The sequence below is a fragment of the Corynebacterium sp. PCR 32 genome (assembly GCF_037464985.1).
GTDB lineage: Bacteria > Actinomycetota > Actinomycetes > Mycobacteriales > Mycobacteriaceae > Corynebacterium > Corynebacterium kroppenstedtii_D.
This window is the reverse complement of sequence record NZ_JBAHVL010000001.1, coordinates 173,015-897,985: the sequence shown is the minus strand read 5'-3', so window position 1 is coordinate 897,985 and position 724,971 is coordinate 173,015. Positions and strand designations below refer to the sequence as shown.

609 protein-coding genes, 18 tRNA genes, 1 other RNA gene and 6 pseudogenes (1 of these 634 running past the window's edge) are annotated in these 724,971 nt (G+C 54.5%); 212 read left to right on the top strand and 422 right to left on the bottom strand.

Annotated elements, in window-relative coordinates; all coding sequences use genetic code 11:
• Positions 1–298: 298 nt before the first annotated feature.
• From V5S80_RS03860 to der, 18 genes are all read left to right on the top strand, one after another.
• Positions 299–1,210, top strand: a complete 912-nt coding sequence (locus V5S80_RS03860; protein ID WP_395169380.1) for a tetratricopeptide repeat protein — start codon at positions 299–301, stop codon at positions 1,208–1,210.
• A 48-nt stretch (positions 1,211–1,258) separates the two neighbouring features.
• Complete coding sequence (locus tag V5S80_RS03855) at positions 1,259–2,311, top strand: HAD-IIA family hydrolase (protein ID WP_395169379.1); 1,053 nt, start codon at positions 1,259–1,261, stop codon at positions 2,309–2,311.
• Positions 2,302–2,508 carry a hypothetical protein gene (locus V5S80_RS03850; protein ID WP_395169378.1) on the top strand — a complete coding sequence of 69 codons (207 nt, stop codon included), beginning with the start codon at positions 2,302–2,304 and terminating at the stop codon, positions 2,506–2,508. Before V5S80_RS03855 ends, V5S80_RS03850 begins: the two co-directional genes overlap by 10 nt.
• Positions 2,501–3,331: a TlyA family RNA methyltransferase gene (locus tag V5S80_RS03845; RefSeq protein WP_395169377.1), complete on the top strand. Its 831-nt coding sequence runs from the start codon at positions 2,501–2,503 to the stop codon at positions 3,329–3,331. Before V5S80_RS03850 ends, V5S80_RS03845 begins: the two co-directional genes overlap by 8 nt.
• Positions 3,328–4,287 carry an NAD kinase gene (locus V5S80_RS03840; protein ID WP_395169376.1) on the top strand — a complete coding sequence of 320 codons (960 nt, stop codon included), beginning with the start codon at positions 3,328–3,330 and terminating at the stop codon, positions 4,285–4,287. Before V5S80_RS03845 ends, V5S80_RS03840 begins: the two co-directional genes overlap by 4 nt.
• Before the next feature lie 104 nt (positions 4,288–4,391).
• Entirely contained in the window at positions 4,392–6,107 is a 1,716-nt protein-coding gene (gene recN / locus V5S80_RS03835; RefSeq protein WP_395169375.1) for a DNA repair protein RecN, read from the top strand.
• Between the two features lie 129 nt (positions 6,108–6,236).
• A complete protein-coding gene (steA, locus tag V5S80_RS03830) occupies positions 6,237–7,430 on the top strand; it encodes a putative cytokinetic ring protein SteA (RefSeq protein WP_395169374.1) in 1,194 nt (397 codons plus the stop codon).
• 28 nt (positions 7,431–7,458) lie between these two features.
• Entirely contained in the window at positions 7,459–8,427 is a 969-nt protein-coding gene (locus tag V5S80_RS03825; RefSeq protein ID WP_395169373.1) for a copper transporter, read from the top strand.
• Positions 8,428–8,554: 127 nt separating this feature from the next.
• On the top strand, positions 8,555–10,219 hold the full coding sequence (locus V5S80_RS03820; RefSeq protein ID WP_395169372.1) for a CTP synthase: 1,665 nt from the start codon (positions 8,555–8,557) through the stop codon (positions 10,217–10,219).
• Positions 10,220–10,367: 148 nt separating this feature from the next.
• The gene (locus V5S80_RS03815; RefSeq protein ID WP_395169464.1) at positions 10,368–11,030 is read left to right on the top strand and encodes an NUDIX domain-containing protein; all 663 of its coding nucleotides are present in this window, start codon (positions 10,368–10,370) and stop codon (positions 11,028–11,030) included.
• A 111-nt stretch (positions 11,031–11,141) separates the two neighbouring features.
• Entirely contained in the window at positions 11,142–12,074 is a 933-nt protein-coding gene (locus V5S80_RS03810; protein ID WP_395169371.1) for a site-specific tyrosine recombinase XerD, read from the top strand.
• 265 nt (positions 12,075–12,339) lie between these two features.
• Positions 12,340–13,197, top strand: a complete 858-nt coding sequence (locus tag V5S80_RS03805; RefSeq protein WP_395169463.1) for a ParA family protein — start codon at positions 12,340–12,342, stop codon at positions 13,195–13,197.
• Between the two features lie 20 nt (positions 13,198–13,217).
• Positions 13,218–14,030, top strand: a complete 813-nt coding sequence (locus V5S80_RS03800; RefSeq protein ID WP_395169370.1) for a segregation and condensation protein A — start codon at positions 13,218–13,220, stop codon at positions 14,028–14,030.
• 43 nt (positions 14,031–14,073) lie between these two features.
• Complete coding sequence (gene scpB, locus V5S80_RS03795) at positions 14,074–14,676, top strand: SMC-Scp complex subunit ScpB (protein ID WP_395169369.1); 603 nt, start codon at positions 14,074–14,076, stop codon at positions 14,674–14,676.
• 78 nt (positions 14,677–14,754) lie between these two features.
• Positions 14,755–16,044, top strand: coding sequence for an adenosylmethionine--8-amino-7-oxononanoate transaminase (bioA, locus tag V5S80_RS03790; RefSeq protein ID WP_395169462.1), 1,290 nt, complete (start codon positions 14,755–14,757; stop codon positions 16,042–16,044).
• 102 nt (positions 16,045–16,146) lie between these two features.
• The gene (gene bioD, locus V5S80_RS03785) at positions 16,147–16,860 is read left to right on the top strand and encodes a dethiobiotin synthase (RefSeq protein ID WP_395169368.1); all 714 of its coding nucleotides are present in this window, start codon (positions 16,147–16,149) and stop codon (positions 16,858–16,860) included.
• A 133-nt stretch (positions 16,861–16,993) separates the two neighbouring features.
• Positions 16,994–17,830: a pseudouridine synthase gene (locus V5S80_RS03780; protein WP_395169367.1), complete on the top strand. Its 837-nt coding sequence runs from the start codon at positions 16,994–16,996 to the stop codon at positions 17,828–17,830.
• Between the two features lie 95 nt (positions 17,831–17,925).
• Entirely contained in the window at positions 17,926–20,289 is a 2,364-nt protein-coding gene (gene der / locus V5S80_RS03775; RefSeq protein ID WP_395169366.1) for a bifunctional cytidylate kinase/GTPase Der, read from the top strand.
• A 56-nt stretch (positions 20,290–20,345) separates the two neighbouring features.
• Here the strand turns inward: der and V5S80_RS03770 are convergent, their stop codons facing one another.
• From V5S80_RS03770 to rraA, 3 genes are all read right to left on the bottom strand, one after another.
• Positions 20,346–21,260 carry a class I SAM-dependent methyltransferase gene (locus V5S80_RS03770; RefSeq protein ID WP_395169365.1) on the bottom strand — a complete coding sequence of 305 codons (915 nt, stop codon included), beginning with the start codon at positions 21,258–21,260 and terminating at the stop codon, positions 20,346–20,348.
• 38 nt (positions 21,261–21,298) lie between these two features.
• A tRNA-Pro gene (locus V5S80_RS03765) sits at positions 21,299–21,372 on the bottom strand.
• Between the two features lie 57 nt (positions 21,373–21,429).
• A complete protein-coding gene (rraA, locus tag V5S80_RS03760) occupies positions 21,430–21,966 on the bottom strand; it encodes a ribonuclease E activity regulator RraA (protein WP_395169364.1) in 537 nt (178 codons plus the stop codon).
• 154 nt (positions 21,967–22,120) lie between these two features.
• Here rraA and secA2 point away from each other — a divergent pair, with 154 nt between their 5' ends.
• The 6 genes from secA2 to V5S80_RS03730 all read left to right on the top strand — a co-directional run bounded on the left by secA2 (position 22,121) and on the right by V5S80_RS03730 (position 28,306).
• Entirely contained in the window at positions 22,121–24,370 is a 2,250-nt protein-coding gene (secA2, locus tag V5S80_RS03755; protein ID WP_395169363.1) for an accessory Sec system translocase SecA2, read from the top strand.
• A 106-nt stretch (positions 24,371–24,476) separates the two neighbouring features.
• Positions 24,477–25,334, top strand: coding sequence for a CDP-alcohol phosphatidyltransferase family protein (locus V5S80_RS03750; RefSeq protein ID WP_395169362.1), 858 nt, complete (start codon positions 24,477–24,479; stop codon positions 25,332–25,334).
• A gap of 281 nt (positions 25,335–25,615) precedes the next feature.
• Entirely contained in the window at positions 25,616–26,047 is a 432-nt protein-coding gene (gene odhI, locus V5S80_RS03745) for an oxoglutarate dehydrogenase inhibitor Odhl (protein ID WP_395169361.1), read from the top strand.
• 5 nt (positions 26,048–26,052) lie between these two features.
• Positions 26,053–26,766: a MerR family transcriptional regulator gene (locus tag V5S80_RS03740; RefSeq protein ID WP_395169360.1), complete on the top strand. Its 714-nt coding sequence runs from the start codon at positions 26,053–26,055 to the stop codon at positions 26,764–26,766.
• 50 nt (positions 26,767–26,816) lie between these two features.
• Entirely contained in the window at positions 26,817–27,464 is a 648-nt protein-coding gene (locus V5S80_RS03735; protein WP_395169359.1) for a bifunctional nuclease family protein, read from the top strand.
• A 242-nt stretch (positions 27,465–27,706) separates the two neighbouring features.
• Positions 27,707–28,306: a MerR family transcriptional regulator gene (locus V5S80_RS03730; RefSeq protein ID WP_395169461.1), complete on the top strand. Its 600-nt coding sequence runs from the start codon at positions 27,707–27,709 to the stop codon at positions 28,304–28,306.
• Positions 28,307–28,328: 22 nt separating this feature from the next.
• Here the strand turns inward: V5S80_RS03730 and V5S80_RS03725 are convergent, their stop codons facing one another.
• From V5S80_RS03725 to gndA, 5 genes are all read right to left on the bottom strand, one after another.
• Positions 28,329–29,996, bottom strand: coding sequence for a vWA domain-containing protein (locus tag V5S80_RS03725; protein WP_395169358.1), 1,668 nt, complete (start codon positions 29,994–29,996; stop codon positions 28,329–28,331).
• Between the two features lie 9 nt (positions 29,997–30,005).
• A complete protein-coding gene (locus V5S80_RS03720) occupies positions 30,006–30,953 on the bottom strand; it encodes a 3-methyladenine DNA glycosylase (protein ID WP_395169357.1) in 948 nt (315 codons plus the stop codon).
• Between the two features lie 51 nt (positions 30,954–31,004).
• On the bottom strand, positions 31,005–32,072 hold the full coding sequence (locus V5S80_RS03715) for a hemolysin family protein (RefSeq protein ID WP_395169356.1): 1,068 nt from the start codon (positions 32,070–32,072) through the stop codon (positions 31,005–31,007).
• Positions 32,069–33,466 carry a hemolysin family protein gene (locus V5S80_RS03710; RefSeq protein ID WP_395169355.1) on the bottom strand — a complete coding sequence of 466 codons (1,398 nt, stop codon included), beginning with the start codon at positions 33,464–33,466 and terminating at the stop codon, positions 32,069–32,071. Before V5S80_RS03710 ends, V5S80_RS03715 begins: the two co-directional genes overlap by 4 nt.
• A 72-nt stretch (positions 33,467–33,538) precedes the next feature.
• Positions 33,539–35,002, bottom strand: a complete 1,464-nt coding sequence (gndA, locus tag V5S80_RS03705) for an NADP-dependent phosphogluconate dehydrogenase (RefSeq protein ID WP_395169354.1) — start codon at positions 35,000–35,002, stop codon at positions 33,539–33,541.
• A 67-nt stretch (positions 35,003–35,069) separates the two neighbouring features.
• Here gndA and V5S80_RS03700 point away from each other — a divergent pair, with 67 nt between their 5' ends.
• Positions 35,070–35,624, top strand: a complete 555-nt coding sequence (locus V5S80_RS03700) for a PaaI family thioesterase (protein WP_395169353.1) — start codon at positions 35,070–35,072, stop codon at positions 35,622–35,624.
• Here the strand turns inward: V5S80_RS03700 and V5S80_RS03695 are convergent.
• A complete protein-coding gene (locus V5S80_RS03695) occupies positions 35,590–37,026 on the bottom strand; it encodes an NAD(P)/FAD-dependent oxidoreductase (protein ID WP_395169352.1) in 1,437 nt (478 codons plus the stop codon). The two genes, V5S80_RS03700 and V5S80_RS03695, sit on opposite strands and share 35 nt — an antisense overlap.
• A 329-nt stretch (positions 37,027–37,355) precedes the next feature.
• Here V5S80_RS03695 and V5S80_RS03690 point away from each other — a divergent pair, with 329 nt between their 5' ends.
• A complete protein-coding gene (locus tag V5S80_RS03690) occupies positions 37,356–38,699 on the top strand; it encodes a class I SAM-dependent methyltransferase (RefSeq protein WP_395169351.1) in 1,344 nt (447 codons plus the stop codon).
• On the opposite strand, the gene V5S80_RS03685 is transcribed toward V5S80_RS03690, so the two are convergent.
• Positions 38,668–39,366: a DedA family protein gene (locus V5S80_RS03685; RefSeq protein WP_395169350.1), complete on the bottom strand. Its 699-nt coding sequence runs from the start codon at positions 39,364–39,366 to the stop codon at positions 38,668–38,670. The two genes, V5S80_RS03690 and V5S80_RS03685, sit on opposite strands and share 32 nt — an antisense overlap.
• A gap of 207 nt (positions 39,367–39,573) precedes the next feature.
• Positions 39,574–40,098, bottom strand: coding sequence for a phosphoribosyltransferase (locus tag V5S80_RS03680; RefSeq protein ID WP_395169349.1), 525 nt, complete (start codon positions 40,096–40,098; stop codon positions 39,574–39,576).
• Here V5S80_RS03680 and V5S80_RS03675 point away from each other — a divergent pair.
• From V5S80_RS03675 to V5S80_RS03665, 3 genes are all read left to right on the top strand, one after another.
• Complete coding sequence (locus V5S80_RS03675; RefSeq protein WP_395169348.1) at positions 40,089–40,247, top strand: hypothetical protein; 159 nt, start codon at positions 40,089–40,091, stop codon at positions 40,245–40,247. The two genes, V5S80_RS03680 and V5S80_RS03675, sit on opposite strands and share 10 nt — an antisense overlap.
• A gap of 120 nt (positions 40,248–40,367) precedes the next feature.
• Complete coding sequence (locus V5S80_RS03670) at positions 40,368–41,753, top strand: TrkH family potassium uptake protein (protein WP_395169347.1); 1,386 nt, start codon at positions 40,368–40,370, stop codon at positions 41,751–41,753.
• Between the two features lie 108 nt (positions 41,754–41,861).
• A complete protein-coding gene (locus tag V5S80_RS03665) occupies positions 41,862–42,545 on the top strand; it encodes a potassium channel family protein (RefSeq protein WP_395169346.1) in 684 nt (227 codons plus the stop codon).
• 370 nt (positions 42,546–42,915) lie between these two features.
• Here the strand turns inward: V5S80_RS03665 and V5S80_RS03660 are convergent, their stop codons facing one another.
• On the bottom strand, positions 42,916–43,410 hold the full coding sequence (locus V5S80_RS03660) for a MarR family winged helix-turn-helix transcriptional regulator (RefSeq protein WP_395169345.1): 495 nt from the start codon (positions 43,408–43,410) through the stop codon (positions 42,916–42,918).
• A gap of 366 nt (positions 43,411–43,776) precedes the next feature.
• Between V5S80_RS03660 and V5S80_RS03655 the strand changes: the two genes are divergently transcribed.
• Positions 43,777–45,867, top strand: coding sequence for an MMPL family transporter (locus V5S80_RS03655; RefSeq protein WP_395169344.1), 2,091 nt, complete (start codon positions 43,777–43,779; stop codon positions 45,865–45,867).
• Between the two features lie 26 nt (positions 45,868–45,893).
• Here the strand turns inward: V5S80_RS03655 and V5S80_RS03650 are convergent, their stop codons facing one another.
• The 3 genes from V5S80_RS03650 to V5S80_RS03640 all read right to left on the bottom strand — a co-directional run bounded on the left by V5S80_RS03650 (position 45,894) and on the right by V5S80_RS03640 (position 47,199).
• Positions 45,894–46,079: a hypothetical protein gene (locus V5S80_RS03650; protein ID WP_395169343.1), complete on the bottom strand. Its 186-nt coding sequence runs from the start codon at positions 46,077–46,079 to the stop codon at positions 45,894–45,896.
• A complete protein-coding gene (locus V5S80_RS03645; RefSeq protein WP_395169342.1) occupies positions 46,079–46,762 on the bottom strand; it encodes a YceI family protein in 684 nt (227 codons plus the stop codon). The genes V5S80_RS03650 and V5S80_RS03645 overlap by 1 nt, the downstream gene beginning before the upstream one ends.
• A gap of 74 nt (positions 46,763–46,836) precedes the next feature.
• Positions 46,837–47,199 carry a hypothetical protein gene (locus tag V5S80_RS03640; RefSeq protein WP_395169341.1) on the bottom strand — a complete coding sequence of 121 codons (363 nt, stop codon included), beginning with the start codon at positions 47,197–47,199 and terminating at the stop codon, positions 46,837–46,839.
• A 181-nt stretch (positions 47,200–47,380) separates the two neighbouring features.
• Between V5S80_RS03640 and V5S80_RS03635 the strand changes: the two genes are divergently transcribed.
• A complete protein-coding gene (locus V5S80_RS03635; protein WP_395169340.1) occupies positions 47,381–47,770 on the top strand; it encodes an RNA polymerase-binding protein RbpA in 390 nt (129 codons plus the stop codon).
• Positions 47,771–47,843: 73 nt separating this feature from the next.
• On the opposite strand, the gene V5S80_RS03630 is transcribed toward V5S80_RS03635, so the two are convergent.
• From V5S80_RS03630 to V5S80_RS03575, 12 genes are all read right to left on the bottom strand, one after another.
• Entirely contained in the window at positions 47,844–48,662 is an 819-nt protein-coding gene (locus tag V5S80_RS03630; protein WP_395169339.1) for a polyprenol monophosphomannose synthase, read from the bottom strand.
• A 22-nt stretch (positions 48,663–48,684) separates the two neighbouring features.
• Positions 48,685–50,436, bottom strand: a complete 1,752-nt coding sequence (gene lnt / locus V5S80_RS03625; protein WP_395169338.1) for an apolipoprotein N-acyltransferase — start codon at positions 50,434–50,436, stop codon at positions 48,685–48,687.
• Between the two features lie 39 nt (positions 50,437–50,475).
• On the bottom strand, positions 50,476–51,621 hold the full coding sequence (locus V5S80_RS03620) for a M24 family metallopeptidase (RefSeq protein ID WP_395169337.1): 1,146 nt from the start codon (positions 51,619–51,621) through the stop codon (positions 50,476–50,478).
• Between the two features lie 36 nt (positions 51,622–51,657).
• A complete protein-coding gene (locus tag V5S80_RS03615; RefSeq protein WP_395169336.1) occupies positions 51,658–54,483 on the bottom strand; it encodes a DEAD/DEAH box helicase in 2,826 nt (941 codons plus the stop codon).
• A 2-nt stretch (positions 54,484–54,485) separates the two neighbouring features.
• Complete coding sequence (tatC, locus tag V5S80_RS03610) at positions 54,486–55,742, bottom strand: twin-arginine translocase subunit TatC (RefSeq protein WP_395169335.1); 1,257 nt, start codon at positions 55,740–55,742, stop codon at positions 54,486–54,488.
• A 39-nt stretch (positions 55,743–55,781) separates the two neighbouring features.
• On the bottom strand, positions 55,782–56,057 hold the full coding sequence (gene tatA / locus V5S80_RS03605) for a Sec-independent protein translocase subunit TatA (protein WP_395169334.1): 276 nt from the start codon (positions 56,055–56,057) through the stop codon (positions 55,782–55,784).
• Between the two features lie 85 nt (positions 56,058–56,142).
• On the bottom strand, positions 56,143–58,038 hold the full coding sequence (locus tag V5S80_RS03600) for a WYL domain-containing protein (RefSeq protein ID WP_395169333.1): 1,896 nt from the start codon (positions 58,036–58,038) through the stop codon (positions 56,143–56,145).
• 18 nt (positions 58,039–58,056) lie between these two features.
• Positions 58,057–59,457 (bottom strand): Pup--protein ligase, encoded by a 1,401-nt coding sequence (gene pafA, locus V5S80_RS03595; RefSeq protein ID WP_395169460.1) that lies wholly within the window; start codon positions 59,455–59,457, stop codon positions 58,057–58,059.
• A 32-nt stretch (positions 59,458–59,489) separates the two neighbouring features.
• Complete coding sequence (locus tag V5S80_RS03590; RefSeq protein WP_395169332.1) at positions 59,490–59,678, bottom strand: ubiquitin-like protein Pup; 189 nt, start codon at positions 59,676–59,678, stop codon at positions 59,490–59,492.
• A 75-nt stretch (positions 59,679–59,753) separates the two neighbouring features.
• Positions 59,754–61,307, bottom strand: a complete 1,554-nt coding sequence (gene dop, locus V5S80_RS03585) for a depupylase/deamidase Dop (RefSeq protein WP_395169459.1) — start codon at positions 61,305–61,307, stop codon at positions 59,754–59,756.
• Positions 61,307–62,950 (bottom strand): proteasome ATPase, encoded by a 1,644-nt coding sequence (gene arc, locus V5S80_RS03580; protein ID WP_395169331.1) that lies wholly within the window; start codon positions 62,948–62,950, stop codon positions 61,307–61,309. Before arc ends, dop begins: the two co-directional genes overlap by 1 nt.
• A gap of 112 nt (positions 62,951–63,062) precedes the next feature.
• On the bottom strand, positions 63,063–63,899 hold the full coding sequence (locus V5S80_RS03575) for a tRNA (adenine-N1)-methyltransferase (RefSeq protein WP_395169330.1): 837 nt from the start codon (positions 63,897–63,899) through the stop codon (positions 63,063–63,065).
• A 127-nt stretch (positions 63,900–64,026) separates the two neighbouring features.
• Here V5S80_RS03575 and V5S80_RS03570 point away from each other — a divergent pair, with 127 nt between their 5' ends.
• Positions 64,027–64,851, top strand: coding sequence for a RecB family exonuclease (locus V5S80_RS03570; RefSeq protein ID WP_395169329.1), 825 nt, complete (start codon positions 64,027–64,029; stop codon positions 64,849–64,851).
• A gap of 22 nt (positions 64,852–64,873) precedes the next feature.
• Here the strand turns inward: V5S80_RS03570 and hisG are convergent, their stop codons facing one another.
• From hisG to V5S80_RS03545, 5 genes and pseudogenes are all read right to left on the bottom strand, one after another.
• Positions 64,874–65,728 carry an ATP phosphoribosyltransferase gene (hisG, locus tag V5S80_RS03565; protein ID WP_395169328.1) on the bottom strand — a complete coding sequence of 285 codons (855 nt, stop codon included), beginning with the start codon at positions 65,726–65,728 and terminating at the stop codon, positions 64,874–64,876.
• 11 nt (positions 65,729–65,739) lie between these two features.
• On the bottom strand, positions 65,740–66,003 hold the full coding sequence (locus tag V5S80_RS03560) for a phosphoribosyl-ATP diphosphatase (RefSeq protein ID WP_395169327.1): 264 nt from the start codon (positions 66,001–66,003) through the stop codon (positions 65,740–65,742).
• Between the two features lie 41 nt (positions 66,004–66,044).
• A complete protein-coding gene (locus V5S80_RS03555) occupies positions 66,045–66,734 on the bottom strand; it encodes an HAD family hydrolase (protein ID WP_395169326.1) in 690 nt (229 codons plus the stop codon).
• 400 nt (positions 66,735–67,134) lie between these two features.
• Positions 67,135–68,319 (bottom strand): annotated as a pseudogene (gene mshC / locus V5S80_RS03550) (cysteine--1-D-myo-inosityl 2-amino-2-deoxy-alpha-D-glucopyranoside ligase); the annotation flags it as partial.
• 34 nt (positions 68,320–68,353) lie between these two features.
• Positions 68,354–69,181 (bottom strand): undecaprenyl-diphosphate phosphatase, encoded by an 828-nt coding sequence (locus V5S80_RS03545; RefSeq protein ID WP_395169458.1) that lies wholly within the window; start codon positions 69,179–69,181, stop codon positions 68,354–68,356.
• 420 nt (positions 69,182–69,601) lie between these two features.
• Between V5S80_RS03545 and V5S80_RS03540 the strand changes: the two genes are divergently transcribed.
• Positions 69,602–70,783 (top strand): YncE family protein, encoded by a 1,182-nt coding sequence (locus V5S80_RS03540; protein ID WP_395169325.1) that lies wholly within the window; start codon positions 69,602–69,604, stop codon positions 70,781–70,783.
• A gap of 32 nt (positions 70,784–70,815) precedes the next feature.
• Positions 70,816–71,952: a quinone-dependent dihydroorotate dehydrogenase gene (locus V5S80_RS03535; RefSeq protein ID WP_395169457.1), complete on the top strand. Its 1,137-nt coding sequence runs from the start codon at positions 70,816–70,818 to the stop codon at positions 71,950–71,952.
• Between the two features lie 65 nt (positions 71,953–72,017).
• Here V5S80_RS03535 and V5S80_RS03530 read toward each other — a convergent pair whose 3' ends face one another.
• Positions 72,018–72,620, bottom strand: coding sequence for a YbhB/YbcL family Raf kinase inhibitor-like protein (locus V5S80_RS03530; protein WP_395169324.1), 603 nt, complete (start codon positions 72,618–72,620; stop codon positions 72,018–72,020).
• A 236-nt stretch (positions 72,621–72,856) separates the two neighbouring features.
• On the opposite strand from V5S80_RS03530, the gene V5S80_RS03525 reads away from it, so the two are divergent.
• The 3 genes from V5S80_RS03525 (at position 72,857) to V5S80_RS03515 (ending at position 74,540) form a co-directional block, all read left to right on the top strand.
• Positions 72,857–72,942 (top strand) — tRNA-Leu (locus tag V5S80_RS03525).
• Between the two features lie 235 nt (positions 72,943–73,177).
• A complete protein-coding gene (locus V5S80_RS03520) occupies positions 73,178–73,921 on the top strand; it encodes a TVP38/TMEM64 family protein (protein ID WP_395169323.1) in 744 nt (247 codons plus the stop codon).
• Between the two features lie 52 nt (positions 73,922–73,973).
• Positions 73,974–74,540, top strand: a complete 567-nt coding sequence (locus V5S80_RS03515; RefSeq protein ID WP_395169456.1) for a MarR family transcriptional regulator — start codon at positions 73,974–73,976, stop codon at positions 74,538–74,540.
• On the opposite strand, the gene V5S80_RS03510 is transcribed toward V5S80_RS03515, so the two are convergent.
• The 3 genes from V5S80_RS03510 to V5S80_RS03500 all read right to left on the bottom strand — a co-directional run bounded on the left by V5S80_RS03510 (position 74,541) and on the right by V5S80_RS03500 (position 77,119).
• Positions 74,541–75,773, bottom strand: coding sequence for an SPFH domain-containing protein (locus V5S80_RS03510; RefSeq protein ID WP_395169322.1), 1,233 nt, complete (start codon positions 75,771–75,773; stop codon positions 74,541–74,543).
• A complete protein-coding gene (locus V5S80_RS03505; RefSeq protein WP_395169321.1) occupies positions 75,770–76,210 on the bottom strand; it encodes an NfeD family protein in 441 nt (146 codons plus the stop codon). Before V5S80_RS03505 ends, V5S80_RS03510 begins: the two co-directional genes overlap by 4 nt.
• A gap of 81 nt (positions 76,211–76,291) precedes the next feature.
• The gene (locus V5S80_RS03500; protein ID WP_395169320.1) at positions 76,292–77,119 is read right to left on the bottom strand and encodes a DUF3097 domain-containing protein; all 828 of its coding nucleotides are present in this window, start codon (positions 77,117–77,119) and stop codon (positions 76,292–76,294) included.
• 149 nt (positions 77,120–77,268) lie between these two features.
• Here V5S80_RS03500 and V5S80_RS03495 point away from each other — a divergent pair, with 149 nt between their 5' ends.
• Positions 77,269–78,045, top strand: a complete 777-nt coding sequence (locus V5S80_RS03495; protein ID WP_395169319.1) for a hypothetical protein — start codon at positions 77,269–77,271, stop codon at positions 78,043–78,045.
• A 19-nt stretch (positions 78,046–78,064) separates the two neighbouring features.
• Here the strand turns inward: V5S80_RS03495 and V5S80_RS03490 are convergent, their stop codons facing one another.
• The 3 genes from V5S80_RS03490 to V5S80_RS03480 all read right to left on the bottom strand — a co-directional run bounded on the left by V5S80_RS03490 (position 78,065) and on the right by V5S80_RS03480 (position 81,832).
• Positions 78,065–79,150, bottom strand: coding sequence for a ferrochelatase (locus tag V5S80_RS03490; RefSeq protein WP_395169455.1), 1,086 nt, complete (start codon positions 79,148–79,150; stop codon positions 78,065–78,067).
• 249 nt (positions 79,151–79,399) lie between these two features.
• On the bottom strand, positions 79,400–81,541 hold the full coding sequence (locus V5S80_RS03485; protein WP_395169318.1) for an NlpC/P60 family protein: 2,142 nt from the start codon (positions 81,539–81,541) through the stop codon (positions 79,400–79,402).
• Positions 81,542–81,691: 150 nt separating this feature from the next.
• The gene (locus tag V5S80_RS03480) at positions 81,692–81,832 is read right to left on the bottom strand and encodes a hypothetical protein (RefSeq protein ID WP_395169317.1); all 141 of its coding nucleotides are present in this window, start codon (positions 81,830–81,832) and stop codon (positions 81,692–81,694) included.
• A gap of 467 nt (positions 81,833–82,299) precedes the next feature.
• On the opposite strand from V5S80_RS03480, the gene acnA reads away from it, so the two are divergent.
• From acnA to V5S80_RS03455, 5 genes are all read left to right on the top strand, one after another.
• Positions 82,300–85,092 (top strand): aconitate hydratase AcnA, encoded by a 2,793-nt coding sequence (acnA, locus tag V5S80_RS03475; RefSeq protein WP_395169316.1) that lies wholly within the window; start codon positions 82,300–82,302, stop codon positions 85,090–85,092.
• A 30-nt stretch (positions 85,093–85,122) separates the two neighbouring features.
• On the top strand, positions 85,123–85,683 hold the full coding sequence (locus V5S80_RS03470) for a TetR/AcrR family transcriptional regulator (protein ID WP_395169315.1): 561 nt from the start codon (positions 85,123–85,125) through the stop codon (positions 85,681–85,683).
• 188 nt (positions 85,684–85,871) lie between these two features.
• Entirely contained in the window at positions 85,872–86,141 is a 270-nt protein-coding gene (locus V5S80_RS03465) for an ACT domain-containing protein (protein ID WP_395169314.1), read from the top strand.
• 12 nt (positions 86,142–86,153) lie between these two features.
• Positions 86,154–87,512, top strand: coding sequence for a PFL family protein (locus V5S80_RS03460; RefSeq protein WP_395169313.1), 1,359 nt, complete (start codon positions 86,154–86,156; stop codon positions 87,510–87,512).
• A gap of 68 nt (positions 87,513–87,580) precedes the next feature.
• The gene (locus tag V5S80_RS03455; protein ID WP_395169312.1) at positions 87,581–88,321 is read left to right on the top strand and encodes a glutamine amidotransferase; all 741 of its coding nucleotides are present in this window, start codon (positions 87,581–87,583) and stop codon (positions 88,319–88,321) included.
• 23 nt (positions 88,322–88,344) lie between these two features.
• On the opposite strand, the gene V5S80_RS03450 is transcribed toward V5S80_RS03455, so the two are convergent.
• On the bottom strand, positions 88,345–89,973 hold the full coding sequence (locus tag V5S80_RS03450; protein ID WP_395169311.1) for an ABC-F family ATP-binding cassette domain-containing protein: 1,629 nt from the start codon (positions 89,971–89,973) through the stop codon (positions 88,345–88,347).
• A gap of 134 nt (positions 89,974–90,107) precedes the next feature.
• Here V5S80_RS03450 and V5S80_RS03445 point away from each other — a divergent pair, with 134 nt between their 5' ends.
• Positions 90,108–91,427 carry a lycopene cyclase family protein gene (locus V5S80_RS03445; protein ID WP_395169310.1) on the top strand — a complete coding sequence of 440 codons (1,320 nt, stop codon included), beginning with the start codon at positions 90,108–90,110 and terminating at the stop codon, positions 91,425–91,427.
• Positions 91,428–91,458: 31 nt separating this feature from the next.
• On the opposite strand, the gene V5S80_RS03440 is transcribed toward V5S80_RS03445, so the two are convergent.
• The 7 genes from V5S80_RS03440 to V5S80_RS03410 form a co-directional block, all read right to left on the bottom strand.
• Complete coding sequence (locus V5S80_RS03440) at positions 91,459–91,917, bottom strand: metal-sulfur cluster assembly factor (RefSeq protein ID WP_395169309.1); 459 nt, start codon at positions 91,915–91,917, stop codon at positions 91,459–91,461.
• Positions 91,918–91,951: 34 nt separating this feature from the next.
• Positions 91,952–92,446: a Fe-S cluster assembly sulfur transfer protein SufU gene (sufU, locus tag V5S80_RS03435; protein ID WP_395169308.1), complete on the bottom strand. Its 495-nt coding sequence runs from the start codon at positions 92,444–92,446 to the stop codon at positions 91,952–91,954.
• Positions 92,443–93,714: a cysteine desulfurase gene (locus V5S80_RS03430; protein ID WP_395169307.1), complete on the bottom strand. Its 1,272-nt coding sequence runs from the start codon at positions 93,712–93,714 to the stop codon at positions 92,443–92,445. The genes sufU and V5S80_RS03430 overlap by 4 nt, the downstream gene beginning before the upstream one ends.
• 116 nt (positions 93,715–93,830) lie before the next feature.
• On the bottom strand, positions 93,831–94,589 hold the full coding sequence (gene sufC / locus V5S80_RS03425; RefSeq protein WP_395169306.1) for a Fe-S cluster assembly ATPase SufC: 759 nt from the start codon (positions 94,587–94,589) through the stop codon (positions 93,831–93,833).
• 54 nt (positions 94,590–94,643) lie between these two features.
• Positions 94,644–95,906 (bottom strand): SufB/SufD family protein, encoded by a 1,263-nt coding sequence (locus V5S80_RS03420; RefSeq protein WP_395169305.1) that lies wholly within the window; start codon positions 95,904–95,906, stop codon positions 94,644–94,646.
• Positions 95,907–97,361 carry a Fe-S cluster assembly protein SufB gene (gene sufB / locus V5S80_RS03415; RefSeq protein WP_395169304.1) on the bottom strand — a complete coding sequence of 485 codons (1,455 nt, stop codon included), beginning with the start codon at positions 97,359–97,361 and terminating at the stop codon, positions 95,907–95,909.
• 79 nt (positions 97,362–97,440) lie between these two features.
• Positions 97,441–98,175 carry a helix-turn-helix transcriptional regulator gene (locus tag V5S80_RS03410; RefSeq protein ID WP_395169303.1) on the bottom strand — a complete coding sequence of 245 codons (735 nt, stop codon included), beginning with the start codon at positions 98,173–98,175 and terminating at the stop codon, positions 97,441–97,443.
• Between the two features lie 421 nt (positions 98,176–98,596).
• Here V5S80_RS03410 and mptB point away from each other — a divergent pair, with 421 nt between their 5' ends.
• The 4 genes from mptB (at position 98,597) to V5S80_RS03390 (ending at position 103,495) form a co-directional block, all read left to right on the top strand.
• Entirely contained in the window at positions 98,597–100,393 is a 1,797-nt protein-coding gene (gene mptB / locus V5S80_RS03405) for a polyprenol phosphomannose-dependent alpha 1,6 mannosyltransferase MptB (protein ID WP_395169302.1), read from the top strand.
• Between the two features lie 109 nt (positions 100,394–100,502).
• Complete coding sequence (locus V5S80_RS03400) at positions 100,503–101,483, top strand: ABC transporter ATP-binding protein (RefSeq protein WP_395169301.1); 981 nt, start codon at positions 100,503–100,505, stop codon at positions 101,481–101,483.
• Complete coding sequence (locus V5S80_RS03395; protein WP_395169300.1) at positions 101,484–102,302, top strand: ABC transporter permease; 819 nt, start codon at positions 101,484–101,486, stop codon at positions 102,300–102,302.
• Positions 102,303–102,427: 125 nt separating this feature from the next.
• Complete coding sequence (locus V5S80_RS03390; protein ID WP_395169299.1) at positions 102,428–103,495, top strand: heme A synthase; 1,068 nt, start codon at positions 102,428–102,430, stop codon at positions 103,493–103,495.
• A gap of 209 nt (positions 103,496–103,704) precedes the next feature.
• On the opposite strand, the gene V5S80_RS03385 is transcribed toward V5S80_RS03390, so the two are convergent.
• Complete coding sequence (locus V5S80_RS03385) at positions 103,705–104,673, bottom strand: heme o synthase (RefSeq protein WP_395169298.1); 969 nt, start codon at positions 104,671–104,673, stop codon at positions 103,705–103,707.
• A 385-nt stretch (positions 104,674–105,058) separates the two neighbouring features.
• Between V5S80_RS03385 and tkt the strand changes: the two genes are divergently transcribed.
• The 5 genes from tkt (at position 105,059) to pgl (ending at position 112,372) form a co-directional block, all read left to right on the top strand.
• The gene (gene tkt, locus V5S80_RS03380; RefSeq protein ID WP_395169454.1) at positions 105,059–107,176 is read left to right on the top strand and encodes a transketolase; all 2,118 of its coding nucleotides are present in this window, start codon (positions 105,059–105,061) and stop codon (positions 107,174–107,176) included.
• Positions 107,177–107,328: 152 nt separating this feature from the next.
• Complete coding sequence (gene tal, locus V5S80_RS03375) at positions 107,329–108,501, top strand: transaldolase (protein WP_395169453.1); 1,173 nt, start codon at positions 107,329–107,331, stop codon at positions 108,499–108,501.
• A gap of 237 nt (positions 108,502–108,738) precedes the next feature.
• On the top strand, positions 108,739–110,304 hold the full coding sequence (gene zwf / locus V5S80_RS03370) for a glucose-6-phosphate dehydrogenase (protein ID WP_395169452.1): 1,566 nt from the start codon (positions 108,739–108,741) through the stop codon (positions 110,302–110,304).
• A gap of 102 nt (positions 110,305–110,406) precedes the next feature.
• Complete coding sequence (locus tag V5S80_RS03365) at positions 110,407–111,546, top strand: glucose-6-phosphate dehydrogenase assembly protein OpcA (RefSeq protein WP_395169297.1); 1,140 nt, start codon at positions 110,407–110,409, stop codon at positions 111,544–111,546.
• Entirely contained in the window at positions 111,533–112,372 is an 840-nt protein-coding gene (gene pgl / locus V5S80_RS03360) for a 6-phosphogluconolactonase (protein ID WP_395169296.1), read from the top strand. Before V5S80_RS03365 ends, pgl begins: the two co-directional genes overlap by 14 nt.
• 29 nt (positions 112,373–112,401) lie before the next feature.
• Here pgl and secG read toward each other — a convergent pair whose 3' ends face one another.
• The gene (secG, locus tag V5S80_RS03355) at positions 112,402–112,635 is read right to left on the bottom strand and encodes a preprotein translocase subunit SecG (protein ID WP_395169295.1); all 234 of its coding nucleotides are present in this window, start codon (positions 112,633–112,635) and stop codon (positions 112,402–112,404) included.
• Between the two features lie 157 nt (positions 112,636–112,792).
• Here secG and V5S80_RS03350 point away from each other — a divergent pair, with 157 nt between their 5' ends.
• Positions 112,793–113,788 (top strand): hypothetical protein, encoded by a 996-nt coding sequence (locus tag V5S80_RS03350; protein ID WP_395169294.1) that lies wholly within the window; start codon positions 112,793–112,795, stop codon positions 113,786–113,788.
• 68 nt (positions 113,789–113,856) lie between these two features.
• Here V5S80_RS03350 and tpiA read toward each other — a convergent pair whose 3' ends face one another.
• From tpiA to pyrR, 26 genes and pseudogenes are all read right to left on the bottom strand, one after another.
• Entirely contained in the window at positions 113,857–114,639 is a 783-nt protein-coding gene (gene tpiA / locus V5S80_RS03345) for a triose-phosphate isomerase (RefSeq protein WP_395169293.1), read from the bottom strand.
• 69 nt (positions 114,640–114,708) lie between these two features.
• The gene (locus V5S80_RS03340; RefSeq protein ID WP_395169292.1) at positions 114,709–115,920 is read right to left on the bottom strand and encodes a phosphoglycerate kinase; all 1,212 of its coding nucleotides are present in this window, start codon (positions 115,918–115,920) and stop codon (positions 114,709–114,711) included.
• A gap of 100 nt (positions 115,921–116,020) precedes the next feature.
• Complete coding sequence (gene gap / locus V5S80_RS03335) at positions 116,021–117,025, bottom strand: type I glyceraldehyde-3-phosphate dehydrogenase (protein WP_395169291.1); 1,005 nt, start codon at positions 117,023–117,025, stop codon at positions 116,021–116,023.
• Between the two features lie 243 nt (positions 117,026–117,268).
• A complete protein-coding gene (gene whiA / locus V5S80_RS03330) occupies positions 117,269–118,267 on the bottom strand; it encodes a DNA-binding protein WhiA (RefSeq protein ID WP_395169290.1) in 999 nt (332 codons plus the stop codon).
• Position 118,268: 1 nt separating this feature from the next.
• Positions 118,269–119,243: a uridine diphosphate-N-acetylglucosamine-binding protein YvcK gene (yvcK, locus tag V5S80_RS03325; protein WP_395169451.1), complete on the bottom strand. Its 975-nt coding sequence runs from the start codon at positions 119,241–119,243 to the stop codon at positions 118,269–118,271.
• Between the two features lie 175 nt (positions 119,244–119,418).
• Positions 119,419–120,372 (bottom strand): RNase adapter RapZ, encoded by a 954-nt coding sequence (gene rapZ, locus V5S80_RS03320; protein ID WP_395169289.1) that lies wholly within the window; start codon positions 120,370–120,372, stop codon positions 119,419–119,421.
• A 26-nt stretch (positions 120,373–120,398) separates the two neighbouring features.
• A complete protein-coding gene (uvrC, locus tag V5S80_RS03315) occupies positions 120,399–122,492 on the bottom strand; it encodes an excinuclease ABC subunit UvrC (protein WP_395169288.1) in 2,094 nt (697 codons plus the stop codon).
• 3 nt (positions 122,493–122,495) lie between these two features.
• Positions 122,496–123,059, bottom strand: coding sequence for a PH domain-containing protein (locus tag V5S80_RS03310; RefSeq protein ID WP_395169450.1), 564 nt, complete (start codon positions 123,057–123,059; stop codon positions 122,496–122,498).
• 40 nt (positions 123,060–123,099) lie between these two features.
• On the bottom strand, positions 123,100–123,579 hold the full coding sequence (ribH, locus tag V5S80_RS03305) for a 6,7-dimethyl-8-ribityllumazine synthase (protein WP_395169287.1): 480 nt from the start codon (positions 123,577–123,579) through the stop codon (positions 123,100–123,102).
• 48 nt (positions 123,580–123,627) lie between these two features.
• Positions 123,628–124,884, bottom strand: coding sequence for a bifunctional 3,4-dihydroxy-2-butanone-4-phosphate synthase/GTP cyclohydrolase II (locus tag V5S80_RS03300; protein WP_395169449.1), 1,257 nt, complete (start codon positions 124,882–124,884; stop codon positions 123,628–123,630).
• Positions 124,885–124,968: 84 nt separating this feature from the next.
• A complete protein-coding gene (locus V5S80_RS03295; RefSeq protein ID WP_395169286.1) occupies positions 124,969–125,679 on the bottom strand; it encodes a riboflavin synthase in 711 nt (236 codons plus the stop codon).
• 44 nt (positions 125,680–125,723) lie between these two features.
• A complete protein-coding gene (gene ribD, locus V5S80_RS03290) occupies positions 125,724–126,722 on the bottom strand; it encodes a bifunctional diaminohydroxyphosphoribosylaminopyrimidine deaminase/5-amino-6-(5-phosphoribosylamino)uracil reductase RibD (protein ID WP_395169448.1) in 999 nt (332 codons plus the stop codon).
• A gap of 71 nt (positions 126,723–126,793) precedes the next feature.
• Positions 126,794–127,600, bottom strand: a complete 807-nt coding sequence (locus V5S80_RS03285) for a ribulose-phosphate 3-epimerase (RefSeq protein ID WP_395169285.1) — start codon at positions 127,598–127,600, stop codon at positions 126,794–126,796.
• 9 nt (positions 127,601–127,609) lie between these two features.
• Entirely contained in the window at positions 127,610–129,175 is a 1,566-nt protein-coding gene (locus V5S80_RS03280) for an RsmB/NOP family class I SAM-dependent RNA methyltransferase (RefSeq protein WP_395169284.1), read from the bottom strand.
• Positions 129,172–130,200: a methionyl-tRNA formyltransferase gene (gene fmt, locus V5S80_RS03275; RefSeq protein ID WP_395169447.1), complete on the bottom strand. Its 1,029-nt coding sequence runs from the start codon at positions 130,198–130,200 to the stop codon at positions 129,172–129,174. Before fmt ends, V5S80_RS03280 begins: the two co-directional genes overlap by 4 nt.
• A 55-nt stretch (positions 130,201–130,255) precedes the next feature.
• Positions 130,256–132,340 carry a primosomal protein N' gene (locus V5S80_RS03270; RefSeq protein WP_395169283.1) on the bottom strand — a complete coding sequence of 695 codons (2,085 nt, stop codon included), beginning with the start codon at positions 132,338–132,340 and terminating at the stop codon, positions 130,256–130,258.
• Between the two features lie 120 nt (positions 132,341–132,460).
• Entirely contained in the window at positions 132,461–133,663 is a 1,203-nt protein-coding gene (gene metK / locus V5S80_RS03265) for a methionine adenosyltransferase (protein WP_395169282.1), read from the bottom strand.
• 243 nt (positions 133,664–133,906) lie between these two features.
• Complete coding sequence (coaBC, locus tag V5S80_RS03260; protein ID WP_395169281.1) at positions 133,907–135,181, bottom strand: bifunctional phosphopantothenoylcysteine decarboxylase/phosphopantothenate--cysteine ligase CoaBC; 1,275 nt, start codon at positions 135,179–135,181, stop codon at positions 133,907–133,909.
• Positions 135,182–135,339: 158 nt separating this feature from the next.
• Positions 135,340–135,627 carry a DNA-directed RNA polymerase subunit omega gene (rpoZ, locus tag V5S80_RS03255; RefSeq protein WP_395169280.1) on the bottom strand — a complete coding sequence of 96 codons (288 nt, stop codon included), beginning with the start codon at positions 135,625–135,627 and terminating at the stop codon, positions 135,340–135,342.
• The gene (gene gmk, locus V5S80_RS03250) at positions 135,624–136,199 is read right to left on the bottom strand and encodes a guanylate kinase (protein WP_395169279.1); all 576 of its coding nucleotides are present in this window, start codon (positions 136,197–136,199) and stop codon (positions 135,624–135,626) included. The genes rpoZ and gmk overlap by 4 nt, the downstream gene beginning before the upstream one ends.
• Before the next feature lie 3 nt (positions 136,200–136,202).
• Positions 136,203–136,529, bottom strand: coding sequence for an integration host factor, actinobacterial type (mihF, locus tag V5S80_RS03245; RefSeq protein WP_395169278.1), 327 nt, complete (start codon positions 136,527–136,529; stop codon positions 136,203–136,205).
• Positions 136,530–136,732: 203 nt separating this feature from the next.
• The gene (pyrF, locus tag V5S80_RS03240) at positions 136,733–137,671 is read right to left on the bottom strand and encodes an orotidine-5'-phosphate decarboxylase (protein WP_395169446.1); all 939 of its coding nucleotides are present in this window, start codon (positions 137,669–137,671) and stop codon (positions 136,733–136,735) included.
• A 140-nt stretch (positions 137,672–137,811) separates the two neighbouring features.
• A complete protein-coding gene (gene carB / locus V5S80_RS03235) occupies positions 137,812–141,288 on the bottom strand; it encodes a carbamoyl-phosphate synthase large subunit (protein WP_395169277.1) in 3,477 nt (1,158 codons plus the stop codon).
• Complete coding sequence (gene carA / locus V5S80_RS03230; protein WP_395169445.1) at positions 141,289–142,533, bottom strand: glutamine-hydrolyzing carbamoyl-phosphate synthase small subunit; 1,245 nt, start codon at positions 142,531–142,533, stop codon at positions 141,289–141,291. It abuts the gene before it with no gap.
• A gap of 5 nt (positions 142,534–142,538) precedes the next feature.
• Positions 142,539–142,837, bottom strand: a pseudogene (gene pyrC, locus V5S80_RS03225) (dihydroorotase); the annotation flags it as partial.
• Positions 142,838–143,087: 250 nt separating this feature from the next.
• Positions 143,088–143,741, bottom strand: a complete 654-nt coding sequence (gene pyrR / locus V5S80_RS03220; protein ID WP_395169276.1) for a bifunctional pyr operon transcriptional regulator/uracil phosphoribosyltransferase PyrR — start codon at positions 143,739–143,741, stop codon at positions 143,088–143,090.
• Between the two features lie 274 nt (positions 143,742–144,015).
• On the opposite strand from pyrR, the gene V5S80_RS03215 reads away from it, so the two are divergent.
• On the top strand, positions 144,016–145,302 hold the full coding sequence (locus V5S80_RS03215; RefSeq protein WP_395169275.1) for a phosphatase PAP2 family protein: 1,287 nt from the start codon (positions 144,016–144,018) through the stop codon (positions 145,300–145,302).
• 741 nt (positions 145,303–146,043) lie between these two features.
• Here V5S80_RS03215 and nusB read toward each other — a convergent pair.
• From nusB to V5S80_RS03110, 21 genes are all read right to left on the bottom strand, one after another.
• Positions 146,044–146,499 (bottom strand): transcription antitermination factor NusB, encoded by a 456-nt coding sequence (nusB, locus tag V5S80_RS03210; protein WP_395169444.1) that lies wholly within the window; start codon positions 146,497–146,499, stop codon positions 146,044–146,046.
• A gap of 140 nt (positions 146,500–146,639) precedes the next feature.
• Positions 146,640–147,203: an elongation factor P gene (gene efp / locus V5S80_RS03205; RefSeq protein ID WP_395169274.1), complete on the bottom strand. Its 564-nt coding sequence runs from the start codon at positions 147,201–147,203 to the stop codon at positions 146,640–146,642.
• Between the two features lie 165 nt (positions 147,204–147,368).
• Positions 147,369–148,430, bottom strand: a complete 1,062-nt coding sequence (locus V5S80_RS03200) for an aminopeptidase P family protein (protein WP_395169273.1) — start codon at positions 148,428–148,430, stop codon at positions 147,369–147,371.
• A 66-nt stretch (positions 148,431–148,496) separates the two neighbouring features.
• The gene (gene aroQ, locus V5S80_RS03195) at positions 148,497–149,003 is read right to left on the bottom strand and encodes a type II 3-dehydroquinate dehydratase (RefSeq protein ID WP_395169272.1); all 507 of its coding nucleotides are present in this window, start codon (positions 149,001–149,003) and stop codon (positions 148,497–148,499) included.
• Positions 149,004–149,055: 52 nt separating this feature from the next.
• On the bottom strand, positions 149,056–150,198 hold the full coding sequence (gene aroB / locus V5S80_RS03190; RefSeq protein ID WP_395169271.1) for a 3-dehydroquinate synthase: 1,143 nt from the start codon (positions 150,196–150,198) through the stop codon (positions 149,056–149,058).
• On the bottom strand, positions 150,195–150,773 hold the full coding sequence (locus V5S80_RS03185) for a shikimate kinase (RefSeq protein WP_395169270.1): 579 nt from the start codon (positions 150,771–150,773) through the stop codon (positions 150,195–150,197). Before V5S80_RS03185 ends, aroB begins: the two co-directional genes overlap by 4 nt.
• Positions 150,774–151,994 (bottom strand): chorismate synthase, encoded by a 1,221-nt coding sequence (aroC, locus tag V5S80_RS03180; protein ID WP_395169269.1) that lies wholly within the window; start codon positions 151,992–151,994, stop codon positions 150,774–150,776.
• 154 nt (positions 151,995–152,148) lie between these two features.
• A complete protein-coding gene (locus tag V5S80_RS03175; RefSeq protein ID WP_395169268.1) occupies positions 152,149–152,415 on the bottom strand; it encodes a hypothetical protein in 267 nt (88 codons plus the stop codon).
• Positions 152,416–152,794: 379 nt separating this feature from the next.
• On the bottom strand, positions 152,795–153,796 hold the full coding sequence (locus tag V5S80_RS03170) for a shikimate dehydrogenase (protein ID WP_395169267.1): 1,002 nt from the start codon (positions 153,794–153,796) through the stop codon (positions 152,795–152,797).
• A complete protein-coding gene (gene mltG / locus V5S80_RS03165) occupies positions 153,741–154,907 on the bottom strand; it encodes an endolytic transglycosylase MltG (RefSeq protein WP_395169266.1) in 1,167 nt (388 codons plus the stop codon). The genes V5S80_RS03170 and mltG overlap by 56 nt, the downstream gene beginning before the upstream one ends.
• A gap of 151 nt (positions 154,908–155,058) precedes the next feature.
• Positions 155,059–155,571: a Holliday junction resolvase RuvX gene (ruvX, locus tag V5S80_RS03160; RefSeq protein WP_395169265.1), complete on the bottom strand. Its 513-nt coding sequence runs from the start codon at positions 155,569–155,571 to the stop codon at positions 155,059–155,061.
• Positions 155,572–155,575: 4 nt separating this feature from the next.
• The gene (alaS, locus tag V5S80_RS03155; protein WP_395169264.1) at positions 155,576–158,236 is read right to left on the bottom strand and encodes an alanine--tRNA ligase; all 2,661 of its coding nucleotides are present in this window, start codon (positions 158,234–158,236) and stop codon (positions 155,576–155,578) included.
• A 293-nt stretch (positions 158,237–158,529) separates the two neighbouring features.
• Positions 158,530–159,465, bottom strand: a complete 936-nt coding sequence (locus V5S80_RS03150) for a glycine betaine ABC transporter substrate-binding protein (protein WP_395169263.1) — start codon at positions 159,463–159,465, stop codon at positions 158,530–158,532.
• A 128-nt stretch (positions 159,466–159,593) separates the two neighbouring features.
• Positions 159,594–160,271: an ABC transporter permease gene (locus V5S80_RS03145; RefSeq protein ID WP_395169262.1), complete on the bottom strand. Its 678-nt coding sequence runs from the start codon at positions 160,269–160,271 to the stop codon at positions 159,594–159,596.
• 127 nt (positions 160,272–160,398) lie between these two features.
• Positions 160,399–161,652: an ABC transporter ATP-binding protein gene (locus tag V5S80_RS03140; protein ID WP_395169261.1), complete on the bottom strand. Its 1,254-nt coding sequence runs from the start codon at positions 161,650–161,652 to the stop codon at positions 160,399–160,401.
• 2 nt (positions 161,653–161,654) lie between these two features.
• The gene (locus V5S80_RS03135; protein ID WP_395169260.1) at positions 161,655–162,296 is read right to left on the bottom strand and encodes an ABC transporter permease; all 642 of its coding nucleotides are present in this window, start codon (positions 162,294–162,296) and stop codon (positions 161,655–161,657) included.
• A 125-nt stretch (positions 162,297–162,421) separates the two neighbouring features.
• On the bottom strand, positions 162,422–163,801 hold the full coding sequence (locus V5S80_RS03130) for a replication-associated recombination protein A (protein WP_395169259.1): 1,380 nt from the start codon (positions 163,799–163,801) through the stop codon (positions 162,422–162,424).
• A 3-nt stretch (positions 163,802–163,804) separates the two neighbouring features.
• Complete coding sequence (locus V5S80_RS03125; protein WP_395169258.1) at positions 163,805–165,082, bottom strand: phosphotransferase family protein; 1,278 nt, start codon at positions 165,080–165,082, stop codon at positions 163,805–163,807.
• A gap of 84 nt (positions 165,083–165,166) precedes the next feature.
• Positions 165,167–166,960: an aspartate--tRNA ligase gene (aspS, locus tag V5S80_RS03120; RefSeq protein ID WP_395169257.1), complete on the bottom strand. Its 1,794-nt coding sequence runs from the start codon at positions 166,958–166,960 to the stop codon at positions 165,167–165,169.
• A gap of 270 nt (positions 166,961–167,230) precedes the next feature.
• Positions 167,231–168,535 (bottom strand): histidine--tRNA ligase, encoded by a 1,305-nt coding sequence (gene hisS, locus V5S80_RS03115; RefSeq protein WP_395169256.1) that lies wholly within the window; start codon positions 168,533–168,535, stop codon positions 167,231–167,233.
• 72 nt (positions 168,536–168,607) lie between these two features.
• Positions 168,608–169,372, bottom strand: coding sequence for an MBL fold metallo-hydrolase (locus V5S80_RS03110; RefSeq protein ID WP_395169255.1), 765 nt, complete (start codon positions 169,370–169,372; stop codon positions 168,608–168,610).
• 132 nt (positions 169,373–169,504) lie between these two features.
• Here V5S80_RS03110 and V5S80_RS03105 point away from each other — a divergent pair, with 132 nt between their 5' ends.
• Positions 169,505–170,368 carry a peptidylprolyl isomerase gene (locus V5S80_RS03105; protein WP_395169254.1) on the top strand — a complete coding sequence of 288 codons (864 nt, stop codon included), beginning with the start codon at positions 169,505–169,507 and terminating at the stop codon, positions 170,366–170,368.
• A gap of 60 nt (positions 170,369–170,428) precedes the next feature.
• On the opposite strand, the gene V5S80_RS03100 is transcribed toward V5S80_RS03105, so the two are convergent.
• Complete coding sequence (locus tag V5S80_RS03100; RefSeq protein ID WP_395169253.1) at positions 170,429–171,094, bottom strand: MBL fold metallo-hydrolase; 666 nt, start codon at positions 171,092–171,094, stop codon at positions 170,429–170,431.
• Positions 171,095–171,098: 4 nt separating this feature from the next.
• Positions 171,099–172,235: an S-(hydroxymethyl)mycothiol dehydrogenase gene (locus tag V5S80_RS03095; protein ID WP_395169252.1), complete on the bottom strand. Its 1,137-nt coding sequence runs from the start codon at positions 172,233–172,235 to the stop codon at positions 171,099–171,101.
• Between the two features lie 202 nt (positions 172,236–172,437).
• Between V5S80_RS03095 and V5S80_RS03090 the strand changes: the two genes are divergently transcribed.
• Positions 172,438–173,247: an Fpg/Nei family DNA glycosylase gene (locus V5S80_RS03090; RefSeq protein WP_395169251.1), complete on the top strand. Its 810-nt coding sequence runs from the start codon at positions 172,438–172,440 to the stop codon at positions 173,245–173,247.
• Between the two features lie 53 nt (positions 173,248–173,300).
• On the opposite strand, the gene V5S80_RS03085 is transcribed toward V5S80_RS03090, so the two are convergent.
• From V5S80_RS03085 to V5S80_RS02985, 21 genes are all read right to left on the bottom strand, one after another.
• Positions 173,301–175,469 carry a RelA/SpoT family protein gene (locus tag V5S80_RS03085; RefSeq protein WP_395169250.1) on the bottom strand — a complete coding sequence of 723 codons (2,169 nt, stop codon included), beginning with the start codon at positions 175,467–175,469 and terminating at the stop codon, positions 173,301–173,303.
• 94 nt (positions 175,470–175,563) lie between these two features.
• Positions 175,564–176,115, bottom strand: a complete 552-nt coding sequence (locus V5S80_RS03080) for an adenine phosphoribosyltransferase (RefSeq protein WP_395169249.1) — start codon at positions 176,113–176,115, stop codon at positions 175,564–175,566.
• Between the two features lie 125 nt (positions 176,116–176,240).
• Positions 176,241–177,470, bottom strand: coding sequence for a protein translocase subunit SecF (secF, locus tag V5S80_RS03075; RefSeq protein WP_395169248.1), 1,230 nt, complete (start codon positions 177,468–177,470; stop codon positions 176,241–176,243).
• The gene (gene secD, locus V5S80_RS03070) at positions 177,470–179,446 is read right to left on the bottom strand and encodes a protein translocase subunit SecD (protein ID WP_395169247.1); all 1,977 of its coding nucleotides are present in this window, start codon (positions 179,444–179,446) and stop codon (positions 177,470–177,472) included. The genes secF and secD overlap by 1 nt, the downstream gene beginning before the upstream one ends.
• Before the next feature lie 216 nt (positions 179,447–179,662).
• Positions 179,663–180,019, bottom strand: coding sequence for a preprotein translocase subunit YajC (gene yajC / locus V5S80_RS03065; protein WP_395169246.1), 357 nt, complete (start codon positions 180,017–180,019; stop codon positions 179,663–179,665).
• Positions 180,020–180,155: 136 nt separating this feature from the next.
• A complete protein-coding gene (gene ruvB / locus V5S80_RS03060; protein ID WP_395169443.1) occupies positions 180,156–181,175 on the bottom strand; it encodes a Holliday junction branch migration DNA helicase RuvB in 1,020 nt (339 codons plus the stop codon).
• Between the two features lie 105 nt (positions 181,176–181,280).
• A complete protein-coding gene (gene ruvA, locus V5S80_RS03055) occupies positions 181,281–181,904 on the bottom strand; it encodes a Holliday junction branch migration protein RuvA (RefSeq protein WP_395169245.1) in 624 nt (207 codons plus the stop codon).
• Positions 181,905–181,963: 59 nt separating this feature from the next.
• The gene (gene ruvC / locus V5S80_RS03050) at positions 181,964–182,491 is read right to left on the bottom strand and encodes a crossover junction endodeoxyribonuclease RuvC (RefSeq protein ID WP_395169442.1); all 528 of its coding nucleotides are present in this window, start codon (positions 182,489–182,491) and stop codon (positions 181,964–181,966) included.
• Positions 182,492–182,605: 114 nt separating this feature from the next.
• The gene (locus tag V5S80_RS03045) at positions 182,606–183,358 is read right to left on the bottom strand and encodes a YebC/PmpR family DNA-binding transcriptional regulator (RefSeq protein ID WP_395169244.1); all 753 of its coding nucleotides are present in this window, start codon (positions 183,356–183,358) and stop codon (positions 182,606–182,608) included.
• A gap of 125 nt (positions 183,359–183,483) precedes the next feature.
• Entirely contained in the window at positions 183,484–184,119 is a 636-nt protein-coding gene (pdxT, locus tag V5S80_RS03040) for a pyridoxal 5'-phosphate synthase glutaminase subunit PdxT (protein ID WP_395169243.1), read from the bottom strand.
• A gap of 5 nt (positions 184,120–184,124) precedes the next feature.
• Complete coding sequence (gene pdxS / locus V5S80_RS03035; RefSeq protein WP_395169242.1) at positions 184,125–185,048, bottom strand: pyridoxal 5'-phosphate synthase lyase subunit PdxS; 924 nt, start codon at positions 185,046–185,048, stop codon at positions 184,125–184,127.
• 140 nt (positions 185,049–185,188) lie between these two features.
• The gene (locus V5S80_RS03030) at positions 185,189–185,689 is read right to left on the bottom strand and encodes an NUDIX hydrolase (protein ID WP_395169241.1); all 501 of its coding nucleotides are present in this window, start codon (positions 185,687–185,689) and stop codon (positions 185,189–185,191) included.
• Positions 185,686–186,828: a glycosyltransferase family 4 protein gene (locus V5S80_RS03025; protein ID WP_395169240.1), complete on the bottom strand. Its 1,143-nt coding sequence runs from the start codon at positions 186,826–186,828 to the stop codon at positions 185,686–185,688. The genes V5S80_RS03030 and V5S80_RS03025 overlap by 4 nt, the downstream gene beginning before the upstream one ends.
• 15 nt (positions 186,829–186,843) lie before the next feature.
• A complete protein-coding gene (locus V5S80_RS03020; protein ID WP_395169239.1) occupies positions 186,844–187,740 on the bottom strand; it encodes a phosphatidylinositol mannoside acyltransferase in 897 nt (298 codons plus the stop codon).
• Positions 187,741–187,749: 9 nt separating this feature from the next.
• On the bottom strand, positions 187,750–188,403 hold the full coding sequence (pgsA, locus tag V5S80_RS03015; RefSeq protein ID WP_395169238.1) for a phosphatidylinositol phosphate synthase: 654 nt from the start codon (positions 188,401–188,403) through the stop codon (positions 187,750–187,752).
• A 12-nt stretch (positions 188,404–188,415) separates the two neighbouring features.
• Entirely contained in the window at positions 188,416–189,045 is a 630-nt protein-coding gene (locus V5S80_RS03010; RefSeq protein WP_395169237.1) for an HIT family protein, read from the bottom strand.
• Entirely contained in the window at positions 189,032–191,104 is a 2,073-nt protein-coding gene (gene thrS / locus V5S80_RS03005; RefSeq protein ID WP_395169236.1) for a threonine--tRNA ligase, read from the bottom strand. Before thrS ends, V5S80_RS03010 begins: the two co-directional genes overlap by 14 nt.
• Before the next feature lie 163 nt (positions 191,105–191,267).
• Positions 191,268–192,518: a Dyp-type peroxidase gene (locus V5S80_RS03000; protein ID WP_395169441.1), complete on the bottom strand. Its 1,251-nt coding sequence runs from the start codon at positions 192,516–192,518 to the stop codon at positions 191,268–191,270.
• Positions 192,519–192,724: 206 nt separating this feature from the next.
• Positions 192,725–193,309 (bottom strand): copper chaperone PCu(A)C, encoded by a 585-nt coding sequence (locus tag V5S80_RS02995; protein ID WP_395169235.1) that lies wholly within the window; start codon positions 193,307–193,309, stop codon positions 192,725–192,727.
• Positions 193,310–193,461: 152 nt separating this feature from the next.
• Positions 193,462–194,034 (bottom strand): copper resistance protein CopC, encoded by a 573-nt coding sequence (locus V5S80_RS02990; RefSeq protein ID WP_395169234.1) that lies wholly within the window; start codon positions 194,032–194,034, stop codon positions 193,462–193,464.
• Between the two features lie 444 nt (positions 194,035–194,478).
• Positions 194,479–194,550: transfer RNA gene (locus V5S80_RS02985), tRNA-Val, on the bottom strand.
• A 302-nt stretch (positions 194,551–194,852) separates the two neighbouring features.
• Between V5S80_RS02985 and V5S80_RS02980 the strand changes: the two genes are divergently transcribed.
• The 5 genes from V5S80_RS02980 to msrB all read left to right on the top strand — a co-directional run bounded on the left by V5S80_RS02980 (position 194,853) and on the right by msrB (position 195,939).
• A tRNA-Gly gene (locus V5S80_RS02980) sits at positions 194,853–194,928 on the top strand.
• Between the two features lie 80 nt (positions 194,929–195,008).
• Positions 195,009–195,080: transfer RNA gene (locus V5S80_RS02975), tRNA-Val, on the top strand.
• 54 nt (positions 195,081–195,134) lie between these two features.
• Positions 195,135–195,210, top strand: a tRNA-Gly gene (locus V5S80_RS02970).
• A 91-nt stretch (positions 195,211–195,301) separates the two neighbouring features.
• Positions 195,302–195,375 (top strand) — tRNA-Cys (locus V5S80_RS02965).
• 105 nt (positions 195,376–195,480) lie between these two features.
• Entirely contained in the window at positions 195,481–195,939 is a 459-nt protein-coding gene (gene msrB / locus V5S80_RS02960) for a peptide-methionine (R)-S-oxide reductase MsrB (RefSeq protein ID WP_395169233.1), read from the top strand.
• 26 nt (positions 195,940–195,965) lie between these two features.
• Here the strand turns inward: msrB and hemQ are convergent, their stop codons facing one another.
• From hemQ to hemE, 3 genes are read right to left on the bottom strand one after another with little or no spacing between them, the layout of a single operon-like run.
• Complete coding sequence (gene hemQ / locus V5S80_RS02955) at positions 195,966–196,745, bottom strand: hydrogen peroxide-dependent heme synthase (protein ID WP_395169232.1); 780 nt, start codon at positions 196,743–196,745, stop codon at positions 195,966–195,968.
• A 49-nt stretch (positions 196,746–196,794) separates the two neighbouring features.
• Positions 196,795–198,351 (bottom strand): FAD-dependent oxidoreductase, encoded by a 1,557-nt coding sequence (locus V5S80_RS02950; RefSeq protein WP_395169231.1) that lies wholly within the window; start codon positions 198,349–198,351, stop codon positions 196,795–196,797.
• Positions 198,348–199,463, bottom strand: a complete 1,116-nt coding sequence (gene hemE / locus V5S80_RS02945; protein WP_395169440.1) for a uroporphyrinogen decarboxylase — start codon at positions 199,461–199,463, stop codon at positions 198,348–198,350. The genes V5S80_RS02950 and hemE overlap by 4 nt, the downstream gene beginning before the upstream one ends.
• A 381-nt stretch (positions 199,464–199,844) precedes the next feature.
• Between hemE and V5S80_RS02940 the strand changes: the two genes are divergently transcribed.
• Positions 199,845–200,507 carry a DUF3000 domain-containing protein gene (locus tag V5S80_RS02940; RefSeq protein WP_395169230.1) on the top strand — a complete coding sequence of 221 codons (663 nt, stop codon included), beginning with the start codon at positions 199,845–199,847 and terminating at the stop codon, positions 200,505–200,507.
• Positions 200,508–200,537: 30 nt separating this feature from the next.
• Positions 200,538–201,992, top strand: a complete 1,455-nt coding sequence (locus tag V5S80_RS02935; RefSeq protein ID WP_395169229.1) for an HRDC domain-containing protein — start codon at positions 200,538–200,540, stop codon at positions 201,990–201,992.
• Here V5S80_RS02935 and V5S80_RS02930 read toward each other — a convergent pair.
• From V5S80_RS02930 to dut, 4 genes are all read right to left on the bottom strand, one after another.
• Positions 201,987–203,333, bottom strand: a complete 1,347-nt coding sequence (locus V5S80_RS02930; RefSeq protein WP_395169228.1) for a class I SAM-dependent RNA methyltransferase — start codon at positions 203,331–203,333, stop codon at positions 201,987–201,989. The genes V5S80_RS02935 and V5S80_RS02930 overlap by 6 nt on opposite strands.
• Positions 203,334–203,346: 13 nt before the next feature.
• The gene (locus tag V5S80_RS02925; protein ID WP_395169439.1) at positions 203,347–204,057 is read right to left on the bottom strand and encodes a DUF3159 domain-containing protein; all 711 of its coding nucleotides are present in this window, start codon (positions 204,055–204,057) and stop codon (positions 203,347–203,349) included.
• Entirely contained in the window at positions 204,044–204,937 is an 894-nt protein-coding gene (locus V5S80_RS02920; protein WP_395169227.1) for a DUF3710 domain-containing protein, read from the bottom strand. Before V5S80_RS02920 ends, V5S80_RS02925 begins: the two co-directional genes overlap by 14 nt.
• Before the next feature lie 86 nt (positions 204,938–205,023).
• Positions 205,024–205,476: a dUTP diphosphatase gene (dut, locus tag V5S80_RS02915; RefSeq protein ID WP_395169226.1), complete on the bottom strand. Its 453-nt coding sequence runs from the start codon at positions 205,474–205,476 to the stop codon at positions 205,024–205,026.
• A 70-nt stretch (positions 205,477–205,546) separates the two neighbouring features.
• Between dut and V5S80_RS02910 the strand changes: the two genes are divergently transcribed.
• On the top strand, positions 205,547–206,056 hold the full coding sequence (locus V5S80_RS02910) for a DUF3093 domain-containing protein (RefSeq protein ID WP_395169225.1): 510 nt from the start codon (positions 205,547–205,549) through the stop codon (positions 206,054–206,056).
• A gap of 64 nt (positions 206,057–206,120) precedes the next feature.
• On the opposite strand, the gene V5S80_RS02905 is transcribed toward V5S80_RS02910, so the two are convergent.
• Both V5S80_RS02905 and V5S80_RS02900 read right to left on the bottom strand, forming a co-directional pair.
• Positions 206,121–206,417: a DUF4193 domain-containing protein gene (locus V5S80_RS02905; protein WP_395169224.1), complete on the bottom strand. Its 297-nt coding sequence runs from the start codon at positions 206,415–206,417 to the stop codon at positions 206,121–206,123.
• A 162-nt stretch (positions 206,418–206,579) separates the two neighbouring features.
• Positions 206,580–207,536 (bottom strand): inositol monophosphatase family protein, encoded by a 957-nt coding sequence (locus V5S80_RS02900; RefSeq protein ID WP_395169223.1) that lies wholly within the window; start codon positions 207,534–207,536, stop codon positions 206,580–206,582.
• A gap of 137 nt (positions 207,537–207,673) precedes the next feature.
• Between V5S80_RS02900 and ppgK the strand changes: the two genes are divergently transcribed.
• Positions 207,674–208,429 carry a polyphosphate--glucose phosphotransferase gene (ppgK, locus tag V5S80_RS02895; protein WP_395169222.1) on the top strand — a complete coding sequence of 252 codons (756 nt, stop codon included), beginning with the start codon at positions 207,674–207,676 and terminating at the stop codon, positions 208,427–208,429.
• Positions 208,430–208,902: 473 nt separating this feature from the next.
• Complete coding sequence (locus V5S80_RS02890; RefSeq protein ID WP_395169221.1) at positions 208,903–210,606, top strand: RNA polymerase sigma factor; 1,704 nt, start codon at positions 208,903–208,905, stop codon at positions 210,604–210,606.
• A 148-nt stretch (positions 210,607–210,754) separates the two neighbouring features.
• Here the strand turns inward: V5S80_RS02890 and V5S80_RS02885 are convergent, their stop codons facing one another.
• Together V5S80_RS02885 and V5S80_RS02880 are read right to left on the bottom strand one after the other, a co-directional pair.
• Positions 210,755–212,485 (bottom strand): DEAD/DEAH box helicase, encoded by a 1,731-nt coding sequence (locus tag V5S80_RS02885; RefSeq protein WP_395169220.1) that lies wholly within the window; start codon positions 212,483–212,485, stop codon positions 210,755–210,757.
• Entirely contained in the window at positions 212,482–212,721 is a 240-nt protein-coding gene (locus V5S80_RS02880) for a DUF3039 domain-containing protein (RefSeq protein ID WP_395169219.1), read from the bottom strand. Before V5S80_RS02880 ends, V5S80_RS02885 begins: the two co-directional genes overlap by 4 nt.
• 145 nt (positions 212,722–212,866) lie before the next feature.
• Here V5S80_RS02880 and V5S80_RS02875 point away from each other — a divergent pair, with 145 nt between their 5' ends.
• The 4 genes from V5S80_RS02875 (at position 212,867) to V5S80_RS02860 (ending at position 217,206) form a co-directional block, all read left to right on the top strand.
• Positions 212,867–213,373, top strand: coding sequence for a DUF3099 domain-containing protein (locus V5S80_RS02875; RefSeq protein WP_395169218.1), 507 nt, complete (start codon positions 212,867–212,869; stop codon positions 213,371–213,373).
• Positions 213,374–213,422: 49 nt separating this feature from the next.
• Positions 213,423–215,063, top strand: a complete 1,641-nt coding sequence (locus V5S80_RS02870) for a methyltransferase (RefSeq protein WP_395169217.1) — start codon at positions 213,423–213,425, stop codon at positions 215,061–215,063.
• A 312-nt stretch (positions 215,064–215,375) separates the two neighbouring features.
• Positions 215,376–216,359, top strand: coding sequence for a sigma-70 family RNA polymerase sigma factor (locus V5S80_RS02865; RefSeq protein WP_395169216.1), 984 nt, complete (start codon positions 215,376–215,378; stop codon positions 216,357–216,359).
• A gap of 169 nt (positions 216,360–216,528) precedes the next feature.
• A complete protein-coding gene (locus tag V5S80_RS02860; RefSeq protein WP_395169215.1) occupies positions 216,529–217,206 on the top strand; it encodes an iron dependent repressor, metal binding and dimerization domain protein in 678 nt (225 codons plus the stop codon).
• 98 nt (positions 217,207–217,304) lie between these two features.
• On the opposite strand, the gene V5S80_RS02855 is transcribed toward V5S80_RS02860, so the two are convergent.
• Positions 217,305–217,880: a neocarzinostatin apoprotein domain-containing protein gene (locus V5S80_RS02855; RefSeq protein ID WP_395169214.1), complete on the bottom strand. Its 576-nt coding sequence runs from the start codon at positions 217,878–217,880 to the stop codon at positions 217,305–217,307.
• A gap of 346 nt (positions 217,881–218,226) precedes the next feature.
• Between V5S80_RS02855 and V5S80_RS02850 the strand changes: the two genes are divergently transcribed.
• From V5S80_RS02850 to V5S80_RS02840, 3 genes are read left to right on the top strand one after another with little or no spacing between them, the layout of a single operon-like run.
• Positions 218,227–219,303 (top strand): hemin ABC transporter substrate-binding protein, encoded by a 1,077-nt coding sequence (locus V5S80_RS02850; protein ID WP_395169213.1) that lies wholly within the window; start codon positions 218,227–218,229, stop codon positions 219,301–219,303.
• A 2-nt stretch (positions 219,304–219,305) separates the two neighbouring features.
• On the top strand, positions 219,306–220,397 hold the full coding sequence (locus V5S80_RS02845; protein ID WP_395169212.1) for a FecCD family ABC transporter permease: 1,092 nt from the start codon (positions 219,306–219,308) through the stop codon (positions 220,395–220,397).
• A 36-nt stretch (positions 220,398–220,433) separates the two neighbouring features.
• Entirely contained in the window at positions 220,434–221,201 is a 768-nt protein-coding gene (locus tag V5S80_RS02840) for a heme ABC transporter ATP-binding protein (RefSeq protein WP_395169211.1), read from the top strand.
• Positions 221,202–221,256: 55 nt separating this feature from the next.
• Here the strand turns inward: V5S80_RS02840 and V5S80_RS02835 are convergent, their stop codons facing one another.
• Positions 221,257–223,035: a neocarzinostatin apoprotein domain-containing protein gene (locus tag V5S80_RS02835; protein WP_395169210.1), complete on the bottom strand. Its 1,779-nt coding sequence runs from the start codon at positions 223,033–223,035 to the stop codon at positions 221,257–221,259.
• A gap of 2 nt (positions 223,036–223,037) precedes the next feature.
• On the opposite strand from V5S80_RS02835, the gene V5S80_RS02830 reads away from it, so the two are divergent.
• The 4 genes from V5S80_RS02830 (at position 223,038) to V5S80_RS02815 (ending at position 228,553) form a co-directional block, all read left to right on the top strand.
• On the top strand, positions 223,038–223,307 hold the full coding sequence (locus V5S80_RS02830) for a hypothetical protein (RefSeq protein WP_395169209.1): 270 nt from the start codon (positions 223,038–223,040) through the stop codon (positions 223,305–223,307).
• A 210-nt stretch (positions 223,308–223,517) separates the two neighbouring features.
• Positions 223,518–224,507, top strand: coding sequence for a UDP-glucose 4-epimerase GalE (gene galE / locus V5S80_RS02825; RefSeq protein ID WP_395169208.1), 990 nt, complete (start codon positions 223,518–223,520; stop codon positions 224,505–224,507).
• A gap of 422 nt (positions 224,508–224,929) precedes the next feature.
• Positions 224,930–225,991: a PAC2 family protein gene (locus V5S80_RS02820; RefSeq protein WP_395169207.1), complete on the top strand. Its 1,062-nt coding sequence runs from the start codon at positions 224,930–224,932 to the stop codon at positions 225,989–225,991.
• A 9-nt stretch (positions 225,992–226,000) separates the two neighbouring features.
• Positions 226,001–228,553, top strand: coding sequence for a DEAD/DEAH box helicase (locus V5S80_RS02815; protein WP_395169206.1), 2,553 nt, complete (start codon positions 226,001–226,003; stop codon positions 228,551–228,553).
• A gap of 78 nt (positions 228,554–228,631) precedes the next feature.
• On the opposite strand, the gene V5S80_RS02810 is transcribed toward V5S80_RS02815, so the two are convergent.
• Positions 228,632–229,597 (bottom strand): hydrogen peroxide-inducible genes activator, encoded by a 966-nt coding sequence (locus tag V5S80_RS02810; protein WP_395169205.1) that lies wholly within the window; start codon positions 229,595–229,597, stop codon positions 228,632–228,634.
• A 114-nt stretch (positions 229,598–229,711) separates the two neighbouring features.
• On the opposite strand from V5S80_RS02810, the gene V5S80_RS02805 reads away from it, so the two are divergent.
• The 6 genes from V5S80_RS02805 to hrpA all read left to right on the top strand — a co-directional run bounded on the left by V5S80_RS02805 (position 229,712) and on the right by hrpA (position 240,266).
• Positions 229,712–230,308: a peroxiredoxin gene (locus V5S80_RS02805; protein ID WP_395169204.1), complete on the top strand. Its 597-nt coding sequence runs from the start codon at positions 229,712–229,714 to the stop codon at positions 230,306–230,308.
• Positions 230,309–230,317: 9 nt separating this feature from the next.
• The gene (locus V5S80_RS02800) at positions 230,318–230,842 is read left to right on the top strand and encodes a carboxymuconolactone decarboxylase family protein (RefSeq protein ID WP_395169203.1); all 525 of its coding nucleotides are present in this window, start codon (positions 230,318–230,320) and stop codon (positions 230,840–230,842) included.
• A gap of 212 nt (positions 230,843–231,054) precedes the next feature.
• On the top strand, positions 231,055–232,737 hold the full coding sequence (locus tag V5S80_RS02795) for an ABC transporter ATP-binding protein (RefSeq protein WP_395169202.1): 1,683 nt from the start codon (positions 231,055–231,057) through the stop codon (positions 232,735–232,737).
• A gap of 4 nt (positions 232,738–232,741) precedes the next feature.
• Positions 232,742–234,250: an ABC transporter substrate-binding protein gene (locus V5S80_RS02790; protein WP_395169201.1), complete on the top strand. Its 1,509-nt coding sequence runs from the start codon at positions 232,742–232,744 to the stop codon at positions 234,248–234,250.
• Positions 234,243–236,006 (top strand): ABC transporter permease subunit, encoded by a 1,764-nt coding sequence (locus V5S80_RS02785; RefSeq protein WP_395169200.1) that lies wholly within the window; start codon positions 234,243–234,245, stop codon positions 236,004–236,006. The genes V5S80_RS02790 and V5S80_RS02785 overlap by 8 nt, the downstream gene beginning before the upstream one ends.
• A gap of 57 nt (positions 236,007–236,063) precedes the next feature.
• Complete coding sequence (gene hrpA, locus V5S80_RS02780) at positions 236,064–240,266, top strand: ATP-dependent RNA helicase HrpA (RefSeq protein WP_395169199.1); 4,203 nt, start codon at positions 236,064–236,066, stop codon at positions 240,264–240,266.
• Positions 240,267–240,323: 57 nt separating this feature from the next.
• Here the strand turns inward: hrpA and nrdR are convergent, their stop codons facing one another.
• Positions 240,324–240,782, bottom strand: coding sequence for a transcriptional regulator NrdR (gene nrdR, locus V5S80_RS02775; protein WP_395169198.1), 459 nt, complete (start codon positions 240,780–240,782; stop codon positions 240,324–240,326).
• An 847-nt stretch (positions 240,783–241,629) separates the two neighbouring features.
• Between nrdR and lexA the strand changes: the two genes are divergently transcribed.
• A complete protein-coding gene (lexA, locus tag V5S80_RS02770; RefSeq protein ID WP_395169438.1) occupies positions 241,630–242,364 on the top strand; it encodes a transcriptional repressor LexA in 735 nt (244 codons plus the stop codon).
• 89 nt (positions 242,365–242,453) lie between these two features.
• On the opposite strand, the gene ptsP is transcribed toward lexA, so the two are convergent.
• Positions 242,454–244,136: a phosphoenolpyruvate--protein phosphotransferase gene (ptsP, locus tag V5S80_RS02765; protein WP_395169197.1), complete on the bottom strand. Its 1,683-nt coding sequence runs from the start codon at positions 244,134–244,136 to the stop codon at positions 242,454–242,456.
• Positions 244,137–244,457: 321 nt separating this feature from the next.
• Between ptsP and V5S80_RS02760 the strand changes: the two genes are divergently transcribed.
• From V5S80_RS02760 to V5S80_RS02745, 4 genes are all read left to right on the top strand, one after another.
• The gene (locus tag V5S80_RS02760) at positions 244,458–245,237 is read left to right on the top strand and encodes a DeoR/GlpR family DNA-binding transcription regulator (protein ID WP_395169196.1); all 780 of its coding nucleotides are present in this window, start codon (positions 244,458–244,460) and stop codon (positions 245,235–245,237) included.
• Positions 245,238–245,315: 78 nt separating this feature from the next.
• Positions 245,316–246,470 (top strand): 1-phosphofructokinase family hexose kinase, encoded by a 1,155-nt coding sequence (locus V5S80_RS02755; RefSeq protein ID WP_395169195.1) that lies wholly within the window; start codon positions 245,316–245,318, stop codon positions 246,468–246,470.
• Positions 246,467–248,623 (top strand): fructose-specific PTS transporter subunit EIIC, encoded by a 2,157-nt coding sequence (locus tag V5S80_RS02750; protein WP_395169194.1) that lies wholly within the window; start codon positions 246,467–246,469, stop codon positions 248,621–248,623. The genes V5S80_RS02755 and V5S80_RS02750 overlap by 4 nt, the downstream gene beginning before the upstream one ends.
• A 95-nt stretch (positions 248,624–248,718) precedes the next feature.
• The gene (locus V5S80_RS02745) at positions 248,719–248,988 is read left to right on the top strand and encodes an HPr family phosphocarrier protein (RefSeq protein WP_395169193.1); all 270 of its coding nucleotides are present in this window, start codon (positions 248,719–248,721) and stop codon (positions 248,986–248,988) included.
• A gap of 177 nt (positions 248,989–249,165) precedes the next feature.
• Here V5S80_RS02745 and V5S80_RS02740 read toward each other — a convergent pair whose 3' ends face one another.
• The gene (locus V5S80_RS02740; protein WP_395169192.1) at positions 249,166–250,479 is read right to left on the bottom strand and encodes a uracil-xanthine permease family protein; all 1,314 of its coding nucleotides are present in this window, start codon (positions 250,477–250,479) and stop codon (positions 249,166–249,168) included.
• 62 nt (positions 250,480–250,541) lie between these two features.
• Positions 250,542–252,065, bottom strand: coding sequence for a GTPase HflX (gene hflX / locus V5S80_RS02735; protein WP_395169191.1), 1,524 nt, complete (start codon positions 252,063–252,065; stop codon positions 250,542–250,544).
• A gap of 243 nt (positions 252,066–252,308) precedes the next feature.
• Between hflX and V5S80_RS02730 the strand changes: the two genes are divergently transcribed.
• Together V5S80_RS02730 and V5S80_RS02725 are read left to right on the top strand one after the other, a co-directional pair.
• Entirely contained in the window at positions 252,309–253,118 is an 810-nt protein-coding gene (locus V5S80_RS02730; protein WP_395169190.1) for a hypothetical protein, read from the top strand.
• 101 nt (positions 253,119–253,219) lie between these two features.
• Positions 253,220–253,801, top strand: a complete 582-nt coding sequence (locus tag V5S80_RS02725) for a hypothetical protein (protein ID WP_395169189.1) — start codon at positions 253,220–253,222, stop codon at positions 253,799–253,801.
• Here V5S80_RS02725 and dapF read toward each other — a convergent pair.
• The gene (gene dapF / locus V5S80_RS02720) at positions 253,798–254,748 is read right to left on the bottom strand and encodes a diaminopimelate epimerase (RefSeq protein ID WP_395169437.1); all 951 of its coding nucleotides are present in this window, start codon (positions 254,746–254,748) and stop codon (positions 253,798–253,800) included. The genes V5S80_RS02725 and dapF overlap by 4 nt on opposite strands.
• 229 nt (positions 254,749–254,977) lie before the next feature.
• Positions 254,978–255,931: a tRNA (adenosine(37)-N6)-dimethylallyltransferase MiaA gene (gene miaA, locus V5S80_RS02715; RefSeq protein ID WP_395169188.1), complete on the bottom strand. Its 954-nt coding sequence runs from the start codon at positions 255,929–255,931 to the stop codon at positions 254,978–254,980.
• A gap of 139 nt (positions 255,932–256,070) precedes the next feature.
• On the opposite strand from miaA, the gene V5S80_RS02710 reads away from it, so the two are divergent.
• Positions 256,071–257,393 carry a DUF349 domain-containing protein gene (locus V5S80_RS02710; RefSeq protein ID WP_395169187.1) on the top strand — a complete coding sequence of 441 codons (1,323 nt, stop codon included), beginning with the start codon at positions 256,071–256,073 and terminating at the stop codon, positions 257,391–257,393.
• Positions 257,394–257,425: 32 nt separating this feature from the next.
• Here V5S80_RS02710 and V5S80_RS02705 read toward each other — a convergent pair whose 3' ends face one another.
• Positions 257,426–258,211: a hypothetical protein gene (locus tag V5S80_RS02705; RefSeq protein ID WP_395169186.1), complete on the bottom strand. Its 786-nt coding sequence runs from the start codon at positions 258,209–258,211 to the stop codon at positions 257,426–257,428.
• Positions 258,212–258,265: 54 nt separating this feature from the next.
• Complete coding sequence (miaB, locus tag V5S80_RS02700) at positions 258,266–259,858, bottom strand: tRNA (N6-isopentenyl adenosine(37)-C2)-methylthiotransferase MiaB (RefSeq protein ID WP_395169436.1); 1,593 nt, start codon at positions 259,856–259,858, stop codon at positions 258,266–258,268.
• A gap of 358 nt (positions 259,859–260,216) precedes the next feature.
• On the opposite strand from miaB, the gene V5S80_RS02695 reads away from it, so the two are divergent.
• Genes V5S80_RS02695 through V5S80_RS02680 form a run of 4 tightly spaced genes read left to right on the top strand, consistent with a single transcriptional unit; the run spans position 260,217 to position 263,548 of the window.
• The gene (locus tag V5S80_RS02695) at positions 260,217–260,945 is read left to right on the top strand and encodes an amino acid ABC transporter ATP-binding protein (RefSeq protein WP_395169435.1); all 729 of its coding nucleotides are present in this window, start codon (positions 260,217–260,219) and stop codon (positions 260,943–260,945) included.
• A gap of 12 nt (positions 260,946–260,957) precedes the next feature.
• Complete coding sequence (locus V5S80_RS02690; RefSeq protein ID WP_395169185.1) at positions 260,958–261,911, top strand: glutamate ABC transporter substrate-binding protein; 954 nt, start codon at positions 260,958–260,960, stop codon at positions 261,909–261,911.
• A gap of 9 nt (positions 261,912–261,920) precedes the next feature.
• Positions 261,921–262,610 carry an amino acid ABC transporter permease gene (locus V5S80_RS02685; RefSeq protein WP_395169184.1) on the top strand — a complete coding sequence of 230 codons (690 nt, stop codon included), beginning with the start codon at positions 261,921–261,923 and terminating at the stop codon, positions 262,608–262,610.
• Complete coding sequence (locus V5S80_RS02680) at positions 262,610–263,548, top strand: amino acid ABC transporter permease (RefSeq protein ID WP_395169183.1); 939 nt, start codon at positions 262,610–262,612, stop codon at positions 263,546–263,548. The genes V5S80_RS02685 and V5S80_RS02680 overlap by 1 nt, the downstream gene beginning before the upstream one ends.
• A 21-nt stretch (positions 263,549–263,569) precedes the next feature.
• Here V5S80_RS02680 and V5S80_RS02675 read toward each other — a convergent pair whose 3' ends face one another.
• Both V5S80_RS02675 and recA read right to left on the bottom strand, forming a co-directional pair.
• On the bottom strand, positions 263,570–264,211 hold the full coding sequence (locus V5S80_RS02675; RefSeq protein WP_395169182.1) for a regulatory protein RecX: 642 nt from the start codon (positions 264,209–264,211) through the stop codon (positions 263,570–263,572).
• A 45-nt stretch (positions 264,212–264,256) separates the two neighbouring features.
• Positions 264,257–265,396, bottom strand: coding sequence for a recombinase RecA (gene recA / locus V5S80_RS02670; protein ID WP_395169434.1), 1,140 nt, complete (start codon positions 265,394–265,396; stop codon positions 264,257–264,259).
• Positions 265,397–265,705: 309 nt separating this feature from the next.
• Between recA and V5S80_RS02665 the strand changes: the two genes are divergently transcribed.
• The 3 genes from V5S80_RS02665 to V5S80_RS02655 all read left to right on the top strand — a co-directional run bounded on the left by V5S80_RS02665 (position 265,706) and on the right by V5S80_RS02655 (position 267,864).
• Positions 265,706–266,353, top strand: coding sequence for a biotin transporter BioY (locus V5S80_RS02665; protein WP_395169181.1), 648 nt, complete (start codon positions 265,706–265,708; stop codon positions 266,351–266,353).
• A 129-nt stretch (positions 266,354–266,482) separates the two neighbouring features.
• Positions 266,483–267,148, top strand: a complete 666-nt coding sequence (locus V5S80_RS02660) for an energy-coupling factor ABC transporter ATP-binding protein (protein ID WP_395169433.1) — start codon at positions 266,483–266,485, stop codon at positions 267,146–267,148.
• Positions 267,149–267,255: 107 nt separating this feature from the next.
• Complete coding sequence (locus V5S80_RS02655; RefSeq protein WP_395169180.1) at positions 267,256–267,864, top strand: energy-coupling factor transporter transmembrane component T family protein; 609 nt, start codon at positions 267,256–267,258, stop codon at positions 267,862–267,864.
• A gap of 10 nt (positions 267,865–267,874) precedes the next feature.
• On the opposite strand, the gene V5S80_RS02650 is transcribed toward V5S80_RS02655, so the two are convergent.
• The 13 genes from V5S80_RS02650 to V5S80_RS02590 form a co-directional block, all read right to left on the bottom strand.
• Positions 267,875–268,735: a PspA/IM30 family protein gene (locus V5S80_RS02650; RefSeq protein ID WP_395169179.1), complete on the bottom strand. Its 861-nt coding sequence runs from the start codon at positions 268,733–268,735 to the stop codon at positions 267,875–267,877.
• Between the two features lie 72 nt (positions 268,736–268,807).
• Positions 268,808–269,143, bottom strand: a complete 336-nt coding sequence (locus V5S80_RS02645) for a helix-turn-helix domain-containing protein (protein ID WP_395169432.1) — start codon at positions 269,141–269,143, stop codon at positions 268,808–268,810.
• 125 nt (positions 269,144–269,268) lie between these two features.
• Positions 269,269–269,868: a nicotinamide-nucleotide amidohydrolase family protein gene (locus V5S80_RS02640; RefSeq protein ID WP_395169178.1), complete on the bottom strand. Its 600-nt coding sequence runs from the start codon at positions 269,866–269,868 to the stop codon at positions 269,269–269,271.
• A complete protein-coding gene (gene pgsA, locus V5S80_RS02635; RefSeq protein WP_395169431.1) occupies positions 269,868–270,479 on the bottom strand; it encodes a CDP-diacylglycerol--glycerol-3-phosphate 3-phosphatidyltransferase in 612 nt (203 codons plus the stop codon). Before pgsA (V5S80_RS02635) ends, V5S80_RS02640 begins: the two co-directional genes overlap by 1 nt.
• Before the next feature lie 150 nt (positions 270,480–270,629).
• Positions 270,630–271,652: a TerC/Alx family metal homeostasis membrane protein gene (locus tag V5S80_RS02630; protein ID WP_395169177.1), complete on the bottom strand. Its 1,023-nt coding sequence runs from the start codon at positions 271,650–271,652 to the stop codon at positions 270,630–270,632.
• Positions 271,653–271,989: 337 nt separating this feature from the next.
• A complete protein-coding gene (locus V5S80_RS02625) occupies positions 271,990–275,256 on the bottom strand; it encodes a DNA translocase FtsK 4TM domain-containing protein (protein ID WP_395169176.1) in 3,267 nt (1,088 codons plus the stop codon).
• Positions 275,257–275,399: 143 nt separating this feature from the next.
• Positions 275,400–277,514: a ribonuclease J gene (locus tag V5S80_RS02620; RefSeq protein WP_395169175.1), complete on the bottom strand. Its 2,115-nt coding sequence runs from the start codon at positions 277,512–277,514 to the stop codon at positions 275,400–275,402.
• Positions 277,514–278,419, bottom strand: coding sequence for a 4-hydroxy-tetrahydrodipicolinate synthase (gene dapA / locus V5S80_RS02615; RefSeq protein ID WP_395169174.1), 906 nt, complete (start codon positions 278,417–278,419; stop codon positions 277,514–277,516). The genes V5S80_RS02620 and dapA overlap by 1 nt, the downstream gene beginning before the upstream one ends.
• Before the next feature lie 38 nt (positions 278,420–278,457).
• Positions 278,458–279,228 carry an FAD-dependent thymidylate synthase gene (thyX, locus tag V5S80_RS02610; RefSeq protein WP_395169173.1) on the bottom strand — a complete coding sequence of 257 codons (771 nt, stop codon included), beginning with the start codon at positions 279,226–279,228 and terminating at the stop codon, positions 278,458–278,460.
• Positions 279,229–279,981 (bottom strand): 4-hydroxy-tetrahydrodipicolinate reductase, encoded by a 753-nt coding sequence (dapB, locus tag V5S80_RS02605; protein WP_395169430.1) that lies wholly within the window; start codon positions 279,979–279,981, stop codon positions 279,229–279,231.
• 375 nt (positions 279,982–280,356) lie between these two features.
• Positions 280,357–282,639 (bottom strand): polyribonucleotide nucleotidyltransferase, encoded by a 2,283-nt coding sequence (locus tag V5S80_RS02600; protein WP_395169172.1) that lies wholly within the window; start codon positions 282,637–282,639, stop codon positions 280,357–280,359.
• Positions 282,640–282,972: 333 nt separating this feature from the next.
• The gene (gene rpsO / locus V5S80_RS02595) at positions 282,973–283,242 is read right to left on the bottom strand and encodes a 30S ribosomal protein S15 (RefSeq protein ID WP_395169171.1); all 270 of its coding nucleotides are present in this window, start codon (positions 283,240–283,242) and stop codon (positions 282,973–282,975) included.
• A gap of 276 nt (positions 283,243–283,518) precedes the next feature.
• Positions 283,519–284,490, bottom strand: coding sequence for a bifunctional riboflavin kinase/FAD synthetase (locus tag V5S80_RS02590; protein WP_395169170.1), 972 nt, complete (start codon positions 284,488–284,490; stop codon positions 283,519–283,521).
• Positions 284,491–284,743: 253 nt separating this feature from the next.
• Here V5S80_RS02590 and V5S80_RS02585 point away from each other — a divergent pair, with 253 nt between their 5' ends.
• Entirely contained in the window at positions 284,744–285,784 is a 1,041-nt protein-coding gene (locus V5S80_RS02585; RefSeq protein ID WP_395169429.1) for a tRNA pseudouridine synthase B, read from the top strand.
• A 69-nt stretch (positions 285,785–285,853) separates the two neighbouring features.
• On the opposite strand, the gene V5S80_RS02580 is transcribed toward V5S80_RS02585, so the two are convergent.
• The 8 genes from V5S80_RS02580 to rimP form a co-directional block, all read right to left on the bottom strand.
• Positions 285,854–286,738, bottom strand: a complete 885-nt coding sequence (locus tag V5S80_RS02580) for a 4'-phosphopantetheinyl transferase (RefSeq protein WP_395169169.1) — start codon at positions 286,736–286,738, stop codon at positions 285,854–285,856.
• On the bottom strand, positions 286,735–288,099 hold the full coding sequence (locus V5S80_RS02575; RefSeq protein ID WP_395169168.1) for an MATE family efflux transporter: 1,365 nt from the start codon (positions 288,097–288,099) through the stop codon (positions 286,735–286,737). The genes V5S80_RS02580 and V5S80_RS02575 overlap by 4 nt, the downstream gene beginning before the upstream one ends.
• Positions 288,096–289,148, bottom strand: coding sequence for a bifunctional oligoribonuclease/PAP phosphatase NrnA (locus tag V5S80_RS02570; protein ID WP_395169167.1), 1,053 nt, complete (start codon positions 289,146–289,148; stop codon positions 288,096–288,098). The genes V5S80_RS02575 and V5S80_RS02570 overlap by 4 nt, the downstream gene beginning before the upstream one ends.
• Positions 289,135–289,605, bottom strand: coding sequence for a 30S ribosome-binding factor RbfA (gene rbfA, locus V5S80_RS02565; RefSeq protein ID WP_395169166.1), 471 nt, complete (start codon positions 289,603–289,605; stop codon positions 289,135–289,137). The genes V5S80_RS02570 and rbfA overlap by 14 nt, the downstream gene beginning before the upstream one ends.
• 124 nt (positions 289,606–289,729) lie before the next feature.
• Positions 289,730–292,861, bottom strand: coding sequence for a translation initiation factor IF-2 (infB, locus tag V5S80_RS02560; protein WP_395169165.1), 3,132 nt, complete (start codon positions 292,859–292,861; stop codon positions 289,730–289,732).
• A 220-nt stretch (positions 292,862–293,081) separates the two neighbouring features.
• On the bottom strand, positions 293,082–293,384 hold the full coding sequence (locus tag V5S80_RS02555; RefSeq protein WP_395169428.1) for a YlxR family protein: 303 nt from the start codon (positions 293,382–293,384) through the stop codon (positions 293,082–293,084).
• A 268-nt stretch (positions 293,385–293,652) separates the two neighbouring features.
• Positions 293,653–294,639, bottom strand: coding sequence for a transcription termination factor NusA (gene nusA / locus V5S80_RS02550; RefSeq protein ID WP_395169164.1), 987 nt, complete (start codon positions 294,637–294,639; stop codon positions 293,653–293,655).
• A 112-nt stretch (positions 294,640–294,751) separates the two neighbouring features.
• Positions 294,752–295,294 (bottom strand): ribosome maturation factor RimP, encoded by a 543-nt coding sequence (gene rimP / locus V5S80_RS02545; RefSeq protein WP_395169163.1) that lies wholly within the window; start codon positions 295,292–295,294, stop codon positions 294,752–294,754.
• Positions 295,295–295,367: 73 nt separating this feature from the next.
• Here rimP and V5S80_RS02540 point away from each other — a divergent pair, with 73 nt between their 5' ends.
• Positions 295,368–296,513 (top strand): DUF4439 domain-containing protein, encoded by a 1,146-nt coding sequence (locus V5S80_RS02540; RefSeq protein ID WP_395169162.1) that lies wholly within the window; start codon positions 295,368–295,370, stop codon positions 296,511–296,513.
• A gap of 76 nt (positions 296,514–296,589) precedes the next feature.
• On the opposite strand, the gene V5S80_RS02535 is transcribed toward V5S80_RS02540, so the two are convergent.
• Positions 296,590–298,374 carry a proline--tRNA ligase gene (locus V5S80_RS02535; protein ID WP_395169161.1) on the bottom strand — a complete coding sequence of 595 codons (1,785 nt, stop codon included), beginning with the start codon at positions 298,372–298,374 and terminating at the stop codon, positions 296,590–296,592.
• A 382-nt stretch (positions 298,375–298,756) separates the two neighbouring features.
• Here V5S80_RS02535 and V5S80_RS02530 point away from each other — a divergent pair, with 382 nt between their 5' ends.
• Both V5S80_RS02530 and V5S80_RS02525 read left to right on the top strand, forming a co-directional pair.
• On the top strand, positions 298,757–299,845 hold the full coding sequence (locus V5S80_RS02530; RefSeq protein ID WP_395169160.1) for an inositol-3-phosphate synthase: 1,089 nt from the start codon (positions 298,757–298,759) through the stop codon (positions 299,843–299,845).
• A 9-nt stretch (positions 299,846–299,854) separates the two neighbouring features.
• Positions 299,855–300,784 carry a YaaA family protein gene (locus tag V5S80_RS02525; protein WP_395169159.1) on the top strand — a complete coding sequence of 310 codons (930 nt, stop codon included), beginning with the start codon at positions 299,855–299,857 and terminating at the stop codon, positions 300,782–300,784.
• Positions 300,785–300,804: 20 nt separating this feature from the next.
• Here V5S80_RS02525 and cobA read toward each other — a convergent pair whose 3' ends face one another.
• Both cobA and mqo read right to left on the bottom strand, forming a co-directional pair.
• Positions 300,805–301,599, bottom strand: coding sequence for a uroporphyrinogen-III C-methyltransferase (gene cobA / locus V5S80_RS02520; RefSeq protein WP_395169158.1), 795 nt, complete (start codon positions 301,597–301,599; stop codon positions 300,805–300,807).
• Positions 301,600–301,656: 57 nt separating this feature from the next.
• Complete coding sequence (gene mqo, locus V5S80_RS02515) at positions 301,657–303,162, bottom strand: malate dehydrogenase (quinone) (RefSeq protein ID WP_395169157.1); 1,506 nt, start codon at positions 303,160–303,162, stop codon at positions 301,657–301,659.
• A gap of 360 nt (positions 303,163–303,522) precedes the next feature.
• Between mqo and mtr the strand changes: the two genes are divergently transcribed.
• Both mtr and V5S80_RS02505 read left to right on the top strand, forming a co-directional pair.
• The gene (mtr, locus tag V5S80_RS02510) at positions 303,523–305,094 is read left to right on the top strand and encodes a mycothione reductase (protein ID WP_395169156.1); all 1,572 of its coding nucleotides are present in this window, start codon (positions 303,523–303,525) and stop codon (positions 305,092–305,094) included.
• Positions 305,095–305,205: 111 nt separating this feature from the next.
• On the top strand, positions 305,206–306,609 hold the full coding sequence (locus V5S80_RS02505; RefSeq protein ID WP_395169155.1) for an MFS transporter: 1,404 nt from the start codon (positions 305,206–305,208) through the stop codon (positions 306,607–306,609).
• Positions 306,610–306,737: 128 nt separating this feature from the next.
• Here V5S80_RS02505 and map read toward each other — a convergent pair whose 3' ends face one another.
• Both map and V5S80_RS02495 read right to left on the bottom strand, forming a co-directional pair.
• A complete protein-coding gene (map, locus tag V5S80_RS02500) occupies positions 306,738–307,637 on the bottom strand; it encodes a type I methionyl aminopeptidase (RefSeq protein ID WP_395169427.1) in 900 nt (299 codons plus the stop codon).
• 265 nt (positions 307,638–307,902) lie between these two features.
• The gene (locus tag V5S80_RS02495) at positions 307,903–309,192 is read right to left on the bottom strand and encodes a M50 family metallopeptidase (RefSeq protein ID WP_395169426.1); all 1,290 of its coding nucleotides are present in this window, start codon (positions 309,190–309,192) and stop codon (positions 307,903–307,905) included.
• Positions 309,193–309,455: 263 nt separating this feature from the next.
• Between V5S80_RS02495 and V5S80_RS02490 the strand changes: the two genes are divergently transcribed.
• The gene (locus V5S80_RS02490; protein WP_395169154.1) at positions 309,456–309,872 is read left to right on the top strand and encodes a DUF2631 domain-containing protein; all 417 of its coding nucleotides are present in this window, start codon (positions 309,456–309,458) and stop codon (positions 309,870–309,872) included.
• An 84-nt stretch (positions 309,873–309,956) separates the two neighbouring features.
• Here the strand turns inward: V5S80_RS02490 and rlmN are convergent, their stop codons facing one another.
• Positions 309,957–311,141, bottom strand: coding sequence for a 23S rRNA (adenine(2503)-C(2))-methyltransferase RlmN (rlmN, locus tag V5S80_RS02485; RefSeq protein ID WP_395169153.1), 1,185 nt, complete (start codon positions 311,139–311,141; stop codon positions 309,957–309,959).
• A gap of 117 nt (positions 311,142–311,258) precedes the next feature.
• On the opposite strand from rlmN, the gene V5S80_RS02480 reads away from it, so the two are divergent.
• Positions 311,259–311,834, top strand: coding sequence for a lipopolysaccharide assembly LapA domain-containing protein (locus V5S80_RS02480; protein WP_395169152.1), 576 nt, complete (start codon positions 311,259–311,261; stop codon positions 311,832–311,834).
• A gap of 3 nt (positions 311,835–311,837) precedes the next feature.
• On the opposite strand, the gene V5S80_RS02475 is transcribed toward V5S80_RS02480, so the two are convergent.
• The 5 genes from V5S80_RS02475 to rpsB all read right to left on the bottom strand — a co-directional run bounded on the left by V5S80_RS02475 (position 311,838) and on the right by rpsB (position 316,379).
• Complete coding sequence (locus tag V5S80_RS02475) at positions 311,838–312,716, bottom strand: phosphatidate cytidylyltransferase (protein ID WP_395169151.1); 879 nt, start codon at positions 312,714–312,716, stop codon at positions 311,838–311,840.
• A gap of 218 nt (positions 312,717–312,934) precedes the next feature.
• Complete coding sequence (frr, locus tag V5S80_RS02470) at positions 312,935–313,492, bottom strand: ribosome recycling factor (protein ID WP_395169150.1); 558 nt, start codon at positions 313,490–313,492, stop codon at positions 312,935–312,937.
• A 69-nt stretch (positions 313,493–313,561) separates the two neighbouring features.
• On the bottom strand, positions 313,562–314,326 hold the full coding sequence (gene pyrH / locus V5S80_RS02465) for a UMP kinase (protein WP_395169149.1): 765 nt from the start codon (positions 314,324–314,326) through the stop codon (positions 313,562–313,564).
• A 333-nt stretch (positions 314,327–314,659) separates the two neighbouring features.
• The gene (gene tsf / locus V5S80_RS02460) at positions 314,660–315,487 is read right to left on the bottom strand and encodes a translation elongation factor Ts (RefSeq protein ID WP_395169148.1); all 828 of its coding nucleotides are present in this window, start codon (positions 315,485–315,487) and stop codon (positions 314,660–314,662) included.
• Between the two features lie 34 nt (positions 315,488–315,521).
• Positions 315,522–316,379, bottom strand: a complete 858-nt coding sequence (gene rpsB / locus V5S80_RS02455; RefSeq protein WP_395169147.1) for a 30S ribosomal protein S2 — start codon at positions 316,377–316,379, stop codon at positions 315,522–315,524.
• An 846-nt stretch (positions 316,380–317,225) separates the two neighbouring features.
• On the opposite strand from rpsB, the gene V5S80_RS02450 reads away from it, so the two are divergent.
• Positions 317,226–317,804 (top strand): M23 family metallopeptidase, encoded by a 579-nt coding sequence (locus V5S80_RS02450; protein WP_395169146.1) that lies wholly within the window; start codon positions 317,226–317,228, stop codon positions 317,802–317,804.
• Positions 317,805–317,820: 16 nt separating this feature from the next.
• Here V5S80_RS02450 and V5S80_RS02445 read toward each other — a convergent pair whose 3' ends face one another.
• The 8 genes from V5S80_RS02445 to rplS all read right to left on the bottom strand — a co-directional run bounded on the left by V5S80_RS02445 (position 317,821) and on the right by rplS (position 325,315).
• Positions 317,821–318,834 (bottom strand): tyrosine recombinase XerC, encoded by a 1,014-nt coding sequence (locus tag V5S80_RS02445; protein WP_395169145.1) that lies wholly within the window; start codon positions 318,832–318,834, stop codon positions 317,821–317,823.
• A gap of 56 nt (positions 318,835–318,890) precedes the next feature.
• Entirely contained in the window at positions 318,891–320,147 is a 1,257-nt protein-coding gene (gene dprA / locus V5S80_RS02440; protein WP_395169144.1) for a DNA-processing protein DprA, read from the bottom strand.
• The gene (locus tag V5S80_RS02435) at positions 320,137–321,759 is read right to left on the bottom strand and encodes a YifB family Mg chelatase-like AAA ATPase (protein ID WP_395169143.1); all 1,623 of its coding nucleotides are present in this window, start codon (positions 321,757–321,759) and stop codon (positions 320,137–320,139) included. Before V5S80_RS02435 ends, dprA begins: the two co-directional genes overlap by 11 nt.
• Positions 321,759–322,229, bottom strand: a complete 471-nt coding sequence (locus tag V5S80_RS02430) for a YraN family protein (RefSeq protein WP_395169425.1) — start codon at positions 322,227–322,229, stop codon at positions 321,759–321,761. Before V5S80_RS02430 ends, V5S80_RS02435 begins: the two co-directional genes overlap by 1 nt.
• A gap of 239 nt (positions 322,230–322,468) precedes the next feature.
• On the bottom strand, positions 322,469–322,774 hold the full coding sequence (locus V5S80_RS02425) for a DUF2469 domain-containing protein (RefSeq protein WP_395169142.1): 306 nt from the start codon (positions 322,772–322,774) through the stop codon (positions 322,469–322,471).
• A gap of 73 nt (positions 322,775–322,847) precedes the next feature.
• The gene (locus V5S80_RS02420) at positions 322,848–323,534 is read right to left on the bottom strand and encodes a ribonuclease HII (protein ID WP_395169424.1); all 687 of its coding nucleotides are present in this window, start codon (positions 323,532–323,534) and stop codon (positions 322,848–322,850) included.
• 84 nt (positions 323,535–323,618) lie between these two features.
• On the bottom strand, positions 323,619–324,407 hold the full coding sequence (gene lepB / locus V5S80_RS02415; RefSeq protein WP_395169423.1) for a signal peptidase I: 789 nt from the start codon (positions 324,405–324,407) through the stop codon (positions 323,619–323,621).
• 566 nt (positions 324,408–324,973) lie between these two features.
• Entirely contained in the window at positions 324,974–325,315 is a 342-nt protein-coding gene (rplS, locus tag V5S80_RS02410) for a 50S ribosomal protein L19 (RefSeq protein WP_395169141.1), read from the bottom strand.
• Between the two features lie 363 nt (positions 325,316–325,678).
• Between rplS and V5S80_RS02405 the strand changes: the two genes are divergently transcribed.
• Positions 325,679–327,118 (top strand): MFS transporter, encoded by a 1,440-nt coding sequence (locus V5S80_RS02405; protein WP_395169140.1) that lies wholly within the window; start codon positions 325,679–325,681, stop codon positions 327,116–327,118.
• An 81-nt stretch (positions 327,119–327,199) separates the two neighbouring features.
• Here the strand turns inward: V5S80_RS02405 and V5S80_RS02400 are convergent, their stop codons facing one another.
• From V5S80_RS02400 to V5S80_RS02370, 7 genes are all read right to left on the bottom strand, one after another.
• Positions 327,200–329,578, bottom strand: a complete 2,379-nt coding sequence (locus tag V5S80_RS02400; RefSeq protein WP_395169139.1) for a Tex family protein — start codon at positions 329,576–329,578, stop codon at positions 327,200–327,202.
• Positions 329,553–330,431, bottom strand: a complete 879-nt coding sequence (trmD, locus tag V5S80_RS02395) for a tRNA (guanosine(37)-N1)-methyltransferase TrmD (RefSeq protein ID WP_395169138.1) — start codon at positions 330,429–330,431, stop codon at positions 329,553–329,555. The genes V5S80_RS02400 and trmD overlap by 26 nt, the downstream gene beginning before the upstream one ends.
• A gap of 78 nt (positions 330,432–330,509) precedes the next feature.
• On the bottom strand, positions 330,510–331,184 hold the full coding sequence (locus V5S80_RS02390) for a ribosome maturation factor RimM (RefSeq protein WP_395169137.1): 675 nt from the start codon (positions 331,182–331,184) through the stop codon (positions 330,510–330,512).
• Between the two features lie 40 nt (positions 331,185–331,224).
• Positions 331,225–331,497: a KH domain-containing protein gene (locus tag V5S80_RS02385; protein ID WP_395169136.1), complete on the bottom strand. Its 273-nt coding sequence runs from the start codon at positions 331,495–331,497 to the stop codon at positions 331,225–331,227.
• 217 nt (positions 331,498–331,714) lie between these two features.
• Positions 331,715–332,176, bottom strand: coding sequence for a 30S ribosomal protein S16 (gene rpsP / locus V5S80_RS02380; protein WP_395169422.1), 462 nt, complete (start codon positions 332,174–332,176; stop codon positions 331,715–331,717).
• 280 nt (positions 332,177–332,456) lie between these two features.
• On the bottom strand, positions 332,457–334,079 hold the full coding sequence (ffh, locus tag V5S80_RS02375; RefSeq protein ID WP_395169135.1) for a signal recognition particle protein: 1,623 nt from the start codon (positions 334,077–334,079) through the stop codon (positions 332,457–332,459).
• A 266-nt stretch (positions 334,080–334,345) separates the two neighbouring features.
• Positions 334,346–336,283, bottom strand: coding sequence for an acyltransferase family protein (locus tag V5S80_RS02370; protein ID WP_395169134.1), 1,938 nt, complete (start codon positions 336,281–336,283; stop codon positions 334,346–334,348).
• On the opposite strand from V5S80_RS02370, the gene V5S80_RS02365 reads away from it, so the two are divergent.
• Positions 336,274–336,900, top strand: coding sequence for a hypothetical protein (locus V5S80_RS02365; protein ID WP_395169133.1), 627 nt, complete (start codon positions 336,274–336,276; stop codon positions 336,898–336,900). The genes V5S80_RS02370 and V5S80_RS02365 overlap by 10 nt on opposite strands.
• Before the next feature lie 102 nt (positions 336,901–337,002).
• On the opposite strand, the gene V5S80_RS02360 is transcribed toward V5S80_RS02365, so the two are convergent.
• From V5S80_RS02360 to V5S80_RS02275, 18 genes are all read right to left on the bottom strand, one after another.
• Positions 337,003–339,183, bottom strand: coding sequence for a [protein-PII] uridylyltransferase (locus V5S80_RS02360; protein WP_395169132.1), 2,181 nt, complete (start codon positions 339,181–339,183; stop codon positions 337,003–337,005).
• 79 nt (positions 339,184–339,262) lie between these two features.
• A complete protein-coding gene (locus V5S80_RS02355; protein ID WP_395169131.1) occupies positions 339,263–339,601 on the bottom strand; it encodes a P-II family nitrogen regulator in 339 nt (112 codons plus the stop codon).
• Positions 339,602–339,661: 60 nt separating this feature from the next.
• The gene (locus tag V5S80_RS02350) at positions 339,662–341,020 is read right to left on the bottom strand and encodes an ammonium transporter (RefSeq protein ID WP_395169130.1); all 1,359 of its coding nucleotides are present in this window, start codon (positions 341,018–341,020) and stop codon (positions 339,662–339,664) included.
• A 401-nt stretch (positions 341,021–341,421) separates the two neighbouring features.
• A complete protein-coding gene (locus V5S80_RS02345) occupies positions 341,422–342,324 on the bottom strand; it encodes a GDSL-type esterase/lipase family protein (protein ID WP_395169129.1) in 903 nt (300 codons plus the stop codon).
• A gap of 276 nt (positions 342,325–342,600) precedes the next feature.
• Complete coding sequence (ftsY, locus tag V5S80_RS02340; RefSeq protein WP_395169128.1) at positions 342,601–344,367, bottom strand: signal recognition particle-docking protein FtsY; 1,767 nt, start codon at positions 344,365–344,367, stop codon at positions 342,601–342,603.
• Between the two features lie 62 nt (positions 344,368–344,429).
• The gene (locus tag V5S80_RS02335) at positions 344,430–348,041 is read right to left on the bottom strand and encodes a hypothetical protein (RefSeq protein WP_395169127.1); all 3,612 of its coding nucleotides are present in this window, start codon (positions 348,039–348,041) and stop codon (positions 344,430–344,432) included.
• 67 nt (positions 348,042–348,108) lie between these two features.
• Complete coding sequence (gene smc, locus V5S80_RS02330; protein WP_395169126.1) at positions 348,109–351,642, bottom strand: chromosome segregation protein SMC; 3,534 nt, start codon at positions 351,640–351,642, stop codon at positions 348,109–348,111.
• Positions 351,643–351,676: 34 nt separating this feature from the next.
• On the bottom strand, positions 351,677–351,991 hold the full coding sequence (locus V5S80_RS02325) for an acylphosphatase (protein ID WP_395169421.1): 315 nt from the start codon (positions 351,989–351,991) through the stop codon (positions 351,677–351,679).
• Between the two features lie 88 nt (positions 351,992–352,079).
• Positions 352,080–353,609, bottom strand: a complete 1,530-nt coding sequence (locus tag V5S80_RS02320) for an alanine/glycine:cation symporter family protein (protein ID WP_395169125.1) — start codon at positions 353,607–353,609, stop codon at positions 352,080–352,082.
• Positions 353,610–353,736: 127 nt separating this feature from the next.
• Positions 353,737–354,480, bottom strand: coding sequence for a ribonuclease III (gene rnc / locus V5S80_RS02315; RefSeq protein WP_395169124.1), 744 nt, complete (start codon positions 354,478–354,480; stop codon positions 353,737–353,739).
• A 94-nt stretch (positions 354,481–354,574) separates the two neighbouring features.
• Positions 354,575–355,174 carry a YceD family protein gene (locus tag V5S80_RS02310; RefSeq protein WP_395169123.1) on the bottom strand — a complete coding sequence of 200 codons (600 nt, stop codon included), beginning with the start codon at positions 355,172–355,174 and terminating at the stop codon, positions 354,575–354,577.
• Positions 355,175–355,213: 39 nt separating this feature from the next.
• The gene (locus tag V5S80_RS02305) at positions 355,214–355,972 is read right to left on the bottom strand and encodes a DivIVA domain-containing protein (RefSeq protein WP_395169122.1); all 759 of its coding nucleotides are present in this window, start codon (positions 355,970–355,972) and stop codon (positions 355,214–355,216) included.
• A gap of 129 nt (positions 355,973–356,101) precedes the next feature.
• A complete protein-coding gene (gene coaD, locus V5S80_RS02300; protein WP_395169121.1) occupies positions 356,102–356,578 on the bottom strand; it encodes a pantetheine-phosphate adenylyltransferase in 477 nt (158 codons plus the stop codon).
• Positions 356,579–356,682: 104 nt separating this feature from the next.
• The gene (gene rsmD, locus V5S80_RS02295; RefSeq protein WP_395169120.1) at positions 356,683–357,261 is read right to left on the bottom strand and encodes a 16S rRNA (guanine(966)-N(2))-methyltransferase RsmD; all 579 of its coding nucleotides are present in this window, start codon (positions 357,259–357,261) and stop codon (positions 356,683–356,685) included.
• A gap of 290 nt (positions 357,262–357,551) precedes the next feature.
• Complete coding sequence (locus tag V5S80_RS02290; protein ID WP_395169119.1) at positions 357,552–359,726, bottom strand: ATP-dependent DNA helicase RecG; 2,175 nt, start codon at positions 359,724–359,726, stop codon at positions 357,552–357,554.
• 112 nt (positions 359,727–359,838) lie between these two features.
• Entirely contained in the window at positions 359,839–361,617 is a 1,779-nt protein-coding gene (locus tag V5S80_RS02285) for a DAK2 domain-containing protein (protein WP_395169118.1), read from the bottom strand.
• Positions 361,602–362,276, bottom strand: a complete 675-nt coding sequence (locus tag V5S80_RS02280) for a uracil-DNA glycosylase (protein ID WP_395169117.1) — start codon at positions 362,274–362,276, stop codon at positions 361,602–361,604. The genes V5S80_RS02285 and V5S80_RS02280 overlap by 16 nt, the downstream gene beginning before the upstream one ends.
• A gap of 77 nt (positions 362,277–362,353) precedes the next feature.
• Positions 362,354–363,322, bottom strand: a complete 969-nt coding sequence (locus V5S80_RS02275) for a thiamine-phosphate kinase (RefSeq protein ID WP_395169116.1) — start codon at positions 363,320–363,322, stop codon at positions 362,354–362,356.
• 192 nt (positions 363,323–363,514) lie between these two features.
• On the opposite strand from V5S80_RS02275, the gene V5S80_RS02270 reads away from it, so the two are divergent.
• Positions 363,515–364,582, top strand: a complete 1,068-nt coding sequence (locus V5S80_RS02270; protein WP_395169115.1) for a DUF3515 domain-containing protein — start codon at positions 363,515–363,517, stop codon at positions 364,580–364,582.
• A 36-nt stretch (positions 364,583–364,618) separates the two neighbouring features.
• Here V5S80_RS02270 and V5S80_RS02265 read toward each other — a convergent pair whose 3' ends face one another.
• Both V5S80_RS02265 and V5S80_RS02260 read right to left on the bottom strand, forming a co-directional pair.
• Complete coding sequence (locus V5S80_RS02265) at positions 364,619–365,695, bottom strand: D-alanine--D-alanine ligase family protein (RefSeq protein WP_395169420.1); 1,077 nt, start codon at positions 365,693–365,695, stop codon at positions 364,619–364,621.
• A 146-nt stretch (positions 365,696–365,841) separates the two neighbouring features.
• Positions 365,842–366,840 (bottom strand): NAD(P)H-dependent glycerol-3-phosphate dehydrogenase, encoded by a 999-nt coding sequence (locus V5S80_RS02260; RefSeq protein ID WP_395169419.1) that lies wholly within the window; start codon positions 366,838–366,840, stop codon positions 365,842–365,844.
• A 220-nt stretch (positions 366,841–367,060) separates the two neighbouring features.
• On the opposite strand from V5S80_RS02260, the gene V5S80_RS02255 reads away from it, so the two are divergent.
• Complete coding sequence (locus V5S80_RS02255) at positions 367,061–368,149, top strand: NUDIX domain-containing protein (protein ID WP_395169114.1); 1,089 nt, start codon at positions 367,061–367,063, stop codon at positions 368,147–368,149.
• A gap of 102 nt (positions 368,150–368,251) precedes the next feature.
• Here V5S80_RS02255 and leuD read toward each other — a convergent pair.
• Positions 368,252–368,845, bottom strand: a pseudogene (gene leuD, locus V5S80_RS02250) (3-isopropylmalate dehydratase small subunit); the annotation flags it as partial.
• 26 nt (positions 368,846–368,871) lie between these two features.
• Positions 368,872–370,290, bottom strand: a complete 1,419-nt coding sequence (leuC, locus tag V5S80_RS02245) for a 3-isopropylmalate dehydratase large subunit (protein ID WP_395169418.1) — start codon at positions 370,288–370,290, stop codon at positions 368,872–368,874.
• Between the two features lie 193 nt (positions 370,291–370,483).
• Here leuC and V5S80_RS02240 point away from each other — a divergent pair, with 193 nt between their 5' ends.
• Positions 370,484–371,236, top strand: coding sequence for an IclR family transcriptional regulator (locus V5S80_RS02240; RefSeq protein WP_395169113.1), 753 nt, complete (start codon positions 370,484–370,486; stop codon positions 371,234–371,236).
• Positions 371,237–371,248: 12 nt separating this feature from the next.
• Here the strand turns inward: V5S80_RS02240 and V5S80_RS02235 are convergent, their stop codons facing one another.
• Together V5S80_RS02235 and V5S80_RS02230 are read right to left on the bottom strand one after the other, a co-directional pair.
• Positions 371,249–372,493, bottom strand: coding sequence for an Nramp family divalent metal transporter (locus V5S80_RS02235; RefSeq protein WP_395169112.1), 1,245 nt, complete (start codon positions 372,491–372,493; stop codon positions 371,249–371,251).
• A gap of 102 nt (positions 372,494–372,595) precedes the next feature.
• Positions 372,596–373,462: a diacylglycerol/lipid kinase family protein gene (locus V5S80_RS02230; protein WP_395169111.1), complete on the bottom strand. Its 867-nt coding sequence runs from the start codon at positions 373,460–373,462 to the stop codon at positions 372,596–372,598.
• A 159-nt stretch (positions 373,463–373,621) separates the two neighbouring features.
• On the opposite strand from V5S80_RS02230, the gene V5S80_RS02225 reads away from it, so the two are divergent.
• On the top strand, positions 373,622–374,878 hold the full coding sequence (locus tag V5S80_RS02225; protein WP_395169110.1) for a hypothetical protein: 1,257 nt from the start codon (positions 373,622–373,624) through the stop codon (positions 374,876–374,878).
• A gap of 177 nt (positions 374,879–375,055) precedes the next feature.
• Here the strand turns inward: V5S80_RS02225 and V5S80_RS02220 are convergent, their stop codons facing one another.
• The 4 genes from V5S80_RS02220 to gltX form a co-directional block, all read right to left on the bottom strand.
• Positions 375,056–375,433, bottom strand: coding sequence for a hypothetical protein (locus V5S80_RS02220; RefSeq protein ID WP_395169109.1), 378 nt, complete (start codon positions 375,431–375,433; stop codon positions 375,056–375,058).
• 242 nt (positions 375,434–375,675) lie between these two features.
• A tRNA-Glu gene (locus V5S80_RS02215) sits at positions 375,676–375,748 on the bottom strand.
• A 23-nt stretch (positions 375,749–375,771) separates the two neighbouring features.
• Positions 375,772–375,843, bottom strand: a tRNA-Gln gene (locus V5S80_RS02210).
• Between the two features lie 129 nt (positions 375,844–375,972).
• Positions 375,973–377,463 (bottom strand): glutamate--tRNA ligase, encoded by a 1,491-nt coding sequence (gene gltX, locus V5S80_RS02205; RefSeq protein WP_395169108.1) that lies wholly within the window; start codon positions 377,461–377,463, stop codon positions 375,973–375,975.
• 162 nt (positions 377,464–377,625) lie between these two features.
• On the opposite strand from gltX, the gene V5S80_RS02200 reads away from it, so the two are divergent.
• Positions 377,626–378,774 carry an isochorismate synthase MenF gene (locus tag V5S80_RS02200; RefSeq protein WP_395169107.1) on the top strand — a complete coding sequence of 383 codons (1,149 nt, stop codon included), beginning with the start codon at positions 377,626–377,628 and terminating at the stop codon, positions 378,772–378,774.
• Here the strand turns inward: V5S80_RS02200 and V5S80_RS02195 are convergent.
• The 3 genes from V5S80_RS02195 to V5S80_RS02185 form a co-directional block, all read right to left on the bottom strand.
• Positions 378,771–379,565 (bottom strand): fumarylacetoacetate hydrolase family protein, encoded by a 795-nt coding sequence (locus tag V5S80_RS02195; RefSeq protein WP_395169106.1) that lies wholly within the window; start codon positions 379,563–379,565, stop codon positions 378,771–378,773. The genes V5S80_RS02200 and V5S80_RS02195 overlap by 4 nt on opposite strands.
• 71 nt (positions 379,566–379,636) lie before the next feature.
• Positions 379,637–380,407: an exonuclease domain-containing protein gene (locus V5S80_RS02190; RefSeq protein WP_395169105.1), complete on the bottom strand. Its 771-nt coding sequence runs from the start codon at positions 380,405–380,407 to the stop codon at positions 379,637–379,639.
• Complete coding sequence (locus V5S80_RS02185) at positions 380,407–382,317, bottom strand: DUF294 nucleotidyltransferase-like domain-containing protein (RefSeq protein ID WP_395169104.1); 1,911 nt, start codon at positions 382,315–382,317, stop codon at positions 380,407–380,409. Before V5S80_RS02185 ends, V5S80_RS02190 begins: the two co-directional genes overlap by 1 nt.
• A gap of 102 nt (positions 382,318–382,419) precedes the next feature.
• Here V5S80_RS02185 and V5S80_RS02180 point away from each other — a divergent pair, with 102 nt between their 5' ends.
• On the top strand, positions 382,420–383,841 hold the full coding sequence (locus V5S80_RS02180) for an MFS transporter (RefSeq protein WP_395169103.1): 1,422 nt from the start codon (positions 382,420–382,422) through the stop codon (positions 383,839–383,841).
• Positions 383,842–383,851: 10 nt separating this feature from the next.
• On the opposite strand, the gene V5S80_RS02175 is transcribed toward V5S80_RS02180, so the two are convergent.
• The 6 genes from V5S80_RS02175 to V5S80_RS02150 form a co-directional block, all read right to left on the bottom strand.
• The gene (locus tag V5S80_RS02175; protein WP_395169102.1) at positions 383,852–384,880 is read right to left on the bottom strand and encodes a 3-isopropylmalate dehydrogenase; all 1,029 of its coding nucleotides are present in this window, start codon (positions 384,878–384,880) and stop codon (positions 383,852–383,854) included.
• Between the two features lie 41 nt (positions 384,881–384,921).
• Positions 384,922–386,046 carry a GTP-binding protein gene (locus tag V5S80_RS02170; RefSeq protein WP_395169417.1) on the bottom strand — a complete coding sequence of 375 codons (1,125 nt, stop codon included), beginning with the start codon at positions 386,044–386,046 and terminating at the stop codon, positions 384,922–384,924.
• A gap of 251 nt (positions 386,047–386,297) precedes the next feature.
• Entirely contained in the window at positions 386,298–387,938 is a 1,641-nt protein-coding gene (gene serA, locus V5S80_RS02165; protein WP_395169101.1) for a phosphoglycerate dehydrogenase, read from the bottom strand.
• Between the two features lie 93 nt (positions 387,939–388,031).
• Positions 388,032–389,045 carry a ketol-acid reductoisomerase gene (ilvC, locus tag V5S80_RS02160; RefSeq protein WP_395169100.1) on the bottom strand — a complete coding sequence of 338 codons (1,014 nt, stop codon included), beginning with the start codon at positions 389,043–389,045 and terminating at the stop codon, positions 388,032–388,034.
• Between the two features lie 54 nt (positions 389,046–389,099).
• Positions 389,100–389,597: an acetolactate synthase small subunit gene (ilvN, locus tag V5S80_RS02155; RefSeq protein WP_395169099.1), complete on the bottom strand. Its 498-nt coding sequence runs from the start codon at positions 389,595–389,597 to the stop codon at positions 389,100–389,102.
• Positions 389,598–389,600: 3 nt separating this feature from the next.
• The gene (locus tag V5S80_RS02150; RefSeq protein ID WP_395169098.1) at positions 389,601–391,553 is read right to left on the bottom strand and encodes an acetolactate synthase large subunit; all 1,953 of its coding nucleotides are present in this window, start codon (positions 391,551–391,553) and stop codon (positions 389,601–389,603) included.
• A 363-nt stretch (positions 391,554–391,916) separates the two neighbouring features.
• Here V5S80_RS02150 and V5S80_RS02145 point away from each other — a divergent pair, with 363 nt between their 5' ends.
• From V5S80_RS02145 to ilvD, 3 genes are read left to right on the top strand one after another with little or no spacing between them, the layout of a single operon-like run.
• Positions 391,917–393,800, top strand: a complete 1,884-nt coding sequence (locus V5S80_RS02145) for a mechanosensitive ion channel family protein (RefSeq protein ID WP_395169097.1) — start codon at positions 391,917–391,919, stop codon at positions 393,798–393,800.
• Positions 393,797–394,495 (top strand): PH domain-containing protein, encoded by a 699-nt coding sequence (locus V5S80_RS02140; protein WP_395169096.1) that lies wholly within the window; start codon positions 393,797–393,799, stop codon positions 394,493–394,495. The genes V5S80_RS02145 and V5S80_RS02140 overlap by 4 nt, the downstream gene beginning before the upstream one ends.
• A gap of 58 nt (positions 394,496–394,553) precedes the next feature.
• A complete protein-coding gene (gene ilvD, locus V5S80_RS02135; RefSeq protein ID WP_395169095.1) occupies positions 394,554–396,404 on the top strand; it encodes a dihydroxy-acid dehydratase in 1,851 nt (616 codons plus the stop codon).
• 151 nt (positions 396,405–396,555) lie between these two features.
• Here ilvD and V5S80_RS02130 read toward each other — a convergent pair whose 3' ends face one another.
• From V5S80_RS02130 to gatC, 10 genes are all read right to left on the bottom strand, one after another.
• On the bottom strand, positions 396,556–398,082 hold the full coding sequence (locus tag V5S80_RS02130) for a DoxX family protein (protein ID WP_395169094.1): 1,527 nt from the start codon (positions 398,080–398,082) through the stop codon (positions 396,556–396,558).
• 41 nt (positions 398,083–398,123) lie between these two features.
• Positions 398,124–399,434: a hypothetical protein gene (locus tag V5S80_RS02125; protein ID WP_395169093.1), complete on the bottom strand. Its 1,311-nt coding sequence runs from the start codon at positions 399,432–399,434 to the stop codon at positions 398,124–398,126.
• A 142-nt stretch (positions 399,435–399,576) separates the two neighbouring features.
• Positions 399,577–400,878 carry a hypothetical protein gene (locus tag V5S80_RS02120; RefSeq protein ID WP_395169092.1) on the bottom strand — a complete coding sequence of 434 codons (1,302 nt, stop codon included), beginning with the start codon at positions 400,876–400,878 and terminating at the stop codon, positions 399,577–399,579.
• An 84-nt stretch (positions 400,879–400,962) separates the two neighbouring features.
• A complete protein-coding gene (gatB, locus tag V5S80_RS02115; protein WP_395169091.1) occupies positions 400,963–402,519 on the bottom strand; it encodes an Asp-tRNA(Asn)/Glu-tRNA(Gln) amidotransferase subunit GatB in 1,557 nt (518 codons plus the stop codon).
• 122 nt (positions 402,520–402,641) lie between these two features.
• A complete protein-coding gene (locus V5S80_RS02110) occupies positions 402,642–403,865 on the bottom strand; it encodes a hypothetical protein (RefSeq protein ID WP_395169090.1) in 1,224 nt (407 codons plus the stop codon).
• Between the two features lie 154 nt (positions 403,866–404,019).
• Positions 404,020–405,051, bottom strand: a complete 1,032-nt coding sequence (locus V5S80_RS02105) for a 6-phosphofructokinase (RefSeq protein WP_395169089.1) — start codon at positions 405,049–405,051, stop codon at positions 404,020–404,022.
• 48 nt (positions 405,052–405,099) lie between these two features.
• The gene (locus tag V5S80_RS02100; protein WP_395169088.1) at positions 405,100–406,551 is read right to left on the bottom strand and encodes an MFS transporter; all 1,452 of its coding nucleotides are present in this window, start codon (positions 406,549–406,551) and stop codon (positions 405,100–405,102) included.
• An 85-nt stretch (positions 406,552–406,636) separates the two neighbouring features.
• A complete protein-coding gene (locus tag V5S80_RS02095; protein ID WP_395169087.1) occupies positions 406,637–407,275 on the bottom strand; it encodes an NUDIX domain-containing protein in 639 nt (212 codons plus the stop codon).
• A gap of 10 nt (positions 407,276–407,285) precedes the next feature.
• The gene (gene gatA / locus V5S80_RS02090; protein ID WP_395169086.1) at positions 407,286–408,797 is read right to left on the bottom strand and encodes an Asp-tRNA(Asn)/Glu-tRNA(Gln) amidotransferase subunit GatA; all 1,512 of its coding nucleotides are present in this window, start codon (positions 408,795–408,797) and stop codon (positions 407,286–407,288) included.
• Positions 408,798–408,800: 3 nt separating this feature from the next.
• Positions 408,801–409,094: an Asp-tRNA(Asn)/Glu-tRNA(Gln) amidotransferase subunit GatC gene (gene gatC / locus V5S80_RS02085; RefSeq protein WP_395169085.1), complete on the bottom strand. Its 294-nt coding sequence runs from the start codon at positions 409,092–409,094 to the stop codon at positions 408,801–408,803.
• Positions 409,095–409,318: 224 nt separating this feature from the next.
• Here gatC and V5S80_RS02080 point away from each other — a divergent pair, with 224 nt between their 5' ends.
• Positions 409,319–410,023 (top strand): amino acid-binding ACT domain protein, encoded by a 705-nt coding sequence (locus V5S80_RS02080; protein WP_395169084.1) that lies wholly within the window; start codon positions 409,319–409,321, stop codon positions 410,021–410,023.
• Here the strand turns inward: V5S80_RS02080 and ilvA are convergent.
• Together ilvA and ligA are read right to left on the bottom strand one after the other, a co-directional pair.
• Entirely contained in the window at positions 410,005–411,588 is a 1,584-nt protein-coding gene (ilvA, locus tag V5S80_RS02075; protein WP_395169083.1) for a threonine ammonia-lyase, biosynthetic, read from the bottom strand. The two genes, V5S80_RS02080 and ilvA, sit on opposite strands and share 19 nt — an antisense overlap.
• A gap of 4 nt (positions 411,589–411,592) precedes the next feature.
• Positions 411,593–413,668, bottom strand: coding sequence for an NAD-dependent DNA ligase LigA (gene ligA, locus V5S80_RS02070; RefSeq protein ID WP_395169082.1), 2,076 nt, complete (start codon positions 413,666–413,668; stop codon positions 411,593–411,595).
• An 89-nt stretch (positions 413,669–413,757) separates the two neighbouring features.
• On the opposite strand from ligA, the gene V5S80_RS02065 reads away from it, so the two are divergent.
• Together V5S80_RS02065 and V5S80_RS02060 are read left to right on the top strand one after the other, a co-directional pair.
• Positions 413,758–414,510 carry a 3'-5' exonuclease gene (locus V5S80_RS02065; protein ID WP_395169081.1) on the top strand — a complete coding sequence of 251 codons (753 nt, stop codon included), beginning with the start codon at positions 413,758–413,760 and terminating at the stop codon, positions 414,508–414,510.
• A gap of 59 nt (positions 414,511–414,569) precedes the next feature.
• Positions 414,570–415,349, top strand: coding sequence for a TetR/AcrR family transcriptional regulator (locus V5S80_RS02060; protein ID WP_395169080.1), 780 nt, complete (start codon positions 414,570–414,572; stop codon positions 415,347–415,349).
• A 4-nt stretch (positions 415,350–415,353) separates the two neighbouring features.
• On the opposite strand, the gene V5S80_RS02055 is transcribed toward V5S80_RS02060, so the two are convergent.
• The 27 genes from V5S80_RS02055 to V5S80_RS01925 form a co-directional block, all read right to left on the bottom strand.
• Positions 415,354–416,493 (bottom strand): hypothetical protein, encoded by a 1,140-nt coding sequence (locus V5S80_RS02055; RefSeq protein ID WP_395169079.1) that lies wholly within the window; start codon positions 416,491–416,493, stop codon positions 415,354–415,356.
• A gap of 31 nt (positions 416,494–416,524) precedes the next feature.
• The gene (gene mnmA / locus V5S80_RS02050; protein ID WP_395169078.1) at positions 416,525–417,643 is read right to left on the bottom strand and encodes a tRNA 2-thiouridine(34) synthase MnmA; all 1,119 of its coding nucleotides are present in this window, start codon (positions 417,641–417,643) and stop codon (positions 416,525–416,527) included.
• Positions 417,644–417,714: 71 nt separating this feature from the next.
• Positions 417,715–418,884, bottom strand: a complete 1,170-nt coding sequence (locus V5S80_RS02045; RefSeq protein WP_395169416.1) for a cysteine desulfurase family protein — start codon at positions 418,882–418,884, stop codon at positions 417,715–417,717.
• A 138-nt stretch (positions 418,885–419,022) separates the two neighbouring features.
• Entirely contained in the window at positions 419,023–419,973 is a 951-nt protein-coding gene (locus V5S80_RS02040; protein WP_395169077.1) for an electron transfer flavoprotein subunit alpha/FixB family protein, read from the bottom strand.
• A 90-nt stretch (positions 419,974–420,063) separates the two neighbouring features.
• Positions 420,064–420,852 (bottom strand): electron transfer flavoprotein subunit beta/FixA family protein, encoded by a 789-nt coding sequence (locus V5S80_RS02035; RefSeq protein WP_395169076.1) that lies wholly within the window; start codon positions 420,850–420,852, stop codon positions 420,064–420,066.
• Positions 420,853–421,075: 223 nt separating this feature from the next.
• Positions 421,076–422,737: a hypothetical protein gene (locus V5S80_RS02030; RefSeq protein WP_395169075.1), complete on the bottom strand. Its 1,662-nt coding sequence runs from the start codon at positions 422,735–422,737 to the stop codon at positions 421,076–421,078.
• 2 nt (positions 422,738–422,739) lie between these two features.
• Positions 422,740–423,564, bottom strand: coding sequence for an NUDIX hydrolase (locus tag V5S80_RS02025; protein ID WP_395169074.1), 825 nt, complete (start codon positions 423,562–423,564; stop codon positions 422,740–422,742).
• Between the two features lie 102 nt (positions 423,565–423,666).
• Entirely contained in the window at positions 423,667–424,494 is an 828-nt protein-coding gene (locus tag V5S80_RS02020; RefSeq protein WP_395169415.1) for an ABC transporter ATP-binding protein, read from the bottom strand.
• 207 nt (positions 424,495–424,701) lie between these two features.
• A complete protein-coding gene (locus V5S80_RS02015; protein WP_395169073.1) occupies positions 424,702–425,652 on the bottom strand; it encodes a tetratricopeptide repeat protein in 951 nt (316 codons plus the stop codon).
• 55 nt (positions 425,653–425,707) lie between these two features.
• Entirely contained in the window at positions 425,708–426,013 is a 306-nt protein-coding gene (locus tag V5S80_RS02010) for an MTH1187 family thiamine-binding protein (RefSeq protein ID WP_395169072.1), read from the bottom strand.
• An 82-nt stretch (positions 426,014–426,095) separates the two neighbouring features.
• Positions 426,096–426,851, bottom strand: a complete 756-nt coding sequence (nucS, locus tag V5S80_RS02005) for an endonuclease NucS (protein ID WP_395169071.1) — start codon at positions 426,849–426,851, stop codon at positions 426,096–426,098.
• 109 nt (positions 426,852–426,960) lie between these two features.
• The gene (locus V5S80_RS02000; protein ID WP_395169070.1) at positions 426,961–427,530 is read right to left on the bottom strand and encodes a DUF2550 family protein; all 570 of its coding nucleotides are present in this window, start codon (positions 427,528–427,530) and stop codon (positions 426,961–426,963) included.
• 141 nt (positions 427,531–427,671) lie between these two features.
• Positions 427,672–428,049, bottom strand: a complete 378-nt coding sequence (locus V5S80_RS01995; RefSeq protein ID WP_395169069.1) for a F0F1 ATP synthase subunit epsilon — start codon at positions 428,047–428,049, stop codon at positions 427,672–427,674.
• 12 nt (positions 428,050–428,061) lie between these two features.
• Positions 428,062–429,498 carry a F0F1 ATP synthase subunit beta gene (atpD, locus tag V5S80_RS01990; protein WP_395169068.1) on the bottom strand — a complete coding sequence of 479 codons (1,437 nt, stop codon included), beginning with the start codon at positions 429,496–429,498 and terminating at the stop codon, positions 428,062–428,064.
• 3 nt (positions 429,499–429,501) lie between these two features.
• Positions 429,502–430,485 (bottom strand): F0F1 ATP synthase subunit gamma, encoded by a 984-nt coding sequence (locus V5S80_RS01985; protein WP_395169067.1) that lies wholly within the window; start codon positions 430,483–430,485, stop codon positions 429,502–429,504.
• Positions 430,486–430,534: 49 nt separating this feature from the next.
• The gene (gene atpA / locus V5S80_RS01980) at positions 430,535–432,211 is read right to left on the bottom strand and encodes a F0F1 ATP synthase subunit alpha (protein ID WP_395169066.1); all 1,677 of its coding nucleotides are present in this window, start codon (positions 432,209–432,211) and stop codon (positions 430,535–430,537) included.
• Between the two features lie 62 nt (positions 432,212–432,273).
• Complete coding sequence (locus V5S80_RS01975) at positions 432,274–433,089, bottom strand: F0F1 ATP synthase subunit delta (RefSeq protein WP_395169065.1); 816 nt, start codon at positions 433,087–433,089, stop codon at positions 432,274–432,276.
• 5 nt (positions 433,090–433,094) lie between these two features.
• Complete coding sequence (locus V5S80_RS01970; RefSeq protein WP_395169064.1) at positions 433,095–433,652, bottom strand: F0F1 ATP synthase subunit B; 558 nt, start codon at positions 433,650–433,652, stop codon at positions 433,095–433,097.
• A 52-nt stretch (positions 433,653–433,704) separates the two neighbouring features.
• On the bottom strand, positions 433,705–433,941 hold the full coding sequence (locus tag V5S80_RS01965) for an ATP synthase F0 subunit C (RefSeq protein WP_395169063.1): 237 nt from the start codon (positions 433,939–433,941) through the stop codon (positions 433,705–433,707).
• Positions 433,942–434,021: 80 nt separating this feature from the next.
• On the bottom strand, positions 434,022–434,876 hold the full coding sequence (gene atpB, locus V5S80_RS01960; protein WP_395169062.1) for a F0F1 ATP synthase subunit A: 855 nt from the start codon (positions 434,874–434,876) through the stop codon (positions 434,022–434,024).
• Between the two features lie 269 nt (positions 434,877–435,145).
• On the bottom strand, positions 435,146–435,718 hold the full coding sequence (locus tag V5S80_RS01955) for a hypothetical protein (RefSeq protein ID WP_395169061.1): 573 nt from the start codon (positions 435,716–435,718) through the stop codon (positions 435,146–435,148).
• The gene (locus V5S80_RS01950; RefSeq protein WP_395169060.1) at positions 435,715–436,893 is read right to left on the bottom strand and encodes a glycosyltransferase family 4 protein; all 1,179 of its coding nucleotides are present in this window, start codon (positions 436,891–436,893) and stop codon (positions 435,715–435,717) included. Before V5S80_RS01950 ends, V5S80_RS01955 begins: the two co-directional genes overlap by 4 nt.
• Before the next feature lie 67 nt (positions 436,894–436,960).
• Entirely contained in the window at positions 436,961–437,617 is a 657-nt protein-coding gene (locus V5S80_RS01945) for an L-threonylcarbamoyladenylate synthase (protein WP_395169059.1), read from the bottom strand.
• A gap of 8 nt (positions 437,618–437,625) precedes the next feature.
• Complete coding sequence (locus tag V5S80_RS01940; RefSeq protein WP_395169058.1) at positions 437,626–438,732, bottom strand: N5-glutamine methyltransferase family protein; 1,107 nt, start codon at positions 438,730–438,732, stop codon at positions 437,626–437,628.
• Positions 438,729–439,802, bottom strand: coding sequence for a peptide chain release factor 1 (gene prfA / locus V5S80_RS01935; RefSeq protein WP_395169057.1), 1,074 nt, complete (start codon positions 439,800–439,802; stop codon positions 438,729–438,731). Before prfA ends, V5S80_RS01940 begins: the two co-directional genes overlap by 4 nt.
• 189 nt (positions 439,803–439,991) lie before the next feature.
• Positions 439,992–441,893, bottom strand: a complete 1,902-nt coding sequence (rho, locus tag V5S80_RS01930; protein WP_395169414.1) for a transcription termination factor Rho — start codon at positions 441,891–441,893, stop codon at positions 439,992–439,994.
• A gap of 409 nt (positions 441,894–442,302) precedes the next feature.
• Complete coding sequence (locus tag V5S80_RS01925; RefSeq protein ID WP_395169056.1) at positions 442,303–442,491, bottom strand: hypothetical protein; 189 nt, start codon at positions 442,489–442,491, stop codon at positions 442,303–442,305.
• Positions 442,492–442,582: 91 nt separating this feature from the next.
• Between V5S80_RS01925 and V5S80_RS01920 the strand changes: the two genes are divergently transcribed.
• A complete protein-coding gene (locus tag V5S80_RS01920; RefSeq protein WP_395169055.1) occupies positions 442,583–444,343 on the top strand; it encodes a long-chain fatty-acid--CoA ligase in 1,761 nt (586 codons plus the stop codon).
• 29 nt (positions 444,344–444,372) lie between these two features.
• On the opposite strand, the gene thrB is transcribed toward V5S80_RS01920, so the two are convergent.
• The 4 genes from thrB to V5S80_RS01900 form a co-directional block, all read right to left on the bottom strand.
• Positions 444,373–445,305 carry a homoserine kinase gene (gene thrB, locus V5S80_RS01915; protein WP_395169054.1) on the bottom strand — a complete coding sequence of 311 codons (933 nt, stop codon included), beginning with the start codon at positions 445,303–445,305 and terminating at the stop codon, positions 444,373–444,375.
• Positions 445,306–446,640, bottom strand: coding sequence for a homoserine dehydrogenase (locus V5S80_RS01910; protein ID WP_395169053.1), 1,335 nt, complete (start codon positions 446,638–446,640; stop codon positions 445,306–445,308).
• A 149-nt stretch (positions 446,641–446,789) separates the two neighbouring features.
• Positions 446,790–448,307: a diaminopimelate decarboxylase family protein gene (locus V5S80_RS01905; protein ID WP_395169052.1), complete on the bottom strand. Its 1,518-nt coding sequence runs from the start codon at positions 448,305–448,307 to the stop codon at positions 446,790–446,792.
• Positions 448,308–448,315: 8 nt separating this feature from the next.
• The gene (locus tag V5S80_RS01900; protein ID WP_395169051.1) at positions 448,316–449,791 is read right to left on the bottom strand and encodes a DALR anticodon-binding domain-containing protein; all 1,476 of its coding nucleotides are present in this window, start codon (positions 449,789–449,791) and stop codon (positions 448,316–448,318) included.
• A 375-nt stretch (positions 449,792–450,166) separates the two neighbouring features.
• On the opposite strand from V5S80_RS01900, the gene V5S80_RS01895 reads away from it, so the two are divergent.
• From V5S80_RS01895 to V5S80_RS01880, 4 genes are all read left to right on the top strand, one after another.
• Positions 450,167–450,952, top strand: coding sequence for a (Fe-S)-binding protein (locus V5S80_RS01895; RefSeq protein ID WP_395169050.1), 786 nt, complete (start codon positions 450,167–450,169; stop codon positions 450,950–450,952).
• On the top strand, positions 450,949–452,541 hold the full coding sequence (locus V5S80_RS01890) for a LutB/LldF family L-lactate oxidation iron-sulfur protein (RefSeq protein WP_395169049.1): 1,593 nt from the start codon (positions 450,949–450,951) through the stop codon (positions 452,539–452,541). The genes V5S80_RS01895 and V5S80_RS01890 overlap by 4 nt, the downstream gene beginning before the upstream one ends.
• Positions 452,542–452,543: 2 nt before the next feature.
• A complete protein-coding gene (locus V5S80_RS01885) occupies positions 452,544–453,191 on the top strand; it encodes a lactate utilization protein C (protein ID WP_395169048.1) in 648 nt (215 codons plus the stop codon).
• 161 nt (positions 453,192–453,352) lie between these two features.
• Positions 453,353–453,425, top strand: a tRNA-Arg gene (locus V5S80_RS01880).
• Between the two features lie 129 nt (positions 453,426–453,554).
• Here the strand turns inward: V5S80_RS01880 and V5S80_RS01875 are convergent.
• Both V5S80_RS01875 and V5S80_RS01870 read right to left on the bottom strand, forming a co-directional pair.
• Positions 453,555–454,862 carry an anaerobic C4-dicarboxylate transporter gene (locus V5S80_RS01875; RefSeq protein ID WP_395169413.1) on the bottom strand — a complete coding sequence of 436 codons (1,308 nt, stop codon included), beginning with the start codon at positions 454,860–454,862 and terminating at the stop codon, positions 453,555–453,557.
• A gap of 334 nt (positions 454,863–455,196) precedes the next feature.
• The gene (locus tag V5S80_RS01870) at positions 455,197–456,777 is read right to left on the bottom strand and encodes a cytochrome b/b6 domain-containing protein (protein ID WP_395169047.1); all 1,581 of its coding nucleotides are present in this window, start codon (positions 456,775–456,777) and stop codon (positions 455,197–455,199) included.
• A gap of 457 nt (positions 456,778–457,234) precedes the next feature.
• On the opposite strand from V5S80_RS01870, the gene V5S80_RS01865 reads away from it, so the two are divergent.
• Positions 457,235–457,441: a DUF2188 domain-containing protein gene (locus V5S80_RS01865; protein WP_395169046.1), complete on the top strand. Its 207-nt coding sequence runs from the start codon at positions 457,235–457,237 to the stop codon at positions 457,439–457,441.
• Between the two features lie 77 nt (positions 457,442–457,518).
• Here V5S80_RS01865 and V5S80_RS01860 read toward each other — a convergent pair whose 3' ends face one another.
• The 5 genes from V5S80_RS01860 to V5S80_RS01840 all read right to left on the bottom strand — a co-directional run bounded on the left by V5S80_RS01860 (position 457,519) and on the right by V5S80_RS01840 (position 466,416).
• The gene (locus tag V5S80_RS01860) at positions 457,519–458,277 is read right to left on the bottom strand and encodes an HAD-IIA family hydrolase (RefSeq protein WP_395169412.1); all 759 of its coding nucleotides are present in this window, start codon (positions 458,275–458,277) and stop codon (positions 457,519–457,521) included.
• A gap of 78 nt (positions 458,278–458,355) precedes the next feature.
• On the bottom strand, positions 458,356–461,019 hold the full coding sequence (locus V5S80_RS01855) for an AAA family ATPase (RefSeq protein ID WP_395169045.1): 2,664 nt from the start codon (positions 461,017–461,019) through the stop codon (positions 458,356–458,358).
• Positions 461,020–461,036: 17 nt separating this feature from the next.
• Entirely contained in the window at positions 461,037–462,263 is a 1,227-nt protein-coding gene (locus V5S80_RS01850) for an exonuclease SbcCD subunit D (protein ID WP_395169044.1), read from the bottom strand.
• A gap of 2 nt (positions 462,264–462,265) precedes the next feature.
• Positions 462,266–463,288, bottom strand: a complete 1,023-nt coding sequence (locus V5S80_RS01845) for a hypothetical protein (protein WP_395169043.1) — start codon at positions 463,286–463,288, stop codon at positions 462,266–462,268.
• Positions 463,285–466,416 carry a DEAD/DEAH box helicase gene (locus V5S80_RS01840; RefSeq protein ID WP_395169042.1) on the bottom strand — a complete coding sequence of 1,044 codons (3,132 nt, stop codon included), beginning with the start codon at positions 466,414–466,416 and terminating at the stop codon, positions 463,285–463,287. The genes V5S80_RS01845 and V5S80_RS01840 overlap by 4 nt, the downstream gene beginning before the upstream one ends.
• 327 nt (positions 466,417–466,743) lie before the next feature.
• On the opposite strand from V5S80_RS01840, the gene putP reads away from it, so the two are divergent.
• The 3 genes from putP to V5S80_RS01825 all read left to right on the top strand — a co-directional run bounded on the left by putP (position 466,744) and on the right by V5S80_RS01825 (position 469,730).
• Positions 466,744–468,339, top strand: coding sequence for a sodium/proline symporter PutP (gene putP / locus V5S80_RS01835; protein ID WP_395169041.1), 1,596 nt, complete (start codon positions 466,744–466,746; stop codon positions 468,337–468,339).
• Between the two features lie 124 nt (positions 468,340–468,463).
• Entirely contained in the window at positions 468,464–469,144 is a 681-nt protein-coding gene (locus V5S80_RS01830; protein ID WP_395169040.1) for a DUF1524 domain-containing protein, read from the top strand.
• 103 nt (positions 469,145–469,247) lie between these two features.
• On the top strand, positions 469,248–469,730 hold the full coding sequence (locus V5S80_RS01825) for a DUF2269 domain-containing protein (protein WP_395169039.1): 483 nt from the start codon (positions 469,248–469,250) through the stop codon (positions 469,728–469,730).
• A 79-nt stretch (positions 469,731–469,809) separates the two neighbouring features.
• Here V5S80_RS01825 and V5S80_RS01820 read toward each other — a convergent pair whose 3' ends face one another.
• The gene (locus V5S80_RS01820; RefSeq protein WP_395169038.1) at positions 469,810–472,059 is read right to left on the bottom strand and encodes a DEAD/DEAH box helicase; all 2,250 of its coding nucleotides are present in this window, start codon (positions 472,057–472,059) and stop codon (positions 469,810–469,812) included.
• A gap of 956 nt (positions 472,060–473,015) precedes the next feature.
• Between V5S80_RS01820 and V5S80_RS01815 the strand changes: the two genes are divergently transcribed.
• Complete coding sequence (locus V5S80_RS01815) at positions 473,016–473,558, top strand: hypothetical protein (RefSeq protein WP_395169037.1); 543 nt, start codon at positions 473,016–473,018, stop codon at positions 473,556–473,558.
• Positions 473,559–473,599: 41 nt separating this feature from the next.
• Here the strand turns inward: V5S80_RS01815 and V5S80_RS01810 are convergent, their stop codons facing one another.
• On the bottom strand, positions 473,600–474,274 hold the full coding sequence (locus V5S80_RS01810) for a hypothetical protein (RefSeq protein ID WP_395169036.1): 675 nt from the start codon (positions 474,272–474,274) through the stop codon (positions 473,600–473,602).
• Between V5S80_RS01810 and V5S80_RS01805 the strand changes: the two genes are divergently transcribed.
• Together V5S80_RS01805 and V5S80_RS01800 are read left to right on the top strand one after the other, a co-directional pair.
• Positions 474,273–474,464, top strand: a complete 192-nt coding sequence (locus V5S80_RS01805; protein WP_395169035.1) for a hypothetical protein — start codon at positions 474,273–474,275, stop codon at positions 474,462–474,464. The genes V5S80_RS01810 and V5S80_RS01805 overlap by 2 nt on opposite strands.
• Positions 474,465–474,660: 196 nt before the next feature.
• Entirely contained in the window at positions 474,661–475,086 is a 426-nt protein-coding gene (locus V5S80_RS01800; protein WP_395169034.1) for a Fur family transcriptional regulator, read from the top strand.
• A gap of 87 nt (positions 475,087–475,173) precedes the next feature.
• On the opposite strand, the gene V5S80_RS01795 is transcribed toward V5S80_RS01800, so the two are convergent.
• From V5S80_RS01795 to V5S80_RS01730, 14 genes are all read right to left on the bottom strand, one after another.
• Complete coding sequence (locus tag V5S80_RS01795) at positions 475,174–476,292, bottom strand: VIT1/CCC1 transporter family protein (protein WP_395169033.1); 1,119 nt, start codon at positions 476,290–476,292, stop codon at positions 475,174–475,176.
• 72 nt (positions 476,293–476,364) lie between these two features.
• A complete protein-coding gene (locus V5S80_RS01790; protein WP_395169032.1) occupies positions 476,365–477,117 on the bottom strand; it encodes an isoprenyl transferase in 753 nt (250 codons plus the stop codon).
• A 47-nt stretch (positions 477,118–477,164) separates the two neighbouring features.
• A complete protein-coding gene (recO, locus tag V5S80_RS01785; RefSeq protein WP_395169031.1) occupies positions 477,165–477,989 on the bottom strand; it encodes a DNA repair protein RecO in 825 nt (274 codons plus the stop codon).
• Between the two features lie 7 nt (positions 477,990–477,996).
• Positions 477,997–478,929, bottom strand: a complete 933-nt coding sequence (gene era, locus V5S80_RS01780; protein WP_395169030.1) for a GTPase Era — start codon at positions 478,927–478,929, stop codon at positions 477,997–477,999.
• 58 nt (positions 478,930–478,987) lie between these two features.
• Entirely contained in the window at positions 478,988–480,352 is a 1,365-nt protein-coding gene (locus tag V5S80_RS01775; RefSeq protein ID WP_395169029.1) for a hemolysin family protein, read from the bottom strand.
• A 21-nt stretch (positions 480,353–480,373) separates the two neighbouring features.
• The gene (gene ybeY / locus V5S80_RS01770; RefSeq protein WP_395169028.1) at positions 480,374–480,976 is read right to left on the bottom strand and encodes an rRNA maturation RNase YbeY; all 603 of its coding nucleotides are present in this window, start codon (positions 480,974–480,976) and stop codon (positions 480,374–480,376) included.
• Entirely contained in the window at positions 480,973–482,079 is a 1,107-nt protein-coding gene (locus V5S80_RS01765; protein ID WP_395169411.1) for a PhoH family protein, read from the bottom strand. The genes ybeY and V5S80_RS01765 overlap by 4 nt, the downstream gene beginning before the upstream one ends.
• A 130-nt stretch (positions 482,080–482,209) precedes the next feature.
• Positions 482,210–483,058 carry a 16S rRNA (uracil(1498)-N(3))-methyltransferase gene (locus V5S80_RS01760; protein WP_395169027.1) on the bottom strand — a complete coding sequence of 283 codons (849 nt, stop codon included), beginning with the start codon at positions 483,056–483,058 and terminating at the stop codon, positions 482,210–482,212.
• 5 nt (positions 483,059–483,063) lie between these two features.
• Positions 483,064–484,209, bottom strand: a complete 1,146-nt coding sequence (gene dnaJ / locus V5S80_RS01755; protein ID WP_395169026.1) for a molecular chaperone DnaJ — start codon at positions 484,207–484,209, stop codon at positions 483,064–483,066.
• Positions 484,210–484,366: 157 nt separating this feature from the next.
• The gene (gene hrcA / locus V5S80_RS01750) at positions 484,367–485,392 is read right to left on the bottom strand and encodes a heat-inducible transcriptional repressor HrcA (protein WP_395169410.1); all 1,026 of its coding nucleotides are present in this window, start codon (positions 485,390–485,392) and stop codon (positions 484,367–484,369) included.
• 63 nt (positions 485,393–485,455) lie between these two features.
• On the bottom strand, positions 485,456–486,694 hold the full coding sequence (gene hemW / locus V5S80_RS01745) for a radical SAM family heme chaperone HemW (protein ID WP_395169025.1): 1,239 nt from the start codon (positions 486,692–486,694) through the stop codon (positions 485,456–485,458).
• Positions 486,684–487,397: a hypothetical protein gene (locus tag V5S80_RS01740; RefSeq protein WP_395169024.1), complete on the bottom strand. Its 714-nt coding sequence runs from the start codon at positions 487,395–487,397 to the stop codon at positions 486,684–486,686. The genes hemW and V5S80_RS01740 overlap by 11 nt, the downstream gene beginning before the upstream one ends.
• 172 nt (positions 487,398–487,569) lie before the next feature.
• On the bottom strand, positions 487,570–489,402 hold the full coding sequence (locus V5S80_RS01735) for an AMP-dependent synthetase/ligase (RefSeq protein ID WP_395169409.1): 1,833 nt from the start codon (positions 489,400–489,402) through the stop codon (positions 487,570–487,572).
• 346 nt (positions 489,403–489,748) lie between these two features.
• Complete coding sequence (locus tag V5S80_RS01730; RefSeq protein WP_395169023.1) at positions 489,749–490,054, bottom strand: hypothetical protein; 306 nt, start codon at positions 490,052–490,054, stop codon at positions 489,749–489,751.
• 221 nt (positions 490,055–490,275) lie between these two features.
• Here V5S80_RS01730 and V5S80_RS01725 point away from each other — a divergent pair, with 221 nt between their 5' ends.
• The 6 genes from V5S80_RS01725 to V5S80_RS01700 all read left to right on the top strand — a co-directional run bounded on the left by V5S80_RS01725 (position 490,276) and on the right by V5S80_RS01700 (position 498,973).
• The gene (locus V5S80_RS01725) at positions 490,276–491,325 is read left to right on the top strand and encodes a phytoene/squalene synthase family protein (protein ID WP_395169022.1); all 1,050 of its coding nucleotides are present in this window, start codon (positions 490,276–490,278) and stop codon (positions 491,323–491,325) included.
• A 66-nt stretch (positions 491,326–491,391) separates the two neighbouring features.
• Positions 491,392–492,657 (top strand): MalY/PatB family protein, encoded by a 1,266-nt coding sequence (locus V5S80_RS01720; protein WP_395169021.1) that lies wholly within the window; start codon positions 491,392–491,394, stop codon positions 492,655–492,657.
• 2 nt (positions 492,658–492,659) lie between these two features.
• Positions 492,660–494,243, top strand: a complete 1,584-nt coding sequence (locus tag V5S80_RS01715) for an ABC transporter substrate-binding protein (RefSeq protein ID WP_395169020.1) — start codon at positions 492,660–492,662, stop codon at positions 494,241–494,243.
• A complete protein-coding gene (locus V5S80_RS01710) occupies positions 494,243–495,205 on the top strand; it encodes an ABC transporter permease (RefSeq protein WP_395169019.1) in 963 nt (320 codons plus the stop codon). The genes V5S80_RS01715 and V5S80_RS01710 overlap by 1 nt, the downstream gene beginning before the upstream one ends.
• The gene (locus tag V5S80_RS01705) at positions 495,198–497,897 is read left to right on the top strand and encodes a dipeptide ABC transporter ATP-binding protein (RefSeq protein ID WP_395169018.1); all 2,700 of its coding nucleotides are present in this window, start codon (positions 495,198–495,200) and stop codon (positions 497,895–497,897) included. The genes V5S80_RS01710 and V5S80_RS01705 overlap by 8 nt, the downstream gene beginning before the upstream one ends.
• 44 nt (positions 497,898–497,941) lie before the next feature.
• Positions 497,942–498,973: a hypothetical protein gene (locus V5S80_RS01700; protein WP_395169017.1), complete on the top strand. Its 1,032-nt coding sequence runs from the start codon at positions 497,942–497,944 to the stop codon at positions 498,971–498,973.
• Here the strand turns inward: V5S80_RS01700 and V5S80_RS01695 are convergent.
• Positions 498,963–499,886 (bottom strand): 3-hydroxybutyryl-CoA dehydrogenase, encoded by a 924-nt coding sequence (locus V5S80_RS01695; protein WP_395169016.1) that lies wholly within the window; start codon positions 499,884–499,886, stop codon positions 498,963–498,965. The two genes, V5S80_RS01700 and V5S80_RS01695, sit on opposite strands and share 11 nt — an antisense overlap.
• Before the next feature lie 201 nt (positions 499,887–500,087).
• Complete coding sequence (locus V5S80_RS01690; protein ID WP_395169015.1) at positions 500,088–500,855, bottom strand: hypothetical protein; 768 nt, start codon at positions 500,853–500,855, stop codon at positions 500,088–500,090.
• Positions 500,856–500,967: 112 nt separating this feature from the next.
• Between V5S80_RS01690 and V5S80_RS01685 the strand changes: the two genes are divergently transcribed.
• Entirely contained in the window at positions 500,968–501,864 is an 897-nt protein-coding gene (locus tag V5S80_RS01685) for an HNH endonuclease family protein (RefSeq protein ID WP_395169014.1), read from the top strand.
• A gap of 13 nt (positions 501,865–501,877) precedes the next feature.
• Here the strand turns inward: V5S80_RS01685 and lepA are convergent, their stop codons facing one another.
• Positions 501,878–503,725, bottom strand: coding sequence for a translation elongation factor 4 (gene lepA / locus V5S80_RS01680; RefSeq protein WP_395169013.1), 1,848 nt, complete (start codon positions 503,723–503,725; stop codon positions 501,878–501,880).
• A 91-nt stretch (positions 503,726–503,816) separates the two neighbouring features.
• Here lepA and V5S80_RS01675 point away from each other — a divergent pair, with 91 nt between their 5' ends.
• The gene (locus V5S80_RS01675; RefSeq protein WP_395169012.1) at positions 503,817–504,518 is read left to right on the top strand and encodes a type II toxin-antitoxin system PemK/MazF family toxin; all 702 of its coding nucleotides are present in this window, start codon (positions 503,817–503,819) and stop codon (positions 504,516–504,518) included.
• Positions 504,519–504,751: 233 nt separating this feature from the next.
• Positions 504,752–505,015 (top strand): 30S ribosomal protein S20, encoded by a 264-nt coding sequence (gene rpsT, locus V5S80_RS01670; RefSeq protein WP_395169011.1) that lies wholly within the window; start codon positions 504,752–504,754, stop codon positions 505,013–505,015.
• Between the two features lie 63 nt (positions 505,016–505,078).
• Here rpsT and holA read toward each other — a convergent pair whose 3' ends face one another.
• The 10 genes from holA to obgE form a co-directional block, all read right to left on the bottom strand.
• Positions 505,079–506,089 (bottom strand): DNA polymerase III subunit delta, encoded by a 1,011-nt coding sequence (holA, locus tag V5S80_RS01665; RefSeq protein WP_395169010.1) that lies wholly within the window; start codon positions 506,087–506,089, stop codon positions 505,079–505,081.
• Between the two features lie 40 nt (positions 506,090–506,129).
• Positions 506,130–508,364 carry a ComEC/Rec2 family competence protein gene (locus V5S80_RS01660; RefSeq protein ID WP_395169009.1) on the bottom strand — a complete coding sequence of 745 codons (2,235 nt, stop codon included), beginning with the start codon at positions 508,362–508,364 and terminating at the stop codon, positions 506,130–506,132.
• 202 nt (positions 508,365–508,566) lie between these two features.
• A complete protein-coding gene (locus V5S80_RS01655; protein WP_395169008.1) occupies positions 508,567–509,673 on the bottom strand; it encodes a helix-hairpin-helix domain-containing protein in 1,107 nt (368 codons plus the stop codon).
• Positions 509,674–509,752: 79 nt separating this feature from the next.
• The gene (locus V5S80_RS01650) at positions 509,753–510,637 is read right to left on the bottom strand and encodes a DegV family protein (protein ID WP_395169007.1); all 885 of its coding nucleotides are present in this window, start codon (positions 510,635–510,637) and stop codon (positions 509,753–509,755) included.
• A gap of 83 nt (positions 510,638–510,720) precedes the next feature.
• A complete protein-coding gene (locus tag V5S80_RS01645) occupies positions 510,721–511,533 on the bottom strand; it encodes a histidine phosphatase family protein (RefSeq protein WP_395169006.1) in 813 nt (270 codons plus the stop codon).
• A 9-nt stretch (positions 511,534–511,542) separates the two neighbouring features.
• On the bottom strand, positions 511,543–512,010 hold the full coding sequence (rsfS, locus tag V5S80_RS01640; RefSeq protein ID WP_395169005.1) for a ribosome silencing factor: 468 nt from the start codon (positions 512,008–512,010) through the stop codon (positions 511,543–511,545).
• A 167-nt stretch (positions 512,011–512,177) separates the two neighbouring features.
• The gene (gene nadD / locus V5S80_RS01635; RefSeq protein WP_395169408.1) at positions 512,178–512,867 is read right to left on the bottom strand and encodes a nicotinate-nucleotide adenylyltransferase; all 690 of its coding nucleotides are present in this window, start codon (positions 512,865–512,867) and stop codon (positions 512,178–512,180) included.
• 13 nt (positions 512,868–512,880) lie between these two features.
• Positions 512,881–514,188 carry a glutamate-5-semialdehyde dehydrogenase gene (locus V5S80_RS01630; protein WP_395169004.1) on the bottom strand — a complete coding sequence of 436 codons (1,308 nt, stop codon included), beginning with the start codon at positions 514,186–514,188 and terminating at the stop codon, positions 512,881–512,883.
• Positions 514,189–514,268: 80 nt separating this feature from the next.
• The gene (gene proB, locus V5S80_RS01625; RefSeq protein ID WP_395169003.1) at positions 514,269–515,486 is read right to left on the bottom strand and encodes a glutamate 5-kinase; all 1,218 of its coding nucleotides are present in this window, start codon (positions 515,484–515,486) and stop codon (positions 514,269–514,271) included.
• A gap of 324 nt (positions 515,487–515,810) precedes the next feature.
• The gene (gene obgE / locus V5S80_RS01620; protein WP_395169002.1) at positions 515,811–517,349 is read right to left on the bottom strand and encodes a GTPase ObgE; all 1,539 of its coding nucleotides are present in this window, start codon (positions 517,347–517,349) and stop codon (positions 515,811–515,813) included.
• Here obgE and V5S80_RS01615 point away from each other — a divergent pair.
• Positions 517,348–517,485 (top strand): hypothetical protein, encoded by a 138-nt coding sequence (locus V5S80_RS01615; RefSeq protein WP_395169001.1) that lies wholly within the window; start codon positions 517,348–517,350, stop codon positions 517,483–517,485. The two genes, obgE and V5S80_RS01615, sit on opposite strands and share 2 nt — an antisense overlap.
• Here V5S80_RS01615 and V5S80_RS01610 read toward each other — a convergent pair.
• The 11 genes from V5S80_RS01610 to V5S80_RS01560 form a co-directional block, all read right to left on the bottom strand.
• Positions 517,463–518,857: an amino acid permease gene (locus tag V5S80_RS01610; protein ID WP_395169407.1), complete on the bottom strand. Its 1,395-nt coding sequence runs from the start codon at positions 518,855–518,857 to the stop codon at positions 517,463–517,465. The genes V5S80_RS01615 and V5S80_RS01610 overlap by 23 nt on opposite strands.
• A gap of 340 nt (positions 518,858–519,197) precedes the next feature.
• A complete protein-coding gene (gene rpmA, locus V5S80_RS01605; protein ID WP_395169000.1) occupies positions 519,198–519,473 on the bottom strand; it encodes a 50S ribosomal protein L27 in 276 nt (91 codons plus the stop codon).
• A gap of 71 nt (positions 519,474–519,544) precedes the next feature.
• Positions 519,545–519,847 (bottom strand): 50S ribosomal protein L21, encoded by a 303-nt coding sequence (gene rplU, locus V5S80_RS01600; protein ID WP_395168999.1) that lies wholly within the window; start codon positions 519,845–519,847, stop codon positions 519,545–519,547.
• A 274-nt stretch (positions 519,848–520,121) separates the two neighbouring features.
• Positions 520,122–523,424 carry a translation initiation factor IF-2 N-terminal domain-containing protein gene (locus V5S80_RS01595; protein WP_395168998.1) on the bottom strand — a complete coding sequence of 1,101 codons (3,303 nt, stop codon included), beginning with the start codon at positions 523,422–523,424 and terminating at the stop codon, positions 520,122–520,124.
• 630 nt (positions 523,425–524,054) lie between these two features.
• Positions 524,055–524,465: a nucleoside-diphosphate kinase gene (gene ndk / locus V5S80_RS01590; protein ID WP_395168997.1), complete on the bottom strand. Its 411-nt coding sequence runs from the start codon at positions 524,463–524,465 to the stop codon at positions 524,055–524,057.
• 141 nt (positions 524,466–524,606) lie between these two features.
• Positions 524,607–525,428 carry an amino acid ABC transporter ATP-binding protein gene (locus V5S80_RS01585; RefSeq protein ID WP_395168996.1) on the bottom strand — a complete coding sequence of 274 codons (822 nt, stop codon included), beginning with the start codon at positions 525,426–525,428 and terminating at the stop codon, positions 524,607–524,609.
• Positions 525,425–526,357 (bottom strand): amino acid ABC transporter permease, encoded by a 933-nt coding sequence (locus V5S80_RS01580; RefSeq protein WP_395168995.1) that lies wholly within the window; start codon positions 526,355–526,357, stop codon positions 525,425–525,427. Before V5S80_RS01580 ends, V5S80_RS01585 begins: the two co-directional genes overlap by 4 nt.
• A gap of 163 nt (positions 526,358–526,520) precedes the next feature.
• Complete coding sequence (locus V5S80_RS01575) at positions 526,521–526,979, bottom strand: DUF4233 domain-containing protein (protein WP_395169406.1); 459 nt, start codon at positions 526,977–526,979, stop codon at positions 526,521–526,523.
• 23 nt (positions 526,980–527,002) lie between these two features.
• Positions 527,003–528,520: a bifunctional folylpolyglutamate synthase/dihydrofolate synthase gene (locus V5S80_RS01570; RefSeq protein WP_395169405.1), complete on the bottom strand. Its 1,518-nt coding sequence runs from the start codon at positions 528,518–528,520 to the stop codon at positions 527,003–527,005.
• Positions 528,521–528,803: 283 nt separating this feature from the next.
• On the bottom strand, positions 528,804–531,575 hold the full coding sequence (locus V5S80_RS01565) for a valine--tRNA ligase (protein WP_395168994.1): 2,772 nt from the start codon (positions 531,573–531,575) through the stop codon (positions 528,804–528,806).
• 121 nt (positions 531,576–531,696) lie between these two features.
• A complete protein-coding gene (locus V5S80_RS01560; RefSeq protein ID WP_395168993.1) occupies positions 531,697–532,692 on the bottom strand; it encodes a malate dehydrogenase in 996 nt (331 codons plus the stop codon).
• A gap of 678 nt (positions 532,693–533,370) precedes the next feature.
• Here V5S80_RS01560 and V5S80_RS01555 point away from each other — a divergent pair.
• Entirely contained in the window at positions 533,371–534,252 is an 882-nt protein-coding gene (locus V5S80_RS01555; RefSeq protein ID WP_395168992.1) for a TetR family transcriptional regulator, read from the top strand.
• 97 nt (positions 534,253–534,349) lie between these two features.
• On the opposite strand, the gene clpX is transcribed toward V5S80_RS01555, so the two are convergent.
• The 6 genes from clpX to V5S80_RS01525 form a co-directional block, all read right to left on the bottom strand.
• On the bottom strand, positions 534,350–535,618 hold the full coding sequence (clpX, locus tag V5S80_RS01550; protein WP_395168991.1) for an ATP-dependent Clp protease ATP-binding subunit ClpX: 1,269 nt from the start codon (positions 535,616–535,618) through the stop codon (positions 534,350–534,352).
• Positions 535,619–535,794: 176 nt separating this feature from the next.
• Positions 535,795–536,415, bottom strand: coding sequence for an ATP-dependent Clp protease proteolytic subunit (locus V5S80_RS01545; RefSeq protein ID WP_395168990.1), 621 nt, complete (start codon positions 536,413–536,415; stop codon positions 535,795–535,797).
• A 65-nt stretch (positions 536,416–536,480) separates the two neighbouring features.
• A complete protein-coding gene (locus V5S80_RS01540; protein ID WP_395169404.1) occupies positions 536,481–537,059 on the bottom strand; it encodes an ATP-dependent Clp protease proteolytic subunit in 579 nt (192 codons plus the stop codon).
• Positions 537,060–537,297: 238 nt separating this feature from the next.
• Positions 537,298–538,785 (bottom strand): trigger factor, encoded by a 1,488-nt coding sequence (tig, locus tag V5S80_RS01535; protein WP_395168989.1) that lies wholly within the window; start codon positions 538,783–538,785, stop codon positions 537,298–537,300.
• A gap of 107 nt (positions 538,786–538,892) precedes the next feature.
• Positions 538,893–538,966, bottom strand: a tRNA-Pro gene (locus V5S80_RS01530).
• A 390-nt stretch (positions 538,967–539,356) separates the two neighbouring features.
• A tRNA-Gly gene (locus V5S80_RS01525) sits at positions 539,357–539,431 on the bottom strand.
• Between the two features lie 1,020 nt (positions 539,432–540,451).
• Here V5S80_RS01525 and V5S80_RS01520 point away from each other — a divergent pair.
• Entirely contained in the window at positions 540,452–540,688 is a 237-nt protein-coding gene (locus V5S80_RS01520; RefSeq protein WP_395168988.1) for a helix-turn-helix transcriptional regulator, read from the top strand.
• A 204-nt stretch (positions 540,689–540,892) separates the two neighbouring features.
• On the opposite strand, the gene V5S80_RS01515 is transcribed toward V5S80_RS01520, so the two are convergent.
• Together V5S80_RS01515 and V5S80_RS01510 are read right to left on the bottom strand one after the other, a co-directional pair.
• Positions 540,893–541,369 carry a ribose-5-phosphate isomerase gene (locus V5S80_RS01515; protein ID WP_395168987.1) on the bottom strand — a complete coding sequence of 159 codons (477 nt, stop codon included), beginning with the start codon at positions 541,367–541,369 and terminating at the stop codon, positions 540,893–540,895.
• A gap of 4 nt (positions 541,370–541,373) precedes the next feature.
• On the bottom strand, positions 541,374–542,015 hold the full coding sequence (locus V5S80_RS01510; protein WP_395168986.1) for a DsbA family protein: 642 nt from the start codon (positions 542,013–542,015) through the stop codon (positions 541,374–541,376).
• Between the two features lie 167 nt (positions 542,016–542,182).
• On the opposite strand from V5S80_RS01510, the gene pepN reads away from it, so the two are divergent.
• Entirely contained in the window at positions 542,183–544,903 is a 2,721-nt protein-coding gene (gene pepN / locus V5S80_RS01505; RefSeq protein WP_395168985.1) for an aminopeptidase N, read from the top strand.
• Between the two features lie 35 nt (positions 544,904–544,938).
• Here the strand turns inward: pepN and V5S80_RS01500 are convergent, their stop codons facing one another.
• The 6 genes from V5S80_RS01500 to V5S80_RS01475 all read right to left on the bottom strand — a co-directional run bounded on the left by V5S80_RS01500 (position 544,939) and on the right by V5S80_RS01475 (position 551,804).
• On the bottom strand, positions 544,939–545,727 hold the full coding sequence (locus V5S80_RS01500; protein ID WP_395168984.1) for a hypothetical protein: 789 nt from the start codon (positions 545,725–545,727) through the stop codon (positions 544,939–544,941).
• 26 nt (positions 545,728–545,753) lie between these two features.
• Positions 545,754–546,266 (bottom strand): acyl-CoA thioesterase, encoded by a 513-nt coding sequence (locus tag V5S80_RS01495; RefSeq protein WP_395168983.1) that lies wholly within the window; start codon positions 546,264–546,266, stop codon positions 545,754–545,756.
• Between the two features lie 23 nt (positions 546,267–546,289).
• Positions 546,290–547,960, bottom strand: a complete 1,671-nt coding sequence (gene ettA, locus V5S80_RS01490) for an energy-dependent translational throttle protein EttA (protein WP_395168982.1) — start codon at positions 547,958–547,960, stop codon at positions 546,290–546,292.
• A 197-nt stretch (positions 547,961–548,157) separates the two neighbouring features.
• Positions 548,158–548,778, bottom strand: a complete 621-nt coding sequence (locus V5S80_RS01485; protein WP_395168981.1) for a single-stranded DNA-binding protein — start codon at positions 548,776–548,778, stop codon at positions 548,158–548,160.
• 219 nt (positions 548,779–548,997) lie between these two features.
• A complete protein-coding gene (locus V5S80_RS01480) occupies positions 548,998–549,525 on the bottom strand; it encodes a Dps family protein (protein WP_395168980.1) in 528 nt (175 codons plus the stop codon).
• A gap of 134 nt (positions 549,526–549,659) precedes the next feature.
• On the bottom strand, positions 549,660–551,804 hold the full coding sequence (locus V5S80_RS01475) for a bifunctional copper resistance protein CopD/cytochrome c oxidase assembly protein (protein WP_395168979.1): 2,145 nt from the start codon (positions 551,802–551,804) through the stop codon (positions 549,660–549,662).
• 131 nt (positions 551,805–551,935) lie between these two features.
• On the opposite strand from V5S80_RS01475, the gene V5S80_RS01470 reads away from it, so the two are divergent.
• Positions 551,936–552,009, top strand: a tRNA-Arg gene (locus V5S80_RS01470).
• 78 nt (positions 552,010–552,087) lie between these two features.
• Complete coding sequence (locus tag V5S80_RS01465; RefSeq protein ID WP_395168978.1) at positions 552,088–553,023, top strand: sugar-binding transcriptional regulator; 936 nt, start codon at positions 552,088–552,090, stop codon at positions 553,021–553,023.
• A gap of 50 nt (positions 553,024–553,073) precedes the next feature.
• On the opposite strand, the gene V5S80_RS01460 is transcribed toward V5S80_RS01465, so the two are convergent.
• Positions 553,074–554,288, bottom strand: coding sequence for a NupC/NupG family nucleoside CNT transporter (locus V5S80_RS01460; RefSeq protein WP_395168977.1), 1,215 nt, complete (start codon positions 554,286–554,288; stop codon positions 553,074–553,076).
• Between the two features lie 2 nt (positions 554,289–554,290).
• On the bottom strand, positions 554,291–554,734 hold the full coding sequence (locus V5S80_RS01455; protein ID WP_395168976.1) for a cytidine deaminase: 444 nt from the start codon (positions 554,732–554,734) through the stop codon (positions 554,291–554,293).
• 232 nt (positions 554,735–554,966) lie between these two features.
• On the opposite strand from V5S80_RS01455, the gene V5S80_RS01450 reads away from it, so the two are divergent.
• The 3 genes and pseudogenes from V5S80_RS01450 (at position 554,967) to V5S80_RS01440 (ending at position 558,943) form a co-directional block, all read left to right on the top strand.
• Positions 554,967–556,262 (top strand): thymidine phosphorylase, encoded by a 1,296-nt coding sequence (locus tag V5S80_RS01450; RefSeq protein ID WP_395168975.1) that lies wholly within the window; start codon positions 554,967–554,969, stop codon positions 556,260–556,262.
• A gap of 38 nt (positions 556,263–556,300) precedes the next feature.
• A pseudogene (gene deoC, locus V5S80_RS01445) lies at positions 556,301–556,966 on the top strand (deoxyribose-phosphate aldolase); the annotation flags it as partial.
• A 162-nt stretch (positions 556,967–557,128) separates the two neighbouring features.
• Positions 557,129–558,943, top strand: a complete 1,815-nt coding sequence (locus tag V5S80_RS01440; protein ID WP_395169403.1) for a phospho-sugar mutase — start codon at positions 557,129–557,131, stop codon at positions 558,941–558,943.
• Positions 558,944–559,053: 110 nt separating this feature from the next.
• Here the strand turns inward: V5S80_RS01440 and V5S80_RS01435 are convergent.
• Positions 559,054–559,126, bottom strand: a tRNA-Lys gene (locus V5S80_RS01435).
• A 474-nt stretch (positions 559,127–559,600) separates the two neighbouring features.
• Between V5S80_RS01435 and V5S80_RS01430 the strand changes: the two genes are divergently transcribed.
• A complete protein-coding gene (locus V5S80_RS01430; protein WP_395168974.1) occupies positions 559,601–560,773 on the top strand; it encodes an Ig-like domain-containing protein in 1,173 nt (390 codons plus the stop codon).
• A 114-nt stretch (positions 560,774–560,887) separates the two neighbouring features.
• Here V5S80_RS01430 and V5S80_RS01425 read toward each other — a convergent pair whose 3' ends face one another.
• Positions 560,888–561,757, bottom strand: a complete 870-nt coding sequence (locus V5S80_RS01425; protein WP_395169402.1) for an HAD-IIB family hydrolase — start codon at positions 561,755–561,757, stop codon at positions 560,888–560,890.
• 221 nt (positions 561,758–561,978) lie between these two features.
• Between V5S80_RS01425 and orn the strand changes: the two genes are divergently transcribed.
• Together orn and V5S80_RS01415 are read left to right on the top strand one after the other, a co-directional pair.
• Positions 561,979–562,644: an oligoribonuclease gene (orn, locus tag V5S80_RS01420; protein WP_395169401.1), complete on the top strand. Its 666-nt coding sequence runs from the start codon at positions 561,979–561,981 to the stop codon at positions 562,642–562,644.
• 91 nt (positions 562,645–562,735) lie between these two features.
• Positions 562,736–562,811: transfer RNA gene (locus tag V5S80_RS01415), tRNA-His, on the top strand.
• 130 nt (positions 562,812–562,941) lie between these two features.
• Here the strand turns inward: V5S80_RS01415 and V5S80_RS01410 are convergent.
• Positions 562,942–563,226 carry a DUF3618 domain-containing protein gene (locus tag V5S80_RS01410; RefSeq protein WP_395168973.1) on the bottom strand — a complete coding sequence of 95 codons (285 nt, stop codon included), beginning with the start codon at positions 563,224–563,226 and terminating at the stop codon, positions 562,942–562,944.
• A gap of 213 nt (positions 563,227–563,439) precedes the next feature.
• On the opposite strand from V5S80_RS01410, the gene bcp reads away from it, so the two are divergent.
• The 7 genes and pseudogenes from bcp (at position 563,440) to V5S80_RS01375 (ending at position 569,896) form a co-directional block, all read left to right on the top strand.
• A complete protein-coding gene (bcp, locus tag V5S80_RS01405; RefSeq protein WP_395168972.1) occupies positions 563,440–563,970 on the top strand; it encodes a thioredoxin-dependent thiol peroxidase in 531 nt (176 codons plus the stop codon).
• A 568-nt stretch (positions 563,971–564,538) separates the two neighbouring features.
• The gene (locus V5S80_RS01400; RefSeq protein WP_395168971.1) at positions 564,539–565,624 is read left to right on the top strand and encodes a DUF4272 domain-containing protein; all 1,086 of its coding nucleotides are present in this window, start codon (positions 564,539–564,541) and stop codon (positions 565,622–565,624) included.
• A gap of 440 nt (positions 565,625–566,064) precedes the next feature.
• Positions 566,065–567,111, top strand: a complete 1,047-nt coding sequence (locus tag V5S80_RS01395) for a glycosyl hydrolase (protein ID WP_395168970.1) — start codon at positions 566,065–566,067, stop codon at positions 567,109–567,111.
• A gap of 581 nt (positions 567,112–567,692) precedes the next feature.
• The gene (locus V5S80_RS01390) at positions 567,693–568,169 is read left to right on the top strand and encodes an esterase/lipase family protein (RefSeq protein WP_395168969.1); all 477 of its coding nucleotides are present in this window, start codon (positions 567,693–567,695) and stop codon (positions 568,167–568,169) included.
• A gap of 15 nt (positions 568,170–568,184) precedes the next feature.
• A pseudogene (locus V5S80_RS01385) lies at positions 568,185–568,271 on the top strand (alpha/beta fold hydrolase); the annotation flags it as partial.
• 81 nt (positions 568,272–568,352) lie between these two features.
• Positions 568,353–568,685, top strand: a complete 333-nt coding sequence (locus V5S80_RS01380; protein WP_395168968.1) for a hypothetical protein — start codon at positions 568,353–568,355, stop codon at positions 568,683–568,685.
• Between the two features lie 335 nt (positions 568,686–569,020).
• Positions 569,021–569,896, top strand: a complete 876-nt coding sequence (locus V5S80_RS01375) for an esterase/lipase family protein (RefSeq protein WP_395168967.1) — start codon at positions 569,021–569,023, stop codon at positions 569,894–569,896.
• A 106-nt stretch (positions 569,897–570,002) separates the two neighbouring features.
• Here the strand turns inward: V5S80_RS01375 and V5S80_RS01370 are convergent.
• Positions 570,003–570,084, bottom strand: a tRNA-Leu gene (locus V5S80_RS01370).
• Positions 570,085–570,196: 112 nt separating this feature from the next.
• On the opposite strand from V5S80_RS01370, the gene V5S80_RS01365 reads away from it, so the two are divergent.
• Together V5S80_RS01365 and V5S80_RS01360 are read left to right on the top strand one after the other, a co-directional pair.
• Entirely contained in the window at positions 570,197–570,709 is a 513-nt protein-coding gene (locus V5S80_RS01365) for a hypothetical protein (protein WP_395168966.1), read from the top strand.
• A gap of 20 nt (positions 570,710–570,729) precedes the next feature.
• Positions 570,730–571,146 (top strand): DUF3817 domain-containing protein, encoded by a 417-nt coding sequence (locus tag V5S80_RS01360; protein WP_395168965.1) that lies wholly within the window; start codon positions 570,730–570,732, stop codon positions 571,144–571,146.
• Between the two features lie 108 nt (positions 571,147–571,254).
• Here the strand turns inward: V5S80_RS01360 and V5S80_RS01355 are convergent, their stop codons facing one another.
• The 6 genes from V5S80_RS01355 to clpS form a co-directional block, all read right to left on the bottom strand.
• Positions 571,255–571,977 carry a non-canonical purine NTP pyrophosphatase gene (locus tag V5S80_RS01355; RefSeq protein ID WP_395168964.1) on the bottom strand — a complete coding sequence of 241 codons (723 nt, stop codon included), beginning with the start codon at positions 571,975–571,977 and terminating at the stop codon, positions 571,255–571,257.
• 7 nt (positions 571,978–571,984) lie between these two features.
• Positions 571,985–572,746: a ribonuclease PH gene (gene rph, locus V5S80_RS01350; RefSeq protein WP_395168963.1), complete on the bottom strand. Its 762-nt coding sequence runs from the start codon at positions 572,744–572,746 to the stop codon at positions 571,985–571,987.
• A gap of 36 nt (positions 572,747–572,782) precedes the next feature.
• Complete coding sequence (locus tag V5S80_RS01345; protein ID WP_395168962.1) at positions 572,783–573,553, bottom strand: MBL fold metallo-hydrolase; 771 nt, start codon at positions 573,551–573,553, stop codon at positions 572,783–572,785.
• 108 nt (positions 573,554–573,661) lie between these two features.
• Complete coding sequence (gene murI, locus V5S80_RS01340; protein ID WP_395168961.1) at positions 573,662–574,528, bottom strand: glutamate racemase; 867 nt, start codon at positions 574,526–574,528, stop codon at positions 573,662–573,664.
• A complete protein-coding gene (locus tag V5S80_RS01335; RefSeq protein WP_395168960.1) occupies positions 574,525–575,070 on the bottom strand; it encodes a DUF2017 domain-containing protein in 546 nt (181 codons plus the stop codon). Before V5S80_RS01335 ends, murI begins: the two co-directional genes overlap by 4 nt.
• 68 nt (positions 575,071–575,138) lie before the next feature.
• The gene (gene clpS, locus V5S80_RS01330; RefSeq protein ID WP_395168959.1) at positions 575,139–575,438 is read right to left on the bottom strand and encodes an ATP-dependent Clp protease adapter ClpS; all 300 of its coding nucleotides are present in this window, start codon (positions 575,436–575,438) and stop codon (positions 575,139–575,141) included.
• A gap of 164 nt (positions 575,439–575,602) precedes the next feature.
• Between clpS and V5S80_RS01325 the strand changes: the two genes are divergently transcribed.
• Together V5S80_RS01325 and V5S80_RS01320 are read left to right on the top strand one after the other, a co-directional pair.
• Positions 575,603–576,931 (top strand): nicotinate phosphoribosyltransferase, encoded by a 1,329-nt coding sequence (locus tag V5S80_RS01325; protein WP_395168958.1) that lies wholly within the window; start codon positions 575,603–575,605, stop codon positions 576,929–576,931.
• Between the two features lie 111 nt (positions 576,932–577,042).
• Positions 577,043–578,962 carry an ATP-dependent DNA helicase gene (locus V5S80_RS01320; protein ID WP_395169400.1) on the top strand — a complete coding sequence of 640 codons (1,920 nt, stop codon included), beginning with the start codon at positions 577,043–577,045 and terminating at the stop codon, positions 578,960–578,962.
• A gap of 16 nt (positions 578,963–578,978) precedes the next feature.
• On the opposite strand, the gene V5S80_RS01315 is transcribed toward V5S80_RS01320, so the two are convergent.
• The 4 genes from V5S80_RS01315 to nrdF form a co-directional block, all read right to left on the bottom strand.
• The gene (locus tag V5S80_RS01315; RefSeq protein ID WP_395168957.1) at positions 578,979–579,809 is read right to left on the bottom strand and encodes a peptidyl-tRNA hydrolase; all 831 of its coding nucleotides are present in this window, start codon (positions 579,807–579,809) and stop codon (positions 578,979–578,981) included.
• Positions 579,802–581,058, bottom strand: coding sequence for a phosphoserine phosphatase SerB (gene serB / locus V5S80_RS01310; RefSeq protein ID WP_395168956.1), 1,257 nt, complete (start codon positions 581,056–581,058; stop codon positions 579,802–579,804). Before serB ends, V5S80_RS01315 begins: the two co-directional genes overlap by 8 nt.
• Positions 581,059–581,237: 179 nt before the next feature.
• Positions 581,238–582,935 carry a cytochrome c oxidase subunit I gene (gene ctaD, locus V5S80_RS01305; protein WP_395168955.1) on the bottom strand — a complete coding sequence of 566 codons (1,698 nt, stop codon included), beginning with the start codon at positions 582,933–582,935 and terminating at the stop codon, positions 581,238–581,240.
• A gap of 342 nt (positions 582,936–583,277) precedes the next feature.
• Positions 583,278–584,288: a class 1b ribonucleoside-diphosphate reductase subunit beta gene (nrdF, locus tag V5S80_RS01300; RefSeq protein WP_395168954.1), complete on the bottom strand. Its 1,011-nt coding sequence runs from the start codon at positions 584,286–584,288 to the stop codon at positions 583,278–583,280.
• 469 nt (positions 584,289–584,757) lie between these two features.
• Here nrdF and V5S80_RS01295 point away from each other — a divergent pair, with 469 nt between their 5' ends.
• A complete protein-coding gene (locus V5S80_RS01295) occupies positions 584,758–585,246 on the top strand; it encodes a ferritin (RefSeq protein WP_395168953.1) in 489 nt (162 codons plus the stop codon).
• A gap of 70 nt (positions 585,247–585,316) precedes the next feature.
• Here the strand turns inward: V5S80_RS01295 and nrdE are convergent, their stop codons facing one another.
• The 4 genes from nrdE to ykgO all read right to left on the bottom strand — a co-directional run bounded on the left by nrdE (position 585,317) and on the right by ykgO (position 589,079).
• Positions 585,317–587,449 (bottom strand): class 1b ribonucleoside-diphosphate reductase subunit alpha, encoded by a 2,133-nt coding sequence (gene nrdE / locus V5S80_RS01290; protein ID WP_395169399.1) that lies wholly within the window; start codon positions 587,447–587,449, stop codon positions 585,317–585,319.
• Between the two features lie 212 nt (positions 587,450–587,661).
• Positions 587,662–588,093 carry a class Ib ribonucleoside-diphosphate reductase assembly flavoprotein NrdI gene (gene nrdI / locus V5S80_RS01285; RefSeq protein ID WP_395168952.1) on the bottom strand — a complete coding sequence of 144 codons (432 nt, stop codon included), beginning with the start codon at positions 588,091–588,093 and terminating at the stop codon, positions 587,662–587,664.
• A 157-nt stretch (positions 588,094–588,250) separates the two neighbouring features.
• Positions 588,251–588,484, bottom strand: coding sequence for a glutaredoxin-like protein NrdH (gene nrdH / locus V5S80_RS01280; RefSeq protein ID WP_395168951.1), 234 nt, complete (start codon positions 588,482–588,484; stop codon positions 588,251–588,253).
• A 472-nt stretch (positions 588,485–588,956) separates the two neighbouring features.
• Positions 588,957–589,079, bottom strand: coding sequence for a type B 50S ribosomal protein L36 (ykgO, locus tag V5S80_RS01275; RefSeq protein WP_012732041.1), 123 nt, complete (start codon positions 589,077–589,079; stop codon positions 588,957–588,959).
• A gap of 299 nt (positions 589,080–589,378) precedes the next feature.
• Here ykgO and nadE point away from each other — a divergent pair, with 299 nt between their 5' ends.
• Positions 589,379–590,215 carry an ammonia-dependent NAD(+) synthetase gene (nadE, locus tag V5S80_RS01270; protein ID WP_395168950.1) on the top strand — a complete coding sequence of 279 codons (837 nt, stop codon included), beginning with the start codon at positions 589,379–589,381 and terminating at the stop codon, positions 590,213–590,215.
• Position 590,216: 1 nt separating this feature from the next.
• Here the strand turns inward: nadE and V5S80_RS01265 are convergent, their stop codons facing one another.
• From V5S80_RS01265 to V5S80_RS01255, 3 genes are all read right to left on the bottom strand, one after another.
• Complete coding sequence (locus V5S80_RS01265) at positions 590,217–590,669, bottom strand: pyridoxamine 5'-phosphate oxidase family protein (protein ID WP_395168949.1); 453 nt, start codon at positions 590,667–590,669, stop codon at positions 590,217–590,219.
• Positions 590,670–590,764: 95 nt separating this feature from the next.
• Positions 590,765–591,415 (bottom strand): CE1759 family FMN reductase, encoded by a 651-nt coding sequence (locus V5S80_RS01260; RefSeq protein WP_395168948.1) that lies wholly within the window; start codon positions 591,413–591,415, stop codon positions 590,765–590,767.
• Positions 591,416–591,477: 62 nt separating this feature from the next.
• Positions 591,478–592,605 (bottom strand): LLM class flavin-dependent oxidoreductase, encoded by a 1,128-nt coding sequence (locus tag V5S80_RS01255; RefSeq protein WP_395169398.1) that lies wholly within the window; start codon positions 592,603–592,605, stop codon positions 591,478–591,480.
• 157 nt (positions 592,606–592,762) lie between these two features.
• Between V5S80_RS01255 and V5S80_RS01250 the strand changes: the two genes are divergently transcribed.
• Positions 592,763–592,835: transfer RNA gene (locus V5S80_RS01250), tRNA-Ala, on the top strand.
• Positions 592,836–592,894: 59 nt separating this feature from the next.
• Here V5S80_RS01250 and pgm read toward each other — a convergent pair.
• The 3 genes from pgm to V5S80_RS01235 form a co-directional block, all read right to left on the bottom strand.
• Positions 592,895–594,523, bottom strand: a complete 1,629-nt coding sequence (pgm, locus tag V5S80_RS01245) for a phosphoglucomutase (alpha-D-glucose-1,6-bisphosphate-dependent) (RefSeq protein WP_395168947.1) — start codon at positions 594,521–594,523, stop codon at positions 592,895–592,897.
• Between the two features lie 153 nt (positions 594,524–594,676).
• Positions 594,677–595,450 (bottom strand): thioredoxin domain-containing protein, encoded by a 774-nt coding sequence (locus V5S80_RS01240; protein ID WP_395168946.1) that lies wholly within the window; start codon positions 595,448–595,450, stop codon positions 594,677–594,679.
• 97 nt (positions 595,451–595,547) lie between these two features.
• The gene (locus V5S80_RS01235; RefSeq protein WP_395169397.1) at positions 595,548–595,988 is read right to left on the bottom strand and encodes a MauE/DoxX family redox-associated membrane protein; all 441 of its coding nucleotides are present in this window, start codon (positions 595,986–595,988) and stop codon (positions 595,548–595,550) included.
• 327 nt (positions 595,989–596,315) lie between these two features.
• On the opposite strand from V5S80_RS01235, the gene V5S80_RS01230 reads away from it, so the two are divergent.
• Positions 596,316–597,077 carry an HdeD family acid-resistance protein gene (locus V5S80_RS01230; protein ID WP_395168945.1) on the top strand — a complete coding sequence of 254 codons (762 nt, stop codon included), beginning with the start codon at positions 596,316–596,318 and terminating at the stop codon, positions 597,075–597,077.
• Positions 597,078–597,126: 49 nt separating this feature from the next.
• On the opposite strand, the gene V5S80_RS01225 is transcribed toward V5S80_RS01230, so the two are convergent.
• Together V5S80_RS01225 and ssrA are read right to left on the bottom strand one after the other, a co-directional pair.
• Positions 597,127–598,572, bottom strand: coding sequence for a glycosyltransferase 87 family protein (locus V5S80_RS01225; protein ID WP_395168944.1), 1,446 nt, complete (start codon positions 598,570–598,572; stop codon positions 597,127–597,129).
• Positions 598,573–598,717: 145 nt separating this feature from the next.
• Positions 598,718–599,100, bottom strand: a transfer-messenger RNA (tmRNA) gene (ssrA, locus tag V5S80_RS01220).
• 127 nt (positions 599,101–599,227) lie between these two features.
• Here ssrA and V5S80_RS01215 point away from each other — a divergent pair.
• Positions 599,228–600,211: an NADP-dependent oxidoreductase gene (locus V5S80_RS01215; RefSeq protein WP_395168943.1), complete on the top strand. Its 984-nt coding sequence runs from the start codon at positions 599,228–599,230 to the stop codon at positions 600,209–600,211.
• 6 nt (positions 600,212–600,217) lie between these two features.
• Here V5S80_RS01215 and V5S80_RS01210 read toward each other — a convergent pair whose 3' ends face one another.
• From V5S80_RS01210 to prfB, 5 genes are all read right to left on the bottom strand, one after another.
• Positions 600,218–601,453, bottom strand: a complete 1,236-nt coding sequence (locus tag V5S80_RS01210; RefSeq protein ID WP_395168942.1) for a hypothetical protein — start codon at positions 601,451–601,453, stop codon at positions 600,218–600,220.
• Between the two features lie 171 nt (positions 601,454–601,624).
• Positions 601,625–602,173: an SsrA-binding protein SmpB gene (smpB, locus tag V5S80_RS01205; RefSeq protein WP_395168941.1), complete on the bottom strand. Its 549-nt coding sequence runs from the start codon at positions 602,171–602,173 to the stop codon at positions 601,625–601,627.
• 179 nt (positions 602,174–602,352) lie between these two features.
• Positions 602,353–603,255, bottom strand: a complete 903-nt coding sequence (gene ftsX, locus V5S80_RS01200; RefSeq protein ID WP_395168940.1) for a permease-like cell division protein FtsX — start codon at positions 603,253–603,255, stop codon at positions 602,353–602,355.
• An 11-nt stretch (positions 603,256–603,266) separates the two neighbouring features.
• A complete protein-coding gene (ftsE, locus tag V5S80_RS01195; protein ID WP_395168939.1) occupies positions 603,267–603,956 on the bottom strand; it encodes a cell division ATP-binding protein FtsE in 690 nt (229 codons plus the stop codon).
• Positions 603,957–604,024: 68 nt separating this feature from the next.
• The gene (gene prfB / locus V5S80_RS01190) at positions 604,025–605,164 is read right to left on the bottom strand and encodes a peptide chain release factor 2 (protein ID WP_395168938.1); all 1,140 of its coding nucleotides are present in this window, start codon (positions 605,162–605,164) and stop codon (positions 604,025–604,027) included.
• Positions 605,165–605,239: 75 nt separating this feature from the next.
• Here prfB and V5S80_RS01185 point away from each other — a divergent pair.
• Together V5S80_RS01185 and hisN are read left to right on the top strand one after the other, a co-directional pair.
• Positions 605,240–606,118: pseudogene (locus V5S80_RS01185) on the top strand (inositol monophosphatase family protein); the annotation flags it as partial.
• 147 nt (positions 606,119–606,265) lie between these two features.
• Positions 606,266–607,051, top strand: coding sequence for a histidinol-phosphatase (hisN, locus tag V5S80_RS01180; protein ID WP_395169396.1), 786 nt, complete (start codon positions 606,266–606,268; stop codon positions 607,049–607,051).
• Here hisN and V5S80_RS01175 read toward each other — a convergent pair.
• On the bottom strand, positions 607,043–607,813 hold the full coding sequence (locus V5S80_RS01175; protein ID WP_395168937.1) for a trypsin: 771 nt from the start codon (positions 607,811–607,813) through the stop codon (positions 607,043–607,045). The two genes, hisN and V5S80_RS01175, sit on opposite strands and share 9 nt — an antisense overlap.
• A gap of 241 nt (positions 607,814–608,054) precedes the next feature.
• Between V5S80_RS01175 and V5S80_RS01170 the strand changes: the two genes are divergently transcribed.
• The 6 genes from V5S80_RS01170 to nrdG all read left to right on the top strand — a co-directional run bounded on the left by V5S80_RS01170 (position 608,055) and on the right by nrdG (position 615,808).
• Positions 608,055–610,517 (top strand): acyltransferase family protein, encoded by a 2,463-nt coding sequence (locus V5S80_RS01170; RefSeq protein WP_395168936.1) that lies wholly within the window; start codon positions 608,055–608,057, stop codon positions 610,515–610,517.
• 402 nt (positions 610,518–610,919) lie between these two features.
• Entirely contained in the window at positions 610,920–611,513 is a 594-nt protein-coding gene (locus V5S80_RS01165; RefSeq protein WP_395168935.1) for a hypothetical protein, read from the top strand.
• Between the two features lie 37 nt (positions 611,514–611,550).
• The gene (locus V5S80_RS01160; RefSeq protein WP_395168934.1) at positions 611,551–612,222 is read left to right on the top strand and encodes a hypothetical protein; all 672 of its coding nucleotides are present in this window, start codon (positions 611,551–611,553) and stop codon (positions 612,220–612,222) included.
• A 9-nt stretch (positions 612,223–612,231) separates the two neighbouring features.
• Positions 612,232–612,822: a hypothetical protein gene (locus V5S80_RS01155; protein WP_395168933.1), complete on the top strand. Its 591-nt coding sequence runs from the start codon at positions 612,232–612,234 to the stop codon at positions 612,820–612,822.
• A 438-nt stretch (positions 612,823–613,260) separates the two neighbouring features.
• Positions 613,261–615,234: an anaerobic ribonucleoside-triphosphate reductase gene (gene nrdD, locus V5S80_RS01150; RefSeq protein ID WP_395168932.1), complete on the top strand. Its 1,974-nt coding sequence runs from the start codon at positions 613,261–613,263 to the stop codon at positions 615,232–615,234.
• Positions 615,218–615,808, top strand: coding sequence for an anaerobic ribonucleoside-triphosphate reductase activating protein (gene nrdG, locus V5S80_RS01145; RefSeq protein WP_395168931.1), 591 nt, complete (start codon positions 615,218–615,220; stop codon positions 615,806–615,808). The genes nrdD and nrdG overlap by 17 nt, the downstream gene beginning before the upstream one ends.
• 79 nt (positions 615,809–615,887) lie before the next feature.
• Here the strand turns inward: nrdG and V5S80_RS01140 are convergent, their stop codons facing one another.
• Together V5S80_RS01140 and V5S80_RS01135 are read right to left on the bottom strand one after the other, a co-directional pair.
• Positions 615,888–617,660, bottom strand: a complete 1,773-nt coding sequence (locus V5S80_RS01140) for a hypothetical protein (protein ID WP_395168930.1) — start codon at positions 617,658–617,660, stop codon at positions 615,888–615,890.
• 3 nt (positions 617,661–617,663) lie between these two features.
• A complete protein-coding gene (locus V5S80_RS01135; RefSeq protein ID WP_395168929.1) occupies positions 617,664–618,359 on the bottom strand; it encodes a hypothetical protein in 696 nt (231 codons plus the stop codon).
• 338 nt (positions 618,360–618,697) lie between these two features.
• On the opposite strand from V5S80_RS01135, the gene V5S80_RS01130 reads away from it, so the two are divergent.
• Positions 618,698–618,913 carry a hypothetical protein gene (locus V5S80_RS01130; RefSeq protein WP_395168928.1) on the top strand — a complete coding sequence of 72 codons (216 nt, stop codon included), beginning with the start codon at positions 618,698–618,700 and terminating at the stop codon, positions 618,911–618,913.
• Positions 618,914–619,280: 367 nt separating this feature from the next.
• Here the strand turns inward: V5S80_RS01130 and V5S80_RS01125 are convergent, their stop codons facing one another.
• From V5S80_RS01125 to V5S80_RS01110, 4 genes are all read right to left on the bottom strand, one after another.
• On the bottom strand, positions 619,281–620,351 hold the full coding sequence (locus V5S80_RS01125; RefSeq protein ID WP_395168927.1) for a restriction endonuclease subunit S: 1,071 nt from the start codon (positions 620,349–620,351) through the stop codon (positions 619,281–619,283).
• A gap of 2 nt (positions 620,352–620,353) precedes the next feature.
• On the bottom strand, positions 620,354–622,417 hold the full coding sequence (locus V5S80_RS01120) for a class I SAM-dependent DNA methyltransferase (protein WP_395168926.1): 2,064 nt from the start codon (positions 622,415–622,417) through the stop codon (positions 620,354–620,356).
• A 279-nt stretch (positions 622,418–622,696) separates the two neighbouring features.
• Positions 622,697–622,773 (bottom strand) — tRNA-Met (locus tag V5S80_RS01115).
• 120 nt (positions 622,774–622,893) lie between these two features.
• Positions 622,894–625,899 (bottom strand): UPF0182 family protein, encoded by a 3,006-nt coding sequence (locus tag V5S80_RS01110; RefSeq protein WP_395168925.1) that lies wholly within the window; start codon positions 625,897–625,899, stop codon positions 622,894–622,896.
• Between the two features lie 277 nt (positions 625,900–626,176).
• On the opposite strand from V5S80_RS01110, the gene V5S80_RS01105 reads away from it, so the two are divergent.
• Positions 626,177–626,701, top strand: coding sequence for a PPA1309 family protein (locus V5S80_RS01105; RefSeq protein WP_395169395.1), 525 nt, complete (start codon positions 626,177–626,179; stop codon positions 626,699–626,701).
• Positions 626,702–626,742: 41 nt separating this feature from the next.
• Here V5S80_RS01105 and V5S80_RS01100 read toward each other — a convergent pair whose 3' ends face one another.
• From V5S80_RS01100 to V5S80_RS01090, 3 genes are all read right to left on the bottom strand, one after another.
• Positions 626,743–629,184 (bottom strand): YhgE/Pip family protein, encoded by a 2,442-nt coding sequence (locus V5S80_RS01100; RefSeq protein ID WP_395168924.1) that lies wholly within the window; start codon positions 629,182–629,184, stop codon positions 626,743–626,745.
• Positions 629,181–630,098: an ABC transporter ATP-binding protein gene (locus V5S80_RS01095; protein WP_395168923.1), complete on the bottom strand. Its 918-nt coding sequence runs from the start codon at positions 630,096–630,098 to the stop codon at positions 629,181–629,183. The genes V5S80_RS01100 and V5S80_RS01095 overlap by 4 nt, the downstream gene beginning before the upstream one ends.
• Positions 630,099–630,182: 84 nt before the next feature.
• Complete coding sequence (locus V5S80_RS01090; protein WP_395168922.1) at positions 630,183–631,223, bottom strand: PDZ domain-containing protein; 1,041 nt, start codon at positions 631,221–631,223, stop codon at positions 630,183–630,185.
• A 97-nt stretch (positions 631,224–631,320) separates the two neighbouring features.
• Here V5S80_RS01090 and V5S80_RS01085 point away from each other — a divergent pair, with 97 nt between their 5' ends.
• Entirely contained in the window at positions 631,321–632,946 is a 1,626-nt protein-coding gene (locus V5S80_RS01085) for a zinc-dependent metalloprotease (RefSeq protein ID WP_395168921.1), read from the top strand.
• Between the two features lie 41 nt (positions 632,947–632,987).
• On the opposite strand, the gene V5S80_RS01080 is transcribed toward V5S80_RS01085, so the two are convergent.
• On the bottom strand, positions 632,988–633,548 hold the full coding sequence (locus V5S80_RS01080; RefSeq protein ID WP_395168920.1) for a M48 family metallopeptidase: 561 nt from the start codon (positions 633,546–633,548) through the stop codon (positions 632,988–632,990).
• 108 nt (positions 633,549–633,656) lie between these two features.
• On the opposite strand from V5S80_RS01080, the gene V5S80_RS01075 reads away from it, so the two are divergent.
• Positions 633,657–634,589, top strand: coding sequence for a hypothetical protein (locus V5S80_RS01075; RefSeq protein WP_395168919.1), 933 nt, complete (start codon positions 633,657–633,659; stop codon positions 634,587–634,589).
• 23 nt (positions 634,590–634,612) lie between these two features.
• Here V5S80_RS01075 and V5S80_RS01070 read toward each other — a convergent pair whose 3' ends face one another.
• The 6 genes from V5S80_RS01070 to V5S80_RS01045 all read right to left on the bottom strand — a co-directional run bounded on the left by V5S80_RS01070 (position 634,613) and on the right by V5S80_RS01045 (position 646,495).
• Positions 634,613–636,739 carry an ATP-dependent DNA helicase UvrD2 gene (locus V5S80_RS01070; RefSeq protein WP_395168918.1) on the bottom strand — a complete coding sequence of 709 codons (2,127 nt, stop codon included), beginning with the start codon at positions 636,737–636,739 and terminating at the stop codon, positions 634,613–634,615.
• An 81-nt stretch (positions 636,740–636,820) separates the two neighbouring features.
• Entirely contained in the window at positions 636,821–637,951 is a 1,131-nt protein-coding gene (locus tag V5S80_RS01065) for a potassium channel family protein (protein WP_395168917.1), read from the bottom strand.
• 91 nt (positions 637,952–638,042) lie between these two features.
• Positions 638,043–641,642: a UvrD-helicase domain-containing protein gene (locus tag V5S80_RS01060; RefSeq protein WP_395168916.1), complete on the bottom strand. Its 3,600-nt coding sequence runs from the start codon at positions 641,640–641,642 to the stop codon at positions 638,043–638,045.
• Between the two features lie 102 nt (positions 641,643–641,744).
• Positions 641,745–645,299 carry a PD-(D/E)XK nuclease family protein gene (locus V5S80_RS01055; protein WP_395168915.1) on the bottom strand — a complete coding sequence of 1,185 codons (3,555 nt, stop codon included), beginning with the start codon at positions 645,297–645,299 and terminating at the stop codon, positions 641,745–641,747.
• 15 nt (positions 645,300–645,314) lie between these two features.
• The gene (locus V5S80_RS01050) at positions 645,315–646,238 is read right to left on the bottom strand and encodes a TIGR02569 family protein (protein ID WP_395168914.1); all 924 of its coding nucleotides are present in this window, start codon (positions 646,236–646,238) and stop codon (positions 645,315–645,317) included.
• 11 nt (positions 646,239–646,249) lie between these two features.
• A complete protein-coding gene (locus V5S80_RS01045; protein ID WP_395168913.1) occupies positions 646,250–646,495 on the bottom strand; it encodes a DUF3107 domain-containing protein in 246 nt (81 codons plus the stop codon).
• Positions 646,496–646,584: 89 nt separating this feature from the next.
• On the opposite strand from V5S80_RS01045, the gene V5S80_RS01040 reads away from it, so the two are divergent.
• Together V5S80_RS01040 and V5S80_RS01035 are read left to right on the top strand one after the other, a co-directional pair.
• Positions 646,585–648,147, top strand: a complete 1,563-nt coding sequence (locus V5S80_RS01040; protein ID WP_395168912.1) for a DEAD/DEAH box helicase — start codon at positions 646,585–646,587, stop codon at positions 648,145–648,147.
• A 31-nt stretch (positions 648,148–648,178) separates the two neighbouring features.
• On the top strand, positions 648,179–649,471 hold the full coding sequence (locus V5S80_RS01035; RefSeq protein ID WP_395168911.1) for a PQQ-binding-like beta-propeller repeat protein: 1,293 nt from the start codon (positions 648,179–648,181) through the stop codon (positions 649,469–649,471).
• Here V5S80_RS01035 and V5S80_RS01030 read toward each other — a convergent pair.
• Complete coding sequence (locus tag V5S80_RS01030) at positions 649,468–650,016, bottom strand: hypothetical protein (RefSeq protein WP_395168910.1); 549 nt, start codon at positions 650,014–650,016, stop codon at positions 649,468–649,470. The two genes, V5S80_RS01035 and V5S80_RS01030, sit on opposite strands and share 4 nt — an antisense overlap.
• A 567-nt stretch (positions 650,017–650,583) precedes the next feature.
• Here V5S80_RS01030 and V5S80_RS01025 point away from each other — a divergent pair.
• Positions 650,584–650,844: a WhiB family transcriptional regulator gene (locus V5S80_RS01025; RefSeq protein WP_395168909.1), complete on the top strand. Its 261-nt coding sequence runs from the start codon at positions 650,584–650,586 to the stop codon at positions 650,842–650,844.
• A gap of 206 nt (positions 650,845–651,050) precedes the next feature.
• Positions 651,051–651,125 (top strand): 50S ribosomal protein bL37, encoded by a 75-nt coding sequence (locus V5S80_RS01020; protein WP_012732104.1) that lies wholly within the window; start codon positions 651,051–651,053, stop codon positions 651,123–651,125.
• Between the two features lie 168 nt (positions 651,126–651,293).
• Here V5S80_RS01020 and V5S80_RS01015 read toward each other — a convergent pair whose 3' ends face one another.
• Complete coding sequence (locus V5S80_RS01015; protein WP_395168908.1) at positions 651,294–651,614, bottom strand: hypothetical protein; 321 nt, start codon at positions 651,612–651,614, stop codon at positions 651,294–651,296.
• 65 nt (positions 651,615–651,679) lie between these two features.
• Positions 651,680–652,288, bottom strand: coding sequence for a sigma-70 family RNA polymerase sigma factor (locus V5S80_RS01010; protein ID WP_395168907.1), 609 nt, complete (start codon positions 652,286–652,288; stop codon positions 651,680–651,682).
• A 163-nt stretch (positions 652,289–652,451) separates the two neighbouring features.
• Between V5S80_RS01010 and aroA the strand changes: the two genes are divergently transcribed.
• The 3 genes from aroA to V5S80_RS00995 are packed head-to-tail and all read left to right on the top strand — an operon-like array spanning position 652,452 to position 656,360.
• On the top strand, positions 652,452–653,960 hold the full coding sequence (gene aroA, locus V5S80_RS01005) for a 3-phosphoshikimate 1-carboxyvinyltransferase (protein WP_395168906.1): 1,509 nt from the start codon (positions 652,452–652,454) through the stop codon (positions 653,958–653,960).
• Positions 653,957–655,009 (top strand): ribosome small subunit-dependent GTPase A, encoded by a 1,053-nt coding sequence (gene rsgA, locus V5S80_RS01000; RefSeq protein ID WP_395168905.1) that lies wholly within the window; start codon positions 653,957–653,959, stop codon positions 655,007–655,009. Before aroA ends, rsgA begins: the two co-directional genes overlap by 4 nt.
• Positions 654,999–656,360, top strand: coding sequence for a chloride channel protein (locus tag V5S80_RS00995; protein ID WP_395168904.1), 1,362 nt, complete (start codon positions 654,999–655,001; stop codon positions 656,358–656,360). The genes rsgA and V5S80_RS00995 overlap by 11 nt, the downstream gene beginning before the upstream one ends.
• Before the next feature lie 19 nt (positions 656,361–656,379).
• Here the strand turns inward: V5S80_RS00995 and V5S80_RS00990 are convergent, their stop codons facing one another.
• The 9 genes from V5S80_RS00990 to mtrA all read right to left on the bottom strand — a co-directional run bounded on the left by V5S80_RS00990 (position 656,380) and on the right by mtrA (position 667,508).
• Entirely contained in the window at positions 656,380–656,910 is a 531-nt protein-coding gene (locus tag V5S80_RS00990) for a DUF6912 family protein (RefSeq protein WP_395168903.1), read from the bottom strand.
• Complete coding sequence (locus V5S80_RS00985) at positions 656,897–657,307, bottom strand: HAD family hydrolase (RefSeq protein WP_395168902.1); 411 nt, start codon at positions 657,305–657,307, stop codon at positions 656,897–656,899. The genes V5S80_RS00990 and V5S80_RS00985 overlap by 14 nt, the downstream gene beginning before the upstream one ends.
• 277 nt (positions 657,308–657,584) lie before the next feature.
• A complete protein-coding gene (locus V5S80_RS00980) occupies positions 657,585–657,932 on the bottom strand; it encodes a hypothetical protein (RefSeq protein ID WP_395168901.1) in 348 nt (115 codons plus the stop codon).
• A gap of 133 nt (positions 657,933–658,065) precedes the next feature.
• Positions 658,066–660,804 (bottom strand): preprotein translocase subunit SecA, encoded by a 2,739-nt coding sequence (gene secA / locus V5S80_RS00975; protein WP_395169394.1) that lies wholly within the window; start codon positions 660,802–660,804, stop codon positions 658,066–658,068.
• Positions 660,805–661,057: 253 nt separating this feature from the next.
• The gene (gene hpf / locus V5S80_RS00970) at positions 661,058–661,750 is read right to left on the bottom strand and encodes a ribosome hibernation-promoting factor, HPF/YfiA family (RefSeq protein WP_395168900.1); all 693 of its coding nucleotides are present in this window, start codon (positions 661,748–661,750) and stop codon (positions 661,058–661,060) included.
• Between the two features lie 245 nt (positions 661,751–661,995).
• Positions 661,996–662,568, bottom strand: a complete 573-nt coding sequence (locus V5S80_RS00965; RefSeq protein ID WP_395168899.1) for a ComF family protein — start codon at positions 662,566–662,568, stop codon at positions 661,996–661,998.
• 248 nt (positions 662,569–662,816) lie between these two features.
• A complete protein-coding gene (gene lpqB, locus V5S80_RS00960; protein ID WP_395168898.1) occupies positions 662,817–664,742 on the bottom strand; it encodes an MtrAB system accessory lipoprotein LpqB in 1,926 nt (641 codons plus the stop codon).
• Complete coding sequence (gene mtrB / locus V5S80_RS00955) at positions 664,742–666,841, bottom strand: MtrAB system histidine kinase MtrB (protein WP_395168897.1); 2,100 nt, start codon at positions 666,839–666,841, stop codon at positions 664,742–664,744. The genes lpqB and mtrB overlap by 1 nt, the downstream gene beginning before the upstream one ends.
• Positions 666,834–667,508 carry an MtrAB system response regulator MtrA gene (mtrA, locus tag V5S80_RS00950; protein WP_395168896.1) on the bottom strand — a complete coding sequence of 225 codons (675 nt, stop codon included), beginning with the start codon at positions 667,506–667,508 and terminating at the stop codon, positions 666,834–666,836. Before mtrA ends, mtrB begins: the two co-directional genes overlap by 8 nt.
• Positions 667,509–667,563: 55 nt before the next feature.
• Here mtrA and V5S80_RS00945 point away from each other — a divergent pair, with 55 nt between their 5' ends.
• A complete protein-coding gene (locus V5S80_RS00945) occupies positions 667,564–669,759 on the top strand; it encodes a 6-carboxyhexanoate--CoA ligase (protein ID WP_395168895.1) in 2,196 nt (731 codons plus the stop codon).
• A 56-nt stretch (positions 669,760–669,815) separates the two neighbouring features.
• Here the strand turns inward: V5S80_RS00945 and V5S80_RS00940 are convergent, their stop codons facing one another.
• Genes V5S80_RS00940 through V5S80_RS00930 form a run of 3 tightly spaced genes read right to left on the bottom strand, consistent with a single transcriptional unit; the run spans position 669,816 to position 671,873 of the window.
• Positions 669,816–670,475 carry a dTMP kinase gene (locus V5S80_RS00940; protein ID WP_395168894.1) on the bottom strand — a complete coding sequence of 220 codons (660 nt, stop codon included), beginning with the start codon at positions 670,473–670,475 and terminating at the stop codon, positions 669,816–669,818.
• A 46-nt stretch (positions 670,476–670,521) separates the two neighbouring features.
• Positions 670,522–671,409 carry a 5'-methylthioadenosine/S-adenosylhomocysteine nucleosidase gene (gene mtnN, locus V5S80_RS00935; protein WP_395168893.1) on the bottom strand — a complete coding sequence of 296 codons (888 nt, stop codon included), beginning with the start codon at positions 671,407–671,409 and terminating at the stop codon, positions 670,522–670,524.
• Positions 671,406–671,873, bottom strand: a complete 468-nt coding sequence (locus V5S80_RS00930) for an S-ribosylhomocysteine lyase (RefSeq protein ID WP_395168892.1) — start codon at positions 671,871–671,873, stop codon at positions 671,406–671,408. Before V5S80_RS00930 ends, mtnN begins: the two co-directional genes overlap by 4 nt.
• A 335-nt stretch (positions 671,874–672,208) precedes the next feature.
• Here V5S80_RS00930 and V5S80_RS00925 point away from each other — a divergent pair, with 335 nt between their 5' ends.
• Positions 672,209–673,375: a hypothetical protein gene (locus V5S80_RS00925; protein WP_395168891.1), complete on the top strand. Its 1,167-nt coding sequence runs from the start codon at positions 672,209–672,211 to the stop codon at positions 673,373–673,375.
• Between the two features lie 102 nt (positions 673,376–673,477).
• Here V5S80_RS00925 and manA read toward each other — a convergent pair whose 3' ends face one another.
• The 4 genes from manA to V5S80_RS00905 form a co-directional block, all read right to left on the bottom strand.
• Positions 673,478–674,809, bottom strand: coding sequence for a mannose-6-phosphate isomerase, class I (gene manA / locus V5S80_RS00920; protein ID WP_395168890.1), 1,332 nt, complete (start codon positions 674,807–674,809; stop codon positions 673,478–673,480).
• Between the two features lie 90 nt (positions 674,810–674,899).
• Positions 674,900–676,072 (bottom strand): hypothetical protein, encoded by a 1,173-nt coding sequence (locus V5S80_RS00915; protein WP_395168889.1) that lies wholly within the window; start codon positions 676,070–676,072, stop codon positions 674,900–674,902.
• A gap of 10 nt (positions 676,073–676,082) precedes the next feature.
• Positions 676,083–677,462, bottom strand: a complete 1,380-nt coding sequence (locus V5S80_RS00910) for a phosphomannomutase/phosphoglucomutase (RefSeq protein ID WP_395168888.1) — start codon at positions 677,460–677,462, stop codon at positions 676,083–676,085.
• Positions 677,463–677,522: 60 nt separating this feature from the next.
• Complete coding sequence (locus V5S80_RS00905) at positions 677,523–678,473, bottom strand: DUF3499 family protein (protein WP_395168887.1); 951 nt, start codon at positions 678,471–678,473, stop codon at positions 677,523–677,525.
• An 86-nt stretch (positions 678,474–678,559) separates the two neighbouring features.
• Here V5S80_RS00905 and V5S80_RS00900 point away from each other — a divergent pair, with 86 nt between their 5' ends.
• Positions 678,560–679,012: a metallopeptidase family protein gene (locus V5S80_RS00900; protein WP_395168886.1), complete on the top strand. Its 453-nt coding sequence runs from the start codon at positions 678,560–678,562 to the stop codon at positions 679,010–679,012.
• Positions 679,013–679,053: 41 nt separating this feature from the next.
• Here V5S80_RS00900 and V5S80_RS00895 read toward each other — a convergent pair whose 3' ends face one another.
• From V5S80_RS00895 to V5S80_RS00880, 4 genes are all read right to left on the bottom strand, one after another.
• Positions 679,054–679,365 (bottom strand): WhiB family transcriptional regulator, encoded by a 312-nt coding sequence (locus tag V5S80_RS00895; protein ID WP_395169393.1) that lies wholly within the window; start codon positions 679,363–679,365, stop codon positions 679,054–679,056.
• A gap of 600 nt (positions 679,366–679,965) precedes the next feature.
• Positions 679,966–681,120 carry a sugar phosphate nucleotidyltransferase gene (locus V5S80_RS00890; RefSeq protein WP_395168885.1) on the bottom strand — a complete coding sequence of 385 codons (1,155 nt, stop codon included), beginning with the start codon at positions 681,118–681,120 and terminating at the stop codon, positions 679,966–679,968.
• 203 nt (positions 681,121–681,323) lie between these two features.
• The gene (locus V5S80_RS00885; protein WP_395168884.1) at positions 681,324–682,211 is read right to left on the bottom strand and encodes a glycosyltransferase family 2 protein; all 888 of its coding nucleotides are present in this window, start codon (positions 682,209–682,211) and stop codon (positions 681,324–681,326) included.
• Between the two features lie 84 nt (positions 682,212–682,295).
• Positions 682,296–683,294: an SDR family oxidoreductase gene (locus V5S80_RS00880; protein ID WP_395168883.1), complete on the bottom strand. Its 999-nt coding sequence runs from the start codon at positions 683,292–683,294 to the stop codon at positions 682,296–682,298.
• A gap of 209 nt (positions 683,295–683,503) precedes the next feature.
• Between V5S80_RS00880 and V5S80_RS00875 the strand changes: the two genes are divergently transcribed.
• Positions 683,504–685,480 (top strand): LCP family protein, encoded by a 1,977-nt coding sequence (locus tag V5S80_RS00875; protein ID WP_395168882.1) that lies wholly within the window; start codon positions 683,504–683,506, stop codon positions 685,478–685,480.
• Positions 685,481–685,504: 24 nt separating this feature from the next.
• A complete protein-coding gene (locus V5S80_RS00870; RefSeq protein WP_395168881.1) occupies positions 685,505–686,383 on the top strand; it encodes a TIGR03089 family protein in 879 nt (292 codons plus the stop codon).
• Between the two features lie 74 nt (positions 686,384–686,457).
• On the opposite strand, the gene V5S80_RS00865 is transcribed toward V5S80_RS00870, so the two are convergent.
• From V5S80_RS00865 to V5S80_RS00840, 6 genes are all read right to left on the bottom strand, one after another.
• Positions 686,458–687,018 carry a DoxX family protein gene (locus V5S80_RS00865; RefSeq protein WP_395168880.1) on the bottom strand — a complete coding sequence of 187 codons (561 nt, stop codon included), beginning with the start codon at positions 687,016–687,018 and terminating at the stop codon, positions 686,458–686,460.
• A gap of 155 nt (positions 687,019–687,173) precedes the next feature.
• Positions 687,174–688,226, bottom strand: a complete 1,053-nt coding sequence (locus V5S80_RS00860) for a YdcF family protein (protein ID WP_395168879.1) — start codon at positions 688,224–688,226, stop codon at positions 687,174–687,176.
• Between the two features lie 7 nt (positions 688,227–688,233).
• Complete coding sequence (purE, locus tag V5S80_RS00855; RefSeq protein ID WP_395168878.1) at positions 688,234–688,818, bottom strand: 5-(carboxyamino)imidazole ribonucleotide mutase; 585 nt, start codon at positions 688,816–688,818, stop codon at positions 688,234–688,236.
• Positions 688,819–688,872: 54 nt separating this feature from the next.
• Positions 688,873–690,147: a 5-(carboxyamino)imidazole ribonucleotide synthase gene (locus V5S80_RS00850; protein WP_395169392.1), complete on the bottom strand. Its 1,275-nt coding sequence runs from the start codon at positions 690,145–690,147 to the stop codon at positions 688,873–688,875.
• 124 nt (positions 690,148–690,271) lie between these two features.
• Positions 690,272–690,952, bottom strand: a complete 681-nt coding sequence (locus V5S80_RS00845; protein ID WP_395168877.1) for a hypothetical protein — start codon at positions 690,950–690,952, stop codon at positions 690,272–690,274.
• A 111-nt stretch (positions 690,953–691,063) separates the two neighbouring features.
• Entirely contained in the window at positions 691,064–691,942 is an 879-nt protein-coding gene (locus V5S80_RS00840; protein ID WP_395168876.1) for a biotin--[acetyl-CoA-carboxylase] ligase, read from the bottom strand.
• Between the two features lie 65 nt (positions 691,943–692,007).
• Between V5S80_RS00840 and V5S80_RS00835 the strand changes: the two genes are divergently transcribed.
• From V5S80_RS00835 to V5S80_RS00805, 7 genes are all read left to right on the top strand, one after another.
• Positions 692,008–693,633: an acyl-CoA carboxylase subunit beta gene (locus V5S80_RS00835; protein ID WP_395168875.1), complete on the top strand. Its 1,626-nt coding sequence runs from the start codon at positions 692,008–692,010 to the stop codon at positions 693,631–693,633.
• A gap of 52 nt (positions 693,634–693,685) precedes the next feature.
• Positions 693,686–693,916: an acyl-CoA carboxylase subunit epsilon gene (locus V5S80_RS00830; protein WP_395168874.1), complete on the top strand. Its 231-nt coding sequence runs from the start codon at positions 693,686–693,688 to the stop codon at positions 693,914–693,916.
• 56 nt (positions 693,917–693,972) lie between these two features.
• The gene (locus V5S80_RS00825) at positions 693,973–694,656 is read left to right on the top strand and encodes a nucleoside triphosphate pyrophosphatase (protein WP_395168873.1); all 684 of its coding nucleotides are present in this window, start codon (positions 693,973–693,975) and stop codon (positions 694,654–694,656) included.
• Positions 694,657–694,783: 127 nt separating this feature from the next.
• A complete protein-coding gene (locus V5S80_RS00820; RefSeq protein WP_395168872.1) occupies positions 694,784–696,613 on the top strand; it encodes an ABC transporter ATP-binding protein in 1,830 nt (609 codons plus the stop codon).
• On the top strand, positions 696,610–698,394 hold the full coding sequence (locus V5S80_RS00815) for an ABC transporter ATP-binding protein (RefSeq protein ID WP_395168871.1): 1,785 nt from the start codon (positions 696,610–696,612) through the stop codon (positions 698,392–698,394). Before V5S80_RS00820 ends, V5S80_RS00815 begins: the two co-directional genes overlap by 4 nt.
• A complete protein-coding gene (locus V5S80_RS00810; RefSeq protein ID WP_395168870.1) occupies positions 698,391–699,098 on the top strand; it encodes a TetR/AcrR family transcriptional regulator in 708 nt (235 codons plus the stop codon). The genes V5S80_RS00815 and V5S80_RS00810 overlap by 4 nt, the downstream gene beginning before the upstream one ends.
• 9 nt (positions 699,099–699,107) lie before the next feature.
• Entirely contained in the window at positions 699,108–699,557 is a 450-nt protein-coding gene (locus V5S80_RS00805; protein ID WP_395168869.1) for a DUF3151 domain-containing protein, read from the top strand.
• A 97-nt stretch (positions 699,558–699,654) separates the two neighbouring features.
• Here V5S80_RS00805 and V5S80_RS00800 read toward each other — a convergent pair whose 3' ends face one another.
• Positions 699,655–700,719: a Cj0069 family protein gene (locus tag V5S80_RS00800; protein WP_395168868.1), complete on the bottom strand. Its 1,065-nt coding sequence runs from the start codon at positions 700,717–700,719 to the stop codon at positions 699,655–699,657.
• Between the two features lie 337 nt (positions 700,720–701,056).
• On the opposite strand from V5S80_RS00800, the gene V5S80_RS00795 reads away from it, so the two are divergent.
• The 4 genes from V5S80_RS00795 (at position 701,057) to V5S80_RS00780 (ending at position 706,189) form a co-directional block, all read left to right on the top strand.
• The gene (locus V5S80_RS00795; RefSeq protein ID WP_395168867.1) at positions 701,057–701,926 is read left to right on the top strand and encodes a sulfurtransferase; all 870 of its coding nucleotides are present in this window, start codon (positions 701,057–701,059) and stop codon (positions 701,924–701,926) included.
• 280 nt (positions 701,927–702,206) lie between these two features.
• Positions 702,207–704,042, top strand: a complete 1,836-nt coding sequence (locus V5S80_RS00790) for an acetyl/propionyl/methylcrotonyl-CoA carboxylase subunit alpha (RefSeq protein ID WP_395168866.1) — start codon at positions 702,207–702,209, stop codon at positions 704,040–704,042.
• A gap of 36 nt (positions 704,043–704,078) precedes the next feature.
• Positions 704,079–705,536 carry a nucleobase:cation symporter-2 family protein gene (locus tag V5S80_RS00785; RefSeq protein WP_395168865.1) on the top strand — a complete coding sequence of 486 codons (1,458 nt, stop codon included), beginning with the start codon at positions 704,079–704,081 and terminating at the stop codon, positions 705,534–705,536.
• A 104-nt stretch (positions 705,537–705,640) separates the two neighbouring features.
• A complete protein-coding gene (locus tag V5S80_RS00780; protein WP_395168864.1) occupies positions 705,641–706,189 on the top strand; it encodes a hypothetical protein in 549 nt (182 codons plus the stop codon).
• Here V5S80_RS00780 and V5S80_RS00775 read toward each other — a convergent pair.
• Positions 706,186–707,592 (bottom strand): NAD(P)H-quinone dehydrogenase, encoded by a 1,407-nt coding sequence (locus V5S80_RS00775; RefSeq protein ID WP_395168863.1) that lies wholly within the window; start codon positions 707,590–707,592, stop codon positions 706,186–706,188. The two genes, V5S80_RS00780 and V5S80_RS00775, sit on opposite strands and share 4 nt — an antisense overlap.
• A gap of 282 nt (positions 707,593–707,874) precedes the next feature.
• Complete coding sequence (gene upp / locus V5S80_RS00770; protein ID WP_395168862.1) at positions 707,875–708,513, bottom strand: uracil phosphoribosyltransferase; 639 nt, start codon at positions 708,511–708,513, stop codon at positions 707,875–707,877.
• A gap of 93 nt (positions 708,514–708,606) precedes the next feature.
• Here upp and V5S80_RS00765 point away from each other — a divergent pair, with 93 nt between their 5' ends.
• The 3 genes from V5S80_RS00765 to V5S80_RS00755 all read left to right on the top strand — a co-directional run bounded on the left by V5S80_RS00765 (position 708,607) and on the right by V5S80_RS00755 (position 711,515).
• The gene (locus tag V5S80_RS00765) at positions 708,607–708,969 is read left to right on the top strand and encodes a hypothetical protein (RefSeq protein ID WP_395168861.1); all 363 of its coding nucleotides are present in this window, start codon (positions 708,607–708,609) and stop codon (positions 708,967–708,969) included.
• Between the two features lie 3 nt (positions 708,970–708,972).
• The gene (locus V5S80_RS00760) at positions 708,973–710,154 is read left to right on the top strand and encodes a C40 family peptidase (RefSeq protein WP_395168860.1); all 1,182 of its coding nucleotides are present in this window, start codon (positions 708,973–708,975) and stop codon (positions 710,152–710,154) included.
• A 68-nt stretch (positions 710,155–710,222) separates the two neighbouring features.
• Entirely contained in the window at positions 710,223–711,515 is a 1,293-nt protein-coding gene (locus V5S80_RS00755) for a hypothetical protein (protein ID WP_395168859.1), read from the top strand.
• 25 nt (positions 711,516–711,540) lie between these two features.
• Here the strand turns inward: V5S80_RS00755 and V5S80_RS00750 are convergent, their stop codons facing one another.
• The 5 genes from V5S80_RS00750 to V5S80_RS00730 form a co-directional block, all read right to left on the bottom strand.
• Positions 711,541–712,365 (bottom strand): ATP-binding cassette domain-containing protein, encoded by an 825-nt coding sequence (locus V5S80_RS00750; protein ID WP_395168858.1) that lies wholly within the window; start codon positions 712,363–712,365, stop codon positions 711,541–711,543.
• Entirely contained in the window at positions 712,362–713,417 is a 1,056-nt protein-coding gene (locus V5S80_RS00745) for an ABC transporter permease (protein ID WP_395168857.1), read from the bottom strand. The genes V5S80_RS00750 and V5S80_RS00745 overlap by 4 nt, the downstream gene beginning before the upstream one ends.
• Positions 713,414–714,358: a substrate-binding domain-containing protein gene (locus tag V5S80_RS00740; RefSeq protein ID WP_395169391.1), complete on the bottom strand. Its 945-nt coding sequence runs from the start codon at positions 714,356–714,358 to the stop codon at positions 713,414–713,416. Before V5S80_RS00740 ends, V5S80_RS00745 begins: the two co-directional genes overlap by 4 nt.
• Positions 714,359–714,566: 208 nt before the next feature.
• Positions 714,567–715,247 carry a phosphoribosylglycinamide formyltransferase gene (gene purN, locus V5S80_RS00735; protein ID WP_395168856.1) on the bottom strand — a complete coding sequence of 227 codons (681 nt, stop codon included), beginning with the start codon at positions 715,245–715,247 and terminating at the stop codon, positions 714,567–714,569.
• Positions 715,247–716,581, bottom strand: a complete 1,335-nt coding sequence (locus V5S80_RS00730; RefSeq protein WP_395168855.1) for an adenosine deaminase — start codon at positions 716,579–716,581, stop codon at positions 715,247–715,249. Before V5S80_RS00730 ends, purN begins: the two co-directional genes overlap by 1 nt.
• Before the next feature lie 214 nt (positions 716,582–716,795).
• Here V5S80_RS00730 and V5S80_RS00725 point away from each other — a divergent pair, with 214 nt between their 5' ends.
• The gene (locus V5S80_RS00725) at positions 716,796–717,710 is read left to right on the top strand and encodes a hypothetical protein (protein WP_395168854.1); all 915 of its coding nucleotides are present in this window, start codon (positions 716,796–716,798) and stop codon (positions 717,708–717,710) included.
• A gap of 162 nt (positions 717,711–717,872) precedes the next feature.
• On the opposite strand, the gene V5S80_RS00720 is transcribed toward V5S80_RS00725, so the two are convergent.
• The 4 genes from V5S80_RS00720 to V5S80_RS00705 form a co-directional block, all read right to left on the bottom strand.
• Positions 717,873–718,988, bottom strand: coding sequence for a YhjD/YihY/BrkB family envelope integrity protein (locus V5S80_RS00720; RefSeq protein ID WP_395168853.1), 1,116 nt, complete (start codon positions 718,986–718,988; stop codon positions 717,873–717,875).
• 63 nt (positions 718,989–719,051) lie between these two features.
• Positions 719,052–720,125, bottom strand: coding sequence for a tryptophan--tRNA ligase (trpS, locus tag V5S80_RS00715; RefSeq protein ID WP_395168852.1), 1,074 nt, complete (start codon positions 720,123–720,125; stop codon positions 719,052–719,054).
• Positions 720,126–720,179: 54 nt separating this feature from the next.
• Positions 720,180–721,265 (bottom strand): exodeoxyribonuclease III, encoded by a 1,086-nt coding sequence (locus tag V5S80_RS00710; protein WP_395168851.1) that lies wholly within the window; start codon positions 721,263–721,265, stop codon positions 720,180–720,182.
• Between the two features lie 25 nt (positions 721,266–721,290).
• Positions 721,291–722,472 (bottom strand): MFS transporter, encoded by a 1,182-nt coding sequence (locus V5S80_RS00705; RefSeq protein WP_395169390.1) that lies wholly within the window; start codon positions 722,470–722,472, stop codon positions 721,291–721,293.
• Positions 722,473–723,220: 748 nt separating this feature from the next.
• On the opposite strand from V5S80_RS00705, the gene V5S80_RS00700 reads away from it, so the two are divergent.
• Both V5S80_RS00700 and V5S80_RS00695 read left to right on the top strand, forming a co-directional pair.
• Entirely contained in the window at positions 723,221–723,871 is a 651-nt protein-coding gene (locus V5S80_RS00700; RefSeq protein WP_395168850.1) for a DNA-3-methyladenine glycosylase, read from the top strand.
• A 293-nt stretch (positions 723,872–724,164) separates the two neighbouring features.
• Positions 724,165–724,971 carry the 5' portion of an NADP-dependent isocitrate dehydrogenase gene (locus V5S80_RS00695; RefSeq protein ID WP_395168849.1) on the top strand. Its footprint extends 1,410 nt past the window's final position, so the window shows 807 of its 2,217 coding nt (coding positions 1–807); the start codon lies at positions 724,165–724,167; the stop codon falls past the right edge of the window.

Genomic DNA, 724,971 nt, shown 5'->3' with positions numbered 1-724,971 from the left:
TGTTGTGTGCGCCATGCACCCCCCTTTTTTTTGTGTGTGTGGGTGCCCCGGGGGTGCGGGCGACACCACAGTTACACTTGTCGCGCAACTGTAAAACAGATAGCGTAGAACAATACACGTACAAACGCTGGGGGCTGGTAGTTACAAAGTCGCGAATCCTATATCCGCGGATACGTGGTGATTCTGCTATCATCTTGTCGGCTGCTTGTTCTTGCATAGACTCTTTAATTAGTTAAGAATCGAGAGGCAGCTATTAATCAATATTGTTATTTATATATAGTGAGAAGTGATCGATAGCATGAGGGATTCCCAGTCGGGTGGGAGGTCAAGCCGTAAGTTCGATGGGCAACGAGCTCCCGGCTTCAAAAAAGGCGCGCCTCAACGCTCTAAAGAGACACGTTCTGGTGGTCAACAAGGCGGTCAAAGGGCAGAATTCCGCAAACAGAGCACAGGGGGCGGTCGACCTGGACGCAAGTCGAAGTTCGCCTCAGGACGCTCTGGTCCCACACAACATGGTTATCGAGAGGAACGGTCGAAACGCCACGCGAATGAACCCACGTTACCCCCCGATATTTCGGAACGTGATTTAGATCCGAGTGTCCGTCAAGATCTCCGCAGCCTTTCAAAGCAGAACGCTGAGGTCGTTGCCAAACATATGGTCGCCAGCGCCTTAGCGATGGACGAAGACCCAACTCTTGCCCTGAAGCATGCTCGCGCTGCCAAGGACCGTGCAGGCCGTGTGTCTATTGCGCGCGAAACGTGCGGAATCGCCGCCTATCATGCAGGAGAGTGGAAGGAAGCCCTGTCCGAACTACGAGCAGCGCGTCGAATCTCAGGTGGCCCAGGTTTACTAGCGGTCATGGCTGATTGCGAACGTGGGTTGGGTAATCCCGAAAAGGCGATTTCTTTAGCAACCTCGGAGCAAATTGAGAAGCTGGATTCGAGTTCAGCAGAAGAACTGGCAATTGTCGTCGCCGGGGCCCGACGAGACCTAAAACAGTATGATGCTGCGGTTGCTGGACTCGAACAGGAAAACCTTGACGAAAACAGGGATGATGAAGAAGCGCCTCGCCTTTTCTACGCATACGCGGATTCACTTGCGGCCGCAGGTCGTATTGAAGAGGCAAAAGCTTGGTTTCAAAAAACCATTGATCATGACCCTGATGAACTCCTTGACGCAAACGACAGGCTCCTTGAACTCGAGAACTAGTAACGAAGTATCGTCCACGTGGGCGGTGGTTTTCAGTTAGGAATTGACATGACCAACCTGAAAGATAGGTCAGAGTCTGCATCGGGCGATCGTCTCATTGATCGTGCTGATGCTTTGTTTCTTGACTTAGACGGAACCGTGTATCACGGCATGCGACCCATTCCAGAGGCTGTAGCTACCCTCAAACAGGTATATCCGTATGTTGGTTTCAAATATATAACCAACAACGCCTCACGCTCATCTGATACGGTGGCCAACGTCCTCCGTGAGATGGGACTCCCTGCATCACCAGGGGATATTCTGACTTCCGCAGAGGCTGGGATCAGCCTGCTTACAAAGAAAGTGCCAGAGGGGTCAGCAATCCTCGTGTTGGGCTCTTCCGCATTAAAGGAACTAGCCGTCAAAGCAGGTTTTGTCGTTGTCGAATCCGCGGACGATTTCCCCGTCGCTGTCATCCAAGGTCACGCCCCCACGACTGGATGGGCGCAAATGTCAGAGGCAGCGCTTGCCATTAATAACGGCGCAATGTACATCGCAACGAATATGGACACAACACTTCCTACTGAGCGAGGGCTTACCGTCGGCAATGGTTCAATGATCGCGGCGGTTACCTCAGCTACCAGCGTGATACCACTTTCAGCAGGAAAGCCTTCAGGCGATATGTTTACGCAAGCCGCCTCAGAACTGAATTCAGTACGGCCATTAGCCGTGGGCGATCGGCTTAACACTGACATTGCTGGAGGGGTAGCAGCGGGCATGTCGACTCTGATGGTGATGACGGGGGTGTCGGGACACCACGATCTTCTTGTAGCTGAGCCATCAGAACGCCCAACATATATTGCGGAAGATATGACCGCTCTTTTCAGGCCAGCTGTGCAATCAACTCCAGAGCCCAAGCCTGGTTGGAGAATTCACCTGACCCCCGAGGGGGTTCTAACGCTGTCCTCTATTGATAACTCCCACACGCCCAGTAATAAAGGACGTTCTCACGACGCGTTGCTTGGCGCTCTGGCTGTTGTGTGGAGGAAAGGCGCCCCGCCTGTCACGACAGTAACGGCTACTGATGAACATGCACAGAATGTGATTGATACATGGCGGTAACACCAGGAGACGTCGAACGCCGTAGACAGAAGCGCACAGGTGAAGCAAGTAAAACGCCGGAGGAGTTAAATGCCCAGTTGTCTGCGCAATTATATGACATCTTGGACGGGGACCCCTCTGACTTGGCAACGGAGACAGACCGCCTAGAAAAGGCTCATAACCTGCTCTCTAGCGTGTTGGAGGACACCCGTGGCTAAAAAGCCTGCTCGGCGTCGGCTCGACGCTGAACTAGTGAAGCGAAAAATTGCGCGCTCGCGTGACCAGGCCGTTGAGATGATTCGAGGTGGACGCGTCGTCGTTAATGGCCTTATAGCGGTGAAACCTGCGACGATGGTCGCCTCTGAAGCTTCTATCAAAGTCGACAAAAACCTCGATGATGATTGGGCTTCACGTGGCGCCCATAAACTCCTTGGGGCCTTGGACGCTTTCGAGCCCCAGGGATTATCAATTAAAGCACGAAAAATACTGGATGCCGGAGCCTCCACCGGGGGTTTTACTGATGTATGCCTGAAACGTGGTGCTTGCGAAGTTGTCGCCGTTGATGTCGGATATGGGCAGTTGCTCTGGCGTTTGCAAGACGACACCAGAGTGCGTGTCCTGGACAGGACAAATGTTCGCAATCTCACGCCACAACTAACAAACGGGCTCTGCGACGTCATGGTGGGAGATTTATCGTTTATCTCCCTGAAATTGGTCCTCCCAGCCGTAGTAGCATGTATGGATGCGGGCGCAGATCTACTTCCAATGGTTAAACCACAGTTTGAGGTCGGTAAAGATCGACTAGGACAGGGCGGTGTGGTTCGCTCTGCCCAGCTCCGAATCGAAACAACGACGGAGATTGCTCACTATGCCCAAGGTCTCGGACTGTCGCTCCGTGGTGTAGTCGCCTCACCACTGCCAGGTCCTAGCGGTAACGTCGAATACTTTCTCTGGCTCATTAACGATGGCGGGGCGCAGTCAGTAGAACTCAGTAAACTTGAATCGATGGTGACAGCCGCAGTGCAGGAAGGACCCCAATGAAAGAAAAGAAACGGGAAATTCTGCTTGTAGCCAACACAGGTCGAGACTCTAATTTGGCAGCAGCCGCGGAAGCAGCGGAGTATCTGCATGTCGCAGGACTGACAGTGTGGGTTCTGGCGAGTGAGTCTTCAGATCCCATTACCAAGCATCCAGTTCTCGGAACCTTTCCGATTTTTCGGGCAGGCGAGGTTGACACCGATCATATTGAGTTAGTACTCGTGCTTGGCGGGGATGGAACGTTCTTGCGTGCGGCAGATATCGCCCATGCTGCCGATCTTCCGGTTCTCGGCATTAACCTTGGTCATGTTGGTTTCCTAGCTGAGTGGGAGCAGGAATCTCTTCCTGAAGCTCTGCAGCTTGTGATCAATCATAGCTGGCGTGTCGAGGACCGCATGACTCTATCAGTGAGCGTTCACGGCCCTGATGGTCGTAGTCTCGGTCGCGGATGGGCTCTCAATGAGGTCGCCATTGAGAATGTGGATAGACAAGGCGTCCTCGATGCCGTGTTGGAGATTGATCAGCGTCCGGTGAGCTCATTTGGATGTGATGGCGTGTTGGTCTCAACACCAACAGGATCAACCGCATATTCATTCTCGGCGGGCGGCCCCGTATTATGGCCTTCCCTCGACGCAATCCTTGTCGTCCCAAACAATGCCCATGCGCTTTTTGCTCGCCCTCTTGTTGTGAGCCCGTTTTCTGAGGTTGCGGTTGAAACTAATCCTTCCACTCAATCGGCAACCGCGAATTTGGACGGAATCAGGCGGATTCCTATTCCTCCAGGATCTAGGGTTGAGGTTCGGCGGGGCGATCAACCCGTCAGGTGGGTTAGACTGGATGCAGCTCCATTTACCGACCGCTTGGTATCGAAATTCCGGTTGCCGGTGTCTGGGTGGCGGGGACCAAAAAACAATCCGCACCACGATAGGTTGTCGGGTGTAATTCGAAATTCATACTAAATGCTCTCGGTACAACCATTGTTTGGCAGCAATGATGGCAGCGGTGGACGGGATATGGTGCATGCACTGCCGGGCGGTCGTGTACGTGGGAAAGGAGAAGCGTAGTGCTGGTTGAACTTAGCATTGAGAATCTAGGTGTTCTTCCACGTGCTACTGCGTCGTGGTCTCCAGGCCTTACCGTTCTCACTGGTGAAACCGGAGCAGGAAAGACCTTTTTGTTGTCTGGCCTCAAACTGATTCAAGGGACGCGTGCTGAATCATCGCGAGTACGTGAGGGACAGTCTCGGGCTTTCGTTGAGGGAATCTTTGATTTTTCTGAACTCGAAGATGCTGATCGCGCTGCGATTAAGGCTGCAATCGATGATGTGGGCGGCGACATCGAGAATGAAGAGGTTGTGGTCTCCAGGTCAGTGTCGTCGAAAGGACGCTCGCGTGCTCACGTTGGGGGTCGGACCGTCACCGCAGGCCGTTTAGCAGAACTTGTTGATAATTTATTAGTTATCCACGGTCAGAATGATCAATTGCACTTACTATCGAGCGATCAACAACGTGATGCACTCGATTCAATTGACCCCGAGATCGCGCGCATAAAAGCTGACTATCAAGTTTATCGTGATCATTGGCGGTCGGTGACAAGAGAACTTACTCGACGACAGGAGCATCGTCGGGAGATGGCCCAGGAAGAAGACCGACTCCGATTCGCTCTCGACGAGATTGATGCTGTTAATCCATCTCCGCATGAGGATGATCTGCTCATCGAGAAGATTAAGCGGTTGCAGGATGTTGATTCGCTCAGAGACTCTGCAAGCAGGGCGTTTCAGATGCTCACCTCAGATGACGTGGACGATGTATCGTCAGCAACAGATCTATTAGGACAAGCGCAGTCAGCATTATCAGTGAGTCCAGACCCTCAGCTTTCCCGGCTAGGGGCTCAAATTCAAAGCGCAGCGGAACAACTCGCGGAGGTTTCGTCCGATTTAGCCAGGTACTTGGGAGACCTTTCTTCCGACCCCGGTGAACTTGACGCTGCACTTCAACGCCAGGCAAAACTCAATGATCTGACCAGGAAATACGCGTCAACTATCGATGGTGTACTCCAGTGGCGAGACCAAGCATGTGAGCGACTTGAAGGGCTCGATACCTCGACAGAAACAATTGAAAAATTAGCTCAGCAAGCTGAAGAAGCAGGGATTAAAACACGCCAGTGTGCCGACAAATTGACTGCTGCGCGGCGTCGCGCTGCGGTGAAGCTTGAATCAGCAGTTACTGAGGAAATGCGTGGTCTCGCGATGCCTACCTCGTCTTTAGACATCGCGGTGACAACAGGGACCATTTTTCGGAAGGACGGGACTGATGAGGTTGAATTTCGCCTTCGCTCGTTTGATGGAGGGGAACCTCGGCCGCTCATTCAAGCTGCATCTGGCGGTGAATTATCTCGTATAATGCTTGCGCTCGAAGTAGTCTTATCCGCTGAACGCCGTGGGACAACCATCGTTTTCGACGAAGTTGATGCTGGAGTAGGGGGACGCGCAGGAGTTGAGATCGGTCGTCGACTCATGAGATTGTCACGGCGGTGTCAAGTGATTGTCGTCACCCATTTACCACAGGTTGCTGCGTTTGCCGATCAACATCTGGTAGTCACGAAAACGATTGATACGTCGATAGCAGCAACATCGGGTGTCAAGAACCTCACGACCGATGAACGGGTTGAAGAACTCGCTCGAATGCTGGCGGGCCTGGATCATACCGATACTGGTCGTGCGCACGCTACAGAACTCCTAGCCACAGCAGCGCGCGAACGTGCTGCGGAGTCTGTGTAATCGGAATTCTGACCGCATGCAGCGGGGAACAGTACTATCGCTCTGTAACTTCAGTAACAGTAGTTCGGTGCATCAATAGGATTGCCTGGTCGGCGCGCCTCTGTGCATCAAAGCATGTAATCAGGAAAGATGGCCCCCATGAAACTGTTCTCTCGGTCGCAATCGGATCTGCCAGGGTTGACTGCCACAGTTCGAGATATCGCACATTCCTCGAAAGAGCTGCGTAAGATCAGTGAAGGAGACATCGTTGTTCTCGACGGACCTGACATCCCTCGAGGTTTGGCACAGCATGCCATCGATAAGCATGTCTCAGCCGTTGTGACGGAAGTGTCGACGGCGCAAGGGGGCATTCCACGTTTTGGCCCCCAGATGCTTGTCGATGCAGGTATTATCTTCGTCGACGGCATTGGTGCCGAAGGTCGGAGGGCATTACGCACCGGCAAAACCTATCGTCTCGCTGATGGTGTCTTTTACAAAGGTGAGGATGAGGTCGCTAGAGGCCAAGAGGTCACAATTGAGCAGGCTATCACGGTTTTTGAAGAGTCCCGGGAGCAGCTTGGCGACCATATGGAGGCGCTGTCTGGGAATGTTACCGAGTTTGTACGCTCAGAGTCGCCGCTATTTATTGACGGGTTAGGAATTCCTGAAGTCAATGTACCTATCGAAGACCGAAAAGTCATCGTGGTAAGCCCATCGAACAAGTTGGAGACACAGCTCAAAGAATTGCGGTCGTTTATCCGCGAATACGATCCTCTGTTCATTGGTGTGGAAAGTGCAGCTGATCTCTTGCTCGAAAAGGGATATAAGCCAGCGATCATTGTGGGAGACCCGGAACTTATTAACGATCGCGCTCTACGGTCGGGAGCAACAGTAGTTTTACCAGCTGATCCAGATGGCCATGCTGCGGGGCTGGAGCGAATTCAAGATCTCGGAATCGGAGCGATGACGTTCCCGGCGGCTACTGATTCCGCGGCGGATTTGGCGTTGTTGATTGCGAGCTACCATGGAGCGTCACTCGTAGTTAATTGCGGAGAAACTTTTGACGTTGAGATGCTCTTTGACGAGAACAAACGCGATGCGGCTCCCTCTGCGCTCCTCACTCGAGCACGTGTAGGTACGCGGTTGGTAGATGCATCGGCGGTTAACGAACTATATGTGGTGCGGTCCTCAGGGCTAGGCTGGCTGTGGGCTGTAATCGCTATCGTCATTGCGATTATTACTGTGATCCTTATTGCGGGGCTGTCAGGTAACGATTCATTTATCAACAACCTGATAGATACGTGGAACAGCCTCGCGGTTAGCGTTCAGGATCTTTTTAAATAGGCAGTCTCTACAGCCATAGGAGCACAGTTTGTCTTACAATCGATCAGGTATTGCCGTAGCGGGCATTGCGAGCGGGATAGCGTTAGGCACCGTGTTTGGCGTGTATGTATTGGGGCCTCATTCTGGTGCCAGTAGTCAGATCACCCGGCATAATGTTGATACCGAGCGGAAAGTTGACTCGGTGACCGCTGAGCGAAATCAAGCTAATAAGAACGTGCAAGCAGCTGATCAATTAGGTATTTCACTCGCACCTGAAGCTGTGTCGGGGCGACTACAAGACAAAGGTGTCTTAATTATTACGACGCCTGACACCAACAAGGACGATGTCAATGCTGTAAAAGCTCTCATTGAGCCGTCAGGCGGTCATCTTGCTGGAACTATCGGTCTTAAAGACGCGTTTATTAAACGTGGTGGGGGTGACGATTTAAAGTCGATTGCTGCAACGACATTGCCGGCAGGAGTCCAACTCTCGGAACATAACTCATCACCCGGAAGACACATTGGTCAGCTTATGGGCGGAACCTTTTTAAAGAAAACCAGGAGTGGTGATCTCACTAGCAAAGAGCAGTCTACCGGTACGGAGCGCAAGATTGTGAGTGATGCGTTAACCCAAGGGGATTTTATTACTGCTGAAGGCCTCGATCAGTCGGCCGATGTTGCAATTCTCGTTACCGGTGATTCTGATGGTAAAGATGGTAATCGCGACTACGTTGCCGGGTTAATTCATGATTTCGCATATGGGCTGAAGGACAATGGAACAGGTGTCGTTGTTGCTTCTCGTTCCGGGGCTGCTCAGCGTGATGGAGTTGTCGACCGTCTCCGGAAGTCGTCATCGAAGGGTAGTCGAGGAGATTCGGGCAAGGCTGTCTCTACTGTTGATGATATCGACCACTTCACGGGGCAGGTAAGTGCAGTTCGTGCAGCCGCCGATGAAATTGCTGGTAAACAGGGTTCATATGGCACGATGGATGGGGCCAAAGCTACTATCGCTGAGTAGTGTTTCTGGGCTATCCTGGGCTGATATTGCAGCTAATCTGGTGTGAAATGACGATGGCGAAGCTTTCGTGTTATGCTGAAATCCCGAGATTGATTATCACTCCACTAGCGATCCTCGGGAGAACATAGTGTCGCAATCGCGCGCCGAGCATGTTACCAAATTTATCTTCGTCACCGGCGGTGTTGCCTCGTCGTTGGGTAAGGGGCTAACAGCTTCTTCTTTAGGGCAACTGTTAACGGCCCGCGGCTTTAAAGTCACCATGCAAAAACTGGATCCTTACTTGAACGTAGATCCGGGCACAATGAATCCTTTTCAGCATGGAGAAGTTTTTGTTACTGATGATGGTGCAGAAACTGATTTGGACTTGGGGCACTATGAACGTTTCTTAAACCGTGATTTGTCTGGGAACGCGAATGTAACCACTGGACAGGTATATTCTGAGGTTATAGCTAAGGAACGGCGCGGTGAATATCTCGGGGATACTGTTCAGGTGATTCCTCACATCACCGACGAGATCAAGCATCGTATCTTGGCTATGGACCGGCCAGACGACAATGGTGTACGTCCTGACATTGTTATTACAGAGATTGGCGGCACGGTTGGAGATATTGAATCGCAGCCCTTCCTTGAAGCTGCCCGTCAGATCCGTCATGACGTGGGCCGAGAAAATATTTTCTTTATTCATGTTTCGCTTGTGCCGTATCTAGCTCCGTCGGGTGAGCTAAAAACGAAGCCAACACAGCATTCTGTTGCGGCACTGCGTTCCATTGGGATTGTTCCTGATGCACTCGTCTTGCGTTGTGATCGGGAGGTCCCAGATCCGTTGAAGGCAAAGATTGCTTTGATGTGTGACGTTGATCAGGAAGGCGTCATTTCCTGTGCGGATGCTGACTCTATTTACGATATTCCCAAGGTTCTGCATCGTGAACACCTTGATGCATTTTTGATTCGTCGTCTAGGGCTCCCCTTCCGTGACGTTGATTGGGAGGAATGGGATTCTTTGCTCCGCAAGGTGCACGAGCCCGCGTATGAGCTTACCGTGGCGCTGGTCGGTAAGTACGTTGACCTACCTGACGCTTATCTGAGTGTCACCGAAGCTATTCGTGCTGGTGGTTTTGCTAATAACACCCGTGTTCGCGTGAAGTGGGTGCCCTCTGATGGATGTCAGACTGAAGATGGGGCAAAAGAGGAATTAAGGGACGTCGATGCGATCGTCGTACCAGGTGGTTTCGGTATACGCGGAATTGAAGGCAAGATTGGCGCTGTCAGATACGCTCGTACCTATAGGGTTCCCTTCTTGGGTCTATGCCTTGGACTCCAGTGTGTCGTTATTGAAGCCGCGCGTGCCGCAGGGATCGCAGATGCCTCATCAACTGAATTTGATCCCGCGACAGCAGAACCAGTGATCTCGACGATGGCTGAGCAGATGGCCGCTGTGTCGGGAGAAGCGGATCTCGGTGGCACCATGCGATTGGGTGCATATCCCGCTGTGCTCGAAGAAGGATCTGTGGTAGCTGCTGCTTACCAGACCCGAAATGTATCGGAGCGCCACCGTCACCGCTATGAAGTGAACAACGCCTATCGTAGACGGATCACGGAAGGCTCTGGTTTGAAATTCTCGGGTACGTCGCCAGATGGAAAACTCGTGGAATTTGTTGAGTACTCCGATCATCCATACATGGTTGCTACACAGGCACATCCGGAATACAAGTCACGGCCAACGAAGGCACACCCATTGTTCACAGGTCTTGTTAAAGCGGGATTGGTCTACAAGAACGACAGAATGAACTAGTCTGGCCTCCTGGTCTCAACGCGCGCCCCTGCGCCATAAAAACAATAGCCGAGAAGGGGTAGTCACGAATCCTTCATTGAACAGCCCAGACTATCGCTCTGGAGTTGGATACGATGTCTCTGACGACCAGAGCGCGCCAGGTTCGTATGTGTTTACCGTCGAAGACTCGACCTATCTGCTCGACGAACCGATTATTGCCGTACGGCAGGATACTCTGTCAATGCCCGGCGGTGCGTCGGCGCGGCGTGAAATTGTGGAGCATTTTGGTGCAGTGGCGGTCGTCGCCTATGACGGACTCCGGATCAAACTGATTCACCAATATCGCCACAGTGTTGGTCGACGTCTATGGGAACTTCCTGCGGGGTTATTGGATTCAGCTGGAGAAAGCCCCCTTGATGCTGCGATTCGTGAGTTACAGGAAGAAGTGGGGTTGTCTGCGAGAAGGTGGGATTTACTTGCTGATGTTGTTTCCTCGCCAGGGTTTTGTGAAGAAGCAGTTCGCGTGTATCTCGCCCGTGACCTGACTGAAGTTGATCGTCCTGAACCTGAGGATGAAGAGGCTGATCTTCGATCAACCTGGGTCGATCTCGCCAGCGCTGTTGACCAGGTGATGGATGGTTCAATTTGTAATTCCATCGCGGTATCAGGGATCCTGATTGCTGCTCAGGTTATAAACAATGGTTGCTCTCCACGCCGCGTTGATGAACCCTATGAATTACGTCCGCATCGATTAGCTGAGCGCCGTGAAAAACAACTCCGTGAAGCGGGGGAACCCATCGATGATCTGAAGGTAAGAGTAACCGGGGTGTGATCAGACCTTCCCTGCTGGGATCCTCAGAGCGAATTTTATACTCAAGGAGAAACCTATTTCTTTTACAGGTGCTATGGGAGACACTCCCCAGCGGTCTGGAGGTCCAACAATATGGAACATAACCCTGTTCGCGCTGACCAACTAGTATCGGCGTATTTGGATCATCTTGCCGTTGAAAAGAATGCTAGTCCGCATACTCTGTCAAACTATCGCCGGGACCTGAATAAATACGTGTCCTGGATGAAGTTGCGTAATCTTACTATCGATCGTGTCGATGAAAACGAAGTGGAACAGTTTATTGCTGATCTACGACAGGGGGACCCTACCTTAGGCTGGTCGCCGTTAGCGGCGTCGTCGGCAGCACGTGCAACTGTAACTGTACGTTCACTCCATCGATTTGCCCATGAAGAAGGCGCCCTAGTTAGTGATGTTACTGTCGGAGTATCTGTTCCTCGACCCGCGCAAACCTTGCCCCACGCTCTAACTGTCGAACAAGTGGCTCGTCTCATCGATTCATGCCCAATACCTGAGTCACACAATCCGATCGCACTCCGCGACCGTGCTCTCGTTGAGTTGTTATATGGCACCGGTGTGCGGATTAGTGAAGCGCTTAGCCTTGATATTGATTCGATTGATCGGGGACACTCGTTTGTTCGTGTCATGGGGAAGGGGAGAAAAGAACGCCTGGTACCGATCGGGGCTCCCGCGCTACATGCTATTGATGCCTGGCTAGTGCAGGGGCGGCCATCTATGGTCAAAAAAAGTGATAAGGCGTTGTTCTTGAATAACCGTGGTAATCGCTTAGGGCGGCAATCTGCGTGGAAATTCCTTCATTCAGCAGCAGAGCGTTGTGGGCTAGGCGATGCCGTTGGTCCCCACACTCTACGACATTCGTATGCGACTCATCTTCTCCAGGGGGGAGCGGATATTCGGGTTGTTCAGGAATTGTTAGGACATGCGAGTGTGACGACGACTCAAATCTACACAGCGGTGTCTATAGAAAATCTTCGGGAGGTCTATGCCACGTCGCATCCTCGTGCGTGACTGTTGATGTAGATGTGCCTAGCCTTGACCGGTACTCTAAGCACATTGTCGGTTGTTGATTGGTTTTCTCGCTGTTCTAGTCGAACAGATTCTCAACATGTGCTTGAATAAAGTCAAGCTTTTAAACCTGACTTGCGCGGTGTAACTCCTTTGTATTGTAGAGTGAAAAGTGAATTACAGTGATGAGTTTCATCGTTTGAGGGTTCCGGAGGAAGGATTGACTGTGGCTGGATCTTCTCCATTCGAGTCGGATAAAGGTGATCGTATCTTTGACGACTCGAAAACTAAGCTGGGGTTAACTGGCCGGCCTCGGCGTCAGATTCCAGCACCTCCAGATCTTAAAAGACACGGCCCAGCCACTATCGTTTCGATGTGTAACCAAAAAGGTGGTGTCGGGAAGACGACGTCCACTATTAATGTGGGCGCGGCGTTAGCTGAGTACGGTCGCCGTGTCTTACTTGTTGACCTTGATCCTCAGGGGGCATTGTCGGCTGGTCTTGGCATCCCTCATGATGAATTAGATCTCACGGTCTTTAACTTGTTGGTTGACCCCTCGACGTCGGTCCTTGAAACTATTCATCGTACCGCGGTTCCAGGATTGGACCTTGTTCCGGCGAACATTGATTTATCGGCGGCTGAGATTCAATTGGTCAATGAGGTGGGGCGTGAGCAGTGTTTGGGACGTGCCCTTCGCCCAGTGATGGGGGAGTACGACTACATCATTATTGATTGCCAACCTTCACTAGGGCTATTGACTGTGAATGCTTTGTCCTGTTCGCAAGGTGTCATCATTCCAATGGAATGTGAGTATTTTTCGTTACGTGGTTTAGCTTTGCTTACCGACACAGTGGAAAAGGTTCGGGATCGACTTAATTTCAATCTTGATATTATTGGAATCCTTGTGACTATGTTTGATCGTCGAACTCTCCATGCGCGTGAAGTTATGGAGCGAGTCATTGAAGTCTTTGGTGATCAGGTATTTGATTCTGTAATTACTCGGACTGTGCGTTTTCCCGAGACATCAGTAGCTGGAGAGCCCATTACCACCTGGGCGCCCACATCAGAGGCTGCCGAACAATATCGGGGAGTGGCTAGTGAGATGGTAGAGCGGCTAAACCAGTGATAGAACAGGGCTCTGACGACATGACCTACGGTGAGGGAGTCCAAGAAGAGATTACGGGGTTCCGTGTAGCCTTAGCGAATTTTGAGGGTCCTTTTGACCTTCTTTTACAGCTTATTCACAGTCACAAGCTGGATGTTACGGAGGTTGCCCTTGCACAGGTTACAGATGAGTTTGTCAGCTATACCCGCAGTTTGAGTAAGTCAGAGAACCTTGACGAAATTACTGAGTTTCTTGTTATTGCCGCTACCTTGTTAGATCTGAAAACAGCCCGCCTTTTGCCTCGGGGAGAAGTTGAGAGCGAAGAAGACCTTGCGCTGTTGGAGTCCCAAGATCTCCTCTTTGCACGGTTGCTTCAATATCGAGCATATAAAGAAATCGCTGAAGAGCTGCGATTGCGTCATGCGAATGCTGCTCGGCGCTATCCCCGTGCAGTGGGGCTTGAAGATTCCTTCGCGGGACTTCTGCCTCCAATCCGGATAGAACACACTCCACATTCATTTGCAGAAATGGCCGCAGCTGTTTTTCGGCCTCGCCCTCCAGAATCGGTGAGCACTTCGCATGTCCATTCGGTAGCTGTATCAGTGCCAGAGCAGGCGGGCCGCATCCTTTCGATGCTTCGAGCTGTTGGAGCGCAGTCCTGGCGCTCATTTGAGCAATTGACATCAGACTGCACCGTATCAATGCAGGTCGTTGGACGGTTTTTAGCGTTGTTAGAGTTATTTAAAGCTCATGCTACTGACATCGAGCAGAACGAACCATTAGGGGAAATGTTTGTGGCCTGGACTGGTCTAGATGTTGATCCGGCAGTGGTTGCCGCAGCGAATTGGGAATAGTAGCGCCAATGTGGCATCTGTCAAAATATGCGTGGAGTGGAGAGTGAATATAGTGGGTTCAGCGGAGTTTAATATCCGATCGACTGTGAGTCTGGCGAAGATCTCTGCTCTCCGTGCTGCTGTGGAATCTATCCTGTTGGTTCTCGATGATCCTGCTTCGGCCTCTGACATAGCTCGGGCTGTGGGGGCGACCGAGGAAGAAACTCTCGCCATCATTGAAGAGTGGAAAGCTGAGTTAGATCAGAGGGGCAGCGGCATCGATTTACGCGACGTTGGTGGTGGCTGGAGGCTATATACCCGAGCGGAACATGCTCCAGCAGTCGAGGCGTTTCTGTTGGATGGGACCCAATCGAAGCTGTCACGAGCAGCCTTGGAAACCTTAGCAGTTGTCGCGTACCGCCAGCCTGTAACGCGTTCTCAGGTTGCCGCCGTCCGTGGTGTCAACTGTGATGGGGTCATACGGACACTTACGCTTCGGGGGTTGGTGAAAGAGGTCGGGCATGATGAGACCTCGGGTGCTCATTTATATGAAACTACCGAGCTGTTTTTGGAAACAATGGGGCTATCAGATGTATCTGAACTCCCAGACCTGGCACCGTTATTGCCAGATGTTGACTCGATTGATGAGCTCGATACACCCTACTAAACGCCGTTCAGTAGGGTGGCGAGAGTGGAAGATCCTGTTTCTTTTGATCAGAAATACATTTGGCATCCGTATAGTCCAATGCCAGCAACGGTGCCACCGATCCCCGTGAAGTCCGCTGAAGGTACCCGCCTGTACCTGGAGAATGGGCTAAGCATCATTGACGGCATGAGTTCCTGGTGGACCGTTGCACATGGGCACCGCCATCCTCATCTTGTTGAAGCAGCCTGCAAACAAATTAACCAGATGCCCCATGTTATGTTCGGGGGGCTTACCCATCAGCCGGCAGTGGAATTAGCCGAATGGTTGATATCGCGCTCCCCTGAGGGGCTTGATCTCGTTTTTTATTCAGATTCTGGGTCAGTATCAGTGGAAGTGGCTATGAAGATGGCACTTCAATACCAACGGGGAAACGGGCACCCAGAGCGTCATAGGTTGGTTACCTGGCGCCGTGGCTATCATGGGGATACTCAGGGCCCCATGAGCGTATGTGACCCCGACAACGGCATGCATTCTTTCTGGCAAGGCACCCTCGTGAAACAGATTTTTGCTCCAGCACCTCCTACTGATCCGAGCTGCGATATCACGGCCATTAACAGATCTGGTGACAAAACAGAAAGCAGTGACAGCAGCGACGCCCACTCTACGCTTGACGATATCGATACGTACTTAGGGGAATTTGAGTCATATATCGACGACACTGTCGCTGCAGTGCTCGTCGAACCCATTGTGCAAGGCGCCGGGGGAATGCGCTTTCACCATTCCGCACTACTCACTGGTCTTCGACGCTTATGCGATAAGCACGACATTCTCCTTATTGTTGATGAAATTGCCACCGGTTTTGGCCGTACCGGGAGCCTGTTTGCCTGTGACTTAGCTGCCGTAACTCCAGACATCATGTGTATTGGCAAGGCTCTAACCGGCGGGATGATGAGTTTCGCCGCAACCTTAACGACTCGTCGCATTGGTACGATGATTTCGACACCACAGGGCGGGGGCGCGCTCATGCACGGCCCCACGTATATGGGAAACCCACTGGCATGCGCCGTTGCACGGGCAGCAGGAGACCTGATTGACAACGGCTATTGGCGATTAGCTGTCCCACGCATCGAGCAAGAACTGCGTATTGGGTTAGCGCCGTTAGTAGATGATCCGGCCGTGGCCTCACTTCGCGCCATGGGAGCTATTGGCGTTGTAGAAACTGTCAGGCCGATTGACATGTGTAGCGCCACCCAGGTGGCTGTTGAATCAGGAGTGTGGCTCCGCCCCTTTGGAAAATTAGTGTACTGCATGCCTCCGTTTACCTCGTCAAGTGAAGATATCACAGCGATCTGTCGGGCTATCAGGAATATCGTTGACGAATCAACATAGACGTGGTGTGGTGTGACTCTACGGACAGGACGATAACACGCATATGAGACAGAGAAAGGGTTAAGAATTGATCAGTCACCTCGCGGGGAAGTGTTGTCGACAATGAGTATTGTGATTGTGACCGGAACCGGAACTGATGTGGGGAAAACCGTCGTCACCGGTGCGATTGGTGTGGTGCTCGAGCAGGCAGGGTATAAGCCTTTTATCGTAAAGGCAATGCAGACCGGTGAGGCCGAAGGGCATGGAGATGCGTGCCGTATGACGGAGCTCACTGGGATCACAAACGCAGTAACGCTCTACCGATTTCCGGAGCCACTAGCCCCGGCAACCGCTGCGCGCCGGGCAGCTATGCAGTGTCCGGATCTTGCTACCGTTGCTGAGGAAATTAGGGCTTACGATGAGGCCGGACGTGTTGTCCTCGTCGAAGGCGCTGGGGGTCTTCTTGTCCGTATGGGGGAGGATTGGACCATTGCTGATTTAGGCCGTGAGCTCAACGCTCGACTCCTCATTGTGTGTTCAACCGGTCTCGGAAGCCTGAATGACGCTGCATTAACAGTTGAGGTTGCGAAGAGTCGGGGTCTGAGTGTTATTGGTCTCATTGGTGGGTCCTTTCCAGTGAATCCAGACGTGGCCACACAATGTAATCGGGTTGATTTGCCAGCGGTTACTGGTTGCGATGTACTGGGGTATATACCGGAAGGGGCAGGGTCGTGGCCGCAGCAACAGTTTGTACAGAAAGCACAAGAGTTTTTCGTTCCTGACATTATCGATCGAGTCGTTCACCTTGAGAGGAAAATGTTCTCAGTTCCTAGATGATCCAAGAAAAGTGACAGATTTGCTCACGCCATATATGCTGCGTGGGCAGTATTTGATATCTGAAACGTCGCGATAGAAGTTTTAACTTCGCACGCTCATAATTTTTTATACGCAATACGGAAAGGTCTACCTCGTGGTTTCTACCGCTCGCCGTGACGGCACACCGGAATATGTACCAAAAGCTAAACCAGCTCGACGTCAGCATGTAAAGAATCCTCCATCGGAACATCGTTCAGGTGAAGGCATTCGTCTTCAAAAAGTCTTGGCATCTGCAGGGGTTGCATCCCGGAGAATGTCGGAAAAGCTTATCGATGAAGGTCGTGTTGAGGTTAATGGAAGCATCGTTACTCGGCAGGGTGTCCGGGTAGACCCGGGTCATGACGTAATTCGGGTTGACGGAAGTCGGGTCGTTGTCAATGAATCGATGCAGTATTTTGCGTTAAATAAGCCGCGGGGTGTCCAGTCGACCATGCATGATGACATGGATCGCCCCTGTGTTGGAGACATTGTTGGAGAAAAGGTTGATGCTGGTCAAAGGCTTTTCCACGTAGGTCGCCTGGACGCAGCTACGCAGGGGCTGCTTCTCTTGACGAATGATGGTGAATTGGCCAACCGACTGATTCATCCGAAGTATGGAATCAAAAAGACATACTTGGCCACTGTTCTTGGTGAGGTTGATAAACAGATTCTTCGCCGTCTTACGCAAGGGGTTGACCTTGATGACGGTATCGCCCGCGCTGATGATGCTGAGATCATCGATGTGTGGCAAGGACGGTCCATTGTGAAAGTTGTGCTGCATGAAGGACGTAAGCACATTGTCCGCCGGATGCTGAAGACTGCAGGTTTTCCCGTCCAAGAGCTAGTTCGAACCAAAATTCACACGGTACAGCTAGGAGAGCAGACTCCCGGCTCCATTCGGGCATTGAACCGCTCGGAGCTCACGAGTTTGTTCAACGCTGTTGATATGTAGTTTCGGTTACCGTACTGCCCCTGTACCCAGTGCCGTGCGCTCTGATGTGATTACTGTGGCTGATATCCAGGGCAAATAATAATAGGAGTTTAGCGATGTCAACTACTTACGCATCGGATCACTCAGCAATTACCAACACCCCGGAAGGCGGCTTGATAGTTGCGGTAGATGGGCCGTCTGGAACAGGCAAATCCACTGTCTGCCGGGCTGTAGCTACGAAACTAAATGCCTCGTACCTGGATACCGGTGCGATGTATCGTGTGGCTACCCTTCATGTGCTCAACGCCGGTATCGATCCTACTGACAGTGAGGCTGTCATTGAAGCGACCTCTGACCTGCCCTTGGTGATCAGCGATGATCCACACTCGACTGAAGTTACCCTCGACGGGGTAAACGTTGCCGATGATATTCGCACGGCGCGTGTGACAAATGCAGTCTCAGCGCTGGCCGCTATCCCGGAAGTTCGTCACAACCTTGTGGAGTTACAGTATTCGATGGCCTATGCCGCTGGGCGTTGTGTGGTTGAAGGGCGCGATATCGGCACCGTCGTATTAACTCAGGCACCGTGCAAAATCTTCATGACTGCAGATGCTGAGGTACGTGCACAACGACGGTACGACCAGGATCGCGCGGCAGGACGTCATGTGTCCTTCAATCAAGTTCTCAACGATGTGCAAGAGCGAGATCGAAAAGATTCTTCGCGGGCAGATTCCCCCCTCAAACCAGCTAACGATGCTGTCATCATTGATACGAGCCACAAAAGTATCGATGAGGTTGTCGACGACATAATCGAGATTGTTCGACAGTCCGCTGGAGACACCATGTTGGGCGCCAATGATGATTCATCTGGGATTAACTCACCAACTGTTTCGAACAATCAACCTGATGAGGACCCCACCCTGGAGGAACTCGTATTCACCACGACAGAAGGGCATATTCTCGGCGGTGAGTCAGTCATCGACAGTGAAGTTGCCGACCATCGTGACTCATTGGCTGACGCCAACACGGGCGATGTCAGCCCGGATATCACAACGGTGAGTAAGGATGATATCAGCACCCTCCTCGTTACCTCCGATGACAACACCGACTGGCAGTCCGTCGAAGAAGCATTCGGAGTTTTTGACGACACTGGAAATCAATCAGAAGCACTCTGCACCGTTGCTATCTTAGGCCGACCCAACGTAGGAAAATCCACTCTAGTCAATCGTTTCATTGGCCGACGCGAGGCCGTCGTCGAAGACTTCCCTGGCGTCACGCGCGACCGTATTTCCTACATCGGAGAATGGAATGGGCGTCGCTTCTGGGTGCAAGACACAGGCGGGTGGGACCCCGATGCCAAAGGCATGCATGCCGCCATCGCACGACAAGCTGAAAGCGCCATGAAAACTGCCGACGTCATCGTTTTCGTTGTCGATACCCAAGTTGGAATCACGGCATCTGACGAAATGTTGGCTCGAAAGCTTCACCGAGCTGACCAACCTGTCATACTGGTCGCCAACAAATTCGATTCTCCTACACAGTATGGAGATCTTGCAGAGTTCTGGGCACTTGGACTCGACAACCCCTACCCAGTTTCCGCCAAACACGGTCATGGTGCCGCTGATGTCCTTGACGAAGTACTCAGAGTTTTTCCCGATCGTCCACGCCAGGAATCCATCACGGCTGGCCCGCGCCGAGCCGCCCTTGTCGGTAAACCGAACGTCGGAAAGTCGAGTTTGTTGAATAAGATGACGGGGGAGGACCGTGCCGTCGTCGATGATGTCGCGGGTACAACTGTTGATCCCGTGGACTCGCTTGTCGAACTTGACCAAAAAACATGGACTTTTGTCGACACTGCCGGAATTCGGAAGAAAACGAAAACCGCATCAGGCCACGAATACTATGCTGGCCTCCGTACACGAGGCGCCATCGATGCCGCCGAAGTTGTCGTGTTCCTTGTCGATGCCTCTGAGCCTGTCACCGAGCAGGATCAGCGAGTTCTGCGGATGATTCTTGATTCTGGTCGTGCGCTCGTCGTGGCTTATAATAAATGGGATCTCGTTGATGAAGATCGACGCGACATGCTTGACCGTGAGATTGAGCTTCAATTAGCGCATATCCCCTGGGCCCGGCGCGTCAATATTTCAGCCAAGACTGGCCGGGCGATTCACAAGCTTGAGCCTGCCATGATCGAGGCTCTTGAGAGCTGGGATGGTCGTGTCCCCACGGGGCAGTTGAATACGTGGTTACGTGCTGTGATTGCACAGACACCCCCTCCGATGAGGGGAGGGCGGCTGCCTCGTGTGCTCTTTGCGACGCAGGCGTCAACACGACCACCCGTGATTGTGTTGTTCACAACTGGATTCCTCGAACACGGGTATCGGCGGTTCCTCGAGCGGAAATTCCGTGAGACATTCGGTTTTATGGGGTCGCCAGTGCGAATTGCCGTTCGCGTTCGAGAGAAAAGGACCCGGAAATAACTCCTCGCGTCACGCTGAAAACTCGCTAGTCGAGGCGCCTGTCCCTGCAGTTCACCTTAGTGAGAAGAGTGGCGGCGCATAATGAACGCGTCCGTCCTGTAAGGAAGTTTGATTGTCTGATCCTCAGGCAGTGCGAGATGTTCGCAGAGATACCATCGCAGATTATGATCGACGCGCTCACGTATAGCAGGCTTCGCCTGCAACCAATAGGAGCGGGTATGGGCCAGTTCGATGATGTTGCTTGGTGTGATGTCCTGGGTGAACGTCCCACGCCAGCTATCAAAAATAATCCATGGTTCAACCACCTCGGGAACAAAACCAGGACGCAAGATATCACCAGAATGCATGATGCGTGCGAGTCTATGGACCCAGGGGATTTTCACATCAAGTGTATTCCAAACGAGGAGCCAGACCCCCTCGTCAACCAAAATTCTGTCTAGCTCACGACAGGCATCGTATGTGTCCACCCAGTGCCATGTTTGTGCACACGTCGCTGCGATAAGGGAAGCGTCTTTGAGTCCAGTTGATTCTGCCCGCGACTGGATAATTGGAACACCCGGTAGCCTCTGTGCACATGATGATGCCATGTCGGGGGATGGATCTGCCGCAATGATAGCGCCGGGGAGCCATGCCTCAAGGTCGACCGTCAGAGAGCCCGGCCCGGCACCGATGTCGAGTATTCGTGGATGTGAACTGTGACAGCTGCTTTCGATCCTGTTGACGTGTCGGGCGAGAAGGTCGATAACCTCGCGAGGATACCCAGGGCGTACCGAGCCATACTGGCTAACCTGGGAACGAAAAGATGCCGCTGCTTCCTGTCTGTCGGCGCTCGACGCAAACACCGGACGGTTACGGTGAGAACGAGCAGGGATGCACTGGCCAGGGAAATACGCTGGCCTAACTGGCGTGACAGCATTGCGAATATCTTTAGAGGGGTCGGAATAACTGCTCTCGTTAACCTCTGAAGACACAAGTGAACCCTCAACAAAAAGGAGCAAGGATAACTTTGTCGGACTGACAGGATTTGAACCTGCGACCCCTTGACCCCCAGTCAAGTGCGCTACCAAACTGCGCCACAGTCCGATCGCCCTGAAAAGGCAACCACTGCAGCATACCGCAGTGGATAGTGACCACAAAAAATTAATGTTGACGTGGATCGATGCGCTCTTCAGTGACAACAATTCCGTCGGAGTCACACGTCACATAGTGTCCTGGAATAAAATCAACCCCGCCAAAGCTCACGATAATATCCTTCGCCCCATCGCCAGTCTTAGACGCCTTTCGCGGGTTTGTTCCCAAAGCTTTCACACCAAAATTCATCTCGCCGATCTCAGCCGAATCCCGAATGGCGCCATAAACGATGATGCCTGACCAGCCGTGATCGCGGCCAAGTGCAGCAACATTATCGCCCACCAACGCGGTATGGCAGCTTCCGTTACCGTCGATGACGAGAACACCGCCCGGATTGTCCGTGCTCAGCACCGACTTAAGAAGCGCATTGTCCTCGAAGCACTTGACGGTCGAAATCGAACCTTCAAAGTTAACGATTCCGCCGTAGTTTCCGAACTGTACATCGCAAGACCGAACATCCGGACCAATGATGTCGACAAGATCAGCCGTGGGAATAAAACTCGTTGCGCCCAGTTCTCCTCTGGTGATGTGTTGTTTATCAGTCATACCCAGCAGATTAACCTGAACCGTTTCACCCCCGGGCGGTTTCCATGAAATACCGCCACCGCACCATCCCGTCCATCTGGGCTACGCTGGATAGCCGGTTCGGTCTCACCAGCCACAATTCATCCGTCATATCTCCATGCAACAAGGACGCCCCATGCCCATATGGTTTCGGAAACTCACCGGGTCACGCAGGAAAAGCACAGCTGACATCTCCCATGCCACCGAACTCCGGGACTGGACAGCAACGCTCGATGCCACCGAACTCCGGGATTCCTTTGATACTGCGCTACGAGGCAACGACAATGGCACCCTCTTCGCTATCCTTCGTGAAGCCTCTGCCCGAACCATCGGACTTACCCCATTTGATTGTCAACTTCGTGGCGCTTATGAACTCCTCAACGGGAAGGTCATACAGATGGCCACAGGTGAGGGAAAAACTCTTGTTGGCGCTCTTGCTGCGATCATTTACGCCCGCCGCGGACAGAAAACTCACTGCATCACGGTCAATTCCTATCTTGCAGGACGAGACGCTCACTGGATGAGACCATTATTCGCCTTTTTTGATGTCACTGTCGGTGCCATACACGAACATATGACCTCTGACGAACGCCGCAAAACCTACACCAATGATGTGGTTTTCGGATCGATCAATGAAATAGGGTTCGACCTTCTTCGTGATCACCTCATCACACGCCGCCAAGATCAAGTCCAGACCTCACCCGACGTTGCCATCGTTGACGAAGCTGACTCTGTCATGGTCGATGAAGCCCTCGTTCCACTCGTACTAGCCGGCAACGCGCCCGGCCACGCTCCCACAGGGCGTATTAGCGAAATTGTCCGTCAACTCACCAAAGATGAAGACTACGCCATCGATGACGATCAACGTAACGTCTTCCTTACAGACAAAGGGGCCCATATCGTAGAACGACGCCTTGGTATTGCCTCGCTCTATGACCCAGAAAACATAGGAACCACTCTTGTTCAGGTCAACGTTGCGCTCCACGCCAAAGAACTTCTTATCAGAGATGTCCACTACATTGTTCGCGATGGCAAAGTCGCCCTTGTTGACAATTCCAAAGGTCGCATTGCGGATCTCCAACGATGGCCCGATGGGCTCCAATCTGCTGTTGAAGCCAAAGAAGGACTCGATGTCACTGATGGTGGTCGTGTGCTTGACACAATCACTATCCAGGCGCTTCTCGGCCGCTATACCACCCTGTGCGGGATGACAGGTACTGCAACTGCGGCGGCAGAACAGCTCCGCCCGTTCTACGGCCTTGACGTGGCCATTATTGAACCCAATGTGCCTTGTATTCGTGATGATGAACCAGATCGGATTTTTACGACCGACGATGGTCGCCGCCGAGCTCTGGTTGAACACATCCAGCACCTCCAACAGGTAGGGCGCCCAGTCCTGGTCGGAACACACAACGTAGCCGAATCTGAGGGGATCGAACATGCGCTCCACGCCATTGGCGTTGACTGTGTCGTCCTCAATGCGAAAAATGACCAAAAGGAAGCTCGCATCATTGCTGATGCCGGCCTTCCTGGGCGCGTTACTGTTTCCACTCAAATGGCTGGTCGTGGCACCGACATTAAACTCGGTGGCAGCGACGAAAAGCACCGTGACGATGTCGTACGTGCTGGTGGGCTTGCCGTCGTCGGATATGGCCGCCACCGCAGCGTTCGTCTTGATGATCAACTTCGAGGGCGGGCTGGACGTCAAGGAGATCCGGGTTCCAGCGTGTTCTTTGTTTCTCTCGAGGATGACGTTGTTGCTATCGGGGGAGCGGGTGAATCCATTACCGCTGCACCAGATAATAATGGTCAGATCACCCAAAAGAAGGCATATTCTTTCATTGACCATTGTCAGCGGGTCACTGAAGGACAGATGCTTCAGATCCACGCTAATACGTGGAAGTACAACAAGCTTATCAATGATCAGCGTGTCATCATTGACGAACGACGTAGGAATATTCTGGACACTGATCAAGCTCTGAATGAACTCCAACGACGAACGTACCGTGAGCTCACGGTGCCATATGATACCCAAGTACAAGCAGCGCGGGATGTTGAACTTTTTCATCTCGATGAGCACTGGGCACGACATCTAGAATATCTCGATGACATCCGGGAATCTATTCACCTTCGTGCTCTTGCTCGGGAAAATCCTGTGGATGAATTTCATCGTATGTCGATTGCTGCGTTTAAAAGGCTTGCTTCGGCTGCTGTCGATGATGCCTCTGAAACATGGAGGCAAGCCAAAATCGATAATAGTGGTGTGGACCTCGGTGAGCGTGGATTACGTCGACCAAGTTCCACCTGGACCTACATGGTTAATGACAATCCTTTGTCCGGAAACCATGGGTCCGTGGTTGGATCAGTTATTAATATGTTCCGATAGGCTTACTTCAAACAACGAGATGTTATAGCCCGAGGCGCACAGCAGGGAAGGGGTGCTCAACGAGCGCCCCACCGTGCTGCTATGAACCGGCGAGAGGAGAGAACTGGTGACCCATGATGACCATCGTGATGACACTCGCACCTCTCGTTGTTGTGAAAAAATAGTCGGGAGTAAGCGCAGGCCGCGCCGCGGAGTGCTGTTAGCCAGCACACGGAGTACCCCAGTCGGCAAAGTCTCTCATGAAACGCGCCTTCGTGTGGAAGCGCGTATGGACAAGATGCTCCCAACGCCCGATGGACATACAGCTCGCGCAGTGCCGCCCGGGATGGAGCCGCCGGGGATGCGTGAACAAGTGACTGTTCATCCAGCTGGGTATTCACGTATTCTGACCGTTCCCAATATCATTAGTCTTGTACGAATTCTTTTGGTCCCGATTTACGCTTGGCTACTTATCGGGCCAGGTGAATATGGGTGGGCGCTTGCAGTCGTGGCGATCTCCTCATGTACTGATTGGCTTGACGGAAAAATCGCGAGGATCTGGGGACTGACAACACGGATTGGACAATATCTTGATCCGGTTGCTGATCGTCTATTCGTTATCGTCACTCCTATTTGTTTTGCGATTGTGGGACTGCTCAGCTGGTGGTGGGTAGCTGTCCTGTTTGCGCGTGACCTTGTCCTTTTTCCGACCATGCTTATCTATCGGAACCGAGGAATCAGGCCAAAAGTTATGTATCTCGGTAAAGCTGCGACCTTTGCCTTGATGTGGGCTTTTCCGCTTTATTTAGCTTCTGTTGCTGCGTGGTCTTTTTCCCATTTCTTTGCCCCCTGGTCTCGAGCGCTTTTCCTATGGGGAACAGTGTTGTATCTCTGGACCGGGGCGCTCTATCTATACCGAGGAGTACTCGTTGCGCGACGATTTCCCGTTATTCGGGGCCGAAAGCGAGAGGCTATTCGCCCATGACAATCCAGAGCTTGGGGGTAATCCTTACCCGCGTTACGCACATGGCTTCACCCTATCGATTAGGCTAGAGGAGTGAATATAGATGTCCTTTGCCATACGGGAGGGGCATAGGTGACTACCATGGGTACTAAATGTTTGTCCCCAGGGGAAGCGGTTGTCAGCTCTAGGCATGTGGCAGTCAGTCGATATGAGCGTTTAGCTATGATCTCCAAGTGGGATCGTCAGTCGTGGAGATTGATGGCTGGCTTGGACCGTTGGTCGAGTGTAAGGAGACGGAATCGATGAGTGACAATAGCGATTTTTCAGAGTCCTCGGTGGAAACTACCTCGGTATTTCGAGCTGACCTTTTAAAGGAGATGGAATCTGGCGCGTCAGATTCTTCAGCTCCCGGTGTTGATGGTTTGCCAGAGGGCTCTGCGTTGCTTGTCGTGAAGCGTGGACCCAATGCGGGATCGCGCTTCCTTCTTGATCAGCCGACGACAACTGCAGGTCGTCATCCTGATAGTGATATTTTCCTTGACGATGTGACGGTGTCGCGACGTCATGCTGAGTTCCGCAAGAATGGTAACCAGTTTGAGGTTGTCGATGTTGGATCCTTGAACGGCACATACGTGAACCGCGAGCCCAAGAACTCGTCAGAGCTTTCCAACGGTGACGAAATTCAAATTGGAAAGTTTCGTCTCGTCTTCCTTAACGGCCAGAAAGATTCTTAACAACAGTGTCAGCGCTACCGAAAACCAGTCCGCTGCCGGACGTGCATCGCAGCCGGCCGTCCACGCTGTCGATTGGAGCCGTCCTCAAACAGCTTCGCCGCGAGTTCCCCGATGTGACGGTCTCTAAGCTTCGTTTTTGGGAGTCTGAAGGCCTTATCTCGCCGGCGCGTACAGATAAGGGCTATCGCCGCTACTCGCCAGCTGACGTTCAGCGTTTGCGGTATATCCTGACTACGCAGCGCGATAACTATTTACCGTTAAAAGTGATTAAGCAGCGGCTTGATGCTATGGACGAGGGTAACGTCACCCCCGTCACGGGGTTGATTTCGGCTGAGGAATTCAAACAGGAAAGTACCTGTCTATCGCATTCGGACGTCTGTGCAGCTGCTGAAATCGATGACACGTTTCTTACGCAGTTAGCAAAGGCGGGCATTGTTAACGCTGATCGATCAGGGCTCTACTGTCAAGATGATGTTGCCATTGCCCGGACAGCGCATCAGCTAGTGTCATTTGGCCTTGATGAGCGTCATCTCAAGACATTGCGAGCAACAGCTCAGAGATATGCTGGGTTGATCACTCAGGCGAGTAGCCCCCTTGAACATGCGCATAGTAGCGATGCCAAAGTGCGGTCTGAAGAAACCGCTCGCGAGCTTTCCGCGTTGATTGTAAGTTTGCAGGCGGCGTTCATTAAAGCGTCGTTACGAGGTGAATATGATTAGCTACCAGCGTTGTTGACGAGTCGGTGCATACATGGAGGCTGCGTATAACCATGGTTGAAATTGAGTACTTAGGTTTGTTTCTCCTCGGTCCTGCCCAAGATCCGGCGATGATTTTTCTGTGGCCTCAGCGGCGACGTGTGATGACGGTTTTTGTTGGGGTAGCTTCAGCGGCGATGCTATCGAGCAAGGACATCGGGGCCGAACCCCGGCGTCCGACTTCGACCGGTGTGATCGCTGATGTGCTGGAGGCAAACGATGATGCGATAGTGAATATTTCCATCGACGCCATTAACCATGGGACGTTCTATGCGACAATCCACTGTGAGTCAGGGAATAGTTTTGACATTCGAAGCTCCGATGCGGTCGACCTTGCTCTCGTGGAGGACATCACTATTTATGCAGAGGAGTCAATCGTCAAAGCTTGGTCCGTGCCCCTCACAAACGAAGTGATCTCAACTCTTGAAACGTCGAATCGGACGTTATCGGGACGGATAGAATCAAGTTTGTCATTGCTCAATGAGATGATGAAAGACGATGCTCAGGTGAACAGTGGAGGGGCGAATCACCCAGAAGAGCTGGGTGACCTTGCAGTAGGTGACTCTGACTTTGAAGAGCTTATGGGCCATCTTGGGATCAGTGAGGATGATCTCACTGAAGGGGGTGGGGACGATTCCCAGGGAGCTTCTGAATCTGAATAGGTGTTTCGATATTCTTTAGTGCTAGAATTCCTGAGTTGTCTGGCGTCGACCGAGGCTCCGAGAGTGGCTAAGTGACTATTGTTAACCATCGTGGTCTAAGTTAGGAATGTGGCTCGATTGTCGTAAGTGAAAAATGCGTCAACGTGTTGCGTGTCGTGTTGACTCCTACCAATATCGACCTAGTCTAGACGTCATCGAACTACATGAGTGTGAGATTCCCGCCTCATGCTCAACACACAACCATAGAAAGTGAGCCGGCAGTGAACCATGAACAGGTACCCGTCCAAGGCGCACTCTTTGACGTGATCGACTCTGAAAACAAAGTCGGCTACCGTGTTCCCATAGCTTGCCAAGTAGCGGGAATTACCTATCGCCAGCTTGATTACTGGGCGCGGACAAAGCTTGTTCAGCCATCCATCAGATCTGCCCACGGATCTGGAACGCAAAGGTTGTACTCTTTCCGCGACATCCTTGTGCTCAAGATTGTCAAAGGTTTGCTGGATACGGGTATTTCGCTGCAAAACATACGTCGTGCTGTGGAGAAACTGAGTAATCTCGGGGTGGATGATCTTTCCACCATTACGCTTGTTTCTGATGGAACGACTGTGTACGAATGCCGCTCCAATGAAGAAGTCTTTGATTTGCTCACTGGAGGCCAGGGGGTATTTGGGATTGGAGTCCCCAGCATTGTCAAGGAACTTGCTGGAACAATTTCAGACTTCCCAGCAGAAAAGGTAATTCATGTCGCAAGCCCAGGCTCGGACCATGGAGAAGAAAAACATTGCGGAAGAGTTGTCGGACTTGATGAGCTAGCAGAGCGGCGACGCCGTAAAACCAGTTAGCTTTCAAAACACGGCTGATCGTTTATCCTGCCACAGAGGCCATGAGAGCGTGGGGAAATGCGCTATCAGCGACATCGGGAATCATGTGGTAGCTCCCGTGGGTGAGTTGACTGATTTCACGTAACCATGGATCCACGTTTTCTCCTACAGCAAGAACATCAACTTGCACCGGAGACTTTCTCGTAATTATCTCTGCTTGTAGGCGAGCGTTTGCTAGGTCGAGGGAGTGCCCACTATCGGTGGAATCGGTGACAATGACCACGCGTGTGGGGGCGGGGCCGCTCATAGAGGCGTTCAGTATTGCTGCTACAACGGATTCATAAAGGTACGGATCACCTCCGATCGTGAGCTGTTGAGCCATCGACGCACTCCGTGTTCCATGATCTCCGATACTGAGGTCGACGTAGTCCCGATATGGTTGCAGCCGGTCGCGAGGTGACGAAAAGCTCCATAATGATGTGACTCGTCCCCGTCTTCCCGCTTCGCTGAGACTATGGATACTTTCACGCTGAATCACGTCGAATTTCTTACGCATCGATTCTGAGGTGTCGACCAGTAACAATGTCGACGCAGAGGCAGGGGGTGGGGACATGGTTGCCAGTGGCGCCGTCGTTGAGCCTGTCGATATCGGGTCCTGAGAACTCGTGCTTTGCGAATGGGTTTCGGAAGCGATTCTACTCGTCGTCGTAGCGACTCCGGGAGACTGCCTGCTGAGCTGAGTGGTGGAGTTAGCGATGGTGGGTAGGGGGAGCTTGCTAGCGACCTCATTCGACGCAGCATCGGCAAGTTCCTTCGTGTTCCCGGGCATCTCATGGGTCGGCACCTCGCTGGCGGATCGCGCCATCGAATGAGAGCGAGCGAACTCAGCAAAGTCTGCCGCTGCTCGTGCTTGGTATTCGGTGATACGAGGGCTAGATGTCATGGTCAGCAGTGGAAAATCAACGGTAATGTTATCTAAGGGGGAGAAGGTGGTATTAGAGCTGCCCAGCGGTTGTGGGGCTGCAACCGATGAACCTCCTATTTCGTTCGACATCGACGCCACGGCATCGCTTAGTGTCGTTGGGGAAAGCATTGCCGCAACGTCGTGAGCTGACGAGGCACGCTTGTGCTGCTCCATATTGGATGGATGGTCCTTAGCGTATTGTGCGCTCGCTGCATATGCTGCCCATGTGGAATCATGCGGATAGCTCGGTGGTGTAGGAACTTTCATGCCAGGCCCTTTTTTGGGCGCAAGAAATCCTAGTTGTTGGCGATCAAGGAGAACGGAAGCATCGATCTCAGCATCACTGTCCTCCACCACAATGCCACCCGGTTTCTCTGGTGACGATCCTGGAGGTGTGCCTGCAGGGATCCACGCCGCAGGGAGATCTCCCTGCGGCTTATGGAAGAGTGCGACCGCTTGCGCAGTGTTAGCGTACGTAATTTTAGGATTAATACAGGAATCATGGGTGGACGGGTGTGATTGTGAATAGTGAGACGTTAACTCTTCAGCTGTTTTATGAGCAGCAGGGTCGACAAGGATATTGAGTGTTGTTGTCCGATCGCAGCGTGCAGTGCTCGAGGTGTTTTTCTGGCTGGCGATGACCACCGATAATCCTGCCAGGAGGCTGAGTATGATGACAATGACAATGGACACCCATACCCACCGCGCGAAGCGAATGGGTTGTGTTCCCGATCGATGGTTCGCCATGAAATAATGTTACAACGTTACATGCGAGGTGCGAATGATACTGAGGAGTTTATTTCTCACATAGTGGGCTCGTTGATGAAACTCACGTTGAGCAGAAACATAGTGGGCTTTCCCTTGCGGGGTTTCGATGGGGACAGGTGTAAAACCCCACGCCGTGAGATCATATGGTGACGCCCGCATATCGAGTTTCCGAATATCGCATGCTAGGCGGAAAGTATCAAGCCATAATTCACCTGGTACGAGAGTCTCTAGCTTCGTAGCCCACTTATAGAGATCCATGTTTGCATGTAAACATCCACCTTGTTCACATAGAGGTTGCGTCTCGCGGCGGGGATGAAACTGATTGCGCGGCCCCGCACTGGGTGTGAAAAAGCGATAGGCATCATAGTGAGTACACCTAATCGAATGCGTCTCGACCACATCATTTGTTCCTGCTACACCTAGTCGTAAGGGTTCGGGATGTCGAGGCTTCCCCTTGTATACCATCGCCCATTCATGAAGCCCAAAACAATCAAAGTGTGGTGGCTTAGCCAGTGTCCTAGCGAGAATATTTTCGACGTAGGATAGTGTTTTTCCCCGTCGACCCCATAATTGTGCAGTATCGAGGGTAGTGATCGTATGACCGTGAAGCTCACCAGCTGTGAGATTACTGTTGTCGAACGCAGCTGAGGGAATATCCTCTACACCGACGGGAGCAAAGTACTTAATCGACGGGGCATCAAGGAGATAAACACCCTGCCCAGGTGACCAACGGCTAAGTTTTCCCGGCGTGACGGGGTAGTAGTGGAAAATAAAGTCCCAAACTGGGTGTCTCTCATGTCGCGACGAACGCTCGCGGTGAGTTTTCGTGAGCACGTGTACAGTTGCTCGATGAGCATCCCATCGCTTCTTCCACTGATCTGGTAACAGAATGGTGGGGCCGCTAGCCGACGCCCCCGTCGGTATGTCGGATGTCACATTACTCCTGCTGGATGACAAATTGGTTTTCATTGACATTTTTCTTGGCTGTCATGCGTCGTAATCATCGTGTGTACTGTCCCGCACGGTGCCGACATATTCCTCGATGAGGTCTTCAAGAGTGACAATTCCGTATTGATGCCCGCCATCGACGACTTGTGCGATATGTCGGGAGCGTCCACGCATATGCCGTAGAGCTTGGTCTATGGGGGTTGACGGTGCGAAGGTCATCAACGGTCGGATTTCGTTGCGAGCCAATACAGTTGTTGGATCAGCGGTAGGGGAGATTTCACGATCTAAGATATCTTTGACGTGGATGTAACCCAAATAGGTTCCGTCTCTGCCCGTGACGGGAAACCGTGAGAAGCCCGTGTCAGCAACGGCATCTTCGACATCGCCCATTAACGGCCCTGTGCCTCGTAGGGGCACTGTCCGAACTGCGTCGGCGGGTATGAGGACTTCGTCAATATGACGACGAGGGGACATCAGAGCTTTGTTGAGACGGGAGTGCTCTTCAGCATCGATTAGGCCTTCTTGTCGTGAGTCAGTGATCATGCGTGCTAACTCAGAGGAACTAACTGTGGAATCAAGCTCATCTTTCTGTTCGATATTGAATGCTGCGAGCGTGATGCGTGCTACCCAGTTGAAGAAAAGGATGATTGGTCGGGTGACTTTCACGAACATCACATGGAAGGGAATGAGCCACATAGCAACGTTCTCTGGGCCTGCGAGTGCGATGTTCTTCGGGACCATCTCTCCTAAGATAATATGCAGGATCGACACCATCAGAAGGGCAAGCGCGAATCCGAGTGGATGTATCAATTCCTCGGGCACACCGACCAGGTTAACTGGGGTCTCGATCACACGAGAGACCGTTGGTTCACCGACCTTACCGAGCAGCAGGCTCGCTAACGTAACGCCGAATTGGGCGCCAGCCAGGTTCATTGACAAGTTCTCAGCAGCGTTAATGACTACCTGTGCCCGTGTATCGCCAGATTCCAAGATTGATTCCAAGCGGTCTTTACGAGACGAAATCAATGCGAACTCTGCTGCTACAAATGAAGCATTCAGAGCGATAAGGAGAAGAGTGAACAGGATTTCCCCCACGGCACTGATCATTGTTCATCACCCCGTGGGGACCACCGATTATTCTCCGTCGTTGCCATAGTGCTCGCTGTCTCCGGGCCGATGGGTGTTAACAGAACCCGATCGACCCGCCGGCCATCCATGGAGATCACACGCGCTGACCACGACAAGGGATTATTTTCGACGACATTCGTATCCAGATCTGGCAACACCACAATGTCGCCTTCAACCGGGATGCGTTTAAGGTTGGTCATCACCACACCACCCAGCGTCTCATATGGCCCGTCAGGTGCCTTATAGCCCAAGCGGGCTTCCAACTCATCGATCCGCACAAGCCCTGAACAATCCCACGATGTGCCAGATTGTCGTATTTCGGTCTCATTTTCAGTGTCGTCGTGCTCGTCAAATACAGCTCCGAGGATCTCTTCGACCATATCCTCAATGGTGACGATCCCACTAGTACCCCCGTATTCATCGGCGACCATCGCCATTTCGCACCCTGATTGGCGGACGATTTTGAGCACGCTATCACAATCAAGGCTGGCAGGTACGACAGGAGCTGGTTCGGCGAGGTCGATGACGAACGTTGAATCGCGTCGTGCTGTTGGGACAGTGAAGGCGGTTTTAACGTGAATCACGCCGAGAGTGTTATCAAGATCACCGTCAGTGATAGGAAAGCGAGAATGACCAGTGTCCATGGCGAGCATAAGTAAGTCGGTCATCGACGCATCTTTATCAAGTGTCTCGACCTTTGCGCGTGGGGTCATAATCTCGTCAGCGGAGACGTCGCCAAACTTAAGTGATCGATCAATGAGGATAGCTTGATTCTTGGACATCCCCCCATGGAGGGCGGAATTCCTCACCAGGGCACCAAGCTCCTGAGGGGATCGCGCCGATGCCAGTTCATCTGCGGGGTCGATACCCAACTTCGTGACTAGCCGGTTGGCCGACCAATTCAGGCCCCTGATAAACGGAGAGAAAATCCGGTTGAAATAAATGACGGGACGAATAGTAAATTTCGCAGCCCTCATCGGGTTGGTAATGGCCACATTCTTCGGGACAAGCTCGCCGTACACCATGGACAAGAGTGCGGCAACCACCATGGCGAGAATCAGTGCGATGGACTGTGCCGTTGACGGCAAAACCCCAGCCACATCAATGAGCGGAGTGAGGAACCGTGAGAGAACCGGCTCGGCAAGATATCCAGTAGCTAGCGTCGTCAGCGTAATACCAAGCTGAGCACCAGAAAGGTGGAAGGAAAGATGCTTGTGCACCTTTCCCACCATCATCCCCATGGGAGACGTGTCTTCCTGAATAGTGGAGCTTTCTAAGCCAGTCAATGCGAATTCCACCGCCACGAACAACCCTGTGCCCGCGGTCAGGCCTATGAAACCTATGATGCCCAGAATGCTTAATACAATGTCCATAGTTGCTAGCAAGTGTACGTCAAGCGACTGACAGAAATAGCCGTAGCAGAGGTACAGAAGAAGCCTTAGCAGCTATACCTCAACTTCTGACCGATCACCAGACCACAAGGTATGGAAGGATCCTTCCTTATCAACCCGTCGGTAGGTGTGCGCACCGAAAAAGTCGCGTTGCCCTTGAATCAGGGTTGCCGGCAACCTCTGTGCACGGAGAGAATCGTAGTACGACAATGAGGAGGCGAAAACGGGGATGGGTAGACCCATCTCGGTCGCAGCGACGACGACGCGACGCCAGGAATCCACCAGATTAGCCATTTCATTAGTGAAGTAAGAATCCAGCAAGAGAAGCTCCAGGTCCGGGTTCGCTTCATAAGCGTCACGAATCCGATTGAGGAATTTCGCGCGAATAATACACCCGCCACGCCAGATTGTGGCTAACACACGAGGATCAACATCCCAATCGTGATCGGACGAACCGGCTTTAATTTCGTCAAAGCCTTGAGCATAAGCAACCATCTTCGACGCATAAAGGGCACGGCGAACATCATCGATGAAACTGTCCCGATCCGCAGCGGATACCGGCTTCCGACATGAACCGCTCGGAAGATGCCCCTGTGCTGCAGCGCGCTGAGAGAACGCACCCGACAAGGCACGAGCAAAGACAGCTTCCCCAATTCCAGTGACGGGGATGCCGAGGTCAAGCGCCGCCTTAACTGTCCAGCGACCAGTCCCTTTTTGCCCCGCACTATCGACGATGACATCGATGAGGGGCTGGCCGGTCTCAGCATCGACTTGGGCGAGAACCTCAGCGGTAATCTCTACCAAGTATGAGTCGAGATCGCCTCTATTCCAGCGTCGGAAGACATCGGCGATGTCGGCCGGTTCCATCCCCGCTCCGTAGCGGAGAAGGTGGTAAGCCTCCCCGATAACCTGCATATCTGCGTACTCAATACCGTTGTGAACCATCTTTACAAAGTGCCCCGCACCATCGGGGCCGATGTGTGCACAACAAGGAACTCCGTCGACCTGCGCGGCGATGGACTCGAGCAGAGGCCCCAGAGACTTATACGATTCCTCGGGGCCACCAGGCATAATCGATGGACCATTCAGAGCACCTTCTTCACCGCCAGAAATACCCGCCCCGACGAAATGCAATCCACGCGCAGCAATCTCCCGTTCACGCCGGATCGTGTCTGCATAGAGCGAATTGCCACCATCGATAATGATGTCACCTTCCTCCATGGCATCGGCTAGTTGTGAGATGACGGCATCCGTAGCCGCGCCAGCCTGCACCATAATGAGGGCGCGCCGGGGGCGTTCAAGGGATGCGACGAATTCGTCGATGGTCGACGATGGAATGAATGATCCGGCTGTTCCGAAAGTTGACATGAACGCGTCGGTCTTTTCATGGGAACGGTTGTAGACGGCCACGGTGTGTCCGTGCGATGCGAAATTGCGGGCGATATTCGAGCCCATCACTGCAAGGCCGACGACTCCGATATTGGCTAGGTTTTCTTTTGCTGAGGGGGTGTCACTCATGTTCACTGAGTGTAGCGTGTCCTCTTTTCGACGTCTGCGGGTACACGTAACAGTAGGATGAGTCCTTATGAGTTTTGTTGAGAAATTCGAGATTTCCACTCGGCGTCAGCTGACCGATGACGAGTTAGCTGAGCTCAACAGTGGGCTTGCCTATGGTGATAGTGACGGTATCGGGGCTAGGGGTGCGGACGGTAGATTTTCTCACAGTGCTGAGGGTGCTGTGATTCCGCGAGGCTTAGATCGAACGCTCGGTATGGTTTTTACCTCGGTTGGTCCTAAAAGAGTTGAGGGGCGGATCGTCATTGATGACCGTCATCTACAGCCGTGGGGCGTCACCAACGGAGGCGTCTACTGTGCCATCGGTGAGTCGATTGCGTCGATTGCTGGGTTTATTGCTGCTGGAGGGGAAGCAACCGTGATGGGTGTGAATAACAACACGGATTTCTTCCGCCCGTCACGGCCAGGTGATGTTTTGCGTGCTATTGCCCGGCCTGTCAACCTCGGCCGGACTTTTCAGGTATGGGAAGTCCTGATTGCAAACGAAGAAACTGAGAAGCTCGTTGCGCGGACGAATCTTCGAACGTCAGTTATTTACCCGTCTTCCACTTCTCGGCAGGGTTAGAATTTCCCAGTTTCCGGGTTTCTCTGACTTCCGCTGCATCCGGCAATTCGATGGCCAACTTGTCAAGGCCGTTGCGCGCATAGAGCTGTTGCTGTGTGGTGTCCAAGTGCCAGCGTTTGCGGGAAATGGAGTTGAGGCCCCAACTGACCATGGACACCAGGCGATTTCGGAAGCCTACGATGAACGCGAGGTGAACAATGAGCCAGGTGGCCCACCCAAAGAAACCCGCGAACTTGACTTTATTTAACTTGACGACGGCTTGGAATCGAGACACTGTTGCCATCGAACCTTTATCGAAGTATTCGAAGGAGGGGCGTTCCTCGGGAGATCGGCCGCGGGCTTCTTGAGCGATTTGCTCAGCAACGTATTTGCCGCCCTGAATTGCCACTTGTGCGACACCCGGAAGGCTATTAAAGGACATCATATCGCCGACGACGAATACATCTCGATTGTCGCCGACAGTTAGATCAGAATTGACTGGGACTCGTCCTGCCCTGTCGACTTCAATTCCACTCTGCTGTGCGATGATTTTTCCGAGGGGAGAGGCAGCAACACCGGCAGACCAAATCTTGCACGATGCTTCGATCGTCGTTTCCTCGCCAGATTCGAGATTTTTGTAGGTGAGGCCGCGTTTGTTCACGTCAGTCACTACGGAGCCGAGGATAATTTCAACACCCATGTGTCGCAGCTGGTTTGCTGCTTTTCTTCCTAGTTTCTTTCCGAATGGTGGCAGAACCTGCGGTGCTCCGTCAATAAGTACGATGCGAGCATCGGCGGGATCAAAGTTGGAGTATTCCCCAGTTAGCGTGCGGTTGGCCATTTCTGCAACTTGCCCAGCGAGCTCGACGCCCGTCGGGCCAGCGCCGACGATGGCGAAGGTGAGGAGACGATCACGTTCACGCTGATCAGTGGTCATCTCAGCGCGTTCGAATGCGCTAATGATTCGCGAGCGAATTTCTAGGGCATCGTCGATGCTTTTCATTCCCGGCGCGTACTTGGCGAACTGGTCATTTCCGAAGTAGGACTGTGCTGCGCCGGCTGCCACGATCAGAGAGTCATAATTAAAGACCAACTCGTGGCCATCTTGCGATGCAGTAACGGTCTTATTTGCGGTGTCGACGGTTTGTACCTCGCCGCGGGCGACATGGATATTTGAGTCAGCGTGGAAAATCTGCCGGATGGACGAGGCGATTTCGCCTGGTGAAAGGATACCGGTTGCTACCTGGTATAGCAGGGGCTGAAAGACATGGGTGTTGCTTCGATCGATAATGGTGACGTCGACGTTCTCGTTGGCAAGTCTCTTTGCGGCGAAAATACCTCCGAATCCAGCGCCGATGATAACGACGTGGTGTCGAGAATTGCGAGTGGTAAGAGGGTTGAGTTTCGTTGTGTCGGAGGTCATCGGGTCTCCTTTAGTGGTTATGTCATGGCCTGTGTGACCACGAAATCTATGACGGCGTATCAGTGTATGTCGGATCACATGTATATAACCACTCACACTATAGTGGCCGTCCTGTGTGTGGTAGTTGGCCAGGATGGTCGTCAAACTAATTAATGGTTGATGTGCAACTTCCGTCTACTTTTGTGGTTTATGTGGCGTGGGGTGACCAGCTAGATCAACATCTGCGGTAGTTTTAATGGCGATAAGCATCGTGGTTATGAGGCTCACATACCGGCACCAACTAGGGGTTACGGTCTGCGCCAAGGAGTCGGGAAGGAGATCCTGCTGACGTGAAAAACCAAGGCCATATCGACCCCGCAATCTGGCCAAATCTCGTCCGTGAGCCGTCCGCTCCAATGATGGGAATCCGAGTTGGCGCCGTTCATAATCGACTTGAAGAATTCCTCGAGTCGGTAAACATTGCTGTCCCAGGCACCTCCATGGGGATAGGTGATATCGAGCCCGAACCGATACTTGATTACGATGCAGAAGCTGTATTTTCGTCAGAGCCAATGCGGATGTCAGTCTATGACCCCAATGTCTTAAACCGCATGGTTGAGTCTGGATTGCTTGGTCTCGGTGAGGGGTATATCGCAGGAGAATGGGATGCGATGCCCCTCGCGGATGTCTTGGCAACACTCCTTGACCATGACACTGAATCAGGATGGGGGAGAGCTCTGTCTCGATGGTCTCGTCGGGCGGTTGCTGGAGTCCCCCGCGCAGGGGAGCTTCCCCTCGACCTTGTCGACCTGTGCACTGGCTCGTCCCAAACGTGGGGAAGCCCCTTATTCGCTACCAGTTCACGAACCTCAGTCACGAAGACGCTGAACTGGAAGAATAAAAACACGATCGTCGATGTTACGACGTATGAAACACCACAATCAGTGACATACGATGATATTGAATCGGCACAATACCGACGAGTTAACCACATGTTAGATGAATGTCGTGTTGGGCCAGGTTCGCGCGTACTTGAGTTTCCGGCGACGAGCGCAACGCTAGCTGTTATTGCTGCGCGGCGGGGGGCCACGGTGGATGTTCTCACATCAGACCCCAGTTACGCGGCTGGGATACAGCGAATTATCAAGCAAGAAAAGCTTGCTGGCGCTGTTCACATCGAAACCATCCGAGGCCCGATTCCGAGTCCACGACAATGGTCCGGCCTCTATGACGCCATTATGTCTGTTGAACGCATGGAAACCATGGGTACAGATGGACTCGGATTATTTTTACGAGCGATCGATAGAATGCTTGCTCCTGGGGGACGGGCATGTATTCAAAGTGTTATTGATACTGGGCTATCTGAGAATTCTCTTCAAGCATTAGGTCTGGTACGTGGCTATGTATGGCCGGGATTGGAGTACTCGACTGTGGATAGCATTCGTGATGCATTAATGAGGCACACTGAATTGGTGGAGAGAGCTGAGGCTCATTGTGGTGATCACCTACGGGTTACACTGCCATTGTGGCGGCGAGAATTCGCAATTAATCGGGACGCGGCAGCTGCCGCGGGATTCGACCGGGTATACCGACGTTTATGGACGTACGTTTTGGGGCTACAGGAAGCTTTATTTATGCGCGGCGAACTCGATGTGGTTCAGTTTATTCTTCTGAAGCCGAGCCGGAACGGGTAGGTGAGTGTGACGGTCGGACGTCGGGATCCTCGGGGGCGGCATCACGGTGGGTATTGCTGCTCCGGCTGTCATGGCGTTTTTGCCACGCGAGGTGAGTGGCTTTGAACGCGATCGGTATCACCACAGATAGTATTCCGAGGATAATAAACCAGTGAACATATTTCTCGATAAGGGGTATTCCACCTAGCCAATATCCAATCGCAATAACTCCGGCGCCCCATACAGTACTACCGATAATAGACCAGAGGGTGAACGTTCGGTGTCTCATGCCAGAAATACCGGCAACGACAGGAGTGAGGGTACGGACCACTCCAATAAAGCGAGCGAACATGACAGTCGGAGCACCAAATCGGTCAAAAAAATGATTTGTGCGGTCAAGGGCGTGTGGGCCCATCCATCTCATCACCTTAGATTCAAGAATCCGAGGGCCAACTTTCCGTCCGAAATAGAATCCGACCTGGTCGCCTACAATCGCTGCGATGGGAACGCCAAGTAAGAGCTGCCAAAGAGGCGCGAAAGGATGAGGCTGAGCTGCTAAAATACCGGCGGTAAACAGGAGTGTATCGCCAGGAAAAATGAAGCCGATCAGCATTCCGGTCTCCATAAAGATAATGACGAGGACGCCAATAAAGCCGAAAGTTCCAATCAGCATATTGACGTCAAACATGCTTGATACCCCATCCCAATCATTTCAGCGTGTCCGTGTCTATAGAGGGAGCGCCCGTGTTACTTTAGCCCTCAAGGGCTCTAGGCTACTCTATGTTGCTTTCGTTATGTATTGGAACTGCTGGGCCTTGGTGTCTGCCGGCCATATTATCTGCTGTGAGCAGGGATAATTGTGCCGATGGTAACCTCGCCCCCTTCATCGTATTGCTTATTTGTCGTGGGGTTCGACGGGGGGAAGTGTGGACCAGGGAAAATTAATCCATTTATCGGTGTATTTCCACACGTAGTTAGCCTTAATGACAGATTGCGGTTTTTCGTAGATGACGGCCGTACGAGACTCCTGGACGGTTTCTTTGCAGAATTCCTGGACGAGCTCCAATGTCTTGCCAGTATCTGCCACGTCATCGGCGATCAGGACTTTCATCCCCGTGAGATCAACGGCATCCGGTGTTGGGGGGAGCATGATGGGGGTATCAAGGCGTTCGTTGATACCAGTGTAGAACTCAACATTGATGACAGAGACATTCTTAATTCCCATGGCGTACCCCAGAGCGCCACCAATGAGTAAACCACCCCGGGCAATCGATAAGATGAGGTCAGGCTGGTAGTCGTCGATAATAGCTTGTGCGAGTTCGCGCATGGCGCGACCAAAACCTTCATAGGAGAGTTCTTCGCGGATACCTTCGGTAGCACCGTCGATGACGGAGCGCGTGTTGTGTTCTGATGAGTTCATTGACGACGACATATGTCCTTGTCCTGAGGTCACGGAAAATGATGAGCGCCAGCACCGGTGCTGTGAATGATGTTGGCATTGGCCAAAGGCCTGTCGTTGATTGTAAAACAGACCAAGGTGTGAATGAGAACGACAAGCTGTATGGCTAGGTTTCACCTATGGATATGATTCCAAACAGAGAAAAGAGACTCTCGTAGAATGGAATTTCTTAGGGTGGTTACGGAGATTCAGTTCGCACTGAGTAGGGCACCGGCCTATTATTCCTTGTCGTGGTAAAGAGAAGGATGGGTAGGCGCCCCCTTAATCCCACCCAACTAGTGTCTGTTGGGTTTTTTGGTCTCATCATCACCGGTGGTGTAGCACTGATGATGCCGTTTTCTAGTGCACAACATACGGTCACTAACCCAGTAGCCGCGCTATTCACGTCCACCTCAGCCGTATCATTAACAGGGTTGAATGTGGTTGATACTGGGGCCCACTGGAGTATTGTCGGTAAAGTCATTATCGCCACGCTTATCCAGCTCAGTGGACTGGGTATCATGAGTCTGACTTCCCTCGCTGGGATGGTGCTTACAGGTCGTCTGGGGCTGAGGTCGCGAATGAATGCGGCTGCCGAAGGCCGCACGTTGTCTATCGGAGATGTGCGGTCAACTCTATTTGCAACCCTTGCCTTCACCACATTGGTAGAAGGAATTGTCACACTGATGCTGGCATCCAGGTTTGCACACCGGTACGGAATGACTACTGGGCATGCGCTCGGGGAAGGGCTTTTTCATGCGATTTCGTCGTTCAATAATGCTGGGTTTGGGCTTCGGAAAGATAACCTCGTTTCCTATGCAACGGATGCATGGATTCTGCTCCCGCTGGCAGGATCGATCATTATTGGCGGCCTTGGTTTTCCTGTCCTTCGAGAGCTTGCCACGCGGACCCGTATTCGCGTATCCCGTGGGTGGGGTTGGGCAGATCGGGATAGGCAACTTGGCCACCTCAGTGTCACGTCTCAGCTGACCCTCATTGGTACTGCCGTGTTGCTCATTGGTGGTTGGATCGCGGTGAGCGTTCTTGAGTGGGATAAGGCAATGGCAGGCATGTCGGCAGGCGACAAGATATTATCCGCTTTTTTCCAGTCTGTGACTCCCCGTACTGCGGGTTTTAACTCGTTGGATTATGGAACCTTTCACCCGTCGACGCTTTTTATTACCGATATCATGATGTTTGTTGGGGGTGGCTCCGCTGGAACTGCTGGAGGTATCAAAATCCCTACGTTACTCGTCCTCGTGGCGGCAATGATCGCGGAGTTTCGTGGCGAGAGTGATACTGTCATTGGGCACCGTAAGATTTCATACTCGGTGGTGCGGCAAGCCATGACGGTTTTTGCATTGGGTATCATGCTTGTTGTTATTGGTGTCATGTCGTTGATGCTGATTGAGAACAATGTCACTGGCTCGCAGATCTTGTTCGAAGTCACCTCAGCGTTTGGCACAGTTGGTTTGTCGACGGGGATTACTCAGTCTCTAGCTGTTCCGTCGCAGATTATTCTGTGTTTCATCATGTATTTGGGTCGTATTGGTCCGATCACGTTGGTGACAGCTTTGGCTGGCCAAGATAACGCGCGACGATTTTCTTATCCTGAGGAACGGCCGTTTATTGGTTAAATTATCTTGTCAGAGGGGCAAAGTGCTGTGGGGTAGTGATGAGGTATGACTGTCGCATTCAGTCACCATAATTTAGCGAAACAAAAAGTAAGGAAAAAAATTTAGATAATGCACATCTTTTCATCAACTCCGCGCGCAAAGATGAATCTCGCTCCAGTAGCGATTGTTGGCCTGGGGCGGTTTGGTTCCGCAATGGCACGCGAACTCACAGAGCACGGCGTCGAGGTTATGGGGATAGACCGTCGTCAGCGGACTGTTCAGGACGTGGCTGACATTGTTACCAATACTGCAGTTGCCGATTCCACGGACATTGAAGCGTTACGGCAACTGGGGATAGACCAAGTGGGTCGTGCGGTTGTGGCTATCGGATCCAACCTTGAGGCATCAATCTTGACTGCTTCGAACCTAATGGAGCTTGGGGTGAAAGATGTGTGGGCAAAAGCGGACTCGAAGGCTCATGGGCGAATATTGACCCAACTGGGAGTCCATCACGTCGTTCGCCCGGAGGCAGATACTGGACGACGCGTTGCACACATGTTGGGAGGTCATGTTCAGGAGTTTGTCCAGTTTGACAAGGGTTACAGCATGATTATGACCAAGCCAAACAAAGTTTTGCTTGGTCATCCATTAGATAACCGTCGGATGTGGGAAAACTTCAAAGTGCACGTTGTTGCTGTGCGGAGTGACGGCGGGCAATGGGTTCCTGCGACTGATGGCCGTGAGCTTGACGCCACTGATCAATTGATCGTCGCTGGTAGCCCTGATCGGATCGAAACATTCGCCCGGAAATAGGGTTGGGTATCATCAGTTCTGACTGACGCTAGCCCCGGGAAATCATTCTAGCGTTTATATTGCAGCATAGCTTGGCGCTTGTAACTGGCAGGAAGGTCAGGAGAGTAGGGCCTTGGGAGAGGTTGAGCGCGAGCGGCTAGTGATGACGATCCCGGAGGTGGACAGACACTGGTAAAGTGACATAATGTAGATTATCGGCTAATTAATTATGGGTGTTACCTAGACACATACAGAGCCTTCAGCCCTATTCTGTCACAGTGACGTAATAGAGCTGTATTTCTACACAGCATCTCTGCGTGTCTCTAAGGTTTTCTTCCCCCTTTTTCTGGAACGTGGCTAGATATAGCTGGGCGGCGAAAACAAGGTCTGGCTATACGTTCTTGAGATGTGGAAATCGCAGGCGTAAGGCCTCGCGAAGGGCTGGATCGCTTACTAACTTGGTAAGTATTCGGATAGTCGGCTCAACCTCGTCAATGCTGTCAAAATGTGTCATTAAGGAATCAAGGAAACGGTTGGTAAATTCTGCTTCTACTGCATGAATGTCCTGCATTTTTGCTTGTCCCGCTTGGGTTAGACTGTGGAGGGTTGCTCGCTTATCCTCCTCGGGACGGGAACGAATCGTCAACCCTTTCCTTGCTAATGCGGCAAGGATCCGGCTTGGGCTTCCCGATTCGCATAGCATGTGTCGGCCAACATCCTGTGTGGTCATTGGGCCATAGCTATCTAGGATCTCCATCGCCTCCGCCTGTGGCGGTGTTAGCTCTATAGTGCGAAGGATACCTGCGAGATGCCGGTTACCTTGCCGTTGAAGTGCAAGGATGGTGTATCGGAGTTCTTGTGCCGATGTGGTGACGTTATTGTTCATAGATTCCTTTGCTTGTAGTGATGTTGGCGACAGGCTTGAGGCACGATTGGTAACGTCTTTATGTGACAAGGATATGTCTTTTTGATGTGGGAGTGCGGTCCTCCCCTTTCTTGTTGAATGTCACAAAATGTGTGTCAAAGCATGAAAACCTGGTTCTCAGCGGGGGGTCCGGCGCGTTAATTAGGATCGGCCGGATGAGTTGTGCGCCTTCTATGTTTGCGACCTGACAATATGCAAATTGTTAAATCATCATCTCCGTCATGTTTAAAAAGATGTTGTGTCATGCATGTTGGATCATGTATGTTGGTGAATGTGATAACTGGGTTCCATTCTGGTGGCCTACACAAATGAACTGAGGAGAAAAATATGAGGCTGCTGACGATCGTACAACAGCACCCTCGCAAGATTGTGGCGATGTGGACGCTGTTCTTCATCATCACCGGGGTGTTGGCCACTCAGCTAACAGGCGCAGTCAAAGCGGGTGGATTTATTGATTCTCACGGAAGTTCGGCGACAACGCAGAAACTCGCTCACCATGCATTGGGAGATCCAGAGAATCAGCTCACCGTGTCTCTCACCAGCGACAACCCGATCAAACCGATGATTGTCGAAAAAGTATCGAGCGCTGTGTCGGCGATAGACCACGTCTCCGAGGTTATCGATGGGCGCACAGCTCCGTCTCTCTCCTCGAATTCTGGTCGGACGCACGTGCTGCAGGTTAATCTCGGAGCGGACAACACCACTACTCAGAACAGCGTTCCTCACCTTCGTCAAACCGTGAAAAATGCACTCACCGGGACAGGCGTTGATAGCCACGTCACGGGTGCCGCAGCTCTCGACTATGACCTCAACATACAGTCCCAGAAGGATGCCTTGCACGGCGAGCTTATCGCTTTTCCGCTTCTGATTATTATTCTGTTATTGGTGTACCGGGCTATTGGGCCAGTCCTCATTACCTTGGCAACAGCCACAGTCTGCCTAGCTGGCACACAGGGTATTGGAACAATTATTGCACGCAACGTCGATACCTCGAACTTCTACACCACAGCCGGCTCGTTGATCGGCCTCGCGGTATCGGTTGACTATTGTCTCTTCATTCTTTCTCGATACAAAGAAGGGCTCACTCGCGGTCAGAAACCAGCAGAATCTTTTCGCTTCGCGGTGTCCACCACCGGTCACGCAATCCGGTATGGAGGACTGTGCGTCGTCGCTGGACTAAGTGCATTGTTTTGGGCTCGAAACATGGTATTTGGCTCGATTGCCGGTGCAGGTATTGTTGTCACTCTTATTGCGATTGCAGCAGTATCAACCCTTGTCCCAGCTCTAGTCGCCGTACTCGGGGATAAAGTCTTTTTCGGTAAACTGCCGGACTTTGCAACGATCGATCAACCTACAGATGACAACGATACTGTCGATGATTCTCACAGCGAACCAGAAGTACATCGCCGGCCGATAGCAGTTGTCCTCGCTCTCGCCATCCCACTGGCTATCGCGGCAATACCTCTTGCCTCTCTACGATTGCAGGTGCCGGTAGCGGCGGCATCTATTCTTCCCGTGACTGCAGATTCTCGCGCTGGTATCGAGGCCGTTAGCAATGAACTTGATTCCCGGGAGTTGTTTCCCACGAGCGTCATTGTTGAGGATGATCCTGATCCATCCGAACTGACTCGCCGTTTGGCGGAAGTGTCGACTGTACAGACAATGGTGACTAAAAAATCCGTTGAAGCCAGCCGGTCCAGGATGGGAATGAGTGGAAAATTCAATGGGCACACGTATACGCGAATAGTTCTCATCGCCGCCGGAGCTCCTGACAGTGATGATGCTCATCACATGGTTACCGATGTAAAGAACGTCGTGCGCCAGTGGACGGAGACCTCAGGGACGAATGTCTACGTTACCGGAGCTACCGTGAGCGGAAGTGAATTTGATGACTTGGTGACAACATCCATCCCGTGGGTCATTGGGATCGTGGTCATCATGAGCCTCGCTCTGCTCGGATGGACTTTCCACTCGTGGATGCTTCCGATATTAGCTGTTCTACTCAATGCGCTCGTCGTTGCTTCTGCTATAGGGATGTTATCGATGGGATGGACGTCGATTACTGGCGATGCGATCAATAGCGTCACTCCCCTTGTCGTCTTCGCAATCGTGTTTGGGCTCAGCATGGATTACATGGTGCTTATGGCATCACGGATGAAGGAAGAATGGCATGCAGGACGAAGCCATCGAGCTGCAATTTCCGTAGGAATGAGAAAAACATCAGGGCTTGTGATGTCCGCAGCTGTCATCATGATTGGTGTGTTTCTGTCTTTTACGATTGCAAAGATCAGTATTGTTCAGGAGCTGGGCATTGGACTGGCTATCGCGGTCGCTCTCGACGCGCTTATTGTCCGCCCATTCCTACTGCCAGCGATCCTCGCACTCATTGGACATCGAGTGTGGGGAATGGCGAGGTGATCGTGGTACATCACTTGGCATTGTCCTTATACATCACGTTCGGCTTGGCTCTTTGACCGATATACCTGACGCAACTGAACAATAGTGAGCACAAAAAGAACCACGAAGACAACAAGGATGATCCAAAGTTTTTGGATGACTCCAATAACGATAAGAACCGCCAAAATCGCCAGTCGGAAAAACCGGGTCCAGATCAGTGTGTTGTTGCTCACTATTGCTTCTCCATCGTTAGAAGCAGATTAATTTCGCCCTGCTCATCGATCTTGGCAGCAACGAACTGCGGAGACTCGATGTGATAATCATGACGGCTAATCGGGATGGTGCTAGAAACAATAAGCTTCTTTCCAGTACGGAGAGCTTTCAACGTCACAGTGATATCTTTCTTAACCCCATGGATCTCCAAAGTTCCCGGCGCCGTAACGTCGCCAGCGTGACCGTCGCTCGGTAGCGTAGACACATCGACAGGCCCCCTGAGTGTAAAAACAGCGCGTGGGTATTTGTCTGTTTCCAGAATTGTTCGACGCACGTTGATATCACGCTTCTCCACATCGCTGGAGATAGATTTCACGTCGGTGGTTGCCGCCCCAGCTGTCAACGTCTGGTCTGAGACTGTAAAAGAGCCGGTCACCCTCCTTGTCGATCCACTTGTTTCCTTCGACTTGCCCGGCAAAATCTCGTGGAACGTATACCCAGCGGACGTCGCGTTCTTTCCGGATCCGGTAACAACCTTCCACGTGCCATCGATCTCAGTGCTCGCCGCCTTGGCGTTGCCATCGCTAAGAGATTCCGTCTTAGTCCCTCGGTCAGTAGCCGCTTTATACAAGACAGGCCCAACAGATGCTAAAACAATGGTGACAATCGCAATGACAACCAATGTGATCCACGGCTTTTTCATAGAGGCTATCGTACTAGCTGGCCGCGTGTTTCATAGATTGACCCGAACACATAGTGACATAACCTGGCTTGTCCTCATTCGCTAGATTTTTCGACGCTTAACCGGATAGATTCAATCTCGCGCGCCAAGGCCGCCAATTCTTCAGTCATCACCAACAGGTCTGCGTTTCCCGCCCCCTCATGAACTGCTGTATTGATGTCCTCTGCCGCGCATCGTAACTCAAAGAGTGAATCGAAGAGGTATTGCGCTTTCTCACCTCGCAGAACGAGATCGGACTCAGAAATACCGATGCCACCGTGTCCATGGCGCTGCTCATACGCTCGTTGCCGGCAGGATTGTGAACAGTACTTGGGCTTTCTCCCCCGTCCAGCATAATCAAGTGGATGTCCACACCACTGACAGCGAACCTCCTGCATTACCTGTTGTTCTTTCATCATGGTCCCTGTATGTCGACAGTGCATAGCAAATGTGGAACAGAACTAGGTGTTCCGCCGTTGTGTAGAATGAGACGGTTATAATAAAAAGGCTGATCGCTTTAGACTCTAGTGCGCTAGACGCACTCGACATAAAGTTTTCTCCCTGTACGTATATATGATGACGTAAGGACTGATTCCCCGCATGGCAGACCGTGTTCTCCGTGGCAGTCGAATGGGCGCCGTTTCCTACGAGACGGATCGCGACCATGATCTAGCCCCTCGACAACTTGTTAAATACCGCACTGATGACGGAAAAGTGTGGGAAGTTCCTTTCGCTGATGATGCCGAGATTCCCGGTGAATGGCCATGTCAAAATGGAAAAATTGGCGAACTCGTCGAGGGTGAAGGTACCGAGGCGAAACCAGTCAAACCGCCACGTACCCACTGGGACATGCTCCGTGAACGGCGCAGCATCGATGAACTGGAAAAACTTCTGGACGAGCGGCTGGATATGCTTAAACAGCGTCGCCGCGCAGCTGCCAAGATGATGAAAGAACAAAAAGAAGCCGAAGAAAAAGCACAAGGAAACTAACACTAACCCGGCTCCCTATAACACCATGTCGCTGGTAGGGAGCCGGGTTATTCCTTACCCCGAGGTGGTCGTTTTACGAACGGAATCGCCTCTTTTGTTTTTCAATGAACTCTTTCACCTCGTGTCCAATCAAACGCTTTGACGAAGTGAAGAGGTCTTTAGCCTGCTGAGATCGGTAATCCAATCCCCACTTTGTCACCTCAAGTAGAGAATCTTTTACGAAATTACCTGAGAGTTTCGACTCCCCCAATTCACGTTCGGTAAACGTGATCGGCACCTCACGAACATCAAACCCCTTCTCAAGAACCCGCCAAGCCAGGTCAGTCTGGAAAATATAGCCAGCGTTGGAGAGCTCATCGAGATCGATAGCATCGAGTACAGCGCGCCGATACGCCCTATATCCAGCCGTAATATCGCGGATACCAGCACCTAACACGATATTGATGTACGCGTTTCCCCCACGAGATAAGAACTGACGTGACGCTGGCCAATTTACCGTCTTTCCACCTGCAACATAGCGCGAGCCAATCGTCAGATCAGCACCATCATTGACAGAATCAAGGAGAAGATGAAGTTGCTCAGGGGCATGAGAGCCATCGGCATCCATCTCACAGATGACGTCATAACCGTGGCTTAGTCCCCATCGGAAACCAGCCACATATGCTGCGCACAATCCTTCCTTGCCCTTGCGGTGGAGAACGTAGATGTGGGAATCATCAGCCGCCATCTGATCGGCGAGGTCACCAGTGCCGTCGGGACTATTATCATCAACCACCAAAATATTGACGCGATCAGGCTCTGCTTTACGTAACCGGCCCACAATAAGCGGCAAATTGTCCTTTTCATTATACGTCGGGATGATGACCAACGTGTTGTCGCTCGGATGAGTCAACGGTGATCCTCTCTGTTGATAGCTACTTCGACTTTACCCGTTTCGCCAACCGTAGTGACACAGAGGCACCCAGTAAAAGGCCAACCCCGAGGCCACACATCGTCCACTCCACGACCGGTGCAGAATATGACGCTACCGTGCGTGTCGCTCGGAGAGGGAGCTGAGCATGAAGAATCCCCTCTGTGAACATCTGCGTACGCTCAGACACCTGTCCATTAGGCCGAATAATGGCGGAGATACCAGAAGTGGCAGCCACTACAGTGGCACGGTCATATTCGACAGAGCGCAACCTACTCATCGCCAATTGTTGATACGACATGTCCGTAAAACCGAACGTCGCATTATTCGTTGGAACAGAGAAAATCTGAGCCCCACCTTTTATAGCGTGCTGAAACGCTTCGTCAAAGGCAACCTCGTAACACGTTTCCACCCCAACTGACACGAGAGAATTCGTTGTCCCCGAACGAACATGGACAACACCGTTATCGTCTCCAGGAGTAAAATCCCCTACCATATCGACATAGGCCGAAAAGTGTCGAAAAAAGCTTCTCCAGGGCATGTACTCACCAAAAGGCTGCAAATAGACTTTATCGTGCCTCTCCCCTGGCCCCGTGTCAGGATCCCACACCACAACAGTATTGCGTTGCTGACCATGTGGATACGTCAGGGTACCTAAAATAATTGGAGCTCCCACAGCCTGAGCTGCCTTCTGGATCTCATCCTCAGCCAGGGAGTCGATAAAAGGGTCCACGTCTGAGGAATTCTCTGGCCACACGACAAAATCCGGCTTGGGTGAAACATGGTCCCCAATTCGCCGTGCCAGAGCCAACGTCGCATCACGGTGATTTGCTAACACCGCACGCTGCTGCTCATTAAACGTCAACCCTAGACGTGGAACGTTGCCTTGAATGACCGCCACAGTGACCTCGGTTTCTGACGACTGCGTCATCGCTTTACCAGAGCGCCGACTCATCGTCGGCGCCGCAAACGAGTCAATTCGTTCAGCCGACGGCTGAGGACCAGCATGTATCTGCGTCCATGCCGCTCCCGCGATCCCTGGAATAACAAGGATGATTGCCAATCCCGGAACCCACAAGCGCCGAACAAGGAGGGAAAAACCAATCCCCATCACGACGGTTGCGACAGTAACGAGTGCAGGGCCACCAAACCGGGCAAAAGACAACAATGGGCCAGATACCTGTCCCCATGCCAACCGAGTCCACGCGAACCCACCAAAAGGCCAGTGTGATCGTGCATATTCGATAGCTAAATACCACAGCGGAACTCCGATAACACTGAATAGCAACTCATATGCTGTCAATCTGCTGTTTTTTCGTCCACCCGTGCGCGCTGCACATAGTAGAAATACAGCGCCTGCGCCAAACAACAACGAATAAAGCGCCTCCACAATGCTGAGTGCAATCCACGGGACTGATCCCACATACTCCCCAACCCATGGGAGATAGAAAAGGTAGGTGACCAGGGCTTGAGTGAAAGCGATAAACGCACCCAGCCATGGGCCCGGGGCTGACGACCGAGAACCCCACGGCTGAAGAGCAACTATGACAAGTGCTATCCCGACAGGGGCAGCAAACCACAGACCATTGGGCTCGTACGAGGCATAAATACAGAGCCCGGCAAAAGCAGTCAGTACAAACCGTACCCCTACATAAAAGATCCGGTTACTGTATGTATGCTGGGTCGCCCTTCGGACATCGAACTTACGTGCTGCTTTCTTCCGCCGATGCGCAGAACGTTGACGCTGAGCTGGCATGGCATCAAGACTACTATTAGCACATCTGATTCCAGCGCATTACCTTATGCGGACAAGACCATGTGGTTGGTTGTTGACTGAGATAGCACCATTATTCGTCAAAATGAGAATGTCTTCGATGCGAGCGCCCCACTCCCCCCCAAAATAAATACCAGGTTCGATAGAAAACGCCATTCCAGGTTCGAGAATCAGTTCATTTCCCTTCATGATGAACGGCTCCTCGTGAGTAGACAATCCGATACCATGGCCGGTGCGGTGGATGAACTGATCACCATACCCAGCGTCGGTAATAATATTTCTGGCAACCGCATCAATCTGCGCCGCAGACACACCGGGCCTCGCCGCGGATACCGCCGCCTCCTGCGCCTGGTGAAGCACGTCATAGACTTCCTGCTGCTTCTCAGTCGGTCCGCCGACGACGTACGTGCGGGTACAGTCCGAATGGTAGCCGTTGAGTGTTCCCCCGATGTCGACGACCACCACATCACCCGAAGAAATGACCCGATCAGAGTAGTCATGATGGGGATTTGCACCGTTGGGGCCAGATCCCACAATGATGAAATCGACAGCATCATGGTCCTGAAGAATGAGCTGCTTAATGTCTTGGGCCACCTGACGTTCAGTACGCCCCTCACGGAGCAAAGCCGGTACAGCCGCGTGAACGCGGTCGATGGCATGTCCAGCCGCAGTCAGTTGCTCAATCTCGTAGGGATCTTTCCGCATAAAAAGTTCGCGGAGTACCGGCCCTGCGAGGATCCAGCGGTAACCATGGTCCTGGAGAGGAAGCAAATGGTCCGACGTCACTGTGGACCCGACGCCAACCGTCCCTGAGAGAACGTTCCCCTCAGCCATACTGGTCGGAGCCGAGCGAAGAACATTTACGACCAGGTCATACGGGTTCTGACCATCGATCCAATAATTAACCGTCATATCAGCACGGGACACATAGCTATCCTCGACCTCACCGCGTTCCACAGCCGGCGTAATTAGGACCGATCGGTCTTCCGTGATGACCAAGGCTGTTAAACGCTCGTGAGAAAACAACGGAGTACCAATGAAATACTCCAGCTCTACCCCAGCTCCAAAAACAAGTCCTACCAGGCCATTGTCCTTGACCAAACGACGGGCACGCCGAAGGCGATCCGAAAAAGCCACATCACGACCATGAATACTGCTCTGTGTCATGGCTACGAGACTACTAGCAGACGCACATGACCACTTCTAACTACCCATAGCGACGACACCCCGACGCATTGCCTCGACTGCTTGACGGGCATGAGCACGAATATCATCGGAATATCCAGCAGACTTAATTTGGTTAAGCACATCAATGACCTGTCGACAGGAGCGCACAAAATCACCAGGTGTCAACGACGCACCATTCGCCGCAGCAGCTTGAATACAGTACGACAACGGGGCACCAGCAGTCCACTGATGCATTGCCGTCGCCAACTCCCCCTCCACTGGGCGCGTCAGAGGAAGACCGTGACGCTCCTCATCAGAAACAACCTCCTCCCACAGGCGCTCAGTATTCTCCATCGCCTTCGCTAATCGCTCCGTTGGAACATCGACATCCCCAGGAACAGACTTGCGATTATCAAAGACACACGTGCTCACGACACCAGCGAGCTCTGCCGGATCAAGGTCATCCCAAATCCTCCTCCGCAAACATTGAGCAATAAGCAGATCCGATTCATTATGGATCCGTGCTAGGCGGAGCCCCTCCTCAGTGAGTAACAGATCATCAGCAGCCCCCCCCTCTGCTAACTCCACCACCTCGATCGGCGGGTCAACATAACCAATCTCACGCAGCAGAGCGATCCTCCTGTCAAACGTTGAGACCAGCGTCTCCGCATCACGAGCGCGCACAACCGAATCTGACCGGGAATCCCGCAAACAATCATCCTGCGCTTTCACCCACTGCTCATAACTGCGCACAAGATTTTCCCGATCATCCCACGTGTGCACTGGATGAGCACGCAACTCTTTCCTCAACGACGTAATAAGCGGACTCTTCTTCACCCGAGCTCGTGGTTTCAACGACCGCGGCCGATCAAAATCATGCCTCCGGAACTCAGAACGAATAAAAGAACGTGCACGTTTCGGACGACGCGACACATCCTGTGGAAGCCGCATCCGTCCCACTTTCATCGGGACATTACCCAACTCATCCGCATGAAGATAGCCAGCGCGCCCATCTTCAGTAATCACCATTGGTTCGGGATCACGATCATCCCTGTCGCGACGATATCGACTACGATCACGCTTCCCACGCCGCCCACGATAGTCACCACGGCCTCCTCGGCCAGGTGACTCTTCTGCTGCGCTGGGAGTACGAACGCACACCGCCAACGCAGGGTTACGGCCTTCAGGAAGGGCAATCACATCCCCCACAGCCACCGACCGAAGGAATCGAGAAATCTCCTTCAATCGCTCCTTGCGGTTGTCAGCCTGAAGTTTCTTTTCTTCGCTCGACAAGTCGTGACGAATAGTGACATAGTCCGCCAGCTTATTTTCTGATCGATGACCCAGGAGCTCTCGAAGATCCTCATGGCGTGATTCAACCTGCCGACGGCGAACGCGCTGCTTATGAGCATCAGCAACGACGTCCTCGTTCGCCAAAAACTGGGCAAATGATCGCTCAAGAAGCGCATGAGATTTCGTCACACCCAATGTATTCAGCAAGTTCACCGACATGTTGTAGCCCGGACGGAACGTCGATACCAACGGATATGTCCGCGTCGACGCCAACTCAGCGACAGCTTGTGGATCCAATGACGGTTGCCACAACACCACGGCATTACCCAACACATCAATACCACGCCGGCCAGCACGACCAGTCAGCTGAGTGTATTGAGCTGGAGTGAGATCCACATGGGCTTCCCCATTAAACTTCACCAATGATTCCAACACGACAGTCCGTGCAGGCATATTAATCCCTAGTGCCAACGTCTCCGTCGCAAAAACGACTTTGAGCAGACCTTGCACGAAGAGTTTTTCCACCACATGCCGAAACGCTGGGAGCATCCCCGCATGATGCGCAGCAATCCCACGCGACAAATTAGTGCGCCATCGACGAAACCCCATAAGATCCAGATCCTCGTGAGGGATATCCGCAGTATCTGCGTCGACAATCGCAAGAATCTCACGAGCCTCATCCCGCGTCGTAAGCTGAACTCGGGCCGAGTAGCACTGTGCTAACGCACCCTCGCAACCGGCTCGAGAGAAGATGAAGATAATGGCAGGCAGCATTGATGCAGCCTGTAACTGTCCAATAACAACAGGACGATGAGGCCGTTTCCGACGCCCATTACTGCGAAGCTCGGCACGACCGCACTTCGACACCAACTCCGGGTTAATCTCAGGTGGTTCACCATCTGATAACGAAGAATCATTCGACAAAAATAGCGGGACAATAGAGTTCCCGATCAACATATACTGGTGGAGAGGAACCGGACGGTGTTCCCACAGAATAATGTCTGTGTCCCCTCGGACTGTCCTGATCCATTCTCCGAACTGCTCGATATTAGAGACAGTGGCAGACAACGCCACAATGGAAACAGCGTCATCCAAATTCAGGATAACTTCTTCCCATACTGGCCCACGTTCCGGATCGGCAAGATAATGCACCTCGTCCATGACAACATGCGACAAATTATCCAAAGAATCTGCGTCAGCATAGATCATATTGCGCAACACTTCAGTGGTCATGACAATCACATCAGCATCGCGGTTGACGGAAATATCACCAGTCATCAGCCCCACGCGGTCATCGCCATACCTCGCGCGTAAATCGTTGTATTTCTGATTCGAGAGCGCCTTAATAGGCGTCGTATAGAAGCATCGCTTTCCCAGCTCCAAAGCCAGGAAGACCGCGAACTCCCCCACAATCGTTTTCCCCGAGCCCGTCGGCGCGCTGACAAGCACCCCCCGACCTCGTTCGATGGCATGGCAACCATCGATTTGGAACTGGTCAAGTGAAAAATCCTGGCAGTCAGAAAAACGGTGAAAGATGGGAAAATCGTTATACGCTGAGTGAGAAGGCATCATTATAGGACATCGTCGAAATCACGGGATTGAATGGTGTCATTGCCGGTCTGATGGGCTACGTGGTCAGAATCATCATTCCATGAGCGTGTTCTCCGGCGGAGCGCTGCGGCCGGCGGAGCTGTCTGCGACCTCTGGAGCCCAGTGGCAGCGTCCGTCAGGCCCCGATCACTCGCTGGCGTCGGTTCCGACAAGGGTAACGAGCGCGGAGGGGCATCTGGCGGTGAAATAGGGGCAGGTGGAGGTATGGGACCCGAAGCTCCCACTGGACGAGAAACGCCTTCCCCACCCGTGCTGTGCTCGACCTCGTCGTAGATAGATTCTGCGACCGGAACCAATGACGGAGCAGCCGCCAATGGTGAGGCTTCATCATCGCTGAGCCCCTCCCACTCAGAGACATGCCGAGCACGTCGGCGATCATGGAACCGAGTAAACTGCAGCGCTAGTTCCATGAGAACAACGAGCGTAAGGGCAAGAACCATCATAGAGATGGGATCCTGCCCAGGCGTAGCAATAGCGGCGAAAATGAAGATAAGGACAATTAAGATTCGTCGTTTGTCCTTGAGATGCTCATAGTGCACTACACCGGCGAGGTTCAACATAGCCGTAAAGAGAGGAACTTCGAAACTTAAACCGAAGACCACGATAAGCGTAATGACGAAATTGAAGTACTTCTCACCGGTCAAGGCGGAAATCTGGGTACTATCACCCAAATGCAACAGCATGTCCAGGCCCATGGGTAAAACCAGATATGCGGCAATCACACCGCCGACAAACAGTAATCCTGCGATTGCGCCGACGGACAACGTCCATCGCCGTTCGTTTTTGAGGAGACCCGGCGTAATAAAACCCCATACTTCGATTAGCCACAGTGGGCAGGCCAACACTACTCCTGCTAGCGTGCCCATCTTCATGCGTAGCATGAACATTTCAAACGGGCTGGTCGCGATAAGTCGACATTCGTGGTCTGCGGAAAAGGAAGCCCGAGCTGATGGAGGCAACGAACAGTATGGTGCTTTTAAAATTTCGCCGAGACTCGGCACTCGTGGAAAATGGATAGCCCCCACGGACCAGGCTGAAATTCCATGCTCGTACCACAAGAAACCAATAATCGTCGTTAAAGAAATCGCAGCGAGTGCCCGCAACAAGCGTGTACGGAGTTCGCGCAGGTGGTCAACGATGGACATGGTTCCATCAGGGTTTTTCTTTGACGCGCGAGGCATGCCTCTGCTGTTGCGTATCGACGGTGATTGAGTCACGAGCGCCTGGTCCTCTCGGAGGGTTTTAGTAGAGAGGCTCTAGGCACGGTCTTTCTTCTCGTCTGTGGATTCCACCGCAAAAGAGGTCTGGTCACCACCACCTTGTTGCGAAGAAGTAATCTCATTGGTCTTTGTCGATGCTGCGGAGTGCGCATTACCGTCCGTACCGTCGTTCTTCATTTCTGATACCTCAGACTTGAAAATCCGCATGGAGCGGCCAACCGAGCGTGCGGCATCAGGAAGCTTTTTCCACCCGAAGAGAAGAAGGATGACAACTGCGATGAGAACGAGCTCAGGAAACCCTAGGTTAGCCATGAAGTACACCTTACGACGCTGCGGTGAACAATACTGAAGCCACCCCAGCGTGTCGCCTACTTAGTGGGGAGTGACTGATCGGTGCTTAACGATACCGAAGTATCTCAGCTTCTGCACAGCGAGCGATCGATTCTCGTAGCTCTGGGGGCTCGAGCGGGATAGCAGCTCCGCCATGTCTGAGCAAGAAATCGTGAATCCACCTATCCCGGCCGGGTATGTCGACAATCAGACCACCCTTGAAATTAGTGACAGGCCATACTTGTTCATAGTCAACAATCCACCGGACTGACGGCGCCAACCACACTCGTGCCCAATGTGTACTTTCTTGAAAACCGAAGGGATCGCGAGGATTAATAGACGTGCACAGCCGGTCCCTTTCCTTGGAAAGTAACGATGACGGGCCCTGAGGTTGTACCGATCGGATCCGGTCGATACGAAAATGTCGGATATTCTCCCTCGAGAACGGATTGTCATCATCGCTGTGTCTCGCTGACTCTCCTCCATCCTGGGGCGCGGGCAGCGACAGTGCACGGAGGTAACTCACCCCGTCGACAACGACGATCATGAGAGGATCAACGTTTCGTGCGTTGGTATCATCGTCTCCGAGAAAGTCACCATAGACAAGAGCAAGCGTTGTTGTCGTCATGATCGCGTCAGCGACGGTACTAACGAGTGCATGATTCCCACCTTGGGTCGAACGAGCGATGGCATCAGCATGATGGCCTGCCATCTTCCGAAGCTTATATTCAGCCCGACGAATCGTGTCAGAATCAACAATGCCAGAAATTGAGTCGATGGTTCCCAGTGCCATAAGAATGGCACTAGCCTCTTCCATAGTAAGCCCAACAGGAGCCGTGAGACCTTGATCCGCCCAGAGAAAAATGTGGCGAGGATCTGCATCGATATCGATTAAATCCCCACCTGCCAAACCTGGAAGGCCACAGAATGTCAACGTGGTGATGTCATTTTTCAGTTGCCTCGGCGACATAGCCAGGTCATGAGCAGCCTCGAATAGAGTCACACCAGAGTGTTGCCGAAGATAGGGAACAATGGTGAAGAGCCGCAATAGTTCGGTGTGGTGTTGGTGTGAAACGCTCGGTATATCACATTCATCGACAGAATGGTCCGTATCCTCAAGCTTCGGCATGGATGTGGGAAGAATCCATGTGGAGGAATCGGTAATCCCAGCTCTCAGGGAGTCTAAACGACTCCTGACCGAGGAACGAGTCTCATGCGCAATGGTCTCCCGGTTCACAACGGAGCTCACGAGTTCCTTGAGGTCCGTGTTAACACGGTGGGCGATATGGCTGGCTGCGACACCTGTGTCGTCAATGGAGTTAATCCGCGCTAATCGAAAACTCCGCGGCTCGTTGCGTTCGAGGTCAAAACAGGTAAGGTACCATCGCCCGTTGTGAGGGACGAGGGCCCAAGGCTCGACGGTGCGTTGGACCGGTTCGTCTTCGACCGACGGATAGTAGAGAAACTGGACAACAGTGCCAGTAGTGATGGCATGAAGAACCGTAGAGAAATCCGGTCCGGTGAGGTCCGTACCGTCCGGAACTCCGTGAACGGGTGCTACTGTACCAAGAGACCCTGCTGCGGAAAGCTTTACCCATGCTCGTTGCCCTAACACGGCGAGGTCCCCTGAGAGGGCGAACTTGCTTGCGAGAGCGATAACCTCCATTTCCTCGCGTGTGAAATGGACATCAATGGTGTGAGAGAAATCTATAAGGTATCCATCCTCCACGGCAGTGATGACGAAGCCGAGGTCACGTAGTTGGGCGATATCGCGGGTGAGCTTTCGCAACCGTGATTCTTCTGGAACATCCCCGTAGCCACTGACATGCTCAATGATCCACCTCCCTCTCAGAGGCCGGGTGGAGTCTTTCAACGCGAGTACAAGGTTAATGAGACGCTCGTAGGTAGTTCGGGTGGAATGGGTCGGGGTATCACGACGGGTATGATGTGCGGATGGCGTCATGCGGAATCCCCCTTTGCATTACTGGTTGAGAATGGTCAGAATTAGTTCTTCTGCTCGAGGATCGTGGGCGGTGAATGGGTCGGTCAACGCAATATCACGAGGTCCTGGCCGGTTGACCTTCAAGCGTGTCCAATCGACTGAGACATCAGCATCATATTCATGAGCGAGGCGGAGAAAATCACCTCGTATTTTTGCGCGTGTGGTGTGTGGCGGGGTATTAACGGCCTCAGCGATTACGGTCGAATCAGCCTCAGGCAGCCAGCGTGATACGCGACCGTTTCGTTCGAGAGTCCGGAAGATCCCCTTTCCTGGGCGAATATCATGATACGCAAAGTCAATTTGCTGAAGCTTCGGGTGGCATAGATCCCAGCCGAATTTGTCTTGATAGCGGTCGATGATGTCCTTCTTGATGGCCCAATCAATATCAGTAACAATCTGCGTCGTGTCTCCCGCATCAATGGCCGTGAGGACCTTTTTCCACATCGTGACGACACGCTGCATCTCGGCATTCGATGTACCGCGATGATCGCCTGGGCGCTCGTGCAGCCACCGTTGTGCGCTTTCGAGAAATGCACACTGAACCTGGAGCGCACAGCTGACACGACCAGATCGAAGGACGATGGGCGCCCGCCCAGTGAGATCGTAGCTAATGTCGCGAATAGCCTGCGGAGGATTCGCAATCTCCCACGTGTCGAATGTATAGCCCGCCTCCAGCATTTCAAGAACAAGAAGAGCAGATCCAACCTTGAGCGCGGCCGTGGTCTCGGACATGGACGTATCCCCGACGATGACATGCAGGCGTCGGTAGAGCTCAGAATCTGCATGCGGTTCGTCTCGGGTGTTAATAATCGGACGTGACCGTGTCGTCGCAGATGACACTCCTTCCCACACATGGTTGGCACGCTGGCTCAACTGATAGCTTGGCCCTGAGTCATTGTGTGCTCCCCGTGATTGAGGGCCCACAATATGCCCGGCGCCGCAGATCAATTGACGGGTGATGAGAAACGGGATGAACTCCTGGCCCAATTGTTGAAGAGGCATCTGTCGGCCAACAAGGTAGTTTTCGTGGCATCCGTAGGAATTACCGAGTGAATCGGTATTGTTCTTAAATAGATGAATACTGCCGTCGATGTGTTGTTCGACGAGAACCTGCTCTGCTTGGTCAGCGAGACGATTGAGAGTGGCCTCCCCAGCGCGGTCGTAGATCAACAATTGGCTGAGGTTATCGCATTCGGGCGTGGCGTATTCTGGGTGTGATCCCACGTCAAGATAGAGGCGTCCGCCGTTATGTGTGTAGATATTTGAACTGCGGAAGCGCTCGATGATTGGGTGAAAGAGCTGCCGGGCAATATCGTCGGGCGCGACAGATTGTATTCCATCATGGGTGCATGTGATTCCGAATTCGGTTTCGATTCCCATGATGCGGCGGGTGAAAACCGTGTTATCAGTGCTCACTGGCCGCCCTTTTGAACGTAGGAACGAACAAATTCTTCTGCGTTGGATTCTAGGAGGCCGTCAATTTCGTCGAGGAGGTCGTCGGTTCCTTGGCTGTTGATTTGCGATTGGCCAGTGGTGTGTTCCTCGTCAGTGGTGAGGTCGTTGCCATGTGTGGTGCCGTAAGTGTGTGTTGTTTTTTCCATTGTGGGGAGCTCTCTTTTAGGGGTTGAGGTGCGTGGTGTTGTCTCTATTGCTTCACTGTATCGCGTGTACATGTGTCACAGGGGTGTAACTTCGCATATGCCGGAGGCTGAAAGGAAGCGTGTGACATCGTTGATATCCCGTGCGCCCTCGGTGATGTCGTAGGTGGCATCGGCAGCGGTGGCAGTCAATGAGCTGAGATCGATGCGTTGTGGTTGGGATGTTCCGACAATGAGGTTGTCCCAGTTTGCGGCAAGGATGTCATGGGGAAAGCGCGTGATGAGACGACCTCGTAGCCATGCGCGCGTGTTGGTTGGTGGTGTGTCTATAGCTGCGTCGATATCTTCTGGATCGACGAGGGTTTGCATCCTTCCCCGGCGGACGAGAGCGTGGTAAAGCCCTTTGCTGGGATCGCAGTCACTGTATTGCAAGTCAATAAGCGATAGCCGCGGGTCGTCCCACTGCCCTGTTCCGCGCTGTCTGAATCCGTCGAGTAGGGCATATTTCGCGGTCCAGTCGAGACGGTCGGCGGTTATGTGAGGATCGGATGACAAGTCTGTGAGGATGTCCTCCCACACAGTGAGTACTTTCTTATCGACATCACTCAGACTGATCAGTCCGTGGTGGGCAGCGTCCACGACTCGGTCGTGGTAGATACGTTGAATGTCGATGGCGGTCCACTGCGTTTTGCGGTCTGCTCCGCGTAGCACTGCTGTACATGTGAGGTCGCGTGAGACGCGGTGGAGGTCATCTACTGGAGACTCGAGCTCGAGATCAGAAAAATCGATTCCTGCTTCGATAGCGTCGAGGACCAGCGCCGTTGTGCCCAGCTTGAGGAACTGCGCATACTCTGACAAGTTGGCGTCCCCAATAATAACGTGAAGACGTCGCCATTCGTCAGCCTTAGCATGGGGCTCATCACGAGTATTGATGATTCCGCGGTTGAGGGTCGTCTCCAGTGAGACCGTGGTTTCTATGTAATCAGCGCGCTGTGAGATTTGGAAACCAGCATTCTCGCTGTGCTGGCCTAGGCCGACGCGGCCAGCGCCGGTCATGATTTGTCGAGTCACGAAAAAGGGAATCAGGCCCTGTTCAATGGCGGTCATATCGGTGTCGCGACGGTACAGATAGTTTTCGTGAGTGCCGTATGAGGCGCCTTTGCCATCAACGTTATTCTTATAGATTTTGAGATCCCAATGCTCCCCCTCGTGGCCAATCCCAGCCTGGGTAGCGGCTTGGGCAGCGCGGCTCATAATGATGTCCCCAGCTTTATCCCAGATCACTGCAGAGAGAGCATCGGTTACTTCTGGTGACGAATATTCGGGATGAGCATGGTCGACATAAAAACGTGCGCCATTGCCCACGATGATGTTTGCCGCCCCCATTGCGTTCGGGTCTAACACCGGTGCGTGATGAGCGGCATATCGGCGAAGATCGAAACCACGCGCATCGCGAAGCGGGGATTCAGGCTCATAATCCCAGCGTGTTCGGTCCGAGCCGAGTCCGAGTTTATCGGCATACGCCATGACCGCAGCTGTCGAGGTTGTAATTGGACTCATACTGGGGTTCGAAGGGCAGGAAATGCCGAATTCGGTCTCTGTTCCCATTATCCGAGGCTGGTGATGAAGCATCATTCTCTCCCCTCGTCCACGTCAGCCACCACCTGCTTGGCATGGATGGGGGCTGACGCGTGTCGTGCCACCGTGACGTTTGTGACGCGCTGGCCAGACCGACCAGAAATTCGCGCCCACTCATCTGGATTGGCGGTATTGGGTAAGTCATCATTTTCAATGAACTCTTGGTCAACCGCAGTACGAACATCATCGAGCGAAATGCCGTGGCTATCGGGGTTGCCCGATGCTAGTGCTCTTTTCAATGCATTCTTTTTCGCGCGATCTACGATATTCGCAATCATTGCCCCAGAGGCGAAATCGCGATAATAAAGTGTTTCATGACTCCCATCCATGAAGGTCAGCACGACAAATTCGTTCTCTGGATTATCGGAGTACATCCTACTAGTCAGCTCGTCGATAAGTGCCGCTACCGCAGAATGGCGATCGCCGGTGTGCTCCACCAATGATGGGTCCAAGGGCAACGTGTCCACAATGTACAACGCGGCAATTTCTCGAGCAGACACCTCATCCGGACGCTCAACCCGTATCTTCACATCCAATCGGCCCGGGCGAAGAATCGCCGGATCAATCATTTCTTCTCGGTTTGAGGCCCCGATGATAATAACGTTTCGAAGGTCCTCGACGCCGTCAATCTCCGCGAGAAGCTGCGGCACAACAGTATTTTCTAAGTCAGACGAGATTCCAGAGCCACGTGTACGGAAAATTGCGTCCATTTCATCGAAAAACACGATGACCGGTCGGGGGCCCTCTGCAATCGATCGAGCGCGTTCAAAAATCTGGCGAATTTGGCGCTCAGTCTCACCCACGAACTTATTCAGTAGCTCCGGGCCCTTGATATTTAAGAAGTAACTCTCACCGCCACTACCCATTTTCTGTGCTAATGAGTGAGCGACCGCTTTTGCGATCAGTGTCTTACCGCACCCAGGAGGCCCGTACAGTAACACCCCCTTGGGTGGGTGAAGGTCAAACTTGCGGTATAGATCGGGATGCGTGAATGGTAGTTCGACTGCATCATGAATCATCTCAATCTGATGATGAAGGCCACCGATGTCCTCATAAGACACCTGAGGAACTTCTTCCAAAATGAGGTTCTCGACATCTGCCTTCGGAATGGACTCGAAGGCATAGCCTGCCCGGTAATCTACTAACACCTGATCGCCGATACCGACACCGTTATGTGACCACAATGCAGAGAGTGGACCAGCCATCTTCAGAACACGCAGCTCGCCCATCGTGTCAGCAACGACCACTCGTGAATCCTCGGGTAAAAATTCTTTGACAACAGCGATATCACCGAAATCACGACAACCACAATGCTCGACGACCTCCTGTCCCTCCCCTAGTCGAACTAGCGATCCCGGTGTCAATTGTGACGTGTCTACTCCGGGGGAGACAACTAACCGCATCCGCCGATTAGACGTAAAGACTTCGGCGGTGTGACCACCCGGGTTAAGTTTGAGGAGGGTCCCGTACGTACTGGGGGGATCTGATAGGGCCCTGATCTGCTCATTGAGAGCATCTAATTTATCGCGTGACGCCTTAAGCATCTCGACGAGCTTGGCGTTGCGAGTACCTAAAGTACGGTTAGCTAATTGTAATTCCTTGAGTGAGGGCGAGACATGGGGAGAAGGCGTTGTCATAACCCCATCCTACAAAGCCGAACATCCTCCGAAACCGTGTCTGCGCTAAGAAGACTGACCTGGCATCTCAGTACAGTCCTCGGACCACGTAGTCGCCGTACTTTACCGTTGGCTACTTTTGCACGCGCCGCTTCGGCTTGGGCGGAACAGTCCCATCAGCCAAACGACGGGCACACACCAAGAAGGCAGTATGCGCATTCATCCGATGCTCCGGGCGTGTAGCTAACCCATCGACCTTCCACTCACGTACCAATGACTCCCAGGCGCGAGGCTCAGTGAAGCATCCCTGAGCACGTAGCCCTTCCATAACTTTCATTAGCTGCGGAACTGTCGCCACATACCCGATAAACACGCCACCGGGCAGGAGAAGATTTTTACACGTCTCCAAACACTCCCACGGCTCCAACATGTCCAAAATAATCCGATCAACAGGGCCATCGAGATCATCAATGGTGACATCGCGAATGTCACCCAGCCGAGGCTTCCAATTAGCCGGAGCAGACCCCATGAAATCAGACACATTTGACAAGGCATACGTCAAATGATCGTCACGAATTTCATAGGAAAAAACCGTCCCCCGGTCCCCCACAGCACGAAGAAGTGATAACGTTAACGCTCCTGATCCAGCGCCCGCCTCGAGCACCCGCGCGCCGGGAAAAATATCGCCCTCAATGACGATCTGAGCAGCGTCTTTAGGATAAATTACTTGCGCACCACGAGGCATGGAGAGGACATAGTCCACCATGAGATGACGGAAACACAGGTATTGGCCTCCCTCAGTCGACACAACGACAGTGCCTTCGTCATTGCCGATGATGTCATCGTGGTCAATGGCACCCATATGAGTAAAGAACTTCGCCCCTTCAGCCAAGTCAATAGTGAAGTGACGACGCTTAGCGTCGGTCAGTTGAACACGATCGCCAGGCCGAAAGACGCCCGAGTAAGCCATTGAACAAGCTCCTTGAGGAAAAGAAAACAACAAAAATGGTAAGCCACCTGGGCAGAGAGCCAGGCTGCACCTAAGACAGTGTAGGGGCTGCAGGGCCGCCATGTGGCATGCGCTATGGTCATGATTTATGAGTGCTCGACGACGCATGGCCTTATCGCCTTCCCGAGCAGGAGACTATAACCAATGTCCCCTCCTATATCGGTATCGTGCCATTGATCGACTCTCCGAGCCGAAAACACTTGCTCAAGTGAAAGGGACATTAGTTCACGCCGTGCTCGAAAACATGCATGGCCAACCACGATCTGAGCGTACCTACCCCAACGCCACCAAGATGCTTAAACCACACTGGGCGATGATGGTCGATAAGGATCCTGAACTGAACAAACTAGTCCCTGACGACGATCTCTTCGCATTTTTGGTCGAATGCAGAACGCTCTTGAAGGGGTATTTCGCCATGGAAAACCCCGAGAATTTCGATGCCGATGAATGCGAAATGCCTGTGGACACCACACTGCCTAATGGAGTCCCCGTACGAGGATTCATCGATCGTGTTGACATTGCCCCCACCGGGGAAGTTCGCGTCGTGGACTACAAAACAGGAAAGAAGCCCATTCCCCGTTTCAACCAGCAAGCAATGTTCCAGATGCGATTCTATGCACTCGTATATTGGCGATTATTCAATATTATCCCAACGCAGCTGAGATTAATGTATCTCAAAGTAATGGATTCGATGTACCTGGCGCCATCCCAAATGGAACTAGAGTACTTTGAACGCGACATTGGAGACCTATGGTCGAAAATCGAGCGGGACGGCAAAACGGGGAGGTTCCGCCCCCGGGAGTCCAAACTCTGCGATTGGTGCTCATTTCAGTCGCTCTGCCCCGCCAAAGGTGGAACGGAACTGCCCTACCCTGGGTGGCCGGATGACGCCCTCAATACTTCCACAAAGTAGTCGTTCTCCACCAGTAACGTTCTCACCGGGTCAGTCGCGCAATCCGTATATCCGTCGCAAGGATCGCCTCAGCACCTAACGCAGATAACTCGTCCATTAACCGGTTAGCAGAGCTGCGCGGCACCATAGCACGAACAGCGACCCAGCCATCATCGGCAAGCGGAGACACGGTAGGGGCAGACAACCCAGGCGTCAGTCTGGTCGCATCGGAAAGAAGGCTCTGAGGGCAGTTGTAATCAATCATGAGGTAGTTCTTCGCATGAAGAATCCCCTCGATACGGCGGAGTAAAATTTGATGTTCGTCCGACACAGGCTGATCATGACGACCGACAATGATAGCCTCCGACGTGCAGATCACATCCCCAAACGGCTCCAGCCCTTGCTGTCGGAGAGTACGACCAGTCGACACCACATCAGCAATGACATCTGCCACTCCAAGACGAATTGAAATCTCCACCGCACCATCAAGACGAATCACATCAGCATCACAACCCCGCTTCCTCAAATCCGTCTCGACCAGGCTCGGATAACTCGTCGCAATCCGCTTTCCATCCAGCTTCTCCACAGACCACATCTCGCCCTGCGGAGCTGCATAACGGAATGTTGATGCTCCAAAACCAAGAGCAAGAAGCTCATTGACACCGGTTGCTGCAGAATCCGCGGCTAAATCCCGCCCTGTGATCCCTAAATCGAGGTGCCCCTTCGCCACGTAAATAGCAATATCCTTGGGGCGAAGGAAGAAAAACTCCACATCATTCTGCTCATCCCACGATGTTAAATCTTTTGAATCCCTGCGCATCCTATATCCAGCTTCAGCCAGGATATGAGTAGCTGCTTCTGAGAGAGAACCTTTATTAGGCACAGCGACGCGAAGCATAGGACGGCCTCCTATAGGTGACGGTAAATATCGGCTAGTGACAGTTGCCGCTTAGCAGCGACGACCTGTAGCCAATACAACAGTTGACTGATCTCCTCGGCGAGCTCATCGTTAGACTGGTATTCAGCAGCTAACCACACCTCGCCGGCTTCCTCCACGATTTTCTTACCGATGAAATGGATACCCCGATCCAACGCGTCGACCGTCCTGGAGCCTTCGGGACGACGTTCAGCCCGCACAGTGATCTCAGCAAAAAGGTCATCAAAGCTTTTCACAAGGCCCATCCTTCCACACAGCAAAGTGCGGTGTGTCCATTTTATACTTCATTCCATAGGTCTCTAAAGTCATCAACAGTCCACGGTGCTTCATCACGCGCAGCAAAACTATCGACGCCGCGAAGCTCGTTGAGCGTGAGAATCCCGCTCGGTAATGTCAGATCAGGTTCGACCGGAACACCAACCACACGACATCCAGCAGTACGCGCGGCCACCATTCCCGCTGGAGAGTCTTCCACCACAAGCACATCGTCAGGCTGAACGTTCAAAAGCTCACACGCGCGAACATAGGCTTCAGGATGAGGCTTGCCCTGTGGAACCTCGTCCCCGGCGACTGTTACGTCGAACACATCTTCACCGATCACAGGTAAGCAGCAAGTGACCAAAACCCGCGCGGTATTTGTCACTAATGCTTGCGGAACACCTGCGGCGTGCACGTCGGCGAGGATACGCGGAAAACCAGGACGAAAATCGAAACCATTGGATAATATTTCACCCATACGGGCAAAAAACCACCTTTTCCACGTGCCGATCAACGCAGGCGTCGGAGTCTGACCCGCGTATGTCAGGCATCGAGAAATCGTGTTGTCTGCAGTCCCACCAACTGTGGTAGCTCGTTGTTCTGGTGTAAGGTCAATGCCCATCAAACGCGCCATTTCGTAGGTAGCGACTCCCCATCGTGGTTCGGTATCAACCAAAGTTCCGTCCATATCCCAAGCAATCGCGCGCATGAAATACAGTGTACGGAGCTCGTTAAAGTTTGACTCCAAGCAGGGCATCGACACCTCCTGCGACAAGCGCTGCCGCAGGTGAGAGATGAGCATACAGGTCGACAGGATCATTTCCGCGCTGATGAGCTGCCGGTAGCATATCAACAGTCAGCTCACCTGAAGCATGTAAATGGGAACCACACCGTTGGGTACCTGCTGTAGCAGATGCCAGCTCCACTGATGCAGCGTCAGCGACACTGTCTTTCCCGTCATCCACGATCGTTATCTTCCCTTGTGCTGCGCCAAGCTCCCTATCGTGTATCGGTGCTGCGCATGGCACAGGGACCGACAGGGATTCATAGGCATTCTTCCCATCAACGCCGGGGGTATTCCAAATTTCTTCCTTATCAACAAAGATGTTCGCCCATGCGTCGATAAGATCCAGGGCCGTCGGCGTATCGAGGTCAGTTGCGAGAGCCTGACGGATATCGGTGATAAGGCGACGTGCTCGCGCCTCAGTATCAGCATCGTTGTGACCATTGGCAATGGTAACTGCCGAGCGCCAGAAGGCGAGCCGTCGAGACCCTGCAGCTAGCAGTGCATCAGACCAATTGCGTTGCACGCGATAATGGCCAGCATACAAAGCCAACCGTATCGACGACGGATCAGTGCCAGCACTACATAATCGTGAGACGAAGACAAGATTGCCCAATGACTTACTCATCTTCACCCCACCGAGCGCAATGAGACCAGTATGCATGTAATGATCCGCCATACGTTCAATGCCGCATGCCGCCTCAATATGAGCGGCTGAGTATTCATGGTGCGGGAAAATAAGATCGAAACCCCCGCCTTGAACGTCAAAAGGCGTACCTAAATAGCGGGCGGCGATAGCAGCGCATTCAATATGCCACCCCGGGCGACCGCGTCCAAATGGAGAATCCCACGCTGGTTCTCCCGGACGCTCTGCGCGCCACAACAGGGAGTCCAGTGGATGACGCTTACCAGACCGGTCAGGATCGCCACCACGCTCCGCGAAAAACTTCTCCATCGTCCGGGCGTCGTAATGCGACTCGTACCCGAACTGCCGTGTCGCCGTCCGGTCCGCATAGACATCTGGATAGGTTGGATCATCAACCACATAGGCAGATCCGTTATCTAGCAGAGTGCTCACCATCGAAATGACCTCTGGGATAGACTCCACTGCGCCAATATACGAGGTCGGTGGAATAACCCCGAGATTCACCATGTCTTGGCGGAACAAATTGGTTTGGGATTCACCAAGCTCTCTCCAATCGACACCGTCACGATGTGCCCGCTCAAAGAGGGGATCATCAACATCGGTGACGTTCTGCACGAAATTCAGCCGATGGCCATTAGCGAGTAATTGCCTGTTTAACACATCAAACGCGACGTAAGTCGCAGCATGCCCCAAGTGTGTTGAGTCATACGGTGTAATTCCACAGACATATACCGTGGCCTCGTCAGCCGGGACCAGTGGTGTGACGTCGCTCGATGCTGTATCCCACATGTGGAGAGGAACAGGCTGGACCTCTCCTAGAAGAGAGCGCATATCAGCAACAAGGGGTTTCTGCCAAGACTGCATAAGCCTTAGTCTACGGACCCGCGACGACGTCGTCTTAAGTAGCTGCCATAACCCCTGTACTGAGAAGAAGCATTACAATGAGCCCGACCGGAATTCGATACATTGCAAACCACGCGAACGAATTGTTTGCAACAAATTTCAGCAACCAGGCGATAGACACATAACCCAGTGCGAACGCGATCACTGTACCCACTAAGAGCTGCGGGCCCGACGCAATCTGGCCGTCAGTCGGATGGAAAGCATCCGGCAGAGAGAACAGCCCAGAAGCTAAAACCGCTGGAATAGCAAGCAAAAACGAAAAACGTGTTGCAGTCTCACGATCCTGATTCAAGAAAAGACCCGCAGAGACCGTGCCGCCCGAGCGTGACACACCGGGGATCAATGCAAGACACTGCGCACAGCCCATAATGACAGCATCCCGCAGGGACAAGTCTTTCTCAGCACGCGTATGTCGTCCAACCCTTTCAGCCCAAATAAACACGAATGAGAACAGAATGAGAACCGTGGCCGTGATCCACAAGTTACGGAAGTTATCGCGGATAAAGTCTTTGAGGATATATCCCACAATTCCCACGGGAAGGGTACCCACAATGACCATCCAGCCCATACGATAGTCATCACCCCGGCGTGATTTATCTGCTATACCCGCGAACCAGCCGGTGATAATGCGCCAAATATCTTTCGCAAAAAACACCAGTACGGCGGCTTCTGTACCCAGTTGAACAACAGCGGTGAATGACGCTCCAGCGTCATGGTTCCACAACAATTGGGACACAATCCGAAGGTGTCCGGAGGACGATACTGGTAAAAACTCCGTCAACCCCTGGATAATGGACAATATAATGGTTTGAAGCCACGTCATGTGGGTGTCGTTCCCGGCACTGGCCAGATGAGTAATCGTCTGGGTATGTTCAGCAACAGTTGCTCGGGTGGAGTGGGCTGCACTCGACAGCCACAACGGTGGAGACTGCGTCACGAAATGCACAGCATTGTGTGCTCGTTCCGCAATAGACGCGAGCGCGCCACCAGTCAGGTGGCTGTGAAAGACGTGTGCGAGAGCATCGCGGGCAACCCCGGCCGCAGATGTCAGTGCCGAATCGGCCATAGAAACTACCTGTCGTGTAGCCCGGACGATTAGTCCGGAGGTGGATAGAGACACGGCAAGTAGGCTAGCAACTTTATAGACTCGCCGTTTACTCTCCAGCGTAGCGGCCCGGCCAGTGGCCAGTGTTGTCTGTTCTTGTGCTGTTGTTGCTTCCTGCGCTGTAGTAGCGTTACGGGAGTGATGTCTGACGGTAGTACTGGACCAACGATGTGTATTTCTCCCCCGCAGATGCGCCGCACCGTAGGGCTCGTCGGCGTCCGCGCCGTGAGTGTCGCCCTCCTCGGCGGTCTTAGTATTGCAGTGCTGGCCGCTTGCTCACACAATGACGATCATGCGACATCATCCAAAGCGGAGGATGTGTCCCCTACATCAGTGCCAAGCACGTCGATGCCAGCTGGTTCTACACGTGAACTTGCACTTCCGGGACCGGGAGTCACGGATTTAGTGGTGAGTGGTCAATCCGAGGCTCCATCAATTGCAGGGCTATCGGGGGGGAAAATGGTTGTAGGGTCAGTGTCAGCCTGGACTGATGGCACTCCCACGGTTGTTGATCTTGCTGACAACTGTCAAGATCTTTCGCGCGCTGCAGACGGTGGCTATTCCGTCGCCTGTCAGGACCATGTGCTTGTTTTTGATGAGCATGGAATAAAAACTCGCGACATCCATCTTGACGGGACCGCAACGACAGCAGTTGTGACAAAGGACGTCGCTAGTGTGACTCTTGCTGGAGAGAAAAAAGTGAAGTATTTCTCCCTCAAAGACACCGATCAAGGCGGAGAGACGACTGTCCCTATCGGTGAGGGGGCAGCACAGTCCTTACTTGTCGATCCTGACGCATCGTCAGGAAAAACCAAAGAAATGGCGGCTATCTTTGATAAAAAGCAGTCGAGTTTAACAGGTGTCTACCCAGGAGAGAATAAACAAGGTTCATCGCTCCGGATCGGTCAAGGTGCGGGAAAAATTGCCGGGGGACAAAATGGCGTTGTTGTGGCATCGTCAACGGCATTGGATTCACTGGAAGTTTTTACCGCCGATGATATTTTGCGCAAGCATCAAACAATCCACACTGATTCAACCCCGTGGGGTGTAGCGTGGGACGCTGCAACACGCACTGTATGGGTGACATCGACCGGTAAGAATACCGTCACTGGTTATGACATCTCCTCCGGAGTGCCCATCAAAGTAGCCACGATGTCGACGATTGCTGATGCTCAGTCCGTCGTCGTTGATAGTGATGGTGGTTTGTTGATAGCCTCACCGCAGTCGTTAATTGTGCAGCATGTGCCGAAAGAACAGATTGATAAGGCGCGCAGTGACGCTTCACATAAATCCAGCTATGCCGTGAAGAAGGAATCGTAATGCCGCCATTAACCAACGATAGTCGTATCGATATGGACCTCAACGAGTGCAGGCGCTCTCACCCCATTCGGAGCGCGATCTATTCTTTGGCATTGCAGGGGATGTTCCGGCTAGAGCCGGAGACAATTCACGCTTTAATGACGAGGGCGTTCAGTCTTTTACAGCGCATGCCGATAGTACATCGCGCAGTGGAGAAAACATGGGCAGTCCACGAGGACGTGTTGGAACAAAACGTTTTCGGGGTGCGATTTCCTCGTCCATTGGGCTTGGCTGCCGGGTTTGATAAGAGCGCGACATCGCCGGATGTGTGGGCCCCATTAGGGTTTGGTTTCGTCGAGTTAGGCACAGTGACAGCGGATGGGCAACCTGGCAATCCACAGCCTCGACTATTCAGGCTGCAACGCGATCACGCGATCCTCAACCGCATGGGATTTAACAATGAGGGCGCAGTAGCGTGCGCGCGGAGGATTTCTCGGCGTCGAAGCTCTGATGTGATCGCGGTTAACCTCGGTAAAACCAAAAAGACTCAGATCGAGGAGGCTCCCGAGGATTATCGTTTGTCTGCTCGATTGCTGGGGCATCATGCAGATTTTGTTGTGATTAATGTGTCGAGTCCGAATACCCCAGGCTTGCGTGATTTGCAAGCTGTGGACTCACTGGAGCCGATTGTTGATGCGGTGGTTGATGAGGTCGATGGTGTTCCTGTCTTGGTGAAAATCGCTCCTGATCTGTGTGATGACGACATCCGTGCAGTCGCAGATCTGGCGAGAGCGAAGGGCTTAGCAGGGCTCGTCGCGACAAACACAACGATTTCTCGTGACTTTTTAGCAACCCCGTCGTCGGTAGTAGATGCAATGGGACCTGGTGGTGTATCTGGGCGGCCAGTGGCGGCTCGTTCGGTGGAGGTTCTTCGTTTACTGCGCAAACATGTGGGTGATTCGTTGGTGCTTGTGTCGGTGGGCGGTATTGAGACTCCCCAGCAGGCCTGGGAGCGTATTGGGGCAGGTGCGAGCCTCCTTGAGGGTTACACCGGTTTTATTTATGGAGGCCCGGATTGGATTCGTGATATTCACCGTGGTTTAGCTGATCAGGTACGTCGCCACGGCTTGGCATCGATTACTGAGGCTGTCGGCAAGGAGCTCCCTTGGCTTCCGGCCTCGCACGATTGAGCTTTCGGAAATGAGCGGGGGTTAGTAGGGGCGTGACCAGATAACCATCGTTGTGGACGCAACTTTTAGTTTTCGGCCCATCCCCAAATGATAGAGCGGGCGATCGTGTGGAAGTTGAGGTTGAAGCCGAGGATCGTAGGTGTGGCATCGTCGGGTATATCAAGCTTTTCAACATCGACGGCGTGTACAGCATAGAGGTAGCGGTGGGGACCGTGTCCTTGGGGTGGGTTTGCGCCGTAGTATCCACGTGTCCCAGAGTCGCCTTTGAGGGTGAGCGCTCCCGTGGGAAGAAGGGATGTTTGTTCCGATCCGGCGTTCTCTGGGAGTTCCTTGAGTTTTGCCGGAAGATTGAATACAGCCCAGTGCCAGTAGCCAGAAACTGTGGGGGCATCGGGGTCGTAGACCGTGATTGCGAGTGATTTGGTTCCGGTGGGCAGATCAGACCAGGCGAGGTGTGGGGAAACCGCATCAGCGCCTTGTAGTTTGCCTGGCAGTTCATCACCGGATGTGAAGGTGGCGCTCCTGAGGGGGAACGTAGGGACATCTGGCAAATATGCGTATGGGTCGGCTGCAGCGAAACGTGGATCGACGTAACTGGGCGTACTGGTAGCGGTGGAGCCGGATGTCGGGTCTTGTGCGTTCCCCGTGGGGTGATGTGAATGAGTCATAGTCCCAGTATGCCTGGATATCGGCTGTCTTGCAGTGAGGTTCTCCTCGTTGAAATTGTGTCGATCACTACTAATGATGGGCGCCGGAAGCGTGATCGTCGTTATCTTACGTCCTTCGGTGGAACCGGGTCAGATTGCCTTCTATAGTGGCAAACCCTGACCTGCAGATTTGTCTACGAGGTATATCACGGCTAGAGTGTCTCTTCGTGCTCAGCTGATTGCTGGTTCTTCACCTCGTCCGGGTGGCGGAATGGCAGACGCGCTAGCTTGAGGTGCTAGTGCCCTATTAACGGGCGTGGGGGTTCAAGTCCCCCTCCGGACACATTATGAACCCCGGATTCTCATCATTGATTGAGAATCCGGGGTTTTCTCATTTCAGTACCTATGGTCCTCATGCACATCGTGTCCATGTTCTGCGACCGCCCAGTCCGCTAGGCTGGTGACCTATTTCCGTGCCCTATCCACGTGGAGGTAGGCTTGCTCACGCTATGAAACGAGCCGACACCGTAAAAACCCAGGCTTCAGAACAAAATCACGTATCTGGACGTTGTGATGTCGTGATAACAGGTATAGGTGCGGCGGTACGTCTGCTCACATCTGTCGCTGCGGCGGTCAGCGGCGGTTTCCGACGGTGGCTGCACTGGAAACTACTCCATCAGATAGGGAGTATCGCTGTCCTCGTACTTGTCCCCGTTACCTTATTTATAGTTCCTCTCCCCTCGGTGAATGCCTTTCGACGTTGGTCAGCAGAAGCTGGATGGTGGTTTCCCCTTGCCTTCTCAGCCCTCTATATCCTTGTTACCCAATTTCCGATCCCCCGGACCGTGTTTACCCTCAGCTGTGGTGTGCTCTTTGGTCCACTCGTCGGGATTGGTGTCGCACTCGTCTCGACGGGCTGTTCGGCTCTTGTGTCGTTAACAGTGATCCGATACCTAGGCCGTGACTGGGTTCAATCGCGTCTCACCTACCCTGCCGTGCATCGAGTTAATGCCCACCTGCAACGCCGTGGTTGGCTTGCAGTGGGATCTTTGCGGATGATCGCAGCTGTTCCTTTTTCAGTGTTGAATTACCTATGTGCGGTGTCCTCGATAAGAGCGCTCCCGTTTACTCTCGCTACGGTGGTGGGCTCGGCACCAGGGACTATCGCTACAGTGCTAATTGGTGATGCAGCGACTGGGCATGCCAACCTGAGAACCGTCATTATCAGCGTTGTGCTCTTTACCATCGGACTAGCGGGGTTGATTCTGGACCTGGTGAAATCGAAAGAAAGAGCGACATCGCACCAGAAAATGACAAGGTAGTATCCTTGACTCTATGACATCGGCTCAGAAGCGCGGGACATCGACTTCTCCCCTGTTCGCAGTGCATGCCCGGTTCCGTGGACGCACAATGAGACGTGCGGACTACGTCAAAAATAGTGCAGAGGCAATGAAGCAACTGCCAGGAGTTCTTACATCACAGGTTGAAGGTGTTGAGGATATTTCCTTGCTAACTCGCGATCCAGAGTCTGAAGCACAAGTGGTCATGGCTTTTCTCTCTGCTGGTGATTGGGCCCTTGGAATCGGTATTGGCGGCCATGACCCAGCGGTCGTTGCTCGTGGGTGCACAGGTAAGCGGGGCGGTACAGTAGGGGCTGCAATAGCGACGATTTCTCATGATTCATCAATGTCGAGCACAGAACTTGCCTCAGATATCTCAGCAGCCTTTTCTCTCATCGGCCACGTCCTTACGCGTCGGACACAAGAAGGACGGGAAGCGACCGCACTCATGCGCCAAGGGTATACACAAAATGATGCGGCGACTGAGCTAGGAATCTCGAAGCAAGCAATGTCACAGCGGCTTGTTGCAGCGGGATGGCAGGCTGAACAGGCAGGATGGGACCTTGCCGTCCACCTACTCACCCGAGCAGAAAGACTGTAGCTACTCGTCCTTCTGCTGTTCTGCGTCGTGGACGCTGACGCCATCGCTCATGATGCTGTCACGGGGTGCAGCCTCATCGTTTTCACTGAGCTTTCGCGCAGTGCTGCGCTTAGCGGCCAACGCACTCTCGAGGGGGTTGTCGACCGTCTTATTCGCCACTGCATTAGCTTCGGCGACAGCTTGTGCGATTTCCGGTGCAGACTGCGTGGCGAACCAATCGTCATCGTCGTCAGTAGCAGCCTCTGCCTTAGTCTCCTCATTAACCTCAGGCGCCTCGTACCGGAACACACCGTCGGCATCCTTATCGGAAAACTGCTTTGTGAACATTTCCAGCGCATCGCCGAACTGTGATGGGATTAGCCACATCTTATTTGCGGAACCTTCAGCCATCTCAGGGAGTTTCTGGAGATATTGGAAAGCCAACACATCGGGAGTGACTTGTGATGTTTTAATCGCCGCATTGATTTTACGGATGGACCGAGCCTCACCTTGAGCACGCAAATACTGCGCGGCACGTTGCCCTTCAGCACGAAGAATTTCAGCGTGCCGCTCAGCCTCTGCCTGCAAAATTGCTGCATGTTTTTCACCCTCAGCGGCTAAGATGCGCGCTTGCTTCTCGCCCTCTGCCGTCTTGATATCTGCCTCGCGCTGACCTTCTGCAGTCAGAATCATGGCACGCTTCTCGCGGTCAGCCTTCATCTGTTTCTCCATCGACTGTTGGATCGATGGAGGCGGATCAATGGCTTTCAGCTCGACTCGACTAATACGCAGTCCCCATTTTGCTGTGGCATTATCGAGTTCGCCGCGAAGACGACGGTTAATCACTTCGCGTGACGTCAGTGTTTCTTCCAGCGTCATCCCTCCGACGACGTCACGAAGCGTAGCGGTGGTGGTTTGTTCTACACCAGTGAGATAGTTATCAACCCCATAAATCGAATGCATCGGATCATTAATTTGAAACGTGACGACGGTATCGATCGCGACGGTGAGGTTGTCCTGTGTGATCACAGCCTGGGGTGGAAAACTAACGACACGTTCACGAGTATCCACACGGGATCGAACGCGGTCAATGAATGGAATGAGAAAAGTAATTCCGCCTTCGACGGTCTTCGTGTACCGCCCTAATCGCTCGATTACTGCTGCTGTCCCTTGCGGAACCACTTTTATTGACTTCATCATGATCAGCACAATGATCGCGATGATGACCGCGATCACGATAGCACCAGAATTCATGAATTAGCCCTCCTTTCTATGACAAAAGCTGTATTGCCTTCAATATGGCTGATGACCACGTACTCCCCCGTCTCGAATATGTCACCGTTGAAGGAACTTCGCGCAGACCATAAGCTACCATCGATCTTAACTATGCCTGAGGAACCCGAAATTCGTTCAATTGTTTCACCAGTTGTTCCGACTAATGCCTGAGGAGAAAAATCGGCTGTTTCTGTCTTCTCGACCAGACGACGTTTGAAGAAAGGCCGGGCAATAAACAACAGCGCTAATGAGACGAGCGCAAACACGGCGACTGAAAGCCACAACGGTGCGTGGAGGAGAGAGACTCCAGCCGCAGCAAGAGCACCGCCTGAAAGCATGATCAAAGCGAAATCGCCACCGAGAAGCTCCAGGGAAGCCAGGACCACTGCACCGACAAACCACGCTAAGGCATTCACGATATCTAGCCTACCGAATGGCTATTTTCGGGTTTGACACGCGTCGGGGAAGTCTCTCACCGCAGACATTGCCCAGTGCTATTAGGGGCCTACAGTCACGAAATCCACGAGTCGTTCTACGGCGCCAATGAGTGTTGAATCAATATCACGGAAGGAATTCACACTGTTATATACCCGGTTCCAGCCTTCTTTCGGGTCCGACCAGCCAAGCCGCTGACACACGCCGGTCTTCCAGTCTTCTCCGTAGGGAATGTCAGGCCAGGCCCGAATTCCAACTGATGACGGTTTGACGGCGGCCCAAATGTCGATAAAAGGATGGCCAGTGACCATAACGTTCTGACCAAGATCTTCTACGATCCGAGACTCTTTTGAGCCGTCGACAAGGTGATCGGCAAGGATCCCGATACGTCGTTCGGGGGTGGGATGAAAGTCCGCTACCCGTTCGGGCGCATTGTCAAGACCTTCGAGATATTCGACAACTATTCCTTCGACGCGAAGATCATGGCCCCAAATGCGTTCAACGATTGCTGCGTCATGAACTCCTTCGACCCAGATTCGTGAGGGGGCGGCTACCTTAGCCCGCAGATTATCCACGCGCCGTGATCCGGAAGCACTCTGGTGCTGGCGAGGTTCCTTGGGAGGAATATAGCGGACCACGCTCACGGGTTTTCCTTCATAGAGGAAGGCACCTTCACGCAGTTTGAATAAGCGTGTGCGACGCTCTCGATCCTCTAAGCGAATGAAATCACCATCGTATGTTCGCTCAAACCCTACAATTGCTCCAACGTAGCCAGTACCGAGATCTTCCACGACAATGCCTGGTTGAGCAGGGATTTCGGGGTATTTTCGGGGTATGGAACGTGCGTGACCAGCAAAAATATCCCCTGAATAGCGGTCATCAGAACTCATAACTAGCAGTCTACCGACGGAAACTGCACTGCTAGTGAGAAGGATTGTCTATCACCAGCCACCTGCGCCACTATCATCTCTATGAGGTCTTACCCTACTGTGCAGTTGTCACATCATGATGGCATGAACAGGTGCTATGGTATCACGCCATGGGTGTGTCAACAGTTCGGAACCTGCAACGGGAATGGGCCCGGATTCATCGCCTAGCAGCATGGACCGCTTTCTGGCTCGTCGGAGAAGCATCCACTGATGACACCATTGATGCATGGCACAATCTTTATCCGCTTCCGAGAAATGAGATGGTTTCCTTTCTTGGTCGTCTCCGAGGAAGTGTATCGGAGTGCGTGAATCATTCTTCTGATGATCCTCTCGTGCGTATTGTTCTTGCTGATGCTGGCGATCCTCCGCCGATGCCTGAGCATCCTGATGCCCAGACTGCGATTTTTAACGCTGGGGCCGGGCTTATCATGTCATCTGGTCATCCCGATTCCCGGGTGCTAGTGGTCCCGGCTCGAACCGATGGGGCCCCTCGTTTAACGATGACCCCTATTGGCGCTGAGGCCATGGGACCACCTGCTATGTCTATCGGTGAGGCTGATTTGGCTCTGTCTGAGGCGACAAGGACGGCGGCGTCGATGGTTTCTTCCATGCATGCAGGAACTCCCCACCTCCTGGATGTGCGGCGTCGTGTAGGAACCGTGAAGGATTTTTATGACGTTGCCGAGTTTCCGGCGAGCTTTAATGTGAGAGCAGAGAAACTGGCGTCCCGGGCCGACTATCTTTCAGCAATAGTAGATACAGTTCGTTCCATACCTACTGGTACAACGTGGGATACACACATCCTTCCGTTGCTCACGGTGATTCGACACGCTCGGACAGCATCGATGGACTATGCGGTTCGCGAACTGTGCCGAGAAGTCAAGTAGACTGCCTTGTGTACCAGAATTACCTGTGTACTCGATGAGTATTGGGATATTCTGTCGGCTTCTCACGATACGGGGCCCCATTGAGTGTGTACCCTTGCTGAGGTTCGGTACCTAGTCGGGTTGGCTCGCGGCCTTCCATGTATTCATCGATTAAGTCGATGATCATTCGTGTAAAACGCTTTGTGGGGCCAACGGTGGCGGCACGTTCGATGACCATAGTGAAGTCTCGCGCTTCGTGTGCAAGCTCTGTATCAAGGTCCCATATAACTTCAACGTGGTCGGAGACGAAACCGATGGGTGATACGACTGCGGCAGGTATCCCGCGGTCGTGGAGTGCCGAAATATGATCGACGATATCCGGTTCTAACCATGGAATCTGCGGAGGGCCAGATCGCGATTGCCAGACGACGTCGTAATCTGCGTCTGTGATGCCTAACCTGGATGCGGTTAGCCGCGCGGACTCGTGGATTTGCCGTGAATACAGATAGTCGCCATCATCCGGATTTCCGGACTCTTTATCCGCGGACAGCGGGATGGAATGTGCGGTGAAAACGATACGACAGTGCTCTCTCCTGTCAGATGGGATCCTATTGAGGGCGTCCTGAATGGCTTCTGCCTCGGCGTCGATAAACTCCGGGTGGTCGTGAAACTGGCGAAGTCTCGTCAGATCTGGCGGTGTGATCCCACGGTGATGGCAATGTTCGCGCGCCTTTTCGATATCTTCATCATATTGACGGCAGCCAGAGTACCCCGCCCACGCGGAGGTGATAAATACGAGGGCGTGGCGTACGCCATCGGCGGCCATTTTTTCGATGGTGTCGTTCCATAAGGGGTGCCAATTGCGATTTGCGAAGTAAATGGGGAGATCGCGATGCTGCCGGTGGAGTTCTTCTTCAAGGTGCTGAATAATCTCGCGATTTAATTCATTGAGGGGGCTTATGCCATTGAAATGCTGGTAGTGCTTCTCAACGGCATCGAGTCGTTCGGATGGGATCCCGCGGCCCCTGGTGACGTTTTCCAAGAAGGGGCGAACGTCCCTAGGGCCCTCTGGTCCACCAAACGAGGCGACGACGATAGCGTCGACAGGACGGTTCGTGACTAGCAAACCGCCATGTTGACTACCATCTGCCGGGGTTGTCGTTGATCGATCATCCTCGTTGCCATCAGATGCCGAGCATCGAATAGTCGAGGCGCCTTGTCCTGCCACGTCGTCAGCCTTAATTTCTTAGTAGACAATAGTCATAAAAGACACACGCAATGCTTTGGTGTGGTCACGATACGATCGCGTCGTGATGATTTCTTGGTAGGCGAAAGTCACCTTAGCGTCACGTGTGGAGTGTAGACCTAGACTAGTTTATGAGATTAACCGAACCACGTTTGGTGTCATACCACCATATCGAACTGGGCTGATCTTGACGACAGATCCGGATTCTGGGGCTTCAATCATCTGGTCATTACCTAAGTAGATAGCGACGTGCTGGCTTGCGCTGGGGCCATAGAAAATCAAGTCACCGCGCTTCATCTGTGACGCTGGAACATGAGTTCCTGATTGATATTGGGACCCTGTGTAATGAGGCAACTTAAAGCCAGCAACGTAGAATGCGTAGAGAACCAACCCGGAGCAGTCGAACCCAGTATGAGCGTAGTCACCAAATTGGTCAGCGATACCGCCGTCTCTAATGCCGACGGTTGGTCCGAAGTAGTTTCCACCACCCCAGGAGTACCGCACACCCAGTTGCGACTGAGCTCGAGCAATAACTGCGTTGATTCGACTTTGAGCCGAACCACTGGTTGCGCTTTGGTCAGTGTCACCACTGTTGTTTGTTCCAGTTGCCGAACTGTTCGTTGTGGCGCCACCTCCCACGGAGGTCGCTATCGAAGCTTGATCGGTACCATCGGTCACACGATTCAATGCATCGGAATTGTTTTTCAGGCCGTTGACCAATTGTGACGTGGTCGACACCGCCCCATACTCCGGGTCTGAGCTATCGGCGCTGGAATCACCGCTGTTTGTGTTTTTCTCGGTCGAATTATCAGTGTCATCGTTCGTTGAACCATTGGCCTGGCTACTGATCGAACTATTGCCTTCAGGGGTGGGGTTCGTGTTTGGACTACTGCTCGGTTTATTGTTGATCTGATCCCATGCGTGGCGGGCAGCTTGTTGTCCACTTTGAACTGCGGCGGTGACGGGATCATCGCCATGTTGTGATGCCTTGAGTCCGGCTGCCAGTGCTGCTAACCCACTTGATGTTAGACCGATGAGCGCTTTGTCGGCATCGTTAGATGAGGCATCGGATGCCGAGCCGAGTAACTGGCGAAGTTTTTCGGTTAACTCTTCAACCCGCTTAACAGCTTCCGATGCAATGGTGGCAAGGTTCGCTGCGAGTTCCCGCGCCTGATCGGCAGTAGGGTCACCCTTGTCTTCCTTGTCCTTGGCATCTTTCGCGGCAGCGAGAGCACTATCGGCTTTCTTCTTTGCGTCAGCGGCCGCGGTAGCCCGTTCCTTGTCGGCATCATCGGCAGCGGCATAGTCAACTCCATGGTCGCCTTTGTCCTCATGAGATGGTGTAGGCGAGGTGTGCTCTGAATCGGACGTGACGGGTGCCTGGCTATCGGGTGCCGTTGGAGTTGACTGCCCGGTGGAGTTGCTATTGGTGGGATTTCCCCCAGCAGATGTTGGATCGTTAGGCGTGGAGGCGTTAGGCGGCTGTGGTCCACCATTTTCAGATTCGGAGGAAGCCAGCGGTGTGGCTGAGTCTGCCGGTGAAGCACCCTTATTCCCTTTTACCTCATCGAGCCGTGACTGGATCTCATTCTTTCGCGCTTCAGCTTCTGTAATGGCTTTGTGAAGATCTGCAGCCTTTCTTGATGCTGTCTGAATTGCTTCAAGAGCTTTATCTTTAGACTTTTTCGCGTCATCACGCTTGGCTGTTGCTTCAGCAAGGAGTTTACGTAGTGAGGATTCCTCATTGGCAGCCTGAGTACGGACCTTATCGAGCTGGGAAACGACCTTGCGCTGTTTGTCAGCCTCGGTACGTAAATACGATGCGCGGTCGAGAGTACTCGCGACCGCATCCTTTCCTGCCGCTATCGTCACCGCATTAGAATCTTGACCCTGGGTGTACTGAGAACGTGAGAGGGAATTGAGTTTGTTTTGGGCAGCTTCGACATCCTTTTGTGACTTATCCAAGCGTGCGCGCGCCTCGACGACTTTCCTCTGAGCATCGTTTGCGCCTGTGGTGGCTTCGTCAAGCTCAAAGACCGTCTTGTTTGCCTCTTGACGAATACCGCCTTGCTCGTTCTGTAGGTCGGTCAGCTTTTTTTGCGCTTGGGATAGATCATTGGCGAGCGATGCAACGGAATTGGGATTGTTGTGAGGGGCCGCGATGGCATGGGGAGCAGAGGTCACCCCTAGTCCAGTGCACAGCAAAACAGCGGCGAGCCGGGTATGTGCGTGTCGCGGACGGGTCGTCCGGAAGGCCCTGCGGTCTACCACGCCATTTCTCCTTTGATCGAAAACAATCCTTGTTTTGCCATGCGTGCGAGCTTTAGTCGAGGGGCTATGCCCTTGCTCCTGGGTTAAAAACATCGAGCGTGAGGATAGTGTGTGATGCCCCTGTCAAGTGTTCACCTTTGACCGTGGATGCTAGCCGTATCTGTGGAGGACATTATCCGTTAGTGTCGAGTTTTCCGCATCGCCCGGACATACTTCCCCGCATGTCCGGGCGATGCGGATCTTCATGTAGAAAATTCCAGCCTCAGGGTTGACTACTGAATCTCGATGCATAGCTCTATTCTTTTACAATGCCACCGTAGAACACTTACACCACTGGGGAAACTCTAATCACACAAAAAACAAGTTTCACACCCTGACCTGACAGTCATGCAGGGGTAGGACCTGGGAAAATTGTCAACCTATCACAAGGTGTGATTTACAACACAAACTTAGTTATATCGGCGTGTCGTCTTGAATATCGAGTGTCTGTCGCGAAAAAAGTAGCCGTTAATACGTGGGGGTAAAAGGTGCGGTCAATTCGCTCACAGTACGGGTGTACTGTTAAAATTCGTGCTGCAATATGCGAGAGAACTCCCCATGCTGTGGGGCCCTGAGAACGGGGTTTGGGGTATTGGACACGACCAACCCTGATGCTGACACAATGGATCACGAGGAATCATGACGTTCCGTAGCTTCTTGGCATATTGCTGAGGTCTACAACCCCTGACAGAACAGAAAGAAGAGGACTGGAGCTCGCTGTGACAGAAAGTAAGAACTCCTTCAATGCCAAGTCGACACTGACAGTCGGTGATACGTCGTACACCTATTATCGTCTGTCTGCTGTGCCCGGTATGGAAAAGTTGCCATACTCCCTTAAGGTCTTGGGGGAAAACCTCCTCCGAAATGAGGATGGCAAGAATACGACCGCTGACCATATCTCGGCGATTGCTAATTGGGATCCTAGTGCTGAACCCGATACGGAGATTCAGTTCACCCCAGCACGTGTTCTTATGCAGGACTTTACGGGCGTCGCCTGTATTGTCGATCTTGCAACCATTCGTGACGCTGTGGTTACCCTTGGTGGCAAAGCGGAATCTGTTAACCCCCTCAATCCAGCTGAAATGGTAATCGACCACTCAGTGATTATTGAAGCATTTGGATCTGAGGATGCTATTGAGAAGAATGTTGAGATCGAGTATCAGCGTAACGATGAACGGTACAAGTTCTTACGTTGGGGCACTGGTGCTTTTGATAACTTCCGGGTTGTTCCTCCGGGAACGGGCATCGTCCACCAGGTCAACATCGAATATCTGGCTCGGGTCGTGTTTGACCGGGATGGCCTGGCCTATCCTGACACCTGCATCGGCACCGACTCTCACACGACGATGGAGAATGGTCTAGGAATTCTTGGTTGGGGTGTTGGTGGCATTGAGGCCGAGGCTGCCATGCTTGGGCAGCCAGTCTCTATGTTGGTTCCGCGTGTGGTGGGATTCAAACTCACGGGTGAGATTCCGGCAGGCGTTACTGCGACTGACGTCGTGCTGACCATTACCGATATGCTTCGCCAACACGGTGTTGTGGGCAAGTTTGTCGAATTCTATGGCCAGGGCGTGTCCTCCGTGCCCCTTGCGAACCGTGCCACCATTGGTAATATGTCGCCGGAATTCGGTTCGACAGCCGCTATTTTCCCTATCGATGATGAAACAATCAAGTATTTACGCTTGACTGGACGTTCGGAGGAAAAATGTGCGTTGGTTGAGGCCTACGCTAAAGAACAAGGCATGTGGCTTGACGAGAATACGCGTGAGGCCGAATACTCTGAATACCTCGAGCTTGACCTATCGACTGTCGTGGCCTCAATTGCTGGCCCCAAACGCCCGCAGGATCGCATTCAGCTCACTGATTCCAAGGCCCAGTTCCGCAAGGACCTTCACAACTACAGTGATGGCGAGGTCAAAGATATTATCGAGGCTGATGCGCCGTCGAAGGAAGACGTCGCCGACTATAATGAGTCTCGAGAAGGCCGCGGGGAGTCAGCGGCTGAAGGCGCTGACGGCCGTCCGTCCTCTCCGATCGTTGTAAAATCCCCGGCCGGTGGCGAATACACCCTTGATCACGGCATGGTTGCCATCGCGTCGATCACCTCGTGTACCAACACCTCAAACCCGTCCGTCATGGTGGGTGCTGGGCTCCTTGCACGCAAGGCTACTGAGAAGGGCTTGCGTGCGAAACCGTGGGTGAAGACCATTTGCGCTCCCGGTTCTCAGGTTGTCAATGGGTACTTCGAACGTGCAGATCTCTGGAAAGACCTGGAAGCATTGGGCTTCTATCTCTCTGGCTTTGGCTGTGCTACCTGTATCGGTAACTCAGGCCCTTTGCCTGCTGAGATCTCACAGGCTATTAACCAGGCTGACCTTGCTGCCACAGCTGTTCTGTCGGGTAACCGCAACTTCGAAGGCCGAATCTCCCCTGACGTTAAGATGAACTATCTTGCGTCACCGATCCTTGTTATTGCGTACGCCATCGCCGGAACGATGGACTTTGATTTCGATGAGCAGCCGCTCGGTCAGGACCAGGACGGTAATGATGTCTATCTCAAGGACATCTGGCCCTCCACCGAAGAAATTGAATCCACCATTGAAGCCAGCATTTCCCGGGAGATGTACGAATCCGACTACCAAGATGTCTTCGCTGGAGACGAGCGCTGGCAAAACCTCGATACCCCGGATGGTGAAACCTTCGCGTGGAACGATGAGTCTTCCTACATTCGGCGCGCACCATACTTCGACGGGATGTCCGTCGAACCCGATCCGGTCGAAGACGTCAAGGGAGCACGAGTCCTTGCCTTGCTCGGTGATTCGGTAACGACTGACCACATCTCGCCAGCATCGGCAATTAAACCCGGCACTCCAGCAGCGCAGTACCTGGATTCTATGGGCGTGGCTCGTAAGGATTACAATTCCTTGGGGTCTCGTCGTGGTAACCACGAGGTCATGGTGCGCGGTACTTTCGCCAATATCCGGCTACAGAATCAGCTTCTTGATGGCGTGTCCGGTGGTTATACCCGTGATTTCACCCAAGAAGGTGGCCCGCAGTCATTCATCTATGATGCTGCTCTGAACTACGAAAAAGAGAACACACCTCTCGTCGTATTGGGTGGTAAAGAATATGGCACAGGCTCCTCTCGTGACTGGGCAGCCAAAGGCACTCTCCTGCTGGGTGTCAAGGCTGTCATTGCCGAGTCTTTCGAGCGTATTCACCGCTCCAACCTGATCGGAATGGGTGTTGTCCCGCTCCAGTTCCCTCAGGGTGAGTCGTGGAAGTCGTTGGGGCTCGACGGAACCGAATCCTACGACATTGAGGGAATCGAAGAACTAAACAAGGGCATCACCCCGAAGACCGTGAAGGTGACTGCGACGAAAGAAAACGGTGAAACCGTGGACTTCGACGCCGTGGTTCGCATCGACACACCGGGTGAGGCGGACTACTACCGCAATGGGGGCATCCTTCAGTATGTCCTGCGTCGGATGATGAAGGACGAAGAGTCCTAAGGCCCCTGCCTTTGTGAGCCGGTATTTACCATGCCGAAAGTCAGCGACATCGACCTTGAACGGAGAAGGTCACGCATCCTCGACGCCGCTCGTACCTGTTTCGCCGAATTTGGCTACGAAGGTGCAACGGTACGGCGGCTTGAGGAAGCGACGGGGCGTACCCGTGGGGCTATTTTTCACCACTTCGGTGATAAGCAAGGGCTTTTCTTCGAGCTTGCGCGCGAAGATGCTATTCACATGGCTGATATCGCTGCCTCTCACGGTCTTATCGATGTTATGCGAAGCATCATCGATAATCCTGATGGATATCAGTGGGCGTTGACTCAGCTCGAGGTCGTGCGGCTTATCCGCACTGATCCGTCGTTTCGGTGTCGCTGGAATAGTGAACATAAACGAATCGACGACGCGGTACGGACGAGGATTGCGCAACAGATTGAGGATGGCGTGATGCGGACAGATGTGAGCCCTGAGGTTATCTGTTCGCTGCTGACCGTCGTGTTCGACGGGGTTCTCTCAGCTGTTGGGGCTGGTGAGACGCCATCTGAGCTACTTCTTGCGCTTGGACTACTTGAGGATAGTCTGCGTAAGTGATCTGCCGGCGGGTGGTTGCTACCTGAGGACAATTTGGCATCACGTCGCTATCGTATGCCCCAGTGGCACCCAGTTCCCGGCATACCGCCCTCGAAGACGTGTTGTGAGTAACGCGTCGCGTGTTCACAACAGAAGAGCTCATCGCCGTATTTGTTTCATGATCTCTAGCGCCCGCTATTCTGTATGTCATGATCGCAATCATGACCGTTACTGGCCTGGATCACACCGGAATCATCGCTGCGGTATCCACACGCCTTGCTGAAGTAGACGCCAATATCACCAATGTTTCGCAAACGATTATGGGTGAATACTTCACCATGATTGTGCAGGTAGAATTCGACGAGAATTCTCAAAGTCTCAGTGCGCTCCAAGAAGCTTTGAAACCTGTTGAAAAGGAACAAAAGCTTAAGATACGGCTTCAATCAGAGGCTATTTTCCGTGCCATGCATGAACTATAGGTTGGTGATGACATGGATACCAAACATAACATCTTAGAAACTATCTCGATGATCGAGGAGCAACGCCTTGATATTCGGACTGTGACGATGGGGATTAATATCCTCCACTGTGCGGATTCCGAAATCCATCAGGCTGCTACCCAGGTTTACGATACTATTACGACGCGAGCAGAACGTTTAGTGTCGGTAGCCGAGAAGATTTCTCGTGAACTCGGGATCCCCATTGTTAACAAGCGCGTGTCGGTGACGCCGGTGTCGTTACTTGCGGCGGCATCTGGGTGCCTGGATCCTACTCCCCTTGCCCATGCTCTGGATAGAGCTGCAACAGCCACCGGCATTGACTTCATCGGTGGATATTCTGCCCTTGTTGAAAAAGGAATGACCAGGTTCGATAAAGCGCTTATCGACTCGATTCCCGACGCCTTGGCATCTACCGGGTTGGTATGTTCATCAGTGAACATTGGCTCATCACGTGCTGGACTCAATATGGATGCAGTTGCACGAATGGGTGACGTTATCGTTGAATCCTCACAGGCAGAAACAGAAAACACCGTGTTGGGGCCCGCAAAATTGGTCGTTTTTTCTAATGCTGTCGGTGATAATCCCTTCATGGCAGGAGCATTCCATGGCGTAGAGGAGCCTGACTGTGTGGTCAGTGTCGGCGTATCTGGGCCAGGGGTGATACAGCGTGCCTTAGCGAAGGCGCCTGATGCGTCGTTCGATGAGATGGCAGAAGTCATTAAAAAGTCCGCATTTAAGGTGACTCGTATGGGGCAGCTTGTCGGTACATTAGCTGCCGATCGTCTCGGCGAGCGTTTCGGGATCGTTGATCTCTCGCTCGCCCCTACCGCCGAGATCGGAGATTCTGTTGCCCACATTCTTGAGGGCATGGGACTTGATGTTGTCGGGACTCACGGGACAACCGCTGCTCTCGCATTGCTAAATGATGCAGTGAAGAAAGGTGGGATGATGGCGTGCTCTCGTGTGGGAGGGTTATCGGGTTCCTTCATTCCTGTCAGTGAGGATGCTGGGATGATTAACGCGGCCCGCAATGGGTCGATCACTCTAGACAAGCTTGAAGCAATGACCGCGATTTGCTCAGTGGGGCTAGATATGGTTGCTGTACCTGGAGATACTCCCCCAGAAACGATTGCTGGGATGATTGCCGATGAAGCTGCTATCGGGATGATGAATCATAAGACCACCGCAGTACGGGTTATTCCTGTTCCTGGGAAGGCTGTTGGCCAGGATGTAGATTTTGGAGGCCTTCTGGGTCGTGCTCCGATCATGCCTGTCCATCGGGCATCGTCCAGAGCGTTTATTCGCCGTGGTGGGCAGCTCCCCGCCCCAGTCCATGGGCTGAGAAACTGACGGGAGGTTTCTCTGTCGGCCGAGGCTGGGGTTTACACTCCAGCCAAATCTAGACTAAGCTGTCTGTTATGAATTTTGTGCTGTACTCGCCTCGACACGGAGCAGAAGTCGCCGCAAGTGAACTATATGACTTCATGAGCGCCAGCAACCTCCACCTCCACGAGCTTGAGCAGCGAATTCTAGACGGACACTCGGCCCGACTTGGCGACCTCCATAATGTCGACGGAATTTTTGTCGGCGGTTCGCCCTACACAGTGACAAATCCACACAAAGACAGCGGACAAAAACACGTCGAACAGCTTCTCCGTGCCCTCACAGGGGCCCAAATCCCCATCATCAACATCTGTTTTGGGGCTCACGTCCTCGCCGACAGCCACGGTGGAACCCTCGCACGTCTTCACCCCGAAAACTCAGGGCCAACAACGGTACACCTCACACACGCCGCTGCAAACGATCCCCTATGCCGCTCGCTTCCAACAACATTCAAGGCCTTCACGGGACACACAGAAAACATCGAAGTTCTCCCCCAGGCCGCGACTCTCCTCGCCTATGGTGAGGCCTGCCCCGTTCAAATCTTCCGGATCAGTGAGATCCACTGGGCAACACAATTCCATGCCGAAATGGACGCACCCGGACTCCACAGGCGCATGGAGTTCTATAAAAACTACGGCTATTTTGGCCTCGACGAATATGCTTCAATCGTTGACACTGCCGCGAAAATTGATGTCTCGCCTGCACGGCAACTCCTCGCTAATTTCGTTGACTTTTGCCGAACTCGTTCACGGCAACTCTCCCATTGTGTTACCTAGCCCCACCACGTGTGACGGTTGCCCTAAGTGAGCTCGACGATCTCCATGTACTCGTCGTTCCACATGTCCTCGTCACCATCAGGAAGAACAATGACACGCTCAGGGTTAAGGGCCTTCACCGCGCCGGGATCGTGAGTTACCAACACCACCGCACCCTGGTATGTCCGCAACGCTGCGAGGACCTGTTCGCGAGAAACCGGATCGAGATTGTTTGTCGGCTCATCTAACAGCAACACATTTGCGCGTGAAGCAACAAGCGCAGCAAGCGCAAGGCGGGTTTGCTCACCACCAGACAGCGTCCCCGCCGGTTGCTGAAGCTGATCACCAGAAAACATGAACGCCCCAAGGAGCCCACGAAGATCCTGTTCACCAGAATCAGGACACGACTGAACTGTATTTTCCCATACCGTTGCGTCGGGGTCGATAGTGTCATGTTCCTGCGCAAAATATCCGATTTTCAGCCCGTGGCCAGTAACGATTCCGCCTTCGCCGTCAGTTCGTTCGACACCTGCAAGAAGCTTGAGCAACGTTGTTTTCCCCGCGCCGTTATATCCCAAGATAACGACACGTGAACCCTTATCAATGGCCATATCAACACCGGCGAAAACTTCCAACGAACCGTACATCTTCGTCAATCCATGGGCATGGAGCGGAGTTTTACCACATGGAGCCGGCACGGGGAACGTAATATGTGCGACTCTATCTGACACTCGAACCTCATCGAGCCCGCTCACGAGCTTATCCGCACGAGCAAGCATTTGCTTCGCAGCAGCTGCTTTTGTCGCCTTCGCGCCGAAGCGAGCAGCTTGAGCCCGTAGCGTAGCTGCCTTTTTTTCAGCGTTCGCCTTCTCCCGTCGCCGGCGAGTCTCATCAGTGGCTCGTGCCTGCTGGTACTTCTTCCACCCCATGTTGTACACATCAGCTTCAGCACGCGTAGCATCGAGGAACCACACTTTGTTACACACAGCCTCAAGAAGGCTAACGTCGTGAGAAATCACGATCAACCCACCCTCATGATTACATAAAAACCCGCGCAGCCATGTGATGGAGTCCGAATCCAGGTGATTGGTCGGTTCGTCTAACAACAACGTGGTATCCGACTTACCGCTGCCCGTCGACGCCGCGAAAAGAATGTGCGCTAATTCCACGCGCCGTCGTTGTCCACCAGACAGAGTCCTGAGTGACTGATCCAAAATACGACCTGGAAGCCCGAGAGCATCACAAATTCGTGCGGCTTCAGCGTCTGCTTCGTACCCGCCCAGCGCATGATAACGCTCCTCCAAACGCGAAAACTTACGGATCGCAGCGTCACGACGAGCCTCACTACCGGTCTCCATAATCTCCTGCTGTCGATCCATCGACGATCGAATTTGATCAAGTCCACGTGCTGACAGCACACGGTCCCTTGCAGACTGCTCTAGATCGCCTTCCATGGAATCCTGAGGAAGATAACCAATATCACCTGATCGAGTAACAATCCCACCGTAAGGCTGTGTCTGCCCCGCCAATATGCGCATCGTCGTCGTTTTGCCGGCACCGTTGCGTCCCACAAGACCAACGCGGTCCCCCTGTTGAACCCGCAAATGGTGCCCGGGCGCAGTCAAGAGTGTGCGTGCGCCGACACGAACATCAAGGTCTTCGGTAGTAATCATAAGCGGGCAGTATATCGCGTCGCTATGGTTATTTTCATACCGAGTGTCATCGTCACTGTGAAACCGGTTCCTAGACGGCGAGAAACATCCATCACCGGCGACATTCCTACCACCCCTGACGATACAGTAAGAGTATGCATTGTTCAGTCATCGGTCTAGGCCCAGCGGGAACTGCAGCAGCTGCTGCTGCACGCCGTGCCGGCCATTCGGTCGACTGCTGGGACCCCGACGGGCCACAATATCCATCAACGATGGGCGCGTGGGAACATCAAATACCGCAGTGGTTGCGTGATCACCCTCGCCCATACCTTTCTTGTACTCAACCACGAGTATGCGGTGATGGCTGGGAAACAACACTGTCGGACACGTACGTCATTCTCAACCCACAAGCACTACGCGACCAGCTACCAACAGATGATGACGAATCACTTCACATGCGGCGCCGACACCACGACCCTCATCATGATGATGCCGATCTAATCGTTGACACAACCCCACCGACAAGCGGATTTGTTCCCGTAAAACAGCTGGCTGTCGGCCTTGTTCTTCCAGAAGGGGTCATCCCCACTGAGCATCGACACGCAGTACTGATGGATATGCGAACTCTCCCGCCCATCCGGACCCCGGACCATCGCCACGAATTCGATGGCGTCACAAGAATGAACCCCCATTCGTCTTCCCCTAGTCATCGAATGACATTTAATTACCGGATGCCCACCGGCGAAGACCGATGGCTCATTGAGGAAACGATCGTCGCCACAACATGCCGAGGGTCTAAGACCTCACCAGAATCTGAGCACTCACAGCTAAAATACCTTGAGATTTCCTTGCGAAGGAGGCTCGTCCAGCTCGGAATTGATCCTGACACCGCGTACCGATGTGCATACCACAAAGAGGTGGTCAGCTTCTCATTAGCACCGAGACGTCGGCAGTGGCCTCATTCGACGCGCCGGAGCACAAGGGCTGGTGTTCGTTTTCCCTGGGGTGCTAGTGCTGGGCTCATGCACGCCGCAACAGGTTACAGCATTGGAATGGCATTAAGCGATGCAAACAAGGAGATAGAGTGGGCAGCTCGATGGAGTCAACGTCCACTGATCACGCGAAATCTTTCAGGAATCCGACACGGCCCACCCCGCGGTTGGCTGACTGGATGGCTCCAACGACGTGGCTTGGCAGCGACCTTACAATTTCAACCCGACGAAATGCGCCTATTTTATCGCGCATTTTTCGCTTTGCCACAGCCGAACATTCGCTCATATCTCACTGCATCACGGGGATGTGACGTTCTCCGCGCAATGGTGGGCGTGGTTGCTTGGCTCGTCTCCTTTCATACACAGACCACTAGACTGCGCCAGACGCAGCCGGAGACCACACGGCGATACCAACGCTCGTTGGTTCACCGCACATTCTTATCCCTGCTGCGCGGGAGTACTGCACGTCTTCCCCGTCGATAAAAAGGGCAGCTATCCCACCATTGATGGTGTGTCAGACGGCGAAACCAAGAGCACGAAGTTGCTCTCGTCCCTCATCGGTGATCATCTGCGGCCCCCACGGTGGAGTCCACACCCAGTCGATACGCATTTTTTCAGCGATGCCCCGGCCAATCACAGCATCCGCCGACTGATCTTCAAGCACATCAGTCAACGGGCAGGCCGGTGACGTTAATGTCATGTAGATCACCACATTGCTCTCGTCATCAACCCAAATATGATACACCAAGCCCAGGTCAACAACGTTGATGCCAAGCTCGGGATCGAGCACATCGTATAAACTTTCGTGGACCGCATTAGCAATTTTTTGTTGCTCATCGCTCATAGGCGGGAGATCCGGAACGCCTGGAATGGAACCATTCATACCGGTCCCGGGGCCAGTTACCGATCCAGCATCATCAAAAGAACTGCCAGACTCGGATTCTGTCGTGGCAGCGGTGTCTTCCTGTGTCATCGGAACTCCTTCGTGAGACAGTCGAACGTGAAAGCTAGGAAATCGACGTCGATGAATTAAGCTGTGCAGCAGCTTTAACATGTCCTAATGCGGTCATCGCTTCGGTTGCCGCTGCTTGGAGGGCTTTCCACCCCAACAATGCACACTTCACACGAGCTGGATACTGAGAAACTCCAGCAAAAGCGACCCCATCCCCGATCAAATCCTCATCTCCATCGACCGAGCCACGCGAGGTCACCATGTGCTCAAATGCAGCGAGTTTGTAGGAAACGTCGATAACTCTCTGGCCGACCAACTCCTCAGCCATCACTGACGTCGAGGCTTGGCTGATGGAGCACCCTGCCGCATCGTAGGAAATATCCTTAATGGTAGACCCATCATCAGACAAGTGAACCCGAAGCGTAATCTCATCTCCACATGACGTATTGACGTGGTGAACCTCCGCGTCGAAAGGTTCTCGCAAACCTGCATACTGCGGATTCTTATAGTGGTCCAGGATCACCTCCTGGTACATCGATTCGAGTTTCATCGCGTCACCCCAAAGAAACGTTGTGCCCGGCAGATCGACTCGACCAGCTTATCGACCTCGTCGAGTGTGTTGTAAATATAGAACGATGCTCGTGTTGATGCGTGCACACCCAATTTCCGATGAATAGGCCAAGCACAGTGATGTCCGGAACGAACAGCGATACCGTCATCATCCAGAACCTGGCTGAGATCATGCGGATGAACCCCATCCAAGGTGAAACTGATCGAACTACCGCGACACTCAGCAACCCTAGGGCCAATGATCCGTAGCCCCTCAATATCACGGAGCTTCTCTAATGCATACTCAGTGAGTTCACGCTCATGTGTCGTGACAGCATCCATTCCGATCGTTTGGAGAAACTCGACGGCAGCGCCAAGCCCGACAACCTGGCTGGTCATCTGTGTACCCGCCTCAAAACGCTGTGGCGGATCACAGTACTCGGAGCGGTCCATGTGAACGGTCGTAATCATAGAACCACCGGTCAGAAATGGGGGCATGCGCTCAAGAATCTCCGCTTTTCCATACAGCACACCCACACCATTCGGACCAAGCATCTTATGGCCTGAAAAAGCAGAAAAATCGACATCAAGAGCATGGAAGTCTACTGCTTGGTGCGGTACAGATTGACAGGCATCGAGGACCGTCAATGCTCCAACTTTATGCGCGCGAGACACAAGTTCATCGATATCCGGCTGTGCCCCCGTTACATTCGACTGATGAGTAAACGCGACGACTTTTGTCCGGTCACTCAAAGTCAGTGAATCCAGATCAACTCTTCCGTCCTCAGTTGCGGCATACCACTTCAGATTCGCACCAGTACGACGACACAATTCCTGCCACGGCACCAAATTGGCATGGTGCTCAATTTCGGTGACAACAACGTCGTCACCCTCGTTAACTTGAAAATCTCCCGCGCGATCATCACCAAGCATGTAAGCAACTGCATTGAGAGCCTCTGTAGCGTTTTTCGTAAACACAATTTCTGGCTCATCAACACCAACAAAATGCGCAATCTTTACCCGCGCGCTTTCGTAGGCATCGGTGGCTTCCTCAGCGAGCTGATATGAACCACGGTGAACAGGGGCATTGATGTGAGTAAGGAAATGGAATTCCTCGCGGAGTACACATTCGGGGCGCTGTGAAGTGGCGCCCGAGTCGAGAAAGATAAGTGGTTTTTCGTCACGAACCTTTCGACTCAGAATAGGGAACTCGGCGCGCACTGCGTCAACGTTTAACTTTCCGCACTGGGTGAGCTCTGGAATCTCCACGGTCAGTGACCTCCCTCCTGCAAACGTTATCCTGTCGCTTCAACTCTATGGTGAACACCCCAAACGGTGCAGGTGATGCCACCGTTCATCTTTCAGTCGTTATTTGGTATCCAGGTCTATGCGACGAAATCGTCGTAGCCCTCATCTTCAAGCTTGTCGGCGAGCTCGGGGCCACCAGTCGTGACGATACGGCCATTCGCGAAAACGTGAACAAAATCAGGGCGAACATAGTTCAGAATTCGCTTGTAATGGGTAATCAACATAATTCCGCCGTCGTTATTCTCCTTGTAATCATTGATTCCCTGGGACACGATGCGGAGCGCATCGACATCTAAGCCAGAGTCTGTTTCGTCGAGAATAGCGAATTTAGGTTTGAGTAAAGCCAGTTGAAGAATCTCGTGACGTTTCTTTTCACCGCCGGAAAATCCCTCATTTACGGACCGCTCGGAGAAGGAGGAATCAATTTTTAGTTCCTTCTGAGCCTCTTTGACCTCTTTGACCCACTCACGCAGGCGCGGAGATTCACCTCGAACGGCGGTCGCCGAGGTACGCAAGAAGTTAGCCATTGAGACTCCGGGAACTTCGACAGGGTATTGCATGGCCAAAAAAAGTCCTGCCCGTGCTCGTTCATCGACATCCATATCGAGAATGTTTTTGCCGTCTAGAAGTACTTCACCACCAGTGGCTTCGTAACGTGGATGTCCAGCGATGGTATATGACAGGGTTGATTTGCCAGACCCATTGGGCCCCATGATGGCATGGGTTTCACCTGACTTAATAGTGAGGTTAACCCCCTTCAGGATTTGCTTGGGTTGTTCTCCGGGTTCGGTAGGTTTCACTACTGCTTCGAGGTTGCGGATGTCGAGGGTGCTCATGGTTCTCCTTATTTCTTTATATCTGTGATGCGCAGGAAAGACGTCGCGATGTGACTAACTCGGGGAATTCAGTTCGTCAAGCTTGACGCTGTCGAGCTCGTCCGCCACGCGCTTTTCAAGTTCTTCGCGTACGGCGGCGATGGGAATTTGTGAGATGACTTCTGTGAAGAACCCATGCACGATGAGACGTCGTGCAACGGGTTTGGGGATCCCGCGGCTCATGAGGTAATAGAGCTGCTCATCATCAAAACGTCCGACTGTCGCCGCGTGACCTGCACCGATGATCTCACCAGTGGCGATTTCGAGGTTTGGCACTGCGTCTGCTCGGGCGCCCTCAGAGAGTACAAGATTCATACTTTTCTCATACGTATCGGTGTTATCGGCTTGCGCGCGGATGAGTACGTCACCGACCCACGCGGCTCGAGTTTCAGGACGATCCGAGCTTGGGTTGCCTTGAAGAGCCCCTTTATACATGACGTTAGAGCGACAATTTGCTTCAGCATGATCGACGAGAAGCCGCTGTTCAAAATATTGCCCGTCGTCGGCAAAATAGACCCCGGACAATTCACAGTCACCACCCGGTGCTGTAAAGACCGCATGACAGATATTGCGGACAACGGATCCACCAAAGGCGCTGTATCCATGGCGTACGACAGCGTCGCGATCTAACCGGATGCGCTCATTGGCGAGGTGGACAGCATCGTCACCCATGTCATCAATGATAGCGACATTGAGATGCGCTCCCGCCCCAAGGGAATAACCGTGGAAGTCGGCATAGTTCCCGTGTCCTTCGAAACGGAGCACCAGGTTCGCTTCGGCATGTGCTCCGACGAGAATAGCGACCGCGCCGAACGATGTGGTGTCGGGGCCAGTGCCCGTGAAAGTCAGAGTGATATTTTCATCTACGATAGTGCCAGCATCAATGGTAAGGACCGTTCCACGCCGGAGACTACTGAACACCTGGGCACCCACACGGTCGACAGGTGCCCCCGCAGAACGAAGACGGTCGTCATCAGCGGGGACGTGCTCAACTCGGACACCGGTTGTTCCATCGGGGATCACTACCGTGACTGGTGATGGCTCTTTCTCGTGAACGAATGAACCATCATGGAGCCCATTGAGACGACGAAGTGGGGTAAAACGCCAGTCTTCATCACGACCACGAGGAACCGCGAAGTCCCCAACGTTAAATGATGTGAAGAGATCGCCCTTGGTTTTTGCTTCGGTCGTGTTGGTGGCGTTGGCGTCAAACGCTCCAGATTCTTTAGCTTTGTCTGTGGCAGCGTTGACATCGTCGGCTTTGAGTACGTCAGTCATCTATCCCACGGATCCTTCCATCTGCAATTCAATGAGGCGGTTGAGTTCGAGCGCATATTCCATGGGGAGTTCTTTCGCGACAGGCTCGATGAAGCCGCGAACGATCATTGCCATTGCGTCGTCTTCAGCGAGGCCACGGCTCATGAGATAAAAGAGCTGGTCTTCTGACACTTTCGACACAGTTGCTTCGTGCCCTAGTGACACGTGATCATTTCGAATGTCGTTGTAAGGATAAGTGTCCGATCGCGAAATTGTGTCGACGAGAAGCGCGTCGCATTCCACGTTCGCTGTGGAGTGATGAGCGGTGGGGTTGACTTTGACGAGGCCCCGGTAGGCTGCGCGGCCACCACCACGCGCGACCGACTTGGACACAATATTGGAGCTCGTATATGGAGCCATATGAACCATTTTGGCTCCGGTGTCTTGGTACTGGCCTTCACCGGCCATGGCGACGGAGAGAACCTCGCCGCGGGCGTGTGGGCCGGTCATCCACACTGCGGGATATTTCATGGTGACTTTGGATCCGATATTGCCATCGATCCATTCCATTGTGGCCCCTTCTTCGCACTTCGTGCGCTTCGTGACCAAGTTATAGACATTATTGGACCAGTTTTGGATGGTGGTGTAGCGGCAGCGGCCACCTTTTTTGACGATGATCTCGACCACGGCCGAGTGGAGTGAATCCGTTTTATAAATAGGTGCGGTACAGCCCTCGACGTAGTGGACATAGGCATCCTCGTCAACGATGATCAATGTTCGTTCAAACTGCCCCATGTTTTCCGTGTTAATGCGGAAATAGGCCTGGAGTGGAATGTCGACATGGACGCCTCGAGGAACATAAATGAAGGACCCACCTGACCACACTGCTGTATTCAACGCGGCAAACTTATTGTCTCCGGCGGGGATAACCGTCCCAAAATATTCCTTGAATAACTCAGGATAGTCCTTCAATGCCGTGTCGGTATCGACGAAAATAACACCCTGTTTCTCCAGGTCTTGGCGGATCTGATGGTAAACGACTTCGGACTCGTATTGTGCTGCAACCCCGGCAACTAGGCGCTCTTTTTCAGCTTCGGGAATACCGATGCGATCATACGTATTCTTGATATCTTCGGGAAGATCATCCCACGTTGTAGCTTGCCGTTCTGTCGACCGAACGAAGTATTTAATCTGATCGAAATCAATCCCAGATAAATCAGCTCCCCAGGTGGGGACAGGTTTCTTATGGAACGTTGACAGCGCCTTAAGACGATTCTTTAACATCCATTCCGGCTCGCTTTTCTTCGCAGAAATGTCCTTGACGACATCGTCGTCAAGCCCACGTCGTGCGGAGGCTCCAGCGACGTCGCTATCATGCCACCCGTAGTTATATCCTCCACCAATGGACTCAATGATTTCTTCATCACTCTGGGGTGATGTGGGTGGCCCTGCGGGAGCTGTCGATGTTTGGGTCATGAGCGGTGACTCCTCTTAAATTGCGTGTGATGATGGTCGAGTTTTTCCGGAAGTGAAAAATTTAAGCCAGATCATGGACTCACAAGGGGGCTGACACGGTGGGATGGCGTTCATCGCCATTCTTCCTGTCATGGTGTCGATCGTGGACGGGCCCCAACGGGATATGAGTTGTGCATACTCCATTTCCATCGACAATGGTGGCCAAGGGTTGTGTATGGTGGCCCAACACATCACGAACTGCCTCATGCTCGGCGGCACACATTTCAGGGAAATGCTCGGCGACCCCCTGGATAGGGCAATGGTGACGGCAAATTTGGATCCCCCCACCGGCCTTATTCACCGTTGCGGCGTAACCATATTTGCTAAGAGCCTCAGCAACTTTGGTGACCACCATCTCGACGGTGTCTGGATCGGTGGGATCACAAGGCGTGTCGTCGATTTCAGCGTCGCGAAGGATGCTTGTCATCCGTTGTTGCGCGAAGTGGTTCACCGCGTTGGGCCCACCTGCTTCGCGGAGCGCTTCGAGGGCAAGAACAGCGACTCGGTCATAGTCGTAGCCAAAGTTCCCCCTCCCCTTATCTGTTAAACGGAAGGTTCGCGCGGGCCGGCCACGGCCACGGGGGGGTCCCCCTGTGGCGGGTGCTTCTTCTGCCAGTCCATCGGTCACTAAATTGTCGACATGACGCCGAACTCCTGCAGTCGTTAAATTTAACTCCTTGCTGAGCTCCGAGGCACTCATTGTTCCCTTATGAAGGAGGAGAGACATGATACGCTCACGCGTTTGGCCCTCTGGCCCGGGGGCGTTGCCTCTCATAAGTCTTCCTCTCTCTCGGTGTGATGTGGCCCATCCGGGCAGAGCTCGTCACTGCTTCACCCGGTGTGTTAAGTCCACCATCGTTTGTGTTTCACGTCGTCACACGTGAAATGTCAGGGGCGCAGGCACCTACGTCCAGGTTGTTCCCCATCATGTGTATAACGTGGAGTGTTCCCACCAGCGCTATTACACTTTACACAACACTAGTGTATCGGAATTCTATTCCAATACAGAGGGTATGGATTCGGCTATACACACTCGTGCTGAAGCCGACGTCGCACCCTACGATGGCGGTAGCGGTGCGTATGGGTGGGTAGGGTGTCCCCGGCCCTTTGACTACACTCAACCTGATGAAGTTTCCCCGAGTCTGGTTGTGACGATGGGGAGATAAGGAGTTGACACGTCAAGTGTGGAGGTGTGGATGGCCACTCGCGGGATGTCGATATTTCGTCGCCTTGTTGACGGCAGCCGTCGTGAGCTGACCTCAGTGGTACCCGATTTCGGGGTTGCTGGATCACGATCGGCGGAAGCATTTCACGGTGATCCTCTCACGCAGAAAATTTCACGCGATCTCGACCTGGCTGACATCCGACGTTGTGCACTTCTTCGCTGGTTGGGAACCGTGGGCTCTGTCCTGATTATGATCGGTGGTTGGGGTGCAGGAGCAATGCCTGTTGTTAACAACACATTGTGGCGTTTTCCCGTTGCCAACTTGATGGGTCGAATGTTGTTGACTTCGACGGTGATGGTGTTCGTCGGGATCGGATTCCTCGTTTTAGCGTGGGCGCTCATGGGGTACCTTGCCCTCGCCACTCCTCGTCGGCAAGGACATGGTTGGGCTGATGCACCGGCGATGGTTCGAACTTTTGTTGCCTGGGTTATTCCGCTTGCGTTTACTGCGCCCCTTTTTACTCAGGATATTTATTCCTATATTGCGCAAGGGGCTATCGCCAGTCGAGGCCTAAATCCGTATTATGGTGGGCCAGTAGATCTTTTGGGGGTCGCAGATCCTCTTGCTCGGTCAGTTCCTTTGGTATGGTCCCACTCCCCTTCCCCATATGGGCCGGTTGCGATTATGGGCGGTCACGTCATCTCGTGGCTCACCAACGAGAACGTTATGGCTGCGGTTTTTCTCTATAGGCTCGTCTCCATCGCTGGCTTAGGACTGTGCGCATGGGCGGTGACCAAACTTGCTCACCGCTGTGGCGTGGAAGCGTCGGCGGCGCTGTGGCTAGGGGTGGTGAACCCGCTTTCACTTCTTCATCTTGTCGGCGGTATCCACAATGAATCAATGATGCTCGGACTATTGATGGTCGGCATGGAATGGTGTTTCCGAGCTTTCGACCGTCCGGTGAAAAACGCAGCATTGTTGTCACCCATCACTGGGCGGCGTGCGTTGTACTTCATTGGTGGTGTAGGGGCTATTTGCTGTGCGATTATGGTCAAAGTGACGAGTGTGGTGGCCCTCGGTTTTGTGTGGGTTGCGCTAGTTCGTTACCTCCGGCGAAAACATGCATGGCTGTCCGCAACAGTTATTATGGCGTCTCTTTTGGCATTCTTCGTTATTGGGTTGTCTTTCGTGTCTGGGCTGGGGCTCCACTGGCTAGCCGTTCAGGGCGGGGCGGCCGACATCGTCAGCTGGATGTCGATCACGACACTCCTGGGGATTTTCGCTGCGTTCGTAGGGAACATGCTTGGCTTGGGGGATCATACTGGAGCGACGACCGCATTCGTTCATGGAGTGGGATTGATTGTTGCTGCACTATGGATGGTTCGCATGCTTCTGGCGACATATCGTGGTCGCCTCCACCCGATTGGTGGTTATGGGGTCGGGATGCTGGTGCTTGTCCTTCTGTTCCCTGTGGTCCATCCCTGGTACGCATTGTGGGCGATCATTCCTCTTGCAGCGTGGGCTAACCAGCCACTATTTCGGAATACCGCGGTTATCTACTCGATAATCCTTAGCTTCTTCGTCCTGCCACGTGGGCTAAAGCTACCAGCATGGAGTGTGGCTCAGACATATATTATTGCTGCAGCGAGCTTCGTGGTTCTGGTGGGACTAGGATGTCTCGCTCTAAAATTAATGAAAATTCGCCCACCAGGAGTCTCATTGGAGGGTATCAATGCCGGAAAGATATTGGTTGAGGGCGAACATAGCGGTAGGGGAAGTCGTCTAGTGACCGGCGATACTGACACCAACCACCCCATCATTTCCTAGGTTTATGGTGTGGTTTCGGTGACATCGTCGACATCTAATCTCATCGACCTAACCTGGTACTTCACGGTCGGTCTGTCGACGTAGTTTCGTCGCGCTACACTTTTATCCTGTGACTCGCTCGAAAAATTCACCTGGTGATGCGCTAGTCCTTGATTCTGTTGTTCGGACCTTCAAATCTAGACGCGCTGTTGACGGCATCAGTTTCTCTGTTCGCCGGGGCGAAGTCTTTGCTCTCCTAGGGCCGAATGGTGCAGGTAAAACAACCACGATTGAAATGTGTGAGGGGTTTCAGGTTCCTGATTCCGGTTCGATCAGTCTTTTAGGGCTAGACCCCTCCACACACGCAGATGAGATTCGGTCACGAATCGGAATCATGCTTCAGGATGGTGGCTCCTACCCAGGCGTACGAGTCAAAGAGATGCTGTCCCTGTTGGCGAGCTACAGCCAGAACCCCTTGAATGTCCCTTGGCTATTGGACGTTGTCGGGTTGACTGACCACGCTAAAACGTCATATCGACGACTAAGTGGTGGACAGAAACAACGGCTGTCGTTAGCGTGCGCGTTGGTTGGGCGTCCCGACATGGTGTTCTTAGACGAGCCAACAGCTGGGCTGGATGCACAGTCACGGCTCGCCGTATGGGACTTGATCACCTCCTTGCGCCGGGATGGTGTGACTGTCCTCCTAACGACACACATGATGGATGAGGCGGAGTCTTTAGCAGATACGGTGTTAATCCTTGATCACGGACGTGTTGTCGCTGAGGGGACGACCCAAGAATTGACCAATATTGAGGATGCTCGTATTTCTTTAGAGACCTCGAGCTCCCTAGACTTATCGGCAGCGAATAAGTTTCTCGCACACGATGCAGTGGCCGGATCAGACGGTACTACCCCGGGCTTCGCACCGCTGCGAGTATCAGCTGTGCGGCCACAGCACTACCGGGTCGATGGGCCCGCCAGCCCTCAGTCGGTTAGCGCGATAGCCGCTGCTGCTCATGCTCAGGGAGTCTTGATCACTGACCTGTCGGTGGATCACCGGAGCCTTGAGGACGTCTTTTTGGACATCACCGGACGAGAGATGAGGCCCTAAATGGTGACCCACAATGGAGAAGAACAATCGACGACTCAGTGTACCGACGAATCACGTTTTACACCGGGGACATTTGTGCCGAAACCGCAACGGGCATCAACAATGAAGCTTGTATCCGCACAGGCGAAGATGGAAACTCTTCTGTTTTTGAGACATGGGGAGCAGCAGTTGTTGTCAATGGTGATTCCGATTGCGATGTTGGTTGGTTTCACGGTGATGCCTTTTATGGATTTTGACGATCCGATTGCTCGGCTATTTCCGATGGTTTTAGCTGTCGCTGTGATGTCGGCCGGTTTTACGGGCCAAGCGATTGCTGTGGTCTTTGATCGTCGATATGGCGCATTGAAACGGATGGGGGCGTCAGCTCTGCCTAAGTGGGCCATTATTGCTGGCAAAGCGTGTGCTGTCGTTACTGTTGTGCTACTACAAACCCTGATCCTAGGGATGATTGCGGTGGCACTGGGATGGTCGACGACCTTCTTGGGAATTGTGTTGGGGGTTGTTTTTCTTACTGTCGGTGCCGTGGCGTTTACGGCGTTAGGGCTGTTGTTGGGGGGAACACTTCACTCAGAGATTGTGTTAGCCCTGGGGAATCTCCTGTGGTTCGCATTGATGGGAGCTGCTGCTGTTGTTGCCATGGAGCCAGGGATGCGCGAGGGTATTCATGCATTGCTGATGCTTTTTCCTTCAGTGGCGTTGGCTCAGGGCTTGATTGATGCGTTCCATGGGAGTTTTAATCTCTTTGCTCTCGTTGTCATCGTGATATGGGCTTTTCTTGGTGGTTTTTCTGCAAGTAAGCTTTTTCGGTTCACCGCATAGGGATGTTGGTTCCTGTGAGAGGGGTAGTTTAGTTCCTGAGGTTGCGCAGGTGAGATGCATAGCGTGAACAACTCCACGTGTGGGGAATCGTGATCCCCTACGCGGGGGCTGTAGTCTGGATCTTTGTGAGTGCAATTCAGGCTAATGATCCTCGGAGTGACGCACCGACGCAGGTAGGTCTCAAATCTTGCAATGATGTGGTTGCTATTCCGCCTACTACTAATGGGTTCGTCCGAGGCTGTTACGCTTTCGCTCGTTTCTCCCGATTCCCTGTCTGTCCTAGTGCTCGTCAACGTCTGTGTGCGTTGGCATTGCTGATTGCTCAGATCGGTATTACTTTGACAGGCTCGATTGTTCGTGTGACAGCGTCTGGTTTGGGGTGTCCAACCTGGCCAGAGTGTCAGCCCGGGTCGTTGGTGCCAGTGTCTGGATCGATCCCCTGGGTTCATCAACTTATCGAGTTTGGTAACCGTACGCTGACTTTTGTACTGACCGTCTTTGTCCTTCTGGCTTTCCTAGCGGTTTCGCGGGCTCAGCGGCGTTCGGAAATTATCGTCTTGGCATTTATCCAAGGCATCGGCGTCATCGTTCAGGCGATTATCGGTGGTATTTCGGTTCATCTCGATCTTGCGTGGTGGATGGTTGCTCTTCACTTTTTGCCATCAATGGTTCTCATATGGCTAGCTGCCCTGCTATGGGTTCGTATTGATGAACCTGATGACGGTTGTGCGCGGGTAATGTACCCGCAGCCGCTTCGTTGGTTAGCTCTCATGTCTGCCATATCCATGGGAATTACCCTGATTTCAGGGACAATGGTTACTGGGGCTGGTCCTCATGCAGGAGATTCTGAGGTTCCTGCGGATTCCCGCCTGCAGATTCCTCTTGACCTCATGGCACATATGCATGCGCACGCGATGTATCTCTATTTGGGGTTGGTTGCTGGTCTGCTCTTCGGCCTTCTCACGGTTCGTGCCGATCGAGCGATCATGAAAACAACGCAGTTACTGGTAGCGTCGATCATTGTTCAAGCTTGCGTAGGGATCGTCCAGTATTGGTTGGGGGTTCCGCGCTGGACCGTTCCTGTACACGTGGTAGGGTCTGGCGTGATTTGTGCGGTCACAGGGGTGCTCTGGGCTCAAGGAAAACAACGCACGCAGGATGACCGTGATCGCGACGAGTTGATGGTGCCCTAGTTTCTGAAGCACGGTGGGTGGCTATATTCTCCAGTGTCTCCCCTAGTCCCTACTGACCGCTGCTACCTTGTACTCCTTAAAGAACGTGCTCATTCAACGGCGATGATGTCAATCTCGCGTTGAGCTCAGCATAGTGCAGTATTTTTCCGCACAGCCGGATGTTTAGTGTGGTACGTGAATTGTTCCTCCTGGTCCACAACATAGTCCGGCTAGAACCCGACCATGTTGTGCAGCGGTTGGAGGTTGATGACGGCATCAATGGAAAGTCCAACGAATAGCAATGACAGGTAGTTGTTGGACAGAATAAATAGTTTGATTGGTTTGACTGGCTTGCCGGTGGATATTCGCTGGTAGAGGATGGTGGCACTGATGATGAACCAGATTCCTGATCCGATCACCGCGAGAGTGTAGAACCATCCCGATGCAAAAATGAGGGTTAAAGAGGTGAGAACCGTCAGCCAGGTATAGAGCAAGATCTGTTTCGCTACTTGGGACCGGGTTTTGACTACCGGCATCATCGGAACCCCTGCACCCCGATAGTCTTCTTCATATCGCATTCCTAATGCCCACGTATGGGGTGGAGTCCAGAAGAAAATAATCATGAATAATGCGATGGCCTGTGACCATCCAGCTACCGAATGGCTGTTCGTGTTGTCAGCGATGACAGCCCACCCGACAATAACCGGCATACAGCCAGCGGCCCCACCCCAGATGACGTTCTGCCATGTTTTTCGCTTGAGCCATTTCGTGTAGACGAAAATATAGAACAGGATGGTAGCCATCACGAAGATCGCGGCCAACAGTGAATGACACAGGAAAGTGAGAAATAAAAAGCTCAGGACAGTCATCGCGACAGCAAAAATCTTAGCTTCTGTCAGGGTCAACCGCCCATCCACTAAGGGGCGATTTTGCGTCCTTTTCATGACCTTGTCGATATCGCTATCGACGATCATGTTGAAGGAATTTGCTGCAGCGGCTCCCATCCACCCCCCAACGAGGGTTAATAAAATCAACCAGAGGTGCACTGTGCCACGATCTGCTTGAAGCATGGCAGGAATCGTGGCGACGAGGAGAAGCTCAATCACCCGTGGCTTCGTCAGTGCCACATACGCCTTTATCTTCTCCACTTGCCTCTTTTTCCTCCGCGTCCACTGATAGTCGTTGTTGACTAGCCACAATGGGTGATCAGTGCTATCTAAATCGTGCTATTACGCCCCCATTATGGACATGATGGGGACAGTCATCGACTTATTTTAACAATCGCACCGTGATTCGTTGATTTGCCACAAAAACTATGACGTGAGTGGAAGAATTCCAGTACACCCGTAGGGTCATGGTCGTGCTGGTGACGCTGTTTAGACCCCCAGATTCGGGGCCCCGGAGCGCCGGGCTCTGCTGTGATCAATGAGGCGGTTTCTATTGCTTGCTCTGCCATAGACCACGCGGAAACTTCAGCCTAAACTAGGGCTCATTTCCTCGAGAGAATGTCCTCACATACGCGTGGCGTCGGCGGTGGTAATGCAGAAAGGTAATCAGAAGGTGATTGACAAGACTTCCCCAGTTATGAAGCGGTACGCGCAAGCGAAGGAACTGGTCCCGGCCCACCTTCGTGCAGCTGTCCAACCGGGTTTTCCTCACGACTGGGAAGAAATCGATTCCCGATCAGTCGATACGGTGCGTATCCTCGCCGCTGATGCGGTCCAGAAGGCAAAGTCCGGTCACCCTGGTACTGCCATGAGTCTGGCTCCGCTGGCTTACACCTTGTTCCAACGAATCATGCGACATGATCCTGCGCATCCCGACTGGGTTGGTCGTGATCGTTTCGTTCTGTCGTGTGGACACAGTTCAATGACGATTTATGCGCAGCTATTCTTAGGCGGGTTTGGTCTAGAAAGAGAAGATATCCAGCAGCTTCGTACGTGGGGATCCTTGACGCCGGGCCACCCTGAGTACGGGCATACCAAAGGTGTTGAAATTACTACAGGTCCACTGGGCCAAGGTCTGGCTTCCGCTGTTGGTATGGCGATGGCGGCCCGACGTGAGCGGGGGCTTTTTGATCCTGAGGCTCCTGCGGGCGATTCTCCGTTTGACCACTATGTCTATGTCATTGCCTCTGATGGTGATCTTGAGGAGGGGGTGACAGCTGAGGCTTGTTCCCTCGCTGGTACGCAGAAGCTTGGAAATATGATTGCGTTGTGGGATGACAATCGTATTTCGATCGAGAATGATACTGCGATCGCCTTCGACGAGGATGTGTGTGCTCGTTTTGAGTCTTACGGATGGCAGGTTCTTTGTGTTGAGTCTGGAGAGGATGTCCAGGCTCTTGAGGCTGCGATTACGTTGGCTCAGCGGGATACGGATCGTCCGACGTTGATTCGTGTTCGTACTGTGATTGGTTACCCTGCGCCAACCAAGATGAATTCAGGGGCGGTCCATGGTGCGGCCCTGGGTAACGATGAAGTCGCGGGAGTGAAGCGAATCTTAGGGTTTGATCCTGAACAATCGTTTGAGGTGCCCGATGATGTTCTTACACATACGCGGGCGCTTTGCGATCGTGGAGCAACGGCTCATGCCGAATGGTTGAAAGGTTTTGATCGGTGGGCTGACCAGAATCCTGAGCGGAAAGCTCTTTTTGATCGACTCATGGCGCGAGAGCTTCCGGAGGGGTGGGATGCGGATCTTCCAGTATGGGATGCGGACGATTCTGGTGTTGCAACGAGAAAAGCATCGGAGGCAGTCATTCAGGCATTGGGTGCTGCATTGCCTGAACTATGGGGTGGGTCTGCGGATTTAGCGGGATCGAATAATACGACAATTAAAGATGCGGATTCGTTTGGCCCTCCCTCGATTTCGACGGATTCGTGGACTGCTCACCCCTATGGTCGTGTGCTTCATTTTGGTATTCGTGAGCATGCGATGGGATCGATTCTAAACGGCATTGCTCTTCATGGTCCGACGCGCCCGTATGGAGGCACGTTTTTGGTGTTCTCTGACTATATGCGTCCTGCTGTTCGTTTGGCCGCGTTGATGAAAACAGACGTGTATTACGTCTGGACACATGATTCGATCGGCCTCGGCGAAGACGGTCCTACACATCAGCCGGTGGAACATCTCGCGTCACTTCGGGCGATTCCTAATTTGGCAGTGTTCCGCCCTGCTGATGCTAATGAGACTGCAGCGTCATGGCGGGCTGCGATTGATTCGCCGGCTGGACCTAAGGCGTTCGCACTATCACGTCAAAACGTGCCAGTCCTAGCAGGAACGAAGGAACTTGCGCGGGATGGTGTTCGTCGAGGGGCGTACGTCTTAGTGCGTGAGACGGTCGAGGCGCCGAAGGTCATCATCATGGCATCGGGGTCTGAAGTTCAGCTGGCCGTCGTTGCGGCAAAGAGTTTGGACACTCTGGGGATTCCTGCGCGTGTGGTATCTGTTCCGTGTATGGATTGGTTCTTGGGACAGGATCAGTCATATCAGGATGAGGTTCTCCCCCCCGGTGTGAGTGCTCGTGTATCCGTGGAAGCCGGAATCGCGATGCCGTGGCATCAGCTTGTGGGGTCGCGAGGCAGGACGATCAGTCTTGAGCACTTTGGCGCGTCAGCTTCCGCTGGTGAGTTGTTTGACAAGTTTGGATTTACAGTCGACGCCATCGTTGACGCTGCAAAATCTGTCGTAGAGAAGTAACACTATTTACCTTGTGCATGATGTTGACATTCTGAAAGGAACCGATCGTGACCATCGACAATGTTTCAGCTAGCCACCCCATCGTAAAACATGACTTAGGGGGTTCTGATCTTGAACTGTCTGAGTACAACGCGGTCGCGCCTGCAACGTATGTGCCGTCTGCAGCCAATGCGAATGTTCGTCAGCTTGTCCAGGCGGGGACGTCTGTGTGGTTGGATGATCTCTCTCGTGATCGTCTGGTGTCGGGGAACTTGGCTGACCTTATATCATGGTCAGGGGTCGTAGGTGTGACGACGAATCCTGCAATTTTCTCGAAAGCAATGACCAGCGGTACCTCCTATGATGAGCAACTCGCCCACTTGAGGGCGCAGGGTGTTTCAGCGTCAGACGCGGTATTTACGATGGCTATCGATGATGTTCGTGATGCTTGTGACGCGTTGATGGACCTCTATGAGACCTCTGGAGGCCAAGATGGTCGGGTGTCGATTGAGGTTGATCCTCGCTATGCACATGACCCGGAGAAGACAGTGCAGCAAGCGCAAGACCTGTGGGATCGCGTGGGCAAGCCCAATGCGATGATCAAGATTCCTGCCACCAAACAGGGGTTATCTGCGATCACAGATAGTCTCGCTCGCGGGATCAGCGTGAATGTGACCCTCATATTTTCTGTAGAGCGCTACAAGGAAGTCATCGTTGCCTTTATCGATGGACTTGAGCGTGCGCGCTCGGAAGGTCGTGACCTCTCAGCGATCCACTCTGTGGCTAGCTTCTTCGTCTCTCGCGTTGACGGCGCCGTTGACATCAAATTAGCCGAGATTATCGCTGATCCTTCGACTGATTTTGATTTGCTGAAAGGGATGGCGGGGATTCACAATGCTCAGCTGGCGTATGAGGCGTTTCAGTTGGCCTTCGGACTACGAGGACCCGATGGAGCATCATCTGAAAGCGACAACCTCTGTACTGTCGCTGAGCGTTGGCGTCATCTTGCCGAGGCGGGGGCGCATGTGCAACGACCACTGTGGGCGTCGACAAGTGTAAAGAATTCGGACTATACCCCGACGCTGTATACCACTGAGTTGGCCGGCCCCCTCACAGTTAACACGATGCCGGAAAGTACTCTGGAGGCGCTCCAATCGGATGGCGGCGTTCATGGTGATGCTCTCACCGGACGAGGAGATGTTGCTCGCGCCTACTTCCACAAGCTTGAGTCACTGGGGATCAATTTCGCTGACGTGGTGAATGTGCTTGAGGATGATGGCGTCGCTAAATTTGTGGAGAGCTGGAATGAACTGATTGCCAACATCGATTCGCGCCTAGCCAGCTAACAACTCGGCGCACAAGCTATAGCAATGGAAGTAGCCCCGCACGTTGCCTCATGGTGGGGACAACGGACAACATGATGAGAAAGGCATGGACATACGACCGTGAATGATCAGCACGCGGCCACCCCGTCACAGCAGCTCGCCTATACACCAGGGGATGTTTGTGGCCATGAGGTAGACCATGGCCATGCCGAAGGTCATCAGGAACCTTCACCACAAGAGCAACTTAACCGAGTCACCGTGGGGGCGAATGAGAATCCACTAGTCAAGGATGGGGTTCCTGCTGACTGGGATAATCCTCTGCGTGATCCACATGATAAGCGACTGCCACGGATCGCGGGGCCCTGTGGTCTTGTTATCTTTGGTGTTACTGGTGATCTTGCGCGCAAGAAACTGCTTCCTGCGATCTATGATCTTGCCAATCGTGGCCTGTTACCAGCTGGTTTTAGTCTGGTGGGGTATGGTCGCCGTGACTGGACCAAAGAAGATTTCGTGATGAAAGTCTATGACGACATCCGTGCAGGCTCTCGAACGCCTTTTAGGCGTTCAGTATGGGAACGCCTTGCCGAGGGGCTTACTTTCGTCAAAGGAAACTTTGATGACGACGAGTGCTTCGATAACTTAGCTGCTACCCTGGCTCAGATTGATCGAACTCGGGGTACTGCTGGAAATTGGGCGTTTTATCTTTCTGTGCCTCCGGACTACTTTCCTAACGTGTGTCACCAGCTTCAACGGTCTGGACTTGCTAAGGACAGTGCCGACGGGTGGCGGCGTGTCGTCATTGAGAAGCCATTCGGGCATGATGAAGAATCTGCTCGTGAGCTCAACCGTATTGTTAATAGTGTTTTTCCGGAACGGTCAGTGTTCCGCATTGACCACTATCTTGGTAAAGAAACCGTTCAAAATATTATGGCTTTGCGGTTTGCTAACCAGCTCTTTGAGCCATTGTGGAGCGCATCATTTATTGATCACGTCCAAATCACGATGGCGGAAGATATAGGCCTTGGCGGGCGTGCTGGCTACTATGATGGCATCGGCGCTGCCCGCGACGTCATTCAAAACCACCTCATTCAACTCCTTGCGCTCATCGCAATGGAAGAGCCTCTCGCGTTGACACCACGTGACTTGCAGACGGAAAAGGTGAAAGTTCTTCGAGCAACGAGCGCTGTACCACCATTTTCTAAGACGACAGCCCGTGGACAATACACGGCTGGATGGCAGGGATCTGAATTCGTCGGCGGTCTTCGAGATGAAGAAGGATTTGCCAAAGATTCAAAAACTGAAACCTATGCGGCCTGCACATTGGAGATCAATTCTCGACGCTGGGCCGGTGTACCGTTCTACTTGCGCACCGGGAAACGCCTCGGCCGGCGGGTTACGGAGATCGCTCTCGTCTTCAAAGACGCCCCTTATCTCCCCTTTGGCGATGATGAAACGACCGCGCTTGGTGCCAACGCAGTTGTCATTCGTGTGCAGCCAGATGAGGGTGTACTTATGCGTTTTGGGTCGAAGGTGCCCGGTTCAGCGATGGAAGTCCGCGACGTTAACATGGACTTTTCTTACTCTGAAGCCTTTACCGAAGAGTCGCCGGAGGCATACGAACGTTTGATCCTCGACGCGTTGTTGGATGAGGCAAGCCTCTTCCCCACCAATGAAGAAGTCGAGCTTTCCTGGAAGATTCTCGACCCTGTTGTGAAGTATTGGGCTGAGCGTGGACGTCCCGATGACTATCCTGCTGGCACATGGGGGCCCGAGAGTGCTGATCGCATGCTGTCGCGTACAGGTCGCTCTTGGCGGCGGCCATAGAACGTAAAACAATCCATGACATTTGTGACGCCATTGAGGCTTCACTTTCTGACTCCATGAGCGAATCCACCATCCGACACCCCGGAGAGACAGGACCACCGCGTGATTATTACCCTTCCGAATACAACCACTCGTGATATTTCAAAACGCCTGGTAACCATGCGTGAATCTGGTGGTGAAGTGACTACTGGGCGCGTGTTGACGCTCATCATTGTTGCTTCTATTACCGATGATTGTGAATCGTTCATCACGGCTGCGAATGAAGCCTCACAGGAACATCCGTGCCGCATACTCGTTTTATTGACCGATGACGTTTCTGCCTGTTTAGACGAGTCCGCTCCTGATTTTCACTTAGCCTCCGACAATAACCTTGCAGACTACGATGATCTTGAAGATTCTCTTAATCCCAGGCCATCCACTGCTTGTGCACAAACATCTGTGAAGGGGAGTTTCTCAACAGATGGTCGAGTTGACGCGGAAATTCGTACCGGTGGTGACGCGGGCGCTGCTGAAGTCGTTGTCATGAAACTCTATGGCTCCGTCAGCCACCATCTCGCGAGCGTCGTCATGCCTATTTTGCTTCCGGACACCCCAATTGTCGTGTGGTGGCCAGCATGGCACCCGCCCGTACCTTCAGCTGATCCGATTGGCCGTCTCGCTAACCGACGAATCACAGATTCCTTATCATCCGGTCTACAGGACGGCATTTTTTCCTGCCGATCTACCTATGCACCCGGTGATTCTGACCTCGCATGGTCACGGATTACACACTGGCGTGGTGTATTGGCATCAGCACTCGATCAACCTCCGTTTGACCCGATCCACGCGGTGACGATCGCTGGTCCTGCCGATGACCCCAGCGTCGATATCGCCGGTGGTTGGCTGGCTGATCGTTTCGGCATGAACGTTACTCGGGAGTCCACCGATTCGCCTCAAATTCCGTTGGACTCCGAGGGGCGACCTACCATCGGCGTGGAGAGTGTGACCCTCCATCGCAGCAGCGGCAACCTCATTCTTCGTACATTCAGTGCACATACGCTCATGATCACCCAGGAAGGATCAGGTCGTGAAAGTCGCGTTGCTCTGACACGACGAGGAACAGCGGACTGTCTCGCGGAAGAGCTACGCCACCTTGACCCCGATATTGTTTATGCCAAAGCTCTTCGGGGGCTTGCTCGAGTTCACCGGGTTGATGCTTGTGACCCTAACCAATTCCATGAGGCGGTCGATGATGAAAAATAGTAACGACACACCAACTGTTCGTATTGTCCCCTGCGCTAGTCAGGATGAAGTAGCGTTACGAGCAGCTCGCGATGTTGAAAACATCATCGCGCGTATCCACGAGGGACGTGATGGGTCCAATGGCCTTGTCGGAGTGACACCTGACGGTTACGCACGCCTTGTCGTGACAGGTGGTAGTACCGGTATCGCTGTTCTTCAGCAACTCTTTACGGATAGCAACGCTGGTAACGCGGGTATTGACTGGAATCGTGTTCACATTTTCTTCGGCGATGAGCGTTGGGTGCCTGATGAGCATTCAGAGCGGAACGACAGACAAGCTACCGATGCTCTACTTGGGCGTATTGATATCCCAGAGAAAAATATCCATCGATTTCTTGCCCCAGGACCAGATACCGTCTATGGGGAAACAGAAGGACCCTGCAGCGGAAACGTTGATATGACGGTACTTAGTCAAGCGGCTGCGTCGTATGCCCGGGCTATCAGCGAATACGCTCCTGATGGCTTCGATATCCATCTCCTAGGTATGGGGCCCGAAGGGCACATCAACTCCCTATTCCCCTACACCCCAGAACTTGCGAGCAGTGATAGTGTGGTGGCCATCACTGACTGTCCGAAACCACCGCCAAGCCGTCTCTCTCTCACTCTCAGAGCTCTGAATACGTCGCACCGTGTATGGTTCGTCGTTGCAGGCGAAGCAAAGGCCGAGGCAGTGACGCACGCAGTATCAGGAGAGGATCCCCAACAGTGGCCGGCCGCAGCCGCCCGCGGCGTTCACGATACTGCTATATACGGCGATGCTGCAGCGCTATCTACGCTGCAGCATTAGGGTTAAACTGTGAAAGAGGCCGCGTGCGACTATCCGTAGGCCTGAAGCAAATTCAGTCCAATGATCGCAGCCAACCAGATAATTGCACACACAATGGTGATGCGGTCAAGATTTTTCTCAGCCACTGTTGACCCTGAGAGGTTTGACTGCATTCCACCGCCGAAGAGGCTGGATAGTCCGCCACCCTTACCTTTGTGTAGAAGGACGAACAGCCCCATGAACAGGCTGAACACGACCAAAACGATTTGGAACGCGAGTTGCATTGGTGTAGGTGCTCCAATCAGGAAGTAACGTCACCGGTCCGTTAATAACCACACCAGTGTAACGTACCCGCACTGAGGATTGTAGGTGGACATCCTCGACACGTCAGTGAATCACTTCGACATTCGTTCTCACGTGAGAGAAGGCATAATAGGGAACGTGAGAACTCGAGCTCGTTTACTCGCTTACATTGATCACTTCTATGCTGCTGTTCAGGGGTGTGGAGCAACACTACATACCTTATTGGATGGACTCATTCGCCGACTTCGTTTACAACGGCTTATCAGCGCAGTTCCACTTATTCCTCCTGGGCTACGCGCCGCGCTGGGCTCTCTTGTCCCCCTCGCACCGTCAGATCTTCCCGAACGGCTCCCCCATGTTCACGCGCACAATGACAGTTCCCACCGGTTTCCTCTTCGTGAGGCACTGCTTCGGGGCTTTGGCTCGATTGAAGCAGATGCCACCCTGTACCGGGGTCGCTTCCTTCTCGGGCACAGTGTTCTCGAAAAACGACGACGGCTCGATTTAGAAAAAGACTACATTGAACCGCTCGCCCGGATGGCACGGGTCGGTCCCCTCTTTCCTCCTCCTGCGTCTGATTCGTCTAATGCCCTATCCACTACTACCCATGAGGACACTGTCTATCTTCATGTTGACATTAAGTCAGCTGGACTGCCCGCACTGAAGAAGCTTGAGTCTATCGCTGCTCGTTATGAGGACGTACTTAGCACGTGGAATGGGGAAAGGTTTATTCCACGTCAGATCACTCTTATCGCGACAGGAAACAGCCTTCGAGCAGCCGATGAATGGTGGAGACAACCGTCTACCAAGGACCACCACCGGCGGGTATTCCTTGATGGTCGCCCTGAGGATCTCGATGTGTGTCCACCAACGTGGCTGATGCCCCTGGTCAGCACTAATTTCACTCAGCTATCTGCATGGCGTGGTTTCCGTACAATTGCTAGAACTGAAGAAGCTGCTGTTCGTGATTTCGTGTCCAACGTTCACAGTCAACGCCGACAGGCCCGACTGTGGGGAATCCCAACCTGGCCCCATGCCCACCATGCTCGAGTAAGCCGATGGCTCCTAGGCGCTGGTCTCGACTGGGTGAGTATCGATAACCTACGGGGAGCGCACCGGCTTATTCACTCCTAGGACACGTGATCTATGTCCGTGACCCCCAGGTAGATGGCTACTAGGAGGTGTGAGGATAACTAGGCGTTTTAAGAAATTCCACCCGCAGCCAGAGCGGAGAGTTTAGCAAAGTCCTCTCCATTGAGAGAGGCGCCGCCTACGAGCCCTCCATCGATATCTTCCTCGGCAATGAGCTCAGAGACATTACTCGTCTTCATCGAACCACCGTAGAGGATGCGAATGGAGGCAGCGGTCTCGTGATCAGTCAGGTCAGCTAAAGCGCCGCGGATTGCGTGGCAGACTTCCTGGGCGTCTGATGCTGACGCGGTCTTTCCCGTTCCAATCGCCCAGATCGGTTCATAGGCGATAACAGTTGTAGCGATTTCTCCCGCGCTCAAACCGGCAAGAGATTCCTTCACCTGGTCGACGACGAAAGAAACATGATTGCCCGCGTCGCGAACATCGAGGGATTCCCCAACGCACACAATGGGAACCATTCCAGCCTCCAGAGTCTTTTTGGCCTTCGCTGCGACAACTTTATTGGTTTCAGAATGGTAGTCGCGGCGCTCTGAGTGGCCGACGACGACCCAGGAGCACCCCAACTTTGACAACATCGATGCAGAAATTTCACCCGTGTACGCACCAGAATCATGGGTGGAAATATCCTGTGCGCCATAAGTGATCTGGAGTTTGTCTCCATCGACCAATGTCTGTACAGAACGGATATCAGTGAAAGGTGGAATGACCGCGACATCAACGTTGTCGTAGTACTCTTTGGGCAGTGCAAAAGCTAGCTTTTGCACGACGGAAATGGCCTCAAGATGATTGAGGTTCATCTTCCAGTTACCAGCAATCAGCGGCTTACGAGCCATGAGAAATCCTTTCGTGAAAAAGGTGGGTCCCTGCGCTGACACGAGATCAACCCAGGGGTAAACGAGAGTCTATCGGTCAAGGATAGCTATGCCCGGGAGAGTCTTTCCCTCGATGAGCTCGAGTGAGGCGCCACCACCAGTTGAGATGTGGGAGAACGCTTCGTCTGCAAAACCAAGGTTGCGAACTGCTGATGCGGAATCACCTCCACCAATCACAGAGAACGCACCATTCTTCGTTGCTTCTGCGATAGCTGTGGCGAGGCCTTTGGTTCCGTGAGAGAAAGCCTCGAATTCGAAGACACCAACGGGCCCATTCCAGAAGATTGTTGAACAGCCATGGAGTCGCTCGGCAAAGACTGTCGTCGACTCCGCGCCAGTATCCAGGCCCATCCAGCCATCTTCAATCTCGTCACTGGCGACGGTTGTGTTCTCAGTATTTGCATCGAATTCTCGGCCAACGACGATGTCAGTCGGGAGAACGATCTTGTCAGAGTATTCAGCGAGCAGGGATGCGCACTCGTCAATCATGGATTCCTCGAGCAGGGAATTCCCGACGCCATACCCCTTGGCTTTGAGGAAGGTGTAGCACATTCCACCACCAATGATCAGGGTGTCCACCTTCGGCGCTAGAGCTTTAATAACCCCGAGTTTGTCCGATACCTTTGACCCGCCCAAGCACACGGCGTAGGGGTGTTCTGGATGATCTGTGCACTTGGAGAGCTGGTCAAGTTCTTTTTCAACGAGGTAGCCAACGTAGGATGGGAGTTTTTTCGCCACATCGTAGACTGACGCTTGCTTTCGGTGGACAACTCCGAAGCCGTCTGACACAAACGCACCATTATCGCCCGTGAGTGCAGCAAGTTCAGAAGCGAGTTCTTCTCGCTGATCATCATCTTTGCTTTTCTCACGTGGATCGAAGCGAACATTTTCGAGGAGAAGGACATCGCCGTCGTTGAGACCATTAGCACGTTCATGAGCATCTTCACCCGATACGTCGGATGCTAGCGCAACGTACTGGTCGAGTCGCTTGGAGAGCGCCTCAGCGACTGGCCCCAAGGAGAACTGGGTATCCTCCGGTGATGTCGGACGACCCAAGTGAGCAGCGACAATTACGCGTGCTCCTGCATCAACCAGCGTTTTAATAGTGGGAATAGATGCATCAATGCGTCCAGGATCGGTAATGGCTTTATTTTTCAACGGAACATTGAGATCCGCACGGACAAGGACGTGGCGCCCCTCGACACCATCTTTGAGTAAATCCGCAAGCTTTTGTACTGCCATAACAACTCCTCGAGTATGTGTATTGAGATATAAAAGGGCGGGCCGACGGCGTGCCGTGGCACTGCCCCCGGCCCGCAAAGTCACTCGGGCGAGTGGAGGATTAGAGACGCTGTCCGATGTATTCGGCCATGTGGACGAGCTGGTTGGAGTAACCCCATTCGTTGTCATACCAGGAAATAACTTTCACCTGGTTGCCCAGAACGCGAGTCATCCCAGCATCGAAGATTGAACCGTGTGGGTTGTGTTGAATGTCGGTGGACACCAGCGGTTCTTCGGAGTACTCGAGAACAGCACTGAGTTTTTCATCCTCAGCGGCCTTCTTCATCGCGGCGTTAACCTCGTCGACAGTGACATTTTTCTTCGGAATGAAAGTAAGGTCAACAAGAGAACCAGTTGGCACCGGAACGCGCATAGCGAAGCCATCGAGCTTGCCATTCAGCTCAGGAAGAACCAAGCCGACAGCCTTAGCAGCGCCGGTTGTTGTCGGGACGATGTTCAGCGCAGCGGCGCGAGCACGGCGCAAGTCCTTGTGAGGTGCGTCATGCAGGCGCTGATCACCAGTGTAAGCGTGAACGGTCGTCATCAATCCGGATTCAATACCGAACGCATCGTCCAAAGCCTGTGCCAGAGGTGCCAAGCAGTTAGTGGTGCATGATGCGTTGGAGATGACAGCCATATCATCGGTATACGTGTCATGGTTGACGCCAAAGACGAAGGTACCGTCAACGTCTTTACCCGGAGCGGAGATGAGGACCTTCTTAGCGCCCGCCTCAATGTGAGCTTTCGCGTCGTCACCCTTGGTGAAAAAGCCAGTGGATTCGATAACGATATCAGCACCGAGCTGACCCCAGTTGAGATTCTTCGGGTCCCGTTCAGCGGAAATCGCGATACGGTGGCCATCAACGGTGATGGACTCATCGTCGTACTCAATCTTGGCATCGAGTGGCCCCATGATGGAGTCATGCTTCAGAAGCAAAGATAGGGTACGGTTATCGGTCAGGTCATTGATGCCAACAACCTCGATATCGGCACCCTGCTCGCGGATAGCGCGGTAGAAGTTGCGGCCAATTCGACCAAAACCATTAATACCGACACGAACGGTCACGGTAGTTCTCCTTAAGCTCTATAGCTGTTTAGGTTAAGGACGTAATCAGGTGGACGATCGTCCTCCGGCTTTTCCATCCCTACGGTCACCACTTTACAGTTCAATTGAGATTCATGCAGCAGTCGGTACAGAATGAGACAAACACCACTTATGTATAAACGGGCACAATAACCCACAATACGGGCATAACTATGTGTGGTGGACACGATGTCAAAAGCTTAACACCTCATCACCACTCCCTATTTATTCATCATCGTCAAAAAGGTCACTCGTGACAGCAGAAAACGTATCAGGAACATCAAGCTCAGTCGCCTTCTTATCCGCTAATGACAGCAATCGCCTAATACGCCCAGCAATCGCATCCTTACTAATGGGGGGATCGGCAAGCTCACCAAGCTCCTCAAGTGAGGAATGCCGATGTTCCATCCGAAGACGACCAGCATCTGCAAGATGGTCGGGAATGTCATCACCAAGAATCTCCGTCGCACGGCGCACACGCGCAGCAGCCGCAACCGCGGCCCGAGCAGACCTCCGCAAATTAGCATCATCGAAGTTTGCCAACCGATTCGTCGACGATTGTGCCTCCCGACGCTTGCGCTGCTCATTCCATTCACTACGGGTCTTGTCTGCACCCATACGCCCCAACAACAGATCGATAGCATCGCCATCACGAATCTGAACACGCTCCGTACCACGGAGTTCACGATTTTTTGCCGGAATATCCAAACGACGAGCACACCCGATGAGCCCAATAGCAGCGGCACTCTGTGGAGCGACAACCTCAAGCGCTGACGACCGTCCCGGTTCTGTTACCGATCCACGAGCCAAGAATGACCCACGCCACGCAGCAACACAATCAAGAAGTGAGCCGTGCACTATCCGTGGTGGGAGCCCCCGAACCGGGCGGCCCGCCCTATCCAGAAGACCAAGCCGTCGCGCAACCTCTAAGCCTTCACCATTCCCACACCACTGGACACGAAACACAGACGATGATGAATCATCCTCAACCGACGCACAGATGTCATACAAATCAACAACATGCTGCCGTACGCGCTCCGCAATCTGAAAAGAGTCGACCTCGACCGAAACCACCAGCGCTTGAGGCGAACGACCAAGGACGTCGCCCCCCAAACGAAGCTTGCCAGCGAAACGTACCATCGCGCCAACCTCCGACCGCTTTTCCTCCGCAGTCGGTACTGTCATAGCCGCAATTTCGGCTTTGATATTGGTTGTTAACCCCACGCTACTGAGCACTCCTTTCCGATGCCTGTCCTGCCGCCACGTACACCTCGGAAATCACTTGCGCCAATTTCCGCGGAGAGTGCGTGCTCAACCAACGCCCCTGCTCATCGTCGCGTCGAACATCCCCAACCCTCAAGTCTGCACCAAAATTAGCGGCAGCCCGGCACAGATGCGTGCGCTCCCCCGACCCCATCGCTGAGTGCTCGTCAACGATCACAGTATCGACGGGAAGATCCTGACAGTGCTGCTGCAACATATGAAGATGCCGTTCGACAGTAAATCCTGGCGTTTCTCCTGGCTCAGCCACTAAATTAACGACCACAATCTTATGAGCATTCGTTTCTTGAAGAGCCTTTACGATGTCTGGAACTAAAATATGAGGAACAACCGAGGAGAACCACGACCCCGGTCCCACAGTGACAACATCCGCATTCACGATCGCCTCGACAACGTGTGGACTACAGGGCGGATTCTCCGGGATCAATTTCACGCGACGAACCTGCCCCGGCGTCGTTGCAACAGCAACCTGCCCACGTACCGGGGTGACAATCCGCGGATCATTATCTAAACCAGCTACTTCAGCCTCAATATCCAATGGCTCAACGCTCATCGGAAGAACCCTCCCGCGGATACGCATAAGCCGTGCAACCTCAGCTAAAGCGGCGACCTCATCCCCCACAACGTCAATCAACCCCTGGATAAGGAGATTGCCCACAGCATGGCCAGCTAAAGCCCCACGGCCACCGAAACGATGCTGAAGGACGTTCTCCCACAAACGGCCCTCATCATCGTCAGCAGCCAACGCAGCCAAAGCCATGCGCAAGTCACCAGGCGGAATCGAATTGAACTCCTTGCGTAGCCGACCGGACGACCCCCCATCATCTGCCACCGTAACAATTGCTGATACATCATCCGACAGCATCCGCGCAGCGCGAAGCGTCGAAAAAAGCCCGTGCCCTCCACCTAGGCACGCCATCTTCCCAATGCGGGCCACATGATTACCCTCACCCGCGCTGCCATGATCAGAGGAGGCCGTGCCATTCGACGCATGAGGAAAACCGATATTCATACACACTCAATTCCACTAACGATTGCTTCAACGAGACACTCAGTATCACCCAACGGATACACTAGGCCCACCTGAGCGGGGGTTAGTCACGGTCGAAATCACGATGGGTCACGGTAACCTCATCCCCCTGCGTACGCAGTCGACGGGCAATCTCCTCAGTGACCGCAACGCTACGATGATGCCCACCAGTACACCCAATAGCCACTGTCGTGAAGTTCTTTCCCTCATTTTTGTACCCCTCCTGCATGACACTAAACATGTCCAAAAATGAAGAAATAAACCGATCGACATTGTCATGGCTGAGAACATAATCAGCAACCTCGTGGTCAGTACCACGGAACTCCCGCAAGTGGGGAACCCAATACGGATTGGGAAGAAAGCGAACATCGATGACAAGGTCAGCATCCTTCGGGATCCCGTGTTTAAAACCAAAAGACTGAAGAGTGATGTGCTGCACATTGGAATCAAGAGCATCAAAACAACGCTCGATGTCACGACGCAAATCATGAATCGAAAAGTTCGTCGTGTCAATAACAATGTCAGCCTGATCCCGGATATCCTCCAACACACCACGTTCACGAGAAATACCCATCTGGAGAGTACCTGTCCCCTGCAGAGGATGCTTCCTGCGAACAGTATCGAAACGCTTAATGAGCGTTTCATCATCAGCATCCAGGAACATCACAATCGGACGTCTGCCATCTTCTTCCAACGACGACAACACGTCCCCGAGCGAACCCGCAAAAGCACGAGAGCGAACATCCGTAACGATAGCCAGGCGCTCAATAGGAGAGTCAGGAGAAAACGAGAGCTCAACCATGCGCATGATCAACTCAGGCGGGAGATTATCGGCAACATACCAGCCCATTTCTTCCAGCACATTTGCTGTCGACTGGCGGCCACCACCCGACATACCAGTAATCAACACGAGTGAATTCTCGGCGACATGATGCAGGGCGTGATCCTCGGAAGAAATACCACCAGCAGGAGTGATATCCGGTGAAGCTATGCTCGACGAGCGCGGAGAGTCAGGCATACCCACCACTCTACTTGTTTTGCTCCCTATTTTTTCGGACTACGAACTGTTTGCTCATCATCCGACAGAATCGCGTCCTCATCCGAAACCGGGTGCAAGCCTTTATACACCTGAGCAGCTAACGTCGGACCGATGCCCGGAGCAGCGGTCAACTCCTCCACAGATGCTCCTTTTATCCGCGCAACACTGCCAAACGTCCTCAATAGATCGGCTTTACGCTTCTCCCCTAATCCAGTAATTGCATCCAACGCAGACTGGCGTAAACGACCACTACGCTTCGACCGCTGATACGTGATGGCCACCCGATGAGCCTCATCACGGATATTCTGGATGAGATATAACCCTTGAGACCTCCGGGGTAAAATCACCGGGAACTCCTCCCCTGGCAACCACACCTCTTCCAAACGCTTAGCTATCCCGCACACAGTCACATCGGAAATTCCCAATTCATCCAACACCTCTTGCGCAGCATTAACTTGTGGCGCACCACCATCAACCACAAACAACTGCGGCGAATAAGCAAAACGTCGAACGGCTGCGGGATCCGCTAAATCCACATTGGCATCACCCTCAGACGGTGCGAACCGCCTATCCTCACTAGCCAGCGCACCCGCAACAACCCCATCTTCTGGGACCTCCGTGGAACCTGTTGTATAACGCAAGAACCGACGACGAACCACCTCTTTGATACTGGCAACATCGTCAGAATGACCACCCCCCGCCGCCTCCTTGATCGCATACCGGCGATAATCTGACTTCTTTGGCGCTCCATCTTCGAACACGACCAAGGACGCTACAACGTCTGTTCCCTGGAGATGGGAAATATCAGTACACTCAATGCGAAGAGGCGGCTCAGGCATCTCAAGGCTTTCTTGTAACGCTTCAATCGCTGCACTTCGCGCCGTAAGATCGCCCGTTCGACGTAATTTATGCTGATGTAGCGACTCTGCCGCATTTCGAACAACGGTATCCATTAGCGCTCGCTTATCCCCACGCTGAGGGACACGAACATCAACATATCCCCCACGCAGCCCCGCAAGATACTCCCCGATCTCGTCGACGTCATCGGGCTCGTCCATGACAAGGACCTCGCGCGGCACAGGCTGACCCGCATCACCGCAAAACTGTGCCCCTTCACTAGCACGGGTATCCTCAGCAGTTTCTCGAGCCCGCTCGACCTCATCACCGTAGTACTGCAGCAAAAACTCGTGTATCAGAGCGCCAAGCGACTCCTCCGAGTCACCGCTACGTTCCACCACCCACGCTCGCTGACCATGGATACGGCCACGGCGTACATTAAAGATTTGGACTGCGGCCTCCAACTCATCAGCCGATACGCCGATGACGTCGGCATCGGTGTCCTCAGGGAGAACAATAGCCTGCTTTTCCGTCACCGCCTGAATCGCTTCAATGTCATCACGAAGGCTCGCTGCCTTCTCAAAATTAAGGTCAGCTGCCGCCTCTTCCATCTCAGAAGTTAATTTCTTAATAATCGGACGGGAATGTCCAGCAAACACAGAGCACAGACCTGCGACCAATTCACGGTGATCACCTTCAGAGATGCGCCCAATGCACGGTGCAGAGCATTTATCGATATACCCCAAGAGACACGGACGACCCAAAAGCTCGTGACGGTGAAAAACCCCCTTCGAACACGTCCGAACAGGAAATACACGCGTGAGCGATTCCAGTGATTCCCGAACCGCCCACACCTTGGGGAAAGGCCCAAAATACCTGATTCCATGCCGACGTTGCCCACGATACACCCATGCCCGCGGAATACGTTCTCGCTGGGAAACCGCCAGCATCGGATAGCTTTTGTCATCACGGAAAACAACATTATATCGCGGGCTAAACCGCTTAATCCATGTGTATTCCAGGTTGAGCGCCTCATCTTCTGAGGCAACAACCGTCCACCGAACCTGAGACGCAGCGAACACCATCTGACGAGTGCGCGGGTGGAGCTGTTCTGGTGCCTGAAAATAATTAGAAAGACGAGCGCGAAGATTTTTCGCTTTTCCCACGTACAAGACACGATCTTCTGGATCGCGAAAAGTATACACCCCGGGACCTGTGGGGATAGACCCGGTCGCGGGGCGATATATGGCGGGATTGGCCACCGGCTAGTCCTCCGGAAGGTAGGTATCTTCAAGTAAACGGAAACTGTTAACGGCGTCGACAACCCTACTACCGTCAGCAGCTTGAAATGCCCACATAGATACGAATTCGAAATCAGGCAGTTCTAAACGCGCTGACCGTGAATTCTTCGGAAAACTCAGCCCGTGGATAATATCCCAGGCATAAAACTGTGGGCTCAGGAAATTACGCACCTCGACGCCATGCTTATTGACCCGAACACGCGGACGTAAACCAAGTAACCAGACCCCGGAAAATACGAGGCCGATGCCAATAAAGGACCATTGATCCACAGTCGTGACCGCCGCGCCAGTGTAGCCAAGTCGAACGACCAACGCCATGAAGATATGAATCCCCATGATGACGACAACACCGACCCAACTCCACTGCTTCAGTTTGGTAGACGTCACTACGAGTTCCCAGGGTGCGGTGCTCGTGGTAGGCGTGCCATATGCAAGATAACTCCCAGGCATCTTCGTTTCGCTCACACCGTTACTCACGGCACCGAGCCTACCTTTTTTCTCCCTTGTTACCGAATTACCACCCGGCATCGACACTTGGCCTTTCCTGGGAAAACCCAGTGACACCCCTCTACTCCGACGCTATCTTCCTGAGGGTTTGAGCAGTATGAATGGCGGCAAACATCGCGTCAGCCCCCTTATTCTCGTGTGCAGTAGGACCACCAGCCCTATCGACGGCCTGAGCATGAGTATTGCAGGTCAATACACCGTTCCCGATGGCCGTGCCAGTATCTAAAGCAAGCTTTGTCAGACCGTAGGTAACCCCATTGCACACATGTTCAAAATGAGGAGTTCCACCCTCAATAACGCAACCGAGAGCAACGACCGCATCGTATGCTTCTGCAGCACGTTTCGCCACAACAGGGATCTCTAACGCACCAACCACGGGGATGACGGTGACATCGGCACCAGCGGTCTCCCCAACCTGTCGAGCCTGAAAGGCTAATTGTTCTGTCACATCTCGATTCCACTCAGAGACAACAATCGCGACGCGGAGGCCACGTGCAGATCCAGGCTCAACAGTGACACTGGGGGTTCCTTCGCCACTCATGAAAACTCCTTAAACTATGACAAATGAAAGGACGACGTACGTAATTAATTAGGATTGATGCCCCGCGGTATGAGCCGCCTCCCACGCACTCAAACTCGGCAGATTATGCCCCATCTTGTCACGCTTAGTACGAAGATAGTTGAGATTTTCAGGATAGACACCAACCTCAATACTCCGACGCCCACTAATCGTTAAACCATGCCCTTTCAGCCCCGCGTGCTTCGTGGGATTATTCGACAGCAAGATCATAGACTGGACTCCGAGATCAGAAAGTATGGCAGATCCTGTCCCATATTCACGGGCATCTGCTGGTTTACCCAATTCAATGTTGGCATCGACAGTGTCATAGCCATCGTCTTGAAGTTTGTAGGCCTCCAGCTTACTTATCAAGCCAATACCTCGACCTTCGTGACCGCGCATATACAGGACGACTCCCCGACCTTCTTTATATACGTCCTTCATCGCGTGGTGAAGCTGGTCGCCGCAATCACAGCGTCGCGATCCAAAAACATCTCCGGTGAGACATTCCGAGTGCACTCGAACCAGGACGTCCTTTCCCTCGTTATCAGAGGGATCGCCGACGACAAGAGCAACATGTTCGAGTCCATCGATGACGTTTCTATAGCCGATAGCGGTAAATTGTCCGTAGGTTGTCGGAAGCGCTGTTTCTACTATGCGTTCGACAAGTCGTTCAGTACTTCGACGATATGCAATGAGCTGGTCGATAGAGATCATCCTCAGCGAATGTTCGTCAGCGAAGCGACGAAGCTCAGGTCCACGAGCCATTGTGGTTGGATTCTCTTCACTCACAATCTCGCATAGTGCGCCGGCAGGATGACGCTGCGCTAAGCGAGCGAGATCAACTGCGGCCTCCGTGTGCCCAGCGCGTACGAGGACCCCTCCTGCACGCGCCCGAAGGGGAACAACATGGCCTGGCCGGGTGAAATCGTGAGGCATTGACCGCGGAGAGGCCAACAAACGGATGGTGTGGGCGCGATCGGTGGCAGAAATACCAGTGGTGCAGCCTTCCGTTGAGTCCACAGTGACCGTGTATGCCGTGCCCTTTTTATCTTGGTTTCGGGTGACCATTGGTGGCAGATCACAACGATCTGCATCCTCATCAGTCATGCCAACACAGATATATCCGGAAGAATATCGAACCATAAAAGCGAGCGACTCAGGGGTTACGAGGTCGGCGGCAATGATCATATCGCCTTCGTTTTCGCGGTCCTCATCATCGACAACAATGACCGGTTTGCCTACAGCAATGTCAGCGATGGCATCGTCGACATTGTCCAGGCGGATACGCCCTCGGTACGCAGGTACATCCTCTGGATGGGGGTCTGCTAACGAATCTGGAAGATCGTGTGCGTGCGTAGTCACCGCAATTTATCCCTTCGTCTGCTCAGTGGCGTGGGCCGTCGACATAGCTAGATAGTTACTGACAGTGGCATTGCGTTCGATGTACTTAGCCAGAATGTCGACCTCGATGTTGACGAGATCACCTACCGTGAGGGCGCCGAGGATAGTCTTCCGCATGGTGGTGGGAATTAATGAGACCTCAAACCACTGCTCTAGATCACCAGGGGCAGCCACAGCCGAGACAGTCAGTGACGTGCCACTGACGGCGATAGATCCCTTTTCAACGACGTAGCGGGCCAATTCTGACGGGAGAGTGAAACGAAATACTTCCCAGTTGTCGTGGGAGGTACGCCCAAGCAGGCGTGCCGTACCATCAACGTGACCTTGAACGATATGACCGCCAAGTCGGTCAGACGGTGCCAGAGCTCGCTCAAGATTGACTTGATCACCTAAACGGAGAGCACCTATGGTCGTCCGATCAAGAGTCTCTCCCATCACCTCTAACACCACTGCTGTTCCCGTGTGGCCGGCATCAGTCAGGCATACACCGTTGACAGCAAGAGAATCTCCTGGGTTGAGGGTATCCGTAATGCCAGGTGCGTCGATCGTGATTGTGACGAATTCTGGAGTTGCCGAGAACTCGGTTGACCTCGACGGCGTGTGAGATTGTGACGGTGTACCCATATCTGGGTCAATAGCTGTGACGGTTCCACGAGCTTCAACGATGCCAGTAAACACGATTATTATTCTATCTTTCTCTTCGAGGTGCGTCCCGGAGTGGTTCACACCAGTTCAGCCTGACGAGAGGCCTCAATGAGGACATCCGGACCTAGCTGCGTGATTCGATCAATGGCAAAGTTACGCTTGTCAGTCAGGGTTGACACACGTGGAATATGTACTACCGGCTCCCCTGATCCGAGAATGGTCGGTGCAACGTACCATTGAATGCAATCGACGACATCTGTATCAACAGCAGCCGATGCGAGCGTTGGCCCACCTTCTATGAGAAGATCGACATATCCTTGCTCCGTCAACTCTTCAATGACCTGCGGAAGCCTATGAGAATCAATCTGCTGAAACCGTGAATGCGCACGGATATTTGCCGTCGTAGGAACCACCCGAGACCCGAGCACCACATGATCCGGCTGCTTTGCATACAATTCACCGTTGGGCTGCCGCGCCGTCAGCCGAGGGTTATCTGAAAGGACAGTGCCCGTGCCAACGATCAGTGCATCACGGGTAGCACGGTCACGATGCACATGATGACGAGCCTCAACCGAGGTAATCCACTGTGATGTCCCATCGGGTGCCGCCACGCGTCCGTCGAGAGTGACCGCCGTTTTTATAGTGACCATCGCTCGCCCAGTAACCGTTCGATGCAGCCAGGCGCGGAGGGCGCCACGACGCACATCATCCGCGTGGAACCCCCCAACGACATTTACACCAGCGTCGACCAGTACCTCATGACCACCAGCGGCTACTGGATGAGGATCAGCTACCGCGTACACCACAGTGGAAATCCCCGCCTCAAGAAGAACACTAGTGCACGGGCCAGTTCGACCCGTATGCGCACACGGCTCCAATGTCACGACAGCCGTTGCGCCACAAGCAGCATCGCCCGCATCACGCACCGCCATTACCTCAGCATGCGCACCACCCGCCGGTTGCGTGAATCCCTCACCGACGATGCGCCCAACGGAGTCGACAATGACTGCACCTACAGGAGGATTCGGGCTCGTCATACCTTTAGCCATCCACCCTAGCGTGGCAGCACGCTCCATCGCTCGCGAGAGCACACAGGAAGAATGACCGCCAATGACCTCAGCGTCGGAACTCCACGTCGAACTTTCCATTAGCCCTGATGTCCTCGGCGTCGTGCACCATAACCACTGAGAGCACGGTGCCGAAGATCATCAACCGCCGCATTCGGTGAATCAGCACCATAAATAGCTGAACCCGCGACGAAAACATCCACCCCAGCTTGTGCTGCCTGGCCAATCGTTTGTGGTGAAATACCGCCATCAATCTCAATGAGACATCGATCTCCTTGACTCGGTCGAGGACACCCATCCACCGAACCATCACGGTGGGGAATGGTGGCTGTGCGCTGAGGCGCCCCCCACATGTCGTCCACCCGCGCCCGCAAAGTGCGAACCTTATCTAAGACACCAGGCATGAAATCCTGGCCTCCAAACCCGGGCTCAACCGACATCACGAGCACCATGTCGAACTCCTCAAGGTGGTCACATACTTCATCCACCGGTGTCGCTGGTGTGACACTCACTGCGGCCCGCGTCCCTAAGCCACGCAACGTCCGCGCCAACCCCACCGCCGCATCGATAGAACCCACCGCTTCGAGATGAAACGTGACCGAATGAAATACTGAATACTCTGGAGCCCACCGCACAGGATCATCAACCATGAGGTGACAGTCAAGGGGAAGATGCGTCTGCCTTGCCACGGCTTTCGCGATAGGAAGTCCGAAACTGAGGTTGGGAACAAAATGCCCATCCATGACGTCAACATGAACCCAATCAGCGTGCGACACTGCCTCAAGATCCCTACCGAGATAAGCAAAATTCGCGGAGAGGATCGATGGCGCAATGAGAGGAGAAGCCTGCGACAACGTTGTAGAAACCGTTTTCCTTCCTGACGTCATGAAACCATGCTACCGTTCTAGATGAGGGGTCCGACGGAAAATCTGAACGAACATAGCATCAGTTCCATGGCGATGAGGCCACATCTGAACCGCATTATTCCGTGCACGACAGTCCTGCATCCCACACATGTAGTCGACGGTATCCAACGGCTCGAGCGGACAATTCTTGTCCGCCCATTCGACAATCGCGAGAGTCTCGTCCGGATGAGGGGAACAGGTCGAATACACCACGACCCCACCGGGACGAGTAAGCTCAGCTCCAGCCGCAAGGAGTTCTCGCTGTAGCACAGTAAGGTCCGCAATATCACTAGGCGACTTTCGCCACCGTGCCTCAGGACGTCGACGCAATGCACCAAGGCCCGAACAGGGAGCATCAACCAGTGTGCGGTCATACCCTGAATCAAGTCCAGATCGCCGTCCATCGACAGTGTGAACAGTGACAGGCAGACCAGCACTCGTCTTGCTGACCAAACGTGCCCGATGTGCTGCAGGCTCCACAGCATCGACATGGGCCCCCTCCATGCGAGCAAGACACGCCATCAACGCAGTTTTCCCGCCAGGGCCTGCACAAAGATCGAGCCAACGCCCAGCTGATTCCCCCTCAAGCGGTGCTTCGGCAACAGCACGGGCAATAAGCTGTGAACCCTCATCCTGAACAGCCGCCATCCCCTCTCGAACAGCTGGAATCGCACCAGGGTCACCCTCATCAAGCACGACGCCATAAGGCGAATACACTGTCTGATCACCACCCGTGACAAGCGCCAGTTCCTCCGCTGTTATTTCTCCAGGACGAGCGACAAGATGTACACGTGGACGAGCATCATCAGCAATCAACGCGTCAGATAACTCACTGATCGCAGACTCCCCGAGTGCATCGCGGAACACATTCACGATCCACTCGGGATGAGCGGTCGCCAGTGCCACCCGTGCTAGCGGATCACCATTCCCTGCCAGATAATCGATCCATTCTGATTCTGTCCGACGCGCGGCGGAACGCAACACCGCGTTGACAAAGCCTTTGACACGGCCTTTACTGATTTCTTCACACAACCCCACCGACGTATCCACCGCCGCATGAGCTCCGACGCGCGTCCGTAAAAGCTGGTACGTTCCCAAACGAAGAACCGCAAGGACCGCAGGATCAACCTCATCAACTGGACGACTCGAGCACTCATCAATAACCGCATCCAATAGTCCTTGAGCACGAAGGGCTCCATACGTCAGTTCGGTGGCGAATGCCGCGTCACGTCCGGACAACGTATGTTCCGTCATGAGCGACGGAAGGATAATATTTCCAAACGCACCATCCGTCGCCACCCGAAAGAGCGCATCCCACGCGACAAAACGTGGCACATCCCGAGAGAGACGCCGGCCAGTGGGCGCCGTCTTTGATGACTGTGAATGTCCGCGTCCAGTCGCCCCTCGACTCTGGCGGTGGTGTCGATCATGGCCACGGCGATGGCCATCCCGCCGTGTGTGCTCTGAACCGTCATGTGATGGTGGTTTCCCTGGCGTCGTCGCCCGAGAACGTAGATGACGAGCTGATTCACTACGGGAACGAAACCCTCCGCTCATTGAAAACATGTCCCTTCATGTGGTGTGTTGCAGTGTGATTCGACTGGCGCCGAACCTGGCAATGTCATTGGATCTGCACGGAAATCCTGGTATCCATTAGAGAGATGCGCACCTCTCACCCACGCCCCCGCCTCCATGAGCTTCTTACCTGGTGCCTGGACCACGCTCAGCTGAACGGGATAGTCGCCTGTTCCAACCCAGACACGGTTTTTTTTCCACGCAATCTCACCCGGTACGAGTGACAAAGACGCCTCTACAGAATCAGCTGGTTGTGTTACCGGTCGGATTGCCCCCACACGGATGCGGTCGCTGCCGAGGACTGTCCACGCACCTGGATCAGGCGTGACCGCCCTGATCATCCTATCGACCACTGAGACAGGTTGGCTCCAATCAATTCGAGTGTCATCGGCTGAAATCTTCCTCGCGTAGGTCGCCCGATCGTCATTCTGTGGCGTCGTATGTGCTCTCCCATCACCGATGTCGTCGAGAGTTTTCACGAGCACAGCGGCGCCCTTTAAGGCAAGCCGATCCATGAGCGACCCAGCAGTGTCGTTATCGCCAATGGGGAAAGATACCGACGTGAACACATCACCGGTGTCCAATCCCTCCTCAATCTGGAAAACACTAACACCAGTTTCTTGATCGCCTGCTTCAATGGCGCGTTGGACAGGCGCTGCCCCCCGCCACCGGGGAAGCCGAGAAAAGTGAAGATTGATCCACCCCCATCGTGGCAAGGACAGCAGTGCAGCAGGTACTAACGCACCATAGGCAACGACCGGAATGCAGTCTGGTTCATAGTCAGCCAGAGCATCGACAACGGAGTGATCGGTCAACGTCGACGCCTTGATAACGGGAATACCGCGGCTCTCAGCAAGCTCAGCGACAGGGCTAGGATACAGCCGCCGGCCACGCCCACGCGGGGCATCAGGACGGGTTAACACGGCAACGACATCGTGATCAGAATCGATCAATGCCTGCAAAGCCGTCACAGCTGGTGACGGGGTTCCCGCGAAAATAACGCGCATTAAATTTTTCACTCCAACGTTAGTGCTGTCATCGACTCCTGTGAAAGGACACAGTCTAGCCGATATGGATCGGGTCCACGATGACGCGGACAGCGGTATCCATCTGATTCACGGCAGCCTTAATACGTGCTGTTCGAAGCGCTGAACCCAACGCAGCCGGCCCGTGTGAGGAACTCGATGAGATCAACAGCCTTAGGCATTCATGGGCGAGCGTATGTGGGGGCGGGTCTATACCCGGCGGCAAAGGTACCGGCCCGAGAAACCTCGACCCCGGCGGCGCGTCGATGAGCTGTCGAAACCGGGAAATACTCTCTTTAGTCCCATCAATTGCTGCCATGTGAACCACCGGCGAAAAACCAGCGTCACGACGATGCTCCAATTCCACATGAGCAGCGCCAACTGGATCCCAACGAATCAAAGATTGAACGACGGAAATCTGCGGATCAGCGACGACCACGACTTCTCCGCCGGAACTATGCGGCTCAACTAAAGCTGCTACGTGCATCCACGAATTAAGTGCTTCTTCATGAGCACGAACATCTTCGCGTTTCAGTTCTGCCCACGTATCGAGGATCACTGCAGCGCCAAACAGGCCACAACCGCGTATAGGAGCGGAACCCGGGGTTGCGATGACCAAAGAGGGGCCTTTCGGGATGGTCTCGAGCATGTTGTCACCTGTGCTGACCGTCACGGGAATACCGGGAAACGATCGGCCTAACTCCTCAGCGGTGCGGTCTGCGCCAATAATAACCGCGCGTATTCTCGTTGCACCGCATTGATTGCAGCGAAAAGAAGGCTCCGATCTACCGCACCACCGACAGGTGGGAAAAGCCGCATCAGATATTCGTTCATTATCGTGTGGTTCCTGCTCATAGGGCGAATCGTGACCGGCGAAGCCCAACGGTCCGTTACACAACCGGCAACGCGCAGGTTCGCCACAATGCTGACATGCCAATGTCGGCACGTAGCCTTTACGCGGCACGTGGATCAGTGAAGGACGACCACGTTCATGGCTAGCCCGTATGGCTTCGAACGCCACGTGTGGGATCCGGGCTTGTCGGGCAGCAGGATCTTTCGCCAGCTCATAATCGGAATCTCCCAGGGCCCGTACCCGTGGCATGCCAGCGCGAATAGTTTCCCGCAGCGCGACAAGATCATGGGCCCATCCGGATTCGACGAGCAGTTGTGCTTCCGCTGTCCGTGCATAATTTCCTAAAACTATGGCAGACTTCTCCGCGCTCGCGCGTAAGGTCAAAACTTCACGTGCATGCGTGTACGGGGCATACAGGTCGACGAGGTTATCGTTTCCGTCATCAAGGAGAACAATAAGAGAAAGATTTTTGACGGGTGCGAACGATGCTCCCCGTGTACCGATGATGACCCGGTGGACGCCATGGAGAATATCGATAAACCGACGGTAGCGGGCATGAGGGCCCAAGCTCGACGTCAACTGCGTCCACTGCCGCGCAGTAAGCACGCGTTTCATCGCATTGGAAATGTGATCAACGGTGCGTTGGTCGGGGACAATAATGAGAACGCCGCCGCCAGTGAACGCCGTTTCTGCTGCCAGACGTGCGATCGTGACGGGCCAGTCGTCGCCTGGAGCGATCTGCCACACCGCGCGGGGTGCATCGCCCCGCTTAACGGCGTTGACAAATGATTCTCCAAACCGATACCGTGACCAAAATTCACCTGCAGTTTCACCGGTGGTCGGTCCGTTCAACTCACCTGACCAGGGGTCATCGCCCCCTTCGATGGCAGCCAACGCCGCTTTCTCGGCGGCAGCATGACGTGGCGGAATAGCGGCACGAATGATTTCTGCCCGCATGCCTCCATAACGCTGGGCGAGAGTCGAGACTAAAGCCCGGAAACTCTCTGGCCCCACCACCTCAGGGCTGATGACCCGGGTGAGCCATGACAATCGGCCAGCGTAATCAGATTTCTCATGCCTTGACAGCACCAGGGCATCGACGATGCGACCAGAAAAATTGACACGTACCATGACCCCAGGCTTGACATCCCTATCCACCGAAGAATCGACAAGATAGTCGAACCCACGGTCTAGGTGTACCACCTTTAAGAGTGGAAGCACCCGAGCGACAGGAAGCTCGGGTGCTTGGGTACGGGACGAGGCAGACATGTTTTATATAGTAATGGAGACCACCATGCGTCGAATTCCCCATGGAACTACACAGCCATGCTGGTAGGTGCCACCGAGAACTAGATTCCTCCCACCTACGTGGCCTCGCATTTCACTCCATCACAGGGAAATAGCAGCTTTGAGATCCTTGACCCGATTTAATCGCTCCCATGGCAAGTCAAGATCTGACCTACCAAAGTGCCCATACGCAGCTGTTTGCGCATAGATAGGGCGTTTAAGGTCCAATTCGCGGATAATTGCCGCCGGTCGCAAGTCAAATACCTTGTTCACGGCTTCCTGGATCATCGAAATCGGTACTTTCTCCGTGCCAAAGGTCTCCACATACAGGCCCACCGGATTAGCGCGACCAATGGCATAAGCAACTTGCACTTCACAACGGTCAGCCAGGTGAGCAGCAACAATATTCTTCGCAACCCACCTCATCGCATATGCGGCAGAACGATCAACCTTGCTTGGATCTTTACCAGAGAAAGCGCCGCCACCATGACGAGCCATGCCGCCATAGGTATCGACAATAATCTTGCGACCGGTGAGCCCCGCGTCGCCCATGGGCCCGCCAACGACGAAGGAACCGGAAGGGTTCACCAACACTGTGAGGTCGTCGTCGACAAGATCAGATACTCCGGCGTCCTCAATAACAGGCGCAATGACATTGCTTCGTAGTTGATTCTCCAACCACTGGCGGGACACCCCTGGATCATGCTGCGTGGAAATAACGATAGTGTCGATACGGACTGGAGAGTTGTCGTCATCGTAGGCGAGCGTGACCTGTGTTTTCCCGTCGGGGCGGAGATGGGGAACGATGTTTTCCTTCCGGACCACCGTTAAACGACGAGCGAGACGATGTGCGAGGGCAATGGGTAAGGGCATATATTCTGGGGTTTCGTTGGTAGCAAACCCAAACATGAGACCTTGATCGCCTGCACCAGCACGATCATCATCCTCAACATCGGCACCTTCGCGCACCTCAAGAGCAGTATCAACACCTGCGCCAATTTCTAACGACTGTTCGCCGATTGACACGGACACTCCGCACGTTGCTCCGTCAAATCCCATATCTGAAGAAAGAAAACCAATATTACGGAGCGTTTGACGGACCAAGTTGGGGATCTCCACGTATCCGCGACAGCGTACTTCCCCGACAACATGAACCTGGCCAGTGGTAACGACCGTTTCGACAGCGACGTGACTGTCAGGATCTACGGCCAGCATCGCATCCAAGATTGAGTCGGAGATGGCGTCGCAAATCTTATCTGGATGTCCCTCAGTCACAGACTCACTGGTGAATAGTCGTTGAGTCACGGTTCCTTCTTCCTTGATGGGCGGGTAATGACACGTATTGTATTGAGTTCAGAAGCGTGAAATCGGCAGCCCGTCACCGTGAATGACGGCACAGCTACCGCGACGGCTACGTTCACACGAGGTAATGTCCGTACGGCTGATGTCATGCTCAGGATCGCAATGGCCATGGTGGTGGCCATGTCGGTAGCGGGACGGGCCAAAGTCCGGCCCCATTATAGACTAAGCAGTCTACGGGTGTGTAGCTCAGCGACCCCTAGCCTCAAAATCCACGACCGCATCCCACACAGAATCCGCCAGCCCACACTTCGATGTCGTCGGAATGTCATAAATCCTGCCATCCTGCGACAAAACCCAACCCGTATTCGTATCACGCCCAAAAACCTTTCCCCCAGCGACATCATTGCAGACAAGAAGCTCACAGTTCTTATCCTTCAACTTCATCTCGCTATGCTCCAACGGAGTATGGTCAGGATCGCCCGTCTCCGCCGCGAACCCCACCACGATACTCGGCTTACAGTCTGCACCCGCCCCGCCATCCTGGGTGTGCGCTGACCTTTGCTGACGGCGAGACACAACACTTTTCAAGATATCGGGATTTTCAACCATGGAGAGTGTCATGAGTGAATTCCCATCACTATCTGCTGCGGATTTCTTCATTTTCCAGCTCTTTTCTTCCGCAGGACGGTAGTCAGCAACCGCCGCGGCGCACACAACGATATCCACCTCCATCTCCCGCCGCTCAACCTCTGCATACATATCACGAGCGGACTCGACGCGAACAACTTCAGCGCCCAATGGAGTAGGAAGCTCGTGAGTAGCACCCGCGACAACAATGACCTCAGCCCCCCGGGCTGCCGCAATCTCAGCAAGGGCAAAACCCTGCTTTCCTGACGAACGATTGCCGATAAAACGCACAGGGTCAACACTTTCGTGAGTTCCTCCCGCGGTGATGAGGACACGACGCCCCTCTAAATCTCGCGGAAAAGGAGATCGACGCCTGGCCACAGTAAGCGATAGATTAACTACCTGATCAGGGTCAGCGAAACGTCCAGGCCCACTATCGGGCCCAGTCAACCGTCCATGCGCAGGATCAATGACAGTCACACCCCGTCCCCGAAGGGTAGCAACATTATCTTGGGTTGCCGGGTGTGTCCACATCTCAGTATGCATGGCGGGAAACACGACAATAGGGCATCTGGCCATCAGTGCAGATGCCGTTAAAAGGTCATCAGACCGCCCATGTGCGAGGCGAGCGATGATATCCGCGGTCGCGGGCGCAACAATAAATAATTCAGCATCCTGTCCTGTACGAACATGACGCACCTCGGGAACACCATCAAAAACAGACGATGATACGCTGTGGCCCGATAAGGCTTCCCAGGTTGCGCGGCCAACAAACTCTAATGATGAATCTGTTGGAATAACCTGAACATCGTGTCCCTGCTCTTTCAAGCGGCGGACGACCTGGCACGACTTAAATGCGGCAATTCCCCCCGAGACCCCAAGAACGATCTTCACTGCTTCCTCACTTCTAGTAGCGCTACAGAAAAACCGCTGACCACGCCATCGGCGGCGTGATCAGCGGCACCCAACGTCGATACTATGAGCGTAAGTGGAAGGGCACGCGGCGATCACAGCACCGTCGTATCCAATCCATTAACCCTTCTAGTATGTCTTTAACCCTCAGTATGGTCGAGAAGACCGTCATTGATCTCGCGCAGGGCGATCGACAGTGGTTTCTCACCAGGCTCGGGGGTCACAAGGGGGCCGACGAACTCAAACACGGAGTCATCAACACTCTTGAAATAGTCATTAATCTGCCGAGCTCGCTTAGCAGCGAAAATAACAAGGGCGTATTTCGACGACACCTTGCCTAGAAGCTCATCAATCGGGGGATTGGTGATGCCCACCGGCGGATCAAAAACGTTGTCGTCACTGGCAGAAGCCAAATTTGGTGTAGTCACGATGTCCTTTCGGCCGTGAGTAGTGCAGCAATAGCGTGAACAGCATTGTCCAGGGAATCATTCACCACGATGTGGTCAAATTCATCTTTAGCAGCCAACTCTTCACGAGCGGTGCTGAGGCGCCGTTCAACCACCTCAGGGGGCTCCGTTCCTCGGCCAGTAAGGCGATGGACGAGAACCTCCCACGAGGGTGGCATGAGGAAAACAGTGTGAGCGTTCGGAAGAACGTTCTTCACATTTCGAGCGCCCTCAAGATCAACCTCGACGAGAACCGGGCGGTTACTTTCCAGAGCACTTCGCACAGGTCCCGCCGGAGTGCCAGACCGCTGAAGACCACCATGGATTTCAGCCCATTCCAGCATATCTCCGGCTTCCACATGACGAGTGAAGTCGTCATCGGACACAAACAAATAGTCCACGCCATCTTCCTCGCCAGGACGAGGGGCTCGTGTCGTCATAGACACGCTGAAGTACAAATCGGGCACCGTTTGACGCAGACCACGAACCACAGTGGATTTACCTACGGCGCTGGGCCCAGCGAGGACCACGAGATTGCCACGATTTGTTGCCAAGGCCTATTTCTCCGGATCGAAGCCAAAGCGCTCCAACAGAGCGCGACGCTGACGCTCACCAAGGCCACGCAGACGGCGAGTCGGGGCGATCTCCAACTCCTTCATGATTTCTTGAGCCTTGACCTTACCCACCTTCGGCAATGCCTCAAGCAATGCCGAGACCTTCATCTTACCGAGAATCTCGTCCTGATCAGCCTTCTTCAAGACAACCTGAAGGTTGGTATCGCCTTTCTTCAGCTTTTCCTTAAGCTCTGCGCGTGCCTTGCGTGCTTGAGCAGCCTTTTCGAGTGCAGCAGCACGTTGTTCTGGCGTCAACTGGGGAAGGGCCACGGTTCCTCCATAATGTCAATCGGTGAATATCTTACTTACTCATGTTCGGGTTCCAGTGTGGATCACGGGGTGATCGCATAATTGTCTCCAGGTGCGTCGAAGCACCCGAACGGCTTCATAATGTGAGCCTGGCAAACAGCACCACAGACTATAGACGCTGACCAGGTTAAAGTTAAGTTTGCCCCTGGTTGAGACAACGCGAGTCATTCTAACACCATTCCAGGGTAATCCAGGGCATTCGCCTCCACAGCTTTGTGCAATGAACCCATATCTGGACCACACTGCAAAATCGACCTCGATATGTTGGGGAATGCTAGTGGTTCGATGTGTGTCGTTAAACAACGAACATCATCGGCGGTAGCACCCTGAGCACCCACCCCGGGAAGTAAAACTGGACCACGAAGTGACGATAGATCCGGAGCCTTGCGACTATTCTCAACCTTCCCAGCACCGCGACCTAACGTTGCTCCGACAACCACCCCCACATACCCAAAACGGGCATCAGTTCCTTCTATAACCGCGACATTTCGCGCGGCACACTCGTTAACAATGTGTTGTGAAACACTCAGGTCACTACCGACATCCTGAGACCCACAATGGTCCTGACATCGAGACCGCTCATCATATTCTCGATCTGTCGCCGAGACTCCCGCTGACTGCACAACCGTCGCCTCAGGATTCGAGGTCGCAGCGAGAACATAGACACCCTGACCTTGTTGCCTGGCAAGACGTAGAACAGGTTCTAGGGAGCCAAAACCGGTATACGGAGTCACTGTGACTGCATCACATCGTAACGGTGATGAGTCTGCCAACCACGCATCGGCGTAGGCGGCCATCGTGGATCCGATGTCCCCCCGTTTCGCGTCAGCAAGAACAAGCGCCCCACTTTCACGTAGAGCGGTGATAGCTTTCTCAAGGACTGCAAATCCCCGAGAACCAAAAGCCTCAAAGAACGCGACCTGAGGCTTAACCAGCGCCACTGATGGGCCAAACACCTCCACACACCGCATAGTGAACTGCTCGAGTCCATCAACGGTCACCGGCAAACCCCACCGCGTAAGGAGCCCAGGATGCGGATCAATACCAACACATAAGCGGGACCGCTGCACACCAGCAGCGGCAAGACGATCCCCAAATGACATTCGCCCCGCAGCGATAGGCTGCTGCTGGTCGAATGGTGACGGTGTGTGCGACATGTCTCCGGAACCCGGAACATTCATGATTTATCCTTCCACCAAGACGGTCTAACACTCAACGGATCATGACCATACGACCGTGATTATTACGAATGGAGATCTTGAATGGCCTCGACCAAAAGCGCCCCATTCGTGCTGTACATCACGCCGTGGCCGCTACCGTGCGGAGATGCATCAACTGCGTCCGGACTGTTCTCTCGTTGCGGCTCCGAACCCATCCCTGTCGCGTCATGGACGGCCTCAATCGCTTGCACAGCCGCAACTGCAGCTTGAACCGTGGTGACACACGGAATTTCCGCATTTAAGGCTGCAGCGCGAATTTCATATCCGTCGTGGCGAGCGCCGGAGCTCCCTGCAGGGGTATTAATAATCAGGTCCACCTGACCATCAAGGATAAGATCCACGATTGACCGACGCCCATTCTTATCTAGATGGATGGTTCCCACGTCAAGATGATCAACGCTGGGATTGTCTACATGGATCTGCGATTGCTTCGCAACAACCTCACACGGGATCCCATGCCGGCGCAGCATGCCAGCTGTCCCTTCCGTGGCTAGAAGTGAAAACCCGAGCGTAGCGAGCCGTTGAATAGGAAACACCATCGTCCTTTTGTCACTGTTCGCAACTGAGACAAAGACTGTTCCCGACATTGGTAGACGACCGTAGGCCCCTGCTTGCGACTTAGCATATGCCGCGCCAAATGCACGATCGAGCCCCATTACTTCACCCGTCGATTTCATCTCCGGCGACAGGAGTGAGTCTAGAAGGGAACCATCGGGACGACGGAACCGCCGGAAGGGCAGCACAGCTTCCTTGACAGCAATCGGTGCATCGACCGGGAGGGATCCGCCATCGTAATCAGAAGGAATCATGCCCTCTGCTCTCAACTCGTCAATCGAAGCGCCGATCGAAATCCGTGCTGCTGCCTTGGCTAACGGAACACCCGTCGCTTTCGAAACAAATGGCACTGTCCGCGAGGCGCGAGGATTAGCCTCAATGACGTAGAGCACGTCATCTTTCAAAGCAAACTGAATGTTCATGAGTCCACGAACACCAATCTCAAAAGCCAAGGCAGCCGTAGATCGACGGACATTCTCGATGTCCTCTGCTCCCAATGTCATGGGAGGGATAGCGCACGCTGAGTCACCCGAATGAATCCCGGCTTCCTCAATATGCTCCATCACGCCGGCCACATAAACCTCACAACCGTCACAAAGCGCGTCGACGTCGATTTCAATAGCATTATCCAAAAACCGATCCACCAGCACAGGATGGTCATCGGTGATCTCGGTCGCCCGGGAAATATAGTCTGCTAACGAGTCATCGTCATAAACGATTTCCATCCCACGTCCGCCCAAAACATAAGAAGGACGAACCAACACTGGATACCCAATAGACGATGCGACAGTACGGGCTTCCTCTAGGTTGGTGGCTGTCCCAAACGTCGGTGCGGGCAGCCCCGCCCGAGTGAGCACTCCCCCAAATTCACCCCGATCTTCAGCCAAGTCGATCGCTTCAGGAGTCGTTCCGATAACAGGTACTCCGGCGTCTTTCAGACGCTCTGCGAGCTTCAACGGGGTTTGCCCGCCGAGCTGACAAATAACCCCCGTTACCCGACCAGACTCCGACTCAGCGTGGTAGACCTCCATAACGTCCTCGAACGTCAAGGGTTCGAAATATAAGCGGTCAGCAGTGTCGTAGTCGGTCGATACCGTTTCGGGATTACAGTTGACCATCACCGTTTCATACCCAATGCGTGATAGTTCTAGCGCCGCGTGGACACAGGAATAATCGAACTCGATGCCCTGGCCGATCCGGTTTGGTCCGGAACCGAGGATGAGGATCTTTTCCTTGTTTTTTTGAGGAGTCACCTCAGTTTCTGCACCAGGATCGAGTTCATAGGCACTGTAATGATATGGGGTTTTCGCCTCGAACTCCGCCGCACACGTGTCAACAGTTTTGAACACCGGTCGAATACCAAGTGACCAGCGCAATGTTCGAACACCATCTTCTCCGGCGAGTTCGGGGCGAACACTTGCGATTTGGGTGTCGGAAAGACCAAGGTACTTGGCCTCGCGGAGGAGGTCTTCACTTAATACCGGTGCTAACTCAAGCTTGCGCCGGAAATGGACAAGCTGCTCGATTTCCGCGATGAACCACGGATCAATCTCCGATGCCTCGTGAACCTCGTCAACGCTGGCACCCAAGCGGAGTGCAAGCTCAACGAGGTACAACCGTCCTTCTTTTGGTACACGGAGCATCTCGAGAACACCAGCTTTGTCTTCCGCAGACTCGCCAGCGAGATGTTCATCTGAGCAGGTCCAGAAACCAGTTTCCTTGTTTTCAAGGGAACGAAGTACCTTGTTGAGGCCAGCAATGTAGTTGCGTCCCAGTGCCATAGCTTCGCCGACTGATTTCATTGACGTCGTCAGGGTGTCGTCACAACCAGGAAACTTTTCAAAGGCAAAGCGTGGGGCTTTGACCACGACGTAATCGAGCGTTGGTTCGAATGCAGCGGGAGTAACACCAGTGATGTCGTTACGAATCTCATCCAAGGTGTACCCAATAGCCAACTTGGCAGCGATTTTAGCGATCGGAAACCCAGTAGCTTTCGACGCCAACGCCGACGACCGGGATACCCGAGGATTCATTTCAATGGTGACAATGCGGCCGTTGTCAGGGTTGACCGCAAACTGAATATTGCAGCCACCCGTATCGACACCGACTTCGCGGAGAATAGCGATGGCTTGGTTGCGCATAGCCTGAAATTCACGGTCAGTCAGGGTTAACGCTGGCGCTACCGTGACCGAATCTCCAGTGTGAACACCAACGGCGTCGACATTCTCGATCGAACACACGATAACAACGTTGTCGTTGCCATCCCGCATAAGTTCAAGTTCGTATTCTTTCCATCCGAGGATAGATTCTTCGATGAGGACGTTCGCCTCGGGCGATGCTGCAAGTCCACCGCCAGCGATACGATCGATATCGTCGTAGGTGTAGGCAAGTCCAGACCCCAGGCCCCCCATGGTGAATGAGGGGCGGACAACGACAGGGAGCCCCAACTCCCTCACGGTGTCGTGGACTTCATCCATATTGTGGCATACACGCGACCGGGCTGATTCGCCACCAACTTTCTCAACGATGTCCTTGAACTTTTGGCGATCCTCTCCCCTCTCGATGGCGTCAATATCAGCGCCAATGAGTTCAACCTTGTGCTTGTCGAGGATTCCCCGACGGTGAAGTTGGATCGCGGCATTGAGTGCAGTTTGTCCACCGAGTGTGGCAAGGACTGCATCGACAGGGTGGCCTTCAGCAGCCTCCTTATCAAAGATTTTCTCAATATATTCAGGGTCAATCGGCTCAATGTAGGTGTGGTCCGCGAACTCGGGATCCGTCATGATCGTGGCGGGATTCGAGTTGATAAGTGTGACACGGAGTCCTTCTTGTCGAAGGACCCGGCAAGCTTGAGTCCCGGAGTAGTCAAACTCACAAGCTTGTCCAATGACGATAGGGCCAGATCCAATGACCAGGACGTGGTTAAGGTGAGGGCGGCGGGGCATTTACTTGGTCTTCCCTTCTTGCATCAAGGTGACAAACTGGTCAAATAGTGGATTGGCATCATGAGGCCCAGCAGCAGCCTCAGGGTGATATTGCACGGAGAATGCCCGTCCGTCGTCGAGGGCAACGCCTTCAACGACATTGTCGTTAGGGCAGATATAGGTCACATGTGCAGGTCCGAATGGAGTATCGAAACTTGCTGACAGCTCACCAGCGTTGATGGTGTTTGGTGTGTCATGAGAATGATGCGGAGGGAGTAGCGCAAATCCGTGGTTTTGGGCGGTGATGGACACCTGGCCGGTTTCGACGTCAATAACAGGTACGTTGATACCGCGATGCCCAAATTTAAGTTTGTAGGTTTCGAGCCCCAGAGCCCGACCGAAAATCTGATTACCGAAACAAATGCCGAAGAACGGAATCTTTGCTGCAAGGACCTGTCGGACGATGTCAACCATCTCGTCGGCGGTGGATGGGTCACCTGGGCCATTTGAGATGAAAACCCCATCAGGATTGTATTTTTGGATCTCCTCGAAAGGCGTATTTGCGGGGACAACGACGGTTGTGATGCCACGTTGTGCGAAGTTTCGGGGAGTATTTGTTTTGATGCCCATGTCATAGGCAACGACTGTGAGACCGGAGCCCTTGGTTGTGGAGACCTCCGGCTCCACAACGTAGGGTTCGGTGGTACTCACATCCTCGGAGAGGGTGCGGCCAGCCATGCGAGGTACATCGTTGACGATTGCTACCAAGTCGTCGACTGGCGCAGTGGCATCCCTGCCCGTGAAGATCCCCGCGTTGAGGGAACCTTTATCACGCAAGTGGCGGACCAACGCACGGGTATCAACATTTTTGATACCGACAATTCCTTGGGCAATCATCTCCTCCTCTAGTGACCGTTGACTTCGCCAGTTTGAGGGACGCGCGGAAAGGTCTCGGATAATCACACCGGAGACCCATATAGTGGAGTCGGAGGATTCGTTGTCCTCGTCGTTCCATCCGGTGTTTCCAATGTGAGGTGCGGTAGCGCATACTAACTGCCGGCAATATGACGGATCCGTCATGGTTTCCTGGTATCCAGTCATGCCGGTGGTGAATACGGCTTCACCCAATGCCCGGCCGATGGCACCGAATGCTGTTCCGCGAAAGACCCGACCGTCAGCGAGGACAAGAGCTGCAGGAGTGTGGTTGGTAACAGCTCTGCGCTCCAGGGGCGAAACACTCAGATGTGGTGTTGGTGTCGAAGGGATACTCACTAGTGAACCTTTCTGTCCAAGGGCTGGGAGGCTTCACCGTTGATACAGGTGATATGGCCGCGGAGGATGGTGGTGGTGACTTTCACGTGGAATTCCATGCCTTCGTAGGGCGTATTGCTGGCCTTCGAAGCGAATTCCTCTCCCTGGCTATCCATCGATGGTTGGGATCGATCGTGGTGAGATTCGCGGGTTCACCGACAGCGATGGGGCGCCCGTGTCCAGGGAGTCGAACGATTTCCGCTGGCCGTTCGGACATCACTCTGGCGACGAAACGCCAATCTTCTAGTCCGTTTTCCACTGTGTTGTCGGGTGCGCTTATAGTCGGATTGATCTCAGTGATGAGACCATCAGTAATAAGGACAGAGGTGGAGTCTCCCTCACCATAGGGACGCACACCTGTAAGGAGGGTTGATCCGGCCGCAGGGGGAGCCTGGACACGAGTATGCGGCCACAGTTGAGCACTCACGGTGTGGCTCCTTCGCTGTGGGCTTGTTCAGGTTCGTATGGCGTGAGTGCAGGCATAGTTGCCATACAGTGGACGGGGGTTCTCACCTTTTTTCCCCCTGCACATGCTCATTGTCGGCAGGTTTTTCTTCACCTGATGTGGATAGAACTGATGGAGGTGCCCCACACAGAACGACACTGTCGCAACCATCAGTTTCGGTGAGTGTCACAATGACGTCTTCTGTGCGTGAGGTAGGAATATTTTTTCCCACGTAATCGGCGCGGATGGGAAGTTCTCGGTGTCCTCGGTCCACGAGGACGGCAAGTTGTACAGCGCTTGGGCGTCCGATGTCGCGTAATGCGTCGAGTGCTGAGCGTACACTCCGACCGGAGTAGAGAACGTCATCGACGAGAATCACTATTTTTCCTTCTACTCCCCCGTCTGGAATAGACGTGCGTTGTACGGGGCGGTGAGGTTTCTGACGGAGATCATCACGGTAGAGAGTAATGTCTAACGACCCAGTAGCTACCGGTACTCCGGCAAACTCCTCAATGAGGTGAGCTAACCGCTTAGCGAGAGGAACGCCCCCGCGAGGAATTCCTAATAGGATGATGTGCTTGCTGCCTTTGGCATCAAGCCCGGTTTCTTCGATTATTTGGTGCGCGATGCGTGCAACAGTACGTCCGACGTCGTCAGAGGAAAGAATCTGTGTCTCTCTCGGTATGACTGTCGGTGAAGTTGTACGTGCTGTATTCATCGTGACCTCCTTCCCTGCCTCTCGGTGCAGTCCGTTAAAGGATGTCACTCCTGCTGATGTGAAATTGTTGTTACCGCCCGAATATGCTACCACGGTAACAAACAACGCGCAGGTGACGCGTTTACGGCCATGGTGGATCGGGTCATTTGTATTTGCGCATATGAACTGCGTTTCTGGATTAGAATTAGTCGATCCGAGTACCCTCGAAACGTTATCTTTCGTTGGTCGACTTTGCTCAGCATCGTCACCCTTTACCAGTAAGGATGTCAGGACTATGGCAGAAAGAGAACGTCGTCATAGCGTTCCCTCTGTAGAGCCCGCATATGAGGCTGAGCTAGCTGCATCTCCGCGTCCCTCGGGTGTAGAACCCAAGCAATTCCGTCCCCTTCTTCCACCATTTCGGCGTATGTCATCGCAACAACTGCGGGTTACTCGTCGGGTTGCGGTGGCGGTGTGGGCTGTTGCTCTTAGTATGTGGGTCGTTTTTTGTGGTTGGCCCTTTGGGCGCTTATCTCTTTTTATTGTGTTGACCACAGGGCTGGCTGCGCTGTCGATCGGGCGTCGTCACGTGTATCAATTGGTTGTGGACTGGAGTCCATTTTTCTTGTTTCTCGTGGCCTATGATGCAACACGCACGTGGTCTCTGCGGGTGGGGTTACCGGTTCACTGGCATTTAGCGCCAGATATCGACAAAGCAATGTTCGGGGTTGTTCCCACCGTATGGTTACAGGAGCACATTCGCTATGAGAAAGCTCCCTGGTGGGAACTTATTTTGGCGATCGTATACATCTCCTACTTCGTGACGCCATATATTACTGCCTTTTGTGCATGGCTTCGGTCGCGTGCTGATTTTGCTCGATTTGCTGCCGGGATGTTGACTGTCTCGTTTATCGGACTGATTGGTTATGTCTTTGTTCCTGCTGCGCCTCCGTGGGCAGCCGGACGGTGCACCCCCGAGGATGTTAGCGATGGTCCTCGCAGTGTTCGGTGTATGTACGTCGATGATCATGCGGGAGAGCATTCTGTGCTTGGGGCTGTTCATGCAAAGCATGATGATACCCACCCGTGGGTTGAACGCCTCAGTGCACGAGGGTGGGAACAACTCAACCATCTCAGTCTTACAAGGGCTGTCGCCCATGCGGAGGGGTCGGATCGCAATACGGACACTAAGCCTGTCGCCAGTGGTGGTTCGACGCATAGGTCGTCTGATTCGTCACCAAGAGAACAGTCCTCAGGTATTGGTGCTCTCATTGAGCGTGGACAGAAGGAATCAAATCTTGTTGCCGCAATTCCTTCTCTCCACGCAGCGCTGACGATGTACTTAGCGTCCTATATGTTCGCGCGCAGGTCTACTAAGGCCGGCATTGTCGGTCTCATCTATGCTTTCACGATGGCTTTTAGTCTAGTCTTTTTTGCGGAGCACTATGTTTTCGACATTCTCTTAGGGTGGGCGGTTGCTATTGCCGTGCCCTTCATTGGGCTCGCTGTAGAAAAGTGGTGGACGCGACATGAGTTGACTCAACGGTTTTCGTGGAATCGTCGGGCTCGGCCACTATCATAAAGCCATCCAAAGTTCAGGCTCATACCCTCTGTGGGGTGTACTCGTCCGTCCGAGATGCTGCGTGTTCATAGCCTGCTGTGAGAGTTTCTGTGCACAAAGCGGACAAGCTACCGTGGAGGGAGTGCAAACGGAGCCACAGCGCGGGATGTCATCCGCCCCCACCGGCCCTCGGCGTACGTTTGTGATCACAATTCCCTATCGACCCAGATAGGGCCCCTCCTGTGACCGCAACGCGCTGTCGGGCCGGGATCCACATTGGTTGACACCACGTCTACCGCTCCTGTTGCCCCCTTGGTGAGCATGGCCCGGAATAGTGGGTAGACGCTGGCTGGCTGTGGCTCCGTCGGCATGAATAGGTTATATGAACGATGGTTAATTTCTACAGCCAGGTTTTACAATAACTTCCAATAGACCCTTCGGTCTGTTATTGCATTATTTTAGTGCCATTTTTCTAAAAATAAGGTGAACCTATTCAGTTTGACCTAAAACCGCAGCTCTGCGCCGTTATTAATCTGTAATAGAGTTGTTATATTGCTTCTCGTAGAAATGCCCGTCCGGTCATTGAGCATAAAAACAGACTAAAAAATCACCCCGTTTTGGGGTTGATCCAGGCAGAGTAAGGACCCTAACCGCATATAAAAAGCTCCACCGATGTTGACCGGTGGAGCTGAGTTCGACCCGGCGCACAGAGGATCGAACACACAGAGCCAATTACAACGCCATCCCTACGTCGTTGCTCACTCACGACTCATTGGTCGAACGTGCGCGTTGCACCTCCGTCGCAATATCATCGAGAACAGCATTGATATACGCCGGAGCAACATCCGTTGAATAATCAGATGCCAATTCGATCCCCTCAGACACTGCTACCTTCGGAGGAACCTCATCATTATGAAGCAATTCCCATGTTGAAACCCTCATGACCGCACGGTCAACGGCGGGAATACGATCAAGCCGCCATGTCGACGACAGATGGGACGCAATCGCAGAATCAATACCATCTAAATTTTCCGCGACACCTGAAACAATGGTGGCCGTATAGTCAGCTACCGGTAGAACACCAGATTCTGGATCACATGCGAGCCTTCGTCGTTGCTCGACGACCGCGACTGGATCTTGATCCCGAAACTCGGCCTCAAACAACACGTCGACCGCTCGACGGCGAGCCTTATATCTCGACCCGTGACGCTTGTACACATGTCGGGACGATGTTGCCGATCCTTTGCCTTGGCGTCGAGCTTGATCCGTGTCGTGTGTATTTCCGTCCCCTCCACCAGGCGAGGTCGAGAGCTCCGAGCGAGACCTGCCAGCGTATTCCTCTGCCACGGTGACATCCCTTAGTTGTTCACGCGTGACAGGTATGAACCATCACGCGTGTCGATTTTGAGGACATTGCCAGTCTCAATGAAGAGAGGAACTTGCACTTCTGCACCTGTTTCCAAGGTTGCCGGCTTCGTGCCACCTGTTGACCTATCGCCCTGCAGACCTGGGTCAGTATGTTTCACCGTGAGCTCCACTGACACAGGAAGCTCAACAAACAGAGGCTGATCCTGATAGAAAGATACCTGAACAGGCATATTTTCTAGTAAGAAACGTGCGCCGTCACCCATCAGGTCTGGGGACAACGGAATTTGCTCGTAATTCTTGTCATCCATCACCACAAAATCGGTGCCATCATTGTATAGATACGTCATATCGCGCCGGTCGACCGTCGCAGTCTCAACCTTGACACCCGCGTTAAACGTTTTATCGATAACCTTCCCAGAGACAACGTCCTTGAGCTTGGTACGTACGAAAGCTGGCCCCTTTCCAGGTTTGACATGCTGAAACTCAACAATTTGTTGAAGTTTGTTGTCAATTTTGAGGACTAGCCCATTTTTGAAGTCGGCCGTAGTTGCCACTGAAAACTCCTCATCCTTCAGGACACGCCATGATCCTGAGATATTGATTTCACATAACCTTGGTACTTTGCGGGAGTAGGTGAGCGATACGCCTGCGTCACCGCCCATCACATCATCGTCACGACGACACCAACCCTACGAAGACCGAGTACTTGGTATACCCTACTAGACGATCGCCAGCTCAGTGCTGCTGGTGTTGACGGGCCGCGAACCCTGATCCGTGACCACCAGTGTGTTCTCAATACGCGCCCCGGACACTCCAGGCACATAGATACCTGGCTCAATCGTGAGCGTCTGACCGGCTGTGATTATGGCTGATGGATCAGTTCGCGGGGCAGCATACGGTCGCTCATGCACGTCGAGACCGACACCATGTCCAGTCGAGTGAACGAAATATTCACCGTACCCCATATCTTCAATAATATCCCGGCACACTTTGTCAATGGTGAATAAATGCGCACCCGGCTTTAATGCCTCACAACCAGCTTGGAAGGAGCGATAAACAGTATCTGCGATTTCACGCTGCTTTTCTGGCGGTTCACCGACCGAGACCAATCGTGTTTGATCCGAGGCATATCCATCGAGATAGACGCCAAAATCGATAGTCACCAAGCCCTTCACGATCCGATCAGTACTTGCACTATGGTGCGGCTTTGCCGCATTGACCCCCGACGCAACGATGGTCTCAAAAGATATGCCATCAGCACCGAACATCCTCATACGATATTCAAGTTCAGCAGCCACGACGTTTTCAGGCACACCCTCGGCGATCACACCGTCGTCGAGGAGCGACAACCATGCTTTATCAGCGACAGCAGCGGCAGCATCGAGCGCAGCAACCTCCGAAACATCCTTCGTGAGACGGAGCTCCTCAATGAGATCATGAGTAACCACATAATTCTCGAGCCTCTGGGCAACACCAAGTCCAATACTCGCCTCGATACCAATCTCCCCTGTGTACGCCTCACGGACAGCACGCACAGCATCACGTTCAATCACTACGTCGACACCGGGGGCTTCGTCTACGACCTGTGTAGTGTACCGCCCATCGGTGCCCAGAAGCCCGCGGCCATCAACGGTGAGTAACAACGCAGCGTTTGACCCACTAAAACCGGTAAGATACCTAACATTTTTCAAGTTTGTGACTAAAAGAGCTGGAACACCAGCAGCATCAAGCGCCGCACGCGCTGCCTCTCTTCGTTCAGCGAAAAGCTTGTCACGATTCATCAGTTGATTCCTCCTGAATGACGGATGAGCGCAGGAACTGCGTAGAGAGAACTATCGCACAACAACCTATTCTGTCGCACTAATCCGCCCATCCCGCGCAAGATAATCCAATGCGTACGCATAACCGCGAACCCCACATCCTACGATAACCCCACACGCAATCGGGCTGAGATAGGAGTGGTGCCGAAACTCCTCACGTGAATGCACATTGGAAATATGGACTTCCACAAAACCAGCACCGCAAGCGATTTCGGCGAGCGCATCACGCAGCGCAACCGAGGTATGCGCCCACCCACCAGGATTAATAACAACAGCCTCACCATTATCAGCAGCCTGGTGAATGCGCTCGATCATCTCACCCTCTGAGTTCGACTGATAAAAACTCAGCTCAACGCCAAGGCGCTCAGCGCTCTCTTCAAGCATGACGCGGACGTCATCAAGCGAGGAGGACCCGTAAAATTCTGGTTGCCGCTTCCCGAGACGATCCAGATTCGGACCATTAGCTATCAACACCCGCCAGGTCGACCTTGTCGCAGGCTCCCGGGCATGACTACTCCGCTCATTACTGGTCATAACGCATCACCCACCTCGTACAACATTCGACACGGGACAACAACATCGATATTTATACGCGTTCCGTCTGATTCATACGCACAAAAGCATCCTGAAGACTGTCATAGCTCGGGCCATTCAGCCGAATCGGTCGAGGCTTCACAACGGAATCACGATCATCTAGCACAACGAAACGGATATCTCCATTACGATTCTTTTTATCCATCCGCATTCCGTCGATCAGAAGATCCAACGACGTCGCATCATACCTCGTGGGAAGACCTAGCGACCGCAGAATCCTCCGATGACGTGTCACCGTCGTCTCACAAACATGGCCAGTGACAAACGCTAACTCCGCTTCAAAACACATACCGACAGCAACAGCATGACCATGTGGCCATGTAAAATTCTCTGCCCTCTCAACCGCGTGGCCGAAAGTATGGCCATAGTTTAGAACCTCACGCAAACCCGTCTCTGTCAGGTCTTGAGATACTACCGACGCTTTCACCGCGATACTCCGGCGGATTAATTCGGGCAAATCCTTGTGAACATCCAGGCATCGAGCAGGATCACGCTCATAGAGAGCCACAATATCTGGATCACCGATAAAACCAGTCTTCACAATTTCCGCGCTCCCAGCGACGACCATCTCAGCAGGGAGATCCTCAATAAAATTGAGGTCCACATACACAGCTGATGGCTCATGGAAAGATCCCACCAAATTCTTTCCGGCCGGCAGATTTATTCCGGTTTTCCCGCCTACCGCTGCATCAACCATACCCAACACCGTCGTCGGCACCTGAATCACGTCGATACCACGCATCCACGTTGCAGCAATAAAACCACCAACGTCGGTCGCAGCACCGCCACCCACGCTGATAATCGCGTCACTTCTAGTTACCCCATGACGAGCACATTCATCCCAACATCGGGCAACGACATCACAAGTTTTTCCACGCTCAGCATCGTCAATCTCCACAAGGAATGACGAAATATCACGGGAAGCCAACGTATCGGCTATCCGGCGGGCGGTCACAGCAACCGTTGGCTGATGAATAATTCCCACCGTCGAATACGAATCAGCAGCCGCACCTAATGCTCCGACCAGATCGTGTCCGATAATGACATCATACGGCCTAGCACCGTTGACCGAGATCATCCACGGACCCGCGTCAGTGGGCGGACCACCCACGTCATGAGACGTATCTAGGTTCACAAAAACTCCTCCACTGTCGCCGCTGTTTCATCATCAGCAGCATCGGGGATCATTGATCCCCGAGACTCACTGGCCTCAAGATAATTCAAAATCGCTCCGACAACCTTTTGAGGGCTACGCCGATCACTCCGAATACGCAGTGTCGCAACCTCCTCATACAACGGTCGACGCTGGCGTTCAAGCTCCCGATACTTCTGTTCAGGATCATCGGAGTACAACACAGGCCGTGTCTCAGAACCACAAGTGCGTCGACATCCTTCCTCAGCAGAGACATCCAAGAACACAACCTCATGCCCAACAAGACGACGACGAGTCGCAGCCGACAACACCGCTCCACCACCCAAGGCGACAATTCCACTGGTCATTAAGGCGTCAGCGATGACGTCTTCTTCAGTAACCCTGAACTGATCCTCACCCAGATGATCAAAAATACGGCCGCAAGGAACCCCTCCCCAACGCTGCTCAATCAGTTCATCTGAATCAACCAAGTCAAGACCAAGAGCACGACTCAGCCGACGTCCAATCGTGGATTTCCCCGCACCAGGCAGGCCAATCAGTACAACCCGTGGTCTCATTCAGTCTCCTAACCCAGAGTCAAAGCGCAAACGTTGGTTGACCTGATCGAGATAACTGTCAATATTCCTTCTCGTTTCCGCGATACTGTCACCCCCAAACTTATCCAACACAGCCTGAGCTAACACGAGGGCGACCATTGCCTCAGCGACAACACCAGCGGCAGGAACAGCACACACATCGGAACGTTGATGAATTGCCGACGCCGCCTCACCAGTTGCCATATCGACCGTGGACAGTGCTCGCGGCACCGTCGAAATCGGCTTCATCGCTGCCTTGATCCTCAGCGGCTCTCCATTAGTCATACCGCCTTCCAGACCGCCAGCCCGATTGGTGAGGCGCCCGACGCTCCCATCACGACGAACTATTTCATCATGGGCCTGTGATCCACGACGACGAGCTTCAGCGAACCCATCGCCAATTTCCACTCCCTTGATCGCTTGAATACTCATCAGGGCGCTGGCCAAGCGCGCATCGAGTCGTGTTTCTGCAGAAACATGGGACCCCAACCCAATCGGAAGACCATCGACAATAACCTCGACAATTCCCCCCAAGGTGTCACCAGACTTCTTCGCGGCTTTAATTTCTTTAATCATTGATTCTTCAGCATGAGTAGTCGACGCACGAACCGGCGATTGATCGATCCGCGAAAGATCATCAAAACTCGGTAGAGATGCATCATCAACATCAGATGCGCCAATACTCACCACATGACTAAATACCTCCACACCGAGGGTGACACGAAGAAACGACCGGGCCACAGTAGCGATAGCCACGCGCGCCGCCGTTTCCCGTGCCGACGCACGCTCTAAAATGTTCCGGGCATCCCGCGCTCCGTATTTCACCATTCCAGCAAAATCAGCGTGCCCAGGACGTGGCCGCGTTAATTGAGCGCCACGCCCCGAATTCATCGCAGCAACCACATCAGGATCATCCATGTCAATAGGATCCTGAGCCATGACAGTTGTCCACTTTGGCCACTCAGTATTACCCACCACAATTGTAATGGGACTTCCCAAGGTTTGACCGTGACGAATACCAGTGAGAAGCGTGACATTATCTCGCTCAAACGTCATTCGTGCGCCTCTCCCATATCCGAGGCGACGACGCGCTAAATGATCGGCGACGTCCTGTGTTGAAATTGGGACGCCAGCAACCATATTTTCCATCGTGGAGACTATCGCTTCACCATGCGATTCTCCGGCCGTGCTCCAACGCAACATATCGTCATTCTTCCACGCAGTAGGCCTGTAAAGCTATCGAAAGACTAAATTGGTATTTACCGTTGTCGACGCCAGATGGCTGCCTCACAATACCACCGGTTATGACACACCTTGTGACATTTTCTCTTCCCCCGTTGGCGGCTCTGCAACCGCCCTACATCATGACAGTCAGCCCAGCGAGTACCGTCCCAGCCATCATCGCTGGCGTATGTGCGGCTTCGGATATTCCCCGTCGATACACGTTATACACCCCGCCAACAACCGACATGACATTTGCGTATCCCATAGCAAGCACGACAGCCCCCACACCCCATGGAGCCAACCATGCGCCGCACGCTATGCCGACGATAATATCAGCGCCCCCAAGACCCGGGTGTTGTGCCAAGGCCACAGCCCCTACACCCGCGATGAATGCATACATGAAAGGCCAGATAGACGCGCACCATAGCACGTGTATCCAGTGCTGAAACAGTAGTGACTCCCCCACAACCGCAACCGAAGAACCTAACGCGGTCAACTGCCACGGGATACGGTGACTCTGACAATCGAGACGCACGATCCAGACGGCCCACACGACACAACACCCGATGAAAGCTACGATGCCACAGCGATAGCAAGAGAAGATCAAATGAGGCCCCTGCAATGCGGACCATAACGCAGCAATATTACGAAGCATAGTCCGCGATTTCACCACAAACGTTAAAAAGCGATGATCGTAGTAGTCCCTATCGGTACGGTCAGTGTGGATAACTCGATGCTGTGGACGAAACAATAACCTCGGCGCGCCACGGTTGCAGCGCCTAGTGAATGCTAGAAAGCCGTCCGACGGGAACACCGGCGGCAGACTCAAGAGCACGGCGCATATCCAATGACGGTGCTTCCCGTCCCGTGAACTGCTCAAACTGGCTGAGAGCTTGGTAGAAAAGCATGGTGATACCACCGACACAGGGAGTACCCACCTCGAGACAACGAGAGATTAATGGAGTCGGCCACGGAGCATAAATAACGTCACACACCGCTGACGCGCGTGAAAACAACCCGATATACGGTTCGGCCGCCAACGACGGCACTGTCGAGATCAGGAGCTCAGCATCAGCGCATGCCCAACCCGAATCCTCAAACGTCGTCCACGACAACGCAATGCCTAGCGCCATAGCCAAGGGACGTAACTGTTCCGCACGTGAGGATCGAGCAACGATAATAACCTCCTGGCACCCCACGTGAGCAAGTGCCCACAGCGCCGCCCGGGCAGTCCCGCCATTTCCCACAACAACAGCTGAACGAACCCGCCGATGAGAGCGGTCTACCTCACTACACGCTCGTGCTCCACCATCCAGCAGTTCACCAATCGATCCGAGTAACCCCACACCATCAGTGTTGTCAGCTCGCCACTGCGTTACCCCAAGCGAATCATCAGACCCAACTAACACATCTGGCCTGCCGGAAATACGTATGAGAGTGTTAGCCGACCCAATAAGCCGAGCGCGGTCGGTGACTTCCGTAGCGTAGGTGAGAGCTTCACCCTTCCCAGGCATGGTGACCGACAGTCCCACATAGTTCGTGCTCAAAGAGCGAACGAGGCGTGAGAGTTGCCCTTCGGGGCAGCGAATACGGCCATAGCTCCACTCCTCAAGTCCCACCGCGGCAAAACCACTCTCGTGGAGTATAGGCGACAGCGAATGCTCAACTGGGTCTCCGAGTACAGCAGCACGATAGCCACCGGACTGCGTCAGCTCCGACAACGCCTTAGCGGCCACTGTCGAGAACTCCGCTTTCTTGAGCCTTCTTGATGGCCTTTTCATGGTCAGCGAACCCGTGACTAAAAACGGTTGTCCCATCCTTATCAACCGTAACGAAGTACAACCAATCGCCGTCAGCGGGCTTCTCCATAGCGTGAACTGCAGTAAGTGAAGGAGAAGCGATCGGGGTTGCGGGGAGCCCATCCGATGCGTACGTGTTCCACGGAGTCTTCTTCTCACGGTCTTCATTTGTCGTTGCAACTTCTTGCTCGTCAAGACCGTAGTTGACAGTTGAATCAAATTCCAGCCTCATCGGCTTGTCGAGACGATTCTTAATAACCCGAGCAACTTTTGCGAAATCAGGTTGCGGAGCTTCTCGTTCGACGAGTGATGCTGCCGTCAGCAGTTGATATTCAGTTAAACCAACAGATTTGGCAGCTGACGACAAACCTGTCCCCTCATACGCGGCGGTACCATCAGCCACCAGAGATTTAAGTATGGCTGTGGGTGAGGCTGTGGGATTAAAGATGTGAATGCCCGGATTGATCAGGCCTTCTAGACGCTTAGCGTCACTACCGCGAGCAGACACCGCTTTCGATGCCCATGATGGCACACCCAGGTCAGACAAATTACCTTCCGCTGCTGCTTTTTCAAGGTCTTCCGCTGACATACACGTACCTCCCGCTGACACGCATGCCTGTTTGGCAACTAACGAAAAAATACCTGGTCGCGATTGTCCACCGACCACATGGACATCATGCAACGTCATTCCTGTTGGGATATCCACGACACCACGACGAGCATCATCAGACATGAGCGCATCGATCGCAGCGTGTGACGACATCTTTTGATGAAGAACATAGTAACCTTGTTGCAGGTTACCGAGGTCGCCTTTTGTTTCGGCTGCCTTCATGAGGACACGCCGGGAGACAACAATCTTCTTCTCGACCAACGTTGAGGACAGGGAGGAAATAGTATCCCCCTCCTCAACCTTGACTAAGGTTATTTTTCCGTTTCCATTACCAGAAAAACCATTTTCGTCCCCCGCGACAGTGTGATACACAACGTACGCGATAGTACCAGCCAGTAATACTGCCAATGCGACTGTCACGGCAATAACGTTTTGTCTATGTCTCGCAAAGCTATGGCGACGGCGTACTCGGGATGATGGCACAAATTCTCCTAGTTCCGGCAACGGGACTGAAAACTACAGGAAAGGAAGATACAGGAAGGAAAGGAAGATTGTAACCACTCCACTTAAGCAGAGGAACTAGATGGATTCAACTACCGAAACCTCCAATAGCTGAGTGAAATACGTCGGCCAATCATGATTCTCCCCCACAATATCGACGACGCTGGTCTAACCATGTCTGAAGTATCTCAACCGCGGCAGCTTGATCAATAACAGAACGGCCTTCCTTCATGCTTATTCCCGCTTGATGTAGAGCAGACTGCGCCATCACCGTCGTCATACGCTCGTCGACATAGCGTATGGGTGTATCCACACCCTCACTTTGTAGCCGACGACGTACACGAAAAGCAACGTCTTGAGCGTGCTTGACTGACGATCCGGAGGACCCATCCAGCATCCTCGGTAATCCGACGATGATCTCAACGACGGAGTATTCTCGGGCAACCCGAAGAATGGAGTCGATATCGTCTCCGTCAGGTCCACGTCGCTTCGTGACCCGGGGAACAGTCGACACCGGCGTTGCAAGGATCCCATCAGGGTCACTGATCGCGACCCCAATACGAACAGTACCCACATCGAGCCCTAGCCGACGGCCGCGCCCCGGATCATCCTCGCCTGGCCGATCTGGAACAACGTCCTTCGCCAACGAACTATCCTCGCGTCTTCATAAACTCAAAAACTTCGTCGAGTGCACCGGGAATACCCGTTGCATCATTTCCCGAACCCTGGGCCATATCCGGCTTTCCACCCCCACGTCCACCGACGGAGTGTCCGATAACTTTCACAAGTGCGTTCGCGTTAACTCCGCGTCTGGTTGCTACATCATTCGCGGCAACGACAAAGGGAACTTTGCTATCTATTGAACTGATCAGGACCACACACGCAGCGTCAGCACCCAACCGATTCGTGAGGTCGTGCGCCATCATACGTAGATCTTTTGCCTCTACGTTGGAAATGTGCTCAGCAACAACACGAACTCCATTGACAAGTTGAGCATTCGCGACGAATTCCTGGGCCTTTAACTGAAGGTGCTGCTGATGGGCTCGCGCTACTGCACGCTCAGCGTCATGAAGGCGTGCCGCCAATTGGTCAACACGGTCAGGAACGTCAGAAGCAGGAGCCTTCAGCGACGAGGCGACCGTACTGAGCGTCGTACGCTGCTGAGCCAAATAACGGAAGGAATCCATACCCGTATATGCCTCGATGCGACGCGCTCCCGATCCCACAGATGAATCACCCAATACCGCAATCGGACCAATCTGAGACGAATGGTCAACATGGGTACCACCACAAAGCTCCATGGAAAATGGCCCGCCGATTTCCACGACACGAACCTGATCACCATAGTTTTGTCCGAAGAGGGCCATCGCCCCCATCTTCTTTGCCTCATCGAGAGACATTTCAACAGTATTGACCGCGTAATCTGAATCTACCGCTGAATTAGCAATGTTTTGGATATCGTTCACCTGCTCCTCGGTGAGAGGACGGTTGAAGTTGAAATCAAAGCGTAGGTAACCAGGCTTATTCATCGATCCAGCCTGAACAGCTGTTGGCCCCAATACATGGCGTAACGCAGCATGGATCACGTGCGTACCCGAATGAGCTTGACGGGCGGCATGGCGCCACGTGCGGTCAACTGCGCTATTCACAGTCATACCTACGGCCACTTCACCGCCAGTGACAACTGCTTTATGAACCCACAGCTTTTTACCGATCTTTTGAACATCATTCACGACCAACTGGGCACTAGCAGCTGATAACGTTCCATGATCAGCCATCTGGCCGCCCGACTCTGCATAGAACGGAGTGCGATCAAGAATAACGTCGACGTGGTCTCCCTCAGATGCTTTATCGACGAGTTGACCGGCGGCCACCAACCCCAGAACAGTGCCTTCATCGTCAAGCGAGTCGTAACCAGTAAACGTCGTCGGATAATTATCCACGAACGGCCGGTACACAGATAAATCAGCATGGCCATGCTTTTTCGCCTGGCTATCAGCTTTGGCGCGAGCTTTCTGATCCTGCATATGGCGATCGAACGCGTCACGGTCCAAGGCTAACCCGTGCTCGTGAGCCATCTCAGCAGTCAGATCGACGGGAAAACCGTGCGTATCATGCAGCACAAATGCGTCTTCACCGGAAAACGTCGATTCACCGCGATCCTTAATATCCTTCGCGATCGTCGAAAAGAGTTTTTCTCCAGACTCCAACGTCGCCAGAAATGCCTTTTCCTCAGCAACAGCAGTTGAACGAATACGCTCCCAGTTCTCCTCGATTTCGGGATATGACGGTGTCATGGTGGTGCGGACCGTCTCCATGAAACGCTCCATGGTTTCCTGCGAAGCACCAAGAAGCCGGGCAGACCGAACAATTCGTCGCAACAGACGCCGCAAAATATAGCCGCGCCCTTCGTTACTGGGGGCGACGCCATCGAGAATCAACATCAGAGCTGTACGACAATGATCGGCAATGACCCGGAACCGAACATCATCAGTATGCTCTTTGCCGTAGGTGGTACCACTCACATCTTCCGCAACGTCAATGACTGGCCGAAGAAGGTCAGTTTCATAAACGTTATCGACACCCTGAAGGATGCACGCCACCCGTTCAATACCCAAACCGGTATCAATATTTTTTTTCGGGAGGGATCCCAGAATCTCAAAATCCTCTTTGCCAATTCCCTCGCCACGTTCCTTTTCCATGAAGACGAGGTTCCAGATCTCGATATACCGAGTGTCGTCAACAACCGGACCCCCCTCTTTGCCAAATTCCGGCCCACGGTCATAGTAGATCTCGGAACTCGGCCCACATGGCCCGGGGATTCCCATTGACCAGTAGTTATCAGCCATTCCTAAACGTTGAATACGCTCGCGCGGAATCCCGATTTTCTCGTGCCATATATCGCCGGCCTCGTCATCATCCTGAAAGATAGTCACCCACAGTCGATCAGGGTCCAGGCCGAACCCGCCATTATCAACTGAGTTGGTCAGCAGGCTCCACGCATGGCTAATAGCTCCTTCTTTAAAGTAGTTACCAAAGGAGAAATTACCTGCCATCTGGAAAAACGTGTTATGCCGTGTCGTCATGCCGACTTCGTCGATATCCAAGGTGCGCACGCACTTTTGAATAGAGGTGGCGGTGTCAAATGGCGGCGTCTGCTGACCCAAGAAATACGGTTTAAAAGGAACCATCCCTGCGTTTACAAACAGTAGATTCGGATCATCAAGGATCAGCGACGCGCTAGGAACAGACGTATGCCCAGCTTTAACAAAATGTTCCGTGAACCGTTCCCTGATCTCGTGTGTATACACGAACGAACCTCGCTTTTTACATGGTGAATCCCCCACACGCTATCGGTAACCTCGTCATCCACATCATGAACGCCCAGTAACGACACTACGTAGACAAGCAAAGCCCGGCAGATGCGGAGCTGGCATTAACAAAAATGGTCGGTAAACACTGTACCGTCTAGCACACACAGTACCGCGTGGAGCAACAAATATAACAACAGGTGTCAACGACCACGAGCCTTCATTGGTCCAGGGCGACGCCCACCCCCACCCCGCTGATGAGGTCACGAGCACCTTATCCACACACGGACTGACTACCTCACAAAGCCTTGATCGCGGAGCCAATCCCACGCAACATCAGAAGGATCCTCCCCATCCACATCGACCTTGCCATTCAAATTACGAAGAACATCATTGGTGAGTTTCTGCGAAACTGGGCCAAATATTCCTTTGACCTGGGGGTACTTTTTATACACCTCTGTCCGAAACACCGGCGAAACATTGTATTTCGGGAAGAAATGCTGGTCATCCTCCAGCGTTCGTAAACGTAGAGCTGTGATGCGACCATCCGTCGTAAAGACTTCACCAAAGTTGCAACTCCCGTGGGCGGTCGCCGAATAAATCGCACCAGTATCCATCAGGGAGAGATTAGACTCGCTGACTCTGGGAATCCCATATTTCGTGAGTAGCGGCTGGAAACCATCATTCCTGTTCGCGAACTCCGACTCGAGACAAAATGTTCGCTCTGACGGTGGAATATTTTTCAACTGGGATATCGTTGTGATGCCTAGTCGCTGTGCTTTATCGTCCCGTATTGCTAACCCATATGTGTTGTTCATGGGCGCCGGGGGTAGCCACGTCAACCCATTCCTCTTATCGGCATCCCGAACCGCCACATATTGTTGATAACTATCGTCGATGGGATTATCGTGGCCTAAATATGAAATCCAACCACTCCCAGTGTAATCCCACAACAGCTGAATGTTTCCGTTCATCATCGCAGAACGGGCACTGTTTGAGCCGGGGATACTGGTCAGATCGTCGACATGCGCTCCCGCAGACCTCAGAAGGATGACTGCGATTTTTCCTAGCACAATTTGTTCCGTGAAATTTTTCGATCCGACGGCGATACGAGCACCCTTAACAGACTGTCCTGTTAATGATCCTGACAGGCGACCGCTGTGAGTAAACCCACCAGAGGTCCCTAGTCCACACGCAACCACTGACCCACAGAGAAAAATGGACAGCATGGCAGAAATGCATCGTTGCGTGGGTTTCCACCCTGACCGACAACAAATATGACTACACGCAGACCACTTACTTGTGAGGCAATGGTGTTTCGGTGATCTACGGAGCTTTCTACCACACTCCTTAGTGCTCAAGAGACCCTCCGTGGTGAGATAATGATACCCATTACGCGAGCAATCCAATCGACAAAAAGAGCTAACAACGCTACGAGGACTGCACCAGACACCAACACACGGTAGCGAAACAATACAATTCCGGACTGTATCAAGGACCCTAAGCCACCAGCGTCGATAAATGTAGCGAAGGCTCCGACACCGACCAGTAAAACCAAAGCTGTGCGGATGCCATTCATAATGACCGACGATGCGAGTGGCATCTCGATGCGGCACAGAACTTGCCAGGGGGTCATACCCATCCCCCGCCCGCTTTCAATCAACTGGATATCGACACCTTTCAACCCAGTGATGGTGTTCGCCAAGACCGGCAAGAATGCGTAGAGCGACAGTGCGAGGATCGCTACCGGAGTGCCAAAGCCCAGCCACATGGCAAGCAACACAATCACACCAATGACAGGTGCTGACTGGCCTGCGTTACCGACTACAGTGACAAAAGGTATTAACCAAGTCATCCAACGCCGCGTGAGAATGATTCCCAACGGTATCCCCGCTGCGAGAACAATCGCCGCTGATACGACGACGATAAAGAGGTGCTCGATGGCTCGCTCGGCGATGACCTGCCACGCTAATTGGCGAAGCTCAACTTCACTAAGGTCGGCAGTACACCGCCAAATCAACCACGCCCCCAACACGACCACAATGACGACCGGGGTTCCACAGACGAGAAGTCTGTCCTCTCTCGTTAGACCAAAATTGCTCAGTCTATTCCACCCATAGCCCCGTGGATGGCGGCTCACTAGGTCTGGAGTGTTTCCATGACTAACCATCAACATCACGGTCCTTGGTCGACTCCCTCAAGATAGACCCAGTATCACGGGTAGGTCTCGTTTGCTGATGAACATACTGATTGATCTGCGCATAGTTAATGGTTCCAACATATCGGCCTCGGTCGGTTACTATCGTCCCGCCATGACTCGACGACAGCATGGAATCTAGAGCATTGTTAAGCGTGGAATGAACATCAACAACAGTGTGAAGTTCGCCAGTCGGCAACGGAACGTCGTCACATCGAACTAGGCTCGTGAGATAAACCCAATCTTTGGGCCTGTCGTGCTCATCAAGGATGACAACTGAATCATCTGCAGCTCGTCTGACCCGATCGATGACAACATCAACGCGCTCGCCGATGCGACATGTTTGTGGTTGGTCGAGGTGAACATCCGACACCTTCAGTAACGCTAATTGCTTTAAGTGTGATCCAGTCCCGACGAAGTTGGCAACGAAATCGCTCGCCGGTGATGCCAAAATATTTTGAGGTGTGTCATATTGCTCAACAACTCCTCCGACATTAAAGATGACGATTTTGTCCCCTAACTTGATGGCCTCATCAATATCATGCGATACACAGATAATCGTCTTGTGGAGCTCTTTCTGAATCGACAAGAGCTCGTCTTGCAACCGATTTCTCGTGATTGGATCAACAGCTCCGAACGGTTCATCCATAAGGACAACAGGTGGATCAGCAGCTAAACCACGAGCAACCCCCACCCGCTGCTGTTGACCCCCGGACAGCTCTCCCGGGTAGCGATCGCGATATATTGCGGGGTCAAGACCGACCATCTCAAGGAGCTCGTCCGACCTCCTGACGATATCATCCTTTTTCCACTTCAGAAGACCGGGAACAAGGCCTACATTGTCTCTTACCGTCAAATGCGGGAGCAGACTTCCGCCCTGAATAACGTAACCAACCTTCCGACGAAGCTCGGTGGCATTTCTCTGTGTAATGTCGTCGCCATCAATAAAAATACGACCGGATGTTGGCTCGATGAGGCGATTGATCATCTTCAGGGACGTCGTTTTCCCGCACCCTGAGGGGCCGACAAATACCACGGTCTCCCCCGCATGAATCGTGAGGTTGAGACACGACACCGCAGGAGACCGTTGCCCCGGAAATCTCTTCTCTACCTGATCAAAAATAATATTGACACCCGAGGCATGGGACTCATGAGATGACGACTGAAAGTCCCACTGGACAGCTGCATTGTGGGACCACGGTGAATTGAATGGCAGCATGATTACCTTCTCAAGCCTCGTGGTGTTGTTAACCAGCCAAATCCGATCAGAATAAGGTCAACGGCAAGTGCAACGACGATGACCCCGACGGTGCCAACGACGGCATAGTTGACGGCATTCGCACCACCGATCTGACTAAGACCGGTGTAAATGTACGACCCAAGCCCTGGGCCCAATACGTATGCAGCGATAGCGGCAACCCCCATCGACATTTGTGCAGACACACGAATCCCTGTCATGATGACCGGCCAGGCGAGAGGCAACTTGACACGCATGAGGACCCCAAGGGTGCTCATCCCCTGGCCTCGTGCAGCTTCGACCAACGTTGGGCTCACCCCCTCCAACCCGACCACAGCATTCCGAAGAATGGGCAAAACAGCATAAAAGCACACGACGACAACAGATGGTAGCGTCCCTATTCCCACGAGAGGGATCAAAAGGCCTAATAGAGCGAACGACGGAATAGTGAGCCCAACGGCAGTAACAGCACTCGCAATGGGGGCTAACGATGGACATGATATGACAATCACTGCCATCACCAGAGCGATAGCAGAAGCAAGAATCAGCGATTGAAGAACAAGACTTCCATGTTGATAGCACCTAAAGAGAATGTCCTGCCACCGGGCGACAATGAATTCCTGCATGCTATGGTCAGCTCCTCAACGACCACGTCCTCACCATGGCCACCACTAGATAAAAAGTAAGTGGTGACTAGAGTATGTCGCATACCCAGATTCTGCAGGGTTTCAAATAAAAAGGAGGGAAGGTGTCACGACTTACCTCTAACAATTCGATTGATGACATCAAGCCGTGCTTGCATTCCCCGTTCATGACCGTGTTCAGTGGGAACATAATACTTAGCGTTCATTACGTCATCCGGTGGATATTGCTGAGTAACCACACCCCGTGGATCATCGTGAGGATACGCATACCCGATAGCGCTACCAACCCTAGCAGCACCCTCATAGTGACCATCCCTCAAATGTGCAGGAACCGATCCACCTTTCCCTTCACGAACATCCTTAATAGCTGCATCAATCGCAGTAATTACTGCATTAGATTTGGCAGCCGTCGCAAGATGAATGGTCGCTTGGGCCAATGTAATGCGCGCCTCAGGCATCCCGACCATTGATACTGCATGCAGTGCCGCAACCGCACTGTGTAAAGCCGTTGGATCGGCCATACCAATATCTTCACTCGCGAGAATGACAAGCCGCCGCGCGATAAAGCGCGGATCCTCCCCTGCCTCCACCATCCTGGCTAAATAGTGCACTGCAGCATCAACATCAGATCCACGAATCGATTTAATGAACGCACTAATCACGTCAAAATGTTGATCACCGTCACGATCATATTTCACAACAGCTCGGTCAATATTGCTGGTGATGATCGCAGTTGTAATAGTCTCACCGTCATTCAACGACTGCGCGGACGCCTCCACATACGTCAGGGCCCGACGAGCATCGCCTCCAGCCATGGCAACGATCGCGTTGACAGCGTCATCATCGATGGAAATACGGTCAGCAAGTCCGTCCGCCGATGAGACTGCTCGACGGATGACGGTACGGATCGCCTGATCATTAAGAGGCTGAAGGCGAACAAGCAATGATCGCGATAGAAGTGGGCCGACAACCGCGAAGCTAGGGTTCTCAGTTGTCGCAGCGACCAGTAGCACTGTTCGATTCTCGACCGCCGCTAAAAGCGCATCTTGCTGTGTTTTCGAAAAACGATGAACTTCATCGATGAACAAGACGGTCTGGGTACCTTCAATAAGCGCCTGCTGGGCTTCTCTCACGACACCACGGATTTCCTTCACCCCGGAATTCAGAGCAGAAAGAACGCGGAAACGTCGACCTGTAGCCGCCGAGACTAAGGAGGCAATAGTCGTCTTTCCCGTGCCTGGAGGCCCAAAAAGAATGACTGAGGACTCTCCCGCTCCCTCAATGAGTCGACGCAACGGTGAACCAGGGCCCAATACCGGTTCTTGGCCGACGACATCATCTAGACTTCGTGGCCGCATTCGGACCGCTAATGGCGCCGATGAACCCGGATGAAAATAGTCGTCAGATGACTGCGATGGTGGTGCCGGGGCCATTGAGGATTCTCCAAATAGTCCAGCCTGAGATGACGTTGTGTCGTCCTCCTTCATCGATTAGGTTCCTGACCGCTCTAGGTTGCGGACGGCCGAACAAACATCGTTGGCAAATGCTGATACAGCAGGAAAACGGGGATCGTTTCCGCGGTCTGCGAGTGCAGCGAGGGCTTCAAAAGTTTGAATAATATCGCGGCGGATAACCAATTGATCGTGTGTTCGTGATCGACCTTCGAAAATTTGCTCTCCCCACGCTAACTCAATAGGGCTACACGAGGTCGTACTGGTAGAGGTCTCGCCATGACGGGCATGACTTTCGTGTTCCTGAGCCTCGCGTCGAGTAGACACCAGGACATTGTCGATGAGTGCTGATAGTCCCCCGGCTTCCACAATGGCAAGTGACAGTAGCGCCCAACCAACGAGAGCTGTCACAATCCGAGCCCGTAAGCGTTCATCATCAAGAACATTCGGCCACATTTCGCTTACTTCGTGTCGCCACGCATTGATAAATTTCCGACTTAAATCACCGCTGAGAGCTGATCCTTCCGCGTACTGAGGAAAACCAGCAATAACGCATGCAACGTCAAATGTCACATCTCGAAATCCTGCCCACTCGAAATCGAGATACGTAATGCGTTGCTTACCACAGAGAATGTTGTCGGGTGATAAGTCAAAGGGGGTAAACGCCCGATGCTGTCCCGAGGCCAACCGCCGCGCTGAGTCCGTCGCGAAATCGGCAACCTCTGGAGACACATCAACACCTAGCTCGCGCACCATCGTCAGCCCGTAGCCAATCGCATCAGCAAGTACGCGTCCACGGGCTACGACTAATTCGCGTCCGATTTTTGCACGCGACATCATCCGTCGAAGCAAGATAGCGAAATCATCCTCCGCCCCAGCCGTCGCACGATGCATACGCCCCAGCGATGTGCCCAAAGACCGAACGAGCTTGGCTTTATCATCATCGGAACAGGTGTTCCAAACGTCGATAAGGTTGTCAGCAGAGCCTGCATCAGTGGTAACTAGAAGCCTTTTATCAATGTCATATGCCAGCATGACGGGCCCTGGCCGGGACTCGTTAGCAAGCGTGTTGGTGAATTGATAGGCAACAATCTCACGAATAAGTGCAGGGTCGGGGCCATTCAACGCCTCGGGCGGAAGCTGTTTAATGATGACCGTTCGTTCATGCACAAACGGGTTGGTAGCAACACGTGCGCGTACGACTAACGCAGCTCCAGACCCTCCCAGGACTTCAGGATCTGAAAGATGGGGTTGGCCACCAAGCCTATTGCCCAGAAGATCAGAGGCTGCTCGGATGGCCGCATCGGTGGATAGCACGGTGTGCCACTACTCCTTAAGAGTCCTCGGAATGCCCACATCCCGCGTGGTACATTCCGACAATTCGCGTGTCCCCACAGGGAATCACTTCTTCGTTTCTTTCTGTTTGGGTTTCGCATCGATGCCAGCCTCTTTACGCTGTTCAGGCGTAATTGGGGCTGGTGCCTCTGTCAATGGGTCTATTCCGCCGCCAGACTTCGGGAATGCAATGACATCACGGATTGAGTCGAAACCTCCCAAGAGAGAGACAATGCGATCCCATCCGAAAGCAATACCACCGTGCGGAGGAGCACCAAACTTCATTGCTTCAAGGAGAAACCCGAATTTCTCCTGGGCTTCCTCATCGGAAAGGCCCATCACGTTAAATACACGCTGCTGAATATCGGGACGATGAATACGAATCGATCCGCCGCCAATCTCATTGCCATTGCACACAATGTCGTAGGCATACGAGAGTGCAGTACCTGGATCAGTATCAAAGGAATCTATGCACTCAGGTTTTGGTGAGGTGAAAGCATGGTGAACTGCAGTCCATGCAGAATGACCAAGGGCAACATCACCGTCAGCTGTCGCATCAGCGGCAGGCTCAAAAAGTGGGGCATCAACAACCCAGGTGAACGCCCACTCTCCGTCTTTGATGAGACCAAGCTTGCGCGCAACCTCGCCACGTGCTGCTCCCAGTAAAGCCCGAGATGCCTTCACGTCCCCCGCTGCGAAGAAAATACAATCCCCGGGCTTGGCGCCGACGTGGTCGGCAATAGTGTCACGTTCTGTATCTGTGATGTTTTTGGCAACCGGGCCAGAGAGTTCACCATCGTCACCGACAAGAATATAGGCCAACCCTTTTGCGCCACGCTGTTTGGCCCATTCCTGCCAGGCATCGAGTTGTCGGCGCGGCTGGGAGGCGCCGCCTTCCATCACAATTGCTCCTACGTAAGGACTCTGGAAGACACGGAACGTGGTCTTAGCAAAGAACTCGGTACATTCTACGATTTTGATATCGAAGCGAAGATCTGGTTTATCTGACCCGTAATACCTCATGGCGTCGGCGTAGGTCATGCGTGGAATCGGCGTCGAGATCTCATAACCGATTTCTTTCCACACAGCGGTCAAGATTTCTTCCGCAACGGCAATAACATCGTCCTGGTCAACGAAACTCATCTCTACATCGAGCTGAGTGAATTCGGGTTGACGGTCTGCCCTGAAGTCTTCATCGCGGTAACACCGCGCGATCTGGAAGTACCGCTCCATACCACCGATCATCAGAAGTTGCTTAAATAGCTGAGGCGACTGTGGGAGTGCGTAAAATGAGCCCGGCCGTAAGCGTGCGGGCACTAGAAAATCACGAGCACCTTCCGGTGTCGACCGAGTTAAAGTCGGTGTTTCGATCTCATGAAAATTGTGCTTATGAAGGACCGACCTTGCGGCATTGTTGACACGGGAGCGAAGAACCAATGCTTCATGCTGAGTCTTCCTGCGAAGGTCCAAGTAACGATACTTGAGACGGGTTTCTTCGCCGACATCGCCAGATGAGGATTGATCATCGATCTGGAATGGCAAAGTTTCAGACGTATTTAGAATAGTTAATTCAGTGACATTGAGCTCAACCGCTCCAGACTCCAAGTTAGGATTTTCGGAGCCTTCGGGTCGGGCATCGACAACACCAGTGACTTGAATACAGTATTCACTGCGAAGATGGTGGGCTTGTGTAGCAACGCCAGTATCCCGGAATACCACCTGTGCCAGCCCAGACCGATCTCGCAAATCGATGAAAATCACGCCACCATGATCACGGCGACGAGCAACCCAGCCGCTAACTGTCACGGTCTGGCCTACGTGGTGAGAACGAAGTTCACCGGCAAGGTGTGTGCGATGCACGGGGCAGTCCTTCCAAAAACGTTATGAGAGGGTTATCACTAGGGTGAGTCGGTAGCACCTATATAGCACCCCTGGCTATGCAGAGGTCACGGCTATAGAGCGTCACTGGCACACTCGACCGGTGAGTTTACCCGATGACGAAACTCCTTCGGGGGGTCGCCTCACTGTTGTCAGCTTCTCTCATAGGCCAGAGAACAATCCTCGTGCTACTACCCGTCCATCTAATCCGAGTTCTCGTGGTATCTCAATGGCTGGAGTTCATATCGCAACTCAATTCTGGATTGCCTCCTGTGATGGTGACGCCAACCGTCTGTGGACTTCGTCAACGAATGTATCCAGGGAAATAGTGGTTTGTTCACCTGTCTGTAAGTCTTTTAACTGTATGGCGGATCCTGCGAGCTCATCGTCGCCGAGAACAACAGCAAAACGTGCTCCTGCGCGGTCGGCAGCCTTCATCGACCCTTTGAGACTACGCCGACCGTATGCCATGTCTGCACGCACTCCAGACTGTCGAAGAGCGTCGATGATGCTGGGCATACGCCGACAGGCTTCGCCTCCCATAGGCACGCCATATATATCGACCCTGGTGCCATCAGTGACGGTTTTCTTCTCGGTTTCCAGCGCGAGGAGTGCACGTTCAACACCAAGGCCGAATCCCACACCCGAGAGATCACGACCACCAAGTTCAGCCATCAGACCGTCATACCGCCCACCACCGCCAATCCCGGATTGGGCGCCAAGATCATCATGAACAAACTCAAAACAGGTCTTTGTGTAGTAGTCCAACCCGCGTACCATTCGCGGATTGATTGTGTAAGGAATGGACAAATCGTCCAAAAGCCCAGTGACTGTGTCAAAATGCTCACGAGCGTCACCGGAAAGATAATCAAGCATGAGAGGGGCATCTGCCGTCATGTCTTTGACCTCCGGGCGCTTATCATCAAGGATGCGGAGAGGATTGATTTCCACTCGGCGTTGCGTTTCTTCATCGAGCGGTAATGATCGCAAGAACGTTTGCAACGCCTCCTTATAGGCAGGCCGGCAGGTAGAGTCACCGAGCGAGGTCAATTCCAACCGGAATCCACTGAGGCCAATCCTGGCAAAGCTGCGGTAGGCAAGTGCGATGACTTCCACATCCAACGCTGGATCGTCGGCACCAATCGCTTCGACACCAACCTGTTGGAACTGACGATAACGTCCAGCTTGTGGTCGCTCATACCGAAAACACGGCCCAGCGTACGCAAGCTTTACAGGAAGCTGGCCACGATCGAGCCCGTGCTCGATCACAGCCCGCATGACGCCTGCCGTTCCTTCAGGGCGCAGGGTAACAGAGCGACCACCACGATCTTCGAAGGTATACATCTCCTTCGTGACGACGTCACTCGACTCTCCTACTCCCCGAGCAAATAGCGACGTATCCTCAAAGATGGGAAGCTCGACCGGCTCATATCCTGCTGTTGTTGCACAATGCTGAAACGTCGAACGAACAGCGTCGAATTCGTGCGAGTTGGGTGGCACATAATCAGGCACACCTTTAGGACCAGTGAACTTACGGGGCTTTGAGGAAGTACTCACGAGTTCACACTATAGCGAAGACCCCACAGTGATCGTCGGCCTGGCGAACCCCAGCAAAAGTAAAGACACAGCCTAGATAGCACGAAGAAATGGATTGGTAGCCAGTTCAGTTCCGATAGTTGTGGCAGGTCCATGTCCGGGACGAACCTCTGTTGAACGTGGAAGGTGCTTGACGACATCGGCCAAAGTGGACGTCATCGAGTATGGATCTGAACCGGGCAAGTCCACACGGCCCACCCCTCCCCGGAAGAGGACATCGCCGCTGAAACATGTCTCGCCAAGGAGGAACATAGTCGACCCCGGTGAATGTCCCGGTGCACCAATGACAGTAAGGGTGCCAACGGCGGTGTCAAGAGCAACCCGTTGACCTATTGCGACTTGAGGGAACGCCGCATGGTTTGGATCCGTTGCAACACCATCGTTGACGCCTGGACGACCCTTATTGTGACCATTATTAACGAAGGAGGGGTCCGACCACGGGATCGTGTAATGTTCGATTCGATTCGGCTGCTCCATAGCGTCGTGGTCCAGGACTTGATCGATCATACGAAAGAGCCCAGAGGTATCTTTCAGCATAAAATGATCAGCCGGATGGAGCCATACCGGCACCGAAAATTGATTAGCAATGACACCAGCATCACGACTGTGATCAAGGTGTCCATGTGTGAGAAATACACCCTTCACCGTGAGGTCATGATCGTCGACGTATGAGAAAACAGGCTGGTGGGCGCCATGCCCCGGATCAATCACAATCGCGTCGCTACCGCGAGAACAAAGATAGCAATTGGTACTTAATGCGCCGACAGTGAACATGGTGATGGTGACGTCGTTACTCATTAGTCCATGGTAGGCATAGTAGGATGTCGGAGCGGGAAACAGTCACCGCTAACCACGTGCATTCTTCTCATGTGCAACGACGGTTCTGCACCCGTGACCATCATTCACGAGCCTGATAGAAAGTGATTCCTAGTGAGCACCAACAAGCAAAGGCGCGAGGAAGCCTTTTCCGCCCTGGAGAAAGAGCTGAAGAAGCGTAACCGCGTAGAGAAAGCACGCCCACTGGGGGTTGTCGCCGCTACTGTGGTCATCCTTGTAGCGGTAGCTGGGGGCATTTACTGGGCTGCGACCTCCGGGGGTGACAATAAAAATAATACAGCGGCATCAAGCGATACCAGCACGGCTGAACCACAAAAGCTAAAAGACCTTCCATCGATGGTCAAAGCCAATTACGGCACATCAGTGACATGTGACTACACCAAGGTTAATCAACCCGACGCACGACCTGCTGAGCTGCCTGGCCATGACAAAATTTCGGCACAAGGAACCGTTAAAGTCACCTTGCACACAAACAGAGGTGATATTCCAGTCACAATGGATCGTTCGCAGTCCCCGTGCACTGTTAATGCCATTGAAGCTCTTGCTAAACAGGGCTACTACAACAACACTGTTTGTCATCGTTTGACCACTGATGGAATCTTCGTCCTTCAATGCGGTGACCCATCAGGTTCGGGTAAGGGCGGTCCGGGCTTTTCGTTCAAGGACGAATATCCAACGAACTCAGTGGCTGACGCTGACAAGAACCAAACGTTCCGCTACAAGCGTGGGACTCTAGCTATGGCTAACTCTGGCGAGAATACCAACGGCTCGCAGTTCTTCTTGGTCTATAAAGATTCACCACTACCGCCTAAGTACAACGTCTTCGGGTCAATCTCTGACGACGGGCTTAAGACCATCGATGGCATTGCAGCTAAGGGCGCGACAGAACCTCAAGGAGATGGGGGCAACACGGCGCCGAAAGAAGAAGTCAAAATCTCGAAGGCCGCCGTCAGTTAGGCCCTGCGAGCCGACACTCACCGTGGTTACTGAGGTCAAAGGTGTGGCTTGTTCCTGACCTCAGTAACCACGGTCAATCCACTCCTCGATGTGCGGAGCTTCCTCACCAATCGACGTCGCGTCACCGTGGCCGGTATACACTTCAGTGCTACCTGGCAGCGTCAAGATACGCGTCGTGAGAGATTCAATAATTGTTGGGAATGACGACCACGACCGGCCTGTCGCGCCTGGACCACCTGCGAACAACGTGTCGCCGGAGAAAAGAACTGCAGCTTCCGGCAAATAAAAACAGCAGGACCCGGGTGAATGTCCCGGCGTGTTAATGACCGAGAGTCTGGTGTCAGCAATCGTAAAGGTTTGCCCATCGGAGAGGTCGTCGTGGGTGACATGAGGATGGGTATCGTCCCATAACATCTGATCACCAGGATGAAGGAAGATACGCGTGTCCAACGTGGTTGCTAGTGCTGGCGCCACGGTGATGTGGTCATTATGTGCGTGAGTACACATAATCCCCTTGACCTCACGTCCATTGACCGCATCGATAATTGGTTCTGCTGAATGTGCCGCGTCGATAACGATGCATTCAGACTCATCACCGATTACCCAAACATTGTTATCGACTTCCCATTCCCCGCCATCGAGCGTGAATGTTCCGTGTGTTACCACGCGGCTAATCTTCAGCCCAGTGACACTCGTACCCTCGGTTGTGAGTCTCCATGTATCCATCGCGTTATACCACCATCACAGATCGCAGGACGTTTCCGTTCTTCATTGTTTCAAAACCATCCTCAACCTCAGACATGCCAATACGTTCGGTGACGAACTTGTCTAAAGGGAACTTTCCCTGCTGAAAAAGAGTCACATATCTCGGGAAGTCGCGTTCAGGCAGACAATCGCCATACCAGGATGGTTTGATCGCTCCCCCGTGAGAAAAAAGATCTACAAACGGCAGTTCGAGCGTCATGTCCGGTGTCGGAACACCAACGAGGATGACGCGCCCCGCAAGATCGCGCATGTAGAACGCTTGAGTAAAAGTTTGCGGACTACCGACTGCATCTATTGCAACATCGACTCCGAAGCCATTAGTTAATGCTTTCACAGCGTTGACAACTGGCTGATTTTCAGGAGAAATATCATCCTCATCGCGAGAGGCGGTCAAGGTGCTTGGGTTAATCGTGTGCGTTGCCCCGAATTCCTTGGCCGTTGTCAGTTTGCCATCAGAAAGATCAATGGCGATCACCGTGGTGGCGCCGGCGAGCACGGCGCCAGCTATAGCAGCCATGCCGACGCCGCCTGCGCCGATGACTGCGACCGACTCCCCTGCTTTGATCTCCCCAGTATTCACAGCAGCGCCAAGGCCGGCCATCACTCCACATCCCAGTAAGCCTGCTGCCGCTGGATCAACATCGGGATCAACCTTTGTGCACTGCTTTTCGTGGACTAAGGTCTTTTCGGCGAAGGCACCGATTCCTAGCGCTGGTGTTACTTTAGTGCCATTTGTCAAGGTCATCGGCTTGGAGGCATTAAATGTGTTAAAACACAGGTGTTGTTCTCCACGTTGACACGCGCGGCACTCACCACATACTGCGCGCCAGTTGAGAACCACAGTATCTCCCTCAGCGACGTGAGTGACTCTGGGGCCGATATGGTCCACAACGGCGGTTGCTTCGTGGCCAAGTAAAAATGGATAGTCGTCGGTGATGCCACCATCACGGTACGCCATGTCGGTGTGGCACAGTCCACATGTTTTGATGGCTACAATGACGTCGTTGTCGCCTGGCTCTGGGATAACAATGTCTGTAACCTCGACGGGTGCTTTCTTTCGCCGGGAGATAACACCTTTTACTGTTTGTGATGCTGTTGTCATGAATACAACCCTTTCTCGTTAACGAACCAACGTTGAGTGTAATGAAGACTCGCATACTCTGCTGTGGTAAGAAAAAGTATGGATTTGTCTGTGTTTTTGTTTGATCTTACAAATGTGACTGAGGTTGGGAAAGACACATTAATATGAATCGTTGTCATTAACTATCGTTAGAACACGCACCTATCCATGAAGGAAACGCAGAGTGCCAGAAGGTCATGTTATTCATCGACTCGCATCAACCCTCAACAGCGAGTTTGCCGGCCACGATGTTGATGTCAGCTCACCACAAGGGCGGTTTACCACAGAAGCTGCTCAGATAAACCACACGACACTGACGCAGGCCGTGGCTTATGGCAAACATTTATTCATTGACTTCGGAGCCCATCAGCCGGCGCACATCATCTATATCCATCTTGGTCTTATTGGTAGTCTCCGATTTTCTGATCTCGCCATACCAACCGGCCAGGTGCGACTACGCATCGCCACATCATCACGTGCAGCCGATTTACGTGGGCCACAATGGTGCAAACTTATTACCGACGACGAAAAGGACAGTGTCATTGACAAGCTCGGCGCTGATCCGCTGGCGCCACGGGCCGATCCTAAGCCTAGTTTTACCCGAGTGAAACGTTCGTCGAAACCAATTAGCACCATCCTGATGGATCAGCACATATTTGCCGGAGTGGGCAATATTTACCGAGCAGAGACACTATTTAGACTAGGTCTTAATCCACAACGTCGGGGTAAAGATCTCACTAACGATGAACTTGAGGCAATCTGGGATGATCTCGTTGCCACCATGACCCGTGGTGTGCAGGTCGGACGAATCGACACCGTGCGACCAGAGCATATGCCAGAAGCGATGAACCGCGAGCCTCGCGTCGACGCCCACGGTGGCGAAGTGTATGTGTACCGACGTGCAGGCCTCGCCTGCTACGTCTGTGGCACTCTCATTGAGGAAAAGAAGATCGACGGGCGAAACCTATTTTGGTGTCCCACGTGTCAGGCTTGAAAAGCTGGCAAAGAGATCCTGTACTGGTGTGAAATACCCGCGGAGCACTCCTACTAGCCGCCTGAAGTCACGCGAAACACGTCAAAGACGCCTTCAATGTTCCTCAACTGCGTCATGAGGTATCCCAATTGCTTAATGTCAGAGACTTCAAAAGTGAACCGAACCACTGCAACTCGATCCTCAGCGGTATGAGAATTCGTGGCCAGGATAGCAACGTTCTGGTCTGATACCGCCCGCGTCACATCAGACAGAAGACCCTGACGGTCAAGCCCTTCGATTTGAAGTGTCACCGTAAACACAGCTCCACTACGCTCAGCTGCCCACGACACTGAAATGAGACGCTCAGGTTCCTCCCGCAACTTCGGCGCATTGGTGCAATCGGTCCGGTGAACGCTTACGCCGCCTCCCCGGGTCACGAAACCAAAGATATCGTCACCCGGTACTGGTGTACAGCACCTCGCCAATTTCGCCATGTAATCGGCATTACCGTCAACAAGCACTCCGGCAGAATCTGCACGTGCATTTTTCTTTGACCGAAGCTGTGATAACGGGGTACGGGCCGCTAACGCGTTTTCTGCTTCCTCTTGTCCACCGAACTGTTCCATCAATAAGTTGACGACACGTCCAGCAGGGATGTTGTTGTGTCCGATCGCTGTGTAGAGCTGATCAACCGAGCCAAAACTTAACTGCCCAGCAATAGCCTGCATGGATTCCGGTGTAAACAGCCGATGGAGCGGGAGCCCTCCACGTTGGATTTCCGCAGCGAGAGCATCTCGGCCCGCCTCGAGCGCTACTTCTCGTCGTTCCTTAGCGAACCATTGACGGATTTTGGTCTTCGCCCGGGGTGAAACAACAAACGATTCCCAATCCTTCGACGGCCCAGCTTCTGGATCTTTCGAGGTGAAGACCTCAACCCGATCCCCCGTGTGTAGTGTTGACTCGAGAGCTATTAGCTTACCGTTCACTTTCGCACCGATACACCGGTGCCCAACTTCGGTGTGTACAGCATACGCGAAATCAACGGGCGTCGATCCCGACGGCAATGTAATAGCATCGCCTTTCGGGGTGAACGCGAAAATCTGGTTCGCGGATAGATCAAACCGTAGATTTTCCATGAACTCGTTTGGATCGGCAGATTCACGTTGCCAATCGAGGAGCTGGCGCATCCACGCCATCTGATCAAGTTCTTTTGCAGAGCCTTTGTTACTCCCTTTTGTCTCCTTATATCTCCAGTGCGCTGCAATACCGAACTCAGCGTTGTAATGCATCTCATGAGTACGAATTTGTATCTCAAGTGGCTTGTTATCGGGGCCAATCACCGTGGTGTGGAGGGATTCATACACGCCATACCGCGGCGTCGAAATATAGTCCTTAAATCGGCCCGGCATGGGCTGGTAGAGCGTATGTACTGCACCAAGGGCCGCGTAGCATTCCTGTATGGAATCAACAAGCACACGAACCCCAACCAGGTCAAAGATCTCATCGAAGTCACGTCCCCGAACGATCATTTTCTGGTAGATCGACCAGTAATGTTTTGGTCGGCCGACGACCTCCGTGCTGATGTGGTAGTCCTTGAGTCGTGCCTGCAATTCCGTGGATACTCGAGCGATATACTGGTCCCGCTTTGGTGCGCGGTTAGCGACCAATCGCACGACTTCTTGATATTTTTTTGGATACAGAATAGCGAATGAGAGATCTTCGAGTTCCCACTTCACCGTTGCCATACCTAAGCGATGAGCCAAGGGGGCGATGACTTCAAGTGTTTGGCGGGCTTTCTTGCCTTGCTTTTCAGGTGGGAGGAAACGCATCGTCCGCATGTTGTGTAGACGGTCAGCAACCTTAATTACCAAAACGCCAGGATCATCCGCCATCGCGACAATCATCTTTCTGATTGTCTCAGCTTCGGCTGCCGAACCTAGAGCAACTTTATCGAGTTTTGTCACACCGTCGACAAGGTGAGCAACCTCCGGGCCAAAATCATGCTCCAATTCATCGAGAGTGTACTCGGTATCTTCTACCGTATCGTGGAGCAATGCTGCGATGATAGTGGTTGTGTCCATGCCAATTTCAGCACAGATAGTCGCCACGGCAAGAGGATGCGTGATATAGGGTTCACCCGATTTCCTGAACACGCCATCATGAAGTTGTGCGGCTGTCTCATACGCACGGTTGATCAGGAAAACGTTGGCTTTGGGGTGAACTTTACGATGGATCGTTAGCATTGGTTCAAGGACTGGATTGTACCTAGCACGATTCTGGCCTGTGAGGCTGCGTGCCAGGCGTGCGCTCACCGAGCCTACGCGTGAAGGCGACCGGTCACTCACTATGCTCTCCCACAACAGTGAGTGGGAGATCCGCTAACCGTTTACGACCTCCCAAGGCTTGAACTTCGAGGACAACGGCCAACCCAGCGACAGTAGCGCCGGCATCGTCAAGTAGTTCACGAGACGCACACAGCGTTCCTCCTGTCGCAAGCACGTCATCGATAAGGACGACATTCTTGCCTCGGAGATCGATGCCGTCCCGAGGAATTTCCAGTGCAGACTCTCCGTATTCAAGGTTGTAGCTGCGGTGGAAAACTGGTGGCGGTAATTTACCTTCCTTACGGACAGCAAGAATACCAAGTCCCAACCGGTATGCCACCGCAGAACCCAGAAGGAAACCACGAGCATCCAACCCACCGATAATATCGGCATCGTATCGCTCGGCAGCTTCAGCTAGCTCGTCAACAATCAAACGAAATGCCTGAGCGTCCGCCAACACCGGAGTCAGGTCTTCAAAGACAACATTTTGGGCGGGGAATCCTGGCACTCGCCGAATGAGGTCCGTCACTGCATCGGCTGCGGATGGGTACTCACTGTGAGTCATCTATTTTGGTCTTTCTTCGATCAATCCACGTTCCACAGACCCCAGTAATTGAGGCGTTAGGAACAAGGTTACTCACAGCACACTAACCGACAACAGGAAACCCCGCCCATTGTCGGTGGAGAACTCTAGTCCTCGTCGTATCCGTGGGAACTATGGTGCCGGCGAACATCGGGACGCCACGATGCCCCGCCAGATTCAAAGCTGTGGAAATCGTCAGCTCGAAAATTCCGATCGGACTGTTGATAGGTGGTACGGGTTCCTCTACCCCGCGACGGGCGGCCTGAGCGAGTTGTACTCGCGGCCTCATCGCAAAGATCAGTGTCATCCGACGGAGATAAAACCTCATCATGGTCCACTGATCCCTGACGACGTGCGGCTTCAACACGCTTGGTGTGCTCAGCATATTTCTTCTGACGTGCCTTTAACGACACCAGAATAGGTGTAGCGAGGAAGATTGACGAGAATGTACCTTCGACGACACCAATTAACTGCACCAGTGAGAGGTCTTTAAGCGTGCCGACACCCAACAGCCATACTGCCACAATCATCAGCGCACCGATGGGAAGGATTGAGAACAGTGACGTGGAGATGGACCTCATCATGGTCTGATTCACGGCTAGGTTGGCTTGTTCAGGATACGTTGACGTCATAGTCGTCGTAAGACCCGCAGTATTTTCGTGAACTTTATCGAATACGACCACGGTATCGTAGAGCGAGTACGACAGCACAGTGAGCAAACCGATCACGGAGGCTGGAGAGACTTCAAATCCAACGATTGAGTAGAGTCCCAACACCACGATGGCATCAATACCAAGGGCGATGATCGCTGAAATAGCCATATCACGTTCAAACCGAACCGTGATGTAAAGGAAGATCAACGCGAGGAAGACAACTAGCGCTAAAACCATACGGTGAGTAACCGTCGACCCCCACGAATTACTTACGGTGGAATCGCCGATCGAATCGGGTGTCACCTTCCCTGTCGCATCCTTGGGATGATACTTCGAGAATAGCGCCTCCCGCGCTTGTGATATCTCCTTATCATTGAGATGTTTCGACTCAATTTCGACGTTCCGCGCATCGCCAGAGCCAATAATTTGAACGTGCTGCGCTTCCACACCTGTTGCATCATGGAAAGTACCCGCTACTTCCGTCGTGGAGACCGCACCAGCCGGCATCGTGATTTTGGTACCACCCTCAAAATCAATGCCGAGGGTGAAACCACGGACAATGATAGAGATCAGGCAGATTGCCAAGATCACTCCGTAGATTCCATACCAGCGTCGTCGATGAGAGACGAAATCGATTCCACCTTCGCCGGTATAAATACGCTCGAAGAAGGGCCTCTTACTCATTATTTCTCCTCCTTCGAAGTATTAGCGGCGTGTGAGTCGCCAGACTGTGGTTCATCGGATGCTGGGAGGCTGTCGGCGAGTTTGATGTGCTGTCGACGTGGGGCCTGGTTTTCCCCCTCATTCTCGGCGCGCTCAACATCATAGGGAAGTTTGATGCCTGCAGCTCGACGCCTCTGCGCAACCCGCATGACTGCTCCAAGGCCATTAACAGATGGCTTCGAGAAGAACGGCTGACGTGACGCAACGATGATCAATGGAGCAGAAACGAGGAACACAACGAATAAATCAAAGATCGTTGTGAGTCCAAGGGTGAATGCAAAGCCTTTCACATCACCGACGGCCAAAATATAGAGGACAACCGCAGCAATCAACGAGACCAAGTTACCGGACAAAATCGTCCGACGTGCGCGTTCCCATGCCTTGGGAACCGCCGATCTAAACGTTCGTCCGTCCCGGATTTCATCTTTAATACGTTCAAAGTACACGACGAATGAATCGGCAGTTGTTCCAATACCGATGATTAAGCCCGCGATCCCTGCAAGGTCAAGGCTGTAACCGACCCAGCGACCCAACAACACCAGGCTGCCGTAGATCAGAAGGGAGGCCAGCAGCAGGGAGAAGATCGTCACGATACCGAGGCCACGGTAATAAGCTAAGGCGTAGAGCGCGACCAAAATCAAGCCGATTCCACCAGCAATAAGACCTGCTTTCAGAGAAGCAAACCCGAGGGTCGCAGGAATGGTGGTTGCTGTTCCGCCCTTCTCACCATTCTCTCCGGCAAAGCTGATCGGCAATGCACCATACTTCAGGTTGTTTGCCAAGTCTTTAGCTTCAGCCTCTGAGAACTTGCCAGTGATTTGCGTCGTTGAACCTGCAGGTGTGGGAGATTGAATTGTCGGGGCCGAAATCACTTCTGAATCGAGAGTGATAGCTACCTGCTGCCCCTGGTATTTCTTTGTCACTTCGGCCCATGTATCGCCGCCTTTGTCTTTATTGGACGACTTGAATTTGAAGGTGATGGCCATTTGACCGCTGGTGGAATCAAAACCGCCGTTGATCGGAGAATCGGTATCAATTTCCTGACCTGTTAAGCGCTTAGGGTCTTTTTTGTCCTCTTCACCGACCAATGCAGGTGATGGTGCAAGTAGATGAACCTGTTTTTCCTGGTCACAGGTCACTAATGGTTTCGATGGATCATCTTGGCCCGCTAACGGATCTGATCCGTTGCATTTTAAGAGAGACCCTGCTGCCTGTAAGGATGTTGGATCGTCGGACTGACGATCTTTGAGCAGCATCGCAGAATTCTTCTCGCGAAGCTTATTTTCTTCAATCGAGTTAGCCGGCTTCGTTGCTGGTTGTGCCGTAATTTTCATGGACTCGGGTACAGCAAACAGTGGCTGCCCCTGCCCTTGAGCGGCGCTATTGGCTTGCTCTAATTGTTTTTTGAGCTGGTCAAGAGTTTTCTGAGCGTCGTTTGGTGCAAGCACATCGGCTTCGACCCACCGATTCGCCATATCAACAACCGTCTGCGCTAACTTGCCACGGTCGGCACCTTGCAAAGCAGCTTGGTCGTTGAGGACTGGCCTGAACAACAATTGGGAAGTTTGGCCCAAATTTCGCGCTTGCGCAGAATCGTCCCCTGGGACCGTGATAACCAGGGTATTTCCGTCGGTTTGAACGGTTGCGCCAGAGACACCCATACCGTTGACGCGGTTTTCTAGGATCTTCCGTGCCTGCTCAAGCTGGTCATTAGATGGTTGGGATCCCTGTGGGACCAACGTCACTCGGGTACCACCTTGAAGATCGATACCCAATTTGGGGTTCGGCTTCTTGTTTCCAGTGAGAAACACGAGAAGATAAACCGCCACAAGAAAAATGACGAAGAGACCGATAGCACGATACGGCCACCGGGTTTTCGTCACACGCGCTCTGTTCTTCCGGGCTGCCAAAAGAGTCTCCCGTCCTATGAAGGTCATATTTGCCTCATACAGGCCTATCAAACTTCACAAAGTTTACTCTGTGAGCTGTTGCTGTGAACGTCATGCCCCGAGTGTTTCTTATGAGCCCACCCTCGGACCATCATGAGGCAAAAACTATTGAGTTTGGTACACGGAGGCGAAGTGTACCCGTGTCGTCAGTATCCGAATACCTAAGCGGTAGCTACGGTGACGGTACCCGGGTCTTACATCAATTCAGTGATCTCTCGACGACGTATTGAGTGTGGAGCTTGCATCTCCTCCCTCGTCTTGCGCAACAATATCCGCAGAATCGTTGGGGTCCTCTGAGGATACTTCGTGCTTTAATACAGGCCCAATAATGCCTTTCACGGACCACTCAACCACAATCCCAGGTGCGATGTTGAGGTCCAGCACGTCCCCATGCACCGCGACAACAACCCCGTGTAATCCCCCGGCAGTTTCAACAGCCATACCTGGCTTCAACTGTGACCGAAACTCATGGATACGCTTCATACTTTTGTTCTGCCGAACAATTTGCATGATGGGCAAGGCTAAGAAAAGGATGAGGACGATTATCCAAGGACCATTCATGGCCACCATCTTGGCATAAAAAGCGGAGATGAAGTCAACTCAGTCATTTCTGTAGTCCTTAACCCTCCCCTATTAGATCAACACGTCGACACGGACCGATATGACGCGTACCTCGACGATGATCGTGCTCTTGTGTTCAGGAAAGAGCGCCAATGGTTCCTTCTGGAGCATCCAGCCCCTGGTGTTCCCACGCAGCCGCCGTTGCGATACGACCGCGTGGCGTCCGGGCAATCATGCCAGCCCGAATAAGGTACGGTTCGCACACTTCCTCAACAGTCGTGGGTTCCTCACCAACCGCAAGAGCTAAAGTCGATATACCGACAGGACCGCCGCCGTGTCCCCGTACTAGTGCGTCAAGAACTCCTCGATCGAGGCGGTCAAGTCCTTTTTCATCAACATCAAAAACGAGGAGGGCTGCTCTGGCGGATTCTAATGTAATTACCCCACCCGAGTGGACATCGGCGTAGTCCCTGACACGTCGCAGTAAGCGGTTGGCGATACGTGGGGTGCCCCGACTACGGGAAGCAATCTCTCGCGATGCCTCGTCATGAATAGCTATGTTGAGTAAACGTGCAGCACGTGTCACGACTTTCGTCAGATCATCTGTGGAATAGAATTCCATCTGTGCAGTGAAGCCAAAGCGGTCACGCAATGGACCTGTCAACATTCCTGCCCGGGTTGTTGCCCCCACCAGGGTAAATTGAGGAAGATCTAGAGGAATGCTCGTTGCGCCTGGACCTTTACCAACAATAACGTCGATACGGAAATCTTCCATCGCCATGTACAGCATTTCTTCTGCGGGTCGTGCCATGCGGTGAATCTCGTCAATGAAAAGAACGTCGCCGTCCATAAGGTTTGACAGCATAGCGGCGAGATCACCGGTTTTTTCCAGTGCGGGCCCAGACGTCATGCGTAGAGACGTCCCCATTTCCTGGGCAATAATCATGGCCATCGTTGTTTTACCTAAACCGGGTGGGCCTGCTAGCAAAATGTGATCAGGTGCTACCCCGCGAGACTGAGCGCCAGAGAGAACCAGTGTAAGTTGCTTCCGAACCTTAGGTTGGCCAATAAACTCATCCAAACTGCGTGGTCGCAGAGAAAATTCCTGGTCTCCATCGCCACACTGTTCAGTTGGATCAACAGCCCGATGTTCCATGGCGTTACCGTGTGGATGTCCCCCCACGAACGTACTATTCGACTGCGGTGCGCCGATATTATTTCCTGGAAGTCGGAACTCAGTCTTTTCGATATTTCCCATCGGCTAAGCCCTCTCCGACGATAAGGCCTGCAGCGCGCGTTTCAATATAGTCGACACCGATCCCCCACTCTTGGCAGCAGAGCGCGCCGAACTCTCGGCGTCCTTTTCTGGGAATCCGAGTTCCACAAGGGCCTGGACTACAGTGCCTATACTGCCATCTTGAGAGGCTGCCGTAGCCTGTCCGCTGGCGGCATGTGTACCGTCGTCGGCCGTGCCTGAGACAGCGAACTTAGCCACTTTCGACTTTAAGTCGACGATGATCCGCTCAGCAGTTCGTTTGCCGATACCCTTCACCATCTTTAACGCAGCATCATCGCCCGTTGCGATGATACGCGCAAAATCACTGGGATTGTAGATGGAACAAATCGCCAGTGCTGAAGTGGGCCCCACACCAGATACTGTTCGAAGCAGGGTGAACATTGTGCGAGAATCGTCGGATTCAAAAGCATAAAGGTCGATACCATCGTCACGGATATTCATCGTGACAAGGATTCGGGCCATCTCCCCCTGTCTTAATCTTCCCAACAGTGACGGTGTAGCAGTAGCTCGATATCCGACACCAGAGCACTCGATGACAACATGATTGAGTCCGACATGTAGTACCTCGCCGTGCAATGAATCGATCACGGAGACCTCTTTTCTCTACTCAGGACTATCACATCCCGCCTATGTACAGCGACGTGACATTACCGATGTCGTGAAGCTCGCCACCCTGGGTTCTCTCCGCCAGTTAATTCCAGCATGGGAGCACGCCAGCAATGACAGATGGCGAGTGCCAATGCGTCTGCAGCATCAGCCGGCCGCGGAGGTTCAGCCAAACCTAAGAGACGGGTGACCATCGCGGTTACCTGCTTCTTATCTGCACGTCCATTGCCTGACACAGCTTTTTTCACCTCGCTCGGCGTGTACATGTACACCGGAATGTCTCTCCGTGCTGCACAGACGATGATCACGCCTACTGCATGTGCCGTCTGCATCACGGTTGAGACAACCCCGCGTTCAAATACACGTTCGATAGCAAGCATATCCGGGCAATACTCATCCATCCACTCGTCAATCTTCGCGGAAATATCAAGAAGACGAGTCGAGAGGTCATCAGACGCATCTGTTCTGATCACGCCCACCGCTACAGGGAACACAGACCGCCCTCGCCCGGCTTGCACAGTAGAAATTCCACATCGAGTTAACCCTGGGTCGACGCCCATCACCCGCATTCCCTGCAAAGAACGCGAGCCCACGGTGTGTTGTTGGCCGCCGGCAGACTGGTGTCCAGGTCCGTCAGCTGCCGGGCTCTGGACAGACTTCTCCATAAGGATCGGACCTCAGCGCTAGCTATCGAGCTCAGCAAGGACCTCATCTGAGAGGTCCATATTGGTGTAGACGTTCTGGACGTCATCAGAATCTTCAAGCGCGTCAATAAGAGTGAAAATTTTCCGCGCACCACCAGCATCAAGTGCAACTGTCACATCTGCTCGGTAATCTGGTTCAGCCGAGTCGTAGTCTAACCCAGCGTCTTTGAGTGCATCACGAATAGCGGAAAAATCCCCTGCCGAGCAAACGACCTCGAAATTTTCCCCCACATCATTAACCTCTTCAGCACCTGCATCAAGCACGGCTAACAAAATTTCATCTTCAGTATTACCCTCCTTGGGAAGCAGGACAACACCTTTACGGTTGAACATGTAGGCGACGGAACCAGCATCCGCCATATTTCCACCATTTTTGTTCATTGCCGTGCGAACATCGGTTGCGGCACGGTTACGGTTATCGGTCAAGCATTCGATGAGAATGGCAACGCCGCCATTGCCATACCCCTCGTAGGTGACGGTCTCCCAGTCTGCACCACCAGCTTCTTCACCCGAACCACGCTTACGTGCACGTTCGATGTTGTCGTTCGGCACTGACGCTTTCTTAGCTTTCTTGATCATGTCGTCAAGCGTCGGATTTGCAGAGGGATCCCCACCGCCTGTGCGAGCGGCGACTTCAATATTCTTAATTAGCTTAGCAAATTCTTTCCCACGTTTGGCGTCATTCGCAGCCTTCTTATGTTTGGTGGTTGCCCATTTAGAGTGCCCACTCATACTCGTTGTACTCCCTCAGTTGTTAAGATAAATTCAAACCCTGCGAGGTCATGATCGACACCATAGTAATACTCCTCCGAGTAATGACACGAGGCGGCACCGATACTAGCCACTCCTTGTCTGACCTACACCATCGACTCCATCACCATGGACACAAAATAGTCATGAACGCGGCTATCATCGGTGACTTCAGGATGAAATGACGTCGCGAGTACATGACCAGCGCCATTACCAGACCGAACTGCGACTACAGCTCCCGCATGCGGCCCCTGTGGGACACGAGCAAGAACAGCAGTGTCCGGGCCTACCGATTCAACCCACGGTGCACGAATAAACACTGCATGGACCGGATCGTCAATCCCGTCAAAATCAAGGTCAGTCTCAAAAGAATCAACTTGGCGGCCAAAAGCGTTCCGTTGGACAGTAATATCTAGGGCAGACAAGCAGTGCGCGTCTGGGCGAGTGCCCCTAACGTCACTGGCCAATAAGATCATTCCTGCACACGTCCCAAACGTTGGGGTTCCATCGTTAATCTTCCTCATCAAGGGATCTAACAGCCCACCAAGCTCGAGAAGCTTAGACATTGTCGTGGACTCTCCCCCAGGAAGTATCAGGCCGTCAAGATTTTCAAGATGTGAAGCTCTCCGGACCAGACGAGATGCCACCCCAAGACAGTCAAGCGTTCGCTGATGCTCAGTCACTCCACCCTGGACAGCAAGAATGCCGATTAACGGTCGACGTGCGTGTCCGCTCGTATCCATCCCCCTTACCAACCGCGCTCTGCCAAACGATGAGGCTTCGGAATGTCATCGACATTGATACCCACCATCGCTTCGCCTAGACCACGGGATACATTGGCAACGGTCTCAGGGTCGTCGAAATTCTGCGTAGCCTGCACGATTGCGCGAGCACGATGCTCAGGGTTACCGGATTTGAAAATACCTGAACCAACGAACACCCCTTCGGCCCCCAATTGCATCATCATGGCGGCGTCAGCGGGAGTAGCGATCCCACCCGCAGTAAAGAGAACAACTGGGAGAGAACCACGCATAGCAACGTCCCGCACCAACTCATACGGAGCCTGAAGTTCTTTCGCAGCAACATATAATTCGTCAGGTGCCATCGACCTCAGTTTATTGATTGACGCGCGGATGGTTCGCATATGTGTCACAGCATTCGACACATCACCTGTTCCTGCCTCCCCTTTCGAGCGAATCATGGCAGCACCTTCATTGATACGGCGGAGTGCCTCACCAAGGTTCGTCGCGCCACAAACAAACGGAACAGTGAAATCGAACTTGTCGATGTGATGAGAGTAGTCCGCAGGGGTCAATACCTCTGATTCGTCAATGAAATCGACGCCGAGCGACTGTAAAATCTGTGCTTCAACAAAGTGGCCGATACGAGCTTTCGCCATGACAGGGATGGAAACAGCATTAATGATTCCTTCTATCATGTCGGGATCTGACATCCGGGAAACGCCACCTTCAGCCCGGATATCAGCAGGTACACGCTCCAATGCCATGACAGCTGTCGCGCCTGCATCCTCAGCAATTTTTGCTTGCTCCGGAGTCACGACATCCATGATGACTCCGCCTTTGAGCATCTCTGCTAAGCCTCGCTTCACCCTGGCTGTTCCTTGAGAACCGCCCGTTGTCTGTCGTCCGTTACCGTTCGCGCTATCACTCATTCGGATGTTCTTCTCCTTAAGATATGGACTGGGCTGTCTAAGTTCTGTCGAAAGATTAGTCTACTTACTTGCCATGACGGCTGGAAAACCTTCATCTATTCATAGAATTTGTACGCCATAGGCGACTCTTTCCACCACAGCTACAACGTCGGAATGCCAGATTCGATCCCGGCACCTTCAAAGTACTCGGGTGGTGCCGCATGCCCGCCGAGGTGAAATACTCTCACCAAAGGACGCAAACGGAGTGTCCGCGTGTCAGACACGGCATCGTTATAAAACCTCATTGCTAGTTCCACTCGAGTTTGAGCATCCGCAAGTGCTCTAGCCCCATTAGCGGTACCTGATCCATCGTTAACCTTGCGAATCTGTGCGGCAAACGCGTTCTCAGCAAGTGCACGATCCGTTGTATTCGAGCTGTCGAAAAGGATACGTTCCGTCGCTTCCGCCTCGTTGACCAACTCTGGCCACAACACCGAAACTATTGCGGCTCGCCGGCCGAGCGCGGCATCGAGACTTAAGGCCGCCTCATCAGTACGAATATTCAACCGGTGCAAGCGGGTCGCAATGAACGATGCCCACATCACAGTCACAGTCATGACCAAAACAACGACCAGAAGGACGACCACCCATATCGGTGTCATAACTCGTTTCTCCCCCGAGAAAGCCCTAAGACAGTTTCATATACTCGTTCCACTTCCGTGGCGACATAATCCCAATCGAACTGCCGTGATCGCTCACGACCACGGCGGGCGAATTTAAGCCGCTTGTCACTGTCAGCAAATAACTCTCTGACAGCAACCACAAGAGCATCAGTGTCCCCCGGCGGAAATAAATAGCCAGCGTCGCCATCTGCACACACTGCGCGGAACGCGGGAATATCACTGGCCACCACCGCTGCGCCTGCAGCCATGGCCTCCACGAGAACGATACCAAAGCTCTCACCACCGAGATGTGGAGCGACATAGATATCTGAGGCCTTAAAGGCTCTCGCTTTGGCCCCATGAGAGAGTCTCCCGAGAATGGTGATCGAATCTTTCACATGCGCCACCCGTCGAGAAAGAGCAGTAGTATCACCTGTACCCACCACAACTAGTTCAATATTCGGGACAACTTGAGAGATGCGGGGCATAGCTTCAATCAACACATCAAGCCCCTTACGCGGCTCATCGAAACGACCCAAAAAGATTATGCGGGGTCGGTTCGGATCAAGGCGCGAAACCGGATCATCAGAACTCGACCACGGCTCCGCGGATGAGAAAAATCGGGTGTCGACCCCATTAGGAATAAGAACTGGATCTCCGCCCAGTTGTTCGACCTGCCAACGACGTGCCATCTCTGACACCGCAATTCCAGCGCGAACCCGCTCCAGCATTGGCGTCAATACCGGGATGAATGTTGCTAGCGCACGAGACTTCTCAGCAGAAGCATGGTATGTGGCAACGACAGGAACTTTGGCACGCTGTAGTGCCATCATCGACACACTGGGGGCGTTAGGCTCGTGGATATGAACAAGATCAAATTCGTGGCCGCCCAGCCACCTACGCACAGCCTGAAAAGCAGAGGGTGTGAAACCTAATCGTGCAACGGAACCATTGTATGGAACCGGGATGGAGAGACCAGCACGGACCACAAAATCAGGAACCTGTGTATGCGGCGACGCGGGAGCGAGCAGGCTTACATGATGCCCACGACGAATTAACTGAGCTGATAATTCAACAGCATGCGCTTGTACACCACCAGGATCATCCATCGAGTATGGGCACACCATCCCAATTCGCACTCGCCCTCCAGCCTCTTAGTCGTCATACCAGATGCGTTGGAGCATATGCCAATCGACGGGGTGCTCCGAAATGTTCCTCTCAAAAATCATAGCGAGGTCCTGGACCACGTCGGCCACCGGTCGCGTAGTATCCAGCGGCTCGCTGATGCTGTGTCCCCAGCCGTTCGGGGTAAACCAGCAATGCACGCCGTGCAACGCGGCACCGGTTTCTTGGGCTAAACGTGCAGCTCCCACCGGCATTGTCGTCGGGGACCCAAAAAAATTCACCTTGACTCCATGATGGGAAAGATCACGGTCGCCAAGTAGTGCCACGATTCCACCCGACTCAACGGTAGTTCGAAGCTCATCCATGGGCTTATGCTCACCACCAGTGAGTGGAAACACGGTAAAACCGAGCTCTTGTCGATATTTCAGAAACGCATCAAAGAGTTTCTCTGGGCTCAGACGCTCTGCTACTGTTGAAAACGTCCCATAACGCTGAGCGAGCCAAAGCCCTGCCATATCCCAGTTTCCACTATGCGGTAGTGCAAGGATGACACCACAGCCACGTTCATAGGAATCATGTAAAAAATCGACTCCTTGAATTCCAGATTCAAGTTCCTGGATCAATGATGAGCGTAAAGATGCCCTCGTCATCGAGGGTAGACGGAACGCTTCCATCCAATAGCGAGCGTACGACCGCATGGCTTGTTGCACGACATCATCAAGGTCTTTTTCGTCTGTTATGCCAGTCACTCGTGCAAGATTATCCCGCAAACGTGCTGGCCGTTTCCCCCGATGAGAAAATAGATCAGCACCTAAGGTGAATAAGCCCCGCGCGATAGGAGCCGGGATCCTCGTGACACCTTTCCACGCTAACAGGTAGCACTGTGCAATAATTCTTTCGCGTGACCACATGAAAGGCTGAATCACATCGTATCCTTACATGACCGGGGATTCGTTCGCACCATGAGGTGCTGCCACTATCTCGTTTGCATTTGGTGACTTGCTGGCCATGAGCATGCGCTGAACCACCGTCACTGCGGACCCAACAGCGAGAACCCAAAGCGCAATACTCAACACATGCGGAACGCCCAAGCCCTCGAGGCCCAGTCCAGTCAAGCCGATAATGAGCCGTTCCGGACGTTCCACCAATCCCCCAACAATCTCAAGACCTCCCGCCTCGGCGCGCGCCTTAACGTAAGAGATGACTTGGCTGGTGACGAGTACAATTAACGCAGCTACCAGTTGATGCCTTTCTCCCTGTTGGGCTGAGACTATCCACCACACAATGGCGGCAAATACAGCCCCGTCAGTAATTCGGTCACAACTCGCATCAAGTGTCGCACCGAAAGTAGTTCCCCCACCACACAGACGCGCCATTGTGCCGTCGACCATATCGACAGCAGTAACAAGGCCAATAATGATAGCTGCAGCAAATAAGTGCCCTGTTGGAATGAAATACAAAGCCGCAGCACACGCACCCAGGGTGCCCAGGGTGGTCACAGTGTTCGGTGATATTCCCGCCTTGACGAGCATTCGAGCTACCGGCTCGATGACGACGGCGGCCGGTTTTCGGCCATGAACACCAAGCATATTTCTCCCTAATTATGACTCTGCAGCCGGCTGCCCAGTAGATGATTGGTCAGCAGAACCTGCTGCGCCCATGTCGGTACGCTCATCATGGTGTTCATGAGGAACCTCTAACGACAACCACGCCTCCGCCAACAGTTCTCGTGTGTCACGGAGAAGTTGCGGTAGAACCTTAGTACCACCAATAACAGTCATAAAATTAGCATCTCCCGTCCACCGGGGCACTATATGAACATGGAGATGGTCAGCAATTGATCCGCCAGAAGCTTTTCCGACATTCATTCCCACATTGACAGCATGAGGATGAGAGACGGCTTTCAAAGAGCGAATAGCCTTTTTCACAAAAACCATCAGTTCCGCTGACTCAGCATCTGTCAAGTCTTCCACATTTGCGACACGGCGATACGGGACGACCAGCATGTGCCCTGAATTGTAGGGAAAAAGATTGAGAAGACAATAGACGGTGTCGCCGCGAGCGACAATGAGCCCTTCTTCGTCGGACCCCTGAGGAATCTTTTCGAAAGGATCACTACTGTCCCGATGTTCATCGGCGATATAGGACATCCGATAAGGTGCCCACAGTCGAGTTAATCGATCGGGTTTACCAGCACCAGCGTCAACAAAAGTATCGTTATCCGTGGACACGGGCTTCGATCAACTCCTTCGTCGGCTGGCTATTGTTCTGCTCGGTAACCCATCTAGCAATAACATCGACCGCCTGATCAACAGGAACACCGTTGACCTGGGAGCCATCGAGGAAGCGGAAGCTCACAGCGCCCGCGTCCATATCGCGTCCACCGACTAGGAGCATAAACGGTACTTTGCGCGTAGTGTGGTTACGGATCTTCTTCTGCATACGGTCATCCGAGGTATCGACCTCAGCACGGACACCACGAGCACAAAGTTTATTGATGACCCCACTTAAGTACGGGGAAAACTCATCCGCAACTGGAATTCCCACCACTTGATGAGGAGCCAACCACACTGGAAAAGCACCGGCGTAATGCTCAAGGAGCACACCAAAGAATCGTTCAATGGATCCAAACAACGCACGATGAATCATGATAGGACGCTTCTTGGACCCGTCTGAGGCAGTGTATTCCAATTCGAATCGCTCAGGTAAGTTGAAGTCCAACTGAACAGTGGACATCTGCCAGCTACGTCCGATTGCGTCACGAGCTTGGACCGAGATCTTCGGCCCGTAGAAGGCTGCACCAGCCGGATCCGGAACAAGGTCAAGACCAGACTTATCTGCTACCCGTTGAAGAATTTCCGTCGACCTCTCCCAGACGGCATCGGAACCGACGAATTTGTTCGGGTCCTTCGTGGAAAGTTCAAGATAGAAGTCGTCCAACCCATAATCCCTCAGCAGCGAAATGATGAAGTCAAGGACTGTGGTGAGCTCAGCTTCAAGTTGATCTTCCGTGCAGTAGATGTGAGCATCATCCTGTGTAAACCCGCGGGCACGAGTCAAACCGTGGATAACCCCCGACTTTTCATAGCGGTATACCGTCCCAAATTCGAACAATCGAAGAGGTAATTCACGATATGAACGCCCCCGTGACGCGTAAATCAGGTTATGCATGGGGCAATTCATTGGCTTGGCATAGTAATTCTGAGGCGGTTTCGTCACGTTACCGTCGGCGTCACGTTCCTCATCCAGCTGCATCGGAGGGAACATACCGTCTTTATAGAAATCAAGGTGACCAGACTTGTGGAACAAATCACCCTTGGTCAAGTGTGGAGTGTAGACAAATGAGTAGCCTGCCTCGATGTGCCGACGACGTGAATGCTGCTCCATTTCATTTCGAATAATGCCGCCGTCAGGGTGAAACACCGGAAAACCTGACCCAATCTCATCCGGGAAACTAAAGAGGTTCAGCTCAGAACCTAGGCGACGATGATCACGACGTTCTGCGGCCTCGAGTCGCTCCTGATAATCCTGCAGTGCCTCTTTTGATTCGAAGGCCGTGCCATAGATCCTCTGCATACCGTCGTTACTCTGATCACCGCGCCAGTAGGCCGCAGAGCTGCGCTGGAGAGCAAACGCCGCGATGTATTTCGTCGTGGGTACGTGAGGACCACGGCATAGATCAAACCACTCCACCTCACCAGTGCGAGGATTCACGTTATTGTAAGCTGTCAGCTCGCCCGCAGTATCAACATCGGCGTCGGCGTCAAGAACAGTGCCTGCTGACTTATCATCGATAAGTTCCAATTTGTAGGGTTCATCGTGCAAAGCTTCACGGGCATCATCGAGAGATTGCCATACCACACGTTCGAACCGTTGGCCTGATTTAACAATCTTCTTCATACGCTTTTCAATGCGTTTCAAATCCTCAGGTGTAAACGCATGGTCAGTACCAAAGTCGTAATAAAAACCATCCGCAATCGCCGGACCGATACCGAGCTTAGTACCTGGGAACTCCATTTGGACCGCCTGGGCCAACACATGCGTACAGCTGTGGCGAATAACTGTACGCCCTTCATCACTACCGGCGACAACAGTCGAAACCTGCACGTCCTCAGCCGGAACGAATGAAAGATCGCGAATGATGCCGTCACTGCCCTTGACGCAGACCACGGCTTCAGGCCCTTTAGTAGGAAGGCCAAGTGATTTCATCGCAACACCGGCAGGCGTGCCCGCAGGCACATGAAAGGATACTGACGAGGCGCTTTGTTCGGGCGCCGATAGTGCAGACATTGATTGCACTCCTTAGTGCTGACGTGGCTATCACATACCTGGTGACAGCCGGGGACGGATCCAAACTCTACCGCATAGTGGATCAGCACTGGTACCGCTGCTAGGCATCCGTCAACACGCCGAGCAATGTACTGAACGTCGTCGAGCTACTGCGATAAGGACCTCATGTGAAAAGATCATCAGCCCAATAGTTCTCTTCGCCTGCGGTACCGTGTGGAACAGCGTAAACAGCCGAGCCGATATGAGTAACCCACTCATTGAGACGATCCGACTGATCTAACCTTTTTTGAATAGCGGTGAATTGGGTATCAGGATTGTGCTGGAAACAGCAGAAAATAAGCCCGGCGTCAGAAATGGGAGAATGGGGGCCGGGCACTGGAAGGCTGTAGTTAAAAGCGCGGCGCAAAATTCGCTCGTGAGCATTGTTCCCGTGATAATGCGCCCGTGCGATGTGGGAATCTGGATCGATGACGGGCAACCCGGCGCTATCTGTCTTTTCGAAGTCAGGGGCGTCACGCTCTGTTTGTCCAGTCAATGGAGCTCCGGAATCGAGTTTCCGACCAAATACAACTTCCCTAGATTCCCGATCTAGGATGTCCCATCTATCAAGGTCAAAAGATATTCGACGTAGTACCATCGCGGTGCCACCTGTGAGCCACGCTGGACCATCGTTGATCCACACAATGTCGGAGAGATCGTTATCTGTTCGTGGGTTGACGGTCCCATCGAGAACACCAAACAGGTTGCGAGGTGTGGACCCTGTGGCTTGTACCCCCGCTGCATACAGAAAGCCTTGTTGCTCCCACATAGGCTGTGTGTATCGCTGGCCTGCACGAAGGATAAACCGTCGAGCATGAGCTAACGTCGTAGGATCATCTGAACATATCTGGAGCGCTAGATCTGTTTGTCCCCAGGCGTCATCCAGGCGATCACGGTCAAAATGCGGAATATCATGGAGCCACGGTGGAATCTCCATATACATATGTAATTTTTCAAGTAATGGTCGTCCAATCCCGATAGTCACCGTTAAATTCGCAGGCCGAGAGACCATCTCAGGTTCAAGCTCGGCCAGCGGCGGCTGCCCTTGGGTCAGGTTCCGCGCGGTCGACGTCCACACTTCCATGAGCCGCTGGACCTTGTGTTTGTCGATGTCCTCGACGCAATTAATGCCGACCACGTTGATATACGTCTGAGTCGGGGTATCGATACCTGCTTGGTGTATCCCGTCAAATGGAACTGTTTGGTCAGCGCGGCCACGGGCTCGGACGTCCGTGCCTACCGATCTTGTGGCATGGTGCTCGGGCCTAGCGAATTTCTCTAGTGCCCTCCCACTATTGCCGCATGCAGCTATCCCGTGAGCCCCTAGGGTAAATCCGACTCCTAGTCCGCCACTAAGGAAAAAACGACGGCCCACCTTGTGCTGGAATAAGTCGTGGTGAGCCGCACCGATGGGCCTGGTGGCCTCGTCATTTTGCTCTGGAACTGGCCGTGTGTCGTTGGCATGATAGTTTGGTTGTCCCGGCCCATGGGGATGAAGGGGGTTGAGATGTGGACCGTCTAAAGGGTGTTGAGACAACGACGTCATCTTCTTCTACAAATAGTTGAGAGGGCCCTAAATACTTAATGATTACTATGTTCGTTTGAATGACTGTCACTGGGCCTTAGTGAATCTGACATAGTAGCCGGCGTGGGTGAGGCGTTATTACCATCATAGTCCTCTTCACCCGATGGTTGTTCCCTGACGGGCACGGTTACTTTACTCACAGAGCCATCTTTGAATTTCAACTCAAGGATAACGTGGTCTCCAGCCGCCAGTTCATCATGGTTACCCATGATCATGATGTGTTCGCCGCCCGGTTTTAATTCGAAACTGCCATTCGCGGGAAGCGTAAAGCCTCCTTTCTTCTCGCTCATCTTCCCGTCTACGACAGCGTGAAGTTGAAAGTGGCCTCTGAGATCGACTGATGATACTGATTCGAGGTTCTTTTCCTTGTCGGTGTGATTCGTTAACGTGCCGAATACCGCAGTCATGTCTTTGTTAGGAGTTTTTGACTTCACGTAGCCATGGTCAACAGTGACATCGGTATCGGTTAAGTGCTCCGAGGGGCTCTGTGCTTGCGACGTGTCTGTGACTGATGATGTATCGGCAGCTTTATTCGAGTCTTCGTTGAAAGAACAGGAGGCAAGTCCGAATGATAACACCATTATCGAAACCCCAGTCAGATATTGTCTCATCAGTGCCGTCGTCATGTGGTGCACTCTCCTCACAAAATATCTCTGGGCCCACTAGCGTTTCCGCATAGTGGAGGTGCATTTCGCAGGAACTGTTTGAGGTTGTACTAGGTAGTAATTTACCACTACTGACGGTCCTGGCAGCCTGACTGGCTCAGTCGCCGCAGTGTGAAAACGAGCACTCCAATAATCACGCTGACAAGCGCAACCGCCCCCCACAGGACAGCTGACCCGATCCCTGAGGATGGTGTGGAGTGCTGGATATGACGCGCCTGGTCGCTACTCGGTGGGTGTCCAGGCATCCCCGTTTCGCTTGCTTTCTGGGAGACGGGTTGCTTAGCCTGAGATTGCCCTTGTTGAGAGCCAGCTCTATATGTAAAAGATGTTGATCCTCGAGTGGAGTGTCCATCTGAACTCGTGATCTGGAACCCGACGACATAGTTACCATCGGTAGCGTCAATATCCCTCGGGATTGTAAATGAGATCACGTGTCCTGAAATGGTAGGTGATCCTTTGGCGATGATTTTCCCTGACAACGTATTTGACACTGCGAGCGTGGTGAAATTGTCTTGTGGTTTGCCCGACATCGTCAGACGTATTTCATCCGGGAATGTCGACACAGTTGATCCATCTTCCGGGACCGACGAGACGACACTGTCATGTGCCTGAGCCTGTGGAGGAACACCTGTTATGCCCATGGCAAAGAGACCAATGGTGACGAGAAAGCTTCTCGATCGTCGTCTTCTGAGCATTAGTGTATTGGTCATCCCAACACTCCCACAAGCGCATACATCGAATGATTCTGGTCTATCGTGTCATAGGAATCATCAATGTTCTGCACACCACGCCGGATACCCCCACCGAATTGCTCGACAACGAAGCCAACGGCGCTGACGTGTGCTTACCGTTTTGATTGAGATTGCCGTCCCTGCACTGTCGGCGACGTAATGTGGGGACACTACCAGTGGTGGAAACTCATCAAAGCATCCGTGGGGACTATCGCGATGATGCGCGATTTCTCATCCATACCTGCGCTTTGCAGAAATAGACACATCGACAGTTAAATGGAACATCGCGAGATAAGCGCACAGTGAACCATCTACATGCAAAATCCCGGGCCATCAATACAACCCGGGACATCGTGGTCTCAGCTGGGATCGAACCAGCGACCTTTCCGGTGTGAACGGAACGCTCTTCCACTGAGCCATGAGACCGACAAAGCAGAAATCTAGCACGATAGCGTGCGGTAACCAAAAGCGCTGAAGATAGAGCGTGTAATCGCCGTCGAGACAGGGACTCTCCCTTATGGAAACGAAGCATGTGTCGCGCGTGACCCCAATCGGCGGCCCATTATCCTTAAATTCGCTCACCAGTTAAGGTCCCGTTCAGTAATACCCAAGTTTAGTTGAAGCGAACCACCTGGCCGCCCTTTCCTGCGGATTTGTACATCATGTATTGATCCGGCTAATCTTTCTCACGTGCTTGGGGCCAAATGTTTGGTTCAACGACACACGATGCGGATGTAGCGCAGTTGGTAGCGCATAACCTTGCCAAGGTTAGGGTCGCGGGTTCGAGTCCCGTCATCCGCTCCACTGGAATTATATTTCAGTTCCGGTCGGTGTATTATTCAACACTGAGTTTCGTGGAAATTCATGTTGATTTCACCGAATATGCGCGTTTAGCTCAGCGGGAGAGCGCTTCCCTGACACGGAAGAGGTCACTGGTTCGATCCCAGTATCGCGCACAGCCCATCGCAACAGAGGTGTACATATTTCACGGCTGCTGTGTGGTAGGTTTCGCGGATGTAGCGCAGTTGGTAGCGCATAACCTTGCCAAGGTTAGGGTCGCGGGTTCGAGTCCCGTCATCCGCTCCATGCATGAGATCTTGAAAGGGCAGTTAACTGCCCTTTTGTGTTATTGTGCATCATGATAATCGAGACATCTCACCACGTCTCATTGTCATATGGTGGAATGGCCGAGTGGTGAGGCAACGGTCTGCAAAACCGTGTACACGGGTTCGATTCCCGTTTCCACCTCCAATTTTTCACGGTCTTCGATACCTCCACGCAGAACAATTCCCGTGTGATTAATGGTCTTGAGGAGAGGTCGTAAAATACTTGTTTCTACCTACTTGGGAAGGAACTATGATGACACTGACCGATAAGAACTCCGCCAGCCAGTTTCCCGAATCCGTTGAGAATTTACGGAACCTCACCGACGACGAGTGGCGCGCCCGGCTCACAGCCGCCGAATACAGCGTGCTCCGGCAGGCAGGCACCGAGGCCCCTTTCACTGGGAAATACACCGATACTGAAACTGACGGCGTGTATCGGTGTCGTGGATGTGGTGCGGAACTTTTTCGCTCACGTGAAAAGTTCAATAGCCACTGCGGATGGCCATCATTTTTCTCTCCCCTCGCAGGGAACAGAATTATCGAGGTACCCGACAAGAGCCATGGAATGGACAGAATCGAAGTTCGATGTGCCCAATGCGACAGTCACCTCGGGCATGTATTCGAAGGTGAGGGCTATGACACCCCTACGGACCTGCGTTATTGCATCAATAGCGTCAGCCTTACCCTCGAACCTACCACCCACGAGTAACCACCAAGCGGGCAAAAGAACGCAAGCTACGGTATTACATTAGTGATTTCTGCGATATCATCGACGCGCCGTCCAGTAAAGAACGGGGTCTCTTCACGAACGTGCAACCGCGCCTCGGTATAGCGCATGTGATGCATAAGATCGACGATACGGTCAAGATCGGGACCTTCGAAAGCTAAGATCCACTCATAATCGCCTAAAGAGAATGCGGGAACAGTGTTTGCGCGAACATCCGGATAGTCGCGCCCCATCTTCCCGTGTTCCGCGAGAATTCGTCGACGATCTGCGGGATCCATAACATACCATTCATAAGAACGAACGAATGGATACACAGAAATCCACCGCTGTGGCTCTTCTCCTGCGATGAATGATGGAACATGGGACTTATTGAATTCCGACGGCCGGTGAAGTGCCGCTTGCGACCATACGCCTGTGCACGCACCCCCGAGCATCGTCGTGCGTAAGAAACGATTATAGGCGTCTTGAAGGTCTTCCATTTTCTCCGCGTGCCACCAGATCATGATGTCAGCTTCCGCGCGAATACCGGACACATTGTAGATTCCACGGATGGTCAAGTCACTGTTGTCAAAAGACGCCATAAAATCTCGCATCTGCTGGGCAACAGAATCGCGGTCAGCTCCCAAGGCCCCGGGAGTAACTTTGAAGACAGACCACATTGCATACCGAATAGTCGCGTTAAGTTCCTTATAGTTGAGTCGCTGTGTACGCTCCGGTGCGCCATGCCGAGTTGGTTGACTTGTGATTGTGTTGTTGTCCCCAGCACTATTACTCTGCTCGTTTGACATCGTGATCTCTGCTTTCTTTTGTCGTTAATTGGTGTTCCGAGGATGGGTGTTATCCGATTTGAGCCATTACTTTTCTGGCGGCCTCACGAGCTTGAACAATACAGTCGGGCACTCCTACTCCACGCCACGTCGCTCCCGCCATCTCAAGCCCCGCAATATGTTCGATCTCACGTGTGGCCACCGAGATGAGAGCATCGTGCCCGACTCCGAACCGTGGCAATCCTCCCCACCACCGTTGAAGAATCGCTTCTTCAACGTGAAAGCGGCTCCCAGTAATCGCTTCAAGATCCTCAAGAGCGTACGTCACCAGAATGTTTTTATCTTCATGGACTAAGGAATCATCGCTCCAGTGACCAAACGATGCTCGGATAAACGTTCCCACCTGGTCTGCCACATGAGGCCATTTTCGCGATGAAAATGTAAAGGCCTTCGCGTGCAGACCCGCGTCCGGGGAAATAAGAATCCCTGTTCGTTCTGGAAGGCCGTGATCGGTCGACAACCTCAGCCCGAGAACAACACTTGAAGCAAGGCCAACCGACCCAATAATATCAGAAGCTACCGGTGCAACCTCCGCGAGCTGGCGTCCGGCAGCGTCGGCTGGTGTCGAAATGATCACTGCATCGAATTCTTCACATCGCCCTGGAGAATCGCCCTCGAGGTTGTTCCCCCCCATACTTCCTTCAAGGTAAACGCCAGAATTTTCGTGGCTAATTGGCGCGTGTCCACAATCGCGTGGCGGCGCAGATCCAACGACAAGGCTGAAACGATGAGTGCCGTTGGACCGCGATACAGATAAAATAGGAGAGTTCAGCTGAATATTCGCCGATGTCTTATCTACAAGAGCATTGATCACATCTCGGTATCCTCCGACAAATGATGCAAATACCGGTGGTTTTTTCACGAGTATGTCGGACGAATCCGCGTCTGCAGGTCCGCCAGCAACGCGCGCCTCGCGGCTGCCCCCGCGATAGCGTAATACACGAGCGGCTGCCCCTGTGAGCGTCACGGGTTCCCCGTCGGAAACGAGATCATCCATTGCAGCAGCCAAATCAGGAATCGTTGCTCTGAGTCCAAGGTCATCAGCGCGCGTCGAATACACACCACCGAGAAGCGGTGACACCACATGGTCGACGACTTGTTGTCCCATCCGTGCTCCGACCAGACTTCCAATTAAGGCGTCTTCCCCCTCATTCCACGGGATGGGATATGCCTTCCCCTCCGCGTCGATGCGGTCACATGTTTCTGCATCAACAAGACCGTTTACAGAAGAACTATGTGAAGGAATCCCCATCACCGTTTGTGATGGAACGGAGTGAAGAATTCCATCACCGGTCCACAAACCCGAAGTCAAGTTAGAGGGATACCGAATTCGATCGTGTAAGCCCAAGGATGTGAAAAACTCAGTCGCATCGGTGCGGTACGCGAGGTACGCTTCCGCTCCCACATCAATACTGCCAGCGTCAATATCAACCGTTTTCAGCTTCCCGCCAAGCCGATGCGATGCTTCAAAAATAACGACATCGGCGTTGGGATCCTGCTGACCAACCTCATAAGCAGCAACAAGCCCCGAGAGACCGCCGCCGACAATCGCTATTCGATTACTCACCAGGAATGCACCTTTTCGACAATGTGAGAAATAATTTCCGGATCAGTATCAGGAAGAACACCGTGGCCTAGGTTCACGATATGCCCCGAGATTTTTCCCCCAGAGATAAGCTGATCTGTTGTTGTTAAAAGTCGATCAATTTCCCTATCGACAGCTTTGTCCCCGGCAAAAAGCAAAGCTGGGTCGAGATTGCCCTGAAGCGCAAGGGGTTTACACTGCCGAGCAGTATCCTTTGCGATAACCGCTGTTGTCACTCGTTCTGCAGCGATCGTCATATCAACTCTCCAGTCAACACCGACGACATCTGGGCCTGTCCCCGCCATGGAACCAAGGAGTTCGCCCGACGTCACGCCAAAGTGGATGCGAGGAATGGGATGACGACCACCATGAGATGAGCGTTCGCGAACGAAGGTAAAGATTTCACTAGAATATGGTGCCACGAATTCCTCGTAGTCGCGCGCCCGAAGGTAGCCCGCCCATGAATCGAACAGCTGCATAGCGTCAATACCAGCGTCAATCTGAACTCCTAGGAAGACTTTGACGTATTCCGTGAGTATTCGCATGAGTGCATGCCACGACTCAGGGTCGGCATATATCATCGCTTTTGTTTTTTGGTGGGTTTTCGAGGGTCCTCCCTCGATTAAATACGATGCCATCGTAAAAGGGGCCCCAGCAAATCCGATCAAGGCCTGGTCATCGCGCAGCTCGTCAATAATATTCCGTATCGCCTCACCAATCGACGACAGAGCACTGGGCTCGAGCTCGGGGAGGGAATCGATCTCGCGACGAGAACGAATAGGCATATCCACCACAGGGCCGCGACCAGCCGCAATATCGATATCGATTCCAGCGGCTTTCAGAGGAATGATAATGTCCGAAAAGAAAATGGCGGCATCGACGTTGTGCCTCCGGACCGGCTGCAAAGTAATCTCTGCAGCGATATCGGGGGTAAAACATGCATCCAACATCCCAATCTTTTCACGGACCCTGCGGTATTCCGGAAGCGACCGCCCTGCTTGCCTCATAAACCAGACCGGGCGGTGCGCGGGCTGAACACCAAAAGCAGCATCGAGTAGCGGTGACTGCGTCAGCTGTCGACGGGGCGAAGTCATAGCCGAACAATCGCGAGCATCCGTCGTCTTGTTATGCATATTGTCCATAGTGCCAGCTTCCAGGCTGGCACGAACACTCACAAGATGCTCTCCTATCATGCCTACCCCATCGTCGCAAACATTCGCCTGGTACCTCTATTTTCGCAATCCCCCCGTCGTCAAATATTTTTAGCGACACAATAGCTTGTCCACGATGCTCGACCACAATTCTGTAGACCACCCAGGCAAGGTGTGTCTCTGATCTGATCCGCTTTATACCTGTGGGTGAAATCGCTCAGGTCATCGACCAGAAGTCACTCGGCATCAGCTGAGGCCGATCACGCCTATGATACCGGCGCGCCTTCTCCAATAAAGCTGCACAGAACGGTACCGTGCCCAACTGTGAGCATTCATCAGCCATCACACGACGGTAGTTATGCTTCTCACCATTCAGAAGCTGCTGCCCGACACGAAGCGTCGGCAGTCGACGGTACAGGTGCGTCCACTGATGAGCCCCAGAGCTTCCGACAAGCAGTAGCATCGATGTATGACGCGACCTTGCGCGACGACATTTCCATGGGACCGATTCGACCTCCCCAGCGTTTGGCCCCATTCAGTTATGCGGTGGGATTGGAAGTAGATCGTGAGCATGCATGCATGATCCCGCGAGATACGGACGGGGATGCTTTTGGTCGTCTGATTGTTCTCCACGACCCCCGGGGTGATGAAGGCTGGTCACATGCGCTCCGTCTCGTCGCATATATTCAAGCCGATATGGATCCGGAGGTAGCATCGGATCCTCTCCTCCCTGACGTCGCTTGGCAATGGCTTTCTGAGGGGCTCGCGGGTAAAGGAGCTCGATATTCACAACTTGGTGGTACCGTAACGTCAACATCGTCGGCTCGATACGGCGACATAGGTGGCCCTGGAAAGGCTTACCAAGTTGAGGTGCGCGCCTCCTGGACCGCTCAAGACTCTGCTCTGACGTCTCATGTGGAGGCATTTGCCCATGTACTGGCCTCTGTAGCCGGGCTTCCGCCGGAGGGCGTCACTCAACTGGGCTGATAGGCCCCACAAGGACAACTCGGTTATATTGTGATCCGAACTGAGTGGCGGGACCGAACCTCGGTGCCAATACGCCGCATTAACGACGGTGGTGATGCATTGATGCAGTATGACGACAGGCCCCACGATAGTAGTGATCTGATCAGCGACGAGTTGGGCTGCTGCGACTGGTACTTGAGATCGACAGCGAGACCTCTCCCCTCTTTTCCATTGCTGCCGGAGTCGACGTCGACACCGGTATCGGCACCGTCATGTGGGGTTCCACCATTACTTACCACCCGCGAACATCTGCATGAAGCTGCCAGTGTTCTAAAGAAAGGACAGGGACCGGTTGCTATCGATACCGAACGCGCGTCGGCGTATCGATACGATGACCGAGCCTTCCTCCTCCAGGTGAAACGAGCAGGTAGTGGGCTATTCCTTATTGATGCCGAAGCCTGTCGACCGCATATGAAACTCTTAGCGCCGGTATTAAACCCGCTCACATGGATTATACATTCCGCGCGAACCGATCTGCCTGCACTTTTTGATATTGGCCTCATTCCTCGGTGTTTATTTGACACTGAAATGGGGGGAAGGATTGCAGGGCTAGAGCGAGTGAACCTCGCCGACATGGTGAATGGATTTGTTGGGTATCGGTTGGCGAAAGGATATGGAAAGGAAGACTGGTCTCGTCGTCCACTTCCCCCTGACTGGTTAAATTACGCAGCCCTGGACGTAGAGTATCTCCTGGATCTGTTCACCGCACTATCCGGCCTTCTCGCCGAGTTGGAGCGTTTTTCCTGGTGGAAAGAAGAGTGTGCATTCATTCGCTCGTCCACATTAGCTGGCTCCCCATCAATCTCGCCGTCATCACGGATCAAAGGCCTCCACCTCTTATCCACTGCGGCACAACGAACCCTCGCGGCCGCCCTGTGGAATGAACGAGACCGCCGCGCACGGAGTACAGACCGCTCCCCCCATCGCATCTTGTCAAATACCACCCTTATTGCCATCGCCCGAAAAGATCCCGCCACTATTCAAGAATTGACCCAGACCGCGCATTTTCAATCGCTCCGCCAAGCACGCCCATGGTGGGAGACCATTCACCGTGCTCGACAATCCACAACCCCTCCATCTATCCAGCTCACGGAGTTGCCACAACACTTAGGACAAAACAAAAGCCGCGCTAGCGGTGCACACAGAACCATAGCGACCTACGATGGAGGACGTCGTTTTCCCCAGACCTCGCGCGGGGACTATGCTCAACGTCTGTACTCACTGTGCTCACAGGCTATCAAGACGACTACTAAGCACACAGGAATCACTCATGACGTCGTCATTTCACCACACGTAGTTCGGCTCATGGCGTGGCATTTTTCATGCGCATCGCGCTGTGATGCTGCAGACATCGATGAATTCTTTGCTCAATCTGGTGTCCGCCGGTGGCAGCGGCGGATCGCGACTCCCGTGTGTGCAGATGCGCTGTCCACGTGGGGATTATGATGTTTTTGACAATGCCGCAATGATTTCCATGTGGTGGGTCCCCGGAAACGCATCGATGACCCTTATTGAGGAGATCTCATAGCCATGAGACAGCCACTCAGCATAGTCACGGGCCCCCGTCGCTGGATCGCAAGCAATATGCACAACCGATCGAGGATTAGCAGCAGCAATTTGTTGGATGACTTTTTTACCTGCACCTTTTCGTGGAGGATCGAGGACAACAAGGTCAACCCCACCCTGATTATTTCGTCGTAACACGGACCAGGATCGATCAACCCGCGAGGTAACAAATCTGATAGACGGGAGTCTAAACGGCCTCTCACTCAAGGTCTGTAGGCTACGGCGCCCCCATGTGCGTGCACTTTTATCAACTTCAACGGAATCCACGGGGCCCCGTGTTTTCCCAGCCAAAATGTCGGCAAAGAGTCCCACCCCGCCATAGAGATCCCAGGCAACGCCGCCGTGAACCTCCGGCAAGAGCTCGTGAACAAGTTCTCGATATCGGCCTGCCGCGGCACGGTGAGGCTGCCAAAAGCCTGTCGCAGGCAGAAGGAAGGTCCGGTCATCAGCGGATACGGTCATAGTTTTTCCGCCAGTCAGCTTCGAGCGAGCTACACCAGGCACCCGCTCCACACAGTGGTCCCCGCCTTCGATGATATACGCATGCCCTCGACGCCCTCGAGGAGAATGTGAGAATTGTCTAACACCGCGGCCGTCGTGAGGGTGTGATGTTAGCGTGCCACCTACTTCCACGATATGTCGAACTCCGTCGGAATCCATGGCAAGGATCACCTCTGCACCAGGGGTGAAACACATCGTCTCTATTCCATCCATAAGCCCTGGTACCGCTTGGCTACATGTCGTACCTGTGACAATGTGGTGGCTCCGGCGTGCGCGAAGTCCTGCCCTGCCCGATTCATCAACGGCAAGCCGCATCCGGGTGCGCCACCCTCGAAACGGCGATAGTGCCTCATACGTTGGGGTGACATCTATATGGCCGATTCGCCGCATTTGATCAACGACGATACCCGCTTTCGCTGCGGCAGCCTTCTCTGGAGCAACATTTAAAAAGTCGCAACATCCAGCACCTTCCTCCGCAGCCAAGCATGAAACAGCCTGGTCTGCCCGAAGAGTCGATTCCTGTCCGACCGCCGTAGCGACCCCACGCCACAACGATGTCGAACTTCGTTCCGAGTCAAGCTCAACAACGACGTGACGATCTCCTACCACTGCCCCGTCAACAAAGACGACCTGACTGTTGACACGGCCAATCCCTTCGCCACCGTGAGCAAAGTCAGTGATATCAACTGTGACCTGCGAAGGAATATCAGATTGTGTCACCCAATTACCTCAATCAATCGTGTGCTTCAACCGCAGTATGTTCTTCGACGGTACTGCCAACCGCCGGTCTTCTATCCTCAAGGTTGTCCTGCGCTGCATCCGCACGACGAACCGCCCAGACCGTAACCACCATGACGAGGATAGTCAGGGGCCACCCCATCACAATTCGTGCAATGGCCAGAGCATTCGTGGTTGAAGACTCATACAAATGGTTTTGAACGAGAAACCGCAGGTCAAAAACGAAAGACCAGGCAAGTGTCGCCACAAGAAAATAACGACGTTCTGTCCTATTTTCTCGCCATCGCACACCCCGGCCGTTTACCCCACGCCACAATATTCCGACAGCCGGCCACCCGACGATACACGAGATCAGAAAGAGTGTACCAACGACTGCGGAATACCAGATTCCGTAGAGGAAATAGCCTTTGGCCGAGCCCACGTACCAGGCAATAGCTGCTGCAATGAGAACCCCGATGACACCAGAGACTGCCGGCTGAATATTCTCGCGCCGCACAAGCCGCCAGCAAAAGACGAGAAGGGATACTCCGAATGCAGACACTAACGCCGGTGTCAAACCCCACCATGAATTCACTGGTACGAGTACAAGAACCGGCACGGTCGAGGACACAATTCCGGATACGCCCCCAAGTTGGTCGAGAAAGGTGGGTTCATCATCTGATGACGGCGTCGCGTGTGCTTCCAAGTGGTGGTCAGTGTTTGCCATCATCTTCTTCACTGTCGAGCTCATCCATTGCAGATTCCATCCGAGCTGATGCTTCACCAGCCACACGACGGTGTCCTGCATTGTCGTGCGAATGGTCGGCCACGGCAGGTGGATGCTCATGGTGTTGTTCGTCGGGCACTGGGTCTACTTCGGCTGCACGTTGGGCTATAGCTTTATGGAGTTCCTGGACCATATCCTCGGGTAACGCAACTGGAAGGGTCTCGCCTGCCGGAATAGGCCCATCTCCTCTCTTCACGACAGTTCGAGACACGATTCCTCGTGTCATCGCTACCAACTCGTCGTGTGACTCCGCAGGCCCTACTGCAGTCAGGCGCAGCATCCACCCTGGACCATCGACACCAATCATGTGCATAATCCCGTGAGGTCCTGTACCTATAATTTCAATCCCCCAGGGTCCAGACTCGCGCGATGCGTGAAGACCATCTGACGCGATTTGGTGTTCGATATCACTTAATTGTTCGTCCCACAATCCACCAGAACGGGGGGCAGCAAAAGCCACAGGGGTAACGCGACCGTACGGGCTTGCGAGATGAACAGCACGCGGCCCCTCCGGACTAACCTCAACTTGAATCTCCGCTTCATGAGGAATGGGGACAAGTAGCGAGCCCAGATCGATATCGCCCTTGGCAAAGTCGCTGAAATCAAATCTGTTAAGATCCTTGCGCCGTGAGTCGAAAGGGCCGGAATCCCCTTCCATAGCATCACATGCTGAGCCTAACCTAGGCTCTGATGCGGCAAACTCTTGTGGTGACGTAAATTCGTCGACATAGTACTCATCACGATCACCACCAGGACCTGGCTGGTCATCTATGTCATCTTTATCGAAATAATGCTGATTCTTCTTTTCAAATGGCCACATAGGAACAACTCCTTACCGAGACGATATATACCCATTTCCTGCGCTACGTGCGTAATGCCGAGTTTGCCTCGATCCTAGAGCACTGACTACGAGTCAGATACGCCTACTCCAGTTGAACCGTAACCACCTGAACCCCGCTCGGTCTCATCGAGATCATCGACCTCAATAACGTCATCGAGGAGCACTTCTTGGACGACCAGCTGTGCAATCCTATCCCCTCGCGAGATGATGATCGGTTCGTGTGGATCAAGGTTGATGAGACATACCTTAATCTCCCCGCGATAGTCGGCATCGATAGTTCCAGGTGTATTAACTATAGAAAGGCCTCTCTTCAGAGCTAATCCGGAACGTGGATGGATAAGGCCAACGGTTCCCACCGATAGTCTCAGGGCGATGCCTGTCCCTACTAACTGTCGTTCACCGGGCTGAAGGACAATGTCCTCTGCGGACATTAAGTCGATCCCAGCGTCACTGGAATGGGCACGTCGAGGGAGTTCTAGGCCCTTGTCTAAACGTTTAATACATATCTTCGATGTCATGGTCACACTTGTAGCCTAGTGGAGTGGTAAGTCCGAAAGGGAAACCATCGGCACGCTAAGATAGAGGACCGTGAACGAACAGCGTGAAACTCCCGCACAGGAAACTACCCACAGTGGCGATGTTCTGTACCGAGAGCGTCAGTGGATCCCTTTTTACTGGTGGGTTGCTGTTCTAGGTGGTGTTGTGCTGTTATCCTACGAGTTAGGGCTCAATCGAGCGTGGTATTGGACAGCAAGCGGGGCCATCATTTTTGGTGCTGTGGCACTATGGTCCCTTCTCTCCTTATCGGGCACTGTAATCCGGGTGGAAAAAGCCGTCGATGGGGAGCGATGGTTGTATGCAGGCCCAGCGAAACTTCCTGCATCAGCTGTTGATCGAACGCTTGCCGTTCCTGCTACTGCGAAGAGTGCCGCAATGGGACGACAGTTGGATCCCGAAGCGTACATCATATCTCACTCATGGGTGCCAGGAATGGTCATGCTAGTTCTCGACGATCCGCAGGACCCAACTCCATATTGGCTCATTAGCAGCAAAGATCCTGATGCACTCTTAAAAGCGCTTGGTCGCCCGATCTACTAGACAGAGTCGATACTCAACTCACCCCACGGGGCCGTCGAGTCGACCTCCGTAGAGTGAGTGATAGCTACGCGCAGTCCCGGCACACCATGGAGCCGTCATTGTCGGTATATGCCAACCGATTTCGATGTTGAACGAGATAACACACGTCACACGTGAACTCATCCGACTTCTTCGGGACAACATCCACGGAGAGTTCTTCATTGGAGTAATCCAAATCAGGAAGATCAATGGGTTCGACAATGTCTCCATCGTCAGTGTCGTCCACTGGTCCTTTCTCACCCTCTGATGCCTGAAGTCCTTCAAGCGAGTCTGTATCAAAATCTTGCTTGTCGCCGCGCGGGGCGTCATAGTCTTTGGCCATATCAAGCGACCTCCGAAATCATGAAATAGCCGGTCGGACGGGGACTTTAGACCAATTTTTTACCGTTGTCACGTCTTCCATCCGGGCGTGGCATTTTTCCGGCGACTGATTGCTAAAGTCCCAGTTCACAGATATGTTGCGCAGACCGATATAAAATGGTTGTCATTCGGCTGGAATCGGTTCAAGACCCCCTGCGCGTGCCAACCCTTCTCGGAGAGGACCAAAGAGATCCGGATGGGCTGCAATCAAGAGTTCCCCTTCACGTCCAGAGCTCGTCCTGGCCGGTGTGTCAACACGAACTCCGGCTTCACGAGCGATCAATGCACCAGCCGCATAGTCCCACAGGTTTAGTCCATGCTCATAGTGAGCATCGACTCTCCCGGCCGCAACATGGCACAAATCCAACGCTGCTGACCCCATTCTCCGAATATCACGCACAGTCTCGAGCATCGCGCTCACTACAGTCCCCTGGATGTGACGCCGCGAGGCTGTATATCCGAATCCAGTGGATACAAGCGCATTCGATAGATCACACCCACGCGCAACGGAGAGCCGAATATCCGAGCCAACCGCCCGGGGCTCAGTGATGTCATGACGCAGCGCCCCATGACGAAGAAAAGAGCCGACCCCCCGTGATGCGAAATAGGTTGCATCATGAGCAACATCAACAACCACGGCAGCGACTGTTTCTCCGTTTACTTGAGCAGCTAAACTCACCGAATAACAGGGGATACCATACAGAAAATTGACGGTCCCGTCGATCGGATCGACGACCCACACGGTTCCTTCCTCAGGGAGGTCACCGCCGGATTCCTCACCGACGATAGCGTCGTTAGGGCGAACCGTCGAGATAAGGCGACGAACAAGGCTCTCTGTAGACTTGTCAACCTCGGTCACCGGATCATTGTCCGACGACTTTGTTCCAATGGGCGCCAGTGTACCCGCTCTTCTTTCTCGTTCTTCGCGAACATGTCGCCCAGCAGCCATCGCAACAGAGAGCGCGATATTGAGCTCCGAATTAGCTTCATCGGTGAGGGTTGATGGGTTTGATACGTTGGGGTTTGCCAACGCAGACTCGTCAGCTGACGAATACTGATTGTATGGTGAAACAGAAGTCATAATCTCAACGGTAACTATTCTCAACCATCACCGCAGACAGTTACGCTGATTCAGCACAACGCAGGGTATCGCAGTGGCCATGATGCCCCAGACGTGGCAGTAATTTTCTTATCACAGGATCAGCTACTATCAAAGCTATGGATAATTATGGGTTTGGTATTGATATCGGCGGGAGTGGGGTAAAAGGCGCCGTTGTCAACCTAGATAATGGTGAATTTGTTTCCGAACGAATCAAGGTCGTGACTCCACAGCCATCAACACCAGATGCTGTTGCCGAAACATGTCGACTCATCGTGGATCAGGCACAATGGACCGGTCCTGTTGGAATTACCATTCCGGCAATTGTGAAACAACAGCGGGCACAGAGCGCAGCAAATATCCATAAGTCCTGGATCGGCACCGACGTATCTGACCTTTTTCATCGGTACCTTGGCCCATATCGGGATATTGTTGTTCTCAATGATGCCGACGCTGCCGGCATGGCAGAGGTCGCCTACGGTCATTCCCTTGCTCATCATGGTTCAGTGATCTTCCTAACCTTTGGAACAGGTATTGGTTCTGCCTTGCTCATCAACGGTGAATTATTTCCCAACAGTGAGTTAGGCCACCTTGAAATTAACGGAAAAGAAGCTGAGCGGCGAGCATCCTCTGCCGTTAAAGATCGGAAAGGCTTGTCCTACAAAGAATGGGCACAACGGGTTGATGCCGTACTTAAAGAATATGAGAAACTATTTTCACCAACTGCTTTCATTGCTGGTGGTGGGATATCGCGGCGACATGAAAAGTGGATTCCGCGGTTAACCTGCGAAACGACGGTCATCCCCGCGAAACTCCTTAACCGAGCTGGAATCGTGGGTGCCGCGATGGCAGCGCGTGATCATATTTGCCCGTAAAACAACACCGATCCCCGTCTCTACGCGAGCCGGTCAACGTTCAGTGAAGCAGATAGGTTATACTGGGCGGTCGATCGAGCTAGTTGTGCACATTTCGTCGATCCAGCCACACCATCTTCACTAAACCCCAGCGTACGTGCCGGGGAGGATGGTGTCCTCTCGGAAGATAGCTTTACCCAGCGGGTGCGTAATACACGTCCCGGGGATAATGGGTGTAGTTGTCTGACTGGCTGGATAGCTCACGGTTGTGAACAACAGTAGTCGAAATCGTCATCGATCAGGAAGGGCCGTGTGGACGTTACCGAGCAATCCCGAGTAGCTGTACTGACATCAACCGGGACATCGCAACATGTGGGGAAGTCCATTTCCTACACAACCCCAAGCCCCGATCAAGCTCAGGAAATAGCCGTGGTTGACCAGCGGTTCAGTGACGATGGAGGGGCCAAGCGATAGTGGAGACTGCGAAAACAAGCATGACTGAATCACCGAAGAAGGCTGTAGCAAAAAAGGCGACGACCAAAAAGACCGCCACCAAGAAAGCTGCAGCTAAGAAAACAGCTGCGAAGAAAGCCACAACCAGGAAAGCAGCCTCAAAGAAAGCTACAACTCAGGGATCATCGACATCGCCTGCTCCCCTGGCCGACACATCAACACCTCAACAGACATCGCCAGCAGCTTTCAAAGAGGAGAGCACTCCTACGAGGTCGCGGGCGACCTCAGCGGCGAAGCGAACCACGGTTAAAAAGGCAGCGACAAAGAAGGCAACCGCAAAGAAAACCACAAAGTCTGCTGCCAAGAAGTCAGCAGCGAAGCGGAAAGCCTCTGCGGTCACGGTCACACACGATGCAGCTGACCTTGCCATGTCGGAGGATCTGGCAGTTGTTGACCAAGAGAAATACAACACCCCAGATGTTGACGATAGCGTCCTCGACGAGAACCACGATGATCTTGGGTTGGACGATATTGATGATGGCGACGATATTGATATGGAACCTCCAGGGCTCGACGAGGACTTGGATGACGTCGACCACGATGAACTCGATGATGACGATGACTTGAGCGGTGATGACTTAGGTGACAGTGATCTCGATGAAGATGATCTTGAAGACGACCTAGACGGCGATCAAGCTAGCTCCCCTATTAAACGGATTGATGAGTCATCTACTGAGGACAGTGAAGATGACAATGGCAAGTTCGTGTGGGATGAAGACGAGTCTGCAGCTCTTCGCCAAGCCCGGAAAGATGCCGAACTCACAGCATCTGCAGACTCCGTTCGTGCTTATCTTAAGCAGATTGGTAAAGTCGCTCTTCTGAATGCTGAGCAAGAGGTTTCTCTTGCCCAACGTATTGAAGCCGGTTTATACGCCACGCATAAGCTTGATGAGATTAAGGCCAGTGGTGCCAAATTAAGCCCTGCACAATCGCGAGATCTACGTTCGATTGCCCGTGATGGCCGAAAGGCGAAAAACCACCTCCTCGAAGCGAATCTTCGTCTGGTTGTCTCGTTGGCGAAGCGTTACACCGGCCGTGGTATGGCTTTCCTGGACCTCATTCAGGAAGGCAACTTAGGTCTCATTCGTGCCGTCGAAAAATTCGATTACACCAAGGGATATAAGTTTTCGACTTACGCTACATGGTGGATCCGTCAGGCTATTACGCGTGCGATGGCAGATCAAGCGCGAACGATTCGCATTCCTGTTCACATGGTGGAGGTCATCAATAAACTCGGTCGCATCCAACGCGAACTTCTTCAAGATCTAGGTCGCGAGCCTACTCCGGAGGAATTAGCTCGGGAGATGGATATTACTGAAGACAAAGTGCTGGAGATCCAGCAATATGCTCGTGAACCCATATCGTTGGATCAGACCATTGGCGACGAGGGCGACAGTCAACTTGGTGATTTCATCGAAGATTCTGAAGCAGTTGTTGCTGTGGATGCGGTGTCCTTTACGCTGTTACAAGATCAGCTTCAAGATGTATTAAAGACGCTCACCGAACGCGAGGCTGGCGTGGTTCGCCTTCGCTTTGGGCTCACTGATGGCATGCCACGAACGCTCGATGAGATCGGACAAGTCTATGGTGTAACTCGAGAGCGTATACGACAGATAGAGTCGAAGACAATGTCAAAGCTGCGCCACCCGTCACGTTCCCAGGTCCTCCGCGATTATCTCGACTAGCTCGCCACCGTGTGGAATGACTGCATGTGTATCTCCATTGATGCTGACAACAGCTAGTGATCAACGCTGCAGCTACGTTGTTGGCCAACAACGTAGCTGCGCTGCTGTTGGCTGACGATCCGTCACATAAGGCGAACCTACCTCTCACTCACCAATTACGCAGGTAGTTAATTCTGCTTCGTAACTGTTCAGCCGTACACAGCGCGGTTTGTGGACCTCCACATGCTTGACGCACCTCATTATGTACCCGCCCATGAGGACGGCCAGTTCGCGCCGCGGCAATAGAGACCAGGGCGTTGAGTTCTTTCCGCAACCGCGAAAGGTCATCAATCACACCGCGGCTCTGCTGTGTATTGTCAGCATCGAGGTTGTCCCCCTCGTCCCTACGCGGGTCATGAAACCGCCGTCGAGCTTCTTCGACCTTTCTCTTGTCGCGCTCACGAGCCTTGAGCTGCTCCTGTTGGTGGTTCTGCAAAAGCTGCCTCATCTGGTCAGCGTTGAGTAGCCCCGGAAGGCCCAGATATTCGGCTTCCTCGTCGGACCCAGAAAGCGTACCAGTGCCGTACGACGAGCCGTCATAAATCACATGATCAAGCTCAGCCTCAGCGCCAAGTGACTCATATTTCTTCACGTCCTCAGGTTCTGACTCTGTCTTATTCGCCTGTGCTACAAGTTCATCGTCCCAACCATCATTGGACCGGTGCGGTTTGCCTAAAACATGGTTGCGTTCAGCCTCCATTTGGGATGCCAGGTCCAACAAAATAGGAATTGAGGGAAGGAAGATCGACGCGGTCTCGCCCGGCACCCGTGAGCGAACAAATCGTCCAATAGCCTGAGCAAAGAAGAGTGGGGTCGACGACGAGGTCGCATAGACGCCAACGGCGAGTCGAGGGACGTCAACCCCCTCGGACACCATGCGGACAGCGATGAGCCATCGGTCAGTGGATTGAGAAAATTTTTCGATTTTCCGTGATGATCCTGGCTCATCAGAGAGGACAACGGTAGCAGGCTCGCCTGAGAGGCGTTCGAGGATCGTCGCATACGCGCGTGCTGTCTTAGTATCGGTCGCGATAACAAGCCCACCGGCGTCAGGGATTACACGTCGATATTCTTTGAGGCGGATATCCGCTGCACGAAGAACGGCTGGGATCCATTGCCCTTGCGGATCCAGTGCCGTCTTCCAAGCCTTTGCCGTATGTTCAGCGCTCAAAGGTTCACCAAGCCGGGCTGCAAACTCCTCCCCTGCACTATCTCTCCAGCGGGCTTCCCCTGAGTACGCCAAGAAAACAACGGGCCGAACTACCCCGTCGCGAAGCGCATGGGAATATCCGTACGTGTAGTCCGCACACGAGACTTGGTGTCCTTCACCGTCTTCGGTGTACCTCACAAATGGGATCGGTGCATCATCGGAACGGAACGGTGTTCCCGTGAGCTCAAGGCGCCTGGTTGAATCAGAGTATGCGTAACGGATGCCATCACCCCAGCTCTTTGCATCGCCGCCATGGTGAATCTCATCCATGATGACGAGGGATCGCTTCCTCGTTGCCAAGGAGTGGTGTTTAAACGGGTGCATCGATACTTGGGCATATGTGACCGCCATTCCGTCGAACATGGGGTTAAGGGTGCCGGCTGAATTCGTAAAGTTGGACTCGAGTGCAATGTCCATTCGTGCAGCAGCTTCTGCCCACTGGTGTTTGAGGTGTTCGGTCGGAACAACAACGATAATTCGCTCGACAGCGCGCGTATCCAGTAGACGTCGAGCGAGAGTTAAAGCAAAGGTAGTTTTCCCTGCTCCTGGTGTTGCTACTGCCAAAAAGTCTTCAGGATGGGTATCGAAGTACTGCGAGAGCGCGGCTTGCTGCCATTCTCGAAGTTTCACCGGCGGCGCAGCCCCCGATAGATGCGTTCACAGTCAGGGCAGACAGGCGAACCCGGTTTGGCTTGCTTGGTGACTGGAAATGTTTCACCGCAGAGCGCCACGACAAAATTACCGTTCACAGCGGATTCCACTATCTGATTCTTTTTCACATAGTGGAAGTACTTTGGGGTATCCGAATCCGTTGTTTGGTCTTCAGTTTTGGTGCGTTCAATCGTCGTTGTCTGCGATAATGCCACGGTTCAATCATGCCTTACGAGTCGAGTGAGGTGGGAAATCCGCAGGCATCTGAAATGCTGCCTGCGAAGCCAGATTGCCGGTTGAGAAGTATCTACATTACCGCGTTGTCGTCGCGAACGCAGTTTAGGGGCTACGGTGGAGAGCATGTTTCACCGACGCAAAAACGTCGCTCTCATTACCGACGCTAAGCGTTCGCCGGTCGAGGACTGGCGCCGACGGCGGCGTGAGTATGCTATTTTGCAAGGCCTACGTATTCCATTTCTGCTGTTCGCCGCCGTCGCGTTTATGGTGTTGCATAATGTGATCCTCGCGGCGGTGTTCACAGTTATTTCGGTTCCTCTTCCGTGGATTGCGGTGGTCGTCGCTAATGCTGTGGGGGAAACACAGGATCCTCGCCAACCGCGGGTCTATAAGCCAGCTGCCAACAGAGATGCGTATTATGCTTTTCATGGTGCGCTCGATGGTGAGAGGGCAAAGCAACTGATCTCCCACCCGGATGACAATGGAGAAGAGGGCCTGAGTGGCTCAGCCTCGATCACCATTGATGATAGTTCCTATGACAGTGGCCTGGGCCTGACCGACAGCGACCGTCCCAGGGGCGTGCCGGATGATTCCGCCGGTTCTGGCGCTGACGGATCCCGTGGTGATTGATGTACCCAGGCCACGAGAGCACAATGAGTTTTCGCCTACTATGGCAATCGTGTATACCCGGAATTGTTCTGTCCCTGACGCTTCTCTTCCCGATGTCTCAGCATTGCCCCGATGTGCCATAACACTTGCTCAACGGTTACGTGAACTTGGCTATTCATCATCGGGACTACGAGCTGTCCTTCGTGAGGATGGGCTGGCGGCTCTCGATCGTCATGAGCCTGCTGCTGTTGCTTTTGCGTGTGATCGTGCTCTGCAGGCAGCGGCCGATGAGAATGATCGCCGTTTGGCTTGGACGGTACGGTTGCTTATTCTTCGGGAACCGCATCCTCGTGAGGTGTTTGTCGATATTTTCGGCGATAGTTTTGTTAACGCGGCGATATCTGGTGGGACCCTTGTGTGCGTGCAGGGGCCCGAACCTGGGCTCTATCGGGTAGCTATTGATATTCGTCCCCTTCGGGCTAGTGCCATCGACCACCGTGACTATTTGGTTTTTAGTGATGCTGACGCCTCGATGGTTGATCATATGCCAGGGACTGACCATGTGTTGGGTGTTGGGGCGGCGTCGCTGTCGCTTCTTCAGGCGACAGGTGTTTCTCGGGTCGGTTCAGTGTTGGATTTGGGAACGGGCTGTGGTGTTCAGATGTTGGGCCAGCTAGGGCGATCATGTTCTGTCCTGGCGACAGATGTAAGCTCACGCGCGATCCTCTTCGCCCGAGCAACTTATGCTGCTGCTCAGGTCTTTTCAGAGGTGGACACAACTGCTGATGTTGAGTTTGTCGAAGGATCATGGTTCGAGCCGGTGGGTGCCCGTACGTTCGATCGTATTGTCGCCAATCCACCGTTCGTTGTTGGCCCGCCAGCGCTGCGGCATGTATATCGTGATTCTGGCATGGACCTCGACGGTGCAACCGCGAAGCTGGTAAGTGAGATCCCTGAGCACTTGTCGCAGGGTGGACACGCGTTCATTGTGGGTGCGTGGGTTCATTCAGAGTCTGAGCCGTGGCAGGCGCGTGTGGCATCGTGGTTCCCGGATCACGGCTACCGGGCATGGGTATTAGAGCGTGATTGCGTCGATCCTTTGCACTACGTCGGCACGTGGATCAAGGATGAGTCGCTAGATCCGCGAAGCGAGGCTGGACAGGCTCAGTCGCGTGCGTGGATCGAGTATCTTGATGATGCTGGTGTGTCTGGAATTGGGTTTGGCTTTATCGCGATGACTCGCATCGACTCCGAACGTCCCTCAGAGGTGGTGTGCGAGGAATTTACGCAACCGTATACCGATGCGCTTGGACCTGAGATTGAGGAATATTTTCGACGGTGTGCGTGGCTGGATGCGCACACATCGGATGAGATTATGAGTAGTAGATTCCGTGTACGTTCGGGGCTGGCAGTGGACAAGGTGTCCATAGCGAGGTCTGATCACGGGGAGGAATTCACCGCCGAGACTTTTGCTGATGTAGTCACCCGCATGACCAGGACAGATGGCCCGCGTTTTTCTCATGACATTGATGATCGTGTGTTACGTATCTTCCGGGGGTTGCACCCTACCGGGCTTAGTGCGCGTGATGTGTGTGAGATTGCGGAGTTGGCGGAGCCCTCAGTGAGCGATGAGCCTCTTGCTGATCAGTTTCTTCCGGTCCTTGTGGATGCTATTCGTCACGGGCTTGTCCTTCCCGCTGATTTTGAATGAGATCAGGCAGATATATGTGTCACACTGTGAGCACCTATGAGGCAGCCATTTTCCCTGCTCAAGGACGATACTTTCCGTATTTTACCCCCATGTGAGGGTGTTTGCGACGCCGAACGTCATACGAATTGCTAAACATGGAACCTTTTCACATCCCGGCGCGTTGGGATACATGAATGCGATCGTAACAGCTTCATTCCATGGTCACGTGTCAGGCGGCGATTGACGATACAACGCGTCGACGCAGAGAACGTGGCCGTGGGGCTTCCGATCGCACCACAATCGCGACACCGAGCGCAGTTAAGGAGCCAGCACATGGACGAAGCGCAGATCAGTACCGCTTTGACTGAAGCGAATGATGACCCTGGCCGACGGGCTAACAACAATGAAAATCCTTCAGCTGATTTGGTCCGCGTCTACCTTAATGGGATTGGTCGCACCGCACTTCTTAATGCAGAAGACGAGGTTGAGCTCTCACAAAGGATTGAAGCTGGGCTTTACGCTCAGTATCTTCTCGATTCGGGTGGGCAGTTCTCCCGGACACATATGAGAGATCTCAAAGCTATCGCCAGAGATGGGCGAGCGGCCCGCGCTCACTTACTCGAAGCTAACCTTCGACTCGTCGTATCGTTGGCTAAACGCTACACGGGGCGTGGAATGCCCCTTCTTGATCTCATTCAAGAGGGCAACTTAGGCCTTATCCGTGCCGTCGAGAAATTCGATTACACCAAGGGATTTAAGTTTTCGACGTACGCGACGTGGTGGATTCGGCAGGCGATTACCCGCGGTATGGCGGATCAGTCCAGAACGATTCGTCTCCCCGTCCATTTGGTTGAGCAAGTTAATAAGCTCTCGCGCATCAAACGTGAGATGTATCAGCATCTCGGCCGCGAAGCTACCAACGAGGAACTCGCGGAAGAATCTGGCATCGACGAATCTAAGATTGATCTCCTCCTCAAACAGTCTCGCGATCCTGTCAGTCTAGATATGCCCGTCGGAACCGACGAAGAAGCACCTCTAGGTGACTTTATAGAGGACTCTGAAGCTACCGACGCTGAGGAGGCTGTCGTAGCGTCGCTCCGCCATTCTGATATCCGCACGGTACTCGCTACTCTGGAGAAGAGAGAGCAAGACGTTATTCGTCTTCGCTTTGGTCTTGACGATGGTGTTCCGCGTACTCTTGACCAAATCGGGCGGGAATTTGGGCTCTCCCGCGAACGAGTTCGCCAAATTGAACGTGAAGTCATGGCGAAGCTTCGCAAAGGGGAGCGTGCAGATAAACTTCGTTCTTACGCCTAGTAGCCACTTTGTGTCATTCCTAGAATGAACGAGACAAGTCGTATCTTGTGCGACAAAGATGGATATTCACTACCCCGGGGAGCTCGTCCCGGGGTTTTCGCGTTAAGGGTAAAGTAACAAATCAGCATGTAGGCTTATTTTATCGATCTATTTAAGGAAGGCATCCGTCATGAAGGATCTTGTCGATACCACTGAGATGTACCTCCGGACAATCTATGAACTAGATGAGGAAGGTATCACTCCCCTGCGTGCACGCATTGCAGAGCGCTTGGAACAATCGGGGCCGACTGTCAGTCAGACGGTTGCCCGGATGGAGCGGGATGGTTTGCTTCGCGTCGCCGAAGACCGACATCTTGAGCTCACTGATACGGGTCGCCAGGTTGCCATCGCTGTTATGCGTAAGCATCGACTAGCTGAGTGCCTACTATCGACGTTGCTTCAACTCCCCAAGGAAAAGGTGCATGAGGAAGCTTGTCGGTGGGAGCATGTCATGAGTGATGATGTTGAACGGTGTGTCTACAAAGTCCTTGACGGCCCAACTCACAGTCCGTTTGGAACCCCGATCCCCGGGCTTCCTCAGCTTGGAGTCAATAGCGACGAGTCTCAGATGGAAGGCAAGCGGCTAACAGACCTGGCTCGTAACGAGCTGGTCACGGCGAAAATCCTCATGTTTAACGAGGTACTACAGTCCGATGCTACGTCGATGGAAAAACTCCGGAATGCTGGGATTATCCCGGGCAAAAAAATCCACGCCGTCGTTAATGATCAGAACGCGACGATTTCTGTTGGCGATGAGACCGTGTCCATTCCGGTTAGCTTGGCCCACGCTATCGTTGTCGAACATTAGATGTTGACGTCCAACCTGTCGCACTGCCCCCCATCGGGTTAATTTTCTGCCACATGTAACCCTATTCAGCCGATACCGCAGGTGTGCGGTATCGGTATCTATTTAAAGGTGATGGGAATGTCAGCTATATCGACAAACCCGTTACTGTGGTCACCGAACAGCTTTATCACGCACTCCTGTGTTTTACAGTCAATATCGTCTCCCCTGGTACTGACGTTTTTTTGGGTGACGCTGATTTCCTCACGAAATGCCCCATCCCTCGTAATCGCGCCATCCTGATTCTCGTTTGATATCCACTTTTGAGCACGAGAGTCACCATGCTTGCCGAGGCAATTTGGTACGGTGCCCGTGTTCTCTTTTGTACACACAGCCAGGTAATAGCCCATCTCAGGGTCCGCATCTTTGACGCTGATGACTACTTTTTGCCCATCCTGTAGCCCGTGAGATTGAGATGCGTTCATGACAACGATTCCATCGCTTCCCGTCACCGTAGTACTCGCGCTACGATCACGCTTCTCCTGGGGTGACATGGACGATGGTGAGTTGGTTGTCCTGTTACTGTCGTGTGAGCATGCACTCATCGTGAGGCCACCTGTGATAATGGCGGTGGTCGCTCCTACCTGCAGTACAGCCGTCATGGTGCGATGAAGAGGATCCGTCATTCGGCGTCTCATAGAGTCTCCCTTGCCGTACGGCTAGAGCAAACCGTGGTTACCCTTAATACAACACATATCCGATTGTTGGAGAGGGCAAATGCTCTGATTGCCCACCTAGCAGCGTAACACTGGCCTTAGGGAGTGGCCAGTGTATTAGGGTGGTGTAGCCTTTGGCACTAGCCCCCCTTGAGGTGAGTTGTCAACACTTCAGTGAAGTTCCAGTCCCTCAATAGTTACTGATAGACATTTGTACGGTCGCCTCGTCGGCCGTTACCCGTGAAAGCTGTGACCAGTGCATTTACCCTCAGGTTTATTCTCACTTCGTGGCCTCAGGTCCGACAGGCGCCCTTCCAAGATAGTAAGCATGCTCTCCGTTATTCTCCTCGCCGGCGGTATGAGCATGACCGCATGCGATATCCCCTCACGCGATGGCATGTCGTCCCATCAATCAGATCGCGCACGTCACTCACCTCATGCGCAAGGCCTCACCAACGCTTCAGTGGATACCGGCGATCCCCAGATTATTTCTCACGTTCAACCCCATCTTCCAGCACAGACTACGTCTCAAGGAAAGACAGTCATAGTCACGAAGGCTGAGCGAATTCTCGGTCTCGATCGGTCCGGTGCTTTGGCTGCATCTCTATGGGCAATGGGTATGGGAAATAAGCTTGTCGGACGGGATATCTCCACCACATTCCCTTCATCCGCAAAGCTTCCTCTCGTTACACCTGGTGGTCATTCCATCAATGCTGAAGCTGTTCTCAACCTTGCTCCCGACATCATTTTTACCGATGGATCCATCGGACCTCAGTCCGTCTTCCGCCAGTTAGAGAAGTCAGGAATCACCGTGGTATACACCGATCGCGATCGCCATCTAAGGAACGCGGATAACCTGATGCGGCAGATTGGGGATGCGTTGGGCGATCACCATGCAGGAGAGCACGCTGCCCATCACATGCGAGACGACATCACGTCGTCAAGTGCAGCAGCGCAAGCACGATCGGATCACCGTCGAATGATCGTCCTCTATGTCCGTGGTACAAACATATCGATGATTGCTGGGCGTAAATCAGGAGCGTCTGATCTCATCAAAGCTGTGGGCGGGATTGATGCCAGTGAAGGACTCGGGTTGAACAAGGCTTTTACGAATTTGACGTCCGAAGCCTTAGTGAAGGCTGCACCGGACACCGTCATAGTGATGAGAGATGGTCTCTCCTCAGTAGGAGGTCTCAGCGGACTTCACCAGCTTCCCGGTTTTGATCAAACGCCTGCTGGTGCTCATAACAGTGTGCTCACAGTGCCTGATTCACATTTATTATCTTTCGGTCCGGATACCGGGGCGGTCATCACCGCGATAGCGCACGGTCTCTATTCGGGCTCAGGGTCCCCACCGCCCGCTGCTTCTACCCGGACATCAGAACCTACCGTCGCGGGGAGATAATCATGATTAAGCGTTCCCGAGCAGTGGTTTCCCATCGCCGCCGGGTCCTCACCACGGCAATCTTCTTCCCCACCATCATCGTCTTGTTGGGGGTTAGCCTGGTGTACTCTGCTGCAGCCGGCCAAATGGAGACGACTCCAAGCCAAGTGGTAGGTTCGCTCCTCCATTCAATGGGCTTGTCTTGGTTAGATGCACCCTCCCATGCTAATGCCGAAGCGGCCTTATGGTACGTACGTTTTCCGCGGATCGTGGTGGGTGCAATTGTGGGGGCTGGGTTGGGTATCGCTGGAGTCTTGCTCCAGGGTGTGTTCTCCAATCCCCTCGCCGAGCCTGGAATCATTGGCGTGTCTTCAGGTGCAGCGGTGGGAGCATCCGCAGCGATAGCCCTCGGGGCTTCTGCTTCTACCTCCTATCAAGGCTGTGGTCCATGGATGGTGGCAGTAGCCGCGTTTATCGCTGGACTCTGTACAACTGGATTTATTTATCTCGCGTCTCGACGTCATGGCCGTAGTGAGGTTGTGACTCTTATTTTGACGGGTGTTGCTACAAACGCGATGGCAGGCGGGATGATCTCATTTCTCACTTTCATTGCGAGTACAGCTGCTCGTGACCAAATTGTCTTTTGGCAAATGGGATCTATTGCTGGAGCATCGTGGACGGCAGCAGGAATCATTGGCGTAGTCACTATTCCGGTTAGTCTATTCGTGTGGATTTTTGCCACACCGCTTGATCTTTTATCGCTAGGTGAAGTGCAAGCTCGTCATCTGGGTGTGAATGTTGAACGGCTCCGTGGGGGCGTTGTGGTCGTTGTTTCACTCATTGTCGCGGTTGGAGTGGCGTTCACCGGAATTATCTCGTTTGTTGGACTTGTTGTCCCTCACGCACTGCGGCTCATTGTTGGTCCTGGTCATCGTGTGCTCATTCCAGCTTCGGCGCTCGGTGGTGCATTAACATTGACAGTCGCCGACGTCATCGCGAGAACAGCAATTCAGGGAGCAGATCTCCCTCTGGGAATGTTAACGGCACTCATTGGTGGCCCCGTATTCTTCTATCTTCTTCGCCGTTCTCGAGGTCAATCTGGCGCATGGCGCTAACTGCTTTGCCAAGAGGTTATGTCGAAAGGCTGTCCCATGCTATCTCTTGATTCAGTGTCCCTACATCGCGGGGGCCGTAGGGTACTCGACTCAATCAGCATCTCTATTGAGCGAGGGGAGATCGTCGCTATCGTCGGCCCTAATGGCGCCGGTAAGTCGACACTGTTGTCATTAGCAGCGGGAGATCTCTCTCCAGATTCGGGCACGGTTCATATTAATGGCCACGATGTAACGGCAACATCTGCATCGCATCTTGCGCGTCTGAGAGCGGTGCTGATGCAATCAAACACTGTTGGCTTTTCGTTCACTGCTGGGGAAACCATTGCGATGGGTCGCGCTCCGTGGTCAAAAACAGACACTGTTGATGATGCAAACCATGCAATGAACACAGCAATCGACGAAACCGGTGTCCGGGGGTTCCTTTCTCGTGAGTTTCACCATCTCTCGGGGGGTGAGAGAGCTCGTGTGTCATTAGCTCGGGTTCTGACACAAAGTACCCCCCTCGTGCTCCTCGATGAGCCAACGGCTGCGTTAGATATCCGCCATCAGGAGGATGTGATGGCGATTTGTCGACGCAGGGCAGAAGGCGGTGCTGCCGTCGGCATTGTTCTCCATGATCTTTCCCTCGCGGCAGCGTGGAGTAACCGTATCGTTGTTCTTGACAACGGATGCATTGCTGCGTCGGGACATCCTGAAGAGGTCTTGCATTCGGAGCTCTTAGGCAGGGTCTATGGGTGCCCTATGCAGGTATTACGGGCCCCAGATGGTTCCCCCATTGTTGTTCCTGTGAGAAGCGGGGAATGACGCTGCATTCCCCGCTGTAGATTTTCCATGCTATGTATGTTAAATCTGCCGTTGCTTAGGGTTCACCTGGGGAATTATTCTCCCCCATGTGCTTATCGTGAGCACTCAAGTTTCGCCGCTTTTCAATACCGAATAGCACGGCGAAAATGATGGCTAATGCACCAAGGGCACCTATGAGTCCTCCATACAGCCATCTGCTATTTGAACTGGTGTTTTTTATGCCAGTAGCCTGATTGTCAACGCCATCGCTGGTGGAGTTTGCCTGGGTTGTCACCGCCTGCTTTTTCTTTTCTTGACGTGCTTTTTTTCGTGCTTCTTCCGCTTTTTTCTGAGATTCAGCCTTCTTTGCTGCCTCTTTTATAGCGGCATCCTTGTCCTGTTGAGTCCCCGTAACGGTGATATCAGTGACCGTATCTTGACTCCGGTCAGCCGAACCATGTGCAGCAAACGTGAAGATGGCACACTGATTTTTAATGCAGTTTCCGGCCTTAAAGATTGGTTCGATATTCAAGGTGGTAGTGAATGACCCATTCGGCGACATCTGCTGTGGACGTACCCAGGTAGTCGCGCCGAATACAGAAGCGTCCGTTGTGGAGAATTTTGCTTTTTCAGCAAGTCCTACATAGACTCCGCTGCCGCTGGACGTGAATCCCTGTCCGGTGATAGCAATAGGAGTCTTCCCGGTAGGTGAGATGGTAGTGCGAGAGACGGAAACGCGGGCGCCACTGCGTGATTGTCCGGTACTACCGCTGGCGCCCGAGGCTTGGTTGAGCCCGTAACCTGTGGTTGACCCGTCCGGTGAGGTGCTGTTATTGCCGGGTGGTGCCTCCACTGATCGGGCAGCTTGTTGCATATTTGTTACAGGCACTCCCCCGAGGAAACTCACCGGTGTAGCTGTATCTTGGCTACGATCATGTGATCCATGTGCGGCCAGTGTGTAGATTGCGCAGGCGTTGGCGAGACAGTTGGAGTTGCCAAATGTCGCTGAGACCGGAAGGTCGACGGAGAATGATCCATCGGCATTGAGGTTTCCCTTGTTCCGAGAGACCCAGACGGTACCAGGGCCAAATACGTCAGCATTGGTTGTACTGAACTGATTTTGTTGTGCAAGTCCGACGTAGATGCCCTCCCCCTCAGTTGTGAATCCTCGACCGTGAACTGTGACAGTGTCACCACCGGGGTTAAGCTCAGTAGTTTTGTTGACGTCAACGGTCGCCCCGCTGCTGGATGTGCTTCCAGGCGGCACCGCTGAGCCTTCACTCCCTTTGTCGTCGTTGTTATCCCCGTCATGGCCGCCGTCAGTGTCGATAGTGACTGCTGCCCCGGTCTGGAATGTGATAGGGGTCCATGCGTCTTGTGACCGGTCAAATAATTTCGGGAACGCGGTAAAGGAGGCGATGTAGCACTGGGTGACGGTGCAATCAACGTCCTTAAATTTTGTATCAACCTTTAATTCAGTGGTGAAGTTGCCTTGGTCATTAGCCTTGACCTTCACTGCTTTCCCGTATTCTTTAGGGAACCCAGCGGATGGCTTTTCTATGGTTTGAGTAACATAAATTGACTCGCCGGGTGTGTAGCCTTCGCCGGTGGCTTTTATTTTATCGCCACCAGCCAGGCCCCGAGGTTTGTCAAGGGTCAAAGTGGGCGATTGGCCAGAGCGCTCAGTGTTCCCGCTGCCGAGAATCCCGGGCAGATGAGATTCCTCAGGAAGACGTACAGGATTTCCAGAATTAGATGTGGGCGGGGTGTCTGTCGCCGATGCCATCGGCATGGAGTGTGCCCCCAGGCTAGCCACAAGAATCGTCAAGAGCGAGGTTCCTAATATGCGTGCCATGGATGAGCAGTGTGGTAGTGACGAATGGCCACGTGTGGTGGGGGAAGCATGGCGTAGATGAGATTCGGAGTGATCTCGGGTGGGAAGCATGGATTCTCCAGATGATCGAAGGACATATCGCGTTCGCCTGGCGCCGCGATCACGACGATGAAAATTCTGCTGGCAGGGTGTGGTCGGTAGCATCGTTAGCGAACAGTGATGCGCATAGACGTCGGCTCGTGGATCGCTGCATGTCACCTGACAACGTCAGCGACTGTAGCAATCACGGATAACCACATATCACTACATGAAGGTAAACCTGAGTTCCTGTTTAGTCAATGTTGTTGTGCATTCTGTCATCATGGTCGAGATCGTCCGAACTCTGTGCTTCGACACTGCATGGACGCAATCACCATTTCCACGAGATCCTGTCCCGCTGGCAACGGCTAGACTGATGGAGACGATAGAAGCAGAACGTACCGATTGAGGAATATAAGGAAGTTATGAAGGTTCTTGTCACAGGTGGCGCGGGATATGTCGGCGGTAATGTCGCCAAAGTGCTCATTGAGGAAGGCCATACTGTCACTGTCATCGATGATCTCACAACAGGGAATGCCGATCTCATCCCCGATGGGGCGGAATTCGTTCATGGGGATGTTCGCGATGTCGCTGCGGATGTTCTTACAGATGGTGGTTTCGATGGTGTCGCCCACTTTGCAGCACGATCACTTGTTGGCGAATCCGTGGAGCGACCACAAGACTACTGGCACCACAACGTGGTGACGTCGCTGGCTCTTCTCGATGCAATGCGACATGCCCATGTGGATAATCTTGTGTTTTCTTCCACTGCTGCGACCTACGGTGAGCCGGAGACAGTGCCGATTACCGAGGATTTTCCCACTCGTCCGACTAATCCTTATGGCGCAACAAAGCTGTCCATCGACTATATGATCACCTCCTATGCTCACGCATTTGGATTGGGCGCAACGTCATTGCGTTATTTCAACGTGGCCGGCGCATATCACGGTCAAGGTGAAAACCGTCGTGTTGAGACCCATATCATTCCGATCATTCTTCAGGTCGCCTTGGGCCACCGTGACGGAGTCAAAATTTTTGGCGACGATTGGCCGACTAAGGACGGCACCTGCATCCGTGACTACATTCACGTACGCGATCTCGCTGATGCCCATCTCCTCGCCCTGGAGAAAAATAAGCCAGGTGTGCACAATATTTACAATCTAGGCTCGGGCGATGGATACTCAGTTCGCGAGGTTATTGATATGTGTCGCATGGTAACTGGACACCCGATTCCAGCAGATGTTGCTCCTCGTCGTGCTGGAGATCCTGCGGTGCTCATTGCGTCCAGTGATAAAGCTCGGACAGAACTCGGGTGGAAACCGTGCCACACAGACCTTGAGACCATCGTGTCAACAGCGTGGGAGTTTACCCAAACTCTTGGAGATCGCGCGCATTCTGTGCACCTGACCACGTAGAGAGTATGCAGGGGGTCGGCGGGTACCCTACACGTCAATGCCGCACTGTGATGCCTTCAATCATGGCAACTCGGTAATTTTGTTGCATAGTGCGGCTAGACGATATCTGGTGCCAGCGGTGTCAACTGATGATGTCGCGGTGTATATCCAGGGTCCTACCTGGTCAACGGTTCTTTATCTCCTGTTTAGACATCCATGAGGAGGGGTACATGCTGAACTGTTATCTGGGATGTTCCGGTGTCATCTCCACGATATCTTTGGACTGCTCACAGGACAGCTTTACAGCGTGGGAATATAGCTTGCTATCGTGACGTTGTTGTTACTGCTAGTTAGAAATCTACCCTTTTAATTTTCTACAATTAATCCAATGGACGAAACAATTAGGCTGGGGGCTCACGATGACAATGGATAACGATGAACCTATGTATGAACTCGAATATCCCGAGCCTGAAACCAGGTCTGATTCTCGCCAGGGCCTTTCATTAGTTGTCGCCCTTCAAGGCTACGCGGATGCAGGACAAGCTATCGACAATGCTGGATCACATATCAAAGCCGCTCTCGATCATGCACCATTAGCAACATTTAATAACGACCTTCTCATCGACTACCGCTCGCGGCGACCAGCAGTTCATATCATCGACAGCAAGATCGTCCCAGCAGAGAAGACCGAACTCTCATTAGACGTCGTTCGTGACAAAGCCGGACAACCGTTTCTCCTCCTCTCAGGACCGGAACCCGACCTGAGGTGGAGCACGTTCACCGACGCTGTCGTCGACCTGTCAAAACGCTTTAAGGTAACAAAGGCAGTCAGCCTTTACTCGGCACCCATGCCCGTTCCTCATACACGCCCACTCATTGTCACACAGCATGGCTCCTACAAAGCAGATCCTCTTCGCTACCCGCGCTTCGACGGACGAATCACCGTCCCCGGCTCTGCCCAACTCGAACTCGAGATGAAGATGACCAAGGAAGGCTTCGAAACGGCAGGCTTTACAGCGCATGTTCCACACTACATTGCGGCATCAGAATATCCCGCTGCTGTAGTCCGCCTCTTGCAGGCAGTCGAAGAAACTGCGGGTATTTCCATTCCTTTGCAGGCGTTGGAACGCGAATCTGAAAAAATTCAGCGCGAACTTGAAGACCAAGTTGATGATTCCGGCGAAATCGCAGCAGTTGTTCATGCCCTGGAAGCGCAATATGACCAGGAAGCGTCCCGCTATCGCGAGCGTCATGATCGGGGTTTGCTTAGCCCGGATGGCAATGTTCCCACTGGGGACGAGATTGGCGCTGAACTTGAAAAATTTCTTGCCCAAGTTCACCGCGACACCTTAAAAGACAGCAATCAGAATGACCGTGGCTCCGGCGATAGTGATACCACGCCCGAGGCGAACTCGAATGACGCTAACGACCTCAACGAGGGAAACAGCCACGAGAATCGGAGCAATGAAACCGACACTGGCAATGACGATGACAGCCACCATTAAGATAGAGCTGTGAACCTAGCCAGCTTTTTGCCCGACCTTGACGATGTCCCCGAGCCGTTGCTTAATGAGGCCATTTCTGACTCGTTCCGAACATGGGTTCGTTCCCGTGGGATTACCCTTTTCCCCGCCCAAGACGAGGCAATACTGGCAACTGAGGCGGGCGACAACGTCATTGTTGCTACCCCGACTGGTTCCGGAAAATCGCTGGTGGCGTTATACGCGCATTTCTTCGCCCTCGCACACAGGCAGCGAACATTTTACACCGCTCCGATTAAAGCGCTGGTCAATGAAAAATTTTTCTCCCTTTGTCACGCATTCGGTGCAGAAAATGTTGGAATGATGACGGGTGACGCCACGGTTAACGGCAATGCTCCCATTATCTGCGCAACAGCCGAAATCGTTGCCAATATCGCGTTACGTGATGGTGCTGATGCTCCTATTGATCAGGTTGTCATGGATGAATTCCACTACTACTCCGAACCTCAGCGCGGATGGGCGTGGCAAGTGCCCTTGCTCGAGCTTCCACGAACCCAATTCATCCTTATGTCCGCTACCCTTGGGGACACCACGTTTCTCCGAAAAGATTTGAGCAACCGGACGGGACGTGACACGGACCTTGTAGAGGGGAGTCAACGACCCGTCCCCTTGTCGTTTTCCTACGCCTACACCCCTATTCACGAGACGATCGACTCCCTACTCCAAGACCATAAGGCCCCTATCTACATTGTTCATTTCTCTCAACGCGACGCGGCGGACCGCGCCCAAGCCTTGAGGGGGCATATTGCAATCTCACCGGAGAGAAAAGAGCAAATTCGCGCAGAAATTGGTTCGTTCCGCTTCTCATCAGCGTTTGGCCGTCAACTCTCCAGCCTCGTTAGGCAAGGAATTGGCGTACATCATGCCGGAATGTTGCCCAAGTATCGTCGCCTCGTAGAAAAACTTGCTCAAGCTGGCTTACTGACCGTGATCTGTGGAACAGATACGCTCGGCGTGGGCATTAATGTACCCATCCGTACTGTACTGTTCAGTGGCCTCGCAAAATACGATGGTCAACGACATCGTGTTCTCCGGTCCAGGGAATTCCACCAAATTGCGGGACGTGCGGGACGTGCGGGCTTCGACACTGAAGGGTTTGTCATCATCGAAGCACCGGAGCATGAGATCGAAAACTACCAAGCTCGTCAAAAGGCTGGCAGTGACCCCAAGAAATTGAAAAAATTGAGGAAGAAATCGGCTCCGGAAGGCCGTGCAACATGGGCAGAAAGTACGTACAAACGTCTTGTCAATGCCGAACCCGAGCAGATGACCAGTCAATTCACCGTATCCAGTTCCATGCTACTTAACGTTTTATCTCGCCCAGGCAACGGCTTTGTGGCTATGCATCGCCTCCTCCGAGGTAGCCATGAAACTCGTTCGAAGCAAAATCGCCATATCCATACGGCAATCGATCTTTTTCGTGGCCTGCGACAAGCTGGGATCATCGAACATAGCGATGGCCCGGACGACACCGGACGTTACTGCCACGTCACCGACGAACTTCAGCGGGATTTTGCGCTCAACCAACCGTTGTCTCCATTTGCTGTTGCAGCGCTCGATATCCTTGATCCCGAGAGTGAGACGTTTACACTTGACATCATCAGTGTAATGGAATCGATTTTGGACGACCCCGGGCCGCTCCTGCGAGCACAGGAAAAAAAGGAACGGGGCGAAGAGATAGCAGCACTTAAAGCCGAAGGTGTCGATTACACCGAAAGGATGGCTCGCGTCGAGGAAATCACGTGGCCCATGCCTCTCAAAGAGGAACTCGATGAGGCTTTCGAAACCTATGCTGACGGGCACCCATGGGCGCGCGAGTTTTCCCTCTCCCCCAAATCAGTGGTCCGTCATATGATTGAACGTGCGATGAACTTTTCAGACCTCATCGCAACTTATGGTTTAGCGAAGTCAGAGGGAGTCATCCTCCGGTATCTCACCGATGCATGGCGCACGTTACTCAATACCGTCCCAGCGGACTACCACACCGATGAGTTAGATGAGATTATCGATTGGCTGTCAGAGCTCATTATCCAGGTTGATTCGTCATTATTGGATGAGTGGAATCGTATGGCCGACCCTGATACTCCGATTAGTGATCACGAGATCGAAGAACGCGCCTTCGGTGGTGGCGCGCCCACGGCACTAACTGCCAATAAGCGTGCGTTTACCCGCATGGTTCGGAACGTATTTTTTCGTTTTGTCGAGCTTTTCGCTTTTGAAAAAGAACGCGAGCTCGATGAATTGACGGACCGGATTACGTTGGATGATGTGAGGGGTACACCAGATTGGTCGTCGGCGCTTGACAACTACTTTGATACCTTTGCTGACCTTGGTGTGGATGCCTCTGCGCGGTCGGCAGACATGATCATCATTAACGAGGAGGCTCGGTCCTGGTCTGTTCGTCAGATTATCGATGATCCGGATGGCAACCATGATTGGGCTATCACTGGAACGGTTGACCTGGATGCGTCCGACGAAGATGGCGATGTGCGCTTATCATGCCTCAGCATTGTAGAAGGGTGCTAAGCCCACAGCGTCACCATATTTTCTTACCCGAGGTGGCCACACACGCATGGAGGGAAGACATGCGTGTGAACAATGGTTTTACGCGAGGAGCCTCGTATCTTGCGTCACTTTCTCGAATGCTCTGGTGATGTGGCGACCTATATGTTGGAATTGCTCACCTCTACTCGGTGACGTACTAGACCGATATGCGAGGCCAATTTCACGATGGCATGGAACCGAACCCTTCTTAAAGGTAGCGATAGCGACACCCTCCTGATGAGCTTCAACAGGGAGGGCTGAGGCTGGTACCAAGGTGGCCCCGAGTCCTCCTGCCACGCACTGCACAACAGTCGTCAAACTAGCGACCCTTGTGACCGCTTGGTTTGCCTTTGATCCTCGCCCAGTTCGACGACAAAGGTCCAATACTTGATCACGTAAACAGTGTCCGTCATCAAGAAGAAGAAGGTTAAGTTTGTCCAGCACCTTCGGATCGACGTGTCTCCTGCCAGCTAATTCATGTCCTTCAGGAACAACAAGAAAGAAGTCTTCGTCATAAAGGTGTTGTTCAATGAGCCCACTTTCGCCGGAAGGTAACGCGAAGACAGCGATGTCGATAGTGCCCTGCTTCAAACTTTCAATAAGGCGATGGGTTTGTTCTTCGACAATGTTTGGCTGAACATCTGGCATCTCCATGCTAATCAGGTGGAGAAGGTCAGGGAGGATATAGGGGGCGACTGTCGGGATAACACCAATGGTCACTGGCCCAGACAGCGAATCATTGACCCCCCGGGCGTGGGAGACAAAATCGTCCGTGGTGTCCAGGGCTGCACGAGCATAGGGAAGGAGAGCCTGGCCGGCTGCGGTCACAATGACTTTTCGGGTCGACCGTTCGATCAGTTGCAGGTTTAGGCCACTTTCCAGAGCGACGAGGGCTTGGGAAAGTGATGGCTGTGATATTCCTAAACGTGCTGCTGAGGTACTAAAATGGCGGTGCTCTGCGATGGTTACGAAGGCGCGAAGCTGAGCAATGGTCGGGCGGTACTCTTTATTCTTCATATTTTTCATAGTTATAACTGTACACTACATAGTTAAGTTTTACCTCTTGACACGCCCGATAAATCATGTCATCCTTTATAACGTCAGGTTTTAACCAGTCATACCATTTATCAGGAGGACCCCATGGCATTACTGACCATCGGCGACCAGTTTCCAGACTTTACATTAACTGCACTCAAAGGTGGCGACCTCCGCGAGGTCAACGCGAACCAGCCCGAGGACTACTTCGAAGAGATCAATAACCAATCACACCACGGCAAATGGCGCGTCATCTTCTTCTACCCGAAGGATTTCACTTTCGTTTGTCCTACCGAAATCGCCGCGTTTGGCAAGCTAAATGATGAGTTTGCAGACCGAGATACCCAGATCCTCGCCGGTTCTGTCGACAATGAGTTTTCCCACTTCAATTGGCGCGCAACCCATCCCGACTTGAAGTCCATTCCTTTCCCCATGCTATCGGACATCAAGCACGATTTAATTAGCGCGCTTGGAGTTGAGAACTCTGGCGGTGTCGCCGACCGCGCCACCTTTATCGTTGATCCCGACAATGTGATCCAATTTGTATCAGTCACACCCGATGCTGTTGGCCGGAATGTCGACGAAGTCCTTCGTGTTCTCGACGCACTTCAGTCTGAGGAAGTTTGCGCCTGCAACTGGCAGAAGAATGACCCCACCAAGAACATCAACAAGATGGATGTTCTTACTGACGAGTTGAAGTGACGGTCAGCCATGTCACTTAACAACCTCAAAGAGGGGCTGCCCGACTATGCAAAAGATCTCAAGTTGAACCTGGGAACACTCTCTCGTTCGACCGAGCTCTCCGAACAGCAACTGTGGGGGACTCTCCTGGCAACAGCTGCGGCAACTCGCAACGACACTGTCATGTCCGAAATTGCTGAGGAAGCATCGCAACACCTCTCAACGGAATACATCGATGCAGCTTACGGTGCCGCATCAATTATGGCTATGAATAACGTGGCTTACCGTGCAAAGTCCTTTCTAGGACCCGACTATGCACAAATTCGGATGGGGCTACGCATGAACATCATCAACAAGTCTGGCATTGACAAGGTTGATTTTGAACTCATGGCCCTCGCCGTGTCCACCATTAACGGCTGTCACGACTGCACGAAAGCTCACGAAAAGACAGTAATCTCAGAGGGGCTGACCAAGGAGCAGGTATTCGAAGCTATCAAGATTGCAGCGACCCTCCAGGGGGTAGCGCAAGCTATCCACATCGAGGCTAGTCGCTAATGTCATTACTACACTGATATACACGAAGGGCCCTCGGCATCCATTCTGCCCAGGGCTCTTTTTGGAGGACTGTCGCGGTAGTCACACCTCGCGGTGATGGGCCCTCAACGCCACATTCTTTACAACCGTTTTCAATAAAAATCCACCTGTCGTTTACAATTCTGGTTCACAACCAATTGTTAGTTCGACGGGTAAAAGGAGAACGTTGCCCTGTGGCTCGCGATACACTTCCCGGTTCCCTTACCTTCCGGGATTTTTCTGTCGTTGCGAAAGCACCCAAAACCCTCCCTTCGGCCAGACTGACAGACCTGACACCCCCTCACTCATCCGACACCCTTCTCCACGTTGATGACCTCCACATCGAACCCGGGGAATGGTTAATTATCTCCGGCCCGTCCGGCGCTGGTAAAAGTCTTTTCCTTAACTCAATTATCAACAATTCCGCTCCCCCCGGAGAGGCATCATCGCTACCAGTCTCGACGTCCCCTCATCGGACCAGGACCACAGGCCTATACTCCACCGGCTATTGTGCCGTCACGGGACGACTCGGCCTGTGTTCCCAGAACTCCTCGACATCGCTCGATCCACTGACACCACTGGGGACACAGATTTCGTACGGCGTCCCGACTACGTTACGGCACCAGGCAATGGCCAAAGCCCATGACATGCTTAACAGCGTCGGCGTCGACCCTCAACGCTACCCCCTAGAGCTTTCGGGCGGGCAGCGCCAACGAGCATGCCTCGTTCTCGCCCTCATCCACCACCCTGACATCCTCATTGCCGATGAAGCAACCAGCGCGCTCGACCCTGCCACATCACTTGCAATCAGAGACATCATCCACGACTTTCATTCCACACACCATCCCACCATTGTGATGGCGACACACGACGTGCATGCATTCACTCCCTTGGCAACACGCCACTGCCATATCAACGACGGAATACTCACCGAATACACATCCGACACCGATGCGCAGGCTCAATCTAATTCCGCTCCCCCATCGAGAAAACACGTATCTATCACGCAGAATGATATACATTCACAACAGGGACATAAGAGAAATACCGACACAGTTACCACGAAGGATATAGGTAGTCGTGCGGCAACAGAATCAGCGGAAATGGCTACTTCTCCCCTCGTATGCTTGGAAAAAGCGACACATGAGGGACGATTAAATAGCTGCTCACTCAAGGTTTATACCGGCGAACGAATCGGCATCATAGGACGGTCGGGATCCGGGAAGACAAGCTTGTTGCAAGCAATTATGGGAAGCCTTCCACTCGACAGTGGCCGCCGTCAAGCACCTGACAATCATGGCTGGTGTTCCTTCGTCCCGCAACAACCCGATGCAACCTTGCATCCCCTGATGACCGTCCACTCGATCATCCGAGAAGCCACCCGCATCGCGAAAACCGACGAACCTGACTATGAGGATATAGTTGCCTCCTTGGGCTTGCCCAAAGACTGCCTCACACGTCGACCCCACCAGCTCTCTGGTGGCCAGCGCCAGCGCGTGGCGCTGGCACGTGCCATGGCGACTCGACCTTCCGTCATCCTTGCCGATGAAGTTATCTCCGCTTTAGATACACAGAGTGCACTGACGACGATGTCCACTCTCGCCTCATATCAACAAAAAACATCATGCGGAATCGTGGTAACCGGCCACAATCTGACCTTCATGATGTCGTCATGCGATCGTATCCTGGTTATCGATGGGGGGCACATCGTCGATGATCAACCAGCAAGCGCAATCACGCGTTCGCCTGTGTCCCATACGGTAGACCTCCTCCACGCTGATCATGTCTACCGCTGCGCCTCAGGCCTCGACACCACACCGACGATCAACCCCTCGCCCGTCATACCCCTTGGCACGACCTCCTACCGAAAGGACTAAGACCATGAGGCCACAATTTAAAGCTCTCTCCATCCCCTTTGCTGTCATCACACTTGCTGGCTGCTTCAATAATTCACACTCAAACAATAACGACACCGCCACCATTGGATTATCCTTCGCACCCTCAGCTGGGATGTCCCTATACTCCGGCGATGCCGTCAAGATCAACCAATTAGGCATTGGCGAGACCCTGGTGAATCTGGGCGATGATAACCATGTCTCCCCAGCCCTGGCTACATCCTGGTCCACTGACTCCCCGCGATCAATAACCTTCCATCTTCGTAAGGCAATATTCCAGGACGGCACCCTGTTGACTGCCCAGGCGGCAGTCAACAGCCTCAATCATGCATGGAATGCCACCACACGCCCACGAGCGCTAGGGAAAGCACAGCTGAACTTCGAGGCACAAGATGACCACACATTAACAGTCAGCTCGGAGCAGGACGATCCCATTCTCCTCCAGCGCTTTGCCGACCCAGGAACAATTATTCTGTCGCCTGACGCGTTCGGCAAAAATACAGGCGGCAAAAAAGAACCACAAAATGATAACCCAGACCTGATTAACCACGGAACAGGACCGTTCGCACTGGTCAGAAAGGCCACTACCAGCCAGGCTGATTTGAAAGCCCATGATCAGTACTGGGGTGGCACACCAAAACTGCGTTCAGTGACAGCCAAATTTATCACTGACGCCGGCGCTCGAACAGCGGCATTTCGGTCAGGGGAAATTCAACTCGCGACAACAATCCCCATAGCACAGGTATCGCAGATAGACAACGGCAATGCGAACCTCAAATCCGTCCCCATCCACCGCGCTGTTCTCGTTCACTTGAACACTAAAAACGGCATCTTTGCTGACCCTGGCCTACGAGCTGCAGCACGCCAAGCTATTGACAGCACATCCATCACTAACTCTGTATTCGAAGGAAAAGCAGACGCTGCTACCGGTCATCTGTTTAACACCTCCGACAGCTGGGCACGAACCCCCGATAGCGCATCGGCAAGTTCTGTTCACGCCATCCAACCCTCGAATCAGAAAATCAAGCTTGCAACGTGGACTGAGCGCGGCGAGCTCCCCGAGACTGCAACGATTGTTGCTGATGAACTCCGTCACGCCGGGTTCACCGTTGACGTCACTGCAAAAGATTTTAATTCGCTAGAAAAAGAGCTCTACGCTGGCCAGTTCGATGTTGTGATCGGGAGTCGCAACTACCTAGCTGATGCTGCTGATCCCGTGACATATCTTCAGTCCGATTATACCTGTGAAGGCACGTATAACTTGTCACATATCTGTAATCCAGAAATTGATGCTCAGGTTACCCAGGCACTGACAATTTCTAATCCCAGTGAACGACGCCAGCGCGCGGCTGAGATTGGTGCTCTCATTGTCGCGGATAATGCTGTTATCCCTGTTGCATTTTCACGTGGATATACTGCCGTGAATGGATTGAAAAACATCGTCATCGACCCATATGAGCGCCGCATTCTGACAGGTGATACCGAACGTGATTAGAACGTCTTCGCATCACCGTAACCGCTTCGCGTACCGGTCCATCGTGGGCAGTGTAGCAACGACCGCTTTCACTTTCGTCGCTGGATTACTGTTCGCTGCAGCCCTCCCGTGGCTGTCCGGCCGTGACATCGCTGAGTCGGTTTTCCGAGCGCGAGAGCCAGAGGGCACCCCAGATCCTGATGCCCTTGAGAATATTCGACGTCAACTGGATCTCCCATCCAATCCGCTACAAGGAATGGGACAATTCTTTACCGGCCTTATTCATCTTGATGGTGGCCCGTCATGGGCAAACCCGTCGACGTCCGCCTGGGACGTCGTCGTTGCAGGCGTCGGCCCCTCGCTCTTTATTACGTTTACAGCGGTGGCCACGGGGACACTCATCGCCTGCGGCGTGGTCTGGCCACGGATTGTTGCCTACTCTCACGGTCGTTCCACTCGAGCAGGTTTATTTTCCACCGCGGTCCTGTCTTCTCTTCCTGGATTCGTTGTCGCTAGTCTTGTGATCAATGTTGTTGCCATACACCTGCAATGGTTTCCTGCGACTGGATGGGATGGTTTTAACTATGCCGTTCTGCCTGTAGCATCAATGAGTATCCCGATCGCTGGGGTCCTCTCCCGTATCCTTCTCATTGCCGTGGACACTGCCGCGGCAGAACCGTGGGTCACGACCTGGTTAGTGAACGGAATACCGGCCCACCGTGTCCGACGCAGTTTAATTCGACGAGGCTTTGCCACACTAACACCGCAAATTTTCCTCTTTTTCGCCGGTACCCTGGCGTCAACTGCTCTTGTTGAGAATATTTTTTCTATACCCGGCCTCGGCCGGATCGCTGTCGACGCGGCAACTCAACAGAACGTTCCCGTTATGCAGGCCTTACTGTCCTTAGTCCTTGTCGTTGGTGCAATCTGTGGTTTTATTTCGAAAGCCATTCACTACGTCATGATGCGCCCCATTGTGCGGTCGCACAATGCCAGCCTCGCCCGCACAACACCCCACATCAACCTCGCTTGGTGGGCGCCTTTTGTCATGTTAATTCCCCTGTCGGTTGGCCTCATTCTTGGTGCATTTCGATCATCGGCCATCACGCCGGGCGCCAGGCTCCAATCGCCATCCCTCAATCATCCATTGGGAACTGACCAAGTGGGACGTGATGTCCTGGGGCGGATGGCCGATGGAGCCATCCCAACCATCGGCATCGCAGTGATTACCACCGCAGTGTGTGTTGTCATCGGTATGATCGTTGGACTTGTCGGCCCGTGGGGTCGAGCGCTTGGAGACACGTTAAATGCTCTACCCGTCGTGTTTATTGGCATTGTTCTTGCATCCGTATTCGGCACTTCAGTGCGGACATCAGCAGGTGCAATTATGGCTGTCGGATGGATTCCTATCGCCGCTCACTGTCATACGTTGGCTGCTGAGGTTCGTCGGCAAGGTCACTATGAGTGGGCGCGTGATAGTGGTGCGCAATGGTGGCGGTTGTTCATCGTTCATACACTCCCGTTTGTGGCGCCTGCTGCTCTTCGTCATGGGGCTACGAGGGTGGGGCATAATATCCTCGCGCTCGCCGGGCTTGCATTTCTTGGAATCGGAGCTGGGCATGATTCACCTCAATGGGGGACGATGCTCAGTGAAGCCATGCCGTATGCTGGCAGGGCATTGTGGTTCGCTTTGTCGCCGACAATAGCACTGGTTCTCATTGGTCTAGCCACGACATTGATTGCTGATCACCTCGCTGCCGGCCGTGGTTCGCAATAGAGAGCGCTCCCGCCATAACAGTGCTGGTGGAACCCTCCCGGTAGACTGTGGCAAGTTATGACGAACACATCGAATCAATCGAACGACAAAGCTGTGGTGCAGGCCACTGGGCAGTTCTCTGAACAATCTGATGCTCCGTCCCGCAAGGCACTCTATGCGCACCTCACCGATGTCAGCTGCGCTGACGAGAATCGTTTCCGACGGCGGTTAAAGAAGGCCAGGTCACCTCACGCACGGCGTGCGATTGCACACGAGTTGACAGCGGCGCGTAAGCAGCATGCTGCGAAACTTGCTGCACTGCCGTCAGTTACCTATCCGTCCGATCTCCCTGTATCGCAGCGTGTCGACGATATTGCCGATGCCATCCGTGACCACCAAGTAGTCATCGTCGCGGGTGAAACTGGGTCTGGCAAAACAACACAGATCCCGAAGATCTGCTTAGAATTAGGTCGTGGGCGCAGGGGAATCATAGGACATACCCAGCCACGGCGGTTAGCTGCTCGCACTGTCGCTGAACGAATCTCGGCTGAACTCGGACAAGATATCGGTCACACCGTCGGCTATGCCATTCGATTTGATGACCAGGTCAGCCCATCGACAGCTATTAAGCTTATGACCGATGGTATCCTTCTGGCCGAAATGCAACGCGACAGATTTCTCCGCGCGTATGACACGATTATTATCGACGAGGCCCATGAACGAAGTCTCAACATTGACTTCATCCTTGGTTATATCAAACAGCTGTTACCACACCGGCCAGACCTCAAAGTAATTATTACCTCGGCAACCATCGACCCTGAAAAGTTCGCGCACCACTTCACCGATTCCGCAGGAAACCCCGCTCCCATCATTGAAGTATCCGGGCGGACGTATCCCGTTGAGATCCGTTACCGGCCGCCATATGTCGAACATGAGCGCCAAGACGGCTCCATCAGACGAGTCAATAAGGACCCGCATGAGGCTCTTTGCGAGGCGTGCGAGGAACTCATGGCCGCTGGCCCCGGAGACATCCTCTGTTTCTTTCCCAGCGAGCGCGACATCCGAGATGCCCAGGATGCAATAGACGCGCGTCACTGGGATGGAGTGGAGGTCACACCACTGTTTGGCCGTCTCTCCAACGCAGAACAGCACCGGGTTTTCAGCCCGCACCACGGTCGACGAATCGTGCTCGCCACCAACATCGCTGAAACATCGTTGACTGTTCCAGGCATTCATTATGTTGTCGACACCGGCACTGCCCGTATCTCTCGGTATTCGTCAAGGACGAAAGTCCAGCGGCTTTCCATCGAGCCTATTAGCCAAGCAAGCGCAAACCAACGTTCCGGCCGGTCAGGACGTATCGCAGAAGGCATTGCAATACGACTCTATTCCCAAGAAGATTTTGAGTCGCGACCAGAATTCACTGATCCAGAAATCTTGCGCACCAACCTTGCGAGCGTCATCATCACTATGACCTCGTTGAAGCTCGGTAATATTAATGATTTCCCGTTCATTGACCCTCCGGAACCGAAAGCGATTCGCGACGGCATGCTGGTCCTCCACGAACTGGGGGCACTGGACAATAGTGAAAACCACGGGCTACCAGTATTATCGGCAATCGGGCATGAGATTGCGCGAATTCCAGTCGATCCACGCCTCGCACGCATGTTGGTTGAAGCCCATCGCCGTGATGTCCTAGAAGCCACGTCCGTTATCGTCGCTGCGCTATCGATTCAGGATGTTCGTGAACGCCCGACTGAGTACGAAACGCAAGCCGATCAAGCCCACGCTCGTTTTAGAGATCCCACGAGTGATTTCATGTCGTACCTCCGCTTGTGGGCCTATATATCCGCAGTTAAAGATGAGTTGTCGGGAAATGCGTTCCGTAAACGGTGTCGGGAAGAATATCTCCACTACATGCGGGTACGTGAATGGATAGATTTTGTTCGACAGTTGCGACGCCTCGCCGAAGAGTTGTCCTGGCCCTGGGATCAAAATCGCCTCGTGCCGACAATACATGACAAGGACAACATCTGTGCGGAGTCACCCGGGATGACACAGATGAATACCTGCCCCACGATGCCGAGGATCGCTGTTGACCAGGATAGGCTTCACCAATCTATGTTGTCCGGGCTGTTGTCACAGACGGGTCTCCGAAGCGACGTGAAAAAAGAATACCTCGGTGCCCGGGGAACCCGGTTCGTGATCTTTCCCGGGTCGTCGCTGCATAAAAAGCCGCCTCAGTGGCTGATGGCGGCCGACATTGTCGAGACGTCACGGATGTTCGCGCGAGATGCGGCTGCGATTCAGCCTCGCTGGATCGAAGAACAAGCCTCCACGTTGCTGCGCCACCAATACACGGAGCCCCACTGGTCGCGGAAAAGGTCTGCGGCAATGGCATACCAACGCTCCACCCTTTTCGGGCTCCCCGTCGTCACAGACCGGCTTGTCCCCTACCATCGCATCGACCCCCGTGAAGCCCGCGAAATCTTTATTCGCAATGCACTCGTCGAGGGGGATTGGTCCACTCGCCACACGTTTTTCCACAATAACCGTGAGAAATTAACGTCCGCAGGAGAGCTTGAGGAAAAAGCCCGTCGCCGTGGTCTCCTCATTGATGACGACACGCTCTACGCCTTTTACGACGCACGGATTCCTGATTCAGTCACCACCGGCCATCATTTCGATTCCTGGTGGAAGAAGACAGGGCCACGGGACCCTGGTCTCCTTGAATTTGATCCAGACAAACTTCTCCATTCCGATGCTCAGGATATCCGTGACGAGGATTTTCCTGATCTGTGGCGGGCCCGGTCTGCAGATCTTGCACTAACCTACAAGTTTGAGCCCGGGGAACCTGATGATGGAGTGAGCGTGCGCATCCCGCTTCCCATCGTAGGTTCACTGTCCTCAGACGATCGATTCGACTGGAACGTGCCCGGCCTGCGCGGTGATCTTATAACTGCTCTCATTCGTACGTTACCGAAGCCCCTGAGAACGTCGGTTGTTCCTGCACCAGACTTCGCAGCCCAAGCAATGCGGATCATGCGCCCGTATGAGCTCCCACTCACCGAGGCTCTCGCTGATGCGCTCCGCGCTGTGGGTGGGATGGGAATATCCGCCACTGACTTCGATACCACTAAGCTGCCGCCTCACTTGCGGATGAACTTCCAAGTCATAGACCGACATGGACAAGTGATTGACCACGATCGTAACCTGGCCGCGTTGAAAGAACGACAGAGTACAGCAGCTACCCAGGCAATGTCCGCAGCATTCAAGAGACGTGCCATCCACACCACAACAACTAGCACATGCAATGACGGTGACGCTGCACATTTCAACGCACCTGTCGTCACGAAGAATAGTTCTCAGCACCACAGCACCGATCGTCGTAGCCAGGTCAGTAACACCGCCGGACCAGCCTATGGGCAGATCTACGACACCTGGAATGATGAAGGGATCGGAACTCTCCCTGAGACCATCGAGACTGTCATCGATGGTCAACCTATGACGGCGTATCCTGCACTGCGCGTCACGGCAGAGGGCGTCGAGGCTGTCACTTCTGCATCAAAGGCCACGGCCGAATCGATGATGTTCACTGCCCAATTAACATTGTTGTTACGTTCAATTAAGATCAATAAGAATCAGCTGGTTAAAGGCCTGCCCCTTCACCACCGTGTTGCCGTAGAACACTTTCCGCACGGTGGTGTGGATGGACTTGTCGATGATTGTCGGGTTGCTGCGATCAAAGATGCTTTAGTCAAACACGGGACTATTGAACGCTCTCCGACTACGTTCGACACTGTACAGCACAAGATAGCCCATTCGATACCATCGACCGCACGGCAGATGCTCGTCACGATGGCACCAGGTCTTGTATCGTACGACGCTGTTGTTCATGAGCTCAAGAATTGGGATGGGCCGGCCATCGACGACATCCAGAACCAGCTGGCTACTGTACTCCCCCGCAACGCAGTAACACGCTATGGCATTGGCCACCTCAAGCACCTGGATCGGTATATGAAAGCGATCACCATCCGGCTTGAAGATATGGAACGTGACCCTGACAGGGATGCCGATCGGCAGGATGACATCAACCGGCTTGAACAGGCATTCCGCTCAAAGCTGAATAGTCTTCCACGCCAGCGAGCACATTCTCCGGCAGCACGTGCAATCCTGTTTTCGTTACAGGAGCTTCGAGTTCAAGTGTTCGCTGAACGATTAGGCACCGCACAGAAAGTTTCGGCACAGAGAATTACCAAAGCCATCAATAAGCTTCAGTAATTCAGCCCCACGAACCGAGGTCGATCACGAGGCTGCTCGTGTGACGATTCTCGTTCATTACGCCTTCCGTGTACGGCGAGCTTTGAATTCCCTAATTTCTCGCTCGAAGTCTTCCACACTGCTAAATTGCTTGTACACCGAGGCAAAACGCATATAGGCAACTTCATCGAGTTGCCGTAAAGGCTCCAACACCGCGAGACCAACGTCGTTTGAACGAACGCGTGATCCTCCTTGGGCGCGCAAATCAATCTCGACTCGTTGAGCAAGAAGTTTCAATTGGTCTTCCGGTACCTCCCGCCCTTGGCATGCACGCTTTACTCCACGGATAAGTTTATCTTTGCTGAAGTCTTCTGTTACTCCGTTTCGCTTATCTACCAAAAGGACCGACTTCTCGACGGTAGTAAAACGGCCATCACATTTGCCGCATTGCCGGCGTCGTCGAGTGACAAAACCGTTTTCCACAGTCCTGGAATCAATCACTCGGGATTGTGAGTGATGACAAAAAGGACAAAACACGACGATGAACTCCTATCTGCATGGCTGTCCGCCCCCGACGAGTGCGATAGCGTTCTATCCTTCCTCAGAAGGGACCACCGTGACCGAGGATTGACCATACGTCGAGCGCTGGCCTGCATCAGTATCCCGTGGTTCCTCCCAGGCATAGAACAGGCTTGCGCCCATGAGTACCCCGAGAACGAGACTGTATGCCGCGATTCTACGTCGCTCGCCATAAGAAGAGCGACTGCAGGTGGACGCTGATCTTCTGGGCTTGTATCTCAGCCCCGCTGATCGGTGTCGAGAACTGACAGGAGCAGTAACGGTTCCAGTCCGCCGCGTCGGGACAGTATGTTGGCCGTGAACCTCAAGTCCTTTCAGGGGTAGTTCGCCGTGTCCGTGAGTATCAACGCTACGGCCGCGAGTGGGATGCATGTAGCTGTGAGTGGTTCGTGTGTGGGTTTGTACTGGCATGGGACATCCTTTCGATATTGTCGTAGATCCAAATGCAATCGAACATCTCATCCCCCAACAAGGGGACGATGACATGACAGCAAATGACCCCGACACAACAGCACATATTGTGCCATATATCGAACACAGATTCCTATTTGGCCATATAGAAACACTCTTTAGTTCGAACATTACGTAATTTTATTACTACATTGTCTGCAATGTTTTTACCCAGCAGCCATAACTCGACGAGAGGGGTAGCCAGCACCTCATCGAACGCACGTCCATCTTGAATTGGGTGATGTAGACTAACCTCACTGACATATTTGACACCAAGAATGTGGCCGTGAAATCCATGATCATTCGCACAGTCATGTCCATCGGTGGCGGCCAGACACTGAAAGAGACGAACGCTATGCCCGCGAAAAAAAACCGGAAATCGACGAAACCCAATCCCCATTCACTCACTGATCGGCAGCGCCGCATCCTCGACATCATCCAGGACGCGATTGTCCTGCGTGGCTATCCACCAAGTATTAGAGAAATTGGTCAAGCTGCTGGACTGACGTCAACATCGTCGGTCGCCTACCAACTTAAGGAACTTGAGAAAAAAGGTTTTCTCCGACGCGACCCTAATAAACCCCGGGCAGTGGGGCTGAAAATCACCGACCCTACGAGTACACCTAGGTCCCGCACCTCACCACGAGCAGATGATATACACGATTCCGTCATCCACGCCCCCGGCGGGGGAGAACACGATGAGAGTCAGCGTCCTACACCAGTTTTTGTACCGGCAATTGGGCGTATCGCAGCTGGCGCCCCGATCTTGGCTGAGCAAGAAATTTCCGATGAGTTCCCACTTCCCCGTGAGATCACAGGAGACGGTGAGCTGTACATACTGTCGGTGGTAGGCGAATCTATGCGGGATGCTGGAATTTTGGATGGTGACTATGTCGTTGTACGTTCCCAGAATGTCGCCGAACTTGGGGATTTTGTTGTTGCCATGATTGATGGCGAAGCCACGGTAAAAGAGTTTCACCGTGACCGCACCGGCGTGTGGCTTCTCCCCCACAACGATGCGTTTGAGCCCATCCCTGGCAACGATGCCACACTTCTTGGAAAAGTAGTTACAGTTATTCGGTCACTATAGTTTCGCCGTAACATGCACCACGTTGATCATCACCAGTCGTAGGCACATGTCACGGCTGTTACTCATCACCACACCGCAGCGCTGCGTTTTTACAGGGCCTTGGCGGCAGCTGCCTTCGCATCTGCAGCTGACGTAGCAGCGAGAGCTGCCGCAGCCATCGCCTGGCATTCTTCGAAGGTGAGGTCGCCAATTTGTGCACCCACACCAGCGGCTGATGGTGCGGCCACCGATAAGGAATTAACACCAAGGCCAGTTAGAACACAGGCCAGAAGAGGATCTGATGCCGCCTCACCACAGACTCCAACCGGTGTTCCAGTTTCTACACCCGCGGAACACACTATCTTGATAAGACGTAACACCGCTGGTTGCCAAGGATCATTGAGGTGTGCCAATGGCGAGGACAAACGATCGGCCGCCATGGTGTATTGCGTCAAGTCGTTTGTTCCGATCGACACAAAATCAACTTCACGCATAATTTCTGACGCGCACATCGCCACCGCGGGAACCTCGACCATCACCCCTGGTGTCAAGCTACGTTCACGGCACATGTCAGCAAACCACCGCGCTTCATCCACCGTGGCAATCATCGGAGCCATGACCCATGTTGGGGCGTTGACATGATTACTTGATGCGACCGCCTGTGCGATCGCATCAAGTTGGCGTGACAAGATATCTTGCCGGTCCCACGCGATACGTACACCACGGACGCCTAGCGCGGGGTTATCTTCTTTGTCAGCCTCCACGAATGGAACAGGCTTATCTGACCCTGCGTCAAGGGTACGAACGACGACCTTACCAGTCGGAAACGCGTTGAGGACCCGACTATAGGCCGCAGCCTGATCATCGACGGTTGGTTCCTTCGTTGATGACAAGAAGAGCAGCTCAGTCCGGAATAATCCGACTCCCTCAACGGCAGTCGACGCCGCGGATGCTGCCTGCGGACCATCCTGGACATTCGCGAGCAGTTGGACACGGTGCCCATCTTTGGTTTGCGCCGGACCTTCCCAGTGAGCAATTTTTTCCGCAAGCTGTGACCATTCATGTACCGCACTCGCCGCAGCAGTTTCATCCGGACGAATGGTCAACTCTCCAGCTGCTCCATTAATCAACCCTGGTGTCCGTTCCGATTCGATGTTCACCGGCGAGGTTCCAACAGCAACCACACAAGGGATGTTCAACTGGCGAGCGATAATTGCGGTATGCGAGGTTGGACCACCGCACCGTGTAACAATGCCGAGTACAAGTTCTGGGTTCAGCGTCGCGGTATCTGCGGGAGCAAGGTCATCAGCCAGGAGAATCGATGGGGAGGTCAATGTGGGAAGCCCGGGCTCAGGAATACCCTGCAGCTGAGCCAAGACTCTATCGCGAACATCTTCAAGATCAGCGACCCGCTCTGCGAAAACGCCACCGTTAGCGGTAAACATGTCGACAAATGATGCTGTAGCAGACACCGTCGCATCGATAGCGTTCCGTCCTTGCGTCGTTAGTTTCTTAACTTTCCGACGCCACCCGCGATCAGCTGCGAGTCCCGCCGTCGCGTTCACCACATCAGCAGCGTTTCCAACAAGACTCATAGCTCGATTTTTCAACGCACTAACAACCGCGTCAGCTGCACTCTCGAAGCGTTTATATTCCGCCTCACGGTGACCTTCGTCAACCTCAGCCCCCATTTCTGGCACAGCAGGGCGCGGAGCTACTACCGCGATCGGACCAAAGGCAACACCAGGGACTACGGCTTTACCTTTGATCACGGCAGATTGTTGAGTGTCCATTACAGTTGCTCCTCATCTTGGTTTTTGTGAAACCAAGTCTAGTTGTCAGGCCCGGAAATATACCATCACCAAAAGTGGGAAAAGTCACAAAACTATGTTCAAAACCTCACATTCACAGTAAAGTAAACACAAAACAACATGAATGTCACGCCCTGGACGGCCCCTTCATGTCCGATCGGAGACATTCAGACATGTCCTCATGACCGTTTTACAACAAAACGCGATACCCTTAGGAGCAAAGAAGCATCAAGACAACGTAACGCCAATGAATCAAACGCAGACGTAGCGTGAAACAAACGTGAAAGGACAAGTGACGCAGACATGTACGCAGAAGAAAGACGGCGACAAATCGCTTCTCTCACCGCCGTAGAAGGCCGTGTCAGTGTCACCGATCTGTCCGAACGATTCTCAGTAACGGCAGAAACAGTCCGTCGCGACCTCGCGCAGCTCGACCGGGAGGGCGCTATCCACCGTGTTCACGGTGGCGCCGTGGCCTCCACTAATTTCCAGACCCTCGAGCTCCCGATCGATAGCCGGACCAGAGCCGCCTCAGGCGCAAAGGCAGCTATTGGGCGTAAAGCGATGGACTACCTACCACCACAAGGTGCGGGCATTTTCCTCGACGCAGGTACAACAACTGCAGTCCTAGCCAACCACATAGCTGATTTATCATCAGGCCGTGGGTGGCCAATTGTTACCAACTGCCTTCCCATCGCCATGAATCTGGCCAGCCGAAACCTCACTGATCTTCAGTTACTCGGTGGTCAAATCCGCGCGATCACACAGGCGGTAGTCGGCGATACCGCACTGCGAACACTCGCATTAATGCGTGCCGACGTTGCCTTCGTCGGCACTAACGCGTTAACCATCGATCACGGACTATCAACCGCCGACCCCCAAGAAGCAGCCGTCAAGCGGGCGATGATCACCAACGCGAACCGTGTTGTCGCTATGTGTGATTCGTCAAAATTCGGCCGCGACTACCTGGTTAGTTTTGCTGCACTGAGTAATATCGACGTTCTTATCACAGACTCTGCCGCCCCGGAATCCTTCCTTTCCCAACTCCGCGAGCACGAAATCGATGTCGTCGTCGCACAGTAACAGGTCGGGTTACCGACCCCCACTAGTGTCGACGGTGGACATGGTTTCGTGCGACTCTCCACCATCTCTAGAGGAATAATGTCTATACATTCACCGTCGCCGAGCCCGGAAGCAGGCGAAACGCTAGGTGATCGTCGGTCATCCGGCGTTGAGGCATCAGCCACACACGTCATCGACATCCCCGACGGGGCTATAGTCACTGTGACTCCCAACCCGTGCATGGATCGCACGGCCACCATATCCACCTCGCTTCGACGTGGTGGTGTCAACAGGATCGCTGACGTCGCCGACATCCCTGCAGGTAAAGGGATCAACGTAGCAATGGCAACATTCAGAGCGAACCAGCCTACTGTCGCCATCGCTCCGACTTATTCAGCTGACCCGTATGCATCCCTCGTACATGATACTGGCCTCACTTTTTCCCCAACGCCAGCGAGCAGCCCGGTACGTATCAATCTTACGATTGCAGAACCTGACGGCACGACGACCAAATTTAACGAACCAGGCACCCCGCTGACTGCCGATCAGTCTGAGGCTTTCACCAACGCAATCCGGGGCGCAGCAACGAAAGCCTCATGGATTGTCCTGGCGGGGTCCCTCCCCCCTGGGCTCCCACCATCATGGTACGCCGATACCATAACGGCAATCCGCGACGCGGCCGGCGATCACAACGTCAACGTCGCCGTTGATACCTCTGATACTCCTCTTCAGACATTACGAGCACATATGCTTGGCGACCCATCAACGGCACCCGACCTCCTCAAACCCAACGGGTACGAAATCGGTCAGCTCCTCGGCATTGACGGACGGGCCATTGAGGTTGAGGCATCTCGAGGTAACATCTCACCAGCAGCAGATGCCGCTGCACACCTCGTCGAACATGGCGTCAGCTACGTTCTCCTGACACTTGGCGCCTCCGGTGCGGTGTTAGCAACAAAGAACGGCATCTGGTACGCCACCCCTCCCCCTATTACCCCGGTTAACACCGTAGGGGCAGGAGACTCCAGTCTTGCAGGCTTCATTATTGGCCTTCAGTCTGGTAATGATGGCGTCGGAAATAGCACGACGACGGACAACCACGCGGAAAAAACCGCCCTCCAGTACGCCGTCGCCTACGGTTCAGCGGCAACATCGCTTCCCGGAACTACTATCCCATCCCCCTCCGAAACACATCCAGAATCTGTCATTATCACAGCTGTCGCCGATGCAGCAGCTCTGAAAGGATTACCATGACATTTGAAAAGAACGTGAGATCGGGTTCCCACGAGTCCGCGGTCATTACGCCGGAACTCGTCATGCTCGACGTAGCCCCCGGTGACACCGCTGAGGATGTGATCCGAGCGCTCGCAGCACGCACGGCACAAGCAGGACGCGCTGACGACGCCGCCGGCCTTGCCTCCGCAGCATTGGCTCGTGAGGCAAAATCCTCAACAGGGGTACCAGGTGGCGTCGCTATTCCCCACTGCCGAACCGACCATGTAGCAGCACCGACCTTGACCTTCGTGCGCCTGGCGCACCCCGTCGATTTTGGCTCTGCCGATGGGCCTGCAGATCTCGTCTTCCTCATCGCCGCACCACTACGCGGCGGAAAAGACCACCTCAAGATTCTCTCCAAGCTAGCGCGAAGCTTGGTGAAATCATCCTTCCGCGATTCCTTGCGCGAAGCGCACACCGAGCGCGACGCCGTCCAGCGAATCCTCAACACGCTTGCTGGTAAATCAACAGAGAACCTGTCCTCACCGACAGCCACTCCGACCACCGCCGAGACCACACCAACACCACCTGTTGTCACTGGCCCAGCGTCTCGACCCGCCGTTGATCCCACACCAACCACCACCAACCCCGCACCGACCACACCACGAGCCACGTTTACTCGGATTGTCGCGGTCACAGCGTGTCCTACTGGAATCGCGCACACGTACATGGCAGCAGATTCTCTCACACAGGCTGTCGACGAGCGCGATGACGTGGAACTCATGGTGGAAACACAAGGGTCATCCGGAGTCACTCCTCTTCCTGCGGACGTCATTGCGAACGCAGATGCAGTGATCTTTGCCACTGATGTTGGAGTTAAGGACCGGGAGCGGTTCGCGGGGATACCGGTGGTCGAATGTGGCGTTAAGCGGGCAATCGACAAGCCTCATGCGCTGATCGACGACGCCATCGCGGCCTCGACTGATCCTCGCGCTCCCCGCGTCAAAGGACAAGCGGGAACATCCTCGTCTAGTCCAGAAGCGGGAACGCAAGGACTTAGCTGGGGTAAACGTATTCAGCAGGCCCTCATGACGGGTGTTTCCTACATGATTCCATTCGTTGCCGCGGGTGGTCTCCTGTTGGCGTTAGCCTTCGTACTCGCGGGAGCTGATGTCACCAAGGTGTATGAGACGGTCGTTGACCACAATGCACTGTGGAATCTTCCCAGTCAGCACATTACTGCGGAAGGAGAAACCTATAACTTCAGCCAACCACCAATCCTGATTTATCTTGGTGCTGTATCAGCGTATATCGGTATTGTGGGCATGAAGTTCCTTGTTCCTGCTCTGTCTGGCTATATCGCCTATGCTCTCGGCGGGCGTCCCGGTATCGCTCCTGGCTTTATCGGTGGTGCTGTGTCGGTAGCGGTAGGAGCCGGTTTCATTGGTGGTTTGTTTACTGGTCTTATTGCCGGTCTCATTGCACTATGGTTCGGTTCTCTGAACCCACCACGGTGGTTGTCCGGGTTGATGCCTGTCGTGATCATTCCTTTGGTCGACTCACTCATTACCGGATTCACGATGTTTATCCTGCTCGGCCGACCAATCGCGTCGTTGACGGATTCTCTTCAACACGGTCTGAACTCAATGTCAGGATCGTCCGCAATCATGTTGGGCATCGTCCTTGGACTCATGATGTGCTTCGATTTGGGAGGACCGGTGAACAAGGCCGCGTATCTGTTCGCGACAGCCGGACTCAATGTTGATGATCCTGCCTCTCTCAAAATCATGGCCGCAGTCATGATTACCGGGATGGTTCCTCCGTTGGCCTTGGCGTTGGCAACTATCGTCCGGCCAACCTTGTTCAACAAGGCAGAACAGGAAAACGGAAAAGCTGCCTGGTTGTTGGGACTGTCCTTCATTTCTGAGGGCGCCATTCCGTTCGCTGCGGCGGATCCACTGCGCGTGATCCCCTCCATGATGCTTGGTGGTGCGGTCTCAGGTGCGGTTTCGATGGCAGCCGGTGTTCAGTTGATGGCTCCACACGGCGGTGTTTTCGTCATCCTGGCTGTCACCCACGTTCTCATGTTCTTTGTCTCACTCATTGTGGGTGTGATAGTCGCCGCAGCCGGTGTTATCGCCCTCAAGACGTGGTGGCCAGTTAAGGCAAAAGCCGAGGCTGCTCACTCGTAAAAATAGTTGTGCACAGGTGGACTACAAGTCCGAATCCTGATGGCACACGGTCCAGATGATCCACACTCTTGTTTGTTAAACAGAAAGGTTCCCTTATGGCTTCCACCACTGTTACCGTCGGTTCCACCGTTGGCCTCCACGCTCGTCCGGCAGCTGTTATTGCCGAGGAAGCGTCGAACTTTGACGAAGAGATCTTGATCTCCCTTCCCGATGACGCCGACGCCGAGCCCGCCGATGCTGCTTCCTCTCTCATGATCATGGCGCTAGGTGCTGAGCACGGCGACACTGTGGAGGTTTCTTCTGAGAACGCCGATGCTGTCTACAGGATTGCGGCGCTTGTATCGCAAAACCTCGACAATGAATAACGAATCATTCATAGCGGTTTCCACAGCATGGAAACCGTAGACACACAATGAGGGGATACCCGGTTTACCTCCGGGTATCCCCTCATTTTGTCGTCACAATTATGCTATGCGAAAGCGTGTGTCGGTTCCTCCTGGCTGCAGCAGCCTCGCTGAGAGCGATCACACAATATCGCTCTCTTACTCGGGAGCACCATCCTCATGGTGGTCGGAATGTCTGCCACCACCGAAATGGTCATATAGGTACCGCAAGACCGGATATCCCACTATGATTCCGACGGATCCCCAGGCAATTCCTTCAATGGCAACCTGCCCCACCGTGAGCGTAAGGTTACCAATTCCAGCAATGACCGCGACCGATACTGCTGCCAGATTAACGGGGTTGGTGAAATCGACGTCATTGTCCTGCCAAATCCGTACCCCAAGCATTCCAATCATCCCGTATAGAACCATCGTCGCGCCACCGAGGACGCCTGGAGGAATGGTAAATACCAATGCGCCGAATTTTGGAATGAATGCGAGGATCACAGCGGTGGTCGCAGCGATCCAGTAGGCAGCTGTCGAGTAGACTCTCGTGGCTGCCATGACGCCAATATTCTCTGCATAGCTAGTCGTTCCCGATCCTCCTGATAACCCCGCGATTGTGCTTGCAATACCATCGGAAAATAGTGCCTTACCTGCAAGATCATCCATGTTTCTTCCTGTCATCGCAGATACTGCCTTCACATGTCCGACATTTTCAGCAATGAGCACGACGACAACAGGAATCGTCGAGATGACTACACCGGCATGAAACTGTGGGGACTCAAAGTGGGGAAACCCTACCCATGGGGCGTGCGAGATCGTATCAGTAGTCCCCGGTGCTAAGTTTCCCGTTAATGTTGCGAAAACCCAGCCCGTGACCACGCCTAAAAGGATTCCCAGGCGCGCTACCATCCCACGCCCCCCGACGGTAAAAAGGAGGATTGCTACCAAGGTCACCATGGCCACCAATGGCTGCTTGTGAACATTCGCGGTCGCCGCGGGAGCCAAATTTAAGCCGATAAGGGCAACAATTGCTCCGGTGACAACCGGTGGCATCACTATGTTAAGGGCACGTTGGCCTGCGACCATGACGAGGACACCTACCGCTGTGAGAGCGAGCCCCGCCGCGAGCACTCCCCCTAGTTGGGCGGAGAGTCCTGAACTCTGCGCTGCCGTCAATGGGGCGATGAATGCAAATGAGGAACCGAGGTACGAGGGGAGGCGATTGTGTGTGATGAGGAGGAACACCATCGTTCCTACACCGGAGAACAGCAACGTGGTGTTGACGGGGAACCCAGTGACCGTTGGCACCAAGAGGGTAGCTCCGAACATGGCGATGACATGTTGCATCCCGATGCCGATCGTTCGGGGCCAGCTTAGTCGCTCTTCAGGGGCGACGACCGCGTCGGGAGCTGGTGCTCTCCCATCGCCGTGGACAGACCACGGTAACAAGTGTTTGTGTGTGCTCACACCCTCTTATTATTCAGGCTTCACGATGATGAACAACAATGGCCCCTGAGAGCATGTCACTGCTACGACAAGTCAACAGTGTGAACAAACTCTGCGACTTCCCGAGCTATTCGTGCAGGAACACGCACGTCAAGGATGGTTCCATCAGCGTCATATTGTTCATCGATAATGGTGCCATATTCATGTATTTTCGCCACGATGTCACCCCGCGTATAGGGGACATGCAGGTTGACATGCGTATCTAGCGTATTGAGGAAGAGCTCAATCCGTGAGGCAAGTTCATCGATGTTGTCTCCTGTTTTTGCAGACACGAAAACAACGTCGTCGAGCTCGTGGCGAAGCTGGGCGAGGGTAATCGGATCGGCGCAGTCAATTTTATTGACGACAATAATCTCAGGCGGCACCCTGCCGGTATCACTGGTCTGAATTTCAGCGAGAACGTCGTGAACAGCCGATATCTGCTTGAGAGGAAAAGGATCGGAACCATCGACGACGTGAAGCACCAGATCGGCGGAGGCCACCTCCTCGAGCGATGATCGGAAGGCTTCCACCAGTTGGGTGGGCAGGTGTCGAACGAATCCGACAGTGTCGGAGAAGATGACAGCACGCCCGTCCGCGAGGTCCGCACGGCGAGTCGTAGGGTCCAAGGTGGCGAAAAGGGCGTCTTCCACCAGTACTCCTGCACCTGTAATAGCATTGATAAGTGACGATTTTCCGGCGTTTGTATACCCCGCAATGGCAATTTGTGGAGTGGTGGATTGATCCCGGCGGTCTCGTTTGACCTCCCGGGCTGTCGTCATGTTTCGCAGGTCGGCTCGCAGACGCGCCATGTCTTTACGAAGCCGCCGACGGTCAGTTTCGATCTTGGTTTCGCCGGGACCACGTAGCCCAACGCCGCCGTTGGATCCTGCTCGTCCGCCTGCCTGCCGGGACATCATGTCGCCCCAACCACGTACCCGGGTATAGAGGTATTCCATTTGCGCTAAAGACACTTGGGCTTTACCCTCTTTTGACTTTGCATGTTGAGCAAATATGTCGAGGATCAGCATCGTGCGATCGATAACTTTAACGTCCAGGCTCTTTTCTAAGGCGATGAGTTGTCCCGGACTAAGCTCACCGTCGCAAATTACGGTATCGGCTCCGAGAGAGCGTACAGCATCCCGGAGTTCAGCAACTTTTCCTGATCCGATATAGGTGCTGGCATCAGGTTTGTCACGACGTTGGTAGAAGGTTTCAATTACTTCTGATCCGGCTGTTTCTGCTAAAGCTCTCAGTTCTTCGAGGTTGGCTTCACATTCTGCAGTAGTTCCAGCGGTCCAGACCCCAACTAGGATAACTCGTTCGAGGCGAAGTTTTCGGTATTCGACGTCATAACCGTCAGATTGCTCAGTGGTATGCCCCTGGCTACCTCGGGAGAGTGCTCGGAGTTCTGAGCGCTCGCTGAGGTCTAATTCACCAGTTGTCGGTACGGGCCTATGTTCTCCTGTGATGTCTCGTTGTATGGGAATCTCATGCAGAGCGTCATTATGGTCGGTGGTGGTAATATCGCCCGCGTCGACGGCGCGGGTCCGTGAACATTCACTCATTGTCTACTAGTGTCTCATGACTGGCCTCGGCGCGGTAGTCCATTCTCTCAAGGATCGGCCACAGTGTTAGGCCCATATCGACCTGGTTGCGTGGCACGTGGTACAACCACATCGCTGCGTTGGGATTTTTGTTCCCTCTTCGGGGGAAATACAGCAACGTATTTGTCCCGGCAGGTGGCCATCGCCTGGTGTGCCGTACTCCGAATCACTATGTAGTTCGTGAGGGGTTTAGAATTGATCATTATGAGCACGCCTACCGAGAGCCCCGCTGATGGCGGAATGGCGGGACCAACCACCGCAACAGGACTCACTTCATTAGGGATGGGTGGGGTTCCCTGGCAAGAACTGTTGGAGAGGGCCTATTCAACGGGCGCGTTGTCGGTGACTGGTGAGCTTCCCAGCGGCCAATTACTCGCTTTTGATGATGTCAGTGGCGCACGGCTTGTTATTGTCGCAGCGCCACCATATTCCGCGTTTGCAGGCTTTGCGTCGTTGACTGAATGTGAAGCCGAAATTTCGATGTTGTCTGATGTTCTCGCACTTCTTGAGATCCATGACGACGAGGGCAATACGGTGTGTGACGTGGCAGCAAATTTGTCCCAGGGGCCGCTGCTTGTCGACGAACCAACCCACCTTGGCAGGGTTAATCTTGCTGCTCTCGGGGTTGACATCCATGTGTATCCGGATAAGGAAGCCTTCTCCATTGCTGGTGGGGCGACGACAGGGTTTGTTATTTCTCATGGTGCGGCCGTTGTTAACGCAGGTTCCGGCCAATCTGAGCCTTCTGCTGCCGGTGATATCTCGCTAGTTGTCCGTTCTGCAGCTAAGCGTACAAATGGGCTTACTGGCGGATCCTTTTGGCATGTTAATGTCGATGCCCCGTTCCCCATCGACCTCTGTCTCCCAGGTTCCACTGCCGATGCTATTGAGGCGGGCAATATTGTTGCTGGCAGAGTTCTTTTTACTGCGTCCATAGCTGCCAACGCTGACGCTGGTGGCTGCTGTGGAGGCGGCGGATGTGGAGGTGGTGGCTGCGGTTGCGGTGGACACTAGAGTTAGCTGGTCGTCCTGCTAGTAAAGGCATAGATTTGGTTCTTCCTCAGTCCTCCGGACGCCGATACCGGCGATGCCACGTCCTCAGTACAGTTTCATTTGTGCTTGTCGCTGTGGGTTTAGTCATGGTGTTTCACTGGCTAGGTTTTGGTCTCCTCGTCACTGGCATGGCTGTCGCAGCCTACATTGCTCGGTCATCCAATGTTCCGGCAGAGCAAGAGCAGCTTCGTCGATCTATCGAGCTATCAGCGGCCGATATTAAAGACGTCCTTGGGCAATGGCATGAGTTTCGACACGGGACGTCACATGAGGTAATCGCGGATCGATCCTCTCATCCATCACTTGTCGATGATGCTCATGCGGATAATCCCGTCTTTAGGCGGTTCCACCAGGCTCAGTCCTCAAGCCAATTATTTATCGAGGATCTCGATGGCGTGGTGGCTAATGCCCGTTCAATTCATATGCTCGAACACGTCCTTGCGGCGACTGATGAAATTGCCAATGAGCTGAGGCAATCGTGGCAGGCAGCGCGGCGCTATGCCCGCGATCTTGATCAGCCGACTCTCCGGCTACCGCCCGTCGTCCTCCCCCGCCCTGACCACGAAAAAAAGGCTCAGTCCTCCGGATCGTCGGACAGTGTCGGATCGACGTCAGGCGACGCCCCTCGTAACGTCGAGGCCTAAGACAAGGCTGCAGATGAGCGTAGCTCGTCCATATTGACTTTTCCTGAGGCAATAATCACCGAGGGGCCTTCCAACGTCGCATATTCGTCCTTGATCGTGACCGTAATGTCACCACCCGGGACACGAACCCTGAGCGTGCCGTTGGTCTTTCCACGATCTGCCAATGCTGCGACAGCTGCTGCAACGGTTCCAGTTCCGCACGATCGAGTTTCTCCTGAGCCGCGTTCGTGGACGCGCATAGAAATAGACCCATCGCCCCCCTGAGTACTGTCGGCTCTCACGGGCGTCACAATCTCTACGTTAGCACCATACGGAAAGAATTCCTCGTCAAGCACTGGTTTCACCTGAACAGGAAGCCTCCGAAGAGTAGAGTCGTCGAGATCAGGAATTACGCATGCTAAGTGGGGGTTACCGACGTCGACTCCAATCCCGGCAAACCTCTCATGATCGAAAGCCACGACAGACTGTCCAATAATGCCTACGCGGCCCATGCCAACGGCTATTCGAGCCGACGCACCATCCGCGGTCTCGGGATTTTTCACAGTCATCCGCTTCACTCCGGCTCTCGTTCCGATAACGAAAGATAACTGGTCATCAAGCAGATCATGGGCGTATAAATAATGGCCGAAAACCCGGGACCCGTTTCCACACATCTCCGCGATTGAACCGTCAGCATTGCGATAATCCATAAACCATTCGGGAAGCCCAGACTCCGGATAGCCACGGTCGTGGATATCCTCCCAGAGGGTGGCAACCATGCCGTCGGTGACCACACCGTGGTCAATCAGCGCTTGTGTGCGAGCGATCCGGATGATGCCATCTGCCCCGATTCCAGCCCGACGATCACAAAGAACGCGGACCAACGCTGAATCAAGATCAAGGTTGGCGTCAAAATCGGGCAGCAAAATGAAATCATTCTCCGTGCCATGGCCTTTACTAAAATGAATCATCTGTGTCGTCATACCGCTATCTTAGACGTCAGTCGTACCCATCCCGTGATCCTTCTTCTCACGTGCACCGCCCTTGATGCGAACACGGGTATTGAGGTCATCCGATAGGGTGAGGGTGCCTCGCGTGGGCCCAAGTCCCACTAGTAGAAAGACATGACTGGCCACACGACCGGGCCAGATAGTGCCCGGTGAATGAACGCCACATCATAGGAGAACGTTGTGTGCTCTAAGCATGGTCCGCCGGGTGATACACACGTGCGTAACTATCAATGATCGACATGGCCTCAGTCAGCGTGTCATCTGCTGCATCGATCCACTGAGTGCGTGGATCCCGTCGGAACCACGACCGTTGGCGCCGTATATAACGACGTGTCCCCGTGATCGTCTTTTCGATGGCGTCGTCATAGGTTAATGTTCCGCGAAGCATCGCAAGGACTTGGGAATACCCAATCGCCCGACCAGCAGTCGATTCTGCGACAAGGCCCTCTGTGATGAGCGATTCAACTTCGTCGACAAGTCCCCGTCTAAACATCATCCGCGTACGCGCCTCAACTCGTGGATTAAGCCACTCAGGGGCTGTGGCTAACCCAAGAATAAGTGTTCCCCATCGTGCTGGCGCGTCAATCGGAGGTTGTGAAGCCGTAAACGGCTGGCCCGTCAGCTCGATCACTTCGAGGGCACGCACCGTCCGCCGCGGATCATTGTCTTCGATAATAGCCGCAGCCTCAGGGTCAATTGCCGCAAGCTCCCGATGTAGCTGGCGCATTCCGACCTCATTGAGACGTCGCTGCCACCGGGCACGCACCTGCACATCAGTAGGAGGAAATTGCCAATCATCAACCAACGACTGCACATACAACATGGAGCCGCCAACGAGGATTGGTGTCTTCCCCCGCGCACGAATGGCCTCAATGTCCTGGATCGCTGACTGCTGATACACCGCGACACTTGCACGCTCCGTCACATCAAGCTTATCGAGCTGATGATGAGGGATTCCCTCACGCTCGTCGACACTAAGTTTCGCAGTACCAATATCCATGCCCCGATACAGCTGCATGGAATCTACATTGACAATCTCCCCGGAAAACCGCTGCGCCAAGGCAATCCCCAGCGCCGATTTACCCGACGCAGTGGGGCCAACAACCGCTACGGGGAACGGCAAAGGTTCTGACTCCGTCATATGATCAGGGTGGATGTAGGTCACAGATCACTACCCTAGCGGGTGGACTCTCACGACAAAGTCGTGCAGTCTAAACATTGGATTGTGTTCGGCAGCCGTGCCGCGCGGCGATGAAAGAAAAAGTGAGGAACACCGACCCATGACTACTTCTCCGGTCACCCCAGCCCACATGCCTGGCCACCCAGGTACCCGCCCATCACCAGCATCGATGTCTGGACATGCAGCAACGGTGGCTCCACCACGTCAACGTAACAACCCCGCAGACCACGGGCGAATCGATGACGACGGAACCGTGTGGTTGATCACGCGCGACGGCGAACGCGCCATTGGTGAGTGGAAGGCTGGGCCACTGAGCGAAGGGCTCATTTTCTTCGGCAAACACTATGAAAGCCTTCAGACTGAAGTAGATGTGCTTCACGCCCGTCTCCACACCCACCCCGAGGAAGCAGTGAGCACTCGTCGTTCTGCCGAGGCCCTCCAAATCAAGGTTGCCAACGCGGCTGCACTTGGGGACATGGACGCACTCAGCGATCAGTTGACATCAATTATCAATGAGAGTTATGCAGTGGCTCAACAGGCGGAGGACGAGAAAACTCGTCGTCGTAACAACGCCATCACACGCCGTGAGGAACTGATTGCTGAAGCCGAAAAAATCGGTGCCGATTCCACAGATTGGAAGAAGTCCGGCGACCGCCTCCGCGAGATGATGACCGAATGGAAGAGTATCCATGGCATTGACCGACACACTGACGATGCTTTGTGGACGCGTTTCTCCGCCGCCCGCGATCACTTCTCACACCGGCGCGGAGCCCATTTTGCCGAGCTCGACCGCCAGCGCGCTGAGGCACGCCGAGTCAAAGAAGACATTTGTGAGCGGGCAGAACAGATCCAAAACTCGACCGAGTGGAAGGATACCGCACACCAGTTCCAGAGCCTTATGACAGAGTGGAAAGCCGCTGGACGTGCTCCACGCGGCGTCGATGACAAGCTGTGGAAGCGTTTCCGGGCGGCCCAAGATACATTCTTCTCGGCACGTAACGCTGTCAACGATGCGAAGGATCGAGAATATGAAGCGAACGCCGAGAAAAAAGATAAACTCATTGCTCGCTATGCCGACAAAATCACCCCGGAGGACAACCTAGAGGCAGCTAAAAAGACCCTTCGTGAGTTACAATCCGAATGGGAAAACATTGGATACGTACCGCGAGGGCGGGTTCGTGAATTTGAGGATAAAATCCGCGTTCTCGAAGACAAGGTTAGCGCCGTCGAAAATGAGCAGTGGCGAAAGTCTGACCCAGCCCTCCAGGCACGTGTTGCCCAATTCGAAGCCAAGGTAGCTGAGCTTGTCTCAGCGGCTGACGATGCCGAAAAATCCGGGAACACGAACAAAGCAGCTGACCTACGAGCACAAGCTGAGCAGTGGGCCCAGTGGGCTCGTACCGCCAGGCAAGCAGTGGACTAGAGCCTCATACCTGCGAGGTCACGCGCTCGCACTCATCCCTGAGGTGGTTGCCTCTGCCCACGCTGTTTTTCAGCCACCTGGCGGGCACGCTCGCGCGCTCGCATACGGCGAGTGTCGACCGGCTCTCGATGCTTCTCGGCCGTAAGTCCTGTCCTCAGGTGCTGCTGTGCTGCACGAGTTTCATCATTTCTGTTCGCTTCGTCCCAGCGCACCTCCGCTAGAACTTGCTGCAGCACCGACCGATGAAAAACCACCGTCGACATTGTTGAAAAAACAATAATGATTGCAGCAAATCCCATAATAAGCCCATATGATGGGCCTACCCCGGGCTCCGTCGGTGGCCGAGACTGCCGCATCCAGATGGCAAAAATGCCAAATACCCAGCCAATTCCCGAAAATACCCACGTCACCCACGCAACAAGGGTTGACCGTGACACGATCACACCACTCGGCAACAGGATTCCGCCGACCAACGCCAACCACATATATATGCGTTCCGGCCAGGTTGTCACCATCTCCCGAGCATGGTCAGAATAGAAGAGAACGTCAAAACCATACACATCACCTGAATGCGGAAGAAAGATAGCAAATAGGGTTCCCAGCATTCCCAGCAAGAAAAAGGGAAGTTGACGGTGTACTACCACACTCTTCGAGGCGATGCGTTCTTCGTCGGTGATGTTGGCACGCTTGCTCTCACCAAAAGAACGGAGTGCCTCTCTCCGTTCTTCCGGTGTCATCTCCTGCGGCTTTTTCGAGGATCGACACTCGTGTTGCGATCCAGCGCCATTGTTGCTCTGGGATGCCGTGTTCATTGCCATATCCTCAACAGTAATCTGTGCGCGTCAACTGTGGTGCCTACTTTGTTCCCCTGTCTACCGCTTGATAGTCGGGATGCCTAGTCCTACTCCACGTGGTTCTGGCGCCGATGCGATCTCAGACCGATCTCCAGCTGGCATACGCCGGTGAGCAAGGATTCCAGAGTCGGACAGCAGGAAGTGGGAACGGGAATCTGTTACTCGAACCCACACGACATCGCCTGCACGAATCGTGCCGTTGACGCCGGGAGAGACACAGTCCTCGACGGAGGTTACCTGGTGATTCGTGGGATGAGCCATCGGAGTTGCACCAATAGCATTCCATGCGTGTGACGTCTCATCCATCGACGCCGGGGCGGGGGTAAAGTGGATGAGTCGACCATCCCGAGACCGACCAGCTAAACGATGGGTCTTATTCGATCGTCTCCCGTCGTCGGCCTGGACAAGCACCTCCACAATATGGCCCACTAACTCAGCATTCAGCTCTGCGCTGATTCGCTCTTGAAGTTCCAGCAACCGCTCATATCGATCTTGAACCACCTCCTTGGGAATCTGGTCGTCCATCAACGCAGCGGGAGTACCCGGACGTGGCGAATATTGAAACGTGTATGCACTGGTAAATCGGGCTTTTTCGACGACTTCGAGGGTCCGCTGGAAATCATCCTCAGTCTCTCCAGGGAATCCAACAATGAGGTCAGTGGTGATTGCTGCATGGGGAAGCTTGTCACGAACCTCGTCCAAAATCCGCATAAAACGCTTTGTCCGGTAAGACCGGCGCATTTCTTTAAGAACCTTGTCTGATCCAGACTGCAACGGCATATGAAGTTGCGGGCACACGTTGTGCGTCTCTGCCATGGCATCAATAACGTCTGATGTGAATTCGGCGGGGTGTGGGCTAGTGAAACGAACCCGTTCCAACCCGTCGATATCGCCGCATGCGCGCAGTAATTTGGAAAAAGCGCTGCGATCACGATCCATCGTCGGATCCTCAAAATGTACGCCATAGGCGTTGACATTTTGACCAAGAAGGGTGATTTCACTGACACCATCGTCGACAAGGGTTTGAATTTCAGCCAGGATATCACCTGGTCGACGGTCTTTTTCTTTTCCACGGAGGCTCGGTACTATGCAGAATGTACAGGTGTTGTTGCACCCCACTGACACACTAACCCACCCTGAGTAGGCGGAATCGCGCTTGGCAGGAAGGAGTGAGGGAAACTGTTCGAGGGAATCGGCAATCTCAACTTGTGCTTGATGATTATGCGCCGCCCGCGCTAACAGCGTCGGCAGCTTACCAATGTTATGGGTACCGAAGACTACATCTACCCACGGCGCACGCTTCACAACGACGTCCTTATCTTTTTGAGCCATACACCCCCCCACAGCGATCTGCATATCAGGCTTGACGTCTTTGACCGATTTCAGCTGTCCTAAAGTGCCGTAAAGACGATTATCAGCATTCTCCCGCACTGCGCACGTATTGAAAACGACGACGTCAGCAGGGTCATCGTTAGCGACCGGCACATAGCCAGCCTCCTCTAGCAGCCCCGCCAGTCGTTCGGAGTCATGCACGTTCATCTGACAGCCGAATGTACGAACTTCATATGTCCGGGGCTTCTTTGCATTCGCGGTGAGTGGTGTGTGATTCATTGTCGTATCAGGGGTTGTGCCGTTCATCGCGGACTATCGTACTGGTTACCCCCGACGGACTGGGAATTGGTTACACCGTTGTTAACTTTTTGTTTCCAAGACATATTTGCTGGGATGGAGCCTTTAAATTTTTCGTATGCCAGAAGTTTTAGGATCCGACGACGTGGTGTCGTCACGTTCTCCTCAGTTAGATCACGCTCCGACCACCACCTCTCGCCCAGGCCCATCTCGATCAGGCTCCGTCCCACCACAAGCATCATGTCCTTCGCCATCCGTTATGCCTGATCACAACGACAACGTTACGACGGGGGCATCCGTGAGTCCTTGTGTGCACGCAGACTTAATGTCTAGCACTCCGATGATTTCCCTCCGCAGCGTCAACAAGTATTTCGGTGACTATCACGCCCTTCGGAACATCAACCTCACGATCCCGGCGGGCCAGGTTGTCATTATTCTGGGCCCCTCGGGGTCCGGAAAGTCGACTTTATGCCGTACTCTCAACCGATTAGAGACCATTGATAATGGCGACATTGTGATCGACGGTGAGAAACTTCCGGAGGAAGGGAAACAGCTCACGCGGCTCCGTGCGGAGGTGGGCATGGTCTTCCAACAGTTCAACCTGTTCTCACACAAAACCATCCTCGATAATGTGACCCTCGCTCCCATGAAAGTGCGCAGGCGAAGCAAGGCTGATGCACAAGAACAGGCTATGAGCTTGCTCCGCCGTGTTGGAATCGACAGTCAAGCACATAAGTATCCAGCGCAACTATCTGGTGGTCAGCAACAGCGAGTCGCCATTGCACGCGCCCTAGCAATGGAACCCAAAATTATGCTGTTCGACGAGCCCACCTCAGCCCTTGATCCCGAAATGGTTAATGAGGTTCTCGACGTTATGGTGGAACTTGCTCAAGAAGGTATGACCATGGTTTGCGTCACCCACGAAATGGGATTTGCACGGCGCGCTGCTGACCGCGTGTTATTCATGGCCGACGGTGCAATCGTTGAAGATACCGATCCAGAATCATTCTTTACGAATCCCCGTACGGACCGCGCCAAAGACTTCCTTTCAAAGATCCTGGGGCACTAAAAGGGGGACATCATGATACCACGTAAACGCCTTGGATGCTGGTCTATCCGCGCCTTCACATCTCACCAACGAGGCCACGACAAACAGGATCGACACACAGGGACTATCATCGCCACACTGACCACCCTTGCGGTCGGTGTGTCGAGCCTCGCAGCTTGTGGTCACTCCGCCCCAGTCAGCGTCCTGGAGGCCATCAAGTCCGGACATATCATCGTCGGAACGAAATATGACCAACCAGGCATGGGTATGCGGACACCAGACAAAGAATTCGTTGGTGTGGACCCCGACATCTCCCGATACGTCATCAACCACATTGCGGAAAAGAACGGATGGAAGAAACCGGCTATTACCTGGCGAGAAACCCCATCCGCTCAGCGCGAAACACTCGTGAAAAACGGTGAAGTGGCTATGATTACCGCCACCTATTCCATCAACAAGGGGCGTGCTAATGCCATCGCGTTCGGCGGCCCATACCTCGTGACACACCAGGCGCTACTCGTGCGAGACGGTGACGACGACCTCACTACTCTCACAGACCTCAACAAAGGTAAACGGCTGTGCTCTGTCTCCGGTTCTACCCCTGCCCAAAAGGTCAAAGATGCGCTCCCCGACGTGCAACTCCAAGAGTTCGATTCTTATTCATCATGCGTGGAAGCACTCCATCAAAAGAAAGTCGACGCCATCACGACTGACGCCACCATCTTATACGGTTTTGCAACGCAATACCCAGGAGAATTCCGCGTCGTCAATATGAAGAAGAACGATGGCACGTGGTGGACCAATGAGTATTACGGCATCGGTCATGCCAAGGGCGATGGCAAATCAACGGAAGCTATTAATGACGCACTCAGCGACATGTGGGCATCCGGCGAATACGCCACGATCGTTCACACGAACCTTGGAAACGACTTCCCGGTCGGAGATAAACCGACCATTGGCGACCTCAGCTTCCTGACAAAGTCATAGGGGAATTTTATGGAAACAACCAGTTTATGGAATGACCTCAGCGGAACACTATGGCCAGCGTTCTGGGTGACCATAAAACTTACTGTATTCTCGGGGATTGGATCATTAATCCTGGGCATTATCCTTACGGCAATGCGTGTATGCCCTATCGCCGTACTACGTACGTTATCCTCCCTGTTTATTACGGTGTCAAGAAACACACCGCTCACGCTAATCGTGCTGTTCTCATCCATCGGGCTTTATCAAAATCTCGGTCTCACTCTCGCTCCGGAGGATAACAACTTCATTAAAAACAACAATTTCTGGTTGGCTGTACTGGCGTTCATCATCTATACATCAGCTTTTGTTGCAGAATCTCTTCGTGCTGGGGTTAACACGGTTCCTTTTGGACAGGCAGAAGCTGGACGTTCCTTAGGTCTTTCGTTTAGTCAGAATTTTTCCTCTATTGTGTTTCCTCAGGCATTTCGGGCCTCGATTGTTCCCTTAGGAAACACATTGATCGCCTTGTCGAAAAACACGACGATTGCTTCTGTTATTGGTGTTGGTGAGGCTTCTCTTCTGATGAAGTCAACAATTGAGAATCATGCCGACCAGCTATTTCTCGTATTCGGTATTTTTGCGCTTGGCTTCATCATTCTCACGCTCCCTCTGGGACTGCTTTTCGGATGGGCTGGTAAACAATTGGCGGTGAAACGATAATGAGTGCTCGTGCAACGGTCCTTTATGACAATCCGGGTCCACGTGGGCGCCAGATTAACCGAATTTTAACGGTGCTCACTGTTGTGGTCGCTGCCCTTGTCCTGGGGTGGGTCATGATGGTGCTGGCCAAGAATGGTCAGCTGGAGGAAGGTAAGTGGCGTTCCTTCGTCAAAGGGACCACGTGGACAACGTATATCCTTCCTGGCCTCTGGGGAACCCTTAAAGCGGCTGTCGTCTCCATTATTCTGGCGCTGTTGCTCGGTGCTTTGTTGGGTACCGGCCGCTTGCATCGCCGTTGGATTGTCCGTCGAGTCTGCGGTGTACTCGTTGAATTCTTTCGCGCTATCCCGGTGTTGATTTTGATGATTTTTGCGTATCAATTATTTGCTGAGTACGCATTGTTTCCTTCCCAGCAGCTGGCTTTCGCGGCCGTTGTTTTTGGGCTGACTTTGTATAATGGCGCTGTTATTGCAGAGGTTCTTCGTTCTGGTATTGAGGCTCTCCCTCGTGGACAATCGGAGGCAGCATTGGCATTGGGGCTGACGCATCGGCAGACAATGCGGGTTATTCTACTTCCCCAGGCTATTGCCTCAATGCTTCCAGCGTTGATTGCTCAGATGGTGATTGCGTTGAAAGACTCTGCGTTGGGGTATCAGATTGGCTATGTTGAGGTTGTGCGGTCGGGGATTCAATCTGCGTCGTACTATCGCAATTTTCTTGCAGCACTCATTGTTGTTGCGGTTATTATGATTATCGTAAATATCGGGCTGACAACGCTTGCGGAGCGAATTGAGCTTCAGTTGAGAGCTGGTCGTGCTCGGCGCAACATCGTGGCCTATGTCCCCCATCAGAAAGAACAAGGGGTAGAGACGAAGGATGAAGCTGTGGTGGACTGGCATGATCCCGCCCACCGTGATTTACGTAGCACCTCCGAGTGACCAGCCCTAACGAGCCTTAGCTTAACGAGAGTCCTTGGACAGTGCGTCCAACTTCTCATCAAGGACTTGGCGAGCAATGTTGTGTGACATTCCCGGCGGAAATCCTCGGCGCGCTAGTGCTGAGGCTATGCGCCGAAGGTGCTTGAGTTTCTCATTGTGATCCGTGGGAAGAGTATGTATGCGGCGCGCTCGATCCTGTGCGACCTGTCGAGCGAGGGCCTGTTCATCATCGTCGTTGACCATCGAGAGGACGTAATCACAATCTTCTGTTGACACGCCTTTATGGTGAAGCTCATCGCGTAGAACCCGACGAGACTTTCCTCGTCGGGTTCTACGTTGTCTCACCCATTCTTTAGCAAATCGGCGGTCATCAATGAGCCTACTGTTGACGAGGTCAGCAATAACCTTGTCAACCGTCGATGGCGGGAATTCAGCATCGACGAGCCGTTCGCGGAGTTCGTGCGCGGATCGATCTCGATGGGCAAGAAGTCGTAAGGCTCGAGCTCGAACAGGAGACGTGAGCTTCTCCTCGCGCGCGATATCGCGCTTGTTGTCAATCTGGGAGATAGCCTCACTGAGATGACTGATTATGTCAGCACGGGATTCAGCCTTCCTCCAGAGTCTAGGGCTCTCATCGAAGGCGGCGTCGTTCGACGTAGACATTATTCAACCTCGAATCTGGATACATACTGGCTATCGAATCAGCGCTCATTCATCGTCATCATCAAAATCGACGTTAGGGACTACGTCAATCGGATCATCGTCTGATTTCTCTCCGTCAGGCGTGATGACAGTATCATCCATACTGTTCGCATACGGACCAACTTTGGCAGATTTCATGATCCTATCTTCAATGGATTCAGCGAGCTCACCATTGTTCTTGAGGTACTCACGCACCTTTTCTTTTCCTTGCCCGAGCTGTTCCCCTTCGTAGGTGTACCATGATCCAGATTTCTTAATGATCCCAAAGTCGACCCCCAGATCAATAATTGATCCTTCTCGAGAGATCCCTTCACCATAGAGAATATCGAACTCTGAGACTTTAAACGGCGGGGAAACCTTATTCTTGACGACTTTCAACCGTGTCCGATTACCAATAACATCTTGGCCATCTTTCAATGCTTGAATCCGACGAATATCACATCGCACCGATGCGTAGAACTTGAGGGCCTTACCACCCGTTGTTGTTTCGGGTGAGCCAAACATTACACCGATTTTTTCACGTAGTTGGTTAATGAAGATAGCTGTTGTCCCTGATTGAGACAGAGCACCCGTCATTTTACGCAGCGCCTGGCTCATCAACCGCGCTTGGAGCCCTACGTGACTGTCCCCCATCTCGCCGTCGATCTCCGCCTTCGGTGTCAATGCCGCGACAGAGTCAATGACGATGATAGCGAGTGCACCAGACCGAACCAACATGTCTGCTATCTCTAATGCTTGTTCACCGGTATCTGGCTGAGCGACGAGCAATGCATCAGTATCGACGCCTAACTTACGAGCATATTCAGGGTCTAGCGCATGCTCAGCATCGATGAATGCAGCAATACCGCCACTCTTTTGAGCTTCGGCAATCGCGTGAAGCGCCACAGTGGTCTTACCTGAGGACTCAGGTCCATAAATCTCCACCACACGGCCACGTGGAAAGCCACCGATACCCAAGGCAACATTGATAGCGATATTACCCGAGGAAATCGAACTAATCGGCGGGCGCTCATCGTCCCCGAGGCGCATGACCGCACCTTTACCAAAATCTTTCTCAATCTTCGCTAGGGCGCTATCGAGTGCCTTAAGACGGCCATCACCACTACCTTGATGTGTTTTCTTCTTCGTCGACGATTTTCCTGCCATCATCCACCAATCCTCTTTTGCTCGTTAGAGCACGACCACCACTGGGTGTGGCGGTAGCAACATCCAGTGATTCTGATTACAGTACTGTCCAGTCCAGAGGAACCTCGACTCTAGACATCACAAGAAACAGACGACGCTAGTCCATCTTTGGTTCCACGACGAGAATAATTCTGACATTAGACATGCAAACATCGAACACCACAATACGCAAACATATGTTCGATGTAAAGTCGAACATATACTCTATCTTCAACGCGTGGCGGTGACCGTTCTTCTCCACTACTGATACCACCAATTACCATGACAGACATGCCTGACAGTGCACCCAATGCCAGTTCCCTCTCTCACCGCAGGACGACATCATCACAACGTACCTGGACAAGTAGAGACATCTCGCATATAGCAGTCTTCGCAGCTCTATTTATCACCACGGCCTTCATATCGATCCCAACAGGTGGTGCCGGCGTTCCCATCGTTCTCCAAAACGCCGTCGTCATCATGGCTGGGGTCATACTCGGACGACGCCGCGGTACAGCCGCGATCGGAATTGTATTGATTCTTGGAGCCGCTGGTCTCCCTGTGCTTGCAGGTGGCCGCTCAGTATTAGCCGCCTTTAGCGGCATAACCGGTGGTTATATTATTGGCTACCTCGCCTCCGCGTGGTTATGTGGAGTCACAGCAGAATTAACACCACGTCGCCGGCCACTACAAACTATTATGTTCACTGTCATCAGCATGCTGGGCATTGTCATTCAGTACACCTGCGGTGCCTTATGGATGATTCTGATCAAAGGCATCACTGTTGCCACCACGTTCACTATCCAAGCGCCGTTCATAGGCCCAGACCTCGCAAAAACGGTCGTCGTGGGAACGGTGTCATCTGCTGTCACCGTTGCGTTCCCCGACCTGTTGCCCACACATCGTTGGCTAACCACCTCGCACTCATCATCATCGTAACCAGACCTGATTGCCACTCCACCCATGCCCTTTTCAGCATCTTTTCCACCCACCCGCTCGGCTACAACAAACGAGGGTCCCCCTCCAGTCATACAATTCCGCAATGTTGCGGTGTCCTATGACAATCGCATGATCCTCAACGACATCTCGACCACACTCGCGGAGCGCCGAATCGCAATCATCGGAGCAAATGGCTCCGGAAAATCCACATTCGTTCGAGTGATCAATGGTCTCACAACGCCCGATTCTGGCATTGTGACCGTTAATGACGTCAATCCTGCCGCCAACGGACGTGACGTTAGAAAAACAGTGGGATTCATCTTTTCCAACGCAGAAAACCAGATTCTTATGCCAACAGTGTATGAGGACGTCGAGTTCTCACTACGGAAGATACGAGAACATGGGCATCGACTTTCTCGTCAAGACAAGAAACGTCGAACCATGGGTATGCTCCGGCAATGTGGACTGGAACGGTATGCGCACTCATCCCCCCATCAATTATCAGGTGGGGAACAGCAACTGTTAGCGCTTGCAGCAATACTCGTAGCACGGCCTGCAACCATTATCGCCGACGAACCAACGACCCTCCTTGACCTGTCAAATAGGTGGAGGATTGGACGTGTGTTCGATGAACTTCCTCAGCAAATCATCGTCGTTACACACGATCTTGACTTCGTTGCCCATTACGACCGTGCGCTCTGGATAGATGATGGGCGTATTCGCGCGGATGGAACTCCAGATGATGTGTGCCGCGAGTACAAGGACGCCATGCGTGTACGGCAACATGACAGGTAATGAGATCGACATGAAGGCTGATACCACGCACGGCTACTGCAGACCATGAAAGGACCGGATAGGACATGAGACGTCGATACTGGCTGTCTACACCCCTAGGTCACTACGTGGATCGAAACAGTGTCATACACCGTCTCAGTCCAACCAAGAAGATCGTGTTCATCACATTGTTCATCGTTCTCGTCACCATTGAGTCCCGACAGATCGGCGGAAGCCTTAGTGTACTGAACGTCGGAGCTCTCGGAATTGAAGCTATGGTGATCCTGGTCATTTTTGTGCTCGCGCACATCCCTCTCCGCGTCGTTATTTCTCACATGCTCTCCACCTTGCCGATACTATTACCAGTTTCAGCTCTACAGTTATGGAGCACAGGGTGGCAGGCTTCCTTATCGTTGACAGTGTCATTGCTGGTCAGTATGTCGTTAGCGATACTGTTCACGCTTACAACCCGTATCAGCGATATGATTGAATCGATACATCGAAACCTGCGACCACTCGAACGATTCCACGTCCCAGTCGAGGAGATCAGCACAGCACTCGCCTTGACCGTGTGCCTAATACCGCGTCAACAAGAGGCCATTCATCGCGCAATCGATGCACGACGTGCGCGCTCAGCACGCGGGCTGAGGGCGGTCATCTTGCCGATCGCCATCCACTCGATCAGGCAAGCAGACGTGCTCGGTGACGCATTAGCAAGTCGCGGTTTCGACGATTGAGAGTTGGCTGCTAATTGTGATCACGTAGCTGCCGTAGCTTTTCAGCGATAGCATCCTGAGAGGCATCGTCACTGTGCGGCCCAGAAGCCGATTCGATCGCCTGCGGCTGAGCACTAGAGATACCTGATTGATGTGATCCACCAGATTGCCCGCCATTCATCGACGCACGGATCTGCTCCAAGCGCGAGTGCCCCGCCATCTGGACACTCGCCTGCTGAACCTCGATCATGCGGTTATCGATGGAGTTCTCCGCCAATTCAGATCTACCCAATGCCTCTGAATAGCGCTTTTCGATCTTGTCCCGAACCTGATCCAAATTTGGAGAATTACCATTATCGGTCAGCTTATTCATCGAGGAGATCGAATCTGCAACTTTCTCCTGCATCTTGGCTTGTTCTAATTGACTCAAAAGTTTCGTACGTTCATCAGTCTTCTGCTTAAGAGCCATAGCATTCCGCTCAACCGCTGCTTTTGCCTGCTGAGCTTGTTGCAGAGCCTGATCATGAAGTTGTTTGAGATCATCCACCGACTGCTCCGTTGAGACCAACTGAGCAGCAAAGGCTTCAGCAGCGTTTTCATATTCTGTGGCCTTAACGGAGTTTCCTTCAGACCGAGCCTTATCCGCTAGTGACAAAGCCTGTCGGGTATTGCCCTGAAGTTGCTCCACCTCCGCCAGCTGACGATTAAGCTTCATTTCCAATTGCCGCTGGTTACCGATGACCGCCGCAGCCTGTTTAGATAACTCTTGATGCTGATCTTGAGCAGCCTTAATAGCCTGTTCAATTTGCACTTTAGGATCAGCCTTTTCCTCGATTTTGCTGTCGAAGAAAGCCATCAAGTACTTCCACCCTTTTGAAAACGGGTTTGCCATCGTGAAAACCGGGACCTTTCTGCGCAAAACTGTTCAAGACGCACTACTGATGAAAAATGACGTGGATAATATTCACACGGTGGCATCGAGTTCATGTCTAAAATCGGCTGCCTCCGCCTCCAGAGCCATGATGCTAATGCACTCTAGAAGAACATCAGAAATGCGTACCCCCAGTGCGTGACAGACCGCGGCCAGAAGCTCGGACGACACTTCTTTACGTCCCCTCTCAATTTCTGAGAGGTATCCCGGGCTGACCGAGGCAACATCCGACAATTCTCTCAATGTCCTTGACGCACGAACACGAAAAGCGCGAAGCGCCTCTCCTAATGTCTCCCGCAAGAGAGGCTCATGAGCCCCTGGGACCGCTCCTGCAATACCATCGAGACAAGTGTCACACCCCTGGGCCATAACGCGATGACTATCATGCGGCGGATGATGCCGAAGAAGTGCAGGACTATCCAAAACAGTGGTCTGAGTTCTCATCATTGGTTGTAACGATTCTTTCCCCACGTTTGTTCCCATCATTGCCATATCTATCGAGAACGAATGCTCGCACACCAATCAATGCACGCATAGAGCGCCGCAGAAACCGACATGCGACGGATAGCTTCCCGATCACCACTGAGAAGAGGCTCCACGGTCATCAGCTCATCACCATGATTGTGTCGAAAAAGCACCTGTCCAGCAAGCTCAGAATACGAACCAACGCTGTCCGCAATCCCGACGAAAACAGTTCCTACTGTTTTACCCTCTTGGGTCTTTGGACCAGCAACTCCAGTCAAGGAGACACCAACGGTAGCGTCACATTCTCTACGAACATGGCTAGCAAGACACCGCGCCGTCGTCGGAGCAACCGCACCATCAGCATCAAGAACGTCAGCCGGAACTCCCCCAAGGGTCTGCTTCAACTCAGTGGCATACACAATAACACCCCCACGCAACACCGAAGACGCTCCAGGGACAGTGGCTAAAGTCGCACTGAGCAGACCAGCAGTGAGCGACTCTGCACACGCCACCGTGATACCCCTCGACGAAAAACTATGAATAACCGAGTGCGCCTGTTCCCTCACGAAGGCTTCGGTCGGACAAGAAAATGTGTAACGCTCCTCAGACACTAACTCCGCCCTCACCATCAAGTCGACACAATGGTCGATCCCCCCGATCGAGATTGCCGCGAATCAAGCAGGTATTGAAGTCCTGTAACGACTGTAACGACCACGGCTGCGGCCATCACGACGCCAGTCAGCCAATGAGTCCAACCCGGAAGGGGCATGAGAAATAAGCTCACTGCAAGCGATTGTAAGGCAGTCTTAAGCTTTCCCCCTTTAGACGCCGGGACAACCAGGCCGCGGTGGAGCATCACCATTCGCCACAGCGTAATCCCAAGCTCACGAATCACTATGAGACACGTAACCCACCACCACAACCGGCCTATAACGTTTAATCCCACTAGCGCGGAAATCATGAGTGCCTTATCCGCAATAGGATCGGCAATCTTGCCAAAATCAGTGACCAGGTTTCGGGACCGTGCTAGCCATCCGTCGACATAATCTGTCACCATCAACGCAAGAAACATGAGCACTGCAACCCAGCGGAACTCAGCAGGGTTCCCACCATGACGAAGGAGAAACCACACAAAAACAGGAATAAAGACGATACGAATAACTGTGAGCACATTCGCAATGTTGAGAAGTTTTGCCGTCTCCTGCGCATGCCACAGTGACGGCTGCGTGCAATCATCCAACCCACTATCTCGACTCTCGGCTGTCGAACCGACCAACCGTTGACTTTTATCGTCTGGCGCGTTCACACCTAAACCCTACCGCCTACTCCACAGTTTGATTCGTTATGCGACTAAGAATGGCATTCTTCATGGCGCGTATACTCATAATCGCTAGCTATAATCACGAGTAGATGCAGCGCCCACTCTCCGATCTCGACGATCTTTAATGATACTCGCGAGCACAGTGATGACCAGGGTGACAACGATGACACCCAACGACAGCACCGTCGAAATTTCCGGGACGTGGACGTTGTCTCCCCCATTGATAAATGGCAGGTTATTCTCCTCTAACGCATGGAAGAGAAGCTTGACACCGATGAAACCGAGAATCACACCCAACCCATACGGGAGATAGACCAGCCGTTCCAATAGGCCATCCAGCAGAAAATACATCTGACGAAGGCCCATCAGGGCAAAGACGTTCGTTGTAAAAACGATGTAGGGTTCCTGAGTCAATCCATAGATCGCAGGAATTGAATCCAGGGCGAAGAGGAGATCAATGGCGCCGAGTGTGACAAGCGCCAGCAGCATAGGCGTCACCATTCGGGCACCATCAATCTTCGCCACCAACTTATGCCCGACAAACTCGGACGACAGGGGAACAAAGCGTCGAAGAACACGGACAACCAGCATGCCGTCAACATCGGTTTCTGGCGCATCACGAACTTCATCGACCACCAACTTGATGGCTGTGTACACCATGAAAAACCCAAATAGGTAAAAAATATCGGACCATGCATTGATGGCCGCAGCTCCCAAGGCGATAAAGATACCTCGGAAAACAATCGCCAACCCAATGCCATAGGCCAGCACCTTTTGCTGCAATTCGCGCGGTACTTTAAATGAGCTGATAATCAAGGCAAAAATAAACAGGTTGTCGATGCTCAGACTCAGCTCGGTGAAGTACCCAGAAAAAAACTCAAGTCCGTGCTTGTGCGGGTCTTCCGGCGCAGGCCAGGATAACCATAGAAAAATTCCAAATACAGCGGCCAACCCAACATACACGCCAAGCCACTTGCTGGCTTCCTTCATACTAGGAGCGTGATCACGACGGACATGCCCAACAAAATCAAGGAGCAGGATCCCCACCAACACCACAATGGTAATACCCCATGTTATGCCATCAACATGCATACATTAACCTCCGGTCATCGCTAAATAAGGACCGGAGGTCTTTCCCGCTAGCTTCCACACACCATGTGTTTCGCCTGAGGTGCACTAGCAACAGTCTGCTACCACATCAGAAAAATGCATTCTGACCACACATGGGTTGATCTAGCCGATGGTGCCGGGTGCACCACAGTCCAACTTATACATCATGAACAGGGACACCGTGCTGACGACATCAACGCACAACGGGGATACTCCCCTCCAGCCACTAGAGGATACATGACGACACTGACAGACACTCATTACCCTACCTTGGCACGTGATCCTCGAAACCCCAACGAGGAACAAGCAGGTCGCCCATTTATACAATGCCGCCAGATGGATTGGCTTCAACGATCGTCGCCGAAGAACTGCCAGTCCCCTCTGACACCCCATCATCCATAGAATCCGCAGAAGAATCCTCTCTCGGAGCCTCCGCGGGATCGGCTCCCTGAATCATCCAGAGAATTGTCTCCAACTCCTCTGGCTTGACCAGCACCTCCCGCGCCTTTGATCCTTCTGACGGGCCCACAATCCCACGTGACTCCATCAGGTCCATCAACCTGCCAGCACGCGCGAATCCAACCCGTAGCTTGCGCTGAAGCATCGAAGTCGAGCCATACTGACTGGTCACCACAATCTCGACCGCTTGAAGAAGGTCATCAAGATCATCACCGATATCTTCATCAATCTTCTTCTTCGCTGACTCTGCATGCTCGGTCACTTTAGGGTCATATTCTGGATCACCTTGACCCTTCGCGGCATCGACAACAGCCTGAACCTCAGTATCCGTGACGAAAGCACCCTGGATACGCATCGGTTTACCCGCACCCTGTGGGATAAACAACCCATCTCCCATTCCAATGAGTTTTTCCGCACCACCTTGATCCAGGATCACCCGGGAATCTGTCAACGACGATGTCGCAAACGCCAACCGTGTCGGAACATTTGTCTTAATGAGTCCTGTGACGACATCGACAGACGGCCGCTGCGTCGCTAAAACTAGGTGAATACCCGCAGCACGAGCCTTTTGAGTGATACGAACAATCGACTCCTCTATTTCCTTAGGAGCAGTCATCATGAGATCGGCAAGCTCATCCACAACACACACGATGAAGGGGTATGGCTTGACCTCACGCTCAGACCCCAACGGCGCCGTGTATACCCCGCTCTCAACCTTCTTATTGAAATCTTTGATGTGGCGAACACCAGCAGACTTCATATCCATGTAGCGCTGCTCCATCTCATCAACCAACCATTGCAACGCGCTCGCTGCCTTTTTCGGCTGGGTGATGATTGGACTAATCAGATGAGGTATCCCCTCATATGGTGTGAGCTCGACCATTTTTGGATCAACCAAAATCAGTCGAACGTCCTCCGGGGTCGCCCGAGTAAGCAGCGACACCAACATTGAGTTCACAAAGGCAGACTTACCTGAACCAGTAGCGCCAGCCACTAGCAGGTGCGGCATCTTCGCAATGGAATGTGCAACAAAGTCACCTTCAATGTCCTTGCCGAGACCAATCAGCATCGGATCAGCATTTCGCATTACATCGGGAGCATGTAATACATCTGAGAGGCGAACCATCTCACGGTCTGCATTCGGAACCTCAATGCCGACGGCAGATTTACCCGGAATGGGCGTCAGAAGACGCACATTGTCCGTTGCCGCAGCATAAGCAAGATTCGACTGAAGATTAGTAATCTTGGATACTTTGACTCCGGGTCCAAGCTCAACCTCATAACGAGTAACTGTCGGCCCACGGGAGTATCCCGTCACCTTCGCATCAACTTTAAACTCTGTGAACGTATCTGAAATAGCAGCAATCATACGTTCGTTTGCCTCAGTCCTCGTCTTCGCCGCTTTACCAGGAATGAGCAAATCTGCACTTGGAAGTTCGTAGGAATGTTCCTGGCTCAATGACGTCGTAGAACAATCTAGCGGTGTAGAATCGCCACCCGAGCGTCGCTCAGGTTCCGATTCCACGCTCTCGTCCGACAAGTCCGCGACGTTAAGCGCCTTACTCGCTGCATCTATTCCTGAACGTGCGATGATCGCACGGCGCATAGCCTCCCGACTCTCATTGACTACATCCGTGATGCTGCTATCTGCTGTCCTGCCAGTATCCTCATCATCGACCAGTTCTGGTACTCCTTCACCAGCAGCGTTCACTTTTACAGGTGAAGATTGTGGAGCCTCACGGCCGCTACCACGGCCTGGAGAAAAAGCAGCAATGTCAACGACAGTGGGTTGATCATCCAACGTTGGCGCAGGTTGCCGGCCGACATTACTCTTTTCAGGATAACCATGACCATCAATGCCACGCTCCCGTGCGAGGACCCGAGTAGAATAACAGTCACCATCATCATCCAACGGATAGTTGTCCATCGGTGTATTCCCATAGGACCCTGGGGGTTGGTATGACGCAGACGATCCTAAGGACTCTTGTGGACCACTATCAGCGGAAATCAACGACCGTCCAGCTCGGTGTGTGTGAAGATCAGACGGAACATGACGCGCCGGATACCGGCGATGCCCGGAATCATAGCCTCTGTGATCCCTATCCCCGTACAGGTCATCGTCAGCATCATCATCGTACAGATCACGATCAGCCTGCCAGGTCCGCTGACCTCCCTGCTGGAACCCCATCCACAGCGTCACAGCGCGAACGGTTTCTTTAATCGTCGTTCCAGTCAGAGTGATTGCTGACCACACAATGAGAAGAAGCAAAATAGGCACAGCCAGCCATACGGAGAACCCGGTAGCCAACGGCGTCCCAAAAAACAATCCGATGGCACCACCAGCTTGTCCACGCTCTGACCACGTCGTAGGCTGGCCTGCGAAAATGTGTGCAAGACCCAATACTGCCCCGATGAGCAGAGCTAACGCACCACCGGTTCGGTAGTGATTCATGTCGCGGACTGTGAGCCCTACCATCAGCACCCACGCCATGGCCACCAAAGCGAGGGGAATGAGATATGCTGCCGCCCCTACAAGAATCATAAGTCCAGTAGAGAGAGCACCCCCTACTGGCCCTCCAATACCGAACCACGTCGAACCTGCAGTAATTAACGCGAGTGCGGCAACGATCAACGCCGGAGTGTCGTACCCTCCACCAATGCGGACACTATGCTCATCATCATACTGTCCGTCCTCGATCGCGGACTCGCCCCGTGAACGCGACCCATCCCCGTAATCCGTATAGGTATGTCGAGGCGCTCGATCGTGCCCGCGAGTTTCCTCACCAGATACATCATTATCGTCAAATACAGAGCTATCCAAAAGATCGTCGTCTCTCGATCCGCGAGAATCATCCTTATCAGCACGAACAGATGCTGCTCGTCTAGCAAGACTGCCGACTCCTCGCGCTGTACTACCAAAAAAACCTGCTAGCCCAGAACCGACCGCTGAAAACGCACTTCCGGTCCGTTCAAATTCTTGAGTCGGATTCATGACCTCATCACGATGCGTCGAACGAGACCCTCCACCCGGACGCGAGGTCGATCCCCCCCTCCGCGAACGTGCACGTGGAGAACTCACCGGAGGAGTCTTCGAGGAACGTGTGCTGGTTTTCCGAGGGGCAGTCATGTATGCCACTTTAGACACTCCGAGCACATCATTCACATTATTAACCTCAGCTGGGCATTTAGAATCAGCCCATGCTCACGAGGCTACGGCGCTCACAATACCAGAAAAGTCCTGCTCCAACACAGGGGAGCAGGACTTTACACCTATACCGACTCGCGAGTACCTTCAACGTCCGCCACAAGCGTTTCGTTGGAATTCATCGGTACCACAGTCGGAACAACAAAGGGCTTACGTCGCCACTTCTCCCCCACAAACTTGATAATCCGACGCTTAATCTGCTGAGCCATTCGATATGGATCGTTCTCCCCCGAGCCAGACAGATCAAGCATGGTGTTATCAACCAGATCTTCAACCTCACGCATCATCTCACGCGACTCATCCGAGAACCCGGAAGCAACAACACGTGGCTTCTCCAATGTCCGCCCAGTCCGATTATCCATGACGACAGTGACGGCGATAACACCCCCCTCACCCATCTGAGTACGATCTTCCAACACTTCCGCGTTGACGTCACCCATGGTGACTCCATCGACGTAAAGATTACCGACCGGAATCTGACCGACGACCTTAACCTGTTTATCGACCATGTCAACAACCACACCGTTTTGCGCCAGTACAGTGTGATCTTCCCGAACCCCCGTCGAAATGGCGAGTTGCCTATTCGCCCTCAGATGACGCCATTCACCGTGAACAGGCATGAAATTCTTCGGCCGTGCAGCGTTGTACAAAAACAGGAGTTCACCAGCGAAACCATGACCGGATGTATGCACCTTGGCATCCCTACCGGTAATCACCTCGGCACCGATCTGCGAAAGCATGTTGATAACACCAAATACAGCTTCCTCATTGCCAGGCACAAGAGAGGACGACAAAATAATCAAGTCGCCTTCACGCACCGTGATCTGCCGGTGTTCACGCCGCGCCATCCGAGACAACGCCGCCATAGGCTCGCCCTGCGTACCCGTCGTCACAAGAAGGACCTTATGCGGTGCCATCTTTGCAGCATCATCCATCGTCACAATGGTATTTCGAGGAACCTGCAGATAACCGAGTTCTTCAGCAATCTGCATGTTGCGAACCATGGACCGGCCGCTAAATGCAACCTTTCGCCCCGCAGCAACAGCCGCATCAACAGCAGCCTGAACCCGAGAAACATTTGACGCAAACGATGCAATAATGACACGCTGCTTCGCCTCGGCTACCAATCGTTTAAGCGTCGGCGCAATTTCGGCCTCAGATCCAGAGAACCCAGGTGTTGCCGAGTTTGTGGAGTCCGCCAACATGAGGTCCACTCCCTCGTCTCCAAATCGAGACAACGCCGGCAAATCAGTCGGACGCCCACTCGTGGGTGTCTGATCGAGCTTGATATCACCCGTGTGAATAAGAAGTCCCGCCCCAGTCTTGAGAGCAACGCCAAGACAATCAGGGATCGAATGATTGACGTTCCAGAAACGAACATCAAAGGGCCCGTACTTTTCGTGCGAATCAACGTTAACCTCGATCAACTTTGGCCGCTGATGATGTTCACGACATTTAGCAGCAATCAAAGCACAAGTGAACCGCGAGGCAACAATCGGAATATCGGGTCGCAACTTCAACAGCCACGGAATCGCACCAATGTGGTCTTCATGGCCGTGAGTAATGACCAATGCCTCAACACGGTCCATCTTATCTTCCACATACGAAAAGTCAGGAAGAATCAGATCCACACCGGGTTCATCAGAGCTGGGGAAAAGAACTCCGCAGTCGATAATAAGAAGACGATTGTGGTATTCGAACACCGTCATATTACGACCGATTTCTGAAATGCCGCCTAAAGCAACGATACGTAAACCATCTTTAGGGGCTTTCGGGGGGCTGGACAACCGCTGACTGAGGTCTGCCCCTTGCATAGACGTCACGACGGAGCGTCCCTTGCTGGAGCCATTATTTCGATCACGTCCTCGTTTGTTGGGGCGACCACCCTTCCCGTTCTTAAGGTTCCTACTATTACGGCTCCCACGCCCAGCCATATTCGAACGTCGCGATGAACCGTTCCTGTTTCCATCACCTCCCCCATCATTTTTACGGGTGCCATGAGTGCCATGACGACCGGAGGATGGTGAGGCATTCCCCTCATTCACGAGCTCGGAATCCTGCGACAACTGGCCACGCGATGTAGCCTTTGGTTCCGTAAATTCTGGGCGCTGAGCTGCGTCGACATCGGGCGATCCGGCTTTACGCGTAGAACGCCGACCGCGAGTGCGGTTTTCTGGCACTACAGAACACCAGCCTTTCTCATATCGTCGGCAAGCTCATCGAGCTGTGACGGACTAGGCACAATTTGAGGCAAACGAGGTTCTCCTACGTTCATGCCCTGCAAATGCAGAGCAGCTTTAACAAAACTTACCGCACCAAGACGCGCTTGCGCGTGATAGAGCGGAGACAAAGACACTGATAGACGCTGTGCCTCAGGAAGATTTCCGGAGTCATAGGCGTCATACATTTTTCGCAACACCGGGGCAGCAACATGACCGACAACTGACACAAGGCCCGTCGCACCGACTGACAACCAGGGAAGATTGATCGGATCATCGCCGGAATACCACGCCATTCCAGTGGAATGAATGACTTCAAGAGCCTCTGGGATATTTCCTTTTGCATCCTTAACGGCACAAATGCGAGAATGCTCCGACAACCGAATCAGGGTATCCTTAGCAATAGGAATAACACTACGTGGGGGAATATCATAAAGCATCACCGGCACATCAACAGCATCGGCGACGGCCATAAAATGCCGATAGATTCCCTCTTGGGTCGGCTTCGAATAATAAGGAGTCACAACAAGAAGGCCATCCGCACCAGCATCAGCCGACGCGCGGGACAACTCGATACTCGTCTTCGTATTATTCGTCCCTGAGCCCGCAATAATGCGGGCAGTATCCCCCACCTCATGCTTCACCGCTTTAAGCAACTGCAACTTCTCTTCGACAGTCGTCGTCGGGGACTCCCCTGTCGTACCAGCAAGCACCAGCGAATCACATCCCTGGTCAACGAGGCGCGAAGCTAGCGACACCCCTGCAGATATATCAACGTTACCGTCGCTATCGAAAGGTGTAACCATTGCCACCGCAATGGTTCCGAAAACATCAGCGCCTGCTCGTGTTGCAATACCAGTGCTCATATCGGTCAAGGGTACCCAAGGACGACGTCCACAAACAACTAGCTTTCACTTACGAACGGACTTGTCGCAACCCTCGAACCATCACTCAATGTCGTCACCGAAAAATCACCAAACGCATGAGGCGACACCGAACGAAGCTGCTCGAGAACGGCAATCGCTAATTGACGAACCTCACGGTCAGCATTTTCACTGGCTCGCATACCGATAAAATGACGCCACGTACGAAAATTCCCGGTCACCACCACACGAGTCTCTGCCGCCGACGGCAGAATAGCCTTCGCAGCCTGCCGCGCTTGCTTACGCCGTAACAATGCGTTCACTCGGCCCGCGGTATCCTCCGATGTCTTCTTTTCAATACTATTGAGGAGTTCTGAAAAAGTCTCTCGCGCTACGTCACACGCCTCAAGAAACAACGCTGCTAATTCTTGATCATCCGCAATCTCTGCAGGAATAACAACGTCGATGTCTTCATTCGGAGTAAAACGCTGCGACAACTGGGAAAAAGACAAATGGCGATGCCGCATAAACTCATGAGCACACCCTTGAGACAGACCCCGTATATAAAACGTCGCCGTCGGATGCTCCAATAGAGCCGTATGCCCCACTTCCATAATATGTCGAATATACGACTCGTTCGATGCTGTATGCGGATTCGGTCGATCCCATGTTTCATAACAAGCACGGCCTGCAAACTCGATAAGCGAATCCGCATCCGATGAATCTTTCACGAAGCCAAGGTCGATCGACTCGGGAAGACTAAACGACGTGTGACCAATGAGGAATAGCTCAAAAGGCTTATATACTGCCATCTACAGCCCCAGGAATGAAGACAAACCAACGGTCAAACCCGGGTTCTCGGATACCTTCCGTACCCCAAGGAATACACCGGGAACAAACGACGTACGATCATATGAATCCTGACGAATTATCAAACTCTGCCCTTGAGAACCAAGGATAACAGCCTCATGCGCGACGGCACCGCTCATTCGAACTGCATGCACTGGAATACCATCCACCAACGCGCCACGAGCCCCGTCTAAAGACTGCTCAGTGGCATCAGGCTGATCAGAACACTGCGCGTGTTCTCGCGCACGCGCAATAGCCCGCGCAGTATGGATCGCTGTACCTGATGGTGCATCCTTTTTGCCTGGATGATGCATCTCGATAACCTCAGCGGAATCAAAATACGGAGCCGCAATCTCAGCTAACTTCTCGGTCAAAACCGCGGAAATTGCAAAATTCGGAGCAACCAATACACCAGTGTCAGGAGATTCCATTAACCATTCACGCACTTGGTCATACCGTTCATCTGTCCAGCCGGTCGTTCCCACCACGGCATGGATCCGATGCTTCACAAGAAATTCGACATTCCCCATCACCGCACCCGGAGACGTGAAATCAATAGCCACCTCAGCCTCTGATTCCACCAACATATCGAGAGAATCATTCCGCCCTATTGTCGCGACAAGCTCAAGATCAGGCTCCTTATCAAACGCCGCAACGAGGGTCCTGCCGACATTCCCCGAAGCACCAATAACACCCACTTTACGTGGTGAACGCATTTCTTCTCCCGTCGTTGTTTTCGCATGCATCATCATGCCTACGGCCACCCGCGTCATTCATCCTGATAGCGGCGGCCAATACCAGGTTGAGGTCAGTCTACGCTGACCGTCCTTTACTCTAATCACCCCTCGTCTCGATGGACACCGCTGATGCCCCTTCCCTACCTCGCATCACACCATACTTGCACATAACCGCGAACACCGAGACGGCACACCTCGCCGCCTGCCCATCACCATGCAACGCAGTGATTACCGCCGCGAATCACTGACCATCATCTGCCGTTCATCCCGGGCATGAGCACCGAGCTATAAACACCAAGTCACCACGGCACACGCAAACGTGTGCCGTGGTGACTTTTCTAGACAATGGCGTACTTAGTCCTCCACGGGAACTAAAGAGATCTTCCCACGGTTGTCGATATCAGCAATCTCTACCTGTATCTTGTCACCAACGTTGACAACATCCTCAACCTTTTCGATGCGCTTTTTCCCGCCCAACTTCGAGATATGCACAAGGCCATCACGATTAGGCAAGATCGACACAAACGCACCAAAAGCTGTGGTCTTCACCACGGTGCCCAGGAAGCGCTCCCCGACCTTCGGTAACTGGGGATTTGCGATCTCATTGATACGCTCAACCGCTGCGTCAGCAGACCCACCCGATGTCGCCGAGATAAACACAGTTCCATCGTCCTCGATAGAAACACGCGCGCCCGTCTCTTCAGTGATCTGGTTAATGTTCTTGCCCTTCGGGCCGATAACCTCACCAATCTTAGAAACAGGAACCGTGATCGTCGTGATACGAGGAGCATAATCGCTCATAGGGTCCGGCTCATCGATGACCTCAGCCATCGTGTTCAAAATTTCGAGACGAGCATCTCGAGCCTGCTTAAGCGCCCCTACAAGAACGTTCGATGGGATTCCGTCTAACTTCGTATCTAGCTGAAGTGCCGTAATGAAATCTTCAGTTCCGGCAACCTTGAAATCCATATCGCCGAAAGCATCTTCCGCCCCGAGGATGTCTGTCAGAGTTACATAACTCATCTTGCCGTCTACCTCACCGGACACAAGACCCATCGCGATGCCTGCAACCGGTGCCTTTAATGGTACACCTGCGTTATACAGCGACAATGTCGAGGCACACACAGATCCCATCGAGGTTGAACCATTCGATCCCAATGCTTCAGACACTTGGCGAATCGTGTACGGGAAGTCATCACGCGACGGAATCATCGGCGTCAAAGCGCGCTCCGCCAACGCACCATGTCCAATTTCACGGCGCTTCGGGGACCCAACACGACCAGTCTCGCCGGTGGAGTACGGCGGGAAATTGTAGTGGTGAATATAACGACGGTGATCCACCGGCCCCAGTGAGTCAACCTGCTGCTCCATCTTGAGCGTATCCAACGTCGTAACGCCAAGGATCTGAGTTTCGCCGCGCTGGAATAAAGATGACCCATGCGCACGCGGAACAAGATCAACTTCAACATCGAGATCGCGGATATCCTCGACACCACGACCATCGATACGGAATCCATCTGCCAAAATACGAGAGCGAACAACATCCTTCGTCACAGCGTTGTGAGCTGCACGGATCTCAGCCTCACGTTCAGGGAATTCGTCGCTGAGGTTCTCGACTGTTTCATCCATATCTGATGCGAGAGCCTCATCACGCTCCTGCTTATCAGCAATCGACATAATATCGCTGATACGCCCCTTGGATTCAGTCTCAACAGCTGCGCAGACATCGGCACCATACGGTGGGAAGAGCGGGAATTCTTCGACGGCCGGGTCCACTGCCTCACGGAGAGCTTGCTGTGCGCCACACAGTTCAGCAATGAAAGGCTTCGCGGCCTCAATACCGTTGGCCACCACCGACTCCGTTGGAGCAGGAGCACCATCATTAACACGGTCGACAACACTGTCCGTTGCCCCCGCCTCTACCATCATGATAGCGACATTATCGATATTCTTTCGTGGGCTCGCTTTACGCCCCCGACGGCGCCCCTTCCGTGGAGCCTCAGACGGCTGATCGCCAGTCAAACGACCTGCAACGACCATCTCAAACACAGCAGAGTCGCTTTGCTCACGAGTCGGGAAAGCCACCCACTGTCCATCAGTATGGTCTTCATCAACAATGAGCGCCATCCGAACGCCACCGACAGGACCAGACACGGGAAGACCCGCCAACTGTGTCGATGCTGATGCCGCATTAATCGCAACAACGTCGTACATGTCTTTCGGATCTAACGACATGACAGTGACAATGACCTGAACCTCGTTACGTAGGCCCTTGACAAACGTCGGGCGGAGAGGACGGTCAATTAAACGACACGCCAGAATTGCATCAGTTCCTGGACGACCTTCACGGCGAAAGAAAGAACCGGGAATACGTCCCGCTGCATACATGCGCTCTTCCACATCAACAGTCAACGGGAAGAAATCGAACCCCTCACGGGGCTTAGACGATGCGGTCGTCGTCGACAACATCATGGTCTCATCATCGAGATACGCGACCACAGAACCATTTGCCTGACGGGCCAACTGGCCAGTTTCTAAACGGATGGTGCGTGAACCAAAGTCACCGTTATCAATGGTGGCTTCAACAGAATGAGTACCAAACTCTTCGTCATAAAAAACGGAGTGATTATTGGTCATAAAAAGGGGAATCCGTCCTTCTCTATCGGTGCCCCGGGCGATCATCGGTGTCGCCAACGAGAAAACTCTTTTTTATTTATCTTCAGGCACACTCATACTAGCAGGCAAAGCTCGTGCCAGCAGGTCGAGTGGCCTGCGGACGTAACCGTGTACCGTTGTTCTCCCCCACAACGGCTCGCCAAAGAGACAAAAACTCGGCCTCACCACACAGTGACAGGCCGAGTTGCGTCAGCTTCCTTTTTCGCAACAGTGCCCATGATCAGCGGTTCTACCACCAACGATCCACTACCACGTAGGAAATTAATAAGAACCACGCAGAGCGCGTGGCCCCGATTAACGACGAAGACCCAAGCGGGCAATCAAGTTACGGTAACGGTCGACATCATTGGCAGCCAAGTACTTCAGCAGACGCTTACGACGACCAACCAACAGCATCAAACCACGACGGGAGTGATGATCGTGCTTGTGCTCACGAAGGTGCTCCGTCAGCTGACGGATCCGCTCGGTCAGCAGAGCGACCTGAGCCTCGGTAGAACCCGTGTCAGTCTCGTGGAGACCAAACTCGGACAGAATGCTTTTCTTCTTCTCAGCAGACAAAGCCACAGGAATACTCCTAAGAAAATTGAGATCGTTTTTTCAGTCCGTATCAACCAGATTGCAAACAACAGCAACAACCCGCATCCGCACCTGCCTTACTCCACATTCTCCGAGCCGTCACGCATGACTGAACTACGGATCCACAGGAGCGACAAAGACTGCCCATAACTGCAACGGACCACAGTTAATACCCAGCGAGACTACCATATGTTCTCAAGCAGTCGAAATAGCGCTACTCTGCCCACACCTCACCCGTGCTGGCGGCCAGCCTGCGCTACCACCCTAGTCGCCGGTACGCTGCGTCATCATCCTCACACAATCAACATCGCGGCGCATCGCTGCGAGAAGGTCATCAATACCCTCGAATTTCTCCATTGAGCGAAGGTAATCAATAAATTCAACACGCGCATACAAACCATACAAATCAGCGTTTTTATCAAGCACAAAAGCTTCCACTGAACGGCGGTTATCGTTGAATGTCGGGTTCATCCCCACAGAAATAGCCGCCGGGTATTTCACCCCTGGATCCATATCTCCATCAACATCCACGTCGGACTCAATGGTCAGCCACCCTGCGTACACACCGTCCGCCGGTAAGGCGCGCTCAGCACCGACATATAGATTCGCCGTCGGGAAGCCCAGTTCACGCCCACCCCGACCCGCACCATGTTCCACCTCACCGGAGACAGAATAGGCACGTCCCAATGCCCTCCCCGCCTCAATAACGTTGCCACAGTCAAGCTGTGAACGAATATACGTTGACGACACCGTGTGACCATCCTCAGCAAAAAGCGGAACAATCTCGACGTCACATCCATACCTCGGGCCCTCAGCCGCCAAAGTATGCGACGTCCCCGCTGCCTTGTGACCAAACGTAAAATTCTCCCCCACAACGACACCTACCGCATGAAGAAGACCAACAAGAACCTGCTCAATGTAATCCGTCGGGCTCAACGCTGCCAGGCTTCGCGTGAAATCAACGGTGAGAAAATAATCCACACCAAGTTCGTCAGCCCAGCGCTGACGTTCGTCTAGAGTTCCCAACAAACGGGGGGTTCGTTCAGGCGCAAAAACCTTAACTGGATGGGGCTCAAAGGTCATGAGGACACACGGAACACCTAATTCACGCGCACGACGAACTGCTGTACTAATGAGGCGCCGGTGCCCCCGATGAACGCCATCAAATACACCAATCGTGACGACGGATGCATCGAGAAACTGAGGTATGTCATCCAATCCGTGCCAAATATCCACGTGGGATAGAGTACGTCACACAACTAGGTTGCGCGATATCCCCTCAGACTTATCCACGGAACGTCCACTAGGGAAGTCCTAGGATCCACAACGTAATCAGGCTCTGCTGTGCAGCATCGGTTATTCTAGACCCGTGACTGCCCCCGAGGACCCAGGCCACCCGCACACCCCCCTGACGCTTTCCCACACTTCCTCCACAACGGAGAAGCCTCAACGCCCATTCAGCCATGCACCAGCCGCCCAACAATCATCAATACTCGACCGGTCAGGAATCGTCATCGTCGACAAGCCCGCCGGATTGACCAGCCACGATGTAGTAGCCCAGATGCGCCGGTTGATGCGAACACGCAAGATCGGACACGCTGGAACCCTAGATCCGGCGGCAACGGGCGTCCTCATTATCGGCGTCGAACGTGGCACCAAGTTCATGGCACACATGGTTTCCGATACTAAGTCTTACGATGCCACTATCAGATTAGGATTTGCTACAACCACCGACGACGCAGAAGGCAACCCCATCCCCTACTCAAACGCTGCCCCCTGTCCCTTTCCACCAAACGGTAGACCCCAATCCATCATCGACACCTCCACCCAGAGAAGACTGAAATTACTAGCCTTAGAACCCGACCGTATCGACCTTGCCCGAACCCGCCTTACAGGGACTATCATGCAGCGTCCCAGCAGCGTGAGCGCTATCAAGGTCAACGGCCGCCGCGCTTATGACCTCACCCGCGCTGGGGAGGACATTATGCTTCCCGAGCGGCCCGTTACAATCTTCAGATTCGACATTCACCACATCACGGAAGCCTCAATCAACGATGGAACATCGTCTACTGTCCTTGACCTCACTGTTTCCATCGATTGCTCATCAGGAACCTACATCCGCGCCCTCGCACGAGATTTAGGCGATGCACTTGGCGTCGGCGGACACCTGACGGCACTACGCCGTACTCGCGTGGGATCCTTCACCCTCACACAAGCCAAAACACTGGAACAACTACAGGAAGAACAATCAGCAGCAGCCAAGCAAAACACGAGACCACAATCCCATGGTGAGCCTGCACGAGCATCACTGAGCTATTCCTTGGATGACGCCATCATCCACTCTTTCCCCACCCGCCAACTCACCCACACCGAGGCCACCGCCGTATCCATGGGCAAACGCATCTCCGCATCAGGCACCGACGGAACATATGCGGGAATATCACCTGATGGTCGTGCTATAGCTCTGATGAGAGAGCATCATGGAGTAGCAACCACGGTCTTCGTTGCCCGACCAGCAACCTTAAGATAAGTGCGCCCCTGCACCATCAATGGAAACACAGCAATCCATCGACACCAGCACCATGCACGCACACCACGTTCACACGACCCAGGTGCCGGTCACAACATATCCCGCGACGATCGCCCATCGCCCCTCGATTGTTGGCAGTCTCGGGACCACCCCCACATCAGAGTCAATATGGGCAACAAAAGAACCATCACAGCGAAGCTCAATAACCGCCTGAGAAAAATCCAGGAAGACACCAACTACCGGAAACCACGACTTATACACCGACTCTTTCGCCGAAAAAATCACAGTCCCCACTAATGCATTCACATCAGAGTCAGAACACGACAGTCCCGACCCCGTTCCACATCTCCCCATTACGACCCCGACCTGATCCCGATCACGCGCGGTCAACACAACCTCCCCCACCCCAGAAGGAAGCGGCTGAGCAACCTCAACATCCAGTCCTACAGAAGCAAACAGGGTCCCATCTGCCACCACCGCAGCACGAAAATCCGTCGTGTGCGTCAAAGACCCCACAACACCTTCCGGAAAAACAGGAACCCCCCGCTCGCCTCGAACAATACCCGTCGAACTATGATCGCAACCCGTTAATTCCGACAGTGCCTTCCTGGCACACGCCCGCGTATCAGCAAACTGCGCCCGCCGCACCGCAACAGCACGCTCCACATAAGCTCGCTCCTGAGGACATAACGCATTCCAATTCTCAACACTCACACGGCTCCACGTCGTCCCGCATGACAGTGAACCCCTAGACCCCGCCCTGTCCAGCCCCGACGCCCCCTGAGGCCTTTCACCATGAGACGTCGGCTCGGCAACACGCAACTCCGACCACACACACCCCCGGGGAAAAAACTCCGACGGGATAACCGAGTCATGAACACCCACGGCCACACCCGACGACACACCAAAACCACGCCGTACAGCACCGAATTTCGCCTGAGAACCACCAATCATTGAACACCAACACGAACCCAACCCCCGCGGATAAAACGTAACGCGGTCGTCGCCAAACGAAGAACAAAAAACACGATGAGCCCCCACCACACACCAACAAGACCCCACCCTTGACTCAACGAAATCCACGTCAACGGTAAGAATCCCACTACCGCCGACACCAAGGTGACGTTCCGCAGAAACACCGCATCACCCGCACCAAGCAAGATCCCATCAAGGGCAAACACACAACCACCAAGCAAAACCAACACCACAAGCTGCCACCACGGGCCCGCCATAGCATCCAACACACTTTCCGACTGTGTAAACAGACGCGGCACCCAGAAATACCCAGCCGACATAGCCGCCGCCAACACCAACGACAACAACCCCGACCACCGAATAATCGCACATCCCATCGCCTTAGCAGTCACTGGCCGGCCAGCCCCCAACGCAGCCCCCACAAAAGCCTGCGCAGCAATAGCCAACGAATCTAAAACCATCGTCAGAAAATTCCATAACTGCAACAAAACCTGATGTGCTGCCAACGATGCCGCCCCACAACGCCCAGCCACTGCGGCAGCAGAAATGAACGACAACTGGAAACTTAACGATCGCGCAATCAAATCACGCCCCATCACTAGCTGGGTCTTCATAACCGACCACTCGGGCCTCCACCGATTCGCATACCGCGCATTCTCCCTGATAAGACATACAAGGAAGCAGCATGCCGTAATAGTCTCCCCCGTCACATTCGCCACGGCAGAACCTGAAATGCCACACCGAGAAACCAAAATCGGCACCAACACCAATGCCGGCCCCACACCCGCAAGAGTGAAATACAGCGGATACCGTGCATTCTGTACCGCCCGTAACCACCCATTCCCAGCCATCGTCACCAATGTCAGCGGCACCGCTGGCGATGCAATACGCAGCCACCGCGTTGCTTCACGGGCAACATCAGTGCTCGCAGCCAACCATGCCGTCAGAACCGGCGCCCACAGCCACATCCCCCATGCCAGTGCGATACCGACTATCACAGCAATCCAGGTTGACTGAAGCCCCTCCTCTACCGACTTATCCCGCCTACCGGCACCGAAGAACCGACCCGCACGAGCCGTCGTCCCATACGACAAAAACGTCAGCTGTGTCGTAATCTGAGCAAGAATTGTCGTAGCCGCAGCCAACGCCGCCAAATCAGTCTTTCCCAAGCGACCAACCACCGCGGTATCACACAACAGATAAATCGGTGTGGCCGCCAAAACACCTAACGACGGAAGCGCAATAGATAGGATTCTCCCCACGCTGACTCTTCCGCTCGTCGAGGCATCGTCGGTGTCGGTGCCAGGGGCTTCACCGCAACCACGCTGGTTCTCACTCATCGGCCAGACTTCTCCTCCGCTTCAACAACCCTGTGAAAAACCTCCATGAAATCGCTCTGGCTACCACGCCAGGTCAAGCCGGATGCCCGTGCATGTCCACCGCCTCCAAACTTCTCGGCAACCCGCGCCACATTAACCGCACCACGCGAACGCAACGACACTACGATCTCACCCGGACGGTCACTCTTCAGGACCATCGCAACATCCGCTTCCGACGCCGTCCGAACGGTATCAATGACGGACTCCACATCATGGGTAGCCTCGCCAGGGACAACACCCCACACCAAACCACGGCCATGGACAGCAGACGGCTCATACACCAGAGATACGAGCACAGTCCCCAGCATCCGCAAATATGACACCGAATGATCATCAATTAATGCCGACGCGATGCGCTGCGTATCAATCCCCGTCGACGCCAAACGATCAGCTGTCGAAAACTGATCGGGTCCGCCCCAACGAAAACTCCCTGTATCAGTAACCAACCCCGCATACAGCGATGTCGCCATCATATGATCAATCGGTTCCGAATAGATGTCCAATAGTGAGGCGAGCATGCTCGTGGTTGAATCAGCATTCGGCTCCACCCAGTTAATGCTGCAAAAATTAGTACTCGTCTCGTGGTGATCAATAAGCAACGATCGACCACGCTCCGTGGCAGCATCAACCAGGGCAGCCGCTGCTCCACACCGATCTAGCGATGCTGTATCAACACACACGACGGCACATGGATCCGAGGGGATGTCGTCAAACGGAACATAGAAACGCTCGGTGTCCAACACGGAAAACCTCGATGCTGGAACTCCGCCATCACCATTGACAGCCACCGCAACCCCACCCCACCGGCGAATTAGCTCAACGAGTACACATGCTGATCCGATGGTGTCGGCATCAGGACGAACATGGCTCACCACCACACATGGCTGCAACACATGTTTCGCATACCCATGCACGTGAGAGTCCCGCGCTATGGCGTGCAAGAACGTCCACGCGTCGTAGTCAGTAACTGGCAAACCCCGGGGAATAAACGCGGGATCACAACCACTCATGCGAGCCGCTCTCAGGATCCCTTTCATCACTTAACGTCTTATAGGGGTTTGCATCGCCAGCGGGCGTTGCGCCTTCGGCCTGACGGGCAACCTCCGCATCACGTTTCCGAGCGTGAGCTAATAATTCCTCTAAACGCGCACTCGTTTCGGGAACGGTATCCAACGTAAATGTCAGCGTTGGTGTGAATCGAACACCCAATTGATCCCCGACTGCTTTCCGGAGTTGCCCCCGTGCTCGGTGAAGTGCCTCGGCGGCCTGCTCGAGGTTCGGTTCGTCGTCGAGCCTACGCCCACGAACCGTGTAATACACGGTCGCATCGTGAAGGTCACCAGTCAACTGGGTGTCTGTGATCGTTACGAGCTCCAACCGGCGGTCCTTCACACTGCGTTCAATAGTGCTCGCCACAATAGTTTGAATGCGCTTAGCCATACGGGCAGCGCGAGCCCGGTCAGCCATCAGAAAACTCCCTCCATTGAGTACGTGGAGGGAGTTTACCTGACGACCACTCTTATCACCCGATCAGGAAGCTCTTCAGCTATCACGGGGATGGAAAGCAGTCGGTTGTACACGAACAAACGACCTATTTATTTTTCGGGGACTTCTTGCCCTTGTTGTCGTTTGTTCTGGGCACCTCAACCAGTTCGTAGGCCTCAATCTTGTCGCCCACCGAGATATCCGGGTAGGACAGGACCATGCCGCACTCATAACCGTGCTGAACTTCCTGAACATCGTCTTTTTCCCGACGCAAGGAATTGATGGTTGCTTTTTCAGCAACCACATTACCATCACGAACTAGGCGGACAGTAGCGTTTCGCTTGACGGTTCCCGTCTCAACCATGCAACCTGCGATGAGTCCGACAGCCGAAGCTTTGAAGAGCTGGCGGATCTCGGCAGTACCAAGTTCGCGCTCCTCATAGATCGGCTTGAGCATGCCGCGTAGAGCAGCCTCAATTTCCTCAATCGCTTTGTAGATGACCGAGTAGTATCGAACGTCAACACCTTCAGCATTCGCAGTCTCGGTAGCCTTACCCTCAGCCCGAACGTTGAAGCCTATGATGATGGCCTCAGACGCGGCTGCCAAGTGGACATTCGTCTCAGTCACAGCACCGACGCCACGATCGATGATGTTGAGCTCGACTTCTTCGCCAACATCAAGCTTGAGTAATGCGTCTTCCAGGGCCTCAACAGTACCTGCGTTGTCACCCTTAAGGATGAGGTTGAGGGTACTGGTTTCTTTGAGAACTTTGTCCAGATCCTCGAGGGAAACACGCTTCCGAGATCGCGCTGCCAAGGCGTTACGTCGCCGTGCATCGCGACGATCAGCAATCTGCCGAGCAGTGCGATCATCCTCAACGACCAGGAGATTATCACCAGCACCAGGAACACTGGTGAGCCCCTGAACCTGTACAGGGACGGACGGGCCTGCATTGGCAACGTCACTGCCGTGTTCATCAGTCATTCGGCGGACACGTCCGTGGGCGTCACCCACGACAATGGAATCGCCAACACGCAACGTACCGCGCTGAACAATCACGGTAGCGACGGGCCCACGACCACGGTCGAGGTGTGCCTCGATAGCAACACCCTGAGCATCCATGTCCGGGTTCGCAACAAGCTCAAGCGATGCATCAGCAGTCAGAAGAACTGCTTCAAGCAGCCTGTCAATGTTTTGTCCCTGTTTTGCGGAGATGTCCACGAACATCGTCTCGCCGCCCCACTCCTCTGGAGTGAGACCAAACTCAGTCATTTGGCCACGGATCTTCTCCGGATCTGCACCTTCCTTATCAATCTTGTTGACAGCGACAACGATAGGTACCTCGGCTGCCTTCGCATGGTTAATCGCTTCCACAGTCTGTGGCATGACTCCGTCATCAGCAGCGACGACCAAAATGGCAATGTCAGTCGATCGGGCTCCGCGCGCACGCATAGCAGTAAATGCCTCGTGACCAGGAGTATCGAGGAAGGTCACCAAGCGATCTTCACCATCAAGACCAACCTTGACCTGGTATGCACCGATGTGCTGGGTGATACCACCGGCCTCACCGGAAGCGACATTTTCCTTACGGATTGTATCCAGCAGACGAGTCTTACCGTGATCAACGTGGCCCATCACAGTCACCACCGGAGGACGCTTAGCTAGGTCTTCGACGCCGCCGTCATTCTCACCGAACTGCAGGTCAAAGGATTCGAGGAGTTCACGATCTTCATCCTCAGGGGAGACAACCTGGACTTTGTAGTCCATCTCTTCGCCGAGAAGCATCAGGGTCTCATCGGACACAGATGCGGTTGCAGTAACCATTTCACCCAAGTTGAACAACGCCTGAACCAATGCGGCAGCATCAGCATTAATTTTGTCAGCAAAATCAGCAAGTGAGGCGCCTCGAGCAAGGCGAATGGTCTGACCGTGACCATTAGGAAGCTTAATGCCGCCAACAACGGTCGGCGCCTGCATTGCCTCGTACTCATTCCTCTTCTGCCGCTTCGACTTGCGTCCACGACGAGGAGCTCCACCAGGACGACCGAATGCACCAGCCGTCCCACCACGACGACCTCCACGCCCACTACGGGGACCCGCACCATGCCCGCCGCTAGGGCTACCGTGCCCGCCGCGACCTCGGCCACCACCAAAGTGATTCGAGGATTTCGACGGCATTTGTCCCGGACTTGGATGTGACGGCATCATCGCCGGCGTCGGAGCACTCCCACCACTCTGCTTCGGAGCGCGGTCACTGCGGCCCCCAGGGCGTCCTCGACCACCAGGTTTCGCGTGATTACCCGGTCGCGGAGAATGCTGCTGGCTGCTTCCACGCTGGCCGGGTTTGCCGGATGTTCCACCTGGGCGTGGCATCTCACCACTACGCGACCGTGGCGCGGGTCGCGTACCTGACGAGAATGGGTTATTAGCTACACGAGGTGCCCTCTTGCCTCCTGGCTTTGCACCTGGTTTGACGCCACTCTGCCCGGGTTTCGGCATCGTCCGCTGAGAACGTGCAGCTTGATCGCTGGGTTTAGGGCCTGGTTTTGCAGATGGCTTTACGGCATTCCGTGGTTCTTCAAAGCGCGGCTGACCAGGTTTAGGCGATACCTTGCCGGCTGCCTGCTGGTCAGTTGTGGCCGTGGGTAACGTGGCCGTCTGGTCACCGTCATGGATTGCGTCTTTGTTATCGGCCGAGGCTGTGCGTGGAGCATGGCCACTTCCTGATATATGAGCCGCTGCACCAGGAGTGGGGGCAGCCGAGCGACGTTGCGGTCCTGGCTTCACTGCAGGCTGATGTGTAGACACTGACGTGGAATCGTCAACAGCTGTCGTACGAGATGAGGAGGACGATGACCGTTCTGATAACGAATTTTTAACGACTTTACGAGGCGTACCCGGTTTCGGGCTCTGTCCACCTTTATCCAGCTTCCTATTAGCCACCGAGGCTGGTGATGGAGCCGCAGAAGGATTACGGCGATGAGCTGCAGCTGCTGCCGCTGCTGCAGCTGCTGCCGCAGGATTAGACCTCGGTGACGAGGAACCTGAGGACTTATCAGCCACTCCATAGTATTCCTTCATCTTTTTAACGACGGGAGGTTGAACCGTCGACGACGCGGTCTTGACAAATTCGCCTTGCTCTTCGAGCACGGCGAGAAGCTTTTTACTTGTTAATTTAAGACTGCTGTCTAACTCATTGAGCTGCTTAACGAGCTCATGGACACGAAGCTTTGGCACTACTCTCCTCACTTGTGGAGTCGAGGGCCATCATGCCGCGCCGACTCCGGGGTTAACTATTGACGTTCATCGCTGATGCTTCATCGTGTACTCATCAGTGTTTAGGTCTTCCTTCGTTCAATGGGTCCTACTGAGCGTATGGAGCTCGGATTTTCTCCCTGTGTGACCACTTCGGTACCGTCATGGAAAGAAACATCCACACAGAAACTGTGACGCTAAATTAGGTATCCGCGACAGTGTCTGTCTCCAGCGCCTCGATATAGTCACCTATCTGGCGAGTATCAGCTTGTCCCGATACCCGGAGGGCGCGTTCGAAAGCACGCCGTTGTCGTGCACGCTCAAGGTTATCCATCGTGGGTATTATCCACGCTCCTCGACCCGGCAACGACCGAGTGGGATCAGGAGTAACCACGACTCTTTCATCTCGTAATAAGCCTTCCCGTTGTGCATCATCCTGCTTGAGGACAACACGCAACATGCGTGAATCAGAACACCTCGTACGAGTAGCAATGCATGTGCGCATACGAATGGGTTGTCGCGAACCCTGACGTTGCACTCTCCGCCACACTCCTCACACGATCACTCTGCGTCTCAACTCTAGTTCCTCACCGTCTACCGCGCAGGCAGCGCTGAAGTGAACCACATTATGCGATCCGCAGATTAAAATATTGTCCCGTCAACGCACTACACACAGCTGGATAGGCGTATATAAGCGCGCATCATCGTCCCTTGTATCCAAGGGGCACTAACAGTGTAACGTCACAGCACGCTTTATGCGAACTTACCAGGGTTTATTCAGCATCTGAGTGTATATCGATACGCCACCCCGTAAGGCGCGCAGCAAGACGGGCATTTTGCCCTTCCTTGCCGATGGCAAGAGACAGCTGATAGTCGGGAACCGTCACCCGAGCTACGCGTTCTTCAGCGTCAATGACCTCAACGTTAACTACTTTTGAGGGTGCCAACGAATTACCAACAAAAGCCGCAGGGTCATCATTAAAATCGATGATGTCAATTTTTTCGCCACCAAGCTCATCCATAATCGCACGAACACGCTGGCCACGCGGGCCAATGCATGAGCCTTTCGCATTCACACCATCAATCGTGGAACGCACCGCCACCTTCGACCTATGACCAGCCTCGCGAGCGATAGACACGATCTCCACAGATCCATCAGCAACTTCGGGCACTTCAAGCTCAAACAAGCGATGCACAAACTCAGGATGAGTCCTGGAGATCATGATCTGAACAGCGCGAGGACCACGGTTAACGTTGACCACGTAAAACTTAAGCCGCTTGCCATGTGGATATTTCTCTCCAGGGATCTGCTCAGCCGGCAACAATGTCCCATCATGTCCATGTGCTTCCGTTCCCAGGCGAGCAATAACAATGCCTTTAGCACGAGCAAACGAATCAGCTTCAACGATTCCCGTGACTACCTTCGAGGTCAACGACGCATATTCCTCGTAGGTCTGATCTGCTTCGGCAGCTTGAAGTCGTTCAACCATGGCTTCCCGAACAGTTCCCGCGAAAGACCGTCCAAAGTCAGACGGTGTTTCATCGACCTCCGCAATAACATTGCCATCATCATCTCGCTCCGTGACGACAACAGCGACGTGACCATCATTGGGGTCAACATCGACACGCGCTTCCGACTCACCCCCCATGGATTTCTTCCACGCTTCCAGCAGTGCTTTCGCAATAGTAGCTGTCATGTCATCCACAGACACTCCACGTTCGCGTTCAATCGCGCGCAACGTGCTCAGGTCGATGTTCACTTGTAGCCCTTCAGTTGTCGATCGTGCAACGTTAACTGTCCATAGGCTACTCATTGGTCGTTAGGTCACAAAATATGGCCAATAACGATCACCACGTAGCCACATAGACCAGCTATGATAGTTGATCAAATGATGTATTCGTAAGCACAATCTCTGCTTCCGGCGGAGCGCTAAATTCGACTTCGAGCTTTGCCTCACAAATTTCTCGCAACGGGTAGATACTCACCGACGGCGCCGTTTTCCCAGGGATGATCACCGCAAGCTCGGTCTCAGAACTATCTAATGCCCCAATACGGCCCACGAACGAGGGGACAGTATCGTCACTCATTACAAATGTCGCCACGTGTCCGCGTTGGCGTCGAAAATGACGAGCCGCAACAAGAGGTTCATCAAACCCCGGTGTCGATACCTCCAAACGATATCCTGCACCGAAATTCAATTCCCCAGCCTGCTCAGCAGCATCAAAGACACGTGAAATCGCGTCAGAAACTTCCTCGATCGTGTTCAAATCAGGGCGTTTATCGCCATCGACGCGGATAATGATTGATGACTTCGCGCCCGCTTTCTTAATTTCCACTTTTTCAACATCAAGTCGACGAGGGTCAACGATCGGATGGAGACGCTGCGCAATTTCTTCTGTCGTTGGAAAAGCCATAGAACCAGAATAACGAGTAGGCACCGAGGTCCCTAAACACCTGTGAGACACTAGAACAGTGATGAGGAACCGAATGACTCCCCAGATGGAGGAGACCAGCCATCCAGAACAACCCGTGCAGGTATGTTCACCCCGATCAACCACTACGCCCCTCTCCCGCCGTTCCTTCGTCGGCCGATCAGCTACAGTCGTAGGTGCCATCGGAGGTCTTTCCCTCCTTAGCATGAGTGGCCTTCTTGCCGGATGTGACTTTCACCACCGCACAGAAGACCACACCCTAACCGACCTCTACACGAAGGCCGATACGCTTGCTGCGGAACTCGATTCCTCACAACAGCACGATGCCGCGTTGTTTGTCCACGCTCACGCGGACGCACTTCATCGAGAAATCCAGCGGAAAACAGGAACGACAATTCCTCGACCCAACCATAATGACGCCGCCCACGGCCACAACACCGACAACGACACCGGCGCGCGCAACGATAGAAATCACGGTGGACCACGCAGGGGCGTCGGCATCCCCGACAAGCTGAAAGAATTCCGCTCATCCATTCTCTCAGCGGCCACCGACGCTGATCCACAGCGCAATAACGGAGTTCTTCTCTCGATTGCTGCATCACTGTCCGTGATCACCTCCCAAACATCCTCAGGAGGATCAGAATCACCAAAGTCTACCCCCTCAGTTTCCCCTCGCATTGCATCAGATGCTGCCACGGCAGAGACCGACGACTCATCTCATTCATCTGACAAACATGACCGTCCACGTAAAGCTGATGTCACCGCAATGAACCGCCTCCTTGCGACGGAGTACGAAATTATCTATGGCCTTGGACTTGCCCTCCCCCACGTCGAAACCAAGCTTGCATCCGCCATAGAATCTGCAACAAACAAACATCGCTCCACCCGCGACCGCATTATTTCCTGGTTAAAAAACAGCGCTCATGTCTCCCCCAACGCTATCCCCCTTGCAAATGCCGGATACTCCTTTTCACAGATACCCAAAGACTCAACAAGCGCACAGGATTTCGTTATCAGGCTCGAGCGCTATGCGTGCGCCCACGGCTATGACAGCGGACGGCGCGTGGCACATAGTGCCGCTATAGCCATCCTGTCCTCGATGATGACAAGCTCTGCTGTCGATGCCGCCTACTTCATTAGTACCACGGGAGGACATCCCATGAATGACAGCAGCTTCCACTTGCCTGGCATGGGAACCTAGGAGGACAATACGCCCGATAGACAACTCCGGCTCTGGGCCTAAGCACCGACGTATCCTGCTGTCGTCATTCCTGTGCTCAGTGAACTGCTGATGCTCCGACGAGATCCACAATCTTCCCGGCTGCGTGATCAACCGGGATAACCTCGGTGACACCGCCGATTCGGTGCCGCACCTCAATATTCCCTTCCTTAAATGTACGCCCCAACACCACAACATAAGGCATACCCAGAAGTTCAGAGTCTTTAAATTTGACACCCGGGCTCACCTTAGGACGGTCGTCCAACAAGACATTGAGCCCGTGACCAGAGAGCTCATCAGCCAACGTTGATGCAGCTTCCATGGCTTCTGCATCTTTATTGGCAATAACAATGTGGATCGGGTACGGAGCAATCTCGACTGGCCAACGAAGCCCTTTATCATCATGATATTGCTCAGCCACCACACCAACCAAGCGTGAGATACCCACCCCATAGGAACCCATTGTCGGACGGGAACGCTTCCCATTTTCGTCGAGAACGTCAACATCAAATGCGTTGGTGTACTTTCTCCCGAGCTGAAAAATATGACCAATTTCAATGCCATGCTCCAAGACCAACGTACCCTTGCCGTCTGGCGCAGGATCACCCTCTTTGATTTCGGCAGCTTCGATAGTGCCATCCGGGGTGAAATCACGTCCAACGACCACATCGATACAGTGATACCCCTCTTTACCTGCGCCTGTAATCCACCGCGTACCGGGAGCCACACGCGGATCAACAAGGACAGTTACCCCGTGTTTCGCCATATCGACCGGCCCAACATATCCCTTGGTCAAGAAATCATGAGCGGCAAAATCGTCGACATCAGCAAGAGCCACGTCACTAGGTTCCAATGATGCTTCGAGGCGTTTCACATCTACATCACGGTCGCCCGGAATAGCGACAATCACATACGAGAACTCAGCTTCACTGGGCTTTTTCACCTTAACAACAACGCACTTTAAGGTATCTTCCGCCGTGATCTCACGCCCGAACCTTTCGGCCACATCTTCACAGCTATTTGCCCATTTCACAAGCGTATTAATGCTCGTACAGTCTGGAGATTCACAGATCACCATCGGAGCGACAGCCTCCGCAGTGTCCGGATCGATCACAGGTGCCGGGGTGACGACTGCTTCCACATTTGCCGCATAGTCTGACCCGGTAGACCGGACGAAGGTATCTTCCCCAACTGGGGATACAGCAAGAAACTCCTCCGAGGCCGAACCACCCATAGCACCCGATGTCGCAGCACAAATAGCATAATCCAGACCCAAACGATCGAACATCCGCTGATAAGCTGCCCGATGGTCCCGATAGGATTGTTCTAGCCCCCCGTCTGTCATGTCGAATGAATATGAATCACACATCACGAATTCGCGCCCACGCAAAATACCGGCACGGGGGCGCTCTTCATCCCGATATTTCGTCTGAATCTGGTACAGCGTGACGGGGAAATCCTTGTAGGAGGAATATTCACCTTTTACCGTTTCAGTGAAAATTTCCTCGTGGGTTGGGCCTAACAAGTAATCGCCCTGTTTTCGGTCGTGAAGGCGAAAAAGTGCATCCCCATATTCAGACCAGCGACCGGTAACCTCATATGAATTTCGAGGAAGTAGTGCTGGTAGCACAATTTCTTGTGCTCCCATGCTGTCCATTTCTTCTCGCACTATCCGCTCAATATTCCGCAAAACCCTAAGCCCCAAGGGTAACCACGAATACACGCCGGGCGCGAGACGGCGAATATAACCACCTCGAACAAGGAGTTTATGGCTGGGAACTTCTGCATCTGCAGGATCGTCACGCAAAGTTCGTACAAAGAGAGTGGACATACGGGTAATCATGGGTCGTTACATTACCCCACAGCGACAGTTGAGTCCCGGTGGTGTCCCCGTGACGCCACCCCATATTTCCGGTCCCGATTGGGAGATCCGCCTGCCTCCGCTCCAAGCGCGGTAGTCAAGCTGGCGGCGGGATGTCAAGCAACCCCTGGAAGGAACATCCACAACCCTAGACACACCCGAATAGGGGCATTTATCAAAAAAGGAAAGGAAATATTTTTAATTTTTAAACGGGGAACCCAGCCTGCGTACGGCTGCTTGATCGATCTACTAGAACGATCAACAAACTCGCTGACCGCACCAAATAGGAGAATTTCTGACATTAAAGTGTCGGCTATGTCTGCACACCCGTGCCGAACACCACTACACACCGAGAGGAACACTAATGTCTGACCGAAATCCCATCCGTGTCGCGATCGCCGGCGTGGGAAACTGCGCGTCATCCCTTGTTCAAGGCGTGGAATACTACAAAGATGCCGACCCGGAAAAACCAATCCCCGGCCTCATGCACGTACAATTCGGTGACTATCACGTCGCCGATATTGAATTTGTTGCCGCCTTCGATGTCGACGCAAAGAAAGTCGGATCCGACCTTTCCGAGGCTATTACTGCGTCGGAAAATTGCACAATCAAAATTTGCGACGTCCCCGCCATCGGAGTGACCGTTCAACGCGGCCCAACACATGACGGTCTAGGCCACTACTACACTGACACCATCGAGGAATCACCGGCCGAACCGGTTGATGTCGCCCACGTGCTCCGCGACACCAAGGCTGACATTCTTGTCTCATATTTGCCAGTCGGATCGGAAACAGCCGACAAATACTACGCGCAATGTGCTATCGACGCCGGCGTCGCATTCGTTAACGCCCTCCCCGTTTTCATTGCCTCCGACCCAGAATGGGCCCGGAAATTTACAGATGCCGGACTACCCATTGTCGGGGATGATATTAAATCCCAAGTTGGAGCAACCATTACCCATCGCGTGATGGCGAAACTCTTTGAAGACCGAGGCGTCCGCCTGGACCGCACGATGCAACTCAACGTCGGTGGCAATATGGATTTCAAAAATATGCTGGAGAGACGTCGACTCGAATCTAAGAAGATTTCCAAAACACAAGCTGTGACATCGAACCTCGAGCACACAATGGGTGAGGGCAATGTCCATATCGGCCCCTCGGATTATGTCAGCTGGTTAGACGACCGAAAATGGGCCTATGTGCGACTCGAAGGAACAACATTTGGCGATATTCCCTTGAATCTTGAGTACAAATTAGAGGTTTGGGATTCCCCCAATTCTGCCGGAATCATCATCGACGCCCTCCGCGCCGCAAAGATTGCGAAAGATCGCGGAATCTCAGGACCAGTCGACGCGGCAGCATCGTACCTTATGAAGTCTCCACCGAAACAAGTACGTGACGAGGTTGCTCGCCAACAGTTAGAGGAGTTCATCAGGGGAAACAACGTTAGCTAAGCTTTCCTCATGCTGATAATCCTGCCGCCATCGGAGACAAAATCATTCCCCCACACTGACTCCAGTAGTGACTCACATATCGATGACGCCCGTCACCTCAACGACAGCGACGTTCTCAATCACTGCTGCCGTCAGACAAAGGGCTCGTCCTTGAATTGGGATACCCTGCATTTCCCTTCTCTCACCCCCATCCGGCGCAGCATTGCCCACGACCTCACTCACTTGTGCGACGTCGACAACGATGAAGACAAGGCATATGCCCGAAAAATCCTCGGACTATCAGCACGACTAGATAGGGAACGAGCAGCTAACGCCACACTTCTCACCAACCCAACGGCACCAGCAATCACGGTGTATACCGGTGTCCTGTACGACGCCCTTGCCCCGTCCGGACGGGTGGAAACCGTCACGAAAGCCAACTATCTGTGTTCACCTTGCACACCGCTACCGCTCGTTGCCACTAATCGACTAGCTATAGGATCCGCGTTGTTCGGAATCGTATTAGCCCACGATCTCATCCCCCACTACCGCCTATCGGGAGACGTGGTCTTAGCACAATCCACCATACGACGCAGATGGACAACGACACTTACTGACGCACTTGTTCTATGGCGTGAGCGCCAAGATCCACACTCCAATGCCGTCTTTGATTTTCGCTCAGGACCATACCGGTCACTCGGACCAGTCCCTGGCGCCACAGAGCTCCGCATCGAAGCGGTCGATTCACAAGGAAAACGTGCGATAGTCTCCCATTTCAATAAATTCTATAAGGGTATTGTTGCTCGCCACCTGGCCACAGCTCCAGATTGCAGTCAACGATCCGCTGCGGAACTGTTAGCACATGTAATTGAGGAAAAAGTCGGATTCACTGCTGAGGTTGAACGGGGTATCGTGAAAGGAACACAAGGAGACCTGGTCACCATGCTTATTCCTCGGTAAACCCGGGCGCCGCTTCACTGTTAGCATGAGGTTGTTCGAGGTGCGGCGACATGACCGATCACAATCACCGCGGGGGGCTCGACATTCTGCAAGACCTCCCCCAGTGACGCTAATGTCGTCGCGATCGACCGTTCGTTAGGCGTCGTCCCTTCCTGAGTAATAAGAGCTGGCGTTTCTGGATCGCGACCTGCATCAATCAAGGCACGAGCTATGGCGCCACCGTGTTTCACAGCCATAATGAGGCAAATAGTGCCTGCCATGTGCCCCAACGCCTCCCAGTTGACCAGCGAGGAGGGATGCCCCGGCGGCACATGCCCTGAAACCACCGTAAATTCATGAGTCACACCACGTTGGGTCACCGAAACCCCAGCAGATTCTGGAACAGCGATAGGACTCGTAATACCAGGAACGACGATCACCTGAATCCCGTGATTCTCGCAATAGAGCTGTTCCTCAAGTCCCCGGCCAAAAACGAATGGATCCCCGCCCTTCAAACGGACGACGAATTTCCCCGCACGAGCATGTTCGACGAGCATGGAATTAATAGTGTCCTGAGCAACAGCTTTTTGATACGGCAATTTCGCCACATCGATGACGTCACAATCCTCCGGAATACTCGGTGATAAGTCCGGAGCAAGGTGGTCGAGAAGAATAACCTCAGCCGCACCGACGTACTGATGGCCACGGTACGACACTAACCCTGGGTCGCCTGGGCCACCTCCGACGAGCGCCACCGTTCCACGAAGTTGATCCCGAAGAGATCGGATAGCCCCCGCCGACAACGGCTGTACGGTCACTCGCGGCAATTCGGTCATGACCATCACCTTAGTCAGCCTATCGTCGCCATTGTGCGTACTTGCTTCATTCTGGCGCTAGGACTCCAACTCCAGCGCCTTCTGCGAACGATCCCATTGCTCCTGGAATAGATCTGTGTGCCGCGACATCAACGTGCCGTACGAGGGCACCATCTCCTTAATCTTCGGAGCCCAGTCAATCATCTTACTGCCAAAACAACGTTCAAGCAGCTCGATCATCGCCGATGGAGCGATCGAGGCACCGGGAGAAGCCCCCATTAAACCAGCAATCGAGCCATCATTACTTGAGATCACTGCTGTGCCGAACTCAAGCGAACCAAACTTCGGTGCACCAATCGGCTTAATCACCTGCACCCGTTGGCCGGCCGTGACAAGTTCCCAATCCTCTGCTCGTGCTGAAGGCATATATTCACGCAGCGATTCCACACGTGCCGTCTGATCTTTCAGGACTTCTTCGACAAGATACCGAGTCAACCCAAACTCCTGAAGTCCGACCCCAAGCAAAGATAAAATATTACCGGGACGCAGTGACCTCGGAAGATCTGTGAAGTGGCCATTCTTGAGGAATTTCGGGGTCCACCCTGCATACGGACCAAAGAGAAGACCACGTTTACCATCAATGATACGCGTATCGAGGTGCGGCACAGACATCGGAGGAGCACCAACAGAAGCCTTACCATAAACCTTCGCAGAATGCTGCCTGACCAGATCTTCATTGGTACACCGCAGCCACGCACCAGAGACCGGGAATCCGCCATAGCCTTTAATTTCTGGAATTCCTGCTTTCTGCAACAGCGGCAATGCCATTCCACCAGCACCGACAAAGACAAAGTTCGTCGTAATAACGGATGTATCTCCGGTATGAAGGTTCTTCGTCGTCACCTTCCAATGTGAACCTGCCCGGGAGATATTCTGAACCTCGTTGCCATACCGAATATCGACACCGTTCTGGGTAACATAGTCGATGTATTGACGGGTCAAAGCTCCGAAATTGATATCAGTGCCCTCGTTCGTCCACGAAATAGCAACTGGCTCCGTGTAATCACGGCCATGAGCCATCAACGGTAGCTTTTCAGCGAACTCTTCGTTGTCATCCGTGAAATGCATGCCTGGGAACAGTGGATGGTTACTGAGAACATCAAAACGCTTCCGGAGAAAGCGAACCTGTTCACCGCTATGCCCGAATGACACGTGCGGACATTTGTTAATAAACTCGCGCGGATTTCCTAGCTTGTTCTCTTCAATGAGATAGCTCCAGAATTGTCGAGAAATCTGAAATTTCTCATTTACGCTCACGGCCTTAGAAATGTCAATATCACCGTTGACCTCGTGCGTATAGTTCAACTCACACAAGGCGGAGTGGCCAGTACCAGCGTTATTCCAGGGTGCCGATGATTCTCCTGCCGGAACATCAAGGCGCTCCACAATTACCTGGTCCCAATCAGGTTGAAGCTCTTTGAGCATCGTACTTAATGTCGCGCTGATAACCCCAGCACCGATGAGAACAACATCGGTATCGGTTCCTTTTCCTGCGCGATCAGTGGATTCTGACACGATTTTCATCATCCTTCGAGACGTCACGACCAATCGTGACTCCAGTGAGAGTGGCGAATTGCTATTCGTTCTTGTCCTTCATAACTATGCGACACGGCCCACGGCCAATCGCACCTGTGGTTCGCAATGACCAACCACAATGAACAAAGGGCCGATCCGACGACGGAACCACCCTGCCCTTTGAGACTACTCGCCGGTGAAATTTGAGCATGCCCTAACCATGGCAAAAATGGAGCCTGATAAGTATTTGTAGAAGGATACCCCCTTAAACGGGGGAAGCAGGACATGATGTCCCCACCACCGTGGCGGATGGGAACATGATCACCAACGATTTCGTTACGAACAATGAATACACAGAAAGGACACCCCATGTCTTCATCGCCGACGCTGGCTGACAACGGACCACAGGCCCCTCGACGTCACTATGACCTCATGATTATCGGGACAGGATCAGGAAATATGATCCCCGGGCCAGAGTTCAATGATACGCGTATCGCCATCGTCGAGAAGGGCGCATTTGGCGGGACGTGCCTCAACGTCGGCTGTATCCCAACAAAAATGTACGTGTACGCCGCCGATATTGCAGAGGCCGCACGTGAATCCGAAAAATTCGGAATCCACGCCCACGTTGACGGAGTGGACTGGCCGGCCATCGTACGTCGTATCTTCGAACGACGCATCGACCCCATTGCACGCGGCGGCGAGAACTATCGCCGTGGAGATGAGAACCCAACAATTGATGTCTACGACCAATTCTCCCGCTTCATCGGCCCCCGAACACTCGAAACTGGGCAAGGCGACACCGCCGTCACCATTACCGCCGACCGCGTTATCGTCGCAGCCGGATCACGGCCGTTCGTTCCGCCAGTCATCACGGAATCTGACGTCCCATACCACACCAACGAAGACATTCTTCGCATTCCCGAGCTCCCCGGTTCTATGATAATCCTCGGCGGCGGCGTCATTGCCGCCGAATTCGCTCATGTATTCAGTGCATTAGGGGTCGAGATCACTGTCATCAACAGATCCTCCCGGCTCCTCAAGAAGCTCGACACAGATATTTCACAACGCTTCACCGAAATCGCATCTAACCGCTGGCGAACATACCTTGGACGGACTGTCACTAAGGCAGAACGCACCCTAGGGGACGCCGCCCCAACGTCATCCCCGCTCACCTCCCCCGACGAGACCTCTGGTAATCTCACACTCACTCTTGATGACGGCACAACAGTGAGCGCAGAGGCCCTTCTTGTCGCCATGGGCCGAACTCCCAATGGCGACCTGCTCAACGCCACTGACGCGGAGGTAGACCTCGACGACGCTGGCAGGATCGTCGTCAATAGTTTTGGGGAGACCACCGCTCCGCGGGTGTGGGCACTCGGCGATGTGTCATCACCGCACCAGCTCAAACACGTGGCGAACCATGAAGCGAAAGTCGTTAAGCACAACGTTCTCCTAGACATGGGTGTACTCGACGATCCGAACACCACATTCACCAAGATGGGCACCATCGTCAAAGACGGCCCCAACGCAGGAAAGCAAACTGTTCACCACGCGAATGTTCCTGCAGGCGTATTCACCCACCCCCAGATCGCCACGGTGGGCATGACCGAGCAGGAAGCACAAACCTGGGCAAACGACAACAACACCACTATCGCGGTCACAATACAAGCCTACGGTGACGTCGCCTATGGCTGGGCTATGGAAGATGACACCGGATTCGTCAAACTGATCGCTGATAGAACAACCCACAAGCTACTCGGCGCACACCTCATCGGCCCACAAGCAACAACCCTGATCCACCAGTTCATTACCATGATAGAGCAAGGACTATGCGTGTCCGATGTCGCTGAAGGACAATACTGGATTCACCCCGCTTTATCAGAAGTCAATGAAAACGCCCTCATCGGCTTAGGGCTCACCTCACCATTATCGCCCTAAATTCTGCTACTCCACGACGAGCTGTCATTGTTCTAGACGATCAACCATAACAATCCTGACTATCGTCAAAAGACGACGAAAGAAGAAAGAGTAGAGGTACAAAGTCAACCCATGGCTGGAAAAAAATTTCCACACACGGGCTCCTCGCCAGGGGCCCATGAGGGGATTCTTGCCCCCCGTTACCGCAGTCTTACCATTGCATTAATTACGCTCATCACCATTGCCGCGTTTGACGAAACCGCGGTGATGTCCGTGATGCCGTCGATTACCTCCGACTTAGGCGCTTCAGGGGGAGCAGGGTATACCCTGACCTTTACCGCAGTCACGGCTGCATCAATTTTCGCTATGGTCGCAGGCGGCATGCTCGCAGATTCTCGTGGTGCGATGAAGACGTTGCGGTGGGCTGGTGTCATTTTTGTGATCGGTTTGCTGTTGTCTGTCGTTGCCCCCACAATGACGATATTTTTGATTTCTCGTGTCCTTCAAGGAATCGGAGGAGGCGCAGTTGTTGTTGCGATCTATGCCATCATTGCCGTCACATTTCCAGCTCGGCTACAAACCAAAATGTTCGCTGCTCTTGCTGGAGCATGGGTAATTCCCACACTCGTTGGTCCTGGGGTGGCCGGCGTAATAACAGAAAGCCTTAGCTGGCATTGGCTCTTTGGCATTTCTGCTGCGGCATCCATCGCTGTCTTCCCGTTCCTACCCGCTGCCGCTGCCCCAGTCACTGCTGACACTAAACACCCGAACGCCATAACAATGCTCATCGCAGCGCTGGTCGTAGCGGTCTCGTCCTATCCACTGACGGTCTCTAGTAACTTTGGTTTATGGGGAATCATGGTGTTTCTCGCAGCAACTGGTGTGACGTTAGTCGCCATCAAGCCTCTAGTACCCAGTGGCACGTTCCGCGCCGCTGGCGACATTCCATCGTTAATTCTTCTTCGCTTCCTTTTCGACGGATTCTTCGGCCTTGAGGCGTTAATCCCGCTTCTTCTTGCTCGTCGTGATGGATTACCACCAACACTAACGGGGTTGGCGTTAACGGGAACAGGGCTGACGTGGTTTATCGGCTCACACCTCCAATCGCAGAGGGAACCAAAGCCTCTGCCGGCAACGCTGTGGATCTCTGCTGCCTTCATGGGAACCTCTGCCTTAGGCGTTGGCATCAGCAGTGCACTAGGAGCCCATTGGCTTGTGATAACAGCATTCTGGACAATATGTGGGTTCGGTATTGGCTATAGCTACCCACGGATAAACGCAGCGGCGCTGAGCTTGGCGCCCACAGATAAAGCTGGATTTACAGGCTCTGCACTGCAAGTATCTGGTATGACGGGGATGACGATGACTGTGGCAGCAGCAACTCTGGTCCATACTTTAGTTCCACTGCCGACAGGAGGAGCCTTCGGTGTTGTCTACATCGTGGCTGTTCTCCCGCCAGTACTGATCGCACTCATTGTGCTCAAATGCGGAGATGTCGATAAGGCAGAGCGACACAGCGTGGTCACCACCACCTAAGAACTCCCCCCGCCACAGACAAAGAAACAATAACAGCATCACCAATCCCCGCTCCTTGGCACGGATCGGGGGGTGAGTGCACACACCCACCGCGCTCCGCCTGGGCGTTTCCGTCTGAATGATGCGATCTACTCGTCAATCGAGAAATCAGGCTGAGTCAAAATATCGGCACCATCTTCGGTGATCACAAGGGTGTGCTCGAATTGAGCCGTCCAATTTCCTGGTTGCGTCAATTGGGCAGTCCAATCATCGTCCCAGATTCGATAATCAAGATTCTTTGTTTGGGTGATCATCGGCTCGATAGTAAATGTCATCCCCGGCTCCATAATATCTTGTGGCCAGGAAGCATCATAGTGCAATATCACCAGGCCACTATGAAATGTGGTGCCAATACCGTGCCCTGTGAAGTCACGGACCACCCCATAGCCAAAACGACGAGCATATGACTCAATAACACGACCAATGATATTCACAGGCCGCCCTGGTTTGCACGCTTTAATGGCACGGTAGGTGCATTCTTTCGTGACCTCAACCAGCTTCTTATGATCCTCAGACACCTGTCCGGCGAGAAACGTCGCATTGGTGTCCCCGTGAACACCATTCTTATAGGCTGTGACATCAATGTTCACAATGTCACCATCCTGGATCACGGTGGTATCTGGGATTCCATGGCAGATAACCTCGTTGAGGCTGATGCAGCTTGCTTTCGGATAGCCCCTGTAGTGGAGGCACGATGGATAAGCATCGTGCTCAACAAAGTAATCATGAACGATACGGTCCAACTCATCTGTCGTTACACCCGGCCGAACTGCTTCTCCCGCCTTATGCAAGGCGTTCGCAGCGATAACACCCACTTCACGCATATGCTCAATATTCTCAGGAGTCTGAACCAAGGGCTCCCCGATGCCTTCCCGAGGCTCTTGGCCACTATTGACGTATTCGGGACGAGGAATATGAGCTGGAACATGACGAATGGGAGTAGCATGCCCGGGAACGAGCGGTGGACGCGTTCCATCTGAGGTCGCCATCTGAGGATGAGGGGCTGTCTCCGCCGAATTGTTGGTCATGCCCACATGGTAGCGCGACAGGGCTCAATCCCTCGATAATGACAGGTGGTTAGCCTACTCTTAGAGAGACATACACGTGCCACAGCCTCATCTGTGTAATCCATCTACCGCCCATCGGAGTGAGCGTGACACGAACACGGCCTCCCATGCGACGGTGCTGAGCATGGTGCATACTCTACGGCTGGACCACATCACACAGGCGTGGAACCGTCAAAAGACAATGACACTACCCAAATAACCTGATCGGATTGACCACATCAGCGACAACGACCAAAGCGCCAAAACCGAACAAAACAACGAAAACTGCGACGGTCAGAGGCATCAACTTGGTGTAGTCAGCAGGCCCCAATGGCGCGAGGCCACGTAGCCGCCGCAACGCATCACGGATTTTTTCCCACACAGTTACCGCAACGTGCCCACCATCCAACGGAGGCAACGGAATGAGGTTAAACAGGGCGAGGAAGAAATTCAGGCTGGCCAACAGAACGAAGAAAGAAGACCACTGATCATGTTTAACCAAATCACCGCCGGCAACAGAGGCACCGACCACACTCATGGGAGAATCCTCGCTACGTTCACCACCAGCAATTGACTCCACCACACCAGGAATAGAAGCAGGCAGCTTAGCCAGGCCAATTACTGACTGGCCAATCATGTAACCGGAATATTCCAAAGAGCCAAGCACGGCAGAAAACGCGTTGTACCTCATATACATGTCGTGTGGGCGTTCCCACGTCATACCGATAGCACCGACTGTCACCGTGGCGCCTTCCTTAGACTGACGTTCAACACGTTGAACCGTCACGTGAACCACTCGAGTCCGGCCATCGCGTTCCACAACTACTGGAACAGTAGGATCACGGTCATCATCTTTATGATCATGGCCAACTTTCTGGACGACGTCGCCCATTGTCGAGAAACTCGGGGTATCCTTCCCGTCGACCTTAACGATGGTATCGCCTGGCCGGATACCGGCGTCGCCAGCAGGCCCCCGGCCAGAACAATCTGGGCCTCCTATTTTGTGCGATGAAACTGCCTCCGACGCTGTACGCGGCACACACTGCGTCGCCCCTACCTTGGCCGAGAGATCAACATGTGGGTTGGGCAAACCCCAGGCGACAGCAACAAAGTACATCACGACGATACCTATGAGCAGGTTCATCATGATGCCACCCAGAAGAACAATGATGCGCTGCCATGCTGGTCGTTTAACCATGGCAAAAGGTTCGTCGTCCGGCGCGACCTCATCAATCGCTGTCATACCAGCGATATCGCAGAAGCCACCGAAGGGAACTGCTTTAAGCCCATATTCTGTCATCAAAGGATGACCAGCGGCCACGGAGGTTTTCTTTTCCCGACGTCGAAAAGAGACGAGCGTTGGACCGAAACCGATAAAATAGCGGCGAACGCGCATCCCGAAAGCACGCGCAGAAATCATATGCCCGCACTCATGCAGCGCAATCGTCAGAACGATCCCTATGGCAAAGAGAACAAGCCCCACGATGAAACTCATGATCGCCTACCCTACCGGGTACCACGAAAGAACGCTGCTACGCCCAGCCCAGCCGATGTTTTCTGAGACAAGAACTATCGCCGGGCGAATCACAGATAGTCCGTTATTCTCCCGCTATGGATGATGACTAAATTGGGGTAACCTAGACGGCACCACTGTGGCTGAAACGTCGACCATCAATAGTGAAAAATTACCGGGCAGGAGCACCGGAGGCGTATCGGACGTGGATCGCCATTGTTCCGGCAGAGGTAAGAGGAGAGGTTCTCGTGTCTGAAACGAATCACAAAGTGTACAACGGGGTATCTACAAAAGATGAGCCATCCGCCTATTGGGGATGGCATGACCTTGGACGCCGTCCTGTGGTTATTGCCGGCATCGTAGGTGGTCTGCTCCTCTTGTTTATGCTCGTCGGTAACCATAAGGGACACGTAGAAGATGTCTTCCTCATCGTCACCGCTGCACTCTGCTTCATCGGCGCGCTCATTATTGCCTTGCAACCCAAACTCAACCAAGTTCGCACAGTTACGGCACACAATAAGCCTGCCGATCACGTTGAACCGGATTGGGCCGCAGACCAGTTGACACTGAGCGGAGCGTACTCGAACCTCACAGATTCGCAATTACGCTCTTTCAACATCGATCCGACGACACTGAATAAACAACACGCGGTCGAAGGTAAGTAATTAACCTGTAGGAAACCGGACCCGCAACACCTATCATGGCGCTATCGGCTTGGCCGATAGCGCCATTGACAACTCTTATGACAATTAGGCAATCTGTCCCTCAGCTGCCAGTTGCCCGCATGCCGCCGCGATTTCCTGCCCACGAGTATCCCGAACAGTACATTCCACGCCCTGCGCCTTCACCCGACGAACGAATTCATCTTGTTGTTGTTTTGTCGACGCATCCCACAAGGAGCCCGGGGTCGGATTCAGCGGAATCACATTAACATGAACTTTAGAATGAAGGGCCTTCCGTAGCTTCTTACCTAGTAAATCTGCCCGCCACCCTTGGTCATTCACATCACGGATCAACGCATACTCAATAGAAACACGGCGTCCCGAGCGATCCGCGTAATACGCGGCAGAATCCAACACGTCATCGACCGACCACCGATTATTCACAGGCACGAGACTATCGCGTAGCTCGTCGTCAGGAGTATGCAACGACACGGCCAATGTGACAGACAAGCCTTCGTCGGCAAATCTACGAATAGCCGGGGCAAGCCCCACCGACGACACCGTCACGTTCCGCTGCGACAAACCGAACCCCTGTGGAGAGGGATCTGTAATCTGCCGAACAGCACTCACTACGCGCTTATAGTTTGCCAACGGTTCACCCATTCCCATGAACACGATGTTGGACAGCCGGCCTTCGCCCCCAGCCACATCACCGTTACGCATCGCAGCTGCAGCAGCGCGCACCTGATCAACGATCTCCCCCGTGGATAGATTTCGCTGCAAACCGCCTTGGCCCGTGGCACAAAAAGGACAAGCCATCCCACAGCCAGCCTGTGAAGAGATACACAGCGTTGCTCGCCCCGGATACCGCATCAGGACAGACTCAAGCAACGTCCCATCATGCAACTTCCACAGGGTTTTCCGTGTGGCTCCCTCGTCACATGAAATATTTCGAACCGGAATCATCAACCGAGGAAAAAGCGCATCCTGAACTGGCTGGCGGGCCGCAACAGGAAGATCAGTCATCGTCTCCGGAGTAGCTTCAAAACGCCCATAATAGTGCCGGGCTAACTGATTCGCTCGAAATGCCGGCAAGCCAAGATCCCTCACGGCTTGCTTCCGTTCATCAGGAGAAAGATCTGCAAAATGTGTCGGCGGCCGACCCCGGCGTGGGGCTGTAAACCGTAGCTGCGCCTTGTTATCAGCTCGATTCAAAGATTCAACAGGCTTGAGGCCCAAGTCTGTTCGTAATTCTGTGTGTGATTCTGTCATTAGCTATACATTCTGCCTACGATAGGACGAGAGAATCCAATTGTGGACTAAAGGTCAACGTGAGTACACGTCAGAACACCGACGTACTCGACGATGTTGAGGTATTGTTACGGAGCAATGAGTACACCATCAAAGTCGAAGGACACCAAATCGAACCAGTCCAGTGATACGATTAGTCAACGACGACTCGACGGAACACAGGACGGTCAAGCACGGACACCCAGCGTCGTTCGGACAACGCCCGAAGGTGAACGAAAAAAGGCCGAACGCAAACACAACGAAGACGCTACACGTCGCCACCACGGAACGGTCGAAAAGATCGAGCATAGTGATAAGCACACCAGCGCCCCACACATGTCTGACGGAGAACCTCATACAGAGCGCCGCCGTGTCACTCGTGAAGGCACTGATACTCATGCCGGACCAGTAAAGAAAAAAACTGATGTTAAAGAAACACTCGCTGGTACCACATGGGTCGCCCTCAGCATCGGAGTTGCCTTACTCATCCTTCTTCTGATCTTCATCATTCAAAATATGGAACCGGTAACACTGACCGTCTTCTTCTGGAAAGTATCATTCCCCGCCGGAGTTGGCTTCCTCCTGGCTGCAGTCATCGGAGCAGTCATCGTGCTCTCTGTTGGTTCGGTTCGGATGCTTCAGCTACGTCGCCACATCCGCGACCACGAAAATTAGTCGCTACAGCTGGATGAACGTCGCAAGCACCCACGTCATCGCGGCAGCAGGAAGCAAACTATCGAGACGGTCCATTAGACCACCATGCTCAGGAATAAGGCTACTCATATCCTTGATGCCCAACTCCCGCTTAAATTGGGACTCTACCAAATCACCCAACGTTGCTGCGCACGCGAGGACCAACCCCACCACAACCCCCTCCCACGGAGCGCGCTGAAGCAATAGCCACGTCGTCACAGCCCCCACCGTCGCTGCAAGAATCAGAGACCCCACAAAACCCTCGACAGACTTCTTGGGACTGACCGCAGGGGCAAGTGGATGTTTCCCAAAGAACACGCCGGCTGCGAACCCCCCCACATCATTGCCGACCACACACAAGATAAAGGTGACGATTAGCGCCCACCCACGAACATGACCCTGATGATACAAACTCAAGTGTGCCGCTGCCGTCCCGCACAAGGAGATCCAGGTTAGGACAAAAACGGCCACCGCCATATCCCGAAGGTAATTAGTCGTCGCCTGGTATCGTCCGCGGTTAAACAGACGGGTAATAAAAATTGCACCGACGGAAACGATGTATCCGATCACCATACCTTCGGCTCCCCACGGTAACGACAACCACAGCATAAGCTGTCCACCGATGAGGATCACCAACGTGGAAACATCGTAGTCATGCTCTTTAAGACGATGCGTAACCTCCCACGTGGCGAGGCCGATTACCACCGACAGGAGCGGATACCACGCGTTCGGAATACACAGACCCCCGACAATAAGCGCACCGAGAATAACCCCGACAATAATCGCAACTGGCACGTTGCGCCCTGCTTTATTTCGTGGTCGTCGAAGGGATGCGTCGTTACAACCGCGCTCATCTACAGTCATCGGCTATTCCCGCGCTTTCTATCTTGAGGTGTGCAACATCAGCGACACTGCATCGACATTGCCGCAAATATACCTAAATATATATGGCCACCAAGGAGCAGCCTGACATGCAGCACACGCGACGGTCACGCCCACTTAAGCTGACGCCCGAAAACCCAGCCTCGCCGCCACCTATACCATCCGACCATGCTGTGGCAGCTCACGAACGTACTAGAGTACTAGACTTCCATCAATTCTTTTTCTTTCGCCTCAATGAGCTTATCGACCTGGGATACATACGACTGAGTGGTCTTGTCTAGCTCCTTCTCAGCCGCTTGGACTTCGTCCTCCCCAGCCTCACCGTCCTTTTGGATACGCTTCAACTCATCCATTCCCTTGCGTCGAATGTTACGGATGGCGATTCGCGCATCTTCCCCCTTACTCTTGGCAAGCCTGACCATCTCCTTACGACGTTCCTCGGTGAGCTGAGGAACAGTCACACGCAGCACCTGCCCATCATTAGTGGGGTTAACACCCAAGTCCGAATTGCGAATAGCATTCTCAATGCTATCCATGATGCTAGGCTCATACGGCTTAATGATGAGCATCCGGGGTTCGGGAACGCTAATAGTCGCCATCTGTGTGATTGGCGTCAACGAACCGTAGTATTCAGCTTGAACACCATTAAACATTGACGGATTCGCGCGTCCAGTGCGGATAGTCGTCAAATCTTCGCGAACGTAGTCGACCGACTGGGTCATACGCTCTTCGCAAGCAAGCAGTGTGTCATCAATCATGGTAAAAATACCTCACATCTAATAGAAGGCTGAGTTAAACATTAGGCAGTTAGTGGCCCCTTGGCCCGGTTAATCGTCCTCGGACGAACGCACCAACGTTCCGATATTCTCTCCGCTCACTGCTCGCGCAATGTTGCCGTCTACCAGTAGGTTGAAGACGAGAATCGGCATGTCGTTATCCATACAAAGACTAAACGCGGTTGCATCCGCGACCTTAAGCTTCTTATCGAGGCATTCACGCGGGGTGACTTCCGTGTACAACGTCGCGTCAGGATTCGTACGCGGATCATCGTCGTACACACCATCGACAGCTTTCGCCATTAACAGCACCTCACAACCAATTTCCAATGCGCGTTGGGCTGCAGTGGTGTCCGTCGAGAAGTATGGCATGCCCATACCAGCGCCGAAGATCACAACACGCCCTTTTTCGAGGTGACGACTGGCACGCAAAGGAAGATACGGTTCCGCAACCTGCGCCATGTTGATAGCGGTCTGGACGCGGGTCTCAATGCCATGCTTTTCCAAAAAATCCTGCAGAGCAAGACAATTCATGACCGTGCCCAGCATCCCCATATAATCAGAACGAGAGCGGTCCATTCCCCGCTGCGACAACTGTGCCCCCCGGAAAAAGTTGCCACCACCAATAACGACGCAAATCTCGACACCATTGCGAGCAACCTCAGCAATCTGGCGAGCGACATTGTCGATGACATCAGGATCCACTCCAACTTTACCGCCACCGAACATTTCACCACCCAACTTCAACATGACCCTCTTGTACGGTGACCGTTGAGGACCGTCTACAGATGAAAGGGGGGCGTCGTTCTGCGCCATTCTGGTTGTCTCCTCATAAAATTGAGCTCGCGACCCTACCGGCTTTAGGTTGCTGTGAGTAGCAAAAGGACCAGGAGGTACCCGTTCGGTTTTTCTCGTAACATTCTACCTGCCACCGCGGATAAGAACACAACCCGATGACCAGCATGCCGCATACGAACATGAGTATGACTCGATATGGGCGTCGTTGTACCCTCGCCGAATGGGCACGAGCACAAAAATAGCCCCGCTCCCTGACGCCAGTTCACAACCGACGTAAAGGGGCGAGGCTACGACACCATGGAAGGTACGCCGGTAACACGTACCCCTCCATATAGAGCGGCAATGACTAGATTAGTGCTGGCCAACCTCGTAACGACGGAAGCCAGTAAGCGTCACACCCGCTTCATCCATCAGCTGTTTAACAGTCTTCTTGCTGTCAGCAACCGACGGTTGTTCCAACAAAACAACGTCCTTGAAGAAGCCATTCAGGCGACCTTCCACAATCTTCGGAAGAGCCTTTTCTGGCTTCCCCTCTTCACGAGAAGTAGCCTCAGCGATAGAACGCTCTTTCTCGACAACATCGGCGGGAACGTCCTCACGAGTCAAATACGTTGCCTTCAGGGCAGCGACCTGCATAGCTGCACTGTGAGCAGCCTGCTTCGCAGCGTCACCGTCACCCTCGTAAGCAACGAGCACACCGACAGCCGGCGGAAGGTCTGCAGAACGGTGGTGTAGGTACACAGCAACGTTGTCACCCTCGATGGTAGTAGCACGACGCAGCGCCAGTTTTTCGCCAATCTTCGCTGAAAACTCCTGCAAAGCATCTTCTGCACGGGCTCCATCGACAGTAACGGAAGCCAACTCCTCAGCAGAGTTCGCTTTCACTTCACCAGCTGCCTTCGCAACTTTGTCGGCAAACTCTTTGAATTCGGCGTTCTTAGCAACGAAATCTGTCTCAGAGTTGACCTCGATCATGGTGTTACCAGAAACGGCAATCAGACCTTCAGCAGCAGTACGCTCAGCGCGCTTACCGACATCTTTCGCACCCTTGATGCGGAGGAACTCCACGGCCTTATCGAAGTCGCCGTTGGCTTCTTCGAGAGCCTTCTTGCAGGACATCATACCGGCGCCAGTGATCTCACGGAGCTTCTTAACATCAGCTGCGGTGTAATTCGCCATCAGCGATTCTCCTTACAATTGGTGAAAACGGGTCTTACTTGGACTCAGTTTCAGATGATTCAGCGGCCTCGTCACCAGACGCAGCAGTCTTCTCAGTTACTTCAGAAGCATTCTCAGAAGCTGCATCGCTGGCCTCACCCTCAGAGGACACAGGGGCTTCGCTGTCGCCTGCTGCAGCTTTAGCTTCCGCCTGTGCACGCTCAGCACGAGCTTTTTTACCCTCTTCCACAGCAGAAGCAATAACGCCGGTCAGCAGCGCAGCCGAACGAATTGCGTCGTCGTTGCCCGGGATCGGATAGTCAACAACGTCGGGATCACAGTTGGTGTCCAGAATAGCCACAACCGGAATGTTGAGCTTTTGAGCCTCCGAGACAGCAATATGCTCCTTGTTCGTATCCACGATCCAGATCGCGGAGGGAACCTTGCTCATGTCAGAGATGCCACCGAGGACGCGCTCAAGCTTGGTGCGCTCGCGAGTGAGCATCAAAACTTCCTTCTTGGTGCGACCTTCGTAGCCATCTTCCGCCGCATCCATCGCCTGAAGTTCCTTCAAACGGGACAAACGCTTATGGACAGTCTGGAAGTTCGTGAGCATACCGCCCAACCACCGGTGATTCACATACGGCATACCAACACGCTCAGCCTCAGTAGCAACTGCTTCCTGGGCTTGCTTCTTGGTACCAACGAAGAGAATGTTCCCGCCGTGGGCGACGGTTTCTTTCACGAATTCGTACGCAGAATCGATATACGTCAGGGTTTGCTGAAGATCGATAATGTAGATGCCGTTACGGTCCGTGATGATGTAGCGCTTCATCTTCGGGTTCCAACGACGGGTCTGGTGACCGAAATGGACACCGGCGTCAAGGAGCTGACGCATGGTTACAACAGCCATATTTTCTTGGGAAGCACGTGCGGAACGCTTCGGTGCTTACTGAACCCTCGAACCGTTAATCACTGTTCTTGGCACAGAAACACAGCGGTCCTGCTCCCCTCCTCGCTTTCTGCTCGGACGTAGTGGTTATTTCTTAACATAGTCAGCTTGATCAGCTGAAGTGTGTGGATTTCCTCCACACCCTGGTGCCATCAGGTCTGAATACTCAGAAGCCAGAATCAAACCCTGCAGCAAATCCGTTCTGCAATCCGCCGCCACGTGTCGCCCGGTTCCCAAGACCACTATTCACACCCTCACCCAAGTTTTTCTTCCTGTTGGCCAGCCGCGATTATGCAGACCGTCAATATGAGCGGGCTCCCTGGATGGCAATACTCAGTCAAAAACATGGGCGCGATGGTCACGCGAAGTCAATGGTCATGCGACAAAGCCATGAGGACGATACACCATCCATCTATCACGACGGCGGCGTTGAGATCACTGGATACCGCTGTACCCATCAACAATCCTCATAACCCCATACGCTGACGCATTGCAGTAGATAACTGTACTGTCTACGCCATATTTTCCCAAGTCGTCCGGGTATACAGCATGAGCAACTCGGCCCACAGCACAACAGACCGCTGAAACCCAAATCATCATTAAAGAAAAATTCTCCAATGCCCTGTCATCATGTTCCCCTTCCAGGCTACCGATGTGGCCAGATGGGGCCGTCCACACATCGATAGTTATCCACAACGGTAGGCGTGAAATCGTCCCAATGACCTCACTGTGTTTAAGGGATCGAACACACTGTCCCATATGAGAAACATAGATCCACTTCACGACCACCGAAATGACAGTAGACCGATGAGCAGAGTACTCATCGTGATCACTGTGGTGTGGCTGATGGGACTCATTCTCATTCCGCCGCAGACGCCGGAATTCACAGGACATACACTCACTCCAGGTGATGGTGCCACCACATCACCACATGGCGTCACAACGTCACCTCCCCGCCTGGATCACCACAGAACTCCCACGCTGACTCGACGACACCGATTACCCGTTCTATCCAAGGTAAGCAGACCTTTTGAAGCCCCACCACGCCCGTGGCTTCCAGGGCACCGGGGTGTCGATCTAGAGGCCACTCCAGGCACGGAAATTCGGGCGTCAATGAGTGGAATCGTTGCTTTCGCTGGAAACGTTGGTGGTAGGCCGGTGATATCAGTTGACCACGCAGACGGCGTTCGCACAACGTATGATCCCGTCCTCACTCGACTTTCCCGTGGCGATAGAATCCGCCGAGGAGAAATCCTCGGCATTCTAGCACCCGAAAATGAAGCAACTCATGGGCCCGGGCTTGGATGGGGAGCGAAAATCGGAGAGAACTACATTGATCCGTTAACACTGCTCGGCCATGCCGAGATCCGCCTCAAACCTGTATAAGCCCAGTATCCTATAGTCACGCTCGAGGATGAGCGTGATTGAATACTGCTTTCAACCGTGCAGAGTCAACGTGGGTGTATATCTGGGTTGTCGCCAACGAGGAATGTCCCAAGAGTTCCTGAACTATACGAAGGTCTGCTCCCCCCTCCAGAACATCTGTTGCTGCACTATGCCTCAATGCGTGCGGAGATACATCACCGCCGACAACAGTCGACGTCGCCTGATGAACAATGGTTCTCACTTGGCGAGGGTTAATGCGCTTTCCTCGTACCCCGAGAAATAGTGCATGATCAGTGTCGGTCCGGCTGCGACCACTAAGAATCGATGGCCGTCCGTGGGTGAGCCAACGATCGATCGCACGTGCGGCCGAGTTGCCGAAAGGGACAACACGTTGTTTATCCCCCTTACCCAGAATATTTGCTGTCCTCCGACCTAAGTTAACATCGTCAACATTGAGCCGGCAAAGCTCAGAAACCCGGATACCCGTCGCATAAAAAAACTCAATTATCGTCCAATCACGAAGAGCAATGGGATCATCTTGCTCTGCACCAATTTCCAGGTTGTGGATGATCTCTGCCGTCTGATCAGATGTCAACACCCGGGGAAGGATCCGATCTGGGCGAGGTGATACCAGTCGTGATGCTGGATCATTACTCATAATTCCTCGCCGTGTCAGCCATCGACCGAAGTTCTTTGCAGCGGACGCTCGCCGCGCCAAACTCGACCGTGCATGACCACTGCGTAGTGCTGCGGCCTGCCAGCCTCGAATGTGGTGAAGTGATAGCTGTTCGACAGTGGTAAGGCCAGCTACAAGTGAGTGAAGATCATTACGATATGCCTTGATCGTATTGCTGCTGCGCCCCTTGGTGAATTGCAGAAAATTCAAGTAATCCTCGATGATTGCGTCCCACTGTGGTGAAACGCCAGAATCCAGTAGTTCTGGACGGATGGCTCGAGACTCCGCAGCCTCAACAGCACGATGGTCTTCCGGCGAACCATCATCATGGGGGGTATGCACAGTTCCAGCCATGTTTACCAAGTCTAGCCTCACCGCCCACAGAAAGGTGCAGCATCCTCAAGGGTAACCTAGTTTGCCGCGATGTCACGCTCCCACAGATTTCCGACGCGGTTAATGAACCCTTTTGTTTTGAGCTCACACAAAATCGACATAGTCTGTGCAAGAGGGAGCCCAGCAGATGCTGCGATAGCAGTAGCGTGGGATCCTTGGTCGCTGACGGCATCGAAAACACGAAGAGATGAGCGCTCTAGACGTTGGACGGGGCGTGGAGGAAATTTCATCTGCAATTCGACGTCACTGTCAACTAAGCCTAGAGGGCTGAGTGATTCGATGAGGTCCGCCCCGCTTTCAATGAGTTCTGCTCTACCATCGCGAATGAGTCTGTGACAACCGTGTGACGACCGTGATGTCACCGGACCGGGCAAGGCAAATATTCGTTTGTTCATTGTTTCCGCCCAGCTCACTGTGTTGAGGGCTCCGGATCGATAGCCGGCTTCAATAACAATAACGCCATCACCCAAAGCCGCGGAAAGTCGGTTTCTCGTCAAGAAACGATGACGGGCTGGCCGTGTACCCGGTGGATACTCGGTAATCACCGCTCCAGCATGAGATATGTCGTCGAAGTCCTTTCGGTGGGCGGCGGGGTAGGCGATGTCAATACCATTGGCAATAACAGCGATGGTGGCGTGGCCTGCGGCGAGTGCTCCTCGGTGGGCACTAATGTCAATCCCCAGGGCTCCGCCCGATACCACGGTCCATCCGTGGGCGGCACACTCGGCACTAATATCAGCGGCGATGGAATAGCCATATCGCGTAAAGGCTCTTGTTCCGACAATAGTGATTGCTTTTTCTGTCAATGATCGAATGTTACTTCCTTTTACCCATAACCCATGAGGTGGGATGGCGTCATCACAGTGAGACTTTGGTCCATCTCCGGTCCGTGACGCATGAAAAGATTCGGCAAGCATAGGGCCAGGCCAAGCATCATCGTCCGGGGTGATGAGGCGCGCGTCGACGGAGGCTGCGGTCTGGAGATCAGCCAAGGGCTGAAACCACTCGTATCGTGACTGTGTTGCCCGCAGTACCTCAGGCGGCAAGGTGGGGTCGCGGCGGATGATGCGCTCTGCAGCCGCGATAGGGTCCGGTGTGTCTTTGTCCCACAGGAGCGCCAACATGTGGACGTTAGGCCCTTCGACGACACGATTGAGGTAAGCCCATGCTTGGTGACGTGCAGTGAATTCGGAGGTGTCGCAGAACGTAGGTGGATGGATCAACTCCGGTACGTGTCTACGAGAAATTGCCTCATGGTGTGACTTATCGTCCAACGTTGTCAACTCCCTCGTAGAGTACTCGTGCTTCGTCGATGTGGTCGAGCGTAAGATGTGCGAGCTCGGTTCTATCCTTCTCATCGAATGGTGTTTTTTCGTATACGGCAGCGTCGAGATCTGCAATGGTGAAGGCAACTCGGCATAGTCTGTCGACGCCGCGTTGACTCACCGAATCAGTCCGCAAGAGATGATCCACATAGGTTGCGATATCCGGGGTTGCGCTCAACCACGTTCGAAGCCAGGTGCCCGGGACACGTGCGTTTGTGATTGGCCCGATTCCACATGCACTCCACCGGCGCCTAGCTCGCGCGTGGGCACGGCATATGCGCTGTCTCATAGACTGAGACGATTCCCCACGTTGTGTCGAGGACACGGTTGCCCGATTGGGAACGGTGGTGACAGCGATATCAATCCGGTCGAGAAGCGGGCCTGAGAGGCCAGATAGATACGTCGAACGGCTCCGCCCGGTACACCGGCATTCCTGGGGTGTCGGTGCACCACATGGACATGGATTCGCCGCCATAATCAGCTGAAAATCGGATGGGTAGACGACAGACGAGCGGTTGCGAGCTATGCGAACACATCGCTGTTCAAGTGGTGTACGAAGAGAATCAAGGACACGAGCCTTCATCTCCCCGACTTCATCCAGGAAAAGGACACCGCGATGGGCACGGCTAATCGCACCTGGTCGCGGACTTCCTGCTCCACCTCCAATCAACGCGGGTATTGAAATCGAATAGTGAGGATCAACAAAAGGTGGTTGCCTTATAACATCGGTGGCGGTTTCCGAAGCCAATGAATGAATTGCCGTAACTTCAAGACACTCCTGTTCAGTCAACGGGGGCAGGACAGTGGGAACCCGCGAAGCGAGCATTGATTTTCCTGAACCAGGTGGCCCAATGAGAAGCATATGGTGACCCCCTGCTGCAGCAATTTCGATACCTCGCCGAGCAACTTCTTGCCCAATCACGTCTGACATGTCACGGTGATCGTCACATCCCACCGACACTGACGCCAAAGGCTGATGATCACAGGGAACACACCCAGGAGCCTCGGACTCGTCCGATCCCCACACAGCATTACCCGTACATGCCCATATCCACGCTGCCCGCAACGATGTTGCTGACCATACTGTGATACCCGACACCAACGATGCCTCCGGTGCATTCTCTGCAGGAACAACCGCTGCCGTCATCCCCTGATCGCGGGCAGCGATGACAGCGGGAAGAACACCCGCAATCGGCCGTACATCACCAGTTAAGCCAAGCTCACCAAGAAATACCGTCGAACCAAGGCGCCGGGCCACCTCAGGCTCGGATGTCTCCGAACGATTCGACGCTAAAACTGCCATCACCAACGCAAGATCATAACCCGACCCTTTCTTCGGTAACGATGCTGGAGACAGACTGACCACGATTTTTGTCCGTGGCCACTGGAGACCAGAATTTCGAGCCGCTGACCGAATACGATCACGAGCCTCCGAGACTGCCGTGTCCCCGAGCCCAACCACACTCATCCCCGGTAGACCAGGGCCAGAGTCTGCTTCAATTGAGATTGGAATCCCGGAAATGCCGTGGAGAGCCACCGAATACGTACGCCCGACACTCATCACGCCACCTCTTCAAAGTGCTCAAGGACACAAGCACGAGGGACATCAACAGCTATATCAATGAGGTCAATACGAATCACCTGCGAATACATCCGGGGATGAGCACGAAGCCACTCCCCCATGCCGCGGCGAAGCGTCCGCTGTTTCCTCCGTGTAATCGCTTCGATCCCGCCCCCGAATAGTTGAGTCCGGCGTGTTTTCACCTCGACAACGACACAGGCAACACGGGAGTCCCGTTGTCTATCACGAAGTACGGCCGACACGCTGGAGCCACCTGCCTTACCAAGGGCCCCGTCAACCGGCTCGCAATCGCGCAGTTCGGTGGTGGCGATGATATCTAGTTCACCGCCCTGAAACCGCCAATTTCTTTCCACGATAGTGAACCCATGGTCACTGAGCCATTCTGCCGCGCGATCCTCGCCCCACTTTCCTAGTTGCTGAGGAGAACATGCGGCGCTCACCATCCCCATCGTGGTGTTATCAAGTCTCAGGCGTGTAGTTGTCCTCTTGCTAGTCCACACAGCCACCACCCAGACCCACTGGCCTCCATTTACTCAACACAGAGCACACCATCGCATAGAAATCCCCAGTGGCGGTGAATCGTCATGACGACTACTGCGCACACTGGGGATAACTTCTATGCTGTGGATAACACATCATCGATGGCACCAGCCCCGCCTAACCTGAATCAAGTGGATCCCACGGTCAGCTAATCCGGGAGCTGGATATCAGGCTTATCCAATTCTTCGATATTGACGTCCTTGAACGTGATCACGCGAACGTACTTCACGAATCGGGCTGGACGATACATATCCCATACCCAGGCATCCGACATACGAACCTCGAAGTAGACTTCCCCATTCGAGTTGTTAGGTATGAGCTCAACAGCATTAGCTAGGTAGAAACGGCGTTCTGTCTCCACAACGTATGAAAACTGGCTCACTACATCGCGATATTCGCGATACATGGACAATTCAACGTCCGCCTCAAAGTTTTCAAGATCCTCAGAGCTCACTGAAACTCAATCCTCCACAACAGATTCGAACATGAAACAAAATACATTAGGACATTTTCATAAGGGCAAACGATTAGCTCGAACGCTTAGCGTGATACACAGCGATCGCTTCCATCACATTGCGATAAGTGTAACGATGCTCGACTGTTCCCCCATGGAGGCGCACCGCATCCATGTGTTGCCGGGTACCGTATCCTTTGTGTTTGTCAAAGCCATACTCGGAATATTGCTGAGCAAGCTCACACATGTAACGATCCCGAGTTACTTTAGCCAACACACTCGCCGCGGCGATACACCGCGCTGAGGAGTCGCCACCAATAATCGGAAGATGTGGCTGAGTCAATCCATCGACACGCATCGCATCAGTGAGAACATAGCGGGGATGTTGCTCCAAGGTTCCTACCGCACGACGCATCCCGGTGATATTCATAACGTGAATTCCATAAGCATCAATATCAGCAGGTGGGATAAGAATAACTGACCATGATTCAGCATACTGCTGAATGATCGGAAACAGTTTTTCCCGTGTACGCTCAGACAATTTCTTCGAATCCGTCAACTGGTCGAGTCCCAGAATAGGTCTCGACGGCAATATGCACGCAGCGATAGCCATCGGCCCACAACACGCACCTCGTCCAGCTTCATCGACACCCGCAACAGGACCTAAACCAGCTTTGACTAAAGCGTGCTCATATGTGCGCGCATGTGGCATCCGTCGGACACGAAGAGGCGTGAGACTACCTGTTCCACATTCATCCATACACGCCTTCACGTTGATAAACGCCGATGAATGTCCCCTAGACAATCTACTGCCACCCCGTACAGTCCCCACCACAACTACCCCCTACTGAATATCAGGATGTGTCACAGCCCCTATTCGATTCAGCGGCAAAATACGTCCATCGACACGGCCAATGACATTGTCGACAGGAACAGTTCCCTGATCCTGATCCCCGAGATGATACCGAGAATCTCGTGAATTCGTTCGGTTATCTCCCATGACCCACAGATGGCCCTTCGGCACCTTCACTGGGCCAAAAAACTCACCACCACACGCTGCCGAACCTCCCCGCGTATCAACCGTGCGAGCAGGAGGGTTCAAGATATATGAGCTATCGATTCTCCTCCCATTCACTTTCACACCATCATCACCTGGCAAACATTCCACCGTTTGTCCACCGGTTGCAATAACGCGTTTCACAAGATCATTCTCATCCGGGGCAACCAACCCCATGTAAGACCCTAGATTCTGAAGACCCCGGACCACACCATTACTGGATCTTCTTGCTGTATACGCTTTATCCCAGGAATCCGGTCCTTTAAAGACCACAACATCACCTGGCTTAGGATCCTTAAAATGGTAGATCATCTTATTCACAAAGATTCGATCATTCTTACAGTTCGTGCACCCATGCAGGGTGGGCTCCATAGACTCTGAGGGGATGACATAAACCCGCCCGATGATAGCTTGAAAAGCAATAGTCACCACGAGAGCGATAGCAATGATGATCGGAACGTCAATATACCATGGACGGCCCGTACGCGACGACGCGTCTTTCTGTGGAACCTTTCGCGCGCTCGTCGCAACGGGACGCCCTGCACGACGGCCACCACCGCGCACATCACGGTCCACCCGGCGGCGAGATGACACCTCCCCGCGAGGTCCAGAAACAGACCTACTCTCATACCCCGCCCTCGGAGCACGTCGACGGCTCTCACCACTGCGGCCTGGCGTACCCCGTCGAAACTCTCCATATTCATCTCGATACTCCCCATATTCATACGAGCGTCGTGGTCGCGCATCATGCGCTGGCGGCCGCTGTCGCCGAGCTGCATCCGTTGACCGCAGCCGAGGCTCACCCCGCACAGGACGCTCAGACGGCTGGCGCCGACGCCGATACTGATCAGAAGGGAGTCCCTCGACATGCGCACCCCGAGACGGAAATCCACCAGACGAGGAGTTCTCAACCCGAGAACGCTCGGGGCCACGGCGCACCGATGAGCGAAAACGCTCAGGAGGGGTACGCCGGCGTCGGCCCGATGGAGTCGTCTCATTCACAGGCCGCCATAGTACCAGCAGAATTCAGTAAAACATGATGACGTGCGCGCGCAAACCCTCGGGACTTTCCTCCTGACGCAAAAAAGCCAATGCACCATGGTCCTCCACAGCACATTGGCCTGATAGGCTCACCACTACAACTAGCGGCGCTCCTTAATCTTAGCTGCCTTACCACGCAAGTTACGCAGGTAGTACAGTTTCGCACGACGAACACGACCGCGAGTGAGAACCTCAATATGGTCGATGTTCGGGGTGTGAACAGGGAAAGTACGCTCCACACCAATGCCGAAAGATACTTTACGGACAGTGAAAGTCTCACGGATACCGGAGCCCTGACGACGAATAACGACGCCACGGAATACCTGAATACGGGACTTCTGACCTTCGATAACCTTGACGTGAACGTCGAGAGTATCACCAGGACGGAATTCCGGGATATCGTCGCGCAACGACGCAGCATCAATTTTGTCAAGAATGTTCATAATTCTGATCCTTCTCGTTCGGAGTAGAGGAACCTAGCGGCATGCCCCCTAGAGGCGCTCGACCGGTTCATACCCGGTACATTGTCACTGCCCATTCGCGCAGAATACCGTGAAATGATCACACATCATTCCTTACGTGCGAAAACCAGACGGACACAACCATCGGTCACGACCCACTGCATTCTGACGAATCAGACAACCCAACCATTATTGCACTACGCAAGGGCTTTCTCCAAGTCACACACCAGCACATGGAGCAGACCCCCATCCCCGCACCCCCGTGCACCATATCTGTACCCTTATCTACCATTCACTGCTGCTGTCGTCCGCGGCATATCCTCCCCCTCAGAAAAGAGACTCCCTGTGACCCATCATGACAATGCCCACCAAACCCCAGGCTCTCACGACAACCACTCACCCACCCGTTGCGCATTGCCCCCCACCTCCTCCACCCACGACTCCACCACTGATAGTCACGCATCACCGCTCACTGCGATCATTGCCGCATCCAGTGGAAACCTCGTCGAATGGTTCGACTTCTACACCTACGCATTCTTCAGTGTCTACTTCGCCGAGCAATTCTTTACCGGAACTGGAGAAACCGGTGCATGGGTGAAATCTGCTGCCGTGTTTTTCGTCGGATTCTTAATGAGACCACTCGGCGGATATCTCTTCGGCCGACTTGCCGACAAACGTGGACGAAAACACTCCATGATGGTCGCTATCGTCATGATGTGTACCGCCTCATTCCTTTTCGCAATCCTTCCCACCGCTGCCACCGTCGGCGCTGCAGCCCCCTGGCTACTCCTCGCAGTACGATGCGTTCAAGGCATCTCCGTCGGCGGTGAATACGGCTCCACAGCCACCTACATGTCGGAAATTGCTCCTCCCGGCCGCCGTGGATTCTATTCGTCATTCCACTACGTCACTCTCATTGGGGGACAACTTCTTGCCAGCCTCCTAGCAGTCACGTTGACACATATCCTTGGCGACGATGCCATCATCAATGGCTGGTGGAGGCTCCCCTTCGCCATCGGTGGTGCCGGCGCCATTGTGTCACTCCTCCTCCGATCAACACTGGAAGAAACAACCCGAAACGACGACCGTGCCCGCACAACCAGCGGGTCCTTGACAGCAGTAATCACCTACCCACGCTCGTTTTGGGTCGTCTTCGGACTGACCTGCATCGGTTCGCTCGCGTTCTATACCTTCTCGACATATATGCACAAGCATCTGATCTCAACCAGTGGATTCACCAAAGGTGAAGCAAGCGACATCATGACGGTCTGCCTGTTCCTCTTCATGCTGATGCAGCCAGCCGTCGGTGCGCTATCTGACAAGATTGGGCGCAAGAACTCCATGCTCATCTTCGGCGTTGGCATGGTCATTCTCCCCGTTCCCGGGTTCACTCTCCTGGCTCACGTCGACAACCCACTCGTCGCGGGAATCGTCATCACGATTGCCATGGTGGTTCTATCGTTTTACACAGCGATCTCCGGAATCGTGAAAGCAGAAATGTTCCCCATGCACCTCCGAGCACTTGGTGTCGGGTTCACGTACGCCATCGCCAATTCACTATTCGGCGGCAGCGCTGAATTCGTCGCGTTGGGCCTCAAGAACGCCGGGCACCCAACCTGGTTCCCCCTCTACATGACCATCATCGCCGCGCTGGGATTAATTGCGATTTCCTTGATGAAGGACAATCGGACTCATTCCACCCTCGATCATCAAGACGAACTTCCAGAACACCCCGGACACGCCACCCGCCCGAGGCCAAAAGACAGTGACAACGACAACAGATGACCAGTTCCCTCGACGCCACCACCAACGGACATCACGAGACACACCCCGCATCACAATGCCAATGCGTCTCCCGCGTGTCCATTACTGGCCGAATCCCGCCTTTCGAAGCGCATCAGCCAGTGAACCCCCACTGGCAGAACCATGCTGATTCCGGCGCTGAGCCCGACCATGCCCACGAGCAAAGCGATGCTCACCTCGCTGGCAGTTCGCGCCACGACGATCACGACTACCACCACGACCACCAGGTTCTCCCCCGTCACGACGGCGCCCCTCTGATCCGGACCTCCGCGAAACCTCCCCTGGTTCATCATGAAGGCGAAGCGACAACCCAATCCGTTGCCGGTCGCCGTCCACATCCATGACTTTGACACGAACCACGTCACCTGATCTCACCACATCATGAGGATCAGACACAAAGCGATCACTCATCGCCGAGATATGCACAAGGCCGTCCTGATGGACCCCAATATCTACAAAAGCACCAAACGCCGCAACATTGGTCACTGTGCCCTCGAGGATCATTCCAGGTGTGAGATCAGAAACCTTCTCAATACCGTCCGTAAACGTCGCTGTCCGGAACTCAGGGCGTGGATCACGACCGGGTTTATCCAGCTCAGAAATGATATCTGTCACCGTAGGAATACCCACAGTTCCATTCGCAAAATCAGCCGGGTTCAGCCCACTGAGAACGCGCGAATTACCTATTAGATCATCAACATCACATCCCGTCACCGTCGAGATCGTCGACACGACACCATAGGATTCCGGGTGCACGGCCGACGCATCCAACGGCTGCGAACCACCACGAATACGCAAGAATCCTGCACACTGCTCAAATGCTTTCGGCCCGAGACGCGGAACCTTCGTCAACGCCTTTCTCGAATCGAACACACCATTATTTTCCCGGTATGCAACAATATTCTCCGCAATTGTTGGGGTCACTCCAGCAACCCGGGTCAGCAACGGAGCAGAAGCCGTATTGAGATCAACACCAACAGCATTCACAGCATCCTCAACCACGGCATTAAGAGCATTCGTCAAAGATGCCTGGTTGACATCATGCTGATACTGTCCCACACCAATTGATTTCGGATCTACCTTGACCAATTCAGCCAACGGATCCTGAAGGCGACGTGCAATCGACACCGCACCACGCAAGGAAACATCCAAGTCCGGACACTCCTTACTGGCCAATTCAGACGCCGAATACACAGAAGCACCTGCTTCTGACACGACCACAGCCGTCGGCGCCGACATACCAGCCTCCCTGACCTTGGTCACCACCTCCCGGGACAGTTTTTCTGTTTCACGGCTCGCAGTCCCATTGCCGATAGCCATCAAATCAACATGGTGCCGCACACACATCGCGACCAACTCATCAACCGCAGCTGACCAACTATTCTGCGGCTGATGCGGATACACAATCGTCGTATCGACAACTTTTCCGGTCTCATCAACCACGGCAACCTTCACACCATTGCGATAACCCGGGTCAAGACCAATCGTTGTCTTCTGCCCAGCGGGCGCCGCAAGTAGCACGTCATTAAGATTCTTCGCGAATACCTCAACTGCTATGTTTTCCGCTTTCTCCTTCGCACGCATCCGAGCATCCATACTCGCAGACACACTCAACTTGGTCCGCCACCCCCACCGCATGGCATTCTCAATCCACTCTGACGCAGGTCCACGCCCAGTAACCGTGCTCCAGACATCTGCATCATCAGCGATCAACCCCACATAGGTATCGTCATCACCCGGATTGATCGACAGGGAAATGATCCCCTCACGTTCACCACGGAGCAGAGCCAGCACCCGATGCGACGGGATCCGCGACAACGGTTCCGCAAAATCGAAATAATCCCGATAGGTCAAGCCTTCCGTTTCCTTTCCCTCCACAACATGAGCCTCGAGTGCCCCCTCCGCCCACACCATGTCGCGGATATGACCGACTACGTCAGCATTCATGGCCAAACGGTCGACGAAAATAGCTCGCGCGCCCTCCAATACCTTCTTCGCGTCGTCGAACCCTTCGGTTGTATACGCTTCCGCAGCAGCTTCCGGATCGAGAGTCCCATCATCAAAAAACGAATCAAGCAAAGGCTCAATCCCGGCATCCCGCGCTTTATCGGCCTTCGTTATCCGCCGCTTCTTAAACGGCAGATACAGATCTTCTACACGGGCTTTAGTGTCACACTGATTGATAAGTCCACGCAGCTCATCGGTCAGTTTTCCCTGCTCATCAATAGCTGCAAGAATTGTTTTCTTACGATCCTCCAAATCCCGCACATATGTCAGACGTTCCGCTAATGTGCGGAGCTGGGCATCATCCAGACCACCAGTGGCCTCCTTACGATACCGGGCGATGAAAGGAACTGTATTCCCTTGATCTAACAAATCAACCGTCGTACGGACTTGTTGTTCAGTAATGCCTAATTCATGAGCGAGAGTCGGAATAATCACCCGATCGATGGTAGCCGTTGCTCACCAACCACGTGTCGTCAGCACTATCCAAAAGGCCGTCAGCCCGGCAACGCTCGATTAAATCAGGACGCCGCCGCGCAGTCATTGCTAGAGCCTGATTACGGTTCCACCGGTCAACCTTCGCATGATCGCCCGACAACAACACATCAGGCACCTCCAACCCACGCCACGATCGCGGCTTCGTATAACGTGGTCCTTCTAACAACCCATCAGAGAATGAATCCTCCTCATGACTACGACGATTGCCCAACACACCGGGGATCAATCTCACAACAGCTTCAGCCATCACCAACACGGCCACCTCACCACCTACCAGAACATAATCCCCGATCGAAACTTCCTGCACCCGATAACGAGACCGCGCATCATCAAAAACGCGCTGGTCAATGCCTTCATACCGGCCGCAAGCGAAGACAAGATGATCCTCCTGCGCCAAATCCTGAGCCAACGATTGAGTCAACGGCACCCCTGTCGGAGTGGGGACGATAAGCACCGGAAGCGACGGGGACGAGGAAACGGTGGTACGAACACAGTCAATCTGCCGCGGTGTTCCGCGGTGGCGCTCCGCACTGACGAGATCATGAGAATCTGCAACAGGACCTGACCCCTGGGCCACATCGTCCAACGCGGGCCCCCACACATCAGCCCTCATCACCATCCCCGGGCCTCCACCATAAGGCGAATCATCCACCGCCCTATGGACCCCAGACGCCCACTGGCGCACATCATGAACTCCGACACTAATGATTCCCCGCTCAATCGCCTTTCCCAGCAATGCATGCCTCAATGGCTCCATGTATGCAGGAAAAATCGTGAGAACATCGAGTCTCATATGGTGTGGTGTCGACCTCCGACCCCCACTCGAGTATCCATCTGTTAGCTCTGAACCCATGCGTTCCTCCATCCTGCTCTACCGGAGATCTAACAATCCGTCAGGCGGAGTGATCACAATGGCCTCGTTATCCGTATCGACAATGGGGACAATACTTTCAACAAACGGAATGAGAACGGTTCGAGAACCGTGTGCCGCAGCGCTATCGGTACCAGGGTTGGAAACAGAACTACCCGTATCCATCGTCACCTCAAGTAACCGGTGGGCGGGACCGCGCAACACATTCGTCACGATTCCAATATCCTCAGGCTCCGGTTGTGCACCGTCATATGCTCTCGCATAGGCCTCATCCGCGGTGACCTGCCCTACGGTGAGTACATGGAGGCCTTCCAGCTCAAAGTCGTAAAACTCCTCACCTGAATCATCGAGCTCAGGCTCCGCGAGAAAACGCACACCTCGAAGTGACTCAGCAGCATCTCGATCCGAAATTCCGTCAGCCCGCAGGATCATTCTTCCTTGGTGACCGCGAACCGCGGCGATGGTCAAAGAAAATAAGTCCTGGTCTTCCTTGCTCTTTCTACGCTGACGACCCCCCGATGGAACAGCCCGCACAACAGCCCCTACCGCAAACCGACCACGAGGGTCATCCGTCGTCGGTTCAACAATAAACTCCCCACGAACTCCGTGAGGTTTGATGACACGTCCAATCTGGACGTAATCAGGGCTATGCGGCGAGTCATCATGCTTGGTCACTGTGCCATTATCACAAAGCACACCACTCGACGCGAATGCGCTAGCGAATCTCTATTCGCACGTCACTGTCAAGCGTGTGAAGCACAGTACGCAACGCCTCCGCATGCCGCCCCTTACGACCAATCACTAACGCGCGGTCATCAGGATGCACAGAGACGACGAGGACCATTTTTCGTCCCCGATACATCGTCTGCACAGCAACGTCATCAGGATGAGCAACAATCCCTTGCACTAAATGAAGAACAATTTTTTCTTCCGATGACATTGCCTGTGACGTTGTACTGCGAAGATCTGAAGGGAATGGATTGGTCATAGCTGCCACTATAGTTTGTTATCCATCATCAACGACCCGGTGAAAATATGTACCGCACAACCTCAGCACAGTTCGTCATCGACCAGCCACGAAGGTGATAGAAAACGTAGAGACTTTCCGGGACACACATGCAAAACCGGTGTGTGGAATGACCCACACACCGGTTAGTGACAACTCCGCTAGCCGTCACATGGAGACTGTAGAGCGCGCTCCCGCTTTACTCCGCTGCAGCCTCGTCAGCTTTCTCTTCAGCATCAGCTTCCTTAGCGGCCTCTTCTTCAGCAGCCTTCTTGGCAGCCTTACGCTTCTCTGTGATGGCCTCCAAGGTCGGAGCATTGTTGGCCTCGGCAAGAGCCTCATTGAAAAGCTCCAGCTTGGACTTCTTCTCAGGCTGAACCTTCAAAGTTCCTTCAGCGCCAGGGAGACCCTTAAACTTCTGCCAGTCGCCCGTCACCTTGAGTAAGGCAAGAACTGGCTCAGTTGGCTGAGCACCAACGCCCAACCAGTACTGGACGCGATCCGAATCAATGCGAATCACTGAGGGATCTGATTTGGGCTCGTAGATGCCCAGGTTCTCAATCGCCCGACCCGAACGACGGGTACGAGAGTCAGCAACAATCACACGGTAGTGCGGCGTACGGATCTTACCGAGACGCTGCAGCTTAAGCTTGACAGCCATATTCTTCTTTCTCCGGTCACCGGGCAGTGCAGACACTCCCCCAGACACGCCACCGCGCGATCACCATCAACGCACAGTCGTTCATCGTCGCCGCACGTGATATCTCGCGTGTGCCGCAGAGGGAGCCGGTTCAACCCTTGGATTTAACCTGCGCGTGACCACCGGACGGCCATAGCCGGAAACGATGTTACGCAGGAACGTTACATGCCATCGCGCTCACGAATGTCGCTCGCGCAGACAACCCATGGAATAGTACCAGACCCCCGGGGAATCGTCGAACTTATTTCCGCTTTCGACCAGGACCGCCCTGTCCGAAATCAAGATTGTTAAGGTCAATATTTTCCATCCCTTGAGGAAGATTGTTCTTCCCCAGTCCTGGTATACCAGGCATTCCCCCGGGCATTCCGCCCCCCATACCCATCTGCTGCTGAAGCTGCTGCAACTGATCCATGTTGGGCATTCCAGCGCCACGTTGCGCACTGGAATGATTCCGATTTTTTCCTTTCTTACCTTTCTTTCCTTTACGTCCCTTCTTCTGCTTCTTCGTGGCACTGCCACCCCCGAGACCAAAACGACTCGTCATCGTGCTCATCATTTTCTTCGCCTCAAAGAAGCGTTCAACGAGCTGATTCACGTCGTGGACGGACACACCAGAACCCGCAGCAATACGGCGACGCCGTGATGCATTAAGAATCTTCGGATCGTGACGCTCAGCCGGAGTCATACCCCGGATGATGGCCTGAATGCGATCAAGGTGCTTCTCATCCACCATGTCCGCCATCTTCGACATCTCTGAACCCCCGGGAAGCATCTTCATAATTGCCCCCATCGGACCCATGCGACGCACCATCAACATCTGCTGAAGAAAATCATCCAGAGTCAATTCCCCAGAAAACATTTTCGACGCAGACCGCTCAGCTTCCTGCTGATCAATCTTCTGCTCGGCGTGCTCAATAAGAGTGAGAACATCGCCCATTCCCAAGATGCGGTTGGCCATCCGGTCAGGATGGAAGACATCGAAATCGCCCAGCTTCTCACCGGTAGACACGTAGAGGATTGGTTTCCCAGTGACCTCACGAATCGAGAGAGCAGCACCACCACGAGCATCACCATCGAGCTTGGTCAGCACAACGCCAGTGAAGTCAACGCCCTCACGGAAAGCCTCAGCAGTATGAACCGCATCCTGGCCAATCATCGAGTCAATAACGAACAAAACTTCATCAGGGTTCGTGGCATCACGAATATCCCGAGCCTGCTGCATCAACACCTGGTCAATACCAAGCCGGCCAGCGGTGTCAATAATGACAACGTCATGTCTCGCGCGCTGAGCCTCCTCTATCCCTGCCCTCGCAACAGCAACAGGATCGCCGTGGGATTGACCCATCTCATGATCAACAGTATCGGTCCGAGTTCCCGGATCCGGCGCGAACGTGGGGACGTCTGCACGCTGGCCAACAATTTCCAACTGCTGAACCGCCCCGGGACGCTGAAGGTCACACGCCACCAACATCGGAGTGTGGCCGTGGTTCTTCAAATGCTGGGCGAGCTTTCCGGCAAGTGTCGTTTTACCTGCGCCCTGCAAACCGGCAAGCATGATGACCGTCGGCGGATTTTTCGCTAGCTGAAGGCGACGAGTCTCGCCACCCAAAATACCGACAAGCTCTTCATTGACAATCTTGACAACCTGCTGGGCTGGATTTAACGCTTGCGATACTTCAGTGCCAGCAGCACGAGATTTAATGTTCTTGATGAACGCCCGCACCACAGGAAGCGAAACATCCGCTTCCAACAACGCCAGGCGGATCTCCCGCGCCGTCGCATTGATGTCTGATTCAGTCAGCCGGCCTTTACCGCGCAAACCTTTCAGTGCCCCGGTCAAACGGTCAGACAGTGACTCAAACACAGATTCTCCCCTGTTGGGTTATCGGTCAACGTCAGCAACAAGCCGAAACAACCATCACGTGTCCCGGCAGGTACCAATTACAGTTTGTGAACTCCCTTAGCATACAAGCTCCCCGTAGACGGTACTGATCCTGCTCACAACGACACCACAATCACGAGGTCTTTCGCATGCCGGGAGAACACAGGCAAACACCATCCATGCCTCATCTGCCCACTGTGATCTGACTGTTGTCTGTCCTCGTCATCCGCTGTTGCTGTGCAGGGCCCCTACCTTGTCATGGTTCCTGCGTGCTGTGTGTCGGCCAACGTGCCGAATCCCCACTTAATACAGTCAACAAATACAGGCATGGCACCGTAATCCGGATGGACACCATCGGATTGCAGATCGCGAACATGCTTTTTGGCAACATCTGACCAATCCGCGACCGTCACATTCGGGTATTTCGCCGCTATTTTCTGGTATTCATTCGTGACTTGCGGCTCCCAACCCGCACCATATGTATTGACCAAAACAACAGTTCTTCCACGCTGAATCTCATTAATTTCCTGATCAACTGCGTGGGGGTTACGCACCCCCCAATTCGTCCCTAACGCGATAACCACCGCCCGGCGAATCTTTCCCCGGAGTTCCATGTCATGCATGATCGGGATCGCTTGCTCCCATGCTCGCTCTGACTGCGCGATAATATCGACACCTGGATAATCTTTAACAATCTGTTGAGCGGTCGTGACCAACATCGAATCACCAAACATAGTGACCTCGCTGCCTGCTGGTGGCGCATAGTCCACGACATCAGACCGACCTGTAGCTTGCCCACGTACGGTCGCGGTGTCAGTGTTTTTCGTCGTGTCGCCAGTGTTCACAAGATGTTCACTGTCAGAAATCTTTTGTTCCACTAACGTCGTGCGTGGCGAGGTCGAGACAACGGAGACTGTGCATACTACTAATGCCAACGGCATCGCCAGTGCAGCAATTACGGCTGGGGTGACCCTGCCCCGTCGACCTGCCCCGCCAGCCTGCCCCACACCACCCCACCGGCCACTACTGAGACGAGGAAGTCTGGTATCGACACCTGTGCAGAACGCTACCCAAGCACCGCCCAGCCCCAAACGTCTGATAGGTGTTTCCAGATATCGAAGGGAAAACTCGCACACAATGAAAGTCACGGCGACAGCCCCAAGTCGCACCACCCACGATGCCATGCTGTTGTCTGGTGTCGACACCACAACCTTCGCGAGAATGATGAGCGGCCAGTGCCACAAGTACACCGCGTAGGAGCGATCACCGACCCACACTGCGGGCCCCGACGACATCACCGTCACCAGTCCACCTCGGTTGACGAGAAGGCTAGCAATCATCACAGCTGTCAGTATGTTTGCAGCGGCAATACCCCCATGGAATGCTTCCGAGGAACCATCGCCGATCATCACCATCAGCGTGACAAGCCCGACACAGGACACCCATCCAGCCGCTGGTCCCACCATGGCCCACCATGATGAGGTAATAAATCCACCCCCTGGCCGCGATGCCTCAAACGCTAAGGCGGCCCCCACCATCAATCCAAAGAGGTGAGTATCTGTCCCGTAGTACACCCGTGTTGACGCATCGGGACTATAGATGACCGCCATCGCCACTGCCGAGACAAGGGCCACTCCCAGCAGAGCGATAGCAACTCGCCGCCGCGGGATGCGTTTGTGTGCTATCCATACAAAAACCCAGGGCCATAGGAGATAGAACTGTTCTTCGACGGCTAACGACCACAAGTTCATAAACAGCTGTGGGACGTGGCGCGTGAAGTACGACGAACCAGCAGCAATCTCTACCCAGTTATAAGAAAACGTCAATACCCCCACAATCTGCGGAGTAACGCGCACCAAAAGGTCCTGTGCTTGAACAACACACCGGGTGCATAACCACGTCAAGGGCACAACAACGATGACAAGGCTAATCAGTGCCGGAATGAGCCGGCGAGCACGTCGAACCCAAAAGTTTTTGAGGTTGGTATGCCCGGTCTTATAGCGTTCACGGATCAACAGTGTTGTGATCAAGAAGCCGGAGACCACAAAGAATACATCCACCCCCATGAACCCACCCGGTAAAAGGTGCGAGTCAAGATGGAAGAGGAGAACCGCGATAATCGCGATGGCACGCACGCCGTCGAGTCCAGCGATCCTCCCTTCATACAGAGGTGGGTATGCGTGCATCGAACGGAGGTGAGGCGATGGTCGGCCGTCGACATCATGGGAAAGCTGCGTCGCCTCGCCTCCTCGGGATAGCGGTAGGGGACGTAGGTGTCGACCCTGGGACATCCGCCTCGAGGATGGCAGCTTCTGGGGCTGCTCACGGGGTCTGCCCGATCCACCAGCATAGTCATGGCCCGTCGTATGATGCACGCGAGTGCGACGAGAGCGCCGCTGACCGCCGCGGCTGTCACGGGTGCGGAGGGGGTTTCGTACGTCATCGAGTACTTCTGCTCGTATGGAGTGAAAGTCATCGCTGGGGCGGCGGCGCCCATGATAGTCAAGTCGTCCGCGCGTGTAACGCTCCGGATAGCGGCGGGCCGACGGACTCGATCTGCGCCTCGGTGTGGGTGAATCCCCTGCCGGTACATGTGAATATCGACGGGTGCACGGTTCTTGTGTTCTACGATCACGGCTACTGGAGCTGTGTGTGCTCTGTCCGTAGGGGTGAGCAGCATGACAGTCTTGGTGTCCATTTGGCGAGGGCCCGTGACCCCAGGTCCCTCGCCTTAGCTGTCGGGGATCACGGCGGTGGTGTGCCACAAGAATCACCTACCCAGAAAGGTAACTATGCGAAGTAGTTTCAGGAGGGAAGTCTACTGGAGAACACCCGCATGTCACGGAGAAACCAGCAAAAGTACGGCCCGTGTCGCAGGACTGTTTATCACCGCTGAATAACGATGTCAGTCCCCCAAGGCACGCCGGATCCGCAAGACAGCAGCGTTCTTCTCTTGTCGTGTCATCCCCGGCTTCACACAGAATCGATCAACAACCGTATCGGCAAAGGTCGAGATTGTCGCCCACCGAAGCTCTGGTAACGCTCCAATCACGGCCGCGACAACACCACGACGATCCCGCGCTCGAATTTCTAAGATATCTCCATTCCACACAAGGTCAGCATCATCTTTCGTGAAAGGGAGACGAATTTCTCTCGCCACCTGTTGTGCATAAAGTGAGCGAAGGACCGCGTTATCTGGTTTCCCTTCATGAACGGGATGCACCGCAAACATCGCAACCGTTTGAGTCAAACCGTCATCCATCGGTTCGTCACACATAATGCGTGCATGCACAATGTGCCACCGACGATCACACATCAGTTGAACCGCACGCTGCAATGCATCAGGAGCATCATCATCGAGAATCAGCCGCCAAAAATGCTGTTCTTCCTGGATTTCTATCGTCTCATCGGTCTCCTTAAGATCCACCACCTCAGCGGAACAATCAGGATGCCGGACAGGAGAAATGCGCATCTGAGAACGGGCTATCCTCGCAAGCCTATGCACAGACGCAGCCGCCCTCGGTGTCCATACGGATGGCCCAGTCCCACGAGCATCACACCCCGTCAAAACCTCGAGAAGATCCAATGTCAATGGATTGCCATCAAGACGATCAACCAACTCACCTGCTGTCGCTGGGTCGTCAGGATCCCGATTCAATGCACGGTACATCAGCTCCGTGTGATGGAGAACCACCGATTCAAGCACTGCACAATCACCTGGGTTCAACCCCATACGATACGCCGCAGCCTTCACGATTCGAGCTCCAACAACACTATGGTCCTCAGAGTCCTCCTCACCATCTGACACTTTGCCGACATCGTGATACAACGCAGCAAGGAGAAGAAGATCTGGCCGCGGCACATGGATAGAGTTTTCTGCCGCCTCGGCCACCACAGCTAACGCATGCTTATCCAGCGTCAACACATGGTTACGTTCACGGGGCATCACCCCACGAATACGCCGCCATCCAGGAACTAATGGCTCCCACAAACCATGACGGTCCATCGCCTCGACAACATCATTCGTCCGGCGCCCGCCTGCGAGCACCGCACAAAAATCAGATAGCGCCGACGGCGGCCATGGCTCAGGTAACGGCGGACATGATGCCAACCGACCCCATACGGCCTCCCCCACCTGAAGCCCGGTTCTCGTTGCCGTCGCCGCAACACGTAACGGCAAACCAGGGTCATCCATCACCGCCGATTTAGCTAACGCAATTTGACCGTCATGGTCGACCACACCCTCATCAAGGGGACGACGAATCGGCCGACGAAGAGCCGTCCGCGACGCAATTGCCGACCGTGCCGTCGACAAGCCCGTCGTCAACGCAGTATCAATGTTCCGTGCAGCCGCAGCAATGTCCTCTGACAACGTATATCGATGATCATGCCCCATTGCAACAGCAATATCCGCCGCATACTCAGGTTCCAGAATGTCACGTGAGCGGCGCATTGAATCATGCAAAAGCGTACGGACATCCAACAGCAGTCCGTAGTCATCATCCACAATCGATGCATCTGCGACTTGAGCTAATGCCAGTGCCCGGAGAAGCTGCGCATCCCGGAGCCCCCCACGTCCATGCTTAATATCTGGTCGTGTCATTGCCACCACTGATCCAGAGCGGTGCCACCGGGATGCTGCCGCAGACACTAAGGAATCGAAACGCTTCGCAATCATTGCTCGCCAGTCGGCCAGCACTGTCGCCTTCGCTGTCTGAGCCAGATCAACATCCCCGGTGATGAACCGCAGATCTAACAGCGATAGTGCCGCAGTAATATCCGTCGACGCTGTAGCCGCCATCCCTGACACCGTCCGCACGGAATGATCAAGGTGAACATGACGGTCCCACAACGGATACCACACCGATTCCGCCACGCACGCAACCACATCCGGTGTCATCCCGTCAGCGTGAAGAAGAGTGACATCCACGTCCGAGTACGAGGTCATCTCACGCCGGGCGAAAGATCCCGTGGCGCACAATGCAAAACCGTCAGGAAGTTCGGAACGGCACAACAGTTCGTCGAACGATGCTGTCACTGATGCTCGCACCGATGCTGGCGATGGGCACACACCCGTCGACGACACTATGTTTTCTCCTGACGACGCTCTCGATCGACATCTCACCGAAGTAGATCCATACCCTTCTTGTGGCATGTTCACTTTGTTATACAGCGCCCTCACCATGTTCCGCTGTTCGTACTCGTACAACGTCGTTAACCGGAGTCACCCATATCTTCCCGTCACCGATCTTCCCGGTACGGGATGCCGAGATTATTGCGTCCACAACATCGGAATAAAAATGATCAGCCACAACAATCTCAACCTTGATCTTTGACACGAAGTCCACTGAATATTCGGCGCCGCGATATACCTCAGTGTGGCCTTTTTGCTGTCCACAACCATGAACCTCAGTGACCGTCATTCCACGTACACCGATGTCGTCCAGAGACTCCTTAATATCGGTCAGTGTAAATGGCTTCACAATCGCAGTGACGAGCTTCACACCTATCTCCTAACGTACCGCATATTCTCTGAGCAGCACCCGCGATTTCAACCACCCACGCTACCGAAAACCGCTTCCCGCCATGTCATATGCCGACTCCCGATGCATCACGATGTCAATGCCGTCACATTCATCCGAATCATCGATACGCCACCCCACGGTGAATGCAAGAGCATACCCAATAACGGCCGTCGTTATCGCCGTAAACATCATCGCCGCACCCGCTATCACTAATTGAAGAATGAGCAAACGAAGGCCGTCCACACCGCCCCCAGTCACCAGTCCCGCATGATTTTTTGCAAAAAGCCCCACACCAATTGTCCCCCACAGACCGGAGAGCAAGTGGACACCGACGACGTCTAATGAGTCATCAAATTTCAGCTTAAACTTAAGCCCAACTCCATAAGCGGAAATCACTCCTGCCACAGCACCAAGAATGATCGACATGACCGGCGTCACATCACCACACGCTGGCGTAATCGCAACTAGTCCAGCAACAACACCGGATACTGCACCTAATGACGTGCCATAGCCATCACGCACACGCTCAACTGCAAGCCACGCCACCATGGCAGCACACGCAGCAACCGTCGTATTAATCCACGCAAGCGCAGCATTTCCATCAGCAGCACAGGCTGATCCTGCATTGAAGCCGAACCAACCACACCACAAGAGAGCGGTTCCGATCATGGTCAAAGGAAGATTATGGGGACGCTGCGGAGCCGTTAAGAAGTCCCGAGACCGACCCACGATCAGAGCTAGCACGAGACCAGCGGCACCAGCACTGATATGAACGACGGTGCCACCGGCGAAATCGACGGGAGGAATTTTTGCTACTCTCACGCTACCGTCCGTGGTCGTCCCGAACAGCCGGGAAGCAATGCTGTCCTCAGCACCAGACAACAAGCCGCCGCCCCACACCATGTGAGCTAATGGGAAAAAGACGATCGTTACCCACACACCCGAAAACACAAGCCACGTCGAGTATTTCACTCGGTGAGCAAGCGCTCCCGAGATTAGCGCAACAGTAATAGCAGCAAACGCGAGCTGGAAGGCAACATCAATAATTTCTGGGTACCCATTTTTACCGACGGGGTACGACGACCCGTCCTCCGACACAATCCCACGCAACCCAAAATTAGTGACAGGACTCGCGAGTACCCCAGCAAAATCCGTACTGGAATACGACATTGAATATCCCCACAACACATAGATAACGCCGACTACACCAAGCGCACCAAACGACATCATCATCATGTTTAATGTTGATTTTTGCCGCGACATACCACCGTAAAAGAACGCGACAGCCGGGATCATGAGCACAACAAATGAAGCACTCACAAGCATCCATGCCGAATTACCGACACTCGCTACAGTGTCAGACGTCGAACCTGCACACACCACACAGTCAGCGAGCATAAGGATTCCTCTCGCAGGACATCGTTGGATACAGAGGAACGCAGAATGCACGCTCACACCATCACGTACCCATCGGGTGCCCTGGCCATAGGCAATGACTACACCTGGCTATCACATATCACACCGATGGCAACACATCAGATACGATCACGCCACCGGCGTCACTATCCAGCCAATTCACAAGTATGCCCACCCTATGTTTCAACCAACAGAGCATCAGGTTTCAATCATGTGAAATAAAGTCAATATTATTTCACCTCCATGACAGCTACCAGTGCAAAACCCACACTACCGCGGCCACCCCCATCTCGCGGTATCACCCCCACACACAAAATCCCCAGGTAGATATACCACCCAGGGATCACGCCTCGTCGATCAGGAGAAAGAGTGACAACTGGCCCCTACAGCCGTGAGTTGATCTGCTGCGCCATATTGTCGACACCTTGATCCGTCATATGCATAGCCATCGCTGCGTTATTACCATTGGCCTGAATAATGCCCGCGACCCAATTCTCACGGCCAGGTGCACACGTGCTGTGATCAGCCGTCGATTCCACCATATCGATATACGTACCGCCGTTGCGTTCTGCCGCTCCCGACTGTTGACGCTTCACAATATTGAAAGAATTCTGATAGCCGAATCCCAACGTATTGAGTGGGCGGAAATCACCTGCCTGAACCAGGCATAACCAGTTCGGTGCAACTGGTGCCGTCACCTGCGGGTACGACAAGTAGATGAGTTTAGCGTTTGGTGCCGCTTGACGAATACGCTGAGATTGCCGGTCCAGCTCTGCTGCAGCAGCACTCTCATGAGGTGGATCCTCAGGGTTCACGCTCCACCCATAACCAGTCTGATAAAAATCGTTCAAACCGATGAGAATCGGAACAGCCTGGGTATTCGCATTCAAAGCACCATTATCAATGGCTTTAGTAACCAAAGTATCAAGACGGTTAGGGTTGAGGTTTCCTATAAAAGGAAGCTCCGTGAGAGTAGCTCCTGAACAAGCATAATTATCAACCTTTTTACCGGAAATAGCCCGCAAAGCATCACCAACATTATGCTGATCTTGCGGACATCCTGCTGCAGATGTTCCCGTCGGAGGAGCAACTCGCGGCGCGAAAGGAACCGCCGCTTGGATATGATCGTTAATGAGCGACCATTGATTAGGGGTGGCCATGTATGAATCACCTAACAAAACAATGTTTGGCTCCCCGTCAGCTTCAGCGGGCTGAGCTACGACCGCTACACCACCACCAACTGCAACAACACCCACGAGGGCAGAAAGCTTCTTAGCTAGGGACATTTCACATCTTTTCTTTTCCGATAGGAGTCTACGTACAATGGCATATTCCTCTGCAAAGCAGTACAAGAGCCCTTACATCGAGGTAGCATGGGCCGAGTAACCTCACACTACCTCGTTGATGACTACATGAGCAGCAGTCATAGGGTACTTCGCTTACACACGATATAGTGTTTCACAGCAAAAAACTACACAACTATTTATTTTTCCAGAATAAATTAAATCGCTACCACCGGGCCTCTTTCGACACATCCGAGCCAAACCCGGTCGGCAGCTCACCTATCCCAAAAGCGCATCAACAAACCCGTCGACTTCAAACGGGGCTAAATCATCGACCCCCTCACCCAGCCCCACCATCTTCACAGGAACTCCAAGCTCTTCCTGCACCTGGAAAACGATCCCACCTTTCGCGGTACCATCAAGCTTGGTCAATACCACCCCAGTGATGTCCACAGTCTCCGCGAAAATCCGCGCCTGCATCACACCATTTTGACCAACCGTGGAATCAAGAACAAGAAGAACCTCATCAACCACAGCTTTCTTTTCGACGACACGCTTGACCTTACCCAACTGATCCATCAAGTTGTTCTCAGTATGAAGCCGACCAGCAGTGTCGACGACAACAACATCAGCCTTCTCCGCAACGCCAACAGCCACAGCGTCAAACGCCACCGAAGCAGGATCAGCACCTTCAGCCCCACGGACCGTACGAGCATCGACCCGGCTCCCCCATGCTTCAAGCTGATCAGCAGCCGCAGCACGGAACGTATCCGCTGCGCCCAACACCACCCTATGCCCCATCGCCGTCAACACACGCGCCAACTTCCCGACAGTCGTCGTCTTTCCCGTCCCATTAACACCAACAACGAGAATGACAGCAGGCTTACCGTCATACGGCATCGCGCGAATAGACCGATCCAACTCGGGATGGCACGACTCAATTAACGCCTGCCGGAGCAATGCACGAGCTTCCTGCTCTGACGACACCCCATGAGATGCAATCTTTTCACGCAAAGCATCAACAACTTTCATCGTGGCAGGTGTACCCAAATCAGCCATGAGAAGTGTATCTTCAATATCCTCCCACGCATCCTCATCAAGGTCACCGCCACCAAGAATTCCCAACACACTCTTACCGATTGCATTGTGAGAACGAGACAATCGACCACGCAAACGATGAAGCCGACCATCCACCGGCGCAGGAGCATCCGTTCCCTGAACAGGGGCTGACACGTCAGCAACGGCAACCTTCTCGGGATACTCACCGTCACTATCAGTGGCACCATCGTCAACGGACTCATCCACTGACGCATCCACCTCATAGTCATGCGCATCGTCACCCGCCGCCCGCTCAGCATCCACTGCAACACTGGCATCCGCAGAAGCAACCCCTGTTCCACGTACGTCATTGACGCCCTCATCAGCACGACCGCCCTCCGTACGAGCATGATCGTCACCTGCATCGTCATCCGACGTATCCTCCGTGGCAACTACCTCATCGGGCTCTCGCACCGGGAAAGAAAAACCAGGCGCCGTTGCATCCTTGGCATCGGACTCACATTCCTGTGCGTGTGCGGAGTCCTCCTCCGCGGCCACCGTGTCACTAGTAACAACGCCCGCACCGGCCTCAAGGTTTTTGCAACCACCTGCACCGTCCGACCCCTCTGACCCCCCACCAGGTTCCCTCCTAGCCACGGTACTACTCAGCGACTCGGATTCTTCACCCGCTGCTTTGGCAGTATCACCCACCGACACACGATCACCTGGCTCGGCCACCGTACGTCGCCCTGTCTGGCCAAAATCACCGGCAACAATGTCAGCCTGCGACGGCTTATGCGCAGCCGCCGGCCCCGAGGAAAAATTGAACCCACCTTTAGCCTCATAGTTGCCTGAATCAGGCCGCTGCTTCTCTTCAGCATCATCCGCCGTACTCGCAAACGACACCGTATTCTTTTTGCGCCGGTGCAACCCAAGAAGAATCAGGAGTGCAACCAGCACCACAACAACGACAACACCGACAATGGTCCACAACACAACAGGAGACATAATGGCCATTATGTCAGTAACCATCGGCCCTTATGAAGAAAGACCGACAGCCCACCCACCAACTACTTCTTTTTGTGGCCGACCACTCCCAACACCATGGCATCAGCGGAGACAATGTCACCGGCAACAAGATCCGGCAAGAGCTCAGCCACACGGGCCCACCCGGCCACAGCTTGCGGCGACAACGCCCCCATCCGCCCGGCACCATGAGCCTCCAAACGTGCCGCGAGGGCAAAAACCAACGAAATGATCGGCGCGAGCGCCCACCGGTTATCAACCGATTCAGTATCAACACCTTCCAAACGGTCAAACCGCACGCGTGCCGCCGCATACAACTGCCGATTACTGTGCCGAATCCGCTTCAGCAATTTAGCCGCAGTCACCATCAAATCTTCTTCCCCCAACAGCTGAGTTAATTCCTCACGATGAGAGAACGTCTCCAAGACCGCCAACAACCGCGAATTATCATCACTAATAAGACCCGGCATGATACCCGCACCATCCAAAAACTGCTGCAAAATCACTTTCTGCTGAGCATCCGGCATACGAGCAATATGCACAGTGGTCGGATCCAAGCAGGCGTTATCCAAACTCTGATCCCGCCCCGTCGTAAAAGCTTCTACTGCACGACGACCGACCAACGAATCAACCTTCTCCAAGGCCCGATCACGTGCTTGAGCAGGAGTCATATCAGATTCTGATACACCAGAAGCCAGACCGCCACGATCCGTCGACGCCTCCCCAGCTTCTTCCAACGCAGCAACCGCTACATCCCAACGCTCAGCCTCCGCCAATGCGATTAATGCCCCAAGCCACGGAGTATTCTCGCCCTGCAATGTAAACGACTCAGCATCAATGTCATCGGAATCAAAAGCTGAACGAACAAGCCCACTCGAAATGAACACACTCGGGCGTTTCGCTGCATCGACTAACGACAACGACAAACCAACCAACGCCACACTCGGCTGCGACAAAAACGCATCTCGGGCGATTTCCGCACCACGAGGCAGCAAATTAAACGCCCGGGAATCAGATATCCAGCCAGCTTGCAAATCCCATAGCAAACTAAAGGTCTCCGCACCGCCCTCAATATTTTTAGATTCGCCCGCCAGGAACGCGCTCAATGAATCGAGACCGTGCCCCGTCGCATACCCGGGTTGATCCACAACAACAGATTGCGGCCCCGGCCGGGCAGGAGCACGTAAATCCTCACTGACATCCGCACAATAAACCTGAACCACCAATGGCCCCACATTGCGAAGTTCCTCAGGAACAATCGCTTCGCCATCACTCACACGAATACTAAGAGCCCGGCGCCACGGAGCCGTCGTCGGCCACAACCACAACCCCAACGGCCGACCATCCGGTGAGCCCTTAACCACCGCAACTGACGTCTCATCCCCGGACGCTCTATCCGCCGACACCACCAAAGTATCGTCACGACGGTCGATCTTCCACTCAGGCGTTGGCGCGACCGTGACAAGGCGTACCGAGGTACTTCTGCGGGTCTCATCATCGACCCAGCTCAACTCAATACTTCCCCCCGACTGGGTTGCCAACGATGAAGCGAAATCCTTCAACGGCACACGCCACGTCATCCCATCCCACGTAATCATCTTCTTTGTCCGAACCGGGGCGCCATGATGATTGCGTGCAGTAATCACCGGTTTCTCAAGTTCGCTTCCGGTACGAACACGCAAGAACATCCCACCATTGAGCTCAGAACCCGCGCACACAAGCGGCGTTGACCTCCATCGAGCCTCTTCCCCCGTGAGTGGAACTTGAAAACGTAACCGCGGAGGCGTCACGACAATCGGGAGCAAATCACCATCATCAGTGCTCACAGTCGCCGCACCACGGGCGGAGTCCGCAACGACATCAACTGGATGTGGATCAATAGCCGCAGGCTTCTCTGTCGCAAGAGTCACCATTCTCGGTGACAGGCCACCAGCAACCGGAATACGGAAGCCATGAGTCTCCTCCAAGGAGGTCACTAAACCTTGAACAATTGCGTACCGATGCCGGAAAGATTCATTCCGTGGACCCCTCAAACGGACGATATACTCCCCTGTCCACGGCGATTCATACAGGTCAGGATCAAATACGTAGACAGCACCACCCTCAGCAGGCACGTCAACAGGCTCCGACGGTGTCACCTCCACACCCGCCTGCCCTGGCCCAGCATAAGATGAGATAGACAAGTACCACGTCTCATCTGATCCCGACAGGGTCGCGGGAAACTCTGCCATCAAACTTTCAGAATGCACGGGTAGCCCAGAGACCGACCGAACATGCGGACATACCTCCCCCTCAGAGAAAATTACCCGCTGACGAGGATCAACACTCCGAAGCGTCGTACCGGTAGGATCACCCGGTCGCCGCACCTGAAAGGACGCGGCATCGTTGAGATCAACTGTTCGCGCAATCCATCCATTCCACCCACGGAGCTCTACACCGTCATCCGTCGGCAAAGGAGTCTCACGAACCGAGTCTAAAATCTCTGCATCATCAGGCGACACCACAATCACATCCGCATGATGGAAAGATACTTTGCTTGTCACATTGTGGCCCCGCATCGTGAACGCTAAGAACGGCTCTGACAAAACTGGAACCGTCCACGACACCCGCCGAACTACCTCTTTAACGACAATCTCACGCGCCGCCTTACGCACCGGCACATCAAGAATCTCAGAAAACCCATCGGTATCATTGTCATAGCCCGTGCGATACTCGGCGACATCTCCATCAATAGATACCCGCCACCGCAGCTCAACAACCGTTTCATCCAACGGCAACTGAGGAAGGCGCAAGACCACACGATCACGATTCACGTCATAGACCAGACGCGGTGACGACTCCCATGGCGCTGTCCCCACCGTCGACAAACGATCCACCGTACCCGCTGGACGTTCTCGTAACTCATCGACAAGATCTTCAAGAATCAACAACGGCACACGATAAGAGCCATCCTCACCCACGCCCCACTCAGCCCACCGATCAACCTCATAAGGATTCTCAGCGACCCACCGGTAAAACTCAATCACATCATCGAACAGTCGGGCAGCCCGTTCTGGGGCCAACGAACACAAAGGCCCCAATTGACGCGTTGGTGAAACATCAACGAAATGCTCTACCAACGACTCACCCGTGACTAAATCGGGATCCTCATCGATTAACGCAATCAGACTTGGAATCCACCCCGCTGGAATGGTGGCATGCAAAAGGAGACGCCCCAACTCTCCATCCGACCCCGAGGCCGCAATATCCATAGGATCAAGTCCCGCGCGAGTCAACACATCCGAGATGCGACCATCAAAGCACCCATAAAAATGCTCAGCGAGCTCCATAGGCACCCCAAGCCCAGCCCAATACTCCACATCAAAATTGCTCAAATCAGCAATTCGACCGGCACGGCCGACCAACGTCGTCGCCACCATCGCTGGACACGCCTCCAGAACAGCAGAAAGCTCAGCCCCAGCGGAAACCTGTCTCGTGACAAAACGGCCCCAGAAACGGTCTAACCGCTCCATCTCATCACCACTGAGGTTGACCGAGACAGCAAAATCGACATCCGAGAGCTGCCGCGACAACTCCAACTCCGTCGTCGACGCCCACCCCAACAACGGGTCAGCGGGATCAGCAATAAAACTCGTAGGGGCGGAGACGCCTGACAACTAAGTAGTCCTTTCCATGACATGACTGTGCCTACACGATGAGTCCAGCCCGAACACTATCTGGGATTCACAACGATTCCGATGAGCTGGCACTGACATCGTCGCCCACGGGCCTAGATTGTGGGCTCATTCGTTGAGAGATTACACGGGTCACTCCATCACCGCGCATCGTCACCCCATAGAGCACGTTGGCAGTATCCATCGTTGGTTTTTGGTGGGTAATGACGATGAGCTGCGAATCCTCTCGAAGCTGTTCAAACAGCGCAATCAAACGACGAAGATTCACATCATCTAACGCAGCTTCCACCTCATCCATGACATAGAACGGCGATGGTCGAGCGCGGAAGATAGCCACGAGTAAGGCTAGTGCTGTCAATGATTTCTCCCCACCCGACAGTAACGACAGTCGCGTTACTCTCTTTCCCGGTGGGCGGGCATGCACTTCAATACCAGTTCCTAGCATGTCATCGGGGTCCGTCAGAGAAAGTCGCCCCTCCCCACCCGGGAACAAGGTGTGAAACACCCGGGGGAACTCCACCTGGACATCTAACCACGCATCCGTGAAGAGCTGCAGAATGGTGGCATCAACGTCCTTAATGACCCCCTGCAAGTCCTGCCGTGCCTTCTCAACATCCATGAGCTGGGTCGATAGGAAAGAATAGCGTTCCTCGAGTGCTTTATATTCCTCCAGTGCAAGGGGATTGACTTTGCCCAGTTGTTTTAATGCTCGCTCAGCCGACGATAACCGTTTTTCCTCGGCAGCACGGTCAAAATGTGTGAGATCTTGACTCGAGAGAACATCATCTGGGTTAAGGCCCAACTGTTCACGGATGTGCCTCTCGGCCTGTTCTACCCGCACCGCGGCGGCTTCGCGCTTAACGTCCATATCGTGGGTTATCTGCAACGCACGTTCACGCTGACCAGTGATCTCGCTGACAGCATCTCGTGCACGGGACCGCTGCGAGGTGGCTTCCGAGACTCTCGCGTGGAGGGCATCACGTTCATTAGCCGCAGTCTGAACAGCAACCTCCACACGTTTCACAAGGTCGTCACACCAGGCCGCAATGTGCGCCGCACGTTGCCGGGCATGGTGACGTGCACGCTGTGCCTCGTCATGACGCCGTCGATGATCACGCTCATGCTCGGCCTGACGGCGGAGCCGATCTGCTTGCCCCTTGATAGCAGCTGCACGTTCTTCTGCGCTGCGCAACGCTAACCGCGCTTCCGTCTCCATCGCTCGGATTTGGGTGAGTTCCTCATGTGCCTGATCCCGGGCTGCCGTCGAGAGCTCATCGGACTCTATGTTCTCACCCACGGATTCCGCATCCATCCGCAAGCGGCGATCAGCCAGATCCGCACACTCTGCGTGAATGTTGTCGATCCGCGCTTCGGCATGAGCCCGATGACCTTGTGCCTGCTGCAGCTCATTCTTGAGACGGTGCATAGCTGCCTCGGCCGTCACGACGCGCTCGCGGAGGTTCGATGTCATCACTGTGAATTCGGACTGTGCCGCGCGAGCAGCACCCAGTGCGTCACGACGGTCATGCACTGTCGTCTCTGCACCGTCGATCGCACCAGCAAGATCGGTCGACTTCGCGGTGTACTCGGCGAGTTCTTCCCTGGCTTGCTCGATGGAAGATTTCACATCAACAGAGGTCGCACCTCCAGATCCACCACGCATCCACCCCGAGCCGATCACGATCCCCGACGAGGTTACTGCCCGCAACCGTGCATCATCGCGGACAAGCGCGCGCCCCACCGCCACAGACGGGACGGCAACGACGTCGACAAGGAGACCGGTCAATGCATGAGCGAAGGCGTCGTCAACTGTGATTTTGTCCAAGAACCACGTACTACCTCCTGGGAGGTCAGCGGTCAGGCGCCATGTCTTTTTGTGTGACTCTTCCACGAGCCATGCGTGCCCTGCATCAGCTGACACTAATGACTCGAGTGCCCCCATACCTTCCGATGAGCCTCCATGTAGTGTGATTGCCTCTGCAGCATCCCCTAACACCGCGGACAATGCTGTCTCCCAGCCACGGTCAACGGTGACGACGTCGGCAAAAGCTCCCCAATCGAGCGAGGTGTTCTTGCGAAGCCACGCGGCGCCATCAGTGGGACGGACAGTCGTCTGCAAGGTATCAATGCGCGATTGCAGAGCTGATATCGAACGCTCATAGGTACGGTCGGTATCTCGAAGGTCTCGAAGGCGGGATTCTGCAGCAGCAACATCATGTTCAGCCTCACTGACCCGGTTCTGAACCGAGGACGCCTGCGCATCATGGGCGTGGAGTGCGGCCTGTGCCGAATCAACATCATTCGTCGCTTGCGCCAACTCTGGGACAATGGCATCCACAGCGTCCGTAGCGCGACGGAGATCATCGTGAGCTGTCTCCAAGCGTTGGCGTGCAGATTCTTCTGCAGCCTCTAATCGTGCTACTCCCTCACGCCTATCCGCGACGGCTCGTAGAGCCGCAAGATGTTCTTTTTCGGCCTGATGGGCTTTGTCCTCTTTTTCTTCGACACATTCGCGAATGGTTTCTAGCGTTTCTGCTGCTTCTTCGAGTGCTGCAACGGTGGCTTCTTCCCGTTCCGCGGCCTGTCTCGCACGCGCGTCGAGATCGTCGGGGTCAGGGCCGTGATAGTCCTCGGCGTCGTCACCCGAAGTAGCTCTGTCAGCGGCAATCCGGCCGGTCGCAGTAACCCGTTCGGACAACGATGATAAGCGAAACCACAGGTGTTGTGCCGCCTCGCTCCGCGGCACGAGCTCACCAACGCGACGCTCAAGCTCATCGACGTGCCCCTGCCATTCATGAAGATTGTCGGTGAGCGTTTCTTCTTTCGCTCGTGCTTCGTGAACCTCCTTGGCAAGGTCCATGAGTTCACCTCGCGCGGTGGCCAGGGAATGTGCTGCGAGGTTGAGCCGTGCATCGCGAAGGTCTGATTGGACTGTCGCTGCTCGTTGCGCTGCTTCTGCCTGTTTTGCCAGTGGCTTGAGCTGCCGTTCAAGCTCAGTGGCGAGGTCACGGAGACGATCAACATTAGCCTGCATGGAAGCAAGTTTGCGCTGAGCTTTGTCTTTCCGACGTCGATGTTTCAGCACCCCAGCTGCTTCTTCAATATATGCGCGACGATCTTCCGGTTTCGATTCCAGAATGCTGGCCAAACGCCCTTGCCCAACGATGACGTGCATTTCACGTCCGATACCTGAATCGGACAACAATTCCTGAATATCCATTAAGCGGGCACGCGTCCCGTTGATTTCGTACTCGCCACCGCCATCGCGAAATACACGACGTGTAATGGAGACCTCCGAGTATTCGATGGGTAGGGCCCCATCGGAATTGTCGATGGTCAGTGTCACTTCTGCTCTACCCAAAGGCTTCCTGGAGCCAGCTCCGGCGAAAATGACGTCGTCCATGCTGCCACCACGCAGCGTCTTAGCGCCTTGCTCTCCCATGACCCAGGCGAGAGCATCGACGACGTTGGATTTGCCAGACCCGTTCGGACCCACGACCGCACAAATCCCGGGCTCTAATTTGAGCGTCGTCGACGAAGCAAAGGACTTGAATCCTTTTAGGGTCAGCGACTTCAGATACATGCCACTCAATATATTCCGATTAGCGAACTACTTGTTAGCGGATCTCGAAACCTCGGTACCCACCACGTGGCCTATGCCACGAATCCAGCACAGTATCAACTGAACCAGGACGGTGACTCGAGCTCGGATCCTCCCGTAGCCGAGCTAGCAACTCGGCCGCAGGACCAAGACCCCCTTCAGCACACACAAGGACACGACCATCAGGGTAATTTGTCGCAGAACCCACGAGCCCCAACTCTAGAGCCTGACTTCGCACCCACCAACGAAAACCAACACCCTGAACATGTCCGTGAACCCAAGCGATCACGCGGACAGAATCATGAGACCCGCCGGGCTCACCTGACAACATCGCCCCCATGCGGATCCCTTCGTTTAGATTATCGACCATCTTCCACCCCACCGAACCAATGCCCCTCAGCCTCACCGCACATGCGCCACTATTGTGCAGGAAGCGAACCGCTCGCCTTCCGCTTGAGAACACGAGGCGCTGGAGTCCCCGGACGCCGTCCATAGACCTCTTGTCCATCACCCCGAATGGTCAATGGATCGCTACCATCCCAACATTCAATCTTGTCATGCCCCGGCAAATTCGGAAGATCATCACGATGGAACACCGGTGACAAACCCTGATTGCGTTGGTGACGGTAATTCTTGAGAAGCGCAATAGCCGCCCCACCCAACGGAATAATCGCCACAAGGTTGATAGCCACCATGACGCCCGCGAATAAATCCGCCAGGGCCCACACGATACCAACCTTGCCCAGAGAGCCCCCCAGGACACACAAGCACACAAGGAGACGGTACGCGACCATCACCTTGGGACTTCTGGTGAAGAACTCAATATTTGACTCGCCATAGTAGTAATTTCCGATGACCGAGGAGAATGCAAGGAAGAAAATAATGACAGTGACGAGGTGAACACCCCAGTGCCCCACTGCAGCAGCCACAGAATCCTGTGTCAACGATGCAGACTCGACCCCACCACCGAAGGACGGATTATTCAGCAAAATGATGAACGCAGTAATCGAACAGACAATGATTGTGTCAAAATATACTCCGAGCGTCTGAATAAGACCCTGTTTCACCGGGTGGCTCACTGACGCCGTCGCTGCAGCATTAGGAATGGACCCTTCGCCAGCCTCGTTGGAAAACAGTCCCCGGCGAATGCCATACATGAAGGCTTGGCCCAACGTTGCACCTGCGACCTCTTTAATCCCTAACGCTGATGTCACAATTTCGGCAAACATGTGTGGTACCTGATTGATATTCACCGCAACAACGACAGCACCCGTGACGATATAGAGCACAGCCATCACGGGAACAAGCCAGTTGGTCACTGACGCAATACGCTGAACTCCACCGAAGACGACGAGAGCCGTCAACACAGCCAACGCCACACCCAGCAGAGCCTTCCACCACATCGCATCCGACCCAGTCGACTCGGTGATGGCATCAACAATGGAGTTCGACTGCACAGCGTTGTACACAAACCCGTAGGTCACAGTAATAGCGACGACAAAGATCGCAGCGAGCCACTTCTTGTTTAATCCCTTGGTGATGTAATACGCAGGGCCGCCACGGTAGGAATCCGTGTCTTTCACTTTGTAGAGCTGGGCAAGAGTGGATTCGATAAACGCAGTGGCGCCACCAACAATGGCAACAAGCCACATCCAGAACACCGCTCCGGGCCCGCCAATGGTAATGGCTACTGCCACACCAGCAATGTTTCCTGTCCCGACGCGTGACGCTGCAGAGATCGTAAATGCCTTAAAGGCAGAAATTCCCTTTTTATTTTCCGAGATTTCACTCGGCTTCTCTGCGAGGGACCGAAACATCTCCGGTACCATCCGAATTTGCACGATGGCCGTACGGAAACAGAACCATATCCCTGCGGCCAACAGCACCCACGTGATGACGGTCCATAACCCGTCACTGGAGCTCGTCACCGCGTTCTCAATTGCTGTCATGGTGATCTACCATACGGCCCCACCCGAGTGATCAAGAATTTATGGCACCCTCAATAGAGTCGGTTGACCAACATTTAACATGCCTGAAATATATGGCTATACGATTGCCGGCTCCGTAACCTACTCACTACAACGCGTCATGAGCATCGCGCGCAGCATGATGTTCTGCTTCTTTCTTAGTATGACCCTCCCCATGACCCCACACTGTGCCCCGCAACGAGACCGTCGAGGTAAAGTGCGGATCATGAGCTGGCCCAGAACAGGTTGTTTCATACACAGGCTCGCCTAAGCCACGGCCAGCAATCTTCTCCAACAACCCAGTTTTCCAGTCCATATGCAACCCAACGGTCGGTGCTGCCTCAATCCTGGACTCAAAGAGGCGGAGAATGACCTCTTTCGCAGTCTGGAAACCATGCTCCAGATAGATCGCCCCCAGCATTGCTTCAGTGGTATCAGCCAGGATGGAATTCTTATCTTTCCCGTTGGTGAGCTGCTCGCCACGGCCCAACACGATATGGTCTCCCAGCCCGATTTCGCGAGCGACGTCGGCCAGGGCATACATATTGACAACACCGGCACGCATCTTCGAAATTTCCGACTCTGTCCGTTCAGGAAAAGCCAGGTACAACCGTTCGGCCACCGACAATCCGAGGACGGCGTCACCAAGGAATTCCAGGCGCTCATTATTCGGCAGCATCCCGTTTTCATTAGCGAACGACCGGTGCGTCAACGCGAGGCGCAACGCATCATCAGATAGCGACACGCCAAATCCATCCAGCAACGGCTGATGATCCACGCTACAAAACGCGTGATTCCACGCCTCCTCACCCGTTAACCGCTCCTGCTTTGCACTTTTCGACTGCTTTGCCATCACGTTCCCACTTTTCCAACTACGACAACCAACCGCCACACGTATCCCGGACGTCGGCTACCAGCGGGACGGGGAACACGTAGATATGAACGCTTTATTGTTGCAGATCCTTCAGCTTGTCCTGCAATCCTGCCCACCGCGGATCGACGGTCTCGCCCTCACCCGAGACTCCGTCAGGCTGAGGAGTCTGGGAGTCACATTCGCATCCAAACTGCTCACACGTCGGAGAAAACGGAAGCGATACCCCAGCTTCGTCGATGACTGCCTGCGTAAGATCCACATGATTATCGTGAACCATCGGCGTGGGCTCATCCTCATCGCTGTCCGCCGCGTCATCAGAGGTAATGAACGTATCACTCAACGCCCACACGCCATTAACGTGGAATGAAAGTTGAGGCTCAAGCGAAGTTAGACACCGAACACATTCGGCCTCACCCGGACCGGAAATATCAGCATCCACGACGAGCCCTTCGCCAACATTGGTGACGGTGGCATGAACAGAGAGCGGAGCGCCGACACCAAAAGCAATCATTTCTGGGCCGATGCGAGCTGGCGAAACACCTTCAGTGTCAATAGTTTCGACAGCCCCAGAGTGCTGCGATACCGCAGACACATCCAGAAACAAAGGGTTATTTCCCGTCGGTGGCGCTGATTTATTCTGGCTAGAATATGAGGTTCCCATAACGATGCCCATGGTAATGCACGGCGGCTTGTACGTCCTCTTGAGTGAGGTCTAACCGCGGCGTGCGTCACGAGTTCGATAGTCATCACGTGGTTCACGTGAACCAGGGCGAGTACGACCACCAGAAATACCAGCGCCACCACGAAGCGCAGCCCGATCCTTCCCCACTGTTCGCAACACCGAGGTCAAGGACTCCTCAAACTCAGCCAATTTCTGGTCAACGTACAAATCACAATCGCTACGGAGCTTATCCGAATCAGCATGAGCAGCATCCCGAACGCGAGTCGCTTCCTCGTTGGCCATTCGTACGACTTCAGATTCGCTAACCAAGCGTGACTGCTCTTTCAAACCCTCATCAACACTACGGTCATACGATTCATTACCTGAGGCCACCAAACGCTCCGCTTCGGCAGCAGCCCTACCCGTGACCTCATCATATTCACGACGAGCATCCTGGACGATCGCGTCCGCCTCATCCTCAGCACGAGCAACCATGCCATGCGCACGATCTTCCGCATCCCTCATCATCGCATCGCATTTTTCCTGGGCATCAGCGACCACACGCTGAGCTTCGGCCTCAGCGTCGGCAACCATCGAGTGCGAACGTTCAGTTGCTTCATCGATAATGCCGTCGCGCTTATCTAAAACGTCCTGAGCATCGTCCATTTCTGCTGGTATCGCATTACGAATTTCATCTAACAGATCCAGGACTTCCCGGCGCGGAACCATACAGTTACTCGTCATGGGGACGCCGTAGGCCTGATCGACCATTTGGAGGAGTTCGTCGATGCCTTCGAAAGTTCTGTACATGATGACCAGCTTGGCAGAATTTTCAACTTTTTGCAGAAAGCCACGCCCGAGGCTGGGTGAGGTGATCACAATGTCGGCGCCACACCTGAGGGAGCTGGGGCTCACGACGCTGGCTGCTTGGGCGCAGCGTTACTCGTCAGCGATCTTCTTCCGCATCGCTTCGATGACATGATCAGGCATCAGGCCAGAGACGTCACCGCCGTAACGTGCGACTTCTTTGCATAATGTCGACGAGATATGGCCGTACTTGGGGGTCGTCAGTAAGAAGAGAGTGTCAATGCCGGACAGTGACCGGTTCATCTGGGCCATGGGGAGCTCATAGGCATAATCGAGTGAGCTACGTAGGCCCTTCACTAATGCGCTGATCCGGTGAGTCGTAGTGTAGGCCACGAGTAAGTCATCCCAGGAGTCGACGGTCACGTTAGGTAAATGGTCGACGGCTTTTTCAATCAGTCCGCGTCGTTCTTCGACGGAGAAAAGCCCGTTTTTACTGGGGTTATAGGTGACCAGTACGGTGACATGCTCAAACTGAGCGGCGGCGCGCTCGATGATATCCACGTGTCCGTTCGTAATGGGGTCGAAAGAACCGGGGCAGACGACGTGCATCGTCGGATTCCTCTCTACGTCGCTTGACGATTGAGTCAATCGATGGTGTGAAACGGTGTTCTGACATTGATTGTGCCGAATGAGTCGTGCGCGCAACAAGGAGCCTAGTGCTCGTCTTCGACTGGTCGTGTGTAGGATGCCATGTCCATGCGTGCGGCACCGTATGTCCGCTTTTTTAGTTTCTGCCCTGTCGGTTCATATCCGTGAGGCCACGCGGTTTCTGCACTCGCCGATGACCGCTCAACGACCACTGCGGCCCCATCTCGCACATGCGGAGCTAGTCCGACGAGGATGTCATGAACCGCGTCGTCGATCAACGCATAGGGGGGATCAATGAAAACTATGTCGAAATAGTCTTGTGGGGCACCAGCCAAATAGCTCGAAACTGGGCGCCGGACCACGTCCGCGTTGACATTTCCCACCCGCCGAATGTTCTCCCGGATCGTATCGATGGCCCCGGCGTCGGTGTCGACGAAAACGACGCTCTCGGCTCCTCGGGATATTGCCTCTAGCCCCAGAGCTCCAGAGCCTGCGAATAGGTCAAGGACGCGGGCGCCGTCGAAGCCAAAGCGGACACCGAGTGATGAAAAAAGTCCTTCTTTTGCCCGGTCAGATGTTGGCCGAGTACCTTCCGCGGGGGCTTTAATAGTCCGTCCGCGGGCATAGCCTGAAATGATTCGCATGCTGATTCCCCTTATCACACATCCCATGTGCTGCACCATGACGACCACAATCCTGCCGCCACCGCCAACGTTCGAAAAGTCATCACAATCCAGTGAAACTACCTTGTTCTCCACGGGCGACACTACTGGGGCCTCTATGACCACAGCCTCACCAACAGCGAGGGTTTCACCAGCCGCGACAGATTACCCAGGACGACATGGTAATGAACACCTCGTGCACACGACACAAGAGTCCACAGGGGCACTCTACCGTTGAGAATACTGGACAGTGGCAGCCTCAGCGCGGGCTTTTATCTTTTGTCAAGGAATTCGCGTTCAGACGTGGTGTAGCCCGCACTGAGTTGTCGCGCTAGGGCTGGATTAGTGCGAACGATAGTATCAGCTTCACTTTTCGCTGTCTCGATTAGTGCGTGGTCATGAACGATATCAAGAAGCCGTATATGGGTGGACCGCCCGGATTGGTCTTCCCCAAGCAGGTCACCTTCACAACGAGTAGCAAGGTCACGTTCAGCAAGGTCAAAACCGTTAGTGGTAGACGCGACATCGGTCAGGCGCCGGTAGGAATCGCTGTTCTCAGGTTGGGTGGTATGAAGCAAGCACCACGACGGGTAGGGCCCGCGACCGATTCGACCGCGAAGCTGATGGAGTTGGGAAATACCAAAGTTCTCGGCTTCACAAATAAGCATCAGCGTCGCATTCGGGACGTCGACACCGACCTCGATAACGGTCGTCGAGACCAGCACATCAAGGTGACCACGGGAAAACCTCCTCATGACATCCTCTTTTTCCGTCGACGGGAGTTGTCCATGGAGGACCCCAACATTAAGCCCCTGAAGCGGTCCAGCAGTAAGAGTGAGGTGCATCTCGTCCACCCCACCATCACCACGAATCCGTGGACACACAATATAAGCTTGCCGTCCCGCATCAACTTCTTCGCGGATCCTATGAAAAGCCCGCTCCATCCACCCTTTTTTCCACTCAGGAACGACGACACTTTGAATGGGTTTCCTACCACCTGGAAGCTCAGTGATCGTCGAGACATCGAGGTCACCAAATGTTGTCATAGCAACTGTCCTCGGAATGGGCGTCGCCGTCATGACTAATTGGTGCGGGGTAAGAGGCCCGTCCTCCGACTCACGGCCGCGGCCTCGCAGGGAATCACGCTGTTCGACTCCAAAACGGTGCTGCTCATCAACCACAACAAGTCCGAGATGAAAAAATTCAACATTGTCGCTAAGGAGAGCATGAGTCCCGACAACAATATCGGTCTCCCCTGTCATCAGGGACAACAACGCCTCTTGACGCAAAGACGCTGACATTGATCCAGTAACCAGTCGTATCGTTGCTCCGACACCAGCACGCCCCATCAACGTTGTCAGCGACTGAGCATGCTGTGCCGCCAAAACTTCAGTAGGAGCGAGGAGCGCCGCCTGGCAACCAGCGTCCACCACCTGAAGCATGGCAAGCACAGCAACAACAGTCTTCCCCGAACCAACATCACCCTGTAACAGACGACACATTGGTGACGGGCCTGCCAAATCGTGTCCAATCTCGTCAATCACCGCACGCTGCTGATCGGTAAGCTCAAACGGAAGACCGGCCAGTAACGTCTCGCGATATCCCTCCTCTTGTACAGCACACCCGGGGGCCGTCCGCTGCGCCGTAGCATATCGTCGTAGTGCGAGAATCAGCTGCAAACCCAATGCTTCATTGAATGCCAAACGCTTCCGTGCCCTCGTCTGATCTGCCCATGACGACGGCATATGCATTGCTCGGATTGCATGATCCAAGGACGGAAGCGCCTGCCCCTGTACAGAAGGCACACGCGGAAGTGGTTCATCAACAGGCTCATGCTGAGACAACACCGTGGATATTGCATTGAGAACAGTCCATGAATCCACACGAACCGGACGCTTCTGACGTCGAGTGGACTTGTCTCGTCCCTGGCGAGTTGACGATGTCGACAAATCAGACTTAAGCGGATAAATAGGAAGAAGTGGCAGATTTTTCACCAACTCCGCTGTCTCATGATCGATGCTATGTCGTGCTGTCGTCGCCGAATCACCACTGCGACCATCGTCATTGAGGGACTCTGCCCCACAACCTTGATCAATAACCTTGTACGCAGGATGGGACAGCTTAGAGGACCCGCGATACTCCGACACCGTCCCAACGAAAATCGCGCGCGTACCCACGGTTAAATCTCGTGCCGGGGCAAAGGCATGAAAAAAGGTCGCGTCGATGGTTTGCGCCCCATCAGAAATGGCGACCGTATATAGACGCTTCCCCGATCTCGTCGTGACCTTATCCCCACGGATGATCTCCCCCACAAAAGTCACGGTGGTACCGACGGCGACACGACCAATATCGGACGTCGAACCCGGCTCAACATATCGACGTGGAAACCATTCCAGGAGTTCAGCAACCGTCGTCACCCCAACAGACCTCAGATGGGAACGTGTCACATCAGAAAGAGAATGAGGCAGTGGGACCGCCAGAGGCTCCCACCCCATCATTGGGCGCACATGACCTCCCCCGCTCGAAACAATGCCACAATAAACACCGTGCTCATCACCTTTACTCCACACCAATCATGAGTGCAGCACCACACCCCTCAACAGTAAAGAATGAATACTCCGCGCCCTCACGGCGCGGAAGTTGTTGTACAACACGAGTCCAGTGCTCACTGCCAGAAATCACAGTAACAAGTTCACCGCCGGTAGCCAGCAGCTCAGAAACAGTTGCCCAGGCATGGGTCACCGCCGGCGGTGGTGTCAGATCACAGTGAGGATCCCCCCCGACCACGTCATCATCACTGATGATAATCGTCGTTGTCTCCTGTGCAGCATCAATCATCCCAGCCGTGTCTGCCGCAAGTGACTGTGACGGATCATGGACCGCCATCGCTGCTACTCCTGCACACAATGATGCCGACGGCACTATCACGACATCCGGCACGCAATCCCTGATCAATCGCGGGTCAATAACACCATTCGTGAGGAGCACCACTTCGTCAACCGCTTCTTGTGTAATCGCCTCGCGCAGAAGGTCACAATAATACGTGTCTCCTCGTTCATCAGGGCGACACTCAGTCTCGCCAGGGTTGATCGTGGGGCGGGTGACCACAACAGTGTCCGCGCCTGCCTTCCCGAAAAACGTAGCGGCCTCGTGGCTCGGTACGACAGCAAGTACAGACCGCAGGCGGGGGCGAGAGGCGTCGGCATTTCTCACCTGTTCCGGGCCTGTGGGATGAATAACCTCAACCTTCAGGTCAGACACAGCTCCACGCTCATAAGCTCCCTCAATGACCTCGCCTGCGTCAACGGTGTGAATATGAATCCTCGCTGAGCTCTCGGTCATGGCGCCAACAATGAGGCTATCCCCCCTCGGCGTTAAAAATTCCCGCAGTTCACCAAGGTCAGCGCCGTCAATGAAAAACATCACTTCAATCTCCGTCGGCGATAGTGCACCCGGAGTACCACCGTCGGCGATCGTCGCCGACGATTTGTGAACAACGCTCGTCGTGCCTGCACCGGTACCGGGGCGGCCCACGTGGCTGTGATCAGTCGCGTCAGTGGCGCCGGCAAGTGCCCGATCAAGTTCGTCAAGGAGAACAAGAAGTCCACGACCGCCAGCATCGACCACTCCGGCATGTCGCAATACAGGAAGCTGTGACGGTGTACGCTCTAATGCTCGCTTCGCAGCGCATCGAGCTGCATGAGCGACCACCCCGGCACGATCACTCGTCTGCGCTGCCGATGTTGCTGCAGCTGCTGCCGACCTCAACACCGTGATGACGGTGCCTTCGACAGGATTGACGATCGCTGCCTGAACAAACCGTAGACTATTCGACAATGCATCACGGACGGATGTCCCATCCAAGGGCCCAGATTTTGCAGATTCCGCAAGCCCACGCAGCAATTGTGAGAGGACCACCCCCGAGTTACCACGGGACCCTTTGGTCGCCCCAATGGCTAACACCGTCGCGACTTCCGCGGTGGTCAACGCCATCTCACGTCGACGATGAACCGTGCTGCTGGGAGTGGATTGAGCCCGGTTCCTCGTCCTCTCCCGCTCACGTAGTGCATGGTCGAGCGCGGATACTGCCGACGACATGGTAAACGCCATATTCGACCCAGTATCTGAATCCGGTATCGGAAACACGTTCAGACGGTTGATCTCATCTTTTTGTCGCGTCAAACTATCAGCGCACGTACGGGCCCACCGCTGCAAAGTCTCGGAATCAATCACCCCCCCTGCATGCTGACGCTCAGCCATCGCCATGCCGGCGGTGGCACGCTTCTTGATAGGGTGCGCTGTGGTCCACGTCGTAGCCTCCATCATGGAAGCGCCCACTCGACAGGTTTCTCTCCCTGTTTAACAAGTAGCTCGTTAACACGGCTGAATGGGCGCGACCCGAAGAACCCTCTGCTCGCTGACAGCGGCGACGGGTGTGGTGAACACACTGCCGGGGTATCCCCCAACCATTTCCGAGTACTTTGCGCATCGCGTCCCCATAAGATAACAACGAGCGGTTGGTTCCGCTGCGCCAGCGCCTTAATGGCACATTCCGTGACCTCTTCCCATCCTTTTCCCCGGTGAGATCCGGCATGTCCAGGCCGTACCGTAAGAACTCGGTTAAACAAGGCGACACCGTGTTCTGACCATGGAGTTAAATCCCCTGTTGATGGAGCATGACACCCGATATCGTCCTGTAGTTCTCGGAAAATGTTGACCAAACTACGCGGAATAGGCTGAACATCCGCATGGACAGAAAAGCTCAATCCCATTGGGTGGCCCGGCGTTGGGTACGGATCCTGCCCGACAATGAGGACTTTAACCTTATCGAATGGGTAGGTGAATGCGCGTAACACATCTGTACCTGCCGGAAGATATCCGCGACCAGCCGCGTTTTCCTCGCGAAGGAAGTCACCTAACTGGTGGATCTGATCAGCAACTGGTGCAAGTGGCTCTGTCCACGTGTCATGGACAGGCAATGGCGTCGACAGGGTCATGGTTCACACTCTAGCGGCCTGGGTCACGGGGACTCCACACTGTGGGGTTACCGTCACAGCATCCACGCTCACGGGTTTTACGTTTCACGAAACGAATCCCATCCGTCCGCCACAGGTGGAGCGTTTCCGCCGAGAGTGACTGGCTCCGGACCCGGTTTATGTACTCTGCCCAGAAATCGAAATCCTGAGGGGATAGCTGATGATGTCGTCGCAAGAAGGGTATGGTCTTCACCTCCCTGACATATCCATTCCATAGGGTCACACCCCACTAGACGCGCAGCCTCACAAATAGCAGGATCCGGTGCGAGTGCGCCCACGTCAAGGTCAATAGTGACGTGGCTCAACCGCGCCATCGTGCCGAGATCGATGACGAGCCCGTCCGAATTATCCGTCATCGCTGTTGCTCCTGTCGACCTCGCGACAACTCCCCTCACACGGTCTAACGTTGGGACACGGAATGCGTCAAGCACAACGTCAGTATGTTCTGATCTCGGTATGGCGTCGGGAGAACCAAAATGACGAAGCAGGGCTAGCCCAGCAGCCGAATACCCTAATCGTCCACTCGCAATGAGTATCTGCCCTGGCCGAGCGCCCGACATGGTCAGAGGTGGCGTTGGGCCCGCTAATTCTCCCACTGCTGTCACGCTGAGCATCAACTGCTCACTTGTGACGACATCACCCCCCACAAGCTCGGCAGACCACCGGCCAGCTTCGACAGCCATACCACGAGCAATACCTGTCAGAACATCACTGTCAAGTTCAGCCGGCGCAGCAATTCCCAACAGCAACGCTATCGGGCGTGCGCCCATCGCCTCGATATCGGCAAAATTCTGGATCACGGCGCGACGTCCCACATCAACAGGTGTCGACCAATCAAAGCGAAAATGTTGTCCGTCGACCAAAATGTCCGTACTACACACCGTTTTCGAGGCAAACGACGACGGGGACAACACTGCTGCGTCATCACCATTCATCTCTGACGGAGCAGCCGCACGAATAGCATCAATCACGCCCCGTTCACCAAGGCTACGTAGAGATTCGCCCATTCCTCTTCCCGTATTTTCTCAGCCCGTACTCATTCCATAATGACACAAATCACAACACACCGCGCCCCTCATGTCCGCCACCCATACCCCCATGGTGGTACACCTAGCGTGAACACCGAACGACCATAGCCCCCACTGAACGTCACACGGTGCTGCCGTGGTTGGTCACCAGTGCCACTACACTGAACAACTATGTCTGATGAGCAGCGCACCCACGAGGACGACCACCGACTCACTGGCCCAGGAACCATCCTCTCTCTCATCGTGGCCACAGGATTTGTCGTCGGCGTGATGATCTCTGCTCGCATTGCCTATGACCACGCTGAGCATCGACCTATTACGCTCAACGCCATTGACGCGCCCGGAGCATCCTCCAATGAATGTTCTCGACTTGTTGACAATCTTCCCGACAGCCTAGGTTCCTTTGACCGCGTGCCCGTCGCGCAGCCCGCCCCAGCTGGTGCGGCGGTCTGGGTGAAAGGAGATAAGCGTGTGACGTTGCGCTGTGGGGTTCAACCGCCTGATTCTTACACGGCACTATCAACGACGGAACAGCATGGTAAAGATGATGACCACACCATGGACACTGGCCCAGCGGCTGAGATTCGTTGGCTAGGCGTAGCCGACACGGTCGGAGGAGACGATCCAGTCTCGGGCACTGTCACCTGGTATACGCTCGGTCGATCACAAGAAGTTGCCGTCACTGGCCCCGCCTCCATGGCATCAGAATTAAAGGAGCTTGCGCGCCCTCTACGCCACAACCCTGTATCACCGTCGTCGGCGACAGCGCACCCGGCACCCGCACCGTTGTCAGCGCTGCCCGCCGACGATAGTGATCCTCTGTCAGCTCAGTGCCGCAGTGTCCTTGACGCACTCCCCTCCCGTTTTGGCGCACTCACTCGAACAACGAAAGATGTGCTCGGCCACGACCTTCCTCAGGGAGTCGTCGCGTGGATCGCCCCCCGTCGCGAACCCGTGGTTGTCCGGTGCGGGGTTCACCGCCCCGCGAGCTACAAGCCAGGTGCACAGCTTCAGCAAATCAACGATGTTCCGTGGTTCAACGCTGATGTATCTCATGGCCAGCCGGAGATGGATGAGCCTGGCCCACAGGATTCCACGTCCCGCGATCAGGATCGTACCTGGTATGCGCTGGGATATCGCAATACTGTCGCTCTGTCAATGCCGGCTTCATCGGGCAATGGTGTTATCACAACAGTATCGGACGCTATAGCCCGCCATGTGGAAAAGAGCAGCGACTAGACACCTCGTCGTTTTCTTTCCCGAGGGAGGCTATCACTACCCCCTGGAGTGCGCGACGATCGCGCGCTGAATGAGAATATCTAGGAGCTCGGCGTATCCGATCCCTGTGGCGCCGAACATTTGAGGATACATCGATATCGGTGTAAACCCTGGCAAGGTATTGATTTCGTTGAGAACAGGGCCATGGTCGGTCACGAAGAAGTCGACACGGGCAAGCCCTTCGCAGTCCAAGGCTTGGAACGTTTCAATCGCAAGGTCACGAATATGGCGAATAGTGTCACGGTCGAAGTCCGCTGGGATCGTCGCGGTAATGACATTGTCCAGGTATTTTGTGTCAAACCCGTAGAAGCCCTCGTCGCCTGATTCAGTGTCGTCGAGTTGGGCGGGCAGCGATGCTTCCAAGGAGCCGTCTGGATGCTGCACCACACCACATTCCACCTCTGTCCCCACAATCATGGACTCCACAATCACTTTGGAATCATGCGTGCGCGCAAGGTCCATGGCGTCGTCAAGTTCGTCCCAGTGATCCACTTTGGAAATACCGATGGATGAGCCACCACGAGCAGGTTTCACGAAGACCGGCAGGCCAAGAAGATCCTTTTCCTCATCGGTCAATGTCCGGTTCTCCCGTACGACGACATCCCGACCAATAGGCAAGCCTTCTGCTGCTGCTAGTTTCTTCGTAAACTCTTTGTCCATTGACGCTGCCGACGCCAATACACCCGCCCCTACATAGGGAACCGCCGCCATTTCGAACAAACCTTGGACGGTACCATCTTCACCAAATCGGCCGTGAAGAACAGGAAAAATAACGTCAACGTCGGCAAAAACCTGTCCCGTGGCGGGCCCACCGGCGTACACAAAACGGCCAGGGTGCGTAGGATCGAGAGATAATGAGATCGCCGCTTCGCCCGTGACTTCGGGAAGTCGACGGTCATGGATCGTCAGCTCGTCCGGATCTGACGATCCGACAACCCACTGCCCATCCTTGGTGATTCCGATCGGAATCACCTCATAGCGTGCGGGGGGCAGATGCGAAATGATGGCGCCTGCAGAGACGCATGAGATGGCGTGTTCGGAGCTGCGGCCACCGTACACAACGGCAACGCGAATGCGGTCATGGGGACACTTCCCGGTGTGGTTGTCGCCATAGTCGGCGTCATGATCCGGTTGTCCGTGGGTATTCAGGGGAGCTGCCGAGGTCGCTGGGTTCTCTACCGACGAATCTGATGTAGTCACGGGGACTTAGTCTAGCGGGCCTACTCTGGTTTGGTATCGCGCTCCATCAGGTTCATGATGCTCTCCTCGACTGTGGCGTTATCGAAGCACACAGATACGACCGCGTTGGCAATGGGCACATCAACGCCATGGTCACGGGCTAGGGACTGAATAGCTCGGCAGGCATTGACCCCCTCGGCAACTTGGCCGTGGCATGCTTCTTGGGCCTCCTTGAGGCTCATTCCTTGGCTGAGACGTTCCCCGAACGTCCGATTCCGTGAGAGGGGCGAGCTACAGGTGGCGACTAGATCACCTAACCCGGCGAGGCCTGCGAACGTGGCAGGGTTCGCGCCAAGAGCACTGCCCAGCCGAACAGTCTCTGCGAGTCCGCGCGTGATGATGGTGGCGGCAGTATTTTCTCCCAACTTCTGGCCAGCTGCCATCCCCGATGCCAAAGCAATCACATTCTTAGCGACACCGCCGATCTCGCATCCGATGACGTCTGTGTTGGTGTAAGGACGGAAATAGGTGGTTCGGCAGGCGTCTTGAACGTACTTGGCGCTGTCATGATCAGTGCAGGCGATGACAGTTGCTGCTGGTTGTTCGTCGGCAATTTCTTTGGCGAGGTTGGGGCCAGAGAGAACCACTATCTTGTCGGATGCCCGTCCGGTGACCTCCGCAATAACATCGCTCATTCGACGTGCAGAGGCCTGTTCCAGGCCTTTCGACAGCGACACGATGAGGGCGTCCGTGGGGATGAGTGGTGTCCACTCGTGGAGGCTATCGCGGACCGCGTGAGACGGGACTCCAAGAACGACGATCTCTGCGCCTGCGAGTGCAGTCGCGGGATTACTCGTTGCGGTGATGGCATCCGGCAGAGTAATGCCGGGGAGGTAGCGCTGATTACAGCGAGTGCAGTGAATCTCTTCGGCAACATCGGTTCGGCGTGCCCAGAGGGTCACGGTGTTACCTGCATCCGCAAACACTTTGGCCATGGTAGTTCCCCATGATCCTGCACCCATTACTGCCACTGCGACCATCGTAGACTGCCCTTTCCGTTTGTTGTTTCTCACCCGTGTGCCACCGCGAACCATCCGTTCCCGTTCCGACCTAGCCTAACCGCCTCGCGGAATGTGCTCGAATTTTGTTGTCCGCCGTGGTGATCATTGTCGCTTATGTTCTTTCTCCACGTCTCTTTCTCGCTTATCGTTGAGTGAGATTCAGCACTCCACGTCAACTCTTGAGAGGACTCCCTCCCCCATGTCGAAGAAGTACTCATCGCACACACGGTCAGCTGAGCTTGCCAAGGGGCCTCGTTCTGAGTCGGGTGAACGGGGTAAAGATGCCGACCATCATCTATCTGTTCATGGTGATGTCCAAGAAGTACCACGATATCCTGCTCACGAGCTTGGCAAGATAACCCTTGCTGCGGGGGCTGTGGTGTGGCGTCATCGGGGTGGCGTGGTACCCAATAGCGATGCCACACCGTCGGGCACCATATCACGAGATGATATTGAGGTTCTCCTCATACACCGTCCACGTTACGATGACTGGTCATTAGCCAAGGGGAAGCTAGATCCTGGAGAAACGCTTCCTATGACCGCGGTTCGGGAGGTGAAAGAGGAAACAGGTTATGATGTCACGCTCGGGAAGTTACTCGGCCGAGTTTCTTATCCTGTCAAGGGGAGAACCAAGGTGGTTTATTATTGGACGGCAGAGTGCGTGGATGGTTCATTCGAAGATAATGAGGAAGTCGACGATGTGGTGTGGCTTCCATTACACGAGGCGATGGCGCTGACGACCTATGACGTGGATGCGCAGATCCTTGAGCAGGCTGTTCAGCCGTCTATCCTTTCTACCACGTCGCGGGTTATCCTTGTTCGTCATGCTCATGCTCATCCCCGGGAGGGATGGGGTGGGCATGATGATCTGCGGCCTCTTGACCGGAAAGGTCGCCGTCAAGCATCCATGGTGCCGGGAGAATTAGCAGGATTCGGCGTGACCGCGTTGTATTCGGCGGATCTGGTGCGGTGCCGAGCCACTGTCGAGCCGTTGTCTCGTGAAACCGGACTACGTATCGAGGTTGACGATGTTCTCAGTGATGATGGCTGGGCAACACGGAGGGATGAGGCGAAGGATCATATCAGGCGTATCGTCGCGCAGGGCGGGGTGTCTGTTGTGGCCAGCCAGGGGCGAGCGATTCCTGGGATCATCGCATGGCTATCCGCCGAGGGAGTTCTCGGGTGTGCTGAGATTCCGTGCAAGAAGTCCAGTGCATGGGTGTTGAGTTTCACCGATGGTCGGTTTACCGGTGCGGATTATCTCGCGAGCCCATTGCCCATTAAGTAATGACCAGGCTTAGTACCGCGAGGGGCCCGACCATGTCGAAGGAATTTCGGGGGTGTAGGAGTCGCGTGCTGGCCGTCGCGGAAATCCTTGTATGTTCCCCTGTGGCTCCTCCATGGTTGTTGGCATGAATGATGGACGTGCCTGTTCGTATTCGGCGATGGCTTCTTCGTTGCGCAATGTTAATGCGATGTCGTCTAGTCCTTCTATGAGCCGCCATCGTGTGTGGTTATCAATGTCGAAACTGAAGACAGCCTCCCCGACGGTGACTGTGCATTCGTTAAGGTCGACGGTCATCGTACGTCCAGGTTGTTCGTCGAGTAGCTTCCAGATCAGCTCGATGTCATCAGTAGCCATTTGCGCTGCAACAAGCCCATTTTTTCCGGCATTACCACGGAAGATATCGGCGAACCGCGCGGAGATCACAACGCGGAACCCATAGTCCATAAGGGCCCATGCGGCGTGTTCCCGTGAGGAACCCGTGCCGAAGTCTGGGCCTGCAACGAGAATCGAGCCGTTTTTGTACAGATCGTGGTTGAGAACGAAGTCAGGATCTTCCCTCCATCGGGCAAAAAGCCCGTCGTCAAACCCGGTGCGTGTGACTCGTTTCAGGTAAACGGCAGGAATGATTTGGTCAGTATCAACGTTGGAGCGGCGCAGGGGAACTCCCACTCCGGTGTGAGTGGTGATGGGTTTCATTGGTTTTCCTTATCTCGTGAACTGTTCTATCCGGCTGCGCTGTAGACCGGACTGAGATCTACTGGCGAGGCGAACCGTCCTTGAACTGCGGTTGCAGCGGCGACGTACGGGCTTACGAGGTGCGTTCGTCCGCCTTGCCCTTGGCGGCCTTCAAAGTTCCGGTTCGATGTGGATGCACACCGTTGACCTGGGGTAAGTTGATCGGGATTCATACCTAAGCACATGGAGCAGCCTGGCAGTCGCCATTCTGCTCCTGCCTCGGTGAAAATAGTGTCGAGCCCTTCTTTTTCGGCTTGTTCTTTGACTCGTGCAGATCCTGGCACGACGAGCATGCGCACACCGTCGGCAACGTGTCGCCCTTTGACGACGGATGCTGCGGCTCGAATGTCTTCAATTCTGCCGTTGGTGCATGATCCGACAAAGACAACGTCGACGGGGACGTCGCGGATGGACATTCCTGGCGTGAGGCCCATATAGTTCAGCGCTTTTTCGCAGGCTGCTGCTGCTTCGGGGTCTGTGAAGTCCTCTGGGCCGGGGATGGGTTGGTGTAGCCGGATTCCTTGGCCTGGGTTGGTTCCCCAAGTAACGAAGGGGGTAATGTCACTGGCTTCCATGTTGACGACGGTATCGAATTCTGCGTCGTCGTCGGTCTTAAGTGATGTCCAGTATTCGACGGCACTGTCCCAGTCCTCGGGTGCGTGGGGACGACCTTTGAGGTAGTTGAATGTGGTGTCGTCCGGGGCGATCATGCCGGCGCGGGCGCCTGCTTCTATGGACATGTTGCAGACAGTCATGCGGGCTTCCATTGACAGTTGTCGGATTGCGTGGCCACGGTATTCGATAATGTGACCTTGGCCGCCACCAGTTCCAATTTTCGCGATGACTGCCAGGATGATGTCCTTGCCGGTGGTTCCTTCAGGCAGGGTGCCGTTGATGTTGACGGCCATTGTTTTGAATGGTTTCAGGGGTAGCGTCTGGGTGGCCATGACGTGTTCGACTTCTGAGGTGCCAATGCCAAATGCGATGGCTCCGAATGCTCCGTGAGTTGCGGTGTGGGAATCTCCGCAGACCACAGTCATGCCTGGTTGGGTTAAGCCTAACTGTGGGCCAACAACGTGGACGATTCCTTGTTCACGGTTTCCCATCGGGAATAGCCTGATGCCGAATTCGTCGGCGTTCTTCCTCAATGTTGAAACTTGTGTCCGTGAGGTGAGGTCATCGATTTCGGCGACGTCACCCGTTGTTACGCCGGTGGTGGGAACATTGTGGTCTTCGGTTGCGATGGTTAAATCTGGGCGGCGTACTGGTCGTTTGGCCAGGCGAAGTCCGTCGAATGCTTGGGGTGAGGTGACTTCGTGAACCAGGTGTAGGTCGATGTAGATGAGGTCGGGGTCGCCGGGGTTTCCGCGCGATACGATATGGTTGTCCCACACTTTTTCAGCCATGGTTCGTGGCCGAGGTTTTTGTGTCCGTTCCGGGTGCGTGGCGGGCGTTGGTGGGGTGGTGTGGTTGGTCGAAGCGTTGGTGGGGGCAGAGTGGGGGTCTGTTGTGGAGGTTGTCATTCTCCGGTCCTTCCGTCGTGTCGGCTGTCGTTCCAACATACAAACATCTCACTATGCAAAATGATAGTATCAAAATATGGGATTCTTGAGTGATTCTACTGATCAGATCGATACCAACCGCCCCCTCGTCAACCCCAATAGCGGGATCAAAGTCCTCGACCGTTCCTTATTAATCCTGCGCACGACGACACTGCGCCCCATGAACCTCAGTGAAATTTGTTCAGAAACAGGCCTCCCTCGCGCAACCGCACATCGCCTACTGACAGCCCTTCATGTTCATCGACTTCTCACCCGCAATGACGACGGCCGTTGGCATGCCGGCCCCGGTTTATCCGAACTCTCCCCAGCCAGCTCGAATCGAATCATTCAAGCAGGAATGTCTGTCATGCACGACCTCATGAACAAGACCAATGAATCCATTCAGATTTACCGCCTCACCGGAGACGTTCGAACCTGCATCGCATCCATCGAGCCAGCCAGCGGCCTACAAAATACTGTTCCCGTGGGCGCACGGATGACGCTATTGCGAGGATCAGCCGCACGGGTTCTCGTTGCATGGGCACCCGATACCTTAACGCAGTCAGTCATTCCCCATGCTGCTTTTACTCATGATGACCTCGCCACAACCCGCACCACTGATCTGGCTGAATCCATGGGCGAAAGGGAACCTGGTCTCGCCAGCGTGTCAACGCCCCTGCGCGACGGGCATGGGGTCGTGGCAGCACTCTCTATATCCGGCCCCATGGAACGAATGCGACCATCACCCGAACAACTCTACGGCGACCTGATACGCGACGCCGCACACCGCATTAGCCAGGTGTTACGGTAGGGATTCTCACAGTCACGCATCTCCACGGAGCGTCATTACAATCAGCACAACGTTGAGAACGGTGATGAGTGTTGAAATGACCATACCGATATATTTCAGTGTTTTATCCCTATACTGGCCCATTGCTGTGCTGCCGGTCACAAGCTGTAAAGGTACGAGTGCGAAGGGGATACCGAAGCTTAACACCACTTGTGAAATGACAAGCGCGTAGGTGGCATCAACATGGAAACCGATAATCAGGAGCGCCGGGACGAGTGTCAGTATTCGCCGAACCCATAGTTTGACCTGGACGTGGAGCATCCCCTTCATAACTTCCGAGCCCGCATACGCACCCACCGACGTCGAGGCAAGGCCAGAGAACAACAAGCCGATGGAAAAGATGACCCCAATCGTGGGTCCAAGAGCGCTCCGTAACGCGTGATGTGCACCTTCAATAGTGTCGGTGCCACTTTGTCCGCCCAGTGCAGATGCTGCCAAAAGTAAAAGGCCGATATTGACAAGCCCTGCTACCCCGAGAGCAAGGATGATATCAACACGGATCGCTTGTAACAGTCGTCGCTTGGCATCCGGGTCTCCATGGCGAGCACCGTGCCGGTGAATAACCAGCGACGAATGCAGATAGATAACGTGCGGCATCACGGTGGCTCCCAGCATAGATGCGGCAAGCATCACACTATTTGCGCCGTCGAATTGGGGAACTAGCCCGCCCACAAGCCCATGTGCATCAGGAGGCGCGAGCACAAGTCCAGCAAGAAAACCAAGTGCAATGACCGCTAACATCGCGATAATCACACGTTCGAAGATCGTTTGCATTGAACCTTGTGTGAGGAGTAGAACCATCGACACCACACCAACGATGATCCCACCGACCAACAGCGGAATCCCGAACAACAGATGGAGAGCCACTGCTCCACCGATGACTTCTGCGAGGTCGGTTGCTGCTGCGACGACCTCTGCTTGTACCCAATAGGCAAGTCGCCAGGGTTTCGGAAGTCGCTCGCCCAAGTACTCAGGAAGACTCTTTCCGGTGACAATTCCAAGTTTTGCAGCTTGGTATTGAACAATCATCGCCATGAGGTTCGCTGCAACGAGGACCCATACTAGGAGGTACCCATACGTAGCTCCTGAGGAAATATTGGCTGCGACGTTTCCAGGATCAACATAGGCAATGGCGGCCACGAAAGCTGGCCCTAGTAATGGAAGTGTTCGCGAGGTACGACGTGACGTCGCCGTGAGTGTCTGCTGTGGATCGGGCATCCCCCACTCCTTCTGCAAGGATTGTGATATATCAGGCGATGACCGTTCCTCCCACGACTACCCAGCCGAAAGAGACGCAATCTGCGGAGGGTCTGGGCCTGTTTATGCAGCACACGCTAGGGTGTGGGGAACAACGGAGATCGTGATCTCATCGTACTTCGATAGTCGCATAACCTCACCATCCAGCTGCACTTGGGAGTCTTTCTCGAGGATAAAATGCCACCGCGTTTCACGGTCGGCGTTGTGAAGACCGAGAGTACTGGCGCGAAACAAGTAACCGATGAGCATGGCTAGTGTCAGACTCTTATGTTTGACGACATCGAATTTTCCGTTTGTCAATGACGCGTGGTCACTGATTTTGATAACCTTGCTCATTCGTGGGACGTTCGAAAAGACGAGGTTGTCAAGTTTTTCTTGGTGTCCGTCATGAATAATTTTGACCGGTTTCACCGAGAAAAGGTTACGCAGCACAATCCAGCCTTGGTTCCACCTGGTTAAGTGTGCGGCAGTCAGTTTTTCCCCGATGTGGGGAGTGAATCCGAACCCAATATACGAGTGTGCGTAGCGCTGAAATTTATCGTTTCCCGTGGTCACAAGCTTGAGGATATCGATGTGAGTGTAGTCGTTCGTGATGATCCGGTGCGCGAGTGTTTTACCGTTACTCAACGCGTGATAATGATCATTCGCATTTCCGCTGGGTAGGATTACTGTCCGAATATGGTCGTGGGGGTACCTCATCACGCCATTGATCACTTCGTTATAGGTTCCGTCGCCACTTGAACAGGCAATGATGTGGATCGTGTCTGATTCTTGGGTGATCGTAGCAGCCAGTGTCTCTGCATGCCCTGGGTAGTCGGTGGCGACAACGGTGACATCGAAGAGTCCCGTCAGTTGATCAGCGAGCCGGCGGGCCCGTGATTCGCTGCGCCCTGTTGCGTGGGGGTTGAAGAGGATTGTTACTGGCGTCATGGTTTCTGTGTTGTCGTTGTGTCGGGATTATCTCGTCGACGTATCCCACGAGGAGGGTTCACCAGACTGGATCTCAGCAAATGAGAGCCGTGATCACTGCCCCGTAGGTAAGCTTAACGGAACCTCATAGTGCCCCATGATGGAATAGGAATTTTTTTCATGAGACAAAGTTTGGCTGTCGCAATGGCGTTTGTGGGCCTGCTGGTGGGGGCAGGTTTCGCCACTGGTAAAGAGATGCTGCAATATTTCATCGCCTTCGGATCGATCGGTCTCATAGGAGTGGTGATCACCGGTGCTCTCATGGCGATCTTTGGGTGGGTTGTGCTGCAGGTGGGGTGTTATTTCCTTGCTGATGAGCATGGGCATGTGTTTAAGCACATTGCCCACCCTCGGGTATCGCGAATTTTGGATCTGTGTGTCTCGGCAACCATGGTGACAATGGGGATGATGATGCTCGCAGGCGCAGGGGCAAGTGTGAAGCAAACCTTTGGACTTCCGGCGTGGGCGGGATCGGCTGGGTTGGCGATCATTGTCTACTTCGTGTGCTTTCTTGATGCCGAGAAGGTCTCCAACATCATCGGTGTTGTGACGCCGCTGATGATCGTCGCTGTCATCATCCTCTTCGTATGGTCGCTTGCCCATATTCCTGATGATTTTTCGTTGCGAGCAGCCAGTGAGATGGGAAAGAGAGAATCTGCGCCTGTGTCACCGTGGTGGTGGTCAGCTATTAACTGCGCTGGCATGACGTTGATGTGTGCAATCGGTATGTCGTTGGTTATTGGTGGGACATATACGAAACTGCGTGATGTCGGTATCGGTGGTCTGATCGGCGGGGCGGTTATTGGGGTCATGATGTTGATGGAGACCACGTCGCTGTTTATAAACGTCAAGGATGCTGGTGGAAAAGATATCCCGATGGCGGCGGTGACGCATGCTATCAATCCCACTGCGGGTGTGGTGTTGCAGATCATCATTGTGCTTATGATTTTCAATACAGCATTGGGTGATTTTTATGCTTTTTCACGCCGTATCGAGGTCGCGTTTCCTACCCATCCTCGGGTCAATCTTGCGGTGATTCTTACTGTGTGCTGGGGTGTGAGTTTACTTGGTTTTGGTCCGCTTATACAGATCGTATTCCCTGTTCTGGGGTACGTGGGGACGTTTGTCGGGATCATGTTTGTTGCGTGGCGAATCCGGTGGAGTCGCCTCATCCGCGGGGAGAAGGAGCGGCGTCAACGCATTCGCCAGCTGACGCGGCTGTATATTCACCCACGGCTCACGATGGATAGCACAATGGAACTCAATTACGAATTAGAGAATTCCGACGCTAACAGCGACAAGCTCTTCACGACAGTGGCTCAAGAGGAACGCAAAAAACTCGATCCGGATACCGTTGTTCCCCACGACAAAGGTTAGATGTGGCGCGGTTGTGTCAGCAGTTACTCCGTGTTCTCACAGGTCCTGATCAGCACGATCGGTGGCGCCGCTGACCCTCAGCGTTTACCTAAAGAAAACTTCCTTTTTGTGATGTCGTGGGGGGCGTCTTGGCCTGCGGCCCGATAGATGTAGTCGGGGATATTCTTTTTGAGGTCTTTACTTGTTTCCACTGCAAGCCTCGCCCATGCACGGCGACGAAAGTCGTTCGCTGCTGGTGTGGTCATGTGCTGCCTCCCTTCCTTGTCCTCCATCATTGTCGGAAACCTGCTCAATTGCTAGTTCATTGATGATCTGTTTCTCTGTTCGTGTTGTTAATTTGCTGCGATACAACAAATGTAGATGAACAAACCCCAGGTGGAAGGCTTCATCATCATCCTTACGCATTGTTAATTCTACCGCCCAGGTATAGCGTTTCCACCACTCAGCACGATTATCACTTCTAATTTTTTGCCCAACTGTGACAACCAATCCGATGAATCCACACACTGCGACTACACATTTAGCTATGTCAATCCATTCAGTCAGTGACACCATATGACATCCCTATTATTCCCATTCACGGTCACACTGTGAAGGCCATCGATGACTCCTAGGCCTTGACCTTAGCTTCATATTGTCCTGGTGCAGCAACGACGGTCATCCCCGACTCCACCAGAGCACCATCGCCAGTGACGTGTGAAGTATAACCCCCTTCCACACGCCGCCACATGAATCTACCGAATCGGGTCCACAAAGAAATCCCCCTAACCTGACAATTCAGATTAGGGGGATGATTGTACCCTGTACGGGATTTGAACCCGTGCCGCCGCCGTGAGAGGGCGGTGTCCTAGGCCGCTAGACGAACAGGGCGTAAGAAGCATTACTGCTTCTTGCTGGCCTACCAGGACTCGAACCTAGAATGGCGGTACCAGAAACCGCTGTGTTGCCAATTACACCATAGGCCATTGTGCACTGAACACTGCCAGGCCCGGCTGCGCTGTGCAACGGGGAATAATATAACCATAGGGTCAAAGTGGGAGCAAATCACCAGGTGGGAGTATCTCCTCACATCTACCCACCACCTGGTCACGCAACTACTGTGCAGCTGGCCACGGGGCCACCATGCGCGCTGCCCGCAAGCGAGCCAACGTCGTCGACTTCCCCAACAGTTCAAGGGACTCAAACAGCGGCGGTGATATAGCAGCACCCGACGTCGCCACACGAATAGCACCAAATGCCTTACGCGGCTTCAAGCCCAAACGATCAATCAAGGCCCCGTGAAGGGCAGCCTCAATACGATCCGCTGTAAAAGAAGTATCCTCAATCGCATCAAGCTCGTCGATAGCAACATCGAGCACCTCGAGAGCATCCTCCTTGAGATTCTTCCGCCCCGACTTCTCCTCGATAGCGAAATCCTCCTCCGGAACCACCAGGAACTTCAGCAAATCCCACGCATCACCTAACGTCTTAATACGTGTTTGCACAAGTTCCGCGGCAACGGTGAACTTCTCATCCGGATAATCAGCCGGGAACCCTTTGTACTCCTCCAAGTAGGTGCGCAGACGCCGAGCAAAGTCATCCTTGTCCAACAGGCGAATATGATCAGCGTTAATAGCAATGAGCTTCTTCTCATCAAACCGAGCCGGGTTACCCAACACATCAGCCACGTCGAAGTTCTTGACCAACTCGTCCCGCCCGAAAATATCCTGATCCGCCGACAACGACCACCCCAACAGGGACAGGTAGTTCACCATTCCTTCAGGAATAATGCCCGCATCACGGTGGTTAAATAAGTTCGACTCGGGATCACGCTTCGACAATTTCTTGTTGCCGTGCCCCATGACGAACGGCAAGTGCGCAAACTGGGGTGTCTTCTTCGCAATCCCTAACGACTTCAACGCTTCATACAAAGCCAGCTGACGTGGCGTTGAGGCTAAAATATCCTCACCCCGCAGCACGTGTGTCACCCCCATCATCGCGTCATCAATGGGATTCACCAGCGGATACAATGGAGATCCATCCGAACGTGCGACCACATAGTCCGGCTGCGTCTCCGGCTGGAATGTCACATGACCACGGACAAGGTCATCCCATTCCCACACCTGCTCCGGCATGCGGAAACGCCACACCGGCCTGCGGCCTTCCTTCTCATATTCCGCAATCTCCTCGTCGGTCAGATCACGATCGTAATTGTCATACCCCAACTGTGGGTCACGACCAGCTGCACGGTGACGTTCCTTCACCTCATCGGTTGTCGAATACGCCGGATACACATACCCAGCCTCAATAAGTTTCTTCAAAACATCCGCATAAATATCCAACCTCTGCGACTGACGGTACGGGCCATGAGGGCCACCCACGTCCCCGATTCCCTCATCCCAGTTCAGCCCCAACCACTGAAGCGAATCAATAATTGCAGCATACGATTCCTCAGAATCACGCTTCGCATCAGTATCTTCAATACGGAAAATCATCGTGCCACCGGCATGGCGCGCATACGCCCAGTTAAACAAGGCAGTACGGACCATTCCCACATGGGGCGTACCCGTCGGCGATGGACTAAAACGCACAACAACGTCACTCATAACTCCCCAGCGTAGTGGACGCTGCCGATATCACCATCCGCCCCCTCACCATGGGTTGGTTCATCCACCGACACACCTAGGGTATTGTCTACCCTCACCTCCGAGGGGGGATCCACACGAAAAAGCTTGCTCCCGTAGTCCCATCAAACGTAGTGTTTCACCGTGCCTCCAGCATTTGACACTAGCTCCACAACCCGCCCCGAGACAGCGCCTGACTTCCTTCTCTCTCGTGTCCACGGCTCGTTGCGTACCCAAGGTACAGACGCTACCTTTACCAACATCAGCGATGCGCAACACGCTCTCGACGCAGGGAAGGCCTCCTATATCGTCGGCGCCCTACCATTTGATCCATCCCAACCGATGGCACTAGCTAGCCCAACGTTGGCCTGGAGAAATGAAGGCCCCCTCGAACCACCCGCGTTCTACCGGGGTAAAGGCGCTCATGCGCAGATCATCGCTGAAAACCCCACCCCGGACGACCACGCAGAGATCATCGCTGCGCTCACACGAACAATCTCTACCACCACTGTCGATAAAGTAGTGATTGCACGCAACGTCGATCTTGTCTTTGACGACCCCATCGATCCACGACTATTAGCTGCGCGCCTTATCGATCACGCCCCCAACCTAGACGGTTTCCTTGCTGACCTCAGCCCAGCTGGTCCTGCTTATCAAGGGCACTGGCTCGTTGGTTCCTCCCCGGAAAGGCTCATCCAGCGCCACGGCCCGGTAGTACGAGCGTATTCTCTGGCCGGCTCCCTTCCCCGAAGTAAAGACCCCCGGGAAGACGAAGAACGCGGACAGCAACTCTTAAACAGCACCAAAGATCTCGATGAGCATCGGTTTGTCGTCGAGCACTATCGCCGTGTGCTGAGCCAACTGTGCCACACCGTTGACATTCCACGATCCCCCGAACTCATGCAAACCGCAGAGATGTGGCACTTAGCAACTCCTATTCGCGCCACCATCAATGACAACGGACCCAGCGCCCTCCAACTCGCGGAAGCGCTCTATCCCACCCCCGCACTGGCCGGGGTACCTACCGAGGCTGCCATGGAGATTATCCGCACAACCGAGGGTGACCGTCGATTCTACGGGGGTGCCGTCGGCTGGTGCCATGCCAATGGTGATGGAGAATTCATGGTCAGCATCCGATGCGCTGAGCTGTATAACGACCATCAGCACGCTCGGACATGGGCAGGAGGAGGTATCGTTGCACAATCAGACCCGGCAACAGAAGTCGAGGAAACCCGCGGAAAGATGAAAACCATGCTCCACGCGATGGGTACCTCAGAGGTTCATCACAGCTAGGCTGTCACTGGGTTCTTCAATGAACCCAGTCCGGGGATCTCAATTTCAATCTCATCGCCAGGAACCATCTGCGCTGTCCCTGCAGGTGAACCGGTTGAAATGACATCACCAGGCAGCAGCGTAAATGCTTGGGAGACCCATTCCACAATCTCTGGAACTGACTTAATCATCTGGTTTGAATTTGAATCTTGCTTCACCGTTGTGACGCCATCATGGGTTAAATGCGCACGGATCGGCAGACCCTCCAGATCTAAGGCATCAAGGTTAGTTTCAATCCAGGGCCCCATCGGACAAAACGTGTCGAGCCCCTTCGCCCTCGCCCACTGGCCATCTGCGAACTGGAGATCACGAGATGAGACATCGTTAACGATGGTGTACCCCAATACGGCATCCCGCCAGTTTTCTGCGGAAACATTCTTCACCGGGCGCCCAATGACGATCGCAAGCTCACCTTCAAACTCGACGTTCGTAGCAAAGTTCGGAATTTTAATGGGCGCCCCAGGCCCTGTGATCGCTGTCGGCGGTTTCAAAAAAATCGTCGGTGGCAAATACTCGGCGCCTTTATTGAATACTTCCTCAACATGATCAGCGTAATTACGTCCTACTGCGACCACTTTCGGAGCCAAGATCGGAGCTAAGAGACGAACGTCCGCAAGCGGCCATTCCTTCCCCGTCAAGGTGGGTTCCCCAAATGGATGGCCATCGATTTGACGACATATCGCGTCGTCACCGTCGCCTTCCACGGAGCAAAATGTCATGCCTTCAACAGTGGCGATTCGGGCTATTCGCATGCGTACTAGACTACAACCCACCCCACAACTCATAAGCAAGACGTGGGAGAAAACTCATCGGTGGTATGGCTTTACCATCGCGTCGTGCCCTTTTTCCGGATAATACTTCCAAGGTCTGCCCCGAAATGGTCAGCCGATGTTTGCGCTAAGTAGAGCTCGGCGCAGGCGATCGCGTCGATCACTGCGTCGTGATTATGATAAGTCGGCAAGCCGCGTGAATACCGTGCGTTCATAAGCCTCACTTCACCACGGCCTGGGCGACGCCCGAACGAGACCGCGGAACGACGTTCCAAGTCCATCGTGTCGACGACACGAGCTGGCTTCCACGGCACTCCCACTGCCCGTTCACATGCGATGGAAATAAAATCATGCTCAATCAACGCCAGGTGCGCCAATAACACCCGGCCAGCCGCGGCGTTGACAACGTCGGTCAAGATATCAGTCAGGACTCGGCCATTCTCCAACTGTGTATCAGTGATCCCGTGAATCGTGGCCGACTGGCCCACAGCCGCGTTTCCCTCGTGGTAGCGCACGAGCCAGTGATCCGCGGTTGATAGCGGAATCGCACGACCATTGACCGCAACCATCCCCACAGAGAGAAGACGATCACGCTCAGCATCGAGCCCCGTGGTTTCAACATCAACTGCCAGAAACGGCACTGTCGCCAAGGGTGTCTCTAATGCTGGTGGAGGCGTGGTATAGAAGTGGTAAAGTGCTTGCGCTAAACGCGCATGAGAACTCGTGCTGGGATCCTCCGCAGTGTGGAGTTGTGCGCTTATCTGACGAGCCTGCTCGGCGTATTCGTGCCACAAGTCGCGTGACCGTTGTCTAAAGAACCTCACTAGTGGGTTCTCGATTCAGCCGACTTGAGCTCCGCTCGCACAAGGCGAAATGCGTCACGAAGGGATTCCCGTTCCAGATGAGCTAACCTATCAGGATCAATACGTGTATTCGTCTTTTTGCCGTCACGCCACTGTGAAGCCTGATTCCCCAGAAGAATGAGCTGAAATATGTCGAAAGCGTCAACAAGGTCTTCAACCCGGCGATAAGTTATCACACCCGCACGCGCGGCCGCTCGCAGCCGGTCACGTGTTCCCACTTCATCCACCCATGCCTCAATAGCGTACAACCGCGCTAGCTGGACGACAGCCGTTAAGCCGCCTCTCTTCACATCAAGGGTGTTGGCATAGTTCCCTGATCGATCCAACACAAAACCGCGAAAAAACCCCAACGGAGGTTCTCGGTGGCGGGCTATTTTGACCAATGCATTGAGGAACCGTCGATCCCGGCGCGCAATCTGAAGGGCAGCTGAGCGCACGTCATCACACAGTTCGCTGGCGCCGACGACGGGTCGCATATCAAAAAATGTCTGTGCTTTCATGAGTGCGTGTGGTCCGAGGTCGTCTGTCCAGCGTCTAAATTCTTTTTCCCATGCGGTGACTGTTAGGCGCCACTGGTGGGTGGAGGCCATCATGTCTCCCGGGCATAAGGGTAGTCCGGCTTGATGTACTAATGTGCTGAATTTTTCGCCGAGCTGTTTGAAATAAAAACTGTGTTGAGCTGGGTTGTAGTCATCAGACAAGATCAGTGCATGGTCTTGGTCGCTCGATAACACCATTTCCGATCTCCCTAGTGATCCCATGACGACGAGACAGAATGGTACCGGTGCGGGTCCGATGTCCTCCTGAACCAACTCTATGACTCTTTTCATAAGCTCATCCGCTCCGAGGGTGAGGAGTCTGGTCGCTTCATAAGGAGTGGCACCTCGATCAATGAACCGGACAGCCACGTCAGTTACTGTGTTGAAGCATTCGGAGAGCTGGTCTGTTCGCGCTTCGCGGAATTGTGCGGCGGCGAAGATGGGGTCTCCTTGGAGCTGACGCATGACCGCGCTCGTTGTCAGAACTCCTACGACCTCGTCGTCGTCGATGACCGGTAGATGGTTGACGTGGGCTTCGGATAGTTGCAGCATTCCTTCAAACAGTGGCATCGTGGCGTAGGTTACTGTTGGGTTTGGTGACATGATTCGTGCAACGTGGTCGGAGGGGTCTGCGCCTTGTGCCACCACCTCCGTACGCAGGGTTGCATCGGTGACGATGCCGACGATCTTTCTGGGGTGGTGGTCGGCATCCGCGGGCTCAACGACGATGGCGCTGGAGAGATTGTGGTCGCTCATCCTTGTCGCGGTGTCACGGATAGTGGTGTCGGGGGCTACGACGACTGGGTCAACTGCGACCTCGCCGACGGTTCCGCGGAGCGCTTCGATGTCTGCGACGCCGCCAGTACCTGAGCTTTCTCGTAACTCGTTGGCTGAGCTGCGGCGCCGTGTCGTGACCGTTCCGAAGAATGTTGCTACCTCCGGGTATCCGCCGAGGTCGTCGACGATCTCGACAGGAATTTCGAGCAGAAGACTGTCTTCATATGCCCAGTATGAGTAGTGCTGAGTGGGTTTATCCGAGACGCGTCGGGGATATATTTCGCCGGGTCCGAAGCGGTCGACGAGTTGATCGCGTTCGCCCGTGCAGTTGATTGCTCCCGATCTCACGATGCGGATTCCCGTCATGGTGGTGTCAAGGTCGGTGTTGCGGGTAGGGGCGGTGAGGTCCCCGGCGCTCTCATCAGCTTTCTCACCTGCTTTGACGTAGAGCATGGTGGCGTGTCGGGCGACCCTGGCTCGGTGGTCGTCGGTGATGCTGTGGAAGGGAGGTGTGTGAGCTAAGAAATCGGTGATTTCGGCGACTTCAACCGTCATGACACCTACGGTATCGGATTTTCTTTGTCTGCCTGACATGTGTGTGGGGCGTTCCTTCCCACTCGGTCACAACACAAACTATGTTGGAAAACTATGGTTTCCATGTCGTCCTCACCTACCGACCAAACCGCGCCTGACAACTCTCCGTCGATAGGTGCACGGATAAATCGGCTTCCCGTTCTCCGGTCGCACAGATTCATCGCGTTCGTCATTGGACTCGGAGTCTTTTTCGATCAGTACGAAAACTTTCTAGCTCCCATTATGTCGACAGTGCTAGAAAAGCACTTCCATCTGGATGGCACTGACCTTTCGTTGGTTCTCGCCTCGGGTTTCCTCGGCCAATGTGTGGGGGCACTGGGAATGGGGCGCCTGGCAGACCGTATCGGACGACAACACACTTTCATCATTAATCTGTTGATCTATTCGATCGCATCCATTGTGTGTGGTCTCGCCCCACACGCTGCCGTCCTCGTTATGGCGCGCTTCGTCACCGGAATTGGTATTGGCGGCGAATATGCGCTGGCAGACTCCTACCTCGCCGATATCCTGCCAGCCCGCGTACGGGGCCGCTACATTGTGGGCGCCTACACTATCAGCTTTTTCGGCGTACCTTTGTCGGGTTTTTTGGCGCGATGGCTTGTTCCCCTCCAACCACTCGGAGTCGAGGGCTGGCGATGGATGTTTATCATCGGTGGTATCGGCGGCCTCGTTGTGTGGATGATTCGGAGTGTCCTCCCTGAATCGCCCACCTGGTTGGAAGCTCATGGCCGCACCGACGAGGCGGAGAAGATTGTACGACGGTGGGAAGAGGAGGCGCAGAAGGCCGGCCACGCGTTGTCCCAGCCTGACACTCATATACACCCAGCGCCCCACACGACAGTTCACTTCTCGGAGATCTTCGCTCCTACCGTCCGGAAGCGCACGACTGTGGTGTCCATCATGAGTACCCTTCAGGTGTTCGGGTACTACGGTTTCGGCTCCGTGGCGACACTTGCGCTCGCTGCCAAAGGATTCAGCGTTGTCGATTCCATTGGCTATACGGCGGTTACCTATATTGGGTACCCGGTGGGTTCGCTCCTCATGATTCCTCTCATCGACCGATTCGAACGAAAACACCTCATTGTCGTCACGGCAGGCATGATGGTCGTCGTCGGACTAATCTTTGGCTTCTCCCCCACCCCCGCCGTTGTCATGATCGCGGGTGGTGTGTTCACGGCATCGAGCAACATGTTCTCCGGGGCCTACCACACCTACCTGCCTGAGAACTTCCCCACGCGTATCCGCGGGACAGCCTCGGGCTTCGCCTATTCTCTGTCGAAAATGTCGGCCGCGATCATGCCATTCATCCTGCTACCGATTCTCCATCATGCCGGATCTGGCCCCGTGTTCATTGTGGTTGCCGTGGTTTTGATTGTCATGATGTTCATCATCGGCGTGTTCGGGGCCCGCACCACCGGGCGAACTGCTGACGTCACTGTTGGCGCTAATACAGGTTCTATACCACGTGAGCAGGCATCACGTTAGACACCTGATGCTAGTTCTCGAGACGTTGTGCAATTCGGGTTCCGGTGGCCTCCGTATCCATGGCACCCGTTCTCGATGCCACATCCTCGCGGACAGCCCTTTCGATCGCCTCAGCTTCCTCGGCCCTGCCCAGGTGGCGAAACAAGAGAGCACCCGAGAGTATCGCAGCCGTCGGGTTCGCAATCCCCTGGCCAGCAATATCCGGGGCTGACCCGTGGACGGGCTCAAACATTGATGGGTTCACCCCAGTAGCGTCGATATTGCCCGAGGCGGACAAACCAATTCCGCCGGTAACAGCTCCGGCGAGATCGGTAATGATGTCGCCGAAGAGGTTATCGGTAACAATGACGTCGAACCGTGAAGGGTCAGTGACCATGTACATTGTCGCCGCGTCAATGTGGCAGTAATCGACGGTAACCTCCGGATAGTCGTGTGCCACGTCGTCCACAGTGCGCTGCCACAGGCCACCGGCATACACGAGGACGTTTGTTTTGTGCACCAGGGTGACCCTGTGGTGTCGTTCCTGGGCTCGCTCACAGGCGTAACGCACAACGCGTTCCACGCCGTAGCGCGTGTTGACACTCGTTTCGTTGGCGACCTCGTGGGGTGTGCCCTGGCGGATGGCTCCGCCGTTGCCCGCGTAGAGGCCTTCAGTTCCTTCCCTGACGACGATAAAGTCGATATCGCCAGGATTGGCCAATGGCGATGTCACGCCGGGATACAGCGTGGAGGGGCGAAGGTTGACATGGTGGTCGAGTGCACAACGCATCTTCAGCAGTAAGCCCCGTTCCAAGACTCCCGCCGGAACGGTGCGTGGGTCGCCAATAGCGCCCAATAAAATGGCGTCGTGGTCACGCAAGGAGTCGAGGTCAGTATCGGTCAGAAGCTGGCCGTTGCGTAGGTAACGGCGAGCTCCCAGGTCGTACTCTGTGGTCTTGATCGTTTCCCCGCTACCTGCCAACGCAGCGCGCATAACTTTCAGCGCTTCTGCTGTGACTTCCGTACCAATTCCGTCACCAGGAATCACCGCAAGTTTCATATTTTGAGACACCTTTCTCATATGGCGGGTTTATAGCGAGTTTAACCGATCTCAGCCGCCCCCGTCATACGCATAAGCAAAACCCTCATTTCATCATCATCCACCGTGGCAGCCTGGAGCCGCGCCACAGCATCAGCACCATTAAATTTCACCCCAATCAACACAATTTCCGATGATGGACTCTCCGAGGTCTGCGACCACAGAGCCGCAGGCGAAATCGTCAGATTCGGCCCGGCCTGTGACCACACCTGAACAAGTTCTGGCCGGTCAGCAATCCAACAACGCCCCTTGGAACGGAGCAGCCCCCGCATCGACTTCACCGCCGCAATCAAACGCTTCTGATGAAATGGCCGATCTGAACGAAAGACCACCGACGAAATGCCATACTCCTCTGTCTCTGGAGTATGGGGAGTGGCTAATTCCTCCCGATACTCCGGGATAGAGCGTGATTCCTCACTGTCATAAAGGTGGGCATCCAGCACATCCTCCACCGGGATCTCGCCATTGAGAACACGGCAGATCCTCGCACGTGGATTCATCGCACGAACAACATCCTCGGTGGCTTGCGCAAGCTCATCCCTCACCTTGTCGCATTTCGTCACAACAATCATGTCGGCAAATTCCACTTGATCAACCAACAGTTCAGCCACCGTACGGTCATCATCGGGTGCCGCTTCTAAACCGCGATCCGACAACCGACCCCTGCGATGCATCTGAGGCAGGAACGTCGTCGCATCAACCAAGGTGACCATCGTGTCAATAGGCGCGATTGTTCCGAGGTTCACCCCGGCGGACAATTCCCACTCGAACGTGGCCGCCACAGGCATCGGTTCCGAAATCCCTGTCGACTCAATGACAATGTGGTCAAACGTGTGACTCGCCGCTAAAGCCGTCACCGATTCAATGAGATCTTCACGCAGCGTACAGCAGATACACCCATTGGATAGTTCGATCATACGGTCACTTCCACGCTCGAGGTGCCCTTCCCCCGCAATGAGCGCAGCATCGATATTGACTTCCGAAAAATCATTGACAATTACCGCGATTTTTCGCTCCGAACGATGAGCAAGCATGTGATTGAGAAGCGTTGTCTTCCCAGACCCTAGAAATCCCGAGAGCACCGTTACCGGGGTTGGCCGATAAACGTTCGTATCGTCACGGTGCATGGCGCGCACCAGGTTCGTCGTGAGATAACTTTGCTCCACCACTGCGTATCCTCTCACTGTCGTCGATCGGGTCAGCACAGACCCGTCTGTGCTGACACAGGACGGCGGACAAAAATACACACCGGCCACCATCACGGTGGCGGCACAACAGCCACATCGGCGGTTGTTGTGCATGGCGTATTCCCATCACGACGGTAATGATACACAGTTTCAATAACGGGAATGGCGCCTACCTACTGCACACAGACCTATCACCCAAAATCAAGAACAACGGCATACTCAGCATCCACCAACGCCGCAATATCCTCCCGCACCTCATCCGAAACTGACTTATCCACACGCAAAACCAACATCGCACCACCCCCAGCCTTATCCTGAGACAACGCCGCAGCCTCAACATTGATCCCACGCTCCCCCAATTGAGAACCCACAGCCCCCAACGCACCCGGCCGATCCTCATAATGAAGAAACATATTTATCCCCTCAGCACGAAGATCCAACCCTCGACCATTAATACGAACAATCTTCTCCACACCATCAAGCCCCGTTAACGCGCCAACCACCGAGACCATGTCGCCACGAGTAGTCACCAAACGAACCTCAACAACAGACCGATGCAGAACCGACTCCGCCTCCGCCGTCACCCGCACGTCAACACCACGATCCTCCGCAATCGTCGGGGCGTTGACAAACGTCACCTGCTCATCAACAGTGCCCGCCAACACACCACGCAACGCAGCAACCCCCAACGCATCCACACTCTCCGACGATAATTCCCCGCGCGCAACAACATCCACTGACGCCGTCACTCCACAGTGAATTGCCGACGCCACCTCCGCCACCTTCCGCGTCAAGTTCAACCATAGGGAAACCTCTTCCCCAACGGCACCACCAGAAACATTCACAGCATCCGGAACAAACTCACCCGCCAACGCCAGCAGCACCGATCTCGCCACATCAGTCCCAGCACGATCCTGAGCCTCCACCGTCGACGCACCGAGATGCGGTGTCACCACAACCTCCGGCCGCCCAAAAAGTGGCGAGTCAGTACACGGCTCGGACGCATACACATCAACTCCTGCCCCACGAATCCGCCCGGAATCGATAGCGCGCACCAACGCGTCTTCGTCTAAAAGACCACCTCGAGCAGCATTAACAATGATTTGCCCCTCCTTCGACTTCTCGAAAAGAGCGTCGTCAAACATTCCCGTAGTCTCCGGAGTTTTAGGAAGATGGATCGTTACGAAATCAGACATTGCCATCAGATCATCAAGTTCAACGAGTTCAACACCCAGCTGTGCAGCTCGAGCGGGATTCGCATAGGGATCATAGGCAACAAGTCGGTCAACATCGAAAGCTGCCAGGCGTTGAGCACACAACTGCCCAATGTGGCCAAACCCAACGATACCGACCGTCTTACCGTAGAGCTCCACACCAGTAAAGGACGACCGCTTCCACTTCCCCTCACGAAGCGATTGATCCGCCTGAGGAATCTGACGTGCAGCAGCCAACAACAAGGTGATCGCATGTTCACAGGCCGAATGAATATTCGACGTTGGTGCATTGGCCACCATCACACCACGTTTCGTTGCCGCCTCAATATCGACATTATCCAACCCCACACCGGCACGGCCAATGATCTTAAGCTCTCTAGCTGCATTAAGAACTTCTTCATCCACCGTCGTGGCTGAGCGAACCAGTAACGCATCTGCTTCCGGAACAGCAGCCAACAACTCTTCACGGTTGGGGCCATCCACCCATCGCACATCAACTCCGTCACCCAAGGCATCAATAGTTGACTGGGCGAGATTATCGGCAATCAGAACCACGGGTAAACACTTGTCATTCACAGATCGCTCCTCCTCGTCAGGACAGTGCACACGAAACGACATTGTGCGCAGGGACAGCTATAGAAAAACATAGCCCCGCCTACCAGATAGTTCTCTGGAAGAGGGGGCTATACGGTGGAAAACATTGGGAAAATGTTACGCGGTTTCATCCAAAGGATTCGCAATCCAGCTCATCATGGACCGCATGTTATTGCCCGCTTTCTCCAGTGGGTGGCTAGCGAACGTGTCACGCAACTCTTTCAGAGCTGGTTGTCCAGCATCAACATCGTTGAACAACGCGTCAACAAACGTGCCGTCTTGAATATCAGACAGCACCTTCTTCATCGACTCTTTAACATGGTCGTCAATAACCCTCGGCCCTGAAATATAGCCACCAAATTCAGCCGTCTCAGAAATCGAGTAATTCATGTTGGACAACCCACCCTCGAAGATGAGGTCCACAATAAGCTTTGTTTCGTGGCAAACTTCAAAGAATGCCATCTCTGGTGCATACCCGGCTTCAACCAAGACTTCAAAGCCCGTCATCATCAGCTTTTCCAAGCCACCACACAACACAGCTTGTTCACCGAAGAGGTCCGTTTCCGTTTCCTCTCGGAACGTTGTTTCAATGACTCCAGCACGGCCAGCACCGATTGCCGCAGCATAGGATAATGCCAGTGCGATCCCCTCGCCCGTCGGATCATTATCGACAGCGATCAACGACGGAACACCCTTACCCTCGGTAAACTGGCGGCGAACCAAGTGACCAGGGCCCTTCGGAGCAACCATCGCCACCGTCACGCCGGCGGGAGCGACAATCTTCTTGAAGTGGATATTGAGCCCATGAGCAAAGAAAATCGCGTCACCATCGTTCAAATGAGGCTCAATCTCATCCTTAAAGATGGTGACCTGTGACGTATCCGGCGCCAAGATCATAATCAGGTCTGCCCACTCAGCCGCATCAGCATTGGACATAACCTCAAACCCTGCTTCTGTGGCTTTTTCTGCTGATGCCGATCCGTCACGCAGGCCGATACGAACCTCAACACCAGAATCTCGCAAGCATTTAGCATGAGCATGCCCCTGCGACCCATAGCCGATCACCGCAACTTTACGGCCCTGAATAATACTCAGATCGGCGTCGTCATCGTAATACGTCGTTACTGCCATCGTTGTTCCTTTCAATAGTTCCACTTAACGAGAAAATCGTACCAGAGGATGGGATCATCGGTGGGGCATCATAGGATTCGCCCCACGACTTAACGCCACCACCCCCGAATACACCTGCTCCCGAATTCCAAACGGACGAAGAACATCCAACAAAGCCACCAACTTACCCGGCTGCCCCGTTGCTTCAATAACTAAGGACTCCGGAGAGACATCAACCACACGCGCCCGAAATAGATTCGCAGCATCAACAACCTGAGCCCGGTTTTCATTATTCGCCGCAACCTTCACCATCAACAATGCTCGAGACACCATTTGGTCCTCCGCATGCCGTATCACCTTCAGAACAGGAACCAGCTTGTTCAGCTGCTTCGTAATCTGCTCGATGGATACTTCATCCGTTTCCACAACGATGGTAATCCGGTTAACATCCTCCATCTCAGTGGTGCCCGTCGTCATCGAAATGATGTTAAACGACCGTCGAGCAAACATCCCAGACAACCGAGCCACGATGCCAGGCTGATCTTCCACCAAAAGACTCAACGTATGCTGCACGGCCTACACCTCCCCGCCACGCTGGTCACCGAAGGCCACTGTCGTACCCTCTGCCACCACCCTGGCCTGGTCTTGTTCAATCATGTCACTCACCTCAGTGACCGAGTCCTCATCGATAGCCTGATCAGAATCAAACAATGGTCGCAAATCGCGCGCATGCTGAATCTCATCATTCGAATGCCCTGAGGCAACCATGGGCCACACCTGCGCATCCTCCCCCACAATAAAATCAATAACCACGGGACGGTCATTGATACGACGAGCCTTCTCAATCGTGGGAGCGATATCTTCCTCTCTGGACACACGGAACCCAGCACACCCCATTGACTCCGCCAACATCACGAAGTCAGGCACATACTTCCCTTTTGTATGAAGTTCTGTGTGGGAATAATGCCCCTCGTAAAACAAGCTCTGCCACTGGCGGACCATACCCAAATTCCCGTTGTTAATAACTGCAACCTTAATAGGAAAATCATTGACCGCACACGTCACTAATTCCTGGTTCGTCATCTGGAAACAACCATCACCATCAATAGCCCACACCTCCTTGTCAGGGCACCCCGCCTGCGCACCCATTGCCGCCGGAATGGCATACCCCATCGTCCCCAGGCCACCCGAATTCAACCACGTCCTCGGCTTCTCATAATCAACAAACTGCGCTGCCCACATCTGATGTTGTCCCACCCCAGCACAGTAAACCGCATCAGGGCCAGCATGATCAGAAATGGCTTTGATGACAGCCTGCGGTGCTAATTTTCCATCCTCAGGATCCTCCCACCCCAGCGCATACGTCTCTTGCAACGAATGGAGATAATCGATCCACCGATCGTAATTCGGCGTCGCTACCCCCTTGGCCTCATACATGTCGCTGAGCGCCTGGAGAACCTCAGCCGCGTCACCAACAATCGGCACCTCAACCTCACGGATCTTCCCAATCTCCGCGGGATCAATATCCGCATGAATACACTTCGCATGGGGCGCAAAGGAGTCAACATCGCCCGTCACACGGTCGTCAAAGCGCGTACCTATCGCGATCACCAGATCAGCCTTCTGTAACGACGCTACAGCCGAGACACTCCCGTGCATCCCAGGCATGCCCATGTGCAACGGGTGAGAATCAGGAAAAGCCCCCAACGCCATCAGTGTCGTCACCACTGGGATCCCGGTTTTCGCAACAAACCCTGCGAGCTCCCGACTCGCATTCGCCTTAATAATGCCTCCGCCCGCATAAATCACCGGCCGACGAGCATGGACGATCAAGTCCACCGCTTGTTTGATCTTCCGTGAATGCGGTGTCGTTGTCGGTCGGTAACCAGGAAGCTGCAACTCCACCGGCCATTCAAATTCTGCGACCTGATTTTGAATATCTTTCGGCACATCGACAAGCACCGGACCAGGGCGACCAGTCGATGCCAAATGGAAAGCCTCCGCAATCAGCCTCGGAATATCCTCCACTTTTGTCACCATGAAGTTGTGCTTGGTGACAGGAAGAGTAATCCCGCAAATATCAGCTTCCTGAAAGGCATCCGTCCCCAACAAGTGCAGACCAACCTGGCCGGTAATCGCAACAACGGGAACAGAATCAATATTGGCGTCAGCGAGAGGCGTCACCAGGTTCGTCGCACCTGGGCCCGATGTAGCCACACACACGCCAACCTCACCAGTAGCTTGCGCAAAACCCGTCGCAGCATGCCCTGCACCCTGCTCATGACGCACCAAAATGTGATCGAGCACAGTCGAGTTATAAATGGCCTCATATAAAGGAAGAACCGCACCACCAGGAAGACCAAAAACTGTCCGCGTACCCAACACCTCAAGGGTACGAACAATCAACTCAGCACCAGTGAGTTTCTCTTTTCGGACTTTCTGTGCGGTTTTTTTATGTGCTCCCGACTGTGTCGCCACGGTTGAAGCTGCAACCGTCGCCGGAGTCGGCGGTTGAGAGGGGACGTTCACGGTTTGCGCTCTCCTCACTGTGAAATCAGGGATATCAGCCTTACGAGGACCGACGCTAACGACGACAAACCCACCACATCATCGCTATCGCCGAAAACAATAAAGCCATCGGATATGAAAAAAGCCCTTGTCGCGAAGTGCGAAAGGGCGTTAACGAGTAACCAGGAAAGCTAACGCCCTCTCGGTACTACAAGAATGATGGTAGTCATCGTTGCGCTCGTCATAATAAAAACTATAGGGGTCCCAGGTGTCAGACGAACCACTTTCTACGAAAAATCATGAAAATCCGTCCACCAGCAACCACTATCACCCCCAAAATGGTGAGAGGTGCCAGCGTGTACCCTGACGACTAGTTTTAAAGCTATGCCGTTCAAGTTCTATCTGATTTCCCTCTGGGAGTGGGTAGCCCACACCGGGCTATCCCTCGCCGCATTAATCTGCATCGCCCTGCTCATCCCACGGATCGGACGACTGGTCGTGCGGTGGGCAACGATCAAAATGAAACGACGCCAACAGCGGCGGGGAGAAATCGCCGACGCCGAAGGATACAAAGGTCGATTAGCCATCCTCGGCGCACTGGTCTACATCGCTGAAGCCATCGCCTTCTTCTTCGTAGCCATCCGAATACTAAAAGCCTTAGGATTCTCCACCACTGGTGCTGCCGTCCCCGCCACGGTGGTCTCCGCCGCCGTTGCTTTTGGTGCTCAAAAGATCATTGCTGACTTCCTCGCTGGCTTCTTCATCATCACCGAGCGCCAGTACGGCATCGGTGACACCGTCATCCTTCAGAACTCGAGCGTCAAAGTCGAAGGCATTGTCACGGCTATTACCTTGCGGTCAACCACCGTACGAACCGTCAACGGTCAAGAGGCCGTCGTTCCTAACTCTGTCCCACTCGTCGCTATTAACGCATCATCAGGGTGGGCAAAAGCTCTCATCGACATCCCCGTCCCCATCTCCGCAGCTGACAGCACTGACGAACTCAACACACTATTTGACAGCTGCGTGAACCGTACCCTTGAGCACCCTGAGATTGCCCGCGTGGTGAGTAATGATCCCGACGCCGTCAGTATCCTCCCCGCCCTCGATCTCATCGCACCAACATCAGCTGGTGTTCCCTGGGCCATCAAATACCGCGTCCTCGTTCGTGTTGAACCAGGAGAACAATGGACTGTTGAGCGTGCCCTGAGGGCAGCTGTCATGGACGAAATGTGGACGTCATATTCACAGTCAACTATCGAATCAATTCCCGGGCTCACACGCCCACCAAGCACTGAGCACGCACTCGCACACACCCAACACCAACAGCCACCACAACCTAGCGCAACGCCCTCCTCTACGCCCACCGCTATCCATCATGATCCAGCGACCACCAGACCCACACCACCATCAACCAGTGACGCAACCCCACCGTGGCTAACCCCACAACAGCCTGACAACACTGATGCCAACGAGGCTTCACACCCAGCGCCCACCACACCACCCACGACAGCGGCTACCACCACAGCAACTGAGGTGCTCCCACCCCACTGTGATCCCCCACTCACACGCACCAACCACGAGAGCACACCACCCCACCACACCATCACCGATAACCCCACTGACCCCCCAACGGATCCCGATGACACCCGCTCCTCCCTCGAGAAGGAAGCCGACGACGCCACCAAAAACGGCCTCTTCCGTAACATCTCCTATGACCATAGGATCCAGCGAATCTTTTCGATCGGCGGGCGGTGCCGTCCGTCGACAACAATGATCGTCCTGATCCTGTTCCTCCTCATCATTCTTCAAGGCCTCACCTACGACGGTGGCGATCGCGCCTCCGGAATACTCGCACCATCGTCATTCCACACCCGATCCACCACCGACCAACCACGCACCACTCCAGCACCGTCAACACCGACGGCACCGGAATCAGAAACACGCACCGCTACCCCACCGACTCACCACGACGATGACTCCGACAACCGCCGCACTACCCCCACAACAACCAACACCAAGCCAACAACGACGGGTACAACGACACAGAACAACCGACATGACCGCACCCCCACCGACACCAACCACAATCCAGGCCTCACAGGAAACCCTGGCCCCGCCACAACAGAGCACAATGGTGGCAACGACAACACCACCCCACCAGATGGTGGATCTACCAACTCGAACAACAGGGGTGACAATTCTGGCCAAGCGAACCTCGGCCATGCAGAAAGCAACAACAACGCAGCATCTACAATGAGCCCATGAGTTCGACCCCATCTGGCGAGCACACCCCTGGCTCACACTCCCCTCCCACAGATACAGTGACGTTCCATCCCGACAGAATGAATCTTCTCGGGGCGGGCGTCATGTTCCTGATCTGCCTCATGTTCGTGGGATACCACCCCGCCTACCTCTTCTGGGTACTCATCGTCCCCATCATGTTCGCCGCGTGGATCCTTCGTGCGCGCACGGCCCTTTCTCCGCATGGCATCACAGCACACTATCTCTTCCGACGTAGCCGAACAATAAGGTGGGATGAGCTCTCCGGCATTCAATTCAGCCGCTCCGGACGCGCCTATGCCGCTCGCACAACCTCTCCTACACGGGCAACACTCACTGATGCGAACACAGCCTCGAAAAACGCCAAGAGGAACCGCCCCAGCCAGAAACGCGATACCATCGCACTACCCGGAGTGACATTCAACCACCTCCCGAAGCTTTCCCAAGCCTCCGGCGGACGCATCCCTGATCCTGTCACACCAGGAAAGAAACATGACGAAGACGAGCTACACACCGTCAACCGCGACGGATACGCCGTCATCACAACCCAAGAGGAGGCAACGAGAGAGCACAACGCCCGACTCATTGCCGCCGAGATGACACGTCGCCGCGCCACCCACCCCGACCATGGCGGCGACGCACCGGAGCCCAGCCACCGCGGAGAGACAGATAACCCCTAAACCATATTCGCCACGGCTGACGACACATCCAGACATCACCCCGCTGAGGAGCCACCCCATGATCCCACTGCGATCGTCGGTCACGACGCAAGGCCGCAACGCCGCGGGAGCTCGCGCCCTATGGCGAGCTGCCGGACTACAAGACGGTGACTTTACAAAGCCCATCATTGCGATTGCGAACTCCTACACACAGTTCGTCCCCGGCCACGTCCACCTCAAAGACGTCGGCGACCTCGTCGCCGAGGCCATCCGCGAAGCAGGTGGCGTGCCCCGCGAATTCAACACGATCGCCGTCGATGATGGAATCGCCATGGGACACGGCGGCATGCTCTACTCCCTACCATCCCGCGAAATCATCTCTGACTCCGTCGAATATATGGTCAACGCCCACGCCGCGGACGCCATCGTGTGCATCTCCAACTGTGACAAGATCACCCCAGGCATGCTCAATGCTGCGATGCGTCTCAACATCCCCGCCATCTTCGTCTCCGGTGGGCCCATGGAAGCTGGCAAAGCTGTCGTCGTTGATGGAGTTGCCCACGCTCCCACAGACCTCATCACCGCAATCTCGGCTTCTGCGAACGACGACGTCGATGAGGGCGGACTGTCTATCGTCGAAAATTCAGCATGCCCGACATGCGGATCCTGCTCGGGTATGTTCACCGCAAACTCCATGAACAGCCTCACCGAAGCATTGGGGCTGTCTCTTCCCGGTAACGGCTCGACTCTGGCCACACATGCCGCTCGACGCGCTCTCTTTATCAACGCTGGCCACACCATCGTCGACATGTGCCAGACCTACTACACCCACGGTGACGCGAGTGTCCTGCCCCGCAATGTTGCCAATAAGCACGCCTTCGACAATGCCATGACCCTCGACATGGCCATGGGTGGCTCCACCAACACGGTCCTCCATATCCTGGCTGCGGCACAGGAAGGTGACATCGACTTCACCCTTGCTGACATTGACCGACTATCGCGCGACGTCCCCTGCCTATCGAAAGTGGCGCCAAATTCGAATTACCACATGGAAGACGTTCACCGAGCCGGCGGGATACCTGCCCTCCTCGGGGAACTGAACCGGGCAGGGCTCCTCCACGACGACGTCCATTCTGTCCACGCCTCGTCGCTGTCTGATTGGCTAACAACCTGGGATATCCGTACCGATCACCCTACACAGATCGCACTCGACCTTTTCCACGCAGCACCCGGCGGTGTACGAACAACAGTCCCCTTCTCCACCGATAACAAATGGGATGAGCTCGACACCGACGCAGAAAGCGGCTGCATCCGCGATGTTGACCACGCTTATACCGTCGACGGCGGACTCGTCATCTTGCGGGGCAACCTAGCTGACGATGGCGCCGTCATCAAAGCTGCTGGCATCGATGAATCCCTCTGGCATTTCTCTGGCCCCGCACGCGTCCTCGAATCGCAGGAGGATGCCGTCAACGCTATCCTCAATAAGGAGGTGACAGCGGGCGACGTCATCGTCATCCGCTATGAAGGCCCATCCGGGGGGCCCGGGATGCAGGAGATGTTGCATCCCACCGCGTTCCTGAAAGGTGCTGGCCTGGGCACACAATGCGCACTGATCACCGACGGTCGATTCTCTGGTGGGTCGTCGGGTATTTCTGTTGGCCACATCTCGCCTGAGGCAGCTCACGGCGGACTCATCGGCCTCATTCATGACGGCGACATCATCACTATCGACGTCCATAAACGCCAACTCACACTCGACGTTCCTGACGACGAGTTGGACAAGCGTCGCAAAGACATGAACATGTCAGAAAACCCGTGGACGCCGGTGAATCGCCAACGGCGGGTAAGTAAGGCACTCCAAGCATATGCCTCGATGGCAACCAGCGCCGACACTGGAGCTGTGCGAAAAATCAATGTCTCGAGGTAAAAAGCCAGGTTAATAATAAGGCGAAGCCGTCCGTGACGGAGATGAACCCACAGTGAAGCACGCTTCATGGCGCCGCGCACTCATGTGCGGCGCCATGGAGCGTGTGTGTTGGCTCGGTAGTGAATACGAGCCTAGACGTGGATCACCCCAGTTAGTTGAACGGATTCGACCCCGCGACAACAACCCATAGGGCAGCACCAGCCAACAGACCAACGATCACACTCAACCAGCCACTCCACACAGGACGCCGGGACCATCCACGAGCACCGTCTACTCCCCACCGTCCAGGACCAGTAAAAGCCATACCGACGGCCATGCCTGTCAGCAACAACCAGACTTGAACCTGTGCAGACGCATTAAACGGTGAGAACGCACCCGGTTGAAGGTCAATCGAATACATCGACATCAAGCTGGCTATGGCAATTGACACGGCTGCAGCCAATGGTGCGAGCACCCCGAGAATGAGGAACGCACCCGAGGCAGTTTCTGCAATGGGAATCGCCCAGGAGAGAATCTCATTTCCCTTCATGAAGAAGAAGTCATTCTGCAGGCCATCGACGCCGGCACTACCTCCCCATTCAAAGAGGGTGCGTAGGCCATGGAACAGCAGCATCAGGCCGAGGGCCAGGCGAGAGAGAAACAGTCCGAAATCAGTAGTCCCACGCCGTGTATCGAGTATCTCGTGGGGGTTGTCCCATCCAGGAGACGGTTCGTTGTCGTGTACATGGCCATCATCGTCATGACCTACGATCTCGTCACTGGCATATCCATTCGACACCGGGACGGGGGCATGATCATCATACCCACGACGCCCATTGCTGCCCTGTTGTCGTGACGTGGGCATATCGATGCGCGTCTCCTGAGCAGTTTTCTCACGTGCGCCATGTGAATCAAGTTGTTCTTCATCCATGGGAGCCAGGGCCCGCTCGGATGTCGGGGCATAACCAGTCGCCGCATCGTCTGTCATCGGCGGTGTCTCCGCGTTCTCCCACCGTTGGTCGAAGGCGGGGTCATAGTGCTCAGATTGCCGGCGGGCAGGAGGAATGATTTGGGGTGCCGCCCGCCCCGTGACTGCGTAGATATCGCGGGGTGTATGGCGTCGTTGGTGATCCTCAATCACGTCGTCGGAGCCGAGCGGACTATTGGATAGGTCGGTCACACGGCGGGGCCCCACGGTCTCCTCGGGGCGGCCACCGCTCTTCCCGTCTCGTGGCCAGGCTTCCTCCGCTGTGCCGCCGTCAGGGTTGTACGCCGCGCGGTAGCCGCTCTCAGCGCGGTCGTCCATCGGGTCACTGGCCCGCTGACTACTTTCGCGTGCAGCAGCGTCGGGCAGGTTCTTCGGCGCTGCTGGGCGGGAGCCTGACACCGTAGGAATCTCATCCATGTCATCAAGGTCATGGAGGTCGCTGACGGGGTGTGAGTCAGCTCCTCGTGGAGAGGCAACCGACCTCTCTGTATCCTCGCCATGGTGGCGTTGACCTCGCTCGCCATCAGATAAAGACGGTGCTTTCAATGCACGCGACTCGTGAGGCTGGGCGCGTCCAGCCTCGGCGTTGTTCATAGCATCAGGCGCATCCCGACTAGCGTCAATCGAGGCGGCTTGCCCTGGGCTATTCTCACAGAGATGGTCATCGGGGGCGGAGTTGCTCGGCACATTGCGGGATTTTCTTGCGAACATGACCCCACTGTAAAGGGGAACATAGACCCCGCGCAGATAATTTATGTGGTGTGTCGCGCTTCACCCTGGTTTGGGGACGATGAATGAGATGCTGTGTGCTGATTGGATAGCCCACCGTCTGGGTCATCATCAGCGTCGTCGAGTTCTTTCCGCACGGCTTCACGCAATTCAGCATTTTCGATGTTTGATTCTCTGACAAGGTGCCGTAATTGTCGACGTTGTTTCGAGGTAAAGCGCTTGTTTGGGTTATCGCGACGCTCAATTAATTCGCTAATCCGATGGCGACGCTTCGCTTCATCATCAATGAGCGAGTGGCCCCGGAACCACGCAATCACCAAGACGATGATCAGAAAGACGCCTAAATATCCCAGTACTGGGTACACCGTGGCGATCAATGGTTTGAAGCCAAAGAAGCTTAAGACGAATCCCGCCATGGTTGTACTTATGAAAATAATCCGGAATTTCTCCGGCCGTTGGGCGGATAACCGCCGACCCAACGAGTAGAACATTCCGATGGCGGTGTTAAAAATCATGCCATAAATGACGATAGCCATCATCCAACCCAGCACACCATTGATGTCGTTCACTAACGACAACATCGGCAATGCGTCATCCTTGACGCTCGCTGTGGAACATAGGAGGGCAAGTGCCGAGATGGTCAACAGAATTCCGAATGTTAAACCACCGGCAAATCCTCCCCACCCAGCTTCTCGCGGGTAGAGGTGCGAGCCACCGATGACAATAGCCATCGATACCGAGAGAATTAACTGGAGACCGACGTAGTTCAGCCCCGATAGTGCAAAGTTGGGGAAACTCCTGGGGATCGTTGATGCCACTGTGCTCAGGTGCCCCCATGAGTCAGTGCGGTTGGCCATGGAGTAGATCGATGCGGCCACGACAAACACAATGATGAACGGCGTGATAGCGCCAATGACTGTGGAGACCTTATCCACGTCGAGCATTCCGGTCGCTAACACCAAAAGGAGCATGATGACCGAGCCAGCCCAAATCGGCCATCCAAACTGTTGCTTGAGGTTCTCCCCGGCACCGGCAAACATCACGAAACCGATGCAAAACAGGGTGATGATGATCCCATAATCGAGAAATCGTGACACCCAGCGAGGCAACGATCCTGACAACACTTCGTTGTGCTCATCCGCCATGAAATAGCTGCCCAGCTGCAATACGGTGTATCCTGCTGCTGCCATAATGACCGTGGCAATAACCGCACCAAGAATTCCCCACGTGCCATAGGACACAAAATATTGTTGAATTTCTTGACCTGACGCGAAACCCGCGCCAACAATCAACCCGACGAAGGACAACGCAATACTTATAGTGCGTTTAACCACTGATCTAACTTTCTGTCATGTACGGACATCATAGGTGCCCGGGCAGAGCCCGCCCGGGCACCTCATCTAATTATCTACCTGCGCTGTGTAAATACATAAACATCACTGCCCCCTCCCCCGCACGATGGTGCATCAGGGTGGTCTACATCGTGGTGGGGGTGCTCCCTGATCCAGCACGGGGTTCGTCACTATCACCGACATTCGTCACGTCATCAGTCGTGATGTCGTTGGTGACATCCTCGCTGATGAGCTTACGAAGGTCATCGTCATCAAGGTTGGAGTCTCCGATGAGGTGGCGGAAACGGCGCGCTTGTTTCGATGTAAACCGAACGTTCGGGTTGAGCTTACGTTCCGCTAATTCACGGGCTTCCTGGCGACGCCCAGCCTCATCCTGAAATTTTTCCTTGTCGCGGAACCAGGTCATAAATAGCACGGCGATGAGAATGAATCCGGCGTATCCCATTATCGGATACACGTTAGAGAGCAGCGCTTTGAAGCCAAGGAAACTGACCGCGAAACCGATGAGCGTGACGGTGATAAATACCACCCGGAATTTCTCTGGATGGTTCGCCGTCAGTCGACGACCCAATGAGTAGAACAGTCCTAAGCAGGTATTGAAGATCATGCCGTAGATGATCAGCGACATAACCATCCCGAGGGCGGGGTGGATGTCGTCGACCAAGGTCAGCATCGGAAGGTCGGTCCCGTGGACGGTCTTCATTTTGAGGACGAGCGACAACGTGCTCATGATCAGTAAGACACCGAAGGTGATTCCGCCCGCGAGACCGCCAAGTCCTGCTTCACGGGGATATAGATGCGAGCCACCAATAACAATTGCCATCGCCACATTGACCATGAGAACGAGGCCCGCATAGTTCAGGGCACCGATCCACCAGTTGGGAAGGTTCGTGTGAACGGTGTGTGTGAGTGGTTCAAGGGTGGTGATGCTTCCGTCCGTGTGGGTGTATGCCCACGCAGCCGCACCAACCAGTGCGATGACGATAAATGGTGTGATCGCTCCGATAACGGTGCTGACACGGTCCGCATCGAGCATCCCTGCAGCCAAGACGAGGACCAGCAAGATCGCTGATCCGACCCATGAGGGAATATCGAATTGTTGATTCAGGGTTGAGCCACCGCCCGCTAGCATGACGAATCCCACAGAAAACAGGGTGAACACGATGCCGATATCCAGGACCCAGGATACCGGTGTCGTCCCAATCGTACGTAGGACACCGGCGTGCTCGTCGGCCTGAAAGTAGCTGCCTAGCTCTAAAACAATCATTCCAGCGGCGGACATGATGACCGCTACGATGATTGCCCCCACAATCCCCATTTTTCCGAAGGCCACGAAGTATTGGAGTACTTCCTGGCCTGACGCGAAGCCGGCGCCGACGATGAGCCCGACGACCGACATTGCAACAGCTATCGTTCTTTTGAACATCGATTCCTCAAGAAGAGTTGGTTAGCTTTCAATAGCGCAAGCATACCGGTCGAGGAACCACACAGGTAAGTTCGGCACAACGACTTAACAACATTTTTCGACGATGAGCTGGTGAACACGAGCCGGATCAGCTTTCCCTCGGGTCGCTTTCATCACTGCTCCCACAATGGCACCGGCCGCCTTCGTCTTGCCAGCCTTGATCTTGTCTGCAATATCCGGGTTCGCAGCTAAAGCATCCTCCACCGCTTTTTCTAGTGCCCCATCATCACGGACAACCTCAAGGCCTCGCTCTTTCACCACCTTATCGACTGCTGCTGGACCATCAGGATTCTCCACATCGCAACCTTCACCAGCGAGCACACCGTCGATGGCGGAACGTGCCAACTTATTTGTCAGTTTTCCCTCAGAAACGAGGGCCGCTACCCGGGCTACGTGGCGTGGGCTAATCGGCAGCGCATCCAGCTCCACCTCCTGCTCATTTGCCTTCTGCGCAAGGTAGGACACCCACCATGACCTCGCCTCGGCGGGCTTTGCGCCAGCCTCAACCGTATGAGCCACAAGGTCGAGCGCACCCGAATTCACCAAGTCACGGAGCTCCTCATCAGACAGACCCCATTCCTTCTGAATCCGAGCCCGCCGCACCCACGGCAACTCAGGCAACGTCCCACGAATCTGTTCAACCCACTCTGCCGGGGCCAGCACCGGAGGCAAATCAGGATCGTTAAAGTAGCGGTAATCAGCCATCGTCTCCTTCGGCCTACCCTTCGCCGTTGTCCCGTCAGTCTCCTGGTAATGCCGGGTTTCCTGGACAATTTCGACCCCGTGGCTAATGCACTGCGCCTGACGCTGCATCTCGAAACGGACAGCCTGCTCCACCGAACGCAACGAATTAATATTCTTTGTCTCCGTGCGGGTACCAAAATCTTTCGTTCCGATCGGACGCAAAGACACGTTTGAATCAACACGCATCGAACCCTGATCCATGCGGGCATCCGAGACCTCGAGGGCCTTCATCAAATCGCGCACAGCAGTGACGTAGGCGCGCGCCACCTCAGGGGCACGTTCTCCTGCACCTTCAATCGGCTTAGTCACAATCTCAATCAGTGGAACCCCGGCGCGGTTGGCGTCGACAAGAGAGGTTGTCGCACCAGAGATACGACCATCTTGTCCGCCAAGGTGAGTGAGCTTGCAGGTGTCCTCCTCCATATGGGCGCGTTCAATCTCCACACGGAAGACCGAGCCATCATCCAATTGGACATCCAGATAACCGTCATAGGCGATCGGCTCATCATACTGGCTGATCTGGTAGTTCTTAGGCTGATCAGGATAGAAATAGTTCTTCCGCGCGAAACGAGATCGCTCCGCAATGGAACAGTTCAGGGCCAAACCAATCTTGATAGCCCACTCGACACCCTTCTTATTCACCACAGGTAGGGCGCCCGGTAGCCCCAAACAACAAGGATCAGCGTGGGAATTGGGGGCGTCGCCGAACTCCACCGACGATGACGAAAACATCTTCGATGTCGTCGCGAGCTCAACGTGAATTTCCAACCCCATGACAGGGTCGAACTGAGCGACGACATCGTCATAGTCCATAATGTCGTCGGAAAAATCCTGAATCGACTGAGCGGGAGAAGTCATACCGATTAGTGTAGCGGCATCACCCGGCGCGGACGCTCAGAGGATCACACCGACGATGTGAGGAAATGTCGTGGGATCCTCTCCACCCCGCTCTCCCCCAACGTCACCGAAATTAATGGTCGTTACCGGGAGACATCATTGTGATCCAGAATTTCCCGGAGAACGTCGTCATCAATATTGGATTCATCAATAAGGTGTCTGACTTCCCGCTTCTGCTTTGAGGTAAAACGCTTGGTCGGGTCCAGCTTTCGGTTGACCAATTCCCGCAACCGCCGACGACGCTTTCCTTCCTCGACGATCTTTCGCCGCGACGTAGCCCACGAATATACCAAGACAACCATGAGGAGCACACCAACATATCCCAAGATCGGATATACATTCGACACCAACGCTCTAAAGCCAAGGAAACTGATGACATAGGCCACCAGTGCAGTTGCTATCAGTGTCAGACGGAAACGGTTCTCATCGTGAGCACACACACGCCGAGACAAAGCATAGAAAACTCCCAGTGCGGTATTAAAGATCATGCCGTAGATGACGACCGACATACATAGGCCGAAAAGAGGACTGATATCCGAGGCAAGGGCCAGCATCGGAAGATCCTTGTCTTTGATGTCATCGACGTTCATATACAAAGAAAAGGCGATAACAATCAACAAAAACCCGAAGATCAGGCCACCGACTCCCCCGCCGAGACCAGCCTGGCGAGGATAAAAATATGATCCCCCGATAACAATAGCCATCGACACACCGCATATAAGGTTGAAACCTACATAGTTGAGCGATGACATCCACCAACTCGGCAAATGGGTGTGGATTGTCGATGACGCCGCATCCAAGTGGTTAATGTCGGAGTGGCTACTCAGGAGCGTGGTCACACCAATAATCGTGACGCACACGATGATGAACGGTGTGATAGCACCAATAATCGTCGAGACTTTATCAACGTCCAACATGCCTGTCGTTATGACGAGAACCAGCATCATCGTGCTGCCAACCCACGTCGGGAGGCCGAACTGTTGATGAAAATTAGACCCCGCACCGGCAAACATGACAAACCCCAGCGAAAACAGCGTGATGAGGATCCCCATATCTAAAAAGACTGCGAGAAGTTTGGTTGCCGAGCTATCAATAACACGTTTATGTTCGTGAGCACGATAGTAGCTGCCGAGAACAAAAACCGACGTCCCTGCAATACTCATGAGAACTGCGGCGAGCACAACACCGCAGATCCCCCAGCGACCAAAGGCCACGAAAAACTGTAGTCCTTCCTGACCGGAGGCAGTTCCCGCGCCAACGATCAGCCCAACGAAAGCTAAGGCAATCGACAGTGTGCTTCTGAACATCAATAGTTCTCCTTGCGGGCTGGGCCTCCACTGAGCCTCGGGGAGGCCCGACTATCTCCCGCACAGAGTACTCGACGGCACCCCCACAGATCGCAGTTTTACTCGCCTGTCCCCTTTTTTTACGCATTGTTGAGGGACGTGCCATGCCATCCACTTATCCGAAAAGTGCGGCCGCAGCCTCATAACGCTCAATCGGGACAACCTTCAGGGTGCCTACGGCATCGTGGAGACTGACCAATCCGATATTTTCTCCCTGGAGCGACGTGACAGTTCCGTATGTACCCTCATGTGCGGCCCGACAAGCATGAACTCCATACCGTGTAGCTAACACTCGGTCATACGCCGTCGGAGTACCGCCACGCTGAATATGGCCCAAGACCGTCGTACGTACATCATGTCCGAGACGCTCATGGATAGCATCTGCCACTTGTTGGCCCACACCAGTGAAGATCTCATGACCGAATTGATCAATTCCCCCCGTCTTCAATTCCATGGTTCCTTCTTTCGGGCGAGCCCCCTCGGCGACAACGACAATTCCGTACTTTTCACCCATCTGGAACCGACGTGCCATGGCTTTACAGATTTCATCGATATCGAACGGGATCTCAGGGATCACGGTGTAATGTGCACCCCCCGCCATCCCTGCATGCAATGCGATCCACCCAACATGGCGGCCCATCACTTCGACAACCATCACGCGATTATGCGATTCCGCAGTGGTGTGCAGGCGATCAATAGCGTCGGTAGCGACGGAGACAGCAGTATCAAAACCAAATGTATAGTCCGTCGCGTTGACATCATTGTCGATCGTTTTGGGAACGCCAACCACCGGGATTCCGTTCTCGTGGAGCCACTGAGCTCCTTTTAATGTTCCCTCACCACCAATTGGGATGAGAGCATCAACTCCCGCGTTATAGAGGTTTTCTTTAATCTGCTCAATGCCCGCGCGGAATGTGTCAGGGTGTAGACGGCCCGTCCCTAAAATCGTGCCGCCGCGGAGGAGAACGCGGTCAATCTCCTCATCGTCATAGAGCTGAATTCGGCGATCCTCCAGAAGCCCAGCCCAGCCATCTTCATAACCAACCACAGTGGACCCGTACTCAGAACTGGCAGTACGAACAATCCCACGAATGACCGCATTAAGCCCCGGGCAATCACCACCCGAGGTAAGAGTCGCAATACGCATAGTCACTACCCTAGCCCGATCGCGCATACGGCGCCCGGCCGTGCTGAGTTAGTCGGTAGCGGCCTTCGTCATGCTCGTTGCGGCCGTCGTCCCTTCAAATTGAGTCACCACGAGCAGCCCGATGAGCAGCACTCCGGTCGGGAAAAGCATCGTCCATCCCAGCGCCGATATCGGATCGGTGTGGTGCATAAAGACGTCGAGCGTCGCTGCCACGGTTGCTGTCCCGATCACGGAACCAACCTGACGTGTCGTGTTGTATACACCAGAGCCGGCACCAGACTTCTCTGCTGGAAGGTCACGTATGGTTGTGGTTGTGTTCGGTGCCCACACGAAGGCATGGCCGAAGCCTTGGATGACCATTGCGAGGATCATCCACCACACGGAAACCCCTGGCCTCATGACAACGAAGCAACACAGCATCGAGGCCGACATCAGAGCAAAGCCGGTCACTGACAGACGACGGGGCGGAACTGTATCCGTAAGGCGCCCCACCAACGGTGAGAGCGCACCTGAGATCACGGCCATAGGAACCATCATGAGACCCGCGCCCAGCGCTGACATGTGGTGAAACTGCTGGAAGTAGATCATCATGGGAACCACTGGCGCTGCGACAGCGAAACCCATCGCTGTGATCGAGAGGTTTCCCACCGCGAAGTTTTTATCCTTGAACAGTGACAAGGGTACGAGGACCTCAATGGCACGCTGAGCTCCGCGTTGCTCAATCATGATGAAGGCGCCAAAGACGACAATTGAGGTGGCGAGCATGACCCATACCCACGGCGCCCAGTGCGCATTGCTACCTTCCTGAAGAGCAAAAACCATGCAAAAGACCGCAATAACCGAGGTGATAATGCCGCCCCAGTCATAGCCGTGATTATGGGTGGGCAACTCTGGCACCCACTTTAGGACCATGACGACCGATACGATTCCAATCGGAACATTGATGAAGAAGATCCATTCCCACCCGACCCAGGTTGTCACTAACCCGCCTAACACAGGGCCAGCCAACCCGGCCATTCCCGCCGTTGCGCCCCACAGGCCCATCGCTGCGCCACGCCGCTCACGGGCGAAAATTCGGTTAATGACACTCATTGTCTGCGGTGTCAATAAGGCGGCTCCAAATCCCTGGACTGCACGGCCAACAATAAGCCACTGGATATCCGGAGCCATACCGCACCCCAACGAGGACACAGTAAAAAGGACCATGCCAGCGAGATACACCTTCTTGGGGCCGATCTGGTCCCCGAGACGACCCGTCACTAATAACGGTACGGCGTACGTTAGTAGATAGACCGAGGTGACCCATAGAACTTCGCTGTAGTCAGCGTGAAAAGCCCGCTGGAGATCAGGTGTAGCCACTGCGACAATCGTTTGGTCCAACAAGATCATGAAGAAACCCACGCATAGTGCGACCAAGGCGCGCCAGGCGTCATTGTCAGAACTGGCCTGCTCATCGTCCACGGTGGATATGTCACCGTGTTGAGAGTTATTAATTGTCACACTCATTTAGTTTACCTAACTATATTTTATTAACCGTGCACATCTGTAAATATCTAAAGCAACACCCCGATCCCCGAGGAGCCAGTCAAGGTACCAGCCACAGTGGACCGTGTCCAGTTGGGTTAGCACACATCATCGGGCTATCAACGGCACCATGCTGAACAACACTCGACGTGACTGGCAACGAAGCACGCAGCGGCGCCATGAGCTCCAGATCAACAATTTCCGCTTCGGGGACCCATGCCAACTCAATCGACTCACTATTTTCCTGCACCTCAATCGGAGAGGACACAAAAGCCGAGACCGTCGTATAGGTCCATTCACGCACACTCGGATCCATAAGACCCACCCAATGATGCCCATCCAGTGAGGTAAACCGCGGCACACCAGGCCAATGGGCAGCCGGAGCCCTCCGCACCGCATAATCCACCGCGCACCGTGTCGTGACCTGTTGCTGAATAATAACGACATCCTGCGGGTTAATACCTGTTTCTTCACTAGCTTCCCGCAAGGCAGCTTCCTGGACAGTCTCACCAGCCTCCCGAGCTCCCCCAGGAATACCCCACGTCAACGGCATCGACGTCCACGCAGCGCGATGCTGCATTAACACCAGCGGACGACCATCAGGGCCCGGCGCTCGAAGGAACAAACCGGCAGCACCATCAACGCCCCAGAACCAGGCGCCGTTCGCTTGAATCGCCCAACCGTCTCCGCTGTGGTCCATAAATCCTAACTTACCCTTGAGACTCGCCCACCCGGGCAGCCTCATACGCCGCCCCAACACGGTACAGACGATCATCCTGATGAGCAGGCGCCATAATCTGCAACCCAACAGGAAGATGTGTATCTGCCGCAAGCCCTGCAGGAACAGACATCCCACACAAACCAGCAAGATTCAACGGCAAAGTACAAAGGTCAAAACGGTACATGGACATGGGATCATCCACCTTCTCCCCCAGCTTGAACGCCGTGGTCGGCGTCGTCGGAGAAACCAACACATCGACTTGCTCATACGCCTTCGCAAAATCCTCAGCAATCAACGCACGGACACGCTGAGCCTGGAGGTAGTAGGCATCGTAATAACCGACAGACAATGCGTAGGTTCCAAGGATAATACGACGCTTCACCTCTGATCCAAAGCCCGCTTCACGCGACAATTCCATAACCTCGTTAGCAGAATGTCGCCCATCGTCGCCCACGCGCACGCCATACCGCATTCCATCGAAGCGTGCAAGGTTCGAGCTCACCTCACACGAAAGAATGAGATAGTAGGCACTCAACGCATCATCGAAATGCGGACAATCAACCTCCACCACCTCAGCACCGCGACGAGAGAGGGTCGAGACGGCATCATTGTAGGCACTCAGAACACCGTCCTGGTACCCCTCACCCGCAAGCTGCTTGACGACGCCCACCCTGACACCAGCCAAATCACCTGTTGCCCCCTCGAGGGCAGCCTGAACCACGGGAGCAACAGGACGATTGACCGATGTCGAATCATGCGGATCATGTCCAGCAATCACCTCATGCAACAACGCGGTGTCCAGGACCGTACGCCCTGTCGGACCACCCTGATCAAGAGAGGACGCACACGCCACCAGGCCATACCGCGACACTGTGCCGTACGTCGGCTTAACACCAACAGTATTAGTCAACGCAGCAGGCTGGCGAATAGATCCACCCGTATCAGTACCAATCGCAAGTGGCACCATTCCCGACGCCAACGCCGCTGACGAACCACCACCGGACCCCCCCGGTGTACGGGTCAGATCCCACGGGTTGCGCGTCGGACCATACGCTGAATTCTCCGTGGACGACCCCATCGCGAACTCATCCATATTGGTCTTGCCGACAATCGGAATTCCAGCCTCACGCAAACGAGTTGTTACCGTCGCATCGTAGGGGCTCATATAGCCCTCAAGAATCTTTGACGCGCAAGTCGTCGGGGCGTCCGTCGTTGTAAAGACATCTTTCAATGCCAGGGGAACACCAGCGAGAGGTGACGCTGGCTTCTCACCCCGGGCAATACCGTCATCAACCTTCTTCGCCGCAGCAAGAGCTTCCTGCGGCCCTACATGCAGAAACGCATGGATATCACCATCGATCTCTGCAATGCGGTCCAGATGAGCTTGAGTCACCTCAACCGAGGACATCTCACCTGAATGAATCTTCTCCGCCAGGTCAGCCGCGGTATACGTCGTTACATCATCAACGTTAACGTCACCTACGCAATATGCTGTCGCCATGATCTACTCCCCCAAAATCCGCGGAACTTCAAAACGATCACGTTGACTCGCCGGCGCCTGATCCAAAGCTTGCTCAGCGGTCAACGTTGGATGAACCTCATCCTCCCGCATAACACCTGCGAGATCAGACGGGTGACTCATGGGCTCAACTCCACCGGTATCCACGTCTGAGACATGACGGACGTGCTCAATAATGCCGTCAATCTGGTCAGCAAACTCACTCAGCTCGTCGTCGGTGAGAGAGAGCCGAGACAAGTGCGCAAGATGCGCAACCTCATCGCGGGAAATAGAAGACACAATGGTTCCTTCACCTGGTGTGACAATGATGACCCCACTAGCTTAGCCTCTTCCATCGTTCGGGTGGGGTTGGGGTCACGTCCGTACAGAACAACCCTCAGCCTGCGCAACACCTCACAGAATGTACCAATCTGTCTAGAACTCTCACCCCATGAGCCCACACGCCACCGAGACCGCCTACACTATCCAAGTGATTACGTCGCCCGTCGAGTAAAGGGATCCCCATGTCGTTTCTCCTCCGCGTCTTTCTCCCCGATGCCCCCGGCAGCTTGGGCCGACTGGCCGCATCCATTGGCGAGGCCGGCGGAGACATCCGCAGTGTCGATGTCGTCACCCACAATCATTCCGACCGCGCGGTCGTCGACGACGTCGTCGTTGACCTCCCCGCAACAGCACTACCCGACACCCTCATCACCGCAGCCCAACAGGTCGACGGCGTCGAAGTCGATTCCATCCGCCCCTTCTCAGGCTCAGTGAACCGCTCCGGGCAGGTCGCCATGTTGGCCTCCATCGCCCAAGCATCGTCGCGTACCCACGCCCTCCAACTCCTTGTCGACGGGCTCCCCACCACAATGTCCGCAGGGTGGGCGATCGTCCTCAGCGGGAACACCACCATCCACCGCGTCGCCGCATCCGTCGCAGCCCCCGAAGATAACGGCACCATCCTTCACACAACTCCAGTAACGACGGCTCGACACCTCGACCCCGAGGACGACGATTGGCTCCCCGAAAGCTGGACAGTCATGGATTCCGCATTAGCGGCCACCCCCATCAGCGACAATGGTGAAACCTTAGTCATCGGACGACCAGGCGGCCCCGATTTTCTCGCCGGAGAAGTGGAACATCTCGGCAAACTCGGCACCATCCTCAGTGCCATGATGCCGTCATCCCTCACCCGCCACGACAACCCTCAGGACCTCAGGAAATAGGTGTACGCGACAGAATCAGTCACCTCGTTAAACTGATAGCCGATTTGTTCCATGTAGTAATCAAAATCGTCACCATCACCATCCCCGGCCGATGAGTCTGTGCCATCGAATCCGCAGAGGACACGACCATAGTCCATACCGTGACTACGGTAATGAAAGAGACTGATATTCCAATGGGCACCCAACACGTGTAAGAAGTGCAGCAGTGCACCGGGGTGCTCAGGGAATTGGATGGAGAATACACGCTCATTAAAATGCCGGTCTACACGGCCTCCAATCATGTAGCGCACATGCTCTTTTGCTGCATCATCAGCAGACAAGTCGACAACGTCATACGACCGTTCTCGGAGATCAGCGATAATGTCATCACGTTCCCGATCACCCTCACGGAGCTGTACACCAACGAAAATACGCGCTCGATCATGTCCATCCACACGGTAGTTGAATTCGGTGACAGAGCGACCACCCAAGACACGACAGAAGTCGAGAAACGCACCTTTCCTCTCCGGAATAGTCACGCCCAAGAGTGCCTCACCACACTCACCCAGCTCAGCGCGCTCAGAGATATACCGAAGACTATGGAAATTCAGGTTCGCACCAGAGAGCACATGAACCAGCGTCTCCCCCTGGATACCGTGAGTCGCCACATATTTTTTCAGTCCAGCAAGGGCAAGAGCCCCGGACGGTTCTGCTACAGCACGAGAATCATCGAAAATATCTTTAACAGCAGCACTAATTTCGTCCGAATTGACCGTGATCACACCATCCAGGTTGTCACGACACACACGGAAAGTTTCATCACCGATCCTCGCCACCGCAACACCTTCCGCGTATAACGACACACGATCCAACGTGACCGGCGAGCCCGCCTCAAGCGCAGCGCTCAAACACGCTGAGCCCTCCGGTTCCACACCGATCACACTGATCCTCGGATTCAGTTGCTTGAGAACCACCGCAACCCCAGCAGCTAGGCCACCTCCGCCAACAGGGACAAAAACCCGATCAACAGTCGAGGCCTGCTGAAAAATTTCCACACCAATAGTCCCCTGACCAGCGATCACATACGGATCATCGAAGGGAGGAATAAACACCCGCCCCTCCGACCGTGCAATCTGTAAGGCACGCCTCTTAGCTTCATCGAAATTGTCCCCCCACAAGAGGACCTCACCACCAAAGTGACGGACAGCATCAACCTTGATCTTCGGTGTCATCGTCGGCATCACAATCAATGCCGACACGCCCATGATCCTCCCCGACACAGCGACCCCTTGCGCATGATTGCCCGCAGATGCTGTCACGACACCACAGCGTTTTTCATCATCAGTTAAAGCCACCATCCGCGCATACGCGCCACGAACTTTAAAACTATGAACAGGCTGAGTGTCCTCGCGCTTAACGTAAATATCATTCTGCAACCGTCGAGACATCCCGGGCATATATTCAAGGGATGTCCGGTCAGCAGCATCATAGACCGGTGTCCGAACCACCAAACTCAAATACTCCGAACCGGAGGGATGGGAAACGGGCGACGATGTGATGGGCACTCCATCATGGGTAGGAGGCATCAGATTACTCCTCAGGGCTGCCAGTATCTAAGAGGGTCTTAAAACCATCTTCGTCGAGAATACGCAATCCCAGCTCCCGCGCCTTGGTTTCCTTCGAACCGGCGTTAGCCCCCACGACAACATAGTCCGTTTTCTTGGACACTGACCCCGCCGCTTTACCACCCCGAGAGATTATCGCCTCTTTAGCTGAATCCCGAGTGAAGTCCTCTAAACTGCCAGTCACCACAACCGTCAGACCGTCCAACACCTGCGGGTAGCTTTCCTGCTCATTCTCTTCCATGCGCACCCCAGCTGAGGTCCACGCGTCAACAATCGCACGATGCCAATCGACCTCAAACCACGCCCGCAGGGATGCCGCGATGGTCGCCCCCACCCCATCAACACGAGCCAATTCCTCCTGCGACGCCGTACGGATGGCATCCAACGACCCGTATCGTGCCGCCAGGGCGCGAGCAGCCGTCGGACCAACATGCCGGATGGACAGCGCCACAATCACACGCCACAGCTCAACTTTTTTCGCCTCCTCGAGGTTGGCGAGCAAGGACTTACCCGTTGCATTCACTCTCCCCGACTTCGTCGTAAAAACGGACGTCGCAAGAAGATCAGATTCGCCCAGATCGAAAAGCTCAGACTCATCAGCTAGGACCCCCGACCGGATGAGATCTTGGATTCCAGAGACACCCAACACATCAATATCAAACGCGGTTCGCCCCGCCAAGTACGTCATCCGTGCAAGCAATTGACCAGGACATCCCCGCGTGTTAGGACACCGCCAGTCCGCATCATCCGCTTTGACCTGGACCAGAGGCGTCCCACACTCCGGACATAACGTCGAAAAGATGAACGGCTTCTCGGAACCATCACGCACATCCGCCACTGGACCCAGAACCTCGGGAATCACCTCCCCCGCTTTACGGATAGTGACTCTATCCCCAATCAACACTCCCTTATCATGGACTTCTGATGGGTTATGCAGCGTCGCCCGAGCCACAGTCGACCCCGCAACAAGCACAGGATCCAAGACAGCATACGTCGTCGCACGACCAGTTCGGCCAATACCAATGCGAATATCCCGCAAACCCGTTACCACTTCTTCCGGCGGATACTTGTACGCAATAGCCCACCGCGGAGCACGTGATGTCTCACCCAAATCATTCTGCTCAGCTAAGTCATCAACCTTGACGACGAGACCGTCCATCTCATGAGCAGCATCGTGCCGGTGCTCTCCCCAATATTCCGTATGCGCAATGACCTCATCGACAGAGCTCACACGCTTGGTATACGGGGACACCCGAAACCCCCACGCAGCTAAGGCAGTGTACGCATCATATTGAGACGTAGGCTCCCAACCATCGCGCGCACCAATACCATGACAAATCATAGACAAATTCCGCTTCGCGGTCTCTGCTGGATTTTTCTGACGCAACGACCCCGCCGCCGCATTCCGCGGATTCGCAAAAGGTTTCCGCCCTCCCTCCACACGATCCGCGTTAATATCAGAAAATTCTTCAATCCCGATAAACACCTCACCACGCACTTCCAAAAGAGCAGGTATTGGGTATTCTTTCGTCGCCGAAATGGTCTGGGGAATATCAGCGATTGTCCGAGCATTAGGCGTAATATTCTCGCCCGTCACACCATCGCCACGAGTTGCAGCAGAGACCAGCTCACCGTCGCGATACACCAGATCAATGGACACACCGTCAATCTTCAATTCCGTCACATACGCCGGCGCAGGAGTCCGCTCCAGCCACTCCCGCAACTCTAACGTCGAAAAAACATTGTCCAAGCTGTACAGACGGTGAACATGCTGAACCGGAGCAAACGTCACCTCATCAACCGCACCCGACGCCGTGGGCGGCGCACCGACTTCTGCCGTCGGAGAACCACCCTCAGCCAGCTCCGGATGATCCTTCTCCAACTCCTGCAACGCACGAAACAGCCGATCGAATTCAGCATCCGAAATCACCGGCTGACTGTTGTAATACAACTCACGGTGATGTCGAATATCACTCGCAAGATGTTCCCAATACGCTTTGAGCTCGTCAGACACATCAGTGAAATGTTCGGAATTAGTCACATATCCAGCATAGAGGGGATGACCAACGCCAAGCATGACACCTCTATGCGTAGGACGCCTATCTTTGTGTCATCACCGTCGTCTAATCTATGCCTATGCCGCTACCATCGTCCGTGCCGAGCCACTTTGACCCCACCTCGATGCTCAGCTTCGATCTTGAAACTACAGGCACCAACCCTCTGACGGCACGGATCGTCACCTCGGCATTAGTCTCCATCCACAATGGATCAGTTGACTCCACCGAACTACTCGCCGATCCCGGGGTCGACATCCCCGAAGCGGCATCACAAATCCACGGAATATCAACAGAGTACGCCCGAGAACACGGCAAACCCCATGATTCTGTCCTCAAACAAACGATTCAGGCAATTTACACCGCATGGGACCGCGGGCAAACATTAATTGTGTTCAACGCCGCGTATGATTTGACGATTCTACGGCACCTCGACCCAACATTCACATGTTCAGGGCTGGTCCTCGATCCTCTCGTCATTGATCGAGCACTCGAGCCCCGCCGGCGCGGGCCCCGCAAACTTGGTGTTCTCTGCGAACGATACGGAATCCAACTGGATAACGCACACAATGCGAGTGCTGATGCCCTTGCCGCTGCTCGACTAGCATGGAAAATGACACGAACATGGCCTGACCTTATGAAGAAAAACACTGACGAACTCATGGAGTTTCAGGCAGTATCGTATTTCGATCATCAAATCAGCCTGCGTGATTACTTTGCATCACAAGGCCGTGAGATGACGAATTTTTCAACAGCATGGCCCATGCGAGACGGCCGCATCACCAGCGACAGTGCTCCCACTGCCAGCGATGCTGTCGCTGCACCGTGATCCCACTACTCGCGCTCCGAAACTTTTTGCTCCATAACCTGGAAGATTAGGATAGCCTCATGCCAAGGATTTCAGCGAAGTCAGTAATCGAACACCGGCGCCAAACATCCGAAAAGATCCTCGATGCCGTCGAAGAAATCCTCGAAGAAGCCCACATCGACCGTGACACTAACCCACTGACAGTCGGCACCGTCGCCAAACGTCTCGGCATGGGCAGATCAAGCCTCTACCGGTATCACAACAACGTCGATGACATGATCGAAGCCGTCGTCGTGCGCGACTTTCCCCGTCGTGCCCAACTCATCACCGACCAAATGGATGATGCGGCCGAGCCACTCGCAGCCATCGAGGCCTACGCGCGCGCCAGCTTCCGCGAAGCCCGTGAATCTCGCCATTCCTGGCGGTCAGCCCTCTCCCGCGTTCACCTCGATGATCATGCGCGCGCACGAATCGGACGCCTCCATGCCAAACTCACTCAAGCTCTAGCCCACGAGGTCAATAAGCTGCCCGACATCCCCGCAGAACTTAAACCAGAACTCATCTCAAGTATCCAATCATTGGTCAACGCCGGAGTGACCACGATGGGCGGCCCGCTGAATAATCGTGGAAGACAACTTGATCACGACCGCCATCACCACGAGACCCCCTATGACAGCGACGAACCCATAGAATCGGGACACGACTCGGTCTCGGTGATGCAGCATCATACCGCGACCGAGACAGAGAATACCCGCGCAGTAGAACCACTCAACCATACAGAAGTTGAAGATTGGTACGTCACGGCGATCAATGCCATCATCACGGCTGCACAAAGTTCCGTCCAGAGGCCCACCGCGTAGGAATTTACAGGTCTCCACTATCCCGACGGAGCATGTCTCGCACATCATCAGCAACACGCAAGGACGATGCATCTGAGCGCTCCCGCCCACGACCACCGTGACCTTCCACAATACTGATACGCTCCCCCATGAGAACCGGATCAAGCCCCAGCGCCCGCCACACACGCGAAATACGAACCGCGCAGTCACGAGCCGGATCGTCCACCGCGTAGCGAGTTATCCCAGTATTACGAGTAGTCACCGCCGTATGCGCAGAATTCTCCACCCCAGACCTCCTGGGTTCTACTGACACACCGATGACCACTCGACGGCCAGCGTCGATAAGCCCTGCCACCCCATCAAGCCGACGATGACCCAATGAACCATCGACTAACGCCATCTCCAGATCGTGTAAACCTATAAGCGGTTGAGCATACCGCGGTACCTCACCATTGACCGGGACCGATGCAGTCATGGACATCACAACGCCAGCGAGCGCCCCATCATATACACCACTATCCGCAATACCACCGACCTCACTGCGAAGAGCATCACAGCACTGACCCCACCGCGCAACAACCACCTCACGATGAATAGGAGGGATGATATCCCACTCCGTCACCCCGGCAACTGTCCCGCCGAGCACGGTGTCCACATAAGGTTCATCAATCTGTACCAGGACCCGACCAGAAAATCGGCGACACACCTCGGAGAGATGATCCGCAACCCCACCGATCCACTCCTCATGAAACCCACGGGTGGCTGCCGGATCTGACACTATACGGTGCCCATCGGATAATTCCGTCATGACCGCGAGCGACCAGGGCCCCATCACCTGAACTTTGATGCAATCACCAGATAGCGCAGCACCAGCTTGCCAGGACTCCTCATAGACATCCATGTCCCGGTGAACAGCATCACGACAGCGACGCGACGCCACAGTGGAACCAGACATCATCCATGACCGTGGACCCTGCACGTATGAGGACGGTAACAACGACAGTGTCACCCCCGACAGCGAGGAACCCATACCACGATTGATAAGCTGCGGAATGAATGGCAGCTGCGATTCCCCGGCGATAATACGTGCTGCCTCACGTGGATCTGTCGTCTCCAGCGCACCCCATCCAGATGCCCATGGCACGCTCGTCGTTCGATAGTTCATATTCTTCTGCATAATGTGGCTGCAAGTGATATTAGCTCGTGCGTGAGGCCTCAGAGTTCGCCGCGCGCACCCGAGATACGGACACAGTGTCACAAATCGTGCCCGACCCTAGAACAACATCGCCATCACGATCAGGGCGGTATATCACTGCTGCTTGTCCCCGCGCCACCCCTGTCAACGGTGAATGAAGATCAATCTGGGCCCGGCTTCCCTCGACAGTGACCGTTGCATCAACAACACCACCATGTGCACGTACCTGAACCTGACATTCCTGCGTTATTCCGTCATACGCACCCAAGCGGATGAGTCGATCAGCATACAACCGGCCCACACGGAGATCATCACGAGTACCCACCGTGACAGTTCCCGAATCAGCATCAATATCTGTCACGTACCGAGGCTGCCCATCCGGTGCGGGGCCAGGAAGTCCCAAACCTTTCCGCTGTCCAATGGTAAACCCATACACACCATCATGGTGGCCAATCACGGTGCCATCCTGGTCCTTCATGTCACCCGGTCGGACACCAATATGACTACCCAAGAACGCCTTAGTATTTCCGTCAGGGATGAAACAAATATCGTGACTATCCGGCTTCGAGGCCGTCATCAGGCCGGCCTCTTCGGCTTCCCGTCGAATCTCTGGCTTGCGGGTATCCCCGAGCGGGAACAAACAATGAGCCAGCTGCTCCTCATTTAACACGCCTAGAACGTACGATTGGTCCTTCTGATCATCGATAGCTCGACGCAATTCTCCGTCTTTCAGCCGCGCGTAATGACCTGTCGCCACAGCGTCAAAGCCCAGGGCGATGCCTCGATCCAATAAGGCCTGGAACTTAATCTTCTCATTGCAACGAAGACAGGGATTGGGGGTCTCCCCCATCTCATAAGAGTTAATGAAAGGATCGACGACATCCTCACGGAATCGATCTGAAAAGTCCCAGACGTAAAAAGGTATCCCCAGGGTGTCCGCAACACGGCGCGCGTCGCCAGAATCTTCCAACGAACAGCAGCCTCGGGAGCCGACACGGAGCGTCGTCGGCGTGGAGGCGAGGGCCAAATGGACACCAATTACCTCGTGCCCCTCGGCTACCAATCGCGCAGCTGCGACGGAGGAATCAACACCGCCACTCATTGCTGCCATTACACGCATGACCATCCCATCTGTTGAATCTGCACTAAGTCACACACTTTAGGTAGTCCTGCCGAGTGGGACAAACCAGATCACGCCATTCCAGCGGCGCGAGCTTGATCGACAATGCGGGGAAGAACCGCTTCCAACGCTGCGATATCGCTCTCCGTCGTGGTACACCCCAGTGTGAACCTCAGCGTGCCCCGCGCCACTGTCGGGTCAACTCCCAGCGCCAACACGACATGGCTTACCCGGTTCACCCCGGCCGCGCACGCTGACCCTGTGGACGCATCAAAGCCAGCTTGATCCAACAACATGATGAGGCTGTCCCCCTCAGCCCCCGCCACACTGACATGAACATGCCCCGGCAATGCTGGCTCAGCCGTATGAACAGTCACATCAGGAATCGTTGCCTCCATGAACGATACGATACGATCGCGGAGATGAGTCAACCGTCGGCGCTCAGCGTCCATCTCGGCGCACGCTTCAGCTAACGCCGCTGCCGTTCCCACGGCTCCAGCAACATTGGGTGTTCCTGGACGCAAGGATCGCTCCTGTCCTCCCCCCCGCAGCAGTGTGTACAGTTTCGTGGCACGTCCACACAACAACATCCCTGTTGAGCGCGGGCCACCAAATTTGTGCGCCGACGCTGCCAACGTCGTAGCCCCTGACGCATGAAAATCCACCGGGACATGGCCCACAGCTTGCACCGCGTCGACATGCCAGGGAACATCGTTATCTCGGGCAAGAGAGGCGATCGCGTCAACCGGCTGGAGAGCTCCGGTCTCATTATTCGCCCACTGAAGAGCAACGAGCGCTGGTGAACCGTCGACAAGGGCGTCAGCAAGAGCGTTGGTATCATAGTGGCCGCTCGAATCCACGGGTATCTCGACTACCTCAGCATCAGGGCCTGGCGACTCCGGGTCTGCCGCAAGCGCTTTCGCAGGTTCCATCACAGCCGGATGCTCCACCGATCCCACGAGGATGCGGCGCCGGTGGGCCGCGATCTCCCGTAGTCCACGCGTGCGTTCAGTATATAATCCCTGGACAGCGAGATTATCGGCCTCTGTTCCTGAGCCAGTGAAAATCACCTCAATGGGCTCCGCACCCAGCAGATTCGCGACCGTTTCGCGCGCTTCTTCTATAGCTTTTCGTGCCTCACGACCAGACGCATACTGACCTCCCGGATTCACTAAATCCCAGGAGTCCATCATGGCATCTTTCGCCACTTGCCGAAGGGGAGTTGTCGCGGCATGATCCATAAAAAAACGAGCTGTCGTCACCCTTCGCAGGGTAATACAGCTCGTTCGTCACTCACCACTACGCTGCTAGGGTGCCATCACACAGGGGCGCTCACAGCGAGGGTGATATCGACAGCCGACGCACGTCCTCGTGTGTGGCTAACGGTTCTTCACAGCCTCGGTAGCCTGCGGTGCGACATCGAAGAGATCACCGACGACGCCGAAGTCCGCGATCTCGAAGATGCCGGCTTCTTCATCCTTGTTTACGGCAACAATGGTCTTCGACGTCTGCATGCCCGCTTTATGTTGGATGGCACCCGAAATGCCCAGCGCGACGTAGAGATCAGGTGAGACAGTCTTACCGGTTTGTCCGACCTGGAACTTACCCGGGTAGAAATCGGAGTCCACAGCGGCGCGGGACGCACCCACCGCAGCACCCAAAGCATCGGCGAGAGGCTCAACAACATTGGTGAATCCATCGGAGGACCCGACTCCACGACCACCGGAGACGACAATCTTCGCTTCGGTCAGCTCAGGCCGATCGCCACCTTCCGCTGGCGCAAACGACGTGATTTTTACCGCAACGGGACCAGGTTCTGGCATTTCAACAGGCTCAACAGTACCCGACGCTGCCTGAGGGTCAGGCTCCACGGAGCCCGGGCGCAGTAGATAAATCGGGGACGCGCCACCGACGGAGAGCTCAACGGTGTAGTCACCGCCGAAAATGGAACTTGCTGCCGTACGGTCAGCGTTGATCTGAGTGACATCGCCAAGGATACCTGAGGCAACACGAGCACCAACACGGCCAGCGATTTCTTTACCTGTCGCCGATGACGCAATGATTACTGGAACGTTAAAACCAGCAGCCAACGCAGATAAGGCATCGACAGCCGGCGTCACCAGGTAGTGGGCAGCGTAGTCGTTTTCCGCAGCGTAGATGGTTTCTGCACCTGCAGCCGCCAGGTCATCTTTCAGGGCTTCGGAAGTACCTTCAGCGCCGACGACAACAGCGCCGACAGTACCGAATACACGTCCGGCTGTGATCAGTTCTTTCGTGTTGTTGGACAATGCTCCGTCAGCATGCTCAACGAGAACCAGTACATCAGTCATAGAAAAGTCCTTTCAATATCGGTCAGTTGTGACCGAGTGTTTTTGTTCATCAACGAACAAAAGTGGTGGATTCTGGTTTCGAATGGAGCCTTAGATGAGTTTCTGGCTAGCCAAGAACTCAACAAGTTTCGTGCCACCATCGCCCTCATCAGTAATAATTTCACCAGCGGACTTCTCTGGCTTCGGAGCGTACGCGGTGACAGAGGTCGCAGCGTTATCTGAACCGACATTGGCAGCATCAACCCCAATATCCTCAAGGTCGACCTGCTGGATCTTTTTCTTCTTTGCGGCCATGATGCCCTTGAAGGCAGCGAAGCGAGGCTCATTAGCCTTCTCGGTCACCGAAATAATCGCGGGAGTAGGGGCTTCAACGGTGTAAACGCCCTCTTCACGAGCAGTTTCACCCTTGACTATTCCATTCTCCACAGACAGAGAACGTAGTCCCGTGACCGCAGGAATCTGGCGGTATTCCGAGATCAAACCGGGCACACTGCCCATATTGCCGTCAGTGGATTGGTTACCACAGATGATCAATTCGATGTCGTCGACCAAGTTGAGTGCCTGCGACAATGTCCACGCAGTCCCCAATACGTCAGAGCCAGCAAGTCCCTCATCACACACGTGGATGGCTTCATCACACCCAAGTGAAAGTGCCTTACGAAGAGCATCTTTTGCACTGTCAGGCCCGACGGTGAGAGCCGTCACAGTGTAGTCTCCACCAGCTTCTTTGAGTTGGAGAGCAGCTTCAACGGCATTTTCATTGATTTCATCGAGAACCTGGTCTGTGCTTTCACGATCAACGGTGTAGTCATCGTCCGTGAGCTGCCGCTCGGCGTAGGTGTCCGGAACTTGCTTAACTAAAACGACAATGTTCGACATTCATTCACCTTTCTGATGGCGTGTGAGCGAAAGTCTGTGGCACAGCCATGACCGACCGCGCCTAGTATGAGGAGTTCGCTCATTGTGAGGCCCACTCTAACGCACTTCTGTGGCCTACCACACAAAAGTGTGTTCAAGCTCTCTAGACCTCACTAAGTTGCCCCCGTTTGAGTGGGCTTCACTTCTTTTTTACCCGATCAGACTTCGTTGATCATTCTGCTTGTCAACTGGTTGTCGATGCACCCACCACTCGTGGGCCACAGATAAAAGCCACAGCAGAACTGTGCCCGTTTCTCTCCCCCACCTGCGTAATCACCAGGGTATATTCCCCACTCTGCGTTCCACCGGACACGAGGCCACCACAACCTTGTGCGCTCTTCTCCGGGCCTGCCGCAGATCCCTGTCGACCCCGTGATGCCTTTCCCCGACGCTTCCGCGCGGCCGACATGATTTTCGCCCGTATATGATCCGGGTTCACAGCAACACCGCGGACAAGAACTTCGATGGTATCCGGAGCGCGATCTGCCATGGCCCTGGTCACCTTCGACAGAGGAACAGAATCAATAACCTCACATGCAAGCACTCCCGCGGGCGGAGTATCTCCGGTTAAGAACGCGATATGCGGATCGATTTGCCACATACCCCATCGATACGCGGCCTGCCTCACTAATCCAGCACGGACAATCGCCCCATCAGGATCAACGATGTACTGTCCCATACGACCAGACACATGCCGACTAAACACCGTCGTATCGCACACACCACCATCGCAACTCCTATCATTCCGAGCATCGACGTCCATCCCCGCAGACACCATGTTCTCCGGAATCGCAGGATCACGGTCAGTAAACATATCGACAGACCCGTCGGCACGAATAAGCGTTGCTCGGCGCGTGACACGTCGTTCCAACGAATGATCAGCACAATGCGTATCTCGACGGGTATCTGTCTGAGAGGTATCACCATCATGACTACAGACCTGCGCGCGAATCCCACGTGTCGCAGCCGCAATTCCAGGTGTCCACAAACATGCTTCTTTGACGGCACCAGCGACTGAAATGATTTCTACTTCCCCATCCCACCCGGAGTAATCAATGCCGGGAGCGCACTTGATAACGAGCTCAGGACAACTGCCTTCCATGCCATCGCGCCCGCTCCCCAGCGTTGTAGCCACCTGCCTGTCACCCAGCGGAAGCCTACGCCACACGTCAATCAGCCCTGGTAGCGGGGGAATGAAATCAGCAGGATGTGATATCCTCCGCCCCTGCACACGCCGGGCAGGATCCGCGATAACAACAGCGGGACGAGTAACGGGACACAACGCATCAGCATGGACAATCAAAGGCCGAACAAACCGCCGTACACTCCCTCCATCGCTCCCCCGCACTGACCGGCTCTTGTGATCACGGCCGGTGGATGCCACATTCTCAAGGACTTCCATATTATGTCGCGCCATCGCCACTCGTCCTCGATCAATATCAGATCCGATTGCCGTGAGCCCCCGACGAGCTAGGGCAGCAAGCTCACTACCAATAGAACAGGTCACGTCATGGACCAACGCCCCCGCCTGAAGCGACGGTGATAATGCCAACCGTTGCGCCCGGTACCGCGCAATAGCTACCGGGGTTGCTTGTTGCACCGACTCCGAATCCACCAACCACTCACTACGAACGTCCCCCGGCACCTTGGCATCAATTTCACGAACCCCTCGAGCTGCTCGGCGGGCCACCATGAATTCAGCCAAGACGCGACCGCGTTCACCATATACGGAACGCAACGTAGCTCCATCAGCGAACTCACTAGCTTTCGAAAACTCCAACGGTTCAGCGTCAGCGACTGCATCCGGATGATGACACAGCCACTCAACATCATCCCGTGACAACATGACTATGCCCACCCCCGAGCATGATAGGTATCAAAAGACCGTTCCACAGTGAAATATTCATCCATGAAAGGACGATGTCGTACAGCACCGGTCACAGGTTCCACAGTGAGATCCGATGCATAACCAAGTACCTCGTCGACAGTGCGAAAAGTGTCGAGCATCCGCAACTGCACCCACGTTGGCGGAAGAAGTCGAATCTTTCTATACCGCCATCCATCGAGCAGTGTCGACGGCCTAAACCACCCCGTCGACGCTGCTTCCATAGCATCATCGTGAGTATTCTGTCCTTCAGGCTGCGCAGCAACAAAGAAGTGGGTGTCATATCGCGCCGTATCCCCGGGCGGACTCACCCAGTTCGCCCACGGTCGCAATAAATCGGCTCGGATGGAAAGACCAGTATCATGAAGAAACGTCGTGAAAGCCAACTCATGGCTTTCCAACCGCGATCGAAAAGGAATATACCGGTCCGTATCGTCAACCACAGTCCCATCATCAAGCCCCGCGAGAAGCGTTCCGGCCTCTTCAAATGTTTCCCGTACCGCTGCACACACCAAAGCCTGTGCGTCACGTCGGGGAACTTTCAGATGGCGCGCCCACCACGACGTGTCATGACCAACCCATCGCAACTCAGGTGAATCCACCCCATCGCCATCCTCATCCCCAGGAAGGTCCCGACGATCAACACCACCACCAGGAAAAACAGTCATATTCGGATAGTGCATCATGGTGGAGGCACGTTCCTGAACGTAGACCTCCATTCCCCAGACCGTATCCCGCAGTAATAAAACAGTAGAGGCACGTCTCTCACCAGTTGGTGTTAGAAACATGGCCCTCCTCCTCCGGCACAACCACAAACGGTCACTGATCCACCGTCACGCTCTCGCACACACCGACGCAACCATCGTAGATCACCCCGAACCCCACAGGTGTCAACGACGATGACGCCGCGTGGACGTCACCCGGTGCGCAAAGAATCGACCGTCTACCACATCCAGCACGATGGGTTGGTGGAACGTAGCAGTCAAGTTCTCCGACGTCAACACCTCATCAATCGGACCCATGGCGACGCATTCACCTTCATCAAGAAGCATCGCATGAGTGAATCCCTCCGGAATTTCCTCCACGTGATGAGTCACCATCACAATCACCGGCGCATCGGGATTCTGCGCCAGCAAAGACAACCGGTCCACCATGTCCTCACGCCCACCAAGATCCAACCCAGCACCGGGCTCATCAAGAAGGAGAAGCTCAGGATCTGTCATCAACGAGCGAGCAATCAGCACACGTTTACGCTCCCCCTCAGACAATGTCGACCAGGTACGGTCCGCAAGGTGTATCGCACCAAGATCCTCAAGGATTACTGCCACACGCTCGTCGTCAACATCGTCGTACTGTTCACGCCATCGGCCTACAATGTTATAGCCAGCGGAAATCACAACATCGCGAACACGTTCATGATCAGGAATACGGTGAGCCAATGCCGATGACGACATCCCAATCATCGTACGCACATCACGCACATCCGTCTTGCCAAGTACCTCCCCCATAATCACACTTCGCCCGGTAGTCGGATAGGTCTCTGCCCCCGCCACTTTCATCAACGTTGTCTTACCTGCCCCATTCGGGCCAATAATCACCCACCGTTCCCCAGAGCGGACCACCCAGTTCATGGGCTGCAACAAGGTCGAACCATCACGGACAATACTGACGTCGTCAAGCGAAATAACGGCCTCAGGATCAATAGGCAACGCATCCAATTCCTCGCGTGACCGTACAACCGGTCGAGGGCGGGCGTCACTAGAACCATGCGTGTGAGAAGAAGTGTCGTGTCGAGTCACATCACTATCTTAGGACTTCCCTACGGTGACGACACCCAACCAGCCCACAGATGCTTCTACCCTGCACACATAATCTAGGTTGCCCGCAGACTGCCCTAGGCATTCTGGGCACACCACTAATCTGTATCAGAACAACAGGCTAGCCATTTCCCTCCGGGCGGAAATCACCCGAGAGTCAGCCGGATCGCAGAGCGCAAAGAGCTCAATCAACCGGTCTTTCACCCGTGTCTTCTGCTCTCCAGCCGAGGACTTCAACAGATCAAGGAGAACCCGAAAAGCCTCCTCTTCCTGCGACGACACCATATAACGATCCGCGTGGAGGAAGGTCCGCCCGGGCTCGGTCACCGGTTCGCCAGCTGCCTGGGCATCAGTTATCCGCTGGAGAAGGGGGACATGCGCACGAGCAGCCTTCGCATCGTCATTCTGTGGATCATCAGCAATAATGCTGTCGTACATGTCGAGAGCCACGGCAAAGTTCCCGCTATTCAATGCTTCTTCGGCTGCATCCAATCGTGGATCCGTGATGGCTTCCTCATCAGGCCGGGCCGTGGATGATGTGTCCTCCTCAGGAATCCCCGGCAGGTGCCGACCGACAGTGCTCAGTATCTGGTCGATCCACGCCGTGAGATCGTCTTCCTGTTGGGGTCCTTCAAGAACAGCCACCGGCCGGCCTTGAGCCATAGCGATCACCGTCGGAATGACTCGTGCACCAAAGGCTTGTGCGATGTGTGGAACAGAGTCTGCGCGTACGTTGGCGAATACCCATGTGTAATCCGCCTGGTGCACCAGGCGCTCAAGATCTTTAGCCACGCTTTGCGACTCAGGTGAACGAGTTGAGCTGATGACAACAATCACCGGAACCTGAAGAGAGCGCTTGATGACGTCACTGTCAAAGTTGGTATCGGTAACGTCGACAACAACGTGAACTCCGCCATGGTGAGATGACGTACCCGCCGCCCCCGAACGGTGGTGCTGCTGCCGTTCTGCGTCCGCGCGAGCGTCAGCCCGTGCTTTAATTTCCCCCAAATCCACCGCACCAGCTACAAAACGAGCGGGACTATTTCCCTGAGATGTCATTGGTATCATCGCCTCTTTCGTCGATGTCGTTGAGCTGAATACATAATATGAAATTCTAGGACGACGCGAGCCGGCGGTTGACAGCATCAACTTTCGCTGTGAGCTGACCAGTAAAACCTGGTCGAATATCAGCCTTAATCACGAGGGACGTACGTGGACTGACGGTGCTCACAGCCTCCGTAGCTCGCTTCACAACGTCGAATACGTCATCCCACTCCCCTTCAATCAACGTGAACATCGCGTTGGTTTCGTTGGGGAGGCCAGATTCACGAACTATCCGCACGGCCTCGGCGACCGCGTCAGCGACGCCGCCATCGTCGTCAGTAGCTGTGGTTGGAGCGACAGAAAATGCAACAATCATGATCCTGATGTTAGCCCAGGAGAATGCGCCCCCATGTCGTGCCGCAGCGGCATACCACCGCGTATTCCGCCACGAGGCGTCGTTAAAAAAGACGAAGCTCCTGTGATGGCGTCCCACGAAGCTCGTCATAGTCCACGATGACGCATCGAAACCCACGATCTTCTGCCAGTGTTCTTGCTTGGGGCCTCACGTCCTGCGCTGCCAACACCCCTGTCACTGGGGCGAGAAGTTCATCACGGTTAAGAAGTTCGACATATCGTGTTAGTTGTTCAACTCCGTCGATGCCACCCCGTCGTTTTACTTCGACGGCAACTGTTGTCCCCGCGGGATCTCTCATCAAAATATCAACGGGGCCGATGGGAGTCGGGTACTCCCGTCGCACAAGAGTGAACCCCTCGCCCACGACCTCCGGACGTTGCGCGAGCAAGGCCTGGAGGTGCGCTTCCACCCCATCCTTCGTCAGTCCAGGATCGTCACCGAGGTGGTACGTCGTGTCCGAGATTGTCTCATGCACAGTAATCCGAAGTTGTTCGCCCTTTTTATTTTCGACGACCCACAGCTCCTCGGTAGACGAGGCCACACCATCAGTCGGCCCGTGCTCGTGGACGCCGACTATGGGGGTATCCGCACTGACGGGCTCCAGGTCATCCATGTCGATTGGGTATACCGTCAATGTACATGGAGGGGTCATCCAGTTCAGTGGCTTATATGCCCGATCATCCGCGTGCACGGATACAGAACCATCAGCTTTTACCATAAGTAGCCGGTTCGCTCGCGGCAGATGGGCAGTTAATCGACCCACATAATCAACCGAGCATGTTGCGATGACAAGGCGCATGAGCGAGAGATTACCAAAACCAACCCCTCCGCCAACTATTGGCTAGATGCAATCGGTATGGCGTTCGACACCGCCGAGAAAACACATATGTGGCGCCCTACATGTGGCCCTATTTTTTCATAGCCCGATAGCGGCGGCCTGCACTTATTCGTGAATGCGGTTGAGAGAAGGGGCCGCTTGCACCCCGAGCTGAAGAACGTCTCCAGCTGCGGCAACCTGTGGCGTTACCCTGTTCTCTCCCACGACGTGGATGTCGTGTGAGGCGCTGAATTCTGGTGCTGGGGGCGGATTCAAGCCACGCAACAAGGGCCATATCTAAGGCGTGTCCCCCCGCGAGGTCGATGCGGAAATCCCCCGACTGAAGTTCAATAATTCGCGGATCGGCGAGGAGACGCACGACCCCCGATTTAACGTCCCTCCGGCCTACAATCTGAATTCTACGTCGATCACTGATGAGATCCGGCCGCAGGCGTAATGATCGAAGGAGATAGAATTTTGCTTTACTTTCCCCCAAGATCACAACCCCGTGGCGCCACCGTAGCGGCTCGCCGTCGTGGTGAACGGCCGTGCACATTGGAATACCGCGTGGCCGAATCCATGTAAATCGCCAGATCGCGACGATCACTCCCCACGTGAAAGCGACCATGGATGCAACTAGCAGGGTGACGAGAAGAATCATGGGTTGCCCTTCCCACTACGTCTATCGACGGTTGGCCAGATGGGTCATTGTGTGATTGAACTATCGACGACAAAGCCCCCGTAAAAATCCAAGGTGTGACCCTTGATCTTACGGGGGCGTAGGCAAAAGTGGAAAATCAGTCTACTTTTCCTTAGCTCGCTGAACTGCTCGCAGCTCAGATTGCGCCTGGGCACGGCCATGCGCATCAGTATCAGAACCCTTGAAACTCTGCTCTGCACTGGAGACGTCGACTTCCGAGGACCATGTGGCGTGATCCGCCAAGATGGAGACCTTATTCTTGTCGACGGAAAGGAATCCACCCTGGACGGCGGCGACTTTCTTCTCGCCATCGGTGGTGCGAATAACCACCACACCGTTTTCTACGAGCTGCCCGAGAACGAGCTCATGTCCAGGAAGTATGCCGATCTCGCCTTCTGTAGTCTGTGCGGTGACAGAGGTCGCAGCACCTGACCACAGTAGTCGTTCGACGGAGACCAACTCAGCGGCAATCTCAGCCATGGTGTCCCTACCTTACTTCTCTTGCAGCTTCTTGTACTCGGCTTCGACATCGTCGAGGCCGCCGAGACCGTTGAAGCAGCGCTCGGGGTATGCGTCGTATTCTCCGTCGCAGATGCGGCGGAACGCGTCGATGGTGTCTTTCAGCGGAACGTAAGAGCCTGGCAAACCAGTGAACTTCTCTGCGACAAAGAAGTTTTGACCCAAGAAGCGCTCGATACGGCGGGCACGCTGAACAGTAATCTTGTCTTCTTCAGACAGCTCGTCCATACCGAGAATTGCGATAATATCCTGCAGCTCTTTGTTCTTCTGCAGAATGTTGATCACGCGCTGAGCAACTTCATAGTGCTCTTCACCGACGATACCGGGCTCGAGAATACGAGACGTTGAGGTCAGCGGATTCACAGCGGGGTAAATACCCTTCGAAGCGATCGAGCGGTCGAGCTCTGTGGTTGCATCCAGGTGTGCGAACACTGTCGCCGGAGCAGGATCAGTGTAGTCATCGGCGGGGACGTACACGGCCTGCAAGGATGTAATCGAACGTCCCTTGGTGGAGGTAATGCGCTCCTGGAGCTCACCCATTTCATCAGCCAGTGTCGGTTGGTAACCAACGGCGGAGGGCATACGACCGAGCAGGGTCGACACCTCAGAACCAGCCTGGCTGAAACGGAAGATGTTGTCGATGAAGAGGAGCACATCCTGGTGTTGAACATCGCGGAAGTATTCCGCCATCGTCAAACCAGAAAGAGCCACGCGCATACGCACTCCCGGCGGCTCATCCATCTGGCCAAACACGAGTGCGGTGTCTTGAAGCACGCCCATCTCTTCCATTTCGAGGAAGAGATCTGTACCCTCACGGGTGCGCTCACCGACGCCAGCAAAGACTGAGGTACCGGAGAACTCGCGCGCGATACGGGTGATCATTTCCTGGATGAGGACTGTCTTGCCCACACCAGCGCCACCGAAGAGGCCGATCTTGCCGCCCTTCACGTAGGGGGTCAGAAGGTCGATGACCTTGATACCGGTCTCGAGGATCTCTGTTTTACCTTCGAGCTGGTCGAATGCCGGGGGTTCACGGTGGATGGACCACTGTTCACCATCGCGGCCTAAGCCGGGTTCATCAAGGCAGTCACCGAGCGCGTTGAAGACGTGGCCTTTCACGGTGTCTCCGACCGGGACGGAAATGGCCTTGCCGGAATCTTTCACTTCAGCGCCACGGATCAAACCGTCAGTCGGTGCCATCGAGACGGCACGGACAACGTTGTCACCGAGGTGCTGAGCGACTTCAAGGGTAATGGTCTTGGCGACGGCCTCAAGGTCAACGTCGACGGTCAGCGCGTTGAATAGCGCCGGTAGTTCTCCGCGAGGGAATTCCACGTCGACAACCGGGCCGATGACGCGCGTGACGCGGCCGCTGAGGCCGGTCTGCTGCTCGTTGAGAGCTGTAGTCATTGGTTAGTCACTTTCTCCGCTGTCGTCGAGCGCTCCTGCGCCACCGACGATCTCTGTGATTTCCTGGGTAATTTGTGCCTGTCGAGCCTGGTTAGCTGTGCGGGACAGCGTAGTAGCCAGCTCGGTAGCGTTATCCGTAGCCGAGCTCATCGCTGTGCGACGCGCTGCGGACTCCGAGGCTGCAGATTCCAACAGCAGAGCGTACAAGGCACGGGACACGTAATGCGGAAGAAGTTCCGCCAGCAATGTGTTCGCATCAGGCTCAAACTCGTAGTCGGCGCTGACCTCGGAATCGTCCGGATCGGACAGCATGTCCTCGCCGGTTTCGATGTCCTCGTAGTCGACGACTGCTTCCATCGGGAGCATCTGGCGTGCAACCGCTTTCTGGGACAGCATCGACTCAAACTTCGTATACACGACGTGAAGCTGGTCGAAACCTTGAACGCTGTCGCCTTCAGACGCGGTCAATCCTGGACGCCACTCGGCTTTCCCGGACGAACTCGCTGAGAATGCCTCGATGAGGTGACGGCGCATCTGGTGGGTCCCCTGGTAGTCGGGATCCTGGGAGTACCCAGTCCACGCACCCTCAATGGGCTCACCACGGAAACGGTAGTAAGTCAGACCCTTGTTGCCGAAAGTGTAGAGAACAACCTCATAGCCTTGCTTTTCCAACAAGCCGCGCAGTTCGGCGACTTTCTTGAAGACATTGTGGTTGTAGCCGCCACACATTCCACGGTCGCTGGAGACGACGAGAATAGCCGCACGATTGCCGCCGACACGTTCGCGGAGCATCGGGTGATCCAGCGAACTAGCCGATGACAAGCGTTGGACAACCTTCGTGATTTCGTCCGCGTACGGCTGCGAGGCTGCCACTCGGGCCTGCGCTTTAGTGATCTTCGAAGTGGCGATCAGCTCTTGGGCTTTGGTGATCTTCTTAGTCGAGTTGACGGACTTAATCCGATCTCGGAGCTCACGTAACGTAGCCATTTACACTCATCGCCTCCCTTCGTTCTTATCCATTGTGCGCGCACCGCCCTTACTTGCCCGAGGACTTACGCGACACAGTGATCTGTTCTTTGCCCAGTTCAGACTTTTCCATCGGATCCACGTCAGGCTCGTTGATGACAGGTTTTCCGTCGGATGCCTGGAAATTCTTCTTGAATTCATCGACCGCGGAGCTGAGCTCTGCCTTGGAGTCATCGCTCAGCGGTGATCCGCCATCGATCTGCTCATAGACACCAGCGTGCTTCGAGTGAAGGTGCTCAAGAAGCTCGGACTCGAAACGGCGAATATCCTCGACCGGAACGGAATCGAAATCGCCATTGCCAGCAAGGTAAATGGACACCATCTGGTCTTCCACAGCCTGCGGATGGTTTTCCTGCTGTTTCAGCAATTCGACCAGGCGGGAACCGCGCTCCAATTGCGCCTTTGATGACTCGTCGAGATCCGACGCGAATGCAGCGAATGCCTCCAGATCACGATAGGCGGCAAGATCCATACGCAATGAACCAGACACCTTCTTCATACCCTTGGTTTGGGCAGCACCACCGACACGGGAAACTGACACGCCAACGTTAATAGCCGGGCGAACACCCTGGTTGAAGAGATCAGATTCCAGGAAGACCTGACCATCGGTGATAGAAATCACGTTGGTCGGGATGAACGCCGAGACGTCATTAGCTTTTGTCTCGATAATCGGAAGTGCGGTCATAGAACCACCACCCAACTCGTCGGACAGCTTAGCTGCACGCTCCAACAGTCGGGAGTGGAGGTAGAAGACATCACCAGGGTACGCTTCGCGGCCCGGTGGACGCCGCAGCAGCAAGGAAATAGCACGGTAGGCTTCAGCCTGCTTGGTCAAATCATCGTAAATGACCAAGACGTGCTTGCCCTTGTACATCCAGTGCTGTCCCAATGCTGCACCTGCGAAGGGAGCGAGCCACTTGAAACCAGCAGCATCAGATGCAGGAGCTGCAACGATCGTGGTGTACTCCAATGCACCATTGTCTTCAAGAGTCTTTCGGACACCAGCGATCGTAGAACCTTTTTGCCCGATAGCTACATAGATGCAACGGACCTGCTTCTCGGGGTCTCCAGACTCCCAGTTCGCCTTCTGGTTAATGATGGTGTCGAGGCACACAGCCGTCTTACCGGTCTTGCGGTCACCAATGATCAATTGACGCTGACCACGCCCGATGGGGGTCATAGCGTCAATGGCCTTGATGCCGGTCTGGAGTGGTTCCTCCACCGGTTGACGCATCAGCACCGACGGTGCCTGCAATTCAAGGACACGGTCATCTTCAGCCTCGATGGACCCCAGGCCGTCGATGGGGTGTCCCAGGGGGTTGATAACTCGACCGAGGAACTTATCCCCGACCGGAATGGATAGGACCTCACCGGTCCTCTTTACTTCATCGCCTTCCCTCAAGGACTCGTAGTTACCCAAGACCACGACACCGACCTTGTCGGTATCGAGGTTTTGAGCGACGCCAATGACGCCACCCGGGAACTCAAGCAACTCATTAGCCATCACTGATGGCATGCCCGAAACCTGGGCAATACCATCAGCCGCGCTAATGACCACGCCGACCTCCTCACGGGAGGCCTCCGCGGAGTAGCTCGAGGTGTAGTTCGCTATCGCGCTACGGATCTCGTCGGAGGAGATCGTCAGCTCCGCCATGTTCTTCCTGCTCTCGGTAGTCTCTTCCAGCATTACTTGTTATCAATGTCGTATGTCAGATCGCGGCCGTAATCGGTATCCGCCCGACGCACACGTTAAGCAAATGCTCGACGTAACTTGTCAAGCTTGCCTGCTGTACTGCCGTCGATACGCTCATCACCGACCCGAACGACCATTCCACCGAGGATGCTGGGATCAACCTCTCCGTGGATGGACATCTTGTGACCATAGATTCGACCAAGCTTCTCAGCCAGGGTAGATCGTTGGCTATCGCTCATCACACCTGCAGTAACCACGTGAGCAACCTCATACCCACGCAAATGCGCTGCTTGTCGTGATAGCGTTTCACACGCTTCAACGGGACGCTCTTTGGCACGAGCAACCGCCTGCAGGGAAAGGGTTTCTGTCACCGAAGTGACTTTTCCATACACGACGGAAGCCAACAGGTGGCGACGTCGATCTGCGCTAGTTTGCCGATCTGCCAGAAGCATCTCCAATTCTGGCGACCCTTCCAGCACTCTTGCCAGTTGGAACAGCTCCGATTCGACGGTGGTCAGCCTACCCTGCGCTTCGGCCGCACGGAACAATGCCCGCTGTCCGAGCTGAACTAAGCCATTACGAAAATCGCGCGTATTCGACCACGTTTTGTCCACTGCCGAACACAACACGCTGCGCGAAGCCTCGTTTAGCTTGTCGCCGAAAACACGATCGGCAAGGTCAACACGTTTGTCGGAGGGAGCTGCAGGATCGATAAGCGCCACACGGAGGTCACGATTGGCGTCTAAAACGTCGACGACGTCGAACAACTCAGGTCCGATATGAGCGCCAACAACAACCGCATCGGACTGAGCGATGAAACTATCGAGCGACGTTGCCACTGCGGTTATCGATGCTCGGCTCGCTGCGTGCATACTGATCACTTCCCTGCCGGAATATCATCCAAGGAGGACAGGAAAGAATCCACTGTCGCTGCGCGCTTGGCATCGTCGGATAGATGAGAGCCGAGAATCTTTTCAGCCAAGTTGACTGAGTTCTGGCCCATGTCCTTGCGCAATTCGGCAACGACAGCATCGCGCTGAGCAGCTAGGTGCTTTTCGCCTTGTGCGATGATCCGACTGCTTTCCTCAGTCGCTTCGCTCTTCATATCTGCGACGATCTTCTGACCGTCAGCACGAGCTTCATCACGAATGCGAGCAGCCTCTGCACGAGCCTCGGCAAGCTGGTCATTGTATTTTTGCAGCGCAGCCTTGGCCTCAGTTTGAGCAGCCTCTGCACGTTGAATGCCGCCTTCGATGCGGTCTTCACGCTCAGAGAGAACCTCTTGGAACTTCGGAAGGACAAACTTCCAAAAGAGGAACAGGATAAGCACGAAGCAGACGATGGACCAGACGAGGTCGTATGGCAAAGGGAGGAGCGGCAAGTTGCCCTGTTCAAGAGGCAGTGTGTCCTCAGCCAAAATAAGTGAGTTCGTCATAGTCTCCAGCTTTCGCTATTTCGAATTTCAGGATGTAGTACAAACAACCTGATTAGAACAGGAAGCCGGCGACCAAGCCGATAAGGGCGAGAGCCTCAGTGAAGGCAATACCCAGGAACATGGTGGTACGAAGCTGGCCAGCCATCTCCGGCTGACGTGCCATGCCTTCCACGGTCTTACCGGCAACAATGCCGATACCAATGCCAGGTCCAATAGCGGCGAGGCCGTAGCCGATAGCGCCAAAGCCTTTGTAGTTGGCGGAGTCTGCAGCGAGAAGAATCGCGTTCATGGGGTGTTCCATTCCCTTTCAAAATGACGTTGATTTTTCAACGACGTATTGGTGAAAAACTTCGAGTGGGGGGTGTTCAGTTAGTGTTCGTCCGCATGCAGGGAAAGCTCGATGTACACCGCAGTCAGCAGGGCAAAAATGTATGCCTGCAGGAAGATCACCAACACCTCAAACAGCGAGAACGCAAAAGCTGCTGCGATGGTGAAACCAGACGCAACGAGCCAGCCGTTGAGCTGCCAGAAGAAGAAGTTGGTGGCCGAGTACAAGAGCACCAGCACGATGTGACCTGACAACATATTGGCCATTAGACGAATGGTCAACGTGACAGGACGCAAGATAAAGGTCGAGAAGAACTCAATCGGTACGACCAAGAAGTAGAGAAGGAATGGCAACCCCGGAATGACCAGAGAGCTCTTCATGTACTTTCCGAATCCGTACCGCTTCGCGCCTGCATAGACCATGCAGATGTAGGCGACCACGGCGAGGAGCAATGGCATGCCGATGCGCGCATTCGGAGAGACGTTCAAGAACGGAATCACTGAGGGTGCGTTCATGAACAGTACGAGGAAGAAGATCGTGGAAATTATCGGAAGGAAGCGACGTCCTTCTTTTCGACCAAGAATCTCCTCGCTGATATGGATACGGACGAAATCCAGCAGGTACTCTGCGATGTTCTGCATTCCGCGCGGAACCAACTTCGGTTTCCGCATGGCGAACAAGAAGAACAGTCCCATGAGCACCATGACGAGGAGTCGGACGAACATGATGCGATCAATGGCGAACCAACCGTCGGCAATATTACCGAACCACAAGTTGATGTGATCACCACTTGAAGCACCATCAGGACAGCGAGACTCAGAGACGTCGCCTGTCCCACAGACGAACCCCGGGAAAAAGTCGTGGTCCAGATCTGGGGCTTCGAAATGCCCCTTCATGGACAAGGTTGTAACGCTCAGCGTTCTCTCCCGTGTTCGGGCCGTTTTCTGGTCACACAGAAAACGGTGCGATGGAGGTCTATGTGCATAGCCCGCCGCGGATTCCGTCGCACATCATCGCGGGGGCCCGGGGGTTACTCGGGGGTGGCTACGCATAGCGACATTCCTAATAACCCGCCGTTGACCATAGCAGCTTAATCCAGGTTTTTTCCAAGCGATCCCTCAAATGACCTCCCCCTGGGACTACACCTGGAGTTTCACCATGACGACTATCGCTGGTGGGCGCTGGATTCCTCCAGCTCAAGGTCCGCAATATAGGTCACACGAGCAGTCAGAACTCCCCACGTTTCAGATATCAGTCCAACTACCAATGCCACGATGACCGTGACAGCAAGAGCTACATGATCGAAGAAATGCATGTTCTTCAAAGCAACCAAGACAAGAAGAACGACAACGATCTTCACCAGCCATGTGCCCATGACCACAGCCATCGTTGTTTGCGGGTTCGTTCGTGAGGTCACAAGGACGCTGACAACGGTTAACAACACGAATGCACCGCCGATAACGGATCCGATGAGCGCGCCCCAGACACCGGGCAAACCTGATTTTCCACCCCACACCAGCAAAGAAAAGATCGCGAGACAACCAATCGCGACGGATCCCAGTCGAGCTGCCTTCAGTAGCGGCCAGCGAGGATCTGACACATGTCGGCTTCGCTTCCTAATCACCTTGTCAATGTGCGAATCATCGCTCGGTGCCGGCGTTGAGGAAGACTCGGAGAGCTCCCCTGCCGAAGAAACTGGGATGCTGGTCGGTTGATCAGAAGAGTGCGAATCAGTCACGCTGGCTGATTGTAGCGGTCAGGATGCCGACGATCACGCGAGCGTGGAACTGAAGTAATTCCAACAGCAGTGATAATTGCGAGCCCGACCGCAATAAGAGTGACGTCTGTCGGCAAAATTGTTGCTGCGACAGCACTAAATGCCACGACGCTAACCCACGTATAGAGCACGAGGACAACCCGCCGGTGGGTATGCCCCAACTGCAACAGCCGATGATGCAAGTGCTTTTTATCGGGAGCAAAAGGGCTCTTTCCATGGCTCACACGTCGAATAACGGCCATGATGAGATCAAGCATCGGAATAAACACGCTCGCGACAACGACAATAATGGGGCTGAGCAACGCAAATACATCAGCAACTCCATACAGCGACATTGTGATACGCCCAGATGCAGAAGTTGATGCCGCCGCCAAGAGAAGCCCCACCAACATCGATCCAGTATCCCCCATAAATATTCGGCTGGGTTCAAAGTTGTGAGGAAGAAAACCCACACACGCTCCAATGAGCACAGCGGAGATAATGGCGGGAGGATAAGCACTAACCGCCCCTCCCTGGTCACGCAAAATCGAGATGGAAAACGCAAAAAGTGATATCCCCGCAATTCCTCCAACGCCTGCGGCTAGTCCATCAAGGCCATCGACAAAATTGATCGCGTTAATCAATGTCACCGTAAACACAACAGTCAAGACAGTAGACTGGACTTGGTCCAGGATGACCGTCGTTCCGCCATTCCACGGTATATACACAAGACTCCAGCTCAACCCCAATAAACTCATGACCGTAGCACCCGCAATCTGCCCGACCAATTTCACGAGCGCGGGAATATTGTACAAATCATCAATCACTCCAACGACGACAATCACCAGCGCAGCCCACAGCAACGCCCGCAAGTCCGGAGTCATCGGGGGAAAACCACGATTTAAAGCAGGCAACTGGTTGGCAAGTATCAATCCCGCAACGACGCCTGCGAACATCGCCAACCCACCCAGACGCGGCCGTGGCTGCGTATGCACGTCACGAGCACGAGGAATAGCAACCCTACCTGTGCGAACCATAAAGGATCTCACACAACCCGTCATGAGGAACGTCACAATACACCCAGTACACAGTACGAGGACAAGCTCCCGAACAGGCACGCCAGCTCCCCCAACGGCTGATTGCGCAACAACGGTCATTATGGCTTTTCTACCCCACATTCCATCGACAATTCACGCGGATTAGGCGACCACGCTTTTCTGTGACCTATCCCTGGCGTAGAGCCGCGGGGTTTGTGCCCAGAACGTGGGCGATACGCTCTGCAGTAACCGCTCCTTCGCGCAACAGTCGCGGGGCGGGCGAGGTGAGATCAATGATGGTTGATGGTTCTCCGACGAGAGCTTCCCCATCATCAAGATAGACAGATGCTTCCGACCCCAACATTCGCTTGGCAGCGATTGCCGTCGTGGCTGGCATCTGACCCGAAATGTTGGCAGAACTAACAGCCATGGGGCCGGTAGAACGAAGGAGTTCAATAGCAACCGGCTGCAGCGGCATTCGAATCATGACCGACCCGTTAGTATCACCTAAATCCCAAGGCAGCGATGGCGCCTGTGTCACGACAAAAGACAGCCCTCCCGGCCAGAAAGCCTGAATAAGCTCTCGCATACGCGGTGTCACTGTCTGTACCAAACCATCAACGGTATCCCACGACCCAATTAAGACCGGGACCGGCATATCCGGCCCACGATGTTTCGCCCGCAGCAGCGCTGCAACAGCGTCATTATCGAACGCATCACACCCAATGCCATATACCGTGTCAGTCGGAATAACGACAAGCCGACCACCCCGGACCGCATTGTTGGCCGCATCAAGTCCGCGACGTCGCTGTTCATGATCGGTGCAATCGTAGATTGTGCTCATTATTGTTCTTACGCTTTCTTAGTGTCCGTCGCTGTTCCGGTCACAAATCTATCGCGCCCCGCCAAGTCTCTATGGATTTCGAGGTTGCTGAAACCATGATCCTCCAAGCATTGTGCAGTCATAGACCCAGCCGTTTCATCATGTTCAATCGCCACGACCGTTCCCTGCGAAGATAAAGCCTCCACCACCATCACCATGGGGGTGATGACCAGCATTCCATCTTTACCAGCAAACACGGCCTCATGAGGATCAGCCGCCACCTCAGGCGAAACCTCCGTAGACTCCGGTACATATGGCGGGTTCGATACAATCATATTCGCACATATTCCATCGTCTGCGCGTGCCGAGGACGCCCCACGCGCTCTAGCGTCATTGCATATCAAGACCTGTTGAATATCCGCCAATATGCTCGGAGCTGTCACGTCACCGTGACATAACTCAACGGACAGGCAATCAGCATCTGCTTCAGAAAGCCCGGCACCACGTGCCTCGCGACGCCACTCGTCAATAAAAGTAGCCACATTACGCCGGGCGAATTCCAATGCATCGGCGCTCTTCTCGACACCAACAATTCGAACATGAGGCAACGCTGACACCTCATTCGATACAGAGCAATCACTCCGCATCATGGTACGATGACGCGATAATAAGGCATTACCCGCGGCATGAGCAATACCCAACGCCAACGTTCCGGGCCCCGTGCACAAATCAACAACGGTGTACGCCGGCACAGCCTTCATCGCGCGGCGGAGTTCCTTCCCTGCCCACTCCACGATCAACTCAGTCTCAGGACGGGGAATAAACGCCCCCGGCCCGACCTCGATGTCAATACCAGCGAAACGTACTGTCCCCATAATATGTTGAAGCGGTTCCCGCCGTTCACGACGGGCAATATACGATTCAAAAACCGTCGCGACAGCAGGATCCACCTGGTCTTGTCGTCGGAAAAACAACGACGACCGTGTTACCGGGTCCTCCCCCTCCCTCGCGTAAAGAGTTAACGCATGAGCCATCAGGAGTTCTGCATCAACACGTGGGGAGTCCACCCCCGCAGCACGCAATCGCCCCCCGGCATTGTGGATCATCTGCCGAACAGAGGTACGAGGATAGGTCATTCTGCCTCAAGACGCTCAGCGCGCTCAGCAGCCTGCAACGCAGAGAATAAATCGTCAAGATCTCCATCGAGGACTTGATCAAGGTTATGCGCTTTGTAATTAATCCGGTGGTCAGAAACCCGATTTTCTGGGAAGTTATAAGTGCGGATGCGCTCCGAACGGTCCATCGTCCGAACCTGGGCAGCACGATCAGCCGATGCAGCTGCCGCTGCTTCTTCTTCTTTTATCTGCTGCAATCGAGCAGCCAGCACCTGCATAGCACGTGCCTTATTCTGGATTTGGCTTCGCTCTTTCTGACAGGTGACAACAAGGCCCGTCGGCAAATGTGTAATACGGACAGCCGAGTCGGTGGTATTCACCCCTTGACCACCTTTTCCAGACGAGCGGTAAACATCAACGCGAATATCTTTGTCATCGATGTCGACATCCTCGACTTCGTCGGGCTCTGGGTAGACCAGAACACCCGCCGCAGACGTTTGGATCCTCCCCTGGGATTCCGTCACCGGCACACGTTGCACACGATGGACGCCCCCCTCGAACTTAAAAACACTCCACGCGCCATCACGGGAGGGCTTCTTCAACCGGATAGACATGGTGATGTCCTTGATGCCCCCAAGATCCGTCGGTGATTCGTCTAACACCTCGATAAGGAATCCATGCTTATCTGCGTAGCGGTGATACATACGTACCAGTTCGCCGGCAAACAAGGCAGCTTCCTCACCACCAGCGCCAGATTTCACTTCCATCACGATGTCATCAGCATCATGCGGGTCCCTCGGCGCAAGAAGATCCGCTAATTTGTCGGAAAGTTCCTCTTTTTCACTCCGTAGCCGTTCAGCCTCCGCAGCAAACTCCTGGTCCTCGTGAGCCATGTCCTCGGCGACTTCAAGGTCTTCCGTCACAGCCCGCAATTTATCATTCGTCTGAATAATGGGTTGCAACTCCGAAAACCGCTTACCGACCTTCCGAGCACGAGCAGCGTCGTTATGTAAATCAGGGTCAGCTAACTGAGCTTCGAGTCCTTGATATTCCGAAACAATGTCGTCGACCGCTGACACATGCGTCGCCATGACCGAGTGTGCTCCTTGAAATCGTGATGTGATGCTCGCACCACTGCCTACATGAATTCAGTAACTACATGAATATAGCGCGATGGCGGCGGCTCCTCCGAACCACCGCCGCACCGCACCGCTCCTCAGGGAGCAACCGTGGGCGCAACATAGAACCCACCTGGCCTATATCGCGTTCCTAGCAGCTGATTAATCCTCATCATCGGCGACACTCATAGGTGCCGATGACGCTATCTGCATAAGGAACTCACCATTGTTCTTCGTTTTCCTCAACTGTTTGATCAACAGGTCAATCGCCTGTTGAGGATCCAAAGCCGACAGAATGCGCCGCAGCTTGTGCATCACGCGAGCTTCATCAGGTGCAAGAAGCAATTCATCCTTACGCGTACCTGACGGATTGACATCAACAGCTGGGAACACGCGCCGCTCAGAGATCTTCCGATCCAGCTTGAGCTCAGCGTTACCGGTGCCCTTGAATTCCTCAAAAATGACAGTGTCACCCGCGGAACCAGTTTCCACCATTGCTGTCGCAATAATCGTCAGCGATCCACCATTCTCGATATTGCGGGCCGCACCCAGGAAACGCTTCGGCGGGTAGAGCGCGTTGGAATCGACACCACCAGAAAGAATACGGCCAGACGCCGGGGACGAGTTGTTATAAGCACGCCCCAAACGCGTAATCGAATCCAACAAGACGACAACATCCTGGCCAGCCTCAACAAGGCGCTTCGCACGCTCAATCGCCAGTTCGGCAACAGTAGTGTGCTCACTCGGCGGACGGTCGAACGTTGACGCGATAACCTCGCCATTGACCGACCGCTGCATGTCCGTCACTTCCTCGGGACGCTCGTCAACAAGAACAACCATGAGGTAACACTCTTGATTGTTGGCGGTAATAGCGTTGGCGATATCCTGAAGAATAGTGGTCTTACCAGCCTTCGGAGGAGACACAATCAGCGCGCGCTGCCCTTTACCAATCGGCATAATGAGGTCGATCACACGAGTTGTCAGCTTCTTCTGCTCAGTTTCCAACCGCAAACGCTGGTTCGGATAAAGCGGAGTAAGCTTGGAGAATTCCGGACGAGCCTTCGCTTCCTCTGGGGTCATCCCATTCACCGTGTCGACCCGGGCCAAAGGAGCAAATTTCTGACGGTTACGCCCGCGACCATGCTGTTGCTGGCGATTAGATCCATCATCGCGAACCTTGATCTGCCCCGTCACCGCATCGCCACGACGCATCCCCTGGGAACGAACCATGTTCATCGATACATACACATCATTCGGGCCGGACTGGTAACCCGAGGTACGAATGAATGCTGTGTTGTTATCAACCACATCAAGAATGCCTGCTACCGGCTGGAAGGACTCACCTTCATGAAGCTGGTTGGGATTCTGACTGTCACGATTATCCCGGTTACGGCGATTTCGACGGTTGCCCCGGTTATTCCGATCGCCACGACTGTTACGGCCCCCGCGATCACCCCGGTTATCCCGATCGCCACGACTGTTACGGCCCCCGCGATCACCCCGGTTATCCCGATCATTCCGCGTATCGCGATCATTGCGGTCATCGCTACCCCGACGACTATCGTCACTATTCTCATGATCACGCCGGTCCTCATCATGGTGGGCAGAACTACCATGAGAATCACTGGACGATTCATGAGATGAGGTGTGCCTGTCGTCACCATCGTTCGAACGATTGTGGTGACGCGCCCGATGCCGGCGTGCACGACGAGCCTGAGACCGTGACTTATAGCCATGATGCTGGGAATCATCAGAGTCGGTGTTCTCGTGGCCATTGTCACTATTCTGATCAGCATCATGCTCATTCGCATGATAATCCCGGCTATCACCATGGTCGGGGGTATTATTCTCCCCCACCTTGTCACGCGCTGGTGATTCCTGGGAGTCGGCACGGCGCGACTCAGAAGTCGGCTCGCCTGCAGCTCTAGTGGATCGACGAGGACGAGAGTGCGGCTGGCCAGAATCTGCTGCCTGAATCGCTGCGATAATATCCCCCTTACGCAGTCCTGAGAGCCCTCGAATCCCCTTGTTGGCAGCAAGCGCCTTTAATTCTGGGATGCGCATGGCGGCCAAGTTGTTTGTGTCCGTATCAGTCACGGATGTCCTTTCGTTGCCAGCCCCTCCACAGACAATTATCAGTGGTTGTCAGTAGGCGCATGTAGTCACGCGGTGGAGGGTTAGCCCTGTGGTGTTGTCCTTATCGCGACGCTGCGTCATCGCTCTACCGTCGGTGGCCTCACGATGGTGTTGTTCACACACGACCATGATGAAAGTCCGATGGTGCAGCTTGTCAACGGAATGTGCGTCATTTCGAACGCGCCCGCTTCACCGTGTCCATAGCAACCACTGTGGTTTGTCTGAACGACCACCGCAATAAGATTTCCTCACCGCAGTGTGCTCACACAGCGCTACATGAACATGTGCTTGCTAGTGCCCATCAATGGGCGACGCAGACTCGCGACAATACGCGCGATTACGAAATGAAGGATTCTTTGTAGCGTTCGGTCACCGGTAGTGCATTCAGGGTGGATGAGTAATCCCCTGGAGCCACCACATGTACTAGTCCGAAAGCCAGCGTCACGATAGTGCTAGCTTCATTTCCTAGTGGCGAATACAAGAACCGATGAGCAGTCCGAAAACTACAACCAAAGGAATCGTCCATTACCGTACCACTTTCCTGAGAAAGTCGCCGCACCGGCACGCAACTCCCCCTTCACCTGTATACGAGCACTCTCTGGCTTAAAGTTAACGATATGAAGTCGACGATGATGGACGTGCCTCTCTCTGTCACACAGATTTTCACCTATGGGGCCCGGGTCTTTGGCGATACAGAAGTGACGAGCTGGAGCGACAATGGGCCAGAGACCATCACGTTCTCAGCACTCGCCGGTCGCGCTGCCGCCTGCGCCCACGCACTCCACTCACTGTGCGGAATTGACGCTGATCAACGCATCGGGACCATGATGAATAACTGCGCAGAGCACATGGAAGTATTTTTCGCGTCGTCATGTATGGGGGCAGTTTTTAGTCCATTAAACTCACATCTCTCCGATGACCAAATCATTCACATCATTAATTATGCAGATCTCAAAGTCATCGTCGTATCACCCCGCAACGCACCACGCCTTGCGAGTCTGATCCCTCACTGTCCAGGGGTCACCTACATCATCATCGCTTCCGGATCCGCCTCACACCGAGCTGCCGCGGTAACGGAGTGTGCTCACCGGGCACCATCCCCATCCTCCGTGATCGATTACGAAGCCTTTATCGACGGTCAATCCACAGAATTTCCATGGCCTACCCTCCCTGAAGACACCGCGGCCGCACTATGCTTTTCCACCGGGACCGAGGGCGCGCCCAAGGGAGTCGCCTATTCCCATCGCTCCATGTACTTGCACTCGCAATCCTTGCTCGGCGTGGATTCTTTTGCCATCACCAACGGTGGCTCATTCCTCTGCTGTGTGCCCATCTACCACGTGTTGAGCTGGGGCGTCCCCTTAGCTGCGTGGATGGCGGGGGCCCCTCTCATCTTTCCTGGTGACGATGTCGCAGCTCCCCGCTTGGCACACATCATCTCCACATCGATGCCACGAGTGGCCCACGGAGTTCCAGCATTGTGGGTCTCGCTAGTAGCCCACTACTTTCAGGATCCACCACAACGCATGAGCCTGCGAGAGATCTTTGCTGGCGGAGCCCCAGTTCCACCGGTGTTAATCAGGGTGTGGGAGGAGAAGTTCGGCGTGGATGTCATCCAGTGCTGGGGCATGACGGAAACCTCACCCGTCGGAACTGTGGCACGTCCCCAAGCAGGGCTAAGTGGAGAAACACGCAACCTATATCGCGAATCTCAAGGACGTTTCCCCGCGTCGATCAGCTTCCGCGTCGCCGACGATGCTGGCCACATTTTGGAAGGCCATGACAGGAACCAAGGCGAAATTCAGGTTCGCGGCAATTGGATAACGGGCTCCTATTTCCGACCACCAGCCGGTGAAGAGAAGGGCTCTACCTCCCATTTCCGCGGGAAGCCCATTGAACACGCCGATAACCGCTTCACTGACGATGGCTGGTTCCGCACAGGAGATGTCGGCTCTATTAACCGTGATGGTTTCTTGACCGTGAATGACCGGATACGCGATGTCATCCGATCCGGGGGCGAATGGATTTACTCTGCCGAACTAGAAAACTTCGTGGTCGACGCTCCCCCGGTTCTCGAGTGCGCTGTGATTGGTTATCCCGATGACACCTGGGGCGAGAGGCCCCTGGCCGTCACAGTTCTTGCTGACGGAATCGAGCGAACAGCAGCAACTGCTGAGCGACTTCGCACGCGCCTTCGCGGTGTTATCCCCGGCTGGATGATCCCAGAATATTGGGCCTTCGTCGATGCTATCGACAAAACCAGCGTCGACAAATATGACAAAAAGGATCTTCGCCAACATCTTGCCGATGGTCAACTCAATGTGATCTCCTTACAGGGACCCCGCCGCAGCGGCGATAGCTACAGCGATAGCCACTGACCGGGGCGTCGACGCACGCGCCTAGAGCTTTACCCGAATTCCTGGCGCGTGGTAACAACCGCTCCAGCGATCGGAAGGGTGAGAACGCGGAGCCCCTCACGGGTGGCGGTGTCGATAACCTCACTGGGTAGGTCGTCCGTCGAGAGCACCATGACAGTGGGCCCCGCACCCGAGAGATACGCCGCATAGCCACGGTTACGCAGCCGATTGACCCACTCCGCAGACACGGGCAGCGCATCAGCACGGTACGGCTGGTGGAGACGATCGCGTGTTCCCTCCCACAACAGCTCTGGGTTCGTACGCAATGCGACGGTCATCACCGCCGTACGGGATACATTAAACCTGGCATCAACGTGGCTCACATCACTGGGAAGGACTCTGCGGACAGCGTTGGTCGACGCAGTAAAATCCGGAATAAATGCGGTGGCGCGAATGTCGGGGTGCACCTCAAGACCGATCGCATGATACTGGGGTGCAGTTTCTCCATCGACGGGCGTATCTGTCCACGACACCACCGCCCCACCAAGAACTGACGCCGCAGCGTTATCCGGGTGGCCTTCAAATGCACTCACTAATTGGACGACCTGCTCGACGCTCAGAGAGTGATCCGCGAGAGCGTTAGCCGCACAGACCCCCGCTGCAACGGCTGCTGCCGACGATCCTAACCCCCGCGATTGGGGAATGGAGTTTTCACACGAGACAGCCAGGCCAGAAACATCAACGTGAGCCGCTCGGAGCCCTTCACGAATCGCCCGGACCACTAAGTGCGTTCCATCGAGGGGAACTGTGCCAGCACCTTCACCCTGCACGTCGACGCTCAGGCCTGATTCGGTGACCTCAGCTGTCACAGTGTCATATAGCCCCACAGCTAAACCAAGGGTGTCGAAACCTGGCCCTAGGTTTGCTGACGACGCGGGAACGCGGACGGTAACTGAGCGCCCCACCGGGATGTCATATGACACTTAGTCATCTCCCTCCATACGTAAGACGCGATCAACGGATCGCACAGCGTCCAGTGATGAGACGTCGGCCACTGTCTGTTCCAGGTCAGCTTCCTTCGCCACATGTGTGACAACGACCAGCCGAGCACCATTCTCGCTGCCTTCTTGTCGGACAGTCTTGAGCGAAATGCCGTGGTTGGAGAAGCATTTGGCAACATCGGCAAGGACACCGACTTGGTCTTTGACGTGCATGACGACGTGGTACCGAGTGTCGATGGAACCAAATGGTGCGATGGGCAATGATGCGTACACAGATTCTCCCGGCGCGCGACCCCCCAGAACAATGTTTCGTGAAGCCCCAATTACGTCGCCTAGGACGGCGGACGCGGTGGGGTTGCCCCCAGCCCCATTCCCATAGAACATGAGTCGACCCGCGGCTTCAGCCTCAACGAAGACAGCGTTAAAGGATTGCGAGACGCTGGCTAGTGGGTGACTACGAGGTACCAACGCTGGGTAGACGCGGGCGGAGACGGATTCGTTTCCGCCCCCATCGGTGAGTCGTTCGCACAGGGCGAGTAGTTTGATGGTGCATCCGACAGCTTTGGCCGACTCAATGTCGGCAGCAGTGATTTCCCGGATGCCATCACGGTAGACGTCCGCGGCGGAGACGCGTGTGTGGAAGGCGATGGATGCGAGGATTGCGGCTTTGGAAGCAGCGTCATATCCGTCGACGTCGGCGGTGGGGTCGGCCTCTGCGTATCCCAGGCGGGTCGCTTCGGCGAGCATCTCGTCGTAGGACGCGCCGGAGTCATCCATGGCGTCGAGGATGAAGTTGGTTGTGCCGTTAACAATACCCATGACACGATGGATGCGGTCTCCAGCCAACGAGCGCCGTAAGGGGCCAACAACGGGGATTGCAGCAGCAACTGCTGCTTCGAAGAATAAATCCGCTCCCGATGCATCGGCTGCAGCCGCTAGTTCGTCGGCGTGAGCTGCTACTAAGGCTTTGTTCGCGGTGACGACGGATTTACCCGCTTTCAGTGCCGCGAGAACAATGTGACGCGGGAGGTCGATACCGCCGATGACCTCAACAACGAGGTCGACATCGTCACGAAGAGCTAAACTCAGTGCGTCATCGGTGAGAAGTTCTGGGGCAACGCCCTCACGCGGGCGTGATAGATCAGAAACAGCCACTCCGCGGATTTCTAATGGCCCTCCCGCTCGTTCGGTAAATTCATCCGAGTAGTCATTCATCAACCTATACGCAGCCTGACCAACCGTACCGAACCCTAATAGGGCTACGCCGACTGTTTCTCCGGCGCCTTTCCCGGTGTTATATGCAGCGTGTTGGGTCATGTTATCTATTCCTCGTAAGTCGGAAGCGGGAGTTGTATGAAAGATACTATAACTACTGTTTCGGCTGGTGTCCTGACATTTTTCGACAAATTCTGGCCAGTATGATGTCATCACGTGTCGATGATCGGAGGCTCGGTTGTAGACCGGACCTATGGGCAGTCTTGGTCAAGAGCAAGGAGATCATCAATCGTTTCCCGGCGGACCATCACACGCGCCTGACCATCTCGAACAGCGATGACGGCGGGGCGGCGGAACATGTTGTAACGCGAGGCCATGGAGTAGCAGTACGCACCGGTGCCGGCCAGAGCGATGTTGTCACCGACGTCGATGTCGTCGGGGTAGACCCCATGATCGACGAGAATATCACCCGATTCGCAGTGTGACCCCACAAGTCGCGTCGGTATGGGATTGCCGTGGACAACGCGGTTAGTCACTCGGGCATCGTAGTGTGCGTTATAGAGTGCAGGGCGGATATTGTCGGACATTCCCCCGTCGACCGAAAGGTAGCGCCGGATAGAACGTTCGTCAGTGGGAACGTCCTTGCGGGTGCCCACGGTGTAAACGGTGACGGTCGATGGGCCAACAATGGCGCGACCTGGTTCGACCATCACTGTTGGGGGATCAAAATGCCGCTCGCGAGCCGCAGTGGCAACACGGGTGCGGAGGTCAGCGGCGACCGAGTGAACATCGAGCGGGGCATCGCTAGCTCTATAGGCGATTCCGTATCCACCACCGAGGTCGAGAATATTGAGGGGATCTTTCATATTGTCACCTGCACTTGCCCCTAATGGGCTCCCAGTGGTGGGTGTGTCATGCTGGTCTGCTCCGTCGTTGTCACGACGAGTTGCGTCGCAGCGTGTGCCGTACCGGCCGAGTTCATGATGAAGATCAGCCATCAAGCCGAGTAGGCGTTGTGCCGCGAGTGAAAAACCATCGGCGTCAAACACCTGCGAACCGACATGGCAGTGTAGTCCAGCTACGGCGAGTGAATCCTTCCTGATGGCCGCACGCGCTGCATCTTTGGCTGCTCCTGACGCCAAGGAGAGGCCAAATTTTTGGTCCTCGTGGGAAGTAGCAATGAATTCATGGGTATCTGCGTGAACCCCGGGAGTTACCCGAATAAGGACCTCTTGACGAACGCCGGCGTCGCGAGCGATGCGGGCGAGTCGATCAATCTCATGGCGGGAGTCGATCACAATGTGCCGAACGCCAGCGTTGACCGCTGTGGTGAGAGTGACGTCGAGCTTATTGTTGCCGTGGAGGGTGATTCGCTGTGGCGGGAACCCGGCACGGAGCGCTACTTCTAGTTCACCGTCGGAGGCAACATCGAGACACAGGCCTTCGCTGGCGACCCATTGTGCGATACCAACAGTTAAGAAGGCTTTTGAGGCGTAGTGGACATGGTCCGGTCCGCCGAATGCGTCGGCCATGGTGCGGCATCGTGTACGGAAGTCGTCCTCGTCGACGACCATGAGGGGGGTGTCGTATGTCGCGGTGAGGTCGGTGAGTCGCACGCCGGCGATGGTCACGTGACCGTCGTCGTCACGTCGGGCGTTCAGTGGCCACACGTGGGGTGGCAGTGTGTTGAATTCGTCGAGGGAGAATTCGGGCACGGTGGCGTGGGAGTGCAGGTGTGCAAAGCCTGGTCCTTTACCGAGCAGATCCATGGGGTCTCCTACATACGCTCTGGTGCGGTGACACCGAGGAGTTGACAAGCGTTGGTAATAGTGTGGCGGGTTGCCTGTGCAAGTGCCAAGCGTGTGCGAACAAGGGGGGCTGCGTCATCACCGGTTGGTTCGGACGCTGTGGGCAGGATGTGGCCGGATCCGTAGAACCGGTGAAAGGTAGCTGCCAGTTTTTCGACATATCGTGCGATTCGGTGTGGTTCACGTCGTCTAGCTGAACTTTCGACAACTGAGGGGAACTCGCCAAGGGTGCGGATGAGTGTTCCTTCGTGGCGGGTGGTCAGCAGCGCGTAGTTGGGATTGGTGGCTGTGATGCCGGCGGTATCAGCGTGGCGTGCTAGGGAGCATAAGCGTGCATGCGCGTGCTGGACGTGGACAATCGGGTTGTCAGTGGTGTGACGCGCCCAGAGGTTGACGTCGATGTCCAGAGGTTGGTCCACGGGTGTGCGGATCAGTGCGTAGCGGGCGGCGTCAACGCCGATGAATTCGACGAGGTCGTCGAGGGTAACGGTGGTTTTGGTCCGTGTTGACGTCGTGACGGCATTGCCGTTGCGAATAAGGGTCACCCTGTTCCCGTGGATGATCTCAACGTGGGTGGAGTCGTAGCCTTGTGGTTGTGTGGCTGCGGTGGGGTCTCGGTGGTCTGCCCCACGTATGTACATGCGGGGGTGATGGCCGTGGTCGATTGTGTTTTGTGAATTGTCGTGGATAACGGTGTCAAAGTCGGTGCCGAACTCGTGGAGAGTGGTTGTGATGTGGGTACGCATGAGGGCGAGTCCTTCCCGGCGGAAGATGTCGTGGCGTTGTGCTTCGGGAAGGGTGGTCGCTGCTGGGTGTCGATGAATGATTGAGGTGGCGATGTCACGAATGTAGGCGCCGTTATATTCATCGTTGGGTGGTGGTTGGCCGAGGGCGGATGCGACGAGTGATTGGGTGAAGCGGTCGATCTGGGTGTCGTGATCGTTGAAGGAGTATTCACGGGTAAGGTGCGCTCCGCGGAAGGCGAGGATTCGGGCCAATGCGTCGCCAACGGCGATATGTCGTGTGTCGTCCAGGTGGATAGGTCTCGTGGGGTTGGCTGATCTGAATTCGAGGGTGAGTTCTGTGCCGTTGAATTCTGTGCCGCGTCCGTAGCGGTGGCCGTGAGCCAGGATATGTCCGACGACGTCGCCCTGCGCCGCAGCATCGATGCGGATATTGACGAATCCTGAACCTGCGACGTCCACGGTCTGGATGGCGGGTTCAGCAGCTAGTTTGTCGGCTACCCAGCCTGCCACGTCTCGTGGGGGTTCTCCCAGGGTGGTGGCCATCTGCAATGCGAGGTTTGTCGTGTAGTCACCGTGTTCTGGGTTGCGGGGACGTTCGATTACTACGGTGGGTGGGAGAGCTGAGCTATCTTTCCCGTGCTCTGCCAACGCGGATTCAGCACAATCGGCGATGAAGGTCGACAAGTCGTCGGGCGTCATAAGCTCTCAGTCTACGGCAGCTTGTTGTCCTGCTTAGCGCTTGGCGGTTGTCCTGTGTCGCTCTCTATTCGGTAGGTGCTGTCGGGTGTCAGTGCGTCGTCATGCGAGGCGGGCGGGGCGGTGACCACCCTCACATTAGCCCCAAATGGGGGTAATTCTCTGATTGTATTTCCGAAACGTTGGTATTGCGTTAATACGCATTCACACTCAGCGAACAACTATGCACTGCGACAATACATCACCACACCACGGTGCCACACGGTTTTCATATCCTTTTCAACTCTTTTACCAGCATCGATACGCCGGAGCCATATCTGTGGAACACCATGCGTCGTCTTACACTAACAGCGACGACCTTAACCCTGAGGAGGGCTTGTGCGTATCGCACTTTTTTCCACATGTATCGGGGACGCCCTATTTCCTGACGCCTCCAAAGCGACCGCAGTGATCCTGTCCCGCCTTGGACACGACGTGGTATTCCCCGAAGGCCAAACATGCTGCGGACAGATGCATGTCAACACCGGCTACCAAAGAGAAACAATCCCACAAATCCGTGATTACGTTGACGCGTTCTCAGATTCGTCCATCGACTACGTCATCGCACCATCAGGCTCGTGCACCGGAGCCGTCCGCCACCAACATCAGATGGTGGCCGAACGCTACGGAGATCAAGCCCTTGTTGATGGGGTGAAAAAAACGGCACCCAAAACCTTGGATCTCGCTGAGTTTGTGGTCGATGTTGAAGGCATCACCAATCTTGGCGCCTATTTCCCCCACCGGGTCACCTACCACTCCACATGCCATTCGTTGCGCATGCTGAAAATTGGCGACCGCCCGTACCAACTCCTCAACGAGGTCAAGAGCTTGGATCTTGTCCGCCTACCCGGCGCTGAGGAATGCTGCGGATTCGGTGGAACATTCTCGGTGAAAAATGCGGATACGTCGGCAGCGATGGTGGGCGACAAAGTTCGCAACGTTGTCTCGACCGGCGCGGAATATGTCACCGCAGGCGATCCCAGTTGCTTAATGAATATCGGCGGTAGCTTGTCCCGTCAACGATCTGGTGTCCGGGCGCTCCATCTCGCCGAAATTCTTGCATCCACCGAAGAACACCCCTGGACACCCGACGGTGCGTTCTATTCCAAGGAGGCAATGCTGTGACCATCAGCCTTGGCATGCCGACGATGCCACCTACCGCTCCTGCAGGGGTTGGCAACCTTCGTGGCACCCAACAGTTCCCGCACGCCGCCCGCCACGATTTAAAAAATTCCGTCCAGCGCCACAATCTTCGAATGGCGACGCACACCATCCGCGACAAGCGGGCCCGAGTCGTCAATGAAATCGATGACTGGCAAGCACTCCGCCGTGCAGGCTCCGCCATTAAACGAGATGTCATGGCACGGATGCCTGAACTTCTGGAACAGTTTGAAAAGGCTGTTGTGGCCCGCGGTGGCCACGTGCACTGGGCGCGGGATGCCAAAGAAGCCAATACCATCATCACTGACTTAGTGAAAAAGACTGGTGAGGACAAAGTCGTCAAGATTAAGTCCATGGCCACCATGGAAATTGGTCTCAATGATGCCTTGAAAGACGCCGGGATCCAGGCCCGCGAGACAGACTTGGCCGAGCTTATTGTGCAGCTTGGCCGCGACCGCCCGTCGCACATTGTGGTTCCGGCTATTCACCGAAACCGCGCTGAGATCCGCGATATCTTCATCAAAGAGATGCCGCATACCGACGAGAGCCTCACAGACAACCCTGCCGACCTGGCCGAAGCATCCCGCGTGTTCCTCCGGAAGCAGTTTATGGATGCGAAAGTGGCGATCTCCGGAGTGAATTTTGGGATCGCAGAAACTGGCACAGTGTCCATCGTGGAATCTGAGGGTAATGGGCGGATGTGCTTGACGTTGCCCGAGACGTTAATTTCCGTCATGGGTATTGAAAAGTTACTCCCGACGTTTAAAGATCTCGAGGTGTTCTTACAGCTCCTCCCCCGCTCGTCAACGGGTGAACGCATGAATCCGTACACCAGCCTGTGGTCAGGGACGACAGAGGGCGACGGGCCGACAAACATCCACGTTGTTCTTATCGACAATGGGCGCACCCACGCGCTGGCTAATGCGATCGGGCGCGAGGCGTTGAAATGTATTCGCTGTTCTGCGTGTTTGAACGTTTGCCCGGTGTATGAACGAGCTGGTGGTCATGCCTATGGCTCGACATACCCGGGGCCTATTGGAGCTATCCTCACCCCGCAGCTTGCTGGGATGGAATCCTCCGATGATCCAAACTCGTCGCTGCCGTATGCATCGTCACTGTGCGGAGCCTGTTTCGATGTGTGTCCGGTAGAAATCGACATTCCCTCGGCTCTACTCGAGCTGCGCCACCAAAAAATCGAGCATCATCGACCGAAGTTCGAAGGCATGATAATGAGTGGCATGGGCTTGGTATTCGGCAACAAGCAGATTTGGAATTTCGCCGCCCGTGCCGCTGTACTTGGCCGCGCTCTCGGCTGGCCTCACGGGAAAATTACCTCTCTCCCAGGGTTCCTCTCGGGGTGGTCCAATGTCCGCGACACCGCCGTTCCTCCTACCCAGTCATTCCGCGCGTGGTTCGCATCTGAGGATGGGAAGAAAACACTGGCTGCCGCACGACACGAGGGACTCCCAAATAACAGTACCCACTGCGGAAAGTCTCATCCGGGTGATCACCGTTCACACCCTGTATCCGAGTCGACGACGGAAGGAGCATAGCCATGGAGTCGCAGTCGGCATCTGCCAAAGATGAGATCCTAGGGAGAATCCGGAACGCCAACAGGCTAGCGGGTGTTTCTCCACAGCCTTATCCCATTCCTCGAGATTATGGAATGGGCCGAACGCGCAACACACAAGAATTGGTCGAGCTCCTCGAGGATCGACTCCTTGATTACAAGGCCGATGTTCATATCGTGGAGGAATCTGACCTCCCCTCCACTGTGGCGGAGATCTCGGAACACCGTGGTTTCTCCCTTATTGGTGTCGCTGAAGGTCTCGATGAATCGATATATTCTTCGGTGTCAGCGGTTATCGAAAAAGATGATCGGTCCACGGACCCGCACGCCCTTGGTCGTTTCGATGCCATTATTACCGAGTCTCATGTGTCATCAGCGCAGACAGGAACGATCTATCTCGATAGTTCGGCGACCAATGGTCGACGCGCCCTGACCTTGGTGCCGGACTGCCATGTGTGTATCGTGCGTGAGGAATCGATTGTGTATGGCGTTCCAGAAGCAGTCGAGCGACTGGATCCTGAGATGCCCATCACACTGATTTCTGGACCATCGGCGACGTCTGATATCGAACTCAACCGCGTCGAAGGAGTCCACGGGCCCCGTACGCTCATCGTCGTCATCGTCAAGGCATAGCCGAATTTTTGTGAGGAACGGGGGGAAGTTCACCTCCGGTGACCCCGCGTGTTCACACTTTCATGGCGAGGTGCTAAAGTAATGACGTCGTACGGCGACAATGCCTCCAGCGCTGTCTCACCATTCTTGAGCCAGCGTATATGAGGTGACGTGCCGTTGATGCCTCCGTAGCTCAGGGGATAGAGCGTTGGTTTCCGGTACCAAAGGTCGCAGGTTCGATTCCTGTCGGGGGCACAGGATACGAGAAGTTATCTCGGGTAATGGCCGTTGCTCTTGAGTAATGGCCATTGTTGCATGTCACGGTAACCCCTGCAGTGGAGTGCTGTACGGAGCACTATGTGCGCCGTCGTCACACTCAAGCACCTAGATCACAAGGCTTCCTATTACGAAACCGAGACCAACAGCCACCGTAATCGCCACCGTCCCAGGAACGATAAACGAGTGATTAAACACATATTTTCCAATGCGTGTGGTTCCGGTGTCATCCATTTCCACCGCCGCAAGAAGGGTTGGATATGTCGGGAGAATGAATAAGGAACTTACCGCCACAAACGAAGCCACTGCAATCACCGGGCTCACCCCCACTGCCAGTGCCGCTGGCATGAGAGCCTTTGTCGTGGCCGCTTGGGAATACAACAACGCAGCAGCAACGAACAACACAACCGCCAGCATCCACGGATAGTCCGTCAAGATGTCACCTGACACGTGCTTAATTTTCTCCAGATGAGCGTCGATAATGGTGGTTCCCAGCCATGCCACACCCATCACGCAAATACAGGCCGACATGCCCGACTTAAAAACCGGGGTCGTTAAGATTTCGGCCGAGGGAAGTTTGCATACAATCGTGATCACTGTGGCCGTAGCAAGCATCAACGCGATGATCGCCTCATTACGTGGCAACGTTGGATTCGTGATAATGCCCACCTGGTCGGAACTCAGCGTGGCATACACCATCACCGCGACAATTGCAGTTAAGAAAATCCACACGGAGCGTTGTGCTGTCTTCGTCGGAACATAGTCATCCCGGCCCGTGGTGGGTTTTACTAGACCTTGCGCGACACGGTCGTGATAGATGGGATCATCATTCAACTCTCTACCCAGGTGATTGGTAATAAACGCCGCAGGAAAGATGGCTAAAAATGACGAAGGAATCACCACAGCGAGGATTGTGAGGTAACTCACTCCATGAGGTTCCATTAAGGAGGCCATCAACACCACCGCAGCGGAAATCGGCGACGCGGTAATCGCGATTTGCGAGGCCACGACAGAGATAGCCAGTGGTCTCGACGGACGAACATTCCCCTCCTTGGCAACCTCGGCAATCACCGGGAGGGTTGAAAAAGCGGTATGTCCCGTCCCCGCCAGGAGTGTCATGACATACGTGACGATGGGAGCGAAATAGGTCACACGTTTCGGATTTTTCCGCAGAAACCGCTCAGCAACATGAACGAGATAGTCCATTCCCCCAGCAAGCTGCATGGCAGCGATGGCAGAAATAACTGACATGATGATGCTGATGACGTCGAACGGAATCTGTCCTTTAGAAACCGGAACTCCGGTGACACCTAGGAGCAAAACCCCTAGACCACCCGCGAGGCCGATAGCTACCGACCCCAACCGAGCACCCAGGACGATAGCCCCCAACACGATCAGAATATGCAGTGTAAGCAGCAACTTCGAAGCCTTCTACTCACGCGTTAATACAATGGATCATTGGGCGCGATCGCGTCATCACCGCCGACGTTTGAGCAGGTCTCAGCCCTAACGCTTTGATCCACTCCCAGAGTAATACCAACCAATCGCGAACTACTAACCTCCCAGCACGACCTCACATGCAGAAAACCACCACAACCCGGTCAACAATCCACCACCACAGGAGGAAGCCGCCTACAGGTCTGGATAACACCAGCACACCCAATAAATCATGTCACCCCTCCACCCCATCATGACCATGGTCGTCACGACAACGGGGTGGAGGGGATTTCAGAGTGCGGCCAGCCGTGCCCTACCGTGCACTCACCTGACCAAACCGGCTAGCAATCGGAGCCAAGACGAGTGGCCGTGCAGCCATCACACCAGCAACCGCGATGATGAGGCCCCCCATGAACCAGAGGAACCCAGCCCAGCTCGCAGAATCATTACCAGCAAACATGTGATTGAGATTCTCACGGAAACCAGTCGTGAACACCAACAACACGTGAACAAAGACAAAAAACACGAAGAACACCATCGTCGGATAGTGGATATGCCGAGCCACCGGAGCGGGATACACCTTGTTGAGTGTTTGCGCCTCCTTGGGCCACCATTCACTCATGCGTACACCCGAGACCACAGCCAGTGGCGCAGCGACAAAAATCACTAAGAAGTACATGATCTGTTGCAGGCTGTTGTAGTTCTCCCAGCCATGTTCAGCCGGCCAATTAAACGAAATGTACTGCAACGCGGCAGAAAGGGCGTTCGGGAAGACCTTCCAGCTAGTCGGAATCAGACGGGCCCAGTGCCCCGACGCAAACAACAACACGACGAACACGACTCCGTTGGCCAGCCACAAGATATCCAGGGAGGTGTGCAGCCACAAGAAAATGCTGATTTTTTTGCCACCTCGTTTCGACTGCCACACCGCCGGCGGTTTCTGTTGATGCCGAACAAGCAAACCCGTGCGGATAATGAGGAGCATGAAGAAAAAGTTCACATAGTGCTGCCATCGTGCCCAGACGGGAAAGCCGGGATCGGGGGACGGGGACGGGGCATACTCGCCGGGGTATTTGTCGATCCACCGTGACACGACATCAAGGCTCATAAGCCACCGCGCCGTGAAGACCACGATGACACCAAGGACGATCAGAGCCAACGCAGTGAGTCCAGCGATCTTTCCCCACTGAGCTAAACTTTTCTCACCGATGGTGATTGGTTCGCGTTTCTTCTTTGAGCTCTTCGAGTTCTTCTTGGTGGTTGTCGCGCCGGTCTTCTTGCCCCCAGCTGTGCCCGCCCCCGCCTTCTTAGTTCCCGGCGCTTGAGGCCCACCAGGCTTCGTCGCCCCTGGTGTACGTGGTGCTGTCGGGGCTGCGGCACCTGGTGCGTGCCCCCCTGCCACCGCTGGTGCACCTGGAGCGGAGGGTTGACGTGCTGCGCCGGGTGCCGCAGGTGCTGTGGGAGCACCCGGGGGCGTCGGTGCGCCCGGGGCTGCTGGAGCAGACGGAGCGTGAGGTGCTCGAGAAGCCGCGGGGGCTTTCGGCGCTCCCGGAGCTGTGGGCGCGGTACTCCCCTGTGCTTGATGTGGCGCTGTCGTCGCAGCTGGTGACGTGGGCGCCCCAGGGGCGGACGGAGCTTTGGGTGCGCCGGGAGCCCCAGGTACACCTGGTGCCTGTGCTTTTGCCGACAGACCGGGTGTCCCTGTCGGCGTGGCGGTCTCACGCTTCGCATCATGAGCATTATCCGAGCGTGTGTGATCGGCAGTCTCGACGTCGTGGGTGCCAGCTACTCCCGTTGACGATGGCGTGTCACTGTCGGAATCAGTGTGTGCACGTTTTTTCGACGCGCCCGATGGGGATGGGCTCCCCGGTGGTGGTGGAGGAACTGGCGACATCGTAGATCTCTCCTCATCAAATCATGGTCGTCATTGTGTAGCGACAATCCTGGTACCGGAACCCAAGCGTCATCGCTCGTCGCAGTAGGCCCTGTCCACCTGCGACTCTTTCAGCATCAGCATCTGATACCGATTGTCCGCAGCTCGTTGTCATTGCCTGACTCGACAAGCGGTCACGACTGCCTGTCGCTATGAAACAATATCAACAGCCTACTGTGAAGGGTGTCACTCGCGGGGGAAAAACTAGATCCCACTTCATAAGGTTCCCCAGGGGGCAGCTCCCACCAGGACTATCTTTGGCCCACCATCAGCGCCCAACACCCTGAGTCCGCAACCTCGGCGGCATCAATCTCCACTCATGGGCAGCGAAAGAAACTATGCTTACCTATACTTGATGGGGCACTGATCAGTGTGTGAAATGACCACATTCCCAACCCCCATATGGAAGGACATATTCATGGCTGACACTGTCATCGAAACCTACAATGAAGACGGCGAATGGAAAAATCGCCCCCAAGGCAATGAGCGCGCCACAAGCACGCACGCCACCAAAGAAGAAGCCGTCGCACAGGGGCGCTCTCTCGCGAAAGAACGCAAGGGCGACCACATCATCAAAAACCTCGACGGAACAATCTCGGAACGCCACTCATATTCAGAGAATTAGCCTGCATACCGCGGCCTAGTCTCCATGCCAGACTACGGGGCCACCCCGCCGATAACACTAGGCCGCGTACACGGCATTCACGACCCAAAGGGGTCGCGAACATGCCCCACCAGATCCTTCACCGAATCAATGACCCGTGTGGGCCGATACGGGAAACAACCGATCATGGAATCATCGGTAATACCGGACCGAACGAGAATAGTCTTCATTCCGGCTTCCAACCCTGCCTTGACGTCAGTGTCCATACGATCCCCCACCATGACGGTATTCTCCGAATGAACGCCGATCCTGCGGAGCGCAGACCTCATCATCATCGGGTTTGGCTTGCCTACATAATATGGCTCTTTCAGCGAGGCCGTCTGGATCAACGCAGCCACAGAACCCGTAGCCGGTAATACACCCTCCGGTGAAGGCCCCGTGATATCAGGATTAGTGCAAATAAACTTTGCCCCATGACGAATGAGCCGGATAGCTGTTGTGATCGCTTCAAAGGAATATGTGCGGGTTTCACCGAGCACCACATATTCAGGATCTGAGTCGGTGAGGATCCAGCCAATCTCGTGGAGGGCAGTTGTTAAGCCTGATTCTCCGACGACATACGCTGTCGATATTTCCTTCTGACTAGCTAAAAAGGCAGCCGTTGCCGTGGCAGATGTCCAGATACGATCAGCGGGAATATCAATTCCCGTCCGTGCCAGGCGAGCTGACAAATCGCGGGGCGTGAAAATTGAATTATTGGTGAGCACCATGTATTCAATATCATTGTCCCGGAGTTCATGCAGGAATTGATCAGCGCCTGCGATGATGTCACCCTCTTTGACCAGGACGCCATCCATATCCGTGAGAAACGAGATTGTCACTGTGTATCTCCCATCATTTCACCATAACGGATCCAGTTAGTCGCGGTCACCATCTCAAAACATCTCGATCGATCGTGCTGCATCCACAGAGCGATAACGTTCAGGGGCACACGTCATGATGATAACCTGATGTTTCTTTCCCGATTCAGTGAGAAGTTCATTCATCTTTGTAATGCGTTCATTGTCAGCGTAACCAAGTGCGTCGTCCAGAAATATAGGAACGCTCTTATCACCAACGACGTCTGCCACCGCAAGACGCTGCACAATCTGCAACTGTTCGACGGCTCCACCGGAGAGATCGGCAACATTAACCGCACGTCCGTCGAGCACACGCTGTGACACTTGAGTCGCCGCGACTATTCTCTGATTCCGAGTCTTTTTGCTACTGGTACCGTTAGCAACAGTGTCATCTGTTGTGAACGACACATCGGCGCCAAATACACGCCCTGCTTTTTTCGTGAGCGCCTGGATATACGGCCCGAAGTATTTTTCTTTCGCATCCTGGTAGTGCTTCTCCACAAGGTCGTGTAAGCGCTGAGCAGCGTGTGCACGCAACTCCACGGATGTCAACGCGTTGATTTTCTGCGTCAACATTTCTTCCGCTTCACTGAGATCCGTATCGGAAGAATATTTCCCCTTAATCTCCCCTTCGATCCGCATCTTCTTCTCGCGATACTCTGTCAGGCGGCGTTCCAAGTCTTGCACGTCTCGCTGCGTTTGTTCGACCTTGTGGTCAACCTGGTCAGGTTTGAGGGAGTGATAATAATTCTCCGCTTTCTCGCATGCGATTCGATGGTCCTCGCATTCACACTCAGCATTCTTCAGTTCACGATCCAAAGCGTCGTCAGGCAATGATTCTTGAGCTGTTGTTAAGGTCTTTTGTGCTTTGTCACATTCATCCTGTGCCATTTTAAGCTTGGTTGTGATGCTGGCTAGCTGCGCTGGGGTATCTTCTTGGCGCAATGTATGAAGGTTCTGCGTTGCTGTTATGTAAGCTTGCTTCATCCGCTGCTCCGTTGCTTTCGCACCGTCGATGTCCTGCCTAGTTGGCGTGGCGGTCAGACTCACAGTCTGATGCGTCTGCGGTGTCTCTTCACCCCATTCATTCGCCACCTCGTCCTCGAGGTCAGCAATCTCACGGAGAATCGCGAGATGCTCAGCGGCGAGGCTTTCGCGTGACCCACCCCACGCTCTTTCTTGATCCCGTTGTGCATCATCACGTTCCTGGCACACACGACGAAAGGCATCGTTGCGTTCCTTCGCGTCAGACAGTGATTCCACACAGTAGTGCGCCAGCAGCTGTTCGTACTCGCACTGTGCTAGGTCAGCCTTCTTTCGCCGTTCTGCTATGTCGGACGCGGGGAAAATCTCGACCGTGTAGTCGCCCAGCGTCATCCGTTGGGGACGGTCCATAGGGTAGTCTCCGGTGGCGTCGTCCCCAACGGGGCCACCGATACGGATGGTTCCGACAGAGAGCTCAAGAGAATCTTCTTGATTACGCCATGTTTGGTGGCGGTCTGTAAGCTCTGTCAGTGCATCATCATCGATAGCCGTTGAGGTATCGCGAAGTTTCTCGTCGGCTGCACGTCGACGCTGATGAGCAGCATCTCCCGCTGCTAGCTTACTGCGGAGACTATCTGCTTCCTTTTTCTTCTCTGCCCACTTTTGATGGAGTTCAAGCCTGCGTAATCGAGTGCTGGCTGCATCCTTGCCTTGTTCCGCCTCTGTGTGGGCAACCATTGCCTCCGCAAGGCGAGTTGCGTGAGTATGAGCGTCCTGCGCTATCCGCTCGTATTCCTCCTTAATCTGACTGACTCGCTGTGAACGCTCATCATATTCTCGTTGACATTCGACACGAGCGCGGTGAGCTGTTGTGTATCGCTCACGACGGTTCTCAGCATCAGCTTTCGCCTGTTGCGCGCGATCACGCTCTTCTTTCGCTTTAGTGACCTTCTCTTTCGCGGTCTTCGCAGCAGCGAGGGCTGAGCGTGCTGTATTCGCCGCTGCTTGTGCCTGCGTTATGTCCTGGTTCACCCGGCGGAGTTCGTCACGGAGTTCCGCTACGTTATCGGCATATTCCTGCGCACTGTTTTTCGCTTGTTTAGCGTCGTCATGCTCCTTGAGGGCATCCCTATAAACCCCTGTCTTGTGGCCTAGTCCGGCAGTGAAGTACTTACCTAATTCTTTCTTAATGTCAGCACGTAACCCTGCGGCCTGATCATCATCGTTATCGCCGTCTGCATGGGCGGCATGAACAACGGCAGTGGATGATCTCACATCCAGAAAGTCCCAGGTTCCGCTATCTTGATTGACCGTGAGTGCCTCGAAGGGCAGCATTTGGTCGGTTCGTGCGAAAAGCTGCTCAACCCATTTTTCTGCGTCTTTACCCGTATCATTCCTGCGAACCGGTCTGGTCACGGTCAGTTCTGCACGCGGAGTCTTCAGCCATCGTTTGCGCAGAGAAAAGCGGTAGCCATCGACGGTCATCTCCACGGTGACTTCGGGGGCAACGTCTCTTCCCACCGGCGCGGCTGACGTGACCTCTTGGCTTTTGCTCGTATGGCCAAGTGTTTTCCATGCACTCAGTGCTTTCATGACCGTCGATTTACCTACTTCATTAGGTCCCGAGATCACCGTCACTCCGGTATCGGGAAATTCTAGTTTTAGGTCGTTGATGGTCCGGAAGTTCTTTATATCGATGGTATGAATCGTGATCATGACTACTCGTCTTCCTGCTAACGATGGCTCAGTTGGTAAAGGAGTTTTAGTGCTTCTCTGTCGACGTCATCGTTGGGGTTCAGGTCATCGAGGACTTTCCTGAAATAGCCGTTGAGCTTGAACTCATCGGGATCTAGGGAATCAGGAAGAATATCAAGGTTGGTATGTTCTGCATCAACAATGTATGCGGCGAATCTGTTTGCTAACCGCTGTTTGTATTCGTCAATTCGATAAGCCTGGTCAAAGGTAATTCGTCCAATCAGTGCGTTCTTGACGACAGTCGAGGAGGCACCACGAATAGTGCTAAGGTCTGTGTACCATGATTCGATGTCGTCATCTGTGGTGATTTCGCGCGAGTCGTAGTGGAACTCCCATTCCGCCACATGGACAGGGTCAACGGTGATCGATGTGGCGCCATCCGCAACGTCGAGATCGACGACGAGGCAATATCCAGATTGGCGTTCTTTGTTATCAAAGTCGGTGGGTTCGTGAGATCCGGAAAACCACATGCCACCACGGGAATCAATTTGTTGTACCGAGTGAGTATCCCCCATTGCGATGTAGTCGACGAGGTGGTTCTGGAGCGCGTGGTCAACTGTCTCCATGTCGATGTGGTTGTCTTCATTTCCGAATGCTCGACGTGGTTGCCCATGTCCAAGCATGACGCGGATTCCCTGCGCAGGCTCACGTGCATTCAGCGCTGCCGAGACGAGGTCGTCTGTGGGGCGATTGCTTGTCAACGGGGCCCCGAAGACTTCGATATCACCGATAGTATGGAGTGAGAAATCACCAAGAATAATTCCGCCCGCCTCTTCTATATCCTGCGCGAACGACGAGCGCCACACGCTGCCCACCTGGTAGGGATCGTGGTTCCCCGGGAGGAAGACGATCGGGATTGGCGCAAAATGCTCGATGGCTTCAATAAAGCGACTCTGTATCCGCTTTCCTACATTATCTTTATCAAAAACATCGCCTGCCACCACCACGAGGTCACAGTCGCGCTGGTGGGCGACGTCTGCCATCCGCTGTATCGCTGCGAAACGCGCCCCCGTATAGAGCGCTTGGGAGTTCAAGCCGCCGTCGTCGTCTCCGTGACTATCTGGCTCTAGAAACCAACGGGTCATCCCCAGCTGCCAATCAGAAGTATGGAGGATTCGAGCATGGGCCCGCGGTGAGGTGTGGCCATGGTGGATGACATGTGTGGTTTTTTCTGGCTCAGGATGTCCAAACCGTGAAGAGGTCATAGCTAGTCGTGGGTCTCCTGTGAATCTGGTGTGGTCATCGTTGTCTTTTCTGGATGATGCATTTCAGGTGGTGTGGTCATGAGATGGTGGTAGACGTCTTCGAGGTCACTGTGAGCGTTGAGCTGACCGATAGCCCCATAAGAGACCCACCTGAGCACTTTCATAAGGGCTTGTTGGTCGTGGTCGTCCAACGCCGACGTGTGCGGAACAATCGGCGGGGCGGGGTAGGTGGTCGGAACCCCCCAAAATGTTTCGGGGTCGACGCTGGGTTCTCGGTGCTGGGCCATCAATGTCTGAGAATCCTGCACGTCAATGCTGTCCTCGTGGACAGGGAACGTCTGCCGTGTTCCGACACGCTGGCTGACTCGCTCACGAATGTCCCCGTAACTGGTATTCGCCAGATGGAACACGGCGGAGCGGTCCTGGGCGAATCGTTCTTGTAGGAAGAGGCCAACGGCATAGACATGTTTGCACCATAGATGAGGGTCGGGACAGCTACATGCCCAGCGTGTGTCATCGAAAGGAAACAGAATCGCCTCAAGGTGTGGGTCTTCTTTCCCCGCGACAAACTTCTCATATGCGTGGGTGTCACGAGCGAGGTATCGGATGGCGTCCTCACAGGCGTCAAGACTGTGGGGAACATGAGCATGCACAGTGAATGGCTCTAGCTGCGACCCCATGACCTGGGCAGTGATGGTCCAGTTGTCCACGTCTACCCGTTGGATGGCGTTGTTCCGGACGTAGTCGCGGCCTCGTTTCTTGCGGCCAGACTCCGTGTTCTCATCAAGCTGCCGCATGATCGCCAACGCTGGCCATGGGTATGCGCCGCGGTCGGTACGGATACGCGTTCTCGACGCTGTACGAGAGGCGCGTGCCGCGGGTGCCGGTGTGTGACGTGCTCGGTCAGAGGCTGGCGGGGTGGCCTTGTGTGCGGCCCCGAAGTTGAGGTAGATGACATTATCGTCAACGTTGACGCGACGTCGTGTGTCTCGATGTTCTGAGGGTGGCCGTCGTCTACGAGTCACGTTTCTGCCTCCTGTTGCTGGAGGCTATAGCGTGCACGCGCGTTGGTATATTCTGACCGAATCGGGGTCGGAGATTCATGCAGCGCAACAAGCTGGAGGAGCTCGTCGTCAGAGAGTTCGGATATCCAGGCTTCCCCTGGGCCGACAACCGCGCTGGCTAACTGTAGCTTTCCTTCGATAATGTCGTTGATTCGCTCTTCGATCGTTCCTTTGCTCATGATTTTGTACACACTCACGTCACGGTCCTGGCCTATACGATACGCACGATCAGTTGCTTGGTTTTCGACGGCGGGGTTCCACCACCGATCCATGTGGATGACCACGCTCGCCCCGGTGAGGTTGAGTCCTGTTCCTCCAGCGCGAAGGGACAGAATCATGATGGGAGGGCCTGCTGGGGAGTTAAAGGTGGTCACCATGTGGTCCCGTTCTTGTCGCTCCACTGCCCCGTTGAGAAACGGTACCTCGATGCCATATCGGTCGCTGAGATAGGTCTTGAGCATGTTTCCGAACACGACGAATTGGGTGAAGATGAGAACTTTTCGTCCCTCTGTGAGGGCTTCATCGATGATGGGTTCAACGGTCTCTACTTTTCCAGAGCGATGGTGAGCCCCGTCGAGGAAGGGGGAATCATCGCCGAGGTACTGGGCGGGGTGGTTGCAGATTTGTTTTAAGCCTGTGAGGAGCTTGAACACTAGCCCACGACGGTCTCTCCCCTGCCTGGTGACCTCGAGCTCCTTGGCGACCGCGGTGGTGACCGCTTTATAGAGGCTTGCCTGGTGAGGGTGCATATCCGCGACTAAGACAGCTTCGTTTTTTTCGGGGAGATCATCCACGACAGCTGGGTCTGTTTTCACCCGTCGCAGGATAAACGGCTGGGTGAGCGCCTTGAGATCCGCTGTGAGAGCGTCATCATGATAGCGCTCAATGGGAATAGAATAGCGATGGCGAAAATCGTTGCGTGTGCCGAAAAGCCCAGGGTTGCAGAAATCCATCACGGCCCATAACTCATCGAGTCGATTTTCAACAGGGGTGCCGGTGAGGGCGATTCTATGGGTGGCATCAAGGGCCCGTACAGCTTGAGCGTTCTTTGTACTGGGGTTTTTGATGTTCTGAGCCTCATCGACGACGATGCGGTGAAAATACGTATGGCTCAATATTTCTTGGTCGCGTGTCGCGGTGGAGTATGTCGTGACAATGATGTCTGTGTTCGCGATCTCCTCACTCAAGGCGTCACCACCACGCCTCCCCGATCCATGGTGGAGATATGTGCTCACTCCCGGCGCGAATTTTTTCGCCTCCGCAATCCAGTTTCCTATTACTGAGGTGGGTGCAATAACAAGCACTGGGCCCGATAGTGCAGAACGTTCCTTCTCGTAGGCAATGAGGGTAAGTGTCTGGAGCGTTTTTCCTAATCCCATGTCGTCAGCAAGAATGCAACCGAGATGTTGGGATGTCATCCATGCTAGCCAGTCGAAACCGCGGCGTTGATACTCTCTGAGCTCGACGGAGATGCCCGACGGCGGGTCTAGCCGTTGGGGTGCGATGGCAGTGTCGATGCCGATGAGGGCACTGATCCAGTCCACGGCATCGACGACAACGCTCGCGCTGTCATCGTCGACGTCGCCGCTATCGTCGGTCCCGATAATGGAACCGGTGTCCCCGTCCTCACGGAGGTCGCGTCGAATGTGGTCGGTCGCGTGGCGAAGTTGTCCTACTGTTCCCTGCCCACCAGTGGTTGAGCCGTCAGAGTCACCCCCCACGCTACCCCTCGTGAGCATGTGTGACAGATGTTTTGATGCGGCCTTGAGAACACGTCTATCTGCCTGCACCCACTTGCCTCGGATATTGACAAGGTCTGTGCTGGATTGAAGGAGGTCATCCATTTCCTCCGGTGTCAATTGATTGTCGCCGACAGAGGCAGACCAGGTGAAGTCCAACAGGTGGTCGAGTCCGAGTTTCGCGTCTCCCGGACCGCTGGGCACGGCAGGCTGTGCAGAGAGAGATACACGGACTTTCCTTTTGGCCCACGGTGTGGGGATGAGAACACGGAAGCCCGCGGTCCGGAGCAGGTCAGCCCCCTGATCGATAAACTCCACAATATTCGTCGTCGTGAGAAGATATGCGCCCGTGTCGGGATCAATAACGTAGTCCCCCATTCGTGGCCAGACGTGGCGTGCTCGGTCTAGTTGTTCGTCGACACGTTGTCGGAGTGCAGGGTCGGTGATGGGGTGAGGAATACGGGTCGGAGCTTCAGTTCCTGAGCGATAAGCCAATTCGACCCTCCATTGAACCTCTGGAACGGGTTCCACACTAATGAGGGATGGTCGCGTTGTGCTCGCCGCCGGGTTGTGCAGTGGCTCCTCGCGGTTCACGTCGTCGGGCTCATTCACGATGAAAATGAGGTCATCACCAGGGGTGGTCATTCGGCTACGCCACGTATTGATGTCAATGACCATCGCCCCGGTAGCCCGGTCGAGTGGTGATCCGTCGATGAGCGCACGAACTAACGGTTGCTCAATGTCACTATGACGGGGCATAGAAGCGAGCGTTCGTCGCACCAAGGCATCAATGAGAGGCACGGCGATACGGTCAGCAAGATCCTGACCACCGGAGAGCGAGAGTACCTCCGGCGTCGCTTCAACCATTCGAGCAAGCCACACACGTTCAGCCATACCGACGGCGGGTTGCCACATAGGAATCCATTCGTGATCAACCCACTGCATGCGGAACAAGATTCGGCCAGACATTCGTAGAGTCTCCAGGCCACGTAGAAGAGCTAAGATAAATGCAGTGTCTGGCGCAATTCCGATGTCACCGTTGAGGGTGTCGTTGTTCTGCGCTGCATCGAGTGCGAGTAAAAAGTCGACAGCTTGATCAGGGGTCAATTCCACAGTAGGAATAGTGAGCTCGCGTCGCCGACCTTTGGGTGTTGCAAGCACAGCACGTGCACGCCGCGGAGCGATCGGACGCCGACCGCCATTGGTCAGTACAGTCGCAATAACGTGGGGGAATACGCCGTCAGGAACGTCAGAATAGTTCGCAATGACTTTGTGGCCGTCAGTCTTCTCCACCCACAGGTGCATGCCGGAATGCACCGGCCACAAAGCATGGAGAAGATACGCGTTCATAGGTCTATTGATACCAGGATCATATGACATTCCAGCGCGGCGTCGCACATCTTTTCGATGCTATCCTCATGTCGCTGTTGATGGGGTCGACACGCGCCCCCTCCGTCAGGGCCCCTCAGAAGGGGATGACAGAGAATGGATGGATTTGATACGCCTACCCATCCGTGACACCCTGAAAAACACTCTTTTATAAGATATCGAATTTCTATTCATATCTGTTTGTATTTGTTCAATTTTGTTCGCTTGTGTTCACGTACCGTGTGACGCGTCGGAGTGTTTCATTATTGATCGAATCTTGTACCCGTCCGCTAGCCCCCAGGAGACTTCGTGAGTCAACAGACATGGTTCATTATCGCCATGGTGATTTATCTCATCGCCATGCTTGCGATCGGTCTGTATTCGTTCCGGCAAACCGATGAATACGACGATTACATGCTTGGCGGACGTGGCCTACACCCCTTTGTCGCCGCATTGTCCGCGGGAGCATCAGATATGTCCGGCTGGCTCCTCATGGGCCTTCCCGGCGCCATGTATGTCTCCGGGTTTGGTCAGCTCTGGATGCCCATTGGCCTGCTCGTCGGATGCTGGGCAAACTGGAAATGGACAGCGCCACGGTTACGGTCCTACACGGAGATCGCTGATAATTCCATCACCATTCCGTCATTCCTGGAAAAGCGACTCGATGACAAAACCCACGCTCTCCGCATCGCCGCTGGGCTCATCATTTTGGTGTTTTTCACCTTTTATGTTGCCTCCGGCATGGTCTCGGGTGGTAAGTACTTCCAATCGACCTTCGGCGGCGACTACCTCGTCGGCATGCTTGTGATTGCCTGCGTCACCGTGGCCTACACGTTCATCGGTGGCTTCTTGGCCGTGTCCTACACGGACACCGTTCAAGGACTCATCATGTTCGTTGCCCTCATCTTGGTGCCAACATTCGCCCTCCTCCATGTCCACGACGCCGGATCGATCTGGACGTTCCAAACGGAACACAATTACGGTTTCCACCAGGGGTTGCATGCCAATGAGCATTGGTTCTCCTTGTTCAATGGTGTCTCCTTCATTACCGCTATTTCTGGTTTAGCGTGGGGCTTGGGATATTTCGGTCAGCCACACATCATCGTTCGCTTCATGGCATTGCGTAAGCCATCCGAGGCTACGTCCGGACGGCGCTACGGTGTGGTGTGGATGTTCCTGTGCATTATTGGCGCGACAATGGTGGCAGTCATTGGTCCAGCATTCTTTGGTCACGACCCGTCAATCCATATCGATGACACCGTCAATTACGAAACAATCTTCCTGGACATGGGACAGATCCTGTTCCACCCACTGGTCGCAGGTTTGATTCTCACCGCTGTTCTTGCTGCCATCATGTCGACGATTGCCTCTCAGCTACTCGTCGTTTCATCCGCGCTGGTGGAAGATATCTACAACGGCCTGATTAACAAGAACGCTAGTCACAAAACTCTGATCAACCTGTCACGCGCTGCCGTGATCACGGTGGCTGTCGTCGCTGCATTGCTGGCCTTAGACCCGAATAGCCAAATCCTCCACCTGGTATCTTTCGCATGGGCTGGTTTTGGCTCGGCCTTTGGCCCGATGGTCGTCGCCGCTCTTTACTGGCGTCGTCTGAACTACCAGGGCGCCCTGGCGGGTATGGTCACGGGCGCGGTTGTTGCGTTCGTGTGGGGACAATGGATTGTCCATACCCCGATCGGTGGTGGTCTCTATGAAATGATTCCCGGTGTGCTGTGCAGTGCCGTCGTGCTCATCACGGTGACCTTAGCGACACCAGCCCCTGACAAAAAGATCGTTGAGAGCTTCGATGAGGCCTCGCGCCTGGCTCGCATCGCCGAAGCTCATCCTGAACTCACTATTGCCAATGCTCACGACGAGCTCGAGGATGACATGATGAAAGCCTGACCTGTCTCAGACACACGGCAGCAGACGAGGTGATCGCCGCCGAGAGCTATGCCTCCCGTCACCTCGCACAGCATGGCAGTGATGTCGATGGGAACCGTCCAGGATGCGGTGCGTCTAAGCAGACGTGCCGCACTCTTATTCTTCTCCCCGCACCAAGCGTGCGTCTGTATCCCGCCACGCCTGGGGAGCGTGTATTCTACTCATCGTTGTCAGCCTCGTGACCGCCGTCGTTGCCTTTCAGTCGCATCGCCCACGGGGACCGAGACTGCGAACCCTAGATGCACTGTTGTCCTCAGCCCGGATCATTGATCACCGAACAACTGTACTGGGCTATCAGCGCGACAAGTTCGGTCATGGGTGGGGGCGCTCCCCCACTCCCCACGGAGTATGGTGTACGACGCGGCAGCATGTCCTGCGTGAACAACTCGATGACATCCGCATGGCCCCGACTGCTACATGTGACATTATCAGTGGACACGGGATCGATCCCTATACCGGACGTGAACTTTCTATCGCCTCCATCGACATCGACCACATTGTGCCGCTATCGGCAGCATGGGATTTGGGAGCTGCAACATGGACACGGGACGAGCGCATCGCGTTCGCTAACGATAGAAAAAGGAACCTGGTAGCCACAGACTCCCGTATCAATAGAGAAAAAAGTGACGGGACACCCGACGAGTGGATGCCACCGAATCACGGCCAAGGATGTTGGTATGCCACAGCCTACGCACACGTGACTGTCGCCTATGACCTCGCACTCACTCGTCGCGATGTCGACGCCCTCCGACAAGCCTGTACATAACGATCGGTAGTCCCCCGCAGTGCCGTCGTCATTGGCCGCCGGGTACCCTGGCTGATGACGACATACGTTTGACAACCCCTGACCCCGACGACAAGGACGCATCGTGCCTGAAAATTTCATTGTCATCATCCACGTCATCGCTGCAATCGTCTTGATTGGCCCTGTCATGATAGCGACATCACAGTTTCCTAAAGCTGCCCACGCAGCGCACAAGGGTGATGAGCTAGCGCGAGGCCGAGCGCAGTCACTCCACTCCATCACCAAAGGCTACGGCCTGTGGTCATTGATTGTCCCCCTGCTCGGATTCGGCGCGTTGTTCACAGTCGATGGTGCACTGAAAAACTACTTCATCCATACCGGGATCTTACTCACGCTGATTGCATGGGGGCTTCTATTCTTCGTTGTTATCCCACAACAGCGCACTCTCATTGCCGACCTTGGACTCCTCGATGAGGCGGACGACTACGAGCCTGATGAGATCCCTTCTGCCCAGTGGGACAAAACCCCTGGAATGCTTAATATGTTCTCTGGAATCTTCAACGCGCTCTGGGTGATCACTGCGATTTTGATGTTCTTCAAGCCGTAAGCAGAACATCAGAACAAACGCCAGCGTCGCTCCAGCACAGTGCTGGAGCGACGCTGTATCATTTCGACGTCACGAGTTCTTAACGCCGATCATCACGGCCTCGACCGTTGAAGCGACCACCGCGATCGTCGCTATAGCGTCCGCGTCCGCCTCGGTCGTTCCACTCCCGCCCACTGTTATTTCGATCATTCCGGCCCCAATCACGCCGATCTCGACGTCCTGAGTCACCCTGGTTCCAGTTGTCTCGGCTACCACGTCCACGATCATCACGGCCCCGACCACGGAAACCACGATCATTGCCGTAGCGGCCACCATCACGACCACGCGAATGCCGATCACGTCCACCGTCATCGGCACGACCCCGACGGTCCCCTGAGTACCGATCACGACTACGGCTACCGGAGCGACCAGCAGGTGCACCCGGATCTGGCTCAATTTTGATCAACTGGCCGGACACCCGTGTATCCTCCAGCGCTTCAAAGACCTCCATCGGAAGATCAGCAGGGAGCTCTATGAGGGAATGTTCCGAGAAAATCGAGATTTTGCCGAATTCGCGGGAATTCAGGCCACCTTCGTTGGCAATAGCACCGACAATCGCTCCTGGACGAACTTGCTGTCGTTTGCCCACGGCAATCTTATACACAGCCATCTCTTTACCAGTACGGTCGGTAAAGCGCGGGGCTTCTTTACCGCTAAAGCGCTCGTTGAGAGTGCGACTGTCATGCTCACGATCATTCCGGCGGCCCCGGCGGTCATTCCGCCGATCATTGCGTCGGATGGTGTCTTCCTTCAAGAGGAATTCGTCGCCCGACTGTGACTGTGTCGCTAGCGCGGCAGCGATATCTGCTAGCGGCGTGTCATGTTCTTCGGCATACGCATTGATGAGTCCACGGAAGAGATCGACTTGAGGATCAGCCAGCGATTCCGTGATTGATTGTGCAAATTTTGCCTTTCGTGTCTCGTTGACTTCGTCGACGGTTGGAAGCTGCATTTCCTCAATCGACGATTTCGTCGCACGTTCGATGGAACGCAGCAAACGTCGCTCGCGGGGAGTGACGAAGAGAATCGCCTCGCCGAAGCGGCCGGCACGGCCCGTCCGGCCAATACGGTGCACATACGACTCTGTATCGTGCGGAATATCGTAGTTGACGACATGAGAAATGCGTTCCACATCCAAGCCGCGGGCTGCAACGTCAGTCGCCACCAAAATGTCCAAGCGGCCATCACGCAGTTGATCGACAGTACGCTCACGCTGATTCTGCGCCATATCACCGTTAATCGCGGCCGCAGAGAATCCCCGGGCGCGTAACTTTTCCGCTAGTTCTTCGGTGTTCTGCTTGGTTCGCGCAAACATGATCATCGCGTCAAATTCAGTGACTTCGAGAATACGTGTTAACGCATCAAGTTTGTAGTGGTGGTTCACCAGTAGATACTGCTGGTGAATGTTCTCGGCAGTGCGCTGCTGGGACTTAATTGTGACCTCATGAGGGTCCTCCAAGTATTGCTTCGACAAACGCCGAATCGATGCCGGCATCGTCGCAGAAAACAGCGCAGTCTGTTTGTACTCTGGAGTATCAGCGAGGATGCGTTCAACGTCCTCCTGGAAACCCATGTTGAGCATTTCATCAGCCTCGTCCAACACGAGGTATTTGAGCTCAGAGAGGTCCAGGCTGCCGCGCTCCAAGTGGTCAATCACGCGTCCCGGTGTTCCCACGACGATGTGAGCCCCACGGCGCAGCCCCGAAAGCTGAACACCATAGGCCTGGCCACCGTAAATCGGGAGCACGTGAACGCCACCCAGGTGGTCAGCGAACTCCTGGAATGCATCAGCAACCTGGAGGGCAAGTTCACGCGTCGGCGACAAGACCAAGGCTTGCGGCTTTTTCTGCGATCGATCCAGGCGGGATAGAATTGGCAACGCAAACGCAGCTGTCTTACCAGTGCCCGTCTGTGCTAGACCAACAACGTCATGTCCCTCGGCCAAAATCGGGATCGTCGCAGCTTGGATTGGCGACGGTGTCTCGAAACCGACCTTTTTCACGGCTTTGACGATCTCGTCGCTCAGGTTTAAGTCGGCGAACGATGGGCCTTTGGGGCCATCATCGTGTGCCTCTGCGTCGGCACTCTCTACCGGATCTCCGGCCGTCACATCGTCTACTGTCAACGCGTCGTCTCGTGCGGAGTTGTCACTGTCCACATTCTCAGTCACTGTCATCGTTGTGCCCTCGACCGGGGCGTCACTCTCATTTCCCATTGCAGAGCTCGTGCTCGTATCTCCCTTAGCGGAGTCATCCTCAACATTAGTCGGGGTGGTGGGCTCGTCAGCCATATCTTTTCACCGATCTATCTCATGCCCGACATCACCGCTTGTACGCTCACATCCAACGCGCATGTCATCATCGGAGGCCATCGCGAGCAAAACCTCCGCCGATCTCAATACGGTCGACACCAGGTGACCCATTCTCCGTCGTCCTCTCACTACCGGGCTCGAGCGAGGACATCTTATCCTGGCTTCATGAGGGCTCGGCGGTCACAAGGGAGAAAAGGTCAGCTTTAGCTCGACGTCGATTGACGATACAGGCTTACAGTCCGCACGCGAGGACGTAACGGTATTCGTCGGTACTCAACAACATTCCATAACACAACAGCTACTTCACGGATCACGATCAATGCCAACACTATGTTGGAACAGTAGCTATCACTCTTTCCGCAGACGTACCAGCCTCGGTACATCCGACAGATTCCGAACACACCTTAGATAGCTATTCACCCCTGGGTTAAAGAATCCCACGAGACATCGTTTCGTGGAAGCATCTTGCGCAAGGAGCTATTTCACTCAAGCCAGTGCATTCAGTCCACCACAGGTTACGCGGGGAACACGAAAAAAGCGATTCGAAACATCATCACACCACTCGGCTCCTGGCACACCACTGACATCCCCGTAGCGCGGACCACATGCGGGGGAGGCGAACAATCGGATGTCCCAGCTCACACCCCACCTATCCTGTGACGGCTCATGTGTCATCGTCGATAAACTTCCCCCAACGTTAATGTGACGGTAATCTCAAGGGGGTGCGAGCGACTAATTCAAACCCCGGCAACACACCAGGACATTCCATGACATGCGATGATCAAACCCCTATTCGAGGGTGCGCAAGCTGGACACATCCATCACGTTCTTCACGCACACGAGCGCTCACCACCTGCGGACTTTCTCTCGCACTGTGCAGTACCGCGCTCACAGGTTGCTCATGGAACTCGCACAGCACGACATCAACATCAGTCGTGACATCGACCTCCACACGCACCGCTGCACCCTCCAGCCACACGGCACTACCTGTCCCCTCGATCCCCCCTGAGCCCACTGACGCGCCCCACAATGGCACTACGGAGGATAATGCATTACTTAACGCTGTCGTCGGTTCCGATAAACAGAACACCGATGTCAAAGATGTCCGTGGCGCTGGAACAACACAAGAACTTGGACAGCCAGCCTTAGCCAGCGGCATGCCGTACTATCCACCAGGCGTCCAATTCACGCGCAATGGAAAAACAATGACCGTGTGTCATCGCGGAAATGAGAGCGCAGTCAAAAAAGGCATTGAGCAGGTTGCCGCACTCAACGGCACAAGTTGCGAGTTCGCCGGCCAAGCAGCAGGCGAGGTATTTGCCAAGGTAACGGGTTCAAAAAAATTGAGCGAGACCACACCACTGTCGGTCACCGCAACGTCACCGGTAAGCAAAGAAAAGATCACACTCAACTGCGAGAGTCAGGCCGAGGTCACCGCATGCGAAAGCAAAGACGGCGCCTCCATCCTTATGTGGTAGACCGCCCTGTGCATTCTGGCTGGGTCAACGTCACCGTCAGGCTAGACGGTGTCACCCCACGGATCACGGACCTCACTGCCCCACGGATCCGTGGCTGAGGCTATAAGCTCAGCCTCCCAGCTGTCAGCCTGATCCACCGCAACACTGAGCACATTGAACACCGTATCGTAATCCGCGAAGACACCAAGATCCATGACCTCGACTTCCGCGTCGTCGCCATCCACAGAAGGATCAATATCCTCCTGAACCTCGGAATCAATATACGTTACAAAAGCAACCCGTATCGACGGCACGGATGACTCAACCGTTGTCACCACTTCCAACGACGAGGACTCCCCCACGTCAGCAACAAGTAACGTCGAATCCTCATCATCCTGAACAAAATCAAGATCGGCAATCCGCGCATCTGACCCATCGATAAGATCACGGATAATGGTGACAGCCTGGTCGGTCGCGACATGAAAATTCACCGTCTCGACGGCATCATCGACAGTAAAAATTGCTGTCACCAGCATAGCTTCATCGTCCGTAGCATCCTCATCGTGGATGGCATCAGCCACCGCCACATAGACATTCGCCGCTGGGATATCCGACTCGATGTCTTCAAAACGCAAATCCACATCTGGCGAAATCGGAACGAATAGAGCATCGCCCGAAAACCGGGATTCAATCCCCTCGTCATCCAGGGCTGCTGCAATTAATTCCAGGAAATTCATGTCCCCTCCACAACCTCTCCGACGCCAGCTGAACAGTGACACGCGCCATCATGAGTCTACGCCCCCACACACCATTGCGCCGAGGAAAAATCTTGCACGCCTCCCCATTGGTCTCGCACCCGCCACACCCTACCCCCTCCCACACGACCACTCACCGGGCTGGTCAGCAACGCCTGTCGACAACAAGTAGCGTGGTATACCCGCATGTCACGTCCACACATGATTGTCACTAACCATAAAATGGGTGTATCACAGTATTTCGTAGACCCTGTGAGACAGCACTACGAGAAATCACTGCGCTACCCGTTGCGTGCTCATTGACGACACAATGAACTGGTCGATCGCTAGCTCATTGCCCAGCAGGCAACACGAAAGAGGAGAACACCATGGCCACAAAGCCACGTCGTAAAACCATCGGAATTCGGTCCACACGCCAGAGAGCGGCCGTCGAAGACATCCTCGCTGACCTCCACCGATTCGCCTCGGCCGGCGACATTCACCGCCGCATCGTTGACACAGGTGGCAGCGTCGGGCTCACCACTGTCTATCGAACACTTCAAGCGCTCGCTGATGCTGGCGAAGTCGATGTCCTCAACAGCCTCGGTGGAGAATCCCTCTACCGCAAATGTCACTCCTCCACCCACCACCATCACCTTGTGTGCACCTCCTGCGGCGCTGCCATCGAAATCGACGGTGGCTCTGTCGAAGAATGGTCGCAAAAAGCGGCCGACCACCACGGCTACATCGTCACCGGCCATACGGCCGAAGTATTCGGCCTCTGCCCCCGCTGCCATAACAACAAAAAGTCATAACCTAGAAGACCGATGCCGCGCCGAGATACTGCTAGCTCCACGCGGCACTGACAAGACATCCAAGAGCCAGCGATGATGAGGCTTTGACTACCCAGAGAAGAGACTTCCCAGTGCAAATGTCGCTCCAGCAGCACCCGCACCTATCACCAGCTGGAGCAACGCTCGCTTAACTACCGACGTTCCCGACAGCAACCCAACGACCCCGCCCGTACACAGCAGCGCAATACCAACTAATGTGCACGCCACCACCACCGCACACAGCCCAGTCATCCCCACCACAAACGGCAATACCGGAATAATCGCACCTGATGCAAAGAATAAGAAACTGGAGATCGCTGCTCCCACAGCAGTACCCACCGCATCACGAGCCTCCTCGGAGGGATGAGCCAGGCCCCGCGCAGCATCACGAACTTTCGGCTGATCCTGGGACGGGAACGCTCCTGTTACCTCATCAAAAGCCGCATTAGCTTTTTGCTGCGCCTCCTCAGCGTCATATCCTCTCGCCCGATATACCAACGCCAACTCGTTGGCGTTCATGTCCAATTTTGAGACAATATCCTTCGCTTCAGGGTTCGGCTGCGAGGCGGCCAATAATTTCCGTTGGGAAGACACTGACACATACTCCCCCGCTCCCATCGACAATGCACCAGCGAGCACACCCGACAGACCTGTCACCACGATCATCTGGTGCGAAATTCCTGACCCAATAACCCCCAACACCAACGCCAAATTGGAAACCAGCCCATCGTTGGCCCCGAATACCGCTGCACGCAAGCTTCCCGACATATTTTCCCGGCCACGTGCAGCCAACCCACGGACAACTTCAGCATGAATCGCTTCGTCAGCGATCATCTGCTCAGTCGCGTCGGCATCCTTCACATACGGTGTCCGCGACTCAGCGGACTGAATGAGCGCAAGCACCCATACCGAACCTGCGTTCTTCGCCATCCAGCCGAGAAATCGAGTACTCCAACTAGCCGATCGTGGCATACCCACCCGATCACCGAGCCGCTCAAGCCAATAACGCTCATGCCGGCGCTCAGCCTCAGCAATCTCAAGGAGAATTGTACGTTCCTCCCCCGTCTTCTTCCGGGCAAGTTCGCGATAGACAGCCGCCTCAGCACGCTCATTAGCCACATATCGTTGCCACCGGTTGATCTGTCTCCGGGACGGAGTACGCGCCTCATCAGATTCATGTGTACTCATCCATTACTCCTCGGCTCACACTCGCCCTCACTCCCGCACAGCAGGTACATCGACTCCGTCGTCACACCGTGACTATTTGACTCCACCAAAACGGCGATCACGGCGGGCATATTCATCTATAGCGGCCCAAATATGATTTTTCGTAAAATCAGGGAAAAGAACATCCTGAAAAACATACTCCGCATAAGCGGACTGCCACAGAAGAAAATTCGAGGTTCTTTGTTCACCCGACGGACGCAGAAACAGGTCAACATCGGGCATATCAGGATCATACAAATACGATGAAATGGTTTTTTCACAGATCGCTGACGGTGATATTTCACCTCGCTGAACGTCTTGTGCAATCATGGTCATGGCATCCGCAATTTCCGCACGTCCACCATAATTAATACACATATTAAGTGTCATTGTCGTGTTGTTCACGGTCTGGCGCTCAGCTTTCTCTAACTCCCGAATGACAACACGCCACAAGCGTGGACGACGCCCAATCCACCGTATACGCACTCCCTTCGCATCCAATTCATCACGGTGTTCGTGTAAGACCTGACGGCTAAAATTCATGATGAATCGAACTTCCTCGGGACTGCGTCGCCAATTCTCCGTGGAAAATGCGTACGCAGACAGCATCGAGACCCCTGCTTCAAGGCATCCATCCACCGCATCCATTAAGACGGCCTCACCACGTTTATGCCCCTCAGTACGGGGCAAGCCACGTTCCTGAGCCCATCGACCATTACCGTCCATCACCAATGCAATATGGCGAGGAATCAACTCCGACGGAATATCAGGCGGAGCAGTAGGAAGCTGAAGCGACGAAGAATTCACGTCAATTATTCTGCCAGACTATCGACGCCCACACCGAGCGTGTCACACTAGCCCTCCATGAGCTCGATAGATCGCACTTTCATACCCAAATGCCAGTGCACATAGCGAACGACCACATCATGACAACTATCAGCAATGCGCCAAAACTCCGACGAGCCACCAGACGTGTTCCATGCGTCACGCACCGATTGATCACAATCATGCATAAGCCACCACGCCATGCGCAGCGACCCCTCGGGGACAGACAATGCCCCCGGAGGCCGGCACGCACTACACACGGCCCCGCCGGCCGACGGAGAAAACGCATGGTGGGGTCCCGGCTCACCACACGCCGCACACGAAAACAACTGAGGTTCCCAGCCTTCGTTCGCCAACGCTTGCACAACGAACTTGTCGACGCGCAACGTCGGCAATCCGTCACTACCCTGGCGCCCATCACGAACGCAGGAGGCCGTAGCCGCCGCCAAGGAAGAATGAGCACCCACTGGCCAAGAATGAGCAATATCCTCGATGGCATCAGCCGCAGCATCACAGAGGGATGCATCGTCGCCAATAGTAAATTTCTCTGCGACATCGAGAACTGCACAGGCAGCGGTGTATTTCGCGTAGGAATCAACAATCAGTTGGTTGTAGGAGCGGATAGTTTCGGCCGAGGTCAAACTCGCAAGTGAGCCACGGCCAACATACAACTGAACATCGACAACAACGAACGGCGCCAGCCTCCCACCAAACCGGCTTTTATTCTTTCGCACGCCTTTGGCCACCGCACGAACGACACCATGATCACGTGTCAATAAAACGACAATACGATCCGCCTCGCCATAATCATAGTGCCGAACAACCAGAGCTCGATCGCGATAGTTCTGACGCATAGTCAGATTAAAAACCTAATCTTCCTAGCGATTTAGGATCAGACTGCCAATTATCAAGCACTTTGATGCGTAAATCGACAAACACATTGTGTCCCATCAACTCAATCAAGGAACGACGTGACTGCGAGATAATCCGCCCCATACGGCGATTATTCTTCCCAAGAAGAATCTTCTTCTGCCCAGGCCTCTCCACATAAATCACTGCGTGGATGTCGAGAACATCAGGGCGATCATGGTTAGGAAGAATCTCATCAACGTCCACGGCCACCGAATGCGGCAACTCATCACGCAAACCGGACAACGCCGCCTCCCGGATCAATTCCGCGATACGCGTATCACGATCTTCATCCGTCACATGCCCATCAGGGTAGAATTTTGGCCCCTCAGGAAGATGGCTCGTCAGCACATCGATCAGCGTCGTCAGCTGGAAACCATCCTTCGCTGAACAAGGAACAACATCCACCCCGCCCAGGAGATCGTGAAGTGCCATCAGCTGAGCACCGACCTCATCTTTGGTGGCAGCATCCGTCTTCGTCACTATGCCCATAAGAGACACATTCGGGGCAATGTGACGAACATTGTCCACAATCCACCGATCACCCGGGCCCACTTTTTCATTCGCAGGGACACAAACACCAATAACATCAACATCCGCATAGGTATCTTTGACGATCTCATTGAGACGTTCGCCCAAAAGAGTACGCGGACGGTGCAACCCCGGGGTATCAACAACAACGATCTGCGCGTCATCTCGATGTACCAAACCGCGAATAGGGTGACGAGTCGTCTCCGGCTGATCCGCCGTAATGGCGATCTTCTCGCCCACCAACGCGTTAGTCAACGTTGACTTTCCCGTATTCGGCCGACCCACGAAGCTCACAAAACCCGACCGGAAACCATCAGGCTGATCACCCAATGACGACCCCTGTAATGAATCCATACTACGTATTCTCCTAATATATTTTTTGATGCTCCCGCACATCGAACCATGACTGGGATTACACGAACTCTCCAGCGTCATCACGTGCCCCATCACGGGCATCGCCACCAACAGCATCCATGGACGAGGTCATCGTTGACGTCGAACGACTGACGACAACACTGGTAATACGTATGCGACCACGCCGATCATGCCCACCTTCCGCCCGGAAGGTCAATCCCGCTGTCGTCACCTCTGCACCAGGCAGCGGCACACGACCAAGCTCATAGGCCAACAATCCCGCGACAGTCTCAACATCCTCCATTTGCTCCTCAGAGAACTCAATGTCAATTCCCCGCTCTTCGTCATACAATTCAACCAACTCATCGAGCGAGAGCCGTGCGACAATCCGGAATGACCCATCCTCAAGCTCGTCGACCGGGGCAACCTCATCCTCGTCATATTCATCGCTAATCTCACCGACAATCTCTTCCAAAATATCTTCAATAGAGATAAGACCAGCGATGGCGCCACGTTCGTCGACAAGAAGAGCGATATGATCGTGAGAGGTTTGCATATCACCGAGAAGATCGTCCAACGGCATAGAATCAGGCACAAATTCCGCCGGGCGCATCACTTCTTTCACGAGCGTCGAATTTTTAGCCGGATCCTCGTACGTCGCCGCCACAAGATCCTTGAGATAAACAACACCCTCAATATCATCGACATTCTCCCCCACGACGGGGATCCGAGAGTGCCCAGAACGGATACATAACCGCGTCGCTTGACGCAGGGTCTTCTCCGACTCAATCCACAACATGTCCGTCCGTGGAACCATGACCTGCCGGGCACGGGTCGTCGCTAAATCAAATACCGCCTGAATCATCCGTCGTTCTTCCATCTGAACGACACCACGCTCCGAAGCAATATCCACCATCTCACGCAGTTCGACCTCATTAGCAAAAGGACCATGTTCAAAATTCTTCCCCGGCATCAACACATTTCCTCCCCAAATGAGCAACGATGCGAGGGGACTCAGAATTATCACAACAGGCCGCAAGAACAACGCTGCACGCAACGCAACCGTATAGGGTTTCTGACGCCCCACAGTGCGCCCCACCACGCCCAACAGGACGTAGGAAAGCACCGTGATGATCACCACCGCAACGGCAACCTCACCACTCAGTCGAATCGCAAGAACAGTGATCGTCACCGATGCCCCAGCTTCGCAGGCTGAGCGCACGAGAATCAGAGGGTTAATAAAACCTGCACGGTTGTCAATAATCGCCAATAATCGTCGTGTACCCCGCGTGTCATCCATGTCCTCCACCCGCGCACGAGATACCGAGGTCATCGCAGTCTCTACCGCAGTGAACAACGCAGCGATAGCCAACAGCACCACAACAATGGTGCAATTAACCACGCCTTCAGTCAGCGCATTCACAGACGTACACCGACTCCCACATTAATCACGGTCCACAGGCTCAGCGATCATCCCGCCCACCGTCGACGTCACCATCTCCTCGTCCAAAGCTTCACGGTCAGCAGCAGTGGGGAACGCACTCGGGCCGGTCGGTTTCGGACCATAGGACACACCGCGTTCGTCCAGGTCATTGTACCAATCCGCCAAAATATCATTCTGAAGGGCGAACATACGGCGCTCCTCCTCAGGAGCAACATGGTCATAGCCCAACACGTGCAAGATGCCATGCACCGTCAACAATGACAGCTCATGACCCAAACCATGCCCTGCACGATGCGCTTGACGCTCCGCAAACGCAGGACACAACACAATGTCACCCAACATCGCTGGACCGAGGGACTCGGCATCCGGCCTGCCTGACCCTGGCGTCAACTCATCCATGGGAAAACTCATGACATCCGTGGGGCCTTCCAAACCCAACCAACGCACGTGAAGATCTTCAATCGTCGGTTCATCGACAAGAGAAATCGTCATCTCCGCAGCAGGATGGATGTCCATCCGCATCAGAGCAAATTGGGCGACGTCAATAAGTGCTTCCTCATTGACACCATCATGTCCAGATTCATTAAAAACTTCGATACTCACTCGGAGTCCTTCCACACATACCGACGACGCTGCTGCCGATGCCTCCGGTCATTCTTCTCTCCAGGCGCGCCCCCACGCCCGTCACCTGCGCCACCATCAGCGCCAGATGGCCGAGCACCTTCTGAGTGTTCGTAAGCATCCACAATCGCTGACACAAGGTGATGTCGCACAACATCCTCAGACTCCATACGGACAATAGTGATGTCGTTAACCTCATCCAATACGGTCACTGCGCGAGCCAACCCAGACTGCTGATTGGGAAGATCGACCTGAGTCAGGTCCCCCGTCACCACCATTGTGGTACCAAAGCCGAGTCGTGTCAGAAACATCTTCATCTGAGCAGGTGTCGTGTTTTGCGCCTCATCCAGGATGACAAACGCATTATTGAGCGTCCTACCGCGCATATATGCCAACGGGGCTACCTCAATAATGCCCGATTCCATCAGCTTAGGAATAGTCTCAGGCTCCACCATGTCACGCAGCGCATCATGAAGCGGACGCAAGTATGGATCAATCTTGTCGTGCAACGTCCCCGGCAAAAAACCAAGATTTTCGCCAGCCTCAACCGCAGGTCGCGTCAAAATAATACGGTGAACCTCACGACGCTGTAACGCTTGAACAGCCTTAGCCATCGCCAAATACGTCTTACCCGAACCCGCGGGACCAACTCCAAACACAATCGTGTTGGTATCTATGGCATCCACGTAATCGCGCTGTCCAGGCGTTTTCGGGTGAACACCCCGGCCCCGGTGTGTCACAATCGCAGCACCCTCCGACGGCATTGTCTCAGTATCACGGCGAACCAACGACATCGTCGTGAACACCGCGTCAGCGGAAACAGGGTGACCACGCCGCGCCATCGACTGCAATTCAAGAAAAATACGACGCACCGCTCGACATTCGGCAGAACCACCCGTTACCGTTACCCGCGCACCACGAACATGAACATCCGCATCCACTGAACGCTCCACAACACGCAGATTGTGATCGGCCGGCCCTAGTATCTGCGGGGCATAGTTTTCATCGAGATCAAAACTTAGCGATGACACAGCAGCCGAGGGCACGAGGCCCCCTGAATCATCATCAGATGATGCCTCTGCGATGATGGTACGCGATGATTGACGTCGAGATAGGGGTTGCGACGTACTCAGTGGAAACCTCCCTGGTTGGTTTGGTTCCTCAGTGTAGCGTGTGAATCCATCTCCGTCGCCCGGATGCACCATCGATCGACAATCATCCCCGTGACCAACGCCTCGTCAACACACCTAGTGCCCCGAGAGCGACGCTCGCCGCCGTAGCAGTGCGCAGCACTTCTGGCCCCAGAACAACCGATCGTGCCCCCGCCATCACAAACGCATCATGCTCATCGGGAGCAATACCACCCTCGGGCCCCACGATCACCATCATCTGCGACGCCTGACCAACCTCGTCTGACAACGCCGTCAACGACACCGATTCAGATTCTTCCAACACAATCACGAGGCCGCCGGACTTCGTGACGTGAGAGATGGCGGTGACCACATCCTCTGTGGAGGACACGTGTCCGATACGAGGAAATCGCGCGCGTCGTGATTGCTTTGACGACGCAATGGCCGCATCAACCCACTTCATGGCTGCTTTCTTCTCTTTGCCCTTCCACCGCGCGATCGAGCGCGAGGCCGACCACGGCACAATCGCATCAGCACCCGCCTGGCAAGCTAAATCAACCGCAAGTTCGGAGCGATCTGACTTTGGTAGCGCCTGAACAACCGTCACCGGAGGGGTCGGCAATGCCGTGTGACCACATTCTTCTACTCTAGCGACAAGCTGCGACTTCGACGGGGTCTCCCGGACCGTACACGCAGCCCAATATCCCCGACCGTCGACGAGGACGAGCGAATCACCCACTGCTATGCGTGTCACCGTCACAGCATGACGGCCTTCCGTGCCGTCGAGAGTAACGACATCACCAGAAGAATACTGCGTCAGTGGGCTTCGGAGACCAGCAATACCACTATCCCACCCGCTGACGATATCAACGATCGCTGGGAATACTCCATCACGATATCCATCGTGTCCATAGGCGAAGACAGGATCACTCATCGACGTTAACGCCCAGCGAACCGATTTCGCAGACGAGAAAAGAGCCCGCCACTGGAGTCCCGGTCATTGACGACTGCGGACTCCTTCCGGTGGTTCTTGACCTGCTTCAACAGTTTTTCCGTCTTGGAATCTAGTTTGGTTGGCACCGCAACGCTCACATGAGCGACCACGTTACCCTTCCGGTCCGACCTAATCTGCGGCATACCGCGACCCTCAACGGTAATAGTCTCGTCGGGCTGGGTTCCTGGAGCAATAGTTAAGGAAAACTCCTCACCAACCGGATCTTTCACAGATACCGATGCTCCCAGCGCCGCATCCACCATGGGAACCGATACACTCATGTGAAGATCATCGCCCTCACGGACAAAAACAGAATCTGGTGCGACACGAACCTCAACATAAAGATCACCAGCGGGGCCCCCACCTGGGCCCACCTCACCCTGATTCGACAGACGGACACGCATACCGTCGTCAATACCTGCCGGAATATCGACAGTGATCGGGCGACGCTTCTTCACACGACCGTCACCACCACACTTCGTGCAGGGGTCGTGGATAATTTCACCTGTACCAGCACACCGGCTACAGGCACGGACAGTTTGAACATTACCCAGGAAGCTACGCTGGGTTTCCACCACCTCACCACGCCCTTGACATGTCGTACACATGGCTGGGGCCTTCCCCGACTGGGAGCCCTTTCCCTGGCAGGAATCACACAGAATCGCCGTGTCCACGGTGACCTCTTTACGGACACCGGTATAGCACTCAGCCAAGTCAAGCTTCATACGAACAAGGGCATCATTACCGGGACGCACCCGCGGCTTCGGACCACGCATTCCCGACGTGGCTCCGCCGAAGAACTGCTCGAAAATATCTCCTAAGCCGCCTCCGCTGAAGCCTCCAGAGAAACCACCCGCACCACCATAATTCGGCTGCGCCTCAGGATCTCCCCCAGCATCAACAATGCTGCGCTTTTGCGGGTCAGTCAAGACCTCTTGCGCAATCTTTAGCTCATTAAATTTATCAGCGGCTTCTGCGGAATCATTGACATCAGGGTGGTACTTCCGCGCTTTACGGCGGAAAGCTTTCTTAATATCTGCGTCGGTCGCGTTCTTGTCGACACCTAAGATTCCGTAATAATCTCGAGCCACAGCTCACGTGCTCCTCGTACAAATACGTTAGTGTTATCAGGGATAAGCGTTGTTCCGGTTCAAATTAAAGAGTAGCGCGAGAGTACATAGTATCGCGATGGTGTCCATCCCTCACACAGCGACCACCGGCTACCCAAACAGTGAATGCTATCGACGTTTACTCCCCACGCAAAACATCACCGACATATTTAGCAACGACGGCAACATGCGACATAGTACCGGGATAGTCCATAAACGTCGGACCCACTACACCTAAGCCACCTAGACGCTCTGCAGCACCACCATACCCAGCGGAGACAATAGATGCCTCACGAAGCTCTTCATTGTCATTTTCTTCACCAATGGACACATGCACCGATTCCAAATCACGCGCCGCTGCTAAAAGCTTCAACACCACAACCTGTTCCTCGAGCGCCTCGAGAACCGGCCGCAGCGCATTAGAACCCTCCTGCGTCCGCGCCAAGTTCGATGCACCAGCGAGAATCAAACGATCCGACGGGCGTTCAACAAGTGTTTCCACAATCACTGTCGAGCACGCCACAATGACGGAACGCAATTCACGCGGCGTATGAGCCACCAGTGACTCCATCGCCCCCGGAGCCTCCGCTAAGGGTTTCCCGCTCAGCGCCCGGTTCACCGCATCACGCGCCCGGGGAACGTCCTCCGGAGGAACATCCGAGGAGAGCTCAACATTTCGCTGCTCCACCCGGCCAGTATCGGTGATCAGCACCAACAAAAGACGATGTGGTGTCAATTGAACAATCTCGCAGTGCTTGACATGACTCACTGTTAACGTCGGCACCTGCACCACCGCAACATGCCTGGTTAATTGCGCAAGCAGTTGCACGCTGCGACGCAAAACGTCTTCCAGATCAACACCATCTTGAAGGAAGGACAAAATAGCACGATGCTCAGACTTCGATAAGGGCTTAATGTCATGTATCGAATCAACGAACGCCCGGTAGCCTCTCTCTGTGGGGATCCGCCCCGAACTCGCATGCTGCTGTGCAATATAGCCTTCGGCTTCCAGCACACCCATATCATTACGAATAGTTGCTGAAGACACTCCCAGTTTATGCCGCTCAACCAGGGATTTTGAACCGACCGGTTCCCTCGACATGATGTAGTCGGTCACGATGGCCCGCAACACCTGTGCACGGCGTTCCTCTGTTCCAGCCATCAGTCCCTCCTACGTCGTCAATCCACAACCGTCACGCCTACGATGCCTCCGAGCCATCAGACTCATCTAGGTATCGTCGCTCACCAGAATATCGGTAATAATCCCATCCGCGAGCAAGCGCCCACGATCAGTCACCGCAATCCGGTTCGGGCTCGGACGCCAAAGGAGACCGTCAGTGATGAATTCCTCAGCCTTCGCTGCCGCTGACGAGGACAGATGATCCACATCCATTCCTTCTGCCAGCCGCAATGCCAACATCACGCGTTCTTCGTGACGCTCCTCCGATGTAAGATTCTCAATGTCCTTTAAAGGTAACGTCTCGTCCGACTGACAAATCATGGCAGCGTACCGTGCCGGATGTTTGACATTAACAAACCGCTGATCGCCCAGATGCCCATGAGCTCCTGGGCCAGCACCCCACCAATCCCCATCACGCCAATACACTAAATTGTGCCGGCACTCACCGCCCGGACAAGCCCAGTTAGACACCTCGTACCACCGCAAACCGTCACTAGTTAGACGTTGATCAATGAGGTCATACCGACGAGCCAACGTGTCCTCATCGGTTTCCTCGACCTCACCGCGACGCACCTTGCGTGCCATCGCAGTCCCACGTTCAATAATGAGGGAATACGCGGACACGTGATCGACACCTGCCTCAAGGACGGCATCAACCGACCGACGGACATCATCATCAGTTTCACCGGGTGTCCCATAGATGAGGTCCAGGTTGACGTGGTCGAAGCCTGCGGCACGTGCCTCCTGCGCGGCAGTCACTGGCCTGCCCGGAGTATGACGCCGGTCGAGCACCGCGAGAACCTTTTCTGATACAGACTGCATCCCCAAGCTCACCCGTGTAAAGCCTGCCTTCCGGAGTGCAGCAAAAAATTCGGGCGACGTCGACTCCGGGTTCGACTCTGTCGTGACCTCTGCGTGGGGGGTGATCCCCATGGAGGAACGAACTGCATTGACTATCCTCGTCAAACCATCAGCACCCAGTAGCGACGGTGTTCCGCCCCCAATAAAAACGGTATCAGCTGCAGGGAGTCGAAAGCGCTCCGTCGCGCGGGCAAGTTCACGCTCGAGAGCGTCAAGATACTGAAGCACCGGCGAGGAGAGCCTCTGAGACGGGGACAGTGATGCTGATGATCTCCGTGGCGCATCGACCGCTAATGAGGCGCGCTGAGGAATGCCCAATTCCCCCGGGGTATAGGTATTGAAGTCACAATAGCCACATCGCGTCACACAAAACGGGACGTGAACATATACCCCAAAAGTATCGTTACGCGCAGTCCTAAGAGGCAAAATGCCCACCTTGGCGACGTGACGCCACACTGGAGACAATGCGGTCAATCCGCGCCCGCTCTTCTAGAAACGGCGGAGGGCATGTCCCATGCATCATCCGCGTAAATGGTGGATAGGGTAACGCCACGGTACGTTTCCACGCACCAATTGCACTGACGACATGGTCATACGCCCGCGCAAACACAATCGACAAATTCGTCGACGACGGGTCATCTGTTGCCATATTAGTCTGATATTCCACCCAATCAGCCACGTCCGAGCACAGCTGTGCCACCAATTGTGTTCGCCCCACCAATGCCGCATTCACCGCATCAGCGTCAACCACCGTGGGGATGGGAAAACAGGTGGTCAATGAATCTACCGTGACTGCACGAGGTTCCTCCCGCAAGCCACTCATCGGACGCCCAGAACGCTCGCGAACCCCAGCGCCCGCTGATAAGACACCACTTTTCAACCCCGATGTCAAAGCACGCCGAATCCCGACGAGCTCCGGGGTCACACTCCGAATGTCTTCGCGGGCTTCCCGGACAATAATGTCGCATTCTTCACGACAATCGTCAGCAAGGCCTTCATCCCAGTCAGCGAGAGCTTCACCAATATTGTCGATATACGTGGCGACTTCATCGCCAATATCAGAAACCTCCTGGGTGAGCTCGCGAAGCCTTTCCGTGGCACTATACCGAGCGGGAGACTCTTCAAGCACAGGCGAACTCCTCACAGAATCGACCGAACCAAAAACGATATGCGCAGGCGGAAATAACCAATCTAGGCAGGAGACTGATCATAATCCGCGCGACACAATCGGTGTGAACTAGGGACGGGGATAACCATAAGGCAGTGCGACTGCCAATGCACTGCGGCGCGCCGATGAGCACCTAATCCTGATACAGATTCGCGATCTCCCGAGCGAAATGTTGCGCTACCACATGCCGCTTCACCTTCAGCGTCGCCGTCAATTCCCCGTTCTCCTCAGTGAAGTCACGGTCGAGAATGTGGAATTTTTTCACGGCTTCCGCATGCGACACCATGCTGTTCGCACCGTTGATCGCATCTTGAATTTCGGCTCGCAATACTGGGTTCGCATGCAGCTCACGGCTACTGACATTTTCACTAATGCCGTGGTCACGCTTCCACTTCTCCACCACCTGGTCGTCTAGAGTGACGAGGCAGGCGATAAAAGGTTGCCCGTCCCCCACCAGCATTACTTGGCTAATCAATGGGTGAGTACGCATGCTATCTTCCAATGGGCCAGGAGACACGTTCTTACCACCAGCGGTCACCAGGAGTTCCTTCTTGCGACCCGTAATCTTGATATGCCCTGATTCAATAATGTCGCCGAGATCACCCGTGTGGAAGTATCCATCCTCGTCAAAGCATTCATTGGTGGCTTTTTCATTGTTCCAATAGCCATCAAAAATAACAGGCCCTTTCAGGCACAGTTCTCCATCCTCAGAAATACGTGCCGAACACCCGCCGGATGGCCGCCCCACCGATCCGATGACATTGTCGTCATAGTTGACGCAAAACGCTGCAGTCGACTCCGTCAGGCCATACCCCTCGTACACTGTGGTGCCGATTCCGCGGAAGAAGTGAAGCAGCTCTGGATTCATCGCCGAACCACCGGAAATGCAGAACTGAACCGCTCCACCCATAGCAGCTCGAATCTTGCGATACATGAGCCGATCAAAAATGGCACGACGCCACTTCAAAACCCGAGACGGACCGCCACTATCTAACGACTTTGAGTATTGAATAGCCGTTGCTTCAGCACGAGCAAACAACAACATTCCCACTGGACCTTTTTCTTTCGCCTGAGCCTGGACCCCGTTGCGAACCTTCTCAAAGACACGGGGAACACCCAGGATCAAATTAGGCTGCGCACGCTGAAATTCGACAGCAATCGTTGAAAAATCCGACCAGTGCGACTGCTGCGCACCACCAACCGCCATGGTCAGAGAAATTGCCCGGGCGAACACGTGAGCCAATGGGAGGAAGGTAATGTAGCGCATCCCCGGCCGGGCGATACTTCGGCCGATACTATGAGTCAACAGTGATCGCGCTTCGCTGAGCCAATTGGCATGCGTCAACCTACACCCTTTTGGACGTCCTGTCGTTCCCGACGTATACACCAGGCTAGCCAAGTCGGACGACTTCGTTGAATGAATTCGCTCCCACACCACATCGTCAGAAACGCTCCGCCCTTCAAACGCAAGCGTATCCAACGCTGACGAGTTAAATTCGAGGATGCGACGAAGCTTCGTTGACGAGCCTTTCAAACGTGGTTTTCCATCGTCCCCCAAGACGAGGAACCGCATGAGTTGGGTATGCTCACGCGTTTCGGTGACGGCGAACACCGCCCCAGAGTCTTCGATAATCCATTGGATCTGGTTGGCCGATGATGAACCATAGATCGGCACCGTCACCGCCCCGGCAGCCCAGATCGCAAAATCCATCACAGTCCACTCATATCGTGTCTCAGATAACAACGCGACACGATCACCTTGCTGGACCCCGTTGGCAATGAGTCCCTTGGCGACATCCATGACCTCAGAAATGAATTCTTCCGACGTTACACTGACCCATTCAAAGTTCTTAGGGCGAGTAAATAATGCCAGCTTGGGACGTCGCTTGTTGTTCTCCAACATGACGGTCAAACAGGTTTCGTTCTCACCCACCGAATACTGGGGCTTGGTGGAGCTCTCTTTCATTGCCACTGGCTTCCGATCCCCTCGCTGTACCTTTGTGAACTACGCTACTTTGATTATCCCAGAACAATCTACGCCATTGGACACATCATGTGTGGGCGCTTCTCATAATTGTTACCTGTTTCCTGGCACTACCCGAGACACGTAACGCTGCACAGTGAATGACCCTATCGGCAGGCGCACACTGAGAAGGAAATCTCAGTCACAGCGCATACATCCACCCAGTGACCCCATATACAGCGGAACATGTCGACCGCTGGCTATCATGCGTTCTAGACGTGCGCCACAAGGTAGGCAACGACAATGACCGCGATAAGGAGAAATAGGAAGTTTCTCACCTGGGAATTCTTCACGACTCCTCCTCCATACGATGGCCGCGCACTGTCCGGTTATGTTCTTCAATCGCACTCTCGATCGGTATGCCGACCTTATCAACAATATGGACGACCGCCCATGCCACACCGACTGACACTAGCACCACAATCGGAATCACCAGCGGCGCTTGTCCCCACAACGACAGGGAAAGAAGCCACTGCTCCGCCTTATTCGACACATCCACCACAAGCGTCACGGAGTCCGGCGACCATACTCGCACCCTCTCCACGCGGGACGCAGAGGCGCCGCTGAGGGCTAAAAATACAGGAGCAGTCAGCATGGTGATGGCCTCGTCCCTTCCTTCGCTGCGCTGGAGTCACACGAAAAACATTATGCATGCTCCCACCGCACCCCGCACAAACACCGGTGTCGAGAAGGAATCATGGCTGACGGCTCCCCAGATTCCAAAGCTCATCGCGTGCAGAGTAACGAGACGAGGATCGCAGGGACATGACCAGTGGACATATCATCATGGTCACATGAACGTGATTGAATAGCTCTATGATTTCGGAGCCACCTGTCGCACCGTCGGAGGATGACGAACCCCCCATTCGCTCCACCACGACCCCACCCGCAAGCAACAACACACGTGAGGCCCTCTATGAGAGGACAGCTCGGCTCTATGATCGTGTAGCCACACAAGTATCCTCACGTCTTATAGCCACATACTCGACGTCATTCACCGTATCGACTCGTCTGCTCAGCCCCCGCGTCCGCCATGACATCCATAATCTGTATGGAGTAGTCCGCATCGCCGATGAAGTCGTCGATGGAGCAGCAGCCGGCCATGGGCTCACTCCTCATCAAGTCCAGGCAATCCTCGACGACTATGAACAACGCATAGTTGAAGGCATCACCATCGGTTTTTCAACAGACCCGATCATTCATGCTTTTATCACCACGGCACGTACGTGCCGGATTGACCCTGCACACCTGTCTGCTTTTTTTCGATCCATGCGGGCCGATGTTGCCTTCTCTCCCGATAACCAGCCCAACGACCATCACCGTCGCGGATCACTGAAGAATCCCACCGTAATGATCAGGGCGATCGACGCACCCACAACCATCTACGATGCCAATACTCGACATGACTACGTGTACGGTTCAGCAGAAGTCATTGGTCTCATGTGTCTGTCGATTTTCCTGCGTGATGAGTCACCATCAGCGCATGACCGGGAGACCATGGAAACCGGGGCACGTCACTTGGGGGCCGCGTTTCAGAAGATCAATTTTCTTCGGGATTATGCCCTGGATATCGACGGCTTGAACCGAGACTATGTGGCCGACGGCGCCCCGCTCACCGATGAGCTCAAGGATTCCCTTCTCCAGGAAATCTACCATGATTTAACAATTGCCCAGCACGCCATTCCTCTGCTTCCGATAAGCTCGCGGATTGGCGTACGCGCTGTCCATGACCTTTTCGCGGGGCTGGCGCATTCTCTTGACCGCGCGCCAGCGAGCACAGTGCGGTCAACACGGGTTCGCACGAGAAATGTGAAAAAGGTATTCATCCTTGCGCAATCGATCGGACGCGGACGACGGAGAGAGTGACGTGGTACGAGATGTGTTCGCTCACCCCTGTGTTCGATCTCACTGCCACCGACTATCCTTACGTTTATGTCTGCCCACCGTTGTTCCCCACTTGATATACAGGAACTCCGCGCACGCGGAACGAGGAAATGGACGCAATTCCCCCCTGATGTTCTTCCTATCTGGATCGCTGAATCTGATTTCGATACCTGCCCGGCGGTTCTCAACGCCGTCCAGGAAGGAAGCCGACGCCAATATTTCGGTTATCCTACCGACCTTCCTGCACTCGGTGAGGCACTAAGCTCATGGTGCCTGGATGCATACGGGTGGTCGATTGATCCATCGAGTATCGTTGGCGTTCCTGATGTCGTCCGGGGGCTTCGCCTCGCGATTACACATTTCACGCCGCCCGGCAGCTCAATTGTTATCCCGACACCAGCGTATACGCCTTTTTTTGCGTTGCTGGAGGTGTGTTCACGGCCCGGGGTGTTCGTCCCCATGATCGAGGACGATTCCACAGGACGGTGGGTTTTTGATCTCGACGGTCTTGAGCGTGCTTATGCCAACGGCGTCGGCAGTATGATCCTGTGCAATCCGTATAATCCACTGGGAACAGCGTTCACCGCGGACGAGCTGCGCGCTGTGACCGACCTCGCCGCACAGTACAATGTGCGTGTGTTCTCGGACGAAATCCATGGCCCCATGGTGTATGACCGTCCCCATATCCCAACAGCAAGTGTCTCCGAAACCGCGGCGCGCATCACAATTACTGCGACAGCAACGTCAAAAGGGTGGAATACCGCAGGTCTCAAGTGTGCCCAGCTTATTTTCTCCAATCCTGATGACAAGACAGTGTGGGATACAGCAGTCAACTTCCTCGATAAGGAAGGGGTATCAACCCTAGGTCAGCTCGCCGCTATCGGCGCTTATACCGAGGGGCGCGAATGGTTACAGGATGAAATCGACTACCTGAGGGAAAATAAGAGACTTCTTGTTGATGGCCTCAGCCATATTCCGAATCTCCGTACCACCGACCCTGAAGCCACGTTCCTGTTGTGGGTAGATATGACTGACGTTGTGGTTCCCGGTTCTCCGGTGAGTGGGGAGACGTTCGGAGAGAGCATTCGTCGAGGTGGCCCCACACCTGAGCAATGGCTGGTTACTCACGCCAAACTGGCTCCCAATGATGGCGCAGCCTTCGCCGAACCGGGAGCACAGACATCGCAGCCCGGCGACCATGGCGACCTACCTCACGGTGTGGGATGTATACGTATTAATTTCGCAACCTCACGCGAAATCTGCCAGGAGATTGTCACCACCTTTGAACGACTTTTCGGGACCAGCCACTCGTGACCATGCGTGTGATGACACAAGGCCAACAACCACGACGCATCGCTGCCATCCTCGTGACTGTTGGCTTGGCGGCGGTCTCCTCGCTACTCGGCGGATGTAGTGCGGGGCACACAGCTGTCCACACCGGACGCGTTGCTTCTAAAGACTCGATTGTTGTCGCCCTCACGGCAGCCCCCGCTACTCTCGACTTCACCACTTCCGCGGGTGCAGCCATCCCTCAAGCATTGATCGGCAACGTCTACGAAGGTCTTGTTCGAATCACGGAACACGGTACCATCACACCGCAGCTGGCAACGTCGTGGGACCTCTCCCCCGACCGCACCACGTACACCTTTCATCTCCGGCACGGAGTGCACTTTTCCAACGGTGATGAATTCACCGCAGATACCGCAAAGTTCAGCATTGATCGGGTCAAATCCGATGCCTGGACGAACGGTCTCAAAGCGGGTATGACACCGGTGACAGGGACACGAGTCATCGATGCGTACACATTGGAGGTCACTCTCTCGACTCCCAGTAACAGCTGGTTATGGTCGATGGGTACCCTCATTGGTGCCCAAATGACACCCCGTGGTGTTGGTTCTTTAGCCACAAAACCTGTCGGGACTGGTCCGTTTACTGTCGATGAGTACAAGGTTGGCCAGTTCCTCACGTTGACAGCGAACCAGTCATACTGGGGTCGTCCACCAGCAACCCGCCATGTGGCGCTGCGCTATATGTCCGACTCCACCGCAACAGCGAATGCGCTTCGCGCGGGCGACGTCGACGCCATCGTTGGCATGGATGCACCAGAAATGGTGCCATCTTTGCGCAAAGACCCTCGTGTCGCCGTCGACGTCGGGACCACAACGGGCGAAGTTCTCCTCACGATGAACAATAAGCGTGCACCGTTCAACGATGTCCGTGTCAGACAGGCCGTCATGCACGCGGTCAACCGGCAGGCCGTTATCACCACAGCAAGTGGCGGCCTGGGGACCAACACCGGCGGGGTGCCCGCACCACCCACCGACCCGTGGTCGTACACCTCCCAGGAGTATCCGTACGATCCAGCCCGCGCTCGCCAGCTTCTTGCCGATAGTGGTGTTCATGACCTCAACATTACGTTTACAGTTCCTGCTCGACCTTACGCGTCTAATGCTGCGGAGATCATTGTTTCTGAACTCGAAGATGTGGGAATACATGCCCACATCGAACTCCAAGAGTTCCCAGCCGTGTGGCTTTCTCAGACCCTGACTCATCACGACTATGACATGTCCATCATCGAGCACGCTGAAGCTAGAGATATCCCAACACTGTTCGGCAAACCGAACTACTATTTGGGCTACGACGACACGGTCACACGCACATTGTTGGCCGACGCCGACGCCGCCCCACCCCATGAGTACGCACCCCTCATGCGCAAAGCTATCACGAGAATCATGGATCAGGCGGGAGCCAACTCAATTTTCATCTTCCCCAACATTATCGTCCGCAATAGGCACGTCATGGGAATCCCTACAACGTCGGCTGGTCAAGGACTCGAACTGGCCACCATGACACGCACCGACCAGGGCCCCCGAGATCACATCCCATCGGGGGCGAAATGATGATGGATCATCTACACGCCGTCGGGAGAATCGCTCTACGCTACATCGTGTCGCTGGCAGCAGCGTCGATCATCATTTTTATCATCATGCGGATGATTCCGGGCGACCCTGCAGAGGTATCCCTCGGAAACACAGCAACTCCTCAGGCGGTCGACACTATGCGACACATCCTCGGAACTGACCGACCACTCATGGAACAGTATCTATCCTGGATCAATGGAATGCTGCACGGACAGTTCGGAGTGTCATATTCCAGTGGCATCGACATTGGCCCAATACTGTTGGATAGAACTGCAGTCAGTCTCATTCTGGTGGTCACTAGTATGATGCTGTCCATGATCGTGGGGGTTCCTCTCGGTACGTGGGCCGCTATCCGCAACCATAAACCCGACGGAACCGCAATTTCTGTGCTGTCTCATCTCGGCATCGCAGTCCCCAGTTTCCTCGCCGGGATCGGACTCATCACTCTATGTTCCCTTCGGTGGAACCTCGCTCCTCCCAATGGTTGGGTCCCTCCTCATCAATCAGTCACCGGGTTCCTTCACCATCTCGTACTCCCCTGCTGTGCGCTGGCATTGATACAGACAGCAATGGTGACCCGCTATGTCCGGTCCTCTATTCTCACTGTGCTCCATCAAGAATATATTCGTACTGCCCGGTCAACAGGACTGTCGATGACACAGGCGCTCACCATTCATGGGATGCGACATGCTGCTGGCCCAGTGGTGACAGTCATTGGGGTCAACATGGCCACGCTTGTGGTCGGTGCGGTCCTCATCGAAAAAGTCTTTGTCATCCCAGGTCTGGGATCATACGTCCTTGATGCCGTCAACAATCGCGATATGATTTCCGTTCAAAGCTGCGTCATGATGGTAGTCACCATCACCTTGACCATAACCGTGATCACTGATGCCCTAGGGGCGCTCATTGACCCCAGAATGTCGAGGACCGAACGTGGCTAGGGCACAATCCCCGACCTACCGGCGCATCATGTTTATGGTGGGCACAGTTCTCGTTAGTGCCGTTGTTGTCCTCGCACTCGTATCGCTGGTGTGGACGCCCTACGGAGCGCTCACAGCCGATCCATCCTCGGCTCTGCAACCGCCGAGCTGGGATCATTGGATGGGCACCGACCGATTCGGCAGGGATACTCTGTCACGGATCATGATCGGCTCCCAGATCTCGCTGGGTGTCAGTATGGTCGCCGTTGCTGTGGGCGCCGGCGTCGGTGTTCCGCTCGGGATACTTGCTGCAGTTACCGGAACGTGGCTGGATGCCGTCATCATGCGGGCATCCGACCTTGCTTTGGCGTTCCCCGCACTCCTTCTCGCGATTATTGCGGGCGCTGTGGTCGGCACTGGCACGACCTCAGAGATGATCGCAATGGGGATCGCGTTGATCCCCAGCTTCGCCCACGTCTCACGCGCTGGCATCCGACAGCTCCTCAGCCAAGATTATATTTTGGCAGCACGAAGTGCAGGAATGGGATGGTTATCTATCTCACGGAGGCATTTCATCCGCGGTATTGTCGGCCTCCTCGTTGTCCAGGCAACAGTCTCAGCGGCGCTGTCTATCCTGGCTGAAGCAGGGCTATCGTTCCTTGGACTCGGAACACCCCCGCCAGCTGCATCATGGGGGCGGATGCTCCACGACTCACAGGTTTTTCTTGATACACACCCCGATCTTGCCCTGTGGCCAGGTCTTGCCATCGCGACCACTGTGTTGGGGTTCAACCTTCTCGGTGATGGCCTTCGGGACATCATTGATCCCTTTTCTCGCCCCACCATGGGCGACGTGACATCCGACGACGGTGGAGCGATCACTGCTGCGCTTCCACTCTCTGTCCCAACGGCGGCTGGTGAACCGATCGACCACCCCACGTCTGCTTCCTGTGAGGCACTTCCGGCGGGTGCACTACCTTCATCCACCTCGTCGTCGGCCATTCTCCATGTCCGCGATCTGTCGCTAGCAGGGGGTGATGTATCGACAGATGCCACGCATGGACCACGTCTCGTCGATTCCCTCAGTTTCACCATTGAACCCGGCGCGCGGCTCGGGCTAATTGGCGAGTCTGGTTCAGGGAAGTCGTTAACCGCGTTAGCCATTATGGGTCTGCTGCCTGATGCGATCCAGGCATCCGGTTCGATCACAGTGGACGGTATAGAGATCGTTGGAGCCCCCGACCGTACCGTGCGCCAGCTGCGCAGCGTACGAATGTCAATGGTGTTCCAGGAGCCAATGTCAGCGCTCAACCCGCTGATGACTGTGGGAAATCAACTTAACCACGTGCTACGTGCTGGTCCTCGAGGCGCTCACCATGCCGATCAGGTTCGCCGGCAGTGCCGAATACGTGATCTCCTAGAATCTGTTGGTCTTCCGGAGCGTACGTATCGCTCATATCCGTTCGAGCTTTCTGGTGGCCAGCGACAGCGTGTCCTTATTGCTATGGCGTTCGCTCATGAGCCTGACCTTCTTATTTGCGATGAGCCCACAACAGCATTAGACGTCACTGTTCAGCGCTCGATCCTGGAATTGATCAATCAACTGGTGCGGGCCAACAACACAGCTCTGCTGTTCATCACGCATGATCTCGGGCTTGTTGCGCATATGTGTGATGACATTCTGGTTATGAAAGACGGTGTCGCCCGCGAATACGGGCCAGTGGATCACATTCTTCATCGCCCACGTGACTCTTATACAGCGGCGCTCGTGCGCGCGGCATGCCGTGGTGATGTAACCAACGATGCGTCGCGAGACACGCGACACGTGACAGTCCCCATCGCCGAGGCTCCGTCGAATGCCGGTGCCCTTGGCCCATCTGGGTCCTCGGATATGGCGTTCATTCAGCTCCGTGAGGTGAGCAAAGTCTATCGGAATCGGATCACCAGGCGGGGCGGGGATGACCGCGTTGGGGGACACCGCTGGCTGTGCGGTGGTTCGGTCTCAGCTGTGACCGCGTTGGACAATATTTCCCTCGATATTGCACGGGGCGAACGCATCGGAATCGTTGGCGAATCCGGGTCCGGAAAAACAACGCTTCTCAAGACAATGGCTGGTTTGGTGTCACCAACGTCTGGCACGATTCATGTCAATGGACATCTCATCACTAGTCCGCGTGACATGAGTCCGTATGGGCAGGTGGTCTTCCAGGATCCACGAGGTTCCCTGGACCCTGCCCTGACCATTGGTGAATCATTAGCAGAGCCGCTTCGGGCCTCGTGGCATCCGCGTTCCCGCGATCACCACGATGAGCGTATTTCGTCAATGCTTCAGCGTGTCGGATTGGACCCATCGGTGATAACCAGATACCCACATCAGGTCAGCGGGGGTCAGCGGCAACGCATTTGTCTGGCCCGTGCTCTCACGGTTCGCCCGCAGATTCTTCTTGCCGACGAACCTGTCTCGGCTCTGGACGTGACTATACGGAACATGGTGGTTGATCTTCTCGATGATCTTGTCTCAGACTACGATCTGACGATGGTGTTTTTGTCCCATGACCTCAATGTTGTCCGACACCTGTGTACCACTATCATTGTCATGAAGGATGGCCAGATTGTTGAAAAGGGAACCAGCGACCAGATTTATCACAATCCCTGCCATGAGTACACGCGCGCTTTGATCGCAGCTGCCGTCGAATCACCGTCTTCGGCATAGAGATGGTGGCCGAGCAGGACAGAACACCTGGTAGGCTCACCGCTATGAAAGCTAAGCAGTACTGTGACCAGACGGACAACGTGTCCATTACGGATACGAATGAGCACTACAATTTTTATGATCAGCTCGATTTAGATCCTTCTCAGCATTCTGACGACCTGATCGCCGCCTGCACGTCACGCTTACGGGTTTTCGAACGGGGCAATGTCCCCGAAACCGATGCACGCGTGCAGGAGCTCATTGCAGCGCGCCAGATTTTTCACAATCCTCATGCCCGAGCGACGTATGATAATGCACTCGGCCGAACCGATATTCCTGCACTCACTGTTCCGGCGTTGCGTCATCTCGCTCACACTGGCGAGCTGCCCGACGAGTATGGCATACCGTGTCACACAGACTTTGAGGATGCGGTCTATAGCCACGATGACGGCGATGATGGTGAGACCAGCCTGCTCGCGTTGTTCAATACTGCTCCCACGACGACCAGGATCATGGCAACACTCGTTGGTCTTATGGGTGTTTTAGCAGCCATTGCCGTCCTGTGGTCACGGTTTTCTGACAACGTTCAGCCCGTTCGGTATAACCCCATGACTGGTGCGGTGATGTACAATCATCCACTGTTCACAGTGCATGAGTCGTGGATGATGCTGCCCATGGGAGCCGGCATTCTGATCCCTGGTCTTATTGTTCCTGCGTTCCGTCGCCTCATGGTTCTTCCGGTACTGAGTTACGGGGTCACCGGCCTGTTGCTGTCGATGTTCACCTATAAATCTGTTGTGGTTGGTGATGGCGACAAAGTTGTCACCATCGTGACATCGCTCGCATCAGTTGCGCTCATCGCCCTCTCTCTGATGACGAGGGTACAGTCTCATGGCACACCGGCATCCGTATCGGCACCGGGCGAGGGCTCTGATGGGATTGCCCAGGTTCCCTCTGGGGATGGCATGGTCGACAGTACCTCGTCGACGCCGGGCCCTGCGGAGGCTGGGGGTCTAGGAGCCGAGGTTCATCGTGGGGATTCTACTGCTGTCGGGAGGGAGGCAGCAGACTCTCCCCTGAATCGGACTAACGAATAGGCTTGCCTTTGTCGTCGTATTCATAGAAACCGCGGCCGGTTTTTTTACCCAAGCGACCAGACTGAACCATGCGGCGCAGCAATGGTGGGCATGCGTAGCTTGGGTCGCCGTATTCGTTCAGCATCACATCGGCAATCGATGCGATCGTGTCCAGACCGACCATGTCGGCAAGCTCGATAGGCCCCATCGGGTGAGCGGTGCCGTGTCGCATGCCTGCGTCGATATCGTGTTGTGTTGCTACTCCGTTCTCCACCATTCGAATCGCAGATAGCAGGTAGGGAACCAATAAGAAGTTAACGATAAACCCGGAACGATCCTTGGCCTTGATGACGGTCTTGTGGAGGGCTTCCCTCGCCCATTTTTCGGCACGGTCTGCCACCGCATTCGTGGTATCGAGGGTACGAATGTGTTCAACCAATGGAAGTACTGGAACGGGGTTGAAAAAATGAAGCCCCATGACTCTTCCGGGTTGTGATGTCGCTGCAGCGATCTGCTGAATAGGAAGTGATGAGGTATTCGAGCATAAAGGCGCATTGGGGTCTGTCACAATGGTGTCAAGTTTCCCAAAGATCTCTGTTTTCACCTCGGGATTTTCGACGATGGCCTCGCATACGAGTTGTCGGTCAGCAAAATCATTCAGGTCTGTCGTCATATGGATGCGGTTTAGTGCGGCAGCTTTTTCTTCCTCAGACAGCTTGCCTTTGGTCACGCCGCGTTCAAGGGAAGCTGTGATTCTTGTTAAGCCTCTATCGGCAAGATCGCGGGTAGCCTCCCAGGCGATGACGTCAGCGCCGCTGCGTGCAGCAACTTCAATAATGCCAGCACCCATTTGGCCCGCGCCCACAACGCCCACACGTAGCGATGACATAGCGGGCGCTTCTGTCGCGTCATTGGTGGTGTTCTGTTCTGCCATGAGTACCTCTTCCCCTTGTGTGGTTTCCTGTCGACGTCACGTGAACGACACACCATTCGTCAGTGGTGTCCTGGACGTCATTCACGTTCATCGTCGGTGAACTAATATTTTCTCATGGTAAGAACTCTGGTGCCCGGCGCGTGTGAAAACGAGGAAGAAAGCAGGCAGCGGTGTGTGCGGGGTATCGGGACAACGGAGAATTTACCATGTTCTGTACTGGGTGGAGTTGATGACGAATCCGTGCCCTTCATCGCTAGTACAGATCATTCCTTGCGCCTGTGAGGTGCATGTGTAGGTGGAGTGGACAGTGTCGTGAACGTGAATCGCTATCGAGTGTCCATAAGGCAGTGTCTGGCCGGACTTGGGATACACGCCTTGGAGAAGCCAGTGGCAGGGTTCTGCGCGAGGGCCATGTCGGAAACCGATCATCGTGTCAAAGCTGGGTCCCACACCTGGGTATGGGCATCGATGGTCTTCACCCCATTGGGGGTGGGGATACGCATTACAACCGTCGGTTTCCATCCCTCTGAATTGGCACACGATGGTGCCATTTGGCCCTTGAAACACGGCAGGGTGTTTTCTGGAGGCTTTCACTACCGTGGTGTCACTTCCCGACGTTCTGTTGGCATCATCCGCTTCGTGGGGTGCGCCCGCGTCCTCGTGATCAGAAATACCGGTGGGATGAAGGCTGTGCGGGGACGTGTGGGGTGGTGTTGATGAGGATGACACCTGCCGCGAGAGGTGTGGCGGCTCCGGTGTGCTGTGTAGGGGCGATGCTGAATGATTGCCATTGTCGCATCCGGCAACTCCACTGCCTACGATGATGCCAAGAGCCACGACGGCGCTGACTTTACCGACAGTGTCAGATACGTGGCGGGAGAAACGATGCCCCGCGACATTGTGGGACATATGTTCCCCCTGGGTGTGGGGTGAGTCCAAGCGGCATCGTTGTCCGCGATGATCGTTCATATCACCGACACTACGTGACAGGTGAGACATGAAACACCTTTTCAGCCATCGGGGTGGCCCATTACCACCGCTGACCAAACACGAGTTCGAATCAATGTGTACGATGTGATCTATGAGAATATTGAGAAAAGGTGGGGTTCGTCCCACTCCGCGACGATTATCAGGACGCCCACTGGCAGGTTTACTAAGCCTATGTCTCGTAGTAGGAGGATTGGTCGGATGCGGAGGTATCTATTCATCCCACACCTCGAGTTCTCAGTCCACTACTAGCCCCCATGGATCTCCACGCGGCAATACACCACCGGCCGGCCGCGCTGATGGTTCGCTGCCACCACATACTGATCTCGCACATACGACCTTTCCCGGGAACCCCAAGGCTGAACGTGTCGGTCAGCTGAGCACACAAGAAAGTGCGGATGCGCTGGCCTCACTCACTACTCCCTTCCCCGATGGTGACATCCATGCTCTTCTCGCGGCACTGCCGGAATCTCCACGACGTGGCGGTGCGGAACGTTATCAACGCATCAACTTTGGCCCTGCATGGGCCGACGTGGATCACAATGGGTGCGATACTCGAAATGACATCCTCCATCGTGACCTTACAAACATCACCACCCAACCGCCCCAAGGATGTTCCATCCGAACAGGCACCCTCCATGATCCATACACAGGGCGCACCATCGATTTCCGACGTGGAAAGAAAACATCACAAGCAGTACAGATCGATCACGTTGTCGCACTGTCTAATGCGTGGGCCAGCGGTGCTTACGCACTGCCCTACCCTGCGCGGGTAGCGCTCGCTAACGACCCATTGAACCTGTTGGCTGTCGACGGCCCGGCTAACAACGAAAAGTCAGATTCCGACGCCTCAGAATGGATGCCTCCCAACGCCCCCTACCGCTGCGGTTACGCAGACCGACAAGTCCGCGTCAAAACGAAATACCATCTCCACGTCACACGACAAGAAAAGGCAGCACTATCCGGGGCGCTCAGCCAGTGCCCGAAATAATGCCAGCCTGTGTCTACTTCTTTCCTTCGTCTGTCGACAGCGCAGCAACAAAGGCTTCCTGGGGAACCGAGACAGAACCAATGTTCTTCATCCGCTTCTTTCCAGCCTTCTGTTTCTCCAACAGTTTGCGCTTACGCGAGATGTCACCGCCATAGCACTTGGCAAGCACATCCTTGCGGAGAGCGCGAACATTCTCGCGCGCGATAATTTTCGACCCGATCGCAGCCTGGATTGGCACTTCAAACTGCTGGCGAGGAATTAGCTCCTTCAACTTCGTGGTCATCTTATTCCCATACCACTGGGCATTGTCACGATGCACAATCGCAGAGAACGCATCCACAGGATCGCCTTGTAAGAGAATATCGACCTTCACCAGATCAGCTGATTGCTCACCCGCGTCCTCATAGTTCAGCGACGCATATCCCTTCGTCCGAGACTTCAACATGTCAAAGAAGTCGAAAATAATCTCGCCGAGAGGCATGGTGTACCGCAATTCAACACGATCTTCTGACAGGTAATCCATCCCTCCCATCTGGCCGCGTTTCGACTGGCATAGCTCCATCGTCGAGCCCAAGAACTCCGCTGGGACGATGACCGTCATCTTCACCATTGGTTCATAGATTTCTCGGGGTTTGCCATCAGGCCAATCTGACGGGTTACGGACCATCACTTCTTGACCAGACTCCGTCACCACTCGGTAGACCACCGATGGCGCCGTCGAGATCAACTCCACATTAAATTCGCGCTCCAGCCGAGCCCGAGTGATCTCCATGTGCAACAGGCCTAGGAACCCACACCGGAATCCAAACCCGAGTGCCACAGAGGTTTCCGGCTCGTACGTCAAGGCAGCATCGTTGAGCTGGAGTTTCTCCAAAGCATCCCGCAAATCCGGGTACTGATCCGCCGAAATAGGGAACAAACCCGAATACACCATCGGCTTCGGTTCCTCATACCCCTTCAGCGGTTCATCAGCAGGAGCACCAACAACGGTGATCGTGTCGCCCACTTTCGACTGGCGCACATCTTTCACGCCGGTAATGAGATAGCCCACCTCACCGACACCTAAACCTTGTGTCTTCTTCGGCTGCGGGGACACCACACCGATTTCGAGGGTCTCATGCGTCGCGCCCGTTGACATCATTTGAATCTTCTCACGAGATTTCAGCCGACCGTCCATCACGCGAACATAGGTAACAACACCACGATATGTGTCATAGACCGAGTCAAAAATCAACGCACGAGCAGGCGCATCCGCGTCCCCTGTCGGCGCTGGAATGGTGTCACACAAGGTGTCCAATAACTCGGGGACACCCTCCCCTGTCTTCGCAGACACACGCAAGACATCCTCCGGCTCACACCCAATAATGAGCGCCAATTCCTCGGAAAACTTGTCAGGATCGGCAGCCGGGAGATCAATCTTGTTCAACACCGGGATAATTTCCAGGTCGTTCTCCATAGCGAGGTACAAATTCGCGAGCGTCTGAGCCTCAATGCCCTGGGCAGCGTCAACAAGAAGGATAGCACCCTCACACGCCTCAAGAGCACGCGATACCTCATAAGTGAAGTCCACGTGACCAGGTGTATCAATGAGGTGAAGCACAATCTGCTCGCCCGCATGATCCCCAGTCTTTGGAGTCCACGGCAAACGCACATTCTGCGCCTTAATGGTGATTCCCCGTTCGCGCTCAATGTCCATATTGTCCAGATATTGATCGCGCATATCACGATCACCGACAACACCAGTGAGCTGCAAAATTCGGTCTGCCAGGGTCGATTTCCCATGGTCAATGTGGGCAATAATACAAAAGTTCCGGATACGCGCTGGGTCAGTGAACGTCGTTTCCGCGTAGTTGGTGGCCATAAAAGAGCTGTGATCCTCTCCGTCAATACTCGATCATCACAGTACTAGACGTTGGATTGCACCACTTTTCCCACCGAATTATTGTGGTGGCATGTTCGCACCGCGAGGAAATTCGGACCCGTTTCCACACGGCCCTGAACCCGAACACCATACGCAGCGGTCGTCCTTGATCCGTCATCTCACGAGCTTCCGTGGCCATAAGAAACCCAGCACGAGTGATGACGATTATGAGCTTCCGAACACAACCAACAGAACGGCCTCACCACGTCGATCACGTCGTGTTCCGACGTCGTTCTCACGGGCATTTCACCATGAGGGCGCCCTTGACCAGGGGCTTGCCTCGCTTCAGCAGGGTTTGGGAATGGCCGATGCGAACGTGTCGACCTTTAACACAGAAGACGAACCAGTACTTGCCCGACCAACAGGGGCATGCGCCTCAACCTTGATCTACGCCCCAGATATGGATGGGCAAGCCGATCCTGGGGAGGTGGTCTGGGTCCACTCCCCGCATAAAAAATCTGATGGCCACGAACGTGCCATTGTCATTCTCGGACACCACGAACGCCACATCCGGGGTCTCTTGATCTCGACGAACGATGAGCACTCCACCGACAACAATTGGTTAGAAATCGGCGCTGGCGGTTGGGACCCCCATGGCCATCCCGCATGGGTTCGGCTAGACAAAATCATTGAAGTTCCCGATCATATGATTCGTCGCAAAGGGACAGTACTACCCCGGCGACGATTTGAACGCATTGCCACTCGCCTACGAACGGAGTACAACTGGCGCTAAGTGCAGCGCTACTATTGGACGCAGATCTCCTCGCACTGTAGAGTGTGTCCACGTTCTACCCCTGGGTGTGGCGGCTACGCCGGAACAAGCAGGACCTTGGGTTTGTTCTTGAAGGTCGCGTATCCACGGTGATGAGAAATCATCATACCCACACACAGTGCAAATCATGCACGGTGGTAGACCACGTTGTGCGCACCCGGCGCATGACAGCAGTGATGAAAGAGGTAACTCCCGTGGCAAACATTAAGTCCAAGAAGAAGCGCATTAAAACCAACGAGAAAGCTCGTCAGCGCAACAAGGCTATCCGCTCCCGCCTGCACACCGAGAACCGCAAGTTCCGCGAATTCGTTGCTGCTGGCGACAAGGACGCAGCCGAGGCCCAGCTCCGTCTCGCGTCCCGCGAGTATGACAAGGCCGTCACCAAGGGCACAATTCACCGCAACAATGCGGCCAACAAGAAGTCTGCATTGGCTAAGCTCTTCAACTCCATGGACTAATTCCCTGCGAGTACACCGCCGCCCGGGCGGTGCCTGTCCCCGCTTCCTCGTGAAGCGGGGTTTTCATGTCTTGGCAGCAAGTTCCGCCAGGCGGCGCACACCCAATTCCACCGCGCTATCGGGATCTCCCGCAGCGCCTTTGATTCCTGCTTCCATTTGCGCAGCTACCTGCACAGCCTCAGCAATCGCCGCCTGCGACCATCGTTGAGCAATCGGATGTGTCTTCTTCACCTTCCACGGTGGCATACCCACGCGGGATGCGTCGCGATACGGATCGATCCGCCCCTGCCCACTCAGCCGCGCAACTTCACTGATACCTCGACATACCGCTGTTGAGATCGCCATGTGGGCAACACCCAATTGCAACGCCCGTCGTACTCCAGCTACCGCACGATCCACATTGCCAGCAATGACATCATCGGCAATGGTGAAACTACTCACTTCTGCAGTACCGGTGTAGTAACGTCGCACTGCGGCAAGGTCAACCTTCCCATCATTATCGGCAACCAACTGACTGACGGCCGCCGCCAATTCACGCACATCAGAACCCACACTCTCAACGAGAGCAGACACCACCTCTGGCCCCACCTGCACATGCTGATGTCGGAACTCCGACATCACGAACGTGGGCAGCTCACGAGCTGGAATGGCATCAGCGCGGTGCTCTTCCCCCAGTTTGAGAAGTTTCGGCACGAGTGATTTCGTCCGCCCCTCCCCGGAATGCTGAATAATCAATGTGATACCCGGCGCGGGATCTTTCGCCGCCGAAAGTACAAGGGAGGCCGGGTCTTTTCCAGCATCGTTCATATTAGTGATAACAACGACGCGATCGTCCCCAAACAGGCTTGGACTCAGCAATTCGGTGAGTTCTGGCCCTGTCATGTCTCCGGCGCGAACAGTCGTCACCGTGAGATCCTCGCCGTTAGTCGCATAGCCACGGACGCGTCTCACGATGGCATGGCGGTGACGGTCCACTAAGAGACCTTCTGTTCCGACAATGACGTGTACCGGTGCTGGGCCTACTGAGGGGGGTGTCGTGCGGTGTGGGGTTCGCGCCGCCCGTGATGATGCCATAATAATCAGTCTAGCGGGCTGGTGATAAGGTCACGGGGCCTCATGGGCAGAACCGAAACGAGCATGTGCGGCCGTGAGGGCGAAGGACGACGATTCCTTCGTCTGAGAGTGTCGTGACCGGTGTTCCATCCGCTAGCTGTGCGGGACGGAATTGTTTTCTCGTGGTGGAATGCGAGGGTTCGGTAACAATGATCCATCGCGTGTCTCCGGATGAGGCCACTGCAGATGAGACTGAGGCGTCGTCGCTGATGTCGATATCCTCTTTACTGCGAACGAGCAGCACACCTCCTCTCTCATCTCGTCGACGGTCATCATTGCTGATGGGCCTGGGTGACGACACAGTGAGTTCTCGGCCGCAGTCACTAATACGCCGTTGAAGCCGACGCCGTTCCTGATCATGCAGGTGAGGCGTTGACCGCGTAGAGGTAACAATCTGGTACGTGCCGTCAGGCCACATCATCGCGGAGACTGTTGGGGTAAAAGGGCATATTGCGGTCGTCCAGGTGCCGGGGAGAAACAGTCGTCGCGGGGAGAATGACGTGACTGATCGCACATGATCAAACACATCACGCGGTGGCCTGAGAGCGTATTCTGGCTCCGTTCGGCCAGCGTCATTGTGCAGCGGAATAATACCTGCCGAAAAACCGCCTGAACGATCCCTGTCGCCGGCACTGTCTCCGCCAACGACGGCGGCGGCTGCCCACACTGCGGTCACAGTAATCACCACAGTGCCAAAGATTTTCTGGCACCGTCCGCGGCGTTGCCCACACAGGATCGATATGAGAATACACGCCACGGCGCCTACCCCAAGTACGCATGCTGATGAACACACTGATCCCACCACTAGCTGCGCAGACTCACACTGAGCAATGAACCGACTGACTCCACGAACCCACCACAACACCGGTGTGCACGCAGCCATGGCCACCGACACTAGCCACCCAGCTCCACGACAACACGTGTCGCATATCCACCCAATGAGGGGAAATGAGCCGCAATGACCTCCGATCTCGTGCACCACGACACTGAGTGCGCAGATACCAAGCCCCCCTGTGCCTACTATTGTGACGGGCGCCACGACACCACCAACGATGAGGTTGGCCACGAGCGACAACGCTGATGTCCTTCCCACTGCAAGCAAGATAATTGGCTGCGTTGCTACCTCCGCGGCCACACAAACAGCGATTCCTGTGACCACCGCGCGGCCACGTTGCGATAGTTCTGTTTCTCCCCTGCCAAACATATCCCCGATGCGTAGGCTGTATCGCTCTATCCACGCGGCGATGGTGGGGGCCACGCAAATAATTGACGCCGTTGCAGCACACGACAACGTAAATCCTAATGACAAGGCCATGTCGGGTTTCCAGAGCACCAAACTGATGATCCCACAGCACAAGGCAGGCACGGCGTGGCGACGCCGCCCAGTCATCGTTGCCATAAGGCCCACTGATCCCGCGATCGCAGCCCGCAGCACCGAGGCATCCAAACCAATAAGAAGAACGAAACCTACTACTGTGAGTGCAGCACATAGATGCCGAACGTACGGTCGTTCCGTCGACACCGCAGCCGTCACCATCCCAAGGATGATGGCAACATTCGCCCCCGAGACAGCGGAGAGATGACTCAGTCCTGACGTGACAAACGCAGCTTTGTCAGCGTCGGACTGCAGCGATGTATCACCAATCACCATCCCCTGCGCAAGTCCACGAAGTTCCTCCGGCACTAAGCGCTGGGAGGTTACAGTAAATTCATGATGGACGGCTGATATCACATCCGTGAATGCAGCCCACAGCTGTCTGGGGTCCCATAGTTGGCGTGGGCCTGTACCGGGAGTCTGAAGACCATGCAGACCGTGGTTGTCCCCCGCTTGTTCAACCGATGACAGGGTTACTGAGGATAGTCCCGGCTGGAAAGATTCCTTCACCGCCACTACCCCTTCAAGATGTTGCCCTGGGCGTACCGAACGGAGCGCATCGCCACCGGAGACAAAAATCTCCGATGGCATTCCTTTGATAGAGACGGATACTCCGTAGCGGTGTGTCCCAGGCGCGAATGGTGAATCCGATAGTCGTCGTGCATATGATCGCGCTGTGCATGCCATGGAGTCATCGATGACCAGGTGGCTTCCCTGTTTCGTCGTGAGCCAATGGTGATCGGCGCGTCGAAGAGCAAGGGAGGATCTCACGCCGCCCACTGCCGCACCTGCTAATGCCGTGATAACGTGCTGTGCCCATGAACGAGCCCCTATGGCAATTGCTATCACGGCGATAGCCATACATACGAGAATAAGAACGGTGATCGCGTGTGGGCTTGTGATATGTCTGAGTGTCGATCCCACTCGGAACCACACCACGACACCACTTGTTACCCAGATCGCGATGGCACACGGCACTAGACGAATATCAAGTCGTGCCCGTGATATCCTGTCGGCCCCTCGGACAGCTGATGGCTCCTGTCGAGGTGATCTCCCGGAGTGGTTACATCGTGATCGCATCACGCATCGTAGCCAGTTTTGCTGGACCTATTCCCTTCACCTCGGCTAATTGATCAATACTATGAAATGGGCCGTTCTGCTCACGGTAGGCAATGATCGCCGACGCTGTTTTTGGTCCGACCCCAGGAATAGAGGTGAGCTCAGTCTCACTGGCCGTGTTGATATTTGTACGGCCACCGGGGCGTGCTTCCGGGCCTGCTCCGGCTGCGTTCCCTGCGCTGGCGCCGTCTGTGCGATGTCCGGTCGACGACGATCCGTGTGCTGCCCCACCAGAGACAGGGGGTTCCCCGCCGATGATGGTTCCGGCTTTTCCTTCCTCGCCCACACAAATCTGTTGACCATCGAGCACTTTCTGCGCGCGGTTCAGCCCATCCCACCGTCCGCGTTCGCTGAGCCCACCAGCAGCATTAATCGCGTCATCCACCCGTGCGTGGGGTGGTAATGAGACCAACCCAGGGGTCGTCACGTTGCAGATGACCGCGACCATGATGGGTGGTGAGGCCGATTCGTGCCCGGAATGTCCTCCAGCCAACGCTGGGTTTTTCCCCTGTGGTTCGGGCTGCCTGTCATGTGGCTGACCAGTTTTGTTCGCATGTGGTGTGTGCTCTCGTGCCTCACCTCGCCGCGTCTCGCCGTCTGTCGTGACGATCTGCGCGGCTTTGGAAACCGGCCGATCACCGTTATCGTTGTCCGACACTGCCATCCCCACGATGACTGACATCACCAGAATCGCACCAATGACTAAACCGGCGCACGCACGTGGAGATAAATTCCTGCGTAGGTGAATCCCCCCGCCGTGATTCGCACGACGTTCGCCGTGCAGCATCGACCCGGTGATGTGGCTGCTGTGCGGTGTGACAGGCTGCGACCACCGTGGCCTGTGATGACCATCTCGTGTGAAGTCGTAGAGCGGGGTCTCAGGGCTCCCCTCGGCACGGTCAGCGTCGAAGATCCTGATTCGGTCACGCGTCGAGCTATCCGTTGGGGTCGATGTCTGTACCGGCCGTGACAATCTCGCCGGTCCTTCCATTGTCCTTGACGATGACAGCGGACGAGACCCGCGTGGCTCCCCCGAACTACTCCTGCTCATAGGGCGAAGAATAAAAGAATGGAGATACGATCACGGCTGCGCGCGAATCACTAGCCTCTCGTCGTGGGGATAACTGACGTTATCCACAGCATGGGTGCGCAGATACCTCAGGTACGATGACTGACACCGCAATAGCTCCAGCGCCGGTGTGTACGGCCAAAGGTCCGGAAAGGTCAGCCTGTGTCATGATGACCTCAGCATCCGGGTGCTCACCTATACCCCACCGGTCGGACAGGTCGATAACCGATTTTTTCACCGCCAATGCGCGCATAATCCCGGTGATCACCATCCGTGCACGATCATGCGCGCCAGCATGGTGGATACAGATCCGGACGGGGTCTGACACATCATTATTCTGAGGAACAACCTGAGTAGGATCACCCTCAGCGGGCCCCTGAGACGATGCGGCCGTTTCAGACGTCCACAGTGGTGAGCTATCACCATGAGAGGTGGCAGCATCAACAACCAATCCGACCAACCGATCAATAGCTTTCGCTTGGGTCCGCGTGCGCGCCACCACCCCAAAACTTCCATCATGGAGGGAAAACAACGACTTCACCGGCAACGCCGATGACACGAGCGATGACATTGTGCTCATTCGTCCGGAACGCCGCAACGCATCAACACGATCAAGGTAGAGAAACAGCGACGAGCGCCCAGTGATCGCCGACGCACGCCGCACACACTCCTCAAGCTTTCGACCTTCCCGCGCCGCACGTGCTGCCGCGAGTGCAGCCTCCCCCACGGGCATTCCAACAGAATCGGTTTCCACAACTCTGACTTTTCCGCCACACACAGCAGATGCGGCCACAGCCGATGACCACGTACTGCTCAACGTCTGCCCGAGGTGGATAGCAACCACCCCGTCGTCACCAGAGCGTTCCAGTTCACGACCGTATGCCGCAGCGAGTTCCAATGCGGTGAGCCCTGATGTCGAAATGGAATCGTCATCTGAGGACACCACGTGTAGGGGGAGCACTGTAATGCCCCAGGCTGGTGGACAATCGACCGGTATACAGGACGACGAATCGGTAATGACGCGAACTGTCATTGAAACCCTTCTGCCGAGGTTCTGGTGTATGTGTTGCCTACTCCGGCACTCCCAGGTTGCGTCGGAGCATAAGGAACTCCCAGGGCGGACGCATTCCACGCGTCCAAATACCACTGTGCGTCGTCAACGGTGGTGTCGGAAAAATCAGTGACCGGAACGGTATCCACCGCACGATTCCGCGCACACACCTCCACGTCAGCCCCTGCGGCGGTGGCAACGGTGGTGTCATAGTGGCAGCGTGGACGTGCTGTCAACTGTGCCCAGCTGGTATTCCCCAGTCCAGAAAATGCGGAGTAGTTGTCGATGGGTAGCCCCAGCAACGAACTGGTGAGTGCTGCGATTGTGCCGCCATGGGCGACGACAAGGACACACCCTCCCTCCCACTCCGGGAAAGAATACATGAGGTCATCGACGACGGCACGTGCTCGTGTGGCCACTTCCACGCGTGTTTCTCCCTCCGGCGGGGCCCACTCGGGATTATGACGCCACATCGACCGCTGGCCAGGATGGGCTGCGTCGATCTCCTCATGGGACCGCGCTTGCCACTGCCCCAAGTGGGTCTCACGCAGGCGTTTATCGTAACTCGGTGTCAGCCCCTGAGCCATCGCGAGAATGTCGGCGGTCTGCGCCGCACGCGATAAGTCCGAGGCAATAACGAGACGAATATCCCAGTGGGCTAGCTCCTTGGCAGCCAGGCGCGCTTGCTCACGGCCCTGCGCACTAAGAGGCGTATCCAATTGCCCCTGCATACGACCAGTCGCGTTGTAGTCGGTCTGACCATGTCGGAGAAGGAGGAGACGACGAGCCATGATCAGCGCCTATATTTCATCAGCATCGGGTTCACGTCCGGCTAACGGGATATCATCGACCGCGTGAGCACGGTGTGCAGCGTCGCTGATATCGGAGGCATCACCACGCTGGGAAGGATCAATCCCCGAGACCTTGACCACTGGGCAGTCCTTCCACAGGCTATCCAGACCATAGAATTCACGTTCCGGTTCGCGCTGAACGTGCACCACGATGTCGTTGTAGTCCAGCAGTACCCAGCGCGCTTCACGGCTTCCTTCACGGCGAACCGGCTTATGCCCAGCTTCCGCGAGTTTCGCTTCGATCTCGTCGGCAATGGACATCACTTGGCGCTCGTTATCACCGCTGCATACAACGAAGCAGTCAGTAATAACGACCTGTCCCGAGACGTCGAGAACCACAATATCTTGCGCTAATTTATCCGACGCCGCTCGCGCAGCCATCTGCGCCATGGTCACCGATTCTTGTGTTGCAGCCATATTTTCCTTCGCTGATTATTGTTTTTAATGAGGTCAGTAGTAATTGTGATGAGCGTTCACCGCCATATGCTCGGTTCACGCCCGTGGTCCGCGATTATCCTGATGCTGTGCACCAATCGCTCCCTACATAGCAACGTCTCATTCTGGCACGGGCATCTCTCTCCCACCTATCCGGCACCGGGCGCCGAAGCACCACCATCATTGTGTCCCAAATCCAGGGTGGCACCCGAGGACACATCGTCGTTCTGGCATGTCGGTCGATACAGGCCTTCCTTCGCGATGTACTGCACCACGCCATCGGGAACGAGGTACCAGATCGGACGATGAGAACGCGCTCGGGCACGAATATTCGTCGATGAAATAGCCATCGCTGGAATTTCCACCATCGTCACACTATCGGCCAGCGGGCCTAAGTCCCTCTTATCCAGCGAATACCCCGGCCGTGTCACAGCAATAAACGTCGCCATTGACATCATCTCGGAGCAATCACGCCATGTTGCCATCCGTGCCACAGCATCAGCACCAGTAATAAAGAACAGTTCCGCATCGGGATAGTGCTCATGCAGGTCACGAAGCGTATCCACGGTATACGTCGGACCGTCGCGGTCAATATCAACCCGAGACACGCTAAACCGCGGGTTCGACGCCGTTGCCACCGTCGTCATCACATACCGATCCTCCGCGGGCGTGACTGCACGGTTCTTTTTCTGCCATGGTTGTCCTGTGGGAACGAAGAGGACACGATCGAGAGAAAAAAGATCCGCAACCTCAGAGGCAGCCACCAAATGCCCATGATGAATAGGGTCAAAAGTGCCGCCCATGATTCCAAGGCGTGGATACGTCGTTGCTTTCTGCATCACAGAGGAAACTCTACGGACGCGTGTGTCCGTCACCGTAAATGACCCACTTCGTTGACGTCAATTCCGCAAGCCCCATGGGCCCACGAGCGTGAAGCTTTTGGGTCGAGATCCCGATTTCTGCTCCGAAACCAAACTGCTCCCCGTCCGTATAAGCTGTCGACGCATTGATGTAAACCGCAGCAGCGTCAACCGAAGCTTCGAATTCCTTTGCTACAGCCCAGTCCTGCGTCGCGATGGCCTCCGAATGGCCGGTGGAATACCGGCGAATCCACTCCACGGCGCCCTGCTCATCAGGAACAATAGCGGCTGCAATATCCATCGACAGGTACTCTGTAGCCCAGTCGTCCTCAGTAGCTTCCACCACGTCATCGACCCCAAGATCCCGGAGTTCCTGGCGCCCATGAATGGTTACACCAGCGTTGTGAAGCGCGGTGAGCACCGCAAGCTTGTCCTCATCCGGCAAGCGTCTATCAAGAAGGATGGTCTCCGTCGCATTGCACACTGAGCACCGTCGAGTTTTCCCATTGATCACCATAGCAATCGCGTCGGCGATATTCGCGTCTTTGTGGACGTACACGTGGCAATTCCCGGTGCCAGTTTCGATAGTAGGAACGGTCGCCCCCTCAACAACAGCGTTGATCAGGCCAGCACCTCCCCGGGGAATCACAATATCGACTACACCGCGGGCCGTAATTAAGTCCTGCACACTACCGTGGGTAGCACATGGGAGGAGCTGTACCACATCCTTAGGGACTCCCTTGTCAGCACATGCCGTCCGCACCACATCAACAAGAGCACGGTTGGAATGAACAGCAGACTGAGAACCCCGCAGCACGGCGACGTTACCGGATTTCAGGGCCAACCCAAACGCATCGATAGTTACGTTCGGCCGCGCCTCGTATACCATGCCCATCACACCCAACGGAACACGTACCTGCTTGAGTACCAAACCATTGGGCAAGGTCGATCCGCGAACAACATCACCAACGGGATCCGGCAACGCTGCAACCTGCCGCAACCCATCTGCGATCCCCTCAATACGTGGTGGGGTCAACATCAACCGGTCAATCAGTGCGTCCGGCATGCCACGCTCACGGGCTACAGCCACATCATTCTTATTCGCCTCAATGATGCGAGTCGTCGATGCCACAAGGAGGTCAGCAGCGTGATGAAGCAGGTCATTCTTCTGTACGGTGGTCAAACGAAGCGTCTGTGCCACATCATGAGCACGCTGAGCCTTGTCCAACACCTCAGCACGCTCCTGTGCGCGCTGATCGCTCAGTTCAGCAGTCTGATTATCCTGACGGTCATGGCTCATCGCTGTGATCAAACCCTTCTTTAGTGCGTTTATCGTCACACGGTGTCGAACTCAAGGATGTCTTTAACGTAATGCAGCGCCTACGCGCGAGACGCGAAATCGGATAAATAGTCGCGGTGAACCACCGGGCGACGCTGATATTCCGGCAACTCTTCCGAAGACTTCCCGATCATCTCCGCCAAGGTAGAAGAATCATAATTGACCTCGCCCCGGCCAATAACTTGTCCTTTTGGACCCACGATATCGACAATGTCTCCCGCCGCGAAATCCCCATCAGCCCGACGGATCCCCACCGCTAACAGCGACGAATGCTGCTGTGTGACAGCCTTCATCGCACCGGAATCCAAGCGCAAGGTCCCACTAGCATCCGCAGCATACAGTGCCCAGAATTTCCATGCCGAGAGCCGATCTTCCCGCGGCCAGAAGGCGGTTCCTACCGCCGCATCATTGAGCGCTGGGCCGATATTAGCGGTGGATGTCAACAACACCGGAACCCCCGCGCGTGATGCCAACCGTGCAGCAGACAACTTGGAGGCCATACCGCCGGTGCCCAACTTGCCGCCATCACCGGCGGACACGTCTTTTAAGTCACTGCCACTGGTCACCTCCGGCACGAACCTAGCACCGGGTGACGATGGGTTGCGGTCATACAAACCATCGACGTCGGATAACAACACTAATGCGTCAGCCGACACCAGGTGCGCCACCAGTGCTGCCAATCGGTCGTTATCCCCGAATCGCATTTCCGAGGTCGCCACCGCATCATTCTCATTCACGATCGGCACCACATGCATACGACGCAGACGATCGATGGTGCGCTGAGCGTTCCGTGCCCGATCGCGCCGGCCTGCGTCAGACTGTGTCAGCAGCACCTGGGCAATTGGCCGGCCGTAGCGGGCGAATGTTCTCCCCCACTCTTGAGCTAAAAGCACCTGGCCGACAGCGGCTGCTGCCTGTTTCGTCGCGAGATCAGTGGGCTTCGTCGATAGATTCAATGGCTGCATCCCGCAGGCAACAGCACCAGAGGATACGACAATGACATCACTTCCGCGAGCCATCCGAGCTTCAAGAGCGTCACAGATCCGATCCATTGCTTTCGGGTACACCGCGCCACGGTCATCGGTCAGCGACGATGACCCAATCTTGACGACGATTTTCTTAGCATGAGCAATACGTTGACGCACAGTTGATTCGTGCCCAGCGGCACGGTCGTCGATCGCTTGGTCGGCATCCGGGAAGTGAAATTCTTTCGCCGGGACAACCGGCCCAGGCATATGAACGTGCACATCGTCACGCATAAGAACTCCCTCAGGGGCAGGGGCATCTGGCTGGAAACCGGTAGGAAACTCGGCCTCCCGATTGTCATGGAGCGGTTCCGAGTCAGACGCTACATCGTCAGAATGTGAGTGATCAGTCGTGTGTTCAGGGGGCAGGGTCTGAGTAGTTGAAGGCATCGATCCTGTTACATCATAGGGACAACAGAAAAGTTCGGTGGGGTTTGTCGCCACGCACCCCGTGCGGCACTGCCGCTGTCATCACGCGCCCTTTCCACTATTAGCAAGAAATAGGTAGCCTGTCATCTTCCACTCACGGCACCGCCCCATGTCGCCGATACCCCGGATCTATCCTTCCCAGCGGTCGCGTTTCGCCTCTTGTCCCAGGTCATATTCGTCAATGAGTCCGCGACGCACCTGTGAGGCGCGCTTGCGTTCCTCGGCGGTGGGACGGTGTGTTTGTGCCAATCGACGATCAGATCCGCGACTATCGGGCGTACGGTCAATCCCGGCGGATGTCGTTGGTTCCCACTCAAAGGTGATCGAACCAATGGTGACGTCGCAGCCTGGTTGTGCACCGGCGTCGAACAGCGCATCTTCCACCCCGATGCGGGCGAGACGGTCCGCCAAATATCCGACGGCTTCGTCGTTCTCAAAGTCCGTCTGGTGGATCCAACGATCAAGCTTCCTACCGTCAACGATAAAGCCACCGAGGTCATTATCTGATCCATGATCGACCTGGATCGTGAACTCAGCCGTCCCGGAGGGGCCCGCCTTGCGGCTTACCTTCCCACGACGCTCGTCCACGGGGGCCGGACTGAGTACCGCCGGGGTTGTATCTTGCGCGGGATGGTCCGCACGGTACTTCTTCACAATGTTCCATAATTCAAAGCGGAGATCATCAAGTCCCTCATGAGCAACCGAGGAGATCTCGAAAATTGGCCAGCCGAACTTGTCCAGTGATTCTCGCTCAAGCTCCGCCATCTCACGGGCGTCTGGTACATCCATCTTTGTTAACACGATGATTCGTGGCCGCTCATGCAAATCACCCAAACCAGTGTCGTAGTCCGCAACGCTGTGATACGCGGCCAACTCGTTTTCCAGTGCACGAATATCGTCGACCGGATTACGGTCAGACTCCAACGCGCTTGGATCCACCACGTGAGCGATCACCGCGCAGCGCTCAATGTGACGCAAAAAGTCAAGTCCCAGTCCTCGGCCCTCAGACGCGCCAGGGATTAAGCCGGGGACATCAGCAATCGTGAATGCGTCATGATTCACCATGACGACACCCAAATTCGGTGTCAGGGTCGTGAAGGGGTAATCCGCAATCTTTGGCTTCGCTGCGGAGATAACACTGATCAAAGATGATTTTCCTGCGGATGGGTATCCGACGAGGCCAACGTCAGCGATGGATTTGAGTTCAAGGTGAACGTCTTTGTCCTCGCCTGGTTCACCCAATAAGGCGAAGCCGGGTGCACGGCGAGCTTTGGACACTAACGCTGCGTTGCCCAAGCCGCCGTATCCACCTTCGGCAATGGTGAAACGGGTGCCAATCCCCATGAGATCGGCGATTACGGTGCCGTCGGGTTCTGTCACAACGGTTCCCTCAGGAACGGGGAGGACAAGGTCTTCACCTCGCGCACCGTTGCGGTGATCGCCGGCACCATTCCCCCCACGTCCGGCCTTCAAGTGTGGATGAAAGTGAAAATCCACCAGGGTATGGACTTGGTTACTGACCTCCAGAATGACGTCACCGCCGTGCCCACCATTGCCACCATCGGGGCCGCCAAGGGGGACAAACTTTTCACGATGAATGGATGCACACCCGTGGCCGCCATCGCCAGCGTGAACATGCAGCACAACGCGGTCAACAAATTGAGGCATGAATTCCAATCCTTCCCTAGCGCAACCTGCGCAACGGTCACGGGTACGAGAGACGGTCACTGTGGCCGCGATCTCGGTTGTGTCGGTGGTGGCCGCGCTCAGCGCTGCCGATACTACATCTGATGATGCCGGCTGATATCGATGTCCTCGAGATCAGCCATGCGAGAGTGCGTGACTAATTTATGCCCTACCCACAGGGCAATGAAAATAGGTAACCCAATATATGAGGACAAAATGGTAGAAAAGCTGGACCAGTCAAAGAGTGCTTGGTAGTTCTGGCCAATGATGACGACGGTACACATGATTAGTGCGACGATCGGGCCCGCGGGGAACCAATGTGCACGATAGGGCAAGGCTCCCGGATCGTTCCCCTGTGCGATATAGGCACGGCGGAACCGGTAGTGGCTCCAGGCTATTGACATCCAAGCGAGGAACCCGGCGAGACCCGATGCACTGACCAGCCATTTATATGCGGCCCCTTCCCCGATCAGTGATGTGAGGAAGCAGAGCAACCCAACGGCGGTGGTTGCAAAAAGTGCTGGATGTGGCACGCCACGTTTCGACGTTTTTGCGAAGATTTTGGGCGCGATTCCGTCTTTCGCCATGGCGTAGAGCATTCGTGTTGAAGCGTAGAGGCCCGAGTTTCCCGCAGATAGGATCGAGGTCAAGATCACCGCGTTCATGATCGATGCGGCTGCGAGAACACCGGCGTGTTCGAATACCAAGGTGAACGGGGATACAGAGATATTATTGACGTTTGCCCGGAGGAGGCTAGGGTCGGTGTATGGGATCAGGAACCCGATGATCGCAATCGCACCAATGTAGAACAGCATAATTCGGATGAAGACGCTTCGGATTGCGCGTGGAATATCTTTGTCCGGGTGGCGTGATTCACCAGCGGCCACACCGACGAGTTCGGTGCCTTGAAAAGAAAAGCCAGCGATCATGAAGACGTTGAGGATTCCAAGAAACCCCGCGTTAAAGGGTGCGTCTGCATGAGTCCAGTTGGAGACGCCCGGTGAATGTCCGCCTAAGATTCCCACAATCATGAGTACGCCAAGGGTAAGGAAAATGATGACTGCTGTGACTTTGATTAGTGCAAACCAGAATTCGCCTTCCCCGTAGCCTTTCACGGTGATGACGTTGAGTGAAAAGAGGAGAGCAAGAAAGATGGCGGACCATATCCATCCGGGGGTTGAGGGAAACCAAAATTTCATGACAAGGGCTGCTGCTACGAGTTCAGCAGCCACGGTGACAGCCCAGTTAAACCAGTAGTTCCATCCGGTCGCGAATCCGAAGGATGGTGACACATAGGTTCGTGCGTAGTGCGCGAACGCTCCTGACACCGGTGAGTATGTTGCCATTTCCCCAAGTGACTGCATCAGGAGGAAAACCATAAGGCCGATAGCACCATAGGCGACGAGGGCTCCGCCAGGCCCAGCGGTGGCGATCGTGGCGCCTGACGCGACGAACAAGCCGGTACCGATCGCGCCACCAATGGCGATCATGTTCATGTGGCGTGATTCGAGACTGCGGGTCAATGTTCCTTGCCGAGCTCTCGAAGGTTCCACCGGTGACGGGTGATCGTCGTGGCCGCCGGAACCGCTGTCCTCGACGTGCGCTGCGACACCGTGCGTCATCGGGATTGATCCAGATTTCTGCCCAGTCCGACGAGAGTGAGGTGTCGGGCTATGGTGGTTGGATGACGGTGGAATGGGATGGCTCATGTGGCCTCCTCAACATCATGGCGAGGTGGATAGGATTCTCGGCTTTTCTACCGAAATGGTTTTTTCTTATACAAAAGAGCTCCTCCGACACTAGGCGCCGGAGGAGCTAAAAGTCTGTGAACTAGGCCTTGGCAGGCTCAGCTTCGACGTTCTCGACGATGTTAACGAGGCGGCGGTTTCGCTTCTTAGCGAAGTGAACAGCACCTGCCTTGAGGGCGAAAAGTGTGTCGTCGCCACCACGGCCGACGTTCTCACCGGGGTGGAATGAGGTACCACGCTGGCGAACAAGGATCTCGCCGGCCTTTACCTGCTGGCCACCGAAGCGCTTGACGCCGAGGCGTTTTGACTCTGAATCGCGACCGTTGTTTGAACTAGCCGCACCTTTCTTGTGTGCCATTGGTCTATTTCCCTCCTTGGAAAACTCGGGCACGAGATCACTGGGGGTGATAGCCCCCAGTGATCGCGAGATTATTTGATGCCGGTGATCTTCACAACGGTCAGTGGCTGGCGATGCCCCTGGCGACGCTTGTATCCGGTCTTGTTCTTGTAATGCAGGTTGCGGATCTTCGGGCCCTTGGTGTGCTCGACGATCTCGGCGTTCACTGTCATCTTAGACAGGTCGTCACCAGAGGTGATTGAGGCACCGTCGACGAGCAAAACCGGGGAGAGAGCCACGGACGAACCTGGCTCACCCTCGATCTTCTCGACCTTGACGAGGTCACCTTCAGCAACCTTGTACTGCTTGCCGCCGGTCTTGACGATCGCGTACATAAGAGGGCTACCCCTTTTTATTTTTCGCTCGGCTCAGGGCTCACCACCCTGACTGGACTAAAACGTGTTCGCGGTGATGTGCCCCATTGGCTACACCGTGGTGCGGCGACCTATACCCGCGCAGGGCCAACCGGTCAGCCTGCGAACAGCGACTGCTCAAGACTACCCGGTCACTGATGGATAACAAAACCGCCTATATCACTGTTACTAGTGTGATACTAATCGCACGTCATGTCCGCTAGCATCCACCCATCATCACCGTGAACGAATATGATTACTGTCGCGACACATCGCGGTGTACTCGCCGTCGCCCCCGTCGCTGGCGTGATGCCGCCTTACGAGAACGAGATTGCTCGGCCTCCGCTCCACCCGAGCGCGTGGAGTGTGTCCGTGGTGCAGAATTAACGTTATCTGCCGAACAAGCCGGGTAGTCAGTTTTCACGGGGGGAATATCGGACCGGGAGTTTCCGCGTGTAGCACGACGACGTCGAGGCGACTGGTCAAACTTTCGCTGTGCGTCCTCATATGTGCCCTGCCCCTGTTGTGCCGCGGCAGAGACTGCAGACGTCGTTTCTGCTGAGTTGAGTGGTGCAGCACCATGATCGGAGCCTCTGGGAGAACTATACGACGCTCCCTCAGCTAAAGCCGATCGGGTCATCCGACGTGTTGCATGCCGTCGACCACGGCGACGCCCACCATGCCTGGTTGCCCCAGTCTCCTTATCCTCGTCCACAGCGTTGGCTGCGCTGCGCGTCTGAGAAGGCACCGCATTGTCGTCTCCGGTGTCATCCGAACCGGGTCGCCGACCTTGTTTCTGAGATGGTGTGGACTGCGCGCTACGCTGTGGCCGCGCCGTTCGCGTTGCTTTACGGCGACGCCGACGAGGCTGTGGCCCACCATCAGAGACGGATGATTTGTCCTCCGATGAGGTGTTCTCGCCGTTAATGTGATGATTGCGTGCCCGTTGATCTGCTGGGAGATAATCGGATCCACTTGGCTCATCTGGATCTTCATCGTCCGCCACAATCACCGCAGCTGCTGCTATTTCCTCGATAGAACGTCGCTGGGGAATGAGGCTCTCGTCACGCTCGTCAACCTCACTGCGGCGGGCGCGATTGCGGGTGGCTGCATCTCGGCCGGAATTCCTCTGATCGTCTGTATCACGACTATCCGTATCGGCACTGTTGGTGACATCGTCGGTTGTATCCTCCTCAAAGGAGTACACCGGAAGATCGTTGTCGCCTGTCAACGTGTCGGTGTCGTCAGGATCATCATCCGCACTGCTCAACACAATCGGGTGGTCATGGACAATGATGCCACGACCATGGCACTCCTCACAGGGGGTCGAGAAGGTTTCCACCAGGCCTTTGCCCAGCCGTTTACGGGTGATCTGAACCAGGCCCAATGAGGTGACCTCACCCAACTGGTGACGCGTCCGATCCTTCTCCAGGGCCTCACTGAGTCGACGAAGGACCAGTTCCTGATTCTCTTTGAGGACCATATCAATGAAATCGACAACGATCATGCCACCGATATCACGCAACCTCATCTGTCGGACAATTTCATCGGCTGCTTCCAGGTTGTTTCGGGTGACTGTTTCTTCAAGGTTGCCGCCGGAACCAGTAAAACGACCAGTGTTAACGTCGATTACCGTCATTGCTTCGGTCTTCTCAATCACAAGTGTTCCGCCGGATGGTAGGAAAACCACGCGGTCTAACGCTTGTTTCAGTTGTTTATCGAGACCCCAGTGGGCGAAGACATCCTGTCCGTTGTGGTCGTCACGATCATACTTGGTGAGCCGGTCCTCCAGGTCCGGAGCGACCCGACGGAGGTAGGCCGACACCATCGACCACGAGCGGTCACCGTCAACAATTAACTCGTCAAAGTCTTCATTAAAAAGATCACGAACAACTTTCACCAGAAGTTTTGGTTCTTCGTGTAGTGTCATCGGGCCGTCAAAGCGGGGCTTGTTTTTTCCCTTTCGTGTGTTCTTCGTTCCCGCATGCGCCCCAGGCAAGGTGCGAAGTGCGTCGGCTTTGTCCACAATGGCATCCCATACATTTTGCTGCCGACGAACATCACGAGCAATGTCTTGCGTGTCGACACCTTCAGCGGCTGTGCGAATGATCGCACCACCTTCATCAGGCAAGATCCCAGAGACTGCTTTTTTCAAACGTCGCCGTTCGGGCTCGGGAAGTTTACGGGAGATACCCTGTGAGCGTCCTTCAGGGACATACACTAGATAGCGCCCAGCTAGGGAGATGCGGCTAGTTAAGCGTGGCCCTTTATGTCCTACGGGGTCTTTGGTGACCTGGACGAGAATCGGATCGCCGGGCTTGAGGGCTTTCTCAATCTTGCGTTGCCGCCCGGCGTTTCTCGTGTGGCGCCAATCAACGTCGCCGGAGTAGATGACGCCATTTCGTTCCATTCCAATATCAACAAATGCCGCTTCCATGCTGGCCAGAACGTTTTGCACTCGTCCGAGGTAGATGTTGCCAACCAGGGTCTGGGCACGCTCAGAGGCCACGAAATGTTCGACCAATTGGCCGTCTTCCACGATGGCCACGTGTGTGGCCTTTCCTGGACTGTCGGCGAGTTCCGTGTCGCGGACGATCATACGGCGATCGACAGCATCACGACGCGCGTGGAATTCAGCGGTGCTGATGGTCTGATGACGATCCCGCTTGTTTTCTTCTCGACGTTTCCGCGCCGCCGCCGCCCGAGTCGAGCCTTTGATTTTGGCGGGCTCGTCGGATTTGTGCTTGTTGTCGTCCTCCGTAGTCTCCGTCTGTGAGGGTTTATCCCCGGGAGATCCCGATGACGCCTCCTCGATGACTTTCTTGCCTCGCCCACGGCGCCCTCGACGACGTCGATACGATGATCGTGAATCGAGGGAATCATTATTGTCGGATTCCCGCTCGCCCGACTCTGGTTGGGACAGCTCGGGTGTCTCCTCAACCGATCCCGCGGGATCGTCCTTGACTGACGTGGGTGCCATAAAGATGGGCGTGGGAATAGCGAGATGGCCGAGCTCGCGAGTCTCGACTATCGTCTCTTCATCCTTCTCGGGCTGGGCGTCACCCTGGTCAGCACTTTCTCGTTCGGCATCAAAGTGGTGAGCGGTAGGATTATTGTGCTCATGCGCACGAGAGCCGTCTTCGCTAGCAGTGTCCCGATCATGCACAGGCTCCCCTTGAGTAGCCTCAGGTTTGCTCGGGGAAGCCTGTGGTTTCCGCACGTCGGCGTCCTGCTGCTCGGGTTGGGAAGTCTCGTTGGCAGTGTCACCCTCGTGGGGATCATCGCCGGGAGTCTCTACACCAGGATCATGGTCTGCTAGAGTGATGCGATCTCGGAACTCTGCGATCTGTTCGCGGGTCAATGTCGATTGTGCGCTGCGAACCTCCAACCCGACCCCACCGAGAATCGCGATCAATTCCTTACTAGTATGGCCGACAAGTTTGGCGAGTTGATGAACACGCGTTTTGGGGGCTAAATCACCTTCATTGAGTGAGGCGATGACCGCTTTCGTTCCCGCCGATAGGGCATCGACTGTCGTGACCACCTCGCGTGTGCTCACACCTGACCGTGTGCTGGATGGTTGTCGCCTCGTTGATGATTTTTTTGTTGTCCGTTTCGTTGAAACTCGACGGGATGCACGGCTTTCGTCAGCCACAATTCTCCTTTAGCACCACCACGACGCCCCTCGCGACGAATGACAGGGATGGGATCATCCATCCATCATGCAGTCGATACGTGCGGATCGTTGGTGCAGTGTTGTTGTCTGCGCCACGGTACCGCACGCCACACGGTATACCGTGTACTAGTTTTTCGTGAGGTAGGGTGCGCGGTGTCGTTATGTTGTCATGTTCAAGCTTGCTGGCGGAACAACGCGGAGGCGCAGCTTGCAGCACTTAGTCCCCATCAAACCGGCAGTCTCACGCAGGCTTTCTGTGGCCTTATTTTATGGCAAATCGTAACAAGTACCGCGAATACATGACGGTAGATCGACAACGATCTGCAACGGTGTACTACAGCGCAGCTTCTCCCGTCCGCGTTCCACATATTATTTTGTCATACATTGAACGGGGTTTCTGGAATACATCCCATCACCCGCCACAGTCCTGTGTTCAAAGAGTCACGGCGCACAGGTGGTTGTCGACCCAGAGGAACCATCCATAGGGCTCACATTCTGGGCCGATAGACACCGTCAGAGGTTCGGGAACCAGATGCCAATTTCACGTTCAGCTGACTCTGGCGAGTCAGAACCGTGAACAACGTTAGCGTCAACCTCGAGGGCAAAGTCTCCACGGATACTGCCCGGTGTTGCGCGACCAACGGGGTCAGTTCCGCCGGCGAGCTGGCGCCATGCCTCGATAGCCCGCGGCCCCTCGACGACACCAGCCACGAGCGGGCCGGAGGTGATGAAGTCAATCAGATCATCGAAGAAAGGCTTGTCTTTATGCTCTTCGTAATGTTTTTCGGCGGTCGCCCGGTTAGTGACACGGAGATCCAATGCCGACAGTGACAATCCTTTGCGTTCAATACGGGCAATAATGTCTCCGACGAGGCCACGCTGGACCCCATCGGGCTTAATCAGAATCAGAGTACGTTCAGACATGTCATCATTGTAAGTCATCATCTCCTCGCGTCTGAACAGCACGGCAGCCCTCACTCGAAACCATGTGGAGGTACAGGTGCTGTATCAATGCTCACTCCGCATGAGTGTCCTTGGGTGTCCACCACCCCCAGCCGCGGCCTATTACAAGACTGAGCGCAGAAATGATTGCAAGCGGTCCGACTGCGGATGGGCAATCACGTCGCGTGGAGCCCCTTGTTCGACAATCCTTCCTTTATCCATGAATACCACGTTATCGGCCATTTCACGCGCGAATCCTATCTCATGAGTGACCAGTATCATGGTCATCCCACTCTCAGCGAGTTCCTTGAGGACGGTAAGGACCTCAGAGACCAATTCCGGATCTAGTGCCGACGTTGGCTCGTCGAACAACATGATCTCCGGGTCCATCGCCAGCGCTCGCGCGATAGCCACGCGCTGCTGTTGACCGCCGGATAGTTCAGCGGGAAAGTGCGAGGCACGATCTTTCAGACCAACGCGGTCAAGGAGCTCCATGGCGCGTTTCTTCGCCACCTCTTTGGACAGCCCTTTGACCTGGCGCGGGGCCTCCATCACATTGTCCACCGCGGTCATATGAGGAAACAGATTGAATCGCTGAAATACCATTCCGATACGAGAACGTTGGCGAGATATCTCTGTCGCTGATAGGCGTTGAAGACGCCCGTCTGCCCGTGGTTCATTAACAAAACCTTGGCGTTCCCCACCAATGCGGATCGATCCTGCCTGAATCTGCTCGAGTTGATTTACACATCGCAGCAGGGTGGATTTTCCTGATCCAGATGGGCCGATAAGAACGGTGACATCGCCCCGTTTCACAGACAGTGATACGTCCCGGAGAATGACAAGATCACCATAGGCTTTCCATAGCCCATCGATAACGACAAGTGGCTCCGGTGCAGTATTGTCCGTCGTCACGTTCTCCCCTGAGGGTGGTGGTGTGTTCACTGTTCTACCTCCGGAATCTTCCTCAACTTCTCCGGGTCAGATGCGACTTTTTGGATTCGTGTGGGTCTGCGGTTTTTGTCAAAGCCCCGTCCAAAATGGCGTTCCAAGAAGTACTGGCCTACCATGAGCACACTCGTCACCACGAGGTACCACATGGCGGCAACAATAAGTAAGGGAATCGGTGCGTAGAGTCGGTTCGCGATCGCATTAGTGGCGTATTGAAGGTCCAAGGTGAAAGGTACAGCCAACACGAGTGAGGTAGTCTTGAGCATCCCGATGGTTTCGTTTCCCAGTGGCGGAATAATAACCCGCATGGCCTGGGGGATGATGATTCGACGAAGAACGGTGCTGCGATTCATCCCTAGTGCACGAGCAGCCTCATACTGACCATCATCGACGCTGTCCACCCCGGATCGAACAATCTCGGCGAGGTACGCGCCTTCGTTGAAGCCGAGTCCCAGTGTCGCCGCCCACAATGCAGTAATGACGTCAGAGGTTTCGACGGTGAAGAACGCTGGACCGAAGGGAATTCCCATCGAGATCTTCGGATACAGCACAGCGAGTAGACCCCAAAAAATGAGCTGGGTATATACAGGGACGCCGCGGAATACAAAGATGTACGCCCATGCTACGGACCGTAGGACTGGATTTTCACTCTGTCGCATCATCGCGGCTGTGACGGCGAGGACGACTCCAATAGTCATCGCAAGGACGGTCAACAGCAAGGTCCAGCCCACGCCTTTGACGACGTTCACGTCACGGATGTACTGATTCACCACATCCCACTGGTAGTTCGGGTTCGTGATGAGTCCGTGTACGAACATGGACACCAGGACAGCAACGACGATCGCTGCGATCCACGTGCCAGGGTGGAAGACCCCACGTTCCCGGATCCGGCCGGGAATGGGGTCTGTGTGATGTGAAGCCATTTGGTGTCTCTCAGTACGTGGTCAATCTGGGCAAAGAGAAGTGCCGACGGGCCAGAAGTGGCGGCCGATTGTCAGCCAACAGATTGTAATAATATCGACTGTGGAAAATATTATTACATTCGCCCCCTGAGAGATGAGGCGGGAGCACACTCTATTTCACGCCCTACAGCTCAGTGTGCTGAGTAGGCAATAACCCACGTTTCATACGCTCAATCAGGTTCTTACGCAGATAGCAAATGTAGGCCCACACGAGCGCGAAAACAATCCCCATCGCCCCCATCGCGGGATGGACAATGAACCCACCAATCGCCACACCTTGAAGGACCAGATCCACTCCCAAGGCCCACTTTTTCTTTTGCAGAAACGCCATCACCAACAAGGCTACGCACAACGCCGTGACCGACATGAGGTTCAAGGGTGTGTTATATGCTCCTTCATCGACCCGAGCCACCACCGGAAGCACCAACAAGAACGTGATGAACTCCATAATCATGGTTCCGGCCATCACTCCCCGCAAACCTTTCAGCGGATCCTTCGCGGGAGCGTGTCCTGGCCCCAATGGCCCGTATGCGGTCGTATCATCGTCGCCCCGTCTGACATGGCGGCGATCGTTCACCCGCATGATGTGGTGGTCGCGCTGATCCACTATTCCGGTTCCTTTCCTAACAGTGCCCGAGCATGACCGGCCGAATACACACTGCCCGTTATCACAACGCCGGCTCCGGCTAACCCGTAGCCTTCATCCTCGCCTTCCTCTTCCGCCAGGGCAACTGCATTCTCAATAGCATCTGCAATTGTCGCGGCAACGTGGACGCGTTCATCGCCGACGATGGTGCGCGCAAGCTCGGCGAGCTCATCGACCGGCATCGCCCGGGGGGACGGCGCTTCCGTGACAACAATCACATCAAAGACATCTCGAAGGGCATCCACGATGCCAACAGCATGCTTGTCTTTAAAAACACTGACGATGCCAATGAGACGCCGAAACGAGAAGTCGTGGCTGAGCGTCTCGGCTAACGCGTGTGCGCCGTGTGGGTTATGGGTAGCATCGACAAATACTGACGGCGAGGTTCGTATCCGCTCTAAGCGGGCAGGAGAACTGACGCGCCCGAAGCCTTCACGGACTGTATCAACGTCTAACTGACGGCCACTGCCAGCACCGAAAAATGCCTCCACCGCTGCCAGAGCTGTTGCCGCATTGCGCGCCTGATAAGCCCCAGATAAAGGAAGGAAAATGTTGTCGTAAGTGCCACCCAAGCCACGAATCGTCAGTGTCTGTCCCCCGACAGCAACTGACCGGTCCACGACACCATATTCCATTCCCGCCCGAGCAACTGACGCATCCACAGCCACCGCGCGTTCCACGACCACCTTCATCGCTGCGGGATCTTGCTCAGCAATAATTGCCACGTTGTCCGGCGGGGTTAGCAAGTCGTCTTTATCCCATCGTGAGGTAATGATCCCAGCCTTCTCCGCAGCGACCTCCTCGATCGTGTCGCCCAAATAGTCGGAGTGATCCAACCCCACTGGAGTGATGACTGACACGTCACCATGAACCACGTTCGTCGCATCCCAACGACCCCCCATTCCCACCTCGACGACGGCCACGTCGATAGGCGCGTCAGCGAAAGCAGCAAAAGCCATCGTGGTGAGCACCTCGAACGTGCTCATTCGAGGGTCACCATTACCCTCAGATTTCCGATCAACCATATCCACGAAGGGTTCAATCGATCGCCACGTCTGCACAAAATCTGCGGGATGAATCGGGACACCGTCGATCGCAATTCGCTCTGTCACAGATTGCAAATGGGGGCTCGTCGTGCGCCCAGTGCGGCGATGGAAGGCTCGGAGCAGCGATTCAACCATGCGAGCCACAGAGGTTTTCCCATTTGTTCCTGCGATGTGAATAGATGGGTATGCGTGCTGAGGGTTTCCCAACAGGTCGAGCACCTGGTTCATTCTGTCCAGAGTCGGATCAATCTTTGTTTCTGGCCACCGGAAATTTAGCTCTTCCTCGACATCCGCCAGCATGTCAAGGTCGTCGGGGGTGATTGACCGGTGGACAACCTCAGGTTTCGGATCATTACTCAAAGGCAAAGTCAGTCCAGCATCGTCGAGGGTGAGGTCATCGGGGATCGCGGCAGTGGCGTCCTCTGGGCTCATTGACGCGGGGTCCATTGCCTTGCTCGTGTGAGCGTAGTCATGGCCACTGTTGTGATCCTCGCCCCGAGCACCCTCATCTCGATTAGTGAGGCCATCCCTGTCACGACGTGCCACCATCTGAACCTTCTTCCTCCGCTGTTCCTATTCTCGTTCTATTTTGCGACGCCTGTGCCACGTCACCGCCACAATGATCCACGTGCGTGCTTCTTCGGCACAACGGATCTCGGCCTACGAGCTCGCACTGAAGGCAGATCGCACCGGGGCGGCATTGTGCGCTCACCTCCTAGCGAAGGTCAGCCAACCGGGCGGAAATTCGCTGGACCTCGTCCTCGGCGATCGCTCGACGCTGATGAATCTTAGCCACGACGGCCTCGGGTGCCTTAGCTAAGAAGTTCTTGTTTGCCAGTTTCTTTCCAGTAGTCTCTAGCTCTTTGGTGGCGGCTTTGAGGTCCTTCTCCATGCGCTTGCGTTCTGCATCCTTGTCCACGGTGCCTGATGTGTCCAGTTCAACAGTGATCGTTGCCTGTGACAAGCGCAGTTCGATGGAGGCCGTCGCTGAGAAATCATTGGCTGGTTCGTCGACGCGCGCGAGGTTACGGATCGCGGCTTCTTGTTCCTCAAGATCGGCAGCCCCACAATCGAGACGGGCAGGTACACGTTGCGACGGCTTCACCCCCTGGTCGGAGCGGAATCGGCGAATTTCTGTGACCAGTTTGATGAGGTCTTCCACACGACGCTGGGCATCTGCATCCGCGTCGTGCCCGTCTGTCGTCATGGATGCATCCGGCCAGGCGGCAAGAACGAGTGATTCTTCCTGCCCGTCGACGCCATCTGTCAGGGCGGTCCACAACGTTTCTGTGACGTAGGGCATCGTCGGATGAAGCAGTCGGAGGATCGTATCCAGGACACGACCGATCACACGCTGGGTAGCTCGGCCAGTGGCATCGTTGTCTACTGGATCACGGGGGATTTGTGTTTTCGCGATCTCCAAGTACCAGTCACAGAATTCGTCCCAGGTGAAGTGGTAGAGGGCCTCGCTGGCTTTCGCGAATTCATACCGTGATAAGGAACTATCGACATACTGGCGGGTGGCTTCAAGGCGATCAAGGATCCACCGATCCGCATCTGTCAGCGACGCACGTGCTGGCAGCTCACCGACTTGCGCACCATTCATGAGTGCGAAGCGAGTGGCATTAAAGAGTTTCGTCGCAAAGTTGCGGGAGGACTGCGCTGCATCGGCTCCAAGGGGAAGGTCAGTACCTGGATTGGCACCGCGCGCCAAGGTGAACCGCAGCGCATCTGCGCCATAGTCACGCACCCAGTCCATGGGATCGATACCGTTGCCCAACGACTTCGACATCTTCCGGCCGTGTTCGTCGCGGACAAGGCCGTGCAGGAAAATGTCAGTAAAAGGTACCTGGGGGCGGCCATCTGTAGCTGTCGCACTGTCACCATCATGAAGTGGTGAATCCTCGAAGGTGTCTGCAAGGGTCGCGAACATCATCATCCTGGCTACCCAGAAGAACAAAATATCGTACCCTGTGACCAGGACAGATGTCGGGTAGAATTTCGTGAGGTCTTCGGTGTTCTCTGGCCATCCCATCGTCGAGAATGGCCAAAGACCAGAGGAGAACCAGGTGTCCAGGACGTCGGGGTCCTGGTGCCATCCTTCCCCTGATGGTGGTTCATCATCGGGGCCACAACACACAATCTCCCCGTCCGGGCCATACCAGATGGGAATCCGGTGGCCCCACCACAACTGTCGGGAAATGCACCAGTCATTCATGTTGTTTACCCAGTCGAACCAGCGTGGCTTCTGACTTGCTGGATGGATAACCGTATCTCCGCTGGTGACAGCATCTGACGCCATCGCTGCGAGGCTCTCCACTTTTACCCACCACTGCTCGGATAAGCGTGGTTCGATCGCCTCTTTTGTTCGTTCGGAGTGGCCCACGGAGTGAACATAAGGTCGGATTTCTTTCACGATCCGGCCTTGTTCACGTAGTGCTTCCGTAATGGCTCTCCGAGCTTCATATCGGTCCATGCCATCAAAACGGGTGCCGGTGTTAGCGATATGCGCGGTCGTGTCCATGATGACAGGCATATCGAGGTTATGACGCTCCCCCATGGCGAAGTCGTTGGGATCATGGGCGGGAGTGATCTTTACCGCACCGGTACCAAATTCTGGGTCCACGTAGTCGTCAGCGATGATCGTCATTGTGTGTCCATCGATGAACGGGTGTGGTAATTCCTGCCCCACCAGATCCTTATAACGATCATCATCCGGATGAACAGCGATCGCTACGTCACCCAGCATTGTTTCCACACGGGTCGTGGCCACAATGACATGGGGTTCGTCGTCATTCAGTGAGCCGTAGCGGATGGAGACCAATTCCCCCTCATCCTCAGAGTAGACAACCTCGATGTCTGAAATTGCCGTCTCTAGCTCTGGCGACCAGTTCACCATGCGGTGAGCACGGTAGATGAGGCCTCTATCGTAGAGCTCCTTAAACATGGTCTGAACCGCGCGAGAGAGACCGTCATCAAGGGTGAACCGCTCCCGCGACCAATCCAGCGAATCCCCCAAGGCGCGCATTTGGTTGCCGATCCTCTCGGCATAGTCTTTTTTCCAGGACCATACTTTGTCGATGAATTCGTCACGCCCATAATCAAAGCGGTCTCTCCCCTCGGTCTCCTTGAGGAGAGCTTCGACTTTAGTCTGCGTCGCGATACCAGCATGGTCCATTCCTGGCAGCCAGAGAACTTCGTATCCTTGCATCCGCTTCTGCCGAGCCAACGCATCCATGATGGTGTGATCCAATGCATGCCCCATATGCAGTTGGCCAGTCACATTCGGCGGCGGCAAAACAATCGAATACGGTGGCTTCGATGACGATGTATCTGCTGTGAAATAGCCCTTATGTACCCAGTGCTCATAGAGTTTCTTTTCGGCATCCGCGGGGTTCCACTGCTTCGGCAACAGGTCAGCGCGGTTCGTCGTCGGGGCGTCCGACGGTGACGATGAGCTTTGTGACGTATGACGGGCTGAATTCATGACGTTCATTCTAAAACGCACCGGTGAGACGTGCTGGGGTCGGGGCTATGAACACGAAATGGCCTGAGTGCCCTCATCACCGAGCACTCAGGCTATGCGTTCCAACGAAAGGGATGTGAGTCTAGATGAGCCCACTATCGTCAACAATCTTCTTCTCCTTGCGCAGCTCGTCAACATTGGCGTCGATGAGTTTCCGCTGCGCCTCGGAGATCTCCAGCCCCTGGACGATCTCCCACTCCCCGTTCACCGACCGGCATGGGACGGAGGCTACAAGGCCCTCGTCAATGCCGTATGATCCATCCGACGGGAGAGCCACAGATACCCAATCATCATCGGGAGTACCAGCTACCCAGTCACGCATGTGATCAATTGCTGCTGCCGCTGCGGATGCTGCTGAGGACATGCCGCGTACGTCGATAATCTCAGACCCGCGCTGAGCAACACGCGGACGGAATTCATGGTCCAACCACTCCTCGTCAACCTTGGTAACCACGGGCTCACCATTGACGGTGGCGTAGGTTATGTCGGGAAACTGCGTCGCTGAATGGTTACCCCATACGGTCATCTTGGCGACATCCGTTACCGGCGCGCCAAGCTTCTGGGACAGTTGAGCCAGTGCACGGTTGTGATCCAATCGGGTCATTGCAGTGAAGTGATGTGGGGGAACGTCAGGGGCGCTGGCTTTGGCGATCATACAGTTGGTATTTGCAGGGTTCGCGACGACGAGCACACGCACGTCTTTCGCGGCGTGATCGTTGATGGCTTGTCCTTGCGGGCCGAAAATCTTCCCATTCGCTGCAAGGAGGTCTGAACGCTCCTCCCCTTGTCTACGAGGCCGAGAGCCAACTAAGAAGACAGCGTTGGCATTCGTAAATGCTTCTTCGGCGCTATCTGTCACCGTGACTCCGGAGAGCAACGGAAAGGCGGCATCGAAAAGTTCCATAGCGACTCCCTGTGCCGTGGGAACAGCGTCAGGGATATCGAGCAAACGTAGGTGAACAGGTGCGTTTTTACCAAAGACATCACCTGCGGCGATGCGGAAGAGCAGTGCGTAGGCAATGTGCCCGGAGGCTCCAGACACAGCGACATTCACGGGATTCTTTACGTCAGTCGTCATAACAACCTTCCCTAATATTCGACATATCGCACACCACAATGTCCTCTCGGGCTCCTTCCACCGCTGGCTAGTAAACCCTTTGCGATGGGAGCCCGATGACGACTGTGATATGCCATCATGCGAGCCTCGACGCCACCCGTTCATATGTCTGTCATCACTGTGTGGATGCCAGTATCAACGACGATGGGACGTCGTCTCACCAGCTACGGAAGGGGAGGTCCGCACGGTTCCAAGGTTACTCCGTATACGGCGCATTCTGCATGTCCTGCCCCGTCGTACGTGGCCCTCGTGTGGTCGGGTCGAGTGCGTCGACGACAGGGGGGATTTATCGTCACCGATCGTAGGGGCGCGCCCAGATATAGTGCCTATCCAAACCCTACTACCCCCGAAAAAGGTCAAAAAAGTTGCTCTGACTACAAGAAACCGGGAGATGATGCAGAAAGTCAAAAAAAGAGTCTACGATTGTGGTGGTAATTATGGCACCAGGTCGAGACCGTAACCGTTTTTTCGTCACCGCTCGCTGATGAGCATCGCCCGCACGTGAGGACCGGTGACGGACCGGATCATCAACTCATTGATGGTGGACACCATGTGATGAGGGATCAAGGAGCATGAGGCACAGACTCAGCACGCCACGAACTGAAGCCATAGATGTCAACCCCGTTCGAAGTAATGAGTATGTCAACATCGCCTTTACACACCGACTCCGCCTCCGCATCCGACCTTATGCCGTCCAATGCCGATGCCGTTGCCGTTTCACACAGTTCCGACAATGCAGGCCCTGAACATCAGGAGATTCTTGATGCTGCCCTGACGGCGTTTTCCAACGTTGGCTATAACGAAGCACGGCTTGAAAGTATCGCGGGCGCGTCAGGCGTCTCTAAGCGGATGATCCATTATTATTACGGGGATAAAAAGGGCCTGTACATGGAGTGTCTCCGCTATGCAGAGACGCTTCTTCATCCCAAGGCAGAAGATCTCATCCCTGATAGCGATGTGCCGGTTGAAGCAATTCGGCAAACTATTGAGACTCTTGTCTCACAGTTTTTCTCGGAGCCCCGGGCAGCGCGTATGCTCGCGATGGAGAACCTTTTAGGCATCCTTCCCCAGGATGTCGGCGTTCATATTTTCTCCGGGTCACCGGCTGTTCTTGAACTCGGTCGCTTGCTTATGAAGGGCCAGGACCATGGAGCATTCCGCCCTGGCGTGTCAGCGATTGACCTCTATCTCATCATTTCTGCGTTGGCGACTTTTCCCTCGTACAATCAATCAACGTTCCGTTCTATGTACGATGTCGCAACCGGGGACGATGCTAACCGGGACGGTATTAAGGCCCTCATTCAAGATACTGTCATTAGTCTTTTGACGACAACGATGACAACTCGTGAGGGAGACTCGTACACGGTCACAACGGAACAACTCCGAGCGAATGAGAGAGCAGCACATGCCCCGTTGTACGGTGAGGGTGATCTGTTAGATGGAAGTGCGAGTCCGAGCCCCAGTGAGGTGAACCGATTTGACGAACAGTTCGCCCCCTTTTCAGATTTCTACCGTGACTAATGTCTCTGTCGGGTTTGAGGAGAAGGGCCCGCGTGTGATCGTGTCTTAGGATGCACAATGCCTTAGGTACACAACGGATTCAGGGCGACGCTGTGTCCTATGCGGATTCCTTCTCCGATTCCGAGGTTGAAATCGTGGTCGGCTCGGCCCCATCAGTGACGCATTCTTCCGAAATAACGACTTCGGCAACATCATCTGCATCAGGCACGTCGAACATCACTGGTCCGAGAATTTCCTCTAAAATTGCTCGTAGACCGCGGGCGCCTGTTCCCCGCTCGATCGCTTTATCAGCAATTGCGTTGAGCGCGCCTTCCTCCATCGTGAGAGCTGCGCCATCCATCTCCAACAGTCGACTGTACTGTTTCACCAAGGAGTTCTTCGGTTCGGTAAGCACTCGAACGAGTGCGTCACGGTCAAGGTCGTTTACCGTCGCGACCACCGGAAGTCGGCCGATAAATTCAGGAATCAGACCGAACTTCACCAAGTCCTCAGGTTGGACGTAGGTGAACGCATCACGTTCGTTTTCATCTTTCGACGCTACGCTGGCGCCGAAACCGAGCCCTTGTTGTCCTCGGCGCTCACCAATGACTTTTTCCAAGCCTGCGAATGCACCTGCAACGATAAAAAGAATGTTCTTGGTGTCTAGCTGAATGAATTCTTGATTGGGGTGTTTCCTTCCTCCCTGCGGCGGGACTGAGGCAACCGTGCCTTCCAAGATTTTCAGTAAGGCTTGTTGTACGCCTTCACCGGAAACGTCGCGGGTAATCGATGGATTTTCTGATTTTCGTGAAATCTTGTCAACTTCATCGATGTAGATGATTCCACGCTGGGCCCGTTCCACGTCGAAATCGGCTGCTTGAAGCAGTTTGAGAAGGATGTTTTCAACGTCCTCACCGACATATCCAGCCTCTGTCAAGCTCGTGGCATCGGTCATGGCGAAGGGAACGTCGAGCATTCGTGCCAGGGTTTGAGCGAGGTAGGTTTTGCCCGATCCTGTGGGGCCGAGCATGAGAATGTTCGACTTCGCGATCTCGATGTCATCCTCTGATCGACGATGATCGTCTTTTTCGGATTGGATGCGCTTGTAATGGTTGTAGACCGCAACGGCTAACGTTCGTTTAGCTGCATCCTGTCCGATGACGTAATCACCGAGAAAGTCAACAATCTGCGATGGTTTCGGTAAGGCTTTGTCGGTCTTCTGTGCGGGTGCACTATCGAATTCTTCGTCGATAATTTCGTTGCACAGATCGATGCATTCGTCGCAGATGTAGACACCAGGCCCAGCTATAAGCTTACGAACCTGTTTTTGACTCTTTCCGCAAAAAGAGCATTTCAACACATCGGCGCTTTCCTGCATACGTGCCATAAAATTCCCTGATCCCTATCGTCGTGGGAGACTTACAACCATTCATGATTATCTATCCGACATCAAAGCCCAGAATAGCAGTGGAGCCGAACGATCCCGCGCTGATTCTGGGCTCTCTAGGTCATGTCAAATTGAGAATGGGCAAATGACCGGTGTTTCTGGGTCACCGTGGTTTCTTATTTTTGGGCAGATGCTTTTCGGTAGTCAAAAATCTGGTCAATGATTCCGTACTCCTTCGCAGCATCTGCGGTGAGGATCTTGTCACGGTCAGTATCTTTTCGGATTTGCTCTGCTGAGACTCCGGTGTGGCGTGCCAGGGTGGTTTCCATCAGAGCGCGCATACGCTCAATTTCCGCGGCTTGGATTTCAAGATCGGACACCTGCCCTTGAGTACCTTGGGTTGCGGGCTGGTGTATGAGCACACGGGCATTCGGTAGTGCGGCACGTTTACCAGGCGTTCCTGCTGCTAACAGGACTGCTGCTGCCGATGCTGCTTGCCCCAAGCATACAGTTACAACGTCGGGCCGAACGTATTGCATCGTGTCGTAAATCGCCATCAACGAGGTGAATGACCCACCTGGAGAGTTGATGTACATCGTAATATCACGGTCCGGGTCAAGCCCTTCTAAGACCAGTAACTGCGCCATGATGTCATTGGCGGAGGCGTCGTCAACTTGGGTCCCAAGGAAGATAATGCGCTCTTCAAAAAGCTTGTTATATGGGTTGGATTCTTTAGCGCCAAATGAGCTGTGTTCAACAAAAGACGGAAGAATGTACCGACTTTGTGGCATCTGCATGTGAGAAACCCCGTTCGGTTGAGTGGAAGAATGGGAGGCTGGTGCAGGACAAGGAGTTCCGGACATTACTCTTTCTCCTCCTTTGCCGAGGTAATGACGTGATCCACGAACCCATACTCTAAGGCTTCTCGAGCATCAAACCAACGGTCACGATCAGAGTCCTCTTGGATACGTTCGAGCGTCTGGCCAGTGTGTTCAGCAATAAGTTCGGCCATCTCACGTTTGGTGCGGGCAAATTGTTCAGCCTGAATCGCGATATCTGCTGCGGTGCCTCCAACACCTGCGGATGGCTGGTGCATCATAATGCGGGCATGAGGCAGCGCGTACCGCTTCCCTTTTGTGCCTGCAGACAACAGGAATTGACCCATCGATGCAGCTAGCCCCATCCCATACGTGGCGATGTCGCACGGCGCGTATTTCATGGTGTCATAAATAGCCATGCCGGCGGTCACTGACCCACCCGGCGAGTTGATATATAGGGAAATGTCTCGCGTTGAGTCCTCGGCAGAAAGGAGAAGAATTTGAGCGCAGAGACGGTTAGCGATGTCATCATCAACTTGGCTGCCAAGGAAGATAATTCGTTCCCTCAGTAAGCGTTCAAAAATGGAGTCGTTGAGGTTCAGACCGGTTGTCCCGTTATCCATGGCAGGAGTGGGAGTCTCCAACCGATTGGCGCCACCGTTGGGGGACGAAGAAAAGTTCATATTATATGCCCACTTTCCTAGTTATTTTTGGTTACTACCAAGACTAGCTAATTCGAGTACTCTCAGCCCGAGTTTTTAGTGGTGTTCGCTGTGAGCGTGCATCCAGCCGAGATGACGACGCCCCCACACTATTGACACAGCGTGGGGGCACTATCAGGAATATTCGATAGCCGGAAGCTTATTTATCCGCAGCGTCTAAATCATCGTCAGCTGGGGTTGCTACGGGAGCTTCCGCCGCCTGATCAAACTCAGCTGGTTCGTTAGCTTCGGTACCTGACGGAGTCGCTTCACTAGGCTCTGACACTGCAGCATCAGCGGATCCTGTGGAGGTTTCATCTGTGTTGTCTTCGTTACCGAAGTAGTCCTCAGGGTCGATGTCATTCCCCTGAGTATCTTTCACTGACACAGTGCAGATGGATTCGGCCAGGGCTTTGCCGCGGCGAACGTCAGCATAGAGCGCGCCGATCTGGTCCGAAGCCTGGATCGCCTGCATGAACTGCTGCGGTTCCATGCCGTACCGCTGAGCGGTAAACATGATGTGCTCCGTGAACTCTTGCTGACTGACTTCAGGCTTAAGTTCATCAGCGAGAGCATCAAGGAATAATTGGGTCCGGACAGCTTCTTCAGCACTGGAACGCGCGTCACGATCAAATTCTTCACGGCTTGTACCCTGGGCAGCAAGGAGCTGATCAAAGGCTTTTTCGTCCCCATTGAACTGTTGCAGGAGCTGATTTAGTTGTCCCTTGATCTGCTCTTCGACGACAGCTTCGGGTAGATCAAATTCAGTCTGCTCGAGCGCTTTCTCCAGGACTTTGTCACGGATGGAAGACGCCTGCTCAGCTTTCTTGTTTTCTTCTACCTGCTTTGCCAGAGATTCACGAAGCTCACCAATAGTGTCGAACTCGGAGGCCAGCTGCGCAAAATCATCGTCAGCCTCAGGAAGCTCACGCTCCTTGAGTGACTTCACCGTCACGGTCACCTCAGCCTCTTCGCCCTCATGGTCACCAGCAACGAGATTCGAGGTGAAGGTCTTGGACTCGTCAACTTTCATACCGTCGAGAGCGTCATCGAGACCTTCAATGAGTTCACCGTTGCCAACCTGGTGGGATAGGCCCTCAGTCGTCGCTTCATCAACCGGCTCACCATCAACGGTGGCAGAGAGATCGATAGAGACGAAGTCGTCTTTCTGGACTGAACGATCGACAGCCTTCAACGTGCCAAAGCGTGCGCGAAGATTGTCCAATTCAGCATCGACAGCGGCATCATCGGCAGCGAGCGGTTCAACCTCAACCGAGATCGCGGTGAAATCCGGAAGCGTAATCTCAGGACGAACATCCGCCTCTGCGGTGAACTCGACGAACTCATTGTCCTCCAACCGTGTGATATCGATGGTCGGCTGAGTGAGAACCTTGAGGTCATGTTCCTCCACGGCCTGGCTGTAACGGCTGGGCAGCATGTTATTCACTGCCTGATCCAGGATCGCGCCACGACCAAGGCGGGCCTCAAGAACCCGGGGAGGAACTTTGCCCTTGCGGAAGCCAGGAAGTGTGATCTGCTGGGCCAGTGAGCGATAGGCCTGATCGATCTCCGGCTGCAGCTCCTCAAAAGGAACCTCGACAGTAAGCTTTACGCGAGTCGCGCTCTGTTGTTCAACGGAGCTCTTCACGGATGCACACTCCTGTGGTGTCGTTGGTGTTTCTGAAAAACGGTTCTCTCAATTTATGGAGACCCGGCCGGTCAAACACTGTGTCTGACTGGCCGGGCCACTCCTTGTCGGGGTAGCGGGATTCGAACCCACGACCCCTCGCTCCCAAAGCGAGTGCGCTACCAAACTGCGCCATACCCCGGTATGAAGGAAAGTCCGTCGGCCACGTGCGCCGAAAGACAATGTAAGAGTCTACGGGCACTGTCGTGGCCATTTTCAATGACCCCCACTTTTCATAAATTTTCACCACAAAACGCGTGGTTAACGCGCTTTTCACGTTACAGTACACGGTCCATTCACAAACTGGCAACGTCACAGTAAACAGCGTGTCTTTCACGTAATCGGCACGCCTCAAACGTACCGGCACTCCCCGCCGTCACACCACATCCACCCACTGTCTGTCGGCGGGCGCGTCAGGCGTCTTTCACCAAGGCTTTCTAGGCACGTCAAAAGCCCGACCAGATTTCCCATAAAGAGAATTCTGATCGGGCTTACGTTTAACCGCCGTCATGCACCGCTACTGCGGCCATTTTGGAGGGAATGACGGGAATCGAACCCGCGTCTTCAGCTTGGAAGGCTGAGGTATTAGCCACTATACGACATTCCCATACTCAACGATGGTGACATAGTTTCACCCGAGAAATCTTTGCGAGTCAACTATTGGACATCAACCGTGAAGTGGTGTGGTGTGGTGTCATAGTACCTACACGCCATAATTTCACCAAACTGGCATGTTCCTATCCGTCGATCACCCACCGCCCGATACAACGGAAACGTAGCCCAACCTGTGGATCCACTCCCGGACCATACAGTCGCAGCTCACACTATCTACCACTCCGTCACCATCACAGGTCGGGAAAGAAAGTCCTCATTTCTATCTTTTATACAGATGGCCGCATCGTCCATCGTCACAACCTCTCTATGACACGAGAGGGTTGATGTTAGCCGGAGTGCACACCTACGACACGGGGGTCTACCCCATCCGTTCACTTCAAGGCAGATCACACTGAGACTCGCTCACGGGTGCCGTAGTGGGCTGACTCACAAAATCAGCCATGAAGCTACAATCATGAGCGCCTCACAGTGCCGCCGCTTTCGATAGGTCAGGACATACCGTCACGAGTGCAAGGGCAGGTGAATATCCTCATAGGTGGCCAGTATCAACACATTATGCTTTTGCCACTTACCTAGGGTCACCAGCTGTCACCTCGCCCACCATCGTGATGAGTGGAAAGCTGACACCACCGCGGCTCCCACAGGTGCGGTGGTGCGGGACATTCCACGTTGAATTGTCGGATGTTTGAATGTGTGGACTGTTGGCTCCCGACCGTGGCATATCACAGATGACACCGTTGCCAGAGAGTGCACGCTGGACCGTTTCACCAGTTGGGATCTCTATCAATCCTCACACAGCCCCCAAATTAGGGTAATTTTTACCGTCCCATTACCAATTTGTTAGCAATTCTTTACCCGAGAGCAACTTTACAATCGGGCGATACGCAGCACATTTCAATGGAAAATATACACAACCGGGCATATTTACTAGTTTATCTAATTAATATTCTCGCCTTAGCTGAACCTTTGCTACATAGCGTTTCCCTATTTTTCACGCGTAAACTCCATCCCCATGACACCGATCCTTCTCGACAAAGAATCAGGACACGAGCTATGGACGGCAGCACAATGCGCTGAGTTTTCTGGCACGGCGCGGGGAACGTTCACCAGCTATGCCGGTCGTGGTCGCGCACCAAAACCTGTGACGAAATTCCAAGGGCTCACACTCTGGGATTCAGATGATGTCAAGCACTGGCACGACAACAGGGTCGATCGCCGGAGAAAGACGGCCACCAGTCACAACGGTTAACCGCCGCCCCCTCCTTAGGTTACTAACAAAAGTACACCCGCTCCCCCTCGTACTCACCTCACGAGTAGCGGGGACAACGACAAATCTCGATAACAAGGAAAGCATCCCCAGCCCCAGCGCTAGAGATGCTTTCATTTCTTTATATCTCCCACCCTATGGCGAACATGCCTCCTCAACAGCCTTCACCATGAATGAAGGGAAAACCTATTGATCTTCAGGCAAGGGCGGAGCCATTCCCGTCTGCTCATATTCGGCAAGGATATCGATACGCCGTTGATGACGCTCCTCGTTGGTCCACGACGTATTCATGAACGCATCAACAATCTCCAGCGCTTCATCCTCGGAGTGCTGGCGAGCACCCAACCCAATTAACTGCGCGTTGTTGTGTTCACGAGCTAGCCTGGCGGTGTCAACTGACCAGGCTAATGCACACCGAGCACCTTTAACCTTGTTTGCAGCAATCTGCTCTCCGTTCCCAGACCCACCAAGAACGATTCCCACAGACCCAGGGTCGTTGACAACGCGAGCGGCAGCCTCAATGCAATAGGCTGGATAGTCATCCGACGCATCGTAGGTGTGAGCACCACAATCAACAATTTCATGGCCATTCTTTCTCAAATGGTCCGCAATGATATTTTTCAACTCGAACCCAGCGTGGTCCGCACCAAGATAAACGCGCATGTCTCTAGGGTAACGCAGCTATCGTGTTTTCTGGGACCTCAGTACGCGATCGTTTCAGTTCAAAGAAGTGTGGGAATCCCGCTAGCGCCACGGCGCCATCAAAAATCCGCCCGGCATCCTCGCCGCGCGGGACGCGAGTGATCACCGGCCCAAAGAACGCATTCTCACCAAGCTTGAGCACAGGAGTTCCCACGTCATGACCGACGGCATCCATCGCCTCCTTGTGATGACGACGAAGGGACTCGTCGACCTCGGTAGTATGCGCAACCTCCAGATACGCTAAGGGAAGGCCGATCTCATCGAGAGCGGCGCGAATAACGTTATTGAATCCGTCGCCGGCGTGGGGATCGATGACTTTCTCGTCGTGAATCCGAGTGCCCATTGCGGTGTAGTAGGCGTCGAGCTTGTCGGGGTTGTTATCGGCAATGCGGGTAGCTACACGCGCAGGACCCCATGTTTCCTGCATCATCTTTTTGTAATCATCGGAGAGAGCGTCGTTGTTTTCATTGAGAACCGACAAACTCATGGGGCGCCACTGCACTGTGATGTCGCGGACTTTTTCTACTTCCTTCATCCACCGCGATGTCACCCAACAGAACGGGCATGCGACGTCAAACCAGAAATCAACTCGTTGTGTATTGGGCACTACATAACCTCCATTATGTTTGAGAATGTGCTGTCTCCACCGAGAATTCCATGTCCTCGCTCTCTATGACGACCTAGTAGTCTCGGGTACTTAAGAACTTTTTGTTGTCGCATGATCCATAATCATCAGCGGACCCAAGCTCCCTCATGAAAGGACACAACACAGGCATGTCATCGACAAATCTCACTTGGCACGAGGCCAAGGACCGCGCCGCGCTCCTTAAAGTGGACCGGTACTCCATCATGTTAGACCTCACCAACGGACATGGGCTTCCTGGAGAGAAAACATTTACCTCTAAAACAACAGTCTGGTTCCATACCCGAGACGACGCCTCACCGGAGGACCTCAAACGTGGAACCTTCCTCGACCTTCGCGCTGCGCGGATCACATCTGTGCAAATCAATGGCACCGATGTTACGTCCGATGCTATCCACTTCGACGGCAATAGGTACGACGATGCAGCCGGTATTCAACTCCGGAACTTAGAAGCGGGTGAGAATCGTGTCACGGTCTGCGCAGAATGCTCGTATTCAACCTCAGGCGAGGGACTTCACCGTTTCGTGGACCCCTCTGATGGCAATGTGTATCTCTATACCCAATGTGAAACAGCTGACGCGAAACGGGTATTCGCATGTTTTGATCAACCCGATCTCAAAGCAACATACCGCATGCAGGTCGTTACCCCTGATTCGTGGCGATTGATCACCAACGGGCCGGTCACCACGACAATCACCTCTCGTCACGAGAACCTCGTCGCCACTGATAAGGACGCCTCTCAGACACACGTTGCTGTTCACACTGCAGAGGTTAACTATCCACTCTCCACGTATCTCATCGCATTCATGGCAGGCCCATACACAGAGGCCACCGACGTTTGGCGAGGCACCATCACTGCTCATCCAGAAACACCAGATGTAGCCTCCACAGAGGAGGTCACCATCCCGTTGGGCCTCTACTGCCGCCGAGCACTCGCTGAGCATCTAGACACTGACGAACTGTTTAAAGAAACAAAACAGGGATTCGATTTTTACGCTAAACATTTTGGCATCCCCTACCCGTTCACAAAATATGACCAGGTATTCTGCCCCGAATACAACATGGGGGCCATGGAAAACGCCGGGGCTGTCACCATCCGTGAGGACTATATTTTCCGGTCCGCAACGACGCGGTACCTCTATGAACGTCGCAACGACACCATCCTCCACGAAATGGCGCACATGTGGTTCGGTGACCTCGTCACCATGAAATGGTGGAATGACCTCTGGCTCAACGAATCCTTCGCAACATGGTCATCGGCACAGGCACAAACGGAGGTCAGTGAATTCACCACCGCCTGGGTCACGTTCGCCCACGTCGAAAAGGCATGGGCGTACGCACAAGATCAACTCTCCTCCACCCACCCCATCTCCACCGACGCCTCTGACATCGAAACGGTCGACCAGAACTTCGACGGCATCACCTACGCCAAAGGCGCCTCCGTCCTCAAGCAACTCGCAGCATACGTCGGACTTGATGAATTCTTCGCAGGCGTGCGATTGCACTTCCACCGTCATCAATTCGGTAACGCCACTTTCGATGACCTCCTTTCTGCACTCGAGGAATCATCCGGACGCGATTTATCCGGATGGGCCGATCAATGGCTCAAAACGACAGGCATCAACACACTGTCGGTGGAGACTGAGTCGAACGATGGCGTCTACACGTCAGTCATCGTTAAGCAAAGTGGCGCTCAACCAGGCAACGGCGAGCTACGTGACCACCGTATTGGTGTCGGCGTGTATGCATTACAGGACGACGAGGTAGTCCGCACAGCGCACGTCGAACTCGACATCCACGGTGAGATCACCGAGGTCCCCGACCTTATCGGCACCGCCGTCGGTGATCTCATCATTCCCAACGACGGCGACCTTACCTACGCACTCATCGATCTCGACGACGCATCACATGAGTTCGTCCTTGCACACCTTCCATCCATCACAGACCCTATGGTGCGAGCCCTCTGTTGGTCCGCTGCGTGGGAACGACTCCGCGCCGGGCGCCTACGAGCGCGTGATTTCATCACACTGGTTGAACGCGGATTGCCGCACGAAACGGAAACCGCTGTCGTCCAGCAGCTCGTTAAGCAAGTTGTGTCCGCAGCTGTGCACTACGCTGACCCCACGTGGCTTGCCATGGAAGGCTGGGCAACTGTTGCCCACACACTGGTGTCGTCGGCGCAGGCTGCTGCCCCTGGCAGTGATACCCAACTTGCGGCAGTGAAAGAATTGCCGAACATCGCTCCCACTGATGACACTGTCGCCATCGCTCGCGCTATCATTAATGGTTCACCTGCGTCGGTGAGCCTCGATGGACTCTCCATCGATACGGACATGACATGGCTTGCCATCAAGATTTTGGCTGCGGCGGCTGGATCCAAGGATGTCACTGGTAGCGAGGTCATTACGATGATCGACGACATCTCGGCAACCGACCGCTCATCGTTGGGTGAACAAGCAGCGATTGTGGCGCAAGCGCTGATCCCCACATCGGAAAACAAGGCTCGGGTGTGGGATCAGGTGATGGGTGATAGCGCATCGACGCTGTCGAATCGGCAGTTGCTGTCTAATGTTGCAGGCTTCTACACTCCCGGGTGCAACGAGCTCGTGGAGGATTACCGCGACCGGTACTTCGATGCAGCATTGTCCGTGTGGAACAATCTTTCCGGCGAAATGGCTCTCCGCGTGCTCGCCGGCATGTATCCATCCTGGGATACGTCCACAGCGGCGACGGCGCGGGCGGACATGCTCATCCACGACGAATCACTACCGGCGGGGTTCCGTCGCCTCATTGCTGAGGGTAAAGATAATCAAGTGCGGTTCGCTGCAGCACGCGACTATGACCGAAGTTAATGGTGTTCTAGCATCGCTACCTTCAGGTTGTCACATCAGCCCCGAGCCTTCTCATCAGTGTTCGGGGTTGTTCGCTTAGGCAGAGTAAGCAGGTTCAGACGTTGCCGACGTTGTGCTAAGACGGTGCCCAGCCTGGTATCTAGTCTCACCCACGAGGGAGACACCGATACCCGCATGACATCTCCACCGATAAAACCCAAACTCCCCAGTGCAATAATCACTCGAGACGTCAACTGGGCAGTGTCGTCCCCGGCAGTCGATTCGACCGTCATAATCTTCTGGTCCAGCAGAGATTGGGCTATGCCGGCGGGGCCTGATTCTGTTGTCGCTGTCTCACGGATACGAGCATATAGGTCTGCCACTGTGTCCATCGATACCTCATCGATGGACGTAAACGGTTCTGATAGCGGCATGGGCCCTGGCCACATTCCCGGTGGACCACACCGGTCCCAGGATAGTGTCACGACACCATGGTCTGTGGAGTGGAATGCTGGTGATACGTCAATAGCTCGGCGGATAGTTGAGCAGTGTGTCACGATGTCGTTGGTGTCATGGAATCCACCTTGTTCAGCACTGTTCTGGTCATCGCAGGAAATGGCGCGGATCCGCCGGAGTCCACATGGTCCAAGTGGTGTTGTGACATATACATCGAACCATCGTTGGTGAGGAACACTCGGGTGGTCTGGTACACCCGCCCCATTGGGGTGGTGATATGCAGCATTGGTGGCCTGGACACGAACGAGGGCCATGGAATCCAGGTGTTCTGACCTGGACATGTACGTGAAAAGGTCACGAGCCACACCATGTTCGATAGTTAGCGGCATGTTTCTCCCCAACCCGGTTCGATGGGTTATTCCGATGTCTCCGAAGGGGCGAGTTGATCGATATCCGTGTCATGATCCTGTCGGCTCTCGATTTCCTGGACAGGGCATGTGATGATGGATTCGAGAAGCTGACGCTCCGAGTCGGTGATTATTCGTGGAGAACTCGACCTCACGTCGACAGCTACCAGAGTAGTCTTGATCTCGCAGCAGACTATTCCTTCGCTGTCGAGAACGAGCTGTCGGATACCAAACGATGTCCGACCAATCCGAGTGACCTCAGAATTCACGGTCACGGTATTCGACGATGGTGCGATTCCTCGTCGATAATCCAGTTCAGCATGACGGACGAATAGTTGCGGCATTGAATTTGTGCCAGCAATCGACCCCATCTCCTGCAGAAAGGCGACGCGAGAATCTTGAGAAAACTCAAGATATGCTGCGTTGTTGACGTGGCCGTATATATCGAAATCTGACCACCGCAGCGGCAGTGTCACTGTATGGACCTTGCCGGTACGGCCGAGGACGTCACGGAATGGCATAGTTCACCATGACCTAACTGAATTTAGCGTGTTAACTTCCGGTGGGTGACACGATGTGGACGTGCAACGTCTTCACCGAGCCTGTCGATCTTATTCTTCTCGTAGTCTTCGAAGTTTCCTTCGAACCAGTACCACTGGCCCTCGGCCACATTGCCTTCCCACGCCAGTATGTGTGTACACGTGCGGTCCAGGAACCACCGGTCGTGTGAGATGACGACAGCACAGCCTGGGAATTTTTCAAGAGCGTTCTCAAGGCTCGAGAGGGTCTCAACGTCGAGATCATTGGTGGGCTCATCGAGGAGAATCAGGTTGCCTCCTTGCTTCAAGGTCAAAGCCAAGTTGAGGCGGTTACGCTCACCGCCAGAGAGAACCTTGGATGGCTTCTGCTGGTCCGCACCCTTAAAACCGAATGCAGAAATGTAGGCCCGGGAGGGCATTTCGTTCTGCCCAACGATGATGTAGTCCAGGCCGTCGGAGACTACTTCCCAGACGGTCTTTTCGGGATCAATGTTTTCACGGTTCTGGTCTACATAGCTGATATCGACTGTTGAGCCGATCTTCACGTCACCGGAATCGGGCTCTTCGAAACCGACGATGGTCTTAAACAACGTGGACTTACCCACGCCGTTCGGGCCAATCACACCAACGATTCCGTTACGAGGCAAGGTAAACGATAGGTCTTTAATGAGCGTGCGGCCGTCAAAGCCTTTGTTAAGGTGGTTGACCTCAACGACCTGGTTGCCAAGGCGCTGTGGGGTAGGAATCTGGATTTCTTCAAAGTCCAGCTTCTTGTATTGCTCTGCTTCCGCCGCCATTTCTTCGTACCGCTGCAGACGGGCCTTATTTTTCGCCTGTCGAGCTTTCGCACCGGAACGCACCCACTGCAGCTCCTGTTTCAAGCGCTTCTGTAGTTTCGCATCCTTCTTACCAGCGACGTCGAGACGTTCCGACTTCTTCTCTAGGTATGTGGAGTAGTTACCTTCGTAGGGGTACAGTTTTCCTCGGTCGACTTCACAAATCCACTGGGCAACGTGGTCGAGGAAGTAGCGGTCGTGGGTAACAGCGAGGACAGCACCAGGGTAGGTTCGCAAATGCTGTTCGAGCCACAACACCGATTCAGCATCCAGGTGGTTGGTGGGCTCATCGAGAAGGAGAAGATCGGGTTCGGCTAGCAAAAGCTTCGCCAATGCGACGCGGCGACGCTCCCCGCCCGACAGGGTGGTGACTGGAGAGTCGGATGGCGGGCACCGCAGTGCATCCATGGCCTGATCAATCTTGGAGTCCAGTTCCCAGGCGTCAGCAGCGTCGATCTGTTCCTGCAGGACCGTCATGCGCTCCATGAGTTCATCAGAATAGTCCGTCGCCATTTTCTCGGCGATTTCTTCATATTCGCGTTTAACGTCCCAGATTTCTCCGAGCCCCTCTTCCACGTTTCCGCGGACGGTCTTCTCCTCGTTGAGGGGGGGTTCCTGTAGCAAAATTCCGACCGTTGCACCCGGATCAAGGAAGGCCTCCCCGTTTGATGGTTGGTCAATCCCTGCCATGATTTTCAAAATCGACGATTTACCGGCGCCATTGGGCCCAACGACACCGATCTTTGCACCCGGATAAAATGCCATGGTGACGTTGTCAAGAATGACTTTCTCGCCATGCGCCTTGCGTACATTCTTCATTGTGTAAATAAATTCACCCATAAAGTTCCTCAACTCGTTTGTCTGGACCACGTGAACTCACGATGCTCTGACCATCGACTATGATCAGCCGCTGTTGTCATTGATGCCCACTATTACGGGGCGAGAGCCAGATCACGCGGTCGTCTGTCACCAAAATCCTAATCGTTGAGGGTACGCAAGCTCGATGCCAACAACAAGCAGTCGCTGGCACTGTGTTTTTACGCACTTGCCAATGCAAAGTCAGGGTTGTGGGCGGCGTCGCGTGGAACGGGACCATAGTCTGGTGTGCTCTCCTCACAGGTGAGAGCACACTCGTCCCGTTGTGCGTTGTGAACATCTATATCGTGTTCAGCGAATGGGTTCGGGCTCGAGGTTGTCGCCTCGTCGCAGGCGTGGTCAGGTTTTATTTCAGATTGTCCCTCTGATGGTGCACTGATCGCTAGCGGGACCAATTGGCCTAAGCGGGTGGCCATTGCTGACGTAATAACAATCTTGTTGAGGTCCACCCCAACATGTGACGCTTTAATGCGCACTGAGTGTCGAGTGACTTTTTCCCCCGTTTCCCGTGTGGTCTCCCACGAATGAGTGACAAGGCGACCATAGACCACCACGGGCATTCCCCTAACCACTGATGTCATACAGTGAGTTGCCAAGGTTCCTGACATTTGAACGTCGATGTACAGGGGATCTGAGGATTGCCACACGCCATCACCGTCGCGCCAGCGGCGGTCGGAGGCGATCCGCATTGTTGCAAAAGGTGTTCGTCCTGGTGGCGTTCGATTGACTGGATTGCGAACGACATTTCCGACGACTGTGATCGTTGCAGAATTCTGTGCCATGGGTGACCTACTTCTTTCCCCTCGTCATGCGATGCTCGTGTGTCCTGTGCGGGAGTTGGAGCACCATGGCGAGGTCTTATGCTGATAGAGACACGGTCACAGTGGCACAGTAGGTTCTACTGTCAGAGGTGGTGGAGCGAGTCACACGCTCGGTGGTGTGGAAAAGAAGAGTTGTCCACAGATTGGTCAGCGCGGTCACTCTGCCATCTTACGTAGACTCTACTTCCCTGATGGTGTGCGAATTTCTGCACTAATAAACCAGGCCTGTTGCTCCAACTGCTTGATATATTCATGCAACAAATCGGCAGTAGTCGGGTCGGCTGCATCAACCCGATCGTGAACATCACGCATGGTTTCCGTGACTGCGTTAATTGCCTTGACAACGTGGGAGATGGCATCGTGGGTCACAATTTCCCCTGCAGGGAACTCAGGAAGGGATGAGCTCGCGGCGACAACTGCTGTCCGTCCATCAGGGATACCGTTGAGGGCTCGCATACGTTCGGCGATTTCATCGGTGCCTTCACGGGCAACTGAGACAAGCTCATCGAGGTTGAGGTGCAAGTCACGGAAGTTTGGTCCCAGGATGTTCCAGTGAGCTTCTTTCGCTACCAAGCTCAAATCGATGAAATCGACAAGTACTTTCTGCAAATCGGAAACTACGTCACCAGGCACACTGAAAGCGGGGGTGGTTTGGACGGTACTGTCGGCAGAGGCGGAATGCCCGATAGAAGCGTGAGCGGAAGTCATATATGTATCCCTCTCTTTCGGGAATTTGGGGTTGCGAATTCGATCTATCCCCTGTTATACACCTCACCTATGCTGACATCAACTATTAATAACATAGTTATATATAAGGATCGTTTATCCTATTTTTACCCGAGTCAGACATCTCCACTCGCTTCACTTTTTGCCCTCTGTAAGTCTGGCACATTATGGTGCTCACACCTCTTCCGATGGAAGATGCTCCGCACGTCGCCCGCCACATACTCCAATCCGTAATAATTCTGCATATCTCGGTCACCACAACCAGAGTTGAGAGATGCCAGCATCTTGTTGTACGCATTCAAATCAGCTTCATGAGTGCGATCAGCCTGTCGCTCGTAACGGGTCGTTTCCCTGCGATCTTCCCGCCGCCACTGGATAAAATGAGCCACCGTGACAATCAGCAACGGAATCTCACCGGTCGCCCACGCAATTTTTCCACCCAAATTTTGATCCGCCAGATAATTCACATCCCACGGAATACCAAAGGTGCCATACATATTCTTCCCCAACGGATAGTCCAATTGCATCAAAGCGATAGCAAACCACGCATGAAATGGCATCGACCCCAAAATTGTGATCATCTTAATAAACGGGGAGGTATGCCGAGGAGCTGCATCAATTCCGATAGATACCCAATAAAATATATATCCTGATACCAAAAAGTGGGCGATCATAAATAAGTGACCAAAGTGATACTTCATCAAATCCTCGAAAAGAGGAGTAAAATACATAACATAGAAGCCAATGACAAACTGCGCAGCAGCCACTACCGGATTCGTCAAAAACTGAGAAACAGGGTTATTAATAAAAGCAACAATCCATTCTCGTGGCCCTGGGACACTATGGCGCCCCGCCGCCGGCAAGGCGCGAAGAAACAAAGTCACCGGCCCAGCCAACACCCACGCAATAGGAATCACCATGGACAGGATCATGTGCTGAATCATATGCATCGGAAACGACACCATCGCATACATTCCCAGCCCCGATGAGGTTGCAAATAGCAAGAGGGCTGTTCCCAAAGTCCACCAGAATACCCTGTTGAGCGGCCACGTTACCCCCTTTTTCCGAAGATGAAGGAATGCCCACACGTATAGCACCTCTGCAACCAGCGCCACCGTCCCATAAACCATATCGAAGCGAACCATGCCAATCAGCCCGCCCCATGTCGGTGGCCGCGTCAGGCCAAACCCCAGCTGGAGCTCCATGATGGTAAGAGTCAATTCCTTCGGCAATGGTGGCGGTATGCGTGACAGAGAAACCGCAACGCCTATCGCTGCGGCCATGACAATCAATTCCACTATCGCGACCTGGGCGAATGCAATTCTATCCGTAGGATCTTTTTCCAGCCGAGGGATCGTCCTTTTTCGATGAATAAATCCAAATATACCGAGAACAATGAGCAGTGCCGCTTTGACAGAAATGATCCGGCCATAATTACTTGTCACTAATTCTTCGACACGAAGCCGGAGAAGAGCGTTGACGATCCCAGAAATTGCCAAGACGATGATCGATACTAACGCTACAAAGCTGTAGCGTTTCACAATGATGTCCATATGCGGACCTTTGCGGAGAGCATGCTGTATCATCGCCGCTAGCCCACCAACCCACATGGCACAGAACACAAAGTGCCACAAATATGAATTCACGCCGAAATCATGGTTGCCCCCAGCAGCTGAGTGCCCCTCGAGGCTGACTGGAATTAGTGTCGCGAGAGAGAGTACAAAAAACAGCATCTGGAATATCCAGCGCCTCGTACCTAGTGACCACGCCACGGTGATCAACCCGAGAATCGCGACGCAGAGCCATGACCGAGCTGCTGATACTTGGTCGAGTGCTTCCCCCCAATGGTCCGGTCTGAGTGTCGTCATTAAGCTGGCACCGGAGACGTCGGACAAACTCATCGGGATAAGCACGAGTGCGAGTAGAGACCACATCCCGAGACACCAGGTTCCTGTTCTACTCGCCTTATAACCATCGATGTCGAGGACGCCATCCCCCCGCGGGGGGGTACCGAACGCCGACATCAGGAATGATCCGACACCAATGAAGCCAAACATGGTTGCCATTCCACGGACGAAAGGCAGGCCGAAGGATACGGGAAACCCTGGATCAGGAATCCCCAGCGCAGAGAGTGAATCGCTATACAAGGAGTAGGCAATCGCCGCGCCAACTACGCCAGTCACTCCCCCAGTGAGGACAAAATAGCCTCTCGCTGACCGAACAGGCACCGGAGAAATCGCTTCCGTTTTTACCTCCGTCATACCTCCAACCCTACTCAGCATGAAGGTAATCGAATCAATCTGAAGAACCGGTTGCCGACAGGGACTTCAGTACTGTTATATTCGTCTATGGATTGGGGCGAATCTGCGTAGCAGTTTCACTTCTATCGACCGCCCTTGTAGCTCAGTGGATGAGAGCATCCGGCTTCTACCCGGAGTGTCGCGGGTTCGAATCCTGCCAGGGGCACAATTCTCCTGAGATATGCTGTGGTTCTCGCCAGGGCATGTCTCAGGGCACTCAATATTGGCCGATTGAGGACACACTGTGGACACTCGCGATGAGCAATCTCTCCGCGCAGCGAAACTATATTATCGCGATAACCTTAGCCAAGCGGATGTCGCAGTCGCGTTAGGGGTTTCTCGGCCAACGGCCTCCAAGCTAATTCAGCATGCCCATGACCGCGGTTTTGTCACTATCACTATTCGTGATCCTCGGGAGGCTTCGTCCACGACAGCAACCGCATTGGCGGCGAAGTACGGCCTGACGTCAGTCCATCTTGCTCAGCCTGTGTCGCATACGGACGACGATATTGTTGATGCTCTCGGCCATGTGGGTGCACGCGCCTTGCGTTCACTTGTCGTCGATGGGTCCTGTGTAGGAGTGTCGTGGGGGCAAACAATGTATGCCATCGCTCGGCATCTCACTGAGAAAAGCGTCCGTGATGTTGCGATTGTTCAACTCAAGGGCGGAATGTCATATACAGATCGCAAAACCAACGATATTGAGACGATTAGGCTGTTTTGTCAGGCGTTTCATGCTTATGCTCACACGCTTCCTCTACCAGTGATTTTTGATAACGCGGATACGAAGGAACTGGTAGAGCAGGATCGTTTCATTGCACACGTTCTTGAGCAGGGTCGACACACAGATATCGTAGTTTTCACAGTTGGTTCGGCAGAAGACAATAGTCTTGCACTCAACCTGGGTAGTGTTACCCCTGGAGAACGTCAGCAACTCCGTGAGCGGGCAGTCGGTGATATTTGTTCTCGCTTTTTCGATGATTCTGCGTCAGTCGCCGTACCCTCTGTGGATAAGCGGACGGTGGGTATTACGCTAGATGATCTTTCGCACCGCCCAATCCGACTGTTAGTTGCAGGAGGGTTGAAAAAAGTACCTGCTCTCCGTGTCGCTTTGAACGCGCATATGGCGACTCATCTCGTCACCGACCAGGCCTGTGCGGAACGGCTGCTTGACAACTGAGGTGCGTGAGTCTGGCTTTGATGCCGGAGTTACGCAACGCCACAATATCGCTAGCTGGCAACGACACCAACAATGGCAGCGTTGATCATGTTGACACAGAATCCGGCAAGTAAGGCAAGCATCCCGTATTTTGCAATATCACCTCGCCTTTCTGGTGACAGACCTCCCATTGATCCCATCTGGATCGCAATTGATGAGAAGTTCGCAAATCCGGCGAGCGCGAAGGTCGATATCATAACTGATTTCGCTGATAAGTCGTCGATGTGTTTGCCAAATGATGTGTAGCCGACGAACTCATTGAGGACGGTCTTTTGCCCAATGAAGTTGCCAACGTTGACTGCGTCGTCCCACGGCACACCGATGGCCCAGGCTAAGGGGGCGAGTGCCCAACCGAAAATGCCTTCCAGACTCCACTCTGAATGGCCAAACCATCCGCCAATTCCTCCGATGATTGCTGAGAGGAAGGCGATCACGGCAATGAAGGCAATGAGAAGGCAGCCAACGATGACGGCGATCCGTCCGCCGTTCATGGCCCCGCGGCTGAGTGCGTCAATAATGTTCTTTGATTCGTCGTCTCGCACATTGCGAACAGTCGCGTCGAGTTGACTCTCTTCAGTTTCTGGGAAAAACGCTTTCGCCATCAACAATGAGCCCGGCGCGTTCATGACGCTGGCAGCAAGGAGGTAGGGAAGAGGGGCGCCGAGTAGCGAGTAGCCGATTAATGTGGACCCGGCTACTGATGCGAATCCACCGGTCATACAGGTGAATAGTTCAGATTTCGTGAGTTTCTTGAAATACGGCTGAATGACGAGGGGGGCTTCGCTTTGTCCGAGGAAGATGACGGTGGCGGCGAAGACTGATTCGACTTTGGATGTGCCCATCACCTTTCCCAGGGCGCCACCGAGATATTCAACAAAGATTTGGATAACGCGGAGGTAGTAGAGGACGCCGATGATGGCTCCGAGAAAGACGATGACGGGGAGAACATTCAGAGCGAAGATAAATCCGATTTTGTCCCCGAATAGTGGGCCGAAGACAAATTGTGTGCCTTTGTCCGTGTAGCCGATCATGTGGTCAATGCCGTCGGCGAACCATTTGAGGGCATGGTATCCAGGGCCCCATTTGAGGACGAGGAGTGCGAGAATTACTTGCATTACCAGGCCGGTGGCTACGGTGCGCCAATTGATTTTTGACCGTCGTTTGGATAGGGCTATGGCGAGGGCCATGATGACAATGATGCCGATGAGGCCTTGAAATCTATCCATTGTTAAGCCTCCAAAGCCTCAGGGCCGAAGGAATACGGAAGGATAGTGTCGAACGGCACGACGAAAGGGCGGGAGTTTTTTTCAACGATGACGCGAGTGCATCCGAATTCTCTGAGTACCTGTCGGCAGGCGCCGCATGGCCAGCATGGTTCCGCTTTCAGGCCGACAATAGCGATGGTGTCGATGCGTGGCACGTGGTGGTGTTCGGCGATCATCCGGAAGGTTGCTGTGCGTTCGGCGCAGTTTGTTAGTCCGTAGCTGGCGTTTTCTATGTTGCAGCCGGTGATGATGTCACCGTCCGTCGTGCGAATTGCCGCGCCGACCGGAAACGTGCTGTAGGGAGCATAGGCAGCGTGTGCAGCGTCGCGTGCGTGGTCAAGCAGGGCGACATCTGCCGTCGTGTCCGAGAAGTTACCTCGGGCGTCGGATTCATTTCTTGTGGTCATGGTGTGTCCTCACGAACAAGGAGCCACGAGGCGTGGCGGCGTCATGAAATGATGTCAAAAAACTAGGTGAACATATGTGAAACATGTCATTGACATACGTTCTAGATCTTATAATATTTGAGGTCACAACGGGGAAACAAGAGTCGTTTATGTCACATCTTGTCGCTGTGACCTCTCCCCTATCTCCTTTAATTCACCCCTTGGTTCCTTGGAACATTGATTGGAGCATTCCATGGCTGAGCACTTCGATGCCGTCGATATCATCCGCACTAAGCGAGATCGGAAACAGCTTTCCCGCGAACAGATTAATTGGGTTATCGACGCCTACACACGGGGAGTTGTCGCCGATGAACAGATGTCTTCTCTCGCCATGGCTATCTTCCTTAATGGGATGAATAGGGAAGAAATTGCACAGTGGACGCAGGCAATGATCAATTCTGGTGAGACTATGTCGTTTCACTCGTTGTCTCGCCCTACGGCCGATAAACACTCAACGGGGGGTGTGGGGGACAAAATCACGCTTCCCCTCGCACCTTTGGTGGCTTCCTTTGGCGTATCAGTTCCGCAGCTCTCGGGGCGTGGTCTTGGCCACACTGGTGGCACACTGGATAAGTTGGAGTCTATCCCAGGTTGGGAGGCGAACCTTTCGAATGACCGTATGATGCGCATCCTGGAAGATCCCGGTTGTGTCATTTGCGCGGCCGGTTCCGGACTAGCTCCGGCAGACAAAAAACTCTACGCGCTCCGCGATATCACGAGCACGGTGGATTGTGTTCCTCTCATCGCTAGTTCAATTATGAGCAAGAAGATTGCTGAAGGAACTGACTCGCTCGTGTTGGACGTCAAAGTGGGTTCGGGTGCCTTCATGAAAACACTCAACGATGCCCGCGAGCTCGCTCAAACGATGGTTAATCTTGGCACTGACGCAGGGGTGAAGACAGTTGCCCTCCTCACAGATATGTCCACCCCCTTAGGGAAAACGGTAGGCAACGCACTCGAAGTCCGGGAATCCCTGGAGGTTCTCGCAGGTGGGGGGCCTTCCGATGTTGTGGAATTGACGTGTGAGTTGGCTCAGGAAATGCTCAATCTCGCTGGTGTGCACGATGCTGATGTACACAAGGCGCTGAAGGATGGCACTGCCATGGATACGTGGAACGCTATGATCCGCGCTCAGGGAGGCGATCCCACTGCTGCGTTGCCGACCGCTCAGCACACCGAGACAGTGTATGCGGATTCCGATGGCATCGTCTCCGAACTCGACGCGTTATCGATTGGGGTGGCCAGCTGGCGATTAGGTGCGGGACGGGCACGCAAGGAGGATGCAGTGCAGGCAGGAGCTGGGATCGAAATTTTGGTCGACCGAGGACAAAAGGTGACCAAGGGAACGCCACTGTTCACGCTTCACTCCGATGACGCCGACCGTTTTGACCGCGCTTTGGAATCACTGAACACCGGGTGGGCGATTGCTCCGGAGAGCGATAGTCCGTCAATTCTGGATCACTCTGTCGTGATTGAAAAGATTAGCTAACGTCCACACACATTTTTTACATCATCAGGAGAACCGCCGTGTCTACGACACCGAGCACTACCCCTTCAGGGGCACATATCACACCATCGCGTTGTGAGGTCGCCTCCATTGTCGACCACACACTTCTTAAACCTGAGTCAACCCGTGACGATATCAACAACCTCATTCAGGAAGCTGCCGATCTCGGAGCATATTCGGTCTGCGTGTCGCCGTCTATGCTTCCTGTCTCCGTACCGGAGGGACTTCATGTCGCTGCCGTGTGTGGCTTCCCCTCGGGGGCTCACGCAAGCTCAATCAAGGCCAATGAGGCACGCTGTGCGGTGGACAATGGTGCCGAAGAAATCGACATGGTCATCAATCTTGCCGCGGCATGCGAGGGCGACTGGGCTACCGTGGAGAGGGACATTCGCACTGTTCGAGAGGCTGTCCCCTCCCCGACTGTGTTGAAGGTTATTCTGGAGACGGCACTTCTGTCCGATGATGGCATCGTTGCTGCGTGTATAGCTTCTCAGAATGCTGGTGCCGACTTTGTGAAGACGTCAACTGGCTTCCATCCCAGCGGTGGCGCCAGTGCGCACGCCATTCGCCTCATGCGTGAGACGGTCGGTCCGGATATGGGGGTCAAAGCCTCGGGCGGCATTCGAACTGCCGCCAAGGCGATAGAGATGATCAACGCGGGGGCAAACCGCTTAGGTCTCTCCGGGACGCGTGCTATCCTTGACGAACTCTCATCGGTACCGGAGAACGGGTGTGGTCATTTAGGCGGGAACAATCTAGGCCCCGACGCTACGGTCACACACAGCCAGAATGAGGAACAGAAGATCCTCGCACGGGCGTCAGAGTGGGCCGACAATGACGTCGATACTATGGATGCTGCCACTATTCGCAATCTCATCGCCGCTCACAATGTCGACGAACTGCGGTCACGTTTTGCCGGGCCACTACAATTCGGAACTGCTGGGTTACGTGGGGAAGTCGGTGCGGGCGAATCACGGATGAATCGATCCGTTGTCATCAAGGCTACGGCTGGACTGATCGCCTACCTAAGGGCGTCGATTGGAGATGCTCCTGTTGTCGTTGTTGGCCACGATGCGCGCCACGGTTCTGCCGTTTTCGCCACGGATGCCGCTGAGGTCATTGCCGCCGCTGGCGGACATGTCATCCGTGTGCCCAGTCACTTGCCTACACCATTGTTGGCGTTCGCTGTGCGTCACCTGAATGCTGATGCTGGTGTGATGGTGACCGCCTCCCATAACCCACCACGGGACAACGGTTATAAGGTCTACCTGGGTGGTCGAATGACTGATAAGTGGGGACACGGCGTTCAGATCATCTCTCCCGATGACAAGAACATTGCCGACGCAATCGCACAGTCTGGTCCTGCCAAGGACATTCCACGGTCATCCGAAGGAATATCGTACGTTGGCGAGGAACTCCGCAGCGCCTACATTGATGCGGTGGAGGAGGCCACAGCATGTTTCCGCACAGCACCCGTGGTGGCCTCGACCACGGGTGGTCAGGATATCGACCATCGGAGCAACGATCACACCGATGATGAGGCGCGTCGACGATTCCACAGTGACATCGCTATCACCCTGACTGCCCTGCACGGTGTGGGTGCAGAAACTGCCACCAGGGTTCTGAATAAGGCTGGTTTTACTAATGTCACTCTGGTGCGAGAGCAGGCAGAACCCGATCCTGATTTTCCGACGGTTGCGTTTCCTAATCCGGAAGAAGCGGGAGCATTGGACTATGCTCTCGCCACCGCTCGACGGACCCATGCTGATGTGGTCATCGCACTAGACCCGGATGCTGACCGTTGCTCTGTCGCCATTCCTACTCGTAGTGCTGATTCCGTTTCAGGCGGCAATGAGTTCACACCATCGACATATCGGAGACTGACGGGTGATCAGATCGGTGCGCTCCTCGGTGACTTTGTCGCACGGATGTCGGTGCAGGCTCAGCCGTCCCTTCGTCATCAAGGGAGCGCATGTGACGGTGGTGATGCTCATCCTGAGGCGCCGGTGTTCGCGAGTTCCATTGTGTCGTCTCGTCTTCTGGCATCCATTGCAGCTCGTTACGGCATCGATTACACGACCACTTTGACGGGTTTCAAATGGATCGGGCGGACGCCGCAGCTCGCGTTCGGGTATGAAGAAGCGATTGGTTATTGTGTCTATCCAGAGATCGTCCGGGATAAGGATGGTGTCTCTGCGGCGGTCACGGTGGCCTACTTGGTTCATTCGCTACGGGAGGCGGGCCGGACGGTAGAGGATCGGCTCACGGAGATCGCGCGAGATAATAATGTGTACGCGACAGCCCAGGCGGCGTTCCGTGTGGCGGATCATCGACTGATTGCCGACAGTATGTCCGCGCTGAGGGCAACCCCGCCCACTGAGTTTGCAGGGTCGCCTGTCGTTGAGTTAGCAGATCTTGCTGAGGGATACTGCGGTCTGCCGGCAACGGAGGGGGTTTTGTTCCTCACTGAGGACGACACCCGCGTGATTTGCCGTCCGTCGGGAACTGAGCCCAAGCTCAAGTGTTACCTCGAGGTTGTGCTTCCTGTCGACGACGATGCCTCGGATGCTGACGTCACCGCGGTGCGTATGCAAGCTCAAGCGAAGTTGGAGCGAGTGCGTGCAGAGATCACCTCTGCTGTTGGATTCCCGTCCCCCAGCTAGACGTCAGGGTTTCTGGGGCTCTGATGCCCCACAGAGTTGTCATATATGAAGAAAGCCCAGTACCACTGAATGATGAAGATTCGGTGGTACTGGGCCTCTGCCACTAAGTGTGCGCCATCAGGGACTCGAACCCCGAACCCGCTGATTAAGAGTCAGCTGCTCTGCCAGTTGAGCTAATGGCGCGGATGCTAAGTAATAACCCTACACTCAGGGAACACATTGCATTATGCATGGAGTAGAACCGCAAGGAGCGGGCCATGCAACGAGAAAGAACTATAGCAACCTCTTTCAAAACCAACAAATGTCCTGTTCACTATCCTCGATGGGTCTGTCTACTGACCGTCCACGCCCGCATACGTAGCGGTGAACACGCCTACCCTCCCCCGTTGCAACCTGCACTTTTACTCCTTGCGAATACTGTTACGGAGTCGTAGTTGGATTGTTCCCAAGTTGTTACCACTCAAACACCGTAATTCTCCATTGCGTCGCTTAAAGTACTTCAGTGCGGTAACAACATCTTTAGGGGCACACCTCTAAATCGGGGTACATGACGCTACATAACGTGAGGGTGCCCTCGTGGAGATATCGCACACGAACGGCTGCATTCACGCAGCAAACAACAATGTGTAAGGGTGGGAAATGCCACAACGAAGGTTCATGCGTAACGGGCACGCACGCATGATCATTTCCGCTTTGGTGGTCGCCGGGGTAATCGGAGTATCAGGTTGTACAATCCCGAAGGTTGAAAGCGGACATACATCATCCTCTGATATGAAAGAGGACGCGAAACCGGTTGCTAACATATCGGATGGTGATGATGACGTTTCTGTCATTGATCCGATTACAGTCAAAGCCGGGAGCACGCTGTCCAAAGTATCGTTGATATCGGCAGAGGGAACGGTAGTTAAGGGACAGAAAGGACACGACGGCACGTCATGGAAAACCAGTGAAGAACTTGGGTACGGCAAAACCTACACGTTGACGGCCATCGCTAACGGTAAGAAACTTCATTCACGTTTTACGACCATCTCCCCTAATTCCTCCTTGTCACCAACCATCGGCCCCAACGATGGGGCAAAGGTCGGCGTCGGACAGCCTGTGAGCATCAACTTCGGCGACTATGTCTCAAACAAGAAAAAGATCGAGGAGAACATTGAAGTCACCACGGAACCTCATGTGGAGGGTTCATTTTATTGGGTGAGCGACCGTCTTCTTCGCTGGCGGCCGAAAGATTATTGGCAACCAGGAACTAAAGTCATCGTCAAAACGAAGCTGTATGGTAAAGATCTCGGTGAGGGTTCCTATATTAAGAACGATGTGAGCACGGACTTTGCTATTGGCGATCAGCTCATCGCAACTGCGGACGACACGACGAAGCAACTAGTCATCAAGAGGAACGGCGACGTTGTGAAGACCATGCCGATCTCGATGGGCTCCCCTACTTATCCCACCCCCAATGGTGTGTATTTCTTGGGTGATCATAACCGATCAATGATTATGGACTCTGCCACGTTCGGCGTACCTTCAGACTCGACCGATGGGTACCGCAGTACCGTCGAATTCGCAACGCAGATGTCGTTCTCTGGTATCTATGTTCACTCCGCACCATGGTCAATTGCACAGCAGGGAAACACCAATGTCTCTCACGGCTGTTTAAATGTTAGCCCGGAAAATGCTAAGTGGTTTTTAGAGAACACCACCATTGGTGACATTGTCGAGGTGAGAAATACCCAAGGCGGACGACTCTCCGGAACCGATGGACTCGGGGATTGGAATATCCCTTATGACAAGGTGCTCCAAAGCGGTAAAAACGGAACTGTAATCCACTAATTCTTCATTATCCGCTCACAGTGGCCAGCAGCTATGCTCTCCCTGCTCTGTCGGCCATTGCGATAGTAGAACGCCGTATCAGAAGTATCCCGCCACACTCGTCACGATAGGTGCCTATGAGGGACATTGTGTCCGCGTAGGCACCTTGGTGGTGAACAGATGACGGAGAACCTGAATGACGCCTGCCTGCGTATGTGCCGGTGCCCAATAACTCGCTTCCTGCATAATGATCGGATGGGCGTTTTCCATGGCAAAGGAGTATGCGCCTTCAGCCATCATTTCGCGGTCATTGAGGTAGTCCCCAAACACGGCGGTCTGCTCACGGGTGATTCCAAGTGACTCTTGCAAACGACGGAGCGCAACACCCTTGTTGACGTCCTTGTCCATTACATCAATCCAGTGCTTGCCTGATACTACCGGTTGATAGGCCTCATCCAGTGAGCCAAAAATCTCGCTCACAGCGGATTCAGCATCCTCAAAATCATAAATCGCAAATTTGACGAAATCATCATCGATGTCGTCAACGTTATCGACAACACTCAAAGTGGCATAGTATTTCTGTGCTTCAATGAGAAATGGGTCGTCATCTCGGTCAACATAGGCACCGTCCGCGGCGCACATGACGACGCCCATATTACGGCCCTTGGCATTACCCTCACGGACCAGCCGAGTAACGTCGTGCGCGACGGTTGTGGGGATAACGTTCTGCCATATCCGTTCGCCGGAGTGAACAACAAGGTTGCCGTTTTCTGCGATGAAATCGTCTATAGGTGGGCCTAAGGTCGGTGCTGATCGACTCTGAGTGTCATCATCAGGCTGAAACATGTGCGTGAGTGTTGCGAGTTGACGTCCACTTGCAGGGACAAAGACGACATTATTGTCTGTCAATAACCTGTGTATCTCCCAGAATCCCTCGGGCAACTGAGATCTTTCATCCAAAAGAGTGCCGTCCATGTCGCACACCACGAGACGGATGTCAGGCATAGTGGGGGGAATGGTGACCCATGAGGTTGCGTTCTCCTGCATACCCACAGCTTACGGAAAAGTTATCAACTGGGGACACAAGGAACCAGCTCAGGAAGGGGATTTTGAACAGGAGGCACACTAAGCTGGGAGGGGTACACTATCTTCACGAAGGTGTGGGTGTGGCTACAGGCACTATATTTTGTCGCCTACCGCTGCTCACCTGCCGGAAAGCGACTATCATGACCGAACCATCTACCTCACACACTGACACATCGTCGAAGAAGTTTGATGCTTCGAAATTGAACCGCATTGTCTGGATTGACTGCGAGATGACGGGCCTCGACCCCGCACAGCACGTCCTTGTTGAAATTGCCGCCATCGTCACCGATGCTGATCTTAATATCCTTGGCGACGGTGTTGATATTGTCATTCACGCCACTGAGGGCGAACTGGCACAGATGGATGATTTTGTCACAAAAATGCACACAACGAACGGCCTCACTGAGGAGATTCGCGCATCGACCGTATCTGTCGCAGATGCCGAGAAGGCGGTCCTTGACTACATCACGACGTGGGTGGCGTCTCCGCGCTCTGCCCCGTTGGCCGGAAACTCGATCGCCAGTGATCGCAAGTTTATTGACGCGTACATGCCTAATCTGGATGCATTTTTACACTATCGCATGATCGACGTTAGTTCCATTAAGGAACTCGCCCATCGCTGGCATCCGAAGATTTATCAGAATCAACCGGCGAAGGGGCTTGCCCACCGTGCACTCGCTGATATTAAAGAGTCGATTCGAGAACTTGACTACTACCGTCATGCGTTCTTCGTTTCCTCTGAGGAGGGTTCTCCTGAACGAATTGCCGCGGCATCCGCGAAGGCGTGTGAGCACTTCCCGATGTAGCAGTTCAGGGCGTGATTTGGGAACTCCCCCTGTTCTGTTCTAATATTTACACCGCTGCGCAGCGTTCACTGAGAACTGTGAAGCAGTAATGGTGACTGTAGTTCAGTTGGTAGAGCACCAGGTTGTGATCCTGGGTGTCGCGGGTTCGAGCCCCGTCAGTCACCCCAAACATAAGCGCCCCGAGCTGGATAGTCCGTCTCGGGGCGCTTTCTTTTTTGATATATGGCGCGGGCATAGGTGATCCATGAAAAACCGCACTTCTCCGAAGTGCGGTTGAGCCCTTCCACGGGTCGTGAACTAGCCGTTCCGGTGGGCCGCCAAGAGTTTCTGAATTTCCTTGATTTCCTTGGACTGCTTCCTCTTACCCCGGACAGTGAGTATCACAACACCTGCCACAGCGATACCGATACCGAGGAGTACCTTTTGTACTTTCGGATCGCGAGCGAAGGAGGTTGCCTTCTGTTTCGCATCATCGGCAAGGGCATTCGGGTTTGCGCGATCTGCGAGCTCGTCGAGGGTGCTGGCCAATTGTTGACGAGTACGTTCTAAATCACTCTGGATTGCATCAATGCTGCGAGCCACAGGGTCTCCTTAATCCGGTTACGGATGCTAGTCCCACGGGCACACTTGACCCACGAAACAGCACTTTTCTGCTAATACTCTACGGTAACGGACTATAAAAATGCACAGCTACCACAGTTGCGTTGAGAATTTCTTCCTGTCAGACGCAGGGAATGACGCTAGTGGGGCCGCACAGTGCTCCACGTCCATTGACCCAAGGTAAGCTCGATGAACATGAATGGTTCATCCTCTCGCATATCTCCTGTATCCACTAGTCATGATTCCGCTGACCAGCTACGGCTTGCGATAGGCAATCCTGCACCGCATTTTTCTCTCGTATCAGATTCTGGTGAGACAGTGTCGCTATCTGACTTCATGGGCAGGAATGTCCTCGTATACTTTTACCCACGGGCAAATACCCCAGGGTGCACGAAAGAGGCCTGCGATTTTCGAGATAACCTATCCCCCCTCGCTGAAGCAGGGATTGATGTCGTGGGAGTGTCGCCTGATGCACCAGACAAGCTCGCCGTTTTTAAAGAGAAGTATGGACTTCCGTTTCCTCTATTGTCCGATCCCGACAAAAATGTCATGAAGCAATGGGGAGCTTTTGGGAAAAAGAAAAATTATGGAAAACTTATCGAAGGTGTGATTCGATCCACTTTTCTTGTCGATGCGGATCAAAATATCGCGCTCGCCAAGTATAATGTTCGTGCGACAGGTCATGTGCTTCGTATTCTCACGGAGCTTGGTGTCACTGAAAAATAGGACGAACATTGTCACCCCATCACTGATGCATATCCACTGTCCCCTACTAGAAATGGGTAGGCTGTACACCATTGATATCGGCCGAACCCGCGGTACACGAAGAGAAAAATACGCATACTAGGTCAGCGTCATCACGCGAATCCACACCGGGATCGAGATGCCTGCTATACCATCACACTCTAGGTCATGAAGGTGATAGAGCCCCGCGATTCCCACACGCGACGTGCCATGCCACGATAATTCACTGGTTCGTCACAGATATCCACGGGATCGCGATTCGCCTGTTGTCGTCTCGAGGCTTTATGTAGCTTATGACTCTGTAATGAATTTCTCTGAGAATAGTCCTCATGATATTCACTGGCATGCTGTCAGGGATTGTCGGTGGCGGACATGGACATGCGCCCACATTAGCCGAGAAAAGCCCACGATCTGAGCATTCATTACCACGGTCTACTGAGGAGCACAAGAATAAGAATCGGAGATTACGGTTATGGAAATTAATGCTTACTCTACTCTCACTACATACAGTGAACCTTGGGTAGCATCAGGCTCTATACAATGTCAGGGTTTGCCCAGTATCAATCCCACCCATTCTTCATTTGATTATCTTTCCGTCTTTGGTTCACCACACAGTTCACAACGCCAGTCGGTTGTGACCGCAGCTCCTGACACACACATGTCTCACGACTCCCTGCGTCTCCCTCCTAGTCTTGATCGCGAGGCATTAGGTATATTCAGCAGCCATATTCGTGAACTCTACGAATATATTTTTTCCCGTTTCAATGTGACTGCAGGAGGCGGGTGTCTCCCTCAAGAAGCGTTAGACCTTTTGGAACATTTGCGGGCGACACAGTGGCATTACAGTTTTGAAGCCGATGCGTCTGATCCATCGGTATACCGCGGGCTTCTACGCTGGTCGGCAGATAATAATGCAATTCTTCTTATGGAGGATGGCATGTTGATTGATCCATCAGGTCGGCCACTCCTCCCCACGGCAAGTGTGACAGCTCTGGGGCGTCCGCCGATTACCACGGCCGCCCAACAGCGTTTCACCAGGATTCGGCAGCGTATTCACCGGACCACTCACGTCGAGATCCCCGATACTTTTACCTCTGTTCGTAGTCCGGACGAGCTCACTGTTAAGCCTGCTCGAGATGTCCAACTACGTGCCATCGCACTGTGCATGGTTGCCGACTATGCCGACTCTATCCTTCGCGGAGATCCGATTGACCCCGCTCTTATGGAGGAAACATCCCCTGACGGTTTTGCAGTGCGTACTCGAGAAGAAAAGCATCTGTTCGACAGTGGTGACGTGAGATTAGCAGAGCGTCTCTCGTGGCGCAGTGAAGCTGTCGGGGCTTTGACGTGGGCACTAGGTCGGTATGAACTCCCATCTGCATTTTCTGGTGAGCCCACGAACGGGGCCACCGCCTTTCCGACTGCGTTAGACATGGGAACACCCGCCACGGTCCGCAACGTTGATGAACTCCTCGACGCGCAGCAGACGTATCGTAGCCTGATGGCGGCGGCCCGACGGGGGCTGATACACGGGAGCAACTTTGATCCGAACAGTGGTATCGAGCGATTATGGGCTCTCACCTGGCTTCTCGATGGGCATACATTGGAATGGGACAATACCGATGTGTCTGTGTAACCATCTAGATTGCCTGACGTACAGGTTGATGTGTAGTCCGGCTGTTCCAACCGGGTGAGGCCCTGTGGCCACAAGGTAAGGCCACTCATCTACTCGTCCCTGGAAGATTCACCGGTCGACGACGACGTCCGAGGGGACGAGTCAGTGTCATGGCAAGTGACTGACATCTCTCTTTGGGGTAATCCGGCGGGGGTAAACACAAAAACCCTCTTTGGGGTAATCCGGCGGGGGTAAACACAAAAACCCATGGCAGCATCAGTGTAGATTTTATCTCTATCCAGGGGTTTCCACGTACCGTTACTTTTGGAAGCAGAGTGCTGTATTCTTTCTTTGTGAACCAATCGGAACGACGAAGGTTCACAAGTAAGCCACTAAGCAGGATGGATGAGAATCTACATCAATGGATGGTGGGGGGAACATCCGACGAAGGGAGTCGTAATATGTTCCGTAGAACTATCGCCCGCGCGCTCGTTGTCCTGTGTACTACAGGACTCACCGTCTCTAGTGCCAATGCTTGTACGCTAGGTAGCTTTGGCAGCTCAGACCAGCCCGGACCAGGTCAGTCTAACCCAATTCCACGTCAATGTGATTATGGAATTTCCAATGCTCACTACCATAACCTCGCCAAAAATACGGATGCGAAATTTGCTCAAACTAGGGCTACCCGCTCCCGTTTTGGAGTGAGGTGGGTAGAGATCCAGAAAGCTCCGAACGCCCCCTACGATTTCTCATCACTATCCCGACAGGTTGACCGCGCTATCAACGTTAACCATGCCAAGCCGTTGGTTGAAATCTCTGAAATCCCCTCATGGGGAACTCCGGAGCAGTTTGGTAAGTTGTTCGCAGCTATGGTGAAGCAATTCCCACAGGTTGACGCATTTGAGGTCGTCAATGAGCCGAACCGGACAAAGCCAGCTCCAGATGCCGCGTTCTGGAAAAAGCCTGACCCTGCCGTCTATACACAGTTCCTCAAGGCCGCATACACTGAAGCCCATAAGGTGCGACCCTCTGTGACGATCGTGTCTGGTGGCTTTGGACCGAAGGATCCCAAGCCGGAATCTATCGATGATATCCCGTGGATGCAGGGGCTCATCAAGAATCGTGCGTTCGATTATGCCGATGTCATCGGTCTTCACCCTTATAGCAACAATGGTAGTCTGCCGAGTACTCGCGGCTCTGGTTGGGACCATATCAAGAGCACGTTTGAGCCTGCGCTCAGTGCTGCCGGGTATGGCAAAAAGCATTTCTGGATCACCGAGTTCGGTGCGTCGACAGATAGTAAGGTTGATGACCAGACACAGGCGAACGTTTACCGCGATTCCATTCGCCTAGTCAAGGAAAATCCGAAGATTGACACAGTGTACTACCACACGCTCAGCGATTACGGCCCAGGGACTACAAGTAACCATCAGGCACACTTCGGAATTTTCCATGTTGATGGGTCACCAAAGCCTGCACTCAATGAATTGCTCAACTGCCGACGGTAGGTGTAATTTTCGCTCAGCTCTTATCAACCAGAACATGAGTTCTTTACGCTGCGTAGGATAATCTGAATTTTTATCGACGTGCCGGTGGGACATTCGGTCCCCGCCGGCACGTCGCTTTTGTATGTGATGGAGTGATGACACGGCCCCCCATCTCCATCTACGATTTTGACAATCCGGTGCGCTCTTGATATTTCCGCATCAGATTATCTACATTGCACTACTGAGGACTTATAGAACTCTCGAAAACTATTATATAAATATAACCAATAACATGTCAGACACACATATCGAACACTCATGATCGTAAGCTCACGGGCGGGGGTACCCCTCGGGGGTAGTCTGGCCGATTGACACGTCAGCATGGTTGCGTTCGATAATTTTAACATTTGCGCTGAATATCGACTTATCGAACAAACATACGTCTCCTCATTTTTCTTGTTGAAAATTAGTTTTTGGTTACGTCTGCTTCAGATTTTAGGCTTTAGCTACGGTTTAGTAGATAATGACGCCGCCACTGTAGTCAGAGAAGCGGAGAGCGACCGCTTCGTTCATCTAGTGAGGTGTTTATTGTGGTTGGCCGCATGAAAGGTTTTTTTGCTGCTGTCAGTGCGACAGCAATTTTGGCAAGCACTGGAGTAGCTTCAGCATTGCCCCCACAGTCCGATCTACCCCCGCCGTCTGTCTCATCCTGGACAGAGATGGCGCCCCATATGCCAGAAAAGCAAAATTTGCTTCAGGCCTACCTGTCATCATTGGGAACCCCTGATGCGTCACCTGAGGGGTCAAACGTAGAGTGCACTCCCGCCGAGGGTGAGAATCCCGTTGTCTTGCTGCATGGAACGATGTCCAGTGCATATACAGTTTTCGCCCGCCTAGCTCCTGCATTGAAGGCGCAGGGTAAGTGCGTATACGCCATGAATTACGGGAAACTTGCTGCCGGCATGGGCGATGGACAATCCGCAATGGCCGCTATACCGGGTCTCTACGCTCTCGAATCGATGGATTCCAGCTTTGAGCAGGTATCTGAGCACATTGAACGAGTCCGGAACCAAACCTAAGCTCCAAAAGTTGATATTGTCGGTTATTCACAGGGAGGAGCTCTCGCTTCTGCATATGCAAAAGCTCATCCAGACGCTGTAGATAACGTTGTCACGCTCGCGGGAGTCCATCGCGGGACATCATTACTAGGACTCTCAGGTTTAAAGAAGCTATTGGAGGAAGCCGGTCGCCCAATAGCACAAATGACCGACGACATAGTGGGGCCAATTGGAAATGACCTCATGGAGTCATCAGATTTCATGATGCGACTCAAAGACGGGGGCGTTGAAGTCGACGGAGTGCGGTATACTGCAATTTCATCGCTCACTGACGAAATTGCAACACCACTGGGCAACTCGCAGTTTACGTCTGGCGACTACAAGAACATCGTGCTGCAAGAGGGCTGCCCCGGAGATTTGGTTGATCATTTAGGTATTCCTTTCGATCCTAGAGCTATTGATTACGTCATTAACGCTTTGGGCAGGGACATACCCGTGCGGTGCTCATCTAGCGTAGGACCATTTGCTTCTGCATAGAGCCTCACGACAAACACGAACCATGTCCCAGTCCTGGGACATGGTTTTCGTTGATATTTGTCACAATATTCATAGCTATGAGAGCAGTGAGTCGCAGGCACTTTTCTATGGTTTCCTAGCTTTTCGGATCACAATAAGAAATAATTAGCTTAGTAATATAAGACACGGAAGTGACCAGGCCCTTCCCATAGCTAGTGAGGTCTATTGTGAGCTCTCGATCGAAACGCTTGATAATAACAGCGGCCGTCTCCATGACACTAATAAGCACTGGAGTAGCCTCTGCAACGCCAGCCCCCATTGACTCACCACCGTCAACAATCGCCCCATGGACCCACATGGGCTCCCCCCTGCCCGAACAACATAACTCCCTTCGCGCAGACGAGGTATCATCACATGACCCCAACCCGTCACCCGAAGGCACCAACGTCGACTGCACACCACACCACGGTGACAACCCCGTCGTCTTACTCCACGGTTTTAACTCCAATGCATACCGCAGTTTCTCCCGTTTAGCTCCTGCATTGGCAAACCACGGCAAATGCGTATACGCCATGAACTACGGACAACTTGCCCCTGGAATCGGAGATGGAAAATCGATCGCCGCGACATCAACCGGCTCCTATGGTCTAGGACCCATGCCCGTCAGCCTTGACCAGGTGTCAACGCAGATCGATCAAGTACTCAGTCATACAGGCGCCGCCAAGGTTGACCTTGTTGGCTATTCCCAAGGCGGAACCTTGGCAATAGCATATGCAAAAACCCACCCTAGTCGCGTAGGAAAAATTGTCACCATCTCAGGGACAAATCGTGGAACATCCCTACTAGGTCTTTCAAATCTCAAAAAAGCTATGGAAGACGCAGGCCTTCCCGTGGGGAGTCTCGCCCGGGGAATCCTGGGGCAAGCCGCTAATGATCTGCTGGAAACCTCAGACTTCATGATGAAACTCAAAGAAGGTGACATCGAAGCCCCCGGCGTTCAATACACCGCCATTTCATCTCTAGCCGATGAAGCCGCGACGCCACTAAGCAACACCCAATTTAGCTCAGGAAACCACAGAAATATTGTTCTCCAAGACGGCTGCCCCGGCGATCTCCCAGATCACCTAGGCACACCATACGATCCCAGAGCGATCGACAACGTGGTAAACGCCCTCGGAGGAAACATCCCTGTACGCTGTTCATCGAGCGTAGGGCTCTTCGCCTCAATGTAAGTACGCCAATCACACAGGAAACTCACAGGTTCCGCACCCACCGAGCATCACACGGTGATAGCCCAACGACAACCCCCTCACCAGATTCACCGGTGAGGGGGACATGTGCGCTTGAGGGGACTTGAACCCCTACGTCCTAAGACACTGGAACCTAAATCCAGCGCGTCTGCCAATTCCGCCACAAGCGCAAAACAGCGTACTCGCACGCGGTGGTAATAGTAGCTGACTGCCCCTCACAAAAGAAAACTCCTCCCACCCAGCTCGCTACACCACCACACAACGACAGGTAGACTGTGTTCCGTGAACCGAGAGGACAACGCCAACCACCTGCACGGAAACACATCCGGCACCAGTGGAGAGGGGCACCACGCTGAGACACAGGCTCAGCACACTATGCCCTCCACGCGAGCTCGCATTGTTCACATCATTTTCCTCATCGCTGCCGTCGCAACAACATTACTCCTTGCCCACTGGCAGTGGGACCGCTACACCTCAGAGACGGGTACCGCCCAAAACCTCGGATACGTCCTCCAGTGGCCTGCGATCGGAGCTTTTTTCATCATCTCGTATCGTAAATACCTGCAATACGAACGCGAGCTTGCCGAAGGGAACACAGAACCGGGGGCGACACACCATTCTTCGGCGGCTCGTCATAACACGGCATCACGAGGAAAGAACGAGGTCACCTCATCCACAACCGAGCCTATGCGGGAAATCCCCACCGATTTTTTGCCACAGCGGTCTCGCCCTCAGTCTGCACAAACACCGGACCGCACAGCAGATAATCGCAAAGGCTTTCGTTCAAGACAATAATTGATATCCAAGGACACACCATGAATAATGCTCAGACCAACCGGAAGGTAACCGCCGATTCCCACGGAAGCACCCCATCTCCCCAGCAAGATCAACCACGCATCAACCCAGCACGGCAAGCGCGAGTAGCAGCAGCACTCAAGCGATATTCCATTGCGGCATACCTCACCGGTATATGGTTACTCATCCTGTGCGTAGAAATCATTCTCGCCCATCTGGTTTTGGATAACCCCCCAGCCTGGTTCACCTACATCGGTATGGCTCACGGCTTCTTTTTCATGATCTACCTTGTCATGACCTTGGACCTAGGAACAAAGGCTCGATGGGAACCAATCAGATGGCTGACCACCTGCATAGCAGGAACAATTCCCTTCATTTCCTTTGTCATCGAAGCTCGCCGTCGCCACGAAGTTCAACAAACCTTCGACCTCGACTAAGGAACACGATCTCTTCCACATCAGCGGTCAGCTGCACAGCTCTTATTCATGGTTACTGCCGTGCAGCTCACCGCCAACGCCGGGCTCCACACAATCGTCACCGGCACGCTACATTGTGCCCACAGATCTCAAAAGAGGAACCAACTGAGCCAAAGCCCGACCACGATGTGATTGGGCATCCTTCTCCTCAGCAGACAATTCTGCAGATGTCCGCGCCTCACCTCCGGATATCGCACGGGCATCTTCCTCCTCAGGAATGAAGATCGGATCATAGCCAAACCCGTTGTCTCCCCGTGGCTCACGAATAATCCGACCGCGCCATTCACCGCGCGCCACAAACTCACCAGGTGTGATCGGAGCAGACAGAGGAATACCACCACCACGCTCCTGCACAGTCGGAGCAAGCAGACCGACAGCTTCCGCACGATGCATCAATACCTCCGGGACAACAACCGCGCAGACAGATACAAAGGCCGCTCCTCGCCGCTCGTCAGGAACATCCGCCATCTGCCCCAACACCAGATTCATATTGACATCATCAGCGGCATGACTCCCCGACCAGCGAGCCGACAAGACACCTGGCATCCCATTCAACTCATCGACACTCAAGCCAGAATCATCCGCAACAGACACCAAACCTGTATGCCGAGCAGCGTCCCTTGCCTTCAACAACGCATTATCACCGAACGTCCGGCCAGTCTCGGGAGCCTCAGGAAAATCCATAACATCCCTCAAGCTCACCAACTCAATACCCGCAACACGACGGGCATCTAGCACCCGCTCAAGTTCCCTCAGTTTTTTAGTATTCCTACTCGCAACAAGAACCCGCACGAATTTCTCACTTCACATTCGACAACGACGTCGGATACGCCGCAGATAATGCGTCCTTCTGCACAGCAATAAGCTCTGCACAGCCCTTCTGTGCCACATCCATAAACTGCGTCAGATGATCACGCGAAAACGTATTGTGCTCACCTGTGCCCTGAATCTCCACAAATTCGCCCGACTCCGTCATCACGACATTCATATCCACCTCCGCACGAGAATCCTCCTCATACGGAAGATCCAGACACACGTGACCATCGATAAGCCCAACCGACACCGCCGCAACAGGAGGAAGTAAAGCCCGCGTCGACGCCAACAACCCCGCAGCATCCAAATACGTCAACGCATCAGCAAGCGCAACATAAGCACCAGTAATCGACGCCGTCCGAGTACCGCCATCAGCCTGCAAAACATCACAGTCAATAGCAATCGTATTCTCACCCAACGCCCGCAAATCCACCGCAGCACGCAACGAACGCCCCACAAGCCGCGAAATCTCGTGAGTACGCCCCTTCACCTTCCCTCGCATCGATTCACGAGGCATCCGATCCACCGTCGCCGACGGCAACATGGAATACTCCGCCGTCAACCACCCCTCGCCACTATCCTTCTTAAAACGAGGCACACGGTCCTCCACTGACGCCGTACACATCACCCGCGTATTTCCGAACTCAACCAACACAGAACCAGCAGGATTCGTCGTAAAACCACGAACAATACGCACAGGGCGCATCTCATCAAGGGCACGGCCATCAGCGCGCACAAAATCACTCATAACATCCCACCCTACCGGCCACCCCCAACACACACCCTAAAACTCGTAAGTCTGCATAGGCAACGCCACATCAATCTGACCTGAAAAATGTTCCTGCGCAGCACTAACAGTATCCGCAACATCAATCCACGGCGGAATATGAGTCAAAATCAACCGCTCAACACCGGCCCGTGCCGCCGTCATCGCCGCCTCCGCACCACTCATGTGCATACCCGGAGCAGCCCCCACCGACGATGCCCCCCACGATGCCTCACACAACAACAACTGCGCACCCTTCGCCAAGTCAACAAGGTCATCGCAATATGCTGTGTCGGCGGAATATACCAGCGTCTGACCAGTATCGCGCTCAACGACCCGAAGTGCATATGTCTCCGTCGGATGCACCATCGCCATCGGCGTAAAATCGAAAGCCCCCACCTCCTGCACATCACCCTGACACCACGAACGAATCACGAAACTATCCGAAAAATCGTCAACCTCCCCCGGCGCGTCAGCACTAGCCAAACCCAAATGCTGAGCAGCAAAAATAGGACCAACAAAAATATTCTTCGTCGTCGCGGCTAACCGAGGATGAAAACGGCGCCACACCAACAACGACGGAAAATCGAGACAATGGTCGGCATGAAGATGGGAGAACACAATGTGTGCACGGGAAGGATCAGTCACTTGTGGAAGAATCCCCATTGCCCCAGGCCCCAAGTCCATAATGACAGGATCTGACCCGTCCTCCGGCGAGACGAGATAACTTGATGCCGGAGACTTCGGACCAGCGAGACTTCCTGAGGAACCGATAATCGTCAACCGCATGTGGTTATACTGCCAGACAGAACCTTACAATGGAGCGTATAGCTGCAATTTCACACACTTTTGTCTTCATCATCACTCGCACACCGGGGTGAGACTCGCATCACGGAGTTACCTGCCCATTCCCCCAGGCACGTGGCTGACCTGAGCAATCGACGGCCCTAAGAACCGTCGTGCCAACCGCGCAAACCGGTGAGGATCACCCGTTGATTCGAAACGATAGACTGGATCAGGACCAACGAATTCATTGACCACACTAGCGTCAAATACACCATCAGAACCGACCTCAGAGACAGCATTGTTACACAAATTCTCTTGATACAGGACCCGTGCAACTTCTTTTCCCTCTTCCTCGGAACTACTCACCAGTGTCACACTGTCCCCCATGACCAACTGAATAACCCCAGTGAGCAAAGGATAGTGAGTACATCCCAACACCAATGTGTCGACACCAGCATCGTGCAACGGTTCCAGGTAGGCCTCAGCCAAACCCATAACCTGTCTCCCCGTCGTAATACCACGCTCAACAAATGGAACAAACTGCGGACAATCCACAGCATGAACCTCAACGTCAGGATCCATCTCTGCAATTGCCCGCTGATAGGACCCCGATGCAATAGTCCCTGTCGTCCCGATAATCCCCACACGCCCGCTACGCGTCGCAGCAACAGCACGCCGTGACGCCGGCTCAATAACCCCAATAACAGGAACATCATAGAGTTCACGTGCGCGCTCCAAGAACACCGATGACGCAGTATTACAGGCAATAACAATCATTTTCGCCCCACGCGCGACGAGATCATCAGCAATGGACATTGAATAATGAACAACATCCTCAGGTGATTTGGGACCATAGGGTGCATGCGCCGTATCACCGACATACATAATCGACTCAGTCGGGGCTTGATCCACAATGGTCCTCGCCACCGTCAAACCACCAACACCAGAATCAAAAACACCAATGGGGCTGTCAATCATGAATACCACGCTTCAAGTAGCGATTCCTGACACACAGCCAGCCATTCCACAAAACGTCGGTCGCCACCAGCCTCAGGCAAGCAACCATCCTCATCGATGAACTCCGCCGCTTTATACAGACGAATATCATTCAACGCAGCAAGCCATCGGGGAACTTCATCATCATCCAAGGTGACGTTCACCGACCCATCCGGCCCCAACGCGTCGACGATATACCGCAGATGAGTGAGCTTTTCCGAGATTATCTCCGGCTCATGAATTTGCCGAAGCATCCCATTATCCCCCTCAAACTCTTCGGCATCCGCGGCCTCAAAATCAGGGAGTAACCGGGCCAAACCTGGGTGATTCGGCTTCTCCGTATGCCCCGAACTAATCCCCGTCATTTCCTCCAATGCATCCTTCGGAGCAGTCCGCTGACGCTTAATTAATGCGTTACACAACTCTGCCGCGGCGTTACCAAGAAGCTCACGCTCCATCGGCTCAAAAATCGTACCAACCGTCCGCTTCCTCAACAAACCTTTACGAGGCTTCCATGGCTCCACAGCTCATCCCTCACGTGAATCGTCATTACGTCATACAGTAGGGTACGGCAAGGTTGACTACAGGCAGATCAGCCCTCAGACCGTTGCATCGTGGCCCATAAACCAGCGGTCTGCAGTTTTTTGACGTCAACCTCCACTTTATCCCGCTCACCAGACGACACCACAGCCTTCCCTTCCGTATGGACTTTCATCATTAACTCCGTCGCCCGCGCACGTCGATAACCTAACACCGTCTCAAACACGTAGGTGACATAACTCATCAGGTTCACCGGATCATCCCAGACAATGCACAGCCACGGAAGATCCGGTTCTGTCAACGCTTGCGTGTCTGTTTCAGGGGTAGCTAAAGGAGCTGCGGCAGGACTCATGCTGACCACTCTAGCCAGAAACCACTACGACTCACAGCATCCGTAGCGACTCACCCCCACGCACAAAAGCAAAACCCCCACAACTTCACGCATCACCACCTCAGCAATTCGAGCAGCCACCACCATCCACTCGTTAACCGAACCAAACCATTACTATTATCGCCATGACCGCTTCCCCCTCCCCTGAGCTCGACCGACGATCCAGCGCATTACTCACCGACAAATACGAACTCACCATGCTCGATGCTGCTATCAAAGATGGCACGGCCAACCGCCAGGTAACCTTCGAAGTATTCGCTCGACGTCTGCCCGGCCAACGTCGATACGGAGTTGTGGCGGGAACCGCACGCGTATTAAGCACGGTCCGAGACTTCGTCTTCACCGACGACCAACTCGCTTACCTTGACTTCCTCAGCGACGACACCATTGAATACCTCCGCAACTACCGCTTTACCGGACACATCGATGGCTACTGTGAAGGCGAACTCTACTTCCCCTACTCCCCCATCCTGACCCTCCGCGGCACCTTCGCAGAATGCGTCGTCCTCGAAACAGTCATCCTCTCCATCATGAACGCGGACTCCGCCATCGCCACCGCAGCAGCACGCATGGTCACCGCTGCAGAAGGCCGCACTATCATGGAAATGGGATCCCGCCGCACACACGAATATGCCGCAGTCACTGCAACTCGCGCCGCTTATCTTGCCGGTTTCTCCTCCACCAGCAACCTTGAAGCCGCATACCGATACAACATCCCCTCCGCAGGCACCGCAGCTCACGCATGGACACTCGCCCACACCACCCACGATGGCCCCCACGAAGCCGACGCCTTTAAAACACAAATCGATACTCTCGGCATCGACACCACCCTCCTCGTCGACACCTACGACATCACAGCAGGCGTGCGCACCGCCATCGACGTTGCCGGCACCAAACTCGGCGGCATCCGTATCGACTCCGGCGATCTCGGAGTTCTTGTTCGACAAGTACGCAACCAGCTCGACGCCCTCGGCGCCACCAACACAAAAATTGTGGTCTCCTCCGACCTCGATGAATACGCCATCGCCGCGCTCCGCTCCGAGCCCGTCGACGCCTACGGTGTCGGCACCTCACTCGTCACAGGATCCGGCTATCCCACTGCCGAAATGGTTTACAAACTCGTCGAAGTCGACGGCCTCCCGGTCTCCAAACGATCACGTCACAAAATCTCCCACGGCGGAACCAAACGAGCCTTCCGCGCCGTCCGCGAATCCGGAACCGCCGTCGAAGAACTCATCACCCGCTTCGACGCCGAACCACCACACGTATCCGACGGCCTCCACCTCCGACCCCTCACTATCGCGCTCGTACGAGATGGCGACATCACCGGCAATCTCCCCTCACTCGACACATGTCGCACATACCTCGCCGACTCACTCATCACCCTTCCATGGGAGGGACTCGCACTGCCAGCCGATGAACCCGCGATTTCCACTCGATTCGTCGGATTCTAAACAGCTCACCAGATACACATGAGCAAAAAAACACACCACACACAGACACGCGACAACAACGATATCGCCACCTACGACGCCAACCGTCTCCTCGACATCGTTGTTTCCGACATGGGCGGCGCTCGACGTGCAGGGCAATCGGGCATGACGACTGCCATCCAAAAAGCAATCAGGATGGAAAAACACTTGGCTGTTCAAGCGGGGACGGGAACAGGCAAATCAATGGCCTATCTCATCCCCGCTATTGCTCATGCTGTCGAAACAAACACCAGTATTATTGTCTCCACCGCCACCATTGCGCTCCAACGACAACTCATCTCCCGTGACCTCCCCAGACTAGCCACAGCGCTTCAACCAGAACTCGGCGACATCACCTTTGCCATCCTCAAAGGACGATCCAACTACCTCTGCCTCAATAAGCTCAGCGTCGACGATGAGGACAGCGCCCTCATCGATCCCGCCCACATCTCCCGTCTCGGTCACCAAATACAACACCTGCATGACTGGGCATCCGACTCAGATGACGGCGACCGAGATAGCCTTGACAGTGGCGTCTCGGATCTAGCATGGAAACAGGTCAGCGTAACAGCTCAAGAATGCATTGGTGCCTCACGATGCCCCCATGGCGATGACTGTTTTGCCGAACGCGCTCGCGACAGAGCCCGCGGTGCCCACATTGTCGTGACTAACCATGCGCTTCTGGCCATCGACGCACTATCCGACGGAAACATTTTGCCCGAGCACAACATCGTCATTATCGACGAAGCGCACGAACTCGATGGGCGGATCACATCAGTTGCGACGGAAGAACTTGCCGCACCCGGCATGAGAGCAACAGCGCGACGCGTCGCCAAGTTCGACGATGAAGCCTCATCGTCCCTGATGAACAGTATCGATGATTGGCAACGCTACATCGACACGGTCATCGACGACGGCCGGTGGAAACCTGTCCCGGATAATGCGACCACTAACGTTGAGGATCTACGCCAACACCTCAATACTGCCTTCACCGCGGTGCACAGTGTCTCCCCCGATACGCTCACCGCCAACCCGGAAAAAGCAGCCGAACGACAAGCTGTTCTCTCTGCATTAGACGATCTGCAGGACACCTGCACCCGAATTCTCTCCTATGCCAATCAACTGTCACAGCAGCAGAACGGGGTGTCCGATGAACCAGACGACGTCGTGTGGAAGGAAAATGGTGATCCCGGCAAGGTTCTCGTTGCCCCCCTCTCAGTCGCCCCGCTACTGAGCAAAAACCTTTTCAGCACAAGCACTGTCATTCTCACCTCCGCAACACTCGCCCTCGGAGGAAAATTCGATGCTATGGCAGCGCAATGGGGTCTGCCCACAAATACGTACACCACGCTCGATGTAGGAACCCCTTTCGACGCGCGACGCTCGGGCATCCTTTATGTGGCTGACCACCTTCAACCTCCCGGCCGCGACGGAATGTCCAGCGAGGCATGCGAAGAAATGCGTACCCTTATTTCTGCCGCTGGTGGCAGGACATTGGGCTTATTCTCGTCGCGTCGTGCAGCCGAAGCCGCGGCTGACGCTATGCGGTCTGTTCTTCCTTTTGATGTCTACTGCCAAGGTGATGACTCGCTTAGTGCACTAGTCACTGCGTTTTCCAATAATGAAAATTCGGTCCTCTTCGGCACATTGTCGTTATGGCAAGGTGTTGATGTCCCCGGCCCCTCGTTGTCCTTGGTCATCATTGACCGTATTCCCTTTCCCCGACCAGACGATCCCTTACTGAAAGCACGATCAGATGCAGCTGACGCCGCCGGGCGGAGTGGATTTATGGAAGTTTCTGCGACACACGCAGCACTCCTCATGGCGCAGGGTGCGGGGCGGCTCCTCCGATCAGTTGATGACCGTGGCGTCGTCGCCGTTCTTGATTCACGGCTAGCGACCAAACGGTACGGGTCATATATCGCAGCCTCTATGCCTGACCTGTGGCGAACAAACTCCCTACATCAAACGCAGGCTGCGCTCCAGCGACTCGTAAAAAAAGGGGACTCATAGGGGTTCTTAGCAGTGGCTATAGCGCTGGGTTGAAGACGACTGCTGTTCTGCTTCCTGGCATGACTTCAGTGAATCCGGCGTCAATGATCTCAACGGACTGACCGGCCCCGCGGCGTCGAACGGCGTCATCGAGGTCGTGACTCGAACTCTCAACCACGGTGAACCGTGGTTCGCGAAGCCACTGCTCAACCGTTGAATACGTAGCATGTGCTGCCCACAGCATGGCAGCATGCCCGACTTGGGCTGCTGCTTTACCTACTGACATCTCCAGATCGGTGTTTATCGCGATCACCGGATAGACAGATTCCTTAATGCTGGCACCAATATTTTGTTGGTCATCGTGTGGGGGAAGGTCAGTCCCGCTGATCTGGAGTTTGCCTATCCTTGGATCAATATCCCGAACGGGGCCGGGAAGAAAAGCCCTCGCGGATGACTCACCAATGGTCACTGTCATACCAGGGATATCTTGTACCCTCGCCCACTGCCCCGGTGTTCGCGCCCGGCGTGCGATTTTACGAATCCGCGCCCCGTACCATTGTGCCAATGGTGTCATCCATGTCTCATCGTATCCCGCGCGGGGATCAAGACATACAAGGATGGAGGCGAGCGCTGTAGCCTCCAAAAGGTCTCGTCGAGGGGGAAGGGCCGACCTCGGCATCTTCAACACCAGTGGCATCGCCTGAACGGTCGATGGATGATTGAGGTCTTCCCCCTCATGAGCATTCGTCGTGTTGTGACGAAGTGATGCCAGCCGACCATGAGAGTGGGCAATACTCGAGGGAACACGGCCGCGGAAGAGTTCCGATCCGTCATATGACCAATCACCGTAGGGAGTGCCCTTACTCATCGTGTGCTGCCCCTGTGTCCGTTTCGCAACCTTCTGCGGCCGCCATGACATCATCACGATCGATGCCTAGGATGCCCAACACGACATCGAGGAACGGGAAATTCACTGAGGTATCTGCAACGTCTCGCAGGGCTTTCTTCGCGTTAAAGGCGATGCCAAGCCCGGCAGCGGAGAGCATATCAATATCATTTGCTCCGTCGCCGACGGCGACAGTCTGGTTCATGGCTATACCGGATGTCGCTGCACACTCCTCGAGGAAACGAGCTTTCTCCCCCCGATCAACAACATCCCCAACGAGTCGTCCGGTAAGTTTTCCATCGACGACCTCCAACGTATTCGCCTTGACGAAATCAAGTTCGAGTTCATCGGAAATAGGCTGGATCACCTGGATAAAACCGCCCGACACCACCGCGGTCCGGTACCCCAGTTGCTTGAGGGTGCGAATTGTTGTGCGAGCTCCTGGCGTCAGAGCGATATTTTTAGCAACATCCTCGAGGATTGAACTGTCTAAACCACGCAATGTTGCAACTCGATCATAAAGCGATTCTTCAAAGTCGATTTCTCCCCTCATCGCCCGGGCGGTCACCTCTGAGACTTCCTTCTCTTTTCCGGCGTGGGCCGCTAACATTTCAATGGCTTCGCCCTGAATCAAGGTTGAATCGCAATCAAAGCATATGAGGCGCTGTGAACGGCGAGCCAGACCGGCTCGCTCAATAGCGATGTCAACACCAATCTGCGTGCTTAACTCGGTCAGGGCCTTACGGAGGTCAACGTCGTCGCCTCGGCGGGGATCATGTGTCGAGATCTTCATTTCCACTCCGGTCACCGGGTAGTCAGAAATCCCACGATATGTGTCGATGTTCGCTCCGTGGTTCGCGAGAACGTGACCAACCTGGGAGATATGGTCTGCCGTGACCGGATTGCCTAACACGACAACAGCATGGCTGGAATATGGTCGTGAGCGTGTGGCTTGGGGATCGTGGTCGATGTCTACCGTGCAGTCAAACGGGGCTAGCGTTGTGGTCAGATCACCACGGAGATGAGTGATTGTAGAAGGCGGGCAACCAACAAGGGCGGCAAGAGACAGGTATCCACGGAACACAGATTGCTCAATATCGAGTAGTTGGCTGTCGTGTTCTGCGAGGACACGAAAGAGCACTGCACTCACACCGGGACGGTCTGGGCCGGACACGATAATAGTGGCGGGGCAGAATCCTTGGATCAGGTTCACAGTGGGTTGAGGGAACATGGTGTACCTGTGTGCTCCTCATGGTCGAGGTGGATGAGTATCTGGTGATATGTATGGGTGGGGTATATAGAAACAGCCCCCACCCGTGTGGATAGGGGCCGTCTTCTTATATTCAGGAGGTCCGATTAGGAGGTGGCCTGACCGGGCGCGGGGCGCCCGATGATCACCATGCGGTCGCGCTAAAAATGGCGACCAACGTGAGCTTCGGCGCGCATCTTTTCAACCATATGTGGATGATGCAGTTCAAACGCGGGGCGCTCGGAGCGGATACGCGGCAGCGAGAGGAAATTGTGGGTCGGCGGTGGGCAGGAGGTCGCCCACTCGAGCGAGTTCCCGTAACCCCATGGATCGTCGACGGTGACAATCTCACCATAACGGAATGACTTGAACACATTCCAGATAAACGGTAGGAAGCCGATACCGAGGATGAAGGAGAAAATGGTGGAGAACTGGTTCAACCCGGTGAATCCGTCAGTGGGAAGGTAATCAGCGTACCGACGCGGCATGCCTTCATCGCCAAGCCAGTGCTGAACCATGAAGGTTCCATTGAACCCGATCATGGTCAACCAGAAGTGGATCTTGCCCAGGCGCTCGTCCAACATACGGCCCGTCATCTTCGGGAACCAAAAGTACACACCAGCGCAGGAGGCGAACACAATGGTGCCGAATAGGGTGTAGTGGAAGTGAGCAACGACGAAGTAGGTATCCGACACGTGGAAATCCAGTGGCGGAGAGGCAAGCATGATGCCAGTCAGCCCACCGAAGAGGAATGTGACAAGGAAGCCCATGGTCCACAGCATTGGGGTCTCGAAGGTAATATGTCCCCGCCACATCGTTCCAACCCAGTTGAAGAACTTCACACCGGTCGGCACCGAGATGAGGTAAGTCATGAAGGAGAAGAACGGAAGCAAGATCGCACCGGTCACGAACATGTGGTGTGCCCAGACGGCGACCGAGAGAGCAGCGATCGACAACGTGGCGAACACGAGGCCCGCGTAACCAAACATGGGTTTACGCGAGAAAACGGGGATGATCTCAGAGACAATGCCGAAGAACGGCAAAGCCAAGACATACACCTCGGGGTGGCCGAAGAACCAGAACAGGTGCTGCCACAAAACTGCCCCGCCATTAGCAGGATCATAAATGTGCCCTCCCAGTTTACGGTCATATAGCACACCGAGGGCCGCAGCAGTCAGCATCGGGAAGATCAACAGCGCGATGATCGACGTCACCAAGATATTCCAGGTGAAGATCGGTAGGCGGAACATTGTCATACCTGGGGCACGCAGGCACACAATAGTGGTAATCATGTTAATGGCCGATGCGATGGTACCAACACCACCAGCTCCAACACCGACAATCCACATATCGGAGCCAATGCCCGGTGAGTGAAGAGCATCAGATAGTGGCGAGTAAATGGTCCACCCGAAGTCAGCGGCGCCACCAGGAGTGAAGAAGCCCGAGAGCATCAAGATGCCACCACCGACAGTCAGCCAGAAACCCAGGGCATTCAGCCGAGGGAACGCAACGTCAGGTGCACCGATTTGTAGTGGCATGATGTAGTTCGCGAAGCCCCACACCACAGGTGTGCCGTACAGCAGCAGCATGACGGTGCCGTGCATGGTAAAGAGCTGATTGAACTGCTCATTAGACAAGAACTGGAGACCCGGGCTGAAGAGTTCAGCACGAATCAGCAAGGCCATGAGACCACCGAGGAAGAAAAAACAGAACGAGGTGATGATATACATCAAACCGAGCTGCTTATGGTCCGTCGTGGTCAGCATGCGCCAGGCAAATCCTCCCTTAGGGGTGGTCCCTGACGGCATCGGCCTAGCGGGGGCGACCGGATGATCAACCTTAGGCGCTACGGCAGTCATACTTTCCTCCTGAATTCGGAACCTGCTCCCTACCTTCATGGGAAGCAGGTCCCTCGTCAATAATATTGCCGGCGTGCCCCGGCCACACCCCGACCACATCACTCCGAATGCTGTGACCAGCACAAACCACAACATTTGAGATGCTGTAGTTCTCAACAACCCAAGGGTAGCGTCTGGGAATTCTGTGACGATCGGCGGACAATAGCCTGTAGTACACCAACGATGTTCAATATAGTAACGCTGCGCACCACATAAAGGCCAGCCCTCGCCCCTCGCCTCCGCATGGGAGGGGGTATCACCGATCAACCTCAAGGAGGTGTGAACCCACCATAGCGTCACACACTAGAAGTCCCAGTCCTCATCGGTGGTCGATTCTGCCTTACCGATTACGTAGGACGAGCCTGATCCAGAGAAGAAGTCATGGTTCTCATCTGCCCCCGGATTCAGCGATGAAATTATGGCCGGGCTGACGCGAGTCTCATCGGGAGGGAACAAGCCTTCGTAGCCCAGATTATTGAGAGCCTTATTCGCGTTATACCGCAAGAAACGCTTAACATCCTCAGTCCACCCTAAATCGTCATACAGATCTTCGGTGTATTGCGTCTCATTTTCGTACAACTCATAGACAAGCTCGAACGTGTAGTCCTTGAGGTCATCCCGTTCGGCTTGAGTGAGCACCTCTTGCCCGCGCTGATACTTGTATCCGATGTAGTAGCCATGAACAGCTTCATCACGAATAATCAAGCGGACGACGTCTGCGGTGTTTGTCAGCTTGCCGTGACTCGACCAATACATAGGCAAATAGAACCCAGAGTAGAAGAGGAAGGATTCAAGCAGTGTCGACGCAACCTTCCGCTTGAAAGGATTATCACCTTCATAGTAATCAAGTATAATCCCCGCCTTGCGCTGGAGATTGCTATTTTCTTCCGACCATCGGAAAGCTTCGTTAATTTCCGGCGTTGACGACAAGGTCATAAAAATCGACGAATATGAACGAGCATGAACCGACTCCATGAACGCGATGTTCGTATACACGGCCTCTTCGTGAGGCGTGAGAGCATCAGGGATCAATGATACCGCGCCAACGGTGCCCTGGATCGTATCCAACATTGTGAGCCCCGTGAACACCCGCATCGTCGTGCGCCGCTCCACGTCATTAAGCGTTCCCCAGCTCTTGATATCGTTGGATAGCGGTACTTTCTCTGGAAGCCAGAAATTGCCCGTCAACCGGTCCCATACTTCTTGATCTTTCTCGTCCGGAATCGTGTTCCAGTCGATCGCGGCGATGGGACGATCATGGTTTTCCTGCTTGGCACCCCGTCGTACTGGGGTGAGCGCGTTGGTCTTCTTCATAAAAGTGCCCCTTTCAGCACTAAAAGCATCAATAAAGCTGTAGAAACCTCAGGGGCATCACTGTCGAATCTCCACAGTCGCGACCTTCTGGTGCCCCACAACGTGCCGACATACGCCAGCTCCGCAACGATCAAGTCTAGCCGCCAGGATGCGACATAGGCTCACCTCCTACTTTTCGGGTTAATTTTTTAGTGTGCATGTCAACACTGGACGCAAGTAAGATGCCAACACTACTTCCTTCTCTTCAATAGTTGTCGCCATATTAACTCCGGAAGGTGCATCAGCCTGACGGCAGGTTAATCACTATTGTCAAGATGGCAATGCCAGGGGTATTCAACTGAAAGAACAACTATAGTTGGGCCTAAACCAACTTCATAATTTATTTTTGCTTAATCTAAAATTGTAATGCTGCTTAAATTTTTTCCTGAAACCGATTGGCATTTTTTTTAAATTTTCATATACTCGTGTCATGACTATCAGCGATACAATGCAGAAAGCATTCAATGATCAATTCAACGCCGAACTCCAGGCAGCCCTCATCTACAAACAGCTCGGACTAGAGCTAGATCGCCTAAGCCTCGTGGGAATGCGGGACTGGATGCGCAAGCAAGTCGAGGAAGAGTTCAGCCATGCTCATTCCTTCAGCGACCATATCCTGGCGCGGGGCGGACAGGTGACCATCTCCACCCTCACTGTTCCTGAACTCAACATTCAGACGGCAAAGGATGCATTCCAGGCCGCACTCGACCACGAGAAAAAAGTCTCCAGCCTCATCCGCGATCTTGCAGCAACTGCGGAGAGCGAAGGAGATCTTGACTCTCGCCAGCTAATCGACCACTACTTGACTGAACAGATCAACGAAGAAGATGCCGTGAGCGAGATCCTTGATCGCCTCGAGCTTGTTGGAAACGATGGCGCAGGAATTCTTCGTATTGATGCAGAACTCGGCCAGCGTTAAATAGCTGAGCCTTATATTCTGGCCCCGCCTTGCTATAGGTAGGGCCAATTTTTATGCTGTTCCCTGAGCTTTACAGCATGCAGGACACGCAACCTTCCACTTCCGTTCCCTCCAGCGCGGCTTGTCGCAAACGAATGTAGTACAACGTTTTAATTCCTTTTCTCCACGCGTAGATCTGGGCACGATTGATATCACGCGTCGTCGCCGTATCCTTGAAGAACAACGTCAATGACAAGCCTTGATCGACATACTTCGTCGCAACAGCATAAGTATCGATCACCTTTTCATATCCTATTTCATAAGCATCTTTGAAATAGTCGAGATTATCGTTACTCATATGCGGAGCAGGATAGTACACGCGGCCAATCTTGCCCTCTTTACGAATTTCAATCCTCGACGCGATCGGGTGGATGGATGACGTCGAGTTATTGATATACGAGATCGAACCCGTCGGAGGGATCGCCTGGAGGTTCCGGTTATACAGACCATATTTCTTCACATCGTCGCGCAACTGGTTCCATTCCTCAGCTGTCGTTACTGAAATCGACGACTTCCCGAAGAGAGCTTTAACCTTCTCAGTTTTCGGGGCAAAGTCCTCCGGGTTATAACGATCAAAAAACTCGCCAGAAGCGTACTCAGAGTCTTCGAAGCCTTTGAATGCGACGCCGCGTTCCTTCGCGATACGGTTCGATGCTTTCAAGCATGCGACCATAACAGCTGCAAAGTACGCGTTGGTGAAATCTAGTGCCTCTTCACTGCCGTAGTGGATGCGCTCTCGACCAAAGTAACCATGAAGATTCATTTGTCCCAGACCAATGGCGTGAGAATGCTCATTACCTTGGCGTACGGAAGGAACAGAGTCAATGGAGGTCTGATCAGATACCGCCGTCAAACCACGAATAGCAGTATCGATCGTGCCGTCGAAATCATCACTATCCATCGTCATTGCAATGTTCAACGACCCCAAGTTACATGAGATGTCATCGCCAATTTTTTCGTATGACAGATCAGCATTAAATTCTGACGGGCTGTTGACCTGGAGAATTTCCGAGCACAGATTGGACATGTTAATCCGACCAGCAATCGGGTTCGTCCGATTGACTGTATCCTCATACATAATGTACGGATATCCTGACTCAAACTGAATTTCAGCGAGAGTTTGGAAGAATTGACGGGCATTGATCTTTGTCTTTTTAATCCGTGGATCTTCAACCATCTCCTCGTAATGCTCAGAGACACCAATGTCTGCAAGCGATTGCCCGTAAACGCGCTCCACATCATATGGCGAAAACAAGTACATGTCGTCGCTACGCTTAGCCAACTCGAATGTAATGTCCGGGATGACCACCCCGAGGGATAGGGTCTTAATCCTGATTTTCTCGTCTGCATTTTCGCGCTTGGTATCGAGAAACCGCATGATGTCCGGGTGATGTGCATGAAGGTATACAGCTCCGGCTCCTTGCCGTGCCCCCAGCTGGTTTGCATACGAGAATGAATCTTCCAGAAGCTTCATCACGGGAATGACGCCAGATGACTGGTTTTCGATCTTTTTGATCGGTGCGCCTTGCTCACGCAGATTGGAAAGGAGGAGTGCGACTCCCCCGCCGCGTTTGGACAGCTGTAACGCCGAGTTAATCGACCGTCCAATGGATTCCATGTTGTCTTCCACCCTCAAGAGGAAGCACGAAACAGGTTCACCACGCTGCGCTTTACCCACATTCAGGAAGGTCGGAGTTGCCGGCTGAAATCTCCCTTGAATAATCTCGTCGACAAGGCGACGGGCCAGGTCAATGTCACCATCAGCAAGCCCGAGAGCAACCATACATACGCGATCTTCATATCGCTCTAAGTAGCGATTACCGTCAAAAGTCCGGAGGGTGTACGAGGTATAGTATTTATACGCACCTAGGAACGTTTTGAAACGAAACTTGTAGCTGTATGCGTGCTTGAACAACGCCTTGATCTCGGAAAAGTTATATTTTTCGACGATCTCATTGTTGTAATAATTATTCTTGATCAGGTAGTCAAATTTTTCCTCTAGGTCATGAAAAAAAACGGTGTTTTGATTGACATGCTGGAGGAAAAATTGATTAGCCGCTTCTCGGTCTTTATCAAACTGGATATTTCCGTCGCCATCATAGAGGTTAAGCATCGCATTGAGGGCATGAAAATCTAGCCGCTCCGATGGGCGAACTGGTTCCATTACTGTTTTACCAAGATCGGACACGTAGATTACTCCTTGAAATCGAGTTGAGGTTAGTACCCCACAATTGGAATGAGTCAATCAGCTGAGTCAAAGTACCCGACTGACTAAGTTGAGAGTGATGGACCCTCCGACAAGTAGAAGGTCAACATTCGTTTTACAAGCAACAAGGCCTTCTTACGTCACCGCTAGCCGAGGACATCATGCACTGATCATGCGGCGGAACGCTTCATCCCACCAGCTTCAAATGCGGCAAGCCCTTGTCTGACAAGAGAGACATCCTCTGGCGTGCCCATCAGTTCAAAACGATATAAATAAGGGACGGCACATTTTTTGGAAATAATATCGCCCGCGACTCCATAGTCGGGGCCAAAATTTGTATTACCCGATGCTATGACACCACGAATCAGGGAACGATTGTGCTCATTGTTCAAAAAATGGATTACTTGGGTCGGTACCGGCCTAGTTTCTTGGCGACTTATCGATGCTCCGCCACCATATGTTGGACAAATCAGCACATACGGTTCGTTAACAATAAGGTCCGGTTCGGTACGTCGGAGTGGTATCCGATCTGCACGTATTTCCAGTTTTTCGACAAACCGCTGCGTATTATTCGTCGCCGAGGAAAAATATACGAGATACATGTCTACTTATCATCTTCTCAGGTCATTGAAACTATTGTCATAGGACTAGCAATGAAAACAGGTGCTGCGATCGACCATCACTTCCACCTATTTACGTTGTAGAAACAACCACAAGAAAAAGACCAGACCTTGCTGAGGTCACGCAAAAGACAATGAATTACGCAGCTGAGGCTACTAAGCCTTTAATGCGATCTGGGCGAAACCCCGACCAGTGCTCATCTTGGGCAACAACAACAGGGGCTTGCAGATGACCAAGTGCCATCACATAGTCCCGAGCATCGGCATCCATGGAGATGTCGACAGTCTCATAATCCACACCCGCACGGTCAAGTGCCTTCTTTGTTGCAGTGCACTGAACACAGGCAGGCTTGGTGTATACGGTCACGGCCATGAAGATTCTCCCTCTGTAGATACACTGAAATTTACTACGGTGATTGTGTATTAGCGGGCGTTTCCACCGTCGAAACCATGCGGAATACCACACGAATTACGATGATATTCGGTGGATTTTCCAGCCATTGTAAGGCCCGCGTAACGCTTCTCAACTCTAGCCCAAGCAAAGAAAAAACACAATAGATAGAATCTCAAGACGAGAGATACCACTATATATAGTAATTACAAAAGTGGAATTCCAAGGTCATCACCATTGCAAATCACTACATGTATGATGCCCAGTTTTATACATCAGCTTTACTACCCAACTTGCAGACTGCCCAGCCACTATGACATACAAAAAGCCGGCAACCCTCTGAAACAGAAAGCTACCGGCTCGGCACCTACCCGGTGCCATACCCACTACACGGCGTCACCATGGAAGAGGCTAAAAATCTTCACCCTCCACCATCGCGAGCTAATGAGCTATCTTAACCCTGACGGGCCTTGAAACGGGGATCCTTCTTATTGATCACAAAAACTTTGCCGTGGCGGCGCACAACCTGAGCACCCGGCTTGTTCTTCAGCGACCGAAGGGATTTGCGTACCTTCATCGGGCGCTCCTTTCTTCGTCGGCTGGGCTAGTGAAGCCAACCACCCCACGGCGATCGACCACCTACATAACACAGTCTGATGAGACACACTCCCACGACAACGTCGCAGTTCACCCCACTTGACTATGACACGAAGGGTTATGGTACCTCGACCAGGCCGAAATCCAAAACTTCTCTATCTTCCGGCTCACCCTCACCTCACCCTCAACCCAAACCAACAGCAGACTCCCTCAAACACCACATCACCGAACATCGCACCAGCGGTGTACAACAGCGCCCACCCGTTTTACGATGATGAAATGACAAGCGACCTTCGCGATAACATCCGACGCTCCCTCGGAGTCAAGCCCACGATCAACCCACAAGAAGAAATAGAACAGCGAGTCACCTTCCTTGCTGACTATCTCTACGCAACGGGGGGCAAAGGATTTATCCTCGGTATATCCGGAGGACAAGATTCCACACTCGCCGGACGACTAGCCCAACTAGCAGTCGAACGCGTCCGCGAGCACCACGGCACCACAGTGCGTTTTCACGCCGTACGACTCCCCTACGGCGAACAAGCAGACGAAGACGACGCCCAACGCGCACTCAATTTCATCGAACCCGACCGAACCGTCGTCATCAACATCAAAGATGCAACTCAAGCTTTACAAAAAACAGTGTCATCGTCATTAGGAATTCACTGCCTCACCGATTTCAACCGCGGCAACGTCAAAGCACGCATCCGCATGGTCGCACAATACGCAGCAGGCGGACAACTCAACCTCCTCGTCATCGGCACAGACCACGCCGCCGAAGCTGTCACCGGATTCTACACAAAATATGGCGACGGTGGCGCGGACATCCTACCTCTCGCCGGCCTCACCAAACGACAAGGCGCAGCACTATTGAAGGAACTCGGCGCACCACCGAGCACCTGGAGTAAAATCCCCACCGCAGACCTCGAAGACAACCGTCCCGCATTACCCGACGAAGATGCATTAGGCGTCACATATTCCCACATCGACGACTACCTCGAAGGCGTTGGTAACCTCCCACAAGACGCTATCGAACGCATTGAGCACCTCTACACGGTGAGCCGCCATAAACGCAGCATGCCAGTCACACCCACCGACACCTGGTGGACAAAATAAGTTAGTACACTGTGCTCATATAACGGTCGGGTTCATCGCCAAGCTTAAAGTAGCGACCCGATACCGAGTCAGGCACGATACGTACATAGTTGTACTTCAACGTGGGAAGCCACGGCTTCAGATCAAGTGTGTCCGCCTCGTTGATCTCCGCACTACTGGTCAACCGATGGGCTGTCCCACGAATAACCACTGACGTAGCATCCGATTCGTCGAAAGAATCCACCTCAAAAAGCACCTGGTTATTCACAGTCAAAGACACCAACTTGGAACCTTCTGCTGTACGAAACAAAACAGACCGCGGGTGGCTCCCCTCACCCCGATCAACGACATAGTTGACGGGATAGATATCAACATCATCACCCGAGTGAACAACGACACGCCCCAGTGCGACCGTGGAGAGAAAATTAAAGCATTCCTCATCAGTCAACTCAGTAACAACATTCTCATCACTCATGAGTCTATTGTGCTCCAAAAAATTGCGCATGACAGCGCAATCCCCCGTTCGGGTGCCACACCACACAAGCCTCATGACGCCAAAAATCGACGCAACTACCCTTCGTGTCCCCGCAGAAGATCTTCAAAATCACGAAAATGGGTCACCGTGAGCCCATCATGGCGTTGTGGGGCCACCTCTGTCAGATCTGGACCACAGCCCTCCCCCACACCTGGCGTCCCCAATACATAGGTCGCAAGCTCCGAGGCTGCCCGGTTAGCACGACGCGTAAGATCAGTCGCTTGACCAAAGTCCTCCGTGGCAGCAAAGACGCCCGTCGGCATGACAATAGCCCGAAGATAGGTAAAAAGCGGCCGCATCGAATAGTCAAGCATGAGGGCGTGGCGGGGAGTACCTCCAGTCGCAGCAATGAGCACAGGCATTCCGTTAAGGGCATCAGTATCGAGAGAATCAATAAACATTTTGAATAGACCAGTGTAGCTCGCACTAAACACCGGACTTGCCGCAACCACACCATCAGCAGCTGAAAGACATTTTTTCGCTTGAACTAATTTTTCACCCGCCACACCGGTGATCATCATGGTAGCTAATTCATGAGCAAGGCTTCTCAGGTCAATTGAGTCGATCTCTACAGCATCACCACGCTTCGACACGTGCGACTTGACCGCACCTGTGATCGAATCGATCAATATTTTAGTGTTGGAGGGCGTACCAATTCCGGCATTAATGACCACTACTGTCTTCACTGTTACTTTCACCTTTCGACTGAGCCACCCGCATACGCCACGTTATTTAGTGATGCCTAAGTCTAACTGACACCTCTATTAGCCTTCGCAGGCTGGACAAGGCGGAAAGGTGACCCCGCCCCCTGGGCGACAAGCGAAACATGTGTGGGGGGATCAGAAGGAACATGGACAGGGCGATGAGCCTCACACTCACGACGAAGCACAGGGACAACCTCAGTACCCAGCATCTCAATCTGTTCCAACACCCTCTCGAGCGGAACACCTGCATGATCAACCAGGAACAGTTGACGCTGGTAATCTCCCACGACGTCGACATAGCCGAGGTACTTCTCGATGACCTGCTCTGGCGTCCCCACCATTAACGGGGTCATTGCCTCAAACTCTTCCAACGATGGACCATGCCCATACACAGGCGCATTGTCGAAATAAGGACGAAAGAACGCCTTAGCCTCAGCCTCGGTCTCTGCCATGAAAATATGCCCACCAAGACCGACAATCGCCTGGTCAGAAGCTCCGTGCCCATAGTATTCGTAGCGCTGACGATACAGATTAACCATCTGTTGCGTATGTTCAATATTCCAAAAAATGTTGTTATGGAAAAAACCATCGCCATAATAAGCCGCCTGCTCAGCAATCTCCGGCGAGCGGATAGAACCATGCCACACAAACGGCGGAGTATCGTCCAACGGGCGCGGCGTACTAGTAAACCCTTGTAACGGGGTGCGAAACTCCCCGTCCCAGTTCACGACCTCTTCTCGCCACAACCGCCTCAGCAGATGATAGTTCTCCACAGCCAGCGGAATACCTTTCCGAATATCCTGGCCAAACCATGGGTACACCGCCCCGGTATTACCCCGACCCAACATGAGATCCATGTTGCCCTTCGTCAGGTGTTGAAGCATCGCGTAGTCCTCAGCGATCTTCACTGGATCGTTAGTGGTAATTAACGTCGTAGATGTTGAATACATCAGATTCGGATACCGAGCGGCCACATACGCAAGCGCCGTCGTCGGACTGGACGAGAAAAAGGGCCGATTATGATGCTCCCCAATCGCGAAGACATCCAAACCGACCTCAGCAGCTTTCTTGGCCATCGCATCCCAGGCCTGGATCCGATCATGCTCAGTCGGAGTCACCCCCGTCGTCGGATCTGTCGTGATGTCGCTAATAGTGAATAGTCCGAACTGCATCGGGTAAGCCTTCCCTCGTTGATCGGCCATACCTTGTAGATGAAGTACTAAGAATACATCGCCACGTGTACTTCCATGCCCCCACAGACCAAAAAGAGGTTACTTACCTGGTGATTTGTTTATCACTACACCCATGAGTAAATTAATCGTGGTCTAAGGGGCTATGGCGCAGCTGGTAGCGCACCACACTGGCAGTGTGGGGGTCACGGGTTCGAGTCCCGTTAGCTCCACAAATATGGAGGGGCCCGGTCGTCACCGACCGGGCCCCTCCATATTATCTAATAATTCATTAACCTAGGACGTTCTCAATAAGGTGCTGGGCTTCTTCCTGAACCTTGCGTACATGGTCATCACCGTTGAAAGATTCTGCATAGATCTTGTACTTATCCTCCGTACCAGACGGGCGTGCTGCGAACCATGCGTTGTCAGTCACCACTTTGAGCCCACCAATCGGGGCATGGTTACCAGGGGCTTCCGTCAGCGTGGCAGTAATTTCCTCTCCCGCCAACGTTGTCGCATCGATATCCGACGGTGACAGCTTCTTCAACCGCTCTTTCTGCTGACGATTCGCCCCCGCATCGGTCCGCACATATGCTGGGGCACCAAATTCCGCTGACAATTCAACATATCGCTCCGACGGTGTTGCCCCCATAACTGCCTTAATCTCACTCGCGAGCATATCGAGGATAATTCCATCCTTATCGGTTGACCACACGGTTCCATCGAAACGAAGAAATGACGCACCCGCGGATTCTTCCCCACCGAAACCAATATCACCCGAGATCAACCCAGGAACAAACCACTTGAATCCAACAGGAACTTCAATGAGCTTTCGTCCACGCTTCTTCACCACACGGTCAATCATCGACGATGAGACCACCGTCTTACCCACAGCCGCCGCCTCCGACCAATATGGCCGGTGGGTAAAGAGATAGTCGATAGCGACGGCCAGATAATGATTCGGATTCATCAGCCCATAATCTGGAGTAACGATGCCATGGCGATCCGAGTCTGCGTCATTGCCCGTTGCGATATCATATTTGTCCCGATTGTGCACCAACGAAGCCATCGAATTCGAGCTAGAGCAATCCATGCGGATCTTGCCATCAGTATCTAATGTCATAAAACGCCACGTGGCATCGACCACCGGGTTGACCACAGTGAGATCCAACCGGTACTTCTCCGCAATAGCACCCCAATAATCGAGTGACGCCCCACCCATAGGATCCGCACCAATACGCACACCTGCCTCACGAATGGCGTCGAGATTCACAATCGACGGAAGATCGTCAATATAGCGCGACATGAAGTCATAAGGTTTGAGGACATCTCCCCACTCGGTGACACCGCTCACGGCCTTCCGTTTAACGCCATCCAACCCCCTCGTAATGTACTCATTAGCACGATCTGCGATCCATCCTGTGACATCCGTTCCAGCGGGGCCACCCGAGGGCGGGTTGTATTTACATCCACCATCTCGCGGCGGATTATGGGATGGCGTCATCACGATCCCATCAGCCCGAGGGTGATCATGCGTGAGTATCGCGTGTGACACCGCTGGCGTCGGGGTATACCTTCCCCTCGCGTCAGCCAGCGTCGTCACCTCATTGCCACCAAGTACCTCTAGGGCAGACACCATTGCAGGTTCCGAAAGACCATGTGTATCACGGCCAATAAACAACGGACCATCAATACCTTCTTTTACCCGGTAATCGACGATGGCCTGCGTCATCGCAAGAATGTGGTCCTCGTTGAACGCGCTGTCAAGGGATGAGCCGCGATGTCCCGACGTACCAAACGCCACCCGCTGATCGATATTCTGCGGATCAGGGTGCTTCGTGTAGTAGGCGGTAACAAGTTCGGCAAGATCAATAAGATCCTCAGGCTGGGCTGGCTGGCCAGCGCGGGAGTGTGCCATGGTGGGCCTCCTCATGGGGACAACAAAGAAATATGGGGAACTGTGCTTATTCCAGTGTCCCCTTTTTCACCGACAGCTGCATCCCTCTTCATGTTCCCGCAGGCCACTCACCGCACACCAGCAAAGATGCCGAGGCAGTGACGACATCCGGTTTTAGTCAACCTTGCCTTTTTCAGCTTGCGGTACCCAGTTGTCAAATGTGTGTTGATCGGAGGCCTTCAGCTGAACTTCCTTACCATTGACGAATACACGCGGGCTGGAGACTTTGCCGTCCCCTTCCTTGCTCAGAGCCTTGGCATTACTATCCGCCATTTTCAGAGCATCCGAGTGGTACTTGGAGCCTTTAATGTCCTTAACGACGCTCTTTGAGGCACCCATCTTCTCTGCAAGCTTGGCAAACTCGTCGTATCCCCATGAATTGTAGAAATCGGCTTGATGTTCGAATAAACGAGCACGGTAGTTCCAGTACAGCTTTGCGTTTCCACCCCGTGCGATCGCATACAGGGCGGTCAAGGCCTTCGTTGCGGAACCCTGCTCATCGAGCTTTCCCCCTTGTGCCTTATCAAGGAAGTTCATGGTGCGGATGTTCAGGTTGAGCTTTCCCGCATCGACCGCGTCGAGAAGCGGAGAACCTGTGCTCGATTCGAGGTCGGCACAGTGAGGGCAGGTGAGATCATCGTAAATATCGACAGTAGGCAGATCTGGTTTCGCGTCGTGGCTCTTCAGGTTAACAGTGGCTCCATCCACCGTCATCTGCGCAGTAACGTCGACCTGCTTCTTTGAGGCCGCCTTTTCAAACACGTCGTCCTTCTTGTCGTTAACAACGACGACACCAATCACGACGGCAATAACGATGACGATAACCGCGATTGCCCACATGAAACCATTACTCTTCTCATTCGGGGCTTTAATCTTTTTACTACTCAAGGACATTCCTCGCTGTTTACTACTCGTGTGGCGGTGCGAGCTCGATGCCACGTCAATAGGTACCGATCACCAGTGTACGGAACCAAAGCGTGACAACCTAAGGATGCATCGCGAACCGCCGACATGGTCGCCAGACAATCCATACTGATAACGCTACAAATCCGAGATCACGGACTATGTCTTTCACATATGTGGCAGGACCCGCATGAGGGTTCACTCCTCCACCACCAAAGCAGCCGCAATCAATGCTGAGGCCCCGGGCCCACGCAGAGACGATCGCACACAGGAATACCGCCAGCACACCCAGCGAAATCACCGCAACGGGACGCACGAAGATACCAAGGAGCAGCAAAATCCCCAGGGCAATTTCAAAAGCAGGCAATCCCGCAGCTAACGGAGGCACAAGATCTTTCGGAAGAATCTCATAAGCATTCACAGCTTGCTTCGTTTGCAATGGATGTTGCAGCTTGCGATATCCCGTCACCATCCAGACAGCGGCCATACCCAGCCGCGCTGCAAGGCTCACGATATCGAGCATGACCGACGCGCGGTTCCCCGCCGTGCTGACACTTGTACTCTGCGCCACCGTATCCACCATCCTCCATCTTTCTTGTGACCGGTGCGCTCACTTCCGGCGCGCCTCGCCGTAACGCTCAAGCATAGCTATGCATCAACCATTCCGGTAACCCTCATAATTGCAGCCCCGGAACTTTCGTCTCAATATTCCACACACCCCCTGTATCGCCACCCATTTCTGATGCTTCACCGCGCTTCCCAGCCCATAGGGCGGAACAATACGCAATATTCCTGACGAAACACGGCACAAACTGGCGCTCAACACTCGACCACCAGCACAATAGAGACCATGACAACCGACTCACCGCTTCCACACGACCCAGATCGACAAGGCAAGGGGACACCCAACGACCCCTTTGAGCCCGATGCTGTATTCGGACCAGATGGTCGACGCGCAGATGGATACTCGTCAAACTTTTCATCGTCCTTTGGGAATCACACTCGCTCATTCACCGAGCACTCTGATTTCATCGGGTTGGGGTCTTTACTCAGTGACAGCCCCGTCGCAGCCGTCTTCTCCAAGAGTTCACGATGGCTCACCTTCACTGGCGTTATTGCCACTATCGTCGGCATTGTCGTGGCCCTCTGGCCACACGCAGGAATCAGCGTCTTCGCTTGGGCAACCGGAACCTTCGCCATTCTCGTCGGCAGCGCCCTCACATGGTTTGGACTCACCACCCGGTCGATCCCCATTCTCCCGAAGATCAGTGCCATCGTGGGCGTCATCCTCCTCATCATCGGACTCGGTTCTCTTATCGCCCCACAACGGTTCGGCGTGATCATCGTCATCATGATTGGAATCATGGCCTTAATCCACGGGATAGCAACCGTCAGCGCCGGACGGGTAGCATCTCGGATCAGCGGAACCACCAGCAACGTCACGTGGACGGGAATGTTCTCCATCATTGTCGGCATTGTCTTCATCGTTGCCCCGCTGACAAGCCTATACAGCCTGACTGCCCTACTAGGCCTCATGCTTGCCGCCTTTGGCGTCATGATGGTGATCGCCGGAGTTCGAGGACGCCAATTCTTCCTATCTTCCCGTCGATAAAACCGGCGGCAATATCACACCATCATCTGATCTGTGCCCTGGAAGGGAATCAGGCATTATTATGCCCGTGATAAGTCCAGGCTTCATGCTCCGTGAAATCACTCTGCCCCTCAGACACCACGATTGACGACTCAGAACTACCACTATCAGGCTCATCTGCTGACGTCGTGTCCGATTCAGATACCGGTGACCGCGTACCACGAATCACATCGATACTCATGATCACCGAATACCACACGGCAACAACAACGAGAATAGCGATGCCCGTATACACGAAGCTTCCGCGGATAATCGCCGGGTCAGACGCTCGATTCTGCTGGAGATGCCTGAACATTGGCACACTAAAAGGATTGCTAAACGGAATATATATCACGCTCACCAGCGCCACAGCAGCCAACCCTGCAAGTTGATCAAGCAACCATCGGATCACCCTGTTGCGAATCCGATTAATCGGTACTGCCACACCACGCATGATGGCATCGATGAGCAACACAGCAAGGGGAACAAGGAAAACCCAGTGATGATGCCACGAAAATGGTGCAACGATCGGCGCGGTGATCCCCGACAGACACATCGCCATCGCCCGATTCCCACGTTTTATGGCACCATATGCCGCAATACACAGCACGATAACAATCGCGATGGAGGACACAATCCACACGGTCTCCTCGTCGTGCACATGCAAACGGTGAAGGACCCCCCGTAACGACTGAGCAGCGGGATTCCCTTGCGGGCCGATCCGGTCCGTTTTGAACATGTAACGAGTCCAGTATTTGGAACCATCCGGAATAACCACGCAACCCGCAACGACCGTAGCCCCAAACCCAACTACCGCCGTCACCAGCGCCCACCACCGACGCTCAAGAACAAATAGCACAATCGATAACGCTGGCGTGAGTTTAATACCCGCCGCTAACGCTGTACCAACTCCACGCCCCCACCCCGAACGGCGCAAAAAGTCCAAGGCAATCAGACCCATTAAGTAAATATTGACCTGACCAAAAAAGAAATTGCCATGAATCGGGTACAGATTGAACGATGCGAAGACCGCTGCCAACGACATGAGCAGAAGCCACAACGACCACTTATAACCACGTTGCCTCAAGACCCCTAATACCACAGCAAATAAAACAAGTAGAGACCCGACCTGCCAATACACTGCCAGCGTCTTGCGCCCCACCAACACCATGGGACTAAACACAACCGCCGCGAAAGGTGGATAGGTAAACGGTAAGTTGAAAATGTAATTCGTCCCGTACAAATTATGGCCGTGGGAAATATGGTGCATAGCCTTGTAATAAATGGAAAAATCCAACGGCCAGACAAAGAGGTTTCCAAACGCTTTATTCTTCACCTCGGACGATGTCAAGCGAATAGCCGCCCACACCGCAAGAAAAATCAGCCCCAGAGATACACCACATCCACCCCGGAAGGGTATTCTCTCCGGGGCTGGCTCACGGGGAGGCTCATATTTCTGCGGCCGACGAATCTGCACAGCGTCGATAATATAGGGCAACGACGCATCAACCTAGCCACGCCCAGCCTTACAAAGAATTAGGTACCCCTTCACCAGCCTATCCTTGACACAACCCGCCAAACATGCAGAAAACCCCTGGCCATCATCGACCAGGGGCATCATCTGGTGGAGCCGCCGAGAATCGAACTCGGGTCCTCCGCCATCGCGCCAGGGCTTCTCCGTGCGCAGTTCGCGCGGAGCCTCTACTCGACCTTCCAGATCAGGCGAACGTGTCTGGATGACAGGCCCAGTCATCAGTACAAAGTCCCACAACGTCCTGACAACACAACGCTGCAGCAAGTTCCCTTAGTCGATGCCAGGAACCAGGTCGGGAACGAACCTGGACTGACAGACACGCTTCGCTAGATTTAGGCAGCGAGAGCGTAGTCGCGCTGAGTGTTCTCGGCGCTTATCAGTGTGCTACGACGCTTCAACGGTGGTCTCTAGCCTGCACCGGCACGCTTCCCCTGGCTTGATAGAGCGGAGTCGAAACCAAAAATCGGCCCCTCAACTGCGTTTGCAGGTTCGCATGCAGGAAACAAACGCAGTGGCTAAAAGCTACTCCGATTCCATAGATGAGTCAAAAACGTATCACACCAGCACCACCTCCTTCACACGGCTATGATCGTGCGCCATGGACAGCAATCAAATTCATCTCGTTTCTCGTCCCACCGGGTGGCCACAACCCGACAACTTCCGTTCCGTCTGCGTACCCCTTCCTCCCCTCGCCCCCGGCGAAGTACGGGTGAAAAATGAATACATCTCAGTGGACCCCTACATGCGTGGCCGCATGAGTGACGCACCCAGCTACATTCCTCCGTTCTCCCTCGATGCTGCAATGACAGGCTCCGCCGTGGGGCGCGTCATTGAATCTCGTCACGACAGTCTCCCCAACGGCATGTTGGTCACGCATCAGCAAGGCTGGCGTGATGTCGCGCAAGGCCCCGCCGACGACTTCCGTCGTGTCGACGACTCCCTCTCCCCCTCCGCTTATCTTGGAATTCTCGGCATCACCGGAGTCACAGCCTACGTTGGGTTAACCCGCATTGGCCGCCTCAAAGAGGGCGAGACCGTGTTTGTCTCGGGAGCCGCTGGGGCTGTTGGCAGTACTGTCGGGCAACTCGCCCGTGTACTCGGTGCTGGAACCGTGATTGGATCCGCAGGTGGGCCGGAGAAAACAGCCATGCTGACCGACCGCTACGGTTTTGACATCGCACTCGACTACAAGGCGGCACCAATCGCGGAACAACTCCCCTCTGGAATCGATGTGTACTTCGACAACGTCGGCGGGGAGCATTTAGAAGCCGCCATCGGAGCCATGAATCGCTTCGGACGACTCGTCGAGTGCGGCATGATCAGCCAGTACAACCTGGAGTCTCCCGATCCCGGGCCGCGGAATATGACGGAAATTATCAAGAAATCCCTCAGCATCGAGGGGTTCACCCTCGGAGACCATCTGGACATCATGCCCGAATTTCTCCAGACGGTCATACCGTGGCTACGTGACGGCAAAATTGTCTACGAAGAAACCCTCGTGGAAGGCCTCGATAACGCCGTCTCCGCCTTCCTCACGATGATGCGCGGTGGCAACAAGGGAAAGATGGTCGTCAAAGTCTAACCATTCCTAGGACTCTCTTGGCGGCGTTTCCTCACCAGACACCTCATCGTGGATCGGGAGCCCGCCACGCGCATCTCGATCCACATTTCTCACCCCCTGGCTCGACTGAGGATGATGACCCGAGCCGCGCAGATGACTCTCGGAATCCACAGAGTTGATTTCCTGCACATTGGTTTCTTGTGTGCTCGTTTTCTGCGATTTTCTGTGATTCCTCCATGAGGCCACACCCACGGCAATACCGATCAGAATGGGAACCCACATCTTTGGATTGTCTATGAGGAAAATAACCCACCCTGGTAGATGAATATGGGGAAAAGGAATTGTCCAGTGCGGCCACGGTATGCGCGGCAAGCGAATATGCGGCCAAGGGATGTGTGGCCAGGGAATATGTGGCCAAGGGATGTGAGGCCAGGGGATATCCCACTTAGGCAACAAACCAAGCAACCAATCCATGATCCGCTTGATGACCGGGACGACGACAAACGCGAAAACCGCCCACCCAGCCTTCGAGATCCCACCCAGCACAGAAAACATGAGCCCCTTCCACGGGGACTTCTTGATTTCTGCGAAACGACGAGCTGCACGTGACTCCTCAGGCGGGTCGAAAGCCAAAACCGTGTTGTCAGGATCCTTATAAAAGACCGATATAACCTCACCCAGGGGATTGACCTCGACCTGAACACGAGGGCTCTTGCGTGACGATCGACGCTCAGTGTAGGTACCAGCATCGAGAGGCCGCTCCGTCGGGAAGGTGTATTTTTCCTGCTTCTCCAGCCGGGCAACAGGCTCTCCCCCCACTTCAAGGAGCATCCCCCGGTGCGCCGATGCTCTCCATCGGCTAAGAAAACCTTCAACCACACGCCCCGGTGTGCCCCACGTCGTCACAGGTTGGAACCGGCGTACTACCTTGTCTCGCGTATCACACGTCACCCTCGCTATGGTCTGAGCCATCTTTACCCGTGCCCTGCGCTTCTCTTGCTCTGTCTCATCAGAGTCGTCATTTTTCGACTTACCTAAACCAGCACCCACAGTCTCTGAGTTTTCAATGCCGCTGCCTTCTGCGGTCTCCTCATCACCGCTACCGCGCTTCCCAGCATTCTTCTCATCATCAGGGATAACGTCCGGCCAGCCATCGTCGATAGTGCGCAAATACTCTGGCGTCGCAAGAGTTAATGCCATGGTTCCACGAGTCGGATGGCACAAAGTCCATACTTCAGGATCGTTTACAGCCGGTTCAGTCACAGATGCGCCTCCCTCTCGGTTGTCCACGATCCCACCACACCGTTATGGTCCGCGGCATCGTGCCTCTGCGGAGCACACGGATCTCCGCATCGTCATTATCAGGTCCTCTATATCTATCAGGTAGAGAAACGCTGACGGACAATACCCTCAGCGATAATATCCCGACATGTGCTACCCAGTGATGCCCTTGATTCGCCGACCAAGCGCACGGGTCGCTTCCCGCTCTTCCGTCTTCCTTTTAATATCTTGACGGCGGTCATAATCCTGCTTACCGCGTGCAAGAGCCAACTCGACCTTCAACTTTCCATGAGAAAAATAGAGGCTCAACGGAATCAACGTATTGTTACCATCCCGCACCTTCCCCATCACAGAATCAATCTCATTGCGGTGTAACAACAGCTTCCGCGTTCGCCTCGGCGAGTGATTAGTCCAATGCCCTTTCGAATATTCTGGAATGTGGAGGTGACGCAACCACACTTCACCATCGTCGATAGTGGCAAAAGAATCCACCAATGACGCTTTACCCTCACGGAGCGATTTAACCTCAGTGCCCACTAACTGCACTCCGGCTTCCCAGGTGTCAAGAATGGTGTAATTGTGACGGGCACGCCGATTAGTAGCGACAACCTGCCGGCCCCCCGCCGCCTTCGATTTTTTTGACTTAGCTTTTTTCTTTCCTTTGGCGACGCCATCATCCACCACTGTCGCTTTCTTCGCCACCTCATGCTCCTCACACTATCGGCCGTCGCAATAATCGTGCAGAGAATCATACGCACCGCGGCATACAAAAAGCCACAATACAACCAGCACCGTCCCACCCCAGTCATGCTGTGGCAACACTGCTGGCCATTACAACCACTCGCCGCATCTCTCGTGCGGGATAGGGGCAACACTAACGGCTAATCCCTGACATACCAGCGCAACGTAGCTTGCGCAGTAATAGCGGCAAAGACGATACCTACGATAATGACGATCGGAGACACCATTCCAATATCCGCCAAAGTCAGACGAGCAATCAAACGCGAGTCATACAAGCTTTTTAGGGTGCTATCCAGAACAAATTCCTTGCCCAGAATGAGCCCACCAATGGCCACCAATGAACCAGCTAGCGACGCCAGCACCGCTTCAAGAACGAACGGGGCTTGAGTAAACCACCGTGTTGCACCGACCATCCGCATGATCGTGGTTTCTTGGCGACGAGAATACGCTGCAATCTGAACCATATTCACGATCAAGAATACTGCGGCAATAGCCTGCACAAACGCGACCACAAATGTCGCATTTCTAATCGCATTGAGGTTATCGGTTGCCCCCCGCAGGTCATCAACCTGGTCAACAACGTCCGACACCTGCGACATTTTCCGCACACTATCCAACGGAGACGTATCTAATGGGTCTTTCAACCGGACATGCAAAGCTGCCGGAAGAGCATCAGGACTGGTATCAGCCACAAGCCGAGGATCCGACTCTTTGAACAGCTCTTTGAAGTGTTCATACGATTGCTCACGACTACGGAACGTGACAGACTCCACGCCGTCCTCGGACTTCAATTTATCCTGAACATCCTTGCACTCAGCGCTCGAACAACTCTTATCATGAGCCGAAATATTCTCATCCATCTGAACCATGACTTCTACCCGGTCCAGATAGATGTCTTTCGTCTTTGACGTCACATCTGTGACCAAAAACCCGGTAGCAAGCAATGCCAATGAAATTGCCGTCGTGATGATCATCGCGATCGTCATCGTGAGGTTACGCGTGAGACCCGTCAACGCCTCACGGACAACAAACCTAGTCTTCATTGAGCCCTCCCCTACTTACCGACGCCATAGAGGCCGCGGACATCATCACGGACAAGTTTCCCTGAATGCAACTCCAACACTCGCTGGCGCATCGCATTCACAGCACCAGCGTCATGAGTCGACATAATAACCGTCGTTCCCATCTGGTTAATACGATTAAGCAGCGTCAAAATATCAGCGCTCGTCTCCGGATCAAGGTTACCCGTGGGCTCGTCAGCAAGGAGGACTAACGGGCGGTTCACCGATGCTCGCGCAATCGCGACACGTTGTTGCTCACCACCGGATAATTCGTTGGGCATACGGTTACGTTTACTTCCCAACCCCACAAGATCCAACACTTCCTTCACGCGCTTATCGATAGCCGCACGTCGCGTACCAATAACCTCCAGCGCAAAGGCAACATTGTCATACACGTTTTTCTTCGGCAGCAACCTAAAATCTTGGAACACATACCCCACGCGTTGCCGCAACTGGGGCACTTTCTTGCTAGTCAGTTTATTGACATGGAAATCCCCTACCCACAGGTTCCCACTAGTCACGTTCTGTTCCTTCAGCATCAACTGCAAGAACGTGGATTTGCCCGATCCCGACGGCCCAATCAGGAAGACAAATTCACCTTTTTCAATCGTCACAGAGACGGCATCCAGGGCCGGGCGGGTGGACGTCCGGTACATCTTAGTAACCGCGTCATACTTAATCACGCAGCCAGGGTAACGCACTCCTGTGGCATTTGGTAACCCCTGTGGACACTGTGAAGTAGATGGGAAACCTAGTTATCGTCATCCCCACGCTGTTGAGCCATCCGCCACCGAATCCCTGCCTCCAAGAACCCATCAAGGTCCCCATCCAGCACCTTTGATGGATCATTAACCTCAAAATTAGTTCGCAGATCCTTCACCATTTGGTAAGGATGCAACACATATGAACGCATCTGATTTCCCCACGAATTAGATCCATCACCCCTCAACGCATTCATCTCAGCTTGCTCTTCCTCACGCTTCCGCTCTAACAACTTAGCGGCAAGAACTCGCATCGCCGACGCCTTATTTTGAATCTGAGACTTTTCATTCTGACACGTAACAACAATCCCGGTCGGAATATGCGTCAACCGCACCGCCGAATCAGTGGTATTCACCGACTGCCCGCCCGGACCCGACGAACGGTACACATCAACACGAACATCATTGTCATCGATATCAATATGGTCAGTCTTCTCCACCACAGGGAGAACCTCAACCTCAGCGAACGACGTCTGACGTCGACCCTGATTATCAAATGGACTGATCCGAACCAGGCGGTGAGTACCCTGCTCTACAGACAACTGGCCATACATATACCCGCCATGCACAATGAACGTTGCAGATTTAATCCCCGCCTCCTCAGCATATGAGACGTCATAGACCTCAACTTTATGCCCATGCTGCTCCGCCCACCGCGTATACATGCGCATCAGCATTTCCGCCCAGTCCGCAGCATCCACACCCCCGGCAGCAGAACGAATATTCACAACGGCTTCACGCTCGTCATAGTCCCCCGAGAGCATCGTCTGCACCTCAAGCGCGTCGATCTCCTGATGCAAAGCCTCACGCTCAGCATCGGCCATCTCCCGAGCTTCCTCAGCAGCCTCAGTATCACCAGCCTCGACGGCATCATCGGCAAGCTCGTAGAGCACCGGCATATCGTCAAGACGTTGCCGCAAGGCAGTCACTTTTTTCACCTGAGACTGAACATGACTCAATGTCGACGTCACCTTCTGGGCATGATCAGGATCATCCCACAAGGACGGATCAGCCGCCTGAGCTTCAAGTTCACGTACCTGATCCTTGAGGTCGTCAACGTCAACAACTTTTTCAATCGTCGTCAACGTGGAACTAAGACTTTCAAGATCGTGAGAGACATCCGGATTCACGGGGGTAATCCTAACAGTGCCGAGGCACACATCGTAGATCTATATACCCCACGACAGATACCAGGCCAATCCTCCATGAACGAAAGAACCACGCACATAGGGCACAATGACACCATGGAATCATCGGAGGACCACGCACCGCACACCATGACCGATATGGTCAGCGCACTGGCCAAGACCTTCTCCATCGCACGCGAGGGAATCAATGACCAACGCCTCGCCCGCGACATCGTCTACAACACAGGGCGATTAGCCTGGCGACTACGCGAGACCGGACGCACACGCGGCGGGTTAACCACGGAATATAAAACATCCATTTCCGACGTTGTCACAGAAGCCGACCGCGCAGCCGAACAGTTCGTCGCCGAAGTACTCACCCTCCTACGCCCCAACGACGGTGTCATCGGTGAAGAAGGTACATCCCGACCCTCGCAGTCTGGGCGTGTATGGGTGATTGACCCCATCGACGGCACCTACAACTTCACACGCGGATCTGACTACTGGTGCTCCGCTCTCGCTCTCATAGAAGGAACCGCCGACACTCCTGACGCTGCAGCAGACAACCCCGACACCCTCATCTTGGGAGCAGTGCACCGGCCAGCAATGGGCTACACCTGGATCGGCGGGCCCGAGATTCCCACCACCCTCGATGATCAACCCCTCCCACGCCTCGATTCTCAACCACCGGCAACAGACCAAGTATGCCTAGGAACCTATCTACACCCCACGTTGATGAATCACACCAGTATCAGCTCAGCATGGATGACGGCCGTCGAAAAGTTTGCGAGTGTCCGTATGCTGGGATCCGGCTCAATCGATATAGCCTCGGTTGCCCATGGTGAACTCGGTGGATGGGTTCAACATTCCGTCAAATCCTGGGACTGGCTACCCGGACGCGCCCTCGTCGAAGGTCTGGGAGGAGTCACCAGGCGTTTCGACGCCCATGGAGTAACCTGGTCCGCCGCCGGCCCCCGCACCGTGGTCGATACTATTGAGCAGTCGATTCGCGGAGACGCGACCGACTCTGTACATGCACCCACCACTCATGCCACGACCACCACAGCCTCAACGCCATGGGCGAGAAGCGTCCATGCTCCAGACATCACCCTCGCCCTCGAGATGGCGGACGCGGCCGATACGGTCACCATGACACAATTCTTGTCATCAGACCTGAATGTCAGCACGAAACCCGACATGACTCCGGTGTCCGATGCTGACGTCGAGGCCGAGCGGGTACTGCGCCACATCGTCGCCGGCGAACGGCCCGATGATCATGTCCTCGGAGAGGAATTCGGTGGTGATGTCACCATGGCAGGCCGCCAATGGGTGATCGATCCCATTGATGGGACGAAAAATTATGTTCGCGGAGTTCCGGTATGGGCAACGCTCATTGCCCTCGTCATCGATGGCCAACCAACCGTAGGCGTGGTCTCTGCCCCCGCCCTGGGCCGCCGGTGGATTGGAATCACGGGTGAAGGCGCATGGGCAACCGACAATAGCCATGGCACCCCACGACGGCTGGCTGTGTCCTCCGTGAGCGCGCTAGAGAACAGTTCAATCTCCATGTCGTCGCTTGCCGGGTGGAAAAAACATGGACGCCGTGACGCCTTCATCTCACTGACTGACGAGGCATGGCGACTGCGAGGATTTGGAGACTTCTATTCATATTGCCTGGTAGCTGAGGGGGCGGTGGATATCGCAGCAGAACCGGAGGTGTCACTGTGGGACCTTGCTGCACTCGTACCAGTCATCAACGGCGCCGGGGGAACCTTCACATCATTATCTGGCGAACCAGGCCCCTACAGTGGCACCGCGTTGGCTACCAATGGCATCCTTCACGAGACGGTGCTCCACCGGCTCAGCCAGGAGCACCGCGGGTTATCCTAAGCGGAATCCATGTCCGGGGCCTGGGCCCGCATTCAAGGAGTTCAATACGGCTTGCATGTCAATAACGTCGGTTGGGGTGAAGAAGGGGCCTTGGATGGGGAACCGACAAGAGATCGGCCCCGGGCTCCCTTCAACAATGCCGACAATGCGATTGCCGAGCAATACCGGGGCACCGGAATCGCCGTGTGTCGCACACACCTGAGTCAAGTAGTGCGAATCTGCAGGAAATTGCCATGAAGGACCACAGGTCCACCCTGTGGAAATTCCGTTCTTGCACAATAAGGCACCTGGGCCGACACCACCACCGCCGATGCCATCGGCAGCGACCCGGCCGTACGACGTGGTGACACGTGTGTTCTCTTTGAGCTCAATGACCCCGTATTTGGGATTGTCACTGGTCCGAACAACGGTGCCTGATACCCCTGCCTCGGGTGAATCCATGGATGTTACTGGTGTGCCCACTGGTCCGCAGTGTCCGGCAGTGATGGCCATTGCTCGGCCGTTGGAGTCATGGCCAGCAGCCGTCACCGTACAAATCAGATTTCCTACAAAAACGGGAGTTCCCGGACCGTAGAGGGAAATACCCTGATTTGCCAATGCGGTCGCTTCAGGTGGGATGGGGGCGGAGGGAAAATAGACCCCCCGAATTCGGTGAGCCTCAGGTGCATCAGTGGCGTAAGCCGTTCCGCCGATGCCAACGCACAACGCTATCGAGGTGAGAACAACTGAGGCAGCACGACCAAGTGTTTTAACCAGTGACATAGTGACATCCTCGCGTGAGTAGCCTTTCGGGGGTCGTGACATACACGAAACACACCCGAACCTAAGCTTCAGTGTATCGCTAACCTCACAGTTTTCTCCTCTTTTTTATGCAACAAATTAATAACATTGCGAAAACATTATTAAAGCTGCACAACCCCTAACTCAGAGACCCCGGATCAGTCGGCAACGCCGCACCACCGTGCGTTAGACTCTGTACTTTGGCAACTCACTCACGAGCGACATGAAACCAAGAATGCGTCTTCCACACCACTCACCCGCAGGTCGAGGTAAAACCTCCCTCCGCACCACACAGTCAGCACGCACCACCCCTACCATCAGCAATGCACAAGACAGTCACCCTTCACCAACAGTGCAACCGCCGGTTCACCACCCATCAACTCCAGTGAGCGCCCGTCGCCGCACCGAGAGGTCCCACACCTCATCCCACGAGGACACCCCACCCTCATTCCGCCATGCAGGTGGCACGACCCCGCCCGGTGCTCGACGCACACACAACACCCACACCGCACACCTACTACCATCCTCCGGAGGGGCACCACAGCCCTCGCTACGCCGCCCCCAACCACACACACCACACATCGAACACACCCAAGATTCATCACAAACCACACCTGCCAGCGACACCCCCGTGACGCCAACGGGGGCCACCCCGCCCACACCGTCGAACGCGACGTGCGTTCCTGTCGACGCGCGTGACACAACACCCCCTACCCCACCAACCACGGTCACACACAGCACACCGAATCGGAATACCGCACTACCACGCAAAGACACACCGCCGGCGACGACTAACCAGAACACCCCACGCGCGCCCCACACTCCCACCGGCATAAGGCATGTCCCCGGACTAGACGGGCTCCGTGGCCTTGCCGTGATGTCAGTCGTCATCTACCACTTATTTGGCAATGCACTACCTGGCGGCTATCTGGGCGTCGATGTGTTCTTTGTTCTCAGTGGATTCCTCATCACATCACTACTTCTTCGCGAGTATGTATATTCCCGAACCATCAGTCTGAAAAACTTTTGGCTACGCCGACTACGACGTATTGCACCAGCCGCACTCAGTACCCTCGTCATTGGCTCTGCAATAGCAGGGATCATTGGAGGCGACGTCAATGTGAACCTGGGCAGACAATTCTGGTCCTCGGCCCTCTTTGTGAACAATTGGGTCCAAATTTCCCATGCTCAAAGCTACTTTGCACAATCAGAGCTACCAATTTTCGCACACTATTGGTCCCTCTCCGTCGAGGAACAATTCTATTTCCTGTGGCCGCTCATCGTCTTCCTCCTCATCGTCGTTCTACGTAAAAAACCGGAGTTTGTTGGGAAAGTAGCACTTACCGGCCTCCTTCTCTCAGCACTCGCGATGGCAATCATTGTCACCCCCGGTAAAGATGCCACCCGCGTCTACTACGGCACCGACACCCACGCTTTCGGTCTGTTCATCGGCGCAGCCCTCGCATCGGTGACGATTTCCTCCTCTCCCCATAAACGTGGTGATACCTGGGGATACCAGGAAGGTCTCCTCAAACATGGGCGAATTCTGAGCGCACTGGCCATCCCCGCACTTGCTGTCCAACTGCTCTATTTCTTCTATCTGGGCGCCCGCGATACTTTCACATACCGCGGCGGACTCATCAGCAGCTCCGTTGTCGCCGCAATACTTGTTGCCTCCGTTGTTCGCAATCGCGGCCCAGTCGCCGCAATCTTTCGGAACACAATTCTGCGCCACCTCGGTTTTATTTCTTTTTCTCTCTACCTGTGGCATGTTCCAGCGAACCTCTTCACCGTATCGCTACTTCACGACGTCGAATGGGGGAGGAAGAAATGGTTGACAGGGTTGATCGCCTTCACGATCTCCGTGGCCGCCTCAGAACTGAGCTACCGATACATCGAAACCCCGATCCGTCAACACGGATTCATGACAAGCGCACGCGCGATCACGACGACTATCGTCAGCACCACATCCACGAGGCAACAACGGCTGGCGGGCGCCATGATTCCCACAGCTATTGTCCTATGCTGCGTTATCGCAGGTGTGGGCATCCACAACACCAGCCATGGGACGGCACTTGAATCTGAACTGCAACGCCTACAAGCAGACAACCAGGCACATCGGGGGGCAACAAAGCCCGCACCCGAGGTTATGACACATGACATGCCGAAAGACGGCACCAATATCACCGCGATTGGTGATTCTGTCATGCTCGCATCCCAGGAAAAACTACGCGAACGGTTCCCTGGTATCGACATTGACGCCGAGGTCTCCCGTCACTATCAAGCGGCGTCTAGAATCATCGATCACCTCAAAGAACAGCATGCACTACGCCAGTTCGTGTTCTTGGGTTTTGGAACAAACGGGCAAGCGTTCCCGGGGGAAATAGATCAGATCATCACATCTATTGGGCGCACACATACCATTGTGATCGCGATGCCCTATGGCGACCGTGAATACATGCGCAATGCCCAAAAACAGGTCGTCGATGCCGCGAAGAAGCACTCGAACGTGTACGCGGCAGATTGGTGCGAGTATGCCAACCATCATGTGAGTGAACTCGCCAGCGACGGCATCCACCCTCGCGGCAACGCCACCGCCGGGTATACCAATGCCTTCGTCACTGCACTTAAACAGTGGGCGGATGGGAAGAAGAATGTTCCTCCCGTCTGTCAGCCTGCTGGTTAGTGTTGGCTACGGTCGAGTCACATCCGCCCAGCCTTTTTATATTCATACTATGAAGCCCTGTACATGGAACGCTATCCATGTACAGGGCTTTTGTTTTCGGCATCGATCATTGGTAAAGGAATGAGTTTACAATTCACATTCGGGGCTTTTCTACACCCGTCCCCCCTATTTGTTCCACCATTCCTGCTGGTCATAGAGGTTTCGTTCGAGAAGGTTACTTTAAGGTAGATAAAGAAACTAATCGGTGTTACGTTGTCTTGGACAGGATGCTGATGTGACCGGGCGCACGCACTTCACAACAGCTCTCAGCGGGCCGGAGTGCCTCGGGAACAGCACCCTATCTTTCCATCTTTCACTGTCCCTTCTGTTCCTACGTTCATTCACTTCGAAAGGACCTTTGCCGTGAAGAAGGCTTTCCTCGGCGGTTCCGTGGCCGCCCTCATGACCATCTCCTCCCTCGCCATTGCTCCCGCTGCACATGCCCAGGCTGAACCGACCCCAGGTAAGGTCGGCGCTACATGCTCCGTTGAAGGCCAGGAAGGCCAGTCCCTGGAGATCACTGGTTCCAAGTTTGAGGTCGAAGGTACCGCCACGGTCGCCAACTACGGCTCCACCGACCTTCCCCTCACTCAGACCTTGAAGGAAGGCAAAACCAAGGAGTGGAACGTCGGCGGTTCTATTGACTTCGATCTGCTCAAGCTCTTCCACATCAGCTTCAGCTCCGGCTACCAATCCACTCAGACCTGGGAAGTCGGCCAGACCCTCGGCCCCTACCCTGTCAAACCCGGCTTCACCGGCGTCATGGAGTACGGCTTCCTCAACCAGGACTTCAAGGGCACCCACCTCCGCTGCCAGAGTGGCAAGTGGGTTGACGATGGACGTCCGTTCTGGGGAACCATCCCGAAGGAGCGCCACATCCGCGTGTCCATGCGTCACAACGAAGGTGACCAGTCTGCGGATGCCCCGAAGTCCGAGGTAGCAGATCTCGCTGTGTAAGCGAGATCCGAGCGACAACCAGCAGAGGAACCATACGATGCTGAATAAGAAGACACTCGTGACCCTGGCGGGCACTATGGTCGCCGTCGTTGCCCCCTTGACTAGCCCGATTGCCTCCGCGACACCGGTGACACCCACACCCGACCAGGATAAACACCGCAGCACCTTCGTCGACACGGACAAGTGCGACCCCGCTGCCGACGCCACCCGCCACCCCTGGGAGCAATGGGTGACCGACGAGTGGGACCGCTACAACGGCACCAACTCCTTCACCAACCGAAGCGACCGGCCCATTCAGTACAGCCTCGAAGTCACCGAAGGGGTCAACGAGTCAGTCAAGGCCATGAGTTCCGGCAACATGTGGGACACATTCCTATATGGCGTCAAAGCCCGCTACGGAATCGTTGAGGTCAGTCAGTGGTCCGTCGGCGATAAGCTGGGCCCAGTCACCGTTAACCCTGGTGAAACCGTGCGCGCTGACTATGGCGTTCACATGAAGTCCTTCATCGGCCGTGTCCGCACTTGCGACAAAAACAGCAAGACATGGCGCGGGGAGCCCTACTTCGGCGAATACAACGGTAAAGGCCCTTCCACCCGCTTCGTTGTGTGGCACAAGACCACCAAGGACGGGGAACAGCGCTCACAATGGGCCCCGGTCACCGGTAACTCGGGTGATGGTGGCCCTGCGTCGGCAAGCATTAACGACTAGGAGCAAGTAATGAAGACTCGTGTGATCGCGTTGTGCTTCACGACGCTCACCGCCTTCGGTGCGGGAGCCGGTGTGGCCGGGGCAGCCCCAACGCCCGGCGAACCTCAGCACCCCGAGGACTGGGTACCCGTACCCAAGCCCGCGGCCGTAGACCAAGGCCCGAAGCCCGGAACAACCTGCGAAAATCCTGGAGAAACCGGGGAGTACGTGGACATCACCGGTTCACGCTTCGACGTCGAGGGCACTCAGTCAACCTCAAACTCCACCGGCGACGCGCCCATCCCGCTGACGCAAACCATCAAGGAATCCAAATCCAAGAAGTGGTGGACCAACGTCACAGTCGGTGTACAGGTTGGCAAAGAGCTCAACCGTAAGTACTCATGGGAATACTCCCAGGAGATGGTGTGGAGCATGGGTCAAAACATCGGCCCCTACACCGTTAAACCTGGCGAAACCGGGCGCTTAAGCTGGGGTTTCCTTGTTGACGAATTTACTGGTCAGCACGTTCGATGCGGGCACTCCAAGACCTGGGAACCAGTAGGAAACAGCTACTTCGGGGTCGCTCCACGCGAGCGTCACGTCGAAGTCACAATCCAATAACCGCGCCATGTCGGCACGGTGGGATGGGCGTGGGGCATCGCACTCACGCCCCCGCCCGTGATCCCCGTCTCCCATGATGCTCTCAGTGAATGCACGGGAGGCGGGGATTTGTCATGCCAGGGTGTTCTGGTGATCAGTGGCGCACTGTGGCGGCTGAATACTCCCCCGGAGCGACCCGTACAGTCAGAAGACTCGCGGGCTGTACACACGTTTCTCAATCAACCCGAGTGGCTTTTTACCAATGTGTCAAGATTAACACGGCCCACTGCTTGTGGTCACGCATCCTGCACCAATGAATCAATATGCAGGTAAATTACAGTGATAGAAACACCATATGTTGTTGGTGTAGGTTTCGTGGAACCATCCACAAAGAGGAAGAAAACCTAGAATAGGAAGGACAGCCCCACCCCCTTGCTTTCCTTAAAGGAGGCTCTTTTCGTGTCCCCCACACCACCCCTCCCCACTAGTGTTTTCGAGAAAAGTATTCAACGCCTCTACCACGTCACCCCCGCACACCCCGACACGTACCAACACGCAGTACACGACTATCTCACCCGCACAGAAGCGGCATACCAGCGCGCCACGGACATCGACGCTGCCCTCGAGCAAGTACGGGCCAAGGATCCCAAAGTGATGTCCGAAAATGGCAACAAGGATGCCCGCACATTTACCGTCCAACGCGAGATCATCGCAAACGCGGTCTATAAAGCTCAAGGACTCGCCATGTTCCCTGAGGATATCCGCCGCGCCCATGTTGAGGGACGCATCCACATCCATGACCTTGATCGCTCCCCCCTCTCGGCTATGCCCAACTGTTCCCTCCCCGATTTCTCGCGCCTGCTCAAAAATGGCTTTGTCATGGGCAACGCGCGCATCGAGCCACCCCGATCGATCGGGGTGGCAGCCACACTACTCACCCAACTCATCGGTTCCATTTCCGGCGAACAGTACGGAGGCATCTCTGTGCACCGGATTGACGAGCTCCTCGCCCCCTACGCAGAACTGACCCTCGAAAAAAATCGGTCCCTATTCCGGACAGTCACAGACAATGCCGAAGAACCCGCGCGTCGTAAAACCGTCAACGATATCTATGACGCGATGCAGACCTTCGAGTACCAGATCAACACACTCACCACAGCAGCCGCACAAACCCCCTTCACCTCAGTTTCCCTCGGGTTAGGCACATCATGGGCAGCCCGAGAAATTCAAAAGGCAATCCTCGCGGTGCGTGCGCAAGGAATGAGCGGGGAAACAGCAATTTTCCCTAAGATCCTGTTTTTCGTGGATACAGGGCTCAACCACGACCCGGGCGACCCGAACTACGACATCAAGCTCCAGGCGATGAGCTGCTCCATGCGCCGCATCTACCCGGACCTGATCTCGGTGCCACGACTACGCGAGATCAAAAAAGGGCAGATCGTCACCCCCATGGGGTGCCGCTCCTTCCTCCACCCGTGGCGCACCACGTCCGGTGACTACGAGCTAGTGGGACGCAATAATCTGGGCGTTGTCTCCCTGAATCTCCCCCACCTCGCTATCAAAGCCGACGGCGACGTCGATACGTTCTTTGACCTCCTCGACGCAACCTGTGCCATAGCCTTCGACGCTCTCAAGATTCGCGAGGAGGTGATCCTCTCCGGCGAACTGAGTGCTGCGCCAATTATGTACACCCAGGGTGGAATGGGAGATCCTACCGGGAAGACCACTGCCCGCGATTGGTATACGGGGGATAACGAGAAGCGGTCGTCGATCAGCCTCGGATATATCGGTATTCATAATGCAATGGTGATGCTCACCGGTGACGTGCACTGGCACAGCCACGAGCAGTACCGGATACTCTCGCGGCGCATCCTTGAGCACATGGGTGACCTCGTCGGCGCTGTACAGGAACGCTTTCACGCCTTTGTGTCAATCTACGCCACACCATCGGAAAGTCTGTGTGATCGTTTCGTTACTCTCGACCGTGATACCTTCGGCGTTATCGAGGACGTCAATGACCGGGACTACTATGAGAACTCTTTCCACTACCCCAGCTACCTGCCCACAAATCCAGTGGAAAAGATCAACTTCGAGGCTGAATACATGCCACTGACAACCGGTGGGTTCATGTACTACGTTGAAGCACCAAACCTTCAGTGCAACCCCCAAGCCTTCGAGGCCATCTGGGATGAAGCTTTTGACCACGTCGGCTACTTCGGCATTAACTCCCCGGTCGATACGTGTTTTATCTGTGAATTTGAAGGAGAATTCACCTGTGATGAGCAGGGATACTCATGCCCCCACTGCGGCAACCGTGATGAGACCGCCGCCTCGGTGACGCGCCGCTTGTGTGGCTATCTGGGGTCACCCATGAAACGCCCAGTCGTAGCCGGTAAGCAGAAGGAGATCAGCTCGCGTGTTAAACACTGCTGAGCTAACTGGGGAACGCGTCGCCGCGATTCAGCGCGCTGATCAGTTGTCGCGTCGATGGAAGCAACGGCCTACATGCATGGTTGCTGACTACAAACCCTTTCAGGTTCTCGACGGTGCTGGCCTGCGCTGTTCACTGTATGTGAGTTATTGTCCATTCAATTGCATGGGTTGCTACAACAAGGCCGCTCAGAAGGCGAATTACGGGACTGCGCTAAACGCCGAGCTCACCGAACAGATCCTCACAGATGTTGGGCGGCCACACGTGGCAGGTCTCACTTTTGTTGGCGGTGAGCCGATGCTGTCAGCACGGCATCTGGTGCCCATCGCGCGCCGTGTCCACGACGTGGGTAAAACAGTGTGGACGTACACCGGCTACCGCTTCGAAGTCCTCCGTGAACTGACCGATGAACGCCGCTTGCTGTTGGAACTCACTGATGTGCTTGTGGATGGCCAATTCATCGCCGAGCTCCGTGACGACACCAACCCACCAGCGTTCCGTGGCTCAGTCAATCAGCGATTGGTGGACGTGGCAGCGTCGTTGGGTAGAGGCTCGATTATTCGAGCGGCCTCGTAAACACAACTGTCAACTGATGAGAGATGAAAGCCTAGGTGTCGACGCGTGGTCCACCGGGCGGGATCATCATCGGTGGTGGCTACTGGTGCTCACGGAGTTCTTTACCGATGACACGTGGCGTGGTCAGGGTGATATCGCCACGTAGCTGACGCAGGTTGTATTCTGTCTCGAACGTGCCTATCGTCGGCCGGTACTTCCCCTCACGCTTGCCCTTCTGCCCCTTGCCACCACCGCTACTGCCATAACCCATGGGAGCAGCACTACGGCCCATTGTCCCCTCAGGACCGTACTGGCCAGGAGTGCCCATGGCCTTATGCCGACTGGAAACCTGCTCACCATGGCCCCCGCCCCGCTCGACGGGAACACCACGGTCCTGATGCAGGCCACCACCACTACCATTGCCTCGGTAATCTGCGTCAATGGGAATAGGCACCCCACGAGCCCGGCCACCAGACGGCGGCATGGCACGATATTCCCGGCCCCCATCACGCCCACCCACACTAGGCGCTCGATGCCGGCCCCCGGGGCCGGACGAACCGCCTGGGCTACGATGAGCATCTGGTCCACGGGAATCAGCCCCAGTGCCGAACGAGGGATCCCATGTCGACGGCAACCACACCCGTGGGGTATGTCCACCAGGCCCAGGCGCACCACTGCTTGCTACGGGCCGGCTAGGTTCCCCCACTTCGCTCCTCAGACCCGATATACTCGCAGGTGCGCTGCCCGGAATCGGGGCAGCACCGCTGGCTATAGTGGTGGGCGTTGTCGCCGCTACAGTCGGCGCTGATACTGGCGGGGTGTGTGGGTGTGAATCGCCGCTAAGGCTGTCCACTGGGCTCACCCCATTCGGAGATTCAGATATCACCCCACTGGCGCTACGCATAGGGGCTGCTACCGCATTCATTGGCGTCGCCACCACTGGGGCCGCACCCACATCCTGTACTGGTGCCGGAGCCGTCACATTGAGTTCCCGGCCGCCGCGCCCCATCGGTGGCTTATCGGTGAGGTTTCGCAGCGAGGGAACAGCACTATCTAGCATCTGCTGGTACATTCCCTGCATGTATTCGCGGGTCTCCGCCCGTGCTTTCTCACGAATGCGATGGTCGTCCTGCGGATTGGCTGCCGCTGCTAGGGCTGTGGTCTGGTCATCGTGGATCATCTGAACCATCCGGCGGGCCGAGGCGCGGATATGCGGCAACTGCGCCACCGACATATGCATTGCCGTGGCATTATCAGCAAATGTGCTCGCGGTGCTCATCACCCGCAAACAACTCTCTGCAGCACCGTCGATCGCCTCACCAGTATTCATCTCCAGGTGCCTGCGGGCACGGGAAAGCTGGTCAACCATATCGTTCAGGGACGACGCGAGAGACTTCCAATAGTCAGCCAAGTCATGAATGTGCCCATCATCACCAGCATTAAGCATCGCGAGAATCGCTTCGGGATCATCCTCACCGCCCTGGTAGGGGTTGCGAAACTCGAAAGCGTCAAACCCACCTTGAGGCGCCGCAGGGAACGTAAAATCAGCGGGTTCCAATAATGATTGCGCACCACATAGCGCGGCAGCCGACGCACCATCCTGCCCCACAAATGCGCCCCGCATCGCCTTCGTCCCCTCAGCCAACCAACGAACCAACCGACGAAGTTGCTTTAACGTCTGTATCGCACTACCCACATCACCAGTAATCACCTGAGCATGTTGCTGACCTAACTCACGAAGCCCCGGCTCCTCAGTAAAATCACCATGAACTTCTTTTTCCGTAATAATAGATCGTGAACTAAATCGTTTTACACTTTCTCCCATTACAACAATGGCCCGATCAAGCTCACATACATCAATGGAGATAGTCATCTATTAGCTCACCTTCTTTAGATGGTCGCCCGCCTTTTGACACAACTGACCTTCAGACATCTGTTTGTCGTCATCGCCGTAAGCAAATCCAATTCGACCAATATCGGTTTCCAGGTACGCAATACACGCCGGCAAATCAAGGCTATCAACTAATTGATCAAAACGGCCCGGACGATACTGTTTAACTAACCTGCCGACAACATCTTTCCGCCGCCTTTTTTCAGTACCAATTGTCATCGCTTTAGAAAGATCGCCGTCTCCATCATCCACGATACAATCTTTGAGAGTGGAACGGTTGGAATGTTCTGATCCGATAACTCTATATCCCCGTTTTTTCCAAAATTCTGGTGGAATATCCTTACACAAATCTGCATTCTCAAACTTCGGATCAGAATAGTCATAAGAACCATCAGGATTCCGCTTCGCCCGCACCGGATACTTCGCCAACAACTCCGGCTGCTCCCACACAGGACGATCACGCGCATTCTTCGTCAAAACACTCGTAGCCCCAGCCGCATGGCCAGGAATTGAACTCGGCACCACAGACTGTTGTCCAGGCCGAGCGCCATCATGACCACACCCGGCAAGCAGCCCCACCGCTATACCAACCACAAGCACACACAGAGAGCCATTCATTCCCCGCGGAACACCACTAGATGGCGCATCGTCATCGCGCAACCAACGTGAGCCTATACGCATTCCCAAAATAACCCCCATAGTCCACTCACCATGCCCCCGAAGGCGTTCGACCAGTAATGATTAAAGCCCAGCCTATACACCGGATCACTTACTACACACCACAATGGCCCCAGAACAAAAAACTGCACGCCCTACAACAAGGCTCCTGCTTCCACCAAATAGAAGCCTCCAGGGATAGTATCGGTGCCTACACAAAAAGAAAACCCTCCCGACTAATTCACACCATCCAGAAGAAGCACCTCGTAGTGGATATTGGCACCTCCGGACCGGTGAGGACACTGGATCAGTGATAGGAGTTCATGCCAGCGGCTTCTTTACTGAGCAACGGTGTGTGGTGAATGGACCAGGTTCGTGTTGAGCATCACGGCGGCTGTGCTGAGAACAGATGGACGCGTGTGGTCCGCTACGAGGTGATGGGTATTCACCGACAGCTCGTTGTTATCGACGTGGCTAAGACCACTATTGCGGAAACCGCGTGGATCGCTTTAGGTGCCGTTAGACGACAGCTAGGGATCCATGTGTGCGGTTGGAAGACAGGCTTGCACTCCGCCTAATCCTTTGTTGGGGATTCGGAGGCTACGCGAGAACTAGTTCGTCAGGCGCGAGAGCAGGACGCACAAGCAGTGAGTGAAGCAAAGTTCACCAGCTACCCCGGAGTACTGGACGGCAACGCGCTGGTAGCTGGTGCAAGTGTAACACCAGGGTGTCAATGTTCAGCGTCGATGCAGCTATCAACGGGAGTTATCCGACATGCTCACGGGGATAATCATCTGATTGGTCAGACTGCCAGCTCGAACCCGGGCGCACGATGACCTGTCACCAGGGACATCACGGTAGGTTTGAAAACTGTGATGTCCCTGGGGGTGCCATCCTGGGTCCACCTACGCCCCTTGTACGCAGCTTTAATCCTGTCGGAGATATTCACGTGCTCATTCCGTGTGCATTTCGTGCCTCTCGCTCGGCACGGACACGAAGTACTCGGCCGAGTTGGGTCATACCGTCCCAGTCGACTGCCATCTCGCCCGGTGCATTAGCAATCACAGGAACCATAATCTTCGTTGCTTTCAAACGTACAAGAGAAGCCCCATTACCCCACTGAAACTTACCCATTTGCCGCCGCAACACCGCTACAAGAACTAAAGCGTTGAACTCATTGAGACACGAGTGCCGAAGAACCTGAATTTTCACCGATGTGTAAAACGGCATAGGCTGATAGAAGACTGTTTGTGTATCGACACCTATGGTAATCGCGTTTGCCACATTGGGAACGAGGGGCTGGCGGCTGATAACATCCTCCAAGCCGTTACTCATAGCTGAACGGCTCACGTAGGCATACTGACCGGTAGTTTCTATAATCTTGTTTTTATCGTACCATGCCTTTGAAGCACTCATCGACTCAAACACATCCGTGATCAACATCGGCTGAAAGTCGAGATCGGGAAGGAAATCGCTGTCATTTGGTTGTGTGATAAAGGATGCTTCACTGGCGGCGGCCGCATGGTCACGCAGTTCACGCCCAAGAGCTGTCATACCGTCCCAGTCGACTGCCATCTCGCCCGGTGCATTAGCAATCACAGGAACCATAATCTTCGTTGCTTTCAAACGTACAAGAGAAGCCCCATTACCCCACTGAAACTTACCCATTTGCCGCCGCAACACCGCTACAAGAACTAAAGCGTTGAACTCATTGAGACACGAGTGCCGAAGAACCTGAATCTCCTTGCTTGTATAAAATGGAACCGGTTGGTAAAACACCGTTGACGTTGAAACTCCGATGGTGATGCAGTTACCTACATTCGGAGGCCCTTCCTCTTGACGCGGAATGATAGCCCCTATACCATTGCCTCCCCCCGAGCGGGCGACATATGGATATGCAGCCCGCCCAGATTTAGATGCTTTGCTCAGATCGAACCACTTACCAGCGGCACTCATCGACTCAAACACATCCGTGATCAACATCGGCTGAAAGTACAGCGATTCGTAGATGCTCACGATTACGCCTCCTCATCATTGTCGAAGGTGACCCGGGGTGTGATGATATCCCCATGCCCGTGGGTGTGCATGTCGATCTGCCAGGTGAGATAGTCCGCCACCGTTTCCATGAAGTCCTCATAGGTGGGCGGGGAGTCGTTGAAGTAGAAAAATGAATGCTGCCACTCATCCGTGGCAGTGACCGGCGTACGCACAATGAATGATGTTTCGTCCGGGTGGTGATTCTTCAGTACATTCATCAGGTGAGTACGTCGCTCATCGGCCGTGCCGTCATCGATAAGGCCCACGTGCTGCCGCACGTAGTAACCGTCGTCTTTGAAGTTGACAAAGGATACAAGCTTGTCAGCAGGGTGGGGCATACCGGCAGTAAACAGCGCAATGACGGTGTGGGTGCCAACACCGTGAAAAGTGTCAGGGTTCATCGTCAACACCGCATCAAGGGTGTGTCGATTGAGGATATATGCCTTAAGTTGCTTGTCCTCTTTAGTCTTACCGACCATGGCGGACTGGGGAACGATAGCAGCGAGCCGGCCTTTTCGGTTAAGAGCATCGAGCGCACGGGACACAAAAGACAGCTCGGAAAGATGCCGAGTTTCTTTGGTTTTAGCCTGTGAATAGGGCGGGTTGATGAGCACTTTAGTGAATCCGGGGCCGTCCTCCCACTGAAGCTGGCTGTGGTGGTCAAGGATCTGGCAGCCGGAGTCGTCGTAGACCGGTTGGTCACGGCGCAATTCGTGCAGATCGAGATCGAAGAAATTGTGGCGCTGGAAGTTGGCTTTACCGTCGCCACGCAAGATCATGTTGGTAGTGCCGATGGAAAACAGCTTGTCCTGGAGCTCAATTCCATGGAGGTGGTCCCTTTTGATCGCCTTTTTGACATCCTCAGCTTTGGCGGAATTCTTGCCGTAACGGGTATCAGCATCGGTGAACATTCGTTTCATTGCGGCGATGAGGAATGAGGCGCTGCCGGCAGCGGGATCGAGCACGATATCGTCAGAGTCGATATCGATAAGCTCAGCCATGAGCTCAGTGATGTGGTGCGGAGTAAGCACGATGCCGAGTGCGTTGCCATCGGAGCCACCGTACTTGACAAACTCACCATAGAAGGCTCCGAGAACATCAAAGGCAGTGTAGCCGGGGTTACTGACCTGCTTAAGCACGTCAGTGTGCAGGGTTTCGACAAACCGCTTCATCGGTGTCTTCCCCAGATTGGTATTAAGAGAGTTGAGCTGGACGTGCGTTTTGATGAAGGCGAACTGGTCGAGCATGGCGCCGATCTTCTGCTTCGGCTTCAAGTCAATCTTGGGACTTTCGAGGTAGGATTTAGCCGCGTTGTAGACATACACGCCGTCGACCAGATCGGGGTACTCATCGAGGTTCTTGGCCTGCAAATGATCAAGCAGATCCGGGTTTCCTTTAAGCGCAAGTAGAATAACAGACACCAGGGTGGCTTTGCGTTCACCCTCCACGTTAGCGTAGTTGCGCATGTCCTCATGCAGTGCTGCAGCCACCGAGCGGATGGCCTTAACCTCGCGCTCCTCCTTGGGTAGATCACCCTGGACAGCCACCCGGTAGTATTCGTGGATCTTGTCGGAGGCAAAGTTAGTCAGTGTGTCTGCATCCTTGAGCCTCTTCGGCGGCATGTAAGGTGCAACGAAGCACACGGTAATGTGGTTATGCGACTCCGACCCGGCCACGCCGACGGCAAAGACGTTCCTGCGTGTCTTATCTGCGATATGTCGTGCGTAGTGGACCGCACCATTGAGCGCATAATCCCTGGGGGCCGGGTACTCGAGGTCGATCCTGTCGTGGCCGTCAAGTTTTACCGAGTCCTCAATGTTCTTTTTGTCCTCGATGACAACCAGATACTTGCCTGATTCAATAAGGAACTCGGGCTTCCCGTACCCGTTGCCGCCTTGTTTAGATGCCCCAATCAGCGCTTCTTGTAGGTAGACGGGAAATTCTTTGCCTCCGCCCTGCTCCCAGGGACGGTGGAATCCAATTGCTCGGAGTTCATCGCGGACGAACTGGTCAGTTGCTCTCTCATTGGATGAGGAAAATGCCATCGCGCACCGTGCTTTCAGAAAACGTAATCATGTGTGTCTACATTCAACACGACAAGCGACGCATGTCATCTAATGGGGGATGGTATTACTTAAAAAAATAGCCCCTGTAGCCGACAGAGCCGTTGGTTACGAGGCCTGATGAAGAGGTACAGATTATGTACACACCGCCCTTCCTTGCGCATCATCCGATCCACACACCTCAATGATCTGGTCAATGACAACCGGGCATCCCACAAGAAAACCCCTCCCGACCGGTTCACACCAGTTAGGAGGGGAAATTGGTAGCGGGGGCTGGATTCGAACCAACGACCTCTGGGTTATGAGCCCAGCGAGCTACCGAGCTGCTCCACCCCGCGACAGACGCATAGAGAACTTGTCTCCGTCAGCGACAAGAAACAATGTAACGCATCGGCGGGCATAATGTGAAATCGCCAGTACACGAGGGGTGCACCGGCGACAGATACCCCTCTCTTATATCACTGAGCACCCATCGACTGGCCGGCGCCGCGAACACCGCCGTCGTTCTGATACTTCTCCAACGCCTTCTGCAACTCATCCAACGCTTTGCCGTACTCCTCAAATGAGCCACTATTCTTAGCGTCACGCACCTTCTGGACAGCCTGATCAAGGCTCGACACATCACCACCGGAAGGAACACCGGAACCCGCGCCGCCAGACTGATCCTTACCATCAGAATCTGAGCCCGACGATGGCCCCCCACCCTTGTGCTCAGAGTCGTCCTTCTTCGCGCCGTCAGCTTCCTTGGTGGTCGTAGTCTCCTTCGGATCGATACCGACCTGACTCAATGCTTCACCAATGGTTGGGGCATAGCCCACCTGGCCGTTATAAAACACCAGGACACGCAATAACTTCGGGAACGCAGATTCCTGCTGTTTACGCTTCGAATACACCGGCTCCACGTACACGATGCCGCCATCGCCCACCGGCAACGTCAACAAATTACCATTAATCAACGTGCTGGAGCCCTCCAGCAGTGTCCGCTCACGCGAAATTTGATCTGAGGACATCATTGTGTCCTGAGCCTGCTTTGGCCCCTGCGTCTGAGTATCCGTCGGCAACACGCGCACCGTGATCTTCCCGTATGTCTGCGGATCAGACGACACAGACATATGAGCCGACAAGAACTCACGCTTCAAACCACGTAACGGGGTAATCAGCTGAAAACTTGGGTCCCCCGTCTTCGGATCAGACGCCACAACGTAGTACGGAGGCTGATTTTTATCACGCAACCCCTGCTCAGACGCTGTCGGATCCAACGGCACAGACCAGAATGAATCGTTAGTAAAGAAGACACCGGGGTCCGACACGTGATAGCGCGTCACCAACTCACGCTGGATCTTGAACAAGTCCTCCGGGTACCGAAGATGCTTCATCAGTTCATCGGAAATAGCTGATTTTGGCTTCACCGTTCCCGGAAAACTACGCCGCCACGACTTCAAAATCGGATCATGCTCATCAAACGCATACAAGTCCACAGACCCGTCATACGCATCCACCGTCGCCTTCACCGAATTGCGAATATAGCTCACACTATTGCCCACCGTATTTTGCTTTGTCCCCTGAGGGTTCAAGGAATCCTCCGTCGCACCAGAGATCTGCATATGCTCCGAATAAGGCAAATTGTTAACGGAAGTATAGCCGTCAACAATCCACTTAATTCGACCATTAATCACCGCAGGGTACGTTTGCGAATCTGTTGTCAACCACGGCGCAACCTTATGTACACGATCCCGCGGATCACGATCATAAACAATCTTCGAATCCTTACCGACCGCATCCGACAACAACAAATTCATCGACTGGTACTTTAAGGAATACATAGCACGTGACAGTGGATTCCCAATACCAACGCCACCGGTACCCGTATAGGTGTAGTTCGACCCATCAGTGTCATACTCGCGTGGCTTACCAGACCCATCGCCACCAACAACAGCATAATCGTGATCCGTATCAGCAACGATCGGCCCGAAATAAATACGCGGCTGATCAACCTTAATCTTCAGCGTATCCGGATCATCAGACTGCGTACGGTCCTTCGACTGCAGGTCAGCCACGGTGTAGATCGGATAACCACCACGCGATGAACCCACATCACGAGCAACCTCATCAACCTTATTCGCCGGTGCAGCAATGAAACCATTGCCATGCGTATAGACCGTATGCTTATTAATCCAATCCTTCTGGTTTCCAGACAGCGACTTCGGATCAAGCTCACGGGCAGCCACCACATAATCTTGCATCTGCCCGTTATGCTCATACCGGTCAATACTTAAATCACGTGGAAATCCATAAAAGTTCTTCAATTGCTGTTGCTGTGTGAACGTCGCGGAAATTGTCTCCGGATCCAACAAACGAATATTAGAAATCGTTGCAGAATCATTCGCTACCGACTCATTCTTATCTGACTTCGACATGCCACCCGCGCCCCAATTGCGCTCATACGAAACATGATCTTTGGTCAAACCATAGTTATATCGCGTCGACGTGATATTCCGCGCAATATAATCACGCTCCTTCGCCGCACGATTAGGTGACACATTAAACTGTTCCACCACTAACGGCCACGCCACACCGATAACCCCCGCAGATGCCACCATCAGAACCGCAGCCAATGCTGGAACCCGCAAGTCACGAAGAAAGATCGCCGCAAAAAATGCCGCCGCCACCACAATTGACACCACGAGCAACACAATCTTCGCCGGCAATACAGCATTAATATCAGTGTACGAACCACCAGTAAACGTCGGATGATCCTTCGACAACAGACGATACCGTTCGAACCAGTAATCTCCCGCCTTCGCGACCATGAAAACACCGGCAATCGACGCCAACTGCACACGGGCCTGACTCATCACCGTCGCCCGTTTACCGCTCTGAGGATCCGCCGTCCTAATACCACCCAACAGCCAGTTCATCACCAAGTTCACCACGAACGCGACCACAGCTAGTGTCAACACAAGTGAGATCACCCGCGACCAGAACGGCACGCTAAACGCATAAAAACCATAATCATGGTGAAACTGAGGGTCCGCCTCGCCGAAGTTCTCACGGTGAAGGAACATCAACATCATGCGCCACTCGGATTGTGCTGCCAGGCCCCCCAGCACACCCACTGCTAAGGGCAACCCCACCAGCACAGGACGCGTCGACCGCACAATCACCTGGCGGTACGCCTCCAATGGGCTACGGGGATCGGCGTCCTCCGGAACCAGAGGACGATGCTGTATAGCAACCCACGCAGCCGCCCACACCGCGGCCCCCGCAAGCAACCCGACACCAACAAACAAGGCACTCCGAGTAATAAGCTCAATGACATACACTCGGCCGAAGTTCATGGAATTAAACCACGCAACATCAGTAAAAATCGTCACCGCCACGGGCACGAGCATCATGATAATGGCCAGAATTCCTGCGATAACGGCCCACCGGCGGGGAGCCTTTCGCTTAACCGACTTGGGCACTTGTAGCTTCTCCTAATCAGAGGGTCATTGCCGTTTACTGTACTTCAACCCCACGACGGTCGATAACTTTCAGACATATCCTGGCACCCGACCGCCCCACACACCAGGCTTTTTGCGAGTACATCCCCACGGCAGAGATACTTTCCCTATGCACGAACACCACACGGCGCATTCAGAGCTATCCTCCCCGAATTCTTCCTCCCCCTACACATCCGCAGATCCCTTGGTAGGCGCCGAGCCCCATCACCCCACCGACCGCCAACTTCTCGAACGCGCCATGCGTGAAGCCGTTGATTTCATCCATGCCGAAGGGTGGGATCAGCCACCGACAATGTTCGGGCTCGTGCCTACGTCGGTTATTGCACGGGAAACCGGAGCAGCTATCGACGACGCCGATCAGGACAACTTAACGCTCGTTGTCCAAGATTTACCCGACATGGGTTCAGGTGATGAGCTCCAGGACTATGTCGCCCGGACAGCGTGGCCCCCCACCGTCACAGGCGCGATTGTGGCGCAAGAAATCATGTTTCAGAATTCCGCCGAACCCGGGACCCCACCCCGAAAAGCTCGACTATTTAGTGGAATCATCGATGGCGGCCCCGACCTCACCCTGCTTCAACTCCGCCCCACCGAGGACGAATTGAAGGCAGCAGGAGCATTCGGACACGACAACATCGACCTCCTCGGTGGGCCCGATGTTGCCCCCGGGATCGTTGCGCTTCTACGGTCCACGTTTGACGCCGGGCACAATGCCGAGGCGACCTCGTACGAGGATGACCCAACCACCAAAGGATGGGGCTGAATCGCCCCGCCTGCCACTGGGCCGCCTCATGGAGACGCGTTCTAGATGTCGATCGCTGGGTGTAGACGCTTCACCGTCCACATCCGGTTGCGGTAAGCACATAACGCGGTCAGGCTCACACACACTACCCCGACAACGACGATGACCAGAATCGATTGTCCCAGGCGCCCGTCAATGTTGCCGTACATCAGCTGCCTGAACCCGTTGACGGTGTAGGTCAACGGATTCACCGGATGGAGCCATCTGAACATCATAGGTTCAGTCTCAACAGGATAGAGGCCGCTCGAGGAGAGAATCTGCATCATCAGCAAGGCCATCGCCGCAACCTTGCCTGGTCCTGGCCCCAACGCGACATTCAACATTTGGTGAATGGTTGCACAACACACACTTGCTCCCATGGCAAAAAACCAAAGGTACCACGGGTGTTCCGCATGCAAACCAATACATCCAAGAGCCACCACGACGATCATCGTGGCCTGCAACATGGCGATGAGACTTGCCGGCCACAGACCATCTAGAGCTGCGCGAAGTGGAGACACACCTGAGGCCACCGCGCGATTCTGAATTGGTCGGAGCAACAAGAATATGATCATGCCACCAATGAACATAGCCATGGAGAAAAAGAACGGAGCGAGACCAGAACCGAACACTTGGTTCCCCGCCAGGTCTTTAGCTGATTGCTTCGCAGGATCTGCCATGACACGCGCAGATGCTTCACGCTGAGGAGTTGTCCATGACGGAACTTTTTTGGCGCCATCACCAAGTTTTTCTTTCAACTGGCCCAAACCTGCGGATACTTTACCTGCTCCATCCTTTAATGCACCGGCGCCATCAGACAACTGATGAGCACCGTGGCGGAGTCGTGCTGTTCCATCAGACAGTTGCGTAGCGCCATCTTTCAGTTGTGTCGTGCCAGCCGCAAGTCGGTTGCCGCCGTCCGCGAGTGCAGCGGAGCCCTGTACTGCTTGGGGCAGCCCAGTTTTCAACTTTTCAGCGCCCTGATCGAGCTGGCCCAACCCAGAGCTGAGCCGACCTGAGGCAGCCACAAGCGGAATTGTTCCCTGGCGGCGCAGTTGGTTTGACCCAGAGGCAACCGCGTGAGCACCAGCGCTCAGTTGACTTAACCCATTGGTTAATTCGTCAAGCTTGCTTTTGATTGGCCCGGCCCCTGTCGCGAGCGTATTCAACCCACCCCTCATCTCTGCCTTGGGGTCATTGAGTTGATATGCCAATGCTGAGGTTCCCTGGGAAAGCTGGTTTATCGTGGCCAGGCCATCAGAATTTTTACCGAGCCCCTGTGTATCAAGGTGGGTAGCCACGGCATCAAGCTGACTCGCAATATTGTGCGCTGTTGGATCAGAGGCTTCACGCAATTGATCAGCGAGCTTACGAACTTGTTCCGCCTGCCCAGCTTGCGCAGTCGACGCCTGCTGGACGATGGCATTAAGTTGTTGAACACCACCATTGACCTGCGATGCGACACCACCGAGCGTGGCAACACCGCCCGCCAACTGGCCCATCGTTGCATCAATTTTTGCCAGTGGTGCGGTACTCTTCTCCACCTCGGCCTTCATCGTGTCCGCTCCATCGGCAAGCTTGGCTGAACCGTTTGACACATCACCCAGCTTGTGGTCCACCTGGCCGATGCCGTCGTGAATTTTGTCCGCCCCAACCTTTGCCTCACCCATTTTATCCGAGAGAGTAGCAACGCCCGCGCTTGCTTCACCGAGCTTATCGTGCAGTGTGGTGGCGCCACGAGAGAGTTCAGTAGCGCCACTCTGTAACGTCGTAGCACCCCCCGCAAGCTTCACTGCCCCATCTTGTGCCGTTCCTAGCCCAGAATCGAGCTGGTCAGCACCATTTTTGAGATCACCGAGTTTATGTCCAATTTCCTCGGAACCCCCCTGCAGCTTGGTGGAAGCATCAGCAGCCTGAGCAATCCCAGCCCCCGCATCCTGCATACTCACCAGCACTTTCCCAATGGTCTTTTCCCCCAGCGTCGACGAGATCGCCGGAACCATCTCACGCATCGTATTCTGACCAATGAGCGTGGCAAGATAACCATTCGTTGAATTGTAGTTCGTTTGGATCACAGCATGTTCAGCTTTGGTACCACTAGGAGACGCCACAGCCTGAGAAAAACCTGGGGTGAGACGCACCACGAAGTAGTAGTCCCCGTTTTTCACACCCTTGGCCGCTTTGTCGTTACTAACAAAGTCAAAGTGGACCTTCTTATTGCTCTTCAGTGTGTCGACAATCTGATCACCGGCCCGAACAGATTTCCCCTCGACACGAGCGCCCTTGTCATCGTTGACAAATGCGACAGGAAGCTTTTCTACATGACCAAACGGGTTCCAAAACGCCCACAAGTACAAGCACGAGTACAACAGTGGGATAAAAATAATGGCAGCAATCGCAAGGCGCCCCAGCGTGGAACGACGAAAACGACGAAGCTCCGAACCCAAGTTTAAGCCAGAAATCATGATTGTGTCTCCTCGTCAGGCCCGGCGACGACGGCATTGCCTCTACGGATCTCATAGCCAGGTGCACCATCTCCCGGCCGATCACCGACAACCGCGGTCGTACTCAATGTCGCGTCAGCTTCCGTGGAAGTATCCGTGGTACATAACTCAATTAACGTGTGTTCCGGCACGAGCGAATCTGGAAGCGGGTTCACCGTGTTCACCACCACTGGCATTCGTTCGGCCAAGCGTGACAAAACACCAATGAGAGCGAGGCGAAGATCATACTCACGAACCTGCTCAAGATCATCCATGACCAACATCCGGATCTCCTGAGAATGAGCCGGGGCTAAAGCCAGCGAAATCCGGATCAGAATATTATCCAAACTGTTGAGCTCGGCGACATACGCGCCAAGCGGCGGACGTGGGAGATCCCCAAAAACCTCCCCACACACGGACTCGTAATAGTCCTGATCAGCCGGTTTCGTCCACCATATCCACGGCCGTGACCACGCCTTATGCTCAGTTAAAATAGTTTTGAGGCGAACGTCGCCATCGAGACCATCAATAGCCTCCACCCCTGCAACGGCCACCATCTTATTGATCTTACTGGGATGACGCTCCCCCAAAACCGTCAATGAACCCGCATCCAACTTCATCCGACCGGACAAACTCAACGCTAATGATGTCCGGCCTGAACCCCCACGACCACACAGAACCGTCAACCCCCGCCCCGGAACTGTAAAGCTAAGGCTTCCGAACACACGCCCTTCAGCAGCAGACAGAGCAATCCCCTCGGCCGTCACTGCCGGAACACCCTCACCATCACAAAGGTCGGATGCTCGCTGCATACGAGCCGACCTGGCAGCCGACACACCTCCACTATGGACATCGCGTCGCACCGGCACGTCTCCGTAAGATTGACTTTCACGCACGTTAACTCCTCGTGTGACTCGCCGAACTGCCCTTAAGCTCTATACTGCCCCACGTGTCGACACATGAACACACTGTTGCCCACATTATGAACACGTCGTCGGGGTTTTCCCGGCGCGAACGTCTTTCAACGCAGTGACTGCGTCGTCAACGGTGTTCACTTTCGCCAACATGACGCCATCATGGTCGCCTGAGAGTGCTTCCGCACAGTTATCAGCCGGGGTCATAAACATGGTGGCTCCTGCTTTCTTGGCAGCGTCAATCTTATGCGTGACACCACCGATCGGCCCTACATCACCATTGGCATCAATAGTGCCGGTACCCGCAATAAACTTACCGTTGGTCAAATTATCGGGAGTGAGCTTGTCGATAACAGCTAATGTAAACATTAATCCCGCTGAAGGGCCACCAATGTCATCCAAATGGAAATTAATCGACGTGCCGTCCGCCGGGACGTGTTTAACCGTAATCCCCAAGACCGGAGTGTTGTCCGACTCTGCTTTCCGCACCGGAACGGTCACAGTGTCAGACCGTCCATCCCTGGTCACACGGAGAGTCACCTGATCTCCCACTTTATGACGCCGAATAACCGTCACGAGATCCCCTGGCTGTTTAATGGCCTGACCATCAACGGCCTCAATAATGTCACCTTTATGGATCTGATCAACCCCAGGTGGTTGTGATATCACTGTCACCGCCATGGGCCGGTGAAGATATTTCATCGCCGCAACAGTGGCGTTGCTTTCTGAGGAAGCAAACTGCGCCGCATTGTGCTTATTCACTTCTTCAGGTGATTGATTCGATGGAAAAATTTGCTCAAGAGGAACCAGGGTGTCATGTGTCGTTGCCCAGCGGGTAATGGCTTGCGGTAATGACATTCCATGCCGCACGGAAACCGTCGTCATATTGAGATGCCCCGACGTCGGATACGTGCGAGTCCCTGAGATCTCCACAACACTCTTGCCTGCCGACTCGCCTAACGTATTGAACGTCGGGCCTGGCCCTTCGGCTGCATAAGGCACGGAAAGATCAAGTGAGGTTCCAGGGATTGTTGTCATACTCAGTGCAACAGCGGACGCAACCACAGGGATTGCACCGAGAATCATTGTCTTGCTGCGCAGGTTCACAGCGTTCCAGCGTACCGGACACGTTCGTTGCGCTCGTGACAACCGTTCGCTATCAGCATGTGGAGACTTACTTTCCTCAACCGGTACCGTAGGGGCTATGAGTAACCACCGCTTCGGTTTTTCTTCACACCACGATGACAATAATGACGACAACGACCACGACAACAATAAAAACAATGGTGATCACCGCAATAACAACAACGGGCGTCACGGTAATGATGACAATGGCAATGACAGTGGCCCAACGAACCCTTTCGAATCATTTTTTTCCATGCCCGGTGGGTCTAGCGGGGATATTCCTGGGTTTAGCGCATTTCCTGGGGGGTTTGCGTTCAGCGGGTCCCCAGGAAACGGCAATTTAGGCGATATTCTTAGCCAATTTGGAACCATGCTGTCTGGAATGGGTTCCTCGATGAACTCTCCTGACGCCAAAGGGCCCGTCAATTTCGCGATGGCGGAAAAAATTGCGCGACAAACCATTAAGCAATCCAATCCGACACCGGTCCGACACTCCGACCATAAAGCCGTCGACGAATCCTCCAGGCTGGTCGAACTATGGTTGAGCGACGCAACAATTCTCCCCAGCAGAGGACACACACCTCACGTGTGGGAACCCACAGAATGGTTGTCCCGAACATTCCCCACATGGAAGCGTTTTATCAAGCCAGTCGCAGAAAGCCTCGATGAAGCACAAAAAGATGCGCTCCCCGAGGAAGCTAAGCAAATGGCAGGGTCCTTGCTTGGTATGCTGACACAGGTTGGAAGCATGAATATGGGAATGCAACTAGGCCGTATCCTTGGAGACATCGCAACCTCTGTCACGACAGTGACGGAATGGGGATTTTCCCTTGACGATGAACACGGCAGTGCGATCCTCACCGGGCAGCTGGATACACTGGCTGACGAATTCAATAAGCCAAAGCGGGAAATCCTCATCTACCTCTGCGCCCGCGAACTCGCCCACCAACGACTATTGGCGTACGTTCCCTGGCTCGAAGAACGCCTGCTCCTCGCGGTGGAAACGTACTCTCGCGGTCTCTCCCTGGATACATCTGCGATGGAAGAAGCATCGCGCGCCATTGATCCCGAAGCGCTTTCAGACCCATCGCGAATGCAAGATATGTTCCAGCACATCCAAAACATGGACCTTTCACCGCAGATTGTGGCGTCCAATGAGCATGCCGGTGTTCAGCTAGATACCATCCTCTCACTGGTTGAAGGGTGGGTGGATAATGTTCTTGCCGACGCCCTCTTCGACCGCATCCCCGTCATGGAATCAATACAAAAATCCTGGTCAGCGCGCCGCACGATGAAACCAGGTTTGGAAAACATGGCCGGAAACACCGGGCTGGATTTCTCCGCTAGCCATGCCGACGACGCCGCCGAACTATGGCGACGCCTCACCGTTGCAGTGGGCATCGACCGCCGCGACCATGTGTGGGATCACCCCGACTTCCTGCCCACGGCCAACGACATCGCTCACCCTGCCGAATTTATCGACAGCATCCTCGGCGAATCCGACCATGAGGAATTCAACCCCATCAGCGAAATTGAAAAGCTGGAGCGTGAACTCAACGCACAAGCAGGCACAGCACCTCACAGCAACGAAGGCAAGGGCAGCAACCAACCAGATGGCAACACGACGACCACGGATGACAAGTCGAACGACGACAACGCCCCAGGCAACACCCCCCACCAGGACACCGACGATGGCGACATATAGCTCATAGGCGGGGGCAGCTCCCGGCACCCCCGACCCCCTTCTTATCGTTGCTGCTGCCCCATACCACGTCCCCACCGCTGATACGCCTCAAGGTAGCCGTCAGCACGCTCCCACTGATCAATACGGTGTGCCCACGAATAAAACTCGTCTGAGTGGTTCGGAATAAACGTATGGACCAATTCGTGGACAATAACCTGGTCAAGCACGTAATCTGGGACATCTTTAAGGTAATGACTAATCCGAACCCGCCCCGTATCCGGGGAGCATGACCCCCACCGCCGTTCCATATTTGTCACCCAACGGATGTCCGTCCACACCGCTCGATTCTCCAAATACCTCGAATTCAGACGCTGAGCACGCCGTTGAAGATCAGCGTCCGACCGATCCACAACAGATGATCTCTTCTCCACCCGCCGCACAAGAGACTCAACAGACTCCCTCAGCGCCCCAGCTGACATCCCCGCGGGAGCCATCACCACAATACGACCGGCCTCCCGACGCGCCGACAGCGTTTTCGTCCTCCGCGACGACAGCCGAATTTCCACCTCTGGCGCAAAATCCTCCACGATCGCAGCGACATCTCGCTTCACTCTTGGGGGCATGACTTCACTCTACAGCCTTGACCACGCGCGACCGCTACACTACACACAACGCCATGCCACAGGGCACGGACGGGGGAATCGTCACTATATCTACCAGGGGAGCACACCATGCGTTGGCCGCATACGATCTGTCTAGCATCAGGAACCCGCGTTTTCGTCCGACCCGATGGCCTACTCCAAGTCGGCGCTGATCGTTCCACCGCAGTGGTCATCCCCATGACAAACCATGCTGCTGCGCATCGAGTCGCACGGGCACTACTCACATGCACGTCCCCTCGCACCACAGCATCAATCATCGACCGCGTCAAAGCGTCCGTCTCCCATGCCTTCGCACTCACCCTCATCGACGAGCTCCTCCGCACATCACTCGTCATCCCAGGAAATGTCGAACCGGGTCGGAGCCGAGCAAGCATACCACCACCACACACACTCGTCGCCACCGGCGCGTTCACCCACGTACTCGCCGATATGTTCCCCAGCCACCGAATTCTCACCCCCGCCCTCGTCGAAAGGCAAACGGAACCCGCAGCACACCACCGCGATACCTCCCCAACCCTGGACGACGAGCATCACCGCAGCGAACCCCGTGCCAGCATCGTGGCAGGTGCAGTTCCATCCCCCGCATTACTCTCCCGCATCACGAAACCATACATGTTTATCACCGTTCACGACGGCGCGTTGCGGGTCGGCCCAACAATGGTAAGCGCCTCCACGCCCCACTCCTGTGATGAGAATTTCTCCGGTTGCCCTCTATGCATGCACATAGCCACAGTGTCACCGGAGCTCGCCGACGATGTGATCTCCGCACCCAGTGCATCCACACCAACCCTCACACACGAGATGTACACCGTCGCTTCGGGCATTATCACAGCGCAGTGGTCAGCCCTCAACGACTGGCTCACTGTCCCCTCGCTTCCCGTTCCACCGACAATCGGCGCATCAATAAGCCTTAACCCTCGAACAATGGAGGTCTCCCGTCGAGAAATTCCCCGTCATCCACGATGCCCAGTGTGCAGCAGTACAGGCCCACGCTGGCCGTAACGACCCAACGACACACATACCTCTTACGTCGCAGAGGCCGACTCCGCAACGATTCGCAAAATATCCTCCCCATACATCTCTAATTTTGCAGGGCCAATCCCGCTGATCTCTAACAGTTCCGCCGCACTCGACGGTTGGCGCTCCGCGATAGCAATCATGGTGGCGTTACTAAAAACCGTGTAGCTAGGCGTTCCCTGCTGATGGGCACGCCGTAGCCGCCACCGCTGCAGCGCATCAACAAGATCGACGTCAACACCCTCACCACAATCCGCACAATGTCCCACCACTTTTTCCGCCGGCACCGACAACTGCGATCCACACACAGAGCACACCTGCGATCGTCTCGCCCTCGTTCGCGGACGCTCAGACAAATGAGCATCCCCTGGCGCAATACCATCCAGAAATCGGCTCTGCTTTCGCGACGCCCGCCCACCAGATTCACGCGCCAAAGACCAACTGACGTGTACATGTTCACGGGCACGAGTCACAGCCACATACAGCAATCGTCGTTCTTCCTCAATGGCCCACGAGCCTGCCGCGATCGCCTGCCTCATGGGAAGCGTCCCTTCGGTCACACCGACGATAAAAACAGCGTCCCATTCCAAACCCTTCGCAGCATGAGCCGTCGCCAAGGTGACACCCCCCACCCCGGCAGGAGGACGGTGAGAATGCGCACGGTCACGCAGAATGCTCATGACGGCAGGCAAATCCGCCCCCGGAGACGCATGAATAATGTCCACTGTCAGGTGATACAAGGACGACAGCGACTCCCACCGCTCACGAGCGCGCTCACCCGCAGGCGCGTGAGGAGAAAGACCTCTACTCGCCAATACGGCTCTCACATCAGCGATCAATGGATCACCCGTATGTATCGTCCCCGACGTCATATGAGCATTGGCAAGCCGCTCCAATTCTGCCAACGATTCCATGATCTCAGCACGATCGAAAAAGCTACGCCCACCACGAACATGATGAGGAATATTGGCTTCATCCAGGGCATGCTCAAACTTTTCCGACTGCGCATTCAAACGAAACAGAATAGCAATCTCCGACGGAGGCACACCGGACTCAATAAGACGGCCAATCCGCTGGGCCACCGCTGAGGCCTCCTGGGATTCATCATCGAACTCATCAAATACTGGTTCAGGACCTTCAGGCCGCTGACCTTCAAGGCGAAAAGCGGAGGTCGACACCCCACCAGTCGCCTTCGCAATCACCTTGTTCGCAAGATCAACGACTTGCGGTGTCGAACGGTAATCACGGTGCAGACGAACTACCGTGGCATTCTCAAAGCGTCGAGAAAAACGCAAAAGAAAGGCAGGGTCCGCCCCGGTAAAAGAATAAATGGTTTGATTGGCATCCCCCACGACGGTGATGTCATCACGATCGCCAAGCCACCCATCGAGCACACGTTGTTGTAGTGGTGTCACATCTTGAAACTCATCGACCACGAAACTTCGATACCGCGCACGAAATTCTTCAGCAACTTCCGGAAGATTTTCCATCGCACCCGCCACATACAACAGCAGATCGTCAAAATCCAGGAAAATGCCCTCAGGTGTCGCCTTAATATCTTCATACGCCTGGTATGCGGCAGCAACCTTCTCTGCAGAGATAGGGGGCTCACGGCGCAGGTGCTCAACACGGTGCTCGTAATCTGCGGCAGAAATAAGGCTGGCTTTGGACCATTCAATCTCACCCATCACGTCACGAATAGTGTCTTTAGTCGCTGTGACCCCAGTCTTCCTCAACGCCCGCGATACCATGCGGAACTTGTCATCGAGGATTCTCCACGGCAAATCCCCAGCAATACGCGGCCAAAAGTAAGAAAGCTGCTTCCGAGCGGCAGCGTGAAATGTTCGTGCCTGAACCGACCCTGCGCCCATAATGCGCAGCCGCTCCCGCATCTCTTCAGCAGCCCTCGTGGTAAACGTCACCGCGTGAACTTGGTGCGGGGACACAAACCCTTGGTCGATCAAGTAAGCGATACGATGGGTGATCGTACGAGTCTTTCCGGTCCCAGCACCTGCAATGATGCTCAGTGGCCCACGAGGCGCAGTAGCTGCCTCATACTGATCAGAATCGAGTTCGTCAAGGGACAGGTTGAGGCGATTTCGCCCCCCGCTCATCCGGCCACGCATCACGGCCATTGTTGTCCCTCCCGTATCCGTCCCATCATGAGCGCCATCACGACACCACTGCTCTTTCGGCTGCGCCAGACTACTTCTTCTCTACCCCGCATTGCGAGGCTTCACGGACTTGGCATGAGGATTCCGAAGCCCACTCCCCTGACCTTGTGCCCCATCGGCGGAATAGACGCGGCGAACATAGAGCAACCGATCACCCTGTTCCACCACGTTCGCCTCAGGGGAGTCGATGCGATAAAGCTCACCAGACCGCACCACGCCGAGCACAATATCGGACAGGTTTCTAGGATGCCCGCCCACTTCGTCGTCCCGAACGACACGTTCAGTAATGGAAAATCCTTCGTCAGGGCTCAGCAGGTCCTCCATCATTTCGACAACGGAGGGCGTCATAGTAGCCAAACCCAACATACGGCCCGCGGTCTCCGAAGAGATAACAACAGAATCAGCACCCGATTGCCGCACCAAATGAACGTTTTCAGACTCGCGAACACTTGCAACAATCGTCGCGGACGGCGCAATTTCACGTACAGACAAGGTCACCAACACCGCAGTGTCGTCCATATTCGGAGCAACAACCACAGATCGAGCCCGCGACACACCGGCAAGACGTAACACATCCGCCTTCGTTGCAGACCCATTGACTGTCACCAGACCACGGTTTTCGGCGGCAGCAAGGGCATCTTTATCAGTGTCAACAACAACGATCTGGTTCGGCGGAACTCCATCTTCAACAAGAGCCGACACAGCAGACCGACCTTTAGTGCCATAACCCACGACCACGGTGTGGTTGCGCAATTGTCTCCTCCACCTCTGAATTTGTAGTGCACGACGGGATGCTTCAGTCAGAACGGACAGCGTTGTACCCACCAATAACACCAGGAATACGATGCGCATTGGGGTAATAACCAGAATGTTGATAATGCGCGCATTCTCTGTGACGGGCGTGATGTCACCATAGCCCGTCGTCGTCAAAGAAACAGTGGAATAGTACAGGGCATCGATGAACGTGAGCTGTTCAGAATACCCATCCCTATCTAACCAACAAATCACCGACGCCAGGAGTAACAGCACCAGGGCATAGAAAAAACGCCGAACAATGAGCCACCACGGGCTCAGTGGTGCCTGAGACGGAATCCGGACGATATTCACGAGAGCATGGACCGGTAAGTTGTTGAGGGGCGCCTGATCCCCACGCTCTTTGAAGCGCTCACGCATGACATATCACCCGCATAGCGTGTCGTTCTCCTCACTGGCTGGTGGTCGACGAATTCATTAGCTGTTCCTGCATACTATCGCCAGACGCCGGTTATTCTGAGTTGTCCAGTGTAGAAAGAACATCACGAATGATGTCATCCGGGGTTGCTAGATGATCAGGTTCATAGGTCTCATTCAGCCTGACATAGTGGAACGCTGCTCTAATAATGTCATTTTCTGCCCCTATCTTCGCTAAATCACGACGCAACGCCTCCTTGTACACGGCGAGTTGAATTTCCGCTCGTGCCATCGCTCGCCCAATGGGTTTGCTCCCGGTTTTCCAGTCAACAACAATCCACTCGGTGCCACCATCGTTGGTGTCACGTTTAAAAACGGCGTCCATGCGACCACGGATGTAATAACCACCCAGGTTAAGCACAAAGGGACGCTCGACGTCCCATGCTGCCTGCCCTGCCCATTCCGACTGCATAAACGCATCCTTGAGTCGATCAAGTTCCGGCTGGGACATGTCAACGTCGTGATCCTCATCACGAGGATCCCACAATTCGTCATCATCAATGAGTGTCGATGATCCGCCAAGCTCAGTTTCAAGCCAGTTGTGAAAGGCCGTTCCACGTTTCGCATACGGATTCGGTTTAAACGGAACTGGGCGCGCACGGCGACGTGCGAACGCTTCGACATCATCAGCGGCTGAAATAATTTCAGAGGTTGTCAACTCCATCCCCAGGGGGACGTCAACGTGGCTAGCGTGCGCTGCCCGCGCTTCTTCAATGAGCGCAGTAGTCTCGTTTTCCCACGTCGCAGCCAACGTTCCGGGATCAGCGTGGGGAGCATACCGGTCAGCGTCGTGGGCTCCCTCCTCCACGAGATCTGTCATCGCTGCCCGTACAAGCTCGGCTGCCCTGTCCACGGACTGGCGACGGTCGCCTAGTGGATCCTGGGGCCACATGAGCTGGTCTTCCTCGCACGTGTCGGCGACAGCCTCGTCAGCAGATGGTTCCGTGAGGTCAATGGTCCAGGTGGGATGATCGCCACCGGAGGACACCGTGAGCCGCACCGGCCCGTCGGACTCAGTTGACTTGAGTGTGTCCATGTTCTCATCGATATTAATGCCCAATTTGTCAGCAACAATGTTCTGCACATCGAGAAAACGTTGAAACTTCGCCAACGACCTCGAGGTACCCTGTTTCTGACTATGCCCCGAAACGAGGAGTCGACGCGCACTTCGCGTGATCGCAACGTAAAAGAGGAAATCAGCCTCCCGCCTATCGACGGCGCGGAGTTCTTTTTTGTATTCTTTATGAGCCGCGTCAAACTCTGTCCAGTCTGTGAGCTCATCATCCTCAAACACTGGGAATCCAAGTGGGTTCGTGGGGGTCTGCGGATCACCACGAAGCCCAGAGGGCAACGTGTGAGAGACTGTTAGCCATGATTTCGCTGACGGGCGAGTAGGCTCGCCGACATATGTTCCTTCGTCGCAAAATGGCACAGCAACAACGTCCCACTCAAGCCCTTTAGCGCTGTGAACTGTAAGAATCTGAACTTGATCAGCATGAACAGCAACTTCTCCAGCTTCTAGACCTCTCCCGGGAGAATCTGTCGCGGCTGCCAGATACGCCAAGAACTCGTGGGTACTTCCACCACGGGTGGTGAAATCTTCGGCAACGTCGCGGAGCCGGTCAAGGTGAATAGTTCCCGCTGCACCATCATCTGATGGATCTTGGCGGGCGAGTACTTCCGCTCGAATATGTAACGTTGACTCAATGGAGGCAATGAGGTCCGGAAGAGGGACCACCGTACTCTGCTGACGTAACCACCTGAGTTCAGCAGATAGTGCTTCCACACGTCTGCGTCCTTCGTCGCTCAACGACGGTGAGGCCGTGGTCGAATCCACCCCCACGCCAAGGTCCGCGATCGCGTCAGCAAGACTGACCTCTGTTCCATCACCTGGAAGCTCAAGGCCATCAGCTCTCTGGGCAAACACGTCGATCGGTGCTAGGTGCTCCTGTGGTTCTTGTTGGTTCTGATTCCGGTCGAATGCTCCTGGCTTGAGCTGTTTGGCCCTGAGATTGAGTGCTTTTATGTCACGAGTTCCGATCCGCCATCGTGGGCTACTCAACACCTGCAGTGTCGCGTCATCGTCCGCAGGATTAACGACAACGCGCAGCACGGAGAGCACCTCCCTCACCTCAGGGATATCAACAAGCTCGTCGGTCGATATGCTGAAAGGAATGCCACGTTTTCTCAGAGCATCGGCAAATGGCTGAACCTGATTATTCTTGCGTACCAGAATCGCACCGGTAAATGGTGAAGCTTTCCGCCCGACAATATCGCGCTGACGCAGTGCAGCACGGTATTCGTCCTCCATGGAGTCCACCACCCACTCCACCTCGGACGCCTCGTCGAGCGCCCATGTCACGGATACTTCTCCTGAACAGTCAGGTCGACCACTTGTTAATTCAGTGACAAAATCCCTGCTGGTAACACCATCAGACGTCTGTTGTCCCTGGTGTGATAGTGCATTTCGTGCCACCGTGTTGGCCAGTTCAAGCACTTCATTCGGATTTCGAAATGACTCGGACAGCTCTTTCTTCGAACACGGGACACAAGTATCCCCCTCCCGCCGAGGAAAGTCATCGATAAATTGATAAAGATTGCCCGGGGTCGCGCCTCGAAAACCGTAAATACTCTGCATTGGATCCCCCACCGCGGTCACACCGACAGGAGCCTCAGACCCACTATGACCACCATGTATTCCGAATAAATGATGGAGGAAAGAGTGCTGCGCGTGGTTAGTATCCTGGTACTCATCGAGGAAAACCGCACGATAACGAGTACGAATTTCCCTTCCGACCTCAGGGTGTTCTTTAACCAGCTTCGTCGCCGCAGCGGTGATCTGACCATAGGTCATCAGCAGACGATCTGAGAGCCTCTCATTAAATTCTTCCTGATATCTGAGGAGCATAAGCCGATCAATCTGCGACTGACAGAACGCCTGTGGATCGGATTTCAACACCCCTGACTTATGAGTAGCCCCCTCCATGGCGGTCACATTATCAATCAGCGCTTGCGATTCCTCGCGCACGTGATCCGGCGTCACCACATGACTTGTCATCGCCTCCGACAGGCCAAGCATGCTCGTGCGAGCCGTCGATTTGGCCCCCGAAAATTCATATTCCAGGCGCTCATCCTTATACCCCATGTTGTCAATGACACGGCTGGCAATGAGCCATTGTTCGGCCATATCAGCAACCCTCGCTGCAGGCTCAATGGGTACCAGCAACCCAAATTCATTGAGGATCTTTTGCATGAATGAGTCATAGGTCACGACCGTCTGTTGGATTTCCTGCATATCCGTCCGACGTCGGTCCCCTGGCGGCAGTGATTGAATAAGGTCGGTGTGAGAGAGTTGAGTCAGACGCGTCCGGATACGCGCATTCAATTCACCCACCGCTTTTCGTGTGAATGTGAGACCGAGAATTTGGTCAGTAGAAACGTAACCATTGGCAACGAGCCACACGGCCCGCGCTGCCATGGTTTCAGTCTTTCCTGCTCCAGCACCTGCGACAACGAGTTGGGGCTCCAACGGAGCCTCAATCACATGTCGTTGCTCCGCGGTAGGTGCGGGGCGATTCAACGCTGTCGCGATATCAACAGCAGAAAATTCACTGTCCTGCGTGGGGTGAGTCATCCTTCGTCCTGTCCACTACTGAATGTACGACTTTTTACAGCTGTAGAAGTGCCTCGTGATGTGGGCGACGGGGAGGGGCAATCCGAGACAATCGACAGAGAACTACGGAGCATCTGTAGGCCCCAATGAGACTGAACCCACTGTCAGGGCCGATCTCATAGTGTCCTGCAAAGACGTCGACCCCGTCGTCGACAGCTGCGTCTGAGAACAGACGGAAAATGCGGGGCCAGCCATGATCTGGGCAAGATCAATGAGAGTACGTTTCCACACGTCGATCTCCTCATTCGTCAGAGGCTGCTGGACACGTGGCTTTCTATGGTTGTATTTCAGGAAAATGAGTTCTGCGCCATTCAACCGGTTATCCGCCGACGATTGACCATCACCATGGTCAGACCTTTCCGACGGCCTATCAGAGACTGCTTGTCCACCACAGTGTTGAGCCACAGCGATTTGATACGTTTTGACTTGTGGCTGGTCAACCATATCTTTTTCTCTCACCTGGTGTCCCGTTTTGAAATCGATGATGTAGAATTTCCCATCATCATTTTCTTCAAGGCGATCAATCCGACCACTTACGATGACATCGTCACCCGATTCTGTCTGACCGATCACCGCATCAATCCGCTTTTCAATCTCAACAGGGCCAGTAGCAGCCGCATCGCGCTGATGAAGTTTCTTGACTAGTCGGGTAAATACGTCGGTCCACTCGTCGATGTTCTCTGCTGTTTTCCACGCCTGCTCCCCCAAGAGGCGTGGAACTGTTGCGAGGAAAACGCGTCGCACATCGTCTTCATCTGCACCGTGTTCGAGGGCTTCTGCTGCCGCATGCGTCAAAGTGCCAAGCAGCGTTGAACTAGTCTCGCTCTGTCCTGCGCGCATACTATCCCAAAACGCCGTCGCGGGACACGTGAGGTAACGCTCCACTTGAGAGGGGCTAATCCGGTACGCGGTGCCAGGCTCGTGCATGCTTTCTTCTGTTGATAATCCGTGGACACCCCACCACTGGCGTGGGTCCGCTCCTGCAAGCATTGAATCCCGCGACGGGGCGTCGCCCGCAGCTAAGGCGAGACGCGCGAGTTGACGCGCAGCCTGCTTACGTAGGTGATTCGGCGTGTTGCTGGCCTCTACTGCTCGCCTGAGCTCAGCAATCAACGAGTCTGCCGATAAGACACGAGGAAACATTCCATTCGACATCATCGCGAGCTGAGGGAGAACCTCGCTGCCCCCGCAACGACCAGGTCGATCGTCTGATTGCCGAGCCTCCGCCACCTGTTTACTCTCATCGTTCAACACGCCGTCAACGCGAGTAATCTCCTCCACGAAACGCGACCTCGTATCGTCGTCAGCCGCATGTGCACCCACCGCCGTGACCAGTAACGACCGACGCGCTCGACTCACCGCAACCAAAAATAGGCGGCGTTCCTCGGCCAATCGATCATCGTATCGCCCACGCCGGTTCTCTGGCCGTCCCGGTGTAATCCCACGGTCGAGAAGATCCACGAACTCTTCCTGCTGAAAAATCGACCCTGTTTCAGATAACGACGGCCACACTCCCTCCTGCACACCCGCGACGACAACGGTGTCCCATTCGCGACCAACAGTCGCATGGGCAGCAGACACATCGACAGCATCGCGCAGAGGGCCGCGCCGATCACGAGCCCCCGTCGGCAGTTCTTGCTCGGTAATGAACTGCGTGAACGAGGTCATCGTGCTGTGCGGGTGACGTTCAACATAGTCGCCCGCGGCATCAAATAGTGACATGACGGCATCCAAATGCCGATCCGCCATGGATCCGGTGGCCCCACCTCGTAGTGACTGATTGGCCAACGCGTCCGACACACCAGCAGCGTCCCACACCGCCCAGAGGATTGCCTCGATGCTGTCTCCCCGTCGAAAGGCATCGTGGCCCGCGTGGATAACATCACGAACCCGCATAATGAGATCATGTTCACGTCCGCTCAGATACTGCGTAACCTCGGCAAGCTCGCCACCGAGGAGAATGAACCGTAACGCGTCAATCGAACGATACGCAGCAGTGCCCTCATTCCCGCTGTCTATGCTGATCGTGGCAGTCAGGTCCGCTGCCGATGCAGGACTATCAATCTCAAGTTTCATAAACCCACGACGAAGGCCACGCAAGATCCGTCGAAAAGTAACAGGATCTCCACCACCAATGGGGCTAAGAATCATGCGCTCTAGTTCATCATTGGTGACATCCTCACCAATGGCACACCTCACTGCCTGAATGATGGATCGAACCATGGGCTGCTCAGACAAAACAATATCGGTGGGATCGTCAGCGACTGGCACGCCGGCTGATAACAATCCACGCCGAATAGGCGAAGCGTGCACCTTCGAACGGACAATGACAGCGATATCCCTCCAGGGAACTCCGTCCACAACGTGTGCCCGACGCACTCGATCGACGATGGCAGCAACTTCCGCTGATGGTGACGGGAGAACACGCACATCAGCATCACCACGGGCCGTATCATTCGCACCAATCGGAGCACCCGTGTCCCCGGATTCCGGACCGGCGCCCCCAGCGCGCCCTGCGTTGTGGTAACGAATCTCTTGCGCCCAGTGAACACTGTCCGGATGTCCCGTCGCATCAGCCACCCGGGCTGCCAATTCCGCCACAGGTGCAGCCATTCGTTTTGTCCCAGCCAGGTGGATGATGTGCTCTTTTTTCGCTAACTCATCGGCATATTTCGTGCTACCACCACGAAAACGAAATACTGATTCTGACTGCTCACTGGCAACAACGGTCAACCGAGCGCGAGCACGACAACGATCAACTAATTCGGAGGACAACGGATCAAAAAATTGGGAATCATCGATCAGGATGACGTCATAGTTGAGGGAATCCACCACCGTGTCATCCGTATCTATCGCATCAACTGCTGCGCGGATAAGTTCTGACGCATTGAGCGCATTCGCCCCCATCAGACGGGTCGAGGCCCGGTATTCATCGTAAAAATCTGCAGCTGCAACCCACTCATCACGCCCCCACTCACGGCCATACTCGCGAAGGACTCTCGAGGTGCATCCGCGCTCGGTCGCACGCAGGAGGAAGTCACGAAGCTGGCGGGCTAAACCCAGCGTAGGCAGAGCCGGTCGCAGCCGCTCTGGCCACATACTCGACCCTCTGTCGCTGTGTTCGCGAAGCATATCTCGAACCAGTGCGTCATGTTCGGCACCGGTGAGCAAGCGCGGGGCAGGTGCACCCGGCGTATGCGCCGCCTGATGACGCACGACCGCAAAGGCAAACGAGTGAACTGATCGTGCAATCGACTCAGCAAAAATACGCTCCACGATCGGCGACTCCCCCGACACAGAGGCCGACCGAGACCCATCACCACATTCGATCTTTTGTTCGATTGAATGTAATAGCCACCGATTCACCCGGCTAGCAGCATCCTTCGACGGAGTCAGAAACAACAGGGAATCTGGATCAGTCCCCGCCATTATTTCCGCCCGGGCAATATCACGTAACAACGACGAGCGCCCCGAACCAGGACCACCTGTAACCACAAAAGTTCCTGATGATGAGCCCGCTGTCGCGATCAACTCTGCAGCCGACCCACCCCAATGAAAATCGTCATTCACCGATGATTCTTTACGAGGCCGGGTACGAAGTGAGCTATGGCGAGTCATGCCACCATTGTTGCACTAGGTGAGGACACGCCGCGCCCGAACGACCTCAACCATACGTTTCAACCCCACCAACGAACTCGCTTTCGCACCGGGGTGTAACGCATGAACAAACAACCGATACAGCACAGCACGAATCATCATTTCGTCGAAGTCAGGAACATGTGACCACCGCGAAGCCAAACTGTCGTCAGCATTCCCCCACGCCATCCCATCAACAACAGTTAACGCAACTGGCCATGCATGCGGATGAAACACCGGGGGGATCTCTGTCACCACAGCGGGCGACGAACCATCGAACACCGTCGTACCTACCATGTCCGACGAGACCACCCTATTTGGCGCTGTGACCTCGTCCCGCAACCCCGCCACCGACGACGCCAACTCTAACGCCTGCGCCACCGTCGAGCTCGCCACAGCAGCAACATCCAGTCCCGGCGCGATCACCTGTGACGGGTCTTCCGAGAACGCCGCAGCATCGGCAGCTGCAAAGAGATGATAAGTCGTCCACGGGCGCTGGTTGAGATCAATGTGTGGAATGGGGTTTTCACTGAGGCGGTCGTGTCCACCCACCCCCATGGCATCATCAATAGATTCAGACAGAAGGAGAGCAGCCGCGGCAATTTCGTCGAACCGGGGTGCTGGGTGTCCCTGAACCCATGTATCAGCATGCCAGCCCCCGAGAATGTAACGCCCATCTGATGAGCTGAGGGGCCGGACAACACCGATTCCCCGTGGTCTCAACTTATGGCGCATTTTCGCGGACCAGATCGCGGTGTCTGCATCGTGAGCACGACGAAGAACAGCTGATTGTACTTTCCAGCCATATCCCCATTCACGGCCCAGCAATTCTGGTTTTCCACGGTCAGCTCGGAAACCCATCAGAATCGGGTCTGACGGTGGGGACATGTCGTGGATCGGTGACGGCTCCGCTGAAGACATGGGTGCAATCCTTACAGTGCCGTTGAAGCGAATCCGACGGGGCGGGTTGTCTCCGCCCCGATTTCTACGTAGGCAATGGCGGCACGGCGAATCACATACGTGCGCCCATTGGCATCGTCGATACTAAGAATAGCGCTGGCTTCCGCCGACTTCGCGAGGGCGCTGCTGATTGTCGTAGTCATCTCCTCTTTGTTCCCTGGTGAGTTAATAACCAGCTCGCGCGGGTTATCAGTAAAACCAATCTTGATTTCCATCATCAATCCTTTGGTGGGTTGTTGGATTATTAAGGACACACGCCGGCCAGCCCAGCACTGGCCATTGTAAGGGCCACGATAGGATAACCACCATGACGGAGAAGCGGCGTTCGCAGCACACACGTACATCATCGCGGAAGCGGAGGGCTGTCCGGCGTTCAGCACGCTCCACGACAGCACCCCAACCGGAGTCCACGCACGTGTCGAAGTCGACGCCGCCAGCTCCCACACCAGCACATGAAGGTCCCCGTTCGCTTGGCGCACAGTCGGAGGGGCCAACGTTTGAGGATCTTGGGGTTGCTGCTGAGATCGTCGATGCTCTCGGCGCTCACGGTGTCACTCACGCTTTCGCTATTCAGGAGCTCACATTGCCACTGGCTCTCGATGGCAAAGATCTCATTGGTCAAGCGCGGACTGGTATGGGTAAAACCCTCGCGTACGGTGTGCCGTTACTGGATCGTATTTTCGACGATGCCGCCATTGCTGAACTTGATGGTACACCGCGCGCGGTGATCATCGCCCCGACCCGTGAACTTGCCTCTCAGGTTGCTGAGGACGTGGCCATGGCCGCGGAAAATCTGGCGAATTTCAATGATGAACACCGCTCGCTGCAGGTGACCACAATTTGTGGTGGTCACTCCTTCGACAAGCAGATTGACCAACTGAAGAAAGGCACTGATTGTCTCGTCGGTACTCCCGGCCGACTTCTTGACCTTTGTCAACGCGGTGAACTCGACTTATCCAAGGTTGCTATCCTTGTGCTCGATGAAGCAGACGAGATGCTCGATCTCGGGTTTCTCCCCGATATCGAAGCAATCCTCACACACGTGCCTGAGACCCGCCAAACAATGTTGTTCTCCGCAACAATGCCCGGCCCCATCATGGCATTGGCCAGGACATTCATGAACAAACCCGTCCATATTCGCGCTGAGGGCTCAGATGATTCATCAACGCACGCGACCACCAAACAGGTGGTATTTAAAAATCATAAACTCAATAAGAGTTCCACGCTTGCTGCCATCTTGCAGGCCGAAGGCCGCGGCCGCACGATCATCTTTACACGAACCAAGCGCTCTGCCGCCGATGTCGCCGATGACCTCGCTGGACGTGGTTTCCTCGTCGGTGCCGTGCATGGTGACATGGCACAACCTGTCCGCGAGAAGTCCCTGGAGGCGTTTCGCAACAATACGATCGACGTGCTTGTCGCCACCGACGTCGCCGCACGAGGTATAGACGTTGACGATGTCACCCACGTCATCAACTACCAGGTTCCCGACGATGCAATGACCTATGTGCATCGCATCGGCCGGACTGGGCGTGCTGGGCGTACCGGGACGGCTGTCACGCTCGTCGGCTGGGATGAGATCATGAAATGGAGAGTCATCGACGATGAGCTTCAGCTGAACGTCGGTGATCTTGACGAATGGTTTTCGACGTCTCCCCAGCTACGGGCAGCACTCGACATTCCGGCCGATGCTGATGAGAGGATCGGAGAATCACGTCCGGTTTTTGGTGGCGCACAAGTATTGCGCCCCAAGCGCAAGAGCGCGAAGAATGCGTCGCGGCCACGTCGCGATGATCTCCGCCGCCGGTCTGAGACACGCTCACATCGTTCCCAGTCAGGATCTCATTCCAGACGGGGCGGCCCGCGGTAGCCGCTGAACGTACACGTAAGGTCACAAGTTTATGAAGAAGTTCGGGCCCCGGGTTCCCGCGGAGCGTGCCACGCGCGCTGATCGTATTGCGGTTATTGTCATCACAATCATTGCTGTCGTGTGGGTGGGTGGTGTGTGGTTAACGTCGGAGGCCCGGCATTCTCACCTCTCCCCTGCTCATGGAGAACCCGAGGCCGACAACCGACTGGCTGTCGTTCCCGCCTCCCTCCATCAGGCCTGGACACATCCCGTCTCCGGACCTGCTCCCACAGCGCCTCTTGTCAGTGGGTCTACCGTCGTCACAACGAGTGATACCCGTGTGGAAGGCCTCGACCCCGCCACTGGATCAACTCGCTGGTCGTATTCGCGTGACCGTAATCTCTGTGGCATCGCGGCATCGTTTTCACAAGTTATCCCTGTATTCAAAGGCCCGGGCGGCTGTGGTGAGGTTCACTCACTCAAAGGTGACACTGGGCGTTATTCGTATTCACGGTCGTCAGCCAATACGAGCCCCATTGCGATGGTTCGTTCCAACGATCATGTTGGCGTCGTGACGCCGTCCAGGATGGAGCTGTGGCGCGATGATCTGGTGCGCACCGTAGAGTTCGGTGATGTTGATAATCCGGCAGAGCCTGGTCTTCAACCATTCACAGGATGCACAATCCGTTCTGCCCTCACACGATCCAATATGCTCGGGGTTGTCGAAAACTGTCCTCACGATAAAAAATCTGGGAACCACGCGATGCTCCGCCTCATGAAGGCCGTCCCTCAGGACTCGCGGAAGCCAGAGATTATCCAGTCCTACAACTTAGGTTCTGAGACCGCACACATCGTTGCCATTGGGGAGGATAAGGCTGCTGTCTACGTGGATGCCACGACACCACGCATCGACGTCGTTGATACGAAAGGGCATGTGACGTCATCTCGGGACGTCACGCCATCCCCGCTGATTAACGAGGACGCTCACGTAAATACGGCCTCGGAACACCATGTGTTTGAACCTGCCGTCAGCGATGGGCCCCACCATATGTTCTGGTGGGATGGTGCCCGCCTCTATGCCTTTGATCCTGAGTCCCTTTCCGTTGATTTTGTGGTCGCCGATTCGTTAGGAACCGGTGACGTCATCGGGGATCATCATTTGCTTGCGCCGACCAATGGTGCCGTGAGCGTCATCGATACACGGACAGGGCGAGTTGAGAAAACTATGCCGGTCGATCGTCAAGGTGGTTCCCCCGCGCCTGTGGGTCTTCGTATCGCGGGGACGACGGTCGTGGAACGCCGCGGAGATGCACTAATAGGTTACCGCGCCGAACAGGCGCCCTAGCTCCCGTACCTCGACGCAGCCCACGAGACTGCAGCAGGGTTGAAAATCAATCCAAGCCCGATGAGTGAGATCAACAGTGTCGGAATTCCAAGCTCCGGGCGGGAGGAGGACAACATGTACCACACGACCGGGAGTAACAACATGTTCAGCATGGCAACCGGGGCCCGCCCCCACCGCTTTCCGCGCGACAATCCCCATCCCGCCGCAGCGACCGTACCGAAAATAATGACGAACCACAGTGCTGTCCCGTAGCCGCTTCCCCAGCTGGCGAAGATTCCCTCCACTTTCGCATCGCCAGTGCCGGTTCCACGGATTGCGTGAAAAACGAGAATTGCTGCGGCACATAATCCCGCTGCACCTTCAGCCATCCCGACGACGCCAGCCCATTTCACTGTTGTGGGAAGCGATGGTGTGTTGTCTGTGGACTCCCGACATTCTTCGGACACGGAGTGTGCGCCCTGATCGGTGCGCGTTGCCGGTGACTGTTGGGCAGGTTGCCTTTGGGAACCACGATTAACCGAACGCTTCTTTCGGGAACTAGACACATGCTCACTCTAGCAACCGTGTCCGTGGGCACCGAGTAGATGTGGGTAGCGCTGCCATGGTGAGGTTGTTGTCGTTGCAGCCGCTCGCAGCGGACATTATGGTCACTGGGCACCGGGCGGCAGGTATGACGTGATAGCGAAGGTCAGTGTGTTCCTTATTGTGTGTTCCTTGTCTGCGACTAGTATGTATTTTTAGGTGAGGCTATGTCGAAGCTATGATTGTGGGAAGTAGAAGCAAAATTTTGTAGCATGATAAGGGGAGTAGCCTCCGCGTCAAAACCAATTCCTGTGACGTTAGCCACAATTCTCCCCTGAACTCTGGAAATACCGGCCAACCCATGCCATAGTCTTCCAGGTACGCACAACAGTAGGACATATGCGCCTGCTGACGAGGGTGCTGTTTAGAGGATCAGGTTTCCGGAATTCACCCGGCCGTCCTCACGCAATCAACGCTGAAAGCCATGACCATGGCTATTTTTGGCGTGCCCATCGACCGATACATCGGTTGAGCTAGCACGAAACCAAACACAGCACCCTCCACCCCACCACACTGTCAAGGAGATTTTCATGGATTGGCGCCACAAAGCTGTCTGTCGAGACGAAGACCCAGAACTTTTCTTCCCTGTCGGCAACTCTGGTCCCGCTTTAGCCCAGATCGCCCGCGCTAAGGTTGTGTGTAACCGCTGCCCAGTAACCTCACAATGCCTTGCATGGGCCATCGAGTCCGGCCAAGACGCCGGCGTCTGGGGTGGAATGAGCGAAGACGAACGTCGCACTCTGAAGCGTCGCCGCAACCGCAACAACTCCCGCCGACGCGCCACGGTCTAAACACACCCCACCACCACGTATGGACACACACAGACACAGCGGCCCCACCAACGTGGGCCGAACCCCGTTAGCCATCGTGGTAACCATGGGATAAAATCACCATCCTATGGCGTCGTGACGGCCCGCTTTCTGGCCCCGGCTCCAACAACAAACACGAGACGTGCTGAGCACGTCCACTGCACCCGATACAGCAAAGGAGAGCCGCGATGAGCAAGCGTGGACGCAAACGCAAAGACCGCCGTAAGAAGAAGGCCAACCACGGAAAACGGCCCAGCGCCTAACAATACGGTGCACAGCGTGCATGCGGCGCGCACAGCGCCAAGTAAACGCAATAAATACACAGCAAAAAAAGGGGGGTGAATCTTGTTGAGATTCACCCCCCTTTTTTTGATTCAAACTCACCACGCAGACCCGGCACACAGAATGACCACCCCCTACCCCCTGAGCACCTACATGTAGCGAATGTGCTCAGTGATGGCAATATGAATCCGCGTGCGCAACTCATGCGATGCAGCCTCTGAACAACTCCGCCGAAGAAGACTACGCACCTCCTGCTCAATCCCATATGCCTCACCATGCTCCGGACAATTTTTCACCAAGTCCATCAGAGCCTGCCGCCGCTGCGCATCGCACGGCTGGTCAAGAAGATCATTTAGCTCATCAATGATGTCATGACAACAACCATCGTGCGCATACCCACCGGCCGATGCTGACGAACCTGGCTCACCAGACTCCCCACCCCTGGACCTCTTCCCACAGCGATGAGTCATGGGATCATCCTTTCCTCCACGCGACCGTACTTAATTTCTAGTGTGCTTGGCTTGGAGCGCCATCTTTACGCGGAACCACTCTGAGGGAGCTCCTTACGATCAACACAACCAATTCCCCGCTCCGACGCTACTTCCTTCAACGCTCCACGCAGCTTTTTTCTTCCACGGTGAAGCCGACTCATGACCGTTCCCACCGGGGTACCCATCACCTCCGCAATTTCCCTATAGGGCAGCCCCTCAACATCCGCGTAATACACGACCATCCGATTGTCCTCGGGGAGATCCATCAGAGCATCCCGGATCCGCTCATCAGGGATATGCTTCAGCGCCTCTACCTCAGTGGACTCGAGCCCCGTTGAATCATGCTCAGCATGAGCAGCCAACTGCCAATCCGTTACCTCATCGGTGGGGGATTCTATTGGCCGTCGTTGTGCTTTACGGTAATCATTGATGTACGCATTCGTCATAATGCGGTACATCCAGGCCTTCAAATTGGTGCCCTCTGTGAAGGAACCAAAATTACGGTACGCCTTCATATATGTTTCCTGGACAAGATCTTCCGCATCTGGCGGATTCCGCGTCATCCGTAGCGCCCCTGCATAGAGCTGGTCCACCAGCGGCATTGCCTGCTCCTCAAAATCGGCCTGGTCAGCCACAGCGAACCTCCTCACCATGCATACGTGGATTCGCAAATCACTCACTATCGTAACCAACCCCACACCCGCTGAAAGCCAAACCCAGATTTTCCCAACACCGTGACGCAGACCAACTTGAGGTTCCACCACACAACAAGCAACCCGCTGATCACTTGTACACCCTCATGTCAATAATGCAACAATGGCAATCGTGAATGCGCAGTCCCCTCAACCCCCACTGTGGGCAGCTCCCACCCCCAGCCACCCCATCGACGCTGCCATCAGCGTCCCTGGTTCCAAATCAATGACAAACCGAGCCCTCGTGCTCTCTGCACTGGCCACCGGCCCATCAACCATCCGCGGGGCACTGCGCAGTCGCGACACCGAACTCATGATGACTGCCCTCCGAGCCATGGGTGTGGATATCCAGGAAACCCCCATGATGGAAGACAACAACCCCTCCCCCGGTCAGCCACAGACCACCATGAATCTGCACATCACACCGCCATCTCAGCTCCACGGTGCCACCGTCGATTGTGGGCTCGCCGGAACAGTCATGCGTTTCCTCCCCCCTCTCGCCGCACTGGCTGATGGGCCAGTCCGTTTCGATGGCGATCCTCACGCCCGAACACGTCCACTACAAACATTGGTGACAGCCCTCCGCACTTTAGGCGTCACTGTAGAGGGCGACAGCCTCCCCCTCACTGTCACACCCACCTATACATCACCCGTGCCAGAAACCCCACCTGGTGGGAACGTACACATCGACGCGTCATCCAGCTCACAATTCGTCTCCGGGTTACTCCTCTCCGCCGCACGGTTCACCAACGGAATCACAGTGACGCACACCGGGCCGCCCATCCCATCACAACCGCATATCGCCATGACCATCGCGATGCTCCACGACGCCGGAGTCGATGTCACCATGCCAACACCCCACACATGGCAAGTACAACCCGGCCCTATCCAGCCCCACGAATGGATTATCGAACCCGACCTGTCCAATGCCACCCCCTTCATGGCCGCAGCCGCCGTCACCGGCGGACGCATCGTCATCCGACACTGGCCGACGATCACAACCCAACCCGGCGACCGCTTCCGTACCATTCTCGAACACATGGGAGCTCACTGCACACGCACATCCACACCACACCACGACCTCATCGTCACCGGACCACCCACTCGGCGCCACCACCCCCACGGGCTCACCGGCATCACCATCGACCTCCACGACATCGGTGAGCTCACACCCACCATTGCCGCCGTCGCCGCCCTCGCAGACACTCCCTCACACTTAACTGGAATTGCCCACCTTCGTGGCCATGAAACCGACCGTCTCCACGCCCTCGCCAGCAACCTTAACGCGCTCGGAGGAGATGTCATCGACACAGACGATGGGCTCATCATCACTCCCGCACCACTACACGGGGGAACCTGGCCCACCTACGGCGACCACCGCATGGCCACCGCGGGCGCCATCATTGGTGCCGCCATCCCCGGCTTAAAAATCGAAAATATTGACACCACATCCAAAACATTTCCCCACTTCGACCAGGCCTGGATGCAGACCGTCGCCCTGAACAATAACCCCCTCGCCAACCACCACGCCCCCACAGCTACCAGCACCACCAGTACCACCACAGAAGACCACACCACCGACTCCGACAACCACGAGTCCACCGCACACCACCAAGAAGGTGGGCACCAATGAACACACGGCGACGCCCCTCACGCGATTGGGACGAAAATGACGTTCACATCCGACCAGGAAAAGGCTCTCGACCACGCACCAAAGACCGACCCTCACACAACAACGCCCTGTGGGGCATGGTGATCACAAAAGACCGTGGCAGATGGGGTGTCGTCCTCGACAACGACGACACCACCCCCATCGTCTGCATGCGCGCCCGCGAACTTGGACGAACACCCATCGTCGTTGGCGACCGCGTCGGTATCGTCGGCGATACCTCCGGCGCGCCAGGCACACTTGCCCGCATAGTGAAACTCGACAACCGACGTTCCATCCTCCGACGCACGGCAGACGACAACGACCCCTACGAACGCATCGTCGTCGCCAACGCCGACCAACTCCTCATCGTCACAGCCGTCGCCGATCCACCACCACGGTCTGGATTCGTGGAACGCGCCCTCGTCGCAGCATTCGCCGGCGGCATCTCGCCCATCCTCTGTCTCACAAAAAGCGACCTCGCCGACCCTGCACCCTTCGCCCGCGAGTTCCAGGACTTAGACATCCGCATCGTCGTCGCCGGCCGCGATGACGATGCCACCCCTGTCCGTCATCTCACGCAAGGACATGTCACGGCGTTAATCGGACACTCCGGCGTCGGAAAATCAACACTCGTTAATCGCCTTGTCCCCAACGCTGACCGAGCAACCGGCGAAGTCTCCAGCGTCGGAAAAGGAAAACACACCTCGACGCAATCGGTGGCACTCCGCCTGCCCCCCAGCGCTCCTACAGACTCTCACACCAGCCCAGGTTGGATCATCGACACCCCAGGTATCCGGTCGTTCGGTCTCGCTCACGTCGACCCCGACACCGTTCTCGCGGCATTCGAGGACCTTGCAGAACTGATCACCACGTGCCCCCGTGGATGCACCCACATGGGCCCACCAGCCGATCCAGAATGCGCCCTTGACACAGCTACCGGTGCCACCACGCGACGAGTCCAAGCCATCAGATCCGTCCTCGAAACGCTACGTTCAAACGACGAGTGGGATACCAGCCGGGATGACACGTAGCCGACACCTCGCATTGCTCACCGGGTCCGTTATCGTTCTCGCGATACTTACTGGCCTCGCCGCGGCACTACTCAACATCCTTTTCCTCCATGTCGAGGCACTCGCGTTCGGGTCGAACGAGGCTACCACAGTGCTACCACCCCACTCCTCCTCGCCTACACGCATCATCATGGCTTTCCTCGTGTCAGGAACACTAGGAGCCCTAATATGGTGGGGACTACACCGTTGGGGGCGACCACAACCAACGGTGACACAGTCACTCCGCGGAGCACCATCCCCCATCCCAGAGACCACTGCTCACGCAGCCTTACAGGTCGCCCAGGTCGGCACCGGAGCATCTATCGGCAGGGAAAACGCCCCACGCATCGCCGGTGTCCTCTGCGCCGACCGCCTTGCCGCCTGGACGCACGTATCCCCAGAATTCCGTCAATTGATGGTGGCCTCTGCCGCCGGCGGTGGTCTCGCCGCCGCTTATCACGCACCCCTTGCAGGAATCGCATTCACCATCGAAATCTGTGCCCTCGGGCTACGACCGCGCAGCATTGCCATCGCCACGACAACCTGCGCAATTGCCACGGGAGTGTCCTCCCACATCGAACCGGCAGGTCTGCAGTACACCGCACCCGCGGTCACATGTACCTGGCCTATGCTGATCTCCGCCGTGTTCATCGGCGCCATCGTTGGCCCACTAGGGGTCATATTTCGACGTCTCACCCAATGGTGTCAGCACTGGGCCACCCACGATGCCCGCGTCCTGTACCGCATGCCGATCGGATTCGCCGTGACCGGCGTGGTCGTTGTGTTCGTCCCCGACGTCGCCGGCAATGGAAAATATGCCACCATGTCAACCTTCAGCGGCACGCTCACGTGGCGTGCACTCGCGCAGCTATGTGTCCTCAACACAGTGGTGACCTTAGTGTGCCTTGGGAGCGGAGCGATCGGTGGCATTCTCACCCCGAGTTTTTCCCTCGGTGTTATGGTCACCGCCTTGGGCGGCATCGGCATGATGGCGATCATATCGACAGTATCAACGGTGGGAATACGCCTCAGCGGAACCACACACCCGACCATCGACAGCACCACCGTTCTCCAGGGAAGCATCGGTGAAACACCGGTACTCGCGTGCGCCGTCATTGGTGGAGCAGCCTTCCTCGCAACAGCCCATCGCGCACCCCTCTTCGCACTCCTTGCCACGATGGAATTCACCGGGCAAACCCCAGTAAGCATCCCAGTATTAGCAATAGCAGTGATCACTGCCACTCTACCGCTGGCTTGCTCCGCATGGAACGACCATCGCTATTCGGGCACTCCTCTCTGTGCCCTACGACATCGATCACAACCTGGGCTGTAATCACGAGCAATTGTACCGACTACAACAGTTGGGCCACCATCGTAAGCTCTTGCGGGTCATACCACGCAAGGTCATGATCTTCACAATTAGCCACCAGGTGCTCGGCATCATCATCGCCGAGGTCAGCGTCGTCGATCATACGAATCGCTGCTGCGGTATCGTTCTCGGCCTGCTTCACGTCGATATGAATGGACGCGAGGTCATCCGTCGATAACATCGCCGGCTCCAGGCGCACAGTCGACTCTCCTGCTGTCGGATCCGGCTTCACACGTGACTGCTCTACCTCAAAGGTGAGAATCACACGCCGATGAGGGAAACGCTCCTCATCTCCCACGGACAACAACCGCAACGAAGCACGACTCGCATCCAGGTACGCTTGGTACCCCAGTTCTTCATCATCACCGGACGTAAAATACTCACGCAATGCTGGGGTGACCGCAAAAGCGACGGCGTTCCTCGCATGAATGGTTTTCTTCTCGGCCAACTCCTGCACCACGGCAAACGTTGCTGGCACATACACCCGTACGGTGGCCAATCTAGAACTCACCATCCAGGCCGAACAAGCCGGTTACCTGCACAACAGTCCGATCGAACTGCTGATAAAGAACCCCTACCATGCCGGATTCCACCGCACCTTTAACATTCTCGATGGAATCATCGACCAACACACAATCATTCAGCGGAAGATCAATCGCATCAGCCGCAGCCTGAAAAGCCTCTTCTGACGGCTTATCTGCGTTGATCTCTCCAGAGAGAACAACCGCATCAACAGTGCCCGTGAACTCCCACTCACGGATCGGATCCGCCTCGGAACCACCAGGGTCATTCGACAAAATAGCAGTGGCCACACCATTTGCTTTCGCTGCTTGAAGCAGTGCGCGCCAACGATCCGCGTCTTCCTCGGAGACATCCAAGACGCCACAATAATCCACGATCAAACCTCTCATGTCGCACTATCGTAACCGAACTTCGGGTTTGATGTCCTGTCCGCGGGAACCAATGGCCGCACCCGGGCGTCTAACCAACCATGACCACTACGACGCTGCCCCCTATGACGACACCCTACAACCTCACCCCGATCCCCGGGTTCACGTTGCTGCACCATGTTTGCGACGAGCGCCCCCTACTGACACCTCAGGACGACACAGCGACCACTGACGTCGGCTCTCTACCCCGACCACAATCGTCATCAACTACGTCGTTACCGGTCACAGGAGGTTGTCCTCAGGGTGGTGGTGAACCACCGCGAGCACGCCAGGAGAACCAGCCCCCCTCGTCGACTCCTGTCGCAACACCGTCGGCGGTCATCCGCCGGCTCGTGACCATCGCCTTAGAAACAGCAAGCGGCCATCGGCCACCATCGAAACTGTCAGCCGACGATTTCGGACCCGTTGTTCGACAATCTCTCACCACGTTGTCCAGGCTCAGTAGTAGTCCGCATCCCCCGCTATCCGGTGGACGGCTCATCATGGTCCACTGCTCCACAAACACCGCGGAAGGAGACCGCCCCCGCTTCGTCGAATTCTGTGGGACCTGGAGAGCAGAATCATCACGGTCAGGACTACCCAGCACAGTCCGAGTGTTGGCTGGTAAGGCAGCAAAAAGCCGGACCTCCTATCGGATTACGACTCTCCGATTCATGTGAAGTCCGGCTTCTCCATCACCACCACACCCTCGGGGAGCACCCATGGGCGCTGTTACGGAACTACCGCCCACTAGCGTGGCGCCCACCCTGACGGTAATCGCGGGCGGCAGCACGACGCTCGCGGCGGTTCGTCGGCTGAGGTTCGGCACTGCCCTCATTGACTGCTGCTGAGCCAGTTTCGTCGGGCCCGGAGTAACTCATTCGCACGTCATGACGGTGACCTGCGAAATCTGTTGCGTCGACAGTCCCATCGCCATTCACATCAGGATTCTGTTGCATCGTGTTGGTTTCGATCTGCTGGCGAACCAGGAACAGCTGACGGACCGCCTCTTCCTTGATGGCGTCCTCCATTTTGCGGAACATGTCGCCACCTTCACGCTGATATTCCACCAGCGGATCACGCTGAGCCATCGCGCGCAGACCAATGCCCTCCTTGAGATAGTCCATCTCATAGAGATGCTCGCGCCACTTTTGATCAACAACATTGAGCAGTGTGTAACGCTCCAAGTTACGCATCTGCTCAACGCCACCAATGGCCTCAACAACCTTCTCAAGGTCCACATACTGAGCACGAGCATCGTCGATCAACGCGCGGCGAAGATCCTCAACGGGAAGCTCTCCCACAGGCCCACAGTGGGGAGAATCAACAAGCGATTGCCAACTCAGCGTCGGACCATAGAGGCTCTCCAATGCTTTCCAGAGAGCACCCAGGTCCCAGTCTTCAACATACCCATCGGCTGTCTCCGCGTAGACATACGCAGAAATGGTGTCATCAATCATGGCGCGAACTTGATCACGCAAATCCAGGCCTTCAAGGATCTGACGGCGCTCGGCATAAATAACCTTGCGCTGAGAGTTCATCACCTCGTCATACTTCAAGACGTTTTTGCGCATCTCGAAGTTCTGGCTTTCCACCTGTGTCTGTGCGCTCTTGATGGCGTTAGTGACCATCTTCGCCTCAATCGGGACGTCGTCTGGCACATTGAGGCGATTCATCATAGCCTCCATAGATGGGCCCACAAATCGAGTCATAAGCTCATCACGCATCGAGAGATAGAAGCGCGTCTCCCCCGGATCCCCCTGGCGAGCACAGCGACCACGCAACTGATTGTCAATGCGTCGTGATTCGTGCCGTTCCGTGCCCAACACGTACAAGCCACCGGCGGCGCGGACCTCTTCAGCCTCACGCTTTGAGGCTGCGCGCACCCGGGCAATCTCCTCATCCCACGCCTTCTCATACTCGTCTGGAGTCTCGACGGGATCCAGGCCACGGTGTCGCAGATTGATGTCAGCAATAATATCTGGATTACCGCCAAGCACAATGTCCGTACCACGACCAGCCATGTTCGTCGCCACAGTGACCGCGCCCAAACGGCCAGCCTGGGCAACAACTTCCGCCTCTTCCTCATGGTGCTTGGCGTTAAGCACACTGTGCCGCACACCTTTGGCCTGCAGCAACCGCGACAAGTACTCCGAGCGCTCAACGGAGGTCGTACCAACGAGTACCGGCTGGCCCCTGTGCACACGCTCTTCAATATCATCAGCAACAGCGCGGAACTTCGCTTCCTGCGTCTTATACACCAGGTCACTGTTGTCCGTCCGCTGATTCGGACGGTTAGTCGGAATCTGATTCACATCCAGTTTGTAAATCTGGTGAAGCTCCGACGCTTCCGTCTCGGCAGTACCCGTCATACCAGACAACTTGTTATACAAACGGAAATAGTTCTGCAACGTAATGGTTGCCAAAGTCTGGTTCTCGGCTTGGATCTCCACACCTTCTTTGGCCTCAATAGCCTGGTGCATGCCCTCATTGTACCGACGGCCAGATAACACGCGGCCAGTAAATTCGTCAACGATGAGAACCTCACCGTTGCGGACGATGTAATCCTTATCCCGAACAAACAGTTCTTTCGCCTTCACCGCGTTGTTCAGATACCCCACCAGCTGAGAATTCTGCGGCGCATACAAGTTATCAATGCCCAACTGGTCTTCGACCAGCTCAACACCTTCTTCGCGGATACCAACGGTGCGTTTACGCTCATCCACCTCATAATGGATGTCGCGAGTCATACGCGGCATAATCCTCGCAAACGCGGTGTACCACTCCGATGTTCCCTCGGCTGGACCTGAAATAATTAACGGCGTGCGGGCTTCATCGATCAGGATGGAGTCGACCTCATCGACAATCGCATAGTGGTGTCCCCGCTGAACTAGTTCGTCCAGGGAGTGGGCCATGTTATCGCGCAGGTAGTCGAAGCCAAACTCGTTATTGGTGCCGTACGTAATATCGGCGTCATAGGCCGCTCGTCGTTCATCCGGCGTCAGCCCAGAGAGAATGACGTCCACTTTGAGACCTAAGAATCGGTGAACACGACCCATCCACTCTGAATCGCGCTTAGCTAAGTAGTCATTGACCGTAACGACGTGAGTCCCCTTGCCTTCCAACGCATTGAGGTAGGCAGGGAGCACGCATGTCAGAGTCTTACCTTCACCAGTTCTCATTTCGGCTACAGCACCAAAGTGCAATGCTGCGCCGCCCATCACCTGCACAGGGTAGTGCTTCTGACCCAACACCCTCCATGATGCCTCACGGGCAGTGGCAAATGCCTCCAGAAGGAGATCATCGACTGATTCGCCATTACTCAAACGCTGTTTGAATTCATCGGTCTTCGCAGCCAGTTCTGCATCGCTTAAAGCTGCATATTCATCGTCAAGCGCGAGAACGCGATCTGCGATGTTCTTCAGCCTTTTGACGGCACGTCCTTCGCCGACACGGAGAATCGAGGAGAGTCCAAGCACAGGGAATGGTCCTTTAGTAACTGTCGATTGATGGGTGGATGACACTACCAGCGAACGTATGCCCCCGACGGGTGAGCATAGACGCCACAGGCAGTCTACTCGGTTGGCAGTATACGGTGTCGGCCGCCAACGGGTGAACCATGCTCATCCACCCGTGGGCACACCCCATGGGAACCAACCCCAGGGCACCGACACTCACGGGTGGGACCCCCTTAAGGCACACTATGAACCGTATGACAACGCGGCCTAGCACCTAAGTGCGACTGGCGGGGTCCTCACCAGCCGCATCATCAGCGCCGAGGGTGATGAGCCCGTAATCAAATGCGTGCCGACGATAGACAACCGACGGCTTGTTATTTTCTTCATTAACGAAGAGGTAGAAGTCATGCCCAACCAGTTCCATCTCGCTGAGTGCATCATCAACACTGATCGGCGTCGATGGATGATTTTTCCGGCGAACAATCCTTCCCGGCTCAACATCAGCAGCATAGGGATCAACATCATACTTCCCAGGCTGCTCCACAGCCGCGTCATCCTGCATATCCTGCACCAACTGCGCAGTTGCCTCACCAACCGACAGAGGAGTCCGGTGACCCGAACGGCTAATCTGCCGACGTACCTTCACCTTTCGTAGGCTGCGTTCCATGCGGCTAATCGCAGTTTCAAGAGCCGCGTAGAAACTATCTTCCTTAGCTTCCGCTCGAGCAATATGACCTTTGCCAGACGCCGTGATCTGAATACGATCTGCACGGTCAGCACGACGCGGATTAGGTTCATGAAGCAGCTCGACATGAAAGGAGGTCAACGTAGGATCCAGGCGCTCAATCTTGGCCAATTTAGCGTTGACCCTGTCCGCAAAATGCTCAGGAATATCAACGTTACGGCCAGTGAGGTGGACCTGGGCCTGTGGTGTGACGGCGTCATCTTTATCAACAGGTGTAGTCACGATCTCTACCTCCAACACTAGGGGCGCCAGCGTCGCAAGGTCCATATGACAGCCACCTCACAGAGGCTGTCATTGAGGTATTTTTCCTGCGACATTGCGTATGACGCCGGTTCCGTAGCAACCCGGTGGCTGCCATCAAGGACACTGCCGAGAATACTCGGATTATCACCGACGCGACGGTGGGGGCACCCATAATTACGGCATTGACGAGGATTAAACGGACATTCATAGGGAAACGTCAGTAGCTAAGCACGGCACAACGCTACCCCCATTGCTGGACGCCACCCCTGCGCCCGGAGGACAAGTACAGACTCCGCGTACGTCGACCCTGTCGTCACAACATCATCCACAACCACCACCCGGCAATCACCAACATCATGGACCCAGTCTGCATAACGACACCACTCACGCCTATTGATCTCCACCGACCCTGATACATTGTCCCGCCTCGCAGCAGCAGACAACCCCACCTGATCCCGCTTCGCCCCCGCAGAGCGCAACACCGGAGCAACGACGACCACACCAGGCACCGACGCCGCAGTAGTCCGACACCACCGCGTCACCACGTCCCCTCCCCGCTGGCGCGACGACTGACGCGTCGTGGGCGCAGGCACCAACACCCACGGCACCACACGAGGATCAGGAAGATACCCATTCATACATGCCCACCGAAATACCCCCGTCATCAACGCACCACAGACAGCAGATGCATCACGTCGCGACCATTCTTTAGCCCCTAACACCACCTCACGATGAACCCCTCCATACGGCCCAGACACCATAATCGGAATACCAGGATCAAGCTGCGGTGACACCAAGAACGGCGTCCTTTGTTGGCACCGGCGCTCACACCGGACACACAACCCTGGCGGGGCACCAGACGTTCTCGGCGTGCCGCATCCGGGGCAGTCGACAGGGAGAAGCACATCGAGGGTGGCTCGTGCGATACCACTACCAATGCCCCACAGTGTCACATTCCCCCCACTTCCCAAGCATGTTCCGACGCCTACGCTGCTCCCAAACAAAACTGCCACTGTCGGCCACAACCATTCTGGCCGACATCAATTTAACGAGAGACGATCGGCTGAGCTCGAATACCTTGCAACCCAGGAACTTCACGCCAGTTCTGTGTCGTTGTATCAGAGGACTTATTCCGCTCCAGCTGCAGCACGGACCGTGAATCCGTGATGTAGAGCTCATCACGAGACGCAGCCACTGCAGAGACAGGAGCCTTCACATTGTTTGAGGTCAACCGCATGGCATCAGAACCATCGGGTTGCACTGTCCACACCGGAGCATCTTGAGACTGCGTCCCGATGAGTAACGATCCATCAGGTTGCCAATCTAGACTCGTCGCAGTGTTCCCCAAGAAGGCTTCGCCCACTTCACGAGGACTCATGATCCGAAGCTTCCCACCCTCCCCTGGTGCGATAACAGCGGTGTACACGTGACCACCAATGATCATCGCGGCGCGAACGCCATCATTGGCAACGCGGAATTCGCTGATCTTGTGATCATTGTTATGGTCATCTCCATCATCGGTGTGCAATTGCCCGCGAAGAGCAGAATTATCGACAATGTATTCTTTCTTGACATTTCCTGCTCCCGACTTACTTTCGGCCGCAGTTTGATACTCGACACGGTGTATCTCTTTGCCATCAGCCACAGTCCACGCGACTGTCCCGTTTTCCGACCATGATGGTCGAGTAAGCGTATGCCCCCGTACGATTGGTTGCCCCGCCATACCGGGTTCCGCACCGGATTTGCGAGTGGTGCTGTCACCACCAATGAGGCTACCGATACGCAACACCCTCGTGTCACCACCAGCTGAGGTATTCCCAGAGGTCTCTTCTCCGCTTCTTCCACCATTATTCGGCGCTGGCCCTGCTGCATTATCACGTTCAATGACAGCAGCTAACCCACCACTGGGAGTGATTCCGGCTGACAGGATTGTGCCGGAGTGGCCGAATGGGCCACGGTCAGCAGTGGTTTCAGAGTTCGAGATCGTCATGATGCTGCCATTAGCAACAGCATGCAGTGTTTTCATGTCTGACATTTCGGGGTTGACATCAGAGACGTCAGCTGCCGACAAGGTTTTATGTGCCTGGTCCAGGAGCGGAACTCCGTCGGCCATGAGTGTAAAAGGTCCACGTACATCGGCATAAGTGAGGGTCCACACTATCTGATTAGCGATGAGCTGGCGGTCATCATTGCTGACTTGCGATAGCCCTTTGATATCGACTGTTGAACCGCCATTTTTCTTACTCTTAGCCGTGATCGATGTCCCCGGGGGCAACGCAGTACCGATGGCCGGAGCCAGTTCCTGACGCGGACCACTGGCCAGAAGTGACATGAGACTTGATTCGATTGTTTCTTGCTGCGAGTACACCCAACGCCGATCAGCTACCAGATATTTTCCTGTATGGTCCAGGAAGTAGACAGAATAGGATCGATAGGCTTGATTAAAATCGACACTTTGAAGAGCAATTCCCGGTGGAGCTGAGTCGATTCGCCATTCTCCGTCGACCTTTCTCAGTTTAAATTGTGACCGGTATGCCCCACTGTGTGGTGTGTAGGTACCTCCGTCACCTAAGACTCCCACAGTCGAGCCGGAAACATCGAAGGTGGCCTCATTATTTGAGGGTTTGCCGGACGAATTGATGTTGAGATGCTGGACAATAAATGCGTTTTTTCCCTCTTTCCACGAGGTTGATATTTTGTTGGTCATAAATGCCCGAGCAGCACGATGTCGCTGGGCCGGGTGTGCTGAGGCGGAAAAGAACCCGCGGAGGATTTCGTCGGGAGCTGCTCCCGATTTGGGGCCGGGAACACTTGACCCGGTCTCGCCGGGGGCATAAGAGGTGATCGCTTTCGGATCCGTGTGGCCCGGCAATGTCGCACACGCCGTTAACGTCGATGCCGCCGCAACGCTGAGAGCTGTGCCGACAGCAGTGAGGAACCGAGATCGTGATCCAGGCCGCTGACTACGCATTATTCGCCCTCCTTGGTATCGGTGACGGTGTGACGATCGGGCGCAGGGTCCGCGGCCTCTGATGGTGGAGCTGAAGGTTCAGGGTCAAAATCATCCATTTCAGCAGCAGCGCGGAGTTCTTCTTCGCTGATGTCATCATCATCGGTATTCTCCGCTGAGATGTCTGCGTGACCTTCTCTCGCCATTGACGACACCGCATCCTCACCCGAGGCAGCAATCGCAGAGTCATGATGCACACTCGTATCTCCCACCCCTCCCCCAGGCTCACTCTCGTCCGCATGATCCGTCTCATCGTCAGCGTCGGCACTCGCTTCATGATCGCCACCACACTGACTGTTTGCCCCGTAGGTTTTTAGGACCAGATCGGGGTAGGCCTTAAGAGTCGCGTCAGCCTCGTCACCAACGGCAAGTTCCAGTGCAGCATCACTCGGAGTGACAGGAACATCAGGATCAATCGGCAGTGTCAACCGGAAACATGAACCCACTTTGACCTTTCCGGTAGCGTCTAGTTTTCCGCCATGCAAGGCAGCGTTTTCACGGGCAATAGCGAGGCCAAGTCCGGTGCCACCCCGATGACGAACACGAGAGGGATCAGCGCGCCAGAATCGGTTAAAGACGAGGTCTTCCTCTCCAGATTTCAGACCAACCCCATGATCTAACACGATGATCGACACCGCCCGCTCATTACGTCGTACTGCAATATCGATCGGCTTTCCTTCAGCGTGATCCAGCGCATTCTCAATAAGGTTCCGGAAAATACGCTGCACCCGACGCGTATCGATAGGCATGAAAAGTGGTTCAGGCGGAACGTGGAAACGAACAACGACGTTGAGCTTGTTGGCTAATTGAACGTTGAGTAGCCACGCATCGTATAAAGCACCGAGCAGATCGACGTGTTCAAGCGAGAGTTCCTCGACACCGGAATCGTGTCGGGAAATGTCCAGAAGGTCACTGAGTAGCCCCTCGAAACGCCCCAACTCCTTATTCATTAACGAGGATGCGCGCTGCATCGCGGGATCAAGGTTGGCGGAGTTATCTTCAATCATGTCCGCAGCCATCCTGACAGTGGTCAGAGGCGATCGTAATTCATGGGAAACATCCGATGTGAACTGTTTTTGGAGGTCACCATATTCCTCCAACTGCTTAATTTGTTTCGATAACGAATTCGCCATTGAGTTAAAACTTGTTGCCAAACGCGCCATCTCATCACGACCATTTACAGCCATGCGTTCACCCAAATGTCCCTGAGAAAAACGTTCCGCTGTACGACTCGCCGTACGCACAGGCAACGTGACCTGCTGAGCGAATGCCCATGCAATACCCACGAGCACCACCAACAGAATAATTCCACCACTGGTGATCAAGCCGCGCATCAGCGCCAACGTGGACTCATCACTATCCATGGGAAAAATCAGATACAGTTCCAACCCCTGAACATCCGAGGCCACAGGTGAACCAATGATTAAGGCTTTGTACCGAGTGCCGTCAGGGCGCCGCAACGTATCAAACTGGTACGCAACCTGGTTATCGTGAATAAAATTCCTAAGGTGCTGTGGAACCTGGGCGTGATCAGGAGAGACCACATCATCACCATTAATATTCGGGGCAATCAGCACCGGCTCATAAGCTGAGTTCACCGGAGCCGCTGACGACTCTGGTGCCTCAGATCCCCCGCCCCGTTCCGTCAGAGCTGTTCGCGCCGCATTAATTCGTACCTGTACTGAGTTGGACGTATCTGAGGCATCAACTTGCTGCTCAACCACGTGCCGTACACGATCGATCCCGTCTTCAGCCGACTCCACCTTCGACTGGGTCAAACGAGTTGTCATAAACGACACGAGGGCAAATCCAAGGACAAGGAGAACAATTGTTGACGCTATAAACATCCACCCCACAGTCTTCACCTGTGCGGACGTTTGCCACTTATCAATCATTCGACGCCACAGACGTCGAATACTCAATGGCCAGCGGCTATGCCCATCACTGTCATGATCCCCCGGCGTGGACAACACCAGGGCAGTCAGTCCCTCTTGATTTTTCGGATCAAAGAGGGGATGTCGTAAACGTCCTGGGCGGGACTGTGGGTTACCGCTACTCACCGATCTTGTAACCCACTCCTCGAACAGCCTGAATCAACGTCGGGTTCTTGTGATCCTTCTCGACCTTGATACGCAAGCGGTTAATATGAACATTCAACACTCGGGTGTCAGTCGGCTGCTTGTAGCCCCACACCTCCCGCAGCAATTCCTCCCGCGTGAGAACCTGCTTTGGACGGCTAGCAAGCTGGGTGAGAAGACCAAACTCGATGGGAGTCAGCGGGATTTCCTCACCGTCGCGCTTCACTGTGTGGCCCGGGACATCAATAACCAAATCACCCACATGCATAGTGTCACCTGTTGGTTGGTCACGGCGCCGCAGCTGCGCACGGACACGGGCAACTAATTCTTTTGGTTTAAACGGTTTGTTGATGTAGTCATCTGCACCGGACTCCAACCCAAGGACAACATCAACAGTATCCGTTCGAGCAGTCAACATGACGATCGGAACAGCTGACGTCTTCCGGATTGCCCGACACACATCGACACCATTCATACTGGGCAGCATCACGTCGAGCAGAACTAAATCCGGTTCCTCGTTGGACGCCGCAGTAACAGCTTCTGCACCGTCCCCCACGACGACAGTGTCAAACCCTTCGCCCTGAAGGACGATCATAAGCATTTCCGCAATGGCTGGGTCATCATCGACAACGAGGATTTTTGTCTTCATAGTTCTACATTCTGACACATGGAGAGAACACACACCCAGCAACTTACGATTAGTTGTGACACCCACGTTCGATAGTTCCGATGATAAGGAGTACATGGTGCGGTTGAGCATCAAAATGCGGGCCAGCGTACGAGTGCCCGCACCACAGGTTGACGGTGATATTCCCCTGAAAGATCATCGTGATCTGCATGTATCCGGTGCTGAACGAATCGTCACCGCTGACGATCTCACACGTACTGTAACCGAGATGGAACATCGGGCATGGACTCACCCGAAGGGCCAACCCGACGATATTGTCATCAGTATCCACCGCGTCAAGGACAACTCCATTCGATACATTCCGGCACTGCCCCGCGAAACACGTCACACCCGAACGGTGTCAGAAGCCCACCACACCATCACGACTATTCTCCATACAATAGGCGTTCCAGTGGCTGACCAGGCTCTCAAAACATTGACACACATCCGCGGAATGCGGGGCGCAATCCTTCTCGACGCGGATACCGGCGAGCGACGAGACACCAACGGTTGTCGTGGTGTCCGCGTGACAGCCGTGGATAATGATATGCCCACATGTGCTCCCGCAACACTGGGGATATCGAACTCGGAACTGACAAAGTCGTATTACAGTGAAGCCCTCACGCTCGCCTCGAAAGTCCAGTCGCACCCTGCTGTGTGCGCGGAGGTGTGCATCTCCGATGATCCTGACTACACCACCGGGTACATCAGCACTCCTGAGGGCTATATACGCATTGACAACATCAAACCCGCTGGCAGCCCTCAAGGAGGGCGAGTTTTTCTTGTCCGTGGTACCGATGATGAAATTGCTAATTGCATCGACTACCTCGAAAACACCCCAGTCATTGTGCAGGGAATCCCGTGGCCACCCGAGGATCAAGCCTCATCATCATCCCCGATCATGACTGACACAGTGGACCGCACATCCCATGAGCACAAGGCGCCACCCCACGCTGTATCGCCGAATATACGACCTCATACCGTCCCGATTACAACATTCGCGACACGGTCCCTCGCATCATGGGAAGCAACAGGTCTTCGCCGGTATCCACTGACCTTTTCGTCTCCTCCGTCCCCGCATTCACTGGTGTCTGGATCCGAGACATTGCTGTTTTCTTCCAGCAACTATTTAGGTCTTAGCGAGCATCCTGCGGTGGTTGCCGCCGCCACCCGTGCGCTCCATCAGTATGGTGCGGGGACAGGGGGAAGTCGCCTCACGACGGGTAATTTCAGCATTCATTCCGCTACGGAACGCGCCCTAGCATCCTTCACGGGGTATGAGGATGCTGTTCTCTTTGGTACCGGATACCAGGCGAATACGACAACACTAGCAGCTCTCGCGGCTGATATTCCAGAGGTGCCGGGCTCAGCTCCGGCTGGTACACCTGGGATGACGATTTTCTCCGATGCACGTAACCATGCAAGTGTGATCGACGGTATCCGGCTGGCTACCCGTGGAGGTGCGCAGGTTCACGTCTACCCTCACACCGACATGGAGTACTTAGACCATGCTCTTGCGCAGTGTTCGAGTCCGAGAACACTCATTGTCTCGGATGGTGTGTTTTCCATGCATGGCGATGTCGCTCCCCTTCCCGACATTATGCAGATCGCACGGACGCATGGGGCATGGGTTCTCATCGACGATGCTCACGGGATAGGCACACTCGGGCGAACAGGTCGCGGGATCGTCGAACATGTCGAGGATTCTCGTCGTTCTGCGGGTCCCATGGCTCATGATTACCGTCCAGATTTGTTGGTGGTCACCTCGTCGAAGGCCTTGGGATCAGAGGGGGCTGCGGTGTGTTGCGCGGCTCCGGTTGCGGAGTTTTTGCGGCACCGTGCACGAGGCTATATGTTCTCGACATCGTCGGCGCCGGCGTCTGTCGCCGCCACACAGGCTGCCATCGACGTCATTGCTCGGGAACCTGAGCGTGTGGCCACACTTCAAGGACATTCCCAATACGTACGTGACCGCTTACGTTCACTCGATATTCCGTTGTGTGAGGGAAACGACGATAGGACCCCGATTATTCCGATCATGATTGGTGATGAAACTGATGCTGTTCGCGTTTCGCAGGGCTTATCTGAGCGCGGCATCCATGTTCCCGCTATCCGATACCCCACAGTGCGGCGTGGGGAAGCCATCCTCCGGGTAACAACAATGGCAACCCACACTCGCGAACATCTCGATCTGTTGGTTGATGCTCTTGCCACTGTGATGTCTGCTCATTGAGAATGTTCACACAGTGGTGTGGGGGTGTTCACGGCCACCAGCAACGGTGGTGGCCGTTACGTGTGGTTCATAATGGCGTCGACGACTCTGATCAACTGCTGGTCAGGGTCGTCTGGGGCAACAACGATCCATGGCGACTGCCACTGGTCACGCGCTAATGCTTCATATGCTGCTGCCGTGCGCTGTTGAAGAGCACTATCCCGCTCATAAGCATCACGAGCGCGGGTCGCATCAGCATCTTCTCGGTCTCTCGCGCGCTTCGCTGCAATCTGGGGTGGCGTCGATAAGAAAATATGGAGGTCAGGAATGGGAATTCCTAGGCGGTCAAACTCAAGTTCAGCCACCCAGGTGACGACGGGATCTGCATCCGATGGTGTGGATCCGTCCCAGCCTTGTCGCGCTGCGGTATAGGCAGCGTTCGACGCAACAAAACGATCTATGAGGACAATGTAGCCGTCTGCGGATAACTCGGCGAGGTCCTCAGCGATCTCTGCGCGATCAAGTGCGAACAACGTAGCCATACCGTAGGCTGATTCCATGAGATCGCCCATCTCACCATACAGTGCGCACCGCGCCAACTGTGCATGGGCGGAGTCATCGTATCGGGGAAAAGCTACTCGGGCGACTGGGCGATCACGAGCCAACAACTCTTTTTCGACAGCTGTCACCAACGTGTTCTTACCAGCGCCGTCGATACCTTCACACGCTACAAGCATGTGTCGAGCCTACCGTGTGAGCTGTCTGGGGTGGCAGTTGCTTGCGTTACCTGGCACCCAGGCGTGACCTACCTTGAGTGAGAATGGTGAGCGCAGCCTCGGCTGCCTGCTGTGACGAATGGTGGACTTCATCGAGATGAACACTGGTCTCCGATTCGCCAATAACGTCGGTGATCGATCGTACTGAGATGAACGGTGTCCTATGGAGAACTGCCGTCTGGGCGAGAGCCGACGATTCCATGTCGACCACAGCCGCAGTCGGAAATGAGTCGCGGAGTGCCGCAGCCTCCGGAACTCCGATGAAGCGATCCACGCTGACGAAGTCCAGGGCGGTGATACCGATGGCGTCGGCTGCGGCCACAAGGTCAGGATCGCCTGGATACGGTGCCGTGAGTCCCGGCACTTGTCCCCGGTCATATCCGAACGCGGTCAGGTCAAAGTCCCCGGGGATCACGGTGCTACTGACAACGACATCACCAATTGATGCGTAGCCAGGGGCAACGCCGGCTGTCCCCACGGACATCACGCAGCCGATGGTGCCGCCGTCACTGTTGCCTGCGGACTCTTCGATCCCTATTCCAGCATCGACAGCAACTGATGGCCCTAGGCACATACCGACAGTCGCTGCGTGGGCTGCGTTGACCAGACCGATTCCGCTGAGGATCAACAGAATAGGGGCGTGATCATATCTGCCCAGGACAGCATCATGAATTCCGGGAAGGGTGATGCTTTGCACAGCATCAAGTCGTGCCTTCAGGGGGTCAAATTCTTCTGGCATTGCCGCGACCAGGAGAGCTGTTGACGAGTCGAAAGCCCTATGTGTGTGCTCGTGGCGGGAATCATCGCAGGGAGCCGAGGGCATACCATCGTGTGGTGTGCGACACCACTCGCCTTCGCCGGGGCGATCATGGCCCTGTTCATCGTGGTCATTCACGCGAAAACCTGTTTCCATTCATCGCTACGAGCTGTGAACGCTGCAAGCTCTTTCTTGGCGCCGTGAAGATCGTGATGTTCGGCCCAACCACAGGACTTGATTCCTGCGCCCGGTACTGAGTCCCACGTCTCAATATCTGCGATTGCCTTCTTGACGGCAGCTGCAACGTCATCCCAGGTGGGGCCAGCAGCGGTGGTGTCTACGGTCAGATAGAAGCCGGTCTGGCATCCCATGGGGCCGAAGTCAACGATGCCTGTCAAGTGATCACGGAGAGCTTCCGCCATGCTGTGCTCGATGGCATGGATCGTCGGCATTTCGATATGGGATTTATTGGGCTGGCGGAAGCGAAGGTCATATTTGACGATGGTGTGGCCGTCGGCGATGTCGTAGTCAGATGCTCGCCGGATATACGGTGCAGCTACCTTGGTGTGGTCTAGTTCAAAGCTTTCCACGTTCTTTGGCATAATGTTCACTCCTTACACTGGTGGGCGCCTATAATTGGTGTCGTCGCACGCGTGGAGACAGTGATTTTCATCACTTTTTCATTGAGGTACTGCCGCCACTATCACGTTCCATTGACGTCCCCATCCAGGCTATCACTGGATATTCCACCACCCCCACAGAAAAGCATCACCCAGCCATACCGCAGCACATCAGGCAAAAAATACCCTCCGTAGCCAATTTGTAACTCTTTTGTTATCCTTTTTCACTGTAAATGATGCACGTAGTAGTTGACATGACGGCACAACCCCGCACTGACAAGGGGTAACAGCAGCCATCACGCAGGGAAGGTCACGGATTGACAACAAACAATCCACCTACGGGGATCACCCCCAAATCGGAGAACACAGGCGACTCACCACACAGTGAAGCCGCCCCAGTTTCCCCGTCCTCACCCACCCCCGCATCTTCATCCGCCCTGTCATCATCCACATCGTCGTGCACATGGTCACACACCCCATCAGACCGGATTGTCTATGAAAGCACGCCCCCCTCCCACGGACGCTTGCCGATATACACCTTCGTCGGAGTTGGATTGGTTGTTGCGTGCACCATCGGGGTGGGGGTATGGAAATCGTCTGCACCCGAGCCTGCCTCACCCATCACCACGCCGTCAACATCTGCCGTTGATACAGAATCGATGACATCAGACGATAACGCCACCCGTGGGCGCGGCACGTCCCCCTCCACGGACACTACTGATTCACCCAATTCACGCCACAATAACGCAACCACCACCAGCCAGGACCCGAATTCACCGCAAAACTCTTCCGGAAGTAGCAATAACCGCGACAACGATAGAACCCACGGGTGGAGCCCACACGGCACATCATCATCGGATTCTCGACACAATCCAGGCAACCGCACATCGTCGAACCACAACACCCAAACTGGCGACGATGACCCACTTCTCCCCCCTGGGACGAAACGCGGCGAAACACATCTTGGCGCCTTAGGCACCCCACACAACCAAGACACCACCACACCTGTTCCCCCTGCCGCCGGATCCACGAGCACCGGAACACCCTCACGTTCCGACGGCTCACATGACATGGAACAGTGGATAGCCAGTACTCCCGAAGAACTACAACGCATGATCGACAATGGACACATAGATCAAGCGGCGAAGATCCTCAATGACCCTGATAATCAAGCACACGCTAAGAAACTCTCCGAAGCCGTGGGCATGCACCGAAATAAAGATGGCGTGTGGGTCATCGACACAAAAACAACCGAAGCCACGCACGAAAAATCCGGTGGTATTCGAGCACCCCACACCGAGGCGCCCACACCACCTGAATCATCACCTGCGATTGCTTCCACAACCAATCAGAAGCCAACCACCCCAACAACAGCCAACGCCGCACCGGGAAACACTCCGTCCAGCACGGCTACTCCGACGACCGATTTTGATACCAGCCGCGCAACCACGACCAGCCACAGCAGCGCCCCTTCACGCCGTTAAACACCGCAATGACCTCGCACTACTGAGCCGCCATACCACGCGCGCCCGGCATACCCCCGGCGGCCGACTCACCGCGATGTCACAGGCCGATAGCGAAAAATACTATGCCCCCACGGTCGCCACGAAAATCTCAGCGGCTACATCACCCCGGTTCGTCGCCACCGCCCGCTCAGCGTCATCAGGTACCCACACTGATTGACTAGGCGTAATATCCACCGGTCCACAGTCATCAACAGTCACACGCTGTGCACCTCCCACCACTGGCTCATCATTCGCATCAGGTTGCGACACCTGCACAGCGCCACGTGTGCACAGAACAATCGCCGGCCCCTCCAGCGTCTCTGCCAACAACTGACCGCCCGCGGCAACACTCGACACCGCTACCGACTGTCCTGGTTCCAACTCCCAGCGCTGCAACAGGAACTCCGGCGCAGGCGTCGGATAATAAACTCCCCGCACACCTGGCTGTGAATCACCCTTCCCATCACCCGAGTACGTAAGAGGAGTCGGCGACATCACGGGATCCTCAAGGGGATCAAACGACAACACACGCACCAACTCAGGCACATCAATATGCTTCGACGTCAGCCCACCACGCAACACATTGTCCGAATTCGCCATGATCTCCACACCAAAACCATGAACATAGGCATGTAGTTGGCCGGCATCGAGATATATACCCTCACCCGGCTCAAGTCGAATGTGGTTTAACAACAGTGCACACAGCACACCAGGATCCGAAGGATACCGGTCCGCCAACTCAATCAAATGATCAGCAACAATCTCGAACTCAGACTGACCACTCGCACGATATGCCCGAGCTCCCTTCACCACCGCAGCAATCAATGCTTTGCGTTGATCGGAGGGAAGGGTAATCCATGTTGTCACCAAACTGCGCAACCCGTCGGAGGGAAGAATCCCAGAAATCAACATGCGATATCGCTCAAGCTCCGGGACCGATAAGGCATCGAACAATTCCACTGTTTTCTCGATGGGGCGGAACCCACACATCGCATCGAACTGAGTCAACCCAACAATCAACTCCGGTTTGTGATTGTCATCGCGATAATTTCGATCCAAGGCATCCCTCGCGATTCCAAGAGTGTCCTCACGAACAAACCCCTCCTCCGCCTGCTCTTTTGTCGGATGAGCCTGCAGACTCAATGGCTTGTCTGCGGCAAGGAGCTTCATCAAGAAGGGGAGCCGGCCATCGTACTTTCGAGACAGCCCTGCCCCCAACGCACTGACCGAATCCGACGCAATGAGAACATCTAACGGTTCACCATCAACCATTGCCGGCGCACCCGGATGCGCACCAAACCACATCTCCGCCTCCGGATGTGGCGACGGCGTCGGCCGGCCCGCCATGTCCGCGATTGCCGTACGCGACCCCCACGGATACGTACGAATTGCTCCTGTGAGCGGGTGAACCATATGATCCTCCGTTACAAATCCTTATCCTGCGGCACGGCCTACTGGTTACACCAGCCACCCTTTCACCCTGCCCTTGCCATCGCCAGGTCTCTAGTCATCCTGCACGGTCACATATGCAGCAGCCGCAGCAAGACGCGCACCCAACACGCAAATATAGGCAACAACAGAGTGAAGGTCTGATGACGTGAGATCCACCACCGTGACCGACTGAGCATCAAAATACCTATTGAGTGTACCGAGCTTCTCCGTCGACGGATACGCCGTCACAAGACCATCACCGATCCCCATCCCCCGACTACTGTCACCATTCGACACGCCACTATCGTCAACACCAGGGACAACCACCGCAGCCACCGGTTGCGCGGCCGGAGCATCTAAAAAGGGATCGTAAAAAATTGACGCATCGGCACCCCCTGCCCGGCATTCTCTCGCCGACGCAGATTCAACATCAACCGACGTACCTCGTTGCACAGCGGAATAGCTCCGAGCGAGTTCAGTGGTCTCGGCAGTGGCAGCAGCAATACCGTGGCGCAACAGGCACGTCGCGGCAAAGGAGGCGACATGTCTCGTTGCCCCGTCACCCGCAATGACCACGCGATGATCCTTCATACGCATGCCGAGTTGACGTGCCGGATTGACTGTCTCGTCCCGGCCTGGCGCATTACCTTCCATGTCACGATCAACAGCATCCGCAGCGTACTCCAACACGCCCTGAACGACGATTTCTCCCACGAGGCCACACGCACCGGCGACGGTGGCCACATAACGGCCCCACGATTCCTCACCCCCACCGGGAAGATCGGGTGACACGAGAGCATAATCCCTGGCGGCGTCAGCTACTGGTCCCGATAGAGGGGCGGCAACAGCAGCCATCGCCCTGACGCGACGACACCGCACTAATGCCTCCTCCGCCGCCCTATCCGCTGGATCCGGTGTCAGGACAACCACACAATCCGTTGCCCCGACGTACCGCGGCAGTTGTTCTGTCACCACAATGGGGACTGACGGGGCAGGAATCAACGACACGACCGCCCGAGCGGCATGTCGGGCAGTCTCCGAGCATGCCACAATCACGATGCTTCGTGGGGCGTCGGGAATACTGTTCGCAACGAGGCGGAGCGCCTGAGAAACATCGTCACTGCCAACTATGTCCGCGTCTGTGGGACCATGACCCACCGACATGACGTCAGATATGACCCGGGCGACCGCACGAATGCGAGCACCCTCCTGAGCAACAGCGAGGAGCGTTTCACGGGGATACACGAACCCTAGCCTAGGCGCGAATCACCGCGAGAACATCCGCTGTCAGCGAATCTACTGCCTCACGTGTTATCGCTTCGGCGTTCAGCCTCAGCAGAGGCTCCGTGTTCGACGCGCGCACATTAAACCATTCGCCACCGCCGAGCTCCACAGTGAGACCATCAAGGTCATCCATGCTTTCAGCACGATCAGCGTACGCTGCCCGCACAGCCTCGACACGCTCCTTTTGAGCCTCAGCTGATTCCAGACGGGAGTTGATCTCACCGGAGGCTTCGTACCGCGAATACTGACCCATGAGTTCCGACAGTGGCGAATCCTGAGCGCCCAACGCGGCGAGAACGTGGAGTGCAGCGAGCATCCCGGAATCGGCATTGAAAAACTCCGTGAAGTAGTAATGAGCAGAGTGCTCACCACCGAAAATTGCCCCTTTGTCCGCCATCGTGGCCTTGATGAAAGAGTGCCCGACACGAGTACGGACCGCTTTTCCGCCCTTCTCTGCGATGAGTTCCGGGACAGTATGCGAGGTTATCAAGTTGTGGATAATCGTCGAGCCGGGCTGTTGATCCAAGTACCGCTCCGCAATGAGCGCACAGATCGCTGACGGCGTTACCGGCTGCCCCTTGTCATCGACGACGAAGCAACGGTCGGCGTCACCGTCGAACGCCAAGCCAATATCCGCTTTCTGATCAACAACGTATTTTTGGAGATCAACGAGATTCTTCGGCTCCAACGGATTAGCCTCATGGTTCGGGAACGTGCCATCAAGCTCGAAATACAACGGGCGAATGTCCAGGGGAAGACCACCGAAAACAGCAGGAACAGTGAACCCGCCCATGCCGTTACCCGCATCGACGGCAACGACGAGCGGCCGAGATGACGAGAGGTCAACCAGGCTGTTGAGAAACTCCGCGTATCCGGGAAGAACATCCTTTTCCGTTGACGTTCCCCGCTCACCGTCGTAGGCCGGGATACCCCGAACCAGGTCGTCTTTAATATCTGCCAACCCGGTCTGCTCCCCCACAGGCCGAGCACCCGCACGGCACAGTTTGATGCCGTTGTACTGGGAGGGATTATGCGATGCCGTAAACATGGCGCCAGCACAATTCATGCTGCCCGAGGCGTAATATAACTCATCCGTCGAACACAGATGAACCTTCACGACGTCTAACCCTTGCTCTACTACTCCTTCAGCAAACGCATCGGACAGTGCAGGCGAGCTCTCCCGCATATCGTGGCCCACAGCCACGGCAGTTTCACCTTCTGCCCGGAGCAACCGTGCGAAAGCTGCGCCGACATCTTTCACGAAAGCGTCGTCGATATCGTCTCCGACGACACCTCGAACGTCATAAGCCTTAATAACGGAGTCAACAAATGAGCGATCACGTGCGGGCACGAGGGTCCTTTCGTTTAAATTATGTCCGCCGTCATCTTACACGGCACGACGCCACGAGTTTTATGTATCGATGTCCTGATCCGGATCCGGAACAGCATGAAGATGACCACGTTTCCGGCCTGGAATATTGTGGAGCGATGGATGCCTCACCTCACGTTTCTCCGACGTATCTCGGTCGGATGACTGCATTGATTCAGGTTCCCCACGGCCATGTTCCCCAGGCGGTGCAGTCACCTCGGGAGGACCTGGACGGTTGCCAGGCGCGCCCTTGGAGGTGAGGTGACTATCCGTACGCCGATGACGGCCTGGTCGCCCCGTTGACGCACTCATCTTTCCTGGCGAGCTCCCTACTGTAGGTTCTTCGCCTCGCCCTCTCCACAGGCGCCGACGACGTTCACGCTCTTTCGCTGCTTGAATCAGGGGGGATTCACATTCCCATTCGTCCTCATCCTCAGCATCCTGAGAAGGCAAGCTATCCCCCGTCATAGGGGGGTGAGCAGAACTGTGATTCTCACCGACATCACGGTATGCACCCCAGTCCTCAGTACTGCTGTATCGATATCGTGACTGCCTCGCGCCCCGCAAACGCGTCATTGTCTCTTGAATATCAGCAACCGCTGCCGAGACCTCAGTAGTCGTACGGCGTCCCTCGCTGGGCCTCAACCGTGACACAGAGTGATGATCATCATCCTCACCCTCATTGCCAGTGAGTGAACTACTACTGTGCTCATCGCCAGGGGCACCCTCAGTGAAGGAGGAATCATTGACCGTCTCCAGGAGGGCTGTCACGCCACCATTAGGCTCATCCCGAATAACAGTCCACCCCTCAGGTGGACGGAACCGCTCAGAATGGCGGGTACACAAGTCCCAACTGTGAGGGTTACCATCAGTAGCGAGGGGGCCAACGATGATTGTTTCCTCCGCGTGCGAATACACCAAGGTTGCGACCGCGGGGTGACCACAACCCGGCCGGCAGCACAGTCGCTTCTTATCCACGCGCTTATCATTCACGACGACTAAGTCTAGCGACCCGAGCCCCAGATGGCCGACGGCGTGGATGATTTAGCCTATCCCCACCGCCCATTAGAGTTGAGGCCATGGAATATTCCCGCCGAGCCGAACGCCGCGGACGTGGTATACGTGGGCCAATTTTGCCGCCTGAAGTCCCTCGCTGGACAAGCCGCCCGGCAGAATTCGACCAAGCTGTCCTCGATGCCTATGCCCCGATTCACGAACAATGGTCAGATGAACTTGACCATCTCGATATCGCACTGGATACCGTACCCCGCATGCGCTCTCGCCATATCACCTCCGAATGGCCCGATGAGGTTGTCGCCGACGGGGCTGTCCCTCTGGGACGCCTCATTCCAGCCGGTGTCGATGATGACGGCCGTCCCACAAGACCACGAATCGTGGTTTTTCGACGGCCCATTGAAATGCGAACGCACAATGTCGCGGAGCGATCTGACCTCTTGCACTACATTATTGTCAAATTGGTAGCCACCTACCTGAATGTAGAGACCCGAACAATTGATCCTGAGGTTGAGTGAATTCGTGTCGTTCCCAACCGCAGTAGACGAGATCGAGAAATCTAGACGATCTGCCGTTTCACACGACGTCGCTCACGCTCGGACAATCCACCCCAAATACCAAACCGCTCATCATGTTCAAGGGCGTATTCCAAGCATTCGTCGCGCACCGCACAGGCTTTACATATCCGTTTAGCCTCACGGGTTGAGCCACCTTTTTCAGGAAAAAACACCTCCGGATCAGCTTCTGCACAGAGAGCCTGTTCTTGCCACTCCTGCTCCACAGAATCAAAAAGGATATCAAAGTCCTCGGCGAGATCAGATGAATAGGAGGCATCATCAAGGGGGTCCGACTGCGTAACCTCCTCCCCCATGAGCGCATGGAGGGTGGGGCGAGGGAAGTGCGCGGATGAGTCAGCCATGCCTCTCCTTTGAGTCGGACGATGCGTTCGAGCCGGGGGCGAATGGCTGCAGGAACACGTCGTAATGGTCACATCAAGGGTTATTAGTACGGGTCACGTGCTCATATGTGCGCACTACATCTTGTGGGGTCATGTAGTGCATATCAGCAGGTCACTCGTCGACTTACCACCCAACATGTGCCGTCGTCCCAATGGAAACACCTTACTCCCAAAGGAAATTCGGCGTTACCACTCCAAAAAGGACAAACCAAGCACATTTCCGTGTCGGGGGGAAAGTCTTTCTTGTCAACGATTACACACGTGTAATTCAGCTACGTCAAGCTCTTCACCTGCGCGAATACGCAACATCAGCACCTCTAGCATCATGAGTAACACTAGTTACATCGAAATACTACCTAGATTCGTATAGACGTACGACATGCCGACACGAAACACACTTTAAACACAACATGTTGTGTGATCACAGGTTTTGACCAATTGACATAAGGATTAATACACAATTCCTTATCAATTTTTCACACCACTCCCACACAACCCCAACGACTCTCCCCCCTACACATCCGTAGAAAACCGAATGCCACCATCCGGAACATTCACCCCCGGCCACACACGAGCACCATCAACTAACTCACACCGGGCACCAATAACCGCCCCCTCACCAATGACCGCGTCCCGCAGCACAGCACGGGCACCAATACGGGCACCAGCAGCAACAATGCACCGCTCCAACGTGGCGCCAGCCTCAACTTCAACACCATCAAAAAGAACAGTCGTATCCAAGCGCGAACCCCCGGCAACTTCACAGCCGCGCCCCACATACGTGCCACCGAGCAACAGCACACCACCACCAATATGCGCCGACGAATCAACCAGCGCTTCGCCAGTCTTCCCCTCAACAATCGGAGAATGCGCAATACCACGCACCAAGTCAGAACTACCACGAACAAAATCAGCCGGCGTCCCCATATCACGCCAATAAGCCTGATCAACGTGCCCGAACACATTTAAGCCTTCATCAAGAAGCTTCGGAAAAACCTCACGCTCAACAGACACCACACGTTTTTCCGGAATGCGCTCAATAATCTCACGCTTAAAGACGTAACACCCAGCATTGATCTGATCTGTCGGCGGATCCATCGTCTTCTCCAGAAACGCCGTCACCCGACCATCCTGATTAGTCGGAACACATCCAAACGCACGCGGATCCGGAACCCGAACCAAATGCATCGTAAGATCAGCATCCTTAGTCGCATGAGTCCCCAGAACAGCACGAAGATCAGTCCCCCCCAGAACGTCTCCATTAAAAACCAGCACATTATCGTGACGAAGCGACGGCAACACGTTACGAATACCACCACCGGTACCCAACGCTTCATCCTCAACAACATACTCAATCTCAAGGCCAAGATCGGCCCCATCGCCAAAATGCTCCTGGAACACTTCAGCCTTAAAAGACGTCCCCAAAACAACGTGAGTCATCCCAGCCGCTTTAATACGACCCAACAAATGCTGAAGAAAAGGCACCCCGGCCGTCGGCAACATCGGCTTGGGCACAGAATTGGTCAGCGGACGCAAACGAGTGCCTTTACCACCAACAAGAATCACAGCATCCGTGCTCTCCGCCAGATGTGCACCAACTTCTAACTGTTGCTGTTGATCTGCAGAATCCTGCGCCCATCCATGAGCACCGCCGAAATCAACGACCATTATGTTTATGCCTTTCTACACGTGCGTGACACAAAAACCGCGTAAACAGCCTTTGTGACCGATGTCAATGGACGCGCGAAAAGTGCCCGACGCGCGTGCGTACAATGATTCGCGAATAAATTACCATTGTCCACAGAAAAAACCGTTCTCCCGCGCCTAGGACCCCACCCCTGATCGGCACGGAGACGCAACACGCGCCAACGCTATCCCCTCTTCCCTTTCGCAAGAAAAACAGAAATAACCGTTCGCACCTTCAACCCACTCCACAGAGCCACCCGTAGTGGCAGCCACCGCCACCCAGGATGCCGATCTGCCTGGAAACGATATGCACTCTCATGATGAGCCGGAAGCATAGTGGACTTATGCTTATTCGCCGCATGACCTTGCGCATGGGTCACCGTCGCCTCAGGCGTGAAAATATTCTGCCACCCCGCACGCGCCATACGATCCCCCAGATCAACATCCTCCATATACATGAAGTACCGCTCATCGAAGCCACCAATCGCTTCAAACGCGGCCCAACGCACTAACAAACACGACCCAGAGACCCAGCCCGCTTCCCGTTCACGATTCAGATCCGCACCCCGCCGGTATTTCTTTGACCAGGGATTATCCTTCCACACCGGCCCCAGCAAAGCATGCCCAATACCACTAATAACCTCCGGCACCTCCCGCGCAGAGGGATACACACCACCATCGGGTTCCAGAATCTTCGGCCCCACCACACCAGCGCGAGGATGTCGACGCGCAGCCTCAATCATCCGATCAATCGAACCCGGTGACAACACCACATCTGGATTCGAAATCAGAAAAAACTCATCGTTAACAGCATTCACCTCGCCACGACGGCGTGCCAAAACGCGGACCGCGGTATTCACCGCCGTACCATAACCAACATTGCCACCCGTAGGTAACAGCTCCACACCTGGTTTCACCGCCGCCTCAGGCGCACCATCGGTTGAGCCATTATCCGCCATGACAACAACAGATTCCCCCGTCACAGCGTCGGGAATGGAGTCAAGAAAATGACGAAGATGTTCACCCGGTGAATACGTCACAGTCACAATGGCTAGCGGACGTCGATCACTCACGACCCCATGATGTTCTGGTGACACTGCCTGTTTGTCGCTCACAAAACCCACACTGTAGTCGATAAGGGCCACCCTTCCCCCGCTTCACACACCCACGCCACCAACTGCCCGATCAACACCATCCTGCCAAGCAGGAAGTGGGGTGAGCCCCAACGCGAGCCACGATGAATTATCGAGCACCGACCAGGAGGGGCGCTCCGCAGGCGTCGGATACTCCTGCGACGGCACCGGCACCACACGGCCAGGATCCCCCCCGGACGCCGTAAACACCCGGCATGCCACATCCCACCACGTACACGCCCCCTCTCCAACACAGTGCACCACACCACCCGGCGCGAGCATCTCCGGAAAACACACCGCAGCCGACGCGACGCCAGAGAGCTCCCACAGACCCCTCGCTAAGTCAAAAACGTTGGTAGGGCTACCCCACTGATCGTTAACGACGCGTGCCGCCGGGCCATCATTCCCGCGTGATTGACGTTCTAGGCGCATCATCGTCGAGACGAAATCGCGGTGCTCAGGCAACGCAGCACCAGAATAAACCCAGGATGTCCGAACGATGGCGCAGGGAACGTCGATGTTCTCAAAAGCGTCCTGGACGGCATAGTCCCCCGCAAGTTTGGTACTGCCATACACCGATCGAGGATGAGCAGGAGCGTCAATGGGAAGGGGTGTTTGGCTGGCCTGCGCTGACTGTTGATAGACAGTGCAGTATGGGGCCTCATGGTGGACAGAGACACCGTCAGTATTGTCACCGTAGACGTAGTCCGTCGATACATGAATAAGGGGAACGCGTGCCTTCGCGGCTGCTGTCGCAAGATTCGCAGCGCCTTCCGCGTTGACTGCCCGCGCAATAGTTCGTTGATCCGCAGCTTCCGCACGGTCGACAGCCGTATAGGCCGCGGCGTTGATGATGAGGTCAGGTTGTTCTGTCTCGATCATGGCACGGACAGAGACAGGATCAGTAATGTCAAGGGACGAGCGCCCTAACCGGGCAATGCGGTCGCGGTGCGCGACCGTCGGGGAGGTCAGACCTAATGCCGTTCCTAGTTGACCATATCCACCGGCAATGACGATGTTCACCTTCGTATTTCTCCTTCTTCCCCGTGCCCGTGCACTGGTGTGCCACACCATCCGTGCTTTCACCGTGAAAAAGTGTCACGTCCTTCGACATGCCAAACTTTTCTCGCGTCTCGCACAAGCTACAGCGTAGGCTGTATATTCTCGAAAAGCTTGACGGTCATGCCGCCTTACCGTGTAGGCATTGCTATCGACCAAAGGAAACTTCTTATATGGGTAGGAACGACGATTCTCGAGGCCAGGACTCGACGGAATACCGCCGACGTGGCCACGACGCGCCGGGGCGCTCCCCACATGAGCGCAATTATGGCTCGTCCAGGCAGGGTTCGTATCGCAACGGCAGAGGCGGAGACGGCAGCCCCTACGATGAGCATAACGGTGATAGTCACCGCGGCTATCATGGTGCGCCCCGCTATTCATCCTCACATCGTGGCTCCGACACATATTCAGCCTTCGATAGTTCCGAGCGGATCCCCCGTGAACGTGACAGTCATCACCATAGACCTACCGACGCCTATCAGTATCGAAACAACACGGCTGAGTCATCCCGCACTACCCGACGCGCCAGCAGACGCCGCGCACAGGCTCGTGTCATCCAGGCACCACCGGGTGTGCGACCCAGCCATCACCAGGTCGGTTCTCGCGCGGTGAAGGCGCTTGTGCTTATTGTCGCGATGGTGTGTTTCGCTTTGCCTGCGGTGGGATACAAAGCGATTGGTGGTTTGGGTAATCAGATGGCCTCCGCAGGCAACCTTAAGCTAGGAGGAAAAGGAAAATCCAAGGATGGCGCGACTGACATCTTGCTCGTCGGTGCTGACTCTCGCACTGACGCGAAAGGAAACCCGTTAACAGCGGACGAGGCTAAGATGCTGCGCGCCGGTGATGACGTCGCAACCCTCAATACCGACACCATCATCCTGATTCGTGTGCCCAATGATGGTTCATCAGCGACGGCAATTTCTATCCCGCGCGATTCATACATCCATTCCAAGGACCTGGGGAATACGAAGATCAACGCGGTGTTCGGTTCCACGAAGTATGAAAAGGAAAAAGACCTCAAGAAGGAGGGGAAAGGGAAAGAGGACATCGAAAAAGAATCGACGGAAGCTGGCCGGTCAGCGCTCATTGAGGCTGTGGCTAATCTGACTGGGGTGACAGTGGATCACTACGCTGAGGTTGGACTTTTAGGGTTCGTTCTCCTCACCAACGCAGTGGGCGGAGTTGGCGTCTGCCTCAATGACGACGTCGACGATGACTTCTCAGGTGCTCACTTTAAGAAAGGCAAACAGACCCTAGAGGGGGCGGATGCTCTATCCTTCGTGCGTCAACGACATGGCCTCCCCCGCGGTGACCTTGACCGCATTGCCCGCCAGCAAGCGTTTATGGCGTCACTCGCTCACAAGGTGTTGTCCACAGGGACACTGACCAGTACATCGAAGATTTCGAAATTGTCTGACGCTGTGGAACGTTCCGTTGTTCTGGACAATGGCTGGGATGTCATGAGCTTCGCGACACAGATGCAGAACATGGCTGGAGGCCATGTGTCTTTCCAAACTATTCCCACCACGAGCCTGGATGGCACCGGCGACAATGGCGAATCCGTCGTGACAGTGGATCCCGATGCTGTGAAAGTCTTCGTTGCGAAACTGATTGGGGCCAAGACCCCCGCGACGGACACCAAGGACAGCAAAGATTCGCACGACACCGCTGACAAAGAGAAGCCTGTCGAGAAGGACTTCACAGCGTCGAAGTACACCGTGACAGTCACCAATGGTTCCACCACCACCGGGATGGCTGCTCGAGTCTCGAAGATCGCCACCCACGAGGGCTATACAGCAGGTAGCACGGGCAATGACACCGATGGAACCTCACAATCGAGTGTTGTGAAGGCTGCTGATCCCGATTCTCACGCCGCGCAGTATCTTGCTCAGAAGTTGCATCTCACTGTCGAGAAGGATTCGTCTCTCTCCGATGACGACATCCACGTCTACGTGGGCAAAGATTATGACGGTCCGGGTGACACCGAGGATTCTCTCCAGACATACCTGGATGGGGGCAGCTCCAGCCACAGTGGCAGTGCTTCTCCCGGCAAAGGTAAGTCTGCCCCAGGTACTCATAGTGACACTGATACACCACCTGATAATTCTCCGAAATTCGATGCTGGCGATAGCCCCAAGTGTGTCAACTAGTGGGCAATCAGAAGGAGAGAATCAATGAACCTGCTGACCGCTGCGCTCAAGCATGACCCCGGTACTCCCCGCCTGACGGTCTATGTTGATCATGCTGACCCACACAAGAGCCGACGCATGGATCTCAGTGCTATAACCCTGGATAACTGGGCATCTAAACTGGGAAACTATTTCCTAGATGAAGCGATGCTCGAACCTGGCGACACACTGATGCTTGCTATGCCTGTCCGTTGGCAAACTGCTGTTGTCATTCTGGGAGCGCTCCGCGCTGGTATTACTCTCATCGATGCTGACGCGGCGTCCGATCATGATGGTGTCGTGGATGGGGTCATCACTTTTGTGGAGTCCCTGCAGAATGTGTCGCCGGCGGAGCACCCCGCCGACCTCGAAGACCCATTTTCACGCTATACCGTGCCGGCGATGTCCGGTGGTGATGTTCCCATCTACGTGTGTGTTGATGATCCATTCGGTCGATCAATCGAGGACTGCGATATTGATCTAGATAGTCTCGGAGTTGACGGGGTCGTGGATCTTGTCGGCGAGGCTCGTCTATGCCCGGATGCGTTCATGGGGGATGATACTGCCGCTGCACAGTTAGACCGAGTGATCCTTCGGGACCACGACGGAGACGTCACTGTGGGGGAGGTACGTGATGCGGGCCGGCGGTGGTTTGACTCCGTTATCCGTGATTATGCAGCTGATGATGCAGGCAGCGCAGATGGTTATACGCCGAACCGTGTGTTTCTTGATGATTGGTCATCCGTGCGTGATTTCGTGATCGTGGCTGATGGTGCGTGGATGAATGGGGGTTCGCTTGTTATTTACTCTGATGAAGCCGGTGTAGGGAGGGGCGTGGAACTTTCTCGCTCGGAAAAAGCACTCATCGGTGGCTATCCTGGGTGAGAGGTAGCGGTCTGAGGCGACGCTGGCATAGGACAGGCGGGTGCCTGCCGACACCCGCCTTTGTATGATGGTGGTTAGAAGTGGCGTTTCTTAAAGAGCGCCAGTTTTCCTCCTGCACGGCCCACTTTCATCAGGCCGCTGCTCTTCGCGGACTCGATCTTTGCTTGGCGTTGTGCCCGTGCGGCTTTCTTTTCCGCCTTGCGTGCACGGCGGGATTCGCGCTTAGAGACTTCTTTGAACTTGGTCCGGGGGGATGCGACGATGTTCAGCAAACCGCCAATGACAGCGGTGTTCAGTGCGAAGCTGAATGTTTGGCTGTTCTTTTTCTGGGGATCGTCTTCTTCCCAGAAACGATGTCCGGCATAGGTGGTTGGTATGAGGGAACCGACGAGTCCCAGTGCTGCTAGGCGCGGGAAGATTCCTAGCCCCAGGGCGGTCCCCAGGCCCATCATTGTTACACCGTTTGCTTGAACGAGAAGGTTGGACGACACGGGGAGTTCTTTTATTCCAACTTTGTCGGCAGCCTGCTCGACAGCGGTTGATAGCTGTTCAGAGTTGTCGAGAGCGTTCTTTCCGCCGACGATAAAGAGGGGGGCGATGGCGGCGCGGCCCATGAAACGCAGAAGCTTGGACATCAGAGTTCACCTCATAAGTCGAATTGGTTTAGTTTTTGATACTAGTGAAGCTCAATTGCCGATTGTAGGCGCATGTGAATCACTAAGCACCCTTTTTACACAAATAGTTTGCACAGCTATCAACCTGATCGTGAGGCCCGTACACTGCACCATTCTCACTGCGTGCCACCACGAACCACAGCTTTCACATAATGCGCCCCCAGCGCCACGTATTCCCTCAGCAAGGTGTGGTGACGAACACTAGGCGGATTGACCGCACCCACAACACCCACCTCACATTCACAAAAAAATCCCTCGCGACGGAGGTGCTTCACCACCATATCAATGCGCAAACAGTGAAAATCTGTACTCACCACAATGAGTGACCGCGGCCGCCTCCCCAATCGCTGGGACATCAACAGGTAGGCATACCGAAGGTTTTCCTCAGTAGTTGTCGACGTGTCTTCCATGACGATTGAGTGCCATGGAACCCCTTGTCCAGCTGCGTATTCGGCCATCGCTTCAGCCTCAGACCGCGACTCATCACTACCCTGCCCCCCACACAAAACAAGAGCTACCCTGCCAGCATCATCGCCATCGTCGACGGCAGCACGAGCTTCACCTCGACCCTCACAACCCGAAATATCACAAAGACTACTATCTACCGCCGCCTGCCACATATCGATTCCCTTATCAACGCGGTAGGCAAGCACACGCGAGACACGACCATCAATCAACCCCGCCCCACAGACAATGATCCCCTCCGGGCGGAGGCCAGCCCGCTCGGCACAGTTACCGGTACACACGGACGTATCACGAGACGACGTAGAGCCACGGGAGACCGTGTGACAGCGGTGAACAGCGCGAACGAAGCATCCAAACCCAGCACCCACACCAGCGAGAACGAAGAAATATACCGCTGAGCCAAGCCTCCAGACACAAGGACTATCCCCGAAGCCAAGGGCAATCCATGCCGCTGGGATCACTGTGGACATCCACCATCCAGTCGCTGTCACTGCGGCCAGGTGAAGAGGTCCACGCCCGTCAGGAGTGCGGAGCGCCGGGCCCATCGTCCGTGCCGTCCACATCCCCACCCCAGCTGTCGCAGCAAGCCCGACAGGTACACACCGCATTGTCGCAGCGTCGATATGAACCGATGCTGACCACGCGACTACACCAGCAGCAGTGAGTGTTGCAGCAGCGGCGGGGGAACGAACAGTTTTCTTCACCAGCCGGTCACCCTGCGTCAGACAAGAGGGTATGGCGAAGAGCGCGATCTTTCTTCAGGACGTGTGTTTCCATATCGTCCTGATATTTCAGCATTTTCGTAACAAGAGACGGATCCCCAGCGGAGAGGATTCGAACAGCCAGAAGACCAGCATTCTGTGCTCCACCCACACCGACCGTAGCGACAGGAACCCCAGCCGGCATTTGAACGATGGACAGGAGCGAATCAATCCCCTCTAGATTGTCCAACGGACGCGGCACACCAATGACAGGTAGCGGCGTGGCGGCCGCGACCATACCCGGTAGATGAGCTGCCCCACCAGCCCCGGCAATGATGCATGAGAGACCACGCGCGTGTGCCCCTCGGGCGTAATCCAGCATGCGCTGCGGCGTACGATGAGCAGAGACCACGCCTACTTCAAAGGGAACACCAAATTCTTGCAAGACATCGGCTGCTGGTTTCATCGTGGGCCAATCCGAATCGGACCCCATAATAAGCCCTACTCGTGGACCGTGAGGCGCCGGCGCACCATCGTTGGCGCCCGCCTGCACGCGAGATGATACATGGTCAGATTGACGGTTGTTCTTATTCATCGTGGTTGTCCTCTCATATGTCCGCAGCCCTCACCATGTATGCCGGGGCGGACGTTATTCCTGGTTAGCTTCTGGCCAACAACCATGCGCGAGAAAATGGGACGCAGCATGGGCTTTTTTCCGAACGTCATCGGCGCACTCTACGTGGCCCGCCCGGTCAGCCTCATAGGGTGTCGACACGTTGACATGCCCAATCTTCCGCCCCGGCCGGTAGTCTTTCCCGTAGAAGTGTATTTTCGCCTCAGGGTACCGTGTCCACACCTCAACCATGCGCTGCGACCACGTGGTGTCAGGGTTGGTGTGACCTCCGAGAACATTTGCCATCACGGTACAGCTCGAGGTCATCGCCGTACTCCCCAATGGCATATCTGCAACCGCACGCAAATGTTGCTCAAATTGGCTGGTCACACAGCCGTCTTGTGTCCAGTGACCGGTGTTGTGTGGCCGCATAGCTAATTCATTGACGATCAACGCTGGATCACCGTCGGTGTCTATCGTTTCGAAGAGTTCGACAGCCATGACACCCGTCACGCCAAGCTCAGTGGCGATGCGTGTAGCGATGCGCTGGGCCTCACTGTTGAGGGCAGGATCAAGGTCCGGTGCAGGAGCGATGGTGAGCCAACAGATTCCGTCGTGTTGAACGGATTCCGCAATGGGCCATAATGCGGTCTCGCCAGACGGTCTGCGGGCAATCATCGCAGAAAGTTCCCTGATGAGGTGCACTTTCTTCTCAGCCATTGCTGGTGTGCCGTTGTCGAGCAGGGTGGCGACGAGGTCCACGCATTCGCCTTCTGAATCTGGGAACCACACACCGTGGCCATCATATCCACCCCGGCATGCTTTAATGCAGACCTCTCCTCCCATGATACGCCAACATTCGCGCGCATCGTCAGGGGAGGTCATAGCCATAAATGGTGGTACGGGGAGACCCATCTCGCGGAGTTTTTTCCGTTGGGCCAATTTGTCCTGTGCATAGACCAGCGCGTCGGGGCCGGGTTCCACGTTGACACCGTCAGATTGCAAGGCTCGCAAGTGTTCGGGTGGAACATGTTCGTGATCGAATGTGACCGCCGTTGCACCCGCCGCGACGCGGTAAAGGTCGGTAATTTCGGTGTAATCACCGATGACCACGTCGGGGATAATTTGTGCTGCTGACCCCGCTGTATCAGCAGCGAGTACTCGTAGAGATTGCCCCAATTCCGCGGCGGCGGGTTGCATCATACGCGCTAGTTGCCCATCTCCGACGATGGCAATAAGTGGCTGCCCAGCGACGTGAGAATCTGGCGCAACCCGGCCACCCGGTACTGCGTCGACGCTATGCACCGTCACAGGATATGCCGTCTCGTGGCTGGTGGTCACAGAATTCGGCGCTGGATTAGGGGGGGTAGGAATATTGTCTGCGGTGGTGGTGTCATCCGATCTCGCGCTCACCCAGTTAAGTATAGGGATCCGGTCACCACTGGTGCCGCAGGCATCGGTCAATGACCCGTTTTGTTCTGCGAGCCTTTGCTACATTGTTTACCACCAGCGGGGGCATTCGGTAGACGTCGAAAATCAGGGTTGCCCGGCGCCGATGGACCCCCGTGATGTGATTCACGGGAATATCGACAATATCGTTTGTGGCGAACCGAGCAACGACGCGGTAGTTGGTAATAACTAAGCGGCGCCTCCACCACCTCATCATTGGTCGAGCAAAAAACCAGGCGACAGCAAGGACCCAGGCCCCCATAATGATCTGTCGAATACCTCGAAATCCCCCTCCAGCGAAAGGCCCCGCAGCACCATCGATCATGCCAATGATTGCCCATATAATCCCGCTAATAAGGATTGTTTCAAGCACGGGGAAAATCAATGTGCTGCGCTTGGAGTGAACGTCAACAAGAAGTTTTTCGTCGTGAGCGATCCGTTCCTCGGGGAAACCACCGGTGAACGGTGGCAATGAGGTCGTGGGTTTCCCGATGTCAGGATGTCGACTGTCGGCGGTGCCCGCGACGCTGTCGTAGGGGCGGCCATGGGACATAGAGACGGGCCCCTTGTGGGGCAGGCAACGTCCGAGGGTGATCATCGACACCTCGTGGCTACCGCGGGCACCGAAAGAACCCACTTGTCGACGCGTATACCTATGAATAATCACGGCAGGTCCCTCCTCCCGGGGCATAATGGCGCCTGAGGCGCGTCTCCACATATGCATCAATTGTCACATGAATCACTGGCCCACCATCATAACGGGTCGGAACAACAGATCTCACGCATAGCGAAGGTGAGTAATATCCCCGGCAGCAATAGTATGAATCTGCCCGTACGCATCACGGATCAAGAGTTCACCACCATCGCTGATATCAATCGCCGTGCCGACGAGCGTTTCACCGCTCGGTAGCTCTACACTGACAACCTCGTTCAGGGTGGCAGACATGCGCGCGTAGTCATCAATAAATGATGAAACACGGCCACCGGAGTCGTGCCAATGGTGCAGCCATCTCATCAGTGCGCCCAGGACCGCGATGGTGACATCGGTTCGGTCAGCTCGCTTGCCTTCCAATGCAAACGAGGTCGCATTAGCGATGGGCAGTTCTTCTTTCGTCAGGTCGACGTTCAGCCCGCACCCAACTACCACCGTCGGATTGTCAGAGATACTGACCGCTTCGGCGAGGATCCCACACAGTTTATCTCCACGCACCACGATATCGTTCGGCCATTTCACCCGAGCATCAATGCCATACGACCTCACCGTCTCAGCAATTGCCACACCCACCACAAGGGGAAGCGCACCAAGTTGAGTGGGCGACACCTCGGGTCGAAGAAGCACACTCACCGCAACCTGGCTGTAGCGCGGCGTCGTCCAGGGCCTCCCCAACCTACCCCGACCAGAGAGCTGTTCCTCCGCAATGAGGACAGACCCATGGGGCAATGCATTCGCCGCAGTATAGAGATCAGCATTCGTCGATCCCGTCGAGTCCACAACGTCAACGTGAGCCCACCCCTGCGCACGCAGCGCCATCGACAAACGATCACCATCGAGCGGCCCCCTCCCCGTCGCGCCACCACCCTCCACGACTGGGGGTAGATCAACGCGTACTTTCTCGCTGTCAGAGCTTTCCTTGCTGGGGCGATCACCATGACTCATACTTCTTATTGTTCACCATGTGGTTAAACCTGTCGTTGACCGCATCGCGACCTACACTAAAGCACATGAACGCTGCCACACGGTCCGCGACAACCACGCCTCACCTCCGTACTACCGCCGATAAGCTGGCCGACCTGCGATCCCGCCTCGCTGAATCACGCATGCCGATGGGACACTCACCCATTGACACTATTCACACCCGTGGTGCACTATCCGCCCGGGAACGCATCAATTACCTTCTCGACGACGGCTCATTTGTCGAAATCGATGCACTCGCTCGCCATCGGTCCACTCATTTCGGCCTGGATGCGAAGCGTCCCACAACTGACGGCGTCGTCACCGGTTATGGAACCATTGATGGCCGTACTGTGTGTGTTTTTTCACAAGATGTCACCATTTTCGGTGGCTCTCTTGGTGAAGTGTACGGCGAAAAAATCGTCAAGATCATGGACCTTGCCCTCAAGACGGGTGTTCCCCTCATATGCCTCAATGAGGGCGCGGGCGCGCGAATCCAAGAAGGCGTGGTATCCCTGGATCTCTACTCGAAAATCTTCTTCCGTAACACGCGCGCTTCTGGTGTCATCCCACAGATTTCCGTCATTATGGGTGCCTGCGCAGGTGGACACGTCTACTCACCCGCGCTCACGGATTTCATCATCATGGTAGACACCACCTCCAAGATGTTCATCACCGGCCCCGACGTCATCAAAACCGTGACAGGTGAGGACATTACCCAGGAAAAATTGGGCGGCGCATCAACCCACATGACATCCTCGGGTACGTCGCACTACACCGCGGACAACGACGAAGACGCACTGGAGTTCGTGCAGGAACTCATCAGCTACCTCCCACAAAATAATCGGGCAGAAACGCCACGGATTCCCACGACCCCAGTCGACGGATCAATCGAGGAGACCGTCACCGACGCTGACCACACACTCGATACGATCATCCCCGACTCGCCCCACCAGCCCTATGACATGAAAGACGTCATCACATGCATCTCCGACGAGGGCGACTTCCTGGAAATCCAACAAGGATACGCTGACAATGTCATTATCGGTTTCGGACGCATTGAGGGCCGCGCTGTGGGATTCGTTGCCAATCAACCCATGCAGTGTGCTGGATGCTTGGATATCAAAGCCTCCGAAAAGGCCGCACGCTTCATTCGGACCTGTGATGCCTTCAACATTCCCATTATCGAACTTGTCGACGTCCCCGGATTCCTTCCCGGGGCGAGCCAAGAGTTCAACGGCATTATCCGCCGTGGAGCAAAACTACTCTACGCCTACGCGGAAGCCACCGTCCCGAAGATCACAGTGATCACACGTAAAGCCTATGGTGGCGCATACTGCGTCATGGGATCCAAAAACTTGGGAGCTGATCTGACGCTTGCCTGGCCCACTGCGCAGATCGCCGTCATGGGCGCAGCTGGCGCCGTGGGGTTCGTTTACCGAAAAGAACTCAAGGCCGCTGAACAAGAAGGCGCTGATGTCAGCACCCTCCGCGCGGAATACGAACAGGAATACGAAGACACCCTGGTTAACCCATACTTGGCAGCAGAACGTGGCCTTGTCGACGCCGTCATCCCGCCCAGGGAAACCCGTGGCCACATTATCCGCGGCCTGCGCTTGCTTGACCGTAAAGTTGACACCATTCCGGCGAAGAAGCATGGAAATATCCCGCTATGACCATCAATCAAACACATCGCGTCGGCGACATGACAATGAGGGTGAGGGTTCAATGACGACCGCACACACACCGGTGGCTGCTCTGACCATCCTCAAGGGCAACCCGAGCGATTCTGACATAGCAGCTCTCACTGCTGTCCTCACCACTATGTCCGTCACAGCAGCTCACTCCCATGAACGCGTCACACGGAACGATTGGGGGCGTCTCGACGAGAAGCTCAGCGCGACAGGACAAGCTCACCTGGGGGTGTTTCCCCACCTCCGATTCGTCTCTGTTGTCTAAGCCGCTGCGACGATCGTCTCCTTGCACGCGTCGGTTCGCCCCTTTTTAATGGGTTCATGATGATCCTGGCATCTTCCTCTCCGTCACGGCTCTCGATCCTTCGGTCTGCGGGCATCGAGCCCACAATTGAACCACCCACCGTCGACGAGAATGCTATTCTCCGTCGAGTCCAGGATCAATCACCAGAACAGCAAGTCTGCGTTCTTGCGCACGCCAAAGCATCTGCCATCGCGGCACGCCACCTCACTGCGGTTCATCCGCCATACGAGTTCGCTACGCCCGGTCAATCCAGCACGAGCGATGACACCACGACCCGTCCCCGTGTCGTCATTGGTGCCGACTCCATGCTCTATCTCGATGGTGAACTCCAAGGCAAGCCGCACACTATCGACGAAACCATCCGCCGATGGACCATCCAACGTGGTAAAACAGCACGTTTGATCACTGGCCATTGCATTATCAACCTCGCCTCCACTGCTACCAATGAGGACACTGTCCTGGAAGCAACAACGACCACCGTACACTTCGCTAACGTCTCTGACGCAGATATTCGCGCCTACGCGAACTCCGGCGAGCCGCTCTACTGTGCTGGGGCATTCACTCTGGAAGCCATGGGCGGATGGTTCATTGACCGCATCGAGGGGGATCCATCATCGGTCATTGGTCTCTCACTCCCTCTTGTCCGTCGAGCACTCTATCGCTTCGGATATCACGTCGCTGACTTTTGGAACTGCACGTAACACGCATCAAGATGTTACCCTGGGACAACTCTCTCCATGGCGCGTTGGGAAGGCTATCCTAGTTTTGTCTTCGGTATCGTCATCACCGAGCCGAACCCATGAGGACAAGCACATCAAGGAGAGAACGATGGCCTCAGTTCACGTCGACACCTCCCCATCAGTGTCGACGACACACAAGAAAGCAGACACGACAACCGCTCATTACTCGGATAAAAGACGAATGAGCCAAGCTGCACTCAAAGAGCTGATTACGCCAGTACAAAAGCAATTGCTGCTCTGCAGAGTCATCACTGTTGCCTCATGCATCATTGCTGTCGCCCCGTACGTCACACTGACACATATTGGCAACCTCCTCCTCAACGAGGGTAGCCACCGGGACATCACACGAAGCGTCATGATCCTCGCGTATGCCTTCATAGCACAGGCATGTCTGTATACCCTCGCACTGACCATCTCCCACTTCGCCGACTTGCGGTTACGCAACAGAATTCAGCACGACATGGTAACAACGCTGGCGCACGCTCCCCTGTCATGGTTCAGCGAAACATCAACTGGCAAGGTACGTAAAGCCATCACCGATGATGTAAAGCAAGTGCATACGCTCGTCGCGCACGCACCCGTGGAGCAAACGGCTGCGATGGCTGGGCCACTCATCCTCCTTATCTACGCCTTTGTCGTTGACTGGCGGCTCGGGCTTCTCTCCATCTCCACCTTCCCAATCTATGGTGTCCTGCAAGCGGCCATGATGCGGGGTATGGGCAACAAAACCGCAGAAATGGACGAGAAACTTGGTGACATGTCCTCGGCCGCCATCGAACTGTCTGAGGGCATTAGCGTCGTCAAAAACTTTGAGCGCGCCGGCACCACCCATGCCCGTTTCACACAAGCATGCAAAGACTTTGCCACGTTCTACTGGGCATGGTGTGGGCCGCTCATCCGAGCGTCCGCACTCTCGTTGTCGTTCATCTCCATGTCCACCTTGATGACGATCACCATCGGCTGCGGGCTACTCATGGCACATGCCGGATGGGTCACTGTTCCTGAGGTACTTACCTGTTCACTCATCGGACTAGTCCTTCCCCGAGCGGTCGAGGTCCTCGGTAGTACCGCCTGGTCCTACCAGCAGGGCGGCAACGCCGCGCTGCGACTGAAGGACGTGTTGGATACGGAACAAATACACTATCCCGAGGAGACAACCGCCTCTACCGCTTCCCAGAGAGCACATGGCACCAAGGACATTGTGTTCTCCAACGTCTCCTTCGCCTATACCACATCCGACGGCACAGTCGATGCCCTACGTGGCATCAACCTGCGCCTCCGACCGAACTCCGTGACCGCCCTTGTCGGCCCCTCAGGGTCCGGAAAAACCACTCTCGCCACCATGCTTGCGCGCTTTTGTGATCCCGATTCCGGCACGATCACCATTGGCGGCATACCACTCACGAACCTTACCGAACGAGAACTATATTCCACGGTGTCCTTCGTCCTCCAAAACCCGTACTTACAAGATCTCCCTATCCGCGACGTCATCGCATTATCCCGCCCCGACGCCACCACCGAAGAGATCCGCAACGCCGCGCGTCAAGCCAATATTCTCGACGATATCGACGCGCTGCCCCACGGATTCGATACCGTCCTCGGCGTCGACACCACATTGTCCGGCGGCCAACAACAGCGCCTTGCTATTGCCCGAGCGCTACTGGTCGACGCCCCCATCCTCGTTCTTGACGAAGCCACCACCGCCACCGACCCCGACTGTGAAGCAGAAATCCAGCGAGCGCTCGCCACGCTCGCACAGGGACGTACTGTCCTCGCCATCGGCCATCATGCTGAATCTGTCGCTGGAGCCGACCACATCTGCATCATGGAGCGCGGCCGCATCGTGGCCCAAGGAACGGCTGATGAGCTCGCTGACCAGCCGTTCTGGAAACACCTCACCGAAGGAGTCCACCAATGACTTCCGGACAGCAGTCCACCCTCGCGTGGGCACGAAACCTACTACTAATCAAAGATTTCCAACAGATCCTGACTGTCGAAGGCTACACACGATTTCGTCGCAGCCTGCTCTCCTCAGTTGGCCTGGGCCTCATCGAAGGTGTTGGCATTTTCGCCGTCATTCCCACCATCACCTCGTTCACCACCGGTCGCCCATCAATGGGCCTGACCTGGCCGTTGTGGATCCTCATCCTCGCGTGTTTCGCTGTTGCCGGGGCCGCCATCACCTACGCCCAGCAAACAACCGGGTATATGGCCGCCATGGATCTCCTCCGCCACTGCACGGTTAACGTCGGCAATAAAGTAACCAGGCTCCCCCTTGGCTGGTTCGACCACACCGTCTCCTCACGGCTGTCCATCCTCCTCACCCAATCACTCATGCAGATTGGCGACAGCGCAGCGCATTTTCTCGGTCCCCTTGTTCGTGGATTGACCACGATGACAGTGATGACAATTCTGGCCTGGTTCTGGACATGGCAGCTCGGAGTTCTCTTCCTTATGTCGATCCCGATCATGCTGATCTTCACGACGGCAACGCGTGCACTCAAACGTGCCGGCGAACACATGACAATACCCACGGAAATCGACTTCGCCAGCCGTATCGTCGAATTCGCACGTACCCAGCCTGTTCTTCGAGCATCAGGACGTGCACAGTCGTACGAGCCTCTCAACCGGGCCCGCGCCATAAACTACCGCAGTCACCTCAACGATCTGTGGGTCAGTCTAGCCGGGAACGTCATCGCGGGTATCGGCGCCCAAGGCATCACCGTAGCACTCATTGTCGTCGCAGCTACCCTCGGCACGAACACGACGTTGAGCCCCATCGCCACGGTTGCCTTCATTGGTGTTTCCCTCCGGTTCTCCAAGGTACTCGAGGGGATCATCGGTAACACGCTCGCCATTGAGGTTGCTCGGCAGCCTATCGTTCAGGTCAGGGAACTCTTATCTGCGCCCGAGTTGCCCGCCCCCCATAACCATGCCGATCTTTCGCAGCCTGGGACGGTAGCACTGCACTCGGCTACATTCGGATATCAACCCGGTAACCCCGTCATCCACGATGTATCCTTCACCGCACCAGCTCGTAGCCTGACCGCGATCGTCGGCCCCTCAGGGAGCGGAAAAACAACACTTTTCCGGCTTATTGCACGATTCTGGGACGTCGATTCCGGCGCTATCACCGTCGGTGGTGTCAATGTACAAGACCAACCCACCGCCCAGCTGATGAAACAGATCGCCATGGTGTTCCAAGATGTGTATCTGTACAACACCACCCTGTACGACAACATCAGGGTTGGGCATGATGACGCCACCGAGGACGACGTCTACCGCGCCGCCTCTCTTGCGGGCGTCCAAGAAATTGCCGAGCGACTCCCGGGCGGCTGGCACGCCACAGTTGGTGAAGGTGGGAACCGTCTCTCGGGCGGCGAGCGCCAACGCGTGTCTATTGCGCGGGCACTACTGAAACAAGCACCCATCGTCCTCTTTGATGAGGCGACATCGGCACTAGATCCAGATAACGAAGCACACATTGAGCGAGCTATCGATGACCTTCGAACCCGCTCGACTGTGCTGATTATTGCTCACAAACTGGACACAATTCGCAATGCGGACCACATCATCGTGCTGGATGACAGTGGTACCGTTGTACAGGTTGGTACCCATAATGAGCTCATCACCGCAGGTGGGTTGTATAAACACCTATGGAGTGCTCGCCAAGCAGCACAAGGATGGTCACTGTTTTGACTCCCGGCCCCGGGCGCAAACCCGCCTTCGACAGAGAACAAGCAATCCAGGCTGCACTCAGCGAAGGCGTTGGCAGCTTCAGCCTTCGAGGCGTCGCTGACCGCCTAGGAATCAAACCTCCCGCCCTCTATCGAATGTTTTCGTCCCGCGACGAGCTCCAAGCTGCGGCGATGGAAAAGTTGGCTACCGATATTGAAGCTCCAACGATGGTGGCATCGTGGCAAGAAGCATTGCGGCTTGTCGCATCCCGATCGTGGGAGCTGTTTTGTCGGCATCCCGAAGCGCCCACGGTCATTATGACCAAGCCCGATGCCATGACTGGTGCTGTACCTCGCTTTGAGGAACTAGTTCATCGGCTCGTCGAGCTCAATATTCCTGGTGGGTTACCCACTGCCTCCTTTGCCGTGGATTTTATTGGCGACACCACCGTGTGCACGTTTCTCCAAATGCAGTACCTCACGACCACCGATGAGACCGGAGAAACCCCCCTTGACCGGTACACCAAGTCCACTGAGGAGAGCGAGGACGTCTTCGGGGTGAAAAACATGCCGGATACCGGTTTCCTCGATGCTAAGGTCGAGTTCATCATCACCAGTATTGAACATGGAATTGGGCCTCACGGTACCCCCACGACCAACCGGTGCCCGGACGCCACCCGCAAGGCGGAGGAACACCCCGCCACACGTGGCTGCCTGGGCCGTTAAGCTGAGGGTATGAGTGAACATCGCGATTTATTAGCACCTCCGCCCGTCGAGCTTCCTAATGATCCTGCCCAAGCCTTGATTGACGACGGAAACGACCTGAGCAGTGTCGTCATCGCTGTCCCGACGAGTTCTCTGGCGTGGGCCGAGCTTGCGGATGCTGCTCTGGCCGCTGCCGATGATGTCGATGGGCTCAGCCCGGCAGTCACTGCGTACGCATTCGCACGAACGGGGTACCACCGTGGTCTTGATTCTCTCCGCGCGAACGGGTGGAAGGGTTGGGGGCGGGTGCCGTGGTCTCATGAACCGAATCGTGGTGTCCTTCGTGCCATTGCAGCGCTGGCACTGGCTGCGAAGGCAATCGGTGAAGACGGCGAATACGAGCGGTGTCGAGCGCTCCTTGCTGACTCCGATCCATCATGTGTTGCTACCCTCATCGACGGGCGTACCACAGCCAACTAATCGATGCGGGTGTGGTCGAGGGCCGGTCACGGGCATATACCGGTTGGCACTGATGGTTGCACAGTGCGCTGACCATGGAGGGCCCGGGTATTGAGTGTTAGGTTCGTGCGTCCTCCACACGCCGGATTGCTTCGGCGGCGATGGCGTCTTGGATACCCATGTCCAGTTCAGAAGTAAATCCGACACATGAGCAGTTAATTTCACTAAGAACATAGGTGTCCTCGCCATTGCCGCAATCGTCAGGGATGAAGTCAGCGGTCCACAGCAACGGAGTAGCCTCGTCACCCCCTAGCTTCTGAGCAATGATCGGCCGAGCAGCAATGAACCTATCGATAAGGTCGGGCCATTTTTCCGGCCTGTCATAGGTGTAGTGGGCGCCAGAAAATAACGTAGCTGAGAAATTCTCTCCACCCGCAGCCGGCTTCTTGTGAACAACGCACATCGGCCTTTCTCCTACCACCAGGATGCGAATCTCTCCCTCAATAATGCGGGGCATAAAACGCATATCAATCAGCATGCCGCTATCACCGGCGATGTACTGGTGGCACACGTCCATAAAATCGCCGAGTTGTGTGTGCTCAGTGTGGTTGTCGATGGCTTCTGTGCAAACCACCATCGTATCGAGCGGGACAGCAGTTCCTGGACCCGTGGATGCTGCCACGTTGTCATCATCGATGCGGACCCGCCAAATGCCTGCGCCCGCGGAACCACGGTTCTGTTTCACGACGCGTTCACCGTAGGACAGCGATATCGGGAACGTCTCGCGGAAGTTGTGAATATCGTAGTAGGCGGCGGTATCAGAGGGTACAAGAGGCGTGTCGCTGAGTGTCACCAGCGCATCCTTTGCCCCGTATTCGAGCATTGTCTTCGGAGTGGACATACCAACGAGGCCAGCGTTGCTCAAGCGAGTAAGGAGATCAAAATAGCCTTGCTCCCCACCTGGGATCATGCCTGGATTGACCCGGGATATATAACCATCGGACGAGGTTGACACTGTGTCAAAGATGTCGTCAATCGTGGTGTGATCATAGTAGATCACCTGGGCGTTCCATTCGTCATGAGCGTTAATAGCGTGAACAATGGGCATGGTATCAGGGCGGTGTCCATCCGGCCCCTTGTCATGTCCGCCCTGAACTTCGAACACAACGATGTTTTTTTGCATCGCCTACACTCCTCGGTATCACCGTCGGTTTGTCGATTCACTGTCGTCTGTGGCTCCAGACAACAAGGCCAGGCGGGTGACCATGATGTCTCACGCCCGGATTGTCAGTGCAGACGACAGTCCACTGTCAGAGCCTGATAGTCCCCGCCATTCATGAGGTGACCAGACGCCACACTGGTGGCCATGCACTGTTCACGCCGGGTATTCCGCTGTGAAAAATGTCAACGAGAATATTACCCTCGGCCAGGTCATGCCGTACCGCCATGACATGCAGGTCTGAGACGTTATGTCCGTAGTTTGCCTCCCACGTCGTGGTGGTCTTATAGGATTGGACACCATGGCTGCGCCCCTTGACCCTCACCCGCTCCTTCAGGATTACGCACACCCCGACAAGGTTGTCACGTCACAATGGTTGGGGGCGAAACTCGGTTCCCCAGACGTTCGCGTGGTGGAGTCGGATGAGGACAGTTTACTCTACGATCTTGGTCATATTCCGACGGCTATGCGTATCGATTGGCGCCGCGACCTCTCTGATCCGCTCACACGAGACGTCATCGACGCTGAAGGTTTTGCGAGGTTGATGCGATCCAAAGGCATCCGGCGCGATGATACCGTCATCATTTATGGCGATCATTCCAACTGGTGGGCGGCGTTCACTTTTTGGGTTTTTACGCTCTACGGACATCCCGATGTTCGGCTACTCAATGGTGGCCGTGATGCCTGGATTCGCGCGGAGCGTGAAACGTCGTTTGTTGTTCCAGAGAATCCGGAGTCTGACTACCCTGTTCCAGACCTGGCGCTAAGTGAACGTATCTCTGTGCAGGATGTGTGTCGGGATTATGAATCTTCACAGCTCATCGACGTACGCACACCCGAGGAGTATCGCGGTGAGTCGATGGATTCTGGCCCGTCTCCCTCTGCGAAGGGGACGTTGCGGACCGGTCATATTCCCGGCGCGGTGAACATTCCGTGGGATTCGGCTGTGTACCCGAATAGTGATTTCCGCAGTGCCGATGAGCTGCGGGAGATTTTCGGTGCGTTGGATTCGTCGGATCCGACAGTGACATATTGCTTGACGGGCGAGCGGAGTGCGCATACGTGGTTTGTGTTGCGCTATCTGTTGGGCTGGGAGGATGTGAAAAATTATTATGGATCGTGGGCTGAGTGGGGAAATATGGTGGGGATGCCTATTTCTCGAGCCGAGTAAACCGTCCGGTGTCGGAGTTGCTGTTGACGGTGGTATCGATCACACGCCGTCGTCGTAGCAGCTGTGCAACAATGAAGGCTGTCCCTTAGTTTTGTGCATTCGTCACCATGTGTACCTGGACGTGGTGACGGGAGTCCTCCCTTCCTCGTGACCGTGTTGTGAACGCCTGTGCTCCCCTATGTTGACTGGTGTTTACCATGGTGAACCGGCACAGTGTCGTCGGAGCGACTGCATTCTCATGCACACACCCGATTGTTGCGCAATGAATACAGGAGGTTTCGTGTCCACCGATGACAGTGCTATCGCGATCAGGAAAATTTCGAAAGTTCTCGTCGCGAACCGTGGTGAGATTGCGGTCCGCGTGATCCGCGCTGCGAAGGATGCTGGCATTGCGAGCGTTGCGGTTTATGCAGAGCCAGATGCTGAGGCCCCCTTTGTTCACCTTGCCGACGAGGCGTTTGCTCTTGGTGGCCAGACTCCAGCTGATTCCTATCTGAATAGTGAGAAGCTTCTCACGGCGGCAGCCAAGTCTGGTGCGAATGCTGTTCACCCTGGCTACGGCTTTTTATCGGAGAATGCTGATTTCGCGACGGCTGTTGAGGATGCGGGGTTGATCTGGATTGGCCCGTCACCCAGGTCGATTCGGATGCTGGGGGACAAAGTGACGGCTCGCAGCCTGGCTCGTGCCGCCCACGCTCCTATGGCTCCGGGAACGAAGGAGCCGGTCACGGGGGCCGACGAAGTGATCGAGTTCGCTGCAATGCATGGGTTTCCTGTTGCTATCAAGGCCGCGTGTGGCGGTGGTGGACGTGGGCTGAAAGTGGCCCATTCCGTCGATGAGATTCGTGGTCTCTATGATTCTGCGGTTCGTGAGGCTAAGGCTGCGTTCGGTCAGTCCGAGTGTTTTGTGGAGCGTTATCTGGAGAGAGCTCGCCACGTGGAGTGTCAGGTGGTAGCCGATATGCACGGCAACGTGGTGGTGGTGTCAACCCGCGATTGTTCGGTGCAGCGTCGCTTTCAGAAGTTGGTGGAGGAAGCCCCCGCCCCGTTCGTCACGGAGGAGCAGAATAGACGTTTGTGTCAGTCGGCGAAGGATATTTGCCGGCAAGCGGGGTATTACGGCGCTGGTACCGTTGAATATTTGGTGGATGATGCCGGCGTGATGTCGTTTCTTGAGGTGAATACCAGGTTGCAGGTTGAGCACCCTGTGTCAGAGGAGGTCACGGGGTGGGATGTGGTGCGCGAGCAGTTCCGTATTGCCGAGGGCAAGGAGCTGTCTCATAAGGAGGATCCCGTGCCGCACGGCCACTGCATTGAGTTCCGTATTAATGGTGAAGATCCAGGGAATAATTTCGTGCCGTCACCGGGTATGGTCACGAAGTATGTGATGCCGTCGGGCCCGGGTGTTCGTGTTGACTCCGGTATTCGCGAGGGCAATAGTGTAAGTGGCCATTTTGATTCATTACTGTCGAAGCTCATTGTGTGGGGTGACAATCGTTCACAGGCTCTTGCTCGCGCTGCCCGCGCATTGGATGAGTACGAGGTTGAGGGGATACCGACGGTCATTCCTTTTTTTCGTGACATTGTGAAGGATCCTGCGTTTGTAGGTGACGGTAGGTCATTCGAGATATATACGAAGTGGGTTGAGCAGGAATGGATGCCACGGTCCACGGTGCGCCCGTGGGCGGATAGTTCCCCTGGGGCCGAGGCCTCTATTCCTTTGCAGAGAGTCGTTGTGGAAATCGATGGGCGGCGTGTTGAAGTGGCTATGCCGGGTGACTTTGTCGTCGGTGATCGCACTGGCAGTCGGGGTGCTGGTCTTTGTGCTCGCAGGCCGAAACGGCGGAAGCGTCGTAGTGGTGGTAATGCGGTGATCTCAGGTGATGCTGTGATCTCTCCGATGCAGGGGACGATTGTGGCGGTAAATGTTGTCGAGGGCCAGGATGTTGAGGAGGGTCAGACGATTCTCATTCTGGAAGCGATGAAGATGGAGAACCCGGTGAAGGCGGCGAAGTCAGGGACGGTGACTGGGTTGAGGGTGGAGGCAGGTGTAGGGGTCTCGAAGGGTGAGGTGCTCATGGAGCTCAGGTCGTCGGGTGCTCACCGAGGTGATTGATACTGCGCCAGTTGTGCTTGACTACACTGGCAATTCGTGACCTCCCCCACTACCACCACGTCATCGTCAGACCAGGCCATCGCTGTGGACGCGTGGCCAGGCACAGTGAGAGCGCTTATTTTGGGTTTCCAGCATGTGCTGGCGGCGTATGCAGGCGCTGTGGCTGTGCCTCTTTTTGTTGGTTATGCGCTCGTCGATGCTGGCCGTATGACATCGTCGGATATACCTCATCTCATTGCAGCTGATCTGCTTGTCGCTGGTATTGCCACGATTGTGCAGTCTGTTGGCCTGTGGCGATTTGGTGTCCGTTTACCGCTGATTCAGGGTTGTACGTTCTCTGCTGCGATCCCGATGGTGAGTATCGGCTCGCATTATGGCGTGCCGGCGATTTACGGGTCGGTGATTGCGTCGGGCCTGTTCATGATTATTTTTGCGCCACTGTTTTCTAGTTTGCTGCGTCTTTTCCCACCTCTGGTGACAGGCACTGTGCTGCTGATTATTGGTGCAACGCTGATGCCGGTGGCTGCGGATTGGGTTGGCGGTGGTGCTGAGGTGAAAGGCACCCATGATTATGGGACGGGGAAGAATCTTCTAATTGCCACGTTCGTGTTGATGCTCATCCTGCTCATTGAACGGTGGGGTCCAGCCTGGCTGGCTCGCATTTCGGTACTGGTAGGGATGTTGTCGGGATTAGTGCTGTGTATCCCGCTGGGAATGGTGGATTGGCACACCATGGCATCATCGCACTGGATCGGCGCCACCCAGCCATTTTATTTTGGTGCCCCGCATTTCATTCCGTCTGCAGTAATTGCGATGTGTATTGTCTCCTTGGTCACCATGGTGGAAGCCACTGGTGACATTGTTGCTATTGGTGAAATCACCGAATCCCCTATCGACGACAAACGTATCGCCGATGGTCTCCGCGCCGATGGTGCAGCAACTGTCGTTGGTGGAGTGTTTAATACGTTCCAGTACACCGCGTTTGCTCAGAACATTGGCGTACTCTCTATTACGGGTGTGAGGTCGCGGTGGGTGACGTCCATCGCGGGTGGGATGCTGATCGTACTAGGCCTGATTCCAAAGACGGCATCACTGGTCGCCGCCATCCCGGCGCCGGTGTTGGGGGGCGCAGGTTTGGCATTGTTTGGGATGGTTGCCGCCTCGGGGGTACGGACATTGTCGTCCGTTCGTTTCAACTCTTCGAACATCATGGTGGTGGCGATTCCTCTGGCGTTGGCACTGTTACCTGCGACGTCACCGACACTGTTTTCTCAGTTGCCGACGTGGGCGCAGACGTTCCTAGGGTCGGGGATTTGTGTGGGCTCGGTTGCGGCAATTGTGCTGAACCTGATGTTTAACACGGGAACTCGCGCGCCCGCCTCACACAAGGATGGAACAATGGCGCACGACACTCCTCGTGGCTCCTCCTATGGTCTTGCTGATGATGACCACGACGGGTTCGGGGACACCCCGGGGGGCTCACACATCACGTAGTCATGTCACCCACCACGGTTTCACCCCCAGAACCGTCGGCGGTGATTGTCCCGGTGAAACTTGATTCTTGCGAATAACGAAAAGGTAGATGACCCGTGGAACCTATGCAGTTGAACGGCGGGCGTTTCTATCTGCGCCCATTGTCGGCCGATGATCGTATTAACGACATCCCAGCACTGGTGGCTGTTGCTGATTGGGCCGCAGGCAACGGTACGACGTCATCAACGGGTACCACTGCTAGTGAGCATGTTGTTGGGGCCCGTAGCGCGTCGATGTGTGGCACTCTGGTGGAGCTTCGCCGGAATCAGTGGCTGACGGGCACGGCGTTGTCGTGGGCGGTGTGCGAGCACACACAGGTGGAAATGGTGGCTGAAGCTCTTCTCTTCGCCGGTGACGGTGTGATAATGGATCCCGCCGAAGACACCACCCCACTGACCTGCGCCGACCCCGTCCACGGTGATCATTCCCACCATCACACGCCCGTTGCCACTCACGCAATTGTGTCCATCCGCCCGGCTGGCGACCCATCACGGATAATCCCCACCCCACCAGATACCGAACAAAAAACCGTCGGTGATGCTGTGGAGGAGGCCAAGGGAACCATCACGCGCTGGGCTGAAGGCTACTTGGGGCTCACCGTCACTGTGCTCTAATCCAGGTCGTCGTGTGCGACGAGGTGACGTGCTGCCTCAGTCACCGACCCTGAGAGAGACGGGTACACCGAGAATGTGCGGCTGAGATCATCGACTGTCAGCCGGTTGGTCACAGCGATGGCGATGGGCAAGATCAGCTCGGATGCGGACGGGGCCACTACGACACCACCGATGACAATGCCGGAGTTCTTCCGGCAGAAAACCTTCACAAACCCGTGTTGGAGGGACCGCATTTTGGCCCGCGGGTTGCCTTTCAGTGAGTAGGTTTCGATGCGTGCTGAGACCTCGCCGGATTCGATCTGTTTCTGGGACACACCGACTGTCGCCAACTCTGGTCGGGTGAAAACAGCCGATGACACCGTGCGTAGGCGAATGGGCGTGACGCCTTCACCGAGTGCGTGGTACATCGCGATGCGGCCCTGCATGGCTGCGACAGAGGCCAGTGGGAATAAATCTGTACAGTCCCCCGCTGCGTAGATCCCCGGCACGGATGTCCGTGATACGCGATCGACCTTAATATGCCCTGACCTTGTGAGGTCAACTCCGGCTTTTTCTAATCCAAGATCCCGCGTGTTGGGGATTGACCCCACGGTCATGAGCGCGTGAGATCCTTCGACTTCACGGCCGTCACTCAGAACGACCTTAATCCCGGTATCGGTGTATTCGACGGCTTTACACCGGCCACGCTTCACCAGGTGAACGCCACGTTCATCGAGCACGTTCTCTAGTACCTGGGCAGCATCGGAATCCTCATGAGGAAGAATCTGATCGCCAGAGGCCACCATGGTGACGTCGACGCCCAATTCGGTGAAAGCGGAGACAAATTCTGCACCAGTGACCCCGGACCCCACTACGATGAGATGTTCGGGAAGCTCTTCCAGGTCATATACTTGTCGCCAGGTCAGGATCCGCTTTCCATCCGGTTTTGCGCCCGGCAAAACACGCGGCGTAGCTCCTGTTGCCAAGAGGACGAGGTCACATTCAATGGTTTCCTCCTCCCCATCGGCACGCTCCACCACAATGGTGTGAATTGTGCCGCCGGGCTCGTAATCATCCAACCTGGCTGTGCCCGGGATGAGGCGAACTTCCGCGGCAATCATCTGCCGTTGCACATCGTCAGATTGTGTTTTGGCCAGATGCTTTACACGTTTATTGACTTCGGCGAATGGAAGCTTCTTCCCGTCATATCCTGCGTGGAATCCCATCGCGTCGGCTCGGCGCATATCGGTGCGAATCGCCGTCGCAGCGATAAAACTCTTGGATGGAACACAATCGTGGAGGACGCAGGATCCTCCCATGCCCTGGTTTTCAACGACCGTGACCTCCGCCCCATACTTCGCACCAGCCAATGCGGCCTCATAACCCGCAGGGCCTCCGCCAATAATCACGATCCGTTTAGCCACCAGTTTGCTCCTCGATGTGGTGATATTTCAGGGGCATGTCCAGTGCACACTGACAAGGACCGGCCCCAACGCACGAAAGAATACCCGAAGCAATCATCGTGAACAGCAGTCCTCGCTGAGGTTCTTTTATTGATGTCATGGGTGCGGGGAGCGCTACGGCCGTCGTCAAGGCGCAGCTCGTCTTCCCCAGGATAAACTAAGCCGTCCGCGTGGTCTGGGTCCACCCCGGAACATAAACACCCCCACTGTCACTGTCTGGGGTGTTGCACCGGCTCGGTGCTCCTAGAGATCAATATTACGGGGTCCGTACAATCGGTCTCCGGCGTCCCCAAGACCAGGAACGATATATGCATCGTCGTTCAACGAGGAGTCAATCGTCGCCGTGACCAACCGGGTGACTGGAAGATCGGAATCCGTCAACGCCTGTACCCCCGGTTGGGCTGACACCATGCAAATACATGTGATGTCGTCTGCTCCTCTGCTTGCGAGAAGTCGAATCGCGTGCAGAAGAGATCCGCCGGTCGCCAACATAGGATCAACAAGGAACACCGGGCGCCCAGAGAGATCATCGGGCAGTGCCTCCAGGTATGGCACTGGTTTATGGGTCTGCTCATCACGAGCCAAACCGATGAAACCAACCTGAGCATCTGGAATCATCGACAACGCAGGATCTACCATGCCCAGCCCGGCGCGGATAATAGGAACAATGATGGGCGGTTCTGTCAGGCGGTGGCCATCAGCAGTATCGACCGGGGTGGCGACGGGGAAAGTATCGACCTTAAGATCACGGCTGGCTTCATAGACCAGCATCATGCCTAGGTCTGACAAGGCAGCACGGAAAACATCATTTGTGCTGCGTTTATCACGCATGATTGTCAGTCTCGACATCACTAATGGGTGATCTACCACCTTAATCTCCATACCAACTAGCTTACCGGTGGGGAACCATAACGGAATTCGTGCGTCTAACTAGTTCATAGAGACCTCACTCCGAGCACACGAGAGGCACGATTCATGAGCACAGGCATACACACGGGAACGACGGGGCATATCACCGCACAGCCAGAGGTGTTGCGTACCGCAGCGGACCGGATTGCAGAGTGCGCCGACGCGGTGCACCAGATTCGAACGAGGGCGGTGTCGCATCCGCCAGGACAGGCTGTCGACGCATCAGCTCTGCCAGCACTCCACCGTGCTATCGAGCTCCTCAGCCAGAATCATGACCGTGTGGCTGAGCAACTTGGGCGGCTCAATGAATCGATGGTGTCCATATCCGCAGGAACCCGGACGTTGGCTGATGCGATTGCTCACTCTGATAGCGTTGCCACAGTGCGTATGGAGTCGCAGTCTGCTGGCATCGCCGGAGGGAAGCACTAGCCCATGCCTCACACCGTTTCACCAGCTCCCTCTGGGGTGACTGCCCTCATTGAGGATACGGTTCACTATGTCACGTCCCATCTCCCCGTGACCCCGGACTGTCCACCCCCACGTTTTTCTGAGAATTTTCCGCTATTCAACGCTGCACACCGCGACCTGAGCGCAACCCTGTCGGGGCCGTGGAAAGAAGCAACGTCAGCCATTGATGCTGCGCTTGCTGGTGATGCTGGTGTCGCTTGGCAGGACGGGCTTCGCCGCGCTGGGGACAGTGGAGAATCACTACGTCGAGATGCTGATGAGGCATCACGAGTGTGCACCCATATGACCACTACTGTCATGAACGGGGCACTTGAGTTGTCCCGCATCACCAACGATTACCTCAATAAAGCCACACCACTGGTCAATGTGATCATGACGATGGCTATTGCGAAAGGACCGCTTCCCCAGGCTCCCGAGCAGAACCCCCTGGCAGCTTTACACCACTTGTCGTCGGATGCTCGGCAGCACGCAGACGCGACAATACACCGTATTAATGCTGACCTTGAGCAGGACGTCACTGCGCTTCAGAAGCTTCTGGATCATCCGGCACCGTCGTATCCTCACTGTGATATCGATATCCCACCGAATCCACCAACTCCTACCGCTCCTGCCACAGCTGTCCCCGTCCCTACCGTCGCGACGACAGCGATGCCAGCGCCCCTGCCGACAGATTCCACAGGTGGGGGTAGCCCATCTCTCGGGGCCCCCGCCCCCTCCCCAACACCACCACCCCCGCCGACGGTGGTACCGGTTGTAACCCCACCGCCACGGGCTCCGGGAGCCACCACGAGTGGGGCGTCACCGCAAGCGCAACGGGCTGTTGAAGCCGCCCTCAGCGCCCTGGGGACGCCATACCAATGGGGCGGTAACACGCCCGGGGTGGGCCTTGACTGCTCCGGGCTGACCCATTGGGCCTATGCGCAAGCTGGTGTCGACATTCCGCGCCTCGCCGAAGCTCAGACTGTCGGCACACCAGTCAACCAGGATGGTCTTCTCCCCGGTGATCTTGTTGTGTGGGATGGGCACGTTGCTATGTACATCGGCGACGGCAATATGGTCGAGGCAGGAGACCCTGTCCAAATCTCGCCGCTGCGGACGACCAACATGGGAATGAACTTCCTCGGCTTTTACCGCCCGACTGGATAGCGACCGACAAACGACCACACCCCGACACGTAATGACCCGTAACTCAAAGCACGCTACGATGAGAGGCCATGGCCACCGAGAGCATCATCCCAGTCCAACTGGAACTAACGAGCGGAACGTACTACACCCTGTGGGCACCGTCCTGGAGGGAGAACGGTGAAGAATGGCAAGCGTTTCTCGGATCCGACGATAGCCTCTACTTCTTCACCTCACCTGCCGAGCTACTGGCGTACATCCACTCCGACGCACCTATCGACCTTGCCGAACACCCCAAATGGCGCGCGTTCATCAACAAAGACGCAGAATCACAAGCCGTTCCTGCCGCGCGCCACGTCTATGACTTGGTCGCTGTTCCTGCCATGTTGGCCCAAAAGCCTTCCTATGCAGCTGTCGATAAAGTCGAACGCAGCCTAGCGATCGCACGGTCACTCGGTCGTGTGTGCGGAATCGAGCGTGTCAGTTCGTTTTTCAATAGCTACTCACTGCTCTCCAACCTCAACCGCGGAGCCGAACACTTCGCTGGAGATGACGGCAGCGGGGAATGGTCCGCCATAGGTCAGACCATTCTTTCCAACTGGGGGCCAGTCCTCGACGCCCTCGACAACGACACCGGCCCCTCCCGGCCGCAGACACCAGTGTTCACCACTCCCTCCATCCCCGGCGGGGACTCCGGCTATGCCATTGACGAGGCTCAACGACGCATCGACGATGCCATCGCGACACGTGAGGATCACGAACACGAGGTTGCCGCCGCGCGAGCCTCCCAAGCGGACAACAACGACGTAAGCTCCACACCGGTATCTGACCCGTACGACTCCACCATCTGGGCGTCTGTCGGCATCGACCCCATCACCATTGTCATGGGGGGCCGCACACTGTACACCCTGCGGTGCTATGTCGACAATCGGCCACTGTTCCTCGGCAAATACGGCCAGATCCATACGTTCACCTCCGGCCGCCAACTTAGCCGATGGATTGTTGACCACCACGATCATGACCTCGCTGCCATGGCCACCTGGGGTGAGCTTGTCGATAAAGCCAATATCGGTGAACTTAAGATAGAAACACATCCGACCAACAACTACGTTTTCACCAACCTGGCCGAATCCATTGCCCAAGGCCCCAATGCTGTCGACACCGACCAACTGGGACAGGCCTATGAAGTCATCGCTGACGCCTCCGACTGGGCAGAAGATGACGCCGTCAACTCCGTTCTCCTCGCTGTCCCCGAACTCCAGGACTATGTGTCCTACATGCTTGGAACATCGTCCAACTACCTCCCCTCAGCGCCATACGACACTGAGGCCAACGGATGGCGCCGACTCGAAGAAACACTGAGCAAGCGACTCAGCAAATCGTAAGCCCACTAGGAGAGGCTAACCGGGGCTAGCTTCTCCCGTGACCAAGCTCGTGGGAGAGGGATTCCAATTCCTCACCGCCCGCCATCTGGGCGGTGAGCTGCTCTAGCGTGATCTCCTCACGCCCCGCATCCATCTGCATCTGACCATGACCAAGCAGGATAAAATGGTCCCCCACCAGGTACGCGTGATGCGGGTTATGGGTTATCAAAATAACGCCCAGCCCACGGTCTTTGGCCTGGCGCACGAAACGCAACACCATCCCAGACTGTTTCACACCCAACGCGGCAGTGGGCTCATCCAGAATGATCGCGCGCGCACCAAAATGCACTGCCCGGGCAATAGCCACTACCTGCCGCTGCCCCCCAGACAACGTCGAAATCGGTACCGTCACATCGGGCAGTGCAATGCCCATTGACTGCAACGCTCTATCTGTTGTTTCCTTCATGAACTCGGTATCCAGTGGCGCGAGCATCCCTAACCACCTCGGCCCCCGAATAACCTCGTGTCCTAGGTAGAAATTGCGCCACACGGGCATGTCCGGAACAACGGCTAAGTCTTGAAATACCGTCGAGATTCCACGGGCAATGGCATCCTTCGGGGATGTCAACTCCGCTGGTTCACCGTCGATAAGGACCCCACCCTCGGTGGGTTTATGCAGGCCAGACAGGGTTTTGATCAGTGTCGATTTCCCCGCGCCGTTGTCGCCGAGCACACACGTCACTTCTCCCGCATATACGGTGAGAGTCATGTGGGAGAGAGCCACATGCGTACCATAGGCTTTGGTGACATCGTCCAGGGCAAGTATCGGTGTTACCGATGTATCAGGCGTCGTGGATGTCGTGGGAGTCATCGTGTACTGTTCCTCTTTTCCATGGCGCGGTTTGATAGCACAGCGAGCAACAACATGGCGCCCAGGAAGAATTTGAACCAGTCTGGGTTCCAGCCCGCATACACAATTCCTTGGTTAATCACACCGAAAATGAATGCACCGATCGCGGTGCCCATAGCGGTTCCTTGTCCACCCTTCATGGAGACACCACCAATGACAGCACCGATGATGTACAGGAATTCATTGCCGACGCCCTGCCCAGCTTGCACCGAATCGAACGCGAAGAGAGTGTGCATGCCAACGAACCAGGCGGCCACGGACACACCGATGAAAAGGAGCACTTTCACCTGCATCACCGGGATACCTTGTGCGCGGGCGGAATTGTGGTCGCCTCCCACGGCAAAAATCCAGTTCCCCAGACGCGTGGAGTACAGCACGTACGTTGCGATGGCGACGAAGAGTAACCACCAGAACACAGTGACCTTAACGGACACAGAACCAATGGTCACTGATGAGGCGAACACATCTTTGGCGCTGGCGAAGCCCTGCATGTCTGCGATCGAGGGGGTGGACACCGCATGAGTTACCCACTTGGTGACCGCCAAGTTCAGACCTTGGAGCATTAAGAAACTCGCCAGAGTGATGAGGAAGCTATCCAGGCCGGTCTTCATCACGAGGACCCCGTTGAGGGTACCAATCGCGATGGCCAATAGTAGTGAGAGCGCTACACCAGCCCATGAGTTCAGGTGCCAGTTGTAGCCCATCATCGTGGCAGCTAAGGCGCCCGTCGTCACGGCCACACCAGAGGATAGGTCGAACTCACCGCCGATCATGAGCATGCCGACGGCCAGTGACATGATCCCAATCATCGACGACGCATACAGCACTGTCGACAACGCTGCGAGGGACCTCATCGACGGCGCTACCGCCATGAAAAGGGAAAAAACAATAACTGCACCCAATATGGACGCAGCCTCTGGGCGCGTGAGCGCACGCTGCCACAATGGTCGACGGGCGGCAATGGCAGAGGTCGCGGGAGAAGGGTATGCGGCGGAACTATTAGTCGCGGTCATCGTAGCCCCTCCCGGGCAGCAGTAGCCATAGAGTCAACGTTTGATTGGTCCACAAACGACGGGCCTGAATACACCGGGCGTCCCCCACCCATCGCTGTGCCGTTGCGCCGATGCAGCCACAAGGAGTCGACGGCCATGTAGCCCTGGAGGTACGGCTGTTGGTCCACTGCGAACTGGATAGTCCCCGCTTTGATGGCGTTCACCAATTCAGCGTTGGTGTCGAATGTCGCGATTTTGGCGTGTGAACCTGCGTCCCGTACAGAGTCGACGGCGCGGAGAGCTACCGGCGCAACGAGGCCTATGACCCAATCGATGCTCGTATCTTGTGCGAGTTTCGATTGAATGGTTGCTTGTGCAGAGGGCAGATCTTGTCCATTGACGTAGAGAATGTCGGTGTTCACCTTCTCTTTCATTCCCCCACAGCGGGCTTCTTGGCTGGAATTACCCTGCTCATGGATGACACACAGGGTGTGCTTCGCATGCTGCTCACGGAGTTTCGTACCCACAGCCTGGCCAGCGATTTTCTCGTCTTGGCCAAAGAAGCCCTTCAGGTCGTATTTTTGCCACACATTCATGCCTGCGTTAAACCCAACCGTCGGGATGTGTGCGTCGCTGGCTTTTTTAGTGACAGCACCGATAGCTTCAGGGTTCGGCATCGTGACGGCAATGCCGTCGACCTTGGAGTCGATGGCGTTTTGCACGAGGTTAGCTTGATTGGGTGCCTGAGGGTCAGAGGAATACCGGAATTCGACATTATCCTTTTTCGCGGCATCTTCAGCACCTTTGCGAACAAGATCCCAGAAGGTGTCACCGGGTGCGCCGTGAGTCACCATGGCCACTGTCATACGGGGCGTATCGACGGTTCCGCCTCCCCCACCGTGACCGTTACTTCGCGGGGCGCCCCCGGTGGACGAGCACGCCGATCCTGCGACGGCGACCAGGCCGGCGACAACGGCGACGACACATCGTCGAACGCTATGTGAGACACGATGGTGCACAGGTATCCCGATCCTTCACTGGTATCAGTCTTAACGACATCTGTGGTCAACCTGACTATTCCACCGTCCCCTGAACGGGTGGTCAAGTCTGTTTCCGCTGGTGTTGAACGATTCAGATAGTCTGAACAGGAACAGTCATGCTGCGTTCAGGTCAGGGTTTTACCCCCGCTCCCCCCTGTGCCGTGTGCGCGTTGCCAGCTTTGTCGGTGCCGCACTGTCGTTGCTCCTGCCCGGTGGGGATGGTGTTGCCTGGGGCGCGTTGCGTGGTTTCGATGTTGCCGTCTGCGATGTCGTGGATCACGTCGACCAGGAGTACGCGTTCGACCTTTTTGATTTTCTCGTGGAGAGAAGCCTCTGTGTCCTGTGGGTCCACCACTACTGGTCTCTGAGCAAGAATCGGGCCTGAATCCACCCCAGCATCGACGACGTGGACGGTTGTACCCGTGACTTTCACCCCATAATTGAGTGCATCCCGAACGCCATGGGCTCCCGGGAAGGATGGGAGCAATGCTGGATGGGTGTTAATAATCATGCCGGGGAATGCATTCACCACTGTCGTCCCGAGAATCCGCATGAACCCGGCGCACACAATAAGGTCAGGCTGATAGCGCGAAATAACGCTCGCGAACTGGTCGTTCCAGGCTGCGCGATCGGTGGAACCTGGTACATAGCCGACAAGGAACGTCGCGAGCCCCGCCTGCTGAGCACGGTTCAATGCTTCGCACTCCCGGTCGCTACCGACAGCTGCGATGTCCACGCGTGTGGGGTCGATGTTGTCCATCACGCTGTGGAGTAGGGTCCCCGTTCCCGAGGCCAGTATCACTATTCTCATCAACGATGTCCCCTTCCTTCCCCGTCGTCGAGGCCGAGCTCGTCTAGTCCGTCGAGGCCTAAGTCCCCTAAATCAATAGTGAGTGCCCCAGCGCCAGTATCCTCACTCTGAGCAGGGGTAGGGGCGGTGTCGACGTTGCGTCGGAGGTCAGGGTCGCTGACGAGGTCCTCGTAGGCGGGGATGATGAGGTCGGTGGCCAGGCGGTGCCGGTCTGGCCATGGCAGGAATGCTGCATCCATTGCGTTAAGTGTGAGTTGGAGTAATTCGTCGTATCCGAAATCGAAGTACTCCCCCAGGAGCATCATTTCGTTGGTCAGGGTGGTACCGGAGACTGTCCGATTATCCGTGTTGATCGTGCAGGTAAAACCGAGGTCATGGAGGAGGGATAGTGGGTGGTCCTCCATCACATCGACGAGTCCAGTCTGAATATTCGACGTTGGGCACAGTTCAAGGGCGATGGCACGGTCACGGACGTATGACGCGACGGCTCCCAGGTCAATGCCGTCGAGCGAAGCACCAAAATCCTCATAGATGCGGGCCCCATGTCCGATGCGTGAGGCACCCAACGCCACAGCATCCTTGATCGATGCGGCTCCGGCTGCTTCGCCAGCGTGGATGGTAAACGGCACCAGATTTTCACGCAGCAACGTCAACGCGTCTGCATGATCGCGCGGAGAGAAACCCGCCTCCGGACCTGCAAGATCAAAGCCCGCCACGTATCCGGATCCATGACCGACATTGTCGACAGTGAGTTGTGCAATCTCCGCTGATCGTTCCTTGTGACGCATTGCGCACAGGATGAGCCTGGCGACGATGGGATTTCCCTCGCTGGCGGCGTTCTGTTCTCCGGCGCGGAGACCGGTGATGGCAGCGTCCACAATGTGGTGAAGGTCGAGGCCTTGCTCCTGGTGTTGTTCCGGTGCGAAGCGGAGTTCTGTATAGACCACCCCGTCGCGAGCGAGGTCTTCGACGGCTTCGCGTGTGACACGCTCGATGGCCTCAGATGTTTGCATCACCGCAGTGGTGTGGGCGAAAAGCTCCAGGTAACGGGTGAGCTCACCGGACTGTGCTGAGGTGCGGAACCATTGTTCAAGTGATGTCGCACGTGTGTGTTCGGGTTGTGCCATGACTTCGTCGGGAAGTCCCTGGTAACCATGCTGTGCAGCGAGATCGAGGAGGGTGGATGGACGTATACCGCCGTCGATGTGGTCGTGGAGTTCCACTTTCGGTAACTGAGCAACAATGTCGCGATCAAGATGTTTGTGGTCTGGGCTCATTGATGGCTGTGGTCCCGTACTGGGCAGGCGGTGCGAATGTGGTGCGTTCATTGGCATATGGTTCAGGCTAGCTGATGGCGTGGGATGGCCTGGTAGTCTCCTTACGCTTATATGGAGCGTCGTTCGCGGAGCACGGCGTCATGGTTCACGCGCATGTCAATAGTGTCCACATGGTACACACGTGGATAGTCTTTCAATTTATTCTTTGTGTCACTGTTGTTACCTAAGAATTCCCCTTACATTGGGGCAATAATCGGACTACATTACAGATATGGAAACCAAACATTCTTTGTTATTTCAGTCACACACCGACACCACAACGACCCCACCACGCCACGCACGCCGTCGCGCCGCCTCATCGGCCGCCATTGTTGCCTCTGCAGCACTCCTCCTAGCAGCAGGCGCCGGAGCCGCCTCCGCACACCCAACGCCACTCCCCTCACACCCGGTAGACCCAGAACTCGCAACCTCCATCGATAGCGCCCACCACAACAGCCATAGATTGCTCACCGCAGCATTCCATGCAACATCTCATACGGCTGCAGCACGCACAGCCCAATGGAACGCCACCATCGACACCGCTGATGATCACGCCCACACATCCGTGAGCACTCTCCTCGCCCCCGTGTACAGCTCCCTCGACACCGCATACAACATCGTCGCGCAAGCAAACGCCGATAGCGGCACCCAGGTCGCGGCAGTCGCCAATAACGCCAGCCGCCTCGCACAATCACTCCACAACCCCACTGGAGCAGCGGCTGCTGCCACCCTTGCACAAGGCGCCGCGGCCACGTCTAATGACTATGCTAAAACGGCACTCACTGCCCGCCACGCCGCACAAGCAGCCGTTGATAGTGCAGCAGCCAGCGCCAACCAGACCATTGATGCCATCACCAACGATGCCCACGGTTACGCACACCATCGCGCGGAAGATAAGCAAGCCGCTATCGATGCCACGGCCGACCATGCCAACCACACTGTGCACCACATCGCCGACACAGCACAAGCGGCCAGCAACGCGTTCGCAATAGCCGCCAGCACCATCAATAAAACAGTCCCCGGCGTTGCCGCCCCGGTTCGCTCCGCGGTCCTCACGACCATCACTCACATCGATCAGGCCTTCATCAACGCCGGTACAGCCCTTGGGGCAGCGCCGACCATTGAGGACGCGCCTACTCGCCAATAACCAGCAGCAGACCCGATTTAACAGTCCCTGGCCACAAACGGATAGTCCGTGGCCAGGTCCTATTTTTACGACTGACACCCCGCCTAATGCTCAGGGTCCGCCGTGCCGTACTCACCCTCGGAGTAGCAGCCCCATACCAGGTCGCCATTCGCGTATAGTCACCTATTTCTTCTGGCGGCTCTCCCTGCCAGACATGACTCCGACGAGACCGACGGCGATCGCCCCAACCACCGCGCCGGCCCCAACCCAGCTGGCTTTCGTTGACGTAGGCTCGTGGTCAGCTTCTTCGCCGCGGACCGAAATAATCGCGGGTGGCGGAGTATGAACATCGACAACTTTGCGCGATTCCTGCGTCGTTGCCGCCCATGCAGAGCAATACAACACAACGCGCCAAATCAAGTAAAAGAGAACCATGATCGCAATGACTGGGCCAAACGCTGCTGCCGCCGGATTACTCATCGTCGATGAGATAAAGACAGCACCAAATTGTTTAATCAACTCAAAAGCGAAAGCACCGATCGCTGCTGCCTGAAGAACTGACCGCCACGGGACCTGTTCCCGCGGCAAGAATTTGAGCAACCAGACGAACACGATGTAGTTCGCCAACAACCCAACGATGAACGCAATCACCCAGGTCACGAAGTGGATACCGGGCACCGAATCCAATTCAACATACTCTAAGAACTTTTTCGTCAAGCTCGACGACCCGATGGCAGTAATGACAAATGCCGCGGTAAAAGCAGCTAAGAGCCCAACCAAACCAACAAGGTCTGACAGCTTCCCTTTCACGAAATTATCTGGGGTGATCTTAACCTTCCACATCTCCGATACTCCGAGCCGGAGGTTACCCATCCACCCAAGGCCAGTCCACAATGCGGTCAGCAGACCGATGATGCCGATCGAACTGCGCCGCTGGACAGCCACATCAACCAGGGATTGCAAAGTCTCCTGGAGGCCCCCGGTTCCCAGATTAAGGATCTGCTGCTGCACCTTGTTTAATGCGGCGTCGTTACCTGCAAGAACGAAACCAAATCCGGCGAAGACGATCAACATGATCGGAATAAGAGAGAGCACCGAGAAGTAGGTGATGCCTGCTGCGAAATGGTTACCACCCTGTTCACTATAACGGTCTGACATACGCATGAGGTGGTCAAACCATGGGAAGCGGGCACGAGCTTTCTCAATTGTGCTCAGCTCGTCGTCATAGAACCGTTCCATACCGGTGTACCCTGCTGCACGCCCAGAATCATTACCTGCCGCTTTTTTCGCTGGAGCCACAATCACCCTTCCTGTTACGGTGTCAGCTGGTGATTCAGCCAAGAAGGCGGCTGAGGTCACCGCTTATCGGTGTTTAGGTAAAAAACCGATTTTCTTATGCACCTTACGCAAAGTTTTGTGTGCTTCATAGCGGGCGCGCTCGGCACCATCGGCAAGAATTTTCTCCATCTGGGCACGATCTGACATAAATTCTTCGTATTTCGCTTTGAGCGGAGTAGTAAATGCTTCGAGCGCCTCGGCCGTGTCTTTCTTCAGCTCGCCGTACCCTGCCCCAGCGTCCTGATAACGTGCTGCGAGGGTTTCGGGATCTTGGTCCGTTAAGGACGATTGAATAACTAGGAGGTTAGAAATTCCTGGCTTGGTGGCTTGGTCATAACGAATCTCTGCATCGTTATCAGTGACGGCGGAGCGAATTCGCTTTGCTGACACTTTTGGATCGTCAAGCAAATTAACAATTCCTTTGGGATTCGACCCAGATTTTGACATCTTCGATGTTGGTTCCTGAAGGTCGTAAATCTTTGCCGCCCCCGCGGGAATGAAACCGTCAGGCACCACAAAGGTCTCCCCATAACGAGAGTTAAACCGCTGTGCGAGGGTACGAGTAAGCTCCATATGTTGACGCTGATCTTCACCGACCGGCACCAACTCCGGCTTATAGAGAAGGATGTCCGCAGCCATCAGCATGGGGTAGGTGAACAAGCCAGCACTTGTGCGATCTGCCCCCTGTTTCACAGACTTATCTTTGAATTGCGTCATTCGGCTGGCCTCTCCGAACCCAGTCAGACACGTCATAATCCACCCTAGCTGAGCATGCTCAGGGACCTGCGACTGGACAAACAGTGTCGACCGGTCAGGATCAATCCCCAAAGCCAACAACTGCGCAACACCGGACAACGTCCGCTTCCGTAATTGCTGCGGATCCTGATCGACGGTAATCGCGTGCAGGTCAGGGATGAAATAAAAAGCATCATACGAATCCTGCAGGGTAATGAATTGCCGAACTGCCCCCAGGTAATTACCTAAATGATAGGAATCAGAGGTCGGTTGCAGGCCCGAGACCACGCGAGGTTTGTGTTCGGCTGTGCCGCTGGACGTGGGCTCTCCGGAGATGTGTGTGTGTTCACTATCAACAGTCATGGGATGTAGAGTACTTCCCGACGTCGGGGATCCCACAAACGGTCACCACACCCTCTAGTGAAATCCAACGACGACAGGCGAATGATCCGACCACCGAAGGTCATAGTTATCGGCAACGTCCGTACGGGCAGCCACTGCCCGGTCGGCCAACGACTGTGTTGCAGCATGAACGTCAATCCGCCACCCAGCACCCGTATCAAATGCCTGACCACGCCAAGTGTACCAACTGTAGGGGCCTTCTTCCTGTTCGTGAAATGACCGCTGAACGTCGACCCACTTCGGATTGGCTGCAGGCATCCTCGCACTTGTCATGGCTGGCTGATAGTCCTTCGACCCAAAGAAGTCGCCGATCGCACCAGCATTTCCCTGCCGACGCCCATCGGACAATGTCACGCCGCGAGGTGCCTCCACAGCATCGTTGATTTCAGAGACAGTTGCACCCGGCCCGGGGCCAAAAACAGAATCCATGAATGCGCGTTCATCAGGCAAGAATCCCGCTCGTTTACGGTTTCCTTTCCAACTCTTGAGATCCTCACGGCGATGACAAATGTTCCAATCCCCTGCAACCAGCATCTTGTCATACTGGCCGGCACGGTGGTCAAGAACAGGGGCGAGAGAATCTAAGAATGCATACTTGTCGTCCTGTTTTTCGTTCCATCCACCGCTCGGAAGATACAACGACGCGACGCGCACGTCGCCAAGGTCTCCACCCGCGTGAACAGTTCCCTCGATCCACCGGCCTGCTTCCTCAAATTCGGGGATGCCGACCTTCACGTCGTTGATCGGCAGCCGCGACAAGATGGCCACGCCGGCGCGTCCACGATCCTCTGCCGGGGCCACGACGAGCGACCATCCGTCGCTCAGCTCGGGTTCTAACGCATTCTCGGCCTGGATTTTTGACGCACGCACTTCCTGCAGAAGCACAACATCCACGTTGGCATCTCTAAGCCATTGATGAAAACCACGGTTCTGGACGGACCGTTGTTTCACCGCAGCACGAATACCATTGACATTGATCGTCGCAACCGTCAATGTTGATGCAGCAAATGAACCCGCAGAGGCCGCAAAAGAATTACGGTGCCCTGGTGTGTTGTCGTCATTTGGTGTAATCGGTGCACTGAGGTGAGGCATGTCGGACATGGTATACGGCCAAGAAGCAGTCTGCTTACACCGCCTCGAGCCTCGCTGATGCGCGTGTACGCGCCAGCGCCGCGGGAGCCCACACAGCCATGGACAATAATGCCATGAGGGCGCCTACCAGGCCACCGCTGGAGTACCCGAGCCCCGCCGAGACGACCCATCCCCCAACGACCGCCCCACCAGCATTCGCAAGGTTGAGAGCCGACTGGTTTAACGCTGAGGCAAGTGTTTGTGCTTCCCCGGCCGTATCCATGAGGCGGGATTGAAGGTTCGGGGTCAACAACGACCCGGACATTCCGATCATCGCGAAATTCATGGTCCCCAGCCACGGGTTGTGGGAGGTGAAGAAGAACGCGGTCAAAATCACCGTCATGGTGATAAGTGAGATGAAAATACCACGCTCTGGGTTATCATCCACGAGTTTCCCGCCAAACCACGTGCCGATAATCATCCCGAGGCCGTATGACATCAATACGATCCACATGAGATTGGCGGGAAGGCCCGCAACTTCCGTCATCGTCCAGGAAATATAAGTGTAGACGGCGAACATTCCGCCGAAGCCCACGGTGCCCATGAGTAGGGTCAGGAGGACCTGGGGTTTAGCTAGGGCGCTGAGTTCTGTCAGGGGGTTGGTGGTGACCATCAGTGTCATGTGTGGCACGGTGATCCATATCGAGATGAGTGTCACAAGCCCGATGAGGGAGACCATCACGTAGGCGTAATGCCAGCTCAGCTCTTGTCCAATTGCCTGCGCAAGAGGTACACCAATTAAGGTTGCGATGGGCAGCCCCAGGTTCACAATAGCGATTGCTTGGCCTCGCCTCCCTGGTTTCGACAGCGACACCGCTACGAGCGAGGCAACTCCGAAGAACGCACCATGGGGGATCCCGGCGATGAAGCGTGCCGCCATGAGGAATGTGTAATTCGGTGCGGCAATGCTCAGTCCGTTGCCGACGGTGAATGCCCCCATCAAGAGTAGGAGTAACCGTCGGCGTGGTATGGCACCAGTTAATGCTGTGATGAGCGGAGCTCCGACGACAACCCCCATCGCATAGGCGGTGATGATTCCTCCGGCGGCACCATCGGAAATGTTGTAGGTTGCGCCGATGTGTTTCAGCAGGCCCATGGACACAAACTCCGTGGTACCAATACCGAAGCCGCCGATCGAGAGGGCAATGAGGGCGAAGAGTGCGCGGCGTGATCCCATTTCAGTTTGTCTGGGGATGGGTTTGCGGTCTGGGATGCGCTCGACGACGACTTGTTTGCTGCTGTTATATGCCTGGCGGGATGCTTTGCCCGTTTTGACGGCGGCGTCCCGGGAGGATCGAGCGGTTTTTGATGCGACAGCGAGGGATGCTTGGCCTGTTTTCACGGCGGCTTGTTTTGAAGCTTGTGTGCTCTTGGTGACGGCTGTTTTGCTGGCCATTGTTCCGCGAGCGAGGGCACGTGTGCTCACGCGTGTTCGCCAGTGGCGATGAGTGCGCTGTTGGTGAGCGTTCTGTGATGTGTGTGTGGTCGTGTGGGGCGGAGTGTCGTCTGTCGTCATGTGTTGGGGGTCAGTGGTGTGATGAACTGTGTCCATGTAATCGTGAAGAAGGTTCACAGTTTTGCGGATGAGGTTCCCCACAGGCATCACGCTTCCTCTTCTGTTGGTGTTGGCGCGTTGTTGTGGTCGTCGGTTGGCCAGTGCGGTGGGTGGGATTGTGGCCGAGTTGCCCAGGTTTGCATATGTCTGTGCCGTGGCGCAACGCGAATGGCCGAATTTTCCCTGCTCACTTCATTACTTTTACGCCCTCATTGTGATTCATTCTACTTTTTTGCCCTTATATTCGGTCCGGCTGGGTGGTGAGGTCGGCTGAGGAGTAGGACGTGGTGCTGTGGTGGGGACGGTGGTGGGTATGGTGTCTTTGGGATAAGCCATCTACAAGTGTTTCGCTGTTCAGGAGGTGGATTGCGTGGGTTTTCCTCCGGATTTGTTTGCGTACCCGGCCGACATTGTTGCGCCTTATGTGTTGGGTGCGACGCTTCGTCGAGGACCTGTTGCGTTGGAAATCACAGAGGTGGAGGCTTATCTCGGTGAGGCTGATTCTGCGTCGCATGCCTACCGTGGTCCTACACCCCGTTGCGCGACGATGTTTGGCCCCCCGCTGCATCTTTATGTGTATGCCAGCTATGGCATACATCGTGCGGGGAATATTGTGTGCGCGCCGGATGGGGTGGCGTCGGGGCTTTTGCTCCGGGCGGGTCGTGTTGTTGATGGTTATGATGTGGTGCGTGCTCGGCGGGGGGATCGTGCGGAGCGTGCTGGGCTTGCTCGGGGGCCTGGGAATGTGGGCGCGTCGTTGGGTTTTGATCTTCATCTCGATGGGGCGCCCATTATTGTGGAGCATGATGACGGTGGTGTGATTGGTTCGGGCGGTGCTGGGGATGCCGGCAGTGGTGAGGTATCTGCGCTTCGTTTGAGCCGTGATCTTCCGGATGATCAGTGTGTTGAGTACGTCACGGGGCCAAGGATCGGAATTTCTAAGAATACTGGGGCGCTGTTGCGGTTTTGGATTCCTGGGGAGTCGTCAGTGACTTCGCCTCGTGGGCGTCCACGGTCGTGATGGGGTCTGATGCGGTTGTTTGTGGTGGTGTGTCGCCCCGTCTGGAGGCATAGTGTGATGCCGTCGAGTCGCGTTTGTAGCGCTGTCACGTAATCTAGGTGAGGAAGCACCCACAGGTTTGTCAGCTTTGTTACTGAGGCGGATCTGGGTAGTGTCGCGCTCTGCACGGCGGTCGCGCAACGCGCGTACGATGCGCACCGTGATCTCGCGGTGTGCTCTGCCCGTCACGCCATACATACAAGGCACATGTAAGCCTGAACGATAGTGAGCAAGTAAGGGAGTTTTGCCCAACAATGGGAACAATTATCTATACCCGTACCGATGAAGCGCCTCTGATGGCGACGTATTCGCTCAAGCCAGTGGTGGAAGCGTTTGCGTCAACTGCTGGGGTCAACGTCGAAACGCGGGATATTTCGTTGGCGGCGCGCACGTTGGCGGCGTTCAATGATGTGCTGCCAGAGGATCAGCGTGTCAATGATGCGTTGGCGGAGTTGGGGGCTCTGGCAAAGACCCCGGACGCGAATATCGTGAAACTGCCGAACATTTCGGCGTCGGTGCCTCAGCTGAAAGCGACGATCAAGGAGCTACAGGAGGATGGGTATGATCTGCCGGATTACCCGGAGGATCCGTCCACTGATGAGCAGCGTGAGGTGCGTGCTCGCTATGATTCCGTGAAAGGGTCGGCTGTGAATCCGGTTCTGCGTGAAGGGAACTCGGATCGTCGTGCACCGCAGGCTGTGAAGAATTTTGCTCGTAAGCACCCTCATACTATGGGTGTGTGGAGCAAGGATTCTAAGACCAACGTGGCCACGATGGAGGCGGATGATTTCCGTCATAATGAGCAGTCGGTCATCCTGGAGGATGACGATAACCTGCGCATTCAGCTGGTGGCGCCCAACGGTGAGACTACTATTCTCAAAGAATCTCTGCCTGTCCTCAAGGGTGAGATTGTCGACGGTACCGTGTTGAAGGCGTCAGCGCTTGATGCGTTCCTTCGTGCGCAGGTCAGCCGCGCGAAAGCGGAAGGCGTGTTGTTCTCCGTGCACCTCAAGGCGACGATGATGAAGGTGTCGGATCCTGTCATCTTCGGCCATGTCGTC

Coding starts and splice junctions, on each gene's coding strand:
- V5S80_RS03860 (WP_395169380.1), top strand. CDS start 299: ATGAGGGATTCCCAGTCGGGTGGGAGGTCAAGCCGTAAGTTCGATGGG.
- V5S80_RS03855 (WP_395169379.1), top strand. CDS start 1,259: ATGACCAACCTGAAAGATAGGTCAGAGTCTGCATCGGGCGATCGTCTC.
- V5S80_RS03850 (WP_395169378.1), top strand. CDS start 2,302: ATGGCGGTAACACCAGGAGACGTCGAACGCCGTAGACAGAAGCGCACA.
- V5S80_RS03840 (WP_395169376.1), top strand. CDS start 3,328: ATGAAAGAAAAGAAACGGGAAATTCTGCTTGTAGCCAACACAGGTCGA.
- steA (WP_395169374.1), top strand. CDS start 6,237: ATGGCCCCCATGAAACTGTTCTCTCGGTCGCAATCGGATCTGCCAGGG.
- V5S80_RS03810 (WP_395169371.1), top strand. CDS start 11,142: ATGGAACATAACCCTGTTCGCGCTGACCAACTAGTATCGGCGTATTTG.
- V5S80_RS03800 (WP_395169370.1), top strand. CDS start 13,218: ATGACCTACGGTGAGGGAGTCCAAGAAGAGATTACGGGGTTCCGTGTA.
- bioA (WP_395169462.1), top strand. CDS start 14,755: ATGCCAGCAACGGTGCCACCGATCCCCGTGAAGTCCGCTGAAGGTACC.
- bioD (WP_395169368.1), top strand. CDS start 16,147: ATGAGTATTGTGATTGTGACCGGAACCGGAACTGATGTGGGGAAAACC.
- der (WP_395169366.1), top strand. CDS start 17,926: ATGTCAACTACTTACGCATCGGATCACTCAGCAATTACCAACACCCCG.
- rraA (WP_395169364.1), bottom strand. CDS start 21,966: ATGACTGATAAACAACACATCACCAGAGGAGAACTGGGCGCAACGAGT.
- secA2 (WP_395169363.1), top strand. CDS start 22,121: ATGCCCATATGGTTTCGGAAACTCACCGGGTCACGCAGGAAAAGCACA.
- odhI (WP_395169361.1), top strand. CDS start 25,616: ATGAGTGACAATAGCGATTTTTCAGAGTCCTCGGTGGAAACTACCTCG.
- V5S80_RS03735 (WP_395169359.1), top strand. CDS start 26,817: ATGGTTGAAATTGAGTACTTAGGTTTGTTTCTCCTCGGTCCTGCCCAA.
- V5S80_RS03725 (WP_395169358.1), bottom strand. CDS start 29,996: ATGGCGAACCATCGATCGGGAACACAACCCATTCGCTTCGCGCGGTGG.
- V5S80_RS03715 (WP_395169356.1), bottom strand. CDS start 32,072: ATGATCAGTGCCGTGGGGGAAATCCTGTTCACTCTTCTCCTTATCGCT.
- V5S80_RS03710 (WP_395169355.1), bottom strand. CDS start 33,466: ATGGACATTGTATTAAGCATTCTGGGCATCATAGGTTTCATAGGCCTG.
- gndA (WP_395169354.1), bottom strand. CDS start 35,002: ATGAGTGACACCCCCTCAGCAAAAGAAAACCTAGCCAATATCGGAGTC.
- V5S80_RS03700 (WP_395169353.1), top strand. CDS start 35,070: ATGAGTTTTGTTGAGAAATTCGAGATTTCCACTCGGCGTCAGCTGACC.
- V5S80_RS03695 (WP_395169352.1), bottom strand. CDS start 37,026: ATGACCTCCGACACAACGAAACTCAACCCTCTTACCACTCGCAATTCT.
- V5S80_RS03685 (WP_395169350.1), bottom strand. CDS start 39,366: ATGTTTGACGTCAATATGCTGATTGGAACTTTCGGCTTTATTGGCGTC.
- V5S80_RS03675 (WP_395169348.1), top strand. CDS start 40,089: ATGAGTTCATTGACGACGACATATGTCCTTGTCCTGAGGTCACGGAAA.
- V5S80_RS03680 (WP_395169349.1), bottom strand. CDS start 40,098: ATGAACTCATCAGAACACAACACGCGCTCCGTCATCGACGGTGCTACC.
- V5S80_RS03665 (WP_395169346.1), top strand. CDS start 41,862: ATGCACATCTTTTCATCAACTCCGCGCGCAAAGATGAATCTCGCTCCA.
- V5S80_RS03660 (WP_395169345.1), bottom strand. CDS start 43,410: ATGAACAATAACGTCACCACATCGGCACAAGAACTCCGATACACCATC.
- V5S80_RS03655 (WP_395169344.1), top strand. CDS start 43,777: ATGAGGCTGCTGACGATCGTACAACAGCACCCTCGCAAGATTGTGGCG.
- V5S80_RS03645 (WP_395169342.1), bottom strand. CDS start 46,762: ATGAAAAAGCCGTGGATCACATTGGTTGTCATTGCGATTGTCACCATT.
- V5S80_RS03640 (WP_395169341.1), bottom strand. CDS start 47,199: ATGATGAAAGAACAACAGGTAATGCAGGAGGTTCGCTGTCAGTGGTGT.
- V5S80_RS03635 (WP_395169340.1), top strand. CDS start 47,381: ATGGCAGACCGTGTTCTCCGTGGCAGTCGAATGGGCGCCGTTTCCTAC.
- lnt (WP_395169338.1), bottom strand. CDS start 50,436: ATGCCAGCTCAGCGTCAACGTTCTGCGCATCGGCGGAAGAAAGCAGCA.
- V5S80_RS03620 (WP_395169337.1), bottom strand. CDS start 51,621: ATGACACAGAGCAGTATTCATGGTCGTGATGTGGCTTTTTCGGATCGC.
- V5S80_RS03615 (WP_395169336.1), bottom strand. CDS start 54,483: ATGCCTTCTCACTCAGCGTATAACGATTTTCCCATCTTTCACCGTTTT.
- tatA (WP_395169334.1), bottom strand. CDS start 56,057: ATGGCTAACCTAGGGTTTCCTGAGCTCGTTCTCATCGCAGTTGTCATC.
- V5S80_RS03600 (WP_395169333.1), bottom strand. CDS start 58,038: ATGACGCCATCCGCACATCATACCCGTCGTGATACCCCGACCCATTCC.
- pafA (WP_395169460.1), bottom strand. CDS start 59,457: ATGGGAATCGAAACCGAATTCGGAATCACATGCACCCATGATGGAATA.
- V5S80_RS03590 (WP_395169332.1), bottom strand. CDS start 59,678: ATGGAAAAAACAACACACACTTACGGCACCACACATGGCAACGACCTC.
- dop (WP_395169459.1), bottom strand. CDS start 61,307: ATGCTTCATCACCAGCCTCGGATAATGGGAACAGAGACCGAATTCGGC.
- arc (WP_395169331.1), bottom strand. CDS start 62,950: ATGACAACGCCTTCTCCCCATGTCTCGCCCTCACTCAAGGAATTACAA.
- V5S80_RS03575 (WP_395169330.1), bottom strand. CDS start 63,899: ATGGCTTACTCGGGCGTCTTTCGGCCTGGCGATCGTGTTCAACTGACC.
- V5S80_RS03570 (WP_395169329.1), top strand. CDS start 64,027: ATGAGTGCTCGACGACGCATGGCCTTATCGCCTTCCCGAGCAGGAGAC.
- hisG (WP_395169328.1), bottom strand. CDS start 65,728: ATGCTTCGCGTCGCTGTGCCTAATAAAGGTTCTCTCTCAGAAGCAGCT.
- V5S80_RS03555 (WP_395169326.1), bottom strand. CDS start 66,734: ATGCGCGCGATTGCTTGGGATATGGACGGAACTTTGGTTGATACCGAA.
- V5S80_RS03545 (WP_395169458.1), bottom strand. CDS start 69,181: ATGACGTGGCTTCAAACCATTATATTGTCCATTATCCAGGGGTTGACG.
- V5S80_RS03535 (WP_395169457.1), top strand. CDS start 70,816: ATGGACCTCAACGAGTGCAGGCGCTCTCACCCCATTCGGAGCGCGATC.
- V5S80_RS03530 (WP_395169324.1), bottom strand. CDS start 72,620: ATGACTCATTCACATCACCCCACGGGGAACGCACAAGACCCGACATCC.
- V5S80_RS03510 (WP_395169322.1), bottom strand. CDS start 75,773: ATGAATTCTGGTGCTATCGTGATCGCGGTCATCATCGCGATCATTGTG.
- V5S80_RS03500 (WP_395169320.1), bottom strand. CDS start 77,119: ATGAGTTCTGATGACCGCTATTCAGGGGATATTTTTGCTGGTCACGCA.
- V5S80_RS03495 (WP_395169319.1), top strand. CDS start 77,269: ATGGGTGTGTCAACAGTTCGGAACCTGCAACGGGAATGGGCCCGGATT.
- V5S80_RS03480 (WP_395169317.1), bottom strand. CDS start 81,832: ATGCATCGAGATTCAGTAGTCAACCCTGAGGCTGGAATTTTCTACATG.
- V5S80_RS03470 (WP_395169315.1), top strand. CDS start 85,123: ATGCCGAAAGTCAGCGACATCGACCTTGAACGGAGAAGGTCACGCATC.
- V5S80_RS03465 (WP_395169314.1), top strand. CDS start 85,872: ATGATCGCAATCATGACCGTTACTGGCCTGGATCACACCGGAATCATC.
- V5S80_RS03460 (WP_395169313.1), top strand. CDS start 86,154: ATGGATACCAAACATAACATCTTAGAAACTATCTCGATGATCGAGGAG.
- V5S80_RS03455 (WP_395169312.1), top strand. CDS start 87,581: ATGAATTTTGTGCTGTACTCGCCTCGACACGGAGCAGAAGTCGCCGCA.
- V5S80_RS03450 (WP_395169311.1), bottom strand. CDS start 89,973: ATGATTACTACCGAAGACCTTGATGTTCGTGTCGGCGCACGCACACTC.
- V5S80_RS03445 (WP_395169310.1), top strand. CDS start 90,108: ATGCATTGTTCAGTCATCGGTCTAGGCCCAGCGGGAACTGCAGCAGCT.
- V5S80_RS03440 (WP_395169309.1), bottom strand. CDS start 91,917: ATGACACAGGAAGACACCGCTGCCACGACAGAATCCGAGTCTGGCAGT.
- sufU (WP_395169308.1), bottom strand. CDS start 92,446: ATGAAACTCGAATCGATGTACCAGGAGGTGATCCTGGACCACTATAAG.
- sufC (WP_395169306.1), bottom strand. CDS start 94,589: ATGAGCACCCTCGACATCCGCAACCTCGAAGCAGTAGTGAAACCTACC.
- V5S80_RS03420 (WP_395169305.1), bottom strand. CDS start 95,906: ATGACTGACGTACTCAAAGCCGACGATGTCAACGCTGCCACAGACAAA.
- sufB (WP_395169304.1), bottom strand. CDS start 97,361: ATGACCCAAACATCGACAGCTCCCGCAGGGCCACCCACATCACCCCAG.
- V5S80_RS03410 (WP_395169303.1), bottom strand. CDS start 98,175: ATGAGAGGCAACGCCCCCGGGCCAGAGGGCCAAACGCGTGAGCGTATC.
- mptB (WP_395169302.1), top strand. CDS start 98,597: ATGGCCACTCGCGGGATGTCGATATTTCGTCGCCTTGTTGACGGCAGC.
- V5S80_RS03395 (WP_395169300.1), top strand. CDS start 101,484: ATGGTGACCCACAATGGAGAAGAACAATCGACGACTCAGTGTACCGAC.
- tkt (WP_395169454.1), top strand. CDS start 105,059: ATGAAGCGGTACGCGCAAGCGAAGGAACTGGTCCCGGCCCACCTTCGT.
- pgl (WP_395169296.1), top strand. CDS start 111,533: ATGATGAAAAATAGTAACGACACACCAACTGTTCGTATTGTCCCCTGC.
- secG (WP_395169295.1), bottom strand. CDS start 112,635: ATGCAACTCGCGTTCCAAATCGTTTTGGTCGTGTTCAGCCTGTTCATG.
- tpiA (WP_395169293.1), bottom strand. CDS start 114,639: ATGGCTCGTAAGCCGCTGATTGCTGGTAACTGGAAGATGAACCTCAAT.
- V5S80_RS03340 (WP_395169292.1), bottom strand. CDS start 115,920: ATGGCAGTACAAAAGCTTGCGGATTTACTCAAAGATGGTGTCGAGGGG.
- yvcK (WP_395169451.1), bottom strand. CDS start 119,243: ATGGCGTGCCTAGGTGGAGGGCACGGGCTTTTTTCGACGCTTCGCGCT.
- rapZ (WP_395169289.1), bottom strand. CDS start 120,372: ATGCCTGACTCTCCGCGCTCGTCGAGCATAGCTTCACCGGATATCACT.
- V5S80_RS03310 (WP_395169450.1), bottom strand. CDS start 123,059: ATGCCGGGTGGTAATTCGGTAACAAGGGAGAAAAAAGGTAGGCTCGGT.
- ribH (WP_395169287.1), bottom strand. CDS start 123,579: ATGAGTGGCGAAGGAACCCCCAGTGTCACTGTTGAGCCTGGATCTGCA.
- ribD (WP_395169448.1), bottom strand. CDS start 126,722: ATGGAGCGTGCTGCCACGCTAGGGTGGATGGCTAAAGGTATGACGAGC.
- V5S80_RS03285 (WP_395169285.1), bottom strand. CDS start 127,600: ATGACGTCAGGAAGGAAAACGGTTTCTACAACGTTGTCGCAGGCTTCT.
- V5S80_RS03280 (WP_395169284.1), bottom strand. CDS start 129,175: ATGAGCGGAGGGTTTCGTTCCCGTAGTGAATCAGCTCGTCATCTACGT.
- fmt (WP_395169447.1), bottom strand. CDS start 130,200: ATGCGCGTTATTTTCGCGGGAACCCCGTCACCAGCTGTGACGGCTTTG.
- V5S80_RS03270 (WP_395169283.1), bottom strand. CDS start 132,340: ATGTCTGCCTCGTCCCGTACCCAAGCACCCGAGCTTCCTGTCGCTCGG.
- pyrF (WP_395169446.1), bottom strand. CDS start 137,671: ATGTCATTTGGGGATCGTCTTGCCGCTGCTGGTGTGCAGCGGTCCCGC.
- carB (WP_395169277.1), bottom strand. CDS start 141,288: ATGCCCCGCCGCCCTCACCTTAACCACGTCCTGGTCATTGGATCTGGC.
- pyrR (WP_395169276.1), bottom strand. CDS start 143,741: ATGAATACAGCACGTACAACTTCACCGACAGTCATACCGAGAGAGACA.
- V5S80_RS03215 (WP_395169275.1), top strand. CDS start 144,016: ATGGCAGAAAGAGAACGTCGTCATAGCGTTCCCTCTGTAGAGCCCGCA.
- V5S80_RS03200 (WP_395169273.1), bottom strand. CDS start 148,430: ATGAATCGTGACAAGCTTTTCGCTGAACGAAGAGAGGCAGCGCGTGCG.
- aroQ (WP_395169272.1), bottom strand. CDS start 149,003: ATGACCAGTAATGAGCGGAGTAGTCATGCCCGGGAGCCTGCGACAAGG.
- V5S80_RS03185 (WP_395169270.1), bottom strand. CDS start 150,773: ATGAGACCACGGGTTGTACTGATTGGCCTGCCTGGTGCGGGGAAATCC.
- aroC (WP_395169269.1), bottom strand. CDS start 151,994: ATGTTGCGTTGGAGCACGGCCGGAGAATCGCATGGTGAAGCGATAGTC.
- V5S80_RS03175 (WP_395169268.1), bottom strand. CDS start 152,415: ATGTATGCATTCATCGCGGGTGTAGGGGCTGTGGCCTTGGCACAACAC.
- V5S80_RS03170 (WP_395169267.1), bottom strand. CDS start 153,796: ATGAAAAGGCCATCAAGAAGGCTCAAGAAAGCGGAGTTCTCGACAGTG.
- V5S80_RS03150 (WP_395169263.1), bottom strand. CDS start 159,465: ATGCTGTCCATTTTTCTCTGTGGGTCAGTGGTTGCGTGTGGACTAGGG.
- V5S80_RS03140 (WP_395169261.1), bottom strand. CDS start 161,652: ATGCTGCCATTCAATTCACCGTGGTCCCACAATGCAGCTGTCCAGTGG.
- V5S80_RS03135 (WP_395169260.1), bottom strand. CDS start 162,296: ATGCAGGAATTCATTGTCGCCCGGTGGCAGGACATTCTCTTTAGGTGC.
- V5S80_RS03130 (WP_395169259.1), bottom strand. CDS start 163,801: ATGAAGGAGGACGACACAACGTCATCTCAGGCTGGACTATTTGGAGAA.
- V5S80_RS03110 (WP_395169255.1), bottom strand. CDS start 169,372: ATGAGTAACGACGTCACCATCACCATGTTCACTGTCGGCGCATTAAGT.
- V5S80_RS03100 (WP_395169253.1), bottom strand. CDS start 171,094: ATGGATACATGGAGACTCACAACCGAGGGTACGAGTGTCACTGGGCTG.
- V5S80_RS03095 (WP_395169252.1), bottom strand. CDS start 172,235: ATGACAACAGCATCACAAACAGTAAAAGGTGTTATCTCCCGGCGAAAG.
- V5S80_RS03085 (WP_395169250.1), bottom strand. CDS start 175,469: ATGCTAACGATCCATCGTAAAGTTCACCCCAAAGCCAACGTTTTCCTG.
- V5S80_RS03080 (WP_395169249.1), bottom strand. CDS start 176,115: ATGACTCACAGTGAGTACCCATCCGCAGCCGATGCAGTGACGGACCTC.
- secF (WP_395169248.1), bottom strand. CDS start 177,470: ATGAGTAAGAGGCCCTTCTTCGAGCGTATTTATACCGGCGAAGGTGGA.
- secD (WP_395169247.1), bottom strand. CDS start 179,446: ATGACCTTCATAGGACGGGAGACTCTTTTGGCAGCCCGGAAGAACAGA.
- yajC (WP_395169246.1), bottom strand. CDS start 180,019: ATGAATGGTCCTTGGATAATCGTCCTCATCCTTTTCTTAGCCTTGCCC.
- ruvB (WP_395169443.1), bottom strand. CDS start 181,175: ATGGAACATCGGGCTGTTGATCCAACTGAACAGTGTGGCGATGGAGAC.
- ruvC (WP_395169442.1), bottom strand. CDS start 182,491: ATGCGGGTGATGGGCGTCGACCCAGGGTTAACTCGATGTGGAATTTCT.
- V5S80_RS03045 (WP_395169244.1), bottom strand. CDS start 183,358: ATGAGTGGGCACTCTAAATGGGCAACCACCAAACATAAGAAGGCTGCG.
- pdxT (WP_395169243.1), bottom strand. CDS start 184,119: ATGGATACGAGCGGACACGCACGTCGACCGTTAATCGGCATTCTTGCT.
- pdxS (WP_395169242.1), bottom strand. CDS start 185,048: ATGAGTGATAGCGCGAACGGTAACGGACGACAGACAACGGGCGGTTCT.
- V5S80_RS03030 (WP_395169241.1), bottom strand. CDS start 185,689: ATGACACCGATATGGGTGGTCGTCCTTCTGGTCGTTGTTTTGGTCATG.
- pgsA (WP_395169238.1), bottom strand. CDS start 188,403: ATGCTTGGTGTTCATGGCCGAAAACCGGCCGCCGTCGTCATCGAGCCG.
- thrS (WP_395169236.1), bottom strand. CDS start 191,104: ATGTCTGCACTATCGGCGCCCGAACAAAGCGCCTCGTCAGTATCCTTT.
- V5S80_RS02995 (WP_395169235.1), bottom strand. CDS start 193,309: ATGGTGTTATCATTCGGACTTGCCTCCTGTTCTTTCAACGAAGACTCG.
- V5S80_RS02990 (WP_395169234.1), bottom strand. CDS start 194,034: ATGGGCATAACAGGTGTTCCTCCACAGGCTCAGGCACATGACAGTGTC.
- msrB (WP_395169233.1), top strand. CDS start 195,481: ATGATGACACTGACCGATAAGAACTCCGCCAGCCAGTTTCCCGAATCC.
- hemQ (WP_395169232.1), bottom strand. CDS start 196,745: ATGTCAAACGAGCAGAGTAATAGTGCTGGGGACAACAACACAATCACA.
- hemE (WP_395169440.1), bottom strand. CDS start 199,463: ATGACTTCGCCCCGTCGACAGCTGACGCAGTCACCGCTACTCGATGCT.
- V5S80_RS02925 (WP_395169439.1), bottom strand. CDS start 204,057: ATGGCAAACACTGACCACCACTTGGAAGCACACGCGACGCCGTCATCA.
- V5S80_RS02920 (WP_395169227.1), bottom strand. CDS start 204,937: ATGTGGCCATTTGAAAAGAAGAATCAGCATTATTTCGATAAAGATGAC.
- dut (WP_395169226.1), bottom strand. CDS start 205,476: ATGACATCGAAGATATGTATTAAACGTTTAGACAAGGGCCTAGAACTC.
- V5S80_RS02905 (WP_395169224.1), bottom strand. CDS start 206,417: ATGGCCAAAGACTATGACGCCCCGCGCGGCGACAAGCAAGATTTTGAT.
- V5S80_RS02900 (WP_395169223.1), bottom strand. CDS start 207,536: ATGACTTCTGTTTCACCATACAATCAGTATTCGTCAGCTGACGAGTCT.
- ppgK (WP_395169222.1), top strand. CDS start 207,674: ATGGATAATTATGGGTTTGGTATTGATATCGGCGGGAGTGGGGTAAAA.
- V5S80_RS02890 (WP_395169221.1), top strand. CDS start 208,903: ATGACTGAATCACCGAAGAAGGCTGTAGCAAAAAAGGCGACGACCAAA.
- V5S80_RS02875 (WP_395169218.1), top strand. CDS start 212,867: ATGTTTCACCGACGCAAAAACGTCGCTCTCATTACCGACGCTAAGCGT.
- V5S80_RS02865 (WP_395169216.1), top strand. CDS start 215,376: ATGGACGAAGCGCAGATCAGTACCGCTTTGACTGAAGCGAATGATGAC.
- V5S80_RS02860 (WP_395169215.1), top strand. CDS start 216,529: ATGAAGGATCTTGTCGATACCACTGAGATGTACCTCCGGACAATCTAT.
- V5S80_RS02855 (WP_395169214.1), bottom strand. CDS start 217,880: ATGAGACGCCGAATGACGGATCCTCTTCATCGCACCATGACGGCTGTA.
- V5S80_RS02850 (WP_395169213.1), top strand. CDS start 218,227: ATGCTCTCCGTTATTCTCCTCGCCGGCGGTATGAGCATGACCGCATGC.
- V5S80_RS02845 (WP_395169212.1), top strand. CDS start 219,306: ATGATTAAGCGTTCCCGAGCAGTGGTTTCCCATCGCCGCCGGGTCCTC.
- V5S80_RS02840 (WP_395169211.1), top strand. CDS start 220,434: ATGCTATCTCTTGATTCAGTGTCCCTACATCGCGGGGGCCGTAGGGTA.
- V5S80_RS02835 (WP_395169210.1), bottom strand. CDS start 223,035: ATGGCACGCATATTAGGAACCTCGCTCTTGACGATTCTTGTGGCTAGC.
- V5S80_RS02830 (WP_395169209.1), top strand. CDS start 223,038: ATGAGCAGTGTGGTAGTGACGAATGGCCACGTGTGGTGGGGGAAGCAT.
- galE (WP_395169208.1), top strand. CDS start 223,518: ATGAAGGTTCTTGTCACAGGTGGCGCGGGATATGTCGGCGGTAATGTC.
- V5S80_RS02820 (WP_395169207.1), top strand. CDS start 224,930: ATGTATGAACTCGAATATCCCGAGCCTGAAACCAGGTCTGATTCTCGC.
- V5S80_RS02810 (WP_395169205.1), bottom strand. CDS start 229,597: ATGAAAAATATGAAGAATAAAGAGTACCGCCCGACCATTGCTCAGCTT.
- V5S80_RS02805 (WP_395169204.1), top strand. CDS start 229,712: ATGGCATTACTGACCATCGGCGACCAGTTTCCAGACTTTACATTAACT.
- V5S80_RS02800 (WP_395169203.1), top strand. CDS start 230,318: ATGTCACTTAACAACCTCAAAGAGGGGCTGCCCGACTATGCAAAAGAT.
- V5S80_RS02790 (WP_395169201.1), top strand. CDS start 232,742: ATGAGGCCACAATTTAAAGCTCTCTCCATCCCCTTTGCTGTCATCACA.
- hrpA (WP_395169199.1), top strand. CDS start 236,064: ATGACGAACACATCGAATCAATCGAACGACAAAGCTGTGGTGCAGGCC.
- lexA (WP_395169438.1), top strand. CDS start 241,630: ATGCCCGCGAAAAAAAACCGGAAATCGACGAAACCCAATCCCCATTCA.
- ptsP (WP_395169197.1), bottom strand. CDS start 244,136: ATGGACACTCAACAATCTGCCGTGATCAAAGGTAAAGCCGTAGTCCCT.
- V5S80_RS02760 (WP_395169196.1), top strand. CDS start 244,458: ATGTACGCAGAAGAAAGACGGCGACAAATCGCTTCTCTCACCGCCGTA.
- V5S80_RS02755 (WP_395169195.1), top strand. CDS start 245,316: ATGTCTATACATTCACCGTCGCCGAGCCCGGAAGCAGGCGAAACGCTA.
- V5S80_RS02750 (WP_395169194.1), top strand. CDS start 246,467: ATGACATTTGAAAAGAACGTGAGATCGGGTTCCCACGAGTCCGCGGTC.
- V5S80_RS02745 (WP_395169193.1), top strand. CDS start 248,719: ATGGCTTCCACCACTGTTACCGTCGGTTCCACCGTTGGCCTCCACGCT.
- hflX (WP_395169191.1), bottom strand. CDS start 252,065: ATGAGTGAATGTTCACGGACCCGCGCCGTCGACGCGGGCGATATTACC.
- V5S80_RS02730 (WP_395169190.1), top strand. CDS start 252,309: ATGAGCACGCCTACCGAGAGCCCCGCTGATGGCGGAATGGCGGGACCA.
- miaA (WP_395169188.1), bottom strand. CDS start 255,931: ATGACGGAGTCAGAACCTTTGCCGTTCCCCGTAGCGGTTGTTGGCCCC.
- V5S80_RS02710 (WP_395169187.1), top strand. CDS start 256,071: ATGACTACTTCTCCGGTCACCCCAGCCCACATGCCTGGCCACCCAGGT.
- V5S80_RS02705 (WP_395169186.1), bottom strand. CDS start 258,211: ATGGCAATGAACACGGCATCCCAGAGCAACAATGGCGCTGGATCGCAA.
- miaB (WP_395169436.1), bottom strand. CDS start 259,858: ATGAATCACACACCACTCACCGCGAATGCAAAGAAGCCCCGGACATAT.
- V5S80_RS02695 (WP_395169435.1), top strand. CDS start 260,217: ATGATTTCCCTCCGCAGCGTCAACAAGTATTTCGGTGACTATCACGCC.
- V5S80_RS02690 (WP_395169185.1), top strand. CDS start 260,958: ATGATACCACGTAAACGCCTTGGATGCTGGTCTATCCGCGCCTTCACA.
- V5S80_RS02685 (WP_395169184.1), top strand. CDS start 261,921: ATGGAAACAACCAGTTTATGGAATGACCTCAGCGGAACACTATGGCCA.
- V5S80_RS02680 (WP_395169183.1), top strand. CDS start 262,610: ATGAGTGCTCGTGCAACGGTCCTTTATGACAATCCGGGTCCACGTGGG.
- V5S80_RS02675 (WP_395169182.1), bottom strand. CDS start 264,211: ATGTCTACGTCGAACGACGCCGCCTTCGATGAGAGCCCTAGACTCTGG.
- recA (WP_395169434.1), bottom strand. CDS start 265,396: ATGGCAGGAAAATCGTCGACGAAGAAGAAAACACATCAAGGTAGTGGT.
- V5S80_RS02665 (WP_395169181.1), top strand. CDS start 265,706: ATGCCTGACAGTGCACCCAATGCCAGTTCCCTCTCTCACCGCAGGACG.
- V5S80_RS02660 (WP_395169433.1), top strand. CDS start 266,483: ATGATCCTCAACGACATCTCGACCACACTCGCGGAGCGCCGAATCGCA.
- V5S80_RS02650 (WP_395169179.1), bottom strand. CDS start 268,735: ATGGCAAACCCGTTTTCAAAAGGGTGGAAGTACTTGATGGCTTTCTTC.
- V5S80_RS02645 (WP_395169432.1), bottom strand. CDS start 269,143: ATGGCCCAGGGGTGTGACACTTGTCTCGATGGTATTGCAGGAGCGGTC.
- V5S80_RS02640 (WP_395169178.1), bottom strand. CDS start 269,868: ATGGTGAGGGCGGAGTTAGTGTCTGAGGAGCGTTACACATTTTCTTGT.
- V5S80_RS02630 (WP_395169177.1), bottom strand. CDS start 271,652: ATGCATGTTGATGGCATAACATGGGGTATTACCATTGTGGTGTTGGTG.
- V5S80_RS02625 (WP_395169176.1), bottom strand. CDS start 275,256: ATGACTGCCCCTCGGAAAACCAGCACACGTTCCTCGAAGACTCCTCCG.
- dapA (WP_395169174.1), bottom strand. CDS start 278,419: ATGAGCACTGGTATTGCAACACGAGCAGGCGCTGATGTTTTCGGAACC.
- thyX (WP_395169173.1), bottom strand. CDS start 279,228: ATGGCAGTATATAAGCCTTTTGAGCTATTCCTCATTGGTCACACGTCG.
- dapB (WP_395169430.1), bottom strand. CDS start 279,981: ATGCGTTCACCACGTAAAGTGGGTGTTATTGGTGCTTCGGGGAATGTC.
- V5S80_RS02600 (WP_395169172.1), bottom strand. CDS start 282,639: ATGACCAATAATCACTCCGTTTTTTATGACGAAGAGTTTGGTACTCAT.
- V5S80_RS02580 (WP_395169169.1), bottom strand. CDS start 286,738: ATGATTGGTGGTTCTCAGGCGAAATTCGGTGCTGTACGGCGTGGTTTT.
- V5S80_RS02575 (WP_395169168.1), bottom strand. CDS start 288,099: ATGAGTGAGAACCAGCGTGGTTGCGGTGAAGCCCCTGGCACCGACACC.
- V5S80_RS02570 (WP_395169167.1), bottom strand. CDS start 289,148: ATGAGTGGTTGTGATCCCGCGTTTATTCCCCGGGGTTTGCCAGTTACT.
- rbfA (WP_395169166.1), bottom strand. CDS start 289,605: ATGGCTGACCGGGCTCGCGCTGCCCGTATGGCTAAGCGCATTCAAACT.
- V5S80_RS02555 (WP_395169428.1), bottom strand. CDS start 293,384: ATGCGCACATGCATTGCTACTCGTACGAGGTGTTCTGATTCACGCATG.
- rimP (WP_395169163.1), bottom strand. CDS start 295,294: ATGGCTTTTCCAACGACAGAAGAAATTGCGCAGCGTCTCCATCCGATC.
- V5S80_RS02540 (WP_395169162.1), top strand. CDS start 295,368: ATGACTCCCCAGATGGAGGAGACCAGCCATCCAGAACAACCCGTGCAG.
- V5S80_RS02535 (WP_395169161.1), bottom strand. CDS start 298,374: ATGATTACCCGTATGTCCACTCTCTTTGTACGAACTTTGCGTGACGAT.
- V5S80_RS02530 (WP_395169160.1), top strand. CDS start 298,757: ATGTCTGACCGAAATCCCATCCGTGTCGCGATCGCCGGCGTGGGAAAC.
- V5S80_RS02525 (WP_395169159.1), top strand. CDS start 299,855: ATGCTGATAATCCTGCCGCCATCGGAGACAAAATCATTCCCCCACACT.
- cobA (WP_395169158.1), bottom strand. CDS start 301,599: ATGACCGAATTGCCGCGAGTGACCGTACAGCCGTTGTCGGCGGGGGCT.
- mqo (WP_395169157.1), bottom strand. CDS start 303,162: ATGAAAATCGTGTCAGAATCCACTGATCGCGCAGGAAAAGGAACCGAT.
- mtr (WP_395169156.1), top strand. CDS start 303,523: ATGTCTTCATCGCCGACGCTGGCTGACAACGGACCACAGGCCCCTCGA.
- V5S80_RS02505 (WP_395169155.1), top strand. CDS start 305,206: ATGGCTGGAAAAAAATTTCCACACACGGGCTCCTCGCCAGGGGCCCAT.
- map (WP_395169427.1), bottom strand. CDS start 307,637: ATGGCGACCTCAGATGGAACGCGTCCACCGCTCGTTCCCGGGCATGCT.
- rlmN (WP_395169153.1), bottom strand. CDS start 311,141: ATGACAGAATCACACACAGAATTACGAACAGACTTGGGCCTCAAGCCT.
- V5S80_RS02480 (WP_395169152.1), top strand. CDS start 311,259: ATGAGTACACCATCAAAGTCGAAGGACACCAAATCGAACCAGTCCAGT.
- V5S80_RS02475 (WP_395169151.1), bottom strand. CDS start 312,716: ATGACTGTAGATGAGCGCGGTTGTAACGACGCATCCCTTCGACGACCA.
- frr (WP_395169150.1), bottom strand. CDS start 313,492: ATGATTGATGACACACTGCTTGCTTGCGAAGAGCGTATGACCCAGTCG.
- pyrH (WP_395169149.1), bottom strand. CDS start 314,326: ATGGCGCAGAACGACGCCCCCCTTTCATCTGTAGACGGTCCTCAACGG.
- tsf (WP_395169148.1), bottom strand. CDS start 315,487: ATGGCGAATTACACCGCAGCTGATGTTAAGAAGCTCCGTGAGATCACT.
- rpsB (WP_395169147.1), bottom strand. CDS start 316,379: ATGGCTGTTGTAACCATGCGTCAGCTCCTTGACGCCGGTGTCCATTTC.
- V5S80_RS02450 (WP_395169146.1), top strand. CDS start 317,226: ATGAGCAGAGTACTCATCGTGATCACTGTGGTGTGGCTGATGGGACTC.
- V5S80_RS02445 (WP_395169145.1), bottom strand. CDS start 318,834: ATGGCTGGAACTGTGCATACCCCCCATGATGATGGTTCGCCGGAAGAC.
- V5S80_RS02435 (WP_395169143.1), bottom strand. CDS start 321,759: ATGAGTGTCGGGCGTACGTATTCGGTGGCTCTCCACGGCATTTCCGGG.
- V5S80_RS02430 (WP_395169425.1), bottom strand. CDS start 322,229: ATGGGGATGGTGAGCGCCGCATGTTCTCCTCAGCAACTAGGAAAGTGG.
- V5S80_RS02420 (WP_395169424.1), bottom strand. CDS start 323,534: ATGGATGAATGTGGAACAGGTAGTCTCACGCCTCTTCGTGTCCGACGG.
- rplS (WP_395169141.1), bottom strand. CDS start 325,315: ATGAACATTCTTGACAAAATTGATGCTGCGTCGTTGCGCGACGATATC.
- trmD (WP_395169138.1), bottom strand. CDS start 330,431: ATGAGACTCGATGTTCTCACGATTTTTCCTGCATACATGGAGCCATTG.
- V5S80_RS02385 (WP_395169136.1), bottom strand. CDS start 331,497: ATGACCAATCCATTCCCTTCAGATCTTCGCAGTACAACGTCACAGGCA.
- rpsP (WP_395169422.1), bottom strand. CDS start 332,176: ATGGCTGTCAAGCTTAAGCTGCAGCGTCTCGGTAAGATCCGTACGCCG.
- V5S80_RS02365 (WP_395169133.1), top strand. CDS start 336,274: ATGCGTGCATCGAACGGAGGTGAGGCGATGGTCGGCCGTCGACATCAT.
- V5S80_RS02370 (WP_395169134.1), bottom strand. CDS start 336,283: ATGCACGCATACCCACCTCTGTATGAAGGGAGGATCGCTGGACTCGAC.
- V5S80_RS02350 (WP_395169130.1), bottom strand. CDS start 341,020: ATGCTCGCTGACTGTGTGGTGTGTGCAGGTTCGACGTCTGACACTGTA.
- V5S80_RS02345 (WP_395169129.1), bottom strand. CDS start 342,324: ATGTCCCTAGCTAAGAAGCTTTCTGCCCTCGTGGGTGTTGTTGCAGTT.
- ftsY (WP_395169128.1), bottom strand. CDS start 344,367: ATGTCTCCTGTTGTGTTGTGGACCATTGTCGGTGTTGTCGTTGTTGTG.
- smc (WP_395169126.1), bottom strand. CDS start 351,642: ATGTATCTGAAGTCGCTGACCCTAAAAGGATTCAAGTCCTTTGCTTCG.
- V5S80_RS02325 (WP_395169421.1), bottom strand. CDS start 351,991: ATGTTGTCAGGTGAGCCCGGCGGGTCTCATGATTCTGTCCGCGTGATC.
- V5S80_RS02320 (WP_395169125.1), bottom strand. CDS start 353,609: ATGACAGCAATTGAGAACGCGGTGACGAGCTCCAGTGACGGGTTATGG.
- rnc (WP_395169124.1), bottom strand. CDS start 354,480: ATGGCAAAGCAGTCGAAAAGTGCAAAGCAGGAGCGGTTAACGGGTGAG.
- V5S80_RS02310 (WP_395169123.1), bottom strand. CDS start 355,174: ATGGGCATCGTTATGGGAACCTCATATTCTAGCCAGAATAAATCAGCG.
- V5S80_RS02305 (WP_395169122.1), bottom strand. CDS start 355,972: ATGTACAGAACTTTCGAAGGCATCGACGAACTCCTCCAAATGGTCGAT.
- coaD (WP_395169121.1), bottom strand. CDS start 356,578: ATGCACGTCGTCTGCCCCGGTTCTTTCGACCCCATTACGAACGGACAC.
- rsmD (WP_395169120.1), bottom strand. CDS start 357,261: ATGCGAATCATTTCAGGCTATGCCCGCGGACGGACTATTAAAGCCCCC.
- V5S80_RS02280 (WP_395169117.1), bottom strand. CDS start 362,276: ATGACCCTGTCGACGCCATTGCCTGTCCATGACACGTGGACAGAGCCA.
- V5S80_RS02275 (WP_395169116.1), bottom strand. CDS start 363,322: ATGGGCGAATCTCTACGTAGCCTTGGTGAACGGGGCGTGATTGATGCT.
- V5S80_RS02270 (WP_395169115.1), top strand. CDS start 363,515: ATGTCTGATGAGCAGCGCACCCACGAGGACGACCACCGACTCACTGGC.
- V5S80_RS02260 (WP_395169419.1), bottom strand. CDS start 366,840: ATGGTCGCAGTGGCAGTAATGGGTGCAGGATCATGGGGAACTACCATG.
- V5S80_RS02255 (WP_395169114.1), top strand. CDS start 367,061: ATGTCGAAGAAGTACTCATCGCACACACGGTCAGCTGAGCTTGCCAAG.
- leuC (WP_395169418.1), bottom strand. CDS start 370,290: ATGGCTGAAAAAGTGTGGGACAACCATATCGTATCGCGCGGAAACCCC.
- V5S80_RS02240 (WP_395169113.1), top strand. CDS start 370,484: ATGGGATTCTTGAGTGATTCTACTGATCAGATCGATACCAACCGCCCC.
- V5S80_RS02235 (WP_395169112.1), bottom strand. CDS start 372,493: ATGCCCGATCCACAGCAGACACTCACGGCGACGTCACGTCGTACCTCG.
- V5S80_RS02230 (WP_395169111.1), bottom strand. CDS start 373,462: ATGACGCCAGTAACAATCCTCTTCAACCCCCACGCAACAGGGCGCAGC.
- V5S80_RS02225 (WP_395169110.1), top strand. CDS start 373,622: ATGAGACAAAGTTTGGCTGTCGCAATGGCGTTTGTGGGCCTGCTGGTG.
- V5S80_RS02220 (WP_395169109.1), bottom strand. CDS start 375,433: ATGGTGTCACTGACTGAATGGATTGACATAGCTAAATGTGTAGTCGCA.
- gltX (WP_395169108.1), bottom strand. CDS start 377,463: ATGAGTGACGTTGTTGTGCGTTTTAGTCCATCGCCGACGGGTACGCCC.
- V5S80_RS02195 (WP_395169106.1), bottom strand. CDS start 379,565: ATGCGAATAGCCCGAATCGCCACTGTTGAAGGCATGACATTTTGCTCC.
- V5S80_RS02185 (WP_395169104.1), bottom strand. CDS start 382,317: ATGACGGTTGAAGTCGCCGAAATCACCGATTTCTTAGCTCACACACCT.
- V5S80_RS02180 (WP_395169103.1), top strand. CDS start 382,420: ATGTCGTCCTCACCTACCGACCAAACCGCGCCTGACAACTCTCCGTCG.
- V5S80_RS02175 (WP_395169102.1), bottom strand. CDS start 384,880: ATGAAACTTGCGGTGATTCCTGGTGACGGAATTGGTACGGAAGTCACA.
- V5S80_RS02170 (WP_395169417.1), bottom strand. CDS start 386,046: ATGCACCGTGACGATACGAACGTTTATCGGCCAACCCCGGTAACGGTG.
- serA (WP_395169101.1), bottom strand. CDS start 387,938: ATGTCGTTTCGTGTGCACTGTCCTGACGAGGAGGAGCGATCTGTGAAT.
- ilvC (WP_395169100.1), bottom strand. CDS start 389,045: ATGGCAGTAACGACGTATTACGATGACGACGCCGATCTGAGTATTATT.
- V5S80_RS02145 (WP_395169097.1), top strand. CDS start 391,917: ATGCCGTTCAAGTTCTATCTGATTTCCCTCTGGGAGTGGGTAGCCCAC.
- V5S80_RS02140 (WP_395169096.1), top strand. CDS start 393,797: ATGAGTTCGACCCCATCTGGCGAGCACACCCCTGGCTCACACTCCCCT.
- ilvD (WP_395169095.1), top strand. CDS start 394,554: ATGATCCCACTGCGATCGTCGGTCACGACGCAAGGCCGCAACGCCGCG.
- V5S80_RS02130 (WP_395169094.1), bottom strand. CDS start 398,082: ATGTTCGCAAGAAAATCCCGCAATGTGCCGAGCAACTCCGCCCCCGAT.
- V5S80_RS02120 (WP_395169092.1), bottom strand. CDS start 400,878: ATGTTCAAAAGAACGATAGCTGTTGCAATGTCGGTCGTCGGGCTCATC.
- gatB (WP_395169091.1), bottom strand. CDS start 402,519: ATGACTTCTCCCGCTCAGTCGATTCAGGATTTTTCCGACGACATTATG.
- V5S80_RS02110 (WP_395169090.1), bottom strand. CDS start 403,865: ATGTTCAGAAGCACACTGTCGATTGCCTTAGCTTTCGTTGGGCTGATC.
- V5S80_RS02105 (WP_395169089.1), bottom strand. CDS start 405,051: ATGCGTATTGCGACTCTTACCTCGGGTGGTGATTGCCCGGGGCTTAAT.
- V5S80_RS02095 (WP_395169087.1), bottom strand. CDS start 407,275: ATGGACCACAGCGGAGACGGTTGGGCGATTCAAGCGAACGGCGCCTGG.
- gatA (WP_395169086.1), bottom strand. CDS start 408,797: ATGGCGACAGCATATTGCGTAGGTGACGTTAACGTTGATGATGTAACG.
- V5S80_RS02080 (WP_395169084.1), top strand. CDS start 409,319: ATGTCGTTTCTCCTCCGCGTCTTTCTCCCCGATGCCCCCGGCAGCTTG.
- ilvA (WP_395169083.1), bottom strand. CDS start 411,588: ATGCCTCCTACCCATGATGGAGTGCCCATCACATCGTCGCCCGTTTCC.
- V5S80_RS02065 (WP_395169081.1), top strand. CDS start 413,758: ATGCCTATGCCGCTACCATCGTCCGTGCCGAGCCACTTTGACCCCACC.
- V5S80_RS02060 (WP_395169080.1), top strand. CDS start 414,570: ATGCCAAGGATTTCAGCGAAGTCAGTAATCGAACACCGGCGCCAAACA.
- V5S80_RS02055 (WP_395169079.1), bottom strand. CDS start 416,493: ATGAACTATCGAACGACGAGCGTGCCATGGGCATCTGGATGGGGTGCG.
- mnmA (WP_395169078.1), bottom strand. CDS start 417,643: ATGCGTGTAATGGCAGCAATGAGTGGCGGTGTTGATTCCTCCGTCGCA.
- V5S80_RS02045 (WP_395169416.1), bottom strand. CDS start 418,884: ATGGATCATGCCGCGACAACTCCCCTTCGGCAAGTGGCGAAAGATGCC.
- V5S80_RS02040 (WP_395169077.1), bottom strand. CDS start 419,973: ATGACTGATGTACTGGTTCTCGTTGAGCATGCTGACGGAGCATTGTCC.
- V5S80_RS02035 (WP_395169076.1), bottom strand. CDS start 420,852: ATGTCGAACATTGTCGTTTTAGTTAAGCAAGTTCCGGACACCTACGCC.
- V5S80_RS02030 (WP_395169075.1), bottom strand. CDS start 422,737: ATGTTGTCACGGGATGATGTTGAGTGGCTGTGTCATCATCCGGATGCA.
- V5S80_RS02025 (WP_395169074.1), bottom strand. CDS start 423,564: ATGTTTCTAACACCAACTGGTGAGAGACGTGCCTCTACTGTTTTATTA.
- V5S80_RS02015 (WP_395169073.1), bottom strand. CDS start 425,652: ATGACATCTCAGGGAAATAGTCCCGCTCGTTTTGTAGCTGGTGCGGTG.
- V5S80_RS02010 (WP_395169072.1), bottom strand. CDS start 426,013: ATGATTGTTGCATTTTCTGTCGCTCCAACCACAGCTACTGACGACGAT.
- nucS (WP_395169071.1), bottom strand. CDS start 426,851: ATGCGCCTTGTCATCGCAACATGCTCGGTTGATTATGTGGGTCGATTA.
- V5S80_RS02000 (WP_395169070.1), bottom strand. CDS start 427,530: ATGATTCTTCTCGTCACCCTGCTAGTTGCATCCATGGTCGCTTTCACG.
- V5S80_RS01995 (WP_395169069.1), bottom strand. CDS start 428,049: ATGGCTGAGATTGCCGCTGAGTTGGTCTCCGTCGAACGACTACTGTGG.
- atpD (WP_395169068.1), bottom strand. CDS start 429,498: ATGACTACAGCTCTCAACGAGCAGCAGACCGGCCTCAGCGGCCGCGTC.
- V5S80_RS01985 (WP_395169067.1), bottom strand. CDS start 430,485: ATGGCTACGTTACGTGAGCTCCGAGATCGGATTAAGTCCGTCAACTCG.
- atpA (WP_395169066.1), bottom strand. CDS start 432,211: ATGCTGGAAGAGACTACCGAGAGCAGGAAGAACATGGCGGAGCTGACG.
- V5S80_RS01975 (WP_395169065.1), bottom strand. CDS start 433,089: ATGCACGCAGCGAGCCGAGCATCGATAACCGCAGTGGCAACGTCGCTC.
- V5S80_RS01970 (WP_395169064.1), bottom strand. CDS start 433,652: ATGACGAACTCACTTATTTTGGCTGAGGACACACTGCCTCTTGAACAG.
- V5S80_RS01965 (WP_395169063.1), bottom strand. CDS start 433,941: ATGAACGCGATTCTTCTCGCTGCAGACTCCGCCAACTACAAAGGCTTT.
- atpB (WP_395169062.1), bottom strand. CDS start 434,876: ATGAAGGGGCATTTCGAAGCCCCAGATCTGGACCACGACTTTTTCCCG.
- V5S80_RS01950 (WP_395169060.1), bottom strand. CDS start 436,893: ATGACCGTTGTTGCGCAATCAGCCGTTGGGGGAGCTGGCGTGCCTGTT.
- V5S80_RS01945 (WP_395169059.1), bottom strand. CDS start 437,617: ATGAGCACAATCTACGATTGCACCGATCATGAACAGCGACGTCGCGGA.
- V5S80_RS01940 (WP_395169058.1), bottom strand. CDS start 438,732: ATGACCTATCCTCGTACCTCTGTTCGGCAGATGATCCACAATGCCGGG.
- prfA (WP_395169057.1), bottom strand. CDS start 439,802: ATGGCGACGCATGTGTCAGCGGTCGACGACATTGTTTCGGAATATCAA.
- rho (WP_395169414.1), bottom strand. CDS start 441,893: ATGCGCATCCCAGAATTAAAGGCGCTTGCTGCCAACAAGGGGATTCGA.
- V5S80_RS01925 (WP_395169056.1), bottom strand. CDS start 442,491: ATGGACGATTCCTTTGGTTGTAGTTTTCGGACTGCTCATCGGTTCTTG.
- V5S80_RS01920 (WP_395169055.1), top strand. CDS start 442,583: ATGAAGTCGACGATGATGGACGTGCCTCTCTCTGTCACACAGATTTTC.
- V5S80_RS01910 (WP_395169053.1), bottom strand. CDS start 446,640: ATGACCCAACACGCTGCATATAACACCGGGAAAGGCGCCGGAGAAACA.
- V5S80_RS01905 (WP_395169052.1), bottom strand. CDS start 448,307: ATGGATCTGCTCGGTAAAGGACCAGGCTTTGCACACCTGCACTCCCAC.
- V5S80_RS01900 (WP_395169051.1), bottom strand. CDS start 449,791: ATGACGCCCGACGACTTGTCGACCTTCATCGCCGATTGTGCTGAATCC.
- V5S80_RS01885 (WP_395169048.1), top strand. CDS start 452,544: ATGGAGTCGCAGTCGGCATCTGCCAAAGATGAGATCCTAGGGAGAATC.
- V5S80_RS01870 (WP_395169047.1), bottom strand. CDS start 456,777: ATGTCGCCAGTTCCTCCACCACCACCGGGGAGCCCATCCCCATCGGGC.
- V5S80_RS01865 (WP_395169046.1), top strand. CDS start 457,235: ATGGCTGACACTGTCATCGAAACCTACAATGAAGACGGCGAATGGAAA.
- V5S80_RS01860 (WP_395169412.1), bottom strand. CDS start 458,277: ATGGATGGCGTCCTGGTCAAAGAGGGTGACATCATCGCAGGCGCTGAT.
- V5S80_RS01855 (WP_395169045.1), bottom strand. CDS start 461,019: ATGATCACGATTCATACCATCGATATAAAGAACTTCCGGACCATCAAC.
- V5S80_RS01850 (WP_395169044.1), bottom strand. CDS start 462,263: ATGACCTCTTCACGGTTTGGACATCCTGAGCCAGAAAAAACCACACAT.
- V5S80_RS01840 (WP_395169042.1), bottom strand. CDS start 466,416: ATGAACGCGTATCTTCTCCATGCTTTGTGGCCGGTGCATTCCGGCATG.
- V5S80_RS01820 (WP_395169038.1), bottom strand. CDS start 472,059: ATGGCTGACGAGCCCACCACCCCGACTAATGTTGAGGATGACTCCGCT.
- V5S80_RS01805 (WP_395169035.1), top strand. CDS start 474,273: ATGTCCCCTCCACAACCTCTCCGACGCCAGCTGAACAGTGACACGCGC.
- V5S80_RS01810 (WP_395169036.1), bottom strand. CDS start 474,274: ATGAATTTCCTGGAATTAATTGCAGCAGCCCTGGATGACGAGGGGATT.
- V5S80_RS01800 (WP_395169034.1), top strand. CDS start 474,661: ATGGCCACAAAGCCACGTCGTAAAACCATCGGAATTCGGTCCACACGC.
- V5S80_RS01795 (WP_395169033.1), bottom strand. CDS start 476,292: ATGAGTACACATGAATCTGATGAGGCGCGTACTCCGTCCCGGAGACAG.
- recO (WP_395169031.1), bottom strand. CDS start 477,989: ATGCGTCAGAACTATCGCGATCGAGCTCTGGTTGTTCGGCACTATGAT.
- era (WP_395169030.1), bottom strand. CDS start 478,929: ATGGATTCATTACAGGGGTCGTCATTGGGTGATCAGCCTGATGGTTTC.
- V5S80_RS01760 (WP_395169027.1), bottom strand. CDS start 483,058: ATGAGTGATCCTGTCTTCGCCTATGGACACGATGGATATCGTGATGGA.
- V5S80_RS01735 (WP_395169409.1), bottom strand. CDS start 489,402: ATGAAAGAGAGCTCCACCAAGCCCCAGTATTCGGTGGGTGAGAACGAA.
- V5S80_RS01730 (WP_395169023.1), bottom strand. CDS start 490,054: ATGCTGACTGCTCCTGTATTTTTAGCCCTCAGCGGCGCCTCTGCGTCC.
- V5S80_RS01725 (WP_395169022.1), top strand. CDS start 490,276: ATGATTTCGGAGCCACCTGTCGCACCGTCGGAGGATGACGAACCCCCC.
- V5S80_RS01720 (WP_395169021.1), top strand. CDS start 491,392: ATGTCTGCCCACCGTTGTTCCCCACTTGATATACAGGAACTCCGCGCA.
- V5S80_RS01715 (WP_395169020.1), top strand. CDS start 492,660: ATGCGTGTGATGACACAAGGCCAACAACCACGACGCATCGCTGCCATC.
- V5S80_RS01710 (WP_395169019.1), top strand. CDS start 494,243: ATGATGGATCATCTACACGCCGTCGGGAGAATCGCTCTACGCTACATC.
- V5S80_RS01700 (WP_395169017.1), top strand. CDS start 497,942: ATGAAAGCTAAGCAGTACTGTGACCAGACGGACAACGTGTCCATTACG.
- V5S80_RS01695 (WP_395169016.1), bottom strand. CDS start 499,886: ATGGCAGAACAGAACACCACCAATGACGCGACAGAAGCGCCCGCTATG.
- V5S80_RS01690 (WP_395169015.1), bottom strand. CDS start 500,855: ATGAACGATCATCGCGGACAACGATGCCGCTTGGACTCACCCCACACC.
- V5S80_RS01685 (WP_395169014.1), top strand. CDS start 500,968: ATGAGAATATTGAGAAAAGGTGGGGTTCGTCCCACTCCGCGACGATTA.
- lepA (WP_395169013.1), bottom strand. CDS start 503,725: ATGGCCACCAACTACGCGGAAACGACGTTCACTGACCCAGCGCGTATC.
- V5S80_RS01675 (WP_395169012.1), top strand. CDS start 503,817: ATGTTCGCACCGCGAGGAAATTCGGACCCGTTTCCACACGGCCCTGAA.
- holA (WP_395169010.1), bottom strand. CDS start 506,089: ATGGCATCATCACGGGCGGCGCGAACCCCACACCGCACGACACCCCCC.
- V5S80_RS01660 (WP_395169009.1), bottom strand. CDS start 508,364: ATGGCTATCGCCGTGATAGCAATTGCCATAGGGGCTCGTTCATGGGCA.
- V5S80_RS01655 (WP_395169008.1), bottom strand. CDS start 509,673: ATGAGCAGGAGTAGTTCGGGGGAGCCACGCGGGTCTCGTCCGCTGTCA.
- V5S80_RS01645 (WP_395169006.1), bottom strand. CDS start 511,533: ATGGCTCGTCGTCTCCTCCTTCTCCGACATGGTCAGACCGACTACAAC.
- rsfS (WP_395169005.1), bottom strand. CDS start 512,010: ATGGCTGCAACACAAGAATCGGTGACCATGGCGCAGATGGCTGCGCGA.
- nadD (WP_395169408.1), bottom strand. CDS start 512,867: ATGCAGAAAGCAACGACGTATCCACGCCTTGGAATCATGGGCGGCACT.
- V5S80_RS01630 (WP_395169004.1), bottom strand. CDS start 514,188: ATGAGCCATGACCGTCAGGATAATCAGACTGCTGAACTGAGCGATCAG.
- proB (WP_395169003.1), bottom strand. CDS start 515,486: ATGCGTGACGATGTGCACGTTCATATGCCTGGGCCGGTTGTCCCGGCG.
- V5S80_RS01615 (WP_395169001.1), top strand. CDS start 517,348: ATGAATTCCAATCCTTCCCTAGCGCAACCTGCGCAACGGTCACGGGTA.
- obgE (WP_395169002.1), bottom strand. CDS start 517,349: ATGCCTCAATTTGTTGACCGCGTTGTGCTGCATGTTCACGCTGGCGAT.
- V5S80_RS01610 (WP_395169407.1), bottom strand. CDS start 518,857: ATGATCGCCATTGGTGGCGCGATCGGTACCGGCTTGTTCGTCGCGTCA.
- rpmA (WP_395169000.1), bottom strand. CDS start 519,473: ATGGCACACAAGAAAGGTGCGGCTAGTTCAAACAACGGTCGCGATTCA.
- rplU (WP_395168999.1), bottom strand. CDS start 519,847: ATGTACGCGATCGTCAAGACCGGCGGCAAGCAGTACAAGGTTGCTGAA.
- ndk (WP_395168997.1), bottom strand. CDS start 524,465: ATGTCTGAACGTACTCTGATTCTGATTAAGCCCGATGGGGTCCAGCGT.
- V5S80_RS01580 (WP_395168995.1), bottom strand. CDS start 526,357: ATGGCTTCACATCACACAGACCCCATTCCCGGCCGGATCCGGGAACGT.
- V5S80_RS01575 (WP_395169406.1), bottom strand. CDS start 526,979: ATGCGGGTGAACGATCGCCGCCATGTCAGACGGGGCGACGATGATACG.
- V5S80_RS01570 (WP_395169405.1), bottom strand. CDS start 528,520: ATGAGCCCAGAGGACGCCACTGCCGCGATCCCCGATGACCTCACCCTC.
- V5S80_RS01565 (WP_395168994.1), bottom strand. CDS start 531,575: ATGAATTCAGCCCGTCATACGTCACAAAGCTCATCGTCACCGTCGGAC.
- V5S80_RS01560 (WP_395168993.1), bottom strand. CDS start 532,692: ATGACGACTGACGTAAAGAATCCCGTGAATGTCGCTGTGTCTGGAGCC.
- V5S80_RS01555 (WP_395168992.1), top strand. CDS start 533,371: ATGTCAACATCGCCTTTACACACCGACTCCGCCTCCGCATCCGACCTT.
- clpX (WP_395168991.1), bottom strand. CDS start 535,618: ATGGCACGTATGCAGGAAAGCGCCGATGTGTTGAAATGCTCTTTTTGC.
- V5S80_RS01545 (WP_395168990.1), bottom strand. CDS start 536,415: ATGCAGATGCCACAAAGTCGGTACATTCTTCCGTCTTTTGTTGAACAC.
- V5S80_RS01540 (WP_395169404.1), bottom strand. CDS start 537,059: ATGGATAACGGGACAACCGGTCTGAACCTCAACGACTCCATTTTTGAA.
- V5S80_RS01520 (WP_395168988.1), top strand. CDS start 540,452: ATGACACCGATCCTTCTCGACAAAGAATCAGGACACGAGCTATGGACG.
- V5S80_RS01515 (WP_395168987.1), bottom strand. CDS start 541,369: ATGCGCGTTTATCTTGGTGCGGACCACGCTGGGTTCGAGTTGAAAAAT.
- pepN (WP_395168985.1), top strand. CDS start 542,183: ATGTCATCGACAAATCTCACTTGGCACGAGGCCAAGGACCGCGCCGCG.
- V5S80_RS01500 (WP_395168984.1), bottom strand. CDS start 545,727: ATGCCGCTAACTATCGAACATGGTGTGGCTCGTGACCTTTTCACGTAC.
- V5S80_RS01495 (WP_395168983.1), bottom strand. CDS start 546,266: ATGCCATTCCGTGACGTCCTCGGCCGTACCGGCAAGGTCCATACAGTG.
- ettA (WP_395168982.1), bottom strand. CDS start 547,960: ATGGGTGAATTTATTTACACAATGAAGAATGTACGCAAGGCGCATGGC.
- V5S80_RS01485 (WP_395168981.1), bottom strand. CDS start 548,778: ATGGCACAGAATTCTGCAACGATCACAGTCGTCGGAAATGTCGTTCGC.
- V5S80_RS01480 (WP_395168980.1), bottom strand. CDS start 549,525: ATGACTTCCGCTCACGCTTCTATCGGGCATTCCGCCTCTGCCGACAGT.
- V5S80_RS01475 (WP_395168979.1), bottom strand. CDS start 551,804: ATGACGGAGGTAAAAACGGAAGCGATTTCTCCGGTGCCTGTTCGGTCA.
- V5S80_RS01460 (WP_395168977.1), bottom strand. CDS start 554,288: ATGGATAGATTTCAAGGCCTCATCGGCATCATTGTCATCATGGCCCTC.
- V5S80_RS01455 (WP_395168976.1), bottom strand. CDS start 554,734: ATGACCACAAGAAATGAATCCGACGCCCGAGGTAACTTCTCGGACACG.
- V5S80_RS01450 (WP_395168975.1), top strand. CDS start 554,967: ATGGCTGAGCACTTCGATGCCGTCGATATCATCCGCACTAAGCGAGAT.
- V5S80_RS01440 (WP_395169403.1), top strand. CDS start 557,129: ATGGATGCTGCCACTATTCGCAATCTCATCGCCGCTCACAATGTCGAC.
- V5S80_RS01430 (WP_395168974.1), top strand. CDS start 559,601: ATGCGTAACGGGCACGCACGCATGATCATTTCCGCTTTGGTGGTCGCC.
- V5S80_RS01425 (WP_395169402.1), bottom strand. CDS start 561,757: ATGCCTGACATCCGTCTCGTGGTGTGCGACATGGACGGCACTCTTTTG.
- orn (WP_395169401.1), top strand. CDS start 561,979: ATGACCGAACCATCTACCTCACACACTGACACATCGTCGAAGAAGTTT.
- bcp (WP_395168972.1), top strand. CDS start 563,440: ATGAATGGTTCATCCTCTCGCATATCTCCTGTATCCACTAGTCATGAT.
- V5S80_RS01395 (WP_395168970.1), top strand. CDS start 566,065: ATGTTCCGTAGAACTATCGCCCGCGCGCTCGTTGTCCTGTGTACTACA.
- V5S80_RS01390 (WP_395168969.1), top strand. CDS start 567,693: ATGAAAGGTTTTTTTGCTGCTGTCAGTGCGACAGCAATTTTGGCAAGC.
- V5S80_RS01380 (WP_395168968.1), top strand. CDS start 568,353: ATGACCGACGACATAGTGGGGCCAATTGGAAATGACCTCATGGAGTCA.
- V5S80_RS01375 (WP_395168967.1), top strand. CDS start 569,021: ATGGGCTCCCCCCTGCCCGAACAACATAACTCCCTTCGCGCAGACGAG.
- V5S80_RS01360 (WP_395168965.1), top strand. CDS start 570,730: ATGAATAATGCTCAGACCAACCGGAAGGTAACCGCCGATTCCCACGGA.
- rph (WP_395168963.1), bottom strand. CDS start 572,746: ATGAGTGATTTTGTGCGCGCTGATGGCCGTGCCCTTGATGAGATGCGC.
- V5S80_RS01345 (WP_395168962.1), bottom strand. CDS start 573,553: ATGCGGTTGACGATTATCGGTTCCTCAGGAAGTCTCGCTGGTCCGAAG.
- murI (WP_395168961.1), bottom strand. CDS start 574,528: ATGATTGACAGCCCCATTGGTGTTTTTGATTCTGGTGTTGGTGGTTTG.
- clpS (WP_395168959.1), bottom strand. CDS start 575,438: ATGAGTCCTGCCGCAGCTCCTTTAGCTACCCCTGAAACAGACACGCAA.
- V5S80_RS01325 (WP_395168958.1), top strand. CDS start 575,603: ATGACCGCTTCCCCCTCCCCTGAGCTCGACCGACGATCCAGCGCATTA.
- V5S80_RS01320 (WP_395169400.1), top strand. CDS start 577,043: ATGGGCGGCGCTCGACGTGCAGGGCAATCGGGCATGACGACTGCCATC.
- V5S80_RS01315 (WP_395168957.1), bottom strand. CDS start 579,809: ATGAGTAAGGGCACTCCCTACGGTGATTGGTCATATGACGGATCGGAA.
- serB (WP_395168956.1), bottom strand. CDS start 581,058: ATGTTCCCTCAACCCACTGTGAACCTGATCCAAGGATTCTGCCCCGCC.
- ctaD (WP_395168955.1), bottom strand. CDS start 582,935: ATGACTGCCGTAGCGCCTAAGGTTGATCATCCGGTCGCCCCCGCTAGG.
- nrdF (WP_395168954.1), bottom strand. CDS start 584,288: ATGAAGAAGACCAACGCGCTCACCCCAGTACGACGGGGTGCCAAGCAG.
- V5S80_RS01295 (WP_395168953.1), top strand. CDS start 584,758: ATGACTATCAGCGATACAATGCAGAAAGCATTCAATGATCAATTCAAC.
- nrdE (WP_395169399.1), bottom strand. CDS start 587,449: ATGGAACCAGTTCGCCCATCGGAGCGGCTAGATTTTCATGCCCTCAAT.
- nrdI (WP_395168952.1), bottom strand. CDS start 588,093: ATGTATCTCGTATATTTTTCCTCGGCGACGAATAATACGCAGCGGTTT.
- nrdH (WP_395168951.1), bottom strand. CDS start 588,484: ATGGCCGTGACCGTATACACCAAGCCTGCCTGTGTTCAGTGCACTGCA.
- ykgO (WP_012732041.1), bottom strand. CDS start 589,079: ATGAAGGTACGCAAATCCCTTCGGTCGCTGAAGAACAAGCCGGGTGCT.
- nadE (WP_395168950.1), top strand. CDS start 589,379: ATGACAAGCGACCTTCGCGATAACATCCGACGCTCCCTCGGAGTCAAG.
- V5S80_RS01265 (WP_395168949.1), bottom strand. CDS start 590,669: ATGAGTGATGAGAATGTTGTTACTGAGTTGACTGATGAGGAATGCTTT.
- V5S80_RS01255 (WP_395169398.1), bottom strand. CDS start 592,605: ATGCAGTTCGGACTATTCACTATTAGCGACATCACGACAGATCCGACG.
- pgm (WP_395168947.1), bottom strand. CDS start 594,523: ATGGCACACTCCCGCGCTGGCCAGCCAGCCCAGCCTGAGGATCTTATT.
- V5S80_RS01235 (WP_395169397.1), bottom strand. CDS start 595,988: ATGCTCGATATCGTGAGCCTTGCAGCGCGGCTGGGTATGGCCGCTGTC.
- V5S80_RS01230 (WP_395168945.1), top strand. CDS start 596,316: ATGACAACCGACTCACCGCTTCCACACGACCCAGATCGACAAGGCAAG.
- V5S80_RS01215 (WP_395168943.1), top strand. CDS start 599,228: ATGGACAGCAATCAAATTCATCTCGTTTCTCGTCCCACCGGGTGGCCA.
- ftsX (WP_395168940.1), bottom strand. CDS start 603,255: ATGAAGACTAGGTTTGTTGTCCGTGAGGCGTTGACGGGTCTCACGCGT.
- V5S80_RS01175 (WP_395168937.1), bottom strand. CDS start 607,813: ATGTCACTGGTTAAAACACTTGGTCGTGCTGCCTCAGTTGTTCTCACC.
- V5S80_RS01170 (WP_395168936.1), top strand. CDS start 608,055: ATGAAACCAAGAATGCGTCTTCCACACCACTCACCCGCAGGTCGAGGT.
- V5S80_RS01160 (WP_395168934.1), top strand. CDS start 611,551: ATGCTGAATAAGAAGACACTCGTGACCCTGGCGGGCACTATGGTCGCC.
- V5S80_RS01155 (WP_395168933.1), top strand. CDS start 612,232: ATGAAGACTCGTGTGATCGCGTTGTGCTTCACGACGCTCACCGCCTTC.
- V5S80_RS01140 (WP_395168930.1), bottom strand. CDS start 617,660: ATGACTATCTCCATTGATGTATGTGAGCTTGATCGGGCCATTGTTGTA.
- V5S80_RS01135 (WP_395168929.1), bottom strand. CDS start 618,359: ATGCGTATAGGCTCACGTTGGTTGCGCGATGACGATGCGCCATCTAGT.
- V5S80_RS01130 (WP_395168928.1), top strand. CDS start 618,698: ATGGACCAGGTTCGTGTTGAGCATCACGGCGGCTGTGCTGAGAACAGA.
- V5S80_RS01120 (WP_395168926.1), bottom strand. CDS start 622,417: ATGGCATTTTCCTCATCCAATGAGAGAGCAACTGACCAGTTCGTCCGC.
- V5S80_RS01105 (WP_395169395.1), top strand. CDS start 626,177: ATGCGTGAAGCCGTTGATTTCATCCATGCCGAAGGGTGGGATCAGCCA.
- V5S80_RS01100 (WP_395168924.1), bottom strand. CDS start 629,184: ATGATTTCTGGCTTAAACTTGGGTTCGGAGCTTCGTCGTTTTCGTCGT.
- V5S80_RS01085 (WP_395168921.1), top strand. CDS start 631,321: ATGAGTAACCACCGCTTCGGTTTTTCTTCACACCACGATGACAATAAT.
- V5S80_RS01080 (WP_395168920.1), bottom strand. CDS start 633,548: ATGCCCCCAAGAGTGAAGCGAGATGTCGCTGCGATCGTGGAGGATTTT.
- V5S80_RS01075 (WP_395168919.1), top strand. CDS start 633,657: ATGCGTTGGCCGCATACGATCTGTCTAGCATCAGGAACCCGCGTTTTC.
- V5S80_RS01070 (WP_395168918.1), bottom strand. CDS start 636,739: ATGGCCGTGATGCGTGGCCGGATGAGCGGGGGGCGAAATCGCCTCAAC.
- V5S80_RS01065 (WP_395168917.1), bottom strand. CDS start 637,951: ATGCGTGAGCGCTTCAAAGAGCGTGGGGATCAGGCGCCCCTCAACAAC.
- V5S80_RS01060 (WP_395168916.1), bottom strand. CDS start 641,642: ATGACTCACCCCACGCAGGACAGTGAATTTTCTGCTGTTGATATCGCG.
- V5S80_RS01055 (WP_395168915.1), bottom strand. CDS start 645,299: ATGACTCGCCATAGCTCACTTCGTACCCGGCCTCGTAAAGAATCATCG.
- V5S80_RS01050 (WP_395168914.1), bottom strand. CDS start 646,238: ATGTCTTCAGCGGAGCCGTCACCGATCCACGACATGTCCCCACCGTCA.
- V5S80_RS01045 (WP_395168913.1), bottom strand. CDS start 646,495: ATGATGGAAATCAAGATTGGTTTTACTGATAACCCGCGCGAGCTGGTT.
- V5S80_RS01040 (WP_395168912.1), top strand. CDS start 646,585: ATGACGGAGAAGCGGCGTTCGCAGCACACACGTACATCATCGCGGAAG.
- V5S80_RS01035 (WP_395168911.1), top strand. CDS start 648,179: ATGAAGAAGTTCGGGCCCCGGGTTCCCGCGGAGCGTGCCACGCGCGCT.
- V5S80_RS01025 (WP_395168909.1), top strand. CDS start 650,584: ATGGATTGGCGCCACAAAGCTGTCTGTCGAGACGAAGACCCAGAACTT.
- V5S80_RS01015 (WP_395168908.1), bottom strand. CDS start 651,614: ATGACTCATCGCTGTGGGAAGAGGTCCAGGGGTGGGGAGTCTGGTGAG.
- V5S80_RS01010 (WP_395168907.1), bottom strand. CDS start 652,288: ATGGTGAGGAGGTTCGCTGTGGCTGACCAGGCCGATTTTGAGGAGCAG.
- aroA (WP_395168906.1), top strand. CDS start 652,452: ATGGCAATCGTGAATGCGCAGTCCCCTCAACCCCCACTGTGGGCAGCT.
- rsgA (WP_395168905.1), top strand. CDS start 653,957: ATGAACACACGGCGACGCCCCTCACGCGATTGGGACGAAAATGACGTT.
- V5S80_RS00995 (WP_395168904.1), top strand. CDS start 654,999: ATGACACGTAGCCGACACCTCGCATTGCTCACCGGGTCCGTTATCGTT.
- V5S80_RS00990 (WP_395168903.1), bottom strand. CDS start 656,910: ATGGTGAGTTCTAGATTGGCCACCGTACGGGTGTATGTGCCAGCAACG.
- V5S80_RS00985 (WP_395168902.1), bottom strand. CDS start 657,307: ATGAGAGGTTTGATCGTGGATTATTGTGGCGTCTTGGATGTCTCCGAG.
- lpqB (WP_395168898.1), bottom strand. CDS start 664,742: ATGCGTAGTCAGCGGCCTGGATCACGATCTCGGTTCCTCACTGCTGTC.
- mtrA (WP_395168896.1), bottom strand. CDS start 667,508: ATGAAGACAAAAATCCTCGTTGTCGATGATGACCCAGCCATTGCGGAA.
- V5S80_RS00940 (WP_395168894.1), bottom strand. CDS start 670,475: ATGCTTGTAGCGTGTGAAGGTATCGACGGCGCTGGTAAGAACACGTTG.
- V5S80_RS00930 (WP_395168892.1), bottom strand. CDS start 671,873: ATGCCAAAGAACGTGGAAAGCTTTGAACTAGACCACACCAAGGTAGCT.
- manA (WP_395168890.1), bottom strand. CDS start 674,809: ATGGTTCACCCGCTCACAGGAGCAATTCGTACGTATCCGTGGGGGTCG.
- V5S80_RS00900 (WP_395168886.1), top strand. CDS start 678,560: ATGGAATATTCCCGCCGAGCCGAACGCCGCGGACGTGGTATACGTGGG.
- V5S80_RS00895 (WP_395169393.1), bottom strand. CDS start 679,365: ATGGGGGAGGAGGTTACGCAGTCGGACCCCCTTGATGATGCCTCCTAT.
- V5S80_RS00890 (WP_395168885.1), bottom strand. CDS start 681,120: ATGGTCGTTGATTTCGGCGGTGCTCATGGATGGGCGCAGGATTCTGCA.
- V5S80_RS00875 (WP_395168882.1), top strand. CDS start 683,504: ATGGGTAGGAACGACGATTCTCGAGGCCAGGACTCGACGGAATACCGC.
- V5S80_RS00870 (WP_395168881.1), top strand. CDS start 685,505: ATGAACCTGCTGACCGCTGCGCTCAAGCATGACCCCGGTACTCCCCGC.
- V5S80_RS00865 (WP_395168880.1), bottom strand. CDS start 687,018: ATGTCCAAGCTTCTGCGTTTCATGGGCCGCGCCGCCATCGCCCCCCTC.
- purE (WP_395168878.1), bottom strand. CDS start 688,818: ATGAATAAGAACAACCGTCAATCTGACCATGTATCATCTCGCGTGCAG.
- V5S80_RS00840 (WP_395168876.1), bottom strand. CDS start 691,942: ATGAGTCATGGTGATCGCCCCAGCAAGGAAAGCTCTGACAGCGAGAAA.
- V5S80_RS00835 (WP_395168875.1), top strand. CDS start 692,008: ATGAACGCTGCCACACGGTCCGCGACAACCACGCCTCACCTCCGTACT.
- V5S80_RS00830 (WP_395168874.1), top strand. CDS start 693,686: ATGACGACCGCACACACACCGGTGGCTGCTCTGACCATCCTCAAGGGC.
- V5S80_RS00825 (WP_395168873.1), top strand. CDS start 693,973: ATGATGATCCTGGCATCTTCCTCTCCGTCACGGCTCTCGATCCTTCGG.
- V5S80_RS00820 (WP_395168872.1), top strand. CDS start 694,784: ATGGCCTCAGTTCACGTCGACACCTCCCCATCAGTGTCGACGACACAC.
- V5S80_RS00815 (WP_395168871.1), top strand. CDS start 696,610: ATGACTTCCGGACAGCAGTCCACCCTCGCGTGGGCACGAAACCTACTA.
- V5S80_RS00805 (WP_395168869.1), top strand. CDS start 699,108: ATGAGTGAACATCGCGATTTATTAGCACCTCCGCCCGTCGAGCTTCCT.
- V5S80_RS00800 (WP_395168868.1), bottom strand. CDS start 700,719: ATGCAAAAAAACATCGTTGTGTTCGAAGTTCAGGGCGGACATGACAAG.
- V5S80_RS00795 (WP_395168867.1), top strand. CDS start 701,057: ATGGCTGCGCCCCTTGACCCTCACCCGCTCCTTCAGGATTACGCACAC.
- V5S80_RS00780 (WP_395168864.1), top strand. CDS start 705,641: ATGCAGTTGAACGGCGGGCGTTTCTATCTGCGCCCATTGTCGGCCGAT.
- upp (WP_395168862.1), bottom strand. CDS start 708,513: ATGGAGATTAAGGTGGTAGATCACCCATTAGTGATGTCGAGACTGACA.
- V5S80_RS00765 (WP_395168861.1), top strand. CDS start 708,607: ATGAGCACAGGCATACACACGGGAACGACGGGGCATATCACCGCACAG.
- V5S80_RS00760 (WP_395168860.1), top strand. CDS start 708,973: ATGCCTCACACCGTTTCACCAGCTCCCTCTGGGGTGACTGCCCTCATT.
- V5S80_RS00755 (WP_395168859.1), top strand. CDS start 710,223: ATGGCCACCGAGAGCATCATCCCAGTCCAACTGGAACTAACGAGCGGA.
- V5S80_RS00750 (WP_395168858.1), bottom strand. CDS start 712,365: ATGACTCCCACGACATCCACGACGCCTGATACATCGGTAACACCGATA.
- V5S80_RS00745 (WP_395168857.1), bottom strand. CDS start 713,417: ATGACCGCGACTAATAGTTCCGCCGCATACCCTTCTCCCGCGACCTCT.
- purN (WP_395168856.1), bottom strand. CDS start 715,247: ATGAGAATAGTGATACTGGCCTCGGGAACGGGGACCCTACTCCACAGC.
- V5S80_RS00730 (WP_395168855.1), bottom strand. CDS start 716,581: ATGCCAATGAACGCACCACATTCGCACCGCCTGCCCAGTACGGGACCA.
- V5S80_RS00725 (WP_395168854.1), top strand. CDS start 716,796: ATGGAAACCAAACATTCTTTGTTATTTCAGTCACACACCGACACCACA.
- trpS (WP_395168852.1), bottom strand. CDS start 720,125: ATGACTGTTGATAGTGAACACACACACATCTCCGGAGAGCCCACGTCC.
- V5S80_RS00710 (WP_395168851.1), bottom strand. CDS start 721,265: ATGTCCGACATGCCTCACCTCAGTGCACCGATTACACCAAATGACGAC.
- V5S80_RS00705 (WP_395169390.1), bottom strand. CDS start 722,472: ATGGGATCACGCCGCGCACTCTTCGCCCTCATTGCCCTCTCGATCGGC.